This window comes from Vibrio cortegadensis, from assembly GCF_024347395.1.
Lineage (GTDB): Bacteria > Pseudomonadota > Gammaproteobacteria > Enterobacterales > Vibrionaceae > Vibrio > Vibrio cortegadensis.
This window is the reverse complement of record NZ_AP025472.1, coordinates 173,014-1,095,759: the sequence shown is the minus strand read 5'-3', so window position 1 is coordinate 1,095,759 and position 922,746 is coordinate 173,014. Positions and strand designations below refer to the sequence as shown.

Annotated in this window: 813 protein-coding genes, 27 tRNA genes, 6 rRNA genes, 1 other RNA gene, 6 pseudogenes, 2 riboswitches and 1 other annotated feature (2 of these 856 cut by a window edge); of the genes and pseudogenes, 308 read left to right on the top strand and 545 right to left on the bottom strand. The window is 42.8% G+C overall.

The window, feature by feature from the left end:
• The 7 genes from OCV39_RS05040 to pspA all read right to left on the bottom strand — a co-directional run.
• Nucleotides 1-498: the 5' portion of a DNA-3-methyladenine glycosylase I gene (locus OCV39_RS05040; protein ID WP_261889144.1), read on the bottom strand. It extends 81 nt beyond the left edge of the window; 498 of the gene's 579 nt are visible here — the first part of the coding sequence; the start codon lies at nucleotides 496-498; its stop codon lies off the left edge, out of view.
• Between the two features lie 120 nt (nucleotides 499-618).
• Complete coding sequence (locus tag OCV39_RS05035; protein ID WP_261889475.1) at nucleotides 619-3,720, bottom strand: efflux RND transporter permease subunit; 3,102 nt, start codon at nucleotides 3,718-3,720, stop codon at nucleotides 619-621.
• A 20-nt stretch (nucleotides 3,721-3,740) separates the two neighbouring features.
• Nucleotides 3,741-4,817: an efflux RND transporter periplasmic adaptor subunit gene (locus OCV39_RS05030; protein WP_261889143.1), complete on the bottom strand. Its 1,077-nt coding sequence runs from the start codon at nucleotides 4,815-4,817 to the stop codon at nucleotides 3,741-3,743.
• Between the two features lies 1 nt (nucleotide 4,818).
• On the bottom strand, nucleotides 4,819-5,853 hold the full coding sequence (locus OCV39_RS05025) for an efflux RND transporter periplasmic adaptor subunit (RefSeq protein WP_136995655.1): 1,035 nt from the start codon (nucleotides 5,851-5,853) through the stop codon (nucleotides 4,819-4,821).
• A 174-nt stretch (nucleotides 5,854-6,027) separates the two neighbouring features.
• Complete coding sequence (pspC, locus tag OCV39_RS05020) at nucleotides 6,028-6,417, bottom strand: envelope stress response membrane protein PspC (protein ID WP_017054737.1); 390 nt, start codon at nucleotides 6,415-6,417, stop codon at nucleotides 6,028-6,030.
• Nucleotides 6,410-6,643 carry an envelope stress response membrane protein PspB gene (gene pspB / locus OCV39_RS05015; protein WP_017054736.1) on the bottom strand — a complete coding sequence of 78 codons (234 nt, stop codon included), beginning with the start codon at nucleotides 6,641-6,643 and terminating at the stop codon, nucleotides 6,410-6,412. Before pspB ends, pspC begins: the two co-directional genes overlap by 8 nt.
• 81 nt (nucleotides 6,644-6,724) lie before the next feature.
• Nucleotides 6,725-7,396 carry a phage shock protein PspA gene (gene pspA / locus OCV39_RS05010; RefSeq protein WP_261889142.1) on the bottom strand — a complete coding sequence of 224 codons (672 nt, stop codon included), beginning with the start codon at nucleotides 7,394-7,396 and terminating at the stop codon, nucleotides 6,725-6,727.
• 192 nt (nucleotides 7,397-7,588) lie between these two features.
• Between pspA and pspF the strand changes: the two genes are divergently transcribed.
• The 6 genes from pspF to OCV39_RS04980 all read left to right on the top strand — a co-directional run bounded on the left by pspF (nucleotide 7,589) and on the right by OCV39_RS04980 (nucleotide 13,987).
• Entirely contained in the window at nucleotides 7,589-8,587 is a 999-nt protein-coding gene (pspF, locus tag OCV39_RS05005; protein ID WP_017054734.1) for a phage shock protein operon transcriptional activator, read from the top strand.
• 169 nt (nucleotides 8,588-8,756) lie between these two features.
• A complete protein-coding gene (gene sapA, locus OCV39_RS05000) occupies nucleotides 8,757-10,376 on the top strand; it encodes an ABC transporter substrate-binding protein SapA (protein ID WP_261889141.1) in 1,620 nt (539 codons plus the stop codon).
• On the top strand, nucleotides 10,377-11,339 hold the full coding sequence (locus OCV39_RS04995) for an ABC transporter permease (protein WP_017054732.1): 963 nt from the start codon (nucleotides 10,377-10,379) through the stop codon (nucleotides 11,337-11,339). It begins immediately after the preceding gene.
• On the top strand, nucleotides 11,326-12,213 hold the full coding sequence (gene sapC / locus OCV39_RS04990; RefSeq protein ID WP_017054731.1) for a putrescine export ABC transporter permease SapC: 888 nt from the start codon (nucleotides 11,326-11,328) through the stop codon (nucleotides 12,211-12,213). Before OCV39_RS04995 ends, sapC begins: the two co-directional genes overlap by 14 nt.
• Nucleotides 12,213-13,208, top strand: a complete 996-nt coding sequence (locus OCV39_RS04985; protein WP_017054730.1) for a peptide ABC transporter ATP-binding protein — start codon at nucleotides 12,213-12,215, stop codon at nucleotides 13,206-13,208. The genes sapC and OCV39_RS04985 overlap by 1 nt, the downstream gene beginning before the upstream one ends.
• Nucleotides 13,205-13,987 (top strand): peptide ABC transporter ATP-binding protein, encoded by a 783-nt coding sequence (locus OCV39_RS04980; RefSeq protein WP_017054729.1) that lies wholly within the window; start codon nucleotides 13,205-13,207, stop codon nucleotides 13,985-13,987. The genes OCV39_RS04985 and OCV39_RS04980 overlap by 4 nt, the downstream gene beginning before the upstream one ends.
• A 129-nt stretch (nucleotides 13,988-14,116) precedes the next feature.
• Here the strand turns inward: OCV39_RS04980 and OCV39_RS04975 are convergent, their stop codons facing one another.
• The 3 genes from OCV39_RS04975 to OCV39_RS04965 all read right to left on the bottom strand — a co-directional run bounded on the left by OCV39_RS04975 (nucleotide 14,117) and on the right by OCV39_RS04965 (nucleotide 17,728).
• Complete coding sequence (locus tag OCV39_RS04975; protein ID WP_261889140.1) at nucleotides 14,117-16,069, bottom strand: hypothetical protein; 1,953 nt, start codon at nucleotides 16,067-16,069, stop codon at nucleotides 14,117-14,119.
• Nucleotides 16,070-16,348: 279 nt separating this feature from the next.
• Nucleotides 16,349-16,738 carry a DUF2750 domain-containing protein gene (locus OCV39_RS04970; RefSeq protein ID WP_113795963.1) on the bottom strand — a complete coding sequence of 130 codons (390 nt, stop codon included), beginning with the start codon at nucleotides 16,736-16,738 and terminating at the stop codon, nucleotides 16,349-16,351.
• Between the two features lie 84 nt (nucleotides 16,739-16,822).
• Nucleotides 16,823-17,728, bottom strand: coding sequence for a manganese-dependent inorganic pyrophosphatase (locus OCV39_RS04965; protein ID WP_261889139.1), 906 nt, complete (start codon nucleotides 17,726-17,728; stop codon nucleotides 16,823-16,825).
• 308 nt (nucleotides 17,729-18,036) lie between these two features.
• On the opposite strand from OCV39_RS04965, the gene OCV39_RS04960 reads away from it, so the two are divergent.
• Nucleotides 18,037-19,248 carry a putative manganese transporter gene (locus OCV39_RS04960; RefSeq protein ID WP_261889138.1) on the top strand — a complete coding sequence of 404 codons (1,212 nt, stop codon included), beginning with the start codon at nucleotides 18,037-18,039 and terminating at the stop codon, nucleotides 19,246-19,248.
• Between the two features lie 181 nt (nucleotides 19,249-19,429).
• On the opposite strand, the gene OCV39_RS04955 is transcribed toward OCV39_RS04960, so the two are convergent.
• From OCV39_RS04955 to torE, 5 genes are all read right to left on the bottom strand, one after another.
• Complete coding sequence (locus OCV39_RS04955; RefSeq protein ID WP_261889137.1) at nucleotides 19,430-21,169, bottom strand: glycoside hydrolase family 36 protein; 1,740 nt, start codon at nucleotides 21,167-21,169, stop codon at nucleotides 19,430-19,432.
• 335 nt (nucleotides 21,170-21,504) lie between these two features.
• Complete coding sequence (gene efpL, locus OCV39_RS04950; protein ID WP_017054724.1) at nucleotides 21,505-22,071, bottom strand: elongation factor P-like protein EfpL; 567 nt, start codon at nucleotides 22,069-22,071, stop codon at nucleotides 21,505-21,507.
• A gap of 258 nt (nucleotides 22,072-22,329) precedes the next feature.
• Nucleotides 22,330-24,789, bottom strand: a complete 2,460-nt coding sequence (gene torA / locus OCV39_RS04945; RefSeq protein ID WP_017054723.1) for a trimethylamine-N-oxide reductase TorA — start codon at nucleotides 24,787-24,789, stop codon at nucleotides 22,330-22,332.
• 25 nt (nucleotides 24,790-24,814) lie between these two features.
• Nucleotides 24,815-25,996, bottom strand: coding sequence for a pentaheme c-type cytochrome TorC (torC, locus tag OCV39_RS04940; protein ID WP_017054722.1), 1,182 nt, complete (start codon nucleotides 25,994-25,996; stop codon nucleotides 24,815-24,817).
• Nucleotides 25,997-26,041: 45 nt separating this feature from the next.
• Entirely contained in the window at nucleotides 26,042-26,218 is a 177-nt protein-coding gene (gene torE, locus OCV39_RS04935) for a trimethylamine N-oxide reductase system protein TorE (protein WP_017054721.1), read from the bottom strand.
• A 437-nt stretch (nucleotides 26,219-26,655) separates the two neighbouring features.
• Between torE and OCV39_RS04930 the strand changes: the two genes are divergently transcribed.
• Nucleotides 26,656-27,459 carry an ABC transporter permease gene (locus tag OCV39_RS04930; protein WP_261889136.1) on the top strand — a complete coding sequence of 268 codons (804 nt, stop codon included), beginning with the start codon at nucleotides 26,656-26,658 and terminating at the stop codon, nucleotides 27,457-27,459.
• A gap of 218 nt (nucleotides 27,460-27,677) precedes the next feature.
• Here the strand turns inward: OCV39_RS04930 and focA are convergent, their stop codons facing one another.
• Nucleotides 27,678-28,514 carry a formate transporter FocA gene (gene focA / locus OCV39_RS04925; RefSeq protein WP_017054719.1) on the bottom strand — a complete coding sequence of 279 codons (837 nt, stop codon included), beginning with the start codon at nucleotides 28,512-28,514 and terminating at the stop codon, nucleotides 27,678-27,680.
• Between the two features lie 204 nt (nucleotides 28,515-28,718).
• The gene (locus tag OCV39_RS04920; RefSeq protein ID WP_261889135.1) at nucleotides 28,719-30,101 is read right to left on the bottom strand and encodes a coiled-coil domain-containing protein; all 1,383 of its coding nucleotides are present in this window, start codon (nucleotides 30,099-30,101) and stop codon (nucleotides 28,719-28,721) included.
• A 297-nt stretch (nucleotides 30,102-30,398) separates the two neighbouring features.
• On the opposite strand from OCV39_RS04920, the gene OCV39_RS04915 reads away from it, so the two are divergent.
• Entirely contained in the window at nucleotides 30,399-30,635 is a 237-nt protein-coding gene (locus tag OCV39_RS04915) for a TIGR02647 family protein (protein ID WP_017054717.1), read from the top strand.
• Between the two features lie 70 nt (nucleotides 30,636-30,705).
• On the opposite strand, the gene OCV39_RS04910 is transcribed toward OCV39_RS04915, so the two are convergent.
• Nucleotides 30,706-31,128 (bottom strand): PACE efflux transporter, encoded by a 423-nt coding sequence (locus tag OCV39_RS04910; RefSeq protein ID WP_261889134.1) that lies wholly within the window; start codon nucleotides 31,126-31,128, stop codon nucleotides 30,706-30,708.
• A 92-nt stretch (nucleotides 31,129-31,220) separates the two neighbouring features.
• On the opposite strand from OCV39_RS04910, the gene OCV39_RS04905 reads away from it, so the two are divergent.
• On the top strand, nucleotides 31,221-32,111 hold the full coding sequence (locus OCV39_RS04905) for a LysR family transcriptional regulator (RefSeq protein ID WP_171756064.1): 891 nt from the start codon (nucleotides 31,221-31,223) through the stop codon (nucleotides 32,109-32,111).
• Entirely contained in the window at nucleotides 32,108-32,944 is an 837-nt protein-coding gene (locus tag OCV39_RS04900; protein ID WP_261889133.1) for an NAD-dependent epimerase/dehydratase family protein, read from the top strand. The genes OCV39_RS04905 and OCV39_RS04900 overlap by 4 nt, the downstream gene beginning before the upstream one ends.
• Before the next feature lie 169 nt (nucleotides 32,945-33,113).
• Here OCV39_RS04900 and OCV39_RS04895 read toward each other — a convergent pair whose 3' ends face one another.
• Nucleotides 33,114-33,692 (bottom strand): thymidine kinase, encoded by a 579-nt coding sequence (locus tag OCV39_RS04895; RefSeq protein WP_017054713.1) that lies wholly within the window; start codon nucleotides 33,690-33,692, stop codon nucleotides 33,114-33,116.
• 76 nt (nucleotides 33,693-33,768) lie between these two features.
• Nucleotides 33,769-35,151 carry a cysteine--tRNA ligase gene (gene cysS / locus OCV39_RS04890; RefSeq protein WP_017054712.1) on the bottom strand — a complete coding sequence of 461 codons (1,383 nt, stop codon included), beginning with the start codon at nucleotides 35,149-35,151 and terminating at the stop codon, nucleotides 33,769-33,771.
• Between the two features lie 194 nt (nucleotides 35,152-35,345).
• Here cysS and OCV39_RS04885 point away from each other — a divergent pair, with 194 nt between their 5' ends.
• From OCV39_RS04885 to OCV39_RS04870, 4 genes are all read left to right on the top strand, one after another.
• Entirely contained in the window at nucleotides 35,346-35,840 is a 495-nt protein-coding gene (locus tag OCV39_RS04885; RefSeq protein WP_017054711.1) for a peptidylprolyl isomerase, read from the top strand.
• Nucleotides 35,841-35,909: 69 nt separating this feature from the next.
• Nucleotides 35,910-36,638 carry a UDP-2,3-diacylglucosamine diphosphatase gene (gene lpxH, locus OCV39_RS04880; protein WP_136995645.1) on the top strand — a complete coding sequence of 243 codons (729 nt, stop codon included), beginning with the start codon at nucleotides 35,910-35,912 and terminating at the stop codon, nucleotides 36,636-36,638.
• A gap of 108 nt (nucleotides 36,639-36,746) precedes the next feature.
• On the top strand, nucleotides 36,747-37,970 hold the full coding sequence (locus OCV39_RS04875) for an EAL and HDOD domain-containing protein (RefSeq protein ID WP_017054709.1): 1,224 nt from the start codon (nucleotides 36,747-36,749) through the stop codon (nucleotides 37,968-37,970).
• Nucleotides 37,971-38,047: 77 nt separating this feature from the next.
• A complete protein-coding gene (locus OCV39_RS04870; protein ID WP_069589200.1) occupies nucleotides 38,048-38,587 on the top strand; it encodes a YchJ family protein in 540 nt (179 codons plus the stop codon).
• Nucleotides 38,588-38,672: 85 nt separating this feature from the next.
• On the opposite strand, the gene hisIE is transcribed toward OCV39_RS04870, so the two are convergent.
• The 9 genes from hisIE to OCV39_RS04825 all read right to left on the bottom strand — a co-directional run bounded on the left by hisIE (nucleotide 38,673) and on the right by OCV39_RS04825 (nucleotide 47,943).
• Nucleotides 38,673-39,326 carry a bifunctional phosphoribosyl-AMP cyclohydrolase/phosphoribosyl-ATP diphosphatase HisIE gene (hisIE, locus tag OCV39_RS04865; RefSeq protein ID WP_017054707.1) on the bottom strand — a complete coding sequence of 218 codons (654 nt, stop codon included), beginning with the start codon at nucleotides 39,324-39,326 and terminating at the stop codon, nucleotides 38,673-38,675.
• Nucleotides 39,323-40,096 (bottom strand): imidazole glycerol phosphate synthase subunit HisF, encoded by a 774-nt coding sequence (gene hisF, locus OCV39_RS04860; protein ID WP_017054706.1) that lies wholly within the window; start codon nucleotides 40,094-40,096, stop codon nucleotides 39,323-39,325. Before hisF ends, hisIE begins: the two co-directional genes overlap by 4 nt.
• Nucleotides 40,078-40,815, bottom strand: a complete 738-nt coding sequence (gene hisA / locus OCV39_RS04855) for a 1-(5-phosphoribosyl)-5-[(5-phosphoribosylamino)methylideneamino]imidazole-4-carboxamide isomerase (RefSeq protein WP_017054705.1) — start codon at nucleotides 40,813-40,815, stop codon at nucleotides 40,078-40,080. Before hisA ends, hisF begins: the two co-directional genes overlap by 19 nt.
• A gap of 66 nt (nucleotides 40,816-40,881) precedes the next feature.
• Nucleotides 40,882-41,508 (bottom strand): imidazole glycerol phosphate synthase subunit HisH, encoded by a 627-nt coding sequence (gene hisH, locus OCV39_RS04850; protein WP_261889132.1) that lies wholly within the window; start codon nucleotides 41,506-41,508, stop codon nucleotides 40,882-40,884.
• Nucleotides 41,509-41,522: 14 nt separating this feature from the next.
• Nucleotides 41,523-42,596, bottom strand: coding sequence for a bifunctional histidinol-phosphatase/imidazoleglycerol-phosphate dehydratase HisB (gene hisB, locus OCV39_RS04845; protein ID WP_136995641.1), 1,074 nt, complete (start codon nucleotides 42,594-42,596; stop codon nucleotides 41,523-41,525).
• A 92-nt stretch (nucleotides 42,597-42,688) separates the two neighbouring features.
• On the bottom strand, nucleotides 42,689-43,732 hold the full coding sequence (gene hisC, locus OCV39_RS04840) for a histidinol-phosphate transaminase (protein WP_261889131.1): 1,044 nt from the start codon (nucleotides 43,730-43,732) through the stop codon (nucleotides 42,689-42,691).
• Nucleotides 43,733-43,734: 2 nt separating this feature from the next.
• Nucleotides 43,735-45,057 (bottom strand): histidinol dehydrogenase, encoded by a 1,323-nt coding sequence (gene hisD, locus OCV39_RS04835; RefSeq protein ID WP_261889130.1) that lies wholly within the window; start codon nucleotides 45,055-45,057, stop codon nucleotides 43,735-43,737.
• A gap of 5 nt (nucleotides 45,058-45,062) precedes the next feature.
• A complete protein-coding gene (gene hisG / locus OCV39_RS04830) occupies nucleotides 45,063-45,959 on the bottom strand; it encodes an ATP phosphoribosyltransferase (RefSeq protein WP_017052219.1) in 897 nt (298 codons plus the stop codon).
• A gap of 67 nt (nucleotides 45,960-46,026) precedes the next feature.
• Nucleotides 46,027-46,159 (bottom strand) — a sequence feature (His leader region).
• Nucleotides 46,160-46,347: 188 nt separating this feature from the next.
• Nucleotides 46,348-47,943: a Na+/H+ antiporter NhaC family protein gene (locus OCV39_RS04825; protein WP_261889129.1), complete on the bottom strand. Its 1,596-nt coding sequence runs from the start codon at nucleotides 47,941-47,943 to the stop codon at nucleotides 46,348-46,350.
• Between the two features lie 113 nt (nucleotides 47,944-48,056).
• A riboswitch (Lysine riboswitch) is annotated at nucleotides 48,057-48,237 on the bottom strand.
• A 419-nt stretch (nucleotides 48,238-48,656) separates the two neighbouring features.
• Between OCV39_RS04825 and OCV39_RS04820 the strand changes: the two genes are divergently transcribed.
• Complete coding sequence (locus tag OCV39_RS04820) at nucleotides 48,657-49,064, top strand: H-NS family histone-like protein (RefSeq protein WP_017052221.1); 408 nt, start codon at nucleotides 48,657-48,659, stop codon at nucleotides 49,062-49,064.
• 69 nt (nucleotides 49,065-49,133) lie between these two features.
• On the opposite strand, the gene OCV39_RS04815 is transcribed toward OCV39_RS04820, so the two are convergent.
• The gene (locus OCV39_RS04815; protein WP_017052222.1) at nucleotides 49,134-50,438 is read right to left on the bottom strand and encodes an inosine/guanosine kinase; all 1,305 of its coding nucleotides are present in this window, start codon (nucleotides 50,436-50,438) and stop codon (nucleotides 49,134-49,136) included.
• Nucleotides 50,439-50,543: 105 nt separating this feature from the next.
• Nucleotides 50,544-50,813, bottom strand: coding sequence for a hypothetical protein (locus OCV39_RS04810; protein WP_261889128.1), 270 nt, complete (start codon nucleotides 50,811-50,813; stop codon nucleotides 50,544-50,546).
• A 200-nt stretch (nucleotides 50,814-51,013) separates the two neighbouring features.
• Here OCV39_RS04810 and mnmA point away from each other — a divergent pair, with 200 nt between their 5' ends.
• The 3 genes from mnmA to purB all read left to right on the top strand — a co-directional run bounded on the left by mnmA (nucleotide 51,014) and on the right by purB (nucleotide 54,225).
• Nucleotides 51,014-52,138 carry a tRNA 2-thiouridine(34) synthase MnmA gene (gene mnmA, locus OCV39_RS04805; protein ID WP_113795950.1) on the top strand — a complete coding sequence of 375 codons (1,125 nt, stop codon included), beginning with the start codon at nucleotides 51,014-51,016 and terminating at the stop codon, nucleotides 52,136-52,138.
• Between the two features lie 26 nt (nucleotides 52,139-52,164).
• Nucleotides 52,165-52,782, top strand: a complete 618-nt coding sequence (gene hflD / locus OCV39_RS04800; protein WP_017052225.1) for a high frequency lysogenization protein HflD — start codon at nucleotides 52,165-52,167, stop codon at nucleotides 52,780-52,782.
• Between the two features lie 72 nt (nucleotides 52,783-52,854).
• Nucleotides 52,855-54,225: an adenylosuccinate lyase gene (purB, locus tag OCV39_RS04795; protein ID WP_171756073.1), complete on the top strand. Its 1,371-nt coding sequence runs from the start codon at nucleotides 52,855-52,857 to the stop codon at nucleotides 54,223-54,225.
• A gap of 112 nt (nucleotides 54,226-54,337) precedes the next feature.
• On the opposite strand, the gene OCV39_RS04790 is transcribed toward purB, so the two are convergent.
• From OCV39_RS04790 to htpX, 9 genes are all read right to left on the bottom strand, one after another.
• Entirely contained in the window at nucleotides 54,338-54,877 is a 540-nt protein-coding gene (locus OCV39_RS04790) for a DUF3833 domain-containing protein (protein WP_371711025.1), read from the bottom strand.
• On the bottom strand, nucleotides 54,874-55,611 hold the full coding sequence (locus OCV39_RS04785; protein WP_261889127.1) for a hypothetical protein: 738 nt from the start codon (nucleotides 55,609-55,611) through the stop codon (nucleotides 54,874-54,876). Before OCV39_RS04785 ends, OCV39_RS04790 begins: the two co-directional genes overlap by 4 nt.
• On the bottom strand, nucleotides 55,580-56,083 hold the full coding sequence (locus OCV39_RS04780) for a DUF2878 domain-containing protein (protein ID WP_171756074.1): 504 nt from the start codon (nucleotides 56,081-56,083) through the stop codon (nucleotides 55,580-55,582). Before OCV39_RS04780 ends, OCV39_RS04785 begins: the two co-directional genes overlap by 32 nt.
• A complete protein-coding gene (locus tag OCV39_RS04775) occupies nucleotides 56,080-57,330 on the bottom strand; it encodes an SAM-dependent methyltransferase (protein ID WP_261889126.1) in 1,251 nt (416 codons plus the stop codon). Before OCV39_RS04775 ends, OCV39_RS04780 begins: the two co-directional genes overlap by 4 nt.
• Nucleotides 57,324-58,160 carry a DUF1365 domain-containing protein gene (locus tag OCV39_RS04770; RefSeq protein WP_261889125.1) on the bottom strand — a complete coding sequence of 279 codons (837 nt, stop codon included), beginning with the start codon at nucleotides 58,158-58,160 and terminating at the stop codon, nucleotides 57,324-57,326. Before OCV39_RS04770 ends, OCV39_RS04775 begins: the two co-directional genes overlap by 7 nt.
• Before the next feature lies 1 nt (nucleotide 58,161).
• Complete coding sequence (locus OCV39_RS04765; RefSeq protein WP_261889124.1) at nucleotides 58,162-59,451, bottom strand: NAD(P)/FAD-dependent oxidoreductase; 1,290 nt, start codon at nucleotides 59,449-59,451, stop codon at nucleotides 58,162-58,164.
• Nucleotides 59,452-59,462: 11 nt separating this feature from the next.
• Nucleotides 59,463-60,200 carry an SDR family NAD(P)-dependent oxidoreductase gene (locus OCV39_RS04760; protein ID WP_261889123.1) on the bottom strand — a complete coding sequence of 246 codons (738 nt, stop codon included), beginning with the start codon at nucleotides 60,198-60,200 and terminating at the stop codon, nucleotides 59,463-59,465.
• Nucleotides 60,197-60,616, bottom strand: coding sequence for a nuclear transport factor 2 family protein (locus OCV39_RS04755; RefSeq protein ID WP_113795943.1), 420 nt, complete (start codon nucleotides 60,614-60,616; stop codon nucleotides 60,197-60,199). Before OCV39_RS04755 ends, OCV39_RS04760 begins: the two co-directional genes overlap by 4 nt.
• Before the next feature lie 171 nt (nucleotides 60,617-60,787).
• On the bottom strand, nucleotides 60,788-61,654 hold the full coding sequence (htpX, locus tag OCV39_RS04750) for a protease HtpX (protein WP_017053878.1): 867 nt from the start codon (nucleotides 61,652-61,654) through the stop codon (nucleotides 60,788-60,790).
• Nucleotides 61,655-61,910: 256 nt separating this feature from the next.
• On the opposite strand from htpX, the gene OCV39_RS04745 reads away from it, so the two are divergent.
• Nucleotides 61,911-62,078 carry a hypothetical protein gene (locus tag OCV39_RS04745; protein ID WP_017053879.1) on the top strand — a complete coding sequence of 56 codons (168 nt, stop codon included), beginning with the start codon at nucleotides 61,911-61,913 and terminating at the stop codon, nucleotides 62,076-62,078.
• A gap of 97 nt (nucleotides 62,079-62,175) precedes the next feature.
• Here the strand turns inward: OCV39_RS04745 and bioD are convergent, their stop codons facing one another.
• The 4 genes from bioD to bioB are packed head-to-tail and all read right to left on the bottom strand — an operon-like array spanning nucleotide 62,176 to nucleotide 65,870.
• Entirely contained in the window at nucleotides 62,176-62,862 is a 687-nt protein-coding gene (gene bioD / locus OCV39_RS04740; RefSeq protein WP_113795942.1) for a dethiobiotin synthase, read from the bottom strand.
• Nucleotides 62,859-63,659, bottom strand: coding sequence for a malonyl-ACP O-methyltransferase BioC (gene bioC, locus OCV39_RS04735; RefSeq protein ID WP_261889474.1), 801 nt, complete (start codon nucleotides 63,657-63,659; stop codon nucleotides 62,859-62,861). The genes bioD and bioC overlap by 4 nt, the downstream gene beginning before the upstream one ends.
• 14 nt (nucleotides 63,660-63,673) lie before the next feature.
• Nucleotides 63,674-64,831, bottom strand: coding sequence for an 8-amino-7-oxononanoate synthase (bioF, locus tag OCV39_RS04730; protein WP_261889473.1), 1,158 nt, complete (start codon nucleotides 64,829-64,831; stop codon nucleotides 63,674-63,676).
• A complete protein-coding gene (gene bioB / locus OCV39_RS04725) occupies nucleotides 64,818-65,870 on the bottom strand; it encodes a biotin synthase BioB (protein WP_017053883.1) in 1,053 nt (350 codons plus the stop codon). Before bioB ends, bioF begins: the two co-directional genes overlap by 14 nt.
• Nucleotides 65,871-66,017: 147 nt before the next feature.
• Here bioB and bioA point away from each other — a divergent pair, with 147 nt between their 5' ends.
• Entirely contained in the window at nucleotides 66,018-67,301 is a 1,284-nt protein-coding gene (gene bioA / locus OCV39_RS04720; RefSeq protein ID WP_261889122.1) for an adenosylmethionine--8-amino-7-oxononanoate transaminase, read from the top strand.
• A 70-nt stretch (nucleotides 67,302-67,371) separates the two neighbouring features.
• On the opposite strand, the gene OCV39_RS04715 is transcribed toward bioA, so the two are convergent.
• The 8 genes from OCV39_RS04715 to lrp form a co-directional block, all read right to left on the bottom strand.
• Complete coding sequence (locus tag OCV39_RS04715) at nucleotides 67,372-68,586, bottom strand: EAL domain-containing response regulator (protein ID WP_113795939.1); 1,215 nt, start codon at nucleotides 68,584-68,586, stop codon at nucleotides 67,372-67,374.
• A gap of 50 nt (nucleotides 68,587-68,636) precedes the next feature.
• Nucleotides 68,637-70,148: a response regulator gene (locus OCV39_RS04710; RefSeq protein ID WP_261889121.1), complete on the bottom strand. Its 1,512-nt coding sequence runs from the start codon at nucleotides 70,146-70,148 to the stop codon at nucleotides 68,637-68,639.
• 10 nt (nucleotides 70,149-70,158) lie between these two features.
• Nucleotides 70,159-74,757, bottom strand: coding sequence for a transporter substrate-binding domain-containing protein (locus tag OCV39_RS04705; protein WP_261889120.1), 4,599 nt, complete (start codon nucleotides 74,755-74,757; stop codon nucleotides 70,159-70,161).
• A 325-nt stretch (nucleotides 74,758-75,082) separates the two neighbouring features.
• A complete protein-coding gene (serS, locus tag OCV39_RS04700) occupies nucleotides 75,083-76,390 on the bottom strand; it encodes a serine--tRNA ligase (RefSeq protein WP_017053888.1) in 1,308 nt (435 codons plus the stop codon).
• A gap of 92 nt (nucleotides 76,391-76,482) precedes the next feature.
• Entirely contained in the window at nucleotides 76,483-77,832 is a 1,350-nt protein-coding gene (locus OCV39_RS04695) for a replication-associated recombination protein A (protein ID WP_017053889.1), read from the bottom strand.
• Between the two features lie 38 nt (nucleotides 77,833-77,870).
• Nucleotides 77,871-78,467, bottom strand: coding sequence for an outer membrane lipoprotein chaperone LolA (gene lolA, locus OCV39_RS04690; protein ID WP_171756082.1), 597 nt, complete (start codon nucleotides 78,465-78,467; stop codon nucleotides 77,871-77,873).
• A gap of 132 nt (nucleotides 78,468-78,599) precedes the next feature.
• Nucleotides 78,600-81,668, bottom strand: a complete 3,069-nt coding sequence (locus OCV39_RS04685) for a DNA translocase FtsK 4TM domain-containing protein (protein ID WP_261889119.1) — start codon at nucleotides 81,666-81,668, stop codon at nucleotides 78,600-78,602.
• A gap of 159 nt (nucleotides 81,669-81,827) precedes the next feature.
• Nucleotides 81,828-82,322: a leucine-responsive transcriptional regulator Lrp gene (gene lrp, locus OCV39_RS04680; protein ID WP_017053892.1), complete on the bottom strand. Its 495-nt coding sequence runs from the start codon at nucleotides 82,320-82,322 to the stop codon at nucleotides 81,828-81,830.
• 156 nt (nucleotides 82,323-82,478) lie between these two features.
• Here lrp and ald point away from each other — a divergent pair, with 156 nt between their 5' ends.
• The gene (ald, locus tag OCV39_RS04675) at nucleotides 82,479-83,603 is read left to right on the top strand and encodes an alanine dehydrogenase (RefSeq protein WP_017053893.1); all 1,125 of its coding nucleotides are present in this window, start codon (nucleotides 82,479-82,481) and stop codon (nucleotides 83,601-83,603) included.
• 115 nt (nucleotides 83,604-83,718) lie between these two features.
• Here the strand turns inward: ald and OCV39_RS04670 are convergent, their stop codons facing one another.
• Together OCV39_RS04670 and cysB are read right to left on the bottom strand one after the other, a co-directional pair.
• Entirely contained in the window at nucleotides 83,719-84,915 is a 1,197-nt protein-coding gene (locus tag OCV39_RS04670; protein WP_261889118.1) for an SAM-dependent methyltransferase, read from the bottom strand.
• 65 nt (nucleotides 84,916-84,980) lie between these two features.
• Nucleotides 84,981-85,955: an HTH-type transcriptional regulator CysB gene (gene cysB / locus OCV39_RS04665; protein ID WP_261889117.1), complete on the bottom strand. Its 975-nt coding sequence runs from the start codon at nucleotides 85,953-85,955 to the stop codon at nucleotides 84,981-84,983.
• Between the two features lie 277 nt (nucleotides 85,956-86,232).
• Here cysB and OCV39_RS04660 point away from each other — a divergent pair, with 277 nt between their 5' ends.
• Together OCV39_RS04660 and miaE are read left to right on the top strand one after the other, a co-directional pair.
• Nucleotides 86,233-86,997: a DNA repair protein gene (locus tag OCV39_RS04660; protein WP_136993902.1), complete on the top strand. Its 765-nt coding sequence runs from the start codon at nucleotides 86,233-86,235 to the stop codon at nucleotides 86,995-86,997.
• 100 nt (nucleotides 86,998-87,097) lie between these two features.
• Complete coding sequence (gene miaE, locus OCV39_RS04655) at nucleotides 87,098-87,874, top strand: tRNA isopentenyl-2-thiomethyl-A-37 hydroxylase MiaE (protein ID WP_261889116.1); 777 nt, start codon at nucleotides 87,098-87,100, stop codon at nucleotides 87,872-87,874.
• A gap of 26 nt (nucleotides 87,875-87,900) precedes the next feature.
• On the opposite strand, the gene OCV39_RS04650 is transcribed toward miaE, so the two are convergent.
• The 9 genes from OCV39_RS04650 to sohB form a co-directional block, all read right to left on the bottom strand.
• Nucleotides 87,901-88,908, bottom strand: coding sequence for a GGDEF domain-containing protein (locus OCV39_RS04650; protein WP_261889115.1), 1,008 nt, complete (start codon nucleotides 88,906-88,908; stop codon nucleotides 87,901-87,903).
• A gap of 76 nt (nucleotides 88,909-88,984) precedes the next feature.
• Nucleotides 88,985-89,467 (bottom strand): hypothetical protein, encoded by a 483-nt coding sequence (locus OCV39_RS04645; protein WP_141707825.1) that lies wholly within the window; start codon nucleotides 89,465-89,467, stop codon nucleotides 88,985-88,987.
• Between the two features lie 151 nt (nucleotides 89,468-89,618).
• On the bottom strand, nucleotides 89,619-90,314 hold the full coding sequence (pyrF, locus tag OCV39_RS04640; RefSeq protein ID WP_261889114.1) for an orotidine-5'-phosphate decarboxylase: 696 nt from the start codon (nucleotides 90,312-90,314) through the stop codon (nucleotides 89,619-89,621).
• A gap of 80 nt (nucleotides 90,315-90,394) precedes the next feature.
• Nucleotides 90,395-91,564, bottom strand: a complete 1,170-nt coding sequence (gene lapB, locus OCV39_RS04635; RefSeq protein WP_017053901.1) for a lipopolysaccharide assembly protein LapB — start codon at nucleotides 91,562-91,564, stop codon at nucleotides 90,395-90,397.
• Between the two features lie 24 nt (nucleotides 91,565-91,588).
• Nucleotides 91,589-91,864 carry a LapA family protein gene (locus OCV39_RS04630; RefSeq protein WP_113795928.1) on the bottom strand — a complete coding sequence of 92 codons (276 nt, stop codon included), beginning with the start codon at nucleotides 91,862-91,864 and terminating at the stop codon, nucleotides 91,589-91,591.
• 140 nt (nucleotides 91,865-92,004) lie between these two features.
• Entirely contained in the window at nucleotides 92,005-92,289 is a 285-nt protein-coding gene (ihfB, locus tag OCV39_RS04625) for an integration host factor subunit beta (protein ID WP_017053903.1), read from the bottom strand.
• 118 nt (nucleotides 92,290-92,407) lie between these two features.
• Nucleotides 92,408-94,078, bottom strand: a complete 1,671-nt coding sequence (rpsA, locus tag OCV39_RS04620) for a 30S ribosomal protein S1 (RefSeq protein ID WP_017053904.1) — start codon at nucleotides 94,076-94,078, stop codon at nucleotides 92,408-92,410.
• Nucleotides 94,079-94,186: 108 nt separating this feature from the next.
• A complete protein-coding gene (gene cmk / locus OCV39_RS04615) occupies nucleotides 94,187-94,867 on the bottom strand; it encodes a (d)CMP kinase (protein ID WP_113795927.1) in 681 nt (226 codons plus the stop codon).
• Between the two features lie 264 nt (nucleotides 94,868-95,131).
• Nucleotides 95,132-96,193, bottom strand: a complete 1,062-nt coding sequence (gene sohB, locus OCV39_RS04610) for a protease SohB (protein WP_390903242.1) — start codon at nucleotides 96,191-96,193, stop codon at nucleotides 95,132-95,134.
• A 140-nt stretch (nucleotides 96,194-96,333) separates the two neighbouring features.
• Here sohB and OCV39_RS04605 point away from each other — a divergent pair, with 140 nt between their 5' ends.
• Complete coding sequence (locus OCV39_RS04605) at nucleotides 96,334-97,074, top strand: YciK family oxidoreductase (RefSeq protein ID WP_136993908.1); 741 nt, start codon at nucleotides 96,334-96,336, stop codon at nucleotides 97,072-97,074.
• A gap of 74 nt (nucleotides 97,075-97,148) precedes the next feature.
• On the opposite strand, the gene OCV39_RS04600 is transcribed toward OCV39_RS04605, so the two are convergent.
• Nucleotides 97,149-98,090 (bottom strand): chemotaxis protein CheV, encoded by a 942-nt coding sequence (locus OCV39_RS04600; RefSeq protein ID WP_017053908.1) that lies wholly within the window; start codon nucleotides 98,088-98,090, stop codon nucleotides 97,149-97,151.
• Between the two features lie 140 nt (nucleotides 98,091-98,230).
• The gene (gene mlc / locus OCV39_RS04595) at nucleotides 98,231-99,448 is read right to left on the bottom strand and encodes a sugar metabolism global transcriptional regulator Mlc (protein ID WP_017053909.1); all 1,218 of its coding nucleotides are present in this window, start codon (nucleotides 99,446-99,448) and stop codon (nucleotides 98,231-98,233) included.
• A 306-nt stretch (nucleotides 99,449-99,754) separates the two neighbouring features.
• On the opposite strand from mlc, the gene pyk reads away from it, so the two are divergent.
• A complete protein-coding gene (gene pyk, locus OCV39_RS04590) occupies nucleotides 99,755-101,200 on the top strand; it encodes a pyruvate kinase (protein ID WP_113795925.1) in 1,446 nt (481 codons plus the stop codon).
• 54 nt (nucleotides 101,201-101,254) lie between these two features.
• Here pyk and OCV39_RS04585 read toward each other — a convergent pair whose 3' ends face one another.
• Nucleotides 101,255-102,433 carry a patatin-like phospholipase family protein gene (locus tag OCV39_RS04585; protein WP_261889112.1) on the bottom strand — a complete coding sequence of 393 codons (1,179 nt, stop codon included), beginning with the start codon at nucleotides 102,431-102,433 and terminating at the stop codon, nucleotides 101,255-101,257.
• Nucleotides 102,434-102,464: 31 nt separating this feature from the next.
• Nucleotides 102,465-102,554: a cytochrome bd-I oxidase subunit CydH gene (gene cydH / locus OCV39_RS04580; RefSeq protein ID WP_017053912.1), complete on the bottom strand. Its 90-nt coding sequence runs from the start codon at nucleotides 102,552-102,554 to the stop codon at nucleotides 102,465-102,467.
• A gap of 126 nt (nucleotides 102,555-102,680) precedes the next feature.
• Between cydH and OCV39_RS04575 the strand changes: the two genes are divergently transcribed.
• From OCV39_RS04575 to OCV39_RS04565, 3 genes are all read left to right on the top strand, one after another.
• Nucleotides 102,681-103,274, top strand: coding sequence for an outer membrane protein (locus OCV39_RS04575; RefSeq protein WP_216599535.1), 594 nt, complete (start codon nucleotides 102,681-102,683; stop codon nucleotides 103,272-103,274).
• Nucleotides 103,275-103,775: 501 nt separating this feature from the next.
• On the top strand, nucleotides 103,776-105,233 hold the full coding sequence (locus tag OCV39_RS04570; protein ID WP_113795922.1) for a sodium-dependent transporter: 1,458 nt from the start codon (nucleotides 103,776-103,778) through the stop codon (nucleotides 105,231-105,233).
• Nucleotides 105,234-105,235: 2 nt separating this feature from the next.
• Complete coding sequence (locus OCV39_RS04565) at nucleotides 105,236-105,331, top strand: methionine/alanine import family NSS transporter small subunit (protein ID WP_017053915.1); 96 nt, start codon at nucleotides 105,236-105,238, stop codon at nucleotides 105,329-105,331.
• Nucleotides 105,332-106,082: 751 nt separating this feature from the next.
• On the opposite strand, the gene ptsG is transcribed toward OCV39_RS04565, so the two are convergent.
• From ptsG to yceD, 14 genes are all read right to left on the bottom strand, one after another.
• Nucleotides 106,083-107,516 carry a PTS glucose transporter subunit IIBC gene (gene ptsG, locus OCV39_RS04560; protein ID WP_113795921.1) on the bottom strand — a complete coding sequence of 478 codons (1,434 nt, stop codon included), beginning with the start codon at nucleotides 107,514-107,516 and terminating at the stop codon, nucleotides 106,083-106,085.
• A 446-nt stretch (nucleotides 107,517-107,962) separates the two neighbouring features.
• Nucleotides 107,963-108,730 carry a TatD family hydrolase gene (locus OCV39_RS04555; protein WP_017053918.1) on the bottom strand — a complete coding sequence of 256 codons (768 nt, stop codon included), beginning with the start codon at nucleotides 108,728-108,730 and terminating at the stop codon, nucleotides 107,963-107,965.
• A complete protein-coding gene (gene holB / locus OCV39_RS04550) occupies nucleotides 108,721-109,686 on the bottom strand; it encodes a DNA polymerase III subunit delta' (RefSeq protein WP_261889111.1) in 966 nt (321 codons plus the stop codon). Before holB ends, OCV39_RS04555 begins: the two co-directional genes overlap by 10 nt.
• An 8-nt stretch (nucleotides 109,687-109,694) precedes the next feature.
• Nucleotides 109,695-110,327 (bottom strand): dTMP kinase, encoded by a 633-nt coding sequence (gene tmk / locus OCV39_RS04545; RefSeq protein WP_171756090.1) that lies wholly within the window; start codon nucleotides 110,325-110,327, stop codon nucleotides 109,695-109,697.
• Entirely contained in the window at nucleotides 110,324-111,340 is a 1,017-nt protein-coding gene (mltG, locus tag OCV39_RS04540) for an endolytic transglycosylase MltG (RefSeq protein ID WP_261889110.1), read from the bottom strand. The genes tmk and mltG overlap by 4 nt, the downstream gene beginning before the upstream one ends.
• Nucleotides 111,337-112,155: an aminodeoxychorismate lyase gene (gene pabC / locus OCV39_RS04535; RefSeq protein ID WP_261889109.1), complete on the bottom strand. Its 819-nt coding sequence runs from the start codon at nucleotides 112,153-112,155 to the stop codon at nucleotides 111,337-111,339. Before pabC ends, mltG begins: the two co-directional genes overlap by 4 nt.
• Nucleotides 112,156-112,242: 87 nt before the next feature.
• On the bottom strand, nucleotides 112,243-113,484 hold the full coding sequence (gene fabF, locus OCV39_RS04530) for a beta-ketoacyl-ACP synthase II (protein ID WP_171756093.1): 1,242 nt from the start codon (nucleotides 113,482-113,484) through the stop codon (nucleotides 112,243-112,245).
• A gap of 98 nt (nucleotides 113,485-113,582) precedes the next feature.
• On the bottom strand, nucleotides 113,583-113,816 hold the full coding sequence (gene acpP, locus OCV39_RS04525) for an acyl carrier protein (RefSeq protein WP_017051317.1): 234 nt from the start codon (nucleotides 113,814-113,816) through the stop codon (nucleotides 113,583-113,585).
• A gap of 166 nt (nucleotides 113,817-113,982) precedes the next feature.
• Complete coding sequence (gene fabG, locus OCV39_RS04520) at nucleotides 113,983-114,717, bottom strand: 3-oxoacyl-ACP reductase FabG (RefSeq protein WP_029203229.1); 735 nt, start codon at nucleotides 114,715-114,717, stop codon at nucleotides 113,983-113,985.
• Nucleotides 114,718-114,742: 25 nt separating this feature from the next.
• Nucleotides 114,743-115,666, bottom strand: coding sequence for an ACP S-malonyltransferase (fabD, locus tag OCV39_RS04515; protein ID WP_261889108.1), 924 nt, complete (start codon nucleotides 115,664-115,666; stop codon nucleotides 114,743-114,745).
• A gap of 84 nt (nucleotides 115,667-115,750) precedes the next feature.
• Nucleotides 115,751-116,701 (bottom strand): beta-ketoacyl-ACP synthase III, encoded by a 951-nt coding sequence (locus tag OCV39_RS04510; RefSeq protein ID WP_261889107.1) that lies wholly within the window; start codon nucleotides 116,699-116,701, stop codon nucleotides 115,751-115,753.
• Nucleotides 116,702-116,706: 5 nt separating this feature from the next.
• Entirely contained in the window at nucleotides 116,707-117,732 is a 1,026-nt protein-coding gene (gene plsX / locus OCV39_RS04505) for a phosphate acyltransferase PlsX (protein WP_171756096.1), read from the bottom strand.
• 10 nt (nucleotides 117,733-117,742) lie between these two features.
• Nucleotides 117,743-117,913 (bottom strand): 50S ribosomal protein L32, encoded by a 171-nt coding sequence (rpmF, locus tag OCV39_RS04500; protein ID WP_113795912.1) that lies wholly within the window; start codon nucleotides 117,911-117,913, stop codon nucleotides 117,743-117,745.
• A gap of 48 nt (nucleotides 117,914-117,961) precedes the next feature.
• Nucleotides 117,962-118,486: a 23S rRNA accumulation protein YceD gene (yceD, locus tag OCV39_RS04495; RefSeq protein WP_113795911.1), complete on the bottom strand. Its 525-nt coding sequence runs from the start codon at nucleotides 118,484-118,486 to the stop codon at nucleotides 117,962-117,964.
• Nucleotides 118,487-118,635: 149 nt separating this feature from the next.
• On the opposite strand from yceD, the gene OCV39_RS04490 reads away from it, so the two are divergent.
• Nucleotides 118,636-119,220 (top strand): Maf family protein, encoded by a 585-nt coding sequence (locus OCV39_RS04490; protein ID WP_113795910.1) that lies wholly within the window; start codon nucleotides 118,636-118,638, stop codon nucleotides 119,218-119,220.
• Here OCV39_RS04490 and rluC read toward each other — a convergent pair.
• Nucleotides 119,215-120,159 carry a 23S rRNA pseudouridine(955/2504/2580) synthase RluC gene (gene rluC, locus OCV39_RS04485; RefSeq protein WP_261889106.1) on the bottom strand — a complete coding sequence of 315 codons (945 nt, stop codon included), beginning with the start codon at nucleotides 120,157-120,159 and terminating at the stop codon, nucleotides 119,215-119,217. The genes OCV39_RS04490 and rluC overlap by 6 nt on opposite strands.
• 608 nt (nucleotides 120,160-120,767) lie before the next feature.
• On the opposite strand from rluC, the gene rne reads away from it, so the two are divergent.
• The 3 genes from rne to cobO all read left to right on the top strand — a co-directional run bounded on the left by rne (nucleotide 120,768) and on the right by cobO (nucleotide 126,574).
• Nucleotides 120,768-123,851, top strand: coding sequence for a ribonuclease E (gene rne / locus OCV39_RS04480; RefSeq protein WP_261889105.1), 3,084 nt, complete (start codon nucleotides 120,768-120,770; stop codon nucleotides 123,849-123,851).
• A 282-nt stretch (nucleotides 123,852-124,133) separates the two neighbouring features.
• The gene (locus OCV39_RS04475) at nucleotides 124,134-125,693 is read left to right on the top strand and encodes a SulP family inorganic anion transporter (protein WP_113795907.1); all 1,560 of its coding nucleotides are present in this window, start codon (nucleotides 124,134-124,136) and stop codon (nucleotides 125,691-125,693) included.
• A 275-nt stretch (nucleotides 125,694-125,968) separates the two neighbouring features.
• Nucleotides 125,969-126,574, top strand: a complete 606-nt coding sequence (gene cobO / locus OCV39_RS04470; RefSeq protein WP_261889104.1) for a cob(I)yrinic acid a,c-diamide adenosyltransferase — start codon at nucleotides 125,969-125,971, stop codon at nucleotides 126,572-126,574.
• Nucleotides 126,575-126,690: 116 nt separating this feature from the next.
• On the opposite strand, the gene OCV39_RS04465 is transcribed toward cobO, so the two are convergent.
• The 3 genes from OCV39_RS04465 to apbC form a co-directional block, all read right to left on the bottom strand.
• Complete coding sequence (locus OCV39_RS04465) at nucleotides 126,691-128,796, bottom strand: AsmA family protein (RefSeq protein WP_261889103.1); 2,106 nt, start codon at nucleotides 128,794-128,796, stop codon at nucleotides 126,691-126,693.
• A 221-nt stretch (nucleotides 128,797-129,017) separates the two neighbouring features.
• Nucleotides 129,018-129,659: a uridine kinase gene (gene udk, locus OCV39_RS04460; protein ID WP_017051304.1), complete on the bottom strand. Its 642-nt coding sequence runs from the start codon at nucleotides 129,657-129,659 to the stop codon at nucleotides 129,018-129,020.
• Nucleotides 129,660-129,825: 166 nt separating this feature from the next.
• Nucleotides 129,826-130,902 (bottom strand): iron-sulfur cluster carrier protein ApbC, encoded by a 1,077-nt coding sequence (gene apbC, locus OCV39_RS04455; RefSeq protein WP_017051303.1) that lies wholly within the window; start codon nucleotides 130,900-130,902, stop codon nucleotides 129,826-129,828.
• A gap of 157 nt (nucleotides 130,903-131,059) precedes the next feature.
• Here apbC and metG point away from each other — a divergent pair, with 157 nt between their 5' ends.
• Entirely contained in the window at nucleotides 131,060-133,135 is a 2,076-nt protein-coding gene (gene metG / locus OCV39_RS04450) for a methionine--tRNA ligase (RefSeq protein ID WP_261889102.1), read from the top strand.
• A gap of 187 nt (nucleotides 133,136-133,322) precedes the next feature.
• On the opposite strand, the gene fadR is transcribed toward metG, so the two are convergent.
• Nucleotides 133,323-134,162, bottom strand: a complete 840-nt coding sequence (fadR, locus tag OCV39_RS04445; RefSeq protein WP_017051301.1) for a fatty acid metabolism transcriptional regulator FadR — start codon at nucleotides 134,160-134,162, stop codon at nucleotides 133,323-133,325.
• Nucleotides 134,163-134,788: 626 nt separating this feature from the next.
• On the opposite strand from fadR, the gene nhaB reads away from it, so the two are divergent.
• Together nhaB and dsbB are read left to right on the top strand one after the other, a co-directional pair.
• Entirely contained in the window at nucleotides 134,789-136,378 is a 1,590-nt protein-coding gene (gene nhaB, locus OCV39_RS04440) for a Na(+)/H(+) antiporter NhaB (RefSeq protein WP_261889101.1), read from the top strand.
• 131 nt (nucleotides 136,379-136,509) lie between these two features.
• Complete coding sequence (dsbB, locus tag OCV39_RS04435) at nucleotides 136,510-137,034, top strand: disulfide bond formation protein DsbB (RefSeq protein ID WP_261889100.1); 525 nt, start codon at nucleotides 136,510-136,512, stop codon at nucleotides 137,032-137,034.
• Nucleotides 137,035-137,183: 149 nt separating this feature from the next.
• On the opposite strand, the gene OCV39_RS04430 is transcribed toward dsbB, so the two are convergent.
• Nucleotides 137,184-137,798, bottom strand: coding sequence for a YecA/YgfB family protein (locus OCV39_RS04430; protein ID WP_113795901.1), 615 nt, complete (start codon nucleotides 137,796-137,798; stop codon nucleotides 137,184-137,186).
• Nucleotides 137,799-137,983: 185 nt separating this feature from the next.
• Between OCV39_RS04430 and dusC the strand changes: the two genes are divergently transcribed.
• Nucleotides 137,984-138,934 (top strand): tRNA dihydrouridine(16) synthase DusC, encoded by a 951-nt coding sequence (dusC, locus tag OCV39_RS04425; RefSeq protein ID WP_029203227.1) that lies wholly within the window; start codon nucleotides 137,984-137,986, stop codon nucleotides 138,932-138,934.
• 85 nt (nucleotides 138,935-139,019) lie between these two features.
• Here dusC and malZ read toward each other — a convergent pair whose 3' ends face one another.
• From malZ to OCV39_RS04400, 5 genes are all read right to left on the bottom strand, one after another.
• Nucleotides 139,020-140,879 carry a maltodextrin glucosidase gene (gene malZ / locus OCV39_RS04420; RefSeq protein WP_261889099.1) on the bottom strand — a complete coding sequence of 620 codons (1,860 nt, stop codon included), beginning with the start codon at nucleotides 140,877-140,879 and terminating at the stop codon, nucleotides 139,020-139,022.
• Between the two features lie 203 nt (nucleotides 140,880-141,082).
• Nucleotides 141,083-141,877 carry an ABC transporter ATP-binding protein gene (locus OCV39_RS04415; RefSeq protein WP_261889098.1) on the bottom strand — a complete coding sequence of 265 codons (795 nt, stop codon included), beginning with the start codon at nucleotides 141,875-141,877 and terminating at the stop codon, nucleotides 141,083-141,085.
• Nucleotides 141,874-142,818, bottom strand: coding sequence for an ABC transporter permease (locus OCV39_RS04410; RefSeq protein ID WP_017051294.1), 945 nt, complete (start codon nucleotides 142,816-142,818; stop codon nucleotides 141,874-141,876). Before OCV39_RS04410 ends, OCV39_RS04415 begins: the two co-directional genes overlap by 4 nt.
• A gap of 52 nt (nucleotides 142,819-142,870) precedes the next feature.
• The gene (locus tag OCV39_RS04405) at nucleotides 142,871-143,839 is read right to left on the bottom strand and encodes an ABC transporter substrate-binding protein (RefSeq protein WP_261889097.1); all 969 of its coding nucleotides are present in this window, start codon (nucleotides 143,837-143,839) and stop codon (nucleotides 142,871-142,873) included.
• Between the two features lie 254 nt (nucleotides 143,840-144,093).
• Nucleotides 144,094-144,972 (bottom strand): Tim44 domain-containing protein, encoded by an 879-nt coding sequence (locus OCV39_RS04400; protein WP_017051292.1) that lies wholly within the window; start codon nucleotides 144,970-144,972, stop codon nucleotides 144,094-144,096.
• Between the two features lie 208 nt (nucleotides 144,973-145,180).
• Here OCV39_RS04400 and OCV39_RS04395 point away from each other — a divergent pair, with 208 nt between their 5' ends.
• From OCV39_RS04395 to OCV39_RS04385, 3 genes are all read left to right on the top strand, one after another.
• On the top strand, nucleotides 145,181-145,771 hold the full coding sequence (locus tag OCV39_RS04395) for a TetR/AcrR family transcriptional regulator (protein ID WP_171756106.1): 591 nt from the start codon (nucleotides 145,181-145,183) through the stop codon (nucleotides 145,769-145,771).
• A 15-nt stretch (nucleotides 145,772-145,786) separates the two neighbouring features.
• Nucleotides 145,787-147,661 carry an MFS transporter gene (locus tag OCV39_RS04390; RefSeq protein WP_261889096.1) on the top strand — a complete coding sequence of 625 codons (1,875 nt, stop codon included), beginning with the start codon at nucleotides 145,787-145,789 and terminating at the stop codon, nucleotides 147,659-147,661.
• Nucleotides 147,662-147,752: 91 nt separating this feature from the next.
• Nucleotides 147,753-148,679, top strand: a complete 927-nt coding sequence (locus OCV39_RS04385) for a YeiH family protein (RefSeq protein ID WP_261889095.1) — start codon at nucleotides 147,753-147,755, stop codon at nucleotides 148,677-148,679.
• Here OCV39_RS04385 and OCV39_RS04380 read toward each other — a convergent pair.
• The 7 genes from OCV39_RS04380 to OCV39_RS04350 form a co-directional block, all read right to left on the bottom strand.
• Nucleotides 148,662-148,823, bottom strand: coding sequence for a hypothetical protein (locus tag OCV39_RS04380; protein WP_017051288.1), 162 nt, complete (start codon nucleotides 148,821-148,823; stop codon nucleotides 148,662-148,664). The two genes, OCV39_RS04385 and OCV39_RS04380, sit on opposite strands and share 18 nt — an antisense overlap.
• Nucleotides 148,824-148,952: 129 nt before the next feature.
• Entirely contained in the window at nucleotides 148,953-150,407 is a 1,455-nt protein-coding gene (gene menE / locus OCV39_RS04375) for an o-succinylbenzoate--CoA ligase (RefSeq protein ID WP_261889094.1), read from the bottom strand.
• A 1-nt stretch (nucleotide 150,408) separates the two neighbouring features.
• A complete protein-coding gene (menC, locus tag OCV39_RS04370) occupies nucleotides 150,409-151,395 on the bottom strand; it encodes an o-succinylbenzoate synthase (RefSeq protein WP_261889093.1) in 987 nt (328 codons plus the stop codon).
• Nucleotides 151,396-151,519: 124 nt separating this feature from the next.
• A complete protein-coding gene (gene menB / locus OCV39_RS04365; protein ID WP_017051285.1) occupies nucleotides 151,520-152,386 on the bottom strand; it encodes a 1,4-dihydroxy-2-naphthoyl-CoA synthase in 867 nt (288 codons plus the stop codon).
• 27 nt (nucleotides 152,387-152,413) lie between these two features.
• Nucleotides 152,414-153,232, bottom strand: coding sequence for a 2-succinyl-6-hydroxy-2,4-cyclohexadiene-1-carboxylate synthase (gene menH, locus OCV39_RS04360; protein WP_261889092.1), 819 nt, complete (start codon nucleotides 153,230-153,232; stop codon nucleotides 152,414-152,416).
• A complete protein-coding gene (gene menD, locus OCV39_RS04355; protein ID WP_261889091.1) occupies nucleotides 153,222-154,937 on the bottom strand; it encodes a 2-succinyl-5-enolpyruvyl-6-hydroxy-3-cyclohexene-1-carboxylic-acid synthase in 1,716 nt (571 codons plus the stop codon). The genes menH and menD overlap by 11 nt, the downstream gene beginning before the upstream one ends.
• Nucleotides 154,934-156,241: an isochorismate synthase gene (locus OCV39_RS04350; RefSeq protein WP_029203226.1), complete on the bottom strand. Its 1,308-nt coding sequence runs from the start codon at nucleotides 156,239-156,241 to the stop codon at nucleotides 154,934-154,936. The genes menD and OCV39_RS04350 overlap by 4 nt, the downstream gene beginning before the upstream one ends.
• 226 nt (nucleotides 156,242-156,467) lie before the next feature.
• Between OCV39_RS04350 and OCV39_RS04345 the strand changes: the two genes are divergently transcribed.
• The 3 genes from OCV39_RS04345 to OCV39_RS04335 all read left to right on the top strand — a co-directional run bounded on the left by OCV39_RS04345 (nucleotide 156,468) and on the right by OCV39_RS04335 (nucleotide 159,812).
• The gene (locus OCV39_RS04345) at nucleotides 156,468-157,682 is read left to right on the top strand and encodes a pyridoxal phosphate-dependent aminotransferase (protein WP_113795891.1); all 1,215 of its coding nucleotides are present in this window, start codon (nucleotides 156,468-156,470) and stop codon (nucleotides 157,680-157,682) included.
• 157 nt (nucleotides 157,683-157,839) lie between these two features.
• Nucleotides 157,840-158,454, top strand: a complete 615-nt coding sequence (gene yfbR, locus OCV39_RS04340; protein ID WP_171756115.1) for a 5'-deoxynucleotidase — start codon at nucleotides 157,840-157,842, stop codon at nucleotides 158,452-158,454.
• Nucleotides 158,455-158,492: 38 nt separating this feature from the next.
• Nucleotides 158,493-159,812, top strand: coding sequence for an anti-phage deoxyguanosine triphosphatase (locus OCV39_RS04335; protein WP_261889090.1), 1,320 nt, complete (start codon nucleotides 158,493-158,495; stop codon nucleotides 159,810-159,812).
• A 29-nt stretch (nucleotides 159,813-159,841) separates the two neighbouring features.
• Here the strand turns inward: OCV39_RS04335 and OCV39_RS04330 are convergent, their stop codons facing one another.
• Nucleotides 159,842-160,480, bottom strand: coding sequence for a tRNA-uridine aminocarboxypropyltransferase (locus tag OCV39_RS04330; protein ID WP_113795888.1), 639 nt, complete (start codon nucleotides 160,478-160,480; stop codon nucleotides 159,842-159,844).
• A gap of 9 nt (nucleotides 160,481-160,489) precedes the next feature.
• On the opposite strand from OCV39_RS04330, the gene rrtA reads away from it, so the two are divergent.
• Nucleotides 160,490-161,053, top strand: a complete 564-nt coding sequence (rrtA, locus tag OCV39_RS04325; protein ID WP_261889089.1) for a rhombosortase — start codon at nucleotides 160,490-160,492, stop codon at nucleotides 161,051-161,053.
• A 100-nt stretch (nucleotides 161,054-161,153) separates the two neighbouring features.
• Here the strand turns inward: rrtA and OCV39_RS04320 are convergent, their stop codons facing one another.
• The 7 genes from OCV39_RS04320 to tig all read right to left on the bottom strand — a co-directional run bounded on the left by OCV39_RS04320 (nucleotide 161,154) and on the right by tig (nucleotide 169,953).
• Complete coding sequence (locus OCV39_RS04320) at nucleotides 161,154-161,459, bottom strand: ComEA family DNA-binding protein (protein WP_371729574.1); 306 nt, start codon at nucleotides 161,457-161,459, stop codon at nucleotides 161,154-161,156.
• A 128-nt stretch (nucleotides 161,460-161,587) separates the two neighbouring features.
• Complete coding sequence (gene ppiD, locus OCV39_RS04315) at nucleotides 161,588-163,441, bottom strand: peptidylprolyl isomerase (RefSeq protein ID WP_113795887.1); 1,854 nt, start codon at nucleotides 163,439-163,441, stop codon at nucleotides 161,588-161,590.
• Between the two features lie 181 nt (nucleotides 163,442-163,622).
• Nucleotides 163,623-163,895 carry an HU family DNA-binding protein gene (locus OCV39_RS04310; protein ID WP_017051274.1) on the bottom strand — a complete coding sequence of 91 codons (273 nt, stop codon included), beginning with the start codon at nucleotides 163,893-163,895 and terminating at the stop codon, nucleotides 163,623-163,625.
• Between the two features lie 194 nt (nucleotides 163,896-164,089).
• Nucleotides 164,090-166,441: an endopeptidase La gene (lon, locus tag OCV39_RS04305; protein ID WP_261889087.1), complete on the bottom strand. Its 2,352-nt coding sequence runs from the start codon at nucleotides 166,439-166,441 to the stop codon at nucleotides 164,090-164,092.
• 118 nt (nucleotides 166,442-166,559) lie between these two features.
• Entirely contained in the window at nucleotides 166,560-167,840 is a 1,281-nt protein-coding gene (clpX, locus tag OCV39_RS04300) for an ATP-dependent protease ATP-binding subunit ClpX (RefSeq protein WP_113795885.1), read from the bottom strand.
• A gap of 83 nt (nucleotides 167,841-167,923) precedes the next feature.
• Nucleotides 167,924-168,550 (bottom strand): ATP-dependent Clp endopeptidase proteolytic subunit ClpP, encoded by a 627-nt coding sequence (gene clpP, locus OCV39_RS04295; protein WP_017051271.1) that lies wholly within the window; start codon nucleotides 168,548-168,550, stop codon nucleotides 167,924-167,926.
• A 104-nt stretch (nucleotides 168,551-168,654) separates the two neighbouring features.
• Entirely contained in the window at nucleotides 168,655-169,953 is a 1,299-nt protein-coding gene (gene tig / locus OCV39_RS04290) for a trigger factor (protein WP_017051270.1), read from the bottom strand.
• A 527-nt stretch (nucleotides 169,954-170,480) separates the two neighbouring features.
• On the opposite strand from tig, the gene OCV39_RS04285 reads away from it, so the two are divergent.
• Together OCV39_RS04285 and OCV39_RS04280 are read left to right on the top strand one after the other, a co-directional pair.
• Nucleotides 170,481-172,283, top strand: coding sequence for a sensor histidine kinase (locus OCV39_RS04285; RefSeq protein ID WP_261889086.1), 1,803 nt, complete (start codon nucleotides 170,481-170,483; stop codon nucleotides 172,281-172,283).
• A 10-nt stretch (nucleotides 172,284-172,293) separates the two neighbouring features.
• Entirely contained in the window at nucleotides 172,294-173,637 is a 1,344-nt protein-coding gene (locus tag OCV39_RS04280; protein WP_113795883.1) for a sigma-54-dependent transcriptional regulator, read from the top strand.
• A 363-nt stretch (nucleotides 173,638-174,000) separates the two neighbouring features.
• On the opposite strand, the gene OCV39_RS04275 is transcribed toward OCV39_RS04280, so the two are convergent.
• The 3 genes from OCV39_RS04275 to OCV39_RS04265 form a co-directional block, all read right to left on the bottom strand.
• Nucleotides 174,001-175,362, bottom strand: coding sequence for a TRAP transporter large permease (locus OCV39_RS04275; protein ID WP_113795882.1), 1,362 nt, complete (start codon nucleotides 175,360-175,362; stop codon nucleotides 174,001-174,003).
• A gap of 3 nt (nucleotides 175,363-175,365) precedes the next feature.
• Nucleotides 175,366-176,052, bottom strand: coding sequence for a TRAP transporter small permease (locus tag OCV39_RS04270; RefSeq protein WP_261889085.1), 687 nt, complete (start codon nucleotides 176,050-176,052; stop codon nucleotides 175,366-175,368).
• Between the two features lie 80 nt (nucleotides 176,053-176,132).
• Complete coding sequence (locus OCV39_RS04265) at nucleotides 176,133-177,131, bottom strand: TRAP transporter substrate-binding protein (protein WP_113795880.1); 999 nt, start codon at nucleotides 177,129-177,131, stop codon at nucleotides 176,133-176,135.
• Between the two features lie 369 nt (nucleotides 177,132-177,500).
• On the opposite strand from OCV39_RS04265, the gene OCV39_RS04260 reads away from it, so the two are divergent.
• The gene (locus OCV39_RS04260; protein WP_171756170.1) at nucleotides 177,501-177,908 is read left to right on the top strand and encodes a thioesterase family protein; all 408 of its coding nucleotides are present in this window, start codon (nucleotides 177,501-177,503) and stop codon (nucleotides 177,906-177,908) included.
• On the opposite strand, the gene OCV39_RS04255 is transcribed toward OCV39_RS04260, so the two are convergent.
• Nucleotides 177,886-178,794, bottom strand: a complete 909-nt coding sequence (locus OCV39_RS04255) for a 4'-phosphopantetheinyl transferase family protein (RefSeq protein ID WP_261889084.1) — start codon at nucleotides 178,792-178,794, stop codon at nucleotides 177,886-177,888. The two genes, OCV39_RS04260 and OCV39_RS04255, sit on opposite strands and share 23 nt — an antisense overlap.
• 696 nt (nucleotides 178,795-179,490) lie before the next feature.
• Here OCV39_RS04255 and OCV39_RS04250 point away from each other — a divergent pair.
• Genes OCV39_RS04250 through pfaD form a run of 4 tightly spaced genes read left to right on the top strand, consistent with a single transcriptional unit; the run spans nucleotide 179,491 to nucleotide 197,085 of the window.
• A complete protein-coding gene (locus OCV39_RS04250; RefSeq protein ID WP_261889083.1) occupies nucleotides 179,491-187,344 on the top strand; it encodes a type I polyketide synthase in 7,854 nt (2,617 codons plus the stop codon).
• Nucleotides 187,344-189,401, top strand: coding sequence for a PfaB family protein (locus OCV39_RS04245; RefSeq protein ID WP_261889082.1), 2,058 nt, complete (start codon nucleotides 187,344-187,346; stop codon nucleotides 189,399-189,401). The genes OCV39_RS04250 and OCV39_RS04245 overlap by 1 nt, the downstream gene beginning before the upstream one ends.
• Nucleotides 189,398-195,409, top strand: coding sequence for a hotdog fold thioesterase (locus tag OCV39_RS04240; RefSeq protein WP_261889081.1), 6,012 nt, complete (start codon nucleotides 189,398-189,400; stop codon nucleotides 195,407-195,409). Before OCV39_RS04245 ends, OCV39_RS04240 begins: the two co-directional genes overlap by 4 nt.
• A 38-nt stretch (nucleotides 195,410-195,447) precedes the next feature.
• Nucleotides 195,448-197,085, top strand: coding sequence for an eicosapentaenoate synthase subunit PfaD (pfaD, locus tag OCV39_RS04235; protein WP_261889080.1), 1,638 nt, complete (start codon nucleotides 195,448-195,450; stop codon nucleotides 197,083-197,085).
• A 221-nt stretch (nucleotides 197,086-197,306) separates the two neighbouring features.
• Here the strand turns inward: pfaD and OCV39_RS04230 are convergent, their stop codons facing one another.
• From OCV39_RS04230 to OCV39_RS04220, 3 genes are all read right to left on the bottom strand, one after another.
• The gene (locus OCV39_RS04230; RefSeq protein ID WP_261889079.1) at nucleotides 197,307-198,443 is read right to left on the bottom strand and encodes a S8 family serine peptidase; all 1,137 of its coding nucleotides are present in this window, start codon (nucleotides 198,441-198,443) and stop codon (nucleotides 197,307-197,309) included.
• Between the two features lie 173 nt (nucleotides 198,444-198,616).
• On the bottom strand, nucleotides 198,617-199,984 hold the full coding sequence (gene hflX / locus OCV39_RS04225) for a GTPase HflX (RefSeq protein WP_261889078.1): 1,368 nt from the start codon (nucleotides 199,982-199,984) through the stop codon (nucleotides 198,617-198,619).
• A 313-nt stretch (nucleotides 199,985-200,297) separates the two neighbouring features.
• A complete protein-coding gene (locus tag OCV39_RS04220) occupies nucleotides 200,298-200,741 on the bottom strand; it encodes a MarR family winged helix-turn-helix transcriptional regulator (RefSeq protein ID WP_261889077.1) in 444 nt (147 codons plus the stop codon).
• A 420-nt stretch (nucleotides 200,742-201,161) separates the two neighbouring features.
• Between OCV39_RS04220 and OCV39_RS04215 the strand changes: the two genes are divergently transcribed.
• Entirely contained in the window at nucleotides 201,162-201,599 is a 438-nt protein-coding gene (locus OCV39_RS04215) for a hypothetical protein (RefSeq protein ID WP_171756128.1), read from the top strand.
• A gap of 125 nt (nucleotides 201,600-201,724) precedes the next feature.
• On the opposite strand, the gene ykgO is transcribed toward OCV39_RS04215, so the two are convergent.
• Complete coding sequence (gene ykgO / locus OCV39_RS04210; RefSeq protein WP_171756129.1) at nucleotides 201,725-201,865, bottom strand: type B 50S ribosomal protein L36; 141 nt, start codon at nucleotides 201,863-201,865, stop codon at nucleotides 201,725-201,727.
• A gap of 1 nt (nucleotide 201,866) precedes the next feature.
• Entirely contained in the window at nucleotides 201,867-202,136 is a 270-nt protein-coding gene (locus OCV39_RS04205; protein ID WP_017053343.1) for a type B 50S ribosomal protein L31, read from the bottom strand.
• A gap of 462 nt (nucleotides 202,137-202,598) precedes the next feature.
• Here OCV39_RS04205 and OCV39_RS04200 point away from each other — a divergent pair, with 462 nt between their 5' ends.
• Complete coding sequence (locus OCV39_RS04200) at nucleotides 202,599-203,429, top strand: GGDEF domain-containing protein (RefSeq protein ID WP_171756130.1); 831 nt, start codon at nucleotides 202,599-202,601, stop codon at nucleotides 203,427-203,429.
• 118 nt (nucleotides 203,430-203,547) lie between these two features.
• Here OCV39_RS04200 and OCV39_RS04195 read toward each other — a convergent pair whose 3' ends face one another.
• The 4 genes from OCV39_RS04195 to OCV39_RS04180 all read right to left on the bottom strand — a co-directional run bounded on the left by OCV39_RS04195 (nucleotide 203,548) and on the right by OCV39_RS04180 (nucleotide 207,632).
• A complete protein-coding gene (locus OCV39_RS04195; protein WP_171756131.1) occupies nucleotides 203,548-203,808 on the bottom strand; it encodes a DUF5062 family protein in 261 nt (86 codons plus the stop codon).
• Between the two features lie 119 nt (nucleotides 203,809-203,927).
• Nucleotides 203,928-204,974 carry an ornithine carbamoyltransferase gene (gene argF, locus OCV39_RS04190; RefSeq protein WP_261889076.1) on the bottom strand — a complete coding sequence of 349 codons (1,047 nt, stop codon included), beginning with the start codon at nucleotides 204,972-204,974 and terminating at the stop codon, nucleotides 203,928-203,930.
• A 130-nt stretch (nucleotides 204,975-205,104) separates the two neighbouring features.
• Nucleotides 205,105-206,196 (bottom strand): agmatine deiminase, encoded by a 1,092-nt coding sequence (gene aguA / locus OCV39_RS04185; RefSeq protein WP_261889075.1) that lies wholly within the window; start codon nucleotides 206,194-206,196, stop codon nucleotides 205,105-205,107.
• A 17-nt stretch (nucleotides 206,197-206,213) separates the two neighbouring features.
• Nucleotides 206,214-207,632: an APC family permease gene (locus tag OCV39_RS04180; protein WP_261889074.1), complete on the bottom strand. Its 1,419-nt coding sequence runs from the start codon at nucleotides 207,630-207,632 to the stop codon at nucleotides 206,214-206,216.
• Nucleotides 207,633-208,194: 562 nt separating this feature from the next.
• Here OCV39_RS04180 and OCV39_RS04175 point away from each other — a divergent pair.
• Nucleotides 208,195-208,800 carry a TetR/AcrR family transcriptional regulator gene (locus OCV39_RS04175; RefSeq protein WP_261889073.1) on the top strand — a complete coding sequence of 202 codons (606 nt, stop codon included), beginning with the start codon at nucleotides 208,195-208,197 and terminating at the stop codon, nucleotides 208,798-208,800.
• Nucleotides 208,801-208,969: 169 nt separating this feature from the next.
• Here the strand turns inward: OCV39_RS04175 and OCV39_RS04170 are convergent, their stop codons facing one another.
• From OCV39_RS04170 to OCV39_RS04135, 8 genes are all read right to left on the bottom strand, one after another.
• Nucleotides 208,970-210,082 carry an ABC transporter ATP-binding protein gene (locus OCV39_RS04170; RefSeq protein WP_261889072.1) on the bottom strand — a complete coding sequence of 371 codons (1,113 nt, stop codon included), beginning with the start codon at nucleotides 210,080-210,082 and terminating at the stop codon, nucleotides 208,970-208,972.
• 5 nt (nucleotides 210,083-210,087) lie between these two features.
• Nucleotides 210,088-210,945 carry a carbohydrate ABC transporter permease gene (locus OCV39_RS04165; RefSeq protein WP_113795864.1) on the bottom strand — a complete coding sequence of 286 codons (858 nt, stop codon included), beginning with the start codon at nucleotides 210,943-210,945 and terminating at the stop codon, nucleotides 210,088-210,090.
• Nucleotides 210,942-211,880 (bottom strand): carbohydrate ABC transporter permease, encoded by a 939-nt coding sequence (locus OCV39_RS04160; protein ID WP_113795863.1) that lies wholly within the window; start codon nucleotides 211,878-211,880, stop codon nucleotides 210,942-210,944. The genes OCV39_RS04165 and OCV39_RS04160 overlap by 4 nt, the downstream gene beginning before the upstream one ends.
• A 178-nt stretch (nucleotides 211,881-212,058) precedes the next feature.
• Entirely contained in the window at nucleotides 212,059-213,306 is a 1,248-nt protein-coding gene (locus tag OCV39_RS04155; protein ID WP_261889071.1) for an ABC transporter substrate-binding protein, read from the bottom strand.
• A gap of 98 nt (nucleotides 213,307-213,404) precedes the next feature.
• A complete protein-coding gene (locus tag OCV39_RS04150; protein ID WP_261889070.1) occupies nucleotides 213,405-214,859 on the bottom strand; it encodes an ATP-binding protein in 1,455 nt (484 codons plus the stop codon).
• 33 nt (nucleotides 214,860-214,892) lie between these two features.
• On the bottom strand, nucleotides 214,893-215,621 hold the full coding sequence (locus tag OCV39_RS04145; protein WP_261889069.1) for a response regulator: 729 nt from the start codon (nucleotides 215,619-215,621) through the stop codon (nucleotides 214,893-214,895).
• Nucleotides 215,622-215,906: 285 nt separating this feature from the next.
• Nucleotides 215,907-216,536 carry a LysE family translocator gene (locus OCV39_RS04140; protein WP_261889472.1) on the bottom strand — a complete coding sequence of 210 codons (630 nt, stop codon included), beginning with the start codon at nucleotides 216,534-216,536 and terminating at the stop codon, nucleotides 215,907-215,909.
• A 303-nt stretch (nucleotides 216,537-216,839) separates the two neighbouring features.
• Nucleotides 216,840-216,916, bottom strand: a tRNA-Arg gene (locus OCV39_RS04135).
• Nucleotides 216,917-217,130: 214 nt separating this feature from the next.
• Between OCV39_RS04135 and folD the strand changes: the two genes are divergently transcribed.
• Nucleotides 217,131-217,985 (top strand): bifunctional methylenetetrahydrofolate dehydrogenase/methenyltetrahydrofolate cyclohydrolase FolD, encoded by an 855-nt coding sequence (gene folD, locus OCV39_RS04130; RefSeq protein ID WP_261889068.1) that lies wholly within the window; start codon nucleotides 217,131-217,133, stop codon nucleotides 217,983-217,985.
• 324 nt (nucleotides 217,986-218,309) lie between these two features.
• On the opposite strand, the gene OCV39_RS04125 is transcribed toward folD, so the two are convergent.
• Both OCV39_RS04125 and OCV39_RS04120 read right to left on the bottom strand, forming a co-directional pair.
• Nucleotides 218,310-219,275 (bottom strand): lytic murein transglycosylase, encoded by a 966-nt coding sequence (locus OCV39_RS04125; protein WP_261889471.1) that lies wholly within the window; start codon nucleotides 219,273-219,275, stop codon nucleotides 218,310-218,312.
• A 69-nt stretch (nucleotides 219,276-219,344) separates the two neighbouring features.
• Entirely contained in the window at nucleotides 219,345-219,626 is a 282-nt protein-coding gene (locus tag OCV39_RS04120) for a YcgL domain-containing protein (RefSeq protein ID WP_017051320.1), read from the bottom strand.
• A gap of 186 nt (nucleotides 219,627-219,812) precedes the next feature.
• Between OCV39_RS04120 and minC the strand changes: the two genes are divergently transcribed.
• Genes minC through minE form a run of 3 tightly spaced genes read left to right on the top strand, consistent with a single transcriptional unit; the run spans nucleotide 219,813 to nucleotide 221,576 of the window.
• Nucleotides 219,813-220,475, top strand: coding sequence for a septum site-determining protein MinC (minC, locus tag OCV39_RS04115; protein ID WP_017051321.1), 663 nt, complete (start codon nucleotides 219,813-219,815; stop codon nucleotides 220,473-220,475).
• Between the two features lie 18 nt (nucleotides 220,476-220,493).
• The gene (minD, locus tag OCV39_RS04110) at nucleotides 220,494-221,306 is read left to right on the top strand and encodes a septum site-determining protein MinD (RefSeq protein ID WP_017051322.1); all 813 of its coding nucleotides are present in this window, start codon (nucleotides 220,494-220,496) and stop codon (nucleotides 221,304-221,306) included.
• A gap of 6 nt (nucleotides 221,307-221,312) precedes the next feature.
• Nucleotides 221,313-221,576 carry a cell division topological specificity factor MinE gene (minE, locus tag OCV39_RS04105; protein WP_017051323.1) on the top strand — a complete coding sequence of 88 codons (264 nt, stop codon included), beginning with the start codon at nucleotides 221,313-221,315 and terminating at the stop codon, nucleotides 221,574-221,576.
• A 120-nt stretch (nucleotides 221,577-221,696) separates the two neighbouring features.
• Here minE and rnd read toward each other — a convergent pair whose 3' ends face one another.
• The 8 genes from rnd to OCV39_RS04065 all read right to left on the bottom strand — a co-directional run bounded on the left by rnd (nucleotide 221,697) and on the right by OCV39_RS04065 (nucleotide 229,734).
• Nucleotides 221,697-222,818: a ribonuclease D gene (gene rnd, locus OCV39_RS04100; protein WP_261889067.1), complete on the bottom strand. Its 1,122-nt coding sequence runs from the start codon at nucleotides 222,816-222,818 to the stop codon at nucleotides 221,697-221,699.
• Nucleotides 222,819-222,989: 171 nt separating this feature from the next.
• Nucleotides 222,990-224,690 carry a long-chain-fatty-acid--CoA ligase FadD gene (gene fadD, locus OCV39_RS04095; protein WP_017051325.1) on the bottom strand — a complete coding sequence of 567 codons (1,701 nt, stop codon included), beginning with the start codon at nucleotides 224,688-224,690 and terminating at the stop codon, nucleotides 222,990-222,992.
• Nucleotides 224,691-224,798: 108 nt separating this feature from the next.
• Entirely contained in the window at nucleotides 224,799-225,653 is an 855-nt protein-coding gene (locus OCV39_RS04090) for an alpha/beta fold hydrolase (RefSeq protein ID WP_261889066.1), read from the bottom strand.
• Nucleotides 225,654-225,746: 93 nt separating this feature from the next.
• Nucleotides 225,747-226,313: a Slp family lipoprotein gene (locus OCV39_RS04085; RefSeq protein WP_113795855.1), complete on the bottom strand. Its 567-nt coding sequence runs from the start codon at nucleotides 226,311-226,313 to the stop codon at nucleotides 225,747-225,749.
• Nucleotides 226,314-226,338: 25 nt separating this feature from the next.
• On the bottom strand, nucleotides 226,339-226,638 hold the full coding sequence (locus tag OCV39_RS04080) for a hypothetical protein (protein ID WP_017051327.1): 300 nt from the start codon (nucleotides 226,636-226,638) through the stop codon (nucleotides 226,339-226,341).
• Nucleotides 226,639-226,736: 98 nt separating this feature from the next.
• A complete protein-coding gene (gene tsaB, locus OCV39_RS04075; protein WP_261889065.1) occupies nucleotides 226,737-227,438 on the bottom strand; it encodes a tRNA (adenosine(37)-N6)-threonylcarbamoyltransferase complex dimerization subunit type 1 TsaB in 702 nt (233 codons plus the stop codon).
• A gap of 12 nt (nucleotides 227,439-227,450) precedes the next feature.
• Complete coding sequence (locus OCV39_RS04070) at nucleotides 227,451-229,400, bottom strand: ATP-dependent DNA helicase (protein WP_261889064.1); 1,950 nt, start codon at nucleotides 229,398-229,400, stop codon at nucleotides 227,451-227,453.
• Nucleotides 229,401-229,536: 136 nt separating this feature from the next.
• The gene (locus tag OCV39_RS04065) at nucleotides 229,537-229,734 is read right to left on the bottom strand and encodes a hypothetical protein (protein ID WP_017051330.1); all 198 of its coding nucleotides are present in this window, start codon (nucleotides 229,732-229,734) and stop codon (nucleotides 229,537-229,539) included.
• A 210-nt stretch (nucleotides 229,735-229,944) separates the two neighbouring features.
• Here OCV39_RS04065 and purU point away from each other — a divergent pair, with 210 nt between their 5' ends.
• A complete protein-coding gene (gene purU / locus OCV39_RS04060; protein WP_261889063.1) occupies nucleotides 229,945-230,778 on the top strand; it encodes a formyltetrahydrofolate deformylase in 834 nt (277 codons plus the stop codon).
• Between the two features lie 77 nt (nucleotides 230,779-230,855).
• Here purU and OCV39_RS04055 read toward each other — a convergent pair whose 3' ends face one another.
• The gene (locus OCV39_RS04055) at nucleotides 230,856-231,452 is read right to left on the bottom strand and encodes a VOC family protein (protein ID WP_261889062.1); all 597 of its coding nucleotides are present in this window, start codon (nucleotides 231,450-231,452) and stop codon (nucleotides 230,856-230,858) included.
• Between the two features lie 289 nt (nucleotides 231,453-231,741).
• On the opposite strand from OCV39_RS04055, the gene argS reads away from it, so the two are divergent.
• Nucleotides 231,742-233,475 (top strand): arginine--tRNA ligase, encoded by a 1,734-nt coding sequence (argS, locus tag OCV39_RS04050; protein ID WP_017051333.1) that lies wholly within the window; start codon nucleotides 231,742-231,744, stop codon nucleotides 233,473-233,475.
• A 97-nt stretch (nucleotides 233,476-233,572) separates the two neighbouring features.
• Nucleotides 233,573-234,013: an HIT domain-containing protein gene (locus OCV39_RS04045; protein ID WP_261889470.1), complete on the top strand. Its 441-nt coding sequence runs from the start codon at nucleotides 233,573-233,575 to the stop codon at nucleotides 234,011-234,013.
• 121 nt (nucleotides 234,014-234,134) lie between these two features.
• Here OCV39_RS04045 and OCV39_RS04040 read toward each other — a convergent pair whose 3' ends face one another.
• The 5 genes from OCV39_RS04040 to OCV39_RS04020 form a co-directional block, all read right to left on the bottom strand.
• Nucleotides 234,135-234,365, bottom strand: coding sequence for a FeoC-like transcriptional regulator (locus OCV39_RS04040; protein WP_017051335.1), 231 nt, complete (start codon nucleotides 234,363-234,365; stop codon nucleotides 234,135-234,137).
• Nucleotides 234,362-236,635 (bottom strand): Fe(2+) transporter permease subunit FeoB, encoded by a 2,274-nt coding sequence (gene feoB / locus OCV39_RS04035; RefSeq protein ID WP_261889061.1) that lies wholly within the window; start codon nucleotides 236,633-236,635, stop codon nucleotides 234,362-234,364. Before feoB ends, OCV39_RS04040 begins: the two co-directional genes overlap by 4 nt.
• Nucleotides 236,635-236,862 (bottom strand): FeoA family protein, encoded by a 228-nt coding sequence (locus OCV39_RS04030; RefSeq protein ID WP_261889060.1) that lies wholly within the window; start codon nucleotides 236,860-236,862, stop codon nucleotides 236,635-236,637. Before OCV39_RS04030 ends, feoB begins: the two co-directional genes overlap by 1 nt.
• Before the next feature lie 654 nt (nucleotides 236,863-237,516).
• Nucleotides 237,517-240,897 (bottom strand): AraC family transcriptional regulator, encoded by a 3,381-nt coding sequence (locus tag OCV39_RS04025; protein WP_261889059.1) that lies wholly within the window; start codon nucleotides 240,895-240,897, stop codon nucleotides 237,517-237,519.
• A 262-nt stretch (nucleotides 240,898-241,159) separates the two neighbouring features.
• Nucleotides 241,160-242,038: a zinc ABC transporter substrate-binding protein gene (locus OCV39_RS04020; RefSeq protein WP_261889057.1), complete on the bottom strand. Its 879-nt coding sequence runs from the start codon at nucleotides 242,036-242,038 to the stop codon at nucleotides 241,160-241,162.
• A gap of 82 nt (nucleotides 242,039-242,120) precedes the next feature.
• Here OCV39_RS04020 and znuC point away from each other — a divergent pair, with 82 nt between their 5' ends.
• Nucleotides 242,121-242,906 carry a zinc ABC transporter ATP-binding protein ZnuC gene (gene znuC, locus OCV39_RS04015; RefSeq protein WP_017051340.1) on the top strand — a complete coding sequence of 262 codons (786 nt, stop codon included), beginning with the start codon at nucleotides 242,121-242,123 and terminating at the stop codon, nucleotides 242,904-242,906.
• Nucleotides 242,899-243,684 (top strand): zinc ABC transporter permease subunit ZnuB, encoded by a 786-nt coding sequence (gene znuB / locus OCV39_RS04010; RefSeq protein WP_261889054.1) that lies wholly within the window; start codon nucleotides 242,899-242,901, stop codon nucleotides 243,682-243,684. Before znuC ends, znuB begins: the two co-directional genes overlap by 8 nt.
• A gap of 94 nt (nucleotides 243,685-243,778) precedes the next feature.
• Here the strand turns inward: znuB and sucD are convergent, their stop codons facing one another.
• The 8 genes from sucD to sdhC form a co-directional block, all read right to left on the bottom strand.
• Nucleotides 243,779-244,651 (bottom strand): succinate--CoA ligase subunit alpha, encoded by an 873-nt coding sequence (sucD, locus tag OCV39_RS04005; RefSeq protein WP_017051342.1) that lies wholly within the window; start codon nucleotides 244,649-244,651, stop codon nucleotides 243,779-243,781.
• Entirely contained in the window at nucleotides 244,651-245,817 is a 1,167-nt protein-coding gene (gene sucC, locus OCV39_RS04000; protein WP_113795843.1) for an ADP-forming succinate--CoA ligase subunit beta, read from the bottom strand. The genes sucD and sucC overlap by 1 nt, the downstream gene beginning before the upstream one ends.
• Before the next feature lie 229 nt (nucleotides 245,818-246,046).
• Nucleotides 246,047-247,252, bottom strand: coding sequence for a 2-oxoglutarate dehydrogenase complex dihydrolipoyllysine-residue succinyltransferase (gene odhB / locus OCV39_RS03995; protein WP_017051344.1), 1,206 nt, complete (start codon nucleotides 247,250-247,252; stop codon nucleotides 246,047-246,049).
• Between the two features lie 28 nt (nucleotides 247,253-247,280).
• The gene (sucA, locus tag OCV39_RS03990) at nucleotides 247,281-250,094 is read right to left on the bottom strand and encodes a 2-oxoglutarate dehydrogenase E1 component (protein ID WP_261889052.1); all 2,814 of its coding nucleotides are present in this window, start codon (nucleotides 250,092-250,094) and stop codon (nucleotides 247,281-247,283) included.
• Nucleotides 250,095-250,184: 90 nt separating this feature from the next.
• Entirely contained in the window at nucleotides 250,185-250,898 is a 714-nt protein-coding gene (locus tag OCV39_RS03985; protein WP_017051346.1) for a succinate dehydrogenase iron-sulfur subunit, read from the bottom strand.
• A 15-nt stretch (nucleotides 250,899-250,913) separates the two neighbouring features.
• The gene (gene sdhA, locus OCV39_RS03980) at nucleotides 250,914-252,680 is read right to left on the bottom strand and encodes a succinate dehydrogenase flavoprotein subunit (RefSeq protein ID WP_017051347.1); all 1,767 of its coding nucleotides are present in this window, start codon (nucleotides 252,678-252,680) and stop codon (nucleotides 250,914-250,916) included.
• Complete coding sequence (gene sdhD / locus OCV39_RS03975; protein WP_017051348.1) at nucleotides 252,681-253,028, bottom strand: succinate dehydrogenase, hydrophobic membrane anchor protein; 348 nt, start codon at nucleotides 253,026-253,028, stop codon at nucleotides 252,681-252,683.
• The gene (gene sdhC, locus OCV39_RS03970) at nucleotides 253,022-253,414 is read right to left on the bottom strand and encodes a succinate dehydrogenase cytochrome b556 subunit (RefSeq protein ID WP_017051349.1); all 393 of its coding nucleotides are present in this window, start codon (nucleotides 253,412-253,414) and stop codon (nucleotides 253,022-253,024) included. Before sdhC ends, sdhD begins: the two co-directional genes overlap by 7 nt.
• 394 nt (nucleotides 253,415-253,808) lie before the next feature.
• Here sdhC and OCV39_RS03965 point away from each other — a divergent pair, with 394 nt between their 5' ends.
• Nucleotides 253,809-255,098: a citrate synthase gene (locus OCV39_RS03965; protein ID WP_017051350.1), complete on the top strand. Its 1,290-nt coding sequence runs from the start codon at nucleotides 253,809-253,811 to the stop codon at nucleotides 255,096-255,098.
• A 137-nt stretch (nucleotides 255,099-255,235) separates the two neighbouring features.
• On the opposite strand, the gene OCV39_RS03960 is transcribed toward OCV39_RS03965, so the two are convergent.
• On the bottom strand, nucleotides 255,236-255,994 hold the full coding sequence (locus OCV39_RS03960) for a Nif3-like dinuclear metal center hexameric protein (protein ID WP_261889049.1): 759 nt from the start codon (nucleotides 255,992-255,994) through the stop codon (nucleotides 255,236-255,238).
• 99 nt (nucleotides 255,995-256,093) lie between these two features.
• Here OCV39_RS03960 and OCV39_RS03955 point away from each other — a divergent pair, with 99 nt between their 5' ends.
• Entirely contained in the window at nucleotides 256,094-256,849 is a 756-nt protein-coding gene (locus tag OCV39_RS03955; RefSeq protein WP_017053252.1) for a DUF1853 family protein, read from the top strand.
• A gap of 172 nt (nucleotides 256,850-257,021) precedes the next feature.
• On the opposite strand, the gene pgm is transcribed toward OCV39_RS03955, so the two are convergent.
• Together pgm and seqA are read right to left on the bottom strand one after the other, a co-directional pair.
• Nucleotides 257,022-258,668: a phosphoglucomutase (alpha-D-glucose-1,6-bisphosphate-dependent) gene (pgm, locus tag OCV39_RS03950; protein WP_261889047.1), complete on the bottom strand. Its 1,647-nt coding sequence runs from the start codon at nucleotides 258,666-258,668 to the stop codon at nucleotides 257,022-257,024.
• A gap of 93 nt (nucleotides 258,669-258,761) precedes the next feature.
• Nucleotides 258,762-259,298, bottom strand: a complete 537-nt coding sequence (gene seqA / locus OCV39_RS03945) for a replication initiation negative regulator SeqA (protein WP_017053254.1) — start codon at nucleotides 259,296-259,298, stop codon at nucleotides 258,762-258,764.
• Nucleotides 259,299-259,390: 92 nt separating this feature from the next.
• Between seqA and OCV39_RS03940 the strand changes: the two genes are divergently transcribed.
• The 3 genes from OCV39_RS03940 to fldA all read left to right on the top strand — a co-directional run bounded on the left by OCV39_RS03940 (nucleotide 259,391) and on the right by fldA (nucleotide 261,076).
• On the top strand, nucleotides 259,391-260,152 hold the full coding sequence (locus OCV39_RS03940) for an alpha/beta fold hydrolase (RefSeq protein ID WP_171756154.1): 762 nt from the start codon (nucleotides 259,391-259,393) through the stop codon (nucleotides 260,150-260,152).
• 116 nt (nucleotides 260,153-260,268) lie between these two features.
• Nucleotides 260,269-260,490 (top strand): DUF2788 domain-containing protein, encoded by a 222-nt coding sequence (locus OCV39_RS03935; protein ID WP_017053256.1) that lies wholly within the window; start codon nucleotides 260,269-260,271, stop codon nucleotides 260,488-260,490.
• A gap of 52 nt (nucleotides 260,491-260,542) precedes the next feature.
• The gene (fldA, locus tag OCV39_RS03930; RefSeq protein WP_029203441.1) at nucleotides 260,543-261,076 is read left to right on the top strand and encodes a flavodoxin FldA; all 534 of its coding nucleotides are present in this window, start codon (nucleotides 260,543-260,545) and stop codon (nucleotides 261,074-261,076) included.
• Between the two features lie 49 nt (nucleotides 261,077-261,125).
• Here fldA and OCV39_RS03925 read toward each other — a convergent pair whose 3' ends face one another.
• Nucleotides 261,126-261,623, bottom strand: coding sequence for a DUF4442 domain-containing protein (locus tag OCV39_RS03925; RefSeq protein WP_017053258.1), 498 nt, complete (start codon nucleotides 261,621-261,623; stop codon nucleotides 261,126-261,128).
• 194 nt (nucleotides 261,624-261,817) lie between these two features.
• On the opposite strand from OCV39_RS03925, the gene fcrX reads away from it, so the two are divergent.
• Nucleotides 261,818-262,264 (top strand): ferric iron uptake transcriptional regulator FcrX, encoded by a 447-nt coding sequence (gene fcrX, locus OCV39_RS03920; protein ID WP_017053259.1) that lies wholly within the window; start codon nucleotides 261,818-261,820, stop codon nucleotides 262,262-262,264.
• A gap of 163 nt (nucleotides 262,265-262,427) precedes the next feature.
• Here fcrX and glnS read toward each other — a convergent pair whose 3' ends face one another.
• Both glnS and nagE read right to left on the bottom strand, forming a co-directional pair.
• Nucleotides 262,428-264,095: a glutamine--tRNA ligase gene (gene glnS, locus OCV39_RS03915; protein WP_261889042.1), complete on the bottom strand. Its 1,668-nt coding sequence runs from the start codon at nucleotides 264,093-264,095 to the stop codon at nucleotides 262,428-262,430.
• Between the two features lie 199 nt (nucleotides 264,096-264,294).
• A complete protein-coding gene (gene nagE / locus OCV39_RS03910) occupies nucleotides 264,295-265,851 on the bottom strand; it encodes an N-acetylglucosamine-specific PTS transporter subunit IIBC (protein WP_171756155.1) in 1,557 nt (518 codons plus the stop codon).
• Between the two features lie 487 nt (nucleotides 265,852-266,338).
• Between nagE and nagA the strand changes: the two genes are divergently transcribed.
• The 4 genes from nagA to asnB all read left to right on the top strand — a co-directional run bounded on the left by nagA (nucleotide 266,339) and on the right by asnB (nucleotide 272,246).
• Nucleotides 266,339-267,475: an N-acetylglucosamine-6-phosphate deacetylase gene (nagA, locus tag OCV39_RS03905; protein ID WP_017053262.1), complete on the top strand. Its 1,137-nt coding sequence runs from the start codon at nucleotides 266,339-266,341 to the stop codon at nucleotides 267,473-267,475.
• A gap of 2 nt (nucleotides 267,476-267,477) precedes the next feature.
• Nucleotides 267,478-268,692, top strand: coding sequence for a DNA-binding transcriptional regulator NagC (gene nagC / locus OCV39_RS03900; protein WP_017053263.1), 1,215 nt, complete (start codon nucleotides 267,478-267,480; stop codon nucleotides 268,690-268,692).
• A gap of 82 nt (nucleotides 268,693-268,774) precedes the next feature.
• Nucleotides 268,775-270,361 (top strand): cation:proton antiporter family protein, encoded by a 1,587-nt coding sequence (locus OCV39_RS03895; protein WP_113795836.1) that lies wholly within the window; start codon nucleotides 268,775-268,777, stop codon nucleotides 270,359-270,361.
• 214 nt (nucleotides 270,362-270,575) lie between these two features.
• A complete protein-coding gene (asnB, locus tag OCV39_RS03890) occupies nucleotides 270,576-272,246 on the top strand; it encodes an asparagine synthase B (protein WP_136993974.1) in 1,671 nt (556 codons plus the stop codon).
• Between the two features lie 127 nt (nucleotides 272,247-272,373).
• Here asnB and rfaH read toward each other — a convergent pair whose 3' ends face one another.
• Nucleotides 272,374-272,874, bottom strand: a complete 501-nt coding sequence (gene rfaH / locus OCV39_RS03885) for a transcription/translation regulatory transformer protein RfaH (RefSeq protein ID WP_029203442.1) — start codon at nucleotides 272,872-272,874, stop codon at nucleotides 272,374-272,376.
• Nucleotides 272,875-273,196: 322 nt separating this feature from the next.
• Between rfaH and OCV39_RS03880 the strand changes: the two genes are divergently transcribed.
• Nucleotides 273,197-274,585: a peptide MFS transporter gene (locus OCV39_RS03880; RefSeq protein WP_113795834.1), complete on the top strand. Its 1,389-nt coding sequence runs from the start codon at nucleotides 273,197-273,199 to the stop codon at nucleotides 274,583-274,585.
• Nucleotides 274,586-274,725: 140 nt separating this feature from the next.
• Here the strand turns inward: OCV39_RS03880 and hemH are convergent, their stop codons facing one another.
• From hemH to htpG, 3 genes are all read right to left on the bottom strand, one after another.
• Nucleotides 274,726-275,679, bottom strand: coding sequence for a ferrochelatase (hemH, locus tag OCV39_RS03875; protein ID WP_261889036.1), 954 nt, complete (start codon nucleotides 275,677-275,679; stop codon nucleotides 274,726-274,728).
• Nucleotides 275,680-275,846: 167 nt separating this feature from the next.
• On the bottom strand, nucleotides 275,847-276,491 hold the full coding sequence (adk, locus tag OCV39_RS03870; protein WP_017053269.1) for an adenylate kinase: 645 nt from the start codon (nucleotides 276,489-276,491) through the stop codon (nucleotides 275,847-275,849).
• A gap of 374 nt (nucleotides 276,492-276,865) precedes the next feature.
• Nucleotides 276,866-278,770 carry a molecular chaperone HtpG gene (gene htpG / locus OCV39_RS03865; RefSeq protein WP_017053270.1) on the bottom strand — a complete coding sequence of 635 codons (1,905 nt, stop codon included), beginning with the start codon at nucleotides 278,768-278,770 and terminating at the stop codon, nucleotides 276,866-276,868.
• Nucleotides 278,771-279,026: 256 nt separating this feature from the next.
• Between htpG and OCV39_RS03860 the strand changes: the two genes are divergently transcribed.
• Both OCV39_RS03860 and OCV39_RS03855 read left to right on the top strand, forming a co-directional pair.
• Nucleotides 279,027-279,896, top strand: coding sequence for a winged helix-turn-helix domain-containing protein (locus tag OCV39_RS03860; RefSeq protein WP_261889034.1), 870 nt, complete (start codon nucleotides 279,027-279,029; stop codon nucleotides 279,894-279,896).
• A gap of 9 nt (nucleotides 279,897-279,905) precedes the next feature.
• The gene (locus OCV39_RS03855) at nucleotides 279,906-280,421 is read left to right on the top strand and encodes a regulatory protein ToxS (RefSeq protein ID WP_261889469.1); all 516 of its coding nucleotides are present in this window, start codon (nucleotides 279,906-279,908) and stop codon (nucleotides 280,419-280,421) included.
• Between the two features lie 35 nt (nucleotides 280,422-280,456).
• On the opposite strand, the gene yfcE is transcribed toward OCV39_RS03855, so the two are convergent.
• The 5 genes from yfcE to OCV39_RS03830 are packed head-to-tail and all read right to left on the bottom strand — an operon-like array spanning nucleotide 280,457 to nucleotide 283,321.
• The gene (yfcE, locus tag OCV39_RS03850) at nucleotides 280,457-281,002 is read right to left on the bottom strand and encodes a phosphodiesterase (protein ID WP_261889032.1); all 546 of its coding nucleotides are present in this window, start codon (nucleotides 281,000-281,002) and stop codon (nucleotides 280,457-280,459) included.
• A 49-nt stretch (nucleotides 281,003-281,051) separates the two neighbouring features.
• Complete coding sequence (locus tag OCV39_RS03845) at nucleotides 281,052-281,459, bottom strand: CBS domain-containing protein (RefSeq protein WP_261889030.1); 408 nt, start codon at nucleotides 281,457-281,459, stop codon at nucleotides 281,052-281,054.
• Complete coding sequence (locus tag OCV39_RS03840; protein WP_017053275.1) at nucleotides 281,456-281,806, bottom strand: P-II family nitrogen regulator; 351 nt, start codon at nucleotides 281,804-281,806, stop codon at nucleotides 281,456-281,458. The genes OCV39_RS03845 and OCV39_RS03840 overlap by 4 nt, the downstream gene beginning before the upstream one ends.
• A complete protein-coding gene (locus OCV39_RS03835) occupies nucleotides 281,796-282,590 on the bottom strand; it encodes a DUF1538 domain-containing protein (protein WP_261889028.1) in 795 nt (264 codons plus the stop codon). Before OCV39_RS03835 ends, OCV39_RS03840 begins: the two co-directional genes overlap by 11 nt.
• Complete coding sequence (locus OCV39_RS03830) at nucleotides 282,587-283,321, bottom strand: DUF1538 domain-containing protein (protein WP_017053277.1); 735 nt, start codon at nucleotides 283,319-283,321, stop codon at nucleotides 282,587-282,589. Before OCV39_RS03830 ends, OCV39_RS03835 begins: the two co-directional genes overlap by 4 nt.
• Nucleotides 283,322-283,638: 317 nt before the next feature.
• Here OCV39_RS03830 and OCV39_RS03825 point away from each other — a divergent pair, with 317 nt between their 5' ends.
• From OCV39_RS03825 to OCV39_RS03805, 5 genes are all read left to right on the top strand, one after another.
• The gene (locus OCV39_RS03825) at nucleotides 283,639-284,553 is read left to right on the top strand and encodes a TIGR01777 family oxidoreductase (RefSeq protein WP_171756160.1); all 915 of its coding nucleotides are present in this window, start codon (nucleotides 283,639-283,641) and stop codon (nucleotides 284,551-284,553) included.
• A 30-nt stretch (nucleotides 284,554-284,583) separates the two neighbouring features.
• Nucleotides 284,584-285,411, top strand: a complete 828-nt coding sequence (locus tag OCV39_RS03820; RefSeq protein WP_261889025.1) for an SDR family oxidoreductase — start codon at nucleotides 284,584-284,586, stop codon at nucleotides 285,409-285,411.
• 417 nt (nucleotides 285,412-285,828) lie between these two features.
• Nucleotides 285,829-286,683, top strand: a complete 855-nt coding sequence (locus tag OCV39_RS03815) for a co-chaperone YbbN (protein WP_261889023.1) — start codon at nucleotides 285,829-285,831, stop codon at nucleotides 286,681-286,683.
• Between the two features lie 180 nt (nucleotides 286,684-286,863).
• Complete coding sequence (locus tag OCV39_RS03810; RefSeq protein WP_113795826.1) at nucleotides 286,864-287,784, top strand: SPFH domain-containing protein; 921 nt, start codon at nucleotides 286,864-286,866, stop codon at nucleotides 287,782-287,784.
• An 11-nt stretch (nucleotides 287,785-287,795) separates the two neighbouring features.
• Nucleotides 287,796-288,245: an NfeD family protein gene (locus OCV39_RS03805; protein ID WP_261889022.1), complete on the top strand. Its 450-nt coding sequence runs from the start codon at nucleotides 287,796-287,798 to the stop codon at nucleotides 288,243-288,245.
• A gap of 545 nt (nucleotides 288,246-288,790) precedes the next feature.
• Here the strand turns inward: OCV39_RS03805 and cueR are convergent.
• The 5 genes from cueR to zipA all read right to left on the bottom strand — a co-directional run bounded on the left by cueR (nucleotide 288,791) and on the right by zipA (nucleotide 294,574).
• Complete coding sequence (gene cueR / locus OCV39_RS03800) at nucleotides 288,791-289,186, bottom strand: Cu(I)-responsive transcriptional regulator (protein WP_113795824.1); 396 nt, start codon at nucleotides 289,184-289,186, stop codon at nucleotides 288,791-288,793.
• A 14-nt stretch (nucleotides 289,187-289,200) separates the two neighbouring features.
• Entirely contained in the window at nucleotides 289,201-289,563 is a 363-nt protein-coding gene (locus OCV39_RS03795; RefSeq protein WP_113795823.1) for a DUF2799 domain-containing protein, read from the bottom strand.
• 64 nt (nucleotides 289,564-289,627) lie between these two features.
• Nucleotides 289,628-290,977: a multidrug transporter gene (locus OCV39_RS03790; RefSeq protein WP_261889017.1), complete on the bottom strand. Its 1,350-nt coding sequence runs from the start codon at nucleotides 290,975-290,977 to the stop codon at nucleotides 289,628-289,630.
• A 524-nt stretch (nucleotides 290,978-291,501) separates the two neighbouring features.
• Nucleotides 291,502-293,511: an NAD-dependent DNA ligase LigA gene (gene ligA, locus OCV39_RS03785; RefSeq protein ID WP_261889468.1), complete on the bottom strand. Its 2,010-nt coding sequence runs from the start codon at nucleotides 293,509-293,511 to the stop codon at nucleotides 291,502-291,504.
• Nucleotides 293,512-293,638: 127 nt separating this feature from the next.
• Nucleotides 293,639-294,574: a cell division protein ZipA gene (gene zipA, locus OCV39_RS03780; protein WP_136995457.1), complete on the bottom strand. Its 936-nt coding sequence runs from the start codon at nucleotides 294,572-294,574 to the stop codon at nucleotides 293,639-293,641.
• Between the two features lie 250 nt (nucleotides 294,575-294,824).
• Between zipA and cysZ the strand changes: the two genes are divergently transcribed.
• The 5 genes from cysZ to crr all read left to right on the top strand — a co-directional run bounded on the left by cysZ (nucleotide 294,825) and on the right by crr (nucleotide 299,713).
• On the top strand, nucleotides 294,825-295,571 hold the full coding sequence (cysZ, locus tag OCV39_RS03775; RefSeq protein ID WP_113795820.1) for a sulfate transporter CysZ: 747 nt from the start codon (nucleotides 294,825-294,827) through the stop codon (nucleotides 295,569-295,571).
• Between the two features lie 202 nt (nucleotides 295,572-295,773).
• A complete protein-coding gene (cysK, locus tag OCV39_RS03770) occupies nucleotides 295,774-296,742 on the top strand; it encodes a cysteine synthase A (protein WP_017053289.1) in 969 nt (322 codons plus the stop codon).
• Between the two features lie 298 nt (nucleotides 296,743-297,040).
• Complete coding sequence (locus tag OCV39_RS03765; protein ID WP_113795818.1) at nucleotides 297,041-297,298, top strand: HPr family phosphocarrier protein; 258 nt, start codon at nucleotides 297,041-297,043, stop codon at nucleotides 297,296-297,298.
• Nucleotides 297,299-297,435: 137 nt separating this feature from the next.
• Nucleotides 297,436-299,163 carry a phosphoenolpyruvate-protein phosphotransferase PtsI gene (ptsI, locus tag OCV39_RS03760; protein ID WP_261889014.1) on the top strand — a complete coding sequence of 576 codons (1,728 nt, stop codon included), beginning with the start codon at nucleotides 297,436-297,438 and terminating at the stop codon, nucleotides 299,161-299,163.
• 40 nt (nucleotides 299,164-299,203) lie between these two features.
• Entirely contained in the window at nucleotides 299,204-299,713 is a 510-nt protein-coding gene (gene crr, locus OCV39_RS03755; protein WP_017053292.1) for a PTS glucose transporter subunit IIA, read from the top strand.
• Nucleotides 299,714-299,802: 89 nt separating this feature from the next.
• On the opposite strand, the gene OCV39_RS03750 is transcribed toward crr, so the two are convergent.
• The 5 genes from OCV39_RS03750 to OCV39_RS03730 form a co-directional block, all read right to left on the bottom strand.
• Nucleotides 299,803-300,930 (bottom strand): flagellin, encoded by a 1,128-nt coding sequence (locus OCV39_RS03750; RefSeq protein WP_261889012.1) that lies wholly within the window; start codon nucleotides 300,928-300,930, stop codon nucleotides 299,803-299,805.
• 184 nt (nucleotides 300,931-301,114) lie between these two features.
• Nucleotides 301,115-302,248, bottom strand: a complete 1,134-nt coding sequence (locus OCV39_RS03745) for a flagellin (RefSeq protein ID WP_136995459.1) — start codon at nucleotides 302,246-302,248, stop codon at nucleotides 301,115-301,117.
• A 451-nt stretch (nucleotides 302,249-302,699) separates the two neighbouring features.
• Nucleotides 302,700-303,833 (bottom strand): flagellin, encoded by a 1,134-nt coding sequence (locus tag OCV39_RS03740; protein ID WP_261889007.1) that lies wholly within the window; start codon nucleotides 303,831-303,833, stop codon nucleotides 302,700-302,702.
• Nucleotides 303,834-303,958: 125 nt separating this feature from the next.
• A complete protein-coding gene (locus tag OCV39_RS03735) occupies nucleotides 303,959-304,861 on the bottom strand; it encodes a Dyp-type peroxidase (protein ID WP_261889005.1) in 903 nt (300 codons plus the stop codon).
• A gap of 66 nt (nucleotides 304,862-304,927) precedes the next feature.
• Complete coding sequence (locus OCV39_RS03730; protein ID WP_017054226.1) at nucleotides 304,928-305,395, bottom strand: DUF2919 domain-containing protein; 468 nt, start codon at nucleotides 305,393-305,395, stop codon at nucleotides 304,928-304,930.
• A 136-nt stretch (nucleotides 305,396-305,531) separates the two neighbouring features.
• On the opposite strand from OCV39_RS03730, the gene OCV39_RS03725 reads away from it, so the two are divergent.
• Nucleotides 305,532-305,873, top strand: coding sequence for a DUF2956 domain-containing protein (locus OCV39_RS03725; protein WP_017054227.1), 342 nt, complete (start codon nucleotides 305,532-305,534; stop codon nucleotides 305,871-305,873).
• Nucleotides 305,874-306,019: 146 nt separating this feature from the next.
• On the opposite strand, the gene OCV39_RS03720 is transcribed toward OCV39_RS03725, so the two are convergent.
• Complete coding sequence (locus OCV39_RS03720; protein ID WP_017054228.1) at nucleotides 306,020-306,307, bottom strand: winged helix-turn-helix domain-containing protein; 288 nt, start codon at nucleotides 306,305-306,307, stop codon at nucleotides 306,020-306,022.
• A gap of 279 nt (nucleotides 306,308-306,586) precedes the next feature.
• On the opposite strand from OCV39_RS03720, the gene OCV39_RS03715 reads away from it, so the two are divergent.
• The 4 genes from OCV39_RS03715 (at nucleotide 306,587) to OCV39_RS03700 (ending at nucleotide 309,033) form a co-directional block, all read left to right on the top strand.
• Nucleotides 306,587-306,934 (top strand): ArsC family reductase, encoded by a 348-nt coding sequence (locus OCV39_RS03715; RefSeq protein ID WP_017054229.1) that lies wholly within the window; start codon nucleotides 306,587-306,589, stop codon nucleotides 306,932-306,934.
• 14 nt (nucleotides 306,935-306,948) lie between these two features.
• Nucleotides 306,949-308,088, top strand: a complete 1,140-nt coding sequence (gene dapE, locus OCV39_RS03710) for a succinyl-diaminopimelate desuccinylase (protein ID WP_261888999.1) — start codon at nucleotides 306,949-306,951, stop codon at nucleotides 308,086-308,088.
• 9 nt (nucleotides 308,089-308,097) lie between these two features.
• The gene (locus OCV39_RS03705; protein WP_171756009.1) at nucleotides 308,098-308,772 is read left to right on the top strand and encodes a M15 family metallopeptidase; all 675 of its coding nucleotides are present in this window, start codon (nucleotides 308,098-308,100) and stop codon (nucleotides 308,770-308,772) included.
• Nucleotides 308,773-308,835: 63 nt separating this feature from the next.
• Nucleotides 308,836-309,033, top strand: coding sequence for a DUF2897 family protein (locus tag OCV39_RS03700; protein WP_261888997.1), 198 nt, complete (start codon nucleotides 308,836-308,838; stop codon nucleotides 309,031-309,033).
• A gap of 65 nt (nucleotides 309,034-309,098) precedes the next feature.
• On the opposite strand, the gene bamC is transcribed toward OCV39_RS03700, so the two are convergent.
• Together bamC and dapA are read right to left on the bottom strand one after the other, a co-directional pair.
• Nucleotides 309,099-310,118, bottom strand: a complete 1,020-nt coding sequence (bamC, locus tag OCV39_RS03695; RefSeq protein WP_113799016.1) for an outer membrane protein assembly factor BamC — start codon at nucleotides 310,116-310,118, stop codon at nucleotides 309,099-309,101.
• Between the two features lie 49 nt (nucleotides 310,119-310,167).
• On the bottom strand, nucleotides 310,168-311,046 hold the full coding sequence (dapA, locus tag OCV39_RS03690; protein WP_017054234.1) for a 4-hydroxy-tetrahydrodipicolinate synthase: 879 nt from the start codon (nucleotides 311,044-311,046) through the stop codon (nucleotides 310,168-310,170).
• Between the two features lie 304 nt (nucleotides 311,047-311,350).
• Between dapA and OCV39_RS03685 the strand changes: the two genes are divergently transcribed.
• Together OCV39_RS03685 and bcp are read left to right on the top strand one after the other, a co-directional pair.
• Complete coding sequence (locus OCV39_RS03685; protein ID WP_017054235.1) at nucleotides 311,351-311,893, top strand: glycine cleavage system protein R; 543 nt, start codon at nucleotides 311,351-311,353, stop codon at nucleotides 311,891-311,893.
• 12 nt (nucleotides 311,894-311,905) lie between these two features.
• The gene (bcp, locus tag OCV39_RS03680) at nucleotides 311,906-312,373 is read left to right on the top strand and encodes a thioredoxin-dependent thiol peroxidase (protein ID WP_017054236.1); all 468 of its coding nucleotides are present in this window, start codon (nucleotides 311,906-311,908) and stop codon (nucleotides 312,371-312,373) included.
• A gap of 122 nt (nucleotides 312,374-312,495) precedes the next feature.
• Here the strand turns inward: bcp and OCV39_RS03675 are convergent, their stop codons facing one another.
• Together OCV39_RS03675 and OCV39_RS03670 are read right to left on the bottom strand one after the other, a co-directional pair.
• A complete protein-coding gene (locus OCV39_RS03675; RefSeq protein WP_017054237.1) occupies nucleotides 312,496-313,569 on the bottom strand; it encodes an AI-2E family transporter in 1,074 nt (357 codons plus the stop codon).
• Between the two features lie 7 nt (nucleotides 313,570-313,576).
• Complete coding sequence (locus OCV39_RS03670; protein ID WP_017054238.1) at nucleotides 313,577-313,801, bottom strand: sulfurtransferase TusA family protein; 225 nt, start codon at nucleotides 313,799-313,801, stop codon at nucleotides 313,577-313,579.
• A gap of 197 nt (nucleotides 313,802-313,998) precedes the next feature.
• On the opposite strand from OCV39_RS03670, the gene bepA reads away from it, so the two are divergent.
• From bepA to OCV39_RS03650, 4 genes are all read left to right on the top strand, one after another.
• Nucleotides 313,999-315,465, top strand: coding sequence for a beta-barrel assembly-enhancing protease (gene bepA / locus OCV39_RS03665; protein ID WP_017054239.1), 1,467 nt, complete (start codon nucleotides 313,999-314,001; stop codon nucleotides 315,463-315,465).
• 105 nt (nucleotides 315,466-315,570) lie between these two features.
• Nucleotides 315,571-315,921 carry an arsenate reductase (glutaredoxin) gene (arsC, locus tag OCV39_RS03660; protein ID WP_261888990.1) on the top strand — a complete coding sequence of 117 codons (351 nt, stop codon included), beginning with the start codon at nucleotides 315,571-315,573 and terminating at the stop codon, nucleotides 315,919-315,921.
• Nucleotides 315,922-315,933: 12 nt separating this feature from the next.
• On the top strand, nucleotides 315,934-316,506 hold the full coding sequence (wrbA, locus tag OCV39_RS03655; RefSeq protein ID WP_261888988.1) for an NAD(P)H:quinone oxidoreductase: 573 nt from the start codon (nucleotides 315,934-315,936) through the stop codon (nucleotides 316,504-316,506).
• Nucleotides 316,506-316,931, top strand: coding sequence for a DUF2069 domain-containing protein (locus OCV39_RS03650; protein WP_017054242.1), 426 nt, complete (start codon nucleotides 316,506-316,508; stop codon nucleotides 316,929-316,931). The genes wrbA and OCV39_RS03650 overlap by 1 nt, the downstream gene beginning before the upstream one ends.
• 147 nt (nucleotides 316,932-317,078) lie before the next feature.
• Here the strand turns inward: OCV39_RS03650 and OCV39_RS03645 are convergent, their stop codons facing one another.
• Nucleotides 317,079-318,287 carry a DUF2066 domain-containing protein gene (locus tag OCV39_RS03645; RefSeq protein ID WP_017054243.1) on the bottom strand — a complete coding sequence of 403 codons (1,209 nt, stop codon included), beginning with the start codon at nucleotides 318,285-318,287 and terminating at the stop codon, nucleotides 317,079-317,081.
• A gap of 232 nt (nucleotides 318,288-318,519) precedes the next feature.
• Between OCV39_RS03645 and OCV39_RS03640 the strand changes: the two genes are divergently transcribed.
• Nucleotides 318,520-319,770, top strand: a complete 1,251-nt coding sequence (locus tag OCV39_RS03640; RefSeq protein ID WP_113799021.1) for a uracil-xanthine permease family protein — start codon at nucleotides 318,520-318,522, stop codon at nucleotides 319,768-319,770.
• A gap of 105 nt (nucleotides 319,771-319,875) precedes the next feature.
• Here the strand turns inward: OCV39_RS03640 and upp are convergent, their stop codons facing one another.
• Entirely contained in the window at nucleotides 319,876-320,502 is a 627-nt protein-coding gene (gene upp, locus OCV39_RS03635) for a uracil phosphoribosyltransferase (protein WP_017054245.1), read from the bottom strand.
• Nucleotides 320,503-320,814: 312 nt separating this feature from the next.
• Here upp and purM point away from each other — a divergent pair, with 312 nt between their 5' ends.
• Together purM and purN are read left to right on the top strand one after the other, a co-directional pair.
• The gene (gene purM, locus OCV39_RS03630) at nucleotides 320,815-321,855 is read left to right on the top strand and encodes a phosphoribosylformylglycinamidine cyclo-ligase (RefSeq protein ID WP_261888985.1); all 1,041 of its coding nucleotides are present in this window, start codon (nucleotides 320,815-320,817) and stop codon (nucleotides 321,853-321,855) included.
• A gap of 130 nt (nucleotides 321,856-321,985) precedes the next feature.
• A complete protein-coding gene (purN, locus tag OCV39_RS03625; RefSeq protein ID WP_261888984.1) occupies nucleotides 321,986-322,624 on the top strand; it encodes a phosphoribosylglycinamide formyltransferase in 639 nt (212 codons plus the stop codon).
• 110 nt (nucleotides 322,625-322,734) lie between these two features.
• Here purN and OCV39_RS03620 read toward each other — a convergent pair whose 3' ends face one another.
• Together OCV39_RS03620 and lpcA are read right to left on the bottom strand one after the other, a co-directional pair.
• Nucleotides 322,735-323,580: a class II glutamine amidotransferase gene (locus OCV39_RS03620; protein WP_017054249.1), complete on the bottom strand. Its 846-nt coding sequence runs from the start codon at nucleotides 323,578-323,580 to the stop codon at nucleotides 322,735-322,737.
• A gap of 77 nt (nucleotides 323,581-323,657) precedes the next feature.
• Nucleotides 323,658-324,233, bottom strand: coding sequence for a D-sedoheptulose 7-phosphate isomerase (lpcA, locus tag OCV39_RS03615; RefSeq protein ID WP_113799024.1), 576 nt, complete (start codon nucleotides 324,231-324,233; stop codon nucleotides 323,658-323,660).
• A gap of 398 nt (nucleotides 324,234-324,631) precedes the next feature.
• On the opposite strand from lpcA, the gene fadE reads away from it, so the two are divergent.
• Entirely contained in the window at nucleotides 324,632-327,076 is a 2,445-nt protein-coding gene (fadE, locus tag OCV39_RS03610; RefSeq protein WP_113799025.1) for an acyl-CoA dehydrogenase FadE, read from the top strand.
• Between the two features lie 114 nt (nucleotides 327,077-327,190).
• On the opposite strand, the gene OCV39_RS03605 is transcribed toward fadE, so the two are convergent.
• Both OCV39_RS03605 and dnaQ read right to left on the bottom strand, forming a co-directional pair.
• On the bottom strand, nucleotides 327,191-328,441 hold the full coding sequence (locus OCV39_RS03605; RefSeq protein ID WP_113799026.1) for a TIGR03503 family protein: 1,251 nt from the start codon (nucleotides 328,439-328,441) through the stop codon (nucleotides 327,191-327,193).
• Nucleotides 328,442-328,449: 8 nt separating this feature from the next.
• Complete coding sequence (gene dnaQ, locus OCV39_RS03600) at nucleotides 328,450-329,181, bottom strand: DNA polymerase III subunit epsilon (protein WP_017054254.1); 732 nt, start codon at nucleotides 329,179-329,181, stop codon at nucleotides 328,450-328,452.
• A 56-nt stretch (nucleotides 329,182-329,237) separates the two neighbouring features.
• Here dnaQ and rnhA point away from each other — a divergent pair, with 56 nt between their 5' ends.
• Nucleotides 329,238-329,705 carry a ribonuclease HI gene (gene rnhA / locus OCV39_RS03595; protein ID WP_113799027.1) on the top strand — a complete coding sequence of 156 codons (468 nt, stop codon included), beginning with the start codon at nucleotides 329,238-329,240 and terminating at the stop codon, nucleotides 329,703-329,705.
• A gap of 2 nt (nucleotides 329,706-329,707) precedes the next feature.
• Here the strand turns inward: rnhA and OCV39_RS03590 are convergent, their stop codons facing one another.
• A complete protein-coding gene (locus OCV39_RS03590; RefSeq protein ID WP_261888980.1) occupies nucleotides 329,708-330,442 on the bottom strand; it encodes a class I SAM-dependent methyltransferase in 735 nt (244 codons plus the stop codon).
• Between the two features lie 39 nt (nucleotides 330,443-330,481).
• Between OCV39_RS03590 and gloB the strand changes: the two genes are divergently transcribed.
• The 3 genes and pseudogenes from gloB (at nucleotide 330,482) to OCV39_RS03575 (ending at nucleotide 333,605) form a co-directional block, all read left to right on the top strand.
• Nucleotides 330,482-331,240, top strand: a complete 759-nt coding sequence (gene gloB, locus OCV39_RS03585; RefSeq protein WP_261888978.1) for a hydroxyacylglutathione hydrolase — start codon at nucleotides 330,482-330,484, stop codon at nucleotides 331,238-331,240.
• A 260-nt stretch (nucleotides 331,241-331,500) separates the two neighbouring features.
• A pseudogene (locus OCV39_RS03580) lies at nucleotides 331,501-332,910 on the top strand (LysM peptidoglycan-binding domain-containing protein); the annotation flags it as partial.
• The gene (locus tag OCV39_RS03575) at nucleotides 332,907-333,605 is read left to right on the top strand and encodes a YIP1 family protein (protein WP_017053964.1); all 699 of its coding nucleotides are present in this window, start codon (nucleotides 332,907-332,909) and stop codon (nucleotides 333,603-333,605) included. The pseudogene OCV39_RS03580 and the gene OCV39_RS03575, both read left to right, overlap by 4 nt.
• Here the strand turns inward: OCV39_RS03575 and OCV39_RS03570 are convergent.
• The 21 genes from OCV39_RS03570 to rpsB all read right to left on the bottom strand — a co-directional run bounded on the left by OCV39_RS03570 (nucleotide 333,602) and on the right by rpsB (nucleotide 356,647).
• On the bottom strand, nucleotides 333,602-334,450 hold the full coding sequence (locus tag OCV39_RS03570) for an endonuclease/exonuclease/phosphatase family protein (protein WP_261888974.1): 849 nt from the start codon (nucleotides 334,448-334,450) through the stop codon (nucleotides 333,602-333,604). The genes OCV39_RS03575 and OCV39_RS03570 overlap by 4 nt on opposite strands.
• A gap of 165 nt (nucleotides 334,451-334,615) precedes the next feature.
• Nucleotides 334,616-334,954 (bottom strand): nitrogen regulatory protein P-II, encoded by a 339-nt coding sequence (gene glnB, locus OCV39_RS03565; protein ID WP_017053966.1) that lies wholly within the window; start codon nucleotides 334,952-334,954, stop codon nucleotides 334,616-334,618.
• A 125-nt stretch (nucleotides 334,955-335,079) separates the two neighbouring features.
• Entirely contained in the window at nucleotides 335,080-335,391 is a 312-nt protein-coding gene (locus OCV39_RS03560) for a c-type cytochrome (protein WP_017053967.1), read from the bottom strand.
• Nucleotides 335,392-335,453: 62 nt separating this feature from the next.
• Complete coding sequence (gene tilS, locus OCV39_RS03555; protein ID WP_261888972.1) at nucleotides 335,454-336,842, bottom strand: tRNA lysidine(34) synthetase TilS; 1,389 nt, start codon at nucleotides 336,840-336,842, stop codon at nucleotides 335,454-335,456.
• Nucleotides 336,843-337,051: 209 nt separating this feature from the next.
• Complete coding sequence (gene accA, locus OCV39_RS03550; protein WP_113799033.1) at nucleotides 337,052-338,011, bottom strand: acetyl-CoA carboxylase carboxyl transferase subunit alpha; 960 nt, start codon at nucleotides 338,009-338,011, stop codon at nucleotides 337,052-337,054.
• Between the two features lie 46 nt (nucleotides 338,012-338,057).
• The gene (gene dnaE, locus OCV39_RS03545) at nucleotides 338,058-341,537 is read right to left on the bottom strand and encodes a DNA polymerase III subunit alpha (RefSeq protein ID WP_261888970.1); all 3,480 of its coding nucleotides are present in this window, start codon (nucleotides 341,535-341,537) and stop codon (nucleotides 338,058-338,060) included.
• A 131-nt stretch (nucleotides 341,538-341,668) separates the two neighbouring features.
• On the bottom strand, nucleotides 341,669-342,313 hold the full coding sequence (gene rnhB, locus OCV39_RS03540) for a ribonuclease HII (protein WP_261888969.1): 645 nt from the start codon (nucleotides 342,311-342,313) through the stop codon (nucleotides 341,669-341,671).
• Between the two features lies 1 nt (nucleotide 342,314).
• Nucleotides 342,315-343,472 carry a lipid-A-disaccharide synthase gene (gene lpxB / locus OCV39_RS03535; RefSeq protein WP_261888967.1) on the bottom strand — a complete coding sequence of 386 codons (1,158 nt, stop codon included), beginning with the start codon at nucleotides 343,470-343,472 and terminating at the stop codon, nucleotides 342,315-342,317.
• 154 nt (nucleotides 343,473-343,626) lie between these two features.
• Nucleotides 343,627-344,415 carry an acyl-ACP--UDP-N-acetylglucosamine O-acyltransferase gene (gene lpxA, locus OCV39_RS03530; protein ID WP_261888966.1) on the bottom strand — a complete coding sequence of 263 codons (789 nt, stop codon included), beginning with the start codon at nucleotides 344,413-344,415 and terminating at the stop codon, nucleotides 343,627-343,629.
• A gap of 1 nt (nucleotide 344,416) precedes the next feature.
• Nucleotides 344,417-344,869, bottom strand: coding sequence for a 3-hydroxyacyl-ACP dehydratase FabZ (fabZ, locus tag OCV39_RS03525; protein ID WP_029203513.1), 453 nt, complete (start codon nucleotides 344,867-344,869; stop codon nucleotides 344,417-344,419).
• 92 nt (nucleotides 344,870-344,961) lie between these two features.
• The gene (gene lpxD, locus OCV39_RS03520) at nucleotides 344,962-345,993 is read right to left on the bottom strand and encodes a UDP-3-O-(3-hydroxymyristoyl)glucosamine N-acyltransferase (protein ID WP_261888963.1); all 1,032 of its coding nucleotides are present in this window, start codon (nucleotides 345,991-345,993) and stop codon (nucleotides 344,962-344,964) included.
• Between the two features lie 7 nt (nucleotides 345,994-346,000).
• On the bottom strand, nucleotides 346,001-346,501 hold the full coding sequence (locus OCV39_RS03515) for an OmpH family outer membrane protein (protein WP_029203514.1): 501 nt from the start codon (nucleotides 346,499-346,501) through the stop codon (nucleotides 346,001-346,003).
• Between the two features lie 26 nt (nucleotides 346,502-346,527).
• Nucleotides 346,528-348,942, bottom strand: coding sequence for an outer membrane protein assembly factor BamA (gene bamA, locus OCV39_RS03510; RefSeq protein ID WP_261888962.1), 2,415 nt, complete (start codon nucleotides 348,940-348,942; stop codon nucleotides 346,528-346,530).
• A 48-nt stretch (nucleotides 348,943-348,990) separates the two neighbouring features.
• Nucleotides 348,991-350,349, bottom strand: coding sequence for a sigma E protease regulator RseP (gene rseP / locus OCV39_RS03505; protein ID WP_171755996.1), 1,359 nt, complete (start codon nucleotides 350,347-350,349; stop codon nucleotides 348,991-348,993).
• Nucleotides 350,346-351,554: a 1-deoxy-D-xylulose-5-phosphate reductoisomerase gene (gene ispC, locus OCV39_RS03500; RefSeq protein WP_113799039.1), complete on the bottom strand. Its 1,209-nt coding sequence runs from the start codon at nucleotides 351,552-351,554 to the stop codon at nucleotides 350,346-350,348. The genes rseP and ispC overlap by 4 nt, the downstream gene beginning before the upstream one ends.
• Nucleotides 351,555-351,624: 70 nt before the next feature.
• The gene (locus OCV39_RS03495) at nucleotides 351,625-352,467 is read right to left on the bottom strand and encodes a phosphatidate cytidylyltransferase (RefSeq protein WP_113799040.1); all 843 of its coding nucleotides are present in this window, start codon (nucleotides 352,465-352,467) and stop codon (nucleotides 351,625-351,627) included.
• Nucleotides 352,468-352,479: 12 nt separating this feature from the next.
• Nucleotides 352,480-353,235 carry an isoprenyl transferase gene (locus OCV39_RS03490; protein WP_017053981.1) on the bottom strand — a complete coding sequence of 252 codons (756 nt, stop codon included), beginning with the start codon at nucleotides 353,233-353,235 and terminating at the stop codon, nucleotides 352,480-352,482.
• Nucleotides 353,236-353,341: 106 nt separating this feature from the next.
• Nucleotides 353,342-353,899 carry a ribosome recycling factor gene (gene frr / locus OCV39_RS03485; RefSeq protein ID WP_017053982.1) on the bottom strand — a complete coding sequence of 186 codons (558 nt, stop codon included), beginning with the start codon at nucleotides 353,897-353,899 and terminating at the stop codon, nucleotides 353,342-353,344.
• A 110-nt stretch (nucleotides 353,900-354,009) separates the two neighbouring features.
• Nucleotides 354,010-354,741, bottom strand: coding sequence for a UMP kinase (pyrH, locus tag OCV39_RS03480; protein WP_017053983.1), 732 nt, complete (start codon nucleotides 354,739-354,741; stop codon nucleotides 354,010-354,012).
• 179 nt (nucleotides 354,742-354,920) lie between these two features.
• Nucleotides 354,921-355,766 (bottom strand): translation elongation factor Ts, encoded by an 846-nt coding sequence (gene tsf, locus OCV39_RS03475; protein WP_113799041.1) that lies wholly within the window; start codon nucleotides 355,764-355,766, stop codon nucleotides 354,921-354,923.
• A gap of 146 nt (nucleotides 355,767-355,912) precedes the next feature.
• Nucleotides 355,913-356,647, bottom strand: coding sequence for a 30S ribosomal protein S2 (gene rpsB, locus OCV39_RS03470; protein WP_017053985.1), 735 nt, complete (start codon nucleotides 356,645-356,647; stop codon nucleotides 355,913-355,915).
• A 358-nt stretch (nucleotides 356,648-357,005) separates the two neighbouring features.
• On the opposite strand from rpsB, the gene map reads away from it, so the two are divergent.
• The 3 genes from map to OCV39_RS03455 all read left to right on the top strand — a co-directional run bounded on the left by map (nucleotide 357,006) and on the right by OCV39_RS03455 (nucleotide 361,170).
• Nucleotides 357,006-357,878 (top strand): type I methionyl aminopeptidase, encoded by an 873-nt coding sequence (gene map, locus OCV39_RS03465; protein WP_113799042.1) that lies wholly within the window; start codon nucleotides 357,006-357,008, stop codon nucleotides 357,876-357,878.
• Nucleotides 357,879-358,003: 125 nt separating this feature from the next.
• Complete coding sequence (glnD, locus tag OCV39_RS03460; RefSeq protein ID WP_261888960.1) at nucleotides 358,004-360,625, top strand: bifunctional uridylyltransferase/uridylyl-removing protein GlnD; 2,622 nt, start codon at nucleotides 358,004-358,006, stop codon at nucleotides 360,623-360,625.
• A 161-nt stretch (nucleotides 360,626-360,786) separates the two neighbouring features.
• The gene (locus tag OCV39_RS03455; RefSeq protein WP_113799044.1) at nucleotides 360,787-361,170 is read left to right on the top strand and encodes a DUF3461 family protein; all 384 of its coding nucleotides are present in this window, start codon (nucleotides 360,787-360,789) and stop codon (nucleotides 361,168-361,170) included.
• A gap of 92 nt (nucleotides 361,171-361,262) precedes the next feature.
• Here the strand turns inward: OCV39_RS03455 and truC are convergent, their stop codons facing one another.
• Nucleotides 361,263-362,027: a tRNA pseudouridine(65) synthase TruC gene (truC, locus tag OCV39_RS03450; RefSeq protein ID WP_261888958.1), complete on the bottom strand. Its 765-nt coding sequence runs from the start codon at nucleotides 362,025-362,027 to the stop codon at nucleotides 361,263-361,265.
• Nucleotides 362,027-362,341: a YqcC family protein gene (locus tag OCV39_RS03445; protein WP_113799046.1), complete on the bottom strand. Its 315-nt coding sequence runs from the start codon at nucleotides 362,339-362,341 to the stop codon at nucleotides 362,027-362,029. Before OCV39_RS03445 ends, truC begins: the two co-directional genes overlap by 1 nt.
• Nucleotides 362,342-362,429: 88 nt before the next feature.
• On the opposite strand from OCV39_RS03445, the gene OCV39_RS03440 reads away from it, so the two are divergent.
• Nucleotides 362,430-363,467: a DUF3549 family protein gene (locus OCV39_RS03440; protein WP_017053991.1), complete on the top strand. Its 1,038-nt coding sequence runs from the start codon at nucleotides 362,430-362,432 to the stop codon at nucleotides 363,465-363,467.
• 10 nt (nucleotides 363,468-363,477) lie between these two features.
• Nucleotides 363,478-363,777 carry a DUF3301 domain-containing protein gene (locus OCV39_RS03435; protein ID WP_113799049.1) on the top strand — a complete coding sequence of 100 codons (300 nt, stop codon included), beginning with the start codon at nucleotides 363,478-363,480 and terminating at the stop codon, nucleotides 363,775-363,777.
• On the opposite strand, the gene OCV39_RS03430 is transcribed toward OCV39_RS03435, so the two are convergent.
• On the bottom strand, nucleotides 363,743-364,246 hold the full coding sequence (locus tag OCV39_RS03430) for a GNAT family N-acetyltransferase (protein ID WP_261888956.1): 504 nt from the start codon (nucleotides 364,244-364,246) through the stop codon (nucleotides 363,743-363,745). The two genes, OCV39_RS03435 and OCV39_RS03430, sit on opposite strands and share 35 nt — an antisense overlap.
• A gap of 789 nt (nucleotides 364,247-365,035) precedes the next feature.
• Here OCV39_RS03430 and OCV39_RS03425 point away from each other — a divergent pair.
• The 8 genes from OCV39_RS03425 (at nucleotide 365,036) to OCV39_RS03390 (ending at nucleotide 371,912) form a co-directional block, all read left to right on the top strand.
• On the top strand, nucleotides 365,036-365,320 hold the full coding sequence (locus tag OCV39_RS03425) for a hypothetical protein (RefSeq protein WP_113799050.1): 285 nt from the start codon (nucleotides 365,036-365,038) through the stop codon (nucleotides 365,318-365,320).
• A 12-nt stretch (nucleotides 365,321-365,332) separates the two neighbouring features.
• The gene (locus tag OCV39_RS03420; RefSeq protein WP_113799051.1) at nucleotides 365,333-365,776 is read left to right on the top strand and encodes a YaiI/YqxD family protein; all 444 of its coding nucleotides are present in this window, start codon (nucleotides 365,333-365,335) and stop codon (nucleotides 365,774-365,776) included.
• Nucleotides 365,777-365,814: 38 nt separating this feature from the next.
• Complete coding sequence (tsaA, locus tag OCV39_RS03415; protein ID WP_261888954.1) at nucleotides 365,815-366,510, top strand: tRNA (N6-threonylcarbamoyladenosine(37)-N6)-methyltransferase TrmO; 696 nt, start codon at nucleotides 365,815-365,817, stop codon at nucleotides 366,508-366,510.
• A 99-nt stretch (nucleotides 366,511-366,609) separates the two neighbouring features.
• Entirely contained in the window at nucleotides 366,610-368,325 is a 1,716-nt protein-coding gene (locus OCV39_RS03410) for a proline--tRNA ligase (RefSeq protein WP_261888953.1), read from the top strand.
• A gap of 192 nt (nucleotides 368,326-368,517) precedes the next feature.
• Entirely contained in the window at nucleotides 368,518-369,234 is a 717-nt protein-coding gene (locus OCV39_RS03405; RefSeq protein WP_261888952.1) for a tellurite resistance TerB family protein, read from the top strand.
• A gap of 248 nt (nucleotides 369,235-369,482) precedes the next feature.
• Entirely contained in the window at nucleotides 369,483-369,686 is a 204-nt protein-coding gene (locus tag OCV39_RS03400) for a YaeP family protein (protein ID WP_017053999.1), read from the top strand.
• A 1-nt stretch (nucleotide 369,687) separates the two neighbouring features.
• Nucleotides 369,688-369,879, top strand: a complete 192-nt coding sequence (locus OCV39_RS03395; protein ID WP_113799055.1) for a DUF4250 domain-containing protein — start codon at nucleotides 369,688-369,690, stop codon at nucleotides 369,877-369,879.
• Nucleotides 369,880-370,124: 245 nt separating this feature from the next.
• Nucleotides 370,125-371,912: a diguanylate cyclase domain-containing protein gene (locus tag OCV39_RS03390; RefSeq protein WP_261888951.1), complete on the top strand. Its 1,788-nt coding sequence runs from the start codon at nucleotides 370,125-370,127 to the stop codon at nucleotides 371,910-371,912.
• Nucleotides 371,913-371,919: 7 nt separating this feature from the next.
• Here OCV39_RS03390 and OCV39_RS03385 read toward each other — a convergent pair whose 3' ends face one another.
• The 3 genes from OCV39_RS03385 to OCV39_RS03375 form a co-directional block, all read right to left on the bottom strand.
• Entirely contained in the window at nucleotides 371,920-373,284 is a 1,365-nt protein-coding gene (locus OCV39_RS03385) for a sodium-dependent transporter (RefSeq protein WP_390903231.1), read from the bottom strand.
• A 246-nt stretch (nucleotides 373,285-373,530) separates the two neighbouring features.
• Nucleotides 373,531-374,274 carry a YggN family protein gene (locus OCV39_RS03380; protein WP_113799058.1) on the bottom strand — a complete coding sequence of 248 codons (744 nt, stop codon included), beginning with the start codon at nucleotides 374,272-374,274 and terminating at the stop codon, nucleotides 373,531-373,533.
• Nucleotides 374,275-374,345: 71 nt separating this feature from the next.
• Nucleotides 374,346-374,828: a GreA/GreB family elongation factor gene (locus OCV39_RS03375; protein ID WP_136995493.1), complete on the bottom strand. Its 483-nt coding sequence runs from the start codon at nucleotides 374,826-374,828 to the stop codon at nucleotides 374,346-374,348.
• Between the two features lie 80 nt (nucleotides 374,829-374,908).
• Between OCV39_RS03375 and OCV39_RS03370 the strand changes: the two genes are divergently transcribed.
• A complete protein-coding gene (locus OCV39_RS03370; protein WP_261888949.1) occupies nucleotides 374,909-376,828 on the top strand; it encodes a RecQ family ATP-dependent DNA helicase in 1,920 nt (639 codons plus the stop codon).
• Between the two features lie 138 nt (nucleotides 376,829-376,966).
• On the opposite strand, the gene dinB is transcribed toward OCV39_RS03370, so the two are convergent.
• On the bottom strand, nucleotides 376,967-378,037 hold the full coding sequence (gene dinB, locus OCV39_RS03365; RefSeq protein WP_261888947.1) for a DNA polymerase IV: 1,071 nt from the start codon (nucleotides 378,035-378,037) through the stop codon (nucleotides 376,967-376,969).
• A 205-nt stretch (nucleotides 378,038-378,242) separates the two neighbouring features.
• Between dinB and OCV39_RS03360 the strand changes: the two genes are divergently transcribed.
• Entirely contained in the window at nucleotides 378,243-379,457 is a 1,215-nt protein-coding gene (locus OCV39_RS03360; RefSeq protein WP_261888945.1) for a diguanylate cyclase, read from the top strand.
• Nucleotides 379,458-379,540: 83 nt separating this feature from the next.
• Here OCV39_RS03360 and nqrM read toward each other — a convergent pair whose 3' ends face one another.
• From nqrM to bolA, 9 genes are all read right to left on the bottom strand, one after another.
• Nucleotides 379,541-379,795, bottom strand: coding sequence for a (Na+)-NQR maturation NqrM (nqrM, locus tag OCV39_RS03355; RefSeq protein WP_017054008.1), 255 nt, complete (start codon nucleotides 379,793-379,795; stop codon nucleotides 379,541-379,543).
• Nucleotides 379,796-379,809: 14 nt separating this feature from the next.
• Nucleotides 379,810-380,820 carry an FAD:protein FMN transferase gene (locus tag OCV39_RS03350; RefSeq protein ID WP_261889466.1) on the bottom strand — a complete coding sequence of 337 codons (1,011 nt, stop codon included), beginning with the start codon at nucleotides 380,818-380,820 and terminating at the stop codon, nucleotides 379,810-379,812.
• Nucleotides 380,821-380,998: 178 nt separating this feature from the next.
• Nucleotides 380,999-382,222: an NADH:ubiquinone reductase (Na(+)-transporting) subunit F gene (gene nqrF / locus OCV39_RS03345; protein WP_017054010.1), complete on the bottom strand. Its 1,224-nt coding sequence runs from the start codon at nucleotides 382,220-382,222 to the stop codon at nucleotides 380,999-381,001.
• A 35-nt stretch (nucleotides 382,223-382,257) separates the two neighbouring features.
• A complete protein-coding gene (gene nqrE / locus OCV39_RS03340) occupies nucleotides 382,258-382,854 on the bottom strand; it encodes an NADH:ubiquinone reductase (Na(+)-transporting) subunit E (RefSeq protein ID WP_017054011.1) in 597 nt (198 codons plus the stop codon).
• Nucleotides 382,855-382,861: 7 nt separating this feature from the next.
• On the bottom strand, nucleotides 382,862-383,494 hold the full coding sequence (locus tag OCV39_RS03335) for an NADH:ubiquinone reductase (Na(+)-transporting) subunit D (protein ID WP_017054012.1): 633 nt from the start codon (nucleotides 383,492-383,494) through the stop codon (nucleotides 382,862-382,864).
• Nucleotides 383,494-384,264, bottom strand: coding sequence for a Na(+)-translocating NADH-quinone reductase subunit C (locus OCV39_RS03330; protein ID WP_017054013.1), 771 nt, complete (start codon nucleotides 384,262-384,264; stop codon nucleotides 383,494-383,496). The genes OCV39_RS03335 and OCV39_RS03330 overlap by 1 nt, the downstream gene beginning before the upstream one ends.
• Nucleotides 384,254-385,495, bottom strand: coding sequence for an NADH:ubiquinone reductase (Na(+)-transporting) subunit B (locus OCV39_RS03325; protein ID WP_017054014.1), 1,242 nt, complete (start codon nucleotides 385,493-385,495; stop codon nucleotides 384,254-384,256). Before OCV39_RS03325 ends, OCV39_RS03330 begins: the two co-directional genes overlap by 11 nt.
• A gap of 4 nt (nucleotides 385,496-385,499) precedes the next feature.
• Entirely contained in the window at nucleotides 385,500-386,840 is a 1,341-nt protein-coding gene (locus tag OCV39_RS03320; RefSeq protein WP_113799068.1) for a Na(+)-translocating NADH-quinone reductase subunit A, read from the bottom strand.
• A 430-nt stretch (nucleotides 386,841-387,270) separates the two neighbouring features.
• Nucleotides 387,271-387,579 (bottom strand): transcriptional regulator BolA, encoded by a 309-nt coding sequence (gene bolA / locus OCV39_RS03315; RefSeq protein ID WP_017054016.1) that lies wholly within the window; start codon nucleotides 387,577-387,579, stop codon nucleotides 387,271-387,273.
• 198 nt (nucleotides 387,580-387,777) lie between these two features.
• Between bolA and OCV39_RS03310 the strand changes: the two genes are divergently transcribed.
• The 7 genes from OCV39_RS03310 to csdA all read left to right on the top strand — a co-directional run bounded on the left by OCV39_RS03310 (nucleotide 387,778) and on the right by csdA (nucleotide 395,106).
• Nucleotides 387,778-388,929 (top strand): methyltransferase, encoded by a 1,152-nt coding sequence (locus tag OCV39_RS03310; protein ID WP_261888943.1) that lies wholly within the window; start codon nucleotides 387,778-387,780, stop codon nucleotides 388,927-388,929.
• A gap of 65 nt (nucleotides 388,930-388,994) precedes the next feature.
• Nucleotides 388,995-389,564, top strand: coding sequence for a YajG family lipoprotein (locus OCV39_RS03305; protein ID WP_017054018.1), 570 nt, complete (start codon nucleotides 388,995-388,997; stop codon nucleotides 389,562-389,564).
• Nucleotides 389,564-390,112 (top strand): peptidylprolyl isomerase, encoded by a 549-nt coding sequence (locus OCV39_RS03300; RefSeq protein WP_261888941.1) that lies wholly within the window; start codon nucleotides 389,564-389,566, stop codon nucleotides 390,110-390,112. The genes OCV39_RS03305 and OCV39_RS03300 overlap by 1 nt, the downstream gene beginning before the upstream one ends.
• Nucleotides 390,113-390,207: 95 nt before the next feature.
• Nucleotides 390,208-391,581: an AmpG family muropeptide MFS transporter gene (locus OCV39_RS03295; protein ID WP_261888940.1), complete on the top strand. Its 1,374-nt coding sequence runs from the start codon at nucleotides 390,208-390,210 to the stop codon at nucleotides 391,579-391,581.
• A gap of 389 nt (nucleotides 391,582-391,970) precedes the next feature.
• Nucleotides 391,971-392,783 (top strand): nucleoside-specific channel-forming Tsx family protein, encoded by an 813-nt coding sequence (locus OCV39_RS03290; protein ID WP_261888939.1) that lies wholly within the window; start codon nucleotides 391,971-391,973, stop codon nucleotides 392,781-392,783.
• A gap of 108 nt (nucleotides 392,784-392,891) precedes the next feature.
• Nucleotides 392,892-393,785, top strand: coding sequence for a 2-dehydropantoate 2-reductase (gene panE / locus OCV39_RS03285; protein WP_261888938.1), 894 nt, complete (start codon nucleotides 392,892-392,894; stop codon nucleotides 393,783-393,785).
• Between the two features lie 109 nt (nucleotides 393,786-393,894).
• On the top strand, nucleotides 393,895-395,106 hold the full coding sequence (gene csdA / locus OCV39_RS03280) for a cysteine desulfurase CsdA (RefSeq protein ID WP_261888937.1): 1,212 nt from the start codon (nucleotides 393,895-393,897) through the stop codon (nucleotides 395,104-395,106).
• A gap of 87 nt (nucleotides 395,107-395,193) precedes the next feature.
• On the opposite strand, the gene purL is transcribed toward csdA, so the two are convergent.
• Nucleotides 395,194-399,153 (bottom strand): phosphoribosylformylglycinamidine synthase, encoded by a 3,960-nt coding sequence (purL, locus tag OCV39_RS03275; RefSeq protein ID WP_261888936.1) that lies wholly within the window; start codon nucleotides 399,151-399,153, stop codon nucleotides 395,194-395,196.
• A gap of 341 nt (nucleotides 399,154-399,494) precedes the next feature.
• Here purL and mltF point away from each other — a divergent pair, with 341 nt between their 5' ends.
• Both mltF and OCV39_RS03265 read left to right on the top strand, forming a co-directional pair.
• The gene (gene mltF / locus OCV39_RS03270; protein WP_261888935.1) at nucleotides 399,495-401,084 is read left to right on the top strand and encodes a membrane-bound lytic murein transglycosylase MltF; all 1,590 of its coding nucleotides are present in this window, start codon (nucleotides 399,495-399,497) and stop codon (nucleotides 401,082-401,084) included.
• A gap of 251 nt (nucleotides 401,085-401,335) precedes the next feature.
• Entirely contained in the window at nucleotides 401,336-401,470 is a 135-nt protein-coding gene (locus OCV39_RS03265) for a hypothetical protein (RefSeq protein WP_017054026.1), read from the top strand.
• Nucleotides 401,471-401,585: 115 nt separating this feature from the next.
• Here OCV39_RS03265 and tadA read toward each other — a convergent pair whose 3' ends face one another.
• Together tadA and OCV39_RS03255 are read right to left on the bottom strand one after the other, a co-directional pair.
• Nucleotides 401,586-402,137 (bottom strand): tRNA adenosine(34) deaminase TadA, encoded by a 552-nt coding sequence (gene tadA / locus OCV39_RS03260; protein ID WP_261888934.1) that lies wholly within the window; start codon nucleotides 402,135-402,137, stop codon nucleotides 401,586-401,588.
• A 29-nt stretch (nucleotides 402,138-402,166) separates the two neighbouring features.
• Complete coding sequence (locus OCV39_RS03255) at nucleotides 402,167-403,033, bottom strand: LysR family transcriptional regulator (RefSeq protein ID WP_261888933.1); 867 nt, start codon at nucleotides 403,031-403,033, stop codon at nucleotides 402,167-402,169.
• A 168-nt stretch (nucleotides 403,034-403,201) separates the two neighbouring features.
• On the opposite strand from OCV39_RS03255, the gene OCV39_RS03250 reads away from it, so the two are divergent.
• Together OCV39_RS03250 and fghA are read left to right on the top strand one after the other, a co-directional pair.
• Nucleotides 403,202-404,350, top strand: a complete 1,149-nt coding sequence (locus tag OCV39_RS03250; RefSeq protein WP_261888932.1) for an S-(hydroxymethyl)glutathione dehydrogenase/class III alcohol dehydrogenase — start codon at nucleotides 403,202-403,204, stop codon at nucleotides 404,348-404,350.
• Nucleotides 404,351-404,499: 149 nt separating this feature from the next.
• Nucleotides 404,500-405,345: an S-formylglutathione hydrolase gene (fghA, locus tag OCV39_RS03245; RefSeq protein WP_261888931.1), complete on the top strand. Its 846-nt coding sequence runs from the start codon at nucleotides 404,500-404,502 to the stop codon at nucleotides 405,343-405,345.
• 88 nt (nucleotides 405,346-405,433) lie between these two features.
• On the opposite strand, the gene OCV39_RS03240 is transcribed toward fghA, so the two are convergent.
• From OCV39_RS03240 to OCV39_RS03220, 5 genes are all read right to left on the bottom strand, one after another.
• On the bottom strand, nucleotides 405,434-407,008 hold the full coding sequence (locus OCV39_RS03240) for an AbgT family transporter (protein ID WP_113799088.1): 1,575 nt from the start codon (nucleotides 407,006-407,008) through the stop codon (nucleotides 405,434-405,436).
• A gap of 280 nt (nucleotides 407,009-407,288) precedes the next feature.
• A complete protein-coding gene (locus OCV39_RS03235; RefSeq protein WP_261888930.1) occupies nucleotides 407,289-407,702 on the bottom strand; it encodes a type IV pilus modification PilV family protein in 414 nt (137 codons plus the stop codon).
• A complete protein-coding gene (locus OCV39_RS03230; RefSeq protein WP_261888929.1) occupies nucleotides 407,692-408,972 on the bottom strand; it encodes a hypothetical protein in 1,281 nt (426 codons plus the stop codon). Before OCV39_RS03230 ends, OCV39_RS03235 begins: the two co-directional genes overlap by 11 nt.
• A complete protein-coding gene (locus OCV39_RS03225; RefSeq protein WP_017054034.1) occupies nucleotides 408,969-409,571 on the bottom strand; it encodes a hypothetical protein in 603 nt (200 codons plus the stop codon). Before OCV39_RS03225 ends, OCV39_RS03230 begins: the two co-directional genes overlap by 4 nt.
• Nucleotides 409,549-410,049 carry a GspH/FimT family pseudopilin gene (locus OCV39_RS03220; protein ID WP_261888928.1) on the bottom strand — a complete coding sequence of 167 codons (501 nt, stop codon included), beginning with the start codon at nucleotides 410,047-410,049 and terminating at the stop codon, nucleotides 409,549-409,551. Before OCV39_RS03220 ends, OCV39_RS03225 begins: the two co-directional genes overlap by 23 nt.
• Before the next feature lie 102 nt (nucleotides 410,050-410,151).
• Here OCV39_RS03220 and OCV39_RS03215 point away from each other — a divergent pair, with 102 nt between their 5' ends.
• Both OCV39_RS03215 and OCV39_RS03210 read left to right on the top strand, forming a co-directional pair.
• A complete protein-coding gene (locus OCV39_RS03215; RefSeq protein ID WP_017054036.1) occupies nucleotides 410,152-410,583 on the top strand; it encodes a type IV pilin protein in 432 nt (143 codons plus the stop codon).
• A gap of 129 nt (nucleotides 410,584-410,712) precedes the next feature.
• On the top strand, nucleotides 410,713-411,777 hold the full coding sequence (locus OCV39_RS03210; protein WP_113799098.1) for a succinylglutamate desuccinylase/aspartoacylase family protein: 1,065 nt from the start codon (nucleotides 410,713-410,715) through the stop codon (nucleotides 411,775-411,777).
• Nucleotides 411,778-412,034: 257 nt separating this feature from the next.
• Here OCV39_RS03210 and OCV39_RS03205 read toward each other — a convergent pair whose 3' ends face one another.
• The 5 genes from OCV39_RS03205 to OCV39_RS03185 form a co-directional block, all read right to left on the bottom strand.
• Nucleotides 412,035-412,340 (bottom strand): DUF3622 domain-containing protein, encoded by a 306-nt coding sequence (locus tag OCV39_RS03205; protein ID WP_261888926.1) that lies wholly within the window; start codon nucleotides 412,338-412,340, stop codon nucleotides 412,035-412,037.
• 180 nt (nucleotides 412,341-412,520) lie between these two features.
• Nucleotides 412,521-412,949 (bottom strand): cysteine desulfurase sulfur acceptor subunit CsdE, encoded by a 429-nt coding sequence (gene csdE / locus OCV39_RS03200; RefSeq protein ID WP_261888925.1) that lies wholly within the window; start codon nucleotides 412,947-412,949, stop codon nucleotides 412,521-412,523.
• 13 nt (nucleotides 412,950-412,962) lie between these two features.
• A complete protein-coding gene (tcdA, locus tag OCV39_RS03195) occupies nucleotides 412,963-413,772 on the bottom strand; it encodes a tRNA cyclic N6-threonylcarbamoyladenosine(37) synthase TcdA (protein WP_017054040.1) in 810 nt (269 codons plus the stop codon).
• Between the two features lie 126 nt (nucleotides 413,773-413,898).
• Nucleotides 413,899-415,011 (bottom strand): murein transglycosylase A, encoded by a 1,113-nt coding sequence (mltA, locus tag OCV39_RS03190; protein WP_261888924.1) that lies wholly within the window; start codon nucleotides 415,009-415,011, stop codon nucleotides 413,899-413,901.
• A gap of 61 nt (nucleotides 415,012-415,072) precedes the next feature.
• The gene (locus tag OCV39_RS03185) at nucleotides 415,073-415,564 is read right to left on the bottom strand and encodes a DUF2850 domain-containing protein (RefSeq protein ID WP_113799104.1); all 492 of its coding nucleotides are present in this window, start codon (nucleotides 415,562-415,564) and stop codon (nucleotides 415,073-415,075) included.
• 161 nt (nucleotides 415,565-415,725) lie between these two features.
• Here OCV39_RS03185 and argA point away from each other — a divergent pair, with 161 nt between their 5' ends.
• Entirely contained in the window at nucleotides 415,726-417,063 is a 1,338-nt protein-coding gene (gene argA / locus OCV39_RS03180; protein WP_017054043.1) for an amino-acid N-acetyltransferase, read from the top strand.
• Nucleotides 417,064-417,319: 256 nt separating this feature from the next.
• The gene (locus OCV39_RS03175) at nucleotides 417,320-417,511 is read left to right on the top strand and encodes a hypothetical protein (RefSeq protein WP_084654878.1); all 192 of its coding nucleotides are present in this window, start codon (nucleotides 417,320-417,322) and stop codon (nucleotides 417,509-417,511) included.
• Nucleotides 417,512-417,595: 84 nt separating this feature from the next.
• Here the strand turns inward: OCV39_RS03175 and recD are convergent, their stop codons facing one another.
• The 3 genes from recD to recC form a co-directional block, all read right to left on the bottom strand.
• Entirely contained in the window at nucleotides 417,596-419,794 is a 2,199-nt protein-coding gene (recD, locus tag OCV39_RS03170) for an exodeoxyribonuclease V subunit alpha (protein WP_261888923.1), read from the bottom strand.
• A complete protein-coding gene (recB, locus tag OCV39_RS03165; protein WP_261888921.1) occupies nucleotides 419,794-423,459 on the bottom strand; it encodes an exodeoxyribonuclease V subunit beta in 3,666 nt (1,221 codons plus the stop codon). Before recB ends, recD begins: the two co-directional genes overlap by 1 nt.
• Nucleotides 423,460-423,837: 378 nt before the next feature.
• Complete coding sequence (gene recC, locus OCV39_RS03160) at nucleotides 423,838-427,371, bottom strand: exodeoxyribonuclease V subunit gamma (protein ID WP_261888920.1); 3,534 nt, start codon at nucleotides 427,369-427,371, stop codon at nucleotides 423,838-423,840.
• Between the two features lie 283 nt (nucleotides 427,372-427,654).
• Here recC and OCV39_RS03155 point away from each other — a divergent pair, with 283 nt between their 5' ends.
• Nucleotides 427,655-429,472, top strand: a complete 1,818-nt coding sequence (locus OCV39_RS03155; RefSeq protein ID WP_261888919.1) for a DUF3413 domain-containing protein — start codon at nucleotides 427,655-427,657, stop codon at nucleotides 429,470-429,472.
• A gap of 184 nt (nucleotides 429,473-429,656) precedes the next feature.
• On the opposite strand, the gene OCV39_RS03150 is transcribed toward OCV39_RS03155, so the two are convergent.
• Nucleotides 429,657-430,628: a TDT family transporter gene (locus OCV39_RS03150; RefSeq protein ID WP_171755961.1), complete on the bottom strand. Its 972-nt coding sequence runs from the start codon at nucleotides 430,626-430,628 to the stop codon at nucleotides 429,657-429,659.
• Between the two features lie 228 nt (nucleotides 430,629-430,856).
• On the opposite strand from OCV39_RS03150, the gene OCV39_RS03145 reads away from it, so the two are divergent.
• From OCV39_RS03145 to dapD, 4 genes are all read left to right on the top strand, one after another.
• A complete protein-coding gene (locus OCV39_RS03145) occupies nucleotides 430,857-431,765 on the top strand; it encodes a LysR substrate-binding domain-containing protein (RefSeq protein WP_261888917.1) in 909 nt (302 codons plus the stop codon).
• Between the two features lie 132 nt (nucleotides 431,766-431,897).
• Nucleotides 431,898-432,194 (top strand): YebG family protein, encoded by a 297-nt coding sequence (locus OCV39_RS03140; RefSeq protein WP_017054050.1) that lies wholly within the window; start codon nucleotides 431,898-431,900, stop codon nucleotides 432,192-432,194.
• A 125-nt stretch (nucleotides 432,195-432,319) separates the two neighbouring features.
• A complete protein-coding gene (locus tag OCV39_RS03135; protein WP_017054051.1) occupies nucleotides 432,320-432,961 on the top strand; it encodes a MarC family protein in 642 nt (213 codons plus the stop codon).
• A gap of 226 nt (nucleotides 432,962-433,187) precedes the next feature.
• Nucleotides 433,188-434,219 carry a 2,3,4,5-tetrahydropyridine-2,6-dicarboxylate N-succinyltransferase gene (gene dapD / locus OCV39_RS03130; RefSeq protein WP_171755959.1) on the top strand — a complete coding sequence of 344 codons (1,032 nt, stop codon included), beginning with the start codon at nucleotides 433,188-433,190 and terminating at the stop codon, nucleotides 434,217-434,219.
• Nucleotides 434,220-434,330: 111 nt separating this feature from the next.
• Here the strand turns inward: dapD and OCV39_RS03125 are convergent, their stop codons facing one another.
• A complete protein-coding gene (locus tag OCV39_RS03125) occupies nucleotides 434,331-435,515 on the bottom strand; it encodes an NnrS family protein (protein WP_261888916.1) in 1,185 nt (394 codons plus the stop codon).
• Nucleotides 435,516-435,934: 419 nt separating this feature from the next.
• Between OCV39_RS03125 and OCV39_RS03120 the strand changes: the two genes are divergently transcribed.
• Complete coding sequence (locus OCV39_RS03120; protein ID WP_261888915.1) at nucleotides 435,935-436,936, top strand: substrate-binding domain-containing protein; 1,002 nt, start codon at nucleotides 435,935-435,937, stop codon at nucleotides 436,934-436,936.
• 124 nt (nucleotides 436,937-437,060) lie between these two features.
• Here the strand turns inward: OCV39_RS03120 and galK are convergent, their stop codons facing one another.
• From galK to galE, 3 genes are read right to left on the bottom strand one after another with little or no spacing between them, the layout of a single operon-like run.
• Nucleotides 437,061-438,221 (bottom strand): galactokinase, encoded by a 1,161-nt coding sequence (galK, locus tag OCV39_RS03115; RefSeq protein WP_261888913.1) that lies wholly within the window; start codon nucleotides 438,219-438,221, stop codon nucleotides 437,061-437,063.
• 48 nt (nucleotides 438,222-438,269) lie between these two features.
• Entirely contained in the window at nucleotides 438,270-439,322 is a 1,053-nt protein-coding gene (locus OCV39_RS03110; RefSeq protein ID WP_261889465.1) for a UDP-glucose--hexose-1-phosphate uridylyltransferase, read from the bottom strand.
• A gap of 55 nt (nucleotides 439,323-439,377) precedes the next feature.
• Nucleotides 439,378-440,388, bottom strand: a complete 1,011-nt coding sequence (gene galE / locus OCV39_RS03105; protein WP_261889464.1) for a UDP-glucose 4-epimerase GalE — start codon at nucleotides 440,386-440,388, stop codon at nucleotides 439,378-439,380.
• Nucleotides 440,389-440,684: 296 nt separating this feature from the next.
• Here galE and OCV39_RS03100 point away from each other — a divergent pair, with 296 nt between their 5' ends.
• Entirely contained in the window at nucleotides 440,685-442,079 is a 1,395-nt protein-coding gene (locus OCV39_RS03100) for an O-antigen ligase domain-containing protein (protein ID WP_261888912.1), read from the top strand.
• Here OCV39_RS03100 and OCV39_RS03095 read toward each other — a convergent pair.
• The gene (locus OCV39_RS03095) at nucleotides 442,068-442,997 is read right to left on the bottom strand and encodes a LysR family transcriptional regulator (RefSeq protein ID WP_261889463.1); all 930 of its coding nucleotides are present in this window, start codon (nucleotides 442,995-442,997) and stop codon (nucleotides 442,068-442,070) included. The genes OCV39_RS03100 and OCV39_RS03095 overlap by 12 nt on opposite strands.
• A 92-nt stretch (nucleotides 442,998-443,089) precedes the next feature.
• Here OCV39_RS03095 and chrA point away from each other — a divergent pair, with 92 nt between their 5' ends.
• Both chrA and OCV39_RS03085 read left to right on the top strand, forming a co-directional pair.
• The gene (gene chrA / locus OCV39_RS03090; protein WP_261888911.1) at nucleotides 443,090-444,232 is read left to right on the top strand and encodes a chromate efflux transporter; all 1,143 of its coding nucleotides are present in this window, start codon (nucleotides 443,090-443,092) and stop codon (nucleotides 444,230-444,232) included.
• Between the two features lie 13 nt (nucleotides 444,233-444,245).
• Nucleotides 444,246-444,401: a hypothetical protein gene (locus tag OCV39_RS03085; RefSeq protein ID WP_017054057.1), complete on the top strand. Its 156-nt coding sequence runs from the start codon at nucleotides 444,246-444,248 to the stop codon at nucleotides 444,399-444,401.
• On the opposite strand, the gene OCV39_RS03080 is transcribed toward OCV39_RS03085, so the two are convergent.
• From OCV39_RS03080 to OCV39_RS03010, 15 genes are all read right to left on the bottom strand, one after another.
• On the bottom strand, nucleotides 444,395-445,426 hold the full coding sequence (locus tag OCV39_RS03080) for a tetratricopeptide repeat protein (protein ID WP_261888910.1): 1,032 nt from the start codon (nucleotides 445,424-445,426) through the stop codon (nucleotides 444,395-444,397). The genes OCV39_RS03085 and OCV39_RS03080 overlap by 7 nt on opposite strands.
• A gap of 9 nt (nucleotides 445,427-445,435) precedes the next feature.
• A complete protein-coding gene (locus OCV39_RS03075; RefSeq protein ID WP_261888909.1) occupies nucleotides 445,436-446,380 on the bottom strand; it encodes a type II secretion system F family protein in 945 nt (314 codons plus the stop codon).
• A 1-nt stretch (nucleotide 446,381) separates the two neighbouring features.
• On the bottom strand, nucleotides 446,382-447,350 hold the full coding sequence (locus OCV39_RS03070; RefSeq protein WP_261888908.1) for a type II secretion system F family protein: 969 nt from the start codon (nucleotides 447,348-447,350) through the stop codon (nucleotides 446,382-446,384).
• Nucleotides 447,351-447,364: 14 nt separating this feature from the next.
• Nucleotides 447,365-448,816: a CpaF family protein gene (locus OCV39_RS03065; protein ID WP_171755953.1), complete on the bottom strand. Its 1,452-nt coding sequence runs from the start codon at nucleotides 448,814-448,816 to the stop codon at nucleotides 447,365-447,367.
• 31 nt (nucleotides 448,817-448,847) lie between these two features.
• Complete coding sequence (locus OCV39_RS03060) at nucleotides 448,848-450,062, bottom strand: AAA family ATPase (RefSeq protein WP_113799136.1); 1,215 nt, start codon at nucleotides 450,060-450,062, stop codon at nucleotides 448,848-448,850.
• Nucleotides 450,063-450,077: 15 nt separating this feature from the next.
• On the bottom strand, nucleotides 450,078-450,578 hold the full coding sequence (locus OCV39_RS03055; RefSeq protein ID WP_113799138.1) for a TadE/TadG family type IV pilus assembly protein: 501 nt from the start codon (nucleotides 450,576-450,578) through the stop codon (nucleotides 450,078-450,080).
• Nucleotides 450,575-451,009, bottom strand: coding sequence for a TadE/TadG family type IV pilus assembly protein (locus OCV39_RS03050; RefSeq protein WP_113799140.1), 435 nt, complete (start codon nucleotides 451,007-451,009; stop codon nucleotides 450,575-450,577). Before OCV39_RS03050 ends, OCV39_RS03055 begins: the two co-directional genes overlap by 4 nt.
• Before the next feature lies 1 nt (nucleotide 451,010).
• Nucleotides 451,011-452,243: a TadE/TadG family type IV pilus assembly protein gene (locus OCV39_RS03045; RefSeq protein WP_261888906.1), complete on the bottom strand. Its 1,233-nt coding sequence runs from the start codon at nucleotides 452,241-452,243 to the stop codon at nucleotides 451,011-451,013.
• 32 nt (nucleotides 452,244-452,275) lie between these two features.
• Nucleotides 452,276-452,539: a hypothetical protein gene (locus tag OCV39_RS03040; RefSeq protein WP_171755951.1), complete on the bottom strand. Its 264-nt coding sequence runs from the start codon at nucleotides 452,537-452,539 to the stop codon at nucleotides 452,276-452,278.
• A gap of 9 nt (nucleotides 452,540-452,548) precedes the next feature.
• Nucleotides 452,549-453,961, bottom strand: a complete 1,413-nt coding sequence (locus OCV39_RS03035; RefSeq protein WP_390903230.1) for a type II and III secretion system protein family protein — start codon at nucleotides 453,959-453,961, stop codon at nucleotides 452,549-452,551.
• Nucleotides 453,962-454,023: 62 nt separating this feature from the next.
• Nucleotides 454,024-454,770: a Flp pilus assembly protein CpaB gene (cpaB, locus tag OCV39_RS03030; RefSeq protein WP_261888903.1), complete on the bottom strand. Its 747-nt coding sequence runs from the start codon at nucleotides 454,768-454,770 to the stop codon at nucleotides 454,024-454,026.
• Entirely contained in the window at nucleotides 454,767-456,116 is a 1,350-nt protein-coding gene (locus tag OCV39_RS03025; RefSeq protein ID WP_261888902.1) for an AAA family ATPase, read from the bottom strand. The genes cpaB and OCV39_RS03025 overlap by 4 nt, the downstream gene beginning before the upstream one ends.
• Nucleotides 456,117-456,133: 17 nt before the next feature.
• Nucleotides 456,134-456,649 (bottom strand): prepilin peptidase, encoded by a 516-nt coding sequence (locus tag OCV39_RS03020; RefSeq protein WP_261888901.1) that lies wholly within the window; start codon nucleotides 456,647-456,649, stop codon nucleotides 456,134-456,136.
• A 15-nt stretch (nucleotides 456,650-456,664) separates the two neighbouring features.
• Nucleotides 456,665-456,829, bottom strand: a complete 165-nt coding sequence (locus OCV39_RS03015; RefSeq protein ID WP_261888900.1) for a Flp family type IVb pilin — start codon at nucleotides 456,827-456,829, stop codon at nucleotides 456,665-456,667.
• Nucleotides 456,830-456,863: 34 nt separating this feature from the next.
• Nucleotides 456,864-457,028, bottom strand: coding sequence for a Flp family type IVb pilin (locus OCV39_RS03010; protein ID WP_261888899.1), 165 nt, complete (start codon nucleotides 457,026-457,028; stop codon nucleotides 456,864-456,866).
• Between the two features lie 173 nt (nucleotides 457,029-457,201).
• Between OCV39_RS03010 and OCV39_RS03005 the strand changes: the two genes are divergently transcribed.
• From OCV39_RS03005 to OCV39_RS02995, 3 genes are all read left to right on the top strand, one after another.
• Nucleotides 457,202-457,948: a helix-turn-helix domain-containing protein gene (locus OCV39_RS03005; RefSeq protein ID WP_261888897.1), complete on the top strand. Its 747-nt coding sequence runs from the start codon at nucleotides 457,202-457,204 to the stop codon at nucleotides 457,946-457,948.
• 153 nt (nucleotides 457,949-458,101) lie between these two features.
• Nucleotides 458,102-459,787, top strand: a complete 1,686-nt coding sequence (locus tag OCV39_RS03000; RefSeq protein ID WP_261888896.1) for an AMP-binding protein — start codon at nucleotides 458,102-458,104, stop codon at nucleotides 459,785-459,787.
• 58 nt (nucleotides 459,788-459,845) lie between these two features.
• Nucleotides 459,846-460,058 carry a VF530 family protein gene (locus OCV39_RS02995; protein ID WP_017054075.1) on the top strand — a complete coding sequence of 71 codons (213 nt, stop codon included), beginning with the start codon at nucleotides 459,846-459,848 and terminating at the stop codon, nucleotides 460,056-460,058.
• A gap of 184 nt (nucleotides 460,059-460,242) precedes the next feature.
• On the opposite strand, the gene fusA (OCV39_RS02990) is transcribed toward OCV39_RS02995, so the two are convergent.
• Nucleotides 460,243-462,327 (bottom strand): elongation factor G, encoded by a 2,085-nt coding sequence (gene fusA, locus OCV39_RS02990; protein ID WP_113799158.1) that lies wholly within the window; start codon nucleotides 462,325-462,327, stop codon nucleotides 460,243-460,245.
• A gap of 219 nt (nucleotides 462,328-462,546) precedes the next feature.
• On the bottom strand, nucleotides 462,547-463,926 hold the full coding sequence (gene radA / locus OCV39_RS02985; RefSeq protein ID WP_113799160.1) for a DNA repair protein RadA: 1,380 nt from the start codon (nucleotides 463,924-463,926) through the stop codon (nucleotides 462,547-462,549).
• 143 nt (nucleotides 463,927-464,069) lie between these two features.
• On the opposite strand from radA, the gene OCV39_RS02980 reads away from it, so the two are divergent.
• The gene (locus tag OCV39_RS02980) at nucleotides 464,070-466,415 is read left to right on the top strand and encodes a PilZ domain-containing protein (RefSeq protein WP_136995539.1); all 2,346 of its coding nucleotides are present in this window, start codon (nucleotides 464,070-464,072) and stop codon (nucleotides 466,413-466,415) included.
• 82 nt (nucleotides 466,416-466,497) lie between these two features.
• Here OCV39_RS02980 and serB read toward each other — a convergent pair whose 3' ends face one another.
• Nucleotides 466,498-467,478 (bottom strand): phosphoserine phosphatase, encoded by a 981-nt coding sequence (gene serB, locus OCV39_RS02975; protein ID WP_261888895.1) that lies wholly within the window; start codon nucleotides 467,476-467,478, stop codon nucleotides 466,498-466,500.
• A 117-nt stretch (nucleotides 467,479-467,595) separates the two neighbouring features.
• On the opposite strand from serB, the gene OCV39_RS02970 reads away from it, so the two are divergent.
• Nucleotides 467,596-468,201 carry a YtjB family periplasmic protein gene (locus tag OCV39_RS02970; RefSeq protein WP_029203525.1) on the top strand — a complete coding sequence of 202 codons (606 nt, stop codon included), beginning with the start codon at nucleotides 467,596-467,598 and terminating at the stop codon, nucleotides 468,199-468,201.
• An 84-nt stretch (nucleotides 468,202-468,285) separates the two neighbouring features.
• Here OCV39_RS02970 and deoD read toward each other — a convergent pair whose 3' ends face one another.
• The 8 genes from deoD to prfC all read right to left on the bottom strand — a co-directional run bounded on the left by deoD (nucleotide 468,286) and on the right by prfC (nucleotide 477,311).
• Nucleotides 468,286-469,005, bottom strand: a complete 720-nt coding sequence (gene deoD, locus OCV39_RS02965; protein ID WP_017054081.1) for a purine-nucleoside phosphorylase — start codon at nucleotides 469,003-469,005, stop codon at nucleotides 468,286-468,288.
• A gap of 106 nt (nucleotides 469,006-469,111) precedes the next feature.
• Complete coding sequence (locus OCV39_RS02960; RefSeq protein WP_261888893.1) at nucleotides 469,112-470,332, bottom strand: phosphopentomutase; 1,221 nt, start codon at nucleotides 470,330-470,332, stop codon at nucleotides 469,112-469,114.
• 18 nt (nucleotides 470,333-470,350) lie between these two features.
• Nucleotides 470,351-471,679 carry a thymidine phosphorylase gene (deoA, locus tag OCV39_RS02955; protein WP_113799166.1) on the bottom strand — a complete coding sequence of 443 codons (1,329 nt, stop codon included), beginning with the start codon at nucleotides 471,677-471,679 and terminating at the stop codon, nucleotides 470,351-470,353.
• A 104-nt stretch (nucleotides 471,680-471,783) separates the two neighbouring features.
• Nucleotides 471,784-472,560: a deoxyribose-phosphate aldolase gene (gene deoC, locus OCV39_RS02950; RefSeq protein ID WP_017054084.1), complete on the bottom strand. Its 777-nt coding sequence runs from the start codon at nucleotides 472,558-472,560 to the stop codon at nucleotides 471,784-471,786.
• 531 nt (nucleotides 472,561-473,091) lie between these two features.
• A complete protein-coding gene (locus OCV39_RS02945) occupies nucleotides 473,092-474,363 on the bottom strand; it encodes a NupC/NupG family nucleoside CNT transporter (protein WP_113799168.1) in 1,272 nt (423 codons plus the stop codon).
• Between the two features lie 204 nt (nucleotides 474,364-474,567).
• Entirely contained in the window at nucleotides 474,568-475,353 is a 786-nt protein-coding gene (locus tag OCV39_RS02940) for a TatD family hydrolase (RefSeq protein WP_261888892.1), read from the bottom strand.
• On the bottom strand, nucleotides 475,346-475,504 hold the full coding sequence (locus OCV39_RS02935) for a hypothetical protein (protein ID WP_171755943.1): 159 nt from the start codon (nucleotides 475,502-475,504) through the stop codon (nucleotides 475,346-475,348). The genes OCV39_RS02940 and OCV39_RS02935 overlap by 8 nt, the downstream gene beginning before the upstream one ends.
• 217 nt (nucleotides 475,505-475,721) lie before the next feature.
• Nucleotides 475,722-477,311 (bottom strand): peptide chain release factor 3, encoded by a 1,590-nt coding sequence (prfC, locus tag OCV39_RS02930; RefSeq protein ID WP_261888891.1) that lies wholly within the window; start codon nucleotides 477,309-477,311, stop codon nucleotides 475,722-475,724.
• A 257-nt stretch (nucleotides 477,312-477,568) separates the two neighbouring features.
• Here prfC and OCV39_RS02925 point away from each other — a divergent pair, with 257 nt between their 5' ends.
• Entirely contained in the window at nucleotides 477,569-479,623 is a 2,055-nt protein-coding gene (locus OCV39_RS02925; protein WP_261888890.1) for a putative bifunctional diguanylate cyclase/phosphodiesterase, read from the top strand.
• A 126-nt stretch (nucleotides 479,624-479,749) separates the two neighbouring features.
• Here OCV39_RS02925 and rimI read toward each other — a convergent pair whose 3' ends face one another.
• The 4 genes from rimI to ubiT form a co-directional block, all read right to left on the bottom strand.
• On the bottom strand, nucleotides 479,750-480,202 hold the full coding sequence (gene rimI, locus OCV39_RS02920) for a ribosomal protein S18-alanine N-acetyltransferase (protein ID WP_017054090.1): 453 nt from the start codon (nucleotides 480,200-480,202) through the stop codon (nucleotides 479,750-479,752).
• A complete protein-coding gene (locus OCV39_RS02915) occupies nucleotides 480,195-480,563 on the bottom strand; it encodes a DNA polymerase III subunit psi (RefSeq protein WP_261889462.1) in 369 nt (122 codons plus the stop codon). Before OCV39_RS02915 ends, rimI begins: the two co-directional genes overlap by 8 nt.
• A 337-nt stretch (nucleotides 480,564-480,900) precedes the next feature.
• Nucleotides 480,901-481,404, bottom strand: coding sequence for a GNAT family N-acetyltransferase (locus OCV39_RS02910; protein WP_113799174.1), 504 nt, complete (start codon nucleotides 481,402-481,404; stop codon nucleotides 480,901-480,903).
• Complete coding sequence (gene ubiT, locus OCV39_RS02905; protein WP_017054093.1) at nucleotides 481,388-481,915, bottom strand: ubiquinone anaerobic biosynthesis accessory factor UbiT; 528 nt, start codon at nucleotides 481,913-481,915, stop codon at nucleotides 481,388-481,390. Before ubiT ends, OCV39_RS02910 begins: the two co-directional genes overlap by 17 nt.
• A 192-nt stretch (nucleotides 481,916-482,107) precedes the next feature.
• Between ubiT and OCV39_RS02900 the strand changes: the two genes are divergently transcribed.
• The 3 genes from OCV39_RS02900 to OCV39_RS02890 all read left to right on the top strand — a co-directional run bounded on the left by OCV39_RS02900 (nucleotide 482,108) and on the right by OCV39_RS02890 (nucleotide 486,191).
• Nucleotides 482,108-484,147, top strand: a complete 2,040-nt coding sequence (locus OCV39_RS02900; RefSeq protein ID WP_017054094.1) for a sensor domain-containing protein — start codon at nucleotides 482,108-482,110, stop codon at nucleotides 484,145-484,147.
• A 126-nt stretch (nucleotides 484,148-484,273) separates the two neighbouring features.
• A complete protein-coding gene (gene ubiU / locus OCV39_RS02895) occupies nucleotides 484,274-485,287 on the top strand; it encodes a ubiquinone anaerobic biosynthesis protein UbiU (RefSeq protein ID WP_113799176.1) in 1,014 nt (337 codons plus the stop codon).
• 22 nt (nucleotides 485,288-485,309) lie between these two features.
• Complete coding sequence (locus OCV39_RS02890; RefSeq protein ID WP_029203528.1) at nucleotides 485,310-486,191, top strand: U32 family peptidase; 882 nt, start codon at nucleotides 485,310-485,312, stop codon at nucleotides 486,189-486,191.
• Between the two features lie 72 nt (nucleotides 486,192-486,263).
• Here the strand turns inward: OCV39_RS02890 and OCV39_RS02885 are convergent, their stop codons facing one another.
• The 17 genes from OCV39_RS02885 to rlmE form a co-directional block, all read right to left on the bottom strand.
• Nucleotides 486,264-487,616 carry an MATE family efflux transporter gene (locus OCV39_RS02885; RefSeq protein ID WP_261888889.1) on the bottom strand — a complete coding sequence of 451 codons (1,353 nt, stop codon included), beginning with the start codon at nucleotides 487,614-487,616 and terminating at the stop codon, nucleotides 486,264-486,266.
• 98 nt (nucleotides 487,617-487,714) lie between these two features.
• The gene (locus OCV39_RS02880) at nucleotides 487,715-488,125 is read right to left on the bottom strand and encodes a MarR family winged helix-turn-helix transcriptional regulator (RefSeq protein WP_017054098.1); all 411 of its coding nucleotides are present in this window, start codon (nucleotides 488,123-488,125) and stop codon (nucleotides 487,715-487,717) included.
• A gap of 103 nt (nucleotides 488,126-488,228) precedes the next feature.
• Nucleotides 488,229-489,167, bottom strand: coding sequence for a lipoprotein NlpI (gene nlpI, locus OCV39_RS02875; RefSeq protein ID WP_171755941.1), 939 nt, complete (start codon nucleotides 489,165-489,167; stop codon nucleotides 488,229-488,231).
• A 112-nt stretch (nucleotides 489,168-489,279) separates the two neighbouring features.
• A complete protein-coding gene (gene pnp / locus OCV39_RS02870; protein WP_113799182.1) occupies nucleotides 489,280-491,403 on the bottom strand; it encodes a polyribonucleotide nucleotidyltransferase in 2,124 nt (707 codons plus the stop codon).
• 320 nt (nucleotides 491,404-491,723) lie between these two features.
• Nucleotides 491,724-491,993, bottom strand: coding sequence for a 30S ribosomal protein S15 (gene rpsO, locus OCV39_RS02865; protein WP_017054101.1), 270 nt, complete (start codon nucleotides 491,991-491,993; stop codon nucleotides 491,724-491,726).
• Nucleotides 491,994-492,223: 230 nt separating this feature from the next.
• Nucleotides 492,224-493,177 carry a tRNA pseudouridine(55) synthase TruB gene (truB, locus tag OCV39_RS02860; RefSeq protein ID WP_113799184.1) on the bottom strand — a complete coding sequence of 318 codons (954 nt, stop codon included), beginning with the start codon at nucleotides 493,175-493,177 and terminating at the stop codon, nucleotides 492,224-492,226.
• The gene (rbfA, locus tag OCV39_RS02855; RefSeq protein WP_017054103.1) at nucleotides 493,177-493,608 is read right to left on the bottom strand and encodes a 30S ribosome-binding factor RbfA; all 432 of its coding nucleotides are present in this window, start codon (nucleotides 493,606-493,608) and stop codon (nucleotides 493,177-493,179) included. Before rbfA ends, truB begins: the two co-directional genes overlap by 1 nt.
• A gap of 100 nt (nucleotides 493,609-493,708) precedes the next feature.
• The gene (gene infB, locus OCV39_RS02850) at nucleotides 493,709-496,399 is read right to left on the bottom strand and encodes a translation initiation factor IF-2 (protein ID WP_261888888.1); all 2,691 of its coding nucleotides are present in this window, start codon (nucleotides 496,397-496,399) and stop codon (nucleotides 493,709-493,711) included.
• Nucleotides 496,400-496,419: 20 nt separating this feature from the next.
• The gene (gene nusA / locus OCV39_RS02845) at nucleotides 496,420-497,907 is read right to left on the bottom strand and encodes a transcription termination factor NusA (protein WP_261888887.1); all 1,488 of its coding nucleotides are present in this window, start codon (nucleotides 497,905-497,907) and stop codon (nucleotides 496,420-496,422) included.
• A gap of 35 nt (nucleotides 497,908-497,942) precedes the next feature.
• Nucleotides 497,943-498,398: a ribosome maturation factor RimP gene (rimP, locus tag OCV39_RS02840; protein ID WP_017054106.1), complete on the bottom strand. Its 456-nt coding sequence runs from the start codon at nucleotides 498,396-498,398 to the stop codon at nucleotides 497,943-497,945.
• A gap of 239 nt (nucleotides 498,399-498,637) precedes the next feature.
• Nucleotides 498,638-498,714: transfer RNA gene (locus OCV39_RS02835), tRNA-Met, on the bottom strand.
• Nucleotides 498,715-498,769: 55 nt separating this feature from the next.
• A tRNA-Leu gene (locus tag OCV39_RS02830) sits at nucleotides 498,770-498,854 on the bottom strand.
• 25 nt (nucleotides 498,855-498,879) lie between these two features.
• Nucleotides 498,880-499,215, bottom strand: coding sequence for a preprotein translocase subunit SecG (gene secG, locus OCV39_RS02825; protein ID WP_261888886.1), 336 nt, complete (start codon nucleotides 499,213-499,215; stop codon nucleotides 498,880-498,882).
• A gap of 236 nt (nucleotides 499,216-499,451) precedes the next feature.
• A complete protein-coding gene (gene glmM / locus OCV39_RS02820; protein WP_017054108.1) occupies nucleotides 499,452-500,789 on the bottom strand; it encodes a phosphoglucosamine mutase in 1,338 nt (445 codons plus the stop codon).
• A gap of 30 nt (nucleotides 500,790-500,819) precedes the next feature.
• Nucleotides 500,820-501,650, bottom strand: coding sequence for a dihydropteroate synthase (gene folP / locus OCV39_RS02815; RefSeq protein WP_171755937.1), 831 nt, complete (start codon nucleotides 501,648-501,650; stop codon nucleotides 500,820-500,822).
• A gap of 117 nt (nucleotides 501,651-501,767) precedes the next feature.
• Nucleotides 501,768-503,714 carry an ATP-dependent zinc metalloprotease FtsH gene (gene ftsH, locus OCV39_RS02810; protein WP_171755936.1) on the bottom strand — a complete coding sequence of 649 codons (1,947 nt, stop codon included), beginning with the start codon at nucleotides 503,712-503,714 and terminating at the stop codon, nucleotides 501,768-501,770.
• Nucleotides 503,715-503,821: 107 nt separating this feature from the next.
• On the bottom strand, nucleotides 503,822-504,451 hold the full coding sequence (gene rlmE / locus OCV39_RS02805; protein ID WP_017054111.1) for a 23S rRNA (uridine(2552)-2'-O)-methyltransferase RlmE: 630 nt from the start codon (nucleotides 504,449-504,451) through the stop codon (nucleotides 503,822-503,824).
• 113 nt (nucleotides 504,452-504,564) lie between these two features.
• Here rlmE and yhbY point away from each other — a divergent pair, with 113 nt between their 5' ends.
• A complete protein-coding gene (gene yhbY, locus OCV39_RS02800; RefSeq protein WP_017054112.1) occupies nucleotides 504,565-504,861 on the top strand; it encodes a ribosome assembly RNA-binding protein YhbY in 297 nt (98 codons plus the stop codon).
• A gap of 85 nt (nucleotides 504,862-504,946) precedes the next feature.
• On the opposite strand, the gene greA is transcribed toward yhbY, so the two are convergent.
• Nucleotides 504,947-505,420 carry a transcription elongation factor GreA gene (greA, locus tag OCV39_RS02795; protein WP_113799192.1) on the bottom strand — a complete coding sequence of 158 codons (474 nt, stop codon included), beginning with the start codon at nucleotides 505,418-505,420 and terminating at the stop codon, nucleotides 504,947-504,949.
• A 508-nt stretch (nucleotides 505,421-505,928) separates the two neighbouring features.
• On the opposite strand from greA, the gene OCV39_RS02790 reads away from it, so the two are divergent.
• Both OCV39_RS02790 and dacB read left to right on the top strand, forming a co-directional pair.
• The gene (locus OCV39_RS02790; RefSeq protein WP_136995550.1) at nucleotides 505,929-506,954 is read left to right on the top strand and encodes a porin; all 1,026 of its coding nucleotides are present in this window, start codon (nucleotides 505,929-505,931) and stop codon (nucleotides 506,952-506,954) included.
• Nucleotides 506,955-507,071: 117 nt separating this feature from the next.
• Nucleotides 507,072-508,487: a serine-type D-Ala-D-Ala carboxypeptidase gene (gene dacB, locus OCV39_RS02785; RefSeq protein ID WP_261888885.1), complete on the top strand. Its 1,416-nt coding sequence runs from the start codon at nucleotides 507,072-507,074 to the stop codon at nucleotides 508,485-508,487.
• Here the strand turns inward: dacB and OCV39_RS02780 are convergent.
• Both OCV39_RS02780 and tyrS read right to left on the bottom strand, forming a co-directional pair.
• A complete protein-coding gene (locus OCV39_RS02780; RefSeq protein WP_017054116.1) occupies nucleotides 508,466-509,311 on the bottom strand; it encodes a magnesium transporter in 846 nt (281 codons plus the stop codon). The genes dacB and OCV39_RS02780 overlap by 22 nt on opposite strands.
• A gap of 443 nt (nucleotides 509,312-509,754) precedes the next feature.
• Complete coding sequence (tyrS, locus tag OCV39_RS02775) at nucleotides 509,755-510,942, bottom strand: tyrosine--tRNA ligase (RefSeq protein WP_017054118.1); 1,188 nt, start codon at nucleotides 510,940-510,942, stop codon at nucleotides 509,755-509,757.
• A 127-nt stretch (nucleotides 510,943-511,069) separates the two neighbouring features.
• Here tyrS and OCV39_RS02770 point away from each other — a divergent pair, with 127 nt between their 5' ends.
• Nucleotides 511,070-512,359 carry a peptidoglycan DD-metalloendopeptidase family protein gene (locus OCV39_RS02770; RefSeq protein WP_261888884.1) on the top strand — a complete coding sequence of 430 codons (1,290 nt, stop codon included), beginning with the start codon at nucleotides 511,070-511,072 and terminating at the stop codon, nucleotides 512,357-512,359.
• Nucleotides 512,360-512,528: 169 nt separating this feature from the next.
• Here the strand turns inward: OCV39_RS02770 and OCV39_RS02765 are convergent, their stop codons facing one another.
• The 3 genes from OCV39_RS02765 to erpA form a co-directional block, all read right to left on the bottom strand.
• Nucleotides 512,529-515,663: an efflux RND transporter permease subunit gene (locus OCV39_RS02765; protein WP_261888883.1), complete on the bottom strand. Its 3,135-nt coding sequence runs from the start codon at nucleotides 515,661-515,663 to the stop codon at nucleotides 512,529-512,531.
• Between the two features lie 8 nt (nucleotides 515,664-515,671).
• Nucleotides 515,672-516,763: an efflux RND transporter periplasmic adaptor subunit gene (locus OCV39_RS02760; RefSeq protein ID WP_261888882.1), complete on the bottom strand. Its 1,092-nt coding sequence runs from the start codon at nucleotides 516,761-516,763 to the stop codon at nucleotides 515,672-515,674.
• Between the two features lie 213 nt (nucleotides 516,764-516,976).
• Nucleotides 516,977-517,318, bottom strand: coding sequence for an iron-sulfur cluster insertion protein ErpA (gene erpA / locus OCV39_RS02755; protein WP_017054122.1), 342 nt, complete (start codon nucleotides 517,316-517,318; stop codon nucleotides 516,977-516,979).
• 284 nt (nucleotides 517,319-517,602) lie between these two features.
• On the opposite strand from erpA, the gene hemL reads away from it, so the two are divergent.
• The 14 genes from hemL (at nucleotide 517,603) to OCV39_RS02685 (ending at nucleotide 540,241) form a co-directional block, all read left to right on the top strand.
• Nucleotides 517,603-518,898 (top strand): glutamate-1-semialdehyde 2,1-aminomutase, encoded by a 1,296-nt coding sequence (gene hemL, locus OCV39_RS02750; protein ID WP_261888881.1) that lies wholly within the window; start codon nucleotides 517,603-517,605, stop codon nucleotides 518,896-518,898.
• Nucleotides 518,899-519,150: 252 nt separating this feature from the next.
• Nucleotides 519,151-520,236, top strand: coding sequence for an AI-2E family transporter (locus tag OCV39_RS02745; RefSeq protein WP_261888880.1), 1,086 nt, complete (start codon nucleotides 519,151-519,153; stop codon nucleotides 520,234-520,236).
• Between the two features lie 119 nt (nucleotides 520,237-520,355).
• Nucleotides 520,356-521,378, top strand: coding sequence for a 16S rRNA (guanine(1207)-N(2))-methyltransferase RsmC (gene rsmC, locus OCV39_RS02740; RefSeq protein WP_171755931.1), 1,023 nt, complete (start codon nucleotides 520,356-520,358; stop codon nucleotides 521,376-521,378).
• Between the two features lie 219 nt (nucleotides 521,379-521,597).
• Nucleotides 521,598-524,987, top strand: coding sequence for a response regulator (locus OCV39_RS02735; protein ID WP_261888879.1), 3,390 nt, complete (start codon nucleotides 521,598-521,600; stop codon nucleotides 524,985-524,987).
• A 661-nt stretch (nucleotides 524,988-525,648) separates the two neighbouring features.
• Complete coding sequence (locus OCV39_RS02730; RefSeq protein WP_113799208.1) at nucleotides 525,649-527,331, top strand: ABC transporter substrate-binding protein; 1,683 nt, start codon at nucleotides 525,649-525,651, stop codon at nucleotides 527,329-527,331.
• A 169-nt stretch (nucleotides 527,332-527,500) separates the two neighbouring features.
• Nucleotides 527,501-528,487, top strand: a complete 987-nt coding sequence (locus OCV39_RS02725; protein WP_113799210.1) for an ABC transporter permease — start codon at nucleotides 527,501-527,503, stop codon at nucleotides 528,485-528,487.
• A 2-nt stretch (nucleotides 528,488-528,489) separates the two neighbouring features.
• Nucleotides 528,490-529,515, top strand: coding sequence for an ABC transporter permease (locus OCV39_RS02720; protein WP_113799212.1), 1,026 nt, complete (start codon nucleotides 528,490-528,492; stop codon nucleotides 529,513-529,515).
• A gap of 2 nt (nucleotides 529,516-529,517) precedes the next feature.
• Entirely contained in the window at nucleotides 529,518-530,501 is a 984-nt protein-coding gene (locus tag OCV39_RS02715) for an ABC transporter ATP-binding protein (protein WP_113799214.1), read from the top strand.
• Nucleotides 530,502-530,565: 64 nt separating this feature from the next.
• Nucleotides 530,566-531,561: an ABC transporter ATP-binding protein gene (locus OCV39_RS02710; RefSeq protein WP_017054132.1), complete on the top strand. Its 996-nt coding sequence runs from the start codon at nucleotides 530,566-530,568 to the stop codon at nucleotides 531,559-531,561.
• Between the two features lie 129 nt (nucleotides 531,562-531,690).
• The gene (locus tag OCV39_RS02705) at nucleotides 531,691-533,421 is read left to right on the top strand and encodes a glycoside hydrolase family 9 protein (RefSeq protein WP_261888878.1); all 1,731 of its coding nucleotides are present in this window, start codon (nucleotides 531,691-531,693) and stop codon (nucleotides 533,419-533,421) included.
• A complete protein-coding gene (locus tag OCV39_RS02700; RefSeq protein WP_261888877.1) occupies nucleotides 533,421-534,296 on the top strand; it encodes an N-acetylglucosamine kinase in 876 nt (291 codons plus the stop codon). The genes OCV39_RS02705 and OCV39_RS02700 overlap by 1 nt, the downstream gene beginning before the upstream one ends.
• A gap of 26 nt (nucleotides 534,297-534,322) precedes the next feature.
• On the top strand, nucleotides 534,323-536,260 hold the full coding sequence (locus OCV39_RS02695) for a beta-N-acetylhexosaminidase (protein WP_261888876.1): 1,938 nt from the start codon (nucleotides 534,323-534,325) through the stop codon (nucleotides 536,258-536,260).
• An 89-nt stretch (nucleotides 536,261-536,349) separates the two neighbouring features.
• Nucleotides 536,350-538,755 (top strand): GH36-type glycosyl hydrolase domain-containing protein, encoded by a 2,406-nt coding sequence (locus tag OCV39_RS02690; protein ID WP_261888875.1) that lies wholly within the window; start codon nucleotides 536,350-536,352, stop codon nucleotides 538,753-538,755.
• 73 nt (nucleotides 538,756-538,828) lie between these two features.
• Nucleotides 538,829-540,241, top strand: coding sequence for a phosphoglucomutase/phosphomannomutase family protein (locus OCV39_RS02685; protein WP_261889461.1), 1,413 nt, complete (start codon nucleotides 538,829-538,831; stop codon nucleotides 540,239-540,241).
• 252 nt (nucleotides 540,242-540,493) lie between these two features.
• On the opposite strand, the gene OCV39_RS02680 is transcribed toward OCV39_RS02685, so the two are convergent.
• The 10 genes from OCV39_RS02680 to hrpB all read right to left on the bottom strand — a co-directional run bounded on the left by OCV39_RS02680 (nucleotide 540,494) and on the right by hrpB (nucleotide 557,083).
• Nucleotides 540,494-541,522 carry an ABC transporter ATP-binding protein gene (locus OCV39_RS02680; protein ID WP_113799227.1) on the bottom strand — a complete coding sequence of 343 codons (1,029 nt, stop codon included), beginning with the start codon at nucleotides 541,520-541,522 and terminating at the stop codon, nucleotides 540,494-540,496.
• Nucleotides 541,522-543,147 (bottom strand): ABC transporter permease, encoded by a 1,626-nt coding sequence (locus OCV39_RS02675; protein ID WP_017054139.1) that lies wholly within the window; start codon nucleotides 543,145-543,147, stop codon nucleotides 541,522-541,524. The genes OCV39_RS02680 and OCV39_RS02675 overlap by 1 nt, the downstream gene beginning before the upstream one ends.
• Nucleotides 543,148-543,243: 96 nt before the next feature.
• Nucleotides 543,244-544,257: a Fe(3+) ABC transporter substrate-binding protein gene (locus tag OCV39_RS02670; RefSeq protein WP_261889460.1), complete on the bottom strand. Its 1,014-nt coding sequence runs from the start codon at nucleotides 544,255-544,257 to the stop codon at nucleotides 543,244-543,246.
• Between the two features lie 152 nt (nucleotides 544,258-544,409).
• Complete coding sequence (locus tag OCV39_RS02665) at nucleotides 544,410-545,639, bottom strand: ammonium transporter (RefSeq protein WP_171755926.1); 1,230 nt, start codon at nucleotides 545,637-545,639, stop codon at nucleotides 544,410-544,412.
• A 27-nt stretch (nucleotides 545,640-545,666) separates the two neighbouring features.
• The gene (locus OCV39_RS02660; protein ID WP_017054142.1) at nucleotides 545,667-546,005 is read right to left on the bottom strand and encodes a P-II family nitrogen regulator; all 339 of its coding nucleotides are present in this window, start codon (nucleotides 546,003-546,005) and stop codon (nucleotides 545,667-545,669) included.
• Between the two features lie 199 nt (nucleotides 546,006-546,204).
• Nucleotides 546,205-546,579, bottom strand: a complete 375-nt coding sequence (locus OCV39_RS02655; protein ID WP_113799235.1) for a YacL family protein — start codon at nucleotides 546,577-546,579, stop codon at nucleotides 546,205-546,207.
• Between the two features lie 267 nt (nucleotides 546,580-546,846).
• Nucleotides 546,847-549,435 carry a bifunctional aconitate hydratase 2/2-methylisocitrate dehydratase gene (gene acnB, locus OCV39_RS02650; RefSeq protein ID WP_171755925.1) on the bottom strand — a complete coding sequence of 863 codons (2,589 nt, stop codon included), beginning with the start codon at nucleotides 549,433-549,435 and terminating at the stop codon, nucleotides 546,847-546,849.
• Between the two features lie 275 nt (nucleotides 549,436-549,710).
• Nucleotides 549,711-552,008, bottom strand: coding sequence for a patatin-like phospholipase family protein (locus tag OCV39_RS02645; protein WP_261888874.1), 2,298 nt, complete (start codon nucleotides 552,006-552,008; stop codon nucleotides 549,711-549,713).
• Nucleotides 552,009-552,173: 165 nt separating this feature from the next.
• Nucleotides 552,174-554,612 carry a penicillin-binding protein 1B gene (gene mrcB, locus OCV39_RS02640; protein WP_261888873.1) on the bottom strand — a complete coding sequence of 813 codons (2,439 nt, stop codon included), beginning with the start codon at nucleotides 554,610-554,612 and terminating at the stop codon, nucleotides 552,174-552,176.
• A gap of 5 nt (nucleotides 554,613-554,617) precedes the next feature.
• A complete protein-coding gene (hrpB, locus tag OCV39_RS02635) occupies nucleotides 554,618-557,083 on the bottom strand; it encodes an ATP-dependent helicase HrpB (RefSeq protein ID WP_261888872.1) in 2,466 nt (821 codons plus the stop codon).
• 55 nt (nucleotides 557,084-557,138) lie between these two features.
• On the opposite strand from hrpB, the gene sfsA reads away from it, so the two are divergent.
• From sfsA to panC, 7 genes are all read left to right on the top strand, one after another.
• Nucleotides 557,139-557,870 (top strand): DNA/RNA nuclease SfsA, encoded by a 732-nt coding sequence (gene sfsA / locus OCV39_RS02630; protein ID WP_261888871.1) that lies wholly within the window; start codon nucleotides 557,139-557,141, stop codon nucleotides 557,868-557,870.
• 130 nt (nucleotides 557,871-558,000) lie between these two features.
• Nucleotides 558,001-558,447, top strand: a complete 447-nt coding sequence (gene dksA, locus OCV39_RS02625) for an RNA polymerase-binding protein DksA (protein WP_017054149.1) — start codon at nucleotides 558,001-558,003, stop codon at nucleotides 558,445-558,447.
• Between the two features lie 69 nt (nucleotides 558,448-558,516).
• Nucleotides 558,517-559,440, top strand: coding sequence for a tRNA glutamyl-Q(34) synthetase GluQRS (gene gluQRS / locus OCV39_RS02620; RefSeq protein ID WP_261888870.1), 924 nt, complete (start codon nucleotides 558,517-558,519; stop codon nucleotides 559,438-559,440).
• Between the two features lie 87 nt (nucleotides 559,441-559,527).
• Nucleotides 559,528-560,889 (top strand): polynucleotide adenylyltransferase PcnB, encoded by a 1,362-nt coding sequence (gene pcnB, locus OCV39_RS02615; protein ID WP_017054151.1) that lies wholly within the window; start codon nucleotides 559,528-559,530, stop codon nucleotides 560,887-560,889.
• Nucleotides 560,886-561,371 (top strand): 2-amino-4-hydroxy-6-hydroxymethyldihydropteridine diphosphokinase, encoded by a 486-nt coding sequence (gene folK / locus OCV39_RS02610; RefSeq protein ID WP_261888869.1) that lies wholly within the window; start codon nucleotides 560,886-560,888, stop codon nucleotides 561,369-561,371. The genes pcnB and folK overlap by 4 nt, the downstream gene beginning before the upstream one ends.
• Before the next feature lie 50 nt (nucleotides 561,372-561,421).
• Nucleotides 561,422-562,216 (top strand): 3-methyl-2-oxobutanoate hydroxymethyltransferase, encoded by a 795-nt coding sequence (gene panB, locus OCV39_RS02605; RefSeq protein WP_017054153.1) that lies wholly within the window; start codon nucleotides 561,422-561,424, stop codon nucleotides 562,214-562,216.
• Nucleotides 562,217-562,224: 8 nt separating this feature from the next.
• A complete protein-coding gene (gene panC / locus OCV39_RS02600; protein WP_017054154.1) occupies nucleotides 562,225-563,118 on the top strand; it encodes a pantoate--beta-alanine ligase in 894 nt (297 codons plus the stop codon).
• 108 nt (nucleotides 563,119-563,226) lie between these two features.
• Here the strand turns inward: panC and OCV39_RS02595 are convergent, their stop codons facing one another.
• From OCV39_RS02595 to OCV39_RS02585, 3 genes are all read right to left on the bottom strand, one after another.
• A complete protein-coding gene (locus OCV39_RS02595; protein ID WP_113799247.1) occupies nucleotides 563,227-563,997 on the bottom strand; it encodes an ABC transporter permease in 771 nt (256 codons plus the stop codon).
• 1 nt (nucleotide 563,998) lies between these two features.
• Nucleotides 563,999-564,916, bottom strand: a complete 918-nt coding sequence (locus OCV39_RS02590) for an ABC transporter ATP-binding protein (protein WP_113799249.1) — start codon at nucleotides 564,914-564,916, stop codon at nucleotides 563,999-564,001.
• 209 nt (nucleotides 564,917-565,125) lie between these two features.
• On the bottom strand, nucleotides 565,126-566,781 hold the full coding sequence (locus OCV39_RS02585) for a SulP family inorganic anion transporter (RefSeq protein WP_261888868.1): 1,656 nt from the start codon (nucleotides 566,779-566,781) through the stop codon (nucleotides 565,126-565,128).
• Nucleotides 566,782-567,018: 237 nt separating this feature from the next.
• On the opposite strand from OCV39_RS02585, the gene can reads away from it, so the two are divergent.
• Nucleotides 567,019-567,693 carry a carbonate dehydratase gene (gene can, locus OCV39_RS02580; protein WP_113799251.1) on the top strand — a complete coding sequence of 225 codons (675 nt, stop codon included), beginning with the start codon at nucleotides 567,019-567,021 and terminating at the stop codon, nucleotides 567,691-567,693.
• A 66-nt stretch (nucleotides 567,694-567,759) separates the two neighbouring features.
• Here can and hpt read toward each other — a convergent pair whose 3' ends face one another.
• Entirely contained in the window at nucleotides 567,760-568,290 is a 531-nt protein-coding gene (gene hpt, locus OCV39_RS02575) for a hypoxanthine phosphoribosyltransferase (RefSeq protein WP_113799309.1), read from the bottom strand.
• Nucleotides 568,291-568,583: 293 nt separating this feature from the next.
• On the opposite strand from hpt, the gene OCV39_RS02570 reads away from it, so the two are divergent.
• Entirely contained in the window at nucleotides 568,584-569,201 is a 618-nt protein-coding gene (locus OCV39_RS02570) for a LuxR/HapR/OpaR family quorum-sensing transcriptional regulator (protein WP_017054160.1), read from the top strand.
• 268 nt (nucleotides 569,202-569,469) lie between these two features.
• Here OCV39_RS02570 and lpdA read toward each other — a convergent pair whose 3' ends face one another.
• The 5 genes from lpdA to ampD form a co-directional block, all read right to left on the bottom strand.
• A complete protein-coding gene (lpdA, locus tag OCV39_RS02565) occupies nucleotides 569,470-570,897 on the bottom strand; it encodes a dihydrolipoyl dehydrogenase (protein ID WP_017054161.1) in 1,428 nt (475 codons plus the stop codon).
• Between the two features lie 247 nt (nucleotides 570,898-571,144).
• Nucleotides 571,145-573,046 (bottom strand): pyruvate dehydrogenase complex dihydrolipoyllysine-residue acetyltransferase, encoded by a 1,902-nt coding sequence (gene aceF / locus OCV39_RS02560; protein ID WP_261888867.1) that lies wholly within the window; start codon nucleotides 573,044-573,046, stop codon nucleotides 571,145-571,147.
• A 26-nt stretch (nucleotides 573,047-573,072) separates the two neighbouring features.
• Nucleotides 573,073-575,736, bottom strand: a complete 2,664-nt coding sequence (aceE, locus tag OCV39_RS02555) for a pyruvate dehydrogenase (acetyl-transferring), homodimeric type (RefSeq protein ID WP_261888866.1) — start codon at nucleotides 575,734-575,736, stop codon at nucleotides 573,073-573,075.
• 56 nt (nucleotides 575,737-575,792) lie between these two features.
• Nucleotides 575,793-576,560 (bottom strand): pyruvate dehydrogenase complex transcriptional repressor PdhR, encoded by a 768-nt coding sequence (gene pdhR / locus OCV39_RS02550; RefSeq protein ID WP_017054164.1) that lies wholly within the window; start codon nucleotides 576,558-576,560, stop codon nucleotides 575,793-575,795.
• 467 nt (nucleotides 576,561-577,027) lie between these two features.
• A complete protein-coding gene (ampD, locus tag OCV39_RS02545; RefSeq protein ID WP_261889459.1) occupies nucleotides 577,028-577,576 on the bottom strand; it encodes a 1,6-anhydro-N-acetylmuramyl-L-alanine amidase AmpD in 549 nt (182 codons plus the stop codon).
• A gap of 139 nt (nucleotides 577,577-577,715) precedes the next feature.
• On the opposite strand from ampD, the gene nadC reads away from it, so the two are divergent.
• The 8 genes from nadC (at nucleotide 577,716) to yacG (ending at nucleotide 584,898) form a co-directional block, all read left to right on the top strand.
• Nucleotides 577,716-578,606 carry a carboxylating nicotinate-nucleotide diphosphorylase gene (nadC, locus tag OCV39_RS02540; protein WP_261888865.1) on the top strand — a complete coding sequence of 297 codons (891 nt, stop codon included), beginning with the start codon at nucleotides 577,716-577,718 and terminating at the stop codon, nucleotides 578,604-578,606.
• Nucleotides 578,607-578,863: 257 nt separating this feature from the next.
• Nucleotides 578,864-579,274 (top strand): pilin, encoded by a 411-nt coding sequence (locus tag OCV39_RS02535; protein ID WP_261888864.1) that lies wholly within the window; start codon nucleotides 578,864-578,866, stop codon nucleotides 579,272-579,274.
• Entirely contained in the window at nucleotides 579,275-580,954 is a 1,680-nt protein-coding gene (gene pilB, locus OCV39_RS02530; protein ID WP_261888863.1) for a type IV-A pilus assembly ATPase PilB, read from the top strand. It begins immediately after the preceding gene.
• A gap of 136 nt (nucleotides 580,955-581,090) precedes the next feature.
• Nucleotides 581,091-582,317 carry a type II secretion system F family protein gene (locus tag OCV39_RS02525; RefSeq protein ID WP_261888862.1) on the top strand — a complete coding sequence of 409 codons (1,227 nt, stop codon included), beginning with the start codon at nucleotides 581,091-581,093 and terminating at the stop codon, nucleotides 582,315-582,317.
• A gap of 95 nt (nucleotides 582,318-582,412) precedes the next feature.
• Nucleotides 582,413-583,282, top strand: coding sequence for a prepilin peptidase (locus OCV39_RS02520; RefSeq protein ID WP_261888861.1), 870 nt, complete (start codon nucleotides 582,413-582,415; stop codon nucleotides 583,280-583,282).
• A 1-nt stretch (nucleotide 583,283) separates the two neighbouring features.
• Nucleotides 583,284-583,898, top strand: coding sequence for a dephospho-CoA kinase (gene coaE / locus OCV39_RS02515; protein ID WP_261888860.1), 615 nt, complete (start codon nucleotides 583,284-583,286; stop codon nucleotides 583,896-583,898).
• A gap of 27 nt (nucleotides 583,899-583,925) precedes the next feature.
• Nucleotides 583,926-584,666: a cell division protein ZapD gene (gene zapD / locus OCV39_RS02510; protein ID WP_017054172.1), complete on the top strand. Its 741-nt coding sequence runs from the start codon at nucleotides 583,926-583,928 to the stop codon at nucleotides 584,664-584,666.
• Nucleotides 584,667-584,700: 34 nt separating this feature from the next.
• On the top strand, nucleotides 584,701-584,898 hold the full coding sequence (gene yacG / locus OCV39_RS02505) for a DNA gyrase inhibitor YacG (RefSeq protein ID WP_017054173.1): 198 nt from the start codon (nucleotides 584,701-584,703) through the stop codon (nucleotides 584,896-584,898).
• 114 nt (nucleotides 584,899-585,012) lie between these two features.
• Here yacG and rplS read toward each other — a convergent pair whose 3' ends face one another.
• From rplS to ffh, 5 genes are all read right to left on the bottom strand, one after another.
• Nucleotides 585,013-585,366: a 50S ribosomal protein L19 gene (rplS, locus tag OCV39_RS02500; protein WP_113799265.1), complete on the bottom strand. Its 354-nt coding sequence runs from the start codon at nucleotides 585,364-585,366 to the stop codon at nucleotides 585,013-585,015.
• A 41-nt stretch (nucleotides 585,367-585,407) separates the two neighbouring features.
• Nucleotides 585,408-586,166 (bottom strand): tRNA (guanosine(37)-N1)-methyltransferase TrmD, encoded by a 759-nt coding sequence (gene trmD / locus OCV39_RS02495; protein ID WP_113799267.1) that lies wholly within the window; start codon nucleotides 586,164-586,166, stop codon nucleotides 585,408-585,410.
• Nucleotides 586,167-586,196: 30 nt separating this feature from the next.
• Nucleotides 586,197-586,751, bottom strand: a complete 555-nt coding sequence (rimM, locus tag OCV39_RS02490) for a ribosome maturation factor RimM (RefSeq protein WP_113799269.1) — start codon at nucleotides 586,749-586,751, stop codon at nucleotides 586,197-586,199.
• A gap of 25 nt (nucleotides 586,752-586,776) precedes the next feature.
• Nucleotides 586,777-587,025 (bottom strand): 30S ribosomal protein S16, encoded by a 249-nt coding sequence (gene rpsP, locus OCV39_RS02485; protein WP_261888859.1) that lies wholly within the window; start codon nucleotides 587,023-587,025, stop codon nucleotides 586,777-586,779.
• Nucleotides 587,026-587,231: 206 nt separating this feature from the next.
• Entirely contained in the window at nucleotides 587,232-588,614 is a 1,383-nt protein-coding gene (gene ffh / locus OCV39_RS02480; RefSeq protein ID WP_029203537.1) for a signal recognition particle protein, read from the bottom strand.
• Nucleotides 588,615-588,820: 206 nt separating this feature from the next.
• Here ffh and OCV39_RS02475 point away from each other — a divergent pair, with 206 nt between their 5' ends.
• Both OCV39_RS02475 and OCV39_RS02470 read left to right on the top strand, forming a co-directional pair.
• A complete protein-coding gene (locus OCV39_RS02475) occupies nucleotides 588,821-589,615 on the top strand; it encodes a cytochrome C assembly family protein (protein WP_113799273.1) in 795 nt (264 codons plus the stop codon).
• A gap of 144 nt (nucleotides 589,616-589,759) precedes the next feature.
• Nucleotides 589,760-591,034 carry an HlyC/CorC family transporter gene (locus tag OCV39_RS02470; RefSeq protein WP_017054180.1) on the top strand — a complete coding sequence of 425 codons (1,275 nt, stop codon included), beginning with the start codon at nucleotides 589,760-589,762 and terminating at the stop codon, nucleotides 591,032-591,034.
• Between the two features lie 87 nt (nucleotides 591,035-591,121).
• Here OCV39_RS02470 and luxS read toward each other — a convergent pair whose 3' ends face one another.
• The 23 genes from luxS to OCV39_RS02355 form a co-directional block, all read right to left on the bottom strand.
• Nucleotides 591,122-591,640 carry an S-ribosylhomocysteine lyase gene (gene luxS, locus OCV39_RS02465; RefSeq protein ID WP_261888858.1) on the bottom strand — a complete coding sequence of 173 codons (519 nt, stop codon included), beginning with the start codon at nucleotides 591,638-591,640 and terminating at the stop codon, nucleotides 591,122-591,124.
• A 35-nt stretch (nucleotides 591,641-591,675) separates the two neighbouring features.
• Entirely contained in the window at nucleotides 591,676-592,275 is a 600-nt protein-coding gene (locus OCV39_RS02460; RefSeq protein WP_017054182.1) for a transglycosylase SLT domain-containing protein, read from the bottom strand.
• A gap of 23 nt (nucleotides 592,276-592,298) precedes the next feature.
• Nucleotides 592,299-593,876, bottom strand: a complete 1,578-nt coding sequence (gene gshA / locus OCV39_RS02455) for a glutamate--cysteine ligase (RefSeq protein WP_113799278.1) — start codon at nucleotides 593,874-593,876, stop codon at nucleotides 592,299-592,301.
• Nucleotides 593,877-593,987: 111 nt separating this feature from the next.
• Nucleotides 593,988-596,846 (bottom strand): M16 family metallopeptidase, encoded by a 2,859-nt coding sequence (locus tag OCV39_RS02450; RefSeq protein WP_261888857.1) that lies wholly within the window; start codon nucleotides 596,844-596,846, stop codon nucleotides 593,988-593,990.
• 101 nt (nucleotides 596,847-596,947) lie between these two features.
• A complete protein-coding gene (locus OCV39_RS02445) occupies nucleotides 596,948-597,409 on the bottom strand; it encodes a YqaA family protein (protein ID WP_261888856.1) in 462 nt (153 codons plus the stop codon).
• The gene (locus OCV39_RS02440; RefSeq protein WP_113799283.1) at nucleotides 597,403-598,353 is read right to left on the bottom strand and encodes an NADP-dependent oxidoreductase; all 951 of its coding nucleotides are present in this window, start codon (nucleotides 598,351-598,353) and stop codon (nucleotides 597,403-597,405) included. The genes OCV39_RS02445 and OCV39_RS02440 overlap by 7 nt, the downstream gene beginning before the upstream one ends.
• A gap of 176 nt (nucleotides 598,354-598,529) precedes the next feature.
• On the bottom strand, nucleotides 598,530-599,660 hold the full coding sequence (locus OCV39_RS02435; RefSeq protein WP_261888855.1) for a sodium ion-translocating decarboxylase subunit beta: 1,131 nt from the start codon (nucleotides 599,658-599,660) through the stop codon (nucleotides 598,530-598,532).
• A 9-nt stretch (nucleotides 599,661-599,669) separates the two neighbouring features.
• Entirely contained in the window at nucleotides 599,670-601,451 is a 1,782-nt protein-coding gene (gene oadA / locus OCV39_RS02430; protein ID WP_261888854.1) for a sodium-extruding oxaloacetate decarboxylase subunit alpha, read from the bottom strand.
• Nucleotides 601,452-601,482: 31 nt separating this feature from the next.
• Complete coding sequence (locus OCV39_RS02425; RefSeq protein ID WP_017054189.1) at nucleotides 601,483-601,740, bottom strand: oxaloacetate decarboxylase subunit gamma; 258 nt, start codon at nucleotides 601,738-601,740, stop codon at nucleotides 601,483-601,485.
• Nucleotides 601,741-602,115: 375 nt separating this feature from the next.
• Nucleotides 602,116-602,192: transfer RNA gene (locus tag OCV39_RS02420), tRNA-Arg, on the bottom strand.
• Between the two features lie 63 nt (nucleotides 602,193-602,255).
• Nucleotides 602,256-602,332, bottom strand: a tRNA-Arg gene (locus tag OCV39_RS02415).
• Nucleotides 602,333-602,395: 63 nt separating this feature from the next.
• Nucleotides 602,396-602,472: transfer RNA gene (locus OCV39_RS02410), tRNA-Arg, on the bottom strand.
• A gap of 63 nt (nucleotides 602,473-602,535) precedes the next feature.
• Nucleotides 602,536-602,612: transfer RNA gene (locus OCV39_RS02405), tRNA-Arg, on the bottom strand.
• A gap of 63 nt (nucleotides 602,613-602,675) precedes the next feature.
• Nucleotides 602,676-602,752: transfer RNA gene (locus OCV39_RS02400), tRNA-Arg, on the bottom strand.
• A 63-nt stretch (nucleotides 602,753-602,815) separates the two neighbouring features.
• Nucleotides 602,816-602,892 (bottom strand) — tRNA-Arg (locus OCV39_RS02395).
• Nucleotides 602,893-602,979: 87 nt separating this feature from the next.
• Nucleotides 602,980-603,072: transfer RNA gene (locus tag OCV39_RS02390), tRNA-Ser, on the bottom strand.
• 39 nt (nucleotides 603,073-603,111) lie between these two features.
• Nucleotides 603,112-603,188 (bottom strand) — tRNA-Arg (locus OCV39_RS02385).
• Between the two features lie 41 nt (nucleotides 603,189-603,229).
• Nucleotides 603,230-603,322, bottom strand: a tRNA-Ser gene (locus OCV39_RS02380).
• 275 nt (nucleotides 603,323-603,597) lie between these two features.
• Entirely contained in the window at nucleotides 603,598-603,795 is a 198-nt protein-coding gene (gene csrA, locus OCV39_RS02375; RefSeq protein ID WP_017054190.1) for a carbon storage regulator CsrA, read from the bottom strand.
• 89 nt (nucleotides 603,796-603,884) lie between these two features.
• Nucleotides 603,885-605,072: an aspartate kinase gene (locus tag OCV39_RS02370; protein WP_017054191.1), complete on the bottom strand. Its 1,188-nt coding sequence runs from the start codon at nucleotides 605,070-605,072 to the stop codon at nucleotides 603,885-603,887.
• A gap of 183 nt (nucleotides 605,073-605,255) precedes the next feature.
• Nucleotides 605,256-607,838, bottom strand: coding sequence for an alanine--tRNA ligase (gene alaS, locus OCV39_RS02365; protein ID WP_261888853.1), 2,583 nt, complete (start codon nucleotides 607,836-607,838; stop codon nucleotides 605,256-605,258).
• 261 nt (nucleotides 607,839-608,099) lie between these two features.
• Nucleotides 608,100-609,140, bottom strand: coding sequence for a recombinase RecA (recA, locus tag OCV39_RS02360; protein WP_017054193.1), 1,041 nt, complete (start codon nucleotides 609,138-609,140; stop codon nucleotides 608,100-608,102).
• Nucleotides 609,141-609,323: 183 nt separating this feature from the next.
• The gene (locus OCV39_RS02355; RefSeq protein WP_261888852.1) at nucleotides 609,324-609,818 is read right to left on the bottom strand and encodes a CinA family protein; all 495 of its coding nucleotides are present in this window, start codon (nucleotides 609,816-609,818) and stop codon (nucleotides 609,324-609,326) included.
• An 84-nt stretch (nucleotides 609,819-609,902) separates the two neighbouring features.
• On the opposite strand from OCV39_RS02355, the gene mutS reads away from it, so the two are divergent.
• On the top strand, nucleotides 609,903-612,464 hold the full coding sequence (gene mutS, locus OCV39_RS02350; RefSeq protein WP_261888851.1) for a DNA mismatch repair protein MutS: 2,562 nt from the start codon (nucleotides 609,903-609,905) through the stop codon (nucleotides 612,462-612,464).
• A gap of 143 nt (nucleotides 612,465-612,607) precedes the next feature.
• On the opposite strand, the gene rpoS is transcribed toward mutS, so the two are convergent.
• From rpoS to rlmD, 13 genes are all read right to left on the bottom strand, one after another.
• Complete coding sequence (gene rpoS, locus OCV39_RS02345) at nucleotides 612,608-613,582, bottom strand: RNA polymerase sigma factor RpoS (RefSeq protein WP_017054196.1); 975 nt, start codon at nucleotides 613,580-613,582, stop codon at nucleotides 612,608-612,610.
• 100 nt (nucleotides 613,583-613,682) lie between these two features.
• Nucleotides 613,683-614,588, bottom strand: coding sequence for a murein hydrolase activator NlpD (gene nlpD / locus OCV39_RS02340; protein ID WP_261888850.1), 906 nt, complete (start codon nucleotides 614,586-614,588; stop codon nucleotides 613,683-613,685).
• 2 nt (nucleotides 614,589-614,590) lie between these two features.
• On the bottom strand, nucleotides 614,591-615,217 hold the full coding sequence (locus OCV39_RS02335) for a protein-L-isoaspartate(D-aspartate) O-methyltransferase (RefSeq protein ID WP_136995819.1): 627 nt from the start codon (nucleotides 615,215-615,217) through the stop codon (nucleotides 614,591-614,593).
• Nucleotides 615,214-615,963: a 5'/3'-nucleotidase SurE gene (gene surE, locus OCV39_RS02330; protein WP_261888849.1), complete on the bottom strand. Its 750-nt coding sequence runs from the start codon at nucleotides 615,961-615,963 to the stop codon at nucleotides 615,214-615,216. The genes OCV39_RS02335 and surE overlap by 4 nt, the downstream gene beginning before the upstream one ends.
• A 73-nt stretch (nucleotides 615,964-616,036) precedes the next feature.
• A complete protein-coding gene (gene truD / locus OCV39_RS02325) occupies nucleotides 616,037-617,080 on the bottom strand; it encodes a tRNA pseudouridine(13) synthase TruD (RefSeq protein ID WP_171757166.1) in 1,044 nt (347 codons plus the stop codon).
• A gap of 31 nt (nucleotides 617,081-617,111) precedes the next feature.
• A complete protein-coding gene (gene ispF / locus OCV39_RS02320; protein WP_261888848.1) occupies nucleotides 617,112-617,588 on the bottom strand; it encodes a 2-C-methyl-D-erythritol 2,4-cyclodiphosphate synthase in 477 nt (158 codons plus the stop codon).
• A complete protein-coding gene (gene ispD, locus OCV39_RS02315; RefSeq protein ID WP_261888847.1) occupies nucleotides 617,585-618,295 on the bottom strand; it encodes a 2-C-methyl-D-erythritol 4-phosphate cytidylyltransferase in 711 nt (236 codons plus the stop codon). Before ispD ends, ispF begins: the two co-directional genes overlap by 4 nt.
• Nucleotides 618,296-618,577, bottom strand: a complete 282-nt coding sequence (gene ftsB / locus OCV39_RS02310; RefSeq protein ID WP_017054203.1) for a cell division protein FtsB — start codon at nucleotides 618,575-618,577, stop codon at nucleotides 618,296-618,298.
• A 192-nt stretch (nucleotides 618,578-618,769) separates the two neighbouring features.
• Nucleotides 618,770-620,068, bottom strand: a complete 1,299-nt coding sequence (eno, locus tag OCV39_RS02305) for a phosphopyruvate hydratase (RefSeq protein ID WP_113795789.1) — start codon at nucleotides 620,066-620,068, stop codon at nucleotides 618,770-618,772.
• Between the two features lie 82 nt (nucleotides 620,069-620,150).
• Entirely contained in the window at nucleotides 620,151-621,791 is a 1,641-nt protein-coding gene (locus OCV39_RS02300) for a CTP synthase (RefSeq protein ID WP_171757167.1), read from the bottom strand.
• A gap of 147 nt (nucleotides 621,792-621,938) precedes the next feature.
• Nucleotides 621,939-622,739, bottom strand: a complete 801-nt coding sequence (mazG, locus tag OCV39_RS02295; RefSeq protein WP_261888846.1) for a nucleoside triphosphate pyrophosphohydrolase — start codon at nucleotides 622,737-622,739, stop codon at nucleotides 621,939-621,941.
• An 84-nt stretch (nucleotides 622,740-622,823) separates the two neighbouring features.
• Nucleotides 622,824-625,046 carry a GTP diphosphokinase gene (gene relA, locus OCV39_RS02290; protein WP_113795788.1) on the bottom strand — a complete coding sequence of 741 codons (2,223 nt, stop codon included), beginning with the start codon at nucleotides 625,044-625,046 and terminating at the stop codon, nucleotides 622,824-622,826.
• Between the two features lie 85 nt (nucleotides 625,047-625,131).
• Complete coding sequence (gene rlmD / locus OCV39_RS02285; protein WP_261888845.1) at nucleotides 625,132-626,457, bottom strand: 23S rRNA (uracil(1939)-C(5))-methyltransferase RlmD; 1,326 nt, start codon at nucleotides 626,455-626,457, stop codon at nucleotides 625,132-625,134.
• A 173-nt stretch (nucleotides 626,458-626,630) separates the two neighbouring features.
• Between rlmD and barA the strand changes: the two genes are divergently transcribed.
• Nucleotides 626,631-629,411, top strand: a complete 2,781-nt coding sequence (barA, locus tag OCV39_RS02280) for a two-component sensor histidine kinase BarA (RefSeq protein ID WP_113795786.1) — start codon at nucleotides 626,631-626,633, stop codon at nucleotides 629,409-629,411.
• Nucleotides 629,412-629,425: 14 nt separating this feature from the next.
• Here the strand turns inward: barA and acpS are convergent, their stop codons facing one another.
• The 11 genes from acpS to rpoE all read right to left on the bottom strand — a co-directional run bounded on the left by acpS (nucleotide 629,426) and on the right by rpoE (nucleotide 638,622).
• Nucleotides 629,426-629,806, bottom strand: coding sequence for a holo-ACP synthase (acpS, locus tag OCV39_RS02275; RefSeq protein WP_017054636.1), 381 nt, complete (start codon nucleotides 629,804-629,806; stop codon nucleotides 629,426-629,428).
• 43 nt (nucleotides 629,807-629,849) lie between these two features.
• Complete coding sequence (pdxJ, locus tag OCV39_RS02270) at nucleotides 629,850-630,584, bottom strand: pyridoxine 5'-phosphate synthase (RefSeq protein ID WP_113795784.1); 735 nt, start codon at nucleotides 630,582-630,584, stop codon at nucleotides 629,850-629,852.
• The gene (recO, locus tag OCV39_RS02265) at nucleotides 630,581-631,309 is read right to left on the bottom strand and encodes a DNA repair protein RecO (protein ID WP_113795783.1); all 729 of its coding nucleotides are present in this window, start codon (nucleotides 631,307-631,309) and stop codon (nucleotides 630,581-630,583) included. The genes pdxJ and recO overlap by 4 nt, the downstream gene beginning before the upstream one ends.
• Nucleotides 631,310-631,386: 77 nt before the next feature.
• Nucleotides 631,387-632,355, bottom strand: a complete 969-nt coding sequence (era, locus tag OCV39_RS02260; RefSeq protein WP_017054639.1) for a GTPase Era — start codon at nucleotides 632,353-632,355, stop codon at nucleotides 631,387-631,389.
• Nucleotides 632,348-633,025, bottom strand: coding sequence for a ribonuclease III (gene rnc / locus OCV39_RS02255; protein ID WP_017054640.1), 678 nt, complete (start codon nucleotides 633,023-633,025; stop codon nucleotides 632,348-632,350). Before rnc ends, era begins: the two co-directional genes overlap by 8 nt.
• A 27-nt stretch (nucleotides 633,026-633,052) precedes the next feature.
• A complete protein-coding gene (gene lepB, locus OCV39_RS02250) occupies nucleotides 633,053-633,949 on the bottom strand; it encodes a signal peptidase I (protein ID WP_261888844.1) in 897 nt (298 codons plus the stop codon).
• Nucleotides 633,950-634,053: 104 nt separating this feature from the next.
• Nucleotides 634,054-635,847, bottom strand: a complete 1,794-nt coding sequence (gene lepA / locus OCV39_RS02245) for a translation elongation factor 4 (protein WP_113795781.1) — start codon at nucleotides 635,845-635,847, stop codon at nucleotides 634,054-634,056.
• 114 nt (nucleotides 635,848-635,961) lie between these two features.
• Nucleotides 635,962-636,432 carry a SoxR reducing system RseC family protein gene (locus tag OCV39_RS02240; RefSeq protein WP_261888843.1) on the bottom strand — a complete coding sequence of 157 codons (471 nt, stop codon included), beginning with the start codon at nucleotides 636,430-636,432 and terminating at the stop codon, nucleotides 635,962-635,964.
• The gene (gene rseB / locus OCV39_RS02235; protein ID WP_017054644.1) at nucleotides 636,429-637,406 is read right to left on the bottom strand and encodes a sigma-E factor regulatory protein RseB; all 978 of its coding nucleotides are present in this window, start codon (nucleotides 637,404-637,406) and stop codon (nucleotides 636,429-636,431) included. Before rseB ends, OCV39_RS02240 begins: the two co-directional genes overlap by 4 nt.
• Complete coding sequence (locus OCV39_RS02230) at nucleotides 637,403-638,017, bottom strand: sigma-E factor negative regulatory protein (RefSeq protein WP_017054645.1); 615 nt, start codon at nucleotides 638,015-638,017, stop codon at nucleotides 637,403-637,405. The genes rseB and OCV39_RS02230 overlap by 4 nt, the downstream gene beginning before the upstream one ends.
• A gap of 26 nt (nucleotides 638,018-638,043) precedes the next feature.
• Nucleotides 638,044-638,622 carry an RNA polymerase sigma factor RpoE gene (gene rpoE / locus OCV39_RS02225; RefSeq protein ID WP_017054646.1) on the bottom strand — a complete coding sequence of 193 codons (579 nt, stop codon included), beginning with the start codon at nucleotides 638,620-638,622 and terminating at the stop codon, nucleotides 638,044-638,046.
• A gap of 338 nt (nucleotides 638,623-638,960) precedes the next feature.
• Between rpoE and nadB the strand changes: the two genes are divergently transcribed.
• Nucleotides 638,961-640,568: an L-aspartate oxidase gene (gene nadB / locus OCV39_RS02220; protein ID WP_171757175.1), complete on the top strand. Its 1,608-nt coding sequence runs from the start codon at nucleotides 638,961-638,963 to the stop codon at nucleotides 640,566-640,568.
• Between the two features lie 86 nt (nucleotides 640,569-640,654).
• Here the strand turns inward: nadB and OCV39_RS21160 are convergent, their stop codons facing one another.
• Nucleotides 640,655-641,083, bottom strand: coding sequence for a protein YgfX (locus tag OCV39_RS21160; RefSeq protein WP_346762994.1), 429 nt, complete (start codon nucleotides 641,081-641,083; stop codon nucleotides 640,655-640,657).
• Nucleotides 641,031-641,291: an FAD assembly factor SdhE gene (locus tag OCV39_RS02215; protein WP_017054648.1), complete on the bottom strand. Its 261-nt coding sequence runs from the start codon at nucleotides 641,289-641,291 to the stop codon at nucleotides 641,031-641,033. Before OCV39_RS02215 ends, OCV39_RS21160 begins: the two co-directional genes overlap by 53 nt.
• A gap of 151 nt (nucleotides 641,292-641,442) precedes the next feature.
• On the opposite strand from OCV39_RS02215, the gene ygfZ reads away from it, so the two are divergent.
• The 3 genes from ygfZ (at nucleotide 641,443) to OCV39_RS02200 (ending at nucleotide 643,677) form a co-directional block, all read left to right on the top strand.
• On the top strand, nucleotides 641,443-642,414 hold the full coding sequence (gene ygfZ / locus OCV39_RS02210) for a tRNA-modifying protein YgfZ (protein ID WP_171757176.1): 972 nt from the start codon (nucleotides 641,443-641,445) through the stop codon (nucleotides 642,412-642,414).
• Nucleotides 642,415-642,429: 15 nt separating this feature from the next.
• Complete coding sequence (locus OCV39_RS02205) at nucleotides 642,430-642,900, top strand: aminoacyl-tRNA deacylase (RefSeq protein WP_017054650.1); 471 nt, start codon at nucleotides 642,430-642,432, stop codon at nucleotides 642,898-642,900.
• A 570-nt stretch (nucleotides 642,901-643,470) separates the two neighbouring features.
• Entirely contained in the window at nucleotides 643,471-643,677 is a 207-nt protein-coding gene (locus OCV39_RS02200; protein ID WP_017054651.1) for a DUF1107 domain-containing protein, read from the top strand.
• A gap of 89 nt (nucleotides 643,678-643,766) precedes the next feature.
• Here OCV39_RS02200 and OCV39_RS02195 read toward each other — a convergent pair whose 3' ends face one another.
• From OCV39_RS02195 to OCV39_RS02185, 3 genes are read right to left on the bottom strand one after another with little or no spacing between them, the layout of a single operon-like run.
• Nucleotides 643,767-644,999: an FAD-dependent 2-octaprenylphenol hydroxylase gene (locus OCV39_RS02195; protein ID WP_171757177.1), complete on the bottom strand. Its 1,233-nt coding sequence runs from the start codon at nucleotides 644,997-644,999 to the stop codon at nucleotides 643,767-643,769.
• Nucleotides 645,000-645,016: 17 nt separating this feature from the next.
• Entirely contained in the window at nucleotides 645,017-646,195 is a 1,179-nt protein-coding gene (ubiH, locus tag OCV39_RS02190) for a 2-octaprenyl-6-methoxyphenyl hydroxylase (RefSeq protein WP_261888842.1), read from the bottom strand.
• Between the two features lie 13 nt (nucleotides 646,196-646,208).
• Nucleotides 646,209-646,784 carry a YecA/YgfB family protein gene (locus OCV39_RS02185; protein WP_017054654.1) on the bottom strand — a complete coding sequence of 192 codons (576 nt, stop codon included), beginning with the start codon at nucleotides 646,782-646,784 and terminating at the stop codon, nucleotides 646,209-646,211.
• A 240-nt stretch (nucleotides 646,785-647,024) separates the two neighbouring features.
• Here OCV39_RS02185 and zapA point away from each other — a divergent pair, with 240 nt between their 5' ends.
• The 5 genes from zapA (at nucleotide 647,025) to serA (ending at nucleotide 650,344) form a co-directional block, all read left to right on the top strand.
• Entirely contained in the window at nucleotides 647,025-647,333 is a 309-nt protein-coding gene (zapA, locus tag OCV39_RS02180) for a cell division protein ZapA (protein WP_017054655.1), read from the top strand.
• A gap of 17 nt (nucleotides 647,334-647,350) precedes the next feature.
• Nucleotides 647,351-647,534, top strand: a non-coding RNA gene (gene ssrS, locus OCV39_RS02175) — 6S RNA.
• Nucleotides 647,535-647,539: 5 nt separating this feature from the next.
• Nucleotides 647,540-648,133: a 5-formyltetrahydrofolate cyclo-ligase gene (locus tag OCV39_RS02170; RefSeq protein ID WP_136995805.1), complete on the top strand. Its 594-nt coding sequence runs from the start codon at nucleotides 647,540-647,542 to the stop codon at nucleotides 648,131-648,133.
• A gap of 77 nt (nucleotides 648,134-648,210) precedes the next feature.
• Nucleotides 648,211-648,867 (top strand): ribose-5-phosphate isomerase RpiA, encoded by a 657-nt coding sequence (gene rpiA / locus OCV39_RS02165; protein WP_017054657.1) that lies wholly within the window; start codon nucleotides 648,211-648,213, stop codon nucleotides 648,865-648,867.
• A gap of 247 nt (nucleotides 648,868-649,114) precedes the next feature.
• Nucleotides 649,115-650,344 carry a phosphoglycerate dehydrogenase gene (gene serA / locus OCV39_RS02160; protein WP_171757179.1) on the top strand — a complete coding sequence of 410 codons (1,230 nt, stop codon included), beginning with the start codon at nucleotides 649,115-649,117 and terminating at the stop codon, nucleotides 650,342-650,344.
• Between the two features lie 49 nt (nucleotides 650,345-650,393).
• Here the strand turns inward: serA and OCV39_RS02155 are convergent, their stop codons facing one another.
• From OCV39_RS02155 to OCV39_RS02145, 3 genes are all read right to left on the bottom strand, one after another.
• Nucleotides 650,394-650,756: a hypothetical protein gene (locus OCV39_RS02155; RefSeq protein WP_261888841.1), complete on the bottom strand. Its 363-nt coding sequence runs from the start codon at nucleotides 650,754-650,756 to the stop codon at nucleotides 650,394-650,396.
• An 85-nt stretch (nucleotides 650,757-650,841) separates the two neighbouring features.
• The gene (locus OCV39_RS02150) at nucleotides 650,842-651,537 is read right to left on the bottom strand and encodes an oxidative stress defense protein (RefSeq protein ID WP_261888840.1); all 696 of its coding nucleotides are present in this window, start codon (nucleotides 651,535-651,537) and stop codon (nucleotides 650,842-650,844) included.
• A 145-nt stretch (nucleotides 651,538-651,682) separates the two neighbouring features.
• Nucleotides 651,683-652,579, bottom strand: coding sequence for a LysR family transcriptional regulator ArgP (locus tag OCV39_RS02145; RefSeq protein ID WP_113795796.1), 897 nt, complete (start codon nucleotides 652,577-652,579; stop codon nucleotides 651,683-651,685).
• A 138-nt stretch (nucleotides 652,580-652,717) separates the two neighbouring features.
• Between OCV39_RS02145 and OCV39_RS02140 the strand changes: the two genes are divergently transcribed.
• Nucleotides 652,718-653,347 (top strand): LysE/ArgO family amino acid transporter, encoded by a 630-nt coding sequence (locus OCV39_RS02140; RefSeq protein WP_136995802.1) that lies wholly within the window; start codon nucleotides 652,718-652,720, stop codon nucleotides 653,345-653,347.
• Between the two features lie 11 nt (nucleotides 653,348-653,358).
• Entirely contained in the window at nucleotides 653,359-653,841 is a 483-nt protein-coding gene (locus OCV39_RS02135) for a YbaK/EbsC family protein (RefSeq protein WP_113795770.1), read from the top strand.
• A gap of 107 nt (nucleotides 653,842-653,948) precedes the next feature.
• Here the strand turns inward: OCV39_RS02135 and mscS are convergent, their stop codons facing one another.
• The 5 genes from mscS to tkt all read right to left on the bottom strand — a co-directional run bounded on the left by mscS (nucleotide 653,949) and on the right by tkt (nucleotide 660,901).
• The gene (gene mscS, locus OCV39_RS02130; RefSeq protein WP_113795769.1) at nucleotides 653,949-654,812 is read right to left on the bottom strand and encodes a small-conductance mechanosensitive channel MscS; all 864 of its coding nucleotides are present in this window, start codon (nucleotides 654,810-654,812) and stop codon (nucleotides 653,949-653,951) included.
• A 290-nt stretch (nucleotides 654,813-655,102) separates the two neighbouring features.
• A complete protein-coding gene (fbaA, locus tag OCV39_RS02125) occupies nucleotides 655,103-656,179 on the bottom strand; it encodes a class II fructose-bisphosphate aldolase (protein WP_113795768.1) in 1,077 nt (358 codons plus the stop codon).
• Nucleotides 656,180-656,332: 153 nt separating this feature from the next.
• Entirely contained in the window at nucleotides 656,333-657,496 is a 1,164-nt protein-coding gene (locus OCV39_RS02120; RefSeq protein ID WP_113795767.1) for a phosphoglycerate kinase, read from the bottom strand.
• Between the two features lie 161 nt (nucleotides 657,497-657,657).
• Complete coding sequence (gene epd / locus OCV39_RS02115; protein WP_171757181.1) at nucleotides 657,658-658,686, bottom strand: erythrose-4-phosphate dehydrogenase; 1,029 nt, start codon at nucleotides 658,684-658,686, stop codon at nucleotides 657,658-657,660.
• Nucleotides 658,687-658,906: 220 nt separating this feature from the next.
• Nucleotides 658,907-660,901 (bottom strand): transketolase, encoded by a 1,995-nt coding sequence (gene tkt / locus OCV39_RS02110; RefSeq protein ID WP_261888839.1) that lies wholly within the window; start codon nucleotides 660,899-660,901, stop codon nucleotides 658,907-658,909.
• A gap of 379 nt (nucleotides 660,902-661,280) precedes the next feature.
• Between tkt and metK the strand changes: the two genes are divergently transcribed.
• The 8 genes from metK (at nucleotide 661,281) to ruvX (ending at nucleotide 667,925) form a co-directional block, all read left to right on the top strand.
• Nucleotides 661,281-662,435, top strand: a complete 1,155-nt coding sequence (gene metK, locus OCV39_RS02105; RefSeq protein ID WP_017054681.1) for a methionine adenosyltransferase — start codon at nucleotides 661,281-661,283, stop codon at nucleotides 662,433-662,435.
• A 395-nt stretch (nucleotides 662,436-662,830) separates the two neighbouring features.
• Entirely contained in the window at nucleotides 662,831-663,628 is a 798-nt protein-coding gene (locus OCV39_RS02100; protein ID WP_017054682.1) for a DUF2189 domain-containing protein, read from the top strand.
• Between the two features lie 66 nt (nucleotides 663,629-663,694).
• Complete coding sequence (locus OCV39_RS02095) at nucleotides 663,695-664,207, top strand: SprT family zinc-dependent metalloprotease (RefSeq protein WP_017054683.1); 513 nt, start codon at nucleotides 663,695-663,697, stop codon at nucleotides 664,205-664,207.
• A gap of 133 nt (nucleotides 664,208-664,340) precedes the next feature.
• Nucleotides 664,341-665,039 carry an endonuclease gene (locus OCV39_RS02090; RefSeq protein WP_261888837.1) on the top strand — a complete coding sequence of 233 codons (699 nt, stop codon included), beginning with the start codon at nucleotides 664,341-664,343 and terminating at the stop codon, nucleotides 665,037-665,039.
• 137 nt (nucleotides 665,040-665,176) lie between these two features.
• Complete coding sequence (rsmE, locus tag OCV39_RS02085) at nucleotides 665,177-665,908, top strand: 16S rRNA (uracil(1498)-N(3))-methyltransferase (RefSeq protein ID WP_017054685.1); 732 nt, start codon at nucleotides 665,177-665,179, stop codon at nucleotides 665,906-665,908.
• A 13-nt stretch (nucleotides 665,909-665,921) separates the two neighbouring features.
• Nucleotides 665,922-666,869 carry a glutathione synthase gene (gshB, locus tag OCV39_RS02080; protein ID WP_017054686.1) on the top strand — a complete coding sequence of 316 codons (948 nt, stop codon included), beginning with the start codon at nucleotides 665,922-665,924 and terminating at the stop codon, nucleotides 666,867-666,869.
• 58 nt (nucleotides 666,870-666,927) lie between these two features.
• Complete coding sequence (locus OCV39_RS02075; protein ID WP_017054687.1) at nucleotides 666,928-667,491, top strand: YqgE/AlgH family protein; 564 nt, start codon at nucleotides 666,928-666,930, stop codon at nucleotides 667,489-667,491.
• A complete protein-coding gene (gene ruvX / locus OCV39_RS02070; protein ID WP_113795762.1) occupies nucleotides 667,488-667,925 on the top strand; it encodes a Holliday junction resolvase RuvX in 438 nt (145 codons plus the stop codon). The genes OCV39_RS02075 and ruvX overlap by 4 nt, the downstream gene beginning before the upstream one ends.
• A 111-nt stretch (nucleotides 667,926-668,036) precedes the next feature.
• Here the strand turns inward: ruvX and OCV39_RS02065 are convergent, their stop codons facing one another.
• Entirely contained in the window at nucleotides 668,037-669,143 is a 1,107-nt protein-coding gene (locus OCV39_RS02065; protein ID WP_171757183.1) for a PilT/PilU family type 4a pilus ATPase, read from the bottom strand.
• A 44-nt stretch (nucleotides 669,144-669,187) separates the two neighbouring features.
• The gene (locus OCV39_RS02060) at nucleotides 669,188-670,225 is read right to left on the bottom strand and encodes a type IV pilus twitching motility protein PilT (protein ID WP_017054690.1); all 1,038 of its coding nucleotides are present in this window, start codon (nucleotides 670,223-670,225) and stop codon (nucleotides 669,188-669,190) included.
• A gap of 24 nt (nucleotides 670,226-670,249) precedes the next feature.
• Between OCV39_RS02060 and OCV39_RS02055 the strand changes: the two genes are divergently transcribed.
• Genes OCV39_RS02055 through hemW form a run of 7 tightly spaced genes read left to right on the top strand, consistent with a single transcriptional unit; the run spans nucleotide 670,250 to nucleotide 675,014 of the window.
• Nucleotides 670,250-670,951, top strand: coding sequence for a YggS family pyridoxal phosphate-dependent enzyme (locus OCV39_RS02055; RefSeq protein WP_113795760.1), 702 nt, complete (start codon nucleotides 670,250-670,252; stop codon nucleotides 670,949-670,951).
• A gap of 32 nt (nucleotides 670,952-670,983) precedes the next feature.
• Entirely contained in the window at nucleotides 670,984-671,802 is an 819-nt protein-coding gene (gene proC / locus OCV39_RS02050) for a pyrroline-5-carboxylate reductase (protein WP_171757184.1), read from the top strand.
• A gap of 43 nt (nucleotides 671,803-671,845) precedes the next feature.
• On the top strand, nucleotides 671,846-672,403 hold the full coding sequence (locus tag OCV39_RS02045) for a YggT family protein (protein ID WP_017054693.1): 558 nt from the start codon (nucleotides 671,846-671,848) through the stop codon (nucleotides 672,401-672,403).
• Nucleotides 672,403-672,693 (top strand): DUF167 family protein YggU, encoded by a 291-nt coding sequence (gene yggU / locus OCV39_RS02040; protein WP_017054694.1) that lies wholly within the window; start codon nucleotides 672,403-672,405, stop codon nucleotides 672,691-672,693. Before OCV39_RS02045 ends, yggU begins: the two co-directional genes overlap by 1 nt.
• Nucleotides 672,694-672,742: 49 nt before the next feature.
• Nucleotides 672,743-673,174 (top strand): DUF4426 domain-containing protein, encoded by a 432-nt coding sequence (locus tag OCV39_RS02035; protein ID WP_171757185.1) that lies wholly within the window; start codon nucleotides 672,743-672,745, stop codon nucleotides 673,172-673,174.
• A gap of 38 nt (nucleotides 673,175-673,212) precedes the next feature.
• Complete coding sequence (locus tag OCV39_RS02030) at nucleotides 673,213-673,809, top strand: XTP/dITP diphosphatase (protein ID WP_017054696.1); 597 nt, start codon at nucleotides 673,213-673,215, stop codon at nucleotides 673,807-673,809.
• Nucleotides 673,809-675,014 (top strand): radical SAM family heme chaperone HemW, encoded by a 1,206-nt coding sequence (gene hemW, locus OCV39_RS02025; protein ID WP_171757187.1) that lies wholly within the window; start codon nucleotides 673,809-673,811, stop codon nucleotides 675,012-675,014. The genes OCV39_RS02030 and hemW overlap by 1 nt, the downstream gene beginning before the upstream one ends.
• Nucleotides 675,015-675,107: 93 nt before the next feature.
• Here hemW and glsB read toward each other — a convergent pair whose 3' ends face one another.
• Together glsB and trmB are read right to left on the bottom strand one after the other, a co-directional pair.
• Complete coding sequence (gene glsB / locus OCV39_RS02020) at nucleotides 675,108-676,028, bottom strand: glutaminase B (RefSeq protein ID WP_171757188.1); 921 nt, start codon at nucleotides 676,026-676,028, stop codon at nucleotides 675,108-675,110.
• Between the two features lie 118 nt (nucleotides 676,029-676,146).
• A complete protein-coding gene (gene trmB, locus OCV39_RS02015; protein WP_261888836.1) occupies nucleotides 676,147-676,866 on the bottom strand; it encodes a tRNA (guanosine(46)-N7)-methyltransferase TrmB in 720 nt (239 codons plus the stop codon).
• Between the two features lie 165 nt (nucleotides 676,867-677,031).
• Between trmB and mutY the strand changes: the two genes are divergently transcribed.
• From mutY to OCV39_RS01955, 12 genes are all read left to right on the top strand, one after another.
• On the top strand, nucleotides 677,032-678,093 hold the full coding sequence (gene mutY, locus OCV39_RS02010; protein WP_171757190.1) for an A/G-specific adenine glycosylase: 1,062 nt from the start codon (nucleotides 677,032-677,034) through the stop codon (nucleotides 678,091-678,093).
• 14 nt (nucleotides 678,094-678,107) lie between these two features.
• Nucleotides 678,108-678,380 (top strand): oxidative damage protection protein, encoded by a 273-nt coding sequence (locus tag OCV39_RS02005; protein ID WP_017052517.1) that lies wholly within the window; start codon nucleotides 678,108-678,110, stop codon nucleotides 678,378-678,380.
• 83 nt (nucleotides 678,381-678,463) lie between these two features.
• A complete protein-coding gene (gene mltC, locus OCV39_RS02000) occupies nucleotides 678,464-679,597 on the top strand; it encodes a membrane-bound lytic murein transglycosylase MltC (protein WP_171757191.1) in 1,134 nt (377 codons plus the stop codon).
• A 103-nt stretch (nucleotides 679,598-679,700) separates the two neighbouring features.
• Nucleotides 679,701-679,776 (top strand) — tRNA-Phe (locus tag OCV39_RS01995).
• A 67-nt stretch (nucleotides 679,777-679,843) separates the two neighbouring features.
• A tRNA-Thr gene (locus tag OCV39_RS01990) sits at nucleotides 679,844-679,919 on the top strand.
• Nucleotides 679,920-679,926: 7 nt separating this feature from the next.
• Nucleotides 679,927-680,002, top strand: a tRNA-Phe gene (locus OCV39_RS01985).
• Between the two features lie 39 nt (nucleotides 680,003-680,041).
• Nucleotides 680,042-680,117 (top strand) — tRNA-Asn (locus OCV39_RS01980).
• 537 nt (nucleotides 680,118-680,654) lie between these two features.
• Nucleotides 680,655-680,730, top strand: a tRNA-Phe gene (locus OCV39_RS01975).
• A 68-nt stretch (nucleotides 680,731-680,798) separates the two neighbouring features.
• Nucleotides 680,799-680,874 (top strand) — tRNA-Thr (locus OCV39_RS01970).
• A 22-nt stretch (nucleotides 680,875-680,896) separates the two neighbouring features.
• Nucleotides 680,897-680,972: transfer RNA gene (locus OCV39_RS01965), tRNA-Asn, on the top strand.
• Between the two features lie 48 nt (nucleotides 680,973-681,020).
• Nucleotides 681,021-681,096: transfer RNA gene (locus OCV39_RS01960), tRNA-Thr, on the top strand.
• A 50-nt stretch (nucleotides 681,097-681,146) separates the two neighbouring features.
• Nucleotides 681,147-681,222: transfer RNA gene (locus OCV39_RS01955), tRNA-Asn, on the top strand.
• Between the two features lie 581 nt (nucleotides 681,223-681,803).
• On the opposite strand, the pseudogene OCV39_RS01950 reads toward OCV39_RS01955, so the two are convergent.
• Nucleotides 681,804-682,888, bottom strand: a pseudogene (locus OCV39_RS01950) (IS630 family transposase).
• 152 nt (nucleotides 682,889-683,040) lie between these two features.
• On the opposite strand from OCV39_RS01950, the gene OCV39_RS01945 reads away from it, so the two are divergent.
• A protein-coding gene (locus tag OCV39_RS01945; protein WP_390903229.1) for an IS630 family transposase occupies nucleotides 683,041-684,070 on the top strand; the annotation gives its coding sequence in 2 pieces (ribosomal slippage) (nucleotides 683,041-683,507 and nucleotides 683,506-684,070; 1,032 coding nt in all).
• A gap of 276 nt (nucleotides 684,071-684,346) precedes the next feature.
• Here the strand turns inward: OCV39_RS01945 and OCV39_RS01940 are convergent.
• The 13 genes from OCV39_RS01940 to OCV39_RS01880 all read right to left on the bottom strand — a co-directional run bounded on the left by OCV39_RS01940 (nucleotide 684,347) and on the right by OCV39_RS01880 (nucleotide 699,196).
• A tRNA-Trp gene (locus OCV39_RS01940) sits at nucleotides 684,347-684,423 on the bottom strand.
• A gap of 34 nt (nucleotides 684,424-684,457) precedes the next feature.
• A tRNA-Asp gene (locus OCV39_RS01935) sits at nucleotides 684,458-684,534 on the bottom strand.
• Nucleotides 684,535-684,601: 67 nt separating this feature from the next.
• Nucleotides 684,602-684,717 (bottom strand): 5S ribosomal RNA (rrf, locus tag OCV39_RS01930).
• Between the two features lie 182 nt (nucleotides 684,718-684,899).
• Nucleotides 684,900-687,790, bottom strand: a 23S ribosomal RNA gene (locus OCV39_RS01925).
• A gap of 314 nt (nucleotides 687,791-688,104) precedes the next feature.
• Nucleotides 688,105-688,180, bottom strand: a tRNA-Ala gene (locus OCV39_RS01920).
• Between the two features lie 39 nt (nucleotides 688,181-688,219).
• Nucleotides 688,220-688,296 (bottom strand) — tRNA-Ile (locus OCV39_RS01915).
• Nucleotides 688,297-688,365: 69 nt separating this feature from the next.
• Nucleotides 688,366-689,910, bottom strand: a 16S ribosomal RNA gene (locus tag OCV39_RS01910).
• Nucleotides 689,911-690,308: 398 nt separating this feature from the next.
• Nucleotides 690,309-690,424, bottom strand: a 5S ribosomal RNA gene (gene rrf, locus OCV39_RS01905).
• Between the two features lie 130 nt (nucleotides 690,425-690,554).
• Nucleotides 690,555-693,445, bottom strand: a 23S ribosomal RNA gene (locus tag OCV39_RS01900).
• 311 nt (nucleotides 693,446-693,756) lie between these two features.
• A tRNA-Glu gene (locus tag OCV39_RS01895) sits at nucleotides 693,757-693,832 on the bottom strand.
• Nucleotides 693,833-693,957: 125 nt separating this feature from the next.
• Nucleotides 693,958-695,502 (bottom strand): 16S ribosomal RNA (locus OCV39_RS01890).
• The 16S, 23S and 5S rRNA genes sit together here with 5 tRNA genes alongside, the layout of an rRNA operon.
• Before the next feature lie 571 nt (nucleotides 695,503-696,073).
• The gene (locus OCV39_RS01885) at nucleotides 696,074-697,327 is read right to left on the bottom strand and encodes an HD-GYP domain-containing protein (protein ID WP_261888834.1); all 1,254 of its coding nucleotides are present in this window, start codon (nucleotides 697,325-697,327) and stop codon (nucleotides 696,074-696,076) included.
• A 255-nt stretch (nucleotides 697,328-697,582) separates the two neighbouring features.
• On the bottom strand, nucleotides 697,583-699,196 hold the full coding sequence (locus tag OCV39_RS01880; protein ID WP_261888833.1) for a sulfatase: 1,614 nt from the start codon (nucleotides 699,194-699,196) through the stop codon (nucleotides 697,583-697,585).
• A gap of 113 nt (nucleotides 699,197-699,309) precedes the next feature.
• Between OCV39_RS01880 and OCV39_RS01875 the strand changes: the two genes are divergently transcribed.
• Nucleotides 699,310-700,494, top strand: a complete 1,185-nt coding sequence (locus OCV39_RS01875; RefSeq protein ID WP_261888832.1) for an anaerobic sulfatase maturase — start codon at nucleotides 699,310-699,312, stop codon at nucleotides 700,492-700,494.
• Between the two features lie 221 nt (nucleotides 700,495-700,715).
• Here OCV39_RS01875 and OCV39_RS01870 read toward each other — a convergent pair whose 3' ends face one another.
• Nucleotides 700,716-700,913 carry a hypothetical protein gene (locus OCV39_RS01870; RefSeq protein WP_261888831.1) on the bottom strand — a complete coding sequence of 66 codons (198 nt, stop codon included), beginning with the start codon at nucleotides 700,911-700,913 and terminating at the stop codon, nucleotides 700,716-700,718.
• A 349-nt stretch (nucleotides 700,914-701,262) separates the two neighbouring features.
• Nucleotides 701,263-701,760 carry a GlcG/HbpS family heme-binding protein gene (locus OCV39_RS01865; protein ID WP_261888830.1) on the bottom strand — a complete coding sequence of 166 codons (498 nt, stop codon included), beginning with the start codon at nucleotides 701,758-701,760 and terminating at the stop codon, nucleotides 701,263-701,265.
• A gap of 249 nt (nucleotides 701,761-702,009) precedes the next feature.
• Between OCV39_RS01865 and OCV39_RS01860 the strand changes: the two genes are divergently transcribed.
• Together OCV39_RS01860 and OCV39_RS01855 are read left to right on the top strand one after the other, a co-directional pair.
• Complete coding sequence (locus OCV39_RS01860; RefSeq protein WP_261888829.1) at nucleotides 702,010-702,684, top strand: response regulator transcription factor; 675 nt, start codon at nucleotides 702,010-702,012, stop codon at nucleotides 702,682-702,684.
• Nucleotides 702,668-704,071: a sensor histidine kinase gene (locus tag OCV39_RS01855; protein WP_261888828.1), complete on the top strand. Its 1,404-nt coding sequence runs from the start codon at nucleotides 702,668-702,670 to the stop codon at nucleotides 704,069-704,071. Before OCV39_RS01860 ends, OCV39_RS01855 begins: the two co-directional genes overlap by 17 nt.
• 415 nt (nucleotides 704,072-704,486) lie before the next feature.
• Here OCV39_RS01855 and OCV39_RS01850 read toward each other — a convergent pair.
• Nucleotides 704,487-704,571, bottom strand: a tRNA-Leu gene (locus tag OCV39_RS01850).
• Between the two features lie 194 nt (nucleotides 704,572-704,765).
• Between OCV39_RS01850 and OCV39_RS01845 the strand changes: the two genes are divergently transcribed.
• On the top strand, nucleotides 704,766-705,242 hold the full coding sequence (locus tag OCV39_RS01845; RefSeq protein ID WP_113795540.1) for an RDD family protein: 477 nt from the start codon (nucleotides 704,766-704,768) through the stop codon (nucleotides 705,240-705,242).
• 42 nt (nucleotides 705,243-705,284) lie between these two features.
• Here the strand turns inward: OCV39_RS01845 and lptG are convergent, their stop codons facing one another.
• Both lptG and lptF read right to left on the bottom strand, forming a co-directional pair.
• The gene (lptG, locus tag OCV39_RS01840; protein WP_017051825.1) at nucleotides 705,285-706,355 is read right to left on the bottom strand and encodes an LPS export ABC transporter permease LptG; all 1,071 of its coding nucleotides are present in this window, start codon (nucleotides 706,353-706,355) and stop codon (nucleotides 705,285-705,287) included.
• Between the two features lie 3 nt (nucleotides 706,356-706,358).
• Nucleotides 706,359-707,459: an LPS export ABC transporter permease LptF gene (lptF, locus tag OCV39_RS01835; protein ID WP_017051826.1), complete on the bottom strand. Its 1,101-nt coding sequence runs from the start codon at nucleotides 707,457-707,459 to the stop codon at nucleotides 706,359-706,361.
• A 190-nt stretch (nucleotides 707,460-707,649) separates the two neighbouring features.
• On the opposite strand from lptF, the gene pepA reads away from it, so the two are divergent.
• The 3 genes from pepA to OCV39_RS01820 all read left to right on the top strand — a co-directional run bounded on the left by pepA (nucleotide 707,650) and on the right by OCV39_RS01820 (nucleotide 712,744).
• Nucleotides 707,650-709,170, top strand: coding sequence for a leucyl aminopeptidase (gene pepA, locus OCV39_RS01830; protein ID WP_017051827.1), 1,521 nt, complete (start codon nucleotides 707,650-707,652; stop codon nucleotides 709,168-709,170).
• A 103-nt stretch (nucleotides 709,171-709,273) separates the two neighbouring features.
• Nucleotides 709,274-709,723, top strand: coding sequence for a DNA polymerase III subunit chi (locus OCV39_RS01825; RefSeq protein ID WP_017051828.1), 450 nt, complete (start codon nucleotides 709,274-709,276; stop codon nucleotides 709,721-709,723).
• 147 nt (nucleotides 709,724-709,870) lie between these two features.
• Nucleotides 709,871-712,744 (top strand): valine--tRNA ligase, encoded by a 2,874-nt coding sequence (locus OCV39_RS01820; protein WP_261888827.1) that lies wholly within the window; start codon nucleotides 709,871-709,873, stop codon nucleotides 712,742-712,744.
• 109 nt (nucleotides 712,745-712,853) lie between these two features.
• Here the strand turns inward: OCV39_RS01820 and OCV39_RS01815 are convergent, their stop codons facing one another.
• Together OCV39_RS01815 and OCV39_RS01810 are read right to left on the bottom strand one after the other, a co-directional pair.
• The gene (locus tag OCV39_RS01815) at nucleotides 712,854-713,849 is read right to left on the bottom strand and encodes a M48 family metallopeptidase (RefSeq protein ID WP_261888826.1); all 996 of its coding nucleotides are present in this window, start codon (nucleotides 713,847-713,849) and stop codon (nucleotides 712,854-712,856) included.
• The gene (locus tag OCV39_RS01810; RefSeq protein WP_261888825.1) at nucleotides 713,850-715,022 is read right to left on the bottom strand and encodes a YjgN family protein; all 1,173 of its coding nucleotides are present in this window, start codon (nucleotides 715,020-715,022) and stop codon (nucleotides 713,850-713,852) included.
• 238 nt (nucleotides 715,023-715,260) lie between these two features.
• Here OCV39_RS01810 and OCV39_RS01805 point away from each other — a divergent pair, with 238 nt between their 5' ends.
• Nucleotides 715,261-716,166, top strand: a complete 906-nt coding sequence (locus OCV39_RS01805; RefSeq protein ID WP_261888824.1) for a bifunctional helix-turn-helix transcriptional regulator/GNAT family N-acetyltransferase — start codon at nucleotides 715,261-715,263, stop codon at nucleotides 716,164-716,166.
• Between the two features lie 101 nt (nucleotides 716,167-716,267).
• On the opposite strand, the gene OCV39_RS01800 is transcribed toward OCV39_RS01805, so the two are convergent.
• Both OCV39_RS01800 and rraB read right to left on the bottom strand, forming a co-directional pair.
• Nucleotides 716,268-717,077, bottom strand: a complete 810-nt coding sequence (locus OCV39_RS01800) for a glycosyl hydrolase 2 galactose-binding domain-containing protein (RefSeq protein WP_261888823.1) — start codon at nucleotides 717,075-717,077, stop codon at nucleotides 716,268-716,270.
• Between the two features lie 131 nt (nucleotides 717,078-717,208).
• Nucleotides 717,209-717,625 carry a ribonuclease E inhibitor RraB gene (gene rraB, locus OCV39_RS01795; protein WP_017051834.1) on the bottom strand — a complete coding sequence of 139 codons (417 nt, stop codon included), beginning with the start codon at nucleotides 717,623-717,625 and terminating at the stop codon, nucleotides 717,209-717,211.
• A gap of 572 nt (nucleotides 717,626-718,197) precedes the next feature.
• On the opposite strand from rraB, the gene arcA reads away from it, so the two are divergent.
• The 3 genes from arcA to OCV39_RS01780 all read left to right on the top strand — a co-directional run bounded on the left by arcA (nucleotide 718,198) and on the right by OCV39_RS01780 (nucleotide 721,158).
• Nucleotides 718,198-719,418 (top strand): arginine deiminase, encoded by a 1,221-nt coding sequence (arcA, locus tag OCV39_RS01790; protein WP_017051835.1) that lies wholly within the window; start codon nucleotides 718,198-718,200, stop codon nucleotides 719,416-719,418.
• 175 nt (nucleotides 719,419-719,593) lie between these two features.
• Nucleotides 719,594-720,598: an ornithine carbamoyltransferase gene (argF, locus tag OCV39_RS01785; protein ID WP_261888822.1), complete on the top strand. Its 1,005-nt coding sequence runs from the start codon at nucleotides 719,594-719,596 to the stop codon at nucleotides 720,596-720,598.
• Between the two features lie 170 nt (nucleotides 720,599-720,768).
• Nucleotides 720,769-721,158 (top strand): RidA family protein, encoded by a 390-nt coding sequence (locus tag OCV39_RS01780; RefSeq protein ID WP_113795524.1) that lies wholly within the window; start codon nucleotides 720,769-720,771, stop codon nucleotides 721,156-721,158.
• Between the two features lie 247 nt (nucleotides 721,159-721,405).
• Here OCV39_RS01780 and OCV39_RS01775 read toward each other — a convergent pair whose 3' ends face one another.
• The 8 genes from OCV39_RS01775 to mlaF form a co-directional block, all read right to left on the bottom strand.
• Nucleotides 721,406-722,146, bottom strand: a complete 741-nt coding sequence (locus OCV39_RS01775) for a 1-acylglycerol-3-phosphate O-acyltransferase (RefSeq protein WP_113795522.1) — start codon at nucleotides 722,144-722,146, stop codon at nucleotides 721,406-721,408.
• A gap of 113 nt (nucleotides 722,147-722,259) precedes the next feature.
• A complete protein-coding gene (murA, locus tag OCV39_RS01770; protein WP_113795520.1) occupies nucleotides 722,260-723,525 on the bottom strand; it encodes a UDP-N-acetylglucosamine 1-carboxyvinyltransferase in 1,266 nt (421 codons plus the stop codon).
• Between the two features lie 9 nt (nucleotides 723,526-723,534).
• Nucleotides 723,535-723,789, bottom strand: a complete 255-nt coding sequence (ibaG, locus tag OCV39_RS01765; RefSeq protein WP_017052146.1) for a BolA family iron metabolism protein IbaG — start codon at nucleotides 723,787-723,789, stop codon at nucleotides 723,535-723,537.
• A 13-nt stretch (nucleotides 723,790-723,802) separates the two neighbouring features.
• Nucleotides 723,803-724,111, bottom strand: a complete 309-nt coding sequence (locus OCV39_RS01760) for an STAS domain-containing protein (RefSeq protein WP_261888821.1) — start codon at nucleotides 724,109-724,111, stop codon at nucleotides 723,803-723,805.
• Entirely contained in the window at nucleotides 724,111-724,770 is a 660-nt protein-coding gene (locus tag OCV39_RS01755) for an MlaC/ttg2D family ABC transporter substrate-binding protein (RefSeq protein ID WP_261888820.1), read from the bottom strand. The genes OCV39_RS01760 and OCV39_RS01755 overlap by 1 nt, the downstream gene beginning before the upstream one ends.
• 9 nt (nucleotides 724,771-724,779) lie before the next feature.
• Nucleotides 724,780-725,277 (bottom strand): outer membrane lipid asymmetry maintenance protein MlaD, encoded by a 498-nt coding sequence (gene mlaD, locus OCV39_RS01750; protein WP_113795518.1) that lies wholly within the window; start codon nucleotides 725,275-725,277, stop codon nucleotides 724,780-724,782.
• 2 nt (nucleotides 725,278-725,279) lie between these two features.
• Nucleotides 725,280-726,062 (bottom strand): lipid asymmetry maintenance ABC transporter permease subunit MlaE, encoded by a 783-nt coding sequence (gene mlaE, locus OCV39_RS01745; RefSeq protein WP_017052142.1) that lies wholly within the window; start codon nucleotides 726,060-726,062, stop codon nucleotides 725,280-725,282.
• The gene (mlaF, locus tag OCV39_RS01740) at nucleotides 726,063-726,857 is read right to left on the bottom strand and encodes a phospholipid ABC transporter ATP-binding protein MlaF (protein ID WP_017052141.1); all 795 of its coding nucleotides are present in this window, start codon (nucleotides 726,855-726,857) and stop codon (nucleotides 726,063-726,065) included. It abuts the gene before it with no gap.
• Between the two features lie 276 nt (nucleotides 726,858-727,133).
• Between mlaF and OCV39_RS01735 the strand changes: the two genes are divergently transcribed.
• The 12 genes from OCV39_RS01735 to mgtE all read left to right on the top strand — a co-directional run bounded on the left by OCV39_RS01735 (nucleotide 727,134) and on the right by mgtE (nucleotide 736,473).
• Complete coding sequence (locus OCV39_RS01735) at nucleotides 727,134-728,099, top strand: calcium/sodium antiporter (RefSeq protein WP_113795514.1); 966 nt, start codon at nucleotides 727,134-727,136, stop codon at nucleotides 728,097-728,099.
• A 63-nt stretch (nucleotides 728,100-728,162) separates the two neighbouring features.
• Complete coding sequence (kdsD, locus tag OCV39_RS01730) at nucleotides 728,163-729,134, top strand: arabinose-5-phosphate isomerase KdsD (RefSeq protein ID WP_017051728.1); 972 nt, start codon at nucleotides 728,163-728,165, stop codon at nucleotides 729,132-729,134.
• Nucleotides 729,134-729,691 carry a 3-deoxy-manno-octulosonate-8-phosphatase KdsC gene (kdsC, locus tag OCV39_RS01725; protein WP_261888819.1) on the top strand — a complete coding sequence of 186 codons (558 nt, stop codon included), beginning with the start codon at nucleotides 729,134-729,136 and terminating at the stop codon, nucleotides 729,689-729,691. Before kdsD ends, kdsC begins: the two co-directional genes overlap by 1 nt.
• Nucleotides 729,688-730,251: an LPS export ABC transporter periplasmic protein LptC gene (gene lptC, locus OCV39_RS01720; protein ID WP_017051730.1), complete on the top strand. Its 564-nt coding sequence runs from the start codon at nucleotides 729,688-729,690 to the stop codon at nucleotides 730,249-730,251. The genes kdsC and lptC overlap by 4 nt, the downstream gene beginning before the upstream one ends.
• Nucleotides 730,232-730,732: a lipopolysaccharide transport periplasmic protein LptA gene (lptA, locus tag OCV39_RS01715; RefSeq protein ID WP_017051731.1), complete on the top strand. Its 501-nt coding sequence runs from the start codon at nucleotides 730,232-730,234 to the stop codon at nucleotides 730,730-730,732. Before lptC ends, lptA begins: the two co-directional genes overlap by 20 nt.
• Before the next feature lie 2 nt (nucleotides 730,733-730,734).
• Entirely contained in the window at nucleotides 730,735-731,460 is a 726-nt protein-coding gene (lptB, locus tag OCV39_RS01710) for an LPS export ABC transporter ATP-binding protein (RefSeq protein WP_017051732.1), read from the top strand.
• Between the two features lie 48 nt (nucleotides 731,461-731,508).
• Nucleotides 731,509-732,999, top strand: a complete 1,491-nt coding sequence (locus OCV39_RS01705) for an RNA polymerase factor sigma-54 (protein ID WP_261888818.1) — start codon at nucleotides 731,509-731,511, stop codon at nucleotides 732,997-732,999.
• A 25-nt stretch (nucleotides 733,000-733,024) separates the two neighbouring features.
• Entirely contained in the window at nucleotides 733,025-733,312 is a 288-nt protein-coding gene (gene hpf, locus OCV39_RS01700) for a ribosome hibernation promoting factor (RefSeq protein WP_017051734.1), read from the top strand.
• A 2-nt stretch (nucleotides 733,313-733,314) separates the two neighbouring features.
• Entirely contained in the window at nucleotides 733,315-733,797 is a 483-nt protein-coding gene (ptsN, locus tag OCV39_RS01695; RefSeq protein WP_017051735.1) for a PTS IIA-like nitrogen regulatory protein PtsN, read from the top strand.
• Nucleotides 733,788-734,645, top strand: a complete 858-nt coding sequence (gene rapZ / locus OCV39_RS01690; RefSeq protein ID WP_261888817.1) for an RNase adapter RapZ — start codon at nucleotides 733,788-733,790, stop codon at nucleotides 734,643-734,645. Before ptsN ends, rapZ begins: the two co-directional genes overlap by 10 nt.
• Nucleotides 734,646-734,653: 8 nt before the next feature.
• On the top strand, nucleotides 734,654-734,929 hold the full coding sequence (locus OCV39_RS01685) for an HPr family phosphocarrier protein (RefSeq protein WP_017051737.1): 276 nt from the start codon (nucleotides 734,654-734,656) through the stop codon (nucleotides 734,927-734,929).
• A 188-nt stretch (nucleotides 734,930-735,117) separates the two neighbouring features.
• Entirely contained in the window at nucleotides 735,118-736,473 is a 1,356-nt protein-coding gene (gene mgtE, locus OCV39_RS01680; RefSeq protein ID WP_113795506.1) for a magnesium transporter, read from the top strand.
• 114 nt (nucleotides 736,474-736,587) lie between these two features.
• Here mgtE and pmbA read toward each other — a convergent pair whose 3' ends face one another.
• Entirely contained in the window at nucleotides 736,588-737,931 is a 1,344-nt protein-coding gene (gene pmbA / locus OCV39_RS01675) for a metalloprotease PmbA (protein ID WP_017051479.1), read from the bottom strand.
• 119 nt (nucleotides 737,932-738,050) lie between these two features.
• Here pmbA and yjgA point away from each other — a divergent pair, with 119 nt between their 5' ends.
• Nucleotides 738,051-738,581, top strand: a complete 531-nt coding sequence (gene yjgA, locus OCV39_RS01670; protein WP_017051478.1) for a ribosome biogenesis factor YjgA — start codon at nucleotides 738,051-738,053, stop codon at nucleotides 738,579-738,581.
• Nucleotides 738,582-738,716: 135 nt separating this feature from the next.
• Here yjgA and thiQ read toward each other — a convergent pair whose 3' ends face one another.
• The 5 genes from thiQ to mpl all read right to left on the bottom strand — a co-directional run bounded on the left by thiQ (nucleotide 738,717) and on the right by mpl (nucleotide 744,433).
• Nucleotides 738,717-739,421, bottom strand: a complete 705-nt coding sequence (thiQ, locus tag OCV39_RS01665) for a thiamine ABC transporter ATP-binding protein (RefSeq protein WP_261888816.1) — start codon at nucleotides 739,419-739,421, stop codon at nucleotides 738,717-738,719.
• The gene (gene thiP / locus OCV39_RS01660) at nucleotides 739,418-741,040 is read right to left on the bottom strand and encodes a thiamine/thiamine pyrophosphate ABC transporter permease ThiP (RefSeq protein WP_113795501.1); all 1,623 of its coding nucleotides are present in this window, start codon (nucleotides 741,038-741,040) and stop codon (nucleotides 739,418-739,420) included. Before thiP ends, thiQ begins: the two co-directional genes overlap by 4 nt.
• Nucleotides 741,041-741,062: 22 nt before the next feature.
• Nucleotides 741,063-742,055, bottom strand: a complete 993-nt coding sequence (gene thiB / locus OCV39_RS01655; protein ID WP_113795499.1) for a thiamine ABC transporter substrate binding subunit — start codon at nucleotides 742,053-742,055, stop codon at nucleotides 741,063-741,065.
• Between the two features lie 55 nt (nucleotides 742,056-742,110).
• Nucleotides 742,111-742,231, bottom strand: a riboswitch (TPP riboswitch).
• Between the two features lie 38 nt (nucleotides 742,232-742,269).
• Nucleotides 742,270-742,911 carry a flavin prenyltransferase UbiX gene (locus OCV39_RS01650; protein ID WP_017051474.1) on the bottom strand — a complete coding sequence of 214 codons (642 nt, stop codon included), beginning with the start codon at nucleotides 742,909-742,911 and terminating at the stop codon, nucleotides 742,270-742,272.
• 169 nt (nucleotides 742,912-743,080) lie between these two features.
• Entirely contained in the window at nucleotides 743,081-744,433 is a 1,353-nt protein-coding gene (gene mpl / locus OCV39_RS01645; RefSeq protein WP_261888815.1) for a UDP-N-acetylmuramate:L-alanyl-gamma-D-glutamyl-meso-diaminopimelate ligase, read from the bottom strand.
• Between the two features lie 256 nt (nucleotides 744,434-744,689).
• Here mpl and fbp point away from each other — a divergent pair, with 256 nt between their 5' ends.
• Nucleotides 744,690-745,703 (top strand): class 1 fructose-bisphosphatase, encoded by a 1,014-nt coding sequence (gene fbp, locus OCV39_RS01640; protein WP_017051472.1) that lies wholly within the window; start codon nucleotides 744,690-744,692, stop codon nucleotides 745,701-745,703.
• A gap of 126 nt (nucleotides 745,704-745,829) precedes the next feature.
• On the opposite strand, the gene OCV39_RS01635 is transcribed toward fbp, so the two are convergent.
• From OCV39_RS01635 to tamA, 3 genes are read right to left on the bottom strand one after another with little or no spacing between them, the layout of a single operon-like run.
• A complete protein-coding gene (locus OCV39_RS01635; protein ID WP_261888814.1) occupies nucleotides 745,830-746,174 on the bottom strand; it encodes a gamma-glutamylcyclotransferase family protein in 345 nt (114 codons plus the stop codon).
• 19 nt (nucleotides 746,175-746,193) lie between these two features.
• Nucleotides 746,194-749,967, bottom strand: coding sequence for an autotransporter assembly complex protein TamB (tamB, locus tag OCV39_RS01630; RefSeq protein ID WP_261888813.1), 3,774 nt, complete (start codon nucleotides 749,965-749,967; stop codon nucleotides 746,194-746,196).
• Nucleotides 749,964-751,676: an autotransporter assembly complex protein TamA gene (gene tamA, locus OCV39_RS01625; protein ID WP_261888812.1), complete on the bottom strand. Its 1,713-nt coding sequence runs from the start codon at nucleotides 751,674-751,676 to the stop codon at nucleotides 749,964-749,966. The genes tamB and tamA overlap by 4 nt, the downstream gene beginning before the upstream one ends.
• A gap of 181 nt (nucleotides 751,677-751,857) precedes the next feature.
• Between tamA and msrA the strand changes: the two genes are divergently transcribed.
• From msrA to OCV39_RS01590, 8 genes and pseudogenes are all read left to right on the top strand, one after another.
• The gene (gene msrA, locus OCV39_RS01620) at nucleotides 751,858-752,484 is read left to right on the top strand and encodes a peptide-methionine (S)-S-oxide reductase MsrA (RefSeq protein WP_017051468.1); all 627 of its coding nucleotides are present in this window, start codon (nucleotides 751,858-751,860) and stop codon (nucleotides 752,482-752,484) included.
• 173 nt (nucleotides 752,485-752,657) lie between these two features.
• Nucleotides 752,658-753,209, top strand: a complete 552-nt coding sequence (locus OCV39_RS01615) for a YtfJ family protein (protein ID WP_113795493.1) — start codon at nucleotides 752,658-752,660, stop codon at nucleotides 753,207-753,209.
• An 81-nt stretch (nucleotides 753,210-753,290) separates the two neighbouring features.
• A complete protein-coding gene (locus OCV39_RS21155) occupies nucleotides 753,291-753,578 on the top strand; it encodes a DUF2607 family protein (RefSeq protein ID WP_390903228.1) in 288 nt (95 codons plus the stop codon).
• Nucleotides 753,579-753,719: 141 nt separating this feature from the next.
• Nucleotides 753,720-754,406, top strand: a complete 687-nt coding sequence (zrgA, locus tag OCV39_RS01610; protein ID WP_261888811.1) for a zinc uptake protein ZrgA — start codon at nucleotides 753,720-753,722, stop codon at nucleotides 754,404-754,406.
• 73 nt (nucleotides 754,407-754,479) lie between these two features.
• A complete protein-coding gene (locus OCV39_RS01605; protein ID WP_261888810.1) occupies nucleotides 754,480-755,202 on the top strand; it encodes an ABC transporter ATP-binding protein in 723 nt (240 codons plus the stop codon).
• Entirely contained in the window at nucleotides 755,199-756,464 is a 1,266-nt protein-coding gene (locus tag OCV39_RS01600) for an ABC transporter permease (RefSeq protein ID WP_261888809.1), read from the top strand. Before OCV39_RS01605 ends, OCV39_RS01600 begins: the two co-directional genes overlap by 4 nt.
• 121 nt (nucleotides 756,465-756,585) lie before the next feature.
• Nucleotides 756,586-757,014 (top strand): annotated as a pseudogene (locus OCV39_RS01595) (DUF3299 domain-containing protein); the annotation flags it as partial.
• A 305-nt stretch (nucleotides 757,015-757,319) separates the two neighbouring features.
• A complete protein-coding gene (locus OCV39_RS01590; protein ID WP_017051461.1) occupies nucleotides 757,320-758,219 on the top strand; it encodes a TIGR03899 family protein in 900 nt (299 codons plus the stop codon).
• 56 nt (nucleotides 758,220-758,275) lie between these two features.
• On the opposite strand, the gene cysC is transcribed toward OCV39_RS01590, so the two are convergent.
• The 4 genes from cysC to cysD form a co-directional block, all read right to left on the bottom strand.
• Entirely contained in the window at nucleotides 758,276-758,917 is a 642-nt protein-coding gene (gene cysC / locus OCV39_RS01585; RefSeq protein ID WP_017051460.1) for an adenylyl-sulfate kinase, read from the bottom strand.
• A 65-nt stretch (nucleotides 758,918-758,982) separates the two neighbouring features.
• Complete coding sequence (locus tag OCV39_RS01580; protein ID WP_113795488.1) at nucleotides 758,983-760,707, bottom strand: SLC13 family permease; 1,725 nt, start codon at nucleotides 760,705-760,707, stop codon at nucleotides 758,983-758,985.
• 142 nt (nucleotides 760,708-760,849) lie between these two features.
• Nucleotides 760,850-762,280, bottom strand: a complete 1,431-nt coding sequence (cysN, locus tag OCV39_RS01575; protein ID WP_017051458.1) for a sulfate adenylyltransferase subunit CysN — start codon at nucleotides 762,278-762,280, stop codon at nucleotides 760,850-760,852.
• Nucleotides 762,281-762,298: 18 nt separating this feature from the next.
• Complete coding sequence (gene cysD, locus OCV39_RS01570) at nucleotides 762,299-763,207, bottom strand: sulfate adenylyltransferase subunit CysD (RefSeq protein ID WP_017051457.1); 909 nt, start codon at nucleotides 763,205-763,207, stop codon at nucleotides 762,299-762,301.
• Nucleotides 763,208-763,527: 320 nt separating this feature from the next.
• Here cysD and OCV39_RS01565 point away from each other — a divergent pair, with 320 nt between their 5' ends.
• From OCV39_RS01565 to OCV39_RS01550, 4 genes are all read left to right on the top strand, one after another.
• A complete protein-coding gene (locus tag OCV39_RS01565) occupies nucleotides 763,528-765,489 on the top strand; it encodes a bifunctional 2',3'-cyclic-nucleotide 2'-phosphodiesterase/3'-nucleotidase (protein ID WP_261888807.1) in 1,962 nt (653 codons plus the stop codon).
• A 225-nt stretch (nucleotides 765,490-765,714) separates the two neighbouring features.
• Nucleotides 765,715-766,284: a Crp/Fnr family transcriptional regulator gene (locus OCV39_RS01560; RefSeq protein WP_017051455.1), complete on the top strand. Its 570-nt coding sequence runs from the start codon at nucleotides 765,715-765,717 to the stop codon at nucleotides 766,282-766,284.
• Between the two features lie 69 nt (nucleotides 766,285-766,353).
• The gene (locus OCV39_RS01555) at nucleotides 766,354-766,806 is read left to right on the top strand and encodes a GNAT family N-acetyltransferase (RefSeq protein WP_261888806.1); all 453 of its coding nucleotides are present in this window, start codon (nucleotides 766,354-766,356) and stop codon (nucleotides 766,804-766,806) included.
• 7 nt (nucleotides 766,807-766,813) lie between these two features.
• Nucleotides 766,814-767,701 carry a DMT family transporter gene (locus OCV39_RS01550; RefSeq protein WP_017051453.1) on the top strand — a complete coding sequence of 296 codons (888 nt, stop codon included), beginning with the start codon at nucleotides 766,814-766,816 and terminating at the stop codon, nucleotides 767,699-767,701.
• A 6-nt stretch (nucleotides 767,702-767,707) separates the two neighbouring features.
• On the opposite strand, the gene OCV39_RS01545 is transcribed toward OCV39_RS01550, so the two are convergent.
• Nucleotides 767,708-768,265, bottom strand: a complete 558-nt coding sequence (locus tag OCV39_RS01545) for a LysM-like peptidoglycan-binding domain-containing protein (protein WP_113795483.1) — start codon at nucleotides 768,263-768,265, stop codon at nucleotides 767,708-767,710.
• A gap of 257 nt (nucleotides 768,266-768,522) precedes the next feature.
• Between OCV39_RS01545 and OCV39_RS01540 the strand changes: the two genes are divergently transcribed.
• Nucleotides 768,523-769,143 (top strand): FKBP-type peptidyl-prolyl cis-trans isomerase, encoded by a 621-nt coding sequence (locus OCV39_RS01540; RefSeq protein ID WP_017051451.1) that lies wholly within the window; start codon nucleotides 768,523-768,525, stop codon nucleotides 769,141-769,143.
• A 93-nt stretch (nucleotides 769,144-769,236) separates the two neighbouring features.
• Nucleotides 769,237-769,737, top strand: coding sequence for a DUF2780 domain-containing protein (locus OCV39_RS01535; RefSeq protein ID WP_113795482.1), 501 nt, complete (start codon nucleotides 769,237-769,239; stop codon nucleotides 769,735-769,737).
• A 214-nt stretch (nucleotides 769,738-769,951) separates the two neighbouring features.
• On the opposite strand, the gene rplQ is transcribed toward OCV39_RS01535, so the two are convergent.
• The 37 genes from rplQ to fkpA all read right to left on the bottom strand — a co-directional run bounded on the left by rplQ (nucleotide 769,952) and on the right by fkpA (nucleotide 791,549).
• On the bottom strand, nucleotides 769,952-770,332 hold the full coding sequence (gene rplQ, locus OCV39_RS01530; protein WP_004729812.1) for a 50S ribosomal protein L17: 381 nt from the start codon (nucleotides 770,330-770,332) through the stop codon (nucleotides 769,952-769,954).
• A 25-nt stretch (nucleotides 770,333-770,357) separates the two neighbouring features.
• Nucleotides 770,358-771,350: a DNA-directed RNA polymerase subunit alpha gene (locus tag OCV39_RS01525; RefSeq protein ID WP_017051449.1), complete on the bottom strand. Its 993-nt coding sequence runs from the start codon at nucleotides 771,348-771,350 to the stop codon at nucleotides 770,358-770,360.
• Nucleotides 771,351-771,373: 23 nt separating this feature from the next.
• Nucleotides 771,374-771,994, bottom strand: coding sequence for a 30S ribosomal protein S4 (rpsD, locus tag OCV39_RS01520; protein WP_017051448.1), 621 nt, complete (start codon nucleotides 771,992-771,994; stop codon nucleotides 771,374-771,376).
• Nucleotides 771,995-772,027: 33 nt separating this feature from the next.
• On the bottom strand, nucleotides 772,028-772,417 hold the full coding sequence (rpsK, locus tag OCV39_RS01515) for a 30S ribosomal protein S11 (RefSeq protein WP_004738778.1): 390 nt from the start codon (nucleotides 772,415-772,417) through the stop codon (nucleotides 772,028-772,030).
• A gap of 19 nt (nucleotides 772,418-772,436) precedes the next feature.
• On the bottom strand, nucleotides 772,437-772,793 hold the full coding sequence (rpsM, locus tag OCV39_RS01510) for a 30S ribosomal protein S13 (protein ID WP_017051447.1): 357 nt from the start codon (nucleotides 772,791-772,793) through the stop codon (nucleotides 772,437-772,439).
• A 148-nt stretch (nucleotides 772,794-772,941) separates the two neighbouring features.
• Complete coding sequence (gene rpmJ, locus OCV39_RS01505; RefSeq protein WP_000868186.1) at nucleotides 772,942-773,055, bottom strand: 50S ribosomal protein L36; 114 nt, start codon at nucleotides 773,053-773,055, stop codon at nucleotides 772,942-772,944.
• 40 nt (nucleotides 773,056-773,095) lie between these two features.
• Complete coding sequence (secY, locus tag OCV39_RS01500; protein ID WP_017051446.1) at nucleotides 773,096-774,430, bottom strand: preprotein translocase subunit SecY; 1,335 nt, start codon at nucleotides 774,428-774,430, stop codon at nucleotides 773,096-773,098.
• Between the two features lie 20 nt (nucleotides 774,431-774,450).
• Nucleotides 774,451-774,885 carry a 50S ribosomal protein L15 gene (rplO, locus tag OCV39_RS01495; RefSeq protein WP_017051445.1) on the bottom strand — a complete coding sequence of 145 codons (435 nt, stop codon included), beginning with the start codon at nucleotides 774,883-774,885 and terminating at the stop codon, nucleotides 774,451-774,453.
• 5 nt (nucleotides 774,886-774,890) lie between these two features.
• On the bottom strand, nucleotides 774,891-775,070 hold the full coding sequence (gene rpmD, locus OCV39_RS01490; protein ID WP_017051444.1) for a 50S ribosomal protein L30: 180 nt from the start codon (nucleotides 775,068-775,070) through the stop codon (nucleotides 774,891-774,893).
• Nucleotides 775,071-775,075: 5 nt separating this feature from the next.
• Entirely contained in the window at nucleotides 775,076-775,576 is a 501-nt protein-coding gene (gene rpsE, locus OCV39_RS01485) for a 30S ribosomal protein S5 (protein WP_113795481.1), read from the bottom strand.
• A gap of 14 nt (nucleotides 775,577-775,590) precedes the next feature.
• A complete protein-coding gene (gene rplR / locus OCV39_RS01480) occupies nucleotides 775,591-775,944 on the bottom strand; it encodes a 50S ribosomal protein L18 (protein ID WP_113795480.1) in 354 nt (117 codons plus the stop codon).
• Between the two features lie 9 nt (nucleotides 775,945-775,953).
• Complete coding sequence (rplF, locus tag OCV39_RS01475) at nucleotides 775,954-776,487, bottom strand: 50S ribosomal protein L6 (protein ID WP_113795479.1); 534 nt, start codon at nucleotides 776,485-776,487, stop codon at nucleotides 775,954-775,956.
• Nucleotides 776,488-776,499: 12 nt separating this feature from the next.
• The gene (gene rpsH, locus OCV39_RS01470; RefSeq protein WP_017051440.1) at nucleotides 776,500-776,892 is read right to left on the bottom strand and encodes a 30S ribosomal protein S8; all 393 of its coding nucleotides are present in this window, start codon (nucleotides 776,890-776,892) and stop codon (nucleotides 776,500-776,502) included.
• 29 nt (nucleotides 776,893-776,921) lie between these two features.
• Nucleotides 776,922-777,227, bottom strand: coding sequence for a 30S ribosomal protein S14 (gene rpsN / locus OCV39_RS01465; RefSeq protein WP_017051439.1), 306 nt, complete (start codon nucleotides 777,225-777,227; stop codon nucleotides 776,922-776,924).
• Between the two features lie 17 nt (nucleotides 777,228-777,244).
• A complete protein-coding gene (gene rplE, locus OCV39_RS01460; protein ID WP_017051438.1) occupies nucleotides 777,245-777,784 on the bottom strand; it encodes a 50S ribosomal protein L5 in 540 nt (179 codons plus the stop codon).
• A gap of 23 nt (nucleotides 777,785-777,807) precedes the next feature.
• Nucleotides 777,808-778,125 carry a 50S ribosomal protein L24 gene (rplX, locus tag OCV39_RS01455; protein ID WP_113795478.1) on the bottom strand — a complete coding sequence of 106 codons (318 nt, stop codon included), beginning with the start codon at nucleotides 778,123-778,125 and terminating at the stop codon, nucleotides 777,808-777,810.
• 13 nt (nucleotides 778,126-778,138) lie between these two features.
• Nucleotides 778,139-778,510, bottom strand: a complete 372-nt coding sequence (gene rplN / locus OCV39_RS01450; protein WP_017051436.1) for a 50S ribosomal protein L14 — start codon at nucleotides 778,508-778,510, stop codon at nucleotides 778,139-778,141.
• A gap of 161 nt (nucleotides 778,511-778,671) precedes the next feature.
• Nucleotides 778,672-778,926 carry a 30S ribosomal protein S17 gene (rpsQ, locus tag OCV39_RS01445; protein ID WP_113795477.1) on the bottom strand — a complete coding sequence of 85 codons (255 nt, stop codon included), beginning with the start codon at nucleotides 778,924-778,926 and terminating at the stop codon, nucleotides 778,672-778,674.
• On the bottom strand, nucleotides 778,926-779,117 hold the full coding sequence (gene rpmC, locus OCV39_RS01440) for a 50S ribosomal protein L29 (protein ID WP_113795476.1): 192 nt from the start codon (nucleotides 779,115-779,117) through the stop codon (nucleotides 778,926-778,928). Before rpmC ends, rpsQ begins: the two co-directional genes overlap by 1 nt.
• Nucleotides 779,117-779,527: a 50S ribosomal protein L16 gene (rplP, locus tag OCV39_RS01435; RefSeq protein WP_017051433.1), complete on the bottom strand. Its 411-nt coding sequence runs from the start codon at nucleotides 779,525-779,527 to the stop codon at nucleotides 779,117-779,119. The genes rpmC and rplP overlap by 1 nt, the downstream gene beginning before the upstream one ends.
• Before the next feature lie 11 nt (nucleotides 779,528-779,538).
• A complete protein-coding gene (gene rpsC, locus OCV39_RS01430; protein WP_113795475.1) occupies nucleotides 779,539-780,237 on the bottom strand; it encodes a 30S ribosomal protein S3 in 699 nt (232 codons plus the stop codon).
• 18 nt (nucleotides 780,238-780,255) lie between these two features.
• A complete protein-coding gene (gene rplV, locus OCV39_RS01425; protein ID WP_026026743.1) occupies nucleotides 780,256-780,588 on the bottom strand; it encodes a 50S ribosomal protein L22 in 333 nt (110 codons plus the stop codon).
• A 10-nt stretch (nucleotides 780,589-780,598) separates the two neighbouring features.
• Nucleotides 780,599-780,877 carry a 30S ribosomal protein S19 gene (rpsS, locus tag OCV39_RS01420; RefSeq protein WP_005435078.1) on the bottom strand — a complete coding sequence of 93 codons (279 nt, stop codon included), beginning with the start codon at nucleotides 780,875-780,877 and terminating at the stop codon, nucleotides 780,599-780,601.
• Nucleotides 780,878-780,896: 19 nt separating this feature from the next.
• Nucleotides 780,897-781,721 (bottom strand): 50S ribosomal protein L2, encoded by an 825-nt coding sequence (gene rplB / locus OCV39_RS01415; RefSeq protein ID WP_113795474.1) that lies wholly within the window; start codon nucleotides 781,719-781,721, stop codon nucleotides 780,897-780,899.
• A 15-nt stretch (nucleotides 781,722-781,736) separates the two neighbouring features.
• On the bottom strand, nucleotides 781,737-782,039 hold the full coding sequence (rplW, locus tag OCV39_RS01410; protein ID WP_017029101.1) for a 50S ribosomal protein L23: 303 nt from the start codon (nucleotides 782,037-782,039) through the stop codon (nucleotides 781,737-781,739).
• Nucleotides 782,036-782,638, bottom strand: coding sequence for a 50S ribosomal protein L4 (gene rplD, locus OCV39_RS01405; protein WP_113795473.1), 603 nt, complete (start codon nucleotides 782,636-782,638; stop codon nucleotides 782,036-782,038). The genes rplW and rplD overlap by 4 nt, the downstream gene beginning before the upstream one ends.
• Nucleotides 782,639-782,654: 16 nt before the next feature.
• On the bottom strand, nucleotides 782,655-783,284 hold the full coding sequence (rplC, locus tag OCV39_RS01400; protein WP_017053626.1) for a 50S ribosomal protein L3: 630 nt from the start codon (nucleotides 783,282-783,284) through the stop codon (nucleotides 782,655-782,657).
• A 14-nt stretch (nucleotides 783,285-783,298) separates the two neighbouring features.
• Nucleotides 783,299-783,610 carry a 30S ribosomal protein S10 gene (gene rpsJ, locus OCV39_RS01395; protein ID WP_017053625.1) on the bottom strand — a complete coding sequence of 104 codons (312 nt, stop codon included), beginning with the start codon at nucleotides 783,608-783,610 and terminating at the stop codon, nucleotides 783,299-783,301.
• Between the two features lie 428 nt (nucleotides 783,611-784,038).
• On the bottom strand, nucleotides 784,039-785,223 hold the full coding sequence (gene tuf, locus OCV39_RS01390; protein ID WP_261888623.1) for an elongation factor Tu: 1,185 nt from the start codon (nucleotides 785,221-785,223) through the stop codon (nucleotides 784,039-784,041).
• Between the two features lie 148 nt (nucleotides 785,224-785,371).
• Nucleotides 785,372-787,468 carry an elongation factor G gene (fusA, locus tag OCV39_RS01385; protein ID WP_113797154.1) on the bottom strand — a complete coding sequence of 699 codons (2,097 nt, stop codon included), beginning with the start codon at nucleotides 787,466-787,468 and terminating at the stop codon, nucleotides 785,372-785,374.
• Nucleotides 787,469-787,638: 170 nt separating this feature from the next.
• On the bottom strand, nucleotides 787,639-788,109 hold the full coding sequence (gene rpsG, locus OCV39_RS01380) for a 30S ribosomal protein S7 (protein ID WP_012604916.1): 471 nt from the start codon (nucleotides 788,107-788,109) through the stop codon (nucleotides 787,639-787,641).
• A 104-nt stretch (nucleotides 788,110-788,213) separates the two neighbouring features.
• Nucleotides 788,214-788,588, bottom strand: a complete 375-nt coding sequence (gene rpsL / locus OCV39_RS01375; protein ID WP_012549145.1) for a 30S ribosomal protein S12 — start codon at nucleotides 788,586-788,588, stop codon at nucleotides 788,214-788,216.
• Between the two features lie 176 nt (nucleotides 788,589-788,764).
• Nucleotides 788,765-789,046, bottom strand: coding sequence for a sulfurtransferase complex subunit TusB (gene tusB / locus OCV39_RS01370; RefSeq protein ID WP_113797156.1), 282 nt, complete (start codon nucleotides 789,044-789,046; stop codon nucleotides 788,765-788,767).
• A gap of 17 nt (nucleotides 789,047-789,063) precedes the next feature.
• Complete coding sequence (gene tusC / locus OCV39_RS01365) at nucleotides 789,064-789,420, bottom strand: sulfurtransferase complex subunit TusC (RefSeq protein WP_017053172.1); 357 nt, start codon at nucleotides 789,418-789,420, stop codon at nucleotides 789,064-789,066.
• Nucleotides 789,417-789,842 (bottom strand): sulfurtransferase complex subunit TusD, encoded by a 426-nt coding sequence (tusD, locus tag OCV39_RS01360; protein ID WP_261888805.1) that lies wholly within the window; start codon nucleotides 789,840-789,842, stop codon nucleotides 789,417-789,419. The genes tusC and tusD overlap by 4 nt, the downstream gene beginning before the upstream one ends.
• A complete protein-coding gene (locus OCV39_RS01355) occupies nucleotides 789,842-790,564 on the bottom strand; it encodes a helix-turn-helix transcriptional regulator (protein ID WP_017053170.1) in 723 nt (240 codons plus the stop codon). Before OCV39_RS01355 ends, tusD begins: the two co-directional genes overlap by 1 nt.
• Before the next feature lie 196 nt (nucleotides 790,565-790,760).
• Nucleotides 790,761-791,549, bottom strand: a complete 789-nt coding sequence (gene fkpA / locus OCV39_RS01350; protein ID WP_017053169.1) for an FKBP-type peptidyl-prolyl cis-trans isomerase — start codon at nucleotides 791,547-791,549, stop codon at nucleotides 790,761-790,763.
• A gap of 128 nt (nucleotides 791,550-791,677) precedes the next feature.
• On the opposite strand from fkpA, the gene OCV39_RS01345 reads away from it, so the two are divergent.
• Both OCV39_RS01345 and OCV39_RS01340 read left to right on the top strand, forming a co-directional pair.
• On the top strand, nucleotides 791,678-792,658 hold the full coding sequence (locus tag OCV39_RS01345; protein WP_017053168.1) for a WD40 repeat domain-containing protein: 981 nt from the start codon (nucleotides 791,678-791,680) through the stop codon (nucleotides 792,656-792,658).
• Nucleotides 792,659-792,660: 2 nt separating this feature from the next.
• On the top strand, nucleotides 792,661-792,888 hold the full coding sequence (locus OCV39_RS01340) for a SlyX family protein (protein WP_017053167.1): 228 nt from the start codon (nucleotides 792,661-792,663) through the stop codon (nucleotides 792,886-792,888).
• Between the two features lie 114 nt (nucleotides 792,889-793,002).
• Here the strand turns inward: OCV39_RS01340 and OCV39_RS01335 are convergent, their stop codons facing one another.
• From OCV39_RS01335 to kefG, 5 genes are all read right to left on the bottom strand, one after another.
• A complete protein-coding gene (locus OCV39_RS01335; protein WP_261888804.1) occupies nucleotides 793,003-794,016 on the bottom strand; it encodes an isoaspartyl peptidase/L-asparaginase family protein in 1,014 nt (337 codons plus the stop codon).
• Nucleotides 794,017-794,195: 179 nt separating this feature from the next.
• Nucleotides 794,196-794,789 carry a peptidylprolyl isomerase gene (slyD, locus tag OCV39_RS01330; RefSeq protein WP_017053165.1) on the bottom strand — a complete coding sequence of 198 codons (594 nt, stop codon included), beginning with the start codon at nucleotides 794,787-794,789 and terminating at the stop codon, nucleotides 794,196-794,198.
• 129 nt (nucleotides 794,790-794,918) lie between these two features.
• A complete protein-coding gene (locus OCV39_RS01325; protein ID WP_017053164.1) occupies nucleotides 794,919-795,119 on the bottom strand; it encodes a YheV family putative zinc ribbon protein in 201 nt (66 codons plus the stop codon).
• 15 nt (nucleotides 795,120-795,134) lie between these two features.
• Nucleotides 795,135-796,931: a glutathione-regulated potassium-efflux system protein KefB gene (kefB, locus tag OCV39_RS01320; RefSeq protein ID WP_113797164.1), complete on the bottom strand. Its 1,797-nt coding sequence runs from the start codon at nucleotides 796,929-796,931 to the stop codon at nucleotides 795,135-795,137.
• A complete protein-coding gene (kefG, locus tag OCV39_RS01315; RefSeq protein WP_261888803.1) occupies nucleotides 796,915-797,520 on the bottom strand; it encodes a glutathione-regulated potassium-efflux system ancillary protein KefG in 606 nt (201 codons plus the stop codon). Before kefG ends, kefB begins: the two co-directional genes overlap by 17 nt.
• A 344-nt stretch (nucleotides 797,521-797,864) precedes the next feature.
• On the opposite strand from kefG, the gene OCV39_RS01310 reads away from it, so the two are divergent.
• Nucleotides 797,865-799,787 carry an ABC transporter ATP-binding protein gene (locus tag OCV39_RS01310; protein WP_261888802.1) on the top strand — a complete coding sequence of 641 codons (1,923 nt, stop codon included), beginning with the start codon at nucleotides 797,865-797,867 and terminating at the stop codon, nucleotides 799,785-799,787.
• A complete protein-coding gene (locus OCV39_RS01305; RefSeq protein WP_171756770.1) occupies nucleotides 799,784-800,263 on the top strand; it encodes a TIGR02444 family protein in 480 nt (159 codons plus the stop codon). Before OCV39_RS01310 ends, OCV39_RS01305 begins: the two co-directional genes overlap by 4 nt.
• A gap of 37 nt (nucleotides 800,264-800,300) precedes the next feature.
• Here the strand turns inward: OCV39_RS01305 and OCV39_RS01300 are convergent, their stop codons facing one another.
• Nucleotides 800,301-800,897: a LysE family translocator gene (locus tag OCV39_RS01300; protein WP_136996035.1), complete on the bottom strand. Its 597-nt coding sequence runs from the start codon at nucleotides 800,895-800,897 to the stop codon at nucleotides 800,301-800,303.
• Between the two features lie 128 nt (nucleotides 800,898-801,025).
• Here OCV39_RS01300 and OCV39_RS01295 point away from each other — a divergent pair, with 128 nt between their 5' ends.
• The 5 genes from OCV39_RS01295 (at nucleotide 801,026) to crp (ending at nucleotide 805,577) form a co-directional block, all read left to right on the top strand.
• Nucleotides 801,026-802,414: an aminotransferase-like domain-containing protein gene (locus OCV39_RS01295; RefSeq protein ID WP_261888801.1), complete on the top strand. Its 1,389-nt coding sequence runs from the start codon at nucleotides 801,026-801,028 to the stop codon at nucleotides 802,412-802,414.
• Nucleotides 802,411-803,388 carry a hydrolase gene (locus OCV39_RS01290; RefSeq protein WP_113797176.1) on the top strand — a complete coding sequence of 326 codons (978 nt, stop codon included), beginning with the start codon at nucleotides 802,411-802,413 and terminating at the stop codon, nucleotides 803,386-803,388. The genes OCV39_RS01295 and OCV39_RS01290 overlap by 4 nt, the downstream gene beginning before the upstream one ends.
• A 140-nt stretch (nucleotides 803,389-803,528) precedes the next feature.
• Nucleotides 803,529-803,741, top strand: coding sequence for a YheU family protein (locus OCV39_RS01285; protein ID WP_017052557.1), 213 nt, complete (start codon nucleotides 803,529-803,531; stop codon nucleotides 803,739-803,741).
• An 87-nt stretch (nucleotides 803,742-803,828) separates the two neighbouring features.
• Complete coding sequence (locus OCV39_RS01280; protein ID WP_113797178.1) at nucleotides 803,829-804,698, top strand: phosphoribulokinase; 870 nt, start codon at nucleotides 803,829-803,831, stop codon at nucleotides 804,696-804,698.
• Nucleotides 804,699-804,944: 246 nt separating this feature from the next.
• Nucleotides 804,945-805,577, top strand: a complete 633-nt coding sequence (gene crp / locus OCV39_RS01275; protein WP_004729651.1) for a cAMP-activated global transcriptional regulator CRP — start codon at nucleotides 804,945-804,947, stop codon at nucleotides 805,575-805,577.
• Between the two features lie 100 nt (nucleotides 805,578-805,677).
• Here the strand turns inward: crp and OCV39_RS01270 are convergent, their stop codons facing one another.
• From OCV39_RS01270 to pilM, 21 genes are all read right to left on the bottom strand, one after another.
• The gene (locus tag OCV39_RS01270) at nucleotides 805,678-806,469 is read right to left on the bottom strand and encodes a DUF1338 domain-containing protein (protein ID WP_171756774.1); all 792 of its coding nucleotides are present in this window, start codon (nucleotides 806,467-806,469) and stop codon (nucleotides 805,678-805,680) included.
• 130 nt (nucleotides 806,470-806,599) lie between these two features.
• Entirely contained in the window at nucleotides 806,600-808,057 is a 1,458-nt protein-coding gene (gene astD, locus OCV39_RS01265) for a succinylglutamate-semialdehyde dehydrogenase (RefSeq protein WP_261888800.1), read from the bottom strand.
• Nucleotides 808,058-808,160: 103 nt separating this feature from the next.
• Nucleotides 808,161-809,180, bottom strand: a complete 1,020-nt coding sequence (gene astA, locus OCV39_RS01260) for an arginine N-succinyltransferase (RefSeq protein ID WP_261888799.1) — start codon at nucleotides 809,178-809,180, stop codon at nucleotides 808,161-808,163.
• A 90-nt stretch (nucleotides 809,181-809,270) separates the two neighbouring features.
• Nucleotides 809,271-810,482, bottom strand: a complete 1,212-nt coding sequence (locus OCV39_RS01255) for an aspartate aminotransferase family protein (protein ID WP_029203370.1) — start codon at nucleotides 810,480-810,482, stop codon at nucleotides 809,271-809,273.
• A 407-nt stretch (nucleotides 810,483-810,889) separates the two neighbouring features.
• Nucleotides 810,890-811,468 (bottom strand): aminodeoxychorismate/anthranilate synthase component II, encoded by a 579-nt coding sequence (locus OCV39_RS01250; RefSeq protein WP_261888798.1) that lies wholly within the window; start codon nucleotides 811,466-811,468, stop codon nucleotides 810,890-810,892.
• Between the two features lie 154 nt (nucleotides 811,469-811,622).
• On the bottom strand, nucleotides 811,623-812,543 hold the full coding sequence (locus tag OCV39_RS01245; protein ID WP_261888797.1) for an endonuclease I family protein: 921 nt from the start codon (nucleotides 812,541-812,543) through the stop codon (nucleotides 811,623-811,625).
• Nucleotides 812,544-812,590: 47 nt separating this feature from the next.
• Nucleotides 812,591-815,962 carry an ExeM/NucH family extracellular endonuclease gene (locus OCV39_RS01240; protein WP_261888796.1) on the bottom strand — a complete coding sequence of 1,124 codons (3,372 nt, stop codon included), beginning with the start codon at nucleotides 815,960-815,962 and terminating at the stop codon, nucleotides 812,591-812,593.
• A 111-nt stretch (nucleotides 815,963-816,073) separates the two neighbouring features.
• Nucleotides 816,074-819,373, bottom strand: a complete 3,300-nt coding sequence (locus OCV39_RS01235) for an ExeM/NucH family extracellular endonuclease (RefSeq protein WP_261888795.1) — start codon at nucleotides 819,371-819,373, stop codon at nucleotides 816,074-816,076.
• Nucleotides 819,374-819,395: 22 nt separating this feature from the next.
• A complete protein-coding gene (locus OCV39_RS01230) occupies nucleotides 819,396-820,505 on the bottom strand; it encodes a porin (protein ID WP_261888794.1) in 1,110 nt (369 codons plus the stop codon).
• Nucleotides 820,506-820,945: 440 nt separating this feature from the next.
• Complete coding sequence (gene trpS / locus OCV39_RS01225; protein ID WP_171756778.1) at nucleotides 820,946-821,965, bottom strand: tryptophan--tRNA ligase; 1,020 nt, start codon at nucleotides 821,963-821,965, stop codon at nucleotides 820,946-820,948.
• Nucleotides 821,966-822,113: 148 nt separating this feature from the next.
• Entirely contained in the window at nucleotides 822,114-822,800 is a 687-nt protein-coding gene (locus OCV39_RS01220; RefSeq protein WP_261888793.1) for a phosphoglycolate phosphatase, read from the bottom strand.
• Nucleotides 822,801-822,915: 115 nt separating this feature from the next.
• On the bottom strand, nucleotides 822,916-823,590 hold the full coding sequence (gene rpe, locus OCV39_RS01215) for a ribulose-phosphate 3-epimerase (protein ID WP_017052570.1): 675 nt from the start codon (nucleotides 823,588-823,590) through the stop codon (nucleotides 822,916-822,918).
• Between the two features lie 125 nt (nucleotides 823,591-823,715).
• Entirely contained in the window at nucleotides 823,716-824,570 is an 855-nt protein-coding gene (locus tag OCV39_RS01210; protein WP_136996025.1) for a Dam family site-specific DNA-(adenine-N6)-methyltransferase, read from the bottom strand.
• Between the two features lie 69 nt (nucleotides 824,571-824,639).
• Nucleotides 824,640-826,235: an AAA family ATPase gene (locus tag OCV39_RS01205; protein ID WP_261888792.1), complete on the bottom strand. Its 1,596-nt coding sequence runs from the start codon at nucleotides 826,233-826,235 to the stop codon at nucleotides 824,640-824,642.
• A gap of 117 nt (nucleotides 826,236-826,352) precedes the next feature.
• Nucleotides 826,353-827,441 carry a 3-dehydroquinate synthase gene (gene aroB, locus OCV39_RS01200; protein WP_261888791.1) on the bottom strand — a complete coding sequence of 363 codons (1,089 nt, stop codon included), beginning with the start codon at nucleotides 827,439-827,441 and terminating at the stop codon, nucleotides 826,353-826,355.
• A 23-nt stretch (nucleotides 827,442-827,464) separates the two neighbouring features.
• Entirely contained in the window at nucleotides 827,465-827,983 is a 519-nt protein-coding gene (aroK, locus tag OCV39_RS01195; protein WP_017052574.1) for a shikimate kinase AroK, read from the bottom strand.
• A gap of 184 nt (nucleotides 827,984-828,167) precedes the next feature.
• Complete coding sequence (locus OCV39_RS01190) at nucleotides 828,168-829,964, bottom strand: type IV pilus secretin PilQ (protein WP_261888790.1); 1,797 nt, start codon at nucleotides 829,962-829,964, stop codon at nucleotides 828,168-828,170.
• A gap of 99 nt (nucleotides 829,965-830,063) precedes the next feature.
• Nucleotides 830,064-830,588, bottom strand: coding sequence for a pilus assembly protein PilP (locus tag OCV39_RS01185; protein ID WP_390903227.1), 525 nt, complete (start codon nucleotides 830,586-830,588; stop codon nucleotides 830,064-830,066).
• The gene (pilO, locus tag OCV39_RS01180; protein ID WP_017052577.1) at nucleotides 830,578-831,168 is read right to left on the bottom strand and encodes a type IV pilus inner membrane component PilO; all 591 of its coding nucleotides are present in this window, start codon (nucleotides 831,166-831,168) and stop codon (nucleotides 830,578-830,580) included. Before pilO ends, OCV39_RS01185 begins: the two co-directional genes overlap by 11 nt.
• The gene (locus OCV39_RS01175; RefSeq protein ID WP_261888789.1) at nucleotides 831,161-831,796 is read right to left on the bottom strand and encodes a PilN domain-containing protein; all 636 of its coding nucleotides are present in this window, start codon (nucleotides 831,794-831,796) and stop codon (nucleotides 831,161-831,163) included. Before OCV39_RS01175 ends, pilO begins: the two co-directional genes overlap by 8 nt.
• Nucleotides 831,783-832,874 (bottom strand): type IV pilus assembly protein PilM, encoded by a 1,092-nt coding sequence (gene pilM, locus OCV39_RS01170; protein ID WP_261888788.1) that lies wholly within the window; start codon nucleotides 832,872-832,874, stop codon nucleotides 831,783-831,785. Before pilM ends, OCV39_RS01175 begins: the two co-directional genes overlap by 14 nt.
• 143 nt (nucleotides 832,875-833,017) lie before the next feature.
• On the opposite strand from pilM, the gene OCV39_RS01165 reads away from it, so the two are divergent.
• Nucleotides 833,018-835,594 (top strand): penicillin-binding protein 1A, encoded by a 2,577-nt coding sequence (locus OCV39_RS01165; RefSeq protein WP_261888787.1) that lies wholly within the window; start codon nucleotides 833,018-833,020, stop codon nucleotides 835,592-835,594.
• A 107-nt stretch (nucleotides 835,595-835,701) separates the two neighbouring features.
• Here the strand turns inward: OCV39_RS01165 and oxyR are convergent, their stop codons facing one another.
• Nucleotides 835,702-836,595 carry a DNA-binding transcriptional regulator OxyR gene (oxyR, locus tag OCV39_RS01160; RefSeq protein ID WP_017052581.1) on the bottom strand — a complete coding sequence of 298 codons (894 nt, stop codon included), beginning with the start codon at nucleotides 836,593-836,595 and terminating at the stop codon, nucleotides 835,702-835,704.
• 167 nt (nucleotides 836,596-836,762) lie between these two features.
• Here oxyR and OCV39_RS01155 point away from each other — a divergent pair, with 167 nt between their 5' ends.
• The 3 genes from OCV39_RS01155 to OCV39_RS01145 all read left to right on the top strand — a co-directional run bounded on the left by OCV39_RS01155 (nucleotide 836,763) and on the right by OCV39_RS01145 (nucleotide 839,590).
• Entirely contained in the window at nucleotides 836,763-837,494 is a 732-nt protein-coding gene (locus tag OCV39_RS01155; RefSeq protein WP_261888786.1) for a glutathione peroxidase, read from the top strand.
• Between the two features lie 139 nt (nucleotides 837,495-837,633).
• Complete coding sequence (locus tag OCV39_RS01150) at nucleotides 837,634-839,106, top strand: dihydrolipoyl dehydrogenase (RefSeq protein ID WP_113797209.1); 1,473 nt, start codon at nucleotides 837,634-837,636, stop codon at nucleotides 839,104-839,106.
• 232 nt (nucleotides 839,107-839,338) lie between these two features.
• On the top strand, nucleotides 839,339-839,590 hold the full coding sequence (locus tag OCV39_RS01145; RefSeq protein ID WP_029203375.1) for a DUF3624 domain-containing protein: 252 nt from the start codon (nucleotides 839,339-839,341) through the stop codon (nucleotides 839,588-839,590).
• 292 nt (nucleotides 839,591-839,882) lie between these two features.
• On the opposite strand, the pseudogene argH reads toward OCV39_RS01145, so the two are convergent.
• The 4 genes and pseudogenes from argH to argC all read right to left on the bottom strand — a co-directional run.
• Nucleotides 839,883-841,262 (bottom strand): annotated as a pseudogene (gene argH, locus OCV39_RS01140) (argininosuccinate lyase); the annotation flags it as partial.
• A gap of 155 nt (nucleotides 841,263-841,417) precedes the next feature.
• Nucleotides 841,418-842,632 (bottom strand): argininosuccinate synthase, encoded by a 1,215-nt coding sequence (locus OCV39_RS01135; RefSeq protein WP_017052586.1) that lies wholly within the window; start codon nucleotides 842,630-842,632, stop codon nucleotides 841,418-841,420.
• A 125-nt stretch (nucleotides 842,633-842,757) separates the two neighbouring features.
• Nucleotides 842,758-843,546, bottom strand: a complete 789-nt coding sequence (argB, locus tag OCV39_RS01130; protein WP_261888785.1) for an acetylglutamate kinase — start codon at nucleotides 843,544-843,546, stop codon at nucleotides 842,758-842,760.
• A gap of 11 nt (nucleotides 843,547-843,557) precedes the next feature.
• Nucleotides 843,558-844,559 (bottom strand): N-acetyl-gamma-glutamyl-phosphate reductase, encoded by a 1,002-nt coding sequence (argC, locus tag OCV39_RS01125; RefSeq protein WP_261888784.1) that lies wholly within the window; start codon nucleotides 844,557-844,559, stop codon nucleotides 843,558-843,560.
• 155 nt (nucleotides 844,560-844,714) lie between these two features.
• Here argC and argE point away from each other — a divergent pair, with 155 nt between their 5' ends.
• From argE to OCV39_RS01110, 3 genes are all read left to right on the top strand, one after another.
• Nucleotides 844,715-845,851 carry an acetylornithine deacetylase gene (gene argE, locus OCV39_RS01120; RefSeq protein WP_017052589.1) on the top strand — a complete coding sequence of 379 codons (1,137 nt, stop codon included), beginning with the start codon at nucleotides 844,715-844,717 and terminating at the stop codon, nucleotides 845,849-845,851.
• Nucleotides 845,852-846,132: 281 nt separating this feature from the next.
• A complete protein-coding gene (ppc, locus tag OCV39_RS01115; protein WP_029203376.1) occupies nucleotides 846,133-848,763 on the top strand; it encodes a phosphoenolpyruvate carboxylase in 2,631 nt (876 codons plus the stop codon).
• Between the two features lie 356 nt (nucleotides 848,764-849,119).
• Nucleotides 849,120-849,659: a PadR family transcriptional regulator gene (locus OCV39_RS01110; RefSeq protein WP_017052591.1), complete on the top strand. Its 540-nt coding sequence runs from the start codon at nucleotides 849,120-849,122 to the stop codon at nucleotides 849,657-849,659.
• A gap of 228 nt (nucleotides 849,660-849,887) precedes the next feature.
• On the opposite strand, the gene metF is transcribed toward OCV39_RS01110, so the two are convergent.
• The 3 genes from metF to OCV39_RS01095 all read right to left on the bottom strand — a co-directional run bounded on the left by metF (nucleotide 849,888) and on the right by OCV39_RS01095 (nucleotide 854,773).
• Nucleotides 849,888-850,775 carry a methylenetetrahydrofolate reductase gene (metF, locus tag OCV39_RS01105; RefSeq protein ID WP_261888783.1) on the bottom strand — a complete coding sequence of 296 codons (888 nt, stop codon included), beginning with the start codon at nucleotides 850,773-850,775 and terminating at the stop codon, nucleotides 849,888-849,890.
• 401 nt (nucleotides 850,776-851,176) lie between these two features.
• Complete coding sequence (locus OCV39_RS01100; protein ID WP_261888782.1) at nucleotides 851,177-853,588, bottom strand: bifunctional aspartate kinase/homoserine dehydrogenase II; 2,412 nt, start codon at nucleotides 853,586-853,588, stop codon at nucleotides 851,177-851,179.
• Entirely contained in the window at nucleotides 853,589-854,773 is a 1,185-nt protein-coding gene (locus OCV39_RS01095) for an O-succinylhomoserine (thiol)-lyase (protein ID WP_261888781.1), read from the bottom strand.
• A gap of 225 nt (nucleotides 854,774-854,998) precedes the next feature.
• On the opposite strand from OCV39_RS01095, the gene metJ reads away from it, so the two are divergent.
• The gene (gene metJ, locus OCV39_RS01090; RefSeq protein WP_017052595.1) at nucleotides 854,999-855,319 is read left to right on the top strand and encodes a met regulon transcriptional regulator MetJ; all 321 of its coding nucleotides are present in this window, start codon (nucleotides 854,999-855,001) and stop codon (nucleotides 855,317-855,319) included.
• A 190-nt stretch (nucleotides 855,320-855,509) separates the two neighbouring features.
• On the opposite strand, the gene OCV39_RS01085 is transcribed toward metJ, so the two are convergent.
• Nucleotides 855,510-856,784, bottom strand: coding sequence for a malic enzyme-like NAD(P)-binding protein (locus OCV39_RS01085; protein WP_261888780.1), 1,275 nt, complete (start codon nucleotides 856,782-856,784; stop codon nucleotides 855,510-855,512).
• A gap of 219 nt (nucleotides 856,785-857,003) precedes the next feature.
• Nucleotides 857,004-857,219: a 50S ribosomal protein L31 gene (gene rpmE, locus OCV39_RS01080; RefSeq protein ID WP_017052597.1), complete on the bottom strand. Its 216-nt coding sequence runs from the start codon at nucleotides 857,217-857,219 to the stop codon at nucleotides 857,004-857,006.
• A 373-nt stretch (nucleotides 857,220-857,592) separates the two neighbouring features.
• On the opposite strand from rpmE, the gene priA reads away from it, so the two are divergent.
• The 7 genes from priA to rraA all read left to right on the top strand — a co-directional run bounded on the left by priA (nucleotide 857,593) and on the right by rraA (nucleotide 865,514).
• Nucleotides 857,593-859,794, top strand: coding sequence for a primosomal protein N' (priA, locus tag OCV39_RS01075; RefSeq protein WP_171756790.1), 2,202 nt, complete (start codon nucleotides 857,593-857,595; stop codon nucleotides 859,792-859,794).
• Between the two features lie 234 nt (nucleotides 859,795-860,028).
• Nucleotides 860,029-861,036, top strand: a complete 1,008-nt coding sequence (gene cytR, locus OCV39_RS01070) for a DNA-binding transcriptional regulator CytR (RefSeq protein WP_171756791.1) — start codon at nucleotides 860,029-860,031, stop codon at nucleotides 861,034-861,036.
• 149 nt (nucleotides 861,037-861,185) lie between these two features.
• Nucleotides 861,186-861,716, top strand: a complete 531-nt coding sequence (ftsN, locus tag OCV39_RS01065) for a cell division protein FtsN (RefSeq protein WP_017052600.1) — start codon at nucleotides 861,186-861,188, stop codon at nucleotides 861,714-861,716.
• Nucleotides 861,717-861,893: 177 nt separating this feature from the next.
• Nucleotides 861,894-862,448 (top strand): ATP-dependent protease subunit HslV, encoded by a 555-nt coding sequence (gene hslV, locus OCV39_RS01060; RefSeq protein WP_017052601.1) that lies wholly within the window; start codon nucleotides 861,894-861,896, stop codon nucleotides 862,446-862,448.
• Between the two features lie 49 nt (nucleotides 862,449-862,497).
• Nucleotides 862,498-863,835 carry an HslU--HslV peptidase ATPase subunit gene (gene hslU / locus OCV39_RS01055; RefSeq protein WP_113797229.1) on the top strand — a complete coding sequence of 446 codons (1,338 nt, stop codon included), beginning with the start codon at nucleotides 862,498-862,500 and terminating at the stop codon, nucleotides 863,833-863,835.
• 141 nt (nucleotides 863,836-863,976) lie between these two features.
• Complete coding sequence (locus OCV39_RS01050) at nucleotides 863,977-864,894, top strand: 1,4-dihydroxy-2-naphthoate polyprenyltransferase (protein ID WP_261888779.1); 918 nt, start codon at nucleotides 863,977-863,979, stop codon at nucleotides 864,892-864,894.
• A gap of 77 nt (nucleotides 864,895-864,971) precedes the next feature.
• The gene (gene rraA / locus OCV39_RS01045) at nucleotides 864,972-865,514 is read left to right on the top strand and encodes a ribonuclease E activity regulator RraA (RefSeq protein ID WP_017052604.1); all 543 of its coding nucleotides are present in this window, start codon (nucleotides 864,972-864,974) and stop codon (nucleotides 865,512-865,514) included.
• Nucleotides 865,515-865,649: 135 nt separating this feature from the next.
• Here the strand turns inward: rraA and zapB are convergent, their stop codons facing one another.
• Entirely contained in the window at nucleotides 865,650-865,892 is a 243-nt protein-coding gene (zapB, locus tag OCV39_RS01040) for a cell division protein ZapB (protein ID WP_017052605.1), read from the bottom strand.
• A 329-nt stretch (nucleotides 865,893-866,221) separates the two neighbouring features.
• Between zapB and glpX the strand changes: the two genes are divergently transcribed.
• The 3 genes from glpX (at nucleotide 866,222) to OCV39_RS01025 (ending at nucleotide 868,572) form a co-directional block, all read left to right on the top strand.
• Nucleotides 866,222-867,229 carry a class II fructose-bisphosphatase gene (gene glpX, locus OCV39_RS01035; protein WP_017052606.1) on the top strand — a complete coding sequence of 336 codons (1,008 nt, stop codon included), beginning with the start codon at nucleotides 866,222-866,224 and terminating at the stop codon, nucleotides 867,227-867,229.
• 258 nt (nucleotides 867,230-867,487) lie between these two features.
• Nucleotides 867,488-868,108, top strand: coding sequence for a helix-turn-helix transcriptional regulator (locus OCV39_RS01030; RefSeq protein WP_261888778.1), 621 nt, complete (start codon nucleotides 867,488-867,490; stop codon nucleotides 868,106-868,108).
• Between the two features lie 110 nt (nucleotides 868,109-868,218).
• On the top strand, nucleotides 868,219-868,572 hold the full coding sequence (locus OCV39_RS01025; RefSeq protein WP_171756796.1) for a DUF3135 domain-containing protein: 354 nt from the start codon (nucleotides 868,219-868,221) through the stop codon (nucleotides 868,570-868,572).
• Between the two features lie 74 nt (nucleotides 868,573-868,646).
• Here the strand turns inward: OCV39_RS01025 and OCV39_RS01020 are convergent, their stop codons facing one another.
• Entirely contained in the window at nucleotides 868,647-869,081 is a 435-nt protein-coding gene (locus tag OCV39_RS01020) for a DUF805 domain-containing protein (protein WP_261888777.1), read from the bottom strand.
• Nucleotides 869,082-869,159: 78 nt separating this feature from the next.
• Entirely contained in the window at nucleotides 869,160-869,507 is a 348-nt protein-coding gene (locus OCV39_RS01015; protein WP_017052610.1) for a 5-carboxymethyl-2-hydroxymuconate Delta-isomerase, read from the bottom strand.
• A 322-nt stretch (nucleotides 869,508-869,829) separates the two neighbouring features.
• On the opposite strand from OCV39_RS01015, the gene tpiA reads away from it, so the two are divergent.
• Complete coding sequence (gene tpiA, locus OCV39_RS01010; protein WP_017052611.1) at nucleotides 869,830-870,600, top strand: triose-phosphate isomerase; 771 nt, start codon at nucleotides 869,830-869,832, stop codon at nucleotides 870,598-870,600.
• A 259-nt stretch (nucleotides 870,601-870,859) separates the two neighbouring features.
• On the opposite strand, the gene OCV39_RS01005 is transcribed toward tpiA, so the two are convergent.
• From OCV39_RS01005 to OCV39_RS00995, 3 genes are all read right to left on the bottom strand, one after another.
• Nucleotides 870,860-872,341 (bottom strand): hypothetical protein, encoded by a 1,482-nt coding sequence (locus OCV39_RS01005; RefSeq protein WP_261888776.1) that lies wholly within the window; start codon nucleotides 872,339-872,341, stop codon nucleotides 870,860-870,862.
• A 131-nt stretch (nucleotides 872,342-872,472) separates the two neighbouring features.
• Nucleotides 872,473-873,855, bottom strand: coding sequence for an MBL fold metallo-hydrolase RNA specificity domain-containing protein (locus tag OCV39_RS01000; protein ID WP_261888775.1), 1,383 nt, complete (start codon nucleotides 873,853-873,855; stop codon nucleotides 872,473-872,475).
• An 84-nt stretch (nucleotides 873,856-873,939) separates the two neighbouring features.
• Complete coding sequence (locus OCV39_RS00995) at nucleotides 873,940-874,914, bottom strand: alpha/beta hydrolase (RefSeq protein ID WP_261888774.1); 975 nt, start codon at nucleotides 874,912-874,914, stop codon at nucleotides 873,940-873,942.
• Between the two features lie 259 nt (nucleotides 874,915-875,173).
• Here OCV39_RS00995 and wecA point away from each other — a divergent pair, with 259 nt between their 5' ends.
• Entirely contained in the window at nucleotides 875,174-876,238 is a 1,065-nt protein-coding gene (gene wecA, locus OCV39_RS00990; RefSeq protein WP_261888773.1) for a UDP-N-acetylglucosamine--undecaprenyl-phosphate N-acetylglucosaminephosphotransferase, read from the top strand.
• 173 nt (nucleotides 876,239-876,411) lie between these two features.
• Here wecA and OCV39_RS00985 read toward each other — a convergent pair whose 3' ends face one another.
• The 22 genes and pseudogenes from OCV39_RS00985 to OCV39_RS00880 form a co-directional block, all read right to left on the bottom strand.
• Nucleotides 876,412-877,833 carry a phosphomannomutase gene (locus tag OCV39_RS00985; protein WP_261888772.1) on the bottom strand — a complete coding sequence of 474 codons (1,422 nt, stop codon included), beginning with the start codon at nucleotides 877,831-877,833 and terminating at the stop codon, nucleotides 876,412-876,414.
• An 83-nt stretch (nucleotides 877,834-877,916) separates the two neighbouring features.
• Entirely contained in the window at nucleotides 877,917-879,353 is a 1,437-nt protein-coding gene (locus OCV39_RS00980; protein ID WP_261888771.1) for a mannose-1-phosphate guanylyltransferase/mannose-6-phosphate isomerase, read from the bottom strand.
• 16 nt (nucleotides 879,354-879,369) lie between these two features.
• Complete coding sequence (locus OCV39_RS00975) at nucleotides 879,370-880,587, bottom strand: glycosyltransferase family 4 protein (RefSeq protein ID WP_261888770.1); 1,218 nt, start codon at nucleotides 880,585-880,587, stop codon at nucleotides 879,370-879,372.
• Between the two features lie 2 nt (nucleotides 880,588-880,589).
• Nucleotides 880,590-882,218, bottom strand: coding sequence for a heparinase II/III family protein (locus OCV39_RS00970; protein ID WP_315973052.1), 1,629 nt, complete (start codon nucleotides 882,216-882,218; stop codon nucleotides 880,590-880,592).
• A gap of 45 nt (nucleotides 882,219-882,263) precedes the next feature.
• A complete protein-coding gene (locus OCV39_RS00965; RefSeq protein ID WP_261888768.1) occupies nucleotides 882,264-884,384 on the bottom strand; it encodes a bi-domain-containing oxidoreductase in 2,121 nt (706 codons plus the stop codon).
• Nucleotides 884,385-884,391: 7 nt separating this feature from the next.
• Entirely contained in the window at nucleotides 884,392-885,156 is a 765-nt protein-coding gene (locus tag OCV39_RS00960) for an AglZ/HisF2 family acetamidino modification protein (protein ID WP_261888767.1), read from the bottom strand.
• Nucleotides 885,149-885,757, bottom strand: a complete 609-nt coding sequence (gene hisH / locus OCV39_RS00955; protein WP_261888766.1) for an imidazole glycerol phosphate synthase subunit HisH — start codon at nucleotides 885,755-885,757, stop codon at nucleotides 885,149-885,151. The genes OCV39_RS00960 and hisH (OCV39_RS00955) overlap by 8 nt, the downstream gene beginning before the upstream one ends.
• A complete protein-coding gene (locus OCV39_RS00950) occupies nucleotides 885,754-886,887 on the bottom strand; it encodes an N-acetyl sugar amidotransferase (protein ID WP_261888765.1) in 1,134 nt (377 codons plus the stop codon). The genes hisH (OCV39_RS00955) and OCV39_RS00950 overlap by 4 nt, the downstream gene beginning before the upstream one ends.
• Nucleotides 886,888-886,901: 14 nt before the next feature.
• Nucleotides 886,902-888,002 (bottom strand): glycosyltransferase family protein, encoded by a 1,101-nt coding sequence (locus tag OCV39_RS00945; RefSeq protein ID WP_261888764.1) that lies wholly within the window; start codon nucleotides 888,000-888,002, stop codon nucleotides 886,902-886,904.
• Nucleotides 887,992-889,002: a glycosyltransferase gene (locus OCV39_RS00940; protein WP_261888763.1), complete on the bottom strand. Its 1,011-nt coding sequence runs from the start codon at nucleotides 889,000-889,002 to the stop codon at nucleotides 887,992-887,994. Before OCV39_RS00940 ends, OCV39_RS00945 begins: the two co-directional genes overlap by 11 nt.
• A 113-nt stretch (nucleotides 889,003-889,115) precedes the next feature.
• Nucleotides 889,116-890,240: an ISAs1 family transposase gene (locus OCV39_RS00935; RefSeq protein ID WP_261888762.1), complete on the bottom strand. Its 1,125-nt coding sequence runs from the start codon at nucleotides 890,238-890,240 to the stop codon at nucleotides 889,116-889,118.
• Between the two features lie 196 nt (nucleotides 890,241-890,436).
• Nucleotides 890,437-890,673: pseudogene (locus OCV39_RS00930) on the bottom strand (transposase family protein); the annotation flags it as partial.
• A 173-nt stretch (nucleotides 890,674-890,846) separates the two neighbouring features.
• Nucleotides 890,847-891,531, bottom strand: a pseudogene (locus OCV39_RS00925) (ISAs1 family transposase); the annotation flags it as partial.
• A gap of 285 nt (nucleotides 891,532-891,816) precedes the next feature.
• Complete coding sequence (locus OCV39_RS00920; protein WP_261888761.1) at nucleotides 891,817-892,872, bottom strand: acyltransferase family protein; 1,056 nt, start codon at nucleotides 892,870-892,872, stop codon at nucleotides 891,817-891,819.
• Complete coding sequence (locus OCV39_RS00915; protein ID WP_261888760.1) at nucleotides 892,869-894,092, bottom strand: hypothetical protein; 1,224 nt, start codon at nucleotides 894,090-894,092, stop codon at nucleotides 892,869-892,871. Before OCV39_RS00915 ends, OCV39_RS00920 begins: the two co-directional genes overlap by 4 nt.
• A 1-nt stretch (nucleotide 894,093) precedes the next feature.
• Entirely contained in the window at nucleotides 894,094-894,903 is an 810-nt protein-coding gene (locus OCV39_RS00910) for a polysaccharide pyruvyl transferase family protein (RefSeq protein WP_261888759.1), read from the bottom strand.
• A gap of 16 nt (nucleotides 894,904-894,919) precedes the next feature.
• Nucleotides 894,920-896,176 (bottom strand): oligosaccharide flippase family protein, encoded by a 1,257-nt coding sequence (locus OCV39_RS00905; protein WP_261888758.1) that lies wholly within the window; start codon nucleotides 896,174-896,176, stop codon nucleotides 894,920-894,922.
• A gap of 25 nt (nucleotides 896,177-896,201) precedes the next feature.
• Entirely contained in the window at nucleotides 896,202-897,449 is a 1,248-nt protein-coding gene (gene wecC, locus OCV39_RS00900; protein WP_261888757.1) for a UDP-N-acetyl-D-mannosamine dehydrogenase, read from the bottom strand.
• Nucleotides 897,450-897,465: 16 nt separating this feature from the next.
• Nucleotides 897,466-898,590, bottom strand: a complete 1,125-nt coding sequence (gene wecB / locus OCV39_RS00895) for a non-hydrolyzing UDP-N-acetylglucosamine 2-epimerase (RefSeq protein WP_261888756.1) — start codon at nucleotides 898,588-898,590, stop codon at nucleotides 897,466-897,468.
• 185 nt (nucleotides 898,591-898,775) lie between these two features.
• Complete coding sequence (locus OCV39_RS00890) at nucleotides 898,776-899,768, bottom strand: Wzz/FepE/Etk N-terminal domain-containing protein (RefSeq protein ID WP_261888755.1); 993 nt, start codon at nucleotides 899,766-899,768, stop codon at nucleotides 898,776-898,778.
• Between the two features lie 81 nt (nucleotides 899,769-899,849).
• Complete coding sequence (locus OCV39_RS00885; RefSeq protein WP_261888754.1) at nucleotides 899,850-902,459, bottom strand: SLBB domain-containing protein; 2,610 nt, start codon at nucleotides 902,457-902,459, stop codon at nucleotides 899,850-899,852.
• Nucleotides 902,460-902,551: 92 nt separating this feature from the next.
• Nucleotides 902,552-903,871, bottom strand: a complete 1,320-nt coding sequence (locus tag OCV39_RS00880; protein ID WP_261888753.1) for a capsule assembly Wzi family protein — start codon at nucleotides 903,869-903,871, stop codon at nucleotides 902,552-902,554.
• Between the two features lie 398 nt (nucleotides 903,872-904,269).
• Here OCV39_RS00880 and OCV39_RS00875 point away from each other — a divergent pair, with 398 nt between their 5' ends.
• The 9 genes from OCV39_RS00875 to OCV39_RS00835 all read left to right on the top strand — a co-directional run bounded on the left by OCV39_RS00875 (nucleotide 904,270) and on the right by OCV39_RS00835 (nucleotide 914,392).
• Nucleotides 904,270-904,521 carry a hypothetical protein gene (locus tag OCV39_RS00875; RefSeq protein WP_261888752.1) on the top strand — a complete coding sequence of 84 codons (252 nt, stop codon included), beginning with the start codon at nucleotides 904,270-904,272 and terminating at the stop codon, nucleotides 904,519-904,521.
• A 200-nt stretch (nucleotides 904,522-904,721) separates the two neighbouring features.
• Nucleotides 904,722-905,426: a YjbF family lipoprotein gene (locus OCV39_RS00870; protein WP_261888751.1), complete on the top strand. Its 705-nt coding sequence runs from the start codon at nucleotides 904,722-904,724 to the stop codon at nucleotides 905,424-905,426.
• 32 nt (nucleotides 905,427-905,458) lie between these two features.
• Nucleotides 905,459-906,382, top strand: coding sequence for a capsule biosynthesis GfcC family protein (locus OCV39_RS00865; protein WP_261888750.1), 924 nt, complete (start codon nucleotides 905,459-905,461; stop codon nucleotides 906,380-906,382).
• Nucleotides 906,383-906,384: 2 nt separating this feature from the next.
• Nucleotides 906,385-908,748 carry a YjbH domain-containing protein gene (locus OCV39_RS00860; RefSeq protein ID WP_390903241.1) on the top strand — a complete coding sequence of 788 codons (2,364 nt, stop codon included), beginning with the start codon at nucleotides 906,385-906,387 and terminating at the stop codon, nucleotides 908,746-908,748.
• A 205-nt stretch (nucleotides 908,749-908,953) separates the two neighbouring features.
• On the top strand, nucleotides 908,954-909,898 hold the full coding sequence (gene rfaD, locus OCV39_RS00855) for an ADP-glyceromanno-heptose 6-epimerase (protein ID WP_261888748.1): 945 nt from the start codon (nucleotides 908,954-908,956) through the stop codon (nucleotides 909,896-909,898).
• Between the two features lie 51 nt (nucleotides 909,899-909,949).
• Entirely contained in the window at nucleotides 909,950-910,951 is a 1,002-nt protein-coding gene (locus tag OCV39_RS00850) for a lipid A biosynthesis (KDO)2-(lauroyl)-lipid IVA acyltransferase (RefSeq protein WP_261888747.1), read from the top strand.
• A 12-nt stretch (nucleotides 910,952-910,963) separates the two neighbouring features.
• Nucleotides 910,964-912,052 carry a lipopolysaccharide heptosyltransferase II gene (gene waaF, locus OCV39_RS00845; protein WP_261888746.1) on the top strand — a complete coding sequence of 363 codons (1,089 nt, stop codon included), beginning with the start codon at nucleotides 910,964-910,966 and terminating at the stop codon, nucleotides 912,050-912,052.
• Nucleotides 912,049-913,404, top strand: coding sequence for a 3-deoxy-D-manno-octulosonic acid transferase (locus tag OCV39_RS00840; RefSeq protein ID WP_261888745.1), 1,356 nt, complete (start codon nucleotides 912,049-912,051; stop codon nucleotides 913,402-913,404). The genes waaF and OCV39_RS00840 overlap by 4 nt, the downstream gene beginning before the upstream one ends.
• Before the next feature lie 13 nt (nucleotides 913,405-913,417).
• Complete coding sequence (locus OCV39_RS00835) at nucleotides 913,418-914,392, top strand: alpha-2,8-polysialyltransferase family protein (RefSeq protein ID WP_261888744.1); 975 nt, start codon at nucleotides 913,418-913,420, stop codon at nucleotides 914,390-914,392.
• Nucleotides 914,393-914,427: 35 nt separating this feature from the next.
• Here the strand turns inward: OCV39_RS00835 and OCV39_RS00830 are convergent, their stop codons facing one another.
• The 9 genes in view from OCV39_RS00830 to OCV39_RS00790 are tightly spaced (at most 50 nt apart) and all read right to left on the bottom strand, a layout consistent with a single transcriptional unit that may run on beyond the window.
• Complete coding sequence (locus OCV39_RS00830; protein ID WP_261888743.1) at nucleotides 914,428-915,378, bottom strand: sulfotransferase domain-containing protein; 951 nt, start codon at nucleotides 915,376-915,378, stop codon at nucleotides 914,428-914,430.
• A 14-nt stretch (nucleotides 915,379-915,392) separates the two neighbouring features.
• Complete coding sequence (locus OCV39_RS00825; protein WP_261888742.1) at nucleotides 915,393-916,475, bottom strand: phosphonoacetaldehyde reductase; 1,083 nt, start codon at nucleotides 916,473-916,475, stop codon at nucleotides 915,393-915,395.
• 2 nt (nucleotides 916,476-916,477) lie between these two features.
• Nucleotides 916,478-917,617 (bottom strand): phosphonopyruvate decarboxylase, encoded by a 1,140-nt coding sequence (gene aepY, locus OCV39_RS00820; protein ID WP_261888741.1) that lies wholly within the window; start codon nucleotides 917,615-917,617, stop codon nucleotides 916,478-916,480.
• Nucleotides 917,617-918,912 carry a phosphoenolpyruvate mutase gene (gene aepX, locus OCV39_RS00815; protein WP_261888740.1) on the bottom strand — a complete coding sequence of 432 codons (1,296 nt, stop codon included), beginning with the start codon at nucleotides 918,910-918,912 and terminating at the stop codon, nucleotides 917,617-917,619. The genes aepY and aepX overlap by 1 nt, the downstream gene beginning before the upstream one ends.
• A 31-nt stretch (nucleotides 918,913-918,943) precedes the next feature.
• Nucleotides 918,944-919,660 carry a HisA/HisF-related TIM barrel protein gene (locus OCV39_RS00810; RefSeq protein WP_261888739.1) on the bottom strand — a complete coding sequence of 239 codons (717 nt, stop codon included), beginning with the start codon at nucleotides 919,658-919,660 and terminating at the stop codon, nucleotides 918,944-918,946.
• 50 nt (nucleotides 919,661-919,710) lie between these two features.
• The gene (hisH, locus tag OCV39_RS00805) at nucleotides 919,711-920,322 is read right to left on the bottom strand and encodes an imidazole glycerol phosphate synthase subunit HisH (protein WP_261888738.1); all 612 of its coding nucleotides are present in this window, start codon (nucleotides 920,320-920,322) and stop codon (nucleotides 919,711-919,713) included.
• A complete protein-coding gene (locus OCV39_RS00800) occupies nucleotides 920,319-921,461 on the bottom strand; it encodes an N-acetyl sugar amidotransferase (protein ID WP_261888737.1) in 1,143 nt (380 codons plus the stop codon). Before OCV39_RS00800 ends, hisH (OCV39_RS00805) begins: the two co-directional genes overlap by 4 nt.
• Nucleotides 921,462-921,473: 12 nt before the next feature.
• The gene (locus tag OCV39_RS00795; RefSeq protein ID WP_261888736.1) at nucleotides 921,474-922,244 is read right to left on the bottom strand and encodes an oxidoreductase; all 771 of its coding nucleotides are present in this window, start codon (nucleotides 922,242-922,244) and stop codon (nucleotides 921,474-921,476) included.
• Nucleotides 922,237-922,746 carry the 3' portion of an acylneuraminate cytidylyltransferase family protein gene (locus tag OCV39_RS00790; protein WP_261888735.1) on the bottom strand. Its footprint extends 186 nt past the window's final position, so only the last 510 of its 696 coding nucleotides appear in the window; its start codon lies off the right edge, out of view; the stop codon is at nucleotides 922,237-922,239. The genes OCV39_RS00795 and OCV39_RS00790 overlap by 8 nt, the downstream gene beginning before the upstream one ends.

Genomic DNA, 922,746 nt, shown 5'->3' with positions numbered 1-922,746 from the left:
AATGGTCTCACCGACAAATTTAAACCCTTTCTTTTTAAGAAACTTACTCATCGCTTTTGATTGTTCTGTGAACGCTGGAACCTCATCTTGAGAACGCCACTGATTGACGATTGGCTTTCCATCGACAAATTGCCATAACGCTTTCTCAAGAGATCCATACTCTTGCTGCAAAGCCAACGCCGCTCTCGCATTACTATAAACGGATGCAATTTTTCCTTTATGGCGAACCACATCAAAATTTTCAATAATGTAGGGCACATGATCTTCATCGTATTGAGCCAATGTCTCAATGTCATAAGCTTCAAAGGCAGCACGATACCCTTCACGCTTTTTCAGAATCGTAATCCAACTCAACCCTGCTTGCGCCCCTTCTAAGGTAATAAATTCAAATAACTTGATGTCATCATAAACAGGGACACCCCATTCAGCATCATGATACTCACGTTCTAATTCATGAGTCATCGCCCAAGGGCAAGTATGATCTTCTATATCACTCATATCGTCACCTAACATGATTTAAATTCTTGTTTTATTGTGCACATATACACATGGATAAATATCAAAAAAATGCCTTTAAATGGGTCATTTAAAGGCATAGTCATATAGTAGCGCACCTACTTAGCCAGTGATCTTAATTCGATGAAATAATCGATAGAAAACAGGTACCGCAATCAACGTTAATACCGTTGCAAATCCCAAACCGAACATGATCGTCACCGCCATTGGCTTAAAGAATGTATCCGGCAGCAGCGGAATCATCCCTAAAATAGTGGTTATCGCGGCCATACAAACAGGGCGAACACGGCTTAAAGCGGCATCAACTACCGCGAGATAAGGATCTTTCCCTGAATGCATTTCAATCTCAATTTGATCGAGTAAAACAATACCGTTTTTCAGCAACATTCCGGATAAGCTTAAGAACCCAAGCAGCGCCATAAAGCCAAATGGTGTATCGAGTAATAGTAGTCCCGTACTTACCCCAATCACTGCCAGAGGAACGGTCAACCATACGATCAGTGGCTCTTTTACAGAATTGAATAAGAATACCGTAATCAAGAACATGAATAGGTAGCCCATTGGCATGGTTTGAAATAGCGAAGCTTGTGCGTCACTAGAGGACTCATACTCTCCTCCCCACTCCAATGAATAGCCCGCGGGCATCTCAATGGCTTCGATTTGTGGTTGCAGCCGATTCTGTAACGTTGAAGCCGTTTCTTCTCCTAAAATATCGGGATCTGCCATCACCGTTAGCATACGCTTACGATTCTTACGCACAATCAGCGGATCTTCCCAGCGCATCTCATAACCTTGAGTGATCTGTTGCAGCGGTATGAATTCGCTTAATACTGGGCTCCAAATTTTCATCCCCTCAATATTCCTGATATCCACTCGTTCATCTTCAGGTAAACGCGCGATAATCGGCATCAACGTTGTGCCATCACGGTACACACCCACTGATTTGCCCGAAAACGACATCATTAAGAATTCATCAACGTCAGATTTACTGATCCCATAACGACGAGCTTGGCTCTCATTAAATTGTGGCTCAATGACTTTTGTTCGTTCACGCCAGTCATGACGAATATTATGCGCACCACTATCGGCATACATAACGTCCATTATCTGTTCTGCCAATTTACGTAATATTGTTGGATCAGAACCCACTAAACGCGCTTCAATCTTCGCGCCACCACCAGGCCCTAGCTCCACCTGCTTCAGCTTAAAGTTAATTTCAGGGAACTGAGATTGTATATGCTCTCTGAACCGAGCCATTAAGGGGGTCAACACCTCATAGCTCTTCACTCTAGTCACAATTTCACCGTATGCGGCATAACTTTTTTCTGAAGCATAAGTCAGCATAAAACGTTGCAGACCTTTACCCGCCGTTGTGGTGACATGAGATACTTCGTCTTGCTCTGCTAACCAAGCTTCCAATACCTTCAATTTTGTATTCGTCGCTCGAATATCAGTCCCTTCAGGCATCCAAATATCAACCATAAACATCGGGGTAGTTGATGAAGGAAAAAAGGATTGTTTAACCTGTGTAAAGCCATACAAACTCGCTGCTAAGCCAATGATTAATACTGCAACCGTGAGCCACGCTTTATGCATACAAAATTCGAGAAAGTTCTTATAAACAACAAACACCATGCCGTTATATGGGTCAGAATCCTCTCCTTGTTCTGGTGTTTTCTGACCTTTAAAAAAGATATCGGCAAAGAATGGCGTTAATGATATGGCAGTGAACCAACTTAACATCAATGAGATAAGCAAAACGGTAAACAGTGTTCCACAGTATTCACCCGTAGAATCCTGTGACAAACCAATCGGAGCAAACGCGGTCACGGCGATCACTGTCGCCCCCAATAATGGCCACTTGGTTTGAGTCACGATATCGGTTGCAGCTTGTAACCGAGTTCGTCCCTTCTGGGTACCTATGAGTATCCCTTCTACCACCACAATGGCATTGTCCACCAGCATCCCAAGGGCGATCACTAACGCACCCAACGAGATCCTTTGCAGATCGATTTTGAAGTACTGCATGAAGACAAACGTGCCCAGAACCGTAAGCAACAGTATCAAACCGATTAATAAGCCAGAACGAAGCCCCATAAAGAAGAGCAGAACAATAATAACGATTGCAACAGCTTGCCCAAGACTGACCACAAACCCACTGACGGATTTGTCGACCTCTTTTGGTTGGCTGTAAATTTCGCCAATCTCAATCCCTACTGGCTGTTGGAATTTCAGTTCCGCAAGACGACGGTCGAAAGCTTTGCCAATTTCAACTACGTTCACTCCAGCGGTAAACGAAACACCAACATTCAGTGCCAACTTTCCGTTGAAATTAATGATATTGCTTGGCACTTCCACATAACCACGCTTCACTTCGGCAACATCGCGTAAGTAGATCAGTCCATCGCTGCCGCCATCCGTTAAAATTAAGTCGCCTAACTGGTCTACATCGTCAAACTCACCCGTGGGATGGATGCGAATGTACTCATCACCGATGCGGATAGCACCAGCATCGGACACGACATTTTGTGTCGAAAGCAGATTAAAAACAGTGTTGGGTGATAACCCAAGTGAGCTAATTTTCTTCATTGAGATTTCGATAAAGACTTGTTCTTGCTGTTGACCTGACACCGAAACTTTACTCACACCATCAACTAGCTCTAACTCACGTCGCAAATAATCGATGTAATCAAGCAACTCTTTGTAACTGTAGCCTTCACCACTTACCGCCAATAAAATCCCATACACATCACCAAAATCATCAATCACACTTGGGTCATTCACGCCCGGCGGAAGTTGTGATTTGAGATCATTCACTTTACGACGTAATTCATCCCATATTTGCGGAAGATCATCCGGACCATAGCTATTTTTCATGCTTACCGTTATCTGTGATAAGCCGCGACTGGAGAGCGAATTGACTTCATCTACATACGACAACTGCTGGATGGCTTTTTCAAGCGGATAAGTCACCTCTTCTTCCACTTGCTGAGGTGTTGCGCCAGGGTAGGATGTCACGACCATTGCATCTTTAATGGTAAAGGCGGGATCTTCTAAACGTCCAAGTTCAAAAAATGCGGCGACACCACCAATGAGGAAAATCAAAGAGAGCATCCAGCTAATCACTTTATTACGAATAAAATAAGCCGCAACGCCAGTGACATCAGAATCATCTTGTGGTGAAGATGATTGAGGCTTAGGCATGTTTTTTTCTGTTAAATTGCTCATTGATTCACCTCTTGCTGTATCACTTTAACCGCCATTCCATCTCGCAATCGGCTGATACCAGCCACCACTATCTGATCTGAGCCCATTAATCCATCCGTGACTTGAATATGATCTTGGATTGCCTTACCTGTCACCACCTTCTGTTTTCTGACCGTAGAGTCTTCATTTAAAACCCAAACATACATATTTTCACGCTGTAATCCCCCAGCATTGAATATGGCTTCTATCGGAATATTCACCCCTGCATTCAGGTCGATTTCAATCGACTCCCCTTTTGTTGTCACTTCTACTGCCATGCCATCTAAAATGAACTCTTCTTGAGGCATTGGGAGTGTCAAAGTAACGGTATATGACGCCGTTTTTGGATCAGGTTCCGTGGTGAACTCTTTGATTGAAGCCAAATATTCATTACCACTTGGAACTCGTACCGTGGCTCTCACTTTGGCCAATTTCTCAGGATCAGGTTGCTTCACATAGATTTGGTCTGGAAGTAGTATCATCACCTCCACATCCTTAACGCTATGAATATTAACCACCTGTTGACCTACTTGAATATTTTCAAATTGATCCACGTTCACTCGCGAAATCATGCCATCAATAGGAGCGCGTAATTTTGTAAATGACAATCGGAGCTTTGCTAACTCATATTCAGATAATGCGATTTGTCTTTGCGCCGCAAGCTCATCAAATTGTGACTTAGCTAAAAGCCCTTTTTTGACCAAAGGTTTTGAACGTTCAAACTGACTGTTTGCTACCGAGTATTTTGCACTCGCATTATCGACATCTAACTGATAATCCGTCGGATCAATTTCAGCTAAAATATCGCCTTTTTTTACTCGGTCTCCTTCACGAACATTAAGCTTATTTATTTCTCCTGAAACTCGAAAACTTAAATGCGCTCGTTCGGCAGCATTTGCGACAGCAGGGAAGTACAGGTTATCTTGCATTTCATGGCTACCCGCATCGACCACCTTCACAAGTGGCGTACTAACGACGTCAACCGTTGTGGGTTCTCCACAACCATAAAGTAGTGGCAGCGTGCATAACGCGAATGTCTTGATCAAAATTTTCATATTATAGACCTCGCTCCTTGATCCATTCTCGAACTTTAATGCCCGCTTCAATCTGACTCACTCCAGACGTCACTATCTGATCACCGTCAGTTAAACCAGAAAGTACTTGCCTCTTTTCATTCAACGTTACTTGTACTTTTTCAACAATCCCCTCATCGGAAACACGCCAAACACACGTTTCTCCTTGTTCTTCAAAAATGGCATCTTGTGGAATTCTTGTCGCATTACCTCTCGCAGCAATAGCCGTAACGGAGCCAGACATCCCCGGCAAGATCCCAATATCTTTAGGGCGGTCCATAACCATAGTCACTTTATAAGAGCCTGTTGTTGAATCAGCTTCTGTATCAACCTCTTGAAACGTTAATGGGAAAGACCGTTCTGGGAAAGCATCAAAAACCATAGTGACACTTACTTGGTTGCCGTTAGCAAAGCGATTTAATAATTTATCAGAAATCTGAAAAACGACTTTAAGCACTTCATTGGTTTGAATATTCATCACGCCCTGTTTTGCATCGATGAACTCATTCGTTTTCGCAGGTATGATAGAAATTGTGCCTTTATAGGGCGCGATAAGTCGCGTGTAGCGTAAATTGGCTTGAGCTTGCTCTAAAAGGGCTTTGGCAGAGTTATGGTTGGCTTTTGATTGGTCAAAATCTTGTTCAGACACCACCTTATCAACACGCAACTTTTTCATACGCTGATATTGGACATCCGCAAGTTTAAAGTTGGCTTTAGCTTGCTGCTCTAAAAGGGTGTATTCATCAGGATTAAGCGTCGCAAGAAGTGCGCCTTTTTCAACGGGTTGCCCAGCAAGAACATCAATGGTTTGGAGCTGGCCCGGAACACGAAATGCTAATACCGCTTTATCACCAGCGTCACTGGTGGCAGGAAAGCTTCGTTCAAATTGTGTATTTCCAACCGAGACACGAAACAACTTAGCAGGTCGAGAGTCAGGTTCTGGAACAGGAGGAAGATCTCTTCCACAGCCCGATAGCCCCAACAAAGCTCCAAACAGGAGCAATATCGCTTTGTGCATGATTTATCATCCTTGTTAATGTTCGTAGTATTAACTATTTTTTCTACTTATTAACATAGATGAATCGACGATTGGCTTCCAGTAAATAGCTTGAGAACTATATAAAAAAGAATAAGTTGAGGAGTAGCGCACTCTTCAACTTATTTCGAAGGTTCATTTAATTACAATTGGCCGCTACAACTTATTAAATTCGCGGTTAACTTTAAAAGTGTCAGAAGTCACATATGCTTCCATGTCTCGCACTTTAGTTTCGATTTGATTAAATTCTTGCTCCAACGTTTTCAGCAGAGCATCCGCCGTTTTTCCTTGCTGCCAAGGTTTGCTTTTCAAGGTATGTTCTTGCTGAGATTTTAAGCTTTCGACATATTGCACTGGTTGTTTTTCCAGCATCAACGTCATGGCGATATAAGCTAATAACACTAAGAAACTACCACCAAGCAGAGCGGCTGAAATGACTAAGATTCGTATCAACCATACTTCTGAACCGAAATAGTTCGCCAAACCCGCACATACACCCGATATTTTCCCATTTTCAGTATCTCGGTAGAGCTCTCGCTTAGTCATAATTTCGTCTCCAATTAGGTGACTCCGCATCAAGGATACGCTCTAGCGTTTCGACTCTAGATTGCATCGACTCCGCTTTTTCAGACAAGGTTTGTAACCTTTGGTAATCTTCGCTCGATAAGCCATTTTCCGATTTTCGCTTACCTCTGTAATGTAAAAACAGCCATAGCGGAGCAACAAAAATCAGAAAAACAATTAATGGGCCTGCTATAAAAAATGATGACATAATCCACTCCTAACCTTTTATTATTCAAAGCTATCTAGCTGCTTTCTTGTTTAAAGCAGCCAAGTGATGAACCGCTTTAAATTATTTGTTTTGTTGCTCAACTTGTTGCTTCAGTTTCGCTAATTCTTTCTCTATTTCATCATTAGCTTGCAACTCAGCAAACTCTTGGTCAAGTGACTTCGCAGTACCCGATTTTGCATACACATCAGCCTCCGCCTCTAACTCATCCACTTTACGCGAGTATTGCTCAAACTTTGCCATCGCTTCATGACTTCGGCTTGAATGCAGATGTTTTTGTACATCACGACGATTTGACGCCGCTTGATTACGAATAGCTAACGCTTGTTGCTTCGCTCGTGTTTCGGTAATTTTAGTCTCAAGCTTACCAATTTCATCGGTAAGTTTGGTGATGGTCTCTTCGACGAGTGTCTGCTCAGTGTGTAAACCCTTAATAATATCTTCGAGTTTCTGCTTTTCAATCAGCGCCGCACGAGCAAGATCTTCACACTGTTTCGTCAATGCTAATGTGGCTTTTTGTTGCCAATCATTAATTTGATCGGCCATTGCTTCCACTCGACGCGCTAACTCTTTTTTATCAGCAATGGCTTTTGCTGAGTTAGTTCTCACTTCTACTAAAGTGTCTTCCATCTCTTGGATAATAAGGCGAATCATTTTTTCAGGATCTTCAGCCTTATCCAGCAATGCGCCAATGTTTGAATTTACGATATCTGCAAAACGAGAAAAAATACCCATGGTGGTTCCCCTTATTAATGTTAAATCTTCAATACACCTGTTTATGTATATTGTTATATAACCAATAACCATGCCAATATTATAGTTATTTAAAAACAATAAGTTACAAGAAAGCAAGGAATGCACCCAATCTATGCTATGATGAATTTAACCTATTGTTGGTAAATTTAGCCACACAGGAGCCAAGCTCAAATGAAACAGAACTTAATCGGTGAATCACCTGCTTTTCTCGCGGTGTTGGACAAAGTATCGAAACTGGCTCCAATCCAAAGACCAATACTGATTATTGGTGAGCGAGGAACAGGCAAAGAACTCATTGCCCAGCGACTACACTATCTCTCTAAACGCTGGGATCAACCGCTAGTTTCGCTCAATTGTTCAACATTAAGCGAAGGGTTAATTGACTCGGAACTTTTTGGACATGAGTCTGGAGCATTTACTGGGGCAAAAGGCCGTCATCAAGGCCGATTTGAACGGGCAGAAGGTGGCACTCTATTTTTAGATGAACTCGCTACTGCGCCACTTTCCGTACAAGAGAAACTTTTACGGGTAATTGAATATGGTCAGTATGAACGAGTCGGTGGCCAAAAAGTCCTGAGTGCAGATGTCAGATTGGTGTGTGCGACGAATGCCAACTTACCCCAACTCGCAAGGACTGGCGAATTTAGAGCCGATTTATTAGATAGGCTAGCCTTTGATGTTATCAATTTACCACCACTGCGAGAGCGTAAAGAGGATATATTACTTCTGGCTGAATACTACGCGATAAAAATGTGTAGAGAACTCCAACTGGAGCTATTTTCAGGGTTCACTGAAAGCGCTGTCAATGAGTTACTCGCTTACCCTTGGCCCGGTAATGTTCGAGAACTGAAAAATGTTATCGAACGAGCGGTATATCAAAATGGGACCTCACAATATGCCATTGATGAGTTGATATTTGACCCATTCATACCTCATTGGGATAGCCAAGAATCAGATGTTATCGATGACAGTTCGACAGATGAACAGGCTTTTTCTTTCCCATTAAACTACAAGTTATGGCAAGAACAGCAAGATAAAGCACTGCTGAATCAAGTCCTCAAGCAGAGTAAATTTAATCAACGTCAAGCCGCAGAGTTACTGGGATTAAGCTATCATCAGTTAAGAGGCATGATCCGAAAATATGGGCTCAATGGCTCTTCAGGTGAGTAATCTGGCTAAAATCCCATCAAAAATAGTCGAAGTAAAACAAAACCGAATAACTGCTTGCTATATATGATTATTGTGATTGGTGCAGCTTGCTTAAAAATGGTAAATTAGTGGGATCTTGAAGTATGAGATCGTATCTCCAATAACTTCGTTCATTAAAAAATTTCTTTCTATGAAAGCACTCTTAAAACTTACCTTTGGATTATTCACTTTAAGCCTACTTTCTGGCTGTGGTGAAGAGATTGACCACAACGAAATTCGTCAGAACGGATTCGTATTTTGTGGCCAAGGTAACCCTAGTACCTTTAATCCACAACTGATCGACAGTGGCATCACTGCCGATGCACTTAGCCCACAGATATTTGATACTCTGCTTCAGCTTGATCCTGAAACACTTCAACCTACGCCAAACATCGCAACCAGTTGGACAACCAATGACGATGGCACTGAGTATACGTTTACCTTACGTAATAATGTTTGGTTCCAAACAACAGATTGGTTTACTCCTACTCGTGCTATGAATGCCAATGATGTGGTATTCAGTTTTCGACGTATTATTGATCCTAACCACCCTTTTCACCTTGTTGGTCAGAGTGCGTATCCTTGGTTCACTAGTCTTGATTTCCAAAATCTTCTTGTTGATGTACAAGCGCTCGATGAACACACGGTTAAATTTACGCTAAGCCGTGCTGATAATTCATTTTTATCCAATATCTCGACCAGCCATTCCGTTATTCTTTCCGCCGAATATGGGCGTGAATTGGCTGCAAAAGATGAGAAAAACCAGATAGATTCGCACCCAATTGGAAGTGGGCCATTCTATTTAGATGAGTACCAAGTCAATGATTTGATCCGTCTTAAAAAGCACGATAATTATTGGCGTGGTGAGGTAAAAATGGATCAAGTGGTGTTTGACATCTCCCATAGAGGCACAGGAACTCTCGCCAAATTACTGCGTAAAGAGTGCGATGTTTTAAGCTCGCCGATTTCAAGCCAGATCCCTATTATCCAAAAGCAAGCGGATTTAGAGTTGACCGCAAAGCCCGCAATGAATGTCTCTTTTATAGCGTTAAATACCACTCATGAAGCATTGAATGATCCTCGCGTAAGAAAAGCGTTAAATCTGGCTATCAACCGTCAAAATATTTTAGATTCAGTGTATTACGGAACAGGTAGCAAGGCATACACTCTACTGCCACCGAACTCTTGGGCTTACCAAAAAGATACCGTCCAAATTCGCCACGATAAGAATTATGCACTGGCGTTACTGCGAGAAGCGGGGGTTGACTCTGGCCTTGAACTCTCAATGTGGGTTCCTCTAGAACCGAGAGCATACAACCCTAGCCCACGTAAGACGTCCGAGTTGATACAGGCTAATTTTGCCGATATTGGCATTAAGCTTAATCTGTTAACGGATGATCGTTTTAATCGAACAGAATTAACCAACATTTCGGATTTCGACTTGCTTTTAACTGGCTGGATTGGTGACACGGGTGATCCTGATAACTTTTTACGCCCTCTTCTTTCATGCGGCTCGGAACGTGCTGGGCTGAATGTTTCAATGTGGTGTAATTCTGATTTTGACTTTTTACTCGATCTAGCTTTAGAGGCAAATGAACAGCGTTATCGCTTTAATCTATATAAACAGGCTCAAAATATTTTGAATGAAGAATTCCCAGTCATTCCTCTCGCTCACGGTGTTCAATTCCAAGTGCATGATAAATCGTTATCTGGCTTTCGCGTCAATCCTTTTAACGTTCAACCATTTGATTTAGTAGAGAGGAGCGAATAGATGTTTTGGTATACGGTTCGTAGGCTTAATCTCTTTATCATTACTTTAGCAATATTAACCATCGTGGGTTATTCACTCCTTCGTCTAGATACAACGTCTCACTGGGCGCTACAAGAATTTTGGCTAGGTTGGTTCTCCTACATTCAAGAACTCATCCAACTCAACTTTGGCGTGAATAAAAGCGGTGTTTTAATCAGCACGGAATTAGCGGTTGTTTTCCCTGCAACTCTGGAATTATGCTTAGTCGCCTTTATTCTTTCACTGTTTGTGGGTATTCCACTTGGGACGTTAGCAGGAATGCGTCAAGGCAAGTGGATTGATACCGCAATCTCATTCACCTCTATGTCTGGTTACTCTGCGCCTATTTTTTGGGTTGCCCTACTCATGATCATGGTTTTTTCTCTTCACTTTGAAATGTTTCCTGTCGCTGGGCGTTACGATTTACTTTACGAAATTGACCATGTTACAGGTTTCGCCATCATCGATGCATTCATGGCAAAAGGTAATTACCGTGCTCATGCCTTGCAAAGTGTTTTAGAGCATATGATTTTGCCTTGCTTGGTTTTGGCATTAGCGCCGACAACGCAAGTTATTCGTCTTATGCGCGCATCGGTCGCGGAAGTGATGACTCAAAACTATATTCGAGCCGCACGTATCAAAGGTCTAACAAGCCACGAAATCGTTACTCAACATGTACTCAGAAACGCCATTCCACCAATCATTCCTAAATTTGGTGTGCAGCTATCAAGTATGCTGACGCTGGCGATTATTACTGAATCCATTTTTAATTGGCCCGGAATTGGTCGTTGGCTGCTTGATGCTTTATCCAATCAAGATTATGTCTCTATTCAGGCGGGCGTGATCGTCGTGGCAACTCTAGTTCTCACTGCAAATATTCTGTCAGATCTTGTGGGTGCGATGATCAACCCTCTAGTAAGGAAAGAGTGGTATGCTAACAAGTAGTGTTTATCAAGAAGAACAGATTCCAACGCAATTTGAGCGTTTTTGGCGCAGCTACAAAGCCAACAGTTTGGCGATGTTTGGTCTATGGTGCCTGCTATTTTTAATCTTAGTCACTCTTTTATCTCCTTGGCTAGCCCCTCATGATGCACAAGCTCAAACGGGGGAATTGCTCATTCCACCATCTTGGAACCCTGCTGGAACCGTTGAATATTTTCTAGGTACAGACGATCTAGGGCGAGATATTTTGTCGCGACTGATCATCGGTTCTCAGCTTACATTTGGCGCAGCTATCATCATTACCACCATTGCCGGAGTCATTGGCTGCATTGTTGGTGTATTTGCCGGTATGACTAAAGGGTTACTTTCAAGTACGCTCAATCACCTACTTGATACCGTGATGTCTATACCGTCTCTGTTACTTGCGATTATTTTTGTAGCTTTCCTTGGTTTTGGTGAGTTCAACATTCTGCTTGCGATAGGTTTAGCTCTTGTTCCGCGGTTTATTCGCTCAATCTATATTGCTGTACATAACGAAGTTGAAAAAGATTACATCATGGCAGCCCGACTCGACGGTGCAAACGACTTTTACCTATTGTGGAACTCCATTTTACCTAACGTATTAACTGTCATCGCCGCCGAAAGTACGTTGGCACTTTCCATCGCAATTTTAGACATTACCGCTCTAGGGTTCTTAGGTTTAGGCGCTCAAGCCCCAAGCACAGAATGGGGGGCAATTTTAGGTGACTCTGTTGAACTCATCTACCTTGCACCTTGGACTGTCACGCTTCCAGGCCTTGCGATCATGTTTGCGGTTATTATCATTAACTTAGTTGGTGAAGGTGTCCGACAAGCTCTTAATGCAGGAATCGAATAATGCCATTACTAGATATTCGACATTTAACGATCGAAATTGAAACGCCTCAAGGAACCGTTAAGGCGGTTGACCGCATGAGTTTAACCTTGAATGAAGGTGAAATTCGTGGGCTTGTGGGAGAATCAGGTTCAGGAAAAAGCTTAGTCGCAAAAGCCATTGTTGGTGTATGTAAAGATAATTGGAAAGTGACGGCTGACCGCATGCGCATGGGCAGTATTGATCTATTGCAACTCACCCCAAGAGAGCGTCGAAGAGTCATTTCACGAGATATTGCGATGATATTCCAAGAGCCCTCAACATGCCTAGACCCTTCCGAAGAAGTTGGCAAGCAATTGATCGAATCGATCCCTTCAAAGTCATTTGATGGCAAATGGTGGGAGCGTTTCAAATGGCGTAAAAAGCAAGCCATTGCACTGCTGCATAAAGTGGGCATAAAAGAACATACTCGAATTATGGGCAGCTACCCATATGAATTGACGGATGGTGAGTGTCAGAAAATCATGATTGCGATGGCGATTGCAACCAAGCCAAAATTATTGATTGCTGATGAGCCAACCAACGACTTAGATCCAATCACTCAATCTCAGATTTTGCGTTTGCTGAGCCGTATGAACCAAATTAATAACACAACGATTGTTCTTATTGGCCATGATTTAACGACCATCACCCAATGGGCCAACCGCATTACGGTTATGTATTGTGGGCAATCGGTTGAGTCTGCCGATACAAGAAAAATCCTTGATGTACCGAAACATCCTTATACGGTTGCTTTACTTAAGGCAATGCCCGATTTTGGAGAGTGGATCCCACACAAAGAGAAACTTCAATCTCTTCCTGGTTCAATACCACCCCTTCAGCACTTGCCTATTGGTTGTCGACTCGGGCCTCGTTGTCCATACGCACAAAGACAATGTGTTGAAATCCCTTATGCAAGACGAATCAAAAATCATAAGTTCAGTTGCCACTTCCCACTCAACATGGATAAAAAATCATGAGTGCATTACTTGAAGTTGACGGTCTTTCAAAAGATTTCGTAACGCGTTCAGGCCTATTTCGAAAGAAAATACATCAGGCTGTTAAACCCGTAAGTTTTAGCTTAGAAGCGGGTCAAACGATTGGTTTTATCGGTCAAAATGGCTCAGGTAAATCGACAATTGCAAGAATGCTTTCGGGAATGATTGAACCAACCTCAGGCGAAATTCGTGTCAATGGCGAAAAGTTAGAACACAAAGATTATTCAACGCGCTGCAAGCTTATACGAATGATCTTCCAAGATCCGAATACTTCGTTGAACCCAAGAATCCAAATTGGTCGAATTCTTGAAGGGCCTCTGAAGCGAAATACCAATATGCCTCCTGAAGCGAGAATGCGCCGCGTAAAAGACACGTTGCTAAGAGTTGGTCTACTGCCAGAGCATGCTTATTTCTATCCGCAAATGCTCGCAACAGGCCAGAAGCAGAGAGTATGCTTGGCAAGAGCGTTAATCCTTCAACCTTCCATTATTGTTGCAGATGAAGCTCTTAATGGTTTGGACATGGCGATGCGTTCGCAGATCATTAACCTATTTCTTGAACTTCAAGAAGAGATGGGCGTCTCTTTTATTTATGTCTCTCAACATATTGGGATCGTGAAACATATTACCGACCAAATTATGGTAATGGATAAAGGTGAAGTGGTTGAATCTGGTGACACTCACGAGGTATTGACCAACCCAAGCCACCAAATTACCCAACGTTTGGTTGAAAGCCATTTCTATAAAGCGCCAAATCATTAGCGCCAAAATCTCTGTATTAAGATCTAGGTTTAGGTTATCAACAGTAAAAACCCCTGTTAGCTTGCCAACAGGGGTTTATCAGTTAATGAATACTTTCTATAGGTATCGGAAAGTTACCGTTCAGTAAGCCTATTCAAATACCTCAATTTCATTCACTTCAATATTTTTGCTATCCGTTCGGAATTTAACGTAGTAGACGTTTGCCAATGGCGCAGCAAAGTTATAAACAAACACTTGTTCATCCCCTTCTTGCACTACCATTGGTTCAGATTGCCAAATCAAATTATGGCTTTCATCGTACGCACTAACTACGGCACCATTCATTCTGTGCTTGTAGCGCTCTCTCTCTACACCATGTACGACAATTGATCTTACCGCTGTTTCTTTTGTCAGATCAATCGTTAGCTCTTGATTTTGATTCCTACTAGAGATAAATCGTGTCGATGTATCACCATCCACTGAATTCACTACAGGGCTATGACTACGGGCAGTCGTTGCACTTACTGGCTTATTTAGCGCCACATTGGTAAGTGTCCGCTCACCAAACTGAGTATATTTACCTTGGCGTTGGAAATCAGATAACTCCGTTTTTGGGGCACCTTCTGGGTGATATTTAACATCTTGGTTAAATGGAAGTGTTTTCAAGTACTCCAAGCCTTTCCCTTCATTATGGGCTTCAACATACTTCCTAAATAATTCAATATAGTTCGAATCTATATCCATTGTTTTGTTTGGATATGGTAGCTCTATATTGTGATGCCCCCATATACCACCCCATTCTATTGGCTGCCATGAGTTATTAAATGGAGCGGCTGAATTCGGTCGTTTATCTTTTCTATTGGACTCCCAAAGCAAATTACGTTCAATGATATTGTCTTCATTGATTAACATTTTCCCATCTTTAATAAAGCCAGCTAAGAAAATTTTGGTTAGTGGGTTTATACCCCAATCACTGTATTCGTTGCAGAAGTTATCATAGTGACCACCACCGATTGTATGACCCGCTTCGTGTGAGTAGATCTCCATGCCGTGATTAAATATTGTTGTGTTTGTCCCATTTTGATCGGGTAAGCCATACCATTTTTTTGCGTCATAATGTTCAGAAGCTCGTTCATCATACAAGAAATGTCCATTAAAAAAGCCTCTTGCTGCACTGACACCTAGCGTGGCACCGCCTCCCCAGCCTCCGCCGCCAGTTTCTGTATAGTTATAATACCGTGAACGCAGCGTGTTCAAACGCCATTCTTTTGTATCATTTGAATAGAATTTGCCATAGTCATGATCATAACGAGAAAAAGCCTCGTCATAGTATTCTCGCCCTTTCTCGCTTAACTCGGCATAATCAGTTTCAGTATTCCATTTATATGCAGGGTTAGCCGCTTTCACATTTAAGAATGGGGTATCCATCCATGCTTGCTCAAATTCTTCTGAACCTACAATTTTCGACCAATTAATAATAGCCCCAAGCATATATCTCATCGCATTGGGCGTTTCTGGACGCCATTTAACACTAGAAGTTAATTTGAAGTCCTCCTGATGAAATAATCGAGATCTAAATTTAAATGAGATAGTCGATAAGTTAGGACGAGCATTTTGCTGATCTTTATCTTGTGGAATGTAGTCATACGTAGCATCAATAAAATCATCTGCTGTTAGCGTGACCAACTCTTCAGTGCCTGTTATTTGGTACTCTAAGAATCCAGAATGAATAGGGTGTGTAAAACGGAGTTCTGAAATCGCAGGCAATGAAGAGACATTTAAAAGATCAACGGTAGTACCATTGGCCAGTTTTGCAACATACACCATATTAGTGAACACAAGTGGCGCATCATTGAACAGAGTTAGATAGTCATCTGTTGCTGTAATTCTTAGTACATTTGAAGGATAAAAGGTTTTGCTAGTAAAGTGGTTTAGTCTGTCATTATCACGCAACCATACGTCATGAATATAGTTTTCAGGCTGGTCAATCGTCATCACATCTTGTGCGTAAGTGGCATTCGCAATAAGGGTGCAACTGGTCAGCCCTATTGTCATGATCAAGTTTTTTGACCATCTTTCAATTTGGCGGGGATTTTTCTTCATATTATTATTCCTGCTGTAAAAAGTAGCTTAAGATCAATACTGAGTTGAACTTCAATCTGATGCTTCACAGTGATATTAGCGGCAATAATAATAGGCGATGAAAATATGTTTACAGAATGGAATTAGGATCTAACTTATTGATTTTAATTTATTTTATTAAATACCACTAATGATATAAAACTTAATTAACGCAATGTAGTCCAATAAATAGAGACGCATCTCCACCTATTGGATCTAAACAATCGACAACAATAATATCTTGTTTTGACTCATGTTTAACTAGCGACGTGACGCTTGTTTTTTAAGTTCAAAATCAAATTCATCAGGGAATAAAATTACCCCTTCTTCTTTTTCATTTGGAAAAACAACAACAGCCAGTTCGTCATCTTCTAATCCGACGGTCCAGCGACTGTGCCATTTGTTAAGTGAAATAGCTTCTGCTTTACAAGCTTCCCATTCACCAGTGGCCCACGCTTGAGCGAATTCTTGATTTGGCCATACTGGCACACAATCTTCTTCTTCTGTATTTAGCATCACACAACCGTGCTCATCCGTTAGAATCCAAACTTCACGGTTTGCAACGATCTCTTTAACACAGTATTTAAAACGCTTTTCTTCGTCGTATTTATTAATGGCATCAATTTGTGAAGCATCTAAAGACTTTGACATAACGAGTTCTCGATTGAAGATTTAAAAAATAAAAGGGCTGACGATTACGCCAACCCCTTTCTAATCACTAATAGTAGTTTGTAATTAAACTAGCTCACCTTGAAGCCAAGGCCAGCCTTGCTTTTTACGGCTAAGAGTATTTTCCATCATTAGCATGCCGTTAACTTCGTGCTTCACTAATTTTTCAGCCCACTCACCTTTGTAGATAAGTCGAGTTTGAGCCGTGGTGATATCCGTCAGCATCACAGCAGCAAAAGCCAATTTGTCTTCTTCGCAACGACGAACAAGGTCAGCTTCAAGCGCTTCAATCATACCGTCTACTTGCTCAAGTGTTGCAAGCTCAACTTGACCAACGACAACGTCACGGCCGTTAAACGGGTAACCTTTTAAATCTTTCTCTACCAATTCAGCCGCTGAAAGGCCTTCGATGTTTGTTTTCGCAATCAATAGATCTTTGATGAACGCATCAACATCTTGAACGTCTGCAATTTCTGCAAGTTCAGCAACCGCATCTTTATCTTTTTGCGTGCATGTTGGAGACGCAAAGCCTACTGTGTCAGAAAGAATCGCAGACATCATTAATTTTGCAATTTGTTGAGAAATAGCATGTCCTTCAATTTTGAACATATTGAATAGAACGGTGTTAGTACAACCTACAGGCCAGATCCAAGCTTCCATTGGGTTTACCGTCATCACATCGCCTAAACGGTGGTGATCGACAATACCTAGGATTTCTGCGTCAGCCACATCATCCGGTGCTTGAGCAAGATCTGAATAATCGACTAACCAGATTTTTTCACCCGCCACTGAAGTACGAAGCTCAGGAGACGTCGCTCCAGCCACTTCAAGAATGTGCTGTGTTTCACGGTTGATTTCACCCTGACGGATTGGTTGCGCTTCAAGACCACGAGCTTTAAGCAGCTCTGTCGCTACTAGTGCACTACAAATACTATCGCTATCTGGGTTTTTATGACCAACAACTAGAATCATTTCTCTTCCTATCAATATCTATTTTTATAACCTACCTACAATGTAGATAAGCAAATTCTCACAATGGGCGATACTTTACCTGATTTTTTGGATCAGATCATGAGTTTGGGCGAATTAATCATGTAAAAAAATGTTCAAAAAACAAACAGAGAATCTCTTAAGATCCATCTTATTAATCGGTTGATTGCCGAAACATACTTATTCTCACTAATAAGTGTAGGGCTGTTTCTCCAAATTTGACAATTACTATTGATAATCATTCTCATTCGTATATAGTGATTACAGTCTCATTTGAATTGGTCAGTATTATGGAATTACTAAAGCATCTATCATCAACAAGACTGTTTTCCGTCTCTCAGTTTAAAATCTCTCATAAGCGATTGATTCTGCCCATTGCCCTGATCACTTTACTCTCAGTTGAGAATACACGAGATATTACTGTTGCAACATTATCTGATGCTTTCTGGGCGGTCTCTTGCTATGTGGCATTGACTCTTGCTATTTATCACTACATTTCTCAATTTATCAGTAAAACCAATAAAATTACTAAACTATATCAAGGTTCTAGACACTATCAGGTTTTTTTCTCTGCGCTGCTAGGGGCGTTACCTGGGTGTGGTGGCGCTATTGTTGTCACCACTCAATTTGTCAGTGGTCGCGTAGGGTTTGGCGCTATTGTTGCGGTGTTAACCTCTACAATGGGAGATGCGGCATTTCTCTTGCTTGCTAGCCAACCTTCAACAGGGTTCGGCATTATTATATTAGGGGTGATTGTCGGAACCATTTCAGGTTTAGTCGTAAACCATTTTCACACCGATGATTTTTTACGTCCCGAACTCCAAAAGAAACTAAGCAGCACGCTGTCTACCTGCTCGAAAAAACTCAAGCCATCTCCACTGCAGCAAAGGGCAATTAACCTGCAAGGAGCATTTTGGAAATGGTTATTGGTTCCCGCGAGCATAATTGCGGTTTTAGGCTCATTTCAAGTTGATATCAACGCTCTGCTTTCTCTACCCAGCCTTTCAATCGAGTGGATTGGAGCCATGCTATCAGTGACAACAATGAGTCTTTGGGCTTTGACAGAAGAACTTCATGATTATGAGTCTACGGTATCGGAAGACAAAAAATGTATCACCTCCCACCCAATTCAAAAGGCTGCACAAGACACCAACTTTGTGAGTGCATGGGTGATTATCGCCTTCCTAGTTTTTGAATTAACGACGTACTTTACGCAAGTTGATCTTCATAGCGCATTTTCTGGTTGGGGAGCTTTTATGCCTCTAATCGGACTCGCGGTTGGAATGTTACCCGGATGTGGGCCTCAAATCTTAATTACTAGCATGTACATTTCAGGAGCAGTCCCCTTCTCCACCCAAATTGCTAATGCGATTTCAAATGATGGCGATGCGCTGTTTCCAGCGATAGCTCTCGCTCCAAAAGCAGCCATGGTCGCCACTCTATATTCCGCAATACCCGCTCTCATTGTTGGCTATGGATACTACTTTTTGTTCGAGATTTAAGGCCAACTCTGTTTTAGAAATTGGTTCAAAGTTCGAGATTCAATATCTAAAATTTCGTTCTTGCGATAAAAAAGCAGCCACTTTATATGGCTGCTTTTCGCTTTTTCAATATTAACTATTTCAACATTAATTATTTCCGATTCACTAAAGAACCGATAAGTAATAGGTCTCTAGGTCATCGTTACTCTGCCGTGACAATTGCCTGACTCGTCAACCCTGCGGGTAACGTAAATTGGAAAATCTGAGTCGGTTGCTCACTCAGTTTTTCACCTGTCCAATAGTGATACCAATGCACTGGATGATCAGAAGCCAATGTGAACTCTTTCTCATCACCATGATAGTTAAATAAGCAATGAAGATGATTATGCTCAGTTAAATTCAGTACGGCGTGATTTAATGATAATGAGGAGAACTCGGCCGCTTGCTGGCTATGTTTATGCCTTATTATCAGCTTACTCAACGAACGCTGAGCATAGGGAGTTAATTCTGGCAGTGGATCACCAGACAGAAGTAAACCACCACTTGCGAGGCAAACATCTCGATGAAAATTATAACTTTTGCGATCTGTCGTTTGGTTCGGTAAAGAGGTTAATGTGACGCAATCTGGATCTATCTGCCAGAGTTTGCGATGCTGCCAACTTCGATAAAAAGTCTCTTTCGCTATTTGTTCAAACCGATGAGGGTGTCGCTCTACATCATCAGAAACCCTCATTGCATCGACTAAACCTAACGATGGCCACATTGGTGCATTACAGCCCAGCAACCAAGCATCACCAGCCCCTTTAGCAATCGCTTCCATCCCCATTCGGTAAGCTTGAACACCTGTTACGCCGGGTTGATAACGCTTACCTTTCAACGTTCCCCAGTAGTTAGCATCAAGCTTGAATAATTCAACGCCCCACTCTTCACGCATCGTTTTTACGATATGAGTCAAATGTGCTTTCACTTCTGGATGAGAAGTATCCAAAATATACCAAGGTGTGCATCTCCAGCCACCATAAGTGACATCTTCAGCTTTCAGTAAGTTGCCTTGCTCATCTTTCACAAACCAGTTTGGATGATTACGGAAAACTTCAGATTCTGGCTGAGCAATAAAAGGCGCCATCCAGATCGCAGGTTTCTTTCCTTTTTCTTTAATACTTTGAATCAGCTCTTTTACACCATTAGTGAATTTGTCTGATGGCGTTAACCAATCCCCCATAAAGGCTTGGTAACCATCATCGAGCAACACCCACTCAAGATTATCTAAATCACCCTTCATATGCTCAACATTAAGCTGAATATTCTGTTCAGTGACCTCAGCGTAATAGGCATACCAAGAACACCACCCGACCGGCGCTTTCTGATTGACACCTAAACGCGGCTTATGGTGCTGCGCAATCAGTTCACCATATTCAGTGTACAGATCGGCTAAGGATGACCCAGTTAGGATGGTGATGGATTCAAGATTGTTATTTTCCCATGTTTGCGGTTGGCTGCCTTCACCATCGATACTGGCTATTATTTCCAGCCCATTTTCTCCCTCGATGATTTCAAAAAAACCAGCGAAACGTTGGCAACTTGTAAAACCAAACAGGGTATAGCCATTCGACTCTTCAAGAACCAAATAATTGTAATACCGCTTGGCTGCATTTTGAGGGTAGATTCGGTAACTGGCATCGTTATCAGGGCAACGACCAATATCAATCGGTTGGTCAACGGTACCACCAGTTTGAGCCAACATCTGAAATCCATCGCCAATAACTGTCGCACTGCGTTCAAAATTGCAGCTGGTCAGGATCAGGGGAAAATAGGTAGGTAGTGGTGAGTTATGAATTCCTATGTATTTAAACCAAATTTGTTTGTCTTCATGTCGACAATTGACAACAGACTGAATCGGCTCAAGTTCACGTGAGCAAGGTAACGTAATAATTTCTCTCATAGGTACACCAAATAGCGTAAACGCCCAAAATACAACTGCATATGCATGAATTAAGATTCGATTAGAGCATGTAAGATTGATCTTTGTCTAATTGAACAAATGCACTAAATACTAACTTGATCACGCTTTGAGTTAAGATTTGCCAAACTTCTAATGAGTATAAATCTAATGAGGATACTTGCCGATAATTTAGTCAATATGATGTCAAATATGTAGGGTCTTTATGCCTTCGAACTGAATATTTGGTATAAAAAAGCCACTTTGAAAAAGATCCAAAATGGCTAAATGTGTCTGCTGTCCGTGATGCTAGTTCACGTAAATACTGTTGGCTGCGATTATGCGCGGCTCATGTATTTGTGATCGGCAGTGTTAACTTTGATTTTATCGCCGTTCGCAATGTACTCAGGAACTTGTACTGTTAGACCTGTTGTTAGAGTCGCAGGTTTTGTGCGTGCACTTGCAGACGCGCCCTTGATTGAAGGGTCTGTTTCAACAATTAAAAGTTCAACTGCAGAAGGTAGTTCGATAGCTACAGGGCTATCGTTAACCATAAGCACCTGAAGACCTTGAACTTCTTCAGTGATGAATAAAAGCTCTTCTTCAATTGAATCTTTGTTGAAGTTGTATGGTGTGTAGTCTTCATTGTCCATGAACACGTATTCATCACCATCAATGTAAGAGAACGATACTTGGCGACGGCTAAAGTCAGCAAGATTAATCATCTCATCGGCTTTAAAGCTCTCATCAGCTTTTGCACCTGTTGTTACATCATAAAGGCGCATTCTGTAAAGGCTTGCACCCGCACGGCCACTTGGCGTTAACTTGTTGATTTCTTTAACAAGAAAAACTTTACCATTATGTTCGATTGCGGCGAACTTTTTAATATCACTTGCCTTTGGCATATCAAATAATCCTAAAAATGAATGTGGGACAAAATTACCATGATCTCAATTATTGACAAGCTTTTGCTGCATAAACTCACGCATATTTCGCGGAAAAAATACGGTTTTCGTCAACTTGACTAAAAATAGAACAATCACAGGTTCACTGACACTTTTACTTTTTGACACATAAACAAAAAGCCCGCCACGCTCTATTTATAGAGCTAGACGGACTTTCGCTTGTTACTTACTACTTATGACTTACTAATCGAGAACGGCTTATGCCACTTCGATTGGACCACCAAATGATGTTACTGGCGGTACTTTACCTTTGAATTTCTCAAAGTCTACGATACAAGTATTCGCAGATGTCGCTTGAGCAAGTTCAGATGAGCCTAAGTCTAGCGTCAGCGTATTTGGATCACCGTAAGTACAAATTGCACCTGGTTTCTCATTTAGAGGACCGTACCATGCACCCTCTTCAATACGAATCACACCACGAGGGAAAGACTCAGAAATTACCGCACCTGCCATCAACTGACCACGGTCGTTAAATACGCGAACTAAATCGCCATCTTTAATGCCTTTCGCTTTCGCATCAACTGGGTTGATGTAAACAGGCTCACGACCTTGTACAGAATACGTTGCACGGAAATCTTCTGATTCACACATTTGTGAGTGAAGACGTTTGTCTGGGTGACAAGATTGCAACCAGAATGGGTGCTTCTTAGAACCTGGACCACCGTGTGAACGTTCTGTTTTCTCGAACCACATTGGGTGGCCTTGACAGTGCTCATAACCCATACGATCGATAGTACGGCTTGAGATTTCGATGAAACCTGAAGGTGTACCTAGTGCATTAATCTCAGGATCTTGACGGAAATCAGCATGGCGAACCCAAGGTTTGCCTGTACCAAAGTCTAGTACGCCTTTTTCCCAGAACTCATCAAACTCAGGCATATCAAACTTACCTTTGTTTGCATCACGGCAATCAGAGTAAAGTGAACGTACCCACTCCATCTCATCCATTCCACGAGTGTACTCTTTATGACGACCAAAACGGCGAGATAGCTCTGTGAAGATCTCGAAGTCTGTACGAGATTGGAACAGAGGATCGACAAGCTTATGCATAGCTAATAGGCCACGACCAGAGTAAGAACCGTAAACATCAATATCGTTACGCTCAAATTGAGTACATGCTGGCAATACGATGTCAGAGAAGCGACATGTTGCTGTCCATGCAAAATCAACCGTCACAACCGTTTGAAGTTTTTGGAATGCTTGCTTCATACGGTTACGATCTTGGTGGTGATGCCAAGGGTTGTTACCTGAAATTACCATCATTTTGTAATCTGGCAGTTTCACTTTAGAGCCGTTGTAGCGGATCTCTTTTCCAGGTTCGAGTAGACAGTCGATCCAACGAGCAACAGGGATTGTTTTGCTGTAGCCGTTAAAATCGTTGTTATCCCACTTAGGTTTTTGACCTTGGTCCACGTTACGTGGGAAACCACCAGGAGCCGCAAAACCAGTAGAAGGAACACCGATACCTGAATAGTGGTGACCGTAAGAGATACCGCCGCCAGGTAGGCCAATTTGACCAACCATAGCCGCTACTACCGCACCTGCCCAATAAGGTTGCTCACCGTGCTCTTGACGTTGAATACACCAACCAAATAGCAATTGAGTACGACCGTTAACCAGCATGCGTGCAAATTCGCGGATCTTATCAGCATCAACACCACAGATTTCAGCCGCCCATTCTGGCGTTTTTTCAATCTTATCTTTGGTTTCGCCTTTCACGTAGGCGATGAAATCATCAAAACCTAAACAGTAAGTTTCAATAAATTTCTTATCGTAAAGATCTTCATTATAAAGAACATGCGCCACTGCCATCATGAACGCCACATCAGTTTGTGGGTTAATGTACATATGGTCGTTGTTCAAGTAACGCTGTGTTTTGTTTTTCACAGGGTCAACAGAAAGAACATTAATTTCGCCTTTCGCGACTTTATCTTTCAATTGCTCTAAGTAAGGGAATGCTTCGTGAGTCGCACAGTTCCAACCTACTTGTAGGTTTTTCACTGGATCGGTAGCCCAAAGAACAATGTTGTCACTGTTTTCTAGGATTTCAGACCAAGATGTACCTTGTGCGTATACTTCTGTAGAACCTAATACGTACGGCAGAATCGTTTGACCTGCGCCCGTAGAGTAATCCCCTACTTTAGTAATGAAGTTACCGTGCATACCCACTGAGCGTTGCATGTGGCTGGTACAGCTGTGGAACTGACCAGTTTGACGCCAACCAGTTTGACCAGCGTGCAGAGCCCAAGGACCGTAGTCTTTTTGAACGCGCTCTAGCTCACGGTAGAACAAATCTAACGCTTCATCCCAAGTCACACGTACGAAACGGTTGTTACCGCGAGTTTCGCCGCTGTATTTATGCTTCTTCAACCAATCGAGACGTACCATTGGGTAACGAACACGTGACGGGCTGTAAATGATGCCTTTGATACCATTCAACATTTCTGTCGGATGTGAATCAAGTTCTAGCGGTTTGATCTCTTGAACCTTACCAGCATAGATGTGAGCACGGAACGCGCCCCAGTGAGAACCTGAAACCTTCCACGTCCCTGTTGTTTCTGCTGCGTGTGCTGTTGATGCCAATAAGCTTGGACCAATAACAGATGCGGCACTTGTCGTCGCTACACCTTTAAGAAAACTTCTGCGTGTAATAGCCATGTTTTAATACTCCATCCAACGCTTATTAGTGGCCTTCAGAAAAATCTGAAGAGTGCTTCTGAAGATACTTCAAGACAAGAGCTTCGCTGTCTCTGTCGAAGTTTACGAACGCTAGCATGCCGTCAAACATACCTGGCCAACCGTTAGCAGTGAAGTGAGCTTCATCTGGCTGTGTGTGACATACAGAACAGTTCGTTTTGTAAGCTTGCTCTGCTTTTTCCCAGATAGGAGTAATATCACCTAGCATCGCTTCTTTCTTCATCCAAACTTTCGCAGTAACACGTTGCCATGGAAGACCAGTCATATCGTCTTCTTTTCTTTCGAATGTTTCTACAATTTCATCGCTAAGTGCCGCATCTTTTAGAAGAGAAGCAACCGCAATGTTCAGACCGAAGTCTTCTTGAATTACACGACCAAAGCCTTTCGCTTTACGCCAACCAGCAATCTCAACTTGGATCATGTCGCCTTTATCAGCAATCACTTTCACGTTTGATGCTGGGTTTAGAAGACCAGCTTCTACTGTCATCTCTGCATCTTCGTAAACAGGTAGGTGACGAACACTCACAATGTCTTTGCCTGTTGAGTAATCCGTATTTGACGCTAATGCTTCAAGCTCATTGATCATACCGCCTGAACTGTCCATATCTTTAGGAAGGTTGTGAGCAATACCTTTGTGACAATCAATACAGCTTTGGTCACGCTCTGCCGCATTCTTCATTTGAATACGAGCGGTAGGACGCATGTTTTCAAAATCCATAGAATCGTAGTTGTGACAGTTTTTACACTCTAGAGATTTGTTTGCAGAGAAACGATCCCATTCGTGTTTTGCTAATTCGATACGACGCTCTTCAAATTTTTCTGGCGTATCTAAATCGCCAAAAATCTGAGCAAATACTTCTTTAGAAGCTTGCATCTTACGAGCGATTTTAGAGGTCCATTCGTGAGGAACGTGACAGTCAGGACAAGTGGCACGAACACCAGATGTGTTTTTCCAGTGTACCGTCTCTTGTAGTTCTACATAAACGTTATCACGCATGGTGTGGCAACTTACACAGAACTCTTCTGTATTGGTTGCTTCAAGAGCAGTATTAAAACCACCCCAGAAGATCACGCCAGCAATGAAGCCGCCCATGGTCAGCACACCTAAGCTGATGTGCACAGCTGGACGAGTCATTGTCGTCCAAAGTTTAGAAATTAAGGATTTCATGATTTGCTCTCTTAAAAATTGGTTGCATTAAAAGGTCGGGCAGATTTAACCGTGAACACCAGGAGGACCCATCACGAACACTTGAAGTGCCCATACTAGGAAGCCGTAACCACCAACAAATGCAACACTCAATACTGGAAAGAGAACCACAGCAATGAAAAGGAAAGATTTCCATTCCAACGAAGGTTTTTCGCTACTTTCGATTTTATTAACATCACTCATACATTTTGCCTATTTTGTATTTAGTAATTTCGGAAGGCTCTATGGATGAGCCAAACTTTTTTCTATTTCTAGTGAAAATTTTAGACCATACAAATGGTAAGGTTCAATGAATTACCGCTGATAAACCTTGTTATTCCGTACTTTTTTGACGTCATACCGAGTTGTGTATTTTTGCTTTTTTATGTGTAAACATGTGAACAAATATATCAATTTAATATTGTTACGAAATCATTAAATATTTACACAAATGCCACACGTAAATATGCAACAAAGACCACCTAACACTTAAGGATTAGCAATAATCAACCTGTAAATAGAGTAGGCATTGACCGGGAAATGTTCAATTTTCATCCTTAAATGAATTTTAAATCAATGAATTCTCGCTGAAGAATTTAACAAGTATTGTATGATAGCTGCGGGAAAAATGGAGATGAATAATGGAAGGAATTGTGGCAATTTCATGGTGGGATTTAAGCTTATTTTGTACAACATTAAGCATTCCTTTGGCAATCAACCGTTACTTTCAACTCGGGCTTGGCAAAGAAGCCGGGATCAGCATCATCAGGATGGTAGTTCAACTAGTTCTGATAGGATTTTATTTAGAATACCTATTCCATTTGAATAACGTTATTGTTAATACCGCATGGGTCATATTGATGATTTTAATTGGTTCAAGTGCGATATTGAGTAAGTCCTCGCTACCTAAACGGCCACTGTTTCTGCCGGTATGCTTAGGTCTAACGGTTGGGTTAGGCCCCCTAATGATCTTATTATGCCTAGTCATTATCCAACCGACACCGCTCTATAGTGCACAGTTTGTCATTCCAATTGCGGGTATGCTTTTAGGAAACTCACTTAGTGGAAACATTGTCGCTTTACAGAATTTTTTCACCTCATTGAATGAACGTAAGAGTGAATATGAAGCAGCGATCTCACTGGGTGCACATCCCTACTATGCGTCTAGTGGTTTTATACGCTCAGCCATGCAAAAATCGCTAGCTCCCATTATGGCTTCTATGGCAACAACAGGGCTGGTCACACTTCCAGGAATGATGACAGGTCAGATTTTAGGAGGGGCAAGTCCAATGGTCGCCATTAAGTATCAACTGATGATTATGATTGCCATCTTTGTCATGATGTCGATCTCCATCACTCTCACTTTACAGCTTTGCTTACGCCAAACCTTTACGCAGCAAGGACGAATAAAGATCCAATTTATCCATAAACAAGATCAAAATTAGAGTTACTCACCTAATTTTAATGCTTTTATCCACAGCTTTTGTGGATAAGATTAGAAAAAACATCCAAAAATCATATTGCTACACTGTTCATATAATAAAAAACCCGCAGTCAATGCGGGTTGCTCATCGCGTGATTTCACGTAAATATCTATATCACGTTAATATCTATATCACGTTAATATCTATTTCCACTAGAGTCTGCTCATATCGTGTAAGGGTTAATCTCTTAAATAAATCAGCCAATAGCCCATTCCAACGAAAATCCCACCCCCAATAATATTACCAAGGGTAACAGGAATTAGGTTGTTGATAATGAAACCTATCATATTCAAATCTGCAAAATCAGCGGGGTTCATCCCTGTCATTTGCCAAAATTCTGGAGAAGCAAAATTCTTAATTCCAATCGCCATTGGAACCTGAAACATATTGGCGATACAGTGCTCGAAACCCGCAGAGACAAACATAGCGACAGGTAAAACCATAACGATAATTTTATCCGTTAAGGTGCGCCCACTGAATGTCATCCACACCGCCACGCAAACCAAGACATTACACATGATGCCTAGAGCCACTGCCTGCCAAAAGCCATGGTGAAGCTTATGTTGAGAGATCAGCATAGTATTGAGACCAACTTGACCATGGTCGAACATGTATTGTTTAGAAGTAAGCATAATGCCCACCAGCAAAAGAGCACCAATCAAGTTACCAGCGTAAACCACAACCCAGTTTTTAAATAAACTTGCCCATGAGATCTTGCCACTCGCTCTTGCGACTAATGTTAAAACGGAACTGGTGAATAGCTCGCCACCCGTGATTATCACCAAAACCAAACCTAAGCTGAACGCTACGCCACCCATGAAACGAGTTAACCCCCAAGGAAGATCGCCAGCACCAGTCGTGATCGTGGTATAAAACACAAAAGCAATACCAATATGCAAACCCGCGGTGATAGCCAGTAAAAAAGATTTAATGGGATCTTTCGTAGCTTTACCGACACCAACTTCTGCAGCTCGTTCTGCCATTTGTGGAGGTAATAAAGAGTCAAATTGATTCATTTCAAACACCGGTTACATATTGATACAAATATAGGGATTCGGATAATCCTCTTATTTTCGTCGAACATCAAGACGTAATTCGCATGTTTACTAAAAATGTTTATTTGCGGTCTTATATCTCATTTTAAATATTATAAAAATATCTCAATAGAAATAAAAACGGCACCATAAAGGTGCCGTAATCAATTGATCAATAACAAGATGTTATATTGAAGGTGCCACTATCTCTTTAGCCACCTTTGATGTTTTAGGCAACAGATCAACACTAGGCGTCACAGCAACCTCTTCACTAAGAGGCGTTTCTACAATTTGTTGAGCTTCTGTTTCAAGTGGCGCATCTTCTTGAGCGTTCACTGCACTGTCTGCCGGTATCGCTTCCGCTTCAGGCTTTGTTTGTGCCGCTTGGCTCTTAAAATTCGCAACAAGCTCTTCTAAACTCTGTATATGAGCTTCACTGCGAGACACTTGTGATGTTAATAGATCTTTCTGTTTCACTTGCTCTGCTAAGAGAGTGACGTTACGTTCATTTTGTAACTTAGCTTCCGCTAACTCGCTCGTTAACGCTTTAAGTTGTTTTTGTAATGACTCTGTCTGATCCTCATTATGCAAGCTTTCTATACTTGCAACAATCTTCTTAGCCTGAACACGTAAAACCTGATCTCTATAATCAGAACCATCCACAGCCTTAGATATTGCCAGTAAACGATTTTCTATTTCCAGAACGGCGGGTTCAAAATGTTCATCTTCAACACTCGCCAATAATTTAACTTGGTGAGCCACATTTTTTACATGCTCTAACTCAAAGTTTGCTGCCGCAACTGCGCCTTCAATGCTTTTTAAATCTCTTGGATTTGCCGTCACTGTGCTTTCAGCAAGCTTTATTTGAGCAGCCGCAGTAGCAAAGCTGGTGACAGCAATGTCGTTCAAGTCATTTTTTCTTAATTGAACTAAGCGCACTTTTAATGGTTGAATAAATTTTTTCTGTACCACTTTAATTTCAAGTGATTTAGCTTGATTCAGAAACTCAACTTGGGCCTCTTGAGCTTCTTCTAACTCATCAACTACAACGTATTCAAATAACGCCTTATATTTACGATAAAGTGAATTAAATTGACGGTTGTAGATTTTGTCCGCTTCGATTGTTTCAAGGTAATCCATCTGCGCTATTGCATCAGCTAAAATGGTATCCGCCTTTGCTTTCAGTGCAGTCAACGCTTGATAGCTAGCTTCAACAATAGATAGCTGTTCAGTTAAAGCTTCAGCATAAGTTTCACTCGAAAACATGGAATAGCTTTTATTTATTTTACTTGGTTCAACTCGTAATTCTTGATAAATCTCGCTCGCTTCTTTCCATGCAGAATTAAGTTCAGAAAAATTTTCTGGTGCATAGATTTTTAAGCCTTCGAAACCTTGAAGCTCTGTTTCCCACTTTTGGTATTGGGCTTGTGATACTTCAAATGCCGATGTAAACAGCTCGACACCTTCTTGGTTAGTTTCACTCTTACTTCCAACTGATTCTGATGTACTTTGGCATCCCGAAACACCCAGAATCATACAAAGAGCGACTGCTGTTTTTGTGATTTTCATTATTATTCCTAACTACTGCTACGTTTAGATACTATCCTTGTTCCGACTCCGTTGGGTAGATCTTATTTATTATTGGAGTGATTACTAAACCATAATAATATAAGCAGGCTCACGACCACAACCGTTCATAAGTTGCATGAATAATATTTAACCACATCATGGTCTATTTATACTCATCGACCGTTCAATTCTGCGCCAATTTAGCGTTATGTGGCATTTTTTCGATATTATGATTGCAGATATATATCGCTGCACTTATTGTGACGGAAGTAGAAAATCAATAATAAAGGTATTCAGATGAAATTCTCAGAACAGCACATCGCAGAACTAAACTTACTTCTTCAATTTGACCTAAGCAGCGCAGCAACTGGGATCAAAGTTCATGCCGAAGCATCTGACGAAGTAAAAGGCGCGGTAGCACGTCTTTACAGCAAAAACTTATGTACTTTGCCAGACGGTGGTTACCTAACTGACGAAGGCATTGAAGCAGCAGAGAGTGCAGATAAAGTTCTACGTATCTTAAGCGCATCGTAGAAAAAATAGTTAAACGCGAAACAGGGCAAACCTAACGGGCTGCCCTGTTTTTGTATCTGACCAATCTTCATTATTTAATGGCAAATGCCAATTTTTTAAAGGGTTGGTATTTATCGTATCCCCAATTGAACACCATAGTGTAAAAGAAAAAGAACACTAAGAATCCAGCTTCAAGCGCAAGTGCGTTCAATATGCTCATGTCTAAATACCATGCAATGGTTGGCACAGTGACAAAAATCAAACCACCTTCGAATGCAATGCTATGCCCGACTCTAATTCCTAAGCTCCTTTCTGCTCTGTTATTTCCAAACATTCGGTCAAACATTACATTAAAAATATAGTTCCACACGACGGTAAATAGGCTAAGAGCAACACCGACAATCGCTAAATCACCAGCTGCATTTCCAGTGGCGAGTGCTGCTCCTGGGATAATCAGCGCCAATGCGATACATTCAAATGTAACGGCATGAAAAATTCTTTCTTTATTTGTCATTCTCTTATTCCATTGATTTCAGTTGTTTCAATGCCTGTATTATCATCTATAATTCGGATAGTAGATAATTAGATACCATCTGGAAAAGCGATATGTTTAGTATTGAGCAACTTGAAGCCTTCCAAGCAACTATTGATACAGGCTCATTCTCTGCCGCAGCAAGAAAACTAGGAAAAGCACAATCTGCCGTCAGCCAACATGTCATTAATCTTGAGATTGATTGCGGTTGTGAGCTATTTGATCGATCTGGGCGCTACCCAATATTGACAGAAGAGGGTAAAAAGCTTGCTCCCTATGCCAGTGCCACTCTTATTCAGCATAAAAGGCTAATTGGGAAGATTGATACATTAACGGACCATTACTCATCTACTTTGGTAATCGCAGTAGATGAAGGGATCCCGTTGCAAAAAATCACAACGATTCTCAAAGATCTTCATCATGAATATCCTCAGCTTTCAGTTGAACTCTTAAGTGCGACCAGCATTGATATTATTGAAATGGTTCAATCAGGACAGGCGACAACAGGCATCATTTTTAGTGAATTATCAATGCCAAGTTGTATCGATTTTGAATCTGTAGGTTCGATTGCCTTTGATGTTTACGTCTCTAATACTCACCCTTTAGCTCAAGAGGTTGCACCTCATATAGATATGCTGCGGCTACATCGACAATTGCTGATTAGCTCAAGAGACTCTAAACAGAGCAGCTTCCACCAAGCACATAGCCCAGACATATGGTATACAGACAACTACTATATGCTTTTTGAAATGGCTAAAAGTGGTTTGGGTTGGTGTTTGCTCCCTTCTCATCTCGCAGAGGATCCATCTCTTAAATCAAATCTGATCCGAGTGCCTGTTGAATTTGAAAACTTAACTTGGTTTGCCAATGTAGACGTGATCCAGCATCAAAACAAAAGTAATGAACCAATGCACAAATGTGCGCGGCAAATGCTTCGAACATTACTTAAAAAGGAAGAAAAATGAGCACTATTTCTATACTCGGTGCAGGCTGGTTAGGCCAACCCCTTGCACTGCGCCTTAAACGACTAGGCCACCAAGTCTTCGCAAGTAAAACCCAGCAAACTGGAGTCGATACACTGGCCGAGAGTGACCTTCGTGGATTTATTTGCTTGCTTCCTGAATCCAATTTATCTTCCGATTATAAACAACTGGTTCACCATCTACAGACGCAACAATGTGATATTTTGATCGGCAGTTTTCCTCCGGGGTTTCGTTCTGGTAACGGCGAGGAGTACGCTCTACGCTGGAAGTATTTAACCCAAGCAGCGAAAGAGGCGAATGTACAAAAGATCATCATGATTAGCTCAACCACGGTTTACCCGGCAACTCATACCACGATGACAGAGGAGGATGCGTCGCTAAAACTGTCTCAAACCGCCCCACACTTCTCCAATTCAGCGTTAATCATGCTGCAAGCTGAGCAGTATGTGATTGATTCTGGCATTGAATTCGACATTGTTCGATGCAGCGGTTTAATCGGACCGAATCGTCATCCTTCACGTTTTGCCAGCAAACTTAAACAGGTCAGCCAAGCCGCTCCAGCTAATATGCTTCACCTTGAGGATGCTATTGATAGCGTAATATTCACTTTGACTCATTTAAGTAATCAGATCGTTAATGCAACCTGCCCAGAAACCGTCAGCAAAGCTGAATTCTACCAAGCTGCACTCAATGCTGTTGGCTCAACCGAAAAGCTGCCGAACATTGTGAATACTGCCGATAAAAGAATTTCATCGAAGAAATTGATGGATTTGGGCTATCAATTCCATTTCAACCACACCCTTGATGCGTTGTGATCTGCACAGTGGTTGAGGTCGAGCGTTTATGTCGTAAATGAGAGGAAACAGAAGCGGGAATGTTGAGGCAGAATCTGAAGCATAATTTTTCATCGCATTTTTTAGCTAGAGAGTAGGAATTAACTCTCTAGCTAAATAGAGATTGAAGCATGTCACCTAACGTTGTGTTCTAGCGGCCCAAAGCTTCTTTGTAGTGCTGGCGACAAACTGACACATACTTGTCATTCCCACCTATGGCTACTTGATCTCCTTCGGCTATCGCGACACCGTGTTCATCGGTACGAATAACCATATTTGCTTTACGACCACAGTGACAAATTGTTTTCAATTCAACTAACTTATCAGCCCAAGATAGTAAATACTTACTTCCTTCAAAAAGTTCACCTAAAAAGTCAGTTCTTAACCCGTAACATAAAACGGGGATATGCAATTTATCCACGACCTCAGTGAGCTGATAAACTTGCTCTTTAGAAAGGAATTGACACTCATCGATCAGCACACAATGGCGCTTCTCTTCACTATTCAATAATTGAATGGCATCAAAGAGGTTGGTGTCCGCTTGAAATAGCTGAGCTTCTGATTGAAGTCCAATTCGTGAGCTGACTTTACCTACACCATAGCGATTATCGAGAGCAGCAGTAAAAATGACTGGATTCATTCCGCGTTCTTGATAATTAAATGAAGATTGTAGAAGTGTTGTTGATTTACCCGCGTTCATTGCCGAGTAGTAAAAATACATCTGAGCCACAGAGATATTCCTGTCTAATAATTAAAAAATTTATTTATAAAAAAGGGCTGAAAAACAGCCCTTTTTAAATTGTTTATTACTTACGTCGCCAAGTGGTGCCATCCGCACCATCTTCTAGCTCAATGCCCATCTCATTAAGCTTATCACGCGCCATATCAGCATTCGCCCAATCTTTTGAAGCGCGAGAATCATTACGTAGCTTAATTAATGCTTCAATTTCCGCTACTTCATCATCACTTCCAGCATCACCCTTTAAGAATGCTTCAGGCTCTTGATGAAGAATGCCGATGACATCCGCAAGTTCACGCATCAATGCGCCCAAACCACTTGCTTTCTCAACACTCTCCGCTTTGATACGGTTAATATCGCGAGCCATGTCGAATAGCACAGAATAAGCTTCAGGTGTATTAAAGTCATCATTCATCGCTGCAGAGAAACGAGTTACGTACTCTTCACCACCAGCAGGAGCCGCTGATAAATCTAAACCACGTAAAGCTGTGTATAGGCGTTCAAGTGAAGCACGTGCTTGGTTTAAGTTCTCTTCGCTGTAGTTCAACTGGCTACGGTAATGACCAGACATTAAGAAGTAGCGAACAGTCTCAGGATCATAGTGATTTAGCACGTCACGAATTGTAAAGAAATTGCCTAGTGACTTTGACATTTTTTCACGGTCAACCATCACCATGCCGCTATGCATCCAAGTATTCACATATTGAGTACCATGGGCGCAGCATGATTGTGCAATCTCATTTTCATGGTGTGGGAACTGCAAGTCAGAACCGCCACCGTGAATATCAAAATGGTTACCTAAAATCGATGAATTCATTGCTGAACATTCAATGTGCCAACCTGGACGGCCTGGTCCCCATGGTGATTCCCATGTTGGTTCACCCGGTTTAGACATTTTCCACAAAACAAAGTCAAGTGGGCTACGTTTCGCACTTTCGATGTCAACACGAGCACCCGCTTGTAATTGATCAAGATCTTGCTTTGATAGCTTGCCGTATTCATCGTATTTTTTTACTTCAAACATCACGTCGCCATTACTAGCAACGTATGCAAAACCACGCTCGATAAGCTTTTCAACTAATGCAACAATCTCTTGAATAAAGTCCGTTGCTCGTGGCTCAACATCCGGACGCTTCATGTTCAATGAATCGAAATCTTGATGCATCTCACCAATCAGTCGCTCTGTTAAAGAATCGCAAGACTCTCCGTTTTCAGCTGCACGCTTAATGATCTTGTCATCAATGTCAGTGATATTACGAACGAACGTTAGGTCGTAACCCAAGTAACGAAGGTAACGAGAAACAACATCAAATGAAACGAATGTACGACCATGGCCAATGTGACAGAGATCGTAGATGGTTACCCCACAGACATACATGCCGATTTTGCCAGCAGTAATTGGTTTGAATTCCTCTTTTTGTCTTGTGAGTGTGTTATATATTTTTAGCATGATCTCTATCTATAATTAGTATGTGAAACAGTACATGGAACATAATAAGCTCGCAGTATATCAACTCCGTCCTTATTAGGTAACACCAATTTCCGCGATCCTAAGCACTTAACGTGACATTTCACCATTTGAATGTGGCTCGACTTAGGCTAGAATCCCGACCTCATATTAAAAAACACAGTAAGGTAACAATCATGATCATCCTTCACACAAATTTTGGTGACATCAAAGTTCAACTAAACGAAGAAAAAGCACCAGAAACTAGCGCAAACTTTCTACAGTACTGCCGTGATGGTTTTTACGACAACACGCTTTTCCACCGTGTTATCGATGGTTTCATGATCCAAGGCGGCGGCATGACTTCTGGCCTTAAAGAAAAAACAACTCGTGCGACTATCAAGAACGAAGCAAATAACGGCCTTGCAAACAAAGTTGGTACGTTAGCAATGGCTCGTACGATGGAACCACATTCTGCAAGCTCTCAGTTCTTCATCAACGTAAACGACAACGCTTTCCTAAACTTCCGCTCAGAGAGCCGTGATGGTTGGGGCTACTGTGTATTCGCTGAAGTTGTTGAAGGCATGGATATTGTTAACAAGATCAAAGGTGTTAGCACTGGTACTATGGGTATGCACCAAGATGTACCACTAGAAGAAGTGATCATCACTGGTACAACAATCGAAGCGTAATTCGATTTAATACATTCGATACAAAACAATAGGAACTGGGGCGTATTTATTACTCCCCTTTTTTATACTATGAATACTCTATTTATCTCCGATCTTCACCTTACTCCCCAGCGTCCAGATATCACTGAATGTTTCTATACCTTTATGCGTGAGGAAGCGATCCATGCCGATGCCCTCTATGTCTTAGGTGATCTATTCGAGTTTTGGGTGGGTGACGATGATACTTCGACATTCGCATCGGATATTCGCGCAGCGTTTCGACAGTTAGTCGACTCTGGCGTACCTTGCTACTTCACTCAAGGAAATCGAGATTTTTTAGTCGGTAAGCGATTTGCTAAACAGACGGGTGTCACTCTATTAGATGAAGTCTCCGTCATTGATCTTTATGGAAATAAGGCTGTGGTACTGCATGGTGATACCCTTTGTACTGAAGATGTGAAATATCTCGCTTTTCGGGAAAAAGTACATCAACCGTGGTTACAGTTTGTTTTCAATAGAATCCCATTTTTTATTAAGAAAAAAATAGTTGCGAAGGTGCAGTCCGATATCAAAGGAGATAAGCAGACTAAGTCTTTGGATATTATGGATGTGACGCAAAGCGAAGTTGAAAAAGTGCTCGATCATAATAATGTTGATTTGATGATTCATGGGCATACCCACAGACCAAATATTCATTCCTTGCAAACATCACAAGGTACAAAAACTCGTATTGTTCTTGGTGATTGGTATACCCAGGGCTCAGTTCTTGTACTAAACGCGCAGGGTTTTGAACTACAAGAAAGACCCTTTTCAGGTTAATTAGTTAAGATTGCGCTTTTTATTTTATTTTCCTCGACTGAAACATAGAATTTTTACTAAAAAACGCTATCATAAATAATTATAATCTTAACCGAACGCGATTCGACATTGAAGTATACCTACGTAGCACGCCAGCCTATCTTAGACATAGATAAGAAAACGATCGGTTATGAACTGCTGTTTAGAGACGGTCCTAAAAATACCTTTCCTGAAATCGACCCTAACCTCGCAACCAGCAGGTTATTGTCTGATCATTTTTTAACGACTCACTACAGCATGTTGGGCACGAAACTTGGATTCGTAAATTTTCCATATCAAAGTTTAGTGAACCTGGTTCCTTCTCTTTTTCCAAATCACAACTTAATTGTTGAGATCCTTGAAGACTGTGAGCCTGATGATGAACTATTTGAAGCCATTAAGAAGCTGGCTTCAATGGGGTACAAGCTCGCACTTGATGATTTTATTCCAAGTAAAGCTTGGGTTCGATTTTTACCTTACATCTCTATTATCAAATTCGATATTCGCCAAGTTTCAATTGAGAAGTCAGCGGTTTTCATCCAGCGACTTGCCAATACTAAAATCAAATTTTTAGCTGAAAAAGTGGAAACTTACGAAGAGTATGAAGAGGCTAAAAAAGCTGGATTCCATTACTTTCAAGGTTATTTCTTCAGTAAGCCGGAGATGATTCAGCGTAAAGCGATGAATCCAAATTTCATTACGATTGTTCAGTTATGTAAAGAGATCGCGGTTGAGCCCATTAACTTTGCTGAAGTAGAAAGATTACTGTCGTGTGATGTGACGTTATCGTTTAAATTGCTCACTTACGTAAACTCAAATCATATGATTACTACGAGTATCAAGTCTTTTAGACAAGCACTCGTCTATTTGGGTGAACAGAAACTGAGACAGTTTGTCTCTTTCGTTGCCATTGCGTCAACTCAAGAGCGTAAACCCGATTCTCTTTATGGACTCGCGATTCAACGCGCCAGATTGTGTGAGTTGTTATCACTAAAACTAGACACACAAAATGACGATCTTCGTGGGCAAGCGTTTCTAACAGGTATGTTTTCGTTGCTTGATTCTCTGCTCGATCACCCGCTAGATCAATTAATAGATTCTATCCCAATTGACGATGAGATAAGACTCGCCCTCACGAAGCAAGAAGGTTTACTGGGTAACCTCTTATCCTTGATCACTGCGTATGAAAAAGCACAGTGGGATAAGACACTGCTCTTGCGAGAACAGCTCGGTATCAGCGAAGAGCAACTTGCCCAATGCTGTGATGAAGCGGTCGCATGGTCACAAGATTTAATGTCCCCTATGCAGCATTAACCAACGCACTCAGTACAACTACACCACTCACATATTTTAGATGACCTCTGTTGAGGTCATTTTATTATCAGGAATAAATCATGTCTTCATGCCCATGTGGAACGAATAAACCTTATTCAAGCTGCTGTGAAATTGCTCATAAGCATCACGCTGATGTCACAACGCCAGAACAGTTAATGCGTTCACGTTACTCAGCTCATGTGTTAGGTCTCGTCGATTACGTCGTCGATACTTATCACCCAAGTTGCAACGCTCAAGAGCAACGCGAAGGCATTGCAGATTCAATTGATAGTGACTGGTGCAAACTTGAAGTAATTTCAGCGTCAATGGGTAAGGATGAAAATGAGGGCTTTGTAGAATTTAAAGCATACCTAAACGAAGATGGTGAACAGTTCTGTTTATCAGAAAAGTCTCGCTTTTTAAAAAAGAACGACCTTTGGTATTACATTGATGGGGAATTTCCAGAAGTTCAAGATCCGCCCCATGAGCCTAATAACACAGAGCCCCAGCAGCCTAGCGATCCGCGTTTAAATCAGACGGTTGAAAATTTCAAGATAGGACGAAATGATCCATGCATCTGTGGCAGTGGTAAAAAGTTTAAGAAGTGTTGCGGTTAGCCCTCCTCAACAAACAAAAAATTCGCTCCGAATAGAAAAACGGAGCGAATCAGTACGAATAAAAATGAGATTCAAACCTGAAGAATTATTTATGTCGCTCTTTTAATTTATTAATCACATCATTCATCGATAAACCTTGATCTTGAAGTAAAACAAGCAAGTGATAAATCAAATCAGCCGATTCACACACTAACTCCGCCTTATCACCCGACGTCGCCGCAAGCGCGACTTCAACACCTTCTTCCCCCACTTTCTGCGAAATACGCTTGGTGCCACGGGCATAAAGGCTGGCAGTATAAGAAGAGTCAGGATCGGCGTCCTTGCGGGCAGCCAATAACTGCTCAAGTTGATGAAGCCAAACCATTTGGGATTCTTCTTGTTTGTCTGAATCCCAACAGGTTGTCGTGCCTGTATGGCAAGTAGGGCCAATTGGTGAAACTTTCACAAGTAGAGTATCGTTGTCACAATCTAATGAGATATTCTTCAATTGCAGTACGTTGCCAGACGTTTCACCTTTGGTCCATAAACGCTCTTTCGTTCGAGAAAAGAAGGTGACCTGACCCGTTTGCCCAGTTTTAGCCAATGCTTCAGTGTTCATGTAACCCATCATAAGCACTTGGCTTGAGGTAAAGTCCTGCACAATCGCGGGAACCAACCCTCCAACTTTTTCCCAATCGATACGATCCGAAAGCGATGCTACGTCCTGTTGTTGCCACTGTTGCTGAAATTGATCGCTCATAAACGTATCTCCACGCCTTGTTGTTTCAAATACTGTTTCAATTCGCCAATGTTGATGACTTGCTTATGAAAGACTGAGGCTGCAAGTGCCCCATCCACATTGGCCTTTTTGTACGCTTGTGCAAAGTGTTCCATCGCTCCAGCTCCGCCAGAAGCAATAAGCGGCACGCCACAAACTTCACGAACCATATTGAGTTGCTCGATATCATAACCGTTACGAACACCATCTTGGTTCATCATATTCAATACGATTTCACCTGCTCCACGCTTTTGAACTTCTTGTACCCAATCACGGGTTTCCCAGTTAGTAGCCTTAGTTCGAGCTTCATCTCCGGTAAATTGATATACCTGATATTTTCCCGTCTCTTTGTCAAAATAGGAGTCGATACCAACCACGATACACTGAACGCCAAACTTATCGGCAAGCTTGGTAATCAGCTCTGGGTTCGCTAACGCAGGCGAGTTGATAGAGACTTTGTCTGCACCAAACTCTAAAATGCGAGATGCGTCTTCAGCCGATTTAATGCCACCCGCGACACAGAATGGAATATCAATCACTTCCGCGACACGTGCCACCCAGCTTTTATCAACCACTCGGCCGTCACTCGATGCGGTAATATCGTAGAAGACCAACTCATCCGCCCCCTCTTCAGCGTATCGCTGCGCCAAAGGAACAATATCACCAATAATTTCATGATTTCGGAACTGAACACCCTTTACCACTTGTCCATCTCGGACATCGAGACACGGTACTATTCGCTTTGCCAACATGAGAACGCCTCCTCTGCGGTAAACTTACCATCCAAAAGCGCACGGCCAACAATCACGCCAGCGACACCACTTCCTTTTAAAGCTTCAATGTCCGCTAAGCATCCAATGCCGCCTGATGATTGAAATTGCACTTGTGGATATTGCTTACAAAGATCAACATACAGTTCGACATTCGAGCCTTCTAAAGTCCCGTCTCTTGAAATATCCGTGCACAGCACATGCTTCAAACCAACCGTTAAATAATCATCGATCAACGCTTCGATCGTCACGCCTGAATCTTCTTGCCAGCCTGAAATTGCAACTTTACGTACGCCTTGCTGATCAATATTGATATCGAGAGCGAGTACGATCTTCTCGGCTCCGTATTTTGTCATCCAACCTTTAACTAATTCAGGCTGTTTAACGGCCGTTGAACCCACCACAACTCGTTGTGCGCCTGCTTCAAGTAAATCCACCACATCTTGCTCGTTGCGAACGCCACCACCAATTTGAATACTCGCTGGGGTACTGGCTAACAAGGTGGCGATCAAATCAAGCTGGCGGGCAGTGGTATCTTTTGCGCCGGTAAGATCGACAAGATGAAGCCAGTTCGCTCCCGCTTGGTGATACAGATTAAACTGCTCAGCCGGATCCACTTTGTATTCTGTTACTTGACCATAGTCCCCTTGGAACAAACGAACGACTTGGCCTTCTATTAAATCTAATGCTGGAATGATCAATGTAAATTCCTTTTCTTTCTCATAGATGCGGTATGGCTACAGCTCTAGAAACTTAGCTCTAAAAACTCATCTCAAAAAACTCAGCTCTAAAAAGTTTTGTATCAGCTTCGAACCTGCTTTTGAAGAACGCTCTGGGTGAAATTGAACCCCATAGTAATTATCACTTTGCAAAGCAGCGGTAAATGGGTTGCCATATTCACATTGAGCGATAGTGTAATCACCAACGGGCATGGCAAAACTATGCACAAAGTAAAAATATTCACCTTCTTCAATATCTTTGAATAAAGGGTGCCCTTGAGATGCTGACACGGTATTCCACCCCATATGAGGCAATGGTAAATCACCTGTCTCCATCAAGCGAACTTCACCAGAGCACAAACCTAAACACTCAACTTGAGCATCTGCTTTCTGGCCTTTCTCTTGAGAGAGGCGTCCTAACAGCTGCATCCCTAAGCAGATACCAAGCAGCGGTTTTTCTACTTGTTTGACTAAACTGATTAGATCTCGCTGCTCAAGGTTTTTCATTGCTTCGCTTGCGGTACCGACTCCTGGCAAAAACAACTTATCTGCGGCTAAGACCACTTCCGGATCTTTCGAAATCACCACTTCATACCCCAAACGTTGTATCGCAAATTTCACTGAGGATACGTTGGCACAACCAGTATCGATAATGACAATTTTCTGATTAAGCATGATTCATTCCCTCGTTAAAGCACGCCTTTGCTGCTCGGTAATTCATTACCTTCGACCTTAATCGCCTGGCGAAGTGTACGGCCAAATGCTTTAAATAAGCTCTCAATGATGTGGTGATCGTTGTCACCCGTCGATGATAGGTGCAGAGTGCAAGCTAAGGTATCAGTTAACGAACGGAAAAAGTGCACCACCATTTCGGTAGAAAGATCGCCAACTTGCTCACGGCTAAATTTTGCGTCAAATTTAAGATAAGGGCGTCCAGACAAGTCTAAAGCACACTGAGCCAAGCACTCATCCATTGGCAAACTAAAGCCAAATCGACCAATGCCACGCTTGCTTCCGAGCGCTTCTTTTAACGCTTCACCAAGCGCTAATGCTGTATCTTCAATTGTGTGGTGATCATCAATGTGCAAATCACCTTTCACATTGAGCTTTAACTGGAATCCACCGTGAGTCGCGATTTGATCAAGCATGTGATCAAAAAAGCCCATTCCCGTTTCGATCTGATTACCACCAGATTCATCCAAATTGACCGCAACACGAATATCCGTCTCTTTAGTGGTTCTAATGACTTCAGCGGTTCTCGCGTTCACCGTGAGGTCTTTTAAGATATCTTTCCAGTTCATCGACTCTGGATTGTATTGGATCCCTCGGATCGCCATATTTTCTGCTAGGGCTAAATCCGTGGCGCGATCTCCAATCACGACTGAATGTTTAAAATCGACTTTGCCACCTTGAAGGTACTCTTTAACCATACCCAATTTCGGCTTACGGCAAGAGCAGTTATCTTCATCAAAGTGCGGGCAGATTAAAACATCGTCAAACTTAACGCCTTGAGACTCAAATATCTCCATCATCATATCTTGAGGGGCATCAAAATCCGCTTTAGGGTAACTGTCTGTCCCTAAGCCATCTTGATTGGTCACCATCACTAATCGATAACCCGCCTCCTGCAATGAAAGCAGGCTAGGAATCACGAAGGGCTCAAGTTTTAATTTATCTAAACGGTCAACTTGAAAGTCGATCGGCGGCTCAACAATTAAGGTGCCATCTCGATCAATAAATAGAATTTTTTGTTGATTGCTCACTGGAACTTCCTTTTAAATATAAAGCTAAAGGTTAAAAATCTAACCTCAATAATCATGAAACGAGCGATATCGCCACTTTCTTAAATCATCATCTAGACAGCGTAATAGTTACGAATAAATCCAACCGTTTTCTCACACTCTTCTCGATTGCCAATACTAATGCGAACACAGTCTTTAATTGGGGAGTTTCTTAAAATGATCCCTTTTTCCCATGCTGCTTTAAATAACGCATCACCATCACTAAATTTCACTAATAAGTAATTGCCCCACCCTTCGAAAATTTCGATACCCGCAATGGTCATCAGCCCTGCTTGTAAATAAGCTCGGTTTGCATTCAAATCCAATACTTGAAATTTTGCACGGGCCAACCCTGATTCAGATAAAGCTTGAATGGCTATCTCAGCAACCGGAACTGGAACTGGGTATGGCGCAATGACTTTCAATAAAACATCGATGATCTCTTTGTTCGCGAGGGTGAACCCACAACGTAACCCCGCTAAAGCAAAAGCTTTGGAAAGCGTACGCAAAATCGCTAAATTCGGGTATTGCTCAAGTAAGTCAACCGTTGAGACTTCAGGACAAAAATCGATATACGCTTCATCCATGACCACGATAGCTTTATCTTTTGTCATCTCAAGGAGACGAACGATATCAGGGCGCTTAATCACGTTTCCAGTTGGATTATTAGGGCTACAAACAAACACTAATTTAACTGACTCTAAATTAGATTCGATACCGTTAATATCCAGTTGCCAATCTTGCGTAAGCGGTACTGTTTTTTGTTCAACACCAGATGTTTCCGCACTGATCGCGTACATTCCATACGTTGGTGGGCAGAACAGAATCGCATCCTCACCCGGCTCACAAAAAGCACGAATCAAAAGCTCAATGCCTTCATCGGCCCCACGTGAGGTCAGTGTTTGCTCAGGTTTAACACCAGCATAAGCCGCATATGCTTCGATAAGAGCCTTAGGCTGACATTCACTATAACGATTCAAGCGTGAAAAGTCGGTTTTGTATTCGTTATCAAACGGGGATTCATTTGCGTTTAACCACACATCCCCACTGCCGCCAATTCGACGCGCAGATAAGTAAGGAGTCAATGACTGCACTTGTTTACGTGCAAGCTTTTCCATAACTAAACTCCCTTCTCTGCTTGGTCGCTTATCTCTATTTTTGCAAGCTTTTCAATACGAATGGTCACCGCGCGTTTATGTGCATCTAGCCCTTCAGCATCTGCCATTGTCACGACAGTGGGAGCTAGAACTTTCAGCCCATCGGCCGTGAGTTCTTGTACTGTCATTCGTTTAGAAAAATCAGCTAGTCCAAGGCTAGAGTATGTTTTCGTATAACCATATGTCGGCAACACGTGGTTGGTACCCGATGCGTAATCACCAGCAGATTCAGGAGACCAATCACCTAAGAAAATTGAACCCGCATTGTCTAACAAAGGAAGCAATTCACGAGGGTTCTTAGTTTGAACAATTAAGTGCTCAGGACCATAGTAATTTGAAATCGAAATACTTTGGGTTAATGATTCAGCAATAATAACCAAACTTGATGATAGTGCTTTTTGAGCAATATCTGCGCGAGAGAGTTGCTGAAGTTGCGCTTGCACTGCATCCGTCACCTGATCGGCAATCACGGGTGAAGGCGTGACCAATACCACTTGCGAATCTGGCCCGTGCTCTGCTTGGCTTAATAGATCAGCCGCTATAAAGTCTGGGTCAGCGGTTTCATCTGCAATGACCAGTACTTCAGAAGGACCAGCAGGCATATCTATCGCCGCGCCTCGGAAATCATTGCTCACCTGACGCTTGGCTTCTGTTACATAAGCATTCCCCGGGCCAAATATTTTATCTACTTTAGCAACTGATCCAGTCCCATAAGCCATTGCCGCAACAGCCTGACCACCACCGACGTTATACACTTCATCTATGTTACATAACTTCGCTACATATAAGATTTCATCTGCAATAGGAGGTGGAGAACAGAGTACGACTTTTCGACAACCTGCAATTTGCGATGGAACGCCAAGCATCAATACGGTTGAAGGGAGCGGCGCACTTCCTCCTGGAATATATAGACCAACGGTATTGATCGGGCGAGTGACTTGCTCACACACGACGCCGGGTTGAGTCTCCACACGTAAAGGTTGAGGCTTTTGGGCTTTATGAAACTTTGCAATATTGTCGTACGCTTGATTCAATGCTTCTTTCATCGAATCACTCAGTCGCGCAGAGGCCTCTTCTATCTCTTGGTTTGAGACGCGGATAGACTCAGGGACAACACGATCAAACTTTTCAGTTAACTCGATTAATGCTTTATCGCCGCCTGCACGAACTTGACGAATAACATCAGCGACAGCAGAGGTAATATTCGCGCCTTCAGTAATAGCTGGACGTTCTAGAATCGCATCTTGCTGCGATTCACTTAATGATTGCCAAACAACCGTTCTCATCTCAATCACCCCATCATTTTTTCAATAGGAAGCACTAGAATTGAACTCGCACCGAGCTCTTTAAGCTGCTCCATCGTTTCCCAGAATAAATTCTCTGTACTCACTAGATGTACAGCCACTTTATCCGTATCAGATGATAGAGGGAGTACGGTAGGATCTTCAGCGCCCGGTAACAGTGATTTGATCTGCTCAAGCTTATCGGTAGGGGCGTGCAGCATGATGTATTTTGACTCTTTTGCTTGCTGTACACCTTGCATGCGAGTCAGCAGTTTTTCGATCAGCGCCACTTTGTCAGTATCAAACTCACCGGTTCTCTGAATAAGGGTCGCTTTAGATTGGAAAATGACTTCCGCCTCTTTTAAGCCGTTCGCTTCCAAGGTTGCACCTGTCGAGACTAAATCTGCAATCGCATCCGCTAACCCAGCACGAGGAGCGACTTCAACGGAACCTGTTAGCATACATGTGCTGAAATCAACGCCCTGTTCATCCATGTAACTCTTTAGCAATTGAGGGTATGTTGTCGCAATTCGTTTGCCAGCTAAATCTTGCGGACCGTTATATTCTTCATCTTTATTAATCGCGATAGACAGTCGACAACCGCCAAAGTCTAATCGGCGTAATGCGATAAATTCACTTGGTTCATTCAGTGCTTTACGGTCTAGGCGAACCTCTTCTAATTCATTCTCACCGATGAAACCAAGATCTACCACACCGTCCATGATAAGACCTGGAATATCGTCATCGCGAACGAGTAATAGATCAATTGGCATATTTTCGGAGTGAACAACTAAACGTTCACCCATTATGCTGAATTTAACACCGCACTTTTTAAGTAGGTCTTGGCACTCTTTACTTAAGCGGCCTTTTTTTTGAATTGCGATTCTTAGTCGTTGTGATTGCATTGCTTTATCCCTGTGCAAATTATTGAATATTTATTAAGTCGTTATAAAAATAATGAATTCTGTAAGCATAAAAAAACCCTCGGAAGTTTCTCTCCCGAGGGTTTAAATCTAAATACTTTGACTTAACCTCCGGGAGTTTTCCTGCCTCCCGGGTATGCGCGTATCTCCCGAAAGACTAAACTGGGTGATGATGGTGATGAATGTTCATTACGAATTTGCGCATAGTTATTTACTCTTGTTGGCTTACTGTCTTGTCATTCACACTAACTAAGCTAGTGATGATTTTCAACAACTAATTTAAAAAAATTTAACTGGCTAACCATTTATTTGTTACGCGCACAAAAAAAGGAAGACGAATCTTCCTTTTTTATCACAGATAATCAATGAATTAAGCTTTCTGAGCATTCGCCATTTTTGATTTTGATAGCGCGGCTAATACACAACAAACGACCACAAAAGCCACCGATGCTGCAACAAAAGAAAGCGCAACAGATGATGTGAAACCTAGCACGATGAAGCCAACACAAGAGACTAACGCAACAGAAACGGCATAAGGCAATTGAGTCGCAACGTGATCGATATGATTACAACGAGCACCAGTAGATGACAATATCGTTGTATCGGAAATTGGAGAGCAATGGTCACCAAATACTGAACCAGCCAGTACAGCACCGAGCATTGGTAGCATTAATGCAATATCCGTTGCGGCGGCCATATCACCTGCAATCGGTAACATGATGCCGAATGTTCCCCACGATGTACCTGTTGAGAATGCCATTACACCAGCAAGCAAGAACAGAATTACAGGTAGCCAATGCGTGCCGATATTGCCTTGTGCAAGCGATGATAAGTAAGTACCCGTTTTCATATCACCGATGACAGAACCAATTGTCCATGCAAAAACAAGAATCAGAATGGCTCCGAACATTGAACGAGCGCCAATCCACATAGTGCGCACGATTTCAATCGCTGGCAGTTTTTGACGCACAACCGTCACTATAGCCAACACTAGACCAACACTGCCGCCATAGATAAGTGCTTTACCTACATCGGTATTTTCAAAAGCACCTAAGACGTTAAATGCAATTCCGTCCGCAGCCAGTGCTTGGCCACCGGTATAAAGCATTGCCGCCACAGTGGCTGCAATAAGAGCCAGAATAGGTAGCACTAGATCCAATACAGAACCGTTGCTGCTCTCTTTTATATCCAACTCTTCATTAAGATCATGCGCATCTTGGCTATCATTATCTTCATCAAAACCGCGACCTTGAGAAGCGTTAATCTCATGCTCTCGCATTTTGCCCACATCAAGTCCAAACCAAGCAACAGCGAATACCATCAACAGAGCAAATACCGCATAAAAGTTCATTGGAATAAGGCGGACATATGCGCCCAATGCAGAATACTCAGTCACACCATGAGTCACTAGGATGCCACCAATGATTGTCATGATATATGCGCCCCAGCTAGAAGCAGGCATAATCACACACATCGGTGCTGCTGTAGAGTCAAGGATGTACGCCAGTTTTGCGCGAGAAACGTAAAAACGATCCGTCACTGGACGAGAAATCGCACCTACAGCTAAACTGTTAAAGTAGTCATCGACAAAAATAAACACGCCAAGAAATGCAGCAAGCAGTTTTGAACCACGTTTACTTTTAACTCTTGATTGTGCCCATTCAGCGAACGCACGAGTACCACCAGAAAGCGTAAGCAGAGCTGTCATCATGCCTAATAGTAGTAAGAAACCAACAATACTCATGTTCCAAGAGTTGATGCCACCATCTTCAATAAATACACCAGACACTTTCGTTCCGACGTAACTGACTGCGCTACCTACTGAATAATCAGCAAGCAAAATAGCGCCCATGGCGATACCGACACCTAAAGAGACTAAAACTCGACGAGTAATAATAGCAAGACTCAATGCCACGATTGCGGGCAAGAGAGAGAGAGGAGATGTTGCAAAATCGATTAAATTCATGATCTTCAAAAACCAGTTATTTTGGTTAGAGATCTACTGCAGATAAGTGACGATTCACTATTAAATCGGACTTATATGTAACTTAACGGAAGGACAGCAATTGCCTAACCCAACCCTACAGTAGCGCTCCATAGTTTAAAAAATAAGACTATGGCAGTGTTGTCCCTATTTGATGACAACCCCAGCAAGCCGTTTTAATTTACAGACTTACTTCGGCAACTAGACCTTTCACTGTTATTCATTGGCATCACCCCAATAACAGATACTGATTGTAATTGCACCTCTACGGCAAGAATACAATTTGACTATTGCGTGAATAAAAAAGCAACAAAAAAACTGCATACCTGCATCAGGTAAAACTCATTGTACTTATCTATAGCACCATTGCAACACATCATTCCATGGTTAAAAACATATGTGACATACCATATTCAATACAAATAAGTATGCAGTTGCACAGCACTATGTGTCAAAAGTCACATCTTTTTGACCTACGCTGCCAAATGTATTTTCTTTATTGCATTTATAAATCAAATATCAATTACTTTATTTAACGTCAATATGAAATTAGTCTATTGTTCAAACTATCTATTTTTCTAATAATTCCTAAATTTTAATCATATAAACAATTTAAATAATAATTAATATTGTCTTATTAGCTGATGATGTTTATTATTGTTTAAACCCCCTTATTTAATCGAACAGGAAAAGTCATGTTGGAACTAACTAAAACACTACTTAATATTCGTAGTCTTCGTGCATTTTCACGTGAACTAACACTTGAGCAATTAGAAGAAGCACTAGAAAAACTTACAATTGTGGTTCAAGAGCGTCAAGAATCTGAAGCGGAAGAGCGTGAAGCACGCGAAGAGCGTGAAGCTAAATTAGCTGAATATGCACAGATGATTGCAAAAGACGGTATTGATGTTGAAGATTTAATTGCCGCTCTTTCTGGCGAAACTAAATCTACAACTAAGAAAAAACGTGCACCACGCCCTGCTAAATATAAATATGTAGATGGTAACGGTGACGAAAAAACTTGGACTGGTCAAGGTCGCACACCTTCAGCAATCCAAGATCAATTAGATGCTGGTAAATCTTTAGAAGATTTCGCTATTTAATTGAATTAATATATTCAAAAAAAAAGGCTTCCAATTGGAAGCCTTTTTATTTATCTACGATAATAGGAATTAACGTTCCCAGTACGCTTCTTCTAAACTATCTTCTCTTTCAGGCAAGCCGCGAGAAAGTCTTGGTGAGTGCTGAACCAATACTTCATAGCTCGCACGGTTTGAATATTTACACACTTGAGAGAAAGATGAATATGTCAAAAATGAATGCTGGTGCTTACTTGAATTTGGCACATTCTCTTTGTGATATTTATTTGCCGCCATATCATGCAACAATGCAGATAACGCAGCATCACCCGCACCATTAGTATTTTTAATTTTTTCAGGCCCACCCATATATGGTGCAATATGTGAGTACACTTTAAGTGGATTTTCACACAAACCTTTAAATGCAGGACGACTAAACTCAAAACGGTTAAATTCAGGCACAGAACCAGGCAATAGTGGCAGCGAGGTTTCACGTTTTGCTTCTTCTTCTGTATAACCCGCCATAAATAAGCCGACAGGACCAGAAGTGCATAAAACTAAGTCAACCCAATCTAATGCTTTATCAGAGGCCGCCAATGGATCGCTTTCACCGGTTAATGCTTCTGCTTCATCTTCATTCATTGCAACAACGGTAACGTGCTGTTGTAAGAAATCTTGCCAAAATTCTGGATCATCCTGAATAACGAATTTAGTACCTAGTGTTAATACCACTGGCACATCATATTGCTTCGCATACTCAATTGCTCGCATTGTCGCATCTGGCATAGGATCACCCGCTTTACAACGAACTAAATAAGCCGTTAATACCAACGCTGATGCATTTGCAAAAATACGCTCAGGGATATTATCTGGATGAAGTTGATTCATCTGACCTTCACTAATAGCAAAAGTACGTTCACCATCTTCTGTAATTAGCGCGAAACAACGACCAATAGCCCCATCGACGCCCTGTAGGTGATTCAAATCCATACGGCTAGAGGTATTACATAAATAGCGGTAACCGTAGCTTCCGATTTTAATGTCCTGACTCATCACACCTAATAAAGTAGAACGGTCATCCGCAAGTACAGAATAATTGTGTAACGTATTGCCAATCGTGCCACCAGCATATTCATTAGTAATAAGTTGGTTTTCCTTCAACTCTTGATATAACGCTTCTGCAGAAGTGTCATCAATAACTAATGAATGTCCCTTACTCAAACCATATTTTTCGATAAGTTCTGAGTTTACTTTTGCCTCAATATCAACCAATGTTTGATCAATACCAATAATATGGGTACGTGACATTTTTTTACTTTCATGCGCTTGACTCACTAGTGGATCGCGAGCGTGGACTGGAAAGTAATGCTTTGATTTTCGTTGGCCAGGAAATTTCATACAATTCGTCTAAGTAAAGGAGAGGGTTGAGATCCGGAATTCTACCGCGACCAAATAGGCGCGGCAATAATGGAGATTATAGCAAACGATTGCTAAAGGTAATTATTATTCACCTTCCATAAAGCTAAGATCTGGTAGCATATCCAAGTGCTCTGAATAACGCTTTAAATTAAACTCAGCATCATTTTTCATGACATCAAAGATCTCTATTGCCAAAGCACACGCCATTGCCTGAATCGCATCTTCACGTGGTGTCCCTGTCATCATAAGACGCATTAGAGTTTCTGTAACTTTCTTTGGGTTGCCTTCTTCTAATTGATTTTCAATGGTTTCGATCAGTGTTGCTTCATCGATAAATTCATTTTGTTCAGTCATTTTTTCAGCTCTCATCATCATTAATAGGCGGACTATGCCACATCCACATCATGACAGGGAATAAAATCTGAATTTCAGCTTCGATTTGGTTGAATTGCGTAACGCTTAATCGAATAAATTGTGATTAACGTCTCGGATCTGTCCCCCACAAATTCTTTCTGTTAGAATCTGCATCCAAGTCAATTTAGTGGTTTTACATAATGTCAGATAACAGCCAAAAGAAAGTCATTGTCGGTATGTCCGGCGGCGTTGATTCATCGGTTTCTGCCTACCTGCTTCAGCAACAAGGTTACCAAGTAGAAGGCCTGTTCATGAAGAACTGGGAAGAAGACGACAACGAAGAATATTGTACCGCAGCGGAAGATTTAGCCGATGCTCAAGCAGTATGTGACAAACTGGGCATCCATCTGCACACTATTAACTTTGCTGCAGAGTACTGGGACAACGTATTTGAGTACTTCCTTGAAGAGTACAAAGCAGGTCGCACTCCAAACCCAGACATTCTTTGTAATAAAGAAATCAAATTTAAAGCTTTCTTAGAATTTGCAGACGAAGTACTCGATGCAGATTTTATCGCAATGGGTCATTACGTTCGCCGAACTTTCCCAACCGCAGAAGAGATCGAGAATGGTGCTAAGCCAGAAATGCTTCGTGGCCTGGACTCAAACAAAGACCAAAGCTATTTCTTGTACACTCTAAGTTCAGATCAGGTTTCTCGCAGCTTATTCCCTGTTGGCGAACTCGAAAAACCAGAAGTACGCCGAATTGCTGAAGAGCAAGATCTCATCACGGCGAAGAAAAAAGACTCAACAGGAATCTGTTTCATCGGTGAGCGTAAATTCACTGAGTTTTTAGGTAAATACTTGCCTGCGCAACCTGGCAATATCGAAAGCCCAGATGGTAAAGTCATCGGTCAACACCAAGGTTTGATGTATCATACTTTGGGTCAGCGTAAAGGTCTTCATATTGGCGGTACGAAAGGTGGCGGTGGCAACGAAGACCCGTGGTTTGTAGGTGAGAAAGATCTTAAACGCAATGTGCTTATTGCAGTACAAGGGAAAGATCATCCATTACTTAAATCTGAAGGCTTATTAGCGTCACAATTACATTGGGTAGATCGCACACCAATCCGTGAAACCATGAAATGTACTGTGAAAACACGTTACCGCCAGACAGATATTGCTTGTACAATAATCCCTGTCGATGATGAGAACATCAAAGTAATATTTGATGAGCCTCAAATTGCCGTCACTCCGGGCCAATCCGCAGTGTTCTATAAAGACGAAATTTGTCTTGGTGGCGGAATCATCGAGAAACGCATTTAATTCATTCTAAGTTTAGGAGTCGCAACGTGGCTAACACCATTTATGACCGTACTATTGCTTTTGCTGGTATTTGCCAAGCTGTTGCTCTAGTTCAACAAGTAGCAAAGAACGGTTCTTGTGATAATGATGCTTTTGAAGCGTCTATGAATGCGATTGTAAGTACGAATCCAATCAATACCATCGGTGTTTTTGGCCGCGAGTCAGACTTGAAGCTGGGCCTAGAGTGCTTAGTTCAAGGTATTGATAGCACTCCAACAGGGAGTGAAATTACACGCTACATTATCAGTTTGATGGCTCTTGAACGTAAATTAAGTGCTCGTAATGACACCATGTCACAACTTGGCGATCGTATCCAAATGGTGGAACGTCAACTAGAGCACTATGATCTGCTTGATGAACAGATGATCAGCAATATTGCGAGCATTTACTTAGACGTTGTGAGTCCTATCGGGCCTCGAATTCAAGTAAATGGCACACCATCAGTATTACAGCAAACGTCCAATCAACATAAAGTCCGTGCACTGCTTTTATCCGGTATTCGCAGCGCTGTTCTTTGGCGTCAAGTGGGTGGCCGACGCCTCCATTTGGTTTTTTCTCGTAAGAAAATGGTAGAACAAGCACAAATTTTATTAGCTCGAATGTAAGCAAAGCTCGCCTGGATTGGCGAGCTACTTTTTATACACCCCAACTTTTATTTACATATCTAGGAGATTCACATGGAATTGTCAGCATTAACTGCTGTTTCACCTGTAGACGGTCGCTACGGAAGTAAAACAATTTCTTTACGCAGCATCTTTAGTGAGTACGGCTTGCTGAAGTACCGTACTGTTGTTGAAGTTCGTTGGTTACAAAAATTAGCTGCGACGCAATCGATTGCGGAAGTGGCGACATTAAGTGCTGAAGCGAATCAATTCTTAGATAACATCGCAGCAAACTTCAGTGAAGAAGACGCTATGCGTATCAAAGAGATTGAACGCACAACGAACCATGATGTTAAAGCCGTTGAATATTTCCTAAAAGAAAAAGTAGCAGACGTTCCAGAACTGCACGCTATCAATGAATTCATCCATTTTGCTTGTACTTCTGAAGACATCAACAACACGTCACACGCCCTAATGCTAAAAGAAGCGCGTGATACGGTTATTCTTCCTGAGATCCGTAACGTTATCGATGCGATTAAAGCTTTAGCTAACGAATACCGCGATGTTCCTCTTCTTTCACGTACACACGGACAGCCTGCTTCTCCATCAACTATGGGTAAAGAGATGGCTAACGTGGCGTATCGTATGGAGCGTCAATTCAAACAGATCGAAAACGTTGAGATCCTAGCAAAAATTAACGGCGCAGTGGGTAACTACAATGCTCACCTTTCTGCTTACCCAGATGTAGACTGGCATGCATTTAGCGAAGAATTCATCACTGAATCTCTAGGCGTTAATTGGAACCCATACACAACGCAAATTGAACCTCACGATTACATTGCTGAACTATTTGACGCGATTGCACGATTCAACACAATCCTTCTTGATTTTGATCGTGATGTTTGGGGCTACATTGCTCTTGGTCACTTCAAACAAAAAACGATTGCTGGCGAAATCGGCTCTTCAACAATGCCGCATAAAGTTAACCCAATCGATTTTGAAAACTCAGAAGGTAACTTAGGCCTTGCGAACGCAATCTTCAGCCACCTAGCTCAAAAGCTTCCTGTCTCTCGCTGGCAGCGTGACCTTACTGACTCTACAGTTCTTCGTAACTTAGGTGTTGGTTGTGGTTATGCAATCATCGCATACACCTCGACTCTAAAAGGCATCAGCAAGCTTGAAATCAACCAAGCAGCGCTTGAAGCTGAACTAGACAAAAACTGGGAAGTTCTTGCAGAACCAGTACAAACAGTCATGCGTCGTTACGGTATCGAGAAACCATACGAAAAACTAAAAGAACTGACTCGTGGTAAACGTGTAGACGGCGAAGGTATGCGTACATTCATCGATGGTTTAGAAATCCCTGAAGATGAAAAAGTTCGTCTAAAAGAGATGACTCCAGCGAACTACATCGGCCAAGCGATTGAGTTAACTGATAAGCTGTAATGAATATGAGGCATAAGTTCGATTGGGCATAGGTTCCTTTAGGCCTGGCTTAATTGAATGTACTCAATGTATAAAAAAGGTTCCTTAAGTGGAGCCTTTTCTATGTTTGGTATTAGATTTTTTCAAAAAAGAGAGTGACCTTCCCTACTTCAATGCCAAACTTCTTAATGCTAGTGACATTAAATACTCGTTTTTCGTCCTGTCGATACAACCAATCATCAAAGAAGACGGTCACCGTTGAGTCCTCCATTTTTAGTTCGAAGTCATACTGCCACCAAAGTGCGTTACCACTCTCCTGACCAATCGCATAGCCGATAATATCATCCGCTTCTCCTTGATATGTTCCATCATCCAAACGCGTGATTACCCATATTCGTTGTGAAACTTCTCCATCATCAAATACAAAGTCTTCAGTCAATGTCAGTGTTCTGTCTTCTACTTCTCCGAATAAGGAAACCGTAAATCGACGAGTCTGAACGCCTTTATAGTCTTGAACCATCCCCCAAGCCTGAGTGTTCCCGGAAAAGTATTCAAACAATTCAAATTTTGGGGTACTTGCTTGGTAATCACTTATTTCGGATGAACAACCACCGAGGCCTGAAACACAGAAAATAAGCAGTGAAAGCTTTAAAACCTTCCATTTAATCATCATTGGCTTGCTCCTATAAGCTGTGAACGTAAACCTGGATATGAACTTTTTGGGGATAACCAAATGGCAAGAAAAGCATCATTGAGCTCTTCATCTGCTATTTCACCAATGACCTTTTTGTCGTCAATAATCTTTTTGTCGCCAATAATCTTTTTCTTACTAATAGCCTCTGTTTCACGAGCAAGCTCTTTTTGACGAGTAACATCGGATTCAGACATCGCTTCGATAAAGTAAATTTTTCCTAATTCGCCATCGGTGACGTACACCAACCGATCGCCCTCTTTAAGGTTCGGAAATATTGTCCCTAATATCCCTAGCCACTCTATTTGCTTGTCTTGAGGATATTTCAGCTCATCCCATTGCTCCTCCGTTGCATCTAATAACTGCTTCTTGGATATGGTTCTTTGGTATTTGATATCTAACGCGATGGGATGAGGAGTGATATCTCTCGCTTGAATGTATTGCCCTGTTGGACTGTATAAGGTCGATTTATAGACATCAAAAAATAGCCAAGAGAGCTGAGCCTCTCCTATTTTTTTCCACGACTCCCAGTTTGTTAAGGTAGTGTGAGTTACAGGCTTTTCGACTATCGATATACTTGACGTTCCGCTGCTTGATAATGTTTTTTCACAAAAAAACAAGGCACTAAAAAACAGGAATAGCGATAACCCTTTTCTTGTTGGATTATTCGAAGCCACATGCTCGCTACAGTTGATATTTAATTTTTTGATTACCATGATCATAAACCTTCAACGTCACCCATATAACAATGGCCCATTCAATCATCAATACTAATACACTGCTGAATGGATCAAACCCAAACATCACCGCCCCGAGTTGTTCTCCTGCGTAATAACTTAAGCCACCCGCGATAGCTCCAACAAAAATAATGCCACCTCGCAAATAGTCTCGAATTAATGGATAGAGCTGGAAGGCATACCATGCGTATCCAGCCCAGAGCAAAACTAGCCACACAGGGATATATTGATCATCAAACACCAATACACCAATGAGTGAATTAACGCTGTCGAAAATAACGCCAAGTATCGCAATACTGAAACAAGACCAAATAGGCAAGCCTTGATATCTACACGATAATACAAAAGTGATGACCACGCTGACCACTAACCAACTGATCCAATCTCCTTGCCCCAGAACAGCCATAAACCAGAGCACTTGAAACCAGGTCGAAATTAAAAAAATTCTCATACTTGTGGTCTTTGAAGTGTGAGATGAATAGTACTGATACTTCTCGCTAAAAACCCACCTTCGCAATAGCATAAATAATATCGCCACATCCGAATAAATGGTTCATCGTAGCCAAGCTCTCGTAATCTAGGCTCAGCAAGATTAAATCGAATCTGCCAATCTTTTAATGTTTTGGCGTAGTCCAATCCAATATCAAATAAATCTCTAATGACTAAATCACTGTACTTAGTCGTCGCACTGGACAGGCAAGTGATGGATGGTAGAAATCCGCCCGGAAATATATATTTCTGAATAAAATCAACGCTATTGCTATAAGACTGGTACCTTTGGTCGGCAATGGTAATCGCTTGGATCGCCATCAATCCATTTGGCTTTAGAAGTGACTGACATTTTTTTATGTATGATGGTAAATACGATTTCCCTACGGCTTCAATCATTTCAATTGAGACTAACTTATCAAACTCACCTTCAAGCACCCGATAATCCTGCTTTAAAAGCGTAATCTGATCTTCTAAGCCTGCACTTCGTATTTTATCTTGAGCATAGTGAAACTGCTCTTCAGATATCGTTGTGGTTGTCACTCTGCACCCATATTTTTCTGCCATATAAATGGCCATCGCCCCCCATCCTGTGCCAATTTCTATAACATGATCACTCGCTTGTAATTGCAGCTGCTGGCATAGCCTTTCCATTTTATTAATTTGAGCCGCTTCTAAAGTATTGTTTGAGCCACTATATAATGCAGAGGAGTAGAGCATTTTTTCATCGAGGAATGTTTCATAAAGTGCATTCCCTAAATCATAATGCGCGTGAATATTCTTTTGTGATTGTGCAATGCTGTTACGGTTAAACCAATGACTCAGCTTATGCACTACAGAGCTCACCCAACTACTTTTAGATTCAATGCTGTCGAGAGCGCTCATATTAAGTGCCATCAACTGCATTAAATCCGTTAAATTTGGACTCTCCCACCAACCATCGATGTACGCTTCACCTGCGGCAATACTGCCTCCTTTCATTAGACGAACATAAAAGTCTGGATGATTGATTTCAATCGTCGCGTTTGGTTCGCCTTTTCTTGGTAAGCCAAAAGTATGACTTACTGATTCACGACTACTTGTATAAGATTCGATAAGGGTTAAGCTGCCCACTTCAAGATGTTGCAGGCATTTAAGTAAACCATCCCTTGTCACTCTTTGCAGGTAAGATTGAGTTTTGTGAATATTCAGTGATGAAGCATCTAACATGATGATTTCTCCTTATCTTTACTTTTTCCTTTACTTACTAATGTGTTATCTAGCGCGTCTATGTTGTTTTCTTGCGTTGTTGCCTTCTTGCGTATAACTGAGTGTCCATAAAACGGCGCGCCTTTTAGCCACAATTTGAGCGCATGCCAATAGATACCGAGTACCATTTTTATCGCCATCACCGGGGTGCGCATTAATAGACTCATGAGATTGGAGGAGCTAAAAGCCTGCGGTTTCATGGCGAGTGTCGCCTCGAACTCTTTTCTCTCGCGATGACATTCCAGGTGGATCATCAAACGCTTGTCTACAGGCTTTAACTTCCAAACGTATTTTTGATCCATCGGATTAAACGGAGACACATGAAATGATTTTTGATGTTGCCAGTGCTGTTCATTGTCACCGGGTTCAGCAGGAATGGCGTAGTAATGCCGCTCATTCCATGGCGTGTTACTCACCTCCGCCAGCATGTACTGCCAATGGTTATCTTCATCAAATAAATAGTAAAAATTCACAGGACTGAAATAGATCCCTAAATATCTCAAATGACAGATTGCTAGCACTTTTCCCGATAATGTCACTCCGGTTAACTCAGACACTTTCATTTGGACCGCTTTTTTTAAACAACCAGATCCAAGATAATCACTCCGACGAAATTGCGCCCAGTGCCACCAACGCGATCCGAATCCCAAGATATTTTTTTCCAATACTGGCAACTCATCAATATCAATGCATGGCATAAAAAGCGGGTAACGAAGAGAATGCAATACCGGTGAAAAACGACGGTGTTGAACATGCCCGACCATCAACTGGCTTGAATATTGACCACTCATGCTAAGCCACTCCCTGCTGATGAGAGCTACTGTCCTGACAACATTGATCAAATAGTTCGTTTACCACATCAACAGCACTCCTCACTCCATCTTCGTGAAAACCGTTATGCCAATATGCACCACAAAACCAAGTATGATATTGCCCATTGATTTCATGTCGGCGGCGTTGCGCTTCAATCGTGTTAGTGGTGAATACGGGGTGGTGATAGGTAAAACGTCGTAGAATTCGTTCTTCTTTAATATTGTCACTACTATTTAATGACACACAAAATGTTTCAGGGGCAGATATGTGTTGAAGGATATTCATGTTATACGTCAGCGAAGGTAATCGACACTGCTCTTGATCGGATTCATCAAGTACGTAATTCCAAGATGCCCAGGCTGCTTTTCTTTTGGGAAGCAGGTTAATATCGGTATGTAAGGTCACCTCGTTCGCTTGATATTCCATCTTCCCTAAAATATCCAACTCTAGCGGTGTCGGATCGGCAATCATTTTCATTGCTTGATCGCTGTGACAAGCAAAGATCACCTGATCATAAAATTCATGCTTACCGTTCACTTCCAAGGTGACTCCAACGGCATCTCGACGAACCGAAGTGACAGGGCTATTAAGTCGAATATTGGCTGAGAACCCTCTAGTTAAAGGCTCGATATATGCTCTAGAGCCGCCTTCTATCACATACCACTGTGGTCGGTTTACCACATCAAGTAACCCGTGATTAAGAAAGAACTGCAAGAAAAAACGAAGTGGGAATGAGCGCATGTCAGCTAAGGTCGATGACCAGATTGCCGCTCCCATTGGAAGGATGTAGTTAGTGCAGAAATAGTCACTAAAACCATTTTTTTTCAAAAACATGTCTAACGTTTGACTATCACAAGATAAATCATCAACGCTGAGTTTCGCTAGCTTATTAAATCTGAGTATCTCACCAATAAAACCGTAAAATTTCGGATTAAACCAATTTCGTTTTTGAGCAAATAACGATGTTAAAGTGTGCCCGTTATACTCCAAACCATTCGCGTCATTTCGAACGCTAAAGCTCATTTGAGTCGGGCTTCCTTTCACCCCAATGTCATCCATCATCTTAATAAAATGCGGATAGGTTCGATCGTTGTAGACAATAAACCCCGTATCGATCGCGTATGACTTTCCCCCAACCGTCACATCCACGGTTGCAGTGTGTCCACCAATGTAATCATTCGCTTCAAACAAGGTTATATCGTGATGCTTGTGAAGATGGTAGCCACAGGTTAACCCTGAGATCCCACACCCTATAATGGCAATTTTCATCATTAACTCCTTTAATCTTTTATTAATTTAGAAACTAAAATGGTTTGCCAGTGGTAAGGCAGAAGTGAAATCATTCGTAAAAAATAAGTAAATCGTTTAGGGAAATAGATCGTTTTACATCCTTTTGCTACCCCATTGCGAATCGCTTTCGAGGCTTGTTCAACAGAGATTAACATTGGCATAGGAAAATCATTTTTAGCCGTCAAAGGTGTTTGAACAAAACCTGGATACACCGTCAAAACGTCAACACCTTTTGGACTCAAACTAAGTGATAAGCTTCGAGCAAAATAGCTCACTGCGGCTTTTGATGCGCCATAGACTTCCGCCCTAGGTAGAGCGACTTCACTGGCTATTGACCCCACAATCACCAATCGATCATTAGGCTTAAAATACCCTTGGATTGATTCGATGCAGTTCGCCAGTCCGATAACATTCACGCTCATCACTCTTGCCATAAGTTGAGCATCTATAATGCCTTTATCTATATATTCGCAATCACCGGCATTCATTATCCAAAGAGAGGTTGTTATATCTAACGCCCCTAGCCTCTGTTTGGTCTGATCTAAATCGGTAATATCAAAACACAATGGCGTAATGTTGTGCCCTGATGTGACAAGGCTATTGAGCTTTTCTTGATTACGCCCACATGCATAAACGTGCCATCCTTGCGAGGCATAATCTAAAGCGAGTTGCTCACCAATCCCAGAGGTTGCCCCTGTAATAAAAACGCTAAGGTTATGACTTTTCATTGGCCCAACCTCTGTTTGATTGAACGAATAACGCTTCCCAGCAGAGGAATGTTTTCGTAGATCATCTCTCCGAGGTCAAAATAATCGCGGTGATAAATCACTTTATCATTCTGAAATTTTAAGTGACTGGCTCCATTGACGGTAACGGTTTGGCCACCTTGTAGCTTAGGGTGTTGCAACGACATTGACCAAGTTAGAAACCCAGAATCTCCCACTTGCTGCTGAGTATGGATATCAAAGTCGCATCGATGGACATTTTGATAGAGCGATTCAAAGTAATCTAACAATTCATTCCAACCTTCCAGCCGATGTGCTGCATCTTCAAAAACGACATCATCATGGTAAATGCCATCCAGCAGATGTAAGTTGTCTCGGCTTAACTTCTGATAAATATCACTCACTACTTCAATATTCATCGCCACACCACTCTTATACAAAAAATCATTATGTATAAGTTAGTACAAGAATTTAGATTGTACAAAAAAATAATTGTACAAGTATTTTTCTTATTCACATCTAATAGGCACAAAAAAGGCTTGGTCAGTAACCAAGCCTTTGTATTTAATTTATTTAGATCACGTGATGTTTTACATATTACGTAATGATTCAATTCGCTTATCAAGTGGCGGGTGACTCATCAGCAACTCCGTCATTGAACGCTTACCATTGATACCAAATGCCATCATTGACCCTTCAAGTTGTGGCTCATGGCTTACCTTCAATCGTTCTAATGCGGCGATCATTTTCTGCTTGCCCACTAATTGCGCAGCACCTGCATCGGCATGAAACTCTCGATGACGGCTGTACCACATTGTAATGAAGCTTGCTAAGAAGCCGAAGACCAATTCTAGTACCATTGAAACACCAAAATAAACCATCATGTTGCTTCCGCCTTCGCCCTCTTCGCTATCATTAGATGCGACGATGTTAGCGATAAAGCGGGATAAGAAGATAACAAAGGTATTGACCACACCTTGCATCAGAGTCATCGTCACCATATCCCCATTAGCAATGTGGCTCACTTCATGCGCTAATACCGCTTCTGCCTCATCACGAGTCATGCTATGCAGCAAACCTGTTGAGACCGCAACTAATGAATCATCACGCTTCGCACCTGTTGCAAAAGCATTAATGTCTGGAGAGTCATAAATCGCAACGGTTGGCATCCCAATACCCACTTGCTGCGCTTGACGGCTCACGGTTTCCATCAGCCAATGTTCCGTTTCATTGCGAGGACTTTCAATAACAGAACCGCCCACTGAACGCAGTGCCATTTTCTTTGACATCAGCAAAGAGATAAAAGAACCACCAAAGCCAAACACTGCCGCCATTAGTAGCAGACCAGAAAGACTACCTGGTTGCATCCCAGTGACAGCATAAACAATATTCAGAACAACACTCAGCACCATCACAACCGCTAGGTTGGTTGCTAAGAACAACATTACTCGTTTCATTACTTTTCTCCGAAGGAAACTTCTTATTTTTATGTTATACGTGGAGTATAGCTCTCACACACGATGAATATATACATATAGTCTTAGATTTGGAAAACAAGGTTAAGTAGTAAATTGAAACATTTAATTACTGACGTTTCTCTGTTCACTAAACTCCTTAGACTTTGGTCTTATTGAGATGTGGTAACAATAGGGTTAGATTCAGTCTATTAGTGATATACGAAACATACCCCAAGCGCAAGGAAAGGATAAGATCATGGTTGAAGGCACTAATTTTGAGATGGCAATTGACCTACTCTGCTGCCACTTAGGTATATCCGAAGATGAAGCAAAACAGCAACTTGGCATAAAAACTGATACGCACACCCAGCAACAGATCAGTGAAATGCAACAAGCTCTTATGGGGCTAACTAACGACAAGTAACCGTTATAATCGATTTAAGACGGAATTTAACGACAAAAAAAGGGCTACGAATCACGTAGCCCTTTTTATTTGTCTAAGATTTATGCCAAAGCGAGACTTACGCTAAAGCTAGAATGGGATCGACATTAATGTATTTGCCAATATCTCTCGACTTAACATTTGGTACATAAGGAATTTCACCAAGTTTAGGTGCATCAATCTTATCTTCCAACATGCCGATAATATCAGCATAATGCTCAGTACCTGGATTAATACGGTTAGCCACCCAACCCACAAGATTTAAACCATCAGCAATGATAGTTTCAGCCGTTAGCATGGCATGGCTCAAGCAGCCTAGCTTGATACCCACAACAAGAACAACTGGCAATTTCTCTTGTTTTACCCAAGTCGACAAGCATTCAGTATCCGAAATAGGAACTCTCCAGCCACCAGCACCTTCAACCAGTACAATGTCTGAAATCTCTTTATGTTGAGCAAGTTTCTCACTTAACAAAGGATACTCAATGGTCACATCTTCATGCTTAGCAGCAATATGTGGAGAGCACGGCAGCAATAAAGCGTATGGATTTACATCTTCATATGCTACGTCATTGGTCGCCGCTTGCTGTAAATGCAACGCGTCTGAGTTACGCAGCCCTTGTTCAGTTTTTTTACTTCCGGCAGCAACTGGCTTGTAGCCAACCGTCGATAAACCTTTGGCAGCTAGTGCCTGTAAAATAGCCTTTGAACCGACTGTTTTACCTACTTCGGTATCCGTACCTGCAATAAAAAATGCATCAATCATAGATTAATAACCCCTAAACAAACTTGATATGTTGCTGGTAAAAGACCTTGTTGGTTTTGAAACTCTCGGTATTCATGTTCAACTTGCTGTAATACTTTGCGACTGGTCAAACCATGTGAGCGTCCGCTTACGTGGTTCGCACCAATCCCCTTAAGATCACGCATTAATTCAAAAGCGGTATCGTACCAAACTGTGATGGAGGGCAAGTCTAATTGATGCTTCAAGCAGTAAGATTGCGCTAACGCAATTTTTACCTGATTGATACAAATAAACTCATTCACGTGTTGATGTGTATCAATTTTTGACCACGCTTGGCTTAGTTCAAATAACGATCCCTTAATTAGTGTTGAAAATACGCAGTGACCACTAGATTTAGTGACACGCTTAATTTCGCGCAGTGGTACTGATAAATCATCACACCACTGAAGCGCTAAGCTGGAAAAGACGACATCGAAAGAGTCGTCATCAAACGGTAGACATTCAGCATCCGCTTGGCGATAGTCGGAAACCATCGATCCACACCTTACTTCTGCTTGTTGGAGCATCGCCTGTGACAAGTCAGCACAAGTCAACTTTGCGCCTCGTTTGGCTAATTCATAAGAGAAGTATCCAGTTCCACAACCTAAGTCCAAAACTGCCAGACCCGTTAGGTCCTGTGGCAATTTATCAAGTAATCGCTGACCGACATCTCGTTGAAATTCTGCATGCTTATCATAAGATTCAGCGGCTTTACCAAAGGCTTGAGCAATAGCCGATTTATCTTGTACTGGTTTTTTATTGATCACAGGTGAATCCATTAACACTTCACATTTCATTGATTCTGGATCTCTACGGCTGCGGTGATCGCTTCGGCTAAGGCCAAAATATCACTGTTGGTATGCTTAGCGGTTAAGGTAATTCTTAGTCTCGCGAGCCCGTTAGGAACCGTTGGAGGACGAATAGCCGTTACCCATAACCCTTTGTCTTTTAAACCGTTCGCAATCCCTACGGCTTGATCCGATGATCCACAGATAAATGGTTTAATAGGCGTTATCGTCTCGGTAAAGCCTGCCAGTCCAGCCAATCTCTCTGAATACAACTCTTGCAAGTCACTTAACTTATCTCTTCGCCATTGTTGAGACTGAATCATGGAAATCGCATGACTGATTGCATGAGCCTGAGCGGGAGGAAGTGCTGTAGAATAAACGTGATGTCTTGCAAACTGAGTCAAGTAATCACCAACATCTGCACTGCATAGTATCGCTGCCCCTGAAAGCCCGACCGCTTTTCCAAAGGTCACCACTAATAAATCAGGTTTAACATCTACTTGTGAGCAGCTCCCTGCGCCATTCTCGCCATGTATACCGATACCATGGGCATCGTCGACCGCTAACCATGCGTTATTTTGTTCACACAACGTTTTAATTGGTTTGAGAGAAGCCGTATCGCCATCCATACTAAACACGCCTTCTGTCACCACAAGCGCACTATCTGATGCCGCCAGTATTGATGAAAGGTGTTCTGTATCGTTATGTCTGAATCTCTTTAAGCTTGCAGCCGATAACATCCCGGCTTCCATCAACGATGCGTGATTTAATTTGTCCTGAATCAGAATATCTTGCTTATCAAGTAAGGAGAATATCAATGCTTGATTAGCACTAAACCCTGAATTGAAAAGAATGGCTCTTTCAAAACCTAGCCATTCACAAAGCTTGGATTCAAGGTTCTGATGAGCGGAACTAAACCCCGTGACTAGCGGTGATGCGCCACTCCCGGCTCCAAATTGATCAAGCCCTTCCTTCCAAGCTCGAATCAATTCAGGATCGCCAGCGAGCCCTAAATAGTCGTTATTAGAGAAATTAATAAATGGCTTACCATCATGCACAAAGCGCGTTTGATTACCTGATGACATTGGCTGCAACACGCGAGTGAGCCCTTGATTACGTCTCTGCTCAAGGGCGAATTTAATGCGTGAACTAAACGCTGGCATCATAAAAAATGTCGTCTTTCGAAGGACGTGAAGCGACACGTTCAACGACTTGATCAAGTAAGTCGTTCTCTTGAATTTCATCCGGTTTTTGGCTTACTTGCTCACTATTAATACCCAGCTTTTTAAATAGCTGCATATCACTATCTTCATCTGGATTTGGCGTCGTAAGTAGCTTACATCCGTAAAATATTGAGTTAGCACCGGCCATGAAGCACAGAGTTTGCATCTGCTCATTCATGTTTTCTCGGCCAGCAGACAAACGTACTGCTGATTTCGGCATCATGATTCGAGCAATTGCGATCAACTTAATGAAATCAAATGGTTCAACGTCATCAACGTTTTCCATTGGCGTGCCTTTGACTTTGACCAGCATATTGATTGGCACACTCTCAGGCTGCACTGGCAAGTTAGCAAGCTCAACCAGTAGTCCTGCGCGATCATTAGTGCTTTCACCCATACCAATAATACCGCCAGAACAAATTTTCATTCCCGCATCACGAACGTGGGAAAGTGTATCTAAGCGATCTTGGTAAGTACGCGTGGTAATGATGCTGCCATAAAATTCAGGTGACGTATCAAGGTTGTGATTGTAGTAATCCAAACCAGCTGTTGCCAACTCTTCAGCTTGGTCTGGGGTCAGCATCCCTAGCGTCATACAGGTCTCTAAACCCATCCCTTTCACACCTTTGATCATTTCCATCAAGTGTGGCATATCACGCTCTTTTGGGTTTTTCCATGCTGCGCCCATGCAGAAGCGTGTTGAACCTGCTTTCTTCGCTTTTTCAGCGGCATCTAGCACGCGTTCAACTTCCATTAATCTTTCACGATCGACATCGGTACGATAGTGAGCACTTTGTGGGCAGTACTTACAATCTTCAGGACAAGCGCCCGTTTTAATAGATAATAGAGTGCTCACTTGAACGTGATTATGCTGTTGATGTTGACGGTGGATAACTTGCGCTTCAAACAACAAATCCATAAAAGGCTTATCCAAAAGCTTTCGAACTTCTTCTACTGTCCAGTCATGACGAACTTCCACGTGCCGATCCTTATTCCACTATTGATATTTTAATAATATGTGCATTGCTACTTGGCTAGTCTACCGACAAACAGTAGACTGTCAACGATCAACAAAAACACAAGTTTACAAGTGGTTAATATTTACACAATGCATTATGGAATGGCTATGGATCTCGAATTTGACCGTCAACACATCTGGCACCCTTATACATCAACACTGAACCCGCTCACTTGCTATCCTGTCACAAATGCTGATGGCGTATTCATTGAACTTGAGAACGGTAAACGACTTATTGATGGTATGTCTTCTTGGTGGTCTGCCATTCACGGTTACAACCATCCTCACCTTAACCAAGCCGCCCACCAGCAGATCGATAAAATATCTCATGTCATGTTTGGTGGTATCACTCATCAACCTGCAATCGATACCTGCAAAAAACTGCTTAAACTTGCCCCTGATAATCTTGAACATGTTTTCCTTGCCGATTCCGGTTCGGTCGCTGTAGAAGTGAGTTTAAAAATGGCCCTACAGTACTGGCATGCCAAAGGGGAGCAGCGACCAAAGTTCCTGACATTAAGAGACGGCTATCACGGGGATACTTTCGCGGCGATGTCAGTGACTGATCCCAACAATTCAATGCATAGCCTCTATAAAGGTTTTTTACCTGAACATATTTTTGCAAACTCGCCAAAAACGGAATATTGGCAGCCGTGGGATGATACTGATATTGACGATTTTAAGCAGAAAATCACCGACCACCACTCGCAAATAGCCGCTGTTATTTTAGAGCCTATTGTTCAAGGTGCGGGCGGGATGCGTATCTATCATCCTGAGTTTCTCAAGCAAGTACGCTTATTGTGTGACGAGTTCAATGTACTCCTGATTTTAGATGAAATCGCGACTGGGTTCGGACGTACAGGTAAATTGTTTGCTAGTGAACACTCTGGAATTCAACCGGATATCATGTGTGTAGGTAAGGCATTAACTGGTGGCTATATGACACTATCAGCCACTTTAGCGAGCAAACAAGTCGCAGATACGGTATGTGGAGGCGAAGCAGGATGTTTTATGCACGGCCCTACCTTCATGGGAAATCCGCTGGCTTGCTCAGTGGCTTCGGCAAGTTTAGATTTGATCGAGCAAGGTGACTGGCAAAAACAAACAAAGATGATTGAAGAGCAATTTTCAAAACAGCTACCGCCACTAACAAAACATGAGTTAGTGAAAGATGTTCGTTGGCTTGGAGCTATCGGAGTCGTTGAAACTCATCGCCCAGTTAACATGGAAAATATTCAAGCTCTATTTGTGGAACATGGTGTTTGGATCCGCCCATTTGGTAAACTCATCTACATGATGCCACCTTATATAAGCCAACCAGAGCATATCGAGGCATTAATTCATGCCATTGATTCTGCCTTAAATGATGACCAATGTTTCGCCTCAAAATAAGAGCGGTATAAACAAAAAGAGCCGCGAATCATTCACGGCTCTTTTCATATTCGTTTAAAGTATTACTGCACTAACATTTACCCATTTTACAAGCAAACGGACCAGACAATAGATCTTCATCTTTAACACGAACCTGCCAATCTTGATGCCATTGTTCAAGTTCATGAAGAGGTAAAGGTCGACTCATAAAGTAGCCCTGCCCCATGCCATCAGTAATCGAACGTAAATGCATCCATACTTCTCGGGTTTCGATGCCTTCTGATACGGTTTCCATACCCAGTTTTTTTGCCAAAAATAGGCTAGCGGCAACAATAGATTCAGCACTGCGACTCACCAACATCTTCTGTACGAAACTTAAATCAATCTTTAATTCAGTAAAAGGCATGTCATCTAAAAGCTGCATTGAAGAGTAACCCGTTCCAAAATCATCAATTGCGAGCTCAAATCCCTTCATGCATAAACGGATAGCAGAAGAAAGCGTATAACCAAGATGCTCAATCATATCAGTTTCGGTCAATTCAAACCTTAATCGCTGAGGCAACGATGGGTGCTCTACCTGTAACGCCAATACAGTATCAACAAAACTCGCATCCATAAGGTCTTGCGCGGTGATATTGATCGCCACACGACGGTTTCCTAGGGTTGGCAAGTCACGCAATGCGCACTTTAATAACAGCAGGGTCAGTTTTGTTGAAAGCCCATATTTAATGATCTTTTCAACAAAAAATATCGGAGATAACAAACCGTGCTCAGGATGGTCCCAACGAACCAAAGCCTCAGACTCTAGCCACTCACCCGTTTCGAATTTAATGAGAGGCTGATAGAAAGGGATGAACTGCTCTTTATCTAATGCTTCAAGTATGTCTTCACGGCTAAAGTCAGGCAACGGTTTTGAGAAGTAGTGCTTAGGCTTTAAATTTTGATTTAATATGGCATCAAGCTTTACTTTATTGATCGGCTTGCTGATCGCCCCTAATAAGTTCATGTTGTAAGCCGTACACATTCGACCCGCTGCTTTTAAAACGACTTCCGTTACCGCACTCGATATGATGACTTCACCACCATAATCCGCTTCAGCAAGTAACCTTAATAGCGTGATACCATCAATACCTGGCATATTTAAATCGCAGATCACCATATCTGGAGTCTGTATTTCGATTAAATCTAACGCTTCCTGCGCACTTCCGACACCTTCAGCTTCGACATGATCAAACTGTTTCAATAAGGCGAGAAGCGCCATTCTTTGAAAGTTATGATCTTCAATGACAAGAATACGTTTAGACATTTATGGTTATCCATATATACGAGCAAAAATATAGAAAGTAATAAATTAATTTACTCTTCTATTAATTTTTTGTTCTGCTCAATTGTTAAATTAACTTCTTTAAATAGCGATTTATTACCTGCAATTCCTTCTTGCTGTTTATAGTCATCATGACTAACAATCTGTTCTGCAACTTTTATATTGAACCGGTAGTCACCCCATAGCTTGAATAAATACTCAATTGGTAAACCATCGAATGATTTAGGGAATGTGACTAATGTACTTTTCTGACTGCGCCAATCTGCAATCAACTTTTTAGCCATTTTGTTTTGGATATCTCGCAAAAGCGATTGAGGCTCTTGATCTGATACCGCAACTAACTTTTGCAAAGTACTCTGCATTTCTTGCCACATACCTAGAACATGCAGCGTATGATATGCCACAAAGAGAGTCTCGAAACACTCTTCAACTTCTTCGCAGGATTGCAGTAGCTCATATGCAGCAGAATATTGGCCGCTGTTTGCTAAAGACCATACCCCTAAACGACTTTGCAGGGAGTTATCCGGCTTAGTAAACTTTTTGTTCCGAGTTAACATACCCCAGATTTCACTGGTAGAACGGTTACTAAACTCAGCTTCTTGTAAAAGGATCCAACTAAGCAAAAAATACAGGTTTGGTTCTTCCCAAATAGAATGGCTAGATTTAAAGGCAAGCTCCTGAATTAACTTCGCGATATTTTCGTTAGCGAGAAATCCAACGTGCTGCAAAATCAGAGCATACAAACGAGGAAGTCTTTGCGGCGACATTTTATGTAAATGCAGCATACTCTCCGCAGCTTGTTCATACATGCCCTTTTCAAACTGGAAACGACACTCTAATTCAAGCACAGGAACAGAGAAGCGATTAGCTTTACGTAGGGGCAGCAATACTTTCTCCGCCTCCTCGATATTGCCCGCCTTCAGCATTAAGTCAACGTACATAATATGCGCGCGAACATAACTATTGGCTTTTATGTAATTCACCAATAATCGTGATGCGATATCATCTTCACCTACCGATATAATTTCACTACACAATTTGGTTAACGCTAAATTGTATATTTTCTTACTCTTCGCTTCTTTTAACGTCGGTAGAGCCTCTGATAAACCCGCTTGATGATAACTATCAACTACTCGTGTGATGAATGCTTTTTCATCCATGCAAGCTTTCAATGATTCTGTAAGTACATCTACTCTCAGTGGTTTAACGATAAAACCACTTGGTTCAAACTCAGAAAAGCTACGAATTACAGTTGCTGAATTGTCAGCAGTGACAATCAAAATGATAGGATCGTGTGCAAGCAGTTTCTCATGATAAAGCCTTTCTAATAACTGGAGGCCCGTGCTTCCTTCACCTAAATTATAGTCAACAATTAGAATGTCGAAGGCCGTGACTCGGCACTCTAGCACGGCTCTATTCGCCTGACCTACCAAACGAATTTTGTCTCGATTAAAGCCAATTTTAGTCAATAGGATACGGCTAGATTTACAGATAATATCGCTATCATCAACAACCAATAGATCCATGTTTTTCAATAACTTCATAGATATCCTATTAAACAATTTGTTCAGCTTCAGCGTTCAATTGTGCCAGCTTTAAAGTGAGTTCGGCTTCAAGTTCATCGTACACAAGATCGTTCCCATGTGTAGCCTCAGATTCCAATCGCTCTAGAGGAATTGAAAAAGAGTGACATGCAAGCATTCTAGCTGCACCTTTCATTCTATGTGATATCTCTTGTATATCAGAGTGATTTTTCTCATCAAATGCGGTCAACAGTAGATTCATATCTTCGTTCTGACTTTTTACAAAATCGAAAGCAATATTTTTGGCCACTTCTTCATCACCAAAAATGTCAATGATAGCGGGAATATCGAGTAAAGCTTCTTCTGGCTTATCCACTTCACTACTCTTGAGGTGCTCTTCACCCCAGAAGGTCTCTTCTGAATCATCATCGCCTGCAAAATCAAACTCAAAACCATCGATGGCGGATAAGTCATCTGAACCGCTACCTTGCACTGGCTCAGCAACTTCAAACTCGTTCTCAAATGCAGCCAGTGCTAATTCGTCCGCACTTTTTTGATCTATTGCGCTATGTTCTTGAGCTATTAGATCATTGTCGCCAGCAACGTCTACATTATCTTCAATGAAAACATTATCCACCTGTGCTGGCAAAATTTGTGGTAACCAATGATCTAGCGTTTCAGTCAACTTCACCTTACTCACAGGTTTCGATAAAAATGCAGACATACCAAGCTCAATACACTTCTCATCTTCCCCCTGAATTGCATTCGCAGTAAGGGCGATAATTGGCATAGCTTCGCGACTTTCAGTACCCTCTTTGGCTCGAACCGCTTTTGTTAACTCATATCCATCCATTTCAGGCATATGACAGTCTGTAAGAAGCAATCCATATTCATCACTTTGCAATGCTTCAAACGCTTGAGCACCATCATTAACAACATCAGCGGTATAACCCAACTGAGACAGCATGGTCATGATCACTTGGCGGTTGATCGGATGATCTTCAGCAACGAGGATAAGTCGTCTATTTTCAATCGCTTCTTTACGACTTTGAACAACCACCTTGTTTTGATTTTCAGCCACATTCATCGAAGCACCGACAGCAACAGGCGTTTTTAGACAGTGGTAAAGCTGATCTGGAATGATTGGGTTAACAGACATTGCCCAGAAACCATCGTAAGGTTCAGGCGAAAGCATCCCTTTTCTTCTCTCAAGAACAATACATTTCACTCCCGGAAGCTGATTTTTAATCCAGCTGTGTTTCAAATCTAAACGCTCGTATTCAAAACGAGTAATGAATAATGAACTGATACGATTTCGAGATGCTAGAAAAGCAAGTTGATTCTTATCATCAAATGCTTCGTGGTCCATTTTGACATCACAGTGAGACATATACTCAATGAGATCATCAAGTTGATTAAACTCGCCAACTACAAGGCTCTTCTCACCTTTAAAGTTCAACGACTCTTGTTGCTCAATCGCTTTAACAGGAATAACCACGCTAAAGCATGAGCCTTCACCTAGTTGGCTAACGACGGTAATTTCGCCGCCCATCTGCGCAACAAGCTCATTAGTAATAGATAGACCTAAGCCTGTACCACCAAACTTCCTTTGAGTACTTTCGTCCGCTTGAACAAATGGCATAAACAAGCTGTTTTGAGCATCCTCATTAATTCCCACACCAGTATCTGATACAGAAAAACGCAATGTTTGATATGAGCCTTCATGTGCCAGCAGATCAACCGCCAAGCGAATGTGACCTTTTTCAGTAAATTTAATCGCATTATTGATGAAATTATTTAGAATCTGCCCCAAGCGAACATCATCAACATGAACAATGCTTGCCACTTTTGGAGACAACCAGTACTCAAATTTTAACCCTTTAGCATGGGCATGACTGGCTTGTGTCTGAGTAATTCGAGATAACATCGAATGGATATCAGCATCGATTGGAGATAGCGTTAACTTGCCCGCTTCAATTTTCGAGAAGTCTAAAATATCATTAACGATATGCAGCAGATTGTCGGCCGATTTGGTTAAACTGCTGTGGACTTTCAACGCATCATCACGCATTGGATATTGGCTAAATATTTCCAGTAAACCAATAATTCCGCTGATTGGTGTTCGAATTTCATGGCTCATATTCGCCAAGAATCGAGACTTAGCTTCTGTCCCTGCAATGGCTTTTGCTTTTGCGGCCTCTAGCTCGGCTTGTTGGTTTTTAAGCTCAGTGATGTCCGTCAGTACGGTATTCCACGTAAAGTGATCACTATTTGAAGTAATTCGACTCTGAAGGTGTAACCATTTATCTCGATCTTCTGACGTAATATGCAGTTCATACGACATAGAACCAATATCTGCACATACTCTAGTATGAGCAATAAAGTCATCGCGTTGCTGTTCATCTAATACATTTAAGAATTTACGATGATCCTTGACGAGTTCTTCGGAACTTACTCCGACTAACTCTTGAATACCCGCACTCACAAATGTGAAGTTGAGATCATCTAAATCTTCTTTACTTTGAACGTGTTGAATAACCGCTCCGCTAACGTTATCAGCTAGATACTGAACCCGCTGTTCAGCTTCACGAGCTCTTAGCTCTGCATTTCTTAACTCTGTAACATCATTAAGAATGGTAACAACACCGTCGGCACTGCTACTCTCTGAGAGTTGATATGGGCATTTCCAGTATGAGAACTGTCTTTCTTTGCCACCAATAACGACATTTTTTTCCATTCGAGGGAGCATTTCGCCCGCGAGAACTCTCTGGTCTTCACTACTATGGTTAACGATCTCATCAAGTTCTTTACTTTCAAGAGAACCACCAGCAACAAACTGAGCAAGATCGTCATCACTGGCACTCAACATCGAAATAGCAGGGTTAGTCGTAACGATATTGCCATCAATATCTTTTACCACAATCGGGAATGGGATGGCATTGAGCAACGATCGTTCAAATTGAACTCTTCGTTTTAATTCTGTTTCCGCTTCGACCCTCTGCTGAACCTCACCTTGTAGCTTACGGTTCCAATAAAAAACCACACCTATAATTAACAGTGATGCCACTGAAATAATCGAGATCCATAAAACAACTTTCTGAGTTTGTACTCCAGTTTGGTATGAAGTACTCATCCATTTTTTTTCAATTTCAACCATTTTACTTGGCGGTATCACGCTAAGCGCTTTATTTATGATATTAAGTAAAATCTGGTTTTCTTTATTCACCGCAAAAGTAACAGGAATAAAGGAACGTTCATTAATGTTATTAATGACTTTTAATTGGCCGGCATACTGGCCTTGTAGATATGGGGAAGCAAGCAATAAGGAGCTAATTGCGACATCAACTTTACTTTCATTTAGGGCCGTAACAAGATCATAAACACTATCGTATTCAAGCACGGTACAGCTTACACAAAACTCTTTAGCCATTGACTGACCGTACGTTGCCGCAATGACCCCAATGACATCACTTTTCTCTAAGTTATCGAATGACAACTCTTTCTCATAATCGTCTGAGCGTCCAATAAGTACCCAAGGTTCTCGCATGAACGCTTGGCTTAATAACATCTTTTCACGTCGTTTAGCGGTAGGAGACAGTGACGACATCATCTCAAACTCACCGTCTAGAAATGCCCAGTAGCTTTCCCTATGAGTTGAGTAGTATTTCGGATCGAATTTGATCCCTGTTAATCGGCTTACTTCTTCAAGAACATCCGCTGCGATCCCTTTGTAAACACCATTTTCAACGACTTCAATCGGAGCCCAATCACTTTCAACACCAATGCCAATGACCGGGTGATTATCGATCCACTGCTGCTCTTCTTTTGATAACGTTAGTGATGAGGCTTTACGAATATATTCTTGCTGTCTTTCATCTAACCAGCGATTAAGAATACGTTCATGTTCAGGTAAAGCATTCACTTCACGTATACCTTGGTTCAATCGCTCCAGCATTTCACTATCAGATTTTGGTACACCGACATACAGCGTATCGACCGGAAGATCGTCCAGCATGTACATGTCCACATCTTCCAGGTACGGACTGTTTTTGTAATGCTCATATAACATTACGCCATCGCCAATTTGAGCATCTGCCAAGCCTAAAGCAACGGTTCGAATCGCTTCTAAGTTACTCGGGACAGATAACGAACTTGCGCTAGGTAAAACGTTTCTTAAAAAGCTTTCATCAGCAAAACCTTTAATGGTTGCGACCGTTTTGTTTTCAAGCTCTTTGTATGTCGTTACTGGGGTTGCACTGATAGCAGCACGACGCACCGCAAACATAGGTTCAGTAAACGTCATGATGGATTCACGTTCTAATGTCGCTGTCACCCCAATCATTACATCCAGTTCACCTTTGATGTATGCATTCATAACATCGCTGAAAGTAGCGTAAGGCAGTATTTCGACTTTGTAGCCTGCTTGTTCTGCATAACGGCGAAAAAGGGATGGAAGCAAACCGACAATTTCGCCATCTTCATCAGCCATCGCTAATGGTTCAATATATCGAGAAGGGAAACCAATGGTTAAGGTTTGTAACTTGCTGTTATCAATATTATTTTGAGTTTCAGCTAGACTAAATTGAGATGTAAGAATTAAGAGAAGACACAAAAAAATGTTTTTGATCATCTTGACCTTCATGTGCATAACGATTTTCTAAATAAAATTCCGTATTTATTGTAAAAATCTTTGCGATGGCTTAATGAATTGATCACCTAATCATCAATTCACGTGATATTGGTGCATATACTATCACTTACTGTACCGTAAATAAAACCCACCTCCCCTTATTTATAAAATACACCTCACTGTTTAGAGAAGAGGGCACGTCTCGCCTGGTTTTACTATCTAATGAGAGGCCTATATTCGTCAAACTTAAACTCCAGATATAAAAAAACCAGCACGTGGCTGGTTTTTTGTTTATTCATTCAACGGTATATTTTTAACCGATGCATTAACCGATGTGCGTTGCGCCGCCCATGTATGGTTGTAATACAGTTGGAACCGCGATACGGCCATCTGCTTCTTGGTTGTTTTCAAGAATCGCAACCATAGTACGTCCTACCGCCAAACCAGAACCATTCAATGTATGAACCAGTTCAGGCTTCTTCTCGCCTTTACGACGGAAACGAGCTTGCATACGACGAGCTTGGAAGTCACCCATGTTTGAACATGAAGAGATTTCACGGTACGTCTCTTGCGCTGGTACCCATACTTCTAAATCGTAAGTTTTGCTAGAGCCGAAACCCATATCACCAGTACAAAGAACCACTTTACGGTAAGGAAGTTCTAACATCTGTAGAACTTTCTCAGCATGGCCAGTCAGTTCTTCTAATGCTTCCATTGAATCTTCAGGCTTAGTAATTTGAACTAATTCAACTTTGTCGAATTGGTGCATACGGATAAGACCACGAGTATCACGGCCGTACGAACCTGCTTCTGAACGGAAACATGGCGTATGAGCTGTCATTTTAAGTGGAAGCTCAGCTTCATCAGTGATGGTATCGCGCACCATGTTTGTTACTGGAACTTCCGCAGTTGGAATCAGCGATAGTTTCTTAAGAGGTACGTCACTCACTTGCTCAGTTAGCGGGCTAGTGTGGAATAGATCTTCACCAAATTTTGGTAATTGACCTGTACCAAACAAGCTGTCTGAGTTCACTAGGTATGGTACGTACATTTCTGTATAACCATGAGTATCGGTATGCAGATCTAACATGAACTGTGCAATAGCACGGTGTAGGCGTGCAAATTTACCTTTCATTACGATAAAGCGAGAACCTGAGATTTTTACTGCGCTAGCAAAATCCAAACCGCCAGACATTTCACCAAGATCAACGTGATCTTTCACTTCGAAGTCGTAAGTTTTTGGCTCACCCCAACGTGAAATTTCCACGTTCTCATCTTCATCTTTACCGTTTGGTACAGAGTCATGCGGAAGGTTAGGGATCGCGTTTGTGATCTCTTCTAGGCTAACTTGAAGTTCAGCAAGCTCTTTTTTTGCTTCATCAAGATCTGTACCTAAGCTACCGACTTCTGCAAGGATACGCTCAGCTTCTTCGTGCTCGCCCTTCGCTTTTGCTTGGCCGATGGACTTCGATCGAGAATTACGTAACGCTTGCAGCTCTTCAGTTTTCATTTGAAGGGACTTGCGCTTTTCTTCAAGTTCACGAATTTTCTCTACATCAAGAATAAATCCTCGACGCGCCAATTTTGCCGCTGTTTCATCCAGCTCAGCTCGAAGTAATTTAGAATCCAGCATTGCTAATCCTATGCTTTAGTTATATTTGAGGATACGGTAGAAACTCTACCGTTAAAGAATTTTTTATACTTGGTAACGATATCCAAAAAGGACTACTTTTCATAGCGCTTTTGTGGGCTTTTTGCGTCTAAATCCGCCAGATAATCTAACTTATCACCAATTTTCCCCTCTAAACCTCGATTTGTTGGGAAATAGTAACGAGTATCGGCTATTTCAGGAGGGAAATATTTCTCTCCTGCCGCATAAGCACCAGGCTCGTCATGAGCATAACGATATTCCGCGCCATAGCCCATGTCTTTCATCAAACTTGTTGGAGCATTACGTAGATGATGAGGAACTTCATACTCAGGCTGATTATGGGCGTCTAGCATGGCATTTTTCCACGCGACATAAACGGCGTTGCTCTTTGGTGCACACGCTAAATAGACGACAGCTTGTGCGATCGCCCTTTCACCTTCAGAAGGACCAATTCGAGTAAAGCAATCCCAAGCAGACATCGCCACTTGCATCGCTCTTGGATCGGCATTACCAATATCTTCAGAAGCGATAGCAAGTAAGCGACGCACGATATAGAGAGGGTCACAACCTGCGGCAATCATCCTAGCTGACCAATAGAGCGCGGCGTCAGGGTTCGAACCTCGGATGGATTTATGAACCGCAGAAATCAAGTCGTACCAAATATCCCCTTTGTTATCAAAACGAGCGACTTTTTCACCCGCCACTTCTGCAAGCAAAGGTAATGTGATGCTCTTCTGCCCTTCACTATTATCTTCTGCCATATCATACAGAAGCTCGAGATAATTAAGTGACATTCGGGCATCGCCATTTACTAATTCTGATAGGCGATCCAGTACATCATCGATAAAATCTGCCGAGATCTGACCTAAGCCTCTCTCTTTATCTTCAACCGCTTGATCGATCACTTGACGAATATCTTGCTCACTGAGAGAAGTGAGTTTGTAGACTCTTGCTCGTGATAACAGAGCGTTATTGAGTTCAAACGATGGGTTTTCGGTCGTCGCCCCAATGAAGGTGATCGTTCCATCTTCAATGTGAGGCAGAAAAGCATCTTGCTGACTTTTGTTAAAGCGATGGACTTCGTCTACAAATAAAATAGTACGTCTTCCTGCCATTTTATTTTCACGTGCCTTATCAATGGCCGCTCGAATATCTTTCACACCAGAAGTCACGGCGGATACCCGTTCAACTTCCGCATTGGCATAATTTGCCGCCACTTCCGCTAGCGTTGTTTTTCCTGTACCAGGAGGCCCCCACAAAATCATGGAATGAATGTGGCCAGCTTCTAATGCTCGACGTAATGGTTTTCCAACACCCAATATATGCTGTTGACCGATATACTGTTCAACCGTTTCTGGTCTCATGCGAGCAGCAAGAGGACGAAAATCTTCATCCCCGGAAAAATCTAGACTGTAATTACTCACGATAATGGCTCATTCGTTGAATATCTGACTCGGATGAATCAGTTGCGTTGATCGTCAACATCAACCCCATCAGGGATCTCAAAAGTAAACGTCGCTTTATTCGGTGTCGTCAAATTTACGTTTTTAAACTCAAAACGTCCTTGCTGGCCATCTTGCTCAATGACATTAAACCCTTGAACAACGCCTTTGCTGTTAATATCAATTTGGAATTGACCTTGATTCGAATCGACAGCCGTTGGAGTGAGAACAAATTGATCGCCATTTTGGTTAACTTGATAGTTATCCCAATCACTCTCTTTACTGCGAGTCAGTAGCACAAAAGGAGTTTGCTCTGTCGCCTGAGCTTGCCAATAAATGCTAACTTGCTCAATAAATGGACTGTAATACCATAGGCTCTTTCCATCTGACACTAGAACATTTTCATCGGGTAATGTTGTTGTCCAGCGGAACAGACCTGGTCGCGCGATCTCGACTGTCCCTTCTCCCTCCATGACAAGATCACCCTCAGGGCTAATCACTTGCTGGGAAAAGTCAGCACTAAACCCGGAGTTCAGTGCCAAACGGCTACTCAATTCATCTTTAGGGGCCGCAAACACTGAGCAGCTCAAAAACAATAATAACGATAATTTTTTCATTCAGATTCTCTTATAGGCATACATTGAGTAGACCATCAGACATTTTCAAAGTTCAGTGAACCAATTAAGCCGCAACAACACAACCACTTGGCTGTGTCGCTGCTGTTCACTATTACTCAATATTTTAGACGATTACATATCTTTAATTGGAGGGGGTGCAATCACTTCACGATTTCCATTATGGCCCGGAGCACTCACGATACCTTGAGCTTCAAGTTGCTCCACAATTCGTGCGGCACGGTTGTAACCGATCTTAAATTTGCGCTGTACGCCTGAAACCGAACCTCGGCGAGACTCCGTTACATGTTCAACCACTTGATCAAACAGTGGATCGGTATCTTCATCTTTTTCCAACTGTTCACCTGGAAGTAGTGAATCTGCCGTTTGTTCGCCATTAACGATCTCATCAATGTAGACAGGTTTACCCCGCGCCTTCCAGTTATTCACCACGGCATGCACATCATCATCGGACGCGAATGCGCCATGTACACGAATGGTATGGTTTGAACCTGGAGGTAAGTAGAGCATATCACCCATACCAAGTAATGATTCTGCGCCACCCTGATCGAGAATGGTTCGTGAATCAATTTTGGTTGATACGGTAAAACCAATACGTGTAGGAATGTTCGCTTTGATGATGCCCGTAATCACATCAACTGACGGTCTTTGGGTCGCCAGGATCAAGTGAATGCCTGCTGCACGAGCTTTTTGAGCAAGTCGAGCAATTAACTCTTCCACTTTTTTACCCACAACCATGATCAGGTCGGCAAACTCATCGACAACCACCACGATATACGGCAAGTTTTCAAGCAATGGCGCTTCTGTATCCATACTGTCTCCCTCTTTCCAGAAAGGATCGTGAATAGGATGCCCAGCTTCTGCTGCCATTTTTAGCTTTTCGTTATAGCCTTTCAGATTACGAACACCGACAGCTGACATTAACTTGTAACGTCGCTCCATCTCTCCAACACACCAGCGTAATGCGTTCGAGGCATCTTTCATGTCGGTGACCACTTCTGATAATAGATGTGGAATACCTTCATATATTGATAACTCAAGCATTTTCGGGTCAATCATGATAAAGCGAACTTCATCTGGCGATGCTTTGTAGAGCATGCTCAAAATCATGACGTTTACCCCCACCGACTTACCCGAACCGGTTGTACCCGCAACAAGAACGTGTGGCATTTTGGACAAATCCGCCACAACCGCTTCACCCGCAATATCTTGGCCTAGTACAACGGTGGTTGGCGAAGTTGATTGCTCAAATTGAGGGCTATTAATAACGTCTGATAAATAGACGGTTTGTCTGCTGACATTTGGTAATTCCAGACCAACATAAGGCTTACCAGGTATAACCTCAACAACACGAACCGCGATGGCAGAAAGTGAACGAGCCAAATCCATAGACAAACTTGAAATCCGGCTAACTTTTACGCCTGGCGCTAAATCTAACTCAAAGCGAGTGATCACTGGCCCTGGGAAAATATCCACAACCGTCGCTTTAATCTTGTAGTCGGCAAGCTTAGATTCAACCAAGCGAGCAATCTCTTCTAACGCATCTCTATCAATGAAGTTCTCGCGTTTTTCAGGATGATAAAGAAGTTGAAGTGTCGGCAGTGGCTCTGCTGGTTTAGGCAAGTTGATCTCTTGCTGAACCAAGAACGGGTTTTGTGCCCCAGCCATATTTTCTTGTGCAGCAGAGATGATCTCTTGGAAAGCTTGTACATCTTTATCAGGATGCTCAAGTTCACCTTCCACGACTTCAATGTCAGATTCAGCTGCATTGACTTCAGCAGGGAGATCAACATCAGAAAATGCGGCAACCTCTTCCGACTCATGATGAGTAACGCTGTCGCTATCTTCTTCAATAATATTTAAATCTGAAATAACTGGTTCAATGTGATTTGGCGTGTCTACGTCGGTAATTTGTTCAAGCCCAAACTCTGAAATTCTAGGCTGATTCACCTCATCTTCCACGACAAAATCTGCGATTGGTTCCGAAAAGTCAGTGTTAACTTCATTCTGATATTCAGGTTCTGGCTGAAATTCTGTTTGAGGAGAGTACAAAGGCTCTTGTTCAGCATTGACCTCAACGTTCTCTGATGCAAATGAAGCGATACGGCTGATCTCGTCTTCAAGATTTTCTTGGGCAAAGTCATCTTCACTTTGAGCGGCGTATTCTAACTCTTCAATCGTTGCAGTGAGTTGCTTAGAACGATCGACTGATAACTCAGGCTCTTCATCATAATGCTCAGGCTGATACGATGAAGCTGGAATACTGGCTGCAATAGAAGCGCCTCTTCCAGAAGTAGACTCGGCAGGCATATGAATATTGTAACGAGGCTTCACATCGCGTTCAGCTTCATCAATATCAATGGTATCCGTATAATTATTGGCTTGAGATTCATCTTCAAGTGAGCTTGCACTCTCTTGCGAGACTAAGTGTTCAGCCGATTCAGAGCGAGATTCTACATCAGGTAAGTGAGCTTTCTCTGTCGTAAATTCTTGGTGATCAATATCATCAAGAACAGGTTCAAGAACTTCTCTATCAGTACCGCGAAGCTTATTTAGCCCCCAAGTACATGCCCCAATCGCACCGTTACCTAGCCCTTCAACAATACTTAACCACGAAATACCCGTCAGAAGGGTAAAACCCGCCCCCCATAAGAAGAGAAGAACTAGGGTCGTTCCGAGAATATTCAAAACAGGCAATGATAAGTTTGTGAGTACATCACCCACAACGCCACCTGATGAGAAATACCATATATCATCAAAGTTGGTATCAGCTAAACCGCAACTGGTTAATATCAATATAGACAAACCGAGTAATCGAGTGCCCCATAGCACAAAATCTAAGTCGTCTTGTTCGCCTCGCTTACGGCAAAGAACCCAAGCAGCAATGATAACAATAAGAGGGATTAAGTAGGCAAGTGAACCGAAAATGAAAAATAGTGTATCTGCTATCCACGCTCCGACGATACCACCAGCATTTTGAATGTCACCGCCCCATGCCGTTTGCGACCAAGAGGGGTCTGCTGGGTTAAATGTGAATAATGCAATAGAAAGTAAAATGGAAGCGAGCACGCCTAAAATTAAGCCACACTCTTTAAGGCGTTGTACGCCATCTAAACGTGAAGACTGAGGCTCTTCACTAGTCTTAACTATGGTTTCGACTTTATCTGTGTTCTCTCTGAACATAACCTACTTGATTCTTTGATGAGTAAAAACAGTCCGAGCGGCAAAAGCCGCTCGGTTTGTTTAGCAATTTAACCATATCAAGGTCAAAAACCCAATCAATGATAGCCATAAAACCGAAGCAGTATCAGCTTTAGGGCTAACTTAGGTTTTTAACTTGAATCAGCGGGTTTTAATAACAAGCTGATTAGTTTGTTTCACTTCTTCCATAACTACGTACGTACGAGTGTCGTTTACTCCAGGTAGACGCAATAATGTGTCGCCCAAAAGTTTACGATATGCACTCATATCGGATACGCGCGTCTTAAGAAGATAATCAAAATCACCCGAAACTAAATGACACTCTTGGATGTCATCTAATTTTTGTACCGCAGTATTGAACTGTTCAAATACGTCCGGAGCACCACGATTAAGCGTGATTTCAACAAATACCAATAAAGAGGCATCTAGGTACTGCGGATTTAACAGCGCTGTATATCCCGTAATATAATCTTGACGCTCCAAACGACGAACACGCTCTAAACATGGTGTTGGTGAAAGACCAACGCGTTTAGAAAGTTCAACATTTGATATTCGACCATCTTTCTGCAATTCATTAAGAATATTGCGATCGATACGGTCTAGTTCCTTAGACGGCTTCTTATAGTTGTCTGCCATTTTTTATTCCACCTTATTACTTCCTTGCAAAAAAATATACTACAACTTTTTAATATTTAGTATCAAATCCTAACAAAACATCACTATACTAGACATTAATTCGACAGAATTACCCTACACACAGATAAAACAACCAAAATAAAATAAGGAGTCAGGATGATCATTGGCGTACCAAAGGAAATCAAAAACCACGAATACCGTGTTGGTATGATTCCAGCTAGTGTGAGAGAGCTAATCTCACATGGCCACCAAGTTTTTGTAGAAACCAATGCCGGTAACGGTATCGGTTTTTCAGACGATGATTACATCGCTGTAGGCGCATCCATTCTTCCTACTGCTGCCGACGTTTTTGCGCAAGCAGAGATGATTGTAAAGGTTAAAGAACCTCAAGCTGTAGAGCGAGCTATGCTTCGCGAAGGGCAAATATTATTTACTTATTTACACCTTGCACCAGATTTTCCACAAACGGAAGAGCTGATCAAGAGCAAAGCTGTCTGTATAGCGTATGAGACTGTAACAGATAATATGGGTCGCTTGCCACTATTAGCTCCAATGTCTGAGGTTGCAGGTCGAATGTCTATTCAAGCTGGCGCGCAAACTTTAGAAAAATCTCATGGTGGTCGTGGTCTTCTACTCGGTGGTGTACCGGGTGTTGAACCAGCAAAAGTTGTCGTTGTAGGCGGTGGTGTTGTGGGTGCTAACGCAGCTCGCATGGCTGTTGGCCTTCGTGCTGACGTAACCATTTTAGATCGCAATGTTGATACGCTACGTCGCTTAGATGAAGAGTTCCAAGGTCGCGCAAAAGTGGTTTATTCTACAGAAGACGCCATTGAGAAGCATGTTCTAGAAGCAGACCTTGTTATTGGTGCTGTGCTTATCCCTGGCGCTGCGGCTCCAAAATTGGTAACAAAAGAGCACATTGCTAAAATGAAACCTGGCGCGGCCGTTGTTGATGTGGCGATTGACCAAGGTGGCTGTTTTGAGACTTCTCACGCAACGACACACGCCGATCCAACGTACATCGTTGATGAGGTTGTTCACTACTGTGTTGCAAACATGCCAGGTGCGGTTGCTCGTACTTCAACTTTTGCACTAAATAACGCAACTCTGCCTTACATTGTTAAACTTGCAAACAAAGGTTATCAGCAAGCACTTACTGATGATCACGGTTTCCTTGAAGGCTTAAACGTTATTCACGGAAAAGTAACATGTAAAGAAGTAGCAGAAAGCTTTGACTTAGAATACGTTGAGCCTGCTGCTGCGATTGCAATGTTTAACTAATGAAAAAATGAGTGACATGCTAGCTATCTGAGTAGGTAAGGTAACGAAAAGAAAGCAGCTTAGAAAAGTCACTACCAAAATAGCCCGTTGCTCACACGGGCTATTTTTTTATCCATCATTGTCGCTTTTGAGCATGTACAAGGATATTTCTTGGTGAGACCTGTTTATTACAAAAAGTTTTAATCGACACGTCATAACCCTTTTCTTCAAGGTAAAGCGCCTTATCGTAAGCAAGCCACAACTCTAGCGGGCGTCTGAATATTTGCTGAACCAGGCTTAACTTCTCCATTTTCCAAAACAACGTCTCTCCCACGTGCATATAGTAGTCAAAATCAACCTTCGGCATATCAAAATTCTTAGCGTCGATTGCCCACTTACAAAACGCTTCAAACCCCTCTGATAACTGGGATTTTTTAATGCTCGGAATCGGACAGTACTCTGTTTGATGTAATTCATTCACCAGCATGTGGTTCAAACCTAGGCGGTAAATCATTTCATGTTGGCGATGACGCTTGACTCTCTCCCCACCTGTCACCGTTTCTTGCAGCGGGATCCTTAGCTCACTTTGCGTCAGTTTTAAGGAGGACTGCTTGGCAAATATCGACATGGCTTGATATTCATCACTGCGGATTAAATGATAACAACAAGGTGAAAATGTGATTGCAGGAAGCTGATTTTGGGTCGCTAATTCTAATAGACGGACATGCAAATCGCCACAAGCATGGAGCGCAACCGCATGTTGCTTACAATTAAACACTTGGCTTGCATCTGTAGAAAAAGCGTCCCCTTGAATAAATTGCATATTCAAAGCTTGCTGATTTGCGGCAGCCGTTCCGCTGTCACACAAACTCTGCTGCCATTCAAAACTCGTGACCTTCTCTTTCGATTGTTGTGACAAGATCCGCCCAAGAAAGCCTTTACCCGCACACCACTCTAACCACTCCTCTCCCTTATGCTCGCTTAACGCAGCGGCACTCATGCTTTTTATTTGAGCAAGTTTTCTTCCTGGGACTCCAACTTCAAGGTTGCGATCTAAAATCAGCAAGCTTTGTGTTGCCTCGCTTAATTGTGTTAATTGAGATGCAATGCATGTTTCCGGAATGAAATGAGCGACTGCCTCAAGCAAGGCTTTATCATCACTTTTGAACATTTCTATATCAGATCGTGATAATCCATCAAGCCATAGAGACAAATCAGGATACTCATCAAGCCAAAGAGAAGCGTCATTTGAACAGGCGTGAAAAGGCTCAAATCGCCATAATGATTGATATGACAATAAAAAATGATCGAGCAATTGAAATGATTGGTGCATGCGTTCCCCCTAGCCGTGCATTGTAGGGGGAAGCCAAAGACTTGAACAGCCTTGTGATGCGATGTTTAACGAATTGGTAAATCGATATCTTTAAACATCTCTTCAATTTCAGCATTCGATTTAAGAGAGATCGCTTGCTCGACCACAGGCTTAGTCAAGTGTGGTGCAAAACGTTCCATGAAATCGTACATATAAGAGCGCAAGAAGGTTCCTCTTCTAAAGCCAATACTCGTGGTACTTGCACCGAAAATATGGCTCGCATCAATAGCAACTAGGTCGGTATCTTGTTCTTTATCAATCGCCATACTTGCAATTACACCAACACCAATCCCCATGCGTACATAGGTTTTAATCACATCGGCATCTGTTGCGGTAAAGACCACTCGAGGAGTAAGTCCAACTCTATTAAATGCGGTATCGAGCTCAGAACGACCAGTAAAGCCAAATACGTAAGTCACAAGCGAGTATGCAGCCAGATCTTCTATGGTTATTCTTCGCTTATTTGCTAATGGATGGTCCTTAGTTACCACAATCGAGCGGTTCCAATGGTAGCAAGGGAGCATAATCGCATCTTGATATAAGTGAAGCGCTTCCGTCGCGATTGCAAAGTTTGCTGTACCTTTTGCGACCGCTTCCGACATTTGGCTTGGCGTGCCCTGATGCATGTGCAGTGAAACTTTAGGATAACGGGCAGTAAAGCCTTTGATAACGTCAGGTAGAGCGTATCGAGCTTGAGTATGAGTGGTCGATATGTTCAACGTCCCCATCTCTGGATGAGTATGCTCGCCAGCCACCGCTTTGATACTTTCTACTCTAGCCAATATCTCTTGTGAGATTCGAATAATGTCTTCGCCAGCAGGGGTTACTTGCGTCAAATGCTTACCGCTTCGCTCAAAAACTTGTATGCCGAGTTCGTCTTCGAGCAAACGCACTTGCTTACTAATTCCTGGTTGAGAAGTGTAAAGGCTCTCGGCCGTCGCTGATACGTTAAGATTATGGTTTACTACCTCAACAATATATCTTAATTGCTGTAATTTCATTTTGACCCTCGTAATCCTTTACCAATGGCTAATATTGCACGCCGACAGATAAGATACGCCTTAAGCTATGTAATATAATTAATAGTTATAACGTGTAATGCAGATAATTGGTAGTCAAAATAGAGAGTTGTCGGCATCCGAAGCATAATTGCATAATACACTTATCCGTATTTTGCTATTAAAAGCACATTATTATTAAATTTGTAGGTGCAGTTGTACAATGGAATCGTGTATCCTTAAATACTAGCCATTGAATTATAAAGCAGATATCAAACATATGAATATTGGTTTAATCATAGCTCTTGTAGCCGTCTTATTGGTGTTAGTCCTTGGCTATAACATCATGCTTCAATATAAAATGAAGGTCGAGACGTCGAAAAAACAAGAATCATCTCGTTACTTGACTCTTATTGATGCAACAGAAGATCTCATTGGGAATGCTCACCACGTCCCTTTCAGTAAAGATCTGCTCGTGTGTCTGAATACGCGAATTTTAGATGCACTTGAAAATATGTATCAACTCGATCCTAGAAATAAACAGCTTGCGCAGCGTATTGTTCACACAAAGCAGCAAATCACTCAACTAAAAGAAAATTATCCCGATGGTGACACCACTTCTTTTAAAGTGCCGAGCAGTGACAAACAAGCGATAGTGATGCTTAAGCTGGTAAAACGTCTTCGTGATACCGTTCGTAATGAGCACAATAAAGGTCGATTTGAAACACAGGCTTACGTCGCAGAAAATGCTCGTCTTGAAACGATTCAGATTCGTATCAACATCGAGAATGTCGTAAAACGTGCCAAAGATTCTATCGCACGAGGTCAAACTGGTACTGCCGTACAACTTTTGCGTAAAGGCATTGATGCTCTCAGCACAAAAAATGATGCTTATTCAAATCAAGCACGTGAAAAACTGCAGTTAATGCTGAACGAGCTTGATAAAAAACGCCAAGTTAAAAATGCTGAGGATCTTCAACAGATTGAAGAGAAAGAGCGTGATGATGACATGGACGCACTTTTTGGTGAGAAGAAAAAATGGTAAGCCTTCGATAGGTTTCCTATTCACTCATTATCAAATTTAGCCACAAGGTCGCCATTCGCGACCTTTTTTCTACAGTGACACTTTTTCAACAGTGAAAGTAATGATCAATAATACTGCTATTCAAGAGCTACTCGCTCCCATTAAACAATTCTTACATTGCGAAACGCCCGATGCTTGGATCAATGAGGCGAAGAAACCTGAAAATCTTAAGATCATCCTACTCGACCATTTGCTTTGCGAACTTAAAGCAGGCCAATCGGCTATGTATTTAATCCGTAAGTACGCGGTGGATAAAGAGAGTGCAAATACACTGTTAGAGTGGTTTAAACCTTATGAGGCTTTTGCTTACCGCAAAGAAGGTTCTCTTGAGAGCCTTAAAGGAAAAAGTAATATTTCAAAGGCAATTATGGCTAAAACTAACTCACCTTATAGCCAAGATCTTATTGATAAAATGGTTCTCCTTATTAAAGAAGAGCTACACCACTTCTATCAAGTTCTTGAAATAATGGATGAGAGAAATATTCCTTATGAAAACATTTCGGCTGGAAGATACGCCAAAGGGCTGTTGTCTAAAGTGACGACTCATGAACCAAATACGCTCGTCGACAAACTGATCATTGGTTCACTCATTGAAGCGCGATCTTGTGAACGATTTGCTAAACTTGCTCCGCATTTAGATGAGGATATGGCAAAGTTTTATATTTCTCTTTTACGCTCTGAAGCGCGCCATTATCAAGATTACTTAACGTTGGCACAACAAATCTCACCTGTCGATATCTCGAAACGAGTGCAAGAGCTAGCTCAAGCAGAGGCTGCATTAATTTCGACACCTGATGATGATTTCAAGTTTCACAGTGGTGTGCCTATCTTAGAGTAAGCAAATTAAAACAGCTCAATTATCCGTTATTGCGAGTTGAGCTGTTTCATCTTATACATATTATCATCGGCATTCTTGATCAGTTGATTCACGCAAGACGTATTTTTCGGATAAAGGCTCACACCAACACTTACTGAAATTTTTGCGGCCGTTTCATCTGATATTTCAATTTCCTGCTCCATACAGCCAATGATATCTAATTTTAACTGTTCAATGACTTCTGGGTCTACAGAGTCCAGAATAATAGCAAACTCATCACCTCCCATACGAAACAGATCGGCATCAAATAGCTGAATAGTATTAGCGAACCTTTTAGATACCGTTCTTAATAAAATATCCCCGGCTTGATGACCATAAGTATCATTAATCAACTTAAATCCATTCAGATCCATTACAAACAGTGAAAAGTGCGATGTATTCTGAACTCGCTGTTTAAGGCGCTTGAAAAGTGACAACCGATTGTTTACCCCCGTTAATGAATCCGTCAGAGCGAGATTACGGTGGATAATGCTCTCTTTCTTGAATAAGACAATAACGATAGCGATACAAAAACACAAAATGATAACTAATAGGACTTGTACATTCGCGAGTTGGTTTCCTTTATCAATTTGCACCAAAAAGTCCGCGTTCTTTAATTGATAATTTTTGTTCAAGAATGTCACCAACTTCATGTATAAACTATTCAACCGAACATTATATTCATTAGCTGTGCTTTCATCATTTATATTGGATAGGTAACCATCAAGCACCTTATAGTCATTGTATAGCTGATCAAAAAACTGTTTATTTTTTGGTATGTTATAAAAATCTTGCGAATCAGAGCTAGTAACGATCAACTCAAGACGTGTCCAAGTGATGTCATACTGAACTTTGACTTCGTTAAGCACTTGTTTTGATGTCAAAGTGAAAGGAGATAAAACAGCCAGTTGAGAGAATTCTTTTTGAAGCTGTAGTAGATGCCAGGTTGCTTGATCTTTTCGAGAGTAATAATCACTGACCAACCCTTTAGTTGAGAATATAACCGTAATATTCATCAATAATAGCGCTAGTGATAGCCAAATTAAGACACGCTTTGTTCTCTGGACGTTCGTATTCTGTATAAATGGGTTATTATTCACACTCTTCAATCGATACCTCATTAATTTGCCAAATCATCTTATTATGGTATTCAGGTACGTTTAGATGCGGAAATTTATCCAAATCATAGAGCAACATAAACGGCCCTCGCTTACGAATAGAGATAGCATCACCATTAATTGAATAGGCGATGATTGGCTGATATTCAACTAAGTCATTAACTTCAATCGAAGCTCTAAACTCATTCAACGCTGAAAAATAGAGAATCTTTGGTTTCTGTGGTGCAAATAAAGCCGTTAGATCACTTACTTTAACACCGCTAAATTTAGCGGGTTCAGCATCCCAAGGCAGGTGAGTGGTGAATGAAGTAACAGGAAACTGATTCATTAACTCTTGTCGCGAAATAGTTGTCGAATGCTCACATGACAATGCCAAATTCAAACGATTGGCCAAAGCGCTATTGACGTTCGCAAAGGTACAGAACAATAACCACACTACACTGGTTCGTAGTTTCATTAGCATCCATTCTCAATTATTGGTTTGTAATTATATTTTTTTTTGATGAGTAATTGTCAACTTTTGCAGCATTTCAAAATACAGGTCAAAAAATTAAATCATTTCCAATGAAAAAGGTAAGTAGATATTACTTACCTTAATTCAAGGTGGGCTAAATTAAGCTAGCATTAATTTTCTGAAGAACTTCCGCAGGCTGTGCCGCCTGGGTGATTGGGCGTCCTATCACTAAATAATCCGATCCAGCTTGGATTGCATCATAAGGAGTCATGATTCTTTTCTGATCCCCAACATCAGCGCCTGCCGGGCGGATCCCGGGAGTCACCAATTTGAAGTTTGAACCTAAATCACTCTTTAAGAGCGAAGCTTCTTGTGCTGAACAAACGACACCATCCAAACCTGAACATTGAGTTAGACGAGCCAAGCGCATTACTTGCTCTTGAGGTGCAACATTTAAACCAATTCCAGCTAAGTCGCTCTGTTCCATACTGGTAAGTACGGTTACACCAATCAATAACGGGCGATCCTTCCCATATGGCTCAAGAATTTCGCGTGAAGCTGTCATCATCCGCTCACCACCACTCGCATGAACATTCACCATCCATACCCCTAATTCTGCCGCAGCACGAACAGCTTTTGAGCAAGTGTTTGGAATATCATGAAATTTTAAATCCAAGAATACCGAAAAACCACGTTTATGTAGCTCACGGACAAAATCAGGCCCAAAAAGAGTAAACATTTCTTTGCCAACTTTTAATCGACATGTCGTTGGATCAATTTTATCAATAAAATTCAGAGCATCAGTCTGTTTATCATAATCCAGTGCTACGATAACTTTTTGGTCGTTCATTTAATCTCCTAATAATTCTTGTCACTACTTTCTTAAACGTACAAAAATGCAGCTCGTAAGCTGCATTAAAAATAATATGTCTATTCACCATCCAAGCCACGAATTGGCTTGATCGTCCCCCAACCTTTGCAAGAAGGACAGTGCCAATACATTGAATGAGTAGAGAAACCACATTTACGGCATCGGTAATGTGGCTTTATTTTAAGTTGTTCCCCAACCATAGATTGCAAGGTTGTCAGGCTGTCTTTCGCCCTTCCCTCTTCGGCTTCAGCAATATGATAATCTATAAGGCGGTAAAAACCCTTCATCGTTGGGTTTTTCACTAGTTGTCGAGTTAGTAGCTCTTGTGCTGTTCCAATACTTTCATGATTCGCGACCAATTGTGCCAACATTAATTCCGCTGAAACGCCCGCCTTCTTATCAATACAAGCCCTTAGGAACTCAACCAATCCCTCTTCTTGTCCTAAGTGGTGATAACAATCTGCCAGAGTAGGAAGCACTTCACTGATAAAATCAATGTCTTGGTTCAGCACCATTTCCATATACTTAATGGTTTGCTGATAGTCCTCTGATTCCAAATATAATTTTCCAAGTGAAATACTTGCTCGTGCACATTTAGGATCCTCGACCAACGCTTTTTTAAAATGCTGAATAGCTTTGTTCGTTTGCCCCTCACCCTGTTCCTGCATGGCAAGTTCACATAAGAAGTGTGCGATCTGAGATTTGACTCTTTTTCTACCCATTTTGACCAAAGCTGTCGCATAATGAATAGCTTTGCTCCACTCTTTGGTTTGTTGATAGATAGTAACAAGCTGCTGTAATGCGCTCTCTTTATGCTCAGGCTCTTCCACCAATTGCTCAAAGATTTTCTCGGCCCGATCTAAAAAGCCAGAAACCATATAATCTTTTGCGAGTTGTTGAAGTGCTAGATTTTTTTGTTCTAACGTTAGGCCTGTACGAGAAATAAGGTTTTGGTGGATACGAATAGCGCGATCGACCTCACCACGCGAGCGAAATAGATTCCCTAGCGCTAGGTGCGTATCGATCGTATCGTCATCGACTTGAAGCAATTCGATAAAGTGATCTACTGCTTTATCTGATTGATCAGAAAGCAGCAAATTCAATCCCGTGACATATTGACGAGAAATTTGATGAGATTGGGTTTGCTTATCTTGCTGAGCACTACGGTTTCCCATATACCACCCGTAGGCAGCTGCAATCGGCAATAATAAGAAAAGTAACTCAAGCATTAATGGTCGCCTTTACGCAATAACTCAAGCTTTCGTTTCAACGACTGGGCTTGATGTTTTGAGTTTATTAAGTTGCTTCCTTAGACGACGAATTTGAAGTTGAGATTTTAAATGAAGGCTACCGAAAACCAACCAACCTAACCCAAAACCACTGACAAATATAACACCAAGCAGTGTTGATAAGTTAAAGCTGCCTTGCGCGACTAAGTAGTTGAAAGTAACGACTTCTTGGTTTTGTGCTCCGAGGGCAAGTGCAATTAGGAAAAGGGCTATAACTGCAATTATTTTTATAATTTTCATACGTCTCCATCCTAAGGAAATTTGGCTGATACGATTATGCAGGAAAACAGGTCTGCAAACCATGGATATTAGCAATATTCTAGTTATAAAAAAGCGGTATACACTTAAGTATACCGCTTTTTTATAATTAGAATGGAGGCTTAAAGACCTAGATTTACACGTTCACGTAACTCTTTGCCAGGTTTGAAGTGTGGGACATATTTGCCTTCCAGCTCAACCTTTTCTCCAGTTTTAGGATTACGTCCTAGACGGGGTTCTCGATAGTGCAGTGAGAAACTACCAAAACCACGGATCTCGATTCGATCACCACTTTCCAGAGTTGATGCCATATGTTCAAGAATATCTTTTACAGCATCTTCAATCTCTTTTGCAGATAAGTGTGTTTGCTCTGCGCAGAGTCTCTCAATCAATTCAGACTTAGTCATAGTTTCCCTCATTTCTTTTATTACTTTGATTGCTATATAAATATAAGACATATAAGCAATAAATGCAGGCACATATCGAAAAAAAAGGAGCCTTACGGCTCCTTCTTAAGCGATTGGATTATTCGCCTTTAGCAGCTTTGAATGCATCAGCCATAGCGTTACCGAAACCACCATCTTCTGGTTTGTTCAGTGTAGCCATTGCTTCTTGCTCTTCAGCTTCGTCTTTCGCTTTGATAGATAGGTTGATTACGCGGTTCTTACGGTCTACACCAGTGAACTTAGTTTCAACGCTGTCACCAACGCTTAAGATTAGAGACGCATCTTCGATACGGTCACGAGATACTTCAGAAGCACGGATGTAACCTTCAACGCCTTCTAGAAGCTCAATTGTAGCTCCTTTAGCGTCTACTGCAGTTACAGTACCAGTTACTAGAGTACCTTTCTTCGTGTCTGCAACGTATGCATTGAACGGGTCATTTTCCATTTGCTTAACGCCAAGAGAAATACGCTCACGTTCTGCATCAACTGCAAGTACAACAGCAGAGATTTCATCGCCTTTCTTGTAGTCGCGTACTGCGTCTTCACCAGCAACATTCCAAGAAATGTCAGATAGGTGAACAAGACCGTCGATGCCGCCGTCAAGACCGATGAAGATACCAAAGTCAGTGATAGACTTGATCTTACCAGTAACTTGGTCGCCTTTAGCTTGAGCTTCAGCGAATGACTGCCATGGGTTAGCTTTACACTGTTTCAGACCTAGAGAGATACGACGACGTTCTTCGTCGATATCAAGAACCATAACCTCAACTTCGTCGCCAACATTAACAACTTTAGAAGGGTGGATGTTCTTGTTAGTCCAATCCATTTCAGAAACGTGTACTAGACCTTCAACGCCTTCTTCGATTTCAACGAAGCAACCGTAGTCAGTCAGGTTAGTAACACGGCCAGAAAGTTTGTGACCTTCTGGGTAACGCTTAGCGATTGCTACCCATGGATCTTCGCCTAGTTGCTTAAGACCTAGTGAAACACGAGTGCGCTCACGATCGAACTTAAGAACTTTAACTAGGATTTCGTCACCAACGTTTACGATCTCAGATGGGTGCTTAACACGCTTCCACGCCATATCAGTGATATGTAGAAGACCGTCAACACCGCCAAGGTCAACGAATGCACCGTAGTCAGTAAGGTTCTTAACGATACCTTTAACTTCAGTACCTTCTTGTAGAGTTTCAAGAAGTTCGTCACGCTCAACACTGTTTTCAGATTCGATAACAGCACGACGAGAAACAACAACGTTGTTACGCTTCTGGTCTAGCTTGATTACTTTGAACTCTAGTTCTTTGTTTTCTAGGTGAGCAGTGTCACGAATAGGACGTACGTCAACAAGAGAGCCAGGAAGGAAAGCACGGATACCGTTTAGTTCAACAGTGAAACCGCCTTTAACTTTACCGTTGATGATACCAACAACAGTTTCAGCTTCTTCGTAAGCCTTCTCAAGAACGATCCAAGCTTCGTGGCGCTTAGCTTTCTCACGAGAAAGTTGAGTTTCACCGAAACCATCTTCAACAGCGTCAAGCGCTACGTCTACTTCAGCACCAACTTCAACTTCAAGTTCGCCAGCAGCGTTCTTGAATTGTTCAGCAGGGATTGCAGATTCAGACTTAAGGCCAGCATCAACAAGAACGTAACCGTTCTCGATAGCTACTACAGTACCTTTAACGATACTACCTTGTTGGAATTCAGTTTCATTTAGAAACTCTTCAAAGAGTTGAGCAAAAGATTCAGTCATTATTTGATCTTCAATAATTAAACGTCCATGGGTATCCTACCGCATGGGGTTGATAAATTCGCCGGTCATCATCCTTGCGACCAACGTTCTTTACTCACCCAGTATAGATTACTGTGTGAGTTTAGATTCAATATATTTCAATGCTTTTTCTACAACTTCGTCAATAGACATAGATGTTGAATCTAGCACGAGTGCGTCTTCAGCAGGGCGCAATGGGGCAACCGCACGGTTACGATCTCGATCATCACGCTCTTGTATTTCGCACAAAAGGTCGTCAAAGTTAACATCTAAGCCCTTAAGTTGCAACTGTTTAAGGCGTCTTTGAGCTCGTTCTTCCGCACTTGCATCCAAGAAAATTTTCGCTTCAGCACCCGTAAATACTACCGTGCCCATATCACGACCATCAGCAACTAAACCTGGAGAGGTGCTAAATGCACGCTGACGACGCAGTAATGCTTCTCTAACTCTTGGTAATGCAGCAACTTTAGATGCAGCCATACCTGTTTCTTCTTTACGAAGCTCACCAGAAACGTCTTCACCTTCAAGGATAACTTTAACTAAATCACCTTCAGCAATAAATTGCACGTCAAGGTGAGTCGCAAGAGGAACTAATGCATCCTCAGACTCTGTATCAACGCCATGATGAATTGCAGCAAGAGCAAGGACTCGGTATATCGCGCCCGAATCAAGTAAATGAAAGCCTAGTTTATCTGCTAGCAACATACAAAGTGTGCCTTTACCTGCACCACTTGGTCCATCAACGGTAATAACCGGTGTATTTGAGGACATGTTTTACTCCACGTCTATTGTAGAAATTTTAATTGGTAGCCTCGATATTCATCATGGCTTTTATAGGCGACGTATTATAGTTTGAATCTAAACAATGAGCGAGACTCAAACAGAAAAATTTCGATCTTATTTAATACTTCACGCCACCAGCCTTAAGAATCTTTATGGATTGAATACCATCGCGCCTACTCTCGCCCTCCGGCACATAAAAAACGCCCACTCCAAGAATCAGAGTGAGCGTTGTCTAGATAAACTTAAATTCGTCTATACGATTGGACGTTGTCCACGGCTGATCCATTTCATCAAAACATGGTCAGCAGCTTCACCAGCAACACCGGCTAGTTTGGCTGATAGTTTTTTCTTTTGCACATAATGGATAGCAAGTACTGTTTTATCTTTACATGCGCTAACCACTAGATCATCAGACGTACTAATTTCATCCACTAAACCTAGAGCTTTTGCTTGTGTACCAAACCAGTGTTCGCCAGTCGCCACTTTTTCTAGATCAAGATCAGGGCGGTGGTCACGTATGAAATCTTTAAATAAGCCGTGAGTCTCTTCTAACTCTTCTTTGAATTTGTCACGTGCTTTATCACTGTTTTCACCAAACATAGTCAGTGTTCGTTTGTATTCACCAGCAGTAAGCTGTTCAAATTCAATATCGTGCTTTTTAAGCAATTTATTGAAATTAGGTAGCTGTGCAATAACGCCAATCGAACCGACAATCGCAAAAGGGGCAGAAACAATCTTATCAGCGATACACGCCATCATGTACCCACCACTTGCCGCCACTTTATCAACAGAAATCGTCAATGGTAATTTTGCCGCTTTTAAACGATCGAGTTGTGAAGAAGCTAAGCCGTATCCATGCACCATTCCTCCACCAGACTCTAGTCTCAGTAGTACTTCATCACCATCCCGAGCCACAGCGAGAATTGCGGTCACTTCTTCACGTAAAGAGGTCACTTCTTTTGCATCTATGCTGCCATTGAAGTCCAATACAAACAGGTGAGGTTCGCGCTTAGTATCAAGTTGCCCATCTTTCACGGCTTTTTTAATATCTTTATCACGAGACTTTGTTTTCTCTTTTTCTACTTTCTTCTCTGCTTTGTCTCTAGCTTTGATAAATGCCTCATCATGTAAATGATGTTCTAGCTGCTCAACAGTATCTTTATGTTGCTCAGTAAGATTAGTGATCTCTAGTTCACCTTTAGCGGTTCCTGATTTTCCACTCACTGATTTCGCAATGACTAGAATAGCAATTATCGCTATTACTACGGTCGCAATCTTGGCCAAAAACAGGCCATAGTCCAACAAAAATTCCAATGTCATATCCCCTAATGTGTGAATTAGTGTATTGTAACCATCTTGTCACGATTACCAAGAACTTATACCAAATCAATTGATATTCTGTTCGTTTATACGTCAGCAACTATTTGGTGCATTTACTAAAAAGGATGAGCATAGTGGAATATTCAGTCTCACAAGATGCCTTAAAAGATAAAGTCATACTCGTTACAGGTGCGGGGGCTGGAATTGGCCGTCAAGCCGCTTTAAGTTTTGCTGAACATGGTGCAACCGTAATTTTATTGGGTCGAAATGTTAAAAACCTTGAATTTATCTACGATGAGATAGAAAAGGCAGGCTACGCTCAACCGGCCATCATTCCGCTAGATTTGAAAGGCGCGACTAAACAAAATTATCTCGATATGGCCGACACCATTGAAAGCCAATTTGGACGTTTAGATGGGTTATTGCATAACGCAGGCGTACTAGGGACATTAAGTCCATTTGATCAAATCGAAGAAGATACTTTTGATGATGTTATGCAGATCAATGTCAAAGCTGAGTTTTTAATGACTCAAGCTCTACTTCCTGTATTGAAAAAAGCGGAAGCAGCACGCGTTCTTTTCACCTCTTCAACGGTTGGACACTCAGGGCGTACTTTTTGGGGTAGCTATGCGATTTCAAAATTTGCAACAGAGGGGATGATGCAGATCCTTGCTGATGAACTAAGTGCGACAACTATTCGTGTCAATGCGATTAACCCAGGAGCAACGCAAACTCGTATGCGTGCGAAAGCTTACCCTGGCGAAGATGCTAATCAGCTAAAAACACCACTGGACATTATGCCTCATTACTTGCGACTAATGGATCCGGCAGAGACATCGATTAACGGCCAGTGCATCGACGCTCAGCCTAAATAGTCCGTAGTCCGTCATTTTTATCTATCAAATATAATAAAGGGAGCAATTAATGCTCCCTTTATTATAGATAAAATTTACACACTCATCCGCAATCGTTCTTGCGCAACCTCTACTAACAAATCTGGTTGGAACTTAGAAATAAAGCGGTTACAGCCGACCTTTTCGACCATCGCATCATTGAAGCTACCACTTAATGATGTATTCAGCGCGATGTACAGGTCTTTCATGCGAGGATCGGTTCGTACCTCATGAGTTAACTTATAACCATCCATCTCAGGCATTTCGGCATCGGTAAACATCATTAACAACTCTTTAGTGACGTCTTTCCCTTCATCACACCATCGCTTCAGCAGTGTTAACGCTTCAAGGCCATCGCAGCATTCGATAATATTAAAACCAAGAGGAGCAAGTGTCCCCTTGATTTGGTTACGAGCGGTCGATGAATCATCCACGATAAGAACGTTTTGCCCAACCATTAATGGTGCTAATTCATCATCTAACACCCCATCAGATATCGAGACATCGTAATCAATGATTTCAGCTAATACCTTCTCAACATCAATAATTTCAACAATTTTCGTCTGTTCTTCTTCTGATATATGGGTAATCGCGGTGAGGTAATTAGAGCGGCCTGTTGTTTTCGGTGGAGGCTGAATTTCTGTCCAAGCCGTGTTGACAATATTGCGAACTTCACCGACTAAGAACCCCTGAACCGATCGATTGTATTCCGTAATGATCAAATTCTGCTCATGCGGTTTTCCGTGGATCGGTGGGAAACCAATCGCACCCCTTAAATCGATAACAGGTACAGATTCACCTCGCAGTGATGCAACCCCGGTAATATTGTGGTGAGCGCCGGGCAGTTTGGTCAACGGAGGCACTTTTAGAACCTCTTTAACTTTAAATACATTGATAGCAAATAACTGCCTACTATTAAGACAAAATAGTAAAAGTTCTAAGCGATTCTCACCAACCAAATTTGTTCTTTGGTCAACTGAATTCAAAACTCCGGACATATAACTTCCCAGTAATTACTTATGTTACATCGTGTTTAGTTACCATAGCTTATTTAAGAATGCTTAGGCAAAGCCACGTAGCCAAAGTGCTACGTAGCTGACAAGTTCAACATTAACTTGATGACAATGTAAGCGAAGGGTTATCCCTCTACGACTTTCATTAATAATAAACCATCGTAAAGAGCCTGCTTAATTAATGCAGCACCTGGCATGGTTGCTTGCTTGTAAAAACGAGATTCGACTAACTCTAAATCTTGGTGGTAAACAGGCAAACTTTGTTCTTCAATACAGGTCTGTATTGCTGGGTATAGTACACTCTTTGCCTGATTTATCACTCCCCCTATCAATATTTTTTCGGGGTTGAACAAATTGATAACTATCGCAATGGCAGAACCAAGGTATTTTCCAAGTTTCTCAATAACATCAACCGCTAACGGGTCGCCATCCGCCGCTGCAGAACAGATGCATTCAATCGTCATCTGCTCACGCTGAGATAATATGGACTCTTCCCCATTCGCGATTCGGAATGCGACTTCTTCACGTATTGCTTTAGAACTCGCCACCGTTTCTAAACAGCCGCGATTTCCGCAATGACAACGCTTACCATTAGGATCAATTTGAATATGCCCCAACTCACCAATGTTGCCATGTCTACCTTCAAGTACACGACCGTCTAAAATGATCCCTGCGCCTAAACCGTGGTGAATAGAAATCAAAACTGAATTATCGTTTTCTTGAGAGTGACCAAACAGCTTTTCAGCCAGCGCCCAAGCCCTTGTATCGTTAGCTACAAAAACAGGTAACCCTGTGGCTTTGTATATTTCAGGCCCTAACGCAAGGTTCTCCACGTTATAGTGTGGCATCTGCAACACAATCCCTTGCTCAGCGTTTACCAAACCAGGCAGAGTGATTGCGATACTCGTAACACGATCCAGTTGTTCTGAATAGGTTTGGAAGAATTCATCAATTTCATGCAACAGCCTTGCAAGTACGTCGTCTTGATCAATCTCATGAATATCGATTTTGGTATCAATGAGGACATCACCACCTAACTCATGTAGTGCAATCGTCAGATAACCCCGTCCTAGACGCATCGATAAAAACTGCCAGCCTTCATTATTTGTTTGTAAGCCAACGGCAGGACGGCCTCTTGAAATCGCTTCTTGAACCGTTGTTTCATGGATCAGGTGAGCTTCAATCAACTCACGAGTGATCTTAGTTATACTCGCAGGTGCCAATGCGCTTTGCTTTGACAAATCGATACGAGAAATGGGACCTTTAAGGTCTATTAATTTATATACACGACCAGCATTGACCTGTTTGATATGATCAATATGGCCCGGTTGAGCCATGTACATTTTGTGCTCCAAAAATAACAACCTGCCAATTTTTTTACTTTGCGAAGTAATTGTGAAGTCATTTGGTATATTGTCGTGACAGCCATCACGGATATACATGAATCTTTGGGTTTTCAATCAAATATTGAACGGTTATTTACCCTACAAAACATGAACACCTCACTTTTTTTTCACTAAGAAAAAACCCAGTTCACACTTCTAAAGTCGCACTAAATGTAATCAATTATTTTTTAAATCATAATTATTTAAATTGCTTATACTTAACGATGTTGCTCAAACTCGTCGCGTTACCATTAGGAGAAAATAATGACTTCTAAACCAAGAAGAACAAAAATAGTCACCACTCTTGGCCCTTCTACCGATAAAGACAATAACCTCGAAGAAATCATCAAAGCAGGTGCCAACATGGTGAGAATGAACTTCTCTCACGGCACAGCTCAAGATCACATTGACCGAGCAAATAAAGTTCGTGCCATTGCTGCAAAACTCGGAACTCACATTGCTATTCTCGGCGATTTACAAGGTCCAAAAATTCGTGTTTCTACGTTTAAAGATGGAAAAATCGCCCTAGAGATCGGGGACAAATTCACACTAGATAGCGATTTAGGACTAGGCGAAGGCAACCAAAATGCCGTTGGCCTAGACTACAAAGAACTGCCCAATGATGTCGACACTGGCGATATACTGCTGCTGGATGATGGCCGAGTTCAACTAAAAGTAACAGCCGTTGAAGGCAATAAAGTGCATACCGTGGTTACGATTGGTGGACCTCTATCAAACAACAAAGGGATTAATAAAAAAGGAGGAGGCCTGTCAGCAGAAGCGTTAACGGAAAAAGATAAGCGAGATATCATTACCGCAGCTGAAATCAAAGTCGATTACCTCGCTATCTCATTTCCTCGTAATGGCGAAGATATGAATTATGCTCGTCGATTGGCACGGGATGCCGGTTTAGAAGCTCACCTAGTCGCAAAAGTAGAACGTGCCGAAACCGTCGCAAGCCAAGAGAGCATTGATGACATCATTATGGCTTCAGATGTTGTTATGGTCGCAAGGGGGGATTTAGGGGTTGAAATTGGCGATCCGGAACTCGTAGGGGTACAAAAACAACTCATACAGCGAGCAAGAAGCTTAAATCGCACGGTAATTACGGCCACCCAAATGATGGAATCGATGATCAGCGCTCCTATGCCGACTCGTGCAGAAGTTATGGATGTGGCTAATGCGGTTTTAGATGGTACAGATGCCGTTATGCTTTCTGGTGAAACCGCGGCAGGGCTATATCCGGTAGAAACCGTGAAGTCTATGGCTGAAGTGTGCGTCGGTGCAGAAAAAATGGCCGTGGTTAAACGCTCAAATTACCGTATTGATAAAACCTTTGTGACCGCTGAAGAGACCATTTCAATGGCAACCATCTATGCCGCCAACCATATGGAAGGCATTAAAGCGATGGTCACGATGACTGAATCAGGGCGAACTGCGCTTATGATGTCACGACTCAGTTCCGGGTTACCTCTTTTTGCACTTTCACGAAATGAGGGCACCTTAAACCGTTGCGCTTTATATCGTGGTGTAACTCCGCTCTACTTTGATACCAATGTTGAGGCTGGATTTGATGTTGCGATGGCGGCATTACAATCACTCAAAGAGCAAAAGTTACTGAAATTTGGTGACTTAGTGATTATTACTCAAGGTGACATTATGGATGTCGCAGGTTCAACGAATTGCATGAGAATTTTACCTGTAATGTAAACTGAACTTCCCATCCATATTAAAGAGCCCAGAATAGACACTCAAAATCTGGGCTCATTTCTGAATAGATTCATTGAGATAAGTACCTTGCTGAATTGCAGTGTATTGTTCTACAAATCGATAACCCGCATCGACGCCCATTTGGTAGTCAAACAACAAATCTTCTGGCTTACTCATTAAAGAACTTGAGCGAAGTGATTCCGCTGGAGCAATTTGAATAACAAAAGCGTCATCAGGAGGCGCATTTAAAAAATCTTGTGTTAAAGAGTAAGTTTGATAATGAACCATTAGCATATCAGCCAAACCAGAATCAAATTTATCGCCGACCAAATGACTTAAGCGATATATATCATCAGCGCCAAATAGCCACCGACCACCATTCAATAAATCCAAATGACGGTGATCTCTCTTTTGTGCCTTAGAGCGCGATATCTGCTGTTGGAAAAAACTTCCCCAATCAGACCGCCATTGATCCATTCTTGACTGCCACTGCTCTTGGATAGTGTCAAAAGAGTCACGAAACCACTCTATTTCAGTCGAAGAGACACTCTTACTCTGCTCTTCATCATCGATAGCCTTATGGGCGGCATCGACAGCCTCAGTCCGTATAACCACCAGATTACGAGCCTCTTTTCTCCACGCCTCTTGAACAGGAATTGAAGCTGATACCCCACCGTCTATATAGTGTTTGCTATCAATAATGATCTCTTTGGTGTAAAGCCTAGGGATTGCGCATGTGGCGATCATCACTTGATACCAATTGTCCGTCAGTAGGGGTAAGTAAGCATCTGACAAATTTTTTTCGTCGGTCACAGCAGCGTAAGCTTTTCTCTGAGCGAGCACTCTTCGCCCCATATCGACATCCAATTTATATGGATACTCAGAGATGCGATCAAGCGCCCATTCCATATCCATTGGCTGCTTGCTTCGTATATAACTAAAGAGATTAAAGAAATTGGGGTCGGTGGTTAAATCCATAATGAAGGATTTTCCGAGGCCGTGTTGACGACACAGATAAGCACAAAGATTGAGAGCACCAGCCGATGTGCCATAAAATTCATCAAATTCATCGAAATTAGAGAGAAGCAGCGCATCAACAACACCAGAGGTGAAAATGCCTCGTTGCCCACCACCTTGGGCAACGAGCGTTGTTTTACCCGATATGTATTTCGAGAGTTGAACAGCGTCAATTCGCGAATCTACATTAGTTATGATTCCACTATTTTTTTTCATTCGTACCTTTCTATTTCACCCATCAACGGCCTCAACTCAATATTGCAACCATTCCAAAGGCGATTAAAATTGAATAGATAGCAGCCGTAATAAATAGAGCACTTTTTAGATCTTGTTCCATAACCTTCTCCTTATGTTATAAGAAAGTAATAACAGCTGTGTGAAGTATGTTCAAGAAATCAACAAATTATGCGTAAACTTATGCCATTGCTATCACAATAAAGCCTCATCGAATAAGGATTGTATTATGACGAGATTTCACATCACCTCTTTGCTTTATTTACTCATGGTCGCACCTTTTACTTCATCTGCCGCAGAGTTTTTCATTACTCCTATGGTTGGCTATACCCTTGGTGGTGGTGTTGAAGATGAGTCAGACAATAATTATGATCTTTCGGGGGCGGTAAACTACAGTATTGCCCTAGAGACACCGCTGGATCAGGGGCGAATTGGGCTCTTTTACTCAAATCAATCATCCGAACTTGATGACATAAAGTTGACATCTTCTGTCCAGTACCTCCACTTTCAAAGCAGTATTTATTACCCTGCAACCAACAATATTTCAGGCTATCTCGGCCTCGGCATTGGCGGATCTTATGTTGATGTCGATTGGGTCAAAGATAAATATGGTTTTTCCGCAAGCCTATTTGGAGGCGTCGAATATCAACTCAGCAGCAATGTAGCTCTGACCAGTCAAGTCCGCTGGTTAGGGACCGTTGTGGATAATGAAACTTCAGGACAATGCACTCTTCCGACCACTGGGAACTCTTGCACTATTCGCTTTAAAACCGATTGGATGAATCAATTCCAGACTAATGTGGGGCTCAGAATCTCTTTTTAGCTTAAAAATGATCAGTTCAAGAATTTGGTATTTATAGGGTAGTAATCGGTGGTATTAACTGAGAGGTGTACAAATTTCAGTCATACGCTCTATTTAATTTTTAAGTCTTTTATCCTACTCTCTCAATAAATACCCGAACAATCACACTGAACCAAGGCATTCACCACTGCTCATTCACTAAAAAACAAGTGAATTAACAATATATCAACCAACAGACCCTCATTAAATAACATCTACATTCTATTGCCTTAACCAAATTTAATCGGTAGTCTCAATGACATGCGTAGCTGATAGTTTCAGTTTTCGCAAACACACATCGTATAATTAAGAACAATATTCTGAGTTCTCTCTAAGTAAACAACATATATAACTACATTTTTGCTAAATCATGGAAGATAGAGCAATCATTCAATAGATTTCCTCTATTGGACTTTCTTCCACTATCTAGCACCAAGCTAAGAGAGAAGCTTCATACCTCAGGGAGTTGAAAAGGAGTAATTTATGAAGCGAGAACAGTGGGGATCCCGTGCAGGATTTATCCTAGCAGCAGTCGGATCTGCGATCGGTCTTGGAAACATTTGGCGTTTTCCTTACATGGCCTATGAGAATGGTGGTGGTGCCTTTTTTATCCCTTACCTTTTTGCCATGCTCACCGCAGGTATCCCTTTCATGATCCTAGAGTTTAGTATGGGTCAGAAGTACCGTGGTTCAGCACCAACCACCTTAGCAAAAATCAATTCAAAGTTTGAATGGCTTGGTTGGTTTCAAGTTGGTGTAGCTGCCGTTATTGCGGTTTATTATGTGGCGGTTATTGGTTGGGCTATCTCTTACTTTGGTATGTCGTTTACTCAAAGTTGGGGAGCAGACACGAACGCTTTCTTCTTCAGTGAATACCTTGCTCTTGGTGATAACACTCCAACAAGCTTAGGTAGCATTCAATGGGGTATCGCGGCTTCGATGCTTATAGCCTGGGCAATCACTTACGCTGCCATTGTTGGTGGTGTAAAAGCTGGTATTGAACGCGCTGCAAAAATTATGATGCCAATTTTGTTCATCATGGTTGTCCTTTTAATTGCACGCATGATCTTCCTACCAGGTGCTCTAAACGGTGTGAACTATCTGTTTGAACCCGATTTCAGCAAAATTTGGGATGTTAAAGTTTGGGCTGCTGCTTATGGTCAAATCTTCTTCACCCTAAGTATTGGTTTTGCCATTATGCTTGCTTACTCTAGCTACCTGCCAGAGAAATCAGACATCACAAACAACGCGTTCATGACGGTGTTGATTAACTGTGGCTTCTCTATCCTTGCTGGTATCATGATTTTCTCTGTACTAGGCTATATGGCTCAAGAACAGGGCAAACCGCTAACAGAAGTGGTAAGCGCGGGCGTAGGGCTTGCATTTGTAACGCTTCCGGCTGCAATTAACTTGTTGCCTGCTCCTTACATTCTGGGGCCACTATTCTTCTTTGCTTTGGTTGTGGCTGGTCTTAGTTCACATATCTCAATCATGGAAGCGGTAACCTCTGCGGTAATCGATAAGCTGAACTGGAGCCGTAAGAAAGCTGCCAATATTGTCATTGGTTCTGGATTTGTTATTTCAATGGCATTTGCAACCAACGGTGGCCTACTGCTTCTTGATTTAGTAGACCATTTTGCAAACAACGTTGGTATCGTAGTGAGTTGCCTAGTTGAAATCGTACTCATGACTTGGTTATTGAAAATTGCAGATGTACGCGAATACGTAAATAAAATCTCTGACTTCACGATCGGTACTTGGTTTGATGTGTGTCTACGCTTCATCACTCCTGTTATTTTAGCCATTATCGTTGCTACTAAACTGCAAGCATTACTGACAGATGGCTACGCAGGCTACGACTTAACGCTTGGTTGGGTAATGATTGGTCTATTGCTCGCTGTCGGCGTGGTAATTAACGTAACTAGCCGCAAGGAGGCTTAATTATGACTACTAGTGCAATTATTATGATGGTTCTTGGTCTTGGCATTACTTGGGGTGGCGCTGCTATCTGCATCAAGAAAGCGATGGACAAGAAGTAACTTAACATTCATTTCTGAATGACAAAATGCCGATAGTTTTCTATCGGCATTTTTACATCTGAACATTAATCGTGATAAGTCTCTCAGCGATAGCGACCTCAATAGACCAAATACAACACGATTAGACCTATCTCGCGATACTTTGCCTCCCCACTGGCCTCACTATTATGACTAATAAAGATTGGACGACTCTTAATATCCCTATTCCACCATAAGTTACACTCCAGCCGATACCAGTACCAATACCAATACCAATACCAATACCAATACCATGACGTGCCTTTCCCAAACAAATCACATCATGATCAGTCCTTCTAATGCATCCAATACAACGACTAGAACCGTACACGAATAACTTGGGTCTGTTGATCTTTCGTGCTGGTTTTTGCGCAGTTTGTGGGAGCTCTATACAAGGCTGAGGCTTTGAAATGTCGTTACCCTACCTGATAAACCACAAACACTTCCCGAAAGGTTCGGTGAAAGGTCAACAGACCCTGATATATGGACTCATGGCTGAAGAGAAGCGCATCGAACCAGTAAAGTAAACAAGTGCATTACGAAGTTCATTAATATCGCGGGAAGAAAGTCACGCGAATACACAGCGGTGGTGTAGCCAAAGTCGGTAACGATGCACAAAGAAGTGAAAACTCTTTGATTAAGAGTAAAGTTTAAAAACGAGCGTAAAGTCCTACACTTGCAAGATCAAAAAAAGGAGACCGTAGTCTCCTTTTTAGTTAATTCAGATTAATGATTACGCGTTGTTGCGAATCCACTCATCCATTTCTGTTTTCAGGTTGTCAGATTTAGTACCGAAGATAGCTTGAACACCACCAGATACAACAACAACACCAGCAGCACCAAGCTGTTTCAGTTTGTCTTGGTTAACTGCATCTGTTTCAGCAACAGAAACACGTAGACGAGTGATACAAGCATCTAGGTTAGTGATGTTTGCTTTACCGCCAAATGCTGCAACTAATTCACCCGCTAGTTCAGAACCAGTAGCTGCAGAAGCAGTGTCTTCGCTTTCGTCTTCACGGCCAGGAGTTTTAAGGTCCATAGCTTTGATTACTGCACGGAATACTACGTAGTAGATTACAGCGTATACAAGACCAAGACCAACTAGAAGTAACATGTTCTCAGCACGAGGAGATTGAACAATAAAGTCAATGAAACCGTTAGAGAATGTGTGACCGTGTACAACACCTAAAGAGTTAGTTAGTACGTAAGCTAGACCAGAAAGTACCGCGTGAATTCCGTATAGTACTGGAGCAATGAATAGGAAAGAGAATTCAATTGGTTCAGTAATACCTGTTAGGAAAGAAGTTAGAGCGGCAGAAGCCATGATGCCCATTACTTTTGCACGGTTTTCAGGTTTAGCTGAATGCGCGATAGCGATAGCAGCAGCAGGAAGACCGAACATTTTGAATAGGTAACCACCCGCTAGTTGACCGAAACCGTTACCAGCAGCGCGAGATGCGTCATCTGCAGTAAGGAAACAAGTCATGATACCGTTTACAGTTTCGCCAGCGTTATTTGTACATTGACCCGCTTCGTAGAAGAAAGGTACGTTCCAAATGTGGTGAAGACCGAATGGGATCAGAGAACGCTCAACAATACCGTAGATACCAAATGCAGTAACTGGGTTTTGGTTAGCTGCCCAATCAGAGAATGCTGCGATTGCAGAACCCACTGGTGGCCAAATAACAGAAAGGATTAGACCAAGAGCAATAGAGATGAAACCAGTTACGATTGGCACTGCACGCTTACCAGCGAAGAAGCCAAGATATTCTGGAAGCTGAATCTTGAAGAAGCGGTTAAATGCCCAACCTGCTACACCACCAGCTAAGATACCACCTAGAACACCAGTATCGATTTTATCTACACCAAATACAGTAGCCATTACTGCTAGTGTCGCTGTCATGATACCGTAACCAACGATAGCAGAAAGGCCTGCAACACCGTCGTTATTTGTAAAACCTAGTGCAACACCTACTGCGAATAGTAGTGGCATTTGGCCGAATACTGAACCACCAGCTTGTTCCATTAAGTGAGAAACCACTTCTGGAAGGAAACTAAAGTTTGCAGCACCAACACCAAGTAAAATACCTGCAACCGGAAGAACTGATACTGGTAGCATCAGAGCCTTACCGACTTTTTGCAGGTTGGCAAAAAGATTTTTAAACATTTTTATGCTCCTGATAAAATTTATAAGTTTTTTATGGGTTCTAACGGCACACCCCCGCAGCCTAAATGTTAGCACCCATTGAAAATGTAACCATGTGTTCCGTTATATTTTTCGCCTCTAAATATATATTGTTGCACCCCTATATATCTAGTTACTTACGAAATTTAGTTTCAAAACCCATTATAGATCACAGTGCAAAACCCACTCTGCAATGCTTTGCATGCAACTTAAACCATTGTTATTAATCAACTTTATAATCAACAAGGTTTATTTTACTGCGTAAATAAAATATTGGCAGTTGTTATTTTATGTAACAAATTTACATTTTGACTTATTTGACATCTCGGCTTCAACAAAATCCGTAAACATTAGCAAACACAGCATAGAATAAGATAAAAACAATAAAAAAGGAGCTTTCGCTCCTTTTTACAGTCCAATTTGATTTTTCATCGCAAAAAAAGATCGTGGTAGTTTTTGGTGGTTTTTTCAGCAACTGAGGATAACGACGCCCCTTTTAACTGTGCAATATAGGATGCAACTTCCACAACATACGCTGGTTGATTCTCTTTTCCACGATGCGGAACTGGAGCTAAGTAGGGAGAATCCGTTTCAATAAGCAGCCTTTCTAACGGCAATGCCGCCACCACTTCTTTCAACTCTTTGGCTTGTCTGAACGTCACTATTCCCGAAATTGATATATAGAAGCCAAGCTCCATAGCAGATTCAGCAAACTTTAAATCTTCAGTAAAGCAGTGGATCACACCACCACATTTATCTGCGCCGCCATTTTTCAAAATCGATAAAGTATCTTCACGCGCATTGCGAGTATGAATAATGAGTGGCTTATTCACCTCAACGGCTAGTTCAACCTGTTGCTCAAAGCGTAACTTCTGTAACTCCGCAGTCTCCGGTTGATAATGATAATCTAGACCCGTTTCACCAATCGCAACCACTTTGGGATGTTTGGCGTATTCATATAACTTGTCGAGTGAGAAGTCACTTTCGACATCGAGTGGATGAACACCACAAGAGGCATGAACTTGCTCATATGGGGCAATCATCTCAAGCATTTTAGGAAAAGAGTCTAAAGTTACCCCTACCGATAGCAGTGACTCCACTTTAGCTTGCTTAGCTTTGTTAATTACATCTTCAATTCCATTGTGTAAATCAGTGTAATCAAGCTTATCTAGGTGGCAGTGTGAATCTACGAACATGATGCCTCTTGCAATTTCAGTAACCAATTAATAACCATCAACTCTGTGTTTAAACCCGTATGGTTTGAAAGCTGATCCATCAAATCTTTTAATAAGTGTGACAACTGGTAGCTTGCTTCATAAGTTAATAATTTGGCTAATGCATCGCTCCCAGGAAGCAAATCACGACTATTTATACCAAAGTGAGCTTTTTGAGTATCACTGAGTAAATACCAGATCCAGCTCAACTTCGTCGACGTGTCACTTTCTAGTGCTGACCACAACTCATAAACATCCGTAGATTTTCCGTCAATAAAAGTAATAAACGCGGACTCAACACCACGATAGCTTTCAACGCCATTCTCATTGACAAATTCTAGAGTTTTAAGAGGAGCATGATGATTCAAACTTGCTACATAGTTTGGAATTTCATTGCTGGTTTGTTGGCCAACCCAATCCGTCAGGTCTGCAGATGAAGGTAAAACAATTTGCATTTGTTGGCAGCGACTAATGATGGTGGGTAAAAGCTTATGAGAGTTCTCTGTCACCAACAAAAAAACGCAATTATCTGCGGGCTCTTCTAGTGTTTTAAGTAGAGCATTAGACGCCGATTCGTTCATAGCTTCAGCTGGCGTCACGATGATCAATCGAGTTCCATTTAACTGTGATGACTGCTGAGCAATATGATTACATTGTCGGATCTGATCAACCGTGATTGATTTACCTTCCTTCTCTGGTTTTATCCAGTGTAGATCCGGATGGCTACCCGACTTTATCAGTTCGCAGCTATGACAAAATCCGCACGCCTCACTAGTGTAATTAGAACACATCAGCGCTGCGCTAAAGTGCTCCAATAACTGTAAGATCCCCACGCCATTACACGCTGAAATCAGCATTGAACCAGATAAGCGCTGGTTGTCTAACTTATCTTTTAACTGTTCCCATGTTGGTTGCAACCATGGATAGAGTGTACTCATAAGTGAACCTACTGAGCCTTAAGCCATGTAATTAAAGTCACTTTAATATCTTTAGCAACATTAGCAATCTCTTGCTCAGCATTAATGACAAACACAGAATCATCAGATGCCGCTATTTCTAAATAACGCTCTCTTGTACGGTCAAAAAAACTAATATCCATTTTCTCTATACGATCGAGCTCTCCGCGGCCTCTTGCACGTTCAAGACCAACGCGAGGATCAAGGTCAAGATATAGAGTCAAATCAGGTTTAAATCCTTTTAGGGTTGTCTCTCTAAGGTTTTCCATCGTCGATCTTGCGATTTGACGACCACCACCTTGATAAGCTTGAGATGACATATCGTGGCGATCACCTACCACCCAATTTCCGGCATTTAGAGCAGGCTTGATGACATTTTCCACTAGTTGAACTCGAGCAGCGTACATAAGCAATAATTCAGTCATGTCTTGAAGCACTTCGCCGTCATGTTCCTCTTTCACTAATGAGCGCATTTTTTCGGCTAAAACCGTACCGCCAGGCTCTCGTGTATTAACAATTTGATCGACTCCAAACTGATTGAGCGTATCTAAAATTGCATTAATTGCGGTGCTTTTCCCCGCCCCTTCTAGCCCTTCGACTACAATAAATTTTGTTTGATTCATTTATTCTTTCTTAATTGTTTTAGGTACGCTCTAACCGCACGATTATGTTCAGCTAGGGTTTTAGAGAATACATGGCCGCCAGTTCCGCTAGCAACAAAGTAGAGATATTTTCCTTTTTCAGGGTTCAATGCTGCCTTAATTGATGCCTCACCAGCCATCGCGATTGGTGTTGGTGGCAAACCGTTAATCACATAAGTGTTATAAGCCGTGCGAGCTCGTAAATCCTTCTTACGAATATTGCCTTTGTAGTTGTCACCCATCCCATAAATAACCGTAGGATCCGTCTGCAAACGCATGCGTTTATTCAATCGATTGATAAACACAGAAGCGACTCTTTCACGCTCAGAGGCAACCGCTGTCTCTTTTTCAATGATTGAAGCGAGGATTAAAGCCTCATAATCACTTTTCAAAGGTAGCTTATCCTGACGTGATGACCAGTGCAGGTCCAATACTTGCTTTAAGTTTGCATGTGCTCGCTTCAATATATCGAAATCCGACGTTCCTAAAGTGTAATAATAGGTTTCAGCTAAAAATAGGCCTTCTAACTTATCTCTATCTATCCCTAACTTTTGGGTAATTTCGGTTTCAGATAAACCCGCTAGACTGTGATCCAAATACTTCGCTTGTTTAAATTGCTCTAGCCATTCACTGAATCGGCTACCTTCCACAAAAGTAATCGAAAATTGGTGCTCTTTTCCTTCAACGAGAAACGCTAACACTTCTCGCAGTGATTGTTCAGGCTCAATCAAAAAAGTACCCGCTTTAATGTGAGTCAGCTCAGGATGTAATCGGCGTACTAATTTTGATGTTGGGTTACTTACAATCCAGCTATCCGTAACAAATTGATTCAGGACACGATTAAAGCTCATGCCTGGTTTTATGGTTACAATTTCCTCATCTTGGATCTGAACAGGTTGATCGAGAAATTGTTGAATTTGCGATGTGGTATAAAAAAAAGCGCCTGCCGCCAATACCGCTAGTACTGTAAGCAAGAGTAGTAACTTCTTAATCACGAGTTAATCGTCTCCTGAAATATTGTTGTCATTGTTCCTATCGAATAAGCCCTGTGCTGATCCGAAGAAAAATTTATTTGAGTAACAGGGACGACACCTAAAATAGAGTTGGTAATAAAAATTTCATCGGCGTCGTATAGCCTAGTAAGCTCAAAGTGTCCTATTTTTGTCTCAATCTCATTTCGTTTTGCGAATTCAAGTATTTGTTCACGAATCACACCCGCGACACCACAGTTAACAAGACTCGGGGAATATAACACATTGTCTTTCGCCCAAAATAGATTCGCCATTGTTGTCTCGATAACATAGCCATTGATGTCCATCGCAACGCCATCCACATATCCACGTTGCTCGGCTTCAGACTTCATTAAGATCTGCTCAAGCCGATTATTATGCTTGTGGCCGGCTAAATACGGATTTAAGCCTAAGCGGTGTTCACAAATGGTTAGGGCTATTCCGCTCTGTGAAAATAGATCATATGACTCAGGAAAGCTGAAATCACTGATCGTTACCGTAATTGGTGAAATATTGTTAGGGCTATACCCTCTCCCACCTTGACCACGACTGATGTGCAACTTAAGCCCCGCTTTGGACGCTTTTTGGCTTGCCTGCTCTAACCAGGTAAAGATGAGATCCCAATCGGGCCTAGGAATCTGCAAAGCATCAAGGCTCCGGTTCATCCGCTGAATATGCTTCGGCCAATATTGAATCTCACCGTTTAGTGTGAGCATCGTGGTAAAGCAACCATCTCCGTATTGAAAAGATCGATCACTTAAAAAGATTGTGTCACTTGGTTGTCCATTCACCCAGTACATTTTTGCTATCCCACAAACAAAGAAACGGCTCAATGCTAAGCATCAAGCCGTTCGAAAACAAGTCTAAATGTGACCTATTGGGCTAACTTAAATCTTTTTGAAGATTAAGCAACCATTTGTACCACCAAATCCAAACGAATTACACGCAGCATAAGTAAGATCTGCTTTACGTGCCGTATGTGGAACAAGATCAATACCTAAATCATCTTCAGGATTATCTAGGTTGATTGTTGGCGGAACAATTTGATCAACAAGAGTTAACGCTGTAATAATCGCTTCTACAGAGCCTGCTGCACCTAATAGGTGGCCAGTCATCGATTTAGTAGAAGAGACTAGTACTTGCTTAGTTCCTGCTTCACCAAGTGCTCGTTTGATGCCTTTAACTTCTGCAACATCACCCGCTGGTGTTGATGTTCCATGAGCATTGACGTAGCCAATCTGCTCACCCGTAACATCGGCATCACGCATTGCAGCTTCCATCGCAAGTGCACCACCAGAGCCGTCTTCACTTGGAGACGTCATGTGATAAGCATCACCAGACATACCAAAGCCAACGATTTCACAGTAGATTTTAGCACCACGAGCTTTTGCGTGTTCGTACTCTTCAACAACCATCACGCCAGCACCATCACCAAGAACAAAACCATCACGATCTTTATCCCATGGGCGAGACGCTTTTTGCGGTTCGTCATTACGAGTAGAGAGCGCTTTTGCTGCTGCAAAGCCACCCATACCAAGTGGCGTTGATGCTTTTTCAGCACCACCCGCTAACATGGCATCCGCATCACCATAAGCGATCATACGAGCGGCATGACCGATATTGTGTAAGCCTGTTGTACAAGCTGTTGAAATTGCAATGTTCGGACCACGTAAACCTTTCATGATAGACAGGTGACCTGCAATCATATTTACGATGGTTGAAGGAACGAAGAAAGGACTGATTTTACGAGGACCTTTTTCCGAAAGCACTTTATGGCCTGCTTCAATTAAACCTAAACCACCAATACCTGAACCGATAGCTACACCAACTCTTGGTGCATTCTCTTCAGTAATGGTTAGGCCTGAATCACTAAAGGCTTGGATTCCTGCTGCGATGCCGTATTGGATAAACAAATCCATTTTACGTGCATCTTTTTTAGACATGTACTCTTCGCAGTTAAAGTCTTTGACTAGACCTGCAAAACGAGTTGAGAAATTGGTGGCATCAAAATGATCGATATTATCGATTCCACTTTGACCAGCTAGCAGGGCTTTCCAAGATGATTCTACAGTGTTGCCTACCGGTGACAACATACCCATGCCAGTGACAACTACACGACGCTTGGACACGATTTTACTCTCCGGGAATTGATGAAAGGGTTCTATATGAGGGATAGAAGGCTTTAGAAAAAACACAGGCGGTCTAGATGACCGCCTGGGAGAGAATCTTACTGAGCGCTGGTCACGTAGTCGATAGCAGCTTGAACAGTAGTGATTTTCTCAGCTTCTTCGTCTGGGATCTCAGTGTCGAATTCTTCTTCTAGAGCCATTACTAGCTCAACTGTGTCTAGAGAATCAGCACCTAGATCGTCAACAAATGAAGCTTCGTTTTTAACTTCTGCTTCGTCAACACCTAGCTGTTCGATGATAATTTTTTTTACGCGTTCTTCGAGGTTGCTCATTTTTCTTTTCCTTTACAGAGTTCGCTTTATGCGATGTTTTCCGTAGTTTATTCAAAACTTTAAAAGTTGCAAGGAAGACCTTGCTGGTCAAACCACAATTTACGCGATTTTAACCGAAAATACATACATTTTTGACCTAAATCATGCATAAATTTTATGCAACGACTTAAACCATGTACATTCCACCATTAACGTGAAGTGTTTCTCCAGTGATGTATGCTGCCGCTGGAGATGCTAAGAATACTACAGCTTCCGCAATTTCACGAGGATCACCTAAACGACCTGCTGGTACATTTGCTAGTGTAGCAGCACGTTGCTCATCATTCAGCGCTTTTGTCATATCTGTTTCAATAAAACCGGGTGCAACGGTATTTACTGTTACACCGCGTGAAGCAACTTCACGAGCCATAGACTTAGTAAAACCAATTACACCAGCTTTTGCAGCGGCATAGTTTGTTTGACCAGCGTTACCCATGGTACCAACAACAGAACCGACGTTAACGATACGACCTTGACGCTTTTTCATCATGCCACGCAATACCGCTTTAGACATGCGGAAAATAGGCGTTAGGTTAGTATCGATGATGTCATTCCATTCATCGTCTTTCATACGCATTAGCAAGTTATCACGAGTGATACCTGCATTGTTAACAAGAATGTCAATCGCACCGAATTCATCGTTGATGGTTTTCAGTGTAGCAGCAATTGAGTCAACGTCAGTGACATTAAGAGCAAGACCTTTACCGTTCTCACCAAGGTACGCACTGATTGCATCTGCGCCGCCTTCAGACGTAGCAGTACCGATAACTTTAGCACCACGCTCAACTAAAAGTTCAGCGATTGCACGACCGATACCACGGCTTGCGCCTGTAACCAGTGCAACTTTGCCTTCTAAATTCATCATAACTTCTCTATTAAGTGGTTATTTACTTAGCAGCTTCTAGTGATGCAGTATCATTAACTGCTGCAGCTGTCATAGTTTTTACGATTCGTTTTGTTAGACCAGTAAGAACTTTACCAGGGCCTAACTCAAGAAGTTTTTCAACACCTTGTTCGTTCATCGCTTGTACGCCTTCAGTCCAACGAACTGGGCTGTAAAGTTGACGAACTAATGCTTCTTTAATTTTTGCAGGATCTGTTTCAGCCGCTACATCAACATTGTTGATAACTGGCAGCGCTGGCGTGTTGAACTCTAGTGCTTCAAGCGCAATAGCTAGTTTGTCTGCTGCTGGTTTCATTAGAGCACAGTGAGAAGGAACAGAAACAGGTAAAGGAAGTGCACGCTTTGCGCCTGCTTCTTTACATAGCACACCTGCACGCTCTACTGCTGCTTTGTTACCTGCGATAACAACTTGGCCTGGAGAGTTAAAGTTAACAGGAGACACAACTTCATCTTGCGCTGCTTCTTCACACGCTTTAGCAATCGCTTCATCACCTAGACCGATGATAGCGTACATTGCACCAACGCCAGCGGGTACAGCTTCTTGCATAAGCTGGCCGCGCAGTTCAACTAACTTGATCGCTTGTTTAAAATCGATAACGCCAGCACACACTAATGCAGAGTATTCACCTAGGCTATGGCCCGCAAGGTTTGCAGGCTGCTCTAAACCCAGTTCTTGCCATACACGCCAAATCGCCACAGAAGCGGCAAGCAATGCAGGTTGAGTTCTGAATGTCTCGTTAAGATTTTCAACAGGGCCATCTTGAATAAGAGCCCACAAATCATAACCAAGCACATCTGACGCTTCTGAAAAAGTCTGCTTAACAACATCATACTTTTCGCCAAGATCAGCCAACATGCCAAGAGCTTGTGAACCTTGACCTGGAAATACGATAGCAAATTTGCTCATTTCATTTACCTTCAGAAATTCAATATATAAATGCAATAAAGGTAAAAGTGACTTACTTTTACCTATTAATTTTTTTGATGCTAACTAGAATTTAACTAGAGCTGAGCCCCAAGTAAAACCGCCACCAAATGCTTCTAATAGCAACGTCTGTCCACGCTTAATACGACCATCTCTGACCGCTTCATCTAACGCAGTCGGTACCGTAGCAGCGGAAGTATTACCGTGACGATCAAGGGTCATCACTACTTGGTCTAAAGACATCGTCAGTTTCTTCGCGGTTGCGGAAATAATACGATAGTTCGCTTGATGTGGTACAAGCCAATCCAATTCAGATTTATCCATATTATTAGCCGCTAGCGTATCTTTAACTAAACGCGAAAGTTGAGTTACTGCCACTTTAAATACTTCGTTACCCGCCATATGAAGCCATTTATCGACATCACCACCACGCTCAGGGACTTCAAGGCTCAGTAATTCACCAAAGCGACCATCAGAGTAGATATGGGTAGAAAGAATTCCAGGCTCTTCACTCGCACCAACGACGACAGCGCCTGCCGCATCACCAAATAGAATGATGGTAGAACGGTCTGTTGGATCACACGTTTTTGAAAGCGCGTCAGCACCGACAACCAAGACATTTTTACACATGCCCGATTTGATATGTTGATCTGCCACTGATAATGCATAAACGAACCCAGAACATGCCGCAGCCAGATCAAATGCCGGACAACCGACAATGCCTAGCTTACCTTGAACTTGACAAGCTGAAGATGGGAACGTGTGGCTGCTACTGGTTGTTGCAACAATAATCAGATCAATAGCGTCTTTATCAATACCCGCCATTTCTATTGCTTTCTCAGACGCAAAAAAAGCCATATCCGCAACAGTTTCATCATCAGCTGAAATGCGGCGCTCTTTAATACCAGTACGAGTTACAATCCACTCATCTGTTGTGTCTACCATTTTTTCTAAATCTGCGTTAGTACGCACTTTAGATGGCAGATAGCTGCCAGTACCTAAAATTTTGCTATACATGAAAACTAATAATGCCTCTCGAGTAAAACCGCTTCCAAACGATCGCTAATACGGCTTGGTACTTGTCGTTTGACCTCGTGCAAAGCTTCGCCTATCGCGTTGACAACCGCGCTTACATCGGCACTTCCATGACTTTTAATGACAATGCCGCGCAATCCTAGCAAACTTGCGCCGTTATACTGGTCGGGGTTCAATGTTTTTAATTCAGAAAATAACTCAGAAAACAATTTTCTAGCTATCCAGCCTTTAATTGTAGACGCCATCATGTGCGTTTTTAATTTATCAATGAAGAGTTGTGCAGTGCCTTCACAAGTTTTTAGGCAAACATTACCCACAAACCCGTCACATACTACGACATCAGCACTATCTTGTAATAGCTGATTACCTTCAATGTAGCCAGTAAAATTGACAGATTGTGTTTGCGATAACATTTCGGCACAACGTTTGACTAAATCATTGCCTTTAATTTCTTCAGCACCAATATTAAGAATCGCGACTCTCGCAGATGTCCCTAAATGCTGTTCAGCAAGTGCACTGCCCATTACGGCAAATTGGAATAGAGAATCAGCATCACTAGAAACATTCGCGCCTAGATCGAGCATCCACGTTCTTTTTCCTGATGCGGTAGGAAGAGCAGAAACAAGGGCTGGGCGATCGATGCCGGGAAGAAGCTTAAGACGAAAACGAGAAAGAGCCATCAAGGCGCCAGTATTCCCGCCACTCACACATGCGTCGGCTTCGTCATCAGCAACCAGATCAATGGCGACTCGCATGGAACTACCCGCACTGTTTCGAAGTGCAAGAGAGGGCTTTTCTGAGTTTGAAATCACTCGATCGCAATGCTTAATACTCAAACGAGAATGAGGCTGACAATCAAGTAAAGATAATTGAGATGTGATCGTATTTTGATCACCAATAAGGACCACTTTTAGCTCTGGGAAATGCGACAGTGCCTGCACGGCGGCAGGCACTGTTACGCGAGGACCGAAATCCCCGCCCATTGCATCAAGTGCAACGGTTATATTTTGCAAAGGATCAACCTTACTTGTTGATAACCTTTTTGCCACGGTAGAAACCGTCAGCAGTCACGTTGTGACGTAGGTGAGTTTCACCTGAAGTTGCGTCTACAGATAGTGCAGCTGTAGTTAGTGCATCATGTGAACGACGCATGCCACGCATTGAACGTGATTTCTTGCTCTTTTGTACGGCCATTGACCCTACTCCTATGTAAATTCTTAAAAACACTTACCTATAAATAAGTTAGCTCTTTAAGTTTTTTAAAACATCAAATGGATTCGGTTTCTCTTCCACAATTTCTTCTGGAATATCACCAAACACCATATTATTTGAGTTAACGCTACAATTCGCTTCGTCATGCATTGCAATTTGTGGCAATCCAAGAATGAACTCGTCTTCAACTAGTTGTATGAGATCTACTTCACCGTACTCGTTCAGATCTACCAAATCGTACTCTTCCGGTGCTTCCTCTTCACTTTCCTCACTATAATAGGGAGTACAAGTGAATTGTACTTCGCACTCATGTGCGAAAATCTCATTACAACGCTGACACTCTAAATCGACTTCGACGTTAGCTTTACCAGAGATAACGACTAATCGCTGTTCATCAAGCCCAAATGACAATGAGACTTGCGCGTCGCGTTTTACGCTTTCAACAGATTCAGATAAACGTTTAAAAAGACTAGGTTGAATAACTCCAACTAAATCCAATCTCTTTTGTGCCGTTTTACCCGGGTCTACCGAGCGCGGTATTTTTACCTTTTGCATAGGGCGCGAATCTTATCTTCCAAAATGTATTTAGTCAAAGGAAAAGAAGAAAAAAGTGTACTTTTCTCCCCTTCCCGCAAAGAGAGTTATGAAGACGGACATAAGTTCGTATATCCTTCAGCAAGAACTCGAAATAATTGTAAATTAAAATGAAAAATTACCAACTAGTTTTGGCATCTACTTCACCATTTAGGCAGCAGTTACTCTCAAAGTTAGCTATGCCTTTCATTACTGCTCAGCCAGATTGCGATGAAACACCATTAGCACAGGAGCCTCCTCAGGACTTAGTGATGCGCTTGTCAGAGGAAAAAGCTAAATCATGTTCCGTTACTGAACCAAGCTTAATCATAGGCTCAGATCAAGTCTGTGTTATCAATAATACAATTGTTGGTAAACCGCACAACAGAGAAAATGCCATTTCCCAGCTAGAAGCTCAAAGCGGCAAAAGTATTACATTTTATACCGGCATCTCACTCTGGAATACCGAGACAGGTCATTGCACTACTGAGCTCGATACATTTATCGTTCATTTTCGCCAACTCAGCCGTTCAATGATTGAAGCATATGTTGACGCAGAGCAACCTTACTATTGTGCTGGAAGCTTCAAGAGCGAAGGTCTAGGCATTGCCCTCTTTAAACAACTCGAAGGCAAAGATCCAAATGCTCTGATCGGTTTACCCCTTATCACTCTCATCGATATGCTAGAGGAGCAAGGCGTCACCGTTTTATCATAAACGTCGCAACCCCGTTAAAGCTTCTTCGAGACGTTTTTCCATCGGTGCCGAGATGTCCATCTTTTCATCCGACCCCGGGTGAACAAATTTAATATTCGCGGCATGCAAAAACAGACGGCCGAGACCAACCTTACCGGTGTAGGCATCAAATCGACGATCGCCATATCGGTCATCCCATGCAATTGGGTGGCCGGCATATTGGCAATGTACACGAATTTGGTGCGTACGCCCGGTAATAGGGCTCGCTTGCACAAGTGTCGCATCTGCAAATTTTTCCAACACTTTGAAACGAGTCTCAGACGCTTTTCCGTTTGGGTTAACTCGAACAATACTGTTTACTTCGTTTTTAAGCAGTGGCGCATTCACCACTTTACAGCTCGATTTCCAAGCGCCCATCACTAAAGCAAAATAATATTTCTGTACGGTTTTTTCACGAAACTGTGCTTGCAGGTGGCGTAACGCAGAACGCTTCTTCGCCACTAACAAAACACCAGACGTGTCTCTATCTATACGGTGGACTAACTCCAGAAAGCGAGCGTCAGGTCTTAAAGCTCTTAATGCTTCGATTGCACCAAACTTTAAACCACTTCCGCCATGTACCGCAGTACCAGATGGTTTATTCAGAATTAACATATGATCATCTTCGAAGATGATCGCATGCTCTAATTCAGAGACCTTATTCAATTTGGTATTTGGAACGTTGTCTTCTGTTTTTTCTTCAATCGTTACTGGCGGAATTCTAACTATATCTCCAGCTTTTAACTTATATTCAGCTTTAATTCGCTTCTTATTTACACGGACTTCTCCCTTACGCACGATTCGATAAATCATGCTTTTAGGGATGCTTTTTAGTTGGTTTCGTAAGAAATTATCAATACGTTGACCAGCCATATCGTCGTCAATATCGACAAATTGGACTTTAGTTCTAATTTCACTCATGCCGCTATTGTATCACTCAAATGTCTATCACATCACATTTTCTTACTTCTCTTTTACTGTCACCAACCTGCCAAATATTGCTGTTTTTTGCATCAAAATTTATGAGAACTAAAAAGCTGTGTATAAAAATAGCCCTTATTTAGCACAAATGTGCGTTTATTGTCTTTAAACCCTATATAAACATAGGCTTACTCAGCTCAAAAAAGAACCTAAAAATATTTATTTTGCCTGTTTATAACAAAGCAGATTGCTGTGAATTCCCTCCACTGTTATAGTTCTCAGCTGCTATTGATTAATTGATTGTTTTTTGTACTCGTCAGTTATCGACAAGCAATAATAATTGAGTAGAAAACTTAGTATCCAGTGCAGCAACCGGCGTAAGACACGAAGAGCTAAGTCACCTTATCGCTCTACTCATCGTAAACTCATGTTGAGTATTCACCGCCACATCGCGGATCATAGGCAACATACCTATGATGACTGAAGTGCCCTAGAGCATCCCTTCCAGCCGGGAGGTTGCAACGTTAAAGCCGTGGGATCAGGCACCATGAGAAACGAAATAAAGCGATAAGATCAAAATAAAAGAAAAGACAACGAGAATTTCTAAAATGAAAAGAATGTTAATTAACGCAACTCAAAAAGAAGAGTTGCGTGTCGCTTTGGTTGATGGTCAGCGACTATTCGATCTTGATATCGAAAGCCCAGGCCACGAATCAAAAAAAGCGAATATCTACAAAGGACGTATTACCCGTATTGAACCAAGCCTAGAAGCGGCATTCGTCGACTATGGTGCAGAAAGACACGGTTTCCTACCTCTTAAAGAAATTGCCCGCGAATACTTCCCTGATGGTTATACCTACCAAGGCCGTCCAAGCATTAAAGAAGTGCTAAAAGAAGGCCAAGAAGTAATTGTACAAGTAGAAAAAGAAGAACGTGGCAGCAAAGGCGCTGCTTTAACAACTTTTGTTTCTCTTGCGGGTAGTTACTTAGTTCTTATGCCAAATAACCCTCGTGCTGGTGGTATTTCTCGCCGTATCGAAGGTGATGAACGCACGCAACTTAAAGCAGCATTAAGCACTCTTGAGCTACCTCAAGGTATGGGGCTTATTGTCCGTACAGCTGGTGTTGGTAAAAGTGCAGAAGAGCTTGAGTGGGACTTAAATGTACTGCTGAACCACTGGGGTGCAATTAAACAAGCCTCTGAGACTAACCAAGCTCCGTTTTTGATTCACCAAGAAAGTAATGTAATCGTTCGTGCAATTCGTGACTACCTACGTCGCGACATTGGCGAAATCTTAATTGATAGCAATACTATTTTTGAACGTGCTCAAGCTCATATTCAGTTGATTCGTCCTGATTTCATGAATCGTGTTAAGAAATACGATGGTGAGGTGCCACTGTTTAGCCACTACCAGATTGAAAGCCAGATCGAATCTGCCTTCCAACGTGAAGTTCGCCTTCCATCTGGTGGCTCTATCGTAATCGACCCAACTGAAGCACTGACTTCTATCGATATCAACTCCGCACGCGCAACAAAAGGCAGCGATATTGAAGAGACTGCGCTTAACACTAACCTAGAAGCGGCCGATGAAATTGCTCGTCAATTACGTCTACGTGACCTAGGTGGTCTAGTTGTTATCGACTTTATCGATATGACGCCAGTTCGTCACCAACGTGAAGTTGAAAGCCGTCTACGTGATGCTGTTCGTTTAGATCGCGCTCGTGTTCAGATTGGTCGCATTTCACGCTTTGGTCTTCTAGAGATGTCTCGTCAACGTTTGAGCCCATCACTAGCGGAAGCAAGTCACCACATTTGTCCTCGTTGTACGGGTACTGGTGTTGTGCGTGATAACGAATCTCTAGCACTATCTGTTCTACGTCTTATCGAAGAAGAAGCTCTGAAGGACAACACAGCACAAGTACTTGCTGTTGTGCCGGTTCCAATCGCTTCTTATCTTCTGAACGAAAAACGTCGCTCAGTAAATCACATCGAGAAGAATCAAGGTGTGAAGATCACGGTTGTTCCGAACTCTGATATGGAAACACCTCATTTCGAAGTAATTCGAGTGAGAGAAGGTGAAGAGTTCGATCTGTTATCTTACCTACTGCCTCAAAAACTGGATGCTTTGAAAGAAGCGGAAAGCAAAGAGCCTGTTGAAGTTGACATCAAACCGAAGAAAATTGAAGAACCTGTATTAAAAGGGTTTGCCGCGCCAGCACAATCAGCGCCAACACCAGCACCCGCTCCAACACCTGCAGCTAAACCTGCTAAAGTTGAAGTAAAAACAGATTCTCAGCCTGGTTTATTCAGTCGTTTCTTTAAAGCATTGACTAATTTCTTATCTAGCCCTTCAGAAGAAGTGAAAGAAGAAGTTAAGCAAGAGCCAAAACAAGAGAACAATCGTCAACGTCGCGATCGTAATGATCAACGTCGTCGTAACTCTCGTGACAATGGTAACCGCGATAACAAACGTCGCCGTAAACCTGCACGCGAAGAGCAAACTGAAGAACAAGGCAACAAAGCGAATGAGCAACAGCCTCGTCAACAACAAAACCGCAAGCCACGCCAAGATCGCCGTAACAAGCCGAAAACGGAAGTTAAAGCGCCATCTAAGCTAGCTGAACAGGGCCAACAACTTGCTGCTGAAGCAAACGCGGCACCGTCTGCTGACACTAACGCAAAACGAGATGCTAAACCTGTTGAGAAAACTGCAAAAATCAAAGAGCGCCGTCAACGTCGTAAATTGAATAAGCAGATTCGCGTTAATGGTAAAAAACCAGAAGTTGAAGCAGAAACTCAAGTTCAAGCGGAAGTTCAACAACAGAAACAAGCTGTTGAAAAAGTAGAAGTTGAAGCGACTAACGATACAGTTCAAAAAGAAGAACCGAAACAACGTCGTAACCGCCGCTCTCCTCGTCACTTAAGAGCAAGTGGTCAACGTCGTCGTCGTGGTCGTGATCGCAAACCAAATCCATTCCGCCTTCGTCCAGGTGGTGTTGCCTCTCCTGAGATGGCAATGGGTAAGGTAATGCCGATGTACGTACCTAAGCCTCATCACCATGCTGCACCTAAAGTTGAACAAGAAGTGGTTAATACCGAGACTGTTGAACAAAATGCTCCATTAGGTGGCTACGCTTTCCCTGAAACAGCAATGGGTAAAGTGATCATCAAGCGTGAAGAGACGGTTGAAGCAGTTGTAGCGGCTTCTGTTGCAGAAACAAAAGCTGAAACAGTTGAAGTAGAAGCTGTAGTTGAACCCGTAGTTGAAACGACTCCTGTTGTTGAGACTCCTGCTATTGAAGAGACAAGCGTTGCAGAAGAAGCAACGGTTGAACAAGCTCCAATAGCGGTTGTTGAGGCGAATACTGAAGAGACTAAGACTGTCGAAACTCAGACTGTCGAAACTAAGGTTGAAGCTCCTATCACTGAAGTACCTACTGTTGAAGAAAAGCCAGCTGTAGTTCTTGAAGAGCAACCAGCTGTATCTAAGCCAGTGGTTAAAGCAGCCGTTAAGGGTGTTAAATCTCAGGCGGGTTCAGCAATGGCAAGTGCACCAGGCCCTCAAACTTTAAAAGAGATTGAAGTCGTAGCTGCACCATTTAAAGCAGAGCGTTACCAACCGAAAGGGGCTGGTAGCCAAGTCGCTCGTAGCAGCGCATCTGCAGGAATGACCAAGCCACAAGGTTACTAACCTAGCCTCATATAGTCTAAAGCACTATATCTGAAACAAACGAGTCGCATTATGTGCGGCTCGTTTTTTTTGGTCTAAAATAGAGACATGATGAAGATCATGTATTTGTGACGATTTTTAGCCAATATGCGGTTCATTCTTGAACTTAGTCACACTTTTAGGTAGCATGCGCCGACTTAAGTTCTCGACACCAGATTCTTATGCAGCTCTTTTCCACCACTGTTTAGTACGCGTATAGAAATTAGTGTCGGGTAAAATCCATCTTTAGCATACTGAGCCCCCATGTTTGAATTCCCCCAATTTTCGAAACACTCTGTAAAAAACGATGTGTTATCAGGTTTAACAGTAGCATTAGCTCTTGTTCCTGAAGCCGTAGCATTTGCATTTGTTGCCGGTGTTGACCCAATGGTTGGTCTATACGCAGCCTTCATTGTTGGTTTAATTACCTCAGTCTTTGGTGGTCGTCCAGGCATGATTTCTGGCGCAACAGGCGCAATGGCTGTTGTAATGGTCAGCCTTGTCGCAACACATGGTGTTCAGTATTTATTTGCAGCCGTATTACTTGCAGGTATCCTGCAAATCGCAGCGGGCATATTTAAGCTTGGCAAATTTATCCGAATTGTTCCGCACCCAGTAATGATCGGTTTTGTTAACGGGCTTGCTATCGTTATCTTCTTAGCACAACTAGGACAATTTAAAGCGCCTGATATGTCTGGAGCGTTAACTTGGCTTCCTAGTGGTCAAATGACGATCATGCTTGGTTTAGTTGCTCTAACGATGGGTATTATCCATTTCCTTCCTAAGCTAACGACTGCTGTCCCGTCTTCTCTAGTGGCGATTGTCACGGTAACGGCGCTTGTCGTTGGCCTAGATCTAGAAACACGTACTGTTGTGGATTTCCTACGCACCATGTCGGGCGATGAAGCAGCAACGCTTGCTGGTTCACTACCAACATTCTCAATCCCTTCTGTACCATTTACTCTAGAAACGCTACAGATCATTTTGCCATACGCGGTTATTCTTGCAGCTATCGGCTTAATTGAATCACTGCTAACACTGACAGTACTAGACGAAATGACCAATACTCGCGGTCAAAGTAACCGTGAATGTGTTGGTCAAGGTATCGCAAACATGACATGTTCTGTTTTTGGTGCGATGGGTGGTTGTGCAATGATTGGTCAATCGATGATCAACATTAACTCAGGCGGCCGTGGCCGTTTATCAGGTATTGTGGCTGCTGTTGCTCTGCTGATTTTCATCCTATTCGCTTCTGCCCTAATCGAGATGATTCCTCTAGCTGCATTAGTTGGTGTAATGTTTATGGTTGTAATTGGTACATTTGAATGGGCAACATTTAAACTTGCACGTCGCGTACCTAAACAAGATTTCTTTGTCATCGTTTTGGTTACCGTTGTAACAGTAATGACTGACTTAGCCGTTGCAGTAGCAGTAGGTGTTGTCGCTTCAGCGCTTATGTTTGCTTGGCAACATGCGAAACATATCTACGCAAGCAGTTCACTAAACGAAGAAGGTTCAAAAGTTTACCAAATTCACGGCCCTGTATTCTTTGGCTCTGCGGCAAACTTCTTAGAACTTTTTGACGCACAAAATGACCCTGCAGACGTTATCGTTGATTTTGCAAATTCTCGTGTGACTGATCACTCAGCAATTGAAGCAATTGAAACCATTGCAGAGCGTTACACGGCGTTAGGAAAGACTCTACATTTACGTCACCTGAGCCAAGATTGCCGCGCTCTTCTTCATAAAGCAGGCAGCCTTGTTGAAATCAATGTAAAAGAAGACCCTAGCTATAAAGTTGCAACCGACTTACTTGCTGGCTAATCTAGATTATACCTATCAAAGGCCGATGCGATTTGCATTGGCCTTTTTTATACCTCTTTGTTTTTATATCTCATCATTTTTATGCCTCATGGCTTGCCGCCCCCACCTTCTTAGACCTCGACATCTGCCTGTATTATTTCTTTGTATATGTCCCTATTGACCAACAGAGGAAACTTAGCGCCTATTCACCCAAATTTTGAAGGTTTTTAGCTCTCCAACATTGCGTTATCATGCAAGGAAACTATTCTGAAAAACTAGGCTGAAAAGGAATACCTATGCCAATTGATGACAATAAAGAAGCTCGACACAAAGCGCGCCAACAGAAAGTAAAAGATCAGGTTGATGAAAGAGTGGCGGCAGCGCAAGAAGAGAAAGGGCTACTGCTTGTGATCACTGGCAACGGCAAAGGAAAATCAACCTCCGGGTTTGGAACCGTCGCAAGAGCGGTTGGTCATGGCTTAAATTGTTCTGTTGCTCAATTCATCAAGGGAACTTGGGATAATGGCGAAAGAAATTTACTTGAAAAGCTTGGGGTTGAATTTCAAGTGATGGCAACAGGCTTTACTTGGGAGACTCAAGACAAGCAATCGGATACCGATGCCGCACAGTTAGTGTGGAAAAAGTGCAAACGCATGCTGCAAGATGATTCTATTGATGTGGTGCTACTGGATGAGCTGACATATATGGTCACTTACGGCTACATCGACCTCGACGAAGTCATTGAAGCACTGACGCAGCGTCCTAAGATGCAATCTGTTGTTATCACTGGCAGAGCGGCACACCGTAGCCTCATTGAGCTTGCGGATACCGTATCTGAAGTCAGAAATGTAAAGCATGCTTTTGAATCAGGTATTAAAGCCCTGAAAGGCGTCGATTGGTAAATCGATTACCTTTGAGTGCTTATCTTGTTAGTGCTTAGCCATCGAATATTTAGCGATCAAAAAAACGTCCCTATCCAGGGACGTTTATCTATTAAAGTTGAATCTGAATAGCAGACTTAATTAAACAGACCTTTCAACAATCCATTGACGGCTTCTTTGGTCTTTTCGTCTTTAATTTTATCGGTGAGTTTTTCAACACCACGATCAACCTCTTTCTTCGCTTTTTGTTTTAAAACATCATCAAAAACAAGTTTGAACTTAGGGTCTGCCCATTTTCCCGTAATTTTAACAGGGATCGTTACGTCTTTAAGATCATCAATATTTTGACCACCTTGCCCTTCAAGTGAACCAACAATCGATGTTCTCACTAGAAAGTCAGCCGTCTCGCTAATATAATTGGCTTTACCTTCACCGTGGATCCGAAGCAGTGGCGATTGCATGTTTAGATTGTTTGTTGAGACTTCACCATTGTTCAATGTCAACGTCGCGGTCATCGCACTAAAGTCAGTCTTTTGAGCTTCGCTACCCTCTTTAACTTCTTCACCTTTGATTTTGGCATAGTTAGTACGAATCAATTGAGCTACATTGATCCCATTTACCGCGCCATCTTCAAAGTTAATTTTGATCGTCCCGCTAATATTTTTCTTTATGCCTGTTGGCGTTAAGCCTTTACCTTTTACATCAACGTTGATGTTACCGCTTCCTTCCAACTTATCATTGTTCGCCACATCTTTAAGCAATGGCTGAACTTTAACGCCGATGATTTGTTTTTTGGCACTATAAGTCGCTGGCACTTTACGAGCATCTAATCGGGCACTTGCTTTAATTGAACCTTGATAAAGGTTTGAGCTAAATGATTGGAGATCAACCACACCACGATTAATAGAAAACGCAGTATTCACACTCTGCATTCGAGCATTGTTCGCTTTAAATTTGTCGATTGTAATCTTGCCTTTAACATCAAGTCCTTTTAAAGCACTCAGATCGGGTTCAACTTCAGGCCCTGCTTTCGCTGGGGATGGTTCGTTACCTGCCGAGTCCGTCTTATTGTTACTGTCCGTTGCTTGCCCTAGCCCCAAAAACTCATCTAAATCGATATTTGGACTATGAAGTGCAAAACGTACTTTAGGAATATCAGCAAGCGTAATATTCGCTTTACCATCTAACTGGATTTTATTTAGGGTCAGTTTTTCTAGAACGAAGTCCAAATAACCTTTGTTAATGTCAAAGCTAAAGTCTGAATTCATCTGTATTTTCATTGGCGACTGCGGCAAGCTATCTCCAACAAAAGATGAATCTAGTGTGAGTGACTCAACCGCAAGAAGAGAGACTGCACTATCAATAGAAAATACTGCGTCACCTTTCACATCAAGTGCAAGATCCGCAGCGTTACCTTTAACGCTATAACCTAACGAGTTTGGCTGATCAAATTCAAATCGATCTAACGTGATTCTTGCGTCTTTAATCATATTCACGCCATCATCAAATGTGGCATCAAATGCAATGTCTCTAACCGCATATTCCTTATAGCCTTTAGAAAGCTTAAGCTCAGCTTCTCCTTTGGCTGTAAAATTTTGCTGATTATTTTTACCTTTCGCTTCAAAAAGAATCAATGTCCACTGTTCTGCTTTAAACTCAGACATGCTAAAGCCGACATCATAGAGTTTTGTGTACGTTTTGGCTTTATGATCTTGAATTTCAAGAAGCGCGTTAGTGACTGTAATGCCAGCTAAATCGATAGACCATGCACTGCTAGATGAGGCTGTTGGTTGCTCATCGCTTTGAGCCGGATTCTCATTTGCTACGGTTTCAGAAGGGGCGGTTGAAGAAGTTTGAGTAAGCGCATCAAGGTTAGATTTACCATCACTTAGCGTTTCCAGATGAACTTCAGCGCCATCTAGATAAATATTGCCGATCTTCAGGTGTTGGCTAAACAGTGGCGTCACATCTATTTCAATACCAACGCGGTCTACTTTGAAAAAAGTATCGTTGCTGAACCCTTGTGGATTCTTTAGCTCTGTTTTCCCCATTTCAAAACCAATGGTAGGGAAAAACGTCCAGCCGATATCTCCGGAAATATTAAGTTCCAGTCCGGTCTGTTTTTGTGCTTGTTCAGTAATAAGTGGCTTGAATTGATTTGGATTGACGAATAACACCAGTGCGGCCACTGCAAGAACAATGACGAAAATCGGCACACTAATGAACAACAGTAACTTTTTCATAAGCGTTTTCCTTGATTAATATCCAAAAATAAAGTGGCACATAAAGTGCCACTTATTATATAAAAAATGCAACTTACATTCAGCTTTCATTTTACTCAACTCGTTCAGGTTTAAGACAATTTTCTGTCAACCTAACAAATTGAAGTAATGATAACGTCGGTAAGATCACTATAGTTATTTGACTCTATGCAAATGACTGATAGCGACTTCGCTTTAATGACTTAGCTTTTCAGCAACTTAGCGATGTGAGCTTTCAATACGTCGATTGCGATACGGTTCTTACCACCACGAGGCACAATAATATCCGCATGTTGCTTAGACGGCTCAATAAACTGCATGAACATTGGGCGTACTGTTTCTTGATATTGTTTAAGAACAGAGTCCATTGTACGACCACGCTCTTCTACATCACGCTTAACACGGCGTAGTAAACAGATATCTAAAGGTGTGTCCATAAAAATAGTCGCATGCATTAGGCTACGTAGACGTGGATCAGTCAGTAATAAGATACCTTCAAGAATGATCACTTTCTTTGGCGTCAACGTCACTGAATTTTCAGTACGTGTATGCTCAGTGTAGCTGTAATCTGGCACATCTACAGCTTCGCCTTTGATAAGCTGCTCTAAATGCTCACATAGTAGGTCATGATCAAGTGCACTCGGATGATCATAGTTAGTTTTCACTCGCTCTTCCATGCTCAAATGGCTTTGATCATTGTAGTAGCAATCTTCCGTGATAACACCAATTTGATGGTCGCCTACTTTTTCACGTAGCTCATTATAAATGGTGCTCGCGATCAGACTTTTTCCAGAAGCAGAAGCGCCCGCGATACCTACGATGACGCATTGATTATTATCAGACATTATTTGTGCACCCAATACTGTATGGTGATAGGAATAGATAAACCGCCTAATTATAGGGACTTCAGTCAACAGATACTAGTCAGGATGAGACCTAAGTCAGAGTATTTATTGTATTTGTACAATTAAAGACCATATAAAATCCTAAATTAGTGATGCGATCACATTATTAGCTAATCGTCATAACATTAATTGCATCAGGCTTAACTTTTCCCTGCCAAAACAGGCTGCATGCAACTCGATCAGCCAGTAGCTGATATTGCTGCGCATGTTCGCTATCAGGTCTTGATACCACCGTCGGTTTCCCCATGTCGATGTCATTTCTTACATCAATATGCAGTGGTATCTGAGCTAATACTGACAACCCAAATTCCGAGGCCATCTGCGCCGCCCCACCTTGTCCGAATATATGTTCTTTTGCACCACACTGACTACAGATATGATAGCTCATATTTTCGACGACACCGACAACAGGTACATGCACCTTATCAAACATCGCCACACCTTTTTGTGCATCGGCTAATGCTAAGTCTTGTGGTGTTGTAACGATCACAGCACCTGTCACTGGAATTTGTTGAGATAAAGTGAGTTGAATATCTCCTGTACCCGGTGGCATATCGATCACCAAGTAATCGAGCTCTGGCCACTCTGTCTCATTTAGCAATTGAGCTAATGCTTTCGATGCCATTGGTCCACGCCAGATTGCCGCCTCATTTTTATCAACCAAGTAGCCAATTGAGTGAGTATAAATGCCAAATGCTTCTATCGGCTGCATCCATTTGTTATCACGAACACTTGGCTTTGCATCTACCTTGCCGATCATCATTGGGACAGAGGGTCCATAGATATCCGCATCCAGTAAACCAATTTTTGCGCCACTGGTTGCCAGTGATAGTGCAAGGTTGACCGCAGTGGTCGATTTCCCTACCCCGCCTTTGGCAGAAGAAACAGCAATAATATTTTTGACCCCTTTTATACTTTGAGGCACTTCTGTCTCTAATGACTTAACTACGCAAGAAACCGTATATTCAAAAGGTGCCACATTCTTCTGTTCTTGTTCTGTTGCAATCCATGTCGATAAAGACTGCTGAAGCACTTTGGAGGCAAATGGAATCGCGATATCAAACGTACCTGTCGCTTTCACCGAGACAATACCCGCGCTACTTGCCCAATTTTCAATCAGCAGTGGATGCTGATACTGATTCAACCAATCACAGAAATCTTGTTTACTCGTAAACTGACGCATATAAGCTCCTTTTTTATTCATGCTACCACCTCATTGATTTTGACAGAACCCTAAAAAAACTAAGGTATTACTCACTCTCATGCCTTGGAGTCAGGCGGCGCATAAGGTAATATCAACAATCAATTTTTATCCCTATCTAGTAAAGCGAATATTAAGTATGGCAACTGACCCAAAAAACGTTTCTTCAAGGAAACTGCTGGTAACTTGTGCCCTTCCGTACGCTAACGGTTCTATCCACCTAGGTCATATGCTTGAACACATCCAAGCTGACATTTGGGTACGTTACCAACGCTTACGTGGCAACACTGTAAACTTCATCTGTGCTGACGACGCTCACGGCACGCCAATTATGCTTAAAGCGCAACAGATGGGTATTACTCCAGAAGAGATGATCGCAGCAGTCAGCGAAGAGCATCAAAAAGACTTCGCAGGTTTTGATATCAGCTTTAATAATTATCACAGCACTCACAGTGAAGAGAACCGCGAGCTTGCATCTCATATCTACCTTGAGCTGAAGAAAAACGGTTTTATCTCTAGCCGCACGATTTCTCAGTTATTCGATCCTGAAAAAGAGATGTTCCTTCCTGACCGTTTCGTGAAAGGTACATGTCCGAAATGTAAGTCTGAGGATCAGTATGGCGATAACTGCGATAACTGTGGTGAAACTTACAGCCCAACAGAACTGATTGAACCTAAATCAGCAGTTTCTGGTGCAACACCTGTAATGAAAGATTCAGAACACTTCTTCTTCGATCTTCCTCAATTTGAGAGCATGCTGAAAGAGTGGACTCGTTCAGGTTCTCTTCAAAACGAAACTGCAAATAAGATGCAAGAGTGGTTTGAGTCTGGCTTGCAACAGTGGGATATTTCTCGCGATGCGCCATACTTTGGCTTTGAAATTCCAGGTGAAAAAGACAAGTTCTTCTACGTGTGGCTAGATGCTCCGATTGGCTACATGGGTTCATTTAAAAACCTATGTAACAAACGTGATGACCTTGATTTTGATGAGTACTGGAACAAAGACAGCAAAACTGAACTGTACCACTTCATCGGTAAAGACATTGTTTACTTCCACAGTCTGTTCTGGCCTGCAATGCTTGAAGGCTCTGGTTTCCGTAAGCCAAATAACGTATTCGTTCACGGTTACGTAACGGTAAACGGTGCGAAAATGTCTAAGTCAAAAGGCACATTCATCAAAGCGGGTACTTACCTAAATCACTTAGATCCAGAATGCCTACGTTATTACTATGCTGCGAAGCTTAACAGCCGTATTGACGATCTAGACTTGAATCTTGAAGACTTCACACAACGTGTAAACTCTGATGTTGTAAACAAGATCGTTAACCTTGCATCTCGTAACGCTGGTTTTATTACTAAGCGTTTTGAAGGCAAACTGGCGGACAACTTTGCAGAACCTGAGCTTTACGCTGAATTTGTAGCGGCTTCTGAGCGCATTGCTGAACTTTACGAAACTCGTGAATTTAGCCGTGCTATTCGCGAAATTACAGCGCTTGCTGATAAAGCGAATCAATACATTGATGAAAAAGCCCCTTGGGTTCTAGCGAAACAAGAAGGTAAAGAGCAGGAGCTACAAGAAGTTTCTTCTGTTGGTATCAACTTGTTCCGCGTATTGATGGCATACCTCAAACCAGTAATGCCAGAGCTTGCTGCTCGCACTGAAGCGTTTTTAAACGAAACGTTGACGTGGGAATGTATTGCACAACCGCTAACGTCTCATGAAATCACTAAATTCAAAGCTCTATTTGCTCGTATTGATCCGAAGAAAGTAGAAGCTATGGTTGAAGCATCAAAAGAAGATGCTGCTGTTGAAATTGCAGCGAAAGAGAAAGCGGAAGCAGAAAAGAACAAAGCAAGCCAAACCGAGCTAGACAAAGATCCAATCGCTGATGAGATTGAGTTCGATGCATTCGCTGCAGTTGATATGCGTATTGCTCGCATTATCTCTTGTGAAGAAGTGCCAAAGGCTAACAAACTGCTTAAGTTCCAACTGGACATCGGCGGTGAAACCCGTCAGGTATTCTCTGGTATTAAGTCAGCGTACAAACCTGAAGAGCTTGAAGGAAAGCTAACCGTAATGGTTGCTAACCTAAAACCTCGTAAAATGAAGTTCGGCATGTCAGAAGGCATGATCCTAGCCGCTGGCCCTGGTGGCAGCGATCTGTGGATCCTTGAGCCACATGAAGGCGCACAGCCTGGCATGCGTGTAATGTAATCACGCTGGAGGGCTTGGTCCACATCTAAGCCGTACCAAATAAAAAGCCAGTATCTGATTGAGATACTGGCTTTTTTATAACTATTCAAACGCTACAATGCGCTTTAAAATCATACGCTTTGTAAATACAGTGTGTTGACCTTTCTGGTACAAATTCGAAAGAAATCAAACAGTGCGATTGGGATTCTTAGCTATCATCTTCTGTGAAGTTAGTTGGTAACGTTTTTTTCATCTCGTTCCAAATATATCCACTTTCAAGACCATACTGTCTAATTAAGGCTGGCAGTTGATCGCGCTCGTCGCTTTGACAAATCTCAAGAAGATCACGGTAGAATTTCAGCGCTAGCTGACGAGATTGCGGACAAGAGAAGTAGTAACTGCCAATGCGATCATATAGCTTCTTCACACCATTAAAAATCAAGCCATAAACTTGGTTCCCGGAATGGAAGGCTAATCGTTGAAACAGCATGTAATCATAGAAATTGAACGTTTTCGCCATCAAGATAACCTGACGTTTCTGTTCATCTTTTTCGTTGTCATCTTTAATGCTTTGCTTAATTTTGTCGGCGTATGGAGAAGACTCAACAAACGCATCCCAAGATTCAGCAGCAAGCAGACTTTCACATGATTCAATCACATTTTGAATCGTACGTTCAGAACTTTCTTTATTCACTTTAAACGCATAGCGCATGAAAATCGGACTGATATTAGAGCGAGCCGCCAAAAGATCTTCCACAATGCTTGTCGCATTGTCGCTATCAAGGGAAATCAAAGTATCAAGAATATGCAAACCTGATGTTTCCATGAACTGGTTTACTTTAGTTGGTTTACCGTGCTGGATAGTCAGCCAACCATCACGAGCTAAACGCTGTAAAACTTCACGTAAGGTGGTTCGTGTCACTCCAATTAATTCAGATAACTCACGCTCTGCGGGTAGAATTGAACCCGGTGGAAAGCGGCCATTCCAGATGCTCTCGATAATGTACTTTTCTGCAAAGCCGGCAGGGCTTTTTGCCTTAATGACCATTTATATTGGTATCCGATTATAATTTTTTATATTGATAGACTCATCATACCACTAGTTTTGTGTCAGCGGAAACATCTCTCAGTGAATCGTAAGCACAAAAACATTTAGAGTACAAACTCTAATATAATTTAGAGCCTTACAATTTTTTAAGTCCAGAGAAAGATTTTGCCACTCCCCCTTAAATACACAAAATCGACAAATTAACCGATATATTAGTCACATTTGTCAAATCTCAATCTGCAATGTAATTTTGTAAAAATCTCCCTTAGAGATAGCTTTAAATATCTTTTTTGAATGCTTAATTACGATTATGATACCCATGCGCTATTTTCATAAACATCTATAGAAGCACACACTACTCTGATCGCGTTTTTTAACAAAAATTGCCTTTATATCGTACGTCGGTACAATTCTTGTTGACTAAATGTTATCTAAGAGTAGAGTTGCGTGCGAAGCAAGGAGTGCTTGTAATTACTAGGAAGTGACTTGGCAAAATTACATAATAAACCATAGCGTTGTTATTTTTCTAAGTCGCTGTTTTATAATGGATATCTAGTACAGCTCCGTTATATGAATTTCAAACACTTTTGCAATGTCTATTCATTACTAACATTAAGAGTATTAACATGCCGATGTCACTCGGAAATGCGTTTATCAAGAACTTCCTTGGTAAAGCACCTGATTGGTATAAACTTGCCATCATTGCCTTTCTTATTATAAACCCATTCGTTTTTTTCTATGTCGACCCGTTTACTGCTGGTTGGTTGCTCGTTGTAGAGTTTATCTTTACGCTTGCAATGGCACTAAAATGCTACCCTTTACAACCTGGTGGGTTACTTGCAATTGAAGCAATAGCCATCGGAATGACAAGCCCTGAACAAGTTAAACACGAACTTGTTGCCAATATTGAAGTACTACTATTGCTGATCTTTATGGTTGCCGGTATTTACTTCATGAAACAGCTACTTCTGTTCATTTTCACCAAAATCCTACTTGGTATTCGCTCTAAAGCAATGCTCGCTGCTGCCTTCTGTTTTGCAGCCGCTTTCTTATCAGCATTCTTAGACGCACTAACCGTGATTGCCGTCGTAATCAGCGTAGCTGTAGGTTTCTACTCGATTTATCACAAAGTTGCTTCTGGGCAAGGAACTAACTCAGCGCATGATCATACGAAAGATGAGCATTTTTCTGAGCTAACTCGTGACGATTTAGAAAATTACCGTTCATTTTTGCGCTCACTTCTAATGCATGCCGGTGTTGGTACAGCCCTAGGTGGTGTAACCACAATGGTTGGCGAACCTCAAAACCTAATCATTGCCGATCAAGCGGGTTGGTTATTTGGTGAGTTCCTGATTCGTATGTCTCCAGTGACGGTACCAGTATTCATTTGCGGTATTATCACTTGTATCCTAGTAGAGAAACTAAAAGTCTTCGGTTACGGCGCAGAACTGCCAGATAACGTACGTAAGATTCTAGTCGACTTTGATACAGCAGAGCGTAAGAGCCGCACTAATCAGGACGTAGCAAAACTTTGGATTCAAGGCGCGATTGCGGTCTGGCTAATTGTTGGTCTAGCGATGCACTTAGCTGCCGTTGGTCTTATCGGCCTTTCTGTTATCATTCTTGCCACTGCATTTACAGGTGTTATTGAAGAGCACTCTTTAGGTAAAGCGTTTGAAGAAGCACTTCCATTCACCGCTTTACTTGCGGTTTTCTTCTCGATTGTTGCTGTAATCATCGATCAAGAACTATTCAAGCCAATCATTGATGCTGTATTGGCTGTTGAAGATAAAGGAACGCAACTAGCGCTTTTCTATCTCGCAAACGGTTTGCTCTCTATGGTGTCGGATAACGTGTTCGTAGGAACGGTATACATCAACGAAGTGAAGACAGCGTTAGTTGAAGGGTTAATCAACCGAGATCAATTTGATTTACTTGCGGTTGCCATTAATACAGGTACTAACTTACCTTCAGTTGCAACACCAAATGGTCAAGCTGCATTCCTATTCCTACTAACGTCAGCGATAGCACCACTTATTCGTTTGTCGTACGGACGAATGGTCATAATGGCACTTCCATATACGGTTGTATTAGCTGTTGTTGGTTTGGTCGGTATCGTGTTCTTCTTAGAACCATCCACAGCTTATTTTTACGATGCAGGTTGGATTTCTCACCATATTCCATCCGCAACATCGGCAGTTTCAGGTGGTCACTAAATTTTTTAGTTGATTACGAAACTAATCCAAGATAAAAAGCTCTGAGTATTCAGGGCTTTTTCATTTTTAGTCCGTTTCATTTTTTCGATCAGACCAAATTCAAGTAACTTAAGTATAGAAGGATATTATTTGTGAATGCTCTTGCCGCTATTAAGGCTTTCTCTGCACGCAGACTGTCTTGGCTTCTCTTACTGATCTTTATCGTTTTTTTCGAAGCATGCGCACTGTTCTTCCAACATGTTGTTATGCTATCCCCATGTGTAATGTGTATTTATGAAAGAGTTGCCATGATGGGGATTGGTGGTGCTGCATTATTAGGATTAATCAATCCATCAAATCCTATTATTCGCTGGTTAGGACTGGCGGCCTGGGGGGCAAGCGCCTACAAAGGGTTAGCGTTAGCGATGCAACATGTGGATTATCAATTTAACCCTTCTCCCTTCGCAACTTGTGACCTCTTTGTCACCTTCCCTGACTGGGCTCCTTTAAACCAATGGGTTCCGTGGATGTTTGAAGCTTATGGGGATTGCAGTGAAGTCGTTTGGCAATTTTTAACGTTATCAATGCCGCAATGGCTCGTTATCATTTTTGCAGGTAATTTAGCGGCCCTTGCCATCATTATCCTTGCACAATTTGTTAAGCAGCCAAAAGCTTAACTCTTTGCAGATAGCTCTTAATTTGTAGATAGCTCTTAGTTTGTAGATAGTTCTTAATGTATAAAGCTCATTACGCTTCAGCGCCACTAAGTCGTGCTGGCTAGCGTAATGAGCCCTTTCTTTAATCGATATGGCTATTTACTGCAACGCTACTTATTACTACAACATTGCTTAAATTTCTTCCCACTGTTGCATGGGCAAGGATCATTGCGACCAATTCCCTTAAATGGGTTAACTATCTGTGATTTATTGCCAAGCATCGCTTCATCTGCTGCAAGCGCTACTTCTACCACCATGACATCCAATTGATCAGTAAAATCTGCAAGCGATGGGACTTGATCAAAGCCAGCCTCTTTCATCTGCTGTTGCGTCTGCTCTTCATCAATCGCCAACATTAGAGTGGTTAGGAATGCCTGCAACATGCGCATACTCCCTTCTCCAATGTTTGCCTCTTCCCACTGTGTCTCAATCACAGGCCATACATTCATAAAGCCTTCAGCGAAGTCCGCTAAATTGTCAGAGAAGTCACCCTCACTAAGTAACTGTGTTAATTCAAACTCGCTACGCTGAAGTAAGTTGTGCTGTTTATTAATCTGCTCCACAACGACGGCTTTCACCGTATTTAGCTCTTCACCAAGCAGCGGCTGTAACCAAACTTCAGGATCAAGAGGTTTAGTGGCTAGGTTACTCGCAAAAATCGCACCTTCTAAATACACACTTGAAAGAGGAAAATCTGTGTCGGGTAATGTCAGTAATTGATACATGTCTTGTTTAACTTTTTAAAGATACCATTTGCGAGACATTATAAACGTCTCTGCCTATTTTGTTAGCCGTTTATTTGATAATAGCCATTATCACAGTACCTCCCAATAGAGACGCCGTCAGATCTAGTGACATTTCGAGCTCTAACCACTACAATCGCGCCTCTTAATTTAGTCGGCGGTTGGTTATGCGAGTGATACTGGGCCCTATGGAGGGCGTGTTAGACCATTTAATGCGTGAAATTCTTACAGAGATTAATGATTACGATCTCTGTGTCACCGAATTTGTGCGGATTGTCGATCAACTGCTGCCAGAACATGTGTTTCACCGTTTGTGTCCTGAATTGCTTCAAGGCTCTCAAACTCAATCTGGCGTGCCTGTACATATTCAATTACTTGGTCAAGAGCCTAATTGGATGGCGGAAAATGCGATTAGAGCGGCGGAGCTTGGCGCGAAAGGCATCGATCTTAACTTTGGTTGCCCTGCAAAAATGGTGAATAAAAGTAAGGGCGGAGCAGCATTACTGCAACATCCTGAACTCATGTATCAAGTAATCAAAGCTTGCCGAGAAGCCGTACCTGCCCACATTCCAGTCACCGCTAAAATTCGATTAGGTTGGGAAGATCCTGAAGACTGTTTTGAAATTGTTGATGCCATTGAGCAAGCTGGAGCCAACGAATTAACCGTCCATGCACGTACTAAATCAGGTGGTTACCAAGCAAGCGAAATAAAATGGGAATACATCAATAAGATTCGAGAAAAAACGAGTTTACCTTTAATTGCGAATGGCGAAATTTGGAACTATCAAGATGGCCAAGCTTGCAAAGCAGCAACCGGAGTTGATTCATTGATGGTATGCCGCGGAGCTTTTAACATCCCAAACCTAGGCAATGTGGTTAAACATAACCATCCGAGAATGCCGTGGCCTGAAGTCGTTAACTTGTTACTTCGCTATTCAGAATTTGAAATTCAGGGTGATAAAGGCCTGTACTATCCAAATCGAGCGAAACAGTGGTTTGCTTATTTACGTAAAGAGTACGATCAAGCAGATGAACTGTTTAGAGAGATTCGAACGTTCAAAAAGGCAGCGCCAATTGTCGAACATATTCAACGCTATAGAGATGCTTTACCAGCGTAATTTACCCCTCACGTACCGTATGAACCTATCGCTGATCTAGCAAAAAGCCGGTGTCAGCGATATGGCTCTGTATTTCGAGATTCGTTTATTTAACGTTAGATATGTGTTCCAACTTGATGATCTGAGACTCTTGTGGTGATAGCGCTAATCGGAGTTCTCCGCCATCAATAATGCAATCTTGCTTTTCAGTCAGCAGGCTCATTGCTTTACCGCCTTCAAACCCCAACTGCCAAACAGGCAGAACTAACTCTAACTCCTCATCTCTCAGGTTAACTGCGACAAGAATCGTTTCTTGTTCCAACACTCTGGCAAACACAAAGCTCTTTTCATCCACATGCAAAGGATGTAACCAGCCCTTTTGTAGTGCATGACTTGATGTTCTCAAGTGAATTAAAGATTGGTAATAACTAAACCACGGCGAATTTTCGACCTCTCCCCAAGGGAGACAACGGCGATTATCAGGATCATTGCCCCCTTCAAGCCCGATCTCAGTGCCATAATATAGGCACGGAGCACCCACATAAGTCATCAATAGTGTTGATGCGATCTTCATCAATGCTTGATCACCGTTGACCAGGGAAATGAACCTCGCGGTGTCATGACTATCCATTTGGTTCAACTGTGTCAGTTGGTTAGCCCAAGGTAATTTGGCTTTAGCCTCCAGCAGCCAGTCAACAAAATCACAAGCATCGATATCAATGGGATCGTAGCTAATATCTTGTTTGGCAAGTAGCGCTCTTAATGGGTGTGCGAAACCATAATAGTTCATCGACCCATCTTCCTGATCCCCTTGCAACCAAGAGCTCGCTTCGAAGAAATGCTCTCCTAGCACATAAGCATCATTATTCTCTTGCTTGGATGCTTTTCTAAACTCTTGAACATAGTGAGCGTTATTTTTCGCGCCCTCACCCTCTCCAAGCATATGGATCACATCAAATCGCCACCCATCAACGTTATAAGGACTGCGTAGCCAATGCTTGATCACCGCGTCATCCGATTGATAGATGTAATCTTTCACCAGTTGATTTTCGAAGTTCAAAACAGGCAAGTTGCTTACGCCTTTCCAACCGATATACTCTTTCGACTCTCCCTGAAAGAAATAGTAATCCCGATAAGGTGACTCTGGATGATGAAAAGCACCACACTCGGTCTTGCCACTTTTATCAAACCAAGGATGTTCAGCTGACGTATGATTGAATACGGCATCCAGCACAATTTTCATCTCTCTCTGATGGATATTGGCTGTCAGAGAGGCAAATTGTTGATTTGTACCAAGGTGCGGATCGATATTGAAATAATCCGTTGTGTCATATTTGTGATTACTCAGCGAACTGAACACTGGATTCAGATAGATCGAAGTGATTCCTAGATCCTGCAAATAATCGAGCTTACTTTCAATACCGGCAAGATCACCGCCATAGAACTCAATTCCCCCTTCTCCTGGTTGAAGGCTCACAGGCTCTCCCCAAGATTTCGCGATAACGTCACGAGTGCCATTTTTGACTTGGTATTCACCGGTGACAATATTAAGAGCAGGATCTTGATTACAAAAACGATCCGGGAAAATTTGATAAAAAACTTGTTTACTCACCCACTCTGGAGGTTGTTGAGTGGCGTTGTATTTAAAATGAAACTCTTTTGCAGGGATCCGCTTACTGACGCCTTTCGCATCTAGCCAATACTGCTGAGTGCCGATAACAACTTTAAATACGTAGTGAGTAAGTGGGCGATCTTTATTGATGACAAACGTCGCTTCCCAGCATTGAAGCCGACCTTGGCGATGGGTTTTATGCAGATCAACAAGGTACTCCTCGTTGTCAGGTTCATGTCTGACTTGAACTTTATCGAACTCAATAGCTTCCGTTTTGAAAAGAACGGTGAGTAGATCATTGTCGCAACTCAAACCATCAGTAGTTTGAGCGTGGTAGAGAAATGGCGTATTCATAAGCATCCCACATGTCTGTTTTTTCCCATTTTAAAACATGTACAGATAAGAAAAATCCCCCTTCTCGTTTTCAAAAATCGTTAAAAACTGAAAGGGGGATCACATTTAGTAGGCTGAGCTAGAGGGCGTAGCGCCGATAACATCAGCTTTGACTAATTAATAAGCTTTGGTTGAGTAACAAGCTTTAGGTTGAACAATAAGATCTAATTGAGCAACAAGCTATCATCAGCCAACTCTTCGCCTCGGACTTTAGTAAACATCTCTAGTAGATCGGGGACTTGTATATTGGCACGTTGCTCACCAGCAACATCAAGCACAATTTCGCCTTGATGAAGCATTACCGTACGGTCACCGCACGCCAATGCATCTTTCATTGAGTGAGTAACCATCATGACGGTTAGATTAAATTCTTTAACTATTTTCTTTGTTAAATCAATAATAAACGCAGCCATGCGTGGGTCGAGCGCCGCCGTATGCTCATCAAGCAACAATAGCTTACTATCTGACAGAGTCGCCATAACCAAGCTAACAGCCTGGCGTTGCCCTCCAGACAATAATCCAATGTTATCGCCTAAACGATCTTCTAAACCTAAACCAAGAATACTGATTCGCTCTTGAAAAAGTTTACGGCGCTTTGAAGAGAGAGAAAGATTCCAACCTCGACGCTTTCCTCGCATATACGCGAGCGCCATATTCTCTTCAATGGTGAGATCACCACAAGTTCCCGCTAAAGGATCTTGAAACACACGAGCACATTGAGTCGCTCTCTGGTCGACCGTTTTTCGGGTAACGTCTAACTCATCAATGATAACGTTTCCTCCGATCATCGGTGTTTCACCCGTTACCGCCCCTAGCAGGGTCGATTTACCCGCACCATTCGAACCAATCACAGTGAGGAACTGATGCTCAGGTACTTCGAGGTCAACCCCTCTCAACGCTCGGTTTTCTAATATCGTTCCAGGGTTAAACGTGACCTGAATATCTTCTAAACGAATCATACCGCCTCCCCTGATGATTTACTTGACTCTGTTCGTGCCTCGATCTTTATCGGCTTACTGAGCTTTTTTGCTTTCAGCTTCCCTTTCATTTTTGGTGCAATCAGCGCCGCGGCAACAAGTACAGCTGTGACTAAGTTTAAATCTGATGCTTGTAGACCAAACATTCCTGAACTCAACGCGAAAGCTACGGCTAAACGATACAAAACAGAACCGACAATAACAGCAACCACAGCCATCCAAATCTTACGACTTGGTATGAGTGTCTGCCCCAAAATCACAGCCGCTAAACCGACAACAATGGTTCCTACGCCAGAGGTGACATCAGCGAAGCTATTGGTTTGAGCAAATAGCGCACCCGCGAAACCCACGAAGCCATTCGATAGCGCTAAACCAAAGTAAGTGTAAAACGAGGTGCTTCCCCCCTGAGCTGACACCATTCGCGAGTTCACACCTGTCGCTCTTAGCCCTAAACCAAAATCACTATTAAGCAATCGGATAACAAACCAAGCTGAAAACAAGACAAGAACACCAACGACTAATGGCCGGACATACATTGAATCTCCCATCGCTTCAAAAGGCGTTAAAATTGTATCCTCACCAAGCAAAGCCATGTTTGGGCGACCCATGATCCTAATATTGATAGAAAACGCTGCAATCATAGTCAAAATAGAGGCGAGCAGATGCAAAATTCCACACTTTATCGCCAAAAAGGCAGTCACCCAGCCCGTCATTGACCCTGCAACGATCGCCATTCCCGTCGCAACCCACGGATCAATTCCCGCCACAATAGCAGTAGCAGCAACCGCAGCACCCATAGGAAAACTGCCATCGACACTTAAATCGGGGAAGTCTAAAACTCGAAATGTTAGGTAGACACCTAACGCGACTAGGCCATAGATAAGACCTATTTCAATCGCGCCAAAAAACGCAAAAGCAGACATAAATTCTCCTTTTCTGCTTTAAGCGTGGCGATAATTCACCACGCTTAACTCCTTATTTTAGAACTTTCGTCGCTCGATCTAAGACTGAATTAGGAATGACCATACCCAATTTTTTTGCCGCGCCTGCATTAATGACTAAGTCAGAACCTTTTGCCACTTTCACATCAAGTGAACCTGGATCTTGACCTTCAAGAATAGCAACGACGTAATCAGATGTTTGTACACCAATTTGGTAATAATCAAAGCCTAAGCTCGCAACAGCACCGCGTTCAACATAAGAAGTTGCGGCTCCAAAAACAGGTGTTTTCGCTTGGTTTGCAGCTACAATCATCCCTTCTATCGCACTTGCCACTGTATTATCAATCAGTGCATACAGCACATCAGATTTAGCTGAAATAGCTTGTGTCGCCGACTGCACATCTGCACTTCGTAATGCTGTCGCTTCAATCAGTTCGATGCCATGTTTATCAGTACTCGCTTTTAACAGCTCCATCAAGCTGACAGCATTTGCCTCACCAGGGTTGTAAACCACGCCAATGGATTTAACTGTAGGCATAAGCTCTTTGATTAATGCCACGTGTTGTTCAACAGGTGATAAATCAGAGAGACCCGTAACGTTTTTCCCTGGTTTCTCTAACTTTCTAACCAATTTGGCACCGACAGGATCAGTCACCGCAGTAAACACAACAGGTATCGAGCGAGTGGCAGAGACAAGAGCTTGAGCAGTCGGAGTCGCGATGCCCACTAAAACATCAGGGCTTTCACCGACGAACTGCCGTGCAATTTGAACAGCAATTGCCGGGTTTCCTTGAGCCGTTTTAAAATCAAATTCTAAATTTTTACCTTGTTCATAACCTTTGGCTTTTAATCCATCAAGTAAGCCTTGGCGTGTTGCATCTAATGCTGGGTGTTCAACAATTTGTGATACCGCGACTTTCGCTGTTTTAGCTAAAAGGTTGGTCGAAGATAGTAGTGCAGCTCCAGCGAGGAATGCACTAACAATGATCTGATTTGCTTTCATCTTAACTCCTTGATTTAAGCAACGTAGTAATAGGATGTTGTGATTTTGGTACTTTTTATAATATAAACTGTGCGCTTTTTGCGCATCTACCAGTATTATTACCAGTTAGTTAGCTGAAAGGGAAGTTAGATTTAACAAAAAATCAACAAGTCGAATGTCTAATCTATTTTATTGGAAAGTCACAGGTATAAAAAAACGCCTAGCAAATTCATGCTAGACGCTTAAATGATTGTGTTGTCGAGCTACAATATCACCTAGCCTTGGATACCAACAATAAGCCAAGGGGCATTCGATGTTGTTAAATCACGTTCTAAGTGCCAAACATCTTCGATGCTCTCTTCAATGCCTTCTGAAGCATCACGGTATCGGCCACTAAATTGCAAACTTAGTTGAGCCTTAGATGAGTCATAATCTGCACGAACAATCTCGGCGTCTACATACATAACGTCTGTATGTTGCTCACCTTCTAATTTTGCACGCTCAGATTTAAGATCTTCAAACAAGCTTGCTGATACATACTCTTCAATCGTATGCAATTCATTATGATTCCATGCACCCTGTAACGTTCTGTAGTGCTCGCGAGAACCATTGATAAATGCAACTTGATCAAAACCTGGTGGGTAGTTGTGCGGGATATCACTTTGCGCAACATTTCCAAAACCGCCACCATTGGATTGAGTTTGTTCAAAATTATGTACGTTCGGCTGCTGTTCAAACTTCTGAGAGTGAGCGCCTCCGAAGGCTTCCTGCCTTTGATGCTGATTCATAGAGCCTTGCTTTGCACCAAGCATACCTCGCATAAGTTTGAAGATGACAAATGCAATCAAGCCCATGATCAGGATATCCATAAATTGGATCCCTTCAAAAGCACCACCAAAGAAAGCGGCCAACAGGCCACCAGCTAACAGACCACCCAATAAACCGCCCATCAAGCCTTTCTTACTTGAACTCTTAGCCGCGGTTTTGCCCGTTTGATCTTGCTTCAGCGTATTCGTATTTTGTTGTTTAGGAGCAGGAGCGGTTTTAAAGCTCTTACCGAATGACTTGCCACCACCAAATTTCTTAGCTTCAGCGATTGGCGTTATAGCTACTGATACCATCAATAGTGCTACAAGCGAAAAAAAACGTTTCATGTTTATCCTTAGGTTTCTATCTTGCCTATCTCGCAATCATACTCGTTAACTATACACAATGAAATATTCAACCTATGCTGGACATGTATCAGAATATTGCGACACCACACAAATTACACCGTTTTTATTAAGATAATCATGGGTGCTTGTTGACGCCTATCCAACAGCTGACTAGTATATTGAACGTTGTTCATTTAAGAAGTTAATCATGGCACGTAGAAACGATCACACCCGAGAACAGTTAGTTAGCCTCACGTTAGATACCGTAAAAGCATTTTTAGAAGAAAATACGCATCACGAGCTGAGTTTAAGAAAAGTAGCAAATATGATTGGCTATGTTCCAAGCACCTTAGTCAATGTGTTTGGCAACTACAATCTACTACTGCTGCATGCCATTGCACAAACGCTAGATGAGCTATCCGAACAAGCGAATACTGTTGTCTCTAAAACAACCAACTCTAAAGATGCACTTTATGAGCTCGCCTTTTGCTATCACGATTTTGCGCAGCAACACCCTTATCGCTGGCAGTTAATTTTCCAACATAATATGAATGGTGATCAGCTACCTGAATGGCAAGCTGAACGTATTGATAATATGACTGGAATGCTTGAGTCGCTGCTTGCTGAGCTAGCGCCTTCTCGCTCAAAACAAGAAGTACTACAAGCAAGTCGAGTACTATGGTCTGGCGTACACGGAATTACACTACTCAGTGTTGATGACAAATTCTTTTCCTCTGAACCAATTGATGGTAAAGAACTTATTAATAACCTAATCTCAAATTACCTGATGAACTGGTAATTCAAAGGATACAAAATGTCTCATAGCAGCCAGTCTTCGCTGTTAACTCAAAGAAGATTTCTTCCCTATTTTGTGACGCAGTTTTTCGGAGCTTTCAACGACAACATCTTCAAAAATGTCTTGTTATTGTTCGTTGCATTTGCCAGCAAAGAAGCACTTCCAGTCTCCAGCCATTTATTCATCAATCTTGCGGCAGGCCTTTTCATTCTTCCCTTTTTCCTATTCTCGGCTTCCGCTGGGATTCTCGCGGATAAGTATGAGAAGTCATGGTTTATCCGTAAAGTTAAGTTAGCTGAAATTGCAATCATGACGTTAGGAGCCATCGGCTTCATTTTTGAAAGCTATGCGATCCTATTGATCTTACTATTTTTGATGGGAACACAATCTGCATTTTTTGGCCCCGTTAAATACGCATTATTACCGCAACAGTTAAAGCCAAAAGAACTCGTCCCGGGCAATGCCTTGGTTGAAACGGGAACGTTTATCGCCATTTTACTGGGAACTCTTGGCGCTGGTGTTATCGCATCCGCTGAATATGCAAAATATATCGCAGCAGGCTGCGTCATTTTCTTTGCTCTCATGGGTTACTTGGCTAGTCGCTCTATTCCACACTCTCCCGCTTCAGCACCTGATATTCAGTTTAAATGGCGACCTATTGCTCAAACAAAGCAAACCATAGGTATTGCGAAGCAAGATCGTACGATTTTTCAAGCCATCATGGCAATCAGCTGGTTCTGGTTTCTTGGCGCGTCTTATTTAACTCAATTTCCAAATTTCACCAAGATTTACCTGCAAGGTACCGAAAGCAGTGTTTCCTTTCTGCTCGCTCTGTTTTCTGTTGGTATCGCAATCGGCTCACTGACTTGCGACAAACTGTCAGGACATAGAATCGAAATCGGTATTGTACCTATTGGTAGCCTCGGCATTTCAATCTTTGGCTTCTTAATGGCCACCTCTATTCCAAGCGAACTACCTCAATTTACCCACTTTGCTGAATTCATTAGTTACGCACCGTTATGGCCGCTCTATTTCTCATTACTGTTTCTAGGGATCTCTGGTGGCATCTTCATTGTGCCCTTGTATGCACTAATGCAACAAAGAGCAAAAGTCACTCAAAGGGCGCAAGTGATTGCGGCTCTGAACATCTATAACTCTCTATTTATGGTTGGCAGTGCGATTCTTGGTATTGTCTGCTTATCCGTTCTATCGCTATCAATACCGCAACTTTTTAGTGTTCTCGCCGTGTTGAATCTACTTGTTACCATTTATTTATGTTTTCAAGTCCCTATATTTTTAGTTCGTTTTTTAATGTGGGTACTCACTCACACCATGTACCGCGTTAAGCATAAAAATTTGCACCACCTTCCAGAACAGGGTGGCGCACTCATCGTGTGCAATCACGTAAGCTATATGGATGCCTTATTGCTCAGTGCCGTCTGTCCGCGTTTGATTCGATTTGTGATGGAAGAGAAGTACGCAAACCTTCCTCCTTTAAAACGATTCTTAAAAAGAGCGGGGGTCATACCTATTTCCGCGACAAATCGTTCATCAATAAAACAAGCTTTTACCGATGTTGAACAAGCTCTCTCTGAGGGGCATTTAGTCTGTATTTTCCCAGAAGGCACTCTGACATCAGATGGCAAAATTGGCACTTTTATGCGCGGGATGGACATCATTATCAGACGATCTCCTGTTCCTGTCATTCCAATGAGTTTGAAAGGATTATGGGGAAGCTACTTCAGTCGACACAAAGGTTCCGCCTGCAAAGGCCTACCGACCCGATTATGGTCAAAGTTAGAAATTGAAGCGGGAACACCGGTTGAGGCAAAGCTCGCGACAACACAGTTAATGCGTGAAAAAGTATCAGAGCTAAGAGGAGATTGGCGTTAAGTTTTTCTGAACAAGAGTTCAAAACATTTAGACTTACTTACCAGCGGCTTAACGGTAGAATGCTCACTCACATCCATATTAGAAAAACACAATGACTAACTTTAAACAAAAGGCTCCCTTTTTTCTGGCAATTATCATCTGCCTAACCCCGTATATCACATCGCCGACAGCGTTAGTCATTGGCTTTTTATTAGCCACATTGGGTTTAGTTCCAAAAGAGATTGCAGTGGCTAAAATTACCAAGAAGCTACTGGCCTACTCCATTATTGGGCTTGGCTTTGGGATTAACTTTCAGCAAGCTCTGTCCGTTACCAGTGATGGTATCGGTTTGATTGTCACTAGTATCCTCACCACTCTCAGTGTTGGCTGGATACTGGCGAAAAAAATGCAACTTAAAAAGCATACCGCTTATCTTATCTCTGCTGGCACCGCCATTTGTGGGGGTAGCGCGATCGCAGCCGTCGCTCCAGCGATCAAAGCGGACGATGACCAAATTGGGATCGCCCTTGCAACCGTCTTCGTATTGAACTCTATTGCTCTATTTCTATTTCCTGTCATTGGACATGCTCTAGAGTTAAGCCAGCATACATTTGGAACTTGGGCAGCGATTGCGATTCACGATACCTCTTCTGTCGTAGGCGCGGCTTCTGCCTATGGTGAAGAGGCTCTGACAACCGCGACTACCTTAAAACTTGCGCGCGCACTCTGGATCATCCCTGTCGCATTTATCAGCTCGCTCATTTTTAGCAATAAACAGAAAAAAATCACCATTCCATTTTTCATTGTTTTCTACTGTCTTGCTATTTTTGTCAGCGACGCTTTGCCGCAATTTGATGTGGTTTATCAAGGGATTTTCCAACTATCAAAACAGGCACTCGTGGTTTGCCTATTTTTGATTGGTTGCAGTATTTCAGTTGAAAAGCTTAAAGCCGCAGGTGCTAAACCGCTAATTTTCGGAGTCTCATTATGGCTGATGATCTCCGTCGGATCGCTAACATGGTTACTGCTGAGCAGATGAGGTTTGAGCGGATTGCTTGTAATTGAGTACCAATGAGGCAACGAGCAAAAAAGCGGTTAATTCGGCAATAGAGCGGACGAGACCTTCGCTCTGAATCGCTAAGGTAATTTGCAGCACTATTGCCACAAGGATAATGATTTTCATAATAAGTCCGTTATTCCAAAGTCCTTTATCTTTGATGCTTATTATGAAGCTAGGTTATAAAAATAATAAATGCCGTTTTGAACTAACACATATCCAATTCAAATAAGTTAATTCAAAAAGGCAAATTGACTACTCGCCTTTTTCTGATCGCAGGTGCATCCACTCTGTCTGTTGAAGCCAGTTTGATAGCGCTTTACGTGACACTTTTATCCCTACCGATTCTATTACAGGCATCCGAAAGTATGCGATTGGAAACTTAAACTTATCGAGTTTCCCATCCAAATACTGACGATAAGCGAAATCCTCATCTAACCGCTCACTGTCGATGATCGCCACAGGTCGAAAACCAAACTCAGCATCTTCGACGGGAATAATAAACGTCTGCCGAATTTGAGGATGACGGTTCAGCACTGCTTCAATCTCTTCACAATGAATATTCTCTCCACCAGAAATAAACTGATTATCCGCCCTTCCTAATACCATTAGCTCATCAGATTGCCACTGACCTAAATCTTTACTATCAAACCAACCTCCCTCATTCAGCGGCTTTAATTGGCCTTGATGGTAATAACCACTCGCAAGCGTTTCACCACTAATATAGATGCGCTGATCAACGATTTTCAGTTTCCGCTTCGGTAATAAGAATCCCGCACTGGATATTGAATCGAGTCGTTTGGCCGTCACCGTTGAAGCGGCTTCTGTCATCCCATAGCCGAGCCAAGTATCAATACCGACTAACTGTGCTTGTTGCGTTAGCGTATGCGGGATATGGCTTCCCCCGAGCAGTACGCGTTTGAGGGTAAGTGGCTGCTTGCTATCGAGTAATCGCTTTAGCTGGGTGCTCACTAAAGAGGCGTGCGTAACCTCTTGAATATCGATGTCCAAATCCCCGGAACCGATCTTGAGCTCCCCCCCGGCCACCAGCCAGCGCCAGATAATCGCCAACCCAGACACATGATACATCGGCAAGCTTAATAGCCACCGATCGGATGCTTGATATTCAAAACATTCCAGAAGGCCTTCCGCTGAAGCAATATGCTGCGACTCAGTATGTGCGACCGCTTTCGGTTCTCCCGTTGAGCCAGAGGTGAAGATAATTGAGCCAAGTCCCTTAGGGTGACTGTGAGGCGTTTCTAACACTAATCCGCCCTCATTCTCCAGTGAGAGTTCGAGCAAGTGCAGCGGAGTGACGTTTACTATTTGATTTGTGGTCGCCAGTAGCTCTAACTCTGCCTTAGAGAGAGGAAGCTCACTGGGGTTGGGCATCCAAATTGACGGAACCTGAGTCTCTGCATACAAAATATCTAATTTACGCTTAAGCTGCGCCAAGGGCTGAGGAGGACAAATCGCAGGTAGAATGCCTAGACGTAAGCAGGCCAGATAAACAAGCGGAAATTCGGGTTGATTCTTACCAACAAAAACCAAGACGTCACCACGACCAAGCCCTTGGGAGCGTAAAGACAAAGCATAATCATCAATAATAAATTTCAATGTTTGCCAATTGATCTGCATTTTTTCTGCGATCAACGCTGTTGAAAAAGGGCTCTGCTGAGCCCATTTTTTTAGTAATGCCGATGCTGACATATTACCCCTGCCACACCAATTCTTGCTCTGCGAGTGGTGTCACTGGAATATCGCAATCAGGCCAAGAGATTTCCAATTGCGACTTAAACAAACCTATTGTATCCAACCCTGGGACTTCATCCGGCAATTGCCATTTTGAAAAACGAGCCAACTGAGTTAAACCTAAGCTCGACTCAATACTAGAGCTGATCACGACCTGAATACCAAGCGCTTGAGCTCTTTCAATCAATTCAATACAAAAATAGGCAGAACCGATCAAACTTGGCTTAATCACGATCGCTTTCACCCCCGTTAGTTCATCTAACGAAAAGTTTGGCTCTCGAACTGCTTTTTGCAATGTCTCATCCCAAGCGATCGCAATTCCGGTATCAATGGCGAAAGCAAGGCTATCGGCTGGCGACTGACAAGGCTCTTCAATAAACGCAATCCGTTGACGAACAGAAGGCGTAACATACTTGGCAAACTGCTGAGCTTTGGCTAACTTCCATGCTTGATTCGCATCTAAACGAAGTGATAAATCTGGAATTGACTCTAAAAACAGATCAACAATCATTCCATCGCGAATGGCTTCGTACAGTCCGACTTTAATTTTGGCAACTTTCTTTCCATCCATCTGATTCAAGACAGGAATTAACTCATCAGGGTCTCCGCTACACAAAGGAGCCGCTTGATAATTCCCCTCAATGGGTAACTCACTGTTCAATTCCATCTTTGCCATTGATAGGCCGAATGCAACTGAAGGTACTAACGCCTCAAACGAGAATTCACCACCATTTACCCATGTTTCCAGTTGCGCTTGAGCTTGCTGGCCCGCCTCTTCCATCGATTCAAGACTAAAACCGGGTAATGGCGCTATCTCTCCACGCCCTTGCTTTCCGTCCTGTTCAATTTCAACAATCCAGCCTTGACGTTCTGTCAGTTTGTTTTCGCGAAGTATCACCCCACTGTCCATAGGGAGAGCGTAGCGATAGAGCTTGGCAGTGCGCATATAATTTGAGTCCTAAGTTGGTAACGGTGATAAGTTGGTAACGGTGATAAGTAAGTCACTGAGAATAGAAGAGTCATAAGCTTAGGTAAAAAATAATCACCTAAGCTTAAAATCACCAAATGAATTATGGGTTACGCGGGAATTTATCGAAATCAGGACGACGCTTTTCATTAAATGCGTTACGTCCTTCTTGGCCTTCTTCAGTCATGTAGAACATCATCGTCGCATTACCAGCCAACTCTTGAAGGCCTGCTTGACCATCACAATCTGCATTAAGCGCCGCTTTCAGGCAACGTAATGCCATTGGGCTATGTTGTAGAACTTCACGACACCAACGTACCGTCTCTTTTTCAAGATCCGCAACAGGTACAACAGTATTAACCAGACCCATCGCTTCTGCTTCTTGAGCATTATAGAAACGACATAAGAACCAAATTTCACGCGCTTTCTTCTGCCCTACAATACGAGCCATGTAAGACGCGCCCCAGCCACCATCAAAAGAGCCTACTTTAGGCCCTGTTTGACCAAACTGAGCATTTTCAGCCGCAATGGTTAAATCACACATCATGTGTAATACGTGACCGCCACCAACAGCCCAGCCAGAAACGGCTGCAATAACAGGTTTTGGACAAGTACGAATTTGACGCTGGAAATCCAACACGTTTAAGTGATGAGTTCCGCTGTCATCTTGGTAGCCGCCGTAATCGCCACGGATTTTTTGGTCACCACCAGAACAGAATGCATCTTCACCTAAACCCGTCAGGATAATCACACCCACTTTTTCGTCATAACGCGCATCAGCCAACGCATTAATCATCTCTTTCACAGTCTGTGGGCGGAATGCATTATGAACTTGAGGACGCGCAATAGTGATCTTTGCGATGCCATCTGCCGATTTTTGGTAATGAATGTCTTCGTATTCAGTCCCGCAATCTTTCCAGTTTACCGGTGCGTATAGTTCTTCTTCTGAAATGCCTACTGTTTTTGCCATGGTTGTTCCCATTGTTCTATTTCATGATTAATGTTTAACGTCATTAATCGATTTAATTGATTCACTTAATAAGCGAATAACGGTTGCGACTTGCTTTGGTTGCTCCTGATGAACATTATGCCCTGCGTTGTCTATTTGCGAAAAAGAGAGCTGACTTTCTTTTGCAAGCTGACAAAATTTGGCGTCTTTCTCTCCACAGAGATAATGAATAGGTAGCGACGATTGCTGCAAATCACTTAATAAATAAGGCTGTTTCGCCAAAGAGGTTGATAACAGCATTTTTGCGACCGAGTCACCAAGATTATCACTGCGCTTAGCGATCAAGGTTTGTCTTTGCTCATGGTTTAGTGAAGAAAAGACACCTTGTTGATACCAATCGGATAAAACCTGTTCGATCGGTTGTATCGTGAATCGTTCAGCCCAATATTGGTCGCTTTTCCAGCGTGCAATTCGAGCCTCTTCATCTGATAAACCGAAATTTCCGGCTTCAATAATCATCAACTGAATATTAAAACAAGACAGTAACTCTTTTGCAGCTGCGTACATCGCAATCCGCCCACCAAGAGAATAGCCCACGAGAATTATAGGATATTGGGGAGACATCAAGGAACGATCTAACGCAGAAAGTATGGTTTGTTTGATGAGCTGACAGCAATGCTCAAACCCATCGCAACTCAAATGCTGACTCTGCCCATGACCGGGAAGATCAACGATAAGCTGTGGGTAATCGTGCAGCTCATTCAAACACGCTTGCCAATCTTTGCCCGTTCCAAGCAGGCCATGCAGAAACAACAGTAGTGGTTTCTCGTCCGAACCGCTCGGTAACATCAGCTGACTATGAAGCATTGATCTGCTGCATAAGTTGATTCAATTGAGTTGACGCTTGCTCTGCTGGGGTAATCACTTCAACAAGTAAAACACCCGTTCCTGATTCAAAATGCTCAGCAATTGCCTGACGGTATGCAGAAAGCGTTTGCGGCTGGCAATAAGCTAAATTAAATTGCTTCGCGGCATGCTCAAATTGATACCCGTGAGGCATTTGATATAACGACTGTTTCTTCTGTTTTGGCACAGGAAGTAGATCGAAAATTGCCCCACCATCGTTGTTTGTCACCACAATCACCATCGCTTGAGGGCAATGGTTTAACAACGCTAATGAATTCAAGTCATAGAGCAGCGCAGTATCTCCAATAAGCATCAGCATCGAACGTTGACGAGCTCGCTGGACACCAGAAGCCGTAGCCACTAACCCATCAATTCCCGAAGCACCTCGGTTAGTGAACACTTCGTTATTAGGGAGTTCCCCTAGCATATCCACTAAACGAACAATCAGGCTATTACCTAGAAAAACATCATGTTGCTCAGCTTGAGTCGCGACATCAACAGCAACCACCAGCTCGGTTAAGTCCTCGCCACTAGATGCCTGAGCTTGAGCGAGATGAGTAATTTTTTCCGATGAGCAGATAAGGCCGTCAGCCCAACCCGAGTTTGTCATCCCTATCAATGGTAGAGAACAAGACTCAATAAATTGGCTCGCCGAACTCACAACATGCCGTTGCGGAAGGTGACTTTGGTTAATACGATGTGCATCAGGTGAAACCACTAAATACTGGCCACACATTTTAGGCACAGTCTGCTCAATCCAGTGATTTAAGCGTTTGGAGACAATTCGCTCACCAAACTGAATGATCACATCGCACTGAGCCAGCGTCTCTTTTGTTTCGGCTTTCTGCATCCACAAATCATAATGACGCCATGCACTACTTATCCCCGATTGAGGATCACACAGTAACGGCCAGCCAATAGACTGGGCAAAATCTGCCACTTTCTGAGACTCTTTCAGTGGCAAGCTTCCCACGATAATCACGCCTTTTTTATCTATCCAATCTGCAGGTTGGACATCGCTTACCGCTGCTGAATAAGTTTGAAAAGTATGAGTATAAGGCTCACTACTGTTTTTCCAGCGAGATAATGGCGCTAAGTAGTCAGCAAACGCCTCTTTTGAGCCCGAAGAGTACAAAGGCTCTGGAAATGGACAGTTGATGTGTACACTGCCACCCGCTAAACGTTGCTGGTGCAGTAACTTATCCGTTGTCGTCAATAGCCAAGCTAGAGGGACGGACGTTGATGGGCTAGGTAAATTTTGAGCTGCCACCACATGAGAAGAGAAAACACCTACTTGATCGATGGCTTGATTCGCACCGCAATTGACTAATTCGACAGGGCGATCTGCGGTTAACACCACCAACTTCTCCCCTGTCAATTTTGATTCTGCAATGGCTGGCAACAAGTTAGCGACAGCAGTACCCGATGTGACAATAATCGCCACAGGTTTATTGCTCGCTTTCGCCAATCCCAATGCTAAAAAGCCTAAGCCTCTTTCGTCGAAGTGAGTATGCAGATTCAAGTGCATGTTTGCATCGGCTTCCAGTGTTAACGGTGTCGAACGTGACCCCGGAGCAACACAAACCTCTTCAACACCTAGTCTTACCAACTCTTCCAATAAGGTCTCAGACCAAATACGATTAAGAACCGCTTGGTCAGTACTCATGATGCAACACCTAACGGTGGATTGTCTGATATTAAACTAAGTAACGTTGCCATCTTCTTATTTAACTCTTGCCATTCATGTTCGGCATTAGAACCCGGTACAATCCCTGCGCCAGCAAATAATTGAACTTGATTATCAACAATCAATGCACTGCGGATCGCGACACAAAATTCCGCTTTCTGGTGACTAATATAACCGACAGATCCAGCATACCAACCGCGAGCAAAAGGTTCATTCTCTTGAATAAATTGCATCGCTTCTGCTCGAGGTAAACCCGCTACAGCAGCGGTTGGCTGAAGAGCACCAAGCAGTTGCACACCATTGGTATTCGGCTTGAGTTGTGCGTGAATGCTTCGCTTTAAATGCTGCACTTTTCTTAGTCGAACTAATCTTGCCTCTTGCTGAACATTCACGGTTTCTGAGTGCTGGGTTAACCTTTCAACAATGTCATCAACAACGTACTGATTTTCATTAAGATTTTTTGCATCTTGAGATAACCAATTCGCCAATTCCATATCTTGCGTCGCATTCTTACCACGGCCAATCGTGCCTGCCAGCGCTTCGGTATGTAGCTCTTGTCCAAAGCGACTATAAAGCCTTTCAGGTGTTGATCCCATAAAGCTATGCTTCGAATCTAACGACATCATGAAATGAAAACTATGGTGATTCTGTTCATAGCTTGCTTTAAGTAATTGTGCCGAACAAATTGGAGCATCGAGTTTTAAGACAGTCTTTCTTGCCAGAACCACCTTTTTGAAATCGTCCGCTTCAATGCCAGAAAGCACTCGTTCCACTAAATCAGCCCAAATCGCTTTTGATGGCGTATGCTCGGTATGCTCTATCTGAGCACTCAACGGAAGCAGACTCGGCACGTCACATACTATTTTATTGAGAGCGTTGATCAAAGTTTGCTTTTCAGAAGGTAAATTCACCGCTAGCGACCATTGATCATCATATCGAATCAATTCTATTTGCGGTAAAAAGAAAAATGACTCCATACAACGACGATTCTTTTCTGTATGGCCGTCAAACGAGCGCCCTCCCCAGATCCGTTGGCCTTCACCAAGGATCGTATATGCGGGAGCGGGATCTGAAAATGTATGTACCTTACCTAAAGCAACTACTTCTTCACGAGTATCACGAGATTGCCAGTAAAACTTAGGAAATATAGGTTGAGCTTCAAGCCAGTCAATAAATACAAACGGAGGCTTTTCATCCAACCTTTCAACAAGGCGAACCTCTTTGGGAGTCGAGCTCTTCACTCGCTCAACTAACGTTTGTATGGCTTGATAAAAATGGGACAAATCAACCTCGTACACATCAAAAATTCGTATATTGGGGGATACTCTATTTATAGACCACTATCAAATCAAGGATGCGATTGAGGTTTTGTGTTTATTAACAATAAACACACATAACAAAATGTACAAAGCTCACCCGTTAATACGCTTATTTACAGATTTTTATTCTATCAAACAGTGATTTGATGTACTTTAATAAAGTAATTAATTATTTTTTAGGAATTCGGCAATGCAAAATATCGGGATGTCGTCAAAACTCAACAGTGTCTGCTACGATATCAGAGGACCTGTGCTCAAACATGCTAAGCGCATGGAGGAAGAGGGGCATAAAATACTGAAGCTCAATATTGGTAATCCAGCCCCATTCGGTTTTGACGCCCCAGATGAGATTCTTGTGGATGTGATCCGTAACTTACCCACGTCTCAAGGCTATTGTGATTCCAAAGGCATTTATTCCGCGAGAAAAGCGGTGGTTCAACACTACCAGCGTCGCGGACTACTCAATCTTGATGTTGAAGATGTTTATATCGGAAACGGTGCATCTGAACTGATTGTGATGGCAATGCAAGCCTTACTGAATAATGGCGATGAAATGCTGGTTCCAGCACCGGATTACCCACTATGGACGGCATCAGTTGCTTTGTCTGGGGGCTCCGCGGTTCATTACCTGTGTGATGAAGAGTCAGATTGGTACCCTGATCTGGATGATATTAAGAGAAAAATAACGCCAAAAACTCGCGGTATTGTTCTTATTAACCCAAACAATCCGACAGGTGCGGTTTACAGCCGCGATTTCCTATTAGAGATCGTAGAAATTGCTCGTAAGCATAAGCTCATTATTTTTGCTGATGAAATTTACGACAAAGTACTTTATGACGGTGCAACCCACACCTCTATCTCAACACTAGCCGATGACGTATTAATGGTGACCTTTAACGGGTTATCTAAAGCTTATCGTGTATGTGGCTTCCGTGGTGGGTGGATGTTTATCACAGGACCTAAGCAATTTGCTAAAGGCTACATTGATGGCCTAGAGATGCTTGCCTCCATGCGTCTGTGTGCCAATGTGCCTATGCAACATGCTATTCAGACAGCGTTGGGGGGTTATCAAAGTATCAACGAATTAATTCTTCCTGGAGGGCGATTACTCGAACAGCGAGATCGTGCTTGGGAACTGATCAACCAAGTCCCAGGGGTGTCCTGTGTCAAACCGAAAGGTGCGATGTACTTATTCCCTAAGATCGACACCAAGATGTACAACATCAAGGACGATCAAAAAATGGTTCTCGACTTTCTTAAACAGGAAAAAGTGTTACTCGTACAAGGCACTGGGTTTAACTGGCCAAAACCGGACCATTTCCGCATTGTGACACTACCACGAGTGGAAGACTTAGAACTCGCCATTGGTCGATTTGAGCGTTTCTTATCGGGTTATAGCCAGTAAACCTTTCTTTCGTAAACCTTTTTCTCTACTCTTAATAGGTGCTGTACATTACAGCGCCTATTTTTTTATGATGTAAAATCAACAAGCCACTATTAAACCAATAAGCATTATGAAACCAATAAGCACTAAGAGATAAACAATAAAGGATTAGATAGTTATGGAAGAGACCGTTATAGAAGGAAAAACGCCTCAAAAGAGCCATTTCTTTGCTCATTTAGCCCGCATGAAGCTGATTCAGCGTTGGCCACTGATGCGCTCAATATCCAAAGAAAATATATCTGAGCATAGCTTACAAGTCGCTTTCGTTGCTCATGCTCTTGCAGTAATAAAAAATAAGAAATTTGACGGCACATTAAACCCAGAAAGAATAGCCATTTTAGGCATGTACCACGATACCAGCGAGGTCCTTACTGGCGATCTTCCGACTCCAGTCAAATACTACAACCCCGAAATTGCCAAAGAGTATAAAAAAATCGAAGCAGCGGCAGAGCATAAACTTCTTTCTATGCTACCTGACGAATTTAAAGAGGACTTTGCACCGTTTCTTGTCTCACATTCAGCTCATTCTGAAGACGCTGCCATTGTGAAGCAAGCGGACTCTATCTGTGCTTACTTAAAATGCTTGGAAGAACTCAGCGCCGGAAACCATGAATATGCACTCGCCAAACGCCGCTTAGAAGAGACTTTGCAACAGCGACACACACCTGAAATGGAGTACTTTCTGCAAACCTTCGCACCAAGCTTTGAATTAACACTAGACGAAATCAACTAACACACTGTAACGTAAGAGGATAACAGAGGAGTCACAGCATGGATATTGACTTAAACCCTCAGTGGTTAGAAAGAGATAATGACGAACATAAAATTAGACGTGATGATCATCGAAGCCCATTTCAACGAGATCGCGCTAGGATCTTACACTCTGCGGCTTTTAGACGCCTACAAGCTAAAACCCAGGTTCATGGTACGTCGGTTAATGATTTCCACCGAACTCGGCTCACTCACTCCTTAGAGGCCGCTCAGCTAGGATCTGGCATTGTGGCTCAGATCAAAAAGAAACAACCTGAGTACCGCTGCTTGTTGCCTTCTGATAGCTTAATTGAATCCATCTGCCTTGCTCATGATATTGGTCACCCACCTTATGGACATGGCGGTGAAGTCGCTCTCAACTACATGATGCGTGATCATGGTGGTTTTGAAGGCAATGCCCAAACTTTTCGAATAGTAAGCCGTTTAGAACCATACACAGAACATCACGGTATGAACCTATCTCGACGTACTCTATTGGGTTTAATTAAGTACCCAGCGTTATTGAGCCAAACTCGTTCGCACGTTCAGCCCAAACCTGTTGAGCATCAACGCCGACTAAAAGCGAAAGATTGGTCTCCGGCAAAAGGTATTTACGACCAAGATAAACCGATTCTTGATTGGGTATTCTCTCCTCTTAGCACCCAAGATAAAGCGCTATTCTCCACAATGCGTGAAAGTGATGTTTCAGAGTTTGAGCATCAGAAAACCCAGTATAAATCCATTGATTGTTCGATTATGGAACTTGCCGATGACATCGCTTATGGGGTCCACGATCTTGAAGATGCCATCGTGCTAGGTTTAGTGACTCGCCAACAATGGCAAGAGTCTGCAGCAAGTCAATTAGCAGAATGTGGTGATAAGTGGTTTGAATCCAACCTAGAGTCGATTAATGAGATGCTTTTTTCTGGAAAACATCATTTAAGAAAAGATGCCATAGGCGGAATGGTCAACGCCCTGCTGACCAGTATTAGCATTCAAAAGGTTCCTGCACCCTTCGAATCAGAACTCCTTGCGTACAATGCATATTTAGAGAAACCGATGGCCGACGCCCTAGAAGTCTTAAAAGGCTTTGTTAGCCAGTTTGTTATCCAAATACCTCAAGTCCAAATTGTAGAGTACAAAGGTCAACAGATCATAATGGATATGTTTGAAGCTTTTAGCGCCGATCCAGAAAGATTACTACCCGAATCAACACAACAATTGTGGCGAGATGCCAACCAGAAGCATGGCGATGGAATGAGAGTTATCGCGGACTATATTTCTGCGATGACCGATGGTTTTGCCCAGCAGTTACACCAGCAACTGTTCTCATCCCATTAAAAGTGGGCTCAAAACCCAATCATTGCCCTCTAATCACTGAGCTTTGATAGATAGTTTTTTTCAAACACTCCAGGGGGCATTTGCTTAATTTGAAACTCAATCATGTTATCAAATGCTTCAAGCAGCGGTGAAAAATCATTTTCAGGCTCTAGCAAAGACAAAATATGATAGCCCGCCTCTACCGTTGAAAGACTATTACTTGAAGGGGCTTTCCGAATTCGATAATTCCCCTGCAGATCCGTTGGCAGGTGGATGCAAGTTAAGTCGCGCAAATTGTTCGATACTTGCCACATTTTAAATGCTTTCTTCCATGTTCCATCCAACAGAATCACACGTAGTCTCTTTTCATCTCCAAACCTTCTGTCAGGATCTTGTACCTGCTTGAACGCCTGAATATCTGTCGATTTTTCGCTTGGGTAAAGAATGACATGCTCGACCTCACTTTCACTGAGCAAACCATTGAGTTCTACATTATCAGAAAAGTCTTCACCTACGATTAGTCGACTGTTCGGCAATGAAAGAGATAGAATTCTCGCCGTTCCCATCGGTCTATTTTCTTCTGTCGAATGCTGAAGAATGATAAGCTCAACCGAAGTCGAAAGGGTTTTAATCCAGTCACATATGCATGCTTTGAGTGATTTTCGACATTTACTGCAATATCTATACATGGAGTAACAGTGTACCTATTTTTAGTAATAATGAGCGGCGTTTGCCTTGCTTTTCAGATACCAGAATTACAATCGTGGGCAACATGGGATGCATCCGCCATTGTTTCTGGCCAGTGGTGGCGGATCCTAACAGGAAACCTCACTCATACCAATGCCATGCACCTTATCATGAACATTGCAGGGCTATGGGTTATTACTCACTTATTTAAACCGACCGCTAAGCATGTTGCTTTTGTGCTGCTTTGTTGCAGTGCAGTGGTTGGTATCGCTTTATTGGCAACAGAGATGCAACGCTATGTTGGGTTGTCAGGTGTCCTGCATGGACTATTTGGATATTTCGCACTCAGAGAAGCTTTAGAGGGAAGGAAAAGCAGCTGGCTACTTGTGGGTGGATTAGTAGCTAAAGTCGCTTGGGAGCAATCATACGGAGCTTCAACAAGCACGAGTGCAATGATCAACGCCCGAGTGGCCATTGAGGCACACCTAGTAGGGGCTCTCGGAGGAACTTTGTTAGCTTTGCTCACCCTATCAGTCCAAAAAATCACCGCATCAGATAACGAGTCTCATGAGTAAATCTTTTCATGATATTTTCATGAGACCCTTTAAGCGGTTAGAGACATAGCCAAAGTAACAGTACCTTGCGCTCTATTTATGTAGTTCTATTTACGTAGCTTTATAACTGTATTCTTTCACTGTTTTTTTCTAATGTTGACGTTCCAATGCCTTTAACATTCGTCAACTCTTCAGCCGTTTGAAACTCACCATTGGCTTTTCTATAGTCAACAATATCTTGCGCCCTCTTCTTACCAACACCTTTTAGTAAGGTGGCAAGCTCCTCTGCAGAAGCGGTATTAATATTCACCGTAATTTCAATGCCATCATGCTTAGTGAGCGTACTATCTTCAGCCGCAAAAGCAGAAATGGGTAATGATATCGCCAGAATCAGAGTCAATAGGTATTTACGTAAAAGCATATTCAATTCCTTTTAAATAGATTGGAATGAAATAATAGCGATGATGCAGAAATGAAGGTTGGGGAAGCCAGAAAAATAAAACGGGCCACAAATGTGACCCGTTTTCATATTCATATCTATTACATGTTAATTGCCTACTGGCTCACAACATAATACTCAATGCTGGTATTTTTACGTAATACACTTAGCACCGCATTCAGATCTTGCTGAGTGTTGCTACGCTCAAGTTGAGCACCAATCTGTTCGCTGTATGCAGGGTTAATATTTGCTGCAACGTTAGACAGTTCAACAACAATGATATTGCCTTCAGCATCTTTAGATTGACCAAATGTCACTTTATCCGCTTCTGGCTTAGCGAAAGTAAATACTGACGTTGCCAATGGAGAGCTACGGTCGATAGTCTCAACATCACCAAACTCTAGGCCATTGTCAGCTAAAATCGCAGTATTGCCCGCTTCTAGTTCTGACACCAACGTCGAACCAAGTTCGATAGCTTGCTGTTCACCTTTATTTTTTGAAAGCTGAGTAACCACTTGTGCTTTCACGTCTTCTAAAGGCAGCACTTTCTCATCGCGAGTATCTTCTACACGAACAACGATAATATGCTCAGGAGCAACTTCAATCGCTTCTGAATTCAAACCATCTTCTTTCACTTCAGGGCTAAGAATCGCGTCAATAACCGCAGGTGCTTTTAGTAGTTCTGGCGCATCAACTTGAGAGATGAAGTCAGTGGTTTTGATCTCTTGGCTGATAGCTTGAGCAGCATCATCTAATGAGTCAGGGTATTCAAACGCCACTCTCTCTAATTCAGATTGCAGCTCGTAGAACTGATCAACGGCTTTCTGATCAACCAGTTCAGTCTTGATTTCACCAACAACATCAGTAAACGGTTGAGCTTCAGACGCTTTCACTTCATCTAATTTGATGATGTGGAAACCGAAATCAGATTTCACCACGGCGCTAATGTCACCCGCTTTTTGCAAACCAAATGCTGCAGCTTCAAATGCAGGGTCCATTACGTCACGTTCAACCCAACCAAGATCACCACCCGCTTCTGCACTGCCGAAATCTTCTGATTTTTCTTCAGCGAGTGTAGCAAAATCAGCACCATTGTTAAGTTCAGCTAAAATAGCGTCTGCAGCGTCTTCGCTTTGAGTCAGAATGTGGCTCACTTTGCGCTGTTCTGCTGTTGAGTACTTATCCATATGATCTTGGTAGTACTGTTGTGCATCCGCATCAGAAACGGTTACTTGCGATTTTAGTTGCTCAGCAGATAGCTCAACATAAGCGACTTTTACCTGCTCTGGGCGAGTAAAGCGTGCGGCATTATCTTGGTAAAACTGTTGAATCTCTTCGTCCGTCAATTCTGCGTTTTTCGCAAATTCATTGAGTGACAAAGTTACCGTGCGAATATCACGAGTTTGAGTGATTAGCTTGCTCTGAGCATCAATCTCACTTGGCAGCGTAAACTCACTACTTTCTAGTGCCGTAAGAAGCTGAGTACGCATTACGTCACGACGCATGTACTCCGCAAAGCTTTCAGCGCTAAAACCAGCACGACGAAGTGCGGACTGGTAAATATCTTGGTCGAATTTGCCATCATTTTGGAATTGAGGCATTTCTAAAATCATAGTACGAATTTGAGCATCGCTTACTCGCAAGCCTAATGCGTCTGCATGTTGCTCTAAAAGCAATTCATTCACCATACGATCTAATACAGACCTACGGAATGATTCAACATAAGCAGGATCACCTAAAAGCTGTGCAAAGTAATCACCCATTTGAGATTGCATGCGGTTGCGTTCATTTTGGTATGCTTGTTCAAACTCACCACGACCAATCTCTGTATTGCCAACTTTCGCTGCTGCGTTATTACCACCACCAGTGATGTAGCTACCTACACCAGCAAAAACAAATGAAAGGATGATTAATCCAAGGATAATTTTTATCGCGATGCTATTCACGCCTTCGCGTAATCGATCCATCATAATTTAACTGCTCTCCGGAAATGAAGTAAGGACTTCAAAATCAATATTATGTATTGCGCGATAATATCAGAAAAAGAAATGCGCATCAGTAGGATGCGCATAAATTAAAAAAGTTCGACTTAATATTTGAGAATTTGTGCCTATCTCAGTATCAAGTGCTTGTCTGCTCGAATAATCGAATCTAGTTACAAGCGTCTTTTAGTGCTTTACCTGCTTTAAATGCTGGAACTTTTGCTTCAGCAATTTGAATCTCTTCGCCAGTTTTTGGGTTACGGCCAGTACGAGCTGCACGAGTACGTACGCTAAAGGTACCAAAACCAACAAGTGCCACTTGGTCACCGGATTGAAGTGTATCGCCAACAGCGCTGATAAATGCGTCTAATGCGCGACCAGCTGATGCTTTTGAAATATCTGCGTTTTCTGCAATTGATTCTACTAATTGTGCTTTATTCACTGTGATTCCCCTTTGTGTCACCTATGATTATTTTTTTAAGGTGGCTTCGTTCCGTTTTAGATTTAAATTTAGCCTAAAGCCTTACTGTAACTGGGCTGCACGCTTTAGTGGATTAACTTAGCGTCCAAAAAAAACGCTGACAAGTTTTTTTGAACTTATCAGCGTAATCTTTTACTTATTTATGCTGTACATCACTATTTTTCAGCAGCAAACTCAACACCAGTAGGGTCTCGCTCTAATGCCACTTTAAGCACTTCATCAATCCATTGCACTGGAATGACTTTTAAATCAGCAATAACATTGTCTGGAATCTCTTCCAAATCACGCTCATTATCTTTCGGGATAAGGACCGTTTTAATACCACCACGGTGCGCAGCAAGTAACTTCTCTTTCAGTCCACCGATAGGAAGCACTTCACCACGAAGCGTAATTTCACCGGTCATTGCGACTTCTGCTTTCACGGGGTTACCCGTTAAGCTAGACACAAGCGCTGTACACATTGCGGTACCAGCACTTGGGCCATCTTTCGGTGTTGCACCTTCAGGAACGTGAACGTGGATGTCACGCTTCTCGTAGAAGTCGGTATTGATCCCAAGCTTCTCTGCTCGTGCGCGTACCACTGTCATTGCCGCTTGAATTGACTCTTGCATCACATCGCCAAGAGAACCCGTTTGAGTCAGTTTGCCTTTACCAACCATTGATTCTGTTTCAATCGTTAATAGATCACCGCCAACTTCCGTCCACGCAAGACCTGTGACTTGGCCGACACGGTTACGGTCATCAGCTTTACCGAAATCACAACGTTGTACACCAAGATACTCTTTCAAGTTATCCATAGAGACAGTCACACTCTTCAGGTCTTTATCTAGAAGAATGTTCTTCACTGCTTTACGGCAAATCTTGGAAATTTCACGCTCAAGGCTACGTACACCGGCTTCACGTGTGTAGTAACGGATTATGCCGATAATGGCAGAGTCTTCGATCGTGATCTCTTTAGGTTTCAAACCATTACGTTCAACTTGCTTCTCAACAAGATGTCGCTTCGCAATGTTTAGCTTCTCATCTTCGGTATAGCCCGAAAGACGAATCACTTCCATACGGTCCAGAAGAGGGCCTGGAATATTCATTGAGTTCGATGTTGCAACAAACATGACATCAGACAGATCGTAATCGACTTCTAGGTAATGATCGTTGAAAGCATTGTTTTGCTCAGGATCTAACACCTCTAAAAGTGCAGATGACGGGTCTCCACGCATATCAGAAGACATCTTATCGATCTCATCCAGAAGGAATAGTGGGTTTTTCACGCCAACTTTCGACATTTTCTGGATTAACTTACCCGGCATTGAACCAATATAAGTACGGCGGTGGCCACGGATTTCAGCTTCATCACGAACGCCACCCAGTGCCATACGTGTGTACTTACGTCCTGTTGCAGAAGCAATTGAGCGACCTAATGACGTTTTACCTACACCAGGAGGACCAACCAAGCACAGAATTGGGCCTTTAAGCTTGTTGATTCGGTTTTGAACCGCCAAATACTCAAGGATTCGTTCTTTCACTCGATCTAAACCGAAATGGTCTTCATTAAGAATTTCTTCGGCTTTCGCAAGATTCTTCTTAACTTTTGAACGCTTCGTCCAAGGAACACCAATCATCCAATCAATGTAGCTACGCACAACGGTGGCTTCAGCAGACATTGGCGACATCATTTTCAGTTTTTGAAGCTCTTGTTCGGTCTTATCACGCGCTTCTTGTGGCATTTTAGACTCTTCGATTTTCTGCTTTAAAACTTCGAATTCGTCAACGCCATCTTCCGTTTCGCCAAGCTCTTTCTGAATCGCTTTCATTTGCTCATTCAGATAATACTCGCGCTGTGATTTTTCCATCTGCTTCTTAACACGACCACGAATACGCTTCTCAACCTGTAGCAGGTCAATTTCCGATTCCATTTGTCCCATTAAGAATTCAAGACGCTCTGTCACATCTTGAATCTCTAATACATGCTGCTTATCCACTAACTTAAGAGGCATATGTGCAGCAATGGTGTCAGCTAAACGCGCTGCTTCATCAATACCGTTAAGGGAAGTCAGTACTTCTGGTGGTATTTTCTTATTCAGCTTAATAAAGCCTTCGAACTGATTAATCGCACTGCGAACAATCACTTCTTGCTCTTTATCATCAAGTTCAGTCGTCGTTAGATACTCAGCATCCGCCAAGAAGAAGTCATTTTCTTTAAACTGATGAATTTTCGCGCGCTGTTGCCCTTCGACAAGTACTTTAACGGTACCGTCTGGTAATTTTAAGAGCTGTAGAATGGTCGCGACCGTACCAACAGTGAATAGATCATCAATGGCAGGTTCATCGGTGTCGGCTTCTTTTTGAGCGACAAGTAATACTTGCTTGTTTGCGTCCATTGCTGATTCAAGACAGCTAATTGATTTTTGACGGCCAACAAACAATGGAATAACCATATGAGGGTAAACCACTACATCACGTAGAGGTAGTACGGGGATCTCGATACGCTCGGAACGTTCCAAGTTCATATTTTTCTCTCTTCCGCTTAGTCTTATGAGCAGTATATGGGGGCTAATTGGTTGGATTCAATGAAAGAATAAAAAAAAGGAGGTAATTGCTTACCTCCTTCGTATATTTGCTTATCGCTTACTCTGCGCCAGCGGCTTGATTGTCTGAATTGCTATAAATTAATAAAGGATCAGATTCACCTTTAATTACAGATTCATCAATCACTACTTTGCTTACATCTGTTGAAGACGGAAGCTCGTACATAGTATCTAGCAATACACCTTCTAGAATAGAACGAAGTCCACGAGCACCTGTTTTACGCTCCATCGCTTTCTTAGCAATAGCACGTAGGGCATCTTCACGGAACTCTAATTCGGTCTCTTCGATTTCAAATAATGCAGCATACTGCTTAGTTAGCGCATTTTTTGGTTCACAAAGAATTTGAATCAGTGCTTCTTCATCCAACTCAGTTAGCGTTGTGGTAACAGGAAGACGACCAATGAACTCTGGAATCAATCCATATTTCACTAGGTCTTCAGGTTCAACTTGGCTAAATAGCTCGCCAACCGTCTTCGTTTCGTCTTTAGAGCGAACTTCTGCTCCGAAACCAATACTTGAACCTTTTTCTACACGTTGCTCAATCACTTTATCTAAGCCGGAGAATGCACCGCCACAGATAAATAAGATTTTAGATGTATCTACTTGTAGAAACTCTTGTTGCGGGTGCTTACGACCACCTTGTGGCGGAACAGAAGCAATTGTACCTTCAACCAGTTTCAATAGCGCTTGCTGCACACCTTCACCAGATACATCACGTGTAATTGATGGGTTTTCAGCTTTACGTGAAATCTTGTCGATTTCATCGATGTAGACGATACCACGCTCAGCTTTTGCCACGTCGTAGTCACATTTTTGTAGCAGTTTCTGAATGATGTTTTCTACATCTTCACCTACATAACCAGCTTCGGTTAATGTAGTTGCATCTGCCATTGTAAATGGTACGTCTAAAAAACGAGCTAGTGTTTCTGCTAGCAATGTTTTACCACTACCAGTAGGACCGATAAGCAAGATATTACTCTTACCTAGCTCAACACCTTCACTCGTTGTATCACCATTACGTAAACGCTTGTAGTGGTTATATACCGCAACAGCTAGCACTTTTTTCGCGTAATCTTGGCCAATTACATAGTCATCAAGGTGCTCACGAATATCACGTGGCGTAGGAAGTGCCTCAGATTCTTTCTTAGGCAAAACATCCTTGATTTCTTCACGAATAATGTCGTTACATAGATCGACACATTCGTCACAAATGTAAACTGAAGGACCGGCGATTAGCTTGCGAACTTCGTGCTGGCTTTTGCCACAGAAAGAGCAGTAAAGCAATTTACCGCTTCCACTCTCTTTGCTTTTGTCTGTCATTCGCTAACCTCTTAGCCTTTACTCTTATGCTTTGAGTGTATATCAATTTTAATCAATTTGCGTTAAACAATTACCCTTGGTAACTATTCACCACGATGATTAAGAACTGCATCCACCAAACCGTATTCTACTGCCTGATCTGCAGCCATGAAATTGTCACGATCGGTATCACGCTCTACCACTTCTAATGGTTGACCCGTATGCTCAGCTAATAAATTATTTAGCTTTTGCTTAATAGTAAGGATCTCTTGAGCATGAATTTGGATATCTGAAGCTTGGCCTTGGAAGCCGCCTAGTGGTTGGTGAATCATTACGCGAGAGTTAGGTAATACATAACGTTTACCCGGCGCACCACCAGCCAACAGGAAAGCACCCATTGAACAAGCTTGGCCCATACATACTGTGCTCACATTTGGCTTAATAAACTGCATAGTGTCATAAATAGACATACCCGCAGTAACGCTGCCACCTGGAGAGTTGATGTATAGGAAAATATCTTTATCTGGATTTTCAGATTCTAAGAAAAGCAGTTGAGCCACGACAAGGTTTGCCATGTGGTCTTCCACTTGACCTGTTAAGAAAATTACTCGTTCTTTTAATAGACGAGAATAAATATCGTAAGAACGCTCACCACGGGAAGTCTGTTCAACCACCATAGGTACGAGTGCGTTCATGATCGGCGACATTGCATTGTTTTCTTGGTAGCTCATATTCTTATGTCCCTAAAATAAATGGCCCGGATGATATAATCACACGGACCATTGTTAGCAGAATAGTTTACGTTAAGTCAACCATCTACGAAATATATTGCTTATTAAGCTGGTTGCTGATTCATTAGCTCGTTGAAGCTAACTTCTTTATCAGAAACTTGAGCTTTAGCAATGATCGCGTCAATCGCTTGCTCTTCTAGAGCTACGTTGCGCATGTTTTGCATCATTTGCTCGTTTTGCTCGTAGTAAGCGATAACTTCTGTTGGATCTTCGTATGCTGTCGCCATCTCTTCGATAAGTGCTTTCACTTTCTCGTCGTCAGCTTTTAGCTCTTCAGACTTGATTACTTCACCAAGAAGAAGACCAACAACTACGCGACGTTTAGCTTGCTCTTCGAATAGCTCACGTGGAAGTTGTGCAGCAGCTTCAGGGTTACCACCGAAACGTTGTGCAGCTTGCTCACGTAGAGTACCGATTTCTTGATCGATTAGAGCAGAAGGAACGTCAATGTCGTTCTCTTTAACTAGACCGTCAAGCGCTTGCTCTTTGATGCGGTTTTTAACAGCTTGCTTAAGCTCACGTTCCATGTTCTTACGAACTTCAGCTTTAAGACCGTCGATGCCTTCAGCTGCGCCAAATTTAGAAACGAATTCATCGTTTAGCTCTGGAAGTTCACGCGCTTCAACTTTGTTTAGTTTGATAGCGAACTTAGCTGCTTTACCTTTTAGGTTCTCAGCGTGGTAATCTTCTGGGAAGTTTACTTCGATTTCGAATTCGTCACCTGCTTTCTTACCAGCGATGCCATCTTCAAAACCAGGAATCATTCGGCCAGCACCCATCTCTAGAGGGAAGTTTTCAGCTTTGCCGCCTTCAAACTCTTCACCGTCGATAGAACCAACGAAATCGATAGTTGCGCGAGAGTTCTCTGTTGCAGCTTCTTCTACTTCAGCCCAAGTTGCTTGTTGCTTACGTAGAGTTTCGATCATCTCAGCAACGTCTTCTTCTTTAACTTCTACTGCTGGTTTTTCAACAGTGATGTTAGCAAGACCAGCAAGTTCGATTTCTGGGTAAACTTCGAAAGTTGCGTTGAAAACGATGTCTTTGCCTTCTTCAGTCTCTACTGGTGCGAATGTTGGTGCGCCAGCTGGATTGATTTTCTCTTTAACGATCGCTTCGATGAAGTGACGTTGCATTACTTCGCCCATTTTGTCTTGACGAACAGCTTTGCCGTACATCTTAGCAACCATCTTCATTGGCACTTTGCCTTTACGGAAACCATCGAAACGACGGTTTTTCGCGATGTTGCGTAGTTCAGCTGTTACTGCATCTTCGATGTTAGCAGCTGGAACAGTAATGTTAAGACGGCGCTCTAGGCCTTCTAGTTTTTCAACAGTAACTTGCATTATATAAACCTCAAAACTGGCTCAGTAATCTGAGCGTATGAGCCGTAACTGAGGCAGTTGCCTTTCGTTGTTAGCATCATGTTTGTGTAGTGCTCTATCCGAACACCTAATTTAAAATTGAGCATCGATACCTAACGGGTGAAACCAAGGTTAAATATCGGACTAATCAGCGATATCTTTATTCAACTCAAAAATGAGTGATAAAAGGTATCTCCTATTAGCCTCAGGACAGAAATTTAGACGCGACATTCTAGCGATCTGAATCAGACCTGTCGAGTCGTTCACCTATGCATGGTGCTTAATGTCCTAAATTCTCATGCTAAGTGATAAAAAAAGCATCAACTTATCATTAGACACATCAGAAATGGGGACAATAGCGACTTTTTCAAGGGAATGAAGGGCTTTTTTTATTAAAAAGCTCAAAAAGAGATCTTGCTCTTGTTTTGCAGCACATAGTTGATAATTTTTTCGCCACCGAGACATTCAAAGCCGTACCCTATTTATAGGAGCTGTACATGGAGAAAAGGATGTCCAAACTCAAACGTATCTCGCTGATTTTTGTCTTACTTTATCTATTTTGTGCTCTATTAGGCGGCCAATGGGTATGGAAACACAGCTACAATCTGTTGGTATTAGAACACCAAGCGCAGCTCGATCGCTTTGCCAGTCATATCACCAGTAAACTGGATAAATACGCCCATATTCCTGAATTACTCTCTCAGGATCAGGAGCTCGTTGATGCGCTTATTCAGCCCCAAAACAGCGCTCAAATTGAGTTAACCAACCGATATTTAGAACATGTGAATGATGTCATTCTGGCATCTGATACTTACCTCATTGATCAATATGGCACCACGATTTCTGCCAGTAATTGGGATAAAGAGCGCTCATTTGTCGGACGAAATTTCGCTTTTCGCCCTTATTTCAAGCAAGCAATTGTCGGCTCAGAAAGTCAATATTTCGCACTCGGTTCAACATCTGGTTTACGTGGTTACTATTACTCTTACCCTGTTACTTATGCGGCCGAAATTATAGGGGTTGTGGTGGTAAAAATGGATCTGTCCGCCATTGAAGATAACTGGAAAAGTAAACAAAACTATTTTGTCGCCAGTGATAAAAATCACGTGATCTTCATGTCGAGCAATCCAGATTGGCTATTTCACAGTTTATCGCCTCTGGCTGACGCCAAAAAGAACGAGATTCTAGCGTCCCGACAATATTTGGATACCAATATCTCCAGTTTGAATTTTTCTGGCGATCTTTATCTTACTTCTACCGAGCTAACCCAACCCCATCAAGTTGGATTTCAGGGAGACTTTATTACTTCATCTCGTTCACTGCCCGGTGAGCACCTTACGATTCGCGTCATGTCTCCAAAAGTTTTAGTGCTTTGGGATACCTTGGGTTTTGTCTCTATATTGACTTTGATCTTCGCCGTGTTTTTTCTGATTTATCAATTGAGCGCCCACCGCCAACAGAGGCAGCGTCAAATTGATCAAGTGCATATTGAGGCGAACCAAAAGCTCGAATTTCAAGTCATGGAGAGAACCGCTGAACTGCATGCTGAAATTCACCGACGAGCGAAAACGGAAGAAGCCTTAATACAGACTCAAGACGAACTGGTTCAAGCAGCGAAACTCGCGGTTCTGGGACAAATGTCTGCAAGTATCAGCCATGAACTGAACAACCCCCTTGCGGCCATTCGTAGCTACGCGGAAAACGGCAAACTGTTTTTAATGAAAGATAAACCAGATAAAACCATTGAAAACCTTACTCGTATTTCATCACTAACAGAGCGAATGGCGAAAATAAGTCAGCAGCTCAAGTCATTTGCGAGACGAAGTTCAGCCAACGAATTGATCGATGTTCAACTTAACCCGGTAATACTCTCCGCCAAAGAGCTGCTCAAACCACAACTGAAATCAAGCCGAGTCAATTTTGATTGCCAGCTATTAGAACGAGATGAATCTGTCGTCATCAATCCAATCCAGTTAGAACAGGTGCTTATTAATCTGCTGACGAATGGTATTCAAGCTTTAGACAACATTGAACCCAAACAGCTGTCACTATCGATTGAATCCTCTGATGAGCATATCAATATTCACATCGAGGATAATGGTTCCGGCATTGATAGCGATAAAATGAACAACTTATTTGAACCTTTCTACACCACGAAGAAAAATGGTTTAGGTCTAGGTTTGTCTATCTCCCAACAGATTATGCAAAGTATGAATGGTAATTTATTTGTCAGTCGATCACCGCTGGGTGGTGCCCGATTTACAGTTCAATTACTGAACACCTCCCCTTCCCAACTCAAAAATAATAATTAAAGGAAGAAATATGTGTCACGTATTTTTTATAGACGATGAATCCGATTTAAGACACGCCATTGAGCAAAGTTTTGAACTTGCAGATATCGAAGCGCGATTTTTCCCTGATGCGGAAGAGGCACTGCTTGCAGCTGATAAAGATGGCCTCCCTCATGTGGTTGTAACGGATATTTGTCTTCCTGGGATTTCAGGGCAAGACTTGCTCAACTCGATCAAATACAAAGATCCAGAGCTACCCGTTATTTTGATCACAGGCCATGGTGACATTTCAATGGCTGTTCAAGCGATGCATGATGGCGCTTACGACTTCATTGAAAAACCATTCGCACCTGAACATTTAATTGATACGGTAAAACGTGCGATTGAAAAACGCCAACTCACCATAGAAAACCAACAGCTCAAGCGAACCTTGAAAGCCAGTCAGGCGCTAGGCCCACGTATCATAGGTAACACTGAGAGCATTCAAGTTTTGCGCGATACCATCACCCACATTGCTGATACCAGTGCCGATATTCTGTTATTCGGTGAAACAGGAACGGGCAAAGAACTAATCGCGCGTTCGCTGCATGAACAGAGCAGCCGAAGGGAGCAAAATTTCGTGGCGGTTAACTGCGGGGCAGTACCGGAAAACCTAATAGAGAGCGAACTTTATGGTCATGAAAAAGGCGCTTTTACAGGTGCAGATAGTAAGCGAATAGGAAAATTTGAATATGCACAAGGTGGAACGCTCTTCCTTGATGAAATTGAATCCATGCCAATGCAAGCTCAAATTAAACTACTTCGAGTACTGCAAGAGAGGGTCATTGAGCGTGTAGGTTCAAACAATCTTGTCCCGTTAGATATCAGAGTGGTTGCCGCGACTAAAGTCGATTTAAAACAAGCGTCGGCTGAAGGTTCATTTCGGCAAGATCTCTATTATCGACTCAATGTCGTCACCCTAGACTTGCCCCCTTTAAGACAGAGAAAAGAGGATATCCCGGCACTTTTTCACCACTTTTTGTTGGTCGCAGCTTCCCGATATGGAAAGACAGCGACCGCACTACCTCAATCCGATCTCCAAGCACTGCTTAGCCATGACTGGCCGGGGAATGTGAGAGAATTACGTAATGCCGCCGAGCGTTTCGTACTGCTTGGAAAACTCGCTCAACTTGGAGAACAATCCTGCTCCTCACTCGCGCAACAGAGTCTGATTGACCAAGTATCAGAGTTTGAAAAATCAGCCATAGAACAAGCTCTGATTGAGTGTGGAGGCAGTATTAAAGATACGATGTCACGGCTTAATCTTGCTCGCAAAACCTTATATGACAAAATGCAGCGCTACAATTTGGATAAAGATCGCTATAAGAATGACTAATTTTCTATAAACATAAAGATGAATATTATTTTCACATTATATTCATCTTTCTCCCGCTAGTATTAACTCATCAAAGCGAAATCGGTTATTACTTTTGAGTCTTACACGTTATTTATCCACTGCCTTAAATAGTATTTTGACTGCAATAACCCCGCGAAGACACCCCCCGAATATTGTCCTTATTAGTGCTTTATTCCTACTGTCCTAGATACTCTTAGCCCCACCAATTTGGCGGGGCATTTTTTTATTTGCTATCTAAGCTATAAATTTGAGTGGACTTATTTACTCGTAACTTTTGTCCTACTCAGTGATTAGTTACCTAACTGCTTAGCTGCTTAGCCACTTAGCTACTTAGCTACTTAGCTACTTCGTGATGATTTCAGGCCCCATTAATGTTGTTGGTAGCCATGTTGAAACCCAAGGAACGTAAGTCACGATCATGAGGAATAGGAACATAACACCAACCCACGGAAGTGCCGCTTTCACTACATTCATCATCGACATCTTCGCCACCCCAGCGGTCACAAAGAGGTTGAGTCCAACAGGTGGGGTTATCATCCCGATTTCCATATTCACCACCATCATAATACCAAGGTGAATCGGGTCGATACCCAGTTCAATCGCAATTGGGAAGACTAACGGCGCGACAATGATCAACAAACCTGATGGCTCCATGAATTGACCACCAATCAGCAATAACACGTTCACCACAATCAAGAATGCAATTGGGCCTAGACCCGCAGAGAGCATTGATTCCGTGATCATCTGAGGAATTCGTTCTTCCGTCAGTACATGTTTTAAAATCAGTGCATTAGCGATAATAAACAGCAGCATTATCGTCAATTTACCCGCTTCATAAAGCGTATCTTTGGTGTCTTTATGGACAAAGGTTTGGACAATTTTCACTAAGGCTGGCTTGGTGTTTTTCTTATCAGCAAACGGTCCCATGTCTTTATAGATGAAGTTTGCGATAAAGAACGCATACACCGCCGCAACTGCCGCCGCTTCTGTTGGCGTGAAAATACCGCCGTAGATACCACCAAGAATAATAACAATTAACAGCAGTCCCCAACTCGCATCTTTAGCCGCAGCGAAGGTTTCTCCCCATCCGACGAAGGGTTGAGCCGGAATGTTCTTAATTCGTGCTGCAATGTAGATAGCAATCATCAACATGACACCCGCGAGTAGCCCAGGGATCACGCCACCAAGGAACATACGACCAACCGATACATCCGTCGCAGCGGCATAAACAACCATCACGATAGAAGGTGGAATCAAGATCCCTAATGTACCCGCGTTACAGATAACCCCTGCCGCGAACTCTTTTGAGTAACCGTTCTTCACCATTCCGGCAATCACGATACTACCGATTGCGACAACCGTCGCTGGTGATGACCCTGATAAGGCTGCAAACATCATACATGCGACAACAGAAGCCATTGCAAGACCACCGCGGAACCAACCGACCATTGCAATAGCAAAACGAATAATACGCTTTGCTACCCCACCAGTAGACATAAAACTAGAGGCCAAAATAAAGAATGGAATCGCTAATAGTGTGTAGTGGCCAGCAAATGCATTAAATAGGGTTTGAGCGACCGACGCTAAAGAGGCATCTGAGTGCATCAATAGGAAGATCATGCTCGATAGACCTAGCGATATAGCAATTGGCACACCGACTAGCATGAACGCAATTACCATCAAAAATAGAAATAACATTGCCATGGTCTACTTCTCCTTACCGTTCGACTTTAGAGGTGAGGTCGCATCTTCATCGCTTCCTTCCAAGACTTGCGCTTTCAATGCTTCTAAGCCCTCTTCCGCTTCATGACCTGCGATCATTCGATCTAATTTGCCAGTGAAAACTTGGAAAGCAATTTGCGTGAATCTAAACGTAAGCAGAGCCATACCAATAGGCAGTGCCATATAAGGAATAAATCGCGGCAATTTTTCGTAACGTTCGCCTTCATTTAACCAGTCCGACATAAATTGCAGCATCTCTGGCATTGGGATGTCATCGGTTTCATACCAAGCGCGTTCTGTTGCAAACGGATACCAATAATTCCAAGAACCGATTAGCAGCAAAACAGAGAAGGCCAAACAACTCGTTACTGCAATCACTGCATAGGCCTTTCGTAATTTATCAGGGGCCATGTTGATAACCACGTCCACCCCAATATGAAAGTGCTTCTTAACACCATAAGATGCGCCGACCAAAACCATCCACGCAAACATAAATACGGTTAGCTCCAACGCCCATAGAATATTGCCGTTGAAAACATAGCGAAAAACTACGTTGGCAAAAGTTAGTAAGGTCATTGCACCTAAAAAGAATGCAATCAGAGTTTCCTCAATTGCATCGGTAAATTTTCCGACTTTAGAAAAAAGAGACTGTTCCATTTGAGACTGCTCCATTAGATACGTCACTCTTGTTATTGTTATGAACGACACAATTATTCAGAGCGGCACAAACTCAGTGCCGCTCTAGGTTTTTACTATTTTTTATTAGACGCAAGAGCAGCATCGATCAAATCTGAACCGATGTCTTTCTCAAACTTTTTCCACACTGGTTGCAACTTATCAACCCATGCTTGACGCTGATCAGCAGTAAGAGTACGTACCACGCCACCCGCTTCAATCACGTTATTTTTGTTTGCAAGGTTCACCTTCGATGATTCCGCATTACGAGTTGCTGTCACCTCTTTAACGATCGTGTCTAGCTGGCTACGAACATCATCAGGTAACTTTTTCCAGAAATCGTTTGATGTCACGACTAGGTAATCCAAGATGCCGTGGTTGGTTTCTGTCACCCCATCTTGTACTTCAAAGAATTTCTTACCGTAGATGTTTGACCAAGTATTTTCTTGACCATCGATAACCTTAGTTTGCAGGCCGCCGTAGACTTCTTTAAATGACATCTTCTGAGGGTTAGCGCCTAGCTGTTCAAACTGAGCAACCAGAACATCGGATGCTTGAACACGGAACTTCAACCCTTTTGCATCTTCAGGGGTAATCAATGGCTTATTTGCCGACATCTGCTTCATACCGTTATGCCAGAATGCAAGACCTTTTAGGCCACGACGTTTCATCGCATTCTTCAGAGTGTCGCCCGCTTCAGAGTTTTGGAAACGGTCAACGGCATCGACATCTTCAAATAGGAATGGAAGGTCAAAAATACGGTATTTCTTAGTGAATTTTTCAAATTTTGACAGCGACGGAGCTGCCATTTGAACATCACCATTGAGAAGGGCTTCCAGTACCTTGTTATCATCGTAAAGAGTCGAGTTTGGAAAAACCTGCATACAAGCTTTACCATTCATCTCCGTGTTTACACGCTCTTCAAGCAATGATGCCGCAATGCCTTTCGGGTGCTTATCAGTATTGGTTACGTGACTGAATTTAATCACGATCTCGCCTGGGTCACAGTTAGCAGCAGCATTAAAACTAGTAGCAGCAAGTACCGATAAAGACAGTAGAGTAAGAGGCTTAAACATTATTATTCTCCTTGATTGATCAAAACAGCCCCATCTATGGGTACTGTGTAATCCTTACAAGGCAATTTACGCGCCAACTTTATACAAACCATTAACAACCCTTTAACCACAAAGGATCGGATAGATAGCAATTCATGCCAGCCATCAACATGGGTAATTCCATGGGTGGAAAATGACCCATTAAAATTTATGGTATGGGGGAGATCTCGCCTATTGACATAAAATGGAGGTCTGACCAAGGCAGCCACGCTCTTAGAATATTGAAGTAATTTAGAAATTTAAGGTAAAGTGCCGCTAACCATATTGATTGTCATCGCTTCGGCGAGATATTACGTATCAACGACTGACTTACTTGAAGAGATCGTCGAGATGAGCAAAATTTACCACCACCCCGTACAAATTTATTACGAAGACACCGATCACTCAGGTGTTGTGTATCACCCTAATTTTCTGAAATATTTTGAGCGTGCTCGGGAGCATGTATTAGGGAGTGACATACTGGCGCAACTATGGAATGAACAAGGATTAGGTTTCGCCGTCTACAAAGCCAATATGACCTTTCAAGACGGGGTTGAGTTTGCTGAAATTTGCGATATTCGAACCTCTTTTGAATTAGATGGCAAATATAAGACATTATGGCGACAAGAAGTGTGGCGTAAAGAGGCAACAAAACCCGCAGTGATTGGGGAGATTGAAATGGTCTGTTTAGATACAGGAAAACGACTTCAACCAGTACCAGATGTCGTTTTAAACGCTATGTTGGGTCCTTCGATTTAAATGCCTCCAATTGTGAAAATAAGTCGGAAGTTTGAAACTCAATCATGTTGAGTTTTATTCCGGCTATACCCTCTGCACCTAGCGTCACGGCAAATCGATATTGGTCATCTACTCGGCCAAGCAAACTTTTCCAGTAAAGGTTATTGCATTGTTTATCTCGTGTAGACGTTTTTTTCGCGCCCTCACGATCGGGATCTTCGAAGAGATGAAGTTCAAGCCCTTGAAATAGGCGTAACTGACGACTCTGCCCAACTCTCTCTTTGCTCGAATTCGTCACGGTTCTCATTGCCTCAGTCCGCTCAGTGACCTTAGAAAAATCAAAAGAAAAACCTTTCAATGATGTCGCGAGCCCTGTGCCAGTAGCTTTAATGTAGGACTCTTTTAATGCCCATAAATCAAAAAATCTCGTAGGTTGCTGAGATTCATCCAAAGCCATTAATTGATCTATTTCTAAGTGCGAAAAATAGTGAGTCATGATCGATTGGATATTGGTGTTGTCTCGTGAATGTTCAATATCGACTCCCAACGCTATGGGATCCAAAACCGAATTATTCAAACAAACGGCCACCAACAAATAATCACGACTATGGCTGATGTTGAATTCAATCCCAGTTTTGGAAAATTGGTCAGCACTTAAACGAGGCTTCCCTTTGTCGCCATATTCAAAACGCCACCAGTTGGGATGACGGTTGGCATAACGGGACAAAATCGCACGCAAAAAGCAGCGCACATACAGACCTCTAAGACGATCTCGTTCCATTTTATAGCGGCTCACTTTTGCTATCTCATCGTCGGTTAACCATGCTTTAAGCTCTGCCGTTAATGCTTCGCTCTCATCAAGTTCTTCTATTGGGCACAACCACAAATCAACCACAGAATTAGACATAAAACCTTACTTTCCCCAAACTATAAAACGACCAATATTTGCACAATGCTATTTTTAACCGCTAGCCTACAAAAACTTATCGCTAAGCCAATAGCATAAGAGACCCACACTAAAAACAGCGATTCAAAGAAGTTACAGTAATTGTATATCAGAAACAAACAACTCCTTAAGAACTAAACACCGCTACAAACTATCTATCAAAAATGATAGCTAGATCTCACAAAGCTACAATTTAGAGCAAAAACACTAAAAATATACAACAAGACATTATTTTTCAATAACTTATAAATATTAAATCTTATATTTACAAAAATTAGAGTAATTCATCTGGTCTGAACAGAACATAGTGGGCTTTGGGAGCATTGTATCGACAACTCACCTCGGGTAGCCTGCTCAACCATTGGTCAAATCATCTAATTTACATTGCGATATCTCCCCCTGTATTTCGCAATAAAATAGACAGGACGTTAATGGACATGACTCCCAATCCTAGAAACCTAACTCGCTTGTGATGCTTTCACCTTCTCGCGAGCATTACTGCTCAATAAACCCAATTTCAAACTGGTTGCTTAACTTCAACAACCTGACTTTTCGGCTGCGTTTGCTCAAGTCTGTTTCAGATTTATTTTCTATCCAATTCAAAGCGCCGCCTCTAAATAAGACATCGCCCTCAGTGATTTCAAGTGGAGACTCATAATGAGCCAACCCGAAACAAACACCCCTGAATCAGTCGACGACACTCGACTGAATAAACGCCTTAAAGACATGCCAATTGCTATCGTTGGTATGGCAAGCATGTTTGCAAACTCTCGCTACCTAAACAAATTCTGGGATTTGATCAGCGAAAAGATTGATGCCATTACCGAAGTGCCAGAGACTCACTGGCGTCCAGAAGATTACTACGATTCAGATCGTACTGCGCCAGACAAGTCTTATTGTAAGCGCGGTGGTTTCATCCCTGAAGTGGACTTCAACCCAATGGAGTTCGGCCTTCCGCCAAACATTCTAGAACTGACTGATACGTCACAGTTGCTTTCTCTGATCGTGGCAAAAGAAGTTCTTGAAGATGCCAAGCTGCCTGAAGGCTACGATCGCGATAAGATCGGTATCACGCTAGGTGTTGGTGGCGGTCAGAAGATCGCTCAAAGCCTAAATGCCCGTCTGCAATACCCTGTTTTGAAAAAAGTATTCAAGAGCAGCGGCATCAACGACGAAGACAGCGAAATGCTGATCAAAAAATTCCAAGACCAATACATCCACTGGGAAGAGAACTCATTCCCTGGTTCATTGGGTAACGTAATTTCAGGTCGTATTGCTAACCGCTTTGACCTTGGCGGCATTAACTGTGTGGTAGATGCTGCGTGTGCAGGTTCTCTAGCCGCAATGCGTATGGCTCTTAGTGAGCTGGTTGAAGGCCGCAGTGAAATGATGATCACAGGTGGTGTGTGTACTGATAACTCGCCAACCATGTACATGAGCTTCTCTAAAACGCCAGCATTTACCACTAATGAAACCATTCAACCTTTCGACATCGATTCAAAAGGCATGATGATTGGTGAAGGCATCGGCATGGTTGCTCTTAAGCGTCTTGAAGATGCAGAGCGTGACGGCGACAGAATCTACTCAGTAATTAAAGGTGTCGGTTCTTCTTCGGACGGTAAGTTCAAGAGTATCTACGCGCCTCGTCCTGAAGGACAAGCAAAAGCACTAAAACGCGCTTACGATGATGCGGGTTTCGCACCGCACACGCTTGGCCTTTTAGAAGCACACGGCACAGGTACAGCAGCAGGCGATGTTGCTGAATTCGGTGGCTTAAACTCAGTATTCAGTGAGAACAATGAAGAGAAGCAACACATTGCGTTAGGCTCTGTGAAATCTCAAATTGGTCACACTAAATCAACTGCAGGTACTGCAGGTCTAATTAAAGCTGCATTAGCACTGCACCACAAAGTACTGCCGCCAACGATCAACGTATCGGCTCCGAATCCTAAGTTGGATATCGAGAACTCACCGTTCTACCTAAACACACAAACGCGTCCTTGGATGAAACGTGTCGACGGCACACCGCGCCGTGCAGGTATCAGCTCATTCGGTTTTGGTGGCACTAACTTCCACGTTGTATTAGAAGAGTACACGCCAGAGCACGCTCGCGGTGATAAATACCGTCAGCGCCAAGTGCCGCAAACTCTGTTATTCAGCGCAGAGTCTCGTCAAGCACTGATCAATGAACTAAAACAGGTTTCAACTCAAGCGGCAGGTGCTGCGTTCAAACTGGAAGCGCTTGCTGAGCAACACGCTCTACGCGAAGTTGACGCTAAGCATGCTCGTATTGGTTTAGTCGTGACTGACCAAGCAGACCTTCAAGCGCAACTGACTCAAGCGGTTTCTATGCTTGAAAGCCAAACCAAAGCACATTGGCAGATGCCAAACGGTACTAGCTACCGTGAGTCGGCACTGATTGCTGAAAATGGTGCAGGTAAAGTGGCAGCGCTATTTGCAGGTCAAGGTTCGCAATACTTAAACATGGGTCGCGAGCTTGCTTGTCATTACCCAGAAATGCGCCAACAGCTTGCTCAAGCGGATCAAGTATTTGGTCAGCACAAAAAAACGGCTCTATCGCAAATTCTGTTCCCAATTCCAACGTTCACACCAGAAGCAACCAAAGCTCAAGAAGCGGTGTTAACCAACACGGCCAATGCTCAAAGTGCGATTGGTACTGTGTCTATGGGTCAGTTCGACATCATGACTCAAGCTGGCTTCAAAGCTGACATGGTCGCAGGCCACAGCTTTGGTGAGCTAAGTGCACTATGCGCATCGGGTGTTATCTCGCAGGACGATTACTACCAGCTAGCTTTCGCTCGTGGCGATGCTATGGCTGCAACACCTGAACAAGGTGATAGCGGTACTATGTTTGCGGTCATCTTAGACGCAGACAAACTTCCAGCCGTTGAAAGCTGCATCAGCCAATTCGAAGGCGTGAGCATTGCCAACTACAACGCTCCGACTCAACTGGTTATTGCAGGTCCAACTGCGACGGTTCAACAAGCAGCACAAGCGCTAACAGAACAAGGCTTCAAAGCGATTGCTCTGCCAGTGTCTGGTGCTTTCCACACACCACTTGTTGCTCACGCTCAAAAACCATTTGCTTCTGCAATTGATAAAGCTTCGTTCAGTACTCCAACGCTGCCGCTTTACTCAAACGCAACAGGCAAACTGCACAGCAAAGACGCTAAAGCGATTAAGAAAGCATTCAAACAGCACATGTTGCAATCGGTTCGTTTCAGCGAGCAAATTGAAGCGATGTATGAAGCAGGCGCGCGCGTATTCGTTGAGTTCGGTCCGAAAAACATTCTTCAAAAGCTGGTTGAGAAAACATTGGCTGATAAGAACGAAGAGCTTTACGCAATCAGCATCAACCCAAGCCCTAAAGGCGACAGTGACCAACAGCTTCGTTTAGCTGCAGTTCAACTGTGCGTGGCAGGTGTTTCATTAGACAACATTGACCCTTACCAAGCTGACATTGCTGAACCTGCAAAGGCATCACCAATGAACATCAAGCTGAATGCAACCAACTACATCAGCCCTGCTACTCGTAAGAAAATGGATCAATCATTGGCTTCGGGCAACGTCACCGAAAAGACTGAGATTGTTGAAGTGAAAGTTGAAGTCGAGAAAATCGTGGAAAAAGAAGTGATTAAAACAGAAATCGTTGAAGTGCCTGTGGCTGCTCCTCAAGCTTCAAATGTACAACAGTCAACTGCTCCAGCACCAAGTGTACAAGTAGTAACAGCAGCTCAGCAGCCACAAGTGGCGCAACCTGCACCAGCGACTATTCAGCCAGCAGCTCAAGTAACAGTTGATGAATCTTCACTGCAATCGTTCTTCAATGCTCAACAACAAGCAGCAGAAGTACATCAGCAATTCTTGGCGATTCCTCAGCAATACGGTGACACATTCAACACCCTAATGTCTGAGCAAGCGAAAATGGCAACAGCAGGCGTAGCAATTCCTGAGAACCTACAGCGTTCTATGGAGATGTTCCACCAGCACCAAGCTGAGACGCTAAAAGCGCACGCTCATTACCTAGAAATGCAAGCGCACAGCAACAACTCAGCACTTAATATGCTGACGCAAGGTTCAGTACAAACGGCACAACCCACCTTCGTTGCGCCAGTAAATACTCAGCCAGCGATTCAAGCTCCAACTACTCCAGCAGCTATCGTTCAAGAGCCTGTAGCTCAAGTACAAGCGACTCCTGTACAAGCCGCGCCAGTTCAAGCTCAGTCTGTTCAAGTTACGCCAGTACAGAAAGCAGCTCCTGCACCACAAGTAGCGGCTCAAGCGGCAGCGCCTGTTGCAGCTCAGCCTTTGCCAGTAAAAGCACAACCAGCTCCTGTGGCTGCACCAGTAGCAGTACAATCAGCCGATGCTGAAAAAGTGATGCTAGAAGTGGTCGCCGAGAAAACGGGTTACCCAACGGAAATGCTTGATCTAGAAATGGACATGGAAGCTGACCTTGGTATCGACTCAATCAAGCGCGTAGAGATCCTTGGTACCGTTCAAGACGAAATGCCAAACCTACCTGAGCTGAACCCTGAAGATTTAGCTGAGTGTCGTACTCTTGGTGAAATCGTCGAGTACATGAACAGTAAAAGCATGAACAGCAAGATGCCAGCATCAGCGCCTGTGGCAGCACAGCCAAGCGCAACTGCTCCTGTTCAAGCCGCTAACGGTCTTGATGCGAAAGTCGTTCAACTAACCATGCTAGAAGTGGTTGCTGAGAAGACAGGTTACCCAACGGAAATGCTTGATCTAGAAATGGATATGGAAGCAGACCTTGGCATCGACTCAATCAAGCGTGTTGAGATTCTTGGTACGGTTCAAGATGAGCTGCCTACTCTTCCAGAGCTAAACCCTGAAGACTTAGCTGAGTGTCGCACTCTTGGCGAAATCGTTGCCTACATGAACAGCAAGCTTCCGGCTTCTGCTCCTGCGCCTTCACTAGCACCAGCCGTTGCTCCGGCAACAGCTAGCAATGGTCTAGATGCGGCTGTCGTTCAAAAAACCATGTTAGAAGTGGTAGCAGAGAAGACGGGCTATCCGACTGAAATGCTAGACCTAGCAATGGATATGGAAGCTGACCTTGGTATCGATTCAATCAAGCGTGTTGAGATTCTTGGTACGGTTCAAGATGAACTACCGACTCTTCCAGAACTAAACCCTGAAGACTTAGCTGAATGTCGCACTCTAGGCGAAATTGTTGACTACATGAACAGTAAGCTTCCAGCTTCTGCTCCAGTAGCAGCTCAAGTATCAGCACCAGTGCAAGCAGTATCAAACGGTTTAAACGCAGAACAAGTTCAAAGCACAATGTTGAGCGTAGTAGCGGATAAAACGGGCTACCCAACAGAAATGCTAGACCTAGCAATGGACATGGAAGCAGACCTTGGCATCGACTCAATCAAACGTGTTGAGATCCTTGGAACAGTTCAAGACCAGCTACCAACATTGCCAGAGCTGAATCCTGAAGACCTAGCTGAGTGTCGTACTCTGGGTGAGATTGTTGATTACATGAACAGCAAGTTAGCTCCTAGTTCGGAAGCAGCGGCAGTAGCTCCTGCTGCAGAAGTAGAGGCAATTGTAGAAAGCGCGAGCAACGACCTAAACCCTGCTCACGTTCAATCAACAATGATGGAAGTGGTTGCCGACAAAACAGGTTACCCAGCAGAAATGCTCGACCTAGCGATGGACATGGAAGCAGACCTTGGTATCGATTCGATTAAACGCGTTGAGATCTTGGGTACGGTTCAAGACCAGCTACCAACGCTGCCAGAGCTAAACCCTGAAGACCTAGCTGAGTGTCGTACGCTTGGTGAAATAGTTACCTACATGCAAAGCAAGCTATCCGCTGCTGCACCCGTAGCGACTCCAAAAACTGAATCGGTAACACCTATCGCAGAAACAGCGACAGCGGAACTTCCTCCACACAATGAGGTGGCGCTAAAAAAGCTACCAGCGGCAGATAAACTCGTCGATTGTTTCTCAAAAGACGCTTGTGTCGTGATCACAGATGATGGTCACAACGCCGGTGTTCTAGCAGAAAAGTTGACCGCTAACGGCATTCAAGTTGCTGTAGTGCGTAGTGCTCTTTCTGCCGCATCACCTTTAAACAGTGAAATCGCAAGCTACACACTCAACAGCGTCGATGATGCGGGTGTGACTGCGGTGATCAACGACATCGAAGCAGATCTTAAAACGTCGAACAAAGTGATTGCTGGCTTCATTCATTTACAAGCTATCGTTGATGCTAAACAAAGCAACGAGCAAGCGGTTAACTTGAATGCAGACTCAAGAGCTTCACTGACGACAGCGTTCTTATTCGCCAAGCACCTAAATGGCCAACTGAATGCCGTTTCTGGTCGTAGCGTATTCTTCACACTAAGCCGTATCGACGGTGGCTTTGGTTACCTAGATACTAAGCAACTAGCGAATGCGGAACTTAACCAAGCAGCGTTGTCTGGTCTAACTAAGACACTGAGCCATGAATGGTCAAACGTGTTCTGCCGTGCATTGGATGCTGACGCTTCTATTGATGCTCGTCACCTAGCTGAAGCTATCACAGGCGAACTGTTCGATATCGATACCAACACGGTTGAAATCGGCCTTAGCCATTCAGAAAACGGTGAATCTGGTCGTGCAACATTGATTGCTACAACACCAGGTGCTGCACAAACTAAAAACACAGGCGCTCAACTCACCAAGAGCGATAAAGTTCTGGTAACTGGTGGCGCTAAAGGCGTGACGTTTGAATGTGCACTGACGCTTGCTAAGCAATGTAAGTCTCATTTCATTCTTGCAGGTCGTAGTAAGCATATTACTTCAGCTGAGCTACCTCAGTGGGCACAAGGTAAGCAAGAGAAAGAGCTAAAACCAGCGGCTATCGCTCACCTACAAGCAACAGGTGACAAACCAACGCCTAAGAAAGTTGATACCTTGCTAAAACCGGTATTGAGCAGCCTTGAGATCAACGGAGCACTTGCCGCTTTCAACGAGATTGGCGCGAGCGCTGAATACCTAAGCCTAGATGTGTCGAACCATGAGTCAGTAGCAAAAACACTGGCAAACTTCGAAGGCATCACCGGTCTTATCCACGGTGCAGGTGTACTGGCTGACAAGCATATTCAAGACAAAACGCTTGATGAACTGAACATGGTTTACGGCACCAAAGTGGGCGGACTAGAAGCGGTTCTGGGTGGTCTTGATAGCAGCAAGCTAAAACTGATTGCGATGTTCTCTTCGGCGGCGGGTTTCTACGGAAACACAGGCCAAAGCGATTACTCGATGTCTAACGAAATCCTAAACAAAGCGGCTCTGCAATTGTCTGCTCGTAATCCTCAAGCGAAAGTGATGAGCTTCAACTGGGGACCGTGGGACGGTGGCATGGTAAACGCAGCACTGAAACGTATGTTTACAGAGCGCGGTGTGTACGTAATTCCTCTTCAGGCGGGGGCAGAGCTATTTAGTTCTCAACTACGGAACGAAACTGGCATTCAACTGCTGGTTGGTACGAGCATGCAAGGTTCTGACAACAAGGAAGCTGCTGTAAAAAAGCTTAATGCGGAGTCTGTGCATCTTGCAAAGAGTCCGCTGAATACAAGCATCACTGTGACACGTCATCTTGATCCAAAGGCATTGCCTTTCATTCAAGATCACTGCATTGCCGGTAACCCAGTGTTACCGACAGTGTGTGCCATCCAATGGATGCGTGAAGTCGCAGAGCAACTGTTAGGGGTGAACGTTAGCATTCACAACTACAAACTGCTGAAAGGTGTGATTTTTGATACCGATGAAGTGCAAGAGCTGAAACTGGTTCTTTCTTCTGACGCTAAATCAAAAGATCAGCTAAAAGCAGTGATCAGTTGCCAAGGGCGACCACAGTATCAAGCTCAGTTGCAAGTTGCCTCAGTGCAAATGTCTGAAGATGTTCAACAAGCGTCAGTAAAACGCTTTGAGGCCAACACTTCAGCAGCTGTAACAACGGCACAAGCTCTATACAGTGACGGCACTCTGTTTCATGGACCAAGATTGCAAGGTATTACCTCAGTCGAACGCTTTGACGACTTAGGTTTATTGGCTCAATGCCAGTTGCCTCAGATTGAAAACAGCGACTGCGGAGCATTTATTCCCAAGCAAGGCTTTGGCGATAGCCAGCCATTTGCTGAAGATTATCTGTTGCAAGCCATGTTGGTATGGGCTCGATTGAAATACGGCGCGGCAAGCCTACCGTCTGCAATCGGTGAGTTTATTTGTTACGCACCGATGCACAATGGTGACCAAGGTTGGCTAGAGCTGAGCGTAATAAAAAGCACGGCTCGTTCGCTGCAAGCTGATATCTCGCTTTACCACCAAGATGGTCGTTTAAGCGCAGTAATGAAAGGTGCAAAAGTCACCATCAGCAAGAGCTTAAACGACGCATTTTTGCCGAAGTCTAGCTCAGCAGTATCGAAAAAAGAGGCGACTAAGAACGCAGAAAAGGAGCAATTGTCATAGTGACTGTTCCTACTAATAAAGCGATGCCATTGCGCATCGCTCTTTTAGCTCAGCCAGCAAACGCGGCTGAGCTTTCTGCCGACTTATTCCCCTCGTTCCCAGACATGATAACTGTTGTCGTTGATGGCAATTTTAATCAAGCACTTAGCCGTGCGATTGAGACTGTAAATCAAGGCACTGCTGTTAAACTCTGTTTGGATTCTCACTCACCATCATTGTTGATGTTAAGTACGCTGAATGCTGCTCAGAATAAGATTCACCCACACGCGAATTTAGCGGGCTTTGCCGAAACTCTCGATCTAAAGAATGGAGATAGCGTTCAGCTTGCTCTAGAGATGTCACGCCGCCCCGCTTCAGATTTAAGCCATCAACAACAATACTCCACGATCTCTGCTTCGCAGCAGTTTGATGAATTGTTGAATATGGTTAATGGGATATCAAGCCGTTCATTGCCGAGCCATTCATTACCTAACCATTACTGGTTCACTGAGCCGAACAAAGCACGTGTTGCTTCATTGACCTTCAATGACGATAGCCGAAACACCACCAGCCTGATACTGACTCAAGCAACCGGTTTGCACGAACCAAAGCCATTGCTATCGAGCGAGCGTTTGATGTTTGTGGTTTCTGGCAATAACCAAGCTGAATTAGTTTCTCAGTTGACCTCACTAAGAGCTGAGCTTAAATGCGTTAACGAATCGGCAGACCGTGAACTTGCTATCGCTACCTTAATGCATTCAAACCTGGGTCACTTCCAAAGCGTTCAGCACAATGCTGGCCGTGGTGCGAACATCGTGATTCAAGCCGCTTCAATCGAGGCTGCAATACAAGAGAGCACTGCGCTAGAAAATGCGTTGCCAAAAGTAATGGCTGACAATAGCCAATACAAAACCCCAGCGGGCAGTTGTTTCTCACCGATGCCTCAAAGCAAAGGTGGCGTTGCATTTGTTTACCCTGGTGTTGGCACGGTTTATCCCGGTATGTTGCGCGAGTTTCACCACCATTTCCCACAGTTATTTGCTCGTTTAGAACGTGAAGGTAACTTGAAAGAGATGCTGCAGGCTGACAAAACCTACGCTGAAGACTCGCAAGAAATGTCGCTCAGTGAGCTGGCAATTGCAGGTGTGGGCAGTAGTTATCTGTTAACACAACTGCTATGTGATGAATTCAAAGTGCAGCCAGATTTCGCTTTGGGTTACTCCAAGGGTGAAGCTTCAATGTGGGCCAGCTTAAATGTTTGGAAAAATCCACATGCGCTGATCGAGATGACTCAAACCAGTCCTATCTTCACCACGGCTATTTCTGGTGAACTCACCGCAGTGCGTCAAGATTGGCAGTTGAACGGCGACGAAAACATCCAATGGAACAGCTTTGTGGTTCGCAGCGATGCACAAGCGATTGAGGCACTGTTACCAGAGTTTCCGCGCGCTTATCTCGCTATCATCCAAGGTGACACTTGCGTACTGGCAGGTTGTGAAAGTACCTGTCGTGCATTGCTCAAAAAACTAGGTAAACGTGGCATTGCCGCGAATCGTGTTACTGCAATGCACACCACGCCAGCGTTGAGCCAGCGTAGCCAAGTGCAGGAGTTTTACACTCAACCACTGTTCGACGAGTTGCCAAAGCATATCCGCTTTATCAGCGCAGCAGGTCTACCGACTGGCGCACCAATCAATATAGACAGCGACAGCATCGCCCTTTCGATTGCCGACACCTTCTGTTCAACGCTGGATTTCACCGCGTTGATCCAGAGTGCGCGTCAACAAGGTGCTCGTCTGTTTGTCGAAGTAGGTGCCGATCGTCAAACCAGCACATTGATCGACAAGATCAATCGTAGCGACGACGTAGCCGATCAGTACTGCACAATCGCTTCCAATGCCAAAGGCGGTGACGATGTTGTCACGCTCATCAAATGCATTGGTCAGCTCATTACTCATCAAATTCCATTGTCTGTCGAGCCACTAATTCAAGGGCTAGAACAACAGATCACCGCCGCTAAGCAATTAAGTGGTGTATCTCAAGGCAGCGCAGTGAATCATCAAGGAGAGCTAGTATGAGTTCTCAATCGAAACCATCTCAATATAAATATCAGGCTCAAAACAAACAGCAAGTGAAGTGCAATAAGATCGCGATTGTCGGTATTGCGAACCAATACCCAGAAGCTGATACGCCAAAAGACTTTTGGCAAAACTTGCTGAATAAAAAAGATTCGCGAACCACATTAAGCGCTGAAAAGTTAGGTGCTAAACCTGAAAGCTATCAGGGCGTTCAAGGTGAGTCAGACCGCTTTTACTGTGATAAAGGCGGCTACATCGAAAACTTCAATTTCGACAGCAATGGCTACCGCTTAACGGCAGAGTCATTTAACGGCGTAGATCAAAGCTTCCTATGGGCTTTGGACACAAGTCGTAAGGCGTTAGTCGACGCAGGCATTAATTTAAATGCCGATATTTTAGAACGCACAGGCGTGATCATGGGTGCCCTTTCGTTCCCAACCACACGCTCAAACGACCTGTTTCTGCCGATGTATCACTCGGTGGTCGAGAAAGCACTACAAGCGAAATTGGCAAATGACCAGTTTTCACTGCTACCAACCAATGAAACCGCGCAAGACCTCAACCCGATCAACGGTGCGGCAGCACACAACGCCTCGAAATTAGTGGCTGATGCATTGGGTTTAGGCAACGTGCAACTTAGCCTAGATGCCGCATGTGCAAGCTCAGTGTATTCATTGAAGTTAGCGTGTGATTACTTGAACACGGGCAAAGCCGACATGATGTTGGCGGGCGCGGTATCCGGTGCTGACCCATTCTTCATCAACATGGGTTTCTCAATCTTCCACGCTTACCCTGACCACGGTGTGTCGGTTCCGTTTGATAGCAACAGTAAAGGTCTGTTTGCTGGCGAAGGTGCCGGTGTTTTAGTCCTAAAACGCTTAGCTGATGCAGAGCGTGATGGCGATAATATTTACGCAGTTGTCAGCGGTATTGGCTTGTCGAACGATGGCCGTGGCCAGTTCGTATTAAGCCCAAATAGCAAAGGACAAGTACAAGCCTTTGAACGCGCTTACGAGGCATCAAACCTAACACCAGACAGCATTGAAGTGATTGAATGTCACGCAACCGGCACACCATTAGGTGACAAGGTTGAGTTAACCTCAATGGAGCGTTTCTTTGCTGACAAACTGAATGGTTCTAACCCGCCATTGATTGGCTCTGCGAAATCAAACCTCGGCCACTTACTGACTGCGGCGGGTATGCCGGGGATCATGAAGATGATCTTTGCGATGAAAGAAGGCGTGCTTCCGCCAAGTATTAACTTAGACAAGCCACTATCATCGCCTGAAGGTTTATTTGGATCACAGACTCTGCCAACACAGGTTCAACCTTGGCCAAGTAAAGCGGGCAACCCAGAGCGCTGTGCGGGTGTTTCTGTATTTGGTTTCGGTGGTTGTAATGCTCACTTACTGCTTGAAGCGTATTCAGACACCAGTCATGTAAACCAGACTCAAGAATCGGTTTCTCCAAGCCTACAACCGTCTAATTTAAGCATTACTGGTCTAGCGTCTCACTTCGGTTCTCTGCAAAGCATCAATGCGCTAAGCACTGCGATTGAGACCAATAACGATGCTTTCATTGCTTTGCCTAAGAAACGCTGGAAAGGCTTAGACCAACATCCAGAACTACTGAATCAGTTTGGTTTACATGGTATTCCAAACGGAGCCTACATCGATCAATTCGATCTCGATTTCCTACGTTTTAAAGTGCCGCCGAATGAAGATGACCGTTTGATCTCTCAGCAGTTGCTACTGATGAAAGTTGCAGACGAAGCGATCAAAGACGCCAAGCTTGTAGCAGGCCAAAAGGTTGCAGTACTCGTTGCGATGGAAACAGAGCTTGAGATGCACCAATTCCGTGGACGCGTAAACCTGCATAGCCAATTGGCTGACAGCTTTGCCAACATGGGTATCGAACTAACTCAAGACGAATACCAAGTGCTAGAAACCATCGCGATGGACAGTGTAATGGACGCAGCCAAGCTGAACCAATACACCAGTTTCATCGGTAACATCATGGCTTCGCGTATCTCTTCATTGTGGGACTTTAACGGCCCTGCCTTTACGATTTCAGCCGCTGAACAATCAGTTGCACGTTGTATCGATGTCGCGCAAAACCTAATGTCGCAAGAATCAATGGACGCAGTCGTGATTGCAGCCGTTGACCTAAGCGGCAGTGCAGAGCATGTGATTCTGAAGAACAGCGTCAGCCCAGTGTCACTTGCTCCAAAATTCGGACAACCGCAAGACGGCAGTTGGAATGTGGGCGAAGGCGCAGGTGCAATTGTTCTTGTTGAAGAAAGCCGAGTAGCGCGCAACCAAGATACGGCTTACGGCAGCATCAACGCATTGGCCTTTGGTTCAAGCGAGAATAACAACGCCGTGGCTGATAAGTTATTGACTCAAGTCGGTATGAGCTCGAACGATGTTTCTCTGCTTGAGCTTAACCATGCACCAGAGTCTTCATCTCATCAGTTTTCATCACATCAGTCTTCGCCTCTAAGTTTAGCGAGCACAAAGACGACTCAAGCAAGTCAACGTGTTGGTCACTGCTCTGCTGCTTCTGGCATGGCGAGCCTGCTACACGGTCTGATCAATCTGAACCTTGAGTCTCTGAATCCGAATGTCAGTTCTAAGAGCGCGATTGTTGCCAACATCAGCGAAGGACAATGTTCACAGCTGCTACTAAGCCAATCGAGTGTTGAATCTCAATCACTATCGGTTCGTTTAAGTAGTGAACTGGCGAGTGATGCTAAACGTCAATTGGTTAAGCAAGTGACTCTTGGTGGTCGCGATATTTATCAACATATTGCCCAAACCCCAGTGACCAACTTGGCAACGATTCAACAGAAAGCTTCTGGTAAACAAGCGGCAAGAGTGGCGTCAGTTCCAACGACAGCAAGCATTCAAGCTGCCCTTGCGCAAAAAGAGTTAGAGAAGAAAGCATTAGCGCAAAACGCGCTAGAGCCAGTCATCGAAACTCCTACATCAGTATCCCCTACTCTGGCGTCAACTCGCCACAGTCAGCTAACAGGTAACCACAGCAATATGACTCATGTCCTATCCGCTAAAAATGGCGTATCGAATATCGACGCTAATACGGATGCAGCATCACAGCCGTCTGTAACACCACACAATCAAGCTTTTGCTCAAAATCAGCAAGCAGCGCAGCAAGTACACAAAGCATTCTTGCACACTCGTGCCCAAGGCATGCAGATGGCTGATGCACTATTAAAAGCACAGCTAAACGCAGTTACGTCTGGTTTAGATAGCTCAAGTTTAGAGAGCAATGCCATTTCTCAACAAACGAATAGTCAACAAACGACTGGTCAGCAAACATCAGCTCAGCCTGTTCAAGCTCAACCAACTCAGGTTCAGTCAACACCAGTCAACGTACTTGCGACGCCAGCACCAGTAAAACCTATCCGTAAGCCATGTATCTGGGATTACGATGATCTGGTTGAATACGCGGAAGGCGACATCGCTAACGTATTTGGTCCTGATTACGCGATCATCGATAGCTACTCGCGCCGCGTTCGCTTGCCAACCACCGACTACCTATTGGTATCTCGTGTAACCAAGCTCAACGCGACAGTGAACGAGTACAAGCCAAGCACAATGACTACCGAATACGACATCCCAGTTGATGCACCGTATCTTGTTGATGGTCAGATCCCTTGGGCTGTAGCGGTAGAATCTGGTCAGTGTGACCTAATGCTGATCAGCTACCTAGGTATCGATTTTGAAAACAAAGGCGAACGTGTTTATCGCCTGCTTGATTGTACGCTTACCTTCCTTGGCGACTTGCCTCGTGGTGGCGATACGCTGCGTTACGATATCTCAATCAACAACTTTGCTCGCAATGGCGACACGCTGCTGTTCTTCTTCTCGTACGAGTGTTTCGTTGGCGACAAGATGATCCTGAAAATGGATAACGGTTGTGCAGGTTTCTTCACCGACGAAGAGCTAGCAGACGGCAAGGGTGTGATTCACACTGAAGATGAAATCAAGGCGCGTAAGCTGGCAACTAAGCAACGCTTCGACCCTATGTTGCACTGCCCTAAAACTCAGTTTAACCACCAAGAATTGCGCCACCTGCTGACTGCAAACATCGCTGAGTGTTTTGGCCCAACTCACCAATCTAATCGCCACCAGCCTTCTTTATGCTTCAGCTCAGAGAAGTTCATGATGATCGAAAAGGTTAGCCGTGTTGAACCACAAGGTGGCACATGGGGACTTGGTCTGATTGAAGGTCATAAGCAGCTAGAGCCTGAGCACTGGTACTTCCCTTGTCACTTCAAAGATGACTCAGTAATGGCTGGTTCTTTGATGGCAGAAGGTTGTGGTCAACTGCTTCAGTTCTTCATGGTGCACCTTGGCATGCACACGCTTGTTCAAAATGGGCGTTTCCAACCGCTTGAAAATGCCCCTCAACAAGTACGTTGTCGTGGACAAGTGCTACCACAATCGGCAGAGCTGACTTACCGCATGGAAGTGACTGAGATTGGTCTAAGCCCTCGCCCATACGCGAAAGCTAACATCGATATTTTGCTGAACGGCAAAGTGATTGTTGATTTCCAAAACTTGGGTGTGATGATCAAAGAAGATGACGAATGTACTCGTTACCTACCTTCTTTAGAAACAGCTGTCGCGACCCCTGTTATCGAAAACTTGGACCATAAAAGCTTGGGCCATACACCAGCAGTGAACCAACAAGCTTCAGAAAATGCGCCACTGATGGCGCAAATTGAAGATCTAGAAACTGCGCCAAATAAAGGTGTGGTTCCTCTTCAACACGTTGAAGCTCCGGTGACTCCTGATTACCCAAACCGCACACCCGATACGGTCCCGTTCACGCCATACCATATGTTCGAATTCGCAACCGGCGATATCGAGAAATGTTTCGGTCCTGATTTCTCTATCTACCGTGGCATGATCCCACCACGTACTCCGTGTGGCGACCTACAGCTAACTACTCGTGTTGTTGAGATCGACGGTAAGCGTGGCGACTTCAAGAAGCCTTCATCGTGTATCGCAGAGTACGAAGTGCCAGAAAATGCATGGTACTTTGATGAAAATAGCCACCAGACCTTAATGCCTTACTCGGTATTGATGGAGATTTCACTGCAGCCAAATGGCTTCATCTCAGGCTACATGGGTACAACACTGGGCTTCCCAGGTGAAGAACTGTTTTTCCGCAACCTAGATGGTAGCGGCAAAATGCTGCGTAACGTCGACTTGCGTGGCAAAACGATCACCAACGATTCTCGTCTACTTTCAACAGTAATGATGGGCACCAACATCGTACAGAGCTTCAGCTTCGAACTGAGCACTGACGGCGTGCCTTTCTACCAAGGTACAGCGGTATTTGGTTACTTCAAAGGCGCAGCACTGAAAGACCAACTTGGTTTGGACAACGGTAAAGTGACTCACCCTTGGCACGTTGATAACAACCGCACACCGGATGTAAACATCAACCTGCTAGACAAAACGACGCGTTACTTCAATGCACCTATTTCTGCTACGGGTGAAGTGCAAGAGCACTACCAACTGGCTGGCGGCCGCTTGAACTTTATCGATACTGTGCAGATCACCAGCGATGGTGGTAAAGATGGCCTAGGTTACCTATACGCAGAGCGTACGATTGACCCGAGCGATTGGTTCTTCCAGTTCCACTTCCATCAAGATCCGGTAATGCCAGGTTCTCTAGGTGTCGAAGCGATCATCGAGCTGATGCAAACCTACGCACTTAATAAAGATTTAGGCGCTGGCTTCCGCAATCCGAAGTTTGGTCAAATCCAATCTGAAGTGAAATGGAAATACCGTGGTCAGATTAACCCTCTGAACAAGCAGATGTCTCTGGATGTACACATCACTGCGATCAAAGACGAAGACGGCAAACGTATCATCGTTGGCGACGCAAACCTGAGCAAAGATGGTCTGCGTATTTACGAAGTGAAAGACATCGCGATTTCTATCGAAGAAGCCCCTGCTATCGATAAAGCATAAGCCGCCATTAGAGACAAAGAATTAGGAAAGAATTTAGTATGACAACTCAAACTACAATTAATAACGAAAAACTATCTCCGTGGCCTTGGCAGATTGAAGGGAGCACTACCCATTTCGATAACGCAGCAATGTCGACAATTTTGAAAGATTTAAGCCTTGCTTGTTACGTAGTGAACCACCCAGAAAAAGGCTTAGGCGTAAGCCAACAAGCTGAGATTGCATCAGGTGATTCAGCAAGCTCGGCGAACAGCCAACCGGTTAGCGCATTTGCTCCGGCTCTTGGTACACAAAGCCTAGGCGACGAAGATTTTCGTCGCTGCCACGGCGTGAAATACGCTTACTACGCGGGCGCAATGGCAAACGGTATTTCATCTGAAGAGTTAGTGATTGCTCTTGGCCAAGCTGGCATTCTTTGTTCATTTGGCGCGGCGGGCTTAATCCCGTCTCGCGTTGAGCAAGCGATTAACCGCATTCAAGCAGCACTACCAAACGGTCCTTACGCATTTAACCTGATTCACAGCCCAAGCGAACCCGCTCTAGAGCGCGGCAGTGTAGAGCTGTTTTTGAAGCACAAAGTGAAAACGGTTGAGGCTTCTGCATTCTTAGGTTTAACACCGCAAATCGTTCACTACCGTGCAGCTGGCCTTAGTCGCGATGCACAAGGTGAGATTCAGATCGGTAACAAGGTTATTGCTAAGGTAAGCCGTACTGAAGTCGCAAGTAAGTTCATGCAGCCTGCTCCTGTGAAAATGCTGCAAGCTTTAGTTGATGAAGGCCGAATCACAGCAGAACAGATGGAACTGGCACAGCTTGTTCCTATGGCTGATGACATTACCGCAGAAGCCGATTCTGGTGGTCACACCGATAATCGTCCACTGGTGACCCTACTGCCAACGATTCTTGCACTGAAAGAGCAAATCCAAGCTCAGTACCAATTCAAAACACCGCTACGTGTCGGTTGTGGTGGTGGCGTAGGTACGCCTGACGCTGCTCTAGCGACGTTTAACATGGGCGCGGCTTACATTGTTACTGGTTCAATCAACCAAGCGTGTGTTGAGGCTGGCGCAAGCGAACACACTCGTAAGCTGCTTTCGACAACCGAAATGGCTGACGTGACTATGGCTCCGGCGGCAGACATGTTCGAAATGGGCGTGAAACTGCAAGTGGTTAAGCGCGGCACTTTATTCCCAATGCGTGCCAACAAACTGTATGAGCTATACACACGTTACGACTCGATTGAGGCAATTCCAGTACAAGAACGCCTGAAGCTTGAGAAGCAAGTATTCCGTTCAACACTGGATGACATTTGGGCGGGGACTGTGGCGCACTTTAACGAGCGCGATCCTAAACAGATCGAACGCGCTGAAGGCAACCCAAAGCGTAAAATGGCGTTGATCTTCCGTTGGTACTTGGGTCTTTCTAGCCGTTGGTCAAACACCGGCGAGCAAGGTCGTGAGATGGATTACCAAGTATGGGCTGGCCCTGCACTTGGCGCATTCAACGCATGGGCGAAAGACAGCTACCTAGATGATTACCAGCAGCGTAATGCAGTCGACCTAGCAAAACACCTAATGCATGGCGCAGCCTACTTGGCTCGTGTTAACTTGCTGACCTCGCAAGGTATCAAGCTTGATCCAGAGCTAGCACGTTGGAAGCCGACACAAAGAATGGCGTAACGGTTCTTTCATTCAACTACATGAAAGAACCGCCAGCTATATTGACCAATAACGAACAAAAAAGCGACCGGATCATCGGTCGCTTTTTATTTATGGTTTACTGCCTGTTAACTGTTTTACTGTTTACTGCCTGTGATTAAAAAGGGAAACGGCAAATAGGAAGGAGTCTATGTACCGCTTCCCGTATATACATCACGCTATTTTTCTAGTCTTTATGCACATTAATTACGTACTGCAATCGGATCTGGAGTGCCATCTGGATCATTATTCACCACCCCATAGGTTGCAACCAAACCTGAACTCGCCAGAATCACACCACAGAAATGAGGCGCCGCCATGGATGTACCGTTATAGGCCACCGTCCCACCACCAGCCTTGGTCGATAAAATATTCACTCCCGGTTGTCCATATTCCACATCAGGCCCATAGTTAGAAAAAGCGGCAAAATTATCATTGCTATCAAACGCTGAAATGGTAAATACATTAACGTGATCGGTACTTGCTGGCGTAAAGTTCTCTGCATCGGCACTAGAGTTACCAGCCGCAACAGAGAAGAATATGCCATCGTCCGCCGCCGACTTTATGGCACTATCAAGAGCCGCAGAAAAGCCACTACCGCCTAAACTCATATTGGCGCAATCACCAGCACTTGCGTTAGCCGCAACATGATCGACACCCGCAATCACGCCAGACATTGTGCCGCTACCATTATTATCTAGCACTCGAACAGGGATCACTGTTGCACCCGCGGCAACACCAACCACATCAAATCCGTCATTTTTTGCAGCAATCGTCCCTGCAACATGAGTACCGTGTCCGTTACCGTCGTTGGTATTATTTTTCTTCCCACGAGCAAAGTTAGCCCCTCGTCTTCTATCAACATTCAGATCTGGATGACTACTATCAATCCCAGTATCAATGACCCACGCCACTGAATTGGAGCCTGTCATGTCGACAAAACCTCCGACACGATCAATCCCCCACGGAGTCTGTTGTGTCGCTCTTGGGTTTTCACTATCGCCCCCTCCTTTATCAGGTTTTCCGCCTCGTGGCATCGCATTTACAACCATATCAGGTTCAATATAATCGATATCTGGAAAGCGATGCTTCAAACCGTTTAAAGCTTGAATAGGCATACGAACAGAGAAGCCTTTTATTGCAAAGTTATAACGGTGCCCGACGACACCTTTTCCTTTCGCGACCGCTTGAGCAATTTCACTAGCACGAGAGTCCGGTGTGTTACCGTCAAGCACCACAATATAATGATCTTTGAGATCATAACCTTGATTAACCACCGCGAGAGATCCTGAAGAGAACATTGCCAGTGAGATAGCACTCGCTAAATAAATCAGTTTCATAACCACCACCCAAACATTCACATAAATAATGAATTTACTTTTTGAGTATAGAAGTTAATGATAAAAGTATTAGTAACAAGTAGAGATATATAGTACGAAAGGGTGAAAAGACAATACCGCTAACTTAAGAAAGCGGCATTTTTATGGTAATCACAGAATGATAAATAGGTCACTTAAATATTTTGCATACGCTTTTTCAATCGTGCTAAATCAATCGCGCTTGAGCGAACCGTTAGTTTGATACATTCGTAGTCATAATCTTCTTTAACCACACTCATTTTAGAGCGAATTTCACCAATAATGCTTTGTCCAGAGTAAGGGATCGTAATCTCTTCTTCGATCATCCCTTGTTCTGCAACACTAACGATGTATTTGTGCAGTTTAGTGATATCTAATGGGTCAAGAGTTGACGTTAGCATCGCATCTGGGAACTCTTCCATCAGCGCTAACTGCTGTTCTTCGCTCAATCTATCGCACTTATTCAGCACTAATAGTTTTTCGCTGTCTTCAACACCCACTTGGGCTAATACTTCATGTACCACATCAAGCTGAGCACGGAATGTCGCGTCAGACGCATCCACGACATAGAGTAACAATGACGCATCATGTGCTTCTGCTAGTGTTGAGTGGAATGAAGCAACCAGATCGTGTGGTAATTTTTTGATGAAACCAACCGTATCTGAAACCAAGATACGCGGTTGAGTAATTGGCTGAAGAGCACGAACCGTCGTATCAAGCGTTGCGAAAAGTTTATCTTCACCTACCACTTCGGTTGCGGTCATCGCACGCATCATCGAAGACTTACCGGCATTGGTATAACCAACTAAAGCTACAGTGAAAAGCTCCGCGCGTTTAGTGCGTCGGTTTTTCATTTCATCTTGTACGCTAACCAGTTCACGTTTAAGTGCGGCAATTTGATCGCGAACTTTACGGCGGTCAAGCTCTAGTGACGTTTCACCAGCACCCTGACCCATTTGACGTTCTTTATCGCCCTCAGCTACTTCGCGCAGTCGAGGCACTAGGTAATTTAGACGAGCAATTTCAACTTGCAGACGAGCGGTACGAGTGCGAGCATGACGGCTGAAAATCTCAATGATGATGCCGGTACGGTCAAACACTTCAACACCCAAATGGGCCTCAACATTACGCAGTTGAGACGGACTCAAATCACAGTCAAATACCACAACATCAGCAGTTCCGTACTCCAACCCTTCAGATGGCAAATTATCAAAATCTAATTCATCAATACCAGAGCTAAAATCAAACGATTCATCAATAAAATCTTCGTCTTCTACTTCTTCAATCGAGCCTTGGTAACCTGTAAGGTGGGCGATTTCAGCAAGTTTACCCGCCCCCAATACGTTCTGTTTCTGCGTTGATTTGTGATGCTGTGATTGAGTTCCAACCACTTTAAACCCTAACGTGGTTACTAATCGAGCAAGCTCAGCAAGGGACTCCTTTGCTTCATCACCTTTAAATTCCGGCGTCGTTATAGAAATAAGTAGAGCGTTATTCTGTGATGGTTTTGCTGTTAGTTTCATGATTAATTACATTTATGCATCTAAGTGCAGCCTAGTTTTGGGGCTAAAGTTGGCTTGATCCTACGCTGTTATAGGTCAGCTTTATAGAGTAATAGAATACTAAATACAGATATTATTGCGATTCGCTATAAAGTTAGTCGTAATAGAACAAGAATCAAGTGCAGGATTGGAAGTTAATAGTGAAGTACAACAAATAGATAAGCCATAAAGGAAAGCCTATCTATTTTAGCAAGTCAGGCATTTGCACGCTAAATTACAGTAAACCAATGCCGACGAACAAGGGTGTCTGCTTTCTTAGACTGTTCAGTTTTGTTTATTTATCGAAATACTGAGACATTTTTTGAAGTGTAGCGAGTGTCGTTTCCAGATCTCGTAACTCAAGTTCATCTGAGCTTTTTGCTGCCCATGATAACTGCTTAATATGAAGGAAATTGTAGACTCGCTTCCCCTCATCAGTTAAATCGATCAACTTCGCACGTTTATGGTTTGGATTGTCTCGCATGTCTAATAAGCCATCTTTTACCATTACATCCACTAATCGCTGAGTGGCTTGGCGGCTTTGCCCCATCGTTCGGCTAATCTCAGCTACCGTTACTGCTTGCTCTAATTTAATGATGGCACCGAGCACTTTCCAACGAGCACTGCTCACTCCAAACTCTTTGCCCATTTCATCGCCTTCAGCGTTTAGCATTCCGTTTACTTTAAAGATTTCCAAAACCACATTAGTGAAAGATTCACCTTTCGGATCTATATACATGTTATGCCCAACCAATTTTAACTATTTGCTACTTTATATGCTGCTAAGTACAAATTCAAAAAACAATCAATATTAGAGGTTTAGCTCAAGACGAGAGTGATCCCTCGACAGCCATTTCCAGATTCGTTCGTTGTGAATAGGCGTAATACCGCATCAAATTGACAACACAATGCCAAAATACCAATAACGACAACCAATTGTCAATGAGTGATCCACAGTCTTTTATTTTTCATTTCATAACCAAAGCGTCAATGTCAATATAAATCCATTAAATTCAATATTATAATCTCATTAAAACATGAGAAATTAGCACCAAATAAAATCTATTCATTATTATCCACACAAACCAAAGTTGACAACATGATGACATCATTCTAAATTTAACTTTGACAACAAATTGCCAATTAAGCGAGTAGAATTATGAAACCTATCATCCATCGTATTGCTGCAATCACAGCCACGTTATGTATTGCTACCTTCTTTACTTCAACGCTATTGGTTGAAATTTTTGGTACTAAAGAATCGATTCAATTAGTGAAATCTTTGATCGTTTTTCCGGGGCTATTTATCTTAGTTCCCGCAATTGCGACAGCTGGCGCAACTGGAGCTGCAATGGCAAAGCAGCGTAGAGGCAAAGTGATTGAACGGAAAAGTAAACGCATGCCAATCATTGCATTTAATGGGATTGTGATTCTTATTCCTGCGGCGTATTTCTTGAACCAATGGGCCAAAGCCGGTGAATTTGATTCGATTTTCTATGGTGTGCAACTTTTAGAATTGATGGCAGGGTCAGTAAACCTAAGCTTGATGGTACTGAATATTAAAGATGGCAGGAAGTTTCGTCCTAACAAAAAATAGAACATTGAACCACAGACATACCATGATTGGTTGAGTGTTCGTATTGTGAACTCGCAAAAATCGCCCCGTACTTCATTATGAAATCGGGGCGATTTATTGTGATATTGTTTTGTAACTATCTAAACTTAATTCTTTTTCTTCTTACCTTGAACCGCCTTAAAGCGAGGGTTTGATTTGCAGATAACGTAAATTCGCCCTTTTCTTTTGACGATTTGACAATCGGGGCTTCGCTTCTTGGCGCTCTTTAGTGAATTTAATACTTTCATGTTACTTCTCTCCCTGCTTTACTGAATTCAAACTACCGAAACGACGAGTAAAGTTAGCCACACGACCCTCTTTATGAATGACACGCTGCTTGCCTGTATAAAATGGATGAGACTCGGACGACACTTCAACCGTGTAGTAAGGATAAGTTTTGCCATCCTCCCACTTAATTTCTCGGTCTGTTTGTAAGGTCGAGCCGATCAAAAAATACTTATCAACACTCGTGTCATGAAATACCACAGTACGATACTGCGGGTGGATGTCAGGTTTCATATCATTTCCCTCAAATTAGCAATAGCAGGCTGCTGCCCACCAATTTTGCGTTATGTTATAACATAACAGCATAGACAGGTAAATGATAATAGGTCTCATTAGTTTAATGTTTTTGATAGTTCGGGAATTTCAATTCGAAATAGTTGGGCACACTTGGAGCCGATCGTTTGTAGAGAGTCTGGGGACATTTCTGAGTTACACATTTTCCTAAATTATCATCTCATGGATTATTTAATGTATTACAAACACCTCTAACCTAGTGGCCAAGTTTACTCATCCACTAAAATCTGCACCAATAAAATAATGAGGTATAGAAAGCGGCGAACTTCATGCTGAATGAATGTGAACTTATACACATATTTCATTCATAATTTCAAGTTTACATGCTGCGACATCGCTATCGAAACTTATAAGCACTAAAGTACTCTCCAAATAGAACATTTTAGGTATCTTGTCTGTCGTATGGATAAATTCATTGCTATCTTTTTAAGTTTAATCACTCCTTCATTCTTACTGCTATTTCACATAGTAGATTTTACTAGCTTCATTTTTCAGTACGCTACTCTTATCGCCGTGATGATTGTATTCATTAGTGGGTATGAATCGTTTATTCCTATTGAGAAGTTCGGATTCTTGTTATTCATGTTGAACAAAGCTTTTGAGTGCATAGAAGAAGTTCAAGTGTTGCATGCTTGGTTAAATAACCGTCAAATAATTGATTTTTTATTCGGTGATGTACTCGCATTAACAGGAGTAGCCTTGGTAGCAATTGGCGTTCACTCTCGATTAAAGCATCAAAAGCAGCAACTCAATAAGGACCCACTCACAAGTACATATAATAAATTTGGTCTTGAACACATCACTCAATCTGTACTCGATAAAAGTAAAAAGACACAATCAAACACGTCTATTCTTATTATCGACGTCGATAAGTTTAAAAAATTTAATGATACATACGGACACTTGTTAGGAGACAAAGCTCTAATAACGGTAACAAACCACCTCAAAAACAACATCAGAGCAGCCGATTATTTAGGCCGATGGGGTGGGGATGAGTTTGTGATTATCTGCCCAAACACTTCCGAAAATGAAGCGATTAAACTCATGAAGCGCATTCAAAATAGTGCAATGAAATCACTGTCTATCAAAGCAATCCCCATTAGATTGAGTATTGGAGCGACCACCACAAACAATTCACTAGACTCCTTCACTCAAATATTCCGTGAAGCTGACAGGGCACTATATCAAGTTAAGGAACAAGGTCGAAACGGATACAAGCATTACCAAAATTAAAGCTCTAATGTACAACTAACTTGTTCGCCAATTACTTTACCCGTGATCATTGGACAGTTTTATGTCCAATGACGTAGTCGATTTCACAAATGAACACATGGCTGCATCATGGTAACTTTTACTTTAGAGGGTCGTTGTCTGGCAACGCATTATGAACCCAAAGAGCCAACCTGTGCTTGATGTTTGCACCGTCGAGTTTGCCATCAGGTAACGGCGTGATCTGTTTGGCATCGACCAAAAACAGGTAAATCGCTTTTACTCTATCAGGTTGTGGTGACTGCGGTAGGTTAAAGCCTTGCATCTTTGCCATCTTCCCGCCAATATCAAGCGCCTTCTTAACCAGTTTGTCTTCATTACGCAGCTTGGAACTTTTTGACATAGATAGAACCCTCTTTTCACTGGCCTATCGCTAACGCGCAAAAAAACGCCCCGTGACTCGATATGAATACGGGGCGATTTATGTGGCGCTGTTTTATTTACACTTAAAAGCAACGGCGGTTATAACGTTTTTAAGAAGCCGTTAATTTTATCTTCGTGATGCTTAATCGTCTCTTGCGTTGGGATCACCGCGTCTTTATGAGTGAAGTACACCAAAATAGCCATTTGAGCCGTTAGTCGGTTTTCTGCTTCATCAAACGCCACTGAGTATTCACTTTCTAGTGCGCCACGAGTCACTTCCTCTTTATCATTTGCTGGTAGGCAGTGAAGTAACATCGCACCAGGACGAGCTTTCGCCATTAACTCTTCGGTGATCACATAGTGAGGCATAAATGCCGCAAGACGCTCTTCCTTCTCATCCATTTGAGTAACCCAGTAGAAGCTATCACCGTACACCACATCACAATCGCTAATTCGTTCTACATCGTCCGTAATTTCAATCGTGCCGCCAGACTCTTCGCAGAAGTTCAGAGCCATATCGATCCACTCTTGCTCCATGTGATATTTTTTAGGACCAATCTGCTTGAAGCCCATGCCGTACTTAGCACAAGTCAGCATCAATGAACGACATACATCCGTTGCATCGCCCATGAATGCCAAAGTTAAATCTGAGAGTTTACGTCCGTCTGTGATGTGCTCTCTGATGGTGAAAAGATCGGCCAACATCTGTGTTGGATGGAAACGAGTATCTAGGCCATTAATCACTGGCACTGTCGACATTTCAAGTAAGCCATCAAGTGTTTCAGGGCTGTTAGTACGAGCCATGATGATGTCACACATACGAGAAAGTACGCGTGAAGTATCATCAATCGACTCTTTACCACCAAGGTGAATATCTTTTGGAGACAAGAATAGTGCGTGGCCGCCTAGCAATGTTGCCGCAACTTCAAAAGAGACACGAGTACGAGTTGAGCCCGCTTCAAAAATCATCCCAACAGATTTTCCTTTAAACAGTTGTGGGATCGCATTGTCTTTGCGTGCCTGCTTCAAATAAGTCATGAGTTCCATCATGTTGTCCATCTCTGCTACAGAGAAGTCTTTCATTGACACCATATGCTCAAGGTTTGATTTGTTTAATTCAGTTGCACTAGAAGAAGGTAATTTCATTTTAAGTTCCTATTTTTATTGTTGTTCACGTTTTCTTTCGAGTAGATCTCGTGACGATTCGGTTTCAAATAATGTTTTGGATTTAATTAGTGATCGATTTAGCCACTGACTTCCATGGCTAAGTCGATAGTTACACCTTTGGTACTTGCTGAGTGATGCAGTGAATGTTGCCACCGCCAAGCAAGATTTCTCTCGCAGGGACACCGTTCACTTCATAACCCGGGTAGATATTTTCTAACATCGCGATTACGTCGTTGTCGTATCGTTCATCAAGCAGTGGCAAGACTATCTGCTTGTTGGTGATTAGGTAATTGGCATAAGAAGCCGCTAAACGTTCACCCGCTTCACGTTCCATCCCTTCTGCTATATCAATTCCTGCCGCTTCTTCAGCTGACATAAATAGCGGGCCCGGCATTGGCAGTTTATGAACTTTGATGTTGCGCCCTTTTGCATCGGTTTGGCTGGTGATGCTGTCGTACGCTTCTCGGCTGATCGCATATTGAGGATCGTTTTCGTCATCACACCACGTCAGCACGACTTCACCTGGCTTAACGACATGGAGAATATTATCGACATGACCGTTGGTTTCATCGTTGTATAAACCATGGGGTAACCAGATGATCTTCTCAACATTGAGGTGCTCACAAAGTACGGCTGTGATCTCCTCTTTATTGAATTCAGGGTTGCGACTCTCATGAAGTAAACACTCTTCTGTTGTATAAAGCGTCCCTTCACCATCAACGTGGATAGAACCACCTTCTAAGACAATCGGAGCTTTATAACGAGAATCTCGGATAATCTCACACATCTTCTGAGCTACTTGATTATCTCGATTCCATGGTGAATAAAGCCCATCAACTAAACCGCCCCAAGCATTGAATTCCCAATCTACTCCACGACGTTCACCTTGGTCGTTCACGACATATGTTGCTCCGATATCACGCATCCACGAATCATCTGTCGACACTTCCAAAACGCGAATATCATCAGGCAGACGTGACACGGCGTTATCGTATTGGGCTGAGCTTGCAAGCATGGTTACTGGTGTCGTTTTACTAATCTGCTTCGCGACATCCACAAACACTTTCTGTGCAGGTTTTGCTCCATCACGCCAGTTATCAGTACGTTCCGGCCATGCCATCCAAATTTCATGATGTTGCTCATGCTCACCTGGCATTCTGAAATTGTCATTTTTTGGTGTGCTATCTAATGTTTTTTTCATGATCTCATTCTCCTAGATTACGCTTGAGCATCTTGATGATGTATTTCTGTCACTTCTTGTTCTTTCTTACGTTTCAACGCGCCAAGTAGAATCCATTCCCCAATAAGGATGGTCGCGATAACGCCTATCAGAACTGGTCCTGTGTATCCCCAATCCGCTACCGTTAGATCTAACGCTTCTGGGAAGATGAAAAGTACCACCGCTTGGAAAACCACAAGAAAACAGACAATTGACATAATCCACTGCATCGCCATGCCACCCGGCACTTTGAATGGACGTTCACGTTCACCATCTACCACGCGAAGCTTCAAGTACGCTGGGAACATGAACAGGTAAGGCAGTAGGAAAATACAACTTGAGAAAGCAAATATTGACCAAAACAGATCATCGTTCCCTTGTGCAAACAGTGCGTAAGACAAGATAACAACCGTTGATACAATACCCGTGATGTTGTTTGCTCCGACTGGTGAGCCTTTCTCTGATATTTTCGCGACAGGTGCCGGAAGTTCTCCCTCTTGTGCTGCTTCCGCTGCGGCACGGCTTGCACCCATAGTCCAACTCACCATGTTGCCAATAAGAGTTAACAGTGCGAATGTACCGAATAGATAAACCATTGCCGTACCGAATGCACCTTCACCAAATAGTGTTCTAAAAGTGTCAATCAAACCAGAAACCAGACCAATGCTTTCAACTGGCAGAGCCATCAAGATGCCAACAGTACCAAAAATGTATAGGAAAGCAGTGATACCAATAGAAAGGAAGACAGCTTTAGGCATGTCGCGTACATCTTTCATCTCTTTTGTCATGGTCGCAACCAGTTCGAAGCCCATCAAATTAAATACAATAGCGGGTAAGAAAGTGACCGCAGAATCAAGCGAAGGCATCATTGCTGGTAGGGTAAATTCGTTGGCTACGCCATTTTTCATCGCATAAATAAACCCGCCGACACCTAATGTGCTGATGACAACTATTTTTAAGACGGCGCCGATATTGGTCACCCAAACACCGATATCAGCAGACACATTACAAATCCAAACCGTTAACCATGTGAGTAATATACAAATGGCAATCTGGCCCCATAAAGAGAGCTCAGGCATAAAGAGTTCGGCAAACATTCCCGCAAACATGATGTAAACCGCAGGCATCCATAAGCCAACGTTGATCCAGTAGAACCATGTTGTTCTAACCGCCCATTTAAAATTGAATGCTTCTTTTACCCAGTCGTAAATACCACCCTCGCCTGGGTATGTTGTACTTAATTCAGACGTGATCAACCCATAGGGGATCACAAAGAAGATTAACATTAAGACCCACCAACCAATCGCACTGACACCAATGCTGGCTGACGCAGTTAATGTGTCGACTACTAGTACTGCACACAATGTAAAGAGTGCAATTCCCGTAACCCCCATTTTTCCTTGCGTTTCGTTACTCATCGCTTAATTCCTTAATGATTAATACGGGATTAATTAAACGGCAAAGCAACAAGTTGAACTGGGATGAAAATTGAATATCGGTTTTGGATAAACGAACCTTGAATAAAAATGAAATAAACCCAACAAAAATTGAACAAAAAATCATCATCGCCGGAATCTTTGATTTTTATCAATTGTTTTTACGGTTATTCCTTGAGGTTTGAGTTTCAAATTGAAGATCACATATCTGCCGAATTTGGCGATTATTGCTGCGATATGTGATGAGAGAACAATTAACTATGCAAAATAGAGAGCAGCTATCGAATTGTGATTTTTATCCTCTATACACTGCGAGAATTTCAATACAGTAAAGGGGATTTTGTTTGCCTCTCGCCATATGCATTTGAGAGACAAGTGAGGAATACGTATTCAGCGTCAATATCGTTTAACTTTATGTATTGGCAAAGCCAACATGAGAGAGACATAAAGAGGGGTTGAGTCAAATTTCAGATTAATAGAATGGATTTTTGGCCCACAACTCTTTATGTTTTTTGAACGCTTCAATGAAAGTGAGCACCGACGTATGCGAAAAGTAACAACGCAAGAGAAGCTACTGAAAATCCATGATGCCGTGGCCCAGTTAATGGAACGCCGTGAAGCCACAGATATCTCTATGTACGATGTAGCGAAAGAGTGCGGAATGGCAACGTCTACCGTCTATCACCACTATCCAAACATTGAAAACCTGTTCCAAAATTTGCTTAATGATGTATTTAAGGATTTTGACGCCTTGCTACATCAGTGTATTGATGCCGAGAAAGTGACGCATTGGACGGATATTAATCGCATGATTGAAACGGCTTATGTGAACTATTACAACACTAACCCTATTGCGAGAAAGCTGATTTTAGGGCGCCATACCTTTACCGAATTAGGCCATGCAGATACCGAACATGACCTGATTTTGGGTAATGAAGTTGAGATAATTTATCGACGGTACTTCGACGTTCCGCAATTATCGCAACCCATCAATGTGTTTGCGATTTCGTTGCAAGTGGCAGACAAAATTTATTCACTGTCTTATCGTCAACATGGTTGCATCACACCTGAACTTGCCAACGAAGCGGTTCGCCTTACTGAATCTTATCTCAAACTCTATATCCCTCATATTTGCCAACGAGCCGTTTAAACCGTTAATGGTCATGGTCATGGTCAAGAACTTAGAACTTAGAACTTAGAACTTAGAACTTAGAACTTAGAACTTAGAACTTAGAACTTAGAACTTAGCAGAACAAAAAAAAGGCAACATATCAATTCCGGCGTTGCCTTCTGATTCGATTTACCGTTTTCCTTCCGAATTAGAAATCAATTCTCGCTTCTGTTTGCGCGTCAAAGAATACTGCTTTCGATAAATCAAAATGCAATGGCGCCATTTGTCCAACGGTCACTTCAAACTCAGGAGACAAACGACAAGCCACCTCTTGATCGTTCACTTTCACCATCGCGATAGTATCTGGCCCAGTGGGTTCCAAAACCTCTAATTTCAGATCAAGCAAGGTAGACGCGGAAACATCATCCCCTGCTTGATCGGTAATATGTTCTGGCCTTAATCCGATCACCACCTCTTTGCCATCTTGCTCGCGCATCGATTGTGGTAAGCGAATATGGTGCTCTTGGTTTTCAGTCCCTATCACCTTAATGATTGGGTTCTGTTCGACATCTAGATCCACCATTGTCTTGATGAAGTTCATCGATGGTGACCCCATAAAGCCAGCAACAAACATATTATTCGGACGAGTGTAGATCTCTTTTGGCGTTCCTAGTTGTTGTAGCTCACCATCTTTCATCACCGCGATCCTATCTGCTAATGTCATGGCTTCAATTTGGTCATGAGTGACATACACTATGGTGGTATTTAATTGTTGGTGAAGTCGCTTTATTTGGTGGCGCATCTCAACCCGCAGTTTTGCATCTAAGTTCGATAACGGTTCATCAAATAGATACAATTTTGGACGACGGGCAAGCGCACGGCCCATGGCGACCCTTTGTCTTTGTCCACCTGAAAGTTGCGACGGTTTGCGATTCAGAAGTTGATCAATTTGCAGCATTTCTGCCACTCGATTCACTTCAGCATCGATTTCATCTTTGGGCATTTTTTTGATTTTTAACCCAAAAGCGATATTGCCACGTACCGTCATGTTTGGGTAAAGCGCATAGGACTGGAACACCATCGCAATATCGCGATCTTTCGGTTCAACTTGTGCTACATCGACACCATCGATCATGATCTCGCCAGAGCTAATACTTTCCAAACCAGCAATGGTATTCATCAGGGTGGATTTTCCACACCCCGAAGGGCCGACAAGTATCAAAAATTCCCCCGAATCGATACTAATGTCGATGCCCTTAAGTGTTTCATTGTCCGCGTTGCGATAGGTTTTACGGATCTGCTTTAAATCTAATGTCGCCATGATAATTATCCTTTTACTGATCCGGCGGTTAAACCACGAACAAAATATTTTCCTGCGAAGACATACACCAATAGCGTTGGCAGTGCGGCGATAATCGCAGCGGCCATATCGACGTTATACTCTTTTACGCCAGTGCTGGTGTTGACTAAGTTATTTAATGCCACGGTAATCGGCTGCGTCTCTGCCCCCGAATAGACTACTCCGAACAAGAAATCATTCCAGATTGCGGTGAACTGCCAGATCACCGTCACCATTATGATCGGTGTGGAGATCGGTAATAAAATCTTGAAGAAAATCGTAAAGAAGCCTGCACCATCAAGCTTTGCTGCTTTAATCAGTTCATCAGGAATCGAGATGTAGAAGTTACGGAAAAACAACGTAGTAAATGCCATGCCATAGATAACGTGCACAATCACCAAACCAATCGTGGTATTCGCTAAGCCCATCTTGCCAAGCATGGTTGCCATTGGTAACAGCACCACTTGGAATGGGATGAAGCAGCCGAATAACAACAAACTAAAGAACAGGTTCGATCCTCTGAATTGCCACTTTGTCACTACATAACCATTGAATGCACCCAACAATGTTGAGATCGCGACCGCAGGGATCACCATTTGGAATGAGTTCCAGAAATAGCCTTTAATACCTTCACATTTCACCCCCGTACAGGCGGTATCCCACGCTTTATACCAAGCATCGAACACCCACTCTTTCGGCAAGCTCATTAAGTTACCCGCCTTGATGTCTGGCAGAGTTTTGAATGAAGTGAGCGCCATTACGAACAATGGCATTAAGTACACCAAGCAGAAGAAAAGCAGTGCTGAATAAATAAAGATTCGAGCAAAGTTAATGTTGTTCATCATGACTTTTTCTCCCTAAGTTCAGAGTAAAGGTAAGGCACGAGAATCGCTAAAATACCAGCAAGCATCATCATGGCGCTAGCAGCACCAAGGCCAATTTGGCCGCGAGTAAAGGAGTGGGCGTACATGAAGAGCGCTGGAAGATCCGATGAATAGCCTGGGCCACCCGCCGTCATTGCCGTCACAAGATCAAAGCTCTTAATCGCAATGTGTGAGGTAATGATCACCGCACTGAAAACCACAGGGCGCAAGCAAGGCAAAATGATTTTGAGATAAATAGTGGGTAAGCTTGCTCCATCAATTTGAGCGGCCTTGATGATTGATGAATCGATACCGCGAAGGCCCGCTAAGAACATCGCCATCACGAAGCCTGATGATTGCCAAAGTGCCGCGATAACCAAGGTATACACCGACATTTCAGAGTCGACTAACCAATCAAATTTAAAGTCCGTAAAACCCCAATCTTGCATCAATTTTTCAATGCCAAGCCCCGGGTTCAGAATCCATTTCCACGCCGTACCTGTCACGATGAATGACAGCGCCATTGGGTAGAGATAGATAGTACGAATCGCCCCTTCTTGGCGGATATTCTGATCAAGCAATACAGCCAAACCAACACCTAACAAGATAGCAATCGCCATGAACAGAAAACCAAATACACCGAGGTTAGTGATTGAGGTTATCCAGCGATCATTATCCATTAGCTTTTCATATTGAGTTAAACCAACGAAGTTAAAGCTGGGTAAAAATCGAGAGTTGGTGAACGACAACGCGGCCGTCCAAAAAATATAGCCGTAGATACACACCACGGTCACTAACGCGGTGGGCGCTAGTACTATTTTAGGTAACCAATGTTGTAACCTGTCAGCAAAACTGGGCTTTGGTGCAGGCTGGTTCCTTGTGGATTTTGGAGTCGACTTAGTCAAAACATGCTCCATAACTGATCCCTGTTGCACAATCGAACCGATGGTTTACCTTTTGGCACCACATCAGCATCACGCATTTCAGAATTGGGAATGAAGAGTAGATAGACTCCTTACGAGCCTATCCACCCTGGGGGTTTGGAATAAGCAGACATACATCTCTCACGTGCTCGTCGCTGCTTATCAAGTTAGATTAGATAGCGGCTTTCACTGCTTTCGCTAACTTAGCGGCTGCTTGTTTTGGATCGGCATTTTTCTCGTTAAAGAAGTTGGTCACCACGTCGTAAATCGCGCCTTGAGCGTAGCTTGTCGTCGCTAGACCGTGAGCCATACTCGGAACAAGATCGCCCGATTCAGCACTCGCTTTGAAGGTAGCCATTGAATCCAACGCACATTGGTCGAATTTAGACATGTCCATATCTAGACGTACAGGGATAGAACCTTTGTTAAGGTTGAAGACTTCTTGGAAATCTTTGGTAAGAATGGTTTTCGCTAGGTCTTGCTGCGCTTTTTGGTTCTCTTTGTCACTCAACTCAAAGAACGCAAAGCTATCGATGTTGAAAGTGAACTGGCCATCGGTGCCCGGTGCTGGTGCACAGATGTAATCTTTACCCGGCACTTTGCCTGCCGCAGTAAATTCGCCTTTCGCCCAGTCACCCATGATCTGCATCGCGGCTTCGCCATTAATAACCATTGACGTTGCGACGTTCCAATCACGACCTGGAGAGTTGCTGTCGATGTAGTCACGCATCTTTTTGAATTTGGTGAATACTTCCACCATTTTGTCGCCAGATAACACGTCCATATCAAGTTCTACGAACGCTTTGTTGTAATCTTCACTGCCTAGCACGTCGAGAGCCACTGCTTCGAATACCGTCGCGTCTTGCCAAGGCTGACCACCATGAGCCAATGGAATGAAGCCAGCCGCTTTAATCTTGTCTGCCGCAACAAAGAACTCATCTAATGTAGTCGGAACCGTAACGCCTGATTTTTCTAAAACAACAGGGTTAGCCCAAAGCCAGTTAACACGGTGAACATTGACAGGAACCGCCACGTATTCACCATCCCACTTCATCACTTTAGTCACAACCGCTGGTAGCAGTTCGTCCCACTTTTCTTGTTTTGCAGTTGCATCGAGAGACGTTAGAAAACCTAAACCACCCCACTCTTGAATATCATGACCTTTGATCTGCGCCGCAGATGGAGGATTGCCCGACACAGCTCGAGTTTTCAAAACGGTCATCGCACTTTCACCGCCACCACCAGCCACTGCAAAGTCTTTCCATGTATGGCCTTGTGCTTCAATCATCTCTTTCAGTACCGCTGCAGATTTCGCTTCGCCACCAGCCGTCCACCAGTGAAGCACTTCCACCTCGCCCGCTTGAGAGAATGTTGAAGCTGCAAGAAGAGATAGAGTAAGTAGGGTTTTATTGAGTTTCATTATGTTCTTCCATGTTTGTCCGGTTCAATAGAGAGTCTACTTAATCTGATTGATAAGATTGAAACAAAAGGTAAGCCCCATGTAACACAATTGTTACATTAGACATCCAGACTACGTGGTATAAAGACTTGCGCGATTAATCCGCTATTTAGTGAGTTGCTGATAATGAGATCTCCCCCATGTCCATGAAGAATATTACGGCAGATCCCAAGCCCTAAACCATGACCTTCACTGTCAGTTGCAATCCGAAAGTAAGGTTCGAATACGGCTTCTAACTTATCTTCGGGGATCCCTTCGCCGTGATCAGTAATGGTAATCGCGACCCAGTCATCGAACTCTTCCAATGTCACGTTGGCTCGGTGACCATACTTCACGCCGTTATCAATCAGGTTGGTTAATACTCGTTTAATCGCTAAAGGCTTCGCTACAATCGGTTCAATATCAGTACGAGCAAACTCAACCTTTATTGCTTTCTGATTATGGGATTCCATCACCGAAAATAGCATGTCATTGAGATCGACATAGGCGTTGTTCTCATGCAAATCCGTATCGCGAACGCATTGCAACGCCCCTTTCACCATGATCTCTAACTCATCAAGATCGCGATTGAACTTGTTTCGCTTTACCTCATCTTCCAGCAATTCTGCTCGTAACCTCAACCGAGTAATAGGCGTTTTGAGATCGTGAGAGATCGCAGAAAAGAGATGTTCTCTATCTGCCACATAACGCCTAATACGCATCTGCATTCGATTAAAAGCACGCGTCGCGGTGACCAGTTCTGTCGCCCCTTCTTCACGTAATGGCGGTTGATCGATATCCATACTCATTTCATTCGCAGCTTTGGCTAGGTTTTTTAATGGCCTAACCTGACGCCGTATCATCAGGTATGTAAGCACTAACAACAAAATCGTCGAGAAGAGTAAAAACATCATCTGTTCTCGGCCTAAAATGGTGTCATCTAAGCTGACATAAGGAGCCGGAAGTAAAGCCGCGATGTAGACCCATTCATGTTCGGCAAGCTGAATTTGGACCACCAACACAGGAGGGTTCAGTGGCTCTAAGGTCAAAGTGTGGTGCGCCCATGACTTGGGGAGGTCGCTAAGATAAATGTCATTTTTCAACAAGCGTAGTTTTTCAGGTGGTGAAAAATCAACCAACACGGTTTCCACTTTATTGAGCTTACTCTCCAGCACTTGTTTCACTGAATCCATCGCGACCAGTTTCAATTGGGTATCCGGAATCGGCTCAACGATGAGTTCGTTTTTATTGAATGAGACAAAGAAGCGAGTGCCCCCCATATTGCGGATTTGGTCCAATACGATATGGCGATATTTTACGGGAAGCGACTGAAAAAAGGTGACGGTTGAGGCAAACATATTTGCCATACTGGCAGAAGTAGAACGAATACCCTCAAGCTCTTTCTGCTTTGACTGATGGTACCAAATTCCTGTCGCCACACCTTGAGCCAGAACCACAGCAATAAGCGTCAACCACAAGGTTCTTGCCACTAAAGAGTTGGGGCGAAGTACACTGAATGGCTCTTTGCGCTTCATGTTAATTCCTCATCCGTTGATTAACATCAGAAGTTAATGCTCAATACTGACTGGAACCGCCAGAATGTAGCCGTTTCCACGCATGGTTTTAATATAGTGAGGATATTTACCGCTATCACCCAATCGGTGACGCAAACGACTGAGTTGAACATCAATCCCACGCTCAAACGGTAGGGCCTCTCTGCCACGAGTCGCAAATGAGATGGTATCTCGATCTAAGACTTCATTAGGACGCGACAAAAACAGCATCAACAGAGAAAAATCACTCCCTGACAGGTCATGCTCATCGTTATTCTCAAGGTTGATAATTCGATGCGCTAAAGTATCGAGCTGCCAATCACCAAAAGTGATCAACTTAGGAAGTGCATCGCTCGGCTTCTCATCACTAGCCTGAACGCGACGTAGCAAGGCTTTTATTCGCGCCATTAACTGACGAGGGCTGAATGGCTTCGCGATATAATCATCAGCACCAATTTCAAGACCAATGATTTGATCGGTCTCATCGGACACCGCTGTCAGCATAATAATGGGAACGTTGGAGTGTTTTCGAACTTTTTGACACAGTGTGAATCCATCTTCACCCGGTAACATTACATCAAGCAAAATCAGGTCAGGATAACCGTTAACTTCTATTGCTTGCGCTAACTCCACACCATCACTGACAGACGACACAAAAAATCCAGACTTGGTGAGATACTCTTCGAGTAGTTCTCGGATCTCCTGATCATCATCAACAACCAGTATGTGAGTCTTTGTGTGCATCCCTAAACCTTTCTCATTACATCGAATTAACACAGTGTAAATCTGGCCGACACGTTTAATCATGCCTATTTATATAATTATTAGAGACTAAGCAGGGCAATGATCACAATTTACGCTGACTAGAAACTTAGCCAAGGTTTTTGATGTGCACCTAATTTGGATTTTTTGTCTCAATGCTGATAACGATACCAATTTTGCCACCGAGAATGTTGCCACCGAGAATCCGCAGCAACATCGAATCTGCTATAACCGAAAGAATTCCCGATCACTTAAAGAGTTAAGGGTTTAAGAGCGACTGGTGGTGGAAAGCAAGATGCCTGCACTCATAAATACACCGCCTGTAAGCTTATTAAATAACTTGGCTCTCCCTTTGGCTAATATCCAGTTTGAGAACTTAGAACCAAGGTAGGCATAAAAGAGCAGCCAAGAGAGTTCCATACAAGCAAAGGTCGTCGCAAATACTGCATATTGAGCAAGCAATGAAGCGTTAGGGTCAATGAACTGTGGGAAAAGAGCGGTAAAGAATAAAATGGCTTTAGGGTTGCTGGCTCCGACAATGAAACCACTCGTAAAATGAGCGATGCGCTTCGCATTATCAGGTTGAGCCTGACCATCAATTTGATAAGACTCTTGCGTCGAGATCAACGCTTTCCAACCTAAGTAAACCAAGTAAGCCGCCCCTGTCCATTTAACAATATTGAACACCATTTCAGATGAGGCAATTAGCACCCCTAGTCCGGTAAACGACAACGTTAAAATTCCAGTAATGGCGGTTAAGCTTCCCAAGGCCGTAAAGATCGACAACTTAAAACCTGAACTCACCGCTTTGGTCATACACAGCAGTGAACTGGGCCCTGGAGAGGCAGTTAGTATCAAAACGGCAAGTAAATAGTACATCCATGTTTCTATGGTCATCATCTTCTCCTTTGATGAAAGAATCCATTCAGCCTCATGCTAATGGCGATTTACACGTTAATCATTTCGTTCTAGTACCGCTTTAAAAGAGAGATTAAATCAACAAGTAGTAAGACAACATGCCAAACATTTGAAATGAAATCAAATGCATAAAACCTTAATTTATCAGTGGTTATTTGTATGTCGAGATAAACAGAGAAGAGGAAAATCAGAGAGATAAGAGGTATTAACTGCAGAAGTAAAATAAAAGTTCATAATGCAAAAAACCGCTGCAAGCATACACTTACAGCGGTTCTTTCAATATGGTACGCCCTACAGGATTCGAACCTGTGACCACCTGCTTAGAAGGCAGGTGCTCTATCCAGCTGAGCTAAGGGCGCTTTGTGGGGTGAATTATACGAGATGACAGAGCTAAAGCAACGCTTTTATCTAACATTATGATCTGAATGACCAAAAAAAGCTCAACTGGTGCTTATGTGATGAAAAATAGAACAAAGCAAACGATTGCTTAATGGAAATAAAAAACAATTTCTGCCACAATGCGCTAAAAATTATTAACATCTCTATTTTCAAGACCATTTTCTAAGGAAAGTCATGACTGCTCAAAACATTGATGGAAAGTTAATTTCTCAAACGGTTCGCTCGGAAGTCGCCGCACGTGTAAAAGCGCGAAGAGAAGCCGGACTGCGAGCTCCCGGCCTAGCGGTAGTCTTAGTCGGTGAAGATTCAGCCTCACAAGTCTATGTTGGAAGTAAGCGTAGAGCTTGTGATGAAGTTGGCTTCGTCTCAAAATCTTATGACTTACCTGCTACGGCAAGTGAAAATGAACTGCTCGCTTTAGTTGACCAACTCAATGAAGATCCTGAAATCGATGGCATCTTAGTGCAACTGCCTCTTCCAGCAGGCATTGATACCACCCATATCTTAGAGCGTATCACTCCGGAAAAAGACGTTGATGGCTTCCACCCTTATAACGTCGGTCGCTTAGCACAACGTATTCCTAAGCTTCGTTCTTGCACGCCAAAAGGGATCATCACCCTACTTGACCGCTACAATATCGACCTGCGCGGTAAACATGCGGTTGTGGTTGGTGCATCGAACATTGTTGGCCGTCCTATGACGCTGGAACTCCTTCTAGCGGGTTGTACAACAACAACTTGCCACCGTTTCACCAAAGATCTTGAAAGCCATGTACGCCAAGCGGATGTGGTTGTGGTCGCAGTGGGTAAAGCAAACTTTATCCCTGGCGCATGGATTAAAGAAGGCGCAGTTGTGGTCGATGTGGGCATCAACCGCCAAGAGTCAGGCAAGTTAGTTGGTGATGTTGAGTACGATGTCGCGAAAGAGAAAGCCAGCTTTATCACCCCAGTTCCAGGTGGTGTTGGCCCGATGACAGTGGCGAGCTTGATTGAAAATACCATGATCGCTTGTGAGCAATATCGCCGTTAAATCTATGACTAATCGCTGCTGTCACTTGTTCTTGTTTCAAGTTCAAAGCAGCGACTGATCGATAATAGTAATGACTGCAATAACAGCGATTTAAACAAAAAAACACCGCCCATGAATAGTGAGCGGTGTTTTCGATCTAGCGGATGATTATACCAATCGTAGTAAATAACTGGTCATCCTAGCTTGTTAAAATACTCGATAACGGCGTTAGAAATTTTGATTGTAGAATAACTACTTATCGAAAATTTCTGCCTTGTTCTCAAGCATTTTTCCTGCGCTTTTTATGACCACCTACTTACTGTGATTGGTATTATTACGCTTTGACTAATGAAACTTGATTCTATCGGCCAAATGGCTAACCGCTAATGCAAAGTAATACGAGCGGTTCCACTTCATCAATACATTGTAGTTGTTGTAAATAAGATAAGCTCGCCCGTCGACATCATCAGGTAAGATCAGCCAAGCATTCAGCGGCTTGTCCAACTTAGGAAGAGGCTTACCGTTATAACGAGTCACACCTAACGCTTGCCACTCTTCCAGCGTTTTGGCCTTCTCTGCATCACGACCTTGTAGCTCGGTAGAGATGGAGTGAGGCACTCGTACTTGCCTTCCCCACGTATAAGTATCATCCCAACCCGATTGGCTTAAATAGCTGGCAGCAGAGGCGAAAACATCCGCTTCGCTACTCCAAATATCTTTTTTGCCATCACCATTACCATCAGCAGCATAAGCTAAAAATGAAGATGGCATAAACTGAGGTTGGCCCATCGCGCCTGCCCATGAACCTTTCAAATTTTCCGGCTCAATATGACCTTCATTTAGAATGGTTAATGCTGCCATGGTCTCTTTACGGAAAAAGGCTTCACGACGCCCCTCATAAGCAAGAGTCGATAATGCATCGATGACGTTATAATTACCGGTGAATTTCCCAAAGTTACTTTCAACGCCCCATAACGCGACAATGAATCGAGGCTGAACCCCATATTCATCACCAATTTTTTTCAGTTCAGCGTAGTGCTGCTTATAAAGGGTTTTCGCTTGCTTAACTTTCCAGTCTGGCACTGCTCGGGGAATATACTCATCCAAGGTCAGCTTCTTTTCAGGCTGATTGCGATCCGCTGTTACTGCTCTCGGTTTGTAAGTCACGTCAGCAAACGCTTGTGATAAAATCTGCTCAGAGATCCCTTGCTCACGACCTTGCTGCTTTAATTGTTCAACATATTGCTCAAAACTGGGTTTTTCTACAGAATCGCTATCGGCATAGGCCGAAGTTGTTGAGAGACTAGCGATCCCTACACTAAGCAAGATAGACAGTACTGATTTCAAACGGGCTCCTTAAGCTAATTAGCTTTCATTTTTTTAGCTCTTACGTTGTTGCGCTTTTCGTTCTTTGTGTTGCTCTAATAAGTTTTCTGGCGGTGGTGGTAACTGCAAGAAGTAGCCATCCGAGGCTAACGACTCTTTCACCTTTTCGATATCAACTTGAGCCAGTGTACGGCCTTCCGTTTTGATAACCATAACAAAGCTAGGTTTGCCGAACATCTGCATCAAAGTGTCAGGAACTTGTGAAAAATCATCCTTTTTTGGGATGTATAAGTATGTACCTTCTTTCTTTGAGCTTTTATAAATAGAACACAGCATGACAAGCCTTCTTTAGTAATTCTCTCTGCCAATACAGAGATTCTTTATGAATTCTCAATCTTTATACAATTTTGAGAATAAAACGTTCATTTGACAACAAGATAACTTGCTGTGCTTGAATTGGGAATATAACATGACATGCCTAGTTTCAGGCAATGCCTATTCCACTGAGGTCTTAAGTTTTCGATGTCTACTACACCAGACCTAAAAGGTAGCAGCTTTACTCTATCAGTTTTGCATTTATCTGATAATCAAGTTGCTAGTACGGTTGATTTTTTAAATGAGAAAGTGGCTCAAGCCCCCTCTTTCTTCGCTTCTGCTCCTGTTGTGATAAACATTAGTAAAGTTCAAGGCGATATTGATTTCGCGGAACTGAAGCAAGGCATCACCAACGCTGGGATGATTCCTGTTGGTGTTACTGGCTGCAAAGATAAACGTGAGCAAAACTTAGCCTCTGAAGCTGGGTTCGCAGTGATGACGGCAAGCAAAACGCCTTCACAAGCGCCTGCAAAAATGGCTCCCACAAAAATTGTCCGAACGCCTATTCGTTCAGGCCAGCAAGTTTACGCAAAAGATGCCGATCTGGTTATTTTGAACCATGTCAGTGCCGGAGCTGAGGTGATTGCCGATGGTAGCATTCACATTCATGGGACGTTGCGTGGTCGCGCTATCGCAGGGGCAAGCGGTCAAAAAGAAGCAAAAGTGATTTGTAACGATTTACAAGCCGAGCTGGTTTCCATTGCAGGAAATTACTGGCTCAGCGATCAAATTGAAAGTGAGTACTGGCAGAAAAAAGTGATGCTAAGCATGACTGATGACGTTCTCCATTTAGATGTACTCAGTATTTAAATTATTAAGGATAAAATAATGGCACGCATTATTGTTGTAACGTCAGGTAAAGGTGGGGTTGGGAAGACGACATCCAGCGCCGCTATCGCATCGGGCCTTGCTTTAAAAGGCAAGAAAACCGCGGTAATTGATTTTGATATTGGCTTACGAAATCTTGATTTGATCATGGGCTGTGAACGCCGCGTTGTTTATGATTTTGTAAACGTGATCAACGGTGAAGCGACTCTGAATCAAGCGATGATCAAAGATAAGCGCACTGAGAATCTTTTCATTCTTCCTGCATCCCAAACTCGTGATAAAGATGCGCTGACAAAAGATGGCGTAAAACGAGTATTCGCTGAACTGGATGAGATGGGCTTTGATTTTATTATCTGTGATTCTCCTGCGGGTATCGAGCAAGGTGCGTTAATGGCGCTATACTTTGCTGATGAAGCAATCGTCACGACTAACCCAGAAGTCTCTTCTGTTCGCGATTCAGACCGAATTTTGGGCATTCTTGATTCTAAGTCTCGCCGAGCGGAGGAAGGGTTAGAACCTGTTAAACAGCACCTCTTGCTAACTCGTTACAACCCAGCTCGTGTTAATCAAGGTGAAATGCTTAGCGTAGAAGATGTAGAAGAGATCCTACATATCTCATTGCTAGGGGTTATTCCTGAAAGCCAAGCAGTACTCAATGCATCAAATAAAGGTGTGCCCGTTATTTTTGATGAACAATCTGATGCTGGTATGGCCTATGACGATGCTGTTGCCCGTCTATTGGGTGAACAAGTAGATTTTCGCTTCCTAGTTGAAGAGAAGAAAGGCATTTTCAAACGACTATTTGGGGGCTAATTTGTCATGTCATTATTAGAGTTTTTCCGTCCACAAAAAAAGACAACCGCTAACTTGGCGAAAGAACGCCTGCAAATTATTGTTGCAGAGCGCCGTAGTCATAATGATCCCGCACCATCTTATTTGCCTCAACTAAAAGAAGATATTCTTAAAGTGATCGCTAAATACGTTGACGTTGACCCATCAATGGTTGACCTTTCATTTGAGCACAAAGGCGATGACATTTCGGTTTTAGAACTGAATGTTAAATTACCAGACGACGAAAAGTAATTTGGCGTACCGCGAGTAAATACGTTCAAAATAGCGTAATACGTTAAAAGTCACAGATACAAAAAGGGTGAAAACGTCATCGACATTTTCACCCTTTTTTATGTTTTGGGTTCAGTACAATTAAGCTTCAAGCAACTTATCTAAACGTTGACCTAAAATCTCCAATCTCCAACCTTGCATCACATCCGGCAACTTCGCTGAATCTCGGTTTTTCTTCCAAACCCAGCTCAAGAACTGATTTAGCTGTTTCTTTGAAGCCAAAAACTCTGGTGATAGCCCTGACGATTGTGACACTCGCTTTACTTCATCTTTAAGCACTTTAAAGATCTGCTTGTAGCCCGGGTAGTCCATCAAACGTTCAATAACATCTGGATATTCATCTTCTGGCGTTTGCTCTGCCACACTAATAATTGACGCTATTTTTGCACCGTGGCGACGAATAGAGCGAGGATCAATACCTTCTTGTTCCATTTGCCTTTGGTTCTTCATTGAGTATCGTGCAACCGTCCACAGTTCTTGCTCTTTAAACACAAAGTTCAACGCTAAATCACGACGAATCGCTTCTTGATAACGCCACGTTGCTAACGGCTTCAGAATAGCCAGTTGCTGTGGTGTAAGCTGCCACGCCCCTTTGATATTGGTATAAACCATTTCAGGGTCAATATTCTTGATACGCTTAGAAACCAGTAAATCAGACTCTTGCTGTGCGGCTTCCCACCAGCCGGCCTCGGTTACTTTTTCAAGTAACTTCTCATAAAGCGGCATTAAGTAGAATACGTCTGCTGCCGCATATTCGAGTTGGCGAGTGGTAAGAGGACGAGCAACCCAGTCAGTTCTTGACTCACTCTTATCTAATTCAATGCCGATAAACTCATTCACTAATGTCGCAAAACCTGTCGATAAGCCGTGGCCTAAAAATGCCGCCATCACTTGTGTATCGACCATTGGGAATGGCGTGCAACCAAATGAGTTTTGGAACACTTCTAGATCTTCACCGCAAGCATGCAACACTTTCAGAACTGATGTGTCTTGCAGCAGTGAAACGAATGGTGTCATGTCATCCAAAGCAACCGGATCGATAAGTGATAAGGTTTTACCATCAAATAACTGTATCAAGCCTAAGATTGGATAGAAGGTTCTGGTGCGGACAAACTCGGTATCTAGCATCACAACATCAACTTCACGGGCTTGTTGGCAAACTCGCTCTAGATCTTTCAACTCGGTAATGATTTGGTAATTCACAAATACTCTCTCGAAACTCTTATCTGTATAAGAGCAATAAAAAATGCCGGCATTAGCGGCCGGCATTTTATCATTAAACCTATGTAGCGTGTTGTACTTATTACTCAAATCGTCGCGCTACACAAAGGCTTCTCTATAGACACTACTCATAAAGGTATCTGTCTATAAAAACTAAGCCGCTGGTTTTGAAGATTGCTCGATTCTCGCGTCATTCTCTTCTCGAAGCACGCGACGTAGAATCTTACCAACATTGGTTTTTGGTAGGTCTTCTTTGAATTCAACAATCTTAGGAATTTTATAACCCGTTAGATGTTCTCTACAGTGTGCGATAATCTCTTCTTTGGTTAAGCTAGGATCACGTTTAACCACATAGATTTTCACCAGTTCACCAGAAACATCATGTGGCTGACCGATTGCCGCAACTTCAAGCACCTTGCCATGTAGAGCAACGACGTCTTCAATCTCATTCGGGTAAACATTGAAACCAGAAACCAAGATCATATCTTTTTTACGATCAACAATATGCAAGAAACCATCATCATCAAACTTCACGATATCGCCAGTGGATAACCAGCCATCTTGATCGATCACATCTTTAGTCGCTTCAGGACGCTGCCAGTAACCTTGCATCACTTGCGGGCCACGAACCTGCAATTCGCCCACTTGATCATTACCAATATGATTACCTTCTTCATCAACAATTCGAACTTCAGTCGAAGGAACCGGTAAACCAATCGATCCATTATATTCAGTTAAATCATAAGGGTAAGCGGCAACTAAAGGTGAACACTCTGTCAGCCCGTAGCCTTCTAATAAGTAACCACCTGTGATTTTCTTCCACTGGTCAGCAACCGCTCGTTGCACTGCCATTCCACCACCAACAGCCAAACGCAGGTTACTAAAATCAAGCTCATGGAAATCTTCATTATTCACTAGCGCATTAAATAGTGTATTCACACCCGTAATCGCAGTGAAAGAGTTCTTTTGCAGCTCTTTGATAAAGCCAGGGATATCTCGTGGATTGGTGATCAACAAGTTATTACCGCCAATCTCAATGAACAGCAAGCAGTTTACCGTCAGCGCAAACACGTGGTAAAGCGGAAGAGCCGTGACGACGGTTTCGCGTCCTTCAGTAAGCACTGGCCCGTATGCACCTTTAGCTTGTAGGACATTTGCCAGCATATTACGGTGAGTCAAAATTGCACCTTTCGCCACACCAGTTGTGCCACCAGTGTATTGTAAGAATGCAATATCATCGCCCGTCATGAACGGTTTTACATACTGAAGGCGACGGCCTTTATGTAACGCTTTTCGGAAAGATATTGCACCAGGAAGATCGTATTTTGGCACCATTCCTTTGACGTATTTCACCACAAAGTCAACGATGGTTCCCTTCGCTCTTGGTAGCATTTGTCCTAAGCTGGTCAGGACAACATGCTTAACTGGCGTGTTATCCACCACTTTTTCTAACGTACTTGCAAAGTTTGAGACAATCACAATAGCTTTTGCATCCGCATCGTTGAGTTGGTGTTCTAACTCACGAGGGGTGTAAAGAGGGTTCACATTGACTGCAATCATACCCGCACGTAGTACACCAAATAGCGCTACTGGGTATTGCAATAAGTTTGGCATCATCAACGCAACACGATCGCCTTTTTGCAATTTTAAATCATTTTGCAAATATGCTGCGAATGCTCGGCTACGCTCTTCTAATTTACGGAAAGTCATCACCGAACCCATATTCATAAATGCGGGCTGATCCGCATACTTCTGTACGGACTGCTCAAACATATCGATTAATGAATGGTATTGATCTGGGTTAATTGTTTCTGGTACGTCATTTGGATAGCGTGTTAGCCAAGGTTTATCCACAATAAAATTCCTCGTAATTGGGCTGACGGTCTTATTGCCGCGATTAATCAATTGCAGACTATTACAGCACAGCCGGAGCACTTGAGCACGAAACACTCAAACACTTGTTTAAATTTTGTTAACTAAGCCAAGAATTAGCTCTGAAACTCGTTCTGGATATTCCAAATGACAATGATGCCCACCTGGAATTGTAACTAATTTCGCTCGAACATTATGAAAGGTGTCGCTATCATTCAACAAATAGTCAAAACCGTTATCACCGAGAATGATCAGCTGTTCACATTGAATCGCCATGTTAATGACTTGTGCATGCTCAGGCGACATTCGATATATCGAGTCGCACTTTAACCGCTGGTCATGACTCCAATGCCAATGGCCATCTTTAAGCACGGTTCCCCGTTTCACGATAGGTGCAATGGTTTCACGTGGCAGTTCATTGACATGTGCCCGCAGCATAATGGCATCTTCTTGGCTCCGTAAAGGGCGAGAAGGCTTGCGCTGTTGTCGTTGCCTACTTAGAACCCCATTTCGCATACGCTGTACGCTCTTTTGAGGAGATTCAGAAAGAGGCCCCTTGCCTTCAATTTGAACTAATCCCGCCACTTGTTCAGGAAAGGCGGCACTATAACAACTTGCTATCAATGCACCAAGTGAATGTCCCACCAATACCAGTTTGTTTGGCGATATTTTGTGCAAAACTTGGTAAATATCATCAATATAGTCATGAAAGGGGTAATAGCTGGATGCTGATTTATGGCTTGATAAACCATGCCCCGGCAAATCAATAGCAATCGCGTGTATATGCGATACAGACGCTAGTTGCTCAAACACACTCACAAAACTGGCTGCATTATCTAGCCAACCATGGATAAAGACGAGGGTTACCAGCGCGGTCGATGGTTCCCCTATTTCAATGGTAGAGATTGATCCGCTGGCGGTTGGGTACTGCGTGGACTGATACACAAAAATTCCTACGGCTATATATGCTATGCGAAAGCCGTCAATTGGCTCGTGCTTTTTAACTCTTAACTCTTAACTCTTAACTCTTAAACGACATTATTTTACTTCTTGAACAATACGACCTTGTTTGGGCCCATAATTGAAGCTACGGCAATATAAACTACGGCAAGAGTGTAAATGCATAATATCGTCTTGAACTACAACTCGCTCTTCTACACGCCATAAACGCTTTCCATAAACCTGCATGACCGGAAAGGTGTAGTCATACTCTCCCACTTTTCCAGATTCAGGTTGATCAATGGTTCCTACCAACGAAATGAGACGGCCTTGAGCATAACTAAGCGATTCAAGGTAGCCATCGACATACGCAACAAATCGCCCTTTTGGCTCCGCATCCAAATCGGGTTTACCTACAGAGTTAAGTGGCAAGTTCACTACTTCGATTCGAGAGCGGTTTTCTAAATTCGTTACCTGCGCAATTACGCCACCAATGCGGATATCAGCCTTTGTGTCCGGATCAGTATCAAGCCAGTTTTGGTAGGTTAAAATCGGGGTTTCCGTCCGGCTAACTAACTCAGCAGGTAAAGAAGAGCAACCAGAAAGCATGGCAAAAAAGAGTAATATGCAGCAACTGCGAATGGATTGAGAAATAAGCATAATCATCGCCTATGTATAAAATAAAAAGTGATTAGATGTATATATCGACGCCAAGCAGCTGAGCAAGTTCCTCTCTTTTTGCTTGGTTCATCACACCCATATACTGTTCCATAGCTTTTCTTGCTCGACCTTCAGGGGGAAGATCATATTGGATTTGAGCATCACGGATATCAGATTCGCTGACATGTTTAATTGAGTTGGCAACAGCATTCGCCACTTTAGTTGGTTGACCAACTGAAGTACTACCTTGTCCTTTTTTTACCTCGTTCTTTCTTGTCGTTTTCTTTGTATTAGGGACAATCGAAGGAGGTAAGCCATTAATTGATGCCATAAATACCCTATGCAGCAAAGCTCTCGGCTATAGTTTTAACTAAAGTCGAAAATGAAAGTGAAGACAAGTTTTACTCGCCCTCACTTACAGTATATAGACTACTCTCGACCTGGAAGCTTTTTCCACGCCACTTTATCTCGTAAATAGACCGGGCTTGCCTCTTCAGCCTGAACGGTATTGCCATTTTCCCATTCGTACTGCGCTAGAAAAGCAATATCTTGGGCTTCAGGGAAAAGAACGTCACTCTTTTCAAGTTGAAGTGCTAAACCAGAGAATTCGTCGCTATATGCGTCCCATCCAGTACCTGAGTGACCCCAAGTTAATGTATCGGATTGCGAGTGTTCTACTAGCTCCGCTGGAGGGATCACGCATTCAGAATCCTCAACAACCCAGTTGCCATCATCTTGACGAGTAAAACGTCCCCAGTAAACTTCACTCATTCGAGCATCAATCGCACAAGCAACATTGGTATGACCATTCACGCGGTATGTACCTTGAGCCATCGCGGCAAGCGTTGAAATTCCGATCATAGGAAGATCGGCACCAAACGCTAATCCTTGCGCAATTCCGATGCCAATTCTTACACCGGTAAAACTACCTGGCCCACGCCCAAACGCAAGTGCATCTAAATCGTTCAGCGAAATACCCGCTTCTTTGAGTACTTCATCCACCATTGGTAGGATCTTTTTTGTATGGTCTCGCGGTGCGATTTCACTACGAACGTAAGTCTGTCCGTTTACCATAAGTGCAACAGAACAGTTTTCTGTTGATGTGTCCAAAGCAAGAATTTTCGCGCTCATCAATATCTCAAGTTATTTATCTGTTATGTCTAAAGTTGTATTTTCAGTGGTGGAGATCTCACTTAAAAAATCTCTTACAACACCTAAATCTCGTGTTCGTGGGATAGGCGGAAGAGAAGCTAGGAATGTGCCACCATAGTCTCTCGTCACTAATCGATTATCACAAATAATCAAAGCCCCTTGATCTGTTTTATCTCGAATCAATCGCCCAACCCCTTGCTTCAAGGTGATGACGGCATCAGGCAATTGAACCTGTGCAAAAGGCTCCCCACCTTTCAATCGGCAATCTTCAATTCTTGCTTTTAGCAAAGGATCATCAGGTGCCGTAAAGGGTAATTTATCGATGATAACACAGCTAAGTGTGTCACCTCTAACATCTATACCTTCCCAAAATGCTCCGGTGGCCACTAATAGTGCATTACCAAGCTCCATGAATTCCGCCAGTGTTTTCTGTTTACTGGTTTCACCTTGCAGCAGAACAGGAATCGTCAGGGTGTCACGGAACCGTTCGCCCAACTCTCGCATCATGCTATGGGAAGTACACAAGAAGAAACAGCGGCCTTGGTTCTCTTCAATCAATGGTGCAAGCATTTCAACTAATTTATCAGCAAGCCCTACACTGTTAGGTTCGGGTAAATAACGAGGAACACAGAGCCTCGCCTGTTGCTGATAATCAAAAGGGCTAGGCAGCGAAAACTGCGCGGTTGGCTTTAATCCAAGTCGCGAGGTGAAGTGACTAAAATCATCAGACACTGCTAACGTCGCTGAGGTAAAAATCCAACTTCCCTGTTTTAATTCAACCTGCTCATGAAATTTATCGGCAACCGACAGTGGGGTGATATGCAAACTAAAGTGGCGTGGCGTGGTATCAAACCAGTATGAATACCCCATAATGGAGACATCACAAGCTCGATTAATTCGACCTTTTATCGTATTCGCCCGTTCAAAAGCAGTATCAAGCAGTTGGCTTCTACCTAAGGCGATTTTGAGAACATCAACGGCTAGGTCCAGTGCATCTTGCAAGCGTGTCAATTCCCTCGCGACCACTGGTGAATTTAACGCTTCGCGCCAATTTCCACGAAAACCTGGTTCACCTAAAACGATACGTAAATCCATAGCCGATTGAGTAAGCCTGTCACCCACCTTCTGCAATTGACGCATGTCTTTGGCTTCTGTCCGATAGGCTATTTCGATATCTTTTGCCAACTCTTGTACTTGTCGGCTGGAGACAGATTGACCAAAATATTGGCTCGCAATATCTGGAAGTTGATGTGCTTCATCGAAAATAAAAACATCCGCCTCTGGTATCAGTTCACCAAAGCCCGTCTCTTTGATCGCAAGGTCTGCAAGAAATAGGTGATGATTGACCACAACAACATCGGCATCCATCGCATTTTTTCTGGCTTTAAGTACGAAACAGTCGGTGTAGCTAGGGCACTCTTTCCCCAAGCAATTATCATTAGTGGACGTAATGGTAGGAATAATGACGCTATCTTCTGCAATCTCGTCGCAATCACCCAAATCACCGGTTTTGGTTTCGGATACCCAACTCCTCACCTTAACCAATTGAGTTAGCAAAGTAGGATCCGATTCGTTGGTGTGGCTCTCCACCATTTGACGACTAAGGCGATCTAAACACAGATAATTGGAGCGCCCTTTCAGCAGAGCAACTTTGCCGTAAAAGCCGAGTGAGCTCACCATTAAAGGCAAATCACGATGATACAACTGCTCTTGAAGGTTTTTAGACCCTGTGCTGATTATTATTTTCTTACCGCTGAGCAAGGCTGGAGCAAGATAGGCGAATGTTTTTCCGGTCCCCGTTCCAGCTTCTACCACCAGCTGAGTTTGATCTTTAATGGCAGTCGCCACCGCTTCAGCCATGTCCAATTGGGACTGACGAGGTTGAAAACCAGGTATTGCTTTGCCTAGAGCACCACTCTCAGAAAAAGTTTTAGAGATCATAGAAAAATAGCAGCAGGAAATAAAAAGTTGAGGGGATTATGTCAGTTTTAGTGAGCCGGTGCGAATCAGATTGACTCCGCACCGGAAGGTGTTCGTAATTAAAAAAGTATGGTTTACAAAACGATGTGAATCCGCTCTATTTTCGTTTCAAGTAACGTGACAACCAAGCCGGTCCGTCAAAACCACTGTCATCCATCATCGCTTTTGCAGCATCAGAAGGTGAGGCCTTGTTTTCCCACATCTCAGACAACACGGTTTCATCAACTTCATTTTCACCTAACAGTTCGCAGACTCGTTCACTGTATAACTTTCGTGCTAGTAGCTCTTTATCCATAAGTTCCGCCTTAATGCATCATATTAGGAGTATCAGAAACAACAAAACTATCGAAAATAATCCCAAGACAAGCGTTCAGCTTAGATATTTTGTTGAAACTATATTGATAATAGATTAATTATAGCTCTTATATTGCGGCATGCTTCACCGTTCGAAGCGCTTGGAATTAGTTTTTAGTCCAAAAAAAATATTGCATGGAAGTAAGATAAAATGGAAAAAAAAACACTGTTAACCCACTGCTCTGATGCTCCGGGGTTAATCTCGAAAATCACCAATATCTGTTACAAACATCAACTGAATATTATCCATAATAATGAATTCGTTGATAACAGCAGTGGCCACTTCTTTATGCGTACAGAACTGGAAGGATTCTTTAACGATGAAACTTTTCTTGCGGATTTAGATCAAGCCTTACCTCAAAACACTCAAAGAAAGCTGGTTGATTCCTCACGTAAACGTGTCGTTATTCTCGTCACCAAAGAGTCTCACTGCCTAGGTGATATTCTGATGAAGAATTTCGATGGTAGTTTAGATGTAGACATTGCTGCGGTTGTGGGTAACTACGACACGCTTCAATCTCTTACTGAGCGTTTTGATATTCCATACCACTGTGTTTCTCATGAAGGATTAAATCGAGATGAGCACGAAGATAAAATGTTTGAGGTCATTGATCAGTACAATGCCGATTATTTAGTGTTAGCCAAATATATGCGTATATTGACACCAAGTTTTGTCGAAAAATACAACCACAAAATCATCAATATCCATCATAGCTTTTTGCCAGCCTTTATTGGTGCAAAACCCTACCTACAAGCTTATGAGCGTGGTGTTAAGATCATAGGGGCTACCGCTCACTTCGTAACCAACGATCTAGATGAAGGTCCAATCATTAAGCAAGACGTAATTCCTGTCGATCATAATTTCAACGCTCAAGATATGGCGCGAGCTGGACGCGATGTTGAAAAGAATGTACTGAGCAAAGCCTTAACTAAAGTCGTGAATGATCATGTCTTTGTTTATGGCAATAAGACGGTAATTCTATAATTCGGCGACAACTAAATAAAAAAGGTCGAGACTTACTCTCGACCTTATTTATTGGTTTCTATCTAACTACTGCTGAATTATTCTTGCTCTGACTCCACAATCTTTTTGAGTGAATGTGGATGCAGTTTGATACAAATACCTTGATGCTTAAAAGCGACGGTTGGATTGTTCAAACGTTCGCCTTCTCCCTTAGGGCTCGACAATTTCGTTTTGATGCCTAAATCGTCCAACTTATCCCAGTTCAGAGCGAATTGAGGATAGGTCTGTTTCAAATCATCTAAATACTCGTCTGCCGTTTGTGCATGCGATGGAATAACAAACTCCACATGTTCCCAATCTTGCTGCTCGTAGACTTTTCCTTCAGCAGGATATGGCAACTCCAAACATTCAATACTCCAGCCTAAACTCTTCAGCGGTTGATTGAATTCAAGAACAATAATCGGTCGACCATTTATAATCGCTTCAGAAATCACGTTTCCATGCTCTAACCACGCGTGATGTGCTAACTTAGCGACATGGAACTCATTAATTCTTAACGCAATATGGTCAGATTGAGCAAAGGTTAAGTCAATACCGATCTGTTCTCCCAAATCTGCTATTTTTTGCATGAAGACATCCAGTTTGCCTAGCATTTGATTTGGAGTGAGGTCTAATTCGGATAGATTTCCTGACATGTTTTAACCCATAGTTTTAAATTTAATAAATAGTAACGGCATTTGAATAAATAGCCACTCTCTTGTAAGTATTATCGGACACATTAAATGGCAAAATTTCCTACTATCGCCCTGTAAGAAAGGCCATTAAATTGGTATCATTACCGCCATTTTTGTGAACTTAAACAAGAATCATAGTGAATAATTCTCGTCTTGCTCTCCTTTTGTTCCTGCATTTATTGCGTAACAAGTAGTAGTAGACACATTACCGCTATCATTCTTTACCATCCTTGAATTGAAGGGAACGCGTGTGAATATCCAAGCACTGATTAATGACAAAGTATCTAAGGCTCTTGAAGCCGCTGGCGCACCTGCAGGAAGTCCTGCTGCTGTACGTCAATCTGCAAAACCACAATTTGGCGACTACCAAGCGAATGGCGTGATGGGTGTTGCTAAACGACTAGGTACCAATCCTCGAGAATTTGCTCAAAAAGTATTGGATGTTTTGGATCTAAATGGAATCGCAAGTAAAGTTGAGATTGCAGGTCCTGGCTTCCTAAATATTTTCCTAGACGAAGCTTTCTTAGCAAAACAAGCGGAAGCGGCACTTGCTGACGAACGTTTAGGCGTACAACTAGAAGCGACTCAAACTATTGTTGCTGACTATTCAGCGCCAAACGTTGCTAAAGAGATGCACGTTGGTCACTTACGCTCAACGATCATCGGTGATGCGGTTGTTCGTACTCTTGAATTCTTAGGTCACAACGTAATCCGTGCTAACCACATCGGTGACTGGGGTACTCAGTTCGGCATGTTGATTGCTAACCTTGAGCGCGTTCAACAAGAGTCTGGCGAAGTTTCAATGGAACTTGCTGACCTTGAAGCTTTCTATCGTGAATCGAAAAAACTTTACGATGAAGACGAAGCATTTGCTCTTAAAGCTCGTGGTTACGTTGTGAAACTACAAAGCGGTGATGAGTACTGCGCAAAAATGTGGAAAAAACTCGTTGACGTTACTATGGTTCAAAACCAACGCAACTATGATCGTCTTAACGTATCTCTAACTCAAGATGATGTGATGGGCGAAAGTAAGTACAACCATATGCTTGCTCCTATCGTCAACGATCTTGTTGAAAAAGGCCTTGCGGTTGATAGTGACGGCGCAAATGTTGTTTACCTAGATAAGTATAAGAATAAAGACGGCGAAGCGATGGGTGTTATCATCCAGAAACGCGACGGTGGCTTCCTATACACGACAACGGATATTGCCTGTGCAAAATACCGTTATGAAACACTAGGGGCAGATCGTGTTCTTTACTTCATCGATTCACGTCAACATCAGCACCTGATGCAAGCGTGGGACATCGTTCGCATGGCTGAGTACGTACCAGAAGAGGTGACTCTAGAGCACCACGCATTTGGTATGATGCTAGGTAAAGATGGACGTCCATTCAAAACTCGTGCTGGTGGTACAGTTCGCCTAGCGGATCTTCTTGATGAAGCAGAAGAACGTGCACAGAAACTGATCGAGTCGAAAAACCCAGATCTTGCTAACGAAGAAAAAGATAACATTGCTAAAACAGTAGCAATGGCTGCGGTTAAGTATGCTGACCTTTCAAAACACCGTACAACGGATTACATTTTTGACTGGGATAACATGCTAGCTTTCGAAGGTAATACAGCACCTTACATGCAGTATGCATATGCGCGTGTTGCTTCTATCTTTGCAAAAGCAGGCTTGTCTATGGATTCACTATCTGGTGAAATCATTGCTAAAGAAGAAAAAGAGAAAGCACTCATTGCTAAGCTACTTCAATTTGAAGAAGCGGTTCAATCTGTTGCTCGTGAAGGTCAGCCACATATCATGTGTAGCTACCTATTTGAACTAGCAGGTCAATTCTCTAGTTTCTACGAAGCATGCCCGATTCTGATCGCTGAAGATGAAGCCGTTAAGCAAAGCCGCTTGAAGCTTTCTGCGCTTACCGCTAAAACGATCAAACAAGGTCTATCTCTACTTGGTATCAACACGCTTGACCGCATGTAATTTCCATTAGAATTATTGAAAAGGTTGGCTTAATCGCCAACCTTTTTCTTTTTCTATGTTATAAACAGTGCACGAATCATCGACTGATATTTTGCATATGGACTTTATTCTTCACCCTCAGTTAGCCAAAGATACGACGGTTATTGGCCACTTTCCACTCTGCATCGCATTACTTCATAAAGATAACGCCGTTCCTTGGGTCATTCTCGTTCCTAAAAGAAATGAGCTAAAAGAGCTTCACCATTTACCGATGAATGAGCAGCAGCAGTTTTTAGTTGAATCTCAAACGATCAACCAAACTCTGGAAGTGCTCTTTACTCCAGATAAAATTAATCTTGGAGCTCTGGGTAATATGGTTCCACAATTGCATATTCATCATATCGCACGTTTCATTTCTGATGTGGCTTGGCCCGGCCCTGTTTGGGGCAATACTCAAGGTGAGTTTAGGTCTAACGATGAACAGCTTTCTCTCTTAAAACAACTGCAAACAAAACTTCAAGACAGCCCTATATTTAGTATTAACGAACCATCAGCATAGGGTGAATTTGGAGCGTTATCTTAAATATCGATAAGAATCTATAATCAAAAACGCCGCATCGATAAAGATGCGGCGTTTTTATTTCTAGCGATAGAAAGCTAAAAGTGAACCGTGTTAGCTCTTACATCGTTACGGTTAACGATAGCTCATCACTCTTAATTGTGCTGTAACGAACTCGAGTCACTTTTTTCGCTTTATTGGTATCGATCAAGCGAGATATCTGACCCTTTTTCACCCACACACTCAGCATGGCATCCACACCGTCTTCACTTAAAGTAAACTTTTTTGCCAGTTCATTTCTCGACGCGCTGCCATTTTCGGTGATGTAGTTCTTTAGGTCAGATAAAATCATGCGACTTGTACCTCTAGATTCATTTGCTCTTTACGCCCTTTTCTTTTCATCAACTGGTATGCGATAACAGAGGTGGCAATCAAGCTGACAATCCAAATAGAGCTTGTCATTGGGTGATCCGCGAAGTGTGCAACTTGGTAGTATAAAGCAGCACCACCGTAACCTAATGCCATTGTCCACACCGCAATGAAGCGAGCAAAGTTTTGGCCGAACTCACGAACATAAGCCCCCATAGCGGCAACACAAGGTGTGTACAGAAGGATTAAGATTAAGTAAGCAAATGCCGCATGGCCACTTACAAAGTGAGACTTCAAGTTACCAAAAATCGATGTATCCACTTCTTGATCTTCCGCAACTGCCGATGAATCACTTAAATCGCCAACTTCAATGCCTAGTGGATCAGAGTAACTTAGACCGGTAAGGTTTTCAGGAATAGACATTACCGCCTCTTCCAAACTACCCATCAAGTCAAATTCAGACTCTTCACTTTCCGCTGATGTGTAAAGGCTGTTTAATGTACCGACAACGGCTTCTTTAGCAAAGATACCCGTAATAATACCAACGGTTGCTGGCCAGTTATCTTCATTAATACCAATTGGAGCAAAAACAGGAGTAACAACTTGCGCCGCTTTTGACAATACTGATTTTTCGCTGTCTTCGTTACCAAATGAGCCATCAGTACCAATTGAGTTCAAGAAGCTTAAGATAGTGACCACTACAACAATCGTTTTACCTGCACCCAGAACAAAACGGTTCAGCTTTTGCCACGTTTTGATCAGTACATTTTGAATAGTTGGTAGCTCGTAATCTGGCATTTCCATCACCAAGCTATCACTAGAACCTGGGTATAGTGTGTGTTTCAGCACAACACCAGTAAGAACAGCAGCAACGATACCTAACACATAAAGAGCGAAAACAATATTTTGACCACTATCAGGGAAGAATGCCGCAGCAAAAAGTGCGTATACCGGCAGTCGAGCACCACAAGACATAAATGGTGCCATAGATGCCGCTAATTTACGCTCGCGCTCTTGGTCTAATGTTCGCGTAGCCATGATTGAAGGTACGTTACAACCAAACCCAAGCACCAACGGTACAAATGCTTTACCTGGCAAGCCGATTTTTTGCATCACTTTATCAAGCACAAATGCCGCACGAGACATGTAACCAGAACTTTCTAAAACGGCTAAGAATAGGTATAGACAACCGATAACAGGAATGAAGGTTGCAACTGTTTGGATACCACCACCAACACCATCAGCGATAAGTGTCACTAACCAAACTGGCAGGTGAGCATCAAGCAAGTAGTGACCGCCATCAACAAGCAGAGCCCCAACGCCAATATCAAAGAAATCAATGAATGCACCACCAATGTTGATGGAAAACATAAACATCAAATACATCACTACGAAGAAGAAAGGTACACCAACCCATTTATTCAGAATGAGGTTATCCGCTTTTTCAGTAAAGCTATGACTTAATTTGCCTTCTGTACGACGTGCCTTCTTACACTGTTCATGTAAGAACGTGTATTTCACATCAGCAACTTGCAAGTCAATGTCTAAATTACAAGCTTCTTGCTGTTGGTTAATCAGTTCACGGTCAGATTGAGAAAGAGGGTTATTAACCAATAAATCATTTTCTAATGCACGTATAGCTAGAGCGCGAGATGACACTTCTTGGCCAGCAAAAACAGGCGCAATGGTAGCAATGGCACTCTCAAATTCTTGACCATAATCTAAAACAAGCTCTTTCAGCGCAACGCCTTGAACCAGTGCTTTATGTAACTTGTCTTTAAAACGGTTCACTTGCTGTTTGTTATTTGCCGACAACGTGAATACTGGACAGCCAAGCATTTTTTCTAACGCTTTAATATCTAATGTTTGGCGTTCACGCTTAAGGGCATCCATCTTATTCAAAACGACAACCATTGGTCGACCTAGCTCACGAAGTTGCAAGGTCATGTATAAGCTACGTTCTAAACATGTTGCATCAACAACATTAATAATCAAATCCGCAGGGTGACTAATGACAGCACGAGAAGCAATGGACTCATCAATACTATTACTGTCATTTCCACTATCTAATGCGTAAATACCCGGCAAGTCAGTTAGCTTAAATTGATCGCCAGAGTGAGCATAACGTCCTGTTTTCTTCTCTACGGTTACACCAGCCCAGTTACCAACTTGCTGCTTCGCGCCAGTTAAGCCATTAAACAGTGTCGTTTTACCACTATTTGGATTACCAACCGTTAGTATTTCATACTGCATTATTTTTGCTCCACTAGAATTGCTGCAGCAATATTTTCACGTATTGCTAAAGACACACCACGAACTTCAACTTGAAGCGGATCACCCATCGGTGCTCGACGCACTACCTTGACTAACGTATTTGGAAGCAAGCCCATAATCATTAGCTTTTTTCTTACGTCATTAGATATTTCAGAAAAAGACAGAATACTCGCGCAATCGCCTTCTCTCAGTTGTGATAGTTTCATAGCAGGTCTCAATTATAATTAGGAATGAGAAATATTTTCATTAGCGATAATGATAACCGCGATTCTCCCCACTTTTATTGAGTGAAATCAAAGATTGCAGAAAATCGAACGTAAAAAACGTTAAAAACAAGCTCGTTAAATACGTCAAATTAGAGAAAATTCTGTGGGTAATGAGTCAAAAAAGTAAGTTCAGGTAAAGAATATAAATAAAAAACACTTAAAATACAAATACTTAAAATAAACCTTACAACTTGGCGGTTTTATCGGGTAAACATGTCGTTAATTTTATGAAGGAAATAAGCGCATGGACTTATAGTTAACCACGTCAAGAGGGAAACCTCTAAAACATTAGATTCCAGAAGTGATATGGGTATCCCATATCCCTCAGGCAGCAAGCGAAGGTGTCATTGGCACCCGTGGCATCGTCCCCCCGACCATGCCACGATCTTTTTTTTCCTTAACCACTACTATTTGATTATCTCTCCTCAAGCTTTCCTCTATACTATAAGTCTTAGCTATATTTGAATTTCATTTCCCTCAAGGAACTCTCGTGAAACGTAATCGCACGACTAAAAATAGAACCGCACAAAGACGTTTATTTTGGTTTATTCAAAGAAAGGCTCAAGAATAGAAAGGAACATACTCACGATGAAATTATTGACCAGTATGATTCTCGACAAATTTTGATGGAGAAAGGCCAAAGTGGTGTTTGAAACGCAGGCTGAAGTATGATGGGTCATTGAAACCACATTCAAATGCAATGTCAGCTATTTTCTCACCTGCTAACAAGCTTTCACACGCCTTTTCAAGTCGATACTCATTTAAGTAATCTTTAAATGTCCGATCCAAGGCTGCTTTAAAGCGACGTTGTAAACTCCGCTCCGATACAAAAAGCATTTTAGCCGCAGAGGAAGTGCCAAAGTCTGGACTCGAGTAATTTTCACTGATTAAATGCTTCACCGAGTTTATCCATGCTTCTTCTCTTGTCAGTGTATGCGAAGGCACCGCTGAATTTTCTAGATTTATCGCCTTTTCTGGTGGTCCCTGAATTTCAAGCTCAATAATAGGCCACGACATTTCAAGGCGATTCTTAGAGTCAAAGTCATACACAAATAGCTCGCCGCCACTGATAGCAACCGAGGTGGGTAGATTTTCAATACTCAAATCAAAAGTCGACAAGTTCACGATATTGTCTTTGTGTATTGTTGGTTTAAACACTGGAACGGGAGCGCCAAAATCAGTCAATGCAATCACCAGCATCGAATCACTTTCGCTGATTTGAATGCTTAATTCCTGTCCTCGATAGCAACGCTTTAAAACGCTAGAAAAAAGAGTGTTAAACAGAATATCTAAATTAAAATAGTCAATTTGTATGTGCTGGTTCATTGCGCTGTTTTCAACTTTTACGCTTAACCCCGCTTTAATGAACTCTTCACGCCATGCATCGATAACGGCATTTAGTATTTGCAGGAAATTATGCGACTCCCTTTCTCCGCTAACGTTGTCCTTATCATTAAATAGAACATTAAGTAGGTGGATAACATCGCTATATTTCTGAGTGGCCGATTTATCATCCTCTAAGTGAAGACGCGCACCCATTTCTGTTACGCTCCTTTTCGCTGCAACCGCAACATTTCCAACAAGAATATTTCGAACTTGGAATTGCTTCCTTAACTGTTGATTGTTACTTAACAATACCCGGCTCTGATTACGCAATTGATCGGTTTTTAGTAAGACCTTTGCCTTTAGGTTTCTGTTGATTTTCATGATTAAACGAGAGCGCCAAAAAATAACTATCGCTACTAATATTCCCATAATGAGGAAAAAGCTAAAAATAGCAAAACTGGTCAAATACCATGGCTTTTGTATCGTAAAATTAAGTGTGGTTAATGATTGCGTATCAGGAATAATTGTTATTGATGGCCTTATTTGTAATTGATACTCACCCGGCAATAAATGAGATAAAGTCAATTGACCACCTTCGAAAGCGATCCAATCATCCTCTAGATTTAACCTGAACTCGAGCAACAATGTCGACGCTTCCGGCAAAATACCAATAAGAAAACTCAACGATGAACCATAAGGAAACTGGTAACCATCTTTTATATTGCCGCCAACCGCAATTGGAGAGTGATCAATGTTCACCTGGCTAAAAATGACTGTATTTTTCGGTGCTTTTGATACAAGTAACTCGCGCTCTTTTATCTTAACCAAACCATACTTAGAGCCCAACACCAAGCTAATATCTTGGCCTGGCTCGGACTTATCTGTTGCACAAATCCTTGGTAAAAATTCATTCGTTATCAAACCAGATGGAGAGCCATAGTGCTTAAGCAGATCGGCACTATGGCTGTAGAAACTGAGCCCTTTTGAGCTGCTCATCCACATCCCTCTAGAAGTACTCATTAAGCATTCAGGGCTAATACTATCTTCAATTAGCGTTACAGGGGTCAGATTTTGATAATGCCTGTCGAAAGTAAATGTTCCATAACTACTTACTACCCAATACTTCCCACCTTTAGCTTGAGTAATATCGATCACTTGGCCAAAAACTTCAGACTCACGATTGAAATAGATTTTTTGTCCCGAATAAGTGTAAACACCATGATCGGTTCCAATAATTAAGTCACCGGTTTTTGTTGGTAATAGGTGAGTTATCTTCGCCGGCAGAAAACTTTCTACAATCCAGTCCTTGCCGAAACTTTTGTATGCGCCGTTCTTAATATTTAACTGTGCTAAACGTCCACGTGAAGAGAACCAGAGGCGTTCATCATCTAGTGCGACTCTATCAATTGATAAAGATTGAAATTCATCCGATAAAAGCTGACGAGTCACTCTTCTACTTTGAATATCAAACCTTAAAAGCCCTTCACCTGTTGCAAGCCATAAGTCACAGTTACCCACAACAAAATCGTTTACCCTCCCACGATATAACAGCTCAGGTTCACCCCCTTTTCGGTGTTGGTAAATACCAGTCGTAGTCGCGACTAAATTACCCAAGCGAGGGTCCTTGGCAATTTTAACCATTGAAGAATCGCTAAAAAGAGAGAGTAACTTTCGTTCTGAAACCCGAGTGAATTTTTTACTATGTAATGAGTAATATCGAATGCCACGATCTGTCGCGATCCACATACCGCCAAGTTCATCATTCAAGAGGGCATAAATTTTATCACCTAACAAAGAGAAGCTGTCTTGTGAACTGGACGTCACCTTGCGAACAACTCCAGTCAGCAATGAGTAGACGAATAGTCCGTGCTCTGTGCCAATCCAATACTCTTGGTTCGTTTCCGCAAACGACAAAACATGCGAATCACCAATGAATGGGCCAATTTTGCTTGGGGCGTTGAGATCAATAATGAGCGCACCACGTAAAGTGCCAATTAATAGCTCTCGGCGGCTAGATGAGAAGTATATTTTTTCTGTGAAGTTCTTTTTCGAATTGGCGATGTGAGTAAATTGAGCACCATCCGAAAGATATGATCCAGAGGTCGTTGCTAATACCCATTTAGATAAAACACGCTGTGCATCATTGATATAGACATAACTACTCTGATTATGTTTATACAGTTCAAGTAAAGAGTAGGTCTCTATTTCACTTGTAGTGACATCATAAGTATAGAAATTAGAGTCATCACTGACCCAAATATAATTGTTTGATGAGCCAATTTTTCTAATTTCAGAGCCGGGCTCTAAGCTAAAGATAAGCTCTTTTTTCTGGCTAGGGTAACTCCGGTAGACTTCATTATCAGCAAAGCTCCAGAAACTGTCATTTAAATAAGCTAGCTGATCACCTACGGAGTCAAGTAGGCTACCATTTCGTGGCAGTAAGTGACGCCCATCATAAAATAAAACGTTGCTGTGTACATCTTGAACCCATATTCCACCATTACTACTCAAATGTAAGTTTTTTGCAGCCAAAAACTTCCCTTCAGATTGAATAGGTAAAGGGTAAAATATTGAAGGTGAATGCTCTTCTGCTAGCCCATTGAATGCGATACTAGCAATAAGAAGTACTCGAAAACAGTAGCTCAGCAAGCGCTATCCTTAAGTAATAATCAAATTAAAATATATACCTCAAAGGCACTTTAATAAAATGATAGATCACTATTCTGTGCCAATAACGACACATATAGTAGCTGATTTTTATTTTAAGGGGAATGTGACGGTAAGCGGTTGATCAAATTTAATTTTTTAATCTCAAATATTTATATTAAATAGAGAAAAGTCAGCTAAGACACATGATAGTTTTGTATTTATCATGTGCCTTGTTCGTTAATATGGTCTAGTCAATTAAAGCTTAACGTTGCAAGCATGAAGAGTAACTGTTCGCCATCCCTTTGATAAACTCAAAATAAGCACCATCTTTGACCTCGATTTGAGAGCCAACAGGATCAAGAATACCAATCGTCACATTCGTTCCGCGAGTCACTGATTCAATGACAGCAGGCGTAAATTGTGGTTCAGAGAAGACACATTGGATATCATTTTTTCTGAGGGCTTTACGTATTTTAATTAACGTTTTAGCGCCCGGTTTACGGTCTGGACTCACGGTAAAGTGGCCTAAGTTATTAAGCTCAAACTCTTGTTCAAAATAGCCATAAGCGTCATGAAATACATAATAGCCTTCCGCTTTGACCGGAGCCAGTATCGCCGACACGTCCGCTTCTGTTGCTAGCAAACGTTGGCTAAAGTCATTCAGATTCTTTTGATATAAGCTTTGGTTCTTGCTGTCACTTTGAATCAATCTTGCTGTAATCGCTTCTGCTACCTGAAGCGATGGTTTTAAACCAAGCCAAAAATGTGGATCATGACTTCCATGATCGTGGCCAGTATGACTTTCGTGACCTCCCCCAAACTCTCTCAGTGGCAGCCCTTTAATTTCGCTAATGGTCAGTACATTTTTTTGACTGCTGATCACTTTGCTTAAAAACGGTTCAAGTTCAGGACCAAACCAAATAATAAGACCTGCATTATTGATTTTTTTTACATCCGACGGTTTAAGCGCATAGTCATGAGGAGATGCATTGGAACTTAAAATAACATCTGGCTCTACGGCTCCCTTTGTCAGCTCATGGGTGATCATTTGTATCGGTTTAATACTGGTTAGAATTGTCGATGCCCATGCTGCTGAAGGTAAACACAAAGCAACGAGAACAAGATAAGTAAATCGGAACATAAAGCCTCAAATGGAAACAGTAGCGTGGGTAAGTCATAAATGTTACATTATAACATTAGTTAATTGCAAATGAGTTCTATTCATGTCGACGTTAGTCAAACTGAACAACGTAAGTGTCGATTTTGGTGAGAAGCGCGTGCTAGATAGCATCAACCTTACTCTCGAAAAGGGTAAAATCACCACACTTATTGGCCCTAATGGTGCTGGTAAATCTACCTTAGTCAAAGTTATTTTAGGTTTACATAACCAATACGATGGCTCTATCAACAGACTAAAATCACTCAAAATTGGCTATGTTCCCCAGAAACTAAAACTGAACGACTCGCTACCGCTCGATGTAAAACGTTTTCTTAAGATGTCAGGCAAGTTTTCAGCCCAAGAGTTGACTGAAGCACTACGTTTAGTTGGTGGTGAACACTTAATGCACAACAACATGCATCAGCTCTCTGGCGGTGAAAACCAACGTGTTTTAATTGCCCGTTCATTACTAAGAAGACCCGATTTATTGGTGCTCGACGAGCCAGCTCAAGGCGTTGATATTCAGGGGCAAATTGATCTCTATAATCTGATCGACGCGATCAGGCATCGCTTTGGATGTAGTGTCTTTATGGTCTCCCATGATCTACACCTTGTGATGGCAAAAACGGACAATGTCATCTGTCTTCATCATCATATCTGTTGTTCAGGTGCGCCCGCTGATATTACACAGCACCCTTCATATATCGCATTATTTGGTTCAGCGACTAAGGAGTCGTTGGCTTTTTATCATCACCAACATGATCACCACCACCATGATCTTTCAGGTCAGGCGGTAAAAGGTGACGCCGATTCTTGTTCTCACCACAGCCACGGACATCGTCATGATTGAGTTTCTACTTCCTTCTATCTTTGCAGGACTTGGTATTGCAGTGATTGCGGGACCATTAGGTTCATTTGTCGTGTGGCGAAAAATGGCCTACTTCGGTGATACTCTTGCACACGCTTCACTTATGGGGCTTGCGTTAGGTTTTTTATTAGACATTAATTTGTATTTAGCACTATTAGTTTGCTGCTTAGGTTTAGCGGTTTTACTCGTCACATTACAAAAACAGAAACTTGTCGCGACCGATACTCTACTCGGCATTCTCGCACATAGCTCTTTATCACTGGGTTTAGTTGCAGTCAGCTTTTTAGACAATGTTCGAGTTGATTTAATGAGTTATTTGTTTGGTGATTTACTCGCGGTATCGCCAGCGGATCTTGGTTTCATCTATCTTGGCGTGCTCACGGTTAGCTGCATTTTATTCATCTTCTGGCGTCCACTACTCTCCACAACGGTAAGTGAAGATTTAGCCGCCGTTGAAGGCATTAACATTGATTTGATGCGTTTAATTTTGATGTTATTGGTCGGTGTGGTAATCGCGATTGGAATGAAGTTTGTCGGCGCACTAATCATGACGTCACTACTGATTATTCCAGCAGCAACGGCAAGAAAGTTTGCGAGAACGCCAGAACAGATGGCTGGCATCGCTTCACTCATCGGCGCGGTAGCTGTTTTAGCCGGGTTAAGTTTGTCTTGGCACTTTGATACCCCGGCAGGTCCTTCAGTCGTCATCAGTGCAACAGCAATGTTCATGCTCAGCCAAGTAGTCAAAGTTAAAAACTAGCCATTCTGTTTTTAGTTTTAGATAAACAAAAACCCCGAGCCAAAAAGCTCGGGGTTTATATTATTTATTCATCACAACGGATGAGTAGTCAGGTTTACCAACCAGTAATTTCACGCAATGCTTTACCAATATCAGCAAGGCTTTTCACTGTTTTCACGCCCGCTTCTTCTAATGCTGCAAATTTGTCTTCAGCAGTACCTTTACCACCAGAGATAATTGCACCAGCGTGACCCATACGCTTACCAGGAGGCGCGGTTACACCTGCAATGTAAGAAACAACAGGCTTAGTGACGTTTGCTTTGATATAAGCAGCGGCTTCTTCTTCCGCTGTACCACCGATTTCACCGATCATAACAATCGCTTCAGTTTCAGGGTCTTCTTGGAAAAGCTTAAGAATATCGATGAAGTTAGAGCCCGGGATAGGGTCACCACCAATACCAACACACGTTGATTGGCCAAAGCCTTCATCAGTCGTTTGCTTAACCGCTTCGTAAGTTAATGTACCTGAACGAGATACGATACCAACTTTACCTTTCTTATGAATGTGACCAGGCATAATGCCAATCTTACACTCATCAGGAGTAATGACGCCTGGGCAGTTAGGCCCAATCATCACCACGCCCGCTTCATCTAAACGTACTTTAACGTCCAGCAAGTCAAGCGTAGGAATGCCTTCAGTGATCGTTACAATTAGCTTAATGCCTGCGTCGATCGCTTCAAGAATCGCATCTTTACAGAAAGGAGCCGGTACGTAGATAACTGAAGCCGTAGCGCCCGTTTCTTCAACCGCTTGGCGAACCGTATTAAATACAGGCAAACCTAAATGAGTTTGACCACCTTTACCAGGCGACACACCACCAACCATTTGCGTACCGTATGCGATAGCTTGCTCAGAGTGGAATGTACCTTGGCCGCCAGTAAAACCTTGGCAGATAACTTTTGTATCTTTATTAATTAATACAGACATTATTTGCCCTCCGCTGCAGCAACGACTTTTTCAGCTGCTTCTGTTAGAGACGTTGCAGCGATGATATTTAGACCACTTTCCGCAAGTTTTTGAGAACCTAGAGGTGCATTGTTACCTTCAAGACGAACAACAACTGGCACTTTCACACCAACCTCTTCTACTGCACCGATGATGCCATCAGCGATGAGATCACAACGAACAATACCACCGAAGATATTAACAAGAACGGCTTTAACATTGGTGTCAGATAGGATGATCTTGAATGCTTCTGTTACACGTTCTTTCGTTGCGCCGCCACCGACATCTAGGAAGTTAGCAGGTTGGCCACCGTGTAGGTTTACGATGTCCATCGTACCCATAGCAAGGCCTGCGCCGTTAACCATACAACCAATGCTACCGTCTAGTGCAACATAGTTAAGTTCCCATTGTGCTGCATGTGCTTCGCGCTCATCTTCTTGAGATGGATCGTGCATTTCACGCAGTTTAGGTTGACGGTACATCGCATTTGAATCGATATTGATTTTACCATCAAGACATAGAAGATTACCTTCTGCCGTCACAACCAATGGGTTAATTTCAAGTAGAGCTAAGTCATACTGAGCAAACATATTGCCAAGACCCATAAAGATCTTAACGAATTGTTTGATTTGATCGCCAACTAGGCCAAGTTTAAATGCCAGTTCACGACCTTGATAAGCTTGAGGGCCGACAAGAGGATCAATTGCTGCTTGGTGAATCAACTCTGGAGTCTCTTCTGCAATCTTCTCAATGTCCACACCACCTTCAGTTGATGCCATGAATACGATACGACGAGTCGCACGATCAACAACTGCGCCAAGGTAAAGTTCATTGGCAATATTTGATGCTTCTTCAACCAGAATTTTAGTCACCGGTTGTCCATTTGCATCAGTTTGGAAAGTCACTAGGTTTTTACCAAGCCACTTTTGTGCAAACTCTTTAACACCATCTTTAGTGTCATGCAGTTCTACGCCGCCCGCTTTACCACGACCACCTGCGTGAACTTGACATTTTACGACTTTCTTTTCAGTGCTAATTCGGCCAGCCGCTTCGAAAGCTTCTTGAGGTGTATCACACGCAAAACCTTCTGGTACTGGTAAACCGAATTCTGCAAACAGCTGTTTGGCTTGATATTCATGCAAATTCATTGTGTTATTCCATTTGTTTATCCCTTAAGGGATTTATTATTTCCATTAGACAATCAGCATAATACTGAGTCAGGCGTCTGTAGGGTTACTCTTGAGCGAGTGCCAAGTAATGTCGACTCATTACCCGACTTTTAAAAGGCTAGGTGTTGAGCTGCCTAGCCTGAATTCATTGGGAGCTTAATCATTAAGCCCCCTCTTTTACGTTTGGTTATACTAAACGCTTGTTGTACTAAACGTTGAGTAGTAAGCGAGCAGGATCTTCTAGCAACTCTTTAATTGTTACTAGGAAGCCAACCGACTCACGACCATCAATTAAACGGTGATCGTATGACAATGCCAAATACATCATTGGTAAGATTTCAACTTTACCATCTACCGCCATTGGGCGTTCTTGGATTTTATGCATACCAAGAATTGCTGCTTGTGGTGGGTTGATGATTGGCGTTGACATTAATGAACCGAACACACCACCATTGGTGATAGTGAAGTTTCCGCCCATAATTTCGTCAACGGTCAGTTTGCCGTCTCGACCTTTAATCGCAAGCTCTTTAATGCCTTTTTCAATATCAGCAAAATCGAGTGTATCGCAGTCTTTTAGAACTGGAGTCACAAGACCGCGCGGCGTTGATACCGCCATACTGATGTCGAAGTAGTTGTGATAAACAATGTCATCACCATCAATAGACGCATTCACTTCAGGGTAACGCTTCAATGCTTCAGTTACTGCTTTCACGTAGAAAGACATGAAACCTAGGCGAGTACCATGACGCTCTTCGAATTGGTCTTTGTACTGTTTACGAAGATCCATAATCGGCTTCATGTTCACTTCGTTAAACGTCGTCAACATTGCCGTGCTGTTTTTCGCTTCAAGCAGACGGTTAGCGACTGTTTTACGTAAGCGAGTCATCGGTACACGTTTTTGAGTACGTGCCGCTGCTGGCGCTTCAACTTCAGGTGCAGCAACAACTGGTGCCGATTTTGCTGCGGCTAAGTGCGCATCAATATCTTCGCGAGTGATACGGCCACCAACACCAGTGCCTTTCACTTGACTTGCTTCCAAGCCATGTTCACCAAGTAAACGGCGAACGGCTGGGCTTAGAGCGTCATTAGATTCTTCCGTTAATGTCGCTTTATGGCGCTTATCCGGAGAGGATTCAGTATCTTCAGCAGTGTCCGTTGTCGGTTCACCCGCAACAGCTCCTGGCTTGATTCGAGCGATAAGCTGTTTCGAAAGAACCGTTGCACCTTCTTCTTCGATAATGGCTTCCAGAACACCCGCTTCAGGAGCTGGTACTTCTAGTACAACTTTATCAGTTTCAATATCAACAATAACTTCGTCACGAGCAACCGCTTCACCTGGTTTCTTGTGCCAAGTTGCTACTGTCGCATCTGCAACTGATTCAGGTAAATCTGGAACCAGAATTTCAATTGTCATATCTGTTTCGTCCTTATTCTTCTAGTTCTTAAGCTAGGGTCAAAGCGTCGTCAACTAACGCTTTCTGCTGTTTCAAGTGTACTGACATATAACCAACCGCTGGAGATGCAGAAGCTGCACGTCCCGCGTATTTAAGATCAGCGCCGGCAGGAATTGCGGCTCTGAAGTTATGCTGGCTAGAGTACCAAGCGCCTTGGTTTTGCGGCTCTTCTTGGCACCATACGAAATCCACTACATTGGTATATTGTGCAATTGCCGCTTCCACTTCCTCTTTAGGGAATGGGTAAATCTGCTCGATTCGGACAATCGCTACGTCTTCTTGCTCGTTTTTACGGCGCTGCTCTAACAAGTCGTAATAAACTTTACCAGAACAGAACACAACACGTTTCACACCTGACGCATCTAAATCATCCACTTCTGCAATGGCAGGTTGGAATGTGCCTTCAGCTAGGTCTTCTAAAGAAGAAGTACATAACGGATGGCGCAACAATGATTTAGGAGACATCACGATAAGTGGACGACGCATAGGACGCACAACTTGACGGCGCAACATGTGATAAACCTGAGCAGGTGTTGACGGAACAACCACTTGCATATTCTGTTCAGCACACAGCTGTAAGTAACGCTCTAAACGTGCTGACGAGTGCTCGGGACCTTGACCTTCATAACCATGAGGAAGCAACATCGTTAAGCCACATAGTCGTGCCCACTTCTGCTCACCTGATGAAATAAATTGGTCAATAACCACTTGAGCACCATTGGCGAAATCACCAAATTGAGCTTCCCAAAGGGTTAGTCCACCCGGTTCAGCGGTCGCGTAACCGTATTCAAATGCTAATACCGCTTCTTCAGAAAGAACCGAATCAAACACTTGGAAAGGACCTTGGCTATCGTGGATATTCGCAAGAGGAACGTAAGTACTCGCATCATCTTGGTTATGCAAAACAGAGTGGCGATGGAAGAAAGTACCACGACCAGAATCTTGGCCTGAGATACGAATACGCTTACCATCATCAACTAATGTTGCATATGCTAATGTTTCTGCCATACCCCAATCGAGCTGTTTTTCACCCAGCATCATTGCGGTACGATCGTTATAAAGCTTATTCACGCGGCTTTGCAGTTTATGGCTATCTGGATATTGGCATAATCGATTACCAAGCTCTTTTAAGCGCTCAATATCAATTTTATGATCCCATTCCATATTCCACTCATGGCCTAAATATGGAGACCAATCCACAGAGTGTAATGTCATAGGACGCCACTCTTTAACCACGACTTCACCATGGTCAAGCGCATCTCGATATTCGTTAACTAGCTGCGTTGCCGTTTCAATATCAAATTCACCGCGATCAATCAGCACATCAGCATAAAGCTTACGTGGTGTTGGGTGTTTTTTGATTTTTTGATACATCAGTGGCTGAGTTGCATTCGGCTCATCGGCTTCGTTATGGCCATGACGGCGATAACAAACCAAATCAATCACGACATCACGCTTAAATGTATTACGGTAATCAAGCGCTAATCGTGCAATAAATGCTACCGCTTCTGGGTCATCGGCATTCACGTGGAAAATTGGGGCCTGAACCATCTTCGCGATATCAGTACAATACATAGTAGAGCGTGTATCACGAGGGTTAGATGTAGTGAAACCAACTTGGTTATTCACCACGATACGAACCGTACCACCCACACAGAAACCACGCGCTTGAGACATATTAAACGTCTCTTGTACGACACCTTGACCAGCAATCGCAGAGTCACCATGAATTGTAATTGGTAGAACACGGCTACCATCACAATCGCCTAAACGATCTTGACGAGCACGAACGGAACCAATAACTACAGGGTTTACGATTTCTAAGTGAGAAGGGTTAAACGCAAGAACTAGATGGACATCACCGCCAGGAGCAGCAAAGTCAGCAGAGAAACCTTGGTGATATTTAACATCGCCGGTTCCCCATGTGTCATCGTGCTTTTTACCCGCGAATTCATCAAACAGATCTTGTGGCTTTTTACCCAGCACGTTAACCAGCATGTTTAAACGACCACGGTGGGCCATTCCAACAACCACTTCACGCATACCTTGACCACCAGCATGACGAATGATCTCTTTCGTCATTGGAATCAACGCGTCACCACCTTCTAAAGAGAATCGTTTTGCACCGGGGAATTTAGCGCCAAGATAGCGTTCTAGACCTTCAGCTGCTGTCAGCTCATCTAGAAATGCTCTCTTCTCTTCTTTATTAAATGATGGTTGACCAGAAACAGACTCTAAACGTTGTTGAATCCAACGTTTCTGTTCTGTATTAGTCATATGCATGTATTCTGCACCGATTGAACCACAATAAGTTTGCTTCAACGCTTTATGCAGATCTTTCAATACCATGGTCTCTTGACCAATAGCGAAAGAACCTACGTTGAATGTTTCATTGAGGTCTTCATCAGTGAGTGTATGAAATGATGGATCCAGTTCAGCGACTGCATCTCTTTTCCATAACCCAAGCGGGTCTAGGTTTGCAGCTTGATGCCCACGGAAACGGTAAGCATTGATAAGTTGCAGTACTTTTACTTGTTTTGCATCGACATCGGGATCACTAACTTGGACATTGTAATGCTTTGTTTCTTGCGCGAGTCGACGGAAGTAATCACGGACACGTGAATGCGGTTGTTCAACCACTTCTGATGCTTGCGTAGGCAACTCATCAAATACACGTTTCCACTCCTCACTTACCAGATCAGGATCGCTAAGATACAGTTCGTAGAGTTCTTCTACATAAGTTGCATTGGCGCCAGCCAAGTGTGAAGACTCGAGCCATGCCTTCATCACGCCGTTCTGCATATTTTCCCTTAACCAGTAGTTTCACATTCGCTGCGGTCTATGCCGAGCTATAAACGCTGGCTCAACATGAGCCAGCAATTTTATTGTTTATTAAACCGAACGATTTACCAACATTGACTTGATATGGCCAATTGCTTTCGTCGGATTAAGTCCCTTAGGACAAACACTTACACAGTTCATGATGCCATGGCAACGAAAAACACTAAATGCGTCGTCAAGATTAGATAAACGTTCATCTGTAGCGGTATCACGGCTATCAATTAGCCAACGATACGCCGCAAGAAGACCCGCTGGTCCGATGAATTTATCAGGGTTCCACCAAAACGACGGGCATGAAGTGGTACAACATGCACACATGATACATTCATACAGACCATCTAAATGAGCACGTTCATCTGGACTTTGTAGGTTTTCGCGCGCTGGTGGTACGTTACCATCAGACACCAAGAATGGTTTCACTTTTTCATAGTTGTCATAGAATTGAGTCATATCGACAATCAAGTCACGAACCACAGGAAGACCCGGTAAAGGTCTAATCACGATAGTATCTTGTGTCATCAATGCAGACAACGATGTGATACACGCTAAGCCATTCTTACCGTTCATATTCAAACCATCTGAACCACACACACCTTCACGGCATGAACGACGGAATGAAATACTCGCATCTTGCTCTTTCAGTAAAATAAGCGCATCCAACAACATCATGTCAGAGCCTTCTTCTACTTCTAAAGTATAATCCTTCATGTACGGCTTTTGATCGACGTCCGGATTATATCGGTACAAAGAGAATTTCAATTTCATAATAGTGTCCTCTCCTTAGTACGTACGAGCTTTCGGTGGGAATGCTTCACGGTGAACCGGTTCCATATTCACATTACGCTTAGACATAGACTCTGTCTCAGGGTTGTAAACGGAGTGGCATAGCCAATTTGCATCGTCACGCTCAGGGAAGTCAAAGCGAGCATGAGCGCCACGACTTTCAGTTCGGTAGTTCGCAGCAACGGCAGTTGCAAATGCGGTTTCCATTAAGTTTTCTAACTCTAAACATTCGATACGTTGAGTGTTGAATTCTGTCGACTTATCAGAAAGGTGGGCATTTTTCAGACGTTCACGGATAACTTTAAGCTCTTCCAAGCCTTTCGCCATTGCATCGCCTTCACGGAATACCGAGAAATTATTCTGCATACACTGTTGTAGGTCTTTACGAATTTGAGCTGGGTCTTCGCCATCGGTACTATTTTCCCAACGGTTATAACGCTCAAGAGATTTCTCAATATCCGCTTCAGTCGCAGGTTTAGCTTCCGCTTGTTTATCGAGTGTTTCACCCAAATGAAGACCAGTCGCACGTCCAAATACAACCAAATCAAGCAGTGAGTTGCCACCTAAGCGGTTCGCGCCATGCACCGATACTGATGCAATTTCACCGCATGCGAATAAGCCTTGGATTTCGACATCCGCACCCGATTCGTCTTGCTTAATTGCCTGACCAGAAACTTGAGTCGGAACGCCGCCCATCATGTAGTGACACGTTGGGATAACTGGAATCGGCTCTTTCACTGGATCAACGTGAGCAAACGTACGAGAGAGCTCACAAACACCAGGAAGACGCGACTCAAGCGTATCTTTACCTAAGTGATCCAGTTTCAGCTTAATGTGTGGACCCCAAGGACCATCACAACCGCGTCCTTCACGGATCTCGATCATCATTGAACGAGCAACCACATCACGACCCGCTAAGTCTTTCGCATTCGGAGCATAACGCTCCATGAAACGTTCGCCATCTTTATTCAGAAGGTAACCACCTTCACCACGACAGCCTTCCGTAACAAGAACGCCTGCGCCAGCAATACCCGTTGGGTGGAACTGCCACATTTCGATGTCTTGCATTGGTACGCCTGCACGAATCGCCATACCAACACCATCGCCCGTATTGATATGGGCGTTAGTTGTTGAAGCGTAAATACGGCCAGCACCACCAGTCGCTAGGATCGTTGCTTTAGATTTAAAGTAACAAACTTCGCCAGTTTCCATGCATAACGCCGTTGTTCCAAGAATGGCACCATCTTCATTTTTAACAAGATCAAGTGCATACCACTCAGAAAACACTGTCGTTTTATGCTTAATGTTTTGCTGGTAAAGCGTATGAAGCAATGCGTGACCCGTACGGTCTGCCGCTGCTGCAGTACGAGCGGCTTGCTCGCCACCAAAATTCTTAGATTGGCCACCAAACGGACGTTGGTAAATAGTGCCATTATCAAAGCGAGAGAATGGAAGCCCCATTTTCTCTAGTTCAATAACGGACTCAGGACCATTTTTACACATGTACTCAATCGCATCTTGGTCTCCAATATAATCAGAGCCCTTTACCGTATCGTACATATGTTGTTCCCAGTGATCTTCATGCGCATTACCAAGAGCAACGGTAATACCGCCTTGTGCAGATACAGTATGAGAACGAGTAGGAAAAACTTTTGAAAGCAATGCACAAGATAGGCCTTGCTCTGAAATTTGTAGCGCGGCACGCATGCCAGCACCACCAGCGCCAATTACTACGGCATCAAACTCACGAACAGGAATAGTCACTTACGCACCCCACAAAATAAATAGGCCAGAGAAAAAGTATCCAAGCAATACGGCAACAATACCAAGCTGTAAACCGCCACGCAGTTTTGTGCACTTGATATAATCCGTAAGAACCTGCCATAGACCGATCCATGCATGAATCAGTACAGACAGAAGCGCAAGCATGGTGAAGACTTTAGTAAAAGTACCGCCAAAGAATTGCGTCCAAGATACGTAAGAGATATCACCCGAGAAAGCACAGAAGCTCACTAGGTAAATAGTGTAAAGCGTCATAATAATTGCAGATGCACGAATTAATAGGAAATCATGCACGCCATTACGGCCAAACGATGAAACGTTGCTTACCATACTAAAACCCCCGCAAGTAATGACAATACAGCTGTCGCACCAAAGGCTACCTTCGCACTCATTGCGCCAGATTCGAGCTCTTCAAAATGTCCAAGATCCATAAGAAGATGACGAATACCACCAGCAATGTGATAAGCCAAAGCAGTTAGGATGCCCCAAAGAATAAATTTCACGAAAAAGCCATCGACAATGTCGCTTGCTTCCATGAAACCAACAGGGGAAGAGAGGGAAATAGATAGCAACCAAAGCAGGATACCAATCGCCACAAACATAATCACACCAGAAACACGGTGCAAGATTGATGCAATTGCAGTAATTGGGAATTGGATGGTCTGTAAATCTAAATTAACAGGTCTTGATTTTCTTTCTTTCACAGGCTTGCTCACTCAGCTCCATTGAGCATTTATAGTTATATACAAATTTTGGTGGCAAACCCACAAAAGTTAACATTTACTTAACATCAATCCGCCTTTAACGCCGAGTTAAATGTAACAAAAATGTTAACAACAAGACTAAAAATCCAACCTCACAATTCATTTCAGCCTTGAATTTATAAGGATTTCACCAAAATTTTCAGCATCACTATACGACTGGCAACATCTTAATACAATTGATGTAACAAATTATGCTACGTAGAACAGATTTTTAACGATTTTAATATGAAAAATCATAACAAGTGCACACAAAAAAATAGAAAAATTGACTTTAGGACCTAAGAGCAGTAAAAAATTGTCACATAAACATCCTGGACGGATTAAATAATAAACAAAGGAGATTGTTATGGCGGATAAGAAAGCTACCCTTCACGTTGAAGGTAAAGCGCCAATTGAATTGCCAATCATGGAGGGTGCATTAGGTACTCCCGTTATTGACGTTCGTACTCTAGGTTCAAATGGTTTCTTTACTTTTGACCCTGGTTTTCTTGCCACTGCGTCTTGTGAATCATCAATCACATTCATCGATGGTGATAAAGGCATTCTTTTACACCGCGGCTACCCGATTGATCAATTAGCCAATAATTCAGACTATCTAGAAGTTTGTTATATTCTACTTTATGGCGAAGCCCCTACTCGTGAACAATATGATGAATTTAAACGTATTGTTACACGTCACACCATGGTTCATGAGCAAATTGCTAGTTTCTTCCACGGCTTCCGTCGTGATGCTCACCCAATGGCAGTAATGTGTGGTGTGGTTGGAGCACTTGCGGCTTTCTATCACGATTCACTTGATATCAACAATGATACACACCGAGAAATAGCGGCATACCGTCTTATTTCTAAAATGCCAACACTGGCAGCAATGTGTTACAAATATTCAATAGGTCAACCGTTTATCTACCCACGCAATGACCTAGGCTATGCGGAAAACTTCTTACACATGATGTTTGCTAATCCATGTGAAGACTACGATGTAAATCCAATTGTCGCTCGTGCGATGGACAAAATTTTCACTCTGCATGCCGACCACGAACAAAATGCCTCAACGTCTACCGTTCGTTTAGCAGGTTCATCTGGTGCTAACCCATTTGCTTGTATCGCGGCAGGTATTGCTTCTCTATGGGGACCAGCTCACGGTGGTGCTAACGAAGCATGCCTACGTATGCTAGAAGAGATTGGTTCAGTTGATAACATCGAAGAGTATGTTGCACGAGCAAAAGACAAAGATGACCCATTCCGCTTAATGGGCTTTGGTCACCGTGTCTACAAAAACTATGATCCACGCGCAACAGTAATGCGCGAAGCTTGTCATGAAGTATTGAAAGAATTAGATATTAAAGATCCACTACTTGATGTGGCAATGGAACTTGAACGTATTGCTCTATCTGATGAGTACTTTGTTTCGAAGAAACTTTACCCGAATGTCGATTTCTACTCAGGTATCATTCTGAAAGCGATTGGTATCCCAGTATCAATGTTCACTGTAATCTTTGCTCTGTCTCGTACAGTGGGTTGGATTGCACACTGGAATGAAATGCATGCCGACCCAACTAACCGTATTGGTCGTCCTCGCCAGCTTTATACTGGTGAAGAGCAACGTGATTTCAAACCATTGCATGAACGTGAATAGCTTTTCTAAGTTCTAAGTTCTAAGTTCTAAGTTCTAAGTTCTAAGTTCTAAGTTCTAAGTTCTAACAAAGCATAAAGGCTTGATCAATTGATCAAGCCTTTTCATTTTTGTTTGTATGTGTAGCTGCTGAAATGACTTTAAACTGGATTATTGATATCAATAAATGTCACATCAAGATCGTGTTCTGCCGCTAACCACTCACCCAATGCTTTAATACCATAACGCTCCGTTGCATGATGACCAGCAGAGAAGTAATGAATATCTTGTTCACGGGCAGTGTAAGTCGTGCGTTCAGACACTTCACCGGACATAAAAGCATCTAACCCATGCTGTGCAGCCAACTCGATATAATCTTGCCCGCCACCACTACACCAACCAATAGTCTCAATCAGCTTATCTTGATTTTCTGGTGCAATATGAAGAGGGGTACGATCAAGAACTTGGTCCATTTTTTCCGCTAATTCACTGCCTGTCATGGCTTGCTTAAAACGGCCAAACATCGCCACAGACTGCGGGTGACCTTCTAGTCCACCTTCCACATCAATATCAAGTAAACGAGCCAACTCCGCATTGTTACCGAGCTCTGGGTGGATATCTAGCGGCAGGTGATAAGCATAAAGATTAATATCGCTTTTGATGAGGGTGCGAATTCGCTTGCCTTTCATCCCACGAATAGGTTCCGCTTCACCTTTCCAAAAATAGCCGTGATGGACGATCAGCGCATCAGCATTTATCTCGACCGCTTTGTCGATGAGAGCTTGCGAAGCCGTAACACCCGTAACCACTCGTTTGATCTCTGTTGCACCTTCAACCTGCATTCCATTAGGGCTGTAATCTTTAATAAGCTGAGGTGACAATTTTTCGTTTAAAATCTTTTCCAGCTGAATATTGTTCATTGCTTTGTCCATGTTTCTATTTATCGTAAGATTTTATACTCAAGTTACTCTACTATCCACGCTACAATGTTCAAAGGTCGCTATCTTCTAAGGAAAGAGATGAATTCATTACAGCGTTTTTACCAATGGATAATCAACACCCCTGCTCTTTTTCAGTTACAAGCACCGTTTGAAGATTTTTCCAAACTATCGATTCCGCCTTTGGCTGACGATAAGCATTATTGCGGAAATCCTCGGCTCGGTTTTCTCTATCAATATCTCTGCACTCACGCTCTACAGCAATCACAACATTACGACCTTTCTTTAGAAGAGGTACAGATCAACGCACCTAGCGGACAAACACTTGGGGCGATCGATTTGATATTGGAAACTCCACACCAAGAGTATGAGCATTGGGAGATCGCGATTAAATTCTACCTTTTGCACCAAGGCACTTGGTTTGGCCCTAATGCCCATGATCAACTGGATAAAAAGCTATCCCGAATGTTGAATCACCAGCTGAAAATGAGCCAATCTGATCCTTTTATCCAGCAATACCCCCAATATGAGAACCGATCTGAACATCTTCTAATGCAAGGTCGGCTTTATGTAAATCCATTTGATCACGAACCGATTCCAGGACATTGCCTTGGTTACACACTCAACACGAGCCAAATATCAGGATTTTGGTGCTACCAGCATCAATGGGATCGTATTGGTCAACCGCTTTATCACCTACCAAAAGAGTGTTGGGCTGCTGGAATTGATGTGTTTGGTCTGCCGGTTGAACGGCCAGAAGATCGCTTTATTCATGGACAGACTAAAGAGGGAGAATTTTGGTTTGTTGTACCAGACGACTGGCCAAACAATGTGTAAATGGCACGACTATCTTACAAAAAGCCACAATGAATCACTCAATGATGCTCGAGAAGTTAACCGCTTCTGAATAGAAGAACCCAGTGAGTACTGGGTTCCTAGATAGACTAAAGAGTTCGATATTTACTATTAATAGCTCTTAGTTCATACCGCACAGCTTCATCATTTCGCTTTAAAGACCTGCGGCTGCAAAGACCTGATTTACAATCTCTTGAGCTTCGGCTTCAATGGCTTTTAGATGCTCTTCACCTTTAAAGCTTTCGCAGTAAATTTTGTAGATGTCTTCCGTTCCTGATGGTCGCGCCGCGAACCAACCATTTTCAGTCGTCACTTTAAGACCACCAATGGCTGCACCGTTACCCGGAGCGTGAGTCAATCGAGCAGTAATCGCGTCACCCGCCAGTGTTTCTGCAGATACCATCTCAGGAGAGAGTTTCTTAAGTACGTCTTTTTGCGCACCATTAGCCACAGCTTGGATACGGTTGTACTTAGACTCACCATGTTTTGCTGCAAGCTCTTCGTAGTACTGTTGTGGGTTCTTACCCGTTACCGCGGTAATTTCAGCCGCAAGCAGACAAAGAATGATGCCATCTTTATCAGTAGACCAAGGCGTACCATCTTTACGTAAGAAAGAGGCTCCAGCACTCTCTTCACCACCGAAGCCAAACTTACCTTCGTATAAGCCATCAACAAACCATTTGAAGCCAACTGGAACTTCGCAAAGTTCACGGCCTAAATCCGCAACCACACGGTCAATCAATGCACTTGATACTAGAGTTTTACCAACAGCAACTTCTTTACCCCACCCTTCGCGGTGACGGTATAGGTAATCAATACAAACCGCTAGGAAATGGTTAGGATTCATCAAACCTTTAGAAGTCACAATGCCATGACGGTCGTAATCTGGGTCATTACCAAAAGCAAGATCGTAGTCATCTTTAAGCGCTAACAAACCTGCCATTGCATATGGCGATGAGCAGTCCATACGAACAACGCCATCTTTATCAAGTGACATAAATTGGAATGAAGGATCAATCGCTTCACTTACCAATGTAAGATCTAGGTTGTACGCTTGGCCGATTTGACGCCAGTAATCGATACCAGAACCGCCAAGTGGATCAACGCCTAGTTTCAAACCTGATTTTTGAATCGCATCCATATCAACAACATTCACTAAATCGTCGATATATGGTTTTACCAAATCAAGCTCAACAAATAGCTCTGATGCTTTTGCATCCGCTAGAGGCATACGTTTAACGCCTTGTAAGCCTTCAGTAATCAAAGCATTTGCGCGATCTTCAATCGCCTGTGTGAGTTCGCCTTCAGCAGGGCCACCGTGAACAGGGTTATATTTGATCCCGCCATCTTGAGGTGGATTATGCGATGGCGTAATAACGATACCGTCCGCTTTATCATCGTGCGTTAAGTTATAAGTTAAAATCGCATGTGATACGCCAGGCGTTGGTGTATAGCCATTATCCGCTTGAGTGATAACTTTCACACCATTGGCAATCAGTACTTCTACAACCGTTGAAAACGCAGGTTCAGACAATGCATGCGTATCTTTACCAACAAATAGAGGGCCCGTTGTGCCTTTCTCTGCACGTACTTCAGCAACGGCTTGGGCAATCGCTAAAATATGGTTCTCGTTAAATGTTGATTTGTCTGCAGTGCCACGGTGACCAGAGGTACCGAATAACACTTTATGATCAGAGTGACCAGGGATAGGTTGAAGTAAGAAATAATTTGCAACTAAAGCCGGAATATTATGTAAATCTTCTTGCTGAGCTTTCTGCCCGGCACGAGGGTGCATAGCCATTTATTGACATCCTTTTAATATAAAAACCAAAAAATAAAAAAACCTCATAATATCGACTCTTAGCGTGACATTATGAGGTTTAAATCAGACTTTTTAAATTGAAGCTGATACTTTTTCGATTAAGTCAGCCTGATAATTCATCCTGCTCATCAGCTGTTCTACCATCTGCCTTTTACGGCTAGTGTTATTATTGGTAATAACCCAGAAAGGCGAATTAGGGATTGCCTTTGGCTTGGTCGTATTGCCATTTGCCAGTAATGTTGCTTCGTTGTCTGCAAAATAGACTCGTTTACGCCCTTTCACCTGAGTCGCTTCTGAAAAGCTCTCTGGGTTAATCGTGTGCAGAGTCGACAGTACTAACATAAATCGATCTATTGCCTTTTTCAGTGAGGCAAATTCATCTGAAATAAGTAAAGAGCGCATCTCTTTAACGCTGTCGATGTGGTTTACTTTACCCGCATCCTTACTTACAACAATACCCTGTGGCTTATCAGCTACGGGCTGTGGTTTCACAGCTTGCCCATCAACATTCAATAAACGGCGTAAAATATCCGACGCACTTTCACCGATATGTTGGGTTTGGCCAGCAATAAAACGGTATAGATCCTCATCAACCTCAATTGTTTTCATTCGCTTTTCACAATCTCAATGTTTAAACTCTGATGGATTATAGCGAGATCTTTACCGATACTCTACGTTAAACCCATCATGAATAAGATAAAATGTCAGCACTTCTTAACTACAAACTCGAAGGCCAAGGTCAAACGGTCGTTTTGATCCACGGATTATTTGGAAATTTGGACAACTTAGGCCTGCTTTCACGAGACCTTAAGGAAGATCATCAAGTACTTAGCATTGATCTTCGTAATCACGGCCTCTCTTTTCACTCCGATGTTCACAATTACCAGGTAATGGCTGAAGATATTATCTCGCTGCTTGATCACTTAGATCTCGCGTCGGTAATCTTAATCGGACACTCGATGGGGGGGAAAGTCGCAATGAAAGTCACTGATCTCGCGCCACACCTTGTGATGAAACAGATCATTTTGGACATGGCTCCTGTCGCCTATCATCAACGTAAGCACGACAATGTCTTCGCTGGTCTGACTGCCGTATCAGCCGCGAATCTCTCGTCACGATCTGAAGTGATGACAACATTGGCTGAACATATTGAAATCGATGGTGTCAGGCAGTTTTTGTCTAAGTCCATCATAAAAGTCGAAAACACAATGCGTTGGCGCTTTAATGTAGATTCGATCATGAACAACTACTTATCGATTTTAGATTGGGAACCAATAACTAAGTCAATGACACCGACCCTATTCGTTAAAGGGGGAGACTCTGACTATTTGACCGCCGATCACCAGGCCGATGTTCAATCACAGTTTTCGAATGCGAAGGCTCATGTCATTGCGAATACAGGGCATTGGTTACATGCTGAAAAACCAGTTGAAGTACTAAGAGCAATCCGCAAATTCTTATAATTCTGCAGCGATTAATAAATACAAATTAATGAGAAGCAGACGGTGACACCATGATTAACTTTGTGTCACAACAGTGGTATAGTGCGCGCAAGTAAAATTGGCATAAAAGGACACTCATGCTTTACGACTACATGAATCAATTGGAATCTTTTGGATTGGATCTATTGTTTGCTGGTATCTTTTTCTTAATAGGTATGGCGATCAAAGATGTCTTGAAACAAGGTAATGTTCCAGTTTTCGGGCGTCGAATTGTATGGATGGTTCTATTTCTTGGTTGTGCTGGGTTTGTTGCGAAAGGGCTCATTCAGCTTAGCTGGGAAGGAACTGGATTAGGCTAATCCTTCACGTAACTTTGTGTTAAAACAGACAAATATTAAAGGTAACGATTCTATGGCAAGTGTAGGTCTCTTCTTTGGTAGCGATACAGGTAATACCGAAGCTATTGCAAAGACGATCCAAAAGCAACTGAGCAAAAAGCTCGTTCACGTTCAAGACATTGCAAAAAGCAGCAAAGAAGATATTGATAACTTTGATCTGCTATTGCTTGGCATTCCAACGTGGTACTACGGTGAAGCACAATGTGATTGGGACGATTTCTTCCCAGAACTAGAAGCGATTGATTTCTCAACTAAGCTTGTTGCTATTTTCGGCTGTGGTGATCAAGAAGATTACGCTGAGTACTTCTGTGACGCGATGGGCACTATCCGCGATATCGTTGAAGCTAAAGGCGGTACTATCATTGGTTACACACCAACTGAAGGCTACGAATTTGAAGCATCAAAAGCACTAGTTGATGGCGATGAAAATAGCTTCGTTGGTCTATGTATTGATGAAGATCGTCAACCAGAACTCACGGATGAGCGTGTTTCTAAATGGGTTCAACAGATCCATGAAGAGATGTGCCTAGCTGAATTAGAAGACTAATCTAACCCAGCAATCCAAAATTTAAGAGCCTCCGCCACTGGAGGCTTTTTTATTGTTCTAATAACTCTTCTTCTCTAAATTGCGGCTTCTTACGCACATAAAGTTTTCTTTGTACTTCCGCGACAACATTCCCTTTCTTATCCTTAATATGGATAATAAATTCAGGAAAACACTTATCCCCATCAACCGTTGAGCGGTAAATATCATCTAATTGATTTTGTGAGATCTCAAAGTCGGCATAAAGGTCTGATTGCCCTGGCTTCATAAAGTTAATGCTTGCCTCTTTATCCCATACATAATATCGCTCGCCTAAAATACCCATCAACATCAAAGAGTAAACAGGATCTGTTAATGAGAAAATGCTGCCTCCATATTGGGTTCTATTGGCATTTTTGTTCCACCAGCGTAACTTTAACTTCATGTTCACGGTTCTAAAATCGCCACTGATTCGCTCAATGTGAATACCCGCTCCCCAAAATGGAGGCCATATATTCAGTGCAAATTTAACCACCCCTGGTTTATATATCTTTGCTAAATTCTTATTCATAACTTCCTGTCCGAACGTTCCCTATGTTATCAAATTGTAACTGGTCAGATGTCCACTATAAGTGACAATTCACAACTTTACAAAAGTAAACTAGTAACCCTTTGAAGTTCGTGGTTTATTGTTATCTCTGAGTAACCTATAATACTTGTAATAATGACTTCTGTTAATTGCTGCAAATCACCACAGGAAAGTATATGTCGGACAATAACCAAGCGCTAAAGGATGCTGGGCTTAAAGTTACCCTTCCAAGGCTCAAAATTTTAGAAGTATTACAGCAACCAGAATGCCAACATATCAGTGCTGAAGAACTCTATAAAAAGCTGATAGACCTAGGTGAAGAAATTGGTCTTGCTACTGTTTATCGCGTTCTTAACCAGTTTGATGATGCAGGAATTGTGACTCGTCATCACTTTGAAGGTGGTAAATCGGTTTTTGAACTTTCAACACAGCACCATCATGACCATCTTGTGTGTCTTGACTGTGGTGAAGTTATCGAATTTTCGGACGATATCATTGAACAACGCCAAAGTGAGATTGCTGAGAAATACAACGTTCGCCTAACAAACCATAGCTTATATCTATACGGCAAATGTGGTGATGGGACATGTAAAGATAACCCAGATGCGCATAAAGCGAAGTAGATTCATATAAACATCTAAATACCAGTAACTTAGCTGGTATTTTTTTACTTACAGCACAAGCGTAATCAATCTTTTAGATTCAAATAGGTTGAACAGAAACTAAAAAGCCAGTGACTCACATCACTGGCTTTTTTATTTAACCCGTTATCTCACTATACAGAGATTAACCGTCAATTTTCGCCCACGTATCACGCAAACCAACAGTTCGGTTAAAGACTAGAGCATCTGCAGTTGAATCTTTTGAATCAACACAGAAGTAGCCTGTACGCTCAAACTGAATACCCGATTCAGCTTTAGCCGTTGCAAGACTTGGCTCGACAAAACCTTGCAGTACGACTAATGATTCAGGGTTTAACGTATCTGAGAAGTTTTCCGCTGCTGCTGGGTTAGGTACCGTAAACAAGCGATCGTACAAGCGAATTTCAGCAGGTAGGCCTTTGTCAGCAGATACCCAGTGAATAACACCTTTTACTTTACGGCCGTCTGCTGGGTTCTTACCCAGAGTTTCATTATCGTATGAACAGAAAATCGTAGTGATATTACCTGCATCATCTTTCTCAATACGCTCAGCTTTAATCACATAAGCGCCACGTAGACGAACTTCTTTACCAAGCACTAAACGCTTGTATTTCTTGTTCGCTTCTTCGCGGAAGTCATCACGCTCAATCCAAATCTCACGCGTGAATGGTACCTCACGAGTGCCCATTTCAGGCTTGTTTGGATGATTTGAAACGTTCAGAACTTCGACACTCTCCGCATTAAAGTCTTCAATAACCACTTTAATAGGATCAAGAACAGCCATGGCACGAGGTGCGTTTTCATTCAGATCATCACGAATGCAAGATTCTAATGAACCAAATTCAATCATGTTCTCTTGCTTCGTTACACCAATACGTTTACAGAATTCACGAATAGACGCCGATGTAAAGCCACGACGACGCAAGCCCGAAATCGTAGGCATGCGTGGGTCATCCCAGCCATTGACTAGATTCTCTGTAACCAGTTGGCTCAGTTTACGTTTAGACATCACCGTGTATTCTAAATTTAGGCGACTAAATTCATACTGACGTGGTTGGCAATCAATCGTAATGTTCTCTAATACCCAATCGTACAAACGACGGTTATCTTGGAATTCAAGAGTACAGATAGAGTGAGTGATCCCTTCTAACGCATCAGAAATGCAGTGAGTAAAATCGTACATTGGGTAAATGCACCATTTATCACCGGTTTGATGGTGATGCGCAAAACGTACACGATAAATAACTGGATCACGCATAACCATAAATGGCGATGCCATATCAATTTTTGCGCGTAAGCACACCTTACCTTCTTCAAAGCCACCATCGCGCATTTTTTCAAATAACGCTAAGTTTTCTTCAGGTGAGCGTTCACGGTACGGGCTGTGTTTACCTGGCTCAGTTAGCGTGCCACGATATTCACGGATCTGCTCTGGACTTAGCTCGTCAACATACGCTAAGCCTTTATTAATCAATTCAACTGCATAAGCGTATAGCTGATCGAAATAGTTTGATGAATAACAGATATCACCAGCCCACTCGAAGCCTAACCAACTTACGTCATTTTTAATAGACTCAACGTATTCAACGTCTTCTTTTTCAGGGTTAGTATCATCAAAACGCAGATTACACTGCCCCTGGTAGTCCTGAGCAATACCAAAATTTAAACAGATAGATTTCGCGTGACCAATATGCAAGTAGCCGTTTGGTTCTGGCGGAAAACGAGTATGAACACTCGAGTGTTTACCATCAGCTAAATCTTTATCAATGATTTGGCGAATAAAATTCGATGGACGAGCCTCAGCTTCACTCATCTATAGCACCTCTATGGTTTAGTATTGTCAGAATATATAGCCGTCAATCATCCACAATTATAAGCTTAGACACAACTACTACCGTGCGTTTAATCTTAAATAAAACTGACATCGAACAATAAGTAAGTGATTCATTCTTTGAAAAACAAAAAATGCCTCCCAAAGGAGGCATTAAAGTCAATTTTTAGCTCTGTGATAACTAAGGCAGTTTCACATCAGATAGGTCTTCACCAGCACCAATCGCTTTCATTTCGCCAGCGACGATTTCAGCTAGTGGGCCAAGAATCACTTGAAGGTTGTTTTCACCTAGTTTAACCACACCTTTCGCACCAAGCTTTTTAAGTACTGCTTCATCAGCGATAGAACGATCTTTGAGTGTAAGACGTAGGCGAGTAATACAAGCATCAATTGATGTTAGGTTTTCGTGACCACCTAAAGCTTTCAAGTATTGACGTGCAATGTCACCTTTAGGAGCATCACCAGAAGGCGCGGCTTCTTCATCATCATCTTCACGACCTGGCGACTTCAAATTGAATGCGCGGATTGCGAAGCTGAAAGTAAAGAAGTATAGAGCACCAAATGCTAGACCAATAAATAGTAGTGTTACTGGTTTAGTTGCAAGACCCCAGTTCAAGACAAAGTCAATCAGACCGGCAGAGAAACCGAAGCCATGTAGTGTTCCGAACATGTTCGCAACCACTAGAGACAGACCAGTAAATACAGCGTGCATTGCGTATAGAGCAGGAGCTAGGAATACGAACATAAACTCTAGAGGTTCTGTAATACCCGTTAGGAATGAACAGAATGCAACAGAGAACAGAGCACCACCAACTTGGCTGCGTTTTTCAGCTGGAGCCGCTAGGTACATTGCAAGAGCAGCACCTGGCAGACCAAACATCATTACAGGGAAGAAACCGTTCATGAATACGCCAGCACCTTTATCACCACCGAAGTAACGGTGTAGGTCGCCAGATTTCAGAGTTTCAGTCACTTCTTTTACTACTGTAGTAATTTCAGGAGTAACAGAGTTAGCGAATGTGAATGTATGTTCCTGACCAACAACAAGTGTTTTAGCAATCGCAGGGTCAACACAAAGTTGTGTAATACCCGCAAATGCGCCTTGACCTGCAACTACGATCTCTTGACATGTGCCCATACCGAACCAGAAGTAAGAGTTCAATACATGGTGTAAGCCAACAGGAATCAATGCACGGTTAAGAGTACCGTAAACAAATTGACCAACAGCGCCAGACGTTGATACCGCGTGAGCTAAAGCATCAAGACCAGATTGAACGCCAGGCCATACCACACCAGAAACCGCCCCCGCAACTAGAGCAAACAAACCTGCCATGATTGGAACAAGACGTTTACCAGAGAAGAATGCTAACCATTCAGGTAGGCGAGTCGCGTGGAAAGCGTTATAAGAGTGACCAGCAATGATACCTGCGAAGATACCACCAAAGAATGACATGTTAACACTGGCATCAATTGTTGTAGCAGTAGCGGTCAACACAAAGTAAGCCACAGCACCAGCAAGACCTGCAGCACCGTTACCATCTTTAGAAAGACCAATAGCAATACCTAAACCGAAAAGTAGAGGTAGCTGGCTAAAGATTGCATTACCAGCAGAAGCCATAAATGCAATATCAAGTAAATCTGGTTGACCTAGTCTTAAAAGAAGCGCCGCAATTGGAAGCGTTGCGATTGGCAGCATTAATGCTTTACCTAGCTTCTGTGCATATCCAAGAATATTCACTGTTAGTTCCCCCTATAGGAATTTAGAATTTGTCAGAGAAACTTTTTTCAGCCCCTCAATTTAGTCCTTTTCAGTTTAGGCTATTAATTTTGCTCCGCAAATTAAAAGCTCTTCATTTGTGATCATAATCACCAGATCTGGTCAAAAATCGAGGTTTTTGCTAGCGAGATCATAAAACTTATTTTACAATTAAAAAAAATGAGCAATTAGCGATATTGTTTAAGGATTAGAGATTCATATTCATAAGAAAAATATGACGTAATATTCAAATCATTGAATGCAATCTTTATGACAACGTCCAGATAAAAATAAATTAAATCATTATTTTTCATAAACTTAGCAACAATGCACTTTCAAAATATCATTTTATGAAAGATAATCCGTTATCTAATTGATGTTCGCAAACTAAGTATCAGATAAAGAGGTATACTTAGTTTTAGCTGCTAGATAACTCACCACACTCCCAAGAAATAAGGATTAGCTAACCATGTATGCGCTAAGTAATTGTAAAATATATACGGGTCGTGACATTTTAATCGATAAAGCTTTAATCATTGAAAACGCAATGATTAAAGCAATCTGCCCGATATCAGAGTTACCTACAACCATTAAAAATGTAGACCTCAACGGCGCAAACCTTAGCCCTGGTTTCATTGATCTTCAGCTTAATGGCTGTGGTGGTGTCATGTTGAATGACGAAATTAGTGCAGACACGATGCAGATTATGCATAAAGCAAATCTAAAATCAGGCTGTACCAGCTTTTTACCCACGCTAATTACCTCGTCAGACGAAGACATGAAAGCGGTTATTAACGCCGCTCGCGAATACCATAATACCTATCAAAATCAATCTCTTGGGTTGCACCTAGAGGGTCCTTATCTAAATGTAATGAAAAAAGGCATCCATAGTGTAGAACACATTCGTCAATCTGATAGTGAAATGATTGATCTGATCTGTGCAAACAACGATTTGATTGCCAAAGTTACGCTTGCGCCTGAGTTGAATGATCCTGAACATATTGAGCGTTTGCACAATGCAGGAATTGTCGTGTCGATCGGCCATACCAATGCAACTTATACTGAAGCAAGAAAAGGCTTTGAAGCAGGTATCACATTCGCCACTCATTTATTTAATGCCATGACTCCAATGGTTGGACGCGAACCTGGCGTTGTTGGCGCAATCTATGATACTCCAGATGTGTACGCGGGCGTTATCGCTGATGGCTTCCACGTTGACTATGCCAATATTCGTATCGCGCATAAAATTAAGGGTGAAAAGCTTGTATTAGTGACCGATGCCACAGCTCCAGCAGGCGCTAACATGGATTACTTTATTTTTGTCGGTAAGAAAGTATATTACCGTGATGGTAAGTGTGTTGATGAAAACGGCACACTAGGCGGCTCAGCATTGACTATGATCGAAGCTGTACAAAATACAGTTGAGCACGCTGGTATCGCATTGGACGAAGCTCTAAGAATGGCTACGCTTTACCCTGCCCAAGCAATTGGTGTAGACAATAGGCTAGGCCGAATCAAAAAAGGTATGGTTGCTAACCTTGCTATTTTTGATAATGACTTCAAAGTTCAAGCGACTGTAGTTAACGGACAATACGAGCAAAATTAAACATGAATGGCGGACAAATAGGTAACGTAGATTTAGTTAAACAACTAAACAGTGCAGCGGTATATCGTTTGATTGACCAACAAGGGCCAATCTCTCGAATCCAAGTCGCAGATGTAAGTCAACTTGCACCTGCTAGTGTTACAAAAATTACCCGCCAACTTCTTGAGCGTGGCTTAATTAAAGAAGTCGCGCAGCAAGCTTCTACTGGTGGCCGAAGAGCGATATCGCTGACAACAGAAGTAGAACCTTTTCATTCAATTGCAGTGCGTTTGGGTCGTGACTACATTCAATTCAGTTTGTATAACCTTGGTGGTGTCGAACTTGCTTTCGATCAACAAGAGTTAGTATATCGAGATCAGTCTGAATTAATGAAAGGTCTTTTGGTTCACCTTGATGCTTTCATCAAACAACATCAATCAAGCATCGATCAACTTATTGCCATTGGCGTAACACTTCCTGGCCTTGTAAACCCGACAACAGGCGTTGTGGAATACATGCCAAATACGGATATCGATAATTTAGCACTTGGAAAAATGCTCACCGAAGCGTTTAAAGTTGAGTGTTTTGTTGGTAATGACGTTCGTGGTATGGCATTAGCAGAACACTACTTCGGCGCAAGCCAAGATAGCCAAGACTCCATTCTTGTCAGTGTCCACCGCGGAACCGGTGCTGGTATCATCGTTAACGGCCAAGTCTTTTTAGGTTTTAATCGTAACGTTGGTGAAATTGGTCATATACAGATCGATCCCCTTGGTGAGCAGTGTCAGTGCGGTAACTTTGGCTGCTTAGAAACCGTAGCGGCTAACCCTGCCATTATTGATCGAGTCAAAAAATTAATTGCTCAAGGGTATGAATCATCATTAGCTTCTCTTTCTGTTATCACTATTGATGATGTATGCAGCCATGCTATTGCGGGTGATGAACTTGCAAAACAGAGCTTGGTTCGAGTTGGAAATCAACTTGGCAAAGCAATTGCAATGACAATCAACTTGTTCAATCCACAAAAAGTGATTATTGCGGGTGATATTACTAAAGCTCAAGACATCTTATTCCCTGCGATACGACGAAATGTAGAGAACCAATCTCTAACAACATTCCACAGTGGATTACCTATCGTCGCTTCTGAAATCGATAAACAACCCACTAAAGGAGCATTTGCTATGATCAAACGAGCAATGCTAAATGGGGTTCTGTTACAAAAATTACTCGAAGATTAAGTGAATATCCTTTAGTAATGCCTCGGGCCGTGTTTGAATAAACACGGCCCGTTTTTTAGCTAGGAATAAAAATTATAAAACTATGGAACTAATTTTAATCACAACGGCATTTATCGCCGGATTTTTTGCTCTCAAATGCAACCTCCCCCCTTTAGTTGGTTTTCTGCTTGCCGGGTTTGGTCTGCATGCTTTTGGAATTCAAACCAGTGATACCATAATCACTCTTGCTGATTTAGGTGTGACATTACTGCTTTTCACCATTGGCCTTAAACTTGACGTAAAAACACTCTTATCCAAAGAAATATGGGCAGGAGCCAGTGTACATAACCTTCTATCTACTGCCATTTTCAGTGCGTTATTATTCGGTTTCAAAATACTTGGCATTTCATCTTTAGCCGCTATGTCGCTTGAGCAAATCGTACTGCTTGGTTTCGCACTCTCTTTTTCTAGTACTGTTTTTGCAGTTAAGTCTCTGCAAGAAAAAGGGGAAATGAATGCCACCTACGGCACGATTGCCATTGGTATTTTGGTTATGCAAGATATCTTCGCGGTGGTCTTTCTAACCGCATCAACAGGAAAGCTACCTGAATGGTACGCTATCGCGCTTTTCCTCTTACCTTTTCTTCGCCCTATTTTCTTTAAAATTATTGACTGGGTCGGACACGGTGAAATGCTCGTTTTATGCGGTGTCTTTTTTGCATTAGTGGTTGGTGCGGGGTTATTTCAAGTTGTAGGTATGAAGCCCGATCTTGGTGCTCTGATTTTAGGCATGCTGTTAGCTGGGCATAAAAAAGCATCAGAGCTGTCTAAGTCACTATTTAATCTCAAAGAATTATTTCTTGTCTGCTTTTTCTTAAATATTGGCCTCTCAGTAAAACCCACCATTGAAGGTGGGATGATGGCTCTACTCTTTATACTTCTACTGCCAATTAAAGGGGTCTTATATTTTTGGGTGCTCAACCATTTTAAATTTCGAGTTCGTACGTCACTTCTCGCGTCTTTGTCTCTATTCAACTACAGTGAATTTGGCCTTATCGTCAGTGGATTAGCATTTAAAATGGGCTGGATGTCTGGAGAAATACTGGTTGCTATCGCGATTGCCGTCTCTATCTCTTTCATACTAGCAGCACCACTCAACCGTAAGGGCCATCGACTGTATCAGCGTTCAGGTAAGTGGCTAAAAGAACATGCGGCAGAGAAACTCAACAACCGAGATCAATTGATCAACCCTGGCCATGCTCAAATCTTGATTTTGGGAATGGGTCGAATTGGTACTGGTGCTTACGATGAGTTACGTACTCGATATGGAAAAATAAGTCTTGGGGTCGAAGTACGAGAAGATGCAGCACACCAACATCGAACTCAGGGACGAAATGTCATTTCAGGAGATGCAACCGATCCCGATTTTTGGGAACGCATACTCGACACCGCAAATGTCAAACTCGTACTACTTGCAATGCCTCATCACCAAGGGAACCAAATTGCCCTAGAGCAGCTACAGTTACGCAACTATCAAGGTCAAATTGCCGCCATTGCGGAATACACTGACCAACTTGACAGTTTAGTCGAGAATGGTGTTGATGCCGCATTTAACATATACAGTGAAGCTGGTTCAGGTTTTGCTCGTCATGTATGTAAGCAGTTAAAACCAAATTTTAACAAGCCTTAACCCTTACCCAATAGGCTCTAAAGTTCTACCTTTAGAGCCTTATCGCTCAAAAAACAAACCATAACTAGATAAAATCAACCAAAATACGCTTTTGGTTAAATTATTTCTAATCATTGAGGCTATTTGATATTTAATTAAAGCAATACAGTTGCTTTTTTTAATCAAAATGGCAAATTAAAGTCAATCGCACCGAATTATATTAAAAGGAAGTTGTATGTGTTCAGTATTTGGCATTCTAGACATTAAAAGTGATGTTGCATCACTTCGCCCTATTGCTTTAGAGATGTCGAAAAAGCTTCGTCATCGCGGACCTGATTGGTCTGGTATCTACGCATCAGACAATGCAATTCTAGCTCACGAACGTTTGGCTATTGTTGGCTTAAACAGTGGCGCTCAACCGCTTTATAGTCAGGATAAAAAACACATCCTGGCGGTCAATGGCGAAATATACAACCATCAAGAAATTCGAGCTCGCTATGAAGGAAAATATGAATTTCAGACCGACTCTGACTGTGAAGTGATCTTAGCGCTATACGAAGATATGGGTGCCGATCTTCTTGAAGAGCTAAACGGTATTTTCGCTTTTGTTTTATACGATGAAGAGAAAGATCAGTATCTTATCGGTCGTGACCATATCGGTATTATCCCGCTTTATCAGGGTTATGATGAGCACGGCAACTACTACGTTGCTTCAGAAATGAAAGCTCTCGTACCCGTATGTAAAACAGTAAGTGAATTCCCTCCGGGTTGCTTCTACGGCTCTAACGATGCTGAACCTCAACGTTACTACACTCGTGACTGGAATGAATATGCTGCGGTACAAGGCAACTCAACCAGTATGGAAGAGTTAACTCAAGCTCTTGAAGATGCCGTTAAACGCCAACTAATGACTGACGTTCCTTATGGTGTTCTTCTTTCTGGCGGATTAGACTCATCAATTACCTCTGCGGTAGCAAAACGCTATGCTGCTTTACGTATTGAAGATGACGAACAGTCAGAAGCATGGTGGCCTCAGCTACACTCTTTTGCTGTCGGCTTAGAAGGCGCTCCAGATCTTAAAGCAGCACGAGAAGTGGCAGACCAAATTGGTACTGTCCACCACGAAATGACATACACAATCCAAGAAGGGTTAGATGCCATTCGCGATGTGATCTATCACATTGAAACCTACGATGTGACAACGATACGTGCATCAACGCCTATGTATCTTCTTGCTCGTAAGATTAAAGCAATGGGCATCAAAATGGTTCTGTCTGGTGAAGGTGCTGATGAAATCTTTGGCGGTTACCTATACTTCCATAAAGCGCCAAACGCTCAAGAATTTCATGAGGAAACCGTACGTAAACTGTTAGCGCTTAATATGTTTGACTGTGCTCGTGCAAATAAATCACTAGCCGCTTGGGGCGTTGAAGGACGCGTACCTTTCTTAGACAAAGAGTTTATTGATGTTGCAATGCGTTTAAACCCCGAAGATAAGATGTGTGGCAACGGAAAAATGGAGAAGCACATTTTACGTAAGTGTTTTGAAGATTACTTGCCACACAACATCGCATGGCGCCAAAAAGAGCAGTTCTCTGATGGTGTGGGCTATGAGTGGATTGATACGTTGAAAGCAACCGCCGATGCTAAAGTAACAGATAAGCAGATGGAAACGGCTGCATTCCGCTTCCCATACAACACTCCAACAACAAAAGAGGGTTATGCTTATCGTGAAATTTTTGAAGAGCTATTCCCACTAGAATCTGCTGCGGAATGTGTACCTGGAGGCCCTTCAGTTGCTTGTTCTTCTGCAAAAGCAATTGAATGGGATGAGTCATTCAAAAACTGTGTTGACCCATCAGGTCGAGCTGTACAAGCCGTTCACAACGATGCTTATGAAGCGTAGTACAGCTTGAGGTGAATTAATTCATCAATCACTGGATCGAAAAAAGGCACTTTTTAGTGCCTTTTTTAATGGGAGAACCACTGTGATATTGCATAAAATTCTAACCACTAGCGGTAGCGTTCAATCATTAAAGATCAAAATCCAGATCTTTATTATCAATGCTCACAGGTATGACTTTACTGATCATTTTGACCAGCATAATGGAACGAGCTTCGCCGTCTGATTCTTGGAAAATCGCTTTAATTCCAGAGAATTGTCCGCTTTTCACTGCTATTTCTTGGCCCTTCTCTGGAAGGCTTTCATCAGAAATATCACTGGTATTTTTTTCTATTTGTTTCAATTCAAATATTAAGTCGCCTTGAATCTCTTTTGGAACGGCTCCGAACCGAATAAAATCAACCACACCGCGGGTTGACCTGACAGTGGTAAATGTTGGTCCTACTTCAAAGTCAAAACGTATAAAGACATACGATGGAAAAAGAGGTTCTTTTACAGTTTGTCGCTTACCTCTCAACATTTTTTCTACTGTGACTTCAGGGTAAAAACACTCCACCCCCTGATTCTCTAAATGTTGCTTTGCTCGGCTTTGATCACCGCGCTTACAATAGAGTAAATACCAACGTTTCATAATTTTTCTAGCCATATTTTTTTTCCACATCCTAGCATAAGTTTACGTCATACCAATATGCTCGGAGTTAGGACAACCAAATTATCGTCATAAATTGCTATTTTTTCGAGCGCCTTTGCTGTTATTTTCCTCAAGACAAAAATGAGAAATAAGTTTTCACCTCATTAATCAACCACCGCTTCCTCTACTTAGTTTATTATTTTCAAACAGTTAGCCCTAACTATTCATATCGCCTATACATTTCAACTATTGCAGTTATTAATTCCAATATGTATACCTAACCACACATTAAATTCTTTAATAACTAAAATAAGTAAAACTTATGCCAAACCAACACAACATTTTCGGTCACCCTAGAGGTTTGTTCCTTCTTTTTGGTACAGAACTATGGGAACGATTCTCTTACTACGCAATGCGTGCCATCTTAGTTCTTTTTCTTACTGATACCACGATTAATGGTGGTATGGGGTGGTCAACTAAAGACGCTTTAGATTTATATGGCATCTATACCGGTCTGGTTTACATCACACCACTCATCGGTGGCTACATTGCAGATAACTACTTAGGTCAGCGTAAATCTGTACTGCTAGGTGGTTTATTGATGGCCATTGGTCAGTTCACTCTAGCTTTACCAACTCACGCTATCGGTTTAGGTATTGAACAAGCATTCTATTTAGGTCTCGCACTCCTGATTGCTGGTAACGGTATGTTCAAACCTAACATTTCAACGATGGTGGGTGACCTATACAACGAAGGTGATCACCGCCGTGATGGTGCATTCACCATTTTCTATATGGGTATCAATATCGGTGCATTACTTGCGGGTATTGTTTCTGGTTCTGTAACGGGCTCATATGGTTGGAAAGCGGGTTTCCTTGTTGCTGGTATTGGTATGGTCATTAGTTTAATCATGCAAATGACACTGGCTAAATCATGGCTAGGCGATATTGGTACCGTTCCAGCAGCAGTACGTGACCGAGATATGAAGAACTCTCAAAACAAAGCGCCATTAACGCCACAAGAGATCGACCGCTTGAAAGTTGTTTTGGTTATGGGTCTATTTGTTATTGTATTCTGGGCAGGCTTCGAACAAGCCGGTGGCCTGATGAATATCTACACTCAGCAATATACTGATCGTATGATTGGTGGTTTTGAAGTCCCTACCGCTTGGTTCCAATCTCTTAACCCATTCTTCATTATCGGTCTAGCGCCTGTTCTTGCCGCTTTTTGGGTAAAACTTGGTAAGCGTGAACCAAACTCACCAGTTAAATTTGCCTTAGCTCTGTTCTTCCTTGCTTTAGGTTTCTTATGCATGGTTGGTGCAGTAATGGAACAAGGCGGTGACACAACCGTTAAGACATCAATGCTTTGGCTTGTGGGTGCGTTCTTCTTCCATACGTTAGGTGAATTATGCTTATCACCAATTGGACTGTCGCTTGTGACTAAACTTGCTCCGCTACGTCTAGCATCACTGATGATGGGTGCATGGTTTGGCTTCAATGCAATCGCAAACTATGTTGCGGGTCTAATCGGTTCACACGTAGGCGAATTTGGCCCTATGGCTATCTTTGGCGGCATTGCGGTTACTGCAACTATTTGTGGTGTCGTATTATTGATGTGTGCAAATACGTTAGTTCGTTGGATGCATGGCGCGGAAGTATCAGCGTCAAGTGCTGAAATTATTGAAGAGCAACAAGCTCAATTAGTTTAGTTCATTCAGTAACACATATACAAAGGGCTGCATTAATTGCAGCCCTTTTTCTTTAAAATCAATACGTAAATCCATCAACCAAGCAAATTCATTAAAGCGACTGCCGATAAAACGCTGTTCATTTAAGTATAATAAATATACTAATTGGCAACCAGATCTGCCATCATTTCGATATGGTCATCTGCATCATTCAAACATTCAATGTAGTTGAACTCTGAACCACCAGCCTCAACAAATATCTCTTTGCACTGTTCTGATATCTCTTCCAATGTTTCAAGACAATCAACAGAAAACGCTGGGGCCATGATATCTAGCTTCTTAATCCCTTTAGCAGGCAACATCTCTAATGTTTTATCCGTATAGGGCGTCAACCACTCCTCTCGACCGAATCGAGATTGATAAGTCATACCAATCTTGTCTTCTGATAATTCGAGCTCTTGTGCTAGCAATCGAGTTGTCTCTTCACAATGCTGAGGATATATATCCCCCTGATCCGCTAATCGTTTTGGGATCCCGTGATATGAGCACAGAAGGTAGTCCCCTCGCCCACTTTTCTCCCACTGCTGCCTAACTTGCTGGGCTAGCGCTTTAATGTATAACGGGTGCTGATAGTAATCTCGAATCAAGCGATAACTTGGTATGACAGGCATCTGCTTAAATGCTTTCGTCAGCCCATCCGAAACCGCTGCGGTCGTTGTGCCTGAATACTGTGGGTATAAAGGAAGAACAATAATATCCTCTACACCTTGAGCCATTAATGCTTCAATGCCATTTTTCAAGCTTGGCGATCCATAAGTCATTCCAAGCTCAACCGGTAAATTCGTTTGAATTCGTAACTTTTCGACTTGCCTTTTGGAGTACACCATCAACGGTGAGCCTTCATCCATCCATACGCTTTCGTACAACTTCGCAACTTTAGGCGCTCGAATAGGTAAAATGACACCATGCAATATTGGGCACCATAACCAACGCGACAAACTGACAACACGGTGATCATGTAAGAATTCACTTAAGAAACGTTTTATTGCCGGTGCTGTTGGCTCATCAGGTGTACCTAAGTTAACCAGAAGAACACCTTGTTTTTTATTATCCATAAATATCTTAATTAACTTATACCTTTCTACAGCGTTTATGATGCAGATAAGTATGATGATTCATTCAGAGTGTTTTCGCGTAAATCGCATGAAACGGCTCAACAAAAAAAGGCGACCAATAATGGTCGCCTTTAATATAACAAAATCTAAAACTGACGTTTAGCCAATTATGCTAGTGCTTTCTCAATATCTGCACTAACTTCAGCAACTTGCTTAGTACCGTCAAATTTAAGGTACTTAGTATTGCCTGCTTCAGCTTCTTTGCTGTAGTAAGAGATTAATGGTGCTGTTTGCTCATGGTAGATACCTAGGCGAGCAAGAACGGTTTCAGCTTTGTCGTCATCACGAACAACAAGATCTTCACCTGTCTCATCATCTTTACCTTCCACTTTTGGCGGATTGTAAACAACGTGGTAAGTACGACCAGAAGCTAGGTGAGCACGACGACCCGCCATGCGCTCAACAATAACGCTGTCAGCAACATCGAATTCAACAACGTAATCAACGGCGATGCCCATCTCTTTTAGACCGTCAGCTTGTGGGATTGTGCGAGGGAAACCATCAAGTAGGAAACCTTTCTCACAATCAGCCTGAGCAATACGCTCTTTGATAAGACCAAGAATAAGATCATCAGAAACCAATTGACCAGCATCAATCACTGATTTTGCTTTCTTACCTAGCTCTGTACCCGCTTTGATCGCAGCACGTAGCATGTCACCAGTAGAAATTTGTGGGATACCATATTTTTCCATGATGAATTGAGCTTGTGTACCTTTACCAGCACCTGGAGCACCTAGAAGGATGATGCGCATGTTTAATCCTCTTTAAAAATTATGATTTATACCGAAGCTCACAATAAGTCGGGTGATGAAACAATACGACTCTCCACGACACTGCATAAAGCAGCCACAATCGTTGAGCCATACATTCACCAATACTTAAATAACCAACGATAAGTTTCGGTATAACGTTTATTAAAAGTGAGCGCGCAAAATACACGCCTTGAACCAGAGATTCAAGCTCAGCATTCTAACACAAAAATTATCCATAAGTTGTGCCTAAGACTAAAGAATACGAGCTGGCGTTAATTCGCAACTGATAAAGTCACGTTAGCGTCATTTTGCCGATTTTAGTGACTTTTAATTTAAAAAAGCCCGCCGAAGCGAGCTTTTTAATTTTTTACTACTTAAACTTTAGTCAAAAGCTGGTTGATAGCACCTAAGAACTGAGAAGAGTCCTCAATAGAGCCACGTTCAGCAAGCATAGCCTGACCAAGCAGAACTTCTACCCAACGACCGAACTCTTGTTCATCCGCTTCATCAGCCATACGTTTCACAAGCTCATGTTCTGGGTTAATCTCAAAAATGTACTTAACTTCTGGAGCCGCTTGACCTGCTGCTTCCAGTAGTTTAGCCATTTGAGTCCCCATATCATAGTCATCAGTAACGACTACGGCTGGTGTTGTTGCTAACTTAAAGGTAGTGCGAACTTCCTTAACACGAGATCCTAGGTAGCTTTGTGTGCGCTCAACAACAGACTTAAATTCTTCCTGTGTCTCTTTTTGCTTCTCTTTCTCAGCTTCATCTTCAAACTGACCAAGATCCAGCCCCGCTTTAGTGATCGATTGGAACTGTTTACCATCAAACTCGGTTAGGTAATTCATTAGCCATTCGTCGATTCGATCGAACATCAATACAACTTCGATGCCTTTCGCTTTGAACTGCTCTAAGTGTGGGCTGTTTTTAGCCGCTGCGTAGCTATCTGCTGTCAGGAAATAGATCTTATCTTGTCCCTCTTTCATACGCTCTACATACGATTGCAGGCCAACCGTCTGTTCTGAAGAATCGACATGAGTTGAAGCGAAGCGCAACAGAGCGGCAACCTTTTCTTTATTTGCCATATCTTCAGCAGGGCCTTCTTTTAGCACCATGCCAAACTCTTTCCAGAAAGAAAGGTACTTTTCATCGTCTTTCTTTGCCATACGCTCAAGCAGAGTAAGCACTCGCTTAGTACATGCACTGCGTAGTGACTGAGTTACTTTATTGTCTTGCAGAATTTCACGCGAAACATTAAGCGGTAGATCGTTTGAATCAATTAAGCCTCGGACGAAACGTAGGTAAGAAGGCATGAACTGCGCCGCATCATCCATAATGAATACGCGTTGAACATAAAGTTTTAGGCCACTCTTATGTTCACGGTTCATCATATCAAACGGAGCTTTTGCAGGAATATAGAGCAAGCTCGTATAATCGTTTTTACCTTCAACTCGGTTATGGCTCCAAGTTAATGGATCAGCAAAGTCATGCGATACATGCTTATAAAACTCTTGATACTCTTCTTCTGAAATATCTGATTTATTACGAGTCCACAGAGCTTGTGCTTTGTTGATCTGTTCCCACTCGGTCTCATCCGTCTCTTTTCCTTCTTCATCTTTTACTTTCGTTAAGATAGAAACCGGAATACCGATATGATCCGAATATTTACCAATCACTTCACGTAAGCGCCATTCAGACAAGAACTCCTTACCTTCGTCACGCATATGTAAAATGATATCCGTACCACGAGACTCTTTTGTGGTGGTTTCAATGGTGTAATCACCTTCACCTTCTGAGTGCCACTGTACCGCTTCATCGGCTGCTAAACCGGCAGCTCGGGTACGAACCGTTACCGCATCAGCTACGATGAATGCCGAATAGAAACCAACACCAAACTGACCGATTAATTGTGAGTCTTTACTTTGATCATCCGATAATTTTGAAAAGAAGTCCGCTGTACCTGATTTAGCGATCGTGCCCAGATGCTCAATAACATCATCACGGCTCATACCGATGCCGTTATCAGAAATAGTTAAGGTATTGGTTTCACTACTAAATGACAGTTTAACACCAAGATCAGCTTCACCTTGATACAAGCTCGAATCAGAGAGCGCTTGAAAACGTAATTTATCTGAGGCATCTGAAGCATTTGAAATCAATTCACGTAGGAATATTTCTTTATTTGAATACAGTGAATGAATCATTAGGTGAAGTAACTGCTTTACTTCTGACTGAAAACCACGGGTTTCTTTATTGTTCGTTACTGTTTCGCTCATCTTCGCTCCATAGCATATATACTGTGAGATCGCGGCTTACTGTAAATGCGATTTCGTCTATCTTGTTATTTAACATGAGGATGACAAATGTAAATTCAAGGTCAAAAATCATAAAAACAGTGTTTTTTTATTTTATTTTAACTATGATTATTTCGAAAAAATATCAAAGAACATAAATTCAGCCTGCAAGATTGACAATTAATCGATGATTGGCCGAATAAAATCCCCTGAAAGTCATCTAATAAAGAAGAATTCAATGAGTAATATCGGTACTAAGTTCATACTTGCGAAGCGCTTTGTTTTTGATCCAAATAGTAATTCTCTTATGGATCAAGCAGAGGAATGCGAAACGGTTAGACTAGGTAGCAATGAGAGTCGTATCCTATTATTGCTATGCGAGAAACCCAATGAAGTCATCACTCGTAATCAACTCCATGAGTTTGTTTGGCGAGATCAAGGATTTGAAGTTGATGATTCAAGCCTAACTCAGGCGATATCAACACTACGCAAGATGCTTAAAGATTCTACAAAATCCCCTGCCTTCGTTAAGACAGTGCCTAAGCGAGGCTATCAACTCATTGCCAACGTAGAACGTTCCGCTCCATTAGCGTCAAGTGATACCGTTTTACCTATACCAAATGAAACGACAGTTGAAGAAAGCAGCACAAATGTAGAATCAGAACCACCAGCACCTATCGTTGAAGTGGAAGTACAACAATCAAACCTTGGCGCAGTAACACAAGAAACCGCCTCATTTGATTCAAAGTTACTCAGTTGGCTACCAAAGATTCTCGTGAGCATTGCCATTCTGCTTCCTTTATTGGTTTTACTATTCACAAATCCAGCAGAGTCACAATTCCGTCAACTTGCGGTGGTGGATAATATCCCGATTAAAACACCATTGAACCATCCTGATATTTCTAAATGGGTGCCTTCAATAAAAACATGTATTGAAAGCTACAATGAACGTCACCGTGATGAACTAATGCCTAGCGAAGTCATCGCAACGGGTGGAGAAAACAATCGGTTAGTGTTGAATTACATTCATCCTGTGGAGTTTTCTGGTGAGAATGTCACCTTACGAATTTTCACTGAACTCTCAAATCTAAATAAAGTCTGTAAGTAAGGTAAGATGATGAAATTAAAATTGGCTTATCTCGCGTTAGCCCTCTCCTCTGTATTAAGTGCATGGATGTATTGGGGAAGCGACATCAAAGTTGAACAAGTGCTTACGTCTAAAGAGTGGCAATCTAGAATGGTCTCACTGATCACCAATAATGATAAAGAGAGTGCGATTGGGCCGCTAAGTAAAGTTGAGGTGACATCAAACGTAAAGTATTTACCAAATGGTTCATACATCCGCGTCTCTCGAATGGAGCTGTTCGGTAATGAGAAAGAGAGCCAAAACACCATCAACATTTCAGAAACTGGCGAATGGGATATTAGTGATAACTATTTATTGATCTCACCAACTGAGTTTAAAGATGTCTCTTCTGCTCAAAGTAAAGAGTTCACTCCCGAGCAATTAACACTAATTACTCAGGTATTTAAGTTAGATTCTCAGCAAAGCCGCCGAATTGATATCGTGAACCAAAAGACACTGCTCTTAACCAGTTTAAACCACGGTTCAACGGTGTTATTTACAAACTAAAACAAAAAAGGGAAGCATTATCGCTTCCCTTTTTATTAGATGGTCACTTCTTTGATTACCGATTGGTCAAAGCCAATAACTTGCAATCTATTATTGCTGAGTAGCCCAAAGCTTGCAGCGTAACCATTGCGTGGAATAGTCACAGAGCCTGGGTTAAAGATCACCACACCATTTTGCTCTTCTGCGACCGGAATATGGGTATGACCATGAGCCAAAATATCACCGTCACGTAAAGCTGGTCGCTTATCAGAATTATAAGTGTGACCGTGTGTCAAAAATAGACGTTGACCACTTTCTAGCAATACCCACGAGTAATCCATCATCATTGGAAATGACAACAACATCTGATCCACTTCACTATCACAGTTGCCTCTAACAGCAATGATCTGATCCGCATACTGATTAAGAAGCTGTGCAACCTCAGGGGGATTATACCCTTCAGGAATCGCGTTTCTCGGGCCATGATTTAAAATGTCACCTAACAAAATTAGATGCTTAGCTCCTGATTTCACATATTGCGAAATCATCTGTTCAGTTGCCGGCAGTGAGCCGTGTAAATCTGAAGCGAAAAAAAGATTCAAGACAAGCGTCTCCTTATTTTAAGTTGACGCTATTGTACGCATTCCTCTTTTAGTCGTCATCTTTCGCCATGCCATTTATCACGATATTGTTGTAGCTCACCATTCCAATAATCTTTCCATCTTCGATGACTGGCGCACGGCTGATGCCAAAACGTTCAAATAACCGAGCGCAATATTTAACATTCATACCAGGATCTACGGCTAACGCTGGTTTTGTCATAATTTCATAAATATTAGTACGTTTAGATGAACGGTTTTTCGCGAGTACTTTCTTCGCAATATCATTCATTAGAACAATACCGTACTCATCATCATCATGACGCTTATTCACAATAAGCGCTTTAACCTTATGCTGCTTAGCCAGTTTGATACCTTCATGTACTGTCGTTAGTCCATCAACAATGACATAGGTATTGGCCATTACGTCTCTAATGCGTATTTTTTCATGGCTGATCATATTTCTTCCTCAACAACTTTTGTTAATGTCTCAACTTGATGGGCAACCCCGACCGCATCTTCGATATCAATCTGTATCGCTATTCCCTGCCCTGACTCTTGGTCGAACTCCCCGACCTCACTGATTCTTTCCAAGATATGACGCGAAAGGTGTTCCTCAACAACAAACAACAACACGTCTTTTTGCACTTCAAGAGTTAAACCAAAGAATGTGCGTTTTTTATTCACACCTTGGCCCCTAGCATTGTTGATCACCGTCGCTCCCGTTGCACCGGCATCTCGAGCAGCATCAAGAACCACATCGGTCTTGCTATCCTCTACAAAAGCCAAAATGAGTTTAAAGCGCATTTTCTTTCTCCTCTGACGAGCCTTTTTGGTTTAACCATTGGGTAATTTGGGCATACGCCATAACTGAAATAATAGGAAATAAACTGGCAAAGGCGATCAGACCAAAGCCATCAATCATCGGGTTTCGTCCCGGAACGGTAGAAGCTAGCCCTAGCCCTAAAGCCGTAACTAAGGGTACGGTTACCGTTGACGTTGTCACTCCTCCAGAATCATATGCCAAAGGCACTATTAATTTAGGAGCATAAAAGGTTTGAATCACCACCACGATATAACCTGCGATGATGTAATAGTGAATCGGGTCTCCGACTACAATTCGATAACTGCCCAAAGATATTCCAATCGCAACCCCTAGAGCTACCGCAATTCTTAACCCATTCACGCTGATACTTCCCCCTGACACTTGATTGGCTTTTATCGCAACGGCAATAAGGGATGGTTCTGCGATTGTGGTGCTAAAACCAATAAAGAAGGCAAAAAGGTAAACCCAATAGTAATCAATCCAAGCGAGTGACTGACCTACACTCACTTTAAAATCATATAAAAACTCTGGAGCAGTTAACTGCTGAGCCATGGTTTCGCCAAGTGGAAACAGCGCCAATTCTAGCCCCATCAAAAAAAGAGAGAGCCCTAAAATGACATAGAAAAAACCCAATATCACTTTAGGTAAATTACTAATTGGCTTACGTAAAACGGCGACTTGAAAACCAAATATAATGGTCACAATAGGGACAACATCGAGAATAGTCCCAGTGAAAGTGTCAATAAAATCGGAAAATGAAATCATGCCACCACCATTCCATAGACCATAACGAACATCATAGGCAATAAAGAAGCGAAGGCGATCAAACCAAAGCCATCAATCATTGGGTTTCGTCCTTTGATCGAGGACGCTAATCCTACCCCTAAAGCCGTCACCAATGGCACGGTTATAGTAGACGTGGTCACCCCTCCCGAATCGTAAGCGATCCCGATAATATTTTCAGGCGCAAATCCAGTAAGGATCACCACACCGATATAGCCAGCAATGATCATATAATGAATTGGCCACCCTTTTAAAATTCTCAATACCCCAAGAACAATGGCTATCCCAACAGAAAATGCAACCGTCAAACGCAGTCCATCCGCATAATCACTCATGGCCGCTTCAGTATGAATGATCATACCGCCTTCAGCTGCCACCTCTGCCGCTTCATCTGCGACTGCCGTTAACGCAGGTTCTGCTATCGTGGTGCCAAACCCTAAGCAAAAGGCAAAACAAATGAGCCAGAATACGCTCCCTTTGCGGGCAAAGGCTTGCGCCATCGATTCCCCGATTGGAAATAACCCCATCTCCAATCCAAAAATAAAAAAGGTTAAACCAAGGACCACCAACAACAATCCAACAAGGATAGAAATTAAATTAGGGAGTGGCTCTTGTAAAACAACCAACTGAAAAAAAGCGATAACAAGCACGATAGGGAGTAAATCTCTAAAGCTCCCCAGCATGGCTTTAAATAGCGAAAGTATTGCTGCCATAGATCTCCTAATTCATCGTTGTGAATCGGCTATTTCAGAAAATAACCACGGTTTATCGATACGATATTGCCTCAAGTCACTCATTAACCTATGAAACTGTCATACCTATGAAACCATCATGGCAAATAGTCGTCTATATAGGTGTGACAAAGGTTAGGCACTTAATACATTTAGCTACTCAATTGTTAAAAATGTGAACCGCTCGCACAAGCAGCTGAATATAATTGAGTTTTTCCACTGTTTATTTCACACCAGCTCACTTCAACCTGAGCTTATTACGGCTTAACTGTCTATAATTGGTACACAGCGGAGGGAATATGAAGATACTATTGACAGGTGGAACGGGTTTTATTGGAAAGGAACTCATTAAATGCTTTAGAACGGAGCAAATTATATTACTGACGAGAAACCCGCAAAACGCACAGCAAAATTTACAACACGCGAATACTGGAAATATCACTTACATCAACACACTAGATAACTTTAGCGATCTTAATGATGTTGATGTTGTCATTAATCTGGCAGGTGAAGCGATTGCAGAAAAACGATGGAACGCCAAGCAAAAAGAAACCATCTGCAATAGCCGTTGGAAACTCACTGAAAAAATCGTCGAACTCATTCATGCGAGCACTGAACCTCCTAGCGTTTTTATTAGCGGTTCTGCCGTAGGGTATTATGGTGATCAACAAGATCACCCTTTCGACGAAAGTCTTCATGTCCATCAAGTTGGTTTTCCGCATCAAGTCTGCTCCCACTGGGAACAAATCGCGAAGCGTTCTCAATCTGAGCTCACACGAGTATGCCTCCTTCGAACTGGGATTGTGCTAGGTAAAGATGGGGGAGCCTTGGACAAAATGCTACTGCCTTACAAGCTAGGGCTCGGAGGGCCAATAGGCAAAGGCAAGCAATATATGCCTTGGATTCATATGTTAGACATGGTGAGAGCCATTGTTTATTTAGTAGAAACGCCACATGCTAGTGGTGAATTCAATGTTTGTGCGCCTCATCCCGTTACCAATAAAACTTTCAGCCGCTCTTTAGCTAAAGCACTAAAAAGACCTCATTTACTTTTCACTCCTAAATGGATATTGAAATTAATGATGGGAGAATCCTCATGCTTGCTTTTTGATAGTATTCGAGCCAAGCCTAAAAAATTAACCGAGCTGGGGTTCATTTTTGCTTACTCTAGAATAGAGCCAGCTCTTAAAAATTTACTGCAAAACCAAAATTAAATTCATACAAGACCATTAATGAGAGTCACAATGTCAAAGGCTATATTGATTACAGGATGTTCAACGGGGATTGGTTACACTTGTGCTCATGCGCTACATCAACAAGGTTATCAAGTCATCGCATCATGCCGAAACAAGGATGATGTTGTAAAACTTCAGCAGGAAGGTCTCACTTGCATCCAGTTAGACTTAAGTTGCACTGATAGCATCCGTTCTGGCGCGACAGAGGCCCTACGCTTGTGTGATGGAGATCTTTATGCACTGTTTAATAATGGTGCTTATGGACAGCCAGGAGCGTTAGAAGATCTACCAACCGATGGATTAAGAACGCAGTTTGAAACCAATTTTTTTGGCTGGCATGAACTCGTACTTCAACTTCTCCCGTCAATGAGAAAGCAAGGAACAGGGCGTATTATTCAAAATAGCTCCGTTCTCGGTTTTGCCGCCATGAAATATCGAGGGGCATACAACGCATCCAAATTTGCAATTGAAGGTTGGACTGACACTCTACGCCTTGAGCTATATCAATCAGGAGTTCATATCTCTCTTATCGAACCCGGACCAATCGAAACTCAGTTTCGTGCAAATGCGCTTATTGCATTTAAAAAGTGGATAAACATTGAAAACAGTGTCCATAGCACCTACTACCAACAACAAGTTTCACGTCTAGCCAACGATGAATCGAATAATGCGTTTGTACTCCCAGCGGAAGCTTGCATCGCACCAGTACTGCATGCATTAGAGTCCAAGTCACCCAAGTTACGCTATAGGATCACGACTCCAACGAAAGTGTTTGCCTTTCTAAAACGTATTCTACCCGCAAAATGGTTAGATCCTATCTTACGCAAAGCCGCTTAGAGCTTATGACTATCGGTTTAGGTTTAGGTTTAGGTTTAGGTTTAGGTTTAGGGCGGAAGACTTAGCTATTAGTATTCATCACTGAATATAAATAAAGTGGCGATTGATTAAACATTGTCACTTACTCGTAACAATCACCTGTCATGATAAAGATGATCATATCCCGATTGCAGATTAGCGTGTTACGACAGGTAAATACATGACCCTAAACCAACTCAATTTGATAGGTGTTGGTGTTGCATTAACACTATTTTTATTGTTTTGAGCACCACTCCTTATCATTCGTATCCAGCACCGAAAACGCCCACTTATTTTTATTAAGTTTGGGCGTTTTTCGATTCAGCTCTTGAAGTTAGAGAGAAGAACCCATATTTAATAACTAATCTGAACTCGAGATAATTACCAAGGATTTCCGGAATGCAGTCACCTCATGTTGTAGAATTCAATGAAAGTAACTTTCGTCAAATACTAGAAGGTTCGTCACAAGCTCCTGTTCTCATCCATTTTTGGGCTCCATCTCATCCAGAAAGCGCTCAAATTATCCCTGAGCTACAAAGCCTTACTCAACAATATAATGGCGTCTTCACTCTGGCACTGCTCAATTGCGAGCAAGAACAAACCATCGCTGGTCAATTTGGTGTACAAGCCCTACCCACTATTGCTTTATTCGTAAACGGGCAACCTGTTGATGGCCTAGGTGGACCTCAAACCATCGAATCTATCGTCGCAATGCTAGACAAACATCTACCAAACCAAGATGAGATGAAATTACGTCACGCATTAGAAAAAATGCAAGCTGGCGAACACGCTGAAGCATTAGTGGCTTTACGTGAGCTACCAGAATCCATAACCACTAAGGGTGAAGTAAAACTCGCCATTGCAGACTGTTTACTCGAAATGGGTCAGTTCTCTGATGCTGAAATTCAACTGAAAACTATCCCTCTTGAATATCAGGACAACTATTACAAGAGCATGATTGCGAAACTAGAACTGCACCAACAAGCCGCAGATAGCCCTGAGATCCAATCTCTAGAATTGGAATTTCAACAAGATACAACTAATACACAATTAGCTCATGACTTGGCATTGCAATATCACCAAGTAAGCCGTGATGAGGAAGCATTAGAGCTATTATGGTCATTTATCCGTTCAGATTTAAATGTTCAAGATGGAGAGCTCAAAAAAGCATTCATGGATATTCTTAGCGCACTAGGGCAAGGAAACACGATTTCTGGAAAATACAGAAGACAACTGTATTCTCTAATGTATTAATAGCCTTGCATGCACTGAACCACAAAAACATTCGATAAAAGAGCTCACCCGAGCTCTTTTTTTATACGGTAAATACAAATTTCAGCTGAGTTCTCATTTATAAATTTGCCCCAACAGTAAAACTGATCAACAATAAATTAATTGCATATCAAATACTTTCTCATTTAAAAAGGAATTATCATGGCTATTGATGCTTTAATCACTATAGGTGGTTTTATTATTGTTGCAGTTGTTTTTATTTTTGCAGGAATTAAAGCGGTACCACAAGGAAGCAACTGGACTGTTGAACGCTTCGGACGCTATACCCAAACGTTAAAACCAGGGCTAAACCTTATCATCCCTTTCGTTGATAAAGTCGGTAATCGTATCAGCATGATGGAACGTGTATTAGACATTCCTGCTCAAGAAGTCATTTCGAAAGACAATGCAAATGTTGTCATTGATGCGGTTTGTTTTGTTCAAGTTATCGATGCACCAAAAGCAGCATACGAAGTCAATGATTTAGAGCATGCTATTCGCAACCTGACACTGACCAATATCCGTACTGTCTTAGGCTCTATGGAACTTGACGAAATGCTCAGTCAGCGTGACATGATCAACACCAAACTACTGACTATTGTCGATGCGGCAACCAACCCTTGGGGAGTAAAAGTAACCCGTATCGAAATCAAAGATGTGCAGCCACCAGCCGATCTTACCGCTGCAATGAACGCTCAGATGAAAGCGGAACGAAACAAACGTGCCGATGTCTTAGAGGCTGAAGGCATTCGTCAGGCTGAAATTCTCAAAGCAGAAGGCCACAAGCAATCTGAAATTTTGCGTGCGGAAGGTGAAAAACAAGCTGCTATTTTACAAGCAGAAGCTCGGGAACGTGCAGCAGAAGCCGAAGCAAAAGCGACAGAAATGGTTTCTCAAGCGATAGCACAAGGTGACATGCAAGCGGTGAATTACTTCATCGCACAAGGGTATACCGATGCACTTAAGAGTATCGGCCAAGCTGAAAATGGTAAAATTATTATGCTACCACTTGAGGCAACTGGCCTGATGGGCTCAGTTGCTGGAATCGCTGAAATGTTTAAAGCGCAACCTGAAGATAAATAAGGCAATGTTTAATGGTTGAATTATTGGAACAGATGAATCATTGGCACTGGCTTGCTTTTGGTTTGTTACTTTTGGCAGCGGAGCTGCTGGGTACTGCTGGCTATTTTTTATGGCTTGGTATTTCAGCGATTCTCGTAGGGCTTATTTTTACGATCCTGCCGATGAGCTGGCAATTACAGTGGGTTAGCTTTGGTGTCTTTTCACTGATCACAACATGGTTATGGTGGAGAAGACAATTTAAACAAGATAAAAAATCTGACCAACTGCGCGAACTCAATCAACGAGAAAAGCAATTAATCGGGATGACGACTCGTCTAGAGGAAGATGTACAAGCTGGAGAGTGCCGCATTAAGCTTGGTGATACCACCTGGTCAGCGAGATGCGATCAAGATATCTCTAAAGGCACTCAAATAAGAGTCATCGATGTGGATGGAATCATATTATTTATTGAACCAATATAATTAATACCTAACAGTAATGGTGGTATTTATATCACCATTACTGTAATTTCGAGTACTGATATAATATCCAATTGATTACCAAAGGAAATAGTTACTAATTATCTAACACAAAGTAAGCTTTTATTTCATAAACTTAGCTCTGCCACTCAATCTTCCCTCACTAACCTCATAGATTTAACTTGTTTAATCCATATTTATTTATACTTTTTTTAATAAATAAATTTTGATTATATTAATTTTTTTTGACCTTTTACGAATAATGCATCTATTATTTTCACGTACAGACATTTAAATAATTATAATCAATAAGTGAGGATCTAATGAAACATGCTTTTTTAATTACGTTATTATCACTATTTATTATCCCATCAACGAGTAATGCGAGTCAAAATGGAGGAAAATCCTTTGGTAGCGCTATGAAATGTACATTTAATTCAGGGGCCGTTGAAATGCTCCCAAGAGAACTCTGTAAAGTTTATGGCGGAAAAACAAATTAACATCACACAAGAGGCTAGAGATCAGTAGATAAAAATACGATCTCTAGCTCATTCATTTTGTCTGACTAAATCTTCAAGAATAGGGCATGCATGATCATTGTTGCCTGGACATTTGTTGATCCAGAGCTCTAATTGCGACTTGATAATCATCAATTCATTTAGTTTGCTGTTTACTTCATCAAGTTTAGTTAGTGCTTTTTCTTTAACTTCAGCACTTGTCGCTTCAGGGTTATTCGCCAGCTGAACTAAACCTTTACACTCTTCTAGAGTGAAGCCTACTCTTCTTGAGCGAGCAACAACCATAAGTTGTTCTGCATGCTTTTTAGTATAAACACGGTATCCATTGTCTGCTCTCAATGGAGGAGAAATCAATCCTTTGTCTTCGTATAAACGCACTGATTTAGATGACAACCCTGTAATTTTTGCAACTTCACTTATATTCATCTTTTATACCTAAATTAGCGTTTATAAAAATCAGCTCCGATAAATGCATCCCAACCACGCTGCCACTCAACCTTTATCATGACGGCTTGCTCATGATCCTCACACTGTCCATTATAGCGTATACCACTGATACCCTTTGCAAAAGCATTATACGGATTGCAATATTCTAAGAGCCCCTTTTGATAACCTAATGAATATGGTGTTATTTGAAAAGGTACTTTCGCTTTTATTCTATCCAGTATATCAGATTCAACACCATAGCCACTCCGCCCTAGCCTTTCACCTTGACTAAACCAAAACTCATCATCCGTCTGTACATTTTTTGCACATGCAGTCATGGTCATTATAAAACAAGTACAAAGTATAAGTTTCTTCATAAAAAGCCTCTAATATAAAAAAGCTGAGCATACAATGCTCAGCTTTTTCTCATTACTATTTAAGTTATTTTACATTAAATGGGATTGCTAAAATCAACTTAAAGTCTGTTTCATCTTGGAACAAGTTAGCATAACCATTCCAGCTTGGAGCGTCAGTATCGTTAAAGTACTGAGTGTAATGGAAGGCAACAGTTGCATCTTTAAGAGCGCCAGCTTGAATTGCATAGTTTGCAAATGCACTGTAAGAGTACTCAGTAAGGTCATCATAGCCATCTACTGAAGAACCACCGCCATATGCTCCACTAACACCAGCACTGAAACCAGTGCCACCTATATCAGCGAAATCACGACTAACTGAACCAAACACAGCTAACTCTTCATGGTGGTTGAAATCAGAACGGTTGTTCCACCAGATATCGTACGCACCATTTGAACCGCCATAGCCAGCTGTTGGGCGATACGCAAACCAGTTACCATCTTCTTCAGCCATTGTGTATGTCGCTTCTGCTCGGTACGAATATGGACCAGAAGAGTAGCTAGATAGGAAGGCTAATTGATACCCAGTATCACCATCATCATATTGATTATCATCGTTGACATAATACAGTTGAGGTGACCAGTAGATTCCACCTTCAGTTGTCCCTTTCACTTTAAAGTGTGCCGTTGTACGTTCATCTAACTTAGAAAAAGCACCGTCTAAAGCAATACCATTATCTAATTTATAGCGAGCACCAACAGAAAATAAGATTTCGTCATCACCATAAACACCAATGAATGCATCAGTTTCTTTATACCATGGAGCTTTATATTCATCAGCAATAACGAAGCCAAGATCTAGAGCACCAAATGTACCGCCAATTTCACCACCACGGTATGTACCTGGAGCAAATGACCAGTTAACACCCAAGCCACTTGCTACTGACGGTTGGAAGTAACCAAGTTTAGCTTTAATATTTTCGCCAAACTTAAACTTAGCCGCTGCAGTTGCGAATGAAACGCCACCTTTTTCTAGTTGACCCCAACAGCCCGAAGAATTTGGTCCATCACAATCTAGGAAGTTCATTTCATGACCAGCACCCACAGAATCATTCCACATATCCCATGTACTGTAGATAACAAAATCAGCACCTACTACATCATTCACATAACCAGAATTAAAACCAAGGTTCACAAAAATACTACCGTGGTTTAGGTTCGTTTCTTTCTTAGTATCATTACCATCTGCATCAGTACCTGCACGGTCACGAGCGCGCATCCAGAAATTTAGATTACCGCTAATTGTTGACTCAGAGAAAAACTCCGACACTTCACCCGTATACTCAGGACCTACTGGGTCATTTGCAAACGCTGGAGCTGCTGCAAGAGCCCCTACCATTGCCGCCGTAATAGCAGATACTTTAAAAAATTTGTCCATGGAAAAACTCCTAAAAAATGGATATAGCTGTATTTTTATTTTTCTCACCTTAAGTTGGCCGCCGAAGGGAGAAGTGATTTCCTATTAAAAACCTAATTATTCCTAATCACGGTTTTTGTGTTTCCTGCATACACCGTGTGTACCCATGACTATAAGACTAACTTCGCAGCAAAAAACATCAATCAGAACTTAATTTTTATCTAAAAAAATATGACCGATAACTAACTTTCATCAACTTAGTGATCTTGATCTTGTTTTCTTACACACAGGACTAACAAAACACCAAATCAAATAAAAACAACAACTTAATAATAGTGAACCGTGCTAAAAATTGAAGTGCCTCGCATAAAGATAAGGAAAGAACTGCTTTTTATACATAAGAGATCACTCTCACAAACAAAAAAGTGTGGTTCGTATATGAACTTTTTTAAAAATGTAAAATAAATATATTTTCTAGCAGTAACAGACAAAAAAAGGCGTTGGTAAAAACCAACGCCTTTTAGAAATTTTTAGCTATTTATGAACTAAGACATTAAAGAAATGAGGTCTTGTTCGGATTTAATTTCCACGCCTAAATCTTGTGCCTTAGCTAATTTTGAACCTGCATTTTCGCCAGCAAATAGAATATCGGTTTTCTTCGAGACACTGCCTGTCACCTTAGCCCCTAACGCCTGCAATGCTGCTTTCGCTTCACTCCGACCTAATTGAGAGAGACTTCCTGTGAGCACCACGGTTTTTCCAGCTAATGGCTGAGGAGTACCTTCACTTGCAGCCACTACATCGTCCCAAACCACACCATTCTCAACAAGTTTATTAACAACGTTCATATTAGTTTCTTGAGAGAAAAAAGTGACAATATGTCGCGCAACAATATCGCCTATATCAGAAACTTTAACTAATGCTTCATGATCTGCGGCGATAACGGCTTCTAAAGAGCAAAAATGCTGTGCCAAATTTGCAGCGGTCGCTTCACCCACTTCTCTAATACCTAACGAATAAAGAAATCTAGGCAGGGTTGTTTGTTTTGATTTTTCCAGTGCCGCGACAACATTTTGTGCCGACTTAGGCCCCATACGATCTAAAACGGTCAATACACCTGCACTTAACTTAAACAAGTCCGCAGGCGTATCCACCATCTCACGCTCAACGAGCTGCTCGATAACTTTTACACCTAGCCCATCAACATCCAGAGCCTTACGAGAAACAAAATGCTTTATGGCCTCTGAACGCTGCGCCTGACACACAAGTCCTCCCGTACAGCGCGCGACTGCCTCTCCCTCAATGCGTTCGATCTGAGAGTCACAGACGGGGCAAGTTTGTGGGAAAACGATGTCTGTTGCGTTTTCAGGGCGACGTTCCAACACAGCTGATACAATTTGCGGTATTACATCACCAGCACGGCGAATAATGACACTATCGCCAATTTTCACGCCTAATCTTTCAATTTCATCAGCATTATGCAAAGTCGCGTTACTGACGGTTACGCCACCGACGAATATTGGTTCCAGTTTGGCTACTGGCGTTATCGCCCCCGTTCGCCCAACTTGAAATTCAACATCATTTAACAAGGTGATCTCTTCTTGCGCTGGAAATTTATAAGCAATGGCCCAGCGGGGTGCTCGTGCAACGAAACCTAATTGGATTTGAGCATCAATATCATCGACTTTAATGACCACGCCATCGATCTCGTAAGAAAGCGCATCACGGCGTTGCATTATCTCTTGGTAATACGCCTTCACGTCATCAAGAGATGTTAATTGACGCGTTTCAGGGCACATAGGCAGCCCCCACGCTTTCAATTGCACAAATCTATCGTAATGGCTGTTCTTTAGCTCAATACCTTCTACCACTCCCACACTGTACGCATAAAAACTTAACGGTCGTTTTGCGGTAATTCTAGAGTCGAGTTGGCGTAAGCTCCCTGCCGCGGCATTTCTTGGATTAACAAAAACTTTATCGCCTTTTTTCAGCGCGAGTTCATTTAGTTTCTCAAAACCCGCTTTGGGCATAAAAACTTCACCACGAACTTCAATACGCTGTGGCCACCCTTCACCTTGGAGTTTTAGAGGAATAGCGCTGATGGTGCGTACATTTTCAGTGATATTCTCACCCGTACTACCATCACCACGCGTTGCCGCTTGAACTAAGATGCCATTCTCATAAAGAAGACTCACCGCTAAACCATCCAGCTTTGGTTCACAACAGAAAAGATCGAGGTTCGCTGATGGAGCACGATCTTTCATTCGCTTATAAAAACTGTCTAACTCTTTATCATCAAACGCATTATCTAGCGACAACATTGGAATTTCATGGCTAACCTGAGTAAACCCGTCTAACGGTTTACCTCCAACGCGCTGACTAGGAGAGTCAATAGTGATCAAATCGGGGTGTAACTCCTCCAACTCTAGTAACTCACGCATTAAACGATCATATTCAGCATCGGGAATTACCGGGTTATCTTCTACATAGTACAAAATGGCGTGATGATGTAAGGTTTCACGAAGTTGATCTAATTTAATTTGAATATCATTCATTTGTTCTGAGCTTAATAGGGGCATGAGTTTCTCTACTTACTTTCCTAAAACATATTGCAATAAAAAAGGCCCCTCAAAGGAGCCTTCATTTCTCACTGCATTAATGTTTAATCAGTATTAATACGGTTTATTTGGCACTTTGCGCGGCTTTAAATTCTTGTATTTGACGGCGACAAGCTGCAATTCTATCTGGCGTAATCAGATTACGAGCTTCGTCTAATACGTTACCTGACATGTCATCTGCAATCTGCTGAGCCGTTTTCAACATTAACTTGAAATTCTGTTCTGCATCGCCATAGCAAGGCAGCGTCATGAAGAACGAAATCCCTTTTGTAGAAAAATCAGCAGGATCGCTATGTTCTAAAGTCCCAGGTTGCATCATATTCGCAACGCTAAATAGCACTTTTCCAGTTCCAGACAAATCTGAATGTCGATGGAAAATCGCCATTTCACCATAAATCAATCCATTTTGCTGCATGCTATCAAATAGTTTAGTGCCTACAAATGGTTCTTCACCTGAGCAATGTACATTCAGCACAATCACTTGCATTTCAGGTTCAGGTTGCTCTTTAATAGCCTCTGAATTTTGATTATCCGAAAGTGAGCTTTGCGAAAGTGCAGAGTTATCATCATCTTCAATCGCAGAAAAAGAGTCGACTCTATCAAATCCACTAAGCTCTTCCTCATTTACGATCACGTCATCGTTCCCTTGTTCATCTGCCGTAAAAGGAACGAATTCTTCTGCTTTCGATTCTTTAGAAACGCTCAATTCAAGTTCATCTTGAGCATGGTCAATCAAGGGATCGACAAATTCAGGTTCATCATTATGACCAAAATCAGGTTCTTTTCTCACTTTACGAATGATTTCAAAATCATCCTCAGGAGCAAATGAGCGAACAGGCGCCTCTTCTTTCTCATCAGAATCATCTAAATCTAGTTTACCGAGTGGCTTATTCCCAAACTTAGATTTCCCTTCTTTCTTACTAGTCCAAAGACCATGAAACAATAATGCGGCGATCGCTAGCGCGCCAACAATTATGAGTACGAATCGCAATTCCTGCATTGTTTACTCTCTGCTTCTTAGTGATAGCATTTAAATGGTGTTATTTTAATCATCTTAATAAAAACACTCTAAATCAACGTCACTAAGGTGGGTTAAATCGGCTTATACCGCTACTCTATCAAATCTCTATGCTATTTTAGAACAACTTAATGTGAGAAGTTCCCCACATGCTGAGATTTTCATCATGCTTTTCTTCTAAATTTGGTTAAGTACAATACAAAAAGTCATTTACGGTAAAATATAAAACATTATGAACTCAGAGAACAAACAAAGATCAGGTTTTGGCTATTTCTTTTATGGATTAGAGTTAGCCCTAACACCGGGCATTCGCCAATATGTATTACTTCCACTTCTCGCAAATATCGTACTAGTCGGCGGGGCGTTGTTTTTCCTATTTTCAAACCTTGATGCTTGGATAACCAACTGGATGGGGCAACTTCCTGAATTTCTTTCATGGTTAAGTTATCTTTTATGGCCGCTTCTTGTATTAACTATTCTGGCTACTTTCTCTTACTTCTTCAGTACGCTAGCCAATTTTATAGCGGCTCCATTTAATGGTCTATTAGCTGAAAAAGTAGAGATGAAGCTATCTGGTCAGAAAGTCAATGATGATGGCCTGATGGACGTGCTAAAAGATACGCCGCGCATCCTTGCTCGCGAATGGCGCAAATTACGTTATGTCTTACCAAAAGCTATTGGACTCTTTTTAATATTGCTCATTCCCGCTCTTGGCCAAACAGTAGGTCCTATATTGTGGTTTTTATTCACGGCTTGGATGTTAGCGATTCAATACTGTGATTATCCTTTCGATAACCATAAAATCGATTTCTCTACCATGAGAAACAATTTGAAACAAAAACAGACGAAAGCTTATAGCTTTGGTGCTTTAGTGTCAGTGTTCACCACCATACCAGTGCTGAATCTATTTGTTATGCCAATTGCCGTTTGTGGTGCTACAGCTCTTTGGGTTGCCGAATATAAAGATTTCCACAAATAAACCACTGAATTCCTGCAAAATGAGGAGAACTCTCTCGTGGTTCTCCCATTAATCTACCAACCTCCCATAAGATATAACTTTTTAATCCTTCTCCATTTTTTTGTTCTAACATAAGCTCTCAGTACGACTCCAAACGCTACCCAACAATTGGCGACCATCTAAGATACCCAGTTGTTTAGAACATACATGAAGGAACATCATAATGAGCAAAATTTACGAAGATAACAGCCTAACTATTGGTAACACTCCCCTTGTGCGTTTAAACAAAGTAAGTAAAGGCAAAGTACTCGCTAAAATCGAAGCACGTAATCCAAGCTTCAGTGTGAAATGCCGTATCGGTGCCAATATGATTTGGGAAGCTGAAAAAGCGGGTACTTTAAAGCAGGGAATTGAACTCGTAGAACCAACAAGTGGAAATACTGGTATTGCTTTAGCTTTTGTTGCGGCAGCTCGTGGCTATAAGTTAACTCTGACAATGCCTGAATCAATGAGTTTAGAGCGTCGTAAACTTCTCAAGGCTCTTGGGGCTAACTTAGTTCTTACTGAAGCACCAAAAGGCATGAAAGGCGCTATCGCAAAAGCAGAAGAGATTGTGGCAAGCGACCCAAGTAAGTTCTTACTGTTACAACAATTCAACAACCCAGCTAACCCGCAGATTCACGAAAAAACGACAGGCCCTGAAATTTGGGACGCGACTGATGGCGAGATTGATGTATTCGTTTCTGGTGTGGGTACAGGTGGTACATTAACGGGAACAAGTCGTTACATTAAAGGTGAAAAAGGCAAAGCCATTGTCTCTGTCGCTGTAGAACCAGCGGAATCTCCAGTGATCGCCCAAGCTCTCGCAGGGCAAGAAATCACACCTGCGCCACATAAGATTCAAGGTATTGGTGCCGGATTTATTCCTGGAAACCTCGATTTAGAGCTAATTGACCGTGTAGAAGCCGTCACTTCAGATGAAGCGATTGAGATGGCTCAACGCCTAATGGAAGAGGAAGGAATTCTTGCGGGAATCTCTTCTGGAGCAGCGGTTGTTGCGGCCAACAGATTAGCTGAACTACCTGAATTTGAAGGGAAAACTATTGTAACCATCTTACCAAGCTCTGGTGAGCGTTACCTCAGCACGGCTCTGTTTTCAGGAGTTTTTACCGAGAAAGAGAACCAACAATAATATGTGGTCAAATCAATTTTTAATTTAAAAAAGCCCCTTTATGGGGCTTTTTTGTTGATCCTGACTCCACCTTTGGTAATATCAGCCCTGTATTATTTTAAGCTTCAAAATAAAAGAAGCAAAATACACATTTTCATTGATCGCAGGTTTGGTTTAATCAAATTGGCGATTGAAAAAAATTAAACTAGTATCAGTTCTAATACGATTGAGAAACTTCTTCCCTAGCAGGAACAGGTTAAAACGGTTAAGCTGAAATGGTTAATAATCATACAAAAATAAATTAATTGGGGTATATCACATGTACGAGAAGCAAGTAGAAATTACAGCAGAAAATGGTCTTCACACACGTCCTGCTGCACAGTTTGTTAAAGAAGCTAAAGCATTTGACGCAGACATCACTGTAACTTCTAACGGCAAAAGCGCTAGCGCGAAAAGCCTTTTCAAACTGCAAACTCTTGGCCTAGTAAAAGGCACTGTAGTGACTATTTCAGCAGAAGGCCCACAAGCTCAACCTGCAGTTGATCACCTAGTTGCTCTTATGGACCAACTACACTAATAATTGATTTATATTTAAAAGCCATTTTGCTATTGCGAAGTGGCTTTATTAAATATAACCGATCATTGGCGCTATAATTAACGTTAGCAAATAGCACTCATTCTCCCGTTTACAGTTGACCAACTTAAGGTAAAGCTATGATTTCAGGCATCCTAGCATCTCCAGGTATTGCTTTTGGTAAAGCACTACTACTTCAAGAAGATGAAATTGTCCTAAATACTCACTCTATCTCTGACGATCAAGTAGAAGCAGAAGTTCAACGCTTTTTTGATGCTCGTAACAAATCTTCTCAACAATTAGAAATCGTTAGACAAAAAGCACTTGAAACATTTGGCGAAGAAAAAGAAGCAATCTTTGAAGGCCACATCATGTTGCTGGAAGATGAAGAGCTAGAAGAAGAAATTTTAGCCCTTATCAAAAAAGACAAGATGCATGCAGACAACGCGATCCATACCGTGATCGAAGAACAAGCTGTCGCTCTTGAATCTCTTGATGACGAATACCTAAAAGAACGTGCAACAGATATCCGTGATATCGGTACGCGCTTTGTTAAAAATGCACTAGGCATCAACATTGTATCTATCAGTGATATCGATGAAGAAGTGATCCTAGTCGCTTACGATCTAACACCGTCAGAAACTGCACAAATCAACCTAGATTACGTTCTTGGTTTCGCTTGTGACATCGGTGGTCGTACTTCTCATACTTCAATAATGGCTCGTTCACTTGAACTTCCAGCTATCGTTGGTACTAACGATATTACGAAGCAAATCAAGAATGGCGACATGCTTGTGCTAGATGCGATGAACAATAAAATCATCGTAAACCCATCAGACGCTGAATTAGCAGAAGCTCAAAAAATCAAAGCCGATTTTGAAGCAGAAGCAGCTGAACTAGCTAAACTTAAAGATTTACCAGCAATCACTCTTGATGATCATCAAGTAGAAGTTTGCGGTAACATCGGTACAGTAAAAGATTGCGATGGCATCATCCGTAACGGTGGTGAAGGCGTTGGTCTGTACCGTACAGAATTCTTATTCATGGATCGCGATGCCCTTCCTACTGAGGAAGAGCAGTACGTTGCTTATAAAGAAGTAGCGGAAGCAATGCATGGTGAATCAGTGATTATCCGTACTATGGATATCGGTGGTGATAAAGATCTACCTTATATGGATCTTCCACAAGAAATGAACCCGTTCCTAGGCTGGCGCGCTGTTCGTATCAGTCTAGATCGTCGTGAAATTTTACGTGACCAAATACGTGGCATCCTGCGTGCTTCTGCACACGGAAAACTACGTATCATGTTCCCAATGATTATCTCTGTTGAAGAAATCCGTGAACTGAAAAAAGCGATTGAAGAATATAAAGTTGAACTTCGAGCTGAAGGTTTGGCCTTCGATGAAGAGATCGAAATTGGTGTTATGGTTGAAACTCCAGCAGCAGCTGCGATTGCTCATCACCTAGCGAAAGAAGTTAGTTTCTTCTCTATTGGCACAAATGACTTAACTCAATATACTCTTGCAGTAGACCGTGGTAACGAGATGATTTCTCATCTTTACAACCCACTTTCTCCAGCTGTTTTGACGGTTATTAAACAAGTTATTGATGCATCTCATAAAGAAGGTAAATGGACTGGTATGTGTGGCGAGCTTGCTGGCGACGAACGTGCTACTCTACTTCTACTTGGTATGGGTCTAGATGAGTTCAGTATGAGCGGAATATCTATCCCTAAAGTGAAGAAAGTTATCCGTAACTCAAACTTCTCTGAAGTAAAAGCGATGGCTGAAGAAGCACTTTCTCTGCCTACAGCGGCAGAAATTCAAGCTTGCGTTGAAAAATTTATCGCAGAAAAGACAAACAACTAATATAATTGGTTGATTCAAAAATATTCTTTAGGAGCAAGACATGGGTCTGTTTGACAAACTTAAGAAACTAGTATCTGACGATAGCGCTGACGCGGGTGCAATCGAAATTATCGCACCTCTATCTGGTGAGATCGTAAACATTGAAGATGTGCCAGACGTAGTTTTCGCTGAAAAAATCGTTGGTGACGGTATCGCGATCAAACCTACTGGCGACAAAATGGTAGCTCCAGTAAACGGTACTATCGGTAAAATCTTCGAAACTAACCACGCATTCTCTATTGAGTCTGATGATGGCGTTGAGCTTTTTGTTCACTTCGGTATCGATACTGTTGAACTAAAAGGCGAAGGCTTCAAGCGTATAGCTGAAGAAGGCCAATCAGTTAAAGCTGGTGACACGGTTATCGAATTTGATCTTGCGCTTCTTGAAGAGAAAGCAAAATCAACACTGACTCCAGTTGTTATCTCTAACATGGACGAAATCAAAGAGTTGAACAAACTTGCTGGTTCTGTTGTTGTTGGTGAAACACCAGTACTGCGCGTAACTAAGTAATATTAGCTACTCTAAAACGTAAAAATGCTGCCTAATGGCAGCATTTTTTTTATTCCAGTAAAACCAATCGAGTAAACTAAGGAAATAAACTAAGATAATAAGCCTAATGCTGCACTAGGGATCTGTTTAGCTTGAACCAATAAAGTCGATGTCGCTTGTTGTAAGGCTTGAGATTTAAACTGATTAACAGATTCTCTGGCAAAGTCGGCATCTTTAATTCGGCTTTTAGACGCGGTCATGTTCTGATTTATGCTATGCAGGTTATCAATGGTGACTTCTACTCGATTTTGAAAACTACCAATTTCACTGCGGTATGAATCGACATATTTCATCGCCGTATCGACAAGCGATACGCCCAACTGTGACTGCCCTAGCGAACTTAAGTCTAAATCATCAAGCGTGAGTAAATCACCGCCTTCAAAATCAAGCTGTTCATTCAAACTACCCGAAACATCAAAACCCTTGGGAGCACTCAACGCCCCCATAAACAATTGAAGCTTCCTATCTTCGGTAACAGATGCGTTCACAATATCTTGTTGAGAATTAATGTAAGTCGCGACCTCATTAATACTATCACCGGCCTTCAGTCGAATCTGTTGATTTTGTTTCTCCCCACTCACATCGTCATACTTCACATTCAATGAGAGATTGCTTTTAGGAACTTGCCAAGTTTCATCAACACTTTCATTTGCAATGTAATAATGCCCTCCCGTCTCTGGAAGGTTGGTACTCATATTTTTTAAATGAAGTGATATAGAGTCAGCATTTGGGCTAATGTTGAAGCTCTGGGAACCAAATGAGCCATTAAACAGATTTTTACCTGCAAAAGTGGTCGTTTGAGCAATTCTGTTTAGTTCATCTTTTAATGCACTGGCCTCATGCTGGATCCCATCACGATCATCTTGAGAGTTTGAACCGTTGGATGATTGTAGCGATAATGATCGTAACCGCTGCAGCATTTCACTGCTTTCTTGAAGCGCACTCTCTGCCGTTTGAGCAACCGAGTAGGCATTGGCGGCATTGCTCAACGAAACATCAATACCCCGAGTTTGTGTACTTAAGGTATTTGATATTTGCATTCCTGCGGCATCGTCACTCGCAGAGTTTATCCGATAGCCTGAATTCAATTTTCGCTGCGTGTCAGATGTTTCAGAAGCAGCGTCGCTAAAATACCGCTGAGTGATCATCGCAGATGTATTAGTATTGAGTGAAATCATCTAACCGATACCTTTCTCCTGTACACCTGTAGTTAACCCACTAGAAATACCAACGTTATTACCTATGGAGTGTCAATCTAGACACACCATAGGTAATAAGAGTTGCTATGAATAAATCCAGATAAGCAAAAAGCCAAGTAACATTACTTGGCTTCTATTTTATCGTTAAGCTTTAACCTAACATTTAGCCTAGCAAGCTTAATGCTGAGTTAGGCGCTTGCTTCGCTTGTGCAAGAATTGAGCTTGATGCCTGACCAAGAATTTGTGTCTTCGTCATTTGCGTCGTTTCTTTCGCGAAATCGGTATCTTTGATACGGCTCTTCGATGCATTAACATTTTCGTTAATGTTATCTAAGTTGTTGATTGCATGTTCGAAACGGTTTTGGAAAGCACCCAATTCTGCACGGTGGCTATCGACATATTTAAGTGCTGCATCAATAACAGCAACAGATTCTTGTGAACCGCCAACCGTTCTTACATCAATAGTATCAACCGTTTCTTTACGACCCGCTTGCATGTCTAGCTCACCAGCAAGACCGCCAGAGAATTCAACGTCGCCCGATACTTTGTTGCTACCCGCAAACATTTGAAGTGCGCCATCTTCTGTAACTGATGCTTTTACTAAATCTGTTTGACCATTAATGTAAGTAGCAAGTTCTTCGATATCATCACCCGCTTTCGCGCTAATGTTGATTTCTTGTTCTTGGCCTGCTGTATCAGTCAGCTTAATCGTAAGGTCGTTAGCGTCTGATTTAACCGCCCAATCTTTATCTTTTGCTTCGCCAGCTTGGTAACCTGTGCCACCCATTTTTGAGTTATCTGAACGCATATCGCGTAGAGAAAGCATGACCGCTTCACCGTTATCAGCACCAATTTGGAATGATTTCGTGCCGTGAGTGCCATTAAGTAGCTTATTGCCACCAAATGATGTGGTTTCTGCAATACGGTTTAGTTCATCGTTAAGCGCCGTTACTTCTTCTTGAATCGCGACACGCTCAGCTTTTGAGTTTGAGCCGTTTGAAGATTGTAGTGACAAGTCACGCATACGTTGAAGGATGTTGGTTGTTTCATTCATTGCACCTTCTGCTGTTTGTGCAATTGAAATACCGTCATTTGCGTTACGCACTGCAACATCAAGACCACGGCTTTGTACGTTTAAACGGTTCGAAATTTGTAGACCCGCTGCGTCGTCTTTCGCACTGTTAATTTTGAAGCCTGATGATAGGCGTTCCATTGAGGTTTGCTGAGCACTTGTCGAATTATTAAGGTGACGCTGTGCTGTCATCGCTGATACGTTAGTATTTACATTAACTGCCATGGTAATTTCTCCAATTGATTTTTCGTTGTAGCGGTTTTCGACGTCTCGAAAAACCAAGTAGTTCTCTCAAAGTTACTTTTAATAACGGCGCTAATTGGAAATTCTTTAACTTTTTTTTAAGGTTTTCTTATAAAAAAGGCAGTTATACCTAAAAAGGTGATGAAGTAGGAAAAAAGAGCAAATAACTGAAAAAAGTACTCAAGTATCAATTAATGCGGTCGATGGGCGCACAAGATCGATACCTCTGATTGATGCTGATAACTTCTACGGCGAGTACTTAGGTGGATTGAAACTAAGGATGGAAGGATAAGGGCCATCGCAGTACGATCGATCAGGCTCAATGTTGGAAAGCGAATTTGTTGATATGTTCGCAGGCGATAACTGTGTGGGTAGAGCAATGTGGGTATAGCAATACCACTCGATACCAATATCAATCGGTACCAATATCAAGCTATCCCAGTAGAGTTAACGCTAAATTGGGCGTCTGTTTGGCTTGAGCAAGAATTGAGGTGCTCACTTGTTGCAGGATTTGTTGTTTGATCATTTGTGTCGTCTCTTTTGCGTAATCAGTATCCACAATTCGACTATTGGATGCGGCTAAATTCTCATGAACATTATCGAGATTATTGATCGCGTGATCGAAACGATTTTGCAATGCGCCGAGTTCCGCACGATGGCTATCTACATATTTCATTGCCGTATCTAAAACGGATACTGCCCTTTGCGCGCCGCCTACATTGGTGATATCAATATCATTTACGGTTTCATAAGCACCAGAGCTCATCGACAACTCATCCGCCAAGCTCCCACTAAACTGAATGGTACCTGCCGTCTTTTCACCCGCCATAAAAACTTGCAGTTGCCCCTCATCATTAACCGATGCCGACACCTGATCCGTTTTACCATTGATGTAAGTCGCTAACTCCTCGATGTCATCACCAGCTTTCGCCTTAATGTCGATGGTTTGTGGCTGGCCCTGAGCGTCCGTAAATGTCATTGAGAACTGGCGATTACCCGGTGACACTTGCCAACTGGAGTCCATCGCATTCATTGATGTATAACTAAAGCCGCCCATATCAATGCCATCGGTTCTCATATTATTCAGGCTAACTTGAACCGCTTCACCCGAACTGGCACCAATTTGAAATGAAGCCTTCCCAAACTGACCATTCAGTAGCTTCTTTCCACCAAATGATGTTGTCTCTGCGATTCGATTCAACTCGTCATTAAGAGCCGTCATCTCCTCCTGTAAGGCAACTCTTTCAGCCTTACTGTTAGAGCCATTCGAAGATTGTAACGAGAGATCTCGCATGCGCTGCATAATGTTTGTCGTCTCATTCATGGCCCCCTCAGCGGTTTGCATGATTGAAATACCATCATTAGCGTTACGAACCGCAACATCTAAACCTCGCATTTGAGATTCGATACGATTGGAAATTTGTAAACCAGCAGCATCATCTTTTGCACTATTAATACGCCTCCCCGAAGCTAAACGCTCCAGAGATTGGTTCAGCATATCCGTTGCGTTCGTCAGATTTCTCTGGGCAACTAGTGCTGATACATTGGTATTAACGGTAATAGACATTCGCTCTGCAATTCACCAAAAATAAGGGGCTGTTCTCTTATCGGCGAAAATTGAGGCAACTTTAGTAAAATAAAAGGGAAACCATTCGCTTCCCTTTACAGGTATGTAACTAATTGAACTAATGACTAGGCCATAGATAGTGTTAGTAACATCTCTTGAGAAGGCGCGAAGAAATACGCGCCAGTGACCGCATGTGTAAATCGTAATAACTGATCGGTTTTACCATCTGTTACGCCATACATACTTTCAAGCATTGCCGTAAAGTTATGCACGTTATTACAGTAAGCGATAAACAGCAGGCCATGATCGCCACTTGCGCTACCGTATGGAAGGCTATGACGAACTATTTTCAATCCCTTACCTTCCTCTTTAATATCAACACGACCTACATGAGATGCAGCAGGAACATCATCTAATTCAATAGAGTCTGGTTTCGTTCTTCCAATGACCTTCTCTTGAGCTGAAACACCTAAGCGGTTCCAAGCTGGCAGGTCATGCAAAAAACGTTGAACCATGACATAACTGCCACCAGCAAAATCCCCTTCTGCGACCAGTGCCACCTCTTTACGCTGCTCAGCTTTAGGATTCTCTGTACCATCCACGAAATCCGTCATATCTCTTGAATCAAGATAACGGTAACCATACGTTTCATCGACGACAGCGACATAATCTGCGATCTCAGCCAATAATTTGCGTACCACATAGAAATGCAGGTCGTGGCGATTAGAGTGGCAGTGAATCAACACATCGACATTTGTACTAGGTGCAGTAATATCGCCTTCACCAAGCTCTGGGAATTCAATTAATTCTGAAGGCGCAGCTTGGCTAAAGTTCTTCCAAAAGGCATGAGAAAACGCAACGGAGACCGTGAGATCAGATCCAGGTTGCGCTTGATTGAGTTCTTCTACTAATGCAGGTAAGCCTTGAAGTTGAGTTAATACATCAGCGGCATTGCTTGTCACTTTTAGTTGAGCATAAAGTGCAAATGGGCCAGCTTCAGGCAATATTGCAGATTGCGGTTGTACCATGAGAAATCCTCTCTTATTTTTTGCTCAGTGTAATATTTTTCTTGCGGTATATCTTGATTCTGATCACTAAGCCTCTGAACTAAAATCAGGAATTTTAAAACAATCTTTTACGGTTCGACTTTTATATAAATAGATCGCAGCCCAAAGAAGTAGCAATAGTGTAATACCATTCGGCCAGCTAAAAAGCCCGTTACTCAAATAGACATGATAAGCCGTTTGAACAACTTGTAATAACACCACACACAGCGTCACCCAACGTCCCTGACTACTTATTGAATTAATCCATTTTCTATCGGGGCTACGTAGGTTAATCAACCACATATAAATAATGCTAGGTACTCCAACCACCAACCCAAGGTAGAGCATGGCATGATCTGGATAGACGATCTCTAATATTTTGGCACCACTGTCCCTGCTCGCGCCTGCCACAACAAAGACAACCCATGCCTTAGCGAGAAAAAGCCAACTTAACCATACCAGCAATGGGGCTTTTAAGAACCCATGCTGGTCATACTGTTCAAAAGCGTAGCGCACTTCACGGTCTCAAATTACAAAAATGAAAAAATCACTTTAACTTAATTCTTCGTAAAAGTTATAGTGAATAAAGAAGATATTATTTAAGTGTCGTGCTCACTTCAGCATTGCTCTTTGACCTAAGTTGACTAAGAACATGAAAACGAAAAACAACACCTCACTGGAAACGCAACAAGAAGCCATGAAAGTCGCAAAATCTATTCAAAAGCCTAACCAGACCAAAGAGCAAACAAAGCTCGTTGCAGCAGGTATTGAGAAAGGGATAACTCTGTATAAAAAACAGCAGAAAGAGAAAAGTCGTCAAGCGGATAAAGCGAAGAAAAAAGAGCAAAAATCAAAGCAACAACAAATCAAATCACAAGACGAGATATCAGACTCTTCATCGTCAGAGGTTCAGCAGTCCAAAACCTCATTACTGCCTTGGCTATTACTCGTCATAAGCTGGATCGGTTTTGCGCTCTATATTACGCAACAATAGGAAACATCACACAACAGCAGGAAGCCGTCCATAGTCTCAACTTCAGCTCAGTAATTTGAAATAACGATTATTGACTCGAAAGGAATACGAATGAGCGATGCATAGATCTAAAAAAGCCAGCATGATGCTGGCTTCGTTTTCCAAGTTTAAGCAGTAAAGCCTAAACTCGTTGCGATATCATCTTCTCGCTCGGTTACCCACTGACTATCAAATGGTCCCCAATCCGATAATTGATAATAGCCGTCATTGTGACGTCGTCCATCTTGAACAAACATCAACTCAATACCAATACCCGGCAATGCTTTCAATACATCTTGGATAGTACGGCGAGGCCAGCCCGTCTTCTCAATGAGTTTCGGTACATTTGGCCTTTCAAGGCTTTCCACTAACAAAGCTAAATACAGTCGCCTTGCAAAAACAGGACTCAGTTCCATTGACACCTCCATTACTGTGCAACAGTATTATTTCTTTTTTCGGTTTGTGTGTGTTGAGATTGATCAATAACTCTCCAATTGGCATGGTTTGTGCGCTTTTTTTTGGTCAACAAATTATTTATCGCTCTATTTTGTGTGTCTCGACGCTTCCTGTTAGGATTTAAACACAATAATAAAGTTGCAAACTTACTTGGTGAACCGCGTAATAATTGACTCATTGAGCACCTCAATTCGTTAACTACGCTAAAAATCACCAACTGCGTTTAGAAAGGAAGAGAAATGACAGCCATCATGTACGGCATCCCCAATTGCGATACCATCAAAAAAGCAAAGAAGTGGCTTCAAGCCGAAGAGATTGAATTTACGTTCCACGACTATCGAAAGCAGGGAATAACGGAAGCGTTAGTGAACGAATTTTGCCAGCAACTTGGTTGGGAAAACGTATTAAATAAGCGTGGAACGACTTACCGTCAGCTACCTCAAGAACAGAAAGATAACTTAGATAGCGACAACGTAATATCTCTACTTGTGGAGCAACCTGCAATGATCAAGCGCCCTATCATTTATATTGGCGAGCAGTATCATGTTGGCTTCAAAGCGGATTCATACGTTTCAATTTTCAAATAAAAGGATTTTCAAGGATGACAGATAGCCCAGTACTGGCCTTAGCAAAAGATTTAATTGGTCGCCAGTCAGTGACTCCCGAAGATGCGGGATGTCAAAAACTCATGATTGATCGCTTAAAAGCACTCGGTTTTACTATTGAAGAGATGATCTTTGAAGATACCACCAATTTTTGGGCTCGCCGAGGAACCGAAGCGCCACTGTTTGCCTTCGCAGGGCATACTGATGTCGTGCCCGCTGGACCATTAGAAAAGTGGGACACTCCACCATTTGAACCGACGATTATTGATGGCTACCTTCACGGTCGTGGTGCTGCGGATATGAAAGGCTCACTTGCCAGCATGATCGTCGCCGTTGAGCGTTTCATCGCTGAGCATCCTGATCACAAAGGCTCGATTGGCTTTCTCATCACATCTGATGAAGAGGGGCCATTCATTAATGGTACGGTTCGTGTTGTTGAAGCACTAATGGCACGCGGTGAAAATATTGATATGTGTATCGTTGGGGAACCATCAAGCACCAATTCCGTTGGCGATGTAGTTAAAAATGGCCGTCGTGGTTCGATCACTGGCGATTTATGTGTCAAAGGGATCCAAGGGCATGTCGCCTACCCCCACCTAGCACGTAACCCTGTTCATCAATCACTGCTAGCCCTTAATGAGCTATCAACAACAACGTGGGATGATGGTAACGCGTACTTCCCTCCCACCAGCTTCCAAATCCCCAACATTCACGCCGGAACAGGAGCATCAAACGTTGTTCCTGGTGAGTTAAATGTTCAGTTTAATCTGCGTTTTAGCACCGAGCTTTGTAACGATGTCATCGTAGAGCGTATCCGCGCCATTTTAGATAAACACGATCTCGACTATGAGCTCAAGTGGACATTCAATGGCGACCCATTCTTGACGGACACTGGCGATCTACTCGATGCGGTTGTTTTTGGTGTAAATACCGTTAACCAACACAAGCCTGAACTTCTTACGACAGGTGGAACATCTGATGGCCGATTTATCGCTCGTATGGGCGGTCAAGTTGTTGAACTAGGCCCGGTGAATGCCACAATTCATAAGGTCAATGAGTGTGTCAAAGTGGAAGACCTAGAGCTTCTTGCCGACATGTACCAACATACATTGCAATATCTTTTCGCTAATAAATAAGGGCGAACCATGACTCCTGAGCAGCTAACAGGTCAAACAAACGATCATTTAGTTCCGGTCACCATTGGGCAAAAAGAGTTTTTAATTCATCCTAATGTACAGAACGATTTATTGGCATTATCTGCTGCTGCTCAGCAAGCTGGATTTCAAATGCACATTGCCAGCGGGTTTCGAGACTACGCTCGGCAAAAAGCCATTTGGGATAATAAATTCTCAGGGCATAGCACCATTAACGATACGCACAACCAAGCTATTCCTTTTGACTCTATGACCGAAGAGCAGAGAATATTTGCGATTTTGCGCTGGTCGGCACTGCCCGGAGCCAGTCGTCATCATTGGGGGACTGATTTTGATCTCTTTGCTGCAGACCGACTACCTGAAAATACAAAGCTTCAATTAGAAACTTGGGAATATGATACTGGTCATCAAGCGGAGTTCTCTATTTGGCTAAAAGCGAACCTTGGAACGTTTGGTTTTTTCATCCCTTATTCTCAAGATCTAGGCGGTGTCGCGGTTGAGCCTTGGCATATTAGCCACCGTTTAACCGCAGCATCTTGCTTAGAGCAATTGACGCAAGATCAATTAGCCAGCCAAATCAAAACATTGCCGATTTTGGGGCAGGAACAGGTGCTACAGAACCTTCCTACCATCTATACTCAATATGTTACTAACATCCGTTCTTAACGTTACTGAGCCCAACAAAGCCAATGGGGACAAGTTTGGTTCCTAGAGCGAGAGGATAAATTCATGGAGTTTTTAACTAACCCGTGGGTGATTAGCATCATTGTGGTGAGCGTGGTGGTTGGAAATATTGCTGCGTTAAAATACACCGCAAACATGAAGTTTGGGCCGTTAGATCCATCCAAAAGAGAGAAGAGTGATTTAGATAGGCTCAATGAACTTGATCAAATCAAACAAGCTCAAAAGACAGAAATAGATAAGTAAAACGAACAAAGTGAAAAAGGGATCAAATGATCCCTTTTTATATCTTACTAACAATATGAACCAGATTACTCTTGTTCAAACATCGCAGACAATACTGGAGCGAGCGACTTAAGTAACGCCTCTTCTACTGGTTTACCACCAGCATCAGTCACGTTAATTGAAGTACGGTTGCCTAAATCACCAAACAAGAAGGTGTAAGTACCACCATTAAGTTCAATCGGCTTAGTTCCAATGGACTCCCAGAATTCATCATCAGGAGCCGCATACTTCGCTTTCATTGTACCTTGAGATTGATTGCGTCCTTCAAGGCTAAACCCTAACTCAGGCAGTAAGCTTGGAAGGCGCTGCCACAAAATATTATATGGCGTACGAGCAATAATCACTGGGAAGCCACTACGGTCAACCCCCATACTGATAGGAATTTGTTTTACTAACTCTTGTGCTCGAATGGCGGCTTCATCACGTAAGTTTTGATCGTACTTAACGGTGACTAGATTGGTCATAAATGCGTTATAACGCTCTTTATTGGTCTGGGTCACTGGTTTTACAGTCGAACCCTCTCGCCAATCAATCAAGTTAACTTTAAACGCAAAACGATTGTTCGCTTTAAAACGAGTGATTTCGTAACGACTGCCAATTTCAGTCTCTTCATCTTCTGAAATCCAGCTAACCCAATCGGTTTCAACACGATCCGAGCTATTTTCAAGCAACGCAATGTTTCGAGCATTCAGCATATCGATTGCAGTTTGCCAAACTTTATCCATTTCGCCTTCAGTTAACAGCCATAAGGTGACTTCACCGTTTTGGCGCTCTGCTCTTGCTCCTGGAATCAACTCGAGAACTTGCTGTGGCGGACGAATATCAACGTTTTGTCCAACTCCACCTTCGAAATCACCCATCGGGATATCAAAGTTTGGGTAGAACTGAGGCGTTGCATCTTCTGGTAAATTCAGCTGGGTCAGTTCAGGTGTATTTAGATATTCAAAATCATCTTTCGCTTGACGACGTCGATCAGCACCTCCAGAGCAGGCGCTAAGAACAAGAACAGCCAGTGAACCAACCACTAGCTGATGAGAAAATTTCATTTAGGCTCCTAAAATGCCGAGAAACTACATTCGGCATTGTGTGTTCAATTTAATAAATACAAGCTTCTGTCATTGCTTGAGCAACAAGTGGACGAGCTGATTCTGATAATTCAGTTAAAGGTAGACGTAATCCACCTTCGGCAATTAATCCCAATTTATGCACAGCCCATTTTACTGGGATAGGATTAGATTCAACAAACAAGTTTTTATGCAAAGGAATCAAACGTTCGTTGATGGCTTCTGCTTCCTCAAAGTTCCCCTCTTTTGCAAGGCGGAACATCTTCGCCATATCCGCAGCCGCGACATTATTGGACACCGAAATAACACCTTGCCCACCACGCTTAACGAATTCTAGCCCCGTTAAATCATCACCACTTAGTAAGATAAAATCTTCGCCACAAAGTTCACGGTGAATTGAAATTCTTTCTAAATCACCCGTTGCATCTTTTAGCGCCACAATATTATCAATTTTTGATAGACGAGCAACGGTTTCAGGTAACAGATCGACTGCAGTTCTTCCTGGTACATTATACAAAATTTGAGGCACGTCACTTACTTCAGCAATCGCTTTGTAGTGTTGATATAACCCTTCTTGAGTCGGCTTATTGTAGTACGGAGTCACACTCAAGCATCCCACAATTCCAGATCCATTTAATAGACGACTAAAAGTCACCGATTCATGTGTAGCGTTTGCTCCCGTGCCTGCAATCACAGGGATACGTCCCTCAGCAAACTCGACCACCTTAGTTACCACCTTAACATGCTCTTCTATTGTTAAGGTCGCAGACTCACCTGTAGTTCCTACCGCGACGATGCCATCGGTACCAGCAGCAATGTGATGCTCTACTAGTTTCTTCAAGCTATCAAAATCGACTTCGCCATCTGAGTTAAAAGGTGTAACTAACGCAACGATACTTCCTGAAAACATATCTATCTCCCTTATTTGATTCTTTTTGCATGGTACTGTAATGCGATTGATAAACACAAGGGAATAACCCGCTTACTTAGTACAAGTTAGTGAATAATTATCAGTTGTTAGAGTTTTATCCAAATCCACACAACCGATTCGTATATTCAATGAATTTAAACTTAGTATAAAGTGACACACTTACTCGGTGTCATGTAATGGTGATATTTCATTTAGTGCCTTTAAAAAGCCTCCTCATCTCTCATCCCGCCCCGATAACTGTGCTAACATGCAACCAATAATGGAATAAAAAATAAGTGATATTATGACTCAACATCTAGTAATCACAGCTGTTGGCGCTGATCGCCCAGGGGTGTGTAATCAAGTCGTACATTTAGTAACTCAATCTGGCTGTAATATTATTGATAGCCGAATCGCTCTCTTTGGGAACGAATTCACATTAATCATGCTGCTATCTGGCACAACCAATACGATTACACGAGTTGAAACGACGCTCCCTCTACTAGGGCAAGATCATGATCTCATCACCATAATGAAGCGCACCTCTCCTCACGAATATTTAGATAATAGCTATACTGTCGAAGTCTTTGTCGAGTCAGATGACAAACTAGGACTGACAGAGAAATTTACTCAATTCTTTGCCGATCAAAACATTGGTTTAGACTCACTCAGCGCAAAAACCATCAATAAATCCAAAGTGCAACTTGATAGTGACCAGTTCCATATTGCGATCACCGCTTCTATCAGTTCAGATTTCAACCTGATGCAACTACAAGAAGATTTTGATGCGCTATGTGCTGAGCTTTCGGTTCAAGGCTCGCTCAACTTTATAAAAAACAGTCAATAGAAAGGAAAATCGATGAATACGCTGACTGCTGGCACTCCTGCTCCAGCCTTTTCTCTACTCGATCAAGATGGAAAAACAATAACGCTTGCTGATTTTGCAGGTAAGAAAGTACTTTTTTATTTTTACCCGAAAGCAATGACCCCAGGTTGCACAGTTCAAGCTCAAGGCTTAAGAGACACTAAAAAAGAGCTGGATGAGCATAATGTTGTGGTGCTTGGTGTCAGTATTGACCCTGTTAAACGCTTAGGTAAATTTATTGAGCGTGACAACTTAAATTTTTCACTTCTTTCCGATGAAGATCACCAATGCGCAGAGCAATTTGGTGTGTGGGGAGAAAAGAAATTTATGGGCCGTACCTATGATGGTTTGCACCGTATCAGCTTTTTAATTAATGAAGAGGGGATCATTGAGCACGTTTTCAACAAGTTCAAAACGAAGACTCATCATGAAGTAGTTCTTGATTACTTAAACGATAAATAAGACAGGATTACATCATCTAGGCAACACCTTCTACAAAAAAAGCCCTGAGTATGAACTTAGGGCTTTTTCGTTATTGAGCAAAAAGGTTTATGACTACACCATCATGCTTAGGTAAACAATAATCACGATTCCGCAACATCAGATTCAATCTCAGTGCTTGGCAGGGCGTTCCATACCGCTTTGACTAATGTGGCTAAAGGAATCGCAAAGAATACGCCCCAGAACCCCCATAACCCACCAAAAACCAGTACAGCAACGATGATTGCCACTGGATGCAAATTCACAGCTTCAGAGAATAGAATCGGGACAATCACATTGCCGTCCAAGGCTTGAATAATGCCGTACGCGATCATCAACCAGTAGAATGGAGTGTCTAACCCCCACTGAAACAGACCAACAATGGCCACAGGAACCGTGACCGCAGCCGCACCAATATATGGAATCAAAACCGACAAACCAACGGCAACCGCCAGTAGCACTGAATAGCGCAAATCTAAAATGGCAAAAGTAATATAGCTCACACCACCAACGATCAAAATTTCCAACACCTTACCTCGGATATAGTTAGAAATCTGTTGATTCATTTCACGCCATACTTTCGTCGCTAAACGACGATTCTTAGGCAGTACTCCACTCGCCATTCTAACCATCTCTTCTTTGTCTTTTAACAAGAAGAAGATAAGCAGAGGCACAAGGATGAGATAAACCCCTAGCGTTGCGATACTGATAAGAGAAGCCAGAGATCCTTTTACAACGCTCTCCCCCATGCCCAATACTTTGTTTTTTGCATTAGAGGCTATCGACTCGACAATCTGCAAGTTGGCGAGCTCAGGGAAACGTTCTGGAATGGCAATAATGAATTTTTGCAGTTCATTGTACATGTTAGGAATATCATTGATGAGGTTCCCCACTTGATGCCAAATCGTTGGAACCAAACCAAACAGAGCCAACAACGTTAAACTGAAGAAAACCATAATAACAAGCACAACGGACAGGGTTCTTGGTATCCCCACACGGCACAATTGAGCAATGGGCCATTCAAGAAGATATGCCAATACTATTGCCACAAGCAGCGGTGCAATCAAATGGCCGAAGAAATAAATGGTAATGAAACCAAAGAATAAAATGGCGACCAAACTTACTGCATGTGGATCTGAAAAACGTCGTTTATACCAACGACTGATCATTTCAAGCATGTGACAATTATCCCTGTTTTAAAACGGTAATAGTGTAGAAACTACGATGAGCAACACTCTCAATATCAAATTGTTTGAGGCGCAAAAAGCTCACGATATCCTGCATAGAGCTAGTATCTGAAATCTGAATGGACAACGACTCGCCCTCTTGAAGCAAAATTGCACGCCGTTTAGCAAGTAATAGTGCCATTGGGCAACGTTCTTCACGTAAATCAAGAATATTAGGTTCCATTCTCAGACTCTATGCATATTATAAGGTACGTATTGTAATCGCTTTTTAGCCCCATACCAGCTTTTCTATTCTTTACGTTATTTGCTCTAGACAATCTATCAATAACAAGTAAATTCAATATCAGCAATAAACTGAAGAAACCAAATTAAGACTTTATTGTCTCAATGTCAGATGACTACGGAGTACCACTGACTAATATGTTTACACGCACTCGCTCACTTGTTTGCCTCTGTGTGGCCACCGCTTTAGGTTCGCCACTGCCTAGCTATGCTAATTCAAATTTAGCGAGTAATGCTAACTTGCCCGATATTGGGACAGCCGCTAGTGGTACGTTAACGATAGATCAAGAGATCATTTATGGGGATGCTTACATGCGAATGCTAAGAAGCAGCCAACCCATCATCAATGATCCCGTTTTAAATGAGTACATAGATAGCTTAGGGCATCGTCTTGTCGCAAACGCAAATGATGTCAAAACACCATTTAAATTTTTCATGATTCGAGATCGTAATATTAACGCTTTCGCATTTTTTGGTGGCCACGTCGCATTGCACTCTGGGCTATTTCTACATGCTCGCAGTGAAAGCGAGCTAGCTTCCGTCGTAGCACACGAAATTGCTCACGTAACTCAACGTCATTTAGCCAGAAGTATGGAAGACCAAGCCCGACGTTCACCAGCCACTATTGCAGCGCTCGCAGGCTCGCTTTTATTAGCTATCGCAGCACCAGAAGCTGGAATCGCCGCATTGACGGCAACAACGGCAGGTTCAATGCAAGGCACCATTAATTATACTCGTAGCAATGAGAAAGAAGCCGATCGCTTTGGGATTAATACCCTAGCAAAGGCAGGCTTCGAGGCCAAAGCAATGCCACGATTCTTTGGTCGATTAGCCGATGAGTACCGATACGCAAGTAAACCGCCACCAATGCTGCTTACCCACCCATTACCAGAGGATAGAATCACAGACAGCAGAGCGCGCGCCCAAAGCTACCCTTCAATGCGCGTGATCCCTTCTCTTGATTATCATTTAACTCGTGCTCGTATTGTGGCGAGATATGCGGGTATTGAGAATGACTCAGCTCTAGACTGGTTTGAACGAACAGCCAAAAAGGCACCAAGTGAACTGAATCCATCATTTGAATATGGCAAAGCGCTGGTCTACCTAGATACCAAAAAGCTAGATTTAGCCGAGCCTATTTTACTTAAGCTGCTCAAAAGTGATCCAGAAAATAATTTCTATCTTGATGCCGTGTCCGATCTTTACATCGCACAAAAACAACCAGAAAAAGCAATCACCTTATTAGAAAAGTCACTGAAAGCAAAACCAAGTAATTCAGTGCTCACAATTAATCTTGCGAATGCACTTTTAAAGAAAGAGCAATACCAGGAGGCCATCCGAATTTTACAACGCTACACCCATGACAACCCAGATGACGTCAACGGATGGAGCTTACTTTCAGAAGCGAATATTCGAATTGGCAGTAGCGATGAAGATCTTGCGGCACGCGCGGAAATACTGGCACTCAAAGCTAATTGGAATAAGGCGATTCAATACTATAGCCAAGCGAGTCAACTGGCAGAATTAGGCAGTTTAAAACAAGCAAGGTACGATGCACGAATTGATCAGTTGATGATTCAACGAGATCGCTTCATTGCATTGTAAAATAAATAATTTATACAAATAACATGCACTTATTCAATGACTCAGCTGCTATGAATAAGTCATGATGAATAAGTACGATAATAATAATTAAACTAGGAGAAAAACATGCCAGTCGTCATTTACCACAACCCAAAATGCTCAAAAAGCCGTCAAACACTCGCTCTATTAGAAGAGCAAGGCATTCAACCTGAAGTGGTAAAATATTTAGAAACGTCATTTACCATTGATGATTTAAAAACACTCTATTCACAACTCGGCTTTGCATCGGTTCGTGAAATGATGCGTACAAAAGAGGCGCTATATAAGGAGTTAAACCTAAGTGATGAATCTCTATCCGATGACGAGCTGTTTGAATCCATGGTGAAAAATCCAAAGCTATTTGAACGTCCAGTCGTGGTTGCGAATAACCAAGCAAAAATCGGACGCCCACCAGAACAAGTCCTTGAGATCATTTAAGATTTATTAAAAATGAATATTAAAATTCTCATCTTATACTATAGCCGCCACGGCAGCACGTTATCGCTCGCGAGACAAATCGCACGAGGCGTTGAATCGGTTCCCAATTGCGAAGCCGTTCTACGCACAGTGGCCGATCTTAGCGATGATGTGCAACAAGCCAATGACCCGATAGCCTCCCTTGACGAACTTCGTCAATGCGATGGCTTAGCATTGGGCAGCCCAGTTTGGTTCGGAAACATGGCGGGCTCAATGAAACACTTTTGGGACAGCACAACACCACTATGGATCAGCGGCGATCTCATCGATAAACCAGCATGTGTTTTTACGTCCTCATCCTCGATGCATGGTGGGCAAGAAACGACTCAGCAAAGCATGCTATTACCTTTGCTGCATCATGGTATGCTGATTTTGGGGATCCCCTACTCTGAGCCATCTCTACACACGACTCAAAGCGGTGGTACCCCTTATGGTGCGAGTTCTGTCTCCAGTAACTCGTCATTAACGAAAGAAGAGATAGAACTCGCGCAATACCTTGGAAAACGCCTAGCTAACGTCGCTCGCAAACAAAAGGAGATTGTATAATGTCGGAGATGTCATCCAGAACACGACAATATCGGTATTTAGCTCTATTTAGTAACCTCTTTCTACTTGCTTGGGTCGCATTGTGGCAGCTCTTCATTTCCCCGCACCCAGGTCTGTCGAACACAACTCTAGCCATTGCGTGGAGTATTCCGCTGCTACTTCCTCTTCCAGGCATTCTGGCTGGCAAAGCTTACACCCACGCATGGGCAAATTTCATTCTCATGCTGTATTTCCTGCATGCTTTAACCATCTTATATGTTGATGGCGGTGAGCGATGGCTAGCGCTGATCGAATTAGTACTCACCATGCTATGTTTTGCTGGGAATATTCTATTTGCTCGCGCAAGAGGCAAGGAGATGGGCTTAAAGCTAAACCGTCTTTCTGAAGTAGAAAAGCAAGAAAAAGCGAAATTTAACCAGGACTAACTCTCATAAGTTAAAGCCCACTGACTAGTAAAAACTCGCAGATTGACTCAAATATAGAGACATCGATAGAAAAAGAGCCCACTAACATCGCTAGCGGGCTCTTTTCATGACCATCTCTTATTCATAGCAGAAGAGAGTGGGATAACACTATCTATCTATCCATTCGAATACGATAACAGGCTCACTTGGCTGAACATCTTCGGTTAAGCTAACTTGATCAGCTATAAAGGCTTCGTTGTCATTAGTGGCTACTACTGCTGATTCAACAACCGCGGTTTGAGGAAGCGTTTCTTGCGCAAGGCTAGTGCTTTGATCCGTCGTTTCCTGAGTTAGAACAGGCGCAGTCTCCACCACGTCAGACTCTGACGTAAATGCCGCAACTTGCTTAATGTTAGTCATCTCTTGCTCAAATTCACTTTTCGATGTTAATAAGTGAACACGAAATGTCACTTCATCGCCTTGAATCTTAAGGATATCGATAGAAGCTACTGAGTTTAAAGACTTCAATTGGTTCTCTAGATGAAAGAAACTGACCGCACTCTTAATATTGATGAATTGCGCTAAAACAGATTCAGAAGATTCACTTGCAACATTCACAGCACTTTTTGTCGCGTAGTACTGACTCACCTGATCAATCAACTGAGCACTAATTTCAGATACTGAACCGTTTTCCTGACCAAAGACAGGTGAACGAGGAGAAGAAGAGATCGCTTCAGGTTGCTGGTCATACAGAGTCCAGCGCAATGAATTACCTTGAGCGCGCAATACTAAGACCGCATCAACAGGATAACGTTGGCTGGCTAAACTGATTGGTGAAACAAAACCGCCCCACAGGTCAGAAACCGCGATACCAGTAATATCATCAAAATCCCCGACAGGAACGGTAATAGGTAGGCCACGAGCATCCGCTTGTTCTCGTATAGACGTAATCAATGCAGAAGGTGAATGCTCCCAGCTAATGATTCGGTCATAATTTTGCTCTTCTACCAACCACACCAAAATATTGGCACGACTCTCTGGCCAATAAGGCAACTGAGCCTGAGTTAATAATGCGCGTAATTGTGGACCATTAAATGACATTTTTAGCGTTTGTTGCTGATCAAGTTCGCCATACCCCATTTGAGTTAAATACTGCGCACTCTGCCTTAGGGCTTTACGAACCACTTCATTTTCAAGTGCCACCGTCGAACCTGTCGCTCTTACAATAACTTGTTGCAAGCCTTGAACACGAGCCACTGTTTCCGCATCCTTCTCTTCATTATTAATAACGATTTCAGAACGATACAGATCCACTTGAGTCAATGCATAAGTTGGCAAGGATAGTAATCCCATAAACAGTAGAGCGAAGTTGCGCATAGTAATCCTAAAAATTAGTACTTAAGCGTTGATGATAAGCAACTATGAATGCAGGAGCAAGACAACAACTTCAGCGCTAGGTGAAAATTTGCACCTTTATTGTCGATTATCTCAACAAACATTAACTTTTTTTGCTATTTGCCAGTTTTTTTTGATCAAAACACTAAAGCAATCGTTTGCAGAGTGGTAGAATCCTGCAAATTTTATTTTCAGACTTACAGGGATACCAAATATGAAAAATGCAATTCAAGGTGCACAAATGCTATTTGTCGCCTTCGGCGCATTAGTTCTTGTTCCATTATTAACAGGGTTAGATCCAAGCGTTGCTCTATTTGGCGCAGGCGTTGGTACACTTTTATTTCAATTTATCACCAAACGTACCGTCCCGATTTTCTTAGCTTCTTCTTTTGCGTTTATTGCACCAATCATGTTCGGCATTCAAACTTGGGGAATTGGCGCAACCATGGGTGGCTTAATGGCCGCTGGGGTTGTGTATGTATTGATGGGTGCTTTAATCAAGGTGAAAGGCGTAGAGATCATTCATAAGATTCTTCCACCAGTTGTGGTTGGCCCAGTGATTATGGTGATTGGTTTAGGTCTTGCACCAACAGCGGTAAACATGGCGCTAGGTAAGAGTGGCGATGGCGCAATTCAACTTATCGATGGTAGCGCGGCATTATGGATTTCGAGTGTGTCGCTGTTCACGACTATTGCAATCAGCACTATCGGTAAAGGCTTTCTTCGATTACTACCTATTGCTGGCGGTATCTTAGCGGGTTATGTCTTAAGCCTATTCTATGGCGTAGTTGATTTCACTCCTGTTGCACAGGCATCTTGGCTTTCAATGCCAAACTTTACGTTCCCTGAATTCAACATCAACGCGATTTTATTCATGATCCCTGTCGCCATTGCACCAGCAGTTGAACACGTAGGTGATATGCTCGCAATCTCTAACGTAACAGGTAAAAATTACCTTAAAAAACCAGGTCTACACAGAACCATTGCTGGCGACGGAATTGCGACAATTGCAGCCTCTATGGTTGGAGCGCCACCGAATACAACTTACAGTGAAGTCACTGGTGCAGTAATGCTGACCAAAGCATTTAACCCTGTCATTATGACTTGGGCGGCGATTACCGCGATTGTTCTTGCACTTGTTGGCAAACTTGGCGCGCTATTACAGACCATTCCTGTGCCTGTTATGGGTGGTATTATGATTCTGCTATTCGGTTCAATTGCAACGGTTGGCCTTAATACTCTAATCAAGAACAATGTGGATCTGCACAAGTCTCGCAACTTAGTCATCGTTGCTGTAACGCTAGTCTTTGGTATTGGTGGTATGGCTCTGGGTGTAGGTGACTTTAGCCTACAAGGCGTAAGTTTATGTGGTATTGTCGCAATCCTACTTAACTTAATTTTGCCCCATGAGATGGGTGAAAACCATATTGTCGATAATGCTCAAATGGAAGAGAGTGAGCGTTAGTTTTCGCTGAAAATCGAATAAAAATCGAGCACACAAAAAAAGCCATACCTTAATCGGTATGGCTTTTTATTTTCTAATCGATTTTAAACCCTACCAAGGTAGAGATTATTTAGTACCGAAGATCTTATCGCCTGCATCACCTAAACCAGGAACGATGTAACCTTTATCATTCAATTTTTCATCGATTGCAGCAGTATAAAGCTCTACATCTGGGTGTGCTTTTTTAAGCGCTTCAATGCCTTCAGGAGCCGCGACAAGTACTAGCACTTTAAATACCTTACAGCCTTGTTCTTTCAGTAGATCTAAGGTTGCAATCATAGAACCGCCAGTCGCTAACATTGGATCAACAACTAATGCAATGCGCTCATCAATGTTTGATGCTAGCTTGTTGAAGTACGGTACTGGTTCTAGTGTTTCTTCATCACGATAGATACCAACAACACTAATACGAGCACTTGGCATATGCTCTAACACACCATCCATCATGCCAAGACCAGCACGAAGAATAGGAACAACCGTCACTTTTTTACCTTTAATTTGATCCACTTCAACAGGACCATTCCAACCTTCAATTGTCACACGCTCTGTCTCAAAATCTGAGGTTGCTTCGTAAGTCAGTAGGCTACCCACTTCAGTTGCTAGCTCGCGGAAACGCTTAGTACTAATGTCACCTTCGCGCATTAGGCCAATTTTATGCTTAACTAGCGGGTGTTTTACTTCAACAACTTTCATTTCCATCTCCGGTTTTTAGGCAATATTTAAATAAACCTTCAGATTATACATCTTTCCATGCAAAGTTTCAGAGAAAATCCCCAGCAAAACTGTGTCAATTATGAATTTACAAAAGGCTAATAACTTATTCTGTGTTTCATAAAAGAGTGAAAATACTTCGGTCATTTGAGCTCATGCCTTGATAGATCAATAGGTGAACAGTTTCAACGGAAATGACAAATAAAAAAACTTGCGCAAACGTTTGCTCTTTGAGTTTAAGCACTGGTAGAATAGCGCCGTTTTCACATCTAACTTAAGACCGAGGACTGTCCCGTGAGCGGTAATAACTCTTCTTTAAGCTACAAAGACGCAGGCGTAGATATCGATGCAGGTAATGCACTAGTTGACCGTATTAAAGGTGCCGTAAAACGCACTCGTCGCCCAGAAGTGATGGGTGGCATTGGTGGCTTTGGTGCCCTTTGTCAACTTCCAACTAAATACAAAGAACCCGTACTAGTTTCTGGTACCGATGGCGTTGGAACTAAACTCCGCCTTGCTTTGGATATGAAAAAACATGACACCATTGGTATTGATCTAGTGGCGATGTGTGTGAACGATCTTATCGTTCAAGGTGGTGAGCCTCTTTTCTTCCTAGATTACTACGCAACTGGAAAACTGGACGTTGATACGGCAGCTGATGTTGTGTCTGGTATTGCGGAAGGTTGTGTCCAAGCTGGCTGTGCTCTAATTGGTGGTGAAACCGCTGAAATGCCAGGGATGTATGAAGGCGAAGACTACGACGTTGCAGGCTTCTGCGTTGGCGTAGTAGAAAAAGAAGACATTATCGATGGCACTAAGGTTGCCGCTGGTGATGCGCTTATCGCTGTCGGCTCTAGCGGCCCTCACTCCAATGGGTACTCTTTAATTCGTAAAGTGCTTGAAGTCTCTGGTGCTGATAAGAATGAAGAGCTAGAAGGTCGCACAATTGGCGAACACCTTCTTGAGCCAACAAAGATTTACATTAAGTCAGCACTAAAAATGATTGCTGAACATGATATTCACGCTATCTCACACATTACTGGCGGCGGTTTTTGGGAAAATATCCCTCGCGTACTACCTGAAGGCACGAAAGCTGTCATCGATGGTAAAAGCTGGGAATGGCCTGCAATTTTTAGCTGGCTACAAGAGAAAGGCAATGTGGACACATTTGAGATGTACCGCACGTTCAACTGTGGCGTAGGTCTTGTGGTTGCTCTACCTAAAGATCAAGCCGATGCAGCTGTGGAACTTCTCAAAGCGGAAGGTGAGAATGCTTGGGTTATCGGTGAGATTGCCATTGCCGCTGAAAATGAAGAACAAGTTGAGATCAACTGATTCATTTCAAATCATAACTTAGTTTAATGAATGAGGGCTCTTGAGTCCTCATTCTGCTATCTAGCCTATAGAAAACCCTATAATTTCTAAGTACATTGTCTATCTGACATTCTAACGTTGAGCCAACAGCATGAAAAATATTGTCGTTTTAATTTCTGGTAGTGGTAGTAATCTACAAGCAATATTAGATGCTTGCGAATCTTCAATCACCGATGCAAAAGTGTGTGCGGTATTTTCCAACAAGCAAGATGCTTATGGTTTACAGCGAGCAAAAAAATCGGGCGTAAGTGCGCATTTCGTTGACCCTCTCAACCATGATTCAAGAAAAGAGTTTGATCATGAGTTAATGTGCCAAATTGACGCTTACCAACCGGATCTGATCATTCTCGCGGGGTATATGCGAATTCTGAGCCGAGAGTTTGTCCAGCGCTACGTAGGAAAGATGCTGAACATCCACCCTTCCCTGCTTCCTAAATACCCAGGCTTACATACTCATCAACGCGCCATTGACGCACAAGATAAAGAACACGGAACAAGTGTTCACTTTGTGACAGAAGAGTTAGATGGTGGGCCTGTTGTTTTACAAGCCAAAGTCCCCGTATTTCCTGACGATAGTGCTGAAGATCTTGCCGAGCGAGTATTAACTCAAGAGCACCAAATTTACCCTCTGGTGACTAAATGGTTTATTGAAGGCCGATTAGCCATGATAGATGGAAAAGCGCATTTAGATGGTAAGATACTTGGTGAGCATGGCTACGCAGAAGAGTAACCCATTTAAGAAATAAACCCGTAAACATGTTCTAAGTTCGGTATTGACGCCATCACAGTTGATGACCGAAAAGCCGAACTTAGACAAATGTTTGTGTGACGAACAATAAATTACTCTAGCGGCTGAGTCGGAGCTTGGCTGGCAACTTTAGCAGGCGCATAAGCCACATCCACTAACGCTTCCGCATTCCCATCGATCAGTTCACCAAAGTGGAATAACGCGAATTCATTCGGTTTCATTCGGTGCCACTGTTCATTATCCGTTAAAGGTTGAGTCGCAATGACGGATACAACATCATTGGGTGTCGTCTCTTCTTGAAAGTTAATTTCAACGTCTTCATCAATCAAGCTCGCTTTACCAAAAGGCGCTCGGCGAGTGATCCAGTAAAGATGATTGGTACAATATGTCATGACGTATTCACCATCACTGAGCAACATATTAAATACACCTTTCTCTTTTAGCTTCTCACAGCACTGAGCAACATAGCGAAACATGCCTTCCATATCTTGTGGAGGCTCAGGGTATCGCTCTTCTAACTGTTTAACGAGCCAGCAAAAAGCCATTTCACTATCGGTTTCGCCCACGGGACGGAAGCGCCCTGAATTGAGCTCTTGGTACTCAGTCAACTGCCCATTATGAGCAAAAGTCCAGTAACGTCCCCATAGCTCACGGGTGAAAGGATGAGTATTCTCTAAATTAACACCACCACGGTTCGCTTGCCTGATATGACTAATGACAGCTCGACTTTTGATCGGATAATTCTGAACTAATTCAGCAATTTTAGACTCACAGCTCGGGTTAGGATCCTTAAAGGTACGAAAACCTTTACCTTCATAAAAAGTAATCCCCCAGCCATCACGATGAGGTCCAGTGTTTCCACCACGTTGCATCAAACCGGTAAAACTAAAACAGATATCGGTTGGAACATTAGCGCTCATTCCGAGCAATTCACACATGGCTTAACTTACTCCCTAATATATAAACCATCATTGGCGCTCACTTTCGCGCCAATGTTGAATCAATGGTATGTTGCTTATTCCATCTCTTTTTCAATGAGTTGGATAATGATATGAATAATTTTGATATGGATCTCTTGGATACGATCAGCATATCCAAAATGCGGCACGCGAATTTCAATATCAGCACAACCCGCCATTTTGCCTCCATCTTTGCCCGTCAAAGCAATGCTCTTCATGCCTTTCGCTTTAGCGGCATCAATCGCATTAAGAATGTTTGCTGAGTTTCCAGAAGTGGAAAGTCCAAACAATACATCACCTTTACTGCCCACAGCTTCTAAGTAACGCGAGAACACAAAGTTATAACCAAAGTCATTACTTACACATGAAAGGTGGCTTGGGTCTGAAATCGCAATACCAGGATAGCCAGGACGATCCTCACGATAACGCCCGGTTAGTTCTTCAGCAAAATGCATCGCATCACAGTGTGAGCCACCGTTACCACAAGATAACACTTTGCCACCCTGTTTAAACGAGTCAGCAATCATTTTAGCTGCCGCTTCAATTTGGGCAATATTATGGTCATCCGATAAAAATGCATTTAATACGTCAGCCGCTTCTGTTAGCTCATTTTTAATTAGATCTTGATACATAGCGTGTCTCTTTATGATTTTGCAACATTATTGTTATGCAGCATTATTGTCGCGTAAAAACGCCTTACAAAAACCAACTGCAAACAAATTAACTCAATTAGGAATGAGAGCCGTTTATTACTTTGAGTTTACCCACAAACATTTCAGAGTGTCGATAGTTAAGCTTCAAGAAACCAAGTTTTATTCCACTCCATCACTCTATTTGTTCAGTTAATCAGCACCAAGATCGCAATTTTAGAACGTTTACTCTACTTAGATCACTTTTTATACAGTTAGATATTTTACATTTTGTTAATATTTCATTTACACTTGTAACTGGTTAGACCTCTCCTGTTAGGTCAGGGATTTTAAAACAGACAAACGTGCACACGAGAAACGCGTTTGATAAGGACATATTTATGGATATCTTGCTCTCTATATTAGGATTTACAGTCGTGTTAGGACTGTGCTTCTACCACCGCACATCACTCACTCGGTCACTGTTATTACTTACCGCTACCATGCTTGCACTTACCGCCTTTGGTTATGCGGGGCTTATAGGTTGGTGTACTTATGCTTTATCTGTCGCCGTTTTCTCCGTCCCTAGTATTCGTCAAAGCCTTATCAGTCGAAAAGCTCTGAAAATCTTCAAAACAGTCCTTCCAGCCATGTCACAAACGGAGAAAGAAGCCTTAGATGCAGGTACCGTTTGGTGGGAAGCAGAGCTATTTAAAGGTAAACCTCAGTGGGACAAACTTCACAATATAACGCCACCTACGCTTTCAAAAGAGGAGCAGGCGTTTTTAGATGGTCCTGTTAATGAAGTATGTGCAATGGTCAATGATTACCAAGTCACTCATGAATCGGCAGACCTCTCTCCAGAAGTTTGGCAATATCTAAAAGACCACAAATTTTTCGCCATGATCATCAAGAAGAAGTATGGCGGATTAGAATTTTCAGCCTATGCGCAGTCCTTAGTTCTACAAAAACTTACCGGGGTTTCTGGTGTTTTATCTTCTACCGTAGGTGTTCCAAACTCTCTTGGCCCTGGTGAATTACTGCAACACTATGGAACTAAAGATCAATGTGATTACTACCTACCTCGACTTGCAGAAGGTAAAGAGATCCCATGTTTTGCATTGACGAGTCCAGAAGCGGGTTCTGATGCTGGTTCTATCCCTGATTTTGGTGTGGTATGTAAAGGGGAATGGGAAGGCGAAGAAGTTCTTGGTATGCGCCTGACGTGGAATAAACGCTACATCACTTTAGCACCTGTAGCGACTGTTCTTGGGCTTGCATTTAAGCTTCGCGACCCAGATGCGTTACTCGGCGATAAAGAAGATCTAGGCATCACTTGTGCACTGATACCGACTCATCTTAAAGGGATTGAGATTGGTACACGACACTTCCCACTTAATGTGCCATTCCACAACGGGCCAACTCGCGCTAATGATATTTTTGTACCTTTGAGCTTCATTATTGGCGGTTCTAAGATGGCAGGCCAAGGCTGGAAAATGCTGGTGGAATGCTTATCTGTCGGTCGAGGCATTACGCTACCGTCAAATGCAACAGGTGGTTTAAAAACAGCAGCACTAGCCACTGGCGCTTACGCGAGAATTCGTCGTCAATTCAAACAACCTATAGGCAAAATGGAAGGCATCGAAGAGCCACTAGCACGTATTGCAGGCAACGCCTATGTAATGGATGCGGCAAGTAATTTAACCGTCGCCGGGATCGACCTCGGTGAAAAACCATCGGTTATTTCAGCGATAGTAAAATATCACTGTACTCACCGTGGCCAACGAAGTGTTATTGATGCAATGGATATCGCTGGTGGTAAAGGGATATGTTTAGGCCCATCGAACTTCCTTGCACGTAGCTACCAAGGCGCTCCTATCGCTGTCACTGTGGAAGGTGCCAACATTCTTACCCGTTCGATGATTATTTACGGTCAAGGAGCGATTCGTTGCCATCCATACGTGCTCACTGAAATGAATGCGGCTTACTCAGAGAGTTCTGATGCTGTTGAAAAATTTGATGCTGCTCTTGCAGGACACACTTGTTTCACAATCAGTAATTTGATCCGTAGCTTCTGGTTCGGTTTGACTGACGGCATCGGCTCACACTCACCAACCTCTGATGCAACTAAGCGATACTACCAACAACTGAATCGTTACAGTGCAAACCTTGCTTTGCTTTCAGATGTGTCAATGGTTGTACTTGGGGGTTCGCTCAAGCGTAAAGAGCGTTTATCTGCTCGTTTAGGCGATATTCTAAGCCAGCTATATTTAAGCTCTGCAACGTTAAAGCGCTTTGAAGATGATGGACGTCAGGTCGAAGATTTGCCACTTGTACATTGGGGCCTACAAGACAGCTTAAAACAAACAGAAAAAGCCATTGATGACTTCTTAGCTAACTTCCCGAACCGAGTGATTGGTGGTTGTTTACGCTTTATTCTACTTCCTTATGGACGCGTTCGTTCAGCGCCAAATGATAAGTTGGATAGCCAAGTTGCACAGATCCTACAAACACCGTCAGCGTCACGCTCACGTATCGGTCGTGGACAATACTTGGAACCAACGGAGAATAACCCTGTAGGAAGAATTGAACTGGCACTTGAGATTATTTTAGAAGCAGAGCCGGTGTTTACGAAAGTATGTAAAGCGATAAACGAACGTCGACCATTCTTACGCCTTGATCTGATTGCCGACATAGGTTTAGAGCGAGGTTTGATCAACGAACAGGAAGCCTCACTTCTGAGACAGGCTGAAATCCATCGTTTGTACACAATCAATGTTGATGAGTTTGAGCCGGAAGAGCTCGCGGCAAAGCCCCAAATCCCAAGCATGGATAATGTCGCTTAATTGATGCGTAGAATATTGATGCGTGGAATTGGGACAACGCTTTAAATATAAGATGTGAGTAACAAAAAGGGACTTCTATTAAATAGAGGTCCCTTCTTAAATTCCGCGATTTACTTATTTCTTTGGAGCAGCAAGTTGCATCTCTGGTAATGCCGCCTTTTTCGCTCGGATCTTGCCAATCACGAACCACACTAATAGTCCTAAAATGATCACCACGACATTTCCTATCGCAATAACCATCATACTTTTCTGCCTTGCCGCTTCACGGGCTGCAAGCATCTGCTGCTCCATTTCTATCTTTTTCTGCGCGGCAAGCGCCTCTTCTTGAAGACGCCTCGACTCTTCTATATCAACATCTTTTACGACACTATAAGTCTGCTCACTTATTGGAAAAACCAAGCCGCGCTGTGTGGCGGCGTCTGTCGCGAATATGCGCCCATTCCAAGAGTACTTTCCTAATTCAAGGTGGTTCTCTAGCATCAATGAGACTTTAAACGCCTCTTTCTCCGCTTGGCCTTCAACATAGTTGATAAGATCAGTCGGTGTCAGCTGTTCAATATGAGCCGCGATCGTTCCCGGAGCAATCATCCCTTGCTCTCCTGAGATCACAATATTATGGTCCACACCCTCTTTTCTAGACTGAATAAACGTGGTGGAAATCGGTGAAGGGTACACTAATACCGTACTCTCTTGAGCTCTTAAAAATACACCGTTACCTGACGTGACTCGAACCCGGTATTTACCTGGCTCAACTTCTATCGGTAAGCCTACCGTAAACACACCATCGCCCGCTTTTTCGTCTAACTGTTTACCGTCATCAAGAAATTCACCAACCACAATGGGGATTGGACGAGCCTCTTTCACCAACTCATCTTCATTCTCAATAAACTTAGTAAACGTCACCTTTAGTTTCACGCGATCTAAGAAGTCACGTAGCACCAATGGTTTATCACCTGTTTTGAGCTGAGCGGTAAACTTTAAGAATTCAGTTTTATACAGACGATTTGGAAATCGGTCTGTCCCCAAAGTGAGGTGTGACAATAATTTAATATTATTCTTGGGTGACACTTGCCCTACCGCCTGCCACGGGCCCGCCATAGGTTTATCAATAGAGATAATATCCATCGATGATTCTTGATACCAACGGACGCTATCAGGCGATCGCCATGAGTAATATTTTTTACCATCAGGGCGCACTAACACAACAGGTTGAGAATCTTTAGCTCTATAAATGACAAATGTTATCTGCTCGATCGTTGGATCCACTCGAAATCGATTATCGAGTAGCGACATTGAGGATTCAGGTGTCGCCCATGCGCTCAAAGTGACCAATAACAAACTGAAAGTAGCAAAAATCCTCAACATATATTCTCCTAAATGCGCCAGAGGCAACTTCCGTTCTCTTCAACGATATCTAAACGGGACTGATGTGCATCTAGTTCATCGGCCGTTGCATGTAAAACCTTTAATGCTTTCCGTCCAGAATCCGCTCGTTTTATGACGTCGACACCACCTTGCTGTCCTGCGTTAAACTGTAACGTCGTTTGACCACCCGTCATCAACAGGTAAACATCAGCCAATATCTCCGCATCGAGCAATGCGCCGTGGAGGGTTCGGTGAGAGTTATCTATGCCGTATCGATCACAAAGAATATCAAGGTTATTACGCTTGCCCGGGAAGATCTTCTTCGCCATGGCTAACGTATCTGTCACTTTGCAGTAGTCTGCCGTCTTACCTATTGCAGGATCAAGTTTTTCAAACTCGTAATCCATAAAGCCCGTATCGAAGGGAGCGTTATGGGCCACCAGCTCAGCACCTTTAATAAACTCAAGGAACTCTTCATGCACATCTTGATAAAAGGGCTTATCGATCAAGAATTCATCGGTGATGCCGTGAACTTCAACCGCTTCCGCTTGGATCTCTCGATCAGCTTTCACATACACATGAAAATGACGACCGGTCAATTTACGGTTAATGATCTCCACCGCGCCAATCTCGATAATGCGATGACCAAGGTAATGTGGACCACCTTCGGTATTCATACCTGTGGTTTCCGTATCTAATACGATGATACGTTTCTGTTCAGAATTGTTACTGGTATTCATAATGATATGTATGTCAGACTATGTGAATTATGTGCTTCTGCTAATAGTATCAAATCATGGCTAAACAAGTTGAAATTTTCACAGATGGTTCCTGTTTAGGTAATCCTGGACCCGGTGGATATGGGATCGTATTGCGTTATAAACAGACCGAAAAAACGCTCTCCAAAGGGTATACCTTAACCACCAACAATCGCATGGAAATGCTTGCCGCGGTGGTGGCGTTGCAAACGTTAAAAGAGCCCTGCCAAGTTGTACTTACTACGGATAGCCAATATGTAAGACAGGGGATCACTCAGTGGATCCATAATTGGAAAAAACGCAACTGGATGACATCAGACAAAAAACCTGTAAAAAATTCAGATCTCTGGAAAGCACTTGATACAGAAACAGCAAGGCACCAAGTTGAATGGAAATGGGTAAAAGGCCATGCAGGCCATCGTGAAAACGAAATTTGTGATGATATCGCCAGAGCCGCGGCCGAAGCGCCAACGGAAGAGGATGTCGGCTACCAACCGACCAGTTAAGTCTATGGCTTATCTTTACCCACACTATAATTTACCCCTAATGGCGATAAACGACGCTTAAGCTTCCAATGAGGTTTAAGCGGTTTGAGTGGGTAGGTTCTTTTTCTGGCGACGATAAAGTACATGCTGCCCATCGGGGATGCCCAATCACCCAAGCTATTCTCAAGCCAAGTCCACATCGTTTGATATCTTTGCATCGGAAACAGCGCATAGGTATCACAATGCACCACTTGATAATTAAGCACACCCAACCAATCTTTGATTCGATTCGGCGTGTACATTCGACCACTCCACGGAAAATTTTTCTTCCGCCATGGAAACAAGCTTGCCAGCCCGGTAAAACTAAAAGGGTTATAGCCAGTGATGATCAAATACCCGTCATCCATCATTACCCGATCAACTTCGCGTAATATTCGATGTGGATCGTTGGCGTAATCTAACTGATGCGCGAGCACGACCGTATCAAAGCTTTTTTCCAAAAAAGGAAGGTGATTCGCATCCGCTATCACATTGTGCAGCGGATTTTTCAAATCTAAGTTAACTTGATGTTGAATATTACAGGTGCAACTGGCAAGCTCACAACTCAGCCCGCCAAGTTTTAGCATATGATAGCCAAATAGTTTAGGGCACCACTCATCAAGCCGAGTTTGGATAGATTCACATACCCACTGGCCGTTTTTTATTTCCGACCATGAATAGGGCTTTTCAAGCTTTTTCGGGCTACGTGCTGGCTTCATTAATAACCTGTCTCACATTTAGAGGCTGGAGAATCGACAATGTTACATATCAAAAGCATACCCGCATTTAATGACAATTACATCTGGCTAATTCAAAATAGCGACCGACGTTGCGCTGTTGTCGATCCTGGTGACTCAAAACCGGTTTTAGCCTACATAAAAGAGCACGATCTCACTCTCGATGCCATTATTATCACTCACCATCACAATGATCATATTGGAGGAGTGCCTGAGCTCGTTAGACAGTACCCAACCATTGATGTTGTTGGGCCTAAACATGAACCCATACCTACCCTTACCCACCCAATGGAAGATGGCGATCAGTTAGAGCTATTTGGCGAAGTATTCTTAGTGCTTGGCCTACCAGGGCATACTAAAGGTCACATTGGCTATGTGGGTGATGGAAAACTCTTCTGTGGGGATGTTCTGTTCTCGGCAGGTTGTGGTCGTATATTTGAAGGCACATCACAGCAGATGTTTGATTCACTCAATAAAATCCTCTCACTTCCGCAAGAGACTGAAATTTACTGTGCGCATGAATATACCGCCAGTAACCTCGCATTTGCATTAGCGGTAGAACCAGACAACGATCTACTTCATCAATATAGAGAGCAGGTCAACCGCTTAAGAGCACAAAACCTCTCCACCATTCCTACGACGTTACGCCAAGAAAAGTGGATCAATCCATTCTTGCGCTACACACAGCCAAGCATTATGAAATCAGTATCAACCAGAACTCAACAAACCGATCCTCTGTCAATTTTTACTGCATTACGTGAGTGGAAAAACGAATTTTAACGATTTGATACTTGTCACTGGTATGAAGTGACAAGTATTATCAGCAGCCGTAAATTAAAAAGGCTGTATCAATGCGAGCTAAGTACAGCTGGGTTTTGGCATTACTACTATCGGGTTGCCAATTAACTCAGTCGAATAACAATACATCTCAAGATGAATCAAATGTCGTTGATGAGGCAACTCAAACACAACAAAATGCATCTGCCATGGATACTGATAGCTCAGCGACGCAACAGCCAACGCTAACTACAGAATTAACCTCCACTCCTGTAAAAGCGACACCACAAAGCCAAGACGATGTTTGGCAACGTATCGCGATGCAGCTTGAGCTTGATGTTCCAAATCATAAAAGTGTCGACTACTACCGAACTTGGTACTTAAAACACCCAAATCATTTGAAAACCGTTTCTCAACGTGCGACTCCTTTTCTATATCTCATCACTGAAAAAATCGAAGCAAGAGGACTCCCCCTTGAGTTAGCCCTGCTTCCTGTTGTTGAGAGTTCATTTGATGCTTTTGCGTATTCTCACGGCAGTGCTGCCGGATTGTGGCAATTTGTTCCCGGCACTGGGAAGATGTACGGCTTAAAACAGAACTTTTGGTATGATGGCCGCCGCGATGTCGATGCCGCTACCGATGCCGCTCTTGATTATCTAACCTATTTAAATAAGCGCTTTGATGGTAATTGGAACCATGCGATTGCTGCTTATAACAGTGGCGGTGGTCGAGTATCAAGTGCCATTCGAAAAAATAGAAAAGCGGGAAAACCGATTGATTTCTTCTCTTTAGATCTTCCTAAAGAGACCAGTGGATATGTACCTAAATTGCTTGCGCTGGCAGATGTTATCGCAAACAAAGATAAATACGGTTTGAAACTTCCTGCAATATCTAACACGCCAGTGTTACAGCTCGTAGATCCAAATGAACAGCTTGACCTGGCCATTGCCGCTAAATACGCAGGCATGAGTGTAAAAGAGTTACAAAGCTATAACCCAGCCTATAACCAGTGGGCAACTGCGCCAGATGGACCATATCAGTTTTTGCTACCCATAGAGAATGTTGCCAATTTCAATCAACACGTTGCTGCGAATCGCGGCAAGGGAATGAAATTAGTTAGGTATAAAATCAAATCAGGCGATAGCCTCAGTGTTCTAGCAAAAAAATACAATACCACCACCAAGGTTATTCGTTCAGCCAACGGCATGAGCAACAATAGCATTCGTGTTGGTAAGTTTCTGATGATCCCAACCTCAACCAAAGACGATAAAGCCTATGCGCTTAGTGCTTCTAACCGCTTAGCGAAAACTCAGGCAACGTCTCGCGGTAAGTACAAGCTTACCCACAAAGTTAAATCGGGTGACAGTTTATGGACAATTGCACGTGCAAATAAAGTGTCACACCAATCGCTAGCAAAGTGGAATGGCATGGGCCCTAGAGATACGCTTCGTATTGGCCAAGAGCTTGTCATCTGGAAAAACGGCAGCGAGGGTGCCATTATTCGCACCGTTTTTTATAGCGTGCGTTCTGGCGATACGTTGAGTGGCATCGCGAGTAAATTCAAAGTAAAAAGTAACGATATTGCGAAATGGAATGGACTGGTTGGCAAAAAATATCTACAACCAGGCCAAAAACTCAAATTATATGTTGATGTAACCAAGGTAAGTGTATGACCCCTTCAAGTAACCCTTTAATTATGTTGGTCGATATTTTTCGATCGCCAACGTCTTGCTTCCTCGCTTTGTATCAACGAGGCGCTTGGGGCTGGCAACCTTATATTATCCTGATTCTGAGCCCGTTTTTATTTTGGGGCGCTTACTTTGCGAACGTCAATTTTGAATGGCTAAGTGCGGCACTTTCAACTCAACTGGCGATTGTTAACCCTGAACAGTTAAAACTATTAGACAGTAATACACTACTCGCAAGTGAGATCATCAGTGATGTCGCAGGGCGTACGATGTCTATTCTTATGCTCGCTTTCTGGTTTAATTTAGCCACTAAGCCTAGCCAGCATAAGCACAGCTTTTGGCGTTGGTTTGCAGCAGCATCTGTGATCATGTTCCCGGCGGTTATTGGTGATTTTGCGAGCTACGTGAGTTTGTTACTGAAGCATGGCCAAGTTATGATCTATGCAGCGGATTTAAATAGCCTGAATGGTTTACTTAAACTGCCATTGACTCATGAGTGGTCACAATTTGCGAGCTCACTGCCACTGCTTATGCCTTGGTATATTGTCCTTGGTTACGCCGCTGTATTGACTTGGACTGAATTTGAGCGTGGGCAAGCTCTCGTTATTTCAGCCCTTCCTTGGGTTGGTTACTACGTGATCTGGGCATTCTACATTCTCGTCATGTCTCTGCTTGGTTAATCTGTTTCCACTAACTTAAAGCTAACCTGCAAAGGGTTATGATCCGAAGCGTCCGTCATGGGCGCTTTTGCGTTTTTTAGCTCTAACCCTCGATAAAAGATATGATCCAAAGTGAGCCCCGTTACAAACTGAGTTCGATTATCCGGATTAAAATGCACTTCCTGTACCCCGAGCTCTCTCAATGAACTCTTCATGGCTTGAACGCGAGCATCACTCCAACTATTGAAATCTCCAGCGACAATCAATGGTCCTTTATGATCTCGAATGGATTTTTCGAGTTTGTTCAACTGCTGCTGGTACTCTTGTGTTCCAAAAGTAAAATTCACTGCATGCACGTTAATCACACCTAAAGTACTACCATCAGAGAGTTGATAATAAGCTCTCAATGCCGATTTAGGTAATCGCAACCAAGGCTCAAGGTCCGTATAAGCACACGCCTGAATTGGTAGGTTTGTCGCTAGGTTTAATACCCCGGCACCCACATTAAAAACTTCAAATGCATTGGCTTGATTACTTCCCCAAGACTGTTCCGCAATCCAACCTTTTAACTCATCTGTCATGCTCGCTTCTTGCAACAACATCAGTTGGCGATATTCACTTAGCGATTCCAACTCTTCACGCCAATTGGAACGTTGCTGTTTGTAGATATTCCAAACTAATACATTTAGCTCGCCATTTTGGTCAATAGCTTCTGGTGATGGATTATCAAAACACTGTAATGACTTTTGATTTGAACCAGCAGCAGAGGAGATCACTTCTGGTGTCGGCGGTACAGAAAAAAGCATAGAAAACCCAAGAAAAACCAAGGTTACGAGAAACAAAACACTCACCAGTACTTTTTTCATTACCTATCCTATTTAAAATAATATCGACTCAACACGGTTCGCTTCGAGGTCTCATCAAATAAGGCTGAGAGCGTGCTTCTACCACTTTAAAACAGAGGCGCTAACACCGTTATAGGGGAAATTTGTGCAATCAAAAAAGGAGCCTTACGGCTCCTTTTGATATTCTTATACGGCTTCTTCGTCTTCTTCACCAGTTCGAATTCGAACCACGCGTTCAACTTCAGTGATGAATATTTTACCATCACCTATTTTACCCGTTTGTGCCGTTTCAATAATGGTATCAACACATTGATCAGCGACATCGTCAGTGACCACAATTTCCAGTTTTACCTTAGGTAAAAAATCAACCATGTATTCAGCACCACGATAAAGTTCTGTATGCCCTTTCTGACGGCCAAAACCCTTCACTTCAGATACTGTCATTCCCGTGATCCCTACATCCGCTAGAGCTTCACGTACATCGTCCAATTTAAACGGCTTAATGATGGCTTCAATCTTTTTCATGTTCATCCCTTAACTTTATTAATTTCGCTATTATCGGATAGCTATACAAAACATTCAATCTAAAAAAAGCCAGAGCTAACAAGCTCTGGCTTAGATTCTTATTCATGAAAACCTTGGTAATTGAATTACTTAAGACTTGCGTAGTACGCCGCTAAGTTAGCAATATCAGCATCATTCAGCATTGCTGCTTGAGCCTGCATGACAACCGCAAGGCCACCATTACGCTGTTTTGCTTTATATGCATTTAGTGACGATACAATATACTGCTCATTTTGGCCTTTAAGATTCGGGTAACCAGGGATCATAGCAACGCCATCTGGGCCGTGACAAGCTGCGCAAATAGCGGCTTTTGTCTTACCTGCGGCGATATCACCAGCCATAACATTGCTACTTAAAAGGCCAAGACCTAACATCAATCCAATCACGACTTTTTTCATTGCTTTACCTATCTTTGTTATTATTTATATGAATATATATACAATTGTGGCATGAAATTAACCTACTTGTCCCAGGCGAGTTCACAATCTTGACCAGAAAAGTGTTTATCCACAAATAGGCCGAGTACGGCGACAACCTGATCATCCAACATCAAAATAGGGATCCGCCTACGCTGCCAACTCGGCACACCATATTCTTGAAACAATTTTTTCAATTTCCGGCTATGCCCTCTTGCCTCAGGGTGAGCAACCAATCCTTCCGGAGCGAAGTGCACATAACAGCTAGATTCCCGCCCTTTTGGTAGGGTGAATTGCATTGTAATGCCTACCGTTTTCTCAAACGATAAATTCGGTGGCTCAGTTAAACTTTCACGATCATTCAACTGAGTCGAACGAGATGCAATTAAGGACACTTCACCTAACCCATCTGGTAAAAACAACGACTTATCAAGTTCAAGAGCATGCTGCCAATCACTCACATCTTGAACATGCTCAACAAAGAAAAGCTTATTCTGATAACGACGAACCTGCCCGTGAGGTAAGTTTAGTATAGGGTTAGCATCTTGCTGGGCATTGGCGACTTGTTTCCAAATCAGTTCAAGGTGGTGACGACTAGGCATCACCTGCTGCATATTTTCAAACCACATGCGAATCAATCGGGAACGAACACGATCACTCTGTTTACCAAGCTGCTTGATATCTAAACCCATGAACTCATCGACAAGACTTGAGTATCGGTCTGCCAGTAATTCATCCAATAATGACTCTTGCTCCGCACACAGTTGAGCACTACGATGAACCGTCGCCCTTAATTCAGGCCAACGCTGGAGTAAACTCGGAGCAATTTGATGGCGAATGAAATTGCGATCATAACGAGTGTCTTGATTGCTTTCATCTTCTACCCAATCAAGCTCCTTGGTTCGAATGTACGATTCAATCACCGAACGTGGAACTTGTAACAGAGGGCGTAATAATTGTCCTTGGCTAAATGGCATCGACTCAGCCATACAGGACAGTCCTCTCGGCCCACTTCCTCGCTTTAAAGCTAGCAGAAAGGTTTCAAGTTGATCATCGGCATGCTGACCGGTGAGCAGAAGGTCATGCTTTGACATATGCGTACTCAGTACCGCATAACGAGCATCCCTCGCTTGCTTCTCAATACTGTCGCCATCATTCAGATCAAGCTGCACTTTTTCGACCACAACTGGAATATTGTTATCACCACACCACGTTACACACTTTTTTGCCCACTCATCAGCATGTTCACTCAAACCATGATGAACATGGACTGCCAAGCACTCAACATCTCGATTGTCTCGTTGAAATTGAGCCAATAAATCCAGCATAACCCTAGAGTCCATTCCGCCGCTTAACCCTAGAATAATTTTGGATTCCGGTTGACGATATTGATTAATTGATTGAGTAAAAGTGTCGAACATAGATGAACGCATAGAGAGCCTAAATAGAGAGCCAAGAGTATGGATAATCCGTGCTATTGAACAGAATCTGGATGACTAACAACAATCCGTATCAAATAGACGAAAGTATCCTAGCCTGCGACAAGTGGATAATCAATATAAGATAGATGGTGAAACTGCATCCACAAAAAAAGGCTAGATAACCATCTAGCCTTTCCAATATCAATATGTCTTACGAGCGATTAACAGTAACCGTAGCTCATTAATCGTTGGTAGCGACGTTCAAGCAGCGTATCTTGATCAAATTGCTCTAATTCAGCCAGTTGTTTAACCAATGTTGCTTTCATATTCGCAGCCATTTGGATTGGGTCACGATGTGCGCCACCTAGTGGTTCATCGATAATATCATCAATCAACTCAAGCTCTTTAAGGCGAGGAGCAACAAGCCCCATCGCTTCAGCAGCTTGTGGCGCTTTATCTGAATCGCGCCATAGAATTGAAGCACAACCTTCAGGAGAGATCACGGAATACGTCGAGTATTGCAGCATGTTAACGTAATCGCCGACACCGATCGCCAATGCACCACCAGAACCACCTTCGCCAACAACGTTACAAATAACAGGCACAGTTAAACCTGCCATTACTTTTAAGTTTTTAGCAATAGCTTCTGATTGACCACGCTCTTCAGCACCAACGCCTGGATAGGCTCCAGCGGTATCAATGAAAGTGATAATTGGCATGTTAAAACGCTCAGCCATTTCCATTAAGCGTAATGCTTTACGGTAGCCTTCAGGTTTTGGCATGCCAAAGTTGCGAATCACTTTTTCTTTTGTTTCACGACCTTTTTGATGACCAATAACCATCACTGGACGACCATCTAAACGAGCCATACCGCCAACAATTGCTTTATCATCAGCAAACGCACGATCACCAGCCAGTTCTTCAAACTCGGTGAAGGCATGCTCTAGGTAATCTTTGGTATACGGACGTTGCGGGTGGCGTGCAAGTTGCGCCACTTGCCACGCACCAAGATCACTAAAGATTTTCTTTTTAAGCTCTAAGCTTTTTTTCTCTAGTTGTTCAATTTCTTTGTCTAGATCGACCGCTGCGTCGCCACCATGGCGAGATACATCACGTAAAGCTTCAATTTTTGCTTCTAGTTCAGCGATAGGCTTTTCAAATTCTAGAAAGTTTAGGCTCATCTATGAATCCTTTTTTACTCAGCTCTCCGAAAGTTGGAGCTAAATTTTAGTTAAATTCGAGTTCCACTTGGCCATTTCCAAGTAGCAGTTTTAATTCATCTAGTAATGTATCAGAAGGAGTCACTCTCCACTCTGTACCAAGAGACAACCGCGCTCTTGCGTCGGAACGTTGGTAGTATACATTGACGGGAACAGTTCCCGCTCGGTGAGGCTCTAAGATTTGACTAAAGCGCTCAAAAAATTTCTCATCGACTTGTGATTGTTCAATAGAAATAGACAAACCACGAGCGTATTTTTCTCGTGCTTCTCCAAGATCCATAACTTCGCGCGCGGACATTTTAAGCCCACCATTGAAGTCATCAAAGCTGACCTGTCCAGAAATGACTAATATTTTGTCTTTTTCTAGCAATTCAGCATACCTTTCTAAGGCATCTGAGAATAACATCACTTCCATTCGACCCGATCGGTCATCAATGGTCATCAATCCTATTCGCGTACCTCGTTTGGTCGTCATCACTCGTGCGGCGATCACCAAGCCCGCAATGGTCACCGATTGATCCCGTCTTGTCGGGGTCGCATCAGTTAGTCGACAACTGGTGTACTTAGCAAGTTCCTTTATATACGCATTAATTGGGTGCCCGGTCAAATAAAGCCCTAAAGTTTCGCGCTCACCTTCCAGCCATACTTTTTCTGGCCATTTCGGAACTTGAGTATATTTTTGCTCAACTTCTTCAGGGGCATCCGTTAATACGCCGAACATATCCGCCTGACCAAACGCTTCTGCTTGATGGTGTTGGCTCGCCGCTTTTACTGCATCATTTAATGACGCCATCATAGCAGCTCGGTGCGGCCCAAGGCGATCGAGAGCGCCAGAATAAATCAGCTTCTCGATCACTCGTTTATTGACTTTTTTCAAATCAATTCGCGCACAGAAATCAAAGAGATCTTTAAAGTGACCGCCCTTTTCTCGTGCCGCGATAATCACTTCAATAGGGCCTTCACCCACCCCTTTTATCGCGCCAATACCATAAACGATGGCACCATTTTCATCGACATTAAACCGATAAAGACCGGAGTTGATATCCGGTGGTAGTAACGTCAATTTCATACGCAGACATTCATCGACTAAGCCAATGACTTTTTCTGTGTTATCCATATCCGCTGTCATCACCGCCGCCATAAATTCAGCAGGGTAATGAGTTTTCAGCCATAAAGTTTGGTACGAAACCAGCGCGTATGCGGCTGAGTGAGATTTGTTGAAGCCATAACCTGCGAACTTTTCAACCAAGTCGAAGATTTTCATCGACAGCTCGCCGTCGACACCGTTGGCTATCGCACCTTCTTCAAAAGTACCACGTTGTTTCGCCATCTCTTCTGGTTTTTTCTTACCCATCGCACGACGCAGCATATCTGCTCCGCCTAAGGTATAACCAGCAAGAATCTGGGCGATTTGCATAACTTGTTCTTGATACAAGATAATGCCATAAGTAGGCTCAAGCGTCTCTTTCAGTGAGTCGTGTTGCCACTTTTCATCGGGATAAGATACCGCTTCACGACCATGTTTACGGTCGATAAAGTTATCTACCATGCCCGATTGCAACGGACCCGGACGGAATAGTGCAACCAATGCGATAATATCTTCAAAACAGTCAGGTTGCAGACGCTTGATCAGATCTTTCATTCCGCGAGATTCTAATTGGAATACCGCCGTGGTTTCTGAGTTTTGCAGCAACCTGAATGAAGCAGGATCATCCAACGGAATAGAATCGATACGAACCGGGGCTTTACCCTCTTTTTCTAAGCGAGGATTCACTAACCCCAACGCCCAATCGATGATGGTTAATGTTCTTAAACCTAAGAAGTCGAACTTAACCAGACCGGCGGTTTCAACGTCATTTTTATCAAACTGTGTAACCGGGAAGTTACCGTCGGCATCACAATAAATAGGAGCAAAATCGGTGATCGTCGTTGGCGATATTACAACCCCACCCGCGTGTTTACCTGCATTTCGGGTACAACCTTCTAGAATCCGGCACTTATCAATAAGTTCTCGAACTTCTTCATCGGCATCATACAATTCAGGCAGCGAAGGTTCCGCTTTGAACGCTTTTTCTAACGTCATTCCCGGATCTGGCGGGATCATTTTTGAGATACGATCGACAAAGCCAAACGGGTGACCGAGAACACGTCCAACATCACGAATAACCGCTTTTGCTGCCATGGTTCCAAAGGTGATAATCTGAGATACCGCATCTCGACCATACATTTCCGCTACGTGATCAATTACTTGGTCACGTTTATCCATACAAAAGTCGATATCGAAATCGGGCATGGAGACACGTTCAGGGTTCAGGAAACGTTCAAATAGAAGATCGTACTCCAAGGGGTCTAAGTCAGTAATATCAAGAGCATAAGCGACAAGTGAACCTGCACCAGAACCACGACCAGGGCCTACTGGAACATCATTATCTTTCGACCACTGGATAAATTCCATTACGATCAAGAAGTAACCTGGGAACCCCATGTCATTGACAACTTCAAGTTCGATCTTCAAACGCTCATCGTACTCTGGTCTTCTCTCTTCACGAACTTTTTCGTCCGGGAACAAGAATGCCAATCGTCTTTCTAACCCTTCTTCTGACTTCTTAATCAAATAGTCTTCAATTTTAAGACCTTCGGTTGGGAAGTTAGGTAAGAAGTACTCCCCAAGACGCACTGTTACATTACAGCGTTTAGCAATTTCCACCGAGTTGGCTAGAGCTTCAGGAATGTCCGCAAATAACTCGCACATCTCTTCTTCAGTACGTAAGTATTGCTGTGCGCTGTAGTTCTTAGGGCGACGAGGATCGACCATTGTAAAGCCATCATGGATCGCCACGCGAATTTCATGGGCGTCAAACAGGTCTTCAGTCAGGAAGACAACTTCATTGGTTGCTACGACAGGCAAATCGGTTTGCTCTGAGAGCTCTAAAGCGAAATGCAGATAGGCTTCTTCATCTGGTCTGCCTGTTCGAATCAGCTCCAAATAAAAGCGGTCTGGAAAGTGCGTTTTGTAGAATTCGACACACTGTCCGACAATTTCGGCATTCCCTTTCAACAATGCTTTTCCAATCTCACCACTTTTCGCGCCAGATAGGATAATCAGACCTTGCTTGTGATTAACGAGCCACTCTTTATCAATCACGGGTATATGCTGAACATGCCCACGTTGATAAGCTTCTGAAATCAATAGTGTTAAGTTGTTATATCCAATATTATCGGAAGCAAGAATAGTCAACTTTGTCAGCTCATCACCAAACTCCGGCGACTGCATCATGAAATCAGCACCGATAATCGGCTTGATACCACAGTTGTGTGCTGTTCCATAAAATTTCACCAAACCACATAGGTTAGTAAAATCGGTTAATGCAAGCGCTGGCATGCCCATTTCCGCGACCTTTTTGACCAGCGGTGGCACTTTCGACAGGCCGTCGATCATCGAGAAATCACTGTGAACACGTAAATGTATAAACTTAGGGTCTGACATAAATAATTTGAGTTCTAAATAATCTAATCAATTGTTAATTCAGTGGATATGGAACCTGAATTAACCAGAATATGGCCGTAAATAAGCTCTGAATTGACTTATTTACGTAGAGAAGCATTGTATAGCAGCTTTTATTCGATACCCAGAGCTCTTTTAACTGGCTTGAAACTCTTACGGTGCTGGTCGATGACACCATGTTGTTCGATAGCAGCAAAATGGGCTTTGGTTGGATACCCTTTGTGCTGCGCAAAACCAAATTCAGGATGAAGTTTATCCAGATCTTCCATCTCTTGATCACGAACCACTTTTGCTATGATAGAGGCCGCGCTGATCTCTTGAACTCGAAGGTCGCCTTTCACTACGGCAATGGCGTCCATTGATAACGTCGGCACTCGATTTCCATCAATGAGAGCGAGTTCGGGCTGAATCGATAGCCCTTCGATTGCACGCTGCATAGCAACCATCGTCGCTTGCAAAATATTAAATTGATCGATCTCTTCTGGAGAGCAGCGACCCACCGCCCATGCTAGGGCTTTTTCTTTAATCTCAGGGTAAAGTGCAAGGCGTTTTTTTTCTGATAATTTCTTTGAATCCGTTAACCCTTCTATTGGATTATTCGGATCGAGAATCACAGCCGCTGTCACCACATCGCCAACCAATGGACCGCGGCCTACCTCATCAATACCAGCAACAAGAGCATACCCCGTAGGATATTCAAATTCAGGCAATTCTTGTTTCTCTTTTACTGTTTTTTTCATCGCTTTTTTATCTGTCATATTATTCTGCTTGTAAGCCTATGAGATTTAATACCGCTTTTGCTGCTTGCGTGTCTGCATCTTTACGGATCCATTGATGCATTTCAGTAAACGATTGAATCAATTCAACGTTATCATTAGCCAATACTTCTTCCATTGCGGGATAAAGGAAATCAGGGTGGCACTCTTCTTGAATGAACTCTTTAACCAACTCTTTACCCGCAAGCACATTTGGCAATGATACAAATTCAGTAATCGATAGCTTTTGTGCAATCCAGCCAGTAAGTTTATTGACTTGATAACCAACAACCATTGGTCTCTTCACCAACATACATTCAAGCGCAACGGTACCTGATGCAAGTAAAACCGCATCTGAAGCGGTCATGACATTTCTTGCGGTATCTTCAATGATAACGAAATCCAGCTCAGGTGCCGTCTCTTTCCAGATTGATTCAAATTGCTCTCGGCGTTTTTTGTTCACAGCAGCAACAACAAACCCCATCTCAGGGTGCTTAGCATGAATACGCTGGCAAGTCTCGATGAAAGGTTTAGCAATCAATGCTACCTCTCCTCCACGACTCCCTGGTAGCACTGCAAGCCATTGACGATCTTGATCTAAATTCAGCAGTTCACGAGCCGCGCGTTGATCACTTACTAATGGGATCGCATCAGCAAGAGTGTGGCCGATAAACTCACAAGCTACATTATATTTATCATAGAAAGCTTTCTCGAAAGGCAGAAATGCCAACACTAAATCCGTCGCGGCATCAATTTTAAATATGCGCTTTGGTCGCCATGCCCACACAGAAGGGCTGACATAATGCACGGTTTTTATTCCTGCATCTTTGAGCGTTTTTTCTAATCGAAGATTAAAATCAGGCGCATCAATACCGATAAAAACATCCGGTGGATTTTGCGTAAAATACTCAACTAGCTGATGCTTTACTTTCAATAACCTTGGTAATCGACCTAGGACTTCAACAAGTCCCATGACTGCCAATTCTTCCATATCAAACAGAGATTCGCAGCCTGAAGCGATCATCTTAGGGCCACCAATGCCCACGAATTCAGCATCCGGATATTGCTGTTTAATCGATTGAATAAAACCTTCACCTAAAGTATCACCAGAAAGTTCTCCAGCGACGATTCCAATGCGTAGTGGTTTTTTTGCGTTTAACATGTCACTTATCCCAATAACGGTGGCATAAATCATACCAATCTAAAAACACAAAAAGACCGCTGAAAACAGCGATCTTTATTGACAGCAATAGCAACTGAATACTCAATCACAGTACTTGGTAAATAATGGTACAGAGGAAAGAAAAGAATAGTACTTAGCGAATAATGCCACGCGTCGATTTCTCAAAGATATCAAGGAATCCTTGTAGTACAGGGAACTCTGCAAGTTCGCTGTTAATCTCGACTTTTGCTTCTTCTAAAGTATTGCCATTGCGGTAAAGCGCCTTATAAGCACGGCGAATCGCATGGATCTCTTTCTTTTCAAATCCGCGACGCTTTAACCCTTCGATATTGATACCAAATGGTTTTGCATGGTTACCTTGAGCCATTACATATGGCGGCACATCTTGAACCACAACCGACGCACCACCAATAAAGCTATGAGCACCAACGGTACAGAATTGGTGTACTGGAGATAAGGCAGAAACTATCGCATAATCTTCAACGGTTACATGTCCTGCAAGAGTTGCATTGTTACCCATGATGATGTTATCGCCGACAACACAGTCATGCGCGATATGGACATTGACACAAAATAAGTTATCACTACCAACGGTAGTCACACCTTTATCTTGAACAGTACCACGATGCATCTGTACGCTTTCACGAATGATATTTCTATCGCCCACAACTAGACGTGTATCTTCGCCTTGATACTTTTTATCTTGACACTCTTCACCAACAACCGCGAATGGGAAAATACGGTTATCTTTACCAATAACTGTAGGTCCCTTGATCACTACGTGAGACATAACTTCTGTCCCATCGCCAATTTCTACGTTGCCTGTAATATAGGTGAAAGGCCCTACCGTAACATTAGCGCCGATTTTGGCACCCTCTTCAACGACAGCAGAAGGGTGGATTTGAGCGGTTTCATGAATCATATTAAAACTCTCTACGTGCACACTTAAGTTCAGCGGAACAAACAACGTCGCCATCTACACGAGCGACACCATTAAATTGAGCAATACCACGACGTTCTTTAATGAATTCTACTTCAATGATCATTTGATCACCTGGGACAACCGGTTTACGGAACTTCGCTTTATCTACACTTGCAAAGTAATAAAGCTCATTCTCAGATGGCGCACCAAACGATTTGAAAGCAAGTAAACCTGTCGCTTGAGCCATAGCTTCAAGAATCAAAACACCAGGAAAAACCGGAAGCTGAGGAAAATGACCAGTAAACTGTGGTTCGTTAACGGAAACATTTTTAATTGCCGTTAGGTGCTTCGCTTCTTCAAAGTCAACAACACGATCGATCAACAAAAATGGGTAGCGATGAGGCAAAAGCTCCTGAATTTCAGTGATATTCATCGTTTTCTTTTCAGTAGTCAAAGTCATATTCCTATTCTAATACTTAATTAATTATTTGCGATTATAGACGAAAAAGACCCGCACATCGCGAGCCTTCTTCAATAAATATGGTATTACGATTCCACATTTCCATCGATTAACTTCTCGACAGCTTTTAATCGCTTATTCATATCGTCAATTCGATGTACGCGAGTCGCTGTTTTACGCCACTCTTTATTGGTTTGCAATGGGATACCAGAAGAGTACATTCCTTTCTCTTTGATTGAGCGCATGACCATACCCATACCAGTGATCGTTACTCCATCGACGATTTCAATGTGACCATTAATCACACAACCACCACCAATAATACAGTATTTACCGATATTAGTGCTGCCAGCGATAATAGTACCACCTGCAATCGCAGAACCATATCCGATGTGAACATTATGAGCAATTTGGAGTTGGTTATCCAAAATCACGTTATCGTCCACAATGGTATCATCTAATGCACCGCGATCGATCGTCGTACAAGAGCCGATTTCAACACGGTTACCAATACGAACAGAGCCGACTTGGGGAATTTTTATCCACTCGCCTTTCTCATTCGCATAACCAAAGCCATCAGAGCCAATCACTGTGTTTGCTTGAACTAAACAATCGCTTCCAAGCTCAACATCATGATAGATACTTACATTCGACCATAACTGAGTGTTAGCACCGATTTTGGCTTTTTGACCAATAAAGCAACCTGCTCCGATAACAGCACCATCGCCGAGTTCAGCTCCAGATTCAATCACAGCATTCGCACCAATAGAGACGTTTTTACCAATAATGGCATCGCTAGCGACAACGGCAGAAAGTGCAATACCTTCAGCCGCTGCAGGTGTTAAATCTAAAGCTTGAGCGACTTTAGCAAAAGCAACATAGGGGTCATCCACAACAATAACATTTGTCTGACAAAGTTCTCTTTCCGCCGCCTTAACCATAATGGCAGATGCACAGCAATCAGCTAAATGCTTGCTGTATTTTGCATTCGAAAGAAAAGTGATTTCTCCTTGTTTTGCTTTATCCATAGGAGCAACCGATGAGATGATTTGATCACCTTCACCGTAGAGCTCTCCCCCGGTAATTACGGCCAATTCGGCTAAAGTGAGTTGTGGCATAACGTTCTTATTTTAATTGCTTAATAACCAGTTCTGACACATTAAATTCAGGCTTACCATATTGCATAGCTTGAATATCAACGATCAGATCGTAACCTTCTTTTTCAGCAACCGCTTTTACTGCTGCTTGAATTTGCTTAAATAGTTTTTGCTTCTCTTGAGCTTCGCGACGTTGACTCGCCTTCTCTAAAGCTTGTCCTTTGATTTTGTAGTTGCTCTGAAGTTGACCAATTTCAATACGTAGTTTTTCAACTTCGTCTGGACCTAGTAGCTCACCATCACGCTTAAGTTTTTCAATTTTTGTTGCTGCTTCAGCTTGAATCGCTTGTAGTTCAGCCGCTTTATCTTTGAACTCTTCTTGCAATTTTTGCAGTACGATTTCACGTTGAGGTAGCTCTTGGAATACTTGAGCAGTATTAACATAACCAACTTTCTGAGCAGCTTCCGCAGCTTGAGCAAATAAAGAAGAGCTTAATACGATAAGGCCAAGACCCGCTGCTTTCATCATGTTTTTCAAAATATATTCCTTAAAATTTAGAATGTTCTACCAATAGTGAAAGTGAAGAACTCTTCATCATCACCTTCAAAAGATTTAGCCGGCTTCGCGACTGAGAATACTAATGGCCCCATAGGAGACATCCACTGCAACGCAGCGCCATATGACGAACGATAATTTGTTGGGTCTGAATAGTCGTAGTAGTAAGCGCCACCAGGCATGTCAGCACTCGCTTTACGGTAATCAAATTCAGTATCCCATACACTTGCCATATCGAAGAATACGCTAGTACGGATTTGATTTCGTACTTCATCCGATGCAAATGGTGTTGGTACGATCAGCTCAATACTTGCCAATGCCACCGCGTTACCACCGACAGAGTCATCCGTCGCTTTATAATTAGGGTTATTACCTACACCTTCATTATAAACAGCTTTAGGCCCGGCGGAGTTCGAACCAAAACCACGTAAAGTGGTAAAGCCGCCCGCGTAATAGTTCTCATAGAATGGGAATAAATTATCATTACCATTCGTTTGACCATAACCATTACCGTAACCTAAACGACCACGCATCAAGAGCGTAAATTCATGCTTTTTGGTTAAAGGTATGTACTGTTTCACATCATACTGAACTTTAAAATACTGAACATCAGAGCCCGGTACCGTTGCCTTGAAAAATGCTCGTTGATGGTTACCTTCCGTTGGGAAATACCCTCGGTTTAAATTGTTGCGTGTCCATGAAATATTGAGATCAAAATCATTGGTCACCAAGCTACCGTCAGAGTTCATGTTATCGGCTTGCGCTTGTAAAAACTGCTCAATTTGTACATAGGCATCTAAGTTTGAAATCTTATTATGCGTATAACCAATGCCAAATTCGACACGGTTGAGCTCATCAAACGGGAAACCCCACGTTAAGCTCGTACCGTAACTTTCATTGGTATAGTCAACAATACCCGCTTCAGAAGCTTCAAATTCATTGTAGAAAACTTTACCACCTAGACTAACACCATCAAGGTTCCAGTATGGGTCGCGGTACTCTAAGCTGATATTTTTCTGATAGTCATTCATCATGGCACTGATGCCGACTCGATTACCACTACCAGCAAAGTTATCCTGCTGTAGACCGACTTGGAAACTTACGCCAGATTCCGTACCGTAGCCTACGCCAAAGTTTACACTACCCGAGTTGGCTTCTTTTACGTTGTACACTAAATCGACTTGATCTTCGCTTCCTGGAACACGAACCGTTTGAACATCAACCGTTTCGAAGTAACCAAGACGGTTCAGACGTGCTTTACCCGTATCTATCGATTTTGAATTTAACCAACTGCCTTCCATTTGACGCATTTCACGACGTAAAACTTCGTCTTTAGTGGCGTTATTTCCAGTGAATCGGATATCACGAACATAAATTCGACTACCCGCATCAACATTGATAATAAGTGACACTTCATTAGTTTCATCATCAAATTCAGGAATAGTACGAACTTGAGGATAAGCGTAACCCGCCTCCCCTAAAATACGTTTAACCCCTTCCTCTAATTCCGTCACTCGAGAGCCGTTATACACTTCGCCAGCTTCAAAAGGATTTAAAGCGGTAAACTCAGCCTCTTTACCTACAAGGTCACCACGGAAATTGATGTCCTTAACGGTATAGGCTTCGCCCTCTTCTAGGCCAAGCGTAATATAGACACCTTTCTTATCTGGGGAGATGGCAACCTGTGTCGAATCAAGCTTAAACTTCAAATACCCTCGGTCAAGGTAGTAAGACTTCAATGCTTCTAAATCACCTGCAAGAATCTGCTTCTGGTACTTATCATCAGATAGGAAGTTCCACCACTCAATATCTACGTTCAGATTAAATCGAGAAAGTAACTCTTCATCATTATAAACTTCATTACCAATAAAGTTTATCTGTTGAATTTTAGCGGAAACACCTTCGGTGAAAACAAATTTAAGGTCAGAACGATTGCGAGGAAGTGGGGTTACAACCGCTTTTACCGTCGCATTATATTTACCAACACTGTAGTAAAAATCTTCTAAACCTTTCTCAATATTGCTTAGCGTAGTGCGATCTAAAGCTTCACCCACACGAACCTCAGATGCATCCAAGTTCTGCTGAAGCTGCTCTTCTTTAATCGCTTTATTACCAGAAAATGAGATGCTGGCAATGGTCGGGCGCTCTTTGACTTGGATGACTAAAGCATCGTTATCACGTAATACTTTTACATCTTCAAAGTTACCTGAAGCATAAAGCGCTCGAATAATTTCCGATACGTCTTGTGAGTCAACAGAGTCGCCAATACGAACAGGCATCTTCAATAATGCGGCACCGAGAGCCACACGCTGTAATCCTTCGATTTTTATGTCTTGAACGACAAAATTTTCTGCGCCATTCGCTGACACGCTAGTTGCCAACAACGTTGCGAATAGAATCTGCTTAATCGCCATATTTATTCTAACTATTCCTTGCTACTGCTTTTGATTACGATTTAAAAATCATAAACGAGTAAAATCATTAAATATTGCTAACGCCATCAATGAGAAGATGATAGCTCCTCCGACTCTATACCCCATCTCTTGTACCTTTTCTGGCACCGGGCGTCGGGTTACGGCTTCAATTGCGAAAAACAGCAAATGCCCACCATCTAACATAGGCAATGGAACCAAATTAATGATCCCTAAATTCACACTGATTAATGCTAAAAACCCAAGGAAGTAAACAATGCCATAATCAGCGGTTGCTCCTGCTCCTTTTGCTATCGATATCGGCCCACTTAAATTATCGAGGCCTACATCACCAACAACCAGCTTCTTAAGCATGCTGATCGTCAAGCTTATAATTTGCCCTGTTTTATCAAACGCCTTTTCTATCGATTCAAATACACCATATTTCAGCTCAAATCGATAACTTTGCGGCCATTCTGCGACTTTCGGTGCAATACCCGCAAAACCAATCACTTTATCCTTGGAAATCTTTTTGCTATCTGGTTCTAACACAATAGGAAGAACCACACCATTTCGTTCGATCTCTAAAGCCACCACTTTATTCGGACTTTGGCGTATCGCCTCTACAATCTGCTGCCAGTCCTCAACGATGACATCATTGACTCGCACAAACTTATCACCTGCGATCAGCCCAGCTCGAGCACCTGCCCCGTCTTCTGATACGTTAACCAGTACAGGCGTTATCTCAGGCGTAAACGGAGAAAAACCAAGTGCCCTCATAGCAGACTCAGTTTCTGGGTTAAAGTTCCATTCTCGAATGTCGAGAGTCTTCACTTCTTCGTAACCAACACCATCAACTGGCGTAAGCGTGACTGTCATCACATCATCACCGATATGAGAAATTAATCCCATATTCACTGATTCCCAGTCAAGAGTTCTAACACCGTCGATCGACTGAAATTGCATTCCACGTTCAATACCTGACTGCGCCGCAATTGAATTTGGAATAACTTCACCGACTACGGGCTTAACCGCTGGAATACCAATTAAAAACACCAACCAGTAAGCAAAAATCGCGAACACAAAATTAAAAGCAGGACCAGCGCCAACAATCGCGCTCCTCTTCCATAATGCTTTTTGATCGAACGCGTACTGTTTTTGGTCTTCAGGCACTTCATCAACACGAGAGTCGAGCATTTTTACGTACCCGCCTAATGGGATCATTGAAAGGCTATATTCGGTCCCATCTTTACCCATTTTTCTCCAGATTGATTTACCAAAACCAATTGAAAATTTTTCCACTTTTACGCCGCAGCGGCGGGCTACCCAGAAGTGCCCATACTCGTGCACAGCCACCAAGATGCCTAAAGCAATGATAAATGAACCGAAGTTCCATAATATATCAATCATAATTTACGCTCACGAGTGGCTTCTAAAGCAAATATTCGAGCCATTCTATCTAGCTCAAGTAGGCTTTCCAAGCTATCTATGGAATGAGAGGTGTTAGTCGCGCAGACCTTAGACAATACAGCTTCATTAACGGCTGCAATGTCCGTAAATTTAAGTGTGTTATTCAAAAATGCGTCAACGGCGACTTCATTGGCTGCGTTTAAAGAGGTGGTGGCATATTGCCCTTCATAACACGCATCAATCGCAAGTTTTAAACAAGGGTAGCGATCGAAATCTGGTTCAAGGAAGGTCAACTGCCCCACTTTAGTAAAATCGAGCGCTTTGACACCAGCATCCACACGCTGAGGATAGGACATTGTCAAAGCAATAGGTGTCGACATGTCCGGTTCGCCCATCTGAGCTAACACCGAGCCATCTTTATATTGAACCATTGAGTGAATGACAGATTGAGGATGAATAATTACTTTCAGCTGCTCTTTGGAGGCATTAAACAGCCATTTAGCTTCAATATACTCAAGACCTTTGTTCATCATTGTCGCAGAATCAACCGAGATTTTCGGCCCCATAGCCCAGTTAGGATGAGCAATAGCCTGCGCAGGGGAAACCGCACTTAACTCACTGACATCAGTGTAACGAAATGGGCCACCGGATCCGGTCAGTAGTATGTTATCAACACCACTCTGTTCGAGGTTACATCGACCTAAGTTAGTTTGGATCTCACTAGGTAAGCATTGGAAGATAGCATTATGCTCACTATCAACTGGCAATAATTCTGCACCAAATTTGTCTACCGCATCAATAAAGAGTTGTCCTGACATCACCAGAGCTTCTTTATTCGCTAACAACACTCGCTTACCCGCTTGTACCGCCGCCATAGTAGGGATAAGTCCAGCTGCGCCAACGATAGCCGCCATCACCGTATCCACTTCATCAAATGAAGCGATATGATTCATCCCTTCCAAGCCTGACAGTACTTGAGTTGAGATTTTTAATGTTAATAGCTGTTCTTTTAATAACTTAGCAGCATCATCACTTGCCATCACTGCATATTTTGGTCGCCATTTCTCACACAGCTGACGCATTTTCTCTACATTGGTTCCGGCAGCCAGAGCAACAACTGAAAAATGTTCAGGGTTTTGCTCTACAACCTTGAGGGTACTAGTGCCAATTGAACCCGTTGCGCCGAGAATAGTTAAATTTCGCATTGCGTATAGACCGTTAGTTGCGAGAAAAAGGCAAGAATGACCTTGCCTTAATCACTAAAATAAAACGTTATTAAAATATATAGTACAGAAGAGCAAATACAGGGAAGGCAGCGGTTAAGCTATCAATGCGATCAAGGATGCCACCATGCCCAGGAATGATATTACTGCTATCTTTAACTCCTGATACACGTTTAAACATACTTTCTACTAAATCACCTAGTACTGAAATGACAACCGTAATAAGCGTGATCACAATCATGTGTAAAGGCGTTGCAAATTGGATATCAAACCAAACTGAGAAGCCCCAGCCAACCAGTAGCGCTGCAATAATGCCTCCCAATAAACCTTCAATCGTTTTATTAGGGCTTACTGCGGGAGCCATCTTTCTTTTGCCAAATGTTTTGCCTGAGAAGTAAGCGCCACTATCAGCCGCCCATACTAAAAAGCAAACAAACATAACAAGCTTAGCGCCGTGGTATGGATCAGTAGAGATATCTTCGGCACGTAGAATCACGACACTCCAAAAAAAAGGAAGTAATGTCAGTAACCCAAACACATGACGTAAGACATTAGAGCCTTGCCAACCAGCTGCCGATTTAGGGTAGGTTATCGCTAAACCGCTCGCGATAATCCACCAGATAGAGCCAACAGCTAAAATTGAAAAGTGCAAACTAGAGAGGGAGTTCAAGCTATCAGCATCGGTAGGCAGTAAGGCATAACTTGCGGCACCAATAATAACGGATGGGATTAATGCCATATAACGAGATTTATGTTCTACAAATTGCGTCCACTCCCAAAATCCTAGTAGTGTGATCACAGCTAGTGCTAACATAAATAGCGGGAGCGATAATTCAAAAATTCCTAAAATAACTAGAGGAGCTAAAATCAACGCGGTAATGATTCGTTGTTTCAAACTTTATAATCCTTATTTTTCTTCCATCAATGCTTTAACCTGGTCATCAGTACAACCAAAACGTCGAACTCGATTGACAAACCAAGTTACAGCTTCAACCAAACTATCTTCATCAAAGTCTGGCCAAAATTCTTCGGTAAAAAACATCTCTGCATAAGCGAGTTGCCAAAGCATAAAATTACTTATGCGACATTCGCCACTTGTCCTAATCAATAAGTCTACTTCTGGAATATCGGCCATAGTGAGATGTTGAGAGATCATATCCTCATCAATATCACTTACGCTACATTTCCCTTCAGCGACTTGAGTGGCAATAGACTTCATGGCTTCTGTGATGTCCCACTTACCGCCATAATTGGCCGCGACATTAACCACCATACCTGTATTGTTTGCGGTTAACTCTTCAGCTTCAATGATTTTCTTTTGCAAACGAGCACTAAATCGGCTTTTATCACCAATAATGCGCAGCTTTAAATTGTTTTTATGGAGTTTCTTTATTTCACTCGATAATACAGTAATAAACAATTCCATAAGCAAGCCAACCTCTTCTTCAGGTCGACGCCAATTCTCACTACTAAATGCAAATAAAGTCACCGCTTCAATTTTCAGCTTACTTGCTGCTGATATCGTTTTTCTTACGGCACTCACCCCTTTTTTATGGCCAAAAACACGAGGCTTTCCATGAGATTTAGCCCAGCGGCCATTACCATCCATAATGATAGCGATATGTTTTGGAAGGGAGTCTGTGAAGTTCTGAGAATTTTGCATATGAAGTTAATTTACGTACCATCGTCAAGATTGGACAGACTAGCATAAAAAAAGGCGCTGTGCTGCGAGCTCAGCGCCTTACCAATCATAAAGTTGTAAGTATTGGTTATACTTCCATCAACTCTTTTTCTTTAACTGCTAGAACGTCATCAACACTCTTAACAGCAGCATCTGTTAGCTTTTGAATTTCGTCTTGTGCACGACGGTCTTCATCTTCTGAAATTTCTTTGTCTTTAAGAAGCGCTTTAAGATCACCGTTTGCGTCACGACGGATGTTACGAATAGCAACACGACCACCTTCAGCTTCGCCACGAACGATTTTTACTAAATCTTTACGGCGTTCTTCTGTTAGTGGTGGAAGTGGTACACGGATAACGGTACCCGCTGACATAGGGTTTAAACCTAGATCTGATTTCATGATTGCTTTTTCGATAAGAGGAGTAAGCTCTTTATCAAATACAGTAATAGACAGCGTACGCGCGTCTTCAGCGATGACGTTAGCCACTTGGTTTAGTGGCGACATTGCACCGTAGTACTCTACAGAGATGCCAGACAGAAGGCTTGGATGCGCACGGCCTGTACGGATCTTAAGTAGGCTGTTACGTAGTGATTCTACACTTTTTTCCATGCGCTCTTGCGCGTCTTTTTTGATTTCGTTAATCACAATTTCACCTTAAATAATTTTTCTTAAAGAATACGCTTTGATGAATACGTACTAAAAAGAATGAATAGGATGACTATAAAATACAAACCATTTGATTTGTAATTTTATAATTACTCAGCATCGCTAATTAGCGTGCCTTCTGCTTCACCCATTACCACGCGACGTAATGCGCCTGGTTTGTTCATATTAAATACACGAATAGGCATTTTATGGTCACGTGCTAGTGTAAATGCCGCTAAGTCCATAACCTTCAGCTCTTTCTCAAGAATGCTGTTGTAAGAAAGCGTATGATACAACTCTGCTTCAGGGTTGGCTACAGGGTCAGCTGTAAATACGCCATCAACTTTTGTCGCTTTTAGAACGATATCCGCTTCAATTTCAATACCGCGTAAACATGCAGCAGAATCTGTAGTGAAGAATGGGTTACCCGTTCCTGCCGAGAAGATCACAACGCGACCTTGACGAAGTTGGCTAATTGCATCTGCCCAGTTGTAATCGTCACATACACCTTTCAGTGGGATTGCAGACATTACACGTGCGTTCACATATGCACGGTGTAAAGCATCACGCATTGCTAAGCCGTTCATTACGGTTGCAAGCATACCCATGTGATCACCAACAACGCGGTTCATACCCGCTTCAGCCAGACCAGCACCACGGAAAAGGTTACCGCCACCGATAACCACACCAACTTGAACACCTAGCTCCACAAGCTCTTTTATCTCTTGAGCCATACGATCAAGTATCGTTGCATCGATACCAAATCCTTCTTCGCCTTGAAGGGCTTCGCCGCTAAGTTTAAGCAGAATACGTTGATATGCTGGTTTAGGGTTCGTAGTCATGAAGTATACCTTCCAAAGAGAGTAGTTAATTAACAGTCATGATTTAATACTCTGAACACTTTCATCATCTCTAATAATGAAACGAAATACCAAATCATGACAATTAATAAAATGGGTACAGCAGTCATAAAAAGACCGCAGCAATGGCCACGGTCTTTTCATTAGCAATACACTAAGGATTAACCTTTTTGTACCGCTGCAACTTCATCAGCAAAGCTCATTTCTGCAGCTTTCTCGATGCCTTCACCAACTTCTAAACGAATGAAGTCAGTTACTGTAGCACCTTTAGCTTTAAGAATATCGCCAACAGTTTGCTTAGGTTCCATGATGAAAGCTTGACCAGTTAGTGATACTTCACCAGTAAACTTCTTCATGCGGCCGATAACCATTTTTTCTGCGATTTCTTGTGGTTTGCCTTCGTTCATTGCGATTTCAACTTGAACCGCTTTCTCTTTAGCAACTACATCAGCAGGTACGTCAGCAGGAGTTAGGAACTCAGGCTTAGACGCAGCAACGTGCATAGCAACGTGCTTGATAGTTTCTTCGTCAGCTTCACCAGCTACAACAACACCGATACGGTCGCCGTGGCGGTAAGAACCAACTTTAGCGCCTTCGATGAATTCAACACGACGAATGCTGATGTTCTCACCGATTTTAGTTACTAGCGCGATACGTGCTTCTTCAAATTTAGCTTGAAGAGCTGCGATATCTAGGCGCTCAGCTAATGCTACTTCTGCTACTTCATTAGCAAATGCAAGGAAACCTGCATCTTTTGCTACGAAGTCAGTTTGGCAGTTAACTTCAAGAATAGCAGCAACACCTGCTTCTTCTTTAATTAGGATTGTACCTTCAGCAGCAACGTTACCCGCTTTTTTAGCTGCTTTAGCTGCGCCAGATTTGCGCATGTTTTCAATCGCTAGCTCAATGTCGCCTTCAGCAGCAACAAGTGCTTTTTTACATTCCATCATGCCCGCAGCTGTGCGTTCACGAAGTTCTTTTACTAGAGCAGCAGTTACAGTTGCCATTCTCGATTCCTCGGTTGATTCTAAAATAAGGTAAAAATCAGGGGCCAAATAGAGGGCCCCTGATGCTAACTATAACTTAGTTTCTATTAAAACGAGGGTTCACTAAAACTCTGTCTTCCAAAACTAAGTAATGGTTGGAGTCGCTATTATTCAGCAGCTTCTACAAAACCATCTTTTTCAGCAGTGATAGCAGCAACATCTTTGTTACGACCTTCTTTAACCGAATCAGCAGCAGCGTTTAGGTAAAGCTGTACCGCACGGATTGCATCGTCATTACCAGGAATGATGAAGTCAACGCCGTCTGGGTTAGAGTTAGTATCAACAACAGCGTAAACTGGGATACCTAGGTTGTTTGCTTCTTTAACTGCGATGTGTTCGTGATCTGCATCAATTACGAATAGAGCGTCAGGTAGGCCGCCCATGTTTTTGATACCACCAAGAGATTTCTCTAGCTTCTCCATTTCGCGAGTACGCATTAGAGCTTCTTTCTTAGTAAGCTTGTCGAAAGTACCGTCTTGAGCTTGCGCTTCAAGTTCTTTCAGACGCTTGATAGACTGACGAACAGTTTTGTAGTTTGTTAGCATACCGCCTAACCAGCGGTTGTTAACGTAAAACTGGTTGCTGTTGATAGCAGCTTCTTTAACAGCTTCAGATGCAGCGCGCTTAGTACCAACGAAAAGAACTTTACCTTTTTTCTCGCCAACTTTAGCAAGCTCAGTAAGAGCTTCGTTGAACATTGGTACAGTTTTTTCTAAGTTGATGATATGAACGTTGTTACGAGCACCAAAGATGAATGGCTTCATTTTTGGGTTCCAGTAACGAGTTTGGTGACCGAAGTGAACACCAGCTTTAAGCATATCGCGCATTGATACAGTTGCCATTTTAAAATCCTCTATGGGGTTAGGCCTCCACATTCCCCATGCATCCGACCCCTAACCTATTAACCTGAGTTAATGAAGTTGAAGCACCCCGGAACATGTGTCGAAATGTGTGTGATTTAAAGATAATTAAGTATAGGTCAAAGCTGCTTCGCCAAACAGGAGATAACAGTCTTTGTTCCCGGCGCGCTTTATACCATAGTTTGATTATAAATTTCCAGTAAAAAGCCAATTTCCTTAGTCAAATTGGGCGAACAAAATCTAAATGAAAACGGATTTCAATTGCGCTTCCGTGTCTCACTGATAGAATAGCGGCTATAGCCATCTTAAGGCATCTGAAAATAGATAATAGAGAAAGCCAATGTCTGTAAAAATCAAAACAGCTGAAGAAATAGAAAAAATGCGCGTTGCGGGCAAACTTGCAGCAGAAATTTTAGAAATGATTGAACCTCATATTCAAGTGGGTACGACGACAGAAGAGTTAAACACCATCTGTCATGAATACGCGCTTGCGAAAGGTGCCTACTCTGCCCCTCTTAATTATCACGGTTTTCCTAAATCTATCTGTACGTCAATCAACCACATTGTGTGTCACGGCATCCCTGCAGAAGAAGATGTTGTCGTTAATGGTCAAATCAAACCTGCAGTATTAAAAGATGGTGATATTCTCAACGTTGACATTACCGTAATCATCCCTGATGACGAAAATGCGGACCTAAGCGTACGTCCTACAGGTTACCACGGTGATACTTCTAAGATGTTCCTTGTGGGTGATGTATCAGCCGTTAACAAGCGCCTATGTATGGTTGCTCAAGAAGCGTTATATGAAGGTATGCGCCAAGTTAAACCGGGTGTTCAGCTGGGTAAAATTGGTACTGCGATTGAGAAATACATCAAGACCAACAATAAGAATAACCCTCGTGCTAAATTTTCGATCGTTAAAGACTATTGTGGACATGGTATTGGTGCTGAGTTCCATGAAGATCCACAAGTGGTTCACTACAAAAACAGTGATCGTACAGTTTTAAAAGCTGGAATGATTTTTACTATTGAACCAATGATCAATGCAGGTAAATTTGGTTGCCGCCTTGATGATGAAGATGGCTGGACAGTTTACACCGCTGATAACAAAAACTCAGCGCAATGGGAACATACTCTTCTCGTAACTGATACAGGTTGTGAAGTGCTGACACTTCGTAACGAAGACACCATTCCACGACTGCTAGTTAACTAATTATTAGCTAACGACATCGAATCTGTTTTGTTGAAATATCTCCGTCAATCGGGGATATTTTTTTATCTAGCCCTATATTCTGGTAGATTAGTTTTATTCTACTTTTCTTGCATGGATTGCAGACAATGCCTTATCAATCACCACTCACTTTTAGCGATGAGCAGCTTCAAGTCTCAGAACTAAAAGAGCAGCTCGATATTTTCACTTGCTACCAAAAGCAAGAGTTTCTCAACCAGCACCCAATAAACGATTTAGTCCTCGCTCGTGCAGAATATATGGATCTGTTGCTGACACGATTATGGCGTCATTTTGGCTTCTATGAACGACCAAATTTAAGTTTAGTTGCCGTAGGTGGTTATGGTAGAGGTGAGCTTCACCCTCTTTCTGATATTGATATCCTCATTGTCTCCAAGCATAAACTACCCGATGCGCTTGGCGTTCAAATCAGTGAGTTCATTACTCTGTTATGGGATTTAAAGCTCGAAGTTGGCCATGCCGTTCGAACGGTTGATGAGTGTAATGACATTGGCCGTGAGGATTTAACTGTCGCAACAAACTTACAAGAGTCTCGACTTCTGTGTGGCAGCGAAGAGACGTTTCAAGCATTAAAATTACGAGTACATTCTGAATCATTCTGGCCGAGCGAAGTCTTTTACAAAGCAAAAATCCAAGAGCAAAGGCAACGTCATGCTCGTTTTCACGATACCACTTATAACTTAGAGCCCGACATCAAATCGACACCAGGTGGCTTAAGAGATATCCATACTCTCAGTTGGGTTGCTCGCCGGCATTTTGGCGCAACATCACTACTGGAAATGAGCCGTTTTGGATTTCTGACCGATGCAGAATATCGCGAGTTGGTTGAGTGCCAAGATTTCTTATGGCGTGTTCGCTTCGCACTGCACAGCGAATTAAAACGTTACGACAACCGACTCACATTTGCCCATCAGGCTCACGTCGCAGAAAATTTAGGCTTTGTCGGTGAAGGTAATGTCGCCGTCGAAAAGATGATGAAAGAGTTTTATCGAACGTTAAGACGGGTTTCTGAGCTCAATAAAATGCTGCTCAAACTGTTTGATCAAGTTATTATAAATGGAGGGGAAACGTCTGAGCCTGAAATATTAGACAATGACTTCCAGCGCCGAGGCTCACTCATTGAAGCAAGAAAGCCAGCACTGTTCCAAGCCAGACCTGAAACCATCTTAGATATGTTTATTCATATTGCGAATGATTCAACCATTGATGGAGTCAGCCCCCCAACTCTTCGTCAGTTACGAACCGCTCGACGTCGCTTAAATAAATTTTTGCATACCATTCCCGCAGCACGCGAAAAGTTCATGGATCTTGTTCGTCACCCTAACGCATTACATAAAGCCTTTCGTTTAATGCACCGTTTAGGGGTTCTTTCTGCCTACCTACCGCAATGGAGTCAGATTGTCGGTCAAATGCAATTTGATCTTTTTCATGTCTACACGGTAGATGAGCACAGCATGCGATTGCTCAAACATATTAATCAGTTCAGTTACGCGAAAAATAGAGATAAGCACCCTATCTGCTGTGAGGTATACCCTCGGATTCAGAAGAAGGAGTTGCTAATTCTTGCGGCCATTTTCCATGATATTGGTAAAGGCCGCGGAGGGGATCATTCTGAAATTGGCGCGGTTGAAGCTTATAATTTTTGCATCGAGCACGGTCTATCGAAACCCGAAGCGAAGTTAGTCTCTTGGTTAGTTCAAAATCACCTTCTCATGTCGGTTACCGCGCAAAGACGTGATATATACGATCCCGAAGTGATCACTGAGTTTGCCAAAAAAGTACGCGATGAAGAGTCCTTAGAGTTCTTAGTCTGTTTAACCGTAGCCGATATTTGTGCTACCAACCCTGAACTTTGGAACAGTTGGAAACGCACGCTTCTTGCTGAGCTGTTCCACTCAACTCAACGCGCATTAAGACGCGGATTAGAGAACCCTGTCGATATTAGAGATAGAATCCGCCACAACCAGCAACTCGCATCTGCCCTTCTACGTAAAGAGAACTTTAGCCCAAGGCAAATAGAAGTTCTATGGCAGCGGTTTAAAGCGGATTATTTTCTACGCCACACCCATAAGCAAATCGCATGGCATTGTGAGAATCTTCTCAGACAAAAGAACCCAGATGAACCTCTGATCCTTATCAGCAAAAAACCAACAAGGGGCGGAACAGAAGTTTTCGTTTACTGTAAAGATCAGCCAGCACTGTTTGCCACGGTTGTAGCGGAATTAGATAGGCGTAATTTTAACGTGCATGACGCACAAGTGATGACCAGTAAAGATGGCTATGTCATCGATACATTCATGGTTCTCGATCAACATGGACAAGCCATTGATGAATCTCGCCACAAAGCCGTGGTGAAACACTTAGTTCATGTACTTGAAGATGGCCGCCCTACAAAAATAAAAGTACGCCGCGCCCCAAGAAACCTTCAACATTTCAAAGTAAAAACCAGAGTTGATTTTCTACCAACTAAAAGTAAAAAACGCACCTTGATGGAATTTGTTGCGCTTGATACTCCTGGGCTACTCGCCAAGGTTGGTGCCACTTTTTCTGAACTTAATATCAGCTTACATGGCGCAAAAATCACCACGATTGGAGAGCGAGCAGAAGATCTCTTTATCTTAACCAGTGATGGTGGTCGATTGAGTGATCATCAAAAAGAGGTATTAAGAGAGAAACTGATTCTCAATGTTTCACAACTTGCCCCCAGTTAGTACCTAATATCGTTATGCGTACGTTGTGAGCGAGATTAAGATGAAAAATTAATCGCGATCTTGCCCACAACTTATCACTCAAGCCTAAAGATCATCTATCTACCACACAGTTAGGCTGCTACATTGGTTTATGTCACTGATGTTAATTATAGAGGTAACTTATGTATCCAAACCTCACTGGTTTAGGCATTCAAGACCCTAAACAAATTGAGCGTTATTCCCTACGTCAAGAAGCTCACAAAGATGTTTTGAAGATCTATTTTCATAAACAAAAAGGTGAGCTTTTTGCTAAAAGTGTAAAATTCAAATATCCGCGTCAAATTAAGAATGTACTGGTCGACAGCGGTAGCCATCAATACAAAGAAGTCACTGAGATTAATAGAAATCTAACCTTGGTGATTGATGAATTAAACAAAATTACCAAACCAATTAAAGCGCCAGAGCTCGACGTAAAACAGAAGATCCTCACCGACTTGCGTCACCTTGAGAAAGTCGTATCGAGTAAAATCGCTGAGATTGAAGCTGACTTAGAAAAATTGAAATAACCTTATTTGAAACTGAAAAAGGGCGAGTCACACCACTGTGCCTCGCCCTTTTATACTTTAATCTTTAATCTTTAATCTTTAATCTTTAATCTTTAATCTTTAATCTTTAGCTTCTCGCTTCTCGCTTCTCGCTTCTCAAGAATATCTTGCCACTCAAATCGTTCAAACAACGCCAACCATGTTTCATCGAACTTCGCCTTTAATACCAACTCTTGTTGAGTGAATGGGTGAATAAAACGCAGCTCTGAAGCGTGAAGTAATAAACGATGCGACTCTAAATTCTCTCGAAAGAGTTTATTATGCTTCCCATCACCATGAGACGTATCACCGACAATAGGGTGCCTTAAATGGGCCATATGCCTGCGAAGTTGATGCTTTCTCCCTGTCTTTGGAGCCATTTCAACTAACCCGTAGCGACTCGTAGGAAAGCGCCCCGTTGAATATGGAATTTCAACTTTGGCTAACGGCTCATAGGCAGTCACCGCTTCTTGAGGCTCTTTATCTTCTTTCGCAAACTTATCTGCAATTTTATCCAATTCCACTTTCAAAGGGTAATCGAGAGTAGCTCCCTCTTCGATCCAGCCTCGAACAATAGCGTGGTAGGTCTTCTGCATCTCATGATTGGCAAACATTGGCATCACTTGTGAGGCAACCTCACTAGAAAGTGCGAAAACCAACACACCAGATGTCGGTCTATCCAATCGGTGTAAAGGAAATACATGTTGCCCGATTTGATCACGCAGCGTTTGCATGACGAATTGAGTTTCATGCTTATCAAGCCAAGAACGGTGCACTAACATACCCGCAGGCTTATTGACCGCAACAAAATATTCGTCTTGAAAAATAATATCGAGCATTAATGGCAAGCCTTTTCTATCGATTCAATTAATAGTAGAAGAGGCTGCATTTCTTGGCGCTCTTTCCACACTTCAGAAAAATAAGGCGACATTTCAAAGCCTTTCGGTAACGGCTGATTTAACTCAATGAGTTGACGAATTTTGGCAATAAAGATCCACTGTAACCACTGCTCGGGTTGTAATGTATCAATGGAAAAAGGTTCCCGACTGGCTAAAGCGTCATCGGTTGGTTTTGTCGCCTGCCAGACACCCAGTTTGCGCATCTGATGTTCCAATTCATTTAAAATATTCGTTATCTTTGCCGCTGTGGTCATTGTTCACCAAGTTATTTTGTTTACTAACCTTGAATTTGTGCCATAGAGTACCATCTATTGAGTAAAGAAAGTTAGGACCTTATTGCCCATGGAAACCATTCACACCCTTAGCCAATTGTTACAAGATAGCCAATGTCAGTATAAGATTTTTGATTTAGGTCGCCGAATTCAAACCATCGACAGCCAACAATTCGAAAATGTTGAGGCGGGCAAACAGCCGTATCCATTCCCAAGTCAAAGACATGCACATATCGGAATCGCTTACTGGAATGACAATAATCAGCCATGGATTTGGTTTCTGAAGTTCTCTTTAGACGAACGAGGTCTTCTAGAGCAAGCTGAGGTGGGTAATTTCCTGAAATATGTTATCGAAGCGATGGGAAGTCGTATCAATAGCAATATGACAGAAGAGCAGCAAGATAAGCTAGCGAATAATCCTTATACGTTTAAACCCGCTGATGACAAGATGGCCGTTTTTCACAGCCAAGTCAGAGCTCACTTAAACCTTGCGACAAGTCAATATTATGAACACGCCCAACATTACTTCTCTGGTGGTTTAGGCTGGGCAAATTGGCAAACCGTTGGACTTCAAGGCATTACTGATATTTGTGCCCGATTAGATCGTGATCAGAACGGTTTAATGATGCGAAAAGCACTAGCACATATCGCAAATGAACCACTATATGGTGTACTGGGAGCTTTAGAGCACTCAACACTACCTGAAAAGTTAGCGCTAAAAATCCAAGAGTTAGCACAGCAACAAATTGATTCTCAAGATCCTGATCTATTTCTACTCTCGGCTTATGCTCGAGCACTATCGGGTACTAGCAAAAATATATACCAGCCAATCATTGACGGTATCTTAGCAAGCCCAAGGTTGAGTCATCCTGAAGTGTTAATCGCAATAGCAGGTAGAACATGGCAGGCTTTGTCAGAAAGCAAAACCGCAGAAAAATATTTACTAAGATTAGCTCAAAGTGGCAATCAGGCTCTATTTAATCAATTATTTGCAGATCTAGTGATGTTGCCAGAATTAAGAATGGTCATGTTACCGCTTCTTCATTCCAATCCATCTCAAGAACTAGGCTCTGCGCTAATGAATCTGCAAAAAGCGACAAAATCATAGAGGGAATTTCATGATCGGAGATCTACTGTCGATACTACTGCTCAGTTTTGGGTGCTTTCTTTTCTGGCAACAGAGAAGGCAATCAGAACTCGCAAAAGCAGCCGTAACAAGGAAGTGTGAGCAGTTAGAACTTCAAATGGTTAGTGTTGCGTTTGGTGGCCATAAGCTAAAAACACCTCAAGGCAATTGGCGCTGGCATACTGTCTACAATTTTGAGTTTTCAGCGCTTGGAGATGATTGCTACCAAGGTCAATTAACCATGGTCGGCTTTCGTCCTATGCAGTTTCACTTACCACCGCATCGGATGTAAATCGGTACTCATAATATGGTCCATGAATATCAGATTTCACTTCGCCTTGTTTAAACCCTAATTTTTCAAGTATACGTATCGACGGTTGATGTCCAACATTAACCGTTGCATACACTTCCATTAATGAAAGCTCCCAACACGCTTTCGATAGAAAAGCTTTAAGGGCTTCAAATCCAATGCCTTTCCCCCAGTGAGAACGATCAAAAATAAACCCCAACTCCGCAAGACCATCATCAGAATGCTGTAAAAACACATGCCCTAAATAGTCTCGGTTTTTATTATCCAGTACCGCCATTGCGTATAATGATGGGTCATTAAGCACGGTTTGAAATAGTTTTTTTGCTGACGAAACAGAGTGTGCTCCATTCATTTGAGCGCGATTAATCGCATTGCAATTCAAAATTACAAAGTCAGCTTCTAGGGTCTCTGTATATGGGGTGAGCAGAGTTCTGGTGGTCGCAATCGTCATTTTACATTCCTTGTATCAGTTCCGAAATTTTCTCATACCATTCGGGATAAAACATTGACCACGGAACAAAAAACGTTGGAATATAAGAAAGCCCTGATACCGAGGTATCAGGGCTGTAGTCTTACCCGCAGCGATCCGGCTACTTGTTTATGCTCCATGCATCGTCCGTAATAGTGGCTGATTCTTTCAGCTCTTTCCTTTACTTCGCCATCCTAGCGGTGTCCTAGTCATCCTGACAGTTAACAAATCCTAGCTAACTCACGTCACTTGTTCCTTGAGCGGTATCCCTTACATCATCCTGATGTTGTTCCTAACCTTTATCCTAAAGGTGTCCATTGTCATTCCTTTGCAGCCAATATCCTATCGACTGTTGCGTCCGTACAATGTCCTTCGCTCCATGCTGATTACTCGTCCTGAATAATCAAATCTTCATCCTAGAAGATAACCAAATCCGTGGTTGTTTCCTGTTCCGTGCCGCTTCCCTTTCGACAAGGTCTAATTTACGCTTTTTTAGCACCATCTCAATGGACCTTGAGCAATATTAAATTATCTCAAATCATTCAAAAAAATACATAGGCCATATTATTCAACAGGTTATGGTAAAACCATTAGCCATATCGCATGGGTAAAATCACTTTTACTTACACCTTTGTAAGCGATCTCTTACAAGCAATCTCTTATTTTCCCATTTATCAAAAGTACCGCTACAATCACAACCCAATAATGAACGGATTCGCCTAATCCAAGCAAAAATAGTAGCATGCACTCAAACCAACGATGAGGGTTCAAATGTTAACTAAAGATATATCGGCAGAGCTTGAAAATGTGCTGCAGACATTGAAAGAACAAGGAAAAGAACCAACTGTTGCCATCGTCAAGGCTCGTTTAAGTTCTCCGGTTCCGATGCCAGCATTAATTGCGACTATCAAAAGTTGGAAAAATAATCATCGAGTACCTAAAGTGGAAATAGCTCAAACAGCAGATTCCACACAAGATAAAATCGCGCAGTTAGAGGCTCAAGTAAAGGCACTAACCGCTCGTATCGAAGCATTAGAAAACCAAGAAAATAAATAGGAATACTGACCAATGAAGATTTGGGTTGATGCCGACGCGTGTCCAAAAGTAATTAGAGAAACTATCGTTCGAGCAGCGGAAAGAACTGGCGTAGAGTGCACCTTTGTTGCCAACCATGTCGTCCCTGTACCAAAACGCGCCAATATTCATTCGCTCCAAGTCCCAAGTGGTTTTGATATAGCTGATAATGAAATTGTTAGGCGTACAGAAGTTGGTGACTTAGTGATCACTTCTGATATTCCACTTGCGGATGAAATCATTACCAAGGGTGGTCAAGCACTCAGTTCCCGTGGTGAGCTATATACCAAAGAGACCATTAAAGCCCGACTTAATATTCGAGATTTTATGGATACCATGCGTTCAAGCGGTATTCAAACCGGTGGCCCAAGCACTTTATCTCAAACCGATCGCCGCGAGTTTGCTAACCATTTAGACCGAATCCTTGCCAAGCGATAACATAATTACTATTCGAATACTTAAAACAGTAAAAAGCCATGTATCCAATTGAACCAATAGGCGTCATCCAAAGCCCTTACCAAGAAAAATTTGCCGTACCACGCCAACCGCGTCTGACTCCAAGTGCGACCGCAAGAATCAAACTGATGGGAGAGGCCAATTTGCCCGAATCGGTTCGTGGTATCGAGCAATTTAGCCATATCTGGCTACTGTTTCTATTCGATAAAAACTTAGCGGCAGGATGGAAACCAACCGTTCGGCCACCACGTTTAGGGGGAAATGAGCGAATTGGCGTGTTTGCCTCACGAGCTACATTTCGCCCCAATGGAATTGGAATGTCTGCGGTAGAATTAAAGGGCGTGACCCAACAAGGCAACCAAACTTGGTTAGATCTCGGCAGTGTTGATCTCGTAAATGGCACCCCGATTGTTGATATTAAGCCCTACATCCCCTACTCCGATTCTATACCAGATGCAAAAGGCGGCTTTGCGGCTGAAGAACCTGAAATATTAGAAGTCAACTTTTCAGAACAAGCGATCTCTAAGCTTAACCAGCATCCCGAGGCGAAGCATATCATCCAAGTCATCAAAGAGGTGCTTGGGCAAGATCCACGACCTGCCTACAAAAAAAACAAGCTAGATGAAAAGGAATATGCGGTAAATTTGTTCGATTTGAACGTAAAATTCACCGTTGGCCCTCTTTTCATAACAGTAACTCACATTGAGCACTTTTGAGATCGCTGTTAGGCTGATATCATGATCAGCTCAATTCAATTTATTGCTGCAAAGGCACAATAAATTTTCTTTTATCAATGATGAAACGGATACCATAGAATGCGTACCAGTAACTACCTTCTTTCTACTCTGAAAGAGACTCCAAACGACGCAGAAGTTATCAGCCACCAGCTGATGCTACGTGCAGGTATGATCCGTAAGCTAGCTTCAGGTTTATATACTTGGCTACCTACTGGTCTACGTGTACTGCGTAAAGTCGAAAATATCGTTCGCCAAGAGATCGATAATGCAGGTGCCGTTGAAATCTTGATGCCCGTAGTTCAACCGTTTGAGCTTTGGGAAGAGACTGGCCGTTCTGAAAAGATGGGGCCTGAGCTACTTCGTTTCACTGACCGTCACTCTCGTCCATTCGTTCTTAGCCCAACAGCTGAAGAAGTAGTGACAAGCCTAGTACGTAACGAGATCAGCTCTTACAAACAGCTACCTCTAAACCTGTACCAAATCCAGACTAAATTCCGTGATGAACGCCGCCCTCGTTTTGGCGTAATGCGTGCTCGTGAATTCTCTATGATGGATGCGTACAGCTTTGATATCGACAAAGAAGGCTTAGAAAAGTCTTACCAAGCGATGCACGATGCTTACTGTAAAGCATTCGACCGCATGGGCCTTGAGTACCGTCCAGTATTGGCAGACTCTGGCGCAATCGGCGGCAGCGGCTCTCAAGAGTTCCACGTTCTTGCTGAAAGCGGCGAAGATCTAATCGCATTCTCTTCTGAATCTGATTACGCAGCGAACATCGAGAAAGCAGAAGCACTAGCTCCTACAGAAGAAGTTGCAGCGCCAACTCAAGAGATGGAACTGGTAGATACGCCAAATGCAAAAACAATCGCTGAGCTTGTAGAACAACACGGTCTAGCAATCGAGAAGACAGTTAAGACTCTGTTCGTTAAAGCGTCTGATGAAGTAGACGCTGATATCATCGCGCTAATCATCCGTGGCGACCACGAACTGAACGAAGTGAAAGCAGAAAACCTTCCACAGGTTGCTTCTCCACTAGAGATGGCTGATGAAGCTGCAATCCGTGCACTTGTTGGTGCAGGTCCTGGTTCACTTGGCCCTGTTGGCCTAGAGCTACCATTCATCGTTGACCGCTCTGTTGCTGTAATGAGCGACTTCGGCGCTGGCGCAAACGTAGACGGTAAGCACTACTTCGGCATCAACTGGGGTCGTGACGTTGAGCTTGCTCAAGTTGAAGACCTACGTAACGTTGTTGAAGGCGATCCAAGCCCATGTGGTCAAGGTACTATCCAGCTTAAGCGCGGTATCGAAGTGGGTCACATCTTCCAACTAGGTAATACTTACTCTAAAGCAATGAACTGTAACGTGCTTGGTCCTGATGGTAAGAGCGTAATCCTAGAAATGGGTTGTTACGGTATCGGTGTTTCACGTGTTGTTGCATCTGCTATCGAGCAAAACCACGATAAATTCGGTATTACTTGGCCAGACGCACTAGCGCCGTTCCAAGTAGCTATCGTTCCAATGAACATGCACAAGTCTGAGCGCGTTAAACAGGCGGCTGAAAAGCTATACGCAGATCTAACGGCCAAAGGTATCGAAGTATTATTTGATGACCGTAAAGAGCGCCCAGGTGTTATGTTCAAAGATATCGAACTTGTGGGTATCCCTCACACTATCGTTATTGGTGACCGCAGCATGGACGAAGGTAACTTCGAATACAAAAACCGTCGTACAGGTGATAAAGACGCAGTTGCAATGGACACTGTTGTTGATCATCTATTATCTCAGCTTAAATAAGACCATCATATTTAAGTAATCTGAGTTATGTTTCTCTAAAGGGTTGCCACAATGGCAGCCCTTTTTATTGAGCGTTATTTTTATTGAGTGTTATTCTCGTCGAGTTCCATGATCGCTTTTCTTTCTCACCTGTTAATCCCCTATTCATCTTCATTCATTTAGTCTGACGATATCACTATTCGGAGGTACTTTATGAATCTAACCAGTTTACTTAACCAAGCACTTAATTCTGACATCGTAAAGCAGGGAAAAGAGCAGTTATCCCAAGCATCAAGCTCAAGTAATAATACGCTCAATTCATTAACTAAAGATAAGAGCCAACTTGCGACGCTTGGGGCTGGCGCGGTCGGAGGTGGGATTTTAGGGCTACTTATGGGCTCCAAAAAAACTCGAAAAATGGGCAAAAAAGCCATTGGCGTGACGAGTGCGGCGGCATTAGGAGCGCTTGCATTTAAAGTGTATAAAGATTGGCAGTCTAACCAGCCAGCATCTGCACCTAGCGCCTTAGAGACATCATCAACCTCTTTAGATGCATCAAATCACTCCACCTCACTAACGAATGAAGAGAAGCAAAATACCTTGATTCTGCAAGCGATGATCGCCGCAGCTAAAGCGGATGGACATGTTGATGAACAAGAACAGCACCAAATTCAACAAGCAGTGGAGGCGTTAGGAGCTGATCCTAGTGTGAACTTGTTTGTACAGCAGGAACTTAGTAAGCCTCTTGATCCTGCTGAAATTGCAACCCTTGTCTCTTCCCCAGAAGAAGCCGCAGAGGTGTACTTAGCGTCATTACTTGTGGCTGATGAACAAAACTTCATGGAAAAAGCTTACCTTCAAGAATTGGCTAAGCAACTTAACTTGGCTCCCGACCTTGTTGCTCAACTGAGCGCGCAAATCAGTGAATAGCTAAATTAATAATAGCTGGCTAGTAATAGCTGGTTGATAAATAGAATGTTGATAAGTCGCAGGTTAATGAGTGAATAAATGGTGGATCAGTTGAATAGCTTTGATCGAATATGACACCTGATTTGATGGAAATACCACCAACTCATACCGCTATTTGAGATAGAACAACTCTCACAACAATCTGATTTTGTTTTTCGAGTGCTCACTGTGTATATTGAGACCAGTTATCATTTAGTGAAGGTTAAACCATGAAAATATACGATTGTTGTGATCTAGTAAGAGAACTATACGCACAAATTGGCAGTGGCGATCAGGGCTACATTCCGCAAGCAATCACTTGCGTATTGAAAACACTAAACGACATTGCAGCAGATGAATCACTGCCGAAAGGAACTCGTGAGCGAGCAGCTTTTGCGGCTGCCAATCTATTAATTTCTGATTTCGAGGATTAATATGAACCTGTCTAATTTTGAAAAAATGGACCCAATTATGCTCATGAGCATTATCAACATGAAGCTTCGTGATGACTTCTCTGGAGACTTAAATAAACTCACTGCATACTTCGAAATTGATAAATTAACTTTAGTATCAAAACTGGCTTCTGCCGGGTTTGAATTTATGAGTGAAACGGGGCAGTTCAGATAATCTAAAAGTTAATAATTTGATTAAAATCATTAAAATAATCATAAACTTTTAACTATATCTATATAAATAACAGGATATATGTCTACGCTTATATGTAAGTTCTAATTACGAAGCTAAAGGCATATATGTCTGGAAAAGAAAAGCTCACAACAATACCAAAAACAGTCCGGCGTTCCTTCATACGTGCGGCGATAATCCCCTTTCTATTTGTTGAAGTGACCTTTCTCTGTATTTACTGGCTGAGCGTGACCATTAGTAATGACCAATCTATTCAACTCGCAGTCGATGCCGCTTACGATAGTATTCAAATCCATACGTTAAAAGCGGCGAAAAGAATCGACCACCAGTTAACGTCCATTCAAGCTGCCACAAAAATCTTTGCCTCTCAAACAAGTTGGGTTCTCAATAGTGATGATGCAACAAAGATATACGCCGACAATTTAGCGTTATCACCTGATGGTGTGTACCACACGACACACAATAATGGCGGTTCTTCCGTTTACTACAGCGCGATTAATACCATAGACAAAGAGCAGAAAGAAAAAGTCGCTGTGACCGCCACCCTCGACCCACTAATGAAGTCCATTCATGGCTCGAACGACCTAATCCAGCAGGTGTATATCAATACTTATGACTCATACAATCGGCTTTATCCATATATAAACACCTTGACGACATTCTCAAGCGAAATCGACTTGATTGATTTTAACTTTTACTACCTGGCAGATTTAAAACATAACCCCAACAGAGAAGCGGTTTGGACAGATGCTTACTTAGATCCCGCCGGCTCAGGGTGGATGATTTCCTCCATAGCCCCTGTTTACTCCACAGCAGAACCAGACAAATTAGAAGCGGTTGTCGGGGTCGATATCACCTTGAAGTCGATAATAAAAGAAATGCTAAATATCCAAATTGGTTGGTTAGGCTACGCAATGATTATTGATCAAAATGGATCGATAATCGCAATGCCAGAAAGAGCTGAAAAAGATTTTGCACTGAAAGAACTCACTTCTCACCAATATACTCAGCACATCGATCAGGACCAATTTAAGCCCAGTCGTTTTAATTTAAAAACACACCCAAAAACCCAAGAGTATATCTCTACATTACTTTCGACTCCTCAAGGATCCACCTTAATCACTTTAAACAACCCAATGATAATGAGTTGGGCTCAAGTACCAGGAACGGATTGGAAGTTAGTGTTTCTTGCGCCATCCAAACAGATTGAACGTCGCTATTTCGACATCAAACAAAATTTGGCAAACATTGGTTGGCTAATGGTGGCGGGGCTATTTTTCTTCTATCTTATTTTCTTCTTCTATATCACTCACCGCTCCGCTCGTATCGGCGAATCGTCCGTATCTGAACTAAACAGCATTCTTAAACTCGTTCAAAGTATTGGCCAAGGAAATTATCAGCAGCAGAAACCAAGGATGAAGTTTGCTGAGCTTGATAATCTAGCAAACCATGTCGTTGAAATGGGCAATAAATTAGGCGACGCTTACAATGCTATCGCCAAAGCAGAGTACCATGCTGGGCACGATAAGCTCACAGGTCTTCCAAATCGCTATTTAATGGAAGACTACCTAAAACAGTCCATTGCTTTAGCTCAGAGGCATCATCAAAAGATCGCTGTGATATTCATTGATTTAGATAAATTTAAACAAGTTAACGATCAACTCGGCCATTATGTCGGGGATATCGTATTACAATCGGTGGCTTCTCGGATTCAAAGGAACTTACGAAAGTCCGATATTGTGGCGCGATTAGGTGGTGATGAATTTATTGTGATACTCAATGACATCGAAGATACTGACCCCGTCATTAACCTCATTGATGCGCTCAAAGAGAGCATTTCCCAGCCAATAGCGTATAAAACCGGAAGCTGTACTATCGAAGCAAGTATGGGTTATGCGATCTACCCTGATCACGCAAACAATAGCCAAGACTTAGTCAACTATGCCGATGAAGAGATGTATAAACAGAAGCCAGTAAAGAATACATCATCCACTGGCTCTGTTTTATATCGCTAAAAGTCGCTTAAAAAGAGGCCCAAATAACGGTTGCAACTAAAATGGGGCACACAAACTTCACATACATTGGCCAAATTTTACCGAATAAGCCTAGCTGAAAATCAGGGCAACCTTGCTCTAGCTCTTTAATCTTAGATTGTCGGCTCCATACCCAACCACCAAAGAGGCAGAAGAGTAATGCGGCACTGGGTTGTAAGTATTGCGTCGCCACAGTTGCGACTAAACCAAATAGCGCACCAAAATTATAAACGATGACCACACTAAACAGAGCAATCAACCCGCCAAGGATCCAGCTCGTCGGTGTACGGCGAGTGTTGAAACGTTCACTCACTAGCGCTACAGGGCACTCTAACATTGAGATAGATGATGTTAATGCCGCAATAGTCAGCAGAAGGAAAAAGACAACCGCGAACAGTTGACCTAAAATGCCTAAACTATCAAACATAAGAGGTAAAACAGTAAAGACTAGTGTATCTGAACTAAGCAAAGAGCCATCTTCAGCGTAGATTTGAACGCCTTTTTGCATTGCCACAAACATTGCAGGCATAACAACCAGACCCGCAATGAAAGCGACAGCAGTATCGACTAGAGTCACGTTCATCGCCATTTTGGGTAGGTTCTCTTTCTTACTCAAGTAAGAACCATAAATCAGCATCGAACAGCCACCAATCGTCAGCGAGAAGAATCCTTGTCCCATGGCTGCCAATATGAGCTTCTTGTCCCAAATCTTATCGAAATCGGGAATCAGGTAATGCTCTAAACCCTGCATCGCTCCATCTTGCATCATGATGTAAATAAATAGGACGCCAAACAAGATAAACAGAGCGGGCATTAATCGTGTAGACCACTTTTCGATCCCTTGTTTAACACCACCCTGTACAATCAAGATAGTTAGAACATAAAAGATAATCGTACCGAACAAGTTTCGCTCAACACTAAAACCTTTAAACCATGCCGTTGCAGCATCAAGCCCCGCCAATTCAGTTAACGCTCCCAACAAGAAGCAAATCAACCAACCACCGACAATACTGTAAAAAGCTAAAACTGCACTAGGAACACTTAAGCCTATCCAACCGATTAGCCCACCTACATTCTTACCCATCGGGTTAGAAGTTAGTGAGCGCATACTATCAACAGGATTAGCTTGACCGTGACGACCAATTGCCATTTCAACAATTAGCATAGGGAGGGCAACAACTAAGATCATGACTAAATAGACAAGCAAAAATGCACCGCCACCATTACTTGCCGCTTGAGTAGGAAATCCCCAAATATTACCTAAACCAACAGCAGCACCAGCGGCGGCCAGAATAAATCCAAGGCGAGAGCCAAAGTGCTCACGGGGTTGTGATGAGGATCTGTTTTCTATCATGCTTTCTACCTAAAAGTACTTACAAACTAGCGTGCTAGTACATTATTGCAAATAGACACTTTGCTCAAATAGGAACGTTCATAATTTAAACAAGTTTGGGATTTAATATTATATCGGTATGTAAAAGTATTTTTACAGTTGGGAGTACTTAAAGAGTATGAAAGCTAAAATAGACTTGGAAGGCAGGCAATTAGCTCATACAAAAAAAGCACCATGGGGTGCTTTTTATTAATAAAGAAGCTGATGTTAAATAGTAAACACTTGATAGTTCTTCAATTCAGGAATCTTCTCATGCAACTCTTGCTCTTGTTCTGCTACTTCATCAAGAGACTCACAATAAATCTGCGCTTCTTTCTCTATAACTTTCGACTGCTCTGTCACTTTAGCCGCTAATTTCTCTTTTAATTCGGCCATCTTATTGGCAAGTTCAGTAAAATTAATACCACCATCTTGTTTCATTTTCTCAGACATCGCATCAAAGGCGCTGGTAAAGAATTCGCTATTAAATACCTCTTGAGCTTTATCAAAATCTTTTTGCCAATTTTGAATAAAGGAGTCAAACGCATCTTTCTGTAAAACGAACTCATCACCTTGGTAATAGCGAGCTTCTACGTCAGCAAAAAATGCCTCTAAAGCCGTCTTAACTTTATTGAACGACTCCGAGTTATCAAAGCTCACTGAAACATCATCAATAATGTCATTCGCTAGGTTCAGTCCATCATTGGCAATATCTTTTGCACGAGGTAGATAAGCATTCATTTTCTCACGGTACTCTTCAATCGCTTGCTGTTGCTTATCATCAAGCTGAATTTTTTCTCCGTGGATATAAAGGTGATTATCATCATTGATCAGAACTTTCGGAGTACCATCTTTATATATCTCTAAATCTGAGCCATTGAGGTGCACCTCATTCTCAATATCAACATTACACTGCACCGCATAAACACTTGAACTGAGAGTTAAGGCCATTACGCCAATTACTGATTTCATACGCACCTCATAAACATTAAACCTATTCATTAACGGTATCAGACATTAACAAATAGTAAGTAAAAATTGGGTCAAGAAACCTGTGCGATTTCGTAACTGACACTTTTTGAGCCTATCGTCAGCTCTATTTCATCCCCTACTTGCTTCTTATTAAGCAGCGCACCTAATGGGGCATGAGGCGTCAATACCGCCACCCGATTGCCTTGGCACTCAACTATCAACCCTCCAGACGTTGGCCCAATGAAAAACCAACGGGCCTGATCGTCTTCATCAATTAGCTGAACTAAAGCGCTCATACCAATCGCACTCTTGTCATCAAACTCTCGTAATACCAGTTCTCGAAAAGTCCGAATATCATCTTCACACTCTTGTACTCGTAAAGCTTGCCCATGAGCCAAATAAGACGCCTCCAATGCTAAAGTGTCGTATTTATGCTCAGGCACTGTCTCTTCATCTGTCGCTGCATCAATCGCACGTTGAGTCGCATCAACGGCAACTTGATGGTTCATTTCTAAACGTTGCAAAATGATTTGCTGTAGATCGTATTTATTCATTCTATTTACAACTCTTTTCATTAGACGTTCAAGGATAGAATTAAGTACCATAGAGCGCCAGCAAAAAAGGAGACCGATTGATGGTTGAACAGACGCTAAAACAGTATTTTGGATTTGATAGCCTAAGAAAGGGACAATCGGATGTTATTCATCATGTTCTTGAAGGACACTCTGCCGCAGCTATCTTTCCTACTGGATCGGGGAAGTCTCTTTGCTATCAACTTCCAGCAATCGAGCTCCCGCACTTAACTTTGGTGATCTCTCCTCTGTTGGCCCTAATGAAAGATCAATTACAATTTCTACACTCTAAAGGCATCGCTGCCGCTTCTATTGATTCGAGCCAAGAGAGAGAACAGACTCAGCAAGTGATGCAAGCGGTACGCAATGGCGAAATTAAGATCTTAATGATTTCAGTCGAAAGATTGAAAAACGAACGATTCAGACATTTTATCTCTCAAATACCAATGTCTCTGCTAGTGGTGGATGAAGCACACTGTATCTCTGAGTGGGGCCACAACTTCAGACCCGATTATTTAAAGCTTCCACAATATCAACAGGCATTAAAAATCCCGCAAGTTTTGCTTTTAACAGCTACGGCGACGCCTAATGTTATTGAAGATATGCAGAGTAAGTTTGCCATTCAAAAAGAGCACATTACGATCACGGGTTTTTATCGATCTAACCTCGACCTGGCTATTTCACCGAGTGTTGAAGAGCATAAAACCGACAGTTTGATTGATATCATCGCTCCTACACCAGATGAACCTACCATCGTATATGTCACGTTGCAGCACTCAGCAGAGCAGGTCGCCAAAACCCTACAACATGCAGGCATCTCGGCTCACGCGTACCATGCTGGTCTTAAAACTGAACAGCGAGAATTCATTCAGCAGCAATTCATGCAAGGTAAAATAAACTGTATTGTGGCAACCATAGCGTTTGGGATGGGAGTAGATAAAGCCAATATTCGCCGCGTCATTCATTTTGATTTACCTAAATCAATTGAGAACTACTCTCAGGAAATTGGACGAGCTGGCCGAGATGGACAAGATTCGGTTTGTACCTTGTTGGCGAACGCAAATGGCCTGAATGTGCTTGAGAATTTTGTCTATGGAGACACTCCAGATAAAGCGTCGATTCGGTATGTGGTGGAGCAGATCTACGCACAGCAAAAACCTTGGGAAATCATGCTCAATCGATTATCTCGAGATTCCAACATTCGCCAATTACCACTCAAAACGCTATTAGTCTACTTAGAACTCGCGGGGGTTATCGAACCTAAATACAGCTACTTTGCAGAGTATAAATTCAAGTTTATCCAAACCCAACAACAAATCATCTCCCACTTTCAGGGCGAGCGGCAACATTTTGTGCATGCAATTTTCCAGTGCGCACCAAAGGCCAAAACATGGTGCACTTTAGACTTTGAAGCATTATGGATGAATTATCAGGCAGATAGGCAGCGTGTGATAGCCGCGATTGATTACTTCAATGAGCAAGGATGGATTGAGCTTGAAAGCAAGCAGATCACTGATGTATTCCAAATCACCAATACTCAAACACCAATCGATGAGTTAACTGAACACCTTTATCAGCTTTTTCATCAAAAAGAGCATAATGAGATAAAACGAATTAAAGCGATGGTTAACTTTTTTGAAGAGTCAGAATGCTTAAGTCACAAGTTGGCGAACTACTTTGCGGATCATCATGCACCAGCCAAATGTGGGCATTGCTCTGTTTGTCGAGGCAATCAGGCAAAACTGCCAAGCACGTATCTCGGAGAAGCTAATGTCAGCCAGCTTGGTTCTTGGATAACCACCCTTTTAGCCGCAAGCTCCGACCCACTGACCAATGAGGCCATTACGCGTTTCCTGTGTGGGATCACTACGCCACTTTCCACAAAATTAAAAGCAGGCAAAATGGAAGGTTTCGGTAAACTTGAGCTAATGCCTTTTGATGAGGTTAGGCAGTTGGTGATCAAGCATCAAAGCTCTTCTTAGTATCAAGTTCTTCTTAGTATCAAGTTCTTCTTAGTCTTATGCTCTGGCTCTGGTTCTGGTTCTGGTTCTGGTTCTGGTTCTGGTTCTGGTTCTGGTTCTGGTATAGCAACCTATGCCCAAATGCGATTTAAATGCTAGTTAAAAAAAACTGAGTTGTTTCATTTGGGCTTCAGGTTTAAGCATGACGTTTAAGCCAAGTAAACGGATCTCTCGTCCTTTTTGACGCTGTAATATATCTCGTAGCAAGCCTTTGAAGTCATCCAGCTCTAGTTGATGATGTATATGCTCAATCGTAGTCTGTTGAAAATCAGCAAACTTCAACTTAATACCTTGTTTGATGATCGCTTTATCAGCCGTTGCCTTGCCTAATCTTCGGTCTAATTCCGGAAAAAGCTGCCCTTCAATCACTTGCCAACACTGCTCGTAACTAGAGATATTTTGGCTGAACGTCCTTTCAACGCCGACGGATTTTCGTTCTCGCTCAACCACGATTTCTCTGTCATCAATACCATGGCTACGCTTCCAAAGAGAAGCACCTTGACGCCCAAACTTAAGCAGTAATTCACGGTAATCACTATTCTTAATATCTTCACAAGTATAGAAGCCTGCCTGATTTAGTTTCTCTAAGCTAACTTTTCCCACTCCTGGGATTTTTTCCAATGGCAACTTATCGACAACTGCTTGCACTTGATCTGGAGGAATAACAAACTGCCCGTTAGGCTTATTCATATCCGAAGCGACTTTCGCGAGAAACTTAATTGGAGCGACACCAGCAGAAGCAGTTAAATTAAGCTCTTGCCAAATATCGTTGCGAATCGCTTGTGCAATCAAGGTCGCAGAACCTTGGCATAAGGTTGACTCCGTCACATCAAGATATGCTTCATCCAGCGATAAAGGCTCAATTAAATTGGTATAACGGGAAAAAATCTCTCGAATATGCGTGGAGACCTCTTTATAAACCTGCATTCTTCCAGGTACAACAAGTAGGTGCGGACATAGTTTTAATGCTTGGCCCGTGGGCATTGCGGAACGAATTCCAAATTTTCGAGCTTCGTAATTGCAGGTACTCAGCACGCCACGCTGTTTTTCATGCCCTCCAACCGCTAAAGGTCGATTTCTATATTCGGGGTTATCTCGAACCTCCACAGCAGCAAAAAAACAATCCATATCAACGTGGATTATTTTCCTAATTTTATCTATTGCGGTCATCACTACATCCCCCAATTATCGAACTGTATATAATACCAGTATAATTATTCATTGGTAAATTGGTAATTATGGCGTTTCCCCCTCAATATTAATGATAAAGTAGTAATTAAACATAAATTCACCAATGATTTATAAAAATATCATTTTTTATGATAGACGTGAGTCTGTACAATTTGAATCAATACTGATCGATAGGGACATTTGATTGAGTAATAAAATACTAGTCGTTGAAGACAGTCGGGCGTTTCGTAGCTATTTACATCAGCAACTCACTCAAATAGGTTGCGAGGTGGTACTGGCGGAGTCTGTCGAACAAGCGAGAATAATTTTAAATTCAGAGTCTGATTTTTTATGTACCGTGCTCGATTACTGCTTACCAGATGGTCAAGACGGTGAAATTATTGACCTAGTTTTAAGCTTTAATCACAGAGTTATTGTCCTCACGGCTATGGTTCAAGAAAATGCCCGTGAGCAAATACTGTCTAAAGGTGTGCTCGACTATATTTTTAAAGATAGCCAAGCTTCCATTGCCTACTTACTCATTTTAGTTCAGCGACTGATTAATAACCGAAACCATAAAGCCCTCGTTGTTGATGATTCGTCGACGGTCCGACGCCATGTAGTACAGCTTTTAGAGCATCAATACATTCAGACCATTGAAGCTGAAAATGGTAATCAGGCGATCTCTCTTCTCCAGAAGCACCCTGATATCACCTTAATTATTACGGATCACGATATGCCTGAAAAAGATGGCATTCAAATGACTCGTGACATCCGTATGACCTATGATAGAAATCAACTTGCCATTTTAGGGTTATCAGGTAGTGATGACAGAGCAATGACCGCGCGTTTTCTTAAGGCGGGAGCAAACGATTTTTTATACAAACCATTTAATCAAGAAGAGTTCTTCTGTCGTGTCCATCAGGTTTTAGACATGAAAGAAGCCACTGACAAATTGTATAAAATGGCTAATCAAGACGCGCTTACTGGCTTATGGAATCGACGCTACCTGTTTAATCAAGTTTGTGATGGTTGTAATAAGCGCAATATTGCGATGATTGATATTGACCATTTCAAAAAGGTAAACGACACCTATGGTCATGATGGTGGTGACAGCGTTTTAGTCACTCTAAGCCATATATTAAGCATTTACTTTAAAGATGACGTGGTTGCCCGCTTTGGTGGTGAAGAGTTTTGTATTCAATCATGCTCACCGTTTAACGAATTCATCCAACAATTGGAAAGAATGAGAAAACGAATAGAGAAGACCGAGATCAGTCATAATGGCGAACCAATATCCATTACCATCAGTGTCGGCACATCTAACACCCCAGCAAGCTTAGATGAGCAGATAACTCAAGCCGATGATCGACTGTATCAAGCCAAAAATGAGGGAAGAAATAGGATTGTGTATGAATGATAGTGGTACTCATCAGATAAAATAAAACCCAAAACAAACTGTTTTGGGTTTTGAGAAATATCATATTGTTCTAAGCGGTTTGCTTAAGCGATTCGGTCTTTTTCCCATGCAGCAAGTTGCTCATTTCGAGCGGCAAGTTTTTCTTCTCGCATCGCTTCTCTCGCTTCACGCTTCTTACGTGCATCACAAGGTTCAGGACAATTACATACCTTATCGATACCTACAGCACCAAGACCGCCACAGCTTCCTTTCACTACCTTTTTCTGTACGATGTAACCAACCGACATCGCCACAACAAAAGCTAGAAACGCTCCGAATGTAATCAAAAATGTATTCATTTTATCGCTCGCTCTTATTTATATTTCTTCATAAATGGTTTGAATGCTTCAGAAGCGATCTCTTCAAATCCGCCTTCTGTTTTCACAACCATAAATACAGGTATGTTTTTCTGATTTGCGACTTCCATGCCTTTCTCTTCCCCCAACACCATTAAGCCAGTAGCTAAACCATCAGCTGTCATCGATGAAGGATCCAATACCGTCACAGAGACCACTTTATGACGAATTGGCTTACCCGTTTCTGGGTTAATAATATGGGAATAACGAATCCCATCTCTTTCAAAATAAATTCTGTAATCACCAGATGTCGCAACCGCCATGTCACCCGGTTCAATAATTTCTTGAATAGTACGCTCATCAGCACTTGGTTTTTCAATCGCGATACGCCAGCCGATGTCTTCTCGGTTTTTCCCTTTCAGACGAATTTCACCACCGACTTCAACCATGTAATCAAGAATTCCTTGAGACTCAAGGTAATCAGCAACAACATCAACCCCCCACCCTTTTGCAATCGTTGATAAATCAACATACAGGTTAGGGATATCCTTAGTTAACGACGAACTCGTCGCTGTCAGGTGTTCAATACCAACATTCGCCTGACGGGCTTTAAGCTCTTCATCAGTAGGTACAACTTCCGGTCTTGCCTCTGGACCAAAGCCCCATAAATTCACTAAAGGCCCAACGGTTACATCTAATGCACCTAATGTAAGACCGTTCAAACGTATCGCTTCTTTCACAACCAATGCCGTTTGCTTTGATACTTCGAATGCATCTAAACCTTGATACTGGTTAAAACGGCTTAGCTCAGAGCCTTTTCGATACGTCGACATCTGATCATTAACTTCTTCGAGTAAGCGATCAATTTCAACTTGAAGCGCTTCAGCTTTAGGTGTGTTCTCAAGTGTTATGTACTTAACATTGTAGCTTGTCCCCATCGTAGGACCACTTAAATGCACCTGTTCACGAGGTTGCGTACAAGCAACAATAGTTGTAATCGAGATAAGTGTCACAAACCAAAATTTAATATTTTTAGCTAGGTGAATAATACTGAATTTCACTAGCAACTCCTTGAGTATAAATAACTGATTTATAGGTACTCACCAAAAAAGGGAATCAATGAATAGCTATAAATGAATAATCTAATTCTAAAAAACAAATGGCTGACTCCAAAGAGTCAGCCATAGATTCAATCACTTAGGTAGATTAACCACCAAAGTCATCAAGCAAGATGTTTTCATCTTCAACACCAAGATCTTTCAGCATGCCGATTACAGCAGCATTCATCATTGGTGGACCACACATGTAATATTCACAATCTTCTGGTGCTTCATGATCTTTCAAGTAGTTTTCATAAAGTACGTTGTGAATAAAGCCTGTGTAACCATCCCAGTTATCTTCTGGCTGAGGATCTGAAAGTGCACAATGCCATACGAAGTTTTCATTCGCAGCCGCTAGGCCGTCAAAATCTTCAATGTAGAACATTTCACGTTTAGAACGCGCACCGTACCAGTAAGACATCTTACGAGTAGAGTTAAGACGCTTAAGTTGGTCGAAGATATGAGAACGCATTGGAGCCATACCAGCACCACCACCAATGAAGACCATCTCATTGTCAGTTTCTTTTGCGAAGAACTCACCAAATGGACCAGAAATTGTACACTTATCACCTTCTTTCAGTGACCAGATGTAAGATGACATCACGCCTGGTGGCACGTCTGGGTTGTTTGGCGGCGGAGTCGCAATACGTACGTTAAGCTTAATAATGCCTTTCTCTTCTGGGTATGACGCCATAGAGTAAGCACGAATCGAAGGTTCAGTAACGATTGACTCATAACGGAACAAGTTAAACTTATCCCAGTCACCACGATACTCTTCTGGAATATCGAAATCAGCGTATTTGATGTGATGCGGTTCAGCTTCAATCTGGATGTAACCACCAGCTTTAAACGGAACTTCTTCACCTTCTGGGATCGCAAGAGCAAGTTCTTTGATGAAGGTTGCTTCGTTATCATTAGAGATAACAGTACATTCCCATTTTTTAACACCAAAGATCTCTTCTGGAAGTTCGATTTCCATGTCAGTTTTAACGGCTACCTGACATGCTAGACGTTCGCCTTCACGAGCTTCACCTTTGCTGATGTGGCTAAGTTCTGTTGGTAGAATATCGCCACCGCCAGATTTAACTTTTACACGACACTGACCACAAGAGCCACCGCCACCACAAGCAGAAGAAACGAAAATACCACTACCCGCCATTGCGTTAAGTAGTTTGTCACCTGGAGAAGTTTTAAATGCTTTCTCTGGGTCACCGTTTACTGAGATAGTCACGTCACCTGACGGTACAAGCTTAGATTTAGCAAATAAAATTACTAATACTAGAACAAGTACAATCAGAGTAAACATCACTACTCCAAGAATAATATCCATCAACTATTCCTTAAATATTGTGCGGTTTACCCGACTTACAGTTGAACACCAGAGAAAGACATGAAGCCTAACGCCATCAAACCTACTGTGATGAAAGTGATGCCTAGACCACGAAGGCCTGGAGGTACATCTGAATATTTCATCTTCTCACGAATACCAGCAAGTGCCACGATAGCTAACATCCAACCCACACCAGAACCAAAGCCGTATACCACTGACTCAACGAAGTTATAATCACGTTGAACCATGAAAGATACACCACCAAAGATCGCACAGTTAACTGTGATCAGCGGAAGGAAGATACCAAGTGCGTTGTACAAAGGTGGGAAAAAGCGATCCAGTACCATCTCAAGGATTTGTACTAGAGCTGCAATTACACCAATGAAGGTAATGAAGTTAAGGAAGCTTAAATCCACGCCATCAAGCAACGCATTCTCTTTTAGTACAAATGTGTAAACCAAGTTGTTTACAGGAACAGCAATCGTCAATACAACAACAACGGCAATACCAAGACCAAAAGAGGTTTTCACTTTCTTTGAAACCGCTAGGAATGTACACATACCTAGGAAGAAAGAGAGCGCCATATTTTCAATGAAGATCGATTTAACGAGTAAACTAATATAATGTTCCATTTTTACCTTACTCCTTCGCTTCTACTTGTTCAGGTCGAATGATACGGATAGCCCAGATCATGAAACCGATTAAGAAGAACGCCGATGGTGCGAGTAGCATCATACCGTTTGGTTGATACCAGCCACCTTCACTGATTAGAGGTAGAACCTCCATGCCGAACAACTTACCTGAACCGAATAGTTCGCGGAAAAATCCAACAGTAATCAGAACGAAACCGTAGCCTAAGCCATTACCAATACCATCAATAAGAGAAGGAATTGGCGCTGATTTCATTGCAAATGCTTCCGCACGACCCATTACGATACAGTTCGTAATGATCAAACCAACGAATACAGAAAGCTGCTTAGAAATATCGTATAAGTAAGCTTTAAGTACTTGGTCTACCACGATTACTAGAGATGCAATGATCGCCATTTGAACGATAATACGCACACTACCAGGAATATGGTTGCGAATTGAAGAAACAAAGAAGTTAGACAGTGCTGTTACAAAAGTTACAGCAAGCGTCATTACAAAGGCAGTTTCTAATTTAGTGGTTACCGCAAGAGCAGAACACACACCAAGAACTTGTAACGCGATAGGGTTGTTATCCAACACTGGCGCTAAAATGCTCTTTTTAATATCGTTTGCACTAGCCATTAGTTCAAACCTCCATCACGCACTTTAGCTAGGAAAGGACCAAAGCCTTCATCACCTAACCAGAAGTCAAAAGTACCTTGAACACCGTTACCCGTTAAGGTTGCGCCAGATAGGCCATCAACGCCGTGTTCAGAACCTTGAGGAGCGCCACCTTTAACCACTTTAATCGCTGGTTTATGGTTCTCATCAAACAGTTTCTTACCCACGAATTGAGCACGCCATCTTGGGTTTTCTACTTCACCACCAAGTCCAGGAGTTTCACCCTGTTCGTAGTAAGTAATACCCGCAACAGTGTTACCATCGGTTTCTACTGCAACAAATGCGTACATCATCGACCAAAGACCACTACCGTGAACCGGAATGATAACTTTTGATACAGCACTGCCATCTTTAACTAGGTATACAAGACCTTCGTTAGCGCGGCGGATGATTTTCGCTTTATCTTGTTCAGCAGTCAGTTTGATCGATAAGTTCTTATCTTTAGCCGCTTTACGCTGGTCGTAAGTTGCAGCATCGCCGTCAACAAACTCACCAGTAGAAAAGTCAACCAGACGAGGTTCGATGTACTGAGCGAAAAGATCAGGGATCTTCTTACCTTCAGTATCAAGACCTGCAACTTCAACAATCTTACTTTGCTTATCTAGCACTGCATTTGCTTTCTGCTTATCACGCAGGCTAACAGCTGCTGTTGATACGATGATTGAGCACACTAGGCTCAATGCGATAACAACAAACAGCGTCTTTTTAATGCTATCGTTATTACTTGCCATAGCGAGCTAGTCTCCGTTTGATATTCTTCTCGATCACAATGTGGTCGAACAGAGGAGCAAATAGGTTAGCGAATAGAATCGCCAGCATCATACCTTCTGGGTATGCTGGGTTAACAACACGAATCATCACACACATTGCGCCGATAAGGATACCGTAAGCTAACTTACCTTTATCAGTAAATGATGCAGATACAGGGTCGGTTGCCATGAAGAACATACCGAATGCAAAACCACCAAGTACTAGGTGCCAGTGCCAAGGCATGCTAAACATTGCGTTAGTATCTGAACCTACTAGGTTAAATAGTGTTGAAACCGCGATCATACCTAGCATTACACCGACAATGATGCGCCATGAAGCAATGCCCATGTAAACAATCATTGCAGCACCAAGCATAAGAGCTAGTGTAGACACTTCACCAATAGAGCCTGGAATGTTACCAACGAATGCATCCATCCAAGTGATAGCTTCACCTGTCACGATATTCATTAGTTCACCGCTACCACCTTGAGCCCATTGGCTAAGAGCAGTTGCGCCAGAGAAACCATCAGCTGCAGTCCATACTACGTCACCAGAAATCTGTGCAGGGTATGCAAAGAAAAGGAACGCACGGCCAGCAAGTGCAGGGTTTAGGAAGTTACGACCTGTACCACCAAAGATCTCTTTAGCTACGACAACACCAAAGGTAATACCTAGTGCTGCTTGCCATAGAGGAAGCGTCGGTGGAACAATCAGTGCGAATAAAATAGAGGTAACAAAGAAACCTTCGTTAACTTCATGTTTACGCACCATACAGAACAACACTTCCCAAAATCCGCCCACTAAAAAGACAGTAGCGTAAATTGGTAGGAAGTAAGTCGAACCCAGTAGCATTTTACTGCCCCAACCTGCATCCGCAGAGATGGAACCGCCAAGCATTTCTGTTAACCAGTAATGCCAGTTACCTGCTACCACTGATACTAGTTCAGCACCAGAGTACATATGTGTTAGCGCAGCGATCGCTTGACCACCAGCGTTATACATACCCCAGAACATTGCTGGGAATACGGCTAACCAAACCATAATCATGATACGTTTTAAATCAACGCTATCACGAACATGCGAGCTACGTTTTGTTACTGTACCAGGCGTGTAGAACAACGTTGCCGTTGCTTCATACAGTGCAAACCATTTTTCATGTTTGCCGCCAGGTTCAAAATGATGCTCGATGTCTTCAAGAAACTTCTTAAGCATGGAATTATCCTTCCTTCTCAATCTTGTCTAGGCATTCACGAAGTAATTGACCATATTCGTACTTACCTGGACATACAAAGGTGCACAATGCCAAATCATCTTCATCTAATTCAAGAGCACCAAGGCTCTGTGCGCTATCGATGTCACCAGCACATAGATCACGAAGAAGCAATGTAGGTTCCATATCAAGTGGCATTACTTTTTCGTAATTACCAATTGGAACCATTGCACGATCACTACCATTCGTTGTCGTTGTCATATTAAACAACTGACCATTGAATAAGTGACCAAGGAATGAGCGAGTAACAGAGAACTTATTCTTACCAGGCATAGCCCAACCGAATAGCTCTTTCTCGCGACCTTCACGAAGAACAGACACTTGCTGATGGTAACGGCCAAGGAAAGCATGAGGGCCGGTAGCATGAACACCATTCAGAACAGAACCTGAAATAACACGAACTTCGCCAGGAATTAACTCATTATCCGTTAACTCATCAAGGCTAGCACCAAGCTGAGTACGAACAAGACGAGGGTTATTTACCACTGGACCCGCAAGAGAAACAACACGATCTGTGTAGATTTCACCGGTAAGGAAAAGCTTACCGAAAGCGATAACGTCCTGATAGTTAATGCTCCACGCAACATTTTCAGCATTTACCGGATATAGGTAATGCATGTGCGTACCAGCAAGACCTGCTGGGTGAGGGCCATCAAAAACGTGTTCTTCGATGTTTGGTTGAGCCGAACGAGGAAGGCTTGTACCTTTTTTACAAACGTACACCTTGCCATCAGTTAGAGTCGATAGAATGTCCAGGCCGGCAATAAATGCATCAGACTGTTCATTAATAATCAATTCAGGCTCTGCTGCGAGTGGATTGGTATCCATAGCAGTAACGAAAATGGCCTGAGTTGTAGACTCAATGGCTGGAACCTTGCTGAACGGACGAGTTCGCAGAGCGGTCCATGAACCAGACTCAATTAACTGAGCTTTAACCGCTTGACGGTCAAGTTTAGCTAATTGGCTAGCTTCAAAGCTATCAAACGTAATTTGCTCATTACCTGCAACTTCAATAACAACAGATTGAAGTACACGTTTAGCACCACGATTAATTTCGATAACTTTACCGCTTGCTGGAGAAGTAAATTTAACGCCCAAATTCTTCTTATCTTCAAAAAGAATTTGACCTTTTTTTACTTCATCACCAACGCGAGCATGCATCGTAGGACGCATACCAACGTACTCTTCGCCAAGCAAGGCGACTTTATTGATGGACTTACCATCATTAATCACCTGGGATGGAGTTCCTGCAATAGGAAGATCCAAGCCCTTCTTTATTGTAATCATACGCGCTTGCACTACTTTATCGGGAAAAAGATTCTTTAATTGCGTAACATTTAGACACGACATTTAAGTGTCCGGCCTTAGTATAATGACACACCAAGATCGCAACATTCTCTTAAAAAGACAATTACAATCAGTAATTGCTATTTATTAGGTGCAGTAGTTTAGCATCTTTTTAGAATGGGATGCCATGACCAACCGCTTGAATAGACATTTTATTTACGAGGAATTGCTGTATATAGGCTTGCGAATATTGATAACTTTGATGTGTCGCACAATTACTCACCGCATTATACTTTAGAGGTATACCAATATTCATAAATGGAAATATTTTACTTTAAATCCATTACATTTCTCACATGTTGAAACACTGTTAATTTTCTTCTTATCAACACAGCATATATAAAGAGCAAAACCTATTTATAAAAACCGATTATTTATCTCCCCCCATACACATCGGGCTATCAGGCACGCCATCTCTTTCGATTCTCCATTCTGATTCCGTGTATGTGTGGATTGAAAGCGCATGAATGTTATTTTTCAATTCGTCAGCTAATGCAACATTAATAAGCCTATGTCGAGCAATGAGTCTCTTGCCTTCGAACTCGTTACTGACAACAATCACTTTAAAGTGACTCTCAGAACCAGGGGGAACGTTATGCATGTAGCTTTCGTTTATCACATTCAAATACTCTGGCTTAAAAGTATTATGTAGTTTCGACTCTATCACTTCTTGGATCATTGCTCTTCCTTAGTATTCCAACAGAATTTATTCATTCATGTTTTAAGTATAAACTTTGGCTCAAATTATGTCTGTAGGGTTTTCATGGCCGAGTTATTTTCTAACTTCAAGCCATGAGATTCGATGTTTTTGTATCTTGTTTAACAAGGTTTTGCGACAATAGTTTCGTTAATCCTCCAATGTAAGCGCCAATAAACTATGAAAACTGAACTGACCCTTCATGACCGCACCCTGACCCTGAATCGTTTTCCAAAGCGATCAAATGAAACATTACAGGCGTGGGATGCCGGAGATGAGTACCTCATCAATCATGTGGAAGATATGAAACTGGAACCTGGTAAGCATATCTTGATACTCAATGATAATTTTGGCGCGTTATCTTGTTGGTTCTCAGAGAAACATCAAGTCACAATGATGAGCGACTCTTACGTATCTCATTCAGGCACATTAAAAAATTTACAACGCAATCAATGTGGACGAATCACTTTTTTGAACTGTATGGACGAGATCCCTGAGTTTATCGATTTGGTTTTGTTTCAATTACCGAAAAGTAATCGTCATCTTGTATGGCAACTTAACCAGCTAAGAAAAGCACTTCCTAAGGGCTGCCCTGTCATTGGTGTCAATAAAGTAAAAGAGATCCATACTTCAACGTTAGATCTGTTTGAAAAATACTTAGGAACTACCACCACCTCTTTGGCAAAAAAGAAGCATCGCCTTGTATTTTCGGCGCCTGACTGCGAACCCGTTTTAGACGTCAACCCGATCACTGAGTGGGACGTGGATGATGAAGATATCCACTTGAAGAATTTACCAAATGTTTATTCAGGTGAAGGTCTAGACCTTGGCGCTCGTTGTTTGCTCGATCACATTCCTCAAGATCCTGAGTTACGTCATATTATTGATTTAGGCTGTGGTAATGGCGTGCTTTCTGTTAAAGCTGGTCAACTTAACCCAGAAGCTCGAATTACTTGTATTGATGAAAGCTTTATGGCGATAGATTCAGCAAAACAAAACCTTTTAGACAATTTAGGTCCAGATCGCCAAGTTCAGTTCATCGCCAATAACTGTTTAGATGGATTCAAGAAAAACAGCACCTATCTCGTATTGTGTAATCCTCCATTCCATCAGCAGCAAGCCATCACCGATCATATCGCGTGGCAGATGTTCTGTGATGCGAAGCATGTTCTTAGCAATGGAGGCAAATTAATTGTTATTGGAAACCGTCACCTCGGATACGATGTAAAGCTGGCTAGATTATTTGGTGAGGCGAATGTTGAAACTCTTGAACTCAATAATAAGTTTGAAGTTTTACAAGCCACTAGAGAGCCTGCTAACTTTAACAAATAACTGAATTTATAGTATATATCGGTAACTCTCGCGCCACCGATGATGTATTTGACAAGGAAATAGTAATGAAAAAATTGATTTTAGTCGCTTCAATGGCTCTATTGACAGCCTGTGCAGCACCACAGCAAGAACAGATTAATCTGGCTCCCAAAGCTACCTTGAGCCAAAATGACATTGTTAAAGGCAAAACATTAACACTAACCAGTAAAGATGTTCGCGCCGCTCAGTACGTTGCTCTACTCAATAATGGCCGCTCGAACATTCTGCCAATTCATGCGAAGCAGAATATGAGAATATCTTTAGAGAACGTTCTTGCTGATCAATTCTCATCTCAAGGTTTCAATGTCACTGTCGCAAGCGAGAACTCGATTACCTTAGAGATCCAAGAAGCTCTGATTACTGTACAACACTCAGTAATGGAAAACGAAATGGAAGGTAAAGTTACATTAGAAGTTACCGCTGAAACTCCGAAAGGAAAACTAGTGAGAACTTACAATGGTACAGCACAACGCACTGGAACGTTAAGCGCATCAAATGAAGACGTCGAGATGGTTTTAAACGATGTGATCAATTTGGTATTAGCTGAAATCGCCAACGACCAAGAGCTGCAAACCTACATGAAGGAACGTTTCTAATGAATCGCCTACTTTTATCCGCTTTGCTACTGGTTAGTGGCGTCTCTTGGGCAAGCCCTCAAGTGGTATTTGAAACTACATTGGGCTCTTTTACTGTCTCTTTAAATGAAGAAAAAGCACCCATCAGTGTCGGAAATTTCATTAAATACGTAAATGACGGTAGCTATGTTGGCAGCCAGTTCCACCGTGTTATCCCTGGTTTCATGGCTCAAGGTGGCGGCTTTGATAAAGATATGAAACGTCTTCCAACTTATTCTCCAATAAGTAATGAAGCGTCTAATGGTTTACAAAACAACCAAGCGACCATCGCAATGGCAAGAACAAACGATCCTAACTCTGCCACTCGCCAATTTTTCATCAATTTTGGTAACAATAATTTTCTAGATTATGGCCAACGTCCACCAGGTTATGCTGTATTTGGTAAAGTAACGAAAGGTTTTGATATTATACAGGGTATGGCAAATAAACCCACTCACAGTTTACGTGGTATGAAAGATGTTCCTGTAGAACCCATCATTATCACTAAAGCGACACTTATTAACGATTAATACTTCTTCATGTCTCGTGTTTGATCATCTAATGCCTAGAATCTCATTCTAGGCATTATTCATTCAGCTTAGAAGAATCAACAAGGATTGGTTTTATGCCTTCAACTTCCTCCCCTTCTTGGATGGACACCTTCCGCAGCTTTTTAGACAAACGCTTACTTTGGGTATTCATGCTTGGTTGTTCAAGCGGCTTTCCTTGGGTATTGATCGGCTCAAATATGTCCGGTTGGTTAAAAGATGCTGGCTTAACCCGTGCAGCTATTGGGTACTTTGGTTCTGTCTTTGCCGTTTATGCGATTAACTTTCTATGGGCTCCTCTAGTCGATCGAGTAAAGCTACCTTTTCTGCATTCTGTTTTAGGTCAACGCCGTAGCTGGATCTTCCTTTGCCAATCAGCCATTCTCATTTGCACTCTATTTATAGCAGGAGTCAATCCCGCTAATGATTTAATGTTCACCTCAATGTTGGCTCTTGGCATTGCTATCGCCTCATCGACTCAAGATATTGCGATTGATGCCTTTCGTATCGATACTTTCCCTAAATCCGAATCAACTAAACTTCCTCAAGCCTCTGCGATGGCGGTAATGGGTTGGTCGACAGGTTACTCGCTTCCAGGTTATCTAGCCTTTATCAATGCTGACTCAATTGGCTGGAATGGCGTTTATTACGGTATGGCTATTATAGTGGTCGTGCTAATGGTCTTTACTCTTTTAGCAAATGAGCCGAACACCAATCGTGAACAACTACAGCATCAAGCAGAAGCTCGCCACAACAAAGTGGTTGGTTCCAAATTTATCGCTTGGATCAGCGTTACCGTGATCGAACCATTTTATGACTTCTTTAAGCGTAATGGCGTGCAAGTTGCGATCACGCTATTGCTGTTTGTTTTCCTTTTTAAAATCGGAGAAGCTTTCCTTGGGCGCATGTCGATCACTTTCTATAAAGAGGTGGGCTTTAGTAATGAGCAGATAGGCTACTACTCTAAGCTTATCGGTTGGGGCGTTACTCTACTATTTACCTTCATTGGCAGCTTATTTAATGTCAGGTTTGGTATCGTTCGTGGTTTGATGATCGGTGGTATTGCTATGGCAGCGAGTAATTTGATGTTTGCTTGGATAGCAAATGTAGGGCCAAGTGAGAACCTATTCTTAGCGACAATCATCGTAGATAACTTTACCACCGCCTTCTCAACGATTGCCTTTGTCTCTTTCTTAACGGTATTAACAGGACAAGCTTTTTCGGCAACTCAATATGCTCTGCTCGCCTCTCTAGGCAACTTTGGCAGAACCACTCTGGCGTCATTCAGTGGTGAATTGGTCGATTACCTTAATGACTGGTCAACTTTCTTTATAATCACGGCACTGATGGTTCTTCCAAGCTTATTCATGCTTTACAGACTGCGCCATTACTTCACGGATCTACTTCATCAAGCCCAACAGCGAAACCTAAATGAGAGCTCTGATAAGTAAAGTGAAGCTGAACACAATTATTTAGTTCACCGACAAAGGAGGCTTATATGCCTCTTTTGTGTTTTTCATAACCTCACATTTTTTCAGACATTCACTGTTTTTGTTGTTTTTTCGATTGCGACATATCTCACACAAATAAAGAAACAGAATATGTAAGCTCACTTTCCCACGCAAAATGTAACGACTTAAATCACACAAATAATGCAACAAAATGTAATTTAAATTTAGTTCCGCAAAAGAGTTTTACAGCGTGATCATGATCACCATATTTGTTTGTTTTTCCGCCTTTCGTCACTACCAATTAAAAATTTTGCCGCTATTATTCTCGCCATCAGGAATACGGCTTAGATCGTATCCATCAATTAAATGCAAACATAGAGAGTCCCCTTATGCGCAAATCACTTCTAGCTCTTGGTTTAATGGCAGCAGCAACAACTGCTCCTGTTATGGCTGCAGATTACTCTGACGGCGATATCCATAAAAATGATTACAAATGGATGCAGTTCAACCTAATGGCTGCTATCGATGAACTTCCTGGTGAATCTTCTCACGATTACCTAGAGATGGAATTTGGCGGCCGCAGTGGAATTTTTGACCTATACGGTTACGTTGATATTTTCAACCTAGCTACAAATAAAAGCAGCGACAAAGCTGGTGCAGCAAAATCTTTCATGAAATTCGCGCCACGTATGTCTATCGATGGTCTAACAGGTAAAGATCTTTCTTTCGGTCCTGTGCAAGAGCTATATGTAGCAACTCTATTTGAATGGTCTGGTGATTCTGAAGGCGCGTTTGGTGTAAATAACCAAAAAGTTGGCCTAGGTTCAGACGTTATGGTTCCATGGTTAGGTAAAATTGGCCTAAACCTTTACGGTTACTATGATGGCAACGAGAAAGATTGGAACGGTTACCAAGTATCTACTAACTGGTTTAAACCATTTTACTTCTTCGAGAACGGTTCATTCATCTCTTACCAAGGTTACATCGACTACCAATTCGGTATGGATGACAAAGCTGGCAACAAATTCGGCTCAACAGCTAGTAACGGTGGTGCAATGTTCAACGGTATCTACTGGCACTCAGATCGCTACGCTGTTGGTTACGGCTTAAAAGCATATAAAGATGTGTACGGCATTAAAGACTCAAGTGGCTTAAAATCTTCAGGTGTTGGTCACTATTTTGCAGTTACTTACAAGTTCTAATTCAACTTGAAGTAATCTTCCAAAATGGCGCTATTGAGCGCCATTTTTTATTGCTTTCTAAAGTAGCCCACTTATCATCGTCCTATACCATTCAGCTAGGACACTTCTTTGAATATCACTATTGTAGGCCCCGGTGCCATTGGTTCCCTTTGGGCATGTAAACTCCATCAAGCTGGCCATAATGTTTCGCTTTATAGTCGCAGTACGAACAAGCGCCTCTCAATTAAGCTTGATAACCTCCCTGAGATATCATTCCACAATAACGATGTTCAACGCCTTCAACAGACAGATGTATTACTCATTACGGTAAAATCTTGGCAAGTTGAAAGTGCCCTACTCCCTTTATTAGACAAGATCGACCCCAAAACGATACTGCTTTTTATGCACAATGGTATGGGGGCGGTTGATGACTTAAATTCTCAAATAAGCCACTTTCCGATCGTACTTGCCACCACCACTCACGGCGCACTAAAACCTTCTGCCCAATGTGTGTTGCATACTGGGAACGGACAAACTCAAATTGGAGCTTATAACGATCTAGGACAACAGTGCTCTTTTCTCGCGGATGTATTCAACCATGCTCTGCCAAGTGCGGTTTGGAACTCAGATATCAACACAGCTCTTTGGAATAAACTTGCCATCAACTGTGCGATTAACCCTTTAACAGCACTTCATCGATGTAAAAATGGCGCACTTGCACAGCCTCAATTTCAAATCGAGATACAAGAGATAGTCACTGAGTTGGTTCAAGTAATGAAAGCAAACCATATCCAAGCGGATGAAAAATCATTACTCAATACAATATATAACGTGATCAATGCCACCGCTGAAAATTACTCTTCCATGCATCAAGATATTCATCATAAGCGTAATAGTGAAATTGATTTTATCACCGGATTTTTAATCAAAGCAGCCGCTAAACACCATATAGGGCTACCTAAGAACCGCGCTTTGTATGAATCAATCAAACAAATCGAAAATAACTGGCAATCCGGAGAATAGAAAATAACGACTCGCTAATATAAGAAAGAGTTAGAAACAGTTGTGATAGCGAGTGACTACGCCTATGATCTCTCTTTCGGCACTCACGACCACAACATTAAGTTATCTCATGTTTGATATACAAAGTATTCGCAATCAATTTCCGGCACTAGCACAAACGATCAATGACCAATCACTCGTCTACTTAGACAGTGCTGCCACCGCTCAAAAACCTCAAGTTGTCATTGATGCGATTAGCCGATACTACAGTAGTCAAAATGCCAATGTTCATCGTGGGAGCCATAGCTTAACCGCCGAAGCAACGAGCCAATTTGAAGCCGCTCGCCAAACGGTTTGCGACTTTATTGGCGCCTCTTCAGCTAAAGAGATCATTTGGACTCGCGGTGCGACTGAAGCACTGAATTTGATCGCTCAAACTTACGCTCGGAATACTTTAAAGTCTGGCGATGAAATATTGATCAGCGAAATGGAGCACCACGCAAACATAGTTCCGTGGCAGATCGTCGCACAGCAAACGGGTGCTAAAATCGTAAAAGTTCCAATGACCAGCCAATGCCAATTCGATTACTCAGCTTTTGAAACGTTAATCACATCAAAAACGAAAATAGTGGCGCTTGCACAAACCACTAATGTCACCGGAACTCGTCAACCAATAGAGTCCGTGATTAAAAAAGCGCACCAATTTAATGCAGTCGTTGTGGTTGATGGCGCACAAGGTATCGTTCATGAATCCGTAAATGTGACCGATCTCGATGCGGATTTCTACGTCTTCTCTGGTCATAAATTGTATGCGCCCGCAGGCATTGGTGTGCTCTATGGAAAACAGAGTTTACTTGAAAGCATGCCTCCATGGCATGGTGGCGGAAAAATGGTAGAGAAGGTCTCTTTTTCGGGAACCACATACTCTGAACTGCCGGGGAAATTTGAAGCGGGGACACCAAACGTTGCAGGCGCGATTGCACTGTCAGTAGCAATTGATTGGTTTCGACAATTTAAAATCTCTGACATTGAAGAACACATCACTCAACTCCAACAATTAACCTACCAAGCGCTTTCGAAAATTGAGGACATCACGGTTATCGGTTTTCAAGAGCATGCTAGTGTGATCACTTTTATCATGGACGGCGTCCACCACCAAGACATCGCAACACTGCTTGATCAGCAAGCCATTGCCGTTAGGGCAGGACATCATTGCGCTCACCCTCTGATGGATGCACTTGGAGTTAAAGGAACCGTCAGAATATCATTTGCTATTTACAATACGCTTGATGATGTCGAACGGTTGATCTCTGCTATCAAAAAAGCCGTAGATCTGCTCTAGAATCGAAATCAAAGCATTATATCGAATAAATAAAAAAGCCGCTGACAACAATGTTCAGCGGCTTTTATTTATTCACCTGTTCTTCTATTAACCCACGTTCTTACGTGCGTTTTGGAACATACGCATCCACGCGCCATTCTCGCCCCAACCTTCTGGAGACCAAGAGTTTGCAACCGTACGGAACACTCGCTCTGGGTGCGGCATCATGATAGTCACGCGGCCATCCGTCGTTGTTAGACCTGTGATAGCGTTTGGCGAACCATTCGGGTTGTTCGGATATTGCTGCGTTTGGTTACCGTTGTTATCAACGTAACGTAGTGCAACCGTACCTGAGTTTTCAATCGCGTTTAGGTGGTCGTTATCACGCACTTCTACGCGGCCTTCACCGTGAGAAACAGCGATTGGCATACGAGAACCTTCCATGCCGTTGAAGAATACAGAATCAGATTTCTGAACTTCAACTAGGCTGAAACGAGCTTCAAAACGCTCAGATTCGTTACGAACGAAACGAGGCCAGAACTCAGCTCCTGGGATAAGTTCACGCAGGTTAGACAACATCTGACAACCGTTACACACACCTAGAGAGAAAGTATCTTCACGCTTGAAGAAGTTTTCAAATTGGTCACGAGTAGAGTCGTTAAACAGAACCGATTTAGCCCAACCTTCACCAGCGCCCAGTACATCACCGTAAGAGAAGCCACCACAAGCAACAAGGCCGTTGTACTCTTCTAGAACCGCTTGGCCCGTTAGGATGTCGCTCATGTGAATATCTGTAGCTTCGAAGCCTGCACGGTCGAATGCTGCTGCCATTTCAACGTGAGAGTTAACACCCTGTTCACGTAGAATCGCCATCTTAGGCTTAGCGCCCGTGTTAATGTAAGGAGCAGCAATGTCTTCATTTACGTCGAAGCTTAGTTTCACGTTCAGACCAGGGTCTGAGTTGTCTTTCTTCGCTTCGTGTTCTTGGTCAGCACAAACTGGGTTATCACGTAGACCTTGCATCTTGTTCGTGGTTTCAGCCCAGATAGTACGTAGTTCAGTACGGTTACGCTCAATAACTACAGACTCACCAGACTTAATCACTAGCTCATCAGATGCTTCCCCTTCACCAACAACGCTGCCAATTACGTGTGAACACGCTTCTAGGCCGTTGGCTGCAAGAGTAGAAAGAACAGCATCTAGGTCATCGTTACGAACTTGGATTACCGCACCTAACTCTTCATTGAAGAGTGCTGCTAGCGTGTCTTCGCTGTTCTCTGATGCAGCTAAAAGCGCTTCAATGTTTGCGTTAACACCACAGTGACCTGCGAACGCCATTTCAGCTAGTGTTACGAATAGACCGCCATCGCCTTTATCGTGGTAAGCGACAACTTGGTCGTTCGCTACAAGTGCTTGAACGCCTTCGTAGAAACCTTTTAGCTGTGCTGCGTTGTCTACGTCTGCTGGCTTGTCACCAAGCTGCTTGTAAACTTGCGCAAGTGCTGTCGCACCTAGACGGTTTTTGCCGTTACCTAGGTCGATAAGAACTAGTGAAGTGTTGCCTAGTCCTTCAAGGTTATCAGAGGTACGAAGTTGAGGAGTAATCGTCTTACGAACATCTTCAACACGTGCAAACGCAGTGATAACAAGAGATAGCGGAGACGTGACTTCTTTCTGCTCGCCGTTCTCTTCCCACTTAGTCTTCATCGACATTGAGTCTTTACCCACTGGGATAGTTAGACCCAGTGCCGGACATAGTTCTTCACCGACTGCTTTCACCGCTTCATAAAGGCCTGCATCTTCACCAGGGTGACCAGCTGGAGACATCCAGTTCGCAGACAGTTTAATGTGCTTGATATCGCCGATGTTTGTCGCTGCAATGTTAGTTATTGCTTCACCAACCGCTAGACGAGCTGATGCGCCAAAGTCTAGAAGTGCCACTGGCGTACGCTCACCAAGAGACATTGCCTCACCGTGGTAAGAGTCGTAGCTTGCTGCCGTTACTGCGCAGTTAGCGACAGGAACCTGCCATGGGCCAACCATTTGATCACGAGCCACAAGACCCGTTACTGAGCGGTCACCGATAGTGATAAGGAATGTTTTCTCAGCCACTGTTGGTAGGCGAAGAATACGGTCAACCGCTTCGTTTAGTTCGATACCAGAACGGTCAATCGCAGGATTGTTTGCTTTTAGCGTCTTCGCGTCACGGTGCATCTTAGGTGTTTTACCTAATAGGATGTCCATTGGCATGTCGATTGGCGTGTTGTCAAAGTGAGAATCTTCTAATTTAAGATCACGTTCTTCTGTTGCTTTACCAACCACTGCGTACGGTGCACGCTCACGCTTACAAATCGCGTCGAACGTTGCCATGTCTTTATCAGCAACGGCCATTACGTAACGCTCTTGAGATTCATTACACCAGATCTCAAGTGGGCTCATACCCGGCTCATCGTTTGGTACGTCACGTAGATTGAAGATACCGCCACGCTCACCATCGTCTACTAGCTCAGGAAGTGCATTCGATATACCGCCCGCGCCCACATCATGGATGAATGCGATTGGGTTCGCATCACCAAGCTGCCAACAACGGTCGATAACTTCCTGACAACGACGTTCCATCTCTGGATTTTCACGTTGTACAGAAGCAAAATCTAGGTCCTCAGAAGAAGAACCCGAATCCATTGAAGATGCAGCACCGCCGCCAAGGCCGATGTTCATCGCAGGACCGCCAAGAACGATTAGGCTTGCACCTACTGGGATCTCTTTCTTCTGAACATGATCATCACGAATGTTGCCTAGACCACCAGCAAGCATGATTGGTTTATGGTACCCACGCACTTCTTCACCTGCGTGAGAGTTTACTTTCTCTTCGTAAGTACGGAAGTAACCTAGTAGGTTTGGACGACCAAATTCGTTGTTGAATGCTGCGCCACCAAGAGGGCCTTCAAGCATGATATCCAGAGCAGTAACGATACGGCTCGGCTTACCAAAGTCAGTTTCCCAAGGTTGAACGAAGTTCGGGATCTTAAGGTTAGATACTGAGAAAGCAACCAGACCCGCTTTTGGCTTACCACCAATACCAGTCGCGCCTTCATCACGGATTTCGCCGCCTGAACCTGTTGATGCGCCCGGCCATGGAGAGATTGCCGTTGGGTGGTTATGCGTTTCAACTTTCATCAAGATGTGCGTTTTCTCTTGGTGATAGTTGTACTGACGAGTTTCTGGATCTGGGAAAAAACGACCGACTTCAGAACCTGTCATTACCGCTGCGTTATCTTTATAAGCAGACAGAACGTGTTCTGGTGTCGTTTCAAAGGTGTTCTTAATCATCTTGAACAATGATTTCTCTTGCTTAACGCCATCGATAGTCCAATCAGCGTTAAAGATCTTGTGACGACAGTGCTCTGAGTTCGCTTGCGCAAACATCATTAGCTCGATGTCAGTCGGGTTACGACCTAGCTTTTCAGTGAAGCTTTCAAGAAGGTAATCAATTTCATCTTCTGCAAGCGCAAGACCTAAGGTAACGTTTGCTTTTTCAAGCGCATTACGTCCGCCTGTTAAAAGGTCAACTTCCGCATAAGGAGCAGGCTCAGCTACTGTAAATAGTGCCGCTGCCGATTCGAAGTCAGTGAAAACCACTTCCATCATACGATCGTGCAGAATTGCTTTCAGCTCAACAAGTTGAAGCTCAGAAAGTTCAGCGGAGGTTTCAATGTAGAAAGCGGTACCGCGCTCTAGACGTGACACTTTAACCAGTCCACAGTTGTGTGCGATATCAGTTGATTTTGAAGACCAAGGCGAGATAGTGCCTGGACGTGGCGTTGCAAGCAGCAATAAACCTTCAGGTTGATGCTCTTCGCCATTGCCTTTACAAGAAAGCGCAGGGCCGTAAGTCAGTAGCTTTTCTAGCTTCTCAACTTCAGACTCACCTAGGTCTGCCGTTAGATCAGCAAAGTGGGCAAACTCAGCGTAAATACCCGTTACAGGTAAGCTTAATTCACGACAAAGCTCTAAAAGCTTATTAACACGAAACTCAGATAGAGCTGGGGAGCCACGCAAAATTCTCATGTGCTTAGGTCTCTTATGCAGTTGATTAAGGTAGTATTGGAATAAATTCAGTGGGTTATAGGAACAACCTAACTGTTTTCTTCGAAGCTATTCCCGAAGGTTGCCAAACCTATGCCGATTCCACCTCTTCAATGCGAGCGCATTATAAAGCATTTCTTTTTGTGAAGTAACACAAAAAGCAACCGTTTGCGTTATTTTTTACGTCATCGCCTTTTTTATCTCGTATTGATGCTTTATTCCTCAGTTTGACACTTATTACTTAATCCAGCATGAATCAAACTATCCCTAATCGCGCCCCTTTGATATAAAGGCATAAGTTAAAGTACGAGAACGAAAATTTAATGCCAAAGTTAATGATTAGCTTACCAATGCGCTTGCTCTCTCTAATACTGATCACTGTCGGAATTGCAGGCTGCCAAATAGACTCAGACCCTAAAAGTGAATTAGAAAAGATTCGCGAGCGTGGGGTTTTACGCGTTGGAACTCTCAACAATCAATTGTCTTACTACATTGGCCCCGATGGTCCTACCGGACTTGATTACGAACTTGCTCGCGTATTTGCCGATCAATTAGGTGTACAGCTAGAGATGAAGCCGGCTTACCGAATTTCAAACCTATTCCCTGCATTAAAAAGTGGTGAGATAGATATGATTGCCGCAGGTTTAAGTCAATCACCTGAACGTTTAAGTCAATTTAGAGCAGGCCCTGCATACTATTATGTTAGCCAACAGATGGTATACAAAAAAGGTCAATGGCGACCAAGAAATCTCAAACAGTTAGTCAATAAACAGGTAAAACTTAAACAACAAATACTAGAAGATGGCGACACTACGTCTCCTGAATCAACGCCTTCATTAGTGATTGTTAAAGATTCACACTTTGTACAAACCTTAGCTGACATTAAAGCTAAACAACCAGATCTTGAGTATACCGTTGACACCAATGCCGATGTAAATGATCTACTTAAACAAGTGTCTGAAGGTAGCATTCCATTCACGATGGCAGACTCAGTTGAGCTTTCACTATCGCAACGATTGTATCCCGATCTTGCACTTGCATTTGAGTTAACTGAAGACCAACCGATCTCTTGGTATATGCGCCGCTCAGATGATGAAAGCCTTTATGCTCTTTTAATCGAGTTTTTCGGCAATTTAAAACAGTCTGGCGAACTGGCGAGTTTGGAAGAGAAATACCTTGGCCACATAGGTTCATTTGACTACGTCGACACTCGCGCCTTTATTCGTGCCTTAGATGCCAAACTTCCAAAATGGTCGCCTCTGTTTCAACAATATTCACTTGAATTTGATTGGCGATTAATTGCGGCACTCTCGTATCAAGAATCTCACTGGAACCCGAAAGCTAAGTCACCAACAGGTGTACGCGGCATGATGATGCTCACCCTGCCAACAGCGAAAAGTGTCGGTGTGACAAATCGACTTGATCCTGAAGAATCGGTACGTGGTGGCGTTGAATACCTTCGTAGAATTGTAGACCGAGTGCCCGACTCTATCGCCGATCATGAGAAAATTTGGTTCGCTCTTGCTTCCTATAATGTCGGTTATGGGCATATGATGGACGCTCGAAGGCTAACGAAAAGACAAGGTGGTGACCCTAATGCTTGGGCGGATGTAAAAGATAGTTTGCCGCTATTAAGGCAGCAAAAATACTTCAGTACAACTCGATACGGATATGCGCGTGGTGATGAAGCGAGAAACTATGTCGAAAATATTCGCCGATATTACCAAAGTATTATTGGTCACATCGACAAACAACAGATCATCGATCAAGAAAATAACATCGATGATCTTGTCGTCATTCCCGGCCCTGTAGTACAGGAAACAGATAGGCTTGACGCGGAGAGTTCAGCGGCTATCTCGACGCTCCACTCAGCAGATGAAGAGTCACCAGAAACCGCTGCCACAGAGAAATAGGCAAGCTAAGCAACATCACTTCAGCGTGCAAAAATTGGATGTTTATTGCACGCTGAAACTCCCCTTTTGCAACTCATACATAGAAATGTGAGTCACATCACTAGGCAAGCTTCATATAACGGTAACAATTTGCTTCTATAACATAGTGGCAAAACGATATATTGAAACATCAAAAAGTCCCCTAACGCAGAACATTAGGGATTTATTTACGTCAGGCTTATATGTTTAAGTCAATTACTAGGAGGCCGTCAATGCTAGCAAAAAGAAAGCTATCTCAGCGCCTTAATAAAACCGTATCAGCGAATCGCCGTAAACGCATGATGTCGAATAATAAAAAGAAAATTATCTGGCGGAACCGAGCATTTGTACAACTGCTCGTAGAATAATATTTAATTAATAAAAAATTCAATCAACTATTCATCCTCAAACAACTATCAACAAAGAATCATATCTATCGCAAACATCGACCCAGGGAGATGTTTGCAAATATCCATCAAGTCATCATTGACCATCTAATGCTTTTTTTGCCTTCCTTTGCTCTTTAATCTCTTTTCTGCGTCTTTTAAAGAAAGCTTGTAATTGCTCACGGCACTGATCTTCTAATAGCCCCGACTCTATTTCCGCGTAATGATACGAAGCCTGACTTTCGAATAAATTTAATACGGTTCCTGCCGCACCTGATTTAAGATCGGGAGCACCAAATACAACCCGCTTAACTCGGCTATGCAATAACGCTCCAGCACACATTGGACAAGGTTCTAATGTGACGTACAACGTCGTATCGAGTAGGCGATAGTTTTCTAACGTCTTTCCCGCTTGGCGTAATGTCTGAACTTCAGCATGCGCGGTCGCATCATGGCAACCAATCGAACGATTCCATCCTTCAGATATAATAACGCCATCTTTCACTAACACAGCTCCAACAGGTACTTCCCCTTCCCCCTCGGCTACTGAGGCGAGCTCAATGGCCCGACGCATAAACTTCTCATCTTGATCAGTAAAATGATTCGGTGATTCAGGTTGGGAGGGATGGTCTTGGTTCAAAGTCGCCACTATAGAGTCTCAATTCATATTTTTGGTTATTATAAAGCATCTGCTAAAAAATCGACGAGTAATCGCACTTTCGATGATAGGTTTTTATTTTGTGGATAAAGAGCCCAAATCCCTTCTCTATCATCTCGATAATCGGAGAGTACCTCTACAAGCTCACCGCTACCCATATATTCTTGTACATAATAATCGGGCAGTTGAATCATACCTAAATGCTGTAGTGCCGCATCAAGCAGCGCAATCCCACTATTACATTTTAGTCGGCTATGCACTCGAATGGCTCTCGACTGGTTTTTCTCTTTAAAGCGCCAATGCGGAAATGAACCCACTAAACATTGATGCCGAGACAATTCTGAAAGAGTATGAGGTTCTCCAAATTGAGCAAGATAACTTGGCGTAGCGCACACATAAAGCTGACGATCAGATAAGCGTTTTGCTATCAAGCTCGAATCTTCCAAACGTCCTAAACGAATCGCTACATCAACCCCTTGCTCGATCAAATCGAGTTTTTGGTTCGTTAAGATGAGATCTAACTCTAGCTGAGGGTATTGAGCTAAAAACTGATGGAGCAACGGAGCTAATTGCCTCTCGCCATAAGTCACAGGGGCAGTCACCTTAATCAAGCCTTTCGGTGTTGATTGCATCTGGGTTACCGCTAGTTCAGCAAGCTCCAACCCTTCGACAAGTTGTTTACATTGCTGATAATAAAGCTGCCCCGCTTCGGTTAAGGAGACACGTCGAGTGGTTCGATTAAGTAACTTTACCGCTATCCTCTCTTCTAAAGCTGAAACTCTTCGGCTGATCTGGGCAACCGATGTAGACAATTTTTTTGCTGCGCCAGTAAAGCTTTCAACTTCCGCAACGGCGACAAATTCACTCACCCCTTCCCAATTCGCCATGTTACACCCTACTTATTATTACAAATACGTAAAAATCATTTTCATTTTAACCGGATTATCATCATATGAGAAATATATATACTGGCCACAACAAAACGAGAAGCGGAATATTCAAAGCTTTACTACGCTTTAGTCGACCGCAACATAACTAGATAAAAGGAACATCCAATGGCGCTTGAAATCAAACCAGGTCAAACATCAATTAAATCTAAAGCTATGGTCGCTTGGGCTGCTGGCGAACCACTAAAAATGGAAGAAGTCGATGTACAACTTCCTAAAGCTGGTGAAGTTTTAGTTCGTATCGTTGCTACTGGTGTTTGTCACACTGATGCATTCACACTATCAGGTGACGATCCAGAAGGTATCTTCCCTTCAATTCTTGGTCACGAAGGTGGCGGTATCGTTGAGATGATCGGCGAAGGCGTGACAAGTGTTGAGATTGGCGACCACGTTATCCCACTTTACACCGCTGAATGTGGCGAATGTAAGTTCTGTAAATCAGGTAAAACTAACCTATGCCAAGCCGTTCGTGAAACGCAAGGTAAAGGCCTAATGCCAGACGGTACAAGCCGCTTTTCTATCAATGGCGAAACAATTTTCCATTACATGGGTTGCTCTACTTTCTCTGAGTACACAGTACTTCCAGAAATCTCTCTAGCGAAAGTAAGCAAAGAAGCACCACTTGAAGAAGTTTGTCTTCTAGGTTGTGGTGTAACAACGGGTATGGGCGCGGTACTGAACACAGCTAAAGTTGAAAAAGGCGACAACGTTGCTGTATTCGGCCTAGGCGGTATCGGTCTTTCTGCAATCATTGGAGCTCGCATGGCTGGTGCTGACCGCATCATCGGTGTTGATATCAACGAGAGCAAATTCGAGCTAGCAAAACAGCTTGGCGCGACTGACTGCATCAACCCAACTAAATTCGACAAGCCAATCCAAGACGTTATCGTTGAGATGACAGATGGTGGTGTTGAGTACTCTTTCGAGTGTATCGGTAACGTAAACGTGATGCGTCAAGCACTTGAGTGCTGCCACAAAGGTTGGGGCGAATCTGTAATCATCGGTGTTGCGGGTGCTGGTCAAGAGATCGCAACTCGTCCATTCCAACTAGTGACTGGTCGTGTATGGCGTGGTTCTGCTTTTGGGGGTGTTAAAGGCCGCTCAGAACTTCCAGAAATCGTTAACCGTTACATGGCGGGTGAATTTGGTCTTCAAGAGTTCATCACTCACACTATGGGTCTGCAAGACGTAAACGAAGCGTTCGACCTAATGCATAAAGGTGAATCTATCCGTACTGTTCTGCATATGGATAAGTAATCCACTCAGGTCAATTTTAGATTCAATCTAAACAACCTAAAGTAGACACTGTCTTCACCACCTTTCGCCCGGAAGGTGGTGAAACTTTAGTCACACATCAGTGCATCACTTATCCATCTTCTAAACCCTCAACCTCATGGAGCATAACAATGACAATCGAAAATATTAGCCAAGCCAAGGTTGCTGGTGGTTGGCATAAACAATATACCCATACATCTGAAGCTCTAAGCTGCACAATGCGCTTTGCTATTTTTCTTCCACCAAATGCAAGCAAAGAAAACCCCGTCCCCGTTTTATATTGGCTATCTGGGTTAACTTGTACCGATGAGAATTTCATGCAAAAAGCAGGAGCATTTAAAGCAGCGGCAGAGCTTGGTATTGCGATTGTAGCACCCGATACAAGCCCACGAGGAGAAGGCGTTCCTGATGATGCCGAAGGTGCTTACGATTTAGGTTTAGGGGCAGGCTTTTACCTTAATGCGACTCAAGCACCATGGGATGAGCATTATCACATGTATGATTATGTAAACAGTGAGTTGCCAGCATTAATTGAAGCGAACTTCCCGGTATCATCGGTAAAATCCATCTCTGGCCATAGTATGGGTGGACATGGCGCTCTGACGATTGCGCTTAATAATCCAGAATCATACCGTTCTATTTCAGCTTTTAGCCCGATATCTAACCCAACAAAAGCGCCTTGGGGACAAAAAGCCTTCAGTCACTATTTAGGCTCAGATGCGACAACTTGGAAAAAGTATGATGCAGTTGAGCTACTTAAAAGCCAGCGCTCTCCTGTTCCTATCTTGGTCGATCAAGGGGAAGCGGATGGATTTCTTATCGAGCAACTAATGCCTGAACGTTTATCAGCAGCAGCGCAAAAGCATGATTCTGAGTTAGAGCTAAGAATGCAACCAGGATACGATCACAGCTATTACTTTATTTCTAGCTTCATTGATGACCACCTGCGATTCCATGCCGTTCACTTAAACGCTTAAAACTTTTCGACAAGTAAGAATTAAAAAAGCCCGCTATTTTATGACAGCGGGCTTTTTATTTTCAGATCAATTGACTGATTAGCTTCACTTACATTGTATAAGTGTATGGCGCTTGGATGCCTAGAGGAATACCTAACGCCCAGTAAGCCAGTAGGAAAATAGTCCAGCCAATCAGCATTGCAATAGAGAATGGCATCATCAATGACGCTAATGTACCGATACCCGTTGTCTTCACATAGCGTTGGCAGTAAACCACCACGAGTGGGAAGAATACCATTAGAGGCGAGATAATATTCGATACTGAATCACCTACACGATATGCCGCTTGTGATAACTCAGGAGAAATACCTACGCCCATCAACATTGGCACCAAGACAGGACCAATTAGCGCCCATTTAGCGGATGCCGAACCAATCAGCAAGTTCACAAAAGCAGTCAGCAAAATCATACCGATGACCGTCATTTGGCCCGGAAGATCTAATGCTTTAAGGAAGTCTGCCCCGTACATCGCCAGGATAGTACCAATGTTCGATTGACTGAATGCAACCAAGAATTGAGCACAGAAGAACGACATAACCATGTACGCCCCCATTGTCCCCATCGTCTCAGACATCGCTTTAATCACATCATTACTGTTCTTAAAAGTGCCCGAAACACGTCCGTAAACGATCCCTGGAATAATAAACAGAATAAAAATCAGTGGCACAATCGATTTCATGATTGGTGCAGAGAACGAGGTGATTTCGCCATCAGGAGAGCGTAGAGCTGAATCTTCTGGGTAGATAAGTGCAATGAGTAACGCAATACCAGCAACCATTGCCCAACCTGCAAATTTAAATGCTTTCGATTCAATCGCAGTAAATGAGCCTAGATCTGGTGCTTCTTCTGCATCATCATCAACCGGAGTATTCGCTAAACGTGGTTCAATGATTTTTTCTGTCACATACCAACCGATAAGCACGATTAAAATTGATGAAAGACCTGTAAAGTAAATGTTTGCCAGTGGGTTAACAATATACGACGTGTCCAGAACTTGTGCGGCGGTTTGAGTAAAACCAGCCAACAGAGGATCGATACCCGATGGAATAAAGTTCGCAGAAAATCCGCCAGATACACCAGCAAAAGCAGCAGCAATACCCGCGAGTGGATGACGACCCGCAGCGTGGAAAATAATACCGCCTAAAGGGATAACCAGAACATAACCCGCATCTGCCGCAGTGTGCGAAACTATCGCAACAAGAATAAGCATTGGGGTCAATAATTTCGCGGGCGTAAAGTTCAGCATTTTCTTAAGGCCGGTTTGAATAAAGCCTGAAGAGTCAGCAACACCCACACCGAGCATCGCAACCAATACGATACCGAGTGGTGCAAAGCCAGTGAAGTTTTTCACCATGGTGGCTAAAAAGTTTGCGAGAGAATCACCCGTTAGTAGATTTTTAACTTGAACCGCATCCTTCGTTACTGGATGAATCAAATCAAATTGTACTTGTGATAATAGTGCTGAAAGCCCCCAAACAATAAGTAGACCCCAGAAGAAAAGCAGTGCTGGATCTGGGATCTTATTCCCGACCCTTTCGATCGTATTTAAAAAACGATCCATACCACTTGCTTTCTGTGGTGCTGAAGGCTGTGGCGCTGAAGATTGTGCGGCTTGGTTACTCATCGTAACTCCATTTATGCGGTTGTGTATATTCGACCTAATATTGTAATAATCACGGTCGTTGATATTTTTTATTCTAAATAAACACAACTTGAAAAGCATAAGATCCTGGTTGTTTGTCATAATTGGAGACATATTTTGCAAAAATAGCAACATAGCACAACATAATAAACACAATACCCACCAACACTCATACACATGAAATTAACCGATATGTAATAACCTGACATTTAATGAACAATCACCGAAAATAAGGGCTCTTTAATACCATTCACGACATCTATTAATCAAATTCACTATATTTGGATATCATGGTGGTTAGCTTAACCGACTCACTATCACCAAACCGATTTTGCCACTGTGCTTCTATTTCTATCGTTTTTAATGCTCCAGACAGTGAAATTGCAGATACAGACCAACTAAGAGTATAAAAAGGGTGTGAGACATCCATCCCTGTTACCAAATCAGAATTAAAGTTTGCAGGAGTGATGGTAGACATCGCATCGGATGCTCCACGAGTTCGAAACCACTCTAGTTTTTCTTCTGCCAAATACAGCGCTTCAACACTGTGAGTTGCAAAATCGGCCTTCTGTTCGACATAAGCTTGGAGTTTAACCAAACCCAAAGCACCAATTCCAATCAATGAGAATGAAATTAACACTTCAATAAGACTGAAGCCTTGCTGTTTAGAAGTCATGCCAAGATCCTCTTTGCCAAACCACAGTTGATGGCTCATCGAAAGGGTTATAGCTATTGGTAAAGTCTAAATTCAGTGATCCTTTAATGGTCGATAGCCCATTTGGAGTGTCGAGGAAAATTCCACCTTTTGGAAAGAATGAACCCGTATCAATATAGATAGAATTGGCTTCAATCAGTGAAATATCAAAACCAGGAGGTAAGGTAAGTGAAGCCCAGTGCGCTGGTAGAAGGTCGAGATCGGTACCCGAAGTGTCAGGATCATCAAACATAGACATATTGACCATATGATAAAATGAGCCATCAAAAACATTCGCTCCGTACGTAACAAAAACACCATTTTCAACCACCAATGAGCGAGGTGTGATCACGCCTGCCCCATCCACCACAGATAAATTAGGCGAAATAACGCAGTCTCCATAGACCCATACTTTCTCTTTTCCACTATAAAATGCACTCTTCACTAAAGTGGCACAATTTCCACCAGAGGTGAGATCAATATGGAAATAGTCCGCTTTTACAGATACTAAATTCGCTGGCGTTTTTTTCATGCCAAAGTAGTTATAGAAGGTATCAATATCGGCATCATGTTTGAAATCAGACATAAAAGCCCCAAGTGGCACTGAACCTGCTTGAGTGATTAAGGCGTTACTAGAAAGAGAGGTATAGTCGTTACACTCAGTAAAGTCTGCTGGAGTATCAATCGGAAGTGTTGTTTGTAAAGTATTTCCATTGGCAATAAATTCTACCGTGTCTTTAAACCTCATCGCTGTGCAGTCAAACGCCCCATTGCTCAATACTTCATCATTAACCTCAGGTGCAATCTCAACACTGGCATCTGCGATAATTTTAATGCTTGATTCGGTTTGAATCGCACCTTTACCTTTATCACTTTTAAAGCGCAACGTTTTGGTAATGTGTGAACCACTAGTACTCAATACCTTTGCGGACAACTGGTAACTTTTACCGACAATAACCGGTGTAGACACAATCTGATGTAAGTTCAAAGGTGACGAGCATTGGGTAGAAAAATAACCAACAGAGGCAGCGGCTGTTAGCTGTGTCATATCTCTATCTTGATATACCTTAGTAAAAGCGCACTCTAATCCCCCTTCAGCTTGCCAATGCTGCTGCCTTGCAACAACTTCATTTTGCGCCCGTTTGATCTGGTAAAAAACAGAACGGTAACTGCCTAGTGTGAGTATCAATGCACAAAGCAGCAATACACTGGTAATTAGCAGCGTGATCGCACCATGTTGATGTTTCATCATTGCCAATTCCTCTGCTGAACTTCAACGCTGGATGAATAGCTGACCAGTGGATCTCCCACTAATTCTGCAGACATAGCGATCGAGGTAAGCCCCGAGGCACTCTTTTGCCCCGCAATGACATCACTCTTCACACTGAAGTCAGTGACTTTAATCTGATTTGGCTCAAAAATTGAAGAGCAGCCTGTTACTGCCGATGATACGGTTTTCACAATCGTCGATGGGCTATCGCACACTTTGATCATTCCGGACTGAAAAACAAACGCCACATTGCGAATTTTTGTCTGATGTTGATAAGCATAAGCGGCGGTTTTAAAGTCAGGCGATATGTGCAGTATATTGGCAGCACCTGATAGCATTAATGAGTGCCCACCTCCACCGTCATAACCCGCCCTCTGAATATCTTGCTTGAAGTACTGTAATGCGCCAGAAACTTGCTGCAACAGGAGTAACTCTTTACTCCTCTCAGTCGCCACTCTCTGCCCAGATAGAAATACCGACCCAATGATGGAAATGGCTATTACTCCCAGAAGAGAAGCGATCATAAATTCAATCAACGTCGCACCTAATTGAGATGAATTAACTGCATGCTTGATAGCCATAATACTCACCTCCGACTCCGCATATTCTCATTCTTCCAGATACTTGGTAAGTGGTTAGTTTGAGCGTTTTTTTTCCTATAGATAGAGTGACATTGCCGTTCTTCGCTTTCCCATGAATACCACTAAACTTAACCTGTTTAGATCCATAGCTCACCGAAAAAACCACATTACGATAAGCTTCTCCAGACAACATTAGAATCGCAGGGCCTACATTGGGAGCCACGTTTTCTGATAGCTTAATCTTCCAATCTCCCGTGCTGTTGGTTGTGCCAGACATAATGAAGTGTGCCCATAAATCCTTATTTCGCATCACTGCCTCTGATTTAGCTTGAAGCATAAAACCATTCAGCTCACTCGCAAGCCTTTGCATTTTCATGGTTTGAGTGACTGAACTAAAACTTGGAGCCGCACTCGCCAACAATATCGACATCACCGATACAGAGATAAGCAGCTCTAATAACGTAAACCCGCGAGGCATTTCCCAAATTCCTATGTAATGAACAATACACTGTAATTAAGACTTGCAGAGATGCTATCACCAACGAAAAATAGCGAAAAATAAAACCAGAGAGGCTTAGAAATGATTCCAATAAATCCATGTAATAACTACAAAAAAACAGGTAATGGGATGACATTGCTCGAATTATTAGTGGTCATTGCCATCATAGGTGTATTAAGTGCGATCGCTTACCCGAGCTATACCAATCACGTCATAAAATCACACCGTAGCCAAGCACTTTCAGACATGGCACGTATTCAACTCTCTTTAGAGCAGCACTATTCTGGTAGTTATGATTGGAGCGCTATTATCTCAGGGGGACACTGTTTATTATGCGAATCCGATTCGGATAGATATAGTTTTAACGTAGTCAGTTCAGCCAGCGTGGCCTATTCCATCGTTGCAACGGCACAATCGACAAAAGGCCAAGACCAAGATACATGCTTACCTAACAATAAAAAAATGATCTTAAAAGCGACAGGAGAAAGTTTACCGACAAACTGCTGGAAGTAGCCCCGTGATGTGATAAATGACTCTGCGACTCACTAAATTATTTTGTCGTCACTAGAAAAATCATTCATTGGTGCAATAAAGAGGCCGTTGGTACATTTGGTTCATTGGTTAATTTATGAGTCATATAGCATGGTTGCAGTGAAAAAAAACACACCCTTTAACTTATTAAATGAGACGATTCCTCCAGGGCAACGCCGAGTGATCGAACTAGAAGCTGCAAAGCTCTATACCCACTCACCGCTCTCAATTCCAATTGAGGTGATTAACGGACGCTTTGCAGGGCCTACTTTAATGGTCAATGCCGCGATACATGGTGATGAGCTTAACGGCGTCGAAATTGTAAGACAGCTAATTAATACCATCGACCCCAATAAACTCCGAGGCACCTTAATTACCGTGCCTATCGTGAACGTATTTGGCTTCATCCATAAGTCGCGTTACCTGCCAGATCGCCGCGACTTAAATCGCTGTTTTCCAGGTAGTGAGCATGGGTCTCTTGCATCACGCATGGCTTTCACGTTTTTTGATCAAGTTGCCAAAAAATGTGACTACATTCTTGATTTACATACCGGGGCAATACACAGAACAAACCTGCCGCAAATTCGCGCGAACTTAAGTAACCCTGAAACTCTGCGTATTGCGCAAGCTTTTGCTACTCCTGTGATTATCGATTCAGCCCTACGTGATGGTTCATTAAGAAGTGAAGCCGAAAAATGCGGTATTCCCGTGCTCACCTATGAGGCAGGTGAAGCTTTACGCTTTGAGCCAATTGCAATCAGTGCTGGTTTTATCGGTATTCAGCAAGTGATGCAATCCATTGGAATGCTACGTTCAAGTCGTAAAAAACTTCCGACTGCCATCATTGCAAAATCAACCAGTTGGGTTCGCGCAGGTAGCGATGGTATTTTGAGAACAGTGGTAACATTAGGCGAAAAAGTCGAGAAAGGTCAAATTCTGGCTTATATTAGCTCGCCTCTAGGCCATAGTGAGTGTGAAATTAAAGCTCATAAAGGCGGAGTGGTAATTGGACAACAGACACTTCCTCTCGTGAATGAAGGTGATGCGGTTTTTCATTTGGCCTATTTTAAACAAGATGATGAAGAGATAGAACAAGCGGTCGAGAACTACCTTGAGGAGGTGATTGATCTTGATTATGAACCGCTCACCACAGGCCAGATAATTTCAAACAGTTAGCCCCATTAAATAGTCACAAAAGATGATGATCCAAAACGAAAAAGGCACCGATATATTATCGATGCCTTTTGTTCAAGAAAACTAAGCCGTTTCTGAAAGTAAGCTATTTCTGGAAGTAAGCCGTTTCTGGAAGTAAGAAATACCTGAAAGTAATAAGTCTCTAAAACTGAAAAACCTTGAGGTTAAACAGTCACTAAAGCTACATGCTCAGTTTTCTTAAAGACAAAATCTTAGTTGGGATTTTGTCTTATTAAAAATTAGTCTTCTTGCTCTTGTTCCGCTTCTTTGCATTGCTTAGCAAGGAGATCGGCCGCTTTACGTTTTTCAGCACGTTCTTCTGCTGCTTTACGCTGCTCGCCTTTACGTTCATTACGTTCTGCTTGGTTTTTAACAAAGCCTTCAAGCTCTTTCTCTGCCCACTCAATCGCTAGTGCTTCAGTTTCAAAACCCATTTCACGTTTTGATACAGTTACACGGCGAGAAGTCACTTGGCGAGTGATTTCAGCAGTCCAACCTGTACGTTTTTCAGTAGTACGGATATCGTATTTTTTATTCTTAGACATGTTCTTTTTATTCCTAGGGATAATTAAGGGATTCGTCAACTTTGATAACTCCATCTAAGCTGAGTATTTTTAACACCATCCCTTGGTAAGCGCGGTATTAGAGCACATTTGAGTTCAAATTGCTGCAAATAATTCGCTGAAAATAGCAGAGTCTCTGTGCAAAACTCAATAAGTCATCCCTTAACTAGCAAGCTGTTTTATCTGCTCAACAATCGCTTTTAAACCATTCCCTCTGGAAGGGCTTAAATGGGCAATTAATCCAATTTTATTGAAGTAATCATCGACATCAAACACCTGTATTTGTTGAGCCGTTTTTCCATCAAATGCCGCCATCACTAACGCAATAAGCCCTCGAACAATTCGAGCATCGGAATCTGCACAGAAAAACCAGTAGCCATCAACTTGCTGACTGACCAACCAAACTGTACTTTCACACCCAGAAACGGTCACTTGATCGCTTTTAAGCTCTTCAGATATTTTCGGTAGCAATTTGCCCCATTGAATAACCTGACGATAGCGATCTTCCCAGCCGTGAAATTTTTGCATCGTTTCAACGATCATCTCGGCGCTAATTTCAGTACCAAATGGCGAAGCTTGAAATGGTGACATTACGAATTCCTAATTATTTTCGGTGTTTCTGAATCAGTTTTTCGACAATTCGAGATACAGCAACAAAACCAAATGATGCAGTGACGACAGTTGCAGCGCCAAACCCACTCGCACAATCCATACGTTTCGGCCCCTCAGCTGTAGCCTTAACACCACACACCGAACCATCTGCTTGAGGGTATTTCAGTTGCTCAGTCGAAAAGACGCAATCAATGCCAAATTTACGCGCTGGATTTTTAGTGAAATTATGATGACGACGCAGCGTATCCTTAATTTTTTTCGCTAAAGGATCTTGAATCGTTTTGGTAAGGTCAGCCACTTTAATTTGAGTCGGATCCGTTTGGCCGCCAGCGCCACCAATCGTAATCACTTTGATTTTATTACTCTTACAATAAGCTAATAAAGAGGCTTTTGCTTTGACGCTATCAATCGCGTCAAGTACGTAATCAAAATCCTTATTGAGGTACTCAGCTTGGTTATCTGGGCCAATAAAGTCATCGATCAAGTTGATCTTACATTCAGGGTTGATCAGTTTTACGCGTTCAGCCATGACTTCAATTTTACTCTGACCTACCGTGCCTGACATTGCATGAATTTGACGGTTGATATTCGTAACACAAACATCGTCCATATCAATCAGAGTCAATTCACCCACGCCCGTACGAGCCAATGCTTCTACCGCCCACGAACCGACGCCGCCGATACCAATAACACACACATGTGCTGCACGTAAAATTTCGACTTCGCTATTACCATATAGTCGACGTGTACCGCCAAAGCGTTGATCATAATTTTCAGAAGCTGGTTCGGTTAATTCGCGCATGAATGCACCCTAATTTTAATCGATAGAAAAAAGAAGAGTGCGTTTTATACGCACTCTTTCTGGAAATGTCTAGGCTTAGCAAACCGCAAATATTCCACCGCGATAAATAAGCTCTCTAGAGTACAATTATTCTATTTTTTCTGGCGGAAGTGCCCAAGGCGCTTGCGTTGCACTTCCCTCTAGGCCGAGCTTCCAAACTCGACCAAAATGTTTGTAATGCCCAGCATCCGTCCCCGCTCTTGGTCCCATGCCATGATATAAATCTAAATGGTTCTGCTTCACCGCGCCTCCGGTGTCTAATACTAGAAGTAGGCGTAATTGATGCACACCACTCCAAGTACCATCAGTATTCAACAGTGGAACTTCTGCTAAAATCGGCGTACCCATTGGAAATATAGAACGATCACCAGCAACTGACGCCATTGGGAGTAATGGTATACCAGCACTTCCCGTTACTGGGGCTGCCGCTTTAGGGGAAAAGAATACATACGAAGGGTTCTGTTCAAGGAGTTCACGCACAACATCAGGTTCATTTGCCAATACCCACTCTTTAATTGCTTTAAGAGACATATTTTCACGGGCAACCTGCTCACGTTCAATCAATACTCGTCCAATACTCACGTAGGCGCGATTATTTTTACCAGCATAAGCGAAGTACTCTAGCGTATCGTCATCACCAAAATGAACAAAGCCGCTTCCTTGAACTTCCATAATAAATGGGTCGATGAGATTTGAGGCATAGCCCAATTCCAAACCTTGCCCATTTAGCGCTCCAGCATAAATTTGAGCACGTGTTGGGCAGGTATCCGTACATTCTGGTTGTCCATATACCGGATACTGATACTCTTCATTAGCCTCATGGCGTAATTCAATAACTGGAGAAAAATACCCTGTAAACAACACATTACCTTGGCTATCACCACCGCCGAGTTGAGCCGTTTGAATGCCAAAATTAGCCAAATCGCTTGGATCGCCACTTTGGAGAGCCCACGCCTCAAGTTGCTCGTATAGAGGTTGGTAAATTTTAGCCATAGAAGGTGAAAGGGTCACCACTTGCTCAGCTTGCTTTGAAAAAGCCGTAAAATCACGAGGTTGATTAGACTCTATGACTTCAACTTTATTAAGATCGGCTTCAAATTCGCTATCTAAATATTGTTGAGCCCGATCAGTCGGTTGTGCGCAGCCAAAGAGAAATAATAACGCCGCTGCAGGAATGATTTTTTTTATCACAGTAGTCATCCAAAAGGTTTGATGCCCAGAGAATGACAAACTCTTTTCAAAATCTCAATCAGAGTTTTACTTAATAAGAGGGGCGTATACCATTTGAGGCTTTAGAACCCATCGTTCGTCGAGTAAAAGTAGGGCTATAATGGGCAGGAGAGACCAACTTCATCTCCGAATAATCTTGACCTGAAAATTTATATTTTAATGATTTCCCACCTCTCACATACTCTAAGTAGCGACCATCGAAATCAAAATCTGTCGCGACAATAGCGCCATTTACGGAAATGCCACCACTCCCAACGATAAACTTATCTTGAGCGTAACTGGCGACATCTTTCTCAGTCCACATTCCGTAGACTAAGCTTTTATCCACTTCAGGGATAATCAAACGTTCAATAAGGTCGCTATATAAACTCATGACTGAAATGGTGCCAATAATCGCCAACAACATCAGAGTACGCTCTGCTATTTTACGCCTTCTTTTTGCGTGAAATTCAGCTGACCCTGTATCTGGATATAAATTGTCGATAATTTTATCTACTTTGCTTTTTCGGATCGTTTTAGCCATTTTTGTTTTCACTATAAACCTTAACTTATACTAATTTAATACAAACCAACTTTATATGCAGTCATTCTGTTTATTTCTTTGCTTTTCATTCCAAAAAACACTTGCCCACAGTTGAATAAAAAGCCATTATTTCAGCATAAATAACCACACTGGTAATATGCGTGAAAATTAGAAGCACCGCTTTAGTGAAAGGGTTCCGCCAATCCACACCTTATGTAAACGCTCATCGAAATAAAACGATGGTCATTATGTTAGGCGGTGAAGCTGTCGCTGATAAAAACTTCGGCAATATAATCAATGATATTGCCTTACTTCATAGCTTGGGTGTGAAAATTGTCTTAGTCCATGGAGCAAGGCCACAAATCAATCAGGTTCTGGAAGCTCAAAACTATACAACGCCATACCATAATAATATCCGCGTCACTGACGAACATGCGCTTGGTTTAGTTATGCAAGCAGCCGGACAACTGCAACTGACGATTACAGCTCGTCTCTCCATGAGCTTAAACAATACACCAATGGCAGGAACTCAACTCAATGTGGTCAGTGGTAACTTTGTCACCGCTCAACCTCTTGGTATCGATGATGGTGTTGATTTTTGCCATAGCGGACGCATACGTCGTATTGATTCGCAAGGGATCAATCGCATGCTGGATCAAGGTTCAATCGTACTGCTCGGCCCTATCGCGAGTTCCGTCACTGGAGAGTCATTCAATTTGTCTTCTGAAGAGTTAGCAACTCAAGTGGCCATTCGACTAAAAGCAGACAAACTTATCGGCTTTTGCTCCAACCAAGGCGTCATCGATAAAAATGGTGAAGCCGTTGCCGAAATCTTTCCAAGTGATGCTGAGAACATACTGCATTCGATTAATGACAGTGTTGACCAATCTCAAGATAACAGCTCTGGAACATTGCGATTTCTTAAAGGATCAGTATCGGCCTGTCGAGCGGGCGTTTCTCGTTGCCACTTAATTAGCTATAAAGATGATGGTGCTCTGATTCAAGAACTTTTCTCTCTTGATGGCATTGGAACTCAAGTTGTAATGGCAAGCGCGGAACAAGTTCGTCAGGCGAATATTGATGATATTGGCGGTATCTTAGGGTTGATACGTCCTCTAGAGGAGCAAGGTATTCTCGTCCGTCGCTCAAGAGAGCAATTAGAACAAGAGATCCACCGTTTCACGATCATCGAAAAAGATGGCTTAATTATTGGCTGTGCTGCACTTTATGCTTATCCCCATGAACATATGGCTGAAATGGCTTGCGTTGCGATTCACCCAGATTATCGAGACGGTAAAAAAGGACTGATGCTGCTTGATTTCATGAAACAGCAATCTAAAGCGAAGAATATTCATCACATTTTTGTACTCACCACCCATAGTTTGCACTGGTTCAGGGAGCAAGGGTTCTACGAAATAGGTGTTGATGCTTTACCTATGGAAAAACAAGACCTTTATAACTATCAACGAAAATCCAAAATATTATCACTAAGAGTTTGAAAATATTAAATAAAAAATAAAAACCATCAAAAAGTGAACATTAATGATAAAGCATGATTTTTCATGCTTTTATTCATTACGCACTATCATTCATAGTAAAAGTTGTATAGAATTCACTCAAATTTTGTGAGACATACTTCACATTTTTGGTTGGATTAGCCCACCCATTAACTTGGGTTCTGCATGGATTGCTCATAGTACGGTGATATATCTAATAAAAATCACCACAACGTCGACATAAAAAGAGCTGACACCTATGAGAACTATTATTTGTAATTCTATCCAAAGTTTTTGGGATATGGCCGAAAACCACTTTCTTGAAGACTTAGACGTTCATTGTGTATTCCCTACCAATGACAACCTTAAATCTTTGATAATGAACTATCAAAAGCAATACAACATTAAGAGTGTGTCCTTCACTCGTGTATTTCATACCGTCGATTTATAAGTCCATTATCAATTTCAATTTAATATCTATAGCCATGGATGGTTATTAACACCGACTGACCTTCCCCTATCATCGACCAAAACACTAGCCTTTGACTTTCAGCCGCTGAACTAAACCACTCACTCGCTCTGTTTTTATTTTTATTCCACGCTTCAACACCGATAAATCTGCAAATAGCATGAGCTCTTTTTTTGCTCGCGTCACTCCGGTATAGATCAATTCTCGTGTAAGAATAGGGCTAAAATCCGGTGGCAGAATCATCACGGTAAGTTCAAATTCACTGCCTTGAGATTTATGGATGGTCATCGCATAAGCGGTTTCGTGTTCTGGTACTCGGCTTGGTAATACCGATTTCACACTGCCATCTGGAAGCTCAAAATACACTTTTAATCGAGGTTCTGATTCACTGTCATCCAGCATACAAATACCAATATCACCGTTATATAACCCAAGGCCGTGATCATTACGTGTCACCATGACGGGTCTACCCACATACCAAAGCTCATCGTTGGTCTGAATCAATCGCCTTGCCGCTAATCTTGTTTCAATCCTTTGATTCAAGCCTGTAACACCAAAATCACCCTCTCGGATAGCACACAACAGGCGGCATTGGCTAAATAGTGCCAACACAGCTAGAGCTTTCTGTTCCTGAGTCTCTCGCTTATCGGTTACCTCATCCACCTTATTATGACTAATTCGATCAAGATAATGACGATAGTTCGCGACTAACGTGGTAATCATTTGATTGTAGTTGTCAGCCGATAAGGGGTAGTGCTGAATATCATTGAATCCTTTGGTCAATACCGATTCTACTTGCTGTGCTTTTCCGGTATTAATCGCTTTCGCTAATTGACCAATACCTGAACGAGCATCGAAACGATAGCTTTTCTGTAACATGCATAGGCTGTCGCAAATAGGCGCATCAATGCTATTTTCGACTCTGCTGCTGGCTAATGTTTGATACCCCGTTAACTGAGCCAGAGATTTGCTTTGAGCTTGGCTAAAACCATAATCATTAAATGAGCAAATATCACCTAATACCGCCCCCGCTTCCACCGATGAGAGTTGATCTTTATCTCCAAGTAGAATCAAACGAGCATCTGAAGGAAGCGCATCGAGCAATTTGAACATCATAGGCAAATCGACCATAGAAGCTTCATCGACCACCAAGATATCGACGTGTAGGTGATTATGACGGTGATGACGAAACTCCGCACGATTTGGGATCGCCCCGAGTAATCGATGCAACGTGCTCGATTCTGTTGGGATGTGTTTTTTAACTAATGGGTCGAGTGGTAGTTCAGCCACCGCTTTACCGATAGATTCAGTAAGTCGAGCCGCTGCTTTGCCCGTCGGTGCAACCAACTTAATGGTGGGCATTAAACCACCGTCTTCCAACTGAGCCTGAGCTTGCTCAACCAGTGCCGCTAATAGTTTCGTTACCGTTGTGGTTTTGCCTGTACCGGGGCCACCAGAGATCACAGCAAAGCGCCTTGTTAACGCGACTGCTGCTGCAACTTTCTGCCAGTTGAGACAAAACGCTTCGGGAACAAGGCGTTCTAATTCATTAAGATGTTGAGTTTTTTGGGCCGATAAGAGTATTTGGTCTATAGCAGGCCAATCCAAATTTTCACTCGAAACGACATCCAGGTGATCGCACACTAATTGCTGTCTTAATACTTGAGTGCTCTTACCGTCGTTGCTCGCTTTCACCAGATCCTTATATAAAAAATGATAGCTACGAGCGAAAAGATGGCTAAGCGTTTTCGTCAGTTGACCCAATTGCACACCACTCAAATCGACAGGCTTACTCAGTTTCGATAAGGTTTCTGCCAAAAAAGATTCATAATTCCAGTAACGATGCAGGTATAAGCGTCCATCATCCAACATTAATGGAACGGCTTGCCCTTCCTTACCAACCACGGCAGATTGTTCTAGTAGAGCATTCCAATTAACGCTGAGCAGGGTTTGGTTAAGAGCCCTTGCCGTATCGCCATATAAGCCAAGCATTGAGGCAAAATCATTCATACCCCCTTGCTCAGAATTGAGCTGAATACAGATATGCCCTTTACCTAGCTCATGGCTAACGATCCCTGCAATAAAGCCTATTTCATCCGCATTGATTTCCACTTGAGAAGCGATAAAACGCGCAAACTGATAATCGATTTGGCGCAAGGTTCCCTTAACACTCAAAGCTTTGAGCACATCCAACAGCGAACTAACCTCACTGAAGAGTGGCAGGTGACTTTCACTTGGTTCAATAGAGTTGGTCTCTACAATCATTACAGTAATTCCATTTGACCTTGGTTCGTAGTCCGGCTTTCAATTGCCTGACCATCAATTAATTTATCCATTTCATCCAACAACTCGACACTTGGCTTCGCTGAAAAAATACCATTATCTGAATCACCATCAATGCCTCGCAAAAACAGGTAATACACGCCACCAAAATGTGTGTCATAGCGATAATCGGCAATGCGACTGCGTAAAAAACGATGTAGAGCAAGGGCATAAATTTGATACTGAAGATCGTAGCGGTGATCCGCCATTGCCGCTTTCAAGTTTTCACCATGATACACCTCAACATCATCGCCAAGATGGTTGGATTTCCAGTCCAATACGTAATATTTACCTTGGTGTTCAAACACTAAATCAATAAAGCCTTTCAACATACCTCTTACGGTTTGAAAACCCAGATCTCCCGCTTTAGCAGAAAGCGGATCATGACGCTGTATGACTCGATTCAATCCAGAAGACGTTAACACTTCAATAGGTAATAGGAACTCCATTTCAACCAAACGTTGAGCTGGGATTTTTTCATTTAATTTCATCTGCTTGCCGTCTAGCGGAGCGTTAAGCACAGTGTCCACCAGCGTTTGCAACACAGGAAGCCACTCCAACTCATACTGCTCACTTTCTAAGAGCTGTAGGATGACTTGTGTATTAGCATCTGACGTTGCGGGTTGAGTAAATTCAACCTCTTCAAATAAGGTATGCAGAAAAGTACCGGGCCTCGCACCTCGCGGAAAAGTGAAGATTGAACGCTGTGGTTCAAGCACTTCCAACTCATCCTGTTCATCGGCCGAGTCAATATCAAACCCCGCAGACTCAAGCGCGGTATCATGTAAATTAACGTCTTGAGTATCACCAAAAGAGCCATGAGATGCATGACTGCCTTGCTTAACCAAACCAGAATAACTGGTGATTCTCCACCCTCGATCAATAGGGTTATTAAGTTCACTAGCGATGAGATCTACGGCATCAACTTCTTGCGTCACATAAAGTGAATCATGAGCTTGTGGCAAAGCTTTTAAGCCAATGGCTGAATTTGCATGAGTTAGGGTTTCAACTCTCTTTGTTAGATCTGAAATGCCAAGCTCTTCACCATTTTGAATCAAGTAGCCCATGGCACTCAAATGGACACCGGTAGGCTCTTTCGTCGAGCGACCTTTTCTCAAGGGTGCCATTCCAATAAAACAGGCATAAACGGCACGAGTTAACGCAACGTAGATCAAGCGTAGATCTTCAGCTAAACGCTCTTTGTCTGCTTGAGCCAGAGCCGCTTTATTACCTGTTATATCTAAAATCGTTTTATCTGCTTGCTGATCATAATATTTACCTTCGCTTGCTTCTCGATAGCTACTCACGAAAGGTAAAAAGACTAAATCATACTCCAGTCCTTTTGATTTATGGATCGTCACGATTTGCACTAAATTACGTTCGGATTCTAAACGCTGAATGTCATCATCACTGCCACTGCTCAACCCATTAACCGCATCAGATACAGACTCGGCAAGCCAGCGAAGCAAACCATAATCACTATCCATCTCTTGGCTAGCTTGTTGCAATAGCTCCCCCATATGCATTAAGTCGGTCAGAGTTCGCTCACCATTTTCTTCTTCTAGTAGGCGCTCAGCGATATGACGCTTACTCATAACACTACGGAGCATAGGCAGAACGCCACGTTGAATCCATAGCTGACGGTATTCTCGGAATTCATTAATCGCATTTTCCCACACGACTTCATCGTTATTGAGTTCGTCTAACTTAGCGGCATCTAAAGCAAAGAGCTCAGACGCTAAACTCGCTCGTAGTGCTCTGTCATTTTCGGGGGTGAGTACCGCTTGCAGTAAACGCTGTACATCTTGCGCGATACCACTGACAAAAACGCTATCACGGTTAGAAAGGTAAACACTCGCAATGCCTTGTTTGGCTAAGGCATCTCGGATCAAGCGCCCTTCCGTTCCCGTTCTTACAAGCACCGCAATATTGCCAGCTTGTACTGGTTTTTGACCTTTCGACGTCACAAGGTATGCTTGTTCATGCTGCGCTGCGGTCAGAATCGTTTGGATCTGGCTTGCCGTCGCTTCACTCATCGCTTGGTGGTATTCACCTTTTGGCAAGGGCTTGTCTTCAGCTTCTTGGATCCAGTAACTCATCGCCTGCTGCTTTTCGCCGTTTAAATACCACGCTCTTTGATCGGCACCGGGACTTGCATTCACAGGTAAGAACGGAATATCTTGATCGTACATAAACGGGCTGCCAGAGGCTTGAAATACCTGATTAACAGCACTGACCATATCTGCACTGGATCGCCAGTTTGTACCCAGCGTGTAATGCTGCTTTACCTGATTTCTCGCTTTGATATAGGTAAAGATATCAGCACCACGGAAACCGTATATCGCTTGCTTAGGATCGCCGATCATAAACAGACCACATTCAGGGGTATCTAGGTAGATGCGGCTAAAAATACTGTATTGCAGAGGGTCGGTATCTTGGAATTCATCGATCATCGCAACGGGATATAAGCTGCGGATACGCTCCACCAGCAACTGTTGCTCGTCGCTATCAATCGCGGCTGACAACTGAGTCAATAAATCATCAAATGAGAGCAGTTGCTGCTTCTGCTTAGCCGCTGCCAACATATCTCGACAGTGCAAAATCGCATGAGCTAATAGAGGCGCTTTCAAATCAGCAGGGTTCGCCAAAAAGTGTTCAATAGCAGCAAATACCGCATGTTCAGGGGCATTACCTTTAGGGGTTTTCTCGATTAACGTATTTTGGGCAAATTTCTCAAGCTTATCTGGAATGGAATAGTCATTCGTTTCACTGTTCGCCCATACCGAAATGGCTTCTAACCAAGTTGGGAGTGATTTTTTTGTATAGCTACGTTTATTAATATCTGAGCCAGAAATTAGAGCAAGAAAATCCCCTTCTGACTCTCGCCACAAGGCTTTAAGTTGATCAATTTCTTCTAGATTTTGTTGATGTAAATCCGCAAGGTCTCCCGACATCGCGCTAACCGACAACTCTAATGGTACGCCCGTTAAGTAGTTACTCACATCACCAAGCAGTGCCGATGGTGAGCCCCAAATATTGCGCACTTCGCTGGCAAGATTCAGAGATAATGGATAGAACTGACGACGCCAATAATCGGCAACGACTTGTGCTTTCAGTTGGCTTTCATCAGTCACAAATTCATTGTTAAATCGACTGCCCGATTCAAATGCGTTTTGAGTCAGCATTCGTTGGCAAAAGCCGTGAATAGTAAACACGGCCGCTTCATCCATCTGCCTTTCAGCTTGGAGCAGTATCTTTGCCGCTTTAGGGTGATCGCTTATCGCAGCCAATAACGGTTTGATTACCGGATCATCACTTTGACTGCGTGAAAAGGCAATACGAGCATCGTGAATTCTCGCTCTGATACGATCACGAAGTTCAGCGGTCGCCGCCTCTGTAAAGGTCACCACGAGAATTTGATCAACCGTCAGTCGCTCAGAGTGACATGTCTCTTCCCCATCGACTAATTCACCATGTCCAAGCAGCAAACGAAGGTATAACCCTGCAATTGTAAAGGTTTTTCCTGTACCCGCAGAAGCTTCAATCAATCTTGCACCGTGTAAGGGAAAAGTCATTGTATCTAGGTTATTGGCGACTACTGTTGTCATTTCAACTGCCTTTTCGATCTGTTTTTAACAATATATTTGATACTGAAAATCAAATTCATCAACACCCAACATGAATTCACTGTGAGTCATCCCTTAGAAGTTCATATTGTTTTAAATTTCTACTACTGAATAAATAGCCGTGGGATCTCACTCACGGTATCTACGCAATAGCATAGTTAGTATCCGCACCTAATTTGTCGCATTACCCGTTAGAAGAGTCTTGATTCGTCATCACTCTGCTAATGAAAGCAACTCGAATAACAAACAATGGTCCCTCTGACCATGTGGCCGCACAGAAGACGCCCTACACTATAATGATTGACTGGCGGCCACTCTATTTTACGATGTCCATCCGTAAATTAAGCATGCGTCCTGACTTTACTCAATATCGCTGGCGTTTTTCGCCCAAAGCCTTGGCCCTTGCATCACTAAACTTGAGTACAAACGAGCTTGCAACGCGAGTTCGTCATCCCATTTTGGCCAAATTCTCGCAATGTAGCTATCTCGCCCTTCACCAGTAAAGGCGTAGCCATCATTAAACGTATCGGCCATCTTTTTCAGTGATTTTTCTTCATCATCCACCCAGTTTCCTCGGCTGAACCCAGCTTCAACGCCAGCCAAAGCCGTTTTAGGGAAATAAGGCAAAGGTTCGGTCATACCTTGATAAAACAGGCGCACCAACTCATTTAAAATATCGAGAGCCTCACTACGATCTTTCATCGGAGGATACATCATATGCACTACGCCTTCTTTGCGATCATAGCCAATGAGGTGCGTTGTTTTCGAGTGCCCCATTGCCGCGCAACTCAGGTGATCAATCCACGCGGAGAGATAATCTTGAGGACGAATTTTTCCACTTCGATATCGCACTAATCCTGATTGGTAATGCTTGGTCAACCAACCCGTTAGATGAACCGCATTCTCTTCACCGGTCTCTTTATTCGCAAGAGCATTGAGGGTGAGATCAATTTCAATATCATCAATAGGTTTACCGCAAATAAAGGCTAACTCTTCGACTAACTGTTCGGCCTGAACACGATTGGTTTCAAACTCAATATCCCCAAACGCACCAACAGGAAGCTTCCCTTGTGCTCTTTGTTGTTCAATAAAACCGTTCAGTGCAGCTTTCGGATCTTGATGAGTGTGCAGTTTCGCCGTCAATAACACATCCAACAACTGGTCACGAAGTTTAAAGCTGTCTAATCCATTTAAAACAAAGGGTTCATCATCTTCCATTACGGGTAAAGGCGCTTCAAACACCACTTTTAATCGGCGGTTGAAAAAATACTGAACAGGTAAACGCCAGAATTTTTGCAACTCAACCAAATCCAACTCAAGGGGATAAACCACATCCAATAAGTAGTCCCCGAGCTTGCGCTTGAAGTCATCACTTGATTGACCAAGGCGATTAACCGCAGGTAACCACTCTTTGGCGTAACTGCTCTGTTGCGAACGAATAGAAGATGAATGCTCAACCGCTGAGGATGCTTGCACGTCTGCCGACATGAAGGCATTCGGGCTAAATGGCACCATCGCGTGATGCTCAACCAATGCATTAAGCAGCTGCTGACCTGATTCATCACTGGCTAAACTTTCGCTACCTTGTAAACAATAATTCTGCTGACAATACTCAAGCAATTCAGACACCAGCACCGAAGGCACGCGCTCTGTATTATCTTGAATCGAACGGCCAACATAGCTGACATATAAACCTTGCTGCGCTGACAACATGGCTTCAAGGAAAAGGTAACGGTCATCATCTCGGCGTGAACGATCCCCTGCTCTCGCTTTGGCTGGCCCATTCATTAGATCAAAACCTTCTGGTGGCATTGAGCGCGGATATACGCCGTCATTCATGCCCAACAAACAGACGACTTTAAATGGGATAGAACGCATTGGCATCAAGGTACAAAAGTTAACTTGGCCAGCTAAGAAACGCTGACTCACTCGCGTTCCTGATAGCCTATTTTGCAAATACTGACTTAAGATACTCGGGGCGATATCAGCCTCGTATCCAGCATCACTAAGCTGCTCTTTTAGTTGAATTAAAGAGTCTCGAATAGACTTCAATACCACTTCGCCTTCTAGCTCAACCTGAAAAAAATCGTTCAGTAAACCGTTCAAGATCTCTCGCCACTCATCAATCGACTGAGTGTGATTCAACGCTTGGCGGTAGTGAGTAATAAGTTCGATGAAATGAGCTAATTTCCCCGCCAGTTCAGCGCCCATACCTTGCACTTCGTTATAGGCTGAAATGTTGCTATTAGGTGCGGAAAATAACCCAGCAGATTCTGGCATCGCATAACCCAATAGCATCCGTTGAATACCAAACAACCAAGTATTTTGCTCTGTCGCTGGAAGTTCAAATTCTGTGGCAGTATTGGCATCTGCCCCCCAACGAACCCCTGACTCTTCAACCCACTGCTTGGCTTGCTCAAACTGCTGTTCATTAAGGCCAAACTTCAGCATCATCGCAGGCGTTTCTAACAGCTCCAGCAGCTCTGAAGCCAAACAGCGAGTATTGGGTAAATTCACCAACTGCATGAATGCTGAAAGGATCGGGCTCTCTTGATCAGCACTTCTGTCTGAAATCGAATAAGATATATAACGTTCACCAGGAGCATTACCAAATACCGCTTGAATCGCGGGGCTATACGCGTTGATATCCGCCACCATCACAATAATATCGCGCGGTTTTAAGTTGGTATCAGCATCAAACATCGCCAACAACTGATCGTGTAATACCTCAACCTCTCGCATTGGACTGTGGCATGCATGAACCGTCAGCGAGGTATCATTGATATCTACTTGCTGCTTATGGAAGCTTGAATCTAAAATTTCATCGTTTTGATGCTGTTCTAAATTGAGGATGTCCGCTTGCAGTTGGTGCAGTAAATTATCGCGTTCGACACACATGAAAAAATCATTCTCATCACACTCAAGCTGAGAAAGCAGATAAAGGTTGTCACGACCAAGTTTTCCCATCGATGCCAGTAACTCATTTCCGACGGCGCTATTGGTATGCAGATCATCTTCAAGGTTATCTTCAATGGAACCTTTTAATAATGACGAGGTGGATTGGCGTTCTAAAAGATCATCTTGCAGTGAGAGACGATTCCAACTTCTCGATTCAATTCGAGCTAATGTTTTTCGGTCTCGAATATCGCCCCAATAATGCTGACAAGGGTTGGTAAACATGAGATGAACATCAATATGTTCGCCCAGCGCTTTCAACGCATCCATATAGCGTGGAGGCAAAGATGAAATACCAAACACAAAAAGGCGCTTCGGCAGATGACTGAGGTTATCTTTAGAGCGAGCCAACGCATCAATAAAATCTTGGTACAAATTACCACGGTGATATTTGGATTGGCCTTGCTCAAGGGTGTAATCGTATAACGCTTTCCACAACATCGGCTGCCAAGGATGAGTGCCTTCGAGTTCATCGACTACGAGGCCATTTTCCCAACTGGCGATCCATTCCGGTCGATAAACTAAATAGCCATCGAAAATATCGGCGATCTTTTCAGATAATTGATAAAGCTTAGATTTGTCGTCATCTTGCTCTAGATACTGCTTTAAGGGAGCAAAAGCCTCTTCGTCCAACATTGAAGGAAGGATATGCATGATTTTCCATGTCATGGCTTCTTTGTTAAAAGCACTTCGCTTTGGTACATCAGGAAGCACTTGGGTGAACATATCCCAAATAAAAGTAGCAGGAAGAGGAAAGTTGATATTCGCCGCCACACCAAACTCCTTGGCGAGTTCCATTTTCAACCACTGCGACATTCCCGGGCTTTGCACCAAGATTTGCTCTTGTTCAAATGGGTTATCTAGCGGTTCACTTTTCGCTAAATGGACTAACAGGATTTTTAGGCTATCTACTTTGTTGGAATGATAAACAGAAAACAAAATGCACTCACACTTTTCCGATGACGACGTTTTAAGAGATTATCATATCGCACCTCGATTCTAGAGAAATATCAGCCTACCCAACGGTAAAAAAAAGAGATGTCACCAGAAAGATTACAAGCCATTCAGTGAGATAGCCAAAGATGACGCTGGTACAGATCACCAGAGTGACAAACACTGACATACTGAGACATACAAATCTCTGATTGCATGATAAAAAACACTGTTTTATACTCCGTCGCTTTTTTACACTGCTGCCCTAATTTGATTTGGATTCGTATTTATGCTGAAAAGACTCTCTTATAATAACGCTTGGCTCATCGCGTTTTTCTCTTGTTTCAGTCTTTATCTTTCTATCGCCTGTTACCCGTATTTACTCACCGTCAATTCTCAGGAATATAGTTTCTTACAGGTATTTTATCTCGCAGCAACCCAAATCGGATGGTTAGGGCTTATCTGCTTTCCTCTATTGTTAACTACAATCGTCGCGAGTTTTTTACCCACAAAGAGTTTCAAATTTATCTGTGCCACCATAGCGATCATCATTCTAATCGCACTAAAAATCGATATTACGGTTTTTCAACACTATAAATTTCATATCAATGCATTACTGATCAAAATGTTTCTGGATTCTGGAAATGAAGTATTCAATGTTTCATGGCTGAGCGCGTTGATATTCATAGCCGAATTATTCGCTCTTACTATTGGGTTCGGCGTTACCTTATGGCTAAGTAATAAATTAGCTCGCAGTAAAGTGAAGTACGTGATGATTTCAGTGTGGTTCGCCCTACTACTCAGCAGCCAAGCGATTCATGCATGGAAAAACGCAACGTTCGATAATGAAGTAAGTCAATTCACCAGTAATTGGCCTCTTTACTACCCACTCACTGCCCGCTCATTTATTTATGAGCACGAGCTTGTCAGCGAAGAGTTTGCTCAACAAAAGCGGGTGGAGTTTAAATCTTGTGAAAAAACGGAATTACAATATCCATCAATGCCAGTTGAGATTCAGCAGAAAGAGAAACAACCAAACGTACTTTTCATATTGATTGATGCATGGCGATTTAATGACAGCAACGCTGAGATCATGCCGAACGTGAGCAAGTTCAAAATCAAGAGCAGTCAATTTAATCAACACATGAGCGGTGGGAATTCTACGCAAGCTGGTATATTCAGCCTGTTTTATAGTTTACCTGCGACCTATTGGAACACCTTTTACGCCAATCAAGTGTCGCCACTCTTTATGGATAAATTACAAGAATCAAATTACCGCATGGGGATTTTCGGCTCGGCGGCTTTAACCAGTCCGCCACTGTCGCGCACTGTCTTTAAGCAGGTAGACAATTTACGATTGCGCACACCGGGAACCACTCAAGTAGAACGCGATGCGAGGATCACCGAAGACTTTATAGCTTTCCAACAGCAGGAGAGTGAGCAACCTTACTTTGGATTTTTGTTCTACGACTCTGCGCATGGCACTGAATTTCCAGAGCCTGAAGGGGCTAAATTCAAGCCTTATCTTTCTCGAGTGGATCATATTCTTCTTGATAATGACTTTGATCCTGAGCCTTACCATAACCGCTATAAGAACTCTCTTTTCTATATTGATGGGTTAATTGGGAAAGTTCTCGAAAAGGTTGATCTAGACAATACCATCGTAGTGATCACCTCTGATCATGGCGAAGAGTTTAATGATAATAAACTGAACTACTGGGGGCATACTGGCAACTATAGTCAGGCTCAAATTCATGTGCCGTTATACGTCTATCAACCAAATAAAGTCGTAAAAGAGATCGATTATCGCACCACTCACTTCGATGTCGTTCCGACGTTAATGGATACGCTTTTTACTACTCAATCAGATGTGTCTGATTATAGTGTAGGGGCAAACTTGTTTGATGGTTCAACACCGCGCGATTGGTTTATCTCAGGCAGTTACTACAATTATGCGCTTGTTGGCAAAGAGACGATGCTTGTCGTCAACCCAGCAGGCAATTCAAGCCAACTTGATAATCAGTTGCAGCCAGAATCTGATAAAAAGATTCCTATTGATGCGATACAAAAGTCACTAGAAGACATGTCTCGCTTTTATAGAAAATAGTGTTTTAGAGCGTTGCTTCTAATAAGTAGTGTTTCTTAATAAGTCGTGGCTTTTAAAAGAGATCGGCACCTTTAGGTTTACAGTAGAAAACGCTATGTAGCCAAACAGAAACAAAAAAATAAGCTTGTTAGGTTTTATCATCTTAACAAGCTTATTCTTTCATCAAATAGATAGCCTAACGCTGTTATGAGAGCGCTACCGGTCTCATTTTATATGGCTGATAATAAGCAAAGTAACGAATCGCAACATACCCTACCACAGCCGTGGCAACACACAATTCAACTCCTGCTAACCACCACACCTGAGCCACGTACTCTTCATCAACACCAACACTTTGCATCCAGTTCGCAGTTTTAAACAGTGCCGTTGCTCCTATTACCATCGGGAATGTGAATGCCGCATACCCAGGGCTAAACGGTAATCTCAACAATTTAAAGAACGCGAGATAGATGATTGTTGTCATTAAAATCGCGATACCAAATAGAGTCGCGATCACAACCGGTGACGGGCTTGAAGTAACACTGAGATAACCTGCCAAAGATAAGCTGGCTGGCGCCGCGAGAATAGCAATCGTCGGTTTTGCTGCATCCGGAATTTCATGCGTAAACATTAAGCGATAGATCATAATTGGCAGCATCACGGCGTAAGCTACCATGCCAAACAGTAGTGTTATATCAGCAATAGGTTGTAGTGCTGGCGTGCCCGAAAAAGCCACATCGGCAACAATAATGCCGACAGGTGGTACAAACCAGCTTGGCACCATATGATGTAACTCGAAATTTTTTGCTCTGTGATACATAAAACTAGCCAAAAAGATGACATGCAATAGTACCGCAGCCAACCAAATGACATCACCAGCAATTGGATAAAAGTGGCCGACAGAGCTTGAAACAATCATAGTGCCCATCGCAAATGTCGGGACGACACTTCCAACAACCGGATGCGCTAAGTCTTGACGAAGTAAATGGCGATGCACTAAAAACTTAACCGCAAGAATGGCCAATAAAATCGACGCTATCACCGCACTCGTCCATTGTGCGTAGCCTCCGCAATCAACCATGTTTTCCCAACTCCACCCTAAACTTGCAATAGCCAGTGCGAGCCCAGCCATAGGAGTTGGCGCTCCCATCACTTTAAGTTTCATTCTATTTATCATTTCCGCCTCACTTTGGAGCTATTGGACAATCTGCAACAGCAGTAAACTCCGATGACGTCATCATACGCTTGCAATACGTTCTGATATATCTAATCATATTAAACAGGCGTTAAGATATACTTAACGAACTCGCATTATCCTAACAACGATCAATGTTTGCTTAGTTCACGTAAGCAATAAGTTGGCGTAAGTAATAAGTTGGCGCAAGTAATTAGATGGAGAGAGTAAATGGCTCATAATGTGTCACTCAAGCAACTAAACGTTTTTGTCACTGTTACTCAGCACTGTACTTTAACCTCCGCTTCCGAAGCGTTATTTCTCTCCAAAGCAGCCGTTAGCATGGCACTATCCGAGTTAGAGAAACAGCTGGGACATTCACTGTTTGACCGCGTTAATAACCGTTTAATTCTGAATCAAGAAGGTCAAAAACTCTTGCCGCTTGCCGATGAGCTATTACATCGGGCAAAAGGAATCGATGACCTTTTTGAAGACAATCAACCACTCAGTGGCAGTCTTAAAATTGGCGCCAGCGACACCATTGGTAACCAAGTTGCCCCTTTTCTTCTCAGTGGGTTTCGTCAACAGTACCAACATCTATCTCAAAGCTTGTTCATTTCAAATTCTGCGTTGATCTGCCAAAAGCTGATCGACTACGAACTCGATATTGCGCTAATTGAAGGGAAAACATTGAACCCTGAATTGATATCACGCCAATTTAGTCAGGATGAAATGTGCATTGTTGCCGCACCTAATCACCCATTAACTCATCACCCATTAGCCTCAAGTAGCCAGCCGATAGCACTGCATCAATTAGAGCAAAGTCATTGGATACTACGAGAACCGGGATCGGGCACTCGTGAGTTTTTCCTACGTACCGTTGCCCCTCGCTTAGAGAGTTGGCATGAAGCTTTTGAACTCAATACCACTGAAGCAATTATTAACTCCGTTTCAGCAGGGCTTGGGTTGGCTTGCTTATCTCGCTTGGCCGTCAATACCGCCATCAACGACGGACGTGTTGCCCTCATTGAAACGCCTCTCGATATGAAAAGACGCTTTTGGTTGTTAGTCCATAAGGAGAAATATCAGAGCCCGCTGCTAAAAGCCTTCATGCATTACTGCCAATCAATACAAAAGTAATGCTATAAATCAGGAGGTGATGTCGGTTCTCTAACCGTTCAACTCTCAAAACTCTGCCTTCAACTGGACATTTAAAACTTGAAACTGTATAAAAAGCCAGTAGAAATAGTTATCAATTATTGAGGAATAACCATGGCTGTAATCGTCAAGTACGTGGTCGAGCGCAACGGAGAAGAAAAGATGACTTTTACCTCTAAAGCTGAAGCTGACGCTTACGACAAAATGTTAGATATGGCAGATGAGCTTTTTACATTGATTAATGGTAGTGAGCTCATCGAAGATGAAGGTAAGCAAGAAGAGCTTGCGATGTACCTTGCGAAAAATAAAGAAGAAGTGCTTTATGCTTTAGGCGCAAAACGCAAGCCAACGCCTAAAAAACCAAAAGCGGTTGAAGCCGTGGCGGATGAAGCAGAAGACGACGCAGCATAAGTATTTAGCGTCTACTTTCGATTCAATATCAATTTTCAATAGCCAGCAATTTGCTGGCTATTTTTTATTCTCAATATCTTCTATGATGCTGATACATACCACGAATACTTGCTAATAGGAAAGAGATGAAAGAGCTAATTATCCACACCATTACGGTTTTCATGGGCTTTTTTGCCATAATGAACCCCATCGCCAATACTCCGATTTTTCTTGGTTTAACCAATGGTGAGAATCGTCAAACCGTTAAATCTATCGCTTTTCGTTCAGTGTTGATCGCCTTCATTATCATTTCTGTATTTACTATTTCAGGCCGTCTTATTTTCGATCTCTTTGGCATTACGCTATATGCACTGCGTATTACTGGCGGAATATTAGTGTTTTTGATCGGTTTTCACATGCTGCAAGGTGATTCCACTCACGGCAAAGCAAAAGAAAAGGTTCAATCAGATGCGCAAAATGATTCTGCGCTCAGTATTGCCGTGTCCCCATTAGCTATGCCCATTCTCGCCGGACCAGGAACCATCGCAACCGCGATGAACTTCGCAACAACTGGCGGCATTTACGAAATGGTGATTACCATCATCTCATTCGGGTTACTGTGTGCCTTAACCTATGTGCTCTTTGTTTTTGGAGAAAAATTTGTCAAAGCAATTGGACCAAGCGCATTGAATGTAGTCACTAGAATGATGGGGCTTATTTTGGCTGTTATTGGAATGCAGATGCTAATCGAAGGGATTGAACAAGCCTATAAAGCACTCGCAATTTAAACTGATTTTACGTCTATCACGCTAATTTCTTATAGACGACAGCTATCGCTATAAAGACAACACATATCTATTTACAGACTTTCTACCCGCGCCCTCTTTCATCTGAAGGGTGCTCTCTCTATGATGTTTATCAACAAATGATTTTAACGGTCCAAGCCTGCTCAGCATAGAAAGACAATAAAGCTTGGCCCACTGAAACAAATTCAAATATGGAGATTATTAAATAATGGCGACTTTTTCTCTTGCCTTCGGCACAGCAACTAAAAACCGTGATGGAAAGATCATTGAAGCATTTTTTCCTAGCCCACTCTTAAACCCAAGCGATGCGCTCGTTTCTGCTGTCGCTGAAGTGGTTGGTTACACTGAAGGCAACCAAGCCCTTGAAATTTCAGCGGCTCAAAGCGAAGCGCTTGTTGCTGTATTCACAGCAAACAATGACACTGCAAATGCTTCTTTCGCTCAAAAAGCGGCGCAATCAAACCAGCCATTAGTTGCCGTTATTCTCGCAACAGATGAGAAGCCTCAATCGGTCGCGGAAGGTTTCCTTAAACTACAACTTATCTCAAACCGTCTAGTGAAACCACATGGCACAGTATTAGATGGCATTTTTGGTTTGCTACATAACATTGCATGGACAAACCAAGGCCCTATCGATTTACCTGAGCTTGCAGAACGTCAAATTGATGCTCGTCTTGCAGGTGAAGCGTTAACGGTCGATTGCGTTGATAAATTCCCTAAAATGGTCGATTACGTTGTTCCAACAGGAATTCGTATCGCTGATACTTCCCGTGTTCGCCTTGGCGCACATGTGGGTGAAGGCACAACTGTAATGCATGAAGGCTTCATCAACTTCAATGCTGGTACTACAGGTGTGAGCATGGTTGAAGGTCGAATTTCTGCAGGTGTTGTGGTTGGAAATGGTTCTGATATCGGTGGCGGTGCATCAATCATGGGTACACTGTCTGGTGGCGGTACTATGGTGATCTCTATCGGCGAGAACTGTCTGTTAGGGGCAAATGCTGGCCTTGGTTTCCCTATGGGCGATCGTTGTACGGTAGAGTCAGGTCTATACGTTACTGCAGGAACAAAAGTTCGCATGCTAGATAACCAAGGCCAAGAAGTAGAAATTGCTAAGGCACGTGACCTTGCTGGTAAGACTGATCTTCTTTTCCGTCGTAACTCAATTACTGGTCAAATTGAGTGCTTAACCAATAAATCTGCGGTTGAGCTAAACAGCGAACTTCACAGTAATAACTAATTAATTCAGGCTGACGGTTCCAATTCCAAGCTTTGAGTTTCTCGCTACAGATAATAAAAAACCGAGCTCTATTTGAGCTCGGTTTTTTTATGTTTCATTTAATCACGTGAATTATCCAGGATGACCATCAACTCTTGGCGTTAATAACATCATTCCAAACTTCCACACAAACATACCAAATGACAGCGCCCATAACACAGCACTAATATTGATCATCAGCATCATTTGCTCTGGCATAAAGGCGACGCCTAAGCTACGAACTAAAGCCGCAAGTAAAACAGCAGAAAAGGCCAACCACATACTTGGGCCTTTATAAATAGCACGACCCGTATGGCCCATTGTGACTCGAGCTATCATCGCTAAAATCACACCACCCAGTCCGCCAATCGCAAATAAGTGCAACATGTTATGGCTGACAAATGGGTTATCAATCACGCCACGCAACACCAAGCTTAATGGAATACACAGGTAAGCACTATGCAGGCTCCAGACAAGCGGCTCACTTAAAGTTGTCCACGGTTTCCAGCGAGCGAAACGGACAAACTGCGCGATGCCGGCAAATAACATCACCTCTTGCCCAATTTGAGAAAAAGTTAATGGGAAGAAGCTCAATACGAACAAGCTCACTAACGGCAAATTTGCCACCCACTCTAACCACACCAATGGTTGAGCTTTCTCGAAATTAAAGCGTTTGGCCGTAAAGAATGGGATCACACGCCCACCCATCACTGACAATAATAATGTAAACCACCACAACATCGCCTGCCACACAGCCGCAGAGCTAAATGGAGGCATTCCTTTTATCGTGGCATAGCTAGCAAAGTTAGCCACAATGGCAAGCACAAAGAGCGGAATGAAAAACAGATTTTTCCATCCTTTAGAACGTACCACTCTAAACCCGATCTCATAAGCCGACAGCGCTAAGAAGAGAGCCTCAATGGATGAAATAAACCATAGAGGAGCAGGAGTCCAAAATAAAATTCGAGGTATAACCCAAAGCATGACGAGTAAAGCCAAACGATGGTGTTTGGTTCCATTGACTCCAGTCCATGTTTGCACTGCAGTTAATACAAAACCCACCACAATCGCCATCGAAAATCCAAACAGCATCTCATGCACATGCCACCACAAAGCAGGGACTTGCAGCATGTCTGGTTGGCCATTTTGGAACATAATGACCCAAGCAATAATCGCGATAACAGCGTAAATGCTGCCTAAGAAAAAGAAAGGACGAAAACCAAGGCGAAGATAGGCAGGAATACGCTCTTCAACACTTTTGTCTGTAATATTTAGCAAGGTGGCTCCTTTATTGGTACTTCCCGATAAAGCACTAATAATAGTTTAGCAAGAATTCTCATTTCATATTGCATTATTCAGGCCAAGAATTTAATGCTTTATAATTAAAGGGTTAAGACAATGAAAATACATTTTTGTTGTCAAAAAGACAAAACCAAACAGAGTCAAAAAGACTCTTTAGTGTGTTTTTATTTCTATTATCCCTTATTGAATAAATAGCATTAATACTCGCCATTAACATAAATCAATGCCCTTCAGAAAAATCGCCATCAAACCCATAAAAATAAGAAACGTTTACATTTAATATATTTCTTTAAAATACAATTAGTAACAACATTAATCCTCCTGGAATTAAATGAGTCATTGCCATATTTACACAAGCGTTGTTAAATACCTCTAGAAGAGTAATGAGGCAAATTATGGCGACCATCAAAGATGTTGCACGTGAAGCGGGAGTGTCGGTTGCGACAGTATCTCGAGTCATCAACAAATCACCAAAAGCGAGTAAAAAGTCAATAAAGTCAGTCACGCAAGCGATGGCATTATTGGGTTATCGCCCCAACGCTAACGCTCGCGCCTTAGTGAGTCAAAGTACGAATACTATCGGTGTGTTAGTTTTTGATGTTTCTGACCCTTTTTTTGGCACTCTAGTGAAAGCCGTTGATAACATCGCCCGTGAAAATGGCAAGCATGTATTGATTGGGAATGGTAATCACAACGCTGAAGATGAGCGTCATGCGATTGAATTATTAATCAATAACCGCTGTGAATCTCTGATCATTCATTCCAAGGCTTTATCCGATAAAGAACTCATCAGTTATGCCAACGAAGTCAAAGGATTAGTCATTATTAATCGCTATATTCCTGAAATTAAAGAGCGCTGCGTTTACTTAGACAACTATAGAGGGGCGTATCTCGCAACCGAATATCTAATCCGTCATGGTCACCGAAATATTGCCTGCATCGCCTCACTTCATAAAATAGAAGATGTCGAGCAGCGTGTGAAGGGATACTTAGCAGCGCTAAACGATCACCAAATCGAATTACCAAAGAGTTACCTCGAATATGGTGAACCCGATAGTGATGGCGGTGAGTGTGCGATGACCAACTTACTGGCAAAATCGTTACCAGTGACAGGCGTAGTAAGCTATAACGACAACATGGCCGCTGGAGCGTTATCAGTATTGGAAGATAATGGTATTCAAGTCCCTAACCAGGTGTCAGTCATCGGTTTTGACGACGGATTAATCGCTCGGTACGTTCATCCTAAATTGACCACGATTCGATACCCGATTCAAATGATGGCAGAAAAAGCGACTCGCCTTTCTCTCCAACTAGCAAAAGGCCTACCCATAGAAAATGAACCAATGAAGTTTTCTCCCACTTTAGTCCGTCGAAATTCGGTAGAAAAAGCGATCTAAATTGAAACTATTCACTTTAGAAGATCCAATAAAAATCCTCAGTCATATACAACTGAGGATTTTCTAACATTATAAGGCCGAATTAATCACCAACCACTGGTGCATGTCGCCTAAATAACGAGGCTCATGACACTTCAACAACACCCGCACCATCTTTGGCTTGGCACACATAAATCGACGCATTTAGCCCTGTCATTGCTTCATACTTAGCTTCTACCGTAGCTTTGATTTCACCCACAAATCGCGGAGGAACGAGCGCCACAATACAGCCACCAAAGCCCCCTCCTGTCATTCGCACACCACCATGTTTGCCAATCACTTCTTTTACCATATCAACTAGCGTATCGATCTCTTTTACTGTGATTTCAAAATCATCACGCATTGAAGCATGTGATTCAGCCATCAGCTCTCCCATACGTTTCATATCATGGGTTCGCAACGCCACGGCCGCTTCTTCTGTGCGATCGTTTTCGGTGATCACATGGCGAGCACGCTTGGCAACCGTTTCATCAAGCTCAGAAACTTTTGAATTGAACTGCTCAATCGTCACATCGCGCAGAGCAGAAACACCAAAAAGGCGAGCTGCTTCTTCACACTGCTCTCGGCGAGTGTTGTATTCACTATCGACCAAGCCACGCTTTTTATTTGAATTAATGATCACAACAGCCATATCTTCAGGCATTGAAACCGCTGTCGTTTCTAGGCTACGACAATCCAAAAGCATAGCGTGGTTTTCATTCCCTTCCGCTGAAATCATCTGATCCATGATCCCGCAATTACAACCTACGAATTCGTTTTCAGCTTGTTGACCATTCAACGCAATTTCGGCTTGACTAATGTCTAGGCGGTAAAGCTCTTTAAACGTCTGACCAATCACAACTTCTAACGCCGCGGAAGAACTGAGACCAGCCCCTTGAGGAACATTACCACTTACGGAAATATCCGCGCCACCCAGTTCAAAACCACGCTCAAGCAAACACTTCACTACACCGCGAATGTAGTTCGCCCACATTTTTCCGTCTTGGAAAGTAATGGCTTGAGTCAGGTCAAATTCGTCTATTTCATTGCCATAATCAACAGAGATAACGCGGACTTTATTGTCATCTCTTTTCGCGGCAGCAACCACGGTTTGATAGTTAATGGCACACGGTAGGACAAACCCATCGTTATAGTCAGTATGTTCACCAATCAGATTAACGCGCCCCGGAGCTTGGACAACATGAGTGGGTGAGTATTCAAATATTGATTTAAATGAGTCTTTCACATTTTTGATTAAATCAGTCATAAAGCTATCTCTTTAATTTCTCAGTTTTTTACAGCACATAAACAAGAACTACTGCTCTTTATAATGAACATCGCTGACATCTCGTAAATGCTGCGCGGCTTGTTCAGCGGTAAGGTCACGCTGAGTTTCTGCCAACATTTCATAACCCACCATGAACTTACGCACAGACGCACTGCGCAATAATGGCGGATAGAAAAGAGCATGAAGTTGCCAGTGATCGATATCGGTTCCTTCTTCAAAGAAAGGCGCATAATGCCACCCCATAGAGTAAGGAAAAGAACACTGAAAAAGATTATCGTAACGACTGGTGAGCTTCTTAATCGCAAGCGCTAAATCGTCACGTTGCTCATCGTTCAACTCGCTCATTCTACGAATATGTGCTTTAGGTAGTAGCATGGTTTCAAACGGCCAAGCGGCCCAATAAGGAACAACCGCAATCCAGTGCTCCGTTTCAACGACGGTTCGAGCGCCATCTTTCATTTCTGATTCAACATAATCGACAAGTAAATTAGAACCTTGTTGATGATGGTATTCCTTCAACAGTTTTTCTTTACGCTCAATTTCATTTGGCAAAAAGCTGTTCGCCCACACTTGACCATGAGGGTGAGGTTGAGAGCAGCCCATTGTCTCACCTTTATTTTCAAAGGCTTGAACCCATAAATACTCTTGACCTAACTCTTCAATTTGATCATTCCAAGTATTAACCACGTCGCGAATTTTATTCACGGGTAATTCTGGTAGCGTTTTGCTGTGATCAGGAGAAAAACAGATCACGCGGCTTAAGCCTCGTACACCTTGAGTTTTAAATAGGGGGTTATTTGACTCTGGAGCATCAGGTGAGTCAGGCATCAATGCCGCGAAATCATTATTAAAAACGTAAGTCCCTTGATAGTCGGGGTTTTCATCTCCTGAAATACGGGTGTTCGTTGGACACAAAAAACACTTCTCTTCATATACAGGTAGCTCTACCGTAGATAGAGCTTCATCTTGGCCACTCCAAGGTCGTTTAGCACGATGAGGTGAAACTAAAACCCATTGTCCTGTTAATGGGTTATAGCGACGATGTGGGTGATCAACTGGATTAAATTCAATAGTAGACATCATATTTCTCTGTGGCATTTCTTTGATTTTTGGGCAGATCAAAGAATAAAGTTAATTAGTACCCTTGAGGGTTTTTCGATTGCCAATTCCAAGTATCGGCACTCATTTCAGCAATACTACGAGTCACTTTCCAACCAAGCTCTTTTTCAGCTTTAGTAGTGCTCGCCCAGCATTCTGCAATATCACCAGAACGTCTCGCGCAAATTTCGTATGGCACAGGCTTACCGCAGGCATGAGAAAAAGCTTCAACCATTTCTAGAACACTTGAACCATGGCCTGAACCAAGGTTATAGATGTGTAATCCACACTTTTCCCCTACCGCTTTCAATGCTGCGACATGCCCATCAGCCAAATCGATCACATGGATATAATCACGCACTCCCGTACCATCGACAGTATTGTAATCGTTTCCATAAATGGACAATTTTTCACGTCTACCGACTGCTACTTGGGCAATAAACGGCATTAAATTATTTGGAATTCCTTGTGGGTCTTCTCCCATGATTCCTGATGGATGTGCGCCTACAGGGTTAAAATAGCGTAATAACGTCACACTCCAATCAGGCTCAGCTTCATGCAAGTCAGATAAGCACTCTTCAACCATATATTTACTGCGGCCATAAGGGTTAGTCGTTGCACCCGTTGGCGATTCTTCAGTAATAGGCACAACGTCAGGATCACCATATACCGTTGCAGAAGAGCTAAATACGATGCTTTTTACGCCCGCTTTTTTCATAGATCGAGCAAGAACAAGTGAGCCATTTACATTGTTATCGTAATACTCAAGAGGTTTAACAACCGACTCCCCCACCGCTTTTAAACCAGCAAAGTGAATAACGGATTGAATGTGATGCTGCGAAAATATTTTATCAAGGAAAGCTTCATTACGAATATCTCCCTGATAAAAAACAGGTTTAATCCCTGTCAGTGTTTCAATACGCTCAAGTACCGCGATATTACTGTTACATAAATTATCAACAATGATAGGCTCCATACCTGCTTCTATCATTTGAATGCAAGTATGGCTTCCTATGTAACCCACTCCGCCCGTCACAAGAATTTTCACGATAACCTCTCTTATCTCTTCTAATACGCTCATTCAGTCATACTGATCGCCAAAGATCATACCAACCTTTCAGTGAGCATTATGTGATCAAAGAATAAAAATGTAAACGTTTCCACAATTAGTTTTAAAGAAACCACTCCAAACCAATGAAGTGGCTTCAGATAGATAAACAAACCTCACTAGACGCCCACACATCGACATGGTGGATCTCACATAACTTGATATTCACCAGGCTCTAAAAGGCCAGCGCTCTTACTTTGGTCTAAGCTATTAAAAAGATAAGAGAAGGCCGTTGTATGGTGCAATCCAAGTGGAAATTTACTCTATTGATGGGGTTTACTTTTTTGGGGATCATGGTGTTATGTTTCAACACTTTTATACCTCGAAATAGTGTCTTCTTACTGTACGACGCTAAACGCGTTTTCATCTGCTCCGTTCTTCTTATCTCTAACCTGATTATTTTAAGCGACCGCCACTGGCGGGATCGTATAACACAACAATTTACGGAGCTTAGCCTTAGCGTTGGGTGGGTTCTTGTTATTTTCGGTATTTTTGCAGCTATCGCCAATTTTCAAGGTATTGATTTTTGGCGAGCTCAAACGGATTACTTCTATTTCTTAGGATTAGCGCTACTGACCGCCTTTCTATCTATTGGGTTTGAATCCCAAAAAGTGCGACTTTATAGCTATTTCTGCTGGATAACGCTTTTACTGTTTCTCTCAGTCAGTGTCGGGTTTTGGCTTCGAGTTTACTATCAACTTGAAACGAATATTCATACCATTTTTGGATTTGCAAACGCCCGATTTTTGAATCAAGTTCAGGTGTGGCTGATCATTCCGACACTCTACTTCACTCTCTGTTTTAGAAGAAAGCGATGGCTTTATAACGCATTACGTTTTCTACTTTGTACTCATGTAGCTATTATTTTTGCTTTGGATGCTCGTGGGATTTCCATTGCCATCATTACAGCCATTCTTATCTGGGCTAAAATTGATAAGCCCTTAAGATCGCAAATACTTAAACTACTGCTATTCAGTATTATTTTTGGCTGTTTACTTCGTATTGTTTTTCTTGCCCCAATACCTGCCTATCTATTTAATGATGGATTGTGGACATGGCCAAAAGTTCGAACCGACTCTCCCGGGCGCATGGCGCTGTGGGCCGAAGCCATAACCCTGTCTTCACTGTTAGGGCTAGGTGGTGATGGTTTTGTATGTTCATCCAAATTATTTGGTCGCCCACATAACTCTGCACTTTTAGTCTTGGTAAATTGGGGGCTCATTCCTCTACTTTGCTACGGTTTTTTACTTTTACTCACACTGAAAACCGTCATTACGACCTACCATCGCTGGGTTCGGGTGACAGGATTAAGTGTTTTAGCTGGGTTTGCTTATAGCCTTGTTTCCGGAGTTCTCGACTCTCCGCTTAGCCAGTTACTGGCAGTAATCTCACTCGCTATTTTTTGGTCCGCATGTAAAAAACATCACCCAATTTGTGCTTCTCATCCATCAAAAATAAAACATCGATATTTACAATACGGGATCGTTGGAGTGTTACTGTTAAGTTCCCTGTTAACAGGGAATAAATTGTATCTTCGAATGACCAACTACCCTGATCAAAAATTTTCAGTTCAGCTTAAACCTCAGTTTTGGCTTGGATACAATTGCTCAGGGCCAATATTATTCAAATGAATCAAAAACACCCAACACTAAAGATTGAAGCCAAATTTGCTTCTCATCACTCGCTCTGGCCTTATTCCAAATCATTGATATATCAAAGTCATCTATCGAGATTGGAGGCAATGCCGTGGTCAAGTTATCATTGAGCATATCAGCCTGAGCCATCAATCTTGGGACTGTCGCAATCAATTTCCGATTCTGAATTAAGCGTCTTACGGTCAAAAAGCTGCGTGACGCAACGGGTATGAACCGCGATACACCTAATGCTTTTAATCTTTGGTCACTTTGCGTTTCAAGTATGCCATCAGGACTAATTAACGCATGCTCGGCATCAATAAACTCTTGTAGTGTGAGTTCTGAACCAAAATGATACTGGGCGGGATCGTACAAGCATACATGCTTTTCTGTGTATAATTTTTGAGCTTCAAATTGATCGTCTAATCGCGTAATACTCCCAACCATAAGATCCAGCCGATCCTTATCAAAAGCCTCAATATAGTTGTGACGAGAGACATTAATAAAGCTGACTTGAGCATCAGGAGCGGATTGGCGAATCGCATCATAAATCGCTGGCGCAAAGATCAATTCAGCGTAGTCAGTTAAACCAATTCGACATACTCCAGAGTACTGACTTGGCGAAAAATGGTTGGTCAATAATAGATCGGTTTGAACTTGAGTGAGGATCGTTTCTATGATCGGAGCGATTTCGTGAGCACGATCTGTCGGTGCCATGCTGTGGCCTTTACGTTCAAAAAGTGGGTCGCTAAACAGTAAACGCAATCGAGATAAACTGTGGCTCATCGCTGATTGGCTAACATAACTTTTTTCAGCGGCCGCGCTCACACTCCGACTCTGATATAGCTGAGAAAAAGCAACCAGTAAGTTTAAATCCACATTTTTCCAATTCAAGTTAACCACATCAAATCCCATTTCATTCATAGATACTAGAAAAACTATCAATTTGAATCATTATAATTCAAATCGTACTCTACCCACGATGATTAATTTTATGAGTACACACTATGTTTTCTATCTTCAAAGTTTTCTTTGGATTAGGTTGGATCAGTTTTGGAGGTCCGGCTGCCCACATTGGATACTTCAGACAAACATTCGTTGAAAAATTAAATTGGCTAAGTGATAAAGATTATGCCCAGATAGTCGCTCTGAGCCAGTTTCTTCCCGGCCCGGGATCAAGCCAAGTAGGTTTTGCTATAGGCTATAAAAAAGGAGGATTAAGTGGAGCATGCATGGCTTTTCTTGGGTTTACACTTCCATCTATCTTGATCATGTTATTACTTGCGGTTCTAAGCAGTCAGTTAACGGAATCCCCTCTATTTCAAAATGTAGTACATGGATTAAAACTTCTCGCCGTCGTGGTCGTTGCCGATGCGACATGGGGAATGTACAAAAAATTTTGCCAATCACGCCTGTCTGTCACTCTATGCGTCATCACTGCTTTAGGTCTGCTGCTTATTCCTAGCATCGGTACTCAGGTATCTCTTTTATTGCTATGTGGCATGGTTGGAGCGGTCAAGCTACAAGACAGACAAACCCAGCCCCCAAGCCCACATAAAATATCACTGATTCCTCTTTTACTGTTTGCTCTTTTGCTCTTCGGGTTACCGCTCATAAGTAAGGCTGCACCTGAAATTGGGCTATTTTCAGACTTCTTTCAAGCGGGGAGTTTGGTCTTTGGTGGGGGCCATGTCGTTCTTCCACTACTGCAAAACATTGTTGGTGACCAATTAACTCAGGAAGCTTTTTTGACGGGCTATGCCACAGCTCAAGCGGTTCCAGGACCAATGTTTACTTTTGCTACCTATATTGGTTATCAATTACTGCCTAACACGCCTATTTTCGGGGCATTGCTGGCGACACTTGCGGTATTCCTTCCGGGCTTTTTACTGCTTCTTAGTGTATTAAAAAACTGGCAAACCCTAGCAAGTAACGCTTTCGTTTCGGGAGTGCTCAATGGAATTAACGCCTCCGTTGTAGGCTTACTTCTATCAGCACTCTACCAACCCGTTTTTGTCAGTGCTGTCGCTTCAGGTTTAGACATAGCCGCAGTGATCTTAGGCTTCTACTTACTGAAACAGTGGAAAATACCCATCGTCTATTTAGTGCTACTTTTCGCTGTATCTGGGGTGGGAATAAGCCACCTATAGCGATGAACTATTAATGATGAAGATTGAGCCCTCTTATCAAATCATTCAAATTAATTCACAAAAAATGGTGATCCTACAATGGATCACCACTTCTATTGGCGAGAGTATTCCAACCCGCAGGCTCTACTACTTCTATTTACTGAATGGCTCTATTACTCCTATCTACTGAAGTGCATTGGATGTCTCTGCCGCATCTGGCGTAATAGCCCTAACTTCGGCAAGCGCTCTCTCTAAGTTTTCATTTGCGACGGGATAATAAGAGGGTTTCTTATCGATAGCCTGCTGCAAATAAGGCACCGCTTTGTCTGGTTTTCCTTGAAGGATAAGAAAATAGCCCACGTTGTTCAGCGCTTCAGCAGCATCCATATGGCGCATGAAAACGTTTATCGCCCGCTTAATTTCACCTTTACCTAAGTAAATAAGCGCTAAATTATTTTGTGCTTTTTCATTGTTTGGATCTTTTTCCAGTGCTGACATGGTATAGCGTTTAGCCGAAGTGTAATTTCCACTCATATAATAAGAGTAACCGAGATTCAAAAGTGCTTTAACCGAGTTAGGCTTTACCTCTATCGCCTTGTGATAGAAAACTTTTGCGTATTCATGTTGAGCCTCAATATCAGCAACAATCCCTAATCCCATATAAGCTAAGGCTGGCGAATCCTTATCCACTTGCAATTGCCTAATCTCTACCAGCTCAACGGTATCACTTAATGTATTCGGATTTTTCAACCTCACCTGATCGGCATTAAGCGCCCGATAAAAATAACTTTTTCCTTGCTGAACACTTCCCTGCTTCATGTAAATTGATCCTAATTGTTCCAGTACCTGAACATTATTCGGATTGTACTCAACAGACGCGAGAAATGCTTTTTCTGCATAAACCGTATTATCCCTGGATTGGTGGATTCGGCCTATGGTGTATAAAGTTTTATCTTGGTGTTGAGCGTCTGGAAATGAAAGGGCACGTATATATTCATACAAGGCGAGATCAATATTATTATTACTTAGTGCAATATCACCTCGTTGAATCGCCTCCATTTCACTCAGCGGCGCCGCATCCGATGTTAAGGTGTCTATTGGGCGTCCTTCATAAAGAGAACTATCAAAACTTGGTTTTTCTGGCTCACTACTCGCACACCCTGATAGCACGAACAGACTTGATACTAAAAAGAACGTCTTCCATAAATTATTCATTAAAACTCCCTAGCTGCCTAATGAATCAGACAGTGAAATCAACGCAGGCCCAATAGCAACAATGAAAAAACATGGCCATATAAACAACAGCAGCGGAAATATCATCTTAGTCGGTATTTTTGCTGCAATTTCTTCTACTTCTTGGTTTCTCTTATCTCTAAAATCTTCAGTATAATCTCGCAATGTTTGAGATAGACTCCCCCCAATCCTTGAGGCATGCGAAAGCATATTAACCAAACCAGTAATCTCACTTAATCCCGTTCTCTCAATTAAATCCTCGAAAGCATCAGACATCTCGACCCCCGCTTTAATTTTGGCGCAAACGGTATCCAACTCATCGGCAAAATCAGGGTGGGAGATCATTAATTCATCAGCCACCCTCCTTAAAGCAGCATTGAAGCCAAGACCTGATTCGGTACAAACCACCAGCAAATCTAATGCGTCAGGAACACCACCACGAACACGGCGTTGGCGCTTTTTGACAAAATGACTAAGCGCAACATTAGGCAGGTAAAGACCCACAGCAACGCTCACGATCATCACTAAGTTGAGGCTTCCTAAATCAGGTAAAAAAAAGTAGAAAGCCGCGGCTCCACCAAAGCCGATAACCATCGAAAAGACTTTAATGGCATAAAATATAGTCAGTGCATTACTGTCATGAAATCCGGCATGCATTAATTTATGTCGAAGGCTCTCTTTCTCTTTCACATCTCGAGAGGAAATTATGGGCGCTAAAGACTCTAACGTATTATCAAACGTTTGATTTCTTTTAGGTTTAGCGCCGCCCCCTTCTTGTTGCATGATTTCTAACTTTCGCTTAATTGGGGAACGCGTCCCCATAAAAATAAAGCTAATACTCACTATTAAAAGTGATGTTGACAACAAAATCATACCGAGAAAAAGCGTCTCTTCATTGATTTCAAAATTTACAATGAGATCTAAAATCTTATCCATATCACACCTCAAAGTTGATTATTTGACGGATCCAAAGCGCACCAAAAAACAGGCTCACCACGCCAATACTAATTAATTTAATCCCTCGAGGATCTTGATATAACGGCTCTAAATAAACTGGGTTAATAAAAGACATTCCAAGAAATAAGATGAAAGGCGACAGAACCAAAATCCAAGCGGACATTCTACTCTCTGCGGAAATAGTCTTAATTTTTCGAGTCAGCTTAAACCGCGCCCTTAACACCTGAGACACCTTCTCTAGGTTTTCTGATAAATTCCCCCCAGTCTCTTTCTGCAATAACACGGCACTGGAAAACGCGAGCATAGAGACGGTGGGGGTCCTGTCTGCCATCTGCATAATCGCCAGACGCATGTCATAACCGTAATTTAGAAGGTTAAAGGTATTCTTGAATTCGACACCAATTGGGGCTGGCATTTCATTCCCAACTTCATTAAATGCTTGTGTCACTGGTTGTCCCGCTTGCAACATTCGCTTGATGATATCGAGCGCATCTGGGAGTTGTTCTTCAAACTTAGCCAGTCGATCGGAAATCTTTTTCTGTAAGATAAAATGCATGATAAACCACACACCTAAAGCCGCAGAGACCGCGACATACCAGAATTGACCAATCAGTAGTAGAAAAACGAGTGATGATAAACTCAGAAGCCCAGTAACGGCCAAGGTTTGACTCAATGACCAGTCATAACCTGAAAGCTCTAATGATTTTTTTAACGATGAAAATATCGAATACTTCACGAGTTTACGATCAAGTGGAGTTAAGCTTCGAAGGTAGTGCTCTTGCAATAGTGAACGACTCTCTTCATCCAAATTGGATTGTGTCTCTTTCAAGCGTTTGGCTAGCTCTTGGTGCTTTGCTTTACTCCCAGCCGCAGGCAAGATCAACGCTTGAGAAATAAACACAACAGCAAAAAAGAGCAGAACGAGGAAGAAAGTAATGTCGTTTTCCATAACGCTACTCCTTATTAATAGGTTTCATTAAACAGCTCAAATGGAAGCTCAAGACCACGCTTAGTCAGCTGTTCATGACAAGAGGGGACGACACCTGTCGCGGTGTAATAACCGATAATATTGCCGTCTTCATCAACCCCTTGTCTGTGAAATTTAAATATCTCAGACATGGTGATAATTTCGCCTTCCATTCCATTAATCTCTTGGATGCTCACCATGCGCCGTTTACCATCTTCTTGACGCTCCATCTGCACAACCAAGTGGATCGCGGAAGCGATTTGGGAACGTAGATTCTTCGCTGAGATATTCCATCCAGCCATTGAGAACATGTTTTCAACCCGACTTAGTGCATCTCGTGGGGTGTTAGCATGTATCGTCGCCAACGAACCGTCATGCCCGGTATTCATTGCCGCCAGCATATCAACGGCTTCACTCCCCCTAACCTCACCAAGAACGACTCTATCGGGCCTCATACGAAGTGAGTTTTTGACCAGCTCACGCTGCCCTATTTCCCCCTTTCCTTCCAGGTTTGCTGGGCGCGTTTCCAAACGAACCACATGAGGTTGTTGCAGTTGTAGTTCCGCTGAATCTTCTATTGTGACAATACGATCATCGCTAGGAATGAACCCTGAAAAAATATTCAATGTGGTCGTTTTCCCCGACCCCGTACCACCAGAAATCAAAATATTAAGCTCCCCTTTTACCGCCGCTTCGACAAATCGAGCCATAGGTTTAGAGAGCGAATTGAAATTTAATAAATTGTCCATCGTTAGCTTATCGACTGCAAAACGACGAATAGAAACAGAAGGGCCATCGAGAGCTAAGGGAGGGATAATGGCGTTAACACGAGAACCATCGAGTAGACGCGCATCAACCATCGGTGATGCTTCATCAATTCGTCGTCCAACTTGGCTTACAATTCTATCGATGATGTTTCTTAAATGACGATCATCTAAAAAGGTATATGGGGTTTTCTCTAATTTACCAAAGCGCTCTACAAATACGTTCTTCGGTCCATTCACTAAGATGTCTGATACTGTTGGGTCATTAAGAAGAGGCTCTAATGGACCTAACCCAAACACTTCATCTTCAATCTGTTGAATAACTCGTTTACGCCCTTCGGCACTCATTGGATGGGTTTTATCATCAGCCATTAACTGAACAATAGCGTCATGAAGATCCTTGCGTGCTCGCTCCTTTTCTAGGCTAGATAACAGCCCCAAATCAAGGGTCTCGAGTAAGCGCTGATGATAGTAGTGCTTCATCTCCAACTCATGTTCGAGGATCTTTTTTTCCTCATCGACCGCTTTATTTTTTGCTTCAGCTTCTCGCAGTTTTCTTTCGACTTTATTTTCCGGATGCTCATTAGAAAAATCAACGGGGCTGTCATCTTGTACCGTAGAATCATCAACTGACAACGCTTTCTCTTGAAAGTCTGGATTTATATTTTTTCGTTTAAAGAACATAGCAATCCCTTATTCTATTCTGAAACTAATTCTATGAAAACAATCGTTTCAGCCATCCTTTTTTGGACTCTTCTGGCGGTGATATTAAGTGTGAAAACTCCACGACCGATTTAGTAATTGGACTGCTTTTCCTTGACTCTATAAACGGCTTGCCTAGGTTTGCACTTTCAATTGCAACTTTAAAATCATTGGGAATCATATGTACTTTTACCCCATTGATCGTCTGCTCAATATCTTTGATTTTTATTGATTGGCGTTTTTCATATCGATTAACAATCAACTCAATTTGTTCTCGTGTTATGCCGTATTCAAACGTTAGTGCACGACTAATTCGAGTCGTATTTTTTACAGCTACTAGATTTTGCTGAGTAATGAGGAATACTTTACTGGCTGACGAGATCACAGAGGAAAATAACTTATCGATGCCTCTTGATAAGTCCACGATGAGATAAGGATAAAATTCCCTTAGTGTAGGTAATAGCTTTCCAATATTTTTAGCTTGATCGAAATCTTCATTACTGTTTTCAAGACCAAAACTCAGCATATGTAACCCCGATGGGTGTTTTGTAACCATACTGCTCAATGAGCTTTCATCTAAATCAGCGACATTGGTGATTGCATCTGAAATACTATAAGAGGGAGCCACATTTAGGTAATCCGATATCACGCCAAATTGCATATCTAAATCGAGAAGTAGCACCTCATCTTTATGATAACTAGCTATCTCCATCGCAGTATTTAATGCAAGGGTTGAAGCCCCTGAGCCCCCTTTGGTATTCATAAAAATGAACAACTCCCCCATATTACGACTCGCGATTTTTTCTTCCGCGACGTTTTTTAGCAATGGAAAGAGTTCGCTGAGTACTACTCGATCAGAAACAAAATCGGCGGCTCCAATTCGTAAGGCGATTTTTAATGCGCCGTTATCGCTTTCATCACCAAATACCACAAGAGAAGCTTCATACTCCGATGTTGGAGGCTCATACTCTTGTAAGACCACAATCTTCTGCGCCCAATTAGGCCCTGTTTCCACGAAAATTAAATCTGGAGGGGTGAGTTGTTTTAAGCTCCCCACATCTAAGCTATACATGGAGATCATTTCGAACGTCAGATTTCGACACTTCTCAAGCTCTTGCCCCATGTGAAGTTTAAAACGATCATTTGAATACAAAACCCATATGCACAGATTCGTTTTTAACCTTAATTGGTTATCATCTTGCATCGTTAGTTTCACCGCTTCTCCCATAGTCGATCCCCTTCCTTAGCAATCGGTCTTGGTTCCATTTGTGTTATTTTTATTTGGCCTAACTACCCCAAGACTTTCTGCTGGTAGTGTGGTTTCAAAACTAGGTACCGATACCAGCCCGTTGTTTCCCAAATAGTTGAAAAGGGAAATAAACTGATAGTCATAGTTATCTACTTTTGCTCTAACAAACCTTATTGATGTAAATGTATCTTCATCTTCTAAATCACCAGTAACAACACCACCAGATTCATCTAAGTACTCAATAACTAAATGGCTTGTGGTGAAATCTGAAGGTGCATTACTGTCAATAACCAAAGTGTTAATATCCGCTGAATCCGTGACATAACATACACTGGCTAAACGCGCTGCTTTTCGTGTAATTTCGTTCACCATTTGTAAAGAAAACATGTAATAACCGAACGAAATGATGCCAAATAACATCAGTAACAACGCACTCGACACCACAGTAAACTCAATAATCGCTAGCCCTTTTTGATTTTCTCGCTGACTGTTCATGGCCCTGTCCTCATGACTGACGATGCGTTCAATGTGACAGCTAAAGAGGTATTGGATATTGGTAAGACTAAAAAGCTTGGTAAATAGTCATAACTTGCCGAAACCGTAACATAACCATTGACATGAGAAACCGAGATATCACTCACCGCTAAAGCGTCTAAAATTCGGTGGCTGCCAGTACTAGATTGTCCGTAAAGCACGATATTTTTGATCTCATCTTCATCGGCAATTTGATCATAAGAGGAGGTCCCATACACTTCCGTTACCGCATATCGAGCTCCGTTTTGTACCCCTTTATTTAAGCTATTTTGCTCCAACATTATGTTACCGATTTCAATGACTCCTACTAATAGTAGTAACAGCACGGGAAAAACGATAATAAATTCAACAGCCGCTAATCCATTTTGTTTATGTCTAAGTATCGTTTTCATATCAAGACTCCGTACTTAATGGATCTTTATAGAGCTGTATTCTATAAGGTCCTTCATCTTCAGGGGTGGGACCTGAATTACTATGATCTACCGTGCAGTCTTCAATAAACTCACCAAAAACCCCCTCATGACTTCCATTATTGGTTGGGGCTTGTTGTAATAAGAAGAAGCAACCTATTGCAGTCACTTTAACGTTTGAAGTCCCCCCAGAGGCCGTAGAACAATCAACAACTGGGACTGGTAAGATTCGTCTATCTGCAACACCTCCAGATCCAATGCGACAGTTACTCTCACCAGAACAATCAGGGGTCGATGCCATGTAATCACTGTAGCCCCAAGGGTCGCCACCGGCACCACTTGTATCGTTATAGGTAATATTGCCGCTGTTGTCGGCTGTCGCTAACGTTGATGGCTCTTTGACATAAATATCTGTAGGGTAATCCGATGAAGACAATCCACCGCCACTATAAACACCAAATCGAGAATTGATCCCTTGACCAACAGGCCCTACATTGCCTCCAGGTTTTGTATCTATATTTTCACCAATCGTAATGCACCCGTCATACCCACCAGCCAATGCAGATCGAATGGTACTAGCACCAGAACCAAAATCGAGGAGTTGATAGTTTCCGGGTCCCATCGTTCCTTGACTTGTACTCGCAAGTTTAAGCATATATAGCTCACCTCGCTCATAACCATCGGTAGAAGTTCCGCCACCAGAGCACACTGACATAGGAACGATGTTACACGCTTTTATCGATGCAGAGCTTGGCCCTGCAACAGCACTCGCGGATACCGTTTTTTGAAGCCCGAATGCTTGAATAAAAAACTCGTCCATATCCAAGCTCGTTACTTCTACTCGCACATACACATCTAACGAACTATCAAAGCTAGAATCTGGAAAAGTCTGCGGGTCATTTGAATAGGTCACCGATACATTGGCTGTCGACATATCCATCTCACTGTTACCCACCGCGCCTGCCATATTGGTGAATGTGGTGTTTGCCGCTGCCGTTGCATCGGCGATACTGCTGTCACTATCAATTAAAACCGCCGCGGAAAGAGCCGCTGAGTCCACTGCATTTTGGAGTCGTGTCTTATTTACCATGAGATGGTTGATATCAATCGAAAGTGCAGCAATCGCGACAAAGACCAACATAGCCATCGTCACCATGACTAAAACTAAGCCTTTCTGCTTTTGCACTTTCTTGTTACTGCTCGTTATCGTTCTCATGATAAATCCTTAGAGATCGTAGACCAGAAAACCTATTGGCTAAACCCTTCGATAAACTGGCTATCAGAACCCGCTAAACTGTCACCCTTCTTACCAGTATAGACGTGATATGCGCCTTCCATTCTTTCACCACTACCAGTAGGGATAACCCCCATGTTTTCCTCTGTCGCTTGTTTGTTATAAATTTGCTCTTGCTTTAACTGGGCCACATGGCTACCTAAAGGTGCGTCATTTGCACAACCAATCAAGCTGGTTAAACAAAGCAGAGAAGTGGTCACTAACATTATATTTTTCATCATCCTCTCCTATAAACTGTGTCCAAATGAACCTTCTGAGCCACCTTGACTATTATCCAAGAACTCAGGATCTGAAGGCGCTTGATTTACTGAAGGTTTAACCGATGAATCGATGTATGCGCCCATTCCCAGCAAGTAGTATTTCAGGTCGGTAGGGTTAACAAATGCGTCGGTGGGTAAGGTGATTTTATTTCGATCAATTGGAGCCGCTAATCGAGGTGTGACTAGAATAACCAGTTCCGTTTCGCCAGAAATGTACTCTTGGCTATTGAACAATTGGCCCAATACTGGAATATCCCCAAAGCCTGGCATTTTATTCGAAGCATCACGAACATTTTCACTAAGTAGACCAGCAATACCAATGGTTTGCCCATCGGCTAGCTCTAAAGTTGATGAGGCACTACGACGGGTAATCGGAGGAATGTAATAGGTCCCATTGGTGCCATTTGGTGACAAGGTAAGACTATTTGCGCTAGCAATCTCACTGACATCTACCGCTAAATTTAAGTTGATTTTTTTATCACTAAGAACGGTAGGTATAAACTTAAGGCCGACCCCATATTCTTTGTATTCAATGGTAATCCCATCATCATCAGGCACTGGTATTGGGAACTCTCCCCCAGCTAAAAACTCAGCTTTAGAACCGCTTAATGCCGTTAAGTTCGGTTCCGCTAACACTTTTGCCACACCACTCTGCTTAGCCATATCAAGAGCAAACGTGAACAGCGTATCGCCATCAACAAATGCCCCTAAGATTCCCGTTTTAGTCACGGTTGGATTGTTAAAAATAGGCCCAACAGAGCCGCCAATATCATCGAGGATCCCACCACCAGACGTTCCGCCCCATGAGAAATTCCCGTTCTGTTCAAAGAAATGAAAACTGGCATCAAAACGACGAACAAGGCTACGTTGAACTTCTGCTACCGTCACTTCTAGCATGACCTGCTGCGCACCACCGATAGACATCAAGTTGATGATTCCTGTCTGTTGCGTCTGTACGCTAAGAGAACTTTTCGCCGCATCCGCTTCTTGGCCTGATGCATAAGTTTCAGCAACCCGCAAAGCAACATTCATCTTCTCTTGGGAGCTCACCTGGCCACTTAAAATCAACCTATTTTGAGCACTATGAACTTCGACGGTTTCATCTGGTAAGAATTCGTAAAGCTTTGCTTTTAAGCTATTAAGGTCATGAGTCACTTCAATATTTATTGACTCAATCAGTTGTCCACGGCTATCCCAAGCCATTAAATTGGTGGAACCTAACTTCTTACCGATTAGAAACAATTCATCAGACTTAAGCATGACGATATCGAGTACTTCAGGATCTCCTAACGAGACACGTTTTGCTTTACCTGATAATTCAACATGTGTTGATTTATGATGAGGGACTTTGACTACTTTCCCTGTCTGTGTAGATGCCATAACGGCAAAACTGCTTATCAACCACACGAATACAATTATGATTATTTTCTTCATGTATCACCTCAATCCCTGACTCGAACATTGGAAGACTGTGTCCCTTTGATGATGGTGACACTAGGAGATACATAGCGACGCACCACTTTTTCTTTCGGCTCATGTGGGTTACGCAACGTGAGTTGGATCTCTCCTTTACTCTTCGCCGTTAATAATTTTTCCGCCTCTTTCGGTGAAACTTCCAATGTCACCGCTCGAACGATAATCGGCTTGTTTTCTTTACTTCTTGCTGTCTGATCGACCGCTAATACTTTGATATCTTTCAAAACCGTCACGGTATTCGCTGATCCTTTGCCGTACGAAATCGTATTAAGAATATCCACTTTATTACCCGGTAATAAGAAACCCGCTACACCAATCACGTCATTTACACGAATAGTCACCGCTCGTTTCGTTTCAGGAATTAATGAGGCAAGAGCGGAACCTTCAGCACCGACCGACATCCTTTGAGTATTCACGATTTCCCCAGAATAGATGGAGGTGGCGGCAACTTGTCCTAGTAACTCAGTAGCTTCAGTATATTGATATTCGTTGCGCCAATCTTCCTCTAGCAACTTAGTGGTAAGGTGTTGATCTTCAATCACCGTTCCCGCCGGGATCTCTTGTGCTGCGATGATCACAGGCTCACGTAATACGACTTCCACTTCGGTTTGTGGCTGTGACTGCCTATCCATCCATTGCTTAGCAAAAAACACTGCTGCCAAGCCAAAGATAATCGACAATAAAAACAATAAAATGACCTGATTTCTGTTCATCTTGCACCTCCTCCTTTGCCATCGGCAGTAAAGTAGACTTCCCAAGCACGCTCTAATATCGTTGGAGTGATCACAGGGTCTGTCTCTTCGAATGCAATAATATCCTTGCTGATACCTACAATATCCTTAGGTAGGCATGGGTAATAACCCACATTATGTTGACGATGCAGTTGTAGTAATGGTTTAAATAAATCATGTTCTAGAGTTAATAACTTACCTTGTGCCATTAACTCCCATAAGGCTTGGTATTCATCCTCTTTGAGTGGATTAAACTGAATCTTGTAACCTAGACGACGCAAAAATGCAGGGTCGGCGATCGTCTCTGGCTTTAAATTTGTTGAAAAAGCTAAAGTGAGAATGAATGGGATGGATATTTGTTGCCCATTAGGAAGCGACAAGTAATCGAAGAAATACTCCATAGGAACAATCCAGCGATTCAGTAGCGTATCAACTGGCATCGGTTGACGACCTAAATCATCAATAATGAATATGCCGTTATTCGCCATCATTTGAAGCGGTGCCATCCAAACTCGGTTGTGTTCGGTATGATTAACTTCCAGCATATCCATAGTGAGCTCACCTCCCACTTGAATACTGGGACGCTCACTCAACACCCAACGCTTATCATATTGAGATTTAAAAGAGATAGAGTCATTGATATGGTTGCTATCCACTCTTTTATGATGTTGCGGAGAAAAAACTTTAATGATATTTCCTGCCGCGTATACGGCATAAGGAATATAAACAGAGGTGTTCAGAGAGTTAAGTAAACGAGTTGCAACATACGTTTTCCCTGTTCCCGCATCCCCGTAGAGAAGCAGTGCCCGACCTGAATTTATTGCAGGACCAAGAACAGAGACCATGCGTTCAGCACCATAAACATCACTTAATGCACTAGTCACATCGCCTCTTGTGACTAAATGAGCTCGAACGTCTTGTTCCTTCACCATTCGATCATAATCACCAAGAGAGACTGGCGTTGGGCCTAAGTAGGCATCTTTCTTAAAAGCAGTGTCCGCTTCTTGCATTCCTTGCTCTGATAAAGCATATCGCACATGACCAGAGTTACTTTGAGAGGCAAAAGTTTCACTGGCCGCCTGAAACACTTCGACAAACGATTTTTTCCTTAACACAGCGATCAAGGTTTCAATCATGTGGCTATTTATACCCATTAAACGAGTGAGAGCTAAAATATCAGATTTTGGATAAGCAGCTAATTGCTTAATGAGGAGATTCTCGATCACGACTTGAGGAATATTGAGAGCATCAAAAGAGGTTGGCACTTTAGGCGCAGCAGCTTGCGGTGTCAGATCGTCCTTATGTCCTGATTTAATATTCATTTCCATAGAGACCCCTTCTCTAATTAGAAATAGCTATGTAGTGCTAACCCAATAACAACAACGGGCGCAAATGGCATTCTTAATTTGTTAGAGTAATGCTCAGCCCCCCCCGAGATAGAATTAGCAGAAAGAAGTATTAGTTTATATCGATGGTACATATCACTAACAGAATTCAATCTATCACTCATGCTAAATAATCCGTAAAGTAAACCTATAATTACTGTGGAAACGCCTATCCAATAAGCAACGCTAGATAAGTTATCTAAACCGACAGAAAAACCTACAACCCCTAGCATCTTTACATCACCAGGGGCCATTGCATGTATGAAATATAAAAGTAGGCCACCTAAAAAGAATATCATCCCAGCGTAGAAATATTCCAAAAAATGAACATAACTGACTGAATAATATAAATTATTAACAAATGACACACATAACAACAATAATAATAATTTATTAGGTATCTTATTATCTCTCAAATCCCAAATGGCAATAATAAAATAAACACTCCAAATAATAATTGACATGTATGTTGACATATTAACATTCACCTACTAGCTTATTACACGTTCAAACTTATCTGTTAATATTGTAGAATAATTAATAAAAAAGGCACCAAGAGCTACCACCAAAAGACCAGCTCCTACCACGTATTCAACAATAGTTAAGCCTTCCTCATCATCAAAAAATATTTTAATATGAGTTAATAGTCTTTTCATAATAAGCCCTTAAGCCTTATCTATTAGTTATATTCTAGCTAATTGCAGCATTCAATTTAGTATTCAACGTGGTACCAAACTGTCCAAAAATCACTGATAATGCAGCAACTAATAACCCTGCACCAACAACATACTCGACAACGGTTAACCCTTCTTCATCTTGCATAAATGCTTTGCAGTTCGTAATAAATTTATTCATTATTTGGTCTCCTTCCAATGCAACTTCATTCCGATTGCTTTTTAAATTTAGATATTATTATCAATAACGGTTAGGACTTTTTTGTTATGTTCTTGCACTTTTCCGCACAACTTCTACTCTAACTATAAGAACGAATTTAATACTTTTGGTTTAAGAAAATAATTGGATACTTTATGCATATGGATGTGCAACGAACTGGCCATTGGTTAGGAAAACCTTTGTCTCAATTACCACATGATGTTTTTAATGAATTAAAATTTTATTTTAATTTAAAAGAACATAATGATGACGTATCAATACTCAGCGAACCCAATGTTCAGTTTTCTTTCTTTTTTTTGGATGAAGCGTCAAATTACCCGCTTTTATTGGTAGCGCAAAAAATCGCCCAGAACTTAGGTAAAAATCTAATTGTGTTGTATCAAGGAAGAGTAAATAAAGAGCTATTTAACCATAGTGTTATCTATAGCCAGATATCTGTCGATAGTGACAATTTTAATTCATGGCTCCAAGATTTTACCCTGAAGGTACATTTAAGTTTTGATTCACATCGAGAAGTACTAGAACAGGTAAAAGATGAGCCTTTAATCATAAAAAATAATGTTGGTAAAGAGATTATTAGTATTCTACGTTACGTGGAAGACAATCTAGATAAAGTGATCAAAGAAGATGATATTGCCAAACAATGTCATTATTCTGTTACTTATTTTTCTAAGTTATTTCATAAGGTTGTAGGTATTAGCTTTCGTGATTATGTCTGTAATAAAAGAATCAACAACGCAAAAAAAATGCTCATTTCAGATCGAAAAATCAAAATATCCTTTATTGCATATCAATGTGGTTACAAGGATGTCTCCTATTTTTCTCGCATTTTTAAAAAGAAAACAGGTATGAGTCCGGGTACTTTTAGGACGAATCACTAATGAATTTATTTCTACCAGCGTTCATCGCTATAGCTATGATTTCTCGACATTAAACAGTAGATCCGCTTTTCCCTTGTGATGGTTACATGCTAGAATTAACAAGAAATTAACATAATAACAATATAATCGTTGCCAATAACATGGAGTTAGACAATGAATCAGCCTAACAAGTTAAGCACAACAACTTGCGCTCTCCCGCTACCGAATGAAATGATCTTGAAATGGGCACAGGAACGCCCTGATGAGGTCTATCTAAAGCAGATTATCAATCGTCAATTCGTCGAGTATACCTATTCAGACGTCGCAGAACAGGCACTTAAATTAGTCTCTGCTTTGCAAGATTTAGGTGCTAAACCCGGCGATAAGATAGCCCTCATATCAAAGAACTGTGCTGAGTGGTTTATCAGTGATCTCGCTATGATGCTAGGTGACTATGTCAGCGTCCCTATTTTCCCCACAGCAGGAGCAGATACTGTTGAGTACTGCTTAACCCATAGTGAAAGTAAAATTCTGCTTGCAGGAAAACTCGATGATGCAAAGGCCACCCAACAAGTCCTTGCGAACTTGCCTGATTTGATCAGTATTGCTCTGCCATATGATAGTGCTCCAAACTGTCAATACCAATTTAGTGAGCTAATGAAGCAACACGCTCCAAGTGAGTTTCGCCCGCAACATCATGATGACAAACTCATGTCGCTGGTTTATACATCTGGCACCTCAGGCGTCCCTAAAGGGGCAATGCTAACTTATGGAGCCTTTGCATGGTCCGTTCAGCAACTCATTAACCATATCGGCATTCAGCCTAATGACCGTTTGTTCTCATATTTACCTCTCGCTCATATTACTGAACGAGTCTATATCTTTGGGTCATCAATCATGGGAGGCGTTCAAACCGCATTCCCTGAGTCTCTTGATACCTTTATTGAAGATGTAAAAATGCAACGCCCTACACTGTTTATCTCAGTACCTCGTTTATGGACTCTGTTCCAACAGCGTATCCAAGATAAACTGCCTCAACGTAAGCTGAATATTCTGATGAAGATCCCTTTCATTAATTCTATCATCAAGAAAAAACTGGCTGATGGATTAGGGCTTGATCAAGCTCGAGTACTTGGGTGTGGCTCAGCACCAGTATCTCCAGCGCTACTAGAGTGGTATGAAAGCATCGGTTTACATATCTCAGAAGCCTGGGGAATGACCGAGTCGTTTGCCTATAGCACGCTTAACTTCCCATACCGAGCAGAAAAGATTGGTACCGTTGGAAGCGCTGGCCCTGGAATCGAATTAAAAATTGCTGGTGATGATGAAATTATGGTTCGAGGCAATGGACTATTCTCTGGCTACTACAAAAATGACATCGCGACTAAAGAGTCATTTGATAATGAGGGTTGGTTGCATACTGGTGATATCGGGTCCATTGATAACGAGGGCTATCTAACGATCAGAGGTCGTAAAAAAGACACCTTCAAAACAGCGAAAGGGAAGTTTGTAGCACCTGTTCCTATTGAGAATAAGCTCTTTGAATACAGCCGTGTCGAGATGATGTGCTTAATTGGTCTTGGTCTACCTGGCCCGATTTTACTTGTCGTTCCTCATGATTTCCCAAATTTTGATCGAGCTCGTTATGAAAAAACCTCTCGACGAGTTATCGAAAAAATGAATACCAAGCTCGCTTCGCATGAAAAAATTAAAGGCGTATTGATGATCAAGGAACCTTGGAGTATCGAAAATGGCGTTCTCACCCCGACATTAAAAATTAAGCGTCATGTTTTGGAGCAGAAATACCATGAAATTGGTCATAACTGGCCAAAGGATAAGCTTGTTGTATGGGAAGAATAAAGTAGCGGCCGTCAAGATGCTGTTATACTAGACGCAATATTTATCAAGAGATAACAGCATGACACAAGCGAACAACCCATTGCATGGCATTACTTTAGAAAAACTATTAACGGAACTCGTTGATCATTACGGTTGGGAAGAGTTGAGCCATATCGTGAATGTGAATTGCTTTAAGAGTAACCCAAGCATTAAATCGAGCTTAAAGTTCTTGAGAAAAACCGATTGGGCACGCGCTAAAGTTGAGAAATTGTATATTGACCTAAAGCGTTAGAAGTTAAAGCAGGATTATTTATGCCGATACAGTAAATCTCTTTAGAACGAATTGGTATAGAGTTATCACCCGCTCACCTTTCAACTTAACGTTTCAATGCCAATAAGCTAATAAGCCAATAACAAAAAGCCCCGCTAGTCAGACTAGCGGGGCTTTTTTAAGTTATTTTAAAGAAAAAGACTAATTACTTAGCTTCTTTCTCTGCTTTAACTTTAGCGATAACTTCTTCAGCAACGTTCATTGGACATGCTGAGTAGTGTGCGAATTCCATAGAGAATTGACCACGACCTGAAGTCATAGTACGTAGGTGACCGATGTAACCAAACATTTCTGAAAGAGGTACGTCAGCTTTAATACGAACACCAGTTAGACCAGCCATTTGGTCTTTGATCATGCCACGACGACGGTTAAGGTCACCGATAACATCACCAACGTGATCGTCTGGAGTGAACACGTCAACTGCCATGATAGGCTCAAGAAGTTGAGCACCAGCTTTAGGCATAGACTGACGGAATGCACCTTTCGCTGCGATTTCAAATGCGATAGCAGATGAATCGACTGCGTGGAAACCACCATCGAATAGTTCAACTTCAACGTCTAGCGTTGGGAAACCAGCAAGAACACCGTTCTCCATCATGCCAGCGAAGCCTTTCTCTACTGCAGGCCAGAATTCTTTAGGAACGTTACCGCCCACTACAGAAGACTTGAATGTGAAGCCTGAGTTTGGCTCACCTGGTTTGATACGGTAATCGATCTTACCGAATTGACCAGAACCACCAGATTGTTTCTTATGCGTGTAGCTATCTTCAATTGGTTGAGTGATAGTTTCACGGTAAGCAACTTGAGGAGCACCAACTGTAAGGTCAACACCGTAAGTACGCTTAAGGATATCAACTTTAATGTCTAGGTGAAGCTCACCCATACCTTTCAGGATAGTTTCGCCAGTTTCTTCGTCAGTTTCAACTTGGAAAGATGGATCTTCTGCAACCATTTTACCGATCGCGATACCCATTTTCTCAGAACCGCCTTTATCTTTTGGAGATACTGCGATAGAGATTACTGGAGTTGGGAAAACCATTGGCTCAAGTGTTACTTGATGCTTAGGATCACATAGAGTGTGACCAGTTTGAACGTTTTTCATACCAACGATAGCGATGATATCACCAGCTTGTGCGCTAGTAAGTTCGTTACGGTCATCAGCTTGCATCTCAACCATACGGCCAACACGCTCAGTTTTACCTGTGAAAGAGTTAAGGATGGTGTCACCCTTATTCAATTTACCAGAGTAAATACGTACGAATGTTAGTGCACCAAAACGGTCATCCATGATTTTGAATGCTAGCGCTTTGAAGGTTTCATCAGCAGAAACGATAGCGTGTTCGCCAGTCTCTTCGCCTTCTTCGTCCATTAGAGGTTGTGGATCAACTTCAGTTGGAGCAGGTAGGTAATCTACTACTGCGTCAAGAACGATTTGAACACCTTTGTTCTTAAATGCAGAACCACAGAATGTTGGGAAGAATGCAAGCTCACGAGTACCTTTACGGATACAACGCTTGATGTCTTCGATAGAAGGCTCAACACCTTCCATGTAAGCTTCCATAAGGTCATCGTCTTGCTCAACAGCAGTTTCGATTAGCTCTTCACGGTAAGCTTCAACGTCATCAACCATATCAGCTGGAACGTCAAGAATTTCGTAGTTTTCAGGAAGACCAGTGTCATCCCAAACGTATGCTTTACGGCTTAGAAGGTCTACAACACCAACGAAGTCATCTTCGCGGCCAATTGGTAGAACCATAACTAGTGGGTTTGCACCTAGAACGTTTTTAACTTGGTCAACAACGCTGTAGAAATCTGCACCCATACGGTCTAGTTTGTTAACGAAGATCAGACGAGATACTTCTGATTCGTTAGCGTAACGCCAGTTAGTTTCTGATTGAGGTTCAACACCACCAGAACCACAGAATACACCGATGCCGCCATCAAGTACTTTAAGTGAACGGTATACTTCAACTGTGAAGTCAACGTGTCCAGGAGTATCGATAACGTTTAAACGGTGATCATTCCAGAAACAGCTTACTGCTGCTGATTGGATAGTAATTCCGCGCTCAGCTTCCTGTTCCATGAAATCGGTAGTCGATTCACCATCATGAACTTCACCAGTTTTGTGGATCTGGCCAGTAAGTTTAAGGATACGCTCAGTTGTAGTGGTTTTACCCGCATCAACGTGCGCGAAAATACCAATGTTTCTGTATTTTGATAAATCAGTCATCGTTTTACTCTGTTAATAGGATATAAAATGCGCGCAGAGTATATCACAATCTGTGAAGACTGATAGCTTTGCGTGCATTTGAGATTAAAAAACTTTCACTTTACTGTATAAAGCAAAAGAGCCATCGACTTAAAAAAAATAAGCAATTGATTTTTATGGAATTGTTATTTATATAAAAGTCATTAATTTACTTGAATCATTGCTGCATATTTACATAAGTTACAATTCATCGAAAGCGTTAATTGCATCCGATAATTTTTTAACACCATGGATCTGCATACCTTCAACGCCACCTTTTGGCATATTAGCAAAAGGAACGATTGCTTTAGTGAAACCGTGTTTTGCCGCTTCCATTAAACGTTCTTGTCCACTAGGCACAGGGCGAATCTCCCCCGCTAAACCGACTTCACCAAAAACAACCACATCTTTAGGTAGCGCTCTGTCTTTAAAGCTAGACAGTAATGCTATGACTAACGCTAAATCAGCACTTGTTTCTGTTACTTTAACACCCCCGACCACGTTGACAAAGACATCTTGGTCAGCCATTTGAAGTCCACCATGTTTATGCAACACAGCCAAAAGGAGTGACAATCGGTTTTGATCTAACCCCACAGCAATTCGCCTCGGGTTAGAGAGCTGTGAATAATCCACTAACGCTTGAATTTCAACAAGTAAGGGGCGAGTTCCTTCCCAGACAACCATCACTGAGCTACCTGAAGTCTGCTCTTCGCCTCTTGATAGAAATATAGCAGAAGGATTCGTTACCTCTTTTAAGCCTTGACCTGTCATTGCAAACACGCCTAGCTCATTCACCGCACCAAAACGGTTTTTATGGCTACGTAACGTTCTAAACCGACTGTCAGCGCTACCATCAAGTAATACAGAACAGTCAATAATGTGCTCTAGCACTTTTGGCCCAGCCAGTGTTCCGTCTTTAGTTACGTGTCCAACAAGAAAAACGGCCACATTGTTTTGCTTAGCGTAACGAGTTAACGCTGTTGCAGACTCTCTAACTTGAGCAACACTACCTGGTGACGATTGAACATCGGCCACATGCATCACTTGAATCGAGTCGATCACCATTATTTTGGGTTGCTCTTTTTCGGCGATCTGACAAATTTTGTCTACGTTGGTTTCCGAAAGCATCTTTAAATGCTCTTTCGGCAGTCCCAATCGAGAGGCTCGCATAGCCACTTGCTGAAGAGATTCTTCCCCCGTCACATATAACGTCGGCATTTCAGCAGCAAGCCGACACATTGTTTGTAACAATAATGTTGATTTACCTGCGCCAGGGTTACCACCAATAAGGATAGCAGCACCAGGAACAACCCCTCCTCCTAGCACTCGATCAAATTCTTTAAAACTGCTTGAAAAACGAGGAACCTCTTGAAGATTTATTTCAGATAATGTCTGAACTTGAGCTTCAGTCACCGCACCCGCATAGCCCGACAATCGCTCATTTCTCGCGACTTGAGGAGAAGCCGCCAATCGAACTTCAGTTATTGTATTCCATGAACCACATGCATTGCATTGACCTTGCCAACGCGGAAAGTCCGCACCACAATCATTACATACATACGCTCGTTTTGCTTTTGCCATGTTTCCTCTAATTTCTCTTCCAACTATATAAACAAAATAGGTCAATATAGGTTAATATTTAGTTGAGCAGGTGTAACTCATCGCTAAAGTTCTAAGGCAATCAGCCGATGTTCTATATGACAAACTCACTCTAACAGAAAAGTATGCAGCAATCTGAAATTCTCTCACTAACAGAACGGCTAATCTCCACTTATCACGCTGATGATTTTGACTATGTCTTATCTCAAGTCACAAATGGAGAGCCTCCATCAGTAAAACTCTTAGTTAAGATGGAGTTGAACCGAATTATGGCCCCTTGCTCGAAGAAAATTGATCTTCGCGGCAAAGTACAGGGCGAATGTAGAGAATATGAGTTAGATGGAATACAGCATTGGCTCGATGATGTTGCCTTTAATGCTTACCATAAAAACACCAGACGCTTCGGAAGTTACACCGAAGGGGTTTGGGAGGCGTTAAATAATACGAAAAATAATTTTAGGGTATTGAATCAACAGCCCAACGCTAAACAATCAAAGAGTATTACTAACCCTGATAGTCCATATGAAGCAGAACCTATTCACTTAGGTTACAGCCTCAAGCGCCAAGAAAACCGATTAAAAGTCTTCTCTCAAGTTAAAATTGAGCTACCAAAATCCCAAGTTATACACGGTTTGAGTGTTGATTTATCGGGCTCCGGCGCTCGCTTTAAAGTGCCTAGCGCATTTGACTATAACTTGGGACAAGAAATTGCGGTGACTTTCACGGAACTAATGAAACAGTCCGAAGTGGTTGGAATAGATAAACCTATCGTATACCGAATTTTAGGCATTGATGATTCACACGAAAATGACGCGATAAAGTTCTTACGCACAATGCGTTTAACTGAAACAGATATCGTTAATCAAGTGATCACTGAATCGTTAACAAGCAATAGCAAAAAAACTCGTCATGATAATCAAGATAAAATCATCCAAGCAAGAACCCGTGGTTATGAACACGCCTATTTGAAACACACTGGGAATCTACCGCTATTTTTCAGCGGCAGTGAACTCAAACTGGCGCTGCTCACCGATAACAATCAACCACTATGGCAGTATTGGCATGATGAGCGAAACCAACAAGCATTCGGAACATTATTTAATTCTGAACGAATGGATCTATTGACGAGACCGGGGTTAAAGGGATCAAGTAACGTCATCTACTCTTTTACCCATACTCATCAAAATAAGACGCTTTTTTACTCAATGATGCTCCCAGAAGCGAGCAGAGAACAAAGGCAACTCTTCTGGCACATCGGAGCGAAAAGACCGAGCTGGAAAGCCTTTCGACTTTCAATATTTGAGCTTTCAGAAGAAGAGAGTCAATCGTTAGCGCAGCACTCAACTGAACTGAACGATAGTTCACAAGGGCTCACTCACTGCGGCATCTTACAAGAGATAGGCAACGAGCAGTCTAGTTCAGATTATCTACTCACGGAACGCCCTCGCCTTGCCAGTAATGAACTCAACCAATTCCGTCATTCAAGACAGATCCTTGGTCAACCAAAAGCTATCTTTTTTGATGCTCAAGGACGACGAAAAGAGCCTCGTTATCAGTTTAAGTCACCTGTGGAGATCACCACATCAGACGCCTTACCATTCACAGGCCACTCCATTGATATTTCAAAACATGGTATCAGCCTAATTCTAGATACCGCTGCTCCACTTAAGGCTGGTGACTCTCTTTCTGTCAATCTTAAAGAGCTACAGTTGTACGATAAATCGCTTCCGCTGGGAGAGGTTCCGTATCAAGTGATTCGTATCAGCCCAAATGCAAGGTGTGTACAACTGGCTATTGAAAATACGAGTCGAACGACTAAAACCATTGCCTTTTTCAATAGTATTATTGAGCACAATAAAGACAAATTAAAAGAGGTACACGAGCTATTGGCTAGCAACAGTTTACTTGAAAGCCTACATAACTCATTACTCAATAAAATAGTCAGCTCTCCTATTTTTATCGATAAGCATGATTCGAATTTAAGAACTAAGGTTATAGGGGTGAATTACCCACTCCCGAACCATTTAGTACTACTTGCAAAATTGGGCCATGAGGAGTGCTTATCACTAGAGCCTATATTTAAAGGGCGCAGTAATTCCCTACTGGCAACTCCCCTCAAGAGAATTGAAGGCGCAGAGCTGCAGTATCATGAAGTGTATATTGCAGCGATTAAATTTGGTGGAAAGCTTCAATCGATTCATACCAAATTATCTGATGATTTTAAGCACGCTAGAGAACGAATCGATTTCATCAAAAAAGCCAAAGAGATGGGAGAAGTTTATGTGCTTCGGATCTCAGGCGCACCGGTGTTTAACTCAACTACTTCACTGCTTCAATATGACATTGATGAGCTAACCCAAGTGAGTATCCATGACGCAGGAAAACTGGATAAAGAGATCCGTTCGATCATTGGCTATGGTGAAATTGTTGATATCACCGAGGAAGTAATGATACGCCTAGAACTCACTTAAACAGAACGAAAAAGAGTGGCTGCAATGCCACTCTTTGTTCTTCCGTTTTTAAACTTTTAACTTTTAGAAAAATCAAAATCCGCTAGGGTTTACTCTTCCAACTGATTTTTTTCTGTACCGCTAATTTTGCCGATAAAATACATAGCACACCACCTAAACCAGAGAAGCGAACTGCGGTTTGCGCTCGTTCTTCCACTTTAGGTTTTGCATGATAAGCGACCCCTAAGCCTGCGATATCCATCATCACTAAGTCATTTGCACCGTCACCAACAGCAACGGTGTTGTGTACTTCAACATTATATTTATCAGCAAGTTCCAACAAGATATCCGCTTTCGTTGTTGCCGATACAACATCCCCCAGCACTTGTCCGGTTAATTTTCCATCGATGATTTCCAATGTATTAGACTGAGCGTGATCCAAATCTAGGCTATCTTTCAAATAATCGGAAAAATAGGTAAAGCCCCCTGATGCAATAGCGGTTTTCCAACCTAAGGCACTGAGTGTATTAACCAGCTCTTCAAGATCAGGCATCAATGGGAGAGTTGATCTCACCTGTTCTAGAATGGATTCATCTGCACCTTTCAACGCTGCCACTCTTTGGCGTAAACTCTGTTCAAAGTCGAGTTCACCTTGCATGGCTCGCTCTGTCACTTCAGAAACAAGCTCTCCCACACCCGCCAGTTTGGCGATCTCATCAATGCACTCAATCCGTATTGCGGTTGAGTCCATATCCATGACGATCAATCCAGGTTTTGATAGATCTGGAACTTCACTTAAGTTGGCATAATCGAGCTCTAAAGCATGAAGCACTTGTTTGTGCTGCTCGGTTAACGCTCCTGACATCAAGGCAACCTCATAATGGCCGACCTTCCATGTATCTAAGATAATATGCTCGATCCCTGTATGTTCATCTATCTCATCAAAACATTCAGGAGATAAAAACTCTCCGAAAACGATCCATGTCGCCTTTGCTCGGGCGAGTTGTGATGTTTTTATTGTCTCAGGTAAACGAGTCAGTAACGAGGTGTGCCTCTTTATTGGCAAAATCTTTAACGCTTCCATGTATATGATTCCTAATTGGCCTCCTAAGACGTTAACCTATTGCAATTTAAAAACGCAAGTCTCAATATGGATGAAATGTAAATTTGTTTCCATGGGACCCAAATGGACGTATCAAAAATTGACGGTTCGTTATTTTCTCTGAGAAATGCATTTCGTATTCTCATTTTGGCGCTTTTGGTCGTCATGTTTATTACAACAATCAAAAATAGTGTTGTGATCAGTAAAGGTAATGAAAAAATTCAGTCTCGACAGCTTGAGACATTAACTAAAGTCCTGATCTCCCAAGCCGCACTTTCGGCTAGCGAGATGATCACACAGCAAGATCAGGAACGACTACTAAAATTAACCAACCAACTTTCTCAAGATCGCTTAGTGTTTGATGCCACGATTTATGACGCGGAGGGGGTTCGGCTCGCTTCAAGTGATAAAGCGCTGACGGCTCGTGAGGTTTTAGGGCTTGATACGCCTCTCTCAACCGCAAGTATTGGCAGGCAGCAGTTGTTAGAACCGGTGTTTAACGATGGTAATATCATTGGTTTTGTGAGGATCACATTCGAAACGGGTAAAGTAACGGCTATTTCTGATCACCATTATCGAAAAAGTGATCGTTACATGTATCTAATGCTGATGATGAGCTTCCTCAGTGGCATGCTCATTGTGGCTATCTTACGAAGAAAGCCAAGGGATAAAGGGGAAAACTTACTGTTAAAAAATGTAGGTTAACCTCTTAATTTTTCTCTGCCAAATACAAAAAAACCTCGCACTTACGTTAAGTGCGAGGTTTTTTATTCATAATAGAACGTTAGATTAATCTTTATCGCCTAGCAATACTGAATCTAATGCAACTTCCATCATGTCATTAAACGTTGTCGCACGTTCGTCTGAAGTCGTCTGTTCGCCTGTTTTAATATGATCTGAAACAGTACAGATAGTCAGAGCTTTTGCGCCATATTCAGCAGCAACGCCGTAGATACCAGCCGCTTCCATCTCTACGCCTACGATTCCGTATTTGTCCATCACATCAAACATTTCTGGATCTGGAGTATAAAAAAGTTCAGCCGAGAATAGGTTGCCAACTTTCACATCGATACCACGAGCTTTAGCAGCATCTTCAGCATTACGAACCATTTTATAATCCGCGATTGCAGCGAAATCATGACCTTTAAAACGGATGCGGTTCACTTTAGAGTCGGTACATGCGCCCATGCCAATCACAACATCACGAACTTTAATGTCTTCGCTAACCGCGCCACAGCTACCCACACGAATAATTTTCTTCACACCAAAATCTTTGATCAATTCAGTGGCGTAGATAGAGCAAGATGGGATACCCATTCCGTGCCCCATTACAGAAATCTTACGACCTTTGTATGTGCCAGTGTAGCCAAACATGTTACGAACATCGCATACTTGAACAACATCATCTAGGAATGTATCTGCAATGTATTTAGCACGGATAGGGTCACCAGGCATCAATACAACATCAGCAAAGTCGCCCATTTCAGCATTAATATGTGGAGTAGCCATTAACGTTATCCTCTGTTTCAAGTTTCAATTGAATATACGAATAAGCACCAAATATGCCTATTCGTATATAAAAAGGGACGCTATTGCGCCCCTATTTCATTATTGCTTATAGAAAGCTTTTTCCGTAATCCATATCAGAAGTACCAAAGTACTCTGCTAGGCTTTGGCCGATATCAGCGAAAGTACTACGGTGACCTAATGAACCTGCTGGTAGTTTTGGTCCGTAAGCTAATACTGGAATAAACTCACGAGTATGGTCAGTACCAGGCCAAGTAGGATCACAACCGTGGTCTGCTGTTAGAATCACGATATCATCTTCACCCATCATCTCTAAGATTTCAGGTAAACGGTTATCGAAATACTCTAGAGCTGCAGCATAACCCGCAACATCACGACGGTGACCATAAGCTGAATCGAAATCAACAAAGTTAGTGAATACGATTGTGTTGTCTTCTGCTGCTGCGATCGCTTCTTTCGTTGCTTCGAATAGAGCAGGGATACCTGTCGCTTTCGTTTTCTTAGAAATACCGCAACCTGCGTAGATATCAGAGATCTTACCAATTGAGTGTACTTGTCCGCCTTTCTCATCAACGAGTTTTTGTAAAACCGTTGCTGCAGGTGGCTCAACAGAAAGATCACGACGGTTACCCGTACGTTCGAATTGACCTTTACCAGCACCAATAAACGGACGAGCGATAACACGACCGATGTTGTAGTCTGCTAGTTCTTCACGAGCAATCTGACAAAGGTCTAATAGGTTTTGCAGGCCGAATGTCTCTTCATGACAAGCGATCTGGAAAACAGAGTCTGCTGAAGTGTAGAAGATTGGTAAGCCAGTCTTCATGTGTTCTTCACCTAGGTTATCTAGGATTTCTGTACCCGATGAGTGACAATTACCTAGGAAGCCAGGCAGGTTTGCACGCTTAAGAATGCGATCTGTCAGCTCTTTCGGGAAGCTGTTTTCTTTATCTGTAAAGTAGCCCCAATCAAACAGTACTGGAACACCTGCGATTTCCCAGTGACCTGAAGGCGTATCTTTACCAGAAGAAAGTTCAGCGGCATGGCCGTAAGCACCAATGATCTCAGCATTCGCATCAAGACCTGGAGCAAATTCGCCCGTTGCTTCTTTATGTGCCATCGCTAAACCTAGTTTAGATAGGTTAGGTAGCGTTAATGGACCTTTACGATCTGCATTATCAGCTTTGCCTTGTGCGCAGTGAGCTGCGATGTGGCCAAGAGTATCAGAACCTACATCACCGAACTTTTCTGCATCAGGTGCTTCGCCAATACCGAATGAATCTAAAACTAAAATAAATGCTCTTTTCATTGCTCTCTCCACCAAATGTTATACGTCTTCAGAACGAATCTGACGGTACACATCTGGAGTTGCTTCGTAAGTGCCACCCACAACAATAGCACTTTGCAGCGCTTTCGCCGCTTCTTGCCATTGCTCTTCTGTGCGGGCATGAATAATTGCTAGTGGCTTATCACTGCTTGCTGTTTCGCCTAAACGAATGAACCCATCAAAGCCTACTGCATAATCGATGCTGTCTGTAGCCACGCGACGACCGCCGCCCATTCCTACAACAGCCATACCAATTGCACGCGTATCCATTGCTGAAACAATGCCACTTTCAAGTGCGTACACTGGTTTAATAATTTCTGCTTTCTCTAGGTAGTTATCGTAGTTTTCTACGAAGTCTGCTGGGCCACCAAGGCCTGCAACCATTTTACCAAAGCACTCTGCCGCTTTTCCGTTATCCAGAACTTCCATCAACTTAGCGCGAGCTTCATCTGAATCTTTCGCAAGATTGCCCAGCACTAACATTTCAGCACATGATGCTAAAGTGATGTTCAGAAGACGAGAGTTACGGTATTCGCCAGTCAAGAATTGAACCGCTTCACGAACTTCAACAGCATTACCTGCAGAAGACGCTAATACTTGGTTCATATCCGTTAGAATCGCCGTTGTTTTGGTGCCTGCACCATTTGCAACAGCAACAATAGAACGAGCGAGATCTTCAGATGCTTCATAAGTTGGCATGAATGCGCCTGAACCTACTTTTACATCCATTACTAGCGAATCAAGGCCTGCAGCCAATTTCTTAGAAAGAATTGAAGCTGTGATAAGTGAGATGTTATCAACCGTCGCAGTAATATCACGAGTCGCGTAAACACGTTTATCAGCAGGGGCTAGATCACCAGTTTGACCAATAATAGCCACACCCGCGTCTTTGGTTACTTGTCCAAATACGTCGTTAGTTGGTGTGATATTGTAACCAGGAATTGATTCTAGTTTATCAAGAGTACCACCAGTGTGACCAAGGCCTCGGCCAGAGATCATTGGTACAAAACCACCACATGCTGCCACCATAGGGCCAAGCATTAGAGAAGTTACGTCACCAACACCACCAGTAGAGTGTTTATCGACAATTGGACCACCAAAATTCATGTGAGACCAATCGATAACCATGCCTGAATCACGCATTGCACAGGTAAGTGCGATACGTTCTGGCATCGTCATTTCATTGAAAAAGATCGCCATTGCGAATGCAGCGATTTGGCCTTCAGATACAGTATTCTTTGCAACTCCTTGAATGAAGAAGTTGATTTCTTCAGTAGTAAGAACTTCGTTGTCGCGTTTTTTACGGATGATTTCTTGTGGTAAATACATTAGTGCCTCCCCGACTCTTTGCTAGAGTTTTGGGTTTGTAGGATAAGAGACAAGATGGAGTGACAATGATTCATCACTCACTCCATCTTAGTTAGAATTAAGGATTAGTAAGCTGCAGGATCTGCAGTTTCGTCCGTCACTTCTAATGTATTCAGTAGGTTTGTTAGTAGGCTTGAAGCACCAAAACGGTAGTGCATGTTATCAGCCCACTCACCACCAAGAAGCTCATCAGCCATACCTAGGTATAGCGCAGCATCTTCAGCAGTACGAACACCACCAGCAGGTTTGAAACCAACTGTTTTTGCTACGCCCATGTCACGAATAACTTCTAGCATCATGCGTGCGTATTCTGGTGTCGCATTTTCAGGCACTTTACCTGTTGAAGTTTTAATGAAGTTAGCACCTGCTTCGATACAGATTTTAGATGCTTTCTTGATTAATGCTTCTTCTTTTAGTTCACCTGTTTCGATGATCACTTTAAGCGTGATATCACCACATGCTTCTTTACATTGCTTAACAAGCTCAAAGCCGACTTCTTCGTTACCAGCCATTAGGGCACGGTATGGGAATACTACGTCAACTTCGTCTGCACCGTAAGCAACAGCAGCTTTTGTTTCCGCAACCGCGATAGCGATATCATCGTTACCGTGTGGGAAGTTTGTTACCGTTGCAATACGTACTTCTGGTGTACCTTGCTCGCGTAGCGTTTTCTTAGCAATAGGAATAAAACGAGGGTAGATACAGATTGCTGCGGTGTTACCCACTGCAGTTTTCGCGTCATGACATAACGAAATCACTTTTGCATCAGTGTCGTCGTCATTCAACGTAGTTAGGTCCATAAGTTTTAGTGCACGTAGAGCTGCTGCTTTTAAATCGCTCATTTCTATCTCCGATCAATATATTCAAATAGTCAACTACCTTGCCCCTACCTAGTATAGATAGGAATAATAATTTTGCTCAGTAGTCACAAATGAACGGACTTGGTTCCCTGAAGACTTGATAACACACCCCGTATTATCAATTGCTATCCTTGTCACCGCACAGTACCAGTTTGGTCTATGGCACAACAATTCAGTCATGTTGTGTCTAACATGTATAAGTTTAGCTATATTCCTAGGCTAATTAAAGCGCTTAAGCCAACAAGAGAATCCTATCTCTATGGTTTATACATTATAGATTTCTATAAAAAAATGTAGTGCTCCTTAGAACGCAAACGGTTTGTATCTCAAAATACTTTAGAAAAGCCCCCTATTTAACCAAATCTGTAGAAAACAAACGCTTCCTAATTCTGTCAAATAGGTGTGGCTCTCTTCTTCCGTTTTTACAAAAAAAAAGCCCCGCAGCAATTTCTTGCTACGGGGCTCTATTTAAATGGCGTCTATATAGTTATTGATTAACTAAACTATATGGACTTAAAAAGCCATAAGTGTAATGAAGAAACCAGCAATTGTTGCAGCCATTAGGTTAGATAGAGTACCTGCTGCTACCGCTTTCACACCCATCTTAGCGATGTCGTGACGACGGTTAGGAGCAATACCACCTAGACCACCTAGTAGAATCGCAATAGAAGAAAGGTTTGCGAAACCACATAGAGCGAACGAGATAATTGCTTGAGTTTTCTCAGACATTACTTTACCAGTCTCTGCTACTAGTTGAGCGTTATCGCCAACGTAAGGAACAAAGTTTAGGTATGCAACGAATTCGTTAACTACCGTTTTCTGACCAATGAAAGTACCAGCGATTGTCGCTTCTTCCCATGGAACACCGATAACGAATGCTAGAGGTGCGAAGATCCAACCTAGAATAAGTTCTAGAGTTAGCTCAGGCATACCAATCCAACCACCGATGCCGCCCAACATACCGTTGATTAGCGCGATTAGACCGATGAATGCTAGTAGCATTGCACCAACGTTAAGAGCAAGTTGAAGACCAACAGAAGCACCGCCAGCAGCTGCATCGATAACGTTAGCAGGCTTGTCGTCGCCACCGTCGATGTCAGTACCTAGGTTCTCATCTGGAGTGTCAGTTTCAGGCTTGATGATTTTAGCAAACAGTAGACCACCAGGTGCAGCCATGAATGATGCCGCTACAAGGTACTCTAGTGGAACACCCATTGAAGCGTAACCAGCAAGTACACCACCAGCAACAGAAGCTAGACCACCACACATTACTGCGAATAGTTCAGACTGTGTCATTTTTGGAACAAACGGACGCACAACAAGAGGTGCTTCAGTTTGACCAACGAAGATGTTAGCCGCAGCAGACATAGATTCCGCACGAGACGTACCTAATGCTTTTTGCAGACCGCCACCAAGAACTTTGATTACTATTTGCATCGCACCAATGTAGTAAAGTACAGAGATAAGTGCAGAGAAGAAAATCAGCGTTGGTAGAACTTGGAACGCGAAGATGAATCCGATACCGTCAACTGAGAAGTTAACTAGGCTACCAAATAGGAAACCTGTACCGTCTTTACCGTAATCGATCACGTTTGCAACACCAGCAGAGAAACCTGCTAGAAGATCGCGACCCCAAGGTACATAAAGAACGAATGCACCGATAATAAATTGGATAGCAAAAGCACCACCCACTGTTCTGATATTGATAGCTTTGCGGTTATCTGATAGTAGGACTGCAATTGCAATTAAAACTACCATGCCGACTAGGCTCATAAACAGGCTCATAGTTTATGACTTCCTTATAAGTTGTGTATTGGCGTGTAACAAAATGGAACTAAAAAGCGGGGGCAATTATACTCACGCCCTCAGAAATAAAGTAATGCCGACCTCACACTTTCTTATAAGATTCATAAGTCATTCACCCGCATATGTGACAAAGATCACCAATAAGTGATAACTTTCTCATCAAGGGAACATTTTGTTTCGATTTTATTCACACATAGCAAAGAGAGAATGGCTATTTTCCCACACTTGAGAGGCAACCGTTTGCTCTGTCTCTTTTCTAATCAAAACCAACTCATCAAAAATGTTAATCACGTTTTTAGGGTGGTTTGCACGGCCTTGGCACCCATTTATTGGCATATCTGGAGCATCCGTTTCTAGTACCAGTGAGGTTAATGGTAAGCATGCAATCGCTTGCCTAGTTTTATTCGCTCGTGGGTATGTGATGACACCGCCAACGCCGATATAGAATCCTAACGCGACAAAATCCATCGCTTGCTGATAGCTTCCAGAAAAGCCGTGCAGTACCCCTCCTTTCCCTGGTCTATGGATCTTCAGTAGCTGAATCATTCTATTGTGAGCTTTTCGACAATGGAGAATAAGTGGTAATTTCATTAAGTTCGCCAGCTGAATTTGACGGATAAAGAACGCTTCTTGCTGTTGATGATCAATATCAATGGCGAAATCTAAACCGCACTCTCCTATCGCCACGCATTTTATCGGTGACACCTGTAACTCTCTCTCTAACTCATCTATATCTTCTATTAAATAGTCATTCAAAAAGTAAGGATGAAAACCTAAGGCATAGCTGATCTCATCATGTTGTATAGATAAGCGCTGAATCTCTGCCCAATTCTTCATTCCAATTGACGGAATGAGAATTTTCTCTACGCCTTGGTTTTTAGCCGCTTCAAGTTCATCACTAAAATGCTGTCGGAAGGGTTCAAAATCAAAGTGGCAGTGAGTGTCAAATAGCCGAATCGAATCATTCATTCGTTGACTCTCTTTTCATTGATTCTTCATTATTTTCACGTTTTGGCTCTTCTTTATATGGAACACAACTGCGCCTTTGCTCTGGAGTTAATCCCATAGATTGACACCAAAGATCATAACGAGCCACCCACCCTCGTAGCCATTTGATCATATTACTTCTCCGTGTAGCATGGTTATTTGGCACTCAGTTATACAGGCTCAGCTATAAAGGCTCAGTCATAAGAACTCGGTAATCAGAGCGTATGAATAGAAATAAATGCCAAAGTACAAAAGATTAGATTGAACGCATAAAAAACGCCTATTGATTTAACAATAGGCGTTTTACATGTTCGAACCAATAATTATCGCTAACTATCGATCAAATCAGATTAGTGTTCACGAGTCGCTCTGAACTGAACGTCAGGGAAACGTTCTGACGCAAGGTTAAGGTTCACCATCGTTGGAGCAACATAAGATAGGTTATCGCCACCATCCAATGCTAAATTACTTTGGTTCTTACGCTTAAACTCTTCAAGCATCTTCGCATCACTACACTCAATCCAACGCGCTGTTGCAACGTTGACACCTTCGTAGATAGCTTCAACGTTATATTCCGCTTTCAAACGAGCCACAACAACATCAAACTGAAGAACACCAACCGCGCCCACAATAAGATCGTTATTTTGCAGTGGACGAAATACCTGTACCGCGCCCTCTTCCGAAAGTTGAACTAAACCTTTCAATAGCTGTTTCTGCTTTAGAGGATCTCTTAAGCGAATACGACGGAACAATTCAGGGGCGAAATTCGGAATACCTGCAAACTTCAAGTTTTCGCCTTGCGTGAAAGTATCACCGATTTGAATCGTGCCATGGTTATGTAAGCCAATAATATCGCCCGCATACGCCGTTTCAGCACGAGTACGATCGCCCGCCATGAAGGTTACCGCATCTGAAATACTGACATTTTTACCGGTACGAACATGGTTCATCTTCATACCTTGGTTGTAAGTTCCCGATACGATACGCATGAAAGCAATACGGTCACGGTGTTTTGGATCCATATTCGCTTGAATTTTAAATACAAAACCAGAGAATTTTTCCTCGGTTGCCACAACATCACGCTCATTTGCTTTGCGAGTTTGTGGGGCAGGTGCCCATTTAGTTAGGCCATCCAACATATGGTCAACACCAAAGTTACCTAATGCCGTACCGAAGTAAACTGGCGTTAACTCACCAGCAAGGAAAAGCTCGTGATCAAACTCAGGACATGCTCCAATAACAAGTTCTAATTCATCACGTACACTTGCAGCAAGATCTTCACCGACAGCAATATCAAGCTCAGGGTTATCTAGACCTTTAATGATACGAACCTCTTGGATCTCATGACCGTGGCCTGATTCATATAAGATCGTCTCATCACGATGAATGTGATACACACCTTTAAACTCTTTACCACAACCGATAGGCCATGAGATAGGTGCACAAGCCATGCCTAATTCGCTTTCGACTTCATCTAACACTTCCATTGGATCACGAACATCGCGGTCCAATTTGTTCATGAACGTCACGATAGGCGTATCACGTAGGCGAGTAACTTCCATTAATTTACGCGTACGATCTTCGACACCTTTAGCGGCATCAATAACCATCAAGCATGAATCAACAGCAGTCAGTGTACGGTAAGTATCTTCCGAGAAATCTTCGTGTCCAGGAGTATCAAGTAGGTTAACGAGGCAGTCGTTGTAAGGAAACTGCATCACAGAGGTAGTAACCGAAATACCACGCTCTTTTTCCATCTCCATCCAGTCGGATTTAGCGTGTTGGTTAGAGCCACGACCTTTTACCGTACCCGCTTTTTGAATAGCGTTTCCGAATAAGAGTACTTTTTCAGTAATAGTGGTTTTACCCGCATCCGGGTGCGAGATAATAGCGAAGGTTCTACGTTTAGACACTTCACCGATAAACGGAGTATTTGACATTAATGTAATCTTCTTTGGGCTAACATGTATCCATCAGGGCAGATTGCACTCTGGATTAGCGATATGAATCAATTTTGCGCGTATTTTCCCCTATATTTGCGTTCGGGGCAAATTTGTCTGCATTCACAATAAAAAGCGGTAAACCACGTGGTATCATGCCCTAGATAACAAAATCTTCAAGAAAACAAATAACCTATAAAAATATAGATGAAATTGAGCTATAACTTAATAAGTGATGAGATTGAGTTGGGTATACCTTGAAAGCAAAAAAAGTACATTCTCTGGCATTTAAACAAGCAAAAACCGTCTTTTTAGTCTCAGTCGTTTTGGGGCTGTTTTTTAGTTTCTATTACATTTTAGTCGATTTGCACCAAGAGCAACAACGCATCGAAGAGCACTACCAATTCAAATTGCTCCAGAACTACTCTAACGCAAGCCAAGCCGCCTACCACTTAAATCATCTCTTAGCAGAACAAGTGGCATCCAGCCTTATGATGGATCCTGCCATTTTTAATGTAAAAATTATTGACGATTTTGGCGATATTCTCACAATCAAAGATAAACAAGTCGTCAGCCAGGGTAGCCTTTCGGAACTCTTGTCTGATTATTTAACCCCGACCTCAACCCATTACATAACGGCATTACATCAGCCAAACTCTGAGGTTATCGTCGGCTCACTTAGTTTCTCAATTAATGGCACGAGCATCGCACAAGACTTCATCGCAAAATCCTCACGAATCTTACTTTTCGATTTGATCCGAAACGTACTTCTAACCATTATCCTACTGATTTTTTTCTACTATAAATTGTCGAAACCTATCGTAACTCTCATTGAATGGGTTCAATCTCTGCAGGATAAAAACAAGGCTCAACCGCTACCAACAAAAGACAGAAATGATGAGCTGAGCCGCCTCGCGACGTCATTCCATGATTTATGGCAAGACAGAGAAAAAGCAGAAGGCAAGCTCAATCAACTCGCATACTATGATTCATTAACAGGATTAGCGAATCGTAGCTTGTTACTTCAAACTCTAAGCTCAACCATTACCGATTCCGCAAAAACGCGTACCAGCGGCGTACTGTTTTATCTTGATTTAGACCGCTTCAAAACCATCAATGACTCATTAGGTCATACGATTGGGGATCATTTAATCAAAGCCATTGCACTTCGTATTGATGCTTGGCTAAAGCCCGGCTACGTTGCGGCGAGAATTGGTGGTGATGAATTTGCCATCTTAGTCCCTGACCTCACTTCAAAAGAAGCAACCAATGTCGCCAAACAGTTACTTTCTCTGATCTCCAACCCGTACTCAATCGACGATCATCAACTCTATTGTACCGTGAGTATCGGAATATCGGTTTTCCCTTCCGTCGATAGCACCAGTATTGATGTGTTAAGGCAAGCCGACACTGCGCTATACCGAGCGAAAGTCGCGGGTAGAAACAATTACATGTTCTATGAGCCAGAGATGCAGGCGCAGGTAGAATCCTTTTTGGAGATTGAGAAAGGGCTACATGAGGCGCTAAACAAGCATCAACTGGAGCTTTACTACCAACCGCAAGTCAATCAACATCAGCAGATCATTGGCGTAGAAGCACTCATTCGTTGGAATCACCCAGAAAAAGGGGTACTCCCTCCCGGGATATTCATGCCGATTGCCGAAGAGACAGGGCAAATTTTACAAATTGGCGACTGGATCATTGAGCAGGCTTGTTACCAATACGCCGCATGGAAAAAAGAAGGGGTTCTTCCTCCAACATTTAAGCGCCTAGCCATCAACATCAGTCCGCTCCAATTCTCACAAGAATCATTTGTCGATCATATCTTCGATGCTCTAGCGCAAGCAGGGATTAGTGGTCAACATATCGAATTAGAGATAACAGAGAGTTTGCTGCTAGAGAACATTGAAGGCGCCATCAAGAAAATGGCCGAATTGAAAGAGCGAGATATACAAATATCGATAGATGACTTTGGGACTGGTTACTCTTCATTGCGCTATCTTAAACACTTAGCGGTCGATGTTTTAAAAATAGATCGATCTTTTGTGACTCAACTGCATTTAGATGAAAGCGATCAAGCCCTTGTTGATACCATCATTATGACCGCAAGACGGTTGAATCTAGAAGTCATTGCTGAAGGTGTTGAAGAAGTCCTTGAGCTCAATTCGCTTAAAGATCTGGGCTGTACACAGTTCCAAGGTTACTTATTTGATAAACCACTGCCAGCAAAAGAGATCGCCATCAAGCTAAAAAACAGCCCTTATAATATTGAAACCGCGGTTAACCAAGCCGCTTTAGTTAAAACAAGTTAACGATATCTTGAAGACTTGCTGCTTATTACTCGACATAATAAGCAGCAAACCCATTCAATTAAGTTATCGTCGAACTAAGACGATGTTTAGTATTAGCGGTTTTCTCAATGAAGAGCCTAGAGCTCGCTAAAAAGAGAAGAATAAATAACTCATGATAATCGCGTCTTCTTTTCCATTAGCGCTTGGGTAGTAGTTATAGCGCCTATCGACCTCATTAAAACCGAGCGACTCGTATAACTGAAACGCTTTGAGGTTACTTTCTCGAACTTCAAGCCAGATGCTTTCAGCGTTAGATTCTTCACACGCCTTAATGAATGCCTCCATCAAGATACGCCCGTAACCTTTACCCTGCTTATCAGGTGCTATCGCGATATTCAGTAATGTCACTTCACCCACAATATTTTGCGAGTAAAAGTACCCCACCAACTCTTCATTCACCCACAAACCATGATGATTTCCACCTCGGCTGTCGAGATCATTAATATTAGATTGCGCCCAAGGGTGAGAATGTGCACTTTGTTCGATATTCCAAACATCATTGAGATGTTCAGGTCGAAGTTTGATTAATTGATTAGTCATAAGAACAGATCTGCTGCCATAAATCTCGTCGGTGTTGAACATTGCCATCTATTTCAGATAACAAAGGTGAGTTAAGTACTTTTTTAACCTGAACTTCGTCAGAAGTCTCGCAGCCAGCAAACCATACCCATTCAAGTTGATTTTCACCTAGTTGAGATAGTTGTGACGGTTGAATGAACAACGCCTGATCAAGCCGTAAATGAATACTTTTTAAAACGCGCTCAAACATCGTCACGATCTCTCCACTTGGTGGCATCGGTGAGATAAGTAATAACTTGCATGAGTCAGGAAGTTCTAAATCTACAGGCTGATAGCCTTCAAACATTTTAGGGTCAGCCAAAACCCACTGGCTTATGCCCATTTCTTGTAAGTAGCAAGCTTGTCGAAATTGGCTTTGTTGTTTAGATTCCGTAAGTTGTTGATATTGAGAAAGTTGTTGACATTGCATAGGTTGGGGTTGCATAAGTTGCTGTGATTGCATAAATAATTGGGATTGCGTAATCAGTTGATACATAGCGATTTAATCAGGCCCATGGCTAAAAATATCTATCAATTCAGAGACGTTAAGTACTTATAAGAAGCACAACATGATAATCAGGATAAGGCGTTCTCAACAAGCATAACGCTGATGGCATAAAAAACAAAGGAACGATATCGCTCCTTTATTTCTTAATCTAACTGAACGACGGCGTTGAGCCCTACAACTCAGAAAATTCAGGGCTATATTCAATTAAACCTGAATGATTTTGAAAACAACCATCCACGAGTTCAATGGCCTGAAACGCCCCCTCAGGCACATCCCAAATGCAGTTAAAGTTGAATATATCGGCATTTTTAAAACCAAATTTTTGATAAAAAGCTGGGTCTCCCAAAACAACGCACCCTGGATAACCAAAATCAACTAGAGATACAAATGCTTCCTTAATCAAAGAGGTAGCAATTCCTTGATTTTGATATTCACTTTTAACACACAAAGGAGCAAGCCCTTGCCAGTTGTGATCTTCACCATCAACCTGGACCGGGCTGAACATGACATGGCCGATAATCTCTCCATCATCAGAACACGCCACTAAAGATAACGTCAAACGGCTATTTTCACGAAGCTTCATCACCAAGTTGGCTTCAGCTTCAGTCTCAAATGCAGATTTAACTAAACGATCAATCGTTAATATATCTGCTGGAGCTTCAGTTCGAATAAGCATTTATAACCTCATTTTGTGTAGACGGTGATTGTACGCCCTTATGCACAAAATCAGCTAATTGATTTACAAATAATTGCAGCGGTTTAGGTAACAACTCCAGATCCACGCTATCCATTAAATTCTTAACTTCTAGGCCTAATTCTGTATCCCCTTCAATGCTTAATCGACGTTGGAAAAAGAGCGTATCGGGATCCTCTTTTCGTCCTACAATTAGAATAAGATCATTCAAGTTGCCACTAAAACTGACATCTTCTTGCTCTGAAGTCTCTGATACTACAAGTTTTTCATCTTGGTAACTGATATGCCAACTAAGGTTCATATCCTTAATTGATACTTTTAACCATTTATCTTCAAGGAACTCAAAATCACCGTCTTCAAGCGCTTCGTGAAAAACCGTTTTCAACCCTTCTAGCAAGGCTTTTTTTTGTACAGTTTGAGGCAATAAGTGGACTGGAGATCGCAAAATTGATGCTGCGTTTTGAACTAGTTGGGTGCGAATCTTGTTAATCACGCTATTTATCCGTTACTTTGTAAGAAGAATATCTCATCATAATGGATGAGATTGAATGGATTCCTGTTATGAGTCAAGAAACATCGCGTTGACATGTTTCACATCGATAGAATCACAGTTATAGTTAGTGTATTACGAATATTTCACTCATTGTGTAAAAAATAAGCCCAGTGGAGAATCGGTAGTAAATTGATGTCATCCCAGCAGTTACAACATTGGTTCGCAAAACTAACGTCAAACAGTCCGTTCTTTTTTGCCATATTGGATGATCAGCACAACTACTGCATGGTCAATGATCGCTATTGCGATATTTCAGGACTTAGCCAAACCGAACTGGTTGGTATGAGTGATTCACAGATCCTCGGAGAGCAGTTTTACCAGCACTTACAGCCTTACTATGAAAGAGCGTTTGCTGGAGAAGTCATTGAAGCCGAAATTACTCTCAATGAGACGGATTTAGAGACCAGTCTGCATTTTTCATTGTCTCCCGTTCATAATGACAAGAAAATCGACCATGTAATCTTTCATGCTACTGATACGTCTGAAAAACAGATCCTCATTCGCTCCCTCGAAGAGTCCGAAAATAAATTTTCTAAGTTAACTCAGCTACTCCCCGATGGGCTTTTGTTAGTTGAAGATGACTGCATTTTGTCCGCGAACCCAGCCGCAGCACGATTGCTCGGTTTCAATTCAGCGAACGAGTTATTAGGTGAAGAGCTCGGGCGCCTATTTATCGATGTTAATACAAAAACCGTCTTTAATACGAAATTAGGCTCACTGCTTTCAGAGAAACCGTTTGTCTGCTTAACAGGATCTCGTTGCGGGTTTGAGAGAAAACTCCAACTCAATGCAGACTCGACTCTCATTTTAGGTAGCGCTTCACAAATCGTATTAATTCAAGATGCCGAAGACGCACCAAAACCACTGTCTAGCACCGTCAATGAAGATGCTCATATCGATTCACTGACCAATCTTTATAACCGTTTTGGCTTTACCAAGCGTTTAGAGCAGTTCATCCACACCAAAACACCACTTGTGATGCTGTATCTTGATATTGATAACTTTAAAAACATCAATGACTCTCTAGGTCACCACATTGGTGATAAAGTCATCAAAGAGGTCTCTTCAAGGTTAAAACGATTACTGCCTAAACAAGCGGTTCTGGGGCATTTAGGTGGTGATGAGTTTGGGATTATTCTGCCTGAACCTGAAAATAATCGTATGGCTGAATCACTTTCTGAACGCATTATATCCATTATTAATCAGCCCTTCGATCTGCACCACTTCAGCAAGCGTTTAGCCTGTTCTATTGGCAGCGTTGCCTCTCCACAAGATGGCAACGATGCTCGGATCTTATTGCAAAATGCCGATACCGCAATGTATGAGGCAAAAGATCGCGGCCGTAATCGACTCATTAAGTTTAATGACCAGATGAACAAAGAAGCTCGAATGAGGCTTTGGCTAGAGATTGAACTGCAAAAAGCACTGCAACAAAACGGATTAGAAGTTTGGTACCAACCTAAAGTGAATGCACGCGATTTCAGCATCAATGGCGCTGAAGCTCTAGTTCGCTGGAAACACCCTGTTGAAGGCTACATCAGCCCGGCCGCCTTTATCCCTGTAGCAGAACGAGCAGGTTTAATTGAGCACCTTGGCCGAGTTGTGATGCGCGATGTATTTACCACAGTAAAACGCTGGAAGCTTCAAGGTATTCTACCTGGCAGAGTGGCGATTAACCTATCTCCAGAGCAATTTGGTAATCCGAAATTGATCGATTACATGGAGAAGTTACTCAGAACCACAGAGTTAGATCCAAGTTGCATTACATTTGAGCTAACAGAAAGCGCCGTAATGAGTGATAGCGACCACACTCTTCAAATGCTAAATGCGATCAAAAAACTGGGCTTCGCCTTATCAATTGATGATTTTGGTACTGGCTATTCATCACTCTCCTATTTGGCTAGATTCCCTCTTGATGAGCTCAAAATTGATCGTGCTTTCATCACTGATATTGATACGCTACCCAAGCAGATCACGGTAATTGAAAATATCATTAATTTGGGTAAGTCACTCAATTTAACCGTGGTAGCAGAAGGTGTTGAAACTCATCAGCAAGCAACGCTACTCTCAAATCTTAATTGCAACTCAATTCAAGGCTTCCACTTTCATCGACCTCAACCGAAACAAGAAGTCGAAGAGCTATTTGCCCAAAATCGCCGACACAAAAATTAGCCCTGTAAGTAATCCTTATGGGGTAAATACGACTTTATTCACGTAAACCTGCCTCACATCAAATTTGCCATTCATATTTCTTCATAAAATGCGGGTACTCTTATTTAGATATCTGGTAGTGAGCAAATGGAACTCCTATGTCCGGCAGGTAACCTTCCTGCTTTAAAAACAGCCATCGATTGCGGTGCTGATGCCGTATACATTGGTTTTAAAGATGACACCAATGCTCGTCATTTTGCTGGTTTAAATTTTACGGGCAAGAAGCTCGATCGCGCCGTGCAATATGTTCACGATCACAATAAAAAAATCCATGTGGCGCTTAATACGTTTGCCCATCCAAATGGTTTTGAACGTTGGACCAACGCCGTCGATAACGCCGCAGACTTAGGTGTCGATGCACTGATCGTTGCTGATATAGCCGTACTCGATTATGCAGCAAATAAATACCCTGATTTAGAACTGCATTTATCCGTACAAGCATCAGCCACCAACGTTGCTGCTGTCGATTTTTACCATCAAAATTTCAATGTAAAGCGCGTTGTATTACCTCGCGTGCTATCGATTCATCAAGTCAAACAGTTATCTCGAAATATCACCAGTGATGTCGAGTTAGAAGTATTTGCATTCGGTAGTTTGTGCATTATGTCTGAAGGCCGTTGTTACCTCTCTTCATACATGACAGGCGAATCTCCAAACACCGTTGGAGCCTGTTCTCCCGCTAAATATGTTCGCTGGCAAGAAACCGATGGCGGTCTTGAGTCTCGCCTTAATGAGATCTTAATAGATAAGTATTCAGCCGGTGAAAACGCAGGTTACCCAACATTGTGCAAAGGCCGTTTTGAAGCGGATATTGACGGTGAAAGAAAACGTTATCACGCTCTTGAAGAACCAACCAGTTTGAACACCCTCTCAATGCTTCCAGAGCTATTTGCCGCAAATGTGGCTTCAGTGAAAATTGAAGGACGCCAACGTAGTCCCGCTTATGTTGAACAAGTCACACGAACTTGGCGCGCTGCCATTGATCGCTACCTTGCAGACCCAGAAGGTTACCAAGTTGAGCAAGCGTGGAATGCAACATTAGCGAACGTTTCTGAAGGCACCCAGACCACTCTTGGTGCTTACCACCGTAAATGGCAGTAGAGAATAAACAATGGATAACACGATGAAATACGCCCTTGGTCCATTACTTTATTTTTGGCCAAAACAGAATGTAGAAGATTTTTACGCGCAGGCACAATCCAGTTCAGCCGATATCATCTATTTAGGAGAATCGGTGTGCTCAAAACGCCGTGAAATGAAGCTAAAAAACTGGTTTGAGATTGCAAAAGAGCTGTCGGCATCTGGCAAGCAAGTTGTTCTGTCTACCATGGCACTTCTTGAAGCGCCGAGCGAAGTCAGCATTTTAAAGAAATACATCGATAATGGTGACTTTGCGATAGAGGCCAACGATGTTTCTGCTATTCAGCTTGCCTACGAACACAAAGTGCCTTTCGTTGTTGGCCCTGCGGTTAATGCTTACAACGCTCAAACACTGAACCTTTTCCTTAAACAGGGGATGACTCGTTGGTGCATGCCTGTTGAACTATCTCGTGAATGGTTAAGCAATGTAATGACTCAGTGTGAGTCTTTGAACATTCGTAATAAGTTTGAAGTCGAAGTCTTTAGCCATGGCTACCTACCTCTGGCTTATTCTGCTCGCTGCTTTACCGCTAGAGCCGAGAACAAAGCCAAAGATGATTGCGAGACATGCTGCATCAAATACCCAACAGGGCTTCAAGTTGATAGCCAAGAAGGACAATCAGTATTTAACTTGAATGGCATTCAAACTCAATCTGGTTACTGTTATAACTTGATTAATGATTTACCTAGTATGCAAGGATTAGTCGATGTGGTTCGCCTGAGCCCTCTCGGTCTTGATACGTTCTCAGAAGTCGATCGCTTCAGAGCGAATGAATCTGGTACGCAACCCAAGATAATTCAGAGCCATCAGTGTAATGGTTACTGGCATCAACTTGCGGGTTTAGAAGTCAAACAGATAGACTAAAACGATAAAAAGAGCGACTAGAATGTCGCTCTTTTTATATCCAGCAATCAACCAGCCGCATACATTATTGCATCAATTCGCCAGTACTTGGTGGTTGGACTCTATATCTTGTTGACTAGATAGCCTTTTAATATCTTTAACCATCATGATAATAACCACAATACTCAATGCTATATTGGATAGAGGGTAAGCAATCCACACCCCCGTCAGTCCAATCATTTTTGGCAATAAATACAAAAATGGCAGTTGAATTAGCATGTTACCTACAGTCACAAACATTGCTTTCCCACCACGGTTTATCGCTTGGTAATAAGCACCTGCAACCACAAGAAAACCATCTAAGAATAGAGCGAATAAATGTAAACGGATCCCTAGCACGGCATTATCAATCAACTCCGAATCTTGTGAGTTAAAAACCGATATCGCTTCATAAGGGAAGATATTTAATAGAATAATAAACAGCACTCCGCCCACAATAGACGTTATCATCGCAACGTTAAGTAACTGCTTAATATTATGGTTATTTTTAGCACCGTGATTATAGCTAACCAGCGGTTGCATCCCATTAGCAATCCCCTCTACTGTTAAGTAGTAAACCGTTACGATATATCCCAAAATCGCATATGATCCAATGATCAACGTATTACCGTACTGAGTAAATAGTGCATTATGTAACGCCACCATCATAGACCCGTATGCGTACATAAAAAAGCTTGAAACACCGATAGCAAACAGTTGAGGTACATAGTTCAAACGTAATACTAAACAGCGCCTAGTGAGCCGCAGTTTTGCTCGAGAAGAGAAAAAGTATCCTACTCCTAATACTGTTACGATCATTTGAGCAATGCCTGTCGCCAACGCCGCTCCAGTTAACTCCCATTTGAGCCACACAATAAAAACGTAATCAAGAGCGATATTGATGACAGCACCAATGATCATCAATACCGTAGCAAGGTTAGGGCTATCGTCATTACGCAATAAAAATGGCAGTGCAATAGAACCTAACGAGAAGACACTCGCAAAAATCAAAACATGTAAATACTGCAAACCAAGCTCTAATACGCGCCCTTCCGCTCCTTGCACTAATAGGAAAGCATCTGAAAAGTACCACAGTAAGATGGATACCACTGGTGCTAAACCTGCCAATAAAATCAAGCCAGTCGCCAGTACTTGTTTTGCGCTTTCGCTGTTTTGCTCACCTTGTTTGATCGATGATAACGCACCAGTCCCGACCCCAATCATCATTCCGAGACCAAGAATGCACCCAATAACAGGCCAAGCGACATTAATACCAGCAAGCCCTTCAGCGCCCATGTAGCGACCAATAAAAATACCATCAACAACTTGGTACAACCCATTGACGAGCATCGCAGCAACGGTAGGAATGGTATAGCGCCAAAACTGGCGATAAATAGAATTTGTCATAATCTCTTTTTCATTAGCTATTTGTGCATTTAGTTATCTGTAAACTTAGTCATCCATAAATTTAGTTATCAAGGCTAACTAAATGGGTAAATTCAATCTTATTTCAACGCTTTTTTCAGAAGCTCATTTAACTGCTGAGCTTCAATTTCCGTCAGACCCTTCATCAAACGATCCGACATTAATTCATAGACTTTACTTTCCAACGAAAGGTTGTCAGTAGCTAAAGGCGTTAGGCCAACCCGTTTAGAACGGGCATCTTCGGGGCATGGTTTCCGCTCCACTAGCCCTTTACGCTCTAATCGTTTCACCATATTCGTTGCCGATGGTTTCGTGACTTGCATCTCGGCTGCTAAATCGGTCAAGCGAATCAGTTCAGGGGCAGCTTGAATGACTTTGAGGTAGTCATACTCATTGAAACTGAGCTGAGCAATCGGATCTTCCTTACTGTGCACTCTCCAAATTTTCGCTGAAAATCGCTCTAGCTCTTCTAGGTGGTGATTTAAACTCATGTATCGCTCATTTTAGTTAGCAAGGCTAACTAGTTTACTATTTGAGTGTTTTAAAAGCAAAAAAAACCGCCTCGTGGACGGTTTTCTTTCAATTATTATGCGGCTATTGCGTTACTACTTCGCTTTTCTCTGAACTTTCACTCATTTTTTTAGCGTTGGTTTCGGCTAAACGCTGAGCTTTCACCTCTTCAAAAATCCGTCCAAGCTCTAAAAATGAGTAACGATGCTCCACATACTCAAACACATTAAATGACAGGGCTAACTTATAGAGAGAGACGGCATTAGCATAGTCACCGACTAGCTGATAACGCTTACCCAAATAAAAATAGACTTCGGTGAGTCGTTGCGCTAGCAGTGTGTTGTCACGGCTACTTGTTAGCACGGCTTTGAATGCTTGCTCTTCCGTAATTTTATCCAGAGTCAATGCCACTAACACCCAGCCCCAGCTTTCATCTTTCGATTCATAGCGTGCTAATAGCGCTTGTTGCGCTTCAATAGGGTCAAGTTCGTATTGAATTATATACAACCACAAGGCACGAAATGGATCGCTGGGATCATCCTGATAATGCTTGGTCATATCTTCAAATGCTAAATCAATACGATCACCATAATAGAGTGCAATCGCTCGGTTTCTTTCAGCATAAGAGTTAGAGGGATCAAGCTCTAACGTTGAATCAAAAGCTTCATATGCGGCATCAAACTCACCAACTTGAGTAAAGTACACTCCCAATAGGTTGAAGATGTCAGGCTGAGCAGGCTCTAATGCTAGAGATTGATTAAAGTCTAAACGAGCAAGATCTCGCAACCCAACGCTATCGTAGTAATTCCCCCGTTCATAAAACATCTTGGCGCGAACTTCATCTTTAAGATCAGAACGCTGCAACAATTGAGTCAAACGAGCAATTTGTACTTCTTGCTTAATTGTCGATTGAAGAGGCACTGCCATCGGTGGATAGATCCACTGACTTGACTGCTTTGTTGTTGATGAACATCCAGTCAATACCAGCATTATGCATAGACTAGCGGTTTGAAACCATTTCACAAATAGATACTCCTGTTAAACCCGCATGAAAAAGGGGAGCGATATCGCTCCCCTTTATAACATGCTTTGAGACTTATAGGCTAATAAACCCTAAGCTCATCACCTTAAGCAATTAAGCTTCAGGTGCAGCGTTTTCTTCAGCTGCAGGCTGTTCTACTGCTTCTTTCATGCTTAGACGTACACGGCCTTGACGGTCGATTTCAAGAACTTTAACTTGAACTTCTTGACCTTCAGTTAGGTAGTCAGACACTTTCTCGATACGCTTGTCAGCGATTTGAGAGATGTGTACTAGACCATCTTTACCAGGAAGAATCGTTACGAATGCACCGAAATCAGCTAGACGAGCAACTTTACCCGTGTAGATAGTACCCACTTCAACTTCAGCAGTCAGAGACTTAATGCGGTTGATTGCGTCTTCAGCTTGTTCGCCAGAAGTTGCAGCAATTTTAACTGTACCGTCATCTTCGATTTCGATAGTTGTGCCAGTTTCTTCACAAAGAGCGCGAATAACCGCACCGCCTTTACCGATAACATCACGGATCTTATCAGTGTTGATTTTCATTGTGTGGATACGTGGAGCAAACTCAGAGATATCTTCACGAGCGCCAGAGATTGCTTCGTCCATTACAGTAAGGATGTGCTTACGCGCACCTTGTGCTTGGTTTAGAGCGATCTGCATGATCTCTTTAGTGATACCTTCAATTTTGATATCCATTTGAAGAGCAGTAATACCGTCGTTAGTACCCGCAACTTTAAAGTCCATGTCACCTAGGTGATCTTCGTCGCCAAGGATGTCAGAAAGAACAACGAAATCATCGCCTTCTTTAACAAGACCCATCGCGATACCAGCAACAGATGCTTTGATTGGAACACCAGCATCCATAAGTGCTAGAGAAGTACCACATACAGAAGCCATTGAAGATGAACCGTTAGATTCAGTGATTTCCGATACAACACGTACTGTGTATGGGAATTCTTCAATTGAAGGCATAACTGCTTGGATACCACGTTTCGCTAGCTTACCGTGACCAATTTCACGACGCTTAGGAGAACCAACAAAACCAGTTTCGCCTACACAGTATGGAGGGAAGTTGTAGTGTAGAAGGAAGTGATCTTTCTTCTCACCCATTAGGCTATCGATGATTTGAGCATCACGTTGTGTACCAAGTGTTGCCGTAACAAGCGCTTGAGTTTCACCACGAGTAAATAGAGAAGAACCGTGAGTACGTGGAAGAACACCAGTACGTACGTCTAACGCACGAACCATGTCTTTTTCACGACCATCAATACGTGGGTTACCAGCAATGATGCGGCTACGTACTACGTTTTTCTCTAGAGAACCAAGCATGCCGCGAATTTCACGTTCATTTAGTTCTTCATCTTGAGCTAGAAGCGCTTCAACTGCTTCAGTTTTGATTGCGCCAACTTGCTCGTAACGTGCCATTTTTTCAGTGATTTGGTACGCTTCAGAAAGACGAGTTTCTGCAAGTTCAGCAACTTTAGCTTTAAGCTCTGCGTTTACTTCTGGAGCAGTCCAATCCCAAGATGGCGTCGCTACTTCAGCAGCGAACTCGTTGATTGCTTTAATAACAACTTGTTGTTGGTCGTGACCGTAAACAACAGCAGAAAGCATTTCTTCTTCAGATAGGTTATCCGCTTCAGATTCAACCATTAGAACAGCGCCTTCAGTACCAGACACAACTAGGTCCAGTTTAGAGTTTTCAAGCTCTGTGTTTGAAGGGTTAAGTACTAGTTGACCGTCGATGTGACCAACACGTGCAGCACCGATAGGACCATTGAATGGAACACCAGCGATAGAAAGTGCAGCAGACGTTGCGATCATAGTGATCATGTCTGGGTTTACGTCAGGGTTGATAGAAACAACCGTAGCGATAACTTGAACTTCGTTTTTAAACGCACTTGGGAAAAGTGGACGAATTGGACGGTCAATAAGACGAGCGGTTAGTGTTTCAGCTTCAGAAGGACGACCTTCACGCTTGAAGAAACCACCAGGAATTTTACCAGCAGCGTAAGTACGCTCTTGGTAGTTAACTGTTAGCGGGAAGAAATCTTGACCTGCTACTGCTTCTTTTTTTGCTACTACAGAAACGAATACTGAAGTATCGTCCATTGTTGCCATTACAGCAGCGGTAGCTTGGCGTGCCATTACGCCTGTTTCTAGAGTTACGGTGTGGTTACCGTACTGAAATGATTTTACGACTGGATTCGCGAACATTTGATTTCCTTACTCTAAACTCATATGAGATTTAGAATGATTAAATGAATACTCAAAGCAATACTAATCGCGACTAGTACAAATTGACTTCGAAAAAGATAATTTGTAATAGTCGCGACCAATTGGTCGACTTCGGTGACTGTAAAGCGATGAGTTAGATTAATATGTGAAACAACATAACGTTATTTCAACGAGGCATAGTATAAACTATTTTTAATTAGAGAGGTATTTCAAGCGGTAAAAAATACTGGGGTTTCAGGCACAAAAAAAGGAGCGATAAACGCTCCCCTTTCTTCAAACTGTCTTTGTAGACATCGCTATTAGCGACGTAGACCTAGACGCTTGATAAGATCTTGGTAACGAGTAAGGTTTTTGCCTTTCAAGTAGTCAAGAAGTTTACGACGGCTAGAAACCATACGTAGCAGACCGCGACGGCTGTGGTGGTCGTGGATGTGCGTTTTGAAGTGACCTTGAAGGTGGTTGATAGAAGCAGTAAGTAGTGCTACTTGTACTTCTGGTGAACCAGTATCGTTTTCACATTGTGCGTATTCTGCAACGATTGCTGCTTTAGTTTCTGCATTCAGAGACATAATTCTCTCCTGATAAGAGTAAGTTTATAATTTGTAACAGCCAATCTCTGATTCAGCTGCTACGCGAGGGGCGGATTATACGGGGGCTAAAGTTTAAACACAAGATATTTGGAAGCAAATAACGTGCAATTTACGATTCTCTTCCCCCTCAAATCAATCTAAGCAAAAGCAGCATATAAAAAAACCGAAGCCAAATGACCTCGGTTTTAAAATATCAATTTAAGCGCAGTCTATGCTTGCGGCTCTTCTTCTCTGAAAACAACCAAGCGCTTAGGTGCGACACGGCCATCATCATCAATTTCAGCAACCCCAATAAAGAGTTTCTCTTCACCGCTCGTCATTCGTACAACACCTTCCGAAGGTGCGCCTGAGACTTGAACTTGCATACCGTGCTGAACGAGATCTGTCAGCTCTGCATTCATGTTCACTTCTGGTAAGTCTTCAACCGCAGTATCCATTGGCATTAGCAGTGGATCAAGTAGCTCTTTCGGTGCGATGTCTTGCTCTTTCGCTTGCTCTAACAGTTCATTTAACTGCTCAAGAGTCACCATTTTCTCGTAAGGATATTTTGCAACACCAGTACGACGCAAATACTTAACGTGGGCACCACAACCTAGCATCTCCCCAAGGTCATCCGTAATCGTACGGATATATGTCCCTTTCGAGCAATGCACTTCCATCTCAACTTCATCACCTTCAAAACGAAGCAACTCAATTGAGTAGACTGTGATCTTACGAGATTCACGCGGAACCTCGATACCTGCACGCGCATATTCATATAAAGGCTTACCTTGATATTTCAATGCAGAGAACATTGATGGTATCTGATCAGTTTCACCTTTGAAGGTCTCGATACAGCTCTCAAGTTGCTCTTGAGTCACGTTTACATCACGAGTTTCTACCACTTCACCATCAGAATCAGAGGTATTGGTACGCTCACCAAGCTTAGCGATCACCACGTAGCGTTTATCAGAATCTAAAAGAAACTGAGAAAACTTCGTCGCCTCACCAAGACAGATAGGCAACATGCCCGTCGCAAGAGGATCAAGTGCGCCGGTATGGCCCGCTTTCTCAGCAAAATAAATACGCTTTACTTTCTGCAGCGCATCATTAGATGAAATTCCAGTTGGTTTATCCAAAAGGATCACACCATTAATTGGACGACCTTTACGACGACGAGCCATTACTCTTCACCTTTCTGCTCAGATTCATCTTTCTGTTCAGCTTCGTCTTCACGACCTGATTCAACTTGCTTGCGCTTATCTTCACTTAGAACTTCGCTTACTAAGTTAGACATACGCATACCTTCAACAAGCGTGTTGTCGTAAGTAAAGCGAACTTCAGGTGTTAAACGATGGCGAATACGCTTACCTAGCATCATTCGAACAGGAACTTCATGCTCTTTAAGTGCTGCTAAGCTTGATTCTGGTGTTTGCTCACCCACACATAAGAAAGTAACGAATACTTTTGCGTAAGCAAGATCACGTGATACTTCAACATCTGAAATGGTAACCATACCAATGCGTGAATCACGCACTTCACGTTGAAGGATAAGAGCGAGCTCTTTTTGTAGTTGTTGCGACACACGTTGTGTGCGGCTAAATTCTTTTGACATTTCTTTTCTCACTATAGAAAGAATGGGGGGCTATCAGCCCCCCATGGTGTATTCAACAACCGTATCACTTACCTTTTTGGCAAGTTAATAACTTTGTCAATTAGTCGAGAGTACGTTGAATTTCAACGATTTCGAATACTTCGATTTGGTCACCAACGCGAACATCATTGTAGTTCTTAACGCCGATACCACATTCGTAGCCATTCTTAACTTCTTGAACATCGTCTTTAAAGCGACGTAGTGACTCTAGCTCACCTTCGTAGATAACAACATTTTCACGTAGTACACGAATTGGGTTGCTACGCTTAATTGTACCTTCAGTAACCATACAACCAGCAATCGCACCAAGTTTAGGCGATTTAAATACGTCACGTACTTGTGCAAGACCGATGATTTCTTGTTTGAACTCAGGTGCAAGCATGCCGCCCATTGCTTGTTTCACTTCGTCAATCAGTTGGTAAATGATTGAGTAGTAACGCAAGTCTAGGTTTTCATTTTCAACAGTACGACGAGCCGTTGCATCAGCACGTACGTTGAAGCCTAAGATGATTGCGTTTGAAGCCGCTGCTAGCGTTGCATCAGTTTCAGTAATACCACCAACACCAGAACCTACGATGTTAACTTTAACTTCGTCAGTTGATAGTTTACGTAGTGAATCAGCAATTGCTTCAACAGAACCTTGAACATCCGCTTTAAGTACAACGTTACATTCAGCAACTTCACCAGCTTCCATGTTCGCAAACATGTTTTCTAGTTTCGCTTTCTGTTGACGTGCAAGTTTAACATCACGGAATTTACCTTGACGGTAGTTTGCAACTTCACGAGCTTTACGCTCATCACGTACAACTGTCGCTTCGTCACCAGATGCAGGAACGCCAGAAAGACCTAGAATTTCTACTGGGATAGATGGACCCGCTTCAGAGATCTCTTGACCATTTTCATCGCGCATTGCACGAACACGGCCGTACTCTTGACCACAAAGAACGATATCGCCTTTGTTTAGAGTACCAGATTGAACAAGAACAGTAGCAACTGGGCCACGGCCTTTATCTAGACGAGATTCAACAACAACACCTGATGCCATACCTTCTTTAACCGCAGTTAATTCAAGTACTTCAGATTGAAGAAGAATAGACTCTAGAAGACCATCGATGTTTGTACCTTGCTTAGCAGAGATATGTACAAAGATGTTCTCGCCGCCCCACTCCTCAGGAATAACGTCGTATTGAGCAAGCTCATTTTTAACGTTATCAGGGTTAGCGCCTTCTTTATCGATTTTGTTTACCGCAACAATCAGAGGTACACCAGCCGCTTTTGCGTGTTGGATAGCTTCGATTGTTTGTGGCATAACACCATCATCGGCAGCAACTACAAGTACTACGATATCTGTCGCTTGAGCACCACGAGCACGCATAGCAGTAAACGCCGCGTGTCCAGGAGTATCAAGGAAAGTGATCATACCGTTGTCAGTTTCAACGTGGTATGCACCAATGTGCTGTGTAATACCGCCAGCTTCCGCGTCAGCAACGTGTGCACGACGGATGTAATCCAGTGTAGATGTTTTACCGTGGTCAACGTGACCCATGATAGTAACAACAGGAGCACGACCTTCTAGAGCAGCATCGTTATCACGATCAGACAGTACTGCTTCTTCTAGTTCATTCTCTTTACGAAGAATAACTTTGTGGCCCATTTCTTCGGCAACAAGAGAAGCCGTTTCTTGGTCGATAACTTGGTTGATAGTCGCCATAGCGCCCATCTTCATCATTACCTTAATAACTTCAGTTGCTTTTACTGACATTTTGTTTGCCAGTTCAGAAACAACAACAGTTTCGCCAATAACAACATCTTGCTTAGCAACAGCTGCGCTCTTATCAAAGCCGTGTTGCATTGATGTAGGCTTAGCCATTTGATCTCTGCGGTTGTTACGACCGCCACGTTGGTTATTACGACCACCGCGTTTGTTCGCATCCGCTGGCGCTTTCTTCTTACGACGGCGAGGTGCTTTCTCTTCTTTTTGGTCGGCAGCATCTTCTGCTTCACGAGCATAAGTCGAAGTCGTAATATGATAATCCGCAGATTTCTCAAGTTCTTTCTTCTTCTTCTCTTCTTCAGACCAGCGTTCTTGGTTCTCTTCCGCAAGCTTGCGAGCTTCTTCAACTAGCTTCGCTGCTTCTTGCTCAGCTTTACGCTGCGCTTCTTCTTCCTGACGACGTTTTAGATCATCAGCTTCTTTTTTTGCTTGCGTGTTTACATCAGAATTCTTTGCGTTCATGTCTTTTTTAGCCTTTTCAGCTTGTACGCGTTTCGCTTTTTCTTCCGCTTCACGTTTTGCTTCCGCTTCACGTTTTGCTTTATTTTCAGCGTCGCGTTGTGCTTTGTTTGCAGCTTCACGTTGTGCTAGCTCTTCAGCTTCGCGTTTTGCTAGCTCTTCAGCTTCACGATTAGCCGCATCCTCAGCTTCACGTTTTGCATCGTCTTCGATAGCGCTGCGTTTTACGTAAGTACGCTTCTTACGTACTTCTACTTGAACATCCTTGCTCTTGCCGCCACTAGCAGCAACACTTAGTGTACTACGAGTTTTACGCTGGAGTGTTAAGCGAGTCGGTTCTGTTTCACCAGAAGTATCACCATGTTCTTTCTTAAGATGCATGAGAAGTTGTTGCTTCTCTGTATCAGAAACTTGGTCATTACCTGCTTTTTTCATTCCAGCATCAGCAAGTTGTTCTAATAAGCGGTCAACTGGAGTACCAATTTCTTCACTCAGTGCTTTAACTGTTAAATCTGTCATACCGCTCTCTCCTTGCTGAATTATGCTTCGTCGCCGAACCAACAAATGTTACGTGCAGCCATGATTAGCTCACCTGCGCGTTCTTCTGTTAGATCTTCGATACCTTCAAGTTCGTCTACACCTTGGTCAGCAAGGTCTTCAAGTGTTACTACACCTTTTGCTGCCAATTTGAATGCCATCTCGCGCTCAAGACCTTCAAGACCTAATAGATCTTCTGCTGGCTCAACACCATCGAATGTCTCTTCTTGAGCAAGGGCTAATGTAGTTAGAGCATCTTTTGCTCGGCCACGTAGCTCTTCAACAATACCTTCGTCCAGACCATCAACTTCTAATAGTTCATGTACTGGTACGTAAGCCACTTCTTCAAGTGTTGAGAAACCTTCTTCAACAAGCATTTCTGCAAAATCTTGTTCGATATCAAGGTGCTTCATGAAGCTTTCAATAGCAGCTACTGATTCTTCTTGGTGCTTCTTCTCTAGATCAGCAACTGTCATTACGTTAAGTTCCCAACCAGTAAGTTGTGAAGCTAGACGTACGTTTTGACCACTACGGCCAATAGCTTGAGCTAGGTTATCGGCTTCAACAGCAATATCCATTGAGTGCGAATCTTCATCAACAATGATTGATGCTACGTCAGCTGGAGCCATTGCGTTGATAACGAATTGCGCAGGATTATCATCCCACATAACGATATCAATACGTTCGCCACCTAAGTCGCCAGAAACAGCTTGAACACGAGCGCCACGCATACCAACACACGCACCGATTGGATCAATACGTTTATCGTTAGTTTTCACTGCAATTTTCGCGCGTGAACCAGGATCACGAGCAGCACCTTTCAGTTCAATTAGCTCTTCACCAATTTCAGGCACTTCTACGCGGAATAATTCAACTAGCATTTCAGGTTTTGAACGAGTTACGAACAGTTGGAAACCACGAGCATCTGGCTTAACTGCATATAGTAAACCACGAACACGGTCACCTGGACGGAAGTTTTCACGAGGAAGTTGGTCATCTCGTAAAATTACCGCTTCTGCTTGGTTACCAAGATCCAGAACAACTGTATCGCGGTTAACTTTTTTCACAACGCCAGTAACTAAGTCACCCTCGTTATCAATAAACTGTTCAACGATTTGAGCACGCTCAGCTTCACGTACTTTTTGTACGATAACTTGTTTTGCTGTTTGAGTAGTAATACGGTCAAACGTTACTGACTCAATTTCGTCTTCAACAAAACCGCCAAGCTCTAGGGTTTCATCTTCATACTGTGCCGCTTCAATTGAAATCTCTTTTGTAGGGAATTCAACTTCTGCTACCACTTCCCAGCGACGGAAAGTTTCAAAATTACCGCTCTTACGGTCAATTTCAACACGCGCTTCAATTTCTAAAGCGTGTTTTTTCTTAGTGGCTGTAGCCAATGCGATCTCTAGTGCTTCAAAGATACGCTCACGAGGAAGTGCTTTCTCATTAGAAACAGCCTCAACTACCGCTAAAATTTCTTTGTTCATTAATCTAGCCTCTTAAGCTCTTCTCTCTAGGAGAACTAAAATTTAGGGATTAGGTTAGCTTTAGAAATATTGCTCAATGCAAAATGTTCTTCTTGCCCGTCAACAGTTACAGTGATGGTCTCACCTTCAACTGCATTGATCGTACCTTTCCACTTGCGGCGGTTAGCAACGGCCATTTTTAATACGATGCTTGCCTCATGACCAATAAATTGTTGGTAATGATTTGCATTGAATAGTGGTCTTTCTAAACCTGGTGAAGATACTTCTAGGTTATACGCCACAGAAATAGGATCTTCAACATCTAACACTGCACTTACTTGACGGCTAACTTCAGCACAATCTTCTACAAAAATTCCATTTTCATGGTCAATGTAGATACGTAGTGTTGAGTGCTCACCAGCACGAATAAATTCCAATCCAACTAACTCATAGCCTAATGCAGCCACTGGCGCATCTAGCATCTCAGTAAGTTGTCTTTCTAAACCAGTCATTTAACCACTCCAGAAACAAAAAAAGGGCTCAGAGCCCAATTTAAATCCCAAGCAAACTACCCATACAATTTCGAAAATCGAAAAGTACAGATAACAAAAAACCCCGAAAATCGAGGTTTATGTTGCTGGACCCTGATGTGTTAAGTATATAGTCTCAGAGGACTTTTACACTTAACTCGCAGTGAGGTTCACACTGCGCAAACTTGCGACCAAATCAATCATTAAAGAATAATCAAAAATGGTTGCGGGAGCCGGATTTGAACCGACGACCTTCGGGTTATGAGCCCGACGAGCTACCAAACTGCTCCATCCCGCGTCCGACTTAATGAGATTATACACTCTCAATTAAGGTTTTTACAAGTTTGTAAATATGGTGCCGAGAGAGGGACTCGAACCCTCACACCCTAAGGCACTAGCACCTCATGCTAGCGTGTCTACCAATTTCACCATCTCGGCATCAAAGAACTTTTTCGAAAAAAAGTTATTGAGGAATTTCGTCGCTAGATTTAGCTGGAACTTCGCTCATTGTGTCATCAGCTTGTTGGATAACTTGACCTTGAGTAGGGTCAATCCACTGAGACTCAGTTTTATGTGTAGACATATTACCAAGCACTAAGCTAAGAACAAAAAATACTGTTGCAAAAATTGCTGTCATTCGGGTTAAAAAATTACCTGAGCCACCAGCACCAAACACTGTGTTTGAAGCGCCAGCACCGAATGAGGCTCCCATATCTGCGCCTTTACCTTGTTGAATCAACACGAGGCCAATTACACCAACCGCTGCCAACAGGTAAATCACAAGTAGAACTGAAAACATTTTTCCACCTATGTTCCGAATAGTTGAGCCAGCACTGCTTTAAATCATTAAATTTTAAAACAAAGCTAACGACCTCCTAACTGAAGGCCGAGCAATACTAGCGAAAGGATGCTTAACTGACAAGAAGAAATTGCTAAAAAACGTCAACTTCAAGTTTAAACGGTCAAAAAAAGGACAAACAATGCCAAGTTCCCTATCCAACCATGACAAGGAACCTGCACTTTCGTCATTTGAGCCTAACAGCTTGCTTTGACTGCCTCTGCAATGTTATCAGCAGATCTCTGCACTAAATCAGCATCTTCACCTTCAACCATTACACGCAATAATGGCTCGGTTCCAGACTTGCGTAATAATACGCGTCCTTTTTCACCAAGTTCGGCTTCAACATCTAAAACAGACTGTTTTACTGCTTCCGCATCTAACGGATTAGAATCACCACTAAAGCGAACATTGATAAGAACCTGTGGATACAGTGTCATGCCTTGAGCCAACTCATTTAATGTCATTTCACTGTCGATAACAGAAGCTAACACTTGTAGAGCAGCAACAATAGCATCGCCTGTGGTCACTTTATCGAGCAAGATAACGTGACCTGAGTTCTCAGCACCGATTTTCCAGCCTTTAAGCAACAATTGTTCCATGACGTAACGGTCGCCTACCGCCGCTCGTACAAATGGAATACCAAGCTGTTTAAGTCCGTTCTCCATGCCAAGGTTTGTCATCAGCGTACCGACAACACCACCTTTTAGTTCACCGCGACGTAGTGCATCACGAGCAATGATATAAGCAATTTGGTCGCCATCGACTTTATTACCTAATTCATCCACCATGATGATACGGTCACCATCACCATCAAATGCAAGCCCAAGAGCTGCTTTCTCTTCGACTACACGTTTTTGCAGTGCACGAACATCGGTGGCTCCGACTTCATGGTTAATGTTAGTACCAGTCGGCTCAACACCCATAGCGATTACATCAGCACCAAGCTCTTTGAATACGCTTGGCGCAATGTGGTATGTCGCTCCATGCGCACAGTCAATTACGATTTTCATGCCCGCAAGACTTAAATGACTTGGGAATGTACTTTTACAAAATTCGATATAACGACCTGCGGCATCATTAAGACGGACCGCTTTACCTAGATCTGCTGATTCTACACACTCAATATCTTTATCTAACTCAGCTTCGATCGCTAACTCTATCTCATCTGATAACTTTGTTCCTTCTGAAGAGAAGAACTTAATACCGTTATCGTAAAAAGGGTTGTGTGATGCAGAAATGACAATCCCCGCTTCCGCTCGGAAAGTTTGTGTTAAATACGCAACAGCTGGTGTTGGCATTGGTCCAGTAAACGTCGCTTGCAAACCCGCAGCCGCTAAACCAGCTTCCAATGCAGATTCAAGCATGTAACCTGAAATTCGAGTATCTTTACCAATAATGACTTTCTTCGTGCCTTGTTTTGCTAGCACTCGACCAGCAGCCCAACCAAGTTTTAATACAAAATCAGGGGTAATCGGATATTGACCAACTTTCCCCCGGACACCATCTGTGCCGAAGTAACGTCTGTTTGACATGTTTATTCCTTAAATTATTATTTGGCTCAATTATAAATTTCGAGTAGTTGCGTTGACAATTTTCATCGCTTCTATTGTCTCTTCAACATCGTGGACTCGAATAATTTGAGCTCCTTTTAAAGCAGCAATCGTTGCACATGTTACGCTTGCGACCATGCATTCCGCAGGCGCTTTATCGAGTAACTTAAATACCATTGATTTACGTGACATCCCCGCAAGAATCGGCAAACCAAGAGCATGAAATTGATCTAAATGCGCAAGAAGTTGGTAATTATGATCGATTGTTTTCCCAAAGCCAAATCCAGGATCTAAAATCAGCTGTTCTTTCTGAATTCCTACCGCTTCACACGCCGCGATTCTCTCTTGTAAGAATGACGTTACATCAACCAACAAGTCTTGGTACGACGGTGTGATTTGCATGGTGCGCGGCTGCCCTTGCATATGCATAAGACAAACAGGAACTTGCGCCTTTGCTGCCACTTCTAACGCTCCCGGCTCTTGAAGTGCCCGAACGTCATTAATTAGATCTGCCCCAGCGGCAATCGCTTGCTGCATCACCTCAGCTTTACTGGTATCGATAGAGATCCAAACATCGGATATTTCTCGGATCGCTTTAATGGCAGGAATGACTCGGTTCAACTCATCTTCCAACGTAACATCCGGGGCTCCAGGCCTTGTTGATTCCCCACCGATATCAATGATGCTTACGCCAGCATCAATCATGCGCTGAGCTTGAATCAGCGCTTTATCTAACAAATGATACTTTCCACCATCAGAGAAAGAGTCAGGGGTAACATTGAGAATCCCCATCACATGTGGGCGATCGAGGTGAAGCTGTTTATTATTTGCTTTTAAAATCATCGTTGGTTATACCCCAAGAAAACACATATCGCTCTTCGATATACTCATGCTCATTATCGCTAAACGATAGAAACAGAAAAGCCCTGAGTTTCCTCAGGGCTTAATATCATAATTCAATTATTCTGAATCTTTATCTTTCGTTTCAACGTCCGGTTTCGGTTCTGTGTCTTGAGTTTCAGCCGCTGATTTTACTTCAGCTTTTGCTTCGCTCTTAGCAGATTCACTACCGTTAACTTGATCAGCCCAACCTGCTGGTTCGCGAATATCGTCTTTGCGTTCCATTAAGTCATCAATTTGGCCAGCATCAATCGTCTCATATTTCACCAATGCATCTTTCATTGAATGCATGATATCCATATTTTTCTCAAGAATTTTTCTAGCTCGGTCGTAGTTACGATCAATGATAATTCGAACTTCGTCATCAATCAGTTTAGCCGTGTCATTCGAAACATGTTTCGTTTGAGTTACGCTACGGCCTAAGAACACCTCACCTTCATCTTCTGCATAAAGCAGAGGACCAAGTTTTTCAGAGAAGCCCCACTGAGTCACCATCTTACGAGCAATATCAGTTGCACGTTCGATATCATTTGATGCGCCAGTAGAGACTTTGTCTTTACCGTAAATCAACTCTTCAGCTAGACGACCACCGTACAAACTAGAAATCATTGATTCTAGATGTTGGCGATTCATACTCACACGATCTTGCTCAGGTAGGTACATCGTCACACCTAACGCTCGACCACGAGGAATAATAGATACCTTATACACTGGATCGTGTTCAGGAACTAAACGACCAACAATTGCGTGCCCAGCTTCATGGTAAGCCGTCGATTCTTTCGTTTCTTCAGACAACACCATTGAACGGCGCTCAGCACCCATCATGATTTTATCTTTGGCAAGTTCGAACTCAACCATAGAAACGTTACGTTTATTACCACGAGCAGCAAATAGAGCAGCTTCATTGACTAAGTTTGCAAGGTCGGCACCAGAGAAACCTGGAGTACCACGTGCAATTAGTGATGGCTCAACATCGCCCGCTAGTGGAACTTTACGCATGTGTACTTTCAAGATTTGCTCACGACCTCGAACATCAGGAAGTCCAACAACCACTTGACGGTCAAAACGACCAGGACGAAGCAATGCAGGGTCTAGTACATCAGGACGGTTGGTTGCAGCGATAACGATAATACCTTCGTTACCTTCAAATCCATCCATTTCAACAAGCATTTGGTTTAGTGTTTGTTCACGTTCATCGTGTCCACCACCAACACCTGCGCCACGTTGACGACCTACAGCATCGATCTCATCAATAAAGATAATACAAGGTGCTGCTTTCTTCGCTTGTTCAAACATGTCACGCACACGAGATGCACCAACACCAACAAACATTTCAACAAAGTCAGAACCTGAAATAGTAAAGAACGGTACTTTTGCTTCACCAGCAATCGCTTTAGCAAGTAGCGTTTTACCCGTACCAGGAGGACCAACTAACAAGATACCGGTAGGGATCTTACCACCTAGCTTTTGGAAACGGCTTGGGTCACGAAGGTAATCAACTAGCTCTTTTACATCTTCTTTTGCTTCATCACAGCCAGCAACGTCAGAGAACAATGTTTTGATCTGCTCTTCGCTCATCATGCGAGCTTTACTCTTACCGAAAGACATCGCGCCTTTGCCGCCACCGCCGCCTTGCATTTGACGCATGAAGAATATCCATACACCGATAAGCAAGATCATTGGGAACCAAGAGATAAAGATAGTACTTAGTAAGCTCTGCTCTTCTGGCGGAGTACCTTGTACTTTCACTTTCTGATTAATTAAGTCGTCAAGAAGCTTGCTGTCATAAACGGGCATGTAAGTAACAAACTTAGCACCACCACTACGACGAACATAGGTTATTTGACTGTCATTAAATTGTGCTTCTTGTACTTGGCCTTGGCCAACTTCTTGTACAAATGTGGTGTAATCAACCGCTCTACCGTTACTTTCACCAGGGCCAAAGCTCTGAAATACCGACATTAAGACGACTGCGATTACTAGCCACAGGATTAAATTTTTTGCCATGTCACTCAAGGTGTAAGCCTCGCGATAACTAATTGTAATTAAAGGTAGGGTACTACAGTTTGTAACCTGTAGCTATAGTGTTAAGTTTTGCTTTTGCAAGCAAATCGTTAACCTTTGTAACCAGTGGCTACGATATAGACTTCACGGGAGCGAGCTCTCGAAGAATCTGGTTTTCTTATTTTAACTGCTTTGAACATATTGCGTATTTCCTTGGTGTACTGATCAAATCCTTCACCTTGGAATACTTTAACTACAAAGCTACCATTTGGGGCTAGAACTTGTCGACACATATCCAACGCTAATTCAACCAAATACATACCTCTTGGCTGATCTACCGAAAGATTTCCAGCCATGTTCGGAGCCATATCAGACATCACAACATCTACCATGTCAGGCTGAATTCTTTCTAGCAAGGCCTCTAATACCGCATCTTCACGGAAATCACCTTGCAGAAAAGCCACTCCCGCAATAGAATCCATTGGGAGAATATCACAAGCAATGACTTGTCCTTCCTCGCCAACAATTTCTGTTGCATATTGTGACCAACCTCCAGGTGCAGCACCTAAATCCACCACTGTCATACCTGGTTTCAGCAATTTATCTTTATTCTGAATCTCTTCAATTTTGAAAATTGCACGTGAACGATAGCCTCTTTTTTTGGCTTCATTCACATACTTATCATCAAAATGTTCTTTCAACCAGCGGCCTGAACTGGCCGAGTGTTTCTGTTTACTCATTAGATTCCTAACTCGTTGGTCGACATCAATGCCTAATAAATTATAGTCTTCGGGATTAGATGGCGCTAAAATAGGTTTTTTCAACCCTTATAATAAAGAAAATTGGCCGCATAATGAACCTAAGCACCAAACAAAAGCAGCACCTAAAAGGCCTAGCTCACAGTTTAAAACCTGTTGTGCTAATGGGCGCAAATGGACTAACTGAGGCTGTTCTAGCGGAAATCGATCTTGCTCTGAATCACCATGAACTGATCAAAATCAAAGTCGCATCAGAAGATCGCGAAACTAAGCAATTGATTATTGACGCTATTGTTCGTGAAACAAGCGCAGAAAAAGTACAAACTATTGGTAAAACATTAGTACTATTCCGCCAGACACCTGAGCGTAAAATCGAGATCCCTCGTAAATAACAGTTCGCATTAATTGCAAACTTTGTTACGAAATAGAAAAAGGCCGCATTGCGGCCTTTTTAGTTTTCAACGCTAAAATTGAAAATTAAATATATTCTACTTTATCAATTTCAAAGTCTTTATCGCCACCAGGAGTCGAGATAATCACTTCATCCCCCTCCATTTTGCCCACTAATCCGCGTGCAATTGGTGATTTAACAGAAATTCTGCCAGATTTAATATCCGCTTCATCTTCAGAAACAATTTGATATTTCACTTCTGCGTCGGTATCAACATCGATCAAAGTAACGGTAGTACCAAAAATAATTTTTCCGGTATTTTCCATTTTAGTCACATCAATGATCTGAGCAACAGATAGCTTATATTCAATATCACGAATTTGAGCTTCACAGATACCTTGCTCTTCACGAGCAGCATGATATTCAGCATTCTCCTTTAAATCGCCAAGCTCACGAGCTTCGCCAATTGCAGCTGAAATAATAGGACGCAGCTTCAACAATCTTTCTAATTCTTCTCGCAGTTTACTTTCACCACGAAGGGTCATTGGAACCTTTTCCATTACGTAACCTCTATGCCAAAGTTTTCTTTGGACAAAAAAACCCTCTTAGCACAACAGCTAAAGTAGGGATTAACTAACATGCTATTAGTTTAAACAAACTCAAGAGCTAAATCATCTTAATTAATTTTTCCAAGCATGAAACTACCATTCGACTCACAGGAATTAATTTTTCGTGGCTATCAAAAATAGCTAAATCGATAGAAATTGGGCATACCAATATAAAAAAAGCTAAAAAAAACGCAAATCCCCGCCAAAATAACATTCGACATAAACAATATAAAACAACAGCTTACGAATATAGAAAAGCAATAAAACAGTGTTCATAACTTTCATTTATATCATTTTACTAACGAGCTGATGAACTTTAGGGGTAAAAAGTAACCACAGATTACTTGAGCTTGCTTCGTACATCGCAGATATAGCGAATCAGATTTAAGCAAATAGAGAGTACTCGAGCGGGAACTTCCTCTCGCATAATTTATGGACAGTAAATTTAGGACTTATAACAATGAAAAAGACATTAATTGCACTTTCTGTAGCTGCTGCTGCAATCGCTACTGGCGCAAACGCATCTGAACTCTACAATCAAGATGGTACTTCTCTAGAAATGGGTGGCCGTGCTGAAGCTCGTCTATCTATGAAAGATGGCAAAGTTGAAGACAAATCACGTGTTCGTCTTAACTTCCTAGGTAAAGTTGAAATCCAAGATGGCCTATACGGCGTTGGTTTCTACGAAGGTGAATTCGTAACTGACCCAGCAACAGTAACAGACACTAATGGTAATGACGTTTCTGTTGATAGCCTAGATAACCGTTACGCTTACGCTGGTATCGGTGGTGAATTTGGTGAAGTAACTTACGGTAAAAACGACGGTGCTCTTGGTGTAATCACAGATTTCACTGATATCATGGCTTACCACGGTAACTCTGCAGCAGACAAACTTGCGGCTGCTGACCGTACAGACAACATGATCTCGTACAAAGGTTCTTTCAACGCTCTAGATGTTAAAGCAAGCTACCGTTTTGCTGACCGTGTTGAAGGCACAACAACTAACCCTGGCGAATACGGCGACAACGGTGAAGATGGTTACTCTCTATCTGGTATCTACACTATCGGCGAAACTGGCCTAGCACTTGGTGGTGGTTACGCGGACCAAGCAGACCAAAACGAATACATGCTAGCAGCATCTTACACAATGGGTGATCTATACTTCGCTGGTGTATTCACTGACGGTGAAAAAGACAAGAAAGATGCAGACTACACAGGTTACGAGCTAGCAGCAGCTTACACTATGGGTCAAACTGTATTCTCTTCTACTTACAACAATGCAGAAACTGATGGCGAAACATCAGCAGATAACATTGCTGTAGATGCAACTTACTTCTTCAAGCCTAACTTCCGTGGCTACGTATCTTACAACTTCAACCTAATCTCTAAAGGCGACAAGCTAGGTGAAGTTGGTGCTGGTAACGGTTCTGCAACATCTATGGATGCTGAAGATGAACTAGCTTTAGGTCTACGTTACGACTTCTAAGTCTAACCTGATTCTAAATTAGTCTCAGATACAAAATGAATTTAAACGCCTGCTCTCTAGCAGGCGTTTTTTTATGTATGTATACTCATAACTACTCCTTTTCTAGAAGTTTTTATTATGCGTTCGCTATTGCTTGTTTGTTGTTTACTGTTTTCTCAATTCTCTCTCGCATATTCACCTACTTCTCATTTGCCAAATGGCAGCCGTAGCAGTTTAATCATTCAATCATTGTCTTCAGATAACGCAGTCATAAAGCAAGACTCATCTTCACTCTATCCTCCAGCCAGCACTTTAAAACTATTAACGGCTCTCGCGACCAAGTTAGAGCTAGGTGATGATTTCTATTTTCCGACCACTCTTGAAAGAAGCGGCCGAGATCTGATTATTCGCTTCTCTGGTGATCCAACACTCACAAGAGCTCATCTAAAGCAGTTATTCATCCGGCTAAAGCAGATGGGGACTCATTCGATAGACGGTAACCTCTGGTTAGATAATTCAGCATTTACTGGATACCCGCGTGCGGTAGGCTGGCCTTGGGATATTTTAGGAGTCTGCTACAGTGCACCATCTACCGCAATTACTCTCGATGGCAACTGTATTCAGGCATCAATCTATACTCAAACTAATGGCTCAACGCGCGTTCACGTCCCACAACATCAACCGATCACCGTTTCTTCAAATGCCACCACGGTATCTAAAGCAGGACAAAATGCGACGCAGTGTGATTTGGAACTGCAAACCTTCGACAATAATCGTTATGCACTTTCCGGCTGCTTAGTGTCGCGTACAAAGCCTCTGCCTTTGAAATTTGCTCTTCAGCAACCCGAACTCTATACACAAGCTTTAATCACTCAGATTTTGCATGAATTAAACATGACAATCAGCGGAGATATTTTCATTGGCGCTCCTGCGAATAAAGGTTCGAGTGAATTCATCGCTGAGCACCGTTCAGAAAAGCTCCCACAGTTACTCGATATCATGCTAAAAAAATCGAATAACTTAATCGCAGACAATTTAACAAAAACGCTAGGTGCGCACTTTTTTGTCCAACCGGGCAGTTTTGGTAATGGCACACAAGCGATCAAGCAAATACTGTTTGCAAAAGCGGGTATAGACTTAACAGATGCACAACTGGTTGATGGTTCTGGGTTATCAAGAAATAACCGCATAACCGCATCAGACATGTCTCATGTTCTGCACTATATCTGGGAAAATGATCAGCAACTTAACTTGATAAAACTGATGCCTGTCGCTGGAAAGAATGGAACCTTGAAATATCGCTCTAGCATGAGAAAAAACCCAATTTCAGATCAACTTATCGCTAAAAGTGGTTCTTTATACGGTACTTACAATATGGCGGGATACGGTTTAAATAAAAATGGTCAACCTGAAACGATGTTTATTCAATTTGTGAGTGACTACTTCCCAAGTAAGAGCGGCGATGGCAAACCAGTCACCGCTCCTATCACATTATTCGAACAAGAATTTTATCGTGATGTTTTAAAAGCAAGTCAGGCTAAACCTAAAAAGTAATTCACCACGGTAAAGTAGATCCACATACCTGAAATATCAACGATCGAGGCAAGTACAGGGCTAACTAGGACCGCAGGATCAAGCTTGATGACTCTGGCTAATATTGGCAATAGCCCTCCTAAGGTCGTTGATATCGTCACTTGGATAAACAGAGCGACTGCAATAGCAAAAGCAATCAAATGGATATCAAATCCCCCTGTTGATTGAGCATCGCCAAATAATAGTATGCGCCCCATCATCACTGCTGAAATCGCAATCGCTAGGCATATCGCTACCCGGCTCTCTTTCCAAAGAACAGATATCCACTGCCTTTTCTTAAGATCTCCAGTCGCTAACGCCCGTATCACCAATGTCGCCGCTTGCGTGCCAGTATTACCACCGGCGGCAGCGATAACTGGCATATAAATCGCGAGCAACATCAATTGGCTTAATGTGTTTTCATACTGAGCGATAATCAGCCCAGAGATGATACCGAACAAAGCCAGAATAACGATCCAACCGACTCGCTGTTTAACGTGCTCCAGCACACTCGTCGCCAAATACCCCTGAGTGGTCTCCGCTTCTGAACGAATGAAACCCAATTGGTGAGCATAATGACGCGCTCGTTTGTCATAACCTTCCAGCTCTAACAGTGAGAGTAACTCCTGCACATACCCAACCGTGCAGTGATTCAAAACCCCCACGGCTTCTTCAATCGACATCACCGTCAATAAGTGGATCTGGTGTGACTGTTCATATTGTAAAAACGCATTCGTCGCAGCGCTGATCTCCGCATTCGAAAAATGAGTATTGTGGTGTTGAAAAATGTTGTTCATTACCGTCATGGCGAATCTCCCGATTGGCATTGGTAACGACCATCTGTATAGCTCAAGCGCACTGCAAGATACCTATACAAAAGTACATATAAGAGAAAATAGATTGGGAAAACTGGATACAGTGTCATTAAAAATAAGCAATAGAGTCATGCTCATTCAGTTTGACAGGAATAGTCCCCTACCGTTGGGTAGGAGTGAAGATCACCGATACCGAAACGGGTTATTTTGCTCCCTTAGCGCTTTTTACCCAGCAACTGGGAGGATGGTCGGTATGGTTCATAAAAATCTCCAAAGATACTGCCTTACTGGCAGCGGCGGTATTCTAACAAAAAAAACAAACCAAGCCCATGAATTAGATGAGTAAAGCATCACATTTACTTCGTTTTTTAAGTATAAAAAAAGGCATCATCACGATGCCTTTTTGAATTACGTTCTACTATTGATAACCACTATTATTTGATCGTAATACGAGCAAATTTACGCTTACCAACTTGGTAAACCGCCGTTCCAACTTCAGGAACGAGTTTATTATCTTCAATTTTAGCGCCATCAATCTTAGCTGCGCCTTGCTTGATCATACGCATCGCATCTGAAGTCGAGTTCACTAAAGCCGACTCTTTTAATACGTTAGCAATTGGCATACCTGCTTCGAATTCAAACTCAGGCATATCTTCAGGTATTTGATTCTTCGCGAAACGGTTCACAAACTCTTGCTCTGCTGCATCAGCATCGGCTTCTGAGTGGAAACGAGCGATGATCTCTTTAGCCAATAGAACTTTCACATCACGTGGGTTCTTACCTGCATCAACGCCTGCTTTCAATTCCGCAACTTCTTCAAGTGGGCGGAAAGAAAGGAGTTCGTAGTAGCTCCACATCAAGTCATCTGAAATAGACATGATTTTACCAAACATTTCGCTTGGCGCTTCGCTAATGCCGATGTAGTTATGTGCCGATTTAGACATCTTCTTAACGCCATCTAAACCTACCAATAGCGGCATCATCAATACAGCTTGAGGCTTTTGTCCGTGTGCTTTTTGTAGTTCACGACCCATCAGTAGATTGAACTTCTGATCGGTACCACCAAGCTCAACGTCCGTTTCCATCGCAACAGAATCGTAACCTTGCAGTAAAGGATACATAAATTCATGAATAGCGATTGGCTGACCACCAGCATAACGCTTTTTAAAGTCATCACGTTCAAGCATACGAGCAACGGTTTGGTTCGATGCTAAACGGATCATACCTTCAGCACCTAATTCAGATAACCATTCAGAGTTGAACTGAATTTTAGTACGTGCCGGATCGAGAATTTTAAATACTTGTTCTTTATACGTTTCAGCATTTCTCAATACATCTTCACGGCTAAGTGGTGGACGCGTCGTATTTTTACCTGACGGGTCTCCAACCATTGCTGTGAAATCACCAATAAGGAAAGTAACTTCATGGCCGAGATCTTGAAAGTGACGCAGTTTATTAAAAATAACTGTGTGACCAAGGTGGATATCGGGTGCAGTTGGATCGGCACCTAGCTTAATACGAAGAGGACGATCCTCTTTCAGCTTTGCAATTAGTTCTTCTTCCGGTATTAGCTCTTCTACACCGCGTTTAATTTCAGCAAGTGCTGCTTCAAAACTCGCCATTGTTGGTTGCTCCCACAGATTTGGCAAAATATGTTATCCAGACATATTACTGAATAGAGATGTTTTTTGAAACCAGTTAAACTATTCCGTTGTCTATTTTCACAAAAAATACAGAACGAACCTGAACATGTTGTCGATTTTTACCCGCCTACCTTGGATTCATAAGACATTAATTGTCTTTTTTAGCGCCATTATTTTTGTTGCGCTGTTTTTATTACCCGATGCTAGCGATCTAAGAACAGATGAAAGCCGCCTAGAACTAGGACGACATTATCCTTTGGCGATTAATGCAGAGGCGCTTTCCCCTGGTCAGGACATATTGCCTACGACAGTGCTAAAATGGGAAACGCACAAAGTTCAATCCGGTGAGAGTGCTTCTGTTCTTTTCAAACGCATTGGGTTATCCGCACGTTTACTCTATAACCTCGTTTCAACCAATAAAGATATCAAAACTCAACTCACCAAATTGAAACCAGGCGACAAGCTCATTTTCGGTTTTGATGAAAACAATGAGATGGTACAGCTCAAACGCAATATCAGCGCATTTGAAACATTCAAAGTCACTCGGACTGACTCTGGGTTTCAATCTGAATTCGATAAGAAAGAGATCAATTACCAGTACAATTATGCGGAAGCAGAAATCACATCCAACTTCTGGAATGCTGGCATTTCATCAGGATTAACCGCGAACCAAATCATGGAATTGGCTGGCATATTTGGCTGGGATATTGACTTCGCCTTAGACATCCGAGAGAACGATAGCTTTAAAATGCTCTATCAAGAAAAAGTGGTGGAAGGTGAAGTGATCGGCAGAGGTAAAATAATGGCCGCGATATTTACCAACCAAGGGGATACCTTTACCGCCATCCTTGATGATAAAACGGGCAACTATTACGACGAGAAAGGGCGTGCTATGAAAAAAGCATTTCTACGCTCTCCTATTGATTTCCGTCGTGTTACCTCAAACTTTAATCCTCGTCGTAAACACCCAGTGACAGGAAAAGTTCGTGCTCACAGAGGTACGGATTATGCAGCTCCAGTAGGAACGCCTATTTGGGCTGCTGGTGATGGTATCGTGCAAAAGTCTAGCTACAACAAATATAACGGTAATTACGTTTTCATTCGCCATAGCAATACCTACATCACCAAATACCTGCACATGAAACGTCGCATGGTAAAAACAGGCCAACGAGTGAAACAGGGGCAAACGGTAGGGACACTAGGTGGAACCGGACGAGTGACAGGCCCGCACCTACATTATGAATTTCTAGTAAATGGCGTACATAAGAACGCACGCACGGTTAAACTACCGCAATCAAAATCGCTAACAGGCAAAGCGAAAGCAACCTTTATTGCCAACGCGAATATTCGATTGAATAAACTTGAACGATACGGTCAATTGCTCGCTAAACAGTAATAGGCATAGACAATAATTGTTATGAAATCATGATCAATAGAGAGTGGTGAATAGACATCTCGCCACTCTCTATCTTTTTACCTCTGTCTCTCTACCTCTTTAAGAGAGCTCATTAATGCTCTTTCTTGGTGCTCTCAGATTCAACTTTCTCTCTTTAAGCTCTAACTATTTAAGCGTCGTCAGGCTTCAGTTCTGCTAACTTTTTAGGCTCTGTTACTGCCGCCTTGGATTTATCTCGCCCTAGCATCAATAAGCATGGGGTTAACACGAGAGTCAAAACGGTAGCAAACGCTAATCCACCGGCAATAGACGTCGCCAACTGTGACCACCACTGCGTACTCGGAGCACCAAATTCGATCTTTTGATTAATCAGATCAATATTCATTTCCAGTACCATTGGCATCAGTCCCAATATGGTCGTAACGGTCGTCAGCATCACGGGCCTTAAACGCTGAACACCAGTACGTAAAATGGCATCTTGTTTGCTTAGTCCACGCTTGATCAACTGGTTAAAGGTATCAATCAATACAATATTGTTGTTAACCACAATCCCAGCAAGCGCAATCACGCCAATACCTGACATCACAATGCCAAACGGACGTTGGAAGATCAGCAACCCTATAAACACACCGACAGTAGAGAACAACACCGCACTCAAGATCAGTAACGCCTGATAGAAACTGTTGAACTGGGTAATTAGAATCAACCCCATCACCGCCAATGCAACCATGAAGGCGCTCTGTAAAAATTCAGATGAATGTTCTTGTTCTTCATTCTGGCCACGAATTTTAAATTCAACACCGCTAGGCAAATTCAACTCGGTGAGAGCTTGCTGAATTTTGGGTAGTTCAAGGGCAAGGTTATAACCTTCTTCCATATCCGCCATAATACTGATCACTCGCTGGCCATCGGTTCTTTTGATGGTGTCCTGCTTATGATCTGGCACGATTTGAGCGAAATTGGTAATAGGAACAAGACCGGCAGGCGTCTTTATTCTTAATTGGTCAAAGCGTCCTATATCCCGCTTATCTTCAGGGAAGCGCACTAAGATATCGACTTCTTCTGTTGCATCATCAGGAAGATAATCTCCAATCTTGAGCCCATTAGTGACGAACTGAACGGTATTTCCCACTAATGTCGCATCAGCAGAGAAACGAGCGGCATCCCCTCTACGAATATCAATTTTCCAATCAATTCCCTCTTTACTTGAGGTATCACTGATGTTTGTAAGGGCCGGGTTATTATCAGCCCAATGGCGAACTAACTTAGCCGCACCATCTAATGAATCAGGAATTCGCGCAAACATCTCTATCACTAAGTCATTTTCTACCGGAGGGCCTGCATCAGGGAATTTATACTCTATTTCAACGCCCGCGAATTGATTAGTTGTCTGTTTTAACTCATCAATAATGTCCTTCACACGGCGTCGATATTGCCAGTCCACAGGGGTGATCTGAATTTGTCCAATTTCATCATCCCCTCCCGTTCGGGTATAAACGCTCTCAAACTCCTCATGATCTAACATCACCTGTTCAATTCGACTCATGATCACATCTTTCTCATCAATAGAGAGATCACCATAAGATCGCACTTTCACCGTAAAGAAAGGAGGATCCACTTCAGGGAAAAACTCCGCGCCTAAACCTGCTTTTGAATAGGTAAACCCGACACTCACCGCAAGCAATATTGAACACAGTAAGATTTTCAGAGGGTGCTTAATAGCAATTGATAACGTGTGGTAATAGAGTTTGGTCAGACCCGTAGCTTTCGAAAAATCACCATTATGTAAAGCTAACATTTTCTCTTTATTTTTTGTCGAGACATGCTGTGGCTTCCCAATCAAACTGCCTAACACCGGAATAAATAGCAGCGCCATCACAAGAGATGCCGATAAGGTGGCAATTAATGTCAATGGCAAGAACTTCATGAACTCACCCGTAATATCAGGCCAGAAAAGCAGTGGTGCAAATGCGGCCAGTGTCGTTGCCGTTGATGCAGTGATTGGCCAAGCCATTCGTTTCGCCGCATCTTGGTAAGCTTCTCTCTTTGGCGTGCCTTCTTGCATTCTTCTGTCTGCAAATTCGGTCACCACAATGGCGCCATCCACCAGCATTCCAACGGCCATGATCAAAGAGAAAAGCACCACGATATTAACGGTTAACCCAAAAACAGACAGTACGAGTAAACCAGTTAGGAATGAGCCAGGGATAGAGATACCAACAAGCAGCGCGGTTCGAACACCTAAAATCGCAATGATGACGATAACCACTAAGATGATGGCAGATAGAATATTATTCTGCAGATCATTGAGCATGATCTCGACATCTTTAGATTCATCCCAGGTGTATTTAACCAAAAGGTTACTAGGCCATTGGTCAAGCTTCTGCGCTTCAACCATCACTGCTTTGACTAACTCAACCGTCTCTATGATATTTTCGCCAGCGCGCTTTTTAATATCAAGCACCACCGCTGATTTACCATCCAGTCGAGCAAAACTTTCTGGATCGCGAAAAGCACGTCTCACGGTCGCCACATCACTAAACGTAATCACCTGTTTACCGTCAACCTTGATTGGCAGTTCTAGGACATCTTTTAAAGAATCGAACACTGAAGGGACTTTTACCGAGAAACGGCCATAACCCGTATCAACAAACCCGGCGGCAACGACTCGGTTATTCAACGCGATAAGATTGTAAATGTCTCCTTGGTCAAGCCCGTAGCTCTCCATCAATAGAGGGTCAACAATAATCTCAACGATATCGTCACGATCCCCTGCTATATCGACTTCTAGTATTTGGCGGTAACTCTCCAGTTTATCGCTTAACTGCCTTGCTAACTGGACAATGGTTCTTTCTGGTACCGTTCCATAAAGGACAACCGATAAGATGGGCTGCTCTGACGCTAATGTCACTTCATTTACAGTAGGTTCATCACTGTCTGCGGGAAGTTTAGGTTTCGCAAGATCGACCGCATCTCGAACATCCGCCATCGCTTTACTTAGGTCGACACCAACGTTAAATTCAAGAACGACCGAAGCATGCCCTTCTGAAGCGGTGGCGGTCATCTCTTTAACACCTTCAATAGAGCGTAACTCTTGCTCTATTGGACGAACTAGAAGGCGTTCAGCATCATCTGGCGAAATACCTTGATGCCCTACTGATACATAAATAATAGGTATGGTTATATCGGGACTAGACTCTTTAGGAATAGCTATATAAGTACCAATTCCAGCAATCAAAATCAGCACCAACAGCGTTAACATGGTTCTTGCCCGAGATAAGGCGGCATCAATAATCGAATACATAGAGCCTCCTAGTTTTGTTGTTCTGAGAATTCAATCGCAATCACAGAATCACCATCACGCACAAAACCTTGCCCTATCGTAATGATATCAACCTTCTCTCCAAGCCCCGTTAACCACACACCATCCTGTTCAGCTTTAACCAATTGGATTGGCACAAAGTGAACCATATCTTGTTGCAGAGTTTTAACGCCTAAGTTGCCTACATCATCCAAAGCGAGCATTGCAGGCGTAATTTTAATGGCAAGTTGAGATTCTAGGCTCAAGGTCACCTCTGCACTTATCCCTGCTGGGATTTTCTTATCCGTATTGGCGATGGCTATTTCGATAGGAAAAGTGTTAGTTGATTCTGAAGACATACGAGAAATATAGCGAAGCTTGCCAGCAACAGTCGAACCATCAAGCAGCTTTATTCTTGCATCTTGCTGAGCTTGAAGGCTTTGGATATGTCGTTCACTCACATCGGCTTTTATCACCAGTGGATCTAAATCGATCAATGTTGCAACAGGATCGCCTACACCAACAAAATCTCCGACTTCGATATTCAATGCTTCAACCACACCACTAAAAGGGGCTCGAATTAATGTGTTACTTAAGGCGAGTTTCGCATTACTCACTGCCGCTTTAGCTTCCGTTAAAGAAGCTTGTGCAGAGGTATAGGCAACTTCACCTTGTAAACCACGACTTTTAAGTGAATCTGCTGCTTTAAATTCTTTCTGCTTTAAACGTAACACGGCATTCGCTCGTTCAAGCTGAATGGCTAGATCGCCTTTATCTATTTGAACAATGGCTTGGCCTTTTTTAACAGCATCACCTTTTTTGATTTTAACCTGCGTCACCTTCCCTGCAATTTCAGCACCTAAAGTCGCTTGTCGATCTGGAGCCGTACGACCGTACAGATCGATCTTTTTATCGGTCGCTTGCGCGTTGAAAGTTTGATAGACCACTTTCGCCAATGGGATGGTTTGAGATTTATTATTGCTCGGAGCTTCTTGAGCACGCAATGCACCAAGGCCAAGCCAAATGGAGAGAAAAAGAAGGAGTAGAAATGAGATGAGCCAAGGTCGCTGGGTAAAAAAGCCACCAGCACGGAAATTCAGCATATGAAGTCCTTTTTAATAAGGTCTAAAGCGTCAATACCAACACCAGCTATCTACATTTCTGGTATCAGTATTACCGCTCAAAATTTCACGCAACATCCTTAACGTAAAATTTATACAGTTATTCTATAAAGTAACTGCTTAAGACTTCATTTGCTGTGAAGCGTTTCACTTTACCCACGATAGATATCGTCAATACGGGTATAACAAAACTCACTAGACGCTAAATGATGCACCACAGCCACAAGTGGTTGTTGCATTAGGGTTATTCACAAAAAAGCGAGCCCCTTCAAGGCCTTCAGTGTAATCCACAACGCCACCAATTAAATATTGAAGGCTCATAGGATCGACAACTAAAGTAACGCCGCTATTTACAATGGTCGTGTCACCTTCATTTACGTTTTCATCAAAAGTGAAACCGTATTGGAAGCCGCTACAACCACCACCAGTAATATAAACGCGTAATTTTAATGCTGGGTTCTCTTCTTCCGCAATTAAAGTGTTTACGCGTGTTGCTGCTGCGTCTGAAAAAGACAGTGGTACATTTACTTCGCTCACGACAACCTCTCTCGTGTAATGACCCGTTAAATTGAGTATCGTAAAAACTCATGTTAACAGGTGTATCTTTTTTAATAATACCGCGATTATCTAATACCTGACTGTTTCGTTCAAGTATTCACCGATACTATTCCGCATTTCTAGCCCTTTCATTTCCTATCTACCCCTCAAATATTTTGATTAAGCGTGAAAAATGTCAGAAATTTGGCCAAAACATTTCTAGTTCGGAGTGTGATAGGTACAATGCGTGACAATTGGTCCGAACAATCAAAAGAGGATATATCATGACCAAATCATCAGAGCTGTATCAAAAAGCACAACACACCATTCCAGGTGGTGTAAATTCACCAGTTCGTGCATTTAACGGTGTTGGTGGCTCGCCAATTTTCGTAGAACGTGCTGACGGTCCGTTAATTTTTGATGCTGATGGTAAAGCATATATTGACTATGTTGGGTCTTGGGGTCCAATGATTCTTGGCCACAACCATGCTGTTATTCGTGAAGCTGTGATTAGTGCGGCTCAACGTGGTTTAAGTTTCGGAGCTCCAACCGAAATGGAAATCAACATGGCTGAATTGGTTTCTGAAATGGTTCCGTCAATGGAACAAGTGCGCATGGTGAGCTCAGGTACTGAAGCAACAATGAGTGCTATCCGTTTGGCTCGTGGCTTTACAGGCCGAGATAAAATTCTTAAGTTTGAAGGTTGTTACCACGGCCATGCAGACAGCCTACTAGTAAAAGCGGGCTCTGGCGCATTAACACTTGGCCAACCAAGCTCACCAGGCGTACCTGCTGATTTTGCAAAATACACATTAACCGCTACGTTTAATGACCTTGAATCGGTTCGCGAACTGTTTGCTGCGAATAAAGGTGAAATCTCGTGCATCATTGTTGAACCTGTTGCCGGTAACATGAACTGCATCCCGCCAGTTGAAGGCTTCCATGAAGGTCTGCGTGAAATTTGTGATCAAGAAGGTGCGTTACTGATTTTTGATGAAGTAATGACAGGCTTCCGCGTGGCTCAAGGCTGTGCTCAAGCGCATTACAACATCAAACCTGATTTAACGACTCTTGGTAAAGTCATTGGTGGCGGCATGCCAGTGGGTGCTTTCGGTGGTCGTAAAGAAGTAATGCAATATATCGCACCGACAGGTCCTGTATACCAAGCGGGTACATTGTCAGGCAACCCTGTTGCAATGGCCGCTGGTTTCGCATGTTTAACTATTCTAAAAGAAGACGGTCATGCACAACGCCTTGCTTCTAAAACAGAGCAAATCGCTTTGGGGTTAAAACAACGAGCAGACGAGCATGGTATCCCTCTACTCGTAAACTATGTAGGCGGTATGTTTGGTTTCTTCTTCACGGATCAACAGAGTGTGACTTGTTTTGATGACGTGACAAAATGCGATGTTGAACGCTTTAAACGCTTCTTCCACCTGATGTTAGAGCACGGTGTTTACCTTGCACCATCAGCTTTTGAAGCAAGCTTTACTTCGCTAGCTCATGGCTCTAAAGAAATTGAAGCCACACTAGAAGCGGCAGACCGCTGTTTTGCTATTATCGCAAAAGAAGCAGAATAACTTAATATTGAGCAGTAGAAAGGCTGAACTCAGCCTTTCTACTTATTACCAACTTTCTTTATTGCCAATTTACAGCAACAAGTATCAATAACCCCACAAGAAGCAACGAAAACCATGGAACTTTACGTTTAGGCGCTTTCTTGCTACAACCACTATCTTTCCCACAACAGCCCATAAATAAAACTCCTGATTGATCACTTTCTGCTTTAACGTCATTATAAACTTAATCAAGACTACTTTAGAGACTTAATTTTGCAGGATAAAATCAAAATTACATCTAGCCATTGGGTTATCGTTGTGGCGCTCCTCGCAGCGGCTTATGCCTGTTATTTATTGATAGAGCCTTATGTCAATTCGATTGTCATGGCCTTTATCATTTCACTGTTGATGTTCCCTATTCATAATTGGCTAGAGAAAAAACTGCCTAATAAAGCCAATATTGTTTCCCTATTATCCTGTGTCATCCTCACCTTTATAATCGTTATTCCATTGCTGGCGGTTTTTGCAGCTATTGTTCAGCAGGGCTCATCCTTCTCACACAATACTTATCAGTGGGTATCTCATGGTGGTATTCAAGAGCTCTTTGCTCACCCATTAGTAGTCAAGGCTCTTGCTTTTATCAATGAGTATCTTCCTTTTGACACTATTGAACCACAATCTATTGCCCAAAAAGTTGGGGAATTCGCCACATCATTTGGTTCAAATTTGGTTGCCATTAGTGCGAGAATTCTTGGGGATGCCACCAACTTCCTAATGGATTTCTTCTTGATGCTATTTGTGCTGTTCTTTTTGCTTCGCGATCACGACAAGATCATCAGTGCGATCCGCCATATCTTGCCTTTATCTCGCAGCCAAGAAGACAAACTACTCTCGGAAATCGAACAAGTGTCAAAATCCGCAGTGATGGGATCTTTTCTTACTGCCATAGCACAAGGCCTTGCTGGCGGGATAGGTATGTGGATCGCAGGGTTCCCAGGACTTTTCTGGGGAACCATGATGGGATTTGCCTCTTTCATTCCTGTCGTAGGAACGGCCTTAATTTGGATCCCTGCGGCAATTTACCTATTTTTAACCGGAGATACCACTTGGGCGATCTTCTTAACGGTATGGAGCGTTGCGATTGTCGGTTCTATTGACAATCTATTGAGACCATTCTTAATGCAAGGCAGCGCGGGGATGAATACCCTGATGATTTTCTTCTCATTACTGGGCGGGATCCAACTATTTGGCTTAATTGGTCTTATCTATGGCCCTATTATTTTCGCTATCACTATGGTGCTGTTTAATATCTATGAAGAAGAATTTAAAGACTTCTTAGATAAACAAGACAATAATTAATTCACACTCTCTCTATCCACGAGAGAGTGCTGAAGAGCATTAAAATATCTTCAAGCAAAGGGCAGATTATGCGAGAATCTGCCCTTTCGTATTTTCGCTTGCCATTAATTGAGTTCATCATGTCTGTTTATACAACACCGAGTCAAATCGCCCAACGTCAGCTTGCCTACTTTGAAGGAAAGCATGTACTTGTTGCTGGCGAAGTCGAAGATCTGTTTCCTATCGAGTTAGAAAAGCACTGCGCATCGGTGAGTGTATTCACAACTCATTATGGCTATTACCGCCAGTTAGAAGCTCACTCATCTATCTCTCGATATTTTGGTGCTGAATTTACGGCAGAAACTCCAGCCGATATGATTTTATTGTATTGGCCAAAAGCCAAAGCGGAAGCGGAATACCTTCTTGCCATGTTATTGGCGAAGCTAGGTACAGATACCGAGATCGTCGTTGTTGGCGAAAACCGCTCTGGCGTAAAAAGTATCGAAAAAATGTTCCAAGCTTATGGGCCTGTGAAAAAATACGATTCAGCTCGCCGTTGTTCGTTCTATTGGGGACAATGCACCGAACAAGTAGCCACTTTTGCACTACAAGATTGGTTCAAAACCTACACCGTCCAATACGCAGAACAGACGTTAACCGTAAAAAGTTTACCTGGTGTATTTAGTCATGGTGAATTTGATATTGGCAGTAAATTACTGCTTGATAGCCTACCAACACTTTCTGGTAAAGTTCTAGATTTTGGTTGCGGCGCAGGGGTTCTCAGTGCAGTGATGGCAAGCCAAAATCCAGATATTGAATTAGAACTCTGTGACATTAGCGCATTAGCCGTTGCCTCAAGCCAAGCGACTCTGGAAGCTAACGGATTACAAGGTCGTGTTTTTGCTTCTGATGTCTATTCAGATTGTAGCGATGACTACCAATTTATCATCAGTAATCCCCCTTTTCATTCAGGTTTAGATACCAGCTACAGCGCAACGGAAACACTGCTAGCGAAAGCTCCAACCCGCATGACACGTAAAGGTCAGCTGTTTATTGTGGCGAATAGTTTCCTCAAATACATCCCGATTATCGAGCAAGCTTTTAGTAATTGCGCGACGATAAATAAGACCACCAAATTTGCGATTTACCACGCGTCGAAATAGCTAATTGATAGAGTACAGAATAAAATCTGTGCTCTATTTTCTCTATTTTCCGTTTCATTAAGCAAAAAATGCGTCTTTGAACACGCTTTGCATCACACTTACTTGTCAAAGTAAAAAAACTCGTTAATTTCGTTAGATTAGAAACCCTTTAATCCTTCACTCTGTTTTGATTACCTCGTCAATGTTGTCAAAACCGCCACGGAAATTAACGCCTTATTTATGTTTAGGTTCTATCGAAAGCAAAAATTCAAGCGCCTTCAGAATACTTTAATGATGGCTTTTCTTGTTTTAAGTATCACACCTTTAACTGTGATTGCGGTCTTTTTTCTCCAATCTCACAGCACCGATCTTCAAGAGCAAAACACCTCACACCTCTTATCGGTTCGAGATACAAAACAACAGCAAGTCATTGATTATCTACAAGCTCAAGAATCAGAAGTGATGGGCTTTGTTCGTTCAGAACTCGCCTATGCCAGTGGTGGGCGTTTTTATGGCTTAGTGAACGCTTTTCAACGCTTAGGGATGGATATCGATCAAGCGAGAGCCCATGCTCAGCAACGATATATCAAAGGTTCAGGCAACCAAATAAAAACGTCAATCCTTCCAGAATCCAGCAGCTATGTTGGAAGCGAACGTTATCGCCTACTTCATAAACGCTATCACTCTGCTTATCTAGAATTGCTTAAACGTGCGGATTTTGATGACATTCTATTAGTAGATCTTGAAGGTAATGTCGCCTATTCCACCTATAAACATGATAACTACGGCACCAATTTACTGACAGGTCACTATAAAGACTCAAACCTTGGTATTACCTTTAAAAAACTGGCTGATGAAGTGCAATCTAAACGCAAGAGCAATGAAGATTACACCCCTGTGATTATGTCGGACTTTTTAATTGAGAACGGAAAACAGGTAGCGTGGTTAGGTGCGCCAATTGTTCAGCAAGGGTACCTACACAGCTACGCAATGTTGCGCCTACCAAGCAATGGCATTACAAAGTTAATCACGGATATTAATAAAACCTCCTCAATGCAAACCCTATTGGTTGGCAGTGATCACCTACCCAGAACCCTCGCGCATAGCCAAGACGACATCAACACCAGTTTAAAAGTTGTTGATAAGGCGTTAAGCGGAATCACGGGGGTCGGTAGCTATATCAATGCTAAGGGCGAAAGCACCATTGCCGCTTATGCTCCTATCGCACTGAAAAGTAGTACTTGGGCACTGGTGGTTGAACTGCCTGAAAATGAAGCTTACGCCCGAATTCAGCAGCTCGAAAAACTCTTCGTGCTTGTCATGCTGACCGCGATTATTTTAGTTTTTATCGCCTCTCACTATTTATCCAACTTCATCACTTCCCCACTTTTAAAGCTCACCTGGGCAGCAGAAAAAGTGTCCGCGGGAGATCTCGATGAGAATGTCATCAATACCGACCGTAAAGATGAAATTGGACGTTTAGCGATCAGCTTCTCCCGTATGCAACGTTCCATTCGAGAAAAAATTCAACTCATTGAAAGTCAAAACAAGGAACTTGAGCAAAACCTGAAGTTGATCCAAAAACAAAATGACGATCTACAACTGGCAAATAAACTCAAAGATGAATTCTTAGCAACCACTTCACATGAATTACGAACACCATTGCACGGAATGGTGGGCATTGCCGAAGCTCTCATTTCAGGTGCGAATGGACCGATCCCTGCCCATCAGAAATATCAGCTCGACATTATTATTAACAGTGGTCAGCGACTTGCGACATTAGTCGACGACCTACTGGACTACCATAAAATGCGCTACGGCAGCTTGGACATTCAAAAATCTGCTGTCGATATTTCTAGTGCGACCCGTTTGGTGTTGGAACTGTCCAATCACTTACTCGGCAATAAACCCATTCGCATCATTAACCAAATCACCACCAACGTTGCTTTCGTTTCTGCGGACCCTCAGCGATTGGAACAAATCCTATATAATTTAATTGGCAATGCCATCAAGTACACCTCTGAAGGCAAGATTGTTATCTCTGCCAACATTGTCGATGACTCAGTTCGAGTGCAAGTGGTCGATACAGGCCAAGGCATTCCTGCAGAGCATTTAGAGCATATTTTTGAACCCTTAATTCAAGCAGGTCAAGATGCTGGACGCTATCGTCAAGGTGCCGGTTTAGGGCTATCCATCACTCGTCAACTCATTGAGTTAATGGGTGGGGCTCTGTATGTGAGTAGCCAACCTATGGTAGGGACCACATTTAGTTTCACTCTGCCCATCGCGAATGAAGAAGAGATTGCCTCATCTTATAACATGACATCGCTCAACCACTTTAAGGCTCCCGATGCCTTTGATGTCATAGAGGGTGAAAGTACCGCACTGCCTGAAAATAGCGATGGACCTCTGCTTATTGTCGCCGACGATGAGCCTGTTAACTTACATGTCCTCGATAGTTTCTTACGCCTTGAAGGCTATCGTGTTCGCACCGCTAATGATGGGCCAGAAACTATTGAACTGATTAAACAGGAGAAGCCTGAGTTATTACTATTAGATGTCATGATGCCAGGAATGAGTGGCTACCAGGTGTGCGAAAAATTAAGAGAAGAGTACGATCATGCCGAGCTTCCTATTTTAATGTTAACCGCCCTAAACCAAACGGAGGACCGCATTCGAGGCTTCCAAGCTGGTGCTAATGATTATTTGTCTAAACCTTTCAACAAACAGGAGCTTGCTGCTCGAATTATTGCCCATTTAACGGCCAGCAAAGCCGAGCTCCGCCGAATTGAAAATGATCAATTACAGTTAGAGTTAAAACACCGCGCAATGGTCGAAGCGAACTTACTAGAAACTCAAGGCCGCTTGCTTGAACAACTAGAATCAGCTCCAGAAGCTATTATCTGCATTCGAGATGACATGCGTATTCGCTTTGCCAATGACGCGGCATCGAAGCTATTTAGACGCTCTCAAGAACAACTTAAACGCTCAATGGCCGATGAAATCATTGCTCCAAAATACCTTAATGTGACGCAAGAGCATTATTGTGGAGACGTCGATATCTACGTTGAAGACATTCGACAGCATATCTCTACTGATATTCTTAAATTAGCAAAAGGCTCCGGTTTGCATGCCATGTATATATTTAACATTGGGGGCGGTGTTAATGCGGCACGTATCAATAACCTAGAGACAGCAGTAGAAGCACTATCAAGTTACGCTTTTGAAGGCGATAAAAATAAACTTCAGCAACTTAAAGAGCTTGGCGGTGAATTTACTCGCCTTGCGGATAAAGCTGTGGGTGAAGGAATGAACAAGCAAGATTTAATGCGTGAAATCTTAGTGGATGCAATGACCAACGCACTCGACTACTGGGAGAGAGTCACCGATCAGTCTAAATTTGCATTCGCCGAACAGAGTGGTCTATGGCGCGTCTATTTAGACAGAAGCACTCTACAAACCCGCACCTTGGACAAATACCTACGAGTCGAAACCCTGCCGAAAACGCCTCGCTGGCGAACGGTATTAAGCTCAATTGAGTTTATATTAGAACATTGCAAAGAGCAGAGCCCAGAACGAGCTCATATTGAAGTGCTACGCGATAAACTACAGAAGCTGTTAACGAGTTAACTCGCTCTATTTAGGAATAAAGCCTGCATTAAACATGCAGGTTTTTTTTATCTTTAACACTCGACAATGACCTACCCTCCCATTTTTACTCTTATGAAAGTTGGTTGTTTCTCTTCATAAAAAAAGAACCATAAGCCACAATAATTCCGACCAAATTGATACAAAAATCACCGATAGTTTCCATAGAACATCATCAGTTATCTCACTTTGCGAACTTAATCACAACAGAACGGCAGATTTAAATTCACGCGATAAATTAACGTAGAACCACTGCGTGACCGAGATCTACGTTAATTAACCCAAAGGTTAAAACATTACATTTAAAACCCTAAAAGGTAAGTAACCACTAACTTTATAAGTATTCAAAAATGGATTTGCGAGTCAGATCAACCGCGAAAAATCGCTTCATTATTAAACAAACAATGAATTTTTAACGTTTATGACGGAGTTGATTGCTGATTTGACGTTTTTAACGGGAATGGTATTTGATTATTCACTCGATAAAGTGTCTTCTAGTTACGTCTTAGACCTACAGGCCAATCTTTTTCAAACATGCTCCTTTATAACAGGAGGTAAAAAAGAGGTAGGTCTTGGAGAGTGTTAATCAATTGATGACATTCCAATCCATTAGTGAAATGAAAGCAAATAGTAAGGAACAGCTATGCTTGCCAATATTAAAAAAACAGCACTTGCAACAGCCATTATTGCGACAGCTACTACAGGTTTCGCCTCAGTAGCGACAGCCGCTGAACGCAGTGAACTGACTATCCACCCGAAGGAATTTACGACTTTCGTACGTAACTTCAACCCGTACCTAGGTGCAACGAACCTTCATACAACAACAGACTTCTTGTATGAGCCTCTTGTTGTGTTTAACGAAATGCACGGCAATACTCCGGTATTCCGTTTGGCAGAAAACTTCAAAATGTCTGACGACCTAATGAGCGTCGTCTTTGATATCCGTAAAGGCGTAAAATGGTCTGACGGTGAAGCATTTACTGCAAACGATGTTATCTTCTCTTTCAACTTAGTAAAAGAGAAACCAGAGCTAGACCAAAGCGGCATCAACTCTTGGGTTTCTAGTGTAGAAAAACTCAATGACTACCAAGTACGTTTCCGTCTAAAAGAAGCGAACTCAAACGTTCCTTACGAAATTGCTAAAGTACCAGTAGTTCCTAAACACGTATGGAAAGACATCAAAGATCCAGCAAGTTTCACCAATGAAAACCCTGTTGGTTCAGGTCCATTTACAGAAATTGACACTTTCACAGCTCAACTATACATCCAGTGTGCTAACCCGAACTACTGGGATGCAGACAACCTAGATGTTGACTGTCTACGTGTTCCACAAATTGCCAATAACGACCAATTCTTAGGAAAAGTAGTCAACTCTGAAATGGACTGGACTTCATCGTTCGTTCCAGACATTGACCGTACTTACGCAGCAGCAAGTCCTAAGCACCACTACTGGTACCCGCCTTCAGGCACTCAAGCATTTGTGGTTAACTTCAAAAACCCAGATGCAGCGAAAAATGAAGCACTGAACAACGTTGATTTCCGTCGTGCATTCTCTATGGCACTTGATCGTCAAACTATCATCGACATCGCATTCTACGGTGGCGGTACCGTAAATGACTTCGCATCTGGCCTAGGCTACGCATTCGAAGCATGGTCTGATGAAAAGACTCACAATAAATACAAAGGCTTTAACACATACAACGCTGAAGGCGCTAAGCAACTTCTTGCTAAAGCTGGCTTCAAAGATGTAAACAAAGATGGTTTTGTTGATACTCCAACAGGTAAATCTTTCGAGCTGATGATTCAGTCGCCAAATGGCTGGACTGATTTTAACAACACCGTTCAACTAGCAGTAGAGCAACTGAATGAAATCGGCATCAAAGCGAAAGCTCGTACGCCTGATTTCTCAGTATACAACCAAGCGATGCTTGAAGGTACGTACGACGTAGCATACACAAACTACTTCCACGGTGCGGATCCTTACACTTACTGGAACAGTGCATACAACTCAGCACTTCAGTCTGGTGATGGTATGCCTCGTTTCGCGATGCACTACTACACAAACAGCAAGCTAGATGGCCTGTTAAACAGCTTCTACAAAACAGCGGATAAAAATGAGCAGCTAGATATTGCTCATGGCATTCAGAAAATCATCGCTTCTGACCAAGTAACGATTCCTGTGATGTCTGGTGCTTACATGTACCAATACAACACAACTCGCTTTACTGGTTGGTGGAATGAAGAAAATCCTAAGGGCCGTCCAAACATTTGGGCTGGTATCCCAGAGCGTCTACTTCACGTACTGGACCTAAAACCAGTGAAATAAGTAATCGTTCAATCCTTGCGGTGTGCTTCCGTACACCGCTTATAAATCCCCACACTCTCAATTGAAAGTATGACGCTCGTCGTCAGGGGATTTTTCGTTCCAAATTTCGCTAGGGACGACCTGAAACCAAGAGCAGGGATAAAATACTTGGGTGAGTAAGGTGTAAGTTATGGGTTATTTTTTAAGACGTTTGTCATTTTATTTTATCGCGCTGTTAGTCGCAGCTACTTTGAATTTTATTATTCCACGAGCAATGCCTGGTGACCCAGTTACCATGATGTTTGCGAACGCTTCTGTTCAAGTAACACCTGAACGTATTGAAGCAATGAAACAACTATTAGGCTTCGTTGATGGTCCTATTTGGATGCAATACTTTGCCTATATGAAAAACATTCTCAGCTGGGAGCTTGGTACTTCAATCCAATTCTATCCGCTGTCAGTAAATACCTTATTAGGTGGTGCATTTGGCTGGTCTCTATTCCTAGCGGGTACAGCTGTAATCTTATCGTTCTCTTTAGGTTCTGTACTGGGTATTTTTGCTGCATGGCGTCGTGGTAGCCGGTACGACACATTTATCACGCCAGGTACGCTCATTGTTCAAGCCGTTCCACAAGTAGTTATAGCCATGCTAGCCATGTTCACTTTTGCCATCGGTTTAAAGTGGTTCCCTACAGGCTACGCCTACACAGCAGGAACCATTCCTGATTGGACAAGCTGGGCATTCATTAAAGACGTTGCTTACCATGCATTTCTACCTCTAGTTTGTGCCTCTATCGTTCAAGTGGGTGGCTTTCTCGTCAACATGCGTAACAACATGATTAACCTACTTGCTGAAGACTATATCACCATGGCAAAAGGTAAAGGTCTTAGTGAGAACCGCGTGGTATTTAACTACGCAGCTCGTAACGCAATGCTTCCAAGTGTTACCGCTCTCTCTATGTCTCTAGGTATGGCCATCGGTGGGCAGTTAATCATTGAAATTATCTTTAACTACCCAGGGTTAGGCAGCGTACTTTTCAATGCCATCACCGCTCGTGATTACCAAGTACTACAAGGTCAATTACTTATTATGACGTTGTTTATGCTGTTCTTTAACCTACTAGCAGACATGCTTTACGTTGTCTTAGACCCTCGTCTACGTAAGGGAGGTAAATAATCATGAAAGGCATTATTAAATTAATTGGGGGCAACCCTATGGCCCTGATTGGAGTATCCATTTTAAGTGTATTCCTATTCATAGCACTGGCAGCACCGTTGATCACTAAACACGCACCAGACAAGCGAACAGGTAACCCTCATGAGTACCCAAGCTTTGTCGTAAAGTCTGCTCAATCTAACCCTGATGGATGGGTTGCTGAAAACTTAGCCGACGATCGCCGCACACTGATCATGTCTAAGAAAGCGGATCATGTCATGGGAACCTCTCGAATGGGTCGTGATATTTGGTCTCAAGTGGTATACGGAGCACGCGTCTCTCTTGCTGTTGGTTTTGGTGCTGGTTTAACCGTGTGTTTCCTAGCAACCATTATCGGTGTATCAGCGGGTTACTTCGGAGGCAAAGTCGATGATGTATTAACCGCGGCAATGAACATCATGCTGGTTATCCCTCAATATCCACTTCTCTTTGTGGTTGCAGCATTCATTGGGGAGGCAGGGCCATTAACCATAGCATTGATTATCGGTTGTACCTCCTGGGCATGGGGCGCACGTGTCGTTCGTTCTCAAACCTTAGCTTTACGTGAAAAAGAGTTTGTTAAAGCCGCCGAAGTATTAGGTGAATCCTCTTTCCGCATCATCTTTGTTGAGATTTTGCCAAACCTAATTTCAATTGTTGGTGCGAGCTTCATCGGCTCCGTGATGTACGCCATCATGATGGAAGCGACCATATCATTCCTTGGTCTGGGTGATCCAAACACTATTAGCTGGGGCATCATGCTTTACAACGTACAAACTTCATCATCAATGCTTATCGGCGCTTGGTGGGAACTCATTGCTCCATGTGTTGCGATTACTTTACTGGTCACAGGCTTAGCTCTACTTAACTTTGCTGTTGATGAAATCGCAAACCCACAACTGCGTTCACACAAAGGTATGAAGCGTTGGAAAAAGCTTGCTAAACAAGACAAATCTGAACGAGCACCTGTTTTACCACCACAAAATGCACTTTGGAGCGGAGATAAATAATCATGTCTGAACCACTAATTTCAATCCGCAATTTATGCGTCGATTACATCACAGACGCGGGCGATGTCCGCGCATGTAACAACGTGAGTTTTGACCTTGCTCCAGGTGAAGTATTTGGTCTTGCTGGTGAGTCTGGCTGTGGTAAATCCACTGTCGCGTTTTCGCTAATGCGCTTACATAAGCCGCCTGCATTCATTACTGGTGGGGAAGTGATATTCAATGGCGAAAACATCCTAGAGTACAGTGACGAACGCATGCAATCATTCCGTTGGAGTGAGATGTCAATGGTGTTCCAAAGCGCAATGAATGCTTTGAACCCTGTACTACCAATGGAAGAGCAATTTTGCGATGTGATCATGCGTCATACCAATATGACTCGTGAACAAGCGGTTAAACGCGCTCAAGGACTACTTGAAATTGTTGATATTCACCCTAGCCGTCTCACGGATTATCCTCACCAATTCTCAGGTGGCATGCGTCAGCGATTGGTGATAGCTATCGCTCTCGCACTTAACCCAAAAATGATCATCATGGATGAGCCAACAACCGCTCTTGATGTGGTTGTTCAACGTGAAATTCTACAAAAAATTTATGCGCTAAAAGAAGAATTCGGATTCTCAATTCTATTTATTACTCATGACCTCTCTTTGATGGTCGAGTTCTCAGATCGAATTGGCATTATGTACTCTGGAGAACTCATTGAAGTTGCCCCTTCAAAAGAGATTCTAGAAAGTCCTTACCACCCTTATACCAAAGGGCTAGGAAGTTCTTTCCCTCCACTTACTGGACCTAAAACTAAACTAGCAGGCATTCCTGGTAATCCACTGAACTTACTAGAGATCCCACAGGGTTGTCGTTTTCAATCTCGCTGTAATCGCGTTCATGAAGCGTGCACAAAAGTGCCGACAACATTACGTCAAATTGAGCATGGCCGTTTATCCAACTGCCACCTTTACGGTGACTCAATTGCTCAGACAAAAGTTTAAATTCAATCCTCTTGCAGTAGCAAAATAGCGATTGGCAGTAATAAAAGAATTTCTGGAGACAATTATGAGTAACGATTTTGGTCAACTGCTCGTGGAAGGCAAAAACGTCATTAAAGACTTCCCTATTAGTAGTAATGCCCTTCAACAACCAATGATGCGAGCGATCAACGACGTATCGTTCAAGATGTATAAAAGCCGTGGTTTGGCCGTTGTGGGAGAATCTGGTTCAGGTAAATCGACCACTGCAAAAATGATTGCGAAAATGTACGCACCATCTGGCGGCAACATCGAATATAAAGGCCGTGACATTCAAGAGATCACTAGCCGAAAAGATTTAATGCACTACCGCGAAGGGGTTCAAATGGTATGGCAAGACCCATTTGGCTCATTGAACCCTACGCACAATATTTTTCACCACATTGCGCGACCACTGTTGATCCATAAAAAGATCACCCCAGGTAACAAAAAAGAGCTAGAAGAGCGTGTATATGATCTTCTAGAACAAGTTGGCTTGATCCCACCGAAAGAGACGGCGGAAAAATACCCGCACCAACTTTCAGGAGGCCAACGTCAGCGTGTCAATTTAGCCCGAAATATTGCCGTTGGGGCGGAAGTGGTACTCGCTGATGAACCAACCTCAATGCTTGATGTTTCGATTCGTGCGGGTGTGTTGAACTTAATGGAAGAGATGAAGTTCGAGAAACAGATGTCTCTACTTTATATCACTCACGATATCGCCACGGCTCGTTATATCGCGGAAGACCTTTCGGTCATGTATGTCGGCCATATGGTTGAATGGGGTGATACTGATGAAGTCATTGCTAATCCTCAACATCCCTATACCCAACTTCTTGTTTCTGCGGTACCAGATCCTAAAAAATCTATCCATACCAAGTTAAAAGGGAATAAAGGCGAGATCCCACTATGGACACCAAACTCCATCGGTTGTCCTTTTGCTGGACGCTGTGCTCATGCAATGGATAAGTGTAGAGAGCAGTTACCGAGTGTTACTCAATTAGGTCCGAATCACTTTACTCGCTGTTACTTACACGAAAGTTAATCGCAAACATTGATTCACAGATGATCAATCAGGAGCGGCTCTTGAACTGCCTCAGGAGTTGCTCCAACCAAAAATAAAATGAATGTCATACACAAACAATAACAAAAATAATAATGTACGGAGTTTTAAATGCTGCTACTGACTAACCATATTGGCTATGAAGCAAATGGTCCTAAACAGGCTATTTTGCTTACTAAAAAGGAGCGCTTATCTAATGATATCGCTTTATTGGTTTGTGCTGATAATCATACAACGGTAGCGAGTTACCATTTACTTCAACATGGCCAAGTCGCAGAATGGCACCAAGGTCAGTTCTATCACTTAGATTTCTCAATTCATACTCGCCCTGGTCGTTACTATTTAAAATTTGATCACATCCGTTCTGAAGTATTTGAAATTGGGACTAGCGTTCTTATGCAGCGTACTTTTTCTGATTTATTACACTACTTTAAGTCTCAACGCTGTGGTGGCACCTTTGATCAACAAGATCATAATGCCCCACTTTATAACTCGAATGAAACCGTTGATGTGCACGGTGGTTGGTACGACGCTTCCGGCGATGTGAGTAAGTATTTAAGCCATCTGTCATACGCGAACTACTTAAACCCGCAGCAAATTCCAATGGTGGTTTGGAACATGCTAAAAGGTAATACACTTTTATCGAAACACTCAGAGTTTGCTGCATTTTCGCGCACCCGCCTTAAGGAAGAGGCTCTGTTTGGTGCTGATTTTCTTGTTCGTATGCAGCACTCTGATGGTTTCTTTTTCACTACTGTTTTTGATAAGTGGAGCAAAGACATTTCCCAACGAGAAATCTGTTCATACACCACTCAAGCTGGTCATAAAAACAGTGCCTACCAAGCAGGTTTTAGACAAGGTGGCGGAGTCTCCATTGCCGCTCTTGCCGCTGCGTCTTCTTTAGATATTCATGGTGAATATACTCAACAAACTTACCAAGAAACCGCCGAAAAAGGCTACTGGCACCTAAAAGAGTTCAACACTCGCTACATAGACGATGGCGTCGAAAACATTATTGATGAGTACTGTGCCCTGCTCGCTAGTGTCGAGCTTTTCCGAGCAACTAATGATAGTAAATACCTTGTCGAATCCAGAGATTGGGCTCAGCGGTTAAGCCAACGTCAACAGTCGGACGAAAATAATCAACACTTCTGGTCTGCCAACAATGATGGTTCTCGACCTTATTTTCATGCCGCAGAGGCTGGTTTACCGGTTATCGCCCTATGCGAATACTTAACAATCGAAACTCAAGTGATGTTCAGCCAACCAATCAAAAAAGTGATTCAAAACGCTTGTCATTTTGAAATAAACATCACGAGCAAAGTGACCAATCCTTTTGGTTACCCTCGCCAATATGTTAAATCAGTAAACAGTGCCAAACGAGATGCTTTTTTTGTGGCTCACGACAATGAATCTGGTTACTGGTGGCAAGGTGAGAATGCTCGCTTAGGTTCACTTGCATCTATGGCTTACCTCGCTCAAGAGCATTTGGATTGCCATGATCTAAAAACACAATTAACGCAATTTGCTCAAAACGCATTGAACTGGATTGTCGGCCTTAACCCTTACGATATGTCGATGCTGGATGGTCATGGAAAAAATAACCCTGACTACCTCCCTCAATTGGGCTTCTTTAATGCTAAGGGTGGTATTTGTAACGGCATAACTGCTGGTTTTGATAACGAAGAAGACATTGCTTTTAATCCTCTCGGTCAAAAAGACGACATGCTACAGAACTGGCGCTGGGGCGAACAATGGATCCCTCATGGCGCTTGGTACCTACTGGCAATTATGACGCAATTTAATCACACCTCATCTTCACAATCAGAGGAACTATCATAATGAGCTTTTACTATGTTGGTATTGATGGCGGTGGTACTTCATGTCGCGCGCGGATCCGTAACTCTGCGGGGAGTTTAATTGGCGAAGCTAAAAGTGGCAGTGCCAATATTTTACTCGGCGTTGATGTGGCCATGGCTTCTATTCTTCAAGCAATCAAAGAAGCAGCCCTGCAAGGTGGGTTATCCGAATCCAACTTTTCACAAATGCATGTTGGGCTTGCCCTTGCGGGTGCCGAACAAAAATCAGCATGGAAAGCGTTCATGGAACAGCACCACCCTTTTGCCAGCGTCACACTCAACACTGACGCTTATGGTGCTTGTATTGGTGCGCATAACGGTGACAACGGCGCCATCATGATTGCAGGGACAGGTTCATGTGGCATCTATCTACAAGATGGACAGCAGCATGTTGTTGGCGGGCGCGAATTCCCAATTTCAGATCAAGGCGGTGGCGCGGTCATGGGCCTCCACCTTATCCAGCAGGTGTTACTCGCTGAAGATAGTATTCGTGAAAAGACACCACTATCAGAACATGTGATGGCGCACTTCAATAATAGTATTGATGACATTGTAGCTTGGTCAAAACAAGCGATTCCTCGAGATTATGGACAGTTTTCTCCTGCGATTTTTGAATTTGCCCTTCAAGCAGATCCACTCGCACTAGAGATGTTGCAACAAACGGCAACAGACATAGAGATGTTTTTAATGGCATTAAATAGACGCGGTGCTACGCGTATCTGTTTAATGGGAAGTATTGCTGAACGGATTGTGAAATGGCTTTCTCCTCCGGTTCAGCAATGGATCGTTGAGCCTCAATTCGATGCGATTGAAGGTGCAATTATGTTCGCGGGAAAACCCGAACATAATTTGTATTGATAAACGATGAAATCTTAGGAGTAAGTATGGATTATCGTATTGATTTAGCGGTTCTTTCAGAACAGAAACAGAACTGCCGATTTGGATTAACACTACACAATTTAAGCGATCAAGATCTAACAGATTGGTCTCTGCATTTTGCTTTTGACCGATTTATTCAAGTTGATAGTTTGTCGCAAGGTGTACTAGAGCAAATCGGTTGTTACTGTTCAGTCACGCCCGATGTCGCGACTCTCAAAGCTAACCATCATTTCTATTGTGAATTTAGTGTACAAACCGCCCCATTCCGCTTTTTGACTGATGGGTTCAATGACGCTTTTATTCAAATCAATCGTTCAAATAGCCACAACACTGAGAATAAAGAGCTGCTTCCTGTAGTGATCACCCCTATCGTTCTCGCTTCACCTTATCGGGAACGGGAAGATATTCCTCAAGTAGAAGCCAGCAAAGTCGCGCTGATCCCACAGCCCAATAAATCCAACTTTTTTGATGGATATTACCGACTCTCAAGTGATAGCCAGATAACCCTAAAAGCATCGCATGCCGATCATGCTGCAACTTGGTTACAGGAAGAGCTAGAGCACTTGTTCGAGTATCATTTCAAAGCGATTGGTAAAGGCGATGTTTTATTTAGAAGTAACCCGACTTTAGACGAAGGTCAGTACGTACTGAATGTTGATCGTCAAGGCATTCGATTAGAGTCAGGCACTCCGCTTGGATTCACACATGCTTGCGCAACACTATTACAACTCATAACTCGTGATAGCGACGGCCAAGGGCTCTCTGTACCTTACTGCAAAATATCTGACTCACCACGCTTTCGTTACCGTGGCATGATGCTCGACTGCGCGCGACATTTTCATCCAGTTGATCAAGTAAAACGCTTAATCAACCACCTTGCTCATTACAAATTCAACACCTTCCATTGGCACCTAACGGATGACGAAGGATGGCGAATCGAAATTAAAGCATTCCCACAATTAACTGAGATTGGAGCATGGCGCGGAGTAAATGAAAGAATCGAACCGCAATATACAAACCTAGCAACTCGGTATGGTGGGTTCTACACGCAACAAGAGATCAAAGATGTCATCGCCTATGCTGAGATGCGCGGAATCACTGTCATTCCAGAAATTGATATTCCCGGTCACTGTCGCGCGGCGATTAAATCATTACCTGAATTATTAGTCGATACAGACGACACCACCGCTTATCGCAGCATTCAGCACTATTCAGACAATGTGCTTAACCCTGCACTTGAAGGCACATATCAATTTTTAGATGCCGTTATTGAAGAAGTAGCGCAATTATTCCCAGCGACTTTCATTCATATGGGAGCCGATGAAGTACCTAATGGCGTTTGGACTCAGAGTCAAAAATGCCAAGACTTAATGCAAGAGCATGGCTATCAAGATACCAAAGAGTTACAAGGGCATCTCTTCCGCTATGCCGAGAAAAAACTCAAAGCTTTAGGCAAACGCATGGTCGGATGGGAAGAAGCTCAGCATGGCAACAAAGTCAGTAAAGACACGGTTATCTACTCATGGTTGAGTGAAGAAGCGGCAGTAAATTGCGCAAGACAAGGCTTTGATGTCGTATTGCAACCCGCGCAATACACCTATCTCGACATGACACAAGACTATGCGCCAGAAGAACCAGGTGTGGATTGGGCCTGCGTGATCCCGCTCCTTCAAGCTTACCACTATGAGCCTCTCGCTGAGATTCCAGAGTCGGACCCGATAAGGAAACGGATTTTAGGTATTCAATGCGCTTTATGGTCTGAAATCATCAATAACCAGTCTCGCATGGACTACATGGTTTTCCCCCGTTTAACGGCAATGGCAGAAGCGTGCTGGACAGAAAAACCAAACCGAGATTGGCACTGTTATCTATCTCGATTAAAAGGACATTTGCCTTTGCTCTCAAAGCAAGGTGTGAACTTCCGCTCCCCTTGGAAAAACTAACGACGTCTAGAAAAAGATTCTAGAACGATACTAATTGTGAATTTTTAGCTGCCCATTACCCATTGCAGCTTGTTAAAAAGGAAAAGATCATGAAATACGGCTATTTCGATAATGAAAATCGTGAATACGTCATTACACGACCTGACGTACCTGCACCTTGGACAAATTATTTAGGGACCGAGAAATTTTGTACCGTTATTTCACACAATGCTGGGGGGTATTCGTTCTATAACTCACCAGAACACAATCGCGTCACTAAGTTTCGTCCAAACGCATCATTTGATCGTCCAGGACACTATGTTTACCTCCGCGATGATGAAACTGGCGATTACTGGTCAATTTCATGGCAACCCGTTGCAAAAAGCTTAGATGAAGCAAGTTATGAAGTTCGTCATGGTTTGTCATATTCAAAGTTCAAATGTGATTACAACGGTATTCAAGCAACTAAAACACTATTTGTACCAAAAGGTGAAGATGCGGAAGTTTGGGATGTGGTCTTAAAAAACACCAGCGATAAGCCGCGTACCATCAGTGCATTCTCATTTGTGGAGTTCTCATTTAGTCATATTCAATCAGACAATCAAAATCACCAGATGTCACTCTACTCTGCTGGCACTGAATATAAAGATGGAGTGATTGAATACGATCTTTACTACAACACCAATGATTTTGAAGGCTTCTACTATTTAGCCTCTACATTCTCTCCAGATAGCTACGATGGCCAGCGTGATAACTTCTTAGGCGCTTACCGTGATGAAGCGAACCCCATTGCAGTTGAACAAGGTAAGTGCTCAAACAGCGCACAAACTTGTTACAACCACTGTGGTTCACTGCATAAACAGTTCGTAATTCAGCCCGGAGAAGAGATTCGCTTTGCTTACATTCTAGGTTTAGGCAAAGGGAATGGCGCAAAACTTCGTAAAAAGTATCAAGATCCAGCCAATATCGATGCGGCATTTGCTGGCATTAAAGATCACTGGGAACAACGTTGTAATAAATTCCAAGTGAAATCACCAAATGAAGGCTTGGATACCATGATCAACACATGGACGCTTTATCAAGCGGAAACCTGTGTTGTTTGGTCGCGCTTTGCCTCTTTTATCGAGGTTGGAGGACGTACTGGCCTTGGTTATCGTGACACGGCTCAAGACGCAATCTCTGTTCCCCACTCAAACCCAAGCATGACACGTAAGCGTTTAGTTGATCTATTAAGAGGCCAAGTAAAAGCGGGTTACGGTTTACACCTATTTGATCCTGATTGGTTTGATCCTGAGAAAGCTGACGTGGAGCCATCGAAATCACCAACAGTTGTCCCGACGCCAAGTGATGAAGATAAGATCCATGGTATTGACGATACCTGTTCTGATGATCACCTATGGATCGTTCCAACTATCTGTAAATACGTGATGGAAACAGGCGAAGAGAGTTTCTTTGATGAAGAGATCCCATACGCTGATGGTGGCATCGCAACAGTCTATGATCATATGAAAGCGGCGCTAGACTTCTCGGCACAATACGTCGGTAATACAGGTATCTGTAAAGGTTTGCGTGCCGACTGGAATGACTGTCTGAACCTAGGTGGCGGTGAGTCATCGATGGTCTCTTTCCTTCACTACTGGGCACTACAAGAATTTATCGACCTAGCAAAATATCTTGGCCGTAATGACGATGTAGATGCATACACCACAATGGCAGAGGGCGTACGCCAAGCTTGTGAAACCCACTTATGGGATGATGAAGGGGGTTGGTATATACGCGGTCTAACCAAAGATGGCGACAAAATTGGTACCGCACAACAGACCGAAGGCCGTATCCATCTAGAGTCGAACACTCTGGCAGTACTGTCTGGTGCCGTATCTCAAGAGCGCGGTGAAATCGCAATGAATTCTGTCGATGAACACCTCTACTCAGAATATGGCCTGCACCTTAACTCACCTTCATTCTCCACCCCCAACGATGATATTGGTTTTGTTACCCGTGTTTATCAAGGTGTAAAAGAGAACGGCGCGATTTTCTCCCACCCTAACCCGTGGGCATGGGTTGCAGAAGCCAAGCTTGGTCGCGGAGATCAAGCGATGAAGTTCTATGACGCTCTAAACCCATACAATCAAAACGACATGATTGAAACTCGCTACGCTGAACCTTACTCATACGTACAGTTCATCATGGGACGTGATCACCAAGATCACGGGCGAGCAAACCACCCATGGCTAACCGGAACGTCAGGTTGGGCTTACTTCGCCGTGACCAACTTTATGCTTGGTGTTCGCCTTGGTTTTGATGGCCTTGTGATTGACCCGTGTGTGCCAAATGCATGGCCTGGTTTTGAAGTTCGCCGTGAATGGCGCGATGCGGTTTATAACATCGAAGTACAAAATCCAGACTCAGTGAGCAAAGGCGTAAAAACCATCACGCTAAATGGCGAGGTGGTCGAAGGTGCAATTCCAGCACAGCCACAAGGGAGCGTTAACCACGTTGTCGTAATACTAGGCTAATTTTTAGGGGGAGAATCATCCCCCTACTTTTAATTTTTGCTCGTTAGAGCGTGAGAGAGATAGGATGTCTACTATGATCAAGTTTGGTACAGGTGGCTGGCGCGCCTTTATTGGTGAAGAGTTCACGAAAGACAATGTTCGTCTTGTTGCTCAATCTGTTGCCAATATCATGTTGAATGAACAAGTGGCAGATAAAGGGTTTATTATCGGCTATGACCGTCGATTTTTATCGGATAAAGCCGCAAGTTGGTTTGCTGAGGTACTCGCCGCAAATGGCATTAAAGTCTGCTTCATTAATCGATTTGTCCCAACGCCAATCGTAATGTTTAAAGCGAAAGAGATGGGCTGTGCCTACTCAGCTTGTATTACGGCTTCACATAATCCTGCCGATTACAACGGTATAAAAATCTTCATTGAAGGTGGGCGCGATGCTGACGAAATTATTACTCAAAAAATTGAAGACCAGATAGCTAATTTAGAATTGAGTGATGTGGAATCCGTCGATTTTGAACAAGCTATCAACGATAAAGCCATTGAAATCATCAACCCGATGAATGAATTTGTTGACTCAATCATCGACTTTATCGATATCGAATCAATCAAAAAAGCGAACCTTAGAGTATTGATTGACCCAATGTTTGGAGTTGCGAAAAATGCATTACAAACCGTTCTGATCAATGGCCGCTGTGATGTCGATGTGATTAACGATGGCAAAAACCCTGACTTTGGAGGCTTGATGCCTTCTCCTAATGCCTCGACCCTTTATCGTTTAAAGCACCTAGTGGCAGCGGAAGGTTACGACATTGGAATCGGTACCGATGGTGATGCAGACCGTTTAGGTATCATTGATGAAAAAGGTCACTTTATTCATCCTAATGAAGTCCTGATGCTGCTGTATTACTACTTGCTTGAGTACAAAGGATGGAAAGGGTCTGTGGTCAGAAATATCGCCACAACTCACTTACTTGATAAAATTGCCGCAGATCATGATGAAAAATGCTTTGAGGTTCCAGTGGGCTTTAAGCACATCAGTTCACAAATGGAAGCCGATGACTCACTTCTTGGTGGCGAGAGTTCTGGTGGTTTAACGATTCGAGGTCACATTAAAGGCAAAGATGGCGTCTTTGCATCAAGCTTGCTTGTCGAAATGATCAGCTCTACCGGGAAAAAATTATCGGAACTGCTTGATGAGATCTACAGCAAGTACGGTTACGCCTACACCGCCGAGGGCGACTGTACGTTCAAACCCGCTCAAAAAGAGGTGCTGTATGACAAGATTTATATTGAGAAAAAGCTGCCAGATTTTGAGTTCGAAATAGAAAAAGTGAGCTATGAAGATGGCGCAAAAGTTTACTTTAAAAACGGAGGTTGGGTCATTGCTCGCTTCTCTGGAACAGAACCACTGCTAAGAATTTTTTCTGAAATGGCAGATAAAGACACTGCAGAACGTGTTCTTCAACAAGTAAAAGACTTCCTCGCTTTGTAGGAGTTCTCACTTGTACACCTGCTCAATGAGCTCCCTATAGGTGAAGAGCACTTGCCCAGCGTGAATGCGCTGGGCCTTTTTCTATCTAGGCAATAACATTTCGGCTAATAGTATTTGGCTAATCATGTTTGAGCTAATCATGTTGGAGCCATTACATTTAAACTCATTATATTCAAACTAATTATATTTAAAGCAATCGCATTTGAAGTGATCTAATTTTAAGTAATCGCATTTGAAGAACTAGCCTTTTAGCTAAAAAGCTAACACGCCATTCATATCCACATGCACAGAGACCGCTTGTCCTATCACTAATGCCTCAGTTGAACTTGCGAGTAACCGATTACCATTTGCTTCAATAACATAACGGCAATGATCACCCATGAAGTGCTGTTCTAACACAAAGACAGAACTCTCTTCCGTCGCTGTAATTTGGATATGTTGCGGGCGAAGTAACAACTCACATTCAGCATTAATTGCGACCTCTGTTTTGATTTGAGCTTCAACGACACCCAGTGCCGTTTGAAACTCGGTCAAAGAGATTCGTGTTGCAGACACATAGCTTCCGCCACCAAGAAAATCTGCCACAAACTTACTTGAAGGTTGATAGTACAACTCCGAAGCCGTGCCGTACTGTTCAATGACACCATGATTCATCACCGCCATTTTATCAGCAAAAGCGAACGCTTCCTCTCTAGAGTGAGTCACAAAAATTGCGGTGACACCCTGCTTTTTAAAAATCTTACGGATCTGACTAATTAGCTCATGACGGACTTGAGTATCAATATTGGAAAACGGTTCATCAAGCAACAATAGATCGGGTTTGTAAGCTAACGAACGAGCAATCGCCACACGCTGTTGCTGTCCACCAGACAACTGATGTGGGTATCGATCACCGTAACCGTCGAGGTGAACTAAACTCAACATCTCTTCGATCTTTTCGCGTCGAGACTCAGATGAGAGATCTCGCAAGCCAAACGCAATATTATCAGCCACCGTCAAATGAGGGAAAAGCGCATAGTCTTGAAAGATCATACCGATATTACGCTGCTCCGGAGGCAGCCAGTTTTCACCGTCATCAATCGTCAAACAGTTTAAACTCATCACGCCACTACTTAGTGGAAGCAAGCCTGCAATCGCTTTTAGTAAGGTCGTTTTGCCACAGCCACTCGCCCCTAAAAGACAAACAATTTCACCATGCTCAACATCCAAAGATAACGACTCTAATATTGTTTGAGAGTCATATTTACAGGTTAAGTTTTGAATCGATAATGCACAGCTCATTAGTGAGTTTTCTCCAAAGAACGGTTAACAATAACAAGAGGAATTAACCCCACTAAGACCAATAATACCGCAGGCAAAGCAGCAAGCTCTAAGTGCTCGTCTGATGCGTAGTTGTACACATAGGTGGCCAACGTTTCAAAGTTAAAAGGACGCAATAACAGAGCAGCATTAAGCTCTTTCATTGATTCAATAAACACTAATAAACCCGCAATCAATGCTCCACGCTTGATCAGTGGGAAATGCACCCGACGTAACATTTGGTTGGCGTTACATCCCATTGTTCTTGATGCCATATCAAGTGAAGGGGATACTTTATTGAGGCTACTTTCAATACTGCCGATAGCCACCGCTGAAAAGCGCACAACAAGAGCAAAAATCAAAGCGAACATTGAACCAGAAAAAATAAGCCCAGGTCGTCCCCACTCCATGTATTTAGCGAAATCATTGATTGAGTGATCCATCACCAACACGGTTACCATAACCCCTATCGCCAGCACTGTTCCAGGGACAGCATAGCCCAGAGAAGAGAAACGCATAAATCCGAGACTAATACGGTTTGGACTTAGGCGATGGTAAAAATTCACAACCAATGCGACTAACACACCAAAAAACGCAGCTGAAAGAGAAACTTGCAAACTGTTTATCGCGTATTCACGAAACTCCGGCGTCCAGCTTTGAGCAAAATATTTGTACGCATAAATGATCAGTTGCATCAGTGGAAAAATGAAAGCAACGCCAACTAATCCCCAGCACCATACTAGGGCTAGCCACTTCTTCCAACCTTGTAATTCATAACGAAAGTCATCATGGCTGCTAAATTGATTCTGAAACAATTTTTGCTTACGACGGCTATACCGCTCAGCACTTAATAGAATAATGACGATCACTAACATTAAGGCAGAAATTTTAGCCGCAGCAGTTAAATTTGAATACCCAAGCCAAGTATCATATACCGCTGTCGTGAGCGTGCTGACCGCAAAATAACTCACCGTACCAAAATCCCCTAAGGTTTCCATTGCGACTAACGAAAGGGCAACAGCTATAGATGGGCGAACGAGAGGTAATGAAATTCGACGAAAGCTTTCCCAAGGAGAGCATTTAAGCAACCTTGCTGACTGCAACAAAGAGATGCTTTGCTCCATAAAAGCGGCACGGCATAGTAGGTAGACGTAAGGATATAACACTAACGAAAGGACAACTGTTGCCCCAGCCAATGTTCGAATATCAGGGAACCAGTACTCTCCGGGGCCCCAACCTGTAATGTCCCGCAACCAGACTTGTATTGGGCCGGCAAAATCAAACCAATCCGTAAAGATATAGCCAATAATATAACCCGGCATCGCCAGCGGCAGTACAAGTGCCCACTGCAACCATTTTTCGCTTGGGATACGGCACATCGCCATGATCCAAGCACTTGGAATACCAAAAATGAGAGAAAGGAACATCACCCCCACAACGAGCATGACGGTATTATAAGTATAGGTGGGCATCACTGTGGACATCAGATGAGAAAACACATCGTCAGTTTCACCAACAGCGGTATAGAAGATCGCTAAGATCGGCAAAACCAGTAATAGAGCAAGGCTCCCACTACTGGTTTTCCATAAAGAGTTTTTTTCTTTCATTGCCTAATTACATCAAGGCTATGAGACATATTTACCATGGCAAATACATCTCATACTCCTTTAAAAATAAGGGTACTGTTATACCCTTAGTTTCAATTAAAGGTCAAATTTCACTTCATCTAGAAGTTTAATCGCGTCGGCATGGTGTGATGCGATATCATCTAAAGATAGCTTATCGGCATTGAAATCACCCCATGAAGCTACAAGTTCAGAACGCTTAACGCCCACTTTTACAGGGTACTCATAGTTCACTTCTGCATACATCTGCTGAGCTATATCACCCGTTAGGAATTCCATTAGCTTAACTGCGTTGTCTTTGTTTGGTGCAAATTTAGCAAGAGCCATACCGCTGATATTAACGTGCGTGCCTTGAGCAGCTTGGCCTGGGAAGTTAATATAAACTGAATCTGCCCATGCTTTTTGATCTTTATCGTTAACCATCTTACCTAGGTAGTAACTATTACCTAAAGAAACGTCACATAGACCTTCTTTAATCGCTTTTACTTGTGCGCGGTCGTTTCCTTGAGGCTTACGAGCTAAGTTTGCTTTCACACCCTCAAGCCATGCTTTTGTTTCAGCTTCACCTTTATGAGCAATCATTGATGAAACTAAAGAGACATTGTATGGGTGCTTACCACTACGTGTACAAATCTTGCCTTTGAATTCAGGATTAACTAGATCTGAGTAGTTAAATTCTTGACCTAATTTACCAACACGGTCACGTGATGAGTAAACATTACGTGTACGCAGTGTCAGAGCAAACCATTCATTTTCTTTATCTTGATATTGCGCAGGAACGTTCGCTTCGATAATTTTGCTTTCTACTGCTTGAACAAGGTTCTTGTTCGTCAATTCAGCAAGACGGCTGATATCCGTAGTTAATACAACGTCCGCTGGGCTGTATTCACCTTCTTGAGCTAACTTTTCTGCTAGGCCCTTTTTAGCAAACTTCACATTTACCTTGATGCCCGTTTCTTTAGTGAATTCTTTAAACATAGGCTCAACTAAGAAAGGTTGACGGTAAGAGTAGACGTTTACTTCTTCAGCAGCCATTGCAGTTGATGTTAATACGCTACAAGCGAGCGCTGAAAGAGTTAGCAGTTTTTTCATCATCGAGTTCCTTGAGTTTCGTAATGATAACGTTTATCAGTCGTGTTATTATATTCATCTTTATTTAGAATACAATGATCTGTGACAAAAAAACCTGCCAATTAATGACAGGTTTGTTATTAACTACGAAACAATAGCTGAAATTGTGATCTCTATTTCACAGTCACAAACTCAGGATAAGCCCCTACTCCACAATCGTGCATATCCATTCCTTCTTGCTCTTCGTCTTCTGTCACACGAATTCCCATTGTGGCTTTCAACACGGCCCATACTGCTAAACTCGCACCAAATACCCATGCAAAGATAACTGCAGCACCTAACAACTGAGTACCGAATGACGCATCAGCATTGCTAAACGGAACTACCATCAAGCCAAAGAAACCACATACGCCATGCACTGAAATCGCGCCAACCGGATCATCAACTTTCACTTTATCAAGAGCGATAATACTAAATACTACTAATGCACCCGCGCCAACACCAATCGCAACCGCATAGAGTGGCGACGGTGAAAGAGGATCTGCTGTGATTGCCACTAGACCTGCTAACGCACCATTCAATACCATTGTTAAGTCTGCTTTACCCCAAGTGGTTTTACATACTAGTAGTGCTGCAATCGCGCCAGCAGCCGCTGCTGCGTTCGTGTTTAAGAAGATTTGCCCCACAGCTGTCGCGTTCTCGAAATCTGAAACCATCAATTGAGAGCCGCCATTAAAACCGAACCAACCGAACCAAAGAATAAAGGTACCTAACGTTGCAAGTGGCATGTTTGAACCAGGAATCGGGTAAATTTCACCGTTCTTACCATATTTACCTTTACGAGCACCCAGTAGTAAAACGCCCGCTAACGCCGCAGCAGCACCAGCCATGTGTACGATACCTGAACCTGCGAAGTCACTGAAACCAGCCTCAGATAAGAAACCACCACCCCAAGTCCAGTAACCTTCCATTGGGTAGATAAACGCTGTCAGTACCACAGAGAAGATGAGGAATGACCAAAGCTTCATACGTTCAGCAACGGCACCCGATACCACAGACATAGCGGTTGCCACGAATACAACCTGGAAGAAGAAATCAGACTCTAGAGAGTGGTCTGCGCCTTCGCCTTGCGTGCCAATTAGAGTACCAAAGGAGGGTAACCAGCCGCCTTCACCGTTATCTACATACATAATGTTGTAGCCAACGACTAAGAAAGTGGTACAAGCAATCGCGTACAAACAAATGTTCTTAGTTAAAATTTCTGTGGTGTTCTTTGAACGAACTAGGCCAGCTTCTAACATCGCGAAGCCTGCTGCCATCCACATGACTAACGCACCTGAAATGAGGAAGAAAAAAGTGTCGAGTGCGTAACGTAGTTCCGTTACTGTTGTTGTAAGTTCCATATTAAAGTCTCCAATCCTTGTCATTCTTTAAAGTGCTTCAGCATCCATTTCACCAGTACGAATTCGCACAGCTTGGCTTAGGTCATACACAAAAATCTTACCATCACCGATTTTTCCTGTATGAGCAGCCTTGGTAATCGCTTCAACCACTCGATCCACATTCTCAGCTTGAGTGGCGATTTCTAATTTCACTTTTGGTAAGAAATCCACTTGATATTCCGCACCACGATAAAGCTCTGTATGACCCTTTTGACGACCAAAGCCTTTTACTTCAGAAACCGTCATTCCTTCGATTCCAGCCTCCGCCAACGCTTCACGCACATCATCTAGCTTGAATGGTTTCACTATCGCATTAATCAATTTCATATCGTTCCCTCGAAAATTATTCCTTTGACACTTTCTAATAATCAAGTTGCATGCCAAATCAATAACTCATTGATAAATAACAATTAGGTGCATTTTCATCGATATATAAAAAAAGAGCCGCACCAGTTCGGTGCAGCTCTTTCCCAAATATAATGCGCAATCCGCTATAGCTCCAAAGCGGTGCAAAACTTAATTTATCCTAGACATAACCAATAAAATCTTTCCAACGTTCAATCAATAACTCAAAATCTTCTAGGCCACAACTTGCGGTACTTTCACAGTTATAATAATCATATTCGCTATGCTGCTCTTCCAACTCAGCATCATGATCTAAACTATTTTCTTGAACGGTTACTTCATCTTCACAAATGACGAGGCTAATTTCTGTCCCTAATAATTTTTGTTCTTTCGACGTTCGCAGTTGAGCCTCATCAAGTAACGCACAGACTTGATCAATCTTCTGTCTATTGGTTCCAATCTCTTCTTGCAACCAACGACCAATAATCTCATGCCCCATGCTGCACTTTACGTAGTACTCACCCATTAAAGTGTTTCTTGTAAATTCGAATTCCATAAAGGCTCCACGCGCTAATCACAGACAGGGTAAAAAATGAGGCGAGAGTATATAGTGAAGTCACCAAGAGATCGAGTCACTCATCACCTAACATACAGACATAAAAAAACGCCTACCGAAGTAGACGCCCTATCATTTGGGTTCCTCTAAATAGTTGGAGTTGCAGCTAGGCGACAAGTACGTTCATCCCTATGAGCATAGAAGCTCTATGTGATTAGGGTAAACGTACGCAGTCAACAACGCTGCAGCTACAAATATAACGAGGAACTAGGCTGGTTCTTGGAAAATAACAGTGTCTGCTTTTTCCGTGTACTGACCCATTTTATGGAAATTCAGATAACGGTATGTATCCGCAGCGGTCGCATTAATCTTCTCAGCGTACTCCAGGTACTCTTCTTTAGTTGGAATTCGACCTAGAATCGCACCAACAGCAGAAAGCTCAGCAGAAGCGAGATAAACGTTCGCCCCCGTACCCAAACGGTTCGGGAAGTTACGAGTAGACGTCGACATAACCGTAGAAGCATCAGCAACACGTGCTTGGTTACCCATACATAAAGAACAACCCGGAGTTTCAATACGCACCCCAGCACGACCGAAGATGCCGTAATAGCCCTCTTCTGTCAGTTGGTCTTTATCCATCTTAGTTGGCGGAGCCACCCATAGGCGAGTGTTTAGAGAACCATTGAACTCTTCAAGCATCTTACCTGCCGCACGGAAGTGACCGATATTCGTCATACAAGAGCCGATGAACACTTCTTGAATCTCAGTACCTTGAACGTCAGAAAGAAGACGAGCATCATCTGGATCGTTTGGTGCACATAGAATTGGCTGATCGATATCAGCAAGATCAATCTCAATAACATGAGCGTATTCAGCATCAGAATCAGCAGAGAGCAACTCAGGGTTCGCTAACCACTCTTCCATTGCCGTAATACGACGCTCAATCGTACGAACATCACCGTAACCTTCAGCAATCATCCACTTAAGCATAACGATATTCGAGTTCAAGTACTCATCGATAGACTCTTGAGACAGCTTCACTGTACAACCTGCAGCCGAACGCTCAGCAGATGCATCAGAAAGCTCAAATGCTTGCTCAACAGATAGGTGCTCAACACCTTCAATTTCTAGTACACGACCAGAGAATTCATTGATCTTACCTGCTTTCTCTACCGTTAGTAGACCTTGCTTAATACCGTAAAGAGGAATGGCATGTACTAGGTCACGTAGCGTGATACCCGGCTGCATTTCGCCTTTAAAACGAACCAAGATAGATTCAGGCATATCAAGAGGCATAACGCCTGTTGCCGCAGCAAATGCTACTAAGCCAGAGCCCGCAGGGAATGAAATACCTAATGGGAAACGAGTATGCGAGTCACCACCAGTACCAACAGTATCAGGAAGAAGCATGCGGTTTAGCCACGAGTGAATAACACCATCACCAGGACGCAGTGAAACACCCGCACGGTTCATAATGAAATCAGGCAGCGTATGGTGAGTGTTTACATCGACTGGTTTCGGGTATGCAGATGTGTGACAGAAAGACTGCATAACAAGGTCTGCTGAGAAGCCAAGACAAGCAAGGTCTTTAAGCTCATCACGAGTCATAGGGCCTGTTGTATCTTGCGAGCCTACGGTTGTCATTTTAGGTTCACAGTACTGGCCAGCACGTACACCTTCAACGCCACATGCTTTGCCAACCATCTTCTGAGCTAGCGTGTAGCCTTTATCAGATGCAGATGGGTCGATTGGTTTAGCAAACAAATCGGTTTCAGCTAGACCTAGAGCGTCACGAGCACGACCAGTTAAGCCTCGACCGATGATCAGTGGAATACGACCACCAGCACGCACTTCATCTAGAAGTACCTTACTTAATTCAAAGTTTGAAATCACAGAACCGTTCTTGTGAACAACACCTTCATACGGGTAGATATCAATAACATCACCCATGTTCATGTCTTGTACGTTCAGTTCAATTGGTAGCGCGCCTGAGTCTTCCATTGTGTTGTAGAAGATTGGAGCAATTTTACCACCAAGACAAACACCGCCAGTACGCTTATTTGGTACGAATGGGATATCTTCACCCATAAACCAAAGTACTGAGTTCGTTGCCGATTTACGTGAAGAACCTGTACCAACAACATCACCAACATAAGCCAGTGGAATGCCATCTTTTTGCATTTCTTCAATTTGAGTAATAGGACCAACGCTACCCTGTTCGTCAGGATTAATGCCTTCACGTTCCATTTTCAGCATCGCTTTTGCGTGCACTGGAATATCAGGGCGTGACCATGCATCAGGCGCAGGCGATAGGTCATCGGTGTTGGTTTCACCAGTGACTTTAAATACTTTAACCGTGATTTTTTCTGCGACTTTCTCTTTTGACGTAAACCATTCAGCATCAGCCCAAGATTGGAGTACTTGCTGCGCTGAAGCATTGCCTGCTTTCGCTTTCTCTTCTACGTCGTAGAACGCGTCAAACATCAGTAGAGTGTGGGACAGTGCTTTAACAGCGATTGGAGCAAGTTCGGCATCGTCTAGTAGAGAGACTAGAGATTCGATGTTGTAACCGCCTTGCATAGTGCCAAGCAGTTCTGCCGCTTTTGCTTTACTTACTAGTGGAGAAACGACTTCACCTTTAGTGATGGCCGTAAGGAAACCAGCTTTAACATAAGCAGCTTCATCTACACCCGGTGGAATACGGTTTTCTAGTAGGTCAAGAAGGAACGCTTCTTCACCTTGTGGCGGATTCTTTACCAGTTCAATTAATGCGGCTACTTGCTCAGCATCTAGTGGTCTCGGAACGACTCCTTCAGCAGCACGCTCTGCGACGTGTTTACGATAGGCTTCAAGCACGACTTTTTCCTCTCATTGCGGTTCCTCCCTCATTATTTACTCTTTTTATTAAAGAAAAAGGGAGTGAACATCCTTGGAAACTTGGCTCTCCTTTGCCATTGTCCATCACTCTAATCACATTGATGTACAACACCAGAGAGACCAAACGGTGGTGGGGAGAATAGCAAATTTAACGATAAATTAAAATCTTATCATTTTGACCAACATAGCAACTTAAGACTAAAGTTTTATAATTTCGGCCTATTAAGTCGTCAAATTTGCACTTCTGGTAATGGTTATTTAGACGGCGTTCCGATGATCAGATACACCGAGTCGAAATCCTCTTCTGTGCGTCCATAAGCAAACATCACAGGCCCAATAGGTGAATCGATGCCAGCAAAAATAGACGCGGCGTTATACATAGGAGCTTCATTTAGCTTCAGTGAATTATCCGTCCAAACGCCTCCTCTTTCGATCGACGCCCCTAAGTAGACTGGGGATTCAAACAGACCGAAGTCATTGTCAAACCAGCGGTAACGATACACTAGGCTTGCAAAAGCTTTGTTCTGTCCGATGAGGCTATTTCTTGAGATACCCGATAAATTTAAGAAACCGCCTAACTCCCGAGGATCGATCGGTACTAGTGAGTTTTTACTTTCTACGACACCATATTCCGCTTTTGCGACCAAAGTATGTCGTTCATAGCTTCTTGCGGCTTGCAATTCAGCCGATATTTCATAAACCGTATCGGTGATATCTTCTGAAGAGTCGTCAACGTAACCATTGGTATCATCATGTGAAATCAAGTATTCAAGATCAATATATAGCCCTTTTGTTGGTAAACTATAGTGATCTAATGTGTCCAATCGATAACTGACAAACCCACCCATTCGGGTAAACGTGAAATCGCCAAGAGAGGGTAATGTCGAATATTCCGCCGAGCCATCGGTATAGCGAGCACCGATGGTAAACTCTTGCCATAACGCAGCTTGATATCCTAGCTCAAATTCTCCAACCACCTCTTGAAAGGTGACAGGCAAATAATCACGAGAACCTTCTAAAGTCATGTCATCAAAACCGTCCAAAGGGATATTTCGGTTTTGATTGCTATATATCAGTTTGGTAGACGTAAAAAGCTTTTGCCCAGAAAGAATCGGTGAAAAAAATTCGGCTTCAATTCGTTTGTCTGTCCCCATCTCTAGGTTGGTTCGTAGCTCTGCACCATGAGAGTTAATATCGGTAAAGTTACTGGAAAGTCCGATCGAATACTGGCTTTTAGTTGCGAAATCATCCTCAAGGAAAAATCTGAAATTGACGTAATTTGGGCCCCAGGACTTTTCATCAACATCAAAGATAACTTGATTCACACCATCGACTTGATCGTAACGGTAAGTGATCAATTCAAATCGGTCTAATGCATAAAGATCTTGAACACTTTTCTCTATCTCACCCGTTTTCAGAATCCGTCCTGGCTTTAAATCTAAACGGTTAGCGAGAAGCTTGTCACTGTAGTGAGTCTCATTGTTCACCACTATCTCATCGACAACGGTTTCATCACCAAATTGCAACGTCTTTCTGCGATCTTGTATATGATCGATATAAATTTGATAGTTTCGATTTGAAAGCGATAACGCCGCTAATTTATCTTTCACTTTGAGAGTTTCTAAATAACCCTTTTGGTAAGCGTCCGGCATTTTATCAAATTCAGTGGTCTCCATATCCCCAACATCTGGTTGGATATAAAAATCATCATCAGTCAGCGTTTCAGCTTGCTTGTGAGTGCTACGACGAACTAGATAATTGGAAAGCTGATCCGCAGCGGTTAAAAACGTCGTAAAATCATCCTCCCCTTTATAATCCGTACTAATATCAACCGCGATAACAATATCAGCCCCCATTGCACGAGCAACGTCGACAGGCATATTATTGGTGACGCCACCATCGACAAGCATCTGTCCATTGACTTCATACGGAGGCAGCGCACCAGGAACCGACATACTCGACATCATGGCATCGACCAAATAGCCGTCTTTCATGATCACTTGTTGTAGTTCTATGATATCGGTAGAGACAGAACGATAAGGGATCACAAGATCATCAAATGAGTCAAACGGCGGCAAGTTACCTGTCGTTTCCCTCAAAATACGTAACATATTTTGCCCTTGCACTACCCCTTTTGGTGCTCGAACTTCTCCCCAACGTAATCCTATGTCGGTTGTGAGTTGATATCTATCTTCATACTCTTTATCTCGTACACGACGTTGGCTACGGTCCACACGGTCTCGATATCCAGAATTCCAATTAATGGTATAGACAAAGCTTTCAATTTCATCTGCACTCATTCCCATCGCGTACAAGCCGCCTACATAGGCTCCCATGCTGGTTCCTGTAATGTAATCAACAGGGATTTGCATCTCTTCAAGTGCTTTCAATACACCAATATGAGCCGCTCCCTTCGCACCACCGCCTGCTAATACAACAGCAACCTTAGGGCGCGATGCTTCCTTTTCAGAAACGTCTAATGCCCATGCACTAGAGGCTGGCAGTAAACTGCTCAATATTAATAGGAATCCTAAATTGTACTGACGCGCCATTCCAAAATCCTTATATAAAAGTACGTTTTTACTTACCTATGCGAAAAAGCTTTAATGCAAAATAGTTCTTATGAGAGACAGTTCTTATTAAAAATAGCTCTTATGAAAAATAGCCCTTATACCAAAGGGCACTAATACGAAGAACTTCCCCAAATAAACCTTAACCTACCACTGGAATAATTTTTTAAGCCATTGTTGTGGTCGATTTTCACACCCTTGTTTTAATTGACCTTCACTGTCCCAAACAGGCAGCTTAAAATCACTACCACAATCAAGCTCTAAACCGCCAGATGACGTCGGAGAGAAGCCTAAAGTAGCGATACCCTTCGGCCAAGGCAACCGTAGTTTTTCAGGAATGCGGTGTTGCAGGTAATCAGCGTATACACGCAATGCACCGCTAGAGCCCGTTAGTGTCGTAGGTTTATTGTCATCACGCCCTAACCAGATGGTCGTGACTTCACGCCCATCAACGCCAACAAACCAACTGTCTCGGCTGTCGTTACTCGTTCCTGTTTTTCCAGCCAGCGCCGCCCAAGCGAATTGATTCTGAAGGAAGCGCCCCGTCCCCTGTGACACACCTTTTTTCATCGCGTAAGTCGTCAGCCAAGCGGCTTGCTGATCAACCGCTTGCGATACTCTTGGAAGTGTTTGATACAACACATCGCCATCTAAATTAACCACAGAACGCAATGCAGAAAGTGGCGCTTTCTTACCTGAATTGGTCAGTGTTTGGTACATCTGCGCCACTTGGTAAGGCGTCAATGAAAATGAACCTAAAAACATCGATGGAACGGGGCGAATTTCGCTGTTATCCACCCCCAATTTGACTAATGTTTTTGATACCTCTTTTATCCCCAACTGCATGCCTAACCTTACCGTTGGTACATTCAGAGATTTTGCTAATGCTTGATAGAGTGGCACTTCACCACGGAACTTACGATCGAAATTACGCGGGGACCAAACACTCCCTTTGCTGCCTTTTAAGCTGAGAGGAGAATCCATTAACGTCGAAGCCAGTGAATACTTATCAGGCTGTTCAAGCGCTGTTAAGTATATGGCTGGTTTTACAAGTGAACCGATTGGACGGCTGGCATTTAAAGCTCGGTTAAAGCCATCATATCCCGTACGTTTTCCGCCGACCATGGCGCGGATCTCGCCGGAATGGCGATCTACCGCAATCGCAGCGGCCTCTAACTCTTTGCCCGCTCTTTTAGCGAGTTCAGGTACTTTTCGACCAATCGCCTGCTCTAATTTTACTTGAGAGACAGGATCAAGTGACGTGAACACACGCAACCCTGAATCCGAATGGAACCGTGTTCCCAAAGATTCATTTAACTCTATTTTCAGTTGTTGGAAATAGGCGGGCTGGCGGCTAGCAATACGTGGATTATCTTGAATATCAAGCGGCCTGCGAGCGGCTTCTTCATACTGACTGGCCGTGAGAGTATCTTGCTGCATCATAAGGCGAAGTACTAAGTCGCGACGTTTCTTAGCGCGTTCAGGGTAGCGGACAGGGTTGTAATAGGAAGGACCTTTCACCATCCCAACCAGTAAGGCTAATTGATCGATACGCAACTCTTGAATCGGTTGTCCGAAATAGAGCCTCGAAGCCAGCCCAAAACCATGAATCGCTTCGCCACCACTTTGTCCTAAATAGACTTCATTCAAGTACGCTTCTAAGATTCGGTCTTTGCTATAACGGTAGTCCAAAATCAATGCGATATACGCTTCTCTTACTTTTCGCCATAATGTTTTTTCTCTTGATAGAAATAAGTTTTTGGCAAGTTGTTGAGTTAATGTACTTCCCCCTTGAACCGTACGACCCGCTTTGATATTCGCCACCAGAGCACGGGCAATCGCAACAGGCGAAACCCCTTCATGCTGATAAAAATAGCGATCTTCTGTCACGAGCAATGCGTCTACCATTACTTCGGGGAACTGCTCACGGCGTAAGAATAGTCGTTGTTCGTCTTTGCCTTTTTCTAGCATCCCAAGCATCTTCGGCTCAATGCGCAAGTAGCCCATGTCCTGATCTTGTTCTAACGATTGAATGCGCGTAAGGCTCGTCTTATCAAAATGTAACATGACGTGACGATCCGGCTCCGGCCCATCTGTAAATTCGAATGGCCTACGAATCACCTCTATTTTGGTGGACGAAGAGGAGTAATCACCTGGATGACGAGGTTGACGAACCTTACGATAATTGAGCACATCCAACTCATTTTGAACTTGCTTAAGCGCCACCTCTTGACCCGGAGCCAAGTTCAACACTCTCGCATAAACCACCGTAGGCAAATCAAATAGCTGACCTTCAAATCTCTGCTTCACAACGGAATCAAGATACACGCCAATAAAAATCAATAACGCGATGACCGCAATACCGCTTTTCCAACTCACGCCCCACAAAATTCGTAACCAGCTACGTTTCTCTTTCGCTGCCTTTTTACGCTTGGTTGTGGTTCGTTTTTTCGGTTTTACAGCCGCTTTTTTTGTCGTCGTGGCTTTTTTTCCACCAGCTGGTTTCTTTTTCGTGGTCTCTTTTTTTTCTGCTGAGCGCTTATTGACCAACGGTTTATCTACTGCTGACTTTTTTAGAGAGTTCATTAACATTATTTATTCAACTGTCGTTTGGTTTTAGTCGTTGCCACATGGTTTGCCGGATCATCAGGCCAAGGATGCTTCGGGTAGCGCCCCTTCATCTCTTTTTGAACCTCTTTGTAGCTTCCACTCCAAAACCCTGCGAGATCTTGTGTCACTTGCAATGGCCTTTGTGCAGGCGATAGTAACTCTAGTACGATTTTTTTTCTGCCTTGAGCAATCATTGGTGAATCATGCTCACCAAAAACTTCCTGAATTCGCACTGAAATGATGGGTTCATTTCCCGTTTGGTAACGAATTACTTTTCGATTTCCCGTTGGCATTTGATAATGAGTCGGCAGCCACTCATCTATCGATTGATTCAAAGGCCAGCCTAAGCGTGCTAATAATGCGGGCACTAACGACATCTTATTCAGCTGTTTGATCGACGTAATAGCGCTCATGTAAGGCGCTAGCCATAATTCAAGATCGGATAATAAACTCTCATCATCCATCGCGGGCCAATCCTGTTCTGGTAGCCACTCAATAGCACAACGAATACGTTTTAATAACGCGATGCTGTTTTCATCCCAGTTCAAACACTCCAACCCTTTTCTGCGGACATAATTGAGCAGAGCTTCGCTCATTTTACTTTGATCGGGCTGACTCATCTCTTTGCGTCGAACGACTAACTTTCCTAAAGTCGTTCGTTGTTCAGCCATTAAGCGACCACGTTTTTCATCCCAATCTACAACTTCGTGAGACACAAACAAAAATGGGAAATGCGCTTCAAGGGCAATGATGTCGACTTCTGCCGCAAGAAAAATCTGACTCGCCTCTTGAGCAGAGCGCATCAGATCAATCGCGATAAGATAATCCACATCCGCTAGCGACTGAGACTCATCCATCGCACCACCATGCCCATTGGATAATATAAAACGGCCTGATTGTGCGGAGCGTCGCTGACCTATACGATCAGGAAAGGCTAAGCTTAAAATGATGCCAACTTGCCGTTCATCGACTTTTTTCACATCAAAACTCACATTAAGCTTTCTAGCTAAAACACTCACACGCTGAGTGATAACCTTCATTTTTGAGTGGTTGGATTGCTTAAAACGATGAAGGGAATGCTGCAAGTTTGCCACATTACGTTCAGGTTCTTCTAATAACGCAGCCACTAAAATCGCGCAGTGCAACATATCACTTTGATGCTGGCTCACATGCACCAACATACTGGCAATTCGAGGATCTAACCCTAGCTCATGAGCGCGCTTACCAAATGTCGTTAACTGAGCATTCTCCCCTAATATATTTAACGAAGAAAGCAGCGTGGTCGCCTGTTTTAGAGCGGTTGCTGGTGGCTTATCTAACCATGATAATTCATCTACATTCACGGTTCCCCACTGCGCGAGCTCTAGAACGAGTGAAGAGAGATCCGCGTGTAATATTTCAGGCTCTGGCACATAAGGTTGCTGAGCCAATTGGGTTTCACTATACAGACGCAAGCAAATCCCCTTTTCTAAGCGCCCCGCACGCCCTGCTCGTTGCTCTGCGGAAGATTGAGCGATTTTAATTTGCTCTAACTTGGTGATCCCCGTTTTGAGATCAAACTTAGCCACTCGCTCTAAACCCGAATCCACAACAAGACGGATCCCTTCAATGGTTAAAGAGGTTTCCGCAATATTGGTTGCAAGCACCACTTTGCGTCGCCCATTCTCACTTGCTGCAATCGCACGTTGCTGTTGGGTAAAATTCAATTGGCCATACAAAGGACAAATATCAACATCTGGAAGCAAACTGGTTAGCGACACTTCTAGCTGTTTGATCGCACCGACTCCGGGAAGAAAAGCGAGTAAGGAGCCCTCTTCTGTCGTGATCAAGTGTTCAATTCTTTTCGCCATCGCAGGCACAAGATACTCATTAACCCCAAGCGCAGAGTAGCGATACTCCACAGGAAAAGAGCGCCCCTGAGATTCCACATAACAAGCTTCGGGCAGCAAAGATTGCAAAGCCTGCTGATCTAACGTTGCAGACATCACCACAATTTTCAGATCATCTCGCAAAGCCTCTTGGATCTCTAAACTTAATGCCAGCGCTGTATCCGCATGAATGCTGCGTTCATGGAACTCATCAAAAATCAGTAAACTCACACCCGACAGTTCCGGATCGCTCTGGATCATTCGGGTCATAATCCCTTCGGTGACAATCTCTAGCTTTGTCTGTGAGCTCACTTTGCTTTCACCACGAACTCGATAGCCCACCGACTGCCCAACCGTTTCACCGAACTGCTTTGATAGATACTGAGCAATATTACGAGCCGCTAAACGCCTTGGTTCCAGCATGATGATCTTGCCAGCAAGCCCACCAGTTTTAAGCAGTTGGAGAGGGAAATGTGTCGACTTCCCGGCACCGGGAGCCGCTTTTAAGATCAGTTGATGATGACTTTGGACGCCGGCAAGTAACTCGGGCATCACAGCTTCAATAGGCAGTTGTGACAATGGTCAACCCTTATGATTTAATGAGACCATCATTGTACATAAAAACAGTATGAGAATGCACTTTAACCCACGATTAGAAAGCGCCACGCTAATAAAAAGATACAAACGTTTCCTTGCGGATATAAAACTCGACGATGGAAGCGAACGAACCATCCATTGTGCCAATACTGGAGCAATGACCGGTTGCGCGACGCCTGGAGATAAGGTTTGGTATTCCACCTCTGATAACCCAAAACGAAAATACCCCAATAGCTGGGAGCTTTCTGAAACCTCTCAGGGGCATTTCATCTGTATCAATACAGCAAGAGCCAATCAACTCGCGGTTGAAGCCATCAATAACAATGTCATTTCGGAATTATTAGGGTACGACGAACTGAAAACAGAGGTGAAATATGGCAATGAAAACAGCAGAATTGATATATTGCTAACAGCAGAAAATAAACCAAAGTGCTATATAGAAGTGAAAAGCGTCACTCTGCTCGATGAGACTCATAACGGTGACACGATTGGGCAAGGCTATTTTCCCGACACAGTAACGACTCGTGGGCAGAAACATTTACGTGAACTCACAGAAATGGTCAATACTGGAAGTAAAGCCGTACTTTTATTCACTGTTTTACATTCAGGGATTGAAAAAGTCTCTGCGGCACACCATATAGACGCCAAATATTCACAATTACTCATTGAAGCAAGAAATGCCGGAGTGGAAGTTCTCTGTTACAAAGCGGAACTGAACGATTCTGAGATAAAGCTAGTTTCTGCTATTGAATTTATCAATAAGCAGTAAAAGTGATGTTATCTTCACAATGAAGATAAATTTATAACTCAGGATTTGCCACCACAACTGCTTTCTGCTATAGATACCCGCCTCAAATTAACTGCTAAGCAGTTGACTAGGTGTAAGTAGGAGATGCTGCATGCCAGAATCAAAGAAAAAAGCGCTAGGCATCCTAGCCATTGCAGGTGTTGAACCGTATAAAGAAATACCAGGTGAAGAGTACATGTCACCTGAACAAACGCTTCATTTTACTAAAATTTTAGAAGCGTGGCGCAACCAGCTCAGGGAAGAAGTTGATCGTACTGTTCACCATATGCAGGATGAAGCAGCAAACTTCCCCGATCCCGTTGACCGTGCTTCTCAAGAAGAAGAGTTCAGCTTAGAATTACGTAACCGCGATCGTGAACGTCGTCTAATCAAGAAGATTGAAAAGACGCTGGTTAAGATCGAAGATGAAGACTTCGGTTTCTGTGATTCATGTGGTATCGAGATTGGTGTACGCCGTCTTGAAGCTCGCCCAACAGCTGATCTATGTATCGACTGTAAAACGCTTGCAGAAATTAAAGAAAAACAGATGCAGGGCTAATCGCCTTACTTTGTTTTAAAAGGGAGCTTAGGCTCCCTTTTTTGATTAACCAATGCCAACTTGATCGCTATGACCAACAATACATCATCACCTATCAACACCTCGCCTTACATTGGAAGATTTGCCCCTTCGCCTTCAGGACCTCTGCATTTTGGATCCTTAATTGCGGCGCTGGGAAGCTATTTCCAAGCAAAGTCTATGGGTGGGCAATGGTTAGTCAGAATGGAAGATTTAGATCCACCACGAGAAATGGTGGGCGCATCTAAATTAATCTTATCTGCACTGGAAGCTTATCACCTCTATTGGGATGGTGATGTGGTTTACCAAAGTAAAAGGCATGATCTTTACCAAGATCAAATCGATAAATGGCTAAGCAGCAAACAAGCCTATTATTGCCAATGCTCACGTAAGCAGATTAAACAGAGCGGCGGATTCTATAACGGTACTTGCCGAGATAAACAGCTTACCTCTACAGACAATTGTTCGATACGCTTAAAAATGGCACACCCTGTTGAGCGCTTCTTAGACCAGCGTCATGCAGAGATAACCATCCCTAAAGCGCTAGCGGAAGAAGACTTCATCATTAAACGTCGTGATGGCCTCTACGCGTATAATCTAGCGGTTGTACTCGATGACATTGACCAAGGTATCACGCAAGTCGTTCGTGGCGCCGATCTGATAGAGCCGACTGGTCGTCAAATTAGTCTGTACCGAACCTTAGGTCATGAACCGGTAAGCTATCTTCATTTACCTCTTGCGATGGATGGAAATGGGAATAAGCTATCGAAACAAAATCATGCCACCGCAATAGATGTGCGAAATCCGAAAGCAACATTACTGAATGCCATGTCATTTTTAGGGTTTGAAATAAACCAAGAAATGCAAAGCGCAAGCATCGATGAAATTATTCGTTGGGGCTGCCAAAATTGGCACTTAAAGCAACTACCTTCGCAGATCGAGATCACACCAAGATTCTCAAATGGCGTCAGCTAGGCTATGATTAGCCGCAAATAATGAGCATAACGCCATTTAGAACAGAATAAAGGCAAAGTTGGCGATACCAACTTTTTCGATAAGTTAATGAATAAAAACGACATTACTATTCGCAACGAACGCGAAAACGGAGATTTAGCCCTGAATATTATCACTCGCCAAGAGCACAATATTTCACGTAAGCAGATCAGCGATAATGCTCTAAAAGTTCTCTATCGACTAAACGGTGCCGGTTTTGATGCATTTTTAGTTGGCGGAGGTGTACGCGATCTTTTACTGGCAGAACAGCCTAAAGATTTCGACATCGCGACCAATGCGACCCCAGAACAGATCAAGCACCTCTTTAGAAACTGCCGTCTTATTGGACGTCGCTTTAGACTTGCTCACATCATGTTTGGTCGCGATATCATTGAAGTTGCAACCTTCCGTGGGCATCATCAAGAACCAAGTAAAAATGTTTCAGCTCAGTCGACTGAAGGCATGCTACTGCGTGATAACGTGTACGGCAGCGTCGATGAAGATGCCGAGCGCCGTGATTTCACCATCAACGCGATGTACTACAATATTGCTGATTACAGCATCCATGATTATGCTGACGGTATTGAAGACCTTGAAGACAAGCTGATTCGCCTGATTGGTCATCCAGAAACTCGTTACCGTGAAGATCCAGTACGCATGCTGCGCGCTATTCGCTTTGCGGCAAAACTCGATTTTGATATCGAAGAAGATACTGGCGCTCCTATCGAGGAACTCGCTCATCTTCTGCAAGATATTCCTTCAGCTCGCCTATTTGAAGAGTCATTAAAGCTACTTCAATCAGGATACGGTTTAGAGACGTACCACTTAATGCGTGAGTACAACCTATTCCAACAGATGTTCCCATCGATTGCCGAAGAGTTCACTGAAGATTACTCATCACCGACAGAGATGATGCTTGATCTGGTGCTTGATTCGACTGATCTTAGAATTGAAGATGGTAAGCGTATTAACCCAGCATTCATGTTTGCCGCTATTTTGTGGTACCCAATGAACAAACTGGCAGACAAGCTAGTCGCAGAGCAAGGTATGGCCCATTACGATGCCGTAATGGAAGCAAGCAACCTGATACTTGATAAGCAAGTGCGCTCAATAGCCATTCCTCGTCGTCATACCGCTACCATTCGCGAGATTTGGCAGCTTCAATTGCGTCTTCCTCGTCGCAATGGCAAACGCGCTTCTCGCCTTATGGAGCTGAATAAGTTCCGTGCTGGCTATGATTTCTTAGAAATGCGTGGTGAAGTTGAACAAGGCGAAACTGAGAAGCTAGCAAAATGGTGGGACACCTACCAAAAAGCGGGCCGTAATATGCGTCAAGCGATGGCAAACGAAGTCGATGGAGCACCGAATCGCTCAGGCCAAACTCGTCGTCGTAAGAATTACCGCAATAAAAAAGCGAAATCAGCAGAATGATCACAACGTACATTGCTGTAGGCAGCAACCTTACCGATCCGGTATCTCAAGCAAACCGTGCGATTGATGCGCTAAGGTTACTGCCTAAATCTGAGTTAGTGAAAGCCTCTATGCTATACAGTAGCACACCCATGGGGCCGCAAGACCAACCAGATTACATCAATGCTGTTGTTGAAATTCAAACCGAATTAACGCCACTTGAACTGCTCGACTGCACACAAGCGATTGAGCTAGAACAAGGGCGTGTCCGTAAAGATGAGCGCTGGGGTCCAAGAACCTTAGATCTCGATATTATCTTATACGGCAATGAGGTGATCGATTCCGAGCGTCTAGTCGTTCCGCATTATGGAATGAAAGAGCGTGAATTCGTGCTCTACCCGCTTGCTGAAATCGCACCAAGTTTACAACTCCCTGATGGCGAGCGACTTGCCGATCTATTAACAGTCGTTGACCAAAATGGACTCAGTATTTGGCGTTCATAACGGAAGGTTATAGCACTCCGTTTACAGCCAAACACTGATAAGGATAATCAATGAAAAAAATCACCATTAATGATCTAATCAAATGCAAGCAAGAAGGCCGCAAGTTTGCGACATCAACAGCCTATGATGCAAGCTTTGCTCAACTGTTTGAAAGCCAAGAGATGCCAGTATTATTGGTTGGCGACTCTTTAGGAATGGTACTGCAAGGTAAGAATGATACTTTGCCAGTGACGGTTGAAGATATTGCTTACCATACTAAAATGGTTCGAGCTGGTAGCCCTAACTGTCTATTAATGTCAGACATGCCATTCATGAGCTACGCGACACCTGAACAAGCTTGCGAGAACGCAGCAACCTTGATGAGAGCTGGCGCTAACATGGTTAAGATTGAAGGTGGTCGATGGTTAGTTGAAACCGTAGAGAAACTAACAGAACGCGCTGTCCCTGTTTGTGCTCACCTCGGTTTAACGCCTCAATCTGTCAATATTTTTGGTGGCTACAAGATCCAAGGTCGTGACCAAGAACAAGCAGATAAAATGGTATCTGATGCCTTAGCATTGCAGAATGCTGGAGCCCAAATCGTATTACTAGAATGCGTTCCTGCATCACTTGCTGAACGCATTACCAAAGCGTGTAATGTACCTGTTATCGGCATTGGTGCTGGCAACGTCACCGATGGTCAGATTTTGGTAATGCACGATATGTTCGGGATTTCAGCGAACTATATGCCAAAATTCTCTAAAGATTTCTTGGCTGAAACTGGAGACATGCGTAAAGCTGTCGCGAAGTACATTGCTGATGTGCAACAAGGGACTTTCCCTGATGACGCACACACCATCGCTTAGGAAAGACTATGCAAACTTTTGCTGAAATAACCGCTTTACGCGAACAGATCAAACAGTTGAAGCGTGATGGACGAACCATTGCTTTTGTTCCCACTATGGGCAACTTGCATGAAGGGCATCTTACCTTAGTGCGCAAAGCTCGTGAACATGCCGATATCGTCATCGTGAGTATTTTTGTGAATCCTATGCAGTTCGAACGTGCAGACGATTTAACAAACTACCCACGCACGTTAGAGGACGATTTAAGCAAACTTAACGGCGAAGCGGTCGATCTCGTCTTTACTCCGACGCCAGAGATCATGTACCCAGGCGGTTTGGATAAACAGACCTCTGTTGAAGTGCCTGGCTTATCACAAATGCTGGAAGGTGTTTCTCGTCCGGGTCATTTCCGTGGTGTTTCCACCATAGTGACGAAGCTATTCAACATCGTTCAACCCGATGTCGCTTGCTTTGGCGAAAAAGATTACCAACAGCTTGCTGTGATACGTCAAATGACGATTGACCTTGCGTTAGATATCAAAATTATTGGTGTACCAACAGTCCGTGAAATGGACGGCTTAGCGCTTAGCTCACGTAATGGCTTACTGACCATTGATCAGCGCCAGCGAGCTCCTGTGTTAGCGAGAACCATGCGCTGGATAAGCAGTGCTATCCGTGGTGGCCGTGATGATTACGCTTCTGTGATTGAAGATGCGAGCGATCAACTACGTGCCGCAGGCTTACAACCAGATGAAATCTTCATTCGTGATGCGAGCACTCTACAAGCGGTATCAGCGGAAAGCAGCCAAGCGGTAATTTTAATGTCCGCATTCTTAGGTCAAGCTCGTTTAATTGATAACCAAGTTTTGGATCTAGCTGCGGAAGTAAAAGAGCCGGAAACCACAGAAGAAAAAGCAGAGTAGTCGTTTATTATTAACTGTTCACCTAATAAAAAGGCGCAATCACGAATGATTGCGCCTTTTTAATTTAAAGCTACTGGCTAAGATATTACTTTTCTTAATTACGTAAGCTTAACTGCGTAAACCAATGCCTTTTGTCACTAAGTAGTGAGCCACTGCATAAAGAGCCACAATAAACACACCCAGAACCGTAAAAGACGTCACAATACCTACATCTGAAACACCCAAGAAGCCATATCTGAATGCATTAACCATGTAGACTATCGGGTTCAATTTAGACACGCCTTGCCAGAATTCAGGCAGCAGACTGATTGAGTAGAAAACCCCACCCAAGTATGTCAACGGTGTCAGAATAAAGGTTGGAATAATCGAGATATCATCAAACGTTCGTGCAAATACCGCATTAATTAATCCACCAAGCGCAAACACAATCGACGTTAAGAAAACCGTCGCAATGATGACACCCCAGTGATCAACTTGTAGATCGACAAAAAACAGTGAAACGAATGTTACGATCGTACCAACAAGTAAACCTCGTACGACTCCCCCCATCACGAAACCTGCGATAATGACATAGTTTGGAACCGGGGCCACCAGTAGTTCTTCGATGTTTTTTTGGAACTTAGCACTAAAAAATGAGGAGGCGACATTCGAATACGAGTTGGTGATCACCGACATCATGATCAAACCAGGGACGATGTATTCCATATAGCTAAAGCCATTCATTTCACCGATTCGAGCACCAATCAGGTTACCGAAAATGATGAAGTAGAGTGTCATAGTGATTGCTGGCGGAACCAAAGTTTGCACCCAAATACGAGTGAATCGGTTCACCTCTTTCGTTAATAAGCTACAAAAAGCGGTCCAATATAAGCTGTACATATTATTGCCCCCCCTCACGAACAATACTCACAAATAACTCCTCTAAACGGTTCGCTTTATTACGCATCGAGAGCACTTTTACGCCCTGTTCACTTAGTTGAGCAAAAATAGCGTTTAAGCCTAAATTCTTATCAATTTCGATTTCTAAAGAGCCATTAACCATCACCTGGCTATTTACTCCATCGAGCTTAGGTTCTGGAGTTCCTTCTTCTAAATCCAAAATGAAGGTCTCAACACTCAGTTTGCCAAGCAGTGATTTCATGCTGGTATTCTCAATCAGCTCACCACGATTAATGATGCCGATATTGCGACATAGCATCTCCGCTTCTTCCAAGTAGTGAGTAGTCAGGATAATCGTAATGCCCAACTTCTCATTAATACCTTGAAGGAACTCCCACATAGAGCGACGCAGTTCAATATCAACACCCGCGGTTGGTTCATCAAGAATCAGCAACTGTGGCTCATGCATTAGAGCGCGAGCGATCATCAGACGACGCTTCATACCACCCGATAGGTTACGAGCACGTTCGCCGCGCTTTTCCCACAAATCTAACTGAGATAGGTACTTTTTAGCTCGTTCTTTCGCCAATGCTTTTGGTACACCGTAATAACCCGCTTGCTGTAGAACGATCTGTTCTACCGTTTCAAATGGATTAAAGTTGAACTCTTGTGGCACCAACCCTAAGTTCTGTTTTGCCAACTCAAGATCAGTATCAATGTTGTATCCGAATACCTTAACCTTACCTGATGTCTTGTTAACAAGAGACGAGATAATGCCAATAGTCGTCGATTTACCCGCACCATTGGGGCCTAACAAGGCGTAAAAATCACCTTTTTTAACACTTAAGCTGACGCCTTTTAAAGCTTCGAAGCCGCCAGCGTAAGTCTTGCGTAACTGTTCTATTTCTAATGCGTACATTGCTTTTACCCTTCAAGCTAAGCAGGTAATTGATTATGGCCGACAGTCTATCGTCGAATGACGATTAAAGCAATGAAACCTCACCGACTCTTATTAATTAATGAATCTTATCAATTGATGCCGCGCGAAATTTCGTCACAAAAAAGCCGCTGAACTTTAACTATTCAACGGCTTAGCACCTCTACTACGTTCTATCGATCCTCTAATAATCAGTTATCATTAACACCGACATATTCGAGTGCTGCATTCAACGCTTCATACCTGAACTTGAAACTATTATGTTCTGGCACTAAATCCAAAACATGAAACTTCTCTAATTGCTCTAACGTGCTTTCATTAGGGCAAAGTAAATAGACCTCACAGTTCGTATCCAACGCATCTTTTATGGCATTTTCTAACGCAAGACCCACCGTTACGTCGATCATTGGCACATCGCTTAAATCTAAAATCATCGCGTCATAGTCATCAATACTATTGTGTTGGCGTGAAATCGCTTTCGAAACGCTGAAAATCATTGGGCCAGAGAGGTAAAAGAACAACACCTTTCCATTCGCTTGATCAAGCAAGGATCTTTCGCTGTCAGTTAACGGGACATCATTGTCATCAGCATCACTGATGGCCTTTACTTTTCTCGCCTGTTCACGGCTTAATCGCTCAATAATGATGATGTTAGAAATGAAAACGCCCAAACCAACCGCCGCGATTAAATCGACAAATACCGTCAGAAGCATTACCCCATACATAATCGCCATGCCTTGTAGGCTGACTTTATGAGCGCGCTGGATGAAACTCCAATCCAATATATTGAAGCCAACGTATACTGCAATTCCCGCCAAAACTGCCATTGGAATCGGTTCAGTGAGTGAGCCTGCCACTAATACAACTAAGGCTAAGACTAAAGCTCGGATCACTCCAGAAAGAGGCGAACGCGCACCCACTTGGATATTGGTCACCGTTCCCATCGTAGCCCCTGCGCCCGGTAATGCACCAAACAAACCAGACAACATATTGGCTAAACCTTGGCCTCTCAGTTCCTTATCTGAATCATGATCTTTACGAGTTAGAGAATCTCCAATAACAGCCGTTAGCAGCGTATCAATACAACCTAGAGTCCCTAATACCAACGCATCAATGACCATCGCAGTGAACATTTCAGCGTTTACCGTTGGAATAACAAGAGATGGTAAACCCGCTGGAATTTCACCGATTCGACGAATACTGTCAGTATCAAAAATGATGACCGACAGTAAAGTGACCACAATCAGCGCCACAAGCTGAGCGGGCATATATTTACGATATTTATCCGGCAATAAGAACAGAATAAGCAGAGTCAAAATGCCCAAGAATAACTCTCCAAACTGAATGTTGGAGAGTGTTTCAGGCAAGGCATTCAATGTTCCCATTACGCCACCGGATGGGGCTGGGTGCCCTAACAGTGGGGAGAGTTGGAGGATGATCAGTATTACACCAATTCCCGACATAAAGCCGGAAATGACACTATATGGCATCAAAGTTATATATTTTCCTAACTTTAAAGTACCTATTAAAATTTGAAAAGCGCCAGCCATCATCACCACAGTAAATGTCATCGCCATACCGGTTTCAGGATAGCGAGCCATCATACTGGTCATGACCGCCGTCATGATCACCGTCATTGGACCTGTTGGTTCGGAGATTAAGCTTGATGAGCCACCAAAAAGTGCAGCGAATAACCCCACCATAATCGCGCCCCACAACCCGGCCTCGGCTCCTGCCCCAGAAGCAACACCAAACGCTAATGCCAAAGGAAGTGAAATGATGGCAGTCGTGACACCACCGAACATGTCTCCCTTAAAATTCATATCTTTAAAACGACTTCCAAACAAAATATGGCTCCTGCCAATAGAAAACGGGGATGAATATAAGCTTAACAAATCTCACATCGATAATTGAGCACTCTCATTATCTCCGTCATCATGAGTTATAACTGAAAGTTAGGATCAGCGCTAAGTTAATGATTTTTGCCTCTAGAACACGTCAGATGAGTACGTTTTAACTGATTTTTTACACGACCGAATTTGTAACATTGTGTATAGTGATGAAAGATCATTAAGGGAAGTAAGATGCCAGAAATTAAACAACTTTTTGAAAATAACTCAAAATGGTCAGAGTCGATCAGATCCAACCAGCCAGAGTATTTTGCAAAACTAGAGGACGGCCAAAATCCAGGATTTCTTTGGATAGGTTGCTCAGATAGTCGAGTTCCAGCAGAACGTTTAACAGGGCTTCATTCTGGGGAACTTTTTGTCCACCGAAACGTAGCGAACCAAGTAATTCATACCGATTTGAATTGTCTTTCTGTCGTGCAGTATGCGGTTGATGTTCTTAAAGTGAATCACATCATTGTGTGCGGTCACTATGGTTGTGGCGGAGTAAATGCGGCCATTGATAACCCTCAACTTGGTTTAATCAACAACTGGTTGCTTCATATCCGAGACCTGTATTTAAAGCACCGTAGTTTTCTTGCTGAAATGCCTCGAGAACGTTGGGCAGATAAGCTATGCGAAATTAATGTTGCAGAGCAAGTGTATAACTTGGGTAACTCGACTGTACTTCAAAATGCGTGGGAGCAGGGTCAAGATATTCAAGTCCATGGCGTAGTCTATGGTATCGGAGATGGCAAGTTAGAAGATATTGGTATGCGCTGCTCCAGTAGGGAAAGCCTAGAAACCTCGTACCATGCTGCGATTAAGAAAATACTCAGCTCAAAAGAGCTACTAACCAGTATTGATGATTAAAACTCATAAAATTAAAAATGCCCGCTAACTTAAGCGGGCATTTTATTATATCAACGTCTGAAAATTCTATTCCTGAGGTACAACTTTGCCGATGTACGGTAGGTGACGATATTTCTGTGCGTAATCGATTCCCACACCAACGACAAACTCATCTGGGATTTCAAAACCGATCCATTTAACATCCACATGCACTTCACGACGCGATGGTTTATCGAGCAAAGTACAGATCTGAATCGATTTAGGTTCACGCAGTGATAAAATTTCGCAAACCTTGTTTAACGTGTTACCCGTATCGATGATGTCTTCCACCAGCAAAACATCTTTGCCTTTAATATCATCATCTAGATCTTTCAAGATACGCACATCACGCGAACTCGACATTGTATTGCCGTAGCTAGATGCGGTCATGAAATCCACTTGGTGTGTTATGTCAATGGCACGAGCTAAATCAGCCATGAAGACAAATGAACCACGTAGCAGACCAACCATGACTAAATCTTCGCTGCCTTGATAGTGTTCAGTAATTTGCTGACCTAATACACGCACTCGTTCCTGAACTTCTTGTTCTGGAATCATAACTTCAACTGTATGTTTCATACCAATCTCGATTTGTAGGGTGTTAACTACATCGATTTTATAGCAAAAATCATGTAGCTCCATAAACTCGCGCTTATCTTAACACTGCTACGCCTCATAGTTAAATGTTTAACCTTGCTGCGATGATTAGAATAAATTTCATACGCAAACCATTGCTTTTCTCATTACTGATATAATTGTCTACTAATTCGCCATTAGTTATTGACCTATTTCATATGCACCATTACACTCATACCGCTTTAAGCAATAAATATAATAATCAATTAGAAACAACTCACGGCAAGGAAAATAAAATGGACTCAATAGCTAAGAGACCAAGAACAAGGCTTTCTCCTCAACGACGCAAACATCAGCTGATGGAAATTGCGTTAGAAGTATTCGCTCGTCGTGGCATAGGACGTGGTGGTCATGCAGATATTGCAGAAATCGCCCAAGTCTCTGTTGCCACTGTATTTAACTACTTCCCGACTAGAGAAGATTTAGTCGATGAAGTGTTAAACCATGTGGTTCGTCAATTCTCGAACTTCCTATCTGACACCATCGATCTCGATCTACACGCAAAAGAAAACTTGCATAACATCACCTCTGAAATGGTGAGTTTAGTGATCAATGATTGCTACTGGTTAAAAGTGTGGTTTGAATGGAGCGCATCAACACGTGACGAAGTATGGCCTCTGTTTGTTACAACAAATAGAACCAGCCAACTGCTCGTTCAAAATATGTTTGCTAAAGCGATAGAGCGTGGCGAAGTCTGTGATCAACATGAGCCAGAGCATTTGGCTAATTTGTTCCACGGCGTATGCTACTCGCTATTTGTGCAAGCGAATCGAAACCCAGACCTAGAGAGCATACAAGCCTTGCTTACGAGCTATCTAGACATGTTATGTATTTACAAGCGTGAAAATCACTAATTTATTCGCGTTACCAGCGGATAAAACCGCCGTGTAATCCAGAATAAATAAATGGAAAGGCTGATATTTATATCGGCCTTTTTTAATCCGTGGTCTTTTGTACTTTGTACTTCATAGCTTCATAGCTTCATAGCTTCATAGCTTCATTACGACAAATATCACGCTGATAAATTTTAGACACAAAAAAAACCGCTGACTTATCAGCGGTTTTTATTCTTTTAAAAGCTCTTATCTCGAAGTGATTTAGCGAATAATGCTAATGTACAACTTACTTCTTCTTAACTGCTTTTTTGTTTGGTAGGTCAGTGATTGAACCTTCAAATACTTCCGCAGCTAGACCCACAGACTCATGTAGAGTTGGGTGAGCGTGGATAGTAAGTGCGATGTCTTCTGCATCACAACCCATCTCGATAGCAAGACCGATTTCACCAAGAAGTTCACCACCGTTAGTACCGACGATAGCACCACCAATGACACGGTGAGTCTCTTTATCAAAAATAAGCTTAGTCATACCATCAGCGCAGTCAGATGCAATCGCACGGCCTGATGCAGCCCAAGGGAAAGAGGCAACTTCATAGTTAAGGCCTTCTTCTTTCGCTTCTTTCTCTGTCTTACCTACCCAAGCGACTTCTGGCTCAGTGTACGCAATTGATGGGATTACTTTAGGGTCGAAGTAGTGCTTCTTGCCTGAAATAACTTCAGCAGCAACGTGGCCTTCATGCACACCTTTATGAGCAAGCATTGGTTGACCAACCACATCACCGATAGCATGGATGTGATCTACGTTTGTACGCATTTGCTTATCTACGTTAATGAAACCACGTTCATCAACTTCGATACCCGCTTTTTCAGCATCGATCAGTTTACCATTTGGTACACGGCCGATAGCAACAAGAACGGCATCGTAACGCTCAGCTTCTGCTGGTGCTTTTTTGCCTTCCATCGAAACGTAAATACCATCTTCTTTCGCTTCAACTGCTGTTACTTTAGTTTGTAACATCAGCTTAAATTTGTTCTTAATACGCTTAGTGTAAACTTTAACGATGTCTTTATCCGCAGCAGGGATAACTTGATCGAACATCTCTACAACTTCAACTTTAGAACCTAGAGAGTGATATACCGTACCCATTTCAAGACCGATGATACCACCGCCCATGATAAGTAGCTTTTCAGGTACTTCTTTCAGTTCAAGTGCATCCGTAGAGTCCCAAATGCGTGGGTCTTCATGAGGAATAAACGGTAACTTGATTGGGCGAGAACCCGCTGCAATGATAGCGTTGTCAAAGTTAACCGTTGTTGGCTCGCCTTCGCCTTCAACAAGAATGCTGTTAGGACCTGTGAATTTACCGAAACCATTAACAACTGTAACATCACGCATCTTAGCCATACCGCCAAGACCGCCAGTCAGTTGAGTGACAACTTTATCTTTCCAAATACGGATCTTGTTAATATCAGTTTGAGGCTCACCAAATACAACACCGTGATCAGCCATCGCTTTTGCTTCTTCGATAACTTTAGATACATGAAGCAATGCTTTTGATGGGATACAACCCACATTCAAACATACACCACCAAGCGTGTTGTAGCGTTCAACTAATACCGTTTCTAGACCTAAATCTGCACAACGGAATGCCGCTGAATAACCAGCAGGACCTGAACCAAGTACAACAACTTGGGCTTTAATTTCTTTGCTCATTGTGACCTCTTGTAGTCATTATCCCTAACAGGCTGAATGGGTAAACCTAAAATAGAATGTCGCTTTCAAACGGTACATATTTTACAGAGATGTTAACAGTGTGAAAGCAAGATTAGGTTAGCCTGTGAGCTAGACAACAATTCATCTCATGAAATTCTGATTTATAGAAAAACGATGATGAATATTGTCTACTAATTCTGTGTGTTAAAAATTAAGGTGACCCGAAAGTCACCTTAATAATTGCTTTCTAAAGTACTAGGCGACGAATGTCTGACAATGCACTATTTAAGAAAGTAATGAATCGCGCACCTTCTGCGCCATCGATCACTCGGTGATCGTACGACAGAGAAAGAGGAAGCTGTAAGCGAGGTTCAAAATCTTTACCATTCCATACTGGTTTGATTTCAGATTTAGATACACCAAGGATACCCACTTCTGGCGCATTTACGATTGGTGTAAATGCTGTGCCACCAATACCGCCAAGGCTTGAGATTGTGAAACAACCGCCTTGCATATCAGCAGCAGTAAGCTTACCTGCACGTGCTTTCTTCGAAATAGCCATTAGCTCTTCAGATAGCTCGTAAATACCTTTTTTGTTCACATCTTTAAAGACTGGAACAACTAGGCCATTAGGCGTATCAACCGCGATACCTACGTTTACGTATTTCTTAAGGATGATACTTTCACCATCTTCAGAAATAGAAGAGTTAAACGCTGGGAATGCTTCTAATGCTTTAGCAACAGCTTTCATGATGAACACAAGTGGTGTGATCTTCATGCCTGTATCTTTCTTCGCTTCGATTGCATTCTGTTCTTTACGGAATGCTTCTAGCTCAGTGATATCAGCATTGTCCCACTGTGTAACGTGAGGGATCATTACCCAGTTACGATGTAGGTTAGCACCAGAGATCTTCTTAATTTTAGAAAGCTTCTGAACTTCAGTCTCGCCGAACTTGCTGAAGTCAACTTTTGGCCAAGGAAGAAGACCAAGAGCAGAACCGTCACCGCCTTTCGCTGAAGCCGCAGCACCAGATTCAAGACGCTTCAGCGCTTCCTTCACAAAGCTTTGTACATCTTCTTTCAAGATACGGCTCTTACGGCCAGTACCTTTAACTTTAGTTAGGTTAACGCCAAATTCACGCGCTAAACGACGAACGACTGGTGAAGCATGTGCGTAATCATTGTTCTCTTGGAAATCACCCGCAGTTGGTGCTTCAACTTTAGCAGCAGGAGCCGCTGGTGCTGAAGGCGCTTGAGCTGCTGGAGCCGCCGCTTGAGGAGCAACAGGTGCAGCCCCTTCAACAACAAACGTCATGATTAAAGAGCCAGTTGACACTGTATCGCCCGCTGCAATCTTGATCTCTTTCACTGTACCCGCGAACGGTGCAGGAACTTCCATTGAAGCTTTGTCGCCTTCAACAGTAATTAGAGATTGCTCTTCTTCTACTGTATCGCCAACTGCTACCATGATTTCAGTAACTTCTACTTCGTCACCACCGATATCAGGAACGTTCACTTCTTTTTCAGCAGATGCTGCTGGAGCCGCTGCAACTGGTGCCGCCGCAGGAGCCGGTGTTGGTGCTGAGCCAGCCACTTCGCCTGTTTCTACAGAGAAAATCATTACTAGAGAGCCAGTAGATACTGAATCACCAGAAGCGATCTTGATTTCTTTAACGATACCAGCGAATGGTGCAGGAACTTCCATTGAAGCCTTATCACCTTCAACAGTAAGAAGAGATTGCTCTTCTTCTACTGCGTCGCCGACAGCAACCATAATTTCAGTTACTTCAACTTCATCGCCGCCAATGTCAGGAACGTGAACTTCTTTAAGCTCAGCAACTGATGCAGCAGGCGCAGCTACAGGAGCGGCTTCAACTGCTGGAGCAGCCGGTGCTGCTGCACCTTCCGCTTCGCCACTTTCTTCAACGAACAGCATAATTAGAGAACCAGTAGAAACAGAATCACCTTCTGAAATCTTGATTTCTTTAACGATACCCGCTTGAGACGCAGGAACTTCCATTGAAGCTTTGTCGCCTTCAACAGTGATCAGTGACTGCTCTTCTTCAACCTTGTCGCCAACGTTTACAAGAATCTCAGTTACTTCAACCTCGTCAGCACCGATGTCTGGTACATTAATTTCGATTGTCATTGTATTTACCTACCTTAATGCCAGTCTTATGCGTATTGCGGGTTAATTTTGTCTGCGTCGATGCCGAATTTAGCAATTGCTTCAGCAACTACTGATTTCTCGATATCACCACGTTTAGCCAGTTCAGTTAGTGCTGCAACTACAACGTAGCCTGCATTTACTTCAAAGTGACGACGTAGGTTTTCACGGCTATCTGAACGACCGAAACCATCTGTACCAAGTACTTTGTAAGACTCAGTTGGCATGTACGCACGTACTTGCTCAGCGTAGTTCTTCATGTAATCCGTTACTGCGATTGCAGGCTCGTTACCAAGAACCGTTGTGATGTACGGTACTTTCTCTTCAGCTTCAGGGTGAAGCATGTTGTCACGCTCAACCGCTTGACCGTCACGAGTCAGTTCGTTGAAAGACGTTACAGAGAATACGTCAGATGCTACGCCATACTCTTCGCTCAGGATTTGTGCTGCTTTACGCGCTTCGTTCATGATAGTACCAGAGCTCATTAGCTGAACTTTAGACTTCGAACCAGCGTAAGACTCAAGCTTGTAGATACCTTTACGAATGCCTTCTTCAGCGCCTTCTGGCATTGCTGGCATTGCGTAGTTCTCGTTCATTACGGTTAGGTAGTAGTAGACGTTCTCTTGGTTCTCACCGTACATGCGACGGATACCGTCTTGCATGATTACCGCTAGCTCGTAAGCAAACGTTGGGTCGTAAGAGATACAGTTAGGAACTGTGTTCGCCATGATGTGCGAGTGACCATCTTCATGCTGTAGACCTTCGCCGTTTAGCGTTGTACGGCCTGCAGTAGCACCCAGTAGGAAACCACGAGCTTGTTGGTCACCAGCTAGCCATGCCATGTCACCAATACGTTGGAAACCGAACATTGAGTAGTAGATGTAGAACGGGATCATTGGTAGATCGTTCGTGCTGTATGAAGTTGCAGCAGCAACCCATGAAGCCATAGAACCTAGCTCATTGATACCTTCTTGAAGAACTTGACCAGACGTTGCTTCTTTGTAGTAAGAAACGATGCCTTTATCTTCAGGCGTGTAGTCTTGACCGTGCGGGTTGTAGATACCAACCTGACGGAATAGACCTTCCATGCCGAAGGTACGTGCTTCATCACAAATGATAGGAACGATGTTCTTACCAATGTTCTTATCTTTAAGAAGGATGTTTAGCGTACGTACATAAGCCATTGTGGTTGAGATATCACGCTTTTGCTCACCAAGTAGAGGGGCAAATGCATCAAGCTCAGGCACTTTAAATTCTTGAGTAAACTTAGGTAGACGCTTAGGCGTGTAACCGTGCAGTGCATTACGACGTGCATGCATGTACTCGTATTCAGCAGAACCTTCTTCCAGTTTCAGGTAAGGAAGCTCTTTGATTTTCTCATCAGAAAGAATGTCTTCTAGACCTAAACGATCACGTAGGTGTTGAACATGAGTCATGTCCATTTTCTTAACACCGTGTGCAATGTTTTTGCCTTCAGCTGCATCACCCATGCCGTAACCTTTTACCGTTTTAGCTAGGATTACAGTCGGCTTACCACCTGTCTCTTTTGCATTGTTGAATGCAGCGAACAGTTTAGAAGAATCATGACCACCACGCTTAAGCGCGAAGATTTCATCATCAGTCATGTCTGCAACGAGTGCAGCTGTTTCAGGGTACTTACCAAAGAAGTGCTCACGTACATAAGCGCCATCTTTAGATTTAAATGTTTGGTAGTCACCATCGATAGTTTCATTCATTAACTGAAGAAGCTTACCAGATGTGTCTTTAGCTAGTAGAGAATCCCAGTTGCTGCCCCAGATAACTTTAACAACGTTCCAACCTGCGCCTTTAAATAGGCCTTCAAGTTCTTGGATAATGCTACCGTTACCCATTACAGGGCCATCTAAACGCTGTAGGTTACAGTTGATTAGGAAACATAGGTTATCCAGTTTTTCACGAGCAGCGAAAGAGATCGCACCACGTGATTCTGGCTCATCCATTTCGCCATCACCTAGGAAAGCGTAAACACGTTGAGCGCCAGTCTCTTTCATGCCACGACCTTCAAGATACTTAAGGAAGCGAGCTTGATAGATAGCAGAAATAGGGCCAAGACCCATAGATACTGTAGGGAACTGCCAGAATTCAGGCATCAACTTAGGGTGCGGGTAAGAAGGGATACCTTTACCATCAACTTCTTGACGGAAGTTATCTAACTGCTCTTCAGTCAGACGACCTTCAACGAATGCACGAGAGTAGATACCAGGAGAGATGTGACCTTGGTAGTAAACTAGATCGCCGCCATCTGTCTCGTTTGGAGCGCGGAAGAAGTGGTTAAAACAAACTTCATAGAACGCCGCAGCAGATTGGTAAGACGCCATGTGGCCGCCCAAGTCCAAATCTTTTTTCGAAGCACGCAATACGATCATGATGGCATTCCAACGAATGATCGAACGAATACGACGCTCAAGAGTCACATCACCTGGGTAAGCTGGCTCTTGTGTTGCTGGAATGGTGTTGATGTAGTTAGTGTTAATACCTGTTGGCATATCAACACCATCTAAACGTGCTTTATCTAGAACTTGCTCTAGTAAATATTGTGCACGTTCTACGCCTTCTTCGCGTACTACTGACTCAAGCGCTTCTAGCCAATCTTGAGTTTCCAGTGCATCAACGTCATGCTTCATGTCAGACATGGCGGTCTATCCTTTTTGTTAGTTGGATTCTACTAAACACGCAGTGATTCGCTTAATTACGAATCACCACCCTGTTGAATTCGACGTAAAGATCGTTCGCGTCGCGACTCCTCTTTTGTCAAATCCAACAATGTTTCTTCAATGTAAGCTAAATGGGAGTGTGACATTTCTCGCGCCTTCTCAGGCTGTCCAGAAACGATCGCATCAACAATATTAGCCCTGTGTATACTCACTCTATCCACCACGTCTTTGCGGCGATGTAATAGCTTTAAATTTTGTAAAACGTTTTGCTCAAGCAAAGGTGCAAGGCTTCGAACAATATGCAGCAAAACCACATTATGGGCCGCTTCTGTAAGCGCTACTAAAAATGCCATTACCGCAGCAGATTCTTGTTCTACATCAGCTTTATCTTGCGCTGCATGTATTTGTTCCTGGCACGCTTGAATGCGAGCAAAATCTTCATCAGTACCACGTAAGGCTGCAAAATAAGCGGATATTCCTTCCATCGCATGACGTGATTCCAACACATCAAGTTGAGTTTCAGAATGATTCGACAATAAATCAAGTAAAGGATCAGAAAAGCTTTTCCAGATACCTTCACTCACAAATGTTCCACCACCTTGACGGCGTGTTAACAGTCGTTTGGCTTCTAAGCGCTGTATCGCTTCACGGATCGAAGGACGAGACACGTCGAACTGTTTAGCCAGCTCGCGCTCTGGTGGCAGTTGCTGCCCTGGAGCCAGTGTTCCTTCCACTATCAGCCTTTCTAGTTCCTGCTCAATAACATCAGAAAGTTTAGGCTGACGAATCCTTTGATAAGCCATATTTATTGTTCTTCTACTCTATGCAGTCAATTGGTAATACCAATTTCAAGTTGGGCAAGAAATTAACATAATTAAAACGACACTGTCCAGTTGAAAATTGACCTAAATCATAGAACACAGCACAGATTAACTGCAATTTAACAAATTAACTTTAAAACAATAAAGGAATTGGTCTTACCATTTACAGAAAAGATACGAGTGGGGAGGTAACGTGCTAGGTGGTATTCGTCTTATTAGATTCATTTGTGATGAAATATGAATAAAAAGGAGGGGGAATTTTCCTCATTGGTACAATTATGAGTTTTTTATCAATTAACAAATACTCATAAAGAGGTAAAAATACCTCGAAAGTTTTAAATAAAATGAAAATCTAGAAAAAATGCGCGGCTTCTCAAAAAACAGCGAAATTCGCGCAAGTTCACAATCTAAAGAGAAAAGATAAATTCCAACATTTATCTTACATATTTTCAAACTGCTTGTAGGCTTTTTCGAAACCGTCGCCAATCAAAACATAAACCGGGATCCGTTTTCCTTAAGGGCGCAATGTATTGATGTCCGGTAATTCGGGGAAGAGTAATGCTTGGATAAGATATCATCAGAGTTTCGGATAACTGTTGCAACGCTTGATATTGATTATCGGTATAAGCCTCGTAATCAGTACCTTCAAGCTCAATGCCAATCGAATAATCATTGCATCCTGTCCGTCCTGAAAAGCTGGATTGTCCAGCGTGCCATGCTCGAGCAGTAAAGGGCACAAATTGCACGATTTCACCGTCTCTGCGAATAAGACAATGAGCAGACACCTGCATGTTATGAATCACAGCGAAGAAAGGATGTTCGTTTGCATCAAGTTTACCCATAAAAAACTGTTCGATATAAGGCCCACCAAACTCCCCTGGTGGTAAACTGATATTGTGAACCACCAGCAGAGAAATATCTGACGGATCAGGGCGTTCATTATAAAAAGGAGATGGCACATGACGAGCCGATTGATACCAACCATTTTCATCAATCATCACTGTTATTCCTTGGCTACTTTTCTGGGATCGCTTAGATTTTACATTTCAGACAATGAAAAGCGAGATTAATGGCTGAATTTCATCCTCAGCAAGAGTATCATTCTCATTCCTATTCGACTCCCATATTAGATTTGCGATGAAAAACACACATAACAGCCAAGAACGACTTGACTACTTAAAGCAGCAACTTCCTCTAGAAATCACTCGCTCTGTCGTCGATACCATCAGAGAGGACCTTGGTGGAACCTTAGATCCAGCCGCTGATATTACCGCAAGTTTAATCCCTGAAGATGCACAAAACGTAGCGACCATTATTACTCGTGAGCACGGTGTATTCTGTGGTAAAGCTTGGGCTGATGAAGTGTTTAAGCAACTTGGTGGTCAAGTCACGATTGAGTGGCATGTTCAAGATGGCGATAAAGTTGAACCAAACCAAACACTCTGCACCTTATCAGGCCCGTCACGTGCGTTATTGACTGGCGAGCGTAATGCGATGAACTTTATTCAAACACTTTCTGGCTGTGCAACAACAGTGGCTGAGTATGCGAAACAGATTGAAGGTACGAGTTGCCGACTACTCGATACACGTAAGACAATTCCCGGCCTTCGCAGTGCACTAAAATATGCCGTAGCCTGTGGTGGCGGTTTTAATCACCGCATTGGAGTGTTTGACGCTTACCTGATCAAAGAGAATCATATTATCGCCTGTGGTGGTATTGAAAAAGCGGTAGCGACAGCGAAACAACTAAACCCTGGCAAACCTGTTGAGATCGAAACAGAAAGCCTTGAAGAATTGAAACACGCCATTGAAGCGGGCGCTGATATTATCATGTTGGATAATTTCACTACCGATATGATGCGTGAAGCCGTAAAACTCAACGCTGGCCGTGCTGCTTTAGAAAACTCAGGCAATGTAACACTTGAAACCATCCGTGAGTTTGCAGAAACCGGCGTAGATTATATTTCGGTAGGGGCATTAACGAAGCATTTAAAAGCAATGGATCTTTCAATGCGCTTCCAGTCATAAATAATTTAACATGATGATATAAAACAAAAAAGGTCGTTAATTCGGCCTTTTTTGTATTGATAACATAGTAAACAATATGCCTTTCTATTAACTCACTCTCACAATTTTGCATCTTTAATGAAATCATTAAGTGAATTTCATTATCTCACTCGCGCCCCCTCTCTCACCGCATATTCAATTCGCCATCAAGCTCCTATTCTCTGGTTCATCAAATATTAGTGATTTTCACCAATATAGACTGAAATTTGGAGAACAAGATGAAACACAGTAACAAGAAAATACAGAAAGGTTTTACCCTAATTGAATTGATGATTGTAGTGGCGATTATTGGGGTGTTGGCAGCGATAGCAATTCCAGCCTACAGTGATTATGTAAAAAAATCAGAGGTATCTTCTGGTCTTGCAACAATTAAAGCTCTTGTAACCCCTGCAGAAATGATTTATCAAGAAAATGGGGTTCTAGCTGCAGCCACTACCTTAGCCACTCTAGGTACCAAAGATGTAGCAAACAACTTAGGAACACTAAGCGTATTAGCCGATAACAAAATCCAATTCAAATTTGGTACAGATAGTTCTATTAATAACGAAACATTGATCTTTGAAAGAAAATCAACTGGTTGGGAATGTGCTAAATCTGCAAATATTCCAGCTGTAGATGGTTGCTCATAATTGTTCACCAACCTCCCCGCTATTCTACGTCAGGCTAACCTGCTTAGCCTGACGCAAGAACAAACACTGGTTGAACATATGAATGCTTCTGGCCTTTCGGTACCGGAGGCATTGTTTGATCTTGGCCTTTTTTCGGCCAACACCCTAACCGAGCACCTAAGCGCTATCTTTGATTTACCTGAAACCAACCTTGACCATTATGACTACCATGACCTGTGCCAAAAACTTGGGTTGCGTGAACTGATCACCCGCCATCAAGCGTTGCCTATTTCCAGTCATGCCCATGTGCTCACCATTGCCGTATCTGACCCCACTCATTTATTAATCGAAGATGATTTTCGTTTTGCGACGGGTCACCAAGTTGAGTTAGTACTCGCGAACTTTAAAACACTGCAAGGGGCGATTCGACGCTTGTATGGACATTCGATCCAAGGCGCTCAACAAACACAGAAAGAGATCAGCCAAGAAGAGCTAGCTAACTTAATTGAGGTCAGTGAAGATGAGATCGAAAATATTGAAGATCTTAGCCAAGATGACTCCCCTGTTAGCCGTTTTATCAATCAAGTGTTATTAGATGCCGTCCGTAAGAAAGCCTCCGATATTCACTTTGAACCTTACGAAGACAACTATCGCATTCGTCTGCGTTGCGATGGCATTTTGGTTGAAACTCAACAACCCGCCAGTCATTTAAGCCGGAGGCTTTCAGCACGATTAAAAATTCTCGCCAAACTCGATATTTCAGAACGACGCTTGCCTCAAGATGGGCGGATCAAGCTCAGGTTGAATCAAGATAACGCCCTCGATCTCCGTGTCTCTAGCTTGCCAACATTATGGGGGGAAAAGATCGTATTACGGCTGCTCGATAGCAGTGCAGCCAACCTCGATATCGACACGCTTGGCTATAATTCAGAACAAAAACAACTCTACCTTAACGCCTTAAAAAAGCCACAAGGCATGATTTTAATGACCGGCCCAACAGGAAGTGGAAAAACGGTGTCACTCTATACTGGACTCAGAATTCTAAATACCAGCGAAGTGAACATTTCGACGGCGGAAGATCCTGTAGAGATCAATTTATCGGGGATCAACCAAGTTCAAGTCAAACCGAAAATTGGCTTTGGTTTTGCTGAAGCTCTGCGATCTTTTCTCCGTCAAGATCCCGATGTGGTCATGGTTGGGGAGATCCGTGATTTAGAAACCGCCGAAATAGCGGTGAAAGCAGCGCAAACTGGCCACTTGGTGCTTTCCACGCTTCACACCAACTCTGCCGCAGAGACCGTAGTACGGCTTACTAATATGGGCATTGAAGCATTCAATCTCGCCTCATCTTTAAGTTTAATCATTGCTCAGCGTCTGGCTCGAAGGCTGTGCGAGCATTGCCGTCAACCGGATACCAATACACCTCTACACCTTGAAATAAGTGCTGAAGATCGTATCTATCGAGCAAATCCTAAAGGTTGTAGCGAATGCACTGGCGGTTACTCTGGTCGAGTGGGTATTTATGAAGTGATGGAGTTTAACTCAGATCTTTCTGAAGCTCTTATTAAAGGAGCCAGCATTAATCAAATTGAGCAATTAGCGCAGAAGAACGGAATGCAGAATTTACACAACTCAGGGATAGAAAAATTAAAACAAGGCATCACTAGCTATCGTGAATTACAACGAGTGCTCTACTTTTGATTAAACGAGCACCACTGAAAAAGAAGGCTCAGCCGGTTTTCTATCACGACCATAACTTCTGTATTGAGCGGTCATGGTATAGAGACCAACGCCCCATCAATCGCTAAATACGAGACCACTGAAAATTGGAATAGCCATGAAACACAATAAACCAATACCACTCAAAAATTTTCGTTGGAAAGGCATCAATAGCTTAGGAAAAAAAACATCAGGACAGATGCTAGCCCTCAGTGAGCTTGAAGTAAGAGATAAACTCAAAGAGCAACATATTCAGGTAAAAAAGCTAAAGCGCGGCAGTGTTTCTCTACTCACGCGATTAGCTCATCGAGTCAAACCAAGAGATATTACTCTTCTTACTCGCCAACTTGCCACCATGCTCACTACAGGGGTGCCGATTGTCCAAGCGCTCAAACTCGTGGCAGACAATCACCGAAAAGCGGAAATGAAATCGATTCTCCTGCAGATAAGTAAGGGCGTTGAGGCAGGAACGCCAATATCAAAAGTAATGAGAACCAGCAGTCACCACTTCGATAGACTCTATACAGACCTTGTTGCAACGGGTGAGCAAGCGGGAAGCTTGGCGGAAGTCTTTGAACGTTTAGCCACTTATAGAGAAAAAAGCGAACAACTGCGTTCCAAAGTTATTAAAGCGCTTATCTACCCGACAATGGTCATGTTCGTCGCGTTAAGCGTATCGTATTTGATGTTAACAATGGTGATCCCTGAATTTGAAACCATGTTCTCTGGTTTTGGGGCCGATCTTCCATGGTTTACCCAACAAGTGATGCGACTTTCCCATTGGATGCAAGCTTATAGCCTATATATCGTAGTATTCACTGTCGGCGCTGTTATTGTCATAAAAAGTATGCGTAAACGTCTATTTTCGTTTCGCTTAATGACCTCTCGCTGGGGGCTCAAATTTCCGATCATAGGCAGCGTGGTAATGAAAGCCTCTCTCGCCAAATTCAGTCGAACGCTATCGACTAGTTTCAGTGCCGGAATCCCTATCCTATCAAGTTTGCAAACTACCGCGAAAACCGCAGGTAATGTTCATTTTGAAACCGCTATTCATCAAGTCCATCAAGAAACGTCGTCAGGGGTTCCAATGTACATTGCGATGCGTAATACCAATGCATTTCCTGAAATGGTACTGCAAATGGTGATGATTGGAGAGGAATCTGGAAAACTCGACGATATGCTGAACAAAGTGGCGACCATTTATGAATTTGAAGTCGACAATACGGTTGATAATCTCGGAAAAATATTAGAACCATTGATCATCGTTTTCTTAGGGACATTAATTGGAGGTCTCGTGGTCGCGATGTACCTACCAATCTTTAACTTAATGAGTGTTATAGGATAAGATATACCAACTTGGATGAATAATCGTGAACAAAAGAACATACGTTAGCCCCATCCACACGCTTACCCTATACAACACCCTATTTGAGATCCTAAATGGAAATTTTTGAGTACTACCCGTGGGTTTTTCCTATTCTCGCAACTATTTTTGGCTTAATCATTGGTAGCTTTCTAAATGTTGTCATTCATCGCTTGCCTCTCATGATGGAGCGCGAATGGAAACAAGAGTGTGCTGAATCCTTTCCTGAATATAATCTTCCGAAACCTGAAGGCGTATTTAACTTAAGTGTTCCACGTTCGACATGCCCGAAATGCAAAACTCAATTACGTTTGATCGACAACATACCTGTCATAAGTTGGTTATTCCTAAAAGGGAAATGCCACCACTGTGAAAATCCAATTAGCGCTCGTTACCCTGCGGTTGAAACTCTTACTGCGTTAATGAGTTTTGCTGTGGCTAGTCACTTTGGTTTCAGTTATTTTACGGTCGCTTTACTGTTTTTCACTTTTGTATTAATTGCAGCCACGTTTATTGACCTTGATACTATGCTGCTTCCAGACCAACTAACCCTGCCACTCATGTGGGCGGGTATCGCTCTATCCGTTTTTCAAATCAGCCCTGTATCGCTGCAAGACGCTATCATAGGCGCGATGGCAGGTTACCTCTGCTTATGGTCAGTTTACTGGGGGTTTAAGCTGCTCACAGGCAAGGAAGGGATGGGTTATGGTGACTTTAAGCTTCTCGCAGCCCTTGGCGCTTGGTTAGGCTGGCAGCACCTTCCTCTCATTATTTTACTCTCATCCCTAGTCGGGCTATTTTTCGGTCTAATCCAACTTCGACTGCAGAAGCAAGGTATCGACAAAGCTTTTCCGTTTGGCCCTTATTTAGCCATCGCAGGTTGGATCAGCTTGCTATGGGGCAGTAACATCATGGATTGGTATCTCACATCCATCTTAGGGGGTTAATATGGCTCTAATTATTGGTTTAACCGGTGGGATCGCCAGCGGTAAAACAACGGTATCCAATCTTTTTCACTCTCAATTTAATATTGATGTTGTCGATGCGGATATCGTCGCTCGTCAAGTTGTTGAGCCCGGGACTGTTGGTATTGAAAAGATCACTCAACATTTTGGTTACGACGTTCTCTTCGATAATGGCGAATTAAACCGAGCGAGATTAAGAGAACGGATTTTTTCCGATCCCAATGATAAAGCTTGGTTGAATGAATTGCTGCATCCCATGATCCGCGAAAAGATGCTAGCGGATTTAAATCAAGTCACCTCCCCTTATGCATTACTTGTTGCTCCACTGCTCATCGAAAACAAGCTTCAGTCAATGGTAGATCGTATCCTAGTGGTCGATGTAAGTGAACAGACCCAGCTAGAGCGAACCATTTCAAGAGACAATGTGTCACTCCAGCAAGCTGAATCTATCTTGAAATCACAAGCGACCAGGCAGCAACGATTGCAATTCGCTGATGACGTGGTTAAAAATGATACGAAAAACGGGGGAATTTTGTCTCAAGTCACAGAATTACACCAAAAGTATCTGGCTATTTGTAGAGAAAATCAGTCAAAATAGAACGGAACAGACCTAAGGCTTAGTTAGATGACCACCCACAGATTTGAACACCCATTAAATGAAAAGACTCGTATTTACCTGAGAGTAGAATCTCTCCTCAGGCAACTGCACCTGTCTTCTACATTTGAGGATGGTCAACAGTACCAATTGTTTTTCCGTTCTCTTTTCGATCTGCTTGAAATATTTGAGCAAATCCAACTGAAAAGTGAGCTTGCAAAAGATATTGAGAAGCAGCGTCAAACTTACAAAAGCTGGTTAAACGTCGATGGTGTTGATCAAGAAATGTTACTCAGCGTTTTAAAAGAGGTGGATAGTATCCATCGCAACTTGATGGCAGCTGAACGCTTTGGGCAATCTCTAAAAGAAGAACGCTTCCTCAGTGCAATTCGCCAACGCTTTAACCTTCCGGGTGGTTCGTGCTGTTTTGATCTTCCGGCACTGCATTACTGGCTTCACCTTCCTTTAGATAAAAAAACCAGAGACGCAAAGCTTTGGACGAGTACATTGCGACCTCTTTCCGACGCGCTCAGCTTGTGGTTAAAGCTAACCCGTGAGACTGGTCATTTTAAACCGCAAATTGCTCGTAGTGGTTTTTTCCAAAGTGATGCTGAAGAAGCCAATATCCTGCGCCTGTCTATTCCGCTCGATTATGGTGTCTATCCAATGATTTCTGGCCACAAGAACCGTTTCGCGATTAAGTTTATGTCATTTGAAACTGGTCAAGCAGGCACTCAAGACGTAGAATTTGAGTTAGCAATTTGTAGTTAGAGTTAAATACTAAACTCTCAGATCAGGAAGAAAGATGTCGAACAAACCAACCATCGTAAAATGCCCCCAATGTGAAGCTGACGTAGAATGGGGAGAGCAAAGTCCTCATCGTCCTTTCTGTAGCAAACAGTGTCAAATGATTGATTTTGGAGAGTGGGCGGACGAAGAAAATTCAATTCCAGGCGCACCAGATATGTCCGATTCTGATGGCTGGTCTGAAGATCCTTATTAATCCACTGGATGGCAACTTATCGATTTAGCTAGCATCACCCAATAAATGCCATGATTCAGAAACAAAAAAGCGGAGCCATGAGGCTCCGCTTTTATTATGAGAATGCAAAAAGAATTACTTCTTAGCAAGTTTCTCTCTAATACGAGCAGACTTACCAGAACGCTCACGTAGGTAGTACAACTTGGCACGACGTACTGCACCACGGCGTTTAACTTCGATGCCGTCAACAATTGGTGAGTGAGTTTGGAATGTACGCTCTACGCCTTCACCGTTCGAGATTTTACGAACTGTAAATGCAGAGTGTAGACCACGGTTACGAATAGCGATCACAACACCTTCGAACGCTTGTAGACGCTCACGGTCACCTTCTTTTACCTTAACCTTAACTACAACAGTATCACCTGGTGCGAATTTAGGAAGGTCTGATTTCATTTGCTCTTGCTCAAGAGCGTTGATGATATTACTCATTTGTAAATACCCTAGAATAAACTGATACTAAATTTAATAGGTTACTGCTTGCTTTTCGTTGAGAGACGTTGCTCTTTTACGAATTCAGCCAGTAATTGTTCCTGTTCGTCAGTCAGAGCTAGGTTTTCCAGAAGCTCTGGTCTTCTAAGCCAAGTACGGCCTAACGATTGTTTCAATCGCCAGCGACGAATGTCTTGGTGATTTCCGGATTTCAGTACCACTGGTACTTCTGCTCCATCCAACACTTCAGGACGCGTGTAATGTGGACAATCTAACAAACCATTTGCAAAAGAATCCTCTTCTGCTGAAGCAAAATCCCCTAATACCCCTGGAATAAACCGAGATACAGAGTCAATTAACGTCATGGCAGGCAGTTCGCCCCCTGTCATTACAAAATCACCAATTGACCATTCTTCGTCAACTTCGGATTGAATAATGCGCTCATCTACCCCTTCGTATCGACCACAAATAAGAAGCAAGTTCTCACTTGTTGCCAATTCTTCAACTCCCTGTTGGTCGAGTTTTCGACCTTGAGGAGAAAGGTAAATCACTTTCGTCTTTCCCGGAGATGATTTCTTAGCTGTTTGGATAGCATCGCGCAAAGGCTGAACCATCATTAACATGCCAGGACCACCACCGTAAGGTCTGTCATCAACAGTGCGATGTTTGTCATGAGTGAAATCACGAGGATTCCAAGTCTCAATAGACAAAAGACCTTTTTTTACCGCTTGACCTGTTACTCCGAAGTCGGTAACTGAACGGAACATTTCAGGAAATAGGCTAATAATGCCAACCCACATGTGTTCTCTCGCTCTATACGTTATAAGGAGTTAGAAACCAGGATCCCAGTCAACTTCGATCCGGCGAGCTTCGCGATCAACATTTTTGATCACTTGCTCTTCAAGGTACGGGATTAACCGTTCCTTTTGGCCAAAAGCATCTTTAAGATTAGCTTTCACTACAAGAACATCGTTGGAGCCCGTCTCTAATAGGTCAGTGACCTCACCAAGAGAATATCCCTTAGTGGTTACGACTTGCATACCAAACAATTCACGCCAGTAGAATTCTTCTTCTGACAACTCTGGTAATGAGGCTGGGTCAATAGCAATTTCGAAATTAGTCATCAGTTGCGCTTCTTCACGAACTTCTAACCCTGCTAGTTTACATACATAGCCTTGACCATGACGTTTCCAGCTTTCTACTTTGTACTCAACCCATTTGCCCTTTTGGTTTAAATACCAAGGAGCATAATCAAAAATACTTTCAGCATTGTCTGTGTAGGAGAATACTTTAAGCCAGCCACGAATGCCGTAAGTAGACCCAAGTTTACCCACCACAATTCTTTCGTTTTGCTCACTCATTGATTCTTTATCCTTCATCGACATAAGCTATTTCTCTATAAATAAAGAATTAAGCCGCTTTTTTAGCGTCTTTAACTAGCTTAGCAACACGGTCAGATAGAGATGCACCTTGACCAACCCAGTGGTTAACGCGATCTAGATCTAAACGTAGGCCTTCTTCTTGGCCAGTTGCAGTAGGGTTAAAGAAACCTACTTTCTCGATGAAACGGCCAGTTACAGAATTACGGCTGTCCGCTACTACGATTTGATAAAATGGACGCTTCTTCGCGCCGTGACGTGCCAAACGAATGGTAACCATATCGTCCTCTTTGCTTTCTTAAAAATAAAATTAACCCCAATAACCATTTTCTTAACGAAATAGCTTGGGGTCTCGTGCCAAATTAAAGCCCCGGAATTTTACTCTTATTCAGAGTCAATGCAAGGGCTTTAGTTATTTTTTCGCCACTATCGAGTTCGTAAACTTTCTGTGACAGAGCTAACAGATTGATAAATTAGGCGACAGAATTATCTTCCGAAGCCGCCCATACCACCCATTCCTCCCATGCCGCCCATCATGCCTTGCATGTTGCGCATCATTCCTTTCATTCCACCCTTCTGCATTTTTTTCATCATTTTCTGCATTTGAGTGAACTGTTTAAGTAGACGGTTAACATCTTGCACTTGAGTACCAGAACCTGCCGCAATACGTTTTTTACGCGATCCTTTGATCAATTCAGGGTGCAGGCGCTCTTTCATTGTCATAGAGCTAATGATCGCTTCCATCTGCTTAAACATTTTGTCATCAACTTTATCTTTGATGTTATCTGGCAGGTTACTCATTCCAGGGAGCTTATCCATCATCCCCATCATGCCGCCCATATTTTGCATCTGACCAAGCTGTTCACGGAAATCTTCTAAATCAAAGCCTTTCTTTTCTTTAAACTTCTTCGCTAACTTTTCAGCTTTTTCTGTATCGACATTACGCTGTAAGTCTTCGATCAGTGATAATACGTCACCCATTCCAAGAATACGTGATGCAACACGCTCAGGGTGGAATGGTTCTAAAGCATCAGTTTTTTCACCGACACCTAAGAATTTAATCGGTTTACCTGTGATATGACGCACCGATAAAGCAGCACCACCACGCGCATCACCATCGACTTTAGTCAGAATCACACCAGTAAGAGGAAGAGCATCACCAAAGGCTTTCGCGGTGTTTGCCGCATCTTGACCGGTCATTGCATCAACAACAAATAGAGTTTCTACCGGAGTGATGGCTGTATGCAGATCTTGAATCTCTGACATCATATCTTCATCGATAGCAAGGCGACCTGCGGTATCGACAATTAGTACGTCATAGAATTTCTTCTTCGCATGATCAATAGCAGCATTAGCAATAACCAATGGTTTTTGATCTGCCGATGATGGGAAGAAATCAACACCCACTTCACCCGCAAGTGTTTCAAGTTGTTTGATCGCTGCCGGACGATATACATCGGCAGAAACCACAAGCACTTTCTTCTTATCTCTTTCTGTCAGTAACTTCGACAGCTTAGCCACACTGGTGGTTTTACCTGCACCTTGTAAGCCTGCCATTAAAATGACGGCTGGTGGCTGAGCGGCTAAATCTAACGCTTCATTAGATTCGCCCATCACAGCTTCAAGCTCTGACTGAACTATTTTTATGAACTCTTGACCCGGAGTGAGCGATTTAGAAACCTCTACTCCAACCGCGCCCTCTTTTACGCGCTTTACGAAATCACGAATAACAGGAAGGGCAACGTCTGCCTCAAGAAGCGCCATGCGGACTTCACGTAGTGTTTCTTTAATATTATCTTCGGTCAGTCGACCTTTACCGCTGATGTTCTTCAGCGTCTTCGATAATCGATCAGTTAAATTCTCAAACATATCTATCTCTTCGCTCATTAATGCGATGTATTACGTTTAGTATACCTTAGCCATGAAAAGAGTCATACCCGTTGCTGAAGGCTTCTTTTTAAGTAGTGTTAGGAACTGAGAACTTGCTCAGAATCAATTCTATTGGTTTAGCCCATAGCCCCATAGACGGATGCAGGGTATAATTCCTTCATTAGACAATCATTTTTGTAGGAAACATGGACAGCTTAATTGCTATAGTTGCAGCGATTCTCTACGTGATGGCAATCGCGATGATCGTACCGGGCCTTGCACATCAAACCGGGATCCGAGCAAAAACGGTATTAGTTAGCGCTTCTTTGGCGTTGCTTTTTCATGCTTGGTTACTCGGCGATCTGATTCTGAATGGCTCAGGACAGAACTTAAGTATTCTCAACGTTGCCTCTTTGATAAGCTTTATTATCTCAGTGGTCATGAGTGCTGCCATGCTAAAAACCCGCCTGTGGTTCTTATTACCTGTGGTTTATAGTTTTGCTGCTATCAATTTAAGTGCCGCCACATTTTTACCAAGCACCTTTGTTACCCACCTTGAAAATGATCCAAAACTACTGATTCATATCTCTTTTGCTCTATTTTCTTATTCAACTCTAACCATTGGTGCTTTATATGCACTTCAATTAGCCTGGTTAGATTACAAACTGAAAAATAAGAAAGCACTGTCTATTAATCCAAACCTTCCCCCTTTAATGATGGTTGAAAGGCAACTTTTCAAGATCATTTTAATTGGAACAGCATTATTAACCGGAACCTTAATCACTGGTTTTGTGTTCGTACAAGATATGTTTGCTCAAGGGAAAGCGCATAAAGGTATTCTCTCTTTTATTGCTTGGATTATTTACTCTGTACTTTTATGGGGTCACTACCATAAAGGATGGCGCGGAAGGAAAGTCACTTGGTTTGCCGTTGCTGGTGCCACTTTGCTAACTCTTGCCTATTTTGGTAGCCGATTCGTGCGAGAAATCATTTTAAACTAGTGCATTACGGTGCCTAATATCATTGAATGAAGGTGCATTGATTGCACCTTTGTTTTATCAAAAAATCGACATTCATAAAAAATTGACATCACGACCATCTTCGGTCATTAATTAAGCAGCTATATAAAAAGGAATAAAATAGTTTTGGACGACATATCTACGGGTATCTTATTTGCGCTACTCGCGTGTCTCATTGTTATTTCAGGTTATTTTTCAGGTTCAGAAACTGGGATGATGTCTCTGAATCGTTACCGCCTAAAGCATTTAGCCAGTACTGGTCATAAAGGGGCGAAACGTGTAGAAAAGCTATTGAGCCGACCTGATCGTCTTATTGGCCTAATCTTAATCGGTAACAACCTTGTCAATATTTTAGCCTCAGCGATTGCCACGATCATTGGCATGAGGCTGTATGGGGATCTTGGGGTTGCCATTGCGACTGGTGCGTTGACTATGGTCGTACTCGTTTTTGCTGAGGTGACACCAAAAACGTTAGCAGCACTTTATCCAGAAAAAGTGTCATATGCGAGTAGTATCCTGCTTGGCATCTTAATGAAACTTCTGTCGCCCCTCGTCATTTTAGTCAACTTTATTACTAACGGCTTTATCCGAGTGCTTGGGATAAAAGTTAAACATGGCGCGAAAGATCACCTAAGCTCTGAAGAATTAAGAACCGTCGTGAATGAAGCGGGGAATCTTATTCCACGCCGTCACCAAGATATGTTGGTGTCTATCTTAGATTTAGAGCATGTCACGGTGAATGACATTATGGTGCCGCGTAATGAGATTACTGGTATCGATATTAACGATGACTGGAAATCGATCGTTAGGCAACTCACTCACTCACCTCATGGTCGCATAGTGCTATACCGAGACCAAATAGATGAAGTGGTGGGTATGCTTCGCCTACGTGAAGCGTACCGTCTGATGCTTGAAAAAAATGAATTCAACAAAGAAACGTTATTACGAGCAGCCGATGAGGTGTATTACATTCCGGAAGCGACACCACTGAATGTCCAAATTCTAAAATTCCAACGCAATAAAGAGCGAATTGGTCTGATTGTCGACGAGTATGGTGACATTAATGGCTTAATCACTTTAGAAGATATTTTAGAAGAGATTGTCGGTGAGTTTACAACATCCATTGCGCCTAGTTTATCGGAAGAGATCACGCCACAGAATGATGGCAGTTTCTTAATTGAAGGTAGTGCCAATATTCGAGATATCAACAAAGGGCTAAAATGGACATTACCTACCGATGGACCAAGAACATTAAACGGGTTGATATTGGAACATTTAGAAGATATTCCTGAAAGCCACTTAAGTGTGCAGGTCTCTAACCACCCAATGGAAATCGTTGAACTCGAAGAGAATCGCATTAAATTGGTCCGTGTTTTTCCTTCACTTGAAGAATCTGCTTAGCAGAGCCATATTTATATGAGTCCACAAAAAGGGGTGATACGAATGTATCACCCCTTTTTTAATGCTCTGTCTATTCGAGATAAAAAATTAATCTATTTTAAGCTCTTGTAACATAGACTCAGGTAGAGCCAATTCATCATTTTTATTCACCTCAATTCCAGCATCAATGATGGCTTGAGCGATATCTTGAGCCTGTTCCAGCGAGTGCATGCTTGCCGTTCCACACTGGTACTCATTTAGCTCTGGGATTTTATTTTGGCTCTCGACTTTGAGTACATCTTTCATTGCGGCAAGCCAAGCAGTTGCGACTTGCTCTTCAGAAGGTGTACCAATTAAGCACATGTAAAAACCGGTACGACAGCCCATCGGTGAAATATCAATAATCTCGATCGACTCATCGTTTAAATGTGCACGCATGAACCCAGCATATAAATGCTCTAAGGTATGAATACCTCGTTCAGACAAAATATCCTTATTTGGAGCCGTAAAACGCAAATCAAACACCGTAATAGTATCGCCTTTTGGGGTTTGCATCTTCTTGGCTACTCGTACCGCTGGCGCATTCATACGGGTATGATCGACAGTAAAACTATCCAGTAACGGCATTGCTCATCTCCTTGCAATTTACTCTAACAAGCCAGTTAAAAAAACCAGCTGCGATTGTCTTCTAGCTCTTGTCGGCACTGTTTTAGCTGCCCACCATAATTCTTTGCTTGCTGCTCAACTTTTCGAGCGATTTTTTTCAGTGTAGGTTTACCTTGATAACTTTTACGTTTGAAGCCACCACGGCCTTCATGGTAAGCCAAATATTGATTATAAGGGTCCCACTTTGATATCCCTAGCTGACGCTGAGTCTCGCTTGTATACCAACCAACAAACATTAATGAGTCATCAAAATTCGTTCTCGAACCACCATGATTCGTTGCCTTCTGAAAGTCTTCCCACGCCGGGTCCTGAGCTTGCGCATAGCCATAAGCACTGCTCACTCGACCCCACGGGATGAAACCTAAAATATAGTCTTTCGGAGGCCTCGCATCATGGCGAAAACTACTCTCTTGTTTAACGAATGCCATGGCGACGTTAATCGGAGTACCCCACTCATCTTCCATCTCTAAAGCATCATCATACCAGCTTGGGTTTTCACGAAAAATTTCACAAAGGTTACTTTGTTTTTTCGGTGGTGGTGTTGCACAACCCGCTAATGTAAAAACAAATACTGCGATCAAAATTGAACGAAACACATGACATCCTTGGCTATTATCGATTATTTGTCATCACTATTCAGGTATGAGAAATAATCACTTAAAAATGCATCAAAACTCGCGGTATCCGACTGTTCAATCTCTTTTTGAGCAACAATAGAACGCTGCACTTCTTGCTCCATTAACTCCGCAGAATAATGTTTAAACTGATGCTGAAGGTGCTCGTCACGGAACGCTTTTCCTAGTTCGCAACCAAGATTACCTAGCCCCCCCATCTCTTTCGTCTTCTCTAAAAGTTGACCTGAAATGGTAAGTTCTGGTTCATCAATCCAGCCTGATAGCTTATGGCAAACATCTTGATAATCTGTTCCACCTAACTCAGAATCCATCAGCTTTGCGATATCCATTAAATCAACAAACACGCGCTTAGCCCACTGCTGTAGCGTGAGTTTTTCGCCATGACAGCCAATTTGAAGCTCTAAACCAGGCTTACGACCTTCTAAAATGACTTTATTCCAATTGTCACGCCAGCACTCTAACTCGCAGTTGTTCATCTCTTCGGAGTCTGACAGTACGCTCCAAGTTAAAAACAGGTCCAAAAACCTCACTTGATCGTCTGTGATGCCGATGGAGCTAAATGGGTTCACATCTAAAGACCGAACCTCAATGTATTCAACGCCAGCTCTGGCTAGTGCTTCTGACGGTTTTTCACCGCTCTTAGCAACACGCTTAGGACGAATAGGTGCATACAATTCATTCTCAATTTGCAGAACATTACTGTTCAACTGGCGATGTTCGCCTTCGACTTTGATGCCGATTTCTGCAAATTCATCAGAAGGAGTATGAATCGCTTGATTCAACCCTTCCAAGTATTGGTCTAAACCATTAAAGCCAATTTTCAATGAGCTTTGTGCATTATTGGTGTAGCCCAAATCACTTAAACGCAATGATGTTGCTTGCGGTAAGTAAAGTGTTTTGCCTATGTTTTCAAACGGCAAGTTACTTTCTCGCCCTTGAATAAACGAAGAGCACAAAGCAGGTGAAGCGCCAAAGAAGTAAGGGATCAACCAACCAAAGCGGTAATAATTACGAATTAATCCAAAGTAAGCGTCTGACTTCGATGCTTCGCGATCGCTTTGTACCTGCTCACCATATAATGCATCCCAAAATGATTCAGGGAATGAGAAGTTAAAATGCACACCAGATATGATTTGCATCAGGCTGCCATAACGGCGTTTCAAACCTTCACGATATAAGGTTTTCATTTTGCCTGTATTTGATGAGCCATATTGAGCTAATTGAATATCCTCTTCGTCGCCTACATAGCAAGGCATGGAAAGAGGCCACAACTTCTCATTATCTAATTTGGTTTGGGTAAAGTGATGCACATCTTTAAGCTGTGCCAATAGTGTGTTCACGTCATTCGATACTGGCGTTATAAATTCCAGTAAAGATTCAGAAAAGTCAGTGGTGATCCATTCGTTTGTTAACGCTGAACCTAAGCTTTTCGGATGAGGCGTTAATGCTAAACGACCATCTTTTCCATAACGTAATGTTTCACGCTCTACACCACGGCCAAATTGTGAAAACACAACGGGATTATCTGCAACTTTTTTAAGTCGCGCAGCAAAATCAGTCAAAATTCAGTTCACTTATCTTATATCGTTCTTATTCGAACCATTATAATTCGTTGGCCCATGTAAAAGAGGCTTCGAGAGAGACATATGGCCTCTCCCTATTTAATGTGTGCTCTAATGGATAATTTCAAGCTCTACGACAGGAATATCCAATTTTTCTAGCTCAGGTTTGAGGGTTTTGGCATCTCCTACCACTATAAATTGGTAGTCGTTTGGATCAAACCATTTGCGGGCTAAATTGTTCAACGTCTCTTTATCCACCATTTCTACAATGTCGTTGCGCTGCTGTAAGTAATCTTCGTCTAAGCTAAATGCTAAGATGTTACTCAACAACATTGCTTTTTGAGCTGGCGTTTCGTACTTCAAAGCGTCCTGCTGTCCTACCGCCAAGCGCATAAAATCAACTTCATCTTGGGTCAGTCCACTAATACTGATTTCTTGTAACTCATTTTGCAGTTCAATAATAGATGCTACCGTCACATCCGCACGAACTTGAGCATTAAAGACGATGGCCCCGGTCTCCCTATTACTTGCAAAGTAGCTACCAGCACCATAGGTATAACCTTTATCTTCACGTAAATTTTGATTTATGCGACTATTGAAATTACCGCCTAAGTTAAAATTTGCCAATTGACTTAAGTACAACTCACCAGTGGCATCAAATGGCAGCCCTTTTCTCACCATACGAACGATGCTTTGAGGAGCGCCCGGCTTATCAACAAGATAAAGTTTCTGCTCTGTTAGTGGCTTGACAATTTGTGGCCTCAGCAACGGAGCTGCCTCAGCTTCCCAACTTTCGATAAAAGAGAGCTCTTTTTTGATCTCACGTTTGGATACATCTCCCACAACAATAATATGAGCACCTTGTGGCGTGTAGTTATCTCGGTAGAAGTTTTTAATATCTTGTAGCGTGATTGATTTGATCGATTGCTCAGTACCATCACTTGAGCGTGCAAAGATAGAGTCACCGAAGAGCACTTGTCTCGTCGCTTGTGAAGCCATCCAGCTCGGTTGTTGGTGTTGATAAACCACACCTTCTAACATCTGCATTTTTAGTCGCTCAAAATCGTCTAGCTCAAAGGCAGGCGTAAAGAGTTGCTCTTCCACAATCGCTAATGTTTCCGATAAATTTTGCTTCAGAGATGAAACGGTGATCTTGGTTGTATAAGCGCCAGCACTAATATTAATCGTACTACCTAATCTATCCAATTGTGCTTGAAGGGCTTCAATGGAGTGAGCTTGAGTCCCCTCTTCCATCATAGCGGCAGTGAAATTTGCTAACCCCTCTTTTCCTCGTGGAACATATCGCTCTCCTGCTGGAAGTTGGATTTGCAATTGTACGGTTGGCGTTTCATTGCTCACGGTTCCAAGTAACTCAGTACCATTGGTGTAATGGAGCTTATATAGGCTCGGCATTTCAGCTTTTACCGCTTGAGCAACTTCGGGGATTTGTGAGCGATCAAACTCATCGACTGCACGACGGTAAACAAGTTGATCATCGGTCACTTTCTTATATTCAGGAAGTGTTCGATCAGGAGTGGTAAAGGTTGCTTTTCTGACAGCTAGCTTTTGTTCTCCCTTAGGAATAACGCTTAACGTTACTTTCGCTTTACCTTTGATGAAATCATCGTAGGCTTTTTCTACCGACTCAGGAGAGACAGATCGAATCTGATTTAGTTTAGACTCTAATCGATCTGGCTGACCATAAAATGTTTGGTTTGACGCTAATTGTGACACTTTCCCACGTACACTCTGCAATGCAAAAACGGCATTCGCTTCTGCACTACCTGTTATTTGATCAAGTCTTTCTTGCTCAACACCTTGCGCTTCAAACTGCTCAAGTGTAGCCATTACTTCTGAATATAAATGGGTAAGATCGCCTTTATCTCCAGAGTCACCCATGGCATAGACGTAAAGGGTACAGGCTAATTCTGCACAATCTTGAAATGCACCTGCATCTACCGCTTTTTGCGTCTTTATTAGGTTTTGATATAAGTAGCTATTGGTGCCGCTGCCTAACACGTTTGCCAGTGCATTCACTGAAGATTCGCTGGAGTCTCCGCGATAAGTGGTAGGCCAACCGATAAGAACCATCGGCTGACGAATTCGGTCTTCTAATGTGATGTATCGATCTGCGTTCAATACTGCGGGCGCTTTCGGTGCGTTTTCAACATCAGGTCCTGATGGAATCGACCCAAAATATTGATTCACCCACTCTAACGTTTGATCAACATCGATATCACCACCAATGGTAATTACCGCATTATTGGGGCCATACCAACGCAAGAAGAATGCTTTAAGATCATTCACATCAACTCGATCTAAGTCTTCAATATAGCCGATAGTCTGCCAGGAATATGGGTGGCCTTCGGGATAAAGCGCTTCTCCCATTTTCTCCCACATCAAACCATATGGACGGTTATCGTAACTCTGCGCACGTTCATTTTTTACGGTATCTCTTTGTATCTCAAACTTCTTCTGAGAAACCGCATTTAATAGAAAACCCATCCGATCCGATTCAAGCCACAACATTTTTTCTAGCTGGTTCGAAGGCACGGTTTCGAAGTAGTTTGTTCGATCACGATTGGTGGTGCCATTAAGTGTTCCACCGGCTTCAGTAATGATCTTAAAGTGTTGCTGATCACCCACATGCTCAGATCCTTGAAACATCATATGCTCAAAAAAATGCGCAAAGCCAGATTTACCAATCTCTTCACGAGCGGAACCAACATGATAAGTCACATCGACATGAACAAGAGGATCAGAATCATCAGGCGATAAGATAACGGTTAACCCATTATCTAATCGATATTTTGAATATGGGATCATGACCTTATCAGCGCTAGAGTCGACCTCTTCAACAAGAGTGACGCCTTTAGGCAATGATGAGAAGAAAGGAACCGATACTGGTACTTGAGATGAGCAGCCATAGAGGGCGATGAGGGATAAAGCACCAAGACAAACTTTTTTCATTGGTTCTCCTTAAAAATTGATAGCAAAAATATCATCGGTGAAATACTGAGAGCAACAGAAAAAATCTATAAATCAAATAACGATATACGATGATAAATACATTAAAAAAGCTCTAAAAAAACAGCCGATAAAACACCGTAACGCAATGCTTTACCGATAAAAACTAAAATCATGCATGGCCAAAACTTCATCCTTAACCAACCAGCAGCAAGGCATAACGGATCGCCTATAATGGGAAGCCAACTTAAAAGCATCGTCCAATAGCCATATTTTTTTAACCAAGCTAATGCTTTATGACCATGTTTATCCTGCTCAGTTCGATTAGGAAGCCAAATACCGATCCAATAATTGGTTAACCCCCCAAGCGTATTGCCTGTGGTCGCTATCAATATGATGCTTAAAACTGAAAATTGATTCAGGCTAAGTGTGGCAATCACGCTTGCTTCTGAACCACCAGGCAACAAGGTTGCACTCAAAAAGCCACTAAAAAAAAGCACCCATAATGCTGAATCTGAAAACCATAATGCAATATCTTCAAACAGTGCGTTAAAAAGCTCTAGCACTGCATACCCAACAGCACCTTACCGCGAGTATGACCAGTTTCAATTTGGAGGTGAGCGTCTTGGGCTTGTTCCAATGGATAAATTTTATGGATTTCAGTTTTTAATAACCCGACGCTGACCATGTACATCAACGCATCAAGTTGTTCAATATCAGGTTTAACCAACATGCCATTGGCAGTAAAACCTAGAAGCTTAGCTTTCTCACAAATAAGCTCTGCTGACAGGGTTGGAACGGTCACAACTCGCGCGCCATCTTTTAGGCATTTAAGTGCATCTAAGGCGATATCTCCTCCAACGAGATCAATCAGAACATCGACATCAGATACACGCTCTGAAGCTGGTGCAAATTGGTAATTAACCGCGTGGGCCCCTAGATTCGCAAGGTAATCTAAATTCGCTTCACTGCAAGTGGTGTATACCTCAGCTTTGGCTGCAACCGCAATTTGCACTGCAAGATGCCCGACCCCGCCAGCACCAGCTAAAATAAGTACTCTATCGCCCTCTTTAACTTCCGCATTATTGATGGCCTGCGCAGCAGTTTGTCCCGCTAAAGGCAGTGCTGCGGCAGCTTCCAAGGTGATCGCATCCGGCACTGCACACAAATCCGTTTCGGCCACACAGATATATTGGCTATAGCCTCCCCCTTGAAGAGGAAAGCCAATAAAGCCGGCAACATTATCATTGATAGAAAATCGGGTAGACGCTGCTCCACAGGCGACGACTTTCCCTGAAATGTCATATCCAGGAACCCAAGGGAGGTTATCTTTATTTTGTGCAGCAGCCCAACCAAGACCGGCTCGAGTTTTGACGTCAATAGGGTTCACACCAGAAAAAGCAACCTTAATTAACACTTCATCAGCTTTTGGTACTGGGACCGGTGAGGTTGCCACTGCTAAGGTCTCCGCGGAGCCAAATTCAGTGATTACGATTTGCTTATTTTCCATAGAAAGTCCCTAATCTTGGATTGAGTACATACTGCTATTGTACTTTGATGGGTGTTTATCGCACTTAACAGCAAGTTGTGCACACACCGAAAAAAATAGGTAATAAAAAGGGATGCAATTGCATCCCTTTGACTATAAACCATTTCATACTTATAGGTTAAGCATTAGCGTCTATTTTAACCCGCTAGTGCAAGCAAAATACCAGCCGCTACCGCAGAGCCTAACACACCCGCGACATTTGGCCCCATAGCATGCATTAATAGGAAGTTTTGTGGGTTAGCTTCTAAACCAACCTTATTTACTACCCTTGCCGCCATTGGTACCGCAGAAACACCCGCCGCACCAATCAATGGATTAATGTCCTCTTTCGAGTATTTATTGAGTAATTTAGCCATCAGTACACCCGCAGCCGTACCAATACTAAAGGCAACCGCCCCTAATGCTAAAATACCTAAAGTTTCAAAGTTTAAGAACTTATCAGCTTGCAGTTTAGAACCAACACCTAGGCCTAAAAATATTGTCACAATATTGATTAGCTCATTTTGGGCGGTCTTGGATAGACGATCCACCACACCGGCTTCTCGCATTAAGTTACCCAAACAGAACATACCAACTAATGGCGTTGCTGAAGGTAAGAATAAGATCGTCATAATCAAAACGGCGAGTGGGAATATAGTTTTCTCCATTTTCCCAACATGACGCAGTTGAGCCATTTTAATCTTACGCTCTTCAGGCGTGGTTAACGCTTTCATAATTGGAGGCTGAATAATCGGTACTAACGCCATGTAGCTATATGCTGCCACCGCAATAGCTCCGAGCAAATCAGGTGATAGCTTACTTGCTAAAAAGATTGCGGTTGGGCCATCTGCGCCACCAATGATGGCAATCGATGATGCATCTGCCATCGAAAATTCCATTCCTGGTACATAGTTAAGTAATATCGCCCCAAATAGGGTCGAGAAGATACCAAACTGTGCTGCGGCTCCAAGCCATAGGGTTTTAGGGTTGGCGATCAACGCACCAAAATCCGTCATAGCTCCTACGCCCATGAAGATCAGTAGCGGGAAGACACCCGTTTCAATTCCAACATGGTAAACGTAGTAAAGTAACCCACCCGGATCAGTAAAACCGGCATTAGGTATATTGGCTAATACTGCACCAAAACCAATAGGCAATAGTAGTAAAGGCTCAAATCCTTTCTTGATAGCTAAAAAGAGCAGAATACAGCCAACAAGCATCATGCAAACCTGGCCAAATTCGAAGTTTGCGATCCCTGTTTCCGACCATAAGATCTTTAATCCGTCCATGGTACTCCCTTATGCCAAGCTTAGTAGTGGAGAACCGACAGCTACAGCATCGCCCTCTTTAACGTGTAAGTCTTGAACAATGCCACCACGAGCTGCTCTAACTTCAGTCTCCATCTTCATCGCTTCAAGCAATAGCAGTACGTCGCCTTCAGCAACTTCAGCACCCGCTTGCACATTCACTTTGAAGATATTTCCCGCTAAAGGCGCTGGAACAACTTCACTATCACTTGCTGGAGCAGGAGCCGCAGGGGCTGCTGATTTTGCTGGAGTGACTGATGACAATTGCCCTTGAGGACCCACTTCGACATCGTAAACTTGACCATCAACTTTAACGCTATAAGTTTCCACTGAACCAACAGATGCAGGCGCGGCAACAGGAGCCGTCGCAGCCTGTGCTGATTCTAATGTTGGAGCAGGTTCAAACGCTTCAGGGTTACGGCGGTTTTTAAGGAATTTAAGTCCAACTTGAGGGAATAACGCATAAGTCAGGACATCATCAACGGTATCTTCGGCTAAAGATATGCCTTCTGATTTCGCTTTGCTGAGTAGGTCTGTTGTTAAAGTATCGAGTTCGTCAACCAACAAGTCAGCAGGTCGGCAAGTGATCGCTTCTGCGCCATTGAGAACTTTCGCTTGTAACTCGGCATTCACGGGCGCTGGAGCCGTTCCATATTCACCTTTAAGAACACCAGCTGTCTCTTTGGTAATACTCTTATATCTTTCACCTGTCAGTACGTTAATTACTGATTGAGTCCCTACAATTTGCGACGTCGGTGTCACCAAAGGAATGTAGCCTAAATCTTTACGTACACGTGGGATCTCTTCCAGAACTTCATCAAGACGATCCGCTGCACCTTGCTCTTTTAGCTGCCCTTCCATATTGGTTAGCATGCCACCAGGTACTTGAGCGATCAGGATGCGAGAGTCCACCCCTTTCATCTGCCCTTCCCACTTCGCATACTTTTTACGAACATCACGAAAATATGTCGCAATTGGCTCTATTTGTTCAAGTTTAAGATTTGTATCACGCTCTGTACCTTCAAGCATCGCAACAACGGTTTCAGTTGGTGTATGCCCATAAGTACAGCTCATTGATGAAATAGCCGTATCTAAAATATCAATGCCCGCTTCTACCGCTTTAACAGCCGTCGCCGTTGATAAACCTGTCGTAGCATGGCTATGAAGAGCCAAAGGAACATCACATGACGCTTTAATACGTGTTATCAACTCTTCGGCTTCATAAGGTTTCAGTAAGCCTGACATATCTTTAATGCATAGAGAGTGGCAACCAAGATCTTCTAAACGCTTAGCCAGATCAACCCAAGTATCTGAATTATGAACCGGGCTGGTTGTGTAAGAGAGTGTACCTTGCGCATGGCCACCCACTTTAATTGTGGCCTTAACAGCCGTTTCAAAGTTACGCACATCATTCATCGCATCGAAGATACGAAATACGTCCATACCATTGATATGCGCACGCTCAACAAATTTCTCAACAACATCATCTGCGTAATGGCGATATCCGAGTAAATTCTGTCCTCGTAATAGCATTTGCATTGGTGTATTTGGCATTGCTTTCTTTAATTCACGTAAACGTTCCCAAGGATCTTCCCCTAAAAATCGAATACACGAATCAAACGTCGCTCCACCCCATGTTTCAAGAGACCAATAACCAACTTTATCCAGCTCTGCTGCAATAGGCAGCATATCTTCAATACGCATACGCGTAGCAAATAGTGACTGGTGGGCATCACGAAGTACCACATCTGTGATCGCTAGTGGTTTAGACATGCTCATTAACTCCTTTTAATACTTACAAATGCTATTTAGCTGTAGAGGTACGGTATTGATGTACCGCAGCCGAAATCGCGGCTACTACACTTGGGCTGATAGCAGAGGATTCTGATGTAACTTTTTTATTTTGAGTGGTAGGTGTGATCGGTGCTGGTACTTCTTCTGGTACCAGTTTGGACATCAACCGAACTACGTAAACTAGAATGGTGAGGAAAATAAAGACGACCGACATCCCCGTAACCATCAGGGTTGCAGCATCTACTAGCAGGCTTCCAATATGTGTCATGTTGCTTCCTTTCTTCGTCATCCTGACATGTGCAGGACTCCACGATTATAAATCCCGACAAAAGGATTATCTCGATTGGTAAAACTTTGTCAATTTTGTTTAAGGAAGAGTTCTATATAAAGCACAAATCAGATGAATATTTGTACACTCAAATCACATAAATCTGATCTTATGGCCTTTTTTAGACTAAAAAACTAGTGAATATTGCCAGATTACTGAAGAAATGGGGTCAATAGTGAGATGAGGTTAAAATTTCTGAGATTAACTAATAAAAACAATTGGTTGTATTATTCAAGTTAACAAGAAGTAATAGAAATGTTAAATACAAAAAAGCCTCGCATTGCGAGGCTTTTTTAATCTCTAAAAGAGAAATAATGGTGCGCGCGGGAGGATTCGAACCTCCGACCGCCTGGTTCGTAGCCAGGTACTCTATCCAGCTGAGCTACGCGCGCACTAAATCGGTGTTACACAATGACTGTTTCAATCACTGCTTGCCTCTCTTACGAGAGTAATAATGGTGCGCGCGGGAGGATTCGAACCTCCGACCGCCTGGTTCGTAGCCAGGTACTCTATCCAGCTGAGCTACGCGCGCACTAAATCGGTGTTACACAATGATTGTATCAATCACTGCTTGCCTCTCTTACGAGAGTAATAATGGTGCGCGCGGGAGGATTCGAACCTCCGACCGCCTGGTTCGTAGCCAGGTACTCTATCCAGCTGAGCTACGCGCGCACTAAATCGGTGCTACACAATGATTGTATCAATCACTGCTTGCCTCTCTTACGAGAGTAATAATGGTGCGCGCGGGAGGATTCGAACCTCCGACCGCCTGGTTCGTAGCCAGGTACTCTATCCAGCTGAGCTACGCGCGCACTAAATTGGTGTTACACAATGACTGTTTCAATCACTGCTTGCCTCTCTTACGAGAGTAATAATGGTGCGCGCGGGAGGATTCGAACCTCCGACCGCCTGGTTCGTAGCCAGGTACTCTATCCAGCTGAGCTACGCGCGCACTAAATCGGTGTTACACAATGATTGTATCAATCACTGCTTGTCTCTCTTACGAGAGTAATAATGGTGCGCGCGGGAGGATTCGAACCTCCGACCGCCTGGTTCGTAGCCAGGTACTCTATCCAGCTGAGCTACGCGCGCACTGTAATTCCTGCTAAAGAATTATTGTGAAGCTTATCACATTCCATTTCTTACGAAACAAAAAAAGCCCTAAGGGCATACAATGAATGGCGGTGAAGGAGGGATTCGAACCCTCGATACGGCTACAAACCGTATACTCCCTTAGCAGGGGAGCGCCTTCAGCCTCTCGGCCACCTCACCGTTGTATATTCACTGTTTTATCTCTTGCAAAGGAGATAATGGTGCGCGCGGGAGGATTCGAACCTCCGACCGCCTGGTTCGTAGCCAGGTACTCTATCCAGCTGAGCTACGCGCGCACTAATTGTTTCTTTACCTAAGTAAGTCAACGTCTCAAGAATGGCGGTGAAGGAGGGATTCGAACCCTCGATACGGCTACAAACCGTATACTCCCTTAGCAGGGGAGCGCCTTCAGCCTCTCGGCCACCTCACCGTCTTGAGGAGGCACATATTACGATTTACCAAAAATATGTCAAACATTTTCTTGGCAAAAACTGCAAAAAAAACCTCAACCGTTGCCTATTTAATCAAAGCGTTGAAAAATCGCACGTTAAAGTCGAGATTGACGCCTCGAATAGCAGTGTAACTGAAAAAACATCGACAAATTGCGAGGTAGGTTTCATTTGAAAGTTTCTCGTTCTTATCTACTTAATTACGCGCACAAAAAAGGCCAGCAAATTTGCCAGCCTTTTCTCAAACACTACCCAATTAGTAGTTGCCTGTTGTAACGTTGCCGTTACCTTTCTCTGCTTGAATGCGCATGTAGATTTCTTCACGGTGAACAGATACTTCTTTCGGTGCATTAACACCGATACGTACTTGGTTACCTTTTACACCTAGCACAGTAACTGTCACTTCATCACCAATCATCAGTGTTTCGCCAACACGGCGAGTCAAAATTAGCATTCTTTGCTCCTTGAGTAATCTCTGAATTATCTTGCTACGAAACCATTATCAACAAAAGTTATATTTTCGTAAACTGTCTATTTGTTTATTTAACCAAAATGCATCTGATTTTGCTGAAATAGTTCGGTTTCGTGCTCCGTTATATATGCATCATGAAGTATGTTAGCCGCTTTCTCAACTACAGTTGGACACAAAACCAGCATTAATGATCGCTGCTCTGTAAAATGATGATGAACATCGATTCCATGATCTAATAGTAACTCGATCGACGCCGACAACACTCTTTGCGCTTGAGTACCAACAACTGTGAGCAAGCTTACCGCTTCACTATTACGGATTTTCTCATCAAAAACTAGCCCTAACTTGGCGTAAGCATCTTGTTTAATGACCACTCCTGTCCAATCTGTTTCCTGGATCACACTCCATATTTCAATACCCAGCATCTGACACTGCTTTTGTAATGCTTCACTCGTCGAATGCTCAACGTGGATCATGACCAAACTGTGTTCTAATGCCAGCCCTGAAATTAAGCGTTCAGAAGAGTCTCCACTAACTAAACTACCGTCGTTAACCTCAAACGTAGAAAGAACCCTAAGTGGCACGTTATACTGATGAGCGTATAAGACAGATGGAAGATGAAGAACTTTCGCACCTTTTCGAGCCATCTCTTTCATTGCAGGAAAGTCGATACAGTCAATTTTACGAGCATTTTTTACCACTCGCGGATCACATGTATAAATGCCATCGACATCTGTAAATATTTGACACTCTTGTGCCTCAAGCGCACCAGCCAGAGTAACTGCACTAGTATCAGACCCACCTCTTCCGAGTGTAGTGATATCCCCTTTGGAATTAATACCTTGGAAGCCTGCAACTATCACGATCTGTTCATCGTTCAAAAGCTCAGTAATAGGTCCGGTATCAATATGTTTAATTGCCGCGTTATTATGATGATTATCAGTCAATATTTTAGCTTGAGATCCTGTCAATGATGTCGTGCTATACCCTAATTTACTCAGGATCATAGCAAGTAGAGCCATCGACATTTGCTCACCAGCTGAAAGTAATACATCTAGCTCTCTTGCATTAGGCACGTCATCAACTTCTAGAGCTAAATTTATTAAACGATTTGTCTCACCTGACATAGCAGAAACGACAACCACGACATGGTTACCATCATTTTTTGCTTTAATGATATGTTCTGCCACCACATGCATTCTCTCTATAGAGCCTACAGATGTTCCACCAAATTTTTGCACAATTATGGGCTTTTTCACCAGCCTTCACCTTCCTAGGACCGCAGTCGCATGAATTAACACATCTAAATCGATAGTAGATTTAGTTCAAAAAAATTAACCAAGTAGTCTAACTTCGACAATTAGACCACTTGGTTAATCTCAATAAATTATGCCCAATCAAATTATCTTTGATTGGGCATTAACTTTAGAGGTTAAATGTAATTATAAACGCTCTTCTAACCAAGCTTGAACAGATTGCAATGCTTCTGGTAAGGCTTCTACGTCTGTACCGCCCGCTTGCGCCATATCAGGTCGACCACCACCTTTACCGCCAACTTGCTCTGCAACCATTTTAACTAAATCACCCGCTTTTACTTTGCTAGTCAGGTCTTTCGTCACACCAGCAATTAAACCCACTTTATTATCAGCAACGTTAGCAATAAGAATAATACCGCTACCAATCTGATTTTTAGTATTGTCTAACATTGTACGAAGGTTCTTGTTATCCGCGCCTTCAAGAGCAGCAACTAGCACTTTCACACCGCAAATATCGGTCACTTTGCCCATAATATTGGCACTTTCTGCTGCTGCCATTTTATCTTTCAGCAACTGCATTTCTTTTTCCAAAGATTTCGCTTTTTGTGCTGACTCTGCAATTTTCGCTTCATAAGCTTTGTTTTGAGAGTCAATAAAGTCTAAAGCAGAATCGCCAGTAACCGCTTCAATACGACGAATACCAGCCGCGATGCCGCCTTCAGAGGTAATCTTAAATAGGCCGATATCACCAGTATTATTCGCATGAATACCACCACAAAGCTCAGTAGAGAAATCTCCCATAGAGAGTACGCGAACTTCTGCATCGTATTTTTCGCCGAATAGCGCCATCGCACCTTTTGCTTTCGCGGATTCAATATCCATAATATTGGTTTCAATAGTATGGTTACGACGAATCTGAGCATTCACTAAGCGTTCTACTTCTTTAAGCTCTGCTGGCGTTACTGCTTCAAGGTTTGAGAAGTCAAAACGAAGGTTATCCGCTTTAACTAGTGAACCTTTTTGTGCAACGTGATCACCCAATATTTGGCGTAACGCTTCATGTAATAAGTGAGTTGCTGAGTGATTAAGAGAGATCGCAACACGACGCTCTGCATTCACATTAGCTGACACGTTATCTTCTTTTGCTAGAACGCCTTCAACCAACTCACCATGATGAGCAATAGCATTTCCTAGCTTCTGTGTATCAACAACTTTAAATACGCCAGATTGAGTGTTAAGTGTACCCGCATCACCACATTGACCGCCTGATTCTGCATAAAATGGGGTTTGGTCCAGAATGACAATCGCCTTATCACCTGCACTTAATGTTTCAACTTCATCAGCATCTACGAACATAGCAACAATCTTGCTGTCACCTTGAGTCGCTGTGTAACCGCAGAACTCAGTATTGCTATCCACTTTTATTGACGCATTGTAATCTGTATTAAACTGACCTGCTTCACGTGCACGTTGACGTTGAGCTTCCATCGCTTTTTCAAAGCCAGCTTCATCAATCGTAAATTCACGTTCACGTGCAACATCGTTAGTCAGATCAGCAGGGAAACCATAAGTATCATAAAGTTTAAATACGGTATCACCGTCTAGAACTTTGCCATCAAGGGAGTCTAAAGCTTCGTTAAGAATCACCATGCCACGCTCAAGAGTGCGGCTAAAGTTCTCTTCTTCAATGCGTAACACTTTCTCAACTAGCTCTTGTTGTTTCTTCAACTCTTCGCCTGCTGTGCCCATTACTTCAGCCAATGGACCAACAAGTTTGTGGAAGAATGAACCTTGTGCACCAAGCTTATTACCATGACGAACGGCACGACGAATGATACGACGTAGGACATAGCCACGGCCTTCATTTGAAGGCATTACGCCATCAACAATCAAGAACGCACATGAACGAATATGGTCAGCGACTACTCGTAGCGATTGATTTGACAGGTCTTCATGCCCTGTAATTTCAGCCGCTGCTTTAATTAATGTTTGGAATACATCAATTTCATAGTTTGAGTGTACGCCCTGCATAATTGCAGAAATACGCTCAATGCCCATACCTGTATCGACTGATGGTTTTGGCAATGCTTCCATTGTTCCATCAGCTTGACGGTTGAACTGCATGAAAACGTTGTTCCAAATTTCAATGAATCGGTCACCATCTTCTTCTGGAGTACCTGGGCGGCCACCCCAAATATGTTCGCCGTGATCATAGAAGATCTCAGAACATGGACCACAAGGCCCAGTGTCACCCATTTGCCAGAAGTTATCTGACTCAAACGGTTTTCCACCTTTTTTATCTCCGATACGAACAATGCGATCAGCAGGGATGCCCATCTCTTTATTCCAGATATCGAATGCTTCATCATCGGTTTCGTATACAGTGACAAGTAGACGCTCAGCAGGAAGCTGAAGAACTTCGGTTAGAAATTCCCATGCGAATTTAATCGCGTCACGCTTAAAGTAATCACCAAAACTAAAATTGCCCAGCATTTCAAAAAAGGTGTGGTGACGAGCGGTAAAACCAACATTTTCGAGATCGTTATGCTTACCACCAGCACGAACACAACGCTGAGAGGTTGTCGCACGAGTGTAGCTACGTTTTTCAAGTCCTAAGAAACAATCTTTGAACTGGTTCATACCAGCATTGGTAAATAGTAACGTAGGGTCATTAGCTGGAACTAATGATGAACTATCTACAATTTGGTGTCCTTTGCTTTCAAAGAACTTAAGGAACGCGCGGCGTACCTCATCGGTGCTCATGTACATGCAGCTCTTCCTGAAATATTCGAGTTAGTATTTTTCCATATTGTAAATTGAAATGACTAGGCGAGCAAAAGATTATGCGTTGTGGTGAGAAATAGGCAGGGTGCTTTAAGAGATTCAATAAAAAAGCACTAAGCGATGAATATGAAAAGCTGCAATCACACTATAAAGTCGATGTTTAAAGTCTGCTTTTATTCTTTTCAAATACAACAAAGCCCTGCATTGCAGGGCTTTGATATCATTAACAATTAAAGAGCGAACACTCTATAACTCTTCATTTTCAGGTGACTCAGTCCCTGTCTCTTCTTCCACGACAACTGGTGTTAACAGTAGATCTCGTAGTTTAGTATCGATTTCAAGTGCAACTTCTGGGTTCTCACGTAAGTACTTACCCGAATTCGCTTTACCTTGGCCAATTTTATCACCTTGGTAGCTGTACCATGCACCCGCTTTCTCAACTAATTTATTTTTAACACCTAAATCAATCAGCTCACCTTCACGGTTAAAACCTTTTCCGTAAAGAATTTGAGTTTCCGCTTGTTTGAACGGTGCTGCAATCTTGTTTTTAACAACTTTAATGCGAGTTTCATTACCCACAACTTCATCGCCTTCTTTAATTGCGCCTGTACGACGAATATCAAGACGAACTGATGCGTAGAATTTAAGCGCGTTACCACCCGTTGTGGTTTCTGGGTTACCAAACATAACACCAATCTTCATACGAATTTGGTTAATGAAGATACACATACAGTTAGACTGTTTTAAGTTACCCGTTAGTTTACGCATTGCTTGAGAAAGCATACGCGCTTGAAGACCCATGTGGCTATCGCCCATTTCGCCTTCAATTTCAGCTTTAGGTGTTAGTGCAGCAACAGAATCGACAACCAATACATCAATTGCACCAGAACGCGCAAGTGCATCACAGATCTCTAATGCTTGCTCACCAGTATCTGGTTGTGAAACAAGCAATGCATCAATATCAACACCTAGCTTTTTCGCATAGATAGGATCAAGAGCGTGTTCAGCATCGATAAATGCACACGTTTTTCCAACACGTTGCGCAGCAGCGATAAGCTCTAATGTTAGAGTAGTCTTACCTGAACTCTCAGGACCGTATACTTCTACGATACGTCCCATAGGTAAACCACCAGCACCCAAAGCGATATCTAACGCTAATGAACCTGTAGAGATTGTCTCTACGTCCATTGTGCGGTTGTCGCCTAAACGCATGATTGAGCCTTTACCGAATTGTTTCTCAATTTGGCCCAATGCTGCTGATAGTGCCTTTTTCTTATTATCGTCCATCACTTTCTCCACGCGATCCACATTCAGTGGCAGTGTTTTAATCTGGTAAGACACTCAGGGTTATCTAGGTGTCAGTAATTGATTTTTATTATACTGTTGATTCATACAGTGTCTATACCTGTATGAAAATAATTTTGTTTTAGTTCAAACTAACCGATCAAGCTCTCAAAGAGATGATGAACTCTAAGACGACTTTTCTCGTAAATGATTTTGCATAACGATCAGCGCATGCTCAATAGCCAGCTTGCGAACTTGATCTCGGTCTCCAATAAAATGACACGTTTCTACGTTTTGCCATTGCTCTTTATCTGCCCATGCAAAGCAGACGGTACCAACAGGCTTATCCTCAGTTCCACCACCAGGCCCTGCAATACCGCTAATTGAAACACCAATCGTTGCATTAGAATTTAGAAGAGCGCCTTTTACCATTTCAATGACAACAGGCTCACTCACCGCACCATAGGCATCAAGAATGTCAGAAAGTACGCCAAGCATTTCCATTTTTGCTTCGTTACTGTAAGTCACGAACGCTCGATCAAACCACGACGAACTGCCCGCAACATCTGTTATTGCAGTCGCAACGCCCCCACCAGTACATGATTCCGCCGTTGTCATCACTTGATGATGTGCTAACAGCAATTTGCCGACTCTTTGGCTTAATAATCTAATAGATTCCATGGTGTAAAACCTTATTTCATCTTTTCGCTCGGATTCGATTCACGTATCCTAAGCCTCAACAGAACTAAACTAAAGAAGTGGCCCGTGAAAGTCGATCAAAAACACACTCCGATGATGCAACAGTATCTAAAATTGAAAGCAGAAAACCCTGAGATCTTATTATTCTATCGCATGGGTGATTTCTACGAACTTTTTTATGATGATGCCAAACGTGCTTCGCAGCTGTTAGAGATCTCACTGACGAAACGTGGAGCTTCAGCTGGTGAGCCAATTCCAATGGCTGGTGTGCCATTTCATTCGATTGAAGGTTACTTAGCTAAATTAGTTCAGCAAGGTGAATCCGTTGCGATATGCGAACAAGTTGGAGACCCTGCGACCAGTAAAGGCCCTGTTGAGCGAAAAGTCGTTCGAATTGTCACCCCCGGAACCGTCACTGATGAAGCGTTACTTTCTGAGCGTATCGATAACTTAATTGCCGCCATTTACCAACAAAATGGAAAGTTCGGCTATGCGACTTTAGATATTACTTCAGGTCGTTTTCAGCTAACTGAGCCTGAAACTGCGGAGGCCATGGCTGCTGAACTGCAACGAACTTCGCCTCGTGAACTTCTATTCCCTGAAGATTTTGAAGCCGTTGATTTAATGGCTAACCGCAACGGTAATCGTCGTCGCCCCGTGTGGGAATTTGAATTAGATACTGCTAAACAGCAATTGAACCAGCAATTTGGCACTCGTGATTTAGTCGGCTTCGGAGTAGAAAATGCTCACTTGGGATTATGCGCGGCTGGTTGCTTGATCCAATACGTCAAAGACACTCAAAAAACCGCTCTGCCACACATTCGTGCGCTTACTTTCGATCGCCAAGATCACTCGGTGATCTTAGATGCGGCTACACGTCGTAATCTTGAGATCACTCAAAACCTTTCTGGCGGTTTCGATAATACGCTCGCGGAAGTTCTCGATCACACCGCAACACCAATGGGTAGCCGAATGCTTAAACGCTGGCTACATCAACCAATGCGAAATCTGGGCACTCTCGATCAACGCTTAGATTCTATTGGTGAAATCAAAGAACAAGGCTTATATGCAGACTTGCAACCGATCTTAAAACAGATTGGTGATATTGAGCGTATTTTGGCTCGTTTGGCACTACGTTCTGCTCGCCCAAGAGATATGGCGAGGTTGAGACATGCGATGCAGCAACTACCAGAACTAGAAGCTAACTTGCAGTCGTTACAAAATCCTCACCTCATTAAGCTATCACAAGAAGCGGCCCCTTTAGAGTCTGTTTGCGAGTTGCTAGAGCGCGCAATCAAAGAGAACCCGCCCGTTGTGATCCGAGATGGTGGCGTCATCGCAGCAGGCTATGATGAAGATCTTGATGAATGGCGAAAACTGGCAGATGGCGCGACAGAGTATCTTGAAAAATTGGAAGCTGATGAACGTGAGCGCCACGGCATCGATACTTTAAAAGTCGGCTACAACAATGTACACGGTTTCTTTATTCAGATAAGCCGTGGTCAAAGCCATTTAGCACCCGCTCATTACGTTCGTAGGCAAACCTTAAAAAATGCAGAACGCTACATCATTCCTGAGCTCAAAGAACATGAAGACAAAGTGCTCAGCTCAAAATCTAAAGCACTTTCTATTGAGAAAAAGCTTTGGGATGAGCTATTCGATCTTCTGCTGCCAAGCCTAGAACAGCTACAAAATTTATCCGCTGCGATTTCTCAACTCGATGTACTGCAGAACTTAGCAGAGCGAGCGGAAAGTCTGGATTACTGCCGTCCAACCTTAAAAGAGAAACCGGGGATCCACATTCAAGCAGGTCGTCATCCCGTTGTTGAACAAGTCATGACTGAACCCTTCATCGCAAACCCAATCGAATTACACTCAGAGCGAAAAATGCTGATTGTAACGGGGCCAAATATGGGCGGTAAATCGACCTATATGCGTCAAACCGCACTGATTGCGTTGATGGCTCACATTGGAGCTTATGTTCCCGCAGAAGCCGCTGAAATTGGCTCAATCGACCGTATCTTCACTCGAATTGGTGCGTCTGATGATCTTGCATCTGGCCGCTCTACCTTTATGGTTGAGATGACTGAGACTGCAAATATTCTGCACAACTCAACCCCAAATAGCTTAGTGCTGATGGATGAAATTGGTCGAGGCACCAGCACTTACGATGGCTTATCTTTAGCATGGGCGAGTGCAGAGTGGCTCGCGAGTCAAATCGGTGCCATGACATTATTCGCAACTCACTATTTTGAGTTGACCGAACTTCCAAAACTCTTGCCTCATTTAGCGAACGTTCACCTAGATGCTGTAGAGCACGGAGATAGCATCGCGTTCATGCATGCGGTTCAAGAAGGTGCCGCAAGCAAATCTTACGGTTTGGCAGTGGCTGGCTTAGCGGGTGTTCCTAAAACCGTGATCAAAAATGCGAGAGCGAAATTAACGCAGTTAGAAATGTTAGGTAACCAGCCCGAGAGTGCTAAATCAAGCAAAGTTGATATTGCTAATCAGCTGAGTTTAATTCCAGAACCAAGCGAAGTAGAAGAGGCGTTAGCCAACATCGATCCCGATGAACTGACCCCTCGCCAAGCGTTAGAAGAACTTTATCGTCTTAAGAAGCTAATTTAGCTGCGATAAGATATCTAACGACAATAGGCTCTCTAACGGCAATAGGATCATCGTGTTCTAAATGGGTTCAATAATGTAAAAAGGCTAGAATATATGATCTTCTAGCCTTTTCTTTATCTGAACAAGATTGATTTAGAAGAGTGTTAATCTGTTTCGATATTGAATAGGTTTTCCATGCTCAGACCTTGTTTAATCAGGATCTCACGTAAACGACGTAGACCTTCTACTTGGATCTGACGCACTCGTTCGCGAGTTAAACAAATTTCACGTCCCACCTCTTCTAAAGTGGATGGCTCATAGCCTAGTAACCCAAAACGACGAGCTAACACTTCTTTCTGTTTTGGATTCAGTTCATCTAACCAGTCAATCAATGACGATTTAATATCATCATCTTGAGTGGAAACTTCCGGGTCAGAATTATGTATGTCAGGGATAATATCCAGAAGTGCCTTTTCACCATCACCACCAATGGGAGTATCAACAGAACTGACACGCTCATTGAGGCGCAGCATCTTGCTTACATCATCGACAGGTTTATCAAGCTGGTTTGCGATCTCTTCTGCTGTCGGCTCATGATCAAGCTTTTGTGACAGTTCACGAGCGGTTCGCAGATAGATGTTTAGCTCTTTAACGACGTGAATAGGAAGACGAATAGTACGAGTTTGGTTCATCAACGCACGTTCGATCGTTTGTCTGATCCACCATGTTGCATAGGTAGAGAAACGGAAGCCACGTTCCGGATCAAATTTTTCAACGGCGCGGATCAAGCCTAAGTTACCCTCTTCAATAAGGTCAAGTAGTGCTAAACCACGGTTGCTATAGCGACGAGATATTTTCACAACAAGACGAAGGTTACTTTCGATCATACGTTTACGAGCGGCTTCATCACCGCGTAGTGCACGTCGGGCGTATAAAACTTCTTCTTCTGCTGCTAGGAGTGGAGAAAAACCAATTTCTCCGAGATAGAGTTGCGTGGCATCTAGGCTTTTCGAGGAAACTTCAAATTCCTCTTTCGCCTCTGCCTTCTTGGCTGAGGTTGGTTTAATTTTTTGCGCATCCATCGCTTTATTATTTAGACCAAATTCTTCAACTTTTTTTGCTGCATTGCTTATACCCATAACGCCTCCCCTGGCGAGTTAGCAAGACATGACCACTAAATATGCCGCTAAATTGCTACTTCTTCATTTTTGCTACGGTAAAACCATACCGAACAATAAATTACGGTAAGTATCGTTTCGGATTAACCGACTTACCTTGATAGCGAATTTCAAAGTGTAATCTCACACTACTTGCTCCAGAACTGCCCATTGTTGCTATCTTCTGGCCCGCTTTTACACTCTGTCCTTCCTTGACGTGTAATTGGTCGTTGTGCGCGTATGCACTTAAATATTTATCGTTATGTTTCACAATCACCAGATTGCCATAACCTCTTAGCGCATTACCCGAATAGACCACTGTACCTTTCGCTGTTGCAACGATGGATTGACCACGTTTACCTGCAATATCAATCCCTTTATTTCCTTGATCTCCAGCTGAAAAGTTTTTAATTACTCTCCCTTTCGTTGGCCATAACCATTTGGAAACTTTACTGTTTTTAGCTACCACTGGCGTGTTAACCTTTTTAACAGTTTGTTTACCTTTAGAACCAACATACTCCTTTGGTTTAGATTGTTCAACCTTCTTTGGTGGGTATTTTTTAACCGTCTTTTGTGCTTTAACGGGTTTTGATGATGCTGTTGGTGTTGAGGCCTTAACAGGAGTACTGACTGCGCTTTTGGTCGCTACAGCACCAGCAGTCACAGCAGCTACGGCGACAGCTTTGCCGTAACTTGGAGCAACATAAGCTGGTCGCCAGAGTTTTAACTTTTGTCCAGGGTGTATGGTATAAGGTGAAGATAAGTTGTTATTGTGGATAAGATCTTTCACATCTTTATTAGTGATATAAGCAATAAAATAGAGCGTATCGCCTTTTTTTACTTCATAGAAACTGCCTTTGTAACTACCGCGCCCAATCGAACTGTAATCTTTACTTAACCCAGTAACAGGCGCAGGAGTTTGTGCGGCGCACCCTAACAGAACACCGCATATAATAAAGTAAATGACACTTCGAATAAGACTCTTCATTCTTAGGCTAAATCACCAGCAATAAGTGGTACAAAACGCACCATTTCTATCGTTGAAGAGTGATACTCATCACCCGATCTCACAATTTTCAGTAGCTGCTGTTCATCGCCACCAACTGGGATTAGCATTCGTCCACCATCTTTTAGTTGAGATAATAGTGCCTGAGGAATACTCTCTGGTGCTGCGGTTACAATGATTGCATCAAAAGGGCCTTTCGCAGCCCATCCTTGCCACCCATCCGCATGTTTAGTTGATACGTTATAAATATCCAATTGCTTAAGACGCCTTTTGGCATCCCATTGAAGTGACTTTATTCGCTCAACGGAATAGACATGATTGACCAACTGTGCCAGCACTGCGGTCTGATAACCCGATCCTGTCCCTACTTCGAGTACTTGGCTATCTCGCTTTAGTTCTAGCAACTCAGTCATCTTCGCAACTATGTATGGCTGAGAGATCGTCTGACCGTGCCCAATGGGTAATGCATTGTTATCATAAGCTTGATGTATCATTGCTTGAGAAACAAAGCTCTCTCTTGGCAAAACACCAATAGCATTTAATACTGCTTGGTCCTGAATACCATGTGTAATCAAAAATTCAACCAATCGATTTGCTTGAGGGTGACTCATTTCACCTCCCCCTTTAACCACGTATCCATGCTACGCAATGACTCATGAGCAGTGAGATCTACTTGTAATGGTGTAATCGATATATAGTGATTTTCTATCGCATGAAAATCAGTACCTTCGCCCGCATCTTGCTCTTTTCCTGGAGGTCCAAGCCAATAAATATCATGTCCACGCGGATCTTTTTGTCGAATCATCGCCTCTGCATGATGACGAGCACCAAGACGAGTGACCTGAGTTCCAAGTAGTTGTTCAAAGCCAACATCAGGGATATTCACATTCAGCAAGCGATTGGTGGGAATCGGAGCGGCGATATGCTGCTCAACCAATTGCCTAGCTACTTTTGCTGCAGTAGCGAAATGCTCCTTTCCAGCCAAAGAGAATGCGATGGATTGAACCCCAAGAAAGTGCCCCTCCATTGCCGCCGCAACCGTCCCGGAATAAAGAACATCATCACCTAAATTAGCGCCATGATTAATGCCTGATAACACTAAATCTGGCAGGTCATCTTTCAGTAATTCATTCAGAGCAAAGTGAACACAGTCTGTCGGAGTCCCTTGAACTGAATAGGTATTGGTCACAATCTCTTGCACTCTCAGCGGTTGCTCCAGTGTTAATGAATTCGAGGCTCCAGATCGATTACGATCCGGAGCAACAATGATAATTTCCGCGAGATCAGACAATACCTCTGCTAATGCATGAATTCCCTTAGCATGTACGCCATCATCATTGCTAAGTAGTATTTTCATTGACCTTCCCTTTTCTGCACTGTGTTCATTTTTCGTTTTGTATTTACTATTTTATCGTAAAAGCATCAAAGTGTTAGTATTGACGCTCAACTGGGATCTCTTCTATCAACTCACGAACGATTGCTGTAGCAAAGCATCCCGCATCGAGTGAGAAACGAAGAGTCACGTTATCTTCTTCTATTTCCCACGAGAGGTTTTGCGGCTTAAGTGCAATTTCACGACGATCGTGACGCATGCGGTTACCGCGGATAAGTGCCATCAAATCAGGTTCTGCATCGAGGTGAACTTGCTCTAATGCGAGTACCTCTTCCTGAGTAGGCAAGGCATTGTCACCTGCAAGAGCGGCACTGATAAAGACTTCTCCTGCATTGAACTTATCTTTACATTGATCAGCATTCTCTGCCGTAACCAATAGTGGTCTTTCATTTGATACCAGAAGATCACCATTCAACACTTGGTTGAAGACTGATTGTTCAATACGTTCAGACACGATCAGATTAAAAATCCATGAACGCGCCGCAGACAAATACAAACTGCGTTTATTCTGGTTACGCGTACGGACATTCTCTTTGCCCCAACGACGCGCTTCAACTAAGTTATTACCTTGGTTACCAAAACGCTGTGCGCCAAAATAATTAGGTACGCCACACTTTTGAACCTGTAGCATGCGTTTAACTACATCTTCCACATCTGATACTTCAGACAGAGTAATTTCAAAATCGTTTCCGACAAGATCGCCTGGACGTAACTTTTTGTTATGACGGTCAGTCGCGAGGATCTCAATGCTTGGATGCTCAGCCAAAAATGCCGAAAAATCGGGCGTGTCACCTTTAGGCAGATGAACACTCAACCATTGCTCTGTCACCGCATGACGATCTTTCAAACCCGCCCAGCTGACATTTTTAGATTGCACACCGCACGCTTTCGCTAATTCATTAACAACAAAACTGGTGTTTTCACCTGTCTTACGAATTCGCACCATTAAGTGCTCGCCAGATCCTGTAAATTCAAAACCCAGGTTTTCGCGTACTACAAAATGTTCGTCTTTTGCTTTGAGTTTTGCTTTTGCTGTTGGTTTACCATTAAGGTAAGCCATTGAAGATAAAATGTCTGACATATCAATTCTTTAAATTAAGTGGATAATTAAACTAAGCTTTCGTAATCACAACAACCGCTTCACAAGCGATGCCTTCTTTGCGTCCGGTAAAACCAAGGCGCTCCGTTGTTGTCGCTTTCACATTGATGTTCTGTAGTTCTGTTTGTAAATCTTCTGCGATGGCTTGGCACATTGACTCTATATGAGGAGCCATCTTAGGCGCTTGAGCAATAATGGTAATATCGGCATTACCAAGCATATAACCACACTCTTGCACGCGGCGATAAACATCTTTCAATAATTCGCGGCTATTAGCACCTTTCCATTTGTCATCCGTATCAGGAAAATGACGACCGATATCGCCTGCAGCAATAGCACCAAGTAGCGCATCAGATAATGCGTGTAAGGCAACATCACCGTCTGAATGAGCGATCAACCCCTGCTCATAAGGGATAGATACGCCACCAATAATAACAGGGCCTTCACCACCAAATTTATGGACATCAAAGCCATGGCCTATACGAATCATTGTTGTTCCTTATTTTTGCTTAAGTAGAAGTCAGCAAGCGCGAGATCTTCGGGTTGAGTGATTTTAAAGTTATCGGCACGACCAATCACTAATTTAGGTGTAAAACCTAAAAGTTCTAAAGCGGATGCTTCGTCGGTAATATTCGCACCTTGCTCTAAGGCGGTTGATAATGCAGTGGTGAGTTGCTCAGTTTTGAACATCTGCGGCGTTAGCGCATGCCACAAATTTTGTCTTTCTACTGTGTGATCAATATTACTCTGAGAATTCCCGCGTTTCATGGTATCTCGAACTGGCGCAGCCAAAATACCACCAACAGGATGTTCAACCGATTGTTGAATCAGGTTATCAATATCCGAAATTTGAAGGCAGGGACGAGCGGCATCATGCACCATCACCCAGTCGCTAGGACGATTCTCTGACAAGTAGTTCAGTCCAGACAAAACAGAATCAGCCCGCTCTTGGCCTCCTGAAACCCGAATGACATTAGGATTATCAGCTAAAGATAATTCAGGGAAATAGGGATCATCATCGCTAATTGCCACTACGACTCGCGGTATCAGATCATGCTGAAGTAGCGTTTCAACGGTATGCTCCAAAATGGTTTTGCCATGCAGTATCAAATATTGCTTAGGTCGATCCGCTTTCATACGGCTACCAACACCAGCAGCAGGCACAATCGCAACAACAGGTTGGGTATAACTCATCATCTATTGAAGATCCTCATCGATCAGACGATAGAAGGTTTCTCCCTCTTTGATCATACCTAGCTCATTACGCGCACGCTCTTCAACCGCATCAAGTCCTTGTCTGAGGTCATCGATTTCGGCAAACATCTCATTATTACGAGCTTGTAATTTTGTATTTACTTGTTGCTGAACGTCAATTTCATTATGGACGCTGTAGTAATCAGAAATACCATTTTTTCCCAGCCACAACGTATATTGCAACCAGCCTAAAAGTATCACCAATAACAAGGAAAATAGTCGCATAGTTCCAATCGTATTAATCAAGTCGGGGGAATAAATTTCTAATCCACATATATACCATAATAGGGGTCTATGGGCGAGGTATTGAAGCGATGAGGTGGGATATGTGAATGTTTCAGATATAAAAAAACGCCTCCATGAATGGAGACGTTTTTAAAGTATTAAGTTAATAATTAACTAAGATAAACTTAGATATTATTGACCTTTAACTTCTTTAAGACCGTTGAAAGGTGCTTTAGAACCTAGAGCTTCTTCGATACGGATTAGTTGGTTGTACTTAGCAACACGGTCAGAACGGCTCATAGAACCAGTTTTGATTTGACCTGCAGCTGTACCTACCGCTAGATCAGCGATAGTTGCATCTTCAGTTTCGCCAGAACGGTGAGAGATTACTGCAGTGTAGCCAGCGTCTTTAGCCATCTTGATTGCAGCTAGAGTCTCTGTTAGAGAACCGATTTGGTTGAACTTGATAAGGATAGAGTTAGCTACGCCTTTCTCGATACCTTCAGCAAGAATCTTAGTGTTTGTAACGAATAGATCGTCACCAACGATTTGAAGTTTGTCGCCTAGAAGTTCAGTTTGGTGCTTGAAGCCAGCCCAATCTGATTCGTCAAGACCGTCTTCGATAGATACGATTGGGTATTGGTTAGCAAGGTCTTGTAGGTAGAAGTTGAACTCTTCTGAAGTGAAGATTTTGCCTTCGCCTTTCATGTTGTAGTTGCCAGCTTCTTTGTCGAAGAACTCAGATGCAGCACAGTCCATCGCTAGAGTAACGTCTTTACCTAGAACGTAACCAGCAGCTTCTACAGCTTCTTTGATTGCAGCTAGTGCAGCAGCGTTAGACTCAAGGTTAGGAGCGAAACCACCTTCATCACCAACAGCAGTGCTTAGGCCTTTAGCTTTAAGTACTTTAGCTAGGTTGTGGAATACTTCAGCACCGATACGTAGAGCTTCTTTAAGAGTTTTTGCGCCAACTGGTTGGATCATGAACTCTTGGATGTCAACGTTGTTATCAGCGTGCTCACCACCGTTGATGATGTTCATCATTGGTAGAGGCATAGAGAACTGACCAGCAGTACCGTTTAGTTCAGCGATGTGCTCGTATAAAGGCATGCCTTTAGCAGCAGCAGCCGCTTTAGCGTTCGCTAGAGAAACAGCTAGGATAGCGTTAGCGCCAAACTTAGACTTGTTTTCAGTACCGTCTAGGTCAAGCATGATTTGGTCAACGTCAGCTTGAGCTTTCGCGTCTTTACCGATTAGAGCTTCAGCGATTGGGCCGTTTACAGCTTCAATTGCTTTAAGAACACCTTTACCTAGGAAACGTGATTTGTCGCCGTCACGTAGTTCAAGAGCTTCGCGAGAACCAGTTGATGCGCCTGATGGTGCAGCTGCCATACCTACGAAACCACCTTCTAGGTGAACTTCAGCTTCTACTGTTGGGTTACCACGTGAATCGATGATTTCACGACCTAGAACTTTAACGATCTTAGACATTGAATGTTTCCTTCTCGTTGAATATAAATGTCAAATTTAAAAGGTAGCCGCACAACTTACGCCACTACCTGTATTCTTGTTCTTACTTTTCTAACTCACCACGCTGGAATTCACCAGCTGCTTTCACAAAACCTGCAAATAATGGGTGACCATCACGAGGTGTTGATGTGAATTCTGGGTGGAATTGAGCTGCAACAAACCATGGGTGGTTAGGGTTCTCAATTACTTCTACCAACTTCTTGTCTGCAGATAAGCCAGATACTTTTAGACCAGCTTTTTCAATTTGCGGACGAAGATTGTTGTTCACTTCGTAACGGTGACGGTGACGTTCATGGATAGTCGCGCTGCCGTATAGTTCGTAAGCTTTTGTGCCTTTTGCAAGGTGACATAGCTGAGAACCAAGGCGCATCGTGCCACCAAGATCTGAAGTTTCAGTTCGCTCTTCTACTTTACCTTCGCCATCAGTCCATTCTGTAATCAGACCAACAACAGGGAATTTAGTTTCTTTGCTAAATTCAGAAGAGTGTGCACCTTCCATATTCGCTACGTTACGTGCGTATTCGATAAGAGCAACTTGCATACCTAGACAAATACCTAAGTATGGAACTTTGTTTTCACGTGCGTACTGAGCGGCAAGGATCTTACCTTCGATACCACGATCACCAAAGCCACCAGGAACTAAAATTGCATCTAGACCCTCAAGTACTTCTGTACCTTTAGATTCTACATCTTGTGAATCTACATATTTAATTGTGACGCTTAAGCGATTTTTCAAGCCCGCATGTTTTAATGCTTCGTTTACTGACTTGTATGCGTCTGGTAATTCAATGTATTTACCAACCATACCGATAGTCACTTCACCAGTAGGGTTCGCTTCTTCATAAATTACTTGTTCCCACTCAGAAAGATCAGCTTCTGGAGCATCAATACCAAAGCGCTTACAAACAAGATCATCAGTACCTTGCGCTTTAATAAGTTGTGGGATCTTGTAGATTGAATCTACATCTTTCATTGAGATAACTGCTTTCTCTTGTACATTACAGAAAAGAGCAATTTTCTTACGTTCGTTTGCTGGGATAACACGATCTGAACGACAAACTAGGATATCTGGCTGGATACCGATAGACAGTAGTTCTTTCACTGAGTGTTGAGTCGGCTTAGTTTTAAGCTCGCCCGCAGCGCCTAGGTAAGGTACAAGCGTTAGGTGCATGAACATTGCACGTTCACGGCCTAGCTCTACTGCTAGTTGACGAATCGCTTCCATAAACGGTAGTGATTCGATATCACCAACAGTGCCACCCACTTCTACAAGGGCAATATCATGACCTTCAGCACCTGAGATTACACGCTCTTTGATCGAGTTAGTAATGTGAGGAATTACCTGAATCGTTGCACCAAGGTAATCGCCACGGCGCTCTTTACGTAGAACGTCGGCGTAAACACGACCTGCTGTGAAGTTGTTACGCTTGGTCATTTTGGTACGAATGAAACGCTCGTAGTGACCAAGGTCAAGGTCAGTTTCAGCGCCATCTTCCGTGACAAACACTTCACCATGCTGAGTTGGGCTCATTGTGCCCGGATCAACGTTGATGTAAGGGTCAAGCTTCATCATAGTCACTTTAAGACCACGAGCTTCTAAAATAGCTGCAAGCGATGCCGCTGCAATACCTTTACCTAGAGAGGATACAACCCCGCCAGTAACAAAAATGTAATTTGTTGTCATGTTTAACCTGAAATTGGTTGAATGAGGGAAATGGACTACTTCTGGACGGGATGAAAATATACCAGAAGCCCTTTATCGCCACAACGTGAAACTTATCACAGTCGAAATTTTATTTTTTTGCTTCAAATCAATTCCGTTAGAAAGTTTCTATTTTGTTTTTTCTTCGATCTTCACTTCATCCCACATCCTGTCTAGCTCCGGCAGTGAAAAGTCGCCTAATTCCTTACCTTGATTTTGTACTTTTTTTTCAATTCCATGAAAGCGACGTTCAAATTTTAAATTTGCTTTGCTTAACGCCGATTCTGGATTTTTTCCTAAATGGCGGACCAAGTTCACAGTTGCAAATAGCAGATCGCCTAATTCTTCTTCGACTAAATCTTCATTTGGGGTGACTTGAAGCGCTTCTTCCAGCACTTCATCCACCTCTTCTAGAACTTTATCAGCGACAGGGCCAATCGTGTCCCAATCGAACCCATATTGAGCACATTTTTTTTGAATTTTATTAGCTCGTGATAATGCAGGTAACGATTTTGGTATTGAGTCTAGAATACTTTTTTCTGTTTTGCCTAATTGTGATTTTTCTTTGATTTTTTCAGCTTCCCAATTTGCATTCAGTTCTTCATCACTTGAGAATGTTTTATCCGAAAACACATGCGGGTGACGACGAGTTAGTTTCTCATTAACACCATCTACAACATCATTAAAATCAAACAGTTGTTGTTCTTTAGCGATCTGACTATAAAAGATAACTTGAAACAATAAATCGCCCAGTTCTTCTTTCAAATTTGACCAATCTTTATTATTAATCGCATCCACAACTTCATACGTTTCTTCAATTGTATGCGGCACAATGGTTTCAAACGTTTGTTTGCGATCCCATGGACACCCACTTTCCGGGTCTCGCAACTGAGACATTATTTCTAATAACTGTTCAATGGATTGAGCCATGCTAGCACCTTAGTTTTTAGTTAGAAAAACACCGCCATATAGGCGGTGCTGATTATATTTAAAGCCTTCAATGATGCCGTTACGTTAACCTAGACGCTTCACCGACATCACATCTTTCAATTGCTCTAAACGCACGATGACTCGGCTTAGAACATCAACATTGGTGAGTTCTAAGTCAAAATCCATCACTGACATTTGGCGTTTGTAGTCTGTGCGGCTTTTCATTGTCGTAATTTTTATTTTTTCATTCGCTAACAGCGAGGTAATGTCTTTCAGTAAACCACTACGCTCAAGCGCCTCCACTCTTAACGTCAGAATGTAAGAGCCAACGAACCCACTTCCCCAAACGGTATCGATGATCCGTTCAGGCGCATGTAAACTCAGCTCTCCAAGTTGCTCACAGTCTGCTCGATGCACTGAGATACCGCGCCCTTGGGTGATATAACCTTTAATGACATCACCAGGAATTGGCTGACAACAGCGCGCTAAGTGAGTCATTAGGTTATCAACCCCTTCAACGACAACCGCATCTTTTTTCGGTCGACTCTGTTGAGCGGGTTTGTTTTCTGACTCTTGCAGTTTTTCTAACGCTTTTTGATCTTCTTCTTCAGCCGTAGGCTTATTTACTAACGCATTAATATGGTTAATAACCTGATTAATGCGTAGATCACCGCTGCCAATACCCGCATACAGTTCATCGTTAGTATTGACGTTAAATCGCTTCAGTGCATAACGTTGGGCATCTTTAAGAGTTGCCCCTACTTTCGCAAGTTCAACTTCAAGGATCTCACGTCCGGCCTCAAGATTCTTCTCTCGACCTTGCTTACGGAACCAAGCATTGATCTTCGCTCTTGCTCGACCTGAATGAACAAAACCTAAAGACGGATTCAACCAGTCTCGTGATGGGTTCGGCTCTTTTTGAGTTACGATTTCAACTTGATCGCCCATACTCAACTTATGAGTAAACGGAACAATTCGTCCTGCGACTTTGGTACCGATGCAACGGTGTCCCACTTCAGAGTGAATGTGGTATGCAAAATCGAGAGGGGTTGCTCCCATAGGTAAGTCGACGACATCACCACGCGGAGTAAAGGCATAAACACGATCATCAAACACTTGGCTGCGCAATTCATCAAGCATTTCGCCAGAATCTGACATCTCTTCTTGCCAGTCAATTAGCTTACGAAGCCATGTGATTTTTTCATCATAGCCGCTACGACCTGCCGATGCGCCTTCTTTGTATTTCCAGTGCGCCGCCACCCCGAGTTCAGAATCGTCATGCATTTGCGTAGTACGGATCTGGATCTCGATGGTTTTCCCTTCCGGGCCAAGCACCACGGTATGAATCGATTGGTAACCATTTGGTTTAGGGTTCGCGACGTAATCATCAAATTCGCTTGGTAGGTGCTTATATTTAGTATGAACCACACCAAGTGCCGCATAACAATCTTGCAGTTTATCCGCGATGATACGCACTGCTCGAACATCGAAAAGCTCATCAAAAGCTAAGCTTTTCTTCTGCATCTTGCGCCAAATACTGTAGATGTGTTTTGGTCGACCGCTCACTTCAGCATTAATTTGATAACCTTTCATCTCAGAAGAAAGATCCGTCACGAAGTCTTCAATATACTGCTCGCGGACGATGCGACGCTCAGATAATTGTTTAGCGATTTGCTTATAGGTTTCAGGCTGTTGGTAGCGGAAAGCGTAATCTTCAATTTCCCACTTAAGCTGACCAATACCCAGACGATTCGCGAGAGGCGCATAAATATTGGCACACTCTTTTGCTGCCGCGCGACGCACCGCATCAGGCTCGTCTTTTACTTCTCGAAGATTACAGATACGCTCTGCTAGCTTAATGATCACGCAACGGAAATCATCCACCATCGCCAGTAACATTCGACGAACGTTATCGACTTGACCAGACCCTTCCGCATTTTCATACGTCACATTTAATTGACCGATGGCTGCCATTTCATCAACGCCATCAATCAGCTTTACGATTTCCTTACCGTACGCTTCTTCAAGCTGTTGCCTTTCAAATAACCCACTAGAGACAATCGGAAATAACTGCGCAGCCACTAACGTTGGCTTATCCATCGACAAGGTGATCAATATTTCGATCATCTCTCGCCCACGCCACAGCAACAAACTTCCGTTTTCGACATCACCAAGCAGGCTTTCACACTGCTTATACACATCGGTTAATTTTTTTGATGTTTTGCTATCTTGCTCAAGGCTAGAAATCCAATTGTCTAACTCAAACTTTTCACTCGGCTTTAAATGCGCGCTTCGTACGGCAACCATCTATTTATTCCTAGTATTTGGTTCTTATATATCTAAATATCAGACTAATTGTTCCTCAATTAGTTCTGGCTACTCAACTGACTGTTTATTTCTTATTCTTTGTAAATAATGCCATAGATTCTAAATGGATCGTATGCGGAAACATGTCCAGCATACCTAATTTTTGTAATTGATAACCCTGTTCTAACAGGCTTTTGCTATCTCTTGCAAGGGTAGCAGGATTACAAGATACGTACACAATACTCTTCGCTCCAAGCTTCGAAAGTTGATCCACGATCCCACTCGCTCCAGCGCGTGCAGGATCAAGCAATACTTTATCAAATTTCTCACTCGCCCAACCTTGATGGCTAAGATCATCTTCTAAGTTTGCTTGGTAAAAAGCGGTATTGGTTATCTGGTTAACAACCGCATTGCTTGCCGCTCGCTGCACCATCTCTTCAACCCCTTCCACCCCAACAACAAATTGAGCTCGCTTGGCGATAGGTAAGCTAAAGTTCCCTACTCCACAGAAAAGATCAAGAATACGCTCATCGCTTTGCGGATCTAGCCATTCAAGTGCTTGCTCAACCATTTTCTGGTTTACGTTTTTATTCACCTGAATAAAGTCATTCGGCGAGAAAGGCACCTTAACGCCTGTTTCGCTGTAAGACGGCTCTTCACCATAAACCAGATGTAACTGGTCTGTTTCTGGCATCAAGTAAAGCGTTGCCGAATTCTGTTTGGCAAACTCAAGCAATTGGCTATTCTCTTGCTCAGAGAGAGGCTTAAGGTGGCGCAATACAATAACAGGGCCTTTATCACTTAAAACCAATTCAACATGCCCCAGGGTGGCGGGTGATGAAAAACCTGACAGTATATGCTTAATTTTTGGCAGCAACTGATTCAAGCTTGGTTCTAACACCGCACAATCGGTCACATTGACGATAAGCTTGCTCTGTTTTTTACGGAACCCAAACTGTAGCTGGCGAGTTTTCTTATCAACAAATAAACTCATACGAGCGCGGCGGCGATACCCTCGCGCTTCTCCTATGATCGCAGGTGCTAAGTCCGTATTTTGATCGACAAACTTGTTCATTAACTGATGAAGCGATTGGCTTTTATGCTCGCTTTGAGCAACATAATCTAGATGCTGGAAGTTACAGCCTCCACACTCATTAAAATGCGGACAAAAAGGTTTCATGCGCTGTTCGCTTGGCGTTAACACTTTAATCAACTTGGCACGTGAGTACTTACTTTTACTTTCAGTTAACTGCACTAAGACTTCTTCACCAGGCAGTGCACCATCAATAAACAGTGGCTTATTTTTTTGGAACGCGATTCCCGCACCTTGGTGATCCATTCGTTCCACCAAAATTGACTGATGTTTGGTCTCTAATTGAGTTTTCTTTTTTGGTTGAAAAAAACGCGCCATGCTCTATGCCTGCAATATTTATTAAGTAAATTATTTTAACTCAGAGTCACTATTCTACTCTGGAATGATTGTCGAACTGGGCCGACTTGATTAAGCTAATCGATAATTCGATGAGCCCACTATTCTTGAAGGGTTCATTTTCCCATATCCAGACAGTAATGTAATCAGAGAACATGACTAGATACGGCTTACGTGCCCGCGTTATTACACTAACTCTCGCTCCGACCTTAATTATTGGTCTGCTTTTAAGTGCTTTCTTCTCATTTAACCGCTATCACGACCTTGAAACTCAAGTGATCACCACAGGCACGAGTATCATTGAGCCACTCGCCATTGCAAGTGAGCAGGGGATGGCGGAACAAAATCGCGAATCGGTAAGGCGACTCATCAGTTATGCGCACCGAAAAAACTCTGAAATCGTCCGTAGTATTGCCGTTTTTGATGACCAACACGAACTCTTCGTGACCTCTAACTTCCACCCCAGCTTTGAAAGTTTGATGTTCTCGAAAGATGAACCCATTCCTGCGTTAGGCTCTTCTGAACTGTTTGATAATACCCTAATCTTACGCACTCCGATCATCTCTGAAACTCAACTGATCAATCATGGGCAACCAAATACGGATCAAGCTTTGGGTTATATTGCTATAGAGCTCGACCTATCTTCACTTCGCTTACAACAGTATCAAGAGATATTTTCAGCGGGTCTTGTGCTCATTATGGGCTTAGGGCTTTCTGGTTTTTTCGCTTTTCGTTTGATGCACGATGTCACTCGCCCCATAACTTACATGAAGAATATGGTAGACCGCATTCGTCGTGGTCATCTTGATGTCAGGATTGAAGGGAAAATGCATGGCGAACTGGACTCGCTCAAAAATGGTATCAACGCCATGGCGGTTTCACTATCTGAATATCATGTCGAGATGCAGCACAGTATCGATCAAGCGACCTCAGATTTACGTGAAACATTGGAGCAGTTAGAGATTCAAAACGTGGAGTTGGATATTGCGAAGAAACGCGCTCAAGAAGCGGCTCGTGTAAAATCTGAGTTCCTTGCGAATATGTCGCATGAGCTAAGAACGCCACTCAATGGTGTGATTGGATTTACTCGCCAAATGCTCAAGACGCAACTCTCTAATGGGCAGATCGATTATCTTCAAACCATTGAACGTTCAGCGAATAATCTACTGAATATTATTAATGATATTTTGGATTTCTCGAAACTTGAAGCGGGCAAACTAGCATTAGAAAACATCCCATTTGAGTTCCAAGAGAGTTTGGAGCAGGTGGTGAACCTTCAAGCCACCAGCGCACATGAAAAAGGCTTAGAGCTCACTCTCAAAGTTGATCCTAAAATCCCAGCAGGCGTCATTGGCGATCCACTTCGAATTCAACAGATCTTGACCAACCTCGTCGGTAACTCGATTAAATTCACTGAGCGTGGCAACATCGATATTGGCGTTGAACTTCGTTCTCAGAATGAAGATGCGGTAGAGCTTCAATTTACGGTCAGAGATACCGGTATTGGCATTTCAGAAAGACAACAAGCGCAACTTTTCCAAGCATTCAGTCAGGCAGATGCCAGCATTTCACGTCGATATGGTGGTACTGGTCTTGGTCTGGTTATCACTCAAAAATTAGTGGGGCAAATGGGCGGTGAGATCAGTCTAACCAGTAGATTGCATCAAGGCTCAACTTTCTGGTTCACGCTCCGTTTGAATATTACCGATATGCCAATGACGGACTTGCTGGATACCGATTGTCTTGCCCAAAAACGTTTATTGCTTATCGAACCTAACATGCAAGCGGCGTCCATTACTCAGCAATCATTGACACAAGAAGGCTTGATCATTACTTACCGCTCGGTGATGCCTGATAACTCAGAACCGTATGATTATGTATTGTTGAATCTGTCTCCAAACCAAACTCATGAAAAAGAGCTACTTGATTCGTGGATCCGTCGAGCATTTGCTATGTCTCCGAATGTCATTGTGGGGACACCAAGTACAGAATTGGCGCTGGCTGAGCAGCTAATGAAAACCTACGACATTCACTGTATTACTAAACCGATATCTCGTAAGAAGTTGCTACAGACCTTAATTACTCACCAATCACCGACGCTTATTGCTGCTCCAGTAGAGACGCAATACGAAGAGAAAGTACCACTCAAAGTGATGGCGGTTGATGATAATCCCGCAAACTTAAAGCTGATTACCGCACTATTAGAAGAGCGAGTAGATAGCGTCATCTCATGTTCGAATGGCCTAAAGGCGGTTAAAGAAGCAGAGCGTCAGAAGTTTGATATCATCTTAATGGACATTCAAATGCCACAGATGGATGGTGTTACCGCATGCTCCCAAATAAAGAAAACCGCTTTAAATGCCAACACCCCAGTGATCGCAGTCACCGCGCACGCGATGAGTGGGGAGAGAGATAGACTCCTTGAGGCAGGAATGGATGATTACCTCACCAAACCAATTGAAGAGCATGTATTACAGCAAGTTCTTGTGCATTGGAGCCCACTGACTCAGCACACCGAAGTAGACAAGCTTTCCTTACCTCAATCGGAGCCTAGCCTACACTCGGATACCAAGCCTGAGCATAAAGACATGATCATTGACTGGCAAATCGCACTCAAACAAGCGGCGAATAAGCCTGATCTTGCCAAAGATATGCTTAAGATGCTGGTCGATTTCATTCCCGAGGTTTACGTGGTTGTTGAGCAAGCCATTGAAGAAGAAAAATATGATATGGATGAACTAATTCATGTGGTTCATAAGCTGCATGGTAGCTGCTCTTACAGTGGCGTTCCACGGTTAAAGAGTATTTGTGCCACGATTGAGAAAGCCCTACGTTCAGGCTCTAGCGTTGAGGATATAGAGCCTGAGTTATTTGAATTACAAGATGAGATGGATAAAGTCAAAGCCACCGCGAACCTTTACATCACAGAGACGTAAACAAAAAAATGGCGTTATGATTCAAATACAACTGTCGCCACCGCATAGTGGCGTTCATCTGAAATAGAGAGATGGCTTGATGTGACTTGCTGAGCTTGGGCGATCTCTAATGCTTTGTTTTGCAAAGTGAGTATCGGCTTGCCATGCTCATTATTTGAGATGATAAAGTCATGAAATGTCACCCCATGAGCAATCCCTGTTCCTAGGGCTTTTGAAGCCGCTTCTTTCGCTGCGAAACGTTTAGCTAGAAAGCGGCCTTGCTGTTTTAGTTGTTGAAAGGTTTGATACTCAGATTCAGCAAGAATACGTTGTGCAAAGGCATCCCCACTTCGAGCTAAGGCTTTTTCGACTCGCTCTATTTCAGCAATATCGGTTCCTAATCCAACAATAGCCATGATCACATCACCCTAAAACAGTTTATTTTAATGACTCAATACTCTATGAGTTACGCGCGACTTGCATGGCAATTTTCATATCAGTAACGGCTTTTTGTAAACCATCAAACACGGCGCGCCCCATAATCGAGTGGCCAATATTCAATTCATAAATTTCTGGTAACGCCGCAATTGGGCCTACATTGTGGTAAGTCAAACCATGCCCTGCGTTCACGGTAATCCCAAGATCATCTGCGTAGCTTGCACCTGCAGCAATCTTTTTCAGCTCATCTTGCTGATCGTTTTCAGTTTCTGCATCGGCATAATGGCCAGTATGAAGCTCAATAAATGGCGCTCCACACGCTTTTGCCGCATCAATCTGCTCTCGGTCAGCATCAATAAATAGAGACACTTTAATGCCGGCCGCCGTCAATTTTTCAGTAGCGGCTTTAATTTTCTCAAGCTGACCAACAACGTTTAAGCCACCTTCAGTTGTCAACTCTTCACGTTTTTCTGGCACTAAACAGACGTACTCAGGTTTAGTTTGCAGCGCGATTTCGACCATTTCATCGGTCACAGCCATTTCAAGGTTCATACGCGTTTGCAGTGTTTCTCTCAAAATACGTACATCGCGATCTAGAATATGGCGGCGATCTTCTCGTAAATGAATAGTGATGCCGTCTGCGCCTGCTCGTTCAGCAATCTCAGCTGCATGAACAGGATCTGGGTATTTTGTACCACGAGCGTTACGTAATGTTGCGATGTGATCGATATTGACGCCTAAAAGGATTGAGCTCATTTTCCAATACTCCGTGCTCTGGGAATGGCTGTTCTGGAAATAAACAGTTCCCGACTTTTTAATGGTTTGCCGCCAAGATACGGCTTTAATGCTATGCGTGTAAAGCGCTTTGCTGCTTTTAACTGCTCTTTCGTGAGGAAGCGTCTTTCACTGATTGCAATCAACTCATTTCCCATGAAGGTGAGGTTATCTCTGCGAACACTCGCGATGAAACCTTTCTGCTCCCGATAGCGATAAGTCATATCAGGATCAACATCTTCTCCAGAACCTGCGCAATGCAAAAAATCGACGCCATACCCCATTGCAGAAAGCAACGCGAGTTCAAATCGGCGTAAGGCGGGTTCTGGGTTATCGTTGTGAGCAAGCTCAGTCAGTGCAAATAGGTAATCATGAAACAGCGCAGGAAACGGCTCTTCTTGCCTCAGTACGCGCCCAATTAGCTCATTTACATACATGGCCGAAAACAGGTTAATACCAGATAGAGGTAAGCCTAAACTGATGGGTTCGGCTTGGCGCAACGTTTTCATTGAACCATTACCTGACCATTTTAAAAGTAATGGCGTGAACGCTTGCAAGGCTCCTTTCAAGTTGGAACGTTTGCTTCGGGCACCTTTTGACAACAGTGTGACTCGTCCATACTCTTCACTGAATACATCAAGAATTAAGCTGGTTTCACTGTAAGGTCGGCGGTTCAATACGAAGCAGCGCTGAAATCCATCACTCACTCACATTACCTTCTTTCAGATATGAAAAGAGAGAGTATACACTCTCTCTTGTTAACGGCTAAGCATCCTAATCAGGATTACAAATCGTCGATATAACCTAAGCTACGCAATGCTCGTTCATCATCAGCCCAGCCAGATTTAACTTTAACCCAAGTTTCTAGGTAAACTTTACGCCCGAATAGTTCTTCCATATCCAGACGAGCTTCGCGACCAATGGTTTTGATCTTTTCGCCAGCTTTACCAATCACCATTTTTTTCTGACCAGTTCGTTCAACTAAGATCAATGCATTGATATGGAATCCGTCGTTATCAGGATTGTAATCAAAGCGTTCGATCTCTACCGTCACCGAATATGGTAGCTCATCACCCGTGAAGCGCATTAGCTTTTCACGGATAATTTCTGACGCCATAAAACGTTGAGAACGGTCTGTCACATACTCTTCTGGGAAGTGATGCGTTGCTTTTGGTAGATGTTCATGTACATGCTTACGCAACACATCAATGTTCTTACCATTCTTTGCAGAAATTGGCACAACATCAAGGAAGTCCATCTTTTCAGAAACCGCCTGCATGTGATGCATAACATCGTTACGGTCTTGAACGTTATCGACTTTATTGATGCATAACACAACTGGGAAATCAGTCTTCTTCAGTTTGTTAAGTACCATCTCGTCGTCATCAGTCCAATGAGTACCGTCGACTAGGAAGAAAACCAGGTTCACATCACTCAGAGAGCTGTTCGCCGCACGGTTCATCAATCGGTTAATCGCTCGCTTCTCTTCGATATGAAGACCTGGAGTATCGACGTAAATCGCTTGGTAATCCCCTTCAGTCTCAACACCCATGATACGGTGACGAGTGGTTTGAGGTTTACGCGAGGTAATCGAGATCTTTTGTCCTAAAATATGGTTCAAAAGTGTCGATTTACCTACGTTTGGGCGTCCAACGATAGCGATAAAACCACAATGTTGGTTTTCCGGTAAGCTTGGTTCTACTTTCTCTGATGCGAAATAAGCATCAATATCGAATTCATTGTTATCAGACATTGGTCAGTTGCTCTAGTGCTGTTTCAGCGGCCGCTTGCTCTGCCTTGCGGCGGCTGGTGCCTTTACCGATAACAGGTTTATCCACACCTGCCACATCACACGAAACCGTAAATTCTTGGTTGTGTGCTTCACCTTTAATATTAGTCACTGTATAGACAGGTAGCGACTTTCTTCTACCTTGCAAAAACTCTTGTAAGCGAGTTTTTGGATCTTTTTGTGACACACCAGGCTCAATTGAATCTAGGCGAGTTTTATACCAGCTTAATACTACGCCACGAATCACTTCGACATCACTATCTAAATAGATAGCGCCGATGATCGCTTCCACAGCATCCGCAAGGATAGAATCACGACGGAAACCGCCACTTTTCAACTCACCTGGACCTAATTTTAAATAATCTCCTAGATCAAACTCTCGACCTAGTTCTGCCAATGTATGGCCACGTACAAGTGTTGCACGCATACGGCTCATGTCCCCTTCATTCACCTTAGGAAAGCGGTGATAAAGTTCATCAGCAACGACAAAACTTAAAATTGAATCGCCCAGAAACTCAAGACGTTCATTGTGTTTACCATTAGCGCTACGGTGAGTCAGCGCCAGGTTCATAAGCTCAGCATCATTAAACTGATAGCCGAGCCTTCTCTCTAGTTTAGCAATTGGAGAATTCATACTTTCTCGATTGGTTAAATGTAACGATTAATGAAGACCACCGATGCGGTTAAAACGCACACCAGTTGGAATCCATGCAGGCAACACGCTGTCTGCACTACGTTCAAATTCAAAGCTGATCCAAATTGCGACCGCTTTGCCGACTAAGTTCGCTTCAGGGACAAAACCCCAGTAACGGCTATCAGCACTGTTATCACGGTTATCACCCATAACAAAGTACTGACCTTGTGGAACGATCCACTCATTGACACCACCACGAGGCTGATACGCTTCAACGCGATCACGACGTAATGGGTTAATTAAAATTTGGTGTCCTTGTTCGCTTAACTGCTCATCGAGTTGAACCAGAGGAATCCCATTTTGGATAAACTCACTTTCAACCACGTTGCTCAATTTTACAGGCGCACAACTGCGCTCACCTTGCGGTTGAATGCACACTTCTTTATCACTGCTGTAACGTACCGTATCACCCGGCATACCAACAACACGCTTAATGTAATCGATATTTGGCTGTGGTGGGTATTTGAATACCACGGTATCACCACGTTCAGGCTTGCCTGTTTCAACTAACTGAGTACGCCAAACGGGGTCTTTAATTCCGTAAGCGTATTTTTCCACTAAGATGAAATCTCCAACCAATAACGTTGGCATCATTGATCCTGATGGGATTTGAAACGGTTCAAAGATAAAAGAGCGCAATACTAATACGAAAGCGATCACCGGGAAGATAGAAACACTATTTTCAATCCACCACGGTTGTTGAGCGACTTTCGCGGCTACAGCTTCATCAATACCATTAGTTTGAGCCTCAACATCAGCCACTTTTTGCTGACGTTTCTTGCCCCATACTAATTTCTCTAGCGTCCAAACAAGACCAGTAACAAGCGTTACTATTACAAGAATCAGTGAAAATGTATTAGCCATTGACTTCCCTTATCTAAAAAATACAAAAGTGAAAGAGCCGAAACTCTTTCACTTAAATTGCACTACAGCTTAACTTGCATAACAAGTGACTAAAGCGCTAATAATTAGTCTTTACCAACGTGAAGAATCGCAAGGAATGCTTCTTGAGGCAGTTCGACGTTGCCGATCTGCTTCATACGCTTCTTACCTTCTTTCTGTTTCTTCAACAGTTTTTTCTTACGGCTGATATCGCCACCGTAACATTTCGCGATTACGTTTTTACGTAACTGCTTCACGGTTGAACGAGCGATGATATGTGCACCAATGGCAGCTTGAATCGCAATATCGAACATTTGGCGAGGGATGAATTCTTTCATCTTCTCAACCAATAGACGACCGCGACTCTGCGCATTGTCGTGGTGAGTAATGATCGCAAGCGCATCAACTCGATCACCGTTAATCAGTACATCAACACGAACCATGTTAGAAACTTCATAACGTTGGAAGTTATAATCTAGTGATGCGTAACCTCGAGAGGTCGACTTCAAACGGTCAAAGAAATCTAAAACAACTTCAGACATTGGAATATCGTACGTAAGTGCGACTTGGTTACCGTGGTAAACCATATCAACCTGTACGCCACGCTTCTCAACACATAGGCTGATTACGTTTCCTAGGTAGTCAGACGGCACTAAGATATTACAGCGTGCAATAGGTTCACGGATCTCTTCAAGATCATTGGTCGCCGGAAGTTTTGACGGACTATCTACATACAGTAGATCACCGTTATTTAGCACGACTTCGTACACTACAGTTGGAGCCGTTGTGATCAGGTCTAAGTCATACTCACGTTCTAAACGCTCTTGAATGATTTCCATGTGCAGCATTCCTAAGAAGCCACAACGGAAACCGAAACCAAGTGCTGCTGAACTTTCTGGTTCATAGAACAGTGATGCATCGTTCAGGCTTAATTTGCCTAGAGCATCACGGAAGTTTTCGTAGTCATCAGAAGAGACAGGGAATAGGCCCGCATATACTTGTGGTTTTACTTTTTGGAAGCCTGGTAGACGTTCTTCACTCCCGCCTTTAGCGTGTGTTAGCGTATCACCTACAGGTGCGCCAAGAATGTCTTTAATACCACAAACCACCCAACCCACTTCGCCAGTGTTCAAGACATCAGTATCGATCTGTTTTGGTGTGAAGATACCGATACGGTCAACACCCCAAACTTGGCCTGTACTCATTACTTTGATTTTGTCATTTTTCTTCAGTGAACCATTTTTGATTCGAACCAAAGAGACAACACCTAAGTAGTTATCAAACCATGAGTCAATGATCAGCGCTTGAGTCGCACCATCTGGGTCGCCTTCTGGCGCAGGAATTTGTTTTACGATGGTTTCAAGAACCTCGTCAACACCTAGACCTGTTTTGGCAGAACAACGCGTTGCTTCCATCGCGTCGATACCAACAATTTCTTCAATCTCTTCCGCTACACGTTCAGGATCTGCGGCTGGTAAATCAATCTTATTAAGGATTGGCACAACTTCTAGATCCATTTCAATTGCGGTATAACAGTTTGCAAGAGTTTGAGCTTCAACCCCTTGGCCTGCGTCCACAACCAATAGCGCACCTTCACAGGCCGCTAATGAACGAGAAACTTCATACGAAAAGTCGACGTGTCCTGGAGTATCGATAAAGTTAAGCTGGTAAGTTTCACCATCTTGAGCTTTATAGTCCAGCGTCACACTTTGCGCTTTAATTGTGATACCACGTTCACGTTCTAGATCCATTGAATCGAGAACTTGCGCGTCCATTTCGCGTTCACTTAATCCGCCACAAACTTGGATTAAGCGGTCAGAAAGGGTCGATTTACCGTGGTCGATATGGGCAATAATGGAAAAATTACGAATGTGCTTCATAGGCTTGGTGTGACTTAGCTCTTTATAAATGGAAGAATAAGAAAGCCGTACGCTGACGGCATTTCAATCAAGTTGGCAGATTCTACCCAATTTCGGCACACTACGCACCATATATTAGGTAATTGGCTCGCCAAGCACTCGGATAAGAATCACTTCTTGTTGAGATTGCTCGGCTATCGGTTTTGAGAGACGTTTAGATAACCACAAACCAGCGTATGCAAAAAGCGCTGAAGTCAGGATCACCCCCCCTTCTCCAAGTTGCAATGTGGGTGCGATAAGCAACTGGCCTACAGCAGCCCCAACCATCAACATGAATAGTGGAACTAGATACACGATAGCAGCAGATTGGAGTAAATTTTTTTCCGGAAAGCCAATTTCAACCACTTGCCCTTCATGCACTAGGTCCTTGGTGGTCAATTCCCAACTTAATGCTTTATTACCCACCGCCTTTGACACAATGCCCGTGCCACAACTTTTTTGAGATGAGCAACTGCTGCAACTTGTCGTTTGCTCACAACTTAACGCCACCTGATAACCATTAGGCGTAGAGTGAACATCCGTTATCGTTGCTAATGCTGTCATCATTGGCTTTTTTTCTCTGATGCAATACTTGTCATTGCCGGGAGTGTCACTGACTCAGCAATACGCTTTGCCGTTGCAGGCGGAATATCACCAACCACGGTAATTTCGTGAGAACCGTTGAGGAAGCTATGTAATGTCCGACGACCTTGGCGAACTAACTGGCCTTTTAGCGAGTTATCATCTTTGTCTGCGACATAGATTGAAAAATTAAATAGACCATCGCTGTACATTTGGCTCTCAACCATACGACCCGTTGTTGCCATTCGATAGCGATTCATATCTTTAGCCTGAAAGCCATCAGGCACCCAACTTACTTTCCAATCACTCTGCTTTACATTCCCTTTAGGAAGAGAAAGCACTTCTGGTAATTGCGCTTGCTGCAAGCCGCTCATGACATCGGCTATTTTACTGTTCACTGCATACGAAATCGTTCGGTATTGTTCCAACACCTCGCCATCACGGTCAATCAAGTCTGCACGTAATGGTAGCTTGCTTTTTTCATCAACCCATAACACGTAGGAGTATCTCAAGCCATCTTTTGGAACAATTCGTAGCACTTGAGCCGCAGCACCAGCCTCACGTGCTCGTCCCACTTTTACGTAGTCGTAATACTGATTTAGCTCATCAATATTGCTCATTAACATCGGCATAACTGGCGCGACCATTTTCCCAGATTCAATGGTAAAAGGGTCAATGCCTGGCTCGACATAACTCACTTCATTGCCACGGCGAATCACTTCTCGAACGGGACCACTTAAATAAACTAAGTGCGCCAATTGCTGGTCACTGTTCGCATGACGATAGAGCAACGGCTCAATGCTATTTTTCTTAATTAAGATATAAGAAAGCTCATAATTAAGATGCAAACTCGCTTCGCTCATCTGATGTAATAAAGCCTCCGCAGGTTTCTCTTCTGCAAAGGCTTGAGGGATCATCAAACTAGCCAGCGTCAATGCACTGATTAGAATTTTTTTCATTCAATTACCGATTCTTGGTGTTCATCAACGACGGATGTATCACTGTTTAATCTCAATTGTAACTCATAATCTTGCAACAAAGCGTTAATGCGACGACGTTGTTCTTGTACATTCGCTTCGCTTGGGCCTTTATGTACAGACTCACGAGTCAGACTCACAGGTTCAACACTTCCTGAAAAAGGAACCGTTTGTAGCACTGGGATCTGAGCAACGTTAGCTTGGTTTGATTCACTACCACTATATTGCTGGACGCCTAAAATAACGACCATGGATACACATGCCGCCATTGCGACCTGACCAAATTGAGCCAACCACGCTGGCAATTGTCTTTTCGCCTGCATAGGTGTTGGTTGTGATTCAATTTTGGCTGTATGCAAATCCGTTACATTATCTAGTTTAGTATGCGCTGGCTCATTATCCAAAGCAGCCATCACGCCGTCTGCTATGTTCCACTCCAAATTATTGGGGGTATCACCACGCATCACATCACCGATTAAGTGATAGTTCTGCCAAGTTTGCTGGCTTTCTTGATCAATCTCAGTCTCTGCAATTAGAGCAGTATCGATTGACTCTCCATCCATGAGTGCCGAAAGCTTTTCTTTGTCAGCCATTATTTTCACCATATTAATTACTACTATTAGCGCTGTAAAAGAGGGTTAATTTTCTTTTCCACCGCTTCACGAGCACGGAAAATACGCGAACGTACTGTTCCTACGGGACAATCCATCACTTCTGCAATTTCTTCGTAACTCAAGCCTTCTAGCTCTCGTAACGTCATTGCAGTCTTTAAATCTTCAGGTAACGCTTCGATTGCACTGAAAACTACCTGCTTCAATTCTTTGGACAGCGTTAAGTTCTCAGGGTTCGAAATTTCTTTTAATGCATTACCCGTTTCGTAGTATTCAGCGTCTTCAGCATCAACATCACTCGCCGGCGGTCTACGACTTTGGGCAACAATGTGATTTTTAGCGGTATTCACAGCAATACGATATAACCAAGTGTAGAACGCACTTTCTCCTCGGAAGTTTGGAATGGCACGATAAGCTTTAATGAATGCTTCTTGTGCGACATCTGGTACATCACCAGAATTATTCACATACCGAGAAATAAGATTGCACACTTTATTTTGGTACTTAATCACCAAAAGATTAAAGGCTTGCTTATCTCCGCTCTGAACTCGCTCTATCAATACCTGGTCGGTCAGCTGCTCGTTCATTCGAGCGTGTACTCCTATTGTTCTGCCCTATACCTTCTCAGATATGGGCTCTAATTATGCAGAATGTAGTATTGACTCCACCGCTTACACGAGCACTATTGTGACTAAAGTTATTTTAGAAAGTTCAAATGATTCTAAAATATTTGTCATTAATACTTCGTTATGTGATGTAATCTAAAAATAATAATTCTCAAGGCATTTGAGGGCCACATTAGCGAAAAGCAATGGCATTTACAAAGTATTGCATTGATAGCGACAGATTCTGAGCTAAAATACGTTACCAATGCAGTTGGATAAGAGTAGGAAACTCTACTATAGATCGGGATTTTAATAGTTTTATGAACGTAAACCGTGAACATCAATGTGATGTATTAGTGGTAGGAAGTGGCGCGGCAGGTTTGTCGTTAGCGTTACGTGTCGCTGAATATGGAAAAGTAATCGTATTAAGTAAAGGCCCTCGTAGTGAAGGCGCAACTTACTACGCTCAAGGTGGTATTGCCGCTGTATTTGATGAATCAGACAGTATTGAGTCTCACGTACAAGATACGCAAATTGCAGGCGCTGGATTGTGCGAAGAAGATACCGTTAAATTTATCGCTGAAAATGCAAAGGAATGTGTGCAATGGTTGATTGATGGCGGTGTGCCATTTGATCGAGTTGAAAATGATACCGATGAAGCACCTCGCTACCACCTAACAAGAGAAGGTGGACATAGCCACCGTCGTATTCTTCATGCTGCTGATGCGACAGGCATGGCGATGCAAACCTCTCTTCAGGACAATGTTCATAACCACCCCAACATTACTGTTTTAGAGCGCCATAACGCTTTGGATCTTATCACTGAAGATAAAATCGGTGGTGATAAAGACAAAATAGTAGGTGCTTATATATGGAACCGAAATCAAGAGCATGTTGAAACGGTTCGAGCTAAATTTGTCGTTCTCGCGACTGGCGGTGCATCAAAAGTATACCAATATACCTCAAACCCTGACGTTTCCTCTGGCGATGGGATTGCCATGGCTTGGCGTGCGGGTTGTCGTGTTGCAAACCTTGAATTCAACCAATTCCACCCAACTTGTTTATTCCACCCAGAAGCTCGTAATTTCTTGCTAACAGAAGCTTTACGAGGCGAAGGCGCATACCTGAAACGCCCAGATGGCACTCGTTTCATGCCTGATTTTGATGAGCGTGGCGAACTTGCTCCGCGTGATGTTGTTGCAAGAGCGATAGACTTTGAGATGAAGCGTTTAGGCGCAGATTGCATGTACGTCGACATCAGTCATAAGCCTGAAGAGTTCATTACGGCGCACTTCCCAATGATCCATACTCGCTTGATGGACTTGGGTATTGATATGACCAAAGAGCCCATCCCAATCGTTCCTGCCGCTCATTATACCTGTGGTGGCGTCATGGTAGGTAAACAAGGGCAAACGGATATTAGTCAGCTTTATGCCATTGGTGAAGTCAGTTACACAGGTCTTCACGGTGCAAATCGCATGGCATCGAACTCTCTGCTTGAATGTGTGGTATACGCCTGGGCAGCAGCGAAAGATATCATTGAAAATATCCAACAAGCTGAACTTCCTCCATCATTGCCACCATGGGATGAAAGCAAAGTCGGAGATTCAGATGAAGAGGTAATCATTCAACATAACTGGCATGAGCTACGCCTATTTATGTGGGATTACATGGGCATTGTACGGACTGACAAACGTCTTGAACGTGCACTTCGTCGTATTCAGTTGCTACAACAAGAGACTCATGAGTATTACAGTAACTTCCGTGTATCAAACAACTTACTGGAATTACGTAACCTACTGCAAGTCGCTGAACTGATGGTAAAATGCGCAATGCAACGTAAGGAGAGCCGTGGTCTTCACTATACTCTGGATTACCCAGAATTGGCTGAAGATAGTGGCCCAACAATCCTTGTTCCAAAACGTTAATTGTCCATAATTTAAGGGAGCATGCATGCTCCCTTTCATTTATCTATTCCATAACGTCTCTCTTTGTACATCTCGTTACGATCGATTTAACGGCTTCTGTGCGCGTTTTTAAGCACTACCAGTAAATGTCGATAATCTATGTTACTGCAACCATCTCGCCAAATTAAATACCCAGACCCTCGATTATCTTTTAAAGCAATAAACCACCAAGCGAACAGAAGGTTAACGCCTCTGATCGAATAGTTTTCCTCCTGCCAATCAAAAGAAGTGCGACCGTGAATCGTCACGGATCCCAAAATAGCGGTAGGAAGAATTTGCTGATGAAACCAGTAGATAAATAACTTAGAGCCGATGAAAACACTCACGACTAAAGGTATGGGAGAAAAAATGATTGCCCATGTAATAGAAAGCACGATCGCAATCGTCAATACATGAGCAATTTTAGAGCGGAAAATTTGGAGCTTAGCGCACTTTACTGAGGTTATGCGCGACAATTTTATCAACCATACAAGCATGACCTAGGTTTTCGCTACGAGAGTGACCCATGATCCAAGTAAATAAATCAGGATCATCGCACTCCAATAATGAAACAAAATCACGCTGTTCTTGTTCTTGAAGAGTATCAAAACATTCTTCAAAAAAAGGCATGATTACGACGTCTAATTCAAGCATTCCTCGACGGCAGCCCCATTTGATGCGTGCTTTTTGTTCTGCGGTGTACATTGCTTATCCTCACCTTATGGTTATTTACTCGAAGTGTACCAAGCCCACATAAATTCAACCACTAAGTGAGTCACAGTCCCTATCAATGCTGACAAAAAATCCTAACAAGATTAACATAAAGGGAATTCAACCATATTTAGGTAATGATCATATGAACTCGCTCAACGATTTCGCACCTATATCTCAAAATAGAGATGCAGCACTGCCAAGCTTAATGATTTCAGTCTTAGATCAACTTGGTACTATCACCATGATTGGTGACGATAAAAAATCCTACCTTCAAGGGCAAGTGACCTGTGATGTTGTTTCTTTAACTGCGACACAATCAACTCTCGGCGCACATTGCGACGCAAAAGGAAAAGTGTGGAGCATCTTTCGCCTATTTCATCACAACGGCGGCTATGCGCTACTGCAACAAAAATCTGCGATTGATATCGAGCTGACTGAAATTAAAAAATACGCCATTTTCTCTAAGGTCGATATCGAACAGGGCGAAGATGTAGTTCTCGGTCTCATTGGTGAAAACGCTGAACAATATATGAAAAGCCTAAATGCAACCCAAGATGATGTTCGTGACATTGATGGCGGTAGCGCAGTCAAAATTGATAAGAACCGCTGGGTTCTGTTAGTGAACCAAGAGCGCGCAAAGCAGATCATCGACACCATTGAAGCGGTGAATGTTGACGAATCAGTATGGACGCGTTTTGATATTGAGCACGCACAACCTCAAATCACTCAAACCAACCAGAATGAACACATTCCACAAGCTTTAAACTTACAAGCCCTGAATGGTATTAGCTTTTCAAAGGGGTGCTACACAGGACAAGAGACAGTCGCTAGAGCCAAATACCGTGGCATCAATAAGCGTGCGATGTTTATTGTCAGCGGCACGACAAGCCACCCACTTCCCGTTGATACACCTATTGAGCTAGAACGCGCGGTGGGCGATAACTGGCGAAGCGCGGGGACGCTAATGAAGCACTATCAATTCGATAATGGTGTCGCTATTGGTCTTATCGTATTGCCAAATAATTTAGATGATGACGTACAGCTACGCCTTAAAGATCAGCCAACAAGTCAGTGGGCAATTGAAGCACTACCCTACTCTTTAGATGATGAATAAGGCCTGCGAATTATCATGATCTCAACTAACTTAATGCAATTCTTGGAGATGCAACAGATACCGTTTCGTTTGTTGCCTCACCAAACACCAGCCATCAATATCGAAGATGCCGCACAACAACGCGGTATTCAACCCGAACAAATGGTGAAGTCTATTCTACTGCGAGATATGAATCATCAGCTTGCTTTAGCATGTGCACCAGGAGATCAAGCCATTGATCCCAAGAAAGTTCGAGCAATATTGCAATGCAAGCGTATGACTTGCGTGAGTCTAGCGGATGTAGAGAAGATCACTGGCTATCAAATTGGCACCGTTACCCCGCTATTACTAAAACGATCAATGCCTATTATATTTGATCATAAAATTCTTCAGCATTCAGAAGTGACCATCAGCAGTGGTAGCACGATGGCAGGGATTGCACTCGACAGACAAACGCTCGTTGATCTCTGTCAGCCTATTTTTGCTGATATTTGCAAAGAATCTTAATGTGACGCTGGCTATAAAAAATATGTAATAAACAACTTATTACATTGCTTGCTTTGGTTTAGATCATAAGTAACACATATTAACGATGAATTTTAAGTCAATTAATTAACATAAATAGTCACATTGTGAATTTTATTGTAACCTCCTTGTGTTGACTAAATCTGGTTGGACATAGCCAAGAGTTTAGCCATCAAAGTGAATCCACTGAGTCAATCAGTACATCCACTTTTGTGTAATGCATCTGTGACTATTCGCCCGCGCTCAATGCGGGCTTTTTTTTGCTTGAATTAACATAAAATTAACACTTTCAGTAAAATTCACGCTATTCTTTAAAACGTCATAATAGTGCGGCTTAATACTCCTACCTAAAAAGAGAGAGGCAGTTCATTTGGTTAATATTATTTTAGGGTAACATCACACTGAATTAGATATAAATCCAAAAAACTGCCTACAGCAGCACAAATATCCAATATAAGAACATAACACTGCACTTATCTTCGGTCTTGTCACAATAAATATCCGAAGACTATCTATAATTCGCAGGGCTAGGAAAATAAAAAGGAATAAAATATGAGACTGTTTAAGCGCTATACTCCAGGGATGATTGCTAAACATGTTAGTCGACTATTTAAAGGAAGGATCTATATATATGGAGTAGGTAAATTTGAGTTTAACAACGGAAAGCTTATCTTGCCTGAACAAGCAGAACAACGTCATTTCAAAACGGTTAATGAAATCAATCAAGAGATAATGAAGCTACGCTGCGCCTACGCTTAACGCTCTTTTCTCGAATAAATATTTAAAAGGGTTGATACAGATGTATCAACCCTTTGTCATTCATAAGCCCACGAGAATCCTGTTCGTGATTAGTGCTTAGGTACCACTAGCTTAGGGTGCTTTGCCAACTCTGGTAAATTCCCTTTCAACCCTAGCGCTCGTTTCATTATTTCATCTTTTGCGCCTGGCAATTGCCCCACCAACTTCATTCCAATACCTCGGAACAATTTCTTGGCTGGGTTACTTCCTTCAAACAGATCTTTAAACCCTTGCATAGAAGCGATCATTTTTGCCGCTTCTGCTTTACGCCAACGCTCGTAGCCTCGCAAGTTGCGTTTAGTGCCAACATCCTCACCTAACGCCCATAAATGCTTGATCTCTTGAGCCAAACTTGCCGCATCGAGCAGACCTAAGTTAACACCTTGTCCTGCAAGTGGATGAATGGTGTGAGCGGCATCTCCGACAAGGGCGACACGCTCAACCACAAAATCACGCGCATAGCGCATCTTAAGAGGAAAAGCAGCACGAATACCTACCACTTCACACAACCCAAGCTTTGCATCAAATTCTGCGGTTAATGCCTTATTGAACTCGTGTTCAGACATTGCAATTAATCGCTCAGCACGGCTAGGGTCGGTAGACCACACAATAGAACTCATATGACTAGACTCAAGTGGCAGAAATGCCAGTGGGCCTTGGGGAGTAAATATCTGTCTTGCTACCGTGTCATGGGCATCTTTTGTCTTAATATTGGCGACGACAGCGCTATGTCCATAATCCCAATGCGTTAAGGGAATATCTTGCTGCTGACGAACCCAAGAATTTGCACCATCGGCACCAACGACTAATTTCGCCGTCAATGCTTGGCCATTATCTAATGTTAACCAAGCTTCACTTTCACCTATCGCCATAGATTGACACGTCGCAGGCATAAACAGTGAAACGTTACTCTGCTGCTGGACTTGTTCTAACAGTGCCAGTTGAATCACTCGGTTTTCTACAATGTGGCCTAGATTCGGTTGAGATAACTGATTTGCACTGAACTCGATGCGCGCAAAGCTATCCTGCTCCCACACTTCCATCGCCTGATAAGGAGAAGAGCGACGCTGTATAATGCCTTGCCAAGCACCCAAGTTACGTAAAATCGTTTCACTAGAGCGACTAAGAGCAGAAACACGAACATCGGGTAAGTCTGCCAACTCTGAATTTGGCGCTTTACCTTCTATTACGGCTATTCGCAATTCACTATCTTTTAACGCTGCGGCAAGAGCCAGTCCTACCATTCCACCGCCTACAATGGCGATATCGACACTTTGCATCATTGTTTCTACTTACCTTATTATCTTTCTACTAGACCCAGTGTACGACGCAGTAATGGCGCTTTCAGTGGAGAGCAGTTCTCCATTGCCATCAACCCTAAATTACGTCCAATTCGAAGTGTTAATGCATCATTAGAAAACAGATGAACAAGTGACGATGTCAGTGCCACCGTTATCTTTCGATCACTCTCTCGTCGCTGGCTAAATTGCATCAATCCTTTAAATTGACCAGGATCGTCGATATGAGTCACCACCTCTTCTGCTAGGCTAGCGACATCTCGGATGCCAAGATTGAACCCCTGCCCAGCAATAGGATGTAAAGTTTGAGCGGCATTACCTACAATAGCAAAACGGTGTGACGTATTTTGCTCTCGATAACGCAGCAATAGTGGGTAACTTGCTCGTTGTCCCACCTTCGTTAGCTTGCCTAAACGCCAACCAAATGCTTGTTGAAGCGACTCAAGAAAGTGTTCATCGTCTAAATGCAATATGTGTTGAGCGTCTTCAGGAGGCAAGCACCAAACTAATGACATTCGGTTATCACTCATCGGTAACAGTGCCACCGGCCCATTAGCGGTAAAACGCTCAAACGCACGGCCTTGATGACGCTCACTCACCGAAATATTGGCGATAACCGCGACTTGCTCGAAGTCATGCTCGGTTAACGCTAAGCCGATCTGCTCACAACATGCCGAAATAGCGCCATCAGCCGCAACCAACAATCTCGCTTGAATCAATGAGTCATCATCTAATTGGATCGTCACATTATCTTGATCGCGCTCGACCCGTTTCACCGAGTTCGGGCAGAGTAAGGTAATATTATCGGCTTGCTGCATTTTTTGTTGATATATCTGCCCGACATGAGCTAATTCAACCACATAGCCTAAAGCATCAACCTGTAACTCTTCACTGGTAATATTCGTCATGCCTGCATGAGAGCGATCAGAGACATGAATATGTTGAATCGCAGTGGCAACACTTGAGACTGACGCCCACAATCCTAGCTTTTCTAATATTTTTACCGTGCCATAAGACAAAGCAATCGAACGCGAATCAAAACCTGGATGCGCTTGGTGATCGACAACAAAAGGTTCGACAACGGCAATAGATAGCTTTTCATCGCTTAATTTATTTAATGCAAGCGCCAATGTTGCGCCCGCCATTGCACCACCAGCAATAACTACATCAAATTGCTTCATCGTAACATTCCAATTAATGGATCGTTGGGGCTGACTCTTGTGTTGGTTTCACACCAAACTCAGCATGGATAGTTAGTACACATGCCTTCACATGCTCAATCACCTGTTCGAGAAGTTGAGCCTGCTCTTCAAGATCATCATCTTCATCAATACCCAGTTTTGCCATCTCTTCAAGATCAGAAAGGGCCTCTTTCGCATGAACCGAGGCTTTATTTAATGGGGCTCCCGCTAAACCAAGACCCGAAATAAAGTGATTGATCCAATCCGAAACGCCATCAGCAAGATCAAACAGGCTCGCATCGGCACCGTCATCAGGCAGCAGTAGAGTCAGGTCTAAATCCGTTCCGGTGATCTCATCAATTGTTGCTTTCAATGTTGACTCAGCAATAACAAGAGCGCGATCCGGCCAACCCATACCATCATTGGTATAATCAAAAATCAGTGGTTGCCAACTCTTATCGGATAAATTCAACCCACCGCTTAACATTCCGGTTAGCAGGCCATGCATCTCTGCTGGGTTAACGGCTAAACTTGCGCCTTGAAGCTCAGTGGCCGCTTTTAAGTAATCTGGAAGTGTTATTTTGCTCATTTCAATATCTACTAAGTCTTAAAGTTTGTTTAATCCTACCATTTCACCCCACATCTCGAAATGATGATATCCGGAAATATGAACAGCATTTGCTCAATCTGCCGATTTACTGTGTCGTCGAGCTCTCATTTCGACATAGACTTTCTGAAAAGCTTGAATCTTAATTGCGCTTTACCTATAGTTTCATCCTCGGTGGTTGCTGAGAAGCCCATTTAAGATAGCGCAAAGAGTTCATCCATCATGAGTAGTCAAGCGGTAGAAGTTGAAATTTTAGGAAAACTGACTCGAGTTAATTGTCCACCAGGACAAGAAGAGGCATTGACCCAAGCAGCTAACGATCTTGATAATCGATTGAAAGAGATGGCAGAGCGAACTAAAGTTACCAATGAGGTTCAACTTCTCACAATTGCGGCATTGAATGTTTGTTATGAATTACAAACTAAGCAATTTGAAGCCAACGATGAAAAAAATGCAATAACAGAGCGCATGGAAAAGCTCACTACATCGCTTGAAGGTGTATTACGTAATGTTAAGCATGGACCGCAATAGCTTTTTATAAGCCCAAATTTACCCTGGAGTGTTTGTCAGAGGATTTAAGTCCCCGAGCCGATAAGCAATCCCTAAGGGTTAGTACTTGAGTGCTATTGAGCATGCTCGGCTTGTACCGAGAAGCCTACGGTAATCATTGCTGATCCGCCTTGAACTCGCTGGTTCAAGGGCCACAATTCTCAACGGCACTTTGGGGTAATCTCTTCATGAAAATACTAACTCGAAATGAATTTCGTCAGTTAATCCGCCAAAAACGCAATGCACTTTCCAGTGAACAACAGTATGAAGCAAGTTTAGATATTACTAATCAATGCTTATCTCTTCCTGATTTTCAGACCGCTCAACATATTGCGTTGTATATTTCTGCTGATGGCGAGATAGATACCAAACCACTCATTCAATCTCTCTGGGATTTAGGTAAGCACGTTTATTTGCCCGTGTTACACCCTTTTTCTCCTGGGCACCTACTGTTTCTTCATTACACCAACGACACACCAATGACTTATAACAAGTACGGCATCGTCGAGCCAAAACTCAATCAAATACTGATAAAGCCGGTATCTGAACTTGATCTTGTCTGTACCCCTTTAGTCGGTTTTGATACCACAGGACACCGATTAGGTATGGGTGGGGGCTATTATGACCGAACATTATCGAAATGGTTTAACACTGGGATCGGTGCTCGGCCTATTGGAATCGCGCATGATTGCCAACACGTCGATCGCCTTCCAACAGAGATTTGGGATATACCTTTGCCTAAGATCGTGACTCCAACGAAAACTTGGCAATGGGAAAAGTAAACATAACTCGCTATAATCGCGCCGCAAAGTTAACAACTTCTATTTAGATTAATAGGTTATCAATTCAGGAGATAGGCATGACTCAAGATGAAATGAAAAAAGCGGCAGGTTGGGCAGCACTTAAGTACGTTGAATCAGGAAGTATTGTAGGCGTAGGTACAGGTTCTACCGTGGATCACTTCATCGATGCTTTAGGCACAATGAAAGATGACATTAAAGGTGCCGTTTCAAGCTCTATTGCTTCTACCGAAAAATTACAAAAACTAGGCATTGAAGTATTTGAGTGTAATGACGTAGCAAAACTTGATGTTTATGTTGATGGCGCTGATGAAATCAACCCTACTCGTGACATGATCAAAGGTGGTGGTGCTGCTCTAACTCGTGAGAAAATTGTTGCGGCAATCTCTGACAAGTTCATCTGCATTGTTGACGGAACAAAAGCGGTTGATGTTCTAGGAAACTTTCCACTACCAGTTGAAGTTATTCCGATGGCTCGCTCTTACGTGGGTCGTGAGCTAGTAAAACTTGGTGGCGATCCCGCTTACCGAGAAGGCGTAATTACTGACAATGGTAATGTAATTTTAGATGTTCACGGACTAAAAATTACAGATGCGAAGAAGCTTGAAGAGACAATCAATGGCATCGCTGGCGTTGTAACTAATGGCCTATTTGCTCATCGTGGTGCAGACGTTGTTATCACAGGTACTCCTGAAGGTGCCAAAATAGAAGAATAATCGAATTTTCGTTATTTGATTACAAGCAGCGCCATTCGGTGCTGCTTTTTTATTTCCTATATATAAAATTATGCCTTATTCCGTAATTTTCTTACCCAAAACAATTTTTTTTTGCTACTTTATTGGACAGAAGACGCACAGGGAAGATGTTTGTCTCTATATAAAACTGTTGATTTTTTCCCCTTTCAACCTTTTTGTAGCACGTGCGCCGTATTTGCCCACCTTTCCATTTTAAAGGACGAGAATAATGGCCAAAGTATCACTGGAAAAAGATAAGATTAAAATTTTACTGCTTGAAGGCCTCCACCCTTCTTCAGTTGAAGTGCTTCAAGCCGCAGGCTACACCAACATTGAGTACCACAAAGGCTCACTTTCTGATGACCAATTACTTGAAGCAGTAAAAGATGCACACTTCATCGGCCTTCGCTCCCGCACAAACATAAGCCAAGAAGTCATTGATGCGGCAGAAAAGCTCGTTGCTATCGGTTGCTTCTGTATTGGTACTAACCAAGTAGATCTTAAAGCTGCCGCTAAACGTGGCGTTCCGGTATTCAATGCTCCATTCTCTAACACTCGAAGCGTTGCAGAACTTGTTCTTGGCCAAATCCTACTATTACTACGTGGTATTCCTGAAAAGAATGCACTTGCTCACCGTGGCATTTGGAAAAAAAGTGCTGAGAACTCAAATGAAGCTCGTGGTAAGCGTTTAGGGATCATCGGTTATGGCCATATTGGTACTCAGCTGGGCATTATTGCTGAAAACCTCGGTATGCGTGTCTATTTCTATGATATCGAAAACAAACTATCGCTAGGAAATGCGACTCAAGTGCACACCATGAGCGACTTGCTTAATAAGTGTGATGTTATCTCTCTGCACGTTCCAGAAACCGCTGAAACAAAAGATATGATGGGTCCAGATGAGTTTGCTCGAATGAAACCTGGCTCTATCTTTATTAATGCGGCACGCGGAACCGTCGTTGAAATTCCAGCCTTATGCCATGCGTTAGAGTCTGGCCATCTTGCTGGTGCCGCTATTGATGTTTTTCCAACAGAGCCTAAAACCAACAACGACCCATTTGAATCTCCATTGATGAAATTCGACAATGTGATCTTAACGCCTCACGTGGGTGGTTCAACTCAGGAAGCTCAAGAGAATATTGGTGTAGAAGTCGCAGGCAAGCTTGCTAAGTACTCTGATAATGGTTCAACGCTATCTAGCGTAAACTTCCCAGAAGTATCTCTCCCATTGCATACTGGCGCATCTCGTCTATTACATATCCATGAGAACCGTCCAGGAGTGCTAACCCAGATCAATACGATTTTTGCAGAAGAAGGGATCAACATTGCGGGTCAATATCTACAGACTACGGCAGATATGGGCTACGTTGTGATCGATGTTGAAGCTGATCGTTCAGAAGAAGCCTTGCTGAAACTGAAAGAGATCGAAGGGACAATTCGAGCTCGTTTATTGCACTAATTAAAGCTATACAAACGAAAAAGGCATCTCAATGAGATGCCTTTATTCATTAATTCGTCGAAGACTCACGATCGCAACGGTATAGATCATATTGCTCTGTTGAACCACCAATACCATTAAATTTGATCTCAGTAATAAAACCTTTTTGTAAGTATGGACGTAAATCAACACAAGAAATTTGATAACCGAACTCTTGTATCACACTCACTTTCCAACGATAACCAGGCTCAACCCATTGCAAATATGTAATTACGCCTTCATCAGTGACAGAAATATGCTCATACTCTGAAAGTTGTTGTTGAAGTAATTCAATTTCTGTTGGATCAGCTGATGGCTTTTCAGCTACATATGATAAGGATTTACAACCAACAAGCGAAATTAAAAATGCTAATATTAAAGCTTTCTTTACCACGTTCCATTCCTTTTTATAATTTTAAATCATTAGTACAAAAGGAAAATACCTAAAAAAATCAATCAAATCTATAGAGTAGGTCTACTTATTCACCAAGACTATAAATTACATCTACACTATCTCTGATAATCAACGTTGCATCTTGATAGCTATTTGATTCTGCACCACCATCCATAGCCATTGAACGCATCAACATAGGCTGAGATTGCGGGCGATTATAGTTAATTTGCCATACGGAGCCTAAATCACGCTTAAACCCTTCAGCTAAAGATTTAGCCTTGTCAGAAGCATCATTAATTGCCGCCAAGCGAGCTTCTGCCTTATAGCGTGCTTCATCTTTCACTTTTAACTTAATGTTATCGACTTGATTGATACCTTCGCCCAAAGCGATATCCAAATACTGATTTAAATTAGCAAGTTGAGAGACTTGGACGGTCACATTTCTAGACGCTCGATAGCCGACAAGCTCTGGCTTACCTTCTTTTGGATAGTGGTATTGTGGTGCTAGATACAAATTAGAGCTATTAATATCCGTCGCTTTTACGCCCGCTTCTTTCAAGCGAGCAAGAAAAGATTCAACCACATTATCGACGGCTTGTTTTGCTTGTTCCGCTGTCATTGTTGATTCGACAACCTTGACAGAAAATGTTGCCATATCTGGAGTCGCGACAACTTCACCGTATCCTGTCGTTGAGATATGAGCAAAATCAGGCGTATTCGCAAAAGAACTCATGCTAATCAGACTAGACAGTGTGATCATTAAACTTGGTACTAATTTCATTCAATGTGCCTTTGTGGTTAAACTTTTTTACATCATAGGCGTAATTTACTGCACACCCTATCTTTTCAAGACGTTTTTACAGAACTTTGACTGTGTTAAAAATCATCGAAATAGCGTTTAATCACAGTAATTGATGATAAAAAGATTACTGCGGAAGAAACTCCCGAGCATACGCAATCACAGCTTCAGATAACTCTTTAAGCACCCCACTTTCTAGCTGCCAATGGTGCCAATACATTTGATGCGACAACATGAAGCCAGGAGTGACATCAACAAGTACTCCTTTATCCAATTCTTCTTGGATTTGAACTTTGGGTATTAAGCAATAGGCAACACCTGCGCTCGCCAATTTCACAAAAGCTTCAGAACTACGGACGGTATGCTTCAGCACACTGCCATAAGGTAAGTTAAAGTGCTGATAAATAAATCGTTCATGCATTTCATCGTGTTGATCAAATACAACAGCAGGAGCTGCAATCAATGACTCTCGGGTGACACCTTGGTTGAAATAGCGAGCGCGAAAGCTTGGGCTGGCAACACATAAATAGTCCATCCGCCCAAGGTAATCAGCATCACACCCTGCTATAGGCTGAGAATCTAAACTAATTGCAGCAACAACTTCACCACTGCGTAATTTATCTATGGTTCGCCCTTCATCATCCACAATAAGATTAAGTTCGATTCGTTTTTGATCCACCAAATCGATTAAGCTTGGCAATAACCAAGTCGCAAGCGTATCCGCATTCGTAGCCAATGAAACCGCCAATGCTTTTCCGCTATCTTCATTCGTAATACTAGGGATCAGATCTTGCTCTAATAAGCATACTCGTCGATATAGACCTAATAATTTCATTCCTGCTGGCGTGGGTCTGGGCGGTTGCCCTCTCACTAATACTGGCTGAGCTAACCACTTCTCTAGCTGTTTAATTCTTTGGGATACTGCGGATTGAGAAATATGCAAACTTTCTGCTGCACGTTCAAAGCTTCGCTGAGCGACCACTGCATCTAACGCTTCTACCCACTTATAGTCTAACCCTCTCATCACACCTTCCCTTTCTCGCATAACTCAATTAATTAGAGATACTTATGATAGATTAAAATCATTAATTATACTTATGATGATTTTCGATTTACCCTCTAACCCTTGATTTAACTGTCTTCACTTTCTTTGAGGTTTCACGTGAATATCTGGATTTTGCTACAAGGTTTTGGGTTAGGGGCGAGTATGATTATTCCTATCGGGGCTCAAAATGCTTATGTATTGAACCAAGGCATCAAACGCAACCACCATCTCACGACTGCCACGATATGCAGTTTACTAGATGTCGTGTTCATATCATTGGGGATATTTGGTGGCGGTGCTATTTTGTCTCAGAATGAAATACTTCTCACAACAGTCACGCTAGGAGGCATTGCGTTCTTAATCTTCTATGGTTTGTTATCACTAAAAAGCGCCTTTGCACTTTCGAAACATTCAGGGTCAAAGCTTGATACTCTAGAGAGAGGCAAGAGAGCCGTGGTGCTAGGAGCTCTTGCGGTAACAGTACTAAACCCACATCTGTATTTAGATACGGTTGTTATTTTAGGATCCATTGGTGGGCAGTTCGAAGGTAGTGATAGAGTATCATTTGCCATTGGTACTATTATGGCTTCATTTGTTTGGTTTTATACATTATCCATTGGAGCCGCTAAATTAGGCCCGACCCTATCTAAACCAAAGGTTAAGAAATTCATTGATATCGCTGTAGCATCCATGATGTTTGTTATTGCATTTTTATTGGCAAAAGGGCTGTGGGCTCAATATATCTAGGCAAATCAGTAATGAATACATTAGAAAAAATTTATCAAACTAACATTCAGTTACTTTCCAAAACTGAGGTGACATACACTCAATGGGAGCATGAGCCTATTCTTGATTTTGCGACTGATGAAATGGTTGCAAAAAAATTAGGATGGACAGGAACACACAGCAAAAGCTTGTTTCTAAAGGTTAAAGGGGGCGGTTTCGCACTTTACCTAACTGAAAAAGACAAACGCCTAGACAGTAAAGCAATAAAGAAGGTGCTGGGGAAGCGAGTCTCGATATGTGATGATATTGAAATGACAGAACAAACGGGCTGCGTACCTGGAGCCGTTTGCCCCTTTGCTTTACCACAGAGCATCCCAGTTCTCGTGGACTCGACTCTATTTACTCATGATGAAATCTTGTATACCCCAGGACATCCTGAACTCACATTAGGTTTTGCAGGGAAAGATTTACCGATTCTATTGCAAGCCATAGAGAATACGGTTCACCACATATAGTATTTTGGGCACAAGTATTAAAGTTTAAATAAGCACCCGTTTGATGAGCCGATAGCAATAAAAAAGCGCAATATTTCTATTGCGCTTTTAAAAAGAGAATGTAGTGATTAATCCACTTTGTTCATATGAACATCCATTTGAGGGAATGGGATCTCAATCCCTTCTTTATCCAAGCCTTCTTTGATGGCTTGTAATGAGTCAAAATACACATTCCAGTAGTCAGACGTTTTAACCCATGGACGAACCACAAAGTTTACTGAAGAGTCAGCTAAAGCTAACACGCCAACTTGAATACCCGGCTCTTTTAGAATTCGCTCATCAGATTCAAGGATCTTGGTAATGACTTCTTTCGTTTTTTGCAGATCAGCACTGTAAGAAACACCAATCACATGGTCAATACGACGAGTGTCGTGACGTGAGTAGTTGGTTATAGGGCTACCAATCACAGCTCCGTTAGGCACAACAACCATCTTATTATCAGGTGTTGTCAAAATAGTTTGGAAAATCTGAATAGACTCCACCGCACCTGCAACTCCACCAATTTCAACATAATCACCCGATTTAAACGGACGGAATGCAACGATAAGTACGCCTGCCGCAAAGTTAGACAGTGAACCTTGTAGTGCTAAACCAATAGCTAAACCAGCAGCACCAATCACCGCAACTACAGAAGCCGTTTGAACACCAATTCGACCTAGAGCAGCAATCAGTACGATTACAAATAGCGTATAACGGACCAACGCGTGAATAAATTCAACGACAGCTTTGTCCATATTTTTCTTCTGTAAAACTTTTGCCACGCTTCCAGCAACAGCTTTCACAATCATATTACCAATGAATAGGATCGCTAGTGCTGAAAAGATATTCACACCATACTGAATTAATAGCTCTGAGTTATTTGATAACCACTGCTCTGCTTGAGAAAGTGTATCAACAATCGGTGTTTCGATAATAGATGACTCACTCGCCATAATAGTACCCTCTAAAGTATTGAACAAAAATGACTCTACAACGACTCACTTGCCGCTTCCGTGCATACAACTGAATAAAACAGCGTTATCGCATGATACATCAACTTTGGCAATTTATATAATCAGTGGGAATAAAAGTAATTTAATATCAATTACTCCCCCTCTTTTCTCACTATTGGGAATTCCAGTAAATACCGTTGTACAAAAAGCATTCAAACCAATGAGCAGGCATAAAAAACCCGCTCTATGAGCGGGTTTTTAAAACTTAGAAGAGTACTAATTCAAATGAATTATAGTACGTCTACAGCGTTAAGGTCAGCAAATGCTTTCTCTAGACGAGTAACCATAGAAGACTGACCAGCACGTAGCCATACGCGTGGATCGTAGTACTTCTTGTTTGGCGCAGCTTCGCCAGTTGGGTTACCGATTTGACCTTGTAGGAATTCACGGTTTTCAGCTTCGTAAGTACGGATACCGTTCCATGATGCCCACTGAGTATCAGTATCGATGTTCATTTTGATAACACCGTAGCCAATAGACTCTTGGATTTCAGCTTCTGAAGAACCAGAACCACCGTGGAATACGAAGTTAAGAGCATTAGGTGCAATACCAAATTTCTCTGCACAGTATGCTTGAGAATCACGTAGGATAGTTGGAGTAAGAACAACGTTACCTGCTTGGTAAACACCGTGTACGTTACCGAAAGAAGCAGCGATAGTGAAACGTGGGCTAACAGCCATTAGTTTCTCGTATGCGTATGCTACGTCTTCTGGAGAAGTGTAAAGCTCAGATGCGTCCATATCAGAGTTATCAACGCCGTCTTCTTCACCACCAGTACAACCAAGTTCGATCTCGATTGTCATGTTCATTTTAGCCATACGCTCTAGGTACTTAGCACATGTTTCGATGTTCTCTTCTAGAGACTCTTCAGAAAGGTCTAGCATGTGAGAAGAGAATAGTGGTTTACCAGTTTGTGCGAAGAACTCTTCACCAGCGTCTAGTAGACCGTCGATCCATGGAAGAAGTTTCTTAGCAGCGTGGTCAGTATGTAGAATAACTGGAACACCGTAAGATTCAGCAACTGCATGAACGTATTTTGCACCAGCAACTGCGCCAAGAATTTGTGCACCTTGACCTTCAAGTTTAACGCCTTTACCAGCGAAGAAACCAGCACCGCCGTTAGAGAACTGAACAACAACTGGCGCTTTAACTTTAGCAGCAGCTTCAAGAACAGCATTGATCGTATCAGTGTTAATTACGTTTACCGCTGGAAGAGCAAATTTGTTTGCTTTTGCTGCTTCAAATACTTTCTGTACGTCGTCGCCAGAAATCACACCAGGTTTTACAAAATCGAAGATCTTAGACATGGAAATAGTCCTATTATTCTATTCGTTTTAAGATAAAAAACTTAAGTTAAAAATTTGCAATCGTTTGCTCACAACTTTCGCTATTCTAGCAAAAAACTGTGATGTGCCGCAAACGTTAAAAGGCGAGATTCTCATCTCGCCTTTCTAAATCAATTATGCTTTTGCACGCTCTTCAAGCATTGCAACTGCAGGAAGTACTTTTCCTTCAACAAACTCAAGGAAAGCACCACCGCCAGTAGAGATGTAAGAAACGTCAGCTTTGATACCGAACTTGTCGATAGCCGCTAGCGTGTCACCACCACCAGCTACAGAGAAACCTGCAGACTCAGCGATTGCTTTAGAGATACCAGCAGTACCCGCTTCGAAGTTTTTGAATTCGAATACGCCTACAGGGCCGTTCCAAAGGATAGTTTTTGCGTTGCCGATGATTTCAGCAAGAGCAGCAGTTGAATCTGGGCCAAGGTCGAAGATCATGTCGTCGTCTTGAACTTCAGAAACGTGCTTGATTTCAGCTTCAGCGTTTTCGTCGAATGCTTTAGCACATGCAACGTCAGTCGCTACTGGGATAGCACACTCTTTCATTAGCTTCTTAGCAGTGTCAACCAGGTCAGCTTCGTATAGAGACTTACCTACGTTGTGGCCTTCAGCAGCGATGAACGTGTTCGCGATACCACCACCAACAACAAGTTGGTCAGCAATTTTAGATAGAGACTCTAGAACCGTTAGTTTAGTAGATACTTTAGAACCACCAACGATAGCAACTAGTGGACGAGCTGGGTTGTCCATAGCTTTACCTAGTGCTTCAAGTTCAGCAGCTAGAAGAGGACCAGCACATGCTACAGGAGCGTTTGTACCAACACCGTGAGTTGATGCTTGTGCACGGTGAGCAGTACCGAATGCGTCCATTACGAAAATGTCACATAGTGCTGCGTATTTTTTAGAAAGCTCTTCTTCGTTCTTCTTTTCGCCTTTGTTAAAACGAACGTTTTCAAGAACAACTAACTCACCAGCATTTAGTTCAAGACCATCTAGGTAGTCTTTTGCTAGTTTAACGTCACAATCTAGTGCATCGTTTAAGTAGTTTACAACAGGAGCTAGAGAGAACTCTTCGTTGTATTCGCCTTCAGTAGGACGACCAAGGTGAGAAGTAACCATTACTTTCGCGCCAGCTTCTAGGCACAATTTGATAGTTGGTAGTGATGCAAGGATACGTGCATCTGAAGTTACTTTACCGTCTTTTACTGGTACGTTTAGGTCAGCACGGATGAAAATGCGTTTACCTGCAAGTTCCAGGTCAGTCATCTTGATTACAGACATTGTTTGTCCTCTCAAATTTAAATTAATAAAGTTTTTTGGAAACTCGGCAACCCTGCCAAGCCTAATAATTCTTCAAACTGGTTATTTTATGGGGGTACCTCATATTTATTTCAAGTGTTGAAATAAATTTTCTCCCTTCATCACCATAATGTTATTAAAAATTAACGCTTTGGTGATTTCATTACTAAAACGGTATCCAGCATCCGATTAGCAAAGCCCCACTCGTTGTCGCACCAAACAAGCATTTTAACTAACTGCCCGTTACTCACCCTAGTCTGTGAACCATCGACAATGGCGCTGTGAGGATCATGATTAAAGTCGATTGAAACTAGAGGTGCTTCAGTATAGTCAACAATGTCATGTAATGTACACTGAGATGCGTTAACAATGGTTTGATTTACGTCATTAACTTTCACATTTGTATTAATTGTGACACTTAAATCCATTGCAGTAACGTTGACTGTGGGCACTCTGACAGAAATAGCTTCGAATTTGTTAGAAAATTTCGGAAAAATCCTTTCGATACCTAAATGCAATTTTGTATCAACAGGAATGATGGATTGGCTAGCCGCACGAGTTCGGCGCAAATCAGAATGATAAGCATCAATCACTTGTTGATCATTCATTGAGGAGTGAATCGTGGTAATTGTTCCTGAATCAATACCAAATGCATCATCTAATACTTTAATGATCGGCACGATGCAATTTGTTGTACAGGAGCCACTTGAAACAACGCGATGTTCATCTTTCAGGGTGTCATGGTTCACACCATAAATAATAGTATTGTCTAAATCGTTGTCACCAGGGTGTGAAAATAGGACTTTTTTAGCGCCCGCGGCAATATGCTCTAAGCCATCAGCTTTCGAACCATACACACCAGTACAGTCGAGTACGATGTCGACATCTAAATCTCGCCAAGGAAGCAGATTGATTTCTGATAGGTGAAGGAGACGGATAGAATCAAATTCATCACTATTATGGTGAACATAAATATGTTCTTGATCGTGGGTGATTTTCTTACCAAAGCGACCATGGCTGGTATCGTATTGAAGCAAGTGAGCCATTGCATCCGGTTGAGCCAGTTCATTCACCGCAACCACTTTAATCTGTTGGCTCTTCCCGCTTTCGTAAACCGCGCGAAGCACATTGCGGCCAATTCGGCCAAATCCATTAATGGCGATTCGTATCATTGCTTTCTCATCCTTAATAACCGAGGCGTCAGTTTATAGCAGACAAGCTTTCACTGCATCTTATTTACATAACGTCCCTAATAGTGAACCATTAAAAAATAGATCACCTAGACTAAGAACCAATAAAAAAGCCCTCTCTAATAAAAGAGAGGGCTTTAGATTCTAATCACTCAAGCTACACTATTTGATTCGGTACATGACACCGAACCAAACCGCTTAATTAAGCAAGCAGTTCTTTTGCTGTGTTTACTACGTTTTCAGTAGTGAAACCGAACATTTTGAACAGTTCACCAGCAGGAGCTGATTCGCCGAACGTTGTCATACCGATGATCTTGCCACCGAAACCAACGTATTTATGCCAGAAATCAGCAATACCAGCTTCAACTGCAATACGTTTAGTTACCGATGATGGTAGAACTGCTTCACGGTACGCTGCGTCTTGCTTATCAAATGTATCTGTTGATGGCATTGAAACAACGCGTACAGATTTACCTTCAGCCGTCAGTTGAGCGGCAGCGTCTACTGCTAGTTCAACTTCTGAACCAGTCGCGATAAGAATAAGCTCAGGTTGACCAGCGCAATCTTTTAGGATGTAACCACCCTTAGCAATATTTGCTAGTTGCTCTGCGTCACGATCTTGTTGTGCAAGGTTTTGACGTGAGAAAATAAGCGCTGAAGGGCCATCTTTACGTTCAATTGCAAGTTTCCAAGAAACCGCAGATTCGACTTGGTCACATGGACGCCATGTGCTCATATTTGGAGTTAGACGTAGAGAAGCGATCTGCTCAACAGGTTGGTGAGTTGGGCCATCTTCGCCAAGACCGATAGAGTCATGGGTGTAAACTTGAATGTTTTGCACTTTCATCAGCGCAGCCATACGCATTGCGTTACGAGCGTATTCCATGAACATTAGGAATGTTGCACCGTATGGTACGAAACCACCGTGCAGAGCAATACCGTTCATGATTGCTGTCATACCAAACTCACGCACACCGTAGTGAATGTAGTTACCAGCAAAATCATCAGCCGTTAAAGACTTAGAACCAGACCACATTGTTAGGTTAGAAGGCGCAAGGTCAGCAGAGCCGCCCATGAATTCTGGAAGCATTTGACCAAACGCTTCTAGAGCATTTTGAGAGGCTTTACGTGAAGCGATATTTGCTGGGTTAGCTTGAAGGTCAGCAATAATTGCATTTGCTTTTTCTTCCCACTCAGCAGGTAAATCACCAGCAGTACGACGCTTAAATTCAGCCGCTAGTTCAGGGTATGCCGCTGCGTAAGCGTCAAATTTCGCATTCCAAGCCGCTTCTTTTGCTGCGCCTGCTTCTTGTGCGTTCCATTCCGCTGCAATATCTGCTGGAATTTCAAATGCACCGTGTTCCCAACCAAGAGCTTTCTTAGTTGCTGCAATTTCGTCAGCACCTAGTGGAGCACCGTGACAGTCGTGCGTGCCCGCTTTATTTGGAGAACCAAAACCGATCACAGTCTTAGTACAAATAAGAGTAGGACGAGGATCCGCTTTAGCCGCTTCAATTGCAGCATTGATTGCGTCAGCATCGTGACCATCTACTGCTGGAATTACGTGCCAGCCGTAAGCTTCAAAACGCTTAGGAGTATCGTCAGAGAACCAACCTTCAACTTCGCCATCGATAGAGATACCGTTGTCATCCCAGAAAGCAACCAGCTTACCAAGACCAAGCGTACCCGCTAAAGAACATGCTTCGTGAGAGATACCTTCCATCAGACAACCATCACCCATGAACGCATAAGTGAAGTGATCAACGATGTCGTGGCCTTCTTTGTTGAATTGTGCAGCCAGTGCTTTTTCAGCCATCGCCATACCAACAGCATTAGTAATGCCTTGGCCTAGAGGACCCGTTGTTGTTTCGATACCTGGAGCGTAACCGTACTCTGGGTGACCTGGCGTTTTAGAGTGTAGCTGACGGAAGTTTTTAAGATCTTCAATCGATAACTCGTAACCTGCAAGGTGAAGCAGAGAGTAAATAAGCATTGAACCGTGGCCGTTAGAAAGAATAAAACGGTCGCGATCTGCCCACTCAGGGTTTTGTGGGTTGTGGTTCAAGTGACCACGCCAAAGAACTTCAGCGATGTCAGCCATACCCATAGGTGCGCCTGGGTGGCCTGAATTTGCTTGTTGAACACCGTCCATGCTGAGTGCACGGATTGCATTGGCTAGATCTTTACGAGAAGGCATGTCTGCTCCTGAATACATAAGCGAGTAAAAAATAAATTAGGGGGCTGAACCATCACACGGATCCAGCGGCGCGTATTGTCTCAAAGCACCTACCCTACTGCAAACGTTTTACTGATGGTTTTATTGCACTTTTCGACTCTTTTTTTACATTTGTTCTAATTGACAGGCATTTAGCGCCTATAAAAAGCAAACGATTGGTTTGGTGTTTTTTTCTACCGTCCATAATTTGAAGTAATAAGATAGTGCAGAAATAACTTGTAATTATAGCTATGAAATTTAGAATAGCCGTCTAGATGTAGAAACACCTACAAAATATACCCTATTTATTCGTTGTGAGTTGTTAATACTCTCAACCTAACTAATTGAAAGTGGAGCTCTCATGGCTAAGCACCTGTTCACCTCTGAATCTGTATCAGAAGGTCATCCAGATAAAATTGCAGACCAAATCTCAGATGCGGTTCTAGATGCAATTTTAGAGCAAGACCCAAAAGCGCGCGTAGCTTGTGAAACTTACGTTAAAACTGGCATGGTTATGGTTGGCGGTGAAGTAACCACTTCAGCGTGGGTTGATATCGAAGAGATCACTCGTGAAACAGTACGTGAAATTGGTTACGTGCATTCAGATATGGGCTTCGATGCTAACTCTTGTGCAGTACTAAACACGATTGGTAAACAGTCTCCAGACATCAACCAAGGTGTTGATAAAGCGGATCCTAAAGATCAAGGCGCTGGCGACCAAGGCATCATGTTTGGTTACGCAACAAACGAAACACCAATCCTTATGCCTGCTCCAATTACTTACTCTCACCTACTTGTTCAAAAACAAGCTGAAGTACGTAAGAGCGGCAAACTGGACTTCCTTCGCCCAGATGCGAAATCTCAAGTAACCTTCCAGTATGACCAAGGTAAGATTGTCGGTATCGATGCTGTCGTTCTTTCTACTCAACATTGTGATTCAGTAACAACAGCGGACCTTCGTGAAGCCGTTATGGAAGAGATCATCAAGCCAGTGCTTCCAACTGAATGGTTAAATAAAGATACAAACTTCTTCATTAACCCAACAGGTCGTTTCGTTATCGGTGGCCCAATGGGTGACTGTGGTCTAACAGGTCGTAAGATCATCGTAGATACCTACGGCGGCGCAGCTCGTCACGGTGGCGGTGCATTCTCTGGTAAAGATCCATCAAAAGTTGACCGTTCAGCAGCATACGCAGCACGTTACGTAGCGAAAAACATCGTAGCGGCAGGCATGGCTGACCGTTGTGAAATCCAACTTTCATACGCGATCGGTGTTGCAGATCCAACATCAATCATGGTTGAAACGTTCGGTACTGAAAAAGTATCTCACGACATCATCATTGAAGCGGTTCGTCAACACTTCGACCTACGCCCATACGGTCTACAAGAAATGCTTAACCTTCTTCAGCCTATCTACAAGAAGACGGCAGCATACGGCCACTTTGGTCGTGAAGAATTCCCATGGGAAGCAACGGATAAAGCAGACACGCTTGCAGCATTCGCAGGTCTGAAATAAGCATTCACACCTTAGCGTCTGGTAACAACTAGTTTCTGCTAACAAATCGTTATCAGTTAACTAATAGAAAGCTCTCATTATTAAATGGGAGCTTTTTTATTTACGGAACCAGATTAAACCTTGTTATATGTAGGTCTAATTATAACTATCAGAATCTTTGAGTAAAATTCCGCATAAGCAACACATCCCTTTGCTACATAGCTCCAGCCCCAAAAAATAAACCCATCTTTATCCCGTCTAAAATTTGTATTTTGCAGTATCAGTGACAATAGTTAATGAGAAACTTAAGTCGTTATCATTATCAGTTTATTAGACGTTAGCTGAAAAATAGACGCTTAAAAAATCATAGTCATTGATTCAATTAACTAAGATTCGTCTTAAATCAGGGAGGATTTATGCCTCGAACAGTACATAACTCAGACTTTGAAAATAAAAAGCATCACGTCAAGAACAGCGAATATGCTCGTACCATTCCATGTAACCAACTCAGTGTTTCCGCCCCCTTTCATTGGTTATCTCTTGGCTTGCATGACTTTATTCGAATGCCCATCATTAGCGCGTTTTACGGCTTATGTTTTATGGCTGCCGCGATTGCGATTGTTCAATTAGTACAATGGCAAGGGACCCATCTTGTGGTGATGCCGAGTTTAGTTGTCTATATGCTCATTGGGCCATTCTTAGCTCTTGGGCTTTATGATGCCAGTTGGGAGCGAGAAAAAGGGCACGATGCAAGTCTATTTCACTCCATGAAAGCCATCCGTCGAAATTCAACCGCTCAATGGGCATTTGCAATATTACTCGCCGTTGCCATGATTTTCTGGATGCGTATCGCCGCACTACTTTATGCGCTATACCCTTCAGTTCAAGGTGCGCCAATTGCTGAGTTTGCTCCTTTCCTCATTATTGGGTCTGCAGTTGGCTTTGTACTCGCCAGTGTCGTTTTCAGTATCTCTGCATTTTCTATCCCGCTAATGATGGAACGCCGAGTGGATATGATGAGTGCCATTTTCTCTAGCTTCAATGCGGTCAAATCCAATATACCAGCGATGATCGTATGGGCTGCGATTATTTGTGGCGGCATCCTTATCGGCTTTGCCACCTACGGTTTTGGAATGCTATTTACTATGCCTATTTTAGGATATGGAACATGGCATGCCTATCACGCGACAATTAAGAAAAAACATCATCTATAGGTCTCCAGTATTAAACCCCAAAGATGATAGTATTTGGCCTTAGCTTCGGCGCTAAGGCCTTTTTTTATGGGGAATATTTTGCAACACAACGAACTCACTTACTCAGCAACGAAGAAATTAGCCGAGTGTATTAGCATTGCGAGCAAAGCCTTCCAGCAACCTTTTACTATGCCAAAAATAAGCTTTCAATTAAGAGGAAAAGCCGCAGGAAAAGCCTACCTTCAACTTAATGAAATTCGTATTAACCCGATTCTTTTCAAAGAGAACCAACAAGCGTTTCTAGATGAAGTGATTCCCCACGAGGTCGCCCACCTCATCACTTATCAAGTCTATGGTCGAGTTCGCCCGCACGGGAAAGAGTGGCAAGGCGTGATGAATTCCGTATTTAATATCCCCGCCAACACAACTCACTCTTTTACTGTCACCTCTGTGCAAGGCAAGACTTTCGAGTATCAATGCGGCTGTTCCAGTTACCCTTTAACGATACGCCGACACAATAAAGTCATTCGAAACCAAGCAACGTACCGTTGTCAGCAGTGTAAACAGACGCTCACCTATAGCGGTAAACAGCTCAGTTAATGCGACAAAAATATCGTTATTTATCTGAGGTCCATATTTTCTCTGCATGAACCCTAATGAGAATTATGTAATAGAGACTTTTATCATTTGAGTGGTAGACTGGTATTTATCATACTTTTACCAGTCTTTTATTATGAAAACTCTCGTATTAATGATCGCAGCTGTAGGGCTAATCCCTTCCATCGCTCTATCTGCCCCTCCCTCTTCATTTTCAAAAGCCAAAAGAGAAGCGGTTAAGATCTATTTAGATCACCCAACCAGCTTCTACTGTGGATGCGATATTACTTGGAAAAATAAAAAGAAAGGGGTCCCTGATTTAAAGGCATGCGGATACCAAGTTCGTAAGCAACAAAAAAGAGCCAGCCGAATCGAGTGGGAGCATGTCGTTCCAGCATGGCAGTTTGGCCACCAGCGCCAGTGTTGGCAAACTGGTGGACGAAAGAATTGCACCAAAAATGACAAGACATTCAAATCAATGGAAGCCGATCTTCACAACCTTACCCCTGCTATTGGTGAAGTGAACGGTGATCGTTCTAACTATAACTTTAGCCAGTGGAATGGCCTTAATGGCGTAAGTTATGGGCAATGTGAAATGCAAATTAACTTTAAGCAGCGTAAAGTGATGCCACCTGACAGAGCAAAAGGATCGATTGCTCGAACTTACTTATACATGAGTCAAGAGTATGGCTTTAAGCTGTCAAAGCAACAAACTCAATTGATGACAGCGTGGAATAAGAGTTTCCCGCCAGATGAATGGGAATGTGAACGAGATAAGCGCATCTCTAAAATCCAAAAAAATCACAATCCTTTTGTTGTCCAAGCTTGTCAATAAATTCACCTCGTTCTTATGGTGTAAAGCCATAAGAACTCATTCTAAATTATAAAGAGATACTTGTTTTTTCACTGACTAGCATCCATGTTAGGCTGAGATATTGTATCCAAAAATAAAGCATTTATAGGTTTATCATAATGAGAGTCCCTCGAATTTATCACCCAGAACTCATCCATGGGCTAGGCACAATTGCACTTTGTGAAGATGCCGCGGGTCATATTGGCCGCGTATTACGAATGAAGGAAGGCCAAGAGGTACTTTTATTTGATGGAAGTAACGCTGAATTTCCTGCAGTTATCACTCAAGTAAGCAAAAAACATGTTGATGTAGAAGTCACTAGCCGTGTTGAACGCAGCTCAGAATCCCCTCTCAACCTACATTTAGGTCAAGTGGTATCACGTGGTGATAAAATGGAATTCACCATTCAAAAGTCGGTTGAACTTGGTGTTAATACCATTACTCCACTGATCTCGGAACGTTGTGGCGTAAAACTTGACACGAAACGATTTGAGAAGAAACTGGCTCAATGGCAGAAAATTGCTATCGCAGCTTGCGAACAATCAGGGCGTAATATCGTCCCAACCATTCGCCCAATCATGCAACTTGAAGCTTGGTGTGCTGAAAATAGCGATGCTCTAAAGTTAAACCTTCATCCTAGAGCAAAATATTCAATCAATACACTTCCTGAACCTGTAGAGAAAGTTCGTCTGCTTATCGGCCCAGAAGGCGGCTTATCAGCTGAAGAGATCAGCATGACAGAACAATACAAATTTGAAGAAACTTTGCTTGGCCCACGAGTACTTCGTACCGAAACTGCCGCGCTTACCGCTATCACAGCCTTACAAGTTCGTTTCGGCGATCTAGGCTAACTGGAGAATAACAATGATCAAACTTGGCATCGTAATGGATCCTATTTCATCCATTAATATCAAAAAAGACTCTAGCTTTGCCATGATGCTTGAAGCACAGCGTCGCGGCTATGAAATTCACTATATGGAGATGGATGATCTACACTTAGATCAAGGCGTCGCCATTGCTGATACAAAAGTCGTTGAGCTAAAAGAAGATCCAAACGATTGGTACGAATTTAAGTCAGAGCAAACCATCGCTTTATCTGATCTTGATGCCGTGCTAATGCGTAAAGATCCTCCTTTTGATACTGAATACATTTACGCGACTTACATTCTTGAACGTGCTGAAGAAAATGGTGCTCTCATTGTCAACAAACCACAAAGCCTACGTGATTGTAATGAGAAGTTGTTCACCGCATGGTTCCCTGAACTAACGCCGACCACCATAGTGACGCGTAAAGCAGAGAAGATTAAAGCATTTAGAGAAGAGCACGGCGATGTGATCCTTAAACCGCTAGATGGAATGGGTGGTGCGTCCATTTTCCGTGTAAAAGCGGGCGATCCAAACGTATCAGTGATCATTGAAACACTGACGAACCATGGACAAAACTACTGCATGGCGCAAACCTTTGTTCCTGATATCAGCAACGGTGATAAGCGTATTTTAGTCGTCGATGGTGAGCCAATGCCATACTGCTTAGCAAGAATTCCAGCTAAAGGGGAAACTCGTGGGAATTTAGCAGCAGGCGGTAGAGGTGAAGCACGCCCACTGAGTGAAACCGACCTTAAGATTGCACAAGCAGTCGCTCCAACGTTAAAAGAGAAAGGCTTAATTTTTGTTGGCTTAGATGTTATTGGCGATAAATTGACTGAAATTAATGTCACAAGTCCTACTTGTATTAAAGAGATCGAAGCCGCTTTTGATATCTCAATTACAGGTAAATTAATGGATGCCATTGAACGCCGAATTAACGCATAACTCAATTTAGGCAGTACATATACTGCCTAACTCTCTTCCCTTTGATACAGGAATCGTTATGGACCTAACCAATCACTTTCTTGTGGCAATGCCCGGAATGCAAGACCCCTACTTTAAACGTACGGTGATCTACTTGTGCGAACATAATGAAGAGGGAGCAATGGGGTTAATCATTAATGCTCCTATCGATGTCACTGTAGGGAAAATGTTGAAACAAGTTGATGTGGATAACATCCACCCACAATTAAACGTAGAGAGTTTAGAGAAACCAGTACTTAATGGTGGGCCAGTATCTGAAGATCGCGGGTTTATTTTACACGAACCCAAAGATAGCTATGAATCAAGCATTCAAATGACGGAGAAAATCTCGGTCACAACTTCTAAAGACATTCTTAATGTATTGGGAACCGAAGCTGAGCCAAATAACTACTTAGTTGCTTTGGGCTACTCAGGTTGGGAACCGGGTCAATTAGAAGTCGAACTTGCGGATAATTCATGGCTAACTATTGAAGCCGATCCAAGCGTCATTTTTGAAACACCTATTAACGAACGATGGCAAAAAGCAGTGCAAATGCTCGGCATTGATGCTGCTCAACTGTCATCCCAAGCAGGACACGCATGAGCAACACAAAATCACGTTCAATTATCGCTTTCGATTACGGCACAAAAAGCATTGGTAGTGCCATTGGACAAGAAATTACAGGCACCGCAAACCCATTAAAAGCCTTTAAAGCTAAAGATGGTATCCCTAACTGGGATGATATCGAAAAAATGCTGAAAGAGTGGCAACCAGATCTTATCGTGGTCGGGCTTCCGACTGATTTAAATGGCAAAGACCTCGAAGTGATCACCGCTAGAGCGAAGAAATTTGCCAATCGAATTCATGGCCGGTTCGGTTATACAGTCGAACTGCATGATGAACGACTTTCAACCACGACAGCTCGTGAAGAACTATTTGAGATGGGTGGATACAAAGCGTTAAGCAAAGGCAATATCGACTGCCAATCTGCGGTTGTTATTCTAGAGAGTTGGTTTGAAGCTCAATGGGGTGAGTAACCCTCACTCTTTGGATAAAACTCATCAGTAAAAAATAAGTTCTAGCGGATTTCCCCACTAGAACTTATTTAATTGAATTCAATGACTACAGCAAATCCCCGCCCTTAACCATTAATCCATTTCGATTTTTATGCCACTTAAGCTGCTACTGTCAGAATCTGTTTTGGACTGTGTTTTCAGCATTAAACGTAGATCGTTCGCTGAATCAGCACTATGAAGTGCATCTTCCTCATTGATCTTCCCTTCCACGACTAACTTATACAGTGATTGATCAAAGGTTTGCATTCCAATCTCTTGAGATTTCGCCATTGTCGCTTTTAATTCATGTAGATCGCCTCGACGGATCAAATCTGAGATCCTTGGACTATTAAGCAAGATCTCAAATACCCCATGACGACCTTTTCCGTTTTTATCACGAATCAATTGCTGAGCCACAATGCCTTTTAAGTTCATAGAAAGATCGAATAGGAACTGCTCTTTTTGCTCTTTCGGTACTAAGTGCAAAATGCGTTCTAAGGCTTGGTTAGCGTTATTCGCGTGCAGAGTCGCCATACAAAGATGCCCGGTTTCAGCAAACGTCATCGCGTATTCCATGGTTTCTCGGTTACGAATTTCACCAATTAAGATCATATCTGGAGCCTGACGCAGTGAGTTTTTCAACGCCACTTCATAGCTATCCGTGTCTAAACCGACTTCACGCTGGGTCACAATACAACGCTGATGTTCATGCACGAATTCAATCGGATCTTCTACCGTCAAAATATGACCCGACCGATTGCTATTGCGATAGCCTGTCATCGCGGCCATTGATGTCGATTTACCCGAACCAGTCGCACCAACCACCAGCACTAATCCACGTTTTGCAATCGCAAGGTCTTGTAATACCACGGGCAATTTCAATTGCTCAAACGTCGGGATCACCGTTTCAATACGGCGAATCACCGCGCCTGGCAGTTCTCGCTGGAAAAAAGCACTCACACGAAAACGCCCAAAATCTCTCATAATCGCAAAATTTGATTCACGGGATTGGCGAAACTCATTCTGACGATCGGCATCCATCATCGCATCAAGCAAGCTTGTTACCTGATCTTCTGATAGCTTTTCACCTTGTGGTCTTAGCTCCCCATCAATACGAAAGAGAATAGGAGCACCGACAGTAATATAAAGATCCGATGCTTTTTCTTCATTCATCCCCGCGAGGATTTGATTTAATTCCATGATTGTACTCGTCTCTTCTAACGCTAAATGGGGAGGTCAATTATTTAAAACAGTGAGGTTTCTATTTCAATTTTTTTCTGCACTTCTTCCAACTCAACCAAACCTTGAGCAATGAGCTGTTTCGAATTTTGCTCCATGGTTTGCATGCCATGAGCGGCGCCGGTTTGAATGATGGAGTACATTTGCGCGACTTTATCTTCACGGATCAAGTTACGAATTGCAGGGGTTGCCATCATAATTTCATGACACGCAACTCGCCCACCACCAATGCGTTTTAAGAGTTTTTGAGCAATCACCGCACGTAATGACTCAGACATCATCGAACGAACCATATCTTTATCGCTACCTGGGAAGACATCAATAATACGGTCAATAGTTTTCGCCGCAGAGCTGGTGTGCAACGTACCAAAAACTAAGTGTCCTGTTTCGGCTGCGGTTAACGCTAAGCTGATCGTCTCTTGGTCTCGCAACTCCCCCACTAAGATCACATCAGGGTCTTCACGCAAAGCTGAACGTAAAGCATTTTTAAAACTGTGAGTATCACGATGGACTTCACGCTGATTCACTAAGCTTTTGTTATTGGTGTGAACGAACTCGATCGGATCTTCAATGGTTAAGATATGCTTATTATGGTGACGATTCACATAATCGACCATGGCCGCCAAGGTTGTCGATTTACCAGAACCAGTAGGCCCAGTAACCAAAACTAAACCTTTCTCATAATTAGCTATTTTTTCAAATATTTCCGGTGCATCCAACTGCTCTAATGTTGGGATCTCCACTGGAATAGTACGAAATACAGCTGCGCAGCCGCGTGCTTGATTGAAAGCATTCACACGAAAACGTCCAACTTGAGGAAGTTCAAATGAGAAATCGACCTCCAGTTTTTCTTCATACTCGCTACGTTGAGCATCGTTCATGATCTCAAAAACCAAACGATGTACATCTGCATGGCTAAAAGCTGGCACTCCAAGCTTTCTTACTTCGCCATCTATACGTACCATAGGAGGAACACCTGCAGAAAGATGTAGATCTGATGCGTTATGCTTTACACTAAAATCCAGTAATTCAGAGATATCCATTTATTTTCCTTAGTAAAGTCGACTATGAATAGTATTCAACAAAACATTAAACATATCACCTCACAGATTCGAAGCTGTGAGCAAAAGTGTGGACGAGCTCCAGAGTCTGTGCAACTTTTAGCCGTAAGTAAGACTAAACCATTAGAGGCAATCCTCGAGGCTGCTCAAGCGGGACAAGTCCGGTTTGGTGAAAACTATGTGCAAGAAGGTGTTGATAAAGTAAAACATTTTTCCGAACAACATTCTAATTTAAATTTTGAATGGCACTTTATTGGTCCAATCCAGTCCAATAAAACCAAACCAATTGCAGAAAACTTTCACTGGGTTCACACCGTATCTCGCGCAAAAATAGCCCAGAGGTTGAGCGATCAGCGCCCAGAAGGTTTACCACCACTGCAAGTGCTAATTCAAGTGAACACCAGTGGTGAAGCATCTAAATCAGGCGCATCAGAGCAAGAAATATTTGAGATCGCGGAGTTGATTTCTTCTTTGCCAAACCTCACGTTAAGAGGGTTGATGTCAATTCCTGCCAATGTGACCGATCACCAATCTCAACTGGCTGCATTTAATCAACTCACACAAATTAACGATAAGTTGGCAGAGCAGTATTCCGGCTTAGATACACTCTCTATGGGTATGAGCGGAGATATGGACGCCGCCATTGAAGCAGGCAGCACAATGGTAAGAATTGGCACCGCACTATTTGGCGCTCGTGACTACCGCTAAGCTTGCACGATATAACATTAGGATTTTAATAGATGGATCATAAGAAAATTGCATTTATCGGAGCTGGTAATATGGCTCGCTCAATCATTGCTGGATTAGTAGCAAGTGGCTACCCTGCCGATCATATTACCGCGACAGCACCGTCTGAAACCAGACGAAAACCGCTAGAGCAAGATTACAAAATCCTAACCACAGACGACAACTTTGCAGCCGCATCTCAAGCTGATGTTGTCGTATTATCAGTAAAACCACAAATGATGGAAGAAGTATGCAAACCACTTCAAGCGATCAATTATGGTAATAAACTGGTAATTTCTATCGCGGCTGGTATTTCAGCGACAAGACTCAATGAGATGCTTGCAACGGAACTAAACCTTGTACGTGTGATGCCAAATACTCCATCACTGCTCGGCAAAGGCATGAGTGGTTTATACGCCTCTAGCAACGTGGATGAATCAAATAAAATGTTTGCTTCAGATCTAATGAGTGCCGTTGGTGAGGTATGCTGGGTAGAACAAGAATCAGGTATCAACAATATCATTGCCGCGGCTGGCAGTGCTCCCGCCTATTTCTTCCTCTTTATGGAAGCAATGCAAGCTGAAGCGATTGAGCAAGGATTTGATAAAGAGACCGCCAGACTCTTAGTCCAACAGTCGGCTTTAGGTGCTGCTGAAATGGTTGTCGCGAATCCTGAAACGGAACTCTCTACACTAAGAGAACAAGTGACATCAAAAGGCGGAACCACGGCCGAAGCACTACGCACATTTAACGAACATCAACTTTCAGATACAGTTGCTAAAGCGATGCAAGCCGCAGTATCTAGAGCTGAAGAGATGGAAAAACTGTTTTAATCAATCTCGTATCTTTACGAGTTATCTGTTTTAAGGGCTATTTATGAATTCAATGAGTTTTCTAATATCAACCGTTTTTGATTTATACATCATGGTGGTGATTTTACGTATTTGGTTACAAGCATCACGGGCTGATTTCTATAACCCATTCTCGCAATTTATCGTGAAGGCCACTCAACCGGTGGTTGCACCACTAAGACGCATTATTCCATCTATTGGTAGTCTTGATTTAGCTACGGTCATCTTTGCTTATGTATTGTGTGTGGTTAAATTTGTCGCACTCGTATTAATCGCGTCTAACGGTGCGTTTAGTTTTAGTCTCGATTTCCTATTCTTAGGTTTATTATCACTATTGAAAGCGGCAGGTGGTTTGATTTTCTGGGTTCTACTTATCCGCGCAATATTAAGCTGGGTAAGCCAAGGTCGTAGCCCAATAGAGTATGTATTCCATCAATTAACAGAACCAATGCTAGCGCCAATTCGCCGTATTTTACCTGCTATGGGTGGATTTGATCTTAGCGTGCTTGTGCTATTTATTGGCCTTCAGTTTGCTAACTTCTTAATGGGCGACATTATTGGCCCTGTCTGGTTCCAACTATAATGTCATTAGCGGCTTGGAAAGATGGGCAGGATATTTTGCTACGGCTCTATATCCAGCCTAAAGCAAGTAGAGATAAAATTGTTGGGTTACATGGCGAGGAGCTAAAGATAGCGATCACCGCTCCGCCAGTCGATGGTAAAGCCAACGCCCACCTGACAAAGTACCTTGCGAAGCAATTCAAAGTAGCCAAAGGCTTAGTTGTCATAGAGAAAGGCGAATTAGGACGGCACAAGCAGATACGAATATGCGAACCAAGCCAAATACCTACTGATATTCAAGCCATCCTATGATGGCTTTTTATCATTTTATTAAGAGCAAATAATGAGTAAGGAGAACATCATGAGCAAATGGATCACGGTAGCCCTTTTAAGCCTACTCGCCTTCCCAAGTTGGGCTGGTCAGTTCAAAAACATTAAAGATGCAGAAGTGCATTATGTCGCATTCAACTCGACATTTTTAACGCCAAAGGTAGCTCGCAGTTATGAGCTAAAGCGTAATGGATACTCTGCAATCTTAAACATTAGCGTGCTCGACAAATCATCCCTTGGCAAGCCAGCGACTCAAGCAAAAGTGAACGGTTCGGTCAAAAACCTAATCGGGCAAATCAAGACGCTATCATTTAAAGAAATCAAAGAGGGTGACGCTATTTATTACCTTGCAGAATTTCCGATATCTCATGAAGATAATCTAACCTTTACGATTGATATTGACGCTGGAAACGTGGGTTCTGGCCCTTTACGTTTCAGCCAAAAATTTTACGTTGAAGAGTAAACCTTCAATTTTTATCGAATACACAGACGAAAAACATTATGAAAAAATTAGTATTAGCGACTGGAAATCAAGGCAAGGTACGTGAAATGGCAGATCTTCTGTCTGAATTTGGCTTTGAGGTTTTCTCACAAAGCGAATTCAACGTTTCAGAAGCCGAAGAAACTGGCACGACATTTATTGAGAATGCCATCATCAAAGCTCGCCATGCAGCAAAGGCAACGGGCCTACCTGCGATTGCTGATGACTCAGGTTTAGAGGTCGATTTCCTGAAAGGTGCGCCTGGAATCTATTCAGCTCGTTTTGCTGGCGAGAACGCAACGGATCAACAGAACCTTGAAAAACTGCTTAATGAAATGAAAGGCGTTCCAACTGAGCAACGTAGCGCACGCTTTCACTGTGTACTCGTTCTGATGCGCCATGAAAACGATCCAACCCCGATTGTTTGTCACGGCAAATGGGAAGGAAGTATTCTTGAAGAAGCTCACGGTGAAAACGGCTTTGGTTATGACCCTATTTTCTGGGTACCAGAGGATCAATGCGCATCTGCCGAGCTAGAATCAACACGTAAGAAGCAACTTTCGCATCGTGGTAAAGCATTGAAAACTTTATTCTCAGCATTAGAGAAAAATCAATAATGACCAACCCAGCGGCAATAGATTCCAATTCGGCGGTTTTGATTCCACCAGCATTAAGTCTTTATGTTCACATCCCATGGTGCGTTCAAAAATGCCCTTACTGTGACTTTAATTCGCATGCATTGAAATCAAAAATTCCTGAACGTGAATACATTGATGCGTTGCTAGAAGATCTCGATACCGACATCAATCGCTATCAACTCAACGACAACCCACGCCCTCTGCACTCCATCTTTATTGGCGGTGGGACTCCAAGTCTCATATCGCCAGAAGAGATTCAGCGCTTGTTACAAGGCATAGAACAGCGCATTACCTTTAAATCTGATATTGAAATTACAATGGAAGCCAACCCGGGGACTATTGAAGCAGATCGATTTGCTGGTTATGAGAAAGCAGGCGTTACGCGCATCTCCATTGGGGTACAGAGCTTTGAGCAAGAGAAACTAGAACGCTTAGGTCGAATTCACGGAAAAGATGAAGCAATCAATGCCGCTCATCTGGCACATAAGATTGGTTTGAAAAGCTTTAATCTCGATTTGATGCACGGTTTACCCAATCAAACTATTGAGCAAGCACTCCTAGATCTCGACAAAGCTATAGAGCTTAATCCGCCGCATTTATCTTGGTATCAACTCACCATTGAGCCGAATACGATGTTCCACTTTAAGCCACCGACTCTACCTGATGATGATGATTTGTGGGATATCTTCGAACGTGGACATCAAAAGCTCAATGATGCGGGCTATGTGCAATATGAAATCTCCGGCTACAGCAAACCGGGATACCAGTGTCAACATAACCTCAACTATTGGCGCTTTGGTGACTACCTAGGTATTGGCTGTGGCTCTCATGGTAAACTGAGTTTTGCAGATGGGCGCATCACTCGTACCACCAAAGTTAAGCACCCTAGAGGCTACTTAGCCGCATATCAGAACATGGTGAAGCCATATCTATCAGACGAATTTGAAGTACCCAAGGAAGATCGTCCATTTGAATTTTTCATGAACCGCTTTAGATTGCTCGAAGCTTGCCCTAAACAGGATTTCATTAACACTACGGGATTAAGTTTAGCAAGCATTCAACCAACGATTAATTGGGCGCTTGATAAAGAGTTCTTGAGCCAATCAGAGACTCATTGGCAGATCACTGAAAAAGGAAAATTATTCCTTAACGACCTTCTAGAAGCGTTTATGGCAGAAGAGTAAGTATTAAGAGACGATTTGATTCAAGGTACTCTTTCTAAATGAAATAAGTACCTTGTTCTCTTTTGGTTTTGCTAGGGAACATCTCTACTAACATTAAAAAATCGAACGCCCAATTTTTTCAGAAAATAGCTCTAATGCTTGAGTGCCAGCCAAAGAGTTTCCTGACGGATCGAGCTCTGGAGACCAGACAGCAATGGTCATTTCTCCTGGAACGATCGCAATAATCCCGCCACCAACACCTGACTTCCCTGGCATACCAACTCGATATGCAAATTCCCCAGCTCCATCATAAAGCCCACAGGTAGCCAAAAGCGCGTTTAACTGTTTGGTCTGTGTTGGCGTAACTATCTGTTTGCTGGTTTGTACCGAAACGCCTTTATTAGCAAGGTAGCTGAAGGTTTTTGCCAAATCCACACAACTCATTTTTAGTGCGCAGGCATGGAAATAGTTATTCAACACAGGAATGACGTCATTATCAAAATTACTAAAAGCACGCATTAAGTAAGCGATGGCTGCATTTCTATCGCTATGCATCATTTCTGAAGCCGCTACGACCTTGTCATAAACAATATGAGTATCACCCGACAGTTGGCGTGCAAACTCTAATAAACGTTGTCTCGGGGCAGAGAGGCGACTACTGAGCAAGTCTGCCACCACGATAGCACCTGCATTAATAAATGGGTTGCGAGGAATACCTTGCTCCATCTCAAGCTGGATCATCGAATTGAATGCCTGACCAGAAGGCTCCTTTCCAACACGATCCCAGATCTCTTCTGGCTTATAAAGCACCATCGCCAGCGTTAAGCTAAGTGCTTTCGAAATAGATTGAATCGAAAAAGCTTCATCAGCATCACCAGACTTAATCACTTCACCATCATTGGTATAGACCGCCATTGCCAGTTTCTGGTTCGATACTTTTGCAAGAGCAGGAATATAATCAGCAACTTTCCCTTTGCCAATCAATGGACGAACTTCTTCTAGAATATCCGTCAACAATTGTTCTGTCGGCTTCATCTTCGACCTATTATTTTTATTAATTTGTAGAGTTCAAAGGGCAAAAAAGCCAACATATTCAATCATGTTGGCTTTCTAATTCTGGACTACAAGCCCGAGTATTGATTACTCGATAGCGCTACTTTACGCGCTTGTATTTAATATCCCAAACACCGTGACCAAGTCTGTGACCGCGTGCTTCAAATTTAGTTAAAGGACGCTCATTAGGACGAGGGATGTAATCGCCTTCCGCCGCGATGTTTTCAAAACCAGGCGCAACCTTCATCACATCAATCATATGCTCTGCGTAATTTTCCCAGTCAGTCGCCATGTGGAAAATACCAGACTCAAGTTGAAGCTTACCGCGAACCATCTCTGCGAACTCAGCCTTAACGATACGACGTTTGTGGTGACGAGCTTTGTGCCATGGGTCAGGGAAAAACAGTTGCAGAGTATGCAGGCTGCTATCTGGGATCATGTGTTCGAATACTTCTACTGCATCGTGGCACATTACGCGTAAGTTGGTGACACCCGCATCACGAGCAGTACCTAAACATGCACCAACACCCGGGCTATGAACTTCGATACCCAAGAAGTTTTTCTCAGGCGCGTTCTTTGCCATTTCAACCAGTGATGCACCCATACCGAAGCCAATCTCTAGTACAACTGGGTTATCGTTGCCAAATACTTCTTTCCAGTTAAGAAGTTCTGGGTTGTAATCGATACCCATTGTTGGCCAACATTCATTCATCGCGTTCTCTTGGCCTTTTGTTAAGCGGCCTTCGCGACGAACAAAACTACGGATCTTTCGAACCAGTTTGCCATCTTCAGTATATTCGTTAGTGGTCACTTCACTCATTGGTTTTTGCCTGCACATTGATTAATCAAAGCGGGGATTATCCAAAGAATTGCCTCTGGTGCAAGTCTTTCTATCGATAAATACCCATACAATTTGTCTGTTTTACATCCAGTGTTAATTGTGGTGCAATTTTAGACCTAATAAAAGTAAAACATCGAGCTTGTCGTGACCCCATTCGCAAACGCCATTTTGAAATGGTATGACGCCTACGGTAGGAAGAACCTTCCATGGCAACAAAATAAAACAGCTTACACCGTTTGGCTATCGGAGATCATGCTCCAACAAACTCAAGTAACCACGGTTATCCCCTATTATGAGCGTTTTCTTGAACGTTTTCCGACAGTCATTGATTTAGCCAATGCTGAACAAGATGAAGTGTTGCACTTATGGACTGGATTGGGCTATTACGCCCGTGCTCGTAACTTGCACAAGGCCGCCAAGATTGTTGCCGAGCAATATGGTGGTGAATTTCCATTTTCTATAGAAGAGATGAACGCGCTACCAGGCATTGGACGATCTACTGCCGCAGCAGTGCTGTCTTCGGTTCATAAACTCCCCCATGCGATCCTTGATGGCAACGTCAAGCGCACCTTGGCGAGAAGCTTCGCAGTAGAAGGTTGGCCCGGGCAAAAGAGAGTCGAGAGCCAGCTTTGGGAACACGCAGAGACACATACTCCAAGCAAAAACGTTGATAAGTACAACCAAGCGATGATGGACATGGGGGCGATAGTTTGTACTCGTAGCAAGCCTAAATGTACGTTGTGCCCAATTGAAAGCATGTGTGAAGCTAAGAAACTCGATAGACAGCTCGATTTCCCAGGCAAGAAGCCTAAGAAAGAAAAGCCAATAAAAGAAACGTGGTTTGTGATTCTATACCACGACAATCAAGTATGGCTCGAACAACGCCCTCAAACTGGTATCTGGGGAGGACTGTTCTGTTTCCCTCAAAATGAAAACGCGGAGATCGAACATCAGTTAGATCTTCGCTCAATCAAAGACAATGAAACCGATTCGGTCAAGACAATGATTGCGTTTAGACATACGTTCAGCCACTACCACTTAGATATCACGCCTGTATTAGTAAAATTAGATAAACAACCAAATTTGATAATGGAAGGGACTAAAGGTCTCTGGTATAACTTGTCTCAACCTGAAGAAATTGGCTTAGCCGCTCCCGTAAAGCAGTTATTAGAAAGCCTACCTTTTGAATTAAATACCCATCAATAAATTAAGGAGTCACCATGAGCCGCACTGTATTTTGTGCTCGACTAAACAAAGAAGCTGACGGGTTGGATTTTCAACTTTACCCTGGCGACTTAGGTAAACGCATTTTTGACAGCATTTCAAAAGAAGCTTGGGCGCAATGGCAGAGTAAGCAAACGATGCTGATTAATGAAAAGAAACTCAATATGATGGATCCTGAACATCGAAAACTTCTTGAAACTGAAATGGTTAACTTTCTCTTTGAAGGAAAAGAAGTCGTAATCGAAGGTTATACTCCACCGAGTGAGTAATTCAGTTTCTATCTGATGTGAATAATGACATCATTGCCTAGTTTTCACGCTATGGCATGGTGTCATTTTTATTTGAGGAGCGTATGAAAAAGCTAGTCTATTTCTTTATTTCAATGTCACTTGTTGGTTGCAGCCGAGAATTCATCGAAGGTTTATATGATGTCAATTATGAACCCACTAACCGTTTTGCAGGCAACCTTGCTGAATTACCAGGTCAATTTGAGAAAGATACTGGAGCACTAGATGCTCTGATCAACAGCTTCTCAGGTAACATAGAAAAACGCTGGGGAAGCAAAGGGATAAAGATCGCTGGAAAAAGTAACTATGTGAAATATATAGACAATTACCTCAGTCGATCAGAGGTTAATTTCAGCAAAGGTCAAATTATTGTTGAAACGGTTTCGCCTACCGATCCTAAACAACACCTAAAAAATGCGATTGTTACCACTCTTCTTACACCTGACGATCCTGCTAATGTAGACCTGTTCTCATCGAAAAATATCAAGCTCGAAGGGCAACCTTTTCTTTATAAGCAGGTTGTCGATCAAGAAAAAAAACCTATTCAATGGTCATGGCGAGCCAACAAATATGCTGATTACCTTATTGCCAATAACCTCAAAGTAAAGAACGTCGATTTCAAAAAAGCTTACTATGTTGAAATCCCAATGGTGGCTGATCATGCAGATAAGAGAAGCTACAAATACGAAGATATTGTCCGTCGCGCCTCTAGAAAATATGACATTCCAGAAGATTTGATTTACGCCATTATAAAAACAGAAAGCAGCTTCAATCCCTATGCGGTTAGCTGGGCCAATGCGTATGGTCTTATGCAAGTAGTACCCAAAACGGCAGGTAGAGATGTATTTAAGCTAGTCAAAAATAAATCAGGCCAACCTTCGCCTGAGTATTTATTTAACCCTGAGACCAATATTGATACCGGAACCGCGTATTTTTATATCTTAAAAAACCGTTACCTTAAGAGCGTTAATCATCCCATCTCTTTAGAGTACAGCATGATCTCAGCTTACAACGGTGGAACCGGTGGCGTTCTCAATACGTTCAGCAAAAACAGAAAACGAGCGATGAACGATCTCAATTCACTGCAACCTAATCAAGTTTACTGGGCGTTAACCAAAAAGCATCCAAACAAAGAATCACGCAGGTACTTAGAAAAAGTAACGAAATACAAGAAAGAATTTAACTCTGGTGGAACCTAAATAGCACACTCGCTTAAAAAGAGAGCGAACAACAACTAATTTCGATTTATTTTAAAAAAGTTATTGACGGTAAGGCAGAAAATCAGTTTAATAGCGCCCCGTTGCCCGGATAGCTCAGTCGGTAGAGCAGAGGATTGAAAATCCTCGTGTCGGTGGTTCGATTCCGCCTCCGGGCACCATGATTTATATTATTGGTGTCAATTGTAGTAACAAGAAACATCAGTAAGAAAGCAAAGAATTTAGTGTGCCGACTTAGCTCAGTAGGTAGAGCAACTGACTTGTAATCAGTAGGTCACCAGTTCGACTCCGGTAGTCGGCACCATTCTTTTGCCTCGATAGCTCAGTCGGTAGAGCAGAGGATTGAAAATCCTCGTGTCGGTGGTTCGATTCCGCCTCGAGGCACCATTATTTGGTGCTTAGCATGAAAATGCTGACACAGATAATTCCCCTTTAGTTCAGTTGGTAGAACGGCGGACTGTTAATCCGTATGTCGCAAGTTCAAGTCTTGCAAGGGGAGCCATTTTTAAAAGCCAAGTCGAAAGACTTGGCTTTTTTCATATCTGAACTAAATTGATCCCAATAGGCCCTCGCCTTCTCTATCGATGCTATCCCTTTACTAATAAAGCTCTGAGTATGCAGCTCTCGCCACTTACGTAATCCTCCGTCACCAAAATCACTTATCCGCAGCCAATATTTCTATTTAAAATATTCACTCCTTACGAAAGCAAACATCAAAACATTGCTCATTAATTAAGACGGTAGCTTGGGTGATTTTCTATAGTCTACAATTCAAAAATGAACACTAATAAGATAGACATACTAAAGCGCTCGATAATCACAATTAAAAGTGAACTATTACGCACTCTTTACTTGTTTGTTTACTGTATTTAAGCATAAATAACTCAGTAACCCTCCCCTTCTTACCTCATATTCACTATGCATTTAATGACCAAAATGCCTACAAACAGCCCATTAAGTATAGAAAATCAGCAAACAACATTTTTTTTGCAATTTAATGTTGACCTAGAACGTGAAAAGCCTTTTAATACACCTCGTTGCCCGGATAGCTCAGTCGGTAGAGCAGAGGATTGAAAATCCTCGTGTCGGTGGTTCGATTCCGCCTCCGGGCACCACATTCATTTTGTTGGTGTTAGATTGAAAAATCAAAATACGAGCATAGAATAAATTAAGAATACAATGTGCCGACTTAGCTCAGTAGGTAGAGCAACTGACTTGTAATCAGTAGGTCACCAGTTCGACTCCGGTAGTCGGCACCATTCTTAATTAGATACAACCTGTTCCCTTTTAGTTCAGTTGGTAGAACGCCGGACTGTTAATCCGTATGTCGCTGGTTCAAGTCCAGCAAAGGGAGCCACATTAAGTAGCTAGCGTTAGTAACAAACGATAGCGAAAAGAAATTAGTGCCGACTTAGCTCAGTAGGTAGAGCAACTGACTTGTAATCAGTAGGTCACCAGTTCGACTCCGGTAGTCGGCACCATTTTTCATGATTGAAAAATCATAAGCGTTGTTGCTATAAAACAAACCTGTTCCCTTTTAGTTCAGTTGGTAGAACGCCGGACTGTTAATCCGTATGTCGCTGGTTCAAGTCCAGCAAAGGGAGCCACATTTAAGAAACCACTTCTCATGAAGTGGTTTTTTTTCGCCTAAAGAAAATAGCTGCAACACTTCACACTTGAACATCACTCATACGCCTCTGTATGAGCCTAGCAACGATTTTTTTCATAATAGACCAAGTTATATAACCTAAATTAGCCACAAGCCATAGAGGCCGTTATAGTGATATAACCGCTATTTCCAAGCTCGAAGTAGACCATAAATATTAAATGCGAATAGTACCAATGCCGTTAATTTACTACTCAAACTTATCCACTAACGAAAACAGAGCGTCTTTATTCTACTTTCGCATTGAGAATGATCATTCTAAGCCTTACAAACACAATCAATTCATACCTTGTAGATTTTGAAGCTCCTATTAACAAGGTTGTTCTGGCGAACCAATCCATTGGGTTGAGGTCTGGAGAGTATAGTGGGATATTAAGGATCGTAAGATTACTAAAATGGTCAACATGCCTGCTAGCCATTGTCTAATGGCCACTGAGCGTTACGAAAAGAATAGCGTCAGAGTAGCTTCTAAGGACAACGATACCGATGCTGACTCCTCATTAATTATACCTACCCCATTAATTACCCTATCAGTTTAGTCCAACCTCTAGAGCAGAATGACATAACTCTGCGTTTATCCTCACAAAACCGATTCCATGCACCGCATAGTGTCTCTACGATATCGTCATAGCTTTCGAAACACCTGTTTGCTACTTCATTTGGCGAAGCCAACTCCATACCTGTTCTATAGGGTTAAGCTTGGGAGAATAAGGTGGGATATGGATAACTGTGAGGTTCTCAGATTCATCGGCAAGATGGCTCTGATGCCAACTAGCTTGCTCCATGATAACAACAGCATGCTTACCAACCCGTTTGGCTTGAGACATTAATCTGAGTTGCTATTTCATTGCTTCCATATTGCTCAGGGGAACCACTATCGCTTCAGCTTCTCCTGTCGTAACACATACTGCGCCGAACAGGTATGCATACTCGAATTGCGGTTGTTGTACTACTCTGGGGCGCGTACCTTTCTCTGCCCATATTCGCGTAGTTGTATCACGTCGACCAAATCTAGCCTCGTCTTGAAACCATATTTGGACATCTTTTAAGGGCGCATGACCAGGGATCTTAAGGATCGTTTCGATTGGGAGTTTTTTAAAAGCTTCTTGGGCTTCAACTGATTGCTTAGGATGCTTAGGATGCTTAGGATGCTTAGGATGCTTAGGATGCTTAGAATGCTTAGAATGCTTAGAATGCTTAGAACGAGTAGTGATCCAACTCAGACCTATGTCATGTAATAACTAATAGAGCGCCGACTTTTTATATGATGTATCGAAATGGCTCTCTATATAAAGCCCAATGTCTCTCGCTTGAAGGCGGTTGCCACTTTCATTAGCTGCGAGTTCGATAACATATTCTTTGACTTGTGATTTCTGCTCATCAGTTAGGCGATGGGGTCTACCAGAATGTGGTTTATCTTGAAGTCCTTCAAGACCATTATCGAGATATGCTTTGACCCATTAATTGACGCTTACTCTACTAACTTTAAGGTACTTAGCTATTTTAGTGCGACTTCTACCGTCAACAAAATGAGAAACAGCTAAATAACGCATTCTAAGTCGAGCCTTGGAAGTGGAATTAATCAAACCCGGGAAGTCATGCTTCATAAGGACGCCTTTTAAAAATCTTTATTAGATCATAAAATTAACGGAATTGGTATAAGCCCCTTAGAGACTATGTATTGCGATTTGTTGGCCTAATACCAATTAGAGAAAAAATATGATCTAATTAGGGCGTCGCCATCTTACGGGAAATTGCTATGGATAGCCTTGATAATACTGATTTCAAAAAACTTGTGAGCCAACAAAAAACCATTCAAATGAAAATACGATTACTGGCTCTTGAGCACTTTAAGCGAGGAAAATCCCGCACTCAAATAGCGAAAGACCTGCAAGTCAGTCGTACTAGTGTGAATAAATGGGTTCGCCTTTTTTTGGAAGAAGGACTAGAAGGCCTTCAGGAAAAACCAAGATCAGGCAGGCCGGCATTCCTTACTGCAGACCAGCAAAATCAGCTCAGGCAATTCATAAAGAGTGAAGCAACCTCTCCTACTGGTGGCCGTCTCATAGCGAGTGATATCCATCACTATATCGTGACGCATTTTGATAAACACTACCATCCTCATTCGATCTATTACCTGCTTGAGCATATGGGTTTTTCTTGGATAACTTCTCGTTCAAAACACCCTAAGCAATCGCAGAAGGCCCAAGACGATTTTAAAAAAATTCCAAATAGAAACGATCCTTAAGATCCCTGGTCATGCGCCCTTAAAAGATGTCTGGTTTCAAGACGAAGCTAGGTTTGGTCAACAGAACACAACGACTCGACTTTGGGCGGAGCGTGGCACAAGGCCTAGAGTCGTTAAACAACAGCAATTTGAATACGCTTATTTATTTGGCTCTGTCTGCCCAGCAAAAGGAGTGGGTGAGGCCATTGTCGTTCCTTGGGTTAACAAAGACATCATGATAAGTCATCTAGAGCAGATATCGAAAGCCACCGAACAAAGTCGCCATGCCGTCGTGATAATGGATGGCGCAAGTTGGCATAGCGATGACATTGGCAATGAATTTAATAATGTCAGCATCATTAAACTTCCCCCTTATTCTCCCGAGCTGAACCCTATTGAACAAGTTTGGAGTTGGTTGAGACAGCACTATCTCGCAAACCAAAGTTTCAATGATTATAACGACATCGTTTCTCAGGTATGTCGTGCTTGGAATGGCTTTTTGGAGTGCAGCGATCGCGTGACCAAAATGTGCAGTAGAGACTGGATAGAGCTGATCAGCTAGTTTTCCGGATTGGTATAAGTACACAGTGCCATAAATACATTGCTCTATAGTCCATGGAGACACCGATATCCATTCGACCGGATATGGTCCGAAAACAGATACGAAAAAAGCCTCAGCATTTCTGCTGAGGCTTGATATATGGCAGGGGTGGAGAGATTCGAACTCCCAACACGCGCTATTTTGTGAATGAGCTGAATCCGCTGCTTTTTCTAGAGTATTGAAACTCTCAGATTCAAATGCAAAAAAGCCCCAGCATTTCTGCTGAGGCTTGATATATGGCAGGGGTGGAGAGATTCGAACTCCCAACACGCGGATTTGGAATCCGCTGCTCTGCCAATTGGAGCTACACCCCTATCTCAGTTTTAAAGAGCTGAAACTCTAAATAAGTGGCGGAGTGGACGGGACTCGAACCCGCGACCCCCGGCGTGACAGGCCGGTATTCTAACCAACTGAACTACCACTCCGCAGTGGTCAACTCACTATGTGAGTGTCCATATCTCCAGGTCGCTCAACCTAAAGATTTAATTTAAAGCCTGGCGATGTCCTACTCTCACATGGGGAAGCCCCACACTACCATCGGCGCTACTGCGTTTCACTTCTGAGTTCGGCATGGAATCAGGTGGGTCCGCAACGCTATGGTCGCCAAGCAAATTCTTTTTCTACTTTCAGCTTTTAAAAAGCTAAAGGTAAATAATTCGGAAAGCTGTTTCTCTATTTAATAGAGCAATTAAAAGTCTCTAAACTCATTCAAGTGTTTCTTGTTTTGCTTCTGCTTTTTAAAAGCGGAAACAAATTGGTATTGAGTCCATCAAAACCCCTTGGGTGTTGTATGGTTAAGCCTCACGGGCAATTAGTACAGGTTAGCTCAATGCCTCGCAGCACTTACACACCCTGCCTATCAACGTTCTAGTCTTGAACAACCCTTTAGGGCACTTAAAGTGCCAGGGAAGACTCATCTCAGGGCTCGCTTCGCGCTTAGATGCTTTCAGCGCTTATCGATTCCGAACTTAGCTACCGGGCAATGCCACTGGCGTGACAACCCGAACACCAGAGGTTCGTCCACTCCGGTCCTCTCGTACTAGGAGCAGCCCCCTTCAATCTTCCAACGCCCACGGCAGATAGGGACCGAACTGTCTCACGACGTTCTAAACCCAGCTCGCGTACCACTTTAAATGGCGAACAGCCATACCCTTGGGACCGACTTCAGCCCCAGGATGTGATGAGCCGACATCGAGGTGCCAAACACCGCCGTCGATATGAACTCTTGGGCGGTATCAGCCTGTTATCCCCGGAGTACCTTTTATCCGTTGAGCGATGGCCCTTCCATTCAGAACCACCGGATCACTATGACCTACTTTCGTACCTGCTCGAATTGTCATTCTCGCAGTCAAGCGGGCTTATGCCATTGCACTAACCACACGATGTCCAACCGTGTTTAGCCCACCTTCGTGCTCCTCCGTTACTCTTTGGGAGGAGACCGCCCCAGTCAAACTACCCACCAGGCACTGTCCGCAATCCCGATAAGGGACCTACGTTAGAACATCAAGCATACAAGGGTGGTATTTCAAGGTTGACTCCACCGCATCTGGCGACGCGGTTTCAAAGTCTCCCACCTATCCTACACATGTAGGGTCAATGTTCAGTGCCAAGCTGTAGTAAAGGTTCACGGGGTCTTTCCGTCTAGCCGCGGGTACACTGCATCTTCACAGCGATTTCAATTTCACTGAGTCTCGGGTGGAGACAGCGTGGCCATCATTACGCCATTCGTGCAGGTCGGAACTTACCCGACAAGGAATTTCGCTACCTTAGGACCGTTATAGTTACGGCCGCCGTTTACCGGGGCTTCGATCAAGAGCTTCGACCGAAGTCTAACCCCATCAATTAACCTTCCGGCACCGGGCAGGCGTCACACCGTATACGTCATCTTACGATTTTGCACAGTGCTGTGTTTTTAATAAACAGTTGCAGCCACCTGGTATCTGCGACTCCTAGTAGCTCCATCCGCAAGGGACTTCACCGCCAAGAGCGTACCTTCTCCCGAAGTTACGGTACCATTTTGCCTAGTTCCTTCACCCGAGTTCTCTCAAGCGCCTTGGTATTCTCTACCCGACCACCTGTGTCGGTTTGGGGTACGATTTCTTATAATCTGAAGCTTAGAGGCTTTTCCTGGAAGTATGGCATCAATGACTTCACACCCGTAGGTGCTCGACATCGTGTCTCAGCCTAACAAGAGTCCGGATTTACCTAAACTCTTAGCCTACGCACTTGAACCTGGACAACCGTCGCCAGGCCCACCTAGCCTTCTCCGTCCCCCCATCGCAATTATAAGAAGTACGGGAATATTAACCCGTTTCCCATCGACTACGCTTTTCAGCCTCGCCTTAGGGGTCGACTTACCCTGCCCCGATTAACGTTGGACAGGAACCCTTGGTCTTCCGGCGTGGGAGTTTTTCACTCCCATTATCGTTACTCATGTCAGCATTCGCACTTCTGATACGTCCAGCAGCCCTTACGAACCACCTTCAACCGCTTACAGAACGCTCCCCTACCCCACACACCTAAGTGTGCAGCCGCAGCTTCGGTTTATTACTTAGCCCCGTTACATCTTCCGCGCAGGCCGACTCGACCAGTGAGCTATTACGCTTTCTTTAAATGATGGCTGCTTCTAAGCCAACATCCTGGCTGTCTGAGCCTTCCCACATCGTTTCCCACTTAGTAATAATTTGGGACCTTAGCTGGCGGTCTGGGTTGTTTCCCTCTTCACGACGGACGTTAGCACCCGCCGTGTGTCTCCCGGATAGTACTTACTGGTATTCGGAGTTTGCAAAGGGTTGGTAAGTCGGGATGACCCCCTAGCCTTAACAGTGCTCTACCCCCAGTAGTATTCGTCCGAGGCTCTACCTAAATAGATTTCGGGGAGAACCAGCTATCTCCGAGTTTGATTGGCCTTTCACCCCTAGCCACAAGTCATCCGCTAATTTTTCAACATTAGTCGGTTCGGTCCTCCAGTTGATGTTACTCAACCTTCAACCTGCCCATGGCTAGATCACTCGGTTTCGGGTCTATATCCAGAGACTGTGTCGCCCAGTTAAGACTCGGTTTCCCTACGGCTCCCCTAAACGGTTAACCTTGCCACTGAATATAAGTCGCTGACCCATTATACAAAAGGTACGCAGTCACACCACGAAGGTGCTCCTACTGCTTGTACGTACACGGTTTCAGGTTCTATTTCACTCCCCTCACAGGGGTTCTTTTCGCCTTTCCCTCACGGTACTGGTTCACTATCGGTCAGTCAGTAGTATTTAGCCTTGGAGGATGGTCCCCCCATATTCAGACAGGATATCACGTGTCCCGCCCTACTCGATTTCACTGATTATGATGCGTCGGTTACGGGGCTATCACCCTTTGCTGCGACACTTTCCAGAGTCTTCACCTGCATCATTAAAAGCTTAAGGGCTAATCCAATTTCGCTCGCCGCTACTTTCGGAATCTCGGTTGATTTCTCTTCCTTCGGGTACTTAGATGTTTCAGTTCCCCGAGTTCGCCTCGTTACGCTATGTATTCACGTAACGATACTAGCTTATGCTAGTGGGTTTCCCCATTCGGAAATCCCAGACTCAAAAGACTTTTACTGTCTAATCTGGGCTTATCGCAAGTTAATACGTCCTTCATCGCCTCTGACTGCCAAGGCATCCACCGTGTACGCTTAGTCACTTAACCATACAACCCGAAAGGGTCTTAGTGTATGGCAACTAACCAAGGTTTTTGGTTGTGAATAAGAAGGGTTAATTCCTATTCACTGTTTGCCGGACTCAATAATGGAACAATGTAAACATTGTTCCGAATACAAGACACTTGAATGTGTTTGTGTGTTTATCAATGAAGATAAACATTGAGAACTTTTAAATTTGATTTGAATTACTCGTAAGTAATCAAATCAGTCAGCTTTCCAAATTGTTAAAGAGCTTGATTTCTTTCGAAACCATTTTTAAAAACACTTAATTCTTCATATTTCAAAGAAGTGTGCTTAAAGATGGTGGAGCTATGCGGGATCGAACCGCAGACCTCCTGCGTGCAAGGCAGGCGCTCTCCCAGCTGAGCTATAGCCCCATCTGTGTTTGTCGATATTGTTCCAAACCTAAAAAGGATTGGTGGGTCTGAGTGGACTTGAACCACCGACCTCCCGCTTATCAGGCGAGCGCTCTAACCAGCTGAGCTACAGACCCAATATCGTCTCTTTTACTTTTTAAACCTAATCAATCTGTGTGGGTACTCATCGTGAAAATCTTCGTATATAAGGAGGTGATCCAGCCCCAGGTTCCCCTAGGGCTACCTTGTTACGACTTCACCCCAGTCATGAACCACAAAGTGGTGAGCGTCCTCCCCGAAAGGTTAAACTACCCACTTCTTTTGCAGCCCACTCCCATGGTGTGACGGGCGGTGTGTACAAGGCCCGGGAACGTATTCACCGTAGCATTCTGATCTACGATTACTAGCGATTCCGACTTCATGGAGTCGAGTTGCAGACTCCAATCCGGACTACGACGCACTTTTTGGGATTCGCTCACTATCGCTAGCTTGCTGCCCTCTGTATGCGCCATTGTAGCACGTGTGTAGCCCTACTCGTAAGGGCCATGATGACTTGACGTCGTCCCCACCTTCCTCCGGTTTATCACCGGCAGTCTCCCTGGAGTTCCCGACATTACTCGCTGGCAAACAAGGATAAGGGTTGCGCTCGTTGCGGGACTTAACCCAACATTTCACAACACGAGCTGACGACAGCCATGCAGCACCTGTCTCAGAGTTCCCGAAGGCACACCTGCGTCTCCGCTGGCTTCTCTGGATGTCAAGAGTAGGTAAGGTTCTTCGCGTTGCATCGAATTAAACCACATGCTCCACCGCTTGTGCGGGCCCCCGTCAATTCATTTGAGTTTTAATCTTGCGACCGTACTCCCCAGGCGGTCTACTTAACGCGTTAGCTCCGAAAGCCACGGCTCAAGGCCACAACCTCCAAGTAGACATCGTTTACGGCGTGGACTACCAGGGTATCTAATCCTGTTTGCTCCCCACGCTTTCGCATCTGAGTGTCAGTATCTGTCCAGGGGGCCGCCTTCGCCACTGGTATTCCTTCAGATCTCTACGCATTTCACCGCTACACCTGAAATTCTACCCCCCTCTACAGTACTCTAGTCCGCCAGTTTCAAATGCAGTTCCGAGGTTGAGCCCCGGGCTTTCACATCTGACTTAACGAACCACCTGCATGCGCTTTACGCCCAGTAATTCCGATTAACGCTCGCACCCTCCGTATTACCGCGGCTGCTGGCACGGAGTTAGCCGGTGCTTCTTCTGTCGCTAACGTCAAATGATGCTGCTATTAACAACACCACCTTCCTCACGACTGAAAGTACTTTACAACCCGAAGGCCTTCTTCATACACGCGGCATGGCTGCATCAGGCTTGCGCCCATTGTGCAATATTCCCCACTGCTGCCTCCCGTAGGAGTCTGGACCGTGTCTCAGTTCCAGTGTGGCTGATCATCCTCTCAGACCAGCTAGGGATCGTCGCCTTGGTGAGCCATTACCTCACCAACTAGCTAATCCCACCTAGGCATATCCTGACGCGAGAGGCCCGAAGGTCCCCCTCTTTGGCCCGAAGGCATTATGCGGTATTAGCCATCGTTTCCAATGGTTATCCCCCACATCAGGGCAATTTCCTAGGCATTACTCACCCGTCCGCCGCTCGACGCCGAAGTAGCAAGCTACTTCTCGTTTCCGCTCGACTTGCATGTGTTAGGCCTGCCGCCAGCGTTCAATCTGAGCCATGATCAAACTCTTCAATTAAAGTTTTTTGCATCCTAAGATGCGGCTCAATGAATACTGACTTCAAAACTACTATGTAATTTTAAAGCTATTATCATTCCAACAGAATGATAATGAATTGACTGTGCCAAGTTCTAAGAACTTGTATTGGTCACTCAGTTCATTGATATCTTTTGTTTCGACAAAGCGAAACTAGTGATTATCATCAACGAGTGCCCACACAGATTGATAGGTCTAAATTGTTAAAGAGCTTTGCTTTCAGTGCCTTAGCACCTAAGCAGGAGGCGTATAATACGCTTTCTACTTTGAAAGTCAACATAATATTCTAAGTTATCACTTAAAAAACTATGTTGACTCATCTCAGCGAGATAAGTCGAACTTTTTGTCTTCACTTTTTAAAAAAGTGAAAATAAATAGGAGCCTGGCGATGTCCTACTCTCACATGGGGAAACCCCACACTACCATCGGCGCTACTGCGTTTCACTTCTGAGTTCGGCATGGGATCAGGTGGGTCCGCAACGCTATGGTCGCCAAGCAAATTCTTTTTCTACTTTCAGCTTTTAAAAAAGCTAAAGGTAAAATAATTCGGAAAGCTGTTTTCGTTCTCTAAACTCATTCAAGTTTGTCTGTATATATCGAGTCCATCAAAACCCCTTGGGTGTTGTATGGTTAAGCCTCACGGGCAATTAGTACAGGTTAGCTCAATGCCTCGCAGCACTTACACACCCTGCCTATCAACGTTCTAGTCTTGAACAACCCTTTAGGGCACTTAAAGTGCCAGGGAAGACTCATCTCAGGGCTCGCTTCGCGCTTAGATGCTTTCAGCGCTTATCGATTCCGAACTTAGCTACCGGGCAATGCCACTGGCGTGACAACCCGAACACCAGAGGTTCGTCCACTCCGGTCCTCTCGTACTAGGAGCAGCCCCCTTCAATCTTCCAACGCCCACGGCAGATAGGGACCGAACTGTCTCACGACGTTCTAAACCCAGCTCGCGTACCACTTTAAATGGCGAACAGCCATACCCTTGGGACCGACTTCAGCCCCAGGATGTGATGAGCCGACATCGAGGTGCCAAACACCGCCGTCGATATGAACTCTTGGGCGGTATCAGCCTGTTATCCCCGGAGTACCTTTTATCCGTTGAGCGATGGCCCTTCCATTCAGAACCACCGGATCACTATGACCTACTTTCGTACCTGCTCGAATTGTCATTCTCGCAGTCAAGCGGGCTTATGCCATTGCACTAACCACACGATGTCCAACCGTGTTTAGCCCACCTTCGTGCTCCTCCGTTACTCTTTGGGAGGAGACCGCCCCAGTCAAACTACCCACCAGGCACTGTCCGCAATCCCGATAAGGGACCTACGTTAGAACATCAAGCATACAAGGGTGGTATTTCAAGGTTGACTCCACCGCATCTGGCGACGCGGTTTCAAAGTCTCCCACCTATCCTACACATGTAGGGTCAATGTTCAGTGCCAAGCTGTAGTAAAGGTTCACGGGGTCTTTCCGTCTAGCCGCGGGTACACTGCATCTTCACAGCGATTTCAATTTCACTGAGTCTCGGGTGGAGACAGCGTGGCCATCATTACGCCATTCGTGCAGGTCGGAACTTACCCGACAAGGAATTTCGCTACCTTAGGACCGTTATAGTTACGGCCGCCGTTTACCGGGGCTTCGATCAAGAGCTTCGACCGAAGTCTAACCCCATCAATTAACCTTCCGGCACCGGGCAGGCGTCACACCGTATACGTCATCTTACGATTTTGCACAGTGCTGTGTTTTTAATAAACAGTTGCAGCCACCTGGTATCTGCGACTCCTAGTAGCTCCATCCGCAAGGGACTTCACCGCCAAGAGCGTACCTTCTCCCGAAGTTACGGTACCATTTTGCCTAGTTCCTTCACCCGAGTTCTCTCAAGCGCCTTGGTATTCTCTACCCGACCACCTGTGTCGGTTTGGGGTACGATTTCTTATAATCTGAAGCTTAGAGGCTTTTCCTGGAAGTATGGCATCAATGACTTCACACCCGTAGGTGCTCGACATCGTGTCTCAGCCTAACAAGAGTCCGGATTTACCTAAACTCTTAGCCTACGCACTTGAACCTGGACAACCGTCGCCAGGCCCACCTAGCCTTCTCCGTCCCCCCATCGCAATTATAAGAAGTACGGGAATATTAACCCGTTTCCCATCGACTACGCTTTTCAGCCTCGCCTTAGGGGTCGACTTACCCTGCCCCGATTAACGTTGGACAGGAACCCTTGGTCTTCCGGCGTGGGAGTTTTTCACTCCCATTATCGTTACTCATGTCAGCATTCGCACTTCTGATACGTCCAGCAGCCCTTACGAACCACCTTCAACCGCTTACAGAACGCTCCCCTACCCCACACACCTAAGTGTGCAGCCGCAGCTTCGGTTTATTACTTAGCCCCGTTACATCTTCCGCGCAGGCCGACTCGACCAGTGAGCTATTACGCTTTCTTTAAATGATGGCTGCTTCTAAGCCAACATCCTGGCTGTCTGAGCCTTCCCACATCGTTTCCCACTTAGTAATAATTTGGGACCTTAGCTGGCGGTCTGGGTTGTTTCCCTCTTCACGACGGACGTTAGCACCCGCCGTGTGTCTCCCGGATAGTACTTACTGGTATTCGGAGTTTGCAAAGGGTTGGTAAGTCGGGATGACCCCCTAGCCTTAACAGTGCTCTACCCCCAGTAGTATTCGTCCGAGGCTCTACCTAAATAGATTTCGGGGAGAACCAGCTATCTCCGAGTTTGATTGGCCTTTCACCCCTAGCCACAAGTCATCCGCTAATTTTTCAACATTAGTCGGTTCGGTCCTCCAGTTGATGTTACTCAACCTTCAACCTGCCCATGGCTAGATCACTCGGTTTCGGGTCTATATCCAGAGACTGTGTCGCCCAGTTAAGACTCGGTTTCCCTACGGCTCCCCTAAACGGTTAACCTTGCCACTGAATATAAGTCGCTGACCCATTATACAAAAGGTACGCAGTCACACCACGAAGGTGCTCCTACTGCTTGTACGTACACGGTTTCAGGTTCTATTTCACTCCCCTCACAGGGGTTCTTTTCGCCTTTCCCTCACGGTACTGGTTCACTATCGGTCAGTCAGTAGTATTTAGCCTTGGAGGATGGTCCCCCCATATTCAGACAGGATATCACGTGTCCCGCCCTACTCGATTTCACTGATTATGATGCGTCGGTTACGGGGCTATCACCCTTTGCTGCGACACTTTCCAGAGTCTTCACCTGCATCATTAAAAGCTTAAGGGCTAATCCAATTTCGCTCGCCGCTACTTTCGGAATCTCGGTTGATTTCTCTTCCTTCGGGTACTTAGATGTTTCAGTTCCCCGAGTTCGCCTCGTTACGCTATGTATTCACGTAACGATACTAGCTTATGCTAGTGGGTTTCCCCATTCGGAAATCCCAGACTCAAAAGACTTTTACTGTCTAATCTGGGCTTATCGCAAGTTAATACGTCCTTCATCGCCTCTGACTGCCAAGGCATCCACCGTGTACGCTTAGTCACTTAACCATACAACCCGAAAGGGTCTTGTGTATAGCAACTAACCAAGGTTTTTGGTTGTCATTAAGAAGGGTTAATTCTCAATGACTGTTTGCCGGACTCAATAATGGAACAATGTAAACATTGTTCCGAATACAAGACACTTGAATGTGTTTGTGTGTTTATCAATAAAGATAAACATTGAGAACTTTTAAATTTGATTTGAGTTACTCGTAAGTAATCAAATCAGTCAGCTTTCCAAATTGTTAAAGAGCAAGAGTTTCTAAACACCAAGTGTTTGAAACCATTTTTAAATATTTTCAAACAAAAACACTTAAAGATGGTATCCCGTAGGGGAGTCGAACCCCTGTTACCGCCGTGAAAGGGCGGTGTCCTAGGCCTCTAGACGAACGGGACACTGCTAATTTATCTCCACTTTAAAAAGTAGAAACAAACCTTGAAGAACTTAGGAATTCTTCATCTCTTTTTCTTTTTAAACCTAATCAATCTGTGTGGGTACTCATCGTGAAAATCTTCGTATATAAGGAGGTGATCCAGCCCCAGGTTCCCCTAGGGCTACCTTGTTACGACTTCACCCCAGTCATGAACCACAAAGTGGTGAGCGTCCTCCTCGAAAGGTTAAACTACCCACTTCTTTTGCAGCCCACTCCCATGGTGTGACGGGCGGTGTGTACAAGGCCCGGGAACGTATTCACCGTAGCATTCTGATCTACGATTACTAGCGATTCCGACTTCATGGAGTCGAGTTGCAGACTCCAATCCGGACTACGACGCACTTTTTGGGATTCGCTCACTATCGCTAGCTTGCTGCCCTCTGTATGCGCCATTGTAGCACGTGTGTAGCCCTACTCGTAAGGGCCATGATGACTTGACGTCGTCCCCACCTTCCTCCGGTTTATCACCGGCAGTCTCCCTGGAGTTCCCGACATTACTCGCTGGCAAACAAGGATAAGGGTTGCGCTCGTTGCGGGACTTAACCCAACATTTCACAACACGAGCTGACGACAGCCATGCAGCACCTGTCTCAGAGTTCCCGAAGGCACACCTGCGTCTCCGCTGGCTTCTCTGGATGTCAAGAGTAGGTAAGGTTCTTCGCGTTGCATCGAATTAAACCACATGCTCCACCGCTTGTGCGGGCCCCCGTCAATTCATTTGAGTTTTAATCTTGCGACCGTACTCCCCAGGCGGTCTACTTAACGCGTTAGCTCCGAAAGCCACGGCTCAAGGCCACAACCTCCAAGTAGACATCGTTTACGGCGTGGACTACCAGGGTATCTAATCCTGTTTGCTCCCCACGCTTTCGCATCTGAGTGTCAGTATCTGTCCAGGGGGCCGCCTTCGCCACTGGTATTCCTTCAGATCTCTACGCATTTCACCGCTACACCTGAAATTCTACCCCCCTCTACAGTACTCTAGTCCGCCAGTTTCAAATGCAGTTCCGAGGTTGAGCCCCGGGCTTTCACATCTGACTTAACGAACCACCTGCATGCGCTTTACGCCCAGTAATTCCGATTAACGCTCGCACCCTCCGTATTACCGCGGCTGCTGGCACGGAGTTAGCCGGTGCTTCTTCTGTCGCTAACGTCAAATGATGCTGCTATTAACAACACCACCTTCCTCACGACTGAAAGTACTTTACAACCCGAAGGCCTTCTTCATACACGCGGCATGGCTGCATCAGGCTTGCGCCCATTGTGCAATATTCCCCACTGCTGCCTCCCGTAGGAGTCTGGACCGTGTCTCAGTTCCAGTGTGGCTGATCATCCTCTCAGACCAGCTAGGGATCGTCGCCTTGGTGAGCCATTACCTCACCAACTAGCTAATCCCACCTAGGCATATCCTGACGCGAGAGGCCCGAAGGTCCCCCTCTTTGGCCCGAAGGCATTATGCGGTATTAGCCATCGTTTCCAATGGTTATCCCCCACATCAGGGCAATTTCCTAGGCATTACTCACCCGTCCGCCGCTCGACGCCGAAGTAGCAAGCTACTTCTCGTTTCCGCTCGACTTGCATGTGTTAGGCCTGCCGCCAGCGTTCAATCTGAGCCATGATCAAACTCTTCAATTAAAGTTTTTTGCATCCTAAGATGCGGCTCAATGAATACTGACTTCAAAACTACTATGTGATTTTAAAGCTATTATCATTCCAACAGAATGATAATGAATTGACTGTGCCAAGTTCTAAGAACTTGTATTGGTCACTCAGTTCATTGATATCTTTTGTTTCGACTTGATTTACTTTCGCTTTAAAAAGCGAAAACAAACAGTACGAAACTAGTGATTATCATCAACGAGTGCCCACACAGATTGATAGGTCTAAATTGTTAAAGAGCTTCTCTTCTTAAGTTGCTAAGCTTCCCTTGAAGAGGCGGCTATTCTAGCGGGATAAACGAGAGTGTCAAACACTTTCTCAAATTTATCTTTTTAAGCTAGAAGCCTAACTGACATTGCGCTTGAACCCTTGTGGGCTCTGCCGTGTCAGTGAGGTCGCATTATAGGGTTCGGAATCACATTAGCAAGCGCAAATAAGCATTTTTCTTGTAAAAAAGGTCTGATTGAACAAAAAAAAACCGACCTAGATATCCCCCACAACCCGAACACATCTTGAGCACAACTTACACACAAAAAGCTGTGGATAACTAATCATCACTATCAAAAAAGTAGGAAATACGTGAACGAGGGTTCAAATACTCACGGACTTTATCTGGCAGCTTATTTGGTGAAATAGCATTTACTATTTTCAGGTCTTTCCCTGCGAGCTCAATAATAGGAGCTTGAGTTCTTGGCACATTTGCATCATACATAAGAACATTAGGATAAAGGATATTCTTTGAATTCACAGATATCACCAACCCAATCATGTCATTAGAAAGCTGAACCACAGTTCCTGGCGGAAAAACACCCATGAACTTGATTAAAATGTTCAGATTTTCATTACTATAAAGGTGCTTACAGTTTTTATATAAATGAGATAAAGCTATATATGGGATTTTTTGCTCTGACGGTATATTAGGATGACAAAGATTATCAAATGCATTCGCGACAGCTACGATTTGCGCAAGCTCATCAATGCTATCCTCTTTTAATCCATTAGGATAACCAGAGCCATCATTCATTTCATGATGTTGATCGATGACCAATCTTGCACTTTCAGGGAAGTCATCTATATGGCTAGCTAAATCTAACCCATATTTGGTATGTAACTTTAAATAGTTCTTTTCAGGCTCAGTGAGCTGAGTTTGCTTTCTAAGAATTGCTGTTGGGATTTTAATTTTCCCCATGTCATGGAATAAAGCAGCAAAGGAAAGCTCTTTTATTTTTGCAGAACCATAACCTTTAGCTCTGCCAACCATCATCGAAATAACGGCAACGTTTAATGCATGAAAATAGATATCTTCAAATTCACTCTTTCCGTTCATCAAATGTAAAGTCACACTATCATCAGAAAGCAACTTATCAACAATGTCTTCTATTAATAAGCTCGCTTCTCCCACTGCATCAGCTGGTCGATTACGAATTTTGACCATCACGGAACGCATTCTTGCCAAAGAGCGCTCGAACTCTTTTTCACAATTGATCACTCTTCGTCGGTAAGAGCTCAACTTTTCAATTCTTTTCTCTTTCTCCTTCCACATTTTTTGAGCTTCAAGATCGATCTCTTTATCAGAAGAGGATGAATTCTCAATCTTTTGATTTGGTGGAAGAGGCTTTGTATCGCTTTGGCTAGGATTTATATAGACATGCTGTATACCGAGGTGGCGTATAAGTTGGATTTGCTCTTGGTTTTTAACCTTAAAGCTATTAAACAAAAACGGGTGCTCATTCCATTTAACTGGAAGACGAATATGTAACCCCGGCTGAATACGATCCACTGTAATTTTTATACTTGCCACTATCTATACAACATCATTGAAAAATTCATTATCGACAATATTAGATGATCTAATTTTCAAAATCATCATTGCAAATCTAATTTGAAGGCGCCTCATGTGCATCTAAATGATTATTTGGCGAAAATTGACATTCTAAGTTTAGATCCAATTAAATGTTAAATAAAAAGAACCATGCTCAAGAATAAACTAAAGCATAGGTTCTTACAGTTATATAAATTACAATAGTAACTTTGCCCTTAGATGTTTAAGTTACACTTATTTAACGGGCACAGGCTCTGACTGAGCATCGAGGATTTTCTCTAGTCGCTCAACAATTTTTAGGTTTTTCTTGGCAATATTCTCTGTTTCAAGAGGATCATTTTTAAAGTCATAAAGTTCGTATTTATACTTAACCCCCTTCCTCTTATTGATATGCCAACGAACCATTCGATACTGTTCATCTCGGATTGCATAACCTACATATTTCCCACCTAATTGTGGCCATACATGGTATGCATAATCATCAAGACTAGGATCATCTTTGCCAGCAAGTATTTGTGTCATCTCTTGCCCATCAAATTGTTGCTCTGCATCTTCTGGCATGTAAAGACCAGCAAGTTTAACTATTGTTGGGTAGATATCTACAGTTTCCATAATCTGGCTGGTAGACGTATTTTGTTTAGTAACACCTGGTGCTTTAATAATTACAGGGATACGAGTTGCTTGTTCATAATTAGAGTGCTTAGTCCAAGAACCGTGATCCCCTAAATGGAACCCATGATCTCCCCAAAGAAGAACTATCGTATTCTCGTCTAAGCCGGTTTCTTCTAATTTCGCCAGCACTTTACCGACCTGAGCATCCATGTACGCAACGCTAGCGTAATAACCATGCACCAGTTTTTTTGCTACTTCTTTGTCATTAACTAAGCCGCGCTTCTCTGCATTTTTAGGCTCCGTAAAAGACATAATTTCGCCACCACGCTTTATAGCGAATCGAGGTGCACCTTTCGGTGCTTCAACAAATTCAGCTTCTGGCAATGCCTCCCGATCAAACATATCCCAGTATTTCTTTGGCGCTGTAAGGGGTAAATGTGGACGCGCAAAACCTACTGCTAGCATAAATGGTTTTCCATCGTCGGAAAGCTCCTCAAGACGCTTAGATGCAACTTTTGCAACACGCCCATCAGCATAGATTTCATCGTCTCCTTCTGCGGCTTCCCAAGCAGAACCAGTTGGTAGAGTTTCTCCAAACTCTCTCACTACTGAAAAATCTTGTAACCATGTTTCTCCGGGAATACCTGAATATTTAGTTGGATCATCAAGACGCCCCCCCCAGTTTGTAAACAAAGCCTCTTCTGAAGTTAAACCTTGGGCTCTATTTTCATCAGTAACATATTCTATAACTTTGTCATGGTAGCCTTTTTCTGACCATGATTGTTTGTCATCAATATTGCCGTGTCCAATATGGAAAACTTTACCAATTGATTCAGTTTTATATCCGTTATTTTTAAAATGCTCCGGCAACGTGACAGCATCAGGAAGAAGAGCACGGAACCGGGTAGCAAAATTATATACCCCCGTAGATGTAGAACGAGAACCTAACATAAAATTTATACGAGAAGGCATACAAACAGCTTGGTTCGCATAAGCCATATCGAAACGCATACCTTGTTTAGCAAATGCATCGATATTTGGCGAGATAGCATAATTGTCCCCATACACACCAAGGTTTGGCTTTAAATCATCAACCATTATCAGAAGCACATTGGGTTTACTTTGTGTTTCGACTGTCGGCTCTACGGATGTACTAGCGACAGATGTGCCCGCCGCCATTGATGCGGCAAGTAACGTAGTTAATTGCAACGTTTTGCCAGATATATTCTGATTCACACTTTTGTCCTTAACAAATGAAATAACGGACGCATTATCTTATAGTCAACAAAACTAAAATGCGTTTCTGTTCATACAAAACACATTGTTCAATAGAAAAGTGAAATATAATAATGACTACAAGCAACATAAATTTTCATGTCATGGCTAAGCCTGTTAGCTATCGGTGCAATCTGAAATGCGATTACTGCTTTTATCTAGAAAAAGAAGAATATTACAGCGGTGATGGTGATGTGATGTCAGTAGATATGTTAGAGGCATATGTGAAAGAGTATCTAACCTCTCACCCTGGTCCTGTTGTTGATTTCGCATGGCAAGGCGGTGAACCTACATTGGCTGGTTTAGAGTATTTTGAAAACGCCGTTCGATTTCAAAAGAAATACGCGAACAGCAAAGAAGTAACAAATAGCTTTCAAACCAATGGAGTTGCACTGAACAAGAAATGGGCTGAGTTCTTTCATCGCGAAAATTTCTTGATTGGTATTTCAATTGATGGCGAGCGTTCGATTCACGATAAGTACCGAATTTCCACAAATGGCAGACCGACCTTTGATAAAGTAAAGGATGCCATAAAACTCATGCAAGAGTACGGCGTTCAATTTAATACACTTACCGTAATTAACGATGCTAACTGGAATAGAGGTAAAGAAACGTATCGTCAACTTAAAGAGCTAGGTTCTAATAATATGCAATTTATACCAATTGTTGAATTAGAAGCTCATAGCTGCAATACACTACACAAATTCTCACCAACTAATAATGCAGAAACAACACCCTACTCTCTACCTGAACTAGGTTATGCCCAATTCATAATAGATGTCTTCGATGAATGGAAAAATAGTGATGTGGGCCACATTCATGTTCAAACATTCGAAATGCTTCTAGGTCAAAAACTAGGTATCAAATCAACTCTGTGTGTATTCAGCGAGACTTGTGGAAAAAATGTCATCATAGAGGCTAACGGGGATGTATATTCTTGCGACCACTTTGTTTACCCAGCTTACAATGTTGGGAACATCAATTCAAAACCACTCAATAAAATTGTCAGTGATAAGAAGCAGGTTAAGTTTGGAAGAGCTAAGAAAGACACACTAACAAGTGTCTGCAGTTCATGTTCGTTCAAGTCTCAGTGCTATGGAGGGTGCCCTAAACATAGGATTCTTAATATCAAGGGTGAAAAAAACAAACACAATTATCTATGTAAATCTTATCAAAAAATATTTTCTGAAACAGATACATATTTCAAAGATGCTGCCAATAGAATACATAAATATCTTTCTGAATCAAATGGATCATAGTGTTAATCAAATGACGATTGGCACGTCTATAAATAGCATAGCTCGCCTCTATGCCGATCTTAATGACAATAGTTTACGTCCAGTATGATAAGCAAGAACAGCTAGCTCAGTACCTATTCCAAATATCGCTGTTTTAGAAGCTAAATATACAAATTGTATTACTATGTTGGGAAGTCAAAGAAAAAGGGAACCGAAGCGATTTTTGACAAACCAAGAAACAACTAAGCCCCGACTTTCGTCGAGGCTTTATCATTTAAATATGGTACCGGTAGGCGGACTAAGCAACGAACACCAGTAAGCAAACCTGAGTCTTTCATAGTGGATAGATTAACTTCGTAATCGGTAGATTTAGCAATTGTAGTGGGATTGGGTTTAAGATTATTGAGGAAAGTGGTGATGAGTCGTTGTAATTTACTCATTCAAACCTCCGTTAATTTATATGCCTACATTTCAGTAATATAAATTTGAAAGGTCTTTAGCTACGGAGATTCAGGATAAAATAAAAGCCGAACGATACAACACGAAGTTATATGGTTCGGCTTCCCCCTATCCCATTTGTACTTTGAACTTTTTCAGCTACTAGCCTCAGTTTATTCACCTAGTCAATGACAGGCTACAAGGCTGTCCGAATACCTGTACAGGCCCCAGCTAGGGTGGTGCTCATAATGAAAGGTATTGTTGTGATGAACTGACATTCGGTTCTGGTTTGAAGATTGAGCCCCTCATTAGCTACTGGAATATCCGTCATCGCTCTAGTAAACGGACTTTTTAGAAGGACTTCTTGATTGCTTTTTCAGCACATGCGACATCTAAATGACCACCCGGAGCTCCGCCGACACCAATAGCACCAATCATGGTGTTGTTGAGCTGTACTGGAACGCCACCTGCTAGGAACAACAAGTTGTCGTCCATATTCTGCAAAGGTTGCATGATAGGTTTGTCGGCGATGAGTTTCATCAGATTACCTGACGGCTGTTTCATGCTCGCCACGGTGAACGCTTTTTTGCGTGAGCTATCAAGTGTATGAATGCCAGCGCCATCAGAACGTAATTGAGCAATCACATTGCCCGACAAATCAACAACAGTCGCAGAAACCTTGTAGCCATCGGTTTCACATTGATTAACGGCTTCATGGGCAAGCTTGAATGCCGCTTCTGATGAGATTTGAGTGAAAGAGACCGATTGTGTTTCTGCCGCCATTGCATTGTGAGAAAGGCTAAGGAAACCAAGAGTTGCCGCTAGTACAGTAAGTTTTGTCGTTTTCATGTTTACTCCGTTAAAGTATTTGTTTTCAAAAGAATTTGTTTTCAAAAAAATTCGGTTTTAAATATTGGATTTTGGTTCTAGGGACTTGTTTGGTATGAACCAGCCACTTTTAATCAACAGGTTCATACTAACGAATGCATGATTACGACTGGCTTTCTAGAACATTACAAAGTTGCAATGTTGGTTATATTCGAGAAAGGATATTGATAGAGTGTATTCAGACCACGGCTAACAGATAAACGGACGTTAATGAAAATACTATTGATTGAAGATGACATTCATATCGCGAGATTTTTGGTGAATGGTTTTCAGCAAGAAGGAATAACGGTGACGCACTCAGCAGATGGTGTTGATGGATTGCATGAAGCCATAACCGAAGAATACGACGTGATCATTCTCGATATCATGTTGCCCAAGAAAGACGGATTCGAAGTGTTGGCTGAACTCAGAGGACAGGGTTACGCGACGCCCGTCATCATATTAAGTGCTAAGCATTCAGTGGAAGAGCGAGTGCAAGGATTACAGTCGGGCGCTGATGATTATCTAGTGAAGCCTTTTGCATTTCCTGAGCTGCTTGCTCGTTGCCAAACCTTGGTGCGCCGAGGCAAACAGCCTACACCTCAAGCATTGGAACTGCATTACGACTCGCTGAGTCTAGACCTTCTTAAACACACGCTACAAAGAGATCAACAAACGATCACCATCAACCAGCGCGAGTTTATGCTGATGAAGTTACTGCTCGAAAATCCAGAGGTTGTGATGTCGAAAGCGGCAATTCTTGAGCATGTTTGGGGGCATCAGTTTGATCCGCAAACTAACGTGGTCGATGTACTAGTGTGCCGACTTCGCAGCAAAGTCGATAAGGGCTTTTCTAAGCCATTAATTCACACACTTCGAGGTGTTGGCTATGTCCTCAAGTCGTAGTATTGAACAGGCGCTTGCCAAAACGCAGAGACATTTGTTGGTTCGCTTTATGTCGACCTTACTGCTCTGCTTGCTGCTGGTGGAGTTGATCGTTGGGGCTATCTTCTTTTTCGATCTCTATCAAACCGAGAAGAAGATCCTTACGTCTATGTCGACCGAGTATCAGCGCATTTTAACTTACGATTCGAGTGAGCGACTGATTCATGTTTTAGAGGCTAATCCTCACCGGCTACTCGAAAACAACATTGCGGCTTATAAAGTTGAGAAGGGCATTTCATCTGAGGGAACATTCATCACTGGTGCTCAAAACCTATCAACAGAACAACCTTTTTCCAGTTATCAAATTGATGAGAATCGCTCATGGTTAGAGAGCTTCATCTTTAGTCCCTACATGTCATTATCTATTGAAGGGGAGCAGTATGATTTCTGGTTGGTTTTGGATAACCGAGCAAGAGACTTTATCGCCTACAATCAATGGCTAATGACCTTGTATGCGTTGCTTGCACTTGTGGCGGTGACTGCGGTATTTACTCGTAACATTATCCAGAGTGCGATGTCGCCGCTCATTATCTTTGGCGACCTGCTCGATAAGCTTAAAAAAGGGCAGTTAGAGTTCCCTAGCACTGACACTAAGACAGAAACTGAATCTGAAATACCGCAAGGGCTTAACGTGATCAGTTCCAGCGTTCACACCGCAGTTGCAAAGCTTCAGCATGTAACGACAACCTTGAATACGACGGTTGATGCGATTGCTCATGATATTCGAACCCCTTTGTCTCGCATTACTTTAGCGTCCCAAACCGCATTGCTGAATAATGCCGATAAGCAAGCAATGAAAGATGCATTGGCGGACTGTTCTGAACACGCAATGCAGGCGAGCAATATGCTAACCGCCTTGATGAAGCTGAATGACGAACTGACGGGCAAACGCACACCACAGAAAGTGCCAACTCAGGTCTCTGATGTGATTGCTAATGTAGCTAACTGGTATGAAGATGTCGCAGAAGATAAACAAATCGAGCTGGTGGTTGAGAGCGCTGATGGTCTTGTGATTCAGTCAGATCCTGACAAGTTGACTCAGGTGTTGGTTAACCTTGTTGATAACGCGATTAAGTATACCGAGCCCGAAGGAAGAGTGACGGTCAAAGCCGAGCAAAGTGAAGAGGATAAGGTAGCGATAAGCATCCAAGATACTGGTGTTGGCATTGAACAGAAATATCAGGACCTGATTTTTGAACGGCTTTATCGTATCGATAGCAGCCGTAGCAACGTTGAGGGGTATGGCCTTGGTTTGTCTCTAGCGCTTGCCATGGTTGAGAACCTTGAGGGCACCTTAGTCGTGAAATCTGAGTTGGGTGTGGGGAGTGCTTTCATACTTGTGCTTTAACCATGATGCGATCATCAAAATAGCCCAAAACACTAGGGCGTGTTGATCTTTACTGTGCATTCCATTTTTCAGCAATACATCGGTAGCCACATTAACATGAATACCAGCGATAACATGCTGACATAATTCATAGCACCGTAAAGTCACCATGGTTCTGGTAGCTCAGAACTATTGGCAATACTGGCTTGCGAGTTTGCAGTAACCGGAGTTTGTTGGATTTACTAGGATTCCCTTGAGCACAGAATCAGCATGCGATGAACCATAGATGCACCATGGAAGAAAATTCAAGGTCGATAAAGAGAGTCTATTGGAAGGGAAATAGAGCTGATTACAGGAAAGGAAAACTGAGGTAAACTTTTGATTAGCCTAGATACAACAAAGCCCCGACTTTCGTCGAGGCTTTATCATTTAAATATGGTACCGGTAGGCGGACTTGAACCGCCACGCCCGAAGGCAACGGATTTTGAATCCGTCGTGTATACCAATTTCACCATACCGGCATTATCTTGGGGCATTGCCCTTTCGATGTTTGGCATTATACGTAAGATGATTACCTGTGCAAGTGCAAAAGATTGAATTACAAATCGTTTGACGATATTTTCGCCATAAATGACGAAGCTGTGCGTAATCTCTCTTCCCTCTGAGCCTTCAAGACTATATTCTGACGCCAATATTTCAAAATAAGAAACGAGCAATGAGTACACAACATAATTTACCACCAGCCAGTTTAATGCGTCGATTAGGCGCTCTTCTTTATGATGCTTTAATTGTTATTGCTATCGAGATGATGGCTGCGGGCATCGTAATTGCCATCCTTGAAGCATTAGTTGCTGCTGGTCTATTGCATTACGGTACTTACACCGATGCAAGTGACCTACTCTCCACGCATCCTGTATGGAGCTATGTTTATACTATTTACCTAGTCAGTGTTTGGGTCTACTTTTTTGTGTTCTTTTGGACTCGTGCAGGTCAAACATTGGGGATGAGGGCATGGAAATTACGTTTACAAAATTCGGATAATAGCCCGATAACGACCACTCAAGCTTTAATAAGATTAGGAACTTCCGGCTTCGGTTTAGCAAATCTGGCGGTTCCATTTGATCCCCAGAAGCGAGGTTTCCAAGATATCTGGGCAAAAACTGAAGTTGTCGTGCTACCGAAAGCAAACTAAAGTTCAAAAAAATGGAAGACACGATGTCTTCCATTTTTATATCTATAGCTTTCTTCTGAGCAGTATTATCGAGATGGTCAAAAATACGATACTTGGAGCTATCGCACCAAACATTGGTGGGATGTTATAAACCAGACTTAACGGTCCGAAAAATTCACTTGATATATAGAAAGTAAAACCGGCGATAACACCCGATAGAATTCTGGCCCCCATGGTCACACTACGTAATGGACCAAAAATAAATGACAGAGCCATAAGCATCATAACCGCGATTGAAAATGGTTGCGTTATTTTCCGCCATAGCGCTAATTCATAACGAGATGAATCTTGCTCTGATTCTTTAAGGTAATTAACGTAATCATAAAGGCCACTCAACGACAACTCACCCGGTTTAACTGTCACCACAGCAAGCTTGTCTGGTGCTAATGATGTTTTCCAGCGATATTCAGGTAATTGTTGTTTGGAAATTTCGACTTCATTCATCATATTGGTAATCTGAACATCTTTCATCAACCACGTATTATCTTTTAAATAGCTTACCGTTTCCGCTGAAATGATGGACTCTAACTGCTTGTCAGCATTAAATCGCCACATGTTTAAAGCCCATAACTTGTCATCATCGACTTTGCCTATAAAGATAAAATCATTGGCATCACGAGCCCAAACACCACTTCTAACAGAGACAATGCTTCCTCCAGAAACAGCAAAAGCACGCATTTCCCTAGCAATTTTTTGTGCTTGTGGTGCGCCCCACTGACCTAGTAGCATTACCGCCAACATCAAAGGAATCGCCGTTTTCAAAACAGAAGATCCAATGTTCAATTTTGAAAACCCAGCAGCTTGCATCACCACGAGTTCAGAGCTCGAAGCCATCATTCCAAGCCCAATTAAGGCACCAAGCAGAGCCGCCATTGGGAAAAACATTTCAATGTCGCGTGGAATACTCAATATAACGAAGAACAACGCATCCAGTAGATCATAACTTCCTCTGCCGACTTTTCGCAGTTGATCTACATATTTGATAATTCCAGACAAACCAACGAAGGTCACTAACACCAAAGAAGTGGTTGCAATGATTGTTCTGCCTATATACAAATCAAGAATTTTAAACACAGTCTAGGCAAGCCTCTTCTTTCTTAAGATATCTTTAAATCGACGAACGGGAATGCTATCCATCAAATTGGCTCCCACAGCAACAATTAACAACCCGGCATTAATGGGCCACAATCCAATTGAAGCGGGAATACTTCCATCTTCTAAAGCAGATTTAGTCGCACTAATCGACAAGAAATACGCTAAATAGATCAAGATAGCAGGCCCCATTTTAGCAAATCGACCTTGACGAGGATTAACCGCAGAAAGTGGTACAACTAGCATGGTCAATAATGGTATACAAATAAATAAGGAAATACGCCATTGAAGCTCAGCTTTGGCACTCGGGTCTGGATGAGTAAGAAGCTCAAATGTTGGCAATGCTTCCCAATCTCGACCTTTGCGTTTCACTTCTCGCTGCCCTATTAGCCCATCATATTCTTCAAATTTCGTCACCATATAATCAAGCCTTGTCGGTACGCCTTCATATCGGACACCATCACTCATCGAGATGATCTGCCTTCCATCTGTCAGCTCTTTTACAACACCTGACGACGAAAACATAACGCTTGGTAAAATGGAATCTCTAGGCAATAACTGAGCAACAAAGACATTCGATAATGTACTATTTTTTATATCGTCAATAAACACGACCGACGAACCATCCGGAGTGCGCTGAAAATGTCCTTTCTTTAATAAATCGACACTGTTTTCCGCAGCGATTTGTTCCATTAACTGCGCTTCTTTATCCTGACTCCAAGGTGAAAGCCATAGCGAGTTAAATGCAGCGATACTGCCTGTAATCAATGCCAAATACAGTGCCGCTTGAATTAAAAACTTATTGCCAATTCCTGTCGCGTTCATGACCACAATTTCACTTTCGGCGTACAAACGACCAAATGTCAGCAAGATCCCAATAAACAGACTAAGTGGGAGCATCAACAGCCCCATTGCTGGCATATTCAAACCAACAACCGAAAGAATAAGGCTCGCAGGAATATCGCCATCGGTAGCGTCGGCCAAAACGCTAATAAATTTTTGGCTTAGAAACACTAAAAACAGGACGAAAAAAATCGCAAACTGGCTCTTAAGTGTCTCGCGGATCAAATATCTAACAATAATCACGCTCAAATTACCTATACAAAACTTGTTTTTTTAATTGAATCACTATAATTTCCCGTTGAACCTTTTATTTTTTTAATTTTAGCTAAGTGTTAATTGGTTTATTTAGGGCCCTTTCGAATACAGGATCCAGCAAGTAAACTATCATTATCTAACATTTAGTTCGATTTGTCTTCAGGATGTAGGAGTACGCATGGAGTTCAGTGTAAAAAGTGGCAGCCCAGAGAAACAGCGCAGCGCATGTATCGTTGTTGGTGTGTTTGAACCACGTCGCCTTTCTCCAGTCGCTGAGCAGCTAGATAAAATCAGCGATGGCTATATTAGTTCACTACTTCGCCGTGGTGATCTCGAAGGAAAACCAGGTCAAATGCTGTTGTTGCATCAAGTACCAGGAGTTCTGTCTGAACGTGTACTTCTTGTCGGTTGCGGTAAAGAACGCGAGCTTGGTGAACGTCAATACAAAGAAATAATTCAAAAGACGATCAGCACGCTTAATGAGACAGGTTCTATGGAAGCTGTTTGTTTCCTTACAGAGTTGCACGTTAAAGGCCGTGATACCTACTGGAAAGTACGTCAAGCGGTTGAAGCAACTAAAGATGGTCTTTACACCTTCGATCAATTCAAAAGCAATAAGCCAGAAACTCGTCGCCCACTTCGCAAGTTAGTATTCAATGTACCGACTCGTCGTGAGTTAAATCTTGGTGAAAGAGCGATCACTCATGGCCTTGCTATTTCTTCAGGCGTAAAAGCGTCGAAAGATCTTGGCAACATGCCACCAAATATTGCGAATCCTGCTTACCTCGCTTCTCAAGCAAGACGCCTTGCAGATGATTTTGAAACGGTAACGACAAAAATCATCGGTGAAGAAGAGATGGAAAAACTGGGTATGACCTCATACCTAGCAGTTGGTCGAGGTTCTCGTAATGAATCTCTGATGTCAGTAATGGAATATAAAGGCGCAGCCGATCCAGATGCCAAACCAATTGTACTGATCGGAAAAGGCTTAACATTTGATTCAGGTGGTATTTCACTTAAACCAGGTGAAGCTATGGATGAAATGAAATACGACATGTGTGGCGCAGCCTCGGTATTCGGCACCATGAAAGCCCTCGCTAAATTGAACCTGCCAATCAACGTAGTTGGCGTTCTAGCGGGCTGTGAAAATATGCCAGGTAGCAATGCTTACCGTCCTGGTGACATCCTTACCACTATGTCAGGCCAAACCGTTGAAGTATTGAATACCGATGCTGAAGGACGTTTGGTTCTTTGTGATGCACTGACTTACGTTGAACGTTTCGAACCAGATTGTGTTGTCGATGTCGCGACACTAACAGGCGCATGTGTGATGGCGCTTGGTCACCATATTAGTGCTGTGCTTTCTAATCACAATCCACTGTCTCATGAGCTAGTGAATGCATCAGAGCAAGCAAGCGACCGAGCATGGCGTCTACCGATGACCGATGAGTACCATGAGCAACTATCAAGCCCATTTGCAGACATGGCAAACATTGGTGGTCGTCCTGGTGGCACCATTACTGCGGGTTGTTTCTTATCGAAATTTGCTAAGAAATACAACTGGGCACACATTGATAGCGCAGGTACTGCGTGGAAGTCAGGTGCTGCGAAAGGCTCAACGGGCCGTCCGGTCTCAATGCTTGTCCAATTCTTATTGAACCGAAGTGGCCAAGAAACTGAAGAGCAATCTTCAAAATAGTAAAAGGGCCTCAGGGCCCTTTTTTGTTGCTCGCATTATTGTGAGTTCAATCAGCTATACACTTATATAGATAAACGAGATAAAGAAAAAGTGAGTAAACACTATGCAAACAGCAACATTTTACATCGTAAGTGCTGATGGCCCCCAAGCTAATCAGGATGGTTTTGCACAATATTTGCTTTTTCTTACTCGTCATTTTGTTCAGCAAAATGCAAAAGTCTATTTGCACTGCAATGACAAAGAACATGCCGAACAAATAGCTGAACATTTTTGGCAAGTGCTACCCGAAAACTTCATGGCGCATAACCTAGTGGGTGAAGGCCCTAAATATGCAACCAATATTGAAATCGGTTATACCGGTGTAAAACACACTTGGAACCGTCAATTGGTAATAAATTTGGCTGATAATCAGACAACCTTTGCTCGAACCTTTGCTCAAGTGATAGACTTCGTTCCCTGTGATGAAAAAGCTAAGCAACTCGCTCGTGAAAGGTATAAAGTTTACCGTCAGGCAGGGTATCAATTGCAAACCATCGACATCGAATATCCATAGTCAAACATCATACCTAAATCGCTCTCAGTTATTTTTGAGGAGCTAAAGCGCTAAGAAGCATAAGCTCTGAGATTCAGTACATTCTGAGAAGCGTTAGTTATGAAGTTTGACCTGTTTTAAATAATCAAAGTATCCGTTAAGAGCACTATGGAAAAGACATATAACCCAACATCAATCGAACAAGCTCTGTATAAGACTTGGGAAGAGAAAGGCTACTTTAAGCCACACGGTGACACATCAAAAGAAGCTTACAGCATCATGATCCCGCCACCGAACGTCACTGGTAGCCTACATATGGGTCACGCGTTCCAAGATACGATCATGGATACTCTAATCCGTGCAGAGCGTATGAAAGGTAAAAATACGCTTTGGCAAGTGGGTACTGACCACGCAGGTATCGCAACTCAAATGGTTGTAGAGCGTAAGATCGCAGCTGAAGAAGGCAAAACAAAACACGACTACGGCCGTGAAGCTTTCATCGACAAGATCTGGGAATGGAAAGGCGAATCTGGTGGCACGATCACTAAGCAACTTCGTCGCCTAGGTGCATCTGTAGACTGGGACCGTGAACGTTTCACTATGGATGACGGCTTATCTGCTGCGACTCAAGAAGTCTTCGTTCGTCTATACGAAGAAGACCTAATCTACCGTGGTAAGCGTCTAGTAAACTGGGATCCTAAACTGCACACTGCGATTTCTGATCTTGAAGTTGAAAACAAAGACAAAAAAGGTTTCATGTGGCACTTCCGCTACCCTCTAGCGAACGGTGTTAAAACCGCGGATGGTAAAGACTACATCGTTGTCGCGACTACTCGTCCAGAAACCATGCTTGGTGACACTGGCGTAGCGGTAAACCCAGAAGATCCTCGCTACAAAGATCTTATCGGTAAAGAGATCCTACTTCCTGTTGTTAACCGTCTTATCCCTATCGTAGGCGATGAGCACGCTGACATGGAAAAGGGTACAGGTTGTGTGAAAATCACCCCTGCTCACGATTTTAACGATTACGAAGTTGGTAAGCGCAACAACCTACCAATGATCAACATCCTAACGTTCAACGCTGATATCCGTGATGCTGCTGAAGTATTCACAACCAACGGCGAAGAAAGCGATGTTTACTCAACAGACATCCCTGCTAAATACCAAGGCATGGAGCGCTTTGCTGCTCGTAAAGCTATCGTTGCTGAATTCGAAGAACTTGGTCTTCTTGAAGAGATCAAAGATCACGACCTAACCGTACCTTACGGCGACCGTGGTGGTGTAGTTATCGAACCAATGCTGACTGACCAATGGTACGTGCGTACAGCGCCGCTTGCAGAACCTGCAGTTAAAGCCGTTGAAGATGGTCAAATCCAATTCGTTCCTAAGCAATACGAAAACATGTACTTTGCGTGGATGCGTGACGTGCAAGACTGGTGTATCTCTCGTCAACTTTGGTGGGGTCACCGCATCCCAGCATGGTACGACAATGAAGGTAAAGTTTACGTAGGTCGTACAGAAGAAGAAGTTCGTGAAAAGAACAACCTAGCGCCTGTTGTTGTGCTTAAGCAAGACGACGACGTTCTCGATACTTGGTTCTCTTCTGCACTTTGGACGTTCGGCACGCAAGGCTGGCCTGAAAACACAGATGCACTAAAAACATTCCACCCATCTGAAGTTCTAGTATCTGGTTTTGATATTATCTTCTTCTGGGTTGCTCGTATGATCATGATGACCATGCACTTCGTGAAAGACGAAGACGGCAATGCGCAAGTACCTTTCAAAACAGTTTACATGACGGGTCTTATCCGTGATGAAAACGGCGACAAGATGTCGAAATCGAAAGGTAACGTACTTGACCCTATCGACATGATCGATGGTATTGGTCTTGAAGAGCTAGTAGAGAAGCGTTGTGGCAACATGATGCAACCTAAGATGGCTGCTAAGATCGAAAAAGCAACACGTAAAACCTTCGAAAACGGTATCGAACCATACGGTACTGACGCGCTACGTTTCACTCTTGCGGCTATGGCTTCAACAGGTCGTGACATCAACTGGGACATGAAGCGTCTTGAAGGTTACCGTAACTTCTGTAACAAGCTATGGAACGCAAGCCGTTACGTACTGATGAACACAGAAGAGCACGATTGTGGCATGTCACTGTCTGCTGAAAACCGTGCAAACATGGAGTTCTCTCTAGCAGACAAATGGATTGAATCTCAGTTTGAAGTTGCAGCGAAAGAGTTTAACGCTCATCTAGACAACTACCGTCTAGACATGGCAGCAAACACGCTTTACGAATTCATCTGGAACCAATTCTGTGACTGGTACTTAGAGCTAACGAAACCTGTTCTTTGGAAAGGCACTGAAGCTCAACAACAAGCGACTCGTTATACGCTTATCACGGTTCTAGAGAAAACTCTGCGTCTTGCGCACCCTGTTCTTCCTTACATCACAGAATCTATCTGGCAGAGTGTTAAACCACTAGTAGATGGTGTTGAAGGTGAGACAATCATGACTCAAGCGCTTCCTCAGTTTAATGAAGATAACTTCAATGCTGAGATCGTAGAAGACATTGAATGGGTGAAAAACTTCATCACTGCTATCCGTAACTTACGTGCGGAATACGATATTGCACCTAGCAAAGGCCTAGAAGTAATGATCAAAGTAGCAGACGAGAAAGATGCTGCTCGTATCGAAGCAAACATGATCGTTCTGAACTCTCTTGCTAAGTTAGACGACATTAAAGTTCTAGCCGATGGCGAAGTAACTCCTGCTTGTGCGACTAAACTGGTTGGCAAATCTGAATTGATGATCCCAATGGCGGGTCTTATCAACAAAGATGCAGAGCTTGCTCGTCTAGATAAAGAAGTAGCAAAAACTCAAGGCGAAATCAAACGTATCGAAGGTAAACTAGGTAACGAAGGTTTCGTTGCTAAAGCACCAGAAGTCGTTATCGCTAAAGAGCGTGAAAAGCTAGAAGGTTACAAAGAGACTTTAGTGAAGTTAGAAGCACAAAAGCAAACTATTGCTGCGCTATAATTCACTCCCTGATTAATCAATGAAGTATAAAGGGCAGATTTTTCTGCCCTTTTTATTTATCACAATAATTCAGCCCTACTCTTTTCTGAGCCGATCTCGCACCAAATCATTAATGCGCCCTTTTTAATGACTCAATTCGTTCATTCAACTCAGGATGGGAACTTAACCACGTAGGTAGCTCCATGTGTCCTTCCTTCCCTAGCAACTCAAACATATCTACCATCGCTTGATTTGAGCCGTACAGCCCAACCATTGCATCAGAGGCAAAAACATCGGCTTCACGCTCCGCTTCTTGAGACTGCCCATTATTCGCGACAAACACTCCTAACCCCGTAAAATTATCGATCACACCTGAGCTTTCACCCGTCAATAGCGCCACCGCAGATGAGATCAAGCTAGAACGTACTAATGCTTTCATCACATGCTGATGCTTAATATGACCTAATTCATGCAATAGAATACTGTCTAGCTGCTTCTCCGTTTTCGTTAACCGCACTAAGTCATCCAAAACAACAATGGTTCCACCACTGAGAGCAAAAGCATTTGCACCAACATCTGAAGAACGAAAAACTAATTGTACTTCGTCATGAATATCCATCTGCTCAAGGTGAGAATGAAAACGTTGGCGAATATGAACCTGTTGCTGTTGTGAAAGAGTAGAGTGTTCAAACAATTGCTCATCCAAAGATTCCAGTACCTGTCTCTCAATCAATTGAGGAACTGAATCAGGCAAGTTAGCCACAATCTGATGGGTAAGCCAAGGGATGCCATGAGTAAATATTGAGACAGTAAGGAGCACTAAAGCTAAACTACTCAGTAAAATAGCGGTGATGTTTTTCTCAAGCTTACCAATGAGGCTATTTCGTCCCTTACTTTGCAAATAATGATTCAACTCCTCATTACTGCTTGCGATAAATTGCGAGCCATCAGGGAATCGAATCTTCGTCGGGGACGCTCCAACTCCATGCACAATATCTACACGGTTTAAATATGCGGAGATGCTCCTTTCCGGAAGGTTCAGAGTAACTTTATCGGGTTGAGAAACATCTAATGTCGCCTCGCAGCGTTCGGAGCTACGAGGCGGGTGTGCAACGCCTGATATCATTTAACCAATACCAAGGTCGATATTAAAGGCTTGGGAGATCTCATCTGAAATAGCGGAACTCACATCTGAAGCTTGATCATTGACCAGTAATAGGTCCAAATTCCCTTGAACATAAGTGTTCTCTGATAAGTAACTCATCGTTCGAACCATAACCCACGGCCTAGCTAAGCCAAGAGTAAATACTTGAAGTAAGAAGTTCGTTACCACCAATGAAATATAACTTGTAACGGTTAACGTCGACGAAAAGCTTAGTGCAGAATCCGCTTCACCTTCTTTACTATCAAGCACTAACTCTGAAAACGTATAATTTCTTATTGTCACCCGAATATAGGCAGCAATCGCCATACTCATCACAATGAAACCAAAATAAAAAATTGTAATCATTGAAGCCAAACTACCACTATTAGCCACTTCAGCAAGCGAGTCTGGATTATTGATTAAATTAAAGCCTGCCACACTAAAGAATACCAAAGCGGCAACAACCGATATTAAAGTCCAAGCAATCATACCCTTTAAATACACTTTAAAATAAAAACTGTTTTGGTAGTCTGCTTTAAACTGACGATCACCATAGCAATAACCATTCGAGAAATAATTAGCAATACCGACCAATGACCAAGATTGAAGATAAACATAAGCAGGCATCAATAATAGAATCGCAATACCACCAGCAATCATACTCGCTTTCATAGCAAATACGGTTACAGCAATCGCTGCGATGAAGCCAACCATAACAATGAGGCCGCGTCCAAGTATTGCCCAATAAGCTCCTGAAGTCGTGCCTTGAAAGGAAAAATGAACATTGCGAAAGCTTGTCATTGCAGCATCAAAACGAGCATTACTACGAGCTAATAATGGCAGAAGTGCAAAAAAAACAACCAATAGTACCAATGAAATTTGAGGCGAAAATTGATTGCTGACACCCCAAGCCACAACGCAGATCATTGCGATAATACGACCTTTCAATATTTGTATCGGTTTGCCGTGATATTCAAAGCAATCACCACTAATCGCTGTATTTCCATAAAAGTACCGTTTATTACGAACCTTCGCCCACGCAGAATAAATACCCAGCGTAATGATTGATAATAAGATATTAACAATCCAAATCCCGAAATACTCTTTACCCTGACCACTAAAAGCAACCTGGGTTTCTAACTCATTCTTGTCCATTTTCTATGATTCCATCTGACAGTAGTAAAAATTCATATACGTCTTTGCGCACATCTACCAAGAAAATACAGAAACAGATAGTTTAAATCAATTTATAAATAACGACACATGCGTGCTTTTTATATATTTAAGCTATTGATTTATTAATCATTAATGATGAATAAATGATGCTTATTGACATAGTTGCCATTCGCAACTAAATTAAGTTGCAGTACGCAACTACTTTTAGGTAATAATTATGAACCCAGCCTCATTAAGAGATCTATCTCGCCAACTTGTCAGGCAATTGGGCATGCTAGAAACCCAGTGCGGAGAGGTATCGCTTACCCCCGTTCAAGCTCATGCTCTCATTGAATTAGAAAGATCACCTTGCAGCGTGAACCAAATGGCGAAGCTTTTAAATGTCGATAAATCCAATGCGAGTCGAACTCTTAACCGACTAAGCAAGTTAGGCTTCATCAAAAGTATCACCAACCCAAAAGATAAGCGTAGCCAAGTGACCACCCTAACTGAACAGGGGTTACATACATTGCAGCAATTACACCAGCAACAAGATCACCATTACCAGCAAGTGATTGACCAACTTCCAATCGAGCAATTAACTCAACTTGAAAGCGCCTTAACCATCTATAACCAAGCACTGCTTAATACGGAACGACAAAAAGGTTTAAAGGTGCGTCCTTTAACACCAGCAGATAATTTACCAATAGCCTCTGTCATCCGCACCGTTTCTGCAGAGTTCGGTTTAACCGAAGAGCAAGGCTATGCCGTTGGCGATCCGACTTTAGATTGCATGAGTGAAGTATACTGCGCGAGCAATGCACAATATTGGATAATAGAAGCAGGAGAGACCGTCGTTGGTGGCGGCGGTGTTGCTCCTTTAATTGGAGAGGAAGGGGTTTGCGAACTACAAAAGATGTATTTCTTACCTCAAATCCGAGGTAAAGGTTTAGCGAAAACGCTTGTCACCAAAGCGCTAAACTTCGCTCAGAAACAAGGCTACAAGTACTGTTACCTAGAGACCACCGCAGAATTAAGTGCTGCAGTGGCACTTTATGAATCATTAGGTTTTGAGCATATTAAGCAAGCGATGGGGAATACTGGTCATGAGGTTTGTGAAATTCGAATGCTAAAAGCTTTATGAGCTAAGCAGATCCTTTGCTTTGACAAACGCTTCTATCAACCCCAAAAAACAAAGTCATTAGTACTAGAAGATGGAATCATTAGCACCTGAAAAAAGAGCCATCACGCAGATAACACAGGAAAATGAGTCACGCATAAGTCTTGGCTCAATCCCACCTGAAGCTTCAATTCTTGCCCATCAAGTTTGATTTCAAGTTGATACATATCGTCAGAATTAGGGTTATTTAAATCGATGTATTTAGGGGCTTCAATCTGGAATAGAGCTCCCGCATGGTCGGCTCTGACATCAAGTGGGACATGGTAAGTCATACCATTAAATTTGATCGAAGCAGAAATGAGGCCCGAGGCGAATGTTTGATAGTAAACATCCACTTTAAATTCACAGCCGCCACCGTAATGCCAAATCTGCTCAGTGGTAATATGATCTAGGCGAACGTGTTTAATAAATTGTAAGTACGGCGCTTTCCAAATCCCGATACGACGATCAGAAGGCGTCACTTGTTGCTCACCTAAAGTGCATATATCCAATTTATCTTCTTCAAGCAATAAATCTTCTTCTTGCTCTAAAAAGAGAACTTCAAAGCGATTTCTCCCTAACTGTAAGTAAGGTCGAATGTCTTTCTTATATACGTTTTGAGTGGCATCGCAATCAAACAGCGCCACGCCATTCAACCTAACCTCCGCAAAATAATCGACACCAGCCATTACAAGCTCAACCGCAGGAAACGAGATCATAGTTTCGTCTACATCAATATCATGCATTAAGTGCCACTCTTGATCCGCGATCATCTCTTCTGTTAAATCACTAGGCAGTACCGCACTTAATGCGGATGGGAAAGTAATATCATTTTGAGGTACAGAGAGATCGGTCAATGGTGAGATTTGCCACCAGCCAGCCAGAGGTAATTGCATAATATAAATTGAGCTAGATCAAGTTTGTCTGCATTATAGAGAATGGGTAGATAGAATGACATCTCTTTTTGAGGAATAAAAAATGCCGACTCATAAGCCGGCATTTTAGTAAACAAAAGGATAATTAACGATTACTCTTCGTCATCTTCTTCTTCGTCTTCATGGATAGCGTCCTCACCTTCATAGTAAGTACCCCAGCCATCATAAATAATGTCGAACTTCTCAGCTAAGTTAACCAACTTAACCACTTGCTCATCAATCACATCCGCTTTTAACACAGATTGCATCGTCGCATCACAACAAAGAAGCTTGTTGCCATCTTCATCTTCCGTCTCTTCTGCTTCAAGAACTTCGAAACCCATCTTGAATGCTTCAACAACTGCTTTTTCAAGTACTTCAAAGTTTTCAGCAAAAAGGTGGTGCTCGATGTCATACAGCGCATCCGGATCACTACCGTCTTCAATTAAGGCTTCAATGATGTCGCGTGTATCTTCTTTTTGAATCTCAATTAAATCTTCAACTGATAGATATTCATCTTCGTGAGACATGTTTGTGCTCCAGAATGTGTGCTTATAAGGATCAAATATTATAGCGATGAAATATGTCATGGATCGAGCTTAAAAGCCACTATCAAACCCTCCTAGAACCGATCTTTTCTGGATCAGATTTAAATATTTAATGGCAAGCAAAAAAACGAACAAGGTACATACAGGAAATTAACATTTTTTATGCATAACGAAATTCAGAACAATATTTTTATGGCTTAAAATGAGAAGTGCTCAGTAAACCGCCTGTTTATTATCCTTGATTGCATATAGTCAAAATCAGAAGAGTGCATAATAACGTAATCCAATGATAAAAATGGCATCCGTAATGCATATAAATTCACAATCAAGCTACTGAGACCGCCACTTTTCTATATCTCTCATTGCATATTCACTCACAACATATTGTTAAGATCGAATGTTAGCTTTCAGTATCAAAATTCACCAAACTCCTATATATCAGAGCTAAGCATTACAATAAGCCCACTTCATCAGAATGTTTCACTTATGTTCAATTTGCATATTGCCGATAACCTTGCCATAACTACACACTGGACTAATAGTAAGGATACAAAATGAGTAAGTTGTACGTTGGCTCTGAAGTCGGTCAGTTAAGACGAGTATTACTAAATCGCCCGGAGCGCGCCCTCACCCACTTAACCCCATCCAACTGTCATGAACTTCTTTTCGATGACGTATTAGCAGTTGAAGCTGCCGGGAAAGAGCATGATGTTTTCGCCAATACACTTCGAAATCAAGGAGTCGACGTTCTCCTGTTGCATGATCTTTTAGTCGAAACTCTCGATGTAGCAGAAGCAAGAGAGTGGCTTCTGGAGACCCAAATCTCTAATTTCCGTTATGGGCCAACGTTTGCTCGTGAGCTGCGTATCTACCTCGCAAGTATGGACAATGAACACTTAGCGACGATACTTCTTGGTGGCCTAGCCTACTCTGAGTTGCCGATTCAATCCTCTTCAATGCTGCCTAAAATGCATCGCCCACTCGACTTTGTGATTGAACCTTTGCCTAACCATCTCTTCACTCGCGATACATCTTGTTGGGTATATGGTGGCGTCTCCCTTAACCCTATGATGAAAGCAGCAAGACAACGTGAAACGAATCACTTGCGTGCTATCTATCGCTGGCACCCCACATTTGCAGGGCAGGACTTCATTAAGTATTTCGATGATGAACATTTGAACTACGATAATGCCAATATTGAAGGCGGTGATGTTCTGGTGATCGGTAATGGTGCCGTTCTGATTGGTATTTCAGAGCGAACCACTCCACAAGGCGTTGAAAATATGGCGCAGAACCTTTTCAAAACAGGCCAAGCGAGTGAAGTGATCGCTATTGATTTACCTAAACATCGCTCATGCATGCACTTAGATACCGTAATGACTCACATGGATATTGATACTTTTTCCGTTTATCCAGAAATCGTTCGTAAAGATTTGAATACATGGCGTTTAACTCCTAAACAGAATGGAGAAATGAAAGCGGAAGAGTCGCATAGCTATATGAGCGCCATTGAGTCGGCTTTAGGGATTGATCAACTTAAGATCATCACGACTGGCGGGGACAGTTATGAAGCGGAGCGTGAGCAATGGAATGATGCCAATAATGTTCTCACAGTGAAACCAGGGGTCGTCATCGGTTATGAGCGTAATGTCTATACCAATGAAAAGTATGATAAAGCAGGAATCGAAGTGCTTACCATCCCTGGTAATGAATTAGGACGTGGTCGTGGTGGCGCTCGCTGTATGAGTTGCCCTATTGAGCGTGATGGCATTTAGTTTATCTACCTATGAAAACTAATCTCTAAACCTTAATCTCTAAAACCTCTATCGATACTTCTAAGGGCTGATTTTTTCAGCCCTTTTCTATTTTTGCGATAAATAATTATTCACAATTATGGCATTTATATGTATAAGTATTTTCTACCCTATTCATTATCTTAAGGAATGAGACATGGCTTTCAATTTGCGCAACCGTAATTTCTTGAAACTGCTCGATTACACTCCTAAGGAGATCCAATTTCTACTGGATCTCTCGATGGATCTTAAAAAAGCGAAATATGCTGGCACTGAGCAGAAGCGTTTAAGCGGTAAAAATATCGCTCTGATTTTTGAGAAAGCTTCCACGCGAACTCGTTGTGCTTTTGAAGTTGCCGCATTTGATCAAGGCGCTCAAGTTTCTTACCTAGGTCCATCGGGTTCTCAGATCGGTCATAAAGAGTCAATGAAAGACACCGCTCGTGTATTGGGGCGCATGTATGATGGAATTGAGTACCGCGGGTTTGGGCAAGACATTGTTGAAGAGCTTGGTGAGTATGCTGGCGTTCCGGTTTGGAATGGCCTCACCAATGAGTTTCACCCGACTCAGATTCTAGCCGACTTCCTCACCATGCTTGAACATGGCCGCGGCAAGTTGCTCCATCAAACCACTTTTGCCTACCTTGGCGATGCTCGTAATAACATGGGCAACTCACTGTTGGTTGGCGCTGCAAAAATGGGGATGGACATCCGTTTAATCGCACCAAGATCATTTTGGCCTGACGAATCATTAATTAAAGAGTGTCAGCAAATCGCCGAACTTACTGGAGCGACGATTACTCTGACAGAAGATGTAAAACAAGGCGTGGAAGGTTGTGACTTTCTCTATACCGATGTTTGGGTCTCAATGGGAGAATCAGAACAAGCATGGGATGAACGTGTTGCATTAATGACGCCCTATCAAATCAACATGGATGTAATTAAAGCGACTGGCAACCCTCAAGTGAAATTCATGCACTGTCTACCTGCATTTCATAATGATGAAACGACTGTCGGTAAAGAAGTCTCCGACAAGTACGCCATGAATGGTTTAGAAGTGACTGATGAAGTATTTGAATCAGACTACTCGATTGTTTTTGATCAGGCTGAAAACCGTATGCACACCATCAAGGCTGTCATGGTTGCAACCTTAGGGGACTAAGTCTCACGAACTTATAGTTTTCAAAAATTTAAAGCTCTCACGAATTGAAAGCTTTCTCGAATTTAAAGTTTTCACAAGCGTAATAGGTGGCGACTTTTGCGCTTTACCTCTTCGGGGTTTGAAGGCAAACTAACCACCTAGTTTCCCCTAACAATCGATGGAATATTATAATGACTAAAGTTCTTCATACAGAATCAGCTCCTGCAGCAATCGGTCCATACATTCAAGGTGTTGACCTAGGCAGTATGGTTCTGACTTCAGGCCAAATCCCTGTAGATCCAGCAACAGGCGAGGTTTCTGATGACATCGCAGTTCAAGCTCGTCAATCTTTAGACAATGTAAAAGCTGTCGTTGCAGCATCTGGCTTAGCCGTATCAGACATCGTTAAGATGACGGTATTCGTAAAAGACTTAAATGATTTCGGTGCTGTAAATGAAGTTTACGGTAAGTTCTTTGATGAACACAATGTAGAACATTACCCAGCGCGTTCTTGCGTTGAAGTGGCTCGTTTGCCAAAAGATGTGGGTATCGAAATCGAAGCGATTGCCGTTCGTAAATAATACCCTTCCGGGAGTTATACCAATCACAGTAAGTAGATAGTCATAAATAGCGCAGGAAAAATGCTTGAGAACAAGGCAGAAATTTTCGATAAATAGTTATTCTACAATCAAAATTTTTAACGCCGTTATCGAGTATTTTAACAAGCTAGGATGACCAGTTATTTACTACGATTGGTATTACAATACGATAGAAACAAGAAAGGGTTGAACTCACCAGTTCAACCCTTTTTTTTGCTTAAGGTTATTCTTAATCTGTAACGGTTTGCTTTTTATTAAGCAGAGCAACTTCTTGATCTAAAGCCTCGAGTTTCTCTTTCATTTGCTCACGGCATGTATTCGCAAGCTCTCGAATATTACTCTTGTTATAACCTTCAACACTCACTGGAGGAAGCATTTCAACGATAACGTGACCGTTATTCCAACGGTTCAGTTTTACGCCCCCCGTACTGCTGCATACAATCGGTACGATTGGCACCTCAGCGCCAACGGCAGCATGAAATGCCCCAGTTTTAAATGGCAACAAACCACGCCCACGTGAGCGAGTCCCTTCTGGGAACATCCAAATAGAAACGTCACTATTTTTAATGCTGTTGACTACTTGATCAATCGTACCTACCGCTTTGCTGCGGTTCGCACGGTCAATCAAAATGTTACCTGTTAACCAGTAAAGCTGACCAAATAGCGGCATCCAAACTAAGCTCTTTTTTCCTACCGTAACTACTTTTGGTGTCACCGCAGCAGAAACTGTAAACAGATCCCACGTATTTTGGTGGTTAGCGACGTAAACGTGCTGGCCACGCGTGTAGGCATCATCAGGAAGGCGCAGCTCCAATTTAATACCAAACACTTTAGACATATAGCCAAAGTAACGGCCAAATCTAAATACATGCTTTGGGTTGCGTGGGCTAAACAAGCAGTAACCACAACCAAACACAAACATGACGATAGCAAAAACAACAACCGCCAACAGGCGTAAAAGTGCAATCATTTTAGTTCTCCAAACAACGCCCATGTTCCATTCGTATAAAATGGAACAGGAAGAAATTAATTCAATAAAAAAGCCGAAACCCTAGGATTCCGGCTTTCTAAGCAAGCGATCAGTTAGCTTGACTCTCGAAAACGCTCAATATTGGCGCCAAGAGCCGAAAGCTTATCTTCGATCTTATCGTATCCACGATCAATATGATAAATACGATCAACAATCGTCTCACCATTTGCGATACAACCAGCAATCACTAAACTTGCAGAAGCTCGTAAATCGGTCGCCATCACTTGAGCACCACTGAGCGACTCAGTGTCACCACAAATAACCGTATTACCTTCGATTTCCGCTTTTGCTCCCATACGTTGCAGTTCAGGAACGTGCATGAAGCGATTTTCAAAGATCGTTTCCGTTATCATGCCATTGCCTTTCGCCATCATATTCAACAGCGTAAATTGAGCTTGCATATCGGTAGGGAAACCAGGGTGAGGTGCAGTAACAATTTTGACAGACTTTAACTCACGTTCGGTCATATCAAGGCTGATCCAGTCATCACCGGATTCAACAACCGCTCCCGCTTCTTCTAGTTTTGCTAATACGGCTTCAAGTAAATGTGGGTGGGTATTTTTACATACTACCTTACCACCAGATACCGCAGCAGCAACAAGGAAGGTCCCTGTTTCAATACGGTCAGCAACAACTGAGTGCTTACCACCAGCAAGTCGTTCAACCCCTTCAATGGTAATGGTATCAGTACCTGCACCAGACACTTTCGCGCCAATGGCATTTAAGAAGTCAGCAGTATCTACAATTTCAGGTTCACGCGCTGCGTTGTCTAAAATTGTCGTACCTTCTGCTAAGGTCGCCGCGCACATAATAGTGATCGTTGCGCCAACACTGACTTTGTCCATGACAATGTGAGCGCCTTTTAAACGACCATCAACTTCAGCTTTAACGTAACCATCTTCAAGCGTAATCGTTGCACCTAATTGCTCTAAACCATGAATATGGAGATCCACAGGACGAGCACCAATCGCACAACCACCAGGCAATGAAACCTGACCTTGACCAAAACGAGCGACCAAAGGACCTAAAGCCCAAATAGAAGCACGCATCGTTTTCACTAAATCATATGGCGCACAATATTCATTGATTTGACTACCATCGACATGCACGCTGCCATTACGGCTCACTTTTGCACCTAAACGCTTAAGCAGTTCCATCGATGTATCGATATCACGAAGATGCGGCACGTTCGCCACTTCAACTGGCTCTTCCGCTAAGATAGATGCAAATAAAATAGGAAGTGCTGCGTTTTTAGCACCAGAGATAGTCACTTCACCTGTTAACGGTGAATCAGACCCAATAACTCGAAACTTTTCCATCAATAAACCTTACAGCGACATCAATTTCTTATCGCGATCCCACTCTTCTGGAGTAAACGCTTTGATTGAAAGTGCGTGAATGTCATTACGTTGAATATAATCCGTTAGCGGACCATAAATTAATTGCTGCTTCTTTACTCGGCTCATGCCATCGAAACAAGCATCAACTGCGATTACTTCAAAGTGACTGCCTTCGCCTTTCACTTTGATCTCTTGAAGGCCTAGTGCTTCTTCTAATAATTGTTGTACTTTTGTGCTGTCCACAAATCACCCCTGCCTAGTTTTGGATATGTTCAGCCATCAATGGCTGTATATTGCTCAATTGGAACAATGTGCGTAATTGTTCTGGCACGAAACCGAGCATTATATGACAATTTTGTTTTTTTGCATGCTCTATTAAGTGGATTAACATCACCATTCCAGACGAATCAATACGCTGAACTGACGATAAATCAACATTTACTTGAATTTGAGCCGTTTTCCAAGCGCGTAAATATTCCCATAACGCGGGGACTGTATCTCTATCTAAGTCACCACTTAGCGCAAATTTATCGTCGCTCAGTTGCTGCCATTGTGAGTGGGTCATTATTTAGCACTCTCAAAACGAATCGGTTGTTTCGCTAATCTTTCTAGCTCTTGAGCGACAGCGACAATCCCATCTTGACGAATTTTACCGTTCCACTCTGACTGCTTACTCGATAACAGGCTAATTCCTTCCGCGATCATATCAAATGCTTTCCACTCACCTGTTTTCTTATCTTTTCTTAGCTTGAATTCAAGCTTGATGTTCGGTCGAGGAGCATCGACAATATCAACTCTTACGCTTGCAATTCGTTGAGTCGGTTTGATTTTAGATTCGGGTGCAAACTCAATCACTTGATCTGTATATTGAGTCAGAACTTGCGCGTAAGACGCGACTAAATAACCACGAAACGCATCAATAAAGACTCTTACATCTTTCTTGTACCCTTTTGGATTCTCTTTTTTCGCCGCTTTTAAATTAGGCCCAAGTAGTTTCAAAGAAGCATACTGCTCATTGACATACGGCATTAACTCTTCTTCTACAACCACTTTCAAATGTTCTGGGTCGTTTTGAATGATCGCCTGATCCGCTTTCAAACGAGAAAATGCTTGCTCAGCTACCTGCTTCATCATTGCGTATGGTTGAGTTTGATCAACCTCTTGGGCAAATAGCGGTAATGAATACAAAAATGCGGAGGCAATTAATAAAATTCGTTTAAACATAGGCACCTACTATTTATCGTCAGAGTTACTTTCAGAATCAGAGCCGCCAACGCTATACAAAACTTGGCCGATTAAATCTTCTAAGACTAATGCTGATTTAGTGTCTTCAATAAAGTTACCTTCAACCAACATCTCTTCATCGTCAAAAACGAAGCCAGGAACAAGGCCAATATACTGCTCACCAATAAGACCTGACGTTAAAATTTGTGCACTAGAGGTATCCGGAAACGGGCCGTATTGGCTATCAATAGATAACGAAACTACGGGTAAGTAACTTTCCGTGTCTAAAGTAATGTCACTCACGCGCCCAATCACTACACCACCAACCTTCACTGGTGAACGAACTTTTAAGCTACCGATGTTATCAAATGCCGCTTTAAGGGTATAAGTATCACTTGAACCTAAACCTTTAACGTCAGCGACTTGAAAAATCATCACCAAGATTGCGCAAATTCCTGTAATGACAAAACTGCCAACCCATAATTCTAATTTTCGAGTTTGTTGCATGATTAATTCCCAAACATCAATGCTGTAAGTATAAAGTCTAGCCCCAATACTGCTAGAGATGAATGCACAACTGTGCGTGTTGTCGCTCGGCTGATCCCTTCCGATGTCGGAATCGCATCGTAGCCATTAAACAGTGCAATCCATGTAACCGTAATGGCGAATACCATACACTTAATCATGCTATTGCCGATATCTTGTCCTAACTCCACTGAAGATTGCATCGCAGACCAGAAACTACCGTGATCGATGCCTTTCCAATCAACACCAACAAGTTGACCGCCCCAAATACCAACGGCCATAAAAATCATCGCCAATAATGGCATTGAAATTAACCCTGCCCATAGACGAGGCGCGATCACTCGCTTAAGCGGGTCCACAGCCATCATTTCTAAGCTTGAAAGCTGTTCTGTTGCTTTCATAAGGCCAATCTCCGCAGTTAATGCTGAGCCTGCTCGACCAGCAAACAGTAAAGCGGTAACCACTGGGCCAAGTTCACGTAGCAAAGAGAGAGCCACCATTTGGCCTAAACTACCCTCCGCACCATAGTCAATTAAGATCACGTAACCTTGTAAGCTAAGAACCATGCCGATAAATAGACCAGAAACCACAATAATCGCGAGTGACTGAACGCCAACATGATAGAGTTGCTTGATCAATAGAGGGAGATTTTGCATCGGTCGAGGTCGCCCTACCAATGCGCCAAATAACATAAGGCTCGCACGCCCCCAAGCTTCGCATATCGCTAAGGTTCGACGCCCTACTTTGGCAATGTAATTTGCAAACATTTAGAACAGATCCTTTTCTAAACTTTGTGCAGGGAAGCGGAATGGAACAGGACCATCGGCTTCACCTTGGAGAAATTGTTGGACCATAGGATCAGGGTTATTGCGTAACTCTTCAGGTGAACCACACGCTATAATCCGCCCATCAGCCAAGAGATAAACCCAATCCGCAATACTCATCACTTCTGGAACATCATGAGAAACAACAATAGAGGTAAGCCCTAGCGCATCGTTTAGGTTACGGATTAATTTGACAAGAACACCCATTGTAATCGGGTCTTGCCCGACAAAAGGTTCGTCATACATAATTAAATCAGGATCTAATGCAATCGAACGGGCTAATGCCGCCCTTCTTGCCATCCCCCCCGAGAGCTCGCTTGGCATCAATTCGGCTGCACCACGTAAGCCAACCGCTTCAAGTTTGAGTAACACGATGGTTCGTAGTAACTCTTCACTTAATTCCGTATGTTCACGCAACGGAAACGCCACGTTATCAAACACATTTAAGTCCGTGAACAGCGCTCCAGATTGAAACAGCATGCTCATTTTTTTTCGTGCTTGATACAGTTTTCGACGGCTTAACTGAGGAATGTCATCACCATCAAACAATATTTGACCTTGTTCTGGTAACAACTGTCCGCCGATCAAACGCAAAAGCGTCGTTTTTCCGATCCCAGACGGCCCCATGATCGCCGTTATTTTACCTTCGGGAACATGTAAACTGATGTCATCGAAGATAAGACGATTTCCACGAGAAAAAGTTAAATTATTAATCGTTACAAGATCGGAACTAGGCATAGTATCTCTATATTGTTCGCTATCAAAAGTGGGTAGCTATCAAAAATCACCGATATTAATTAGTAATCATAAGCATTAAAAAATAGAATTAAAAGCACTGTTCGATTAAATTACGTAATAATGACAACTCACGTCATTTAGAGCCAAGATAATAAGTCTGACAATAAAACTCATTATTTTACAGATTAATAGCAATTTATCTTATCTTCATCTTCCCTTTTAGCAGCCAACAGGTCAAAATTAGCGGTTATCTAACTTTAATATTTGGGAATCATCATGCTTGAAGCCGTTGCGTTTCTTATTGTAGGTCTAATCTTTTTAGTTTGGAGTGCCGACAAATTAGTCTTTGGTGCAGCTGCACTTGCAAGAAACGTCGGGATCTCACCACTAGTGATTGGCATGACAATTCTAGCGATGGGCTCTTCCGCTCCAGAAATGATGGTTTCAGCAACCGCCGCTCTTGATGGAAAAACCGATACGGCGGTGGGTAATGTGCTTGGTTCTAATATAGCCAACATTGCCTTAATTCTCGGCATTACCGCTCTGATAAAACCCATGTCGATCAGTTCAGGCGTCATTCGTCGTGAACTGCCGCTAATGATTGCCGTGACACTTTTGGCTGGTGCTCTTCTATGGGATAGCCACTTAGGTTTTCACGAAGGCATCTTACTGTTTGTTCTTTTCGCGACATTTTTAATTGCCATGCTACAGATCAGCCGCAATGAGAAAAAAAATGGCGACGCCTTCATCGAAGATCAAGAGTCAGAAATTCCAGAAGGTGTCAGTAACAAAAAAGCGGCGATGTGGGTCGTTATTGGTCTTATCGTTCTCCCATTATCTGCGGATGTTTTGGTCGACAACGCTGTCGTTATTGCTAAATTTTTCGGTATGAGTGATTTGGTTATCGGCCTCACCATTATTGCGATTGGAACAAGCCTTCCAGAACTCGCGGCATCATTAGCAGGTGTCATGAAAGGCGAAGATGATATGGCCGTCGGTAATATTATTGGTTCCAACGTATTTAACATCCTTGCCGTGATGGGGATCCCTGGCGTGTTGAACCCGTCAATCCTCAGCGAATACGCAATGGGCCGAGATTTTTGGGTCATGCTAGGCCTATCACTTCTTCTTGTTGTGATGGCGTTAGGAAAATCTCGCAGCATTAACCGTATTGAAGGTGGCATTCTGCTAGTCTGCTTCCTAACTTACCAAGGTTATTTATTTATGAACATGGCCGCTTAACCGTGTTTGCCATCGTTCCACGACGATAAAGTCTCTTAATTCGCTCAAGTTCCGGAGTTATTAATGCCTACTACATTTGACTATCGCAGTGTTGCAGAACAAGTGCTACAAACGGAAATTGCTGGTCTACAGCAGTTATCGCAATACTTTGATGACCAATTTTGCCAAGCGTGCGAGCAGATCTTACAAAACCAAGGCAAAGTCGTGGTTATGGGGATGGGTAAGTCTGGCCATGTCGGAAAGAAAATAGCCGCGACCCTGGCGAGCACAGGAACATCCTCTTTCTTTGTTCATCCGGGGGAAGCTGCACACGGTGATTTAGGTATGATATCACCGGGCGATATCGTCATTGCTATCTCAAATTCTGGCGAGTCATCTGAAATTCTGAGTCTTTTCCCTGTGTTAAAGCGCCTCAACATTCGCATCATTAGCATGACAGGCAAAGCCGAATCTAATATGGCGAAACTGGCGGATCTGCACTTACGAATTACGGTGCCGGAAGAAGCATGTCCATTAGGATTAGCACCAACAACGAGCACCACAGCAACACTCGTGATGGGTGATGCGCTTGCTGTCGCCCTGCTTCAAGCAAGAGGATTTACCGCTGAAGACTTCGCTCTTTCCCACCCTGGTGGTGCTCTAGGTCGTAAACTGCTGCTAAAATTAGAAGACATTATGCACACTGGTGATGAACTGCCAGTCGTAACACCTAACGCGTTAATCCGAGATGCCTTACTTGAAATTTCGCAAAAAGGATTAGGTATGACCGCCATTGTGGATGATAACGACCAAATGGTTGGAGTGTTCACTGATGGTGATTTACGCCGAACGTTGGACAAACGCATTGATATCCACAGCGCCACCATTGGCGAAGTGATGACACAGAATCCAACGGTTGCAGAACCCAATATGCTCGCGGTTGAAGGCCTGAACTTAATGCAAGATAAAAGCATTAGTGGCTTAATGCTATGCGACAATGGCAAACTTGTTGGCGCACTAAATATGCATGATCTATTGAAAGCTGGAGTGATGTAATGACTCAAATGACCGAAACATTATACGGCCCAGTCGCCACTGACATCATCAATATTGCAAAAGAGATCAAACTGCTTATCTGTGATGTCGATGGCGTATTTTCTGATGGTTTAGTCTACATGGGGAATAATGGCGAAGAGCTAAAAACCTTTCATACTCGTGATGGGTATGGCGTGAAATCATTAATGAATGCTGGCATTGAAATAGCCATCATTACAGGACGCCAATCTCAAATTGTCGAAAATAGAATGAAAGCGTTAGGTATCTCGCTGATTTACCAAGGGCAAGACGATAAAGTAAAAGCGTATCGTGACATTTGCGAAAAATTAAACATTGCGCCTGAACATACAGGTTATATTGGTGACGATCTTATCGATTGGCCAGTAATGAAACAGGTTGCACTCAAAGTTTGTGTGGCAGACGGTCACCCTCTTCTTGTCCAACGCGCTAACTACGTCACTACCATTCATGGTGGGCGTGGTGCAGTTCGAGAAGTCTGTGATTTGATTTTGCACGCACGCGATGAGCTGGATACCCATAAAGGTTTAAGTATATGAGTTTGTCTCGTATTCTTTATATCTTACTGCTATTTATTGCCTCTTGGTCTACTTATTACCTTTTCGATAAGAGCCAAGGCACAACCGTTCAAGTTGCTCCTAACTTAGAACTTCCAATGTTCAGCGGTAAGAACTTAGAGAATATATCCTTCAATTCAGAAGGCGTTCGTAGCCACAGCATTACATCGACAAATTTAGACCACTACGCAAAAAGTGGTGAGACTATTTTTGAGAACCCAAAACTGTCTGTTTTCCGAGATGGAAAAACAGTGGAGTGGAAAATTACGGCTCGCCGAGCTGTTCTCGATGAAGAGCAAGTACTGACACTTTATGATAATGTGTCTGTAGAAAATTTATTGCCTGGCGCCAGCTTTAAAAGCATGTCGACAGATGAATTGCGTATTGAACTCGTGAGCCGAAATTTTCAAGCCAACAACAGTGTCTTGTTGATTGGTCCTCAGTTTAAAACTGAAGGACAAGCGATGAAAGGCAGTTTCGAACACAATAACGCCACCCTCTTTAACCATGTTCAAGGTAGATATGAAACTCTTACACCTTAGCTTATTAGCGTTTGCTTTCGCGGCACCAAATGCACTTGCGCTATCGTCAGATACCGACCAGCCGGTATACATTGACTCTGATAGCCAGCAGCTTGATATGAAAAGCAACCAAGTTACTTTTATTGGTGATGTGAAATTGAAACAAGGTAGCATCAGTATCAATGCCGATACCATCACCGTCACTCGAAATCCAGATGATGGTTCAATTAAGCAGATCAAAGCATTGGGTACGCCAGCCTCTTTTTCTCAGTTAACCGATGACGGTAAAACCCTCTCAGGTGAAGCTGAGAAACTTAATTATCAATTATCATCAGATGAACTTCTGATGACAGGTGAAGCAACGCTTTCCCAAGATGGGAATGTCATCAAAGGCTCTTCCATTCAATACCAAATTAAGTCTCAAAAACTGGTTGCTGACAGTAACCAAGATGAACGCGTAACGACGGTATTACAGCCTTCAACTCAACAGCCGAATAAGTAACTATGTCTGTACTCAAAGCGGAAAATTTAGCCAAGAGCTATAAGAAACGAAAAGTGGTCACCGATGTTAGTCTTGAAGTCAATTCAGGGCAGATCGTTGGTTTATTGGGGCCAAATGGTGCAGGTAAAACCACCTCTTTTTATATGATTGTAGGTTTAGTTGCTCGTGATGAGGGCACCATCAGTATCGATGGTGAAGATATCAGTATTCTGCCAATGCACAGTCGATCTCGCTTAGGTATTGGTTACTTGCCTCAAGAAGCGTCGATTTTCCGTAAGTTGTCTGTAGAAGATAACATTATGGCCGTCCTACAAACTCGTAATGAACTGACGAGAGAAGAGCGACAAGATAAGCTTGAAGATCTTTTAGAAGAGTTTCATATTCAACATATCCGTCTTAGTAACGGTATGGCACTTTCTGGTGGTGAGCGCCGCCGAGTTGAAATAGCACGTGCCCTTGCTGCTAACCCACAGTTTATTTTACTTGATGAACCCTTTGCAGGTGTCGATCCCATCTCGGTGATTGATATTAAGAAAATCATTGTTCACTTGCGAGACCGTGGCTTAGGCGTACTCATAACCGATCATAACGTGAGAGAAACGCTTGATGTCTGTGAAAAGGCTTACATCGTTAGTCAAGGCCACTTAATTGCGGAAGGCACTCCTGAAGACGTCCTCAATAATGAGCAAGTAAAACAAGTTTATCTCGGTGAACAATTCCGTCTATGATTAAATAGAGAACGGAAAAAACTAGAATAATAAGGTAAACCATACTGAATGAAACCTTCACTACAACTTAAGCTAGGTCAACAGTTAGCAATGACACCTCAGTTACAACAAGCGATCCGTTTGTTGCAACTGTCGACATTGGATTTACAACAAGAGATCCAAGAAGCGCTAGAATCCAATCCACTTCTCGACATAGAAGAAGGAAATGATGAAAGTGCCGCTACTGATGACAAAAGCAGTAGTGAGGCGAACAACGCTTCAGAATCCTTAAACGCTGAGACCACCAGTGCTGAACCTACCAGCGAACCTGAACTACCTGACAGTTCAGATCTCATAGAGAAGTCAGAAATCAGCAATGAACTCGAAATAGACACCACTTGGGAAGATGTTTACAGCGCGAATACGGGCAGCACAGGCATCGCTTTTGATGATGACATGCCCGTATATCAAGGTGAAACCACCCAAAGCCTACAAGATTACTTACTGTGGCAACTCGATTTAACCCCATTTAGCGATACAGATAGAACCATTGCCCTCGCAATTATTGATGCGATTGATGATTATGGCTACCTCACCACCTCTAGTGAAGATATTTTAGAGAGCTTTGATAATGAAGAGATAGAACTCGACGAAATTGAAGCGGTAAGGAAAAGAGTTCAGCAGTTTGACCCGCTAGGCGTTGGCTCACTTAACCTTCAAGACTGTTTACTATTACAACTTGCCACCTACCCTGAAGATACCCCTTGGCTCAATGAAGCCAAACTCGTATTGGCCAATCATATTGATCAACTCGGTAATCGTGACTATAAGTTGGTGATCAAAGAGACCAAGTTAAAAGAGGCGGAACTACGTGAAGTTCTGCACCTTATCCAGCAGTTAGATCCAAGGCCGGGAAGTAAAATCACCCCCGACGAAACCGAATATGTCGTGCCTGATGTCTCTGTCTTTAAAGATCACGGCAAGTGGGTGGTAACCATTAACCCAGATAGCGTTCCTAAGCTAAAAGTTAATCAACAGTATGCGCAATTAGGCAAAGGCAATAGCCCAGATAGCCAATACATCCGAAGCAACTTACAAGAAGCGAAATGGTTAATTAAAAGCCTAGAAAGCAGAAACGAGACGCTGCTCAAAGTTGCAAGGTGCATAGTTGAACATCAACACGATTTCTTTGAATATGGTGAAGAAGCGATGAAACCTATGGTGCTCAATGATGTAGCACTGTCAGTAGAGATGCATGAATCCACCATATCTCGTGTAACCACACAAAAATTCATGCATACACCCAAAGGCATTTTTGAGCTGAAATATTTCTTCTCTAGCCATGTGAGTACCGACAATGGTGGAGAATGTTCATCAACAGCAATACGTGCACTAATTAAAAAATTAGTTGCCGCAGAAAACACAGCAAAACCTCTGAGCGACAGCAAAATTGCGGCTCTACTGGCTGACCAAGGGATTCAGGTTGCTAGAAGGACGATAGCGAAGTACCGAGAATCATTAGGCATTGCCCCTTCAAGTCAGCGTAAACGCCTGCTTTAAGGCCAATAACTGAAAAGGAAAGTCTATGCAAATCACCATTAAAGGCCATCACGTTGATCTTACCGATTCAATGCAAGACTATGTTCAAACCAAGTTTCAAAAACTTGAGCGATTTTTTGATCACATCAATAATGTTCACGTAGTATTACGCGTAGAAAAAGTGACTCAAATTGCTGAAGCGACTCTCCATGTTAACCTTGGGGATATTCATGCTACCGCTGAAGATGAAAACATGTACGCCGCGATCGACTCACTTGTTGATAAGCTCGTTCGCCAACTTAATAAACACAAAGAAAAGCTAAGTAGTCACTAACCATGCAATTAAGCGAAGTACTTTCATTGAACTGCACAAAAAGTGCAGTTCAATGTACTAGTAAAAAAAGAGCCCTAGAACTGATCAGTCAGATTGCGGCTGAATACACGGGCCAAAACTCCCACGAACTCTTTGAATGCATGCTCAGCCGTGAAAAAATGGGCAGTACTGGCATCGGAAATGGGATCGCCATTCCCCATGCTCGTATGTTTTCAAGTGACAAAGCCATCGCTGTCTTACTTCAGTGCCAAGAACCGATTGAGTTCGATGCCATTGATAACCGTCCTGTCGACCTTCTTTTTGCTCTTCTTGTTCCTGACGAACAGTGTAAAGAGCACCTAAAAACTCTCTCGTGTATGGCAGAACGTTTAAACGATAAACAGACATTAAAGCAGTTACGTAAAGCTCAAAGTGACGAAGAGCTATACAGCATCATGACTCAAGCGTCTTCAACCAATAACGAACAGGATTCACCGTGCGTTTAATTGTAGTAAGTGGACAATCTGGAGCGGGAAAAAGCGTTGCATTACGAGTATTAGAAGACCTTGGTTATTACTGCGTTGATAACCTTCCGGTCAATTTACTCGATGCGTTTGTAACCTCAGTACAGAGTGGCAAACAGAATGTTGCCGTGAGTATCGACATTCGAAACTTACCAAAAGAGCCCACTCTTGTTTCCGAAACGCTAGAAAAGTTGAAGCCTCACAATGACGTCAGCGTATTGTTTCTGGATGCCAATGAAGAGACATTATTAAAACGTTATAGTGAAACGCGTCGGATACACCCTCTGTCGCTCAATGATGATAAGCCATCCCTGATCCAAGCAATTCAGCGTGAGAAGGCGATACTCTCTCCCTTAAAAGAGCAAGCTGACTTAGTTTTAGATAGCACCAACCAGTCACTTTATGATTTAAGTGAAACGATACGAATGCGTATTGAAGGACGAGAACGCCAAGATTTAGTCATGGTATTTCAATCTTTTGGTTTTAAATATGGCTTACCTAGCGATGCAGACTATGTGTTTGATGTTCGCTTCTTACCGAACCCACACTGGGAACCTGATTTACGCCAATTTACCGGTTTAGATGCACCCATAAAGTCGTTTTTAGAAAGCCATTCCGAAGTGATTGAACTCAAGCAACAGATCCAAAAGTTTATTGAGAACTGGTTACCTATGCTTGAGAAAAACAACCGCAGCTACCTCACGGTTGCGATTGGTTGTACCGGAGGAAAGCATCGCTCAGTCTATATCACCCAACAAATTGGGGAATATTTTTCAGAGTTAGGTCATCAAGTTCAAATTCGTCATGCCTCATTAGAAAAAAATAAATAGGGAATAGCATGAAACTCAGCAAGACGGTTCTTATTCAAAACAGACTCGGTTTACACGCTCGAGCTGCAGTAAAACTGGTTGAATTAGCGCAAAGTTTTGATGCCATCATTACCGTTCATAATCACGAAGATAAAACCGCAACCGCTGATAGCGTAATGGGTTTATTGATGTTGGAGTCCGCCCAAGGACAAGACATCACCGTTCATAGTGAAGGCAGTCAAGCTCAGCAAGCTCTTGATGCGGTATGTGAGTTGATTGAACATAAATTTGATGAAAGCGAATAATTTTTCACAGATCTTTCCTGCACTTATTATTGAATCTCAGCCACATCACCTCTATTTTTAAACAGACTTATCTTCGCTCGAACCGAAAGCCAATAAATTCTTGCAGAAACAAGTATTTTGAGGTGGTTTGAGCATAAAATTAAGTTACTATTCCAACCATTATCAGTTTAACGAGTTAGGAGGAAACCATGGCAGAGCAATTAGAATTCGACCAAGCTCACCAAACCCTCCAAGAAGTTAGTGAAGCGCTAGAAAATGGCCGTTTTGTTCATGTCCGCCGCCAACTTCAGGACATGGAACCCGAAGATATTGCTCACCTGCTGGAAGCTTCTCCACGTAAAGGTCGTGAAGTACTTTGGCAACTCACCGATCCTGAAGATTATGGTGAGATCCTTGATGAATTAAACGAAGATGTAAAAGATGGCCTCGTATCCAAAATGGCCCCAGAGACGCTTGCAGAAGCAACTGAAGGCATGGATACCGATGATGTCGCTTACGTACTTCGTAGCTTACCGGATAAAGTTTCAAAAGAAGTACTGTCGCAAATGGACAGTGCTGATCGTGCTCGTGTAGAAACCGCTCTATCTTATCCAGAAGATACCGCTGGTGGGATCATGAACACCGACGTAATCACGATTCGTGCTGATGTCGATGTAGATGTGGTATTACGTTATCTACGTATGAAGGGTGAATTACCCGAAGCCACGGATGCTCTCTACGTCATCGATGATGAAATGCGTTTAATTGGCCACTTATCATTAGTTTCACTGCTGACAACTCAACCCGATGTGCCTGTTACTGAGGTGATGGATGATGCAGATGAAGCGATCTCGGTTGATGCCAGTGACTCAGATGTCGCCAGCCTGTTTGAACGACGTAACTGGGTATCGGCTCCTGTCGTTGATGAAAACCAACACCTCGTTGGCCGTATCACCATCGATGATGTGGTTGATATTATCCGTGAAGATGCCGAACACTCGATGATGAGTATGGCGGGTATGGATGATGACGAAGATACCTTTGCTCCTGTCGTAAAATCAGCACGACGTCGTAGTGTATGGCTTGGTGCAAATGTCCTTGCCGCCCTTGCTGCTGCGTCTGTTTCCAACATGTTTGAAGCAACCCTAGACCAAATGGCCGCCATTGCGGTATTAATGACCATTGTTCCATCAATGGGTGGTGTTGCCGGGAATCAAACCGTTGCACTAGTGATTCGCGGTTTAGCACTCGGTCATATCGGCGACAGTAACAAACGAGAACTCCTTTTTAAAGAAGCCGCCATTGGCTTTTTAAACGGCATTCTTTGGGCGCTGATCATCGGTGGGATTGTCGTAGCTTGGAAAGGAAATTGGATGCTTGGCGGTATTATTTCAGCCGCGATGATGACGAACTTGCTCATGGCAGGAATTGCAGGCGTGACGATTCCAATTTTCCTCAAGAAAATGAATATCGACCCAGCACTTGCCGGCGGTATGGCGCTCACAACCGTCACAGACGTTGTCGGTCTATCGGTATTCTTAGGGTTAGCCACAATACTTATCTAAGCGCAGTCAATATTTCGATATGATGCGACTGAAATAAGATACCAATCAAAAAAAGGGGTTAATGCACATGCATCAACCCCTTTTTTTAATCTTCACTCACTCACGAGAGTCGTGTTACTCACCCGCAATTTTTAATGATTCGAGTAGAATAGAACCTGTTTGGATTTGAGAGCGTGTCTCCACATCATTACCCACTGCGACAATCTGCTTGAACATATCTTTCAGATTACCCGCAATCGTAATTTCAGACACAGGGAACTGAAGCTCACCATTTTCAACCCAGAAACCTGCTGCGCCACGAGAGTAATCACCGGTAACGGTATTTACACCTTGGCCCATTACTTCAGTAACGAACAAGCCCGTGCCTAACTCTTTTAGCATCTGCTCAAAGTTTTGACCTGTCGATTTCACAAACCAGTTATGGATGCCACCAGCATGACCCGTTGGCGTCATATCCATTTTACGCGCAGCGTAGCTCGTCAATAAGTAAGTAGAGAGTACACCATCGGTAATAATATCGAGATCTTGGGTAAATACACCTTCGCTATCGAAAGGGCTTGAAGCTAAACCTCTTAATACATGCGGTTTCTCACATACATTAAACCAATCCGGTAATATCTCTTTACCTAAGTGATCCAGTAAGAATGACGCTTTGCGATATAGACTGCCGCCACTGATCGCGCCAACAAGGTGCCCCATTAAGCCTGTCGCCACATCAGCAGCAAACATCACTGGGTATTGACCTGTTGACAGCTTTTTCGCATCTAATCGGCTGACCGTCTTTTCAGCGGCTTCTTGGCCTACTCTCTCAGGCGTCCACAAATCATCACGGTGACGAGCAAGGGTATAACTGTAATCTCGCTCCATCTCACCATTTTTGCCTTCGCCAATCACACAACAACTTGTGCTGTGACGACTTGAAGCGTAGCTGGCTAATAACCCGTGACTATTACCATAAACCTTCACACCGTAATGGCTGTCGTAGCTAGCACCATCGCTTTGCTTAATTTTGTCACTGTAAGCAAGAGCTTGGCGTTCCGCTGCAATGGCAATTTCCGCCGCCGCATCAGGGTTTGGTTCATCAGGGTGAAACAGATCCAAATCTGGGATCTCTTTCACCATCAATTCTTTAGGTGCAGGGCCTGCAAAAGGGTCTTCTGAAGTGTACTGAGCAATATCAAGTGCAGCTGCAACCGTCTGTTGAATCGCTTTTTCGCTAAGATCGGATGTAGACGCACTGCCTTTACGTTGACCTCGATAAACCGTGATCCCTAGCGCACCATCACTATTAAACTCAACATTCTCGATTTCACACATACGAGTCGAAACACTAAGTCCAGTACTCTTAGTAATCGCGACTTCTGCAGCATCAGCACTGACTGCTGCCATATCCAAAGCTTTTGCTACTGCGGCTTCTAACTCAACGCGTTGTTGAGCGACTTGCTGTCTTACATCCATATTCAATCTAACTATTTGCTATCAATATTGATTAGGATAACAAGAATTTCGCTTTCTCCCCACGATTCTTGCTAAAATAGGGATATATTCGTTTGAGATAGTGATATAGGCATACAAACATGGCACGTAAAAACCAAAAAGCGCCTTGGGAACCAGAAGAAGAGATCATCTGGGTCAGCAAAACCGAGATGAAGGAAGACATGGAAGCACTGCAAGTTTTAGGCGAAGAGTTAATCTCGCTAAAACCATCAGTACTGGCTAAATTTCCACTGACGGAAGATCTTGCTGAAGCAATCAAGGACGCGCAACGCTTTAAAAATGAAGCTCGACGTCGCCAGCTACAATATATTGGCAAGTTGATGCGTTTCGTCGATCCAGAACCGATTCAAGCAGCTCTTGATAAAGTTCGTAACAAGCACTCACAAGCGACGGCTACATTGCACAAGCTTGAACAGACTCGTGATCGTATTATTGAGAACGGTGACAGTGCTATCGCAGAGGTGATGGAAACATACCCATCGGCGGATCGCCAACGTCTACGTCAGCTTGCTCGTCAAGCAAACAAAGAGAAGGCTGCGAAAAAAGCACCGAAATCTTCACGTGAAATCTTCCAAGTTCTAAAAGAGCTACATGAAGGAAGTGAAGATTAATACGCTTTCACTTTAGTGAATACAATAAAATGGCTGACAGGTTCAGCCATTTTTTATGCCTGAAACATAATCATAATGCGAAGAAAAAACACCTCGACTCAATAAAGACGAATAAGCGAAATGAAAGGCAGGTTGCTACTCCCCCGCTTTCACAAAGTCACTCAACATATTGTTGTCATGGGTTGCCTTAAGGTTTTCAATAGGCTCACACAACATCACCTTACCTTGAGCTAAGAATGCAAAATGGCTGGCAATGGCTTTGGCATCACTAATATGGTGCGTCACCATCACAACCGTAATCTCTCTTTCTGCGGCAAGTCGTTTAACAAGATTGAGCATTTCGGCACGAAGAATCGGGTCCAACGCCGAAAACGGTTCATCTAACAACCAAACTCGATGAGGCTGTACAAAACAACGCGCCAGTGCGACACGCTGTCTTTGGCCTCCCGATAAGTGCTCAGGCAAGCGATCTAACATGTCAGCGACACCAACTTGCAGGGCGGCATCATTCACTTGCTTCACTTGATCTGCGGTCAATTTAAGCCCCGGATGAAGCCCTAGGCCAATATTCTCTCGAACGGACAAGTGAGCAAACAAGTTGTGTTCTTGAAACAACATCGCAAGTGGTCGCAAGTAAGGTTCTTGTCCGAGAACAGACGACCCATCAACACGAATATCCCCATCACTTGGGTCAATAAAACCAGCAACCAAACTGAGTAACGTTGATTTACCAGCACCACTTGGCCCCATCAGCGCCACAATAGAACCTTGCTTCGCAATTAGGTCAAATTCAAATCCTTCATGATGGTAGTCATATTGGACATTTGAAAGCTGAATCATAAATATTCCTTAACCGCCTGTGGACGGGAGTTTTTCGCCTTAGGCGTCACTTGAAATGCACGTTCAATGATGGAGAAGCACGCCACGCACAGCAGTAATAAGCTCAAAGCGACCACGGCAGCAGCCTCCATTTGATAACTGCCTAATAACTGAAAAAGGTAGAGAGGTAAGGTTCTAAATTCTTGGCTACCAAAAAGAGCTATCGCACTTAAATCGCCAACAGACAGCATAAAACTCAGCGCAAATGCATTAGCGATAGGCTTGCGTAATGCTCGCCACTCCACAAGGCGAAAACGTGAGAACCCACTCATTCCAAGACTTGGGCATAATAATTGGTACTGCTGCGCAATATGCAGCATAGGCTGAGATAAAGTTTTAATCACATATGGCAATGCCATTAAACTGTTCACGCCAATGACAATCATCGGGGCAATGCTGAATACGTCCGTGACATTACGCAATAGTAAAAATAGCCCCGTACTAATGACTAACCCTGGCGTCACGAGAATAATCGTCCCGACCAGTTCGATACCATCGGCTTTCAAGCTTTGAGAACGCAATCGCCACGCTCGACTCGTCAATAGGATGGCCATCCCCGAGATCAATGACAACCCGCTGGCTAAGATGGCGATCTTAAGGGAAGAGAACATGGCTAGCCAAAAGCTCATATCGCTCAACACCGACAACGCTTTCACATTCATGCCACTGAGTACCACCATCAATAATGGAGGTAATACGAGCATTGAGACACCCATGATCCAAAAGCCATCCCAGCATTTAGCCGCCATCGAATCTCGGGTCATAAAGGTATTGCGACTGACCTGCCCATTGGATACCGATATTGGTTTTGATAAGCGTTGAATTGACATCGATAACACCCCACATAACAGCATTTGCCATACCGCCAGTAACGCACCAGATTGCAAATCAAAATCAAACTTAATCGCTTGGTAGATAGCCAGTTCGATAGTGGTGGATTTGGGGCCGCCGCCTAGAGCCATCACCGTTGCAAAGCTAGTAAAACAGAGCATGAACACTAAGCCACACACATGAGGAAGTTGCTGTCGTAATCTAGGCCATTCAACCCACTTAAATTTATCCCAATGACTCATTCCAAGGTGAGCACATAGCTTGTGTTGCTCGGCTGGAACCGCATCTAAAGATTGTAATAATAAACGGCTAGCATAAGGCAGGTTAAAAAAAACATGCGCCAGTAAAATGCCATTTAGGCCGTAAATAGAAAACGGTAATTGATGTTCAAACCACGCAAATAAGCTGGCAAGCAAACCACTATTTCCATAAATCGCCAATAAGCCAAATACCCCCACTAGCACTGGTAACACCAATGTTGACGCGAATAATTTGAGTAATAATGAACGACCAAAAAACTGGCGACGAAACAGAGCGTGCGCCACAGGAATAGCAAAACCGACACTCAGTAACGTTGAGAGCCCGGCTTGATAAAAGCTAAATTTGGTCACATGACGATAATAGGGATCAGACCAAACACTAGAAAGCTCTAGCGAAGGCGCATACTGAAAAAGTGCAGCCAGAGCACAAAGAACAAAGGTCGCGATAACTATCGCGACCCATAATCCAACTTTAGGAACTGAATTCATTAATTCTATTGACTAATTAGTATTAAAAAGTGAGCGCATGTTGCCATTCACGGATCCAAGGCTTACGCATTTCAGCCACCTCTTCTGCACTGAAGCTTAATGCTTGCTTTGGTAAAGAGAGTGTTTCAAACCCTTTTGGCAAGGCGACATTTGTAACTGGGTACATCCAGTTCCCGGTAGGCATGACCGATTGGAAGTCATCACTTAAAATGAAATTCATGAACTCATTCGCCAGCTTTTCATTGTTCGAGCCCTTCACTTTTGCCGCGACTTCAACTTGAGTGTAATGCCCTTCTGCAAAATCCGCTGTCGCATACTTCGTCTCATTTTCAGCAATAATATGGTAAGCCGGAGAGGTCGTATAAGAGAGCACTAAATCAGACTCGCCCTCTAAGAACATCGAGTAAGCTTCAGACCAACCTTTCGTTACTGTGACCGTTTTCTTAGCCAATTTTTTCCATGCATCACTCGCATTGTCGCCATAAACAGACTTCATCCACAGCATCAAACCTTGGCCCGGAGTTGAAGTTCGTGGGTCTTGATAAATCACTTTCAAGTCATCACGTTCTTCCACCAGCTCTTTCAAGCTTTTCGGTGGATTGGCCAATTTCTCAGTGTTGTATACAAAGGCAAAGTAACCGAAGTCATAAGGAACAAACGTCGTATCTGTCCAACCTTTTGGCAAAGCAACAGAAGAGGTATCAACGTGATGCTCGGTCAATAAACCGGTTTTCTTCGCTTCTACCATTAAGTTGTTGTCCAAACCCAATACGATATCCGCTTTGGTATTTGAGCCTTCAAGACGCAGACGATTTAAGATCGACACACCATCATCAAGGGCGACAAAATTCACATCACAACCACATTTAGATTCAAATGCTTTCTCAACAGCCGGACCCGGGCCCCACTCTGATGCAAAAGAGTCATAAGTATAAATAGTCAGTGTGTTATCAGCGGCAGACGCCGAAAAAGAGGTGATGGTAGCAAGTGCTACTGCGGTTAGAGTGGTTTTCACTGTTCGCTTTCCTTGTAGTAGGTACGACACAGGACTTGAGGGAGGAATACGAAAAGGTTGCTCCAAACTCAATTCCTACGCCGGCATTATCCGGTTCAGGTTTACGGGTCCCAAGCAGATGCTTGATCTCAGCTGATCATCCACAAAATGAATGACTGGCCCCCCGATGAGTAAGTCGAATTGTAATGGTAATTAGATCAATAAGCCATAAGGATCAAGATTCAGGCTTCACAACTCGCTGATCATAACCCCAACGAGGCACTAAACCTTGTTCAATACCAAGATGATCAAGCACTCGTGCCACCATGAAATCGATGAGATCTTCAATGGTTTTAGGTTGATGATAAAAACCTGGAGCCGCAGGCATGATAGTGACACCCATGGTCGAAAGCTTATGCATATTTTCTAAATGCAGAGTTGAAAATGGGGTTTCACGCACCACCAACAACAGTTGCCCACGCTCTTTCATCACCACATCTGCTGCTCTTTCTATCAGATTATCAGACATTCCATGTGCAATCGCGGCCACGCTTCCTGCTGAACAAGGGCATACCACCATTTTTTTAGGTGCCGCAGAACCCGATGCAACTGGAGAGAACCAGTCATCTTTGCCACATACGGTTAGCTTTTCCGCATCGCAATTCAAATGCTTTACTAGCGCTGTTTTTGCAGCATCAGGTCCACTAGGAAGCTTGAGATCGTGCTCTGTCGCCATAACCACTCGCGCAGCCGAAGAGATCAATAAATAGACGTGATAATCCGCCGCAAGTAAACACTCTAGCAATCTTAATCCGTAAGGCGCACCAGACGCGCCAGTGAATGCAAGGGTGATGGTTTTCGAGTCACAAGGTGCCATAACTATCCCATACTAAACTCATATGGATCAGCCAAAAGCGAATCCATGAGTAAATTTAATGATGGCGAAGAATACTCGCCTACGGCTATTTCATCAATAAGAGTGTCATTCCTACTCTACCAATCATAGCTACTTAACAAATGCTGCTTAACAAATAGGAGCAGACGAATTAAACAGACAATGCAGCAATCAACTTGTCGTGTATCCCTTCAAAGCCACCATTACTCATCACTAGAATTTGATCGCCCGGCTTAGCTTCAGCGGCAATTTTAGCCACAAACTCCGACATCTCAGCGCTGGTAAAAGCAGGTTGAATGCACTGCTCAGCCACATCTTGAACCGACCACGCGATATTATCCGGTTGATATAGATAAACGGAATCCGCTTTTGCTAACGAGGCGGCGAGTGTTTCTTTGTGTACGCCTCGCTTCATGGTTGCTGAACGTGGCTCTAATACCGCAATAATTTTACTGTCACCCACTTTGTTACGCAGGCCGCCCAACGTCAGTTCAATCGCGGTTGGGTGGTGTGCAAAATCGTCATATACGGTGACTCCATTGATCTCCCCTTTTAGCTCTAAACGGCGTTTAGTATTGATAAACTTGGCCAAAGATTCGCACGCAAGATCAGGGGTAACGCCGACATGTCTCGCCGCGGCAATCGCCATTAGGGCATTATCGACATTATGATCGCCAACAAGATCCCACTTAACACGGCCGGCTAACCCACCTTGGAAAAGCACATTAAATTCCGATCCGTCGTTAACGATTTTCTCGGCTTGCCACTCTCCGCCTAGGCCACTGCTCTCTTGTTCGCTCCAGCAACCACGATCAAGTACGTCATGAATCGCAGCATCTTGTTTTGGTGAGAAAATACGCCCATTGCTCGGAACGGTTCTCACTAAGTGGTGGAATTGACGCTTGATCGCCTCTAGATCATCAAAAATATCCGCATGATCAAACTCTAAGTTATTCATCACTAAGGTTCTTGGGTGGTAGTGGACAAACTTAGAGCGCTTATCAAAAAAGGCACTGTCGTACTCATCCGCTTCAACCACAAAAAACATGCTTTCGCCTAAGCGAGCTGATTGATCAAAGTTACCTAATACACCACCGACTAAAAAACCCGGAGCGTAACCACAATCTTCTAAGATCCACGCCAACATGCTCGACGTGGTCGTTTTTCCGTGCGTACCAGAGACAGCCAATACCCAACGATCATGCAATAAGAACTCTTGTAACCATTGAGGCCCAGAGGTGTACCTTAAGTTGTTGTCTAATACATATTCGACACAAGGATTACCACGGCTCATCGCATTACCGATCACCACTAAATCTGGACGGGGCTCCAATTGAGCAGGGTCAAACCCTTCGATTATTTCCACACCTTGAGATTCGAGCAAAGTGCTCATTGGAGGATAAACATTGGCATCGCAACCAGTGACCTTGTGGCCTAATTGACGGGCTAAAATGGCAGCGCCACCCATGAAGGTACCGCAAATACCCAAGATATGAATATGCATAATTCTCTTCCAAAAATAGACAAAACGAAACTAACTCATTTCTTACCATGAATAGACGGGGAAAAGCGAGATTGTTTGCAAAACTTCTGAGCTCGACATTTGAAGTGAGATCTGTGTCGGTTACTTCATTACCATTAATAAGATCCAACATTTACACTATTTGTTAGATGCTTAGGTCGTAAAGTCCATCAAGAGGCAATCGCTTACGCATCGAAAAAAATCCCCCACATGATTCAGAGAACGTTAAGGAAATAACATGTCTGATTTACGCACCCTTGGTGAGTTTATTGTTGCAAAGCAAGCTGACTTCCCCCACGCAAGCGGTGATCTTTCGTCTCTTTTATCTTCAATTCGTCTTGCTGCTAAAATTGTAAACCGCGAAATTAATAAAGCAGGATTAGTTGATAGTATTACTGGTGCTGTCGGCACTGAAAACGTCCAAGGTGAAGAGCAACAAAAACTCGATCTTTACGCGAACGATAAATTTAAAGCGGCGCTAGAAGCCCGCGATCAAGTTTGTGGTGTCGCCAGTGAAGAAGAAGATGAAGCGGTTGCTTTTAATAAAGAACTAAACAAAAACGCTAAATACGTCGTATTGATGGATCCGCTAGACGGCTCTTCAAATATTGATGTGAACGTATCTGTTGGAACTATTTTCTCGATTTATCGCCGAGTATCTCCAATCGGAACACCACCGACTCAAGAAGATTTCTTACAGCCAGGCAACAAACAAGTGGCTGCAGGTTACGTCATTTACGGTTCATCAACCATGTTGGTTTACACCACAGGTAAAGGCGTAAATGGTTTCACTTACGATCCATCGCTAGGCACTTTCTGTCTATCTCATGAAAACATGATGATCCCAGATAATGGTAAGATCTATTCGATCAATGAAGGCAACTATATTCGCTTCCCAACAGGCGTTAAAAAATATATTAAGTTTTGCCAAGAAGATGTGCCAGAAGATGGTCGCCCATACACCTCTCGCTACATTGGTTCATTAGTCGCAGACTTTCACCGCAACCTGCTTAAGGGCGGAATTTACATGTACCCAAGCACACAAAGCCATCCGAAAGGTAAGCTACGTTTGCTGTATGAGTGCAACCCAATCGCTTTCATCATGGAGCAAGCTGGCGGTCTAGCATCTGATGGCGTTAATCGCATCATGGACCTAAAACCAACAGAACTGCATGAACGTGTGCCTTTCTTTGTTGGCTCCCCAAGCATGGTTAACAAAGTTGAAGAGTTTCTTGAGTTAAACCAAGACTAACTTTTGATAGATTGATCTTCTGTCAGTATCAACGAAAAGTAGACATCAAAGCGCTGATTAATTCAGCGCTTTTTTATTTAAAGAGAAAGGCAAAATTAAAGAGAAAAACAGCCCATCAGTTTTTACTTAACGCAGGCACCAATCTCCTGATTCTATCGGTTTACGCAGCTGGCGAGTATCTTGATAGAGGTAGGCCCATGCCAACCCAAAAGGTGTATTGATTGATTCTCTTCGATACTCAATAGGGATATCTTCTAAACGATCAAGCTGCTCTAAAATGTCATCGTTAATCGCATAAACTTCACCGACGATACATTGCTTTCCTTCAATAATTGCGGGGTATCGCCCCAAGTCAAACAGGGCGAAGTTTGGTGGTGTTGTAAAATTTCCGATAAATTCGGCATCATCTAGATAGAAATGGTTCGATTCATTTTTACGTAATGTGCCGTAAACAAAAACGAGATGCGTCATACCCATACCACTTTATTACTTAATTGAATTCAAACTGATAAAGAAGATCCACTGCGCTATCAAGCCCAGAAACGGCTTCGACATATAAATCCTGCATCAAACGATAACGCACAGTAAATTCACCAAGCGAGTTAAAAATACCCACGCCATATTTCACTTGGAGACCCGGTAAAATATAACCACTTACCGTCACTTGTGAGTCATCACCTGAGCCTGCGGTATCCAGCTGTAAATCTTGTACACCAAAGGCTTCGCCAAGCTCGCCTACGATTTGCCCACTCTTCGCTAAACTTAAACCAATTAACGTCGTGGTCATGGCGTTACCTCCAGATTCTCCATCAATGTTTTGTCCACGTAGAAGGTATGACAAGGCATTAGCTTGAGGCATTGCTGGATCTGAAAAAATCTCAACAACGGGTTCACTGGCAGGCCCAGAGACTTTCACACCAGCAGTCACCTTATCTTGCGTATTATCTGGGTTACGGATCGCTTTAATCGACACATAGGGCTCATCAACCGGGCCATTCATCAAAATTTTGCCCTGTTTTATCAATAAGTCTTGCCCAAAAGATCGGTAAGACCCGTTGGCTATATTGATCTCACCAGTCACAAATGGACCTTTATCTTTTTGTGCCACATTAAGTTGACCGATCAAACCGCCTTCAAGTCCAAATGCGGAGAGTAGAAAATCATCACCTATCGAAATATTGATGTCCGTTTCAACATCAAAAGGAATAGGGGTAGCTTCATCGACTGGTTGTAGATCTTTATTCAAAATTACCTGATCTTTTGATATACCCACCGCACTTTGTGGCAACTCTTCTACAACAATTCGCCCCCAAGGTAGAGCAATGCTTCCTGTGATCTTCGCTAACTTCGGGCTCACATCAATCGTCATATCCGGTACTAATTTAACCTTCACCATAGGCGGCATATCGACCTTCAACTGCTCGGCAAATACTCGAATATTGGTATGCCAATCTTTTAAATCTTGCCAGTCTCCAGTACCTGCGATATTTAAGTCGCCATCAGGGGTAATAATATCGGCATCTAACTTGGCTTGGTAACCCATGAAATCAATGGCAAGGCGACCTGAATTGACATCGATAGGCGACACATCCCCTTTTAATACCATGTCATCAACGATGAGTTTTCCCTTCACTTGCGGATGCATTAATGGCCCGCTCAGTGCAAGGTTCGTTTCTAGATTCGCTTTCAATAAACTATAGTCACCGACCAGTGGTTGAAGGAAATCAAGATTAAAGGTAGATAAATTAAGCTCGGCATCCACAAGCTTATCTTCCGCTTGAACATCTGGTAGCGCTAAATGACCGGAAATATCACCATTATCCGTCATATCCAATAACCACTTGGCTTGCAGTTGGTTATCCTTTAGTGCCATTTGTAAACCTATTGAATCCCAACCGACCACGATCGGTTGCTCTAACGTTTGAGTCACTTGACCTTTTGGCATCTCCACTTCGACAGTCAATTCTGGTGCTTTCTCTGGAGCCCATTTCGCCCAGGCAGTGGCATTCACCTTCCCATCAACCTCTGTTTTTTCTGGGATAAATTGCTTTACTTGCTCAAAATCAAACTGTTGAATAGCTAAACTCGCCTCACCCGATTCCCCAGCTTGCATATCTTTCGTTAAGCAGACTTTCGATTTTGATTGTGTCCAACAATGCGCTTGCACAGAAGCTTGTTTATTGTCGATATCAAAACCTAACTTCACGGCATGGTCGAGCTCCCACGACCCTTGTTCGCTACTCATGAGAACCCTTTGTAACACCCCACTCCATTCCATTTTCGGCTTATCGTTAAATGAACCCGAAAGTGCCAAGCTGGTAGAGACAATATTTGAAGCCACATCGAGCACGAGTTGGTGAGCATCCTGAGTCCCCGAAAGATCCAACTTAACGCTATCGACAAGCTTATCTTCATAGGAAAGATGACGGGCAAGCAATTGGATGTCTGCTTTCGGCTGCGGTAATGGTTTTACACGACCAGATAGAGATAAGTGTTGTAAACCCATCTGTTGTTGCCACTGAACATTATCGACATTGATATCCAGTTCAATTTCAGGCTCTTTTAGCGCGCCACGTAATTTCAAATCACCTTGCATGTTGCCACTGAGTTCTGGAAGCGATTTAGCAAAACTGGGGAAGTTTAACTGAACGTCCATCTGCCAGTTTTTATCTAACAAGCCTTTTGCGTTAATCGAGTTGGGACCATGAGATAACGCCAACCCATCAGTTTGTACTTTGAACGCTCCTTTTCCTGTCACATCCGATGCTTTCAACTGCCCTACAATGTTGAGTGGATAATCTCGTAAAACTCCGTCGACATTCAAACTCGGTAACTCTATCTTCCAGCCGCCCTCAGCCGTTAAAGAACCTGAGGTTACCAACTTGCCGCTTACGACCCCTTCCGCCTCTTTCCATTGCAAACCTGGCTTAATATCACTAAAGCTCAAATCCGCTTTCCAATTGATGGGTGATGTCCAATTTGCCATCACTTTACCGTCCAGGTCACCGCCAAGTGTTTTGATCGCAATCGAATCAAGATCGATCTCGCTCAGTGTTCCTTTGCCATTGAGGTTGACCTTCATTTCGGGGATGTCTTTGCCAGAGATTTGAGTACCAAGCAGTAAAGAATAACCCTCTAAAGAACCTTGCGTTTTAAGCTGGTCTATCGTCACTTGGTAGTCGCTCTTTCCAGATAGCGGCCACTGAGCCTTCCCCTCAGAAAGTCGAAGATCAAAAGGTAACGTCGATTCAAGTGGCTTAATGTCACCAGACAATAGCGCATCAATCACACCAGAAAACTGACTCGAAAAGGTCAGTTCTCCTACACTTCCTGAAGCTTCTAAAGAGAGTTTCTGCCCTTTTAGTTCGGTCTCTTTAAGTAGAGCATCCAGAGTTAAATTCAATGGGTAATCTTCTTTTAACTCCACTTCTGCCTGTGCACTCGCTTTAATTTGCGGCATATCGAGTTCAAGAGTTTTGAGGACGACCGAGTGCTCACCTGCTTTTGCTTCCAACCCTAGGTGAGATACATTGACTGGCGAGTCTTGGATCAAGGTAAAACTAGAAAGATCAAACCGTTTGAGATCCACTTTCAATGGGATCCAAACTTCTGGCAATTTGATCGCTGTTTTTTCCACTTCCGATTTTATCTCTTCTACACTCACCGCCTTAGGCTCGACAGGCTTATCTTCAGGTCCTTTCGCTAATTGAACATTAATCGTCTCAAGGCGAGTGCGGCCTATCGCGAGTCTGTCTCCCTGCATAGACAGGCTCGTAGAGAAGTGTTGCCAATCCACTTTATTGCCTAAAATATTCAGATCAATATCAAGCAATTCAATACGCTTAATGTTAATTGGCAGAGGAACGGCAATAGAGGTTAACGGCTCCTTCGAAGGCTCTTCCGACGACGAGGGAGGCAATTCAGACAAATTCAGCGATAACCCTTGAAGTGCTATTTCATCAATACATAGTGAAGGGTCAAAAAAGCATTGCGCCTTTACGGCTAAAGTCAGTTGCTGTAATTGAGCGTCGATATGCAAGCTATCATCAACAAAACGGACATTATTAAGACTGAACCTCGGAAACAAAGCTCCCTCAGTTGATTCAACACTGAGTTGAGGTAACGCTTTTTGTGCCCCCCAAATGGTGAGTTTTAGCCCTGAATTGGTAAACAGTAATATGGCAATAAAAAGAGTGAGTAACAGCAGTAGACTCAATGCGCTCATCGAAAGCCATTTTGTCCACTTAAACATCACCTTAATCATAATTCGGGCCCTAAGGTAAAGTGAACTTGGAATTCGTCACCGGGCGTTTCATCCAATCCCCATGCGAAATCAAGACGAACTGGGCCAACAGGAGAAACCCATCTAACCCCGACACCCACACCTGTTTTCCAATCTGGTGTATTGTTGAAGGCATCACCGTAATCAACAAACGTCGCTGCCCACCAATTCCCCACCACTCGGTATTGGTACTCTAAGGTACTGGTCGCAATATATTTCGCCCCGGTTAAAGCATTACTTTCATCTTTTGGCGAAATAGATTCATACTTATAGCCACGCAAATTATTGTCACCACCAGCAAAGAAACGCAATGAAGGCGATAGTGAATCAAACTCATCCGCAAAGTTACCTCCCCCTTCTAAACGAAGTAAGCCTCGGTGGTTTTCACCTACCCCGCGGATCCAAGACGTACGCCCTTGCAACCTAAATACACGAGTTTCCGATAGCAGTTGATCATCGCCATATTCAAAAGTAATACTCTGTTTATCACCCCACATCGGCATCACTCCGCCTCGGCTACGACTGCGTGAAAACGACATGCCAGATAGCAAGAATCGCCCAACATCATCTTGCAAACCTTGCTCATAATTTTCAATCAAGTAACGGACAAATAGCGTTCTGTGCCAACCATTATCCAGCAGCCAATGCCTTTCGACTGCCAAATTCGATTCTAAACTTACCGTATCTCGAGTATCGACATTTTTCATTCCATATTGGATGCGATAGTAATCATGAAGCACGTCTTCAAGTGGAATTTTATAGCCTGCTGTAATGGTTTGTTCAGGCACAGACAAAGACAAACTGCTATCAAAACTATGTCCGTAACGATTAACCCACGGTTTTTTCCAGTTCAATGTTCCGCGGACACCGACATCGGTTGAATAACCAATACCCGTTTCAATTTGATTTTTAGCTTGTGGGGCTAACGACACCTTCATGGGTAAATCTCGACCTTTACCTAACGAGGTGAGATCCGGTTCGACAAAGACAGATGAAAACCAATCGGTGTTCGACAGGGATTGATTAAATGCGCCGACTTTAGACACTAAGTAAGGCTCTCCCGTCTCATAAGGCTGTAGCGATTGAACTCGCACCTCTTCTATCTGACTGCCATTAATCTGGGTAGAACCAAAGTGATAGCGAATACCACTTTCATAATGAAGTTTTACGTAGGCGCGATTTAATTCCGGCACCACCTCTAAGCGACTTACCTTATAATCCGCATCGAAGTAGCCTTTCTGCAAAGCCAGATTTCGTATGCTTGATTTCAGGCCATCATAATCACCATGGTTTAATACCGCACCCAGCTTTAACTTTGAATTCGCAACCAAGGCCAAAAAATCAGGATCATTTTCCGCTTCTCCTGAAATCACGATATCGTTACTAAAAATGGTGACGGGCTCTCCCAACGCTACCGTCGCGATGAGCTTTTTATCCCCTTTAGGCACGGTAAAGTTGATGGTTGAATGGTAGTAACCCAAAGCATTTAAGGCATCACGAACACTGGTTTCAATGCGAGATTGAAAGCGCAATGAAATGGAGTAGTCCTCTTCTGGAATTGAAGATAAATACGCATCGACATTATCTTCTAACGCACCTTTTAAACCTTTAATCTCTAAAGAGACATTCGCCATTGCATTCGTTGAGAGAATCAAAAGGCTAATCAATACTAGTAATGTTTTTCTTATCATGCTTAATTGGATGAACCACGTTAATGAAAAGTAAAATCAATTAACTAAAATAATAACGCTAAATTCTCTTTAAGTCTGTAATAAAACAGAGGGTTCTTCGGTCTGTTTCTATAAATAAAACCTCTATTTTTCTCTCCAGATTTCATTCTACTGACATAAAATTAAACAAAAGGATGCCGTAATGTTCTCAAAAACAACCCTGATCAACGTAAACGATGCGCTTCCCGGACGCTCTCAAGCAATGCCGATCACTGAAGCGCATTTTGTCAATCACTCAGCACTGGATGCTCCGTTAGCGCCAGAGCAACAACAAATTCTATTCGGTATGGGTTGTTTCTGGGGAGCGGAACGACTGTTTTGGTCTCTCGATGGCATCGTTTCAACGTCTGTTGGTTACGCTGGGGGTTACACTCCGAATCCTACTTATGATGAAGTCTGCTCAGGGCTAACTGGGCATACCGAGGTAGTACGCGTTGTCTTTGATACCACTAAAACGCACTTAGAGGATATTTTAGAGCACTTTTGGGAGCGTCATGATCCGACTCAAGGGATGCGCCAAGGTAATGACTCTGGCACTCAGTATCGCTCCGCCATTTACTGCTTTAGTGAAGAGCAACTCAATATAGCAAATGCCTCCAAGCTGCGTTATCAAGAGGCGTTAAATCACCAAGGCCAGCCGCACATAACCACTGAAATATTACCTGCGGGTCAGTACTATTTTGCAGAAAGCTATCACCAACAATATTTGGCAAAGAACCCTGAAGGATATTGTGGTTTAGGTGGCACAGGTGTGTGCTTTCCTGCTTAAGCGATCCATCATAGCCAATGATGGATACATGAAAGAAACCGCATAAAAATGGGATCTATATCAGATAGCACTGGCTTTATTCTCTGAAAAGAATCAAGTCGCTATCAATTATTCGTCATGTTACAAAAATGTGTTTTATACTTGCCGAGCAAATACATAAACGGAAAAAAATAATGAACAAAAAGACTCTCCTAACTCTAATACTTGCTTGCTCACCTATGCTTACATCGGCGCATAACCTCACAGTAGGAAAAACGGTTCCTGACATTGCCGTCAGCTCTTATGGCGAAATCGTCCTAAATGGCGATGACACGGCTTACCAAGCTTGGAACAACGAACAACTGCTCGGCAAAGTTCGTGTGATCCATGCCATTGCAGGGCGCAGCAGTTCAAAAAAAATGAATTCACCGTTAATGGCCGCATTAACAGCAGCCAAATTCCCAACCGATAGCTACCAAACCACCACCATTATCAACCAAGATGATGCCATTTGGGGGACAGGATCATTTGTGAAATCATCAGCGGAAGAGAGTAAACAAGAGTTTCCATGGTCTTCAATGGTGCTGGATGAGAATGGCAGTGTTGCAAATGCTTGGGAGTTAGCAGAAGAGAGCTCAGCCATTATTGTGCAAGATAAGCAGGGCAAGATTTTATTCGCCCATGAAGGTGCATTAGATGATACTCAAGTCCAACAGGTATTAGGTCTCATTAAAGCCAGTTTGTAATAACGAATAGTAAAAATAGGTTTCCATTTAAGGATATTGTTATAGTATAACAATATCCTTTTTCCATCTCGTACTTGAACTATGTGGTTACGTCGACAGTCAATGAGTAAGCTAACGACCGTAGTAGCAATTTTGCTAACGCTATGGCTTAACGTTGCATTTGCGGCACACCAAGTTGATCTAGAGTCTTCACACCACCAGCACCATCAATGCGAGTTGTTTTCCGTTGCCCAGCAAGGGTTATCACATTCTTCACCACTCATTTTCACACCTCTTACACCTTTCCTCTTCCCTAATACAGAAGATGTGAGATCGACGGCTCGACTCTATTTCCCCTACCTTGCACGTTCTCCTCCGTCACTAAAATAGTTATTCCTATACCGCTATGCATTTCACGATCACATCCATGACTTAATTTTAAGAGCTTAGTTTTAAGAGCTTGGTTTTGGATACGTACCCGCATGGCGATGATCAATATTTTCACTATTTTAAGTTATTAAAGGGCACATCATGCAACAGCAAACAAAATGGACAACACTCGCAGGTCTTATCGCACTCTCTTTACAGGTTTCTTCAGCGCACGCCGAAGATGATTTTCGTGATCACGAAGCGCATGTCCATGGTCATGTAGAGCTAAATATCGCCCAAGATGGTCAAGAACTTTTATTTGAAATATCCGCTCCGGGCGCCGATGTCGTTGGATTTGAACACCCACCAGAAACCGATGCAGAGAAACAGGCTCTTGCAAAAGCCGTAGCTCTACTAGAACAGCCACAACAGCTTATTTCTCTCTCTGGTAATGCAAGCTGTGAACTGGAATTCAAATCGGTAAAACATACGCTCTCAGACAATCATCATGACGAAGATGATCACGCGGAACATCACGATGAGCATGATCACCATCAAGACAAACATGATGACGCAGAACACCACGATAAACATGACGATCATCATGACAAACATGATGATGCAGAACACCATGATGAGCATGATCACGATTCAGAAGCTCATGGTCAACACGGTTCATTTACCGTTGAATACCACTATCAATGCGGCGACATCACTAAGTTAACTGAATTCCAAACCTCTTGGTTCAATGCATTTCCAAGTACAGAGTCGATTGAAGTGAATTTGCTCACTGACACTAAGCAAACGGCACTAGAACTCTCACCAAAGAACACCAAGTTTAACTTTTAATTAGCTAGCCAAGTAAGTAGGTGCTTACTTGGCTATCTCTTTATGTTGATTTTACTATCAAGTGGGGAGCTCAATGATAGAGAATAATCACTCAAACCAACCGACGCAGAGTGTGGTAAAACTAAGAGATGTCAGCTTTCGCTGGAAGGAGGAAATGGAACCGACGTTACTCATTCCATCTCTAGAGATCCAATCCAAACAGCACCTTTTTATTAAGGGCCCGAGTGGATGCGGTAAGTCGACACTATTAGGGTTAATGACGGGTATAAATACAGCTCAAGAAGGTGAAGTCTCCATTTTAGACACCGACTTAAGCACGTTGAAACCGAGTTTGCGAGATCATTTTAGAGCGGAGCATATTGGTTATATATTTCAACAGTTCAACTTACTGCCTTACTTATCGGTTCTCGATAATGTCATTCTTCCTTGTCAATTTTCCACTCTCCGTAAGCAGAGAGTCCAAGGTGATATCAAGCAAGCAGCAGAACAGTTACTCAAAAGATTACACCTACCTAGCACGTTAATTCATAAACCAGTAACCGAACTGAGCATTGGACAACAACAACGGGTTGCGGCAGCTAGAGCTTTGATTGGTAACCCTGAAATTATCATCGCAGATGAACCGACTTCCGCTCTTGATCATGATAATCGTAGCGCTTTCATCACCGTTCTAATGGAAGAAGTTGAACGAGCAAATTCAACACTGATATTTGTCAGCCACGATCCAACCTTAGAACCACTATTTCAACGTTCAATTAACTTGAAAACCATCAACAAAGCGGGATTAGATTCATGAAAACAACCGCACACCTAGCATGGAAGAGCGTCTTAAACCGCAAAACGACGGCTATCCTTACCATTTTAACCGTTGCGATTTCAGTCGTGTTGTTAATGGGTGTTGAGCGAGTCAGAACTCAAGCGAAAAGCAGTTTTGCGAACACCATTTCAGGCACCGACCTTATCGTAGGTGGTCGCTCTGGACAGGTAAATTTGCTGCTCTATTCTGTATTTAGGATCGGCAACGCGACAAATAATATTGATTGGAAAAGTTATCAAGAGTTTAGCCAACACCGCTCTGTCGATTGGGCGATTCCCATTTCATTAGGCGATACTCATAAAGGATTTCGTGTCATGGGAACCAACCATAGCTATTTTGAGCATTTTAAATATGGTAGTAAGCAACCACTTACTTTTAGCCAAGGTGCTGAATTTAAATCATTATTCGAAACTGTGATTGGTTCAGATGTCGCTAAATCTCTTGGTTATCAAATCGGGACAGAGATCATCTTAGCTCATGGCATCAGCGACGTTGGATTTAGTCGCCATGATAACCTTCCTTTTAAAGTGGTCGGTATCCTTGCTCCAACAGGCACCCCAGTCGATAAAACTGTGCATGTTTCACTTCCTGCCATTGAAGCCATCCATGTCGGATGGGAGTCAGGTGCCAATTTAGGTAACAACCCAACCGCAGCGCAATTAGAGGCTCACCAACTCAAGCTTCAACCACAGCAGATCACGGCCATGCTGCTTGGGCTGAAGTCAAAAATTCAGATTTTTTCGCTCCAGAGACAAATCAATACTTATCGTAAAGAGCCACTCAGCGCCATCATGCCCGGTATTGCTCTGCATGAATTGTGGGGAATGATGTCGGTAGCAGAACAAGCGTTAATGATTGTTTCAGGATTTGTAGTTGTTGCCGGTTTACTCGGTATGCTAAGCAGCTTACTGACCAGCTTACAAGAAAGACGCCGAGAAATGGCCATTCTCAGAGCGATGGGGGCAAGGCCAAAGCATGTATTTGCTCTACTGATAAGTGAAGCAAGTGTATTAACTTTCGTGGGTATTACCACTGGAGTCATCACTCTGTATGCCCTGCTTGCCGTCATCGGCCCAATTATCCAGCAGCACTATGGCATCAACATCGCACTTAATGGAATAAGCAATCATGAATGGTTGCTACTCGGATTAGTCCAAACGGCTGGTTTAGTTATCGGCTTCATTCCCGCTTTTCGTGCTTATAAACAATCTCTCAGTGATGGCATGACCATACGAATTTAAATAGATAAGGTAAACAATAATGAGAAAAAACCTACTAATACTGCTCTGCTTTTTAGGGGTAACCAGCCCTAGCTTTGCAAACTCTAAGGTTGAAAGCCAAAACGTTGAGATGCCGAGTAGTGATGAAGTCTTGACCCTAGACTGGATAGATCTGATCCCCAAGAGCGAGCGTAACAAATTTGATGAGTTTGGAATGCCAACCGTAGATCATTCAAGCACAACAATGAGCCAATCAAAACTCGGAGCGGTGAGAACAGAATTAAATGGCAGCAAGGTGAAGATACCCGGATTTGTGATTCCGCTAGAAGGTGATGAAAATAAGGTCACGGAGTTCTTACTTGTGCCCTATTTTGGTGCTTGCATCCATGTTCCACCACCACCACCGAACCAAATCATTTATGTAAAATTCCCTAAAGGGGCTCCCGTTCAAGACCTATGGGATGTGATTTATCTAGAAGGGACATTAAAAACTGAAACGATGAACCATGACTTGGCTGAAACTGGATACTTAATTGAGGGTACGTCAATAGAAGCGTATGACGATATGTAATATTTTTAACAAATGATCAACCAGTAAAAAAGACTAGTCTAAACAATATATTTAGATAAATAGACTAATACAGCGACGTACACTATCAGCAATAGTGTTATCGACAGCTGTTTCTTCCATTTATTCTGTTTAAATTGCATCATAAGACCTCACTTTGACGATAACAATTTTAACAAGTTATTATCATTTGTGATAGTCAAATTTTCTTAGTTCAGATCTCACCTTAAAGGGTTTGACTAGCACCAAACCCTTTAAAGCGGTACATTTTATCTAGGTGCATACACATCCTTGAAACGGTATCCAATATGGCAGAGACAAACAAACCAATCGTTATTGAGCATGAATCAAATACTCAAAGCTCTACGCATCAAGAAAAAAAGTCATACATAAAAGATAGTGCAAGTCGAGTTATGAACATTGCACAAAGCTATAGCTTAGATGCGATGCTGCAAAAAGATGCACCAGAAAAAAAACTGATTGAACGCGCACTCGTCCGAGAGAAGAAGCGTAAAGAACAGCGGCAAAAGAACCTAGAACAGATCCTAAAAATTACCCACGCATCATGTAAAGATGAAACCGCAGGAGAACCGGATCAAGATTGGTTGTATCGCTTCTTCGACATGGCTCAAGATATTCATAACACGTCAATGCAAAGACTCTGGGCACAGGTACTCAAAAGAGAAGTGACCAACCCAGGTTCAACGTCGATGAAGGCATTGAAAATACTCAAAGACATGACCCCGAAAGAGGCGCAAAACTTACAAAGAGCCGCTTCATTGGCCTGCAGTTTTGGGAGTGATAATAGCCGAAAGCTACTGCTCGGGTATAAATCGCATGCGGGGATCTTCAGCTTTGGTAAACGAGATACCACCAGCACCATTAATTTAGGTAGCTTCCAAATTCCCTACTCTAGTTTATTGCTATTGATTGAGCTTGGGCTACTACTTGGTACCGAATTGGAATCAGGGGAGATCGAGTTTGATCCAGCACTTAGCTTGACCTATCAAGGTAAACAGATCAGTTTGCAGCCGCTAGGTAAAGGGGTGAAGCTTGTCTATTACCGCTTCAGCCCGACGGGTAATGAATTATGCAAGCTGCTAGGTAATAAACCCAATATGCAGTATTACGATCAACTGGTGGGGCTGCTTAGTCAAAAATTTACCGTTCAAACCGAGGTAAAAAGCACCGTTCACCACACCGTTTAAGATCAAACTCGAACTTATATGAATTAAGGGCGACATAACATCGCCCCTAATTCACCTTATGAGATCACCGCGCGATCCTTTAGCGCCTGAATACAAAGTTCAACAAGTTGCTCAACCGATAGTTCCCCAGCAGGAAGATCGATCTCAGGCTTCAATGGCGCTTCATACACAGAATCAATACCAGTAAAGTTGGCAATTTGCCCTGCTCTCGCCTTTTTGTATAAACCTTTTGGGTCCCTTTGTTCGCACACTTCGAGTGGTACGTTAACAAATACTTCCAAAAACTCCCCCTCAGGTAATAAATCTCGCACTAACTGCCGCTCAGCACGATGAGGCGAAATAAACGCAGAAAGCACAATCAATCCAGCATCGGCCATCAGTTTAGCGAGCTCTCCAATACGACGAATATTTTCACGGCGGTCTTGATCAGAAAAGCCCAGATCGCCACACAAACCATGGCGGACATTATCCCCATCGAGTAAATAGGTGTGGTGACCTAACTGAGCCAGTTTTGACTCTAAAGCACCTGCGACGGTTGATTTCCCAGCGCCAGATAACCCCGTAAACCAAAGTACTACCGGTTTCTGATGCTTCAATTTAGCTCTGAACGCTTTATCAACCGAGTGTTGATGCCAAACGATATTTTCATCTTTATTTACTGTTAGTGGCGCTGTTGATGTAGCTGTCGATGTTGTCATAGTCAATCCTTGTCAAGTACCAAAACAGCCCATTCCTTCCATGCTTTGGTACTGTTTAAATATATTCAAAATGGGAAAAAGTAAGGGATCAGGCTTAAAACCAATCCAGAGTAAACGATAGAAATCGGCACTCCAATTCGTAGATAATCTTTCATTTGATAATTGCCCACGCTATAGACCAATAAATTGGTTTGATAGCCATAAGGGGAGATAAAACTGGCGCTGGCACCAAACAACACCGCCATAATAAATGGCATGGGATCGACGCCATATCCTATCGCCATACTGTAGCCAATAGGAAAAGAGAGAGCGGCAGCGGCGTTATTGGTTACGAGCTCCGTTAAAATCAAAGTCACAAAGTAAGTCGCCACTAAAGCACCAAATACCCCCCAACCATTGAATGCCTCCATGAACATTTCCCCCATTCGCATAGAGAGACCAGAGGAAATCATCAACTGGGCAATAGAAAGAGCCGAGCCAACAATAACGACAATATCAATGGGAAATCGTCGACGAATCTCACCTACCTGAATAATACCCATCACAATCATCGCCAGTAGGTACAGCGATAACCCTTTGATAATCGGAACATAACCCAATAGCGAGCAACCAATCACGGCAGCGAAACCTAGCAATACGAGTGTTGACTTGCTTTGATCCAATTTTGCACTCGAATCTAAATCATTAATCAATACAAATTCACGTCGATGGGCTTGTCTCTCCGACTCAAAGCGTTTTCCGGGAACTAAAACTAAGGTATCCCCAGCGGTTAACGTGATATTGCCTAGTCCACCTTCTAGCCGTTCATGTCCGCGTCTAATTGCCACAACTACTGCATCAAACCTATCTCTAAAATGACTGGTTTTTAATGTTTTATTGCAGAAGCTTGCCGAAGAGCTCACCACTACTTCAACAAAACTCTGTCCATTTAGGTGATGCTGACCAAATAGAGTGAGCCCCTGTATTTCTTGCAGAGTGGCGACACTTTCAACATCACCACAAAACAGCAATCGATCTCTTGCCATGAGTACAAAGTCTGGATCAATGGAGGTTTTTGTTTCGCCATCGCGGATCACTTCAGCCAAAAAAAGTTTACGTAACGCTCTAAGGTTATTTTCACTCACGCTACGCCCCACCAATGGTGAACCAGGTTCTACTCGCGCTTCAAGAAAATAAGGCAAGTCATCTTGGTTTTGATCGTCATAATCAGGCAATAAATAGCTCAAAGGGATCAAGATCAAGACACCGCCAAACAACACGGCAAGTCCGATCATTGTTGGAGCAAAAAAGCTGAGGCTAGGTAATCCAACATCTTCAACAAAGCTGTTGATGATCAAATTGGTTGAAGTGCCAATCAGCGTTAACGTTCCCCCTAAAATAGCCGCATAGGAAAGGGGAATAAGTAATTTTGATGGCGCATGTTTCTGGTTGCGCTTAATGGCACTAATTAACGAGACCACCACTGCGGTATTATTGGTAAACGAAGAGAGTAAAGCCGTTGAAACGCCGAGCTTCGCCACAACTGTACCCAACTTCCCATTAGAAATAATTCGGCTCACCCAACTGATAAGGCGAGTTTTTTCTAATGCACAGGAGGCCAAAACAAGCAAAACTAGCGTTAATAATGAAGAATTCGTGAAATTTTCAGCCACACTTTTCAGCTCTATCATCCCCGCTAAAAAAGCGATGAATGAAGCACTGGCAAATATGATGCTAGGTTTAATTTTAGTTGTCAGTAGGCAAGTGATGATGCCAAGCAGCACTGCTAACACAAATCCTTGTTCCCACATAAACGCTTCCCTGAGTGTGAAAGTGATCACTCACTTCCACACATTCACCTATTTGAATTAGAGACATAACCCCAAGTGAGACATTCGATTGTTAGTCAATCTCACACCCTACTTTTACAACTCTACTGGCTGACTTTTATCTCTACTTGCGAAGTAGTTGGCTCAAATCTTTCGCATCCCAGTGCGGGAAATGTTTACGAACTAATGCATTGAATTCGATTTCAAATGCAGAGAAGTCACCTTGAACCTTCGCCACGCTATCTAAACCTTCACGGATAAGCCCTGCTCCCACCGTAACGTTGGTTAAGCGATCAATAATGATGAAGCCACCAGTATCCGCACATTCACGATATTTATCTAACGCCACAGATTCGGTTAGTGACCACTCACACAAGCCAATACCATTGAGCGGCAATTCACTTGCCGTATGGGTTGAGAGGTTATTAATATCGTATTGATGGCGAATAGAGCTAACTTGGCCAAGTGTTTTTTTACCTGCCACTTTAATATCATACTCACGACCCGGTTTAAGCGGTTGCTCAGTCATCCACACCACATCGGCTAACAGATGGTTCGTTGTTTCAATTTCAGCATTCTCCAACACGATTAGATCGCCTCGGCTAATATCAATCTCATCTTCAAGAGTCAGTGTTACCGCCAGCCCCGCTTGAGCAGATTGTAGTTCACCATCAAACGTGACAATGCTCGCCACTTTAGAGAACTTGCCTGAAGGAAGTGCTTTGATCGTGTCGCCAACAGCAATCTGACCTGAAGCAATCGTCCCAGAGAAACCTCGAAAATCGAGGTTAGGACGATTGACGTACTGCACTGGGAAGCGGAAGTCACCACCAGAGCGACTTTGATCAATATCGACAGTCTCAAGAACCTCTAACAGAGTTGGGCCTTCAAACCATGACATTTCTTGACTCGCCGATGCAACGTTTTCACCTTCTAAAGCAGACAGTGGAAGAATCTGAATATTGGTATCGCCTTGCAAATTTTCAGCAAACGATAAATATTGATCGCGGATCTCTTCGAAACGCTGTTGTGAATAATCCACAAGATCCATTTTATTGACCGCGACGACAAAATGTTTCAAGCCAAGTAAGTTAGCTATGAATGAGTGGCGACGAGTTTGGTCTAGTACGCCTTTTCGAGCATCAATCAAGATCACTGCAAGATCACAAGTCGAAGCTCCGGTTGCCATATTACGCGTATATTGCTCGTGCCCAGGAGTATCCGCGATAATGAACTTACGCTTCTCAGTAGAGAAATAACGATAAGCAACATCAATGGTGATCCCTTGTTCACGCTCAGCTTGCAAGCCATCAACCAGGAGGGCCAAATCAGGCTTTTCACCCGTCGTTCCAACGCGTTGGCTATCTGAGTGAACCGCCGCTAACTGATCTTCATAGATCTGCTGCGTATCATGGAGCAAACGTCCAATTAAGGTACTTTTCCCATCATCAACCGAGCCACAAGTTAAAAATCTGAGCATCGATTTATATTGGTGTTGATTAAGATAACCTTCAATGCCTAACTCAGCGAGTTCAGCTTCAACTGCACTATTCATTATTCTTTCCTTAGATCCTTAGAAGTAACCTTGGCGTTTTTTCAGTTCCATAGATCCTGACTGATCGTGGTCGATCGCTCGCCCTTGTCGTTCACTCGACGTTGCCACCAACATCTCTTCAATAATTCCCGTAAGCGTATTTGCCTCAGACTCAATCGCACCTGTTAATGGGTAGCAACCAAGGGTACGAAAACGCACACTTTTCTCTTCAACCACTTCATCTTCACCAATATCCATACGCTCATCATCAACCATGATCAGCATGCCATCACGATCAACCACAGGGCGCTTCTCAGCAAGATACAGCGGTACAATTTCAATATTTTCTAAATAGATGTACTGCCAGATATCCAATTCCGTCCAGTTTGATAGCGGGAATACGCGTATGCTCTCCCCTTTATTCACCTGGCCGTTATAAGTCTTCCACAATTCAGGGCGCTGGCTTTTAGGATCCCAGGTATGATTTTTATCTCGGAAAGAGTAAACGCGTTCTTTAGCTCGCGATTTTTCTTCATCACGTCGAGCGCCACCAAAAGCAGCATCAAATCCATAATGATTTAACGCTTGCTTTAAGCCCTGAGTTTTCATGATGTCGGTATGTTTAGATGAGCCATGCACAAATGGGTTTATCCCCATCTCAAGCCCTTCAGGGTTCTTATGCACCAGTAGATCAAAACCATACTTTTTGGCAGTGCGATCACGAAATTCAATCATTTCGCGAAACTTCCAGTTGGTATCGACATGCAGTAGTGGGAATGGAATTTTCCCCGGGTAAAACGCTTTTCGAGCCAGATGCAGCATCACAGAGGAGTCTTTTCCAATGGAATACATCATGACAGGATTGCCGAATTCAGCAGCAACCTCGCGGATAATATGAATACTCTCCGCTTCTAGCTGTTTTAAGTGGGTTAAACGTTGTTGGTCCATCTTTCTGCTTCCTTATCGCGATCCTTGCTTCATTGATGCACCTATTATGTCCATCTATATATATTACTGGAAATTCTAAAATTTCATTTTTTATTCGAAAAGCTGATAAGGGAAGATTTTTCAGGTGAACTTTTCTACATTAATAGCGGTTTACAAAACAAACAGGGCGAACAAAAAACAAGCAAAGCTGAGACATTCATGACAGAACGCTATTAAGTAATCGTGACACATCACACTTTATTAACCGCATCCATCATTGTTTCAGCGCCTTTTGTTACATTAGACCCGTTATTAATCTCCCCCTCATATTGGAGCAAACAATGAAAGTGGCAGTGAAACCTCTATCTCTTGCAATTCTTGGCGGCATGCTAGCAATGGCAGGCCCAGCAATGGCCGATACAATTAAACTACGTATCGTTGAAACAACAGATATTCACACGAACGTAATGGACTATGACTACTACAAAGATAAAGCAACGAAAAAAACAGGTCTTAGCCGCACTGCTACTTTAGTAAAAGAAGCCCGAAATGAAGTGACCAACAGTGTATTGGTCGACAATGGCGATCTTCTTCAAGGTAGCCCAATGGGTGATTACCAAGCAGCAAAAGGGATTAAGCCTGGTGAAATCCACCCTGTTTACAAGGCGATGAACCAACTTGATTATGATGCCGCAAACATTGGTAACCATGAATTTAACTACGGTCTTGATTTCTTAAAAGAGTCGTTAAACGATGCGAACTTCCCTTACGTCAATGCTAACGTGTATGACAAAGAGACTGGCGAGCACTACTTCAAGCCTTACTTAATCAAAACGCATACTTTCAAAGATGTAGACGGTAATGCTCAAGAAATTAAAGTCGGTTACATTGGCTTTGTTCCACCACAAATCATGGTGTGGGATAAGAAGAATCTTGAAGGTAAAGTGATCGCGAAAGATATTAAGCAGACCGCTGAACTTTACGTACCTCAAATGAAGCAAGAAGGTGCGGACGTTATTATTGCGATCCCACACTCAGGTGTCTCTACAGAACCTCATAAACTCGGTGAAGAAAACTCAAGCTTCTACTTATCAGAGGTTGAAGGCATTGATGCGATTGCCTTTGGCCATGCGCACGCGGTTTTCCCAGGTAAAGGGTTTGATGGTATTGAAGGCATCGACAACGAAAAAGGCACCATGAATGGCGTAGCGGCAGTAATGCCAGGTCGTTGGGGTAGCCACGTTGGTGTTATGGATCTTGTGTTAGAGAAAAAAGACGGCGGTTGGGAAGTGACTTCAGGTCAATCTGAAGCTCGTCCAATCTACAACAAGAAAACTAAACAGTCTCTTGCAAAAGCCGATACTGGTATTTTGAAAGCACTTGAAGAAGATCACAATGGTACACGTGACTTTGTTAACCAACCAATCGGTAAAGCAAGCGATGTCATGTACAGCTTCCTTGCATTGGTTCAAGATGATCCTACTGTTCAAATTGTTAACTTAGCACAAAAAGATTACGTAGAACGCTTTATCCAAGGTGACCCAAACCTAGACGGAACGCCAGTTCTATCAGCTGCGGCACCATTTAAAGCCGGCGGTCGTGGTAACGATCCTGCTAACTTTACTGAAGTGGAATCTGGCCAACTAACGTTCCGTAACGCTGCGGATCTTTACTTGTACCCAAACACTTTAGTTGCAATGAAAGTAACAGGCAGCGAAGTAAAAGAGTGGCTTGAGTGTTCTGCTGGTCAATTCAAGCAGATCGATCCTAACAGCACAGCATCACAATCGCTGATCGATTGGGACAACTTCCGTACGTATAACTTTGATGTTATCGATGGCGTAAACTACCAAATCGATATTACTCAACCTGCGAAATACGACGGCAACTGCAAAGTCATTAACGCTGATTCGCAACGTATTGTTGGCCTAACCTACCAAGGTAAACCAATCGATATGAAGCAACCGTTCATCATTGCAACAAACAACTACCGTGCTTACAGCAACAAGTTCCCAGGTACTGGTAGTGATTTCGTAGCGTTTGATGCACCAGATGAGAACCGTACGGTACTAGCAAGCTACATCTCACGCGTAAGCAAAGAGAAAGGCCAAGTAATTCCAAGTGCAGACAACAACTGGTCATTTGCACCAATCAAGACGGATGTAAAACTCGATATTCGCTTTGAAACATCCCCAAGCGAAAAAGCCGCACAATTTATCAAAGACAAAGGTCAATACCCAATGACACAAGTCGCGACAGATGAAGTTGGCTTTGCGGTTTACAAACTAGATTTAGCGAAATAAATTAACGCTAAGCGTATTACTTTCAAACGCAGCTCACTTTGAGCTGCGTTTTTTTGTTTATGTTTCCTAATTTCGCCACTATTTTCCGTTAGCACAACCCATGACACGTTGCATTGGCAGTCAGATGACTAAAGGTCTACCTATGGTTTCCTCTAACATCGCAACGGCTAGGTATTTCAGTATATGATAGGCCCCATAACGCGCATACTCTGGAAGAACACTCTCATGCATGAACAGCTGCATCATCAACTATCAATAAACGGATTTGATGCCAACGAGATAGACAACCTACTCTCAATAGCAAAGCCATTAGAACTGCCTACGCGACATATTTTAGTCAACCAAGGGGAAGTCGCTGACTCAATTTACTTCCTGATTGAAGGGCTCTGTCATGCATGCTATTTAACGGATCAAGGTAAACAATTCAGTAAGGAATTTTATTGGGATCAAGATTGGATGATTGGGTTTGAAAGCTTAATCAAGAACCAGCCATCCCCATATTTGCTTGAGACCTTAACCCCTGTCAGTTTGCTATGCCTACCAACTCAGGCGTTGCACTCATGGCGAGAAGAGTCTCATCCGCTCTATCTAAAGCTCCTTGAAACTCAATTGATGCATAAGGAGAATAAGGAACGTTTCATGCTGCTGTACACACCAGAAGAGCGATACGGGCTATTTTGCCAACACTATCCAGATTTATTAGCTCGCTTGAACGATTACCAAGTTGCCGCTTACCTTGGTATCACTCACATCAGCTTAAGCCGAATTAAAGCTCGCATCAAAGAAAAGAGTTAACATAAGTTAATGTCAGAAAGCCACGAACTTGATAGATTGTAGCTATCGATTAAGCAATTTGGTGTGTATATGATCTCTTGGCAACTGGCGACGTTCTCTCAACTGACAACCTCTCAACTTCATGAACTCATTCAACTCAGGATCAATATTTTTGTTGTTGAGCAAACCTGCCCATACCCTGAACTAGATGGTAAAGATTGCATGGATGGCGTGCATCACCTCATGGGCTTTGATAACGGCAACTTAGTGGCTTGCGCTCGACTCCTTCCAACAGGTATCAGCTATGACAATGTCAGTATTGGCCGAGTAGCAACAAAAGAGAGTGCTCGTGGTACAGGTTTAGGTCACCAACTCGTCAAGCAAGCGTTATTACAATGCGAAAACCTATGGCCGGGCGAAACCATCGACATCGGCGCACAAGAACATCTAGAGAATTTTTATCTGCAGCATGGTTTTCAAAGTATCTCAGAGACCTATTTGGAAGATGACATTCCGCATATTGATATGCGCTTAGAAAAATAGAACCTCAATGCTAGGTAACCCTTTCACGAATGTGTCACCAACCAATTTGGCGGTAACCTTACTGATTCTGGGAAATTTAACCGCTTCGTTATCTGATGTTGCGGTTAAATTGTTGGACGGAGGGATATCACCATACCAATACATTTTCATCCGCCAAGTAATGTCACTCTTGCTGATCCTTCCTTTTTGGCTTCGCCAATCGAAATCCAAAAGAGTACTGAATAACCGCCGAGTCACGGCAATACGAGCACACTTAGTTTTGATTGGCAGTGGTTGTATGATGGTAGCCATTACCTATCTCCCTCTCGCAACGGCTAACGCTGTTTTCTATGCAGCACCACTGTTGATGTTGCCATTATCGGTATGGCTTTTAGACGAAAAGCCACGCTTAAATAAAGTGATTGGTACTGTGGTAGGTTTCATTGGGGTGATGATTGTTCTTCGACCTTCGGAGTTTCATTGGGCTGCTTTTTTCGCTCTTGGCACCGCATGTACACTCGCATTATTTAATGTATTAGTCCGAAAAATACCAGCAGAGCAACCTGTGATCACCACATTGATGTGGACGACGTTAATGTCTATTCCCGTGGCGGGTGTATTAGCAGTGCTGAATTGGCAGCCGATAAGCGTAGCTGAACTTGGGTGGGTAATATTAAGTGCGTCTCTAATTTTGACCTATAATGGTCTAGCCGTTGTCGCCTATAAAAAAGCGCCAGCGTCTCAAATTGCACTTGCAGAATATTCAGGGTTAATATTCGTTGCGATCTTGGGAGTATGGTGGTTTGATGAAATACCTAATTGGCTGACCGTAATCGGTATCTGCTTAATTTTATTACCATTGATACCGAAAAAATGGATAAGCCAGCAACTTGTCACGCCCCGTTCTAGTAAGTGATTTTTTCTATTTACTTCTTCCGAAGCCACCATCAGATAAACGGAAAAACATCACTGAAGAACTCCCTTTTTCCAATTGTAGAATGTCCAAATTACCATCAGATGCCAATTTAAAACGGACTAACTGCCCTTTCTTAATTTGGCTTAATGGCTTATCAGAACCTTCTATTTTTACCAGCGCATTTAAATCTGTCATCGGCAATGAATTATTACGGAAAACTTGCGATAAGGTGTCGCCATTCTTAACCGTGTATTCACGCCATGATTCAGATTTTAAAGAGGATTGTTCCGTGCTTTGCTGTTCGCTTAAACTTTGAGTATTAATACTCAGCTCAACACGTTCATTCACTACTGGACTTTTAATACTAGGCTTTGGTGCAGGTAAAAGAGCCAGAATACAAATTAAAGGAGCCAACACGCTGATTATACGGCGATGTAGACGCGGTAAACCCTGCCAAAAATTCTTAAGACGAGCCAGCACAATTTTTCCATCAAAAGCGCTTAATTTCGCTTTTGCCAGTTCAACATAATTAACTTGCTGCTTTTTCTTGTGTCGACGATTCATCGCTACACATCTCCTTTATTTTGAACCAATATTATAAAAAGCATTGCCGCTTGAGTATAGAGGAAAGCATCAATTTCCTTAACCTTGTTACACTATTTCGACCCATAGTGAATGAATGCATAATTACAAGATACTTAGTAACCTGAGTAATGTCACATCGTGTGCCTTTTCCTGTTCGAAAGAAGCTTTAGCGTTTCCTCCTCGGTTTAATACTGGTATCCTTTCTCTTTTCTTTGTACAAATAAAGAGTGACATTCATGTCTGAAGTAAAATTTGAAACAGTAGAGCAAAAAGCAAGCTACGGCATCGGTCTACAAATGGGCCAACAACTAGCGGGTTCTGGTCTTGAAGGTCTTAACGTTGACGCTATCGCTGCTGGTATCGCAACAGCACTAGTTGGTGACATGCCAGCTATCGAAGTTGACGAAATCAACAACGCACTGCAAGAGCTACACACTCGTGGTGAAGCAGCACGTCAAGAGCTTGCTAAAGTAGCAGCAGCAGACGGTGAAGCATTCCTAACTGACAACGCTCTTCGTTCAGAAGTAACGGTTCTTGAGTCTGGTCTACAATACGAAATCCTTACAGAAGGTACTGGCGAAATTCCAACTTCTGACAAGCAAGTTCGTGTTCATTACCACGGTGAGCTAACTGACGGTACTGTTTTTGACAGCTCTGTTTCTCGTGGTCAACCTGCAGAATTCCCAGTAACTGGCGTAATCCAAGGTTGGGTACAAGCTCTACAAATGATGCCTGTTGGCTCTAAGTGGAAACTATACATCCCACAAGATCTTGCATATGGTGAGCGTGGCGCTGGCGCTGCAATCCCTCCTTTTGCAGCTCTTGTGTTTGAAGTTGAGCTTCTAGCTATTCTTTAATTCTTAGAATTAATAAAAAATCAAAGCGACGCAATTGCGTCGCTTTTTTTCGTCTAAAATAAAAGTAATAACAATCGACGACAAGAGTTCAAAATGAATAGACGCTTATGTACTGCAGCAATATGTTTCTCTCTATGCTCCGCACCCAGTTACGCTTTTTTTGGCTTTGGCTCAAAATCAGATGATGACCCAGCAACGGATTTATCCTCGATGGTCACAAATACACTAACACAAACAAACTCGGCATCTGAAGAGTCACCTCTAACCTCATTACTGACTTCTCAACTCCCTATTTCAAACGAACAGGCAGCAGGTGGTGCTGGTGCTCTTCTTGCTTTGGCTAACAGTAGTTTAGGCAGTGATGATAAGAGTGAGCTTTCAAGCCTTATCCCAGGAATGTCGGCATTAACAGGGGGAACCTCAGGATTAATGAGTATGGTTGGAAACATCGATGCTGTAAAAAATGTTTTCAGCACTTTAGGCTTAGATCCTGGAATGATTGCGCAATTTGCACCTGTCATTATCGACTATCTTGCCAAACAAGGGGCGACATCAGGTCTATTGGAATCAGTAACAGGGCTTTGGGCTGAGTAAAATTAACTTATCGCTTCAAATATCAACAAGAAGCATGTTGTTACGTCGAACGTGTTGATTGCTAACCAATTTGTTGGTTGGCGGCTACTAGATAGCCTGAAAACCTAAATAGCTTAGATGACCTAATAGCCTTAATGACCTAGACAGTAATAACTTTTCTTTGGGGTACAAAAAAGCCGAGCATAAATGCTCGGCTTTTATTTTATCGAACTGATTACTCAGCAGCTTCTTCAGCAGCTGGGCGATCTACAAGCTCAATGTAAGCCATTGGAGCTTTGTCACCAGTACGGAAACCACATTTAAGAATGCGAGTGTAACCGCCTTGGCGTGCCGCGAAACGCGGTCCAAGTTCGTTAAACAATTTTGCAACAACTTCGTTATCACGAGTGCGTGCAAATGCAAGACGACGGTTAGCAACACTGTCTGTCTTAGCTAGGGTAATCAAAGGCTCAATTACGCGACGTAGTTCTTTTGCTTTAGGCACGGTAGTTTTGATAACTTCGTGACGAACAAGAGAGCTAGCCATGTTGCTGAACATCGCTTTACGATGACTGCTGTTGCGGTTGAGTTGACGACCACTCTTACGATGGCGCATGACCTAATCCTTCTAACTTTTACGATTAATCTTCAGCAATAGACGCTGGTGGCCAGTTTTCTAGGCGCATGCCCAGAGACAGTCCACGTGAAGCAAGAACATCTTTAATTTCAGTAAGAGACTTCTTACCAAGGTTTGGAGTTTTAAGTAACTCAACCTCAGTACGCTGCACTAGATCACCGATGTAGTGAATCGCTTCTGCCTTCAAACAGTTAGCAGAGCGAACTGTTAGTTCAAGATCGTCTACAGGACGCAGTAGGATTGGATCGAATTCCGGCTTCTCTTCCTTCTCCTCAGGTACACGTACATCACGAAGATCTACGAACGCGTCGAGTTGCTCAGCTAAAATAGTAGCTGCGCGACGAATCGCTTCCTCAGGTTCTAGAGTACCGTTCGTTTCCATATCGATAACGAGCTTGTCTAAATCTGTACGTTGTTCTACACGTGCTGCTTCTACTGCATAGGCGATTTTATCGACTGGGCTGTAAGTAGCATCAACAAGTAGACGACCGATTGGACGCTCATCTTCTTCAGTATGGATACGAGCTGAAGCTGGAACGTAACCACGACCACGTTCAACTTTGATACGCATAGCGATCTCAGCGTTGTCATCAGTTAGATGACAAATAACGTGTTCAGGATTAGCGATCTCTACATCACCATCATGGGTGATGTCACCTGCAACAACAGGGCCTGAGCCTGATTTGTTAAGCGTAATAAACACTTCATCTTTGCCTTCGGCAACAAGCACAGCCAAACCTTTAAGGTTTAGAAGGATTTCAAGAACATCTTCTTGAACGCCTTCTTTAGTGCTGTACTCATGTAGTACACCTTCAATCTCTACTTCTGTTACGGCACAACCCGGCATAGAAGATAGTAGAATGCGGCGAAGCGCATTACCTAGAGTGTGGCCAAAGCCACGCTCTAATGGCTCAAGAGTTACTTTTGCATGTGTTGTATTGATCTGTTCGATGTCAACAAGACGTGGCTTAAGAAATTCTGTTACAGAACCCTGCATTGTGTCCTCTCTTTAGTTTAACCTTACTTAGAGTAAAGTTCGACGATCAAGTGTTCGTTGATGTCAGCTGATAAGTCAGAACGTTCAGGCATACGCTTGAATGTACCTTCCATTTTGCCAGCATCGACTTCAATCCAAGTTGCTTTTTCACGTTGTTCAGCAACTTCTAGAGCTGCTTTAATGCGAGATTGCTGTTTAGCTTTCTCACGAATTGACACAACGTCATTAGCATCTACTTTGAAAGAAGGAACGTTAACAACTTTACCGTTAACTAGGATAGCTTTGTGGCTAACTAGTTGACGAGATTCAGCACGAGTAGCGCCAAAGCCCATACGGTAAACTACGTTATCAAGACGACCTTCAAGAAGCTGAAGTAGGTTTGCACCTGTATTGCCTTTAAGACGCGCAGCTTCTTTGTAGTAGTTACGGAATTGTTTTTCTAGAACGCCATAGATACGACGTACTTTTTGCTTCTCACGAAGCTGAACACCGTACTCAGATAAACGACCGCGACGAGCGCCGTGTACACCTGGTGCGTTATCAATTTTACACTTGGTATCAATCGCACGAACACCAGACTTAAGGAATAAGTCAGTGCCTTCGCGACGACTAAGCTTCAGCTTAGGACCCAAATATCTTGCCATGATTCTTCTCCAATATTCCTAGAAACGTGAACGTTATACGCGACGTTTCTTAGGTGGACGACAACCGTTATGAGGGATAGGAGTCGCATCTACAATGTTTGTGATACGGAAACCAGCAGCGTTCAGTGCGCGAACAGTAGATTCACGACCTGGACCTGGACCCTTAACCATAACTTCCAAGTTCTTTAGGCCATATTCTTTAGCCATTTCACCACAACGTTCAGCTGCAACTTGTGCTGCGAACGGAGTAGATTTGCGAGAACCGCGGAAACCAGAACCACCTGCAGTAGCCCAAGCTAGTGCGTTACCTTGACGGTCAGTGATGGTTACGATGGTATTGTTAAAAGAAGCATGGATGTGCGCTACGCCATCTGCGACTTGCTTGCGTACGCGCTTACGCGCGCGAGTTGGTTGTTTTGCCATTGTACTCTACCTTATCCGACTATTTCTTGATCGGCTTGCGCGGACCCTTACGGGTGCGAGCGTTGGTTTTAGTACGCTGTCCACGTAGTGGTAGACTGCGACGATGACGAAGACCGCGGTAACAGCCAAGGTCCATAAGACGCTTGATGTTCATCGATACTTCACGACGTAGATCACCTTCTACAGTGTACTTAGCTACACCATCACGCAGTTGATCGATCTGCTCTTCAGTTAGTTCACTGATCTTAACATTCTCAGCAATACCCACTTCAGCTAAAATAGCTTGAGAACGGGTCTTACCGATGCCGAAGATTGCAGTAAGTGCAATCACAGCATGTTTTTGATCAGGAATGTTAATGCCTGCTATACGGGCCACTATTCACTCCTAGGTACTTTAATAAAGAATTATCCGCAGCAAAGCCCGTCGAGGATACGCTGCGGCATACTACTTCTTTTGCACGCAAAAGGTAGGCCGAGGAATATACTCGACCAACCCTTATATTTCAAGTAAAAATTTCTGCTAATTAGCCTTGGCGCTGTTTGTGCTTTGGCTCACTGCAAATTACGCGCACAACACCGTTGCGCTTGATAACTTTACAGTTACGGCAGATTTTTTTAACGGAAGCACGAACTTTCATTGCTAAACTCCGTAATTGGAACTGAACTTCTACAACCGAATTAACGGCCGTAACCTTTCAGATTCGCTTTTTTCAACACAGAATCATACTGTTGTGACATCAGATGAGTCTGTACCTGTGCCATGAAATCCATGATAACTACCACTACGATAAGTAGTGATGTGCCGCCAAAATAGAAACGTACGTTCCAAGCGACCATCATGAACTCAGGAATCAGACATATAAAAGTAATGTATAGAGCACCAGCTAAGGTTAGTCTAGTCATCACTTTATCGATATATTTCGCTGTCTGCTCACCTGGGCGGATGCCGGGTACGAATGCACCTGACTTCTTCAAGTTATCCGCTGTTTCACGTGGGTTAAACACCAACGCTGTATAAAAGAAACAGAAGAAAATAATTGCAGCAGCATAAAGCATTACATACAACGGTTGACCAGGGCTAAGAGCCAAAGACACATCAGTTAACCAACCGAATGCGCTGCTCTCACCATTTTGACCAAACCATTGAGCCAATGTTCCTGGGAACAAGATAATACTTGATGCAAAAATTGCTGGTATTACACCTGCCATATTAATTTTAAGTGGCAAGTGAGAACTTTGTGCTGCGAATACCTTACGACCTTGTTGACGTTTTGCATAATTAACGACGATACGACGTTGACCACGCTCCATGAAAACTACGAAGTAGATAACAGCAAAAGATAATACCGCAATAAACAATAGAAGAAGTACGTGCAATTCACCTTGACGCGCTTGCTCAATTGTTTGTCCGATTGCCGAAGGCAACCCTGCAACAATACCTGCAAAAATTAGTATTGAAATACCATTACCGATTCCACGCTCTGTAATTTGTTCACCTAACCACATCAAAAACATGGTACCAGTTACTAAACTCACGGTAGCAATAAGCGTAAACATGGTTTGGTTGATAACAACCAGATTATCGACCATGTTTGGTAGGCCTGTTGCGATACCTATAGCTTGGAACGTTGCAAGTACAAGCGTGCCATAACGCGTATATTGGCTTATCTTACGACGGCCTGCTTCACCCTCTTTTTTGAGTTCCGCTAACGCTGGATGAACTACAGTTAGCAATTGGACAACAATAGATGCCGAAATATACGGCATGATGCCCAATGCTAATATAGATGCACGCTCAAGAGCACCACCGGAGAACATGTTAAACATTTCTACGATGGTACCTTTTTGCTGCTCGAACAAATCGGCAAGTACAGCTGCGTCAATACCAGGAATCGGCACAAAAGAACCGGCTCGGAATACTAAAAGTGCACATATTACGAATAACAAGCGCGACTTTAATTCACTTAAACCGCTCTGAGCACTACGAAAATCTTGTCCTGGTTTCTTAGCCATCTGTACCTCGTTCCTCGAGATTATTCCTCGATTTTACCGCCTGCAGCTTCGATTGCAGCTTTAGCGCCTTTAGTCACGCGTAGACCTTTAACAGTCACAGCTTTGCTTAGTTCACCAGAAAGTACGATTTTTACAAATTCGATGTTCTTAGTTACTAAGTTAGCCGCTTTAAGGCTGTTCAAGTCAACTACGTCACCTGTAACATTCGCTAGCTCAGCTAGACGAATTTCAGCAGTCACAAGACTCTTACGAGATGTGAAACCGAATTTAGGTAGACGCTGTTTCAAAGGCATTTGACCGCCTTCAAAACCTGGACGAACAGAACCGCCAGAGCGTGATTTTTGACCTTTGTGGCCGCGGCCACCTGTTTTACCAAGGCCAGAACCGATACCACGACCTACACGCTTCTTAGAAGGTTTAGAGCCAGCAGCCGGTGATAGAGTATTCAAACGCATTCTGATTACTCCTCAATCTTAACCATGTAGTAAACCTTGTTGATCATACCGCGAATACACGGTGTATCTTCAAGTTCTACTGTATGGTTGATGCGACGAAGGCCTAAACCTTTCAAGCACGCTTTGTGCTTAGGTAGGCGACCAATTGAGCTCTTAGTTTGAGTCACTTTAATAGTATTAGCCATGGTTCTTACTCCGAAATTGTTTTAACGGTTAGACCACGTTTAGCTGCAACCATTTCTGGTGACTTAACGTCTGCTAGACCAGCAATCGTTGCGCGAACAACGTTGATTGGGTTAGTAGAACCGTAAGCTTTTGCTAATACGTTACGTACACCTACAACTTCAAGTACTGCACGCATCGCGCCACCGGCGATGATACCTGTACCTTCTGCAGCTTGCTGCATGTAGATCTTAGAGCCCGAATGACGACCTTTCACCGCGTGGTGAAGTGTGCCTTCGTTAAGTGCGATAGTAACCATGTTACGACGCGCTTTTTCCATTGCTTTTTGAATCGCAGCTGGTACTTCACGAGCTTTGCCGTAACCGAAACCAATGCGACCATTACCGTCACCAACTACTGTTAGTGCAGTGAAGCTCATGATTCGACCACCTTTAACCGTTTTAGAAACACGGTTAACAGCGATTAGTTTTTCTTGCAAATCACTAGCTTGTTGTTGTTCTTTAGCCATCTTCCAACCCTACCTTAGAATTTCAGACCAGCTTCGCGAGCAGAATCTGCTAGCGCCGCTACTCGACCGTGGTATTGGAAACCAGAACGATCGAAAGCAACATTTGAAATGCCTTTTTCGATTGCGCGCTCAGCAATAGCTTTACCTACAGCTGCAGCAGCGTCTACGTTACCAGTATTCTTAACTTGCTCACGGATCGCTTTTTCTACGGTAGAAGCTGCAGCGATAACCTCAGAGCCATTTGATGCAATAACCTGAGCATACACGTGACGAGGAGTACGGTGTACTACTAGGCGAGTTGCACCCAGTTCCGCAATCTTACGACGCGCACGTGTAGCACGACGGATGCGAGATGCTTTCTTATCCATAGTGTTACCTTACTTCTTCTTAGCTTCTTTAGTACGCACATTTTCATCTGCGTAACGAACACCTTTACCTTTATAAGGTTCAGGCTCACGGTAAGAACGAATGTCAGCCGCAACTTGACCTACTAGTTGTTTATCACAACCAGTAATAACGATCTCAGTTTGACTTGGACATTCAGCTTTAACACCTTCTGGTAGAGCATGCTCTACAGGGTGTGAGAAGCCCAAAGTTAGGCCTACAGCGTTGCCTTTCATAGCAGCACGGTAACCTACACCCTTAAGGGTCAGCTTCTTAGTAAAGCCTTCAGTAACACCAACAACCATATTGTTCACAAGAGCACGAGCTGTGCCTGCTTGTGCCCATGCGTTAGCTACGCCTTCGCGTGGACCGAACGTAATGGTGTTATCTTCCTGTGAGATAACTACAGCGTTGTTTAGAACGCGAGTTAGTTCACCTTTACCACCTTTAACAGTGATTTCCTGGCCGTTTAGTTTCAACTCTACGCCGGCAGGAATTGCAACAGGTGCCTTAGCAACACGAGACATATCCTACTCCTATTAAGCTACGTAGCAGATGATTTCACCACCAAGACCTGCTTTACGAGCAGCACGGTCAGACATCAGACCCTTGGAAGTGGACACTACAGCAATACCCAGACCACCCATCACAGACGGTAACGAGTCTTTATTTTTATAGACGCGAAGACCAGGACGTGATACACGTTGGATTTGCTCGATTACAGGTTTAGCTTGGAAGTACTTAAGTGTAACTTCTAGCTCTGGTTTTACTTCGCCTTCAACAGCGAATTCAGCGATATAACCTTCAGCTTTAAGTAATGCAGCAATTGCAACTTTAAGCTTTGAAGAAGGCATTTTCACAGCAACTTTATTTGCTGATTGACCGTTACGAACGCGGGTCAGCATATCCGAAATCGGATCTTGCATGCTCATAAGATTTACTCCAAATGATTAAGTGGCAATTACCAGCTAGCCTTACGAAGACCCGGAATCTCGCCTTTCATGCAAGCTTCGCGAACCTTAATACGGCTTAGACCGAATTTACGTAGGAAACCGTGTGGGCGACCAGTTTGGTTGCAACGGTTACGCTGACGTGATGCACTTGAATCACGAGGAAGAGCTTGCAGTTTAAGAACTGCATTCCAACGATCTTCTTCAGATGCGTTTACATCGCTAATAAGAGCTTTTAACGCAGAACGCTTTTCAGCGAACTTAGCTACTAGCTTCGCACGTTTAACTTCACGTGCTTTCATTGATTGTTTAGCCATAACAGTAACCCTTCACCTTACTTACGGAATGGGAAGTTAAAGGCAGCCAGCAAAGCACGGCCTTCCTCATCGGAGCCTGCAGTCGTCGTGATAGTAATATCAAGACCGCGGACACGATCGACTTTATCGTAGTCGATTTCCGGAAAGATGATTTGCTCGCGAACGCCCATGCTGTAGTTACCGCGTCCGTCAAAAGACTTAGCGCTAACACCACGGAAATCACGTACACGTGGAAGAGCAATAGAGATTAAACGCTCTAAGAACTCCCACATACGCTCGCCACGCAAGGTTACTTTACAACCGATTGGGTAGCCTTCACGAATTTTGAAACCAGCTACAGATTTGCGAGCTTTAGTGATAAGCGGCTTTTGACCAGAGATCGTTGCCATATCAGATGCTGCATTTTCTAGTAGTTTCTTATCGTTGATTGCTTCACCAACGCCCATGTTTAGGGTGATTTTATCAATCCTAGGGACTTGCATGACGCTTGTGTAGCTGAACTCTTTGGTAAGTTCAGCGACTACAGACGACTTGTAGTAATCATGCAGTTTCGCCATAGTAGAACTCCAAATTACTTCTATTAGTTAGAAACGATTTCGCCGTTAGATTTAAAGAAACGAACTTTCTTACCATCTTCGATACGGAAACCGATACGGTCTGCTTTACCAGTAGCCGCGTTAAAGATTGCAACGTTAGAAGCATCAATTGCTGCTTCTTGTTCAACGATGCCACCTTGCTGACCTAGAGCCGGAACCGGCTTTTGGTGCTTTTTCACAAGGTTGATACCTTCAACGATAACTTTACCAGTTGTCAGAACCTTAGTTACCTTACCTTTCTTGCCTTTATCTTTACCAGCAAGAATGATTACTTCGTCATTACGACGGATTTTAGCTGCCATTTTGTAACGCTCCTTACAGAACTTCAGGTGCTAGTGAAACAATCTTCATGAATTTCGAGTTACGAAGTTCACGAGTCACTGGCCCAAAGATACGTGTACCGACTGGTTGCTCAGTAGTGTCGTTCAACAATACGCAAGCATTACGGTCGAAGCGAATGACAGAACCGTCTGGACGACGAACGCCTTTACGGGTGCGCACTACAACCGCCTTAAGAACATCACCTTTTTTAACTTTACCGCGAGGAATTGCTTCCTTAACAGTAACTTTAATGATGTCTCCGATATGTGCATAACGGCGGTGAGAGCCACCCAGAACCTTAATACACATTACTCTACGAGCGCCGGAGTTATCCGCAGCGTCGAGTGTACTTTGCATTTGGATCATGTTAGTGCTCCGCTAAATATTAAAACTAGACCCATCACGGGTCGGGCTGCCTCTTTAAAAGGGACGCGAATTGTACCACCCTTTTTTGTGATTGGGTAGACAAAAAACAAGCGGCCCCAAAATTATTTTGGAGCCGCTTGGAAGTTATTGAATAAGCGAGATTAAATCTTCGCCTTTTCGATAACTTTTACCAATGCCCAAGACTTAGTCTTAGACAGTGGACGACACTCATGAATTTCAACTGAGTCGCCTAGACGACATTCGTTGTTTTCATCATGTGCGTGTACTTTGGTCGTGCGCTTTACGTATTTACCGTAAACTGGGTGTTTTACCACGCGCTCGATAGCAACAACGATAGATTTATCCATCTTATCGCTAATAACACGACCTTGTTGTGTACGACTTTGTTCGCTCATTATGCGTCTGCCTTCTCAGTCAAAACAGTTTTCACACGTGCGATATCACGACGAACAGTTTTTAGAGTATGAGTCTGCTGTAGTTGACCAGTAGCAGCTTGCATACGCAAGTTGAACTGTTCACGTAGCAAACCCAAAAGCTCTGCATTTAGCTCTTCAACGTTTTTTTCGCGTAGATCTTGTGCTTTCATCACATCACCTGCTTAGTTACAAAGGTAGTTTTGAAAGGCAGTTTACGAGCCGCTAGGCGGAACGCTTCACGTGCCAATTCTTCAGGTACACCACCCATCTCGTACATTACCTTTCCAGGTTGGATTTGGGCTACCCAGTACTCAACGTTACCTTTACCCTTACCTTGACGAACTTCAAGTGGTTTTTCTGTGATTGGTTTGTCTGGGAACACACGGATCCAGATTTGACCTTGACGCTTAACGTGACGTGTCATTGCACGACGTGCCGCTTCAATTTGACGAGCAGTCAGACGACCACGGCCAATAGCTTTAAGACCGAATTCGCCGAAGCTTACATCAGTACCTTTAGCTAGACCACGGTTGCGACCTGTCATAACCTTGCGGAACTTAGTACGTTTAGGTTGTAGCATGTCTCGACTCCTTACTTACGGCCTTTACGCTGCTTCTTAGGCTTATCAGCCTTTGGCTCTACTGCGTTAGCAGCAGGCATTCCGTCTAGAATCTCACCTTTGAAGATCCAAACTTTAATGCCGATCACACCGTATTGGGTGTGAGCCGAAGAAGTTGCGTAATCAATGTCAGCACGTAGAGTATGTAGAGGTACACGACCTTCACGATACCACTCAGAACGTGCAATTTCAGCACCGCCTAAACGGCCGCCTACTTGTACTTTGATGCCTTTAGCGCCTAGACGCATAGCATTCTGTACCGCACGCTTCATAGCGCGACGGAACATCACACGACGTTCTAGTTGAGATGCGATGCTATCAGCCACAAGTTGACCGTCTAGCTCAGGCTTACGTACTTCAGCGATGTTGATTTGTGCTGGTACGCCTGCAATTTTAGCTACAGCTGCGCGTAGCTTCTCAACGTCTTCGCCTTTCTTACCGATAACAACGCCTGGACGAGCTGTGTGAATAGTCACACGAACACTCTTAGCAGGACGTTCGATAACGATACGTGAAAGAGACGCTTTTTTCAGTTCTTTAGTTAGGAACTGACGTACCTTGAAGTCGCCGTCTAGGTTGGCAGCGAAATCTTTGGTATTAGCAAACCATGTAGCATTCCAAGGCTTGACGATGCCAAGACGAATACCATTAGGATGTACTTTCTGACCCATTGCTTACTCTCCTAGTCTCTAGCGATCAGCTACAACGATGCTGATGTGGCTTGAACGCTTCAAGATACGATCCGCACGACCTTTAGCACGAGGCATAATGCGCTTCATGATAGGGCCTTCATCTACGAAGATTTTAGCGACATTAAGATCATCAATATCTGCACCTTCGTTGTGTTCCGCGTTGGCGATTGCTGATTCAAGAACTTTCTTGATTAACACAGCAGCTTTTTTGTTGCTGAATGTTAAAATTTCTAGAGCCTGATCAACAGATTTACCGCGAATTTGGTCTGCAACTAAGCGAGCTTTCTGAGGCGAAATGCGAGCAAAGTTATGTTTAGCTAGTGCTTCCATCATCTACTCCTTAACGCTTCTTAGCTTTCTTATCTGCAGCATGGCCGCGATAAGTGCGAGTTGGTGCGAATTCGCCCAGTTTGTGACCGATCATTTCTTCGGTAACGAAAACTGGTACGTGCTGACGACCATTATGGACAGCGATGGTCAAACCAATCATTGTTGGGATGATCATTGAGCGACGGGACCAAGTCTTAATAGGCTTTTTGTCTCCGCTTTCCACCGCTTTCTCTACCTTCTTCAGCAAGTGTAGGTCAATGAAAGGACCTTTCTTGAGAGAACGTGGCATGGCGATTCCTCTTTATAGATTACTTATTACGACGACGTACAATGTACTTGTCAGTAGATTTATTCTTACGAGTCTTGAAGCCTTTAGTAGGCATACCCCAAGGTGATACAGGGTGACGACCGCCAGATGTGCGACCTTCACCACCACCGTGTGGGTGATCAACTGGGTTCATAACCACACCGCGGACGGTAGGACGAACACCGCGCCAGCGGTTAGCACCAGCTTTACCAAGTTCACGTAGCATATGCTCAGAGTTACCAACTTCACCGATAGTTGCACGGCCTTCAGAAAGTACTTTGCGCATTTCACCAGAACGTAAACGGATAGTTACGTATGCACCGTCGCGAGCAACGATTTGAGCATAAGCACCAGCCGAACGAGCTAGTTGTGCACCTTTACCAGGTTTAAGTTCAACACAGTGTACAGTAGAACCTACTGGGATGTTGCGCATTGGCAGAGTGTTACCTGCTTTAATTGCTGCATCCGCACCAGATTGGATCTGATCACCAGCTTGAACACCTTTTGGTGCAATAATGTAACGACGCTCACCGTCTGCGTACAGAACTAGAGCGATGTTAGCGCTACGGTTTGGATCGTATTCTAGACGTTCAACTTTCGCTGGAATACCGTCTTTAGTACGTTTAAAGTCAATTAAACGGTAATGATGTTTATGACCACCACCGATGTGACGTACTGTAATACGACCGTTGTTGTTACGACCACCATTTTTAGAGTTTTTCTCTAAAAGTGGAGCGTATGGCTTACCCTTGTGAAGGTCAGCGTTAACAACTTTAACGACGTGACGACGACCAGGGGAAGTCGGCTTACATTTAACAATAGCCATTTTTAACTACTCCTGTTATTCCGCACCGCCAACGAAGTCAAGATCTTGACCTTCTTTCAAAGTAACGTAGGCTTTCTTAACGTCTGAACGACGGCCTTCACGCATACCTTGACGTTTGGTCTTACCCTTGAGAACAAGAGTATTTACTGACTTAACTTCAACTTCAAATAGCTTTTCTACAGCTGCTTTGATCTCTTTCTTAGTCGCATCTTTAGCTACTTTAAAAACGATAGTGTTCGCTTTTTCAGCTGCCATAGTTGCTTTTTCAGAGATGTGTGGAGCACGTAGAACTTTTAGTAGACGCTCTTCAGTGATCATGCCAGCATCTCCTCAACTTGCTTAACTGCGTCAGCAGTCATTAGAACCTTGTTGAATGCAATTAGAGATACTGGATCAATACCAGCAACGTCACGTGCATCAACTTTGTATAGGTTACGAGCAGCTAAGAATAGATTCTCATCTACTTCGCCAGTTACAATCAGAACGTCACTTAGCTCAAGTTCATTAAGCTTAGCTACTAATTCTTTTGTCTTTGGAGCTTCTACAGAGAAGTTATCAACAACGATTAAACGCTCTTGACGAACTAGCTCAGAAAGAATGCTCTTCATAGCACCGCGGTACATTTTCTTGTTAACTTTTTGGCTGTGATCTTGTGGTTTCGCAGCAAAAGTAACACCACCTGAACGCCAGATTGGGCTACGAATTGTACCAGCACGAGCGCGGCCAGTACCTTTTTGACGCCATGGCTTAGCACCGCCGCCAGATACTTCAGAACGAGTCTTTTGAGCACGAGTACCTTGACGAGCACCTGCTGCATATGCAACAACCACTTGGTGTACTAGAGCTTCGTTAAAGTCACGTCCGAAAGTAGTCTCGGAAACAGTTAGTGCATCGGCACCTTTAACCATCAATTCCATTACTTACTCCTAGACGTTATGCTTTAACAGCAGGTTTGACGATCACGTTGCCACCTGTTGAGCCTGGTACTGCACCTTTAATAAGGAGTAGATTACGCTCAGCGTCAACACGTACGATCTCTAGGTTTTGAGTCGTTACACGCTCAGCTCCCATGTGACCTGCCATTTTTTTGCCTTTAAACACGCGACCTGGAGTTTGACATTGGCCAATTGAACCCGGTGCACGGTGAGACAAAGAGTTACCGTGAGTCATATCTTGTGTAGAGAAATTCCAACGCTTAACTACGCCTTGGAAGCCTTTACCTTTAGATGTGCCAGTAACGTCTACTTTTTTAATTTCATTGAAAAGTTCTACGTTTAGCTCAGCGCCAACTTCAAACTCTTCTCCGTTTTCTAAACGGAATTCCCAAAGACCGCGGCCCGCTTCAACACCTGCTTTCGCAAAGTGACCAGCTTCTGGCTTAGATACACGGTTAGCTTTCTTAGTACCAGCAGTTACTTGGATTGCTGCGTAGCCGTCGTTTTCAAGTGTTTTAACTTGAGAAACACGGTTCGCTTCAACCTCAACAACAGTTACTGGGATAGAAACGCCTTCTTCGGTAAATACGCGGGTCATACCCACTTTACGTCCGACTAGACCAATCATTATTCTAATCTCCCTTAACCTAGGCTAATTTGTACATCAACGCCAGCAGCTAGATCAAGACGCATTAGAGCATCAACAGTTTTATCTGTTGGCTCAACGATATCGATCAAACGCTTGTGAGTACGGATTTCGTACTGGTCACGAGCATCTTTGTTAACGTGTGGAGAGACAAGAATAGTAAAACGCTCTTTACGAGTAGGTAGTGGAATAGGACCACGAACCTGTGCGCCGGTACGTTTTGCTGTTTCAACGATTTCCGCTGTAGACTGATCGATTAGCTTGTAATCAAACGCCTTTAGACGGATACGAATACGTTGGTTCTGCATGAGACAGAGCTCCAGTTTAATAAATTACACAAACAATATCGCCACTCAAACTCGTTAAGACGAGTGAATGCCGATTGATTTATGTGAAACCGTAGTATCCAAAATTAGGACACATTGTCAGCTAACTATAATTAGTAAACTAATTAATATTAACCGCGAACATGAGCTGAGTATACATTACCAAAACCTAATAGGTTTTGCTCCTCGATGCTTATTGGTTCACAACTGGCTTAACCAGTGCGATGCATTATACAGATCACAGTTTAGGATGCAATAGTTTGGGTGAAAAAATAATCGAAGAAGAATTTTAAGCTTTATATCGAGGAAAATTCAGAGGGGGATTCATTACCAACAATAAAAAAGGAAGCCGAAGCTTCCTTTTTTCATCAATGCGGCTCTTAATAATAAGAGTGCAAAATCATTCGAAATTAAGCGAAGATTTTAGCAACAACACCAGCACCAACTGTACGGCCACCTTCACGGATTGCGAAGCGTAGACCGTCGTCCATTGCGATTGGAGCGATTAGCTCAACCGTCATTTGAACGTTGTCACCAGGCATTACCATTTCAACACCTTCTGGAAGTGTGATATCGCCTGTTACGTCAGTTGTACGGAAGTAGAACTGTGGACGGTAACCTTTGAAGAAAGGAGTGTGACGGCCGCCTTCGTCTTTAGAAAGTACGTATACTTCAGACTCAAACTTAGTATGTGGGTTGATAGAACCTTTAGCAGCAAGTACTTGGCCACGTTCAACGTCATCACGCTTAGTACCACGTAGAAGTGCACCAACGTTCTCACCTGCACGACCTTCGTCAAGCAGTTTACGGAACATTTCAACACCAGTACATGTAGTTACTGTAGTTTCTTTGATACCAACGATTTCTACTTCGTCACCTACGCGTAGGATACCGCGCTCGATACGACCAGTTACAACAGTACCACGACCTTGAATTGAGAATACATCTTCAATAGGAAGTAGGAACGGAAGGTCTACAGCACGCTCTGGAAGAGGAATGTAAGAATCTAGAGCTTCTGCAAGCTCAACGATTTTATCTTCCCACTGTTTTTCGCCGTTTAGAGCGCCAAGAGCAGAACCTTGAATTACTGGAAGATCATCACCAGGGTATTCGTATTCAGAAAGAAGTTCACGAACTTCCATTTCTACTAGCTCAAGAAGCTCTTCATCATCAACCATGTCACATTTGTTCATGAATACGATGATGTAAGGAATACCAACTTGACGACCAAGTAGGATGTGCTCACGAGTTTGTGGCATAGGGCCATCTGTCGCAGCAACAACTAGGATACCACCGTCCATTTGCGCAGCACCAGTGATCATGTTTTTAACATAATCCGCGTGTCCTGGGCAATCTACGTGTGCGTAGTGACGTTCTGGAGTATCGTACTCAACGTGAGAAGTTGCGATTGTGATACCGCGCTCACGCTCTTCTGGAGCGTTATCGATAGATGCGAAGTCTTTAGCTTCACCACCGTACACTTTTGAAAGTGTAGTACAGATAGCAGCAGTTAGAGTTGTTTTACCGTGGTCAACGTGGCCGATAGTACCAACGTTTACGTGCGGTTTCGTACGTTCAAATTTTTCTTTAGACACGAGCGTGTTCCTTCCTAGTTATGATTCGCCACGATCATTATTGATCGAGACGCGCCAGAATTTGCTATTTTATGCGCCAACTCTCGTCAGCGCAATATTTGGACGTATGGATTCTTCAAAAAATTGGAGAAATATACATCCTGCTTGTTTAACCACGCTCTGCAATGATTGCATTTGCAACATTTTTTGGCACTTCGGCGTACTCACTAAACTCCATAGAGTAAGAAGCACGACCTTGTGTCGCAGAACGTAAATCAGTTGCGTAACCGAACATGACAGACAACGGAACTTGTGCACGAATTATCTTCAGGCCAGCTGTTCCCTCGTCCATACCTTCGATGAGGCCCCGGCGACGGTTAATATCGCCAACAACATCACCCATCCAGTCTTCTGGAGTAGTTACTTCAACTTTCATCACAGGCTCAAGCAGAACTGGTTGAGCTTCGAGAGCGCCAGTTCTGAAAGCCATAGAGGCAGCGATTGTAAACGCCATCTCACTTGAATCTACTTCATGGTAAGAACCATCATACAGTGTCGCTTTAATATCCAATACAGGATAACCAGCAAGAACACCATTGTTCATCTGCTCTTCAATACCTTTCGATACTGAGCTGATGTACTCTTTCGGTACTGTACCATTGGCAATTTCATTTACGAAGACAAAACCTTCACCCGTTTCAGACGGTTCTAGTTTCAGCCATACGTGACCGTATTGCCCTTTACCACCGTGTTCGCGGATAAATTTACCTTCAGCTTTCGCTGTGCCACGGATAGTTTCACGGTAAGCGACTTGTGGATTACCAACATTGCAGTTCACGTTAAATTCGCGCTTCATGCGGTCAACGATGATATCCAAATGCAGTTCACCCATACCTGAAATCAGGGTTTGACCCGTTTCATCGTCCATATCAACGCGGAATGAGGGATCTTCTGCAGCAAGTTTGCTTAACGCAATAGTCATTTTATCTTGATCAGCTTGAGAGCTTGGCTCTACAACGATCTGAATAACTGGATCTGGGAACTCCATGCGCTCAAGAACAATCTTATGGTTCTGATCACACAGTGTTTCACCAGTAGTTACATCTTTTAAGCCAATAATAGCCGCGATGTCACCTGCTCGCACTTCTTTCACTTCTTCACGTTTATTTGAATGCATTTGAACAATGCGCCCTAAACGTTCACGCTGTTTCTTCACCGAGTTGTAAGCGGTTTTTCCACTTTCAACCACTCCAGAATAAACACGTACGAAAGTTAAAGTGCCAACAAATGGGTCTGTCGCAATTTTAAATGCAAGAGCTGAAAATGGTTCATTGTCGTCTGCATGACGTTCAACTTCATTTTCATCTTCATCCAAACCTTGAATTGCTGGAACATCAATTGGAGAAGGCAAATATTCAACAACAGCATCAAGAACAGCTTGTACACCTTTGTTTTTGAATGCACTACCACAAGTGGCCAGTACGATTTCATTATTCAGAGTACGAATTCGTAACGCTTCCTTGATCTCAGCTTCTGTTAATTCACCTTCTTCAAGGTACTTATCCATTAGCTCTTCAGTTGCTTCCGCAGCTGCTTCAACAAGGTTATTATGCCACTCATCTGCCAATTCCTGCATATCAGCTGGAATCTCCTCGTATGAGAAGGTCATGCCTTGATCGGCTTCATTCCAGTTGATCGCTTTCATCTTGATAAGGTCGATTACACCTTTGAAATTCTCTTCCTCACCAATATTTAGGTGAATAGGAACAGGATTAGCACCAAGACGTTCTTTAATTTGTTCTATTACGCGCAGAAAATCTGCTCCGGTACGGTCCATTTTGTTAACAAACACAAGACGAGGAACGTTGTATTTGTCAGCTTGGCGCCATACGGTTTCAGATTGAGGTTCTACACCAGATGAACCACAGAAAACGACAACGGCACCATCAAGTACGCGTAATGAGCGTTCTACTTCAATGGTAAAGTCTACGTGTCCTGGGGTATCGATGATATTGATTCGATGATCTTGGAATTGCGCATCCATACCACGCCAGAATGTAGTAGTCGCAGCTGAAGTGATAGTGATACCACGTTCTTGCTCCTGCTCCATCCAGTCCATGGTAGCCGCACCATCGTGAACTTCACCGATTTTATGAGAAAGGCCAGTATAGAACAGAATACGCTCAGTTGTGGTTGTTTTACCTGCATCTACGTGCGCACAGATACCGATATTACGGTAGCGCTCAATAGGAGTTTTACGAGCCACGATTGTATCCTCATTATGTAGGGACTATTAATATTAAAAATGTAATTTAACAATCACTTTAGAAATATGAATAAACCCTATTTTCTATCTCTTTTTAAATATGGTTTTTAAAAAGGAAAGCTTAGAAAATAAAGAAGTGCTGCAGGCAAGCCCGCAGCACTAAAAAGGTATTACCAGCGGTAATGTGCGAATGCTTTGTTAGCATCAGCCATACGGTGAACGTCTTCACGTTTCTTAACCGAAGTACCTTTGTTCTCAGACGCGTCTAGCATTTCAGCAGCTAGGCGTTGAGCCATAGATTTTTCACCACGCTTACGCGCAGCTTCAACTACCCAACGCATAGCAAGAGCGTTACGGCGAACCGGACGAACTTCTACAGGTACTTGGTAAGTTGAACCACCCACACGGCGAGATTTAACTTCTACCGCAGGACGAACATTTTCAAGAGCTTCTTCAAATACAGCTAAGTGATCTTTACCAGATTTCTCAGCCATAACTTCTAGTGCAGTGTAAACAATTTTCTCTGCAGTAGATTTCTTTCCGTCAACCATAAGGATGTTAACGAATTTTGCCAGCAGCTCAGATTTGAACTTAGGATCTGGAAGGATCTTACGCTGGCCTATAACGCGACGACGTGGCATGGATATTCTCCGTTGTCTTCTTCAGGTTTTTTCCAAAACTTTTCAGAATAATAAATAAAATAGTGTTTGGCCTTACTTAACGCTTTCTTTTTAAAAAAGACGCATTAAGACTTAGGACGTTTAACACCATACTTAGAACGACCTTTCTTACGGTCGTTTACGCCAGCACAGTCAAGTGCGCCACGTACAGTGTGGTAACGCACACCTGGTAAATCTTTAACACGACCACCACGGATAAGAACAACACTGTGTTCTTGAAGGTTGTGACCTTCGCCGCCGATGTATGAAGTAACTTCAAAGCCGTTAGTTAGACGAACACGACATACTTTACGTAATGCTGAGTTCGGTTTTTTTGGAGTAGTAGTATATACGCGAGTACATACACCACGTTTTTGTGGGCACGCTTCTAGTGCTGGCACGTTGCTTTTAACAACTTGCTTTGCACGAGGCTGGCGTACCAACTGGTTAATAGTTGCCATTAAATAGCTCCTGAATTACTTGAAAGTAAGCTTTGTGAAAAATCTAGCCCTATCGATACTTAGTATAAATAGGGACGCAAAATTCTATTCAGCAGTGAGGGGTGTGTCAAGAAATATACAATCAAGATCGCATTTATTTTAGCCATCTAGCAGTGTGCGAGAAATTAGAGTTGGAATTACTCCCATGTCATTGATTGCTCATGCGCAACAGTTAGCTCAACAAACCCTTCAAAATCAACATGTTGAATAAATTCATTTATCGATAAAGTCAAACCTCTGGCCAATGCATCGTTCGAAAGAAAAAAAACTGAAGCTGGACAATTTTTCAGCAAAAAATGCGAGAAATGACCTTCATTAATCGCATAAATTGAATCTTCGACCAAAATCACGGCATCTTGATCAGCTAAATACGCTAAAACAGAAGGTATTTGATGGGGGGTTTTCACGATATGAAGCATAATTTCATCTCTTAAAACTAGAAGGTAAGGATCTTATTACAACGCTGAAGTTTGGCCGTAATTTCACTTTTGGATAACCACTCAGGTTCTAAAATTGTTGCCGTTTTTAACAACCCCATATGTTCATAACTTTCCTGACAGGCATAGATATTTTCAATCTCGTATAATTCCATCAGTTTGAACGCGCTGATGTAATCTCGTCCTAAAATAACTTCCGGTTGCTGATTTAAAATAAGCTGAGCAACGCCCTCTGCGATAAAAAACACATGGATGTTCTCACTGTATGCAGAGGCCGCCAATAAAGCATCTAAGCCTTCGCGCCCTTTGCTTGTCGTATGAGGAGAGCTTTTAAACACAAACGCAATCGACTTCAAAATTGTACCACTCTATCTTGCATCAATAATGCTTCTGCTAATGAGCCTAAGCCACTTTGATTAAAACGACTGGCTAAGTTGTCGGAGTCTAAACCGTGTTGCTTAGACTCGTTCTCGCTGACAATACCACGACGTAATGCCGCCGCTACGCAAGTCTCTAACCTTACTGAATGTTGCTCAGCTAACTCTTGCCAATGTTTGACGAGATCAAATTCATCATTCGCTGGCACGGTAAGGCGAGAGCCGTTATTAACACCATCTTGATAAAAAAAGACACTGACCAAATGGTGCCCTTTTTCGAGCAATGCTTGAGCAAACAGATACGCCGTTCTTGCGGATTGACTCCCATAAACTGAGCCATTAACAACCAGTGTATATGTGAGTTTTTCAGCCGCTTGTTGCGCTTTATTTTCAGAGGCCATTACGCCTCTCCATCTTCAACTTTACGCTGGCGAATATACAAATAGACGGTATGTTTTGAGATGTTCAAGCGATCCGCGACACGGTTGATAGCATCTTTAATATCAAAAATCCCTTTGTCGTAAAGTTCCATTACGATTTGGCGATTCTTAGTATTATTCGATACCGATTTATCGGCATTAATATCTTCAATTGTGCGCTCAACCGTTTGGTCAACCAACTCTTCAACATCACTTGCGAAGTTAACTGATGACGCCGCTTCTTCCGCTTCTTGTGTTGGCATAAACGACTGTAATACTTGGGAGAATGGCGCGTCTAAATTAACGTTAATACACAATAAACCAATCACTCGCTCTTCACCGTTACGTATTGCAACTGTGATAGATTTCATTAGCACCCCACCCTTTGCACGGGTGAAATATGAACGAGAAAAGTTGCGTTTTGAGCCTTCAATATCCTTTAACATTCTCAGCGCTAAATCGGTGATGGGTGATCCGACTTGACGTCCTGTATTTTCACCGTTGGCAATTTTAATCGCCGATGTATTTAGATCTTCTAAAGAGTGCAAAACAATTTCACAGAATGGCCCAATGAGACTGGCAATTCCATCGACCACGGCTTCATAAGATTTAAGAATGATTTTGTCATGCTCACTAAATGGCATCACGGTAACGGATTCCATTTCGAGCAACATATCAGCATTTACTGTTTCTGTGGTTGTCACTTTAAATTAGCCTTAGAACGAAAAATCAACAAATTGATGTAAGTTTATCAGAAAATTTTAATTGCACATCAATGTAACTGGCTAACTAGTGATTTAAAACAACTAATCTCTTACAAAATTAGCGCTATAACCTTTATCTTCCTGCATAAAAAAAGCCTGAATCGCTTCAGGCTTTATTAGAAATAGTGTTTAGATATTACTGAACTGCAGTTTTAGTTCCGTTATCAATGCTCAATAATTCCACTTCAAATACCAGTGTTGAGTTTGCTGGAATCGTTGGCGTATCTTGTGCGCCGTACGCTAATTCTGAAGGGATAACAAACTTGTATTTAGAACCCACTTGCATCAGTTGAACACCTTCAGTCCAACCTGGAATTACGCGGTTAAGAGGGAAGGTTGCTGGTTGGCCACGATCATAAGAGCTATCAAATTGAGTACCGTCAATCAATGTGCCTTTGTAGTGCACTTCAACAGTATCGGTATCTTTTGGTGATTCACCTTCAGCTTTTGACATTACTTGGTACAGCAAGCCTGATTCTGTTTTCGTTACGCCTTCTTGTTTTTCGAAGTTCGCACGGAAATCATCGCCCGCTTTCTTTGCTGCTGCTGACTTTTCTGCAGCTTGTGCTTGCATTTTTTCTGAAACGCGCTTGTCTAAAGATTCCAACGCGGCACGAGTATCTTCTTCACTCATTTCTGGGTTACCCGCAAAAACGTGTTCGATACCTTTAAGAACCAACTCTTTATTTAGATCGATACCAATTTCACTCGGTTTATCAATACTTGTGCTCAAGTAGTTTGCGAATGACACGCCAATTGCGTATGCCGCTTTATCATCTTCTGTTTTAAAGTGAACGGTTTTGCCGGCTTCTGCTTGAACTTGCTCTGCTGGTGCCGTTTCTACTTTTGGTGCTTCTTCTTTTTGGCAACCCACTGCTAGCATTACTGTTGCTGCAAGTAGCGACACTTTAAAAATCGATTTCATTTATTTCTCCAAAGATGGACTAGCCATTTGTTATGGTGCACAAATCTCATGTTTAGATGGGTGCATTAAATTGTTGTTCCAATATACTAGTTATATGTCTTTAGACACAAACTGGATTATGAGAGCTGATGCGAATAATTTCTCACTCAATACTATGTGCCATTGTCATCACCATGTTAAATGGGTGTTTTTTTTCGAGCAAAGATGAACAGCGTTGGGAAATTGAACCTCAAGGCTCCACCAGCTTCGCGCTCAGTCGTGATGGTCGATTTGCGCTACTCTATTCAAAACAGAGCCATTTACTCTTTTGGGATCTTGTTGAAGGAAAGCAACTGGCTCAACTTGGCGAACAAGATCCACAAGCGAATACCGTATCTCGTATTCGCATTTCTGACAATGGCCGTTTTGCGATTACCGCCAGTCAAATAAACTTTGCCGTTTGGGATTTGGCTTGGAGCCAATCTGAAGGGCTATGGTCTATCTCTGATGGTTTAATTCGCGATGTTGATATCGCCAGTAATGGTGACCAAGTTCTACTAGGTTTATCAAATGGTAAAGCTATTTATGTGGACTTAGTCACCGGAAGACGCATAGAGTTCCTTGCGCATAGAGAAAAAATTAATTCTGTTGCGATTTCGCCGAATGGTCGCTTTGCGCTTTCTGGAGGGAACGATTACAAAGCCTACCTGTGGGATACCCAATCCGGTTTAGTGCTGCGCACCTTTGAACATGAGCAGCGCGTGAATCGCGTCGCGCTACAGAGAGATGGCAAACTTGCCTTTACCTCTGATGGCGGAAATGGTGCATTTGTGTGGAATTTAGAAACCGGTGAGAAGGTGTCAGCACTAAGTAGCTTATCACGCCAGCTTATTTTTTCTGCCGCTCGATTTTCTGATGATGGTTCGCAACTCATTACAGGAACGCCCTCTGGCCGAGTGATGGTTTGGGATACAAAAAGCGGTAAACGCACTGATGGTTTTGAAGTCGAACCGCTAAAAGATGCTCGTCCTCCACGCGCAGTGGTGTATGATGCAGCCTTCGATTTACAGCAACGTGTGATAACAGCCACGTCTGCTGGCATAGCTCAAGCTTGGAAACTAGACGATTAATCATGACTGATAAAAACATTCAACAGCTCGAAGATCGCATCAATGATCTTGAGTGCAAACTGGCATTCCAAGAGCAGACGATTGATGAACTCAACGATGCTTTAAGCCAACAACAATTTTTGATCACTCGTATGCAAGATCAGATGAAGTTTGTTGTCGGAAAAGTGAAAAATATGGACTCTTCGAATTTAGCCGATCCAACGGAAGAGACACCTCCACCTCACTATTAATGTGATGAGTCTTGTCTTTACTCCCTGAGTTCTCGATTCAATAAGAAGCTTATTTTATTAGATAAGCTTCTTACATCTAAAGTCAGTAGGGATAACAACAAGGAAAACTAAGTCCTATTCATCTGCGTAAATTTTGACACTGAAGTTCCCATCGACATCAATACTCGCGCGATACATTCCTGAGCTATTCATTGCAAAGTGGATATCCCCTTGCGCATCAACCGCGATCAATCCGCCCTCTCCTCCCATCGCTTTTAGATCCCCCTGAATAATATTCTCACAAGCCGTGTGTACATTTTCTTTCAAATAACGCATACGAGCAGCCACATCTCCGGCCACCATTTTACGTAAGAAAAATTCGCCCATCCCCGTTGTAGAGACCGCGACATTACCGTTTTCAGCAACCGTACCCGCCCCTATTATGGGTGAATCGCCAACACGACCATATTTTTTATTGGTGACGCCGCCCGTACTCGTTGCGGCCGCCAAGTTACCTTGCTGATCCAGTGCGACGGCTCCAACGGTGCCATATTTATTATCATCAGGATACGCTGAAGCAGTTTGGCTTCCTGTCAGAGGCGATTCTAATTGCTGCTTCTGTTGATCATAAGAGTGCTCATAAGAGGCTTCTGAAAGCGCAAACAAACCTTTCTCTTTCATCGATTGAAGCTGCTCATAACGACGGTCGGTAAGGAAGTAATCTTGTTCGGTATATTGGTAGCCCTGATCGAAAGCAAACTGCTCCGCCCCTTCGCCCATCAGTAACACGTGATCACTTTTTCTCATCACATCGCGGGCTAATTCAATCGGATTTCTTATATGGCGAACCCCAGCAACGGCTCCAGCATCCATCTTTTTCCCATGCATCACTGAAGCGTCCATCTCGATGAATTCTTGATGAGTTAACACTGAACCTTTACCAGCATTAAAGTGTGGGCAATCCTCCATCACTTTCACCGCGGCGACAACCGCATCCGCCGCATCACCTTCCGTTTGTAAAATATCATAGCCAGCTCTCACCGATTTCTCTAAGGTGGTTAAAATACCCAACTTTAGCGCGTCACTCATCTGCTCACGCAAAATCGTACCCGCACCACCATGTATCGCGATAGAAAATGGTTGACGCATAAAACACCCTTTTATGTAGAAATATAGCGTTCCGCTCAGTATCAGCAGACTATTCATTAGCACTTAATATCCGTGCCAGCCTGTCATTAGTCAACCTGTCAGATCAGAAAGGGCCTTAAATTAAAGGCATAAAAAAACCCTCCGAGCTGGAGGGTTTTAGAAATCATTTCAATGCGGAATTAGTGAGAACCACAACCGCCGCCACCGCAGCAGCCTTCTTTCTTCTCACCGTGGTCGTGATCATGGCCTTCGCCACCACAACAACCGCCTTCATGGTCGTGATCATGACCGTGGCCACCACAACCGCCCTCTTGGTGTACATGACCGTGTTCAGCTTCTTCTGCCGTTGCTTCACGAACCGCTACAACTTCAACGTCAAACGTTAGAGTTTGGCCAGCAAGCATGTGGTTACCATCAACAACAACTTCGTCGCCATCAACTTCTGTTACTTCTACAGGAATTGGACCTTGGTCAGTATCCGCTAGGAAACGCATACCCACTTCAATTTCTTCAACACCTTGGAATACATCAGCAGGAACGCGTTGTACTAGGTCATCGCTGTGTTCGCCGTAAGCATCTTCTGGAGATACTGTCACTGAGAATTTATCGCCTGCAACTTTACCGTCTAACTCTTTTTCAAGACCAGTAATTAGGTTGTTGTGACCGTGAAGGTAATCTAGCGGTGCTTCAACTGTTGATTGATCGACAACCACACCGTCTTCAAGTTTAACTTGATACGCTACGCTTACTACTACGTTCTTTTCAATTTTCATGTGTACTCCAAGGGAATAAAAGCTCTAGATAGTGACAACTAGGCCTAAAGAAGATCATGCTCTTAGGACGAAATAAAGGTCACATAAGAACTTATCCCCACATTATGGGGATGAATTGGCGAAACTCAATCATTCTGGTTTAAAAATACCGATCATTTCTTGTGTCGCATGTTCAGTTTTATCTACAGATTTAGGCTTACGCTGCTCAGTGAAGTCACATTCGACGCACTCAACCAACTCAATATTGTTTTCAATCCACCAGCGAAGGGTGTCTTGCGTTTTACAATTTGGACAACTTGCTCCTGCAATAAAGCGTTTTCTCTGTTTCACGTCTAGTTCCTTTTTCTATTCCCAATAGTTACGAGACTGGCGATCGTTCTCCATCTCATGACCAAATATCTCTTCCAACTCTTTCCGCGCTTCTTTCGATCGCAATGCGAGCTCTTTATCTTCACTGTGCTGAGGCAGTAACTCTTTAAGCATCGAGTTATCTAGCTTTCTAAAATGTGCTTCAGCTCGCTTTGCTTGATAAGGATGCATACCCAACTCAGTAAGAGCCTGTCGCCCTAAATCAAGTGCCCCTAAAAAGGTCTCACGAGAGTAATTATTAACACCATGATTCATTAATTGATAAGCTTCAACACGGCTACGTGCACGAGCTAATATTTTTAGACGTGGAAAATGCTGTCGGCAGATATCAACAATTTTCATGATTTCATCAGGAGAGTCAGTACACAGCACAATCGCTTCCGCTTTATCTGCCCCCGCAGCTCGTAATAAATCCAACTGAGTCGCATCCCCATAAAACACTTTATAGCCAAACTTACGCAATAAATGAATTTGGCTCGCGTCACTTTCTAATACGGTAATACGGATCTTATTGGCGTACATCAACCGACCAATAATCTGCCCAAAACGACCAAAGCCTGCGATGATCACTCTTGGACTACGATCAACCACATCAGATTGCATCGCATCTTCACTGATTTGATTAAGTTCGCGAGCGAAAAACCTGTCTTGTAGTTTAAGCATTAATGGCGTGGTGACCATAGATAAGCTCACCACAACCAATAAGAAAGAGACCTGCTCCCCCGACAAAATACCTTGCGCACTGGCAGCAGTAAAAATCACAAAGGCGAACTCACCACCTTGACTTAAAATCATCGCCATTCGGCTTCGAGCTTTGGTTTGAATGCCAAAAATACGAGCCAATCCATAAAGCACAAAGCCTTTAAATACGACTAAAGCGGTGACGGCAATCAAGATAGCCAGCGGACTCTCTGCCAGCAGACCTAAGTTAACCGCCATCCCTACGGAGATAAAAAACAACCCCAACAGCAAGCCTTTAAATGGCTCGATCGCTATCTCTAATTCATGACGATATTCGCTCTCGGCCAATAGCACACCCGCTAAAAATGTCCCGAGCGCCATCGATAGGCCAATCTTCTGCATCAATACCGCAATGCCAATCACCAATAACAGCGCCGCGACGGTGAACAACTCACGCACGCCACTCATCACTACATACCGAAACAACGGTCGCAGCAAAAAGTGTCCACCAATCAATAGACCAAAAACTCCGCCGAGCATCCACAGCATATCAGCCCAACTGCCTCCGGTACTCCCTGCTAATAATGGGAGCATCGCCAGCATTGGGATCACCGCGATATCTTGAAAAAGCAGCACAGCAAAACCAGACTGTCCCGCCTCTTTACCACTCAGTTCACGCTCTTCGATAACACGTAGCGCAATGGCGGTAGATGACAAGGCTAATCCCATACCAATCACTAAACTGGTTTGCCAACTTAAGCCGAACATATAAGCGATAGCCGCAATCAATAAGGTCGTAATACAGACCTGTGCGCCACCAAGCCCGAGAATGGGCCCTCGCATCGTCCAAAGTTTTTTAGGGTTCAACTCCAAACCAATTAAGAACAGCAGCAGCACCACACCAAATTCAGAGAAATGAAGAATGGCTTCCACATCACTAATTAACCCTAATCCCCAAGGGCCAATAGCAACTCCGGCTAATAAATAACCCAGAACAGAACCAAGCCCTAAACGCTGAGCAAGTGGAACCGCCACCACCGCGGCAGAAAGAAAAATCACGCTACTCTGTAGAAACTCACTGGCCATCCGCATCTCCATCTGTCGCTGATAGTTGTTCAGAAAGCTTGCCTAATGGATCTTGTAGCCAGTGGCGATATCTATCGGCGTGGTGCTCTCTCTCCTTGTCATTAATGTTTCGAGCCCAATGCAGCACTAATGGATCTAACCAGTGCATACGGCACAGTGATGCGGTTAACTCAAATGGCTGCAAAATCTCTTCCAGTGGATACTTGTTGTAACCCTGCGCACCAAACGCGCCTTCTTGACCGCCAGTCGTAATGACACTGCGCCAATATTTACCCTCTAGTGCGCATTCATGGCCAAACGCAAAGCCTTTAGATAGAACGCGATCAAACCACTCTTTTAATAAAGCAGGACATGAATACATATAAAGAGGATGCTGAAACACGATGACATCATGCTCAAGTAGTAACTGGTGTTCGAAATTAACATCGATAAAGAAGTCAGGATAGGTGGCGTAAAGATCGTGCACACGAACATGCCCCAAAGGTTCAATCGCTTTGATCATGGCCTGATTGGCTATCGAACTATGCGGCTCGGGGTGCGCGTATATCACCAATATCTTAAGCGGTGATGCAACTTGAGGTTGGGTATCACTCATTCTTTAACCGTTCTTCCTTGGGTGCTTAGCCTCAACTCAGGATAATTGAAGCCGCTCTGTACTGCTCTTTTCGCGCCTAACCGCGTTAAAATCACCGCAATAGACAAGCTACTGACTTGTGATTTTGCCTTGTTATGCATCTAAAATTGCAACACTGAGCAAATAAATCGACTAACCATTTAAAATTAATAAGCTTTTAGACTTTCTTATCCAGAGTTGAGGCTAGTTATCAAATTGTTATATGATTTCTGCATCATAACCCAATTTGTATAATGATCGACTTTTATCTGGTTTCATCCTACTATGCTCACCGCCTAATCACCTCCAATCTCAATGCGATTTTTATGATTACTTTCTCTGATATTCAACTGCTTCGCGGCGGAAAACCATTACTCGACCAAGCATCCGCTACGATTCACCCTGGCGATAAAGTCGGCCTTGTCGGCAAAAACGGTTGCGGTAAATCCACCCTATTCGCTCTATTGAAAGATGAGCTGTCGATAGATGCTGGTACCTTCCACCAACCAAGCCACTGGGAATTAGCATGGGTAGCGCAAGAGACTCCGGCTCTAGAGCGTAAAGCCATAGAGTATGTGATTGATGGAGACAGAGAATATCGCGGCCTCGAAAATGCATTGCTCGAAGCCGAACAAGCCGACAACGGCACTTTGGTTGCAGAGCTGCATGGCAAAATAGAGACGATTGGTGGTTACAGCATTAATGCTCGCGCGGCAGAACTACTCGATGGCCTTGGTTTTAGTCAAGAGCAGATGAGTTGGAATCTCACTCAGTTTTCTGGTGGTTGGCGTATGCGTTTGAACTTAGCTCAAGCTCTGCTTTGCCGTTCAGACCTTCTGTTACTCGATGAACCGACCAACCACTTGGATTTGGATGCGGTCATGTGGTTAGAGCGTTGGTTACAGAGTTACCCTGGTACCTTGATCTTAATTTCTCACGATAGAGACTTCTTAGACCCTATCGTAAACCGAATTATTCATGTCGAAAACCAGTTACTCAATGAATACACTGGCAACTATTCGTCATTTGAAACGCAACGTGCTCAAAAGCTGATCTTGCAACAATCCATGTATCAGAAGCAGCAGAAACAAATGTCGCACATGCAGAGCTACATCGACCGTTTCCGTTACAAAGCGTCGAAAGCTCGCCAAGCTCAGAGCCGAATCAAAGCCTTAGAGAAGATGGAACAAGTGCTACCTGCGCAGTTCGATAATCCGTTCAGCTTTGAGTTTAGAGAGCCATCCGCTCTGCCAAACCCAATTTTGATGATGGATGAAGTGTCTGCGGGTTACGACAACAACCTTATCCTCGAAAAGATTCGTTTAAACCTCGTTCCGGGAAGTCGGATTGGCTTATTGGGTCGCAATGGTGCGGGTAAATCAACGCTGATCAAATTACTTTCTGGTGAACTTGAAGCGCAATCTGGCGAATTCAATTACTCTCAAGGTGTGAAGATTGGCTATTTCGCTCAGCACCAACTTGAGACCTTGCATCCAGAAGAGACGCCACTGCAACATATGATGCAGATTGCGCCACAACATACAGAACAACAACTACGAGATTACCTCGGCAGCTTTGGTTTCAATGGCGAAAAAGCCCTTGATAAAGTCGCGCCATTTTCTGGTGGTGAAAAGGCCCGTTTAGTATTGGCACTATTAGTCTGGCAAAAACCAAACTTACTACTGCTCGATGAGCCAACCAACCACCTTGATTTGGATATGCGTCAAGCGTTAACCATGGCTCTGCAAACCTTCGAAGGTGCGATGGTGATTGTCAGCCACGATAGGTATTTACTGCGTGCCACGACCGATGACCTGTATTTAGTTCATGATCGTCAAGTTGCGCCTTTTGATGGTGACTTAGTTGATTACTACAAGTGGTTAACCGATCAACAAAAACTAGAGCGAAAAGAAGCACAAGCTCTCGCTCCAACAAAAGACGGCGCAAACAGTGCGGCATCAAAGAAAGATCAAAAACGTCGTGAAGCTGAATTTAGAAAGCTGACCGCCCCTATCCGCAAAAATTTAACCAAGCTTGAAGCGAAAATGGATAAATTAGGCGAACAGTTAAGCGAAGCAGAACTACAATTATCAGACACATCACTTTATGATGCAGAAAATAAAGCTAAACTTACTCAAGTACTCGCGCTACAAGCATCAAGCAAATCGGAATTGGAAGAGACAGAGTTAGAATGGATGTCTGGACAAGAAGACCTTGAGTCCATGGAAAAGGAATTTAGTATCGAATGAGCCAAGAGCACGTAAACATATCTTTGACCTTAGAACGCTTATGGCAATTTAGCTTGCAATATTACAGTGTGCGAGAAGTTAAAGAAGCGTGCTTAACGCTCCAAAATCAATTCCACGGGAATGTGAACCTGCTACTACTGCTCAAATGGCTCGACGAACAGCAGGTTGCCTTCCAAGAAAGTGAATGGCATAAGGTACAAGAGTGCCTTGGCCGTTCAGAGTCACTGCTTCATAGTTACCGAGAGCTTCGTCGCCATCTCAAATCCCACACTCCTGACTCACTCTACCGAGAAGCGTTACAATTTGAATTACAGCTAGAACGACAACAACAGTCTGATCTCGTCGATTGTATTAATGCACTTCGCCTACACAATAACTACAGTGAACCACTGACTCTGCGTTACTGCCGTCAACTCGGCGGTGAACAACTCTATCCCGCCTTTTCAGAACCCGCGCCAAAAATCGCAAATAGCTAGACCCATAACCCATAACCCATAACCCGTGACATTACTATTACCAGATAAACACCACACAACTCGCGGTTAAAGTCCCCATACCGAGGTTAAATCGTTGCCATGCTTTCGGGGTTGATAGCCAACGCCTAATGAATGCACCAAACCCAACCCACACCGATGACGTGTGTACCTGAACAAGTAGAAAAATGATAGATATCGCAGCAATCGACCACCAGTAATCCTTGCCCGAATACGCAAAGGATCCAACGGCTGTAATCGACATCATCCAAGCTTTAGGATTTAAATATTGAAATAGAATCGCCTCCCAACAAGTCATCGGTTTGTTTGCCTTACCTTCCCCTTTGCTCATCGCGCTGGAAAAAGCGATTTTCCACGCTAAGTAGAGTAAATAAGCACTGCCGAGGATCTTCAAAGCATCTTGGATCTCAGGATAGGTTTGAAACAATACGCCAAGCCCCAGGCCATTCAGGGAGATCAAACTGATCAAGCCAAATCCAATACCGATAAAGTGAGGGATAGACCGACGATAGCCAAAATTAGCACCAGAGGCGGTCAACATGACATTATTTGGCCCTGGCGTGCCTGTCATCACCAATGCAAATAATGCTACGGATAGAAAAAATTGCCACTCCATTGAACACCCCTTGAAATTGTATCGATACAACTATCCGTTTAGATAACTAATTGTTGAGTTTTTGTTTCACTTTGCACACAATAACCATAACAATGCGTTTTATTATTAGCAAAAGGTTTATTGTCACCATGACAATTCAAGAAATGACGCTGTCTAAGCAAAGTACAACACCGATGTACAAACAGATCGCTGATCAGCTTTCTAAGCAAATTGATCATGGGGATCTCAAAGCCAATCAAAAGTTACCGACTCAACGCAAGCTTGCAGACCAATTACAAGTGACTGTTGGCACTATCACTCGTGCGTATGCAGAAGCAGAACGACGTGGGCTTGTTGAAGCAAGAGTAGGATCTGGAACTTTTATTGCCGATAAAAACAAGAGCAGTTGGAGTTTTGAAGAGAGCACCGAAGATCCAGATGAGTGCAATTTTGGCTATAACATTCCGCCAAATATTGAGCGGAGTAATATGCTTAATCAGGCAATGGCGACCCTCTCGCAATCCCCCCAACTGATTGAGCAACTGATGCTGTACCAAAAACCTCATGGATTAGAGTCTCATAAGCAGCAGATTTGCCACTGGCTCGATAGCAAAGGCGTTCACTTATCCCCACAGCAGCTACTATTTAGCTCAGGCGCTCAACATGCTGTTCAAATTGTGATTGATGCTTTCACGCGCGCAGGGGACACCTTACTGGTAGAAAAAAGTACTTATCCCGGCCTCCTCAGTTTAGCGAGGCAAAAACAGCTATCGGTCAAAGGGGTCGAAATGGATGAACAAGGGATTACACCTGCGGAATTAGAAGCGGCTTGCCGACAATATCAAGCACGCTTTATCTACCTTACCCCAACTTTTCAAAACCCGACGACGGCCATCATGTCTCAACAGAGGCGACTCGACATACTCGAAGTCTGTAAGCGGTATGATCTATTGATCATTGAAGATGATGTAAACGGATTGCTTGCCGCTGAGGTTTACCCTCCAATGGTGAATCTCGATCCTGAGCAGGTGATTCACATTGGCGCTTTTTCTAAATGCTTAGCCCCCGGATTGCGAGTGGGCTACTTACACGCCCCGAAGAAACTCTACCAACCTTTGGTTTCAACCTTGCAAAATCACAGTTGGATGGTGAGCCCTCTATTGACCGCTTTAGCGTGTGAAATGACCGCCAATGGGGATGCAGATAAAACGCTTGATATTATTCGTCAGGAAATGGAGCAACGGCTAGCGATAGCCCTCGAATATCTCTCCCCTTTTCAGCCAGTGTATAAGCGAGATTGCTTCCATTTATGGTTACCACTCCCAGAGCACTGGCGATTGAGTGATTTCGTCGCTCAAGCCGCTGAAATGGGGGTTGTGGTGAAATCTGGAGAACTATTTTCCCCACCAGCAGGCAGTATTTCCCCTGCGGTAAGGCTTGCACTTAGCTCGCCAATCAACCAAGCTCAACTAAAGAAAGGGCTCATTGCGCTTCAAACACTACTCCACTCCAACCCAATGAATGAGTTTGATTTATGACTATATTCACAGCAGCTAAAGGGCTAAGTAATCCTCACCTGCAGACATTGATGCCGCGCTTTATTCGAAAAAAAGCACTATTTGATCCTCTTTGGCAAACTCTTGATACGCCTGATGGGGATTTTCTTGATCTTGCATGGAGTGAAGACTGGACGACTAAGCAAGCCAAAACGAAACCGGTATTCATTCTTTTTCATGGACTAGAAGGTTGCTTCAATAGCCCATACGCCAACGGGTTAATGAATGCTTTTGCTCAAGATGGCTGGATTTCAGTCATGATGCATTTCCGTGGATGCAGTGGAAAACCAAATCGACTGGCAAGAGCCTATCACTCTGGCGAAACAGAAGATGCGCGTCTTTTCTTAAACTATATTCAGCAGCAATTTCCCAACCAACCCAAAGTGGCCATTGGGATCTCATTGGGCGGAAACATGTTAACCAACTATTTGGCGTCTTATAGAGATGACCCTATTCTTGATGCCGCAACCATCGTTTCTGCTCCTCTTGATCTCGCTGCCTGCTCTTCGCGTATTGAGCAAGGCTTTTCCAAGGTTTATCGAAACTACCTACTCAATTCACTCAAGCACAATGCACTCAAAAAGCAGCATTTACTGAGTGAAGAGCTCGGGGTAACCGACAATTGCATTAAACAAGTCTCTCGCTTGTACGACTTCGATGACTTGATCACCGCACCTCTTCATGGATTTAAAAACGCCGAAGACTATTACCAGCAGTGTTCAGGGATCCATAAGATCAAACAGATCACCATTCCAACTCAGTTTATTCATGCCAAAGATGATCCATTTATGACCGATGCGGTGATCCCTCGTTTTGTTTTGCCTGAGAATATTGACTACCGATTATTTGAACGAGGTGGTCATGTCGGCTTTTTAACTGGCCATGCGCTCAAACCAACTTTCTGGCTAGAAGAGGCCATTCCTGCGTATTACGAAAGCTTTCTGAACCAATCATAATGTAAACGCTAGGATCCACCCGATCCCAGATAAATGAGTGAAATGTAAATACGGTATTGGTTTTTGGGATCAACTTGGGTATAAAGCCTCTCGCTTCATATCCTAGCATTCCACTCCCAACCAAAAATTCAGAGGTATGTATGATCATCCCGTGGCAAGAGATCGAACCTGAAACGTTACAAAACTTAATCAAAGAGTTTGTTCTTAGAGAAGGCACCGATTACGGCGAGTTTGAGTTTTCACTGCAAGATAAAGTGGATCAGGTCATTATCCAACTTAAGTCCGGAGAGGCAAACGTCGTATTTTCTGAGCTACATGAAACCGTTGATATTCAGATTCGAAATCGAGTTTAACCGCATAGCAGACCATGACAGATCACATTTACGTGTTATAGTGTTACCGATTGCTAACAAGTACGTTACTTCAAGACAAGGTTTGTCATGTCCGCAAAACACCCAATAATCGCAGTGACTGGCTCTTCCGGTGCTGGTACTACAACAACTTCTGAAGCCTTCCGCAAGATGTTCAATATGATGGATGTCAAAGCGGCATGGGTTGAAGGAGATAGTTTCCACCGTTTTACACGCCCTGAGATGGATGTGGAAATACGCAAAGCCCGAGAACAGGGTAAACACATCAGTTATTTCGGCCCTCAAGCGAATGACTTTCCTGCTTTGGCTGAGTTTTTCAGAGAGTATGGCAATGAGGGTGTTGGCCAAGTAAGGCGTTACCTTCATACATTCGATGAAGCGGTACCCTACAACCAAATGCCCGGCACTTTTACCCCATGGCAGGACATTTCATCTGACTCTGATGTGTTGTTCTATGAAGGATTGCACGGTGGGGTCGTAGATGGCGACATCAACGTTTCACAGCATGTCGATTTATTGATTGGCATGGTGCCAATAGTCAACCTAGAGTGGATTCAGAAATTTGTTCGCGATACACGAGATCGTGGCCACTCCAGAGAAGCGGTAATGGATTCGATCGTTCGTTCAATGGATGACTATTTGAATTATATTACCCCTCAATTCTCTCGCACTCATATCAACTTTCAGCGAGTGCCAACCGTTGATACATCAAACCCATTGAATGCAAAAGGCATCCCAAGTTTAGATGAAAGCTTTGTTGTCATTCGTCTACGTGGGATTAAAAATGTTGATTTTCCGTACCTATTAGCCATGATTGATGGCTCCTTCATGTCACGCCATAACACCCTGGTTGTGCCGGGAGGGAAAATGAGTTTTGCCATGGAACTCATCGTGAGACCAATCCTGCAACAGCTGATTGAAACAGGAAAAATTGGTTAGTCATCACGCTTAAATCTCGGTTACTTTTCATACCGTGATCATGTGCACAGTTTTGCGTAGAAGATCGTGGCAATGACACGATTAAAATCAAGAAATGGATTAGGAAAAAGGATACTATTCCTAACCGAAACACAAGATAGCTTGTAGCACTAACAAGAGTGCTCTTATCCTAACGGAACTGCCTACTACTAGGCTTTGCTAATTATGGAAAGCAGCAAGCGTACCCTGCAGAGGAAGTGAGATATTATGGTTCTAGGTAAACCTCAAACCGACCCAACATTAGAGTGGTTTCTTTCACACTGTCATATTCATAAGTACCCATCAAAAAGTACGCTGATTCACGCAGGTGAAAAAGCCGAAACTTTGTATTACATTGTGAAAGGTTCAGTTGCGGTACTAATTAAAGATGAAGAAGGCAAAGAGATGATCTTGTCTTACCTTAACCAAGGTGACTTCATTGGTGAGCTAGGTCTTTTTGAAGAAGACCAAGAGCGTACAGCATGGGTTCGAGCAAAATCTCCTTGTGAAGTTGCTGAGATTTCTTTCAAGAAATTCCGCCAACTTATCCAAGTAAACCCAGACATCCTAATGCGTCTTTCAGCGCAAATGGCAAACCGTCTACAAGTTACTAGCCAAAAAGTAGGTGACTTAGCATTCCTAGATGTAACGGGCCGAATTGCACAAACGCTACTAAACCTAGCGAAACAACCTGATGCAATGACTCACCCTGATGGCATGCAAATTAAGATCACTCGCCAAGAAATCGGTCAAATCGTTGGCTGTTCTCGTGAAACGGTTGGTCGTATCTTGAAGATGCTAGAAGAGCAGAACTTGATTTCAGCTCACGGTAAGACAATTGTAGTTTACGGTACTCGCTAGTTCGCGTTACTGAAAACACTATAAAATTTAAAAACCACCAATATCGCTATTGGTGGTTTTTTATTAGCTAATTGTTACGCCATGCGCTCGTATTAATGATCTAGCCGTTTGTACTCTCAAAGATCTTATCGGCTGACGCAGCAACAAAACCCGTGTACAACTGACCATCATTCATTGGGTAACGTTTCGCAAACTCGTAAAACCCGCCAGGGACAACTTGTTCACTCTCAGTAAATTGGACCAATACGCGATCGGCCATGGTCGATGATTGCTCCAATAGCACTTCTGGTGAGCCTTTAACCTCCCCCCCAGAACCATTGATAACAAACCCAACGCTACTGAGATGATCATTCACCTCTTGAACTTCACTAAAGTCATTTAATTGATTCACACTGACTGTAAAGTGATTAGCACCATAACCATGAGCAGCTAACCAAGAGGCGTATTCACTCTCTTTTGCTAGAGTTTGGTAATCTTCAAAGCTCAGTTCCCATTGACGGCCGCTGTATAAAAAGTCCTGAGTCTTCAATTGTTGAGCATCCACTTGTTCCACCAGTTTAGCGACGATGGCTTGTAACGCTTCAGAGCACTCTTCCACTTTCAGCTCACTAATAAAGACTTTGGGCTGGTTTGGATCATCATGTTCATAATGCTTGGCAACCAACTTTTTGCTTTCAAATAGATAATCACCACACTCTTTATACCCTAATGCTAAAAAAGGCTTCGCTAAGGTTTCAATCCCAAGAGGAGCAACATTAAACGTTCGAAGTGCGATGTGATCATTAATCAGCTCAGCATCTTCGCGAAGCAATTGATGAACCTTATCCGCAGAAGGGCAAAGGCGTTGAATATAATCTTTCCATAGGGATTCAAATAAAACATCTGGCGTCATGACGCCTCCTTGTTGTATTTATTAGGGTCTGTAGACCGAGTTTGCTGTAGAAAAAAGGTTATCTCATGCTGTATCACTCTGCATTCGATAACCATTTAGTACTGAATTGAGGTTTCCGCCTACCGTAGCCCTAAAGCTCTAGACCAGGGCTAAAGGTAGCAGGGAGTAATGTCTCTTCACCTTCCATTGATGCCATTGGATAAGCACAATAGTCAGCAGCGTAGTAAGCACTTGGTCGTAAATTACCAGAAGCGCCAGGGCCACCAAATGGCGCATCACCACTCGCTCCGGTCAATTGGCGGTTACGGTTCACGATGCCCGCGCGAATGTGATCCACAAAGTAATCCCATTCACCATCGTCAGTTGACACCAGTCCAGCAGACAAGCCAAATCGAGTATCGTTTGCCATTTCAACCGCCGCATCAAGGCTTTCGTAACGAATAACCTGTAGTAACGGGCCAAAATACTCTTCATCCGGCAGTTCGACGATTTGTGTGACATCGATAATACCCGGAGTCACAAACGCCGCCTCTAAGCCTTTCGCAAGTACTAGGCTTTCACCACCTAACGATTGCAGGTTCGCTTGAGCATCCAAAATAAACTTCGCTGCCGCTTCTGAAATTTGTGGGCCCATAAACGGAGCTGGCTCAGCAAACGGTTGATCAACTCGAATCTTTTGAGTCGCACTGATTAACTTCTCAAGAAGTGCATCCCCTTTGCTACCAAACGGGATATACAAACGACGTGCACAGGTACAACGCTGACCTGCACTGATGAAGGCCGACTGGATAATGGTGTATACCGTCGCGTCTAAATCGCCGTATTTATCAGAGATGACCATTGGGTTGTTACCACCCATCTCTAACGCCAGCATTTTACTTGGTTGCCCTGCAAATTGGCGATGAAGGATATGTCCGGTATTCGCACTGCCCGTAAAGAGCACACCGTCAATTCCTTTCGCATCAGCAAGCGCAATCCCCGTCTCTTTTGCCCCTTGTACAAGGTTAATGACACCAGCAGGCAAACCCGCTTGTTGCCACAGTTTCATCACAAATTCACCTGTCCAAGGTGTCTGTTCTGATGGCTTAAAGACCACGGTATTACCCGCAAGAAGCGCAGGTACAATATGACCATTTGGCAAATGACCTGGGAAGTTATAAGGCCCAAATACCGCCATAACACCTAAAGGTCGGTGGCGCAGTACTATTTGATTGCCTGCCGCTTCACGAGAAGCTTCACCCGTTCGCTCGTGGTACGCTCGAATTGAGATAGCAATTTTACCCGCCATCGCACCCGCTTCAGTACGCGTTTCCCAAATTGGCTTACCCGTCTCTTTTGCGATGATCTGCGCGATCTCTTCGCTGTTCTCTTTCACTTTTTCAGCAAACGTTAGTACAACCTGTTCACGCTCTGAAAATGAAAGATGCTTCCAACTTTGAAATGCCAAGCGAGCGGATTTAACCGCAGATTCAACTTGAGCGGGAGTGGCACTATCACCATGCCAAATGACATCATTATTGAAAGGGCTGAGTGAAGTCATCGCTTCACCTTGTCCTGCAACCCATTCACCTGCGATCCATTGAGTCATCTTAATTCCTTCTAAATAATTCCTATCGACATAGCCAGCCAATGATTTGTTGACTGGCTATGACAATGAGATAGCTTGTTAATCACATCGCACAATCATTTATCTATTGCGCTAATAACCGAACAAAATCACCTTCATTCACTTCAAGCGCTTCCGCCACCTCAGAGGATAGAATCACACTTTCGCTGGCTAGGTCATACGCACCTTTCGCCGCCACTGCTCGGAAGTTTTCAAACGAGGTATTCCCCATCAAGTAAGCTTGTGAACTTGAATGTTCAGCAATCACCACTTTCGCACGAATCGAATCTCGCACTGAATCGATATTACGTAAATCACACTCTACTGTTGGGCCTGCATCGAAAATATCAACGTACCCACGATTGGTGAACCCTTCATTTTCAAGTAACTTCAATGCAGGTCGAGTATTTTCATGTACAACACCAATCACATCTTGAGCTTCTTGGCTCAGCAAGTTGATGTAAATCGGCAACTTCGGCATAAGATCGGCAATAAAGCCTTTCTTACCAATTCCGGTTAAGTAATCTGCAAGAGTAAAATCAATCGAGAAGAAGTGCTCTTGTAGCCACTGCCAGAATGGAGAGTTGCCATCAGCATCCGATACACCGCGCATTTCAGCAAAAATGGTCTTTGAAAAACGGTGTGGATGCTCAGCCATCAGTAAAAAACGGCTCTTAGACATCAAACGACCATTCAAGCCTTTACGAAAATCAGGGCGTAAGAACAAGGTGCAAATTTCACTGCATCCTGTGTAGTTGTTGCCAAAAGTCAGAAGCTTAACCACATTATTCACACCGAGCTTATTCGATGAGTGGACCACTTTACTGATGTGATAAGAGTAAAAAGGGACATCCCAACCGATAGAGGCTTCAATACCCGTGGTACCCGCAACTTCGCCAGTTTCAGTATCAAAGCCCACCATTAGGTAGCCTTCATCACCAGGTTCAGTCACGCTTTCTTTGCTGAAGCTGTATTCAGAATGAGTAATTCGATTTGTTAACAGTTCTTCGTTAACAGGAAGAGATGTAAATCCATGTCCAGATTCTACTGCGCATGTGTGCAGCGCATCGTAGTCTGATTTTTTTATTGGGCGAACAACCAGCATCAATATTCCCTCCAGATGCAAACAACACAGCCCAACATAACTCCATTAAGTTATTACCACTGGGCTGTGTAAATGAGGCTTTAACGAAAATTAAACTAGAGTGCTGATCGCTTTATCTAGTTTCGCTAAACCTTCTTCTATTTCTTGTTTTGTGATGACTAATGATGGCGTGAAGCGAACAACATTAAGACCCGCCACCAATACCATTAATCCTTCTTTGCCTGCTGCAACGAGTACGTCACGTGCTCGACCTTGCCATTCATCATTCAGCGCCGCCCCAAGCAGTAAGCCCTTACCGCGAACTTCGCTGAATATGTTGTATTTGTCGTTAATTTTCTCTAAACCTGCGCGGAACAGTGCTTCACGCTCTTTCACGCCAGCAAGCGTTTCAGGTTGGCTAACAACATCAACCACCGCTTCTGCGACGGCACACGCTAGTGGGTTACCACCATAAGTAGAGCCATGAGTCCCAACTTTAAGATGAGGGGCCAGTTTGTCCGTTGTCAGCATTGCGCCAATCGGGAAGCCGCCACCAAGAGATTTTGCAGTACTCAGAATATCAGGCGTCACACCAAGACCTTGATAAGCATAGAAATCGCCAGTACGACCATTGCCTGTTTGCACTTCATCAAAAATCAGTAGTGCGTTGTGCTTATCACACAGCTCACGAACCGTTTGAACAAATTCTGAAGTAGGAGAAATGATGCCGCCTTCCCCTTGGAGAGGTTCCATCATCACGGCACAAGTACGGCTAGAAATATGCGCTTCTAGCGCGGCTACGTCATTGTAAGGCAGGTGAGTGATATCACCCGGCTTAGGACCAAAGCCATCAGAATACGCCGCTTGACCGCCCACAGTGACCGTAAAGAAAGTACGACCGTGGAAGCCTTGTTGGAACGCGATAATTTCAGATTTTTCTTCACCGTGAACATCAGCAGCCCAACGACGAGCCAGTTTCAGTGCTGCTTCGTTTGCTTCTGCACCTGAGTTTGCAAAGAAGACCTTATCTGCAAAGCTGACTTCTGTTAGCTTCTTAGCTAAACGAAGTGCTGGTTCATTGGTCATGACATTACTTAAATGCCACAGTTTGTTTGCTTGTTCTGTTACAGCGTTCACCATAGCAGGGTGACAATGACCTAAGCAGCTCACCGCAATACCACCAGCAAAATCGATATACTCGTTACCTTGCTGATCCCAAATTCTCGCGCCTTCCCCTTTCACAGGGATCATTTCCATTGGGTTATAACAAGGCACCATCACCTCGTTAAACAAACTACGTTCTACTTTATTTTCCATTGTCATTGCACTCCTTTAGATACTGCATGCCAGGTAGATGCCTCTCATTTTATGAAATCGATGAGGGTTTCATTATGATGAATATTTTGTTTGGCATTTCTACTAATGCAGCATTGTATTTACATTTAATTAACTATTTCAATAGTAGATTGTTCTTTTACTTGCAGAAATAATAGTTCAAAGCTCACTATATGTGACTACTTATGCAGCAATCAAATCGTTTTATGAATTTTTTTCCGGATAAATTGCGTGCTAGTAATTATTAAATGAGGAAATACAAGGCATAGAAGAGGATCGAGGGATATAGCGCGAATAAACTTGCATAGAATATCCACAATAAAATAGATGAAGAAAATGTTAAGAAAAGTGATCCGAGTCAGGTGTTGGAGCGTAATGAATAGCCAAAAACAGGACTATCGTAAAAGGAAATTTGCCAGTAATTGATGGCCTTGCTCTGTTTTAATGGATTCCGGATGAAACTGAACCGCATCAATCGCGAGGGTTTTATGTTGATAGCCCATGATCTCATCCATACTTCCATCTTCAAGCTCAGTCCATGCTGTCAGTTCAAAACAATCAGGCAACGTACCGTTTTTTACCACGAGGGAATGGTAACGTGTCACGGTCAAAGGATTATTAAGCGTTTTAAACACACTTTTTCCGGTATGTTTAATGGGAGAGGTTTTACCATGCATAACTTGTCTTGCTCGAACGACTTCACCACCGAAAACTTGAGCAATCGCTTGATGCCCTAAACAGACCCCCATAATCGGTAATTTCCCAGCAAAATGCTCGATTACTTCCAGTGATATACCCGCGTCATTCGGGGTGCAAGGCCCAGGGGAGATCACTAAATGGGTCGGTTCTAGCGCTTCAATACCCGCAATATCGATTTCATCATTGCGCACAACTTTCACTTCTGCACCTAACTCGCAGAAGTATTGGTACAGGTTGTAGGTAAATGAGTCGTAATTGTCGATGATTAGTAGCATACGTAAATCGTAACCGTATCGAAGAGAACAATAGAACGTGTATTGTGCAGCAAGGGGAAAGAAAGGCAAGCCTTAACCATGACATAGACAAAATTAAGGCCAGCAGATGCTGGCCTTACTATTGTCACACTTTAAGCCATGACAAACATATCAATTACTCAGTACAGTCTTTACGGAAAATAACTTCAGCCCACTGCGCATTATCGACGAATGGGTTACGGTTACCCTGAATTTTTTGAATTTTGCTGTTACGTTCAAATTCAAAATCATCAATTGGATCTGCGGTATTCCATTCAAGCAGACGACATACATTACCTAGCGCAGTACCATTTCCACTTACCGTTGATACTAGCTCTAAATCCGGGTTTGATACATCACTGGTATCTTTACCTTCGTAGCGAGTCGCCATGTAGAACATCATACGAGCTACGTCACCTTTCACAGCATCACGGGGCTCAAACGAGTCTCCATCTTTCTTGTTTCCTGCTGCTGGTGATTCTGATGTAGGAGAGCCTCCATTATCAAACTCTAGATTGCTACGCTCACTATTGATTGATGCATCTGTAGGACGTAAGTGATGAATATCGGTATAGGCAGAGGCTCGATTATCGTTAAACCCACCATTTGATTTTGGATAGCTATGCTCTCGGTTCCACGCATCACCGCCGTTATCACTAGAACTATTGAGAGTTTTTAGCTGGCTACGGCCGGTGTACATTAAAATCACATTACTGGAATCATTTGGATCCTCATCCGTGATCATCAAAGCTTTCCAAACATCCATTGCATCTGGTGATGAGTTATCGGTATAAGGAAGCTTAGTAATACCTGTCGAGATAATATTATTCAGCGCAAGCTTCAGCTCATCGCCAGTTTTATCAAGCGCACTATCGTAATAACCATCTGGATTATGAATTTCACCCGGTGGAATTGGTGGCTCAACAGGCTCTTTAATCGTCATTTCACAGGTTAGCGTTGGTAGCCCACCTACCACATGAGGATCATGCGCCTGTTCATAAGCTGCATTAGCACCGAATGCACACGGAATAAGTAAAGTCAGTAGTGTCTTTTTCATACTTTTATTTTAGGGGCGACAGAGCCCCTACTCCTTAATGCAGTAAGTTACTTGCTCAAACGACGACGTAGGAAACCAAGGCCCAATAAACTCAATAAGCCACCGAATCCAAATGAACCACCACTGCTGCCGCTACTAGCAGTTTGAGTAACAGACATTTGCTTAGTTTCGAGTACACTTCCTTCTACCGACGTTGTTACTGTGTAGTCACCAACTTCGAGGCTAGAAATTGCTACTTCAGTCCAACCTAGTGCAATTTCAAACTGATCAAGCGTGTCTTTTTGTACATTTGAAGATGTCGCAACAAAACCCGAATCTGCATTACTAAAGCTCACAGAAACCTCATCGCCCACCTTCAAATAAGCAGAGTTAGAGTAATTGGTTAAGTCAACAAAGTAGTTAAAGGTACCATTTGCAACTGGCGTTTCTGTGCGAGGTTCATTGATAGGCTCAGAAGGCAGTTCAATTGGCGTACCAGGGGCAATCGGCTTATCCGGATCTGGGTAAACAGGGTCCACCGGATCTAGTGGTTTACCATTGAATGCAATTGACAGTACAACCGGATCGTTTTGCGCTGAGCGGAATGCATCAGAATACTTCTGTCCTACTTCATAGCCCGCTGAAAGTAACTCAGATTCAGAAGCATTAATATTCCAGTGAGTTGCGTCAACCACTTTAGACTTCAATCCTGCAGATGTCAGGATATAGTCTAGGCTGCCATTCGCATCACCACGAACAGCGTTAAAGCTATTAGGATCAACAATCGCTAATACATTTTCATAGCCATAAGTTTTGGTAATATCAGCCCCTGCATCACCATGTAGAGGAGTATCACCGACAAAAGTATTGGCTGCTGCTGTGATCTTGTAATCTTCAGGAGCAGAAGTGCGATCAGTTAGAACCGTAATCGCATCTTCCTTAGTGTAAGCATTTAAGCTACCAAGAATAATTTTTTCACCACTCATGTCTGCCAGTTGCTGACCAAGATAGTCTGCCGCCGATACACGTAAGTCAGCACAACCACCTTGACGCTCTAAAGCATCATCACTTAAGCAAGTTTCACCACGGTCAGCGAAGTGGCTAACGGCAAGGGTTAACGTTTCGTCACGATCTTTAAATGAAAATACTGGTACAACCGCATCATGCTGAGCAATCACAGTATCGTCTTCTAAATGCTGCTCAGGCATAGGGATCACAGTTAATGACTCAAGACCAACCTTACTAGGACGGAAGATAACGTAGCTGCTTGTCGCAAGTTCACCAACATTCGTTAAGCCTTCAGCACTTGCAATGTTGTACTTCTGCTCTTCTTCTAACTCTGCATTAAGTTGAGTGACTAAGTAAGAAATGGCAGAGCTTTCACCAAACCCATTGTTCTCGATTTCCATCAAGCCAACAATATCAGCATTTAATAGGGTAAGAGCCTTCACAAGCTTTTGAGTTTGATGATCAAATTCAGTTGAGCTTTGTGCACCTGCTGATGCATCAAGTGCTAGGAAATCATTCGTTTCACCGCCGCCTTGAACACTATTGAAATATTGGTTGGCATTGAATGTTGCTACGCGGATATCACCTTCTTTCAAATCAGGCGCTACATCTCGGTTATTACCACGAGCCATAAAGGTGTCGTTATTTGCTTCTTCTGTAACAAAAATACGGTAATCAGAGTACGAGTAGCCTACGACACCTTGAAGGTTATTTGCACGGTCACCTACACGGATAAAGTCTTCCGTTGAGCCATTTTGGTCTACATCTGTATTACCAAAATCAGGATACCAAGCTGGTGTGCCAACCGTATCTTTCGCTAGAGATTCAACAACAAGACGCGCATCATCGTTACAATCAGCCGCTTGATCCGCCTCTTGCGTCCCAGGGAAGAAAGCTTGGTTTGGATGAACGTTCGCTTTACCTTGTGCTAACACCATGTTGAAGCGTTTAGGGCCATCATCCATGCTGTAGCTACGTGATACTTTCATATCAGAAATTGAAGTCAGCTTAACGAGCATGCCTTCGTGGCGCTCTAAGGTAAAATCGAACTCAGGATCACTATCAAGTCTCTGAACTTCTGTGGCAGAAACCGTACCTGTTCCATTTTTTACAACGGCAGTTGCAGGAATTTGAGTCCAACCATATTTTTCTTCAACCGGGCCAGTAACGGTCACTTTATCACCAACCGAAAGATCAGCTACGCTAGCAACAACAAAAATACCGTCAGAGGTGTTTGGATCGGAATCTGGCGTCTCATCTTGCATAAAGAAGCCAACAGCACCATCAGCATCAAGCGCTTCCGCTTGAATTGCGGTGATCACACCTTCTACCGTGAAAACGTCATCTGAGATGAATTTATCATTTGCAGGGTCTGTATGTGGTGATGCCCAAGAGTCGCCTTGTAGCGCACTGATTAATGTATCTGGTGTTGGGTCTGGGTCAGGATCTGGTGTACCACCACCAAGATCGACATTGCCAATATCAGTCCAGTTATCTTTTGGAAGCTCTTCAAACTTAGCCGGATCATAAGCAGTGCTAGCCGTCATGTCTGTTCGTTTAAGGGTTACATCTTTATTGTAATCGGTATCATTTACATAACCTAAGATGTCAATAATTTCACCGTCTTTAAATAGAGCGAGTGAATCATCACCACTGAAGTATGTAATATCCCCAGTATCATCAGCTTTATCTAAGAGATCTTGAACAGAAGATGAATTAGCAATAACATACGTTTGGCCTGGCTCTAGAGTTACTGAAGAAAGGTCGTAAGGGTTTTTCCATTCTCCAGCACCATTAAACTCTACCATTAATATATAACCAGTCAGTGTTACTGCAGCATCACCAACGTTCGCAATTTCAATTGCTTTGTTACTAGCCCCGCCTTCAACAACCTCAGTGATAAGAATATTTTCAACCGGTGAACCAAGCTCTACTTTGCCTATATCGGTCCAGTCATCCGTAGCTAAAACTTCAAATTTAGTGGCGTCGTAAGTCGTACTCGGTGACATATCTTTACGTTTAAGAGTGACATTTTCGTTAAACTTCTCACCATCAATGTTTCCTAGAATATCGACAACAACACCATCTTTTTGCAATGAAATCGCGTCATTTCCGTTATAGTAAGTTACAGTACCAAAGTCATTCGCTAGCGCTTTTAACTCATCCGAAGCACTCGAATTAGCCACAACATAAGTATCACCAGACTGAAGGGTGATACCTGCTAGATCAAATGGATTTTTCCAATCGCCAGCGCCATTCGATTCAATCATTAAGCTATAACCATCTAAAGTGATGGCAGAAGAACCTACATTGGCTATTTCAATCGCTTTATTGCTTTGAGAGCCTTCAACGACCTCTGTGATAACTACATTTGCGTATACACTCGGTGCAATCACAGCACCAATCGCTGCCGCTATTAAACTTTTTTTCATTGTTAAACCTCATGGGTAAACAAGTTTCATACATCGGTAATGTCACGTTTTATTACCGAAATCCATGTAATAAAAAGGGCTAGCGCAAAAAGCGCTAACCCTTAAGTCAGATTACTGACGACGGCGGCGTAAGAAACCAAAGCCGAATAGTGACAATAGAGCGCCAAATCCAAACGCACCACCTGAACCATCGTAAGACGGTGCCGTAGGCTTAACATTGCTTGAATCACGCTTCTCAACCGTTACGGCAACCGATTTGCTATCAATGACGGTTACATCACCAGCAGCTCTTGCCATTTCAATACGCGTAAGCTTCATACCAAACGTAAAGTCACCAGTAGGAAGACCAACAACGTCAAACATTACGGTTTGATTGCCATCTTTTGTAAGGGTCACTTTAGGTAAAGAAACACCTTTAGGCATTGGTGAGATAGTCAACTCTGCAACATCACCACTCATAGGCAGTTCAGCATCACGCTTCGCAGTAATCTCAGCTTTTTCCTCATCAGTCAGAGAACCAAAGTTATCTGGTAACTCAGATTGAATAACACTAATTGCATAAGGAACATCTGCACGGCTGCTCTTCACTGCAATGTGCATCCCAGCTTCACCATATTTGTAGCCTAGAGATACCATTGCTGGATCGTGGTCTGATGAACGAATTGGTGTTTGCTCATAAAACGGGTTTTCAGTTTCGTTTGACGATTTTTTGTAGTTGCTGTAATCGTTCAATGAAGACTCAGCCGCGTTGATGTGCCAATCAGCCGCATCGACTAAACGATCTTTCAATGAAGGCGTAATTAACAGGTGATCCAACGAGCCAATCTCATTGTTGTATGAGTAACTCCATGCGGTTTTACCTTCAGGCGTTTTAAGATCAACAGCGTTCAAGTAACCAAATGTGGTATTGATTTTTTGACCATTTTTCTCAAATACATCTTTACCTACAAACGTATAGCTTGAAGCATAAATGTCTTTCTTAGTTGGGTTACCTGTTAGCACCAACATCGGATCTTCGTAGGTGTAAGAGTTCATGTCACCAAGGATAACTTGATCACCACCGATCTTCGCCATTTCTGTACCTAACTGGTAAGCAGCAGATACACGGAAGTTCTCACATGAACCTTGGTAATCATCGTTACGAACATCATCATTTACTGGGTCAAAATTATCCCACTCATCCCAACCAACCCAATCTTCATGACATGTAGATCCTTTAGATTTCAAGTGATTAATCGCAACCGTTAGTGTTTTACCGGTATTAAGAACATTGAAAGTCGCAGCAACTGAATTTCGTTGATAGTTGTCACCACTTTCACGAACTTCGCCTTTATCATCAATAAGGGCGCCGCCTTCTGGATATTCAACGACCGGAGCGTGCTGCTCTGGCATTTGAATAATTTGACCAGCAACAATCGACACTTTAGACGGACGGTAAATTACGCCCGATGTGATTGCATCGGAACCTATAGTGTCATTTTCATCAAGAATCGTATCGCCATTATTATCAAAGCCTACAAAGACATAACGGTTATGGATTGAGTTTTGATCACCACGCTTTGCGTAATCTTCTTCATCATATTTAGCATTTACCGCTGCAAGTAACGTTTTGAGCGCGCCAAAGTCACCAAAGCCGTTATTCTCAATTTCCATTAAACCAAGAATATCAGCATCTAAACCATAAATAGCTTCAACAATTTTAGCTTTCTGACGTTCATACTCAATTTCAGTCTTAGCACCACGGTTATCACCAAACTTATTATCACTACCGCCATAAGGAGAGTTGAAAAGGTTCAATACGTTTTGTGTCGCTACCTTAATAGTAAAGCCGTCATCATACTGCTCATCTACAATGTCATATTCGCCAGTATCATCACCATACTTATTTTTCTTCGACTCTGGACGTGGTGTGTTTGGAGTAATATCAGATGTTTGCATCTGATAACCACCCGCTTCAGGATCTTTTACAACTAAACGATATTCATCGTAAGTGTAAGCAATAACACCTTCAACATTCTTAATGCCATCATTAATACGAATAGGCTTGTCATAGCTAAAGTCAGTGTAGTAAGGAATCTTTCCGTTACTCGGTGCTTTTTCGCTTTCTAAGAACAGAGTTGCGTCGCGGTTTTGTTCAATCTTCGAGAGCGACTCAAAGCTACCCGCCACATATTCTTGGTTCGGGTGGAAGTTAGGCTCTTCATACGCCAAAGCAAGGTTATTACGGAATTTACCTTTATGGTAAAGCTCAAAATCAAACGCAAATGCACGAGTCACGCGCATGTCTTGGTTGCCTGCTTTCACATCATCCATGTCTTCAACAAGTTTGACTAACATGCCTTCATGACGCTCTAAAGTTTTCGCAAAAGAGCCACCATCTTCAGGTAGACGCTTGAGCTCTACAGGGCTTGGTGGCGTAATGCTGTTACCCGTTTCAACGATATCTTCAGTTAATGAAAGCTGAGTTTGACCGAAGTACTCACGAACCTGCCCTACAACTGTCACTTCTTTGCCGACTTCAGGTGAAGTACTTGAAAAAACAAATAGACCGTCAGAGGTTAGCGGGTTGCCATCGTTATCGTATAGGAAAAAGCCTTTAGAAAGACCACTACCTGCACTTGGTAGAGCGTAACCAACATAAGCGGTGAGTTTGTAAGTCGCTTCTGTTTGATAGAATTTCTCTTCACTCAGTGGGGTTCCAAACTCCTCTTCAATTAAAGGAGAGAACATACCGCTACCTTGAACTTCAGCTAAGGTCACTTCTGTCGGTGGTGTTGGTGGTGGCGGTGGCGTTTCTAACGTCGGTAGACCTAAATCAGTGTATACATCAGACCCCATATTCGCCCAATGTAGAACTTCGTATGTTTTATCTGGCGCTTTAGCATCATTTGTTCGACGGAAAGTAACTTCTTTGCCCCATTCAGTTCCATCCACACCAATGATATCGTGAATAACCGTGGCATCGGTGTCCGAACCGATCCAAACTGCATCATCGCCGTTAAAGTTTAGAGCATCGTGTCCAATAGCAGTACCGCCACTAGCATCGTTATAACTACCTGAATAGATAATATTCGCACCATTAACGGCTACCGCTGCTTTAAGTTCCGATGTCGCGTTATCTGCAACAACAACGATTGATTTACCAGCAGGAATCACCACGCCGCTCAATACTGGTGTTGAGTCATCTGGTTTCAATACTTTGTTCTTGTATTTACTATAATACAAAGCATGATCTGTGAATGTGAAATCAGTAGAACCAAAGTTTGTAATTTCAACTGCACTGTTTACTGCATATGCATCAACACTTGATTCAACATACTCTGTAATCACAATATCATTGATATCGGCCAGTGCAGCACCACTTAATACACTGCTAATCGCACCAGCGAGTAGAGTCATTTTTTTATTCATTTTCATATTCTCTCTGATTTAATTAGAAGTAAACGCGCGCGTATGCGTAAGCATCTTGTGCTGCTTCACCAGTATTCATCTCTAAAGCAATGACACTTGATTTAGTCGGTTTGTAGTTCACACCAATGGTTCCCCAAGTGCGCTCATCGCCCCAGCTATACTTATCTTCACCACTTGCCGCTTGCTCATTCTTATTAGCAATCGCCCACTTTTCATACTCTTCGAAGTTGTATGATGCTGTGAATTCCCACTGTGGAGTAAAGATGTATTTAGCTGAGACTAAGTAACCTTTGTTTTCTTGAGTTTCAAATTCGTTGTATTGGTTTACATCATTATCGTCATCATTATCAGCACAGTTAGCAATACAGACAGCATCAGTGGTTGAGACATCTTCATCTTCAAAGAAGGCATTCACACCGATATGAATTTGATCAGTTGCAGCAAAACGCGCACCGAAACCAACTAAGCGCTGTTCGCCGTATTTAGATTCACCGTCAGAGCCTGCGCGACCTTCCATTCCAACAACTGCAGAGAAACGCTCGCCAAAGTAGCCAACGTAGCCGTTCACCACTTCACCCAGTTTAGAGCCTGAAGATGACTCACTGTCGTAACTGTATGACGCGCCCACTTTGATAACATCAAAATACAAACCTTCGTATTTCACTGTCATGTCTTGGTCGCCCGCTTCACCCGTCTCTACCGTAGTATCGAAAGTAAAGTCACCCCATTTATCGTAATCATCAAATGCAGTATCCGTTAAACCGGCTTCAATGTAGTGCGAGTAACCTTGAGTTTGGTAAAGGTCATAACCCAAGAACACTTTATCAATCGCTAGAACCATATCGCCAGAACCGTATTTCCAGTTTTCGCGCTCATAATCTAGCTCTAGGCGGTAATGCATTTTTCCATTAAGGCCTTTTACGCCCATTGTGGCAAAAGAGTCATCAATAAAACTCTGGTCTTTATAAAACTCACCGTACTCGTAATCTGCACCAATGTGCCCACCAACGCCTACTTCACCGTAAAGCTTTAGAAAATCACCATTGTCATTTTTATAGATGGTTGCTGCGTTTGCACCGCAAGCAATAAAAAGCGAAGACAACGCAATCGCTATTGCATTTCTCTGGGTCATATCAATGTCCTTGTTGACTCATATTCATTTCGTATGATTATTAGATGTTCGCCTCACCAATAGAGAGCACAAATCAATAAAAGGCATGAATAGACAAATCAAGCTTTCAAATTGACGGCAGCACACATAAACACGCGCGGAGTAAAGGCTCTAAATACTGAGAGAAAGTCGAATATCACACTTTAGTATGACAATAAGAAGTCACATCCATATTTTGTGCGATTGACATCACGCTTGAGAATGCAACTTTATGACGAGAAATATCGTTTCAACAGAAATAGGTATTATTATGAGAATTATCTTTAACAGATTGCATTATCTTGATCTAGATCCCGGTTTTATAAATCATACAACTTTGAATAATCAGTAATTTAGCGACACCTAATAAAAAACCACCTAATGTAAGGTGGTTTTTTATAAATACTCAAAAAGCGTTAAATCTATGGGCGAGTAACGAATCCGACCGCTTCATACGCTTTTTTCAGCGTGACTGCCGCGCGTTCAGATGCTTTTTCAGCACCAGCTTTCATCACTTCATCCATGTAAGCTCGATCGGCACGGATACGATGATATTCAGACTGGATAGGAGTGAGCATTTCAATTAATGCCGCACCAACATCCTTCTTAAACGGTCCGTACATCTCTACGCCTTGGTATTGAGCTTCGATCTCTTCGAACGTTTTACCTGTTGCCGCAGAGTACAGACCCATTAGGTTCGAAATACCGGCTTTGTTTTCCCAATCATGTGCAATACGTGGTGGAGTTTCGGCATCTGTCTGCGCTTTGTTGATCTTCTTCTGAATCGATTTCGGGTCTTCAAGCAAAGTAATGACGTTCTTACGATTATCATCCGACTTAGACATTTTCTTCGTTGCATCTTGCAGGCTCATAACCCGAGCATTCACTGTTGGAATGTACGGTTCTGGCACTTGGAAAATACCTTGCTCTTCACTTCCGTATAAATTGTTAAAACGGTTAGCGATATCACGAGCCAATTCTAAATGCTGCTTCTGATCGCTGCCTACAGGAACTTGGTGCGCACCATAAAGTAAAATATCTGCCGCCATTAATACTGGGTAGTTGAACAAGCCAGCATTAATGTCATTAGCGTAACGTTTTGATTTATCTTTGAACTGAGTCATACGGCTCAGCTCTCCCATTTGAGTGTAGCAATTTAGAAGCCAACCAAGCTGAGCATGCTCTGGTACGTGAGACTGAACAAATAGCGTGCTCTTCTTAGGATCAACACCAACCGCGAGACAAATTGCTAATGCATCTAACGTTGCTTCATGCAGCGCTTTAGGATCTTGGCGAACGGTGATCGCATGAAGATCAACAACACAGTATTGGCAATCATAGTCGTCTTGCATCTGTTGCCATTGACGTAGAGCACCCAAGTAGTTACCGATACTTAGTTCACCAGACGGTTGAACACCACTTAATACGATGGGTTTGCTCATAGTTGTGATTCCTTATTACTAACTTTCAAACTGAGAATTGAAATGAATTCTATATTAAATTAAACCGTACTTACTTATGATATACGGTCTTTGCAGTGTACTCATTGGCGAGTATTTTACTAGTCGAAGTTGTCAACTTTTCGCCGCTTTAGGCAGAAACCATAACAACATCGACTAATTGTTGAATATCATCAGCGATATAGTCTGGGTTTGAGGCTGAAATTGGTTCGCCATGGTTATAACCATACGTCAAACCAAATGAAGCACAGCCCGCGTTCTTAGCCGCTAAAATGTCATTTTTTGAGTCGCCAACCATCAACATCTGTTCAGCACTGACGCTGTGTTTTTCAAGTAACCAATTCAATGCAATAGGGTCTGGCTTACGAACCGGAAATGAATCGCCACCGATGACATCGGTAAAGTACTTGCCGATATCATGTTGCGCCAATACCTCCGGCACAAAGACTGATGGTTTATTGGTGACTAACGCCAATATAAAGCCCGCTTGGTGCAGTGTTTTCAATGTTTGTTGGACGTTTGAATACAGATGACTCAGTTTATGCCCGCCTTGTGCGTAAAACTCATCGAATCGGATACGAGCATCCGCTTTTAGTTCATCACTCAACTCTGGGTTGATATCCAAGCTTTGGCTTAGCGCACGGCCAATCAAAATATCCGCCCCATTGCCAACATAATCACGAACTTGATCTTCTGTAACGGCAGGAAAACCTAGTGACTGACACGCCTTATCCGCTGCGACCGCTAAATCAGGCACGCTATCAAGCAATGTTCCGTCTAAATCAAAGGCAATAAGTTTAATGTTACTCAGGGTCATGGTGAGCTTCCTAGCGTCGTATTTTGGTTGGAAAACTAAAAAGGAGCGACAGTTCGCTCCTTATATCAAAGGTAATCAAAACAAGTCGTCCGATTACCATCATCTATTTTTACGATTAACGCTTAACTTTTGCAAGCTCTGCACGCATTTCGTCAATCACTTCTTTGTAATCAGGACGATTAAAAATAGCAGAACCCGCAACAAACATATCGGCACCCGCTTCTGCAATTTCACGGATGTTATCTACTTTAACACCGCCATCAATTTCTAAGCGGATTTCACGGCCTGACTCATCAATCATTTTACGAACGGCGCGTAGCTTATCTAACGTGTTTGGAATGAAAGATTGACCACCAAAACCTGGATTCACAGACATCAGTAGAATCATATCCACTTTATCCATGATGTAATCCAAGCAAGAAAGTGGCGTCGCAGGGTTTAAGACAACACCCGCTTTACAGCCATTTTCTTTTATCAGTTGAAGAGTGCGATCGATATGCTCAGACGCTTCCACATGGAAAGTGATCATCGTTGCGCCTGCTTTTGCAAACTCTGGAACAATGCTATCCACTGGCTTAACCATTAGGTGAACATCAATTGGAGCTGTAATACCGTAATCGCGAAGTGCTTTACAGATTGGCGCACCAAAAGTTAGGTTAGGTACATAGTGGTTGTCCATTACATCAAAGTGAACAACATCAGCACCATCAGCGAGTACTTTTTCTACATCTTGACCAAGACGAGCAAAATCTGCAGAGAGAATAGATGGTGCAATGAGAAAATCTTTCATACCTGACCTCTTAAGGCTAATAAGTTGGCTCACAAAATGTGAGTGAGTTGCGACAAATTTCGGGCGCAATTCTACCTAAGCAATCGTTTAGATCCTAGCTTTGAGGTCATATAGTTGGAGAAATGTTAGCTTTCGCTAGATGGCTCTTGGGTTAAAGCATTCTGCTGATCATGAAAAAGTGCCAATAATTCATCGACTTTATTACGGCTACCACCATTTCGGCTGATGGTACGCTTTACTTTCACCACATTAAGCTCTGCACCATGATACAAACGTCGAGTCAACGTTGTGTCGTGATTGGAGATAAGCACAGGGATCCCACGTTCAAATGCGGCTTTTTCTGCGACATCAGCAAGCGCTGCTTGATCATCGAGCGAAAAACCATTTCCTGCGTATGAGGTGAAGTTAGCGGTTGTCGACAGCGGAGCATAAGGCGGATCGCAATACACAACACAACCTTTACGTGCTCGACTAAAGGTTTCTGAATAACCTTCACATACAAAAGTCGCTTTCTTCGCTTTCTCAGCAAAGAAGATCAGTTCTTTTTCAGGGAAGTACGGTTTTTTATACGATCCAAATGGGACATTAAACCCACCCTTTTTGTTATAACGACATAGACCATTGAAACCAAAACGGTTCATATACAGAAAAGCCAACGAGCGATAAAAAATATCATCCGTTTGATTAAATTGCGCTCGAACGTCTAGGTATACTTCTTTGCGATTATATTCAGGCGTGAAAAAACGTTTTGCTTCCGTAATGTAAGCTTGAGGAGACTCCTTAATCAGATTATACAAATTAATCAGATCAGGGTTAATATCGGCGAGAAGGTAGTGATCGTAATCGGTGTTTAAAAACACGGAGCCAGCCCCAACAAAAGGCTCGACTAATTTACGTGCAGGCGGCAGATGACGCTGTATGTCCTCAACTAGGCCATATTTACCACCAGCCCATTTTAGAAATGCTCTCTGCTTTTTCATTTACCGCTCTACTTACCAACCACAAAATAAGGCTGCGGAATGTAACATATTTTGCCAAGAAGCTCAGTGTTATTTCGCACGTTCTATCTCTCTATGTACTTGATTCATAGATTTAGCCCAAGGACCAAGATTTTGAAGCGCTTTTGGTAGCGTTTCTACCGCATCTCGAGCCAATTGAATGGTTGGATAATCTTGATAGGTCACAATATACCAATCTTGACCATTACGAGCGGTTGGATACACACGAACTTGCTGCTGGATATTGTTATCTTCAATAAATACTTGAACATCTTCCATAGAGTTCATTGCGGCAAGCTGAAGTGTATAGCTGCGTGGTGACAAGGCTTTCAGCTCATCTCTCGCAAAGGAGAAGGTGATGACTTTGTTCGGAGCAGCTTGCTCTTCATTTACTGCAATCGCGGCTGTTGCGTCTGCAATAGCACTTTGCGTGTCTGCGGCTTCAGTCGAGTCAACAACAGGCTCTGCTGCTTGTTGTGATCTCTTCATAGCATCCGCGACAGCATTATCAATTACGCTAGTATCAACTGAGCTGGTATCAGCGGCGTCAGTCTCAATCACATCGCGACCAATGCTATCGGACTTACCATCTAACAGGGCATCAACCACATCTGATGTGATCACCACTCTCTGTTGAGAAGGCTCTGTAAATCCAACACTTGCTGTTTTACTTACGACGTTAGGCGGCAATGCTAAAGAATCATCTTCAGCCCCTGCGTAGTTGTCATCCACCTCAGCCTCTTGATTTAGGCGGTTAACCGAGCTCGATGTAGACGACGTCGATGCAGATAAGCTCGCCTCAGGTTCTGAGACGACCGTTAACTCTAAATTGGGTACAATGGCTTGCTCAGGATCTTCTGGCATTGGCTGACTTAACAACCACCAATAACCACCCCCAATCATGATGATGAGCAACAAGACTACCATCGCAATTCGAACTGGCGAACCCACCATTGCCTGAATAATAATCCTTTTTTCCACTTTCAGATCCCCCAAAGCCATTAACTCACCGGGTAATGGTTTTGTTTTTTTGAATGCTGAACGAACTCGTTTCTCCATATCATCAGCAACATAACGTACCACTAATGATTCAAAAAACTGTTCGGCCTCCCTGGCTGACAATGCATCAATTTCAATGTCGATCGGTTTATGTTCTTGCCCATAACTTAAGCGAGTAAGTAAAGGATCTAAACAGTTCGATTCTGTAAAGAGGACGACATTGATATTCCACAAGCTATTATGCTGCGCTTCTAAAACCAATAACCATAGTTCAGAAACTAAGATTTCACTCAACAAATGAGCATCATCAATCACGATCACCACATCGACAGCATCACCATCTAACAGGCGTTGTAAGCTATCAACGAGAGGATCGTGTTGATTAAATAATGGATCAGAGACTAACTGACTCAGCAACATCGCACGGTGTTGCTCATCATTTTGGCTCGGATGACAAAGTAACAAACATTGGTTTTGATCTTGAGCCCACGCTTCTAAATAACGTTGGGCTAACCAAGATTTACCTGAACCTTTACCACCATCTACGGTAATCAAATTAGAACCAAAGTTCGTCAAGAGCTGCAGTCGTTCTAGCAACTCTATCTGAGATTCTAATTCTAATACTCGCATTTCATGAGCCAAACTCATCTAACATCCCTACTGGCTAGGTATTCGCAATTATGGATTGATTGCGATATAAAAGCACAAACAAGAAGGACGTTCACTCACCCCGATGATGCGAGAAAAGCAAAGAGTCCATCATTATTATATGTTGCGGCAAAAATCGATTGCTTGCTGAATCATCGCCTCAGGAACATCAGAGACCACACTTGCACTTCCGATTCCTGTCGGTAGAACTAAGCGAAGTTGCCCTGAAAGGACTTTCTTGTCTCGCATCATATGTTTCATAAAATCATCAAAAGACATGCTTTCTGGCGTATGTATTGGTAACTTCGCCTTCTTCAGTATAGAGATGATTTGTTCAAGCTGCTGCTGAGAAATAAGACCTTGTAACTGCGCGGTTTTCGCCGCCATGACCGTTCCTGAAGAAACCGCTTCACCATGCAGCCAATTACCATAACCTAGTTCCGCTTCAATCGCATGACCAAATGTATGACCTAGGTTCAATAACGCTCTGATTCCAGACTCTTTTTCATCTTGTGCAACGACTTCAGCTTTAATTTCGCAACAACGTGCAATTGCCGTAATCAGTGTCTCTTCATCCAGACGATATAAATCCTCTAAATGCTCATCCAACCATGAGAAGAATTCGCCATCATAAATAATGCCGTATTTAATCACTTCCGCCATGCCCGCTGCGAATTCACGCTCAGGTAACGTTGATAAGCAGTTGATATCGATAATGACAGACTGAGGTTGATAAAAAGCCCCAATCATATTTTTACCCATAGGATGGTTAACGGCTGTTTTTCCGCCAACAGAAGAGTCTACTTGCGACAAGAGTGTCGTTGGTATTTGAATGAAATCGACACCACGCTGATAACACGCAGCCGAAAATCCCACAAGATCACCAATCACTCCGCCACCTAATGCGATCACGACAACATCTCGTCCATAGTTGCCATCCAGCAAATAGCTCATCACTGAATTAAACGTATCAAGACTTTTGTACTGCTCACCATCAGGAAGTTCAAGCAGAGAGGCTTGGCATCCAACGTGTTCAAGTAAAGATAGGATTTTATCCGCATACAAAGGCCCGACGGTCACATTGCTGATCACGACGACTTTTTGTTTTGCCGACAAATAAGAAAGGTACGCCGGGTCGTCAAATAACCCGGCGCCAATAGAAATAGGGTAGCTACGCTCTGCTAGATTGACCGTAATCCGTTCCATGGTTTGATCTCCAAAAAATGAACTTAACGTTCTTCTAGCATTTTTACGATCTGGTTGGCTACCACTTTTGCACTTTGATCGTCAGTACGAACCGTATAGTCCGCCACTTCATCATAAAGTGTATTGCGTTCCACTGCTAAGTCTTCTAAAACTTCGCGTGGGTTGTCAGTTTGAAGTAAAGGACGCTTCTTGTCGCGGTTAGTGCGAGCAAGTTGCTTTTCTATCGTTGTCTCAAGATATACAACGATACCACGTGCAGATAGACGGTTACGGTTTTCTTTGCTCATCACTGAACCACCACCTGTCGCAAGAACAATACCCTGTTCTTGAGTCAAATCGTTGATTACAGATTCTTCGCGTTTACGGAAACCTTCCTCACCCTCAACATCGAATACCCAAGCGATATCAGCGCCAGTGCGCTCTTCGATTACAGTATCAGAGTCCAAAAACTCCATATGAAGTTGGGATGCTAGGTGTCTACCTATTGTACTTTTGCCGGCGCCCATCGGGCCAACAAGAAAAATATTGCGTTTCTCAGCCATGTTTAGCAGTAATTTACAACGTTAATTCAATGACATCGCCACAAGGTGTTCAGTATAAAAACTGAAATAATAAAGGCCTGTGGCACCAATTCCTCACAGATATCTCGTGATAAGACCCGAAATTATCAAGGTATGATGCCACTAATGCAAATTATATTTTGATCTATGGCGTAAATTTTAGCAGTTATTGCACTACAACCTTAGGTGTAACGAAAATTAAAAGCTCACTTTTCCCAATGTTTTCATAGCTTCGGCGGAAAAGTGCCCCTAATAATGGCAAGTCTCCAAGCAGTGGAACTTTATCGACGCTATTGACCACGCTGTGCTGAAAAATCCCCCCTAAAACCACAGTTTCCCCATTATTAACCAGAACTTGAGTTCCAATTCTCTGTGTATCAATGGCAATTGCCTCTCCCGTTCCCGTTTTCACCACTTGGCCCGGACGATCCTGGGTTACACTCAAATCGAGCACCAAACGATTATCGGGCGTGATCTGTGGCGTCACCTTTAAACTTAGAACCGCTTTTTTAAATGATACCGATGTCGCTCCACTCGACGCCGCTTCTAAATATGGAATTTCGGTACCTTGTTCAATGTAAGCTGGTTTTTTATTGGTGGTGATTAAACGAGGGCTAGAAATAATTTCGGCTTTTGACTCTTGCTGCAATGCCGAAAGCTCTAAATCCAACAGCGTATCCGATCCTAATTTCGCCACCTGGAACGCAATACTCGAAGCATTAGGCGATGTGGCGGCAAGGTTCACACTCAAAAAGTCATCAATACTGACGCCGCCACTGCCTTCATCACCACCATCGCTACCGCCATCACTGCCACCTCCATCGTAAATACCGATAGCGCCTAAGTTACTTTCAAGCGAACCACCAATTGTTGTAGACCCATTAGTGGATGAGAACCCCCAACGAACCCCAAGTTCATCAAGGTTGCCCTCTTTGACGGTCACGATCCTAGCTTCAATTTGAACTTGCTTCACCGGAATATCTAGTGAGGTAACAATGCTGCGTATCACTTCAATATTCTCTGGCAACTCTCGTATCAATAATGAATTGGTTCTTTCGTCAATCGTAAGGGACCCGCGCTCAGACAGCATCGTGATTTCCCCCTCCCCCATGATCATCTCAGCGATATCTGATGCTTTAGCAAAGTTGATGGTGAGGATTTCTGATTTAAGCTCAATAAGTTCATCATTCATGCGTAGCTTTTCTAGTTCCCGCTGCTCACGAAGATCCAACTCTTCTTTAGGCGCGACAAGAATGACACTACCTTCGACTCTTTTATCTAACCCTTTAACTTGTAGAATAATATCAAGCGCTTGCTGCCATGAAACTGAATCTAAACGCAGCGTTAAGTTGCCAGATACCGAATCTGACACCACCAAATTAAAATCATTGTAATCGGCAATCAGCTGCAATACGTTTCGTACTGCAATATCTTGGAAATTAAGTGAAATCAACTTCCCCTCTTTATCTAAAATACTCTGTTTCTTTTCGGGTACGGGCTCTATAACAGGACTCACCGTCACTTCTAGAAAACGATCTTTTAACGCATAACTGTACTGATAATCTTCCGATACGCGAATGTCGAGCTGTGTGTTGTGTTTATTACGCGATACCTCGATATTATTTACTATCGTCGAGAAATCTTTTACATCAATAATATTGAGCTGCTCATCCGATACCTGAGTATTAATCAGCTCAACTTGTAACCCTTGAGGCGTACTTTTCAAAGCATCGACCTTTGATTGCTCTCCATTCAAATAGCCTCTCTTCACATCCACCACAATGGAGCGTGAGCTTAACTCAACAATAATGACTGCTTCTTTGTCCTTATTCAGTTTAAAGTCAATATTTTGTAGCTCGTTGAGTGTCAGGTCCGCTGCGCCTGCCGTTGAGGCCAAGCACAGTGCACCAACGATGGCGCTTCGAATAAACCAGCGCATTAATATCTCTATTCCATTCATCATATTTACGTCTCAATCCTAAAACTATTTCAAACCTAAACTATTTCAAATTTAAGCTATTCAAACCTAAGCCATTTAAATCTAAGCCGCTTCAAATCTAGGCTACTTCAATGCCAACTTAACATGACGCTTATACCAGCAGCCCAAGCCATCAGGCAGCGTCTCATTAATTAATAAGTACTTCGCATTCACTTGAATCACTTGGCCATTATTGAGGCCCATGTACTGCCCATTTTTGACTTTCTCAACGCTTCCTAATGGCGTCTGCACAAGACCCGATATCGCACCACCAGATCCCATCACTCCTTTTAGGCGTAATTTTCCAATCGGATAACGCTCCAACCGACCCGACTTAGAGCGAGATCTGGGCTGCCAGCAATCCGTCTTGACCTTAGGCTGAGTGTGAACCACAGCTTCTTTGGGTAGAACGAAGGGTTCTCGCCCCATTCGCTGTGTATAGGGCTGCACGGATAATTGAGCCGCGGGTTCAAGCTGAATGGCTTGTTTACGCACTTGCCGCTCAACTTGCTGGACGTATTCATCTAATGGCTCATGATTTGCCTTACAACCCATTATGAGTAGAGGGAGCACACAGAGTGCCCATATAGGGTTAGGGTTAGCCTTCACTTTTCACCTCCGGTTTGAATTGGTAGGTATAGGCTCGAACTCGAAAATGCAAAGTACTGCTCTCTTGACTGACCCTTTGCCAATCTACGTCATCAAAACTGATGATCCTTGGCAGTTTGGCAATCGCTTCAGCAAAGTCACCTATGTCGTGATAACTACCCGTTAACTCAATATTCAGCGGTAAGCGATACAGAAAATCCTGATTTTGCTTCTCACCCCAATCGATTCGAGTAAAGGTTAAGTCATGGTCCAACCCAAGCTCATTCACCGATGCCAACATGCTCGCTAGCTCTTTCTGCACGGGTAGCTGTTGCAACAGGTAATCGTAACGACTGGTCAACTCCGTAAGTTGAGACTGCAACATTGGCAACACAGCCACTTTATTGGCCTTGATGTGCAAGGTAGATTTAAGCGTTTGTTCCTGCTGCTTTAGTTGTTGTAAATCCTCATTTTGAGGCACCCAATAGAACCACGCTCCGACACCTTGAAGTACAAGGATCAGCACTAAAAGCACCAGTGACTGAGCAACCAGCGGCCACTCAGTGATTTCGTCCATATCAAGCTCTTGGAAGTTAACCATGCGATCCTCCTAATTTAGCTTGCGAAGCCACCAGCTCATCAGTTTCTGTCTCTTTCTTTTCCTCAGACAAATTAAAAGTGAACGACACATTGAAGGTTTGAAAATCGATCCCAAAACGCTTTTTGCCCAATACGATTGAGTGCATCTCTACATCGACCAGCAATGAAGAACGCTCTAAATTATCGAGCATCGTTGCCAAGCGAGCGGTGCTATCACTGATCCCTGATAGCTCAAGATCCTGACCATTCATTTTGATTTTATCGACATACACCCCTTCAGGAATCAGTTGAGCAATTAAGTTCATGAACTCCGTCGTTTTATTTCTCCCTCTCTGCAGTTTTTCAACCATGTCTAAACGCGTCATGATCGAATCATGCTCCTGCTTCACCACATCCAGAGCATCAATTTTAGAATCTAACTGGGCGATATATTGCTTAAGGTAAGTCAGCCGCGCTTGTTGCTGGCTCTTTTGATCAGAGAAATAGAGGCCCCCACCCCACTGAATGCCAACTGCCAGCAAAAAGCTTAGAATGACTAAACCGAAAAACCGGCGACGATGCTGTGCGCGCTTTGCCTCCCTCCACGGCAATAGGTTTACCCGATGTAATGCATGACTACTGTCTAACATGAGCCGCCTCCATCCATTGAATCCCACTCACCGCCAACCCCGCAGCTGTGCTGTATACCTGGCTATCTGCCCTAAGCACCTTCCGTTTCGATGTCTTATCCTCAAACAGACTAAAAAGGTTTAAAATTTCACAATCTAGGCTCAATTCTCGACTCAAATGCTCCGACAGCATGGGAATGTTTGCCCCTCCTCCAGACAGCCAGATACCCTCCACCGTTTTCTGATTATTCACCGATGCATAAAGTTGAAGCTGTCGCCGAATCCGCTCAAATACTTCTTGGAAAAATCGGTCTACGTTATGATCGGAAGCGGCATCAAGTGATGGGTTGTCATCTAAAGATTTGGCGTGGCGAGTCCCATAAGCGATATCTTTATGGAAAGGCGATTTTCCCTCAGGAATGCTGCACAGCGAGATCTGTGTTAAACCGACATCCACCAGCATCCAATTTTTCTTATCTGGATGTTGATGAGCGAGCAACTGCCATACTTGCAATAAGCTATGAGCCTGAACGTCCACCACATAAGGTGTCATTCCTGCCTTCAGTACTACTTCAGCACGGCTTGCTACCACCTCTTTACGAGTCGCGTACACTTGATAGCTCGTCATCGAAGCGTGAGAGGTCGAAGCATGAGGGGAAGTTCGTGGTGTTCGAGAGGCCGAATCGATTGACGCTGGCAGAGTGCCCACTTTAAGCCTATGTTTATCATCAAGTTTGATAAAATCTAAACTGACCTCTTCAATCGGAAATGGAGACTGCTGGGAAAAGGCTTGATAAAGCGCGAATTCGAGCTCTCTATCTTGTAGCTCACTGTCGATTTGCAACACCTTGCTGATTACGGCATTGTCCGGGATCGAAATAGCGACTTGACGACTAAATAGAGGTAGCCCCTTTCTTAGTTCGTTTAATTTCTTTACAATTTTCTGATAATTCAGGGTGTGGTTATCAGCGACAATACCATCTGTAATAGGCAACTCTTGATAACTCATCAGAGCATAACGTCCACCCATTGATTTCAGTACTACCGCTTTAATGCTGTGATGCCCGATATCAATACCAGTAATTAATGATTTACCCATACAACTTAGCTCCAGTGTATTACTTAGCTCAAAAAGGTTGTGAATATTGGTTAAATAAGCGTTAATTAACACCAGAGCTAAATATTTAGCCTAGAGTACAAGGGTTTACAGCCCGGCAGCCTCAACTAATCAGGGATTATCCGGTGAAGTTCATAAAGCGATTGTTCATATTTTCATTTATTTGCACCATTCTTGGAGTGAGTACAATTTTTGGGTTCTACTTATACGTGAAACCAGAGTTGCCAGACGTTGCGACATTACGCGATGTAAAACTCCAAACACCGATGCAGGTCTACAGCCAAGATGGCAAATTGATCTCTCAATTTGGTGAGAAAAGACGTATCCCTCTGAAACTAGAAGAGATGCCACCAGAGCTGATTGAGGCGATTATTGCGACCGAAGATAGTCGTTATTATGATCACTTTGGATTTGACCCCATTGGTATCACCCGTGCGGCGATCACTGTGATTGCATCTGGCAGCGCAAAACAAGGTGCCAGTACCATCACCCAGCAACTCGCTCGAAACTTTTTCTTAACTAACGAGAAAAAGATCATGCGTAAAATCAAAGAGATTTTTATCGCAGTCCACATTGAGCAGTTGCTTTCCAAACAAGAAATTCTGGAACTTTACCTCAACAAAATTTACCTCGGACACCGCTCTTATGGTGTAGGAGCTGCCGCGCAAACCTATTTTGGTAAAGAGCTAAAAGATCTTTCACTTGGTGAAATTGCTCTCATTTCAGGTTTACCAAAAGCGCCATCCACAATGAACCCTATCTATTCGGTTGAGCGTGCAACTCATCGTCGTAATGTTGTATTAATGCGAATGCTAGATGAGCAATACATCACTCAAGAGCAGTATCAAGCGGCTCGCGCAGAGGTGCTCACATCGAAATTCCATGGTGCTGAAATTGAACTCAGTGCCCCTTATGTGGCAGAAATTGCCCGAGCATGGATGGTAGAACGCTACGGTGAAGAGGCTTATACCTCTGGAATGAAAGTGTATACAACCGTTGATTCTACACTGCAAAAATCAGCCAACACGGCTGCGATTAATAACCTTATCGCTTACGATGAACGCCATGGATATAGAGGGGCGGAGCGCACTCTTTGGACGCCAGAACAAACAGCTTTCGATACTGAACAAATAGAAAAATCACTGAAGTCACAGCCAACCTATGGTGAATTGGTTCCTGCTGTCGTGACTAAGGTCGAGCCGAAATCGGCAACGATCTGGGTCAAAAACAGAGGTGAAAAGACGATCACTTGGCAAGGTATGAATTGGGCTCGTAAATTCATGACCGACGACCGTCAGGGGCCTGCGCCAAAAAACGCGACTGACATTCTAGCGACAGGTGAACAAGTTTGGGTTCGAGCGGTGACGTTAGCTCAAGCCGATTCGAAACCAACATCAGAAGAAAACGCCGATAGCACTATGGTTGAATGGCGCTTAAGCCAAGTGCCGAATGCGAATACGGCCTTTGTGGCAATGAACCCAGAAAATGGCGCTGTACTCTCTTTAGTCGGTGGCTTTAACTTTGTACACAACAAATTCAATCGAGCGACTCAATCGGTTCGACAAGTGGGCTCCAGTATCAAGCCATTTATCTACTCTGCCGCGATAGACAAAGGATACACACTTGCCTCTTTAGTCAATGATGCGCCGATCAACCAATGGGACAAAAGCCAAGGCACCGCATGGCGACCAAAAAACTCGCCACCAACGTACATTGGCCCAACTCGTTTACGCATTGGTTTAGCACAATCGAAAAACGTCATGGCAGTACGAGTATTACGTAATGTTGGCTTAGATGAAACTCGTGAATACCTCACTCGTTTTGGGTTTGATATTGACCAAGTGCCTCGCTCAGAGACCATTGCATTGGGCGCGGGCAGTTTAACCCCAGTTAAAATGGCGCAAGGCTACTCTGTTTTCGCGAACGGCGGTTATTACGTTGAGCCTTTCTACATTAATCGTCTTGAAGGGCCTTATGGGGATGTCATTTTTGAAGCGACACCAACCACCGTATGCCGACAAGATTGCTTAACTGATAGCAATACGAATGACACGAATGATCTCGCTCTACAAGATAATGAGTTCAATGAACAAGATATCTTGCCTGACGGAGAGCAACCTAAATACGCACCACAAGTGATTTCTGAACAAACGGCGTTCTTAGTTCGTGAAATGATGTACAGCAACATTTGGGGGGGTGGTAACTGGCGAGAAGGAACGGGCTGGAACGGAACCGGTTGGCGCGCTCAGCCGCTTAAACGCCGTGATATTGGCGGAAAAACCGGAACCACCAACGACTCAAAAGATGCATGGTACAACGGCTATGGCCCAGGCATTGTTGCCACCGCTTGGGTCGGTTTTGATAACCACAATCGTAAACTTGGAAAATCAAAACCCAATAAGAACCTTGGAAAAGATCAAATCAGTGGCGGTGAAGCGGGAGCTAAAACAGCGCAACCTGCTTGGGTGAGCTTCATGCGAGTGGCATTAGAAAACACGCCAGCACTACGCAAGCAGCTACCTGAGAACATTGTTCGCGTTAGAATCGACCGCGAAACCGGACTGTTAACCAACAAGTTTGATGGCTCATCCATGTTTGAGTACTTCTTAAAAGGCACAGAGCCAACGGATTATGTGGAAGAGAACTTGGGTGACAATATCTACTCAACTTCAGACTCAACAGAGAGTGAAGCGCTTTTCTAATTACAGGTTAAACGTACTTAGTAAGTAAATAACCAAGCAATCAAAGCCAGTGATGATTTACCTCACTGGCTTTGTTCTTTTTACGGCGACCCAAAAATCGCCCCCGCTTACTCAAATTCAGGTAAGCAAGATTCAATTGCAGAAGAGAGTTGCTCAAAACGCTTTCTCAATGGCGATCCAGGACGATAAGCGAGAACAATTTTACGTGATGGTTCAGGGTTAACGGCTTTTAAATAACACACGCCATCTTTCACTTTTTCCTTCGGTAAGCAGAGCTGAGGAAGTAAGGTGATCCCCGCCCCTGCCGCCACCATGTTTCGTAACGTCTCTAGACTGGTTGCTTTGAAACGTTCATCATCTTTTGCTCCTGCAGCAAAACAGAAGCCTAGCGCCTGATCTCTTAGGCAGTGACCATCGCCTAAACTCAGCACCGTTTTTCCATTCAACGCCAACATATCCAGTTGATCTAATTCCGCCCATTCATGATCGCAAGGCACCGCAATACTCAATGGTTCATTGTAAACCTCAAGCTCCTTAAACGGAGCCGTCTCAGCAACAGAAGCCAGAACCAAGCAATCTAACTTCCCCTCTTCTAATTGACGGACAAGCTGATGAGTTTGAGCTTCATGCAAATACAGCTCTAACTCTGGAAACTGCTCTTTCAACTGAGGCACAATCTTAGGGAGTAAGTAAGGCCCCACGGTCGGAATAAAACCAATATGCATCGGGCCTGACATCGCATCGCCTTGTCTACTCGCCAACTCTTTGAACGTTTTCACTTCATTTAAGATGGTTTTCGCTTGCTCCACTAACTGCAAACCAGAATCCGTAAACAAAACTCGACGGCTGCTTCTTTCCAACAATGTTGTGCCAAGTTCCTCTTCCAATTTTTTTATCTGGCCACTTAATGTCGGTTGGCTAACAAAACACGCTTCTGCTGCTTTACGAAAATGCTTATGTTCGGCTAAAGCTACTAGGTACTCGAAATCACGAATGTTCATAAAACCGTTTTCCTGTTTGAATTCATAATTGATAGGAAATATCTATCAAAACCATAGCACCAAACGATTAGAACTATCAAAGCAAATCTTCAATAATAGCTTCAACAAAACGGAACGATGAAATAAAACGTTCCAAACTCATTAAAGAAAATTGAAAAGGAAACATTATGTTTGCATCTAAAGAAGGCCAAAACGTACCACAAGTCACTTTCCCAACTCGCCAAGGTGACGCTTGGGTAAATGTGACTAGCGACGAGCTATTCAAAGATAAAACCGTCATTCTATTTAGCTTGCCGGGTGCATTTACTCCAACATGTTCATCAAGCCACTTACCACGTTACAACGAGCTATTTTCTGTATTTAAAGAGCATGGCGTTGACGAAATTGTCTGTGTTTCAGTAAACGACACGTTTGTAATGAACGCGTGGAAAGCAGACCAAGAAGCAGAAAACATCACCTTCATTCCAGATGGTAATGGTGAGTTCACAGATGGCATGGGCTTACTTGTAGACAAGAACGAGATTGGCTTTGGCAAACGTTCATGGCGTTACAGCATGCTAGTGAAAAATGGCGTGGTAGAAAAAATGTTCATCGAACCAAACGAACCTGGCGACCCGTTCAAAGTATCTGATGCCGATACCATGCTGAACTACCTTGCACCAAACCATAAAGAGCAAGAGTCTATTACGGTATTTACTAAACCTGGCTGCCCTTTCTGTGCGAAAGCGAAACAAAACCTGATTGATAACGGTCTTCAATATGAAGAAGTTATTTTAGGCAAAGACGCAACAACGGTAAGCCTACGTGCAATCACTGGTCGCACAACCGTTCCACAAGTCTTCATTGGTGGTAAACACATCGGTGGTAGCGAAGAGCTTGAAGCGCATCTAGCAAAATAACGCTTAATAACTTTAAACCATTGCTTACAACTTGAATCGGTTTCTGGCTCACCTCAAGAGGTCGCCAGAAATCGATTTATCATGGTAAGCCAACACGAAACATTCCATTGAAGTTAAGTAAACAGCCAGAGAACTCATTATGAAACAGATAAACGTTGATGTAGCCGTCATTGGTGGTGGTACCGCAGGACTTGGATCTTACCGAGCAGCAAAAGCACACACAGATAGTGTCGTGATGATCGAAGGTGGCCCATACGGCACAACTTGCGCCCGTGTTGGTTGCATGCCTTCTAAACTACTGATTGCCGCGGCAGAAAGCGTTCATCAAATCGAGAAAGCACCAGCCTTTGGAATTCATCCGCAAGGTGAAGTTGTGATCAACGGCCGAGAAGTCATGGACAGAGTCAAACGTGAGCGAGACCGTTTCGTTGGCTTCGTACTAGAAGGCGTCGATGAGATCCCAGCTGAGGATAAAATCTCTGGCTACGCAAAATTCGTCGATAACACCACCTTAATTGTTGATGACCACACGCAAGTCAACGCTAAGCGTATTATTATTGCGACAGGTTCTCGACCTGCCTACCCTGGCGTTTGGAATGAACTTGGCGATCGTTTAGTGATTAACGATGATGTGTTTGACTGGGATGATCTGCCTCAAGCGGTAGCCGTATTTGGCCCAGGAGTAATTGGTTTAGAACTTGGTCAAGCTCTGCATCGTCTTGGCGTAAAAACCAAAATCTTTGGTCTAGGCGGTCAAGTCGGTCCAATTACCGATCCTGAAGTGATGGCTTACGCCAATAAAGCTTTCCAAGAGGAGTTCTACCTTGATGCTGACGTTAAAGTCGAAAGCATGAAACGTATTCCTTCGCCAACGGGTGAAGGTGATGACAAGGTTGAAATCCAGTTCATCAACCATGACGGCGAACTTGAAACCTTCATTGTTGACTACGTGCTTGCAGCAACTGGGCGTCGTCCAAATACCGATAAGTTGGCGATTGAAAACACAGGAATAGAACTCGACGAACGTGGTGTTCCAACCGCCGATCATTACACACTGCAAACCTCCGTCGGCAGTATTTTTATTGCTGGTGATGCAAGTAACCAAATGCCACTGCTTCACGAAGCGGCTGATCAAGGTCGTATTGCAGGCGATAATGCAGGACGATTCCCTGATATTCGAGCGGGACTACGCCGTTCAGCCATTTCAGCGGTATTCTCTGATCCACAAATTGCGATGGTGGGTGAAACGTACAAACAAATCACCACACGCTTAGGGACTTGTGGCTGCTTTGCCACTGGTGAAGTGTCGTTTGAAGGGCAAGGTCGTTCACGTGTCATGCTGCGTAATAAAGGTTTGCTGCATGTGTATGGCGAACAAGGGACTGGCCGATTCTTAGGCGCTGAAATGATGGGACCGAATGCAGAACACCTCGCTCACCTATTAGCATGGGCGCATCAGAACAAAATGACCGTATCTGAAATGCTAGATATGCCATTTTATCACCCGGTTATTGAAGAGGGTGTACGTACTGCACTGCGTGATTTAAATGCCAAACTGCATTTAGGTCCAGAGATGATCAAACATTGCTTAGATTGTGGCCCTGGTTGTTAATACCTCCGTTCGCGGTTAATAATTCCGTTCACGGTTAATCACATCATGCTTTAACACCGCAGGGGCTTAACTACTCTGCTGTCAGATAAAAACGACGATGCTTTGGTATCGTCGTTTTTTTATTCTTAAAAAGCAGCCACTCGGTAGCAAGATAAGAAAAAAGCGCAGACAAACAGACAACAGGGTAAAGCCGGAATATAATTGAGTTCTTACTTTCACTTGAGCGGAACCCATGGCTTGTAATGATTGCCGAAGCGCTTGGTTTTGGAAAAAAATCGGACGCTGCCAACGCTGTATGGATCAACTCACCGTCCTGTCCGTTCTATGCTGGATTGTCTGGTGGTTTGGATTTAAAGAGGCGCCCACCAGTATTGAATCAATCACATTGATCATGGCGGGGTTTGCTTTTAATGCTTTATTGTTTCTCCATTTATGGATGAAGTATGTGATCTTTCCTTGGAGAGAAAGGAAGCATAAAAAGTAAAAGGATCATGGTAGGCCGAAAGCTTAGCTCTCTATTCAGGTGCAGATTCAAGTCCCATTCCAAACCCAAATCGCAGATAGAAAAAAGCCCCTAATCCAAATTGGTTAGGGGCCTTCTTAGATTCTTCTAAGAAAAAGCAGTGGTACAATTAAGACTGCCGCTTTTTCAGTTAGTTCAAAAAATATAAAATTTATTTGTTAGCACTTGCTAATTTTAAATAAAAATCTATAAAATCAAAACTTTAACAATAGAAAAATCGTAAAAATAATCCTTACGCGTTACCGTTAGGAAGATCTCTTTGATCGATCTTCTTCTGTGCTTGCTCAACCGCATAAGCCACTTGCTTAGGTGATACCCCACCCAGTGCCGAACGTTTTTCTAAGCATGACTCAATGGTCAAAATTTCATACACATCCTGCTCAATCACAGCAGAAAACTCTTTCATTTCGGCAATCGATAACTCTTCTAGTGCGCAGCCTTTTGCAATCGCCGCCACGACTGTCACGCCGACGATATGGTGCGCTTCACGGAAAGGAATACCTTTTGCCACCAAGTAGTCCGCCAGCTCTGTTGAGTTCGCGTAACCTTGCTGCGCCGCTTCCAACGTACGCTCACCATTCACTTGAATGCCATCAAAACAGAGTGCTGCCATTTCCATGCAGTCATGCCAAGTATCAAGCGCATCAAACAGCCCTTCTTTATCTTCTTGCATGTCTTTGTTGTACGCCAATGGCAGTGCTTTTACTGTCATCATCATTGCCGCTAATGAGCCATATACTCGGCCTGTTTTACCACGGATCAACTCAAGCGCATCTGGGTTCTTTTTCTGTGGCATTAAAGATGAACCGGAAGTCACCGTATCGGCCAGTTCAATAAAGCCAGATTCACCTGAATTGTAGAAAATCATATCTTCAGCCAGACGAGAAAGGTGCAACATGGAGATAGAGGCAACTGACATAAGCTCCATCACATGATCGCGATCTGAAACCGAGTCGAGTGAGTTACGCGTTGCTCGGCGGAAACCTAAATCATGAGCAACTTGTTCACGATCCATTGGGTAAGCCGTCCCCGCAAGCGCACCTGAACCGAGTGGACACGTGTCCAAACGTTTCATCGCGTCACTCAGACGAGAATAATCACGGTCAAACATCTCAACATACGCAAGACACCAGTGAGCGAATGTCACAGGTTGTGCTCTTTGTAAGTGAGTATAACCCGGCAGAACGGTCGCTTGATGCTGCTGAGCAACATTCACTAGTTGAGCTTGTAGTCGATCCAAAGTGATTAGCAACTGCTGGCTTTGCTGACGACACCATAATTTCAAATCCGTCGCGACTTGGTCATTACGTGAACGGCCAGTATGAAGTTTTTTACCTAAATCACCGACCTTACCAATGAGCTTCTGTTCGACCCAACTATGAATATCTTCAGCATCAGAGTGTAAAATTTGTGTCGGATCTTCTAAAACTTCATGCTTGAGTTCATTTAAAGCGAATTCTAAAGACTGCTGCTCTTCTTTGGTCAGCACATCGACCGAAAGCAGTGCTTTAGACCAAGCGATAGAGCCAACAATATCTTCTTCCGCCAAACGGTAATCAAAACGAAGTGAGTCATTAAAATCTTTAAATCTAGTATCTGCTGCTTGGGTAAATCTTCCGCCCCATAATGCCATTGCTCTTCTCCATTGAGTTTACGTCTTTATATTTTCTACCGCGGTTGAGGCTTAGTGTGTGATGAGAAGCCATAAAATTCATACCGCGTAGATACAAATAGAACCTAGAAGATAGCTTCTAGGTTCTAACGATTTAATCTAACCTAGGTATCGCGTTATTTTTTTGCCTGTTTTAGCGCACGGATACGGCTAGACAGTGAGTAAAGACGGATGAAGCCACCCGCATGGCTTTGGTCATACACTTCATCTTCACCAAAAGTCGCAAACTCTTCACAGTACAAGCTGTTTTCAGAACGCTTCTGAGTCACCGTTGCATGACCTTTATAAAGCTTGATCACCACTTCACCGTTAACGTCTTTCGCTAGCTCTTCCGTTGCCGCTAAAATTGATTTACATAACGGAGTAAACCAACGTCCATCATATACAAGATGAGATGCTTTCACACCGAGCTCCTCACGGAATTCGAATGCACTTTTATCAAGCACCAGTTGCTCTACTGCACGCAACGCTTCCATCATAATGGTGCCACCCGGAGTTTCGTAGCAACCACGAGATTTCATTCCAACAAGACGGTTTTCTACAATATCAATACGACCAATACCGTGTTTCGCCCCTTTCTCGTTGAGATAAACCAGCGCGTTGTATGGCGTCATCGTCTCACCATCAACTGCTACAACTTCTCCGTTCTCAACTTTTAGAGTCACGTACTCAGATTCGTTTGGCGCTTGTTCTGGATCAACGGTCCAAGCCCAGCAATCTTCATCCGGTGCATTCCACGTATTTTCAAGCACGCCACCTTCTGTCGAGATATGCCACGCGTTAGCATCACGAGAATAAATTTTTGTCAGCGAAGCCGTACAAGGGATATTACGCTCAGCAAGGTAATCAAGACACTCTTCACGGCTCACAAGATCCCACTCACGCCAAGGGGCAATAACATGAAGCTCGGGAGCAAGCGCCGCAAATGCGCCTTCAAAACGAACTTGGTCATTACCTTTACCAGTACAACCATGACACAACGCATCAGCACCCACTTTACGAGCTAACTCAACTTGTGCTTTCGCAATAATTGGACGCGCCATTGACGTACCAAGTAGGTATTTACCTTCGTAGTAAGCGCCTGTTTTTAGCGTTGGGAAAATATAATCGGCGACCATCTCTTCTTTTAGATCGGCAACATAACAAGCACTTGCGCCTGATGCGATGGCTTTCTCTTCAATGCCTTGTAACTCTTCATCGCCTTGACCCACATCTGCCACGAATGCAACCACTTCACAGTCATAGTTCTCTTTCAACCATGGAATGATCACAGATGTGTCTAGACCGCCTGAATACGCTACTACTACTTTATTTACGTTAACTTTGCTCATGTTCTTACTCCTATTGCCCGGGCTGCACTTTGGCGGTCAGTTCCTCGGGGTATATCCATATTTATTATAAAATCTATAATTCTTTGATTGGGTGGTTAGTTTGTTATTAACAATTAAAAACTAACTCATCGGGGTAAAAATTGAGTTCCGATGTTTTCACCTGCAAATAGTTGGGCTAGTTTTTCTGGGTAGCGCCATGTTGCAACTTCAACTGGTCGTCCCAAATCACTGGCTGCTTGTAGCGCCGCCTCAACTTTTACAATCATTCCGTCCGTGACTACTTTGCCAGTAATCAGTGCGTCAGCTTGTTGATGATTCAAGCTCGAAATGAGATGGCCTTTACCATCTAACACACCACTGACATCAGAAAGAAACACAAGCTCTGCATCCAATGCGCCTGCAACGGCAACGGCGGCTTGGTCAGCATTCACATTCATCATCTGCCCTTCAGGCGTAAGCCCAATAGAACTGATGATCGGTAATGCGCCCGTAGAAAGCACCGCTTGTAATACATTGGCATTACCCGGTTTTGCCTTACCTACGGCACCCAATTCAGGGCTAAGCTCTTCCACCACACATAGACCGCCATCGGCTAAGCTTAACCCTACTGCATTAATTCCATCTTTTACCGCCTGACCTTGAAGCAGCTTATTTGCTGTTCCGGCTAGCGCACCTACCACCATAGGGATCTGATCGTAAGGTGTTACACGTAAACCTTGGACTTTCATCGTCTCAAGCTTGAGCTTCGACATTAAGTCATCTACCAAATAGCCACCGCCATGAACGATGACGATAGGTCGCTGAGCTCGTCGCTGGTACGCGGAAATCGCACCAAATAATTTGCTAAGTGTCTCTGTGCATGAAAGGGCTGCACCACCTAACTTAATTACTAATGACTGCTCGTTTTGACTCATATCGTGCTTCCTTAAACAAGTGCTGTTAATGGTTTAAAACCATAGTGAATATTTAAACATTGCATCGCCTGGCTAGAGGCTCCCTTTAGCAAATTATCTATCGCTGATACCGCAATAATATGTTGCCCTTGCACCTTCCAACCTATATCGCAGAAAGGTGTGTTTTCTACATCTTGAATTCTCGGTATGTTATCTAACAAGCGAACCACAGGTTTATCCTTATACGCTTGTTCAAATGCTTGCTGAACATCCGCGCCAGTCACATCCTGTGCTAACTTCATGGTGATCGTCGCTAAGATCCCACGTTTAAAATTGCCAAGGTGCGGAGTAAAAATCACATCACAACCCAAATGATTGGCAATTTCAGGTTGATGACGGTGATTAAATATCCCGTAAGGCTGTAGACTCACTTCGCAAAAGCTATTGGTCATACTTGCTTTACGCCCTGCACCTGTCACACCGCTGGTTGCATTAATCACAGGCCACTGAGCCGTATCAATTAAACCAGCATCAACCAATGGCTTAATTGCGAGTTGTGAAGCGGTCGGATAACAACCCGCTACCGCAATCAACTGAGACTGTTTGATTTCCGCTTCATTCCACTCGGCTAGCCCGTAAGCTGCACTGTCTAACCACTGTGGGTACTGATGCTCAAAACCATAAAAATCCTGATAAAAACGTTCGCCTTTCACCCTAAACGCGCCAGATAAATCAAAAACTTGGCAACCTTGTTCTAAAAATATAGGTGCTAAATCGTGACTCACTTCATGAGCAGTCGCGAGAAAAACCACATCGGACTCCGCCGCTACCGCTTGTGGATCAAGCAGAGGCTGAACGGGCATATCAATCAAACCCAAAAGCTTGCCATGTAAAGCGGCTATTGGCTTTCTTGCATCAACGCTATTGGCTGAAACATATAAACCTGCTAGCGTAAGCTTTGGGTGTTTATTAACCATCAAAGCAAGCTCTGCTCCGGTATATCCGCTTGCTCCGATAATTGTGGTTTTCAACATCTCAACACATCCAATTTTTAAGGTAATCGACGATCTTAAAACTGATTATTAATACAAAAAATTCAGCTTTTATTGATTTTTTATTCAGTAATAATGCTTTAATATGTGTTTTACCGTCTTATATAATTTCTGTCAACAGTAGAAGTGAAGATAATATGCAATTACCCAGTTTTATAGAGGTCTACAGAGGCCTCATTTCGACATCCTCGATCAGTTCAACCGATTCAAGCTGGGACGAAGGAAATGCAAAAGTCATTGAAAAATTGGCGACTTGGCTAAAAGACATTGGATTTGAAGTCGAAGTCATCGAAGTTGAACCCGGCAAGCACAACCTCATTGCAAAAAAAGGCGCAGGGGAAGGTGGATTACTACTGGCAGGACACAGCGATACGGTTCCCTTTGATGAAGGGCAATGGAGCTTTAACCCTCACGAACTCACCGAATCGAATAATCGCTTTTACGGTTTAGGTACCGCTGACATGAAAGGCTTCTTCGCTTTTATTATTGAAGCGGTCAAGAAGGTAGATTGGAGCAAACAGACAAAGCCTCTTTATGTGCTTGCGACCTGCGATGAAGAGACCACCATGTTGGGCGCACGCCACTTTACTGAAAGCGCCCCTTTCAAACCGGATTACTGCATCATCGGTGAGCCCACAAGCTTAGTGCCTATCCGAGGCCATAAAGGTCATGTCGCCAATGCCATTCGAATCACAGGGCGCTCAGGGCACTCTTCCGATCCCGCGTTAGGGGTCAATGCTATCGAGATCATGCATGAAGTGATGTTTGCCTTAATGCAACTGCGTGACAAGTTGGTCAAAGAGTATCATCACCCCGGATTTGCCATTCCAAGCCCAACACTCAATTTAGGTCATATCCATGGAGGAGACAGCGCCAACCGAATTTGTGGCTGTTGTGAACTTCATTATGATGTGCGCCCTCTGCCTGGGATCAGTTTAGATGGATTAGACAACTTACTGCGAGATGCGCTTAAAGAGGTTGAAGCGAAATGGTCAGGCCGAATTGATATCACGCCTTTGCATGAACCCATTCCCGGTTATGAATGCCAACATGATCACCCATTTATCGCTGGCGTTGAGTCGATCTGTGACACCCCCTCAGCTACAGTAAACTACTGCACGGAAGCGCCTTTTCTTCAGCAGTTGTGCCCAACCTTGGTGTTAGGCCCCGGTTCTATTGATCAAGCGCACCAACCTGACGAGTTTCTTAGTTTAGATTTTATTGACCCTACAATTAATATTTTGTCTAAAGCGATGAATAAATATTGTATCTAAACCTTTCCATGCGCCTCTAAATGACATTGTTCGCTTCTATATAATTTCGATTTTTAAGCCAAAGTGAGTGGATTCATCTCACTTTGAGCTTACTAACTCCCGATTATGTAATAAATTTTCACCTCGGTAGTGAAAATGAATAGAATTCCCAGCCCATTTCATCGTTGCAGTTAATAATTGCAAACTTAGTCTGCTTTATTTGACTACATACAGCACTTTTCGCTAGATTGTGTACTTAACAAGGAACAATGGATGTAATTAATTTACGAGGCAGGATGACAATGAACGAAAAATACGCCGCGCTCAAAAGCAACGTGAGCATGTTGGGCCGCTTGTTAGGTAACACTATTCAAGAAGCTCATGGTGACATTATTCTAGAGAAAGTAGAGACTATCCGTAAGCTTTCTAAATCCGCTCGAGCAGGGAATCAAGCCGATCGCGACGCTCTTATTGAAGAGATCAAGAATCTGCCAAATGAGCAACTGACTCCAGTAGCGCGCGCTTTTAACCAATTTCTTAATCTGACCAATATGGCAGAGCAATACCATACAATTTCACGCCACTGCGAAGAACATGTATGTGAACCCGACGCCATTAACTCGCTATTCTCAAAATTAACTCAAAATAAAATTAGCAAGTTAGATGCAGCGCAAGCGGTTCGAGATTTAAATATTGAGCTCGTACTCACCGCACACCCAACAGAAATCACTCGTCGAACCATGATCAATAAACTGGTCAAAACCAATGAGTGTTTATCAAAACTAGAACTGAGCGATCTCTCTTCTAAAGAGCGTCATAAAACAGAACGTCGCTTAGAGCAATTAATCGCTCAAGGTTGGCACTCTGATGTCATTCGTAAGCAGCGACCTACACCATTAGATGAAGCTAAATGGGGCTTTGCTGTGGTTGAAAATTCACTGTGGGAAGCGGTACCGGAATTCCTACGTGAACTCGATGAGCGCGTAACGGGTTATCTTGGCGAAGGTCTACCGATTGATGCTCGCCCTGTGCATTTCTCATCATGGATGGGTGGCGATCGCGATGGTAACCCATTTGTGACTCACTCAATCACGCGTGAAGTTCTACTTCTATCTCGCTGGAAAGCCGCCGATCTTTATCTTGGCGATATTCAAGAGCTGATCAGCGAACTATCAATGACTAAGTGCAATGATACCGTTCGTCAATTAGCTAATGATGAGCACGAACCTTACCGTGCCATTTTGAAACGCATCCGCACACTACTGCAAGACACTATCGAAGTGCTTGAAGCGAAAATTAACGGTAAAGAGGTGCCAAACAAAGCGATTCTTGAGCACGTTGATGAGCTATGGGAACCGCTGTTTGCGTGTTACCAATCTCTGCAAGAGTGTGGCATGAATGTGATTGCGGGAGGTTCACTACTCGATACCTTACGTCGCATCAAAGCCTTTGGGGTTCACCTCGTTCGCCTAGACATTCGTCAAGAGAGCACGCGCCACTCAGATGTACTGTCGGAACTGACTCGCTACCTCGGCATTGGTGATTACGCGCACTGGAGCGAACAAGACAAGATCTCGTTCCTCGTGAACGAGCTAAGTTCAAAACGCCCATTACTACCACGAGATTGGCAACCATCAGAGCAGGTAAAAGAGGTTCTGGATACTTGCCAAATCGTTGCGTCTCAATCACGCGAAGCGTTTGGTGCTTATGTGATCTCGATGGCTCGTACCGCTTCAGATGTATTAGCCGTGCATTTACTTCTTCAAGAGAGTGGCTGTGAATTCCGCATGGATGTTTGCCCACTGTTTGAAACCCTTGACGATTTGAATAACTCTGAAGAGGTCATGAAGCAACTTTACTCTATCGATTGGTATCGCGGTTTCATCCAAAACCACCAAATGGTGATGATAGGTTATTCTGATTCAGCTAAAGATGCTGGTGTCATGTCTGCGGGTTGGGCGCAATATCGTGCGATGGAATCGTTAGTGAAAATCAGTGAAGATGCGGATATCGAGCTGACCTTATTCCATGGCCGTGGTGGTACGGTTGGCCGTGGCGGCGCTCCTGCGCATGCTGCACTATTGTCTCAGCCACCAAAAAGCTTGAAAGGCGGTTTACGTGTGACTGAACAAGGTGAAATGATCCGCTTCAAACTTGGTTTGCCTGATGTTGCTGTAAACAGTTTCAATATCTATGCGAGTGCGATTTTAGAAGCGAATCTTCTGCCACCACCAGAGCCAAAACAAGAATGGTACGATCTGATGGATGTATTGTCAGAAGTGTCATGCGAAGCTTATCGTCATATCGTTCGTGGTGAACCTGATTTTGTTCCTTACTTCCGCTCTGCGACACCAGAGTTAGAATTAGGTAAATTACCGCTAGGTTCACGCCCTGCAAAACGTAACCCGAAAGGCGGCGTTGAAAGCCTACGTGCCATCCCATGGATTTTCTCATGGAGCCAAAACCGCTTAGTATTACCAGCTTGGTTAGGCGCAGGTGAAGCAATCCAATACTCTATCGATAAAGGCCATCAAGCGCTTTTAGAAGATATGTGCCGCGAATGGCCATTCTTCTCGACTCGTCTTGGTATGCTGGAAATGGTTTACTCGAAATGTAACATCGAAATTTCTCGTTACTATGACCAACGTTTAGTGGATGAATCACTCATTCCACTGGGTGATCGTCTACGTGAGCAACTGCAGAAAGATATCAAAGCGGTATTGAACGTAGAGAACAACGAGAACTTGATGCAAAGCGACCCGTGGGGATTAGAATCCATTCGTTTACGTAACATCTACGTTGAGCCATTGAACATGCTTCAAGCCGAGCTGCTGTACCGTACTCGTCAGTCAGAAACACCACAGCCTGAACTCGAAGAGGCATTAATGGTGACAATTGCGGGTATTGCAGCCGGAATGCGAAACACTGGATAGCAGTTAAAACCTCTACAAACGAGACAAAAAGGTCGCCACGTGCGGCCTTTTATTCTTTTAAATTCCACTATTGAGTATTTTGTCAGTTTTTTGGGTTATTTTGTCCGGCTATTCTACTTTATGCTTATTATTTAGATATACTACCTCTCCGCTGCGAAAGCACTCTAATCAAAATATTTCCGCAGCTTATTGGTATGTACTCATACCAACCTAGGTGATAAACGGCTTTTCAAGGTGACAGTACCAACTATTTATAAGGTTGGAGTCGCTTAAACATAATTACAAATACGTGCCATTAGAAGCACTCTTGAAGTTTAAGCGAATTTGTTAGTTTATTGACCATTTGGATTGAAGACATGTCATTACCACACGTAATCTTAACCGTTTTAAGTACTCGCGACGCAACCGGTTACGATATCACCAAAGAATTTTCTGCAAGCATCGGTTACTTTTGGAAAGCAAGCCACCAACAAGTTTACCGTGAACTAAACAAAATGGCTCAGAACGAGCTAGTTACATGTGTTTTAGAACCGCAGGAAGGTAAACCCGACCGTAAAGTTTACTCAATCACAGATGCTGGTCGTGGTGCACTTGGTGCATGGTTTGATCAACCTACCGCTCATCCAACCGTTCGTGATGAGTTCTCTGCTAAGCTGATGGCATGCGCTGTACAACCTTCAACAGCGTATCATGCACAACTAACAGAGTTGGTTGAAGAATCTCGTAAACTTGTAGCGCATTACAAAGAGATCGAAGCGGCTTACTACGCAACACCAGCGTCTCTAGATAAGCAAGCTCGTTTAGAGCGTCTAACACTTCGCCGTAACCTTGTTATTCGCGAAGCATGGGTATCATGGGCTGATGAAGTAATAGCTGAATTAGGCGCAATGGCGTAAGTTCAAATCAGTTCATTGAAGTAAATACCAAAAAGGGTTAATGCATTTGCACTAACCCTTTTCTATTTCTGTTCCCTTCAGCTTTAGTCTCTATTTCTATCTTTATCTCTATATCTATCCGCTAAAACAGTACCTATAAGCTATAATTGGATGTAGACCTAAGTTGGATGTAAACCTAAGCTAAACGTAAACTTTAGCTTGGACATGAACTTTAGCTTGGACGTGAACTTAAGCAGGACGCACGCCAAGTGTATGGCAAAGCGCATAGGTCATTTCAGCTCGATTCAGAGTATAAAAGTGAAAATCTTTCACCCCTTCTCGGCTTAGTGTTCTCACCATATCAATCGCTTGACTGGCACCAACGAGTTGTCGTGTCGTAGGATCATCGTCTAAACCGTTAAACTGCTGTGCCATCCAGCCTGGTACTTTTACGTTATTCATCGCAGCAAAGCGTGATGCTTGCTTAAAGTTGGAAACAGGTAGAATGCCCGGCACAATTTCAGCATCAATGCCTGCCGCCACGCAGCGGTCACGAAAACGTAAGTAACTCTCTACATCAAAGAAGAATTGAGTAATGGCACGATCGGCACCTGCATCCACTTTACGCTTTAAGTTAATCAAATCCGCTTGAGCACTTTTCGCCTCTGGGTGAACTTCAGGAAAAGCCGCAACTGAGATATCAAAATCATGCTGAGATTTAAGCAGTTTCACTAAGTCTGATGCGTACATGTCAGGCGCACCGCCACCTGCAGGAATATCACCACGCAGTGCCACAATGCTTTTAATGCCATTGTTCCAGTAATCGTCTGCAATATTGATTAACTCTTCACGACTTGCATCAATACAGGTCAAGTGAGGGGCTGCGACCAATCCAGTTTGATCTTTGATCTCTTTGATAATCGAGTGAGTACGATCTCGCTCGCCAGAATTGGCACCATAAGTAACTGAGACAAATTTAGGTTGAAGAGTCTTTAATCGATGGACAGAGTTCCATAAGGTTTCTTCCATTTTTTCACTGCTTGGTGGAAAAAACTCAAATGACACATTGATGTTGTCAGAAAGTTCGGCAATATTCTGATTTAAGGCGTCGATATGGCCTGCGTGTGTATATCCCATCTTAACTCTCCCTGTGGCCATCTTTGCCACGCAATAATCTAAATCCTTAAATGACGTTTAGACGTCTATATGTCCACAGAATGGAATGAATACGATTTAATGTCAACAGGATGATTATGAATTTTTCTCATGTTCAAAGTGAAGATAGTTCATTATTAATGGAAAACACAAAGCTCACCCGCAAAGAACATAAGATCCTCACCTCTGTAAAAAACACAAAGCCCTCTGCCAGAAAACACAAAGGCCCTAATACAAAACCCAATAGCTCCCGTAGAAACAACAAAGGAGCGAATGATTTCGCTCCTTTGGTTAGGGCCTGTTGATCCAGTATCGACAGATGATGTTAGAAGGCGATAAGAAGAGCCCCCTCGACTTACTACTTAAACAACGTCGATCACCACTTAAAACAGCGCAGACATCCGATTTAGGTCTGATTGAATAGCACCAGCGGTCACTTCTCTTCCCGCACCTGGGCCTCGAATGACTAGAGGGTTATCTTTGTACCACTTACTCTCAATCGCAAAGATATTGTCACAAGGGAGTAAGTTCGCTAGCGCATGCTCTTTCGCAAGCGCCTCGACGCTCACACTCGCATTCCCATTCTTTTCCAAACGAGCGACATAACGCAGCACTTTATGCTCTTTCTGAGCTTTTTCTAAACGCTCGGCTAACTCTTCACTCAAGACAGATGCGTGATCAAAGAAGTCATCTAATGACAGATCTTGTAGCTCTGCTGGAACCAGAGATTCAACCTTTACGTTTTCAGGCTCAATCTCTAACCCTGATTCTCGCGCTAGAATGACTAACTTACGCATCACATCTGAACCATCTAAATCCGACCGAGGATCGGGTTCCGTCAATCCTTGTTGCCATGCGAGATCAACCAACTCACTAAAGGGAACACTGCCGTCGAATTGCTGGAATAACCATGAAAGCGTCCCCGAAAAAATACCCGATACCGCAATGATCTCATCGCCACTCTCACGCAAATCTCGAACGGTATGATTAATCGGAAGCCCCGCCCCTACTGTCGCGTTATACAGCCAATGACGACCAATTTTTGCAAAAGCATCTTGAACTTGATGGTAATACTTACCAGAAGCGGAACCGGCCACTTTATTGGCTGAAATTAAGTGAATACCTTGATGCGCGATATTCAAGTACTGCTCGGCCAACTCTTGGCTCGCGGTAACATCTAACACCACGGCTTCATCATAATTTTGAATCGCACCTAAACGCTCTAACCATTCGTGACTGTTATTTGCAATGGATTCGTCATTAAAGCGGGCATCAATTGTGGTCGGGTCTATCCCTTTATCATCAAACCAATACGTTTGGCTTCCCACCACACCCACTAAATCAAAGCTCATGCCTCGGCGTTTTTCTAGCTCACTTTTCTGCTCGGTAAACAGAGATAACCAACTCGAACCAATATTGCCTTTACCACACAATACCAATGCTACTCGTTTCTGAGCTTGGAAAAGTTGAGTATGAATGCCTTTTACTAAAGGTGGTGTTTCACTGCGGCGTAGAACCGCCACTAAACTCAATCCAGATAGCGACTCCGACACAAATTCGACTGGGGAGTGTTTCAACTGCTGATAGAAACCGTAGCAATGATTTGGATTTTTAGTGACGCCAGCACCAACGGCCGCGATCAGCGAGTAACCCTCTTTCAATTTGATTTCGGCTTCCACCGCACAATCTTGCAAATGGCTAAGAGCGCCACCAGCAATCTCTGCTGTGTACGCTAAACGCAAACAGTGCTGATCCGATTGGACTTCATAAGCCAAAGGTTCAAGTTGCGCCCGAGTTAGGCTCTGCAATACGTCCGTTTCAATTCGCTTAAAATCATGACCTTGGGTGAAAGTCAGTTGGATCAACAACACCTCATCTAACGAGGTAATGATCTTAGCGCCGCGCCCTGAAGCTAACACTCGCTCAATTCGAGTCGATCCCGATTCGGGTTGATGGCTACAGCGTAAACTTAAATCCATCGCACTTTGCGCGACAGGTTGTAAAGTGCGACTATGCAATACTGGTGCAGCAAGACGAGCCAGCTCGCTCGCCTCATCTAAGCGCAGCAGAGGCAGAAGACAGGCATCCGAGACAAGCCTTGGGTCAGCGCTGTATACGCCAGCCACATCGCTCCAAATCGTCACACAGCTCACTTCCGCTAATGCACCAATCACAGTTGCCGAGTAATCCGAACCATTTCGACCAAGCAAGACCGTTTCATGAGCGGAATCTTGCGCCATGAATCCAGTGATCACGATTCGATGATGTGTATGTTGGGCAAGAATTTCTTTCAACAACGGATAAGAGCGCGCGCGATCGACTTCTGGCTGCGTACCCGCTTCTGCCCGTAAAAACTCACGAGCATCTTGAGCTACAGCCGCAAGATCGTACTGACACAATAGTTCAGCTAACAATCGAGCCGACCATACTTCACCATGGCCTAACACATTCGCTTTGTCGGTTGCCGAAAGCGGAGTGGTTAACTCCCCTAGCGCACTAAATTCAGCATTCAACGTTGCAAGCAAAGCCGTTTGTGATTCTCCACTCAGCAAGGTTTCAATCAATTCAGTCTGAAATTGACGCAATGACTGTAAAGCCTCATGCGCCAAACGCCCATCTTTATCCAGCGCTTCTAAAAACTCGATAAGACGGTTGGTGGTTTTCCCTGCCGCTGACACCACCACTAAATCATCCGCTCCCGAATACTCTTTAAGAATATTCACCACGCGCTGATAACACTCAGGATCAGCTAAGCTACTGCCACCAAATTTATGCAGTTGACGAATAACACTCATTTAAACGGCCTCTCCATCGTCCGTAAATCGCTCCGCTTTCGCAAAAGCTTGTGATAAATCGTTAATCAAATCGTCAGCATCTTCTAGCCCAACCGATAAACGTAATAAATGCTGTGAAATGCCAGCTTCCGCCAAGGCTTCCTCCCCCATCGCACGGTGAGTCATCGAAGCTGGGTGGCAAATCAAACTCTCAACGCCACCTAAGGATTCCGCTAAAGAGAATAATTCGAGTTGATCGACAAAATATTTCAGTTGTTCAAAACTGCCTGCAAACTCAAAGCTCAGCATAGACCCAAAACCAGACTGCTGCTTCTTCGCGATATCATGTCCGGGATGATCAGGCAGGCTTGGGTGATAGATAACATCGACTAAAGATTGCTTCTGAAGTTCGCTAAGGATGGCTATCGAACTCTCTTCATGCACACGCATTCTTGCGCCCAGAGTGCGTATGCCACGTAACGTCATGTAACTATCAAATGGTGTTCCTGTTGCGCCAATGCAGTTTCCCCACCACGCCAACTCTTCTGCATGTTCTTCTGTTTTCGTCACCACAACACCACCAATCACATCCGAGTGGCCGTTAATAAACTTAGTGGTCGAGTGAATAACGAAATCTGCACCGAGTTCTAATGGCTTTTGGTACACAGGTGTCAAAAAGGTATTATCGACAGCCACTAGCGTCTCGACTTGCTTAGCTTTAATGCATGTCTCTTCGATATCGATAACACGAACGAGCGGATTTGACGGCGTTTCAAGCAGTAATAATTTCGGCTTCAGAGCAATCGCAGCATCCAACGCAGCACAATCTGATTGATCAACAAAAAGAACCTTAAAGTCCCCTTTTTGAGCTCGTGTATTAAATAGGCGATAAGTACCACCATAGCAATCGTGCGGTGCGACAATCAGATCATCAGAGCCTAAAAAAGCAGAAACCCAAAGGTTGAGCGCCGATGTACCGCAATTTGTGACCACTGCCCCTTTTCCCGATTCCAACTCAAACAGTGCCGTTTCTAATAATCCTCGGTTTGGATTACCAGAACGGGTATAGTCATATTTAGGCACTTCACCGAAGGCTGGGAAGCTATAATTGGTCGAAAGATAAATCGGTGGGACAACGGCATTATGCTGAGAATCTGACTCAATCCCTGTTCGTACGGCGATAGTCGCGGGCTTCCGGCTGCTCATATGTGTTTCCTTTCCAAGTCGAATTCGATGCTCACAACACCTTGATTGATATCAAGGCACTGTGTTAGAGAGTTGTTATTCTCGTTACTTTATGTCACTTTACGTTTATAAGCGTAAGCCGTCAACACATCTAGACGTCTATATGTCTTTGCTTATGGCGGTAAATCCCGCTAAAATCCCCTCCTATTATTTTTAAACAACTAACAATAACAATGAAGGTGCGCAATGGCAGACTGGAATGGTGAATACATTAGTCCATACGCAGAGCATGGAAAAAAGAGCGAACAGGTTAAAAAAATTACCGTTTCGATCCCATTAAAAGTATTAAAGGTACTCACTGATGAGCGTACTCGCCGTCAGATTAACAACCTACGCCACGCAACAAACAGTGAACTTCTTTGTGAAGCCTTCTTGCATGCTTATACTGGGCAACCTCTTCCTACTGATGAAGATCTACGTAAAGATCGTCCGGATGAGATCCCAACCGAAGCAAAAGAATTAATGACTGCAATGGGCATCGAATTCGAAACATTCGACGAAGAGTAACCGCTTACTGCTGATGTCATTGGTTCGTTTGGGCGTTGTCTCAACTTAACCTCATTAAAAAAGCCGCTAAACATAATGTTTGGCGGCTTTTTAGTGTCTCGCTAGCGTGCAGATTTATTACGTCGTGTATTTACAGATTTACTGCATTGCGTTCTTACTGCACTCTACGTATTTACTGCATATTACGTTCTTACTGCATATAGTTTTCTGGCATCTCAATACGAGCTACACCAGATTCAACCGCCGCCACAGCCACGGCTTTTGCTACGCGTGGTAACAAACGTGGGTCCATCGGTTTAGGAATAATGTAATCGACGCCAAACTCAAGTGCATCCACACCCGCCGCTTTCAATACTTCAGCAGGAACAGGCTCTTTAGCAAGTTGACGAATCGCTTCTACCGCCGCCAGTTTCATCTCATCATTAATCACGCTTGCACGTACATCTAGCGCACCACGGAAAATGAATGGGAAACATAGAACATTGTTCACTTGGTTTGGATAGTCAGAACGGCCAGTACCCATAATCAGGTCATTACGCACTTCATGAGCTAATGCAGGTTTGATCTCTGGATCTGGATTCGAACATGCAAACACAACAGGCTTGTCGGCCATTAATTTCAGCGCTTCAGCCGGAAGAAGGTTTGGACCTGATACGCCTAAGAATAGGTCAGCACCATCAATCACATCTTCCAACGTGCGTTTGTCAGTATTGTTCGCAAAACGCTGTTTGTACTCGTTGATGTCATCACGGCGAGTGTGGATCACGCCTTTACGGTCAAGCATGTAGATTTTTTCACGCATCGCGCCACACTTAATCAGTAGCTCCATACAAGCGACAGCTGCTGCACCCGCACCAAGACAAACGATCGTACACTCTTCTAATTTCTTACCTTGAAGTTCGATCGCATTCAGCATGCCCGCTGCCGTTACAATCGCGGTACCGTGTTGGTCATCATGGAATACAGGCACATCACAACGTTCAATCAAGCGACGCTCAATTTCAAAACAGTCTGGTGCTTTGATATCTTCTAAGTTAATACCACCGAATGTGTCTGCAATGTTCGCAACTGTGTCGACAAATTCGTCGATAGTGCGGTGTTTTACTTCGATATCGATAGAATCAAGGCCAGCAAAACGTTTAAACAGTAACGCTTTACCTTCCATCACAGGTTTTGATGCGATTGGACCAAGGTTACCTAAACCAAGGATCGCGGTGCCGTTTGAGATCACCGCAACCATGTTACCTTTCGCTGTGTACTTATAAACGTTCTCTACGTTTTGGGCGATTTCACGTACAGGTTCTGCAACACCTGGGCTGTAGGCCAGTGCCAGATCTTCAGCTGAGTCTGCTGGCGTGGTTAGCTCTAAAGCAATTTTCCCCGGTTTTGGGAAGGCATGGTAATCAAGTGCTTGTTGGCGAAATAGTTCTTCTGAAGAGAGCTCTTGGTGATTGTCGTCTGACATAGGTGCAGTATCCCCGAAAAGGTAATGTGATGATGGAGTCGAATGCTAATATTAATTGATGTAAGTCAATCTTCATAGATAGGATTGCGATCTGATTCATTAAAAAACCAGATTCATCTACTCATTCGACCAGTCATTAGAAGATGTCACTAAAATGCAGATAATAAAAAAGGACGCCATGGCGTCCTTTTTTCATTCGGTGTAGCAAAAGTAATAGAATTACTTGCTAGAAAGAGCACCGAAACGCTTGTTGAAGCGATCAACACGGCCGCCTGTATCTACGATACGTTGCTTACCAGTGTAGAATGGGTGACATTTGTCACATACGTCTAGGTGGATTGAATCTTTACCTAGAGTAGAGTTGAATTCAAATGTGTTGCCACAAGAACAAGTTGCGCTTACAGCTTTGTATTCTGGGTGGATTCCAGTTTTCATGGGATAACCTCGTTAGGCCGTGTCGCCATCCGAATCTAAGCCGGACACCACACGTAGTTTAAAAAATTATTGCCACCGCTAAATTACTCAAAGGTAAAATAAGCCATGACGTTAAGGCGCAGTATAGTAATGAATCCCCTGCCTAGGATCAACCAATTTGATAGTTTTTTCACCGTTAAATGTTTTACGCGCCTTTATTACGGCTTATCTCTCCGATTAAAGACCATTCACATCGGTTTTAACCTAAGCAGAACGCCAGCATACCGACTTTTATCGCCTTTTCATTAGTCTACTTAAGAATAAGATAGCTCGAATTTCATAACTGATTAAATTAGACTGTGTTTTCTCATCATTGTGCCGAATTTATGACCCTATGCGCCCATCAATAGCTCGAATCGCTCTGCCTGTTCCCCTAGATAAGCAGTTCGATTATCTTATTCCTAGCCACCTATTTCCAATTATTGGTGGGCGAGTCTCTGTGCCTTTTGGTCGTCAAACATTAGTCGGGATCGTCACAGCACTGGTCAATGAATCCGATTTCCCTCGCGAGCAGCTAAAAAGCATTAAGCAAGTCTTAGATAACCAACCTGTTTTCTCTGAGTCGGTGTATACCCTATTAACCTGGTGCAGCAAATTTTACCAATATCCCCTAGGTGAAACCCTAACCAACGCGCTTCCTTCTGCGTTACGTAAAGGGAAAGCCGCTGATTTTGCCACCTTGGTGGAATGGCAACTGACCGCATCAGGGAAAAATCAGCTCATGCAAGGGTTTGGTCGTGCAGTCAAGCAAGCGAAAGTGATGCATATGCTCGAAAATGGCAATGTCCCTCACCAAGAGTTTATCGATCACGAAGTGGGCAGCACTGTACTGAAAACCCTGCAAGAGAAAGGGTGGATTGAATCATTAGAGAAAAAACCAAAGATCACGGCATGGAATCATCAGGTTGAAGCCGATTGCGATAAACCTAAGCTCAATGAAGAACAAGCGATTGCGATCGCCACCGTCAACAGCCAAACCGAATTCGGCTGCTATTTATTAGAAGGGGTGACAGGTTCGGGGAAGACCGAAGTCTACCTGAATATGATTAAGCCCATCCTCGAACAGGGAAAACAAGCGTTAGTGCTGGTTCCTGAGATTGGATTGACCCCACAAACCATTAACCGCTTTAAAAAACGGTTTAATGTGCCGGTTGAAGTGATCCATTCAGGGTTAAATGACACCGAACGTCTGAACGCTTGGCTTTCTGCTCGCGATAATATTTCAGGCATTGTCATTGGCACTCGATCAGCTCTGTTCACGCCTTTTGCGGATCTTGGCATTATTATCGTCGATGAAGAGCATGATGCCTCTTACAAACAACAAGACAGCCTACGCTACCACGCCCGTGACGTCGCCATTATGCGCGCGAACAAAGCGCAGATCCCAATCATTCTTGGCACCGCGACGCCAGCACTTGAAACGCTGCATAATGCGCTCAGTGGTAAATACCATCATCTAACCTTAAGCCAACGAGCAGGGGTTGCCCTTCCAACCACCAATAAAGTATTGGATGTGAAAGGGCTCTATTTAGAAAGTGGATTATCCGCACCACTGATTGCCGAAATGCGCCGTCATCTTAAAGCGGGCAACCAAGTGATGCTGTTTTTAAATCGACGCGGTTTCTCCCCAGCTTTGATGTGCCATGAGTGTGGCTGGATTGCAGAATGTAAACGCTGCGATGCGTACTACACCTTCCACCAGCACAGCAGTGAAGTTCGCTGTCATCACTGTGGCTCTCAGCAACCTGTCATCCATCAATGTCATGGATGCGGGTCCACTCAGCTTGTTACCGTTGGCGTCGGCACCGAGCAGCTTGAAACACAGTTAGAGCAACTTTTCCCAGAATACAAAACCATTCGAATTGATCGCGACAGCACCCGCCGTAAAGGCAGTTTAGAGTCCGCGCTAGAATCGATTCGCAAAGGTGAATTCCAAATTCTTATCGGCACTCAAATGCTCGCCAAAGGGCACCACTTCCCCAATGTAACATTGGTGGGTTTACTCGATATTGACGGTTCGCTCTACAGCAGTGATTTTCGAGCGGCTGAACGTTTGGCTCAGCTCTTTATTCAAGTGGCAGGTCGAGCAGGACGCGCCAGTAAACCCGGAGAAGTGATCTTACAAACTCATCACCCTGAACACGGGTTACTACAGGCATTGCTACACAAAGATTATCGTCACTTTGCAATTAGCGCATTGGAAGAGCGAAAAATGGCGCAGTTGCCACCCTATTCCCATCTAACGCTTTTTAGGGCTGAAGCGAACAATCCGCAACAGGTAGAAGAGTTTCTTCGCCAAGTACGTCACACACTTGAAGCTCATCCGCTATTTGATGATAGCTGCATGGTGCTTGGCCCGACGCCTGCGCCATTAGCGAAACGAGCAGGGAAATCACGCTGGCAATTACTGCTTCAAACTCAAAGCAGACCATTAATGCAAAAGCTGCTCTATAGCGCGAAGCCTGCGATTAATCTGTTACCCAGCGCCAAAAAAGTGCGTTGGTCGCTGGATATCGAGCCCCAAGATCTTAGTTGATGGTGCGAATGCCCCTAATGACAATGTAATCAGAAAATGTATTCACATTTATCGTGAGCGAAGTCACATAGACAATGTAATTTTTGTTAAACAGCCCGTAACTTTCTCTTTGGAATTGAATAAACTATCTCCTCAACAGAAAACGTTAAAAAATGTAACTGACGTATTTCATTCATTAAAACAATAATTAAATGCCATGTTGGCATGTAAGTAAGTGACTTAAGAGGATTTAGTATGGCGACAATGAAGGATGTTGCCCAGCTGGCTGGAGTATCAACTGCGACCGTATCACGTGCGTTAATGAATCCGGAAAAAGTATCATCCTCAACCCGTAAACGTGTTGAAGATGCTGTTTTAGAAGCTGGTTATTCACCGAACTCTTTGGCAAGAAATTTACGCCGAAATGAATCAAAAACGATTGTCGCCATTATTCCCGACATTTGCGATCCTTACTTTACTGAGATCATACGAGGCATAGAAGATACCGCCATGGAGTTTGACTACTTAGTCCTCCTTGGTGACAGTGGGCAACAGAAGAAGCGTGAGTCTTCCCTTGTAAACCTCGTCTTTACCAAACAAGCCGATGGTATGCTATTGTTGGGGACCGACCTTCCTTTTGATGTCAGTAAACCTGAACAGAAAAACCTTCCTCCGATGGTCATGGCGTGTGAATTTGCACCAGAACTTGAGCTCCCCACCGTTCATATCGATAACTTAACTTCAGCATTTGATGCGGTGAACTATCTCACCCAACTTGGGCACAAGCGTATCGCTCAAATCACAGGGCCAGAATCGGCAACCTTATGTAAATTCCGTCAACAAGGTTATCAGCAAGCGCTGCGTCGAGCGGGGATCATCATGAATCCAACCTTTACGGTACAAGGTGACTTTACGTTTGAAGCGGGGGCAAGGGCTGTGAGAAAGCTACTGTCTCTACCAGAAGCGCCAACCGCTATTTTCTGTCATAACGACACCATGGCTATTGGAGCGATTCAAGAAGCGAAAAAACTAGGCTTACGCGTTCCACAAGATCTCTCTTTTGTTGGCTTTGATGACATTCAATTCTCTGAATATTGCGATCCACCTCTGACGACCATCTCTCAGCCTCGATATGAAATTGGACGCCAAGCCGTATTGATGATGTTAGAGCTTCTCAAAGGGAACGAAGTCAGTGCTGGTTCAAGGCTCCTTGAGACTGAATTGATCGTTCGCGGCAGTGCTGCGCCACCACGAATGAGTTGATTGCTTGTCGATTTTAAAAGCCTAAAAGAATGAAAATGATTTGAAGCAGTGCATTTTAGTGCGCTGCTTCCGTTTTTATCTCTCCTACTGTTCTATCCACTCAATCTGGATTACCATGAGAGCAGAGAATTTAACTGTCGAATAATGCTGTGGCGAATAAAGATTATGTAAAGCGCGGTCGAGCCCCTAAAAAGCCGACCAAAAAACAAGCTCCACGCCGAAAGCCGTGGCGCATCGGACTCTTAGCCGTTCTTCTGCTAAGTGGGTTTAGTTATGGGCTGTATATTTTAAGTAACGATCCTGAACCACCAGCGCCTGTGGTCAAAACCAAGCCAAAACCTAAGCCAGCGAAATCCCTTCCTCCCCCTCCTGAAGAGAAGTGGGATTACGTCGATTCATTACCGAACCGCGAAGTGGAAGTGAAAGCCAAAGAACAAGTTGTCTCTGCCATTCCATACATCATGCAGTGCGGCGCTTATAAATCGATGTCTCAAGCAGAAAGCCGCAAACTCGATATCGCTTTTCAAGGGATCAACAGTAAAATTCGCAAGAAAGAGAACAGCAGTTGGTACCGTGTTGTTTTAGGGCCATACAAACTCAAACGAGATGCTGAGCGAGATCGTCATAAACTGCAGCGAGCAAAGATTGAGCCGTGCGCAATTTGGAAAGATACGCAATAACACATTAATTGACATAATTAGGGTAAGCCTCAACGCTTACCCTTTTTTGTCCCTTGAATTCGCTTCTCTTTATCCTCATATAGTTTTTATCGAAACCATATTTTCATTTATGTGAGTTCCCGCGGATACCACACGGAAGCTCAAGTAATAAGTAATCTAAATAATAGAGGCCAACTCGTGACTACTATTGTATCTGTACGCCGTAATAATAAAGTCGTCATCGCGGGTGATGGACAAGTATCTCTTGGCAACACCGTAATGAAAGGCAACGCACGTAAAGTTCGTCGTCTCTACAACAATCAAGTTCTGGCTGGATTTGCTGGAAGCACTGCTGATGCCTTCACTCTATTTGAACGCTTCGAAAGCAAACTTCAAATGCATCAAGGTCATTTAACCAAAGCGGCCGTTGAACTTGCAAAAGATTGGCGCAGCGATCGCGCGCTAAGAAAGTTAGAAGCACTGCTTGCTGTCGCTGACGAAACCGCATCATTGATCATCACCGGGAATGGCGATGTGGTTCAGCCTGAAAATGACCTCATTGCCATTGGCTCTGGCGGTAATTTTGCTCAAGCATCCGCGATTGCTCTTTTAGAGAACACGGATCTAGATGCGCGTGAAATCGCTGAAAAATCACTAAAAATTGCTGGTGATATTTGCGTATTCACCAACCACCACCACACTATTGAAGAACTAGACATTGACGCTGACAACAGCGAAGACACCAAAAAATAGTGTTGTGTATCGCATCAACCATGCATTGAATAGATTTTAAGGAATAAACATGTCTGAGATGACTCCTCGTGAGATTGTTCACGAACTGAACCGCCACATCATTGGTCAAGATAACGCTAAACGTTCTGTCGCGATTGCTCTACGTAACCGCTGGCGTCGAATGCAGCTTGAAGAGAGCTTACGTGTAGAAGTGACACCAAAAAACATCCTAATGATTGGTCCTACCGGTGTTGGTAAAACAGAAATTGCTCGTCGTTTAGCTCGATTAGCTAATGCACCTTTCATCAAAGTGGAAGCAACAAAGTTCACCGAAGTGGGTTATGTGGGTAAAGAAGTAGAAACCATTATTCGCGATCTGACCGATGTAGCCGTGAAGATGACGCACCAACAAGCGATGGAAAAAGTAAAATACCGCGCTGAAGAGCAAGCAGAAGATCGCGTTTTAGATGCCCTACTGCCACCCGCTCGTGATGCTTGGGGTCAAAACGAGCAACCAGCAGAAGAGACCAGCTCTAACACTCGTCAAATCTTCCGCAAGAAGCTACGTGAAGGCAAACTGGACGACAAAGAGATCGACATTGATGTTGCCGCGCCACAAATGGGCGTAGAGATCATGGCTCCTCCGGGCATGGAAGAGATGACCAACCAACTGCAAGGCATGTTCCAAAACCTTGCTGGCGACACCAAGAAAAAACGCAAGATGAAGATCAAAGATGCCTTCAAAGCGTTAACCGAAGAAGAAGCAGCAAAACTGGTTAACCCTGAAGAGCTAAAAGAGAATGCGATTTACAACGTTGAAAACAACGGCATCGTCTTCATCGATGAGATCGATAAAATCTGTAAACGTGGCGAAAGCTCAGGCCCAGATGTTTCCCGTGAAGGGGTTCAGCGTGATTTGCTTCCACTGATTGAAGGCAGCACCGTTTCAACCAAACACGGCATGGTTAAAACTGACCACATTCTGTTTGTTGCATCGGGTGCATTCCAAGTCGCGAAACCTTCTGATTTGATCCCTGAATTACAAGGTCGTCTACCAATTCGAGTTGAGCTTGAAGCACTTTCTAGCCATGATTTCGAGCGTATTCTAACAGAACCAAAAGCGTCACTGACTGAGCAGTACGTTGCGCTAATGAAAACCGAAGGCGTTGATATCGAATTCACCAAGGAAGGCATTCACCAAATCGCAGAAGCGGCATGGAAAGTGAACGAAACCACTGAAAACATTGGTGCACGTCGCTTGCATACCGTGATGGAGCGCCTAATGGATGAGATTTCATTTGATGCAACAGAGAAATCAGGCAGCCAGTTAACCATCGATTCAGAATACGTTAGCTCACGATTAGGCGAGTTCGTTGATGATGAAGATTTAAGTCGCTTCATTCTGTAATTGAACCGATTTTCAACTCACTGAATATCCGTATTCAAAGCTTTATCTGAGATCTAATTCTAAGCCCACTTTCGAGTGGGCTTTTTATTCATCAAAAAAAGCGCGTATACTGACTTTATTGTATAAAACTATGAATACCGAATGAAACAGTCACTCCTGATCTGGCTTGATGCCGCAAGACCAAAAACACTCCCTCTCGCTTTAGTCTCGATTCTTACAGGAAGTAGTCTCGCTTTTTCAGCTGGTCATTTTTCTCTGCCTGTCGCTCTGTTGGCCTTTCTCACTGCCACATTGCTGCAAATACTGTCTAACCTTGCGAATGACTACGGGGATGCAGTAAAAGGCACAGACAACGATGAACGTCTTGGCCCAGTCAGAGCCATGCAATCTGGCGCGGTCACACCGAAAGTCATGAAACAAGCCATTGCGCTGAATATCATACTGACCATCATCTCAGGTTTGAGCTTAGTTTTTTATGCCCTCAGTAGTCTTGAAAGTATCTTGGCGTTTATCGGACTCGGCGTGCTCGCCATTATTGCCGCCATTGCGTATACCATGGGCAGCAAACCTTATGGCTACGTAGGGTTAGGTGATATTTCCGTTTTCATATTCTTTGGTTTACTTGGCGTGTCGGGCACTTACTTCTTGCACACGGGTAATCTTGAGTTTGGATTGTTTCTCCCATCATTAGGCTGTGGTTTACTGGCTGTTGCCGTTCTGAACATCAATAACATGCGCGATATTGAAAACGATGAAGCGTGTGGGAAACGCACCGTTGCCGTGAGACTAGGCCAACAGAAAGCCAAGCAGTATCACTCTCTATTATTAGGGGGCGCACTGTTTGCTTTTACGCTTTATCTCACCTTACAAGGCAAACCCCTGTGGATCAGCCTGCCATTCCTACTAAGCTTAATCATGGTAATCAAGCACAGTAAAGCCGTTTGGGCCGCCGATAAACCCGCTCAAATCGCGCCGATGATGCCGGTTATCGTAAAATGCTCGCTCATTACCAATCTATTATTTGCAGGAGTCGTGATAGCTCAAACTCTAGTGAGTTAATTGAGCCTTGTCATTGCATTGGCTTCAGCGCCCGATATACTCAAATCAGATTGATAATTTAAAAGAGAAGGTACGCTATGGAATACAACACCTCTGCCCTGTGTGATGTCTACTTAGATCAGGTCGATGTCGTAGAGCCAATGTTCAGCAACTTTGGTGGTAGCGCCTCTTTTGCTGGTCAACTCACCACAGTAAAATGCTTCGAAGATAATGGGCTGATCCGCTCTGTCTTAGAAGAGAACGGCGAAGGTCGTATTTTACTGGTCGATGGCGGGGGCTCTTTGCGTAAAGCGCTCATTGATGCCGACATTGCCACTCTTGCTGAAGAGAACGAATGGGAAGGCATTGTGGTCTACGGCTGCGTTCGTGAAGTGGATGAACTTGAAGACATGAGCATCGGCATCCAAGCACTTGCCTCTATCCCTGTCGGCGCGACTCAAAAAGACATTGGTGAAATTGATGTACCCGTGAACTTTGGCAGTGTGACCTTCTTACCTGAAGATTACCTCTACGCTGATAATACAGGCATCATCCTTTCCCAAGAGCCGTTAGATATTGAATTCGAATTAGATGAAGAAGACGAGCTTGATGACGAAGATGAGCTTGAATCTAACGACTAAATTGGCGTCACCTCTCACGTGCGTTAGCGAATGACTGATAGATAACACAAATAAAAACGCCTGCTGAACATTCAGCAGGCGTTTTCGTATTCTTTAGTAACGTATTCGCCCTTTTACCAAGGCAAAGCTAATCGCTTATTCTACGTCATCCATTTTGCCTAGAAGATTGCGAATGCGATCTTGCCAAGCTGAATGTTCTTGTTCCATCTGTTGAGCTTTTTGCTCTAGCTCTTCACGGTTTGCTTTTAGCTCAGTCGCTTCAGTTGCTAGTTGCTGTTTCTCTTCTTTAAGCTCTTCAACTTCCATTTGCAGTAGTGCAATTGTGTCAACAGCAGTTTGGATTTTAGCTTCCAGTTGTTCTAGTACTTCAAAAGACATATGGGCCTTCCTATGATTTATTGGATTGGGCGAAGGTTACTTCACTAATATTGCTTCATTCTACTCAGCACAGCGCAGATAGACACTCCCTATATTCGATATTTTTTACCATTCGCTCAAAAAAACAACGCAAATTGACATAAGCCTAACTTTTCTCACCTCAAGTGAGCCAAATCGCGTATCCGTTACCCATAAAAATCTACATTGCAGGCGAACTTTAAAACCAGCAAGCACTAAAGCGATGGAAAAAGGCAAACGTTACCTTTCTGATATGGTAAAATCTTGCCAAAATTTCCTATTTATCTCTCTTTCATTTATTTGGAGTCAACATGAAACGCGATTTGGCAATGGCATTCTCTCGTGTAACCGAAGGTGCAGCACTCGCTGGTTATAAATGGCTTGGCCGTGGCGATAAAAACGCCGCAGATGGTGCCGCAGTAGAAGTGATGCGTAGCCTATTGAACAAAACTGAAATCAGCGGTGAGATTGTTATCGGTGAAGGTGAAATCGATGATGCTCCAATGCTCTTTATTGGTGAGCAAGTCGGTGTCGGTGGCGATGCAGTGGATATTGCGGTAGACCCAATTGAAGGTACTCGCATGACCGCGATGGGACAATCGAACGCATTAGCAGTTCTAGCGGCTGGCGAAAAAGGCAGCTTCCTAAAAGCCCCTGATATGTACATGGAGAAATTGGTTGTCGGCCCTGGTGCAAAAGGGGTGATCGATTTGCATCTTTCTTTGGAAGAGAACCTAATAAACATCGCAAAAGCATTAGGGAAAACCCTTGATACTTTAGTGGTCACCACCCTTGCAAAACCTCGCCATGATGAAGTGATCACCCAAATGCAAGCAATGGGCGTTCGAGTGTTTGCCGTGCCTGATGGCGATGTAGCGGCGTCTATTTTAACCTGCATGCCAGACAGCGAAGTGGATGTGATGTACTGCATCGGCGGCGCTCCTGAAGGCGTAGTTTCTGCGGCGGTTATTCGAGCTCTAGATGGCGACATGCATGGCCGATTGTTGGCGCGTCATGATGTGAAAGGGGATACACCTGAAAACCGCACTCACGGTGAGCTAGAATTGTCTCGCTGTAAAGAGATGGGCGTTGAAGCTAATATCGTACTGAAAATGGATGATATGGCACGCAGTGACAATGTGGTTTTCGCCGCTACAGGGATCACCAAAGGCGATCTACTTGAGGGCATCACACGCAAAGGCAATATCGCGACAACAGAAACACTGCTGATCCGCGGTCGCTGTCGCACCATTCGTCGCATCAAGTCGATTCACTACTTAGAGCGTAAAGACGCTGAAGTTCGCGACTTTATCCTGTAGGTTTCTAACGTTATGTTTTCAGCCTTGAGCTTTTAAGCTTCTATGCTTCTATGCTTCTATGCTTTTAAGCTTTTAAGCTTTTAAACTTGGCGCTATACAAACGAATGTCTACATCAAACGCAGCCACTTCCGGCTGCGTTTTTGATCTGATGGCAATTCACACTCCGTCTGCTGTAGTCCATAATTTCTGGATAGTAAGTTATTTGCTTTATTAAGCTCATACTTCATAATGAAGATGAATCATAAGGCAGGGACACAATGAAGACCATCGATAGGATATTACACAGCATCAAACGGGATGGAGCCGTCACCGCAAAGCAACTGGCTGACGATCTTAACATGACCACAATGGGGGCTCGTCAACACCTCCAAGGTCTTGAAGACGATGGTATTTTGGCCTTTCATGACGTCAAAGTGAAAGTCGGACGACCGACCCGTCATTGGTCTTTGACGAAAAAAGGTCATGCGCAATTTGCCGATCGTCACAGTGAACTCACCGTGCAGATGATTGATGCGGTAGAAAGTTTATTTGGCCCAGAAGGCTTAGCTCAAGTCGCGGCCAAGCGCGAAAGCCAAACGCTGGCTCAATACCAACAAGCGTTGGCCGACTGTAATAGCCTAGAAGAGAAACTTGAAGCGCTGACCAAACTTCGTGAACAAGAGGGCTATATGGCTGAGCTGATCAAAAATGAGCACGGTTTCTTACTGATAGAGAATCACTGCCCGATCTGTAAAGCAGCAACTCGCTGCCCTAACCTATGCCAATCTGAATTAAATGTTTTCCAACAACTACTTGGTAAGGCGTACACGGTTCAACGTTCAGAACATATCACTCAAGGTGAGCGACGCTGCACCTATCAGATCCAAAATTTACCGTAGAGAATAAATGTCTCAAATTTAAGAATGCTATAAATCGAGCAAGAATTAACCACAAAACTCTCTTATGCTTTGATAGTGTGTCAACTATCAATAGCGCGTAGGAGAGTGATATGGGATTTCCTCTAACCAACCAAACCTTGCCACCATTTGATGATTTAGTCGCTTTGGCTAAAAATAACCCTCAAGCTTTTAAGCAGCTCAAACATGAGATGTGTGAAGAGATGATTCAGTCAGCATCGGATGTGATGCAGCATCGATTACGCGCTCAGCAAAGCCATATCGATCTGGTGGTTAGCCACTGTAAGAACCCCAATCACATCAATATCACGTTAATGAAAGAGTTATCGGTACAGGTTGTAAAATTTCAAGGTGTACTAGGGGGTGAGTATGTCCTTGACGATGATGCAAACGTAGCGCCTACACATTCTGCGGATATTATTCCTTTTACTCTAAAAGAAAAATGAGAAAGAGGCCCACACCTCTTTCTCCTTTTATTCTAACTTTCTATTTATCTTTTTAACGGTCCCTTACTTTCTGCCTATTGCTGAAGCGGGTCGCGACCGTATTGATTGTCTCCGGTGGTGCCTTTCATAAATCCGCATTCAACAAGGATCCAGATTCCACATACGAACGCCACCAGCGTCGCCATCAGTTCAGGAGCGGAAGGCGTTGCCGCTGCGGATGCTGCCCCCGCCATAGGTGTCATTAAACGCCCGACAATAAGAGGCACGTTAAGAAGTAACCAGCGATTAGATTTATCTCTGTCGTGCCAACGTTTTGCGGTGATCGCTAAATCCGGAACCATTAAGATCAATAAGAAAACAGGCAACAACAAATAAGCGTATACCGGGAATAGAATATTTATACCGATCGCAAAACCAAAAATAGCCGCGTAATAGATAAGGTTCCAGATCCAAAAAACTTTTCGCCCTATCCGCCCTTGAAATGAAAGTAACAACTCTTTAATCGACATCTTTCTACCTAAATATTAAAAAATTAAACCGCCAGTATCCCACCACTATTCCATAACTACCTAACGACAAGGAGAGTACTAGTTAATGATTTTCTGAAAGCAGGCGGTATCCATATCGCGCATATTCACTGTTAAGCTGCGCACATGACTGGCTTGCCCTTGAAGCACTTCAATGAGCTGGCGAGAGAGCTCCCGCTTTTGCTCTTCAGTACGGCCAACCAATAGCTCAAAATTCACATGAATAAAATCGACACTATCACCTTCATCACCTATCAACCAATTATGGCAACGCAGAGCTCGAGATTTCACAGAGCCAACATCAAACAAACCACAATGCAGCGCCACGTTGTGTAAATCTTCCAGCAACCCCTGAACATTCACTCGATCGTCTACCGAATTGGAGTACTCCATTACTAGGTTAGGCATTTTATCTTCCTTATATCGATTTAAGGTCATGAAAAACTCGATGACCATCATGGATCGTATTTGAGATGCCATTAATAGCAATTAACACTGAAAAAACCGAGAAGATAAGGATTAATCTGTATGTCGGATCACTGACTAAATGAAATACTCCTACCTCGCTTCTATCCTGCACTTCGATGTCAAGATTAAGAACATTTCTCTCGATCCAAGAAAGACATGACTACAGTCATGATCTAAACTTATTAATCTGTTATATTCTTACGTAATCAAGTTTATTTTTTACATATTAACTTTCACATAAATTAATCGCGGAGAAAATCCTATGCGTCATCCTGTAGTTATGGGTAACTGGAAACTAAACGGCAGCAAAGAAATGGTTGTTGCGCTTCTAAACGGTCTTAACGCTGAACTTGAAGGCGTGACAGGCGTAGACGTTGCAGTTGCTCCACCAGCTCTATTTGTTGATCTTGCTGAGCGTACGCTTACTGAAGCAGGCAGCGCAATCATCCTAGGTGCTCAAAACTCTGACCTAAACAACAGCGGTGCATTCACTGGCGACATGTCTCCAGCAATGCTTAAAGAGTTCGGTGCTTCTCACATCATCATCGGTCACTCTGAGCGTCGTGAATACCACGCTGAGTCTGACGAGTTCGTTGCTAAGAAATTCGCATTCCTAAAAGAGAACGGCCTAACTCCTGTTCTTTGTATCGGTGAATCTGAAGCTCAAAACGAAGCTGGCGAAACAGTTGCAGTATGTGCTCGTCAACTTGACGCTGTAATCAACACTCAAGGCGTTGAAGCTCTTGAAGGCGCGATCATCGCTTACGAACCAATCTGGGCTATCGGTACTGGTAAAGCAGCAACAGCTGAAGATGCACAACGCATCCACGCTCAAATCCGTGCTCACATCGCAGAGAAATCTGAAGAAGTGGCTAAGAAAGTTGTTATCCAATACGGCGGTTCTGTTAAACCAGAAAACGCAGCAGCTTACTTCGCACAACCAGACATCGACGGTGCTCTAGTTGGCGGCGCAGCGCTAGACGCGAAAAGCTTTGCAGCTATCGCTAAAGCAGCAGCGGAAGCAAAAGCTTAATTTTAAGCACTGCTTTGAATTCTAGCTTTAGAATTTAGCATTAGAAAGGTCAACTTAGGTTGGCCTTTTTTGTGCCTGCTCATAAGGGCATCTTACTTGTCTGTCTTGCTTTACTTTGTTTTGTTACGCATAAAAAGCCCTCTTAACTATCACAAGCTAAGAGGGCTTTATACGAATAACATTCAATTAAATATAGAAGCCAGTAACCCTTATTTATTCAAAGATAAATGAAACAAGTCCTTTGGCTTAATGCTTAAGTTTACCCTTCATTGAACTCGCAACCTGATTCCGTCATAGTTTCTTCAGAGTTACCACATAAATTTGTGTGGGTACCGTTTTTATAGAAAGTCGCTTGAGTCCAGTTTCCATCAATATCGTGATTGGTCATAATCTGCTTAGGATCATCACCAAACTCATTTCTTGAGCGGTTCCAATAGCTAGCACCGTAATCATATGCATTGTAGAAATCAGTGCTAATCCTGTCTGCAATAGCGACCAACTCATCAGCGGTTACTGTATCCGTATTCCCAATCAAATACTCAAAACCACTAGTATGGTCTTTGTCGTAAACATGCTCTGAGCTGGTGAAATTATCAGAGTTAGGGTTACTGTCGTATCTCATCGAAAGTACAGACTGAGTAATGTGGCTACCCGGACTATCGGTACTAAATTTAGCATTCTTACATTCATCCCAATCTTGAACATTGAGATAAACTTTATTCACAATCCCGTACTGCCCCGTTGAATTCATCACTTCCAACTGCTCTGCAAGTGCACATAAGTAGCCAGGTTGATCTCCATTAACCGTCATGCCAAGAACCGTGTTCGTTTCAATCGAGCCACGAACTCGTCTTTTCCCAGAATCTTTACTAAATAAACGTACTTTTTCGTCTAAATCGCTAGATACTTGATAGATTTCAGCATCGTAATCACCATTCGCGACTTGAATAAACTCTCTTCGGTACCATTCATCTTCATAACTATCATCGGTCGCCCATTTACCAAAAAAGTATTCTACCCAAGCAAAATCGGCATCAGGGTTTGCATCAATAAACTCTTTGGTTTCGCTATACGATTTTTTAAGACCAGGAACGAGTTTTTTCGCCATGTCATGGAGCTTATTCCCCGCTTCACCACCGAGCGCGATGTAGTCACTGTATAACTCTTCCACGGTAACATTGTATCGTTCAGCAACACGTATCTCTTGGGCTTTTAAGCGCTGTATAATATCTTGTTTTAACGCTTCACCTTTAAGCAAGCTATCACAAGATAGTTGACCATCGCTGCTGTTTCGTAGCTCTTGCTCGACTTCCGTCCACACAAGAGACGTCAACGGAGTGAGGTTTAACAAGTCGCTATCAGTGGTCAAAGCAAACTTAGGTGAGATGGTCATCTGATACGCTTCATCAATTGGCGTATCTGGCTCATCCGTATCAATGGCGCCAACAGGCACATCAACCACAACAGGCACATACTCCGCACACTTAGCGATATTTGAAGGAACGATAAGCTCAAACTCACCCTCTTCTACAGTGACAACGCTAGGTTCGTTACTTTCCATTTGACCGTTAAAGTTTAAATCGAGATAAACCGTCGCACCGATAATGTATCCATCAATGGCTTTACCAGCTATTGATGCAGAAGAGCTGTCAGACGAGCTACCACCGCCTCCGCCACAACCCATAAGTGCAGCGGATATCATTGATGCCGCAAGCAAGATTTTTGTGCTTTTGTTTGTCATGTTCTCTGTGTCACTGAATATAAATTGGCCACGAATAATACAGGACGATCACCTTTATTTCTAGCTTTTCTGATTATTTTATGTTCGTTAATAATCACTGGAGTTTATAAACCAATAGAGGCTAAACACCCTTACTGGATAATTTTTTCTACATCACTCTCAACCAATTCATCCATAAACTGCTGCTTGGCTTCTGGCTCTCCATGGATCAAATGTAACTCTTTAATTGGGCTTTCGATTCCGCGTATAAAGGCGAGCAGATCCGCTTGATCAGCGTGAGCGGAGTACCCGGACATCGTATGCCGCTGCGCGTTTATCTCTATCTCTTGTCCATCAATCACCACTTGTGAGCGACCGCTTTGAATCTCCCTGCCTAATGTGCCATGGGCTTGATAACCCGCAAACAGAACATCGGTACGCTTATCAGGCAGCAGAGCTTTCAAGTAGTTCATCACCCTTCCACCTTGGCACATTCCCGATGCAGCAATCACGATCGCCGCTTCTCCCGTTGTCGCTAGCCGATTGACTAACGCAATGTGCTGCTTGTGATCATCTATCACTACACACTGCTCAAAAGCCAGAGGATGACGTTTGGACTCCAAACGGACCTTCGCCTCTTTTCCCCACAATTTTTTAAAGCGACGATAAGATTTCGTCACCTTACTTGCTAAAGGCGAATCCAAAATAATCGGAATATCCCCTTCGATATCGGATTGATGGATTAGCCGTTCAATATCAAACAGTAGCTCTTGGGTTCTACCGACACTAAACGCTGGGATCAGTATGGTTCCGCCATCTTTCAAGGAGCGATTAATGATCGCTTTTAGCCTTTCACTTCTCTGTTCCACACTGTCATGAGTTTTGTCCCCATAAGTGGTTTCAATATAGAGATAGTCGGCACACTTGGGCGGTTTTGGATCTGGCAACAATGGTGTATTACGCGGCCCAAGATCGCCAGAGAACACCACCACCTCACCATTTGGCAGTTTAATTTCGACATAGGCCGAACCAAGAATATGCCCCGCAGCAGAGAAACGTACATACACCCGAGAATTCGGTTCTAAGACTTTAGTTTTTGAGGCTTTAGATTTTAAAGCTTTCGTTGTTAAAACTTCTTTTGCTAAAGAAAGGGGCAACCATTGATGATACGGAACGGGTTTGATCCTTTTGCACACTAACTCCAACACTCGTTCTCGCTGGCTTCGGTTCAAACCCAGTTGTAGCTTTAAACCATCTTCGAGCATTAATGGGATTAGTTCTGCGGTAGCGGGCGTGCAGTAGATTGGCCCTTTAAAACCCGCAGCTAACAACCAAGGAAGACGCCCAATATGATCGATATGGGTATGAGTGACGACTAAGGCTTTGATGTGCGAGGTGGGAAACTCAATCGGCAGTGGACGACTATCGCTCCCTTGAAACAGACCACAATCGATCAACAAGCTACGATTGCCCAGTTTCAATTCATGGCAAGATCCTGTGACCGTATCTTTACCTCCATGATGAATTACTTCCATTTATGCCTCCTGCTGCTCGTTGTTAGTTAAAAAGTGATAGTTAATAGATGACAAATGTCAGTTAGCGGTATTTTTCAAAGCAACTTAATCATTAGCCAACCAATTCAAGCTGACACAACCAGTTTCAATGGCTTTTGCAATATGAGGAATAATAGGACTGACTTCCCCACTCTGATTAGTAAGAAAATAACTATGACCAAGTGGTGGATCCAAACGGTTATTGAAGCTATCACAATCGAACTCGAACACGCGCTTAGCAGATAGTTTTGAGATGCTTTCTAGCCCTGTCATTCCAAGACGACGTGAACAGGTGATATGACGTAAATTTGCCACTTTGGATGCGGACATGGCCAAATCATCACTGGCGTAATAGACCACGGTATTTTTGGCGGCGTCCAACACATAGCGACCACGATGTTCGGGGTCAAGAATGTGATTTTCAACATCGGCAGCAATCATGAAAATATTACGAAACATCATTGGCATGGCACCGAGCCCGAGCTCTTCTACCCAAGATTGCAGCGCATTGACTAAAATTCGATTGCCCATGGAGTGCGCCAGTAGATTCATTCTGCGTAGGCAAGGCTCCGTTTGTTGTTCGCCAGCTCTGCGCCAATCATCAAATTTACACAGCAGACGCGCAAAGGCGATGCCACTGTAGTCAGCGGCTTTTTGGTCGTCCCAATAATCATCAACAATGTGCAGTTTACTGTCGTCATCACACGGCCAAATCAACGGAATCACCAACACACGAGCTCTCTTTTGCGAATCCATCTGCTCATCTAAAAGGTGTTGCAGTTGCTGCGCCCTGCGGAAAATGTCGGGCTCCATGTTGTTATCAAACCCATGGATATAGAACAGCAGTTGAGTCCCTGTTGGCAATGATTTAAGGCGAGAGAAGAAAGGCTGAGAGGTCACTTCGGTATAGTCGTTCTCACCATAACGCTCACAGAAATAGAGCCATTTCGACACATCTGTATTTTGGTAATTAAACCCAATATGTCGCCCAACTTTGGATCGAGCCGATTGCAATGGAATGCGGTTGGTGATGAAGAGCATGGCGGACTCCTTGGTGACTATATGTATTCATACATAATTCTTAGCCCACTAAGAGACACTTACAATCAGACAAATAAAAGAGTGCGAAGGAGATATGATTTTCTTGAAGCAAGGATGTCGTAAATCGCAGTTCTGGGAAATAGTTTGGATCAATAAAAGCCATGAGTTACTTCCTTATTAACGGCAATCCACTTTCGAAAATATGAAATTTAAGCTAAAATTCGACCAATAAAATATAATTAAATGATTGGCTATTAATATGTTGTTAGAACTCACTTTTGTCTTTTTCTTTTCATTTTCCACATTATTTTTAATGAGAAAAATAGCAAAAAATATCGGCTTAGTAGATAAACCCAACGCTCGAAAGTTTCATACAGGTGCAGTCCCTCTTGTCGGTGGGATTTCAATTTGCATTTGTATTGCTCAATTTATCGCCTTTAAACCCGACGTAATCCAACACAGTTGGATCTATTTAGGTTCTATTGTTTTGCTGACGTTAGTCGGCGCATTAGATGACAAATTTGATCTGAGCTTTAAAGTTAGACTTGGTATTCAAGCTGGGCTTTCTATCTGTATGATTTATTTCGCGGATATTGAACTAATGAGCTTAGGCAATATGTTTGGTTTTGGTGATGTACATTTAGGTTGGATGGGCGGCATCGTAACCGTGATCGCAGTTATTGGGGCGATTAACGCGTTTAACATGGTAGATGGTATAGATGGGTTACTTGGTGGGCTTTCAATCGTCACGTTTGCGGGTTTAGCAATTTTACTTAATGTGGATATGGAGTGGGGGCTCGCCTACTTATGCGTGGTCTTTATTGTAGCTATGATTCCTTATATCTTCATGAACCTCGGTATTCTAGGTAGAGAAAGAAAAGTCTTTATGGGGGATGCTGGCAGCATGATGATCGGCTTTACTGTGATTTGGTTGCTACTAGGGGTAAGCCAAGATGAAACCTCATCATTGATGCGACCTGTGACCGCACTTTGGCTTATTGCGGTGCCATTAATGGATATGGCGGCAATCATGATTCGAAGAGTAAAACGCGGCGATTCACCATTCAAACCAGATAGAGAGCATTTGCATCATATTTTCCAACGCTTAGGACTTAGCTCTAAACAGACATTGCTAGCTATTTGCACCATTGCAAGTTTATACGCTGGGTTTGGGATCTACGGAGAAACAGCCGATATCGCAGAGCCTGTGATGTTTTATCTATTCATTGCCTGCTTCTTAGCCTATGCCATCGTACTTAGCCATATCTGGCGCATTACGAGTTATGTTAGAAGGTTAAAAGGGTTACCTGAGAAAGCATTTTAATCTCGCCATCGACATACAAAAATGCCGCAATCGCCTCATTCGACTATTGTGGCATTTTTTTTAAGCTATAAATGCGTCTCAAAATCGTCTCACGATTGAGACAGTTACAATTTTAACTAATTATTTTCATTAAAGAAAAAACATCAAAAAACGGTCTCACCAATAGGATCAGACTATTGGAGCGTTTGAATATTGCTTAAAACTCGCTCGACTATTTGCTTCGCTTGACTGGCTACCTCTGCTTCAGCATAACAACGCAACTCTGGAGCATTCCCAGAAGGACGAAGATGAATTACATCATCATTCTCAAGCGTTAACCGTAATCCATCAGTAACATCAACATTTTGAATCGCTACTGTTTCAAAACCTAGCTTAGCCAATAATAGTTCAGGGTTAGCCTGACCATCAGCTAAAATTCGCAGGCTTTTTTCAGTTGCAAAGTTTTGAATACGGTCACTGTCAGTCACTCTTTGAGGTAAGGCATTAACCAGTGAAGAAATACCATTTTTTCCTGCAGCAGCAAGCAGCATTAGAGCGGGTAAAACGGCATCGCGAGTTGGCAGTGCTTTCAGCGTTTTTCCATTTATTTGAGTATCACTACCCAGCAAATAGCCACCATTAGCCTCAAAGCCCGCAATAGAAGCGTACGTCTTCGCCAGTGTCGCAAATTCGGCAATAACATAAGGCGAACCAATCTTTGTACGTTCAACATGTTTAAACACATCTAAGCTTTCAACCACGGTATTGCAACTAACGGGGATTGCAAGTGCTTCAATGTTCATTGCCCTTGAACATAACAAGCCCAGAATGTCACCACGTAGCCACTCACCTTTCTCGTCGGCCACTAGCGGGCGGTCACCATCGCCATCAGTCGAGAAAATCGCATCTAACTGGTACTGCTTAGACCAGTTCTGTGCTTTTAATTTATCGGCATCGGCTACCGCCTCGGTATCAATAGGAACAAATTCATTACTACGCTCCAATGAAATAACTTCAGCGCCAAGACTGGTAAATAACGTTGCATATAAATCACGGCCAGCACTTGAATGCTCATAAATACCAATACGCTTGCCGCTAAGTAACGAACTATCGAATAACTCATTGTAACGAGCAATATAGTCCGTTGCAGCACGTTGGTTAACGATCAGTTCAGGCAAATCACTGATTGCAGTAAATGCCGCATCAGCATTTAAAATCGCTTGCTCATCAGCTTTAGTAATTTCACCATCAGGTCGGTAGAACTTAAGACCATTACGATCAAAAGGAATATGACTACCAGTAATCATAATGCATGGAATTTTGTCTTGCATTGCCACATAGGCCAGCGCTGGTGTTGGTACCACGCCATAATAAACGGCATCAAGGCCTAACAGCTCTAAAGCTTTGATACAAGCTTGTGCCATCGCAGGACTGCTCGGACGGTTATCAATGGCAAGCGCAACGGTTTTAAATTGAAACTGCCCTTGCATACACTGCATAAATGCATGAGTAAAAGCGGCACAAGTATCAGCAGTAAACAGCTCTACCAAACCACGCGCACCACTGGTGCCAAATTGAACACCTGACTCTTTAATTACTTTCGAACTAATTAACATAAGAAAAATCTACACATATTGTGAAATACTGAATAACTTAAGTGATCATAAACGCCCTAGAAAAGCGGATATTAATCGGCCTCTTAAATACGACCATATCTGTCTTCAAAGCGGACAATATCGTCCTCACCAAGGTATGATCCCGTTTGCACTTCAATCATTTCTAATGGGATCTTACCTGGGTTCTCAAGAGCATGAATCGTACCTAAAGGAATATAAGTCGACTGGTCTTCAGTCACTAAAATCACTTCATCACCATTGGTTACACTTGCTGTACCTGCAACGACAATCCAGTGTTCACTACGATGAAAGTGTTTTTGAATCGAAAGCTTTTGACCTGGGTTTACGGTGATTCGTTTCACTTGGTCACGCGAACCAAAATCAATCGAGTCATACTTACCCCAAGGACGATAAACTTCACGATGGATCTTATATTCAGAACGATCTGTGTCTTTTAATCGCTGCACAATCGCTTTAACATCCTGCACTTGTGATTTGTCTGCAACCAGAATAGCGTCTTTAGTTTCAACGATGACTAGATTATCTACTCCTACAGTAGCTATCAGCTTTTTTTCGGAGTATACGTAGTTATTTGTCGATTTAACTGCGATCACATCGCCTTTATGTGCGTTATTGTCACAATCTTTTTCAGATATGTCCCATAATGCAGACCAAGAACCGACATCACTCCAACCGGCGTCCATAGGTACAACAACAAGATTTCCAGAACCACTAGTTGAGCAAACAGGTTCCATAACAGCATAGTCAATAGAATCAGATGGACAGGCTTCAAAGGCTTCCTTATCTACACGTACAAAGTCTAAATCGACTTGAGTTGTACTCATAGCTTTTTTACAAGCTTCTAGTATAGCTGGATTATTCGATCTCAATTCGTCAATATATTGAGAAGCTTTAAACATAAACATACCGCTATTCCAGTAATATTCACCCGAATCTAAATACGCTTGAGCGGTGTTCAAGTCCGGCTTTTCTACAAAGCTATCGACTTTAAATGCGGTATCGCTCTGTGAAGGCCCTCGTTTAATATAACCATACCCCGTTTCAGCGGCAGTCGGTACAATACCAAAAGTGACTAACTGGCCAGCTTCTGCATAAGCTAAAGCCTGATTTACGGAAAACTGAAATGCCACTTGTTTTTCAATCAAGTGATCAGCAGCAAGCACCAACAATATAGGCTCAGCTTCTGAATCTGTAACTTGTTCTAAAGCCTGCAGAGCCGCGAGCGCGATAGCTGGCGCGGTATTACGACCCACGGGTTCCAAAATAATTCCAGAATGCTCAAAGCCACCCAAACGCGTCTGCTCTGCAGCAATAAAACGGTGTTCCTCGTTACAAATTAACAATGGCGGCTGGTGATCAAGCCCTTGCAAACGCGCAAAGGTTTGTTGCAGCATTGATTTGCCACCTGCAACTGTTAAAAACTGCTTCGGATAAAGTTCTCTGGATAGCGGCCAAAGACGACTCCCTGTACCTCCAGCCATAATAATTGGTATTAACATATAATGATCCTGGTATTTAATTTTGGTAATTTTTAAAAATATCTAATAATCTTTGTGCCATCAATTCTCTGCTATATTTTGGTGCTGCTTCTACACTTTTAGACTGTATCATTTGGTAAAGCTCATCATCTTGGCTCAACTTCAATATGGAGTTAGCGATCTGTTCTACATTTTCACTTTCAACAACTAATCCCGAACCAGTTTCTCTGATGATAGTGGTAGCCTCCCCCTCTGGGACGCTCATTATTGTGGGAATACCCATCCCCATACACTCGAAGATCTTTGAAGGGATAACTGTCCTAAACAAATCGCTATTTATTAATGGCACGAGTGAAACATCACATAGAGACCAAAGTCTTGGCATCATCTCTTTTGGCTGTCGATCAATAAGCACTACATTCTCAAGGCCTTTTTGCTGGACTAGGTCAACGACTTTTTGTCTAGCTGCTCCGCCCCCAGCAAAAACAATGCGGATATCATCATGTTCCAACCTCTCTGCTACAGATACTAAATGCTCGAGTCCATGGGCCATGCCGTGAGTACCAATGTAACCGGCGACAAACTTACCTTCTAACCCATACTGTTTTGCAAGCTCAGTATCTTTGTCCTGTGGTTCATATTTAGATAAATCGACACCATTAAGAACGACTTCAACCTTGCTTCCATCAACTCCACGCTCGATGAGCTCCTTTTTGAATGCGTGAGTCACTGACACAATTGCGTCCGCTCGCCTATAAAGAAACATCTCTATTTTTTCGAGTAGGCGAATTGCTTTACTGTCTTCCATCGCACCAACCGCTGTAATAGACGCAGGCCATATATCGCGTAGCTCAAACACAAACGGTTTTCTACGAACGGCTGACAACGCCCAACCGGCGCAAGCACAGAAGAACTGAGGTGAAGTCGCTACGATGACATCCGGTTTTTTCTGAAACAGCCCTGCGATAAAGCCCGTTGCCATGAATGACATGTAATCCAGAATACGTTTTACAAAACCTTCATTTGCAGTGATGAACGTTTTTACACGAACAACATTTATGCCATCAAGAACATGAGTTTGATACCAGCGGTTTTTAAACCCATCGAATACCTTACCTTCAGGAAAGTTTGGTGCGCATGTAATCACCGTTACTTTGTGACCCGCTTTCACCCAGCGGATAGCATGTTCATAAGTTCTGGTTGCTGGCGCATTGCCTTCTGGCGGAAAGTTATCAGTAAGAAAAAGAATATGCATTGCTACGCTCGCTTTAGAACAAAGTTCACTTCATTCTTTTTAAAATTTAATACCAACTTTTTATTGGCTACAGATAAACCAAATTCAGGATGCCATGTCGTCTCAAATACCTTAATGTCAGCACCTTCAGCGCTAATCGTGTATTTAGCACCGTTCGGCAAGTGGAGTCTAACTTGGCTAGATTTATTTCCCTCTTCAACTCTAACATCAGGATGGAGGTGATAATGGGCTTCTGCGTGATTATATGTACCCGTTAGGTTGTCACTAATAAATAAGTCACCTTCCGTTAGTTTCCACTGTCTAGTATGTGTCACCTTACCAGGCAAACGCATGTAACCATCATGAGAACATTCAACACTAATGTCGCAGTCACTCTCTGTGATGACTGGCTTGCTAGGATATGCTCGTCTTGCTACCCGAAATCCACTCCAGACTTCAGATGAATCCATACCATCAACCACTACCGTATTATGAGTTTCGGTTCTGCGCTGCCTGAATCTTTCCTCGCCAAGACCATAAACCGATGTGCCACTGTTTACCAATACTCGGTGGCCATCAATACTCAATTCAAATGAGAGTGTATCGGCATGAGCGTGGCCGGGAATGTAATCAGGCCCGACTTTTGCGGCGTCAATAATTAGCTTGTTAACTTTGTCTTTAACAACCACATAACCACTTTCTTTTAGTACCGTGACTTGGGCTTTATTAACGGCAGGAACCGTAACATTGAGCACTTCTGCATATCGTTGCAAATCAGCCAGTTTAGGAGCAATACCCATAGCTGCGTCATTAAAAAAGGATACGTCACCATCGGGATGTTGCATGTGTTCAGCCCATGACAACATTTTTCCAATGAGTTCACGCCAGTATTGACTGGTAGTTTTCGGAATCTTACATGGGTAGACAAGGCTTAACTGATACAAATCAAGCATATCGGCAAGAATGGTATTGTGATACATAGGCGTTAATTCAAAATTACCGCCATCAGCAAGAATTTGCTCTGGGATTTCTTCATTTAAAATACCTAAGCCACGCTTTAACCATTTATCAGCTAATTCTCCCTTGAAATAACAACCAGAAAACAACAAAGCTTTTGCGTTTGCAAATAAGTGGTTGCCAAGTAAGTGATATTCTAATTGCTGCTCTAAGGCTTGGAGCTGCAATGATAAGCTAGCCAGCCATTCTTCTTTTGGTTCATTACCAGACAAGAACCATTTAATCCAATTTACCGACCTGAGTGAAATAGTATAAGGCTCCCACCCATTCCCCATCATCTTCGGATTTTGTTCTATCCAAGTGTTAACCAAACTATGATGAATTTCACTTCTGTCTTCCCACTCAGACTGGTTTAAATCATCGAAGTAATGCAAATTATAAAGCCAAAGTTTAGCTTTTGTTGCATCATTCCAGTCGCTAACCGTATCTACAACATTCAAAAACTTAAACTGACCATTGCCTTCATAGCATGAGTTTAATACCGAAAATGGTTGCCAACCTGTTGTTGATACGTTGTTTAAGGTTACTTCTGGTTTTGTAAATTTAACCTTCATGAACCGTCGTGAGATACGGTTACTGAATTGGATGGGCTTTAAGTACTTGAGAGTGTGGTAAAGCTTTAAGATTTTATTCATATCCAAAAAAGGGGCCTTAGCCCCTTATTACCCTTTACTTGTGATTTACTTTCTAAGTTGATCTGCCACTTGACATGAAACCCTCGCAACTTCAATGATTTCATCAAAGCTAATCGGTGATGCCGATCCTTGTTTGATACTATCAACAAATGCCTTAGAACAATCATTTTGCCCTTTGTCTTGGCTCGATAATTTCATTTTACTAAATCCTTTCCAACCAAAACCGACCAATTTTCTAAAATTATCGAGTTGTAGAACTGCATCATTCGCGAACACTTCAATACGCTCTTTCGGGAAGTCTTTACCACCATTAGCAAAGTAATGAATAGTGCCGATTGAACCATCTTCAAATGACAGTGTGATACTAGCTTTGTCTTCACGAATAGCAACGCCAGGCGCATCACCCATACACATAGCATTAAAGCCTGTAATTTTACACCCAGCTAAATGACGCATTAGGTCAATATAATGACATGCTTCACCGATAATTCGTCCACCACCTACTGCAGGATCCTGGGTCCAGTGATCACAAGGGATATCTCCAGCGTTCATTGTCATGATGAACGTTTTAGGACCTTTAATAGAAGACAAGAGCTCTTTCATTTTGACAACATGTGGTGCAAAACGTCGATTATAGCCAACCATGACTTTAGGTTTAGTTTGGCTTTCATTAAAGGCGCCTTCGATTAGGTCAACTTCGGATTCAAGCAGTGCTAAAGGCTTTTCAACAAATACATGTTTTTCTGCAGCAATAGCATCAATAGTTTGTTGAGCATGTAAATTATGCTGCGTCGCAATAACAACTGTATCGATAGCTTTATCAACTAACACATCCGAATAATCTGTTGACGCTTTAGCAAAACCTTGCTTTTTCCCATGATGAACAGCACTCATACCAGCACTAGTCACCACTGTATTTAATCCAGCTCCTGCATTTTTAAAAGCGGGCATCAAAACACGTGATGCATAATTCCCAGCACCGACGAATGCGCAAGACGCGGAAGATGGCGCTGAAGCAATTTCTGAGTTTAGAGTGACAGAACGAGCGGTCAAGACTGCAGGGTCATTGTTTGGATAATCTAGAACAATACCTAAAGATGCTTTGTCATCTAGGCATTTATAGGCTTCAAGAGCATCATCAATCGCATATCGGTGAGTTATTAGTGGTTTGACATCTAGCGCACCTGAAGCCATCATATCTAGAACAGCTTCAAAGTTACGCTGTTCCGTCCAACGGACAAAGCCAATAGGATAATCATTACCTTTGTCTTCATACTCAGTATCGTAACGACCTGGTCCATAAGAACAAGACACTTGGAATGTAAGTTCTTTAGCAAAGAAATCGGCGCGAGAAATCTCTTGTCCAATAACACCAACAAGGACAATACGACCACGTTGACGGCACATTGTTGCGGCTTGGCTTAATGGTTCGCTACTTTTAGTTGAAGCAGTAATAATAACGCCATCAACACCACGACCACGGGAAAATGCTTCAGCCGCTTTAATTGCATCTTCGCCTTTAGACAAATCTACTGTCTCTGCACCAAGTTTGCGGGCTAGTTCACATTTAGATGAATCAAAATCAATACCTAGTACGCGACAGCCGTTAGCACGTAATAATTGCACTGTAATAAGACCGATAAGACCAAGTCCAGTGACAACCACACATTCACCAAGTGTCGGGTTAATAAGGCGAACGCCTTGAAGGCCAATAGCACCTAAAACCGTAAACACTGCTGATTCATCATCAACATTGTCTGGGATCTTTGCACACAAGTTTTTAGGGACGCGAACTACTTCCGCGTGGTTACCATTCGAAACTACGCGAGTACCAACGTCAAAACTTGTACCGCTACCATCAAGAACTGTACCTACATTGCAATAACCGAGCGGAAGAGGCTGATCTAGTTTAGAGCGCACAGCGTCAACCGTTGGCATCAAACCATCTGTTTTGATCTTACCTAACACCATTTTTACTTTATCAGGCTGTTGACGTGCTTTATCAATAAAATTTGCTTTACCAAAGTCTATTAGCATCCGTTCCGTACCAGCCGAAACTAGGGTTTTTTTCGAATTAATTAACAGACTGCCGTTATTAATTTTTGGACACGGCACTTCTACTAGGCTAGTTTCTCCATTACTTATATTTTGTAGTACTTGTCTCATATCTTACTCACATTTTATATATTAATTCTTTTTCAGCTTTATTTGGGTAGCTAATCAACACTGCTCGATACTTACCCTTAAATACAAAAAGGCTTCCCGCCGCTAAGCCAATTGGAGTGTGACCTCGCACTACCTTACCAATATCATCATAAGAACTCGCACCACCACAAATCGTAAAAGGAATATTTAATGCAGATTTTAAATTACATATTAGTTGATGGTCATAGCCTTTTTGTGTGCCATCTAAATCAATGTTATTGACAATGATCTCGCCAGCCCCCAAAGCTTGAAACTCTCTTAGTAACTCAAATAAGTCCTTTTTAACTGGCTTAGTTCCATTATGTGTGTAAGCTTTATAACCACCAAATAATTTCTTTTTAACATCCAAAACAACCACGACACTTTGATTACCTACTTGAGAAGCAATATCAGAAATTAATTGAGGGGTTTCAATTGCAGCAGAACTAAGTGCTACCTTTTCTACACCTAGAGATAAAATAGACTGTGCCTGCTCAAGTGTCTTGATACCACCACCATAACAAAGTGGCATTCTACATTCAGCGGCTAAATGCTCAATCACTTTCAAATCTGGGGCTGTACCGTTTACTGTTGCATCGATATCAAATACTGTTAACTCATCCACTTCTTTTTCGTTGAAAATTCTAACAGCATTAAGTGGGTCTCCAACATATTTGTCATCACTAAATTTTGTTGTTTTCACTAGCCCCTTGTCTCGGATAAGTAATACAGGAATTATTCTAGATTTAAGCATTTGCTACCTCGGCAAAGTTTTTTAGGATTGTAATCCCTGCTTGGTGGCTTTTTTCCGGATGGCATTGGATGCCAAAAATATTACCTTTATTTATAATACACCCAATTGAATTAACATACTCTGCAGTAGCGATCACATGCTTATAGTCAGAGCCAAAATGATAAGAGTGTAAAAAATAGAATTCAGGGTTTTCTTCTAAGTCTTTAAATATCGGATTGTCAAGTAAAGATAATTGATTCCACCCCATGTGCGGTAGGGGATAATTTTCCTTCAGCGCAAATTTTTTGACCGTAGTATCGAGCCAAGCAAGACCATCGGCACTACCCTCATCACTTCTCTTCGCCATCATTTGCATTCCGACACAAATGCCAATAATCGGAACTTTCTTGTTCAGAACGAGGTCATCTAGAGTATCTCGAAGCCCTGATTCATCAAGCTTTTGCATAGCATAATCAAAAGACCCAACACCAGGTAAAATAATCCCTGAAGCACTTTTTAAGGCATCAGTTGTTGACGCATAGACAAAAGGGATATTGAGTCTATTATAAATATTGCCGAACGCTCGAATATTACCTAAACCATAATCAACGATTGCTATCAACGTTTACCACCTTTTTCAATCCCCAACCCTTTAAGCACCTTGGCTCCAATATCATAAATACCCTGCATTGATTTATAGTCTTTGTAAGTCTTATTTGGTGCGTCGAAGTAACTCTGTAACTCTTTTACTGAAACACCTAATTTATTAGCTATATATTCAAATTCTTGACGTATTTGCTCATCAGTCATCGCTGGACTTTTAAGCCCCTCCAAAGCACATTCTCTCGTCATTTGCCCTGTCAAAATTAAGCTTGAAAATTGGACTTTTCGAGTATCAAAACCAAATTTTTGTGGAAGCCAATAGCCCTCGTAAAAACGAGTAAAACGTGATTCAAAATGTTTTTGAGGATAGCGCTGATAGCCAAATTTCTCTTCTAATAATTTAGTGGCCTCTTCTTTATCATATCTCATATAATCTAGAGGCCTAGTCAGCTTAATACCTTTTATGTAGGGTAAGTATATCTTATGCCATAGAATATTGGTTACCGGGTATGTTTTGAGTTGTCTCTGACCAAACCTATTATGTATATCCTTCAGTTGCCTAGCATCGGATTGGTAATACATCCACTCAAGTGGATTTCTTGTACATTCCGTTGAATAGTTACCACCAGTAAGAATATTTTTAATCCCATGCTTTGACGCAAATTTATACATTGTCGCGAAAAAGGCATGATCTTGAGGAGTGTCTATATGTGATACTCCGGATTTAAAAAATGAAAGTTGTAAATCCTTCATTTCTTCCCAGTTAATAACTTCGGTATAAAGGTCTAAACCTAAGCCGTCTACCATTCGTTGAATATTGTTTACAGCTTCTTGAGAATTCCAACCAGCATCAACGTGAAAAACTAGAGGACGAAGGCCCATTTTTTCTACAGCTAAATATAGAAGGTAGGAACTGTCAACCCCACCACTCATTCCCATTAAACAATCAAAATCCTGCCCACTACCTTCTTGTTTAATTTTATCAGCTAGCTTTAATAATTTTTCGTCATCTAACCCTTCAGGGTTCCACTTTGGTAAGATCTCTTCAAAATAGATATTACAGTGGTCACAAACACCTTTTTCATCAAAAATAATTTTGCTATCAGTGGTATCCATCACACAATTAGTGCAGCATGTTACATCATTCATCTAGAAACCTTTCCTTAATATAATTCATCAACAACACGCCTAAGACTAACATTTTCATCAAACATATTAATTGCTTCATCCGAAGGTAAGTAACTTTTTTGCGTTATCTCTTGCGCATTTTTAATAGCGTTATCGAACCAGTTTTCTGATTCAGGATCAATAACTACAACCCTACTTTTCATACAAACAGGTAACACATCCAACCATTGATTATATACGGTTATGACTGCACAACCTAAAAATATTGCTTCATATACACTGCGAGGTGAGGAATCACTTGAAGGTATAGAAATAATGGCAAATGATTCAGAAAGTAACTGATACATAGCAGGCTTATCTAAACGACCAATCATTTGGTCACCCTCTTGTAAAAGAGTCTTTACATTATTAAGATAAGCATCATCAAAAAATGGATAAATAAACTGCAATACCGAGCTACTCTCGACTTGGTTGCGCTGCTTCAAAATCGTAGATATATTATAAAGTGAAGTCATGGCTCTTAAAGAAACAACTTTATCTCTCTTCGTGTTCTTTTGTACTTTGTTATACGAATCGATTAAATCTAAATCGATTCCATTTTGAATAACCTTTGCATCCGCTTGGCTTATCTTTTGGATCCCTTTCCTCATACTTTCCGAATCAACAGTCACAGTCGAGGCAGACCTTAGAATCAGCTTAGCCATAAATTTATATAACATTGATCGATTAGGCCGAACTAAAATTTCACTACCTTGAGGTGTACCAATAAAACTATAACCAGAAAACCAACACAGCATCATATAATACATCGGCATAGCATGATAAATGACATTGCCATCATGCTTTTTATGAAATTTTCTTAGCTTGTATGATTGAAGTGGTAATAGTGATAGTTTTAATAAATTCCTCCAAATATTAGATAATTTAGATTGCTTAACAAAGAGGAGACGATCTATGACAAATAAACTTTCGGTGACGACCTCATCATCCGCGACATTTTTCAGCCCTTCACTCTCATAAGTATCAGTTACCAATATAATTTCTCGGTCAGGTGCAATTCCTTTTATCGCTTTATACCAATCAACAACATGGTAATCCCGAGCTCCCCCTAAAATTATAATTTTCTTACTTTCCATTATGTTTAATTACTCGCTTAAGTTCAGTTTCTACTTTTTTTACAATTTCCTCTTGGGAAAACTCACGCATGCATAATTGATGTAACTTTTTAGCTAAAGAAGAAAAATCAACATTATTTATTCCATCAACGAGCCCTTCTTCTGAAGTAATCACAACACATGTTTCCTTGTGAGTTAACGCTATATTTGTAAAAGCTTCTTTATAACCAATCGTAGGCACACCAAAAGACATTGCTTCGATAACCTTATTTTTAATACCAATTCCATAATCAACAGCATAAAGTAAAGCTTTAGCACCACGATATACATCAACTAAAGACGGCGCAAAACCCTTTACGACAACGTTAGGAGCAAAGAGAAGTTTTGGAATACTCTGCCCATAAACATGAATTTCACCATTTATTCTTGGCGCTAAGCGGTTTATATTCAAAAGCATTTCTAAATTTGGTTTATAATCATACTTACCGACAACAATAAAGTGCCCATCCTTGTTAAACAAGAAATCATTTTGCTCTATTGAAAATGGAAACTGTAAAGCCGATGCTTGTAGGTTAGTAGGTAATGACGCAACTTCATCCCCTCCCAAATATGCACAAAATTCATTTTGCAACAACTTTTTCTCTCTTCGTTTGAGATATTTTATTAATAAGCTTGTCTTTACCGAAATAAATTGTTGATCTTCATGAAACACAGAGTCAGCAAGATAAATAATTTTCGCGGTCTTGATTTTCATATAGCCTAACAAAAATGAACTATTCATCATTGCACTAACAACAACTATATCAAAATTCGATTCGTCAATCTCAGAATACAGCGCATCATTAGTTAATGATGCATTGAGAATATAAGAATATTTTTTAGGGGTTGAAATATCGTTGTAAAAAATAGACACATCCCCAATCGCTCGCAAAATCGTTAGCAAGCGACTATCTTTAAGGGTCCCACCAGACACGTCTAGACTATCTAATTTTTTTTCAGTTATATATGCAATTTTCAACATCGTATTCCAATTTTAATTAATATTTTTAATAAGGAAGATACACACACGGAAAAATCATGAACGCCCCGTCAATAAAGGCTCGAAAGAACACGGAAAAATCATGAACTCCCCCGTCAATAAAGGCTCGCCAGAACCTTTAAAAGGTACTCAGAATCCATCGCACACATCGCTCTTTTGTGTTTAATGCTCGCTTTCAAAGTCGTTTCACTCTTCAGCATGTTTAAACACATCTGTCTGATCCTTGCAAAGTTCTCTGCACTTTCTTCCGCTCGTTTTCGGCAAGCATCTTCACCAAATGACGTATCGAGGGACCAATGCATCGACTCGACTAACCAATGTGAACGCGTTGCATTTAACAATTCTTTAGCATTTAAATGCTTCGAGCTAATGTAGTATCTCACCGTGATTTCTGACTCTTTCGCCACGGCTTCTTCTTGCCTCACAGAAACAACGATACCCATCGTTTTTAGCTCGGGCCAATCAAACTCTAAATCACCTAAAACGCTTAAATCTGTGTTGGTTAATGCCAACCTAGTTTCTTGTCTGCCACGTGATTTTTCCTGTGTGCTATAAGAATCACCATCGTGTTTTTGTAACATGCTCATATCGAAATAATTATCGAATGCTTGCTCTAAACGACCTTGATTTCCTTTCACTGCCAACAGGTAATCAGCGTTTTTGTTTAGTATTTTTTGAGCAATTTTCTTTTGACACCCCATTGCATCAATAGTGACCAAACAACCTGATATATCAAGCAGGTCGAGCAACTCTGGGATGGCAGTGATCTCATTAGATTTCTCGTAAACTTTATGTTGTCCGAGGCTAACGCCATTTTCAGTCGCAAAAGCATTCACCATATGAATCGCACCAAGGCCACGAGAGTCATCATAAGAGCCCCTGACAGTCTTACCATCAATGGCAATGACTTCACCTTCAGTAAGCTCACAGCAATCCTTCATCCATTCAATAAAGCACTTTTGTAGACGAGTCGCGTTAATCATTCCCATTGCTCGGGCTATCGTCGAAGTAGAAGGAACGCCATGTCTAAAATCACCAAATCGCTTCAAGAAATCCAACTTAGCTTCACCGTACAGACTAATTGCTTTCCAATCATCTTGGCCGGAAAGCACAGCACAAATTGTTAACAGGATGATATCAGTTAACTTGTGTTCGACTTTGCCCTGTTGTCGGTAATCTGGAATGACATCGAAATGCATAAATGGGTGCTGGTTACTCATCGTTGGACCTCCAATTTGTCTATGGAGGTATTAGAAAACACTGAAAATGATCTACAAATCGATCATCGGACAATTGATTGTTATGTGATAACGCTAACTAGTGAACTTCAAAAATTGAGAACTCACCACGTCACAACCCCTTTAAGCATGGGCATGTTCATGAATCTTCCCTGGCATGTTCATGAATCTTCCCTGTTCCCATTGCTCGGGCTATCGTCGAAGTAGAAGGAACGCCATGTCTAAAATCACCAAATCGCTTCAAGAAATCCAACTTAGCTTCACCGTACAGACTAATTGCTTTCCAATCATCTTGGCCGGAAAGCACAGCACAAATTGTTAACAGGATGATATCAGTTAACTTGTGTTCGACTTTGCCCTGTTGTCGGTAATCTGGAATGACATCGAAATGCATAAATGGGTGCTGGTTACTCATCGTTGGACCTCCAATTTGTCTATGGAGGTATTAGAAAACACTGAAAATGATCTACAAATCGATCATCGGACAATTGATTGTTATGTGATAACGCTAACTAGTGAACTTCAAAAATTGAGAACTCACCACGTCACAACCCCTTTAAGCATGGGCATGTTCATGAATCTTCCCTGCCTCGCTTCTTGTCTTCCACGTGATTTTTCTTGTGTGCTGTAAGAATCACTATCGTGGTTTTGTAGCATGCTCATGTCGAAATAATTATTGAAGGCTTGTTCTAAACGACCTTGATTTCCTTTCACCGCCAATAAGTAATCAGCGTTTTTGTTTAACACTTTTTGAGCAATTTTTTTTTGACATCCCATTGCATCAATAGTGACCAAACACCCTGATATATCAAGGAGTTCGAGCAACTCTGGAATGGCGGTAATCTCGTTGCTTTTTTCGTAAACTTTATGTTGTCCGAGACTAACACCATTTTCAGTCGCAAAAGTGTTCACCATGTGAATTGCGCCTAAGCCACGAGAGTCATCATATGAGCCTCTAACGGTTTTACCATCAATGGCAATGACTTCACCTTTAGTTAGCTCACAGCAATCTTTCATCCATTCATAAAGCATTTTTGTAGGCGAGTGGCTTTAATCATTCCCATCGCTCTGGCTATTATCGATGTGGAAGGTACACCATGACTAAAATCGCCAAGTCTCTTCAAGAAATCCAATCGATCCTCACCGTATAAGCTAATCGCTTTCTAATCATCTTGACCAGAAAGCACAGCACAAATTGTTAACGAAATGATATCAGTTAACTTGTACTCGACTTTGCCTTGTTGTCGGTATCTAGAATGACATCAAAATGCATAAATGGTGCTGGTTACTCATCGTTGGTCCTCCAATTTGTCTATGGAGGTATTAGAAATACACTGAAAATGATCTACAAATCGATCTTCTGAAAATTGATTATTATGTGATAACGTTAACTAGTGACGTTCAACAATTGAGAGCCCACCATCCCTTAAACCCTTTAAACATGGGTATGTTCATGAATTTCCCCTGCCTAGGCAGTGCTTTGAGCAGCTAATAAAATATTAGTTATATAAGAACAATAAATTTTCAAAAATAATTAAATTTCTGACACTTCTAGCCATTATTGAACCATAATTTTTTGCAAGGTATTTACAGCTCTCCCTAAAGTAATAGTAAACAATCTCTTAAAAAATAGAAAACATTTAACATCACAAATATTATGAATGATATAAGATATAAAACAAACAAGACAAAACACTAAAAGACACAATGAAAATATATTTTCTTGGTTTCCAAAAACATTTATCATCGTATATCCAAAGTGAGCATGAATTAAGTAAATAGGATAAGTAAGAGACCCTAAAATCGCCGATAAGGGAAGCTTTATTTTTTCCGCTTTATTTGTAATCAAAAAGATAAAAATAACAAAAAAAAGTGAAACCACACCTCCGATAATATATTTTGAGTGATAATAACCTTTTGAAATTGTCAGGTATTCAGAATCACCGATAGAGGTATAAAGACACAGTACATATGCTATTACTAATGAGAAAAGTACTGGAAGAGTTTTTCTTTCTTTTAACAAAGAAAATAACATACCTGCAGAAAAAAAACTGTAGTATGAACTCATCATTGGAACACTTTCAATTTTGATTAAAACAAGCCCCCCCATCAATAAAGGCCATAATAGAGTAAAATTTATCAAATACTTCTTTAATCCAAAAAATAAAAAACAAAATATAAAAAAATAGAATTTCATTTCAACTAGGAGAGTCCAATAAACGCCATCAACATGAGAATAACCCCAAAGGGTCTGAGTCATAGTGAAATTTAATAGAAACTGAGTAAAAGTCACCCCCCCCTCGGCCCCGGCAATGAGAGTAATCAATGAAGTAAAAATAATAGCGCACCAATAAGAAGGATATATTCTTAAAACTCTCGAAACAATAAAATTATCGGCAGTTTTATTTTTTACAGAATAAAAAATAACAAAGCCACTAATCAAAAAAAACAACTCCACGCCCAAATACCCATACTGAGTATATGCAGTTAAAGACGGATTAATAATTACAGATGTTACTTTTCCATTAACGACACCATTAAAACTATAGTGATATAAAACAACAATCAAAATAGCAAAAAACCTTAAATAGTCTAACAAATCAATTCTTTTCATGAAGTTTTCTGCTCCAGAATTTCATGCTTACGTGACATTCTCAAATATTTGTTATATCCATACATTACAACAGCAAAAACTGTTAAATATCTAATAGGAGTTGAAAGCATAATAGGGCTACCTGACATCATAAATATTGGGAATTGGTATATAAAATAAAGCAAGACAAGAGCAACAAGCCACTTTTTCTTATAATAATTGAAAGCCAATAGCAATCCGGAAGTTGAAATAAAATATAAAATGGCAGTTAAAACTTTATTATCTGAGTAATGTATAACTCCGAGTAGTGTCACTCCATACGCATTTGCCACATCTTTAGGCTGTGCTAAAAATTCAATTGCAAACATTCTACCAATTCCCGCAGATAGCCCATCAGCTCTAAACACATCGACAAAAAAAGCAGTAAATACCCCTTTCAGATAATACAGCCCTAGCTCTACCGTAGAAAAAACTGTGTTATTTTCAATTTCATTTAACATTAATACATCAATACCACTAATTCTTCGAGAAAAAGCCACCCCTGCAACTTCCAATACCCTAGAATTAAAGCCTAATGAATTCACCATTTCATTAAATGAGAAATCGCCTCTGAAGAAATACCCAAGCACAGCAAATGTAGGAAAAAGAATGACAGAAAAACTAGAAAACAATATATATTTGAGGTTAAAAATCTTTCCGCCCCGCAAAACTGAAATCGAAAACAATGCCATTAGTAAAAAAAACAATGACGCTTTTGAACCTCTTAAAAGAGCAAGAACACCGTAGATGATACAAATAAAAATTACTTTTTTTTTATTCTTCACTACGAGAAGTAAACTAAAAAACATCAAATCAAAAGGCAACAAACTATAAACAAAAAAAAGTAAAAGTTTTTCAACTATACCGAGATTCATCCCCATTTTAGAACCCAAGAGATAAAATACAACAAAGCTAATAATCACTTCAAAATAGAAAATTCTCTCTATTAATTTAACATGCGGACTCTTGACATTTAATGTCAACCGCTTAGGAACTAAAAGAGCTAGAACCAATAAGCTTGCAAACAATAAAACAAATTCAGACATCGCAATACGATCCCAATCTACACTATAGCCAAAATTTGCGAATACAAAACTTCGGGGATGGCTATCAAGTGTAAACATTCTTAAGGGGTAAAGCATTATAAAAAATATAATGCTTAGTCCTAAAAATAACTTTCTTGGGTAATAGTAGTCTTGCATACTAGCGCCATAATTCGTAAGGAAAACTACTCTCAATGCCAGAAGGAATCTCAGGTATTTCACTACCTCCCATATCAAGTGCTTCTTCTATGTTATGCGCTACTCTCATTTTCTCTCTTCCAGTCCCTGAATAATAATCTCTGAATTTAAAATCTATTTCTTCAGATTTATTGAGCTTGAGATAAACTGCAGGAATACCGTATGACTCAGCCATAATTATACCGTGTAGAGAACTAGCTATCACAAATTTTGCTTGATTTAGTTCTTCGAAAAATTTTTTCCACCTATAGACTGTGGGCAAAACAATAGGCAGGTTACAATCACTTTTCAACAAATCATAATCAAATAAATTAGGAATAACTACAGCATCATGCTTCTTAGTTACAGTTGAAAACTCAGGGAACAGTTGTGATACTAGAAGTCCAGGATCCCCAAAATTTTCAGGGCAAACATGCCCCCGTTCTAATAAATAGTTTCTTGTTAACTTGCCTCTGACCAATCTAATATCTAGCGTCTTATCTCGAATAGATTCTGTATCACACATACCATTCACTCCACTCCCCCATACTGTTGAGTTATTATCGACAGTATGTAAAATAGAACCTATACCATAAAGCATCTTTGTTTCCTTTATGGGTTTATTAGGAGAAATACCTCTTTTCCTTAACAATTCATTGCTTATTAACACATTAAGGTAATCACCTATATTTTCTTTAAACCACTTTGGTGACCAATAATAAACATTAACCCTATTATTTTTAATTCGAGGTCTTCCTGTCAATAGTAACCGACAATCATTAAATGTATTCATACGTAGTACTCTGTATTTAAATAAAAAAAAACATTAACAAGATAGAGCTGATCACCAGGCCAAGTTGAAATAATGATATATCAATCTCATGTCGTAATCGCCAATGCCTTAACAACGCCATTATAAAGAACCCCAAAACTTCTGCGATTGCGGCACCAAGCACGCCAAGATTCTGAACCAATATAATCACAGCTACAATACTCCCCCCGCCTGCAAAAAGAGAGCTTTTAAAAATAGCCTTTGTGTCCTCTAACTTTAACAGTATCGCACCATAAAATGAGGATAAAGATGAAAAAAAAGCAGCTATAAGTAAAAAAGGAATATATTTCTGAGACAAAGAAAATTGCTCACCTATAAAATAAGCATAAACAAATTGAGAGCAAAATAAAAAAACACAAACGATACCTAATTGAAAATATACATAGTTACGTAAATTACTACTATATTCACTCTTACTCTCATAATCATCTATAAGCACCTTATCTTGCCATACCAAAGCAAAAAGCCCATTAAATACAAGCATTACAGCTGCAAACTTTGCTGCCACTGCATATAAACCAACCATTTCAACACCCACATAAAAAAGCAATACAAACCGATTAGCTGCATTAATTAGCCACCAACTAATATGGTTTGGTACTAGAGGCAATGAAAAACTTATGAGTTTCTTTATAACTTTAATATCAATCCCCTTTAGTTCAATCGTTGTTGTTCTACGATTCCCCAAAAGTATAATTAATATTGACGAAACATTCGCTAGAGTAAAGGACAATAACACTCCCTCTAGTTTTAAATTAGAACAATAAAGAAAAATAAAGTTGAACGCTAGAAATGAAAATGAATATACAATTCCTGATATAGCAAAAAGTTTAACATCCCCTAGCCCACGTATAATTTGCCGAAGTACATTTAGCATTAGACATGTGAGTAAAACCAATACAATCAGGAATATATTATTCATTTCTATTAAAAATAAAATCAAAACGACCAATACACTACAAATAAAAGCAGAAATCATCAGGAATGCATAAACATTACTGATAATTATTATAGGATCATAATTTTCTTTTTTAAGAATAAAGCGATATGCAGCATCACCTACTTGTAGCGATACGATTGAAACAAACACAAATGATAAAGTAAGAGTTAAATCATACGCCCCTAATTCTTCAGGCGTTAAATAAAAAGTAAATAACGGGAAAATTATAAAATTGATTAATCGCGCCCCTAATGTACCTACACCATAGAGAAAAAAACGTTTAAAATGATTCATACAACAGCCAAATTAATATCACTCACTAAGTAGCACGAACAGTTACATTTAAGATTGACTCAAATTCTTTATGCTTGACTAACAGTACTGATATATCAGAATTTTCTGATGCATACCCCATCTCTACCAATTCAACATTTGATCTAACAAAAGGTAACTCTCGAATATTTGGTTCAACAGCCAAAATACTACCAAAATGTAAATCAGCCAACCTTTTGGTGACATTTACTGCTGGGCTTTCACGTAAATCATCTATATCTGGTTTAAAAGCCAAGCCATAACAAGCAATGCTAACATCTTTGATGGTCTTGTTAGGGTTTGCTTGCAAAAAATCTGAAATGGCTATTTTCACCTTATTTACTACCCAGTCAGGTTTAGCATCATTTACTTTCCGTGCAGTATGAATTAATGCGGCCTCTTCAGGCGTCTTAGAAACAATAAACCATGGATCAACAGCAATACAGTGACCGCCAACTCCAGGGCCTGGTTGTAAAATATTAATACGTGGGTGACGGTTCGCTAAAGAGATAAGCTCCCAAACATTAATATCCAGTTTGTCACAAATAACAGAAAGCTCATTTGCAAAGGCGATTTGCACATCACGACATGAATTCTCTGTTAACTTAGCCATTTCAGCTGTACGGGCATTTGTTATTACGCAATCACCTTTAACAAACGTTTTATAAAGTTCAACGCTACGTTCAGAGCATTTCTTTGTTAATCCGCCAATAACTCGGTCATTTTCAACTAGTTCACGAACTACATGACCAGGTAATACACGTTCGGGACAATGTGCAATATTGACATCTGCACCTTCACCTGAATTTTGAGGGAAAGTTAAATCATTACGAGCCTCCGCAAGCCAACCAGCCATTTGTTCCGTTGCACCAACCGGCGAAGTCGATTCAAGGATAACTAAATCACCCTTTTTAAGTACAGGAGCTATCGCTTTACTTGCAGCCTCTATAAACCCCAAGTCAGGTTCTGGAATTTCACCTTCATCACACTCTTTGAACGGCGTAGGTACTGCAATCAAGAAAGCATCAGCGGGCTCTGGAGTAGTTACAGCTTTTAGGTAACCTTCAGTTACAGCTGTATGCACAATCATGTCCAGATCCGGTTCTACGATATGAATTTCACCACGATTAATTGTATCTACTGCATTTTGGTTAACATCTACACCAATTACTTTTTTCTTGCGTGATGCAAACATCGCAGCTGTCGGTAACCCGATGTAACCTAAGCCTACAACTGAAATTGTTTCAAAAGACATTCTGATTTCCTAAAGTTTATTTTGCTAATTTGTTCAAGATTCGTTTGCAAGCTTGACCATCACCATAAGGGTTATGTGCAAAGCTCATGGCTTGATAAGCGCTTTCATCCGTTAGTAGCTGATTTAAATTCTCAACAATCATGCCAACATCGGTACCAACTAACTTAACCGTGCCCGCTTCAACGGCTTCTGGTCGCTCGGTTGTATCTCGCATCACCAGTACTGGTTTACCTAATGACGGGGCTTCTTCTTGAACACCACCCGAATCAGTCAAAATGATGTGCGCACGGCTCATTAAGTAGATAAAGGGTAAGTATTGCTGAGGCTCAATAAGATGAATGTTACCAATGTCAGCAAGAATTCGATTGACTGGTTCACGCACATTTGGATTGAGATGCATCGGATATAAAATTTGAGCATCTGGATGCGTTTTAGCAGTGATAGCAAGCGATTCACAAATACGCTCAAAACCACCACCAAAGCTTTCGCGGCGATGCCCAGTAACCAAAATAAGCTTTTTAGTTTCATCTAAAAATGGGAACTGAGCAGCAAGTGTTGCGTTCAAATCTTTATCAGAATCAATTTTATCTTTTACCATCAGCAATGCATCAATTACGGTATTACCGGTAACGCTAATATCTTCTGGATTAAAGTTTTCTTTAAAAAGATTTTCTTTTGACGTTTGCGTTGGCGCGAAGTGGTACTTGGTTAACGCACCCGTTAATCGGCGATTGCCTTCTTCTGGCCACGGCGAGTAAATATTCCCGGTGCGAAGACCCGCTTCTACATGACCAACAGTGATTTGCTCATAGTAAGCAGCTAAGCTAGCAGCAAATGTCGTCGCCGTATCACCATGAACTAAGACCACATCTGGTTTAAATTCTTGCAGTACAGGTTTAAGATCTGACAAAATACGAGCAGTGACTTCGTTGAGTGTTTGCCCTGCTTTCATTAAATTCAAATCATAATCAGGTGTAATTTCAAACAACTCTAATACTTGATCAAGCATTTCACGGTGTTGAGCGGTAACGCAGCACTTAGCTTCAAAGCGATCATCGACCGCTAGAGCATGAACAAGAGGTGCCATTTTGATGGCTTCTGGACGCGTGCCAAAAACCGTAAGAATTTTTTTCTTAGTCATTTTATGAAGTTTCCAACCGATTGGTGATATTAAAAGAGGTGTTTTTTGTAACTTTTTACCTCAGTAATAAAAACGCACTGAGACACTTTTTATTCATTTTGATGACAGTCTGTTTCGACCATCTTTTGTAAAACCTAGATTTTTCTGACTTTTTAAAAACCGCTCCAATAGGCCTTATTTTCTATTTAACTTATAACTTCCAGTTCATCTTCTTTTCTAAAAGCAAACCTAACCAGCACACCTGTAACACCTAAAATGCTACCTAACAGTGTCGCTAACACACAAATTAATGCACGCTTTGGCCCCGCTTTGTCTCCAGGAATCACCGCGGGATCTATGGTTTTAAATACAAATTCGGTTTCGACTTCTGCCAACATGAGGTTTTTAGTCTGCTCTTCTATAAGCTGAAAAAATACCGTTCGCATATCGGATACATTGGTTTTTTCTAACTGCTGCTCTAAGTAACCGATATTACGCTTGGTTTCATTAAGTGACTTCTCTTTCATCCATGCATTTAAATCTTGCACTAACAGTTCAGCCCACTGCTGAGCAATTACAGGGGAAAAATAAGTTATAGATAGAGTGACTAAACCGGTATCTTTTGCTTCTGAAGTGCTTAATACTTGTTTAAATGCTTTATATGCGACCCAATCGCTTGGGGCTTGAGGTTTTCCAGACTTTACTTCTCGTACCCATTGCTCTGTTTTTACATCATATAGTTCAGGATCAATCACTAACGAATTGTCAGCTTCGTTCCACTCTGTCGCAGCCATTAGTGGCACAAGTAAGTTATGCTTGGTAATGAAGGTATTTAAAAATTGGCGGGAATTCAGCACCGCAAGAGACATGCCTTTATTGTCGGTGCTGCCTCCGCCTAAATTGATGCCAGCCAGAGAGGCTAAGCCACCAAATTGAGCGGCCATTGCTGCCATTCCGCCCTTGCCTCCATCACTTGAAGAAGCTAGTACCACTTCTGCTTTGTAGGTGTTTGGTTGAGAAAGCGCATATAGAACGCCGCCTACCGCAAAAACAAACGTTGTCGCGATAATGAGCCACTTACCACGCCAAAGCGCGACAAACAGTTCACGTAGATCAATCTCATCACTGCTATCTTGGATAGGGTATTGCGCTGAATATGGGTAAGGTTGATTTGATTCTTGTAACGTAGGCTTATTCATAAAGAGACTATATTTTTGAGTAATATGAAATATTGAAATGCAGCACCACAAGTAGGCGCTGCATTATACAAATAACGAGAGTTAGTCTTTAACCGCACTCCACGCGACACCAATTTGGTACAAGATTTGAGTAGCAGACGTTAGGGTGCTTAAACCATCTAGGTAATCGGTATCAATTGGAACAATGATGGTATCACCCGGAGCCAATGGCTTCTCTTTACGGCTAAACCAGAATGAGTTGTTTGGCAGGTCAACCGAGCCATCCGCTCTGACAATATAGATACGGTCAGTATCCGCTTGTTTTTTGGTGCCACCAGCGGTTGCTAAATAGTCTTCAACCGTCATCCCCGGTTTGAAAGTATGGTTAGAAGCATATTGCACTTCACCCATTACACTAATGGTTGGGTTAAGGGCTGGAATATACAGCTTATCACCTTTTTCAAGCATCACATTAGCCGATCTGTATCCTGCCATCGCTTCTTGCAAGTTGATCACTAATCGACCTACTGCTTTTGCTTTTGCTAACTCATCAGCAATGGAGAGCGCATCAGTTGGGCTTGTGGTATAAGTCGCTGATGAATTTTGACGGCGCAGCGCTAAGCCGCCGATCTCTTGCTTAAGTTGCAAGTTAAGCAGGTCTAAACGCTCCTGCTCTTGGCGCTTCAAACGCTCACGGCTAAAAATCGCCCCTTGAGGGTAGGCAAACTCAGTAAAGCCGCCTGCACGTTGAATAATATCTTGCAAGGTTTCACCGCGTTGGAAAGTATAAGTACCGGGGAAGACTACTTCTCCTTGCAACTCAATGATCATATCTCGTTGCCAATTCGGTTGCGTTTTCACTACGATATGATCTTGCGGCTGCACAGTTACCGTTGAATTACCGTCAAGCTCATCACTTAAAGAGAAGTTGATATGAGATACTGAGAATTTATCATTTTGCGTATTACGGCGAGTCAGGGTTGAGCTATTAAGATAAGCTTGCTCTTTTAATCCCCCAGCGGCAGCAATTACCTTACTGATGCTTTCTCCTTTTGGTAAAGGGTAGGTGCCTGGGAACTTCACAGCACCGGAGATTTCAATCAGTCTGGCAGGATGCTCAAAGGTAGATTGAGCTTTCAAGCGTTCAATTATTGGACTCAATAACTCTTCACGGCTGGTTTTACGAATCTCGCCACCTTGAGAGAGAATCTGTTTATCATTAGATACCTCTAACTTGTCAGTATCTTCCGCAAGGATTACCGCGCCAGTTTCAGCATCAACATACTCTTTAACCACAGATTCAGCTTTAGCGCTGGCTTTCTTATTGGCATAAGCGCCAAACCAATAATCCAACTCAATGCCGTTATCCAAAATAAACAGTTGATCGCGTTCCGCCAGCAAAAGATTATCTTTTGAGTGAGGCTTAGTGATCGCGTTAAGTAGATTAAATTGATAAACGTCGATGTCACGGTTGTCATTTTTCTCACGCACGAGCAGCGCGTATTTTAGATCGGCACTCTGTTTTAGATCGGTTTCAATTGAGCCAATGACATCACTGATTCGCATCCCTTTAGTAAAGTTGAATGCCCCTTGTCTCACGAGCTCACCACGAACCGCTACCGCGTTTTTCAATGAGTTGGATGACTGTGCAATATGAATGTCATCTCCATCTTTTACCACAAATCGACGATCCGCTGACTTAGCGAGATCTAAAGTGATTTGCTGAATACCGTTAGAGGTAAAACGTCGAACACTAACTTGAGAAAGATAAGCTTGTGGCTTCGCGCCTCCAGCAATACTCAATAACTGACCAATGGTAGTGTTATTCTTTAATTCGTAGAGTGCGGGACGAACCACTTCACCGTCAAGGGTCACATTCGATGCTTTAGCTGGAACGAAAAGCGTATCTCCTGCTAATAGACGCACATCACTTGAGGTATCCCCCTTAAGAAGCAAGTCATACATATCTAATGTAGCGACCACCTTACCTTTACGCTTCAATTGAATGTTGCGCAGGCTACCCGTCTCTTTTATTCCACCGCTCGCGAGCAGTGCTTGAGTCATAGAGGTTAAGCCATTGACGTTGTAAGCCCCCGGTTGAGTGGTTTCCCCAACGATGAAGACTTGCATTGCGCGCATCGAACCCATAGAGACAACAACATCCACACCCATGATTTTTTGTTTAATCACATCGATCACTTGGGTACGAAGCTGCTCAAACGTTTGTCCTGACACCGCTAACGGGCCAAAATCAGGGAAATGAATAAAGCCTTCACGATCGATAGTTAAGCTTAAATCTTGGCTCGTCTTACCATAAACCTGTACTTTGATTTCGTCGCCTGCAGCCATGACATAATCAAGAGGAACTGGCAGGTTATCAACATTGGCAAATTCCAATGGCTCACCGAGTAAGACATCATAACCAAAGGGCTTAAGTTGATCCGATTTATTCGTGCTTGAAGCTGGGCGTGATTTCAGTTGCGCTGTAGTGCGTTCTATTTGAGGCGCAGCGGCTTTCTTTTCGTTAGCCGAACTTGAACCTTTGCCACTGATAACGCTGATATCAACACCATATTGACGAGCAAGTTGTTCTTGCTGCGCTTTAGGTAAGCTTTGAAATTGTTGCAACTGTGCTGACGTTGGGTTAAATGCTAATGCACCGGAGCTTATGGCACTGGCTATCAGAGCGAAGACTGTTTTTTTACTGAACATGTATGCTGTTGCCTGTTTCAATTAATGCTTTAGTTAGAGGCTAATGGTTCTAGGTTCTAGGTTCTAGGTTCTAGGTTCTAGGTAGATTGAAGCTAAAACCTAAACTCATAGCCAGTCCAAATATTCGTTTCGTTGTCTTGTTTCATTTGAGTATAATCCACACCAAAATGAACCATGCCAGATAAAGCAGGGAGCCTATAGGTGGCTTGTGTGACTTTTATTGTGTCCGTTTCAATGGTTGATTTTTTGTAGCTCACACTCATGTTGTGATCGTTGTTCAACTGAAGATAGATCGCTGCAGAAACGCTATCGTCCAATTGATAAGTATTCTGATACTGCTGTTTGTTCGATGATGGATAATCAATGACTCTAGAATCGTATCGCCACTGGTCGCTATCTTGCTTAGATGTCGCTTGTTGTGACTCAAAAACAAGACGAGCGGTATGCTCAGCTACCTCAACACTTCCACTCCACCCTATCAACCAAGCGCCAACGGAGGATAACTCAGACGTTGAAGCCAATTCAGTGTAGAGACTGTGATAAAGAGAGGATACATGAGGTAGAGTAAGCTTGGCATCCAGAGCTAATTGACTCTCTCCTTGATCGCCTAATTTATCGAACCAGTGCTGGTAGGTTAACCCATATTCAAAAATAGAGAATGGTTTGGCGACCAAACGGTTTGCACTGTGGTAGTCGAATTCAGCTTCATCTAACTTACCTAATACCGTTTCTATGCTCCATACACCCAAAAGGCTGTTCTCAGCGATATAGTTCGCACTGATATCTGGTGTGGATTTCGCGTAAGAGCCTAGAATCAAGTTATGCTGCCAACCCTGACCCCACCAACGCTCTAAGATGCCGAAAGAGAACAGCCAAGGCCCGGAGTTCAAAGAGAGGTATGAGTCGTCCCATACCACCTCTGTCTCACCATTGTAATCGCTGTAACCGGATGACAAACGAAAGGCAAAATCATTATCTAGATGTTCATAACTCGCGTAAGCGCCCCACTCATCTCGGCTAAATTGGCCGTAGCTACCCGATGAACTACCCCATAAGTTACCCAGAGCCTTGGCTTCGTTACCGTAAACCAATTTCGCCCGGCGGTTCCCACGATTAAGCTTTGCCGATTGAAGTGCATGCTTTAACTGTTGGTTTGCGACCACGATACTAGAGCTACCGTGTTGGGTATTTTGTGGAACTAAGTTTGCGAGATCATCACCAAACAGTGACCATCGGGCAGGATAGTGGTTGACCGGAGACGAGATTTTTCCGGAATCAGACAATAAAAGAAGAGAGGAGCGTAAGAATGGATCTTGAGACTCAAGCCAAGGGGAAGAAAATACAGAGGAAGAGGTCAACATAGCAATAGTGAGCGCCATGTTACTTGGCCTTAGCCACCCATATTTTTGCATGTACTTATCCTTGTAGAACTGACCATTACGTTGATATATAAGGAGTTTTCATTCCCAGCTAGGCAAGCACGTAAATACGCTACCGCCCATTGGTGTCAACGCAAACCACACTGCGCCATCTGTCGCGAAGCAAGTCGCTCAGATGTTTCATTCAATTTTAATTATTCTTTTTATTTTATACTCAAAAAAGAGAGTGGTTATTATCCATATTTGCGTCTACGGTGCAATTAATAACATAAAAAAACGGGGCTAGTAATAAGGAGTGATGTTCGGTAATAACCAAAAACCTACGCCTTTGGTTTACAATATGCCTCTGGTTACATTATCATCAACAATTGAAGTTTAATATGAGCTTCAAACATCGATGTTTAAAACTGTATATTTAACAAGGAAAAGATATGAAACGTATCGCTCTAACAATGCTAGTTGCACTTGCGGCTTCTACTTCTGCTTTCGCAGCAACTGAAACTGCAGCGGCTGGTGCTTCTACTGGTGGCGCTGCTGGCGGTACTGCTGCGGCTGGTGCTGCGGCTGGTGCTGCAACAACAACGGCTGTTGCTGTTGGCGCTGCTGTAGCAGTAACAGCTGTAGCAGTTGCTTCAGGCAGCAACGACGGTACTACTGGTACTACTGGTTCTACTGGTAAGTAATTAAGCTAATTAGCAGTACAAACAATCGCGATTGTTTGTACTTGATTAGATAATAAAAACCAACGTGAAAGCGTTGGTTTTTTGCTATGACTCACTCTTTATTAGCACCACAGTTAATAATAAACTAACGTTCAAAGTCTAGGCTCCGACATATCCTATTAAGGATTACTCAAAAATTTAATACAGGGCTGTTTTCTCTCATGAAATTCAATCATTTTGGTAGTTCTACTTGGAAAGTCGCAGGCTTGCTGGGCGTGGTACTACTCACTGGCTGCGTACAAAAATTTTCGCATGTAAATGACACCATCAAAGAGGCCGTCTATGGCTTTGATGATATCACTATGACAGCTGAAGATATTAACAAGCTGCCTTATGCCAGCAGCTATATGCGCTTTAACGATGGCGCTCGCGTGTTTATGGTGTTGGCGTTTGCTGAGAATAATCCAGCAACGGGAAATACTCAGCTTAAGTGGGTATCATCAGACAATGCAATGGTGGTAACTGAGAATGGCAAAGTAATCAAAACGTTGAAACTGCCAACTGAAAATCTTGCTCGTCGCTCTAACGTTATAAACCAACCCCTTACTAACTCAGATTCCCAAACCCACAATGGGTGGATAGAGGGCAAGGTTCAGCATGCGACCTATGACTGGCCTAAAGGTAATCACTACGGCTATCAAGCGGATATCACTCTAATAAAGCAGGGCAAACAGAAACTTGACTCTGTAATATGGTCGAAAAATACCACTCAATGGCAAGAGCAGGTTCATCTCCCTCAATTGGATCAGAGTTTCACTAACCAATATTGGATTACCGATAACGGAAACGTAGTCAAAAGCATTCAATATGTCGGCCCTGATATGACCCGTATCGAAATCGATATTCTTAAGCCTTTTGCGGAGTAGCTATGTCCAGAATAACTATGTCCAGAGTAACCATGTCCAAAGTAACTAAGATGAATTTATCAATCAATTTGCCACTTAAATGGCTTAAGGTCGGTTTGCTGGCGCTGGCTTTGCCGTTAGGGGTTATCAGCTCTGCGAATGCCACCGACAACCGAGAGAACACAACGGTATCAATGACTCCGCAAGGTATTGGCTTGGAGTATGATCAAAGTGTTAGACTCGATCGCGTCCTAAGTGATGCTCTTAATCAGCTATATTTCGATCAAGAATATGTCACTCAAGAATATGCAGCTCAAACCGCCTCAGCTAATTCCTCTTCTCATTCTCCATACCCAGAAGGCTATAAGCTGTTTAATTTAGATAAACAGAGTCAAGCAGACGCGCTGTTCAATAGTGTTGTTCAACAGCTTGAAGCATTAAGTTCAGACATTGATTACCAACAAAACGCAGCGATGTTACTCCAGCAACTCAAACAGCTGTCGTTCGCATACCGTGAAGATATCAACCTTGATTTAGATACGATTCGCTTAGACCCATCTCTTAATCCCTCGCTTCCTGGGTCTTATGCTTTAGAGTTAAATTCACGCCCTGATACTGTTCTTTTTTTTGGTCTTGTTGAACAAACGCAGCAACCTTTTAGCGCGAGCAAACAACTTGACGACTACATTCAACAAACGGCTCTACTCGCTCAATCAAACAATAGCGATGCCTGGGTCATTTCCCCTGACGGCAGAACTCAAAAAGTAGGCTTCGCTTACTGGAATAACCAGCATATGAACCTAATGCCCGGTAGCACTGTTTTTATCGGCTTTAACTCTTCAGGTTTAAGCGTGTTTGATAATGATCTTGAAAAGCTAGAACAGGATATCGTCACTCTGCTTGGTTTTATACAAAACAGCTTTATAAAAAACAGCTTCATACAGAACAATCCAATGCAACATGGGGTTAAAGGTTAATGATGACTTACTCTATTAATAAATCAGCCTCACGTTCAGCACGATTCAACGCTACAGCCCTGATTTCTAGAACTCTGGTTTCTACTTCACTGTTACTAGTATTAAATCCAGCGTTCGCAAATGAATCTATCACCACCAGCGAACAAACGGTTAACAAGTTGCATCCCGTCCAATTACGTCCTTCTCAAACCGATTTTGGCGGTGTGGGCTTAATGCAGATGCCAAGCGGACGAATGACAAAAGAGGGCGAGTTTAATTTTGGTGTCAACATTAATGAAGACTACCAACACTACTACACCTCTATTCAGCTGTTCCCTTGGTTCGAAACCACTATTCGTTATACCCGCGTGCCAGACATGCTGTTTAACCCAGACCCTAATTACAGTGGCGATAACTTATATACCGATAAAGGGATCGATTTTAAATTCCGCTTACTAGAAGAGAGCTACTGGTTACCTGAAACGTCTATCGGTGTCCGTGATTTTGGCGGTACAGGTTTGTTTGATGGTGAATTTATTGCTGGGACTAAAAACTTTGGCCCGCTTGATGTCACTTTAGGCATGGGCTGGGGCTATATCGGTCAAAGTGGCAACTTCACCAATCCGTTTTGTAAAGTCAGTGATAAGTTCTGCGACCGCCAAGATGACTATAAAGGATCTGGTGGTAGTGTTGATTTTGAACGTTGGTTTAAAGGCCCTGCGGCTTTATATGGTGGCATTGAGTATCAAACCCCTTATCAGCCACTGCGTTTAAAACTCGAATATGACGCCAACGATTACAGCGAAGATTCTCCTGTAGTTCGCGGCGGAAAACCAATGCCTCAACACACACCATGGAACATTGGTGTGCTGTATCAATTCGGTAATTGGGGCGATGCGAAACTCAGCTACCAACGTGGCGATACCGTTACGTTCGGATTCAATCTGTATACCAACTTTGATGAAATGAAAGCGGTATGGCGCGATGAACCAAAACAAGCGGTGTCAGCTCGACCTTCGGAGTTCGCCAACGGTGAAGGTACGAATGCAGATCAAAAACAATCCACCGATTGGCAGCAGGTCGCACAGCAATTAGAAAACAATGCGGGTTATGAGCAAAGCACTATTGAACAAGATGGCGATACCTTAATTGTAACGGGTAAGCAAGTTAAGTACCGCAACCGTGATGAAGCGGTTGATCGTGCGGCCGCCATTCTTGCAAACAACACTCCGCAAACCATTTCAACTTATCGTATCGTTGAAAATAACCACGGTATTGACCTAACAGAAACTCAAGTCGATGCAGAGCAATATCGTCAAGCGGCAACTTATCAATACATTGGTGCCAAGGCGAGTGATGCAACGCAGCAAGTTGAACCACACAGCGGAAGCCAACAGAAAAGTGCATCAGGCGCCTCAACAAGCTCAATGCTTGCGACCAATAAAGAGCGCTGGAATGTTGGTTTATCACCTGTACTGTCACAGTCTCTAGGTGGGCCAGAGGCTTTCTACCTATATAACATCGGTTTCAATACTGACGCTAATCTGTGGCTAACAGATAACCTAGAAGCGAGTGGTTCAATCTACTTTAATTTGGCGGATAACTACGACAAATTTAACTACATTGAGCAAAACCCACATATCAATAACTTTGCCGTACCTCGTGTTCGTACTATGTTCCGATCTTATGTACATGATAACCCTATACGCTTGAGTAATTTGCAGCTCACTTGGTTTGAACAACCAACTGATGAGATCTATACCCAAGCTTACGGTGGCTACCTAGAAACCATGTTTGCTGGTGTGGGTGGTGAAGTACTGTATCGACCAATGAACAAGAACTGGGCGATTGGTTTAGATGCCAACCTTATTTCTCAACGTGACCCTGATAGCTGGTTCGGTACTTTTGATTCAGCCTATGTGTATTACGACGGCTATGATGCTAGCAACTGCTCTCCTGGCCAAGTTAACTGCCAAGCGTATGTGTTAGATAAAGGCACAACAGGGCAACTAACCGGTTACTACATGCCGGAATGGTCTCTATTGCAGAACACGCTATTTAAGGTGAGTGTCGGTAAATTCTTAGGCGGCGATATGGGTACCCGCGTCGATTTCTCTAAGCAGTTTAAATCAGGCATGATTGTCGGTGCGTTTGCAACGGTAACGGATTTAACCACCGAAGAGTATGGTGAAGGCAGCTATAACAAAGGTTTCTACATCTCGATTCCATTTGATATTTTAACCGTTAAGCCAAGCACCAGCCGCGGCAATATTGCATGGCAGCCAATTACTCGTGATGGCGGACAAACTCTGAACCGTAAATATCACCTGTTTGATGAGACAGACGCAAGAAGCCAGTGGTATCAGCGCCCTAACAGCGTTGAGTAAACCATGAAGCGACGACGTACGAATCTAGCGGACTCATAAATAAAGAGCACGCAAATAAAAAACCAAAGGCTGGCATTTTTGTCAGCCTTTTTGTTTGAATCGATATCCATACTTACCACTTAAAACCAACCCACATGACATACTCGTAACCATTTCTCTTCTCTGCTAAAATTCTTAAGTATTTTTTATCTTTGGTGGAATATTTATGATTATCGTTACTGGTGGCGCTGGCATGATTGGCAGCAACATTGTTAAAGCATTAAACGAATCGGGCATTAACGACATTCTGGTTGTCGATAATCTAAAAAATGGTAAGAAATTTGAAAACCTAGTCGATCTTGATATCACCGATTATATGGATCGTGATGACTTCCTAGTTCAGCTAATGTCTGGCGAAGAGTTTGGCCCAATTGACGCGATTTTCCATCAAGGTGCTTGCTCTAATACAACTGAAACAGATGGAAAATTCATGATGCTCAACAACTATGAGTATTCAAAAGAGCTGCTGCATTACTGTTTAGAGCGTCAAATCCCATTCCTTTACGCGTCATCAGCGGCAATTTATGGTGATCGCAGCGACAACTTCATTGAAGAGAAGCAATTTGAAAGTGCACTGAATGTTTACGGTTATTCTAAACAGCAGTTCGATAACTATGTTCGCCGCTTATGGGAAGATGCAGAAGCGCACGGTGAAACGCTTTCTCAAATTACCGCTCTGCGCTATTTCAGTGTTTACGGCCCGCGCGATCAACATAAAGGTGAGCAGGCTTCACTCCCATTCCAACTGAACCAACAACTCAACGCAGGAAATGCACCGACTATTGTAGCTGGCAGCGAACACTTTAAGCGTGACTTCGTACACGTGAGCGATGTTGTCGCGGTAAATCTTTGGTTTTTACAAAATGGTATCTCTGGTATTTACAATGTCGGAACGGGCCAAGCTGAATCTTTAGGCGATATGGCTAAAGCTGTTGTTCAGTATCATGGGAAAAGTGAGATTGAGGCGATTGACGATCCAGCGTTATTGAAAGAAACCTATCCGGAATTCGCTCAAGCTGACTTAACCAAATTGCGAGCGGCAGGATGTCAGCATCAATTTAAATCCGTAGCGGAAGGTATCGCTGAATACATGCCAATGATTAATAAGTAATGGGTTAGAAAGACACTCTGGTATTTAGCGAAGTATCACTCTAGAAAAATTATGAATAAAAACCAAAACGATTTTGATCCTAAAGCCTATAACCCCACTTTTGAGTGGCGATTTCTTGCGCCTAAATATTGGGGAACCTGGTTAGCCGTTATACTCTCCGTGCCATTTGCCCTATTGCCACTCAAAGTACATAAATGGTTAGCACATTTGATTGCGTCACATATGATCAAGTCCAATCGTAATGCTGTTAATAATATCAGAGCTAACCTCTTACATTGTTTTCCTCAGCTCGATAATACCGCTCGTGAAACATTAGTGTATAAGAGCTTATACTCTGCTGGTATCGTGATGATGCGATTCAGCTTGCTTTCATCACGTTCAGCAAAGTGGCTACAAGCTAATACTGACATGATCAACAGACACCATATGGATCAATGCATAGAACGAGAAGAAAAGTTTGTTCTTTTCGTTCCACACTCTTGGGCAATTGATGTGCCAGCCGTAGTATTGGCTTCGCAAGGTATCCCTTTAGTTGCCATGATCAAGCAGCAGAAAAATCTGATATCCGATTGGCTGATGCACCGACAACGAGTGCAATATGGTGGCAGAGTTTATGAGCGCTCTGCCGGAATAAAACCTTATGTGAAAGCCATTAAAGGCAACTACTTTGGCTATTACTCACCCGATCAAGATCATGGTGAAGAGGTAAGTGAGTTCGTTGATTTTTTTGCCACCACCAAAGCCACATTTCCAGGTTTAGCAAAGGTTGCAAAGCTATCTAAAGCGATCGTCATTCCTACTTTCGCTTCCATAGATCCAGAGACAGGCCGTTACGTGATAGAGTTCCTTCCTCCGATAGCGCAAAATGGCAGTGATGCAGAAAATGCGCGAGAGATGAATCAAGCGATTGAGAGTTTTGTCGGAAAGCAACCTGAACACTATATGTGGACGCTACGATTTTTACGCACACAGACCGATGGACGTCATTTCTACCGAGAAATGCGATCACGCTATGCGGAGCAAGTAAATGCGTCACAAAAAGATAATGAATAGAGAGACGAAGTGATGTCTGCAAAAAAAATTCTCATTATTGGTCCATCTTGGATCGGTGATATGGTGATGTCGCAATCACTCTATATGACTCTCAAACAGCAAGATCCAGACGCCTTGATTGATGTCTTGGCTCCGGCGTGGTGCAAACCAATCCTAGAACGTATGCCGGAGGTCAATCAAGCCATTGAAATGCCTCTTGGTCATGGTGAGTTTAATTTCTTTGGCCGTCGTGGCTTAGGAAAACAGCTGAAAAACGAGCATTACACACACGCTTATATCCTGCCAAACTCAGCCAAGTCAGCTCTGATCCCTTGGTTTGCAGGCATTCCAACCCGTATTGGGTGGACAGGTGAAATGCGTTACGGTTTGTTGAACGATATTCGCCCGAACAAAAAATCGTTCCAATATATGGTTGAACGATACATTGCTCTTGGCTATCCAAAAGTGAACATGATCGATTCGAGTTCGCTTGGCGGATTAGACAAACAACCCTACCCTAGCCTACATATTGATAAAATCGCACAAGATGCCGCTTTAGAAAAGCATCAGCTCAATCGTAGCCAAAAGGCCATCGGTTTAAGCCCTGGCGCGGCGTTTGGTACAGCAAAAATGTGGTCACAAGAGCACTATGCTACCGTCGCTGAAACAATGTGTGAGAAAGGCTATCAAGTATGGATATTTGGATCTCAAAACGACTTACCGGTTTGTGAAAACATTGTCAGTAGCATTCCATCTGAGTTTCACTCCAACATTCATATTTTGGCGGGAAAAACGTCGTTAATTGAAGCGGTTGATCTACTCGCTGCATGTGAAAGCGTGGTGAGTAATGACTCTGGATTGATGCACGTGGCATCGGCGGTTGGATGCTATGTTGTCGGCGTTTACGGCCCAACCTCTCCGGATTATGCGCCGCCATTAACTCATACGGGCGATATTCTTTACACTGGTATTGAGTGCTCTCCGTGTAAAAAACGCGAATGCCCACTTGGTCATTCGAAGTGCATGAAAGAGTTGTACCCTACGCAAGTTTTAGAGTGCTTAGAACGTCAATCAGTCAAAGTACTAGCGAAAGAGCAACCAAACCAAGCGAGTGAAGCATGATTGTTCGCTTGATCTATACGCTACTGCTTAGCTTAGCTTCCCCCCTATTATTGTTTGGGTTATATAAGTCGAAACCCAATAAACCTAAATTTGGTTCTCGTTGGAAAGAGCATTTTGGCGTCACACCTCCGTTTATCAATGCAGCAGAAAACCGTAATATCAAACCTATTTGGGTTCATGCTGTGTCGGTAGGGGAAAGCATTGCCGCCACGCCACTGATCAAAAAAATGCTAGAGCAAAACCCGCAGCAACCGATTATTGTGACCACAACAACAAGCACGGGTGCAGAGCAAATAGCCAAGTTAGCAAGTGCTCACACAATGATTGAACACCGATACATGCCACTGGATTTTACTTTTGCTGTAAAAGGATTCTTGAAAGCGATTCAGCCAAGTAAAATGCTTATCATTGAAACCGAATTGTGGCCGAATACGGTTAACGCAGTAAACCAAGCCGGCATTCCTATCTATGTGGTGAATGCGCGTCTATCTGAAAAATCTTTCCTGAACTACGCTAAGGTTCAACCTCTATTTAATCAAATTGAAAAATGTTTGACGAAAGTGCTATGCCAATTTGATTCCGATAAGGAACGCTTTGCTCAGCTTGGTGTTAGTAAAGAGAAGCTAGTGACCACAGGTTCGATCAAATTTGATATCTCTATCTCTGATCAAACCATTGAACAAAGTAAAGCTCTACGAGAACAGTTGGGGGTTGATCGTCCGGTATGGATTGCGGCTAGTACGCATAAAGGGGAAGACGAGCAAGTGCTTGCTGCTCATGCAGAAGTATTAAAGCAGCATCCTAATGCGTTGCTGATCCTTGTCCCTCGCCACCCTGAACGTTTTGATGAAGTTTTTGATCTATGTAAAAGTTTTAAGTTTACAAGCACAAGGCGCACCTCGGATGAAACTATCACCGTTGGAGCCTCAGCCGCTGGAACCTCATCAACCGAAGCTTCGGCAATTAAAGACCTAGCAACTAAAACCCTATCAACAGAAACCCAAGTCTATCTTGGTGATACTATGGGTGAAATGCTAGTGCTGATGGGCGCAGCAGATGTCTGTTTTGTGGGCGGTAGCTTACTTGGTGATAAAGTCGGTGGACATAATGTGTTAGAGCCTGCGGCTTTGGGTGTTCCTGTTATTACTGGGCCGAGTTATTTTAATTTTGAAGAGATCACTAATGAGCTGTTAATTCAGGGTGGTATTATTGTATCCACAGCTAATAACTTAAGTGGGCATATATCACAAATGATAGAATACAAAGAAATAAGAAATACTACATCACAAGTAGCTATAGCTTTCTCACAGCTCAATCAGGGATCTTTAATCACGACTTTAAATGCAATATAAGGTATAAATATTTATGAACGTATTCGTTATTACCTCTCCATTTCAATACCTATGTGCAAATGAAGCACGACTTTTTTATCAAACCAAAAATAACATTCTCGTTTATGTAGAACAAGAAGCTGAACGTGGTAAGAAAAACATGTCGGCAATTTTAGATGAATCACTTTGGGATGAAATAATTAAAATACCACGAACTCAAAGAACATTTCGGATACCAGCTGTAATCAAAAAAATTAAAAATCACAATGCTAATATTGAAAGGATTTTTTTGAGTGAATATCATGGCTGGCGAAGCAACTTATTTATCCAAAATTTTCCAAACACGAATATAGTATACTTTGATGATGGTTCGGCGACATTAGTCGAGCATGAAAACTTGATCCGACCTCAAAAGCCATATATAAGAAGAAGAATAATCAATGATCTGCTCGTAGCACTTCAAGGATTAAAGCCTGCTAACTACGTGCCTTACAATAATAATCTAGAGATATTTTCCGTATTTTCTCTAGAAAATGACAAGTGTGTTATTAGAAAAAATAAAATGCTTGGGTTAAGAAAGATGCTTAATAGCCAAGCTTGTTACGATCCATCATCAAACATTGGATTCATAGGAGAGGCTAACATAAACGCTAGACCAGACTGTATTCAACTTGATGATTACATTTCTGAATTAGAAACCATCCTTTCAAAAACAGACAAATGTATCACGTACTTCCCACATAGAATGGAAGCTGAAATGGTAAAAAAAAGAGTTAGTTTATTAGAACGAGTTCAATATCATGATTCAAGCTTCCCAATTGAACTAGAAATAGCCAAGTCAAATCTTAAGCTGTCTCAATTGATAGGCTATTCATCAACAGCACTATACACTTTATCTGTAATTTATAGTGAAATACCAATTAAAATATTAGAACCTAATAATATGGCTAGTTGTCAAGTTGCACTCGAGACTAACGACATCATTAAAAATCAATTCAAATATAAATAACATAATTAAAAGCCACCAAATGGTGGCATTTATTATCATTTTATTTTTGATATCTCTGAATAATAATATTCAAGCTCATTTAAATAGCGAACATTATCTTTAGAAATCAAATTCATAATTTCATTTTTACGGTTAAAAAATACTTCTTCATCTAAAATTCTCGGGCAGTTCTCTCTTTCTAAAACATTTTTCATCATAGATTTAGGCCTTGAATCAAGAAATTCCGATAATACATCAATAACTAACATTGGCTCGGTAACTAGATTTTCAAAATCAACAATCATGACTCTATTTTTATCTGCACAAACTAGAGATTCATAATTCCGTTTGAACGATGTATGTATCATTTTAACAACACGCTCAAAGGGGTTCATAGCTAAATACTCATCTTCCCAACCTATAGCAAGCTCAGGAACAACACTACCCTCATGTTCGACAAGGTACTGCATCTCAGTTGGATCTGCCCCTACACGATCACCGAAACCTTTTTGATTCCATTCATAAATGATATCAATAGGTCTTCTGTTTATATAAACGATTTTAGCTTTATCTTCAAATGCCTCAAATACCACTTCAGATTTTTGGATTAAATCATGGCACCAACACATATAAATAGGATTCTCTTCTTTCACTCTTTCCGAAACAATCGGACCATCCATAAGAACCTGTCTTTCTAAATATACTTCTGGAGAATGATATTTATATATACTTGTATAGTCAGTTGGCCTTGCATTAATTTTTCGACCAATCATTCCATTATATAGCTCGGTGTCCACCTGAGTTCTAAGGATAGATACCGCCATATCTTTTTCAATTTTTCCATACTTATACGCTAAAGGGATATACTCCAAAAACTCATGATACTCTTGCTTTTGAACCCTTTCTAGACATGTGAGAATTTCAGCCAGCATGACTTTTCCAGAGCGACCCACACCGTCAACTAACAGTAAATTATGTAATAATTGTTCTTTTCGTATAAATTTCATTTAACACCTATTAACTAATCAAAAATACGTTTAAGTTCATCTGAGGAAAAGCTGACGGGATGATTACTAAGTCTTTCTAAATTAACACTATCAACAATATCACTTACTTCTTGCACCGTTAATTGTTTATAGTCAGATAAACTAGGGAAAAGACCACTAAATTCCATCAATTCATAAATAAGCGTTGAAGCTTCCGAACCATTTTTAACATTCAATAGAGAATATATTTCTTCCATTGCAATACAACAATCACTTAAATTATTTTTTTTGGCTTTAAGCATATTCGCATTGAACATGTTTTTTATACATAAAGCGACAGCGTGTCCATGAGGAATTCCATAACGAGACGTTAAAGCATAAGATAGTGCATGAGCTGCCGTCGTTTTAGTCAAGTTAATAGCTTGTCCAGCGAGGTTTGCAGCCAATGCAACTTTCTCACTAGCCTCACGGTCTCCAGTTAGGTACTCTTTGAAGTTAGCTATAATTAATGAGATTGCTGACTGAGCTATTTCTTTACTCGATTTAGTTGCATCAACACTCCAATATGACTCAATAGCCTGACATAAAGCATCAAGACATGCTGAACCTTTAACTTTTTTAGGTAATGTTGCAGCTAATTTACTATCTAAAAGGTACCCATCTGGCATCATCGTACTGTCTGCAATAGAAAACTTTTTCCCTTGAATATAAAGAACAGCAAAATGAGTCGATTCGCTGCCAGTACCAAATGTGGAAGGAATAGCTAGAAGATAGATAGGATCGCTTCGCTCTGGGTTAACAGGTTCTACTTCATCACCACATAAATATGTTTGCGAATAATATTTTACTAATTTAGCTAAATCAATAGCAGTCCCACCACCGAGCGCAACGATCATAGAAGCTTTGCTCTGACGAAATGCGTCTAACGCCAAAATCAGATCATCTAGATTTGGGTTTTCTGAAAATTTTGAAAAACGCACATACGAGCTATTCTCTTCTAGCTTCAATTTCTCTTTTATATTTGTTAGTTCGAATGTCTTCCCTGACACAAAAAATACACGCCCATCATGGGCGTGTATTTTCTCGGAAAGTTCATCATATGAAAATACTTTCTGCAAGGTTAGTTCCTTTTTAGCTTATCCATAAAAGCTTGCTTATTTTCAATTGGAGTCGTTGTTGGCCGACCTAAGTCTTTACGATTTCCTCTATCTACAAACACTTCTAATAATGCAGGACCATCAACTTTATTCAATTGATCTATCGCCCGAGATAAATCAGAAGAACAATTATTAATGGAGTCGATTACATTATAACCGCAAGCTTTCGCTATAGTTGAAAGATCAATTTTCTGACATACCGTAGGCTGCCCACCCACAGAGTCATGCGCTCCATTATTGATAATAATATGCTTAAAGTTTTTAAGCTCAGTTTGAGCAGAGATAGCTAATGAACCTAAATGCATCAAGGCAGCTCCATCTCCATCAATGCAGATCACATTCTTATCACTACGTGAAAGAGCTATACCTGTCGCTATTTGGGACGCATGTCCCATACCACCAACAGTCAAAAAGTCATTAGAGTGAGCTTGCTGCTTCATTTTTCGATATTCAAACAGCTCCCTTGATGCCATACCAGTAGTTGACACAACAAAGTCATCATTACCTAAATGATCTACAATAACTTTTATTGTATCTTCACGACTTAAACCAAAAACTTTTTCTGTCGACTCTTTAGTTTTACCCTTAAAAGCAGAAAACGTGCCTTTTTTGACGACAATGGCCATAGGTTTCGATAATTCAAGAGCTTGACTATGTAAACGAGCAACGCATTTTTCTATATCTGTCGTATTCTGATCGATCACAATATAGTCAACACCTAAAACATCCAATGTAGGAAGAGTTAATTCCCCTTGTTTCACATGTTGTGGCTCATCTTTTACACCAGGTTCTCCCCTCCAGCCTATTACCAATAGCATAGGTATAGAGTATACGTCAGTATCTGCAATAGAAAGAAGAGGATTAATAGTGTTGCCTAAGCCTGAGTTTTGCATATAGACAACAGGGACTTTTCCTGTTGCTAAATGATGACCAACAGCTAAGCCTACAGCTCCACCTTCATTAGCAGCTAGAATATGTTTTTTTGCTGAAACATTATCAGTGATGTATGCACAGAACTCTTTTAATAAAGAGTCGGGAACTCCTGCAAAGAAATTAACCCCTTGTAAACTAAGAGCATTATAAAAATTCTCAGGACTTATCATTATTTGGTTCCTGGGATTAGTTCTAAAATCTCTTTAATCGATAATAGTGCCTCTTCAGCCTCTAAACTACGATCATTTTCAAGAATAGATTCCGCTACCATTTTCATTCCTGGATATGCCGCTCGCAACATATGGTTGGCATAAATAATCACGTTGATTCCAGCCTGTCCTAATTCCTCAGCTGTAATTTGGTTGTAACTTGTAGGAACAACAATAATCGGAATTAATGGAGCAAACTTTTTAAGCTTCTCACAGAATTCCAAAATCTCGCACGCCGTCTTTCGACGAGAGTGAATCATAATGCCATCAGTACCAGCTTCGATATACGCTTTCGCTCGTGCTAACGCATCTTCCATTCCTTTTTCCAAAATCAGACTTTCAATACGAGAGATCACCATAAAGTCGTCAGTGATCTGAGCCGCTTTACCTGCTTTAATCTTGTCACAGAAATTCTCAATGCTATCCTGAGTTTGAGCAACGTCGTTTCCGAATAATGAATTCTTTTTCAGTCCCGTTTTATCTTCAATGATAACAGCTGAGATTCCTGTGCGTTCTAGAGTCCTCACTGTAAATGCAAAGTGCTCAGGAATACCACCAGTATCAGCATCGTAAATCATTGGTTTTGTTGTAACTTCAAAAATCTCATTAATCGTATTAATTCGAGTTGATACGTCCACTGCTTCAATATCAGGTTTACCTTTAGATGTTGAATCAGTTAGTGAACTACTCCACATACCATCAAATTCATTGCCATTGCTTGACTTAACAGTCTCAGCAATAAGGCCACTTAAAGCATTATGAGATTCTAAAATTCGAACAACTGGTTTTGCATCAATTAAGCGTCGCAGCCTTGCTCTACGTATGTCAGGTGTAGTACCCAGTTCACGAATTGACTGGTTAAGCTGAGTTGACGAAATACCTTGCGTATAAGGGACCTCGATTAATTCGCCTTCCCACTCTTTAATGCAAGCAAGTACTTGAGTGCGAGTTTCTCTTTGCACGCCCTCTTTCCAATCGTCACCATGTACTATGTAATCAGGTTTTATAGATACTAAATTAGCTCGGTAATCCAGCGTTTCCTGAGGGATAACAGCTGTTACACCTTTAATATTTTCAATAACTTCTTTACGTTGCTCATATGTCATATATGGCAATCGTTTATAGCTAGCAATAGCTTTGTCAGTTAATAGTCCAACAACCACATCGCCTAACTTTGCAGCTTCTCTCAAGATATTCATATGGCCTGGATGAACCAAATCAGCACTCATACCTACATACACTTTTTTACTATTCATAATTTTCTCTTAATAATGCTTAATTTTTTACTTACCAAACCGCTAAATTGTAATTATTGTCTAACATTGACTGCCTAGCTTTAGGTAAACCGTTACCAATAAAGTTAAATAAATTAGCTGTACAAACTGCAGATACATGATCCTGGTCCAAGCCCTCTTTCAAGTGAAGAGCATTCCCCGCTCCTCCCATCAAAATCAATGGTATATCGAGAACACCACTAATGGAATGAAGTGTAGGGATGTCGTAACCAAAACCAGTACCATCTCTGTCTATTGAATTTAGAATGACTTCCCCAACGCCAATCTCTTGTATTAAGCGAAGGTAATCAATGAGAGCAATATCAACTGACTCACTTCCATCATTAATAAACACTGTCGATTTTCCTGACACCACTTTATAGTCAACACTAGCGACAAGACTTTGCGAGCCGTACTTTTCGATAATTGACTTAGCTAATTCAGGATTAGTATAAAGTGTTGAATTCAAAACAACTTTATCAGCACCATTTAAAAATAAGAGATCTACATCTTCAAGGCTTCGAATTCCTCCACCAGCAGCAACAGGAATAAATACATCATCAACCAGTCTTTTTACAACCTGAGAGAACTCTTCAATATTTTTATCTTTCCGAGATGCATTAAGAACAACTAATTCATCTAATGAAAAAGATATTTTTTGAAACTTATAGTTACGCTCCAACCACTTGATATCTCCAACTCGCTGAAGCCTAAAATTACGACTTTGCATAAATGCACCGTCGTTATATATAAGACTAAAGATCAACCTATCTCTTAACATTAAAATAGCTCTATAAAATTTTGTAACAGCTTCAAGCCATTTGTTTGACTTAACTCTGGATGAAATTGAACACCAGCAATGTTATCAACCTCAAAACTGGCAATAAAGTTATCGCCATATCGAGTAACGGATTGCCCGATATCTGCAGAAGAGGTCATCTTAAAACTATGCGTGAAATAGAAATCAGGCTCATCAGATAAACCAATATAAAGTCGACTTTCACCATGTGGTATGACTTGATTACATCCTACATGTGGGACTTTTAAATCCGCAATCTGAAACTTATCAACGCTACCATTGACAAAACTCAAGCCGCGATTTACACCACTCTCTGTACTTGATAAGCTCAGGATTTGCATGCCTAAACAAACACCTAATATAGGTTTTTTATTAGTTACCACTTGCTCATATAAAATAGCTTCTAAACCTAGGGCTGATATTTTTTGTGCTGCGGTCGAAAAATTACCTACTCCTGGCAGAATAAGCTTATCGGCCTTTGCAAGTTCCTCTGCTTTATGCGAGACAACAATATCATCTATCCCTAGGTATCGTAGAGCACTGATCATCGAAGATATATTGCCCATTCCATAATCAACAATTGCTATTTTCATACTTTGAAGTCTTCACCAACTGTAAACTTAGGCTCCCAAATACCATCGATCTTTTCAAATAAATCTTTATTTGCATATTTATCAAGCACTGCATCAAATTCATCTTTCGACATTTGATAGTACTCAAGGTAAAGGTCAATAAACTCATATGGGTATTGGTTATCATATGCCATCACTAGATTTAACGCCTGATCTCTAGTCATTGCTCCGCGTCGAATTTCAATGCCAGCATCTTGAGTTGCTCGGCCAAAGCCAAACTTAAGGTACATCAAATACGCGTGTAATGAATACAATGCTTGGTCATTTTGAGAAAAGTTGGTAAATGTACCAGCGGTACCTTCTTCTTTTTCTTTTAATCCACAATGTTCTTTTGCAACAACGTAATTGCGGTATGAATCCCATGCTTCAAAATAAGACCAATGTGTAAAGGCAAGTTGAGACTCTGCAACTTGTTCATCACTTGGGAAGTTCCAAAATGCTAAATTTCCTTCCTGAACATCTTCTTGTTTGAGTATTTCTTCGAAGACTTTATCGTAACCACCTTCAAAATAAACACGTTTCATATACTCAATATCGTACAATGGGTTGTACTTACTTTCAGTTGAGCCACCGTACTCAACTTCACCATCTTCCCCGTAAAAAATCAGCGGTATACCAAAGTTCATAGCTGTCTGAATAACCGCTGTTTTTATCGCTATCAGCCACCCATAATATGGGAAGCCCTTTTCGATAAAGCCTAATTTATTCAACTTTTGCATGATCTTAGCGTCAGGAGAAATATGAATATGGTTATAACCTGAATCGATAAAGTTAGATAAGTTCTCATCCCCAAGCTCTAAGCTTAAAGCTGGTCGAATAGTAACGGCTAATGGATTCATTCCGTACTTATGCTTAAGAGTATAAGCAACATATGAACCATCTTTTCCGCCACTAACAGGAACGATACAATCAAACCCTTTCCCATTAGATGAACGATATTTATCTAATAGCTCATTCAATTCAACTTGTCTTGCATCCCAGTCAAGATTCTTTTTCTCATCTTTCCAATTACACGCATTACAGCTACCATTATCATCAAATGAGATACGTGGTCTTGTAGACATATTTAGGCAAGTTTTACACCAAAAGATTTTCTTCATAATTAATCCAATTTATAAGCTAAAGCCATCATCCACAATGATATTCTGGCCTGTAACGAATTTTGATTGTGTTGACAATAAAAACAGTATAGAGCCAATCATTTCTTGTGCGTCTAACATTCCCGTACCGTGAGTATTAGACTTATACGCCTCGAGAAACGCCGAGGGTTGGTGATCAAAGATTCCACCAGGGCTCACACTATTCACGCGAAAGCGGCTGTCGTTAATATACGTAGATGCATACTTATTTAAATGAAGAATAGCAGATTTTATTGCCGCATACTCAACAGGCATCGTCATTGGTGTATTGTCGTAGATATCGAACTTTGGTGCAACTACACCATAAATTGAAGAAATATTGACTAACGAAAAAGGCTCAAGTTTATCTTTAAAGTATGCAGCACATTGCTGAGTAAATAAAAATGCACTACCAAGATGCAACGCTAGGTTCTCATTGAAGCTCTGCAATGAAACATCAAAAAAATGAGCCCCATAAGTTTTATTTCTAGGGTAAGTACTATTTACCGCTCCAGTGAGGCCAAATTGTGATGCAAAAAAAGCTTTGACACTTTCTTCATTCGTCACATCAAGCAATGCTAATGTTAAAGCTTCATTAGAAAGGTCAACTTGCTGTGCGATTAGTTTTTCTCGCATCAATTCCACATTAATATCAGCGGCAATAACTTGAGCGCCTTGCTTTAGCGCATCCTTCACAATTTTAGCGCCGAGTAAACCGCCAGCACCAGCAACTAATATTTTTTGTCTATTAAGTAAGCTACTCATTATCCTCACCCTTAAAAATTGCTTCGGCTAATCTAAAGTCATAAATATCATCAATATCAACCGCACGCTCTTTTGGTACTTCAATACTAGTCACCTTCCCAGAAAACAACCCATAATGATTTGATACAAACTCTGGTGTCGTTGCATACACAACCGTGGTGATATCAAAAACTTCAGGTGCATCTTGACGACGAGTGACATCTGAGTCTGGTTTATTCACCAACTCCACAAAGCCATCTTGCGTCTCTTTTACCATATTAAAGAAAGGGCTACGGCTTGCTGGGGTCACTGAAATACAGATATCGGCATCGACGTCGCAACGCTTTTCAATTGCAGCTTCTACATCCACAACGCCACGAAGTGGACTTGTCGCAGGTAAGCTAACAAAGCCCTCAAATTTACCGTAATGTTCATTAGCCCACTCAATGGCATGACGCCATGATAGCCACTCAGGGCTTGTATCTGTGGCGAGCTCCTCTGGTCTTTCAATCAATATCGCACC

What these genes read in the sequence shown, in the direction of transcription:
- malZ (WP_261889099.1), bottom strand. Translation starts at nt 140,879, where the DNA reads ATGAATACGCCATTTCTCTACCACGCTCAAACTACTGATGGTTTGAGT.
- OCV39_RS00800 (WP_261888737.1), bottom strand. Translation starts at nt 921,461, where the DNA reads ATGAAGAAAATCTTTTGGTGTAAAACTTGCCTAAATATGTCTACAAGA.
- OCV39_RS04055 (WP_261889062.1), bottom strand. Translation starts at nt 231,452, where the DNA reads ATGTCAGGAAATCTATCCGAATTAGACCTCACTCCAAATCAAATGCTA.
- OCV39_RS02195 (WP_171757177.1), bottom strand. Translation starts at nt 644,999, where the DNA reads ATGATGCAAAGTGTCGATATCGCCATTGTAGGCGGTGGAATGGTAGGA.
- bioC (WP_261889474.1), bottom strand. Translation starts at nt 63,659, where the DNA reads ATGGATTCACCTGTGATCAATAAAAAACCAGTACAAGATAAATCGGCT.
- pabC (WP_261889109.1), bottom strand. Translation starts at nt 112,155, where the DNA reads ATGTACTGGGTGAATGGACAACCAAGTGACACAATCTTTTTAAGTGAT.
- OCV39_RS02690 (WP_261888875.1), top strand. Translation starts at nt 536,350, where the DNA reads ATGAAATACGGCTATTTCGATAATGAAAATCGTGAATACGTCATTACA.
- OCV39_RS02525 (WP_261888862.1), top strand. Translation starts at nt 581,091, where the DNA reads ATGAAACACAATAAACCAATACCACTCAAAAATTTTCGTTGGAAAGGC.
- OCV39_RS02135 (WP_113795770.1), top strand. Translation starts at nt 653,359, where the DNA reads ATGAATACATTAGAAAAAATTTATCAAACTAACATTCAGTTACTTTCC.
- nadB (WP_171757175.1), top strand. Translation starts at nt 638,961, where the DNA reads ATGAACGTAAACCGTGAACATCAATGTGATGTATTAGTGGTAGGAAGT.
- mlc (WP_017053909.1), bottom strand. Translation starts at nt 99,448, where the DNA reads ATGTACATGGCTCAACCGGGCCATATTGATCATATCAAACAGGTCAAT.
- OCV39_RS04565 (WP_017053915.1), top strand. Translation starts at nt 105,236, where the DNA reads ATGACTACTAGTGCAATTATTATGATGGTTCTTGGTCTTGGCATTACT.
- OCV39_RS00985 (WP_261888772.1), bottom strand. Translation starts at nt 877,833, where the DNA reads ATGTTAATTAGTTCGAAAGTAATTAAAGAGTCAGGTGTTCAATTTGGC.
- OCV39_RS03740 (WP_261889007.1), bottom strand. Translation starts at nt 303,833, where the DNA reads ATGTCTATTACCGTTAATACCAATGTATCAGCACTAGTTGCCCAGAGA.
- lepA (WP_113795781.1), bottom strand. Translation starts at nt 635,847, where the DNA reads ATGAAGCACATTCGTAATTTTTCCATTATTGCCCATATCGACCACGGT.
- can (WP_113799251.1), top strand. Translation starts at nt 567,019, where the DNA reads ATGCCAGAAATTAAACAACTTTTTGAAAATAACTCAAAATGGTCAGAG.
- OCV39_RS02335 (WP_136995819.1), bottom strand. Translation starts at nt 615,217, where the DNA reads ATGAGTCACCCTCAAGCAAATCGATTGGTTGAATTTTTGATTACACAT.
- OCV39_RS03725 (WP_017054227.1), top strand. Translation starts at nt 305,532, where the DNA reads ATGAAAACGAAAAACAACACCTCACTGGAAACGCAACAAGAAGCCATG.
- glmM (WP_017054108.1), bottom strand. Translation starts at nt 500,789, where the DNA reads ATGTCAAACAGACGTTACTTCGGCACAGATGGTGTCCGGGGGAAAGTT.
- rpsJ (WP_017053625.1), bottom strand. Translation starts at nt 783,610, where the DNA reads ATGCAGAACCAACGTATTCGTATCCGTCTAAAGGCGTTTGATTACAAG.
- OCV39_RS02035 (WP_171757185.1), top strand. Translation starts at nt 672,743, where the DNA reads ATGAGCAAATGGATCACGGTAGCCCTTTTAAGCCTACTCGCCTTCCCA.
- OCV39_RS04335 (WP_261889090.1), top strand. Translation starts at nt 158,493, where the DNA reads ATGGATATTGACTTAAACCCTCAGTGGTTAGAAAGAGATAATGACGAA.
- oxyR (WP_017052581.1), bottom strand. Translation starts at nt 836,595, where the DNA reads ATGAACATTCGTGATTTCGAGTACCTAGTAGCTTTAGCCGAACATAAG.
- OCV39_RS04930 (WP_261889136.1), top strand. Translation starts at nt 26,656, where the DNA reads ATGGAAGGAATTGTGGCAATTTCATGGTGGGATTTAAGCTTATTTTGT.
- cysK (WP_017053289.1), top strand. Translation starts at nt 295,774, where the DNA reads ATGAGCAAAATTTACGAAGATAACAGCCTAACTATTGGTAACACTCCC.
- OCV39_RS01780 (WP_113795524.1), top strand. Translation starts at nt 720,769, where the DNA reads ATGACTAAAGTTCTTCATACAGAATCAGCTCCTGCAGCAATCGGTCCA.
- OCV39_RS01580 (WP_113795488.1), bottom strand. Translation starts at nt 760,707, where the DNA reads ATGTGGGAACAAGGATTTGTGTTAGCAGTGCTGCTTGGCATCATCACT.
- wecA (WP_261888773.1), top strand. Translation starts at nt 875,174, where the DNA reads ATGTTGTTAGAACTCACTTTTGTCTTTTTCTTTTCATTTTCCACATTA.
- infB (WP_261888888.1), bottom strand. Translation starts at nt 496,399, where the DNA reads ATGACAGATTTAACAGTTAAAGCACTGAGTGAAGAAATTGGTACTCCA.
- clpP (WP_017051271.1), bottom strand. Translation starts at nt 168,550, where the DNA reads ATGAGCTACCAAGAAAACAATGCAATGTCGCCGATCATGAACGCACTC.
- OCV39_RS04270 (WP_261889085.1), bottom strand. Translation starts at nt 176,052, where the DNA reads ATGGAGCAGTCTCAAATGGAACAGTCTCTTTTTTCTAAAGTCGGAAAA.
- OCV39_RS01335 (WP_261888804.1), bottom strand. Translation starts at nt 794,016, where the DNA reads ATGCGTCAACCATTTTCTATCGCGATACATGGTGGTGCGGGTACGATT.
- OCV39_RS04825 (WP_261889129.1), bottom strand. Translation starts at nt 47,943, where the DNA reads ATGAATTTAATCGATTTTGCAACATCTCCTCTCTCTCTCTTGCCCGCA.
- nagA (WP_017053262.1), top strand. Translation starts at nt 266,339, where the DNA reads ATGTATGCGCTAAGTAATTGTAAAATATATACGGGTCGTGACATTTTA.
- nusA (WP_261888887.1), bottom strand. Translation starts at nt 497,907, where the DNA reads ATGAACAAAGAAATTTTAGCGGTAGTTGAGGCTGTTTCTAATGAGAAA.
- menH (WP_261889092.1), bottom strand. Translation starts at nt 153,232, where the DNA reads ATGCTTCATAGTCAGCTGATGTTACCGAGCGGTTCGGACGAGAAACCA.
- OCV39_RS03940 (WP_171756154.1), top strand. Translation starts at nt 259,391, where the DNA reads ATGTCAGCACTTCTTAACTACAAACTCGAAGGCCAAGGTCAAACGGTC.
- metJ (WP_017052595.1), top strand. Translation starts at nt 854,999, where the DNA reads ATGGCAGACTGGAATGGTGAATACATTAGTCCATACGCAGAGCATGGA.
- OCV39_RS04915 (WP_017054717.1), top strand. Translation starts at nt 30,399, where the DNA reads ATGAAATTCTCAGAACAGCACATCGCAGAACTAAACTTACTTCTTCAA.
- galK (WP_261888913.1), bottom strand. Translation starts at nt 438,221, where the DNA reads ATGACTGATTTAATCAAAAATGTGAAAGACTCATTTAAATCAATATTT.
- OCV39_RS03825 (WP_171756160.1), top strand. Translation starts at nt 283,639, where the DNA reads ATGAAGATACTATTGACAGGTGGAACGGGTTTTATTGGAAAGGAACTC.
- OCV39_RS03015 (WP_261888900.1), bottom strand. Translation starts at nt 456,829, where the DNA reads ATGAAAAGACTATTAACTCATATTAAAATATTTTTTGATGATGAGGAA.
- hisD (WP_261889130.1), bottom strand. Translation starts at nt 45,057, where the DNA reads ATGAGAACGGTTGTTTGGCAATCATTAAGTGAATCGCAGCAAGATGCG.
- purU (WP_261889063.1), top strand. Translation starts at nt 229,945, where the DNA reads ATGGAAAAAAAAACACTGTTAACCCACTGCTCTGATGCTCCGGGGTTA.
- OCV39_RS02685 (WP_261889461.1), top strand. Translation starts at nt 538,829, where the DNA reads ATGATCAAGTTTGGTACAGGTGGCTGGCGCGCCTTTATTGGTGAAGAG.
- hisF (WP_017054706.1), bottom strand. Translation starts at nt 40,096, where the DNA reads ATGTTGGCAAAGCGAATAGTACCGTGTCTCGATGTCCGAGATGGACAA.
- csdE (WP_261888925.1), bottom strand. Translation starts at nt 412,949, where the DNA reads ATGTCACCATTTCAAGCTTCGCCATTTGGTACTGAAATTAGCGCCGAG.
- barA (WP_113795786.1), top strand. Translation starts at nt 626,631, where the DNA reads ATGACTAGATACGGCTTACGTGCCCGCGTTATTACACTAACTCTCGCT.
- panB (WP_017054153.1), top strand. Translation starts at nt 561,422, where the DNA reads ATGAAAAAAATCACCATTAATGATCTAATCAAATGCAAGCAAGAAGGC.
- OCV39_RS04960 (WP_261889138.1), top strand. Translation starts at nt 18,037, where the DNA reads ATGGAATTACTAAAGCATCTATCATCAACAAGACTGTTTTCCGTCTCT.
- OCV39_RS03265 (WP_017054026.1), top strand. Translation starts at nt 401,336, where the DNA reads ATGCTAGCAAAAAGAAAGCTATCTCAGCGCCTTAATAAAACCGTATCA.
- OCV39_RS04400 (WP_017051292.1), bottom strand. Translation starts at nt 144,972, where the DNA reads ATGAAACGTTTTTTTTCGCTTGTAGCACTATTGATGGTATCAGTAGCT.
- cysZ (WP_113795820.1), top strand. Translation starts at nt 294,825, where the DNA reads ATGAACTCAGAGAACAAACAAAGATCAGGTTTTGGCTATTTCTTTTAT.
- sucD (WP_017051342.1), bottom strand. Translation starts at nt 244,651, where the DNA reads ATGTCTGTATTAATTAATAAAGATACAAAAGTTATCTGCCAAGGTTTT.
- rplX (WP_113795478.1), bottom strand. Translation starts at nt 778,125, where the DNA reads ATGGCAGCTAAAATCCGTCGTAATGACGAAGTAATCATTCTTGCTGGT.
- rpsO (WP_017054101.1), bottom strand. Translation starts at nt 491,993, where the DNA reads ATGTCTCTGAATGCAGAAACTAAAGCAGCAATCGTTGCAGAATACGCA.
- OCV39_RS01860 (WP_261888829.1), top strand. Translation starts at nt 702,010, where the DNA reads ATGAAAATACTATTGATTGAAGATGACATTCATATCGCGAGATTTTTG.
- OCV39_RS01030 (WP_261888778.1), top strand. Translation starts at nt 867,488, where the DNA reads ATGAAGACCATCGATAGGATATTACACAGCATCAAACGGGATGGAGCC.
- OCV39_RS03895 (WP_113795836.1), top strand. Translation starts at nt 268,775, where the DNA reads ATGGAACTAATTTTAATCACAACGGCATTTATCGCCGGATTTTTTGCT.
- rraB (WP_017051834.1), bottom strand. Translation starts at nt 717,625, where the DNA reads ATGTCTCACGAAGATGAATATCTATCAGTTGAAGATTTAATTGAGATT.
- folD (WP_261889068.1), top strand. Translation starts at nt 217,131, where the DNA reads ATGACTGCTCAAAACATTGATGGAAAGTTAATTTCTCAAACGGTTCGC.
- OCV39_RS05035 (WP_261889475.1), bottom strand. Translation starts at nt 3,720, where the DNA reads ATGCCTAAGCCTCAATCATCTTCACCACAAGATGATTCTGATGTCACT.
- OCV39_RS03075 (WP_261888909.1), bottom strand. Translation starts at nt 446,380, where the DNA reads ATGGATAAGATTTTAGATCTCATTGTAAATTTTGAAATCAATGAAGAG.
- OCV39_RS02005 (WP_017052517.1), top strand. Translation starts at nt 678,108, where the DNA reads ATGAGCCGCACTGTATTTTGTGCTCGACTAAACAAAGAAGCTGACGGG.
- OCV39_RS03040 (WP_171755951.1), bottom strand. Translation starts at nt 452,539, where the DNA reads ATGAAAAATATAATGTTAGTGACCACTTCTCTGCTTTGTTTAACCAGC.
- pepA (WP_017051827.1), top strand. Translation starts at nt 707,650, where the DNA reads ATGGAGTTCAGTGTAAAAAGTGGCAGCCCAGAGAAACAGCGCAGCGCA.
- rpsA (WP_017053904.1), bottom strand. Translation starts at nt 94,078, where the DNA reads ATGACTGAATCTTTTGCTCAACTCTTTGAAGAGTTTCTAAATGAAACT.
- OCV39_RS04285 (WP_261889086.1), top strand. Translation starts at nt 170,481, where the DNA reads ATGTCCAAACTCAAACGTATCTCGCTGATTTTTGTCTTACTTTATCTA.
- OCV39_RS04575 (WP_216599535.1), top strand. Translation starts at nt 102,681, where the DNA reads ATGACGAGATTTCACATCACCTCTTTGCTTTATTTACTCATGGTCGCA.
- ppc (WP_029203376.1), top strand. Translation starts at nt 846,133, where the DNA reads ATGAACGAAAAATACGCCGCGCTCAAAAGCAACGTGAGCATGTTGGGC.
- OCV39_RS02780 (WP_017054116.1), bottom strand. Translation starts at nt 509,311, where the DNA reads ATGACGGTAATGAACAACATTTTTCAACACCACAATACTCATTTTTCG.
- OCV39_RS01150 (WP_113797209.1), top strand. Translation starts at nt 837,634, where the DNA reads ATGAAACAGATAAACGTTGATGTAGCCGTCATTGGTGGTGGTACCGCA.
- adk (WP_017053269.1), bottom strand. Translation starts at nt 276,491, where the DNA reads ATGCGCATCATCCTTCTAGGTGCTCCAGGTGCTGGTAAAGGTACACAA.
- OCV39_RS03050 (WP_113799140.1), bottom strand. Translation starts at nt 451,009, where the DNA reads ATGAAAACGATACTTAGACATAAACAAAATGGATTAGCGGCTGTTGAA.
- yfbR (WP_171756115.1), top strand. Translation starts at nt 157,840, where the DNA reads ATGGAAGAGACCGTTATAGAAGGAAAAACGCCTCAAAAGAGCCATTTC.
- tsf (WP_113799041.1), bottom strand. Translation starts at nt 355,766, where the DNA reads ATGGCAACTGTAACTGCTGCTCTAGTAAAAGAACTTCGTGAACGCACA.
- dacB (WP_261888885.1), top strand. Translation starts at nt 507,072, where the DNA reads ATGCGTTCGCTATTGCTTGTTTGTTGTTTACTGTTTTCTCAATTCTCT.
- rpsD (WP_017051448.1), bottom strand. Translation starts at nt 771,994, where the DNA reads ATGGCAAGATATTTGGGTCCTAAGCTGAAGCTTAGTCGTCGCGAAGGC.
- OCV39_RS01190 (WP_261888790.1), bottom strand. Translation starts at nt 829,964, where the DNA reads ATGATGAATGGAATAGAGATATTAATGCGCTGGTTTATTCGAAGCGCC.
- hisH (WP_261889132.1), bottom strand. Translation starts at nt 41,508, where the DNA reads ATGCTTAATCAGAAAATTGTCATTATCGATACTGGTTGTGCCAACGTA.
- lpxH (WP_136995645.1), top strand. Translation starts at nt 35,910, where the DNA reads ATGAATACTCTATTTATCTCCGATCTTCACCTTACTCCCCAGCGTCCA.
- OCV39_RS03035 (WP_390903230.1), bottom strand. Translation starts at nt 453,961, where the DNA reads ATGGCATCTACACAGACAGGGAAAGTAGTCAAAGTCCCTCATCATAAA.
- bamA (WP_261888962.1), bottom strand. Translation starts at nt 348,942, where the DNA reads ATGGCGATTAAGCAGATTCTATTCGCAACGTTGTTGGCAACTAGCGTG.
- OCV39_RS01615 (WP_113795493.1), top strand. Translation starts at nt 752,658, where the DNA reads ATGAACAAAAAGACTCTCCTAACTCTAATACTTGCTTGCTCACCTATG.
- OCV39_RS03325 (WP_017054014.1), bottom strand. Translation starts at nt 385,495, where the DNA reads ATGCTTAAGAAGTTTCTTGAAGACATCGAGCATCATTTTGAACCTGGC.
- hisH (WP_261888738.1), bottom strand. Translation starts at nt 920,322, where the DNA reads ATGAAAATAGCAATTGTTGATTATGGAATGGGCAATATATCTTCGATG.
- OCV39_RS02215 (WP_017054648.1), bottom strand. Translation starts at nt 641,291, where the DNA reads ATGTACACCGCAGAACAAAAAGCACGCATCAAATGGGGCTGCCGTCGA.
- OCV39_RS02075 (WP_017054687.1), top strand. Translation starts at nt 666,928, where the DNA reads ATGGACCTAACCAATCACTTTCTTGTGGCAATGCCCGGAATGCAAGAC.
- OCV39_RS02120 (WP_113795767.1), bottom strand. Translation starts at nt 657,496, where the DNA reads ATGTCTGTAATCAAGATGACTGACCTGGAACTTGCAGGTAAACGCATT.
- OCV39_RS03620 (WP_017054249.1), bottom strand. Translation starts at nt 323,580, where the DNA reads ATGTGTGAATTGCTCGGAATGAGCGCTAATGTTCCAACCGATATCTGT.
- rpsP (WP_261888859.1), bottom strand. Translation starts at nt 587,025, where the DNA reads ATGGTTACCATTCGTTTGGCACGTCACGGCGCGAAGAAGCGTCCATTT.
- bcp (WP_017054236.1), top strand. Translation starts at nt 311,906, where the DNA reads ATGAATACGCTGACTGCTGGCACTCCTGCTCCAGCCTTTTCTCTACTC.
- ptsG (WP_113795921.1), bottom strand. Translation starts at nt 107,516, where the DNA reads ATGTTTAAAAATCTTTTTGCCAACCTGCAAAAAGTCGGTAAGGCTCTG.
- OCV39_RS01020 (WP_261888777.1), bottom strand. Translation starts at nt 869,081, where the DNA reads ATGTCGATTAAAGAGTTGTTACTTTCATTTCAAGGGCGGATAGGGCGA.
- OCV39_RS04165 (WP_113795864.1), bottom strand. Translation starts at nt 210,945, where the DNA reads ATGATGAACAACATTAACTTTGCTCGAATCTTTATTTATTCAGCACTG.
- pyrH (WP_017053983.1), bottom strand. Translation starts at nt 354,741, where the DNA reads ATGACTACGAACCCTAAACCAGCATATCAACGTATTCTGCTTAAACTT.
- OCV39_RS02715 (WP_113799214.1), top strand. Translation starts at nt 529,518, where the DNA reads ATGTCTGAACCACTAATTTCAATCCGCAATTTATGCGTCGATTACATC.
- OCV39_RS04780 (WP_171756074.1), bottom strand. Translation starts at nt 56,083, where the DNA reads ATGAGAATTTTTTTAATTTCGACCTGGTTTCAAGTGCTCTGGTTTATG.
- glnD (WP_261888960.1), top strand. Translation starts at nt 358,004, where the DNA reads ATGCCTTATCAATCACCACTCACTTTTAGCGATGAGCAGCTTCAAGTC.
- OCV39_RS04980 (WP_017054729.1), top strand. Translation starts at nt 13,205, where the DNA reads ATGAGTGCATTACTTGAAGTTGACGGTCTTTCAAAAGATTTCGTAACG.
- rsmC (WP_171755931.1), top strand. Translation starts at nt 520,356, where the DNA reads ATGTCTGTTTATACAACACCGAGTCAAATCGCCCAACGTCAGCTTGCC.
- ptsN (WP_017051735.1), top strand. Translation starts at nt 733,315, where the DNA reads ATGCAATTAAGCGAAGTACTTTCATTGAACTGCACAAAAAGTGCAGTT.
- OCV39_RS02980 (WP_136995539.1), top strand. Translation starts at nt 464,070, where the DNA reads ATGCAGCAATCTGAAATTCTCTCACTAACAGAACGGCTAATCTCCACT.
- yacG (WP_017054173.1), top strand. Translation starts at nt 584,701, where the DNA reads ATGTCGAACAAACCAACCATCGTAAAATGCCCCCAATGTGAAGCTGAC.
- rsmE (WP_017054685.1), top strand. Translation starts at nt 665,177, where the DNA reads ATGAGAGTCCCTCGAATTTATCACCCAGAACTCATCCATGGGCTAGGC.
- secY (WP_017051446.1), bottom strand. Translation starts at nt 774,430, where the DNA reads ATGGCTAAGAAACCAGGACAAGATTTTCGTAGTGCTCAGAGCGGTTTA.
- OCV39_RS03840 (WP_017053275.1), bottom strand. Translation starts at nt 281,806, where the DNA reads ATGCGCTTTAAACTCATTTTGGCTTTTGTAGAGGATAGCAAGACCGAT.
- OCV39_RS04415 (WP_261889098.1), bottom strand. Translation starts at nt 141,877, where the DNA reads ATGATTCGTTTAGAAGATATTCAGGTCACGTTTAACCCTGGAACGATA.
- glnS (WP_261889042.1), bottom strand. Translation starts at nt 264,095, where the DNA reads ATGAGTGAAGCTGAGGCTCGTCCATCGAATTTTATTCGCCAAATCATT.
- OCV39_RS03150 (WP_171755961.1), bottom strand. Translation starts at nt 430,628, where the DNA reads ATGATAAATAGAATGAAACTTAAAGTGATGGGAGCGCCAACTCCTATG.
- OCV39_RS03205 (WP_261888926.1), bottom strand. Translation starts at nt 412,340, where the DNA reads ATGTCTAAGAATAAAAAATACGATATCCGTACTACTGAAAAACGTACA.
- OCV39_RS03310 (WP_261888943.1), top strand. Translation starts at nt 387,778, where the DNA reads ATGAAAACTGAACTGACCCTTCATGACCGCACCCTGACCCTGAATCGT.
- lpxA (WP_261888966.1), bottom strand. Translation starts at nt 344,415, where the DNA reads ATGATTCATGAAACCGCTCAAATCCACCCTTCTGCTGTCGTTGAAGAG.
- OCV39_RS04910 (WP_261889134.1), bottom strand. Translation starts at nt 31,128, where the DNA reads ATGACAAATAAAGAAAGAATTTTTCATGCCGTTACATTTGAATGTATC.
- waaF (WP_261888746.1), top strand. Translation starts at nt 910,964, where the DNA reads ATGTCTGCAAAAAAAATTCTCATTATTGGTCCATCTTGGATCGGTGAT.
- OCV39_RS03225 (WP_017054034.1), bottom strand. Translation starts at nt 409,571, where the DNA reads ATGGCTATCAAGCATGCAGTTAATTCATCTCAATTAGGTGCGACGTTG.
- cueR (WP_113795824.1), bottom strand. Translation starts at nt 289,186, where the DNA reads ATGAATATAAGTGAAGTTGCAAAAATTACAGGGTTGTCATCTAAATCA.
- upp (WP_017054245.1), bottom strand. Translation starts at nt 320,502, where the DNA reads ATGAAAGTTGTTGAAGTAAAACACCCGCTAGTTAAGCATAAAATTGGC.
- OCV39_RS00850 (WP_261888747.1), top strand. Translation starts at nt 909,950, where the DNA reads ATGAATAAAAACCAAAACGATTTTGATCCTAAAGCCTATAACCCCACT.
- glpX (WP_017052606.1), top strand. Translation starts at nt 866,222, where the DNA reads ATGAAACGCGATTTGGCAATGGCATTCTCTCGTGTAACCGAAGGTGCA.
- OCV39_RS03425 (WP_113799050.1), top strand. Translation starts at nt 365,036, where the DNA reads ATGTTAACTAAAGATATATCGGCAGAGCTTGAAAATGTGCTGCAGACA.
- OCV39_RS00975 (WP_261888770.1), bottom strand. Translation starts at nt 880,587, where the DNA reads ATGCATATTCTTTTTCTTACTGATAACTTTCCGCCAGAAGGCAATGCG.
- OCV39_RS02065 (WP_171757183.1), bottom strand. Translation starts at nt 669,143, where the DNA reads ATGGAATTAAATCAAATCCTCGCGGGGATGAATGAAGAAAAAGCATCG.
- OCV39_RS01110 (WP_017052591.1), top strand. Translation starts at nt 849,120, where the DNA reads ATGTCATTACCACACGTAATCTTAACCGTTTTAAGTACTCGCGACGCA.
- udk (WP_017051304.1), bottom strand. Translation starts at nt 129,659, where the DNA reads ATGTCTGATAATAATCAATGCGTCATCGTAGGTATCGCGGGCGCTTCT.
- OCV39_RS00915 (WP_261888760.1), bottom strand. Translation starts at nt 894,092, where the DNA reads ATGCAAGACTACTATTACCCAAGAAAGTTATTTTTAGGACTAAGCATT.
- gshB (WP_017054686.1), top strand. Translation starts at nt 665,922, where the DNA reads ATGATCAAACTTGGCATCGTAATGGATCCTATTTCATCCATTAATATC.
- odhB (WP_017051344.1), bottom strand. Translation starts at nt 247,252, where the DNA reads ATGACAATTGAAATTCTGGTTCCAGATTTACCTGAATCAGTTGCAGAT.
- OCV39_RS04975 (WP_261889140.1), bottom strand. Translation starts at nt 16,069, where the DNA reads ATGAAGAAAAATCCCCGCCAAATTGAAAGATGGTCAAAAAACTTGATC.
- ftsH (WP_171755936.1), bottom strand. Translation starts at nt 503,714, where the DNA reads ATGGCAAAAAATTTAATCCTGTGGCTAGTAATCGCAGTCGTCTTAATG.
- OCV39_RS03060 (WP_113799136.1), bottom strand. Translation starts at nt 450,062, where the DNA reads ATGGGAGAAGCGGTGAAACTAACGATGCAAGATGATAACCAATTAAGG.
- OCV39_RS02940 (WP_261888892.1), bottom strand. Translation starts at nt 475,353, where the DNA reads ATGAATGATTCGATTCGGCTATTTGACACTCACTGCCACTTTGATTTT.
- rplE (WP_017051438.1), bottom strand. Translation starts at nt 777,784, where the DNA reads ATGGCGAAACTGCATGATTACTACAAGTCGTCTGTAGTCGCTGAACTT.
- OCV39_RS03490 (WP_017053981.1), bottom strand. Translation starts at nt 353,235, where the DNA reads ATGCAAAATTCTCAGAACTTCACAGACTCCCTTCCAAAACATATCGCT.
- fcrX (WP_017053259.1), top strand. Translation starts at nt 261,818, where the DNA reads ATGTCGGACAATAACCAAGCGCTAAAGGATGCTGGGCTTAAAGTTACC.
- prfC (WP_261888891.1), bottom strand. Translation starts at nt 477,311, where the DNA reads ATGTCAAATACTCCGTTTATCGGTGAAGTGTCTAAACGTAGAACCTTC.
- accA (WP_113799033.1), bottom strand. Translation starts at nt 338,011, where the DNA reads ATGAGCCTAAACTTTCTAGAATTTGAAAAGCCTATCGCTGAACTAGAA.
- folP (WP_171755937.1), bottom strand. Translation starts at nt 501,650, where the DNA reads ATGATTTTAAAAGCAAATAATAAACAGCTTCACCTCGATCGCCCACAT.
- oadA (WP_261888854.1), bottom strand. Translation starts at nt 601,451, where the DNA reads ATGTCTAAACCACTAGCGATCACAGATGTGGTACTTCGTGATGCCCAC.
- OCV39_RS01735 (WP_113795514.1), top strand. Translation starts at nt 727,134, where the DNA reads ATGCTTGAAGCCGTTGCGTTTCTTATTGTAGGTCTAATCTTTTTAGTT.
- tusD (WP_261888805.1), bottom strand. Translation starts at nt 789,842, where the DNA reads ATGGCCTCTGAAAATAAAGCGCAACAAGCGGCTGAAAAACTCACATAT.
- OCV39_RS02100 (WP_017054682.1), top strand. Translation starts at nt 662,831, where the DNA reads ATGCCTCGAACAGTACATAACTCAGACTTTGAAAATAAAAAGCATCAC.
- ruvX (WP_113795762.1), top strand. Translation starts at nt 667,488, where the DNA reads ATGAGCAACACAAAATCACGTTCAATTATCGCTTTCGATTACGGCACA.
- OCV39_RS01280 (WP_113797178.1), top strand. Translation starts at nt 803,829, where the DNA reads ATGTCCGCAAAACACCCAATAATCGCAGTGACTGGCTCTTCCGGTGCT.
- recB (WP_261888921.1), bottom strand. Translation starts at nt 423,459, where the DNA reads ATGACAACAGTAGTCGCCAATAACCTAGATACAATGACTTTTCCCTTA.
- OCV39_RS03685 (WP_017054235.1), top strand. Translation starts at nt 311,351, where the DNA reads ATGACTCAACATCTAGTAATCACAGCTGTTGGCGCTGATCGCCCAGGG.
- dnaQ (WP_017054254.1), bottom strand. Translation starts at nt 329,181, where the DNA reads ATGAATACCAGTAACAATTCTGAACAGAAACGTATCATCGTATTAGAT.
- OCV39_RS04195 (WP_171756131.1), bottom strand. Translation starts at nt 203,808, where the DNA reads ATGTCAAAAAGTTCCAAGCTGCGTAATGAAGACAAACTGGTTAAGAAG.
- OCV39_RS03575 (WP_017053964.1), top strand. Translation starts at nt 332,907, where the DNA reads ATGACCCCTTCAAGTAACCCTTTAATTATGTTGGTCGATATTTTTCGA.
- glnB (WP_017053966.1), bottom strand. Translation starts at nt 334,954, where the DNA reads ATGAAAAAGATTGAAGCCATCATTAAGCCGTTTAAATTGGACGATGTA.
- hslU (WP_113797229.1), top strand. Translation starts at nt 862,498, where the DNA reads ATGTCTGAGATGACTCCTCGTGAGATTGTTCACGAACTGAACCGCCAC.
- OCV39_RS04085 (WP_113795855.1), bottom strand. Translation starts at nt 226,313, where the DNA reads ATGATTATGCTTATTTCTCAATCCATTCGCAGTTGCTGCATATTACTC.
- rplB (WP_113795474.1), bottom strand. Translation starts at nt 781,721, where the DNA reads ATGGCTATTGTTAAATGTAAGCCGACTTCCCCTGGTCGTCGTCACGTC.
- OCV39_RS01050 (WP_261888779.1), top strand. Translation starts at nt 863,977, where the DNA reads ATGAAACAGTCACTCCTGATCTGGCTTGATGCCGCAAGACCAAAAACA.
- OCV39_RS02355 (WP_261888852.1), bottom strand. Translation starts at nt 609,818, where the DNA reads ATGGAATCTATTAGATTATTAAGCCAAAGAGTCGGCAAATTGCTGTTA.
- pspC (WP_017054737.1), bottom strand. Translation starts at nt 6,417, where the DNA reads ATGACTAAGCGAGAGCTCTACCGAGATACTGAAAATGGGAAAATATCG.
- OCV39_RS03235 (WP_261888930.1), bottom strand. Translation starts at nt 407,702, where the DNA reads ATGACTTCTAAACAGCAAGGCTTCAGTCTTATTGAAGTGTTAATTTCA.
- OCV39_RS03000 (WP_261888896.1), top strand. Translation starts at nt 458,102, where the DNA reads ATGAATCAGCCTAACAAGTTAAGCACAACAACTTGCGCTCTCCCGCTA.
- OCV39_RS04955 (WP_261889137.1), bottom strand. Translation starts at nt 21,169, where the DNA reads ATGAGAGAAATTATTACGTTACCTTGCTCACGTGAACTTGAGCCGATT.
- rplR (WP_113795480.1), bottom strand. Translation starts at nt 775,944, where the DNA reads ATGGATAAGAAAGCATCTCGCATCCGTCGTGCTACACGTGCGCGTCGT.
- metK (WP_017054681.1), top strand. Translation starts at nt 661,281, where the DNA reads ATGGCTAAGCACCTGTTCACCTCTGAATCTGTATCAGAAGGTCATCCA.
- mltA (WP_261888924.1), bottom strand. Translation starts at nt 415,011, where the DNA reads ATGACTACTGTGATAAAAAAAATCATTCCTGCAGCGGCGTTATTATTT.
- rlmE (WP_017054111.1), bottom strand. Translation starts at nt 504,451, where the DNA reads ATGAGTAAACAGAAACACTCGGCCAGTTCAGGCCGCTGGTTGAAAGAA.
- OCV39_RS01590 (WP_017051461.1), top strand. Translation starts at nt 757,320, where the DNA reads ATGGCAGAGACAAACAAACCAATCGTTATTGAGCATGAATCAAATACT.
- OCV39_RS04080 (WP_017051327.1), bottom strand. Translation starts at nt 226,638, where the DNA reads ATGGCATCAATTAATGGCTTACCTCCTTCGATTGTCCCTAATACAAAG.
- zapD (WP_017054172.1), top strand. Translation starts at nt 583,926, where the DNA reads ATGACCACCCACAGATTTGAACACCCATTAAATGAAAAGACTCGTATT.
- OCV39_RS01025 (WP_171756796.1), top strand. Translation starts at nt 868,219, where the DNA reads ATGGGATTTCCTCTAACCAACCAAACCTTGCCACCATTTGATGATTTA.
- OCV39_RS04820 (WP_017052221.1), top strand. Translation starts at nt 48,657, where the DNA reads ATGTTGGAACTAACTAAAACACTACTTAATATTCGTAGTCTTCGTGCA.
- rpmD (WP_017051444.1), bottom strand. Translation starts at nt 775,070, where the DNA reads ATGGCTAATACTATTAAAGTGACTCAAACTAAGAGCTCAATTGGTCGC.
- serB (WP_261888895.1), bottom strand. Translation starts at nt 467,478, where the DNA reads ATGGAAGCGTTAAAGATTTTGCCAATAAAGAGGCACACCTCGTTACTG.
- OCV39_RS04345 (WP_113795891.1), top strand. Translation starts at nt 156,468, where the DNA reads ATGCAAAATATCGGGATGTCGTCAAAACTCAACAGTGTCTGCTACGAT.
- nadC (WP_261888865.1), top strand. Translation starts at nt 577,716, where the DNA reads ATGAAAAACACACATAACAGCCAAGAACGACTTGACTACTTAAAGCAG.
- lpxB (WP_261888967.1), bottom strand. Translation starts at nt 343,472, where the DNA reads ATGTTAAACGCAAAAAAACCACTACGCATTGGAATCGTCGCTGGAGAA.
- OCV39_RS03020 (WP_261888901.1), bottom strand. Translation starts at nt 456,649, where the DNA reads ATGTCAACATACATGTCAATTATTATTTGGAGTGTTTATTTTATTATT.
- lptC (WP_017051730.1), top strand. Translation starts at nt 729,688, where the DNA reads ATGAGTTTGTCTCGTATTCTTTATATCTTACTGCTATTTATTGCCTCT.
- OCV39_RS04775 (WP_261889126.1), bottom strand. Translation starts at nt 57,330, where the DNA reads ATGTTAGATGCTTCATCACTGAATATTCACAAAACTCAATCTTACCTG.
- lptA (WP_017051731.1), top strand. Translation starts at nt 730,232, where the DNA reads ATGAAACTCTTACACCTTAGCTTATTAGCGTTTGCTTTCGCGGCACCA.
- OCV39_RS02680 (WP_113799227.1), bottom strand. Translation starts at nt 541,522, where the DNA reads ATGAGCTGTGCATTATCGATTCAAAACTTAACCTGTAAATATGACTCT.
- seqA (WP_017053254.1), bottom strand. Translation starts at nt 259,298, where the DNA reads ATGAAAACAATTGAGGTTGATGAGGATCTATACCGTTTTATTGCTGGC.
- OCV39_RS01555 (WP_261888806.1), top strand. Translation starts at nt 766,354, where the DNA reads ATGATCTCTTGGCAACTGGCGACGTTCTCTCAACTGACAACCTCTCAA.
- torC (WP_017054722.1), bottom strand. Translation starts at nt 25,996, where the DNA reads ATGAAATCCTTAATTTCTAAACTTTGGACGACAATGACTCGTCCAGCT.
- OCV39_RS02440 (WP_113799283.1), bottom strand. Translation starts at nt 598,353, where the DNA reads ATGGAAAATAAGCAAATCGTAATCACTGAATTTGGCTCCGCGGAGACC.
- OCV39_RS00970 (WP_315973052.1), bottom strand. Translation starts at nt 882,218, where the DNA reads ATGAATAAAATCTTAAAGCTTTACCACACTCTCAAGTACTTAAAGCCC.
- aceE (WP_261888866.1), bottom strand. Translation starts at nt 575,736, where the DNA reads ATGTCTGACATGAAGCATGACGTTGATGCACTGGAAACTCAAGATTGG.
- OCV39_RS02095 (WP_017054683.1), top strand. Translation starts at nt 663,695, where the DNA reads ATGGGGAATATTTTGCAACACAACGAACTCACTTACTCAGCAACGAAG.
- yggU (WP_017054694.1), top strand. Translation starts at nt 672,403, where the DNA reads ATGTCATTAGCGGCTTGGAAAGATGGGCAGGATATTTTGCTACGGCTC.
- OCV39_RS04745 (WP_017053879.1), top strand. Translation starts at nt 61,911, where the DNA reads ATGGTTGAAGGCACTAATTTTGAGATGGCAATTGACCTACTCTGCTGC.
- nqrE (WP_017054011.1), bottom strand. Translation starts at nt 382,854, where the DNA reads ATGGAACATTATATTAGTTTACTCGTTAAATCGATCTTCATTGAAAAT.
- OCV39_RS01605 (WP_261888810.1), top strand. Translation starts at nt 754,480, where the DNA reads ATGATAGAGAATAATCACTCAAACCAACCGACGCAGAGTGTGGTAAAA.
- rpsH (WP_017051440.1), bottom strand. Translation starts at nt 776,892, where the DNA reads ATGAGCATGCAAGATCCGATTTCGGATATGCTGACCCGCGTTCGTAAC.
- pilM (WP_261888788.1), bottom strand. Translation starts at nt 832,874, where the DNA reads ATGGGTAAATCATTAATTACTGGTATTGATATCGGGCATCACAGCATT.
- OCV39_RS02725 (WP_113799210.1), top strand. Translation starts at nt 527,501, where the DNA reads ATGGGTTATTTTTTAAGACGTTTGTCATTTTATTTTATCGCGCTGTTA.
- OCV39_RS01705 (WP_261888818.1), top strand. Translation starts at nt 731,509, where the DNA reads ATGAAACCTTCACTACAACTTAAGCTAGGTCAACAGTTAGCAATGACA.
- lapB (WP_017053901.1), bottom strand. Translation starts at nt 91,564, where the DNA reads ATGCTTGAGTTACTTTTCTTATTATTGCCGATTGCAGCTGCCTACGGG.
- OCV39_RS03155 (WP_261888919.1), top strand. Translation starts at nt 427,655, where the DNA reads ATGCTGAAAAGACTCTCTTATAATAACGCTTGGCTCATCGCGTTTTTC.
- OCV39_RS04965 (WP_261889139.1), bottom strand. Translation starts at nt 17,728, where the DNA reads ATGATTCTAGTTGTTGGTCATAAAAACCCAGATAGCGATAGTATTTGT.
- OCV39_RS04475 (WP_113795907.1), top strand. Translation starts at nt 124,134, where the DNA reads ATGTTTGAATTCCCCCAATTTTCGAAACACTCTGTAAAAAACGATGTG.
- OCV39_RS04160 (WP_113795863.1), bottom strand. Translation starts at nt 211,880, where the DNA reads ATGGAGCATGTTTTGACTAAGTCGACTCCAAAATCCACAAGGAACCAG.
- metF (WP_261888783.1), bottom strand. Translation starts at nt 850,775, where the DNA reads ATGGGATATACACACGCAGGCCATATCGACGCCTTAAATCAGAATATT.
- rplV (WP_026026743.1), bottom strand. Translation starts at nt 780,588, where the DNA reads ATGGAAGCACTAGCTAAACATAACTTTGCTCGCATTTCGCCTCAGAAA.
- ptsI (WP_261889014.1), top strand. Translation starts at nt 297,436, where the DNA reads ATGATTTCAGGCATCCTAGCATCTCCAGGTATTGCTTTTGGTAAAGCA.
- OCV39_RS04385 (WP_261889095.1), top strand. Translation starts at nt 147,753, where the DNA reads ATGACTAACTTTAAACAAAAGGCTCCCTTTTTTCTGGCAATTATCATC.
- OCV39_RS00835 (WP_261888744.1), top strand. Translation starts at nt 913,418, where the DNA reads ATGAACGTATTCGTTATTACCTCTCCATTTCAATACCTATGTGCAAAT.
- dnaE (WP_261888970.1), bottom strand. Translation starts at nt 341,537, where the DNA reads ATGTCAGACCCTAAGTTTATACATTTACGTGTTCACAGTGATTTCTCG.
- rpsS (WP_005435078.1), bottom strand. Translation starts at nt 780,877, where the DNA reads ATGCCACGTTCTCTCAAGAAAGGTCCTTTCATTGACCTACACTTGCTG.
- lpcA (WP_113799024.1), bottom strand. Translation starts at nt 324,233, where the DNA reads ATGTATCAAGATCTAATTAAAAATGAGCTAACAGAAGCGGCTGACGTA.
- OCV39_RS03880 (WP_113795834.1), top strand. Translation starts at nt 273,197, where the DNA reads ATGCCAAACCAACACAACATTTTCGGTCACCCTAGAGGTTTGTTCCTT.
- OCV39_RS04705 (WP_261889120.1), bottom strand. Translation starts at nt 74,757, where the DNA reads ATGATCAAAAACATTTTTTTGTGTCTTCTCTTAATTCTTACATCTCAA.
- OCV39_RS03230 (WP_261888929.1), bottom strand. Translation starts at nt 408,972, where the DNA reads ATGATGAAACATCAACATGGTGCGATCACGCTGCTAATTACCAGTGTA.
- OCV39_RS03590 (WP_261888980.1), bottom strand. Translation starts at nt 330,442, where the DNA reads ATGAAGCCAGCACGTAGCCCGAAAAAGCTTGAAAAGCCCTATTCATGG.
- OCV39_RS02570 (WP_017054160.1), top strand. Translation starts at nt 568,584, where the DNA reads ATGGACTCAATAGCTAAGAGACCAAGAACAAGGCTTTCTCCTCAACGA.
- OCV39_RS03220 (WP_261888928.1), bottom strand. Translation starts at nt 410,049, where the DNA reads ATGCCTCGCGGGTTTACGTTATTAGAGCTGCTTATCTCTGTATCGGTG.
- kdsC (WP_261888819.1), top strand. Translation starts at nt 729,134, where the DNA reads ATGACTCAAATGACCGAAACATTATACGGCCCAGTCGCCACTGACATC.
- OCV39_RS03045 (WP_261888906.1), bottom strand. Translation starts at nt 452,243, where the DNA reads ATGAGAACGATAACGAGCAGTAACAAGAAAGTGCAAAAGCAGAAAGGC.
- OCV39_RS00920 (WP_261888761.1), bottom strand. Translation starts at nt 892,872, where the DNA reads ATGAAAAGAATTGATTTGTTAGACTATTTAAGGTTTTTTGCTATTTTG.
- rpsL (WP_012549145.1), bottom strand. Translation starts at nt 788,588, where the DNA reads ATGGCAACTATTAACCAGTTGGTACGCCAGCCTCGTGCAAAGCAAGTT.
- efpL (WP_017054724.1), bottom strand. Translation starts at nt 22,071, where the DNA reads ATGCCAAAGGCAAGTGATATTAAAAAGTTCGCCGCAATCGAACATAAT.
- tsaB (WP_261889065.1), bottom strand. Translation starts at nt 227,438, where the DNA reads ATGAGCGCGAAAATTCTTGCTTTGGACACATCAACAGAAAACTGTTCT.
- OCV39_RS03640 (WP_113799021.1), top strand. Translation starts at nt 318,520, where the DNA reads ATGAAAAATGCAATTCAAGGTGCACAAATGCTATTTGTCGCCTTCGGC.
- pnp (WP_113799182.1), bottom strand. Translation starts at nt 491,403, where the DNA reads ATGTTCGCGAATCCAGTCGTAAAATCATTTCAGTACGGTAACCACACC.
- OCV39_RS03810 (WP_113795826.1), top strand. Translation starts at nt 286,864, where the DNA reads ATGGCTATTGATGCTTTAATCACTATAGGTGGTTTTATTATTGTTGCA.
- bolA (WP_017054016.1), bottom strand. Translation starts at nt 387,579, where the DNA reads ATGATCCAAGAAGTGATAGAGTCGAAACTACATAATACTTTTAAGCCA.
- pyk (WP_113795925.1), top strand. Translation starts at nt 99,755, where the DNA reads ATGACTTCTAAACCAAGAAGAACAAAAATAGTCACCACTCTTGGCCCT.
- rpsC (WP_113795475.1), bottom strand. Translation starts at nt 780,237, where the DNA reads ATGGGTCAGAAAGTACATCCTAATGGTATTCGTCTTGGCATCGTCAAG.
- OCV39_RS03960 (WP_261889049.1), bottom strand. Translation starts at nt 255,994, where the DNA reads ATGAACAATATTCAGCTGGAAAAGATTTTAAACGAAAAATTGTCACCT.
- OCV39_RS01340 (WP_017053167.1), top strand. Translation starts at nt 792,661, where the DNA reads ATGACTGATAAAAACATTCAACAGCTCGAAGATCGCATCAATGATCTT.
- dapE (WP_261888999.1), top strand. Translation starts at nt 306,949, where the DNA reads ATGACAGATAGCCCAGTACTGGCCTTAGCAAAAGATTTAATTGGTCGC.
- OCV39_RS01875 (WP_261888832.1), top strand. Translation starts at nt 699,310, where the DNA reads ATGACTACAAGCAACATAAATTTTCATGTCATGGCTAAGCCTGTTAGC.
- mltC (WP_171757191.1), top strand. Translation starts at nt 678,464, where the DNA reads ATGAAAAAGCTAGTCTATTTCTTTATTTCAATGTCACTTGTTGGTTGC.
- map (WP_113799042.1), top strand. Translation starts at nt 357,006, where the DNA reads ATGTCTGTAAAAATCAAAACAGCTGAAGAAATAGAAAAAATGCGCGTT.
- rlmD (WP_261888845.1), bottom strand. Translation starts at nt 626,457, where the DNA reads ATGGCGCGTTTTTTTCAACCAAAAAAGAAAACTCAATTAGAGACCAAA.
- slyD (WP_017053165.1), bottom strand. Translation starts at nt 794,789, where the DNA reads ATGAAAATTGAAAAGAACGTAGTAGTAAGCGTAGCGTATCAAGTTAAA.
- OCV39_RS01250 (WP_261888798.1), bottom strand. Translation starts at nt 811,468, where the DNA reads ATGCTACTAATCATCGACAATTACGACTCATTTACCTACAACCTGTAC.
- wrbA (WP_261888988.1), top strand. Translation starts at nt 315,934, where the DNA reads ATGAATATTAAAATTCTCATCTTATACTATAGCCGCCACGGCAGCACG.
- argB (WP_261888785.1), bottom strand. Translation starts at nt 843,546, where the DNA reads ATGAGTCAAAACGAGCAGTCATTAGTAATTAAGTTAGGTGGTGCAGCC.
- sucC (WP_113795843.1), bottom strand. Translation starts at nt 245,817, where the DNA reads ATGAATTTGCATGAATATCAAGCCAAACAGCTGTTTGCAGAATTCGGT.
- rnhA (WP_113799027.1), top strand. Translation starts at nt 329,238, where the DNA reads ATGGCTAAACAAGTTGAAATTTTCACAGATGGTTCCTGTTTAGGTAAT.
- eno (WP_113795789.1), bottom strand. Translation starts at nt 620,068, where the DNA reads ATGTCTAAGATCGTTAAAGTTCTAGGTCGTGAAATCATCGATTCACGT.
- OCV39_RS04230 (WP_261889079.1), bottom strand. Translation starts at nt 198,443, where the DNA reads ATGAAACTGATTTATTTAGCGAGTGCTATCTCACTGGCAATGTTCTCT.
- OCV39_RS01810 (WP_261888825.1), bottom strand. Translation starts at nt 715,022, where the DNA reads ATGGACAAGAATGAGTTAGAAACCCAGGTTGCTTTTAGTGGTCAGGGT.
- OCV39_RS02200 (WP_017054651.1), top strand. Translation starts at nt 643,471, where the DNA reads ATGAGACTGTTTAAGCGCTATACTCCAGGGATGATTGCTAAACATGTT.
- rraA (WP_017052604.1), top strand. Translation starts at nt 864,972, where the DNA reads ATGGAATACAACACCTCTGCCCTGTGTGATGTCTACTTAGATCAGGTC.
- OCV39_RS02880 (WP_017054098.1), bottom strand. Translation starts at nt 488,125, where the DNA reads ATGAGTTTAAATCACCACCTAGAAGAGCTAGAGCGATTTTCAGCGAAA.
- bepA (WP_017054239.1), top strand. Translation starts at nt 313,999, where the DNA reads ATGTTTACACGCACTCGCTCACTTGTTTGCCTCTGTGTGGCCACCGCT.
- OCV39_RS00945 (WP_261888764.1), bottom strand. Translation starts at nt 888,002, where the DNA reads ATGGAAAGTAAGAAAATTATAATTTTAGGGGGAGCTCGGGATTACCAT.
- OCV39_RS03445 (WP_113799046.1), bottom strand. Translation starts at nt 362,341, where the DNA reads ATGACCACAGCGGCAAAGATAACGAATATTTTAAATGAATTGGAACAT.
- OCV39_RS01805 (WP_261888824.1), top strand. Translation starts at nt 715,261, where the DNA reads ATGAACCCAGCCTCATTAAGAGATCTATCTCGCCAACTTGTCAGGCAA.
- lepB (WP_261888844.1), bottom strand. Translation starts at nt 633,949, where the DNA reads ATGGCTAATACATTTTCACTGATTCTTGTAATAGTAACGCTTGTTACT.
- OCV39_RS03935 (WP_017053256.1), top strand. Translation starts at nt 260,269, where the DNA reads ATGCTTTACGACTACATGAATCAATTGGAATCTTTTGGATTGGATCTA.
- nqrF (WP_017054010.1), bottom strand. Translation starts at nt 382,222, where the DNA reads ATGGATATTATTCTTGGAGTAGTGATGTTTACTCTGATTGTACTTGTT.
- OCV39_RS03820 (WP_261889025.1), top strand. Translation starts at nt 284,584, where the DNA reads ATGTCAAAGGCTATATTGATTACAGGATGTTCAACGGGGATTGGTTAC.
- OCV39_RS01800 (WP_261888823.1), bottom strand. Translation starts at nt 717,077, where the DNA reads ATGCAATTACCTCTGGCTGGCTGGTGGCAAATCTCACCATTGACCGAT.
- ald (WP_017053893.1), top strand. Translation starts at nt 82,479, where the DNA reads ATGATCATTGGCGTACCAAAGGAAATCAAAAACCACGAATACCGTGTT.
- mazG (WP_261888846.1), bottom strand. Translation starts at nt 622,739, where the DNA reads ATGGCTCAATCCATTGAACAGTTATTAGAAATAATGTCTCAGTTGCGA.
- OCV39_RS03145 (WP_261888917.1), top strand. Translation starts at nt 430,857, where the DNA reads ATGGCTCATAATGTGTCACTCAAGCAACTAAACGTTTTTGTCACTGTT.
- hemL (WP_261888881.1), top strand. Translation starts at nt 517,603, where the DNA reads ATGACCAAATCATCAGAGCTGTATCAAAAAGCACAACACACCATTCCA.
- OCV39_RS03720 (WP_017054228.1), bottom strand. Translation starts at nt 306,307, where the DNA reads ATGGAACTGAGTCCTGTTTTTGCAAGGCGACTGTATTTAGCTTTGTTA.
- nagC (WP_017053263.1), top strand. Translation starts at nt 267,478, where the DNA reads ATGAATGGCGGACAAATAGGTAACGTAGATTTAGTTAAACAACTAAAC.
- fabG (WP_029203229.1), bottom strand. Translation starts at nt 114,717, where the DNA reads ATGAATTTAGAAGGCAAAGTTGCACTGGTTACAGGCGCAAGCCGTGGT.
- zapB (WP_017052605.1), bottom strand. Translation starts at nt 865,892, where the DNA reads ATGTCTTTTGAAGTACTAGAACAACTGGAAGCTAAAATCCAAACTGCT.
- OCV39_RS02935 (WP_171755943.1), bottom strand. Translation starts at nt 475,504, where the DNA reads ATGATCAAATGGCTACGAGGGTGGGTGGCTCGTTATGATCTTTGGTGT.
- lolA (WP_171756082.1), bottom strand. Translation starts at nt 78,467, where the DNA reads ATGAAAAAATTATCGTTATTATTGTTTTTGAGCTGCTCAGTGTTTGCG.
- OCV39_RS02665 (WP_171755926.1), bottom strand. Translation starts at nt 545,639, where the DNA reads ATGGAACTTACAACAACAGTAACGGAACTACGTTACGCACTCGACACT.
- surE (WP_261888849.1), bottom strand. Translation starts at nt 615,963, where the DNA reads ATGAAAATACTACTTAGCAATGATGATGGCGTACATGCTAAGGGAATT.
- OCV39_RS02435 (WP_261888855.1), bottom strand. Translation starts at nt 599,660, where the DNA reads ATGGACGGATTAAAGATCTTATGGTCGGAAACAGGGATCGCAAACTTC.
- zipA (WP_136995457.1), bottom strand. Translation starts at nt 294,574, where the DNA reads ATGCAGGAATTGCGATTCGTACTCATAATTGTTGGCGCGCTAGCGATC.
- tamB (WP_261888813.1), bottom strand. Translation starts at nt 749,967, where the DNA reads ATGATTAAGGTGATGTTTAAGTGGACAAAATGGCTTTCGATGAGCGCA.
- rplC (WP_017053626.1), bottom strand. Translation starts at nt 783,284, where the DNA reads ATGATTGGTCTAGTCGGACGTAAAGTGGGTATGACCCGCGTATTTACC.
- OCV39_RS00875 (WP_261888752.1), top strand. Translation starts at nt 904,270, where the DNA reads ATGAAACGTATCGCTCTAACAATGCTAGTTGCACTTGCGGCTTCTACT.
- murA (WP_113795520.1), bottom strand. Translation starts at nt 723,525, where the DNA reads ATGGAAAAGTTTCGAGTTATTGGGTCTGATTCACCGTTAACAGGTGAA.
- OCV39_RS02700 (WP_261888877.1), top strand. Translation starts at nt 533,421, where the DNA reads ATGAGCTTTTACTATGTTGGTATTGATGGCGGTGGTACTTCATGTCGC.
- holB (WP_261889111.1), bottom strand. Translation starts at nt 109,686, where the DNA reads ATGAGTACACTCTATCCATGGTTGCAACCAACATGGGAACAGTTAAAA.
- OCV39_RS04600 (WP_017053908.1), bottom strand. Translation starts at nt 98,090, where the DNA reads ATGTCCGGAGTTTTGAATTCAGTTGACCAAAGAACAAATTTGGTTGGT.
- OCV39_RS03605 (WP_113799026.1), bottom strand. Translation starts at nt 328,441, where the DNA reads ATGTTGAGGATTTTTGCTACTTTCAGTTTGTTATTGGTCACTTTGAGC.
- wecC (WP_261888757.1), bottom strand. Translation starts at nt 897,449, where the DNA reads ATGTCTTTTGAAACAATTTCAGTTGTAGGCTTAGGTTACATCGGGTTA.
- OCV39_RS04790 (WP_371711025.1), bottom strand. Translation starts at nt 54,877, where the DNA reads ATGATGATTAAATGGAAGGTTTTAAAGCTTTCACTGCTTATTTTCTGT.
- OCV39_RS02695 (WP_261888876.1), top strand. Translation starts at nt 534,323, where the DNA reads ATGGATTATCGTATTGATTTAGCGGTTCTTTCAGAACAGAAACAGAAC.
- OCV39_RS01535 (WP_113795482.1), top strand. Translation starts at nt 769,237, where the DNA reads ATGAATAGACGCTTATGTACTGCAGCAATATGTTTCTCTCTATGCTCC.
- arsC (WP_261888990.1), top strand. Translation starts at nt 315,571, where the DNA reads ATGCCAGTCGTCATTTACCACAACCCAAAATGCTCAAAAAGCCGTCAA.
- OCV39_RS02030 (WP_017054696.1), top strand. Translation starts at nt 673,213, where the DNA reads ATGAAAAAATTAGTATTAGCGACTGGAAATCAAGGCAAGGTACGTGAA.
- pyrF (WP_261889114.1), bottom strand. Translation starts at nt 90,314, where the DNA reads ATGAACGACCAAAAAGTTATCGTAGCACTGGATTATGATAAACAGACT.
- OCV39_RS03805 (WP_261889022.1), top strand. Translation starts at nt 287,796, where the DNA reads ATGGTTGAATTATTGGAACAGATGAATCATTGGCACTGGCTTGCTTTT.
- astD (WP_261888800.1), bottom strand. Translation starts at nt 808,057, where the DNA reads ATGACTCAATGGATCGCAGGTGAATGGGTTGCAGGACAAGGTGAAGCG.
- pspA (WP_261889142.1), bottom strand. Translation starts at nt 7,396, where the DNA reads ATGGGTATTTTTTCTCGTTTTGCAGATATCGTAAATTCAAACATTGGC.
- OCV39_RS01775 (WP_113795522.1), bottom strand. Translation starts at nt 722,146, where the DNA reads ATGATTGCACTTTTACGCCTGTTGGCGGTTGTTGTTTTTGCTATCGTC.
- nhaB (WP_261889101.1), top strand. Translation starts at nt 134,789, where the DNA reads ATGCCGATGTCACTCGGAAATGCGTTTATCAAGAACTTCCTTGGTAAA.
- cytR (WP_171756791.1), top strand. Translation starts at nt 860,029, where the DNA reads ATGGCGACAATGAAGGATGTTGCCCAGCTGGCTGGAGTATCAACTGCG.
- rplW (WP_017029101.1), bottom strand. Translation starts at nt 782,039, where the DNA reads ATGATCACTGAAGAGCGTCTACTAAAAGTTCTACGTGCTCCACACATC.
- OCV39_RS03210 (WP_113799098.1), top strand. Translation starts at nt 410,713, where the DNA reads ATGGTTGCAGTGAAAAAAAACACACCCTTTAACTTATTAAATGAGACG.
- OCV39_RS04490 (WP_113795910.1), top strand. Translation starts at nt 118,636, where the DNA reads ATGAAAAATTACCAACTAGTTTTGGCATCTACTTCACCATTTAGGCAG.
- OCV39_RS03735 (WP_261889005.1), bottom strand. Translation starts at nt 304,861, where the DNA reads ATGGTACAACCGCAATCTGCAATATTGCCTGAAGCTGGCCCATTTGCA.
- OCV39_RS01290 (WP_113797176.1), top strand. Translation starts at nt 802,411, where the DNA reads ATGACTATATTCACAGCAGCTAAAGGGCTAAGTAATCCTCACCTGCAG.
- OCV39_RS02150 (WP_261888840.1), bottom strand. Translation starts at nt 651,537, where the DNA reads ATGAAATTAGTACCAAGTTTAATGATCACACTGTCTAGTCTGATTAGC.
- ispF (WP_261888848.1), bottom strand. Translation starts at nt 617,588, where the DNA reads ATGATTCGTATAGGCCATGGCTTTGATGTCCATAAATTTGGTGGTGAA.
- OCV39_RS03255 (WP_261888933.1), bottom strand. Translation starts at nt 403,033, where the DNA reads ATGGCGAATTGGGAAGGGGTGAGTGAATTTGTCGCCGTTGCGGAAGTT.
- pcnB (WP_017054151.1), top strand. Translation starts at nt 559,528, where the DNA reads ATGAATAAAAACGACATTACTATTCGCAACGAACGCGAAAACGGAGAT.
- tcdA (WP_017054040.1), bottom strand. Translation starts at nt 413,772, where the DNA reads ATGCGCGAATTAACCGAACCAGCTTCTGAAAATTATGATCAACGCTTT.
- OCV39_RS04660 (WP_136993902.1), top strand. Translation starts at nt 86,233, where the DNA reads ATGAATATTGGTTTAATCATAGCTCTTGTAGCCGTCTTATTGGTGTTA.
- pmbA (WP_017051479.1), bottom strand. Translation starts at nt 737,931, where the DNA reads ATGGATGTAAGACAGCAAGTCGCTCAACAACGCGTTGAGTTAGAAGCC.
- rnc (WP_017054640.1), bottom strand. Translation starts at nt 633,025, where the DNA reads ATGAATTCTCCAATTGCTAAACTAGAGAGAAGGCTCGGCTATCAGTTT.
- OCV39_RS01550 (WP_017051453.1), top strand. Translation starts at nt 766,814, where the DNA reads ATGCTAGGTAACCCTTTCACGAATGTGTCACCAACCAATTTGGCGGTA.
- rfaD (WP_261888748.1), top strand. Translation starts at nt 908,954, where the DNA reads ATGATTATCGTTACTGGTGGCGCTGGCATGATTGGCAGCAACATTGTT.
- znuB (WP_261889054.1), top strand. Translation starts at nt 242,899, where the DNA reads ATGATTGAGTTTCTACTTCCTTCTATCTTTGCAGGACTTGGTATTGCA.
- OCV39_RS01095 (WP_261888781.1), bottom strand. Translation starts at nt 854,773, where the DNA reads ATGAGCAGCCGGAAGCCCGCGACTATCGCCGTACGAACAGGGATTGAG.
- msrA (WP_017051468.1), top strand. Translation starts at nt 751,858, where the DNA reads ATGTTCTCAAAAACAACCCTGATCAACGTAAACGATGCGCTTCCCGGA.
- OCV39_RS00830 (WP_261888743.1), bottom strand. Translation starts at nt 915,378, where the DNA reads ATGAAATTTATACGAAAAGAACAATTATTACATAATTTACTGTTAGTT.
- OCV39_RS04755 (WP_113795943.1), bottom strand. Translation starts at nt 60,616, where the DNA reads ATGAATATTGAAGTAGTGAGTGATATTTATCAGAAGTTAAGCCGAGAC.
- znuC (WP_017051340.1), top strand. Translation starts at nt 242,121, where the DNA reads ATGTCGACGTTAGTCAAACTGAACAACGTAAGTGTCGATTTTGGTGAG.
- fbaA (WP_113795768.1), bottom strand. Translation starts at nt 656,179, where the DNA reads ATGTCTAAGATCTTCGATTTTGTAAAACCTGGTGTGATTTCTGGCGAC.
- OCV39_RS04390 (WP_261889096.1), top strand. Translation starts at nt 145,787, where the DNA reads ATGTCTCATAGCAGCCAGTCTTCGCTGTTAACTCAAAGAAGATTTCTT.
- OCV39_RS04020 (WP_261889057.1), bottom strand. Translation starts at nt 242,038, where the DNA reads ATGTTCCGATTTACTTATCTTGTTCTCGTTGCTTTGTGTTTACCTTCA.
- ispD (WP_261888847.1), bottom strand. Translation starts at nt 618,295, where the DNA reads ATGATGAGTTATACCCAACCTGTTGTTGCGATTGTGCCTGCTGCTGGT.
- OCV39_RS04120 (WP_017051320.1), bottom strand. Translation starts at nt 219,626, where the DNA reads ATGCTGTGTTCTATTTATAAAAGCTCAAAGAAAGAAGGTACATACTTA.
- ubiU (WP_113799176.1), top strand. Translation starts at nt 484,274, where the DNA reads ATGGAACTCCTATGTCCGGCAGGTAACCTTCCTGCTTTAAAAACAGCC.
- OCV39_RS03925 (WP_017053258.1), bottom strand. Translation starts at nt 261,623, where the DNA reads ATGAATAAGAATTTAGCAAAGATATATAAACCAGGGGTGGTTAAATTT.
- nlpD (WP_261888850.1), bottom strand. Translation starts at nt 614,588, where the DNA reads ATGAAGAGTCTTATTCGAAGTGTCATTTACTTTATTATATGCGGTGTT.
- OCV39_RS04765 (WP_261889124.1), bottom strand. Translation starts at nt 59,451, where the DNA reads ATGAAAATTGCCATTATAGGGTGTGGGATCTCAGGGTTAACCTGTGGC.
- lptB (WP_017051732.1), top strand. Translation starts at nt 730,735, where the DNA reads ATGTCTGTACTCAAAGCGGAAAATTTAGCCAAGAGCTATAAGAAACGA.
- asnB (WP_136993974.1), top strand. Translation starts at nt 270,576, where the DNA reads ATGTGTTCAGTATTTGGCATTCTAGACATTAAAAGTGATGTTGCATCA.
- epd (WP_171757181.1), bottom strand. Translation starts at nt 658,686, where the DNA reads ATGATACGAATCGCCATTAATGGATTTGGCCGAATTGGCCGCAATGTG.
- fusA (WP_113799158.1), bottom strand. Translation starts at nt 462,327, where the DNA reads ATGACTGATTTATCAAAATACAGAAACATTGGTATTTTCGCGCACGTT.
- OCV39_RS02710 (WP_017054132.1), top strand. Translation starts at nt 530,566, where the DNA reads ATGAGTAACGATTTTGGTCAACTGCTCGTGGAAGGCAAAAACGTCATT.
- menE (WP_261889094.1), bottom strand. Translation starts at nt 150,407, where the DNA reads ATGTCAGCATCGGCATTACTAAAAAAATGGGCTCAGCAGAGCCCTTTT.
- OCV39_RS01220 (WP_261888793.1), bottom strand. Translation starts at nt 822,800, where the DNA reads ATGACCCTGAGTAACATTAAACTTATTGCCTTTGATTTAGACGGAACA.
- OCV39_RS03100 (WP_261888912.1), top strand. Translation starts at nt 440,685, where the DNA reads ATGGTGCAATCCAAGTGGAAATTTACTCTATTGATGGGGTTTACTTTT.
- OCV39_RS02705 (WP_261888878.1), top strand. Translation starts at nt 531,691, where the DNA reads ATGCTGCTACTGACTAACCATATTGGCTATGAAGCAAATGGTCCTAAA.
- mltF (WP_261888935.1), top strand. Translation starts at nt 399,495, where the DNA reads ATGCCAAAGTTAATGATTAGCTTACCAATGCGCTTGCTCTCTCTAATA.
- OCV39_RS00890 (WP_261888755.1), bottom strand. Translation starts at nt 899,768, where the DNA reads ATGAATAAGCCTACGTTACAAGAATCAAATCAACCTTACCCATATTCA.
- OCV39_RS02055 (WP_113795760.1), top strand. Translation starts at nt 670,250, where the DNA reads ATGAATAGTATTCAACAAAACATTAAACATATCACCTCACAGATTCGA.
- OCV39_RS03375 (WP_136995493.1), bottom strand. Translation starts at nt 374,828, where the DNA reads ATGAATAAATACGATCTACAGCAAATCATTTTGCAACGTTTAGAAATG.
- OCV39_RS04200 (WP_171756130.1), top strand. Translation starts at nt 202,599, where the DNA reads ATGGATAAATTCATTGCTATCTTTTTAAGTTTAATCACTCCTTCATTC.
- OCV39_RS02915 (WP_261889462.1), bottom strand. Translation starts at nt 480,563, where the DNA reads ATGGGCATAAGCCAGTGGGTTTTGGCTGACCCTAAAATGTTTGAAGGC.
- OCV39_RS03670 (WP_017054238.1), bottom strand. Translation starts at nt 313,801, where the DNA reads ATGGAACCTAATATTCTTGATTTACGTGAAGAACGTTGCCCAATGGCA.
- OCV39_RS04645 (WP_141707825.1), bottom strand. Translation starts at nt 89,467, where the DNA reads ATGAAACTACGAACCAGTGTAGTGTGGTTATTGTTCTGTACCTTTGCG.
- OCV39_RS03320 (WP_113799068.1), bottom strand. Translation starts at nt 386,840, where the DNA reads ATGATTACAATAAAGAAGGGCTTGGATCTTCCTATTGCAGGAACTCCA.
- rluC (WP_261889106.1), bottom strand. Translation starts at nt 120,159, where the DNA reads ATGAGTGAAATTAGAACTAAAGTCCAATTTGTCGATATTGACGACGAT.
- argF (WP_261888822.1), top strand. Translation starts at nt 719,594, where the DNA reads ATGGCTTTCAATTTGCGCAACCGTAATTTCTTGAAACTGCTCGATTAC.
- menD (WP_261889091.1), bottom strand. Translation starts at nt 154,937, where the DNA reads ATGAGTACTGACCAAGCGGTTCTTAATCGTATTTGGTCTGAGACCTTA.
- pgm (WP_261889047.1), bottom strand. Translation starts at nt 258,668, where the DNA reads ATGGCTATGCACCCTCGTGCCGGGCAGAAAGCTCAGCAAGAAGATTTA.
- crr (WP_017053292.1), top strand. Translation starts at nt 299,204, where the DNA reads ATGGGTCTGTTTGACAAACTTAAGAAACTAGTATCTGACGATAGCGCT.
- OCV39_RS04650 (WP_261889115.1), bottom strand. Translation starts at nt 88,908, where the DNA reads ATGAATATTACGGTTATATTCTCAACTAAAGGGTTGGTCAGTGATTAT.
- OCV39_RS02240 (WP_261888843.1), bottom strand. Translation starts at nt 636,432, where the DNA reads ATGATGACAGCATTAGCAACGATAACGGATGTTCACTCTACGCCTAAT.
- OCV39_RS04905 (WP_171756064.1), top strand. Translation starts at nt 31,221, where the DNA reads ATGTTTAGTATTGAGCAACTTGAAGCCTTCCAAGCAACTATTGATACA.
- thiP (WP_113795501.1), bottom strand. Translation starts at nt 741,040, where the DNA reads ATGAATTCAGTTCCTAAAGTTGGATTATGGGTCGCGATAGTTATCGCG.
- csdA (WP_261888937.1), top strand. Translation starts at nt 393,895, where the DNA reads ATGTTTGATATACAAAGTATTCGCAATCAATTTCCGGCACTAGCACAA.
- trmB (WP_261888836.1), bottom strand. Translation starts at nt 676,866, where the DNA reads ATGAGTGAAGTGACCACTAACGAATATACTGAAGATGGCAAACTGGTT.
- OCV39_RS04030 (WP_261889060.1), bottom strand. Translation starts at nt 236,862, where the DNA reads ATGAAACTATCACAACTGAGAGAAGGCGATTGCGCGAGTATTCTGTCT.
- truC (WP_261888958.1), bottom strand. Translation starts at nt 362,027, where the DNA reads ATGCTCGATATTATTTTTCAAGACGAATATTTTGTTGCGGTCAATAAG.
- fbp (WP_017051472.1), top strand. Translation starts at nt 744,690, where the DNA reads ATGTCTGATTTACGCACCCTTGGTGAGTTTATTGTTGCAAAGCAAGCT.
- OCV39_RS04510 (WP_261889107.1), bottom strand. Translation starts at nt 116,701, where the DNA reads ATGTATAGCAAAATTTTAGGTACTGGCAGCTATCTGCCATCTAAAGTG.
- OCV39_RS01205 (WP_261888792.1), bottom strand. Translation starts at nt 826,235, where the DNA reads ATGAGTTTGGCTCATGAAATGCGAGTATTAGAATTAGAATCTCAGATA.
- tig (WP_017051270.1), bottom strand. Translation starts at nt 169,953, where the DNA reads ATGCAAGTTACTGTTGAAAAACTAGAAGGCCTAGAGCGCCGTCTTAAC.
- mscS (WP_113795769.1), bottom strand. Translation starts at nt 654,812, where the DNA reads ATGGCGAGTGAGTCATCTATTATCGAAACACCGATTGTTGATACACTT.
- mpl (WP_261888815.1), bottom strand. Translation starts at nt 744,433, where the DNA reads ATGCATATTCATATCTTGGGTATTTGCGGTACCTTCATGGGTGGCGCT.
- menC (WP_261889093.1), bottom strand. Translation starts at nt 151,395, where the DNA reads ATGCGCACTGCCAAGCTCTATCGCTACGCTCTCCCTATGGACAGTGGG.
- OCV39_RS03330 (WP_017054013.1), bottom strand. Translation starts at nt 384,264, where the DNA reads ATGGCAAGTAATAACGATAGCATTAAAAAGACGCTGTTTGTTGTTATC.
- OCV39_RS03295 (WP_261888940.1), top strand. Translation starts at nt 390,208, where the DNA reads ATGCCTTCAACTTCCTCCCCTTCTTGGATGGACACCTTCCGCAGCTTT.
- ligA (WP_261889468.1), bottom strand. Translation starts at nt 293,511, where the DNA reads ATGAATGATATTCAAATTAAATTAGATCAACTTCGTGAAACCTTACAT.
- aguA (WP_261889075.1), bottom strand. Translation starts at nt 206,196, where the DNA reads ATGAAAAAAACATTAGATAGCACACCAAAAAATGACAATTTCAGAATG.
- zrgA (WP_261888811.1), top strand. Translation starts at nt 753,720, where the DNA reads ATGCAACAGCAAACAAAATGGACAACACTCGCAGGTCTTATCGCACTC.
- OCV39_RS02450 (WP_261888857.1), bottom strand. Translation starts at nt 596,846, where the DNA reads ATGAAAAAAGTTTGTCTTGGTGCTTTATCCCTCATCGCCCTCTATGGC.
- rpsG (WP_012604916.1), bottom strand. Translation starts at nt 788,109, where the DNA reads ATGCCACGTCGTCGCGTTATAGGCCAGCGTAAGATCCTTCCAGATCCT.
- lrp (WP_017053892.1), bottom strand. Translation starts at nt 82,322, where the DNA reads ATGGCAGACAACTATAAGAAGCCGTCTAAGGAACTAGACCGTATCGAT.
- OCV39_RS03120 (WP_261888915.1), top strand. Translation starts at nt 435,935, where the DNA reads ATGGCGACCATCAAAGATGTTGCACGTGAAGCGGGAGTGTCGGTTGCG.
- OCV39_RS04900 (WP_261889133.1), top strand. Translation starts at nt 32,108, where the DNA reads ATGAGCACTATTTCTATACTCGGTGCAGGCTGGTTAGGCCAACCCCTT.
- dapA (WP_017054234.1), bottom strand. Translation starts at nt 311,046, where the DNA reads ATGTTTTCAGGAAGTATCGTTGCGTTAGTTACACCTTTTAACTCAGAT.
- OCV39_RS00880 (WP_261888753.1), bottom strand. Translation starts at nt 903,871, where the DNA reads ATGCAAAAATATGGGTGGCTAAGGCCAAGTAACATGGCGCTCACTATT.
- OCV39_RS02770 (WP_261888884.1), top strand. Translation starts at nt 511,070, where the DNA reads ATGTTGTCGATTTTTACCCGCCTACCTTGGATTCATAAGACATTAATT.
- secG (WP_261888886.1), bottom strand. Translation starts at nt 499,215, where the DNA reads ATGTTTTCAGTTCTACTTGTGATTTACCTGTTGGCAGCGGTTGGTGTA.
- cysN (WP_017051458.1), bottom strand. Translation starts at nt 762,280, where the DNA reads ATGAATAGTGCAGTTGAAGCTGAACTCGCTGAGTTAGGCATTGAAGGT.
- crp (WP_004729651.1), top strand. Translation starts at nt 804,945, where the DNA reads ATGGTTCTAGGTAAACCTCAAACCGACCCAACATTAGAGTGGTTTCTT.
- deoA (WP_113799166.1), bottom strand. Translation starts at nt 471,679, where the DNA reads ATGTATTTACCACAAGAAATCATCCGTAAAAAACGCGACAACGAAGTT.
- OCV39_RS02230 (WP_017054645.1), bottom strand. Translation starts at nt 638,017, where the DNA reads ATGGCTGACAAAGAAAAGCTTTCGGCACTCATGGATGGAGAGTCAATC.
- ispC (WP_113799039.1), bottom strand. Translation starts at nt 351,554, where the DNA reads ATGCGAAATTTAACTATTCTCGGCGCAACGGGTTCAATTGGCACTAGT.
- proC (WP_171757184.1), top strand. Translation starts at nt 670,984, where the DNA reads ATGGATCATAAGAAAATTGCATTTATCGGAGCTGGTAATATGGCTCGC.
- tusB (WP_113797156.1), bottom strand. Translation starts at nt 789,046, where the DNA reads ATGCTTCATATCGTGAAAACCCCCCATCAAATACCTTCTGTTTTAGCG.
- OCV39_RS03110 (WP_261889465.1), bottom strand. Translation starts at nt 439,322, where the DNA reads ATGTCTACTATTGAATTTAATCCAGTTGATCACCCACATCGTCGCTAT.
- OCV39_RS04970 (WP_113795963.1), bottom strand. Translation starts at nt 16,738, where the DNA reads ATGTCAAAGTCTTTAGATGCTTCACAAATTGATGCCATTAATAAATAC.
- rpmC (WP_113795476.1), bottom strand. Translation starts at nt 779,117, where the DNA reads ATGAAAGCACAAGATCTACGCGAAAAAAACGTTGAAGAGCTAAATGCA.
- gloB (WP_261888978.1), top strand. Translation starts at nt 330,482, where the DNA reads ATGTTACATATCAAAAGCATACCCGCATTTAATGACAATTACATCTGG.
- OCV39_RS02090 (WP_261888837.1), top strand. Translation starts at nt 664,341, where the DNA reads ATGAAAACTCTCGTATTAATGATCGCAGCTGTAGGGCTAATCCCTTCC.
- OCV39_RS03290 (WP_261888939.1), top strand. Translation starts at nt 391,971, where the DNA reads ATGCGCAAATCACTTCTAGCTCTTGGTTTAATGGCAGCAGCAACAACT.
- deoC (WP_017054084.1), bottom strand. Translation starts at nt 472,560, where the DNA reads ATGAGCGATTTAAAAGCAGCAGCTCTACGTGCACTAAAACTTATGGAC.
- OCV39_RS03175 (WP_084654878.1), top strand. Translation starts at nt 417,320, where the DNA reads ATGAGAACTATTATTTGTAATTCTATCCAAAGTTTTTGGGATATGGCC.
- OCV39_RS03570 (WP_261888974.1), bottom strand. Translation starts at nt 334,450, where the DNA reads ATGAAAAAAGTACTGGTGAGTGTTTTGTTTCTCGTAACCTTGGTTTTT.
- OCV39_RS01245 (WP_261888797.1), bottom strand. Translation starts at nt 812,543, where the DNA reads ATGAAAAAGACACTACTGACTTTACTTATTCCGTGTGCATTCGGTGCT.
- OCV39_RS02890 (WP_029203528.1), top strand. Translation starts at nt 485,310, where the DNA reads ATGAAATACGCCCTTGGTCCATTACTTTATTTTTGGCCAAAACAGAAT.
- relA (WP_113795788.1), bottom strand. Translation starts at nt 625,046, where the DNA reads ATGGTTGCCGTACGAAGCGCGCATTTAAAGCCGAGTGAAAAGTTTGAG.
- wecB (WP_261888756.1), bottom strand. Translation starts at nt 898,590, where the DNA reads ATGACTAAGAAAAAAATTCTTACGGTTTTTGGCACGCGTCCAGAAGCC.
- OCV39_RS04150 (WP_261889070.1), bottom strand. Translation starts at nt 214,859, where the DNA reads ATGAAGCGCAAAGAGCCATTCAGTGTACTTCGCCCCAACTCTTTAGTG.
- OCV39_RS03410 (WP_261888953.1), top strand. Translation starts at nt 366,610, where the DNA reads ATGCGTACCAGTAACTACCTTCTTTCTACTCTGAAAGAGACTCCAAAC.
- OCV39_RS02670 (WP_261889460.1), bottom strand. Translation starts at nt 544,257, where the DNA reads ATGAAAAAACTGCTAACTCTTTCAGCGCTCGCTTGTAGCGTATTAACA.
- OCV39_RS01155 (WP_261888786.1), top strand. Translation starts at nt 836,763, where the DNA reads ATGTTTGCATCTAAAGAAGGCCAAAACGTACCACAAGTCACTTTCCCA.
- OCV39_RS03010 (WP_261888899.1), bottom strand. Translation starts at nt 457,028, where the DNA reads ATGAATAAATTTATTACGAACTGCAAAGCATTTATGCAAGATGAAGAA.
- hisC (WP_261889131.1), bottom strand. Translation starts at nt 43,732, where the DNA reads ATGGAAAAGCTTGCACGTAAACAAGTGCAGTCATTGACTCCTTACTTA.
- hemH (WP_261889036.1), bottom strand. Translation starts at nt 275,679, where the DNA reads ATGGATAATAAAAAACAAGGTGTTCTTCTGGTTAACTTAGGTACACCT.
- recD (WP_261888923.1), bottom strand. Translation starts at nt 419,794, where the DNA reads ATGATTGTAGAGACCAACTCTATTGAACCAAGTGAAAGTCACCTGCCA.
- OCV39_RS00995 (WP_261888774.1), bottom strand. Translation starts at nt 874,914, where the DNA reads ATGCTCTTCATCACCAACCGCATTCCATTGCAATCGGCTCGATCCAAA.
- tyrS (WP_017054118.1), bottom strand. Translation starts at nt 510,942, where the DNA reads ATGGCGAGTTTTGAAGCAGCACTTGCTGAAATTAAACGCGGTGTAGAA.
- OCV39_RS00905 (WP_261888758.1), bottom strand. Translation starts at nt 896,176, where the DNA reads ATGAATCATTTTAAACGTTTTTTTCTCTATGGTGTAGGTACATTAGGG.
- OCV39_RS04330 (WP_113795888.1), bottom strand. Translation starts at nt 160,480, where the DNA reads ATGTATAGATATTGCAGTAAATGTCGAAAATCACTCAAAGCATGCATA.
- OCV39_RS02945 (WP_113799168.1), bottom strand. Translation starts at nt 474,363, where the DNA reads ATGAGCCTGTTTATGAGCCTAGTCGGCATGGTAGTTTTAATTGCAATT.
- gluQRS (WP_261888870.1), top strand. Translation starts at nt 558,517, where the DNA reads ATGACCAACAATACATCATCACCTATCAACACCTCGCCTTACATTGGA.
- OCV39_RS01635 (WP_261888814.1), bottom strand. Translation starts at nt 746,174, where the DNA reads ATGACGCATCTCGTTTTTGTTTACGGCACATTACGTAAAAATGAATCG.
- OCV39_RS02645 (WP_261888874.1), bottom strand. Translation starts at nt 552,008, where the DNA reads ATGGCGCGTCAGTACAATTTAGGATTCCTATTAATATTGAGCAGTTTA.
- OCV39_RS03305 (WP_017054018.1), top strand. Translation starts at nt 388,995, where the DNA reads ATGAAAAAATTGATTTTAGTCGCTTCAATGGCTCTATTGACAGCCTGT.
- OCV39_RS03795 (WP_113795823.1), bottom strand. Translation starts at nt 289,563, where the DNA reads ATGAAGAAACTTATACTTTGTACTTGTTTTATAATGACCATGACTGCA.
- ykgO (WP_171756129.1), bottom strand. Translation starts at nt 201,865, where the DNA reads ATGAAAGTATTAAATTCACTAAAGAGCGCCAAGAAGCGAAGCCCCGAT.
- OCV39_RS01540 (WP_017051451.1), top strand. Translation starts at nt 768,523, where the DNA reads ATGTCTGAAGTAAAATTTGAAACAGTAGAGCAAAAAGCAAGCTACGGC.
- OCV39_RS04810 (WP_261889128.1), bottom strand. Translation starts at nt 50,813, where the DNA reads ATGACTGAACAAAATGAATTTATCGATGAAGCAACACTGATCGAAACC.
- dksA (WP_017054149.1), top strand. Translation starts at nt 558,001, where the DNA reads ATGCCAGAATCAAAGAAAAAAGCGCTAGGCATCCTAGCCATTGCAGGT.
- OCV39_RS04920 (WP_261889135.1), bottom strand. Translation starts at nt 30,101, where the DNA reads ATGAAAATCACAAAAACAGCAGTCGCTCTTTGTATGATTCTGGGTGTT.
- OCV39_RS02655 (WP_113799235.1), bottom strand. Translation starts at nt 546,579, where the DNA reads ATGGAATTCGAATTTACAAGAAACACTTTAATGGGTGAGTACTACGTA.
- apbC (WP_017051303.1), bottom strand. Translation starts at nt 130,902, where the DNA reads ATGCGTCAGTTTACGAGTAAACAAGATTTCTGTGATTGGTTGAATCAG.
- OCV39_RS03515 (WP_029203514.1), bottom strand. Translation starts at nt 346,501, where the DNA reads ATGATGAAAGCAGCGGGTCTTGGCCTTATCGTATTAAGCTCTTCTTTA.
- OCV39_RS00860 (WP_390903241.1), top strand. Translation starts at nt 906,385, where the DNA reads ATGACTTACTCTATTAATAAATCAGCCTCACGTTCAGCACGATTCAAC.
- truB (WP_113799184.1), bottom strand. Translation starts at nt 493,177, where the DNA reads ATGGCTCGTCGTCGTAAAGGTCGTCCAATTAATGGTGTGATCCTTTTG.
- lpdA (WP_017054161.1), bottom strand. Translation starts at nt 570,897, where the DNA reads ATGAGCAAAGAAATTAAAGCCCAAGTTGTTGTACTTGGTTCAGGTCCT.
- OCV39_RS03750 (WP_261889012.1), bottom strand. Translation starts at nt 300,930, where the DNA reads ATGATTTCACTCAATACTAATACATCTGCGATGATCACTCAGCGGTAT.
- OCV39_RS01560 (WP_017051455.1), top strand. Translation starts at nt 765,715, where the DNA reads ATGCATGAACAGCTGCATCATCAACTATCAATAAACGGATTTGATGCC.
- OCV39_RS03380 (WP_113799058.1), bottom strand. Translation starts at nt 374,274, where the DNA reads ATGAAATCAGTAATTGGCGTAATGGCCTTAACTCTCAGTTCAAGTGTT.
- OCV39_RS00910 (WP_261888759.1), bottom strand. Translation starts at nt 894,903, where the DNA reads ATGAATACATTTAATGATTGTCGGTTACTATTGACAGGAAGACCTCGA.
- OCV39_RS01175 (WP_261888789.1), bottom strand. Translation starts at nt 831,796, where the DNA reads ATGTTAGACAGTAGTCATGCATTACATCGGGTAAACCTATTGCCGTGG.
- focA (WP_017054719.1), bottom strand. Translation starts at nt 28,514, where the DNA reads ATGAATCAATTTGACTCTTTATTACCTCCACAAATGGCAGAACGAGCT.
- OCV39_RS02595 (WP_113799247.1), bottom strand. Translation starts at nt 563,997, where the DNA reads ATGTACAGCTTATATTGGACCGCTTTTTGTAGCTTATTAACGAAAGAG.
- OCV39_RS03560 (WP_017053967.1), bottom strand. Translation starts at nt 335,391, where the DNA reads ATGAAAAAAGTCGTGATTGGATTGATGTTAGGTCTTGGCCTTTTAAGT.
- OCV39_RS03240 (WP_113799088.1), bottom strand. Translation starts at nt 407,008, where the DNA reads ATGAGTAACCAAGCCGCACAATCTTCAGCGCCACAGCCTTCAGCACCA.
- OCV39_RS03955 (WP_017053252.1), top strand. Translation starts at nt 256,094, where the DNA reads ATGAATTCATTACAGCGTTTTTACCAATGGATAATCAACACCCCTGCT.
- OCV39_RS04785 (WP_261889127.1), bottom strand. Translation starts at nt 55,611, where the DNA reads ATGGTAATCAAAAAATTAAATATCAACTGTAGCGAGCATGTGGCTTCG.
- yjgA (WP_017051478.1), top strand. Translation starts at nt 738,051, where the DNA reads ATGGCACGTAAAAACCAAAAAGCGCCTTGGGAACCAGAAGAAGAGATC.
- OCV39_RS02910 (WP_113799174.1), bottom strand. Translation starts at nt 481,404, where the DNA reads ATGCTTATTCGAACTGAAGCTCCAGCAGATATATTAACGATTGATCGT.
- rseB (WP_017054644.1), bottom strand. Translation starts at nt 637,406, where the DNA reads ATGAAAAAAATTCTAATCAGTGCATTGACGCTGGCTAGTTTGATGATC.
- tamA (WP_261888812.1), bottom strand. Translation starts at nt 751,676, where the DNA reads ATGATAAGAAAAACATTACTAGTATTGATTAGCCTTTTGATTCTCTCA.
- OCV39_RS04710 (WP_261889121.1), bottom strand. Translation starts at nt 70,148, where the DNA reads ATGAAGTTATTGAAAAACATGGATCTATTGGTTGTTGATGATAGCGAT.
- cobO (WP_261889104.1), top strand. Translation starts at nt 125,969, where the DNA reads ATGCCAATTGATGACAATAAAGAAGCTCGACACAAAGCGCGCCAACAG.
- OCV39_RS01135 (WP_017052586.1), bottom strand. Translation starts at nt 842,632, where the DNA reads ATGAGCAAAGTTAACGTAAATAAAGTAGTAGTAGCGTATTCAGGCGGT.
- sapA (WP_261889141.1), top strand. Translation starts at nt 8,757, where the DNA reads ATGAAAGCACTCTTAAAACTTACCTTTGGATTATTCACTTTAAGCCTA.
- rpe (WP_017052570.1), bottom strand. Translation starts at nt 823,590, where the DNA reads ATGAAAGATTTTCTCATTGCACCATCTATTCTCTCTGCAGATTTTGCT.
- OCV39_RS03700 (WP_261888997.1), top strand. Translation starts at nt 308,836, where the DNA reads ATGGAGTTTTTAACTAACCCGTGGGTGATTAGCATCATTGTGGTGAGC.
- OCV39_RS05030 (WP_261889143.1), bottom strand. Translation starts at nt 4,817, where the DNA reads ATGAAAATTTTGATCAAGACATTCGCGTTATGCACGCTGCCACTACTT.
- OCV39_RS03860 (WP_261889034.1), top strand. Translation starts at nt 279,027, where the DNA reads ATGAGTAATATCGGTACTAAGTTCATACTTGCGAAGCGCTTTGTTTTT.
- OCV39_RS03025 (WP_261888902.1), bottom strand. Translation starts at nt 456,116, where the DNA reads ATGGAAATGAATATTAAATCAGGACATAAGGACGATCTGACACCGCAA.
- lpxD (WP_261888963.1), bottom strand. Translation starts at nt 345,993, where the DNA reads ATGCCACAACTCACTTTAGCCGAATTGGCCGTAATTACCGGGGGAGAG.
- OCV39_RS04395 (WP_171756106.1), top strand. Translation starts at nt 145,181, where the DNA reads ATGGCACGTAGAAACGATCACACCCGAGAACAGTTAGTTAGCCTCACG.
- OCV39_RS04170 (WP_261889072.1), bottom strand. Translation starts at nt 210,082, where the DNA reads ATGGCGACATTAGATTTAAAGCAGATCCGTAAAACCTATCGCAACGCG.
- rseP (WP_171755996.1), bottom strand. Translation starts at nt 350,349, where the DNA reads ATGATTGATATATTATGGAACTTCGGTTCATTTATCATTGCTTTAGGC.
- OCV39_RS04760 (WP_261889123.1), bottom strand. Translation starts at nt 60,200, where the DNA reads ATGAAAAGTCATAACCTTAGCGTTTTTATTACAGGGGCAACCTCTGGG.
- OCV39_RS21155 (WP_390903228.1), top strand. Translation starts at nt 753,291, where the DNA reads ATGTGGTTACGTCGACAGTCAATGAGTAAGCTAACGACCGTAGTAGCA.
- mlaF (WP_017052141.1), bottom strand. Translation starts at nt 726,857, where the DNA reads ATGCCTAGTTCCGATCTTGTAACGATTAATAATTTAACTTTTTCTCGT.
- aceF (WP_261888867.1), bottom strand. Translation starts at nt 573,046, where the DNA reads ATGACAATCGAAATTAATGTACCAGACATCGGTGCTGACGAGGTTGAA.
- OCV39_RS02675 (WP_017054139.1), bottom strand. Translation starts at nt 543,147, where the DNA reads ATGAAAGAAAAAAACTCTTTATGGAAAACCAGTAGTGGGAGCCTTGCT.
- OCV39_RS00810 (WP_261888739.1), bottom strand. Translation starts at nt 919,660, where the DNA reads ATGCAAAGTCGTAATTTTAGGCTTCAGCGAGTTGGAGATATCAAGTGG.
- OCV39_RS01210 (WP_136996025.1), bottom strand. Translation starts at nt 824,570, where the DNA reads ATGAAAAAGCAGAGAGCATTTCTAAAATGGGCTGGTGGTAAATATGGC.
- ihfB (WP_017053903.1), bottom strand. Translation starts at nt 92,289, where the DNA reads ATGACTAAGTCTGAATTGATTGAGAGACTCTGCGCAGAGCAAACACAC.
- OCV39_RS03845 (WP_261889030.1), bottom strand. Translation starts at nt 281,459, where the DNA reads ATGATCAGCCATGAAAAAATACGCATTAGAGACGTAATGGCCAATACC.
- ftsB (WP_017054203.1), bottom strand. Translation starts at nt 618,577, where the DNA reads ATGCGACTATTTTCCTTGTTATTGGTGATACTTTTAGGCTGGTTGCAA.
- OCV39_RS03455 (WP_113799044.1), top strand. Translation starts at nt 360,787, where the DNA reads ATGTATCCAAACCTCACTGGTTTAGGCATTCAAGACCCTAAACAAATT.
- sfsA (WP_261888871.1), top strand. Translation starts at nt 557,139, where the DNA reads ATGCACTTTAACCCACGATTAGAAAGCGCCACGCTAATAAAAAGATAC.
- OCV39_RS03705 (WP_171756009.1), top strand. Translation starts at nt 308,098, where the DNA reads ATGACTCCTGAGCAGCTAACAGGTCAAACAAACGATCATTTAGTTCCG.
- OCV39_RS04240 (WP_261889081.1), top strand. Translation starts at nt 189,398, where the DNA reads ATGAGTTCTCAATCGAAACCATCTCAATATAAATATCAGGCTCAAAAC.
- mnmA (WP_113795950.1), top strand. Translation starts at nt 51,014, where the DNA reads ATGTCAGATAACAGCCAAAAGAAAGTCATTGTCGGTATGTCCGGCGGC.
- OCV39_RS02720 (WP_113799212.1), top strand. Translation starts at nt 528,490, where the DNA reads ATGAAAGGCATTATTAAATTAATTGGGGGCAACCCTATGGCCCTGATT.
- rplQ (WP_004729812.1), bottom strand. Translation starts at nt 770,332, where the DNA reads ATGCGCCATCGTAAGAGTGGTCGTCAACTCAACCGCAACAGCAGTCAT.
- minC (WP_017051321.1), top strand. Translation starts at nt 219,813, where the DNA reads ATGTCTACTACACCAGACCTAAAAGGTAGCAGCTTTACTCTATCAGTT.
- rimM (WP_113799269.1), bottom strand. Translation starts at nt 586,751, where the DNA reads ATGTCGATGAAGGATAAAGAATCAATGAGTGAGCAAAACGAAAGAATT.
- OCV39_RS02520 (WP_261888861.1), top strand. Translation starts at nt 582,413, where the DNA reads ATGGAAATTTTTGAGTACTACCCGTGGGTTTTTCCTATTCTCGCAACT.
- cysS (WP_017054712.1), bottom strand. Translation starts at nt 35,151, where the DNA reads ATGCTAAAAATATATAACACACTCACAAGACAAAAAGAGGAATTCAAA.
- clpX (WP_113795885.1), bottom strand. Translation starts at nt 167,840, where the DNA reads ATGACAGACAAAAGCAAAGAGAGTGGAAGCGGTAAATTGCTTTACTGC.
- OCV39_RS03790 (WP_261889017.1), bottom strand. Translation starts at nt 290,977, where the DNA reads ATGGACAAATTTTTTAAAGTATCTGCTATTACGGCGGCAATGGTAGGG.
- OCV39_RS03715 (WP_017054229.1), top strand. Translation starts at nt 306,587, where the DNA reads ATGACAGCCATCATGTACGGCATCCCCAATTGCGATACCATCAAAAAA.
- OCV39_RS04070 (WP_261889064.1), bottom strand. Translation starts at nt 229,400, where the DNA reads ATGATCTCTAAAACTTTTTCTGAGAGTGGTGCTCTAGGCAAAGCAATA.
- rimI (WP_017054090.1), bottom strand. Translation starts at nt 480,202, where the DNA reads ATGACTAATCAATTAATCAAACTTCGACCTGAACATCTCAATGATGTT.
- OCV39_RS01855 (WP_261888828.1), top strand. Translation starts at nt 702,668, where the DNA reads ATGTCCTCAAGTCGTAGTATTGAACAGGCGCTTGCCAAAACGCAGAGA.
- pdxJ (WP_113795784.1), bottom strand. Translation starts at nt 630,584, where the DNA reads ATGAGCTCAATCCTTTTAGGCGTCAATATCGATCACATCGCAACATTA.
- OCV39_RS02995 (WP_017054075.1), top strand. Translation starts at nt 459,846, where the DNA reads ATGACACAAGCGAACAACCCATTGCATGGCATTACTTTAGAAAAACTA.
- OCV39_RS03855 (WP_261889469.1), top strand. Translation starts at nt 279,906, where the DNA reads ATGAAATTAAAATTGGCTTATCTCGCGTTAGCCCTCTCCTCTGTATTA.
- OCV39_RS03400 (WP_017053999.1), top strand. Translation starts at nt 369,483, where the DNA reads ATGAAAATATACGATTGTTGTGATCTAGTAAGAGAACTATACGCACAA.
- rpsB (WP_017053985.1), bottom strand. Translation starts at nt 356,647, where the DNA reads ATGGCAACTGTATCAATGCGCGATATGCTTAAAGCTGGTGTTCACTTC.
- OCV39_RS03135 (WP_017054051.1), top strand. Translation starts at nt 432,320, where the DNA reads ATGAAAGAGCTAATTATCCACACCATTACGGTTTTCATGGGCTTTTTT.
- OCV39_RS04220 (WP_261889077.1), bottom strand. Translation starts at nt 200,741, where the DNA reads ATGTATATAGATCCGAAAGGTGAATCTTTCACTAATGTGGTTTTGGAA.
- OCV39_RS01865 (WP_261888830.1), bottom strand. Translation starts at nt 701,760, where the DNA reads ATGAAAACGACAAAACTTACTGTACTAGCGGCAACTCTTGGTTTCCTT.
- rplS (WP_113799265.1), bottom strand. Translation starts at nt 585,366, where the DNA reads ATGAGTAATATCATCAACGCTCTTGAGCAAGAGCAAATGAAATCAGAC.
- mlaD (WP_113795518.1), bottom strand. Translation starts at nt 725,277, where the DNA reads ATGCAACAAACTCGAAAATTAGAATTATGGGTTGGCAGTTTTGTCATT.
- OCV39_RS00840 (WP_261888745.1), top strand. Translation starts at nt 912,049, where the DNA reads ATGATTGTTCGCTTGATCTATACGCTACTGCTTAGCTTAGCTTCCCCC.
- OCV39_RS04175 (WP_261889073.1), top strand. Translation starts at nt 208,195, where the DNA reads ATGCGAAAAGTAACAACGCAAGAGAAGCTACTGAAAATCCATGATGCC.
- OCV39_RS02300 (WP_171757167.1), bottom strand. Translation starts at nt 621,791, where the DNA reads ATGACAACAAATTACATTTTTGTTACTGGCGGGGTTGTATCCTCTCTA.
- OCV39_RS04045 (WP_261889470.1), top strand. Translation starts at nt 233,573, where the DNA reads ATGGACTTTATTCTTCACCCTCAGTTAGCCAAAGATACGACGGTTATT.
- dinB (WP_261888947.1), bottom strand. Translation starts at nt 378,037, where the DNA reads ATGACCGCAATAGATAAAATTAGGAAAATAATCCACGTTGATATGGAT.
- arcA (WP_017051835.1), top strand. Translation starts at nt 718,198, where the DNA reads ATGAGTAAGTTGTACGTTGGCTCTGAAGTCGGTCAGTTAAGACGAGTA.
- OCV39_RS03650 (WP_017054242.1), top strand. Translation starts at nt 316,506, where the DNA reads ATGTCGGAGATGTCATCCAGAACACGACAATATCGGTATTTAGCTCTA.
- OCV39_RS04145 (WP_261889069.1), bottom strand. Translation starts at nt 215,621, where the DNA reads ATGCACACAAAGACTCACATACTGGTTGTTGATGATGATCAGGAGATC.
- OCV39_RS03080 (WP_261888910.1), bottom strand. Translation starts at nt 445,426, where the DNA reads ATGAATAATTTATGGAAGACGTTCTTTTTAGTATCAAGTCTGTTCGTG.
- acpS (WP_017054636.1), bottom strand. Translation starts at nt 629,806, where the DNA reads ATGGCTATTGTTGGATTAGGAACCGATATTGCTGAAATAGAGCGAGTC.
- hemW (WP_171757187.1), top strand. Translation starts at nt 673,809, where the DNA reads ATGACCAACCCAGCGGCAATAGATTCCAATTCGGCGGTTTTGATTCCA.
- htpG (WP_017053270.1), bottom strand. Translation starts at nt 278,770, where the DNA reads ATGAGCGAAACAGTAACGAACAATAAAGAAACCCGTGGTTTTCAGTCA.
- OCV39_RS02960 (WP_261888893.1), bottom strand. Translation starts at nt 470,332, where the DNA reads ATGAAAAGAGCATTTATTTTAGTTTTAGATTCATTCGGTATTGGCGAA.
- OCV39_RS04465 (WP_261889103.1), bottom strand. Translation starts at nt 128,796, where the DNA reads ATGAAAAAGTTACTGTTGTTCATTAGTGTGCCGATTTTCGTCATTGTT.
- OCV39_RS03085 (WP_017054057.1), top strand. Translation starts at nt 444,246, where the DNA reads ATGATGAAGATTGAGCCCTCTTATCAAATCATTCAAATTAATTCACAA.
- OCV39_RS04250 (WP_261889083.1), top strand. Translation starts at nt 179,491, where the DNA reads ATGAGCCAACCCGAAACAAACACCCCTGAATCAGTCGACGACACTCGA.
- OCV39_RS04280 (WP_113795883.1), top strand. Translation starts at nt 172,294, where the DNA reads ATGTGTCACGTATTTTTTATAGACGATGAATCCGATTTAAGACACGCC.
- OCV39_RS01815 (WP_261888826.1), bottom strand. Translation starts at nt 713,849, where the DNA reads ATGATATCAGGCGTTGCACACCCGCCTCGTAGCTCCGAACGCTGCGAG.
- dusC (WP_029203227.1), top strand. Translation starts at nt 137,984, where the DNA reads ATGCGAGTGATACTGGGCCCTATGGAGGGCGTGTTAGACCATTTAATG.
- OCV39_RS01650 (WP_017051474.1), bottom strand. Translation starts at nt 742,911, where the DNA reads ATGGCACCTTGTGACTCGAAAACCATCACCCTTGCATTCACTGGCGCG.
- astA (WP_261888799.1), bottom strand. Translation starts at nt 809,180, where the DNA reads ATGCTGGTTGTTCGCCCAATAAAAAAATCAGACTACGATGCGCTGCAC.
- OCV39_RS01565 (WP_261888807.1), top strand. Translation starts at nt 763,528, where the DNA reads ATGAAAGTGGCAGTGAAACCTCTATCTCTTGCAATTCTTGGCGGCATG.
- OCV39_RS03835 (WP_261889028.1), bottom strand. Translation starts at nt 282,590, where the DNA reads ATGATTTCATTTTCCGATTTTATTGACACTTTCACTGGGACTATTCTC.
- OCV39_RS01305 (WP_171756770.1), top strand. Translation starts at nt 799,784, where the DNA reads ATGAGCCAAGAGCACGTAAACATATCTTTGACCTTAGAACGCTTATGG.
- tpiA (WP_017052611.1), top strand. Translation starts at nt 869,830, where the DNA reads ATGCGTCATCCTGTAGTTATGGGTAACTGGAAACTAAACGGCAGCAAA.
- OCV39_RS04885 (WP_017054711.1), top strand. Translation starts at nt 35,346, where the DNA reads ATGATCATCCTTCACACAAATTTTGGTGACATCAAAGTTCAACTAAAC.
- fabD (WP_261889108.1), bottom strand. Translation starts at nt 115,666, where the DNA reads ATGAGCAAATTTGCTATCGTATTTCCAGGTCAAGGTTCACAAGCTCTT.
- OCV39_RS02185 (WP_017054654.1), bottom strand. Translation starts at nt 646,784, where the DNA reads ATGAGCAAAATAACACTTCCAGATTACTTAAAAGCGGCCACTGAGCTT.
- OCV39_RS04715 (WP_113795939.1), bottom strand. Translation starts at nt 68,586, where the DNA reads ATGTCTAAACGTATTCTTGTCATTGAAGATCATAACTTTCAAAGAATG.
- rne (WP_261889105.1), top strand. Translation starts at nt 120,768, where the DNA reads ATGAAAAGAATGTTAATTAACGCAACTCAAAAAGAAGAGTTGCGTGTC.
- OCV39_RS01870 (WP_261888831.1), bottom strand. Translation starts at nt 700,913, where the DNA reads ATGAGTAAATTACAACGACTCATCACCACTTTCCTCAATAATCTTAAA.
- trpS (WP_171756778.1), bottom strand. Translation starts at nt 821,965, where the DNA reads ATGAGCAAACCCATCGTATTAAGTGGTGTTCAACCGTCTGGTGAACTA.
- OCV39_RS02790 (WP_136995550.1), top strand. Translation starts at nt 505,929, where the DNA reads ATGAAAAAGACATTAATTGCACTTTCTGTAGCTGCTGCTGCAATCGCT.
- cpaB (WP_261888903.1), bottom strand. Translation starts at nt 454,770, where the DNA reads ATGAACAGAAATCAGGTCATTTTATTGTTTTTATTGTCGATTATCTTT.
- rplO (WP_017051445.1), bottom strand. Translation starts at nt 774,885, where the DNA reads ATGCGTTTGAATACTCTATCACCGGCTGCTGGCTCTAAACCTTCTAAG.
- bamC (WP_113799016.1), bottom strand. Translation starts at nt 310,118, where the DNA reads ATGAAATTTTCTCATCAGCTAGTGGTTGGTTCACTGGCTGTTCTTGTT.
- OCV39_RS01685 (WP_017051737.1), top strand. Translation starts at nt 734,654, where the DNA reads ATGAAACTCAGCAAGACGGTTCTTATTCAAAACAGACTCGGTTTACAC.
- rpsE (WP_113795481.1), bottom strand. Translation starts at nt 775,576, where the DNA reads ATGGCTAAAGAACAACAACAAGCTAGTGATTTGCAAGAAAAACTAATC.
- OCV39_RS03435 (WP_113799049.1), top strand. Translation starts at nt 363,478, where the DNA reads ATGATCGGAGATCTACTGTCGATACTACTGCTCAGTTTTGGGTGCTTT.
- OCV39_RS02060 (WP_017054690.1), bottom strand. Translation starts at nt 670,225, where the DNA reads ATGGATATCTCTGAATTACTGGATTTTAGTGTAAAGCATAACGCATCA.
- OCV39_RS00965 (WP_261888768.1), bottom strand. Translation starts at nt 884,384, where the DNA reads ATGAGACAAGTACTACAAAATATAAGTAATGGAGAAACTAGCCTAGTA.
- pspB (WP_017054736.1), bottom strand. Translation starts at nt 6,643, where the DNA reads ATGTCATCATTTTTTATAGCAGGCCCATTAATTGTTTTTCTGATTTTT.
- OCV39_RS01755 (WP_261888820.1), bottom strand. Translation starts at nt 724,770, where the DNA reads ATGTTTAAACGAATTTTATTAATTGCCTCCGCATTTTTGTATTCATTA.
- rplF (WP_113795479.1), bottom strand. Translation starts at nt 776,487, where the DNA reads ATGTCTCGTGTTGCTAAGGCACCTGTTGCAATTCCTGCCGGCGTAGAG.
- menB (WP_017051285.1), bottom strand. Translation starts at nt 152,386, where the DNA reads ATGGCAAAAACAGTAGGCATTTCAGAAGAAGAACTATACGCACCGGTA.
- hisIE (WP_017054707.1), bottom strand. Translation starts at nt 39,326, where the DNA reads ATGAGCGATCAATTTCAGCAACAGTGGCAACAACAGGACGTAGCATCG.
- rimP (WP_017054106.1), bottom strand. Translation starts at nt 498,398, where the DNA reads ATGACTGGTTTAGAAAGACAACTTACTGAGATGCTAGATGCGCCAGTG.
- hisG (WP_017052219.1), bottom strand. Translation starts at nt 45,959, where the DNA reads ATGCAATCACAACGACTAAGAATCGCAATTCAAAAAAAAGGCCGCTTA.
- rpmJ (WP_000868186.1), bottom strand. Translation starts at nt 773,055, where the DNA reads ATGAAAGTTCGTGCTTCCGTTAAAAAAATCTGCCGTAACTGTAAAGTT.
- purN (WP_261888984.1), top strand. Translation starts at nt 321,986, where the DNA reads ATGAAAAATATTGTCGTTTTAATTTCTGGTAGTGGTAGTAATCTACAA.
- OCV39_RS02475 (WP_113799273.1), top strand. Translation starts at nt 588,821, where the DNA reads ATGGACAGCTTAATTGCTATAGTTGCAGCGATTCTCTACGTGATGGCA.
- OCV39_RS03335 (WP_017054012.1), bottom strand. Translation starts at nt 383,494, where the DNA reads ATGGCTAGTGCAAACGATATTAAAAAGAGCATTTTAGCGCCAGTGTTG.
- rfaH (WP_029203442.1), bottom strand. Translation starts at nt 272,874, where the DNA reads ATGAAACGTTGGTATTTACTCTATTGTAAGCGCGGTGATCAAAGCCGA.
- OCV39_RS03430 (WP_261888956.1), bottom strand. Translation starts at nt 364,246, where the DNA reads ATGACGATTGCGACCACCAGAACTCTGCTCACCCCATATACAGAGACC.
- OCV39_RS02170 (WP_136995805.1), top strand. Translation starts at nt 647,540, where the DNA reads ATGAAAATACTAACTCGAAATGAATTTCGTCAGTTAATCCGCCAAAAA.
- serA (WP_171757179.1), top strand. Translation starts at nt 649,115, where the DNA reads ATGGCCAAAGTATCACTGGAAAAAGATAAGATTAAAATTTTACTGCTT.
- OCV39_RS03395 (WP_113799055.1), top strand. Translation starts at nt 369,688, where the DNA reads ATGAACCTGTCTAATTTTGAAAAAATGGACCCAATTATGCTCATGAGC.
- rbfA (WP_017054103.1), bottom strand. Translation starts at nt 493,608, where the DNA reads ATGTCAAAAGAATTTAGCCGCACACAACGTGTGTCGCAACAACTACAA.
- OCV39_RS04205 (WP_017053343.1), bottom strand. Translation starts at nt 202,136, where the DNA reads ATGAAACCTGACATCCACCCGCAGTATCGTACTGTGGTATTTCATGAC.
- ppiD (WP_113795887.1), bottom strand. Translation starts at nt 163,441, where the DNA reads ATGATGGATCGATTACGCGAAGGCGTGAATAGCATCGCGATAAAAATT.
- OCV39_RS04040 (WP_017051335.1), bottom strand. Translation starts at nt 234,365, where the DNA reads ATGATTTTATCTGACCTAAAGAACTACATCACCGAAAATGGCAGCGCG.
- OCV39_RS03405 (WP_261888952.1), top strand. Translation starts at nt 368,518, where the DNA reads ATGAATCTAACCAGTTTACTTAACCAAGCACTTAATTCTGACATCGTA.
- radA (WP_113799160.1), bottom strand. Translation starts at nt 463,926, where the DNA reads ATGGCAAAAGCAAAACGAGCGTATGTATGTAATGATTGTGGTGCGGAC.
- OCV39_RS04570 (WP_113795922.1), top strand. Translation starts at nt 103,776, where the DNA reads ATGAAGCGAGAACAGTGGGGATCCCGTGCAGGATTTATCCTAGCAGCA.
- OCV39_RS03420 (WP_113799051.1), top strand. Translation starts at nt 365,333, where the DNA reads ATGAAGATTTGGGTTGATGCCGACGCGTGTCCAAAAGTAATTAGAGAA.
- mrcB (WP_261888873.1), bottom strand. Translation starts at nt 554,612, where the DNA reads ATGAACTCTCTAAAAAAGTCAGCAGTAGATAAACCGTTGGTCAATAAG.
- OCV39_RS01300 (WP_136996035.1), bottom strand. Translation starts at nt 800,897, where the DNA reads ATGGAGTGGCAATTTTTTCTATCCGTAGCATTATTTGCATTGGTGATG.
- OCV39_RS04815 (WP_017052222.1), bottom strand. Translation starts at nt 50,438, where the DNA reads ATGAAATTTCCTGGCCAACGAAAATCAAAGCATTACTTTCCAGTCCAC.
- OCV39_RS01295 (WP_261888801.1), top strand. Translation starts at nt 801,026, where the DNA reads ATGACAATTCAAGAAATGACGCTGTCTAAGCAAAGTACAACACCGATG.
- OCV39_RS01100 (WP_261888782.1), bottom strand. Translation starts at nt 853,588, where the DNA reads ATGAGTGTTATTCGTCAACTGCATAAATTTGGTGGCAGTAGCTTAGCT.
- OCV39_RS03370 (WP_261888949.1), top strand. Translation starts at nt 374,909, where the DNA reads ATGGTTGAACAGACGCTAAAACAGTATTTTGGATTTGATAGCCTAAGA.
- OCV39_RS04275 (WP_113795882.1), bottom strand. Translation starts at nt 175,362, where the DNA reads ATGGCAATGTTATTTCTATTTTTGATGGTAATTGCGTTCATGCTAGTC.
- OCV39_RS04685 (WP_261889119.1), bottom strand. Translation starts at nt 81,668, where the DNA reads ATGTTCAGAGAGAACACAGATAAAGTCGAAACCATAGTTAAGACTAGT.
- dapD (WP_171755959.1), top strand. Translation starts at nt 433,188, where the DNA reads ATGGCGACTTTTTCTCTTGCCTTCGGCACAGCAACTAAAAACCGTGAT.
- OCV39_RS02885 (WP_261888889.1), bottom strand. Translation starts at nt 487,616, where the DNA reads ATGACAAATTCTATTTATCGCCAGTTTTGGCGCTATACCATTCCTACC.
- htpX (WP_017053878.1), bottom strand. Translation starts at nt 61,654, where the DNA reads ATGAAACGAGTAATGTTGTTCTTAGCAACCAACCTAGCGGTTGTGATG.
- era (WP_017054639.1), bottom strand. Translation starts at nt 632,355, where the DNA reads ATGTCTGATAACAATGAATTCGATATTGATGCTTATTTCGCATCAGAG.
- OCV39_RS04430 (WP_113795901.1), bottom strand. Translation starts at nt 137,798, where the DNA reads ATGTATCAATTACTGACATTACCCGACACAGATTTTCCTCTTTCAAGT.
- lon (WP_261889087.1), bottom strand. Translation starts at nt 166,441, where the DNA reads ATGAACTTGGAACGTTCCGAGCGTATCGAGATCCCCGTACTACCTCTA.
- yhbY (WP_017054112.1), top strand. Translation starts at nt 504,565, where the DNA reads ATGAACCTAAGCACCAAACAAAAGCAGCACCTAAAAGGCCTAGCTCAC.
- OCV39_RS01240 (WP_261888796.1), bottom strand. Translation starts at nt 815,962, where the DNA reads ATGAAAAAAAGTTTAATAGCGGCAGCGATTGGTGCTGTGATTGCACCG.
- OCV39_RS02205 (WP_017054650.1), top strand. Translation starts at nt 642,430, where the DNA reads ATGATCTCAACTAACTTAATGCAATTCTTGGAGATGCAACAGATACCG.
- OCV39_RS04770 (WP_261889125.1), bottom strand. Translation starts at nt 58,160, where the DNA reads ATGAGTGGTCAATATTCAAGCCAGTTGATGGTCGGGCATGTTCAACAC.
- pfaD (WP_261889080.1), top strand. Translation starts at nt 195,448, where the DNA reads ATGACAACTCAAACTACAATTAATAACGAAAAACTATCTCCGTGGCCT.
- OCV39_RS02765 (WP_261888883.1), bottom strand. Translation starts at nt 515,663, where the DNA reads ATGTATTCGATTATTGATGCCGCCTTATCTCGGGCAAGAACCATGTTA.
- aroB (WP_261888791.1), bottom strand. Translation starts at nt 827,441, where the DNA reads ATGGAACGGATTACGGTCAATCTAGCAGAGCGTAGCTACCCTATTTCT.
- OCV39_RS01345 (WP_017053168.1), top strand. Translation starts at nt 791,678, where the DNA reads ATGCGAATAATTTCTCACTCAATACTATGTGCCATTGTCATCACCATG.
- cydH (WP_017053912.1), bottom strand. Translation starts at nt 102,554, where the DNA reads ATGGAACAAGATCTAAAAAGTGCTCTATTTATTACGGCTGCTATCTAT.
- aepY (WP_261888741.1), bottom strand. Translation starts at nt 917,617, where the DNA reads ATGATAAGTCCTGAGAATTTTTATAATGCTCTTAGTTTACAAGGGGTT.
- OCV39_RS04405 (WP_261889097.1), bottom strand. Translation starts at nt 143,839, where the DNA reads ATGAAAGCAAATCAGATCATTGTTAGTGCATTCCTCGCTGGAGCTGCA.
- OCV39_RS02045 (WP_017054693.1), top strand. Translation starts at nt 671,846, where the DNA reads ATGAATTCAATGAGTTTTCTAATATCAACCGTTTTTGATTTATACATC.
- zapA (WP_017054655.1), top strand. Translation starts at nt 647,025, where the DNA reads ATGAGTAGTCAAGCGGTAGAAGTTGAAATTTTAGGAAAACTGACTCGA.
- torA (WP_017054723.1), bottom strand. Translation starts at nt 24,789, where the DNA reads ATGGCTATTACACGCAGAAGTTTTCTTAAAGGTGTAGCGACGACAAGT.
- OCV39_RS03070 (WP_261888908.1), bottom strand. Translation starts at nt 447,350, where the DNA reads ATGGAAAACGACATTACTTTCTTCCTCGTTCTGCTCTTTTTTGCTGTT.
- OCV39_RS01820 (WP_261888827.1), top strand. Translation starts at nt 709,871, where the DNA reads ATGGAAAAGACATATAACCCAACATCAATCGAACAAGCTCTGTATAAG.
- ffh (WP_029203537.1), bottom strand. Translation starts at nt 588,614, where the DNA reads ATGTTTGAGAATTTAACTGATCGATTATCGAAGACGCTGAAGAACATC.
- OCV39_RS00960 (WP_261888767.1), bottom strand. Translation starts at nt 885,156, where the DNA reads ATGCTTAAATCTAGAATAATTCCTGTATTACTTATCCGAGACAAGGGG.
- rpmF (WP_113795912.1), bottom strand. Translation starts at nt 117,913, where the DNA reads ATGGCCGTACAAAAGAGCAAGAAATCACGTTCAATGCGTGGCATGCGT.
- panC (WP_017054154.1), top strand. Translation starts at nt 562,225, where the DNA reads ATGCAAACTTTTGCTGAAATAACCGCTTTACGCGAACAGATCAAACAG.
- mgtE (WP_113795506.1), top strand. Translation starts at nt 735,118, where the DNA reads ATGGCAGAGCAATTAGAATTCGACCAAGCTCACCAAACCCTCCAAGAA.
- cmk (WP_113795927.1), bottom strand. Translation starts at nt 94,867, where the DNA reads ATGTCCTCAAATACACCGGTTATTACCGTTGATGGACCAAGTGGTGCA.
- OCV39_RS04555 (WP_017053918.1), bottom strand. Translation starts at nt 108,730, where the DNA reads ATGTTCGTAGATTCACACTGCCACCTAGATAAGCTTGATTACACTGAT.
- OCV39_RS03385 (WP_390903231.1), bottom strand. Translation starts at nt 373,284, where the DNA reads ATGATAGAAAACAGATCCTCATCACAACCCCGTGAGCACTTTGGCTCT.
- purL (WP_261888936.1), bottom strand. Translation starts at nt 399,153, where the DNA reads ATGAGAATTTTGCGTGGCTCCCCAGCTCTATCTGAGTTTCGTGTTAAT.
- OCV39_RS01285 (WP_017052557.1), top strand. Translation starts at nt 803,529, where the DNA reads ATGATCATCCCGTGGCAAGAGATCGAACCTGAAACGTTACAAAACTTA.
- OCV39_RS01005 (WP_261888776.1), bottom strand. Translation starts at nt 872,341, where the DNA reads ATGACAAACAAAAGCACAAAAATCTTGCTTGCGGCATCAATGATATCC.
- nqrM (WP_017054008.1), bottom strand. Translation starts at nt 379,795, where the DNA reads ATGAATACATTTTTGATTACATTCGGAGCGTTTCTAGCTTTTGTTGTG.
- OCV39_RS05025 (WP_136995655.1), bottom strand. Translation starts at nt 5,853, where the DNA reads ATGCACAAAGCGATATTGCTCCTGTTTGGAGCTTTGTTGGGGCTATCG.
- hpf (WP_017051734.1), top strand. Translation starts at nt 733,025, where the DNA reads ATGCAAATCACCATTAAAGGCCATCACGTTGATCTTACCGATTCAATG.
- pdhR (WP_017054164.1), bottom strand. Translation starts at nt 576,560, where the DNA reads ATGGCTTATCAAAGGATTCGTCAGCCTAAACTTTCTGATGTTATTGAG.
- luxS (WP_261888858.1), bottom strand. Translation starts at nt 591,640, where the DNA reads ATGCCGTTACTGGATAGTTTTACTGTCGATCATACCCGTATGAATGCG.
- glsB (WP_171757188.1), bottom strand. Translation starts at nt 676,028, where the DNA reads ATGAAGCCGACAGAACAATTGTTGACGGATATTCTAGAAGAAGTTCGT.
- csrA (WP_017054190.1), bottom strand. Translation starts at nt 603,795, where the DNA reads ATGCTAATTTTGACTCGCCGTGTTGGCGAAACACTGATGATTGGTGAT.
- OCV39_RS03440 (WP_017053991.1), top strand. Translation starts at nt 362,430, where the DNA reads ATGGAAACCATTCACACCCTTAGCCAATTGTTACAAGATAGCCAATGT.
- argF (WP_261889076.1), bottom strand. Translation starts at nt 204,974, where the DNA reads ATGAAATTACCTTCTTCTAGTGCAACTGAATTAAACAAATCAAACCTT.
- hpt (WP_113799309.1), bottom strand. Translation starts at nt 568,290, where the DNA reads ATGAAACATACAGTTGAAGTTATGATTCCAGAACAAGAAGTTCAGGAA.
- OCV39_RS02735 (WP_261888879.1), top strand. Translation starts at nt 521,598, where the DNA reads ATGTTTAGGTTCTATCGAAAGCAAAAATTCAAGCGCCTTCAGAATACT.
- cysD (WP_017051457.1), bottom strand. Translation starts at nt 763,207, where the DNA reads ATGGACCAACAACGTTTAACCCACTTAAAACAGCTAGAAGCGGAGAGT.
- OCV39_RS03815 (WP_261889023.1), top strand. Translation starts at nt 285,829, where the DNA reads ATGCAGTCACCTCATGTTGTAGAATTCAATGAAAGTAACTTTCGTCAA.
- argC (WP_261888784.1), bottom strand. Translation starts at nt 844,559, where the DNA reads ATGTTGAAAACCACAATTATCGGAGCAAGCGGATATACCGGAGCAGAG.
- truD (WP_171757166.1), bottom strand. Translation starts at nt 617,080, where the DNA reads ATGTCAGACATTTTATCTTCAATGGCTTACCTTAATGGTAAACCAACA.
- yceD (WP_113795911.1), bottom strand. Translation starts at nt 118,486, where the DNA reads ATGCAAAAGGTAAAAATACCGCGCTCGGTAGACCCGGGTAAAACGGCA.
- OCV39_RS04265 (WP_113795880.1), bottom strand. Translation starts at nt 177,131, where the DNA reads ATGTTTAAGCCTCTTACTCTACTGTCTTTATCGGTACTTGCTGCTACT.
- aroK (WP_017052574.1), bottom strand. Translation starts at nt 827,983, where the DNA reads ATGGCTGAGAAACGCAATATTTTTCTTGTTGGCCCGATGGGCGCCGGC.
- ampD (WP_261889459.1), bottom strand. Translation starts at nt 577,576, where the DNA reads ATGATTGATGAAAATGGTTGGTATCAATCGGCTCGTCATGTGCCATCT.
- OCV39_RS04630 (WP_113795928.1), bottom strand. Translation starts at nt 91,864, where the DNA reads ATGAAAATTATAAAAATAATTGCAGTTATAGCCCTTTTCCTAATTGCA.
- rplD (WP_113795473.1), bottom strand. Translation starts at nt 782,638, where the DNA reads ATGGAATTGATGGTTAAAGGTGCCGATGCACTAACTGTTTCCGAGACT.
- OCV39_RS04985 (WP_017054730.1), top strand. Translation starts at nt 12,213, where the DNA reads ATGCCATTACTAGATATTCGACATTTAACGATCGAAATTGAAACGCCT.
- OCV39_RS02590 (WP_113799249.1), bottom strand. Translation starts at nt 564,916, where the DNA reads ATGTACGCATTAGAAATAGAACAGTTACGCAAGACTTACGCTGGCGGC.
- OCV39_RS04410 (WP_017051294.1), bottom strand. Translation starts at nt 142,818, where the DNA reads ATGTCTGCTTTTGCGTTTTTTGGCGCGATTGAAATAGGTCTTATCTAT.
- tkt (WP_261888839.1), bottom strand. Translation starts at nt 660,901, where the DNA reads ATGCCTTCTCGTAAAGATCTAGCCAATGCAATCCGTGCACTCAGCATG.
- torE (WP_017054721.1), bottom strand. Translation starts at nt 26,218, where the DNA reads ATGAGTGATGTTAATAAAATCGAAAGTAGCGAAAAACCTTCGTTGGAA.
- OCV39_RS01085 (WP_261888780.1), bottom strand. Translation starts at nt 856,784, where the DNA reads ATGTCAGACGACAATCACCAAGAGCTCTCTTCAGAAGAACTATTTCGC.
- fldA (WP_029203441.1), top strand. Translation starts at nt 260,543, where the DNA reads ATGGCAAGTGTAGGTCTCTTCTTTGGTAGCGATACAGGTAATACCGAA.
- OCV39_RS03765 (WP_113795818.1), top strand. Translation starts at nt 297,041, where the DNA reads ATGTACGAGAAGCAAGTAGAAATTACAGCAGAAAATGGTCTTCACACA.
- OCV39_RS04585 (WP_261889112.1), bottom strand. Translation starts at nt 102,433, where the DNA reads ATGAAAAAAAATAGTGGAATCATAACTAATGTAGATTCGCGAATTGAC.
- rpsK (WP_004738778.1), bottom strand. Translation starts at nt 772,417, where the DNA reads ATGGCAAAACAACCAACTCGCGCGCGTAAGCGCGTACGCAAGCAAGTC.
- OCV39_RS02730 (WP_113799208.1), top strand. Translation starts at nt 525,649, where the DNA reads ATGCTTGCCAATATTAAAAAAACAGCACTTGCAACAGCCATTATTGCG.
- OCV39_RS01270 (WP_171756774.1), bottom strand. Translation starts at nt 806,469, where the DNA reads ATGACGCCAGATGTTTTATTTGAATCCCTATGGAAAGATTATATTCAA.
- OCV39_RS04255 (WP_261889084.1), bottom strand. Translation starts at nt 178,794, where the DNA reads ATGTCTAATTCTGTGGTTGATTTGTGGTTGTGCCCAATAGAAGAACTT.
- OCV39_RS03065 (WP_171755953.1), bottom strand. Translation starts at nt 448,816, where the DNA reads ATGTTCTTTAAACGAAAAAATATAAATCCAGACTTTCAAGAGAAAGCG.
- OCV39_RS02760 (WP_261888882.1), bottom strand. Translation starts at nt 516,763, where the DNA reads ATGCTGAATTTCCGTGCTGGTGGCTTTTTTACCCAGCGACCTTGGCTC.
- kefB (WP_113797164.1), bottom strand. Translation starts at nt 796,931, where the DNA reads ATGCGGATGGCCAGTGAGTTTCTACAGAGTAGCGTGATTTTTCTTTCT.
- aepX (WP_261888740.1), bottom strand. Translation starts at nt 918,912, where the DNA reads ATGAATAGTAAAAAAGTGTATGTAGGTATGAGTGCTGATTTGGTTCAT.
- tmk (WP_171756090.1), bottom strand. Translation starts at nt 110,327, where the DNA reads ATGAATCAAACAAAATTTATTGTAGTCGAAGGGCTAGAAGGGGCGGGG.
- rpoS (WP_017054196.1), bottom strand. Translation starts at nt 613,582, where the DNA reads ATGGGTATAAGCAATGCAGCAAAAAAAGTTGAAGAATTTGGTCTAAAT.
- rplP (WP_017051433.1), bottom strand. Translation starts at nt 779,527, where the DNA reads ATGCTACAACCTAAACGTACTAAGTTCCGCAAGGTTATGACAGGTCGC.
- OCV39_RS21160 (WP_346762994.1), bottom strand. Translation starts at nt 641,083, where the DNA reads ATGCTTGTATGGTTGATAAAATTGTCGCGCATAACCTCAGTAAAGTGC.
- rpsQ (WP_113795477.1), bottom strand. Translation starts at nt 778,926, where the DNA reads ATGAGCGAACAAAGTCGTACACAACAAGGTCGTGTTATTAGCGATAAG.
- rpsN (WP_017051439.1), bottom strand. Translation starts at nt 777,227, where the DNA reads ATGGCTAAACAATCAATGAAAGCACGTGAAGTTAAACGTGCGAAGCTA.
- tsaA (WP_261888954.1), top strand. Translation starts at nt 365,815, where the DNA reads ATGTATCCAATTGAACCAATAGGCGTCATCCAAAGCCCTTACCAAGAA.
- pilO (WP_017052577.1), bottom strand. Translation starts at nt 831,168, where the DNA reads ATGGTTAACTTCCAAGAGCTTGATATGGACGAAATCACTGAGTGGCCG.
- OCV39_RS04260 (WP_171756170.1), top strand. Translation starts at nt 177,501, where the DNA reads ATGAGCAAAATTTACCACCACCCCGTACAAATTTATTACGAAGACACC.
- OCV39_RS03250 (WP_261888932.1), top strand. Translation starts at nt 403,202, where the DNA reads ATGGCGCTTGAAATCAAACCAGGTCAAACATCAATTAAATCTAAAGCT.
- OCV39_RS04180 (WP_261889074.1), bottom strand. Translation starts at nt 207,632, where the DNA reads ATGAGTAACGAAACGCAAGGAAAAATGGGGGTTACGGGAATTGCACTC.
- fkpA (WP_017053169.1), bottom strand. Translation starts at nt 791,549, where the DNA reads ATGAAATCGATTTTTAAAGTGTCGCTACTTGCAGCAACAGTAATGCTA.
- sucA (WP_261889052.1), bottom strand. Translation starts at nt 250,094, where the DNA reads ATGCAGAACGGCGTGATGAAGGCATGGCTCGAGTCTTCACACTTGGCT.
- deoD (WP_017054081.1), bottom strand. Translation starts at nt 469,005, where the DNA reads ATGGCTACTCCACATATTAATGCTGAAATGGGCGACTTTGCTGATGTT.
- OCV39_RS03055 (WP_113799138.1), bottom strand. Translation starts at nt 450,578, where the DNA reads ATGAACAGTCAGCGAGAAAATCAAAAAGGGCTAGCGATTATTGAGTTT.
- kdsD (WP_017051728.1), top strand. Translation starts at nt 728,163, where the DNA reads ATGCCTACTACATTTGACTATCGCAGTGTTGCAGAACAAGTGCTACAA.
- OCV39_RS04670 (WP_261889118.1), bottom strand. Translation starts at nt 84,915, where the DNA reads ATGCACCAATCATTTCAATTGCTCGATCATTTTTTATTGTCATATCAA.
- OCV39_RS03675 (WP_017054237.1), bottom strand. Translation starts at nt 313,569, where the DNA reads ATGCTTGAAATGATCAGTCGTTGGTATAAACGACGTTTTTCAGATCCA.
- fghA (WP_261888931.1), top strand. Translation starts at nt 404,500, where the DNA reads ATGACAATCGAAAATATTAGCCAAGCCAAGGTTGCTGGTGGTTGGCAT.
- bioD (WP_113795942.1), bottom strand. Translation starts at nt 62,862, where the DNA reads ATGATTGATGCATTTTTTATTGCAGGTACGGATACCGAAGTAGGTAAA.
- OCV39_RS01145 (WP_029203375.1), top strand. Translation starts at nt 839,339, where the DNA reads ATGGCTTGTAATGATTGCCGAAGCGCTTGGTTTTGGAAAAAAATCGGA.
- rpiA (WP_017054657.1), top strand. Translation starts at nt 648,211, where the DNA reads ATGACTCAAGATGAAATGAAAAAAGCGGCAGGTTGGGCAGCACTTAAG.
- acpP (WP_017051317.1), bottom strand. Translation starts at nt 113,816, where the DNA reads ATGAGCAACCTCGAAGAACGCGTAAAAAAAATTATCATCGAACAGCTA.
- OCV39_RS01000 (WP_261888775.1), bottom strand. Translation starts at nt 873,855, where the DNA reads ATGGAAGTAATTCATCATGGAGGTAAAGATACGGTCACAGGATCTTGC.
- ygfZ (WP_171757176.1), top strand. Translation starts at nt 641,443, where the DNA reads ATGAACTCGCTCAACGATTTCGCACCTATATCTCAAAATAGAGATGCA.
- cysB (WP_261889117.1), bottom strand. Translation starts at nt 85,955, where the DNA reads ATGAAATTACAGCAATTAAGATATATTGTTGAGGTAGTAAACCATAAT.
- kefG (WP_261888803.1), bottom strand. Translation starts at nt 797,520, where the DNA reads ATGAGTGATACCCAACCTCAAGTTGCATCACCGCTTAAGATATTGGTG.
- OCV39_RS01845 (WP_113795540.1), top strand. Translation starts at nt 704,766, where the DNA reads ATGAGTACACAACATAATTTACCACCAGCCAGTTTAATGCGTCGATTA.
- sapC (WP_017054731.1), top strand. Translation starts at nt 11,326, where the DNA reads ATGCTAACAAGTAGTGTTTATCAAGAAGAACAGATTCCAACGCAATTT.
- OCV39_RS00885 (WP_261888754.1), bottom strand. Translation starts at nt 902,459, where the DNA reads ATGTTCAGTAAAAAAACAGTCTTCGCTCTGATAGCCAGTGCCATAAGC.
- OCV39_RS04215 (WP_171756128.1), top strand. Translation starts at nt 201,162, where the DNA reads ATGAAACCTATCATCCATCGTATTGCTGCAATCACAGCCACGTTATGT.
- OCV39_RS02535 (WP_261888864.1), top strand. Translation starts at nt 578,864, where the DNA reads ATGAAACACAGTAACAAGAAAATACAGAAAGGTTTTACCCTAATTGAA.
- OCV39_RS03965 (WP_017051350.1), top strand. Translation starts at nt 253,809, where the DNA reads ATGGCGGATAAGAAAGCTACCCTTCACGTTGAAGGTAAAGCGCCAATT.
- thiQ (WP_261888816.1), bottom strand. Translation starts at nt 739,421, where the DNA reads ATGATTCAGCTTTCAAATGTCCAATATGACTACCATCATGAAGGATTT.
- folK (WP_261888869.1), top strand. Translation starts at nt 560,886, where the DNA reads ATGATCACAACGTACATTGCTGTAGGCAGCAACCTTACCGATCCGGTA.
- bioA (WP_261889122.1), top strand. Translation starts at nt 66,018, where the DNA reads ATGGATCTCGAATTTGACCGTCAACACATCTGGCACCCTTATACATCA.
- cysC (WP_017051460.1), bottom strand. Translation starts at nt 758,917, where the DNA reads ATGACAACATCGACAGCTACATCAACAGCGCCACTAACAGTAAATAAA.
- OCV39_RS01015 (WP_017052610.1), bottom strand. Translation starts at nt 869,507, where the DNA reads ATGCCTAACCTAGTAATGGAGTACTCCAATTCGGTAGACGATCGAGTG.
- OCV39_RS01545 (WP_113795483.1), bottom strand. Translation starts at nt 768,265, where the DNA reads ATGAATCGTCGACACAAGAAAAAGCAGCAAGTTAATTATGTTGAACTG.
- pspF (WP_017054734.1), top strand. Translation starts at nt 7,589, where the DNA reads ATGAAACAGAACTTAATCGGTGAATCACCTGCTTTTCTCGCGGTGTTG.
- rpmE (WP_017052597.1), bottom strand. Translation starts at nt 857,219, where the DNA reads ATGAAAACTGGAATCCACCCAGAATACAAAGCTGTAAGCGCAACTTGT.
- OCV39_RS00935 (WP_261888762.1), bottom strand. Translation starts at nt 890,240, where the DNA reads ATGAGTAACCAGCACCCATTTATGCATTTCGATGTCATTCCAGATTAC.
- OCV39_RS00950 (WP_261888765.1), bottom strand. Translation starts at nt 886,887, where the DNA reads ATGAATGATGTAACATGCTGCACTAATTGTGTGATGGATACCACTGAT.
- fadR (WP_017051301.1), bottom strand. Translation starts at nt 134,162, where the DNA reads ATGGTCATTAAGGCAAAAAGCCCTGCCGGCTTTGCAGAAAAGTACATT.
- OCV39_RS03185 (WP_113799104.1), bottom strand. Translation starts at nt 415,564, where the DNA reads ATGGCTAAAACGATCCGAAAAAGCAAAGTAGATAAAATTATCGACAAT.
- OCV39_RS00865 (WP_261888750.1), top strand. Translation starts at nt 905,459, where the DNA reads ATGTCCAAAGTAACTAAGATGAATTTATCAATCAATTTGCCACTTAAA.
- trmD (WP_113799267.1), bottom strand. Translation starts at nt 586,166, where the DNA reads ATGTGGGTTGGCATTATTAGCCTATTTCCTGAAATGTTCCGTTCAGTT.
- OCV39_RS02900 (WP_017054094.1), top strand. Translation starts at nt 482,108, where the DNA reads ATGTCATCCCAGCAGTTACAACATTGGTTCGCAAAACTAACGTCAAAC.
- serS (WP_017053888.1), bottom strand. Translation starts at nt 76,390, where the DNA reads ATGCTGGATTCTAAATTACTTCGAGCTGAGCTGGATGAAACAGCGGCA.
- OCV39_RS01255 (WP_029203370.1), bottom strand. Translation starts at nt 810,482, where the DNA reads ATGACAATGGAAAATAAAGTAGAACGTAGTTTGTTTAACGAGGTGATG.
- OCV39_RS01310 (WP_261888802.1), top strand. Translation starts at nt 797,865, where the DNA reads ATGATTACTTTCTCTGATATTCAACTGCTTCGCGGCGGAAAACCATTA.
- OCV39_RS04380 (WP_017051288.1), bottom strand. Translation starts at nt 148,823, where the DNA reads ATGAAAATCATTATCCTTGTGGCAATAGTGCTGCAAATTACCTTAGCG.
- greA (WP_113799192.1), bottom strand. Translation starts at nt 505,420, where the DNA reads ATGGAAAAGGTTCCAATGACCCTTCGTGGTGAAAGTAAACTGCGAGAA.
- chrA (WP_261888911.1), top strand. Translation starts at nt 443,090, where the DNA reads ATGTTTTCTATCTTCAAAGTTTTCTTTGGATTAGGTTGGATCAGTTTT.
- OCV39_RS02660 (WP_017054142.1), bottom strand. Translation starts at nt 546,005, where the DNA reads ATGAAATTGATTAATGCGATAGTGAAACCATTCAAGCTAGATGATGTG.
- OCV39_RS02145 (WP_113795796.1), bottom strand. Translation starts at nt 652,579, where the DNA reads ATGAGAGGGTTAGACTATAAGTGGGTAGAAGCGTTAGATGCAGTGGTC.
- minD (WP_017051322.1), top strand. Translation starts at nt 220,494, where the DNA reads ATGGCACGCATTATTGTTGTAACGTCAGGTAAAGGTGGGGTTGGGAAG.
- minE (WP_017051323.1), top strand. Translation starts at nt 221,313, where the DNA reads ATGTCATTATTAGAGTTTTTCCGTCCACAAAAAAAGACAACCGCTAAC.
- OCV39_RS03830 (WP_017053277.1), bottom strand. Translation starts at nt 283,321, where the DNA reads ATGGCAGCAATACTTTCGCTATTTAAAGCCATGCTGGGGAGCTTTAGA.
- OCV39_RS01235 (WP_261888795.1), bottom strand. Translation starts at nt 819,373, where the DNA reads ATGAATAAAAAAATGACTCTACTCGCTGGTGCGATTAGCAGTGTATTA.
- OCV39_RS01760 (WP_261888821.1), bottom strand. Translation starts at nt 724,111, where the DNA reads ATGACCCACTCACAATGGCAGCAACTGAGCGACGATAAATTTGCGCTA.
- OCV39_RS01825 (WP_017051828.1), top strand. Translation starts at nt 709,274, where the DNA reads ATGCAAACAGCAACATTTTACATCGTAAGTGCTGATGGCCCCCAAGCT.
- OCV39_RS02425 (WP_017054189.1), bottom strand. Translation starts at nt 601,740, where the DNA reads ATGACACATATTGGAAGCCTGCTAGTAGATGCTGCAACCCTGATGGTT.
- OCV39_RS04140 (WP_261889472.1), bottom strand. Translation starts at nt 216,536, where the DNA reads ATGACCATAGAAACATGGATGTACTATTTACTTGCCGTTTTGATACTA.
- rplN (WP_017051436.1), bottom strand. Translation starts at nt 778,510, where the DNA reads ATGATCCAAATGCAAAGTACACTCGACGCTGCGGATAACTCCGGCGCT.
- rnhB (WP_261888969.1), bottom strand. Translation starts at nt 342,313, where the DNA reads ATGACAGATAAAAAAGCGATGAAAAAAACAGTAAAAGAGAAACAAGAA.
- rpoE (WP_017054646.1), bottom strand. Translation starts at nt 638,622, where the DNA reads ATGAACGAGCAGCTGACCGACCAGGTATTGATAGAGCGAGTTCAGAGC.
- OCV39_RS03985 (WP_017051346.1), bottom strand. Translation starts at nt 250,898, where the DNA reads ATGAAATTGAAATTCTCTTTGTACCGATATAATCCGGACGTCGATCAA.
- mlaE (WP_017052142.1), bottom strand. Translation starts at nt 726,062, where the DNA reads ATGTTTGCAAATTACATTGCCAAAGTAGGGCGTCGAACCTTAGCGATA.
- tilS (WP_261888972.1), bottom strand. Translation starts at nt 336,842, where the DNA reads ATGCGTTCATCTATGTTCGACACTTTTACTCAATCAATTAATCAATAT.
- OCV39_RS03215 (WP_017054036.1), top strand. Translation starts at nt 410,152, where the DNA reads ATGATTCCAATAAATCCATGTAATAACTACAAAAAAACAGGTAATGGG.
- ubiH (WP_261888842.1), bottom strand. Translation starts at nt 646,195, where the DNA reads ATGAAGCAATTTGATGTAGTTATTGCTGGTGGTGCAATGGCGGGCGCA.
- OCV39_RS03645 (WP_017054243.1), bottom strand. Translation starts at nt 318,287, where the DNA reads ATGCGCAACTTCGCTCTACTGTTTATGGGATTACTATCCTTGCCAACT.
- OCV39_RS00870 (WP_261888751.1), top strand. Translation starts at nt 904,722, where the DNA reads ATGAAATTCAATCATTTTGGTAGTTCTACTTGGAAAGTCGCAGGCTTG.
- OCV39_RS03140 (WP_017054050.1), top strand. Translation starts at nt 431,898, where the DNA reads ATGGCTGTAATCGTCAAGTACGTGGTCGAGCGCAACGGAGAAGAAAAG.
- OCV39_RS01525 (WP_017051449.1), bottom strand. Translation starts at nt 771,350, where the DNA reads ATGCAGGGTTCTGTAACAGAATTTCTTAAGCCACGTCTTGTTGACATC.
- recA (WP_017054193.1), bottom strand. Translation starts at nt 609,140, where the DNA reads ATGGACGATAATAAGAAAAAGGCACTATCAGCAGCATTGGGCCAAATT.
- bioF (WP_261889473.1), bottom strand. Translation starts at nt 64,831, where the DNA reads ATGCCAGCGTTTAGTTCACGCATTAAATTCGCCCTTGAGCAGAGACGT.
- OCV39_RS04995 (WP_017054732.1), top strand. Translation starts at nt 10,377, where the DNA reads ATGTTTTGGTATACGGTTCGTAGGCTTAATCTCTTTATCATTACTTTA.
- OCV39_RS03005 (WP_261888897.1), top strand. Translation starts at nt 457,202, where the DNA reads ATGCATATGGATGTGCAACGAACTGGCCATTGGTTAGGAAAACCTTTG.
- OCV39_RS00980 (WP_261888771.1), bottom strand. Translation starts at nt 879,353, where the DNA reads ATGTTAATACCAATTATTATGGCTGGAGGTACAGGGAGTCGTCTTTGG.
- argE (WP_017052589.1), top strand. Translation starts at nt 844,715, where the DNA reads ATGCAATTACCCAGTTTTATAGAGGTCTACAGAGGCCTCATTTCGACA.
- sdhD (WP_017051348.1), bottom strand. Translation starts at nt 253,028, where the DNA reads ATGGTAAGCAACGTTTCATCGTTTGGCCGTAATGGCGTGCATGATTTC.
- OCV39_RS03095 (WP_261889463.1), bottom strand. Translation starts at nt 442,997, where the DNA reads ATGGGATTTGATGTGGTTAACTTGAATTGGAAAAATGTGGATTTAAAC.
- OCV39_RS04065 (WP_017051330.1), bottom strand. Translation starts at nt 229,734, where the DNA reads ATGGATAAAGAGCTACTAGCACGAAAGTTATACAGTGAACGAGTCTGC.
- purB (WP_171756073.1), top strand. Translation starts at nt 52,855, where the DNA reads ATGGAATTGTCAGCATTAACTGCTGTTTCACCTGTAGACGGTCGCTAC.
- OCV39_RS00940 (WP_261888763.1), bottom strand. Translation starts at nt 889,002, where the DNA reads ATGTTGAAAATTGCATATATAACTGAAAAAAAATTAGATAGTCTAGAC.
- priA (WP_171756790.1), top strand. Translation starts at nt 857,593, where the DNA reads ATGCGCCCATCAATAGCTCGAATCGCTCTGCCTGTTCCCCTAGATAAG.
- miaE (WP_261889116.1), top strand. Translation starts at nt 87,098, where the DNA reads ATGATCAATAATACTGCTATTCAAGAGCTACTCGCTCCCATTAAACAA.
- feoB (WP_261889061.1), bottom strand. Translation starts at nt 236,635, where the DNA reads ATGCAGTATGAAATACTAACGGTTGGTAATCCAAATAGTGGTAAAACG.
- OCV39_RS00795 (WP_261888736.1), bottom strand. Translation starts at nt 922,244, where the DNA reads ATGAGTAGCTTACTTAATAGACAAAAAATATTAGTTGCTGGTGCTGGC.
- OCV39_RS01600 (WP_261888809.1), top strand. Translation starts at nt 755,199, where the DNA reads ATGAAAACAACCGCACACCTAGCATGGAAGAGCGTCTTAAACCGCAAA.
- OCV39_RS04155 (WP_261889071.1), bottom strand. Translation starts at nt 213,306, where the DNA reads ATGAAACTCAATAAAACCCTACTTACTCTATCTCTTCTTGCAGCTTCA.
- OCV39_RS01230 (WP_261888794.1), bottom strand. Translation starts at nt 820,505, where the DNA reads ATGACCCAGAGAAATGCAATAGCGATTGCGTTGTCTTCGCTTTTTATT.
- hflX (WP_261889078.1), bottom strand. Translation starts at nt 199,984, where the DNA reads ATGAAACTAACAGCAAAACCATCACAGAATAACGCTCTACTTATTTCT.
- coaE (WP_261888860.1), top strand. Translation starts at nt 583,284, where the DNA reads ATGGCTCTAATTATTGGTTTAACCGGTGGGATCGCCAGCGGTAAAACA.
- OCV39_RS03745 (WP_136995459.1), bottom strand. Translation starts at nt 302,248, where the DNA reads ATGGCAGTTAATGTAAATACTAACGTATCAGCGATGACAGCACAGCGT.
- alaS (WP_261888853.1), bottom strand. Translation starts at nt 607,838, where the DNA reads ATGTACATGAGCACCGATGAGGTACGCCGCGCGTTCCTTAAGTTCTTT.
- OCV39_RS03300 (WP_261888941.1), top strand. Translation starts at nt 389,564, where the DNA reads ATGAATCGCCTACTTTTATCCGCTTTGCTACTGGTTAGTGGCGTCTCT.
- metG (WP_261889102.1), top strand. Translation starts at nt 131,060, where the DNA reads ATGGCAACTGACCCAAAAAACGTTTCTTCAAGGAAACTGCTGGTAACT.
- fadE (WP_113799025.1), top strand. Translation starts at nt 324,632, where the DNA reads ATGGATATCTTGCTCTCTATATTAGGATTTACAGTCGTGTTAGGACTG.